This is a genomic window from Krasilnikovia sp. MM14-A1259, from assembly GCF_047159535.1.
Lineage (GTDB): Bacteria > Actinomycetota > Actinomycetes > Mycobacteriales > Micromonosporaceae > Actinoplanes.
Genome location: NZ_BAAGAJ010000002.1, coordinates 4,782,901 through 5,703,651, shown reverse-complemented (window position 1 = coordinate 5,703,651; position 920,751 = coordinate 4,782,901). Strand labels below are relative to the sequence as shown.

The 920,751-nt window shown below is 70.0% G+C and carries 792 protein-coding genes, 6 tRNA genes, 24 pseudogenes, 2 riboswitches and 1 other annotated feature (2 of these 825 cut by a window edge); of the genes and pseudogenes, 332 read left to right on the top strand and 490 right to left on the bottom strand.

The genetic code is table 11. The features are described from left to right. The 5 genes from ACMCNK_RS25815 to ACMCNK_RS25795 form a co-directional block, all read left to right on the top strand. A protein-coding gene (locus ACMCNK_RS25815; RefSeq protein ID WP_412738947.1) for a hypothetical protein crosses the window boundary here: on the top strand, positions 1-1,661 show its 3' portion. 7 nt of this gene lie to the left of the window's left edge; 1,661 of the gene's 1,668 nt are visible here — the last part of the coding sequence; its start codon lies beyond the left edge, outside the window; the stop codon is at positions 1,659-1,661. Positions 1,662-1,693: 32 nt separating this feature from the next. Beyond that, complete coding sequence (locus ACMCNK_RS25810; RefSeq protein ID WP_412738946.1) at positions 1,694-2,422, top strand: cytidylyltransferase domain-containing protein; 729 nt, start codon at positions 1,694-1,696, stop codon at positions 2,420-2,422. Next, positions 2,419-3,576, top strand: a complete 1,158-nt coding sequence (locus ACMCNK_RS25805; protein ID WP_412738945.1) for a PseG/SpsG family protein — start codon at positions 2,419-2,421, stop codon at positions 3,574-3,576. The genes ACMCNK_RS25810 and ACMCNK_RS25805 overlap by 4 nt, the downstream gene beginning before the upstream one ends. Before the next feature lie 165 nt (positions 3,577-3,741). Further along, positions 3,742-4,518, top strand: coding sequence for an alpha/beta fold hydrolase (locus tag ACMCNK_RS25800; RefSeq protein WP_412738944.1), 777 nt, complete (start codon positions 3,742-3,744; stop codon positions 4,516-4,518). Then, complete coding sequence (locus ACMCNK_RS25795) at positions 4,518-5,066, top strand: TetR family transcriptional regulator (RefSeq protein WP_412738943.1); 549 nt, start codon at positions 4,518-4,520, stop codon at positions 5,064-5,066. Before ACMCNK_RS25800 ends, ACMCNK_RS25795 begins: the two co-directional genes overlap by 1 nt. A 9-nt stretch (positions 5,067-5,075) precedes the next feature. Here the strand turns inward: ACMCNK_RS25795 and ACMCNK_RS25790 are convergent, their stop codons facing one another. Beyond that, positions 5,076-5,672, bottom strand: coding sequence for a TetR family transcriptional regulator (locus ACMCNK_RS25790; RefSeq protein WP_412738942.1), 597 nt, complete (start codon positions 5,670-5,672; stop codon positions 5,076-5,078). A 142-nt stretch (positions 5,673-5,814) separates the two neighbouring features. On the opposite strand from ACMCNK_RS25790, the gene ACMCNK_RS25785 reads away from it, so the two are divergent. Next, positions 5,815-6,972 (top strand): lysylphosphatidylglycerol synthase transmembrane domain-containing protein, encoded by a 1,158-nt coding sequence (locus ACMCNK_RS25785; RefSeq protein ID WP_412738941.1) that lies wholly within the window; start codon positions 5,815-5,817, stop codon positions 6,970-6,972. A gap of 258 nt (positions 6,973-7,230) precedes the next feature. Here ACMCNK_RS25785 and ACMCNK_RS25780 read toward each other — a convergent pair whose 3' ends face one another. Next, positions 7,231-8,073, bottom strand: a complete 843-nt coding sequence (locus tag ACMCNK_RS25780; RefSeq protein WP_412738940.1) for an SMP-30/gluconolactonase/LRE family protein — start codon at positions 8,071-8,073, stop codon at positions 7,231-7,233. A gap of 121 nt (positions 8,074-8,194) precedes the next feature. Here ACMCNK_RS25780 and ACMCNK_RS25775 point away from each other — a divergent pair, with 121 nt between their 5' ends. After that, the gene (locus tag ACMCNK_RS25775; protein ID WP_412738939.1) at positions 8,195-9,688 is read left to right on the top strand and encodes an MFS transporter; all 1,494 of its coding nucleotides are present in this window, start codon (positions 8,195-8,197) and stop codon (positions 9,686-9,688) included. A gap of 1 nt (position 9,689) precedes the next feature. Here ACMCNK_RS25775 and ACMCNK_RS25770 read toward each other — a convergent pair whose 3' ends face one another. Next, positions 9,690-10,727: a S66 peptidase family protein gene (locus ACMCNK_RS25770; RefSeq protein WP_412740992.1), complete on the bottom strand. Its 1,038-nt coding sequence runs from the start codon at positions 10,725-10,727 to the stop codon at positions 9,690-9,692. Between the two features lie 155 nt (positions 10,728-10,882). Here ACMCNK_RS25770 and ACMCNK_RS25765 point away from each other — a divergent pair, with 155 nt between their 5' ends. Beyond that, positions 10,883-11,962, top strand: coding sequence for an ABC transporter substrate-binding protein (locus tag ACMCNK_RS25765; protein ID WP_412738938.1), 1,080 nt, complete (start codon positions 10,883-10,885; stop codon positions 11,960-11,962). Positions 11,963-12,137: 175 nt separating this feature from the next. Here the strand turns inward: ACMCNK_RS25765 and ACMCNK_RS25760 are convergent, their stop codons facing one another. Continuing rightward, positions 12,138-14,246 (bottom strand): fibronectin type III domain-containing protein, encoded by a 2,109-nt coding sequence (locus tag ACMCNK_RS25760; protein WP_412738937.1) that lies wholly within the window; start codon positions 14,244-14,246, stop codon positions 12,138-12,140. Between the two features lie 196 nt (positions 14,247-14,442). On the opposite strand from ACMCNK_RS25760, the gene ACMCNK_RS25755 reads away from it, so the two are divergent. The 4 genes from ACMCNK_RS25755 to ACMCNK_RS25740 are packed head-to-tail and all read left to right on the top strand — an operon-like array spanning position 14,443 to position 18,418. Further along, positions 14,443-15,969, top strand: a complete 1,527-nt coding sequence (locus ACMCNK_RS25755; protein WP_412738936.1) for a sugar ABC transporter ATP-binding protein — start codon at positions 14,443-14,445, stop codon at positions 15,967-15,969. Further along, a complete protein-coding gene (locus ACMCNK_RS25750; protein ID WP_412738935.1) occupies positions 15,959-16,927 on the top strand; it encodes an ABC transporter permease in 969 nt (322 codons plus the stop codon). The genes ACMCNK_RS25755 and ACMCNK_RS25750 overlap by 11 nt, the downstream gene beginning before the upstream one ends. Positions 16,928-16,979: 52 nt before the next feature. Continuing rightward, a complete protein-coding gene (locus ACMCNK_RS25745) occupies positions 16,980-17,996 on the top strand; it encodes an ABC transporter permease (RefSeq protein ID WP_412738934.1) in 1,017 nt (338 codons plus the stop codon). 23 nt (positions 17,997-18,019) lie between these two features. Further along, positions 18,020-18,418: a thiol-disulfide oxidoreductase DCC family protein gene (locus tag ACMCNK_RS25740; protein WP_412738933.1), complete on the top strand. Its 399-nt coding sequence runs from the start codon at positions 18,020-18,022 to the stop codon at positions 18,416-18,418. Between the two features lie 22 nt (positions 18,419-18,440). Here the strand turns inward: ACMCNK_RS25740 and ACMCNK_RS25735 are convergent, their stop codons facing one another. The 4 genes from ACMCNK_RS25735 to ACMCNK_RS25720 form a co-directional block, all read right to left on the bottom strand. Next, a complete protein-coding gene (locus ACMCNK_RS25735) occupies positions 18,441-19,160 on the bottom strand; it encodes a zf-HC2 domain-containing protein (protein WP_412738932.1) in 720 nt (239 codons plus the stop codon). Beyond that, positions 19,157-19,681, bottom strand: a complete 525-nt coding sequence (locus ACMCNK_RS25730; protein WP_412738931.1) for a sigma-70 family RNA polymerase sigma factor — start codon at positions 19,679-19,681, stop codon at positions 19,157-19,159. Before ACMCNK_RS25730 ends, ACMCNK_RS25735 begins: the two co-directional genes overlap by 4 nt. A 132-nt stretch (positions 19,682-19,813) precedes the next feature. Further along, positions 19,814-20,854, bottom strand: a complete 1,041-nt coding sequence (locus tag ACMCNK_RS25725; RefSeq protein WP_412738930.1) for a neprosin family prolyl endopeptidase — start codon at positions 20,852-20,854, stop codon at positions 19,814-19,816. 458 nt (positions 20,855-21,312) lie between these two features. Continuing rightward, positions 21,313-22,974, bottom strand: a complete 1,662-nt coding sequence (locus ACMCNK_RS25720) for a DHA2 family efflux MFS transporter permease subunit (protein WP_412738929.1) — start codon at positions 22,972-22,974, stop codon at positions 21,313-21,315. Positions 22,975-23,063: 89 nt separating this feature from the next. Here ACMCNK_RS25720 and ACMCNK_RS25715 point away from each other — a divergent pair, with 89 nt between their 5' ends. Next, positions 23,064-23,792 carry a TetR/AcrR family transcriptional regulator C-terminal domain-containing protein gene (locus tag ACMCNK_RS25715; protein WP_412738928.1) on the top strand — a complete coding sequence of 243 codons (729 nt, stop codon included), beginning with the start codon at positions 23,064-23,066 and terminating at the stop codon, positions 23,790-23,792. A 1-nt stretch (position 23,793) separates the two neighbouring features. Here the strand turns inward: ACMCNK_RS25715 and ACMCNK_RS25710 are convergent, their stop codons facing one another. Together ACMCNK_RS25710 and ACMCNK_RS25705 are read right to left on the bottom strand one after the other, a co-directional pair. Then, positions 23,794-24,357 (bottom strand): fibronectin type III domain-containing protein, encoded by a 564-nt coding sequence (locus ACMCNK_RS25710; protein WP_412738927.1) that lies wholly within the window; start codon positions 24,355-24,357, stop codon positions 23,794-23,796. 175 nt (positions 24,358-24,532) lie between these two features. Then, entirely contained in the window at positions 24,533-25,141 is a 609-nt protein-coding gene (locus tag ACMCNK_RS25705) for a TetR/AcrR family transcriptional regulator (protein ID WP_412738926.1), read from the bottom strand. 169 nt (positions 25,142-25,310) lie between these two features. On the opposite strand from ACMCNK_RS25705, the gene ACMCNK_RS25700 reads away from it, so the two are divergent. Together ACMCNK_RS25700 and ACMCNK_RS25695 are read left to right on the top strand one after the other, a co-directional pair. Then, positions 25,311-26,207 carry an ABC transporter permease gene (locus ACMCNK_RS25700; RefSeq protein WP_412738925.1) on the top strand — a complete coding sequence of 299 codons (897 nt, stop codon included), beginning with the start codon at positions 25,311-25,313 and terminating at the stop codon, positions 26,205-26,207. Next, the gene (locus ACMCNK_RS25695; protein WP_412738924.1) at positions 26,200-26,976 is read left to right on the top strand and encodes an ABC transporter ATP-binding protein; all 777 of its coding nucleotides are present in this window, start codon (positions 26,200-26,202) and stop codon (positions 26,974-26,976) included. The genes ACMCNK_RS25700 and ACMCNK_RS25695 overlap by 8 nt, the downstream gene beginning before the upstream one ends. A 20-nt stretch (positions 26,977-26,996) precedes the next feature. Here the strand turns inward: ACMCNK_RS25695 and ACMCNK_RS25690 are convergent, their stop codons facing one another. Next, complete coding sequence (locus tag ACMCNK_RS25690) at positions 26,997-28,016, bottom strand: coiled-coil domain-containing protein (RefSeq protein WP_412738923.1); 1,020 nt, start codon at positions 28,014-28,016, stop codon at positions 26,997-26,999. A gap of 3 nt (positions 28,017-28,019) precedes the next feature. Next, a riboswitch (cyclic di-AMP (ydaO/yuaA leader) is annotated at positions 28,020-28,156 on the bottom strand. A gap of 293 nt (positions 28,157-28,449) precedes the next feature. Then, positions 28,450-28,587, top strand: a riboswitch (cyclic di-AMP (ydaO/yuaA leader). Between the two features lie 2 nt (positions 28,588-28,589). Between ACMCNK_RS25690 and ACMCNK_RS25685 the strand changes: the two genes are divergently transcribed. Then, a complete protein-coding gene (locus ACMCNK_RS25685) occupies positions 28,590-29,606 on the top strand; it encodes a coiled-coil domain-containing protein (RefSeq protein WP_412738922.1) in 1,017 nt (338 codons plus the stop codon). 55 nt (positions 29,607-29,661) lie between these two features. Here the strand turns inward: ACMCNK_RS25685 and ACMCNK_RS25680 are convergent, their stop codons facing one another. From ACMCNK_RS25680 to ACMCNK_RS25655, 6 genes are all read right to left on the bottom strand, one after another. Beyond that, on the bottom strand, positions 29,662-32,031 hold the full coding sequence (locus ACMCNK_RS25680) for a glycoside hydrolase family 65 protein (protein WP_412738921.1): 2,370 nt from the start codon (positions 32,029-32,031) through the stop codon (positions 29,662-29,664). A 55-nt stretch (positions 32,032-32,086) separates the two neighbouring features. Next, positions 32,087-32,827 (bottom strand): beta-phosphoglucomutase family hydrolase, encoded by a 741-nt coding sequence (locus ACMCNK_RS25675; protein ID WP_412738920.1) that lies wholly within the window; start codon positions 32,825-32,827, stop codon positions 32,087-32,089. Between the two features lie 107 nt (positions 32,828-32,934). After that, a complete protein-coding gene (locus ACMCNK_RS25670; protein WP_412738919.1) occupies positions 32,935-33,435 on the bottom strand; it encodes an ATP-binding protein in 501 nt (166 codons plus the stop codon). Positions 33,436-33,494: 59 nt separating this feature from the next. Next, positions 33,495-34,424, bottom strand: coding sequence for a hypothetical protein (locus tag ACMCNK_RS25665; protein WP_412738918.1), 930 nt, complete (start codon positions 34,422-34,424; stop codon positions 33,495-33,497). Between the two features lie 87 nt (positions 34,425-34,511). Next, positions 34,512-35,819, bottom strand: coding sequence for an ABC transporter ATP-binding protein (locus ACMCNK_RS25660; protein ID WP_412738917.1), 1,308 nt, complete (start codon positions 35,817-35,819; stop codon positions 34,512-34,514). Between the two features lie 214 nt (positions 35,820-36,033). Then, positions 36,034-38,001 carry a DUF5941 domain-containing protein gene (locus ACMCNK_RS25655; protein WP_412738916.1) on the bottom strand — a complete coding sequence of 656 codons (1,968 nt, stop codon included), beginning with the start codon at positions 37,999-38,001 and terminating at the stop codon, positions 36,034-36,036. Between the two features lie 260 nt (positions 38,002-38,261). Here ACMCNK_RS25655 and ACMCNK_RS25650 point away from each other — a divergent pair, with 260 nt between their 5' ends. After that, on the top strand, positions 38,262-38,441 hold the full coding sequence (locus tag ACMCNK_RS25650; RefSeq protein ID WP_412738915.1) for a PspC domain-containing protein: 180 nt from the start codon (positions 38,262-38,264) through the stop codon (positions 38,439-38,441). Positions 38,442-38,445: 4 nt separating this feature from the next. Here the strand turns inward: ACMCNK_RS25650 and ACMCNK_RS25645 are convergent, their stop codons facing one another. The 7 genes from ACMCNK_RS25645 to pdxH form a co-directional block, all read right to left on the bottom strand. Next, positions 38,446-39,276 (bottom strand): DUF4230 domain-containing protein, encoded by an 831-nt coding sequence (locus ACMCNK_RS25645; protein WP_412738914.1) that lies wholly within the window; start codon positions 39,274-39,276, stop codon positions 38,446-38,448. Between the two features lie 61 nt (positions 39,277-39,337). Then, complete coding sequence (locus ACMCNK_RS25640) at positions 39,338-40,507, bottom strand: acyl-CoA dehydrogenase family protein (protein ID WP_412738913.1); 1,170 nt, start codon at positions 40,505-40,507, stop codon at positions 39,338-39,340. 20 nt (positions 40,508-40,527) lie between these two features. Further along, the gene (locus ACMCNK_RS25635) at positions 40,528-40,818 is read right to left on the bottom strand and encodes a type II toxin-antitoxin system VapB family antitoxin (RefSeq protein WP_130510434.1); all 291 of its coding nucleotides are present in this window, start codon (positions 40,816-40,818) and stop codon (positions 40,528-40,530) included. A gap of 33 nt (positions 40,819-40,851) precedes the next feature. Further along, positions 40,852-41,481 carry a nitroreductase family protein gene (locus tag ACMCNK_RS25630; protein WP_412738912.1) on the bottom strand — a complete coding sequence of 210 codons (630 nt, stop codon included), beginning with the start codon at positions 41,479-41,481 and terminating at the stop codon, positions 40,852-40,854. A gap of 2 nt (positions 41,482-41,483) precedes the next feature. Next, on the bottom strand, positions 41,484-42,404 hold the full coding sequence (locus ACMCNK_RS25625; RefSeq protein WP_412738911.1) for an aldose 1-epimerase family protein: 921 nt from the start codon (positions 42,402-42,404) through the stop codon (positions 41,484-41,486). Positions 42,405-42,413: 9 nt separating this feature from the next. Continuing rightward, positions 42,414-43,709 carry an MFS transporter gene (locus ACMCNK_RS25620; RefSeq protein WP_412738910.1) on the bottom strand — a complete coding sequence of 432 codons (1,296 nt, stop codon included), beginning with the start codon at positions 43,707-43,709 and terminating at the stop codon, positions 42,414-42,416. Further along, positions 43,706-44,332: a pyridoxamine 5'-phosphate oxidase gene (pdxH, locus tag ACMCNK_RS25615; RefSeq protein WP_412738909.1), complete on the bottom strand. Its 627-nt coding sequence runs from the start codon at positions 44,330-44,332 to the stop codon at positions 43,706-43,708. The genes ACMCNK_RS25620 and pdxH overlap by 4 nt, the downstream gene beginning before the upstream one ends. A gap of 199 nt (positions 44,333-44,531) precedes the next feature. On the opposite strand from pdxH, the gene ACMCNK_RS25610 reads away from it, so the two are divergent. Continuing rightward, positions 44,532-45,638: a citrate synthase 2 gene (locus ACMCNK_RS25610; RefSeq protein ID WP_412738908.1), complete on the top strand. Its 1,107-nt coding sequence runs from the start codon at positions 44,532-44,534 to the stop codon at positions 45,636-45,638. 69 nt (positions 45,639-45,707) lie between these two features. Then, positions 45,708-46,829: a phosphoserine transaminase gene (serC, locus tag ACMCNK_RS25605; RefSeq protein WP_412738907.1), complete on the top strand. Its 1,122-nt coding sequence runs from the start codon at positions 45,708-45,710 to the stop codon at positions 46,827-46,829. On the opposite strand, the gene ACMCNK_RS25600 is transcribed toward serC, so the two are convergent. Beyond that, on the bottom strand, positions 46,808-50,383 hold the full coding sequence (locus ACMCNK_RS25600) for an ATP-binding cassette domain-containing protein (RefSeq protein ID WP_412738906.1): 3,576 nt from the start codon (positions 50,381-50,383) through the stop codon (positions 46,808-46,810). The two genes, serC and ACMCNK_RS25600, sit on opposite strands and share 22 nt — an antisense overlap. 161 nt (positions 50,384-50,544) lie before the next feature. On the opposite strand from ACMCNK_RS25600, the gene sepH reads away from it, so the two are divergent. Further along, the gene (gene sepH / locus ACMCNK_RS25595; RefSeq protein WP_412738905.1) at positions 50,545-51,642 is read left to right on the top strand and encodes a septation protein SepH; all 1,098 of its coding nucleotides are present in this window, start codon (positions 50,545-50,547) and stop codon (positions 51,640-51,642) included. Between the two features lie 72 nt (positions 51,643-51,714). On the opposite strand, the gene ACMCNK_RS25590 is transcribed toward sepH, so the two are convergent. Then, positions 51,715-53,061 carry an MFS transporter gene (locus ACMCNK_RS25590; RefSeq protein ID WP_412738904.1) on the bottom strand — a complete coding sequence of 449 codons (1,347 nt, stop codon included), beginning with the start codon at positions 53,059-53,061 and terminating at the stop codon, positions 51,715-51,717. 68 nt (positions 53,062-53,129) lie between these two features. Then, positions 53,130-53,576: a MarR family winged helix-turn-helix transcriptional regulator gene (locus tag ACMCNK_RS25585; RefSeq protein WP_412740991.1), complete on the bottom strand. Its 447-nt coding sequence runs from the start codon at positions 53,574-53,576 to the stop codon at positions 53,130-53,132. A gap of 251 nt (positions 53,577-53,827) precedes the next feature. Here ACMCNK_RS25585 and ACMCNK_RS25580 point away from each other — a divergent pair, with 251 nt between their 5' ends. After that, positions 53,828-54,058 (top strand): DUF2530 domain-containing protein, encoded by a 231-nt coding sequence (locus ACMCNK_RS25580; protein ID WP_412740990.1) that lies wholly within the window; start codon positions 53,828-53,830, stop codon positions 54,056-54,058. Here the strand turns inward: ACMCNK_RS25580 and ACMCNK_RS25575 are convergent. Then, positions 54,055-54,876 (bottom strand): DUF3027 domain-containing protein, encoded by an 822-nt coding sequence (locus ACMCNK_RS25575; RefSeq protein WP_412738903.1) that lies wholly within the window; start codon positions 54,874-54,876, stop codon positions 54,055-54,057. The genes ACMCNK_RS25580 and ACMCNK_RS25575 overlap by 4 nt on opposite strands. Positions 54,877-54,979: 103 nt before the next feature. Between ACMCNK_RS25575 and ACMCNK_RS25570 the strand changes: the two are divergent. Further along, positions 54,980-56,506, top strand: a pseudogene (locus ACMCNK_RS25570) (MFS transporter); the annotation flags it as partial. 587 nt (positions 56,507-57,093) lie between these two features. Next, on the top strand, positions 57,094-57,744 hold the full coding sequence (locus ACMCNK_RS25565; protein WP_412738902.1) for a futalosine hydrolase: 651 nt from the start codon (positions 57,094-57,096) through the stop codon (positions 57,742-57,744). Positions 57,745-57,763: 19 nt separating this feature from the next. Here the strand turns inward: ACMCNK_RS25565 and ACMCNK_RS25560 are convergent, their stop codons facing one another. Further along, the gene (locus ACMCNK_RS25560) at positions 57,764-58,684 is read right to left on the bottom strand and encodes a GNAT family N-acetyltransferase (protein ID WP_412738901.1); all 921 of its coding nucleotides are present in this window, start codon (positions 58,682-58,684) and stop codon (positions 57,764-57,766) included. A 917-nt stretch (positions 58,685-59,601) separates the two neighbouring features. Between ACMCNK_RS25560 and ACMCNK_RS25555 the strand changes: the two genes are divergently transcribed. Then, positions 59,602-60,429, top strand: a complete 828-nt coding sequence (locus ACMCNK_RS25555; RefSeq protein ID WP_412738900.1) for a 1,4-dihydroxy-6-naphthoate synthase — start codon at positions 59,602-59,604, stop codon at positions 60,427-60,429. Here the strand turns inward: ACMCNK_RS25555 and ACMCNK_RS25550 are convergent. The 3 genes from ACMCNK_RS25550 to ACMCNK_RS25540 are packed head-to-tail and all read right to left on the bottom strand — an operon-like array spanning position 60,426 to position 61,683. Next, positions 60,426-60,812 (bottom strand): cold-shock protein, encoded by a 387-nt coding sequence (locus ACMCNK_RS25550; RefSeq protein ID WP_412738899.1) that lies wholly within the window; start codon positions 60,810-60,812, stop codon positions 60,426-60,428. The genes ACMCNK_RS25555 and ACMCNK_RS25550 overlap by 4 nt on opposite strands. A gap of 47 nt (positions 60,813-60,859) precedes the next feature. Continuing rightward, positions 60,860-61,486, bottom strand: coding sequence for an HAD family hydrolase (locus ACMCNK_RS25545; RefSeq protein ID WP_412738898.1), 627 nt, complete (start codon positions 61,484-61,486; stop codon positions 60,860-60,862). Next, positions 61,483-61,683: a hypothetical protein gene (locus ACMCNK_RS25540; RefSeq protein WP_412738897.1), complete on the bottom strand. Its 201-nt coding sequence runs from the start codon at positions 61,681-61,683 to the stop codon at positions 61,483-61,485. The genes ACMCNK_RS25545 and ACMCNK_RS25540 overlap by 4 nt, the downstream gene beginning before the upstream one ends. Positions 61,684-61,761: 78 nt before the next feature. On the opposite strand from ACMCNK_RS25540, the gene ACMCNK_RS25535 reads away from it, so the two are divergent. After that, a complete protein-coding gene (locus ACMCNK_RS25535) occupies positions 61,762-64,194 on the top strand; it encodes a helicase-associated domain-containing protein (RefSeq protein ID WP_412738896.1) in 2,433 nt (810 codons plus the stop codon). 174 nt (positions 64,195-64,368) lie between these two features. Next, complete coding sequence (locus ACMCNK_RS25530; protein WP_412738895.1) at positions 64,369-66,030, top strand: DNA repair helicase XPB; 1,662 nt, start codon at positions 64,369-64,371, stop codon at positions 66,028-66,030. Positions 66,031-66,036: 6 nt separating this feature from the next. Here ACMCNK_RS25530 and ligD (ACMCNK_RS25525) read toward each other — a convergent pair whose 3' ends face one another. Next, on the bottom strand, positions 66,037-66,942 hold the full coding sequence (ligD, locus tag ACMCNK_RS25525; protein WP_412738894.1) for a non-homologous end-joining DNA ligase: 906 nt from the start codon (positions 66,940-66,942) through the stop codon (positions 66,037-66,039). Then, a complete protein-coding gene (gene ligD, locus ACMCNK_RS25520; protein ID WP_412738893.1) occupies positions 66,932-67,891 on the bottom strand; it encodes a non-homologous end-joining DNA ligase in 960 nt (319 codons plus the stop codon). The genes ligD (ACMCNK_RS25525) and ligD (ACMCNK_RS25520) overlap by 11 nt, the downstream gene beginning before the upstream one ends. A gap of 149 nt (positions 67,892-68,040) precedes the next feature. Between ligD (ACMCNK_RS25520) and ACMCNK_RS25515 the strand changes: the two genes are divergently transcribed. Genes ACMCNK_RS25515 through ACMCNK_RS25505 form a run of 3 tightly spaced genes read left to right on the top strand, consistent with a single transcriptional unit; the run spans position 68,041 to position 70,850 of the window. After that, a complete protein-coding gene (locus ACMCNK_RS25515; RefSeq protein ID WP_412738892.1) occupies positions 68,041-69,000 on the top strand; it encodes a Ku protein in 960 nt (319 codons plus the stop codon). A gap of 13 nt (positions 69,001-69,013) precedes the next feature. Then, positions 69,014-69,502, top strand: a complete 489-nt coding sequence (locus tag ACMCNK_RS25510; protein WP_412738891.1) for an NUDIX domain-containing protein — start codon at positions 69,014-69,016, stop codon at positions 69,500-69,502. Between the two features lie 40 nt (positions 69,503-69,542). Continuing rightward, positions 69,543-70,850, top strand: a complete 1,308-nt coding sequence (locus ACMCNK_RS25505) for an MFS transporter (protein WP_412738890.1) — start codon at positions 69,543-69,545, stop codon at positions 70,848-70,850. 26 nt (positions 70,851-70,876) lie between these two features. Here ACMCNK_RS25505 and ACMCNK_RS25500 read toward each other — a convergent pair whose 3' ends face one another. Next, a complete protein-coding gene (locus ACMCNK_RS25500; protein WP_412738889.1) occupies positions 70,877-71,344 on the bottom strand; it encodes a DUF2231 domain-containing protein in 468 nt (155 codons plus the stop codon). Between the two features lie 429 nt (positions 71,345-71,773). Between ACMCNK_RS25500 and ACMCNK_RS25495 the strand changes: the two genes are divergently transcribed. The 5 genes from ACMCNK_RS25495 to ACMCNK_RS25475 all read left to right on the top strand — a co-directional run bounded on the left by ACMCNK_RS25495 (position 71,774) and on the right by ACMCNK_RS25475 (position 74,605). Next, on the top strand, positions 71,774-72,217 hold the full coding sequence (locus ACMCNK_RS25495) for a DUF6232 family protein (RefSeq protein ID WP_412738888.1): 444 nt from the start codon (positions 71,774-71,776) through the stop codon (positions 72,215-72,217). Between the two features lie 182 nt (positions 72,218-72,399). Next, the gene (locus tag ACMCNK_RS25490) at positions 72,400-73,320 is read left to right on the top strand and encodes a helix-turn-helix domain-containing protein (protein WP_412738887.1); all 921 of its coding nucleotides are present in this window, start codon (positions 72,400-72,402) and stop codon (positions 73,318-73,320) included. A 61-nt stretch (positions 73,321-73,381) separates the two neighbouring features. Then, positions 73,382-73,579: a DUF397 domain-containing protein gene (locus ACMCNK_RS25485; RefSeq protein WP_412738886.1), complete on the top strand. Its 198-nt coding sequence runs from the start codon at positions 73,382-73,384 to the stop codon at positions 73,577-73,579. 202 nt (positions 73,580-73,781) lie between these two features. Next, positions 73,782-73,979, top strand: a complete 198-nt coding sequence (locus ACMCNK_RS25480; protein ID WP_412738885.1) for a DUF397 domain-containing protein — start codon at positions 73,782-73,784, stop codon at positions 73,977-73,979. After that, entirely contained in the window at positions 73,976-74,605 is a 630-nt protein-coding gene (locus ACMCNK_RS25475; protein WP_412740989.1) for a DUF6226 family protein, read from the top strand. The genes ACMCNK_RS25480 and ACMCNK_RS25475 overlap by 4 nt, the downstream gene beginning before the upstream one ends. Positions 74,606-74,647: 42 nt before the next feature. Here ACMCNK_RS25475 and ACMCNK_RS25470 read toward each other — a convergent pair whose 3' ends face one another. The 16 genes from ACMCNK_RS25470 to ACMCNK_RS25395 form a co-directional block, all read right to left on the bottom strand. Continuing rightward, positions 74,648-75,877 (bottom strand): geranylgeranyl reductase family protein, encoded by a 1,230-nt coding sequence (locus ACMCNK_RS25470; protein ID WP_412738884.1) that lies wholly within the window; start codon positions 75,875-75,877, stop codon positions 74,648-74,650. Between the two features lie 227 nt (positions 75,878-76,104). Continuing rightward, positions 76,105-76,629, bottom strand: coding sequence for a pyridoxamine 5'-phosphate oxidase family protein (locus ACMCNK_RS25465; protein ID WP_412738883.1), 525 nt, complete (start codon positions 76,627-76,629; stop codon positions 76,105-76,107). Positions 76,630-76,660: 31 nt separating this feature from the next. Further along, positions 76,661-76,930 carry a DUF6959 family protein gene (locus tag ACMCNK_RS25460; protein WP_412738882.1) on the bottom strand — a complete coding sequence of 90 codons (270 nt, stop codon included), beginning with the start codon at positions 76,928-76,930 and terminating at the stop codon, positions 76,661-76,663. After that, the gene (locus ACMCNK_RS25455; protein ID WP_412738881.1) at positions 76,920-77,480 is read right to left on the bottom strand and encodes a response regulator; all 561 of its coding nucleotides are present in this window, start codon (positions 77,478-77,480) and stop codon (positions 76,920-76,922) included. Before ACMCNK_RS25455 ends, ACMCNK_RS25460 begins: the two co-directional genes overlap by 11 nt. A gap of 116 nt (positions 77,481-77,596) precedes the next feature. After that, a complete protein-coding gene (locus tag ACMCNK_RS25450; RefSeq protein ID WP_412738880.1) occupies positions 77,597-78,259 on the bottom strand; it encodes a GNAT family N-acetyltransferase in 663 nt (220 codons plus the stop codon). 217 nt (positions 78,260-78,476) lie between these two features. After that, a complete protein-coding gene (locus ACMCNK_RS25445) occupies positions 78,477-78,947 on the bottom strand; it encodes an STAS domain-containing protein (protein WP_412738879.1) in 471 nt (156 codons plus the stop codon). An 85-nt stretch (positions 78,948-79,032) separates the two neighbouring features. Next, the gene (locus tag ACMCNK_RS25440) at positions 79,033-80,010 is read right to left on the bottom strand and encodes a helix-turn-helix transcriptional regulator (RefSeq protein WP_412738878.1); all 978 of its coding nucleotides are present in this window, start codon (positions 80,008-80,010) and stop codon (positions 79,033-79,035) included. A 171-nt stretch (positions 80,011-80,181) separates the two neighbouring features. Next, positions 80,182-81,156 (bottom strand): AraC family transcriptional regulator, encoded by a 975-nt coding sequence (locus tag ACMCNK_RS25435; RefSeq protein ID WP_412738877.1) that lies wholly within the window; start codon positions 81,154-81,156, stop codon positions 80,182-80,184. Positions 81,157-81,290: 134 nt separating this feature from the next. Beyond that, complete coding sequence (locus ACMCNK_RS25430) at positions 81,291-81,542, bottom strand: hypothetical protein (protein WP_412738876.1); 252 nt, start codon at positions 81,540-81,542, stop codon at positions 81,291-81,293. A gap of 37 nt (positions 81,543-81,579) precedes the next feature. Further along, complete coding sequence (locus ACMCNK_RS25425) at positions 81,580-81,921, bottom strand: hypothetical protein (protein ID WP_412738875.1); 342 nt, start codon at positions 81,919-81,921, stop codon at positions 81,580-81,582. Between the two features lie 541 nt (positions 81,922-82,462). Beyond that, on the bottom strand, positions 82,463-82,711 hold the full coding sequence (locus ACMCNK_RS25420; protein ID WP_412738874.1) for a hypothetical protein: 249 nt from the start codon (positions 82,709-82,711) through the stop codon (positions 82,463-82,465). A 104-nt stretch (positions 82,712-82,815) separates the two neighbouring features. Next, positions 82,816-83,178 (bottom strand): hypothetical protein, encoded by a 363-nt coding sequence (locus ACMCNK_RS25415; RefSeq protein WP_412738873.1) that lies wholly within the window; start codon positions 83,176-83,178, stop codon positions 82,816-82,818. 1 nt (position 83,179) lies between these two features. Then, the gene (locus tag ACMCNK_RS25410) at positions 83,180-87,607 is read right to left on the bottom strand and encodes a polymorphic toxin-type HINT domain-containing protein (protein ID WP_412740988.1); all 4,428 of its coding nucleotides are present in this window, start codon (positions 87,605-87,607) and stop codon (positions 83,180-83,182) included. A 616-nt stretch (positions 87,608-88,223) separates the two neighbouring features. Beyond that, positions 88,224-88,586, bottom strand: a complete 363-nt coding sequence (locus tag ACMCNK_RS25405) for a response regulator (RefSeq protein ID WP_412738872.1) — start codon at positions 88,584-88,586, stop codon at positions 88,224-88,226. Between the two features lie 417 nt (positions 88,587-89,003). Beyond that, the gene (locus ACMCNK_RS25400; RefSeq protein WP_412738871.1) at positions 89,004-89,501 is read right to left on the bottom strand and encodes a DinB family protein; all 498 of its coding nucleotides are present in this window, start codon (positions 89,499-89,501) and stop codon (positions 89,004-89,006) included. Positions 89,502-89,579: 78 nt separating this feature from the next. After that, positions 89,580-90,170, bottom strand: a complete 591-nt coding sequence (locus ACMCNK_RS25395) for a hypothetical protein (RefSeq protein WP_412738870.1) — start codon at positions 90,168-90,170, stop codon at positions 89,580-89,582. A 362-nt stretch (positions 90,171-90,532) separates the two neighbouring features. Here ACMCNK_RS25395 and ACMCNK_RS25390 point away from each other — a divergent pair, with 362 nt between their 5' ends. Continuing rightward, positions 90,533-90,862, top strand: coding sequence for a hypothetical protein (locus ACMCNK_RS25390; RefSeq protein ID WP_412738869.1), 330 nt, complete (start codon positions 90,533-90,535; stop codon positions 90,860-90,862). 306 nt (positions 90,863-91,168) lie between these two features. Here ACMCNK_RS25390 and ACMCNK_RS25385 read toward each other — a convergent pair whose 3' ends face one another. From ACMCNK_RS25385 to ACMCNK_RS25360, 6 genes are all read right to left on the bottom strand, one after another. Next, a complete protein-coding gene (locus tag ACMCNK_RS25385; RefSeq protein WP_412738868.1) occupies positions 91,169-92,074 on the bottom strand; it encodes a hypothetical protein in 906 nt (301 codons plus the stop codon). Positions 92,075-92,186: 112 nt separating this feature from the next. Continuing rightward, the gene (locus ACMCNK_RS25380; RefSeq protein WP_412738867.1) at positions 92,187-92,903 is read right to left on the bottom strand and encodes a hypothetical protein; all 717 of its coding nucleotides are present in this window, start codon (positions 92,901-92,903) and stop codon (positions 92,187-92,189) included. 427 nt (positions 92,904-93,330) lie between these two features. Further along, positions 93,331-93,600, bottom strand: a complete 270-nt coding sequence (locus tag ACMCNK_RS25375; RefSeq protein ID WP_412738866.1) for a hypothetical protein — start codon at positions 93,598-93,600, stop codon at positions 93,331-93,333. Then, on the bottom strand, positions 93,597-93,908 hold the full coding sequence (locus tag ACMCNK_RS25370) for an ArsR/SmtB family transcription factor (RefSeq protein WP_412740987.1): 312 nt from the start codon (positions 93,906-93,908) through the stop codon (positions 93,597-93,599). Before ACMCNK_RS25370 ends, ACMCNK_RS25375 begins: the two co-directional genes overlap by 4 nt. A 641-nt stretch (positions 93,909-94,549) precedes the next feature. Beyond that, the gene (locus ACMCNK_RS25365; RefSeq protein WP_412738865.1) at positions 94,550-94,915 is read right to left on the bottom strand and encodes a hypothetical protein; all 366 of its coding nucleotides are present in this window, start codon (positions 94,913-94,915) and stop codon (positions 94,550-94,552) included. A 181-nt stretch (positions 94,916-95,096) separates the two neighbouring features. Next, positions 95,097-96,272, bottom strand: coding sequence for a hypothetical protein (locus tag ACMCNK_RS25360; RefSeq protein ID WP_412738864.1), 1,176 nt, complete (start codon positions 96,270-96,272; stop codon positions 95,097-95,099). A 329-nt stretch (positions 96,273-96,601) separates the two neighbouring features. Here ACMCNK_RS25360 and ACMCNK_RS25355 point away from each other — a divergent pair, with 329 nt between their 5' ends. Both ACMCNK_RS25355 and ACMCNK_RS25350 read left to right on the top strand, forming a co-directional pair. Beyond that, positions 96,602-96,913: a transposase gene (locus tag ACMCNK_RS25355; RefSeq protein ID WP_412737891.1), complete on the top strand. Its 312-nt coding sequence runs from the start codon at positions 96,602-96,604 to the stop codon at positions 96,911-96,913. Then, positions 96,910-97,836: an IS3 family transposase gene (locus ACMCNK_RS25350; RefSeq protein ID WP_412737892.1), complete on the top strand. Its 927-nt coding sequence runs from the start codon at positions 96,910-96,912 to the stop codon at positions 97,834-97,836. Before ACMCNK_RS25355 ends, ACMCNK_RS25350 begins: the two co-directional genes overlap by 4 nt. Positions 97,837-97,926: 90 nt before the next feature. On the opposite strand, the gene ACMCNK_RS25345 is transcribed toward ACMCNK_RS25350, so the two are convergent. Next, complete coding sequence (locus ACMCNK_RS25345; RefSeq protein ID WP_412738863.1) at positions 97,927-98,328, bottom strand: hypothetical protein; 402 nt, start codon at positions 98,326-98,328, stop codon at positions 97,927-97,929. A 335-nt stretch (positions 98,329-98,663) separates the two neighbouring features. On the opposite strand from ACMCNK_RS25345, the gene ACMCNK_RS25340 reads away from it, so the two are divergent. Beyond that, on the top strand, positions 98,664-98,858 hold the full coding sequence (locus tag ACMCNK_RS25340) for a hypothetical protein (protein WP_412738862.1): 195 nt from the start codon (positions 98,664-98,666) through the stop codon (positions 98,856-98,858). Positions 98,859-98,872: 14 nt separating this feature from the next. Here ACMCNK_RS25340 and ACMCNK_RS25335 read toward each other — a convergent pair. Beyond that, positions 98,873-98,949: transfer RNA gene (locus ACMCNK_RS25335), tRNA-Thr, on the bottom strand. A gap of 21 nt (positions 98,950-98,970) precedes the next feature. On the opposite strand from ACMCNK_RS25335, the gene ACMCNK_RS25330 reads away from it, so the two are divergent. After that, a complete protein-coding gene (locus ACMCNK_RS25330; protein ID WP_412740986.1) occupies positions 98,971-100,809 on the top strand; it encodes a metallophosphoesterase in 1,839 nt (612 codons plus the stop codon). An 83-nt stretch (positions 100,810-100,892) separates the two neighbouring features. Here ACMCNK_RS25330 and ACMCNK_RS25325 read toward each other — a convergent pair whose 3' ends face one another. From ACMCNK_RS25325 to tmk, 6 genes are all read right to left on the bottom strand, one after another. Continuing rightward, the gene (locus ACMCNK_RS25325) at positions 100,893-101,729 is read right to left on the bottom strand and encodes a stage 0 sporulation family protein (protein ID WP_412738861.1); all 837 of its coding nucleotides are present in this window, start codon (positions 101,727-101,729) and stop codon (positions 100,893-100,895) included. Between the two features lie 55 nt (positions 101,730-101,784). After that, on the bottom strand, positions 101,785-102,420 hold the full coding sequence (locus ACMCNK_RS25320; RefSeq protein ID WP_412738860.1) for a hypothetical protein: 636 nt from the start codon (positions 102,418-102,420) through the stop codon (positions 101,785-101,787). 2 nt (positions 102,421-102,422) lie between these two features. After that, positions 102,423-102,743, bottom strand: coding sequence for a hypothetical protein (locus ACMCNK_RS25315; protein WP_412738859.1), 321 nt, complete (start codon positions 102,741-102,743; stop codon positions 102,423-102,425). Position 102,744: 1 nt separating this feature from the next. Beyond that, on the bottom strand, positions 102,745-103,071 hold the full coding sequence (locus tag ACMCNK_RS25310; RefSeq protein ID WP_412738858.1) for a YbaB/EbfC family nucleoid-associated protein: 327 nt from the start codon (positions 103,069-103,071) through the stop codon (positions 102,745-102,747). A 109-nt stretch (positions 103,072-103,180) separates the two neighbouring features. Continuing rightward, complete coding sequence (locus tag ACMCNK_RS25305; RefSeq protein ID WP_412738857.1) at positions 103,181-104,413, bottom strand: DNA polymerase III subunit delta'; 1,233 nt, start codon at positions 104,411-104,413, stop codon at positions 103,181-103,183. 63 nt (positions 104,414-104,476) lie between these two features. After that, positions 104,477-106,534, bottom strand: a complete 2,058-nt coding sequence (gene tmk / locus ACMCNK_RS25300; RefSeq protein WP_412740985.1) for a dTMP kinase — start codon at positions 106,532-106,534, stop codon at positions 104,477-104,479. 241 nt (positions 106,535-106,775) lie between these two features. Between tmk and ACMCNK_RS25295 the strand changes: the two genes are divergently transcribed. Continuing rightward, a complete protein-coding gene (locus ACMCNK_RS25295; RefSeq protein ID WP_412738856.1) occupies positions 106,776-107,981 on the top strand; it encodes an amino acid deaminase/aldolase in 1,206 nt (401 codons plus the stop codon). A gap of 10 nt (positions 107,982-107,991) precedes the next feature. On the opposite strand, the gene ACMCNK_RS25290 is transcribed toward ACMCNK_RS25295, so the two are convergent. Further along, on the bottom strand, positions 107,992-108,621 hold the full coding sequence (locus ACMCNK_RS25290; protein ID WP_412738855.1) for a TetR/AcrR family transcriptional regulator: 630 nt from the start codon (positions 108,619-108,621) through the stop codon (positions 107,992-107,994). Positions 108,622-108,770: 149 nt separating this feature from the next. On the opposite strand from ACMCNK_RS25290, the gene ACMCNK_RS25285 reads away from it, so the two are divergent. Then, positions 108,771-110,072: a D-arabinono-1,4-lactone oxidase gene (locus ACMCNK_RS25285; RefSeq protein ID WP_412740984.1), complete on the top strand. Its 1,302-nt coding sequence runs from the start codon at positions 108,771-108,773 to the stop codon at positions 110,070-110,072. A 72-nt stretch (positions 110,073-110,144) separates the two neighbouring features. Here the strand turns inward: ACMCNK_RS25285 and topA are convergent, their stop codons facing one another. From topA to ACMCNK_RS25255, 6 genes and pseudogenes are all read right to left on the bottom strand, one after another. Then, on the bottom strand, positions 110,145-113,009 hold the full coding sequence (gene topA / locus ACMCNK_RS25280) for a type I DNA topoisomerase (RefSeq protein ID WP_412738854.1): 2,865 nt from the start codon (positions 113,007-113,009) through the stop codon (positions 110,145-110,147). Between the two features lie 814 nt (positions 113,010-113,823). After that, a pseudogene (locus tag ACMCNK_RS25275) lies at positions 113,824-114,144 on the bottom strand (hypothetical protein); the annotation flags it as partial. Between the two features lie 2 nt (positions 114,145-114,146). Continuing rightward, positions 114,147-114,677: a hypothetical protein gene (locus ACMCNK_RS25270; protein ID WP_412738853.1), complete on the bottom strand. Its 531-nt coding sequence runs from the start codon at positions 114,675-114,677 to the stop codon at positions 114,147-114,149. Positions 114,678-114,788: 111 nt separating this feature from the next. Next, positions 114,789-117,158 carry a sodium-translocating pyrophosphatase gene (locus tag ACMCNK_RS25265; protein ID WP_412738852.1) on the bottom strand — a complete coding sequence of 790 codons (2,370 nt, stop codon included), beginning with the start codon at positions 117,156-117,158 and terminating at the stop codon, positions 114,789-114,791. A gap of 471 nt (positions 117,159-117,629) precedes the next feature. Then, positions 117,630-118,070 carry an ATP-binding protein gene (locus tag ACMCNK_RS25260; RefSeq protein WP_412738851.1) on the bottom strand — a complete coding sequence of 147 codons (441 nt, stop codon included), beginning with the start codon at positions 118,068-118,070 and terminating at the stop codon, positions 117,630-117,632. After that, the gene (locus tag ACMCNK_RS25255) at positions 118,067-118,438 is read right to left on the bottom strand and encodes an STAS domain-containing protein (protein ID WP_412738850.1); all 372 of its coding nucleotides are present in this window, start codon (positions 118,436-118,438) and stop codon (positions 118,067-118,069) included. The genes ACMCNK_RS25260 and ACMCNK_RS25255 overlap by 4 nt, the downstream gene beginning before the upstream one ends. A gap of 240 nt (positions 118,439-118,678) precedes the next feature. Between ACMCNK_RS25255 and ACMCNK_RS25250 the strand changes: the two genes are divergently transcribed. Beyond that, positions 118,679-121,054 (top strand): DEAD/DEAH box helicase, encoded by a 2,376-nt coding sequence (locus ACMCNK_RS25250; protein WP_412740983.1) that lies wholly within the window; start codon positions 118,679-118,681, stop codon positions 121,052-121,054. 45 nt (positions 121,055-121,099) lie between these two features. Here ACMCNK_RS25250 and ACMCNK_RS25245 read toward each other — a convergent pair. The 7 genes and pseudogenes from ACMCNK_RS25245 to ssd form a co-directional block, all read right to left on the bottom strand. Further along, positions 121,100-121,450: pseudogene (locus tag ACMCNK_RS25245) on the bottom strand (Rv3654c family TadE-like protein); the annotation flags it as partial. Further along, entirely contained in the window at positions 121,447-121,815 is a 369-nt protein-coding gene (locus ACMCNK_RS25240) for a TadE family type IV pilus minor pilin (RefSeq protein ID WP_412738849.1), read from the bottom strand. The pseudogene ACMCNK_RS25245 and the gene ACMCNK_RS25240, both read right to left, overlap by 4 nt. Then, positions 121,812-121,979, bottom strand: coding sequence for a DUF4244 domain-containing protein (locus tag ACMCNK_RS25235; protein WP_412738848.1), 168 nt, complete (start codon positions 121,977-121,979; stop codon positions 121,812-121,814). The genes ACMCNK_RS25240 and ACMCNK_RS25235 overlap by 4 nt, the downstream gene beginning before the upstream one ends. Before the next feature lie 30 nt (positions 121,980-122,009). Beyond that, positions 122,010-122,648 (bottom strand): type II secretion system F family protein, encoded by a 639-nt coding sequence (locus ACMCNK_RS25230; protein WP_412738847.1) that lies wholly within the window; start codon positions 122,646-122,648, stop codon positions 122,010-122,012. Positions 122,649-122,704: 56 nt separating this feature from the next. Further along, positions 122,705-123,439 (bottom strand): hypothetical protein, encoded by a 735-nt coding sequence (locus ACMCNK_RS25225; protein ID WP_412738846.1) that lies wholly within the window; start codon positions 123,437-123,439, stop codon positions 122,705-122,707. A 203-nt stretch (positions 123,440-123,642) separates the two neighbouring features. Then, positions 123,643-124,926 carry a TadA family conjugal transfer-associated ATPase gene (locus tag ACMCNK_RS25220; RefSeq protein WP_412738845.1) on the bottom strand — a complete coding sequence of 428 codons (1,284 nt, stop codon included), beginning with the start codon at positions 124,924-124,926 and terminating at the stop codon, positions 123,643-123,645. Further along, positions 124,923-125,969: a septum site-determining protein Ssd gene (gene ssd, locus ACMCNK_RS25215; RefSeq protein WP_412740982.1), complete on the bottom strand. Its 1,047-nt coding sequence runs from the start codon at positions 125,967-125,969 to the stop codon at positions 124,923-124,925. The genes ACMCNK_RS25220 and ssd overlap by 4 nt, the downstream gene beginning before the upstream one ends. A gap of 495 nt (positions 125,970-126,464) precedes the next feature. Here ssd and ACMCNK_RS25210 point away from each other — a divergent pair, with 495 nt between their 5' ends. Then, entirely contained in the window at positions 126,465-127,085 is a 621-nt protein-coding gene (locus ACMCNK_RS25210) for a LuxR C-terminal-related transcriptional regulator (protein ID WP_412738844.1), read from the top strand. Positions 127,086-127,144: 59 nt separating this feature from the next. On the opposite strand, the gene ACMCNK_RS25205 is transcribed toward ACMCNK_RS25210, so the two are convergent. After that, on the bottom strand, positions 127,145-128,410 hold the full coding sequence (locus ACMCNK_RS25205; protein WP_412738843.1) for a hypothetical protein: 1,266 nt from the start codon (positions 128,408-128,410) through the stop codon (positions 127,145-127,147). Positions 128,411-128,586: 176 nt separating this feature from the next. Here ACMCNK_RS25205 and ACMCNK_RS25200 point away from each other — a divergent pair, with 176 nt between their 5' ends. From ACMCNK_RS25200 to ACMCNK_RS25190, 3 genes are read left to right on the top strand one after another with little or no spacing between them, the layout of a single operon-like run. Continuing rightward, positions 128,587-131,445 (top strand): choice-of-anchor D domain-containing protein, encoded by a 2,859-nt coding sequence (locus ACMCNK_RS25200; protein WP_412738842.1) that lies wholly within the window; start codon positions 128,587-128,589, stop codon positions 131,443-131,445. Positions 131,446-131,470: 25 nt separating this feature from the next. After that, complete coding sequence (locus ACMCNK_RS25195) at positions 131,471-131,677, top strand: hypothetical protein (protein ID WP_412738841.1); 207 nt, start codon at positions 131,471-131,473, stop codon at positions 131,675-131,677. A gap of 55 nt (positions 131,678-131,732) precedes the next feature. Further along, complete coding sequence (locus ACMCNK_RS25190) at positions 131,733-132,215, top strand: hypothetical protein (RefSeq protein ID WP_412738840.1); 483 nt, start codon at positions 131,733-131,735, stop codon at positions 132,213-132,215. Between the two features lie 71 nt (positions 132,216-132,286). Here the strand turns inward: ACMCNK_RS25190 and ACMCNK_RS25185 are convergent, their stop codons facing one another. From ACMCNK_RS25185 to ACMCNK_RS25125, 13 genes are all read right to left on the bottom strand, one after another. Then, positions 132,287-133,246 carry a discoidin domain-containing protein gene (locus ACMCNK_RS25185; RefSeq protein WP_412738839.1) on the bottom strand — a complete coding sequence of 320 codons (960 nt, stop codon included), beginning with the start codon at positions 133,244-133,246 and terminating at the stop codon, positions 132,287-132,289. A gap of 710 nt (positions 133,247-133,956) precedes the next feature. Next, positions 133,957-134,511, bottom strand: coding sequence for a phage tail protein (locus ACMCNK_RS25180; RefSeq protein WP_412738838.1), 555 nt, complete (start codon positions 134,509-134,511; stop codon positions 133,957-133,959). Then, positions 134,508-136,460, bottom strand: coding sequence for a putative baseplate assembly protein (locus ACMCNK_RS25175; RefSeq protein WP_412738837.1), 1,953 nt, complete (start codon positions 136,458-136,460; stop codon positions 134,508-134,510). Before ACMCNK_RS25175 ends, ACMCNK_RS25180 begins: the two co-directional genes overlap by 4 nt. Next, positions 136,460-136,870 carry a GPW/gp25 family protein gene (locus tag ACMCNK_RS25170; protein WP_412738836.1) on the bottom strand — a complete coding sequence of 137 codons (411 nt, stop codon included), beginning with the start codon at positions 136,868-136,870 and terminating at the stop codon, positions 136,460-136,462. The genes ACMCNK_RS25175 and ACMCNK_RS25170 overlap by 1 nt, the downstream gene beginning before the upstream one ends. A gap of 3 nt (positions 136,871-136,873) precedes the next feature. Further along, positions 136,874-138,772 (bottom strand): phage baseplate assembly protein V, encoded by a 1,899-nt coding sequence (locus tag ACMCNK_RS25165; protein WP_412738835.1) that lies wholly within the window; start codon positions 138,770-138,772, stop codon positions 136,874-136,876. Beyond that, on the bottom strand, positions 138,769-139,464 hold the full coding sequence (locus ACMCNK_RS25160) for a LysM peptidoglycan-binding domain-containing protein (RefSeq protein WP_412738834.1): 696 nt from the start codon (positions 139,462-139,464) through the stop codon (positions 138,769-138,771). The genes ACMCNK_RS25165 and ACMCNK_RS25160 overlap by 4 nt, the downstream gene beginning before the upstream one ends. Beyond that, the gene (locus ACMCNK_RS25155; protein ID WP_412738833.1) at positions 139,464-139,925 is read right to left on the bottom strand and encodes a phage tail protein; all 462 of its coding nucleotides are present in this window, start codon (positions 139,923-139,925) and stop codon (positions 139,464-139,466) included. Before ACMCNK_RS25155 ends, ACMCNK_RS25160 begins: the two co-directional genes overlap by 1 nt. Beyond that, positions 139,925-140,377: a phage tail protein gene (locus tag ACMCNK_RS25150; protein WP_412738832.1), complete on the bottom strand. Its 453-nt coding sequence runs from the start codon at positions 140,375-140,377 to the stop codon at positions 139,925-139,927. The genes ACMCNK_RS25155 and ACMCNK_RS25150 overlap by 1 nt, the downstream gene beginning before the upstream one ends. 10 nt (positions 140,378-140,387) lie before the next feature. Next, complete coding sequence (locus ACMCNK_RS25145; protein ID WP_412738831.1) at positions 140,388-142,946, bottom strand: DUF4157 domain-containing protein; 2,559 nt, start codon at positions 142,944-142,946, stop codon at positions 140,388-140,390. A gap of 4 nt (positions 142,947-142,950) precedes the next feature. Next, complete coding sequence (locus ACMCNK_RS25140; RefSeq protein WP_412740981.1) at positions 142,951-143,112, bottom strand: DUF6760 family protein; 162 nt, start codon at positions 143,110-143,112, stop codon at positions 142,951-142,953. Continuing rightward, positions 143,109-143,498, bottom strand: a complete 390-nt coding sequence (locus tag ACMCNK_RS25135) for a hypothetical protein (RefSeq protein ID WP_412738830.1) — start codon at positions 143,496-143,498, stop codon at positions 143,109-143,111. The genes ACMCNK_RS25140 and ACMCNK_RS25135 overlap by 4 nt, the downstream gene beginning before the upstream one ends. Continuing rightward, positions 143,495-143,956 (bottom strand): phage tail protein, encoded by a 462-nt coding sequence (locus tag ACMCNK_RS25130; RefSeq protein WP_412738829.1) that lies wholly within the window; start codon positions 143,954-143,956, stop codon positions 143,495-143,497. The genes ACMCNK_RS25135 and ACMCNK_RS25130 overlap by 4 nt, the downstream gene beginning before the upstream one ends. A gap of 13 nt (positions 143,957-143,969) precedes the next feature. Beyond that, positions 143,970-145,502, bottom strand: coding sequence for a phage tail sheath family protein (locus ACMCNK_RS25125; protein ID WP_412738828.1), 1,533 nt, complete (start codon positions 145,500-145,502; stop codon positions 143,970-143,972). Between the two features lie 90 nt (positions 145,503-145,592). On the opposite strand from ACMCNK_RS25125, the gene ACMCNK_RS25120 reads away from it, so the two are divergent. Next, entirely contained in the window at positions 145,593-146,288 is a 696-nt protein-coding gene (locus ACMCNK_RS25120) for a Pvc16 family protein (protein ID WP_412738827.1), read from the top strand. Between the two features lie 82 nt (positions 146,289-146,370). On the opposite strand, the pseudogene ACMCNK_RS25115 reads toward ACMCNK_RS25120, so the two are convergent. Continuing rightward, positions 146,371-149,370, bottom strand: a pseudogene (locus ACMCNK_RS25115) (BTAD domain-containing putative transcriptional regulator); the annotation flags it as partial. Between the two features lie 303 nt (positions 149,371-149,673). Between ACMCNK_RS25115 and ACMCNK_RS25110 the strand changes: the two are divergent. The 4 genes from ACMCNK_RS25110 to ACMCNK_RS25095 all read left to right on the top strand — a co-directional run bounded on the left by ACMCNK_RS25110 (position 149,674) and on the right by ACMCNK_RS25095 (position 154,196). Then, on the top strand, positions 149,674-151,308 hold the full coding sequence (locus ACMCNK_RS25110) for a methyl-accepting chemotaxis protein (protein ID WP_412738826.1): 1,635 nt from the start codon (positions 149,674-149,676) through the stop codon (positions 151,306-151,308). A 140-nt stretch (positions 151,309-151,448) separates the two neighbouring features. Further along, entirely contained in the window at positions 151,449-151,958 is a 510-nt protein-coding gene (locus tag ACMCNK_RS25105) for a SigE family RNA polymerase sigma factor (protein WP_412738825.1), read from the top strand. Then, on the top strand, positions 151,955-152,512 hold the full coding sequence (locus tag ACMCNK_RS25100) for a hypothetical protein (RefSeq protein WP_412738824.1): 558 nt from the start codon (positions 151,955-151,957) through the stop codon (positions 152,510-152,512). Before ACMCNK_RS25105 ends, ACMCNK_RS25100 begins: the two co-directional genes overlap by 4 nt. A gap of 223 nt (positions 152,513-152,735) precedes the next feature. Continuing rightward, on the top strand, positions 152,736-154,196 hold the full coding sequence (locus ACMCNK_RS25095) for a DEAD/DEAH box helicase (protein ID WP_412738823.1): 1,461 nt from the start codon (positions 152,736-152,738) through the stop codon (positions 154,194-154,196). A 159-nt stretch (positions 154,197-154,355) separates the two neighbouring features. On the opposite strand, the gene ACMCNK_RS25090 is transcribed toward ACMCNK_RS25095, so the two are convergent. Further along, positions 154,356-154,862: a hypothetical protein gene (locus tag ACMCNK_RS25090; protein WP_412738822.1), complete on the bottom strand. Its 507-nt coding sequence runs from the start codon at positions 154,860-154,862 to the stop codon at positions 154,356-154,358. Here ACMCNK_RS25090 and ACMCNK_RS25085 point away from each other — a divergent pair. Then, positions 154,861-155,223 (top strand): hypothetical protein, encoded by a 363-nt coding sequence (locus ACMCNK_RS25085; RefSeq protein ID WP_412738821.1) that lies wholly within the window; start codon positions 154,861-154,863, stop codon positions 155,221-155,223. The two genes, ACMCNK_RS25090 and ACMCNK_RS25085, sit on opposite strands and share 2 nt — an antisense overlap. 107 nt (positions 155,224-155,330) lie before the next feature. Here ACMCNK_RS25085 and ACMCNK_RS25080 read toward each other — a convergent pair whose 3' ends face one another. The 4 genes from ACMCNK_RS25080 to ACMCNK_RS25065 form a co-directional block, all read right to left on the bottom strand. Then, positions 155,331-156,974, bottom strand: a complete 1,644-nt coding sequence (locus ACMCNK_RS25080) for a methyl-accepting chemotaxis protein (RefSeq protein ID WP_412738820.1) — start codon at positions 156,972-156,974, stop codon at positions 155,331-155,333. A 151-nt stretch (positions 156,975-157,125) separates the two neighbouring features. After that, a complete protein-coding gene (locus ACMCNK_RS25075) occupies positions 157,126-157,476 on the bottom strand; it encodes a hypothetical protein (protein ID WP_412738819.1) in 351 nt (116 codons plus the stop codon). 68 nt (positions 157,477-157,544) lie between these two features. Further along, positions 157,545-158,234, bottom strand: a complete 690-nt coding sequence (locus tag ACMCNK_RS25070) for a DUF4190 domain-containing protein (RefSeq protein ID WP_412738818.1) — start codon at positions 158,232-158,234, stop codon at positions 157,545-157,547. Then, positions 158,231-158,461 carry a hypothetical protein gene (locus ACMCNK_RS25065; protein WP_412738817.1) on the bottom strand — a complete coding sequence of 77 codons (231 nt, stop codon included), beginning with the start codon at positions 158,459-158,461 and terminating at the stop codon, positions 158,231-158,233. The genes ACMCNK_RS25070 and ACMCNK_RS25065 overlap by 4 nt, the downstream gene beginning before the upstream one ends. A gap of 673 nt (positions 158,462-159,134) precedes the next feature. On the opposite strand from ACMCNK_RS25065, the gene ACMCNK_RS25060 reads away from it, so the two are divergent. Then, on the top strand, positions 159,135-159,944 hold the full coding sequence (locus tag ACMCNK_RS25060; RefSeq protein ID WP_412738816.1) for an HAD family hydrolase: 810 nt from the start codon (positions 159,135-159,137) through the stop codon (positions 159,942-159,944). Positions 159,945-160,574: 630 nt separating this feature from the next. On the opposite strand, the gene ACMCNK_RS25055 is transcribed toward ACMCNK_RS25060, so the two are convergent. Further along, on the bottom strand, positions 160,575-161,333 hold the full coding sequence (locus ACMCNK_RS25055; protein WP_412738815.1) for an oxidoreductase: 759 nt from the start codon (positions 161,331-161,333) through the stop codon (positions 160,575-160,577). 240 nt (positions 161,334-161,573) lie between these two features. On the opposite strand from ACMCNK_RS25055, the gene acs reads away from it, so the two are divergent. The 4 genes from acs to ACMCNK_RS25035 all read left to right on the top strand — a co-directional run bounded on the left by acs (position 161,574) and on the right by ACMCNK_RS25035 (position 169,903). Further along, positions 161,574-163,559 (top strand): acetate--CoA ligase, encoded by a 1,986-nt coding sequence (acs, locus tag ACMCNK_RS25050; RefSeq protein WP_412738814.1) that lies wholly within the window; start codon positions 161,574-161,576, stop codon positions 163,557-163,559. A 249-nt stretch (positions 163,560-163,808) separates the two neighbouring features. After that, entirely contained in the window at positions 163,809-166,184 is a 2,376-nt protein-coding gene (locus ACMCNK_RS25045) for an immune inhibitor A domain-containing protein (protein ID WP_412738813.1), read from the top strand. Positions 166,185-166,436: 252 nt separating this feature from the next. Next, entirely contained in the window at positions 166,437-168,812 is a 2,376-nt protein-coding gene (locus tag ACMCNK_RS25040) for an immune inhibitor A domain-containing protein (RefSeq protein WP_412738812.1), read from the top strand. A gap of 167 nt (positions 168,813-168,979) precedes the next feature. Further along, positions 168,980-169,903 carry an alpha/beta fold hydrolase gene (locus tag ACMCNK_RS25035; RefSeq protein WP_412738811.1) on the top strand — a complete coding sequence of 308 codons (924 nt, stop codon included), beginning with the start codon at positions 168,980-168,982 and terminating at the stop codon, positions 169,901-169,903. Positions 169,904-170,071: 168 nt separating this feature from the next. Here the strand turns inward: ACMCNK_RS25035 and ACMCNK_RS25030 are convergent, their stop codons facing one another. The 4 genes from ACMCNK_RS25030 to ACMCNK_RS25015 all read right to left on the bottom strand — a co-directional run bounded on the left by ACMCNK_RS25030 (position 170,072) and on the right by ACMCNK_RS25015 (position 174,462). Further along, on the bottom strand, positions 170,072-170,437 hold the full coding sequence (locus ACMCNK_RS25030; RefSeq protein ID WP_412738810.1) for a hypothetical protein: 366 nt from the start codon (positions 170,435-170,437) through the stop codon (positions 170,072-170,074). Further along, a complete protein-coding gene (locus ACMCNK_RS25025) occupies positions 170,434-173,574 on the bottom strand; it encodes an SseB family protein (RefSeq protein WP_412738809.1) in 3,141 nt (1,046 codons plus the stop codon). Before ACMCNK_RS25025 ends, ACMCNK_RS25030 begins: the two co-directional genes overlap by 4 nt. Positions 173,575-173,814: 240 nt before the next feature. Next, complete coding sequence (locus ACMCNK_RS25020; RefSeq protein WP_412738808.1) at positions 173,815-174,108, bottom strand: WXG100 family type VII secretion target; 294 nt, start codon at positions 174,106-174,108, stop codon at positions 173,815-173,817. A gap of 24 nt (positions 174,109-174,132) precedes the next feature. Next, positions 174,133-174,462 (bottom strand): WXG100 family type VII secretion target, encoded by a 330-nt coding sequence (locus tag ACMCNK_RS25015; RefSeq protein WP_412738807.1) that lies wholly within the window; start codon positions 174,460-174,462, stop codon positions 174,133-174,135. Between the two features lie 347 nt (positions 174,463-174,809). Here ACMCNK_RS25015 and ACMCNK_RS25010 point away from each other — a divergent pair, with 347 nt between their 5' ends. From ACMCNK_RS25010 to rarD, 4 genes and pseudogenes are all read left to right on the top strand, one after another. Beyond that, entirely contained in the window at positions 174,810-176,870 is a 2,061-nt protein-coding gene (locus ACMCNK_RS25010; RefSeq protein WP_412738806.1) for a type VII secretion protein EccE, read from the top strand. A gap of 84 nt (positions 176,871-176,954) precedes the next feature. Continuing rightward, positions 176,955-177,335 carry a phage holin family protein gene (locus tag ACMCNK_RS25005; protein WP_412738805.1) on the top strand — a complete coding sequence of 127 codons (381 nt, stop codon included), beginning with the start codon at positions 176,955-176,957 and terminating at the stop codon, positions 177,333-177,335. A 373-nt stretch (positions 177,336-177,708) separates the two neighbouring features. Beyond that, positions 177,709-177,987, top strand: a pseudogene (locus ACMCNK_RS25000) (GNAT family N-acetyltransferase); the annotation flags it as partial. Positions 177,988-178,061: 74 nt separating this feature from the next. Next, a complete protein-coding gene (gene rarD / locus ACMCNK_RS24995; protein WP_412738804.1) occupies positions 178,062-178,997 on the top strand; it encodes an EamA family transporter RarD in 936 nt (311 codons plus the stop codon). A 197-nt stretch (positions 178,998-179,194) separates the two neighbouring features. On the opposite strand, the gene ACMCNK_RS24990 is transcribed toward rarD, so the two are convergent. The 23 genes from ACMCNK_RS24990 to ACMCNK_RS24880 form a co-directional block, all read right to left on the bottom strand. After that, positions 179,195-179,902 carry an anti-sigma factor family protein gene (locus ACMCNK_RS24990; protein WP_412738803.1) on the bottom strand — a complete coding sequence of 236 codons (708 nt, stop codon included), beginning with the start codon at positions 179,900-179,902 and terminating at the stop codon, positions 179,195-179,197. Beyond that, the gene (locus ACMCNK_RS24985) at positions 179,899-180,393 is read right to left on the bottom strand and encodes a sigma-70 family RNA polymerase sigma factor (RefSeq protein ID WP_412740980.1); all 495 of its coding nucleotides are present in this window, start codon (positions 180,391-180,393) and stop codon (positions 179,899-179,901) included. Before ACMCNK_RS24985 ends, ACMCNK_RS24990 begins: the two co-directional genes overlap by 4 nt. Before the next feature lie 103 nt (positions 180,394-180,496). Further along, positions 180,497-181,291, bottom strand: coding sequence for an IclR family transcriptional regulator (locus ACMCNK_RS24980; protein ID WP_412738802.1), 795 nt, complete (start codon positions 181,289-181,291; stop codon positions 180,497-180,499). A 215-nt stretch (positions 181,292-181,506) separates the two neighbouring features. Then, a complete protein-coding gene (locus ACMCNK_RS24975) occupies positions 181,507-182,502 on the bottom strand; it encodes a polyprenyl synthetase family protein (RefSeq protein WP_412740979.1) in 996 nt (331 codons plus the stop codon). A gap of 224 nt (positions 182,503-182,726) precedes the next feature. Continuing rightward, complete coding sequence (gene nuoN, locus ACMCNK_RS24970; RefSeq protein ID WP_412738801.1) at positions 182,727-184,259, bottom strand: NADH-quinone oxidoreductase subunit NuoN; 1,533 nt, start codon at positions 184,257-184,259, stop codon at positions 182,727-182,729. Positions 184,260-184,261: 2 nt separating this feature from the next. Then, a complete protein-coding gene (locus tag ACMCNK_RS24965; protein ID WP_412738800.1) occupies positions 184,262-185,806 on the bottom strand; it encodes an NADH-quinone oxidoreductase subunit M in 1,545 nt (514 codons plus the stop codon). Next, positions 185,803-187,722 carry an NADH-quinone oxidoreductase subunit L gene (gene nuoL, locus ACMCNK_RS24960; RefSeq protein ID WP_412740978.1) on the bottom strand — a complete coding sequence of 640 codons (1,920 nt, stop codon included), beginning with the start codon at positions 187,720-187,722 and terminating at the stop codon, positions 185,803-185,805. Before nuoL ends, ACMCNK_RS24965 begins: the two co-directional genes overlap by 4 nt. A gap of 20 nt (positions 187,723-187,742) precedes the next feature. After that, positions 187,743-188,042, bottom strand: a complete 300-nt coding sequence (gene nuoK / locus ACMCNK_RS24955) for an NADH-quinone oxidoreductase subunit NuoK (RefSeq protein ID WP_412738799.1) — start codon at positions 188,040-188,042, stop codon at positions 187,743-187,745. Beyond that, positions 188,039-188,803 carry an NADH-quinone oxidoreductase subunit J gene (locus tag ACMCNK_RS24950; protein WP_412738798.1) on the bottom strand — a complete coding sequence of 255 codons (765 nt, stop codon included), beginning with the start codon at positions 188,801-188,803 and terminating at the stop codon, positions 188,039-188,041. The genes nuoK and ACMCNK_RS24950 overlap by 4 nt, the downstream gene beginning before the upstream one ends. Further along, positions 188,803-189,477 (bottom strand): NADH-quinone oxidoreductase subunit NuoI, encoded by a 675-nt coding sequence (gene nuoI, locus ACMCNK_RS24945; protein ID WP_412738797.1) that lies wholly within the window; start codon positions 189,475-189,477, stop codon positions 188,803-188,805. The genes ACMCNK_RS24950 and nuoI overlap by 1 nt, the downstream gene beginning before the upstream one ends. A 1-nt stretch (position 189,478) precedes the next feature. Beyond that, positions 189,479-190,861: an NADH-quinone oxidoreductase subunit NuoH gene (gene nuoH, locus ACMCNK_RS24940; protein WP_412740977.1), complete on the bottom strand. Its 1,383-nt coding sequence runs from the start codon at positions 190,859-190,861 to the stop codon at positions 189,479-189,481. Beyond that, positions 190,861-193,398, bottom strand: a complete 2,538-nt coding sequence (locus ACMCNK_RS24935; protein WP_412738796.1) for an NADH-quinone oxidoreductase subunit G — start codon at positions 193,396-193,398, stop codon at positions 190,861-190,863. Before ACMCNK_RS24935 ends, nuoH begins: the two co-directional genes overlap by 1 nt. Further along, a complete protein-coding gene (nuoF, locus tag ACMCNK_RS24930) occupies positions 193,398-194,714 on the bottom strand; it encodes an NADH-quinone oxidoreductase subunit NuoF (RefSeq protein ID WP_412738795.1) in 1,317 nt (438 codons plus the stop codon). Before nuoF ends, ACMCNK_RS24935 begins: the two co-directional genes overlap by 1 nt. After that, a complete protein-coding gene (nuoE, locus tag ACMCNK_RS24925) occupies positions 194,711-195,817 on the bottom strand; it encodes an NADH-quinone oxidoreductase subunit NuoE (protein WP_412738794.1) in 1,107 nt (368 codons plus the stop codon). Before nuoE ends, nuoF begins: the two co-directional genes overlap by 4 nt. After that, a complete protein-coding gene (locus ACMCNK_RS24920; protein WP_412738793.1) occupies positions 195,818-197,158 on the bottom strand; it encodes an NADH-quinone oxidoreductase subunit D in 1,341 nt (446 codons plus the stop codon). Next, positions 197,155-197,847 carry an NADH-quinone oxidoreductase subunit C gene (locus ACMCNK_RS24915; RefSeq protein ID WP_412740976.1) on the bottom strand — a complete coding sequence of 231 codons (693 nt, stop codon included), beginning with the start codon at positions 197,845-197,847 and terminating at the stop codon, positions 197,155-197,157. The genes ACMCNK_RS24920 and ACMCNK_RS24915 overlap by 4 nt, the downstream gene beginning before the upstream one ends. Before the next feature lie 71 nt (positions 197,848-197,918). Next, positions 197,919-198,593 (bottom strand): NuoB/complex I 20 kDa subunit family protein, encoded by a 675-nt coding sequence (locus tag ACMCNK_RS24910; RefSeq protein ID WP_412738792.1) that lies wholly within the window; start codon positions 198,591-198,593, stop codon positions 197,919-197,921. Positions 198,594-198,598: 5 nt separating this feature from the next. Then, positions 198,599-198,964 carry an NADH-quinone oxidoreductase subunit A gene (locus ACMCNK_RS24905; RefSeq protein ID WP_412738791.1) on the bottom strand — a complete coding sequence of 122 codons (366 nt, stop codon included), beginning with the start codon at positions 198,962-198,964 and terminating at the stop codon, positions 198,599-198,601. 128 nt (positions 198,965-199,092) lie between these two features. Continuing rightward, a complete protein-coding gene (locus ACMCNK_RS24900; protein ID WP_412738790.1) occupies positions 199,093-200,391 on the bottom strand; it encodes a geranylgeranyl reductase family protein in 1,299 nt (432 codons plus the stop codon). 100 nt (positions 200,392-200,491) lie between these two features. Next, on the bottom strand, positions 200,492-200,965 hold the full coding sequence (locus tag ACMCNK_RS24895; protein ID WP_412738789.1) for a hypothetical protein: 474 nt from the start codon (positions 200,963-200,965) through the stop codon (positions 200,492-200,494). A 73-nt stretch (positions 200,966-201,038) separates the two neighbouring features. Further along, entirely contained in the window at positions 201,039-201,734 is a 696-nt protein-coding gene (locus ACMCNK_RS24890) for a demethylmenaquinone methyltransferase (RefSeq protein ID WP_412738788.1), read from the bottom strand. Positions 201,735-202,090: 356 nt separating this feature from the next. Beyond that, a complete protein-coding gene (gene mqnC, locus ACMCNK_RS24885) occupies positions 202,091-203,329 on the bottom strand; it encodes a cyclic dehypoxanthinyl futalosine synthase (RefSeq protein ID WP_412738787.1) in 1,239 nt (412 codons plus the stop codon). Between the two features lie 32 nt (positions 203,330-203,361). Further along, complete coding sequence (locus ACMCNK_RS24880; protein ID WP_412738786.1) at positions 203,362-204,126, bottom strand: TetR/AcrR family transcriptional regulator; 765 nt, start codon at positions 204,124-204,126, stop codon at positions 203,362-203,364. Positions 204,127-204,247: 121 nt separating this feature from the next. Here ACMCNK_RS24880 and ACMCNK_RS24875 point away from each other — a divergent pair, with 121 nt between their 5' ends. Together ACMCNK_RS24875 and ACMCNK_RS24870 are read left to right on the top strand one after the other, a co-directional pair. Continuing rightward, positions 204,248-207,295 carry a DEAD/DEAH box helicase gene (locus ACMCNK_RS24875; RefSeq protein WP_412738785.1) on the top strand — a complete coding sequence of 1,016 codons (3,048 nt, stop codon included), beginning with the start codon at positions 204,248-204,250 and terminating at the stop codon, positions 207,293-207,295. Between the two features lies 1 nt (position 207,296). After that, complete coding sequence (locus ACMCNK_RS24870) at positions 207,297-208,154, top strand: SWIM zinc finger family protein (RefSeq protein ID WP_412738784.1); 858 nt, start codon at positions 207,297-207,299, stop codon at positions 208,152-208,154. Positions 208,155-208,344: 190 nt separating this feature from the next. On the opposite strand, the gene ACMCNK_RS24865 is transcribed toward ACMCNK_RS24870, so the two are convergent. Further along, positions 208,345-209,943, bottom strand: coding sequence for a beta-1,3-glucanase family protein (locus ACMCNK_RS24865; protein WP_412738783.1), 1,599 nt, complete (start codon positions 209,941-209,943; stop codon positions 208,345-208,347). A 179-nt stretch (positions 209,944-210,122) separates the two neighbouring features. Here ACMCNK_RS24865 and ACMCNK_RS24860 point away from each other — a divergent pair, with 179 nt between their 5' ends. Continuing rightward, entirely contained in the window at positions 210,123-211,067 is a 945-nt protein-coding gene (locus ACMCNK_RS24860) for an aldo/keto reductase (RefSeq protein WP_412740975.1), read from the top strand. Between the two features lie 6 nt (positions 211,068-211,073). Here ACMCNK_RS24860 and ACMCNK_RS24855 read toward each other — a convergent pair whose 3' ends face one another. From ACMCNK_RS24855 to ACMCNK_RS24845, 3 genes are all read right to left on the bottom strand, one after another. Then, positions 211,074-213,452 (bottom strand): hypothetical protein, encoded by a 2,379-nt coding sequence (locus ACMCNK_RS24855; protein WP_412738782.1) that lies wholly within the window; start codon positions 213,450-213,452, stop codon positions 211,074-211,076. Between the two features lie 49 nt (positions 213,453-213,501). Then, entirely contained in the window at positions 213,502-214,446 is a 945-nt protein-coding gene (locus ACMCNK_RS24850; RefSeq protein WP_412738781.1) for a glycosyltransferase family 2 protein, read from the bottom strand. Between the two features lie 464 nt (positions 214,447-214,910). Further along, positions 214,911-215,756 carry a menaquinone biosynthetic enzyme MqnA/MqnD family protein gene (locus tag ACMCNK_RS24845; protein WP_412738780.1) on the bottom strand — a complete coding sequence of 282 codons (846 nt, stop codon included), beginning with the start codon at positions 215,754-215,756 and terminating at the stop codon, positions 214,911-214,913. A gap of 243 nt (positions 215,757-215,999) precedes the next feature. On the opposite strand from ACMCNK_RS24845, the gene ACMCNK_RS24840 reads away from it, so the two are divergent. Together ACMCNK_RS24840 and ACMCNK_RS24835 are read left to right on the top strand one after the other, a co-directional pair. Further along, positions 216,000-218,012 (top strand): HelD family protein, encoded by a 2,013-nt coding sequence (locus ACMCNK_RS24840; RefSeq protein ID WP_412738779.1) that lies wholly within the window; start codon positions 216,000-216,002, stop codon positions 218,010-218,012. 142 nt (positions 218,013-218,154) lie between these two features. Then, a complete protein-coding gene (locus ACMCNK_RS24835) occupies positions 218,155-218,919 on the top strand; it encodes a VOC family protein (RefSeq protein ID WP_412738778.1) in 765 nt (254 codons plus the stop codon). A gap of 26 nt (positions 218,920-218,945) precedes the next feature. On the opposite strand, the pseudogene ACMCNK_RS24830 reads toward ACMCNK_RS24835, so the two are convergent. The 4 genes and pseudogenes from ACMCNK_RS24830 to mqnE all read right to left on the bottom strand — a co-directional run. Further along, a pseudogene (locus ACMCNK_RS24830) lies at positions 218,946-220,256 on the bottom strand (M14 family metallopeptidase); the annotation flags it as partial. A gap of 138 nt (positions 220,257-220,394) precedes the next feature. After that, positions 220,395-220,778 (bottom strand): DUF4229 domain-containing protein, encoded by a 384-nt coding sequence (locus ACMCNK_RS24825; protein WP_412738777.1) that lies wholly within the window; start codon positions 220,776-220,778, stop codon positions 220,395-220,397. 12 nt (positions 220,779-220,790) lie between these two features. Then, positions 220,791-221,219 (bottom strand): hypothetical protein, encoded by a 429-nt coding sequence (locus ACMCNK_RS24820; RefSeq protein WP_412738776.1) that lies wholly within the window; start codon positions 221,217-221,219, stop codon positions 220,791-220,793. Positions 221,220-221,243: 24 nt separating this feature from the next. Continuing rightward, complete coding sequence (gene mqnE, locus ACMCNK_RS24815; RefSeq protein ID WP_412738775.1) at positions 221,244-222,413, bottom strand: aminofutalosine synthase MqnE; 1,170 nt, start codon at positions 222,411-222,413, stop codon at positions 221,244-221,246. Positions 222,414-222,633: 220 nt separating this feature from the next. Here mqnE and ACMCNK_RS24810 point away from each other — a divergent pair, with 220 nt between their 5' ends. The 4 genes from ACMCNK_RS24810 to ACMCNK_RS24795 all read left to right on the top strand — a co-directional run bounded on the left by ACMCNK_RS24810 (position 222,634) and on the right by ACMCNK_RS24795 (position 228,703). Next, positions 222,634-224,238, top strand: a complete 1,605-nt coding sequence (locus ACMCNK_RS24810; protein WP_412738774.1) for a C40 family peptidase — start codon at positions 222,634-222,636, stop codon at positions 224,236-224,238. A gap of 129 nt (positions 224,239-224,367) precedes the next feature. Further along, complete coding sequence (locus ACMCNK_RS24805) at positions 224,368-225,957, top strand: hypothetical protein (protein WP_412738773.1); 1,590 nt, start codon at positions 224,368-224,370, stop codon at positions 225,955-225,957. Between the two features lie 246 nt (positions 225,958-226,203). Further along, complete coding sequence (locus ACMCNK_RS24800; protein WP_412738772.1) at positions 226,204-227,964, top strand: DEAD/DEAH box helicase; 1,761 nt, start codon at positions 226,204-226,206, stop codon at positions 227,962-227,964. 115 nt (positions 227,965-228,079) lie between these two features. After that, the gene (locus ACMCNK_RS24795) at positions 228,080-228,703 is read left to right on the top strand and encodes a putative glycolipid-binding domain-containing protein (RefSeq protein WP_412738771.1); all 624 of its coding nucleotides are present in this window, start codon (positions 228,080-228,082) and stop codon (positions 228,701-228,703) included. A gap of 7 nt (positions 228,704-228,710) precedes the next feature. Here the strand turns inward: ACMCNK_RS24795 and ACMCNK_RS24790 are convergent, their stop codons facing one another. Together ACMCNK_RS24790 and ACMCNK_RS24785 are read right to left on the bottom strand one after the other, a co-directional pair. Further along, the gene (locus ACMCNK_RS24790) at positions 228,711-229,799 is read right to left on the bottom strand and encodes a PLP-dependent cysteine synthase family protein (protein WP_412738770.1); all 1,089 of its coding nucleotides are present in this window, start codon (positions 229,797-229,799) and stop codon (positions 228,711-228,713) included. Positions 229,800-229,809: 10 nt separating this feature from the next. Continuing rightward, a complete protein-coding gene (locus ACMCNK_RS24785; protein ID WP_412738769.1) occupies positions 229,810-230,259 on the bottom strand; it encodes an Lrp/AsnC family transcriptional regulator in 450 nt (149 codons plus the stop codon). A 282-nt stretch (positions 230,260-230,541) separates the two neighbouring features. Here ACMCNK_RS24785 and ACMCNK_RS24780 point away from each other — a divergent pair, with 282 nt between their 5' ends. Then, positions 230,542-230,817, top strand: coding sequence for a BldC family transcriptional regulator (locus tag ACMCNK_RS24780; protein ID WP_412738768.1), 276 nt, complete (start codon positions 230,542-230,544; stop codon positions 230,815-230,817). Between the two features lie 81 nt (positions 230,818-230,898). Here the strand turns inward: ACMCNK_RS24780 and ACMCNK_RS24775 are convergent, their stop codons facing one another. From ACMCNK_RS24775 to hemL, 9 genes are all read right to left on the bottom strand, one after another. Further along, positions 230,899-231,522 carry a UbiX family flavin prenyltransferase gene (locus tag ACMCNK_RS24775; RefSeq protein ID WP_412738767.1) on the bottom strand — a complete coding sequence of 208 codons (624 nt, stop codon included), beginning with the start codon at positions 231,520-231,522 and terminating at the stop codon, positions 230,899-230,901. A gap of 124 nt (positions 231,523-231,646) precedes the next feature. After that, complete coding sequence (gene mqnP, locus ACMCNK_RS24770; RefSeq protein WP_412738766.1) at positions 231,647-232,606, bottom strand: menaquinone biosynthesis prenyltransferase MqnP; 960 nt, start codon at positions 232,604-232,606, stop codon at positions 231,647-231,649. Next, on the bottom strand, positions 232,603-234,063 hold the full coding sequence (locus ACMCNK_RS24765; RefSeq protein ID WP_412740974.1) for a menaquinone biosynthesis decarboxylase: 1,461 nt from the start codon (positions 234,061-234,063) through the stop codon (positions 232,603-232,605). Before ACMCNK_RS24765 ends, mqnP begins: the two co-directional genes overlap by 4 nt. Before the next feature lie 48 nt (positions 234,064-234,111). Next, positions 234,112-235,146, bottom strand: a complete 1,035-nt coding sequence (gene ccsB, locus ACMCNK_RS24760) for a c-type cytochrome biogenesis protein CcsB (RefSeq protein ID WP_412738765.1) — start codon at positions 235,144-235,146, stop codon at positions 234,112-234,114. Then, positions 235,146-236,786: a cytochrome c biogenesis protein ResB gene (locus tag ACMCNK_RS24755; RefSeq protein ID WP_412738764.1), complete on the bottom strand. Its 1,641-nt coding sequence runs from the start codon at positions 236,784-236,786 to the stop codon at positions 235,146-235,148. The genes ccsB and ACMCNK_RS24755 overlap by 1 nt, the downstream gene beginning before the upstream one ends. Then, the gene (locus tag ACMCNK_RS24750; RefSeq protein ID WP_412738763.1) at positions 236,783-237,658 is read right to left on the bottom strand and encodes a cytochrome c biogenesis CcdA family protein; all 876 of its coding nucleotides are present in this window, start codon (positions 237,656-237,658) and stop codon (positions 236,783-236,785) included. The genes ACMCNK_RS24755 and ACMCNK_RS24750 overlap by 4 nt, the downstream gene beginning before the upstream one ends. Further along, entirely contained in the window at positions 237,658-238,215 is a 558-nt protein-coding gene (locus ACMCNK_RS24745; RefSeq protein WP_412738762.1) for a TlpA family protein disulfide reductase, read from the bottom strand. Before ACMCNK_RS24745 ends, ACMCNK_RS24750 begins: the two co-directional genes overlap by 1 nt. A gap of 1 nt (position 238,216) precedes the next feature. Next, complete coding sequence (locus tag ACMCNK_RS24740; protein WP_412738761.1) at positions 238,217-238,870, bottom strand: histidine phosphatase family protein; 654 nt, start codon at positions 238,868-238,870, stop codon at positions 238,217-238,219. Then, positions 238,867-240,204 (bottom strand): glutamate-1-semialdehyde 2,1-aminomutase, encoded by a 1,338-nt coding sequence (gene hemL, locus ACMCNK_RS24735; protein WP_412738760.1) that lies wholly within the window; start codon positions 240,202-240,204, stop codon positions 238,867-238,869. The genes ACMCNK_RS24740 and hemL overlap by 4 nt, the downstream gene beginning before the upstream one ends. Positions 240,205-240,347: 143 nt before the next feature. On the opposite strand from hemL, the gene ACMCNK_RS24730 reads away from it, so the two are divergent. Then, positions 240,348-240,686: an STAS domain-containing protein gene (locus tag ACMCNK_RS24730; protein WP_412738759.1), complete on the top strand. Its 339-nt coding sequence runs from the start codon at positions 240,348-240,350 to the stop codon at positions 240,684-240,686. 53 nt (positions 240,687-240,739) lie between these two features. Then, positions 240,740-241,582: an inositol monophosphatase family protein gene (locus tag ACMCNK_RS24725; RefSeq protein ID WP_412740973.1), complete on the top strand. Its 843-nt coding sequence runs from the start codon at positions 240,740-240,742 to the stop codon at positions 241,580-241,582. Between the two features lies 1 nt (position 241,583). On the opposite strand, the gene ACMCNK_RS24720 is transcribed toward ACMCNK_RS24725, so the two are convergent. Then, the gene (locus tag ACMCNK_RS24720; protein ID WP_412738758.1) at positions 241,584-242,201 is read right to left on the bottom strand and encodes a phosphoribosyltransferase; all 618 of its coding nucleotides are present in this window, start codon (positions 242,199-242,201) and stop codon (positions 241,584-241,586) included. Between the two features lie 417 nt (positions 242,202-242,618). Here ACMCNK_RS24720 and ACMCNK_RS24715 point away from each other — a divergent pair, with 417 nt between their 5' ends. Both ACMCNK_RS24715 and ACMCNK_RS24710 read left to right on the top strand, forming a co-directional pair. Beyond that, entirely contained in the window at positions 242,619-242,822 is a 204-nt protein-coding gene (locus tag ACMCNK_RS24715; protein WP_412738757.1) for a cold-shock protein, read from the top strand. A gap of 172 nt (positions 242,823-242,994) precedes the next feature. Continuing rightward, positions 242,995-243,273 (top strand): hypothetical protein, encoded by a 279-nt coding sequence (locus ACMCNK_RS24710; protein WP_412738756.1) that lies wholly within the window; start codon positions 242,995-242,997, stop codon positions 243,271-243,273. Positions 243,274-243,299: 26 nt separating this feature from the next. Here the strand turns inward: ACMCNK_RS24710 and ACMCNK_RS24705 are convergent, their stop codons facing one another. Both ACMCNK_RS24705 and ACMCNK_RS24700 read right to left on the bottom strand, forming a co-directional pair. Continuing rightward, positions 243,300-243,848 carry a two-component system response regulator gene (locus tag ACMCNK_RS24705; RefSeq protein WP_412738755.1) on the bottom strand — a complete coding sequence of 183 codons (549 nt, stop codon included), beginning with the start codon at positions 243,846-243,848 and terminating at the stop codon, positions 243,300-243,302. Continuing rightward, positions 243,841-248,238, bottom strand: a complete 4,398-nt coding sequence (locus tag ACMCNK_RS24700; protein WP_412738754.1) for a HAMP domain-containing protein — start codon at positions 248,236-248,238, stop codon at positions 243,841-243,843. Before ACMCNK_RS24700 ends, ACMCNK_RS24705 begins: the two co-directional genes overlap by 8 nt. A 111-nt stretch (positions 248,239-248,349) precedes the next feature. Between ACMCNK_RS24700 and ACMCNK_RS24695 the strand changes: the two genes are divergently transcribed. Then, positions 248,350-250,374 carry a SpoIIE family protein phosphatase gene (locus ACMCNK_RS24695; RefSeq protein ID WP_412738753.1) on the top strand — a complete coding sequence of 675 codons (2,025 nt, stop codon included), beginning with the start codon at positions 248,350-248,352 and terminating at the stop codon, positions 250,372-250,374. Between the two features lie 29 nt (positions 250,375-250,403). After that, entirely contained in the window at positions 250,404-250,970 is a 567-nt protein-coding gene (locus ACMCNK_RS24690) for a dihydrofolate reductase family protein (RefSeq protein WP_412738752.1), read from the top strand. A 7-nt stretch (positions 250,971-250,977) separates the two neighbouring features. Here ACMCNK_RS24690 and ACMCNK_RS24685 read toward each other — a convergent pair whose 3' ends face one another. Both ACMCNK_RS24685 and ACMCNK_RS24680 read right to left on the bottom strand, forming a co-directional pair. Further along, entirely contained in the window at positions 250,978-251,337 is a 360-nt protein-coding gene (locus tag ACMCNK_RS24685) for an STAS/SEC14 domain-containing protein (RefSeq protein WP_412738751.1), read from the bottom strand. A 56-nt stretch (positions 251,338-251,393) separates the two neighbouring features. Next, positions 251,394-252,572 carry an FAD-binding oxidoreductase gene (locus tag ACMCNK_RS24680; RefSeq protein ID WP_412738750.1) on the bottom strand — a complete coding sequence of 393 codons (1,179 nt, stop codon included), beginning with the start codon at positions 252,570-252,572 and terminating at the stop codon, positions 251,394-251,396. Between the two features lie 236 nt (positions 252,573-252,808). Between ACMCNK_RS24680 and ACMCNK_RS24675 the strand changes: the two genes are divergently transcribed. The 4 genes from ACMCNK_RS24675 to ACMCNK_RS24660 all read left to right on the top strand — a co-directional run bounded on the left by ACMCNK_RS24675 (position 252,809) and on the right by ACMCNK_RS24660 (position 256,172). Beyond that, positions 252,809-254,896 carry a S9 family peptidase gene (locus ACMCNK_RS24675; RefSeq protein ID WP_412738749.1) on the top strand — a complete coding sequence of 696 codons (2,088 nt, stop codon included), beginning with the start codon at positions 252,809-252,811 and terminating at the stop codon, positions 254,894-254,896. A 110-nt stretch (positions 254,897-255,006) separates the two neighbouring features. Further along, on the top strand, positions 255,007-255,360 hold the full coding sequence (locus ACMCNK_RS24670; RefSeq protein WP_412738748.1) for an STAS domain-containing protein: 354 nt from the start codon (positions 255,007-255,009) through the stop codon (positions 255,358-255,360). A gap of 86 nt (positions 255,361-255,446) precedes the next feature. Further along, entirely contained in the window at positions 255,447-255,887 is a 441-nt protein-coding gene (gene mscL, locus ACMCNK_RS24665; protein WP_412740972.1) for a large conductance mechanosensitive channel protein MscL, read from the top strand. A 60-nt stretch (positions 255,888-255,947) separates the two neighbouring features. Beyond that, complete coding sequence (locus ACMCNK_RS24660) at positions 255,948-256,172, top strand: hypothetical protein (protein WP_412738747.1); 225 nt, start codon at positions 255,948-255,950, stop codon at positions 256,170-256,172. Positions 256,173-256,182: 10 nt separating this feature from the next. Here ACMCNK_RS24660 and ACMCNK_RS24655 read toward each other — a convergent pair whose 3' ends face one another. Both ACMCNK_RS24655 and ACMCNK_RS24650 read right to left on the bottom strand, forming a co-directional pair. Beyond that, positions 256,183-256,947 (bottom strand): zf-HC2 domain-containing protein, encoded by a 765-nt coding sequence (locus tag ACMCNK_RS24655; RefSeq protein WP_412738746.1) that lies wholly within the window; start codon positions 256,945-256,947, stop codon positions 256,183-256,185. Between the two features lie 50 nt (positions 256,948-256,997). Continuing rightward, complete coding sequence (locus tag ACMCNK_RS24650) at positions 256,998-257,618, bottom strand: CGNR zinc finger domain-containing protein (RefSeq protein ID WP_412738745.1); 621 nt, start codon at positions 257,616-257,618, stop codon at positions 256,998-257,000. Between the two features lie 168 nt (positions 257,619-257,786). Here ACMCNK_RS24650 and ACMCNK_RS24645 point away from each other — a divergent pair, with 168 nt between their 5' ends. Continuing rightward, the gene (locus ACMCNK_RS24645) at positions 257,787-258,587 is read left to right on the top strand and encodes a peptidoglycan-binding protein (protein ID WP_412738744.1); all 801 of its coding nucleotides are present in this window, start codon (positions 257,787-257,789) and stop codon (positions 258,585-258,587) included. Here ACMCNK_RS24645 and ACMCNK_RS24640 read toward each other — a convergent pair. The 3 genes from ACMCNK_RS24640 to ACMCNK_RS24630 form a co-directional block, all read right to left on the bottom strand. Next, entirely contained in the window at positions 258,584-259,819 is a 1,236-nt protein-coding gene (locus ACMCNK_RS24640; RefSeq protein ID WP_412738743.1) for an EAL domain-containing protein, read from the bottom strand. The two genes, ACMCNK_RS24645 and ACMCNK_RS24640, sit on opposite strands and share 4 nt — an antisense overlap. Before the next feature lie 179 nt (positions 259,820-259,998). Continuing rightward, positions 259,999-260,712, bottom strand: a complete 714-nt coding sequence (locus tag ACMCNK_RS24635; RefSeq protein ID WP_412738742.1) for a hypothetical protein — start codon at positions 260,710-260,712, stop codon at positions 259,999-260,001. Positions 260,713-260,878: 166 nt separating this feature from the next. Further along, positions 260,879-261,421, bottom strand: a complete 543-nt coding sequence (locus ACMCNK_RS24630; protein WP_412738741.1) for a DUF4190 domain-containing protein — start codon at positions 261,419-261,421, stop codon at positions 260,879-260,881. Positions 261,422-261,728: 307 nt separating this feature from the next. Between ACMCNK_RS24630 and bluB the strand changes: the two genes are divergently transcribed. Beyond that, positions 261,729-262,418, top strand: a complete 690-nt coding sequence (gene bluB / locus ACMCNK_RS24625; RefSeq protein ID WP_412738740.1) for a 5,6-dimethylbenzimidazole synthase — start codon at positions 261,729-261,731, stop codon at positions 262,416-262,418. Positions 262,419-262,498: 80 nt separating this feature from the next. Here bluB and ACMCNK_RS24620 read toward each other — a convergent pair whose 3' ends face one another. Next, a complete protein-coding gene (locus ACMCNK_RS24620) occupies positions 262,499-262,846 on the bottom strand; it encodes a histone-like nucleoid-structuring protein Lsr2 (RefSeq protein ID WP_412738739.1) in 348 nt (115 codons plus the stop codon). Positions 262,847-263,193: 347 nt separating this feature from the next. On the opposite strand from ACMCNK_RS24620, the gene ACMCNK_RS24615 reads away from it, so the two are divergent. The 3 genes from ACMCNK_RS24615 to ACMCNK_RS24605 all read left to right on the top strand — a co-directional run bounded on the left by ACMCNK_RS24615 (position 263,194) and on the right by ACMCNK_RS24605 (position 267,000). After that, positions 263,194-264,378 (top strand): cytochrome P450 family protein, encoded by a 1,185-nt coding sequence (locus tag ACMCNK_RS24615; protein WP_412738738.1) that lies wholly within the window; start codon positions 263,194-263,196, stop codon positions 264,376-264,378. A 110-nt stretch (positions 264,379-264,488) separates the two neighbouring features. Next, positions 264,489-266,387, top strand: a complete 1,899-nt coding sequence (locus ACMCNK_RS24610; protein ID WP_412738737.1) for a substrate-binding domain-containing protein — start codon at positions 264,489-264,491, stop codon at positions 266,385-266,387. 43 nt (positions 266,388-266,430) lie between these two features. Then, complete coding sequence (locus ACMCNK_RS24605) at positions 266,431-267,000, top strand: hypothetical protein (RefSeq protein ID WP_412738736.1); 570 nt, start codon at positions 266,431-266,433, stop codon at positions 266,998-267,000. 43 nt (positions 267,001-267,043) lie between these two features. Here the strand turns inward: ACMCNK_RS24605 and ACMCNK_RS24600 are convergent, their stop codons facing one another. Beyond that, entirely contained in the window at positions 267,044-268,270 is a 1,227-nt protein-coding gene (locus ACMCNK_RS24600; protein ID WP_412738735.1) for a globin domain-containing protein, read from the bottom strand. A gap of 477 nt (positions 268,271-268,747) precedes the next feature. Then, positions 268,748-269,104, bottom strand: coding sequence for a hypothetical protein (locus ACMCNK_RS24595; protein ID WP_412738734.1), 357 nt, complete (start codon positions 269,102-269,104; stop codon positions 268,748-268,750). Positions 269,105-269,692: 588 nt separating this feature from the next. Between ACMCNK_RS24595 and ACMCNK_RS24590 the strand changes: the two genes are divergently transcribed. Both ACMCNK_RS24590 and ACMCNK_RS24585 read left to right on the top strand, forming a co-directional pair. Further along, positions 269,693-271,678, top strand: a complete 1,986-nt coding sequence (locus ACMCNK_RS24590) for an RICIN domain-containing protein (protein WP_412738733.1) — start codon at positions 269,693-269,695, stop codon at positions 271,676-271,678. Between the two features lie 164 nt (positions 271,679-271,842). After that, positions 271,843-272,511 (top strand): peptidoglycan-binding domain-containing protein, encoded by a 669-nt coding sequence (locus ACMCNK_RS24585; protein WP_412738732.1) that lies wholly within the window; start codon positions 271,843-271,845, stop codon positions 272,509-272,511. A 36-nt stretch (positions 272,512-272,547) separates the two neighbouring features. Here the strand turns inward: ACMCNK_RS24585 and ACMCNK_RS24580 are convergent, their stop codons facing one another. Both ACMCNK_RS24580 and glpK (ACMCNK_RS24575) read right to left on the bottom strand, forming a co-directional pair. Further along, on the bottom strand, positions 272,548-274,260 hold the full coding sequence (locus ACMCNK_RS24580; protein ID WP_412738731.1) for a glycerol-3-phosphate dehydrogenase/oxidase: 1,713 nt from the start codon (positions 274,258-274,260) through the stop codon (positions 272,548-272,550). A gap of 97 nt (positions 274,261-274,357) precedes the next feature. After that, a complete protein-coding gene (gene glpK / locus ACMCNK_RS24575; RefSeq protein ID WP_412738730.1) occupies positions 274,358-275,875 on the bottom strand; it encodes a glycerol kinase GlpK in 1,518 nt (505 codons plus the stop codon). Positions 275,876-276,018: 143 nt separating this feature from the next. On the opposite strand from glpK (ACMCNK_RS24575), the gene ACMCNK_RS24570 reads away from it, so the two are divergent. Together ACMCNK_RS24570 and glpK (ACMCNK_RS24565) are read left to right on the top strand one after the other, a co-directional pair. Next, positions 276,019-276,783: an IclR family transcriptional regulator gene (locus tag ACMCNK_RS24570; RefSeq protein ID WP_412738729.1), complete on the top strand. Its 765-nt coding sequence runs from the start codon at positions 276,019-276,021 to the stop codon at positions 276,781-276,783. A 19-nt stretch (positions 276,784-276,802) separates the two neighbouring features. After that, positions 276,803-278,323: a glycerol kinase GlpK gene (gene glpK, locus ACMCNK_RS24565; RefSeq protein WP_412738728.1), complete on the top strand. Its 1,521-nt coding sequence runs from the start codon at positions 276,803-276,805 to the stop codon at positions 278,321-278,323. Positions 278,324-278,330: 7 nt separating this feature from the next. Here glpK (ACMCNK_RS24565) and ACMCNK_RS24560 read toward each other — a convergent pair whose 3' ends face one another. Continuing rightward, positions 278,331-278,690 carry a helix-turn-helix domain-containing protein gene (locus tag ACMCNK_RS24560; protein ID WP_412738727.1) on the bottom strand — a complete coding sequence of 120 codons (360 nt, stop codon included), beginning with the start codon at positions 278,688-278,690 and terminating at the stop codon, positions 278,331-278,333. 172 nt (positions 278,691-278,862) lie between these two features. On the opposite strand from ACMCNK_RS24560, the gene ACMCNK_RS24555 reads away from it, so the two are divergent. Beyond that, positions 278,863-279,540 carry a hypothetical protein gene (locus ACMCNK_RS24555; protein WP_412738726.1) on the top strand — a complete coding sequence of 226 codons (678 nt, stop codon included), beginning with the start codon at positions 278,863-278,865 and terminating at the stop codon, positions 279,538-279,540. A 123-nt stretch (positions 279,541-279,663) separates the two neighbouring features. Beyond that, on the top strand, positions 279,664-281,550 hold the full coding sequence (locus ACMCNK_RS24550) for a S8 family serine peptidase (RefSeq protein ID WP_412738725.1): 1,887 nt from the start codon (positions 279,664-279,666) through the stop codon (positions 281,548-281,550). 83 nt (positions 281,551-281,633) lie between these two features. Here the strand turns inward: ACMCNK_RS24550 and ACMCNK_RS24545 are convergent, their stop codons facing one another. The 3 genes from ACMCNK_RS24545 to ACMCNK_RS24535 form a co-directional block, all read right to left on the bottom strand. After that, on the bottom strand, positions 281,634-283,871 hold the full coding sequence (locus ACMCNK_RS24545) for an FG-GAP repeat domain-containing protein (RefSeq protein WP_412738724.1): 2,238 nt from the start codon (positions 283,869-283,871) through the stop codon (positions 281,634-281,636). Between the two features lie 359 nt (positions 283,872-284,230). Continuing rightward, positions 284,231-284,353: a hypothetical protein gene (locus ACMCNK_RS24540; protein ID WP_412738723.1), complete on the bottom strand. Its 123-nt coding sequence runs from the start codon at positions 284,351-284,353 to the stop codon at positions 284,231-284,233. A 66-nt stretch (positions 284,354-284,419) separates the two neighbouring features. After that, positions 284,420-285,136 carry a helix-turn-helix transcriptional regulator gene (locus ACMCNK_RS24535; RefSeq protein ID WP_412738722.1) on the bottom strand — a complete coding sequence of 239 codons (717 nt, stop codon included), beginning with the start codon at positions 285,134-285,136 and terminating at the stop codon, positions 284,420-284,422. A 107-nt stretch (positions 285,137-285,243) separates the two neighbouring features. Here ACMCNK_RS24535 and ACMCNK_RS24530 point away from each other — a divergent pair, with 107 nt between their 5' ends. Next, entirely contained in the window at positions 285,244-285,696 is a 453-nt protein-coding gene (locus ACMCNK_RS24530) for a hypothetical protein (RefSeq protein ID WP_412738721.1), read from the top strand. Positions 285,697-285,748: 52 nt separating this feature from the next. Here the strand turns inward: ACMCNK_RS24530 and ACMCNK_RS24525 are convergent, their stop codons facing one another. From ACMCNK_RS24525 to ACMCNK_RS24510, 4 genes are all read right to left on the bottom strand, one after another. After that, positions 285,749-287,023 (bottom strand): RNA polymerase sigma factor, encoded by a 1,275-nt coding sequence (locus ACMCNK_RS24525; protein ID WP_412738720.1) that lies wholly within the window; start codon positions 287,021-287,023, stop codon positions 285,749-285,751. Between the two features lie 14 nt (positions 287,024-287,037). Then, a complete protein-coding gene (locus ACMCNK_RS24520) occupies positions 287,038-287,289 on the bottom strand; it encodes a hypothetical protein (RefSeq protein WP_412738719.1) in 252 nt (83 codons plus the stop codon). A gap of 207 nt (positions 287,290-287,496) precedes the next feature. Continuing rightward, positions 287,497-288,801 carry a hypothetical protein gene (locus ACMCNK_RS24515; RefSeq protein WP_412738718.1) on the bottom strand — a complete coding sequence of 435 codons (1,305 nt, stop codon included), beginning with the start codon at positions 288,799-288,801 and terminating at the stop codon, positions 287,497-287,499. Between the two features lie 120 nt (positions 288,802-288,921). Further along, on the bottom strand, positions 288,922-289,947 hold the full coding sequence (locus ACMCNK_RS24510) for a glycosyltransferase family 2 protein (protein WP_412738717.1): 1,026 nt from the start codon (positions 289,945-289,947) through the stop codon (positions 288,922-288,924). Between ACMCNK_RS24510 and ACMCNK_RS24505 the strand changes: the two genes are divergently transcribed. Further along, on the top strand, positions 289,868-290,482 hold the full coding sequence (locus tag ACMCNK_RS24505; RefSeq protein ID WP_412738716.1) for a GtrA family protein: 615 nt from the start codon (positions 289,868-289,870) through the stop codon (positions 290,480-290,482). The two genes, ACMCNK_RS24510 and ACMCNK_RS24505, sit on opposite strands and share 80 nt — an antisense overlap. On the opposite strand, the gene ACMCNK_RS24500 is transcribed toward ACMCNK_RS24505, so the two are convergent. Then, complete coding sequence (locus ACMCNK_RS24500) at positions 290,421-290,855, bottom strand: YciI family protein (protein ID WP_412738715.1); 435 nt, start codon at positions 290,853-290,855, stop codon at positions 290,421-290,423. The two genes, ACMCNK_RS24505 and ACMCNK_RS24500, sit on opposite strands and share 62 nt — an antisense overlap. A 31-nt stretch (positions 290,856-290,886) precedes the next feature. Continuing rightward, the gene (locus tag ACMCNK_RS24495; RefSeq protein ID WP_412738714.1) at positions 290,887-292,074 is read right to left on the bottom strand and encodes an ROK family protein; all 1,188 of its coding nucleotides are present in this window, start codon (positions 292,072-292,074) and stop codon (positions 290,887-290,889) included. Positions 292,075-292,129: 55 nt separating this feature from the next. On the opposite strand from ACMCNK_RS24495, the gene ACMCNK_RS24490 reads away from it, so the two are divergent. Together ACMCNK_RS24490 and ACMCNK_RS24485 are read left to right on the top strand one after the other, a co-directional pair. Next, entirely contained in the window at positions 292,130-293,203 is a 1,074-nt protein-coding gene (locus tag ACMCNK_RS24490) for a Gfo/Idh/MocA family oxidoreductase (RefSeq protein ID WP_412738713.1), read from the top strand. A 77-nt stretch (positions 293,204-293,280) separates the two neighbouring features. Then, complete coding sequence (locus ACMCNK_RS24485; RefSeq protein WP_412738712.1) at positions 293,281-293,586, top strand: hypothetical protein; 306 nt, start codon at positions 293,281-293,283, stop codon at positions 293,584-293,586. Positions 293,587-293,601: 15 nt separating this feature from the next. Here the strand turns inward: ACMCNK_RS24485 and ACMCNK_RS24480 are convergent, their stop codons facing one another. Then, positions 293,602-294,240 (bottom strand): flagellar brake protein, encoded by a 639-nt coding sequence (locus ACMCNK_RS24480; RefSeq protein ID WP_412738711.1) that lies wholly within the window; start codon positions 294,238-294,240, stop codon positions 293,602-293,604. A 306-nt stretch (positions 294,241-294,546) separates the two neighbouring features. Here ACMCNK_RS24480 and ACMCNK_RS24475 point away from each other — a divergent pair, with 306 nt between their 5' ends. Genes ACMCNK_RS24475 through ACMCNK_RS24465 form a run of 3 tightly spaced genes read left to right on the top strand, consistent with a single transcriptional unit; the run spans position 294,547 to position 297,287 of the window. After that, positions 294,547-295,383: a peptidoglycan-binding protein gene (locus ACMCNK_RS24475; protein WP_412738710.1), complete on the top strand. Its 837-nt coding sequence runs from the start codon at positions 294,547-294,549 to the stop codon at positions 295,381-295,383. 47 nt (positions 295,384-295,430) lie between these two features. Further along, complete coding sequence (locus ACMCNK_RS24470) at positions 295,431-296,318, top strand: peptidase inhibitor family I36 protein (RefSeq protein ID WP_412738709.1); 888 nt, start codon at positions 295,431-295,433, stop codon at positions 296,316-296,318. A gap of 39 nt (positions 296,319-296,357) precedes the next feature. After that, positions 296,358-297,287: a SpoIID/LytB domain-containing protein gene (locus ACMCNK_RS24465; protein WP_412738708.1), complete on the top strand. Its 930-nt coding sequence runs from the start codon at positions 296,358-296,360 to the stop codon at positions 297,285-297,287. A 118-nt stretch (positions 297,288-297,405) separates the two neighbouring features. Here ACMCNK_RS24465 and ACMCNK_RS24460 read toward each other — a convergent pair whose 3' ends face one another. Both ACMCNK_RS24460 and ACMCNK_RS24455 read right to left on the bottom strand, forming a co-directional pair. Next, the gene (locus ACMCNK_RS24460) at positions 297,406-299,037 is read right to left on the bottom strand and encodes an esterase-like activity of phytase family protein (RefSeq protein ID WP_412738707.1); all 1,632 of its coding nucleotides are present in this window, start codon (positions 299,035-299,037) and stop codon (positions 297,406-297,408) included. 123 nt (positions 299,038-299,160) lie between these two features. Further along, complete coding sequence (locus ACMCNK_RS24455; RefSeq protein ID WP_412738706.1) at positions 299,161-299,490, bottom strand: UBP-type zinc finger domain-containing protein; 330 nt, start codon at positions 299,488-299,490, stop codon at positions 299,161-299,163. A gap of 160 nt (positions 299,491-299,650) precedes the next feature. On the opposite strand from ACMCNK_RS24455, the gene ACMCNK_RS24450 reads away from it, so the two are divergent. After that, on the top strand, positions 299,651-300,820 hold the full coding sequence (locus ACMCNK_RS24450; RefSeq protein WP_412738705.1) for a low temperature requirement protein A: 1,170 nt from the start codon (positions 299,651-299,653) through the stop codon (positions 300,818-300,820). A gap of 25 nt (positions 300,821-300,845) precedes the next feature. Here ACMCNK_RS24450 and ACMCNK_RS24445 read toward each other — a convergent pair whose 3' ends face one another. The 4 genes from ACMCNK_RS24445 to ACMCNK_RS24430 all read right to left on the bottom strand — a co-directional run bounded on the left by ACMCNK_RS24445 (position 300,846) and on the right by ACMCNK_RS24430 (position 305,747). Beyond that, entirely contained in the window at positions 300,846-301,280 is a 435-nt protein-coding gene (locus tag ACMCNK_RS24445) for a hypothetical protein (RefSeq protein WP_412738704.1), read from the bottom strand. Positions 301,281-301,341: 61 nt separating this feature from the next. Next, positions 301,342-303,465 carry a 3-hydroxyacyl-CoA dehydrogenase NAD-binding domain-containing protein gene (locus ACMCNK_RS24440; RefSeq protein WP_412738703.1) on the bottom strand — a complete coding sequence of 708 codons (2,124 nt, stop codon included), beginning with the start codon at positions 303,463-303,465 and terminating at the stop codon, positions 301,342-301,344. Positions 303,466-303,478: 13 nt separating this feature from the next. Then, positions 303,479-304,681 carry an acetyl-CoA C-acetyltransferase gene (locus ACMCNK_RS24435; protein WP_412738702.1) on the bottom strand — a complete coding sequence of 401 codons (1,203 nt, stop codon included), beginning with the start codon at positions 304,679-304,681 and terminating at the stop codon, positions 303,479-303,481. 70 nt (positions 304,682-304,751) lie between these two features. Next, entirely contained in the window at positions 304,752-305,747 is a 996-nt protein-coding gene (locus ACMCNK_RS24430) for an AraC family transcriptional regulator (RefSeq protein WP_412738701.1), read from the bottom strand. 79 nt (positions 305,748-305,826) lie between these two features. Here ACMCNK_RS24430 and ACMCNK_RS24425 point away from each other — a divergent pair, with 79 nt between their 5' ends. Together ACMCNK_RS24425 and ACMCNK_RS24420 are read left to right on the top strand one after the other, a co-directional pair. Next, on the top strand, positions 305,827-306,963 hold the full coding sequence (locus ACMCNK_RS24425; protein ID WP_412738700.1) for an acyl-CoA dehydrogenase family protein: 1,137 nt from the start codon (positions 305,827-305,829) through the stop codon (positions 306,961-306,963). Positions 306,964-307,008: 45 nt separating this feature from the next. Beyond that, positions 307,009-307,455, top strand: coding sequence for a group II truncated hemoglobin (locus ACMCNK_RS24420; protein WP_412738699.1), 447 nt, complete (start codon positions 307,009-307,011; stop codon positions 307,453-307,455). A gap of 74 nt (positions 307,456-307,529) precedes the next feature. Here the strand turns inward: ACMCNK_RS24420 and ACMCNK_RS24415 are convergent, their stop codons facing one another. The 3 genes from ACMCNK_RS24415 to ACMCNK_RS24405 form a co-directional block, all read right to left on the bottom strand. After that, the gene (locus tag ACMCNK_RS24415; RefSeq protein WP_412738698.1) at positions 307,530-309,107 is read right to left on the bottom strand and encodes a DHA2 family efflux MFS transporter permease subunit; all 1,578 of its coding nucleotides are present in this window, start codon (positions 309,105-309,107) and stop codon (positions 307,530-307,532) included. 174 nt (positions 309,108-309,281) lie between these two features. Continuing rightward, positions 309,282-309,782 (bottom strand): hypothetical protein, encoded by a 501-nt coding sequence (locus ACMCNK_RS24410; RefSeq protein WP_412738697.1) that lies wholly within the window; start codon positions 309,780-309,782, stop codon positions 309,282-309,284. A gap of 10 nt (positions 309,783-309,792) precedes the next feature. Then, positions 309,793-310,344 carry an NUDIX hydrolase gene (locus tag ACMCNK_RS24405; RefSeq protein ID WP_412738696.1) on the bottom strand — a complete coding sequence of 184 codons (552 nt, stop codon included), beginning with the start codon at positions 310,342-310,344 and terminating at the stop codon, positions 309,793-309,795. Between the two features lie 153 nt (positions 310,345-310,497). Here ACMCNK_RS24405 and ACMCNK_RS24400 point away from each other — a divergent pair, with 153 nt between their 5' ends. Next, entirely contained in the window at positions 310,498-310,983 is a 486-nt protein-coding gene (locus ACMCNK_RS24400) for a nuclear transport factor 2 family protein (RefSeq protein ID WP_412738695.1), read from the top strand. A gap of 57 nt (positions 310,984-311,040) precedes the next feature. On the opposite strand, the gene ACMCNK_RS24395 is transcribed toward ACMCNK_RS24400, so the two are convergent. Next, a complete protein-coding gene (locus ACMCNK_RS24395; protein ID WP_412738694.1) occupies positions 311,041-311,469 on the bottom strand; it encodes a nuclear transport factor 2 family protein in 429 nt (142 codons plus the stop codon). 222 nt (positions 311,470-311,691) lie between these two features. Between ACMCNK_RS24395 and ACMCNK_RS24390 the strand changes: the two genes are divergently transcribed. Continuing rightward, positions 311,692-312,477, top strand: a complete 786-nt coding sequence (locus ACMCNK_RS24390; protein WP_412738693.1) for an SDR family NAD(P)-dependent oxidoreductase — start codon at positions 311,692-311,694, stop codon at positions 312,475-312,477. 56 nt (positions 312,478-312,533) lie between these two features. After that, positions 312,534-313,121 (top strand): acetyl-CoA carboxylase biotin carboxyl carrier protein, encoded by a 588-nt coding sequence (locus ACMCNK_RS24385; RefSeq protein WP_412738692.1) that lies wholly within the window; start codon positions 312,534-312,536, stop codon positions 313,119-313,121. Between the two features lie 82 nt (positions 313,122-313,203). Here the strand turns inward: ACMCNK_RS24385 and ACMCNK_RS24380 are convergent, their stop codons facing one another. Further along, complete coding sequence (locus ACMCNK_RS24380; RefSeq protein ID WP_412738691.1) at positions 313,204-313,989, bottom strand: AfsR/SARP family transcriptional regulator; 786 nt, start codon at positions 313,987-313,989, stop codon at positions 313,204-313,206. 841 nt (positions 313,990-314,830) lie between these two features. On the opposite strand from ACMCNK_RS24380, the gene ACMCNK_RS24375 reads away from it, so the two are divergent. After that, positions 314,831-316,444 (top strand): FAD-binding oxidoreductase, encoded by a 1,614-nt coding sequence (locus ACMCNK_RS24375; RefSeq protein ID WP_412738690.1) that lies wholly within the window; start codon positions 314,831-314,833, stop codon positions 316,442-316,444. Positions 316,445-316,502: 58 nt separating this feature from the next. Here the strand turns inward: ACMCNK_RS24375 and ACMCNK_RS24370 are convergent, their stop codons facing one another. From ACMCNK_RS24370 to ACMCNK_RS24355, 4 genes are all read right to left on the bottom strand, one after another. After that, a complete protein-coding gene (locus ACMCNK_RS24370) occupies positions 316,503-317,846 on the bottom strand; it encodes an acetyl/propionyl/methylcrotonyl-CoA carboxylase subunit alpha (protein WP_412738689.1) in 1,344 nt (447 codons plus the stop codon). Positions 317,847-317,848: 2 nt separating this feature from the next. Then, on the bottom strand, positions 317,849-319,564 hold the full coding sequence (gene accD, locus ACMCNK_RS24365) for an acetyl-CoA carboxylase, carboxyltransferase subunit beta (RefSeq protein WP_412738688.1): 1,716 nt from the start codon (positions 319,562-319,564) through the stop codon (positions 317,849-317,851). A gap of 18 nt (positions 319,565-319,582) precedes the next feature. Then, on the bottom strand, positions 319,583-320,725 hold the full coding sequence (locus ACMCNK_RS24360) for a hydrolase (RefSeq protein ID WP_412738687.1): 1,143 nt from the start codon (positions 320,723-320,725) through the stop codon (positions 319,583-319,585). Positions 320,726-320,949: 224 nt separating this feature from the next. After that, positions 320,950-321,588, bottom strand: coding sequence for a TetR/AcrR family transcriptional regulator (locus ACMCNK_RS24355; protein WP_412738686.1), 639 nt, complete (start codon positions 321,586-321,588; stop codon positions 320,950-320,952). A gap of 266 nt (positions 321,589-321,854) precedes the next feature. On the opposite strand from ACMCNK_RS24355, the gene wrbA reads away from it, so the two are divergent. From wrbA to ACMCNK_RS24330, 5 genes are all read left to right on the top strand, one after another. Then, entirely contained in the window at positions 321,855-322,463 is a 609-nt protein-coding gene (gene wrbA / locus ACMCNK_RS24350; RefSeq protein ID WP_412738685.1) for an NAD(P)H:quinone oxidoreductase, read from the top strand. A gap of 28 nt (positions 322,464-322,491) precedes the next feature. Next, on the top strand, positions 322,492-323,487 hold the full coding sequence (locus tag ACMCNK_RS24345) for a DUF6081 family protein (protein ID WP_412738684.1): 996 nt from the start codon (positions 322,492-322,494) through the stop codon (positions 323,485-323,487). Beyond that, a complete protein-coding gene (locus tag ACMCNK_RS24340) occupies positions 323,487-324,863 on the top strand; it encodes a lipocalin-like domain-containing protein (RefSeq protein WP_412738683.1) in 1,377 nt (458 codons plus the stop codon). The genes ACMCNK_RS24345 and ACMCNK_RS24340 overlap by 1 nt, the downstream gene beginning before the upstream one ends. 62 nt (positions 324,864-324,925) lie before the next feature. Beyond that, complete coding sequence (locus tag ACMCNK_RS24335; protein ID WP_412738682.1) at positions 324,926-325,870, top strand: alpha/beta hydrolase; 945 nt, start codon at positions 324,926-324,928, stop codon at positions 325,868-325,870. Further along, on the top strand, positions 325,867-326,862 hold the full coding sequence (locus tag ACMCNK_RS24330; protein ID WP_412738681.1) for a DUF6081 family protein: 996 nt from the start codon (positions 325,867-325,869) through the stop codon (positions 326,860-326,862). Before ACMCNK_RS24335 ends, ACMCNK_RS24330 begins: the two co-directional genes overlap by 4 nt. A 70-nt stretch (positions 326,863-326,932) precedes the next feature. Here ACMCNK_RS24330 and ACMCNK_RS24325 read toward each other — a convergent pair whose 3' ends face one another. The 10 genes from ACMCNK_RS24325 to ACMCNK_RS24280 all read right to left on the bottom strand — a co-directional run bounded on the left by ACMCNK_RS24325 (position 326,933) and on the right by ACMCNK_RS24280 (position 336,969). Beyond that, entirely contained in the window at positions 326,933-328,831 is a 1,899-nt protein-coding gene (locus ACMCNK_RS24325) for a flavin-containing monooxygenase (RefSeq protein ID WP_412738680.1), read from the bottom strand. Between the two features lie 70 nt (positions 328,832-328,901). Next, positions 328,902-329,456: a flavin reductase family protein gene (locus ACMCNK_RS24320; RefSeq protein WP_412738679.1), complete on the bottom strand. Its 555-nt coding sequence runs from the start codon at positions 329,454-329,456 to the stop codon at positions 328,902-328,904. A gap of 113 nt (positions 329,457-329,569) precedes the next feature. Further along, positions 329,570-330,715, bottom strand: a complete 1,146-nt coding sequence (locus ACMCNK_RS24315; RefSeq protein WP_412738678.1) for a hypothetical protein — start codon at positions 330,713-330,715, stop codon at positions 329,570-329,572. Positions 330,716-330,747: 32 nt separating this feature from the next. After that, a complete protein-coding gene (locus ACMCNK_RS24310) occupies positions 330,748-331,677 on the bottom strand; it encodes an MBL fold metallo-hydrolase (protein ID WP_412738677.1) in 930 nt (309 codons plus the stop codon). Next, on the bottom strand, positions 331,674-332,609 hold the full coding sequence (locus ACMCNK_RS24305; protein WP_412738676.1) for an aromatase/cyclase: 936 nt from the start codon (positions 332,607-332,609) through the stop codon (positions 331,674-331,676). The genes ACMCNK_RS24310 and ACMCNK_RS24305 overlap by 4 nt, the downstream gene beginning before the upstream one ends. Then, positions 332,606-332,857, bottom strand: a complete 252-nt coding sequence (locus ACMCNK_RS24300) for an acyl carrier protein (protein WP_412738675.1) — start codon at positions 332,855-332,857, stop codon at positions 332,606-332,608. Before ACMCNK_RS24300 ends, ACMCNK_RS24305 begins: the two co-directional genes overlap by 4 nt. A 38-nt stretch (positions 332,858-332,895) precedes the next feature. Continuing rightward, complete coding sequence (locus ACMCNK_RS24295; RefSeq protein WP_412738674.1) at positions 332,896-334,113, bottom strand: ketosynthase chain-length factor; 1,218 nt, start codon at positions 334,111-334,113, stop codon at positions 332,896-332,898. Beyond that, positions 334,110-335,375 (bottom strand): beta-ketoacyl-[acyl-carrier-protein] synthase family protein, encoded by a 1,266-nt coding sequence (locus ACMCNK_RS24290; RefSeq protein ID WP_412740971.1) that lies wholly within the window; start codon positions 335,373-335,375, stop codon positions 334,110-334,112. Before ACMCNK_RS24290 ends, ACMCNK_RS24295 begins: the two co-directional genes overlap by 4 nt. Before the next feature lie 190 nt (positions 335,376-335,565). Continuing rightward, positions 335,566-336,213, bottom strand: a complete 648-nt coding sequence (locus ACMCNK_RS24285) for a disulfide bond formation protein DsbA (protein ID WP_412738673.1) — start codon at positions 336,211-336,213, stop codon at positions 335,566-335,568. Between the two features lie 102 nt (positions 336,214-336,315). Further along, entirely contained in the window at positions 336,316-336,969 is a 654-nt protein-coding gene (locus ACMCNK_RS24280; protein ID WP_412738672.1) for an MBL fold metallo-hydrolase, read from the bottom strand. Between the two features lie 208 nt (positions 336,970-337,177). On the opposite strand from ACMCNK_RS24280, the gene ACMCNK_RS24275 reads away from it, so the two are divergent. From ACMCNK_RS24275 to ACMCNK_RS24260, 4 genes are all read left to right on the top strand, one after another. Next, positions 337,178-338,032, top strand: a complete 855-nt coding sequence (locus tag ACMCNK_RS24275; RefSeq protein ID WP_412738671.1) for a hypothetical protein — start codon at positions 337,178-337,180, stop codon at positions 338,030-338,032. A 66-nt stretch (positions 338,033-338,098) separates the two neighbouring features. Further along, positions 338,099-341,251 (top strand): type 2 lanthipeptide synthetase LanM family protein, encoded by a 3,153-nt coding sequence (locus tag ACMCNK_RS24270; RefSeq protein ID WP_412738670.1) that lies wholly within the window; start codon positions 338,099-338,101, stop codon positions 341,249-341,251. Beyond that, on the top strand, positions 341,248-341,469 hold the full coding sequence (locus ACMCNK_RS24265) for a hypothetical protein (protein ID WP_412738669.1): 222 nt from the start codon (positions 341,248-341,250) through the stop codon (positions 341,467-341,469). The genes ACMCNK_RS24270 and ACMCNK_RS24265 overlap by 4 nt, the downstream gene beginning before the upstream one ends. A 99-nt stretch (positions 341,470-341,568) precedes the next feature. Further along, complete coding sequence (locus tag ACMCNK_RS24260) at positions 341,569-344,514, top strand: helix-turn-helix transcriptional regulator (protein ID WP_412738668.1); 2,946 nt, start codon at positions 341,569-341,571, stop codon at positions 344,512-344,514. On the opposite strand, the gene ACMCNK_RS24255 is transcribed toward ACMCNK_RS24260, so the two are convergent. From ACMCNK_RS24255 to ACMCNK_RS24210, 10 genes are all read right to left on the bottom strand, one after another. Next, complete coding sequence (locus tag ACMCNK_RS24255) at positions 344,505-346,256, bottom strand: ATP-binding cassette domain-containing protein (RefSeq protein WP_412738667.1); 1,752 nt, start codon at positions 346,254-346,256, stop codon at positions 344,505-344,507. The two genes, ACMCNK_RS24260 and ACMCNK_RS24255, sit on opposite strands and share 10 nt — an antisense overlap. Next, positions 346,253-348,022 carry an ABC transporter ATP-binding protein gene (locus ACMCNK_RS24250; RefSeq protein ID WP_412738666.1) on the bottom strand — a complete coding sequence of 590 codons (1,770 nt, stop codon included), beginning with the start codon at positions 348,020-348,022 and terminating at the stop codon, positions 346,253-346,255. The genes ACMCNK_RS24255 and ACMCNK_RS24250 overlap by 4 nt, the downstream gene beginning before the upstream one ends. Before the next feature lie 91 nt (positions 348,023-348,113). After that, the gene (locus ACMCNK_RS24245; RefSeq protein ID WP_412738665.1) at positions 348,114-348,224 is read right to left on the bottom strand and encodes an ALQxL family class IV lanthipeptide; all 111 of its coding nucleotides are present in this window, start codon (positions 348,222-348,224) and stop codon (positions 348,114-348,116) included. Positions 348,225-348,305: 81 nt separating this feature from the next. Next, positions 348,306-351,095, bottom strand: a complete 2,790-nt coding sequence (gene lanL, locus ACMCNK_RS24240) for a class IV lanthionine synthetase LanL (RefSeq protein WP_412738664.1) — start codon at positions 351,093-351,095, stop codon at positions 348,306-348,308. A gap of 5 nt (positions 351,096-351,100) precedes the next feature. Next, positions 351,101-352,156, bottom strand: coding sequence for a radical SAM protein (locus ACMCNK_RS24235; protein WP_412738663.1), 1,056 nt, complete (start codon positions 352,154-352,156; stop codon positions 351,101-351,103). Positions 352,157-352,460: 304 nt separating this feature from the next. After that, positions 352,461-353,327, bottom strand: coding sequence for a DUF6745 domain-containing protein (locus ACMCNK_RS24230; protein ID WP_412738662.1), 867 nt, complete (start codon positions 353,325-353,327; stop codon positions 352,461-352,463). Positions 353,328-353,457: 130 nt separating this feature from the next. Next, positions 353,458-356,277: a TIM-barrel domain-containing protein gene (locus ACMCNK_RS24225; protein ID WP_412738661.1), complete on the bottom strand. Its 2,820-nt coding sequence runs from the start codon at positions 356,275-356,277 to the stop codon at positions 353,458-353,460. A 180-nt stretch (positions 356,278-356,457) separates the two neighbouring features. Further along, entirely contained in the window at positions 356,458-357,258 is an 801-nt protein-coding gene (locus ACMCNK_RS24220) for an alpha/beta fold hydrolase (protein WP_412738660.1), read from the bottom strand. Between the two features lie 35 nt (positions 357,259-357,293). Next, positions 357,294-358,172 (bottom strand): MerR family transcriptional regulator, encoded by an 879-nt coding sequence (locus ACMCNK_RS24215; RefSeq protein ID WP_412738659.1) that lies wholly within the window; start codon positions 358,170-358,172, stop codon positions 357,294-357,296. 67 nt (positions 358,173-358,239) lie between these two features. Then, complete coding sequence (locus ACMCNK_RS24210; RefSeq protein WP_412738658.1) at positions 358,240-358,878, bottom strand: class I SAM-dependent methyltransferase; 639 nt, start codon at positions 358,876-358,878, stop codon at positions 358,240-358,242. 336 nt (positions 358,879-359,214) lie between these two features. Here ACMCNK_RS24210 and ACMCNK_RS24205 point away from each other — a divergent pair, with 336 nt between their 5' ends. After that, a complete protein-coding gene (locus ACMCNK_RS24205; protein WP_412738657.1) occupies positions 359,215-360,033 on the top strand; it encodes a hypothetical protein in 819 nt (272 codons plus the stop codon). Between the two features lie 106 nt (positions 360,034-360,139). Here the strand turns inward: ACMCNK_RS24205 and ACMCNK_RS24200 are convergent, their stop codons facing one another. The 6 genes from ACMCNK_RS24200 to ACMCNK_RS24175 all read right to left on the bottom strand — a co-directional run bounded on the left by ACMCNK_RS24200 (position 360,140) and on the right by ACMCNK_RS24175 (position 369,006). After that, positions 360,140-360,346, bottom strand: coding sequence for a hypothetical protein (locus tag ACMCNK_RS24200; RefSeq protein ID WP_412738656.1), 207 nt, complete (start codon positions 360,344-360,346; stop codon positions 360,140-360,142). A 67-nt stretch (positions 360,347-360,413) separates the two neighbouring features. Next, positions 360,414-364,724, bottom strand: a complete 4,311-nt coding sequence (locus ACMCNK_RS24195) for a Hint domain-containing protein (RefSeq protein WP_412738655.1) — start codon at positions 364,722-364,724, stop codon at positions 360,414-360,416. Between the two features lie 336 nt (positions 364,725-365,060). Next, positions 365,061-365,972: a LysR substrate-binding domain-containing protein gene (locus tag ACMCNK_RS24190; RefSeq protein WP_412738654.1), complete on the bottom strand. Its 912-nt coding sequence runs from the start codon at positions 365,970-365,972 to the stop codon at positions 365,061-365,063. A gap of 51 nt (positions 365,973-366,023) precedes the next feature. Further along, on the bottom strand, positions 366,024-367,049 hold the full coding sequence (locus ACMCNK_RS24185; protein WP_412738653.1) for a YeiH family protein: 1,026 nt from the start codon (positions 367,047-367,049) through the stop codon (positions 366,024-366,026). 199 nt (positions 367,050-367,248) lie between these two features. Next, complete coding sequence (locus ACMCNK_RS24180) at positions 367,249-368,601, bottom strand: MFS transporter (RefSeq protein ID WP_412738652.1); 1,353 nt, start codon at positions 368,599-368,601, stop codon at positions 367,249-367,251. A gap of 114 nt (positions 368,602-368,715) precedes the next feature. Further along, positions 368,716-369,006 (bottom strand): DUF1905 domain-containing protein, encoded by a 291-nt coding sequence (locus tag ACMCNK_RS24175; RefSeq protein WP_412738651.1) that lies wholly within the window; start codon positions 369,004-369,006, stop codon positions 368,716-368,718. Between the two features lie 424 nt (positions 369,007-369,430). Here ACMCNK_RS24175 and ACMCNK_RS24170 point away from each other — a divergent pair, with 424 nt between their 5' ends. Then, positions 369,431-370,156: a hypothetical protein gene (locus ACMCNK_RS24170; RefSeq protein WP_412738650.1), complete on the top strand. Its 726-nt coding sequence runs from the start codon at positions 369,431-369,433 to the stop codon at positions 370,154-370,156. Positions 370,157-370,381: 225 nt separating this feature from the next. On the opposite strand, the gene ACMCNK_RS24165 is transcribed toward ACMCNK_RS24170, so the two are convergent. Genes ACMCNK_RS24165 through ACMCNK_RS24130 form a run of 8 tightly spaced genes read right to left on the bottom strand, consistent with a single transcriptional unit; the run spans position 370,382 to position 379,542 of the window. Beyond that, positions 370,382-371,329 (bottom strand): endo alpha-1,4 polygalactosaminidase, encoded by a 948-nt coding sequence (locus tag ACMCNK_RS24165; RefSeq protein WP_412738649.1) that lies wholly within the window; start codon positions 371,327-371,329, stop codon positions 370,382-370,384. Further along, a complete protein-coding gene (locus ACMCNK_RS24160) occupies positions 371,317-371,982 on the bottom strand; it encodes a spherulation-specific family 4 protein (protein ID WP_412738648.1) in 666 nt (221 codons plus the stop codon). The genes ACMCNK_RS24165 and ACMCNK_RS24160 overlap by 13 nt, the downstream gene beginning before the upstream one ends. Then, positions 371,979-372,875, bottom strand: a complete 897-nt coding sequence (locus tag ACMCNK_RS24155; protein WP_412738647.1) for an NAD-dependent epimerase/dehydratase family protein — start codon at positions 372,873-372,875, stop codon at positions 371,979-371,981. The genes ACMCNK_RS24160 and ACMCNK_RS24155 overlap by 4 nt, the downstream gene beginning before the upstream one ends. Next, complete coding sequence (locus tag ACMCNK_RS24150) at positions 372,875-373,606, bottom strand: sugar phosphate nucleotidyltransferase (RefSeq protein WP_412738646.1); 732 nt, start codon at positions 373,604-373,606, stop codon at positions 372,875-372,877. The genes ACMCNK_RS24155 and ACMCNK_RS24150 overlap by 1 nt, the downstream gene beginning before the upstream one ends. 15 nt (positions 373,607-373,621) lie before the next feature. Then, complete coding sequence (locus ACMCNK_RS24145) at positions 373,622-374,614, bottom strand: SDR family NAD(P)-dependent oxidoreductase (protein ID WP_412738645.1); 993 nt, start codon at positions 374,612-374,614, stop codon at positions 373,622-373,624. A 37-nt stretch (positions 374,615-374,651) separates the two neighbouring features. After that, entirely contained in the window at positions 374,652-376,016 is a 1,365-nt protein-coding gene (locus ACMCNK_RS24140; RefSeq protein WP_412738644.1) for a hypothetical protein, read from the bottom strand. Then, positions 376,013-377,509, bottom strand: a complete 1,497-nt coding sequence (gene pelF, locus ACMCNK_RS24135; protein ID WP_412738643.1) for a GT4 family glycosyltransferase PelF — start codon at positions 377,507-377,509, stop codon at positions 376,013-376,015. The genes ACMCNK_RS24140 and pelF overlap by 4 nt, the downstream gene beginning before the upstream one ends. After that, positions 377,506-379,542: a hypothetical protein gene (locus ACMCNK_RS24130; protein WP_412738642.1), complete on the bottom strand. Its 2,037-nt coding sequence runs from the start codon at positions 379,540-379,542 to the stop codon at positions 377,506-377,508. Before ACMCNK_RS24130 ends, pelF begins: the two co-directional genes overlap by 4 nt. 522 nt (positions 379,543-380,064) lie before the next feature. Here ACMCNK_RS24130 and ACMCNK_RS24125 point away from each other — a divergent pair. The 6 genes from ACMCNK_RS24125 to ACMCNK_RS24100 all read left to right on the top strand — a co-directional run bounded on the left by ACMCNK_RS24125 (position 380,065) and on the right by ACMCNK_RS24100 (position 383,202). Then, complete coding sequence (locus ACMCNK_RS24125) at positions 380,065-380,322, top strand: hypothetical protein (protein WP_412738641.1); 258 nt, start codon at positions 380,065-380,067, stop codon at positions 380,320-380,322. 592 nt (positions 380,323-380,914) lie between these two features. Then, positions 380,915-381,325 (top strand): VOC family protein, encoded by a 411-nt coding sequence (locus ACMCNK_RS24120; protein ID WP_412738640.1) that lies wholly within the window; start codon positions 380,915-380,917, stop codon positions 381,323-381,325. Positions 381,326-381,388: 63 nt separating this feature from the next. Next, positions 381,389-381,607, top strand: coding sequence for a ribosomal protein L7/L12 (locus ACMCNK_RS24115; RefSeq protein ID WP_412738639.1), 219 nt, complete (start codon positions 381,389-381,391; stop codon positions 381,605-381,607). A gap of 158 nt (positions 381,608-381,765) precedes the next feature. Continuing rightward, the gene (locus ACMCNK_RS24110) at positions 381,766-381,996 is read left to right on the top strand and encodes a hypothetical protein (protein WP_412738638.1); all 231 of its coding nucleotides are present in this window, start codon (positions 381,766-381,768) and stop codon (positions 381,994-381,996) included. A 109-nt stretch (positions 381,997-382,105) separates the two neighbouring features. Next, the gene (locus ACMCNK_RS24105) at positions 382,106-382,489 is read left to right on the top strand and encodes a DUF6578 domain-containing protein (protein ID WP_412738637.1); all 384 of its coding nucleotides are present in this window, start codon (positions 382,106-382,108) and stop codon (positions 382,487-382,489) included. 287 nt (positions 382,490-382,776) lie between these two features. After that, positions 382,777-383,202 carry an acyl-CoA thioesterase gene (locus ACMCNK_RS24100; RefSeq protein ID WP_412738636.1) on the top strand — a complete coding sequence of 142 codons (426 nt, stop codon included), beginning with the start codon at positions 382,777-382,779 and terminating at the stop codon, positions 383,200-383,202. Between the two features lie 91 nt (positions 383,203-383,293). Here ACMCNK_RS24100 and ACMCNK_RS24095 read toward each other — a convergent pair. Beyond that, positions 383,294-383,545: pseudogene (locus ACMCNK_RS24095) on the bottom strand (transposase family protein); the annotation flags it as partial. Positions 383,546-383,862: 317 nt separating this feature from the next. Here ACMCNK_RS24095 and ACMCNK_RS24090 point away from each other — a divergent pair. Further along, positions 383,863-385,104 carry an IS110 family transposase gene (locus ACMCNK_RS24090; RefSeq protein WP_412740737.1) on the top strand — a complete coding sequence of 414 codons (1,242 nt, stop codon included), beginning with the start codon at positions 383,863-383,865 and terminating at the stop codon, positions 385,102-385,104. Between the two features lie 8 nt (positions 385,105-385,112). On the opposite strand, the pseudogene ACMCNK_RS24085 reads toward ACMCNK_RS24090, so the two are convergent. Next, a pseudogene (locus ACMCNK_RS24085) lies at positions 385,113-385,655 on the bottom strand (transposase family protein); the annotation flags it as partial. A 143-nt stretch (positions 385,656-385,798) separates the two neighbouring features. Between ACMCNK_RS24085 and ACMCNK_RS24080 the strand changes: the two are divergent. Beyond that, a complete protein-coding gene (locus tag ACMCNK_RS24080) occupies positions 385,799-386,170 on the top strand; it encodes a hypothetical protein (RefSeq protein WP_412738635.1) in 372 nt (123 codons plus the stop codon). Between the two features lie 451 nt (positions 386,171-386,621). Here ACMCNK_RS24080 and ACMCNK_RS24075 read toward each other — a convergent pair whose 3' ends face one another. Then, positions 386,622-387,287 (bottom strand): GNAT family N-acetyltransferase, encoded by a 666-nt coding sequence (locus ACMCNK_RS24075; protein WP_412738634.1) that lies wholly within the window; start codon positions 387,285-387,287, stop codon positions 386,622-386,624. 309 nt (positions 387,288-387,596) lie between these two features. On the opposite strand from ACMCNK_RS24075, the gene ACMCNK_RS24070 reads away from it, so the two are divergent. The 6 genes from ACMCNK_RS24070 to ACMCNK_RS24045 all read left to right on the top strand — a co-directional run bounded on the left by ACMCNK_RS24070 (position 387,597) and on the right by ACMCNK_RS24045 (position 391,736). After that, positions 387,597-388,103 carry a hypothetical protein gene (locus tag ACMCNK_RS24070; RefSeq protein WP_412738633.1) on the top strand — a complete coding sequence of 169 codons (507 nt, stop codon included), beginning with the start codon at positions 387,597-387,599 and terminating at the stop codon, positions 388,101-388,103. A gap of 348 nt (positions 388,104-388,451) precedes the next feature. Then, positions 388,452-389,180, top strand: coding sequence for a hyaluronoglucosaminidase (locus ACMCNK_RS24065; protein WP_412738632.1), 729 nt, complete (start codon positions 388,452-388,454; stop codon positions 389,178-389,180). An 86-nt stretch (positions 389,181-389,266) separates the two neighbouring features. Continuing rightward, a complete protein-coding gene (locus tag ACMCNK_RS24060; protein ID WP_412738631.1) occupies positions 389,267-389,431 on the top strand; it encodes a hypothetical protein in 165 nt (54 codons plus the stop codon). A 342-nt stretch (positions 389,432-389,773) separates the two neighbouring features. Continuing rightward, on the top strand, positions 389,774-390,280 hold the full coding sequence (locus ACMCNK_RS24055; protein ID WP_412738630.1) for a GNAT family N-acetyltransferase: 507 nt from the start codon (positions 389,774-389,776) through the stop codon (positions 390,278-390,280). A gap of 105 nt (positions 390,281-390,385) precedes the next feature. Beyond that, positions 390,386-390,979 carry a nucleotidyltransferase family protein gene (locus ACMCNK_RS24050; RefSeq protein ID WP_412738629.1) on the top strand — a complete coding sequence of 198 codons (594 nt, stop codon included), beginning with the start codon at positions 390,386-390,388 and terminating at the stop codon, positions 390,977-390,979. Between the two features lie 631 nt (positions 390,980-391,610). Further along, positions 391,611-391,736 (top strand): hypothetical protein, encoded by a 126-nt coding sequence (locus ACMCNK_RS24045; RefSeq protein ID WP_412738628.1) that lies wholly within the window; start codon positions 391,611-391,613, stop codon positions 391,734-391,736. A 162-nt stretch (positions 391,737-391,898) separates the two neighbouring features. Here the strand turns inward: ACMCNK_RS24045 and ACMCNK_RS24040 are convergent, their stop codons facing one another. Continuing rightward, entirely contained in the window at positions 391,899-392,282 is a 384-nt protein-coding gene (locus ACMCNK_RS24040) for a CPCC family cysteine-rich protein (protein ID WP_412738627.1), read from the bottom strand. Positions 392,283-392,547: 265 nt separating this feature from the next. Here ACMCNK_RS24040 and ACMCNK_RS24035 point away from each other — a divergent pair. Together ACMCNK_RS24035 and ACMCNK_RS24030 are read left to right on the top strand one after the other, a co-directional pair. Beyond that, a pseudogene (locus ACMCNK_RS24035) lies at positions 392,548-393,440 on the top strand (IS5 family transposase). Positions 393,441-393,545: 105 nt separating this feature from the next. Further along, the gene (locus tag ACMCNK_RS24030) at positions 393,546-394,046 is read left to right on the top strand and encodes a hypothetical protein (protein ID WP_412738626.1); all 501 of its coding nucleotides are present in this window, start codon (positions 393,546-393,548) and stop codon (positions 394,044-394,046) included. A 176-nt stretch (positions 394,047-394,222) separates the two neighbouring features. Here ACMCNK_RS24030 and ACMCNK_RS24025 read toward each other — a convergent pair whose 3' ends face one another. Both ACMCNK_RS24025 and ACMCNK_RS24020 read right to left on the bottom strand, forming a co-directional pair. After that, the gene (locus ACMCNK_RS24025; protein WP_412738625.1) at positions 394,223-394,507 is read right to left on the bottom strand and encodes a hypothetical protein; all 285 of its coding nucleotides are present in this window, start codon (positions 394,505-394,507) and stop codon (positions 394,223-394,225) included. 593 nt (positions 394,508-395,100) lie between these two features. Further along, positions 395,101-395,730, bottom strand: a complete 630-nt coding sequence (locus tag ACMCNK_RS24020; RefSeq protein WP_412738624.1) for a hypothetical protein — start codon at positions 395,728-395,730, stop codon at positions 395,101-395,103. 527 nt (positions 395,731-396,257) lie between these two features. On the opposite strand from ACMCNK_RS24020, the gene ACMCNK_RS24015 reads away from it, so the two are divergent. After that, a complete protein-coding gene (locus ACMCNK_RS24015; protein WP_412738623.1) occupies positions 396,258-396,641 on the top strand; it encodes a hypothetical protein in 384 nt (127 codons plus the stop codon). A 16-nt stretch (positions 396,642-396,657) separates the two neighbouring features. Here ACMCNK_RS24015 and ACMCNK_RS24010 read toward each other — a convergent pair whose 3' ends face one another. Continuing rightward, positions 396,658-397,905 carry a cytochrome P450 gene (locus tag ACMCNK_RS24010; protein ID WP_412738622.1) on the bottom strand — a complete coding sequence of 416 codons (1,248 nt, stop codon included), beginning with the start codon at positions 397,903-397,905 and terminating at the stop codon, positions 396,658-396,660. After that, positions 397,902-400,226 (bottom strand): non-ribosomal peptide synthetase, encoded by a 2,325-nt coding sequence (locus ACMCNK_RS24005; protein ID WP_412738621.1) that lies wholly within the window; start codon positions 400,224-400,226, stop codon positions 397,902-397,904. The genes ACMCNK_RS24010 and ACMCNK_RS24005 overlap by 4 nt, the downstream gene beginning before the upstream one ends. On the opposite strand from ACMCNK_RS24005, the gene ACMCNK_RS24000 reads away from it, so the two are divergent. Further along, the gene (locus ACMCNK_RS24000) at positions 400,207-400,911 is read left to right on the top strand and encodes a hypothetical protein (RefSeq protein WP_412738620.1); all 705 of its coding nucleotides are present in this window, start codon (positions 400,207-400,209) and stop codon (positions 400,909-400,911) included. The genes ACMCNK_RS24005 and ACMCNK_RS24000 overlap by 20 nt on opposite strands. A gap of 23 nt (positions 400,912-400,934) precedes the next feature. Here the strand turns inward: ACMCNK_RS24000 and ACMCNK_RS23995 are convergent, their stop codons facing one another. The 8 genes and pseudogenes from ACMCNK_RS23995 to ACMCNK_RS23960 form a co-directional block, all read right to left on the bottom strand. After that, positions 400,935-404,777, bottom strand: a complete 3,843-nt coding sequence (locus ACMCNK_RS23995; RefSeq protein WP_412738619.1) for a non-ribosomal peptide synthetase — start codon at positions 404,775-404,777, stop codon at positions 400,935-400,937. Between the two features lies 1 nt (position 404,778). Then, positions 404,779-409,680 (bottom strand): amino acid adenylation domain-containing protein, encoded by a 4,902-nt coding sequence (locus tag ACMCNK_RS23990; RefSeq protein ID WP_412738618.1) that lies wholly within the window; start codon positions 409,678-409,680, stop codon positions 404,779-404,781. After that, on the bottom strand, positions 409,677-422,399 hold the full coding sequence (locus ACMCNK_RS23985) for an amino acid adenylation domain-containing protein (RefSeq protein WP_412738617.1): 12,723 nt from the start codon (positions 422,397-422,399) through the stop codon (positions 409,677-409,679). Before ACMCNK_RS23985 ends, ACMCNK_RS23990 begins: the two co-directional genes overlap by 4 nt. Before the next feature lie 102 nt (positions 422,400-422,501). Further along, on the bottom strand, positions 422,502-422,708 hold the full coding sequence (locus tag ACMCNK_RS23980) for an MbtH family protein (RefSeq protein ID WP_412738616.1): 207 nt from the start codon (positions 422,706-422,708) through the stop codon (positions 422,502-422,504). 70 nt (positions 422,709-422,778) lie between these two features. Further along, entirely contained in the window at positions 422,779-424,083 is a 1,305-nt protein-coding gene (locus ACMCNK_RS23975) for an MFS transporter (RefSeq protein ID WP_412738615.1), read from the bottom strand. Next, complete coding sequence (locus ACMCNK_RS23970; RefSeq protein WP_412738614.1) at positions 424,076-424,765, bottom strand: DUF6875 domain-containing protein; 690 nt, start codon at positions 424,763-424,765, stop codon at positions 424,076-424,078. The genes ACMCNK_RS23975 and ACMCNK_RS23970 overlap by 8 nt, the downstream gene beginning before the upstream one ends. Beyond that, on the bottom strand, positions 424,762-426,585 hold the full coding sequence (locus ACMCNK_RS23965) for a methyltransferase (RefSeq protein WP_412738613.1): 1,824 nt from the start codon (positions 426,583-426,585) through the stop codon (positions 424,762-424,764). The genes ACMCNK_RS23970 and ACMCNK_RS23965 overlap by 4 nt, the downstream gene beginning before the upstream one ends. Continuing rightward, positions 426,582-427,417 (bottom strand): annotated as a pseudogene (locus tag ACMCNK_RS23960) (IS5 family transposase). Before ACMCNK_RS23960 ends, ACMCNK_RS23965 begins: the two are co-directional and overlap by 4 nt. Positions 427,418-428,562: 1,145 nt before the next feature. On the opposite strand from ACMCNK_RS23960, the gene ACMCNK_RS23955 reads away from it, so the two are divergent. Next, complete coding sequence (locus ACMCNK_RS23955; RefSeq protein WP_412738612.1) at positions 428,563-431,535, top strand: BTAD domain-containing putative transcriptional regulator; 2,973 nt, start codon at positions 428,563-428,565, stop codon at positions 431,533-431,535. Here ACMCNK_RS23955 and ACMCNK_RS23950 read toward each other — a convergent pair. The 8 genes from ACMCNK_RS23950 to ACMCNK_RS23915 form a co-directional block, all read right to left on the bottom strand. After that, the gene (locus tag ACMCNK_RS23950) at positions 431,502-432,449 is read right to left on the bottom strand and encodes a hypothetical protein (RefSeq protein WP_412738611.1); all 948 of its coding nucleotides are present in this window, start codon (positions 432,447-432,449) and stop codon (positions 431,502-431,504) included. The genes ACMCNK_RS23955 and ACMCNK_RS23950 overlap by 34 nt on opposite strands. After that, on the bottom strand, positions 432,439-433,044 hold the full coding sequence (locus tag ACMCNK_RS23945; protein ID WP_412738610.1) for a hypothetical protein: 606 nt from the start codon (positions 433,042-433,044) through the stop codon (positions 432,439-432,441). Before ACMCNK_RS23945 ends, ACMCNK_RS23950 begins: the two co-directional genes overlap by 11 nt. A gap of 233 nt (positions 433,045-433,277) precedes the next feature. Beyond that, entirely contained in the window at positions 433,278-435,149 is a 1,872-nt protein-coding gene (locus tag ACMCNK_RS23940) for a S9 family peptidase (protein ID WP_412738609.1), read from the bottom strand. 405 nt (positions 435,150-435,554) lie between these two features. Continuing rightward, complete coding sequence (locus ACMCNK_RS23935; protein WP_412738608.1) at positions 435,555-436,505, bottom strand: retropepsin-like aspartic protease; 951 nt, start codon at positions 436,503-436,505, stop codon at positions 435,555-435,557. Between the two features lie 368 nt (positions 436,506-436,873). After that, a complete protein-coding gene (locus tag ACMCNK_RS23930; RefSeq protein ID WP_412738607.1) occupies positions 436,874-438,187 on the bottom strand; it encodes a hypothetical protein in 1,314 nt (437 codons plus the stop codon). Next, the gene (locus ACMCNK_RS23925; RefSeq protein WP_412738606.1) at positions 438,184-438,498 is read right to left on the bottom strand and encodes a hypothetical protein; all 315 of its coding nucleotides are present in this window, start codon (positions 438,496-438,498) and stop codon (positions 438,184-438,186) included. Before ACMCNK_RS23925 ends, ACMCNK_RS23930 begins: the two co-directional genes overlap by 4 nt. A gap of 13 nt (positions 438,499-438,511) precedes the next feature. Then, positions 438,512-439,018, bottom strand: a complete 507-nt coding sequence (locus ACMCNK_RS23920; RefSeq protein WP_412738605.1) for a hypothetical protein — start codon at positions 439,016-439,018, stop codon at positions 438,512-438,514. Positions 439,019-439,062: 44 nt separating this feature from the next. Continuing rightward, the gene (locus ACMCNK_RS23915) at positions 439,063-439,308 is read right to left on the bottom strand and encodes a hypothetical protein (RefSeq protein ID WP_412738604.1); all 246 of its coding nucleotides are present in this window, start codon (positions 439,306-439,308) and stop codon (positions 439,063-439,065) included. A 339-nt stretch (positions 439,309-439,647) separates the two neighbouring features. On the opposite strand from ACMCNK_RS23915, the gene ACMCNK_RS23910 reads away from it, so the two are divergent. After that, on the top strand, positions 439,648-439,833 hold the full coding sequence (locus tag ACMCNK_RS23910) for a DNA-binding protein (RefSeq protein WP_412740970.1): 186 nt from the start codon (positions 439,648-439,650) through the stop codon (positions 439,831-439,833). Between the two features lie 426 nt (positions 439,834-440,259). On the opposite strand, the gene ACMCNK_RS23905 is transcribed toward ACMCNK_RS23910, so the two are convergent. Next, on the bottom strand, positions 440,260-440,409 hold the full coding sequence (locus ACMCNK_RS23905; protein WP_412738603.1) for a hypothetical protein: 150 nt from the start codon (positions 440,407-440,409) through the stop codon (positions 440,260-440,262). Positions 440,410-440,939: 530 nt separating this feature from the next. Between ACMCNK_RS23905 and ACMCNK_RS23900 the strand changes: the two genes are divergently transcribed. Next, on the top strand, positions 440,940-441,806 hold the full coding sequence (locus ACMCNK_RS23900) for a helix-turn-helix domain-containing protein (RefSeq protein WP_412738602.1): 867 nt from the start codon (positions 440,940-440,942) through the stop codon (positions 441,804-441,806). A gap of 14 nt (positions 441,807-441,820) precedes the next feature. Then, positions 441,821-442,015: a DUF397 domain-containing protein gene (locus ACMCNK_RS23895; protein ID WP_412738601.1), complete on the top strand. Its 195-nt coding sequence runs from the start codon at positions 441,821-441,823 to the stop codon at positions 442,013-442,015. Positions 442,016-442,066: 51 nt separating this feature from the next. Here ACMCNK_RS23895 and ACMCNK_RS23890 read toward each other — a convergent pair whose 3' ends face one another. From ACMCNK_RS23890 to ACMCNK_RS23870, 5 genes are read right to left on the bottom strand one after another with little or no spacing between them, the layout of a single operon-like run. Continuing rightward, entirely contained in the window at positions 442,067-442,726 is a 660-nt protein-coding gene (locus ACMCNK_RS23890; protein ID WP_412738600.1) for a prepilin peptidase, read from the bottom strand. Between the two features lie 4 nt (positions 442,727-442,730). Then, positions 442,731-443,597, bottom strand: coding sequence for an oxygenase MpaB family protein (locus tag ACMCNK_RS23885; RefSeq protein ID WP_412738599.1), 867 nt, complete (start codon positions 443,595-443,597; stop codon positions 442,731-442,733). A gap of 5 nt (positions 443,598-443,602) precedes the next feature. After that, on the bottom strand, positions 443,603-444,811 hold the full coding sequence (locus ACMCNK_RS23880; RefSeq protein ID WP_412738598.1) for an MAB_1171c family putative transporter: 1,209 nt from the start codon (positions 444,809-444,811) through the stop codon (positions 443,603-443,605). 6 nt (positions 444,812-444,817) lie between these two features. Beyond that, positions 444,818-445,321 carry a hypothetical protein gene (locus ACMCNK_RS23875; RefSeq protein ID WP_412738597.1) on the bottom strand — a complete coding sequence of 168 codons (504 nt, stop codon included), beginning with the start codon at positions 445,319-445,321 and terminating at the stop codon, positions 444,818-444,820. A gap of 49 nt (positions 445,322-445,370) precedes the next feature. Beyond that, entirely contained in the window at positions 445,371-445,817 is a 447-nt protein-coding gene (locus tag ACMCNK_RS23870) for an XRE family transcriptional regulator (protein WP_412738596.1), read from the bottom strand. A 661-nt stretch (positions 445,818-446,478) separates the two neighbouring features. Between ACMCNK_RS23870 and ACMCNK_RS23865 the strand changes: the two genes are divergently transcribed. The 11 genes from ACMCNK_RS23865 (at position 446,479) to ACMCNK_RS23815 (ending at position 454,450) form a co-directional block, all read left to right on the top strand. Beyond that, entirely contained in the window at positions 446,479-446,703 is a 225-nt protein-coding gene (locus ACMCNK_RS23865; protein WP_412738595.1) for a hypothetical protein, read from the top strand. A 32-nt stretch (positions 446,704-446,735) separates the two neighbouring features. Then, positions 446,736-447,284 carry a hypothetical protein gene (locus tag ACMCNK_RS23860; RefSeq protein ID WP_412738594.1) on the top strand — a complete coding sequence of 183 codons (549 nt, stop codon included), beginning with the start codon at positions 446,736-446,738 and terminating at the stop codon, positions 447,282-447,284. Beyond that, positions 447,278-448,204 (top strand): hypothetical protein, encoded by a 927-nt coding sequence (locus ACMCNK_RS23855; protein ID WP_412738593.1) that lies wholly within the window; start codon positions 447,278-447,280, stop codon positions 448,202-448,204. Before ACMCNK_RS23860 ends, ACMCNK_RS23855 begins: the two co-directional genes overlap by 7 nt. A gap of 159 nt (positions 448,205-448,363) precedes the next feature. Then, on the top strand, positions 448,364-448,972 hold the full coding sequence (locus tag ACMCNK_RS23850; protein ID WP_412740969.1) for an SAF domain-containing protein: 609 nt from the start codon (positions 448,364-448,366) through the stop codon (positions 448,970-448,972). Position 448,973: 1 nt separating this feature from the next. Beyond that, positions 448,974-449,783, top strand: coding sequence for a hypothetical protein (locus ACMCNK_RS23845; RefSeq protein WP_412738592.1), 810 nt, complete (start codon positions 448,974-448,976; stop codon positions 449,781-449,783). After that, a complete protein-coding gene (locus ACMCNK_RS23840) occupies positions 449,780-451,201 on the top strand; it encodes a CpaF family protein (RefSeq protein WP_412738591.1) in 1,422 nt (473 codons plus the stop codon). The genes ACMCNK_RS23845 and ACMCNK_RS23840 overlap by 4 nt, the downstream gene beginning before the upstream one ends. Then, the gene (locus tag ACMCNK_RS23835; protein WP_412738590.1) at positions 451,189-452,094 is read left to right on the top strand and encodes a type II secretion system F family protein; all 906 of its coding nucleotides are present in this window, start codon (positions 451,189-451,191) and stop codon (positions 452,092-452,094) included. The genes ACMCNK_RS23840 and ACMCNK_RS23835 overlap by 13 nt, the downstream gene beginning before the upstream one ends. Then, positions 452,091-452,984, top strand: coding sequence for a type II secretion system F family protein (locus tag ACMCNK_RS23830; protein ID WP_412738589.1), 894 nt, complete (start codon positions 452,091-452,093; stop codon positions 452,982-452,984). The genes ACMCNK_RS23835 and ACMCNK_RS23830 overlap by 4 nt, the downstream gene beginning before the upstream one ends. A 287-nt stretch (positions 452,985-453,271) precedes the next feature. Continuing rightward, the gene (locus ACMCNK_RS23825; protein WP_412738588.1) at positions 453,272-453,463 is read left to right on the top strand and encodes a hypothetical protein; all 192 of its coding nucleotides are present in this window, start codon (positions 453,272-453,274) and stop codon (positions 453,461-453,463) included. Between the two features lie 91 nt (positions 453,464-453,554). Continuing rightward, a complete protein-coding gene (locus ACMCNK_RS23820) occupies positions 453,555-453,938 on the top strand; it encodes a TadE family protein (RefSeq protein WP_412740968.1) in 384 nt (127 codons plus the stop codon). Next, the gene (locus ACMCNK_RS23815) at positions 453,935-454,450 is read left to right on the top strand and encodes a TadE/TadG family type IV pilus assembly protein (RefSeq protein WP_412738587.1); all 516 of its coding nucleotides are present in this window, start codon (positions 453,935-453,937) and stop codon (positions 454,448-454,450) included. The genes ACMCNK_RS23820 and ACMCNK_RS23815 overlap by 4 nt, the downstream gene beginning before the upstream one ends. Positions 454,451-454,620: 170 nt before the next feature. Here the strand turns inward: ACMCNK_RS23815 and ACMCNK_RS23810 are convergent, their stop codons facing one another. The 4 genes from ACMCNK_RS23810 to ACMCNK_RS23795 form a co-directional block, all read right to left on the bottom strand. After that, the gene (locus ACMCNK_RS23810) at positions 454,621-455,439 is read right to left on the bottom strand and encodes a methyltransferase domain-containing protein (RefSeq protein ID WP_412738586.1); all 819 of its coding nucleotides are present in this window, start codon (positions 455,437-455,439) and stop codon (positions 454,621-454,623) included. Positions 455,440-455,574: 135 nt separating this feature from the next. After that, on the bottom strand, positions 455,575-456,669 hold the full coding sequence (locus ACMCNK_RS23805; protein WP_412738585.1) for a DUF4037 domain-containing protein: 1,095 nt from the start codon (positions 456,667-456,669) through the stop codon (positions 455,575-455,577). A gap of 57 nt (positions 456,670-456,726) precedes the next feature. Further along, a complete protein-coding gene (locus ACMCNK_RS23800; RefSeq protein ID WP_412738584.1) occupies positions 456,727-457,329 on the bottom strand; it encodes a hypothetical protein in 603 nt (200 codons plus the stop codon). Between the two features lie 18 nt (positions 457,330-457,347). Then, a complete protein-coding gene (locus tag ACMCNK_RS23795; RefSeq protein WP_412738583.1) occupies positions 457,348-457,563 on the bottom strand; it encodes a hypothetical protein in 216 nt (71 codons plus the stop codon). Between the two features lies 1 nt (position 457,564). Between ACMCNK_RS23795 and ACMCNK_RS23790 the strand changes: the two genes are divergently transcribed. From ACMCNK_RS23790 to ACMCNK_RS23770, 5 genes are all read left to right on the top strand, one after another. Continuing rightward, positions 457,565-458,020 carry a pilus assembly protein TadG-related protein gene (locus tag ACMCNK_RS23790; protein WP_412738582.1) on the top strand — a complete coding sequence of 152 codons (456 nt, stop codon included), beginning with the start codon at positions 457,565-457,567 and terminating at the stop codon, positions 458,018-458,020. Positions 458,021-458,053: 33 nt separating this feature from the next. Then, entirely contained in the window at positions 458,054-460,975 is a 2,922-nt protein-coding gene (locus ACMCNK_RS23785; protein ID WP_412738581.1) for a BTAD domain-containing putative transcriptional regulator, read from the top strand. Continuing rightward, entirely contained in the window at positions 460,972-461,934 is a 963-nt protein-coding gene (locus ACMCNK_RS23780; RefSeq protein WP_412738580.1) for a DUF2637 domain-containing protein, read from the top strand. The genes ACMCNK_RS23785 and ACMCNK_RS23780 overlap by 4 nt, the downstream gene beginning before the upstream one ends. 284 nt (positions 461,935-462,218) lie before the next feature. After that, positions 462,219-462,362 (top strand): hypothetical protein, encoded by a 144-nt coding sequence (locus ACMCNK_RS23775; RefSeq protein WP_412738579.1) that lies wholly within the window; start codon positions 462,219-462,221, stop codon positions 462,360-462,362. Between the two features lie 23 nt (positions 462,363-462,385). Beyond that, the gene (locus ACMCNK_RS23770) at positions 462,386-462,835 is read left to right on the top strand and encodes an Ig-like domain-containing protein (protein WP_412738578.1); all 450 of its coding nucleotides are present in this window, start codon (positions 462,386-462,388) and stop codon (positions 462,833-462,835) included. Between the two features lie 541 nt (positions 462,836-463,376). On the opposite strand, the gene ACMCNK_RS23765 is transcribed toward ACMCNK_RS23770, so the two are convergent. The 6 genes and pseudogenes from ACMCNK_RS23765 to ACMCNK_RS23740 all read right to left on the bottom strand — a co-directional run bounded on the left by ACMCNK_RS23765 (position 463,377) and on the right by ACMCNK_RS23740 (position 466,435). Next, positions 463,377-463,589, bottom strand: coding sequence for a hypothetical protein (locus ACMCNK_RS23765; protein WP_412738577.1), 213 nt, complete (start codon positions 463,587-463,589; stop codon positions 463,377-463,379). A 148-nt stretch (positions 463,590-463,737) separates the two neighbouring features. Next, positions 463,738-464,259: a DUF6928 family protein gene (locus tag ACMCNK_RS23760; RefSeq protein ID WP_412740967.1), complete on the bottom strand. Its 522-nt coding sequence runs from the start codon at positions 464,257-464,259 to the stop codon at positions 463,738-463,740. Then, the gene (locus tag ACMCNK_RS23755) at positions 464,156-464,650 is read right to left on the bottom strand and encodes an NUDIX hydrolase (protein WP_412740966.1); all 495 of its coding nucleotides are present in this window, start codon (positions 464,648-464,650) and stop codon (positions 464,156-464,158) included. Before ACMCNK_RS23755 ends, ACMCNK_RS23760 begins: the two co-directional genes overlap by 104 nt. 119 nt (positions 464,651-464,769) lie before the next feature. Further along, positions 464,770-464,980 (bottom strand): annotated as a pseudogene (locus tag ACMCNK_RS23750) (transposase); the annotation flags it as partial. Positions 464,981-465,136: 156 nt separating this feature from the next. After that, on the bottom strand, positions 465,137-465,832 hold the full coding sequence (locus ACMCNK_RS23745; RefSeq protein WP_412740965.1) for a hypothetical protein: 696 nt from the start codon (positions 465,830-465,832) through the stop codon (positions 465,137-465,139). A gap of 205 nt (positions 465,833-466,037) precedes the next feature. Beyond that, positions 466,038-466,435, bottom strand: a pseudogene (locus ACMCNK_RS23740) (hypothetical protein). Positions 466,436-466,612: 177 nt separating this feature from the next. Between ACMCNK_RS23740 and ACMCNK_RS23735 the strand changes: the two are divergent. Further along, a pseudogene (locus ACMCNK_RS23735) lies at positions 466,613-467,505 on the top strand (IS5 family transposase). Here the strand turns inward: ACMCNK_RS23735 and ACMCNK_RS23730 are convergent. The 14 genes from ACMCNK_RS23730 to ACMCNK_RS23665 form a co-directional block, all read right to left on the bottom strand. Continuing rightward, positions 467,502-467,987, bottom strand: a complete 486-nt coding sequence (locus tag ACMCNK_RS23730) for a hypothetical protein (RefSeq protein ID WP_412738576.1) — start codon at positions 467,985-467,987, stop codon at positions 467,502-467,504. The pseudogene ACMCNK_RS23735 and the gene ACMCNK_RS23730 overlap by 4 nt on opposite strands. Beyond that, the gene (locus ACMCNK_RS23725; protein WP_412738575.1) at positions 467,984-468,472 is read right to left on the bottom strand and encodes a hypothetical protein; all 489 of its coding nucleotides are present in this window, start codon (positions 468,470-468,472) and stop codon (positions 467,984-467,986) included. Before ACMCNK_RS23725 ends, ACMCNK_RS23730 begins: the two co-directional genes overlap by 4 nt. A 63-nt stretch (positions 468,473-468,535) precedes the next feature. Continuing rightward, the gene (locus tag ACMCNK_RS23720; RefSeq protein ID WP_412738574.1) at positions 468,536-469,060 is read right to left on the bottom strand and encodes a hypothetical protein; all 525 of its coding nucleotides are present in this window, start codon (positions 469,058-469,060) and stop codon (positions 468,536-468,538) included. Positions 469,061-469,293: 233 nt separating this feature from the next. After that, positions 469,294-470,280: a DUF932 domain-containing protein gene (locus tag ACMCNK_RS23715; RefSeq protein ID WP_412738573.1), complete on the bottom strand. Its 987-nt coding sequence runs from the start codon at positions 470,278-470,280 to the stop codon at positions 469,294-469,296. 951 nt (positions 470,281-471,231) lie between these two features. Then, positions 471,232-472,434 (bottom strand): MarR family transcriptional regulator, encoded by a 1,203-nt coding sequence (locus ACMCNK_RS23710; protein ID WP_412738572.1) that lies wholly within the window; start codon positions 472,432-472,434, stop codon positions 471,232-471,234. Positions 472,435-472,823: 389 nt separating this feature from the next. Beyond that, positions 472,824-473,225 carry a hypothetical protein gene (locus ACMCNK_RS23705; protein WP_412738571.1) on the bottom strand — a complete coding sequence of 134 codons (402 nt, stop codon included), beginning with the start codon at positions 473,223-473,225 and terminating at the stop codon, positions 472,824-472,826. Positions 473,226-473,359: 134 nt separating this feature from the next. After that, positions 473,360-474,385 (bottom strand): C40 family peptidase, encoded by a 1,026-nt coding sequence (locus ACMCNK_RS23700; RefSeq protein WP_412738570.1) that lies wholly within the window; start codon positions 474,383-474,385, stop codon positions 473,360-473,362. After that, positions 474,373-475,176 (bottom strand): replication-relaxation family protein, encoded by an 804-nt coding sequence (locus tag ACMCNK_RS23695; protein ID WP_412738569.1) that lies wholly within the window; start codon positions 475,174-475,176, stop codon positions 474,373-474,375. The genes ACMCNK_RS23700 and ACMCNK_RS23695 overlap by 13 nt, the downstream gene beginning before the upstream one ends. A gap of 59 nt (positions 475,177-475,235) precedes the next feature. Continuing rightward, the gene (locus tag ACMCNK_RS23690; protein WP_412738568.1) at positions 475,236-475,766 is read right to left on the bottom strand and encodes a hypothetical protein; all 531 of its coding nucleotides are present in this window, start codon (positions 475,764-475,766) and stop codon (positions 475,236-475,238) included. A 180-nt stretch (positions 475,767-475,946) separates the two neighbouring features. Then, positions 475,947-477,746, bottom strand: a complete 1,800-nt coding sequence (gene ltrA / locus ACMCNK_RS23685; protein WP_412736073.1) for a group II intron reverse transcriptase/maturase — start codon at positions 477,744-477,746, stop codon at positions 475,947-475,949. Between the two features lie 657 nt (positions 477,747-478,403). Beyond that, positions 478,404-479,402, bottom strand: a complete 999-nt coding sequence (locus ACMCNK_RS23680; RefSeq protein WP_412738567.1) for a type IV secretory system conjugative DNA transfer family protein — start codon at positions 479,400-479,402, stop codon at positions 478,404-478,406. Continuing rightward, positions 479,399-480,793, bottom strand: a complete 1,395-nt coding sequence (locus tag ACMCNK_RS23675; protein ID WP_412738566.1) for a hypothetical protein — start codon at positions 480,791-480,793, stop codon at positions 479,399-479,401. The genes ACMCNK_RS23680 and ACMCNK_RS23675 overlap by 4 nt, the downstream gene beginning before the upstream one ends. Before the next feature lie 23 nt (positions 480,794-480,816). After that, a complete protein-coding gene (locus ACMCNK_RS23670) occupies positions 480,817-482,598 on the bottom strand; it encodes a VirB4 family type IV secretion system protein (protein ID WP_412738565.1) in 1,782 nt (593 codons plus the stop codon). Beyond that, positions 482,595-483,560: a PrgI family protein gene (locus ACMCNK_RS23665; RefSeq protein ID WP_412738564.1), complete on the bottom strand. Its 966-nt coding sequence runs from the start codon at positions 483,558-483,560 to the stop codon at positions 482,595-482,597. Before ACMCNK_RS23665 ends, ACMCNK_RS23670 begins: the two co-directional genes overlap by 4 nt. 48 nt (positions 483,561-483,608) lie before the next feature. Here ACMCNK_RS23665 and ACMCNK_RS23660 point away from each other — a divergent pair, with 48 nt between their 5' ends. After that, a complete protein-coding gene (locus tag ACMCNK_RS23660) occupies positions 483,609-484,301 on the top strand; it encodes a hypothetical protein (RefSeq protein WP_412738563.1) in 693 nt (230 codons plus the stop codon). Positions 484,302-484,314: 13 nt separating this feature from the next. Next, positions 484,315-484,683 carry an ankyrin repeat domain-containing protein gene (locus ACMCNK_RS23655; protein ID WP_412738562.1) on the top strand — a complete coding sequence of 123 codons (369 nt, stop codon included), beginning with the start codon at positions 484,315-484,317 and terminating at the stop codon, positions 484,681-484,683. 143 nt (positions 484,684-484,826) lie between these two features. Here ACMCNK_RS23655 and ACMCNK_RS23650 read toward each other — a convergent pair whose 3' ends face one another. The 3 genes from ACMCNK_RS23650 to ACMCNK_RS23640 all read right to left on the bottom strand — a co-directional run bounded on the left by ACMCNK_RS23650 (position 484,827) and on the right by ACMCNK_RS23640 (position 488,341). After that, positions 484,827-486,518 (bottom strand): hypothetical protein, encoded by a 1,692-nt coding sequence (locus ACMCNK_RS23650; protein ID WP_412740964.1) that lies wholly within the window; start codon positions 486,516-486,518, stop codon positions 484,827-484,829. Positions 486,519-486,793: 275 nt separating this feature from the next. Continuing rightward, positions 486,794-487,222, bottom strand: a complete 429-nt coding sequence (locus tag ACMCNK_RS23645) for a pilin (protein WP_412738561.1) — start codon at positions 487,220-487,222, stop codon at positions 486,794-486,796. Positions 487,223-487,528: 306 nt separating this feature from the next. After that, positions 487,529-488,341 carry a hypothetical protein gene (locus tag ACMCNK_RS23640; RefSeq protein ID WP_412738560.1) on the bottom strand — a complete coding sequence of 271 codons (813 nt, stop codon included), beginning with the start codon at positions 488,339-488,341 and terminating at the stop codon, positions 487,529-487,531. A gap of 716 nt (positions 488,342-489,057) precedes the next feature. Here ACMCNK_RS23640 and ACMCNK_RS23635 point away from each other — a divergent pair. From ACMCNK_RS23635 to ACMCNK_RS23620, 4 genes are read left to right on the top strand one after another with little or no spacing between them, the layout of a single operon-like run. Continuing rightward, positions 489,058-489,687 (top strand): hypothetical protein, encoded by a 630-nt coding sequence (locus tag ACMCNK_RS23635; RefSeq protein WP_412740963.1) that lies wholly within the window; start codon positions 489,058-489,060, stop codon positions 489,685-489,687. After that, positions 489,680-490,879 (top strand): TRM11 family SAM-dependent methyltransferase, encoded by a 1,200-nt coding sequence (locus ACMCNK_RS23630; protein WP_412738559.1) that lies wholly within the window; start codon positions 489,680-489,682, stop codon positions 490,877-490,879. The genes ACMCNK_RS23635 and ACMCNK_RS23630 overlap by 8 nt, the downstream gene beginning before the upstream one ends. Further along, complete coding sequence (locus tag ACMCNK_RS23625; protein WP_412736080.1) at positions 490,876-491,085, top strand: helix-turn-helix transcriptional regulator; 210 nt, start codon at positions 490,876-490,878, stop codon at positions 491,083-491,085. Before ACMCNK_RS23630 ends, ACMCNK_RS23625 begins: the two co-directional genes overlap by 4 nt. Positions 491,086-491,088: 3 nt before the next feature. Next, positions 491,089-492,147, top strand: coding sequence for a tyrosine-type recombinase/integrase (locus tag ACMCNK_RS23620; protein WP_412738558.1), 1,059 nt, complete (start codon positions 491,089-491,091; stop codon positions 492,145-492,147). 180 nt (positions 492,148-492,327) lie between these two features. Here ACMCNK_RS23620 and ACMCNK_RS23615 read toward each other — a convergent pair whose 3' ends face one another. Next, the gene (locus tag ACMCNK_RS23615; RefSeq protein WP_412738557.1) at positions 492,328-493,593 is read right to left on the bottom strand and encodes an IS256 family transposase; all 1,266 of its coding nucleotides are present in this window, start codon (positions 493,591-493,593) and stop codon (positions 492,328-492,330) included. Positions 493,594-493,678: 85 nt separating this feature from the next. Between ACMCNK_RS23615 and ACMCNK_RS23610 the strand changes: the two are divergent. After that, positions 493,679-494,766 (top strand): annotated as a pseudogene (locus ACMCNK_RS23610) (IS3 family transposase); the annotation flags it as partial. Between the two features lie 527 nt (positions 494,767-495,293). On the opposite strand, the gene mads8 reads toward ACMCNK_RS23610, so the two are convergent. The 8 genes from mads8 to ACMCNK_RS23570 all read right to left on the bottom strand — a co-directional run bounded on the left by mads8 (position 495,294) and on the right by ACMCNK_RS23570 (position 513,936). Next, on the bottom strand, positions 495,294-500,726 hold the full coding sequence (gene mads8 / locus ACMCNK_RS23605; RefSeq protein WP_412738556.1) for a methylation-associated defense system ATP-binding protein MAD8: 5,433 nt from the start codon (positions 500,724-500,726) through the stop codon (positions 495,294-495,296). Further along, positions 500,723-502,363, bottom strand: a complete 1,641-nt coding sequence (gene mads7, locus ACMCNK_RS23600; protein ID WP_412738555.1) for a methylation-associated defense system protein MAD7 — start codon at positions 502,361-502,363, stop codon at positions 500,723-500,725. The genes mads8 and mads7 overlap by 4 nt, the downstream gene beginning before the upstream one ends. Next, on the bottom strand, positions 502,354-506,592 hold the full coding sequence (gene mads6, locus ACMCNK_RS23595; RefSeq protein WP_412738554.1) for a methylation-associated defense system protein kinase MAD6: 4,239 nt from the start codon (positions 506,590-506,592) through the stop codon (positions 502,354-502,356). The genes mads7 and mads6 overlap by 10 nt, the downstream gene beginning before the upstream one ends. After that, positions 506,592-508,007: a methylation-associated defense system restriction endonuclease subunit S MAD5 gene (gene mads5, locus ACMCNK_RS23590; RefSeq protein ID WP_412738553.1), complete on the bottom strand. Its 1,416-nt coding sequence runs from the start codon at positions 508,005-508,007 to the stop codon at positions 506,592-506,594. Before mads5 ends, mads6 begins: the two co-directional genes overlap by 1 nt. Continuing rightward, entirely contained in the window at positions 508,004-510,145 is a 2,142-nt protein-coding gene (gene mads2 / locus ACMCNK_RS23585; RefSeq protein WP_412738552.1) for a methylation-associated defense system DNA methyltransferase MAD2, read from the bottom strand. Before mads2 ends, mads5 begins: the two co-directional genes overlap by 4 nt. Before the next feature lie 502 nt (positions 510,146-510,647). Continuing rightward, positions 510,648-510,723: transfer RNA gene (locus tag ACMCNK_RS23580), tRNA-Arg, on the bottom strand. Positions 510,724-511,734: 1,011 nt separating this feature from the next. Then, positions 511,735-512,718, bottom strand: a complete 984-nt coding sequence (locus ACMCNK_RS23575; protein WP_412738551.1) for a hypothetical protein — start codon at positions 512,716-512,718, stop codon at positions 511,735-511,737. A 567-nt stretch (positions 512,719-513,285) separates the two neighbouring features. Continuing rightward, positions 513,286-513,936 carry a hypothetical protein gene (locus ACMCNK_RS23570; RefSeq protein WP_412738550.1) on the bottom strand — a complete coding sequence of 217 codons (651 nt, stop codon included), beginning with the start codon at positions 513,934-513,936 and terminating at the stop codon, positions 513,286-513,288. A 386-nt stretch (positions 513,937-514,322) separates the two neighbouring features. Between ACMCNK_RS23570 and ACMCNK_RS23565 the strand changes: the two genes are divergently transcribed. Together ACMCNK_RS23565 and ACMCNK_RS23560 are read left to right on the top strand one after the other, a co-directional pair. Next, positions 514,323-514,730 (top strand): hypothetical protein, encoded by a 408-nt coding sequence (locus ACMCNK_RS23565; RefSeq protein WP_412738549.1) that lies wholly within the window; start codon positions 514,323-514,325, stop codon positions 514,728-514,730. Between the two features lie 149 nt (positions 514,731-514,879). After that, positions 514,880-515,419, top strand: coding sequence for a hypothetical protein (locus ACMCNK_RS23560; protein ID WP_412738548.1), 540 nt, complete (start codon positions 514,880-514,882; stop codon positions 515,417-515,419). Positions 515,420-515,579: 160 nt separating this feature from the next. Here ACMCNK_RS23560 and ACMCNK_RS23555 read toward each other — a convergent pair whose 3' ends face one another. From ACMCNK_RS23555 to ACMCNK_RS23535, 5 genes and pseudogenes are all read right to left on the bottom strand, one after another. Continuing rightward, complete coding sequence (locus ACMCNK_RS23555) at positions 515,580-515,795, bottom strand: hypothetical protein (protein ID WP_412738547.1); 216 nt, start codon at positions 515,793-515,795, stop codon at positions 515,580-515,582. Positions 515,796-515,954: 159 nt separating this feature from the next. Beyond that, positions 515,955-516,374, bottom strand: coding sequence for a barstar family protein (locus tag ACMCNK_RS23550; protein WP_412738546.1), 420 nt, complete (start codon positions 516,372-516,374; stop codon positions 515,955-515,957). 156 nt (positions 516,375-516,530) lie between these two features. Then, a complete protein-coding gene (locus tag ACMCNK_RS23545; RefSeq protein ID WP_412738545.1) occupies positions 516,531-516,917 on the bottom strand; it encodes a DUF6193 family natural product biosynthesis protein in 387 nt (128 codons plus the stop codon). A 564-nt stretch (positions 516,918-517,481) separates the two neighbouring features. Further along, positions 517,482-518,785: pseudogene (locus ACMCNK_RS23540) on the bottom strand (IS256 family transposase). A 15-nt stretch (positions 518,786-518,800) separates the two neighbouring features. Next, the gene (locus ACMCNK_RS23535) at positions 518,801-519,082 is read right to left on the bottom strand and encodes a hypothetical protein (RefSeq protein WP_412738544.1); all 282 of its coding nucleotides are present in this window, start codon (positions 519,080-519,082) and stop codon (positions 518,801-518,803) included. A gap of 59 nt (positions 519,083-519,141) precedes the next feature. Between ACMCNK_RS23535 and ACMCNK_RS23530 the strand changes: the two genes are divergently transcribed. After that, a complete protein-coding gene (locus ACMCNK_RS23530) occupies positions 519,142-519,801 on the top strand; it encodes a class I SAM-dependent DNA methyltransferase (RefSeq protein WP_412738543.1) in 660 nt (219 codons plus the stop codon). Between the two features lie 556 nt (positions 519,802-520,357). On the opposite strand, the gene ACMCNK_RS23525 is transcribed toward ACMCNK_RS23530, so the two are convergent. Continuing rightward, positions 520,358-520,702: a histone-like nucleoid-structuring protein Lsr2 gene (locus ACMCNK_RS23525; RefSeq protein ID WP_412738542.1), complete on the bottom strand. Its 345-nt coding sequence runs from the start codon at positions 520,700-520,702 to the stop codon at positions 520,358-520,360. A gap of 984 nt (positions 520,703-521,686) precedes the next feature. Between ACMCNK_RS23525 and ACMCNK_RS23520 the strand changes: the two genes are divergently transcribed. Beyond that, positions 521,687-522,028: an Imm51 family immunity protein gene (locus ACMCNK_RS23520; protein WP_412738541.1), complete on the top strand. Its 342-nt coding sequence runs from the start codon at positions 521,687-521,689 to the stop codon at positions 522,026-522,028. 506 nt (positions 522,029-522,534) lie between these two features. Here ACMCNK_RS23520 and ACMCNK_RS23515 read toward each other — a convergent pair. The 3 genes from ACMCNK_RS23515 to ACMCNK_RS23505 form a co-directional block, all read right to left on the bottom strand. Further along, entirely contained in the window at positions 522,535-522,987 is a 453-nt protein-coding gene (locus ACMCNK_RS23515; RefSeq protein ID WP_412738540.1) for a hypothetical protein, read from the bottom strand. Between the two features lie 551 nt (positions 522,988-523,538). Continuing rightward, the gene (locus tag ACMCNK_RS23510) at positions 523,539-530,603 is read right to left on the bottom strand and encodes a polymorphic toxin-type HINT domain-containing protein (protein ID WP_412738539.1); all 7,065 of its coding nucleotides are present in this window, start codon (positions 530,601-530,603) and stop codon (positions 523,539-523,541) included. A 73-nt stretch (positions 530,604-530,676) separates the two neighbouring features. After that, entirely contained in the window at positions 530,677-534,495 is a 3,819-nt protein-coding gene (locus ACMCNK_RS23505) for a LamG-like jellyroll fold domain-containing protein (protein WP_412738538.1), read from the bottom strand. A gap of 821 nt (positions 534,496-535,316) precedes the next feature. Between ACMCNK_RS23505 and ACMCNK_RS23500 the strand changes: the two genes are divergently transcribed. From ACMCNK_RS23500 to ACMCNK_RS23490, 3 genes are all read left to right on the top strand, one after another. Then, positions 535,317-535,877 carry a DUF4265 domain-containing protein gene (locus tag ACMCNK_RS23500; protein ID WP_412738537.1) on the top strand — a complete coding sequence of 187 codons (561 nt, stop codon included), beginning with the start codon at positions 535,317-535,319 and terminating at the stop codon, positions 535,875-535,877. Between the two features lie 574 nt (positions 535,878-536,451). Further along, positions 536,452-536,724: a hypothetical protein gene (locus ACMCNK_RS23495; protein ID WP_412738536.1), complete on the top strand. Its 273-nt coding sequence runs from the start codon at positions 536,452-536,454 to the stop codon at positions 536,722-536,724. A gap of 276 nt (positions 536,725-537,000) precedes the next feature. Continuing rightward, the gene (locus ACMCNK_RS23490) at positions 537,001-537,552 is read left to right on the top strand and encodes a DUF4259 domain-containing protein (protein WP_412738535.1); all 552 of its coding nucleotides are present in this window, start codon (positions 537,001-537,003) and stop codon (positions 537,550-537,552) included. An 84-nt stretch (positions 537,553-537,636) separates the two neighbouring features. Here the strand turns inward: ACMCNK_RS23490 and ACMCNK_RS23485 are convergent, their stop codons facing one another. The 14 genes from ACMCNK_RS23485 to ACMCNK_RS23420 all read right to left on the bottom strand — a co-directional run bounded on the left by ACMCNK_RS23485 (position 537,637) and on the right by ACMCNK_RS23420 (position 550,272). Further along, entirely contained in the window at positions 537,637-538,299 is a 663-nt protein-coding gene (locus tag ACMCNK_RS23485) for a peptidase A24 (protein ID WP_412738534.1), read from the bottom strand. Continuing rightward, a complete protein-coding gene (locus ACMCNK_RS23480; protein ID WP_412738533.1) occupies positions 538,296-539,411 on the bottom strand; it encodes a DUF2637 domain-containing protein in 1,116 nt (371 codons plus the stop codon). Before ACMCNK_RS23480 ends, ACMCNK_RS23485 begins: the two co-directional genes overlap by 4 nt. After that, positions 539,408-542,638 carry a BTAD domain-containing putative transcriptional regulator gene (locus ACMCNK_RS23475; RefSeq protein ID WP_412738532.1) on the bottom strand — a complete coding sequence of 1,077 codons (3,231 nt, stop codon included), beginning with the start codon at positions 542,636-542,638 and terminating at the stop codon, positions 539,408-539,410. The genes ACMCNK_RS23480 and ACMCNK_RS23475 overlap by 4 nt, the downstream gene beginning before the upstream one ends. A 32-nt stretch (positions 542,639-542,670) precedes the next feature. Continuing rightward, a complete protein-coding gene (locus ACMCNK_RS23470) occupies positions 542,671-543,102 on the bottom strand; it encodes a pilus assembly protein TadG-related protein (RefSeq protein ID WP_412740962.1) in 432 nt (143 codons plus the stop codon). A 65-nt stretch (positions 543,103-543,167) separates the two neighbouring features. After that, positions 543,168-543,623, bottom strand: coding sequence for a TadE/TadG family type IV pilus assembly protein (locus ACMCNK_RS23465; RefSeq protein WP_412738531.1), 456 nt, complete (start codon positions 543,621-543,623; stop codon positions 543,168-543,170). Further along, a complete protein-coding gene (locus ACMCNK_RS23460; RefSeq protein ID WP_412738530.1) occupies positions 543,620-544,126 on the bottom strand; it encodes a TadE family protein in 507 nt (168 codons plus the stop codon). Before ACMCNK_RS23460 ends, ACMCNK_RS23465 begins: the two co-directional genes overlap by 4 nt. Positions 544,127-544,132: 6 nt before the next feature. Next, positions 544,133-544,348 (bottom strand): hypothetical protein, encoded by a 216-nt coding sequence (locus tag ACMCNK_RS23455; RefSeq protein WP_412738529.1) that lies wholly within the window; start codon positions 544,346-544,348, stop codon positions 544,133-544,135. Positions 544,349-544,494: 146 nt separating this feature from the next. Further along, positions 544,495-545,367: a type II secretion system F family protein gene (locus ACMCNK_RS23450; RefSeq protein ID WP_412738528.1), complete on the bottom strand. Its 873-nt coding sequence runs from the start codon at positions 545,365-545,367 to the stop codon at positions 544,495-544,497. Next, entirely contained in the window at positions 545,364-546,236 is an 873-nt protein-coding gene (locus tag ACMCNK_RS23445) for a type II secretion system F family protein (RefSeq protein ID WP_412740961.1), read from the bottom strand. Before ACMCNK_RS23445 ends, ACMCNK_RS23450 begins: the two co-directional genes overlap by 4 nt. 2 nt (positions 546,237-546,238) lie before the next feature. Continuing rightward, a complete protein-coding gene (locus tag ACMCNK_RS23440) occupies positions 546,239-547,594 on the bottom strand; it encodes a CpaF family protein (protein WP_412738527.1) in 1,356 nt (451 codons plus the stop codon). Then, entirely contained in the window at positions 547,591-548,322 is a 732-nt protein-coding gene (locus tag ACMCNK_RS23435) for a hypothetical protein (protein ID WP_412740960.1), read from the bottom strand. Before ACMCNK_RS23435 ends, ACMCNK_RS23440 begins: the two co-directional genes overlap by 4 nt. Positions 548,323-548,345: 23 nt before the next feature. Beyond that, entirely contained in the window at positions 548,346-549,050 is a 705-nt protein-coding gene (locus ACMCNK_RS23430; RefSeq protein ID WP_412738526.1) for an SAF domain-containing protein, read from the bottom strand. Continuing rightward, on the bottom strand, positions 549,047-549,910 hold the full coding sequence (locus ACMCNK_RS23425) for a hypothetical protein (protein ID WP_412738525.1): 864 nt from the start codon (positions 549,908-549,910) through the stop codon (positions 549,047-549,049). The genes ACMCNK_RS23430 and ACMCNK_RS23425 overlap by 4 nt, the downstream gene beginning before the upstream one ends. Then, positions 549,904-550,272 carry a hypothetical protein gene (locus ACMCNK_RS23420; protein ID WP_412738524.1) on the bottom strand — a complete coding sequence of 123 codons (369 nt, stop codon included), beginning with the start codon at positions 550,270-550,272 and terminating at the stop codon, positions 549,904-549,906. Before ACMCNK_RS23420 ends, ACMCNK_RS23425 begins: the two co-directional genes overlap by 7 nt. 527 nt (positions 550,273-550,799) lie before the next feature. Between ACMCNK_RS23420 and ACMCNK_RS23415 the strand changes: the two genes are divergently transcribed. The 3 genes from ACMCNK_RS23415 (at position 550,800) to ACMCNK_RS23405 (ending at position 552,849) form a co-directional block, all read left to right on the top strand. Then, entirely contained in the window at positions 550,800-551,186 is a 387-nt protein-coding gene (locus tag ACMCNK_RS23415; RefSeq protein WP_412738523.1) for a hypothetical protein, read from the top strand. A 55-nt stretch (positions 551,187-551,241) separates the two neighbouring features. Then, positions 551,242-551,607: a winged helix-turn-helix transcriptional regulator gene (locus ACMCNK_RS23410; protein WP_412738522.1), complete on the top strand. Its 366-nt coding sequence runs from the start codon at positions 551,242-551,244 to the stop codon at positions 551,605-551,607. Positions 551,608-552,510: 903 nt separating this feature from the next. Next, entirely contained in the window at positions 552,511-552,849 is a 339-nt protein-coding gene (locus ACMCNK_RS23405; RefSeq protein WP_412738521.1) for a hypothetical protein, read from the top strand. A gap of 164 nt (positions 552,850-553,013) precedes the next feature. Here the strand turns inward: ACMCNK_RS23405 and ACMCNK_RS23400 are convergent, their stop codons facing one another. From ACMCNK_RS23400 to ACMCNK_RS23380, 5 genes and pseudogenes are all read right to left on the bottom strand, one after another. Next, entirely contained in the window at positions 553,014-553,400 is a 387-nt protein-coding gene (locus tag ACMCNK_RS23400; protein WP_412738520.1) for a hypothetical protein, read from the bottom strand. 588 nt (positions 553,401-553,988) lie between these two features. Further along, positions 553,989-554,557 (bottom strand): annotated as a pseudogene (locus ACMCNK_RS23395) (tyrosine-type recombinase/integrase); the annotation flags it as partial. A gap of 27 nt (positions 554,558-554,584) precedes the next feature. Further along, positions 554,585-555,019 carry an Imm1 family immunity protein gene (locus ACMCNK_RS23390; protein WP_412738519.1) on the bottom strand — a complete coding sequence of 145 codons (435 nt, stop codon included), beginning with the start codon at positions 555,017-555,019 and terminating at the stop codon, positions 554,585-554,587. Continuing rightward, on the bottom strand, positions 555,016-559,173 hold the full coding sequence (locus ACMCNK_RS23385) for a DddA-like double-stranded DNA deaminase toxin (RefSeq protein WP_412738518.1): 4,158 nt from the start codon (positions 559,171-559,173) through the stop codon (positions 555,016-555,018). The genes ACMCNK_RS23390 and ACMCNK_RS23385 overlap by 4 nt, the downstream gene beginning before the upstream one ends. A gap of 163 nt (positions 559,174-559,336) precedes the next feature. Further along, positions 559,337-560,431, bottom strand: a complete 1,095-nt coding sequence (locus ACMCNK_RS23380) for a hypothetical protein (protein WP_412738517.1) — start codon at positions 560,429-560,431, stop codon at positions 559,337-559,339. 521 nt (positions 560,432-560,952) lie between these two features. Between ACMCNK_RS23380 and ACMCNK_RS23375 the strand changes: the two genes are divergently transcribed. From ACMCNK_RS23375 to ACMCNK_RS23340, 8 genes are all read left to right on the top strand, one after another. Continuing rightward, a complete protein-coding gene (locus tag ACMCNK_RS23375; protein WP_412738516.1) occupies positions 560,953-562,857 on the top strand; it encodes an RICIN domain-containing protein in 1,905 nt (634 codons plus the stop codon). Between the two features lie 286 nt (positions 562,858-563,143). Next, the gene (locus tag ACMCNK_RS23370; protein WP_412738515.1) at positions 563,144-563,677 is read left to right on the top strand and encodes a YcxB family protein; all 534 of its coding nucleotides are present in this window, start codon (positions 563,144-563,146) and stop codon (positions 563,675-563,677) included. A 109-nt stretch (positions 563,678-563,786) separates the two neighbouring features. Next, positions 563,787-564,287, top strand: a complete 501-nt coding sequence (locus tag ACMCNK_RS23365; protein WP_412738514.1) for a hypothetical protein — start codon at positions 563,787-563,789, stop codon at positions 564,285-564,287. A gap of 319 nt (positions 564,288-564,606) precedes the next feature. Continuing rightward, positions 564,607-565,053 carry a hypothetical protein gene (locus ACMCNK_RS23360; RefSeq protein WP_412738513.1) on the top strand — a complete coding sequence of 149 codons (447 nt, stop codon included), beginning with the start codon at positions 564,607-564,609 and terminating at the stop codon, positions 565,051-565,053. 226 nt (positions 565,054-565,279) lie between these two features. Beyond that, complete coding sequence (locus ACMCNK_RS23355) at positions 565,280-566,932, top strand: DUF4041 domain-containing protein (protein ID WP_412738512.1); 1,653 nt, start codon at positions 565,280-565,282, stop codon at positions 566,930-566,932. A 248-nt stretch (positions 566,933-567,180) separates the two neighbouring features. Continuing rightward, positions 567,181-567,995, top strand: a protein-coding gene (locus tag ACMCNK_RS23350) for an IS5 family transposase (RefSeq protein ID WP_412740955.1) whose coding sequence is annotated in 2 segments (ribosomal slippage) — positions 567,181-567,528 and positions 567,531-567,995 — 813 coding nt in all. Because the reading frame shifts where the segments join, the coding sequence is not laid out codon by codon here. 16 nt (positions 567,996-568,011) lie between these two features. Continuing rightward, positions 568,012-568,299: a hypothetical protein gene (locus tag ACMCNK_RS23345; RefSeq protein WP_412738511.1), complete on the top strand. Its 288-nt coding sequence runs from the start codon at positions 568,012-568,014 to the stop codon at positions 568,297-568,299. 129 nt (positions 568,300-568,428) lie between these two features. Further along, positions 568,429-568,944, top strand: a complete 516-nt coding sequence (locus ACMCNK_RS23340; protein WP_412738510.1) for a DUF1990 family protein — start codon at positions 568,429-568,431, stop codon at positions 568,942-568,944. Positions 568,945-569,062: 118 nt separating this feature from the next. Here ACMCNK_RS23340 and ACMCNK_RS23335 read toward each other — a convergent pair whose 3' ends face one another. Together ACMCNK_RS23335 and ACMCNK_RS23330 are read right to left on the bottom strand one after the other, a co-directional pair. After that, the gene (locus ACMCNK_RS23335; RefSeq protein ID WP_412738509.1) at positions 569,063-569,563 is read right to left on the bottom strand and encodes an HIT family protein; all 501 of its coding nucleotides are present in this window, start codon (positions 569,561-569,563) and stop codon (positions 569,063-569,065) included. Positions 569,564-569,877: 314 nt separating this feature from the next. After that, positions 569,878-570,288, bottom strand: coding sequence for an IS5 family transposase (locus tag ACMCNK_RS23330; RefSeq protein ID WP_412738508.1), 411 nt, complete (start codon positions 570,286-570,288; stop codon positions 569,878-569,880). Positions 570,289-570,398: 110 nt separating this feature from the next. Between ACMCNK_RS23330 and ACMCNK_RS23325 the strand changes: the two genes are divergently transcribed. Continuing rightward, positions 570,399-571,787 (top strand): IS701 family transposase, encoded by a 1,389-nt coding sequence (locus ACMCNK_RS23325; protein ID WP_412738447.1) that lies wholly within the window; start codon positions 570,399-570,401, stop codon positions 571,785-571,787. Positions 571,788-572,054: 267 nt separating this feature from the next. Here the strand turns inward: ACMCNK_RS23325 and ACMCNK_RS23320 are convergent, their stop codons facing one another. The 7 genes from ACMCNK_RS23320 to ACMCNK_RS23290 form a co-directional block, all read right to left on the bottom strand. Then, positions 572,055-573,653 (bottom strand): VWA domain-containing protein, encoded by a 1,599-nt coding sequence (locus ACMCNK_RS23320; RefSeq protein ID WP_412738507.1) that lies wholly within the window; start codon positions 573,651-573,653, stop codon positions 572,055-572,057. Next, positions 573,650-574,816 carry an AAA family ATPase gene (locus tag ACMCNK_RS23315; protein ID WP_412738506.1) on the bottom strand — a complete coding sequence of 389 codons (1,167 nt, stop codon included), beginning with the start codon at positions 574,814-574,816 and terminating at the stop codon, positions 573,650-573,652. Before ACMCNK_RS23315 ends, ACMCNK_RS23320 begins: the two co-directional genes overlap by 4 nt. Positions 574,817-575,037: 221 nt before the next feature. Continuing rightward, positions 575,038-575,490 carry a DUF3085 domain-containing protein gene (locus ACMCNK_RS23310; protein WP_412738505.1) on the bottom strand — a complete coding sequence of 151 codons (453 nt, stop codon included), beginning with the start codon at positions 575,488-575,490 and terminating at the stop codon, positions 575,038-575,040. Continuing rightward, on the bottom strand, positions 575,483-576,184 hold the full coding sequence (locus ACMCNK_RS23305) for a diguanylate cyclase domain-containing protein (protein ID WP_412738504.1): 702 nt from the start codon (positions 576,182-576,184) through the stop codon (positions 575,483-575,485). The genes ACMCNK_RS23310 and ACMCNK_RS23305 overlap by 8 nt, the downstream gene beginning before the upstream one ends. Positions 576,185-576,263: 79 nt before the next feature. After that, positions 576,264-577,166, bottom strand: a complete 903-nt coding sequence (locus ACMCNK_RS23300) for a hypothetical protein (RefSeq protein ID WP_412738503.1) — start codon at positions 577,164-577,166, stop codon at positions 576,264-576,266. Between the two features lie 299 nt (positions 577,167-577,465). After that, positions 577,466-578,008: a hypothetical protein gene (locus ACMCNK_RS23295; RefSeq protein ID WP_412738502.1), complete on the bottom strand. Its 543-nt coding sequence runs from the start codon at positions 578,006-578,008 to the stop codon at positions 577,466-577,468. 373 nt (positions 578,009-578,381) lie between these two features. Beyond that, positions 578,382-579,992: a DUF4314 domain-containing protein gene (locus ACMCNK_RS23290; RefSeq protein WP_412738501.1), complete on the bottom strand. Its 1,611-nt coding sequence runs from the start codon at positions 579,990-579,992 to the stop codon at positions 578,382-578,384. A gap of 485 nt (positions 579,993-580,477) precedes the next feature. Here ACMCNK_RS23290 and ACMCNK_RS23285 point away from each other — a divergent pair, with 485 nt between their 5' ends. Further along, positions 580,478-581,023 carry an NUDIX hydrolase gene (locus ACMCNK_RS23285; RefSeq protein WP_412738500.1) on the top strand — a complete coding sequence of 182 codons (546 nt, stop codon included), beginning with the start codon at positions 580,478-580,480 and terminating at the stop codon, positions 581,021-581,023. A 61-nt stretch (positions 581,024-581,084) separates the two neighbouring features. On the opposite strand, the gene ACMCNK_RS23280 is transcribed toward ACMCNK_RS23285, so the two are convergent. The 5 genes from ACMCNK_RS23280 to ACMCNK_RS23260 form a co-directional block, all read right to left on the bottom strand. Beyond that, the gene (locus ACMCNK_RS23280; protein WP_412738499.1) at positions 581,085-581,624 is read right to left on the bottom strand and encodes a GNAT family N-acetyltransferase; all 540 of its coding nucleotides are present in this window, start codon (positions 581,622-581,624) and stop codon (positions 581,085-581,087) included. Between the two features lie 262 nt (positions 581,625-581,886). Then, the gene (locus ACMCNK_RS23275) at positions 581,887-582,390 is read right to left on the bottom strand and encodes a ribonuclease E inhibitor RraB (protein WP_412738498.1); all 504 of its coding nucleotides are present in this window, start codon (positions 582,388-582,390) and stop codon (positions 581,887-581,889) included. A 10-nt stretch (positions 582,391-582,400) separates the two neighbouring features. Further along, positions 582,401-582,730, bottom strand: coding sequence for a helix-turn-helix domain-containing protein (locus ACMCNK_RS23270; protein WP_412738497.1), 330 nt, complete (start codon positions 582,728-582,730; stop codon positions 582,401-582,403). 291 nt (positions 582,731-583,021) lie between these two features. Further along, positions 583,022-583,948, bottom strand: a complete 927-nt coding sequence (locus ACMCNK_RS23265; protein ID WP_412738496.1) for an IS3 family transposase — start codon at positions 583,946-583,948, stop codon at positions 583,022-583,024. Beyond that, a complete protein-coding gene (locus ACMCNK_RS23260) occupies positions 583,945-584,256 on the bottom strand; it encodes a transposase (RefSeq protein WP_412738495.1) in 312 nt (103 codons plus the stop codon). Before ACMCNK_RS23260 ends, ACMCNK_RS23265 begins: the two co-directional genes overlap by 4 nt. A gap of 434 nt (positions 584,257-584,690) precedes the next feature. Here ACMCNK_RS23260 and ACMCNK_RS23255 point away from each other — a divergent pair. Together ACMCNK_RS23255 and ACMCNK_RS23250 are read left to right on the top strand one after the other, a co-directional pair. Then, positions 584,691-585,005, top strand: a pseudogene (locus tag ACMCNK_RS23255) (endonuclease domain-containing protein); the annotation flags it as partial. Positions 585,006-585,035: 30 nt separating this feature from the next. Beyond that, positions 585,036-585,440, top strand: a complete 405-nt coding sequence (locus tag ACMCNK_RS23250; protein WP_412741092.1) for a hypothetical protein — start codon at positions 585,036-585,038, stop codon at positions 585,438-585,440. A gap of 275 nt (positions 585,441-585,715) precedes the next feature. On the opposite strand, the gene ACMCNK_RS23245 is transcribed toward ACMCNK_RS23250, so the two are convergent. From ACMCNK_RS23245 to ACMCNK_RS23220, 6 genes are all read right to left on the bottom strand, one after another. Further along, positions 585,716-586,804, bottom strand: coding sequence for a M23 family metallopeptidase (locus ACMCNK_RS23245; RefSeq protein WP_412738494.1), 1,089 nt, complete (start codon positions 586,802-586,804; stop codon positions 585,716-585,718). Positions 586,805-587,038: 234 nt separating this feature from the next. Then, positions 587,039-589,120 carry a hypothetical protein gene (locus ACMCNK_RS23240; protein ID WP_412738493.1) on the bottom strand — a complete coding sequence of 694 codons (2,082 nt, stop codon included), beginning with the start codon at positions 589,118-589,120 and terminating at the stop codon, positions 587,039-587,041. A 575-nt stretch (positions 589,121-589,695) separates the two neighbouring features. Beyond that, positions 589,696-590,526: a hypothetical protein gene (locus ACMCNK_RS23235; RefSeq protein ID WP_412738492.1), complete on the bottom strand. Its 831-nt coding sequence runs from the start codon at positions 590,524-590,526 to the stop codon at positions 589,696-589,698. Positions 590,527-590,999: 473 nt separating this feature from the next. Next, positions 591,000-591,839, bottom strand: a complete 840-nt coding sequence (locus ACMCNK_RS23230; protein ID WP_412740959.1) for a replication-relaxation family protein — start codon at positions 591,837-591,839, stop codon at positions 591,000-591,002. Between the two features lie 393 nt (positions 591,840-592,232). After that, positions 592,233-594,755: a type IV secretory system conjugative DNA transfer family protein gene (locus ACMCNK_RS23225; RefSeq protein ID WP_412738491.1), complete on the bottom strand. Its 2,523-nt coding sequence runs from the start codon at positions 594,753-594,755 to the stop codon at positions 592,233-592,235. A 159-nt stretch (positions 594,756-594,914) separates the two neighbouring features. Then, complete coding sequence (locus ACMCNK_RS23220; RefSeq protein ID WP_412738490.1) at positions 594,915-595,532, bottom strand: hypothetical protein; 618 nt, start codon at positions 595,530-595,532, stop codon at positions 594,915-594,917. Positions 595,533-595,977: 445 nt separating this feature from the next. Between ACMCNK_RS23220 and ACMCNK_RS23215 the strand changes: the two genes are divergently transcribed. After that, entirely contained in the window at positions 595,978-596,946 is a 969-nt protein-coding gene (locus tag ACMCNK_RS23215) for a hypothetical protein (protein ID WP_412738489.1), read from the top strand. 110 nt (positions 596,947-597,056) lie between these two features. Here ACMCNK_RS23215 and ACMCNK_RS23210 read toward each other — a convergent pair whose 3' ends face one another. From ACMCNK_RS23210 to ACMCNK_RS23185, 6 genes are all read right to left on the bottom strand, one after another. Then, on the bottom strand, positions 597,057-597,401 hold the full coding sequence (locus ACMCNK_RS23210; RefSeq protein ID WP_412738488.1) for a hypothetical protein: 345 nt from the start codon (positions 597,399-597,401) through the stop codon (positions 597,057-597,059). 207 nt (positions 597,402-597,608) lie between these two features. Continuing rightward, entirely contained in the window at positions 597,609-599,318 is a 1,710-nt protein-coding gene (locus ACMCNK_RS23205) for a VirB4 family type IV secretion system protein (protein ID WP_412740958.1), read from the bottom strand. A 116-nt stretch (positions 599,319-599,434) separates the two neighbouring features. Continuing rightward, complete coding sequence (locus ACMCNK_RS23200; protein WP_412740957.1) at positions 599,435-600,358, bottom strand: PrgI family protein; 924 nt, start codon at positions 600,356-600,358, stop codon at positions 599,435-599,437. A gap of 115 nt (positions 600,359-600,473) precedes the next feature. Next, positions 600,474-601,379 (bottom strand): hypothetical protein, encoded by a 906-nt coding sequence (locus tag ACMCNK_RS23195; RefSeq protein WP_412738487.1) that lies wholly within the window; start codon positions 601,377-601,379, stop codon positions 600,474-600,476. Between the two features lie 5 nt (positions 601,380-601,384). Next, complete coding sequence (locus ACMCNK_RS23190; protein WP_412740956.1) at positions 601,385-601,690, bottom strand: pilin; 306 nt, start codon at positions 601,688-601,690, stop codon at positions 601,385-601,387. Positions 601,691-602,361: 671 nt separating this feature from the next. After that, positions 602,362-603,009 (bottom strand): hypothetical protein, encoded by a 648-nt coding sequence (locus ACMCNK_RS23185; RefSeq protein ID WP_412738486.1) that lies wholly within the window; start codon positions 603,007-603,009, stop codon positions 602,362-602,364. 76 nt (positions 603,010-603,085) lie between these two features. Here ACMCNK_RS23185 and ACMCNK_RS23180 point away from each other — a divergent pair, with 76 nt between their 5' ends. Then, positions 603,086-603,355 (top strand): hypothetical protein, encoded by a 270-nt coding sequence (locus tag ACMCNK_RS23180; protein ID WP_412738485.1) that lies wholly within the window; start codon positions 603,086-603,088, stop codon positions 603,353-603,355. Positions 603,356-603,409: 54 nt separating this feature from the next. Further along, positions 603,410-604,003, top strand: a complete 594-nt coding sequence (locus ACMCNK_RS23175; RefSeq protein WP_412738484.1) for a hypothetical protein — start codon at positions 603,410-603,412, stop codon at positions 604,001-604,003. 305 nt (positions 604,004-604,308) lie between these two features. Here the strand turns inward: ACMCNK_RS23175 and ACMCNK_RS23170 are convergent, their stop codons facing one another. Then, positions 604,309-605,205, bottom strand: coding sequence for a hypothetical protein (locus ACMCNK_RS23170; RefSeq protein WP_412738483.1), 897 nt, complete (start codon positions 605,203-605,205; stop codon positions 604,309-604,311). Positions 605,206-606,273: 1,068 nt separating this feature from the next. On the opposite strand from ACMCNK_RS23170, the gene ACMCNK_RS23165 reads away from it, so the two are divergent. From ACMCNK_RS23165 to ACMCNK_RS23085, 17 genes and pseudogenes are all read left to right on the top strand, one after another. Further along, complete coding sequence (locus ACMCNK_RS23165; RefSeq protein WP_412738482.1) at positions 606,274-607,206, top strand: hypothetical protein; 933 nt, start codon at positions 606,274-606,276, stop codon at positions 607,204-607,206. After that, positions 607,199-608,212 (top strand): TRM11 family SAM-dependent methyltransferase, encoded by a 1,014-nt coding sequence (locus tag ACMCNK_RS23160; protein WP_412738481.1) that lies wholly within the window; start codon positions 607,199-607,201, stop codon positions 608,210-608,212. The genes ACMCNK_RS23165 and ACMCNK_RS23160 overlap by 8 nt, the downstream gene beginning before the upstream one ends. After that, positions 608,209-609,114 (top strand): hypothetical protein, encoded by a 906-nt coding sequence (locus ACMCNK_RS23155; RefSeq protein WP_412738480.1) that lies wholly within the window; start codon positions 608,209-608,211, stop codon positions 609,112-609,114. The genes ACMCNK_RS23160 and ACMCNK_RS23155 overlap by 4 nt, the downstream gene beginning before the upstream one ends. Further along, on the top strand, positions 609,111-609,692 hold the full coding sequence (locus ACMCNK_RS23150; protein WP_412738479.1) for a DNA cytosine methyltransferase: 582 nt from the start codon (positions 609,111-609,113) through the stop codon (positions 609,690-609,692). The genes ACMCNK_RS23155 and ACMCNK_RS23150 overlap by 4 nt, the downstream gene beginning before the upstream one ends. 97 nt (positions 609,693-609,789) lie before the next feature. After that, on the top strand, positions 609,790-610,227 hold the full coding sequence (locus ACMCNK_RS23145; protein WP_412738478.1) for a hypothetical protein: 438 nt from the start codon (positions 609,790-609,792) through the stop codon (positions 610,225-610,227). After that, on the top strand, positions 610,224-611,393 hold the full coding sequence (locus ACMCNK_RS23140; RefSeq protein WP_412738477.1) for a DNA-methyltransferase: 1,170 nt from the start codon (positions 610,224-610,226) through the stop codon (positions 611,391-611,393). The genes ACMCNK_RS23145 and ACMCNK_RS23140 overlap by 4 nt, the downstream gene beginning before the upstream one ends. Positions 611,394-611,981: 588 nt before the next feature. After that, positions 611,982-612,338, top strand: coding sequence for a DNA-binding protein (locus ACMCNK_RS23135; protein WP_412738476.1), 357 nt, complete (start codon positions 611,982-611,984; stop codon positions 612,336-612,338). Beyond that, on the top strand, positions 612,335-613,837 hold the full coding sequence (locus ACMCNK_RS23130; protein WP_412738475.1) for a tyrosine-type recombinase/integrase: 1,503 nt from the start codon (positions 612,335-612,337) through the stop codon (positions 613,835-613,837). The genes ACMCNK_RS23135 and ACMCNK_RS23130 overlap by 4 nt, the downstream gene beginning before the upstream one ends. A gap of 666 nt (positions 613,838-614,503) precedes the next feature. Then, positions 614,504-615,604, top strand: a complete 1,101-nt coding sequence (locus ACMCNK_RS23125) for a hypothetical protein (RefSeq protein ID WP_412738474.1) — start codon at positions 614,504-614,506, stop codon at positions 615,602-615,604. After that, positions 615,601-616,512, top strand: a complete 912-nt coding sequence (locus ACMCNK_RS23120; RefSeq protein ID WP_412738473.1) for a phosphotransferase family protein — start codon at positions 615,601-615,603, stop codon at positions 616,510-616,512. Before ACMCNK_RS23125 ends, ACMCNK_RS23120 begins: the two co-directional genes overlap by 4 nt. A gap of 955 nt (positions 616,513-617,467) precedes the next feature. Next, complete coding sequence (locus ACMCNK_RS23115; protein WP_412738472.1) at positions 617,468-619,021, top strand: hypothetical protein; 1,554 nt, start codon at positions 617,468-617,470, stop codon at positions 619,019-619,021. Positions 619,022-619,700: 679 nt separating this feature from the next. Continuing rightward, complete coding sequence (locus ACMCNK_RS23110) at positions 619,701-620,684, top strand: GTP pyrophosphokinase family protein (RefSeq protein WP_412738471.1); 984 nt, start codon at positions 619,701-619,703, stop codon at positions 620,682-620,684. Positions 620,685-620,824: 140 nt separating this feature from the next. After that, a pseudogene (locus ACMCNK_RS23105) lies at positions 620,825-621,055 on the top strand (transposase); the annotation flags it as partial. A gap of 1,390 nt (positions 621,056-622,445) precedes the next feature. Continuing rightward, positions 622,446-623,873 (top strand): APC family permease, encoded by a 1,428-nt coding sequence (locus ACMCNK_RS23100; RefSeq protein WP_412738470.1) that lies wholly within the window; start codon positions 622,446-622,448, stop codon positions 623,871-623,873. A 1-nt stretch (position 623,874) separates the two neighbouring features. Next, positions 623,875-624,891: an acetamidase/formamidase family protein gene (locus ACMCNK_RS23095; RefSeq protein ID WP_412738469.1), complete on the top strand. Its 1,017-nt coding sequence runs from the start codon at positions 623,875-623,877 to the stop codon at positions 624,889-624,891. Positions 624,892-624,896: 5 nt separating this feature from the next. After that, positions 624,897-625,562, top strand: coding sequence for a GOLPH3/VPS74 family protein (locus ACMCNK_RS23090; RefSeq protein ID WP_412738468.1), 666 nt, complete (start codon positions 624,897-624,899; stop codon positions 625,560-625,562). A 1,109-nt stretch (positions 625,563-626,671) separates the two neighbouring features. Beyond that, positions 626,672-627,193: a hypothetical protein gene (locus ACMCNK_RS23085; protein ID WP_412738467.1), complete on the top strand. Its 522-nt coding sequence runs from the start codon at positions 626,672-626,674 to the stop codon at positions 627,191-627,193. Between the two features lie 105 nt (positions 627,194-627,298). Here ACMCNK_RS23085 and ACMCNK_RS23080 read toward each other — a convergent pair whose 3' ends face one another. The 8 genes from ACMCNK_RS23080 to ACMCNK_RS23045 all read right to left on the bottom strand — a co-directional run bounded on the left by ACMCNK_RS23080 (position 627,299) and on the right by ACMCNK_RS23045 (position 637,399). Continuing rightward, positions 627,299-628,306, bottom strand: coding sequence for a CU044_5270 family protein (locus ACMCNK_RS23080; protein WP_412738466.1), 1,008 nt, complete (start codon positions 628,304-628,306; stop codon positions 627,299-627,301). Further along, the gene (locus tag ACMCNK_RS23075; protein ID WP_412738465.1) at positions 628,303-628,842 is read right to left on the bottom strand and encodes an RNA polymerase sigma factor; all 540 of its coding nucleotides are present in this window, start codon (positions 628,840-628,842) and stop codon (positions 628,303-628,305) included. The genes ACMCNK_RS23080 and ACMCNK_RS23075 overlap by 4 nt, the downstream gene beginning before the upstream one ends. Before the next feature lie 171 nt (positions 628,843-629,013). Then, positions 629,014-630,057 (bottom strand): DUF6177 family protein, encoded by a 1,044-nt coding sequence (locus tag ACMCNK_RS23070; protein WP_412738464.1) that lies wholly within the window; start codon positions 630,055-630,057, stop codon positions 629,014-629,016. Then, positions 630,054-630,416: a hypothetical protein gene (locus tag ACMCNK_RS23065; RefSeq protein ID WP_412738463.1), complete on the bottom strand. Its 363-nt coding sequence runs from the start codon at positions 630,414-630,416 to the stop codon at positions 630,054-630,056. Before ACMCNK_RS23065 ends, ACMCNK_RS23070 begins: the two co-directional genes overlap by 4 nt. 52 nt (positions 630,417-630,468) lie before the next feature. Next, the gene (gene eccCa / locus ACMCNK_RS23060) at positions 630,469-634,443 is read right to left on the bottom strand and encodes a type VII secretion protein EccCa (RefSeq protein WP_412738462.1); all 3,975 of its coding nucleotides are present in this window, start codon (positions 634,441-634,443) and stop codon (positions 630,469-630,471) included. Next, on the bottom strand, positions 634,440-635,798 hold the full coding sequence (locus tag ACMCNK_RS23055) for a MinD/ParA family protein (RefSeq protein WP_412738461.1): 1,359 nt from the start codon (positions 635,796-635,798) through the stop codon (positions 634,440-634,442). The genes eccCa and ACMCNK_RS23055 overlap by 4 nt, the downstream gene beginning before the upstream one ends. A 33-nt stretch (positions 635,799-635,831) precedes the next feature. Further along, on the bottom strand, positions 635,832-637,151 hold the full coding sequence (gene eccD, locus ACMCNK_RS23050) for a type VII secretion integral membrane protein EccD (RefSeq protein ID WP_412738460.1): 1,320 nt from the start codon (positions 637,149-637,151) through the stop codon (positions 635,832-635,834). Then, positions 637,148-637,399 carry a hypothetical protein gene (locus tag ACMCNK_RS23045; RefSeq protein ID WP_412738459.1) on the bottom strand — a complete coding sequence of 84 codons (252 nt, stop codon included), beginning with the start codon at positions 637,397-637,399 and terminating at the stop codon, positions 637,148-637,150. The genes eccD and ACMCNK_RS23045 overlap by 4 nt, the downstream gene beginning before the upstream one ends. Positions 637,400-637,722: 323 nt before the next feature. Here ACMCNK_RS23045 and ACMCNK_RS23040 point away from each other — a divergent pair, with 323 nt between their 5' ends. From ACMCNK_RS23040 to ACMCNK_RS23000, 9 genes are all read left to right on the top strand, one after another. Beyond that, complete coding sequence (locus ACMCNK_RS23040) at positions 637,723-638,064, top strand: hypothetical protein (protein ID WP_412738458.1); 342 nt, start codon at positions 637,723-637,725, stop codon at positions 638,062-638,064. Positions 638,065-638,097: 33 nt separating this feature from the next. Then, positions 638,098-638,400, top strand: coding sequence for a pore-forming ESAT-6 family protein (locus ACMCNK_RS23035; RefSeq protein WP_412738457.1), 303 nt, complete (start codon positions 638,098-638,100; stop codon positions 638,398-638,400). Between the two features lie 67 nt (positions 638,401-638,467). Beyond that, positions 638,468-638,806 carry a DUF6507 family protein gene (locus ACMCNK_RS23030; RefSeq protein ID WP_412738456.1) on the top strand — a complete coding sequence of 113 codons (339 nt, stop codon included), beginning with the start codon at positions 638,468-638,470 and terminating at the stop codon, positions 638,804-638,806. A gap of 45 nt (positions 638,807-638,851) precedes the next feature. After that, complete coding sequence (locus tag ACMCNK_RS23025; RefSeq protein WP_412738455.1) at positions 638,852-641,290, top strand: hypothetical protein; 2,439 nt, start codon at positions 638,852-638,854, stop codon at positions 641,288-641,290. Positions 641,291-641,307: 17 nt separating this feature from the next. Continuing rightward, positions 641,308-641,787: a DUF6301 family protein gene (locus ACMCNK_RS23020; RefSeq protein WP_412738454.1), complete on the top strand. Its 480-nt coding sequence runs from the start codon at positions 641,308-641,310 to the stop codon at positions 641,785-641,787. A gap of 6 nt (positions 641,788-641,793) precedes the next feature. Continuing rightward, positions 641,794-642,192 (top strand): TY-Chap domain-containing protein, encoded by a 399-nt coding sequence (locus ACMCNK_RS23015; RefSeq protein ID WP_412738453.1) that lies wholly within the window; start codon positions 641,794-641,796, stop codon positions 642,190-642,192. A gap of 282 nt (positions 642,193-642,474) precedes the next feature. Continuing rightward, the gene (locus tag ACMCNK_RS23010; protein ID WP_412738452.1) at positions 642,475-642,966 is read left to right on the top strand and encodes a DUF6301 family protein; all 492 of its coding nucleotides are present in this window, start codon (positions 642,475-642,477) and stop codon (positions 642,964-642,966) included. Continuing rightward, positions 642,963-643,352, top strand: coding sequence for a TY-Chap domain-containing protein (locus tag ACMCNK_RS23005; protein WP_412738451.1), 390 nt, complete (start codon positions 642,963-642,965; stop codon positions 643,350-643,352). Before ACMCNK_RS23010 ends, ACMCNK_RS23005 begins: the two co-directional genes overlap by 4 nt. A 451-nt stretch (positions 643,353-643,803) precedes the next feature. After that, complete coding sequence (locus ACMCNK_RS23000) at positions 643,804-647,370, top strand: NACHT domain-containing protein (RefSeq protein ID WP_412738450.1); 3,567 nt, start codon at positions 643,804-643,806, stop codon at positions 647,368-647,370. 167 nt (positions 647,371-647,537) lie between these two features. On the opposite strand, the gene ACMCNK_RS22995 is transcribed toward ACMCNK_RS23000, so the two are convergent. After that, positions 647,538-648,716, bottom strand: coding sequence for a PQQ-binding-like beta-propeller repeat protein (locus ACMCNK_RS22995; RefSeq protein ID WP_412738449.1), 1,179 nt, complete (start codon positions 648,714-648,716; stop codon positions 647,538-647,540). A 688-nt stretch (positions 648,717-649,404) separates the two neighbouring features. Between ACMCNK_RS22995 and ACMCNK_RS22990 the strand changes: the two genes are divergently transcribed. The 3 genes from ACMCNK_RS22990 (at position 649,405) to ACMCNK_RS22980 (ending at position 653,079) form a co-directional block, all read left to right on the top strand. Further along, the gene (locus ACMCNK_RS22990) at positions 649,405-650,697 is read left to right on the top strand and encodes a P-loop NTPase fold protein (RefSeq protein ID WP_412738448.1); all 1,293 of its coding nucleotides are present in this window, start codon (positions 649,405-649,407) and stop codon (positions 650,695-650,697) included. Between the two features lie 54 nt (positions 650,698-650,751). Beyond that, positions 650,752-652,140, top strand: coding sequence for an IS701 family transposase (locus tag ACMCNK_RS22985; RefSeq protein WP_412738447.1), 1,389 nt, complete (start codon positions 650,752-650,754; stop codon positions 652,138-652,140). 102 nt (positions 652,141-652,242) lie between these two features. Further along, the gene (locus ACMCNK_RS22980) at positions 652,243-653,079 is read left to right on the top strand and encodes a hypothetical protein (RefSeq protein WP_412738446.1); all 837 of its coding nucleotides are present in this window, start codon (positions 652,243-652,245) and stop codon (positions 653,077-653,079) included. Between the two features lie 113 nt (positions 653,080-653,192). Here ACMCNK_RS22980 and ACMCNK_RS22975 read toward each other — a convergent pair whose 3' ends face one another. The 4 genes from ACMCNK_RS22975 to ACMCNK_RS22960 are packed head-to-tail and all read right to left on the bottom strand — an operon-like array spanning position 653,193 to position 660,280. Further along, positions 653,193-655,817 carry a pPIWI_RE module domain-containing protein gene (locus tag ACMCNK_RS22975; RefSeq protein WP_412738445.1) on the bottom strand — a complete coding sequence of 875 codons (2,625 nt, stop codon included), beginning with the start codon at positions 655,815-655,817 and terminating at the stop codon, positions 653,193-653,195. Positions 655,818-655,821: 4 nt separating this feature from the next. Beyond that, positions 655,822-658,398, bottom strand: coding sequence for a hypothetical protein (locus ACMCNK_RS22970; protein ID WP_412738444.1), 2,577 nt, complete (start codon positions 658,396-658,398; stop codon positions 655,822-655,824). Beyond that, positions 658,344-659,132, bottom strand: coding sequence for a hypothetical protein (locus ACMCNK_RS22965; protein ID WP_412738443.1), 789 nt, complete (start codon positions 659,130-659,132; stop codon positions 658,344-658,346). Before ACMCNK_RS22965 ends, ACMCNK_RS22970 begins: the two co-directional genes overlap by 55 nt. Next, positions 659,129-660,280, bottom strand: coding sequence for a hypothetical protein (locus tag ACMCNK_RS22960; RefSeq protein WP_412738442.1), 1,152 nt, complete (start codon positions 660,278-660,280; stop codon positions 659,129-659,131). Before ACMCNK_RS22960 ends, ACMCNK_RS22965 begins: the two co-directional genes overlap by 4 nt. Positions 660,281-660,844: 564 nt before the next feature. On the opposite strand from ACMCNK_RS22960, the gene ACMCNK_RS22955 reads away from it, so the two are divergent. Then, a complete protein-coding gene (locus tag ACMCNK_RS22955) occupies positions 660,845-661,924 on the top strand; it encodes a helix-turn-helix domain-containing protein (RefSeq protein ID WP_412738441.1) in 1,080 nt (359 codons plus the stop codon). A 287-nt stretch (positions 661,925-662,211) separates the two neighbouring features. On the opposite strand, the gene ACMCNK_RS22950 is transcribed toward ACMCNK_RS22955, so the two are convergent. Further along, entirely contained in the window at positions 662,212-663,681 is a 1,470-nt protein-coding gene (locus tag ACMCNK_RS22950) for a nucleoside triphosphate pyrophosphohydrolase family protein (protein WP_412738440.1), read from the bottom strand. A gap of 125 nt (positions 663,682-663,806) precedes the next feature. Between ACMCNK_RS22950 and ACMCNK_RS22945 the strand changes: the two genes are divergently transcribed. The 4 genes from ACMCNK_RS22945 to ACMCNK_RS22930 are packed head-to-tail and all read left to right on the top strand — an operon-like array spanning position 663,807 to position 666,257. After that, positions 663,807-664,094 carry an acyl carrier protein gene (locus tag ACMCNK_RS22945; RefSeq protein WP_412738439.1) on the top strand — a complete coding sequence of 96 codons (288 nt, stop codon included), beginning with the start codon at positions 663,807-663,809 and terminating at the stop codon, positions 664,092-664,094. Between the two features lie 2 nt (positions 664,095-664,096). Then, entirely contained in the window at positions 664,097-664,519 is a 423-nt protein-coding gene (locus ACMCNK_RS22940; protein ID WP_412738438.1) for a helix-turn-helix domain-containing protein, read from the top strand. Continuing rightward, positions 664,516-665,463: an ImmA/IrrE family metallo-endopeptidase gene (locus tag ACMCNK_RS22935; protein ID WP_412738437.1), complete on the top strand. Its 948-nt coding sequence runs from the start codon at positions 664,516-664,518 to the stop codon at positions 665,461-665,463. Before ACMCNK_RS22940 ends, ACMCNK_RS22935 begins: the two co-directional genes overlap by 4 nt. Further along, the gene (locus tag ACMCNK_RS22930) at positions 665,460-666,257 is read left to right on the top strand and encodes a hypothetical protein (protein WP_412738436.1); all 798 of its coding nucleotides are present in this window, start codon (positions 665,460-665,462) and stop codon (positions 666,255-666,257) included. The genes ACMCNK_RS22935 and ACMCNK_RS22930 overlap by 4 nt, the downstream gene beginning before the upstream one ends. A 21-nt stretch (positions 666,258-666,278) precedes the next feature. On the opposite strand, the gene ACMCNK_RS22925 is transcribed toward ACMCNK_RS22930, so the two are convergent. Beyond that, positions 666,279-666,527, bottom strand: coding sequence for a hypothetical protein (locus tag ACMCNK_RS22925; RefSeq protein WP_412738435.1), 249 nt, complete (start codon positions 666,525-666,527; stop codon positions 666,279-666,281). Between the two features lie 36 nt (positions 666,528-666,563). Next, positions 666,564-667,604: a nucleotide kinase domain-containing protein gene (locus tag ACMCNK_RS22920; protein WP_412738434.1), complete on the bottom strand. Its 1,041-nt coding sequence runs from the start codon at positions 667,602-667,604 to the stop codon at positions 666,564-666,566. 62 nt (positions 667,605-667,666) lie between these two features. Between ACMCNK_RS22920 and ACMCNK_RS22915 the strand changes: the two genes are divergently transcribed. The 3 genes from ACMCNK_RS22915 to ACMCNK_RS22905 all read left to right on the top strand — a co-directional run bounded on the left by ACMCNK_RS22915 (position 667,667) and on the right by ACMCNK_RS22905 (position 669,994). Next, complete coding sequence (locus ACMCNK_RS22915; protein ID WP_412738433.1) at positions 667,667-667,954, top strand: hypothetical protein; 288 nt, start codon at positions 667,667-667,669, stop codon at positions 667,952-667,954. A 662-nt stretch (positions 667,955-668,616) separates the two neighbouring features. Beyond that, complete coding sequence (locus tag ACMCNK_RS22910) at positions 668,617-669,156, top strand: hypothetical protein (protein ID WP_412738432.1); 540 nt, start codon at positions 668,617-668,619, stop codon at positions 669,154-669,156. An 85-nt stretch (positions 669,157-669,241) separates the two neighbouring features. Then, positions 669,242-669,994, top strand: coding sequence for a hypothetical protein (locus tag ACMCNK_RS22905; RefSeq protein WP_412738431.1), 753 nt, complete (start codon positions 669,242-669,244; stop codon positions 669,992-669,994). 235 nt (positions 669,995-670,229) lie between these two features. Here ACMCNK_RS22905 and ACMCNK_RS22900 read toward each other — a convergent pair whose 3' ends face one another. Then, on the bottom strand, positions 670,230-671,411 hold the full coding sequence (locus tag ACMCNK_RS22900; protein WP_412738430.1) for an IS110 family transposase: 1,182 nt from the start codon (positions 671,409-671,411) through the stop codon (positions 670,230-670,232). Positions 671,412-671,844: 433 nt separating this feature from the next. Continuing rightward, positions 671,845-672,659 (bottom strand): IS5 family transposase gene (locus tag ACMCNK_RS22895; protein WP_412740955.1). Its coding sequence is split into 2 segments (ribosomal slippage): positions 671,845-672,309 and positions 672,312-672,659, totalling 813 coding nucleotides; the frame shifts between segments, so codons are not numbered across the junction. A 773-nt stretch (positions 672,660-673,432) separates the two neighbouring features. Between ACMCNK_RS22895 and ACMCNK_RS22890 the strand changes: the two genes are divergently transcribed. Then, entirely contained in the window at positions 673,433-675,379 is a 1,947-nt protein-coding gene (locus ACMCNK_RS22890; protein WP_412738429.1) for a hypothetical protein, read from the top strand. 180 nt (positions 675,380-675,559) lie between these two features. Next, positions 675,560-676,201 carry a carbonic anhydrase gene (locus ACMCNK_RS22885; RefSeq protein ID WP_412738428.1) on the top strand — a complete coding sequence of 214 codons (642 nt, stop codon included), beginning with the start codon at positions 675,560-675,562 and terminating at the stop codon, positions 676,199-676,201. 161 nt (positions 676,202-676,362) lie between these two features. On the opposite strand, the gene ACMCNK_RS22880 is transcribed toward ACMCNK_RS22885, so the two are convergent. After that, positions 676,363-677,967 (bottom strand): methyl-accepting chemotaxis protein, encoded by a 1,605-nt coding sequence (locus tag ACMCNK_RS22880; RefSeq protein WP_412738427.1) that lies wholly within the window; start codon positions 677,965-677,967, stop codon positions 676,363-676,365. A 311-nt stretch (positions 677,968-678,278) separates the two neighbouring features. On the opposite strand from ACMCNK_RS22880, the gene ACMCNK_RS22875 reads away from it, so the two are divergent. The 3 genes from ACMCNK_RS22875 to ACMCNK_RS22865 all read left to right on the top strand — a co-directional run bounded on the left by ACMCNK_RS22875 (position 678,279) and on the right by ACMCNK_RS22865 (position 681,973). Beyond that, positions 678,279-678,809, top strand: coding sequence for a hypothetical protein (locus ACMCNK_RS22875; protein ID WP_412738426.1), 531 nt, complete (start codon positions 678,279-678,281; stop codon positions 678,807-678,809). Between the two features lie 550 nt (positions 678,810-679,359). Next, positions 679,360-679,626: a hypothetical protein gene (locus tag ACMCNK_RS22870; protein WP_412738425.1), complete on the top strand. Its 267-nt coding sequence runs from the start codon at positions 679,360-679,362 to the stop codon at positions 679,624-679,626. Positions 679,627-679,750: 124 nt separating this feature from the next. Continuing rightward, positions 679,751-681,973 (top strand): ATP-binding protein, encoded by a 2,223-nt coding sequence (locus tag ACMCNK_RS22865; protein WP_412738424.1) that lies wholly within the window; start codon positions 679,751-679,753, stop codon positions 681,971-681,973. Positions 681,974-682,229: 256 nt separating this feature from the next. On the opposite strand, the gene ACMCNK_RS22860 is transcribed toward ACMCNK_RS22865, so the two are convergent. After that, entirely contained in the window at positions 682,230-683,129 is a 900-nt protein-coding gene (locus ACMCNK_RS22860) for an IS3 family transposase (RefSeq protein ID WP_412738423.1), read from the bottom strand. A 217-nt stretch (positions 683,130-683,346) separates the two neighbouring features. Here ACMCNK_RS22860 and ACMCNK_RS22855 point away from each other — a divergent pair, with 217 nt between their 5' ends. The 3 genes from ACMCNK_RS22855 to ACMCNK_RS22845 all read left to right on the top strand — a co-directional run bounded on the left by ACMCNK_RS22855 (position 683,347) and on the right by ACMCNK_RS22845 (position 685,349). Further along, a complete protein-coding gene (locus ACMCNK_RS22855) occupies positions 683,347-683,727 on the top strand; it encodes a hypothetical protein (protein ID WP_412738422.1) in 381 nt (126 codons plus the stop codon). A 402-nt stretch (positions 683,728-684,129) separates the two neighbouring features. Then, positions 684,130-684,729, top strand: coding sequence for a matrixin family metalloprotease (locus ACMCNK_RS22850; RefSeq protein ID WP_412738421.1), 600 nt, complete (start codon positions 684,130-684,132; stop codon positions 684,727-684,729). A gap of 17 nt (positions 684,730-684,746) precedes the next feature. Further along, positions 684,747-685,349: a hypothetical protein gene (locus tag ACMCNK_RS22845; protein ID WP_412738420.1), complete on the top strand. Its 603-nt coding sequence runs from the start codon at positions 684,747-684,749 to the stop codon at positions 685,347-685,349. A 97-nt stretch (positions 685,350-685,446) separates the two neighbouring features. Here ACMCNK_RS22845 and ACMCNK_RS22840 read toward each other — a convergent pair whose 3' ends face one another. The 7 genes from ACMCNK_RS22840 to ACMCNK_RS22810 form a co-directional block, all read right to left on the bottom strand. Continuing rightward, positions 685,447-686,067, bottom strand: a complete 621-nt coding sequence (locus ACMCNK_RS22840; protein WP_412738419.1) for a hypothetical protein — start codon at positions 686,065-686,067, stop codon at positions 685,447-685,449. Continuing rightward, positions 686,064-686,555 carry a SigE family RNA polymerase sigma factor gene (locus ACMCNK_RS22835; RefSeq protein WP_412738418.1) on the bottom strand — a complete coding sequence of 164 codons (492 nt, stop codon included), beginning with the start codon at positions 686,553-686,555 and terminating at the stop codon, positions 686,064-686,066. The genes ACMCNK_RS22840 and ACMCNK_RS22835 overlap by 4 nt, the downstream gene beginning before the upstream one ends. A 261-nt stretch (positions 686,556-686,816) precedes the next feature. Continuing rightward, positions 686,817-687,146, bottom strand: coding sequence for an STAS domain-containing protein (locus tag ACMCNK_RS22830; RefSeq protein WP_412738417.1), 330 nt, complete (start codon positions 687,144-687,146; stop codon positions 686,817-686,819). Position 687,147: 1 nt separating this feature from the next. After that, positions 687,148-687,735: a recombinase family protein gene (locus tag ACMCNK_RS22825; RefSeq protein WP_412738416.1), complete on the bottom strand. Its 588-nt coding sequence runs from the start codon at positions 687,733-687,735 to the stop codon at positions 687,148-687,150. A gap of 353 nt (positions 687,736-688,088) precedes the next feature. Then, a complete protein-coding gene (locus ACMCNK_RS22820; protein ID WP_412738415.1) occupies positions 688,089-689,147 on the bottom strand; it encodes a hypothetical protein in 1,059 nt (352 codons plus the stop codon). Positions 689,148-689,730: 583 nt separating this feature from the next. Further along, complete coding sequence (locus ACMCNK_RS22815) at positions 689,731-690,087, bottom strand: STAS domain-containing protein (protein ID WP_412738414.1); 357 nt, start codon at positions 690,085-690,087, stop codon at positions 689,731-689,733. Positions 690,088-690,159: 72 nt separating this feature from the next. Continuing rightward, on the bottom strand, positions 690,160-690,606 hold the full coding sequence (locus tag ACMCNK_RS22810; protein WP_412738413.1) for a hypothetical protein: 447 nt from the start codon (positions 690,604-690,606) through the stop codon (positions 690,160-690,162). A 458-nt stretch (positions 690,607-691,064) separates the two neighbouring features. Between ACMCNK_RS22810 and ACMCNK_RS22805 the strand changes: the two genes are divergently transcribed. Next, positions 691,065-693,683, top strand: a complete 2,619-nt coding sequence (locus tag ACMCNK_RS22805) for a TrlF family AAA-like ATPase (protein ID WP_412738412.1) — start codon at positions 691,065-691,067, stop codon at positions 693,681-693,683. 327 nt (positions 693,684-694,010) lie between these two features. Beyond that, positions 694,011-694,883, top strand: coding sequence for an alkaline phosphatase family protein (locus ACMCNK_RS22800; protein ID WP_412738411.1), 873 nt, complete (start codon positions 694,011-694,013; stop codon positions 694,881-694,883). Positions 694,884-694,984: 101 nt separating this feature from the next. On the opposite strand, the gene ACMCNK_RS22795 is transcribed toward ACMCNK_RS22800, so the two are convergent. Together ACMCNK_RS22795 and ACMCNK_RS22790 are read right to left on the bottom strand one after the other, a co-directional pair. Continuing rightward, positions 694,985-695,230 carry a hypothetical protein gene (locus ACMCNK_RS22795; RefSeq protein WP_412738410.1) on the bottom strand — a complete coding sequence of 82 codons (246 nt, stop codon included), beginning with the start codon at positions 695,228-695,230 and terminating at the stop codon, positions 694,985-694,987. Between the two features lie 213 nt (positions 695,231-695,443). Then, entirely contained in the window at positions 695,444-695,653 is a 210-nt protein-coding gene (locus ACMCNK_RS22790) for a hypothetical protein (RefSeq protein ID WP_412738409.1), read from the bottom strand. 188 nt (positions 695,654-695,841) lie between these two features. Between ACMCNK_RS22790 and ACMCNK_RS22785 the strand changes: the two genes are divergently transcribed. Both ACMCNK_RS22785 and ACMCNK_RS22780 read left to right on the top strand, forming a co-directional pair. Beyond that, the gene (locus ACMCNK_RS22785; RefSeq protein WP_412738408.1) at positions 695,842-696,162 is read left to right on the top strand and encodes an ATP-binding protein; all 321 of its coding nucleotides are present in this window, start codon (positions 695,842-695,844) and stop codon (positions 696,160-696,162) included. Between the two features lie 229 nt (positions 696,163-696,391). Next, a complete protein-coding gene (locus ACMCNK_RS22780) occupies positions 696,392-696,670 on the top strand; it encodes an STAS domain-containing protein (protein WP_412740954.1) in 279 nt (92 codons plus the stop codon). Between the two features lie 75 nt (positions 696,671-696,745). Here ACMCNK_RS22780 and ACMCNK_RS22775 read toward each other — a convergent pair whose 3' ends face one another. After that, entirely contained in the window at positions 696,746-697,504 is a 759-nt protein-coding gene (locus ACMCNK_RS22775; protein WP_412738407.1) for a PilZ domain-containing protein, read from the bottom strand. A gap of 644 nt (positions 697,505-698,148) precedes the next feature. Here ACMCNK_RS22775 and ACMCNK_RS22770 point away from each other — a divergent pair. The 5 genes from ACMCNK_RS22770 (at position 698,149) to ACMCNK_RS22750 (ending at position 703,006) form a co-directional block, all read left to right on the top strand. After that, the gene (locus ACMCNK_RS22770) at positions 698,149-699,198 is read left to right on the top strand and encodes a glycoside hydrolase family 26 protein (protein WP_412738406.1); all 1,050 of its coding nucleotides are present in this window, start codon (positions 698,149-698,151) and stop codon (positions 699,196-699,198) included. A 317-nt stretch (positions 699,199-699,515) separates the two neighbouring features. Then, the gene (locus ACMCNK_RS22765; RefSeq protein WP_412738405.1) at positions 699,516-699,755 is read left to right on the top strand and encodes a hypothetical protein; all 240 of its coding nucleotides are present in this window, start codon (positions 699,516-699,518) and stop codon (positions 699,753-699,755) included. Positions 699,756-700,508: 753 nt separating this feature from the next. After that, positions 700,509-701,312, top strand: a complete 804-nt coding sequence (locus ACMCNK_RS22760; protein ID WP_412738404.1) for a hypothetical protein — start codon at positions 700,509-700,511, stop codon at positions 701,310-701,312. A 455-nt stretch (positions 701,313-701,767) separates the two neighbouring features. Further along, positions 701,768-702,754, top strand: coding sequence for a transglycosylase SLT domain-containing protein (locus tag ACMCNK_RS22755; protein ID WP_412738403.1), 987 nt, complete (start codon positions 701,768-701,770; stop codon positions 702,752-702,754). Between the two features lie 69 nt (positions 702,755-702,823). Continuing rightward, positions 702,824-703,006: a hypothetical protein gene (locus tag ACMCNK_RS22750; protein WP_412738402.1), complete on the top strand. Its 183-nt coding sequence runs from the start codon at positions 702,824-702,826 to the stop codon at positions 703,004-703,006. Between the two features lie 25 nt (positions 703,007-703,031). Here the strand turns inward: ACMCNK_RS22750 and ACMCNK_RS22745 are convergent, their stop codons facing one another. Continuing rightward, a complete protein-coding gene (locus ACMCNK_RS22745) occupies positions 703,032-703,184 on the bottom strand; it encodes a hypothetical protein (protein ID WP_412738401.1) in 153 nt (50 codons plus the stop codon). Positions 703,185-703,227: 43 nt separating this feature from the next. After that, positions 703,228-704,439 (bottom strand): YncE family protein, encoded by a 1,212-nt coding sequence (locus tag ACMCNK_RS22740; RefSeq protein ID WP_412738400.1) that lies wholly within the window; start codon positions 704,437-704,439, stop codon positions 703,228-703,230. Positions 704,440-704,871: 432 nt separating this feature from the next. On the opposite strand from ACMCNK_RS22740, the gene ACMCNK_RS22735 reads away from it, so the two are divergent. Genes ACMCNK_RS22735 through ACMCNK_RS22710 form a run of 6 tightly spaced genes read left to right on the top strand, consistent with a single transcriptional unit; the run spans position 704,872 to position 710,468 of the window. Then, positions 704,872-706,284: an FAD-binding oxidoreductase gene (locus ACMCNK_RS22735; protein WP_412738399.1), complete on the top strand. Its 1,413-nt coding sequence runs from the start codon at positions 704,872-704,874 to the stop codon at positions 706,282-706,284. Further along, positions 706,277-707,074 (top strand): SDR family NAD(P)-dependent oxidoreductase, encoded by a 798-nt coding sequence (locus ACMCNK_RS22730; protein WP_412738398.1) that lies wholly within the window; start codon positions 706,277-706,279, stop codon positions 707,072-707,074. Before ACMCNK_RS22735 ends, ACMCNK_RS22730 begins: the two co-directional genes overlap by 8 nt. Continuing rightward, positions 707,071-707,760, top strand: a complete 690-nt coding sequence (locus ACMCNK_RS22725; protein WP_412738397.1) for an HAD-IB family hydrolase — start codon at positions 707,071-707,073, stop codon at positions 707,758-707,760. The genes ACMCNK_RS22730 and ACMCNK_RS22725 overlap by 4 nt, the downstream gene beginning before the upstream one ends. Continuing rightward, a complete protein-coding gene (locus tag ACMCNK_RS22720; protein WP_412738396.1) occupies positions 707,757-708,914 on the top strand; it encodes a phosphodiester glycosidase family protein in 1,158 nt (385 codons plus the stop codon). Before ACMCNK_RS22725 ends, ACMCNK_RS22720 begins: the two co-directional genes overlap by 4 nt. 1 nt (position 708,915) lies before the next feature. Continuing rightward, positions 708,916-709,782, top strand: coding sequence for a decaprenyl-phosphate phosphoribosyltransferase (locus tag ACMCNK_RS22715; protein WP_412738395.1), 867 nt, complete (start codon positions 708,916-708,918; stop codon positions 709,780-709,782). An 8-nt stretch (positions 709,783-709,790) separates the two neighbouring features. Further along, positions 709,791-710,468 (top strand): response regulator transcription factor, encoded by a 678-nt coding sequence (locus ACMCNK_RS22710; protein ID WP_412738394.1) that lies wholly within the window; start codon positions 709,791-709,793, stop codon positions 710,466-710,468. Here ACMCNK_RS22710 and ACMCNK_RS22705 read toward each other — a convergent pair. Then, positions 710,441-711,823 (bottom strand): ATP-binding protein, encoded by a 1,383-nt coding sequence (locus tag ACMCNK_RS22705; RefSeq protein ID WP_412738393.1) that lies wholly within the window; start codon positions 711,821-711,823, stop codon positions 710,441-710,443. The two genes, ACMCNK_RS22710 and ACMCNK_RS22705, sit on opposite strands and share 28 nt — an antisense overlap. Before the next feature lie 640 nt (positions 711,824-712,463). Here ACMCNK_RS22705 and ACMCNK_RS22700 point away from each other — a divergent pair. Next, positions 712,464-713,711 carry a hypothetical protein gene (locus ACMCNK_RS22700; RefSeq protein ID WP_412738392.1) on the top strand — a complete coding sequence of 416 codons (1,248 nt, stop codon included), beginning with the start codon at positions 712,464-712,466 and terminating at the stop codon, positions 713,709-713,711. A 407-nt stretch (positions 713,712-714,118) separates the two neighbouring features. Here the strand turns inward: ACMCNK_RS22700 and ACMCNK_RS22695 are convergent, their stop codons facing one another. Then, positions 714,119-714,886 (bottom strand): polysaccharide deacetylase family protein, encoded by a 768-nt coding sequence (locus ACMCNK_RS22695; RefSeq protein ID WP_412738391.1) that lies wholly within the window; start codon positions 714,884-714,886, stop codon positions 714,119-714,121. Next, the gene (locus ACMCNK_RS22690) at positions 714,883-716,067 is read right to left on the bottom strand and encodes a glycosyltransferase (RefSeq protein ID WP_412738390.1); all 1,185 of its coding nucleotides are present in this window, start codon (positions 716,065-716,067) and stop codon (positions 714,883-714,885) included. The genes ACMCNK_RS22695 and ACMCNK_RS22690 overlap by 4 nt, the downstream gene beginning before the upstream one ends. 161 nt (positions 716,068-716,228) lie before the next feature. Between ACMCNK_RS22690 and ACMCNK_RS22685 the strand changes: the two genes are divergently transcribed. Both ACMCNK_RS22685 and ACMCNK_RS22680 read left to right on the top strand, forming a co-directional pair. Next, a complete protein-coding gene (locus ACMCNK_RS22685) occupies positions 716,229-717,653 on the top strand; it encodes a sensor histidine kinase (RefSeq protein WP_412738389.1) in 1,425 nt (474 codons plus the stop codon). A 94-nt stretch (positions 717,654-717,747) separates the two neighbouring features. Then, entirely contained in the window at positions 717,748-718,386 is a 639-nt protein-coding gene (locus tag ACMCNK_RS22680; protein WP_412738388.1) for a DedA family protein, read from the top strand. Positions 718,387-718,504: 118 nt separating this feature from the next. Here ACMCNK_RS22680 and ACMCNK_RS22675 read toward each other — a convergent pair whose 3' ends face one another. Then, on the bottom strand, positions 718,505-720,064 hold the full coding sequence (locus tag ACMCNK_RS22675; RefSeq protein ID WP_412738387.1) for a glycosyltransferase family 39 protein: 1,560 nt from the start codon (positions 720,062-720,064) through the stop codon (positions 718,505-718,507). A 479-nt stretch (positions 720,065-720,543) separates the two neighbouring features. On the opposite strand from ACMCNK_RS22675, the gene ACMCNK_RS22670 reads away from it, so the two are divergent. Then, complete coding sequence (locus ACMCNK_RS22670) at positions 720,544-721,512, top strand: alkaline phosphatase family protein (protein ID WP_412738386.1); 969 nt, start codon at positions 720,544-720,546, stop codon at positions 721,510-721,512. Positions 721,513-721,618: 106 nt separating this feature from the next. Then, positions 721,619-722,209 (top strand): GtrA family protein, encoded by a 591-nt coding sequence (locus ACMCNK_RS22665; protein WP_412738385.1) that lies wholly within the window; start codon positions 721,619-721,621, stop codon positions 722,207-722,209. Between the two features lie 449 nt (positions 722,210-722,658). On the opposite strand, the gene ACMCNK_RS22660 is transcribed toward ACMCNK_RS22665, so the two are convergent. The 10 genes and pseudogenes from ACMCNK_RS22660 to ACMCNK_RS22615 form a co-directional block, all read right to left on the bottom strand. Next, on the bottom strand, positions 722,659-723,138 hold the full coding sequence (locus ACMCNK_RS22660; protein ID WP_412738384.1) for a KUP/HAK/KT family potassium transporter: 480 nt from the start codon (positions 723,136-723,138) through the stop codon (positions 722,659-722,661). Next, a pseudogene (locus tag ACMCNK_RS22655) lies at positions 723,125-723,217 on the bottom strand (KUP/HAK/KT family potassium transporter); the annotation flags it as partial. The pseudogene ACMCNK_RS22655 and the gene ACMCNK_RS22660, both read right to left, overlap by 14 nt. A gap of 247 nt (positions 723,218-723,464) precedes the next feature. Beyond that, positions 723,465-724,250, bottom strand: coding sequence for a DUF4118 domain-containing protein (locus ACMCNK_RS22650; protein ID WP_412738383.1), 786 nt, complete (start codon positions 724,248-724,250; stop codon positions 723,465-723,467). Between the two features lie 12 nt (positions 724,251-724,262). Beyond that, positions 724,263-724,943 carry a response regulator gene (locus tag ACMCNK_RS22645; RefSeq protein ID WP_412738382.1) on the bottom strand — a complete coding sequence of 227 codons (681 nt, stop codon included), beginning with the start codon at positions 724,941-724,943 and terminating at the stop codon, positions 724,263-724,265. Further along, positions 724,940-727,534 carry a DUF4118 domain-containing protein gene (locus ACMCNK_RS22640; RefSeq protein WP_412738381.1) on the bottom strand — a complete coding sequence of 865 codons (2,595 nt, stop codon included), beginning with the start codon at positions 727,532-727,534 and terminating at the stop codon, positions 724,940-724,942. The genes ACMCNK_RS22645 and ACMCNK_RS22640 overlap by 4 nt, the downstream gene beginning before the upstream one ends. Positions 727,535-727,570: 36 nt before the next feature. Beyond that, positions 727,571-728,473, bottom strand: a complete 903-nt coding sequence (locus ACMCNK_RS22635) for a potassium-transporting ATPase subunit C (RefSeq protein ID WP_412738380.1) — start codon at positions 728,471-728,473, stop codon at positions 727,571-727,573. After that, positions 728,473-730,641 (bottom strand): potassium-transporting ATPase subunit KdpB, encoded by a 2,169-nt coding sequence (gene kdpB / locus ACMCNK_RS22630; protein WP_412738379.1) that lies wholly within the window; start codon positions 730,639-730,641, stop codon positions 728,473-728,475. The genes ACMCNK_RS22635 and kdpB overlap by 1 nt, the downstream gene beginning before the upstream one ends. Positions 730,642-730,654: 13 nt before the next feature. Continuing rightward, on the bottom strand, positions 730,655-732,313 hold the full coding sequence (gene kdpA / locus ACMCNK_RS22625; RefSeq protein WP_412738378.1) for a potassium-transporting ATPase subunit KdpA: 1,659 nt from the start codon (positions 732,311-732,313) through the stop codon (positions 730,655-730,657). Then, positions 732,314-732,403 (bottom strand): K(+)-transporting ATPase subunit F, encoded by a 90-nt coding sequence (gene kdpF, locus ACMCNK_RS22620; RefSeq protein ID WP_412738377.1) that lies wholly within the window; start codon positions 732,401-732,403, stop codon positions 732,314-732,316. 72 nt (positions 732,404-732,475) lie between these two features. Further along, entirely contained in the window at positions 732,476-732,985 is a 510-nt protein-coding gene (locus tag ACMCNK_RS22615; RefSeq protein WP_412738376.1) for a hypothetical protein, read from the bottom strand. 467 nt (positions 732,986-733,452) lie between these two features. On the opposite strand from ACMCNK_RS22615, the gene ACMCNK_RS22610 reads away from it, so the two are divergent. Continuing rightward, complete coding sequence (locus tag ACMCNK_RS22610) at positions 733,453-734,181, top strand: winged helix-turn-helix domain-containing protein (RefSeq protein ID WP_412738375.1); 729 nt, start codon at positions 733,453-733,455, stop codon at positions 734,179-734,181. Positions 734,182-734,437: 256 nt separating this feature from the next. On the opposite strand, the gene ACMCNK_RS22605 is transcribed toward ACMCNK_RS22610, so the two are convergent. From ACMCNK_RS22605 to ACMCNK_RS22590, 4 genes are all read right to left on the bottom strand, one after another. After that, the gene (locus ACMCNK_RS22605; RefSeq protein ID WP_412738374.1) at positions 734,438-734,716 is read right to left on the bottom strand and encodes a hypothetical protein; all 279 of its coding nucleotides are present in this window, start codon (positions 734,714-734,716) and stop codon (positions 734,438-734,440) included. A 1,442-nt stretch (positions 734,717-736,158) separates the two neighbouring features. Next, positions 736,159-736,803 (bottom strand): suppressor of fused domain protein, encoded by a 645-nt coding sequence (locus tag ACMCNK_RS22600; protein WP_412738373.1) that lies wholly within the window; start codon positions 736,801-736,803, stop codon positions 736,159-736,161. A 137-nt stretch (positions 736,804-736,940) separates the two neighbouring features. Continuing rightward, positions 736,941-737,579, bottom strand: coding sequence for a DUF2625 family protein (locus ACMCNK_RS22595; RefSeq protein ID WP_412738372.1), 639 nt, complete (start codon positions 737,577-737,579; stop codon positions 736,941-736,943). Positions 737,580-737,697: 118 nt separating this feature from the next. Further along, a complete protein-coding gene (locus tag ACMCNK_RS22590; protein WP_412738371.1) occupies positions 737,698-738,222 on the bottom strand; it encodes an HAD domain-containing protein in 525 nt (174 codons plus the stop codon). A 114-nt stretch (positions 738,223-738,336) separates the two neighbouring features. On the opposite strand from ACMCNK_RS22590, the gene ACMCNK_RS22585 reads away from it, so the two are divergent. Together ACMCNK_RS22585 and ACMCNK_RS22580 are read left to right on the top strand one after the other, a co-directional pair. Beyond that, positions 738,337-738,852 (top strand): hypothetical protein, encoded by a 516-nt coding sequence (locus ACMCNK_RS22585; protein ID WP_412738370.1) that lies wholly within the window; start codon positions 738,337-738,339, stop codon positions 738,850-738,852. A gap of 111 nt (positions 738,853-738,963) precedes the next feature. Next, positions 738,964-739,458, top strand: a complete 495-nt coding sequence (locus ACMCNK_RS22580; protein ID WP_412738369.1) for a hypothetical protein — start codon at positions 738,964-738,966, stop codon at positions 739,456-739,458. Positions 739,459-739,592: 134 nt separating this feature from the next. Here the strand turns inward: ACMCNK_RS22580 and ACMCNK_RS22575 are convergent, their stop codons facing one another. From ACMCNK_RS22575 to ACMCNK_RS22555, 5 genes and pseudogenes are all read right to left on the bottom strand, one after another. Further along, the gene (locus ACMCNK_RS22575) at positions 739,593-740,858 is read right to left on the bottom strand and encodes an IS256 family transposase (protein ID WP_412738557.1); all 1,266 of its coding nucleotides are present in this window, start codon (positions 740,856-740,858) and stop codon (positions 739,593-739,595) included. Positions 740,859-740,919: 61 nt separating this feature from the next. Continuing rightward, a pseudogene (locus ACMCNK_RS22570) lies at positions 740,920-741,084 on the bottom strand (hypothetical protein); the annotation flags it as partial. A gap of 25 nt (positions 741,085-741,109) precedes the next feature. Beyond that, positions 741,110-741,325 (bottom strand): annotated as a pseudogene (locus ACMCNK_RS22565) (DUF4240 domain-containing protein); the annotation flags it as partial. Then, positions 741,232-741,621 (bottom strand): hypothetical protein, encoded by a 390-nt coding sequence (locus tag ACMCNK_RS22560; RefSeq protein ID WP_412738368.1) that lies wholly within the window; start codon positions 741,619-741,621, stop codon positions 741,232-741,234. The gene ACMCNK_RS22560 and the pseudogene ACMCNK_RS22565, both read right to left, overlap by 94 nt. After that, positions 741,519-741,887, bottom strand: a complete 369-nt coding sequence (locus tag ACMCNK_RS22555; protein WP_412741091.1) for a hypothetical protein — start codon at positions 741,885-741,887, stop codon at positions 741,519-741,521. The genes ACMCNK_RS22560 and ACMCNK_RS22555 overlap by 103 nt, the downstream gene beginning before the upstream one ends. Before the next feature lie 242 nt (positions 741,888-742,129). Here ACMCNK_RS22555 and ACMCNK_RS22550 point away from each other — a divergent pair, with 242 nt between their 5' ends. After that, positions 742,130-742,474: a histone-like nucleoid-structuring protein Lsr2 gene (locus ACMCNK_RS22550; protein ID WP_412740953.1), complete on the top strand. Its 345-nt coding sequence runs from the start codon at positions 742,130-742,132 to the stop codon at positions 742,472-742,474. Positions 742,475-742,617: 143 nt separating this feature from the next. Further along, positions 742,618-743,079 (top strand): hypothetical protein, encoded by a 462-nt coding sequence (locus ACMCNK_RS22545; protein ID WP_412738367.1) that lies wholly within the window; start codon positions 742,618-742,620, stop codon positions 743,077-743,079. Between the two features lie 395 nt (positions 743,080-743,474). Here the strand turns inward: ACMCNK_RS22545 and ACMCNK_RS22540 are convergent, their stop codons facing one another. After that, positions 743,475-743,837: a hypothetical protein gene (locus ACMCNK_RS22540; protein ID WP_412738366.1), complete on the bottom strand. Its 363-nt coding sequence runs from the start codon at positions 743,835-743,837 to the stop codon at positions 743,475-743,477. A gap of 529 nt (positions 743,838-744,366) precedes the next feature. On the opposite strand from ACMCNK_RS22540, the gene ACMCNK_RS22535 reads away from it, so the two are divergent. Both ACMCNK_RS22535 and ACMCNK_RS22530 read left to right on the top strand, forming a co-directional pair. Next, on the top strand, positions 744,367-744,894 hold the full coding sequence (locus tag ACMCNK_RS22535; protein ID WP_412738365.1) for a hypothetical protein: 528 nt from the start codon (positions 744,367-744,369) through the stop codon (positions 744,892-744,894). Between the two features lie 71 nt (positions 744,895-744,965). Next, positions 744,966-745,175, top strand: coding sequence for a hypothetical protein (locus tag ACMCNK_RS22530; RefSeq protein WP_412738364.1), 210 nt, complete (start codon positions 744,966-744,968; stop codon positions 745,173-745,175). Positions 745,176-746,005: 830 nt separating this feature from the next. Here the strand turns inward: ACMCNK_RS22530 and ACMCNK_RS22525 are convergent. Further along, a tRNA-OTHER gene (locus ACMCNK_RS22525) sits at positions 746,006-746,066 on the bottom strand. 2 nt (positions 746,067-746,068) lie between these two features. Beyond that, complete coding sequence (locus ACMCNK_RS22520; RefSeq protein WP_412738363.1) at positions 746,069-746,629, bottom strand: hypothetical protein; 561 nt, start codon at positions 746,627-746,629, stop codon at positions 746,069-746,071. Between the two features lie 182 nt (positions 746,630-746,811). Here ACMCNK_RS22520 and ACMCNK_RS22515 point away from each other — a divergent pair, with 182 nt between their 5' ends. Beyond that, positions 746,812-747,045: a hypothetical protein gene (locus ACMCNK_RS22515; protein WP_412738362.1), complete on the top strand. Its 234-nt coding sequence runs from the start codon at positions 746,812-746,814 to the stop codon at positions 747,043-747,045. 1,239 nt (positions 747,046-748,284) lie between these two features. Here the strand turns inward: ACMCNK_RS22515 and ACMCNK_RS22510 are convergent. The 6 genes and pseudogenes from ACMCNK_RS22510 to ACMCNK_RS22485 form a co-directional block, all read right to left on the bottom strand. Next, positions 748,285-748,833 carry a suppressor of fused domain protein gene (locus tag ACMCNK_RS22510; RefSeq protein ID WP_412738361.1) on the bottom strand — a complete coding sequence of 183 codons (549 nt, stop codon included), beginning with the start codon at positions 748,831-748,833 and terminating at the stop codon, positions 748,285-748,287. Beyond that, complete coding sequence (locus tag ACMCNK_RS22505; RefSeq protein ID WP_412740952.1) at positions 748,834-749,955, bottom strand: polymorphic toxin-type HINT domain-containing protein; 1,122 nt, start codon at positions 749,953-749,955, stop codon at positions 748,834-748,836. Between the two features lie 186 nt (positions 749,956-750,141). Beyond that, positions 750,142-755,849: pseudogene (locus ACMCNK_RS22500) on the bottom strand (RHS repeat-associated core domain-containing protein); the annotation flags it as partial. Between the two features lie 150 nt (positions 755,850-755,999). Then, positions 756,000-759,476 (bottom strand): LamG-like jellyroll fold domain-containing protein, encoded by a 3,477-nt coding sequence (locus ACMCNK_RS22495; RefSeq protein ID WP_412738360.1) that lies wholly within the window; start codon positions 759,474-759,476, stop codon positions 756,000-756,002. Positions 759,477-760,255: 779 nt separating this feature from the next. Next, positions 760,256-760,558 carry a hypothetical protein gene (locus tag ACMCNK_RS22490; protein ID WP_412738359.1) on the bottom strand — a complete coding sequence of 101 codons (303 nt, stop codon included), beginning with the start codon at positions 760,556-760,558 and terminating at the stop codon, positions 760,256-760,258. A 100-nt stretch (positions 760,559-760,658) separates the two neighbouring features. After that, positions 760,659-762,182, bottom strand: a complete 1,524-nt coding sequence (locus ACMCNK_RS22485) for an FG-GAP-like repeat-containing protein (RefSeq protein WP_412738358.1) — start codon at positions 762,180-762,182, stop codon at positions 760,659-760,661. Between the two features lie 61 nt (positions 762,183-762,243). Here ACMCNK_RS22485 and ACMCNK_RS22480 point away from each other — a divergent pair, with 61 nt between their 5' ends. Both ACMCNK_RS22480 and ACMCNK_RS22475 read left to right on the top strand, forming a co-directional pair. Next, a complete protein-coding gene (locus ACMCNK_RS22480) occupies positions 762,244-764,778 on the top strand; it encodes a BTAD domain-containing putative transcriptional regulator (protein WP_412738357.1) in 2,535 nt (844 codons plus the stop codon). Beyond that, a complete protein-coding gene (locus ACMCNK_RS22475; protein WP_412738356.1) occupies positions 764,775-765,641 on the top strand; it encodes a tetratricopeptide repeat protein in 867 nt (288 codons plus the stop codon). Before ACMCNK_RS22480 ends, ACMCNK_RS22475 begins: the two co-directional genes overlap by 4 nt. A 262-nt stretch (positions 765,642-765,903) precedes the next feature. On the opposite strand, the gene ACMCNK_RS22470 is transcribed toward ACMCNK_RS22475, so the two are convergent. From ACMCNK_RS22470 to ACMCNK_RS22455, 4 genes are all read right to left on the bottom strand, one after another. Further along, on the bottom strand, positions 765,904-767,349 hold the full coding sequence (locus ACMCNK_RS22470; protein ID WP_412738355.1) for a hypothetical protein: 1,446 nt from the start codon (positions 767,347-767,349) through the stop codon (positions 765,904-765,906). Positions 767,350-767,967: 618 nt separating this feature from the next. Next, complete coding sequence (locus tag ACMCNK_RS22465) at positions 767,968-768,432, bottom strand: barstar family protein (RefSeq protein WP_412738354.1); 465 nt, start codon at positions 768,430-768,432, stop codon at positions 767,968-767,970. A 111-nt stretch (positions 768,433-768,543) separates the two neighbouring features. Continuing rightward, positions 768,544-768,930: a DUF6193 family natural product biosynthesis protein gene (locus ACMCNK_RS22460; RefSeq protein WP_412738353.1), complete on the bottom strand. Its 387-nt coding sequence runs from the start codon at positions 768,928-768,930 to the stop codon at positions 768,544-768,546. 90 nt (positions 768,931-769,020) lie between these two features. Then, a complete protein-coding gene (locus ACMCNK_RS22455; protein WP_412738352.1) occupies positions 769,021-769,305 on the bottom strand; it encodes a hypothetical protein in 285 nt (94 codons plus the stop codon). 187 nt (positions 769,306-769,492) lie between these two features. Here ACMCNK_RS22455 and ACMCNK_RS22450 point away from each other — a divergent pair, with 187 nt between their 5' ends. Both ACMCNK_RS22450 and ACMCNK_RS22445 read left to right on the top strand, forming a co-directional pair. Beyond that, positions 769,493-769,717, top strand: coding sequence for a hypothetical protein (locus tag ACMCNK_RS22450; RefSeq protein WP_412738351.1), 225 nt, complete (start codon positions 769,493-769,495; stop codon positions 769,715-769,717). Positions 769,718-769,756: 39 nt separating this feature from the next. Further along, positions 769,757-770,416 (top strand): class I SAM-dependent methyltransferase, encoded by a 660-nt coding sequence (locus tag ACMCNK_RS22445; RefSeq protein ID WP_412738350.1) that lies wholly within the window; start codon positions 769,757-769,759, stop codon positions 770,414-770,416. Between the two features lie 605 nt (positions 770,417-771,021). On the opposite strand, the pseudogene ACMCNK_RS22440 reads toward ACMCNK_RS22445, so the two are convergent. After that, positions 771,022-771,135: pseudogene (locus ACMCNK_RS22440) on the bottom strand (histone-like nucleoid-structuring protein Lsr2); the annotation flags it as partial. A 64-nt stretch (positions 771,136-771,199) separates the two neighbouring features. Here ACMCNK_RS22440 and ACMCNK_RS22435 point away from each other — a divergent pair. After that, positions 771,200-772,368 (top strand): IS3 family transposase gene (locus ACMCNK_RS22435; protein WP_412738349.1). Its coding sequence is split into 2 segments (ribosomal slippage): positions 771,200-771,484 and positions 771,487-772,368, totalling 1,167 coding nucleotides; the frame shifts between segments, so codons are not numbered across the junction. Positions 772,369-772,733: 365 nt separating this feature from the next. On the opposite strand, the gene ACMCNK_RS22430 is transcribed toward ACMCNK_RS22435, so the two are convergent. Continuing rightward, a complete protein-coding gene (locus ACMCNK_RS22430) occupies positions 772,734-773,333 on the bottom strand; it encodes a hypothetical protein (RefSeq protein WP_412738348.1) in 600 nt (199 codons plus the stop codon). Between the two features lie 211 nt (positions 773,334-773,544). Here ACMCNK_RS22430 and ACMCNK_RS22425 point away from each other — a divergent pair, with 211 nt between their 5' ends. Continuing rightward, on the top strand, positions 773,545-774,018 hold the full coding sequence (locus tag ACMCNK_RS22425; protein WP_412738347.1) for a GNAT family N-acetyltransferase: 474 nt from the start codon (positions 773,545-773,547) through the stop codon (positions 774,016-774,018). Positions 774,019-774,835: 817 nt separating this feature from the next. Here the strand turns inward: ACMCNK_RS22425 and ACMCNK_RS22420 are convergent. From ACMCNK_RS22420 to ACMCNK_RS22400, 5 genes are all read right to left on the bottom strand, one after another. Next, complete coding sequence (locus ACMCNK_RS22420) at positions 774,836-775,726, bottom strand: hypothetical protein (RefSeq protein WP_412738346.1); 891 nt, start codon at positions 775,724-775,726, stop codon at positions 774,836-774,838. A gap of 1,239 nt (positions 775,727-776,965) precedes the next feature. Then, the gene (locus ACMCNK_RS22415) at positions 776,966-777,481 is read right to left on the bottom strand and encodes a hypothetical protein (RefSeq protein ID WP_412738345.1); all 516 of its coding nucleotides are present in this window, start codon (positions 777,479-777,481) and stop codon (positions 776,966-776,968) included. Between the two features lie 551 nt (positions 777,482-778,032). Beyond that, on the bottom strand, positions 778,033-778,629 hold the full coding sequence (locus tag ACMCNK_RS22410) for an HdeD family acid-resistance protein (RefSeq protein WP_412738344.1): 597 nt from the start codon (positions 778,627-778,629) through the stop codon (positions 778,033-778,035). A 93-nt stretch (positions 778,630-778,722) separates the two neighbouring features. Beyond that, positions 778,723-779,151 carry a hypothetical protein gene (locus ACMCNK_RS22405; protein WP_412738343.1) on the bottom strand — a complete coding sequence of 143 codons (429 nt, stop codon included), beginning with the start codon at positions 779,149-779,151 and terminating at the stop codon, positions 778,723-778,725. 313 nt (positions 779,152-779,464) lie between these two features. Then, the gene (locus tag ACMCNK_RS22400; RefSeq protein WP_412738342.1) at positions 779,465-779,680 is read right to left on the bottom strand and encodes a hypothetical protein; all 216 of its coding nucleotides are present in this window, start codon (positions 779,678-779,680) and stop codon (positions 779,465-779,467) included. Positions 779,681-779,778: 98 nt separating this feature from the next. Between ACMCNK_RS22400 and ACMCNK_RS22395 the strand changes: the two genes are divergently transcribed. Together ACMCNK_RS22395 and ACMCNK_RS22390 are read left to right on the top strand one after the other, a co-directional pair. Then, on the top strand, positions 779,779-780,774 hold the full coding sequence (locus tag ACMCNK_RS22395; protein ID WP_412738341.1) for a hypothetical protein: 996 nt from the start codon (positions 779,779-779,781) through the stop codon (positions 780,772-780,774). Positions 780,775-780,937: 163 nt separating this feature from the next. After that, positions 780,938-781,030: pseudogene (locus tag ACMCNK_RS22390) on the top strand (three-helix bundle dimerization domain-containing protein); the annotation flags it as partial. Positions 781,031-781,090: 60 nt separating this feature from the next. Here ACMCNK_RS22390 and ACMCNK_RS22385 read toward each other — a convergent pair. After that, the gene (locus ACMCNK_RS22385; RefSeq protein ID WP_412740951.1) at positions 781,091-781,516 is read right to left on the bottom strand and encodes a GGDEF domain-containing protein; all 426 of its coding nucleotides are present in this window, start codon (positions 781,514-781,516) and stop codon (positions 781,091-781,093) included. Between the two features lie 238 nt (positions 781,517-781,754). Here ACMCNK_RS22385 and ACMCNK_RS22380 point away from each other — a divergent pair, with 238 nt between their 5' ends. After that, complete coding sequence (locus tag ACMCNK_RS22380) at positions 781,755-782,159, top strand: ribonuclease domain-containing protein (RefSeq protein WP_412738340.1); 405 nt, start codon at positions 781,755-781,757, stop codon at positions 782,157-782,159. A gap of 381 nt (positions 782,160-782,540) precedes the next feature. On the opposite strand, the gene ACMCNK_RS22375 is transcribed toward ACMCNK_RS22380, so the two are convergent. From ACMCNK_RS22375 to ACMCNK_RS22365, 3 genes are all read right to left on the bottom strand, one after another. Next, positions 782,541-783,251, bottom strand: a complete 711-nt coding sequence (locus ACMCNK_RS22375) for a MerR family transcriptional regulator (protein WP_412738339.1) — start codon at positions 783,249-783,251, stop codon at positions 782,541-782,543. A 209-nt stretch (positions 783,252-783,460) separates the two neighbouring features. Then, on the bottom strand, positions 783,461-783,688 hold the full coding sequence (locus ACMCNK_RS22370) for a hypothetical protein (RefSeq protein ID WP_412740950.1): 228 nt from the start codon (positions 783,686-783,688) through the stop codon (positions 783,461-783,463). After that, entirely contained in the window at positions 783,688-783,870 is a 183-nt protein-coding gene (locus ACMCNK_RS22365) for a hypothetical protein (protein ID WP_412741090.1), read from the bottom strand. The genes ACMCNK_RS22370 and ACMCNK_RS22365 overlap by 1 nt, the downstream gene beginning before the upstream one ends. A 465-nt stretch (positions 783,871-784,335) precedes the next feature. Between ACMCNK_RS22365 and ACMCNK_RS22360 the strand changes: the two genes are divergently transcribed. The 5 genes from ACMCNK_RS22360 (at position 784,336) to ACMCNK_RS22340 (ending at position 791,001) form a co-directional block, all read left to right on the top strand. Continuing rightward, positions 784,336-784,650: a hypothetical protein gene (locus ACMCNK_RS22360; protein ID WP_412738338.1), complete on the top strand. Its 315-nt coding sequence runs from the start codon at positions 784,336-784,338 to the stop codon at positions 784,648-784,650. Beyond that, a complete protein-coding gene (locus ACMCNK_RS22355; protein ID WP_412738337.1) occupies positions 784,647-785,057 on the top strand; it encodes a DMT family transporter in 411 nt (136 codons plus the stop codon). The genes ACMCNK_RS22360 and ACMCNK_RS22355 overlap by 4 nt, the downstream gene beginning before the upstream one ends. Next, complete coding sequence (locus ACMCNK_RS22350; protein WP_412738336.1) at positions 785,054-785,752, top strand: class I SAM-dependent methyltransferase; 699 nt, start codon at positions 785,054-785,056, stop codon at positions 785,750-785,752. The genes ACMCNK_RS22355 and ACMCNK_RS22350 overlap by 4 nt, the downstream gene beginning before the upstream one ends. An 844-nt stretch (positions 785,753-786,596) precedes the next feature. Then, the gene (gene ileS / locus ACMCNK_RS22345; RefSeq protein WP_412738335.1) at positions 786,597-789,695 is read left to right on the top strand and encodes an isoleucine--tRNA ligase; all 3,099 of its coding nucleotides are present in this window, start codon (positions 786,597-786,599) and stop codon (positions 789,693-789,695) included. Positions 789,696-789,705: 10 nt separating this feature from the next. Further along, entirely contained in the window at positions 789,706-791,001 is a 1,296-nt protein-coding gene (locus tag ACMCNK_RS22340; RefSeq protein ID WP_412738334.1) for an ATP-grasp domain-containing protein, read from the top strand. 107 nt (positions 791,002-791,108) lie between these two features. Here ACMCNK_RS22340 and ACMCNK_RS22335 read toward each other — a convergent pair whose 3' ends face one another. The 20 genes from ACMCNK_RS22335 to ACMCNK_RS22240 all read right to left on the bottom strand — a co-directional run bounded on the left by ACMCNK_RS22335 (position 791,109) and on the right by ACMCNK_RS22240 (position 809,630). After that, positions 791,109-791,891, bottom strand: coding sequence for an inositol monophosphatase family protein (locus tag ACMCNK_RS22335; RefSeq protein WP_412738333.1), 783 nt, complete (start codon positions 791,889-791,891; stop codon positions 791,109-791,111). Further along, on the bottom strand, positions 791,888-792,724 hold the full coding sequence (locus tag ACMCNK_RS22330) for a phosphotransferase (protein WP_412738332.1): 837 nt from the start codon (positions 792,722-792,724) through the stop codon (positions 791,888-791,890). The genes ACMCNK_RS22335 and ACMCNK_RS22330 overlap by 4 nt, the downstream gene beginning before the upstream one ends. Further along, positions 792,725-793,540, bottom strand: a complete 816-nt coding sequence (locus ACMCNK_RS22325; protein ID WP_412738331.1) for a sulfotransferase domain-containing protein — start codon at positions 793,538-793,540, stop codon at positions 792,725-792,727. Then, positions 793,537-795,132: a pyridoxal phosphate-dependent aminotransferase gene (locus tag ACMCNK_RS22320; protein ID WP_412738330.1), complete on the bottom strand. Its 1,596-nt coding sequence runs from the start codon at positions 795,130-795,132 to the stop codon at positions 793,537-793,539. Before ACMCNK_RS22320 ends, ACMCNK_RS22325 begins: the two co-directional genes overlap by 4 nt. Continuing rightward, positions 795,129-796,028 carry a TauD/TfdA family dioxygenase gene (locus tag ACMCNK_RS22315; protein WP_412738329.1) on the bottom strand — a complete coding sequence of 300 codons (900 nt, stop codon included), beginning with the start codon at positions 796,026-796,028 and terminating at the stop codon, positions 795,129-795,131. The genes ACMCNK_RS22320 and ACMCNK_RS22315 overlap by 4 nt, the downstream gene beginning before the upstream one ends. Further along, the gene (locus ACMCNK_RS22310) at positions 796,025-796,765 is read right to left on the bottom strand and encodes an NTP transferase domain-containing protein (RefSeq protein ID WP_412738328.1); all 741 of its coding nucleotides are present in this window, start codon (positions 796,763-796,765) and stop codon (positions 796,025-796,027) included. Before ACMCNK_RS22310 ends, ACMCNK_RS22315 begins: the two co-directional genes overlap by 4 nt. A 5-nt stretch (positions 796,766-796,770) precedes the next feature. Continuing rightward, complete coding sequence (locus tag ACMCNK_RS22305; RefSeq protein WP_412738327.1) at positions 796,771-797,373, bottom strand: gamma-glutamyl-gamma-aminobutyrate hydrolase family protein; 603 nt, start codon at positions 797,371-797,373, stop codon at positions 796,771-796,773. Further along, positions 797,370-799,664: a PEP-utilizing enzyme gene (locus ACMCNK_RS22300; protein ID WP_412738326.1), complete on the bottom strand. Its 2,295-nt coding sequence runs from the start codon at positions 799,662-799,664 to the stop codon at positions 797,370-797,372. The genes ACMCNK_RS22305 and ACMCNK_RS22300 overlap by 4 nt, the downstream gene beginning before the upstream one ends. Continuing rightward, positions 799,661-800,425, bottom strand: a complete 765-nt coding sequence (locus ACMCNK_RS22295; protein WP_412738325.1) for a class I SAM-dependent methyltransferase — start codon at positions 800,423-800,425, stop codon at positions 799,661-799,663. Before ACMCNK_RS22295 ends, ACMCNK_RS22300 begins: the two co-directional genes overlap by 4 nt. Beyond that, the gene (locus ACMCNK_RS22290; RefSeq protein ID WP_412738324.1) at positions 800,422-800,937 is read right to left on the bottom strand and encodes an adenylyl-sulfate kinase; all 516 of its coding nucleotides are present in this window, start codon (positions 800,935-800,937) and stop codon (positions 800,422-800,424) included. Before ACMCNK_RS22290 ends, ACMCNK_RS22295 begins: the two co-directional genes overlap by 4 nt. A 26-nt stretch (positions 800,938-800,963) precedes the next feature. Then, entirely contained in the window at positions 800,964-801,770 is an 807-nt protein-coding gene (locus tag ACMCNK_RS22285; protein ID WP_412738323.1) for an ABC transporter permease, read from the bottom strand. After that, entirely contained in the window at positions 801,767-802,534 is a 768-nt protein-coding gene (locus ACMCNK_RS22280; protein WP_412738322.1) for an ABC transporter permease, read from the bottom strand. Before ACMCNK_RS22280 ends, ACMCNK_RS22285 begins: the two co-directional genes overlap by 4 nt. Then, on the bottom strand, positions 802,531-803,484 hold the full coding sequence (locus ACMCNK_RS22275) for an ABC transporter ATP-binding protein (RefSeq protein WP_412738321.1): 954 nt from the start codon (positions 803,482-803,484) through the stop codon (positions 802,531-802,533). The genes ACMCNK_RS22280 and ACMCNK_RS22275 overlap by 4 nt, the downstream gene beginning before the upstream one ends. Further along, positions 803,481-804,512 (bottom strand): hypothetical protein, encoded by a 1,032-nt coding sequence (locus ACMCNK_RS22270; RefSeq protein WP_412738320.1) that lies wholly within the window; start codon positions 804,510-804,512, stop codon positions 803,481-803,483. The genes ACMCNK_RS22275 and ACMCNK_RS22270 overlap by 4 nt, the downstream gene beginning before the upstream one ends. Next, on the bottom strand, positions 804,509-805,309 hold the full coding sequence (locus ACMCNK_RS22265; protein WP_412738319.1) for a GNAT family N-acetyltransferase: 801 nt from the start codon (positions 805,307-805,309) through the stop codon (positions 804,509-804,511). Before ACMCNK_RS22265 ends, ACMCNK_RS22270 begins: the two co-directional genes overlap by 4 nt. Continuing rightward, on the bottom strand, positions 805,294-806,481 hold the full coding sequence (locus ACMCNK_RS22260; protein ID WP_412738318.1) for a M16 family metallopeptidase: 1,188 nt from the start codon (positions 806,479-806,481) through the stop codon (positions 805,294-805,296). Before ACMCNK_RS22260 ends, ACMCNK_RS22265 begins: the two co-directional genes overlap by 16 nt. A 525-nt stretch (positions 806,482-807,006) precedes the next feature. Further along, positions 807,007-807,804 carry an ATP-dependent Clp protease adaptor ClpS gene (locus ACMCNK_RS22255; protein WP_412738317.1) on the bottom strand — a complete coding sequence of 266 codons (798 nt, stop codon included), beginning with the start codon at positions 807,802-807,804 and terminating at the stop codon, positions 807,007-807,009. A 7-nt stretch (positions 807,805-807,811) separates the two neighbouring features. Further along, positions 807,812-808,993 carry a hypothetical protein gene (locus ACMCNK_RS22250; RefSeq protein ID WP_412738316.1) on the bottom strand — a complete coding sequence of 394 codons (1,182 nt, stop codon included), beginning with the start codon at positions 808,991-808,993 and terminating at the stop codon, positions 807,812-807,814. Further along, a complete protein-coding gene (locus ACMCNK_RS22245; RefSeq protein WP_412738315.1) occupies positions 808,990-809,343 on the bottom strand; it encodes an IS3 family transposase in 354 nt (117 codons plus the stop codon). Before ACMCNK_RS22245 ends, ACMCNK_RS22250 begins: the two co-directional genes overlap by 4 nt. Next, positions 809,266-809,379: a sequence feature (AL1L pseudoknot), on the bottom strand. It overlaps the preceding gene by 78 nt. Next, a complete protein-coding gene (locus tag ACMCNK_RS22240; protein WP_412738314.1) occupies positions 809,340-809,630 on the bottom strand; it encodes a transposase in 291 nt (96 codons plus the stop codon). (Overlaps the previous feature by 40 nt.) The genes ACMCNK_RS22245 and ACMCNK_RS22240 overlap by 4 nt, the downstream gene beginning before the upstream one ends. Positions 809,631-809,846: 216 nt before the next feature. Between ACMCNK_RS22240 and ACMCNK_RS22235 the strand changes: the two genes are divergently transcribed. Beyond that, a complete protein-coding gene (locus tag ACMCNK_RS22235) occupies positions 809,847-812,924 on the top strand; it encodes an AfsR/SARP family transcriptional regulator (protein ID WP_412738313.1) in 3,078 nt (1,025 codons plus the stop codon). A 10-nt stretch (positions 812,925-812,934) separates the two neighbouring features. On the opposite strand, the gene ACMCNK_RS22230 is transcribed toward ACMCNK_RS22235, so the two are convergent. Next, entirely contained in the window at positions 812,935-813,156 is a 222-nt protein-coding gene (locus ACMCNK_RS22230) for a hypothetical protein (protein ID WP_412738312.1), read from the bottom strand. Positions 813,157-813,997: 841 nt separating this feature from the next. Next, positions 813,998-814,088: transfer RNA gene (locus tag ACMCNK_RS22225), tRNA-Ser, on the bottom strand. Between the two features lie 152 nt (positions 814,089-814,240). On the opposite strand from ACMCNK_RS22225, the gene ACMCNK_RS22220 reads away from it, so the two are divergent. After that, positions 814,241-815,539: a hypothetical protein gene (locus ACMCNK_RS22220; protein WP_412738311.1), complete on the top strand. Its 1,299-nt coding sequence runs from the start codon at positions 814,241-814,243 to the stop codon at positions 815,537-815,539. Between the two features lie 63 nt (positions 815,540-815,602). Here the strand turns inward: ACMCNK_RS22220 and ACMCNK_RS22215 are convergent, their stop codons facing one another. Further along, positions 815,603-816,358 (bottom strand): CPBP family intramembrane glutamic endopeptidase, encoded by a 756-nt coding sequence (locus ACMCNK_RS22215; RefSeq protein ID WP_412738310.1) that lies wholly within the window; start codon positions 816,356-816,358, stop codon positions 815,603-815,605. Positions 816,359-816,499: 141 nt separating this feature from the next. Between ACMCNK_RS22215 and ACMCNK_RS22210 the strand changes: the two genes are divergently transcribed. Next, a complete protein-coding gene (locus tag ACMCNK_RS22210) occupies positions 816,500-817,615 on the top strand; it encodes a globin domain-containing protein (RefSeq protein ID WP_412738309.1) in 1,116 nt (371 codons plus the stop codon). On the opposite strand, the gene ACMCNK_RS22205 is transcribed toward ACMCNK_RS22210, so the two are convergent. After that, entirely contained in the window at positions 817,612-819,405 is a 1,794-nt protein-coding gene (locus ACMCNK_RS22205) for a peptide deformylase (protein ID WP_412738308.1), read from the bottom strand. The genes ACMCNK_RS22210 and ACMCNK_RS22205 overlap by 4 nt on opposite strands. 393 nt (positions 819,406-819,798) lie before the next feature. Here ACMCNK_RS22205 and ACMCNK_RS22200 point away from each other — a divergent pair, with 393 nt between their 5' ends. After that, positions 819,799-820,515 carry a hypothetical protein gene (locus ACMCNK_RS22200; protein WP_412740949.1) on the top strand — a complete coding sequence of 239 codons (717 nt, stop codon included), beginning with the start codon at positions 819,799-819,801 and terminating at the stop codon, positions 820,513-820,515. Between the two features lie 40 nt (positions 820,516-820,555). Here the strand turns inward: ACMCNK_RS22200 and ACMCNK_RS22195 are convergent, their stop codons facing one another. Beyond that, on the bottom strand, positions 820,556-822,541 hold the full coding sequence (locus ACMCNK_RS22195; RefSeq protein WP_412738307.1) for a hypothetical protein: 1,986 nt from the start codon (positions 822,539-822,541) through the stop codon (positions 820,556-820,558). A 256-nt stretch (positions 822,542-822,797) separates the two neighbouring features. Between ACMCNK_RS22195 and ACMCNK_RS22190 the strand changes: the two genes are divergently transcribed. Further along, the gene (locus tag ACMCNK_RS22190) at positions 822,798-823,508 is read left to right on the top strand and encodes a class I SAM-dependent methyltransferase (protein ID WP_412738306.1); all 711 of its coding nucleotides are present in this window, start codon (positions 822,798-822,800) and stop codon (positions 823,506-823,508) included. Positions 823,509-823,510: 2 nt separating this feature from the next. Here the strand turns inward: ACMCNK_RS22190 and ACMCNK_RS22185 are convergent, their stop codons facing one another. The 5 genes from ACMCNK_RS22185 to ACMCNK_RS22165 form a co-directional block, all read right to left on the bottom strand. Continuing rightward, the gene (locus ACMCNK_RS22185) at positions 823,511-824,041 is read right to left on the bottom strand and encodes a YbhB/YbcL family Raf kinase inhibitor-like protein (protein ID WP_412738305.1); all 531 of its coding nucleotides are present in this window, start codon (positions 824,039-824,041) and stop codon (positions 823,511-823,513) included. 148 nt (positions 824,042-824,189) lie between these two features. Continuing rightward, entirely contained in the window at positions 824,190-824,606 is a 417-nt protein-coding gene (locus ACMCNK_RS22180; protein WP_412738304.1) for a hypothetical protein, read from the bottom strand. A 65-nt stretch (positions 824,607-824,671) separates the two neighbouring features. Then, positions 824,672-825,556: a C40 family peptidase gene (locus tag ACMCNK_RS22175; protein WP_412738303.1), complete on the bottom strand. Its 885-nt coding sequence runs from the start codon at positions 825,554-825,556 to the stop codon at positions 824,672-824,674. A 312-nt stretch (positions 825,557-825,868) separates the two neighbouring features. Continuing rightward, a complete protein-coding gene (locus ACMCNK_RS22170) occupies positions 825,869-826,747 on the bottom strand; it encodes a transketolase family protein (RefSeq protein ID WP_412740948.1) in 879 nt (292 codons plus the stop codon). 14 nt (positions 826,748-826,761) lie between these two features. Continuing rightward, positions 826,762-827,448: a transketolase gene (locus tag ACMCNK_RS22165; RefSeq protein ID WP_412738302.1), complete on the bottom strand. Its 687-nt coding sequence runs from the start codon at positions 827,446-827,448 to the stop codon at positions 826,762-826,764. Positions 827,449-827,497: 49 nt separating this feature from the next. Here ACMCNK_RS22165 and soxR point away from each other — a divergent pair, with 49 nt between their 5' ends. Then, positions 827,498-827,935 (top strand): redox-sensitive transcriptional activator SoxR, encoded by a 438-nt coding sequence (gene soxR, locus ACMCNK_RS22160; protein ID WP_412738301.1) that lies wholly within the window; start codon positions 827,498-827,500, stop codon positions 827,933-827,935. Between the two features lie 3 nt (positions 827,936-827,938). Here the strand turns inward: soxR and ACMCNK_RS22155 are convergent, their stop codons facing one another. After that, a complete protein-coding gene (locus tag ACMCNK_RS22155) occupies positions 827,939-828,913 on the bottom strand; it encodes an NAD(P)H-quinone oxidoreductase (RefSeq protein ID WP_412738300.1) in 975 nt (324 codons plus the stop codon). Between the two features lie 210 nt (positions 828,914-829,123). Beyond that, the gene (locus tag ACMCNK_RS22150) at positions 829,124-830,977 is read right to left on the bottom strand and encodes a ricin-type beta-trefoil lectin domain protein (RefSeq protein WP_412738299.1); all 1,854 of its coding nucleotides are present in this window, start codon (positions 830,975-830,977) and stop codon (positions 829,124-829,126) included. A 253-nt stretch (positions 830,978-831,230) separates the two neighbouring features. On the opposite strand from ACMCNK_RS22150, the gene ACMCNK_RS22145 reads away from it, so the two are divergent. Continuing rightward, a tRNA-Ser gene (locus ACMCNK_RS22145) sits at positions 831,231-831,315 on the top strand. 579 nt (positions 831,316-831,894) lie between these two features. On the opposite strand, the gene ACMCNK_RS22140 is transcribed toward ACMCNK_RS22145, so the two are convergent. Beyond that, positions 831,895-832,365, bottom strand: a complete 471-nt coding sequence (locus ACMCNK_RS22140) for a PLAT/LH2 domain-containing protein (RefSeq protein WP_412738298.1) — start codon at positions 832,363-832,365, stop codon at positions 831,895-831,897. A gap of 154 nt (positions 832,366-832,519) precedes the next feature. On the opposite strand from ACMCNK_RS22140, the gene ACMCNK_RS22135 reads away from it, so the two are divergent. Then, a tRNA-Ser gene (locus ACMCNK_RS22135) sits at positions 832,520-832,612 on the top strand. A 111-nt stretch (positions 832,613-832,723) separates the two neighbouring features. Here the strand turns inward: ACMCNK_RS22135 and ACMCNK_RS22130 are convergent. After that, positions 832,724-833,971: an acyl-CoA thioesterase/BAAT N-terminal domain-containing protein gene (locus tag ACMCNK_RS22130; protein WP_412738297.1), complete on the bottom strand. Its 1,248-nt coding sequence runs from the start codon at positions 833,969-833,971 to the stop codon at positions 832,724-832,726. A gap of 246 nt (positions 833,972-834,217) precedes the next feature. Between ACMCNK_RS22130 and ACMCNK_RS22125 the strand changes: the two genes are divergently transcribed. After that, positions 834,218-834,709, top strand: coding sequence for a hypothetical protein (locus ACMCNK_RS22125; protein WP_412738296.1), 492 nt, complete (start codon positions 834,218-834,220; stop codon positions 834,707-834,709). A gap of 85 nt (positions 834,710-834,794) precedes the next feature. On the opposite strand, the gene ACMCNK_RS22120 is transcribed toward ACMCNK_RS22125, so the two are convergent. Together ACMCNK_RS22120 and ACMCNK_RS22115 are read right to left on the bottom strand one after the other, a co-directional pair. Next, positions 834,795-835,856 carry a hypothetical protein gene (locus tag ACMCNK_RS22120; protein ID WP_412738295.1) on the bottom strand — a complete coding sequence of 354 codons (1,062 nt, stop codon included), beginning with the start codon at positions 835,854-835,856 and terminating at the stop codon, positions 834,795-834,797. A gap of 544 nt (positions 835,857-836,400) precedes the next feature. Continuing rightward, positions 836,401-837,207 carry a hypothetical protein gene (locus tag ACMCNK_RS22115; protein WP_412738294.1) on the bottom strand — a complete coding sequence of 269 codons (807 nt, stop codon included), beginning with the start codon at positions 837,205-837,207 and terminating at the stop codon, positions 836,401-836,403. Between the two features lie 566 nt (positions 837,208-837,773). Between ACMCNK_RS22115 and ACMCNK_RS22110 the strand changes: the two genes are divergently transcribed. Beyond that, complete coding sequence (locus tag ACMCNK_RS22110) at positions 837,774-839,039, top strand: hypothetical protein (protein ID WP_412738293.1); 1,266 nt, start codon at positions 837,774-837,776, stop codon at positions 839,037-839,039. A 340-nt stretch (positions 839,040-839,379) separates the two neighbouring features. On the opposite strand, the gene ACMCNK_RS22105 is transcribed toward ACMCNK_RS22110, so the two are convergent. The 4 genes from ACMCNK_RS22105 to ACMCNK_RS22090 form a co-directional block, all read right to left on the bottom strand. Then, positions 839,380-840,375 (bottom strand): hypothetical protein, encoded by a 996-nt coding sequence (locus ACMCNK_RS22105; protein ID WP_412738292.1) that lies wholly within the window; start codon positions 840,373-840,375, stop codon positions 839,380-839,382. A 290-nt stretch (positions 840,376-840,665) separates the two neighbouring features. After that, positions 840,666-841,439 (bottom strand): maleylpyruvate isomerase family mycothiol-dependent enzyme, encoded by a 774-nt coding sequence (locus ACMCNK_RS22100; protein WP_412738291.1) that lies wholly within the window; start codon positions 841,437-841,439, stop codon positions 840,666-840,668. A gap of 46 nt (positions 841,440-841,485) precedes the next feature. Further along, positions 841,486-841,668: a hypothetical protein gene (locus ACMCNK_RS22095; RefSeq protein WP_412738290.1), complete on the bottom strand. Its 183-nt coding sequence runs from the start codon at positions 841,666-841,668 to the stop codon at positions 841,486-841,488. Continuing rightward, a complete protein-coding gene (locus ACMCNK_RS22090; RefSeq protein ID WP_412740818.1) occupies positions 841,665-842,798 on the bottom strand; it encodes an IS701 family transposase in 1,134 nt (377 codons plus the stop codon). The genes ACMCNK_RS22095 and ACMCNK_RS22090 overlap by 4 nt, the downstream gene beginning before the upstream one ends. Positions 842,799-842,933: 135 nt before the next feature. On the opposite strand from ACMCNK_RS22090, the gene ACMCNK_RS22085 reads away from it, so the two are divergent. Beyond that, positions 842,934-844,322 carry an IS701 family transposase gene (locus ACMCNK_RS22085; RefSeq protein ID WP_412738289.1) on the top strand — a complete coding sequence of 463 codons (1,389 nt, stop codon included), beginning with the start codon at positions 842,934-842,936 and terminating at the stop codon, positions 844,320-844,322. Positions 844,323-844,521: 199 nt separating this feature from the next. Here ACMCNK_RS22085 and ACMCNK_RS22080 read toward each other — a convergent pair whose 3' ends face one another. Further along, a complete protein-coding gene (locus ACMCNK_RS22080) occupies positions 844,522-846,000 on the bottom strand; it encodes an FG-GAP repeat domain-containing protein (protein WP_412738288.1) in 1,479 nt (492 codons plus the stop codon). 124 nt (positions 846,001-846,124) lie between these two features. Continuing rightward, positions 846,125-847,636, bottom strand: coding sequence for an FG-GAP-like repeat-containing protein (locus tag ACMCNK_RS22075; RefSeq protein WP_412738287.1), 1,512 nt, complete (start codon positions 847,634-847,636; stop codon positions 846,125-846,127). A 152-nt stretch (positions 847,637-847,788) separates the two neighbouring features. Here ACMCNK_RS22075 and ACMCNK_RS22070 point away from each other — a divergent pair, with 152 nt between their 5' ends. After that, positions 847,789-851,268: a BTAD domain-containing putative transcriptional regulator gene (locus tag ACMCNK_RS22070; RefSeq protein ID WP_412738286.1), complete on the top strand. Its 3,480-nt coding sequence runs from the start codon at positions 847,789-847,791 to the stop codon at positions 851,266-851,268. A 99-nt stretch (positions 851,269-851,367) separates the two neighbouring features. Here ACMCNK_RS22070 and ACMCNK_RS22065 read toward each other — a convergent pair whose 3' ends face one another. The 5 genes from ACMCNK_RS22065 to ACMCNK_RS22045 all read right to left on the bottom strand — a co-directional run bounded on the left by ACMCNK_RS22065 (position 851,368) and on the right by ACMCNK_RS22045 (position 857,925). After that, positions 851,368-852,117 (bottom strand): hypothetical protein, encoded by a 750-nt coding sequence (locus ACMCNK_RS22065; protein WP_412738285.1) that lies wholly within the window; start codon positions 852,115-852,117, stop codon positions 851,368-851,370. Positions 852,118-852,363: 246 nt separating this feature from the next. Further along, on the bottom strand, positions 852,364-854,115 hold the full coding sequence (locus ACMCNK_RS22060; RefSeq protein ID WP_412738284.1) for a S8 family serine peptidase: 1,752 nt from the start codon (positions 854,113-854,115) through the stop codon (positions 852,364-852,366). A 26-nt stretch (positions 854,116-854,141) separates the two neighbouring features. Then, positions 854,142-855,917, bottom strand: coding sequence for a PIG-L family deacetylase (locus ACMCNK_RS22055; RefSeq protein ID WP_412738283.1), 1,776 nt, complete (start codon positions 855,915-855,917; stop codon positions 854,142-854,144). Between the two features lie 339 nt (positions 855,918-856,256). Continuing rightward, positions 856,257-856,736 (bottom strand): hypothetical protein, encoded by a 480-nt coding sequence (locus tag ACMCNK_RS22050; RefSeq protein ID WP_412738282.1) that lies wholly within the window; start codon positions 856,734-856,736, stop codon positions 856,257-856,259. A 58-nt stretch (positions 856,737-856,794) separates the two neighbouring features. Then, complete coding sequence (locus ACMCNK_RS22045) at positions 856,795-857,925, bottom strand: acetyl-CoA C-acyltransferase (protein ID WP_412738281.1); 1,131 nt, start codon at positions 857,923-857,925, stop codon at positions 856,795-856,797. Positions 857,926-857,961: 36 nt separating this feature from the next. Here ACMCNK_RS22045 and ACMCNK_RS22040 point away from each other — a divergent pair, with 36 nt between their 5' ends. Continuing rightward, on the top strand, positions 857,962-858,417 hold the full coding sequence (locus ACMCNK_RS22040) for a PH domain-containing protein (protein ID WP_412738280.1): 456 nt from the start codon (positions 857,962-857,964) through the stop codon (positions 858,415-858,417). On the opposite strand, the gene ACMCNK_RS22035 is transcribed toward ACMCNK_RS22040, so the two are convergent. After that, entirely contained in the window at positions 858,393-859,304 is a 912-nt protein-coding gene (locus tag ACMCNK_RS22035; RefSeq protein WP_412738279.1) for a rhomboid family intramembrane serine protease, read from the bottom strand. The two genes, ACMCNK_RS22040 and ACMCNK_RS22035, sit on opposite strands and share 25 nt — an antisense overlap. A 27-nt stretch (positions 859,305-859,331) precedes the next feature. Continuing rightward, entirely contained in the window at positions 859,332-859,862 is a 531-nt protein-coding gene (locus ACMCNK_RS22030; RefSeq protein WP_412738278.1) for a peptidylprolyl isomerase, read from the bottom strand. 127 nt (positions 859,863-859,989) lie between these two features. Between ACMCNK_RS22030 and ACMCNK_RS22025 the strand changes: the two genes are divergently transcribed. After that, positions 859,990-860,619: a hypothetical protein gene (locus tag ACMCNK_RS22025; RefSeq protein ID WP_412738277.1), complete on the top strand. Its 630-nt coding sequence runs from the start codon at positions 859,990-859,992 to the stop codon at positions 860,617-860,619. Between the two features lie 6 nt (positions 860,620-860,625). Here the strand turns inward: ACMCNK_RS22025 and eccB are convergent, their stop codons facing one another. The 3 genes from eccB to ACMCNK_RS22010 form a co-directional block, all read right to left on the bottom strand. Then, positions 860,626-862,050: a type VII secretion protein EccB gene (gene eccB / locus ACMCNK_RS22020; protein WP_412738276.1), complete on the bottom strand. Its 1,425-nt coding sequence runs from the start codon at positions 862,048-862,050 to the stop codon at positions 860,626-860,628. A gap of 27 nt (positions 862,051-862,077) precedes the next feature. Beyond that, positions 862,078-863,220: a magnesium/cobalt transporter CorA gene (gene corA, locus ACMCNK_RS22015; protein WP_412738275.1), complete on the bottom strand. Its 1,143-nt coding sequence runs from the start codon at positions 863,218-863,220 to the stop codon at positions 862,078-862,080. A gap of 148 nt (positions 863,221-863,368) precedes the next feature. Further along, a complete protein-coding gene (locus ACMCNK_RS22010) occupies positions 863,369-864,463 on the bottom strand; it encodes a PLP-dependent aminotransferase family protein (RefSeq protein WP_412738274.1) in 1,095 nt (364 codons plus the stop codon). A 38-nt stretch (positions 864,464-864,501) separates the two neighbouring features. On the opposite strand from ACMCNK_RS22010, the gene ACMCNK_RS22005 reads away from it, so the two are divergent. The 4 genes from ACMCNK_RS22005 to ACMCNK_RS21990 are packed head-to-tail and all read left to right on the top strand — an operon-like array spanning position 864,502 to position 867,498. Further along, positions 864,502-864,954 (top strand): NUDIX hydrolase, encoded by a 453-nt coding sequence (locus ACMCNK_RS22005; protein ID WP_412738273.1) that lies wholly within the window; start codon positions 864,502-864,504, stop codon positions 864,952-864,954. A 48-nt stretch (positions 864,955-865,002) separates the two neighbouring features. Next, the gene (locus tag ACMCNK_RS22000) at positions 865,003-865,734 is read left to right on the top strand and encodes a sugar phosphate nucleotidyltransferase (RefSeq protein WP_412738272.1); all 732 of its coding nucleotides are present in this window, start codon (positions 865,003-865,005) and stop codon (positions 865,732-865,734) included. Then, positions 865,722-866,783 (top strand): iron-containing alcohol dehydrogenase family protein, encoded by a 1,062-nt coding sequence (locus ACMCNK_RS21995; protein ID WP_412738271.1) that lies wholly within the window; start codon positions 865,722-865,724, stop codon positions 866,781-866,783. Before ACMCNK_RS22000 ends, ACMCNK_RS21995 begins: the two co-directional genes overlap by 13 nt. After that, positions 866,758-867,498 (top strand): CDP-alcohol phosphatidyltransferase family protein, encoded by a 741-nt coding sequence (locus tag ACMCNK_RS21990; RefSeq protein ID WP_412738270.1) that lies wholly within the window; start codon positions 866,758-866,760, stop codon positions 867,496-867,498. The genes ACMCNK_RS21995 and ACMCNK_RS21990 overlap by 26 nt, the downstream gene beginning before the upstream one ends. Before the next feature lie 17 nt (positions 867,499-867,515). On the opposite strand, the gene ACMCNK_RS21985 is transcribed toward ACMCNK_RS21990, so the two are convergent. Beyond that, on the bottom strand, positions 867,516-868,694 hold the full coding sequence (locus ACMCNK_RS21985) for a glycosyltransferase (RefSeq protein ID WP_412738269.1): 1,179 nt from the start codon (positions 868,692-868,694) through the stop codon (positions 867,516-867,518). A 25-nt stretch (positions 868,695-868,719) separates the two neighbouring features. On the opposite strand from ACMCNK_RS21985, the gene ACMCNK_RS21980 reads away from it, so the two are divergent. From ACMCNK_RS21980 to ACMCNK_RS21940, 9 genes are all read left to right on the top strand, one after another. Next, positions 868,720-869,580 (top strand): Fpg/Nei family DNA glycosylase, encoded by an 861-nt coding sequence (locus ACMCNK_RS21980; protein ID WP_412738268.1) that lies wholly within the window; start codon positions 868,720-868,722, stop codon positions 869,578-869,580. 359 nt (positions 869,581-869,939) lie between these two features. Beyond that, positions 869,940-871,442, top strand: coding sequence for a sugar transferase (locus ACMCNK_RS21975; protein ID WP_412740947.1), 1,503 nt, complete (start codon positions 869,940-869,942; stop codon positions 871,440-871,442). A 43-nt stretch (positions 871,443-871,485) separates the two neighbouring features. Continuing rightward, the gene (locus ACMCNK_RS21970) at positions 871,486-872,691 is read left to right on the top strand and encodes a sensor histidine kinase (RefSeq protein ID WP_412738267.1); all 1,206 of its coding nucleotides are present in this window, start codon (positions 871,486-871,488) and stop codon (positions 872,689-872,691) included. Next, positions 872,688-873,431, top strand: a complete 744-nt coding sequence (locus ACMCNK_RS21965) for a LytR/AlgR family response regulator transcription factor (protein ID WP_412738266.1) — start codon at positions 872,688-872,690, stop codon at positions 873,429-873,431. Before ACMCNK_RS21970 ends, ACMCNK_RS21965 begins: the two co-directional genes overlap by 4 nt. 94 nt (positions 873,432-873,525) lie before the next feature. Then, positions 873,526-873,966, top strand: coding sequence for a MerR family transcriptional regulator (locus tag ACMCNK_RS21960; RefSeq protein ID WP_412738265.1), 441 nt, complete (start codon positions 873,526-873,528; stop codon positions 873,964-873,966). 9 nt (positions 873,967-873,975) lie between these two features. Further along, positions 873,976-874,311 carry a YnfA family protein gene (locus ACMCNK_RS21955; RefSeq protein WP_412738264.1) on the top strand — a complete coding sequence of 112 codons (336 nt, stop codon included), beginning with the start codon at positions 873,976-873,978 and terminating at the stop codon, positions 874,309-874,311. A 177-nt stretch (positions 874,312-874,488) separates the two neighbouring features. Further along, on the top strand, positions 874,489-875,178 hold the full coding sequence (locus tag ACMCNK_RS21950; RefSeq protein ID WP_412738263.1) for a response regulator transcription factor: 690 nt from the start codon (positions 874,489-874,491) through the stop codon (positions 875,176-875,178). A 154-nt stretch (positions 875,179-875,332) separates the two neighbouring features. Continuing rightward, positions 875,333-876,364 carry an ATP-binding protein gene (locus ACMCNK_RS21945; protein WP_412738262.1) on the top strand — a complete coding sequence of 344 codons (1,032 nt, stop codon included), beginning with the start codon at positions 875,333-875,335 and terminating at the stop codon, positions 876,362-876,364. Positions 876,365-876,738: 374 nt separating this feature from the next. Continuing rightward, positions 876,739-878,175, top strand: a complete 1,437-nt coding sequence (locus ACMCNK_RS21940) for a DUF4153 domain-containing protein (protein WP_412738261.1) — start codon at positions 876,739-876,741, stop codon at positions 878,173-878,175. A 484-nt stretch (positions 878,176-878,659) separates the two neighbouring features. Here the strand turns inward: ACMCNK_RS21940 and ACMCNK_RS21935 are convergent, their stop codons facing one another. Beyond that, complete coding sequence (locus tag ACMCNK_RS21935) at positions 878,660-879,001, bottom strand: polymorphic toxin type 30 domain-containing protein (protein ID WP_412738260.1); 342 nt, start codon at positions 878,999-879,001, stop codon at positions 878,660-878,662. 308 nt (positions 879,002-879,309) lie between these two features. Between ACMCNK_RS21935 and ACMCNK_RS21930 the strand changes: the two genes are divergently transcribed. The 3 genes from ACMCNK_RS21930 to ACMCNK_RS21920 all read left to right on the top strand — a co-directional run bounded on the left by ACMCNK_RS21930 (position 879,310) and on the right by ACMCNK_RS21920 (position 882,387). Beyond that, positions 879,310-879,705, top strand: a complete 396-nt coding sequence (locus tag ACMCNK_RS21930; protein WP_412738259.1) for a DUF485 domain-containing protein — start codon at positions 879,310-879,312, stop codon at positions 879,703-879,705. Further along, positions 879,702-881,336: a cation acetate symporter gene (locus ACMCNK_RS21925; protein ID WP_412738258.1), complete on the top strand. Its 1,635-nt coding sequence runs from the start codon at positions 879,702-879,704 to the stop codon at positions 881,334-881,336. The genes ACMCNK_RS21930 and ACMCNK_RS21925 overlap by 4 nt, the downstream gene beginning before the upstream one ends. Before the next feature lie 136 nt (positions 881,337-881,472). Further along, entirely contained in the window at positions 881,473-882,387 is a 915-nt protein-coding gene (locus ACMCNK_RS21920) for a hypothetical protein (protein ID WP_412738257.1), read from the top strand. Between the two features lie 101 nt (positions 882,388-882,488). Here the strand turns inward: ACMCNK_RS21920 and ACMCNK_RS21915 are convergent, their stop codons facing one another. From ACMCNK_RS21915 to ACMCNK_RS21900, 4 genes are all read right to left on the bottom strand, one after another. Next, a complete protein-coding gene (locus tag ACMCNK_RS21915) occupies positions 882,489-883,997 on the bottom strand; it encodes a glycosyltransferase family 2 protein (RefSeq protein ID WP_412738256.1) in 1,509 nt (502 codons plus the stop codon). 121 nt (positions 883,998-884,118) lie between these two features. After that, complete coding sequence (locus ACMCNK_RS21910) at positions 884,119-886,200, bottom strand: hypothetical protein (protein ID WP_412738255.1); 2,082 nt, start codon at positions 886,198-886,200, stop codon at positions 884,119-884,121. Positions 886,201-886,342: 142 nt separating this feature from the next. Beyond that, on the bottom strand, positions 886,343-886,822 hold the full coding sequence (locus ACMCNK_RS21905; protein WP_412738254.1) for a deaminase: 480 nt from the start codon (positions 886,820-886,822) through the stop codon (positions 886,343-886,345). A gap of 1 nt (position 886,823) precedes the next feature. Further along, positions 886,824-887,048, bottom strand: coding sequence for a hypothetical protein (locus tag ACMCNK_RS21900; RefSeq protein ID WP_412738253.1), 225 nt, complete (start codon positions 887,046-887,048; stop codon positions 886,824-886,826). Positions 887,049-887,411: 363 nt separating this feature from the next. On the opposite strand from ACMCNK_RS21900, the gene ACMCNK_RS21895 reads away from it, so the two are divergent. From ACMCNK_RS21895 to ACMCNK_RS21840, 12 genes are all read left to right on the top strand, one after another. After that, on the top strand, positions 887,412-887,984 hold the full coding sequence (locus ACMCNK_RS21895; RefSeq protein ID WP_412738252.1) for a UTRA domain-containing protein: 573 nt from the start codon (positions 887,412-887,414) through the stop codon (positions 887,982-887,984). Further along, positions 887,981-888,754, top strand: a complete 774-nt coding sequence (locus ACMCNK_RS21890) for a GntR family transcriptional regulator (RefSeq protein ID WP_412738251.1) — start codon at positions 887,981-887,983, stop codon at positions 888,752-888,754. The genes ACMCNK_RS21895 and ACMCNK_RS21890 overlap by 4 nt, the downstream gene beginning before the upstream one ends. A 31-nt stretch (positions 888,755-888,785) precedes the next feature. Continuing rightward, positions 888,786-889,313, top strand: a complete 528-nt coding sequence (locus ACMCNK_RS21885) for a flavin reductase family protein (protein WP_412738250.1) — start codon at positions 888,786-888,788, stop codon at positions 889,311-889,313. A gap of 117 nt (positions 889,314-889,430) precedes the next feature. Then, entirely contained in the window at positions 889,431-889,793 is a 363-nt protein-coding gene (locus ACMCNK_RS21880; protein WP_412738249.1) for a DUF485 domain-containing protein, read from the top strand. Then, positions 889,793-891,466: a cation acetate symporter gene (locus ACMCNK_RS21875; RefSeq protein WP_412738248.1), complete on the top strand. Its 1,674-nt coding sequence runs from the start codon at positions 889,793-889,795 to the stop codon at positions 891,464-891,466. Before ACMCNK_RS21880 ends, ACMCNK_RS21875 begins: the two co-directional genes overlap by 1 nt. A gap of 58 nt (positions 891,467-891,524) precedes the next feature. Continuing rightward, positions 891,525-892,490, top strand: a complete 966-nt coding sequence (locus ACMCNK_RS21870) for an NAD-dependent epimerase/dehydratase family protein (protein ID WP_412738247.1) — start codon at positions 891,525-891,527, stop codon at positions 892,488-892,490. A 110-nt stretch (positions 892,491-892,600) separates the two neighbouring features. Beyond that, on the top strand, positions 892,601-893,833 hold the full coding sequence (locus ACMCNK_RS21865; RefSeq protein ID WP_412738246.1) for an LCP family protein: 1,233 nt from the start codon (positions 892,601-892,603) through the stop codon (positions 893,831-893,833). Positions 893,834-894,017: 184 nt separating this feature from the next. Next, on the top strand, positions 894,018-895,190 hold the full coding sequence (locus tag ACMCNK_RS21860; protein WP_412738245.1) for an LCP family protein: 1,173 nt from the start codon (positions 894,018-894,020) through the stop codon (positions 895,188-895,190). Positions 895,191-895,206: 16 nt separating this feature from the next. Next, complete coding sequence (locus ACMCNK_RS21855; protein ID WP_412738244.1) at positions 895,207-895,542, top strand: rhodanese-like domain-containing protein; 336 nt, start codon at positions 895,207-895,209, stop codon at positions 895,540-895,542. Further along, positions 895,539-896,351, top strand: coding sequence for a glycerophosphodiester phosphodiesterase (locus ACMCNK_RS21850; RefSeq protein WP_412738243.1), 813 nt, complete (start codon positions 895,539-895,541; stop codon positions 896,349-896,351). Before ACMCNK_RS21855 ends, ACMCNK_RS21850 begins: the two co-directional genes overlap by 4 nt. A gap of 64 nt (positions 896,352-896,415) precedes the next feature. Further along, a complete protein-coding gene (locus ACMCNK_RS21845; protein WP_412738242.1) occupies positions 896,416-897,627 on the top strand; it encodes a sensor histidine kinase in 1,212 nt (403 codons plus the stop codon). A gap of 90 nt (positions 897,628-897,717) precedes the next feature. Next, positions 897,718-898,593, top strand: a complete 876-nt coding sequence (locus ACMCNK_RS21840; RefSeq protein ID WP_412738241.1) for a DUF5926 family protein — start codon at positions 897,718-897,720, stop codon at positions 898,591-898,593. Here the strand turns inward: ACMCNK_RS21840 and ACMCNK_RS21835 are convergent. Continuing rightward, the gene (locus ACMCNK_RS21835; RefSeq protein ID WP_412738240.1) at positions 898,580-899,800 is read right to left on the bottom strand and encodes an arginine deiminase; all 1,221 of its coding nucleotides are present in this window, start codon (positions 899,798-899,800) and stop codon (positions 898,580-898,582) included. The two genes, ACMCNK_RS21840 and ACMCNK_RS21835, sit on opposite strands and share 14 nt — an antisense overlap. 383 nt (positions 899,801-900,183) lie before the next feature. On the opposite strand from ACMCNK_RS21835, the gene ACMCNK_RS21830 reads away from it, so the two are divergent. From ACMCNK_RS21830 to pheA, 6 genes are all read left to right on the top strand, one after another. Beyond that, positions 900,184-900,834: a hypothetical protein gene (locus ACMCNK_RS21830; protein ID WP_412740946.1), complete on the top strand. Its 651-nt coding sequence runs from the start codon at positions 900,184-900,186 to the stop codon at positions 900,832-900,834. Positions 900,835-900,952: 118 nt separating this feature from the next. Then, the gene (locus tag ACMCNK_RS21825; protein ID WP_412738239.1) at positions 900,953-901,417 is read left to right on the top strand and encodes a hypothetical protein; all 465 of its coding nucleotides are present in this window, start codon (positions 900,953-900,955) and stop codon (positions 901,415-901,417) included. An 87-nt stretch (positions 901,418-901,504) separates the two neighbouring features. After that, a complete protein-coding gene (locus tag ACMCNK_RS21820) occupies positions 901,505-901,894 on the top strand; it encodes an ACT domain-containing protein (protein WP_412738238.1) in 390 nt (129 codons plus the stop codon). Positions 901,895-901,928: 34 nt separating this feature from the next. Continuing rightward, positions 901,929-902,600, top strand: a complete 672-nt coding sequence (locus ACMCNK_RS21815) for a hypothetical protein (protein ID WP_412738237.1) — start codon at positions 901,929-901,931, stop codon at positions 902,598-902,600. 219 nt (positions 902,601-902,819) lie between these two features. Then, entirely contained in the window at positions 902,820-904,712 is a 1,893-nt protein-coding gene (locus tag ACMCNK_RS21810; protein ID WP_412738236.1) for a PAS domain S-box protein, read from the top strand. 24 nt (positions 904,713-904,736) lie between these two features. Further along, positions 904,737-905,693, top strand: a complete 957-nt coding sequence (gene pheA, locus ACMCNK_RS21805; RefSeq protein ID WP_412738235.1) for a prephenate dehydratase — start codon at positions 904,737-904,739, stop codon at positions 905,691-905,693. A gap of 96 nt (positions 905,694-905,789) precedes the next feature. Here pheA and ACMCNK_RS21800 read toward each other — a convergent pair whose 3' ends face one another. From ACMCNK_RS21800 to ACMCNK_RS21790, 3 genes are all read right to left on the bottom strand, one after another. Continuing rightward, complete coding sequence (locus ACMCNK_RS21800) at positions 905,790-906,521, bottom strand: AIM24 family protein (RefSeq protein WP_412738234.1); 732 nt, start codon at positions 906,519-906,521, stop codon at positions 905,790-905,792. A 69-nt stretch (positions 906,522-906,590) separates the two neighbouring features. Continuing rightward, complete coding sequence (locus ACMCNK_RS21795; RefSeq protein ID WP_412738233.1) at positions 906,591-906,953, bottom strand: metallopeptidase family protein; 363 nt, start codon at positions 906,951-906,953, stop codon at positions 906,591-906,593. A gap of 84 nt (positions 906,954-907,037) precedes the next feature. Then, a complete protein-coding gene (locus ACMCNK_RS21790) occupies positions 907,038-907,466 on the bottom strand; it encodes an OsmC family protein (protein ID WP_412738232.1) in 429 nt (142 codons plus the stop codon). 66 nt (positions 907,467-907,532) lie between these two features. Here ACMCNK_RS21790 and ACMCNK_RS21785 point away from each other — a divergent pair, with 66 nt between their 5' ends. The 4 genes from ACMCNK_RS21785 to ACMCNK_RS21770 all read left to right on the top strand — a co-directional run bounded on the left by ACMCNK_RS21785 (position 907,533) and on the right by ACMCNK_RS21770 (position 911,347). Then, positions 907,533-908,288, top strand: coding sequence for a hypothetical protein (locus ACMCNK_RS21785; protein WP_412738231.1), 756 nt, complete (start codon positions 907,533-907,535; stop codon positions 908,286-908,288). Positions 908,289-908,349: 61 nt separating this feature from the next. Further along, positions 908,350-909,609, top strand: a complete 1,260-nt coding sequence (gene serS, locus ACMCNK_RS21780; RefSeq protein WP_412738230.1) for a serine--tRNA ligase — start codon at positions 908,350-908,352, stop codon at positions 909,607-909,609. A 107-nt stretch (positions 909,610-909,716) separates the two neighbouring features. Next, positions 909,717-910,538 carry an HAD family hydrolase gene (locus tag ACMCNK_RS21775; RefSeq protein ID WP_412738229.1) on the top strand — a complete coding sequence of 274 codons (822 nt, stop codon included), beginning with the start codon at positions 909,717-909,719 and terminating at the stop codon, positions 910,536-910,538. Further along, positions 910,538-911,347, top strand: a complete 810-nt coding sequence (locus ACMCNK_RS21770) for an HAD family hydrolase (protein ID WP_412738228.1) — start codon at positions 910,538-910,540, stop codon at positions 911,345-911,347. The genes ACMCNK_RS21775 and ACMCNK_RS21770 overlap by 1 nt, the downstream gene beginning before the upstream one ends. 4 nt (positions 911,348-911,351) lie before the next feature. Here the strand turns inward: ACMCNK_RS21770 and ACMCNK_RS21765 are convergent, their stop codons facing one another. Next, on the bottom strand, positions 911,352-911,927 hold the full coding sequence (locus ACMCNK_RS21765) for a bacterial proteasome activator family protein (RefSeq protein ID WP_412738227.1): 576 nt from the start codon (positions 911,925-911,927) through the stop codon (positions 911,352-911,354). Positions 911,928-912,029: 102 nt separating this feature from the next. Here ACMCNK_RS21765 and ACMCNK_RS21760 point away from each other — a divergent pair, with 102 nt between their 5' ends. Next, entirely contained in the window at positions 912,030-912,239 is a 210-nt protein-coding gene (locus ACMCNK_RS21760) for a type II toxin-antitoxin system HicB family antitoxin (protein ID WP_412738226.1), read from the top strand. On the opposite strand, the gene ddaH is transcribed toward ACMCNK_RS21760, so the two are convergent. Further along, entirely contained in the window at positions 912,240-913,067 is an 828-nt protein-coding gene (ddaH, locus tag ACMCNK_RS21755; RefSeq protein ID WP_412738225.1) for a dimethylargininase, read from the bottom strand. Positions 913,068-913,134: 67 nt separating this feature from the next. Here ddaH and ACMCNK_RS21750 point away from each other — a divergent pair, with 67 nt between their 5' ends. After that, entirely contained in the window at positions 913,135-913,599 is a 465-nt protein-coding gene (locus ACMCNK_RS21750) for an Lrp/AsnC family transcriptional regulator (RefSeq protein WP_412740945.1), read from the top strand. 36 nt (positions 913,600-913,635) lie between these two features. After that, on the top strand, positions 913,636-915,531 hold the full coding sequence (locus tag ACMCNK_RS21745; RefSeq protein ID WP_412738224.1) for a beta-propeller domain-containing protein: 1,896 nt from the start codon (positions 913,636-913,638) through the stop codon (positions 915,529-915,531). A 24-nt stretch (positions 915,532-915,555) separates the two neighbouring features. Here the strand turns inward: ACMCNK_RS21745 and ACMCNK_RS21740 are convergent, their stop codons facing one another. From ACMCNK_RS21740 to ACMCNK_RS21730, 3 genes are all read right to left on the bottom strand, one after another. Further along, positions 915,556-916,632: a T3SS (YopN, CesT) and YbjN peptide-binding chaperone 1 gene (locus ACMCNK_RS21740; RefSeq protein WP_412738223.1), complete on the bottom strand. Its 1,077-nt coding sequence runs from the start codon at positions 916,630-916,632 to the stop codon at positions 915,556-915,558. Between the two features lie 48 nt (positions 916,633-916,680). Next, the gene (locus ACMCNK_RS21735) at positions 916,681-916,953 is read right to left on the bottom strand and encodes a DUF6457 domain-containing protein (protein WP_412738222.1); all 273 of its coding nucleotides are present in this window, start codon (positions 916,951-916,953) and stop codon (positions 916,681-916,683) included. A 79-nt stretch (positions 916,954-917,032) separates the two neighbouring features. Continuing rightward, positions 917,033-917,584: a molybdenum cofactor guanylyltransferase gene (locus ACMCNK_RS21730; protein ID WP_412740944.1), complete on the bottom strand. Its 552-nt coding sequence runs from the start codon at positions 917,582-917,584 to the stop codon at positions 917,033-917,035. Between the two features lie 129 nt (positions 917,585-917,713). Here ACMCNK_RS21730 and fdhD point away from each other — a divergent pair, with 129 nt between their 5' ends. Then, a complete protein-coding gene (fdhD, locus tag ACMCNK_RS21725) occupies positions 917,714-918,541 on the top strand; it encodes a formate dehydrogenase accessory sulfurtransferase FdhD (protein ID WP_412738221.1) in 828 nt (275 codons plus the stop codon). On the opposite strand, the gene ACMCNK_RS21720 is transcribed toward fdhD, so the two are convergent. Continuing rightward, positions 918,531-919,532: a DUF4192 domain-containing protein gene (locus ACMCNK_RS21720; protein ID WP_412738220.1), complete on the bottom strand. Its 1,002-nt coding sequence runs from the start codon at positions 919,530-919,532 to the stop codon at positions 918,531-918,533. The two genes, fdhD and ACMCNK_RS21720, sit on opposite strands and share 11 nt — an antisense overlap. Before the next feature lie 101 nt (positions 919,533-919,633). Next, the gene (locus ACMCNK_RS21715; RefSeq protein ID WP_412738219.1) at positions 919,634-920,146 is read right to left on the bottom strand and encodes a GNAT family N-acetyltransferase; all 513 of its coding nucleotides are present in this window, start codon (positions 920,144-920,146) and stop codon (positions 919,634-919,636) included. A gap of 56 nt (positions 920,147-920,202) precedes the next feature. On the opposite strand from ACMCNK_RS21715, the gene ACMCNK_RS21710 reads away from it, so the two are divergent. Continuing rightward, on the top strand, positions 920,203-920,751 hold the 5' portion of the coding sequence (locus ACMCNK_RS21710) for a fructosamine kinase family protein (RefSeq protein WP_412738218.1). The gene runs 330 nt beyond the window's last position; the window shows 549 of its 879 coding nt (coding positions 1-549); the start codon lies at positions 920,203-920,205; its stop codon lies off the right edge, out of view.

The following is a 920,751-nucleotide window of genomic DNA, read 5'->3' as shown; positions in this document are numbered from 1 at the left end:
ACCTCAGGCTCATCGGCGGGGAGATGCCCGGCTGGTCCGACCGGCGGCCCGGCGAGCGGTCGCCCGCGGGCGGTCCGGTCCTGGCGCACCTGCTGGTCCGGGCGGCCCCGCTGCTCGCCGGGGGCCGCGTGCTGGTCGCAGGCCCGCACGACGACGCAATCGTGGACGTACTGTCCGCGCGCGCCGACGTCACCTGCCTGCTGCGCGCCCAGCCCGACGCGGCCCGGCTGGCCGGGCGCGGCGTCACCGTCCTGTGTGGCACGCTCGCCAAACTCACCGACACGGACCGGTACGACGTCGTGGTGGCCCTCGACGGCCTCGACCGCCTGTGCTCGGTCGAAGGCCCCCAGTACGACTGGGCCGACGCCCTGCAGGCACTGCGCCGCACGCTGCGTCCCGGCGGCACCCTGCTGCTCACGGTGGAGAACGAGCTCGGTGTGCACCGTCTGGTCGACCGCGCCGCCGCCACGTCCGCGCACACCGACGGCGCGTGGCGGCCACTGGGCGAGTTCGACGAGTCCAGGCCGGGCAACCCGACCCGGCTGGCCGCCCGGCTGGCCGCGGACGGTCTCGCGGTGACCTGGGTCGGCGCGGCCTGGCCGCTGCCCGCGGCGCCCACCCTGGTGGCCACCCCGAACGCGCTGCAGGAGGGCCCCACGAGCGCGCTCGCCGCCGCGGCGGCGGGGGCGGTCGGCGTGGCGTACGCCCGGCAGCCGGTGCTCAGCGATCCCCGGCGCCTGGCCGCGGCGGCCGTACGCGGCGGCCTCGGCGCCGAGTTCGCCGCGGCGTGGATCGTCCTCGCCCACCGGGCACCGCGCCCGGCCGTCTCCCTCCCACTGCCGCCCGCCCTGCTGAGCCTCGGCTCTCCGCAGGCCCCACCGGACGGTCCGGCGCCGGGCGTCCCGTCCCGGATCGACCCGCCACCGGGCGGGCCGGTGCTGGAGCTGGGACGCGACCGTGAGGGCGGCTGGGTGCGAAAGGCCGTCACCGGCGCCGCGGGTGCCACGCCGGGGCGTGACCCGTCGGCGTTGGACGGGCCGATGCCCGCGGGCCGCCTGCTGGAAGAACTGCTGCTCGGCGCATGCCTGCGGCACGACCTGCCGACGATCCGGCGGCTACTCACCGGCTGGGCCGCCTGGCTGGCGACGCTCGGCGCCCCCCGGGCACACGCCACGGTCGACAACGTCGTGCTCGACGGCGACACGTACGCGCTGCTCGACACCAGCCTGCGCGACCCGGACCCGCCCGGCGTGCCCGAGGCCGCCACGGACGCGCTGCACCGCCTCGCCCACACGCTGATCTCCGGCGGGTACGTACACCCGTGGCCGGCCGCCACCGACGCGGACACCCTGACCGCGGTGCTGGCCGGCGCCGCGGGCCTGGACGTCCGCCCGCAGACCACACCGATACGCGCCGAGCCCCCCGAGCCGGATTCGCTGCGCGAACACGAGGAACAGCTCCGCGCTCTGCGCGAACAGCTCGCCGACGCGACGACCCGCACCGCCTGGTACGAGCAGGAACTGGCCCTGCGCGACACCGAGCTGCGCCGCGCGCACCTGCAGATCGCCGTGTTCAGCGGCAGCCTCGGGCATCGGCTGGCCCGGCTCGGGCTGACCGCCGCCCGCCGCGCGCGCACCGCGCTACGCCGTACCCAGCATTGACCCGCCATCCCCCTCACCAGACAAGGAACCGCATGCGCACGCTCGGCATCGTCCAGGCCCGGATGGGCTCCTCCCGGCTGCCCGGCAAGGTGTTGCGGCGGCTCGGCGGCCGTACCGTGCTGGAGCGGGTGGTCCGCGCCGCCCAGGCCGCCGCCGTGCTGGACGACCTGGTGGTCGCCACCACGGACGAGGCCCGCGACGACGCGGTCGAGGCCGAGTGCGCCCGGATCGGGGTGGCCTGCCGCCGCGGCCCCACCGACGACGTGCTGACCCGCTTCCTGGGTGTCCTCGACGGGCACCCGGCGGAGACGGTGCTGCGCTTCACCGCCGACTGCCCGCTGCTCGACCCGCGCCTGATCCGGCTGGCGGCCCAGGTGTTCGCCGCGACCCCCGGCCTGGACTACCTGAGCACGTCGATCGCCCGGACCCTGCCGCGCGGCCTGGACGTCGAGGTGGTCCGTGCGGACGTGCTGCGCACCATCGACCCGCTGGCCACCGCCCATCACCGCACCCACGTCACCTCATACGTGTACGGGCATCCGCGCGACTTCGCGGTGCTCGGCCTGACACTGCAACCGGACCTGTCGCACCTGCGCCTGACGTTGGACACCGAGGACGACTGGCGGCTCATCGAGGCGATCGTGGACCATTTCGGTGACGAGCCGGCCGGGGTCCGCACGCTCGCCGACTGGCTCGCCGACCGCCCGGAACTGACCGGCCTCAACGCCCACGTCCGCCAGAAGGAGCTGCAGCAAGCGTGACGATCACCGTCGGGATCCGGTGCGACGCCGGGCCGCGTACCGGGGTGGGGCATCTGGTGCGCTGCGTCGCGCTGGCCGAGGAGCTGGTCGCCCACGGCGTCGCGGTGCATTTCCTCAGCGACCTGGGCGGGCTGGCCTGGGCGCACGCCCAGCTCGAACAGCGCGGCCTGCCGTGGCATCCGGCCCCGTACGACGAGGTCGGCCTGGTCGCCGCGGCCGCCCGGCTGGGCCTGGACGCACTGGTCACGGACTCGTACGAGCTGCCGCCGCGCCACGCCGCCGCCGTGCGGGCGACCGGTCGCACCGTACTGACCATCGTGGACGGTGAGCTGCGCGGGCAACCCGCCGACATCTACGTCGACCAGAACCTGGACGCCGAGCTCGCCGTACCCGACCTGCCGCCGGGCGCGATCCGGCTGGCGGGGCTCGACTACGCGCTGCTGCGCGCGGCGGTGCGCGAACGCCGTCCCGCCGCGGCCCGGGGCGCCTCGGCTGCCCGTACCCCGAAGGTCGTGGCGTTCTTCGGGGGGACGGACGCCTACCGCGCCGCGCCCGTGATCGGGCGTCTGCTGGTCGCGACCGGGGCGGCCTTCGACGCGGTCGTGGTGGCCGCCGACCGCGGCCTGCGCGACGAGCTGCGGGCCGTCGCGCCCGGCGCCGGCCAGCGGCTGCGCGTGATCGGCCCGACCGACGAGCTGCCCGCGCTGCTCGCGGACGCCGACCTGGCGGTCAGCGCGAGCGGCACGTCGACCTGGGAGCTGCTCTGCCTCGGCTTGCCGTCCGCGCTGGTCCGGGTCGTGGACAACCAGATCATCGGGTACGAGCGCACCATCGCGCACGGGCTCGCGGCCGGTCTCGGCCACCTGCCCGCGCTGCGTGTCCCGTCCGCCGAGGCGGATGCGGCCGCGGCGGTGCTGCGTGACCTGCTCACCGACCCGGCGGCCCGGACGGCGCTGGGTGCCCGCGCGTGGGCCGCGGTGGACGGCCGCGGCGCCGAACGGGTCGCCCGCGCCCTACTCGCGGCGATCCGCTCCGGCACCGACGCCCGCCGCACAGCCGTCGCCGCCCTGGAGCGCTCCGTGGTTGCGGCTCAGAACTGGGACTACGAGGGTTGGCAGGCGATGCACGCCGCGAACAAGACTCCGAGCCGCTGAGGCGCTCTTCCACGACAACGCGTCTCGCCAGCTGACGAGTCCCGCGAGTGCGGCGCGCTGGCTGAGCTGGTGGCGCAGCACAACGCCGGGCGCTGACCCACCCGGGACGACTGCTGGTCAGCGAACCCCTTGCTAATGACCGACCGGTCAGTCACTATCGCATCCATGCACTTCAGCGACGAGGGCACCGGCACCCCGGTCGTGCTGCTGTCCGCGAACGGGCACGACAGCCGCGACTTCGCGGCCGTGACACCGGCCTTGAGCCGCCGTCACCGGGTGATCGCGGTGGACTGGCCGGGCTTCGGGCGCTCACCCGCGCCGCAGCCACCGGGCAGCGCCACCGCGACGGCGTTCGCGAGCGGTCTTGCGGAGCTCGTCGAGCGGCTGGACCTGCCCGCGGCGCATCTCATCGGCAACTCGATCGGCGGGTACGCCGCGGCCCGGCTCGCCATCGAGGCACCTCACCGCGTCCGTTCCCTCGTTCTCGTCAATCCCGGCGGATTCCCGGTGCTGGGTCCTGCCGACCGGCTGTTCGTCGGCCTCAAGGGACGCCCGGGCGTCACCCGGCTGATCAACCGCCGCTTCGCGTCCGCATACGTGCACCACCGCACGCCGTTGACCCGGCAGATCATCGACCGCGCGACGTATCGTCGCGGCGACGCGGACCGGGCGGCGGTCGACGCGGCGATCTGGCGCAGTTTCCTGGATCCCGACTTCGACCTCGGTCCTCGCGCGGACCGGATCGCGGCGCCCACGCTGGTCGCCTGGGGCAGACACGACCCGGTTTTCGGCCGCCGGGCTCGCGCGGAGGTGGCCCTTCGCCTGCCGCACGCCCGTACGGTCGTCTTCGATACCGGGCACGTGCCGTTCGCCGAGGATCCGGAGGCGTTCCTCGGCGAGGTGGAGCCGTTCCTCGACGGCGTCGACGGAACGGCCGCCTGATGGCCCGGGTCCGCGACCCCGGCGGTAAGCGGGCGGCGCTGCTGGCGGCCGGGATGCGTCTGGCCGGGGCGGGGCTGCAGGGCATGAGCATCAACGCCATCACCGCCGAGGCGGGCGTCGCCAAGGGCACGTTCTATGTGCACTTCCCCGGCCGGTCCGAGTATCTGCTCGCGCTGCACCAGCAGTTCCACGAACGAAGTCTGGAGTGCATGCGCGACGCGATCACCCATGAGGCGCCGGGGTACGCGGCGCTGCTGGCCGGTGCGCTCGCGTATCTCGACGGCTGCCTGGCGGAACGCGCGCTCAAGGCGCTGCTGCTGGAGGCGCGGATCGAACCGCTCATCCAAGCGGAGATCGCGGCCCGCAACGAGACGAACGCCGCGGTGACCGAACCGCACTTCGTGGCGATGGGATGGCGCGAACCCGGCGTGTGCGCCCGGTTGTTCGTCGCGCTGGTCGCCGAGGCCGCGCTGCTGGAACTGCCCTCCGGGACCCCTGACCCCCGGGTACGGCGCGCCGTGGCCGAGTTTCTCGAGCGTCCGGCCTGACCGCAACGCTCAGCGGGCCTCGTCCGCCGGGGCTGCCGTGGCGAGGGCGGTCCGCACCAGGTCGCGCAGAGCGCTGTCCGGGTGGTCCGTCCAGTGCTGGATCGCGACGCGCAGCGTGGTGAGGTACGTGGCGGCGAGGACCCGGGACCGCAGCGCCGGGTCGGGGCCGCTCAGCCGGGTGGCAAGCTCGGCGGACAGCTCGCGCTCGACCGTGGCGTACGCGGCGATCTGCTGCGCGGCCAGGGCCGGGTGGGCTCGTAGCCGGCGCCGCTGGGCAAGCCAGGCGGCGTCGGCGTCGGCGTATCCCTCCGCGATGAGTTGCTCGGCGACGCGGGTCAGCGCGGTCCACGGCGGTTCCTGGGCGGGCCGTTCGCGGACGAGTTGCACCAGTCGGGCCAGCCGGACGGCGTCGCCGTACGCGATGGCCTCCTCCTTGCCGGAGAAGTAGTTGAAGAACGTCCGGCGGGAGACGTTGGCCGCGTCGGCGATCGTCTCGACCGTCACCTGGTCGAAGCCGTGTTCGGCGGCCAGACGTGTCGCGGCCTCGTGCAGCGCCTGGCGGGTGGCCGCCTTCTTGCGTTCGCGAAGTCCGGGCGCCTGATTCACGGACCTGAGGTTAGTCCGGCGTGAATTAATTCTCAAAAAGCAAACTTGCACTGCGGGCAAGATTTGTTGGATGCTGGTCCCTGCACCCACCCCGGCTCAAAGGAAGACCCGTGACCACCGATCGCCTCCCTATGGCACGCCGGTGACCTGCCGCGTCGACGGACACCGGCCGTACGCGGCCGAGGCCGCCACGCCCGCAGAGCCGCCGCGCAGGCGCGGGCGGTCATGGGTGCTGCGCCTGGCGGTGCTCGCCGTCGCGGTGGCCGCGGTCGGGTTCACCCTGCGCGGACGCCTCCCCGCGCCGACGGAGATCGGCGCGGTGCTCGCCGGCGCCGACCTGCGCTGGATAGCCGCGGCGGCGCTTCTGCAGTTCGCGTCCCAGGTCGCTTTCGCGCTCCAGCAGCGCCGCCTGCTCGCGGGCGTGGGCGTCCGGCTTTCGGTACGCCAGGCGGTGGCGATCACCTACAGCCGGTCCGCGATCAGCATGGTGCTTCCCGCCGGGAGTGCGATGTCCGCCGCGTTCGCGATCCGCCAGTACCGGCGCCACGGCGCCGCGACGGGCACCGCCACCGCCGTGACCGTGCTCTCCGGGGTGGCGTCCGCCGCCGGGCTCGCGCTGCTGGCCGCGACCGCGTTCGCGCCCCGGGCGGCCGACGCGCTGATCCCGCTCACCACCGAGCACCCCGCAGACCTCGTCGCCTTACTCCTGGCAGCCGGTCTGACCGGACTCCTCGCCGTCACCGCACACCGCCACCCGCGCTGGCGCCGCATCGTCAGCACCGCCGCGCGGCGGTGGCGCTGGACGGCCCGCGCCGTCGACCAGGTACGCCGGGCCGCCCGGGACGTACGCGCCATCGGCCTGCGGGACTGGGCCGCCACCATCGCGTACGCCGCGGTGAACTGGCTGCTCGACCTGGCCTGCCTGGTGGCGGCCGTGCACACCGTGCGCGCCGACGTGCCGTGGCAGCACCTGGCAACGGCATACCTGGCCGTGCAGGTCGCCCGGCAGATCCCGCTGACCCCGGGCGGCATCGGCGTGATCGAGGCCAGCCTGCTCACCGCGTTGGTCGCGAGCGGCGTCCCGGAAGCCGGAGCGGCCGGCGCGGTCCTCATCTACCGGCTCATGTCGTTCTGGCTGATCCTCCCGCCGGGACTGACCGCCTACGTCCGGCTCCGCCGCGAACCCGTACCGCCCGCCACCGGGCGCGTCCCCTGCGCGACCGGTAATGGCCGCAGCCTCACCACTGCGCGGCGAGGTCGGCGACCTGCGGGCCGTCGAGCGGGTAGCCGAACGCCCTGAACCAGCCGTGCAGGACTTGATGCCGGATCACGCCGGCGCGAGTGCAGCGCGGCAACGCTCGACGTGCTCCGTCAGCCTGCCGGGGAGTGCGGAGTCCAGCGCAACGACCGCCGCCTTCGTGGGTAAGCAGCTGTTCAAGGCGTTCCGGCCGGGCGAACTGGACAGCGCCGGCACAATCCTCGCCGACGTGCCGCAGCAGTGCGAACGGATTGCCCGCCGAGACCAACTTATCAGTCGAGCGCGTACGCGCTCAGTGGATCACGGCCAGCCTGCTCCCGGTACGTCCACCTGCACGGCCAGCAGCTCGCCGCTGCCCGGTGTCACCATCTCGGCCTCGGTCATGCCCTGCCACCGTGCGGCGGTGATGAACAGCGTCGTCCCGCCGGGACCGCCCAGCGCGCACGCGAACCCACCCCGGTCCAGATCGACGCGCTGCCGCACCGTGCCACCCTCGGCGACCCGTACGCACTGCTGGTTCGGCACGTCGGCGTACCAGACCGCGTTCTGGGCGTCGAGGCAGATGCCGTCGGGCACGCCGTTGCCGACATCGGCCCAGATCCGTCGGCGGGACAGTCCACCGTCCGGCTCGATGTCGAAGGCCACCAGGCAGTGCCGGTAGGAATCCGCGACGATCAGCGTCGCGTTGTCGGCCGTCACCGCCATGCCGTTCGGGAACGCGATGTCCTCGGCCACCTGGCGCACCGACCTGTCCGGCGTGACCAGGACGACGGTGCCGGGCCGGACCGCCTCTCCCGCGGTCGGATCGAATCCGGCGCCGTTGACGTAGACGTTGCCGCGCCCGTCTGCCACGACGTCGTTCCAGCCGGGCCGCCCCAGGTCGACGTACCGGGTCAGGGCCCCGTCGGGCTCCCGGCACAGGAGCAGACCGTCCGCCGAGGAGACGATCACCATCCGTCCGTCGGGCAGCCACGCGGTGCACAACGGCAGCGACGCCACGCGCGCCACCACTTCGCTGGAGCCGTCGAGTCCGGCCGAGATCACCTCGCCCGCGGACCAGTCCGAGAAGTACAGCCGATCTGTGTGCCAGCGGGGCGACTCGACCAGCCCACGGCCGGTGAGCACCTTGCGCGGTTCGTTCATCCGTGTCACCGCCCTCCGCCATCAGCCTCGCACCTGGGCGCCCGAACGGGGGGCGTGACGGGTCGGCGCGACCGGGGTTCACCTGTCCGGCACGGCTGGCCGCGCGGGCTAAGGTCCGGCCATGGCTCTCGTGCGTTACGGCACCGCTACCGGCCGCTGGGTCCTGCTCGCCACGGTGCTCGGCTCCAGCCTCGCGTTCATCGACGCCACCGTGGTCAACATCGCGCTGCCCGCGATCGGCCGCAGCCTCGGGGCCGGGGCGGCCGGCCTGCAATGGACGGTGAACGGATACGGCCTCAGCCTGGCCGCACTGGTTCTGCTCGGCGGGGCACTCGGCGACCGGTACGGCCGGCGCCGGATGTTCCAGCTCGGGGTGGGCTGGTTCGCCGCGTCCTCGCTGCTGTGCGGGCTGGCGCCGACGACCGGGCTGCTGATCGCGGCGCGGGTGCTGCAGGGCATGGGCGGGGCGCTGCTCACCCCGGGCGCGCTCGCAATCCTGGAGGCTTCTTTCGTACGCGAGGACCGGTCCCGGGCGATCGGCGCCTGGTCCGGCCTGGCCGGGATCGGCGGGGCGCTGGGCCCGTTCCTGGGTGGCTGGCTGGTGCAGGTCGCGACGTGGCGGCTGATCTTCCTGATCAACGTTCCGCTGGCCCTGGTGGTCATGGCGGTCGCGGCCCGGCACGTGCCCGAGTCGCGGGACTCCGCGGTCCAGGGTTCCGGGGTCGACGTCGCCGGGGTGCTGACCGGCGCGGCCGGGCTGGGCGGGCTCACGTACGGGTTCACGGCCTGGCCGGTGCACGGCCCGGGCAGCCCGGTGGTGCTCGTCTCGCTGGTCGTCGGCGTCGCCGGGCTGATCTCGTTCGTCGTCGCCGAACGCCGGTCCGCGCACCCGATGCTGCCGCTGGACGTGTTCCGTTCCCGCGCGTTCAGCGCGGCGAACGTCGTGACGTTCCTGGTGTACGCGGGCAACGGCGGCGTGTTCTTCCTCGTGGTGCTGAACCTGCAGGTGGTGGCCGGGTTCCCGCCCCTGACGGCGGGGGTCGCGCTGCTGCCGGTGACCGTACTGATGCTCCTGCTGTCCGCGCGGGCGGGCATGTTGGCGCAGCGCATCGGGCCGCGGATCCCGATGACGTTCGGGCCGTTGGTGTGCGCGGCCGCGTTGGTGTGGCTGGCGCGAATCGGGCCCGGCGCGTCGTACCTGACGGATGTGCTGCCGCCGGTGGTGCTGTTCGGGCTGGGCCTGGCCCTGCTGGTGGCGCCGCTGACCGCGACCGCGCTGGGGGCGCTCGGCGACGCGCGCGCCGGCATCGCGAGTGGTGTCAACAACGCGGTCGCCCGGGCGGCGGGCCTGCTCGCGGTGGCGGTGCTGCCGCTGGCTGCGGGGCTGGGCGGCGGCAGCCTGACCGAAGCGGGCGATCTGGGTCCGACGTACCGGAATGCGATGCTGCTGTGTGCGGGCCTGATGGTTACGGGCAGCGCGGTGGCGGCGGTGTTCGTGCCGCGCCGCCTGCACCCGCCGGAAGAGGCCGAACCGGTGGCCGAAGGCGCGCCGGTCCCGCAGCGATTCTGCGACCCGGCCGGGCCGCCGCGCTGTCCCCACCCGGACCGGGCGTGAGTCACAGGTGGGCGGTGATGCGGCGGGCGGGGCCGTCCACGGTGATCGTGCCGCCGTGGGGCAGGATCCACTGCGGGTCGGTGTGTCCGAAGTCGACACCGAACACCACCATCGCGTCCGGGTGGTACGCGGCCAGCGCGCGCAGGACGGCTGCGCGCTGGTCGTCGCGGTACTTGGCGCGCTCCTGCGGCGGGTGCGGGGCGGAGAACACGGTGGCCTTGGCGGCGCCCACCAGGATCGCGGGGAACTGCTGGAGCAGCCCGCGCTCGCCCGCGTTGCGCAGCATCCGGAACACCTCCTCGGCGGACGGCATCTCTTCGGACGTCTCCAGCAGCAGGACACATCCCGCGTAGTCGTCGACCGGGCGGATCCACCGGTCCGCGGCGAGCTGCCAGTGCAGGATCTCCAGGTTGCCGCCCCAGGTCGGCGCGGTGACCACCCGCTCGGGCCGGTGCCACACCCAGCCGGGGCTCGGCACCGGCGGGGCCGAAGCGGTCAGCGAGGCCGGGTCCCGCCAGCTCAGCTCCTCGTCGCTGAACTCCTCGACAGGATGGATGTCCAGGTCGCCCACGGTGAACAGCGCGGCGCGCAACGATTCGGTGGAGACCGGGTGCAGGCCCGCGCCGCGCGCCAGATGCACCATCATGGAGCCGCCGTGGTACGCGGCGACGCCGTGGTGCCACAGCCAGATCAGCAGGTTCGTGTTGTCGGAGTACCCGAAGAAGGGCTTGGGATCCGCCACGAACGGGGCCGGGTCCAGGTGCGGCAGCACGGTGATCTGGTCGTCGCCGCCGATCGTGGCGAGCACGGCACGAATGGCCGGGTCGGCGTACGCGGCCATGAGGTCGCGGGCCCGGTCCGCGGCGGGGGCACCGAGTTGCCGGGTGGTGGGGAATTCGACCGGGACGAGGCCCAGGTCGTCGCGTAGCCGCCGCATGGCCTGCTCGTGCAGGTCGGGGAACTCGGCGGGCGCGGCGAAGGACGGCGAGACGACCGCGACGCGGTCACCTGGGGACAGCTTCGGCGGGGTACGGAACATGGGACGCATGTGTCCATCCAAACCCACCTTCCCAGGTCACCGGCCGCAACGTGCGTTTGTGATAGGAATCCCGGCCTGACCTTGACAGGAAAAGTTCGATGGTGAGTGAATATGTTTCCCGCAGGAGATCGCTCCCCGTCGATAGGAGACCTGTCATGAGTGCTACGCCCGGCCGGTGGCGGCCAGTGGCCGCGAGCCTCGGCGCGACCCTTCTGCTCGTCAGTGCCTGCGCAAAGTCCGAGGACGGCGACAACACCGCCGCCGGCGACAACGCCACGGCCGGTGCCCAGGTCGTCGCGTCCGCCGCACCAGGTGGCCTGACCTGCACCCTCGATCAGTACGGCGGCACGAAGGTCGACCTCAAGACCGCCAAGGTGGGCTTCTCCCAGTCGGAGAAGGAGGCCAACCCGTTCCGCATCGCGGAGACGAAGTCCATCAAGGACGAGGCCACCAAGCTGGGCATCACGAACCTCACGACAACGAACGCGAACTCCCAGTTCAACAAACAGATCAGCGATGTCGAGCAGATGCTCGACTCCGGCGTGCAGCTGCTGGTCGTCGCGCCGCTGAACTCCGACGGCTGGGACTCGGTGTTCGCGAAGGCGACGGCCAAGAAGGTCCCGATCATCACGATCGACCGCAAGATCAATGCGGCGCCGTGTAAGGACTACCTGGCCTTCATCGGCTCGGACTTCGCCGAGCAGGGCAAGCGCGCCGCCGACGAGATGGCCAAGGCGCTCGGCAACAAGGGCACCGTGGCGATCCTGCTGGGCGCCCCCGGCAACAACGTCACCACGCTGCGAACCAGCGGCTTCAAGGACGAGATCGCGAAGGTCGCACCGGACGTCAAGATCGTGTTCGAGCAGACCGGCCAGTTCTCCCGCGAGGAGGGCCAGAAGGTCACCGAGCAGCTCCTGCAGTCCAACTCGGACATCAACGGCATCTACGCCGAGAACGACGAGATGGCGCTCGGTGCGGTCGTGGCGCTCAAAGGCGCGGGCAAGAACGCGGGCGACGTCAAGGTCGTCTCGATCGACGGTACGCGCGGCGCGGTCCAGGGCATCGTGGACGGCTGGATCAGCGCGGTGATCGAGTCGAATCCGCGGTTCGGGCCGCTCGCCTTCCAGACCGCGACCACGTTCTTCGCCGGCCAGAAGGTCCCCGCGGACATCATCATCCAGGACCGGCAGTACGACGCGAGCACCGCGAAGGCCGATCTGACCAGCGCGTACTGACGTCACGCGCAGCAAACCGGCGTGGCGGCGCCGGGCGGACCCGGGGTGGCCCGGGGGCGCCGCCACGCCGCCGGTTCCGTCCGCCACGTTCCTGCGGGCCGCCCGGACCCCCGTGCCGGGCGGCCCGCTCCGCGACCTGCCGCCTGCCGTGGATCGGCACCGGCTCGACGGTCGCTCACACCGGCGTGGCACGCTCCCTTATCCGCCGCCAGAAGGCCAGCAGCAGCAGACCCCCGCCGGCCACGAGCGCGCCGAACCCGACCAGGATCACGCCCGCGGTCAGCGGCGAGTCTGTGGTCGGCAGGATGTGGTCCGCGAGGACGTTGACGGCCAGCTTCAGATAGTGCGCGTTGCCGTCCGGGTCGACACCCGAGGCCACGAACTGATGGTCCCCGCCCTCGAGACCCGCCGGGACGGTGACCGCCTTGCGGAACGTGCCTGCGGCACTCGTGGTCACCCGGCCGAGGCTGACCGGGTCGGAGTAGAGGGTGATGGTGACCGTCGAGTGTGCCGCGAACCCCTCGCCCAGCAGCACGAACTTCTGCCCGGGCACGGCGGTGGAGATCTCACCGTCCGTCGTGGTCAGCAGCAACGAGGTCGTCGGCGGGCTGCCGGTGACCGGCGGTGCGTTCGGGGTGGCCGCGTTCGACCTGCCGGAGACCGCCGAGGCGAGGCTGCCCGCGTACGCCTGGACGGTGTACGTGTAGGTGGTCCCCGCGACGCCGCCGACGATGCATCTGGTGGCGCCCGTGGTCTCACATGTGGCGGGGCCGGGGGACGCGGTCACCACGTACCGGGTGACCGGCAGCCCGTTGGCGACCGCCGGGCTCCAGCTGACCTCGACGGAGGAAACCCCCGCGGTAGCCGTGACCGACGCCGGTGGCAGCGGCATGCCGGGGGTCACCGCTACGGCGTCCGAGCTGGGGCCGTTGCCCCCGCCGCCCACCGCCCGTAGCCGCAGGTGGTAGGTGGCGCCGTTGGTCAGGTCGCCGACCTCGGCGACCCGTGTGCCGCCGGCGCCCGCGGTGGTCGTCACCTCCGCCCACGTCGCACCGTCGTCGGTGGAGATCTGGTATCCGGTGACCGCCCCGCCGCCGGTGGGCGGGGTGAAGGTCAGCGTCGCGGCACCGTCGCCGGGAGCGGCCCGCAGGTTGGTGGGCGCTCCGGGCGCCTCGGCCCGGACGAGCCGGTTGACCCGGTGGCCGTTCAGTTCGGCGTAGTAGACGGCGCCGTCGTGGAAGGTGACGTAGTTCGGGCCCTTCAGCTGGGTGGCCGTGGCGGGCCCGGGCACCGTGGTGCCCGAGACACCGGTTCCGGCAGCGATCGACAAACTGCCGCCCGGCGTGATGCGGATGATCGACGGCGCACTGAAGAGGGCGACGTACACGTTGTCGGAGCCGTCGACCGTGAGGCCCCACGGGGAGCGCACGGAGCTGCTCAGCGCTGGCCCCGGGGTCGGCACCGAGGCGGTGCCGTTTCCGCCGATGATCGACAGGATCCCGCCCGGCGTGATCTTGTACACGTAGTTCAGGGCGAAGTCCGTCGAGAGCAGGTTGCCCTGGCTGTCCCGCGCCAGGCCGTAGGGCGAGTTCAGTCCGGAGTCGACGGCCGGCCCGGGCGTCACGGTCGTGGTGCCGTTGCCCGCGATCACGCTCAACACCCCGGCCTGGGTCACTTTCACGATCTTGTGGTTGATCCAGTCGCCGAGGTAGACGTTGTCGCTGCCGTCGATGACCAGGCCCGCCGGCCGCAGCGGGGAACTGGTCGCCGGCCCCTCCACGACCGTGCCGGAAGCACCCGTGCCCGCGAACCAGGACAGCGTCCCGCTCGGGGTGATCTTGTTGGTCCGGTAGCCGGTGTCCTCGTTGACGTAGAGGTTGTCGTTGCTGTCCACGGCGAGGCTGGTCGGCTTGTTCAGCGGGCTGGACAGCGCCGGGCCGGGAACGGAGTTGGCGCAAGTGCCCGTGCCGGCGAACACCGAGACGACTCCGGCCGGGGTCACCTTGAGCACCTGACAGTTGGGCGAGCCGTACGTGCTGATGAACATGTTGCCGTGGCTGTCGAACGCGGTGGCCATCGGTGAGTTGAGCGGCGACGCGGAGATCGGGCCGGGTACCGGCGCCCCGGCGGTGCCGGTCCCGCCGACGAACTCCACGTTCCACGCGGGTGGCGCCGCGGACGCGTGCGCCGGTGGACTGTGGACAAGGCTGATGAGCAGGGTCGAGACGACGAACGCGGCCGCACCGGTTCGCGCGAGTGCGGCCAGAGGACGGCCTCGCGGCATGTGTGACACCCCCGTGACGGCCCGGCAGAGACGACCGGGCATATAGGGCTCACCCTAATAAATTCATCGCTTAATTCTTAAAACCGACACACCGGGTCGCTCACCACCGGGCCGATCGCGGCCACATCTGTGCGAACGTGAGACTTCCTCTCCACGGTATTGACGGAATGTGTTGGGTCGTGAGGGAATTTGGTCCATGGCGCTGCTCAAGGTCGTCGATGTCCGTAAGTCGTTCCCCGGCGTCCTGGCCCTCGACGACGTCTCGTTCACGCTACGGCCGGGCGAGGTGCACGCCCTCGTGGGTGAGAACGGAGCGGGCAAGTCCACGCTGATCAAAGTGCTCACCGGGGTGTACCAGCCGGACCGCGGCGAGATCCGCTACCAGGGCGAGCCGGTCCGGTTCGACACCCCGCTGGACGCCCAACGCGCCGGGGTCTCCACGATCTACCAGGAGGTCAACCTCATCCCGCTGATGAGCGTGGCGCAGAACCTGTTCCTCGGCCGCGAGCCGTACCACCCCTGGGGTCTGCTCGACACGGACCGGATGCACCGGGAGGCCGCCGAGATCCTGTCCCGGTACGGCGTCACCGCGAACGTCCGGCGCCAGCTCGGCACGCTGCCGCTCGGGGCACAGCAGATGGTCGCGCTGGCCCGAGCGGTCATGATCGACGCCAAGGTCGTGGTCATGGACGAGCCCACCTCCTCGTTGGAGCCGCGCGAGGTGGAGACGCTGTTCGGGGTCATCCGCGACCTGCACGCCCAGGGCATCGGCATCATCTACGTCAGCCACCGCCTCGACGAGCTGTACCGGATCTGCGACGCGGTCACGATCCTGCGCGACGGGCGCGTCGTGCACACCGGCCGCCTGGCCGAGCTGGACCGCCTTCAGCTCGTCTCGCTCATGCTCGGCCGCGACACCGCCGAGGTCCGGCGCACCGGGTTCACCGGCTTCTCCGGCACGGACACCGCCGATCCGAACGCACCCCCGGTGCTGCGCGTGCGCGGCCTGACCAGCCGGCACAAGCTGCACGACATCAGCTTCGACGTACGGCCCGGCGAGGTGGTCGGGCTGGGCGGGCTGCTCGGCGCCGGACGCAGCGAGACGATCAAGGCGATCGGCGGGGCGTACCCGGTCGACCGTGGCGACGTCGAGGTCGACGGCACCACCCTCGAACGACCGACCACGGTCGCGGCAGTACGGGCCGGCGTCGCGGTGCTGCCGGAGGACCGCAAGGCCGAGGGCATCGTCGCCGACCTTTCCGTACGGGAGAACATCGCGCTCGCGGTCCTGCCCCGGCTCAGCCGCCTCGGTGTGGTCTCCGAGCGGCGCATCGACGCGATCGTCACGTCGTTCATGACCCGCCTGCGGATCAAGGCGTCCAGCCCGGACCAACGCGTCGGTGACCTCTCCGGCGGCAACCAGCAGAAGGTGCTGCTCGCCCGGCTGCTCGCCACCGAGCCCAAGGTGCTGCTGCTCGACGAGCCCACCCGCGGCATCGACGTCGGCGCCAAGGCCGAGGTGCAGGCACTGATCGACGAGCTCGCCGCCGAGGGCCTCGGGGTGGTGCTGGTCTCCTCCGACGCGGAGGAGCTGGTCGAGGGCGCCGACCGGATCGTGGTGCTGCGCGACGGCGCGGTCGTCGGAACGCTGTGCGGCGATCAGGTGACCACCGAGGAACTGCTCGCCACGATCGCCGCAGCGGGAGGCGACGATGAGCACTGACACCGCCGCCCCACGGATGCTGCCCGGCCCGGCACATCTCCGCGCATGGCTTCCCCAATACGGGGTGTACGCCGCGATCGCGGCACTCGTACTGTCCAATGTGCTGTTCACGCCCGCGTTCCTGACCTGGAGCAACCTGCGCATCCAGCTCGTGCAGGTGGCGCCCGTGGTGATCGTCGCGCTCGGCATGGCGCTGGTGATCGGCACCGAGGGCATCGACCTGTCGGTCGGCTCGGTGATGGCCCTCGCCGCCGCGCTGATCCCGCTCTACCTCGGCTACGGCGTGGTCGCCGCGATCGTGGTCTCGCTGCTCGCCGGCGTCGCCGTGGGCCTGATCAACGGCACTCTGGTGGCCCGGGTGGGATTGCAGCCGATCGTGGCGACGCTGGCGCTGTTCGTCGGCGGCCGCGGCCTGGCCGTGGTGATCTCCGGCGGTCAGCTCAAGGACATCCGCAACCCGGACTTCCGCTGGCTCGGCTCCGGCGACGTGTTCGGGGTGCCGGTGCTGGTGTGGGTCGCGGCGCTGCTGGTGTTCGTGGTCGCGTTCACGGTCCGGCGTACCGTGTTCGGTCGCCGCCTGCTCGCGATCGGCGGCAATCGCCCGGCCGCGGAGCTGGCCGGGGTGCCGGTGAAACGGGTCCTCATCACGGTGTACGTGGTCTGCGCCGTGCTGGCCGCGGTCGCCGGAGTGCTGGCGGTGGCGCGGATCCAGTCCAGTGACGCGTCCGCGGTGGGCCTGCTCATCGAGCTCAACGCGATCACCGCGGTGGTGGTCGGCGGGACCCCGCTGACCGGCGGCCGGGTCCGGGTGCTCGGCACGGTGGCCGGGGCGCTGCTCATGCAGCTCGTCCTCGCCACCATGATCAAACACGATCTGCCGTCGTCGACCGCGGAGATGGCACAGGCCGTCATCATCCTCGTCGCCGTGGCCGTGGCCCGTGAGCGGAAGACCCGGTGATCGCCCGAACGTTCCCGGCGACCCGGATCGTGACCCGAGGGAGGCAGACGCGGTGACCCAGGGAATCTTGTCGCACCCCCCGGCGACGCCGGTCGCCGCGGACCTGCGCCGGGCCGAACGCATCGACCGGATCGTCGGCCTCGTGCAGCGCCAGGGCGCGCCGGCGGTCCTCGGGGTCGTCGTGCTCGCCGGGGCGGTCGCGTTCCCGGACTTCCGCAGCTACGACAACGCGGCCACGATCCTGGTCGCCGCGGCCCCGCCCATGCTCATCGCACTCGGCATGACCTTCGTGATCATCACGGGTGGCATCGACCTGTCGGTCGGCTCGGTGTACGTCCTCGGCGGGGTCGTCGCCGCGTACGCGTCGCCGTGGGGGCTGCCGGCCGCGTTCGCCGCGCCGCTGCTGGTGGGCGCCGTGATCGGGGTGGTCAACGGAAGCCTGGTCGCGTACGCGCGGATGGCGCCGTTCATCGTCACGCTGGCCGCGCTGCTGGGTGCGCGCGGTCTGATGCGGGCGATCAGCGACGAGGGCTCGACCACCCACCTGGTACGCAGTGACGCGTTCCGCGCGTTCGGCACCGGGTCGTTCCTCGGACTCGGCTACCCGGTGTGGCTGGCCGCCGCGCTCGTCCTGGCCGGGACGCTGCTGCTGTCGCGTACCCGCTTCGGCCACGCCGTGTACGCGGTGGGCGGCAGCGCCGACGCCGCCGACCTGATGGGCGTCGCGGTACGCCGTACCCGGGTGCTGGTGTATGTCATGTCCGCCGCCCTGGCCGCCCTGGCCGGCGCGATCAACACGGCGAAACTGGGCTCAGGGGTGACCGTGCTGGGCACGGGCATGGAGCTGGACGCGATCGCCGCCGTGGTGATCGGCGGCACGCTGCTCACCGGCGGCGCCGGATCCATCGCCGGAACGGTCGCCGGGGTGCTGCTGCTCGCGGTCGTCCAGAATCTGATCAACCAGGTGGGCTCGCTCAACAGCAACTGGCAGCAGGTGGTCAGTGGCGCCTTCCTGGCCGCGGTGGTGGTCGCCCAGACCTACCTGAACCGGCTGCGCCGGGTGACCTGACCCGCGGGTGCCAGGATGGGGCCATGAGCGCACATCGGCCTGCTTTCATCTTCGACGGCGACTGCTCGTTCTGCACGAGCTGCGCGGAGTTCATCCAGCGGCGCATCCCGACCCGCGCCACCGTGGTGCCGTGGCAGTTCACCGACCTGTCGGCGCTCGGCCTCACTCAGGAGCAGGCCGAGGCGGCCGTGCAGTGGGTCGGTCCGGACGGGACGGTCGCCGCGGGGCCGGACGCCATCGCGCTGCTGCTGCGCGACGCGGGCCGGCTGTGGACCGTGCCCGGCCGCGCCCTGCAGACCGGGCCGGTCCGGTTCGCGGCGTGGCCCGCTTACCGGTGGATCTCCGAGCACCGGCACATGTTGCCGGGCGGAACCGCCGCCTGCTCCCTGCCCCAGGCCCAGCGCGACGCGATGCGCGGCTGAGGCCCGATGGCAGCAGCCCGGCTCAGGACAGCCGGGCCGTCCCCAGCACGTGACCGTCGCGGTCGGCGATCGAGATCGCGCGGACGTCGCGCAACTGGATGGAGCTCGCGCCGGTCACCTTGGCCTCGCCGGTCACGGTCGCACCCCAGGCGGCCGCCTGCTCCAGCTGCCCGCTCGCGTCCCGGACCTGGCAGACGAACGGGCCCTTGCCCTCCAGCCGGCTCACGTCCAGCGAGATCGCGACGCCCCAGGCCTTCGGGCTGACGATCGCCTGCCCGGTCAGTCCGCTGCCGGTGGCCGGCTCGAACCGGGCGGTCACGAGCTGCGGGCTGGGCAGGGCCTCCGGCGGCGTGGTGCGCCGGTCCGCGGTGACCACGCCGAAGCCGATCAGTGCCGCGATCAGGACCACCGCGGCGGCGGCCAGCCAGCGCACGCGGGCCATCCGCCGGTCCCGGGTACGCTCCGCGCGCATCCGCGACAGCAGCTCCTCCACCCGCTCGGCGCTGGGCCGCGCGGACAGCGAGATCAGGGTGCCACCCCGTTCGGCGTCGCGGGCCGCGTCCGGCAGGCGTTGCAGCAGCTCGGGGATGGGCGCGAGCCGTTCCAGCTCGTCCCGGCACTGGTCACAGCCGAGCAGGTGGGCGTCGAGCCGCTCGGTGTCGCCCTCGTCCAGCCCACCCAGCAGGTAGCCGCCGAGCAGCATGCGCAGCTCGTCGTGCTCGTGCGACACGTCCGGGGTCATCGGATCACCCCCATCTCCTCGAACACCGTGCGCAAGGCGCGGACCGCGTAGTAGGCGCGCGACTTCACCGTGCCCTCCGGTACGGACAGCCGGCGCGCCGCGTCCGCGACGCTCTGCCCCTCGTAGTACATGGCCTTGACCACCGCCTGGTGCTCGGCGGAGAGCCGCTCCAGCGCCTCGGCCACCAGCCAGCCCTCGACGAGCTGGTCGACGCTGTCCGCCGACGGCACCGACTCCACCGCGGTGTCGTCGGCGACCAGGCGGGGGCGGCGCTGCTCGGCACGCCACGCGTTGGTGACCACGTTGCGCGCGATGGTCAGCAGGTAGGAGCGGGTCCGGCCGGTGCCGTCCACCTCGAGGTGGTCGATGTGCCGCCAGGCCCGCAGCAGGGTCTCCTGCACGAGGTCCTCGGCTTTGTGGCGGTCGTGCACGTACCGCGAGATGAAGCTGAGCAGGACCGCATAGTGCTCCGTGTAGAGCGCGGTCATCAGCTCCTCGTCGGGACTGACCCGTCGTCTCATTCCGCTGATCCCCTCACTGGCACTACCCGGCCAACACGTTGTACACCGTCGGAGCCGCCCCGGTTCGACCGGTGGCGAAGATGACGATGCCCGGTCCCCCTGACGGGACCGGGCATCATACCGTCGAGACTTTCAGCAGGCCCCGGGGCCGCCGTAGCGGAACGTCCGGGCGCTGAGTTTGCTCACCCCGTACACGCCGCCTTGGACGCGGACGTTGAGGTCGACGTCCGGGCCGTTGAGGAACGACACGCTGCCGACGCGGGTCGCGGCGGCGTTGTCCGCGCCCTGGCCGTTGCCCATCTGGCTGCACGGCCGGGTGACGGGCGAGGCGACCTCACCGAAGTACTGGACCAATCCGGTACGGGTGAACTGCCCGTTCCACAGGCTGTCCGGGAAGTAGCCCAGCCACTCCGTGTCGTACGCAACCCACCACGCCCCGTTGAAGTGCTGGATGCCGAACTTCTTGTTGTTGCCCTCGGGCAGCGTGTCGCCCGGCTTGACGGTCTGGCTGTACTGGACGAAGCCGCACGCGTTGTAGCAGCTCTCCTGGTTGTTGACCCAGTGGTAGACGAACAGGTGCGGGTCGCTGTCGCCGTTGACCGCGCGGTCCACGTTCCAGCCGACCTCGGCGACCTGCAACCCGTCGGCCGTCCGCACGCTGAGTTCGGCGAGGGTGTGGAAGTCCCCGTCCGCCAGCCGGGGCTTGCCGATGGAGAAGTTCGCGTACGTGCCGTCGGTCTCGGCGTACTGCGATCCCATCCCGTAGAGGAAGTTGACGTCGGGACCGCCGCCGGGCACCGGCTCGGCCAGCGCCGGCGGGACCGGCGGGACGGCGGCTGCACGGGCGCGGACCGGCCCCCGGCGGGAGCTGCTGCCCTTCGGGGCGAACTCCGGGCCCGCCACAGTGGCTCCGGACGTGTCGGCGGGGGCGATGTCCGCACCCTCGGCCGCGACCCGCGCGCTGCTGGCGCCGGGTTCGGCCCGGGTGAGTGCGACCGGGCGGCCACCCCACGGCAGCCGCGCGGGCGGGGTGCTCGTGTCGGCCGCACTGCTCACCGTGGACGGTTCCGGGGCCGGGCCGGGACCGGACGGATCCGCAGTCGCAGAGGCCCCCGCGGTGACGGCGTCGGGGTTCTCGGCGGCGCCGGCGTTGAGCGTCCAGACGACGCTCATCGAACCGACGGTGACCACGGCTAAGCCGGCGGCAAGAAGGCCGCGGCGGGAGATCGACACTTGTCCGTCCTCGTTCATCGGGGGGTCGGAGGCGGGTGGGGGCGTGGGGGAACCTCCGGCACCGTTCTCGGCGGCGGAGCCGACGATATAACGTCCTCGATCGCCCACGCCCCCGCTGAGCTGGTTTTCCGTCTTAACGGCTGAGGCTGCGGACCGATCTGGTGATGCCTGAGGCGGGAGTGGCCACGCTGCGTGCCTCCGTCGTCGCTTTCGGTTCACACGGCGGGTGACACGAAAGAGGCAAAGTGGCTCGAGGCTCTTTCGGGTAGCGCGAGAATCCGGGCCCGGAGACCGAATCCGGCGCGTGTGACGACGTCCGGGCAGTGTGGACCAATTGTCCGAAACGAGAAGCCCCCAGGAGCGGTCACGCCGCTGCCTGGGGGCCCGTGGTGCGAGGGTCAGTGGCCCTCGCCCCCCGGCCTCGCCCGGCGGGGCAGCAGGAATCCCATCGCGAACGCCGCGAGGATCAGCCCCAGGACCACCCAGAGCGTACGCACGGTCACGTCCCGGAAGCCGGCCTGCGCCGCCCGCTCCGCGTACCCGGTGAGCCCGGGAACTGCCGGGCCGGCGCCGGTCGCGGCGCGGCACGACGCGGGCTGCACCCCCGGGTCCTCCTCGGCGACCCGGTCGGCGAGGCAGGCGCGGACCCCGGCCACGATCCCCGGCTGCGCCGCAGCCGGCACGGCGGCGGCCGTGAGCTGGGCCCGCAACTCTCCCGCCGACGTGTCGACGTGGTGCGCGACCGCTCCGGGCACCAGTCCGAAGAAGATCGTGCCCAGGACGGCGATGCCGAACGCGCCACCGAGCTGCTGCACGGACGTCAACGCCCCGGCCGCCGAACCGGTCTCCGCCTCGTCGACACCCGCGAGCACGATGTCGAAGAACGGCGCCATCGCCAGACCCATGCCGGCCCCGAGCACCAGCAGCGCCGGAATGAGCTGGTACGGGCTGATGTCCGCGCCCGCCGCCTGCACGGTCAGGGCGACACCGGCCGCACCGGCCGCCATCACCAGCGTGCCGATGAGCAGCAACCGACGGCCGAGCCGCTCGCTGAGCCCGGCGCCCGCCGCGACGAATCCGAACACGGTGCCGAGCGCCTGCGGCAGTGTGGTCAGGCCCGCCTTCAGTGGCGAGTACCCGAGCCCGACCTGGAGGTAGAGCGTGAAGACCAGGCCGATGCCGATGAGCGCGGCGAAGAAGACCAGGCCGAGTGCGAGCCCGCCGGTGAACGCGCGCTTGCGGAACAGGCTCGGCGTGACCAGCGGATCGCGCCCGCCGCGTTCGCGGGCGGCCTCGTACCGGCTGAACGCCACGAACAGGACGATCCCCGCGGCGAGCATGACGAAGACCCATGCGGGCCAGTCCAGCTCGCGGCCCTGCACCAGCGGGTACAGCAGCAGGAACGCGGCGACCGACGCGAGCAGCACCCCGACCATGTCCAGCCGTGGGGTGCGCTCGGCGCGCGACTCGGGCAGGAACCGCATCGCACCGATCACCGCGAACAGCCCGAGCGGCAGGTTGATGAAGAAGATCATGCGCCAGCCCGCGCCGAGGTAGTCGGCGTCGACGAGCCAGCCGGCCAGGATCGGGCCACCGACCGCGGACAGGCCCATGACCGGCCCGAACGCACCGAACGCCTTGGCCTGCTCGGACGGGCTGAACATCTGCTTGATCATGCCCAGGCCCTGCGGCAGCATCAGCGCCCCGAAAAGCCCCTGGACGGTCCGCGCGCCGATCAGCACGCCCGGGCTCCAGGCCATGGCGCACAGCAGCGAGGCCGCGGTGAAGCCGGCGGCACCGATCATGAAAATGCGGCGGCGCCCGAAGATGTCGCCGAGCCGCCCGCCTGTCAGCAGCCCGACCGCCATGGCCAGCGTGTACGCCGCGCCGAGCCACTGGATCAGGCTCAGGGTCCCGCCCAGCTCGGACCGGATGACCGGCCCGGCGATCGTGGTGACCAGCGCGTCAAGCAGGTCCATGACCTCGGCCGCGAGGATGACGAAGAGCGCAACCCAACGCCATCGGTACGGCGTCCCGGTCTGTTCGAGTACCGCTTGCATATGTAACCCCCGATGGAAAGAACAGTGTTCGTGTAGTCGAACACCGTTCTACAGACGAACACCGTTCGCGTCAAGTAATATGTGCCGCGATGACCGAGCCCGACCTGCCTCCGCCGCCGTGGCGTCCGGGGACCGCCCGCCGCCGCCGCGCCGCACGGCCGCCACTGTCCCGCGACCAGATCGTCGAGGTCGGGCTGCGGATCGTCGCCGCCGAGGGCGTCGAGGCGGCGAGCATGCGCCGGGTGGCGGCCGAGTTCGGCACGGGCCCGTCCAGCCTGTACGCCCACGTGGCGAACCGGGACGAACTGCTCGACCTGATGTTCGACCGGGCCTGCGCCGACATCGGGGTCCCCGTGCCGGACCCGGCCTGCTGGCCCGAGCAGATCAGGCAGATGGCGCGGGACGGCTACACGCGGCTGATGGCCTACCGTGACCTCGCCCGCGCCGCACTGGCCACCGTCCCCACCGGACCGAACGCCCTGCGCATCACCGAGGGGATGATGGCGGTCCTGCTGGCCGGCGGCATCCCGCCCCGGATCGCGGGGTGGGCACTCGACCGCATCTTCCTGTACATGGTCGCCGAGGTGTACGAGAGTTCGCTGCGGCAGGCCAGCGTCGAGTCGTCCGGCACGGATCCGGAGCAGTACTTCGCGCACTGGGTCGAGCAGCTCGCCACGTACTACGAAAAGCTGCCCCCGCAACACTTCCCGAACCTGCAGCGGCACGCCCGCGAGATCACCGGCGGCGGTGGCGACGAGCGATTCCTCTTCGGCCTCGACCTGCTCGTCGACGGCCTCGCCCGGTACGTCGCCGCATGACTCACTTCGGGTATACGACCCCCGAGGCCCCGCTGTACGGGTTGCGGGTGCCGTCCGTCAGGCCCCCGGTGTTCTGCGCGTCCAGCCACACCACGTACGGGACGCCGGTCTTCAGCCCGGTGATCGTGTAGCTGACCGCGCACCCGGCACCGGTGGCGGGGACATTGATCCACGTGTAACCGGGCTGGGCGCCCGTGACGAGCGTCTGCGGCACTGCGGTCACCCGGTAGCCGGAGGCCTGTCGCCGCGGCCAGGTCATGGTCAGCGAGCGGATGCCCGGGGTCACCGTCACGGGGATGACCACCTCGCCGTTCGGGGCGGGCGGGCAGGCACTGCCGGACGTCGCCGGGAACGACGGCGGGGGCAGCGAGGTCGCGCGGGAGGGGTACGTCACACCCGGGGTGGGGGTCGCCGAACCGGTGGCCACCACGATCCAGCTGCCGCCGGCGCCCGCCGCCGGAGTGGCCCCGGCGGTGGAGGACGGCGTCGCGGCGGTGAGCCCGATCACCCCGCACCCGCCGAGGGTGAGCGGCACGAGCAATGCCACCAGCAGCTTTCCCCGCATGTGTGTTCCTCCGATCGCACGGCCTGATCACCGCACCGATCGGCCGGTTGGCGGCCGCGCTGAGGGTGGATTCCGCACGGGCGGCCGACCGCGGAAAGTTCTCAGCGGCCCGGCGGCCGGACCGATCTGCCGGGACGTCGGCCACAGAAGAGGACACCGCCATGCATCAACGGGCTCAGCCCGCCGAGCGACCACCCTGCAACGCATGGGTCACCGCGACGGCCAGCTTCTCCAGACAGTCGTCGTCGATCGGGGTCCGGGCCACCGCGACCCGCCAGTAGAGCGGGCCGAGGATCAGGTCCACGGCCACGTCCGGGTCGGCGTCGGCGGGCAGTTCCCCGCGAGCGATCGCCTGGCCGACCAGCTTGTCACCGACCGCGTGCTGATGGGTGTGCAGAGCCCGCTGCAGCGTCTCGGCGATCTGCGGGTTACGGGCGGCCTCGGCCATCAGATCCGGGATGATCTGGGACGCCATCCGGTGCTGGAGGGCCTTGCTCGCGATCATCAACAGCAGTCGGAGGTCACCGGCGAACGTGCCGGTGTCGGGTAGCGGCACGGCACGCTCGGCCACATCCGAAACGATCTCGAGTACCATCTCGAGCTTGTTGCTCCACCTGCGGTAGATCGCGGTCTTGCCCACCCCCGCCCGGCGCGCGACCGCCTCGATGGAGAGCCGGCCGTAACCGACCTCGGCCAACTCCTTCATCACGGCGTTGCGGATCGCCACGGTGATGTCACCGCGGAGGACCGCCGCCCCGGCAGGTGCTCGTTTCCCGGTCGCCACGGAGGCAATATAGCGCAACGACGCTACGGTTGCGTTCCGCCGATTGCTCGGCTACCGTCGGCCTCACGTCGATACGATGCCGTTTCAACGACACTCGCTCGTTACTGTGTTCACGCGCAAAACCCGCGAGGCCCGGCACACCGGGCCGACGAGATCGGAGCGCCACCCCATGGTCCAGACTGCGGTCGCCGGAAACGACACCGGTCTGCCCCTGAAGGAACTGGCCCACCGGCACGGCCTGGGCGCGGCCGGAGCCCTGCCCAGCCTTCCCGGATACGTGCGCCAGCTGTGGGCCTACCGGCACTTCATCGGTGAGTACGCCAACGCCAAGGTGTCGTCGTCGCTGGGCGACACCCGGCTGGGGATGTTCTGGCAGGTGCTGACACCGCTGATCAACGCGGCGGTGTACTACCTGATCTTCGGCGTCATCCTGGGCGGCGCCCGCGGCGGCGGCAACTTCATCGCGTACCTCTGCACCGGGGTGTTCATCTTCAGTTTCACCCAGTCGGTGGTGCAGAACGGCGTCCAGGCGATCACGGGCAATCTCGGCCTGATCCGGGCGCTGCACTTCCCCCGCGCCAGCCTGCCGCTGGCCGTCGTGCTGGTCGAGGCGCGCAACCTGATCGCCTCCATGCTGGTGCTCATCAGCATCGTGCTGATCTCGGGCGAGCCGATCACCCTCCAGTGGCTGCTCATCGTGCCCGCACTCCTGCTGCAGGCGATCTTCAATGCGGGCCTCGCCATGCTGACCGCCCGGCTCGGCTCCAAGGTCACCGACCTCAAGCAGCTGATCCCGTTCATCATGCGGATCTGGATGTACTGCTCCGCGGTGCTGTACTCCGCACAGAAGTTCGAGAAGGCGTTTCACGGCTGGAAGCTGCAGGTGATCGAGGCCAATCCGATGCTGGTCTTCATCGAGCTGATGCGGCACGCGCTGATGGAGAACGTCCAGCTGGCAAGCCCGCCCATGCGCCTGTGGATCCAGTCGATCGTGTGGGCGCTGCTCGTCGGCATCGGCGGGTTCGTCTACTTCTGGCGCGGGGAGAACGGATACGGCCGTGGCTGAGACAACCGAGCGGGTGCCCACCGTCATCGCGGACGACGCACACATCGTCTACCGGATCTACGGCGCCGCCGGCCAGGGCACGAACACCCCCGTGGCCAGCTTCAAGCGGATCATCACCGGCCAGAAGTCCGGCGCCGTCCGCGAGGTCCACGCGGTCAAGGGCGTGAGCTTCGTCGCGTACAAGGGGGAGGCGATCGGGCTCATCGGCAGCAACGGCTCCGGCAAGTCGACCCTGCTGCGGGCGATCGCCGGGCTGCTGCCGGTGGACCGGGGCGAGATCTACGCGGCGGGTCAGCCGTCACTGCTCGGCGTCAACGCGGCGCTGATGAACGACCTGCCCGGCGAGCGCAACGTCGTGCTGGGCTGCCTCGCGATGGGCATGAGCCCGGCCGAGGTGAAGGAGAAGACCGCCGAGATCATCGAGTTCTCCGGCATCAACGAGCGCGGCGACTTCGGCTCCCTGCCGATGAAGACGTACTCCTCCGGCATGGCGGCCCGGCTGCGCTTCTCCATCGCGGCCGCCAAGAAGCACGATGTGCTGCTCATCGACGAGGCGCTGGCCACCGGCGACGCCAAGTTCCGCCGCCGCAGCGAGCAGCGGGTCCGCGACCTGCGCGAGGAGGCCGGCACGGTGTTCCTGGTGAGCCACAGCGAGCAGTCGATCCGCGACACCTGTGAGCGCTCGATCTGGCTGGAGTCCGGCCTCATCCGCGCCGACGGCCCCACCGAGGACGTGCTGAAGGAGTACGAGGACTACATGCGCCGGTAGTCCCCGTACTCCCGCGCCGATCAGCGCACCGACAGGTGCACGTGGTTGGTGTGGTCGCTCGACGGGTCCCCGTTGCCCCGGGTGTACGCCTTCCAGCCGCTGCTGGGCAGCCAGATCCGGCGGAACCAGATGACGTACAGCACGTTGAGCCGGTCGGCGTTGCCGATGAAGAAGTTCGCCAGCCGGTCGCCGTAGTCGCGGCTGGCACCGGAGGCCACCCCGCCGAAGCCGCCCTTGTCGGCGGCGAAGTCGCAGGCCCGGCCCTTCGGGTGCTCCCCGAAGCTCTGGTGCCGGAAGCACGCCACGAAGTGGTTGAAGCCCGCACTCTGCGCCTGCTGCATGGCGAAGAGCAGGCGGGGCGTGATGCAGCCGGTGGTGGTCGGGTCGTCAACCGTGCAGCCGGTGCCCAGGTTGCGGGGAGCCGTGGCGGATTTGGTGCTGTTGCCGCCGGTCGGTCCCTCGACGTCCTGGCCGCCGCCCGCGGCCTTGAGCGCGGCCTCGGCCTGGGCCTTGCGCCGGGCCATGACGTTGAGCTGCTTCTGCTGGTCGCGGATCGCGGCGTCGATCTCCAGCTTCGCCTGGGCCTGACCGTCGCGGGTCTGCTTCAGGTTGTGCATCGCCTCCTCCTGCCGGACCCCGTACGACCGCAGAGCGTCGGCCCGGTCCAGCAGGGTGTGCGAGTCGGACGCCGTGAGCAGCGCGCTCATCGGCCCGAGCCGCCCCGTCCGGTACGTCTGCTGCGCGATCTCGTCCAGCGCGGCCTGCTGCGGGCCGAGCTCGACGTCGAGTTTCTGCAGCGCCGCGGCCAGTTCCTGCTGCCGCTGCTTGGACTTGGCCAGTGCGTCCCTGGCGTCGACGAAGCCACGGGACGCAGCATCGAGCGCGTCGGTGAGGGATTTGGTGCCGCCTTCGTCGTCGCCGGGCGCGGCCAGCGGCCGGGGTGCCGCCGAGGCCGCCGAACCGGTGACGACCGGTACGGACACGACGACCAGCAGGGCCAACAGCGTCGCCCACAGCCGGCGGGCAGGGGTGTGCCGCACGTGCGTTCCTTCCGTCGACCGCCGACCGGGTTAGCTGACGGGTTCGGGACGGAAGTGGCCCCTACCGCGCGGTGGCGCGGATTCACCCCAACGAACGTGGTTCCCCGGCTCGCCCGCGGGCGATTAGGCGGTGGTTTCCGCCGGCGCCTTTCCTGACGCCGTTATGAAACGGAGACCGTGTCGAAGAATACCTACTCGCGCGGGATTCGACAGGGGTCACACGTTCAGTTATCGCGCGCTGACAACGCGTCACGAAGTGAGAGAAGCGCAACGATTCACATTGACCGGCGTTACGGCCACGGAACCGGCGATTCCCCTGGGTGAGTCACGGAAAGTTGTTGCCCGGTAACGCATCTGGCACCGGCTGTCTAGATGATTCGTCAGGTAAGCTGGCCGCCGGTCTTGCCAGGAAGGCACCACCCCCAAAGGTGCCGGCAGGCCACCACCTAATCGCCTTCGGGCGAGCCGGGGAACCACGTTTGTGGGGTGAATCCGCGCCACCCGCGCGGTAGGGATCGCTTCCGTCCCGAACCCGTCAGCTAACCCGGTCGGTGGTCACGTGGAAGGAAGAGAATGACGGCTAGACACCGCCGGTGGCTGACCGTAGCCCTGGCACCGCTCGTCGCGCTGACGATGCTCGCCGCCCCGGCCGCCCCGGCCAGCGCGGAGCCGGGCAGCGGCACCGCCTCGCCGGACGAGGGCACGGACCCCCCGCTGCTCAACGAGGTGATGGAGTCGACCAACCGTCGCTTCGTCGCCGCCAAGGCCGCCGTGGCGAAGTCGACGAAGGCCCAGCTGGCGCTCGCCATCGACGTGAAGAACGCCGAGGCCAAGCGGGACGTTCTGCTCCCCGAGGTCGGCGCGGTCGCCGGGCAGCAGTACCGCACCGGGAACCTGTCGGGCATGAGCTACCTGCTCAACTCGAACAGCTCCGACTCCTTCCTCAAGAAGGCCATCTCGCTCGAAGAGATCAACTCGATCAACGACGAGAAGCTTCACGAGCTGAACAGCGCGATCGACGAGGTCACCTCGACCAAGGAGCGGCTGGACGCCGAGATCAAGTCGCAGCAGCAGAACCTCGCCGCGATGAAGAAGCAGAAGGAGACCGCCGACAAGGCGCTCGCGCTGGTCGGCGGCGAGAGCCTCACCGGCGGGTTCGTCGTGGCCAAGTCACCGGAGGCCGCCCCCGCCCCGCGCAACTCCGACGGCGGATTCTCCCCCGAGGCGTGCACGGTCAACGACCCCACGACCAACGGATGCATCACCCCGCGCACGTTCCACCTCTACAAAGAGGTGAAGAAGGCGGGCTTCGACCGGTTCGTCGGCTGTCACCGCGACGGGGGCCCGTTCGAGCATCCGAAGGGCCGCGCCTGCGACTGGTCGCTGCAGGACAAGGGATTCTCGGTCGCGCACAACGCGGACATGAAGAACTACGGCAACAACCTCATGGCGTTCCTGGTCCGCAACGCGGACCGGCTCGGGATCTACTACGTCATCTGGTTCAAGCAGATCTGGTTCCCGGCCACCGGCTGGCACACCTACCACGGACCGAGCGCACACACCGACCACGTACACGTGTCGTTGCTCTGACCGCACGCGGAAACGGCCCCCGTCCGGTGGACGGGGGCCGTTCGCGTGACCGCACTCAGCCGTTGGCGTTGGCCCGGCGCACCGGCGCCCGGCCCGCGGGCTGCTGCGGCGCGGAGCCGACCGGCGGGGCCGGCGGGATCGGTACGGTCACCGGCTTGACCTGGGTCACCTCGATCTCCTTGCCGTGATGCACCAGCTCCAGCCGGGCGGCGCCGCCGCCGTTGCGCAGCGAGTACGTCACCTCCTCCGGCGTCACGTCCACCCGCAGCCGCTTGCCGTGCCACAGCAGCGAGAAGTCCAGCCGGTTGATCCGGCTCGGCAGCCGCGGCGCGAACGAGAGCTGACCGTTGAAGTCGCGCATCCCGCCCAGGCCGGCGACCAGCGTGATCCACGAGCCCGCCAGGGACGCCACGTGCACCCCGTCGCGGGCGTTGCGGTGCAGGTCGTGCAGGTCCATCAGGGCGGCCTCGCCCAGGTAGTCGTGGGCCAGTTCCAGGTGCCCCACCTCGGCGGCAAGGACCGCTTGGACGCACGCGGACAGTGACGAGTCCCGCACGGTCCGGGCGTCGTAGTACGCGAAGTTGCGGGCCTTCTCCTCCGGGGTGAACGCGTCGCCGCGGATGTACATCGCCATGACCAGGTCCGCCTGCTTGATCACCTGCTTGCGGTACAGGTCGAAGTACGGGTAGTTCATCAGCAGCGGGTACGCCTCCGGCGGGGTGTTCTCGAAGTCCCACTCCTGCAGCCGGGTGAAGCCCTCCGACTGCTGATGCACCCCCAGCTCCCGGTCGTACGGGATGTGCACGGACGCGGCCGCGTCCCGCCACGACGCCGACTCCTCGTCGTCCACCCCCAGCTTGCGAGCCATCTCGGGATGCCGCTTGCACGCCTCCGCCGCGGCGAACATGTTCTGCTGCGCCATCAGGTTGGTGTAGATGTTGTCGTTCACCACCGCGGTGTACTCGTCCGGCCCGGTCACTCCGTCGATGTGGAAGCGGCCGTGCCGGTCGTGGTGGCCCAGCGAGCGCCACAGCCGCGCGGTCTCCACCAGCAGCTCCAGCCCGATCTCCCGCTCGAACTCCTCGTCGCCGGTGGCCTGCACGTACCGGCGCACCGCGTCGGCGATGTCCGCCCCGATGTGGAAGCCCGCCGTGCCCGCCGGCCAGTACGCCGAGCACTCCTGGCCGCGGATCGTGCGCCACGGGAACGCGGCGCCCTGCAGGCCGAGCGTCTGCGCCCGCTCCCGGGCCAGGTCCAGCGTCGAATGCCGCCAGCGCAGTACGTCCGCCGCCGCGGACGGTTGGGTGTAGGTCAGCGCGGGCAGCACAAACGTCTCGGCGTCCCAGAACGTGTGACCGTCGTAGCCGGGGCCGGTCAGCCCCTTGGAACCGATCGGCCGCTGCTCGGCGCGGGCACCGGCCTGCAGCGTGTGGAACAGCCCGAAGCGCACCGCCTGCTGCACCTCCGGGTCGCCCTCGACCTTGACGTCGGAGTGGTCCCAGAACTGGTCCAGGAACTCGCGCTGCGCCTCGACCAGGCCGTCCCAGCCGTCCAGGCGGGCGCTGGCCAGGGCCGCGCCGACCTGATCGCGGACCGCGGGCAGCGACCGGTTGCTGGACCACCCGTACGCGGCGAGCTTGACCACGCGCAGCCGCTGGCCCGGTTCGAGCTTGCAGGCGACCGTGGTGCGCAGCCAGTCCGGGTGCCCCTCGGTGGTGACCGCGTGCCGGCCGGGCGCCTCGACGAGGTGCTCCATGGCCGCGGCCATCCGCAGGTCGCTCGCCTTGGTGCGGTGCACCAGCAGGCCGCCGGTGCGCTGCTCCAGCATCTCCTCGGCGAGCAGCGGGTGGTCCAGCACCGCGGCCACCCGCGGGTCCTTGCTCATCGGGGGCAGCTGCTCGTTGGCGACCAGCTCCGACTGCAGGATCAGCCGGGCCGACGCCTCCAGCGGCTCGACCTCGTACAGGAACGCGACCACGGCGCGCTGGGTGAAGGAGACCAGCCGCACGGTGCGGATCCGGATCGCCTGCCCGGACGGGGACACCCACTCGGCGGTGCGTTCCAGCGTCCCAGCGCGCAGGTCGAGCACGCGCTCGTGGGAGCGCAGTTCGCCGTACCGGACGTCGAGCGGCTCGTCGTCGACGAGCAGCCGCATCAGCTTGGCGTTGGTCACGTTGATCATCGTCTGGCCGGACTCGGGGAAGCCGTACCCGGCCTCGGCGTACGGCAGCGGCCGCAGCTCGTAGAAGGAGTTCAGGTACGTGCCGGGCAGGCCGTGCGGCTCGCCCTCCTCGAGATTTCCGCGTATCCCGATGTGGCCGTTGGACAGCGCGAAGACCGACTCGGACTGGGCCAGCAGGTCCAGGTCCAGTCGGGTCTCCCGGATGTGCCACGGGTCGACGGGATAGGCCCGTTCACGGATCACGGTAATGCCTCTCGTAACAATGCGACGTAGAGAGTCGGTGAATCAGATAACGCGCTCAGCGCGCGAGCAGTTCGGAAAGATCTTGTACGACGATGTCGGCGCCGTGATCGAGCAGCGCCTGCGCCTGGCCCACCCGGTCGACCCCGACGACGATGCCGAAACCGCCCGCGCGTCCGGCCGCCACGCCCGCCTGCGCGTCCTCGAACACCGCGCAGTTCTCCGGCGGGACGCCGACCAGCTTCGCGCCGTACTGGAACGTGTCCGGGGCGGGCTTGCCGGGCAGTTGATGCTCCCGGGCGGTGACGCCGTCCACGCGGGCCTCGATGAGGTGGGTGAGGCCCGCGGCGTCGAGCACGTCCTTGCAGTTGGCGCTGGCCGAGACGACGACCCGGCGCAGACCGGCGTCCGCCGCGGCGTTGAGGTAGTCCACCGAGCCGGGGTAGACCTGCACCGCCCCCTCTTTTATCTTCTGCAGGACCAGCACGTTCTTGCGGTTGCCGACGCCGTTCACGGTCTCGGCGTCGGGGCCGTCGTCCGGGGTGCCCTCCGGCAGGGTGATCCCCCGGGAGGCGAGGAACGTGCGCACGCCGTCGGCCCGCTGACGGCCGTCCACATACCGGTGGTAGTCCTCGCCCTTGTCGAACGGCACGAATTCCTGCCCGTGTGCGGCGGACCAGTCGCGCAGGAAGGCGTCGAACGTCTGCTTCCAGGCGGCGTTGTGCACCAGCGCGGTCTGGGTCAGCACGCCATCAAGGTCGAAAAGGCATACGGTGACATGAGGTGGTAGTCCGAGCACTGGCCCAATGTAGTCGCGCCGCACCCACTTCGCGGCGGAAAGGCCCGCTCACATTTCCCCGGCGATTCCGGGCTGTTAAGCGGCACACCGGTGTGTCGTTGCTCCACTCAGGGCCGGTGAGCTGGACCCAGGTCGATCCGCAGGCCGATCGTGGTCCCGATCGGGCCGGTGGCCATCGTGACCTCGTCGCACAACTGGTGCGCCAGCCAGATGCCCCGGCCGCCGACCTCGAACGCCTCGGGCACCCCCGGACGGCCGAGAAAGCGCTCCGGAATCCCCGGGCCGGAGTCGGTCACCGTGCACCAGGCCGAGCCGGCGGTCAGCCGGACGACGATGCGCCCCTGACCGCCGGCGTGCAGCACCACGTTCGTGATCACCTCGTTGACCGCCAGCACGAACCCGTGCAGCCGGTCGCCCGTGCACCCGGCCACCGTGAGGCGGTCGGACACCTCGTGCCGCAGCGTCGTGATGTCGTCGCGCCCGAACGTACAGTCGAGCAGCGGGCAGGCGGACGTGGGGTGCGCAGCCGCGCCCGCGGCCGGATCCTGCCTGCCGGCAGTCGGGCGCAGCGTCTCCTGGCTCGCGAACGAACCACATCTCTCCTCCACCAGCGAGCAGCCTACGCGCTGCGGCCCCGCCGCGGCAGGCGACAATCCGACCGGGGGCCTCAGAAGAGGTGCGCGATGGTCCGGAAGATCTCCGCGTAGAAGTTGCCGTCGATGTCGCGGTACAGGCTGAACTTCATGCCGGGGCTGCCGAAGAACGGCCGCAGCGTCCAGGCGAGCTGGGTGCCGACGAAACCGAACAGCAGGATCCAGACGTACAGCAGCGCCATGCTCGGCGGCGTCGCCGCTGCCTGGGGGCGCGGTACCGGTCGCGGCAGCGGCTGGGGAACGAGCTGGTAGCCCGCGGGAACCTGGACGGGCGCCGGGACGGTCTGGGTGATGGTGGCGGTGCCCCCGTTGCCGTTGGCGGGCACGGCGGCCGGAGCACCGCCCTGGGTGGGCACGGCCGGGTCGGCGGGCGGCGCGGCGGCCGGGGCGGGCGGCGCGGCGGCCGGGGCGGGCGGCGCGGCGGCCGGGGCTGCAACGGCCGGGGCGAGCAGGCCGTGCGCGTTGAGCACCTTCATGCCGCCGGTCAGGAAGCGCAGCCCGACCAGCGCGGACAGCGCGAGGATCGCCACGTTGAGCAGCTTGAAGAAGCCGTAGTCCGGCGCGGTGATGAGGAAGAACAGGCTGATCGGGGCGAAGGCGAGGGCCAGCATGGCGGTCACGGTCAACGCCACCATCACCAGGGCGAGCGACTGCCGCACCGACAGCCGGGCGCCGAAGACGAGGTTGAACAGGTACAGCGTCGGCAGGCAGATGGCCAACGTGACCAGGAACAGCAGCGGCAGCTTGAGGGCGGACGTCGACGCCATCAGCACACTGTGGAACGACCCCAGCACCGCGCCGTAGCAGGCCAGCGCGATGACCGTGCTGACCAGCATCTGACCGGTCAGGCGGGAGAGCCCGCGGTCCTCCACCACCTGCTGCCAGATGCCCTGGCGGTCCCGCAGGATGCGTTCGATCACCAACAACCCGCTTGCGTTAGCCATGACGACCCCTCACGGAAGTGACGTCGATACGCCATCGCATCGACGTGGGGGTGAGGTTAACCCATGGAGTCAAGAATCGGACAGATTTCAGCGCCAGCCGATGTCGATCCGGTCGCCGCTCTCGTCGAAGAAGTGCAGTGCGTCCATCCGTACGGAGACGGACAGCGGGTGACCCGGCGACACCGCCGGGTAGGGCGCCAGCCGTACGGCCAGCTCGGCGGGACGCCGGTGGTGACGCCCGGGATCGCTCAGCACGCTCGTGCGCTGGCCGGCGGCGGGCTCGGCGACCGCCACCGCGGACCGCTCCCCCCGCCCGGCGAGCCGCTGCAGGGCGCCACCGAAGCGGCGCAACGCCCCGCCCGCCGCGGCCGGCTGCGGCGCCGCCCCGCCCAGATCGTCGACCACGATCGCGGTGGCACCGATGTCCAGGAACGCCAGCGACTCGTGCCCGTGATGCTCCAGGTAGCGGATCCGCCCGTGCAGCACGTCACCCTGGGTCTCCGGCGAGACCGGGGTGAGCGCCTCGGCCCGTACGCCGACGACGATGCGCTCGCCGTGGTAACGGGCGACCGCCCGGGCCCGGATGTCCGTCCAGGGCAGGAAGAGGGCCTGCTCGCCGAAGCTCAGCGCCACGTACCGGTCGAGGTGCACGTACACGGACGCTTCCAGCAGGTTCATCCGCGGGGCACCCAGGAACGCGGCGACGTACAGCGTGGCGGGGCGGCCGTACACCTGGGTGGGGGTGCCGATGTCCTGCAGCACGCCGCGTCGCATGATCGCCACCCGGTCGGCCATGGTCAGCGCCTCGGCCTGGTCGTGCGTCACGTACATGGTGGTGACGCCGAGCTCGCGGGTCAGCCCGGTGATCTCGGCGCGCAGCTCGGCGCGCAGCCCGCTGTCCAGGTTGGACAGCGGCTCGTCCATGAGGAACAGGCCGGGGCGGCGGACGATCGCCCGGCCCATGGCGACACGCTGGCGCTGACCGCCGGACAGCTGGCCCGGTTTGCGCCCGAGCACCTCACCGATGCCGAGCGCGGTGGCCACGTCGCCGATCCGCTCCTGCCGGGGAACGGTCTCGACGCCGGACAGCTTGAGCGGGAAGCCGATGTTGTCCCCGACGGTCATGTGCGGGTACAGCGCGAAGTCCTGGAACACCATCGCGATGCTGCGCTGGCGCGGCGGCAGGTCCAGCACCGGCTCGCCGTTGAGCAGGATGTCTCCCGCGGTGGGGTCCTCCAGCCCGGCGATCATGCGCAGAACGGTGGACTTCCCGCAACCGGACGGGCCCAGCAGCACCAGGAACTCGCCGTCGGCGACCTCCATGCTGACCTTGTCCACGGCCACGGTGCCGCCGGGCCAGACCTTGGTGACGTCCTTGAGCGAGACGGTCGACACCGTCCACCTCCTGAGCTGCGCGACCTGTGATCCGGGCCGCACGGTGGCCCAGGCGATCGGGCCTACTGTGACCATCGGTATCGACGCCAAGCCATCGGGTGAACGTTCCATTTGCACACTGTGACCACCCGGTTACAAAGATCAAAGATCACGCTGCGCGTGGAACTGTCCATTGCGCTACGTCACGGCCGCCCGGGACGCCGGACGCGCTGCGTCACGGACGCGCGGCTCGCCGATCCACGACGGCCTGCACGACCACCGCCCCCGCCACCCACAACGCGAGCAACCCCTCGACGTCCGTCGCGACCCCCACCACGCCCGCCAGCGCCAGCAGCAGCACCCGCCCGTCCCAGCCGAGCACCGCGCCGGTCGCCGCGGCCGCCGGGGCGCCCTTCTCCATCCGCGCGGTCACGTCGTAGTGCCGCAGCGCCAGCGCGAACAACAGCGCGTACGTGACCGGCGTCGGGACGTCGCCGACCAGCGAAACCGCGACCACGGTCAGATACTCGGCGGCGCGCAACGCGGCGGGGACCAGCCAGTCGAGCGGCCCGTCGTGCGGCGCCCGTGCCGACAGACCGGCACCCAGCACCAGCACCGCCGCCACCGCCAGCGCGACCCGGGACACCCCGTCTGGCGGCCCCGCGACGAGCAGCACCGCGATCAGCACGGCCGGGACCACGGCCGCCACCGCCGCGAGCACCAGCGGCGCGGACCACCCCGCGCGGGCCAGCACCGTACGGACCAGCGGGCCGTCGTCGCGATGCCGCGCCCGGTCCGCCCGGTCCAGCACGGCCACCCGCATCGACAGGGCGCGCAACGAGCGCAACCCCAGGGTGTACGCGAACGCCAGCAGCCCCCACCCCAGCACCGCGGCGAGCGCCACCCGCCCGGTCGTCAGCGCGGCGAGCACCGCGATCAACGCCCACCGCTCGCCGATCGGGAACACCACGATCCGCTTGAGCCAGTACGCCACCGAGCCCGTGTCCGCCTGCACCCGGTTGGACGCCCGGCTCAGCGCCGCGCCCACCCCGCCCGCGCCCTCCTGACCGGCCGTACCGGCACCGCGGCGGGCCGCCGCCTCGTCGTGCAGCACGCCGTACCAGGCATCGGTCATGTGGCGGACCGTCTGCAGCACGATCGCCGCGATCGCCAGCGGCCACGCGTACGGCAGCCCGATGCGTTCCGCGCCGGCGGCCAGGCCCGCATACACCGCGTACTCCTTGGCGCGGTCGGCCATCGTGTCCAGCCAGCCGCCGAACGCCCCGAACTGCCGGGTGTAGCGGGCGAGCTGCCCGTCCACGCAGTCCAGCACGAAACCGAGGTACAGCAGCACCGCCCCGGCGATCATCGCGGGCCGCGACGCCTGCCAGAACGCCAGTGCCGCAGCGACCGCGAACAGCACCGACAGTCCGGTGACCGCGGTCGGGCTCAACCCGATCCGGGCACACGCCCGGGTGACGACCGGCGACCAGGTGCTCACCGCGTACGTGGTGAAGAAGTCGTCGCGTTCCTTGACCGCCTCCCGCAACCGGGCCGCGTCCTCGTCCACCGCGGCGACCTCGGCCCGCGCGGCGCTCAGCTCGGCCTCCGTGCCGACCCGGGTGGCGCGCAGCAGCCGCACCCGGGTGGCGATCGGCACCAGCCCGGCCTGCAGCAGCGCGGGCAGCAGCGCGTCGACCGCGTTGCGGACGCCCACGGCCAGAGCGCCGCCCGAGTCGGGGAGGTCGTCGGCGTCGGCGAGCTCGGCGGCCCGGGTCGCGGCGGCCGCGAGCAACGGCAGGTCGGCCCGGGCCACGCAGAGCGCGCCGAGGAAACGCACCGTGCCGTCCCCGGTCTCGGCCGGGACCAGCCGCCCGCGATCCTCCCGCAGGTCGCCGTGCTCGGCGGGGGCCACCAGGGCGGTACTGCGACCCGCCGGTTCGGTCGCGAGCGTCCACAGCAGACTGGGGTGGGCGACCAGGTCGTCCGCGCAGACCAGCAGGTCGTCCTGGCCGTCCTCGCCGTCCGCGGCGAGCTGGGCCAGGTGGCGGAGCTGGGCGGGTACGTCCTCGGCGCTCGCGGGCGACACCATCACGGTGGCGCCTGCCGTGAGCAGCGCTGCGGTCAGGGAATCGGTGACCTGGGCGGCCGAGTCCGGGTCGAGGGCGTTGCCGTTGCTGCCACAGAGCACGGCCAGCGTCACCGCGTGCCTCCTCGTCGCGCCCGCCACCGCGGGCCATCGCACCGTGGGCCTACCTAGCCGAAACCCGGACGAGGTTACCGGAACGGGCGTCGGAATTGACCCTCAGGTTAACAACGAGTGGCGGCGGGTACGGGTCCCCCTTACGGGCGGGGGACATCCGATCTCCCTCTGCGGACTGAGGGAGGACGGGCGCGCCGGCCGTACCGTCGAGCGTGGTCACGGCGCCTGTGCCGGGGCCGCCACCAGAAGGAGTGCATGCCGTGAACCGCCTGAACCGGCCCCGCGACGACCGCTGGATCGCCGGCGTCTGCTCCGGCCTGGGCCGCCGCTTCGGCCTGCCGTCGAGCCTGGTCCGTGTGGGATTCGTGCTGTCCTGCCTGCTGCCCGGCCCGCAGTTCCTGATCTACCTGGTGCTCTGGGTGATCATGCCGAGCGAGTGACCGGTCACGGGTTCGCGTACGTGATCGCGACCGAGGTGTAGCCGAGGCGGGCGAAGAGGCTGGTCAGCATCTTCTCGGTGTTCTCCCGGGCGCGGCGGTCCAGGCCGCTGCCCCGGGCCGCCTCCGTAATCCGCTGCTGCGCCGCCTGGTAGACCCGCTGCTGAGCGCCCGGGTCGGTGCGGAACGCGTCGCCGATCCGGTTGAGCAGGCCGCGTTCCTCGGCCACCACGTAGCTGCGGTCCAGGTCGAGCGCGGCGGGCGACAGCTGCGGGGCGGGCAGGGTGATCCGTACGGAGTTGTCGTCGGTGTTGATGGTGACGGCGTCCCCGGCCAGCGAGCCGAAGTCGACGTACGCCTCCACGGTCCCGGAGCCGACGAACAGGGTGCGCTGATTCAGCAGGAAGTCCGGGACGTTCTCCTTGTTCTCCTGCAGGTCGACGATGACCTGGAACGTGCCGTCGGCGGCCACGTACCGGCTCAGGTCGCGCATCGACTGCAACAGCACCGGCTGGCTGCGGTCGGTCTTCTTGTCGCTGAACGGGTTGTCGAAGCTGGGCAGCACGTGCGCCGCCCGCAGCCCCAGGCACGCCGCGACCAGCACGACGAACACCACGCCGGTGAAGATCAGCAGACGGGCGAACCCGGACCGCCCGACCGGAGGGTCGGGCCAGGCGGCGCCGGGCCCCGGAGGTCCAGCAACGCCCGGCCCGGACTCGGCCCGGTCCGCCCCGGCGCCGGTGCGGCGGTCCTGCTCGGGGCCGGGCGGCTCGGCGCGGCCCCGCTCGTAGGCGGGATACTCCCTGGTCGGGTCGTCGACGTCGCGGCGCTCGGCCATCGCCCTCACCCCCTGGTGTTGCTACCCAAGGTACGGCTGGGACGAAACCCCGCGCCCGCGCTCAACCGGCGAACGCGCTCAGTCCGGTGAGCTGCTGGCCCAGGACGAGCTGGTGAATCTCCGAGGTGCCCTCGTAGGTCAGCACGCTCTCCAGGTTGTTCGCGTGCCGCATGATCGGGTACTCGCCGCTGATCCCGTTCGCGCCCAGGATCGTGCGGCACTGCCGGGCGATCGCGATGGCCTCGCGCACGTTGTTCAGCTTGCCCGCGCTCACCTGCTCCGGGCGCAGCCCGACCGCGTCGTGACGGCGGCCCAGGTGCAGCGCCAGCAGGTACCCCTTCTGCAGCTCCAGGGCCATGTCGGCGAACTTCGCCTGGGTGATCTGGAAACCCGCGATCGGGCGGCCGAACTGCTCGCGGGTCCCCGCGTACGCCAGCGTGGTGTCCAGGCAGTCGCGGGCCGCGCCGAGCGCACCCCAGACGATGCCGAACCGGGCCTCGGTCAGGCAGGACAGCGGCGCCTTGAGCCCGCGCGCCTCGGGCAGCCGGGCCGCCTCGGGCACCCGTACCTCGTCCAGCGTGATCTCGCCGGTGATCGAGGCGCGCAGCGACATCTTGCGGTGCACCTCGCGGGCCGCGAAGCCGGGGGTGTCCGTGGGCACGGCGAACCCGACCACGCCTTCCTCGGCGCGGGCCCAGATCACGGCCACGTCCGAGATCGGCGCGTTGGTGATCCACATCTTGCCGCCGGTGAGGATCCAGTCCGCGCCGTCGCGGCGGGCCCGGGTCGCCATCGACGCCGGGTCGGAGCCGTGGTCCGGCTCGGTCAGCCCGAAGCAGCCGATCAGCTCACCCGCGGCCATCCCCGGCAGCCAGCGCTGCTTCTGCTCCTCGGAGCCGAACTTCCAGATCGCGTACATGGCCAGGGAGCCCTGCACGGAGACCAGCGAGCGGACCCCGGAGTCGGCCGCCTCCATCTCCATGCACGCCAGCCCGTACGCGACCGCGGAGGAGCCGGCGCAGCCGTACCCCTTCAGGTGCATGCCGAGCAGGCCGAGCTTGCCGAACTCCAACGCCAGGTCACGGACGGGGACCTCGCCGCGCTCGTACCAGTCCGCCACGTACGGGCGGACGCGGTCGTCGGCGACGCGGCGCACCAGCGCGCGCACGTCGCGCTCCTCGTCGCTGAGCAGGGAGTCGAGGTCCAGCAGGTCGAGCGCAGATACGGGCATGCCGCTGACGTTAGCCGACCTCAGAGCACGAGGACCCGGGCGTGGATCTGGTTGCGCTGCTGCAGCGCGGCGCGCAGCGCCCGGTGCAGCCCGTCCTCGAGGTACAAGGCACCCTGGTACTCCACCACGTGCGGGAACAGGTCGCCGTAGAACGTCGAGTCCTCGGCGAGCAGCTTGTCGAGCGCGAGCTCACGCTTGGTGGTGATCAGGTCGGCCAGCCGGATCGGGCGCGGCGGGATCTCCGCCCACATCTTCAGCGTGGTGTGGTGGTCGGGGTACGGAGCTCCGTCCCGCACCGCTTTGAAGATCACGACGGCACGCCCCTTCCGTTTCCCGCCCGCGCTTTACCCAGCCCACCGGCCATGATGCACCACATCGTCCACCGGGCGATGCCCCCTGCGCAGTGACGGGGACCTCTTGTCGGGGAGCTGGTGACCGACCGTGAGCGCCCCGATCGGGGTGAATTCGGGCGGGACACCGAACGCCTCCTTGAACGCCTCGACCCGGGCGGCGGGCAGCCCGATGAAGCAGGAGCCGAGACCCTCGTTCACCGCGGTCAGGTGCATCAGCAGCGCCGCGAACCCGGTGTCGATGTGCCAGTACGGCGCGGGCCAGTGCGACTCGTCGCGGTCCGTCCAGCCCTTGTCCGGCTGGGCGTACCGCTCCAGGTAGGCGGACTTGTTCGACATCGGGATGACGATCAGGGTGGCCGCGCGCATCCGGTCCAGCCACGAGCCGTGCCACCCCTCGTCGGCCGGGGCGTCGCCGAGGTCGCCGTCGGTGGTCACCGACCAGTACCGGGCCCGGTCCTCGGCCTTGGTCAGTACCAGGAAACCCCAGCCCTGGGAGAAGCCGGCCGACGGTGCCCGCAGGGCATGCTTGACGATCTTGTCGACCAGTTCGGGCGGCACCGCCCGGTCCGGGTCGTACGTGCGCACCATCCGCCGTTTGCGGACCACCTCGTCGAAATCCATGACTACGGACGCACCCCCCATGATGCGGCCCAGGTGTCCCCCGGGCTCAGCACGATCAGATCCCGGCCGGAGCGGAACGCGTCCGGCGGGCAGGTCATCGGCTCGATCGCCACGGACCGGCGGTACCGCTCGCCGTGCAGCGTGTCGGACGTGAACACCTGCCACCAGGCGAAACGCCGGTCCCCCCACACGGTGACCTGGGCGTCGCCGGACGGTGCCGCTATCGTCACCGACGAGCCGCCGTCCGTGTCGTATTCCAGGTCACCGAACGTCGTGTCCAGCACCAGGTCACCGATCCGGCGCGGCCCGGTGAAGTCGTACTCGGACCCGGCGATCTTCACCGCCCCGATCGGCAGCAGGCGGCCGTCGGCCAGGATCCTGGTCCGCGCGGGCACCCGGAGCAGCAGGTCGTCCACGGCCACGCCGGGCAGCCGCAGGTACGGATGCGCCGAATACCCCCACGGCGCCTCGGAGTCGCTGGTGTTGATGACCTCCTGGTCGCAGCGCAGCCCGCCCGGGCCCACGCTCCACCGGGTGCGCAGCGCCAGCGACCACGGGTACCCGGACTGGGCGGCCAGGTCGCACTCCAACGTCACCGCGTCCGGCGACTGGTCGGCGGCCCGCCACCGCACCCAGTTCACCAGGCCGTGGATGGCGGTGTTGCGGGACGGCTCGGTCAGCGGGAGCTGATGTGTCTCCCCCTGGAACGTGTACCGCCCGTCGCGGATGCGGTTGGGCCACGGCGCCAGCACCTGCCCCGCCGATGCGGGGGACAGCTCGCGCTCGGTGAATCCGTCGACGACCTCCCGATCGCCCACCTCGTACGCCCGCAGGACACCGCCGACCTCCGCGAAGGTCGCCCGGTGCTCACCCGATTCGATCGTCCACTGCAACCCAGATTTCGCCGGAACGACGCTCGTCATGACTGGACACTATCGGGTCTCACCGTCATCGGCAGGTGGCGGTCGGTAGCGCTGCAACGCCGGGAACACGAGCGCCAGCACCACCGCCAGGCCCGCCGCCAGGAAACCGCCGCCCACCCAGGACGCGGTCGGGCCGACCAGATCGGCGGTCGCGCCCGCCCGCAGATCACCCAGCCGGGGGCCACCGGCCACGACGACCGTGAACACCCCCTGCAGCCGCCCGCGCAGCCGGTCCGGCGCGTACGTCTGCAGGATCGACTGCCGGTACACCGCGCTGACCAGGTCCGCCGCCCCGCCGACGGCCAGCAGCAGGACCATCAGCCACAGGCTGCGGGCCAGCCCGGACAGCCCGACCGCCACTCCCCAGCCGACCACGGCGACGATCAGGGCGAGCCCCTGGCGGCGGACCCGGCCGATCCAGCCGGACGTCAGGCCACCCACGACCGAGCCCAGGGCGATCGCGCTGAACAGCCAGCCGACCGCGGCGCCGCCACCGAAGCGGTCCGCGGCCACCTCCGGGAACAACGCCCGCGGCATCGCGAACACCATCGCGACGATGTCCACCGCGAACGACAGCAGCAGCACCGGCTTGGTCACCAGGAACTTCAGGCCGTCGGCGATGCCACGCAGCCCGGCGGTGGGGCGAGGCTCGCCCGCCGCGTGCACCAGCGGCGGGATCGGCGGCAGCCGCCAGGTCGCCCAGAACGAGATCGTGAACAGCAGCGCGTCGACCGCGTACGCGACTGTCACGCCCGTACCCGTGGCGAACGTGCCGAAGATCAGGCCCGCGGTCAGCGGGCCGAGCACCCCGCCCACCGTGGTCGTGGTGTAGGCCAGCGTGTTCGCAGCCGGGACCAGCTCGCCCGGCACGATGCGCGGCACGATCGACTGCCGGGCGGGCGAGCTGACCGCGAAGCCCGCGGACTGCACCGCGGTGAGCGCGAGCAGGAGCCACGCGCTGCCCACGTGCATGACGGCCTGCGCGAGCAGGCCCACCGTGGCCAGCCAGGCCAGCGTCGAGCTGGCCAGCAGCAGGCGGCGCCGGTCCACCACGTCGGCCGCGGCCCCACCCCACAACCCGAAGATCAACAGGGGTACGAGCCCCGCCACGCCCAGCAGCCCCACCCACGCGGACGAACCCGTGTCCGCGAACATCTGCACCGGCACGGCCACCGCGGTGAACTGGTACCCGAAGAACGAGACCCCGTTGCCCAGCCACATCCGCCGGAACGCGAGCACGCCCAGCGGCCGGGTGTCGATCACCCACCCGCGGCGACGACGCTCGGTCTCCGCCTCAGCGGTCACGGCGCGAGCCGTTCGACCAGCCAGCCCGCCTCCGTGCGGCGGTAGCGCAGCCGGTCGTGCAGCCGGTCGCTGCGGCCCTGCCAGAACTCCACGGTCTCCGGGACGACCCGCAGGCCACCCCAGTGCGGCGGGGCGGGCACGGGCGCGTCGTCGCCGAACCGCTGCCCGACCGCGGCCAGCCGTTCCTCCAGGGCGGCCCGGTCCGGCACCACCTGCGACTGCGGGCTGGCCCACGCGCCGAGCTGCGCGCCCCGCGGGCGCAACGCGAAGTACGCCTCGGTCTCCGCCCGGTCGACCGGCGCGGCCGTCCCCGCCACGATGACCTGCCGCTGCATGGGGAACCACGGGAAGACCAGGCTCACGTACGGGTTCTGGGCCGCCTCGGCGCCCTTACGGGACTCGTAGTTGGTGAAGAAGACGAATCCGCGCTCGTCGTACCCCTTGAGCAGCACGGTCCGGGCCGACGGCCGCCCCCCGCGGGAGGCCGTGGCCAGCACCATGGCGTTCGGTTCCGGCAGGCCGGCCGCGTTCGCCTCGGCGAACCAGCGGCCGAACTGGACCGGCCAGTCGGCGGCCAGGTCGTCCTCGAGCAGCGGCCCCCGCTCGGTGTAGTCGCGCCGCATCACGGCAGGCGCAGGTGGTTCCGGAGTCACTCGATCCCCCTCGACGAATTGCCCCAACGAACCTAAGTCGCCACCGCCGCAGAGTCTCCTCGGCGAGGATAGTTGTCGCAGACGGCACATTTCCGTGGCTCGACCGGCCGGGCGGGCCCGGGCAAGATGAAACACTCACGGCTTCACGGGGCCGATACCAGGAGGCGACGTGTCCGACTTCAAACCGGGACTGGAGGGCGTCATCGCCTTCGAGACCGAGATCGCCGAACCCGACAAGGCCGGCGGCGCACTGCGCTACCGGGGCGTCGACATCGAGGATCTCATCGGTCAGGTGTCCTTCGGCAACGTATGGGCGTTGCTGGTGGACGGGCGGTTCGGGCCGGGGCTGCCGCCCGCCGAACCGTTCCCGGTTCCGGTGCACTCCGGCGACATCCGCGTCGACGTGCAGTCCGCGGTCGCCATGCTCGCCCCGTACTGGGGGCTGAACCAGCTGCTCGACATCGACGACGAGCAGACCCGCTCCGACCTGGCCCGGGTGTCGGTCACCGCGCTGTCGTTCGTGGCCCAGGCGGCCCGCGGGCTCGGCCTGCCCGCCGTGCCGCAGAAGGACATCGACAAGGCGACGACCATAGTCGAGCGGTTCATGAAGCGCTGGCGCGGCGAGCCGGACCCGCGGCACGTCAAGGCGGTCGACGCGTACTTCATCTCGGCCGCGGAGCACGGCCTGAACGCGTCCACGTTCACGGCCCGCATCGTGGCCTCCACCGGCGCGGACGCCGCGGCCTGCATCTCCTCCGGCATCGGCGCCCTGTCCGGCCCGCTGCACGGCGGCGCGCCGTCCCGCGTGCTGCACATGATCGAGGCGGTCGAGCGCAGCGGCGACGCCGAGGGATACGTCAAGGGCGTGCTCGACCGCGGCGAGCGGCTGATGGGCTTCGGCCACCGCGTCTACCGCGCCGAGGACCCGCGCGCCCGCGTGCTGCGCCGCACCGCCCGTGAGCTGGGCGCCCCCCGCTACGAGGTCGCCGAGGCCCTGGAACGGGCCGCGCTGGCCGAGCTGCAGGCCCGCAAGCCCGACCGGGTGCTCGCCACCAACGTCGAGTTCTGGTCCGCGGTGGTGCTCGACTTCGCCGAGGTGCCGTCGCACATGTTCACGTCCATGTTCACGTGCGCCCGGGTCGCCGGGTGGAGCGCGCACATCCTGGAGCAGAAGAAGCTGGGCCGGATCGTGCGCCCCAGCGCCCGGTACATGGGCCCCGGCACCCGCAAGCCGCAGGACGTCGAAGGGTGGGACGCGGTCCCGCACAACGCCTGATCAACCGGCGATGGGAGGATGGGCGTCGGCAACGGCGCCCCCGATCAACCGCACCCTGGGAGGACTCGCGTGGCTGACGGCATCCGGATTCCCGACGAGCTCAAGCCGGTGGACGGGCGGTTCGGCTCCGGGCCGAGCAAGGTCCGCCCCGAGGGCGCCGAGGCGTTGGCCGCGGTCTCCCGCACGTTCCTGGGCACCTCGCACCGGCAGCGGACCGTCAAGGACCAGGTGGCCCGGCTGCGGCGCGCCGTGGCCGAGTTCTTCTCCGCCCCCGACGGCTACGAGGTGATCCTGTCCAACGGCGGCACCAGCGCGTTCTGGGAGGTCGCCGCGTTCGGGCTGGTGCGGGAGAAGGCTCAGTTCGCGGAGTTCGGCGAGTTCGGCGCGAAGTTCGCCAAGGCGGTCGCGGATGCCCCGTTCCTCGCCGAGCCGACCGTGCACCGCGCGCCCGGCGGGCAGGCGGCGTACCTGAGCGCCGAGGCGGGCGTCGACGTGTACGCGAGCGTCCACAACGAAACGTCGACCGGGGTGGCCGTGCCGGTGCGCCGGGTCTCCGAGGCCGACCCGGGCGCCCTGCTGCTCACGGACGCCACCTCGGGCGGCGGCAGCCTCGACGTCGACGTGTCCGAAACGGACGTGTACTACCTCGCCCCGCAGAAGGCGCTGGGCTCCGACGGCGGCATCTGGATCGCCCTGATGTCCCCGGCCGCGATCGCGCGAGCGTTCGAGATCAAGGCCACCGGGCGGTACATCCCGCAGTTCCTCGACCTGGTCACCGCGATCGAGCAGTCCCGGCTGGAGCAGACGTACAACACCCCGGCGCTGGCCACGGTGTTCCTCGCCGCCGAGCAGCTCGACTGGATGAACGCGCAGGGCGGCCTGGCCTGGGCGGTCAAGCGCAGCGCCGAGAGTGCCGCCGCCCTGTACGGCTGGGCCGACCGCAGCGACCACGCCACCCCGTTCGTCACCGATCCGGCGCTGCGCTCGAACGCGGTCGCCACGATCGACTTCGCGGACGGGGTGGACGCGGCCGTCCTGGCCAAGGTGCTGCGGGCGAACGACATCGTGGACACCGAGCCGTACCGCAAGCTGGGGCGCAACCAGCTGCGGATCGCGCTGTACCCGACCGTCGACCCGACGGACGTGGAAGCGCTGACCGCGTGCATCGACTACGTCGTACCCCGGCTCTGACCGACCTGGACCTCGCGGTCCGCGAGGTCCAGGTTGTCCGGCCGGTGCAGCACGGCCACGATCGCGGCCTCCGGTAGCCGGGCGCGGACCAGGCCCAGCAGCGTGCGTTCCGCGGCCGGCGTGAGCGCACTGGTCGTCTCGTCGATGAGCAGCACGGCCGGGTCGGCCGCGCACGCAGCGGCCAGCGCCAGCACCTGGCGCCGGGGCCGGTCCAGCGCGGCCACCTGCGCGTCCCGCGGCAGCGGCGGTAACCCCAGCGCGGCACACCAGGCATCCGCGAGTGCGGACGCCGCCGGGGTACACAGCTGCCCGACCGGGATCGGCAGCGGTGGCGGTTCGTTCTCGACCAGGCGGGCAGGATCGCGCCCGGCCAGCGTCACGCTGCCGTCCGCGGGCGGGTCGAACCCGGCCAGGGTCCGCAGCAGCACGCTCTTGCCAGCGCCGGAACCGCCGCGAACCGCGGCCAGCTCGCCACGGCCGACCGTCAGGGAGACCGGCGCGGCGGCGCGGCCCGGCACCGCGGTGACCAGCCGTTGTGCGCGCAGGCCGACGGCCGTCGGCGCCGGGTCCCCCTCAGCCGGGCGGCGTGCGGCCGGGGCATCCCGCCCGTTCTCCGCCGCCGCCGAACCGGGAGCCGGCGCGGCCAGGTCCCGGTCACGCCCGGATTCCCCGGTCGCCGGGGCCGACCCGCGGTCACTCGGGCCGGACCTGGTCAGGCGAGGCAGCGTCCGGGCCCCGAGCAGGTCCGCCACCCGGCCCAGGACCTGCGCGGTGCCGTCGACCTCCTGGTGCGCCTCCACCAGCGCGGCCAGGCGTTCGCCGATCGCGTACGCCGCGTACACCGCGACCGTGATCAGGACGGCGGACCCGGCGGGCGCGACCGCGGCAGCGGCCAGCGTGGCCGCGAACAGCAGCACGCCCGCGGCCTCCGCCGCGCCGACGATCGCCATCCGGGCCCCGTGCGCGGCGTACAGCGCCACGTGCTCGACCGCGAGCAGATCCCGGTACCGGCGGGCGAACGCGGGCCGCAAGCCGGGACTCAGCGTGAACGACGGGCAGCCGATCACCGCGCCGCCGAACGTCCGGATCGGACCGCGCGTGGCGGCCAGCAGCGCCCGCCCCCGGACGCTGTCGCGGCGCAGCCGCGGGTAGACCGCCGCGGCGAGCCCGCCCAGCATCGCCACGCCGACGATGACGACCGGCGCCGACATCGCCATGGCGACCACGGATGCCAGTGTGGCGATCGTGGCCTGGACCCCGCCGACGAGGATGCCCGGCGACCACAGCTCCGCGGTGGTGAAGTCCTCGGAGAGCCGGCCCGCCGCGGTCGCCGAGCCGGACGGCAGGCCACGGTGCAGGATCCGGTCCACGATCCGCCGGTGCAACGATCGCGTCGCGGGCAGCGCCCCGCGCACGACGGCCAGCTCGTACACGCCGGACAGGGTGGCCGCTGCCACGGCCAGGCCCAGCACCGCGACGACACCGCCTCCGGGGTGCCCGAGCGTCCCGGCCGTCGCCAGGTCCACCCCCACGAGCGCGGCCACCAGCGCGACCAGGAACGCGAGGCCGCGACCCGAATACAGGCCCACGAGGTGCCCAGCGGCCGTCCACAGTCCCGGTGCGGCGATGTCCCGCTCGACGCCCACCCCGGCCAGCACCTGCTCCGTCTCCGGCTCCGGCGCTGGCTCCGGAGACGCCGACGGCGACGGCGACCCGGCGGCCGGTGCCGCACCGCCAGGCGCGGCCGCAACGAGCGCAGCCCACCAGCGTGCCGCTTCGGCCGGCGGCAGGACCGTGGCCAAGGCCTCCAGGGTCGCTTCGGCCACGTCGAACACGGCCGGTTCCTCGTCACCGCAGAGCGCCACGTGGGTCGCCCACCGGCCCGGATCCTCACGGGTGCCGACGTAGATCACGGTCGGATCCGTCGATGGTTGCCGCGGCTCACCCCGTGTGCCGCCGGACAGCCGCGCCGCGACGGCTGCCGCCACGGGCGGGTCGGGCGCCGCGAACGTGTCGTCGAGCAGCAGCACGGCCGGTGCGTGATACCAGGCGCGGGCCAGACCGAGCCGGACCGATTCGCCGTCGGAGAGGCGTCGCTGGCCGGTGGCGAGCACGGCCGCGTCGGCGGATTCGCGGGCGGCCAGGGCGTCGCGCAGCGCGGCGCGCGCCGCGGCGTCGGCGTACCGGTCCGGCTGCGGCGGCGTCCACAATGTGAGGTTTGCCGCGACCGTGCCATCCAGTTCCGGCTCACCGCGGGCCACGGTCACCGCGACACCGGCCACGGCGGCGAGCCCGGGCACCGGCCCGGCCGCCCCGGACAGGGCGTCGAACGTACGGCGAGCCCCGGCGCCCAGCAGCACGACCCGGGAACCCGGTGGCAGCACGCGCGGCCCGAGCCGGACCATCCCCGGTGCCGCACCGAGCAGCGCCGCCCCGGCAGTGGGGGCCTCGCGGAACAGCGTTTCGACGTCCCGGGTCAGGGTCGCCGCCCACGCCACCGACCCGTACGTGTCCATGTTGTCCTTGATGGCGGTGACCAGCATCTGCACGACGAGCAGCAATGCGAGGCCACCGCCCGGGCCGCCGCCGAGCCAGCCGTGCGCGAACAGCGCGAGCAGGCACGCCAGCGGGGCCATTCCGCCACCGACCGCGCCGAGCACTCCGCCCGCCCGCGACGCCGTCCGCAACGCCCGCAGTTGCCCGTCGCGGGCCCGGTCCGTGGCAGCCACCACGGGTGCGTGCCACCGCTGCCGCCCGATCGCCTGCCAGTGCCGGGTGATCGCGTCGATCAGGGCGATCCGCTGATGCCCGTGCTCCAGATAGTGGTGCATCCGGCCGGCGTGCCCGGCCACCAGCCGCCGCCACAGCGCGACGAGCGCCGCGGTGGCCAGCGTCACCACCACGCCCGCCGCCCCGAAGACCACGACCAGGTAGCCGGCCAGGACCGCGATGAGGACCGTGTTCACCCCGAACTGACCGACGAAGGCCAGCTGGGCGAGCTGCATGGGCGCGGTGATGAGGTACGTACTCGCCGACCTCCCGTGGGCCGTCAGCCAGGCCGGACGTACGGTCTGCAGCCGTGTGAAGACGGCGAGCTTGACCAGATGGGTCATCTGGTAGACGAGCGCCCGGGCGAGCCACGTCGACAGCCAGCGGGCGGCGGCCGCGGCCAGCACCGCACCGATCGCCCCGGCCGCCAGCGGCACACCGATCCCGCCCTGGCGCAGGCTGTCCCCGGCCGCGGCCACGAGCGCGGGCACGACCGGGCCGAGCCCGACCACCACCACCCCGACCAGGGCGTACGCGGCCAGCCAGCCGCGATGTGCGTGCAGCAAGGCCCGGCGCGCACCCCGTACGGTCAGGTCACAGGTGAACGCGGCCACGCGATCCTCGGAGGGGAACCCGAGCGCAGCGGCGTCACCGCTGTCGAGTTCGGCCGCCGCGCCGCGCACCCGGCGGCGAGCGGTCGCGTACGCTGCCAGCCGTACCATCACGGCCGACATGGTGCCGCAGATCGCGGCGCGCTGCTGTCCCCCGCAAGTGCCGAAGATCATCTACGCAGGTCAACGAGTTCCCGGCGTGGCTTACCCCCATCGGGTGACCGGGCGGCGTACGGTGTTGGCGAAACGCGCCCGGGTGTCTGAGTCTCGGGAGCACAGACGCTGAGCCGATCAGCACCTGGTCGGCGCCACCAGCGACGGGACGGAGGCAACGCATGCGGCCGGTACGCTTCGTCGCCCTTTCCGAGGACGGTCAGGCCCTGGTGCTCGCCGACGAGGTCGGCCGGCTCCTGGCGCTCCCGCTCGACGACCGGATCGCGGGCGCGCTGCACGCCGAGGGCCACCACCACACGCCGGTCCCGGTGGGTTCGGCGGTTGCGGTGGTCACCCCCGACCCGACGCCGTCACTGTCGCCGCGAGACATCCAATCCCGCATCCGTTCCGGTGAGTCCGCGGAGGACGTCGCCCGGATCGCCGGCGTCCCGGTCGACCGCGTGCTGCGGTATGCGGGCCCGGTCCTGCAGGAGCGCGCCATGCTGGCCCAGCACGCGCGGCGCACGAGGCTGAAGACCTCCGACTCCGGCGCCCCGCTGGCCGAGGTCGTGGACAGCCGGCTTGCCCAGCACGGCATCGACACGGAGAAGATTTCCTGGGATGCGTACCGGCGCGAGGACGGCACCTGGCGCATCGAGGCCACCTGGCCGTCCGGCAAAGCGACCGCGCAGGCCGTGTGGGACCTGGACAAGAGCCGCCAGCTGGTGTCCCCGCACGACGACATGGCGCAGTACCTGTGCGCCGAGCGGCCCACCCAGATCCTCGGCCAGGACCCGGCGCCCGACCGTGGCGGCCATGGCCTGCCCGGCCAGGCACGCGCCATCGAGCCCGCGCGCGGTGGCCACGGCCTGCCCGGCCCGGCGACCGACACACCGCGGCCCGGTCGTGAGCCGATCCGCTCGGGCCGCGACCCGATCCGCGCGGGCCGTGACGCGCTGCTCGCCTCACTGGACCGCCCCCTCGGTACGGGCCCGGGCCGCGGCCTGGATCCGGCGGCGCACGCCGAGCCGCGGCGCCCCGTGTCGGGTGGTGCCGCGGCGCTGCTCGGCGGTGGCGCGGGTTCGGCGTTCGATGACGACGCCGACCTGCCCAAGGAGGTCCCGGCGGTGCCGTCGCTGGCGGTGCTGCGCCCCCGCCGAGCCTCGGGCCAGGGCAGCGCGGCGAGCGGCGACGCCGAGGAGACCAAGCCGCGCAAGCGCCTGCCGAGCTGGGACGACGTCCTGTTCGGCGGCGGCCCGGCAGCCCGCGAAACCTCCTGACCAGACAGCTACCTGCGACCCGCGGCGTCCCCGGCCAGGGTCACACCGCTTGCCCGGCCGGGGAGCGGCAGCTCAGGCAGCGCGTCGCAGTTCGGTGCGCGACCCCGGGCCCGGGTCCGGCTCGGCCATCCCGGTCGGCGCGTCCGGCTCGGACACCTCAAGGTCCTCACGCTGCCGGGCCGACGGACGCAGCGGGAGCCGCTCCCCCGTGGAGCGAAGCTGCCACACCGTCGCGATCGCGGCCGCGACGAAGCACACCAGCCCGGCGGCCCAGATGCTCGCAGGCACGCCGAAGTGCTGACCCCACCACCCGGCCAGCGACGCCCCGATCGGCGTGGTGCCGAGGAACACCAGCACGTACAGGGCCATGACCCGGCCGCGGTAGGACGCGTCCACCCCCATCTGGACCCGGTGGTTGGCGGCCTGGGCCAGGTACATGGAGCAGAACCCGGTCGGGACGAGCAGCAACATCGCGATCGCGAACGTGGGCGCGAACCCGAGCGCGAACTCCAGCAGCCCGAACGCGAGCGCGGCACCCAGGACGACGTACATGCTGGGTCGGGCCCGCCGGGCACTGCCCGCGAGGGCCCCGCCGAGCGCGCCTACCGCGAGGCATGTGCTGAGCAGCCCGAACGACGACGGCCCGGCGTGGAAGTTGATCCGGGACAGCGCGGCGAGCGTCACCGGGAAGTTGAAGCCGATCATGCCGACCACGGACATCAGCGCGATGGGCAGCACCAGGTCGGGCCGGTTGCGTACGTATCGCAGCCCGTCGAACAGGCCGGCCTGCCCGGCGCCCCGCTTGCGCGCTTCGCGGTAGAGCTCGGCCGGGCGCATGCGGCGGTAGCTGAACACCGGCGCGATGGACAACGCGGTGGCGATGAGGAAGACCGGGCCGGTGTGCAGCGTGGCCAGGGCCACCCCGGCCAGCGCCGGTCCGGCGATGCGCGCGCTGTTGAACGTGGCCGCGGACAGGGCCAGCGCGTTGGGCAGCAGGGGCAGCTCGACCAGCTCGGAGACGAACGCCTGACGCACCGGGGTCTCGATGGCGTTCGCGACGCCGAGCAGCCCCGCGAACAGGAACACCTGCCACAGCGCCGCCGCCCCGCCGGCCACCAGCACCGCGAACACCATCGCGGTGACTGCGAACGCGGCGTTCGCGACGATCAGCAGCTTGCGCTTGTCGTACCGGTCGGCCAGGGTGCCACCCCACAGCGTCAGCAACAGTACGGGCAGGAACTGCAGCGCCGCGACGGCACCGAGGGCGCCGGGCGAGTTCCCGGACAGGTCCAGCACGAGCCAGTCCTGCGCGGTGAACATCATCCACACCCCGATCAGCTTGATCAGCTGCCCGGTGGCGAAGAACCGGTAGTTGCGAACCTGCAGGGACCGGAATGTCGTGCTCAGCACTGCCCGCACTCGGGTGCGCCTCCTGTCGGGTCGTACGCGTCATCGTCGTGTGACGGGACGACCGGAGGCGGTGAACGTCAGCCGCGGGCGACCTGCTGCAGGATCCGCGCGGCGCGGTCCAGGGTGTCGCGTTCATCCGGGGTGAGCTCGGCCAGCTGGGTGGCGAGCCACTCGTTGCGGGCCCGCTCGAACTGCGCGTACACCGCTTTGCCCTGCTCGGTCGCAGCCAGGATGACCTGGCGGCGATCCGTCGGGTGCGGCGTACGGGCAACGAGGCCCTGATCCTCCAGCTTTCCGACGATCTTGGTCATCGTCGGGGGCTGGACCCGCTCGATGTCGGCGAGCTCCCGCGGCGTCAGCGAACCGGCCAGCTGGAGGCTGGTCAGCGCAGAGAGCTGACTGAACGTGAGGTCACCGACCGGGCGGGCCTGGCGGACGCGGCGGTTGAGCCGGGTGATCGCCTCGCGCAGCAGTTTGGCCAACTGCTCTGGTGTCTCCCGCTCCACCGTCACCGACCGCTCCATCACGTTGGTTAGCCTAACTAATGAGCTTGGCTAACGACATCCGAATTACATATGACCGCTGTCACGGGGCACGGTAACGCAGCCGCCGTCACGCGGACCTCACGGGAGGTACCGGACAACAGGGCCACGATCGACCACCCGCATCGACGGGGACGGCCCGTACCGAGCGTCGCCCGTCGATGAAATATCGGCTGTGTTAGAAAAGGTGAGTGACCAGCGACAAGCCGCGGATCGAACCGCTCGACCCGCCGATGGTGCCCTTCGCCCTCGCCGGGATGGCGGCGTTCGCGGTGGCCGGGCTCGTCCTGCTGCTCAACCGCGACTGGTTGCAGGCCCACGGCCACACCGACTGGCTGTGGATCTGCCTCGCCGGGTTCCTGCTGGGCATCCCGGGGCTGCTCACCATGCTGCGGCACGACGCGAACCGGCGCCGCCGGCGCGCGTTGAGCCACCCCGAGTTCCGCGTGACCGATCCGGGCTAGGAATGCCCGTACGGCTCGGCGGGTTCGCCCGCCTCGACCGAACCCGGGCCCCGGCTCACCGCGACCGGCTCGACCTCGCTGTCGTCGTACACCGTCGGCAGTTCGTCGACCGGCTGCTCGGACGTACCCAGCAGCGCCTCGGAATGGGCGCCGCAGCCGTGGTCGGCGCTGACCGCCTTGCCGTCGTCCGGCGCGTACAGATTGCCGCAGACCCCGAACATCTGCCGCAGCGAGCCGGCCAGCGGCAGGTAGAAACCGCAGGTGCCGCACCGGGCCGTACGCGGAGCGGCCGCCGAGATCGCCGCCTCCGGGCCGGCCTCGCCGTCATACCACCGCTGGGCGGCCTCCACCCGGCCCTCCCGGGACATCACCCGGGCCCGGCCCAGGCCCGCCTCCCACGAGACGTCCTCGACCGCGGGGTCGTCGCTGAGCACGTACCCGGGGGCGAGGCGCTCGTCGTCCGGAGCGGTCGGCATGAGGTCGCCGACACCGAGGTCGCCGGGCTGCACCCGCTCGTGCCACGGCACCCAGCCGGGGGCGAGCAACGCATCCGGGCCGGGCAGCAGAACGGTCTCACAGATCGTGACGTGCCGGCTGCGCGGCACCCGGGTGACCGTGACGGCCCACCGCCAGCCCCGGTACCCGGCCAGGTGACTTTCAAAGAAATGCGTGACGAGTCGATCCCCCTCGGGCACCGCCTCCAGATGCTCGCCGACGTCGCTGGGATCCACGTCGGTGATGGCCCCGCGGGCCACCCCGACGGCATCGGCGCAGACCTGGTCGAGGCGGGCGGCACGGGCGGCGGTGCTCCTGGTCACCCGATCATTGTTCCCTACCGGTGGTGGGTGTCGGCAGCGACTCCCCCAGATCACGGACCATTGGCACGGGACACCGTTCGCCGCCATCAGTCAGGATGAGGCAATGCCACTGCTACCCACGATCGGACGCGTCTTCGGGACCGGCATCAAGGCCGGGCGCCTGGTGGTCCGCGGCTCCGTACGCAGTGGCCGGTGGGCGACCCGCCGGGTCGGCGACGCCCGGGCGCGGGGGGCCGCCCACGAGATCGGCATGGTCCGTCTTTTCGACCTGCACGCACTGTCCTGCGCCGGGGACACCCTGATCGCAATCGGGCTGGCCGGCACGATCTTCTTCAACGTGCCGCTGGGCGAGGCGCGCAGCAAGGTAGCCCTGTACCTGCTCGTCACGATGGTGCCGTTCGCCCTGCTGGCGCCCGTGATCGGACCGTTGCTCGACCACTTCCGCCACGGCCGCCGGTACGCCCTGGCCGTCACGATGCTCGGCCGCGCGTTCCTCGCCTGGCTGATCTCCGACCACCTGCACGGCCTGGGGCTGTATCCCGCGGCGTTCGCGGTGCTCGCCCTCTCCCGCGCGTACGGGGTGGCCCGCTCCGCAGCGGTGCCCCGCCTGCTGCCCGAGGGGATCGGCCTGTCCCAGGTCGGCGCCCGCGCCAGCGTGTACGGCACGTTCGCCGGGGCGGTGGTGGCCCCGCTCGGGCTCGCCGCGTTCTGGTTCGGTCCGCAGTGGCCGCTGCGGGTCTCGTCGATCCTCTTCCTGGTCGGCATGGTCGTCGCGCTGCGCCTGCCCCCGCGCGCCGACTCCGACCCGCCCGAGGAGGTCCCCCGCCCGATCCGTACCGCGCTGCGGCTGCGCCGCGGACCCGACCGCCCGCTGTCGGGCCGGCTGGTGATCGCCACGCTGGTCGGCAGCGCCACCCTGCGCTGGCTGTACGGCTTCCTGCTGTTGTACTTCGCGTTCGCGGTGAAGGCGGGCCAGCTCGACACCACCCTGTTCGGCCGGGACGTGGGCAGCCAGGGCGCGGTTGCCGTGATCGGCGGTGCGCTGGCGGTCGGGACGTTCCTGTCCACCGCGCTCGGCACCCGGCTGCACATTCGCCGCCCCACCGCGCTGCAGTCCAGCGGCCTGACCATCACCGCCGGTGTCGCGGTCCTCGCCACGATCTTCTACGGACTCGTGATGGTGGCGCTGCTCGCGCTGATCACCAGCATCTTCAGCGGCATCTCGAAGCTTGCGGTCGACGCCAGCATCCAGGAACGCGTCCCCGAACGGCTGCGTGCCAGCGCGTTCGCCCACTCCGAGACCGTTCTGATGATCGCGTGGGTGCTCGGCGGTGCGGTCGGCATCATCCCGATGGACGGCCGGGTCGGCATGATCGTTGCCGCCGCGTTCGCCGTGGTGGCGGCGATCCGCGCGGCCGTCGTCGCGGGCCGGCTGCACGGCGATCACCTGCACGGCCGCCCCGAGTCCCCGGCCACCGACGCGACCTCCGACGCTCCGGTGTCCGCGGGCAGCGTCCCCAGCGCTGCAGGCGGGGATCCCGCGACCTCGGAGGCCCCGACAACGGCCAACGCCGCCGCCATCAGCTCCCCCCCTGGCAGCGCTGCCTCAGCCAGCTCCGTCCCAGCCAGCTCCACCCCAGCCAGCATTGCCCCTGCCGGCGCTGGCCCGGCCGGGTCCGCCTCTGTCGGGTCCGCACCAGGTGGCAGGCCTGCGCCGGACCCGGCCCGGACCGGCCCCGCGCGCTCGGGCTCGACTCCGTCCGGCGTCTCCGCTCGCGGGGCGGCAACGTCCGGGTTCCCGTTGTCGCCGCTCGACGGCGCGACAGCCGCGCGGCCGCTGCTGGACGCTCCCGCTCCCGGCGCTGCTGGCGTCGCCCCTGCGCGGCCCCGCCCGGCGTCGCCCGACATGGCAGGTCCCGGAGCTGCTGTGCCGGGTGGCCGCGTCGCCGGCTCTGCCGACGCATCACCCAAGCCGGGCCGTCGCCGCGGTTTTCTGCGCCGCCGCGCAAAGGGCTCCGAACCCGATCCGGCCGCCGTCGCGCCCGGACCGCGCCCCACCGACCTGACGGCGACCGCGGACCCGGGCGCCGCCCCTTCCGAGTCCCCCGAAGGACAGTCCACCGAGGCCGGACTCGCCCCGCCCGGCTATCACATCTACCGTCCGTCGTCGGCCGCGCGCCGCGACGGCGGCGACGACGCCGCGGGCCGGGCCGACCGGTGACCGCGCCGGTCCTGCTCGTCGTCACGGCAGTGTCGGCGGAGGCCGAGGCTGTACGCGCCGGCGCCGACCCCACCGGGATCCGCGTCGAACCGGTCGGGGTAGGACCCGCTGCCGCGGCGGCGGGGACGGCCCGGCTGCTCGCCCTCGCCGAAGCGGCCGGAACGCCGTACCGGGCGGTGCTCAGCGCCGGGATCGGCGGCGGCTTTCCCGGCCGCGCCCCGGTCGGGGCGACCGTGCTGGGCAGGCGCGCGATCGCGGCCGACCTCGGCGCCGAGTCCGCCGATGGTTTCCTGCCGATCGAGCAGCTCGGTTTCGGCACGAGCACGGTGGAAGCGGACGAAGCTCTGTTCAAGACACTCCTCGCGGCGCTGCCCGGGGCGGTCCACGGCGACATCCTCACGCTCGCCACAGTCACCGGAACGGCAGCGACTGCCGCGGCGCTGACCGCTCGATTTCCCGATGCCGTCGCCGAGGCCATGGAGGGATACGGCGTCGCGTGTGCGGCGGCCGGCACTGGAACGCCGTTTGCCGAACTGCGGACCGTCTCGAATCCGGTCGGTCCGCGCGACCGCGGCGCGTGGCGCCTGCGGGAGGCTCTGACCGCCTTGACGACCTCCGCGCACGCACTGTCCAGGGTGACCGCCTGAAACACCGGTCCGACGCCTCTCACGGCACCACGCTGCCCCGCGCATACCAGATCGGCTTCTCGATTCTGTACGTCGCCAGGAAGCCGCAACTCTGGAGGAATCGGCGTGCCGCAAATCCCGCCGCCAAGGTCAGGACCAATGTGGTGGCGTCAGCCTGGACCGCAGCGCAGAGCCGCGCGCCGATCCCCAAGCGCCGCCAAGCAGGCGACACGAACACCCACTTGAGGACGACCGCTTCCGATGCTGCGGGGCCGATGTCCGTCGGCAGCACGCTGTCCACCTCCGGTGCGAGCGGGCGCACCCACGCCGCCCCGACCGGACCCCCGTCCGACTCCGCCAGCCAGCACGTGCCAGAGTCGTGCACGACAGGTCGGACCCCGACCCGGGCGCCCATCTCCGCACGACGGCGCCGCATGTCACGGGTGGTTCGGTTGCGATCGAAGGTCACCGCCGGTACCTCATGCAGCGGCCAGCACTCGGACACGACGGAATCCACCCACCATGCACCCCACCAGTCGCCGGGCCTGCGCACCTCGCGGAGGTCGAGATGTGCCGGATAACGGCGGCCGGCCTTGTCACGCTCGATCTCCAACAGCTCCGGCAACGTCGACCTCGGCGGTGGCAGCCCGGCGCCGAAGTGCCAGCCCGCCGCCGAGGTCAACTTCTCGACCACCCGGAACGACGGGTTTGTGGTGGCCCCGGACTCGATCCGCGCAACGGTCGCCTGCGGCACTCCGGCCTGGACCGCCAGCTCGCGCTGGCTGAGGTCGGCACGCCTGCGCAGGCCACGCAGAAGCGCGCCCAGGTCGAGGCCCGATTGCTCATTCACGGATCTCACTCTGACCACCCGCGGACCCGCATTCAATGCCTGTGGATGACCCTGTGGATAACCCGTGGAAAAGCCATCGTGCGCGGCCCGCCGGACGTAGCGGCTGAGCACGGCGTGCCAGTGTGACCGTCCCACCGCGCGCCCAGAGCTGAGGAGCCTTCTCACGCGCCCAGAGCTGAGGAGCTTCTCAGGAGCCCTATCGCTCTGATCCATCGAGCTCATCAGCAGCTCACCAGCGAGCCTATCCGGACCATCCAGCCTGCCCGCCCGGCTGTCCGGCTGGCCGGTCGGCTGGCTGGCCGGCAGGCCGGTCCGATGTGAACCGGGCCGACGCACCGATCCATCCACGTCATCAGACCTACAGGGCGCGGCGAATTGCCGCACGCCCGGCGCGGCGGACCCTCCTCCACGTGGGCCCCACGGCGCCGACTGACCGACCGATCCATCCACGTCATCAGACCGAAAGGGCACGCCGAATTGCCGCACGCCCGGCGCGGCGGACCCTCCTCCACCTGGACCGCACGACGCCGACTGACCGACCGATCCATCCACATCATCAGACCGAAAGGGGCGCAGCGGGTAGCCGCACCCCGACGCCGCGGACCCTCCGCCTACGGCAGCCGCACCAGCGCCGACCGATCCATCCACGTCATCAGATCTAAAGGGCCCGCGGTGGATGGCCGCACCCCGGGCGAGGCGCCCCCGCCACGGTGCCCGACCGGGCGTCCGCCGGGTGGGGGTTCGACCAGCTGACCGACGCCGGGTCCGTCCGCCGGAGCGTGGTCCGCTGCGCCGAGACAGGCGTCGGCCTAGCTCGTCAGCGGCCTCAGCGGCATGGACGGGACGGCGTAGCAGGATGCGGGCCGGCGACGTCGCGCCTCGGCCCGCCGACGCGTCGAAGGGCGGGGAACGGGGGGCGGGGGTCTTCCAGGCCCGCGTCCGGGCCGGACCGGCACGGCGCGGATCTGTGGCGGGGCGAACAGCCGTGGGTGGGGGCTCGAAGACCCCGGGCGGGATACGGTCGGAGCGTGGCGCTCTCCCTGGCGGCTTCGCCCTGCCCCAACGACACGTTCGTCTTTCACGCGCTGGTGCATGGCCTCGTTTCGGGTGCGCCAGAGGTCGACATGACGTTCGCGGACGTCGACGTGACCAACCGGGCCGCCGAGCGGGGCGAGTTCGACCTGGTCAAGGTCAGCTACGCCGCGCTGCCCTGGCTGATGGACAAGTACCATCTGCTGCCCTGCGGCGGAGCGCTCGGTCGAGGTTGCGGGCCGCTCGTGCTCACCCGCGGGGAGGATCGCTGGGCCGATGGGGATCTGCGGGGTGCGACCGTCGCGGTGCCCGGCGACCGGACCACCGCGTACCTGCTGTTCCGGCTGTGGACCGGGTGGCGTGCGCCGGCCCGGATCGCCGTCGTGCCGTTCCACGAGATCATGCCGGGGGTGGCCACCGGGCAGTTCGACGCCGGCCTGGTGATCCACGAGGCCCGCTTCACCTACCCCCAGTACGGCCTGCACTCGCTGGTCGACCTCGGCGAGTGGTGGGAGAAGGACACCGGCCTGCCCATTCCCCTGGGCGCGATCCTGGCCCGTAAGGGCACCGTCGACCCGCGCGAAGCCACCGACTGGATCCGTACCTCCGTCAGCATGGCGTGGGCGAACCCGGACGCCAGCCGGGACTTCGTGCTGGAGCACGCCCAGGAGATGGATCTGGACGTGGTGCGCCAGCACATCGAGCTGTACGTCAACGAGTACACGCTGGACCTGGGCGCGGACGGCCTGGCCGCCGCCGACGCTCTGCTGGAGCGGGCGGCGGCGGTGGGCGTCATCCCCCTGATCGAGCCGCTGGCGGTCTAGACCTCCAGCTCGCGGGCGACCGCATGCACCAGCTGGGCGACCTTCTGTGCCGTCTTCTTGTCCGGGAAGCGGCCCCTGCGCAGGTCGGGCTGCACCTTCGCCTCCAGCACCTTGATCATGTCCTCGACGAGGCCATGCAGCTCCTCGGCCGGACGGCGGCGCAGCTCGGCCACGGACGGCGGAGCGTCCAGGACCTTCACGCCGAGCGCCTGAGCGCCCTTGCGGCTGTCGACAACGCCGAACTCGACGCGCTGACCGGCTCGCAGCTCGGCCACCCCGGCCGGCAGCGAGCCCTTGGGCAGGAACACGTCGCCACCCTCATCGCTGGTGACGAACCCGAACCCCTTCGCCGCGTCGTACCACTTCACTCGACCCGTGGGCACCGCTGACCTCAACTTCACTCAATGGACACATGCGCTCACCGCAAAGGCTATCCAGCCGCGCGGCCGGACCCAACCGCAATCTCCCGTACGAGCGCGGGGAACTCCGTGAGGTCGGGCATCACGTACGTGGCGCCTGCGGCGCTCAGCTCGTCGGCGCTGCACGGCCCCGTGGCCACGCCGATCCCCGGCACCTCGGCGGTCGTGGCGGCGACCATGTCGGCGACGTGATCCCCGACGTACCAGCGGACGCCGTGTTCGGTCAGCGCCGCCGCCTTGCCCTCCGCGAACAGGTCACCGGCAACCACGTCGGCGTGGATGCCGAGGTGGTCGAGGTGCAGCTCGGCGAGCCGGCCGAGCTTGGAGGTGACCACCACGACCCGCAGGCCGAGCTCACGGACCGCGGCCAGCGCCTCGACCGCGCCGGGCATGGGCCCGGTCGGGGTGATCGCGTGATCCTCGTACAGCGCGCGGTACGTGGTGACGGCCTGCTCGACCTGCTCCGCCGGGAACCACTGGCTCAGCTCGTGCCGCAGTGGCGGGCCGAGCCGGGTCACCGCCAGGTCGGCGTCGATGTGCACCCCGGTGGCCGCCGTCAGCGCCCGGTAGGCCGCCCTGATCCCCGGCCGCGAGTCGATCAGGGTCATGTCCAGGTCGAAGCCGACCGCGGGACTCACGAGGAGGTCGAGGGCGCGTAGGTCAGCCGCTCCACCGGCAAGGGGAAGGTCTGGTCGTCACCGAACGGGGACGGTGCCGCGGGGCGGTCCGATACCAGCTCGGACACCGTCAGGTAGCCGTCCTTCGGCGTCTGGGCCCGGCTGCCCGATGCCCTGTCGCCGGTCGCCGGTGTGCCCGCTACCTTCGCCTGTGCCACGTTCGTCCCTCCGCATCGCTTCCGGGCCCACGCCCTGGGCCCGTCACCATCGTCCCATGGCGGCTAGCGTGGAACGCGATGGCCACCAACTTCGCCGACCAGCTGCGGTCGCTGTCGGACACCGCGCTCGGGGCGCTGATCCACCTCCGCCCCGATCTCGTCGTGCCCCTGCCCGCCGACGTGTCGGCGCTGGCCGTCCGCGCACAGTCCCGTGGTTCCGTGGCCCGGTGCCTGGACTCGCTCGACGAGTTCACCCTGCACATCCTCGACGCGGCCCGGCTCAGCCGTGACCCGGAGACGATCCTGACCTCGGTCGCGGCGATCACCGAGCTGGCCGCCGCGGCCCCCTCCGCCGACGTACGGGCGGCCGTCGACCGGCTACGGGCCCGCTTCCTGCTGCACGGGCCGGAGGACGAGCTGCAGGTCACCGCCGCCGTGGACGAGGTGACGTCGCCGTACCCGGCGGGGCTGGGGCGCCCGGCGGACTACCTCGACCCGTTGGCCGCCGCACTGTGCGCCGACCGGGCGAAGCTGCGCCGTACCGTGCTGGCCGCACCCCCGGCCTCGCGCGCCGTACTCGATCGGCTGGCCGCGGGGCCGCCGGTTGGTGCGCTCAATGCGGCCGCAATGGCCGAGCCGGTGCGCTGGCTGGTCGAGCACCACGTGCTCGTGCCGGTGTCCGATGCGGGCCGGGCGCCCCGCCCGGACGGCGAGCTGGTGGAGCTGCCCCGGGAGGTCGGGTTGCTGCTGCGCCGCGACACCGGCCCGCTGGGGCCGCTGCGGCCGTTCGCGCCGACACCGCCGTCGCCGGTGCGCGAGGTCAAGTCGGTGGACTCGGCCGGTGCGGGGCAGGTGATGGAGGCGGTGCGGATCACCGAGGCGATGCTCGAGGCGCTCGCGACCGAACCGGCCGCGGTCCTCAAGACTGGAGGGCTCGGCGTACGGGATCTCAAACGCCTGGCCCGCGCCACCGGCCAGGACGAGCCCACGGTGGCGTTGCTGCTGGAGGTGGCGTACGCGGCGGGCCTGGTCGGCGAGGCGGACGCTTCCGGGGCGGGGCGTGGGGCGGTGTCGAGCCGGGCCGCGGGCGGGGTCGACGAGACGTTCCTGCCGACCAGCACGTACGACCTGTGGCGGGCCACCGGGATCGCGCAGCGCTGGGACACCCTGGCCCGTTCGTGGCTGGTGATGACCCGCCAGCCGAGCCTGGTCGGGCAGCGCGACGAGCGGGACCGCCCGATTGCCGCGCTCGCCCCGGACGCGGAGCGCGCCGGGGCACCCCACGCCCGCCGGGAGGCGCTGAACGTCCTCGCCGGCCTGCCCGCGGGGACCGCCCCGAGCGTGGACGGGGTGCTGGGCCTGCTGGCGTGGCAGGCGCCGCGGCGCGCCCGTGGGCGGGAGCCCGCGCACCGCGACGCGATGTCGAGCGCCGCGGCTCTCGGCGTCACCGCGCTCGGTGCGATCACCTCGTACGGCCGGCTGCTGCTGGCCGACCCGGCCGAGGCGGACCCGGATCCGCTGGGGGTGGATCCGGAGCACCCGCCGACCGGGCCGGAGTTGGCCCGGGTGCTGGACGCGTTGCTGCCCGTACCGGTGGATCACGTCCTGGTGCAGGCGGACCTGTCGGTCGTGGTGCCGGGCCCGCCGGAGCCGGAGCTGGCCGCCGAGCTGGATGTCGTGGCGGAGCACGAGTCCGCGGGCGGGGCCAGCGTGCACCGGGTGACGGCGGCCAGCGTGCGGCGCGCCCTGGACGTCGGGTACGGCGCCACCGACCTGCATGCGCTGTTCCGCAGGCGGTCGCGTACGCCGGTGCCGCAGGCGCTGACGTATCTGATCGACGACGCGGCGCGTACCCATGGCGGGCTGCGCACCGGGTCGGCGGGGGCGTACCTGCGCAGTGACGACGAGGTGCTGGTGGCGGAGGCGCTGGCGGACAAGCGGCTGGCCCCGCTGGCGCTGCGCCGGATCGCGCCGACCGTGATGGTCACGCCGTTCCCGGTGGCGCGTCTGCTGGGGGCGCTGCGGGAGGCGGGTTATGCGCCGGTGGCGGAGGATGCGGGTGGCGCCGCGGTGCTGACCCGGCCGAAGGTGCGCCGGTCGGCTCCGCGTACCCCGCTGGCGGCGAAGGTGGCGGACCAGGCCGCGCCCCTGCAGTTGGCCGGGCCGCGGCTGGCCGGGGTGGTCGAGCAGATCCGGCGCGGCGACATCGCGACCCGGGCGGCGCGGCGCGCTCCGGTGACGGTCCGCGCCGCGCACGGCCAGGGGGTGCCCGGGCTGACCGCGGTGCAGGCGCACGGCCAGGCGATGGCGGTGCTGCAGCAGGCGGTGCGGGACAAGGCCCTGGTGTGGGTGGGGTACGTGGACTCGCACGGCGCGACCCTGTCGCGGCTGGTCCGGCCGGTGTCGCTGAGCGCGGGCTACCTGCGTGCGGAGGACGAGCGGACGGAGACGCTGCACACGTTCGCCCTGCACCGGATCACGGCTGCCGTGGCCGAGTCTGAGCAGGGGTAGGCACGGCGGACCGCATGCCCCCGTTGGCCTCGCGCACGCGGTCGTCCGCCGTTGCCACCGGGCAGTGATCCGCCCGGGTCTGAAGCTTTGCATGCGAGGTCAAGCGGGGCTTCGCGGGCTGCCGGGCCGTGTCAGACTGGAGGGTCGATTCCGGTTCGTGGAAGGGCGCGTGTGGTGAGCGGCGGACCCCTGATCGTGCAGTCCGACAAGACCCTGCTGCTGGAGGTGGATCATGCCGACGCGCAGGCGTGCCGGATGGCGATCGCGCCGTTCGCGGAGCTGGAGCGCTCGCCGGAGCACGTGCACACGTACCGGCTGACGCCGCTGGGCCTGTGGAATGCGCGGGCGGCCGGGCACGACGCGGAGAGCGTGGTCGACGCGCTGATCAAGTTCTCGCGTTACCCGGTGCCGCACGCGCTGCTGGTGGACGTGGCCGAGACGATGGACCGGTACGGCCGCCTGCAGTTGCTCAACGACCCCGTGCACGGGCTGGTCCTGCGCGGGCTGGACAAGATCGTGCTGATCGAGGTGGCCAAGAGCAAGAAGCTCGCGGGCATGCTCGGCGCCCGCCTCGACGACGAGACCATCGCGGTGCACGGCTCGGAACGGGGCCGGCTCAAGCAGGCGCTGCTCAAGCTGGGCTGGCCCGCCGAGGACCTGGCCGGGTACGTGGACGGCGAGGCCCACCCGATCGAGCTGGCCGAAGACGGCTGGCACCTGCGCTCGTACCAGCGGGAGGCGGTGGACGGGTTCTGGGCGGGCGGCTCCGGGGTGGTGGTGCTGCCGTGCGGGGCGGGCAAGACGCTGGTCGGGGCGGCCGCCATGGCGGTCGCGAAGGCGACCACGCTGATCCTGGTCACCAACACCGTGGCGGGGCGGCAGTGGAAGCGGGAGCTGATCGCCCGTACGTCGCTGACCGAGGAGGAGATCGGCGAGTACTCGGGTGAGCGCAAGGAGATCCGCCCGGTCACGATCGCCACGTACCAGGTGCTGACGGCGCGGCGCGGTGGCGCGTTCACCCATCTGGACCTGTTCGGGGCGCGCGACTGGGGTCTGGTGATCTACGACGAGGTGCACCTGCTGCCCGCGCCGATCTTCCGGTTCACCGCGGACCTGCAGGCCCGGCGCCGGCTGGGCCTGACCGCGACGCTCGTGCGCGAGGACGGCCGGGAAGGCGACGTGTTCTCCCTGATCGGCCCGAAGCGCTACGACGCGCCGTGGAAGGACATCGAGGCGCAGGGCTGGATCGCCCCGGCGGAGTGCGTCGAGGTCCGGGTGACGCTGACGGACGCGGAGCGGATGGCGTACGCGGTGACCGAGGCCGAGGAACGCTACCGGGTCGCGTCGACCGCGCGGACGAAGCTGCCCGTGGTCCGTGCCCTGCTGGCCCGGCACGCGCACGAGCAGACGCTGGTGATCGGCGGCTACCTGGACCAGTTGCACGACCTCGCCGAGTATCTGGAGGCTCCGATCGTGCAGGGCGCGACCACCAACAAGGAGCGGGAGCGGCTGTTCGACGAGTTCCGTTCCGGCGCGCTGCGCACCCTGGTCGTGTCGAAGGTCGGCAACTTCTCCATCGACCTGCCGGAGGCGGCGGTGGCGATCCAGGTGTCCGGCACGTTCGGCTCCCGGCAGGAGGAGGCGCAGCGGCTGGGCCGGGTGCTGCGCCCGAAGGCGGACGGCCGCCAGGCGCATTTCTACACCGTGGTGTCGCGGGACACGATCGACACCGAGTACGCGGCGCACCGGCAGCGTTTCCTGGCCGAGCAGGGGTACGCGTACACGATCGTCGACGCGGACGACGTGCTCGGCCCGCCGCTGCCCACGGTGGACTGACGCCGCTCAGGGCACCGCGGGCCCGGGGTTCAGCAGGTCGGCGAGCAGGTCGCCGTCCCGTTCCACGCGGTCGAGCACCTCGCTCGCGGTGTACGGCCGGGCCGGCGCGTCGCCGACCGCGACCGCTTCCACCTCCGCCCAGGTCAGCGGCGTCGACACGGTCGGGGTGGGCTGGGCGCGCAGCGAGTATGGCGCCACGGTGGTCTTCGCCGCGGCGTTCTGGCTCCAGTCGATGAAGACCTTGCCGGGCCGGATCGCCTTGGTCATCCGCGCGGTGATCGAGCCCGGCACCTGCGCGGACAGTTCCTCGGCGACCCGCTTGGCGTACCCGCTGACGTGCTCCGCGGACTGGGTGCCCGCGATCGGGCAGCACAATTGCATGCCCTTCTTCCCGGAGGTCTTCGGGTACGCGGCGACGCCGTCGGCGGCCAGCCGGTCCCGCACGAGCACCGCCACCGCACAGCATTCGTGCAGCCCGGCAGGCTCGCCCGGGTCCAGGTCGATGACCATCAGGTCGGGATCGGCGCCGATGCGCCACTGCGGGGTGTGCAGTTCCAGGGAGGCGATGTTGGCCACCCACACGAGCGTGGCCAGGTCGTCGACCACCACGAAGTCGATCGTTTCGCGGCTTTTCGTGGAACCGGGCACGGGCAGCCGTTCCAGCCGTACCCAGTTCGGGGTGCCGCCGGGCGCGTTCTTCTCGAAGAAGTGGGCGGCCTCGACGCCGTTGGGGTACCGGATGCGGGTCAGGGCCCGGTCCCGCAGGTGCGGCAGCAGCGCCGGGGCGACCCGCGTGTAGTAGTCGACGACTTCGCCCTTGGTGAACCCGGCCGCCGGGTACAGAATCTTGTCGAGGTTGGACAGTTCCAGGTCACGCCCGTCGATGTGGACGACGAAGCGTTCACGAGGCACGGTCGTCCTCCTCCTCTTCCGCACACACCTCGGGGGTTTTGTCCGGGCGCAGCCGCAGGAACCGGGGGAAGCGCAGCCGCCCGTCCGGGGTGCGGTTGCCGTACCGGATCTCGACCACCAGTTCGGGGCGTACCCAGTGTGCGCCGCGGGAGTCCTCCCGGGGGACCGCGCCGGGGGCGAACGGTGACTCCGTGGCGGCCAGGGGCCGCAGCACCGCGAGCAGTTCCTGTTCGGCCGCCGCGCCGATGCCGCCGCCGACCCGGCCCCGGAACTGCAGCGCTCCGTCGGGGCCGGGTACGCCGACGAGCAGGCCGCCGAGGCGCCGGGCGCCGGAACGCCACCCGCCGATCACGTAGTCGCCGGTCCGGTCGAACTTGACCTTGATCCAGTCGGCGGAGCGGGCGCCCGGCACGTACGGCGCGTCCACCCGTTTGGCGACCACGCCTTCCAGGGAGTGCTCGCGGGCGGCGGCCGCGGTGGCGGCGCCGTCGGGGAAGGCGGGCGGCACCGTCCAGTGCGGCCCTTCCAGTTCCAGGGCTTCCAGCCGGGCGCGGCGTTGCGCGTACGGCTGGTCCATCAGCGTCTCGTCGCCGCACCGAAGCAGATCGAAGATCATGTACGTGGCGGGCAGGCTCGCCGCGAGCCGGGCCGCGCGCCCGGTGTCGCGCACGTGCATCCGCTCGGCGAGCGCGGTGAACGAGGGCCGCCCGGTCGCGTCGAGCACCACCATTTCGCCGTCCAGCAGCGTCCCCGCGGGCAGGTCCAGCGGCGCCACCTCGGGGTACGCCACGGTGACCAGCGTGCCGGAGCGGGCCCACAGCCGGGGCCGCTCGCCGGCGAACGACGCCAGCACGCGCACGCCGTCCCACTTGAACTCGTAGCTCCAGCCCGCCCCCGTCGGCAGGGTGCCCGCGGTGGCGAGCATCGGGGACAGCGGTGCACCGGCCATCCGATCACCTTAGGCAGGTGCGAACACCTTACGCAGGCGTGTCGGTGATGCGATCCTGATCGGGTACGAACGCGATTCCGGCAGCTCAGCCCGGGTATGAATCAGCCCGGGTTTGAACAGGGGCGGCTGCCACGGCGGAAGGGCGGGGCATGCGGGCGATCTGGAAGGGCGCGGTGTCGTTCGGCCTCGTGTCGATCTCGGTCAAGCTCTTCTCGGCCACCGAGGAGAAGGACATCCGCTTCCACCAGGTCCACCGCACGGACGGCGGCCGGATCAAGTACAAGCGGGTCTGCTCCGTGGACGGCGAGGAGGTCAGCTACGACGACATCGCCAAGGGGTACGACATCGGCGGCGGCGAGATGGTCATCCTCACCGACGAGGACTTCTCGGATCTGCCGCTGACCACCTCGCACGCGATCGACGTGCTGGCGTTCGTCCCCGCCGACCAGATCGACCCGATCATGTACGCGAAGGCGTACTACCTGGAGCCCGAGGGCCAGGCCGCCAAGCCGTACGTGTTGCTGCGCGACGCCCTGACCGACGCCGACCGGGTCGCGATCGTGAAGGTGGCGCTGCGCCAGCGTGAGCAGCTCGCCACGTTGCGGGTCCGCGACGACGTGCTGGTGCTGAACACGATGCTCTGGCCCGACGAGGTACGCACTCCCGACTTCGGCTTCCTGGACGAGCACGTCGAGACCCGTCCTGCCGAGCTGGCCATGGCCAGTTCCCTGATCGACTCGATGGCGGCCAGTTTCAAGCCGGACGAGTTCACGGATAACTATCGCGCCGCACTGCAGGAGGTCATCGACGCCAAGGTGGAGGGCCGCGAGGTCGTCACGCCGGAGGAGGCGGAGGAGGCACCGGCGGCCGCGGTGGATCTGATGGCCGCGCTGAAGGCGTCCGTGGAGCGGGCCAAGGCGGCACGCGGTGAGAAGCCGGAGGCCAGGGCCCGGGCGATCGAGGCCACCCCGCTGAAGGCCGCGGCGAAGAAGACGGCGACCACCAAGAAGGCCGCCCCGGCGAAGAAGACCGCCGCCGCCAAGAAGACCACCACCACTGCTGCGAAGAAGGCCACCCCGGCCAAGAAGGCGGCCAAGAAGTCCGCGTGACTAGGCTGACGCCGTGGGATTGACGTGGGCTGAGTCTTACCTGGGCCGGGTGCGCGCGAGCGTGGGCGACGCCGACACTCTGCTGTTCGTGGGGGCGCGCGGGGTGATCCTCGACGACGCGAACCGGCTGCTGCTGATCCAGCGTTCCGACAATCAGCGGTGGGCGATCCCGGCGGGCGCGATGGAGCTGGGCGAGAGCATGCAGGATTGCGCGGTGCGCGAGGTGTGGGAGGAGACCGGGCTGCGCGCGACGGCGCTCACCCCGTTCGCGTTCTACAGCGGGTACACGTTCACCAACGGCTACGGCCACACGTACCAGCAGATTCTCATGTCGTTCCGGATCCACGCCTGGGAGGGCGAGCTGCAGACGGTGACGGACGAGTCCGTGGATGCCGGATTCTTCCCGCTGGACGCGTTGCCGGGGCCACGGTCGTTCATCATCGACGAGACGCTCGCCGATCTGGCCGCGTTCGAGCGCACCGGCACCATGGTGCTCAAGTAACGCGAATATCGCTCGGCCGCCACGCCGGGTGCGTGGCAGGATGCCGGGCGTGACCGACCGACCCCGGCGGCGGCTGGGGCTGGACCTCACGCCGCTGCGCACCTCCCGCGACTACCGCCTGGTGTTCGCCGGCGGCGCGGTGTCCGGCTTCGGCTCGTTCATCACGTACGTCACGATCCCGTTCCAGGTCGCGGCCATCACCCGTGATCCCCTCGCGGTGGGCCTGCTCGGCGTCTGCGAGCTGGTGCCGTTGCTCGTGATGGCGTTCGTGGGCGGGGCACTGGCCGACTTCCTGGACCGGCGCCTGCTGGTCCGCGGCGGCGAGCTCGCACTGGCCGCGCTGTGCGGCGTACTGCTGGTCAACGCCCTGTCCGACCGCCCGCACCTGTGGCTGCTGTACCTGGTCGCCGCGGCGACCGCCGCCATCGACGGCGTGCAGCGCCCGGCGCTGGAGGCGATGGTCCCGCGGCTGGTGACTCCGGAGGAGATCCCCGCGACCAGCGCGCTGCAGTCGCTGGGCATGCAGATCGCCCAGCTCGGAGGCCCGGCGCTGGCCGGAGTGCTGCTGGCCACGATCGACCTGGCCTGGGTGTACGCGTTCGACCTGGCGACGTTCGCGGTCTCGGTGACCTGCCTTTCGCTGGTCCGCGCGGTCCCGCCCCCGCCGGACGCGGACCGCCCGTCGATCCGCTCCGTGGTCACCGGCCTGCGGTACGCGGCGAGCCGCCCCGAGCTGCTCGGCACGTACCTGGTCGACATCAACGCGATGTTCTTCGGCATGCCGCAGGCGCTCTACCCGTTCCTCGCGCTGCAGCTCGGCGGCCCCAAGGTGCTCGGCCTGCTCTACGCCGCTCCCGCGGTCGGCTCGTTGCTGGCCACGGTCGGCTCCGGCTGGACCGGCCGGGTGCACCGGCACGGCCTCATGGTGATCGTCGCGGCGGCACTGTGGGGGGTCGGCATCATCGGGGTGGGCCTGTCGCACACGCTGTGGCTGACGCTGTTCTGCCTGGCGTTCGCGGGCGCCGCCGACATGGTCTCGGGGATCTTCCGCAGCATCATCTGGAGCCAGACCATCCCGGACCATCTGCGCGGGCGGCTCGCCGGGATCGAGATGCTGTCGTACACCACCGGCCCGATGCTCGGGCAGTTGCGTTCCGGGCTGATGGCCCGGACCCGGCTCGGGGTGGGCGGCTCCATCTGGGTGGGCGGGGTGCTGTGCGTGGCCGGCACCGCGGTGCTCGCGGCGGCGCTGCCGAAGTTCGTCCGCTACGACGGCGCGAACGGCATCGCCCGAAAGAAGGCCGAGGACGAGGCGTGGACGGCGGCCGCCGCGGCCCGCGCCGCCTGATCGCAGCCCGGCCGGCTCCGGCGCGGTCAGAAGATCCGGATCCCGGCCTGCGCGTGGGCGATCGGGGCCGGGGGACTGTGCCGCTTGACGAGCGTCCCGCCGTACCAGATCGCGACGCCTCCCGCGCCGAGCGCAAGCAACTCGACGACCAGCAGGCCGCCGCCGGCGACCCGGTCCGGGGTGCGCATCCGCAGGATGAGGATGACCGCGAACAGGATCAGGACCCCCATGCTGGTCAGGATCTGCAGCATGCCGGCCCGCTTGGCGGGCGTGCCGTGCGGCACGTACGCCATGTCGATGGCGCCGGCTACGGTGGCGAGGGCGCCGGCCGCGAGGCCCGCGACAATGTTCCAGTACGCCAGCGCGCCGAGGAAGTGCGGAGCGCCCAGGACATCCGCGACGTCGAAGATGACGGCCAGCGTGAACAGTCCGAGGGGGAACATCACCAGCACCGGGTGCACGGCCTCGCCCGCGATCCGCAGTCGACTTTCCATGTCCTGTTCAGCCTCCCCGGCTGCGGTGTCCTGGACTGTCCGGCTGTGGGAGCCAGCGGGGCACAGGTGTGACCGTGCATCGTCTCGCGGTGCCTCGACATCCGGTCTACCCGACGCGACTGCCGATGAAACGAGTCTTTGGTCTCTGGCGTGGCGGGCGGCGGTTCGCCCCTCCAGTCGGCTTGTACGCAGTCTGCAACCTGGCAACTTGAGGTGTAGCGATCAGGTGGGTGGCGTGCTCTACTGGAGAGTGCAGGCAACAGGGCGGAGTCGGAGGGAGACATCGCAACGGCACCCGGCGGCAACCGGGTGCCGTTGCCGCCTCTGCGGCCGTGTCATGCGGTAACGAGCGAGGCGAGGAATCCTCTCAGCGCCAATGGTGGCTCGGCCCCCCTCCCCTCGCAAGAAGCGCAGGAGAGGAGTTTCGCGATGAGCACGCGCACCTACTACCGCGGGCCCGACGCCGTGGTGACAGATGAGCATTTCGTGTGGCGCACCGCCTCGCCCCGGGTCTTCGAGATCCGCGAGCTGCAGCAGGTCCGGATGGTGCGCAGCCGGCCCACTCCTCGTGCGTTCGCGGTGCCGGTCGCGGGCGGCGCCGTCCTGCTCGCGGCCGCCGGCTGGACCGCGCTGGCATCCTCGTTTCCGTACGCGCTGGGTTTGCTCACCGTCGTCGTGCCTGGAGCACTGCTGGTGACCTTCACCCGTACGCGTCCACGGACCTGGCAGTTGGAGGCGACCTACCGCGGCCGCGACATCGTCCTCTACGCACAGTCCGACCTGCGAGTGTTCAACCAGGTCAGTCGGGGTTTGCGGCGCGCGATGGAGGCCGCGCGACCGCCCACCACGGGGTACGGCCTGGCCGTCACCTGAATGCCCGGAAGCCACCCCATCGAGTGAGCCCGTTACTTTTTGATGAACTTGTGCGCGCTCAGATTCGTTCTGATATGACAGTAAGTAAGATGACGCGCGACCTCGCTGGGTGCATGTTGGCACTCAGCGAGGTGGCATGATTGCCGCAGATCTCTTCGACTCTCTCCGACGATGAAGGACTCATGGCTGAGGGTGATTCACCCACTGTGGCGCGGCGACGCGTACGCCTGGCACTCCGCGAGGCCCGCGAGGCGGCGGAGCTGACCCAGCAACAGGTCGCCGACGAGATGGAGTGGTCACTCAGCAAAGTCATCCGCATCGAGGGCGGCGAAGTCAGCATCGCACCCAACGACCTGCGCCCGTTACTGACGTACCTCGGTATCAGGGACCGCGCGCGGATCAACGAGTTGCTGCAGGCCGCCAAGATCGCCCGGACCCGGCAGCGCCGGTCGTGGTGGCAGGGCCCGGAGTACCGCGAACACCTCACGGACTCGTTGCGGCGGCTCATCGAGTTCGAGGCCGAGGCGGCCGCGATCCGGTACTACTGCCTCTATCACATGCCGGGCCCCCTGCAGACGCCCAGCTACGCCGAGGCCCTGATGCACAAGTGGGACGAGGAGATGTCCCAGGAACAGATCCGCCACCGGGTCGAGGCACGCCGGCTTCGCCGCGAGACGCTGAACGGGCGGCTCGACCAGATGCGGATCTACATACTCATCGACGAGTCCGTTCTCTGGCGGCCGATCGGCGGCAACGCGGTCATGGCCGAGCAGCTCGAACAGCTCGTCGAACTCACCGACAGCGGCCACGTTCATCTGCGGATGATCCCGTTCACCGTGGACACACCCATGACCAACAATGCCAGTTTCGAGCTGCTGTTCCTGGGCGAGGACCTGCCCGAGAACGCAGTCATGTACCGGGAGAACGGCCTGTCCGACGAGATCGTGGAGGATCGCGCCACGACCACGCGGCACCGCAACCGGTACGACAAGGTATGGACCGCGGCCACGGACGAGGTGGCCACCGTCGCCTTCGTCCGCGACCGGATCACAGCCCTGCGCGCGGCTGCAAACAGTCGCCCAGGCGATACCGATACCCAGTAATCACCGACCCCCGGGCCGGTGACAGCGCTGGCCCGCGGGCACGCCTTGGAAGGACGCGCTCATGACGGACGGCATCGAACCCCAGTGGCGGAAGAGCTCCCGCTGCGGAAGTGGCACCTGCGTCGAGGTGGCGAAGGTGGACGACACGTACCTCGTCCGGGACTCGAAGAATCCCGGCGCCGCCGCTCTCTCGTTCACGGAACAGGAGTGGGCCGCCTTCGTCGAAGGCGTCACCGCCGGCGAGTTCCGCTTCGAATGACCTTCTGATCGCGGTGCGTGCGGTCCGCGGCGCGGGTCGCACGCACTGACACCGGAACGACCACCACCCACACCGTCGGCCACCGCGTGGCGTACCGCCATCGCGGGTTCACTCATGTCCGGTCCCGCCGCTGATCTCCGCTTTTCACCTATCTTGGTCTTTCGGGTCTTGATTTTCGGAGAACCAGCACGGAGGAACGGGCATGGCCGAACAGACAGACCACATCACCTGGCATCGCGCCCGGTGCGGCAGCAACGCCTGCGTCGAGGTCGCCCAGGTGGGCGAGCGGTACCTGATCCGTGACTCGAAGGAACCCACCGCCGCTCCACTGTCGTTCAGCGCCGAGGAGTGGACCGCGTTCGTGCGCGGAATCAAGGAAGGCGAGTTCCCGTTCGCCTGAGCCGCGGCCCGCCGCCGCGGCATACTGCCCAGATGGGGGACGTCCCGCCGGCCGCGACGTATCGCCGCGTCACCGATCCTCTCCGGATCACTGATCCGGAGCGCTTCGGCCTGCTGCACGACGCGGCCGAGACGCTGCTGGACGACCTGACCGAACGGTTCACCGTCGAGCGCCGAGAAACCCGGGAGCCGGGCGAGGGGCGCACGGAGGGACCGCTGGTGCGTACCGTCCGGCTGATCCCGCGTACGCCGGCGGCCGGGCCGCTCGCGGTCGGCTTCACCGACTTCCCCGGTCTCGCGGTACGCCTCGGGCGCTGGCACGAGCTGGCGCTGCCGCTGTGCGGGTGCGACAGCTGCGACGAGGACCCGAAACAGCTCGTCGACGACCTGCACCGGGAGGTGTACGCGCACGTCGAGGGCGGTCTGTGGGAAGGCGTCCGGCGCCGCCTCAACGGTTCGTGGTGGGAGACCCGGCTGGTCGGTCCGGACTTCAGTCAGGGCCGCAGCGGGCTGCTCTCCCCGCGCGACGCCCGTGCCGCCCGGCGCGAGGGCTTCGCCGCCGCGATCCGGTGGGCGCCGTGGCCCCGGCGGCCCGCCGACCCGACCGAGCCACCACCCATGTACTGATTCGTCGCCCGCCGGCCCCGCCGGGAGGCCTGCCGCGTCCGCTCAGCCGGCCGAGGCGTTGCCGCGTCCGCTCACGCCGGCCGGGTCAGCGCGGCAGATACGCGGGGACGGCCAGGTCGGCAATGGCGCGGGGCCGGCCAGCGCGCGAACCGCGACACTGATGAAACGCCTGCGGACGACGTGGGCCATGGACAGCTCACCGCGGCAGAACGACCTGAACGCCCGCCATCCCAGCGGGGTGGCCATCGCCGCGTGCACCAGGCCCGGATGCTGCTCGAACACGCGCAGCAGCCGCCGCCCGGCGACCATCTCCGGCACCAGTTCACGAGCCACCTGCCGCTCGTACCCGGCCAGCGCGTCGACGGAGGCACCGGCCGCCGCGGCCGCCTGGCCCGCCCACGTGCCGGAGCGCAGTGCGTAGCTGATGCCCTCGCGGGTCCATGGCTCCAGCAGGCCCGCGGCATCGCCCACGACCAGCACCCGGTCACGGCGCAACGGCGCGTCGTCGCTGCGGCAGCGGGTCAGGTGGCCGGAGTCGCGCCGCACGGGCCGGTCCGCCAGGCCCAGCCGCTCCAGGAACCTCGCCAGATACTGCTTCGTCTCGCCGCCACGGCCCTTCGCCATGATCACGCCGACGGTCAGCTCGTCGTCCTTCGGAAAGACCCAGCCGTACGAGCCGGGCACCGGACCCCAGTCCAGCAGCACCCGGCCCCGCCACGCGGCACGCTGCGCCGGATCGGCCGCGACCTCCACTTCGAGCCCCAGATCCTGCTGGTCGAACGTGACACCCACGTGGCGCGACGTGATGCCGGCCGAGCCGTCGGCGCCGATCACCACCCCGGCGGTGACCGTCGAGCCGTCCGCGAGCCCGACCGTGGCCGAGCGCGGGCCCTGGGTGAGGCTGCGCACCTGGCAGTTCTGCCGGACCACCGCGCCCGCGGCGACCGCGGCGTCGTGCCAGGCGAGGTCGAAGTCGTCGCGGCGCACCATCGTGAGCAACGGGGCGTCCCCGCCGCGGCGGGTGAACGCGCGCCGCCCGTCGAACGCGAACGTGATCGCGGCGACCGTGTCACGCGCGGGGACGTCGATGCGCGTCGCGGCGATGCCCAGCGACGTGCCGATGAGGCCACCACCGCAGGTCTTGTAGCGGGGATGCGCGGCGCGCTCCAGGACCAGAGTCCTCGCCCCGGCTGATGCTGCGGCGCAGGCGGCCGCGAGGCCCCCGGGCCCTGCTCCGACAACGGCGACATCCCACTCCGGCGCCTCGACCACGAGCGGAGTCTAGCGTCGTCGGGTGCAGGGGCGGGACCGCCGTGCGGCCCCACCCCCGCGCGCAGAACTGCGGCCCCCCTTGCGCGCAGAACTGCGGCCCTCAACCCCGCCCCGGCGGGCGGCGGCCGCACCGATCATTCCCCTGCGCCACGCCGCGCTCACCCTGGGCGACACTGATCTTTGCAGTGAAATACGTCCATAATTTGAACGACCGTCGCTTCCTCCGATCAACCCGGGACGCCGCGCGCGGCGAGCAGCTCCGCACGCTTCCAGGCATACCCGACCATCCAGTGTGGGCGCAGCCGATACATCCGGATGTCGTCGCCCCACGAGAGTGGCGAGCTGCCGTAATGCGCCGTCCAATGATCGATCGTCTCGCCCCAGAGCGGGTCCTCCGGAGTCATGGTCTCGGCCCGGCCATGGCTGAACACGGCCATCTGCTCCCCGTCGATGTGCGCCACGCTGACCGCGGGCCGCGCCGACACGTGACGCGCCTTGGCCGCCGTCCCGCTCGTACTGAACGTCCAGGTCGCGTGCAGGAAGTGGCCGTCCAGCGCGCTGATGCGCGGCTCACCCCCGGCGGTCACCGTGGCCACGCTGAGCACTTTCATCCCGCTGAGCAGCGCGGCCAGATCACGGGCCGACAGCGTGCGGTCGGCGTCGATGATGCCCCGCAGATGCGCGGTGGATGTGGCATGTGAAGCGTCGAGCAGCCGCTGCAACTCGGTCAGCTCGTCGGCGGTCTCCATCATGGGGTCACGCTAGGCCGCCGGTACGACGAATTCAGTACGGCCGCCGAATCCCGCGCTCGGCCAGCGTCCGCTCGTACGTCTCCAGCACCGCGCCGACCTCCTCGACCACATGATCGAGCTCGCCCAGGGCGTCCTCGTCGCCCGGTTCGGCACGCAGCGCCCGCGCCGCCGCGGCCAACTGCAGATGCAGCGCAGCGAAGCTGTCCCCCGGCAGATGGATGCCGGGAAACGCGCGGCCGGGCAGATGCACGACCGCATGATTGCCCGTACGCGCGAGCACCTCCGGCTTGTCAGAGCTCATTCCGCGAGTCTGCCAGCGGATCCGCTGCCACGTCCCCGGTCCGGCCGTCAGCCTCGCCGGGACCGTCGGACGCCAACCGCGCGGCGCGCTGCGGCCACGGCCCGCCGGCGGCAGCGCCGCGTGGCGCGGTGGCCGCCTCAGGGCCGGCCGGTTCCGGGTGACACGGGGTCGTGGCGTGGGAGTGTGGCCCGTACGCGACAAGATCGCGCACCGCGGCGGTCAGCTCCGCGTTCGGCACCGGCTTGAGCAGGACGGCGCAGACACCGGCGCTGCGCAGGACGGAGTCCTCGGCACGCAAGCGGCCACTGAGAATCGCGACCGGCACGTCCCCGATCTCAGGCCGGGCGCGGATCGCGGCGCACAGTTGCGCGCCGTCGAGCCCGGGCATGTCGAGATCGGTGAGCACCACATCCGGCGACACACTCACCGCGAGACGGAACGCGGCGTCGCCGTTGTCGGCGGCGTAGACCGTGAAGTCGGCCCGCTGAAAGAGCCGCTGCAGCCCGTCGCGAAGGTCCGGGTCGTCCTCGGCGAGCAGCAATACGGTCATCGGAACACTCCCGACGCGTTTCCTCTTCAATTGTGCCGACACTACGCCAACCACCCGCGCCCGGTGCGGAATTGCCGCAGCTCACCACCATCGGATTCGGGCCGCGCCGCCGAATGTCACCGCGGCGTGTTCGGCCGCGGTGGCGCGGGCCCGGCGTCCGGCGCGAAATCGACGCGCATCACCGCGCGGCGCGGCGTCGGCGTGGCCACCTCGGTGAAACCCGCGGCCGCGAAGATGCTGCGGCTGCCCACGTACAGCTCGCCCCAGGCGTACGTCCGGCCGGGGCGGGTGATGATCGGATATCCCTCCAGTGCGCGGGCGCCACGCTCCCGCGCATGATCCACCGCGGCGGCCGCCAGCGCCCGGCTGACCCCGCGACGGCGGAATCCCGTACGGGTGACGAAGCAGGTGACGGCCCAGACGCCCGGATCGGCGCGGTCGTCGGCGCGCCCGCTCCACGGCACCCGGCTGCGAAGCAGGCGGACGTACTCGGTGCGGGGTTCGACCGCGCACCACCCGGCCGGCTCGCCGTCGAGAAACGCCACCAGCCCACTCGTCGTACCCGCCGCGGCGTCGTCGCAGTGCGTCTGCTCCCGCAGGCGGCGGGTGCGCTCCTCGACCGGTACCGAGCGCCATTGCGCGTCCCGGATCTTGAACCACTGGCACTGACAGCGCGACGGCTCTCCACGCTCGCCGAAGATCACCGCCAGATCGTCGTGGCTCGCCTCGTTCGCCGGGACGACAGTGATCACACCCGCGGCTGTGTCCGCACCCGCCACCGCACCCTCCGATCCAGCCCCCGGCACCGGTCCGAGGCCGATTCCAGGCTGCCACCGGTCCCGTCCCGCGCGCCGCCGCCGCGCCGTCCGAGCGGGTCGGACCGCACTTCCCCGCGCCGAAGCCGTCATGGGCGAGTTCGCCGCCGACCACCTGTGGCGGGCGGCGTTGATCAGGCCGACCTGGCCTCCCGTCGGAGATCGGCCGCAACCCGTGCGACTACGCCGGCTCGCCGTCGTCGTGCGGCGGCTCGTCCGGCGCGGTCGCGCTCTCGACGATCTCTCGGGATCGGGCCACGATGTCGTGGACCGTCGCGATCAAGCCGCCACCGGCACCGGCCGGGCCCGCCGGACGCGGCGACGATTTCGGTACGGCGTCGAGCAGTTGCGGCCCCGTGATCGCGAGGACGCGTCGCGGTACGCCGGAAGCGTTGACGACCCGGACACGTCCGCCGTACCGGGCGACGGCCGCGTGGTAGCGGATGATGACACCGGCGATCGCGGCGTCGAGGAACGTGACCTCACCGAGGTCGATGTCCACATGCGGCGCCGTGCCCGGCGGGACCGCGTGCAACGCTGCGGCGACCCGGTCACGGACGTTGCGGTCGAGCTCCCCGGCGACGACACAGCGCCGTACGCCGTCGGAGGAGTCCACCCATCGGCAGGTGGGTTCGTCGTTGGTGGCGGCCATATGCGTCCACGGTCACCCAGAGTGGCAGGCCGTGGTAGTACACCGAACGTACGAGGCCGGGCGTGTTGTCTCCCCAGCGAACGCGTCAGTCGTTGCGCAGCGTCGTCTGCGGGGTGACGCCGTACGTCTTGCGGTAGACGGCGGTGAACCGGCTGTGGTTGGCAAACCCCCATCGGGTCGCGATCGCGCCCACCGTGGTCGCCGCAGGGTCCGCGGCGACCAGGTCCCGGTGCGCATGGTCGATGCGGGCGCGACGCACATACGCCATCGGGGGCATGCCGAGGTGGCGGCGGAACGCCAGCTGCACGGCGCGGATGCTGACGTGCGCGGCGGCGGCGATGTCGGCGATGCTGATGTCGTCGGTGGCGTGCCCTTCGATGTACGCAACGGCCCGGCGCACCGTGGCGGTGGAGGCGTCGCACCGGTCCGCGACCGTGGGCTCGGTCAACGCCGTGTTGGGGAAGGCCGTGAGTGTCGCGGCGGCCAGTTGCCGGGCCGCGCTGCCGACGATGAGCGGGGAAGCGGCCGCCTCGGAGTTGTTCAGCAGCTCGGCGACGTAGCAGCGGGTGGACCACCAATGCGCGGCGAGCTCCGCGGACAGCGGGTCCAGGCCGACGAACCGGACCGGTTCGGGCCGGCGCCCGGGCGCGGTCGCCGCCACCCGGGCGATCAGGGCGAGATCGATGACGCAGGCGTCGATGCGGCCCGGCATGACCCGGGCCGTGTACGGCTGGTCGGGCAGCGCGGCGAGGAAGAGGTCGCCGCTGTCGTAGCGGGAGATGTCCGCGCCACGGCGGGCGTGCACCCCGGCGGTCGTCGACCGGTCGACCACGATCGTCTGCAGTGGCTCGACCCGGACGTCCAGGACCGCGGACTGTTCGAACGTGTCGAGCGCGAACGATCCGCCGTTCACGCGTTGATAACGCAGCCGGGCAGGGTGCCGGCTGCGTACCCGCATGCTGCTGTACGAGTCACTGAGCAGTTGCTCGATGGCGTCGGCATCGGTCAGCTCGACCGGCGCAGCGCGCGGCGTGTCCAGGTTCACACGCACCCGCTCAGTCATGCACAGCGCACTCGACGGGCCTGCGCCCGGGCATCGGCCCCATGGCGCACCCCTTCCCTCTCGACGACCGTGCAACCTCGTGTCCCTTTGAGTCTGCCCCGATACGGTGCGCAGCGAAACCGCATGTCCGACACTGTGCCGCGCTGCCACGGTGACGGCCAGGCCGGTCACTCAGCGGTGGAGTGTTTCCGACGGCGCGCACCCGTACACCTCCCGGTAGTACGCCGCGAACCGGCCCAGATGGGCAAAGCCCCAGCGGTGCGCCACCGACCTGACCCCCGTACGGGTGGGGTCGGCCGCACGGAGCTCGTCGTGGGCGTGCGCGAGGCGGACGCTGCGCAGATAGCTCATGGGTGACGTACCGATCTGCTCGTGGAAGCCGTGCTGCAGGGCCCGCGCGCTGACCCGCGCGACCCGGGCCAGGGTGGTGAGCGTGAACGGCCGCGCCGGGTCGGCGTGGATGACCTCCACGGCCCGGCGCACCGGCCCCGGCCGGCACTGCTCGGCCGGCTCGTGCAGCGCGTCGCGGTCGGGATGCTCCGCGACCAGCAGCAGGCCCCGCAGAACCGCGTCGACCAGCGGCTGCATCACCACCGGATGTGCGGCCGAGCCGTGCCCGTCACCGGGCTCGGCCACCAGCATCCGCACCAGCCGCGACCAGCTCGCGCCCGGCCCGGCGGCGAGATCCATCGCCGGAGCGAACCGGATCGGCCCGGCCACCTCACGGCCCAGCAGCGCACTCAACGTGGACTCCAACTCCGGGCGCCCGATCGTCACCGTGAAGTTCGTGCTGGCGGACTCCGAATCGACGACGATGTCCCCGAGCGGCTGGAAGATCGCCGCGGTCACGTCGCTGACCTCGACCTCGGCGCCCCGATGCCGCGACCGCAGCCGCCCGCCGTGCGCGAAGCCCACGGTGTAGACCGTGGACACCTCCGGGACCGCGACCCGGAGGGCGGCGCTGTGAAAGGCCCGGGACACCACCAGGGGACCACACTCGACCTGCTCATACCGGCACCAGTACGGCTGGTCGTTGCTCAGCACGGACATCGACAACGGAAACACGGCCTGTGCCAGCATCTCCCGGGCCTGGTCTATGTCCCGCGCCTCGAATGAGGCAAAGGCCGCCGTTGATGCTGAATGCATCCGTCGATTATCGAGCTTGGAACCCGGCAGGACCATGCGCGGCCGTGGCGGCCCCGGGGCGCCGCAGGTCGGGCCCCTGCGGTATCGGACGCAGCGAGGAACATCACTCGAACGGATGATCTTTCCCGCCGTGGCTACATCAACGTCGTCAGCAAGGCATCCGGCCCGACGGTCTCCAGACCGAATTCGATTTCCTCCCGTACGCCCTCGACCGTCTCGTCGTGGCCGAGCACCTCAGGGACATCGTTGCTGAGCTCCAACTGCTCCAGCATGTCGTACGCCTCACTCAGCGTCGACGCACCCATCGCGTGCGCCCAGCGCAGAGTGTTCCGGGCGCCGGCCGACGGGGAGAACTCCTCATCCCACGGATTGCTCACCGGCCACATTTAACCAGGACGTACGCGCGTACCGGCCGCCCAGTGGTCATCGGAGTCCGCGCAGGTCGCCGGACTGCGATGCCTGGTTGCCACGGCGGGCCGCCGATCCGCAGCGGTCCCTGCGTAACACGGTGACCGCGGCGCGGCGCGCGTCGGCGAACGCCTCCTGGCAGGCGACCGGATCCCGGTGGACCGCCGGGCATTGCGCGGCGACCGTACCGTCCGGTGCCGACAGCAGCCACCGCCAGTGGCCGTCGTCGCTGCCGACGATACGGGGGGACGGACCCTCACCGAGCAAAGCCAACTCGTCCATGACCATGGTGTGTTCGGTTCGGGGTTCCCCGCTGCGGGCGATGAGATCGGCGGCGCATTCGGTCCGGTTGACCATTCGCCAACTCCACCCCTCCGCCGTCTGATCCACGCAGAATCTGATCATCTCCGCCTCCCCCGGATCGGCCACGTCACTCAACGAGTCCACTGCGCCCGAACGGCGAGAACCGTCGGGTGATGGGCGAACAGAGCTGCACCGACCGACCAATGACGCGCTGCTGGCGCCCGTAACGTCGCAACCTGTCGCCGTGCATGTTCGTGGCAATGGTGCGAGTCAGTGCGAATCGCGCCGTTTCCCGATCGTCCCCTCAGACTCCCTCGGGCATTTGTCCTTGCTCCAGATCTACCCGGTTCTCCGGCGAACAAACGGCACGAGCCGCTTTCGCGGCGCCGTCCGGGTTCGGCCGTGGACGGCCGCCGGAGTCGCGGACGGGCCTGCGACCTGCGGGTCCACGGGCGGACGGTCGTTGCTGTCGAACGCCCCCGGTCCGGCGGCACCGCTCCGTGTGAAGCCGTCTTGCCCCGACCTGCATCTCAACCTATCGCGTCGGCACTGACGGACGAGATCGCGCTGCTCCCGTCGCGCAGCTTCGCCTTCGTCAGCCACTCGGGCGCGTCACACTGAACTGCGCTTTCAAGGTTGGACCCAAGTGTTCCACGATCTCGTGACCGGGCTGGTCGGGGAAAGGCAGGTAGTAGAGGAACGCCGACACCAGCAGGGTCCTGACCTCAGGTTCCGCGGACGCGAACTCCTGTTCCAGGAACTGCAGGGCAGCACGCCAGTCGGGCAGCCCGGAATCTTCGAGCACATCCTCGAATCCCGGCAGGGCCGAGACGAATCCCTCCACGAATTCGTCACCCCGGTCCATCAGCGCCCCGGTCCGATATATACATCTCTCCACCCGAGGTTGAGGGATACGCTCTCCGCCCGATAAGGGCGGAGAGCGTATCGCTACGCCGCTCGGTCCACCGCGGCGAGCAACTCGCGGGCCAGCCCGCGAGTCTCTTCGGTGAAGAAGCCGAGCCGGGTGTGGAACGCCTCCTCGGAACCGAACATCTCCGGCACCTGCCAGAGCGCGAGATAGATCATCCGCAGCTCTCCCGGAGTGAGGTCAAGTTCGGCACCGGTGCGCGTGATCGGATTCAGTCGTTCGACCATCGCATCGAGGTCGGACTTCTGACATCCGAACTGGACGATCATCCGCTCCGGAGATATCTCCAACTCGGTGAGAACCAGGAGAGATCCGCGGATTAGATTTGTCTGCGCAACGGTGAGGCCGACGACATAGGCGCCGCCTTTCACCGCGAGACGCACTCTACGGAACAATTGGCACGTACCTCGGGTTTCCGTTCTTGGTCTTGGCTTCGTCGAACTGTTTTTTAGTGTACTTGTACCCATGGATCCGGTCCACGCGCTCCACGATCAGCACCCCTCTTTTCTCGTCGAGGACGACAGTGGAGCCCGTGATGACATCCTTGTGCGTGCCCTTGCCGACCCAGCCGGACAAATACTTGGCCAACGCCATCGGATCGTGGCCGATACCCGGGATCTCGTGGTCGGCGGCGTTGTGGGTGCCATCGTGCATCCGCTCCACCATGTGGTCGACGCCTTCCGCGATCTTCGTTCCGTTGGATCCGTACGCCTTCTCGATGGCCTCGTAGGTGTCCAGGTTCAGCAGGCCGTCATCGCCCAGCTCGTTGCAGTTGTGCACGAGCACTGGCGTGCCGCCTGCGAAGACGTAGTACGTGTGGAGCTTGGCAACCGTGAGGTTGAACATCGTCCGCTTGCCATCGAACAAACGCACCTTGGTGACGCGGGGCCCGCTGCCCCACGTCGTACTCAGTGCCGTTCGCGGTCGAAGTTTGCCCGCGTCGGTCCACACACGGTCCGTGGCGTTCCAGAAAGGGTGCTCCTGGGTGGTGTGGATCGTCTTTCGCTGGCCGGCCCGGGTTTGGACGGTCACATCGGCCATCGCCGTGTCGCGGTTCCGGTGCAGCACCGTGACGCGCTCGCCCTTGGTGAATCCGGTGGTGGGGTCAGTGGCCAGCACCCGGTCTCCGACGCGAACGTCGACGATCGGCTTCCTGGAGCCGTCGGCCATCAATACCCGCGTTTGCGGCGCGAAGCTGTTCCGACTGGCACAGTCCTTGAGCAGGTCCTCGAGACCCTTGACGAGGGGCGAATCCTTGAGGTTGCGAAGAGTGTCCTCCACCGCGCCGATGCCCTTGAGTTTGATGGCCCGCGACATCGCGGCGACTTCGTCGGGGCTGAAGGTGACCTTCAGTTTGGTGCCGATCGTTTCCGCCAGGTTGGCGATCCGGGCGGCGTTCACGGCGCCGAGTTCCTTGATGGCGTTGACCATCTTCTCGGCGCCGTTCTTGAAGAGAACGGAGGCGAGATCCTTGATGGACATCTTTGCGGCGTCCTTCAGGAGCTCCTTCATGCCCTGACGGATGCCGTCCTTGACGATCTTGCCGTAGAGACTGGTGCCATCGGTCAGGACGAAAGCCCCGATGTCGAAGATGGTCTCGCCCAGAGCGTGCTTCCAGTTCTCCTTCCAGTCGCTCCAGTGGACGAGCTCCCACGGGTGGGTAACCAGCTTCTTCGCACCGTCGATGAGCAGGTTGCAAGCATCACCCGTCTTGGGCAGCGGGCTGACCTCGGGAATCGAGTACTCGTCGGTCGCGGCGTCGGCGCCGATGAAGCTGCCGATCGTGCAGTGCCCGGTGTAGATCAGGCCGGTGATGGTGCCGGTGGCGCTGTCGATGATGCCCTTCGTGACGTCGGAGCCACCGATGTGGTCGTTGATCCACTTACCCTTGTCGTCGAACCACTTGATGAAGCCGACCTCGGCCGCCTGCTGCTCGGCGTTGTAGGCCTTCCACGCGATGTCCTGCAGATCGTGGGCCGCCCTGCCCAGACCCTTGGCAATGGCCCAGATACCGTCGGAGAACTCGTTGATCGCACTGCTGATCTTCGTCACCTTGTCGGACAGCAGCTTGGCATTGTCGGCGAACTTCTGCGCCTGCGACGCAAAACCTGACGCCTTGACCGCCGCCTGCTGAGCCGACATGGCATCGCTACCCGCTTGTGCCGCGAAGTTGGCAGCGCCATTGGCCCAGGCACCGGCCTCGTGCGCGGCCCCCTGCGCCGTGTTGGCCGCATAGACGGCCCCCTTGGCATCTCCGGCCGCATCCCGCGCCGCTTCGACGGCGACCTTGCTGGCCTTCACCGCGCGAGCGGCGGCCTCCGCAGCCTTCTGCGCCGCCTGGTACGCCGGCTTCACCTGCGCCTGCGCCTTGTCCGCCATCTCCGCCGCATGCACCGCCGCGGCGGCCGCGTCGTCGGCGTGCTTTTGCGCCGAGGCCGCTTGCGCGTCACCGATCGACAGAGCATCGTTCGCGATGTCGATCGCCATTGCGGCATCACTGTCCGTGTCGGCGTATGCGTTGGCGACGTCGATCGCCGCCGCGGCGGGATCCGCGATTCCGTCAGCGGACGCCCGGGCATCCAGCGCGGCCCGGCCCGACACGCGGGACTGGAACGCGGCGATCGCCGACTGCCGCACCGCATCGTCGGCCGACTTCGCCGTCAGATCGGCATCGGACTGCGCCGCGGACGCCCGGCTGATCGCGGTGCGGGCCGCCTGCGCCGCCGCGCGGGCGTCGGCGGTGGCCTTGTTCGCGTCCTTGATCGCCTTTGTCGCGGCCGCGTTCGCGTCCGCCGCGTCCTGCCGCGCAAGGCCCGCCTGATTCGCCGCCGCCTGCGCATCGGCCTTCGCCGCGGCCGCAGCCGCTGCAGCCCGACGGGCTTCGGCACCGGTGGCGTTGGCTTCGTCCGACGCCGCCGACGCTTCCTTCTGCGACTGGTCGGACGCGGTCTTCGCCGCGTTCGCGTCGGACCTCGTCTGCTTCGCCTCCGCCGCGAGCTGCTGCATCTCGGCGGTACCCGGGCAGCCGCTGCTCGTCTGCGGGTTGCTGCACCGCATCTGCGCCGCGAGGTGACGCGACTCGGCAGCCTGCGCCTGGAACTCCTTCGCCTTCGTGTTCTCGTTGTCCTTCTGGGCCTTGCCGAACAGGATCCGCGCACGGTCCGTCGTCTTGGTGAACTTCGGGCCGAGAGCGAGAACCCGCTCCTGCGCCTCCTTCACCTTCTGGGCCTTCTCGGCCACGATGCCCTGCTGCTCGTTCGCCCGAGCGTCGGCCTTGTACGCCCTTGTCATATGGACGATCGCGGCGCCGGCCGCGTCCCGGGCGATGCCGCGCTGCCGTTTGGCGTCCGCGTAGTACCCGGCCGCCTTGTCCGCGTGGTCCTGCGCGCTGTCGGCGTCCGCCTCCGCCCGCAGCCGCTGGGTGTGAGCGTCCTTCGCCGCCGCCTGCGCCGCCGCCGCGAGCTTCTCCGCCCGATCGGCCAGCTTCTCCGCTGCCGCCTGCTCCCGCTCGGCGGCCTGCCGGTACTTGACCGCGTTGTTCGCGTCCACGGTCGCGTTGCGGTCGGCGTCCAGCGCCTTGCCCGCGGCCTCGGTCGCCTCCGCAGCGTGGCACGCCGTCTCGGCCGCCTGCTTCGCCGCCGCACCCGCGTCGGCCTGCGCCTGCATCACGTCGGCCCAGTCCAGGCCGTGCGTCAGTCCGGTGTCCAGCAACGTCTTCGCGCTGACCGACGCGGCACCGGCGTACCCGGCGACCTGACCGGCGTGCTCGCCGGCCCGCCCCGCGTCCTGACACGTCGTCGTACGCAGGTTCGTCAGGTCGGCGGTGTGGGTCTTGCCGCCCTGCTTGCGCACCGGCACGTCCGCCGCGTAGATCGCGTCGGCCTGCTTGGCCTGCTTGTTCGCCAGCGCCATCGAGTTCGCGGTCGCGGTCAACTCCTTCGTTGCCGCGACACTGTTCTCGATGATCTTCTTCCGCGCCTGGGCGGCCTGGGTCGCCCGCTGGGCCAGGTCGGTCAGGTCGTCGACCGCCTTCGTCCGCGAGGCGAGCGCGTCGTTGATCTGCTGCTGCGTATCCGCGTCGTGCGCGCTCGCAACCTTGTACCCGTTGTCGTAGAAGTCGGCGATGACGGCCGGGTCTTCGCTGTCGAGGGCGTCCTGGCCGAGCTCCTGCACCTCGTAGCCACCGTGCGCGACGAGCTGCTCCACGCGGGCCTGGATCGTCTTGGCCTTCTCGGCCGCGCTCAGGGTGTCCTGCTTGTCCGCGAGCTCCGCGGCGTCGTGACCGGTCGCCACGAACTGCGCCAGCTTCGCGTCGTCCTTGCTGTCCAACGCGGCCTTGGCGCCCTGGCGAACCCGCGGGCCACCCGTCTCGGCCCACTCCTGGACCGTCGCCCGGTTCGACTCCGCGTCCAGCTTCTTCCGGTTCTCGGCCGCCTTGCGGTACGCCGGCACCCCGTTGTCGAGGAAGTCCTTGATCTGCACCGGATCGTTCGTCGCGAGAGCGGCCTTCGCGGCCTCCCGGACAGCCGGGTCCTCGTCGTAGTCGGCGAGGTCCTGCGCCAACATCCGATCAAGGCCGGCGTCGTCGACCGGATTGTCCGCCGGGTTCTTCTCCTCCGGAGCCCCCGCGAGCAGACGCTGCAACGCCTGCTCCACGGTCAACGGACCCTGAGCCACCGCCGCGACCGGCGTCACCCGCGGCGCGGCCACCGCGCTCTGCGGCACCGACACCGCCACGACGAGACCCGCAGCGACGCTCGCGACCAACCGCGAACGCCACCGTTGCACCCGAGACAAACCCACGAAACACATCCCCGAAGAAGGAAGCCCGACCATCACGGCCAGGCACAAACGGGCAGGAACACGCACGCCGGGAGCCTCACCCTCAGGTGAGGACCGCGCAGAGCAGACAGACGACATCACGGAGCGGCAGGCACCGACACCGCTCGTCCACGAACCGCAGAGCACAGGCGCCGACGGACGACCCGGCTCACGACGGAACGGCAATCAGCAGACGGGCACCGCGGGGCCGCGCCAACCAAGCCGGGGACCACCAACGACCCGGCCATCACCGTACGCAGAACCCATCACGAACCCCCGTAACCAGAACACCGCCGAGCGTCCCGACCCCGCCGCGGGGATCGAGGGACATATTCATAGCAGGAACTGGCTCGATCCGTACGCTCGATCGACCGTCGCCCGGACCGCATCGTCCGTAGCGCCCGCAAATCGACCGATTCACGCAACCAAGATCACATCATCAGCCCCACGCCTCGCACAGGCATGCCCGCAGCAGTTCGATCAGCGTGTCGCAGCCCGCAGAGCCGAGCCGCATGCAGGACCGCGGCGTGATGCCCCGCCGATGTCGTTCAAACCAGAGGCAGGGGCCTGCAACGCCCAGGTCGGTGACCTGGTGTGTTCGCGAGGATTACGCCGCAGCGGCGGACAGCTGCCCCACGGCCCGGAACAGATCGGCACCGGTGAACGGCTTGGGCAGACAGCCCACGCCTCCGTCGGGGATGCGGGCCAGGTTCACCGAGTCCCAGAACGCGGTCAGGAACAGTGCAGGCAGGGCCGGAACGCGCTGACGCAGCCGGTGCAGCAGGGTGATTCCGTCGGTGCCGGGCAGGGTGACGCGCAGCACCGCAGCTTCGGGCATCCCGTGCCGGTCCACCGCGGCGAGCGCCGCGGCGGCGCCGTCGGCGACGAGCACGGCATGTCCATGGGTACGCAGACACGCAGCGATCAGGTCACAGGTGTCGAGGTCGTCGTCAACCACCAAGATTTGCATCTGTGCACCTCCAGCCGTTGCTCGCCGTACCCATCGTCGGGCGCGGCCCGGTGGTGAGCATCGTTACCCCAGCGGTCCAATCACAGGGCCAACGTCCCGAACCGGACATCAGCACTTCGACCGCATCACGCAGCGCATCCCGGCCCGCGTGCCGGCACCGAAGTCGGGCGACCTGGGTGCCGGTGCGGACCTGGCGGATTGTCGCCGGTGAACAACGGCGTCAGCGTCGATGGCAGACCCACCTTGCCGAGGCGTGGGCGGGGCTGGCACATGGCCCCGGCCGGGGGCCTCGTTCCGCACCAGGCTGATCGCGCGTGCGCCGCTCGACGCCAACGAGCGCACGACGCGGTGCTGGATTGGCCTGAGCGTCATCGGCTCGCCCCGGCGCCGGCCATTCGCCGTCCGGACGCGCGTGCGCTAGTCGTTGACGAGCTGCTCTCGCAGGATGTCCGCGTGCCCACAGTGCTGGGCGAGTTCGCGCAGCATGTGGAGATACACCCAGCGCAGGGGGCACGGGCCCCGCCGGTGCCCGTGCAGGATGTCGTCGAGGCCCAGGGATGATGTCGCGCGCCGTGACGCGTCGCATGCTTCGCGGTGTGCACGCTGGACGGTGGCGATCGTGTCGTCGTCATCGAGGACGAACGACTCGTCCGATGTTGCGGGGATGCCGATCTCAGCGCGCGACCGGCCCGTGACGGCTTCGTCGAACCAGATCTTCTCGACGAACGTCGCGTGCTTCACGAGGCCCAGCAGCGTAGTCCGGGAGGCCACCAATTCTCGGCGTACCTGTTCCTCGGTCAACCCGTCCAGGCAGCCGTTGAGCGCGGCACGGTGCTCGTCGAGGAACGCCTCGAACTGGGCATGCGCCGGCAGTGCGACGACCTGGTCGTCGAACGTGGGCGGGAAGGAAGGCATGGACGAAGCATTCCAGACCGTCGCCCGGGTGCGGACTGAGAATCAGCAGATCTCCGCCTCGGATAGTCGGCAGGCTTCTCACGAAACCAGGTCAACGGACTCGACATGTCCGTTGGTGGCGAAGTCCTTGGTGAAAGCCAACCGCACCGTGGCCCGCACTTCCGGGTGCCCGCTCACCGACACGGTCGGCGGGTAGGTGTAGCCGACGCCGACGTCATCCAGACGGAACCCGGTCACCTTTCCGTCCTTGACGATGGCGTAAACCTTGGCTGTCCGGCGCGGCCAGGTTTCATTCTTGGAATCGTTGAACCGATAGTAGTTCGCCACTTCGTCAAGCCTCTCGTTCGTCACGTCATGTTGCGCGAGGACCTCGAGCAAGGCCGCCTTGTTCGTTTCCTGCTCGGCGCCGGACGGATCGTGAGAGGGATCGGGATGAACACCGCTGAACGCTTGCCGGAACGTGTCCGGCTCGACGCCGAGCATGGAGGCATACAACGGGACCGGCCGACCGTAGTCATGGGAACGCAGTTCGAAACCGCCGGACAAGGTAACCAATGCACCGGAGGAGGAATCGTTGTGCGGCGCTCGCAGATTCCAGCCGACAGCACCGATCAGGAGAAGGGCGGCCGACCCCATGACGAGGACGATACGGGACTTCGGTGTTCTCATGGGACGGGACGCTAGGGACGGACCCTGTGCCCGGCCTGTGCGATCACCAGCATCATCCTGTGCTCGTCGGCGACCCGGAAGAATCGGATCGGGGCGATGGATCTGGGCAACGAGGAGGCGCCGTCGCTTGCTCGATTGGCCGCCGACCAGGTGGCTGGAGCGAGAATTCGCGTACCGAATAGCTGATCAGCATCCCGCGGTCAGCAACGACACTCTCCGTCGCGCGTCCCTCAAGGACGGTCCAGCGCGACCTGAGCTGGTCGGTACATCGCGATCGGGTCAGCGGCGTTGATCAACTGTGGCTACACTTCGTGACGCTCATCAACTCCGAAGAGCGAGTTTCCGGTTAGGGGAAAATCACATTGCGTAAGCGCATCTCTGTAGCGCTCGCCACCGCGGCTGTCCTGGGCTCGGCGATCGGAGCGACTGCGTTCGCCGCTCCGTCGTTCGCCTACTCGTCCGGCTGCAAGACCCGGGCTGAGTCATCGAACGGCGGCAGCGCGTACTGCACCAGGATGACGGCGGGTTCGTCCCAGGCGGTGCAGGTCACGTGCCGGCGGGCAGCCAATGGCAGGACGTACGGGGTGACCGGCAAGTACGTCAAGAACAAGCAGCGCAGCTACGCCTACTGTGCGTCCGGTGACATCCGGATTGGCATCCGAAGCAACATCGACGACATCATCCTCGTTTAGGGATCGTCAACCGTCAGCGAGAGGCTCTGCTCCTCTCCTCCTCGCTGTCGAGGCTCGCGACCGGCCAGGCGGCGTCTGCCGGGGACGGCGGACGCCGCCAGCCCGATCGCCACAAGCCGCTGCCAACCGGGATTCCACCAGTGGTGGAACGGCACCGACCAGCGCCACGCTCAGCAATGCGGTGCCAGTACGCGAGCACGCCCTCGAGAGTGCGCCGACATCGAGTGTGTACCCGGCGTGACGCTCCTCGCTTCGCGGCCAGAAGGTCGCGGCCGGCGCGGTCGGATCAGAACTCCGGGAGCGTGCCTAACCCCGACGTGACGACTGGGCCTCCGACCCAGCATGCGAACGACCCGTCTCGGTGGAGCCTGGTGCCGCCCGATCCGGGGCCGGGTCCGGCTCGGCGAATCGGGCCAGGATCAGTGAGCCGGTCACGGCGAGTGCAAAACCGAGAAGAGCCGCCATGGTCCAACCCGGGCGGGTGTGGTCGTGCCAGAGCGTGATCCCTGCGACGGCCGGGAGTGCTGTCTCGCCGACGATGACCAGCGCGGACACGGTCGTCACAGCGCCCCGCTGCAGCGCCGCGGCGAACGACAGGAATGCGCAGGCCCCGGCCACCGCGGCCGCGTACGCCGCCGGGTCCCGCACCATCGCGGCCGGGGCGACATCGGGGATTGCGCGAACGCACAGGGCCGTGAGACCAAAGCCCAGGCCGGCCACCACGCCTTGGATGATCGGACCGCCCGGCGGTCGGAGACGGGCCGCGACGAACGCGCCGGCACCGAGCGCGAAGGCGGCCGCGAGCAGGACGATCCGGATGGTGATACCCGCACCGTCGACGCCCTCTCCCCCGCTGGACGCGCCGAGCAGGGCGAGGCCAGCCGTCACCGCGAGCACCGCCGCCCAGTGCCGGGCACCGAGGCGGATGCCGAGGATCGGTACGCAGGCGAGCGCCGTGACCGCGAGGCTGCCCGCCTGGGCCGCCTGCACCACAAACAGCGGCAGGTAGCGCAGTGCGACGAGCTGCGCGGCGAACCCGCAGAGGTCGAGCAGCGTCCCGGCGACGAACGGCCATTGGCGCACCACCCCGGCCAGCGATCGGACGCCGGCATGCTCGGCGTCGGGAGCGCGGCGGGCACCCCGCGCTTGAAGGGCGGTGCCCACCCCATAACAGATCGCAGAGAGCATCGCCGCACCGAAGGCACCAGTCACCGCGCAACCGTACTGGTCGACCGGCGCGGGCGTTCCGGCCGCACGGGTGCCGCTCGAGCACAGTTGCTCGAGCGGCACCCGGAGGCGCGACGCATCCCGGCTCGGGTCGACATCACCCGGCGGACAGTACGCTGACCCGTCCGCCATCGGTATGTGCTTTGATCTTGTGCGGCGAGGTGGGGTCGTTCTTCACGGACACCTGGCGCCCGCCTCCGTCAGTCGTGGCATCCACGGCGTACGTGCCCGGCGGCAGGGTGACGGAGGCGTCGCCCCCGCCCGACTGCACGTCCACCTTGTCGGGCACGGCCGAGAACGACGCTGTAGCGTCGCCGCCATCCACGATGGCGGTCACAGACTTCGCCGTGGAATTCGAGACCTCCACGGACCCGCCCTCGGACTTCGCATAGGTGGCGCCAGACATCCCTCGGACGGTTATTGCGCCACCACCGAGCTCGAGGGCGAGGGCGGTCGCCGCAGGTACCTGAACCTTGTATTGAACGCCGCACTTCTTGGCGCCAGAACCACACCCGGCGTTCTTGAGTAGCAATTCGCTACCCTTGACCGAGTGTTCGGTGTGCGGTTTGTCGTCACTGTACTCAAAATTTTCGGTGACTTTGATTTCGTCCGCGGTTCCGCCGACGACATCGATGGCCCCGCCGTAGTCCTCGACGCGCAGCGATGCAATCTTCTCGGTGATCGCGTACGAATCGGTGGCCGTCTTGTGCTGCACCGTGCAGCCGCCCGTCAACATGGCGGAGGCAACGGCCGCGCACAGCACGCTCGCCTTCACTGCACTGGAGATCTGGGTGGATTGCAGTTTGGTCGCCATGGCTGATGAAGTTCCTCTACTGTCCTGAATGCATCTTCGGAGCACTGGGTCGAATCGTCTTGAAGTGTCGGCCAGCTCACGGACGCCTGCAGACGCCGCTCCGAGCCGTCGCCGAACGCCGCGACGTGACTGAAGCATCCGGCCGCCTCGGCGACCAAGAAGCGGTTGGCGACGATAATGGGCGGGATCGGAAGCACTCGCCGTGGTTGGCGAAAGGCCAAGCGCACGTCCTCGGCGCGATCATGGGACTTTCCCCAGGCGAACGTCCACCGACTACCGACGTGGCCGCCACTCCAGACGTCACACAGAAGCCTGGGCGCGAGAATGCGCCCATCGAATTGCGTCCCGAATGATGAGCCGCGTCTTTTTTGGACGGTCGACTAGCTCGCAAACCGGTCCATGGACCGCTCAACCTCGAGCGAACGCCCTACTCAACCTCTTTGAGCAACCGCTCCACTGAGGTCACGCGGACCGAGATGTCGGCGAGTTGCCGAGCGACTTCCTCGAGCTTCTGCCGCGTAAGTTCATGCGAGTACACAGCCTGCTCGGTCAGCCGTTGGTACTCCTGCTCCCGCCCCGACTTGGCTTTAGCCTGGGCCGTGGCACCGGAGGTTCGTATAGCCACGATCAGGACCGGCACGAGCAGGACCATCAGCCCGAGAGTCCAGACGGTGGCGTCCGTGTCCCAAATAGTCAAAGCTGCTCCTTCTGATTACCTTCGCGCTCTGGCCCGCTGTCATTGGACAGCGTTTCGACAGCGGTCGCGATGCTCTGCGGCGTGAGATGGAAGTCGAAAAGCGTGGTCTCGTAGAACTTCATCGCCTTGCCGTCGTCGGAGACCCGGAGCGTGGCGGAGACCAGCCCGGCCGTCTCCAGCTTGCGAAGATGGACCTGCAGCAGCGGCCTACTGATGCCGAGCTCCCTCGCAAGATTGCTTACATAGTTCCGCTGCCGGGCGACGGCGGCGATAACCCGCAGACGGTGCGGATTCGACAGGGCCGCCATGACCTGCACCAGATCATCTCCGGCTAGCTCGGTCACTGCAACGTTCCCTTGCTCATGCAAAGAAACCTTAGCAGGTGCCAAACATCGACGCGACACGTCGTCCGATGTGGGAACGCGTGCGTCGAACTCGAAACCCTGCGATACCAGTTGAGGTGGGCCATCGACGGGAACGGTTCCGATGGGCCGACGAGGCACGCCAGGCAACGACTTGGCAGCGGCACCATAGCGAGGTCGGCTCCACGTGGACGCCCGCCTGCCACGGGAACAACGAAACCCCAGGTCGGTGACCTGGGGTTTCACGCTGAGCCGCCGGTCGGAATCGAACCGACGACCTACGCACACGAGATCAAATTGCCAAGGTCGACTGTCCTCGGCGAACCGCGGTTGACCAGCGAGAACGCCTCGCGGCCTCTGACATCGTTGCGGGGGCATTCGTCGGCGTCTTGCGGACCATGCGCGGACCGGGCCGCCAGCGAGACTGTCGGCTTGGGAATTGCCGATCATGGGGCGGTACGGAGCCGGGAGGCCTAATCACGGGGCCTTGGGTGGCCTCGGCTGCCTTCCCCGGCCTGGTGATGTCCGTCAAAGCGGGGCAGGCCCAGTCAGGGTTTCCGTCACCGTGGCTCGTGGCGCCGTCCCGGCTACTCTTCAGGCCAAACGTGTGGCTCGACTCGCCACGGCTGGCCCGGGTTCTCGCGGTATGTGAGTTGGCCGATCGGAAGGCTCGCCAGCTGCGCAACGGACGAGTTGCGCTCGACCACGTGCATGATGCATGCCACCTCGACGGCGCCGGGTCGGTTCGGATCGTTCACGCCGTCCCCGACGATCCAGGAGTTTTCGTCGGTGTGGATGACCTCACGCGCTGGCTCCAGCCCGTCCAGCACCGTTCGCTGGACGACCGCACCGAGGTTGTAGGGGAACCGGCCGTTGCTGAACGGGAAGGGCAGAGATTCGAACACCTCATGCTGATCTGAGACGTCCTGGTCCTCAACGTTGTGATCATCCATGGCGACACCGTAGACGTGTGGGCAGCGACTCCCGAAGCCTCAGTTTGGAAGATCGTCCCGGGCGCCCCGCATTGCCTGTGACGCCTGGTCGGCACTGGCGCGCAACGGCCCATTCGTGCCCGCCCGCGGCCCCTGAGGGGCCGGGCTACCGGCACGGGGATGGCACGGCGGCCACGGCAACTCACGAATCGAGGCGATGTTGCCTGGTCGGGAAGAGCGCCGTGACCAGCGCGACCAAACCGGCCAGAAGCAGGGTGGCGCCCAGGGCGGGGAAGGCGCGGGCCCAGTCGGTGTCGCCTTCCCAGGGATTGAGTGTCCACGACGGCGGGCCCGGGACGGCCGTGATGTCGGACTTCTCCTCTGGCGCTGGAGCGACGAGAATCCCCGGGCCGACGCCGAAGAACCCGCGAGAGGGCACCGCCTTGACGTCTTCCGGAGTAGGTCCCGGCGGAAGGAACGCCGGAGACAGCCGAATCGGCATCCGCAACTCTGCCGCCTCCGCGGGGTGGTACGTCTGCCAGACCGCAAAGTCGAACTCGGGCTCCATCACATGGTTGTCCTCCATGTAGTTCAGCCCGGCCATCGTCAACGTCATGATGGCGAAGATCCCCGCGCAGGCCTGCCGCCGCACGCCGCCTGCCAGCAGCACGGCGTTGGCTGCCAGTCCTAGCGCGGCGACGACGATGGCAGCGGGAACGAGCGTCAGGAGCCGGGGAGCTAGATCCGGCGGCCGGGTCCAAGGGTCCAACTTCACAGGGTGCACCGCGGGGTCGGCGACGTGGGCGGCGATGAGGAGCACGAAAACGACAGCCAGCAGGGCAGCGGGGACATGCCGCCAGCGCAGCAGGCTTCCCGCGCGGCCGAGGACCGCTGCGGCCAGCGCTGCGGCGCCGGTCGTGAGCAATGCCGGTTCCGTCATGTCGGCCCAGTCGTAGCCGAGTCCGGTGGCGAACTCGGCTGGCCAGCCGTAGCCGCCTGTCCGGCGGTCCACCAGGAACGCGGTCAGGGTCAGCAGGGCCAGGCCTGCCAGGGCTGCATGGCGCGTCCACCGGCGGGGGCCGGGGGAGGCCAAGCCGAGCGGACCCAGCTGGACCAAGTCAGCCACGCCCATGGCAAGCAGGGCCGCCATGGCGAAGCTGCCACAGTACGGGGCCAGCCGGTAGTCGAGGAACAGGGCGGTGACCTGCAGCCCGGCGGCCGCGAAGAAGCCCAGCCGTAGCCACCTCGTCGCCTGCACTCGGCGATAATGCCGCGTCGCACGCCTGCGCAATGATCCCGCCGGCAGGCCGCGGGGCGGCGGTGAGCCGTCGGCCGAAGTCGAGATCGTCAGACCATCGCCCCAGATCAGCCAGATCATGATGCGGCACGGCCCACAACCGGCACACGGCTCCCACGACCGCCGCGAGCTGAGTTTCAGACAGCTTGCCAGCGAGCGGATCCCCAGGTACTCGCGACATCGTGATGGCTGGGGGACGGTCATCGAGCCTCGCTTCGACCGGCCGTGGCGCCAGGTCGCCAACATGCTCGTGGACGGCCTGCAACACCGCCCACTCGCGTTGATGCTCACCACGGTCCCACGAGGTATACCTCTTCGTGACAAGCGGCCCGTGGAAGGTCAGATTGAGTTCCCCCCGCTTTCATGGAGCTTCTTGATCATGGTCTGATGGCCATGGGGAGGAAGCATCTGTGGCGGCACCGAAGAAATATCCCGACGAGCTGCGAGCGCGTGCGGTGCGCTTGTACCGCGAGTCGGACCCGAAACCGGTCATCAAGCGCCTGGCCGAGCAGCTCGGTGTGCATCCGGAAGCGTTGCGGAACTGGATCCGGCAGGCCGAGGCTGACGCGGGTGAACGGCATGACCGGCCGAGCACGGAGATGGCCGAGGAGAACCGGCGGCTGCGGCAGGAAGTCGCCGAGCTGCGCCGGGTCAACGAGATCCTGCGCGCGGCCAGCAGCTATTTCGCCTCGGAGCTCGACCCGACCCGGCGACGGTCATGAGGTTCATCGACGAACACCGTGACCGGTACGCGGTCGCGCTCCTGCTACGGGTCCTGAACATCGGCGAGTCGACCTACTACCAGTGGATCCGCCAGGCCGAACGGCCCTGCGACCGGGACCTGGTCGACCTCGGCCTGCTCAGCAACATCCACGAGATCTGGGAAGTGTCCGGCCACACCTACGGCGCGGACCGAGTGCACCGGCAGCTACGCCGCGACGGGATCCGGGTCGGCCGCAAACGTGTCGAGCGGTTGATGGCCGCCCAGGGCTGGCAGGGTGCGTTCCTGCGGCGCGGCTGGCGGGGCGGCTCGACCCGGCAGGACCCGGCGGCGACGCCGGCGCCGGATTTGGTGAACCGGGACTTCACCGCGACCGGCCCGAACCGGTTGTGGGTGGCCGACGCGACCCGGATCCCGTGCGGTGAGGGCGTGTTCTGGCTGGCCGCGGTCCGGGACGTGTTCTCCCGCCGGATCGTGGGGTGGAAGACCTCCGACCGTTGCGACACCGACCTGATCCTGGCCGCACTGGAGTACGGGATCTGGTCGCGTGATGTCCGCGATGGTGAGTTGATCCACCACAGCGACAGGGGTTCGAACTACACGTCGTTCCGGTTCGCGCAGCGCTTGCAAGACAACGGGATCCTGCCCTCGATGGGCTCGGTCGGTGACAGCTTCGATAACGCGCTGATGGAGAACTTCTGGTCCACCCTGAAGGTCGAACTGGTCTACCGCACGAGCTGGCGGACCCGCGACGAGGCCGAGAACGCGCTGTTCACCTACATCGATACCTGGTACAACACCCGCCGCATCCAGCGAGAACTCGGCTACCTCAGCCCTGACGAGTACGAGACGACCTGGCACACCCAGCAGGCCGACCACCGCGAGCCCGATATCATCACCCCTGCCCCAGCCGGCGGCAGGTAACCACCGCTCCATCAAAGCGGGGGAAGCTCAGATGATGGGTCTGTACCACGGGCGGCAGCATAACCATCCGGCTTCTAGACCTGTTGCGCATCATCTGGCGGCCGACTGTCGCACATCAGTTGTCGGATCACAGGAGCGACAGGACTTGTCCTCCGTCGGGTTCAGCGTCGTCGACCGGGTCGGTGAACGGATAGCGGTTTCATGCATGGCGTACCGCTGCCCGGTCTGGTCGCGGGCGTAGTAGCTGATCTCGACCACGTCGGGGCGTTCCTCCGGCGCGCGGATCGCTGGGTAACCGCGTATCCAGGATCCGTAGTCCTGGCCCTGCCGGTAAGCCCCGGGGAGCACTATGGCCTGGAGCTTCTCGGCAACCGACCGTGCTGGCCACATGTGGTTGACCCGGTCGATCGCTTGGGCTATCTCATGGGCGTAGGCCTGTGGGTCGAACCGGAAAGTACCCAGCCCGAGCTCCGGTCCCTCCTTGACCACCATGCCCATGTCGATCAGACGCCAGCAGTCCCAAACCACTTCGAAACCGGCTTAATGAACACGGACGGTAAGCTGGTCCTCGGTCGTATCGGATACGCCTACCGCGACCTCTCGCGCTTCCGGCGAGGCAGCGAGCCCTTTCGGTCCCAGCAACCACGAGGGCATGAATCCGGCAACCGGCCGCCTGGAAAAGCCGTCGGGCGGATACGCCGCTGCAACGACGTCAAGGCCGTTGACGAGGATCCGCATACGATGCGACGTGAACCGGGCGGGGAACAGCAGCGGTTCCAGCCACCGATCATCGAGCACCGTGGCGGCCGGGGGCGAACGTCAAGGCGGTGCAGCGGATGCTGGGGCACGCGTCGGCGTCGATGACGCTCGACGTGTACGCGGGTCTTTTCGGTGACGACCTGGACGCGGTGGCGATCCGGCTGGACGAGGCGGTCGCGGCGCGCGATGCGGACCATTTGCGGACCGGGACGGAGAACGCCACGGTCGCGGACCTCTGGAAACGGAAAGGCCCAGGCCGGTGACCTGGGCTTTCGCGTGGAGCCGCCTGTCGGAATCGAACCGACGACCTACGCATTACGAGTGCGTCGCTCTAGCCGACTGAGCTAAGGCGGCAACGGCCTCCCAGTGTAGGGCATCGTCGGCCGATACCGCGCACCGGTATCGGGGGACACCCCGGGAAGCGGACAGGCGACGTCATACCCCCCGAGTAGGGTCCAATCCGTGACGGAGCATCGAGGTGTGCACGCCGCCCCTGCCGAGCCGGTCGGTCCCCGCCGCCCCACGAGCCTGGACCCGCGGCAGCTCGGGTTCAAGCCGCAGCGTCCCGTGGGCTGGCTGGCGCCGCTCCTGCTGCTCAGCACCGGCCTGCGCACACTGCTGGCGATCCTCTTCGGGGCATATCTGGACAAGCGCGAGCTGCAGAACGCGCTCGACGCGGAGGTCTTCACCCAGCCCGGGACGGACGGCGAGTTGTGGTTCGACTACGTGGCCGACCTGGGCGACGGGTTCCACGCCACGTACTCGGTGGCGTACCTGCTCGCCCAGCCCAGCCTCGAGGTCGAGGGTCGGGTGCTGCCGCGCGGGCGGGTGCTGCTCATGGGCGGCGACCAGGTCTATCCGGTGGCCGACGGCGACAGCTACGAGAATCGCACCAAGGGGCCGTACCGGGCGGCGCTGCCGGAGCCACCGGTGGGCGGGCCGCAGCCCGCGCTGTTCGCGCTGCCGGGGAACCATGACTGGTATGACGGCCTGACCGCGTTCCTGCGGCTGTTCGCGCGGCGCAAGGACGGACACATCGGCGGGTGGCGTACGCTGCAGCGCCGCTCGTACTTTGCGGTGCAGCTGCCGGCGGGCTGGTGGCTGTTCGCGATCGACGAGCAGTTCGGGGCGTACCTTGACGATCCGCAGCTGGTCTACTTCGAGAATGCGGCGCGCGGTGTCCAGCCAGGAGACCGGATCATGCTCATGACGCCGTCGCCGACGTGGGTGAAGGCGGCGCAGAACCCGGATGCGTACGACGCGGTGGACTACTTCATCCGCACCATCCTGGCACCGACCGGGGCGGAGGTCCGGCTGCTGGTCTCCGGCGACCTGCACCACTACGCCCGGTACACGGGGTCGGATCGGGAGTTGTTCACGTGCGGCGGCGGCGGGGCCTACCTGCTGGGCACCCAGCACCTTCCGGCACGGCTTACCGTGCCGCCGGAGGAGACACTGACCCGCAGTGCCAGCCCCAGCCTGGATTACGACCTTGTCACCCGGTACCCGACGCCCGCCCAGTCGTGGCGCCTGGGCTGGGGCGTCTTCCACCGGATCCCCCGGCGTAATCCCGGGTTCGCGACGATGCTGGGCATCATCCACACGCTGACGATGCTGGCGATGGCGGGTGCGGTGAGCCGGGGCGGCGACATCCAGCGGCTGTTCAGCATCCCGCTGGTGTTCATGCTGGTGGTCATCATGCTGGGGGCGGTGCTGTTCGCGCAGCCGCCCGGCGCCAGCGCGGAGCGGCGTCCGAAACACTGGCTCCTGGGGGTGCTGCACGGTTTCGCGCAGATCGGGCTGGCCTGGGCCGGCACATCCGTGTGGCTGCAGCTCGACGTCCGCGACTGGCCGTGGCCGTGGCCGCTGGTGGTCGCGGCGATCGGGTATGCACCGATCATCGGTTTAGCGGCGACCCAGGTGGTGGCGGCGTACCTGCTGCTGGCGGCCGTGTTCGACGTGAACGTCAACGAGTTGTTCGCCGGGCAGGGCATCGAGGATGCCAAGAGCTTCCTGCGCCTGCACATCGCCGCGGACGGCACGCTGACGGTGCATCCCATCGGGGTGGATCGGATCAGCCGGGACTGGATCCCCGAACCCGACGGCGGGCCGGACACGCCGTGGCTCCGACCCGCGCAGCCGCTCCGTACTCATCTGATCGAGCCGCCGATCGTCATCCCCGGCCCTAGTCCGTCCACCGAGCCGGTGCCGTGATCCTGCCGGGACCGTTCGTCGCGGGAGCTGCGCCGGGTTGGCCTCGCTGATCGCGGCGGGGTGAAACCGACCGCGGGGATCCGTCAGCCGTACTGCTCGTCGTGGGCCTGGCGGGGGCCGCAGACGGAGGCACGGCTGCAGGAGCAACGCGTGCCGTCTGTGTCGAGGCGCACCACGACGGCGTCCCTGGGCACGCTGTGACCGACGACCCGGCCGTCGCCCTCGGGGGTGCTGACCCGGGATCCGATGCTCGGCGCTGACGCCTGGAACTTCTGATACAGCGGGTGCTCGTACTTGAGGCAGCACATCAGCCGCCCGCACGCCCCGGAGATCCGCAGCGGGTTGAGCGGCAGATCCTGGTCCTTGGCCATCCGGATGGTCACCGGCTCGAAGTCGGTGAGGAACGTGGCACAGCACAGGTCCCGCCCGCACGAGCCGATGCCGCCCTGGACCCGGGCGGAGTCGCGGGCGGAGAGCTGGCGGAGCTCGACGCGGCAGTGCAGGGTGGCGCCGAGGTCCCGGACCAGGGCGCGGAAGTCGACCCGGTGCGGGGCGGTGAAGTAGATCGTGGTGCGGGGGCCGCCGGTGCCGTTCTGGTCCAGGACGTGGTCGACCGCGACGACCTTCATCGGCAGGGCGTGCGCCTTGATCAGCTTCTTGGCGGCGACCTTCGCCTCGGCCTTGCGTTTGCGCAGCAGCTCGTCGCGGCGCAGGTCACGGTCGTCGGCCAGCCCGGCGAGCCGGGGGAAGCCGCTCGTCTCCTCATCGACCCACTGGGCGGCCCAGACGCACTCGGCCACCTCGGGGCCGTCGTCGGTCGGCACGAGCACGCGGTCACCCACGACCGGCCGGAACTCGCCCGGGTCGAGGTAGTAGAGCCGGCCGTACCGGTTGAAGCTGACCGCGCACAGCATGCCCATGGCCACCACCCTACGACGGCCCGTTGAACGCACCAAATGCCCGGGTTTGGCGCCGTCACCACGCCCGCACACTCGGTAGAGGCGACTGAGCCTCGGCCAGGTCCGCCGACCCGTGCAGCAGATCATCCACCTCCTCGTAGCGCTGGCTGATCGTCCGCAGCACCCAATGCCCGATCTCGGCGGCGGCCAGCACCTCGGCGCACGCGGTCGGATCGACGGGACCATCCGTGGCCAGGGTCAGAGCCTCCCCGGAGCCGAGCGCCTCGGCCAGCGTCGCGGCGAGGTGGCCACGGGTCTGCTCCATCCACTCGAACAGGGCGTCCGCCAGGTCTGCGGTGGCCGCGAGGCGCGCGTCGATGCTGTCGGGGCCACCGCTGAGATGGATGGCCGCGCGACGGCGCGCGACGTCGTACGCGCCGGCGGCGTCACCCGACCAGGCGCCGGGCGGGGGCAGGGACTCAGCCACGTCCGCACATGCCAGCGCATCGGCGCGTAGTTCGGGGGCGGCGTCGGCCAGCTCGCCGGGCCGCAGCGCTGCCACGGCGCGCACCGCGTCGCCGGGCAAGAGACGCACCCGGCGCAGCTCCGGCCAGACCGGGTGACCGGGTGGCGCCCCGGCGCTCGAAAGCACCTCGTCGACACGGCGCAGCAGCGGGGCACTCGCGTCCAGAAGCTGGCCGAGCCGGTCCATCATCAGCCCCTTTCGGCGGACCACAGTGGGCCGCCGCGTTCCACCCGGCGGCGGACGGCGTCGTCGACCTCGGCGTAGCCCTGCTCGGTCGCGCGCAGGTGGTGCGCCATGTCGGTGAGCGCGGCGGCCGCCTCGGCGGCCTCGCGGGAACGGGCGGCGAGCACCGCGGACCAGTGGGCGTACAGCGCGCGGCCGAGGCGGCCCGGCAGTCCCGCCTCCTCCGCAGCAAACGCGCCCGTGGCGACGGCGAGGCCCGGAACATTGCGGTCCACTGTGGCCAGTCGATCGGCGGCATCGTCCAGGCGGTCGGCAATCGACTCCATGTCAGCACTCCCCCAGCGCCCGGAACCCGCCGAACACCTCGTCGTGCAGCTTGCCCCGCGCCCAGCGGGCGGCCTCGGCCGCGTTGGCGACCACGGCCTGCACCTGACGGGCGAGATCCGCGGCACTGCGGTGCTGGAGGCTGCCACTGAAGCGCACGTCGGTGATGTCGCCGGCCGCGGTGACCAGGACCTCGACGGTGTCGTCCGGCGAACGGACGGAGACGACGTGCGCCGCCACGGCCTTGTCGAACTCGGCGCGCAGGACGTCGATGCGGCGGTATCGATCGATTGCCTCGTCGATCCACGCCTCGTCGATCTCGCGCGCCATCCACCGCTCCTCACCGGGCGTGCCGCGGGCGTTGCTGCCGGCACCGAACCGTACCGAATGGAATGACCTCGCCGCGACCCTTGAACCGTCCCTTGTGGATATCGGTGGATCAGCCCTGCCAGAGGCGCACCATCATGGCCTCGACCGCGATCCTCGGCTTCACGTTCTGCTCGATGGCGTCGCGGCAGGCCAGGACCGCCTCCAGGCGGCGCAGCGTGCTTTCCGGCGACCATCGGCCGGCCGCCGCCGTGGACACCGCGGCGGTATCCGTGTGCACCGCGGCGACCGGCGCGCCCAGCCGGGTGATGAGCACGTCGCGGTAGAAACCGGCGAGGTCGACCAACGCCCGGTCCAGCGCGTCACGCTGCGCGCGGGTCGCCCGCGACTTCTGCCGGCGCTCCAGGTCCTTGAGCTGACCGGCCGCGCCGCGCATCGCCCCGGCCGCGCCCCGGCCCGTGCCCCCGGCCCCCAGGGCCTGCTCGAGGGCGGCCCGCTCCGTCGCGTCCGCCGAGGCGACGGTGGCGGCCGCCTCCGCCTCGGCCGCCTCGATCAGCGCGGACGCAGCATCGAAACACGCCCCCACGCCGGTGAGCCGGCGCGGCACCGCCAGCACCGCATCGCGCCGGTCGCGTGCCTCCGGGTCGTTCGCGAGGCGGCGGGCCCGGCCGACATGACCTTGCGCGGCCGCGGCGGCCCAGGCCGCCATGTCGGGGGCGATGCCGTCGCGGCGCGCGAGGACCGTGGCGACCGCAGCGGCGGCCGGCTGGCGCAGCGGCACGACCCGGCAACGCGACCGGATGGTCACGGAGATGTCGTCCGGATGGGTCGACGGCGTGCAGAGCAGGAACACGGTGCGCGGTGGCGGCTCCTCGATGGCCTTGAGCAGCGCGTTTCCCGCGGCCTCGGTGAGCCGGTCCGCGTCCTCGACCACGACGGCCTGCCAGCGGCCGCCGGACGGGGCGGTGCTGGCCCGCAGCACCAGGGCGCGCATCTCGCCCACCCCGATGGACAACCCTTCGGGTACGACGAAGCGCACGTCGGCGTGGGTGCCGCCGAGCACGGTGTGGCACCCGTGGCACGCGCCGCAGCCGACGCCGTCCCGCTCGCACTGCAGGGCCGCCGCGAACGCCCGGGCGGCGACGGACCGCCCCGAGCCGGGTGGCCCCGTGAAGATCCAGGCGTGGGTCATCGCACCGCTGCCGGTCGCGGACCCGGCCACGATCCGCGCCGCCGACGCGGCGGCGCGGCGCAGCGTGTCGGCCGCTTCGTCCTGACCCACGAGGTCGGCAAAGACGTCGGACGTGTCCGCCCGGTCGACGGGGTCGCTCACGGTGGCATGCACCCGTCGATGGTAGGGCGCGGCACCGACAGATTCACCGACGGCGCCGGTCGGAGGGCGGGCGGGTCACGGAAGGCCGGCGGGCGGCGCGTCCGGCGGGACTGCCGCCAGGTCCTCCGCGGGCCGATCGATGCTCGGCGGCTCGGCCGGAGGGACGGGCGCGGGGCCTTCCTCGACGATCATCGTCGCCACCCGGGTCTGTACCGCGTCCGCGATCTCGCCGGGCGCCCGGGCCGCGTCCAGCACCAGGTACCGCTTCGGGTCGGCGGCGGCCAGGTCGAGGAACGCGTACCGCACCCGGTCGTGGAAGGCGCGCGACTCGCTCTCCAGCCGGTCCACGCCGAGTCCGCGGGTGTCGACCCGGCCCAGGCCGATGCTCGGGTCGACGTCGAGCAGGACGACCAGGTCGGGCTTGAGGCCGCCGGTCGCCCAGGACGACAGCCACGAGATCTCCTGCACCGGCAGGGTACGGCCGGCCCCCTGGTACGCCAGGGAGGAGTCCACGTACCGGTCGCTGATCACGACCGCGCCACGGGCCAGTGCGGGCCGGACCACGGTGGCGACGTGGTGGGCGCGGTCCGCCGCGTAGAGCAGAGCCTCGGCGCGGGGGGAGGGGGCGTCCGCGGAGTTCAGGACGAGGCCGCGGATCCGGGCGCCGATGTCGGTGGCGCCCGGTTCGCGGGTCACCACCACCTCGCGGCCGGTCTCCCGCAACGTCTCGGCGAGCCGTTCGACCTGGGTGGACTTGCCGGCGCCCTCGCCGCCCTCGAAGACCACGAAGACCCCGTGCCGCGGGAACGTCTCGGCCGCCGGCAGCGGCCGCCCCCGCAGCGAACCCCACAGGTCGGCGAACACGGGCACGCCGCGCTTGTCGTCCATCTGCCGGAACGCGCTGATCCCGACCACGACCCCGACCAGCCCGGCCGCGATCAGCAGCACCCGGGTGAACGAGACGTCGACCGCGAAGCTGCCGATCGAGATCCGGCGGGAACTGCCGATCCCGACCAGGAAACCGGACAGGGTGATCGCCAGCAGCAGCACCATCCGGGTGCCGATCTGCACCACGGAGAAGACCCGGCCGCGGACCTCGTCGCCGACCTCGCCATACAGCAGGGTGGTGCCGGCCAGGAACGCCATGCCGGCGCCCGCGCCGACCAGCAGCGCCCCGAGCAGCGCCATGGACAGGTGGAACGCGAAGCCGAGGAACGTCACCGACGCGCTTGCCAGCACGATGTTCATGCCGAACCAGCGGCGCCGTGACAGGTCCCGCACGATCATTGGGCCCAGCCCGATGCCGACCGCGAGGCCGATGAAGATCGTGCCGAACAGCAGCGAGAACGCGGCCTCACCTGCGCCCAGCGACGTCGCGAACGTCCGCGCCGTGCCGATGACGATGCCGCCGGCCGCGAACGCCCCGAAGATGCCCAGCACCAGACCGCGGACCAGCGGGGTGCCGCCGATGTACTTCCAGCCCTCCGCGAACTGCCGGAGCATCGTCTGCTGGGCGTCCTGCTGGCGCTCCGGGCTCTTGCCGCCGATCTCCCGGATGCCGAAGAACACCACCAGCGCGGTGGCCAGACGCGAGAACGCGTTGAAGTACAGCGCGAGCACCACGGGCTGCGCCCAGTTCGGCAGCGTGACCCCGGAGTGCTGGGCGATCGCGGTCATGGCGGACAGGCCGAGGGCGGCCAGGACCGGAGTGATTCCGTACGTCGTGACAAGGGTGAGCTGGTTCGACACCTCGATCCGCGACTTCGGGATGAGGTTGGGAACCGCGGCCTCCTTGGCCGGGATCCAGATCAGGGTGATCGTCTCGCCGATGAACGTGGCGATGGCGGCCCAGGTGACCGTGACCGCGCCGGACGCCCCGAGCACCGGGACGAGCGGGATCGACAGGTACACCACGAAACGGATGAGGTCCGTGATGACCATGGTGTAGCGGCGGTCGAACCGGTCCGCCATGACCCCGGCGATCGGCCCGAGCAGCAGCGCGGGCAGAAGCCGCACCGCGATCGTGCCCCCGAACGCCGCGCCCTGCGCCGCGCTGCCGCTGACCTGCGACGACGCGAACAAGGCGGTGGCCAGCAGGCCGAGCCAGTCGCCGAACGAGGCCGCCCCGAGCACCAGCCACAGCCGGCGGAACGGTCGGATGCGCAGCACGGAACGCAGCGCGGCGAAACCGGAGAGGTCGACCGGTCCGGTGTCCGCGTGCTCCGAGCTCGCTTCGGTGTCGATGGCCCTACCTCCCGTGACTGCTGCTCGGAGCACTGTAACCGGAGCACGCGGCGGGCTGGGGGCACGCACGTTCAGGTGGCGCAGAAATGAAGTCTTTTCACTTCAGCCTCGCAGGCATTAGCGTGCTGACGTGATCGGTGAACGCACCGCCCTCAGAGAGCGGCTGGAGCGCGCCACGGCCCACCTCGAAACCCCCTTGGCCGTGGTGGACCTGGCCGCATTCGACGCCAACGCCGCGGCGCTGACCGATCGAGCCAGGGGCAAACCCCTCCGGGTGGCCAGCAAATCCGTGCGCTGCCGGGCACTGCTCGACCGGGTGCTCGCCCGGCCCGGCTGGCGCGGAATCATGGCGTACACGCTGCCGGAGGCGATCTGGCTGGTCCGGGCCGGAGTCAGCGACGACGTGCTCGTCGCGTACCCGTCGGTGGACCGGGCCGCTCTGGGCGAGCTGACCACGGACCCCAAGCTGGCCGCGGCCATCTCCCTGATGGTCGACAGCCCCGCCCACCTCGACCTGGTCGACCAGGTCACCAGCCCCGGGCAGCGGCCCACCGTCCGGCTCTGCCTCGACCTGGACGCGTCCTGGCGTCCCGCCGGGCCGCTGCACGTCGGGGTACGCCGCTCGCCGGTGCACTCCGCGGCGCAGGCGGGCGTGCTGGCGCGCCGGCTCGTCGCCCGGCCCGGCTTCGCCCTGGTCGGGCTGATGTCCTACGAGGCACACATCGCGGGGCTCGGCGACGCCCCGCCCGGGCAGACGCTGCGCGGCGGGGCGATCCGGCTCATGCAGCGCCGCTCGTACCCGGAACTGCTGCGGCGCCGCGCGGCCGCGGTCGCCGCGGTCCGCGAGCACGCCGACCTGGAATTCGTCAACGGCGGCGGCACCGGGAGCGTCGCCGCCACCGCCGCCGACCCCTCGGTCACCGAGATCACCGCCGGATCCGGCCTGTACGGGCCGACACTGTTCGACGCGTACACGGCGTGGCGTCCGCAGCCCGCGGCCCTGTTCGCGTTGTCCGTGGTGCGGCGGCCCGCGCCGCGCATCGCCACCGTGCTCGGCGGCGGCTGGATCGCCTCGGGGCCGCCCGGGACTGCCCGCCAGCCGACGCCGTGGCTGCCGGAGGGTCTGCGGTTCCGCGGCGACGAGGGCGCCGGCGAGGTGCAGACGCCGCTGGTCGGCGCCGCCGCGGACCGGCTACGCCCCGGCGACCGGGTGTGGTTCCGGCATGCCAAGGCCGGCGAGCTGTGCGAGCACGTCAACGAGCTGCAACTCGTCGACGGCGACACCGCCACGCCGGCCCCGACATACCGCGGAGAAGGCCATGCCTTCCTGGGTTAGCTCACGGAGTTCACGCGTCGACGTGGCGGTGCAGGTACTCGCGGATCAGCGCCTTGGCCTCCGTGAGCACGGCCTCGTCGCCGGTCGGGTCGCGCCGGAACGCGAGATTGATCAGCGCGTCCGCCGCCTCCACCGCGATCTGCAACGCGAACCGCAGCCGCACCCGGTCCATCAGCTGGAACTGGTCGACCAGCAGTTCGGCCAGCCGCTCCGCGATGACCGCGTTGTTGTCCCGCTCGGCGTCGAGCAGGTGCACATCCACCACGTCGCCGAAGTGCAGCGTCCGGAAACCCGGCACGCTGCGGTGCATCGCGATGTACGCGTCGATGCCCGCGTCGACCCCGTCCCACCAGTGCGCGAACGTCTCGTTGCCGAACCGGGTCGACAGGTCCTGCAGGTAGGCGTCCATGTTGCGCATCGCGAGCGCCTGCACGATGGCTCGCTTGTCGGGGAAGAACTGGTAGACCGAGCCGATGGCGACCTCGGCTCGCTCGGCGAGCAGTGTGGTGGTCAGGCCCTCGTACCCGACCTCGTCCACCAGCTCGGCGCAGGCGTCCAGCATGCGCTGGACCCGGGCAACGCTTCTGCCCTGCACCGGAACCCGGCGCAGCGGCCCGATGGTGACGGTTGGTGTCGACACGCGTCGCCACTCCCTCTCAGCAGTATTAATCGGAACGTTACTCGGATCAACGAGCGAGGAGCATCGACGGGACGCCAGGTCTCGCAGGCGTTCCCGGTTTTGTGCGACTGTCCGCTCGTCGGGAGGGAGATGCCGGAATGACCAGTGACATCGCGCCCCCTGTCGGATCCGTCCGATGGCGTAACTGGGGCGGGAATCAGCAGGCAGTCGCCGTCGACGTCCGTGTTCCTGGCAGCGTCGATGAAGTAGCCGCGCTCGTCAAGGAGGCGGTCGCCACAGGCCGTCGGGTCAAGGCGGTCGGCAGCGGGCACTCGTTCACCGACATCGCGGTCGCCGACGACCAGCGGCTGCACCTGCACCGCCTCGCCGCCCCGCTCTCCGTGGACGGGCATCTCGTCACGGTCCAAGCCGGAATGCCCCTGTACGCCCTGAACACGCTGCTCGCCGACCGCGGCCTGGCCGTGCCGAACCTGGGCGACATCGACGCCCAGACCGTCGCCGGCGCCATCTCCACCGGCACCCACGGCACCGGACTCGGCCACTCCACCCTCGCATCCGTGGTCGAATCGGTCACACTCGTCACCGGCTCCGGCACGGTCGAGCGCATCGACGCGTCATCGCCACTCTTCCCCGCCGCGCGGCTGGGCCTCGGCGCGCTCGGCGTCATGGTCGAGGTGACATTGCGCTGTGTCGACGCGTTCACGCTGTGCGCCGACGAACGGCCCATGGCGCTGCGGGACGTCCTCGCCGGGCTCGACGAGCACCTCGCCACGAACGAGCACGTCGAGTTCTACTGGTACCCGTACACGGACCGGGCGCAGCTCAAACGCAACAACCCGGTCGCCGGTTCGGACCGTCCGCTGTCGAGGTTCCGCGGCTGGCTGGACGACGAGTTCCTGTCCAACACCGTGTTCGGCGCGGTGTGCCGGCTCGGCCGCGCGGTCCCGGCCACCGTCGCGCCGATCAGCGCGGTCGCTGCACGAGCACTCACGGCCCGCACCTACACGGCCCGATCCGACCAGGTCTTCTGTACGCCGCGGCGCGTGCATTTCACCGAGATGGAGTACGAGATCCCGCGTGCCGCCCTGCCCGAGGTGCTGGGTGCCCTGCCCGGGATCATCGAGCGGCTGCCGTTCAAGGTGCAGTTCCCCGTCGAGGTGCGGTTCACCGGGGCGGACGACGTGTGGCTGTCCCACGGGTACGGCCGGGAGTCGGCGTACGTGGCGGTCCACCAGTTCACCGGGAGCCCGTACGAGCCGTACTTCCGGGCGGTCGAGGCGGTGTGCGCGCCGCTGGGCGGGCGGCCGCACTGGGGCAAACTGCACTACCGGGACGCGGAGTCGCTGCGGCCCGCGTACCCGCATTTCGGCGACTTCCTCGCTGCGCGCGACCAGCTCGACCCGAGCCGGGTCTTCACCAACCCCTATCTGGATCGCGTCCTCGGCCCCTGACGGGGGTTGTCCACAGGCTGTCCACCGGCCCACAACCACAGCCCCCATTCTCGGCTGTGGTTGCGGGGCGGGTCAGTCGAGTGCCGCTGCCTTGGTGGAGCGGGACGGACTTGTTGCCGGGGATGCGTTGGTGGGCTTCTTCGCGGCGGTTGCCTTGGCGGGCGCGGCCTTCTTGGCGGGAGCCTTCTTCGCCGCCGCCTTCTTGGGAGCCGCCTTCTTCGCGGCGGTCTTCTTGGCCGCTGCCTTCTTGGCCGGGGTCGCCTCGCCGTCCGCGGCCTTCTTGGCCGGGGCCTTCTTCGCGGCGGCCTTCTTACGGGGGGCGGGGCCCTTCGCGCGCTTCTCCGCCAGCATCTCGGAGGCCTGCTCGACCGTCAGCTCCTCGGGCGTCTGGCCACGGCGCAGGGACGCGTTGTACTCCCCGTCGGTCACGTACGGACCGAACCGGCCCTCCTTGATGACCATCGGCTTCTCGGTGGCCGGGTCCGGGCCCAGCTCACGCAGCGGCGGCTTGGCCACGCCGCGCTGGCGGGTCTTCGGGGCGGCCAGCAATGCCAGCGCCTCGTCCAGCGTGACCGTGAACAGCTTCGCTTCGCTCTCCAGGGACCGGAAGTCGTCACCACGCTTGATGTACGGGCCGTACCGGCCGTTCGCGGCGACGATCTCCGCGCCGACCTCGTCGACACCGACCGTGCGGGGCAGCTCCAGCAGGCGCAACGCGTCAGTGAGCGTCAGCGTCTCGGGCGACTGCGTCCGCAGCAGGGACGACTTGCGCTCCCCGGCCTGCACGTACGGGCCGAAGCGGCCGGACTTGAGCTGCACCGACTCGCCCGTGGCCGGGTCCTCGCCGAGGCTGCGCTCGCCGCCGCCACCCAGGTACAGCTCGTTGACCTTCTCCGGGGTCAGTTCGTCCGGCGCGACGCCCTCCGGGATGGACACCCGGTCCTCCGGGGACTCCTCGGTGGCGCCGGGAGCCTGACGCTGCAGGTACGGGCCGTACCGACCGACGCGCACGACCACGTCGCGGCCGGACTCGTCGGTGAACAGCGGGATGGAGTTGACCGAGCGGGCGTCGATCTCGCTCAGGTTCTCCGTCACCATCTTCTTCAGGCCGCCGGCCTTGGCGATCGAGTCGTCGCCGGAGTTGTCGCTGCCGAAGTAGAAGGAGGTGAGGAAGTCCAGCGCCGCGAAGTCCCCGCCCGCGATCTCGTCGAGCTGGTTCTCCATGGCGGCGGTGAAGTTGTAGTCGACCAGCCGCGGGTAGTGCCCTTCGAGCAGGCCGATCACGGCGAACGCGAGGAACTCCGGGATCAGCGCCTGGCCGCGCTTGGTGACGTACCCCCGGTCCTGGATCGTCCGCATGATCGACTCGTACGTCGACGGGCGGCCGATGCCCAGCTCCTCCAGCGCCTTGACCAGCGACGCCTCGGTGTACCGGGCGGGCGGGGAGGTGTGGTGGCCGACCGCGTTCAGTTCCTCGGCGGTCAGCGGCTGGTCCTTGACCAGGTTCGGCAGGCGGCGCTCGGCGTCCTCGGCCTCGGCGTTCTCGTCGTCGGAGGACTCCACGTACGCCCGCAGGAAACCCGGGTCGGTGATCGTCTTGCCGGTGGCGGCGAAGTCGACCTCCTCACCCGCGGTGGAGATCGCGCGGATCCGCACGGAGACGGAGTTGCCGACCGCGTCGGTCATCTGCGACGCGATCGTGCGGCGCCAGATCAGCTCGTACAGCTTGAACTCGTCCGCGGACAGCTCGTTGGCCACCTCGCCCGGCGTGCGGAAGTTGTCGCCCGCGGGACGGATCGCCTCGTGCGCCTCCTGCGCGTTCTTCACCTTGCCGGTGTAGCGACGCGGCTGCGGCGGGACGTTGGCCTCGCCGTACAGCTCGGCGATCTGGCGGCGGGCGGCGGTCAGCGCGGTCTCGGAGAGGTTCACCGAGTCCGTACGCATATAGGTGATGTAGCCGTTCTCGTACAGTCGCTGCGCGGTGCGCATGGTCACCGAGGCGGAGAAGCGCAGCTTGCGGGCCGCCTCCTGCTGCAGCGTCGACGTGATGAACGGCGCGTACGGCCGGCGCCGGTACGGCTTCTCCTCGACCCGGGTGACCGTGAACGGGCGGTCCTCCAGCCGGGCGGCGAGGCCGCGGGCACCGTCGCCGTCGAGGTGCACCACCCCGGCGCCGGGCTTGACCTGCCCGGTCGTGGGTTCGAAGTCCTTGCCCGTGGCGATCCGGTCGCCGTCCAGGGCGATCAGGGTGGCGGAGAACGCGCGCGGCCCGTCGGCCTGCCCCTGCACGGCCAGCAGCGCGTTGATGTCCCAGTACTCCGCGGAGCGGAACGCCATCCGCTGGCGCTCCCGCTCGACCACGATGCGCGTCGCCACGGACTGCACACGACCTGCGGACAGCCGGGGCATCACCTTCTTCCACAGCACCGGGCTGACCTCGTACCCGTAGAGCCGGTCGAGGATGCGCCGCGCCTCCTGCGCGTCGACCAGGTCGCGGTCGATGTCGCGCGGGTTGGCGACCGCGGCCTGGATCGCGGGCTTGGTGATCTCGTGGAAGACCATCCGGCGGACCGGGACCTTGGGCTTGATCGTCTCGACCAGGTGCCAGGCGATCGCCTCGCCCTCGCGGTCCTCATCCGTGGCGAGGAAGATCTCGTCTACTTCCTTGGCGAGTTTCTGCAGCTTGGCGATCTGCTGCTTGCGGTCCGCGGAGACGACGTAGAGCGCATGGAAGCCGTTGTCGACGTCGACGCCGAGGCGCGCCCACGACTCGCCCTTGTACTTGGCCGGGACATCGGCCGCGTTGCGGGGCAGGTCACGGACGTGACCGAAGGAGGCCTCGACGAAATAGTCGGGCCCCAGGTAACCGGCGATCGTCTTGGCCTTCGACGGGGACTCGACGATGACCAGACGGGTCGTCCTGGTGTCACTCGGCACGGCACTCCCACACTTCTTACTCGTTCGACGGGTCGTCATTTCGGGTGGCGATCCGCGGACGTTCAACGTAACGCGCCGGACGAGCGGGCATTCCCCGGGCAGCCCGGAGCCGGATGGTAACGGTCCGGCCACCGCACGCGTCCGACGGCGACACCGTACACCGCGAACGGGGCGTCTTGTCGCACACAATCCGAGAAGATCACGAAGTCGCCCCGCCCGGCCACAGAGCGACCGGCGCCGCCGCGGGCCGGTCTCCGACCAGCTCAGCGAGCCGCGACAGCCGCTTCCGGCCGGTGATCACGATACTGAGTCCATCATCCGACAGCACCGGAGCGAGCCCGGCCCTGGACAGCGCGGCCTCGACCGTATCTCGGATCGGGCCGGCTCCACCCAGTCCGAGGACGAAGCCGTCGCGGCCGGGCGCACCGGCGGCGGCCACCCACAGCCGCAGCCGGGCACCGCCGAGGAACAGGCCACCGGAGGGCGGCGGCCAGGCGCGGGCAAGATCGTTCAATCTGCTCGAGTACGCCGTCCGCACCTCGAAACCCACCACACCGCCCGGTCTGGCGGGGGCGTCCGTCCCCGTCCCCGGAGCCTCGCCCGCGCCCGTCCCCGCAGCCTCATCCGCACCCGGCCCCAGAACCTCATTCGCAGCCCGCCCGCGAGCGGCGCGGGACTCTGCAGGGTCATCTCCACCCGCGGCGTCGTCCGCGCCGGGCCCTCGTGCACCGGCCGCATCCGGGCCGGAGTCGCCGTCCGCGGCCGGTCCGGGATCGGCGTGCGGCCCGTCGGGGCGTCCCTCGATGAGCGGGACGGGTGACCAGGACACCACCAGGCCGCGCGCGACCAGCTCGGCGGCCAGGACGTGGACCCGCCAGGCGGCGTCGACCTGGACCGACACCCGCGCCGTGCCGCCCATCCGGTCGAGCCGGCCGGGGCCGGCCAGCAGCCCGGCCAGGTCTGCGGGCGACGGGTCGGCCGCCTCCACCCCAAAGACCGACAGCTGGCGCCCGGCGTCGCGGGAGGCGTCGTCGGCGCGGCGCACCCGGACCGTGGAGGCCGGCCCGCGAGCGGCAGCCGGAACCGGCGCGGGCAGGACCTCGCGCGGGATCAGCGGCCACCCCGGCTCCGTCATGGTCAGCGGCACTCCGGCACGTCGTCGAACGCCTCGCTCAGCTCCTTGGAGTCGAGTCTGCTGGTGTCCAGCTCGCTGCGGCGATATTCCGTGTTGAGCGTGTCGACCACCGCGCCGACCTGCGTGTAGAACGTCTTCGCGGGGCTCGTGGCCAGGCCCTCGATGCCAGAACGGGCCCGGCCGTACGCGTCGCGCATCGCGCTCAGCGAAGCGGTGAAGCTGTCCGCGACCTGTCTGCCGTGGTCGACGTCGGGGATGCCCGCCCGGGCCACCCCGGCGCGCGCCTGCTCGCTGGCCGCCTCGGCACCGGCGAACAGGCGCACCAGGTTCTCCTTCGCCTGCGCCGGGGTGGTCGCGGCGGTCATCTGCTGCTGCGTGCGGGTGGCCAGCGTGCCGATCTCCGTACGCCAGGGGGCGAGCACGGTGCACACCGACTCGGCCCAGTCGCGCGGGCCGGGGGCACTGGAGCAGGCGGCGAGGAGGATGGCGAGGGCAAGCAGCAGGGGCAGGGATCCCCGTCGAGCCGGACGCATGGGATGCAGCGTACGGGCAACGGCCGACAGCAGCGACGCTCGATCGCCTGCACGGGTGGGACACGGTACGGGGGCACCCGTCGGATGCCCCCGTACCTGTGGTTTTCCGGATCAGGCGTTGACCTTCGCCGGGGTGTCGGCCTCGGCGCCGTCGCCGGCCGCCGGGCTGTCCCCCATCGAGATCGGCTTGCGCTTGCTGAAGACCACCGCGGATACGATGACCAGCGCCGCGGCGACCGCGAGGATGATCCGGACCGGGGTGTTCTTGTCCGTGCCGACGCTGAGCGTCACCACGGCGGGCGCGATCAGCAGCGACACCAGGTTCATCACCTTGAGCAGCGGGTTGATGGCCGGGCCTGCGGTGTCCTTGAACGGGTCACCGACCGTGTCGCCGATCACCGTGGCGGCGTGGGAGTCGGAGCCCTTGCCGCCGTACGCGCCGTCCTCGACCAGCTTCTTCGCGTTGTCCCACGAACCGCCGGAGTTGGCCAGGAACACCGCCATGAGGGTGCCCGCGCCGATCGCCCCGGCCAGGTACGACGCGAGCGCGCCCGCGCCGAGCCCGAATCCGACCGCGATCGGCGCCATGATGGCCAGCAGGCCGGGGGTCATCAGTTCGCGCTGCGCGTCCCGGGTGCAGATGTCGACCACGCGGCCGTACTCGGGGCGCTGGGTGCGGTCCATGATGCCGGGGAACTCGCGGAACTGACGGCGCACCTCCATCACGACCGCGCCCGCGGACCGGGACACCGCGTTGATGGCCAGACCGGAGAAGAGGAACACCACCGCGGCGCCCACCAGCAGGCCGACCAGGTTGCGCGGGTTGCTGATGTTCAGCAGGCCGAGGATCTCAGCGCCCACTCGGTCCGCCTTGATCCCGGCGTCGGCCAGCGACGACGCGAGGGTGTTCGTGTACGAGCCGAACAGCGCGGTCGCCGCGAGCACGGCCGTGGCGATGGCGATGCCCTTGGTGATCGCCTTGGTGGTGTTGCCGACCGCGTCGAGCTCCGTGAGGATGCGCGCGCCCTGCTCGTCGACGTCGCCGGACATCTCCGCGATGCCCTGCGCGTTGTCGGAGATCGGGCCGAACGTGTCCATCGCGACGATGACGCCGACCGTGGTGAGCAGGCCCGTGCCCGCGAGCGCCACCGCGAACAGCGACAGGGTGATCGACGAGCCGCCGAGCAGGTACGCGCCGAACACCCCGGCACCGATCAGCAGCGCCGAGTACACGGCCGATTCCAGGCCGACGCTGATGCCGGCCAGCACGACCGTGGCCGCGCCGGTCTGCGAGGACTTGCCGATGTCCTGCACGGGACGGCGGTTCGTCTCGGTGAAGTAGCCGGTCAGGGCCTGGATCGCGGCGGCCAGCACGATGCCGATGACCACGGCGCCGATCGCCACGTACCGCGGGTTGCGGCCGCTCTCGGCGACACCCGCCGCGATCCCGCCGAAGTCGCCGAAGCTCGCCGGCAGGTACGCGAAGCTGACCACCGCGACCAGGATCGCGGACAGCAGCGCGGAGATGTAGAACGCCCGGTTGATGGCGGTCAGACCGTTGCGGTCCGAGGCGCGCAGGCGGGTGATGAAGACACCGACGATCGCGATGACCACACCGATCGTGGAGACGATCAGCGGGAAGATCAGACCGTCCTGACCGAACGCGGCCTGGCCGAGGATCAGTGCCGCGACCAGGGTGACCGCGTACGATTCGAACAGGTCGGCTGCCATGCCGGCGCAGTCACCGACATTGTCGCCCACGTTGTCCGCGATGGTGGCCGCGTTGCGCGGATCGTCCTCGGGGATGCCCTGCTCCACCTTGCCGACCAGGTCGGCGCCGACGTCGGCGGCCTTGGTGAAGATGCCGCCGCCGACCCGCATGAACATGGCGAGCAGGGCGGCGCCGAAACCGAAGCCCTCCAGGACGGTCGGCGCGTCCTCGCGGTAGATCAGCACGACCAGTGCCGCGCCGAACAGGCCCAGGCCGACCGTGAGGAAGCCGACCACGCCGCCCGTGCGGAACGCGATGCCCATGGCCTTCTCCCGGCCACCGGACTCACCGGCCGCCGCGGCCACCCGCAGGTTCGCGCGGGTCGCCAGCGCCATGCCGGCGCCGCCGATGAACGAGCTGAAGATCGCGCCGACGATGAAGAACAGCGACCGGCCGATCCTTACCGCGACCTCGCTTCCGGTGTTGTGCACCGGCAGCAGGAACAACAGCACGACCGCGAGAACGACGAAGATCGCGAGCGTCTTGAACTGGCGGAACAGGTACGCCGAAGCGCCTTCCTGCACCGCGCCCGCGATCTCCTGCATGTTGGTGGTACCGCGGCCGGCGGCGAGCACCGACCTGACGAACGCCGCGGCGAAACCCAACGCCACCAACGCGAAGGCCACCGCGACGATGACGTAGGTGAGGTTGTCACCGCTGAGGGATACCGCGCCGCTCTCCGCGGCGAGGGATGGGGAGGTTCCGGACATCAATGTCCTCCTGTTACACCGAGCGCGCCCGGCGGCGGACGAAACCGCCAGGCGCATCCCCGCGCGGGGGAGACGACAACTGGGCCCCGCGGACGCGGGACCAGGAGCAGGTGCTGATAACTCGCGTACTTTATAGGCCAGTGGTGGTGGCGGTCACACCCAGACCCGGCCGTGTCGTGGTGATGTTTACCGCTGTGTTAGCGAAGCCGGACATGGGTAGGCTGTCGGGTCCGCACTTTTCAGCGGTTTCTTGTGCGTGTCCTTTTTAGGCGATATGTACGGCCAATCGGCGGACGACTCGCCGCACCAGGCAAGATCCGCCCGCTCGTGGTATTCCGTGTTGAGCCCGGCAAACACCGGCAATCGCGCAGCGGTGGCGAGTTTCGCGGCGCCCGGGGATTACGTGCCGCTCGCGGGTTACGTGCCCCTCGGGGGTTTTCGCGGCGCTCGCGGGTTTCGCGGCGCTCGCGGTCAGCGGCGCTGGAGTGGCCAGACCATGCGGACCTCCGTGCCCGCGCCCTCCTCGACAGGACGCACCTGGAGATCGTCGACGAAGCCGGCGAGCAGCGCGAAACCCACGCCGGTCGTCAGTGCCTCGTCGGTCAGCGACTCGTCGGCGAGCTCGTCGGGCGGCAGCTTGGCCAGGCCCACGCTGGCCTCGATCGGGGCGCGGTCGATCACGCTCACGGCATACGAGTCCGAATCGGACATCTCCACCATCACGAGGTCGGGCAGGCCGTACTGGCGGTGCAGGGCGACCGCCCGGGTACACGCCTCACCGATCGCGAGCCGGACCTCGTCCAGCAGCTCCTCGGCCACCCCCGCCCGCCGAGCCACCGCCACACCGACCAGCCGGGCCGTCCGGACGTGCACCGGCGCGGGTGAGAAGGACAGCCGTACTGTCGCCATCACGCCGTCGGACCGCTGCCGCGAGGCTCGCCCGGCGCCGTCGAGGTGGCCGCCTCGACCGACGGAAAGATCGGGAACACCTGGTCGAGCGCGGTGATCCGGAAGATCTTCAGCAACGGCTCCTTGGCGCAGACCAGGCCGAACGTGCCACTGGCCGCGCGCAGCCGCTTGAGCGCGCCCACCAGGACGCCGAGACCGGTGGAGTCGAGAAAGTCGACCCGGCCCAGATCCACGACGACGTTGCGGGCCCCGCCATCGACCAGCTCGACCAGCCGTTCCCGCAACCGGGGAGCCGTGTAGACGTCGACCTCTCCGCCCACCTCGAGCACCGTGTGCTCGGCGATGGTCCGGGTCGCCAGCGACAGCTCCATCGGTCCTCCTCCCGCCGGGGCCTGCCCCACCCAGCCGATCTCCCCCAGCGAATCTAACCACCGCCGACCATAGGGCCACGCATGGCACCCACCGGCGTACCCGTTTGAGGTTCGGGGCACACCGGTGACAGAGTGCATTACGTGACCACCGCCCGCGCCGTCCCCACCGGGCCGGCAGCGCCCGTCGCCAGATCCGGGTCACCGGCGGCAGCGCCTGTCGCCGTACCCGGGTCACCGGCGCTGCGGCCTGCAGAGCTGCTGCATCGGCTCCGGCAGCGCACCTCCGGGGCGCATCCCGACGGCGGCGCCACATCACCGGTCACCCACGTCGAGCGGGTTCCCGCCCGGGCGGGCCGTCCCGCGCCATGGCCGTCCTGGACCCCGGCCACGCTGCGCGACGCCTTGGCCGAACGCGGAATCACCGCGCCGTGGGAGCACCAGGCGGCGGCCGCCGAGCTGGCCCACGCGGGTACGCACGTCGTCCTGGCCACCGGCACGGCGTCCGGCAAGAGCCTGGCGTACCAGCTGCCCGCACTGACCGCGCTGCTCGACGATCAGCGCGCGACCGTGCTGTACCTGTCGCCCACCAAGGCCCTGGCGGCGGATCAGCTGCGCGCGATCACCCGGCTCGGCCTCGACGGGGTCCGCCCCGCCACCTACGACGGCGACACCCCGCGTGAGGAGCGGGAGTGGATCCGTCAGCACTCGCGGTTCGTGCTGACGAACCCGGACATGCTGCACCACGCATTGCTTCCGGGCCACGCGCGGTGGGGGGTCTTCCTCCGCAGGCTCACGTACGTGGTGATCGACGAGTGCCACACCTACCGGGGGGTGTTCGGCTCGCACGTGGCGCACGTACTGCGCCGGCTGCGGCGGGCCGCGGCCCAGTACGGCAGCCGGCCGACCTTCGTGCTCGCCTCCGCCACGTCCGGGGATCCGGCGGACACCGCGTCGCGGCTCACCGGGCTGCCCGTGGAGGCCGTCACCGAGGACGCCTCCCCGCGCGGGGCGGTGACGTTCGCGTTGTGGGAACCGCCGCTGCTGCCGCCGGACCCGGGCGCGGTGAGCGTGCCCTGGGGCGGCGAGGACGTCGACGTGGAGTTGCCGCCGGTCCGGCGTTCGGCCCTGCGGGAGGCCGCCGACCTGCTCACTGACGCGGTGGTGGCGGGCACCCGCACACTGGCGTTCGTCCGGTCCCGGCGCGGCGCAGAGGTGGTCGCGGCCATGGCGCGGCGGGCACTCGACGAGGCCGAGCCCGGACTGGGCGCCCGGGTGGCCGCCTACCGTGGGGGCTATCTGCGCGAGGACCGGCGTGCCATCGAACGCGCGCTGCTCTCCGGCGAGCTGCTGGCGCTCGCCTCCACGAACGCGCTGGAGCTCGGCGTCGACCTGGTGGGCCTCGACGCCGTGCTGATCTGCGGTTACCCGGGCACCCGGGCGTCGCTGTGGCAGCAGGCGGGCCGGGCGGGCCGTAGCGGAGGGGAGGCGCTGGCCGTCCTGGTGGCCCGCGACGATCCGCTGGACACGTACCTCGTGCATCATCCGGAGGCGCTTTTCGGACGCCCGGTCGAGGCAACCGTCCTGGACCCCACGAACCCGTACGTGCTGGGACCGCAACTGTGCTGCGCCGCGTCCGAGGCCGCACTGACCCCGGATGACCTGGAGCTGTTCGGCGGTCGCCCGGCGCAGGAAGCGGTCGCGGCGCTGACCGATGCGGGAACCCTCCGGCGCCGCCCGTCCGGCTGGTACTGGACCCATCGCGGACGCCCGGACGTGGATCTGCGCGGCACCGGAGGCGCCCCGATCGCGGTGGTCGAGTCGGCGACTGGACGCCTGCTCGGCATGGTCGACCCGGCATCGGCGCATCTGCAGCTGCACACCGGCGCGGTCCACCTGCACCAGGGCGTGTCGTACGTGGTGGACGAGCTGGACCTGGACGACGCGGTGGCGTTGGTCCACGCTGCCGAACCGGACTTCTCCACCCATGCCCGCGACGTCACGACGCTGTCGGTGGCGGAGGTCCGCGCGTACGTGGACGCAGGCCCGGTCGGGTTGTTCCTCGGCGACGTGGACGTGACCAGCCAGGTCGTGTCGTACCAGCGGCGCCGCATCGGCACCGGTGAAGTCATCGACACCAGACCGCTGGATCTGCCCGTCCGCGAGCTGCGCACCGTGGCCGTGTGGTTCACCATCTCCCCGCAGGAACTCGCCGCGGCGGGGGTGGCGACGGCCGACGTGCCGGGTGCACTGCACGCCGCCGAACACGCCGCGATCGGCCTGCTGCCGCTGATGGCGACGTGCGACCGCTGGGACATCGGTGGCCTGTCGACCGCGAACCACGCCGACACCGAGGCACCCACCGTCTTCGTCTACGACGGACATCCCGGCGGGGCGGGCTTCGCGGAGCGGGCGTACGGAACGGCCGCCGCATGGCTGCGCGCCACGCGCGCGGCGATCGCGTCGTGCGGGTGCGAGAGCGGGTGCCCGTCCTGCGTGCAGTCGCCGAAGTGCGGCAACGGCAACAATCCGCTCGCCAAGGACGCTGCGGTGGCCCTCCTGGACGCGGTCCTGGGCGCCCTGCCGGATCCGGCCGACCCCGGCATCCTGCCGAACTGACACTCCCGCGGGTTTGAGCGCCGCCTGATCTACCGGCCCGGCGCGGGCCGCCGCCGAGGCGTGCCGCGTCAGCCCGGGCAGCGGTGTCACGGTCACCTCGGCCCGCACGACGATCTCCAGGCCCTCGACCAGGCACGAGCGGAGCCTGGCCCCATTGGCGGTCACGAAGCGCGCCGCTTCGGCGCAGGCCGCCGCCGTGCCCTCGGCCGCCCGCGCCGCCCCGGCGAGCGCGCCCAGATCGGCAGCCGTGCGCGCCTCGTGCCGACCGACCCGAGCCGCCCCGACCGCGGCACCGGCAAGCCCAGCCGCGACCAGGGTGAGCCCGATCGCCAGGATCAGCAGCGACGCCGCTCCGCCGTCCCGCGGTGGGCGACGGCTCGAAACTGTTGGTGTCACGGGATTTCCCCGGTGTCGTCGGGCTCGCGTGCGGCGACCGCGGACGCGCGCACCATGAGGACCGGCAGGTTGTTCCCGAGAACGCGAACGTGAGCGGCCACCATGACGGCGACCGTGTCACCGTCGACGCGTACGTCCACGGTGGACCCCGTGGGCGCGACCCGGGCGGCCGCCACCGCCCCGGACTCACCACGGGCCGCGGCGATGGCACCCTCGCGGGCCGCGTCCACGCATTGGGACTGCATCGTCACCGCCCCGACGGCGGTGAGCCCGGCGAACAGGAGCAGCATGAGCGCCGGCAGCCCGGCCGCGAGCTCGGCGGTGAAGGAGCCCCGGTCACGGCCGGGCCACCGGCGCGTCGTCACTTCAGGGCCCGGTCGATGACCGCGGTCAGCGCCGCCTGGACGTTGCCGCTCGTCAGCACCTTGAGCAGGATGCCGGCGAACGCGACCGCGGCCAACGTGCCGACCGCGTACTCGGCGGTGTTCATCCCGTCGTCACCCCGGAACCGGGCGATCAGTCTGCGCATTCTTGTCCCCTCCACTCCTTTGCTTGTTTGTCAGAGCACGTCGCCGAGGACGGCGACCACCACCGGCACCAGACCGGCGAGCACGAAGGCCGGCAAGAAACACAGCCCCAATGGCAGGACGATGAGCACGCCCGCCCGCCGGGCCGACGCCTCCGCGGCGGTGGCACGGTCGGCGCGCAGATCGTCGGCGAGCCGCACGAGCGCACCGGCGAGTGCACCGCCGCTGGAGCTGGTGCGGATCGCGGCACTGATCAGGCGCTGGGCACCGGCCACGTCGGACAGATGGGCCCACGCCTCGGGCGGGTCGGCGCCGAGTCGCAAGGATCGGGCCGTGCATGCCAGCCGCTCTCCCAATGGGCCACCGAGGGCGGCCGCCACGGCCTCGGCCGCCCTGTCTGCCGGAGCGCCGGCCCGCAGCGCCGCCGCGAGCAGGTCCGCGCACAGCGGCAGGTCGGACACGGCTCGCGACCGTGCGGCACGCACCGCCGCGGGCTGGCGGCGGCGGAGGAACTGGTCCACCACTACCCCGAGGACCACGCCGAGGGGCAGGCCCCACCGTGACCCGACGAGACCGGCAGCGCCGAGGCCGGAAGCCACCGCGAGCAGCAGCCGCGGGTCTCGCGGGCGCCGCCTCGTCGCGCGGCCCGACTCATCAGACGTCAGACCCATCGCGCCGCCCGGCTCATCATGCGTCCGGCCCATCCCGCGACTCGGCTCATCACGCGTCATGCCCATTGCCCCGCAGAGTCATCGCGATGGCCTGTTGCCAAGCGGTCGGCCCAGAGCAGGCCGGCGCACTGCAGCGCGGCTGCCGCCAGCGCGCACGCCCCACCGAGCGGGGTGTGCAGCAGCACCTGTACGGGATCGGCGCCGATCGCATAGCCGAGGGCGATGCCGCCCAGCGGCAGCACCGCCAGCAGTACGGCCGTGGCCTGGGCGCCAGCGGCTTGCGCGGCTGCGGAGGCGCGGGCCCGGTCCCCGGCTCGGGCGTCGGCCTCGATGCGTTCGACCAGATCGGCGGCGGGCGCTCCGGTGCGCTCGGCCAGACGCCACACCGCGCCGGTCAGCTCCGCCAGGCGCCGCTGCCCGGGATCACCACCGGGCCAACAGCCCGCACGGGCCGCGTCTCTGCCTGTTGCCCAATCCCGACCGGCGACCCGCACCAGCCGCCGGACTTGATCGGAGGGGGCCGTCGCGGCCAGGGCATCGTCGGCAGCGAATGGGCCGGCGAACGGTACGCCTCCCGCGGCCACAGCGGGTGGCAGTCCGGCTCGGAGGTCGGCCGCAAGCGCACACAGGTCGTCCAACGCGCGGGCACGTCCGGCCGCGGACCGCCGCCTGGCCGTGCTGCGGGTCAGCGCCCGGCATGCCAGCCCCGCGTACACGGCCGCCGCGCATCCGGCGACCACGCCCGCGAGGGTCCAGCCCACGACCGCGGCGATCCCCGCGGCGACCGTCACGGCGTGCCGGGGACGATCCGCGAGCTTCGCCAGCCGCGGCCGAAGGGCACGCCCAAGATCCGCAACGGCGGATCCGAGCGGGACCGGAGGGGACGCCGAACCCCCCGCTACTCGCAGGCGGGTTCTGGCCGGGCGCACCGTGGGCCACGCCGCGGCCAGCGCACCGGCGACGAGACAGGCGGTCAGGAGGGACCCTGCGACCCTCATGCCAGGCCCCGCCCAGCCATCGGCGGGGCGGTCTGCGGGCGCCGCGGGCGTGCCTGCACTGCGTTGGCCAGCACCGCCGGTACGCCGCAACCACGCTCGGCGAGCAGCCGGACCAGTACGGCCGCGCCCGGTCCGGCGCCGTGGCCCCGCCGCCACGCCGGAACCACGGTCGCCAGACGGTCCTCGCCCGCGGGCAGCAGCACGCTGACGGACTCCAGTACGCGCCCGGCGGGCGTACGCCGGACGTGCAGGACAGCCTGGATTGCGGCCAGCACCTGGGCGTGCAGCGCGGCCCGGGGCAGGCCACCCAGCATGCCGAGGGCCTCCAGGCGCGCGGGCACGTCGGCAGGGGTGTTGGCGTGCAGCGTGCCCGCCCCGCCGTCGTGGCCGGTGTTCAGTGCAGCGAGCAGGTCCACGACTTCGGCGCCGCGGCACTCGCCGACGACGAGCCGGTCGGGGCGCATGCGCAGCGCCTGGCGCACCAGCTCGGTCAGGTCCACGGCGCCGACACCCTCGACGTTGGACGTGCGGGCCTGCAGCCCGACGACGTGCGGGTGCACCGGGCGCAGCTCGGCGGCGTCCTCGACCAACACGATCCGCTCGGTCGGCGGGACCAGGCCCAGCAAGGTGCCGAGCATTGTCGTCTTGCCGCTACCGGTGCCGCCGACCACCAGGTACGCCAGCCGGGCCGCCACCAGCGCCGCGAGCACCGGGGCAACCGCGGCCGGCACCGTGCCCTGCTCGACCAGTTCGGCGAGGCCGTACGGGCGGTGCCGGAACGTGCGCAGCGAAAGGTACGGCCCGCCCGTCGCGACCGGCGGGAGCACGGCGTGCAGCCGGGTCCCGTCGGGCAGCCGGGCGTCGGCGTACGGCCGGCCGTCGTCGAGCCGTCGGCCGCACGCGGCAGCGAGCCGCTGGGCGAGACGGCGCACGTCGTCCTCGTCGCCGACGTCGACCGCCACCCGTTGCAGGCCGCGGCCGCGGTCGACCCACACCTGGCGGGCGTTCACGAGCACGTCGGTGACCTGGCTGTCGCCGAGCAGCGGAGCGAGCGGGCCGGCACCGACGAGGTGGTCGTGCACCTGGTCGGCGAGGCGGAGCACGGTGGTGTCGCCGAGCACCGCGGCGGCCGGTTCGCCCCGGATCGCGGTGACGACCGCAGCGGGGGTGGCTTCGACACCGGCGGTGGCGAAGTGGCGGCGGACCCGTTCGGTGATGGCGGTGGGTGGGTGCGGGCCGCCGGTGCCGGTCACCGGCCCAGTCGCGTGGCGCGCCGTCATGCGGCTGCCCCGGTGTGGGCCCCGGCCATGAGCTCGTCGAGCAGGCGGCGGCACAGGTCGGCGAGGGGGCCGCGGCCGTCGGCGGCGGGGGCCTCGCCGCGTTCGAGGGCCTGGCAGAGGTGTGGCTCGGGGCGCAGCGCACCGGCCAGGGGCAGGCCCAGCGCGCCGGCGATCTCACGGGCCTTGAGCCGCCCGGGTGCGGGGCCGCGGACCACCACGGCGAGCTGATCGCAGTGCACGGCGACGTCGGCGGCGACGCGGGCCGCGGCGGCGGTGGCCCGCAACTCGGCGGGGACCACGATGAGCGCCCGGTCGGCGGCCTGCAACGCGAGGGTGGCCGCGTCGTCCAGGCGGCGCGGGAGGTCGGTGATGATCGTGTCGCGGCCGCGGCGGGCGGCGTCGAGGGTGGCGGCCATGGCCTCGCCGGGCACGGCGGGTGGCTCGTCGCGGGCGAACGAGAGCAGCACGAGGTCGCCGCGGTGGGGCAGGGCGCGCAGCAGCGCGGGCGGGTCGACCCGGCCGTCGGCGCCGGCAAGGGCGGGCCAGCGCAGGCCGTCGACCTGCTCCCAGCCCAGGACCAGATCGAGTCCGCCGCCGAGCGGATCGGCGTCGACCAGCAGCGTCCGCAGACCGCGGCCGACCGCGGTGACCGCGAGGCCACCGGCGAGGATGCTGGCGCCTGCGCCGCCGCGACCGCCGATGACGGCCAGGACGCGGCCGGCGTCGGGGTGGTGGCGTTCGGCGAAGCGGTCGACGAGCCACGGCTCGGCCGCGGGCAGCGCCGCCACGTGCTCGGCGCCGAGCATCTCGGCGACCTCCCAGGCGGTTTCGGCGACCTGGGTACGGCCGACGATGACCACTCGTGGGCGGCGGGGCAGCCGGGCTCGCAGGCATGGTGTGGCCTGGTCGGCGCCGATGAACACGAGCGGCGCGGCGCAGTAGCGGGGCCGGGCGGCGGCCGGGTCGGGTGCCACGTCGACCTCGGTGCCGCCGGCCGCGGCCAGGCGGAGCAGATCGTCGAGCAGGTCCGGATCGCCCGTGATCACGAGCGGCAGGCGGGGTCCGGAGCGGACGGAGGTTGGGGCGCGCATCACGGCCTCCAGCGGCGGCGGGTTGGTTGCCACACGGTCCCGGGGCCGGGCGGTGCCGTTCAAGGCGTGGACCGCGGTCCTGTGGACAACCGGCGGCGCTGTGGACGACCCGTACGAAGGGAATCGATCTGGTATGGCGGCGACCGGTTTGCCGAGGTCGCGCCCACCCGTGAGGCCAGTCAGCGCATCGGCCGAACGGATGATTTCTCGTTCACGGCAGCGCTCGTCGTCGATGTGACAGAGGGTGCGGTCAGGCAGCCATAGACGCATTCAAATGTGCAGGTCAGGACGCTTCACGATGCGAAGGAAGGGGTCTCGGTCACATCACGGAAAGCCATTGTGCAACCACGGAGAAGTGGCCGTTGAGTCCCTGTTGATTGGGTGGTGAGCAGGCCGCGGCACTCTTTGCGCGCCTTGCCGTGGGGGCGGGCATGGAAGGAACTAGCCATGGAACGCATCACGACCTACATCCACGCTGACGACCCGATATCACGGGCGGGGGTCGCCAGTCAGTTGCGACCGCGGCCCGAGGTCCGAGTGCTGGATTCGGGGGACGTCGAGGATGCGACGGTGTCGCTGGTTGTCGCGGACCGGGTCGGCGAGGCGGCGCTGCGCGCCATCCGCACCCTGCGGCAGCGCGGGACCAGCGTGGTCCTCGTGGTGGTCGAACTGGACGATGCGGCGCTGGTCGCGGCGATCGAGGCCGGGGTGGCCGCGCTGGTCCGACGTGCCGAGGCGACCCCGGAGCGGCTGGTGGCGGTCATCCGCTCCGCCGCCGCCGGGGAGGCGGCCGTCCCCCCGGATCTGCTGAGCCGGCTGCTCAACCAGGTCGGGCAGCTCCAGCGACAGGTGCTGGCGCCGCGCGGGCTGTCGTTCGCGGTGCTCGCGGACCGCGAGGTGGAGGTGCTGCGCCTGGTCGCGGACGGCCTCGACACGGCGGAGATCGCGCACCGGCTGTCGTACTCGCAGCGCACGATCAAGACAGTGCTGCACGACGTCACCACCCGCCTGCAGTTGCGCAACCGTTCGCACGCCGTCGCCTACGCCCTGCGTGAGGGCCTGATCTGAACCTGAGGTGAACGAACGCGTCGCCCGGGGGTGTGCCAACCCCGGGCGACGCGCTGTGCTCAGGACGTCTTGCCGGACACGGTCACCGCGGCGGTGCAGGGCCGCTTCTCCGGCGCCGGGTTGAGGCACTGGATCGCCACGATGACCTTCTGCCCCTTCGCGAACCGGATCGGCGTCACGAACGGCAGGCTGAGGTCGCGGAAGTTGTCCAGACCGGCCGAGTAGACCACCTCGGTGCCCCGGCGGATCTCCAGGAACCCGGTGTCCGAGGCCCCGTTCTGCAGCTGCAGGTCGGTGACGTCGAGCGGCTTGTTGGCCGGCTGATCCGGGAACTTGAAGAGCTGGTACTTGTCACCCGGCTTCGCGCTGGTCTGGATGCGGAACGCCGTGGACACCAGCAGCGGGTTACCCGGCGAGCCGGGCTCGGGCTTCTTCGCCGGCTTGGCGGGGGCCGACGTCGACGGCGACGGCGACGCGGACACGTCCGATGCGGCGCCGGACGAGGAGCCGCCGCCGTTGTCCGTACCCGACTCCGCGGCGGCCTTCGACGCCGCGGCATCCACCGCCTCGGTGGCCGCCGAGTGGACCGCGGGCTTGACCAGCGTGAACCAGAGGCCGGCGAGCACCACGGCCAGCGCGAGCGCGGCGATCGCGGTCGCAGCCGCCCAGCGCGGCACGATCGGGTCCTGCTCGAACGTACCGTCGACCGTGCTGGCCGGTCCGCGCTCGGGCTGCACCACGACCTGGAACGGTTTGGTCTGCTGCTTGCCGGTCCAGAACTTGCGGCGCGGCACCGCGGTGAGCTTGGCCTGCGTGACCACGCCGGGTGACGCGACCACGGCCGGCCGCGGTACGTCGAAGGTCAGCGCGTCGTCCGGGTCCACCGCACCGATCTGCGTGCCGACCGCGACGTTGCCCAGGTTGGACACGTCGATCTTGTGCTTGCCCTTGCGGCTGCCCCGGGAGATCTGCGGTACGAGCTTGACGCGCAGCTCCGTGAACGGCGCGATCTCGAGAACCCCTTCGGCCGTCGCCGACCCCTTCGGGTCCTCCAGCGACGTGGCCCGTACGCCGTACCGCAGCTTGCCCGCGCCCGGCTGGGAGGCACGCGGCGGCCGCAGGTGCACCCGTATCTCGCCGACGTCACCCGGGTACAGGTTGAGAACGGCCGGCTCGACCACCGACCAGGCCGCCGCCGGTCCGACCACGTCCATGGTGATCTGGTCGATGACGGTGCCGGTGTTGCGCACGGTTACGGCGCACACGGCCTCCTCGCCCGGGACCACCTCGAGCGACTCGGCGCTCAATGCCACTGACACTCCCATGGCGCAGAAGTGTGCGGCGGCAAGCGTGGGAGCGGGACGCTCGCGGGGGTACCCGGCCGGGCGCACCCGGCAGCCCCAAAGGGCAACCGGCGCTGCCCCGCAGGTCGCCCCGCAGCACTGCAGCGTCTCATGTGTACTTCCGTAGCGTCGGCTCACCCAGACTGCGAGGAGACGCCGTGCCCAGGCAGCGTGCTCAGGTTCACCGGATGATGCTGGCCGGCGGGCTGGCCGCCGCGCTCGCCACCGCGGCGGTGGTGGCGGGCCTGACGTTCGCGAACGACTCGGCCGCTGCCGAGACCGGTTCGGGCACGCAGCGGATCTCGGTCGGCAACAAGGGCGAGCAGTCCCGTCACGACAGCAACGAGCCCGCCATCTCCGCGGACGGCCGGTACGTGGCGTTCACGACGGACGAGCCGTTCGACCCGGTGGACAAGCTCAGCACGTCCCAGGACTCGTCGCACGATCTGCCGGAGCCGGGCCCCGACGCCGACGTCTACGTCCGCGACACCCAGCTCGGCACGACCACGCTGATCTCCCACGGCCTGCGCCAGGACTCCGACACGGGGCCGCCGACGGTCGTGCCCGCCCGGGGCAACAGCACCCAGCCGTCCATCTCGGACGACGGACGGTTCGTGGCGTTCCGTACGGACGCGAACAACATCGTCGGGAACATCGACGGTCACGCGATCGTGGTCTGTGACCGCGACCCGGACGGCGACGGTGAACTGGACAACACCTGCCGGTTCACGGACGTGAGCCGCGGCGAGACGGACCCGAGCAACCCGCACCTGTCCGGCGACGGCCGGCGCATCTCGTACGACGTCCCGCCACAGCCGTACTACCCGCCGTCGGGCGACACGGGCCCGTCGACGCCGCCCAGTTCACCGGCCCCCGAGCCGGATCCGTCGACATCCGCGCCGACGCTGCCACCGATCTCGCTCAAGCGCCTGCCACCGATCTCGCTGAAGGCACACGCCACACCGCTGACGAAGGCGGAGACGCCGGCACCGGCCGCCGGGGAACCCGACCGGGTGCACGGCTACGTGGAGGTCGTGGAGCTGCGCCACGGCACCGACGGAAAACTGGTCGAGCCCGCCTCCGACGACCGCTCGTTCCTGGCGGCCCCGGACCGCATCACGGTCGACGACCGCACGTACCGGCTGTACGCGCAGAACGACTCGGCCATGAGCGCGAAGGGCACGCACGTCGCGTTCGTGGCCCGGTACCTGATCGGCGAGGAGTCCTTCGCCACCACGGTCCAGGATTTCGACGTCAACACCGGAAAGCTGACCCGCCTCGACGTGGACGCCGACGGCAAGCCGCTCGCCGCGCGCGGGCGCGAGTTCAGTTCCCCGGCCCTGTCCGGCGACGGCCGCCGCTACGCGTTCGCCCAGAACGACGGCGGCAAGTTCTCGGTGCAGCTCTACGACCGCGACCCGGACGGCGACGGCACGTTCGGCCAGCCGTCGGTGGAGGTCGCGTCGCGCAAGCCGGACGGCAGCGCGGGCCAGGGCGCCCAGCCGGCGTTCTCCGCGGACGGCCGCTACCTCGCCTTCACGACGCCGACGCCGGGCATGCACACGGGCACGGACGCCGGAGGCCGCGACGGCTCCTGCCTGGGCACCGGCGCCGACCTGTCGTTCTGCGACATCGTGGTCCGCGACGTGGTCGTCGACGCCGCCCGCGCGAAGGCCGGGCTGCCCCGCCTGCCCGCCGAGCTGGCCTCGCCGTCCGTCGGGTGTGCCACCAAGACCCAACCCTGCGAGGGTACGGGCGACAGCGGCCTGCTGATCCCCAACCGCGACGGGTCGATGGAGTGGGGCAACAACGAGCAGCAGTGGCCGGTGATCAGCGGGGACGGCTCCCCGGTGCTCAGCGCCAACGGATCCGTGGTGGCGTACGGATCTGCCGCGGCCGACCTCATCGACGGCGGCGCCGACACCAACAAGCACCTGGACGTGTTCCGCCGCAAGTTCGCGCCCGCGCTGGCCGCCGACCCGCAGGACTTCGGGCAGGTGCCGCTGGGTGCGCAGGCAATGCGCGACGTGCCGCTCACCCACGTGGGTGCGGGACCGCTGCAGGTCCGTACGGTCACGGTGGAGGGCGCCGGATTCGATGTTTTCCCGGGCGAGACGTGCACGACCGTGGTGCTGCACGCGTCCGAGCAGTGCATCGTCTCGGTCCGCTTCCGGCCGGATGCGAGCGGCCCGCGCACCGGAGTGCTGCGGGTCACGTTCGACGGCAGCGACACGCCGCTGACGGTGTCGCTGACCGGGGCCGGGCTGGCGCCGTCGGAGCCGCCGTCCGAGCCACCGTCGGTGCCGCCGTCCGTGCCGCCGTCCGTGCCGCCGTCGGTGCCGCCGTCCGTGCCCCCGGCGCCGCCGGGAGTGTTCGCGGCCGACCCGGCCACCCTGGACTTCGGGGGCCGTCCGGTGCTGCAGACCAGCCCGGTCAAGTCGGTGACCGTCCGCAACACCGGCACCGGCCCGCTGAAGCTGGGCGCGGTCGCGCTGGACGCCACGCTGTTCCCGGGCGACTACCGGATTCTCGGGGACACGTGCCTGAACCTCACGCTCGCGCCCGGCGCCACCTGCCGGGTGGACGTGCAGCACAAGCCCACCGCGGTCGGGGATCGCCCGGCGGTCCTCACGATCGCGTACGCCGGCCCCGCCGCCACGCTGACGTTCCCGGTCAGCCTGCACGGTTCCGGGGTGGCACCCACGCTCACGTCCCGGCCCACGGTCACCCCGGCGGGCCGGGTCATCCAGATCCACGGCGCCGGGTTCCCGCCGAACAGCACCTCCAAGATCCATCTCACCGGCATGCCCGGCACCACCATCGCGAAGGCGCGCGGCGACGGAACATTCGACGTGCCGTTCGTGGTGCTGCCCAACACGTGGACCGGCAAACACCCGCTGACCGCAGACGTGCTCCCCGAAACCGCACCGGGACTCACCGCCCCGCTGAAGGCTGAACTCGAGTTCGTCATCGTGCCCGGCAGCCCCGTACCCCCGGACTTCGACATCCGGAAATGAAAAGGCCACCAGGGAAAGGACGGCAATGACGCAGCACATCAGCGCAGACGGGGTGCCGCTGCGGGGTGACGGAACGCCGTTCCCCAGCGACCCCAGCCAGTGGACGCCCGAGGAGCGTGAATACCTCGAGACGTACTACTTCCACGCAGAGCCGCGGACCGGTATCGAGGAGCACGTCGCGATGGTGGACGTGCCGGACATGCACGGCGGAGACGGGACGGCGATCGCATGACCGAGCGCACCGAGCGAAGCGAGGGCCACGAGGGCACGCGAGGGGGGCGGACAGCATGACCGACGTAGCCAACATCGCCAGCGCCGCCTGGCATGTCATCGAATCCGGCAAGCCGTCGGCGAGCCTGGCCAGCAACACCTGCAACGCCGTTCCGGCCGGGGTCTCCGACCCGATCAGCTCACTCACGGGCGCTCAGGGGCCGAACCGGCTCACCTGGCGTCTGCAGATGGAGAACGCGTTCGGTGTCGATGTCGTCGACATCGCGTTCGACCTGCGCTGGGAGTACGGCGCGCGCTACCACGGCGGCGGCGCGTTCATCCCCAACTGCTACCTGTACGTGCCACATTGCAGCGTGCTGTGGGGCTTCGACGTGAACGTCCAGATCCACGTGCACAACCCCAGCAACGCGGGCAGCGAGACGGCACCCATCGCCCGGCTGCCGCTGACCGTCAGCGGCTCGGTGAGCAGCCTCGTGAAAACTGAGAGCCTCCAGTGGGACTTTCAGCTCCAGGGGGACGGCCGCTACCACACGAGCTGAACCCGAATCCACGCCGGAAACGGCCCCCGACCCTTCCGGGTCGGGGGCCGTTTCTGTACGACCGGGACTCGTCACTCCTTGGTGAACAGCTCCACCTCGCTGATGGTGACCTGCTTGCTCTCGGCGTTCGCGTACGTGTCCTGCACGTAGATCTCCACCGAGCTGACCTTGCCGCCGCTGTCCAGGTCGAAGTGCTGCGGATCCGTGTTGTCGATCATCGTGAGGTCCTGCCCGCGCCCGCTGGGGTACACCAGGTGCAGGGTGCGGGGCCGCTGACTGCCGCGCACGTCACCGGCGATGCCGCCGCGGATCAGCGCCTCGCGCAGTTCCACCGGCTCCTGGAACGTCAGGGTCAGCCGCCGGGCCCCGGAGACCGGTGTGGACCAGTACGTGTTCCAGTGCCCGTCGACCGCGGCGTCCGCCGGGTGCTTCTTGTTCACCGGCGTCGAGGACGCCTTCACCGCCCGTACCGGGACGTTCGCTCCGAAGATCATCTTCTCGGCCTTCTGCCGCAGCGTCACCACCTCTGCGTTGGTGCGGGTCCGCAGGTCGGGCACGAACGCGTACACCAGCCCGCCGAGCAGCAGTACGACCGCGACGATCCGGCGCAGGATCGGGAAGACGGACCGCTTGTGCTGGCGGCGTTCGCCGGTCTTGGCGATCCCGGTGTCGTCCTCCGCGGCCCGGGCCTGGCGCGGCTTGCGTTTGGGCAGGATGCGCTTCCACCACGGGGCGCGGACGACCTGGGCGTCGTCCAGTTCGTTGCCGCACCGGCTGCAGAACCGGCGGGTCGGCAGGTTTCCTTCGCCGCAATCGCCGCAGACGAGGTCGCCCGGTTGCAGTTCGCGGCTGGGTGCGCTGCGCGGCACGGTCCGGCGGGCGCGGCCACGCTCCTGTGGGGCGACGACGCCGGGGTCGGTTCCGGGTTGGCGGATCGGCAGCGCGCTGATGCCGGATCCCCCGATCGGGTCCATTCCGCCGAACGGCATGTCGCCGCCGCCGCTGGACATCGGCGCCACCAGGGCGTCCACACCGGGCGGAGGTGGCAGTTTCCCGCCCGGAGGCGGAGGCAACGCACCCCGGCCGCCCGGCAGTGGGGCCCCGCCCGGCGGAGGCGGCAACGTGGCCCCGCTGGGCGGGGGCGGGAGCGCGGCCCCTCCGGGCGGAGGAGGGGGTGGAGGGGGAGGCGGCACGAGCGGTGTGCCACCGCCCGGAGGCGGAGGCGGAGGCGGGGGCGGCGGGGGCACGACCGGTTTGGCGCCACCCGGCGGAGGAGGCGGCGGGGGCGGGGGCACCACCGGCCGACCGCCACCCGGCGGGGGCGGCGGAGGTGGCACCACGGGCCGTCCGCCCGGAGGGGGAGGCGGCGGAGGCACCAAGGGCTTGCCGCCCGGGGGCGGAGGCGGCGGCACCGGCTTGCCGCCCGGCGGCGGAGGCACGGGCGGCTTGGCACCGCCGAGCCCCCCGCCGAACGAGCCGCCCGGCGCGCCAGGCCCCCCGGGCATCCCCGGACGGGACGGGCGCTCGATCGGGTCGCGGTGCCCGACGTCGGCGTAGAGCAGCGACTGCACCCGCGACAGCAGGCCGACCTTGCGGGCCGGTTCCGGCTCGGGTTCCGGTTCCGGCTTGGCGGCCGGTTTCGGCTGCTCCACCCGTTCACCGGTCCACTCCAGGAACGCGCCGCAGGAGCCGCAGAACGAGTCGGATCCCGCGTTGCGGTATCCGCAGGTCTTGCAGACGATCATCGGGTGGTCACCTCCACGGCGTGCTGAACATGTGCGGGCTTGGCGGCCACGACCGCGGCCTCGACCGCCGCGTGCAGGGCGTCCGGCGACCAGCCCAGGTCGGCGGGTACGCGGACATGCACCCGGACCCAGGGGTTCGGGTCGCCGGGGGCGGGCGTGCCGGGGCTGTCCGACCAGGTGACCCCGCCGCTGTCGGTGATCTCGACGTCCCCGCCGGTCAGCAGTTCCAGGGCGGTACGCAGCCCGGCGACCGTGCCGCGCAGCCGGTGCAGTTCGGCGGCCCGGGCGACCGTGGCCCGGTGCAACGGCAGCGGCGCGTTGTCGTTCACGGTCACCCCGACCCAGCCGGCCAGCCAGGACAGGAAGTCCTCGGGGGCGAGCAGCGGGTCCACGTACGATTCGAGGTTGTCCAGGGTGGCGATCACCGGGGCCAGCACGTCGTCGAGCCCGGTGGTGAACCGGACGATGAACGGGTCCTCCTCCTGGTACACCGCCGGCAGCAGCGTGTGCAGCGGGTACGGCGTGCCCAGCCCCGGCACGGTCCCCCTCATCGCGACGTCACCCGGATCTGGTGCTCGTACGAGAAGACCAGGCTGTTCGCCGGGAGTTCCACCTTGCCCGCGGGCTGGCCGCGTTCCCCGGTGACCGGGTTGGCGCTGAACAGCCGCACGTCGTCGACCAGTTCGACGCCGTCGACACGCTGCAACGCCCCGAACACCTCGCCCGCGTGGACGGCCCGCCCGAACGGCCACCCGGTCCCGTCCGGGCCGCCGGTGAGCGGGTTGAGGAACCGGTACAGCGCCTCGGCCGCCGCGGCCTGCACCTTCTCGGCGCGGGCCCGGGGTTTCGCGACGAGTTGCGCGACGACCGTGATGCCCCGGTACATCGGCGGTTCCACGACGACCCGGGTGCCGAGCAGGCGTACCGTGTCGAGCCGTTCGGCGACGCGGCGCAGCGTGTCGTCGGAGGGCACCAGGTCACCCAGCCGCAGCCGCCCGTTGTCGTCGGCCGCGGTCGGCACGACCAGCACCTTCACCGAGCCGGGTTCGACGCCTTCGGCTCCCGCGGGCAGGCAGCGCACCCGGGCCACCTCGGGTGCGGCCTCGCAGCTGATGGTCTCGAAGTCCTCCACGGTGACGGCCCGGCTGCGCGAGCGCAGCAGCACCGGCCCGCGCGCCTTGGCCTGCTCGATGCTTTCGCCGTCGGCGCCGTGCTGGGCGCGGCGCAGGTTCTCCACCCCGGCGACGAACGGGATGGACGACTTGAGTGTGCGGATGGCGCCGGGGCCGACGTTGCCGCGGGCGCCGCCGCCGACGCAGTAGCGCCGCATCCGGACCGTCGCCCCGGCGGCCGGAATCGCGCCGTACTGACGGATGCCGCCGTCCTCGGTGCGCAGCGCCGGACCGAACGCGACCGCTCCGGTCGCGCCGTCGAGCTGGAAATGCCGGTCGTCCGAGCCGCTGTCTGCGAACGTGTCGACCCGGGTCCAGGTCTGCCAGCCGTCGTCGGAGCTGACCTCCAGCTCCGCGTCCGACCCTGCCCGCAGCACCGGGGTACGGGACACGGTGAAGCGCTGCCCGGCCACGCCTTCGGCCGTACCCAGGCTCTCGTGCTGGATGAGGTCGGCGTGCAGCGCGGTCATGGTGCCGCCGATGGTCGCGGCGGTGAGGCCGTCCACCACCGGGCTCATCGTGTACGCGGGCTGGTTCGGCTCGCAGGCCGTGACGCGGGCCCGTAGCCAGCCGCCGCGCAGCCCGCCGACCACGGCCGGCGGGTGGTCCTCGGGCAGGTGCAGGGTGATCGCGCCGGAGCGGTTGAGCCCGCCGGTGTCGTCCGCGCCGACGTGGCACGGCACCCAGTCCCGCCCGTCGTACGCCTCCCACACCAGCGGGGGCTGCAGCGGGTCGACGCCGACGCCGTCGAGGTGTCCGCGGAAGTCGAGGCGGATCGCGCAGCGTGGCGCCGCGTCGGACAGGCCGAGGTACACCGCGTCGCCGGGCACCGGCCGCTCGGCGAACACCCCGAACGGGCGGCCCTCGGCCAGGGCCTCCGTACAGTCGGTGAACGCGTCCGCGCCCGCACCGAGCGTGAGCACCGTGCGGAGGGTGACCGGGACGATCGGCAGGTCGGCGACCGTGGCGAACGTGATGGACTCGCTGGTCTCGGTACGCGGCGTGCCGGCCTGGGTGCCCGCGGCGATGGTGAGCGGGGCGGCGGCCGGGGCGGACAGCCAGAACGTCACCGGCGCCTCGGCGGGCACCGGCGGCACGAGCTGCAATCCGATGAGGTCGAGGAACTTCAGGTACAGCCGGTCGGGCACCCGGTTGAGCCGGAACAGCAGCTGATCGGTCATGAACGCGAACGTCTCGATCAGCGTGACGCCCGGATCGGACACGTTGTGGTCCGTCCACTCCGGACAGCGCTGCATGACCATGCGCTTGGCGTCGTTGACCAGGTCCTGGAACCGCCGGTCGTCGAGGTCTGGGGTGGGTAGGGCCATCAGTAGTCGCTCTCGGGGTCGTCGGGGATCGTGTAGAACGGGAAGACCAGGTTGCGGTGGTCGTTGGTGTCCTTCGGCCGGTACGTGATCTCGATGTACAGCACGGACGGGTCCTCGTCGGCGGGCTTGACCTCCACGTTCACGACGTCCACCCGCGGCTCCCAGCGCAGGAGGGCGCGGCGTACCTCGGCGGTCAGCTCGGCGATGGTGTCGAGCGTCGCGGCGCGGAACACGAAGTCGCGCAGGCGGCAGCCGAAGTCCGGCCGCATCGGCCGCTCCCCCGGGTACGTGGACAGGATCAGCCGCATCGCCTGCACCAGCTCGGTGTCGCCGCGCACCAGCGCGATGCCGCCGGTGGCCGCGACCCCGGTGGGGAACGCCCACCCGGTCCCGATGAAGTCCGTGCTCATGGATCAACTCCCCAACTTGATCTGCTGGGAACTGATCTCGACCTGGGCGCCCGAGATCTTGACCGACTGCTGCGCCTTGAGTTCGAGCGTGCCGCCGCCGTCGATGGTGATGGAGCCGCCGGCACCGGCCTTGATCGAGATGGTGCCCTGCGGGCCGCATGTGATCTCGACGGCGCCGGTCGGCGTGGTCGGCTCGCAGGTGATCTTCAACGAACCGGCCTTCTGGTCGACCGCGAGGCCGATCTTCCGGTCCTTGGTCTCCAGCGCGAACTCCGACGCCAGCGGCGGCCCGGCCCCCGGCGCCGGGGGCAGCTCGTCGTGGAACACGAGCCGGTTGCCCGCGCCGCTGACGAACCCGCGACGTACCACCTGCGCGGCCATCCCGCTGGCCTTGACCGCGTCGCCGCCCAGGTCGTAGTCGGTGTGCGCGTTGTGCAGTCCACCCAGGACGTACGGGCGGCGCGGGTCGCCGAACTCGAAGCCGATCAGCACCTCGTCGCCCACCTCGGGCATGAACAGCGCCCCGGACTTCTTGCCCGCCCCGAACTGCGCCACGCGGGCCCAGTCCGACTCGTACGACGGGGACAGCCACGGCAGCGCCACCTTGACCCGGCCGCGGGTGTCCGGGTCGTTGTTGTTCGTGACGATGCCGCACACCAGGCCGGGGATGCGGGTCGGCTCGCCCTGGGTGGCGCCCAGCGACGCCAGGCCCAGCAGGGAACGTTCCTGCCGCCCGCTGACGAAGAACCGGGTCCGGTAACCGCCCTCGGCCTCGTCGAACACGTGCCGGGCGTTGCTGATCGTCCACGTGCCCGCGAACGCGGCCGGCACCCCGGCGACCTCCACCTGCGCCCCGGCCTGCAGGTCGGGGCTGCCCAGCGCGTACCCCTCCGCCTCGGCGAACGAGCTGCCCACGTGCTCGGCGAGGCCGTTGGCCAGTTCCTCCGCGGCCCGGTCCGCCCCCGAACCGGTGGCCACGGGACGGTCCACCACCGCGTACGCGGACGCGCTGGGCGCCACCCCGAGGTCGGGCAGGCCGGGGATCGCGGGCAGCGACACCCCGAGCGGATTCGCCAGCCCGAACGCGCCCGCCAGCTCGTCGGGCTTCTTCGACAGCTTCGCCGTACCGGAACGGACCGTCGTGGTCTTGGTCACCGCCTTGGCCTGTACGGGATCCCAGAAGCGCACCTCGACGTCGGTGGTCAGGTTCGCGCCGGTGACCCGGGGCAGGAACGTCAGCAGGTTGTCCTTGAACGTGAGCTTCGGCTTGCCGAGCCCGGCCAGATCGGCGATCGCGCCGAGCAGGCCACCGGCGGACGGCATGCCGGGCGGCTTGCGGAAGAAGAACTCCCCGTCCACCACGCCGGTCTCGTAGCCGACCTCGCGGGCCCGCTGCTTGATGAAGTCCCAGTCGGTCTGCGCCACCTGGGCCAGGTGGTCGTGGGTGGTGGCGGTGGAGTCGATCGTGCCGATCCGCACCCGGGCGTCCTGCGCGACCTTGCGCACCGCATCGGAGTCGGAGCTGTTCACGAACGTCCGGGTACGCCGGGCCCGCTGCAGCCGGTGCGCCTGCTCGTAGCCCCGGACGACGGTGTAGACGTTCAGCTCGGCGCAGACCGCCTCGATGGAGGTGACCTCGCCGGCGATGAGCTTCTTCGCCTGGGTGCTGTCGGACGCGCCGCCGTGCACCTCGACCGCGGTGCCGATGGACAGCCCCGCCACGTCGATCAGGTCGCCGGCCTCGTCGAAGAACGTCAGCTCGAACATGTCCGGAAGGTGCAGGTGGGTGTCCACGACCGCCCGGACCAGGTACCGCTCCGCCGCGGGCGACAGGGGCAGCTTCGCCATGCCGACCTTCACTCCGGCCCGGACCACCCCGCTCCGGTCGCCGAGCGGGTTCACCGCATCTCCTCGGGATTCGGCAGGTACACCCGGTCGCCGGGGCGGACGCGCAGCGGGTCGTCGATGCCGTTCGCCTCGGCGAGCTGACGCCAGCGGCCGGGGGCCCCGTACTGGTCGGTGGCGATGCGGGCCAGCGAGTCGCCCGCGGTGACCGTGTGCGCCTTGCGGCCTGGCAGACCGGCCGAGGTCGGGTTCGTCGCGAGCAGGCTGAGCAGGCTGGGTTGCTGCTGCATCCGGATCGTCACCTCGGCGCGGGTCGGCTGCCCGCTCGGGTGGAACCGGGTGTAGGTGACGTTGACCGCGGTGATGTTGGCCTCGACGAAGAACGCGGTCGGCGGCCCCCACTGGAAGATCACCTTGGGCGGGCGGGCCACCAGGTTGATGCCGGTGGCCGCGGAGAGCGCCGCCATGCCCAGCGCACCGGCCATGCCGCCGCCCGGGCTCATCCACTCCATGAGCTGGTCGCAGCGGATCTTCGTGTCCAGCCCGTAGAACGTCACCTTGTTCAGCGTGAGCACCGGCGGGGTGGACTTCTTGAAGATGCTCGGCGACGAACCGCCGGGGGTGCCGCTGTTGGAGCTGCTGCTGCCGTACGAGCCCATCGTGGACTGTCGTGACACCGAGATCTGATCCGGGTTGAGGTCGAACTTGACCACGCCCGGCGGCACCTGGCAGACGATCACCGCTTGCATCAGAGGAACCCCTCGTGCACCAGTTCGAGCGACTCGACCGCGACCTGGCTGCCGGTCGCGTCCAGATCCGGGCCGGACCACTTGGACGGGTACACGTTGCGCAGCGTCCAGCTCGCCACGACCGAGCCGCCGGCGTCGAACAGCTCGATCTCGGCCGTACGCGGCCCGTAGTCACGCGGGGAGTTCACCTTGTACCAGCCGCTGACCACGCCGGTCAGCCAGCGCTGCACGATCGCCGACTCCTGCGGCGACATGGCCCGGCGCAACGTGATCGCCCGGTACTCGACCCGGTCCGGCAGGATCACGGTGTACTCGTAGTTGCCGCCCTCGTTGACGCGCTGGTTCTTGAACTCCACCGACAGACCGGCGCAGGTGGCCCAGCTGCCCAGGTTGATGCCGTCGACGCTGACCCGGAAGCGCATCGACATACCCAGGCGGGCGGTGTCGGACAGGCGTTGCATCAGTACTTCGTCTCGTCGTCGAGGAAGCCGCTGTGGTTCAGCTCCAGCGTCTCGGTGACGACCCGGCTGGCGCCCGCCTCCAGGCCGGTGATGGACCAGCGCTGGGGCATGATGTGCTTGAGTTCCCACTTCATCACCGGCGCGCCCGCCGAGTCGTGGATCGTGACCGACGCGGTCTGCGGCGCCCACTTGAACGACGTGGAGTCGAGCCACTTGCGGACGGTCTCACTCTCCTTGGAGACCGCCCGGGTCAGCTTCACCACCGAGTAGTGGGTGTTCGCCGGGAAGTACCATCGCGCGTTGCCGCCGTCGCCGGTCCGGTACTCGGCGATGTCCCACTTGACGTCCAGGCCGTCCACCTGGGCCCAGCTGCCGAGATCCCACTGGCCGTTGTCGATCTTCACCGTGAACCGGTTGGCCACGCCGAGCATGGTGGAGTCGCTGATCGCCATGCCGTTCCCCCTATCGGAAGTCGTTGAGCAGGCCCGCCCGCTCGCGGTCGAGCAGCAGTTCCAGGCGGAGCCTGCTGCGGATGCGGTCGTAGAGCCGGACGCTCAGCTCGTCCAGGTCCAGGTCGTCGGTGTCGACGTGGTGCCGTTCGCCGTGCCCGTCCGTTCCGGCGGCGCTCCCCGGGTGGCTCGCCGTCGCGTGACCGGCCCCCTCGTGACCGGCCCCGTCGTGACCCGGCCCGCCGTGCGCGGCCGCGGCGTGGCCGGACGGCCCGGCGGCGGCATGTGCGGCCGACCCGGACGCGGCGCCGTGCCCGCCGGAACCGGCGCCGCCCGGCGCCGCTGCCGGCCCGTGCCCGCCCGACCCGGCGTCCGCCTCGTCGGCCTCCCGGTCACCGAACGCCTGGCTGAACTCCTGGCCGCTCATGCCGAACCAACTGCCGGCCATGTCGGCGAAGTCGTTGCCAAGGGCCTCCTCGAACTGCCCCCAGCTCCGGATCGCCTCCGGTTGGCGCCGGCCGCGACCGGCGTTCCCGCCCGACGCGCTGCCGCCGGACGGGCCGCCGCCGGACGGGCCGCCGCCGCCCCCGGCGTCGACCTGGGCCCAGATGCGGGCCTCCTCGTCCGGCGGCAGGGCAAGCAGCTCGGACTGGCCGGCAGCGAGGCGCTGCTCGTTGAGCCGTTCGAGCGCGGGCCGGGCCAGCCGGTTGAACCGCTCCTCGCGGGTGCCGCCCTGGCCACCGCCGTTGCCACCCCCGCCCCCGCCGGACTGCGACGAGCCGCCGGGCTCCTCCAGGCTCCACGAGGACAGCACCATGGCGCCGAGGTCGTTGGCGAGCCCCTCCCGGAACGATGACCACGAGGGCGCCGCCTGCGTGGTCGAGCTTGACGACCCCGAGGACGACGAAGATCCGGACGTCTGGGACGTGGACGACGGCGCAGGAGTCGGCGAGGGGGACGGCGTGGCGGGTGCGGCCGGGCGGGACGCCTGCGCCGGGGCCGCCGACCGCGGATGATCGAGCGACGACACCCGTCGCTGCACCCGGCCGGTCACCCGGAGCGGGGCGCCACCTGGCGCCGGGGCCAGCACGTTGATCGGCTGCGCCGCCGCGCCGCGCGGGTCGGCCGACGCGGCAGTATTCGCCGGCCGGGGCGCTCCGGTCCATGTCCGTGCCGGGCCTGCGGACGCGGAAGCGCCTTGAGGACCGACGCTGCGCGCCGGTCCAGCGCCGGGCGCCGGTGGCGCGAAGTCCCGAGGGGACACCGGGGTACCGACGACCCGGGCGGGTTGCGGGCCCGGGACGGCGGGATCGGCGGCAACGGGCGGCACCGCGGGGCGTGGGTGGCGCAACACCGGTACGGGACGCCCGGCCCGTACCGCGTCCTCGACCGCAAGCGCCTCGGCTTCCAGTTCCGCCCCGCCCGGCGTGCCCTCGTCGGGCAGTGCCGGCCCGAGGCGCCGCTGCTGCGCCACGTGCACCAGTTCATGGGCGACGAGCGCCCGCGCCTCCGTGGCCGAGTCCGGCCCGGCCGTTGCGGGCAGATGCACGCTGTCGTCCACGGTGAACGCGGCAGCACCGGCCTCGGCGGCACGCCGGTCCACGTCGGGTCCGCGGTGCACCTGCACCCCGTCCAGCTCCACCCCGGTCGCTTCGGCGACGTACCGGGTCAGGTCGGCGGGGGGCGCGGCGCTGGTTGCGGAGGCGGGGCGCGGCTCCACGACCGTCGGCGGTGTCGCCGGTTCCGGGCCGGTGGTCGCGGACGGGTGGCGCATCTCGGGCCCGGCCGCGGACGGCAACGCCGGCAGCGCCGGGGTCCCGACCGGCGCTGCCGAGACTTCGGGGACGCCGGTCAGTGGCGCCGGTTCGGCGGCCGGGATCGACGGGTGGATGGCCGGCCGCCCGGTGGGGGCAGGCGGCGCGGCCGGCTCGGGATCCGCATCAGCGGCCTCGGAATCCAGGGGGGCGCCCAGCCCGACGCGGCCTCGCGGGCGTACCGGCCGCCGGGTGGCGGGCACGGAACGCGGAACCGCGGCCGGGCGCGGCGGTGGAGGGGCGGCCCGCGGCGCCGGTGCGGCGGGGACGATCCCGCCGAGCAGCGGGTCGATGACCGCCCCGGACGACAGGGCACGCAGCCAGGCGGGCGCCCGGTGCGGCTGGGCGGGTTCACGCGCCTCACCCACGTACGCGGGGGTGGCGGCGGTGAGCGGGGCGGGCTCGGCGGCGCGGGCGACCGCGCGGACCGGGCGGGGGGCGGGCGGGACCGGCTCGGGCCGGGTCACGTCCAGGGCGGGCAGCACCTCCGCCAGCCCGCTGACCCGCCCGGCGGGACGGGCCTGCGGCGGCAGCGGTGCCGGGCGGCGCAGCAGCGAAGCGGTCCCGCTCACCGGCGGCGTGCCCATGGTCAGGTGCGGCGCCGTGACCACCGGGGCGAGCGGCGGCAGGGTCTGCCACGCCCGCCGGGCCGTGGTGGCCCCGGCCGGTCGCTCGCGCCCGGCACCCGCGGGCTGCTCGACCGACTGGTCCACAGTGGCCGGTGCGATTTCCCTGCGACGACGGAACGGCCACCGCATGGTCTCACCAGCCCTTCTCGTCCCGCTGTGCGTGAATCTTGCCGATCTCCCCCACGACCCGGGCCCGTACGCCGTGCTCCAGGTCGAGGATCTGGTCGAACGACCAGTGCAGGTAGTAGGCGACGTACGCGACCTCCTCCCAGAGGTGGTCGGTCGCGTACGTCAGGATCCCCCCGGTGCATCACCGGCCAGGTCGACGGCGAAGTCGTGCCCGCAGTTCGGGCAGGTGACCGCGGCCTCGGTACGCCCCTCGGAGTTGATCCGCCGGTACAGGTCCTGCAGGAACGCGAGGTCCGAGGCGAACAGGTTCTCCACCACGAACGTGTCCACCGACGGCAGCGTGCCCAGCGACGTGACCGTCCGCTCCAGCAGCAGGATCGACAGGTACGCGCTGTTCTGCCGTACCCGTGGATCGGTCTGCGGCATGATCTCGTCGCGTCCGGTGGCCAGGCGCATGACGCCCTCGCGGTGCACCCGGCCTTCCTCGTCGACGTAGCCGCGGGGCAGCACGAACGGGTACTCCGTGCGCAACGCCTCGGTGGTGCCGGTCATCCGGACACCCGCTGGATGTGCTCACAGACGATGGTGACGGTCTCCATCAGCACCTCGCTGGCGCCCGCCTTCAGCGCGCTGACCTCCAGCTTGGACGGCCACGCGTTCTCCAGGTGGTAGCGGGCCACCGGCGCACCGTCGTAGTTGTACATGATCAGCGAGCAGCTCTTGCGGGCCGCGACGATGTTGCCCTGCAGCACCGCCTCGTGCCACGCCCACAGCTCCATCGACTGGTTCTTGCCGCGGGACAGCTTCAGGGTCGGGGGCATCTTCTTGCCGGGCAGCTTCTTGAAGATGACCTCCTTGTCGGTGGACTCCAGGAAGTCCACCGGCTGCACCTCCGTGGTGATGCCCTGCAGCTCGGAGAACGAGGCGATCTCGTAGCCGTCGATGGTGATGGAGAAGCGCGCCGCGGTGAGCGCGTCGTTGGGCTGCGATGAACCGAGTCCAGCCGGCATCTCTGCTCCCTACCTACTCTTCGAGCCCGGCGCCGTCGGCGTACTGGGACAGACGGAAGATGACGAATTCGGCCGGCTTGACCGGCGCCACGCCGATCTCGACCGTGAGCATGCCGGCGTCGCGGTTCTCCGGCGGGTTGTTCTCGGCATCGCACTTGACGAAGAACGCCTGCGCGGGAGTCGCCCCGAACAGCGCGCCGTCGCGCCACACCCGGCGCAGGAACATGGTGATGGTGCGCTTCACCGAGTCCCACAGCTTCGGGTCGTTGGGCTCGAAGACCACCCAGTTGGTGCCGTTCAGGATCGACTTCTCGATGTAGTTGAACAGCCGCCGCACGTTCAGGTAGCGCCACTCCGGGTCGCTGGACAGCGTGCGCGCACCCCAGACCCGGATGCCCTGCCCGGGGAACGACCGGATGCAGTTCACCCCGTCCGGGTTGAGCTGGTCGTGCTCGCCCTTGGTGAGGTTCAGCTCCAGCGCGATCGCGCCGCGCACGACCTCGTTGGCGGGCGCTTTGTGTACGCCGCGGGTCGCGTCGTTGCGCGCCCAGATGCCCGCCATGTGCCCGCTGGGCGGCATGAACGCCGGTGCCCCGCTCAGCGGGTCCATCACCTTGATCCACGGCCAGTACAGGGCGGCGTACTTGGAGTCGTAGTTGGCCTCGGCCCGCCACGCCTTGACCTGCTGGGCGTTCAGGCCGGGCGGGGTGTCCAGGATCGCCACCCGGTCGCGCATCAGCTCACAGTGGGTGATCATCGCGTCCTGCACGGCCCGGACGCCCTCGTCGTCGAGCAGACCCCGGTCGCGCGCGGCCATCAGGTCCGGCACGGACAGCATGGTGATCTCGTCGATCGCCTCCAGGCCCGCGAAGCCGGTACGGTCGGCCGAGTTGCCGACGTACACGTTGGGCTCGACGCGGGCGACGGGCTCCACGGCGTTGCCCGCGAGCGGCACCTCGACGCCCTGCCGGGGCAGCGTGGCCACCCGGGAGCCGCGGGTCTCCTCGACCTCGATCAGCTTCGACTGCTGCTTGACCGCGGTCATCACGTTGGACGGCCCCCGCCGTACGGTGAGCCCCTCCATGGCCTCGACGACCGCGCCGCCGCGCTTGACCAGCAGCGTGAACGTCTCGTCGGCCGGGTCCTGGCCGCCCACCACCTCGACGGTCAGCGGCGCGCCGCCGGCGGCCGCGGGCAGCGCCCGGACCGCGAACGCGATGCGGTTGTCCTCGCCCGCCGCGGGCAGTTCCCCGCGCAGCACCGGCGGCTCGGCCACGCTCTCCGAGCCGACGCGCACGACGTACGCGCTGCCGCCGCCGTTGGCGAAGTAGCCGTACACGGAATGCGCCAGGTACGAGCCGGGGACGAAGCCACCGAAGTTCTGGGTGTACTGGGTCCAGTTGGTGACCAGCGTCGGCTGGTTCAACGGGCCCTTCTCGGCGAACCCGACGAAGGCGGCGACCGCGGTGCCGGCGGCCTCGATGGGCCGGGAGCCGGAGGACACCTCCTCCATGTAGACGCCAGGCGACAGGTAGCTGCTGGCCATCGGACCTCCCTGTGGCGGAACGGACGCCAGTCAGGGTGGCCTGCGGGCCGCCGTACCGGCAGCGGCTGGCGGGCGACGACGGGTGCACCGGTGGCCGCCCCTTCGGGCAGCCGCGGGTGCACCGGTGGTCGCCCGGGCACGCTGGCCACCGCGGACGCCCAGCGTCGAGCATCGATGCATGGCTGGCGGGAGGTCCGGGTGATCGCCGACGTGAACCAAGCCCTGCGCAGGCTGCTCACGCCGCTGCTACCGGACGCCTGCGAGGTCCGGTTCGGTGCCCCCGCCCCGCCCGGCGGGGGGATCGGATCGGCACTCGTGTGGTTCCTGGCCGGGGTCCGCGAGGACGAGAAGGCCGCCGACACCGAGTGGGAGGACATCCGGGACACCGACGGCCGGGTCGTGGCCCGCCGCCCCCCGGTACGCCGATTCGACCTGCACTACCTGGTGACCGCGGAAACCGCCGACCCGGACGTCGAGGCGGCCCTGCTGGACGCGGTCCTTATCGCGGTCGACCCCGGACGGCGGCTGCCCCCGGAGCTCCTGCACGAGTCGCTGGCCGGTCGTCCCGTCATGCTGCGCTTCGGCGACCCGTACGCCGGCCCGGCCGCGCACACGACACTCACCGTGATCGCCAGCGTCCCGCTCGTGCTGCCCCCGGTCACCGACGTGGCCTCTCCCGCCGACAACATCCGCCTCGGCGTCGCACAGCCGGGCCGCCCCGCGGCCCCGGCATCGCCGCGCCGCGAGGGCCGGTGGCGGGGCGCCACGATCGACGAGGACGAGTGACTCAGCCGTCGCGGGGCGGGCGGCGGCGCGGCGGGACCATGGCCGCGGCGTTGCCGGTGCGCAACTGCTGCGGGGTCGGCTCGGGCACGCCGAGGCGGGCCAGCATGTCCGCGTATCGGCGCCGCGCCTCCAGCGCCTTCGCCGGGGTGGCGCTGCGGGCGTACGCGCGCAGCAGCACCTGCCACGCCTCGTCGTCGTGCGGGTCCAGCGCGATGCACTGCTCGGCGGCCCGGATCGCCTCCGCGACGTTGCCCTGGGTCAGCTCGGCGGTGGCCAGCTCCCTTGCCACCCGCGTGGCGAGCTGCCGGAACTGGTCGCGCGCTTCGACCGCCCACTCGGCGGGGCCTTCCTCGGGCAGCAGCTCACCGCCGTACGCGGCGAGCGCCGCACGCATCGCGTCCACCTCGGACGCGAAGCTGCCGGAGCGCCGCTGCTGCTGCCACCGCTGCACCGCCTCGGTGAACGCCGCGGTGTCGGCGTAGCTGCCGGCCGGCAGCACGATGCCGTACGCGTCGCCGGAACGCACCAGCATCTGCGCCTTGCCACGCCCGCTGTCGGGTTCGAGGAGCCCGCGCAGCGCCGAGATGGTCACCTGCAGATTCCGGGTGGCGGCGGCCGGGGCCAGGTCGGACCACAACGCCTCGATGAGCACCTCACGGTGCACGAACCGGCCCGCGTGCATGGCGAGCAGCCGCAGCGCGCTACGGGCCCGCGGGCGTACCAGCGCCAGGTCCACCGGGCGGCCGCTGACCGCCATGGAGAAGCCGCCGAAGCAGCTGATCTGCACCGCCGGCGCCTGGGTGGCGGTGGCACCCGCCGCGTACGCCGCGACCCAGAACGTGAACGTGTCCCGCGGCAGCTCGGCCTCGGCGGCGCGGTCCGCGGCGGCGCGCAGCAGCGCCTCGCGGCGCAGCGGGTCGGCCACCGCGACCGCGAGCATGCCCGCCACCGCGGCGCCGGACACGCGGGCGGCCTCGGCCCGGTCGATCGCGGCCTGCGCGTCGCGGGCCGCGCCGGGGGCGCCGCGCCGGGCCCGGGCCATCGCCCCGAACGCGTCCGCCCACGCCGCAATCGACTCGGCGCCCATGTCGGTGGCCTCGGCGGAGAGCGCGGCGAGCCGTTCCTCGTCGAGGCGCCCGTCGCGCACCTCGCAGATCACGCCGATCGAGGTGACCAGCAGGTGCCCCCACCGGTCACCGGCCCGGCGGCACGCGGCCGCGACCGCGTAGGCGTCCACCGCCGTGTACGAGGTACGTCCGAGCGCCCGGGCGCCCAGGGCGAGCCGCGCGACCCAGCCCAGGCCCAGCATCTCGGCCTCGTCCGCGATCCGTTCCAGGGCGGCCGGCGACGCCTTGCTGCGGGCGACCGCGATGCAGGTACGGACGAGCCGCAGCCCGAGCAGCGCCACCGCCGAGTCGCGGGCGTCGATGCCGACCGTACGGGTCTCCCGGGTGATCTCCTCGGGCACCCCGCCCCCGTAGACCGCGCCGACCAGCCGGATCAGTTCCGCCTCGGCCGGGGCGAGTTCGGTCACCCGGCGGGTGTTCTGCACCGCGTTCGGGCCGACGGCCACGCGCAGCCAGCCGGTCCAGTGCAGACCCTGGCGGGGCAGGGTCTCGGCGAGCAGCGACTCGACTTCCGCGAGCTGGCCCCGGGCGGCCCGCAGCCCGGTGTCGCCGCCCGCCGCGGCGTCGGCCGCGAACATCGCCTCGGCCACCCGGAACCGCTCCAGGGCCTCCGGTAGCTGGGCGTTGTTGAGGTGGTGCTCCGCTTCGGCGTACGCCAGCCACGGTTCGTCGGCGCGCTGCGCGGCCGGGACCAGTTCGAGCAGGTCGGCGGCGGGCGGGCGGATCACGGTCGCGCCGTGCTCGGTGAGCAGCAGGTGCAGGGCGGGCCAGTCGCCCGCGCGGGCCAGCGAGCGGGCCGCCTCGGCGGGCGCGTCCTCGTCCAGCAGCACCTCGGCGCTGCGCCGGTGCCATTCGCGCAGGCCGACCGGCCCGAGCTGTTCGGCCAGCAGTTGCGCCAGGTGCGCACGGAACGGCGGCTCGTACCGGTAGCTGTCGCCGTGCGCCGTCATGGGCAGCGCGTACGTGCCGATCAGGCTCTCCACCATCGCGGCGTCGACCGGGGCGCCGGTCAGCCGGGCGCAGCGGTCCGGGGTCAGCACGTCCAGTACGCACGTGCGCACGAGCAGGTCGAGCAGGTCGGCGGGCACGCCGGCCAGCACGGACTCGTCGAAGAACTGGCGGAACGCGGGCCAGCGCTCCAGCGGCGCGGCGGCCGCCCGGGAGCGGTCGGCCATCGGGCGCCCGCGGATGGCGCGGTGGAACATGGCGAGCCCCGCCGGCCACCCGCCGGTACGCCGGGCCAGCAGCGCGGTCTCCTCGGGGGGCAGCGGCTCGCCGTACACCTCGTCGAGCAGGCGTTCCACCTCCCAGCGGCGGAACCGCAGGTCGTCGAGGCCGATCAGGCCGCCGTCGCCGGCGAGCTGGTGGCGCAGCAGGGGTGTGCCCGGGGGGCGGCGGGCGGCAAGCACGATCTGCACGTCGCGGGGCCGGCGCGCCAGCACCTGGGCGACGAGCTGCTCGCCCGGCGTACCGATCAGGTGGTGGATGTCGTCGAGCGTGAGCAGCAGCCCGCCGGGCTCCAGCGCGGCGTCCGCCATGGCCTCGACCACCGCGGTGGCCTCGTCGCGGGCCTCGGCGACCAGCCGCCGGGCGTCGCTCCACGTACGTGCGGCCTCGGCGGGTGGCAGCTCCGGCGCCCCGGGCATCCCCGCCCCGGTGCCGGGCCGGGTACGGCGGGCCGCGAGCACCGCCTCGACGAGCCGTGCCGCGGTGTCGCCGTGGGCCACCTCCATCGCGTCCGCCTGGTACGCCGCGGCGGGCCCGGGGTGCCGACGCGCGTACTGCGCGAGCAGGGTGGTCTTGCCGAAGCCGGCGGGCGCGAGTACCAGCACTGGCCCGGCGGCGGTGGCCGCGTCCAGCTGGTCGAACAGACGCACCCGCGCGAGACCCAGATGTCCCCGTGCTCGGTGATCCACCTGCCGCCGATCCCTTCCGGTCGAGCTCACCCCACCCATCGACGACCGGCGTCGTGACGGGGCCTTATCATGCCGGACGCCTGCCACATCCATGAAGTCCGATGGTCCGAGAAGAATCGCACGGGAAACGGCGCGAGATCTCATTCCGGCGGGCGCGCGACAGCATCGACACCAGATCGTCGCAGAATGCATTCTGCAGCACAATGCGTAGTCGTGTCGTGCCCGACCGTCTCCGTCGCGGAAGGACTCAACCCGGCCGGGGTGGCGCCGATAGGGCGGGCTCGCACGACTGGCCCGGCCAGGCGGCGACCACGCGGATGGACTGCCAGAAGGGCGACAGCTATGCGGCACCGGCTCGACGAATCCTCGCGCCCCACCCAGCAGCAGCGCCGAGTCGGCAAACTGTCTGACCTTCCCCTTGCGGCGAAGTTCTTCATCGCGCTGACGCTGCTCGCGGCCACGGCCATCGGCGTCGCCTGGAGCGGACTGGTCGCGCAGCAGCGGGCCAACGCCGCCGCCCGCGACACGTACCGGCACGCGCTGGTGCCCTCGACCGCGCTGGAATCGCTGCGGGCCTCGGCGCTGCGCAGCTTCCTCGGCCTCACCACGCTGCCGACGGCCAAGGACGCGCAGGCCGTCGCCGCGAAGATCCAGCAGATCCGCGCCGAGGACGCGATCCAGGACAAGGCACTCGCCACGTACCTGGAGCTGGGCATGCTCAGCAACGACCCGCGCACCCAGCAGGTCAAGGACAAGATCACGTCGTTCCGCGCCGAGCGGGACGCGACGCTGCTGCCGGCCGCCGAGGCGGGACAGCCCAAGGTGTACCTGGCCCGGTTCAACGAACTGTGGCCGGGCCTGGCCCAGACCGGCCAGGTCATCACCACCCTGATCAACGACGAGACCGCGCTGGCCGCCCGGCAGGCCGAGGCCGCACAAGCCTCCTACCGGACGAACCGGCTGTTCGTCATCGGCATCCTCGTGGCCGGTCTCGCGCTCGCCTTCGGCGCGGCGTGGGCGGTGATCCGCCAAAGTGTCCGGTCCATCAAGCGCATGGCGGCCATCCTGAACCAGGTCAGCGCGGGCGACCTGACCCAGCAGGTGCACGTCACCTCCGGTGACGAGATCGGCCGGATGGGTCACGCGCTCAACCACGCGACCGACAGCATGCGTTCGACGATCCGCGAGCTGGACTCCTCGGCTGCCGACCTGGCGACCTCCGCCCGGCAGCTCAGCGAGGTGTCCTCGACCATCGCGACCGGTGTGGACCAGGTCGGCAGCGAGGCCGACGCGGTCGCCCGCGCCGCGGGCAGCGTCTCCGACAACGTGTCCGCCCTGGCCACCGCGAGCGAGCAGATGGGCGCCTCGATCCGGGAGATCTCGCTCAACGCCGGCCAGGCCGCGGGCGTGGCCACCCAGGCGGTCACGGTCGCCGAGTCGACCACCGCCGTGGTCGCCCAGCTCGGCGAGTCGTCCGCGAAGATCAGCGACGTGGTCAAGGCCATCACCGCGATCGCCGAGCAGACCAACCTGCTCGCCCTGAACGCCACCATCGAAGCCGCCCGCGCCGGCGAGTCCGGCAAGGGCTTCGCCGTGGTGGCCACCGAGGTCAAGGAGCTGGCCCAGGAAACCGCCCGTTCCACCGAGGACATCGCCGGCCGGGTCGAGGCGATCCAGCGCGACACGAACAAGGCGGTCGAGGCGATCGCCAGCATCACGGCCATCATCGGCCAGATCAGCGACTACCAGACCACGATCGCCTCGGCGGTGGAGGAACAGACCGCCACCAGCCAGGAGATCAACCGCAGCGTCAGCGACGCGGCCGGCGCCTCCGCGGGCATCGCCAGCAACGTGTCGGCGGTCGCCAGCGCCAGCCAGGTGGCCAGCAGCGGTGTCATCCAGACCCACGCCGCGGCCGAACAGGTCGCCCAGATGTCCGACGACCTCAAGACCCTGGTCTCCCGCTTCCGGATCTGAGCGAACCGGCGCCGTTCGCCGCAGCCTTGCTCCCGCCGGTCAGCATCGGAACCCGGCCGGCGGGATGCGATCGCAGAAACATGGATAGATCCGCTCGCCCCGAGCGTCTGTATCTGCGGTCAAGGAACTGGGGCGGGTGAGTGGACGAGAACGAGAGATCGCAGCTGACCGAGTTCGTGGAAAGCCGTACCCCGGCGCTGATGCGGGTCGCGTACCTGCTCACCGGGGACCGGCACGCCGCGGAGGACCTCTTCCAGTCGGCGCTGGCCAGGACCATCGCGAGATGGCCCAGCCTGCGCAACGCCGACCCGGAGGGCTACATCCGTACGGTCATGCACCGCGAACAGGTCAGCTGGTGGCGCCGGCTGCGCCGATATCGGGAAATCCTGCTCAACCCCATCAATGAGGTTGCCGATCCGGATTCGAGTACCGACACGGACATCCGGCTCGCCATGCGCACCGCGTTGCGGCGGCTCCCGCCCACGCAGCGCACCGTGGTCGTCCTGCGCTACTACGAGGACCTCACGGAGACCCAGGTCGCCGAGTTGCTCGGGTGCTCCGTCGGCACCGTACGGAGCCGGACGCACCGGGCAATCGCCCGGCTGCGGAAACTGCTGCCGGACAGCGATCGCCTGGAGGTGCTGCGATGAGCACCGCGTTCGAGGACCTCATCCGCTCCGCTCTGTCCCAACTAGCCGAGGAGGCACCAACAGTGACAGGCCAGCTCGCCCGAGCGGAGCACCGGATGCGCGTACGCCGCCGCATCGCCCTGGCAGTGGGAGCGGCAAGCGCGGTCGGCGCCGTCGTCATCGGCGCACCCATCGCGTTCGCCGCCAGCGGTGGCGCGGGCAAGGGCTCGCACGCCCCCGCGGCCCCGACGGTGTCGCACACCGCGGTGCCGACCCCGTCCTCCGAAGGCCCGGCCCCGAGCCCGTCCACCCCGACGGCCCCGTCGACCGGCGTCCCCACGCCCTACCCGTCCACCCCGACAGACCCGAACACCCCGACCGGCCCGTCCGCCCCGACGGCATCGGCGCCGCCGACCGCAGCGCCGTCCAGCTACCCGGCACCGTGGCCGTCCAGCCCGACGGCCCCGCCGCAAAGCGGCCGCCCGGTGCCGCGCCCGTCGTCCCCGGGCACCCCGCCGGTCACCGCCGCCACCCCGTACCCGAGCACCCCGGCGACCCCCACCGCCGTCCGGTGAGCGGCGCCCCCGGCCCATCCGTGCGGCGGGTGGGCCGGGGCCGGACCGGATGGCACCCGCCCTGCGACCCAGCAGCACCGGAGGCGGAGTGCGCGGCTCAGGTACACTTCGCCGTGCGGCTCGCAGTGCTCTGCCTCGGGCCGCCTTTCGATGTCGACCATCATGCGCTGCGACCCGACTGGTCTGTGTCGCGCAGGACGGCCCTTCCACGTTCGGAGACTTCATGGCGGCCCGCCGCCCGCACAACACACCTACCTCATCAGATGTCACGTTCGCCCAGCTCGGGCTGCCCGCCGCCCTCACCGAGGCGCTCGCCGCGGCCGGGGTGACCACACCATTCCCCATCCAGGCGGCGACCCTGCCCGACAGCCTGGCCGGACGTGACGTACTCGGTCGGGGCCGCACCGGCTCCGGCAAGACCTACGCCTTCGTGCTGCCGGTCCTGGCCCGGCTGGCGGCCAGCAGGTCGCCGCGCCGGCCGGGCCGCCCGCGGGCGCTGATCCTCGCGCCGACCCGTGAGCTGGCCACCCAGATCGCGGCGTCCATGGCCCCGCTGGCCGAGGCGCTGTCGCTGCGCACCCTGACCGTCTTCGGCGGGGTCGGCGCCAACCCGCAGATCGCCGGGCTCCGCCGAGGCGTGGACGTCCTCGTGGCCTGCCCGGGGCGGCTCGCCGACCACGTTCAGGCCGGGCACGCGAACCTCGACGCCGTCGAGATCACCGTGCTCGACGAGGCGGACCACATGGCCGACCTGGGCTTCCTGCCCGTCGTCCGGCGGCTGCTGGAGAAGACCCCCCGTACGGGCCAGCGGCTGCTGTTCTCGGCCACCCTGGATGCGGGCGTCGACGTCCTGGTCCGGCAGTTCCTCTCGAAGCCGGTCACCCACAGCGTCGACTCGGCGCTGTCCCCGGTCGCCGCGATGGCCCATCACGTGCTGCACGTGCGCGACGACGAGCGGTTCAACGTACTCGTCGACCTCGCCGCCGCGCCCGGACGCACGGTCGTCTTCACCCGCACCAAGCGGGGTGCGAAGACGTTGACGCGGCGCCTCGTCGCCGCCGGGGTGCCGGCCGTGGAGCTGCACGGCAACCTCGCCCAGAACGCCCGCAACCGCAACCTGACCGCCTTCTCCGACGGCTCGGCGAACACGCTGGTCGCCACGGACATCGCGGCCCGCGGCATCCACGTCGACGATGTCGGTCTGGTCATCCACGCGGACCCGCCGGTCGAGCACAAGGCGTACCTGCACCGGTCCGGGCGTACCGCGCGCGCCGGGGCCGAGGGCACGGTGGTGACGCTGATGACCGACAGCCAGGTTCCCGAGGTACGCGACCTGATCCGCAAGGCGGGCATCGTGGCGGCGACCACCCGGGTCCGCCCCGGCAGCCCGCAGCTCGCCGAGCTGGCCCCCGGTGAGCGTTCGTTCGTCGCACCGCCGCCCCCGGCCCAGCCCGCCGCCCCGGCGGAGCCTGCACGGCGCGGCCGCCCGGCCCGCAACGCCGCCCGGCGTCCCGCGCAGACCCGTACGGCGACGAGGTCCGGCGCGCCGGCACCGGCGCAGCGGTCGGGATCGGAACGCGGCGAGGCGACCACCACCCAGGCGGCCCCGCCCGCCGCACACCGCACCGGCGCCTCGGCGTTCTCGGCGCGGACCCGGGTCGGAGGCCGTCGCAGCGGTCGCTGAGCGCCCCCGGACCGCAGGCCGTCGCAGCGTCGCTGAGCGCCCCCGAGCCGGGCCGTCGCAGCGGTCGCTGAGCGCCCCCGGCGGGCCGCTCGCCAGTCGCGCGGCGTCGCGGCCCGGGGTCGCTCTCAGCCCCACCGGCGGCGCCTGGCGCGGCAGAACCTAAGCCGGGGTGATGAAACGCTTGCCGGGCCCCGGCGAGAAGTACCGGTTGGTGGCCGGCACCACGAGGAGGATCACGACAGCGATCGCGATCGCGCAGCAGACCGCCTGCGCTGCGAGGAGCACCCACGGCATGGCCGACATCAGGTTCCAGTCGTACCCCGGCCGGCCTTCCGAGGCGGGCACGGACTCCATCCAGGCGCTCAGGAACGTAACGACCATGCCGCCGTGGGTCATCGCGCAGAAGCTCAGCACGCCGGCGAGCGTCACCCGGGCCGAGTTGCTGCCGCGCCCGGCCCGCACCGCGCTGAGCACGATGCCGACGGCGGGCAGCGACCAGCTCAGCACGACGAACACCAGCATCCCGGCGAGCAGGCCGTTCACCCACGGGGCCCAGCCATCCCTGCTGTTGCCCGTCTCGGGCCGCGCGGCCCAGAGATAGACCATCGCGGCCGCGGCCAGCAACCCCGACAGCCCGAGCCCGCCCCAGGTCAGGATCATCGCCATGCGCAGGCTGGCCGGCTTGGGCGGACGCGGCACAGGGATCAGTACGGGCGGCACAAACGGCCGCCCGGCCCACGCGGGGCCGAACCCGGGCGCAACCACCGGGTACGCCGTCCGGTACGGCCCACCCGACGGCCCTGGTACCGGATACGGCCCGGCCGACGAGGCAGGCACCGGATACGGCCCGGCCGACGAGGCAGGCACCGGATACGGCCCGGCCGGCTGGGCAGGCACCGGGTATGACCCGGCCGACTGGGCGGGAACCGCCGACCGGACGTGCGGGCGGCCACTGCTAGCCGACGGGCTCCCCGAATGCGTCATGATCAAGATCGTACGGTCCGGCTCCGCGTCTCCGGCTGAGTAGACGTACTCGGTTCCGCGAGACCGGCGTGCGGTCACATGTACGCGGAATGCGCCGTCGACCTGGCATCACCGGTGTCGGTGATACCAGGTCGGGGTCGCAGGAACCGCTCAGACCGTGAAGTTGGCGATGAGTGTCTTGAGGTGATCCGATTTACGCGACACCGCTTCGGCGGCGGTGTGCGCGTCGCCGGCGCCCGCATTCGCGACCTGGCTGGCATTGGCCACCGCGGCGATGTTGCCGGCGATGTCCTGCGAGGCGACCGCGGCGGCGTTGACCGTACGGTTGATCTCGCTGGCGGTGGCGGTCTGCTCCTCCACGGCCGTGGCGATGCTGGTCTGGTGGGAGCTGATGCCACCGACGATGGAGGTGATCTCGCCGATCGCGTCGACCGCCTTGGTGATGTCGTTCTGGATCGCGGCGATCCGGCTGGCGATGTCGCTGGTGGCCCGGGTCGTCTCCTGGGCCAGGTCCTTGACCTCGCCGGCCACGACGGCGAAGCCCTTGCCGGCGTCCCCGGCCCGGGCGGCCTCGATGGTCGCGTTGAGTGCCAGCAGGTTCGTCTGCTCGGCGATGCTGTTGATGGTCTGGATGACCTCGCTGATGCGGCCCGAGGAGTCGCCCAGTTCGGTCACGATCCGGTTGGTCGAATCGGCCACCTCGGTGGCCCGATCGGCGACCCCGACGGCGTGACTGGCGTTGCGGGAGATCTCGGTGATGGACGAGCCCATCTGTTCGCTGGAGGCGGCCAGTTCGGTGACGTTGGCCGACACGTTGTCCGCGGCGTTCGCCACCACCTCGGCCTGAGAGCTGATGTGGTTCACGCTGGTGGCGATCTGACCTGAGACATCGAACAGTTCCCGCGACGCGTCGGTCAGCTCGGATGCCGAGTCGTCGATCGCCCGGATCAGCTCGCCCATGTTGGCGGTGGCCCGGTTGAGGGCCTCACCCATCCGACCGAGTTCGTCCTGCGCACGTACCTCGACCCGCCCGGTGAGATCGCCGTCGCCGACCCGGGTCAGCGCATCGGCGACCGCGCCCAGCGACCGCTTGATCCGCCGGGTCACCGACCAGGCGACCCAGAGCGCCACGACCAGGCCCCCGGCGAGCACCACGATCAGGAACATCCGGTTGGCCTGATAAGACGCCGTGCTCGCTGCGGACTGTTTGGCCGCGGCTGCGGTCTCGGCTTTGATCAGGCCCTCGAGCGCGACGTTGGCCGTCTGGATCCTCGGGTTGACCTCGGTGTTCCACACGCGGAAGTACTCGTCGGTCTGGTGCGTCCGGGCGAGCGCGGCCATCTTGTCCTGGCGTACCTGACGGTAGAAGGTGACCAGGTCGGCGACGACGGTCAGCCGCGGGTCGTGGGCGAACGTGCTCGTGGCCCGATAGCTGGCGAGCGCCTCGTCCTGCACGGCGTCCTCCGCGGCGGCGACGCCCAGCATCTTGTCCGAGACGGCCGGGTCGGGCGTCAGCGCGCCGAAGCTCATGAAGATCGTCGTGCGCTGGATGGATGACTTCAACCTGGCGATCGCGGTCGCCGGGACCAGCGCGTGCTGGTAGGTCGCATCCGTTGCGCTGTTGGCCCTGGCCTGTGCGACGAGACCACCGCCACCGACCACGACCGCGATGAGGGCCATCATTCCGACCGCGGCGAGGATCCTTGTGCTGACCGAGATCCGGCCGAACAGTCCGGACGAGATCCGGGGTACCGCGCGTCGCCGCTTCGGGGCGACGATGACGTCCTGTTCCATGGGGGGCCTTCCAACATCCGTTGCGGTGAGCGCGACGACAGCAGCGCAGAGTTGTTCCGCGCCGCTGATACACATCGGCTTGCCGACACCGCGGGATGATGAATCGAAGTCCTTCGCCCTGTCGTTTCGGGACCAAAGTCCCCAGGGTCCCCTACTGGCTCTGCCCGGTCAGCGGTGGCACCTGGCCCGCCTGCGTCATCGCCTCGTACTGAGCCACTGCCTCCGGTGTCACGGGCACCGCGCGCACGGCCGTCCCATGCGCCGAGGTCACGATCCCGGCCGGGAGAAACGTGTGCAGGTACTGCAGGCCGATCACGCCGTTCGCGCCGCGCTCCGCGGCCTGCTGAAGCAGCCCGCGCAAGGCTTCCTGATCGGCCGTGACCTGATACCGCACCATCCCGCTATACGTGATGAGTCCGGTGTGCGATCCGATGCCGGAAACGGGACCCAACCCGACCCGTAGCTCATAGCCGGGCAGCGATTCCGTGGTGGCGAGCAGCATTGGCCAGAGGTTACCGGCCGTTCGCCATGGGACCGACCGCGAAGACATCGAGGCCGCACATGCGTGGCTCAGTCAATGACAATGGTTCCGCCGGACGCCGGGTCGCCGTCGCAGGCGAACCCGTACATCCCCGGCTCGGTGAAGGTGATCCGGTAGGTGTTGCCCTGCCGGATCGGGTTCGCGCCCGTGCCCTGCGGCAATTCGTCGTTGGTGGCGACCAGGCGGCATTTCTTTACGCGCTCATTCACCCACGTGACCGTGGAGCCCGCGCCCAGGGTCGCGCTGCCGGGTGTGAATTCGGGCCAGCCGTGGTCGTCGGAGATGCGGATCTGCTGGTCGCGGACGGCGGCGTGACCGTCGGGCAGTCCACCGGAGACGGGGCCACGACTTTGGACCACGATGGCGACGACTGCGACCGCGGTGGCGGTCACAAAGAAGATCGACCAGCTGATGACGAGTGCCGCCGTGGCGAGACCCCAGCCGCCTTCACCGGTACGACGGATGCGTCGCCGGGCCGCATGCCCGACCGGGATGGCCGCCGGCCAGAACATGAGTGCAAGCAGGAAGGCGGCCACGGCCAGCGAGCAGAACCGCTTGGCATGCTCGTAGTAGTCAGGCGCGTTGTAGGCGCGCTCGATGTAGTTGATGTCGTTGCCGGCCTGGTAGACATCGGCGCCCGCGCGGACTTCGCCGTAGTAGTGCACACCGGACGGCGGCGACGTGGGGACGCGGGCCCGGCCGCGGGCAGGACGACTCATTCCGGCCGCCCGCGGTGGACGGTGAGGTCGCCGCCGGCCTGGGCGACGTCCCGGCAATGGCTGACGTTCCCGAACGACACTCCGCCCGGCCGCTCGGCCGGGCCTCGGCTGACGACCTCGCCCGGTTCGGTTTTCGTACGTTGCCGACGGGTGAACACTCGCCGGGTTATCTCGGACACTCCCGCGGTAACGGCGGCGGTGGCCAGAGCGATCAGGTCGAAAGCCATGAGGGCGCTCCTTTCGGGCAGCTTGGGTCGAACCGTCGGGCACCAGACAGTCCGGCAACCGGCAAAAATACGGCCGTTACCGTTTAGGTGACGGTTCAGTCTGATTAGCGACTATTTAGGCTGTGATGCTCGGTCACGTCGACCGTCGTTCCCCGACAGCAGATGACCGGGAACGCCGCTCGGCTCGCGCACCTGCCCGGATCTCGACGATCAGCGCACGGAAGATCCTGGGCCTCGGTACGGACGCGTTCGCGGCCCATGCTGACGATGAGCCGACTTCCGGCCTCGGGTCGCCAAGAGGGGAGGGGGGCGATGACCCGCCCGTTCCCCACGTCGGGGTCGTCCCCGGTTAGGCGACGACCCCCGTCGGGGGCGACGGGGGTCGTCAAAGATTCGGCTCCGGGGGGGTCGAGCCGAATCCGCTCAGTGATCGCGGGGGGCGCAATCACCGAGGGTCTGGGGTCGCGAGGAACGGTCACACGGGAAACGTGAATCCCAGTCGCACCACAAGCATGCCTCAGTCGCGGGCCGCAGTCGAGTACCGAATGTGACTCAGTGCGACGTTACTGGCGCGTTGCCCGTACCACCAGGGCCCATGGTCGGCTGAGTCGAAACGGTTACCGGCGAGTCGGGCGGGTGGACGTACGGCCTGATGCGGCTACACTTTCGGCCCGTGGGCCGCAGCGCCGCGTTTTTCGACCTCGACAAGACCGTCATCGCCAAGTCCAGTGCACTGGCGTTCGGACGGCCGTTCTATCGCGATGGGTTGATCACCCGGCGTGACGTCGTCAAGTCGGCGTACGCCCAGTTCATGTACCGCCTGGGCGGCGCCGACGAGCAGACCATGGCGCGGGTCCGGGACTACTTGGCCGCCCTGTGCAAGGGCTGGTCCGTGGAGCAGGTCCGCCAGATCGTGGCCGAGGCCATGGACGAGCTGATCAACCCGTACGTGTACGCCGAGGCGGCCACGCTGATCGGCGAGCACCAGGCAGCGGGCCGGGACGTGGTGCTGGTTTCGGCTTCCGGCGACGAGATGGTTCGCCCGATCGGCGAGCTGCTCGGGGTGACCGACGTGATCGCGACCCGGATGACCATCGTGGACGGCCGGTACAGCGGCGAGGTCGCGTTCTACGCGGCCGGGCCGAGCAAGGTGCAGGGTATCCGGGAGATGGCCGCCACCCGCGGCTACGACCTGAGCGAGTGCTTCGCGTACTCGGATTCGCACAGCGATCTGCCGCTGCTGGAGGCGGTCGGGCATCCGACCGCGGTGAACCCGGATCGGGCGCTGCGCCGCGTCGCCATGGAGCGGGCCTGGCCGATCCTGGAGTTCCGCCATCCGATTCCGCTGGGCCGGCGTCTGCGGGAGCGTCCCGCGGTCCCCGTGGCGGCCGCGGCGCTCGGGGTGGGCGTCGGCGTGGCGATCGGCCTGGCCCTGTACGGCCGCCACCGCCGTATCCGGGCCGCCGCCGCAGCGGCGGCCTGACCGCCGCATGTGCGGGACTGGACCGCGACGTGCACCGGCTCTGGCACGGCGGGGACCGCGGGTTGGCAGCGGTTGTCGCCGCATTCGCTGCGGCACGCGCGGCCGTCGTCGGCGCGGTCCGCGGCCTGCGCGTCCACCTCGGCCGGCAGCGTGATCCCGACGGCGACCCGCGCAGTGCACGGCTTCAGCTGCAACCCGGGCGGAACCGTTCAGGTGCTGGCGGATCAGGGCAAACCAGCCCCGATGACCTACCTGGATCAGACCGGTAGGGACGCTGGACAAGGCACCGGCCCGGGCCGCCTGCGGGCGACGATGACCGACGTCTGACTGATTCCATGCAGGCAATTTGCAGGCGGAACCCATGGCGATCTAGCGAGCGGCGGCGTAGAAAGAAGAAGCGGGATTGAGACCGGATCCCGTGCACCGCCACCGGGAACCCACGCGCGATCAGCCACGGCAGGCACGTTGCGGCGGCACCTCAGCGGACCGCCGACAACGACCCAGGTGCACGCTTGATAACCCGGCAGCCGGTGCAGCGGCGGCGCCTCATTCGAGGCGCCGTCCTTGCGTATCCGGCCAAATTCTCACGGTCCGTGTCCGACCGAGCCGCTCGGCGCGACGGCCCGCGCGCTACCGGGGCGCCGGGGCGGCCAGCACCGCGTCGGCGATCGTGACCATCTCGTCCGCGCCCGTTCCGACCGCCGCCGCGTAGTGCCGCAGCCAGGATCGGACGCCGTCCGGCGTACCGGTGGCGTAGGCGCCGGAGGCGCCCACGTACTCCGGCTCGCGCCCGAGGTGCCCGACCTCGACGGCGATCAGGCCGCGGGCGTCGAGACCGCGCCCGATCAGGGTCAGCCGGGCGGCGGCCCGGGCCACCACACCGGCCGGTCCGGCGAACGGGCGCAGCGTGAGCAGTTCGGCGTGCACCACCGCGGCGAGCAGTAGCGGCGAGGTCCGGTCGTTGCCCGCGACCAGCCCGGCCAGGGAGTCCAGCCGCTGGGCAAGCCCGGGGGTCTCGACGAGCCGGCCCAGCGCAGCGTCCGGAACGGCACCGCGCGCCGCCAGGACGTGCAGCTTGGCGAGTACCTGGCGGGGAGCGCGCGGCCACAGGTCCACGAGGCCGCTGAGCGCCTCGGCCACCCGCAGCGCGCCCTGCACGACCGGGTCGGTGACCGTGCCGGCGCGCACGGCCTCCACGTCGTACCGGCTGCCCTCCAGGGCCGCGCTGGCGACGGCCGCGCGCAGGCTGATCTCGGCGGCGACCTGGCCGCCGTTGCGGCGCAGGGCGCGATGGCGCAGGGACTGGTCGACGCGTTCGCGGCCGGCGGCGAGCGCGGGCGCGACATCGGCGAGTTCGAGCAGCGGGGCGAGTGGATCGGTGACTGGCACGGGTAAACCGTAGCCGTCGAAACACCGCCGTCGAAAACACACTCGAAACGGGGGGTGCGCGAAGGGGCTTGCAAGTGACAAGATTCGCGCAGTACCGCGCACGCGGTGCCCGGTTGGCGCGCGCACGCTACCGCTTCGCGCGCCACGGCCCGCAACCATCGCCGGGCACCGGCGCCGCAACTAGTGTTTTGCCCAAAGAGACCCTAGGCCACCCCCCGCACGGCAGAGGAGCCGCCCGCAATGAGCGAGACGTTGGAGAATCTGTACTCCGAGACGCGGCAGTTCCCGCCGCCCGCACCGCTCGCCGCCGCCGCCAACGTGACCGCTGACGCGTACGAGCAGGCCGCGGCGGACCGGCTCGACTTCTGGGCCCGGCAGGCGCAGCGCCTCACCTGGGCCGAGCCCTGGACCCAGGTCCTCGACTGGTCCAATCCCCCGTTCGCGAAGTGGTTCACCGGCGGCAAGCTCAACGTCGCGTACAACTGTGTGGACCGGCATGTCGAGGCCGGCCTGGGCGACAAGGTGGCCATCCATTGGGAGGGCGAGCCCGGCGACACCCGCACGATCACGTACGCCGACCTGCTCGCCAGCGTCAGCCAGGCGGCGAACACGCTCACCGAGCTGGGTGTCGCGGCCGGCGACCGGGTGGCGATCTACCTGCCGATGATCCCCGAGGCCGCGGTCGCGATGCTCGCCTGTGCCCGGATCGGGGCCATGCACAGCGTCGTCTTCGGCGGGTTCTCCGTGGACGCGCTGTCCACCCGGATCACGGACGCCGACGCAAAGGTGGTCATCACCGCGGACGGCGGCTACCGCCGCGGCAAGGCGTCCGCCCTCAAGCCGACCGTGGACGAGGCCGTGGCCCGCTGTCCCGGCGTCGAGCACGTGCTGGTGGTCCGCCGCACCGGCCAGGACGTGACGTGGGGCGAGAAGGACCTGTGGTGGCACGAGACCGTCGAGCGGGCCAGTACGCAGCACAAGCCGGAGGCGTTCGACGCCGAGCAGCCGCTGTACATCCTGTACACGTCGGGCACCACGGGTAAGCCGAAGGGCATCCTGCACACCACGGGCGGCTACCTGACCCAGGTGTCGTACACGTTCCATGCCGTGTTCGACCACAAGCCCGACACAGACGTCTTCTGGTGCACCGCGGACGTGGGCTGGGTGACCGGACACTCGTACATCGTCTACGGCCCGCTCTCCAACGGCGCCACCCAGATCATGTACGAGGGCACCCCGGACACCCCGCACAAGGGACGGTTCTGGGAGATCGTCGACAAGCACAAGGCCACCATCCTGTACACCGCGCCGACGCTGATCCGCACGATGATGAAGTGGGGCGACGACATCCCCGCCAAGTACGACCTGTCGTCGCTGCGCCTGCTTGGCAGCGTCGGCGAGCCGATCAACCCCGAGGCGTGGATGTGGTACCGGGCGAACGTGGGCCGGGACCGCTGCCCGATCGTGGACACCTGGTGGCAGACCGAGACCGGCGGCATCATGATCTCGCCGCTGCCCGGTGTGACCGCCACGAAGCCCGGTTCGGCGATGACCCCGGTGCCCGGCATCTCCGCCGACGTGGTGGACGACACGGCTGCCTCCGTACCCAATGGCGGGGGTGGCTTCCTGGTGCTGCGCGATCCGTGGCCGTCGATGCTGCGCACGATCTGGGGTGATGACCAGCGCTTCATCGACACGTACTGGTCCCGGTTCGGGGCGGGCGCGGGGCACGGCGACGAGTGGATCTACTTCGCGGGCGACGGGGCCAAGCGCGACGAGGACGGCGCGCTGTGGCTGCTCGGCCGCGTCGATGACGTCATGCTCGTGTCCGGTCACAACATCTCGACCACGGAGGTGGAGTCCGCGCTGGTGTCGCACCCGTCGGTGGCCGAGGCCGCGGTGGTCGGCGCGACCGATCCGACCACGGGTCAGGCGATCGTCGCGTTCACCATCCCGCGCGGCAACGTCGACGCCGAGGGCGAGGCCGGCGAGCGGTTGATCCAGGATCTGCGCAACCACGTCGCCAAGACGCTGGGCCCGATCGCGAAGCCGCGGCAGATCATGCTGGTGCCCGAGCTGCCCAAGACCCGGTCCGGCAAGATCATGCGGCGGCTGCTGCGGGACGTGGCGGAGCACCGGTCGCTCGGTGACGTCACGACGCTGCAGGACTCCGCGGTGATGGAGCTGATCTCGTCGGGGATGCAGTCGGGCAAGTCCGAGGACTGATCACCGAACGAACGGGCGGCACCCGAGTCTCGGGGCCGCCCGTTCGTCCTTTTTGTTGATCGACAGGCGTGATGGCCGAGATTTCTTTGGTGCCATCGTGTTAACAACGGATAACTTTTCGTTGCTCAAGGCCTCGCAAGATCTTCCATTCAGTGATTCATTTGCATACGTTCTCCGTCAACCCCGGATCCGGGGCCGATCAGCCGGGACTGCTCAGCCGGTTCCGGCGACCGTCAACGGAGGTACGTAGTGCGCAAGGTGGTCGTTGGACTGCTGGGCGCCGCGATGGTCACCAGCGTCGGGGCCATGCTCCCCGCGGTGGCCATGGCAGCCCCGCCCGCGGATCCGAGCAAGGTCGGTGCCGGACATCGGGTGGCCATGGAGGACCTGCCCAACCCGCTCGAAGAGAAGCGGCGCGAACTGCGCGAGGAGGCGGTCAACGGCATCCTGAAGGGAACCGTCAAGACCGAACTGCGCGGGCGCAGCCTGGTGGCCAAGGTCGGCCGGACCAACGGCGCCACCGGCGGGCGGCGGGTCGCCGCGGCGGGCGCGGACCAGTACGTCGAGCTCGGCCGCCAGCGCACCGACAAGATCTTCGTGATCCTGGCCGAGTTCGGCAACGAGCGGCACCCCGACTACCCCGACGTCGACTCCGACCCGAAGACCCCGGGGCCGGCGACGTTCAACGGCCCGCTGCACAACCGGATCGCGCAGCCCGACCGGCGCGTCGACAACTCCACGATCTGGCAAGCCGACTACAACCGTGACCACTACCAGCAGATGTACTTCGGGCAGGGCGCGGGCGTCGAGTCGCTCAAGACGTACTACGAGGCGCAGTCGTCCGGGCGCTACAGCGTCGACGGCGAGGTGTCCGACTGGGTCAAGGTCAAGTACAACGAGGCGCGGTACGGCCGCAACTGCGAGGACCCGAACACCTGCGACACGCAGAACGCGTGGGCGCTGGTCCGCGACGCCGCCAACCAGTGGTACGCCGACCAGAAGGCGGCCGGGCGTACCGACGCGCAGATCAAGGCGAAACTGGCGAGCTACGACCAGTACGACCGGTACGACTACGACCACGACGGCAACTTCGACGAGCCCGACGGCTACATCGACCACTTCCAGATCGTGCACGCCGGCGGCGACGAGTCCGACGGCGACCAGCAGCAGGGCGAGGACGCCATCTGGGCCCACCGCTGGTACGCGTGGCAGAGCGAGAACGTCGCCGGCCCGGCGGGCAATCTGCTCGGCGGCACCCAGATCGGCTCGTCCGGCATCTGGATCGGCGACTACACCATGCAGCCGGAGAACGGCGGCCTGAGCGTGTTCGCCCACGAGTACGGCCACGACCTGGGCCTGCCCGACGACTACGACACCAGCCCGAACCACACCGAGGACAACAACGAGTACTGGACGCTGATGGCGCAGAGCCGCCTCGGCGCGGCGGGCGAGGCCACCGGCACCCGGCCGGGCGACCTCGGCGCGTGGAACAAGCTGCAGCTCGGCTGGCTCGACCACGAGACCGTCACGGCCGGCACGAGCAAGACCGTCGAGCTGGGCCCGCAGGAGTACAACACCGCCAAGCCGCAGGCCGCGGTCGTGGTCCTGCCGAACAAGGTGATCACCCGCAACCACGGCAACCCGTACGCGGGCCAGAAGCAGTTCTTCTCCGGCAACGCCAACAAGCTCGACACGTCGCTGACCCGTACGGTCGACCTCACCGGGGCCCGGACCGCGGAGCTGCGCCTCAAGGGCCGCTACCACATCGAGAAGGGGTACGACTTCCTGTACGTGGAGGCGTCCACGGACGCCGGGAAGTCGTGGACCGCACTCGACGGCACCGTGGGTGGCGCCCCGTTCGCGAAGGACGGCACGACGACCACCCCCGCCATCACGGGTGCCAGCGACAACTGGACCGACATCGTGGTGCCGCTGACCGGGTACGCGGGCAAGAAGCCACTGGTCCGCCTGCACTACAAGACGGACGCCGCGTCGTCCGAGGGTGGCTTCCTCGGTGACAACCTGTCCGTGGCGGTGAACGGCACCGCGGGCACCCCGGACGGCGCCGAGACCGCCCCGACGTGGACGCCCGCCGGATTCAAGGTCGTCGGCGCCACGAGCACGGAGAGCTTCGACAACTTCTACATCGCCGGCTACCGCAGCTACGTGTCGTACGACAAGTACCTGAAGACCGGGCCGTACAACTACGGCTGGCCCAGCAAGCCGCAGTACGCCGAGCACTTCGCGTACCAGCCGGGTCTGCTGATCTCGTACAACGACGCGTCGCAGGAGGACAACAACGTCAACGAGCACCCCGGCCTGGGCCGCAACCTGATCATCGACGCGCACCCGGCCGTGATGTACAACGTGGCGGGCGATCCGTACCCGTCCCGGATCCAGAACTACGATGCCCCATTCGGGCTGGCCGCGGTGGACTCGTTCACGCTGCACGTCGGCGGCCGGTCGTCGGCCGTCCGGGGCCGGACCGCGCAGCCGCTGTTCGACGACACGAAGTCGTACTTCGACGCCTACACCCCGCAGACCGGCGTCAAGCTGCCCGCGGTGGGCGTGAAGATCCAGGTGCTGTCGCAGAGCGGCACCACCATGAAGATCAAGATTTCCTGAGTACGCACCCGCGATAGCGGACGAGAGGGCGGCCCGTTCCGGGCCGCCCTCTTTGCTTTGTAGCAAAACATCCCGATGGCGTTTTCTTGCGCGATGTGCCTGCCAAAAGTGCAAGATCCATCGTTGCTGATCGATATCAAGATCTTCCCTCGATCGATGTATTTGCATACGTTCTGCGTCAGCCCCGCTACCCGGGGTGGACACCGCCGACGGTGCCAACCCACACGTCGGCTCATGTCGACGGAGGTACGTATGCGCAAGGTGGTCGTTGGACTGCTCGGCGCCGTGATGGTCACCAGCGTCGGGGGCATGCTCCCCGCCGCGGCCGTGGCGGCACCGCCCGCGGACCCCGGGCCCGCCCACGCCGGAGCCCGAGCCCTCGCGGACGACCGGCCCAACCCGTTGGAACAGAAGCGCCGCGAGCTGCGCCAACAGGCCGTGAACGGAATCCTGAAGGGAACCGTCAAGACGGAACAGCGCGGCGGCAGCCTGGTCGCCAAGGTGGGCCGGACCCAGGGCGCCGGCCTGAGCACCCAGCGCCCCGGCCGTTCCGGGGCCAGCCAGTACGTCGAACTCAGCCGCCAGCGGACCGACCAGATCTTCGTGATCCTCGCCGAGTTCGGCAACGAGCGGCACCCGGACTACCCCGACGTCGACAGCGACCCCAGCGTCCCCGGCCCGACCACGTTCGACGGTCCGCTGCACAACCACATCACCGAGCCCGACCGCACCCGCGACAACACCACGGTCTGGCAGCCGGACTACGACCGTGACCACTACCAGCAGATGTACTTCGGCCAGGGCGCGGGCGTCGAATCACTCAAGACCTACTACGAGGCGCAGTCCTCCGGGCGCTACAGCGTCCAGGGTGAGGTCTCCAACTGGGTCAAGGTCAAGTACAACGAGGCCCGGTACGGCCGCAACTGCGCCGACCCCAGCCGTTGCGACACCCACAACGCCTGGGCGCTGGTCCGCGACGCCGCCAACCAGTGGTACGCCGACCAGAAGGCCGCAGGCCACTCCGACGCCGAGATCAAGGCCAAGCTGCAGAGCTTCGACCAGTACGACCGGTACGACCACGACGGCGACGGGAACTTCAACGAGCCCGACGGCTACATCGACCACTTCCAGATCGTCCACGCGGGCGGCGACGAGTCCGACGGCGACCCGCAGCAGGGTGAGGACGCGATCTGGGCGCACCGCTGGTATGCGTACTCCAGCTCCGGGATTGCCGGCCCGGCCGGCAACCTGGCCGGTGGCACCCAGATCGGCGATACCGGCATCTGGATCGGCGACTACACCATGCAGCCGGAGAACGGCGGCCTGAGCGTGTTCGCCCACGAGTACGGCCACGACCTGGGCCTGCCCGACGACTACGACACCAGCGGCGGCTCGAACCACAACAACGAGCTCTGGACCCTGATGGCACAGAGCCGGCTCAACGCGGCGGGCGAACCGCTGGGCACCCGCCCGGGCGACCTGGGCGCGTGGAACAAGATGCAGCTCGGCTGGCTCGACTACGAGACCGTCAAGGCCGGCAAGAGCAAGACCATCGAGCTCGGCCCGCAGGAATACAACACCGCCGACGCGCAGGCCGCGGTCGTCGTCCTGCCGGACAAGACGGTCACCCGGAACCTCGGCGCGCCGTACGCCGGCGACAACCAGTACTTCTCCGGCAATGATGACAACCTGGACACGTCGCTCAGCCGTACGGTCGACCTCAGCACCGCCACGTCCGCGTCGCTGAACCTCAAGGCCCGGTACAACATCGAGAAGGACTACGACTACCTCTACGCCGAGGCCTCCACGGACGCCGGCAAGACGTGGACCGTGCTGGACGGCACGATCGGCGCAGTCCCCTTCCCCAAGGACGGCAACGGCCTGCCCGCGCTCACCGGCACCGCCGCGGCCTGGACCGACATGGTCGTACCGTTGACCGCGTACGCCGGGCAGAAGCCGCTGGTACGCCTGCACTACAAGACCGACGGGGGCGTGTCGTCGGGCGGGTTCTTCGCCGACGACATCGCCGTGACGGTCAACGGCACCGCCGGGACACCGGACGGCGCCGAAGGCGTCCCCGCCTGGAACGAGACCGGATTCAGCGTGGTCGGCTCCACCGCCGAGGACACGTTCGACAACTTCTACATCGCCGGCTACCGCAACTACGTCTCGTACGACAAGTACCTGCGGACCGGCCCGTACAACTTCGGCTGGATCTCCACCAAGCCGGACTGGGTGGAGCACTTCGCGTACCAGCCGGGCCTACTGATCTCGTACAACGACACGTCTGTCAAGGACAACAACGTCAACAAGCACCCCGGCCAGGGCCGCAACCTGATCATCGACGCGCACCCCACGGCCATGTACAACCTGGACGGCAACCCGTGGCGGTCACGCGTCCAGATGTACGACGCCCCGTTCGGGCTGACCAAGGCGGACTCGTTCACGCTGCACCTCGACGGCAAGCCCTCGTACATCCGGGGTCAGGCCGGTCAGCCGCTGTTCGACGACACCCAGTCGTACTTCGACCCGGACATCCCGTGGGCGGGCGTCAAGCTGCCCGCCGTCGGCGTGAAGATCCAGGTCCTGTCCCAGCGCGGCCCCACGATGACCATCAAGATCTCCTGAGTACGCGCAACCGCCGGCGCCCGGGGACCGTGGTCCCCGGGCGCCGTCCCGAGCTGGTGGCGATGCTTCTGGACGGGCTCCGTGCCGCAGCCGTCCGCCTTGCCCGGTCTGGGCGGTTTCTGACCGCGGCACCGCCGTGCGCGCACGCAACGCCTAGGCTGTCCGGCATGAGCGCCCAGGTGGACGAGTCGTGCGTCCTGGTGGAGGGTCCGTGGACCCACCGCTTCGTCGGCGCCAACGGCAGCCGGTTCCACGTCGTCGAGGCGGGCACCGGGCCGCTGGTGCTGTTCCTGCACGGGTTCCCCGAATTCTGGTGGGCGTGGCACGACATCATGACCGCGGTCGCCGACGCGGGCTTCCGCGCCGTCGCCATCGACCTGCGCGGCTACGGCGCCAGCGACAAGCCACCCCGCGGGTACGACGGGTACACGATGGCCGCCGACGTCACCGGCCTGATCCGGGCGCTCGGCGAGCGCTCCGCGATGATCGTCGGGGCGGGTGCGGGCGGCATGATCGGGTGGACCGCGGCCGCCTTCCACCCCAAGATGGTCAGCCGCCTCGTCGTGCTGGGCGCCGCCCACCCGCTGCGGCTGCGCGCAGCCCTGTTCGCCGACCCGCGCGGCCAGTTCGCCGCCACCTCTCCCATGCTGCGCTTCCAGGTGCCCCGCTACGAGCACGTGCTCACCCGCGACGACGCCGCCCTGATCGGCGAGCTGATGCAGCGCTGGAGCGGCCCAGCCTGGGCGCAGACAGACGAGTACGCGGCGTACGAGGCGCGGTGCCGGGAGGCGATGCAGATCCCGCAGGCGGCGTTCTGCGCGCTGGAGGCGTACCGGTGGGTGTTCCGGTCGGCGATTCGGCTTCAGGGCTACCGGTTCGTGAAACTCATGCAGCGCCCGCTCATCACACCGACCCTGCAACTGCACGGGGCACTGGACACCGCAACGCTGCCCCGCACCGCGCAGGGCTCGGGCCGCTACGTCATCGCCCCGTACGAGTGGCGCCTCGTCGAGAACGCCGGCCACTTCCTGCACCGGGAGGCGACCGAGGCGGTGACCGGCGAAATTCTCCGCTGGGTCAAGGCGAGCTGATCCCGGACCGGTCCGCAGCCGCCGGCCCCACGCTCAAGGGGCCCGGCCGGCCCGCAGCGGCAGGCCCGACGCTCAAAGGGCTCGGCGTTGGCCGACTCAGGTCCGGTGCTCGAAGAGTTCGGCCTGGCCGACTCAGGCCCCACGCTCGAAGAGTTCGGCCTGGCCGACTCAGGCCCGGTGCTCGAAAATTTCGGTGACCTCGTTGGCCGGGGCCCAGCCCTGGTAGACGCCGAAGTCGAACTCGTCCAGCCCGAGCGCGTGCGCCACCGGCGCGCGGCCGCCCGTGTACTCCAGGCGCAGCCAGGAGTCCGCCTCGGCGAGCACGATGAACGGCTCACCGCGCCACGTGCACGTCGTGCGCACATACGAGAGGTCGTCGCACTCGTCCGGCCCCAGCACACGCAGGTGACGGCCCGGCCGCACCTCGTCGAAACCCGCGCCGGGTTCCGCCGAATAGATGCGCACGTTGTCGCCGTCGGGCGCGGCCTCGTACTCGCGGCCCTGCCAGGTCGCCACATACCCGTCGCGGATCACCGCTGCTCACCGACCTGACGCCAGACCGGCCCGTCGCAGTCGAGCACCGCGACCAGCGCCTGCGTACCGTCCGCGTCGATCCGCCACAGCTGTGCGCCGTGCGGCAGCCGGACGCTGTCCACCTTGAACTCCGCGATCACGTCACGCCCCTCACCGGGTGCGAAGCCGTTGCCGCGGAACGGCGCACGCTCGATCACCCAGCCGTCCATGGCACGGAGGGCCTGCTCGTTCTGCCCGCCGTACGGAATGCGGTACAGGCTCGGCCGGTACGCGGGCCAGCGCAGCACGTACGCCTCCTTGGCGTCCGCCTGATGCGGCGACCCGTCGTGGATCAGCCCCAGTGCCGCGAAGAGTTCGGCCGGAGTGCGCAGGTGCGCCACTTCGCCCGCCCGGTGCACGAAACCGGCCACCCGGTCGTATCCCCGCTCCAGGAAGTAGTCGACCTGGTGCGGCGACACGGTCTTCTGCATGACCGTGGCGTGCTGGGCCGGATCGCTGGCGCGCTGCGGCAGGGGCTCCGGCACCTCCTCCGGCGCAAGCGGCTCGTCGGCCGGGTCGAAGCCCAGCCCCGACTCGACCGCCCAGTTGGCGAGCGCGATGACCTGCGGTCCCGGGTACGTGGCACCGACGGGGCTGCCGGGGTTGACCGCGAACGACCAGGCCGAGTCCGGCCAGTTGCGGATGAGTTCGACGAACCGCACCGAGACCGTACGCGTCGGCTCGGCGTAGTAGTCGGCCAACCGGTCACGGCTGGTGAACACGACCAGGTACGGCTCGCCGCTCAGGTCCTCGGTACGGAACGCGAACCCCGACTCCCCCGGCGCGCTGCCTGGCCGGGAGGTGCCCGCGACCGGTACGAGGACCGTGGCGAGCAGCAGAGTGGACAGGAACGCGTCGGTGCTGCGGCTGCCCGCGGCGATGTAGAGATCCTGTTCGACCGGGTTGGCCGGGATGAAGTCGTCGTCACCGACCGAAGTGTCGTGGTCCTCGACCGCGGGTTCCTGAGACGGCTGGTCGTAAGACGGTAGATCCTGAGACGGCCGGTCGTAAGGCGTCTGGTCCTCAGACGGCCGGTCGTAAGGCGTCTGGTCCTCAGACGGCCGGTCGTAAGACGTCCGGGTGGGGCTGTTCGGCGGCCTGCTGGTGGGTTCCTCGGTCTGGCTTCCGGGCGCGCTGTCCTCAGACGGCCGGTCCAGAGCTAGCCGGCCTGCAGCGGCCTCGCGCCCGGATTGCTGATCATCCGCCGCCCGGTCCGGTGCGGGCTGGTCCTCGGCGTCCCGGTGATCCGCCGCGAGCCGGTTCGCAGGTTCTCCGCCAGCCGCCGCCCGGCCCGCATCCAGGGCGTCTGGAGCGGGCGAGAGTGCCTCGCCGATCGAAACCCGGGACTTCTCCCGATCATCACCGGGCGCGGAGGAGAGATCCGAGCCGGATGCCGGAACATCACCGGCCGGCCGGCTGGCCACGGTCTGCGCGATCCCGCCGCCCGGATGGTCGCCGGACGTCCGCCCGGTCACCGTCGCGGTCCCGCCCGACGGACTTCCGGAAGCGGAGTACCCAGCGGTCGCGGTGCTGCTCGGGTCTCCCAGGCGCGCACCGCCGACCGGCTCCGAACCGCCGCCTGCCGACGGGCCGGCAGACGCGATCTGCTCCGCGGCCGGGCTCCCGGTCTGCTCCGCCGCCGGACGCGCGATCTGTTCCGCTGCTGGGCTCGCGGTCGTCGTCGCTGTGGGCATCAGGGCCGGCGCGCCGGTGTACGGCGACGGATCCCCGGCCGCACCGGGGACACCCCGGGTGTCGCCGGGCTGGCCCGTGCCGGCGACCGCCCCAGGAATGACGGGCGGCACGATCCCGGGTCGCGCTCCGGTCAGAGCACCGGCCTGGCCTGCACCGGGCGGCCGTGATCCGGAGACCTCCGGCCGTGGAACGGCCTGACCGGGCTGGACCGGCGAGGCGGGCCTCGCACCGCCCGGCTCGGCCGGGGTCAACGGCTGGCGGCGCGGCAGCGGGTCTGCCGACCCTGGCGGAACCACGCCGGCAGAGGCCGGTCCAGGCAGAACAGGTCCCGCCGGGATAAGCCCAGCCGAGGCCGGACCGGGCGAAGCAGGCCCAGCCGAAGCTGGTCCAGCCGATGCCGGACCTGCCGAAGCCGGCCCAGGCGGAACCGGGCCGGGCGGAACCGAGCCGGGCGGAACCGAGCCGGCCGAGACCGGGCCGGAGCCATGACCGGCGGAGATCGCCGGCTGAGATGCGCCGGTCGTCAGGTCACCGGCGGGCTGGCCGGTGGAGAGATGCGTGGGCACGGGCGGCGTCTGGGCCATCGGCGTGCGGGTGGGCAGCGGTGCGTGCGGGTCTTGCAGCGGAGGCAGCTCAGGGCGGGTGTACTGGGCCTCGGACGGCACGGAAGGAAGGCTGTATGCAGCGGGCGTGCTCGACGACGGGTCGACACCCGTGGCCGCCTGACCGCCCGGGACCCGGGACGGCAGGCCGCTCGGCAGGACCGTGCCCGGCACTCGGATGGGCATGCCGCCGGCGCCGGGGATCTCCGGATCCGCCGGGAACCCCGCGCCAGGTGCCGACTCGGTCTCCGCGCGATACGGCGCGACCCCACCGCCAGGCCCGCCGAAGCCGCCAGGCTCGCTCGAGCCGAGCGGACCACCCTGGCCGGGTGTGTTGACCGCTGCAGCAGCCGCGGGCATGTCGAGCTGCTGCTGGCCCGGACGGGTCGCCTCGCGCACCGGGCCGCGCGTCGGAAGCCGCAGGTCACCACGGGCGAGCTGAGCGACGAACCAGGCGGGTAGGTACCCCTCGATCGGGAGGCCCGGGTTGACCGCAAGCCACCACTCGAGGTTCGGCCAGGTGTTGGCCAGCTCCAGGTATGGCACACGGCGGGCCGAGCCGGTGTAGTCGGCCAGACACGCCTGCATGGCAGACGTGGACGTGAAGGCCAGGACATGGGTGCGCCCACCGGTGCTCCACGTCCCCCAGCCCAGCGGTGCGAGACCGGCCAGCGCGTCGGCCGAGACCGGGAGCAGGAGGTCGACACCGGCGAGAATGCGGAAGTAGGACTCCTGGTCATCGGTGCGCAGCGCATCGCGCATCGCCATCTCGGCGTCCGTCGCCGGTTGCCACTCGGACACGTCCACCTCTCCCTTCGCGGCGAACGCGGGCCATCTCAACGCGTACAACCTACAAGGTCAGGGCGCGATCACAATGGGCGGCCGTACGGAGACAACCAACTCGGGTGTAACCCGGCACGAACGTTGTTCCTGGCACGAAAGTGAATCGCCGATTCACGTCGCACACGGGAGCGCCGTGACGACGCTACGTGAGCAAGCCGCCAAGCGCCAGGCCCGCCCGCCCGGCACCGGCCGGGCCGCCTATTGGAAGCGATGCTGCGCCCTGCGCTCCGTGTCCTGATAGTCGGCGGCCGACTCGTCGACCGCTACCTTGATCTCCCGCAGGATGTTCTGCAGGTCCCGCGACGCCCGCTGCCATCGGTGCTGCCGATCCGCGTACGCGGACTGGGCCGCGCCGCTCCAGGTGGCGACCAGTGGCCGAGCGTCGCTTTCAAGCTGCGTCAGCTGCGACTGAAGCTCGTTGAGCGCCTTCTGGATGTCGGCGCTCGCCTGCTGCAGGGCGCCGAAGTTGACCAGGAGCAAGCCGTTGTCCATCGAAACCTGTCCTCCCGTGCGATCTCAGAGGGGCAGCGTGTAGCTGCCGCCGGACTTGGCCACGCGGGCGGCGGCCTGGCTGTCGGACGCGTCGTAGCTGACTCCGGAGGTACGGATCGCCTCCGCCGTCTCCAGCAGGGCCCTGTTGAGGTTGCTGAGGTCTCGTGCGTACTGGCCCCTGACCTCCTCGAACTTCTGGGCACCCAGGCCCTTCCAGGCGCCACCAAGAACGGACAACTCGGACATCAAGACGTGCAACATGGACTGCAATCCGCTGTTGACGGTCTCGAACTTCGCGGCGGTCGTCGCCATCACCGCGGACTCTGCCTGCGTCTGGGACACCCCGGACGTCACCCCGCTCCCTCGCCTCGGTTGCCGCGGCACCGCTCCAGAGTGGACAGGTCGTTTCGAGGCGACCGTCGGTGCCCGAATCGGAGCTCTCAGGCTAGCCCGTTCCCGCCCTTGCGTGGGGACGAACGCGAGCAGCCGCCGCATGTCTGAGGCCATGACCGTAACGGGTTTACGGGTCCGTCGACAGTGGAGCCGGGCCGCGTTGTGGACAACCCGCGTCTCCCGCGACCCGCTGTCCACAGCCCCCTGCGCACATGCCCGAGGAGCCCTACGATTGGCCGCGCGGGAACTGCAGGGGCCGGTGACCTCCTGCACGGCATCAGCCCACATGTCGGCGAGGGGAGGCGGCGGTGACCACGCTGGCGGACAGGCACCTTCCGTCCGAGACCGGGGTGCCCGATCCTTCGCTCCAACGCCAGTCCCGGCCAGGCCGCGGCCTTCTCTTCGGGGTCCGGCCCGGTCAGCTCGTCGGCACCCAGCTCGCCGCGGTCGCTGCACTGATCGGCGCGGCGCACGGCCCGTTCGCCTTGGCGGCCGGCGTGGCGCTTGCGCTGTTTCTCCTGGCCGCGAGCTGGCTGCGCATGCGCGGCCGATGGGCGTTCGAGTGGCTGGCCGTCGCGCTGCGGTTCGCCGGGCGCTGCCACGCCGTACCAGTCGACGCCGCGCCGACCGCCCTACTGGAGTTCGTGGCGCCCGGGACCCACGTCGAGCACATGGACCTGGTCGGCGATCCGGCGGCACTGCTCGTCGATGCCCACGGGTTGACGGCGGTGCTGGAGCTCGGCGACCCGGGCGGCCTGCTCGCGGAGGACTTCCCGTTGCTGCCGGCGCCGGGCAGCCTGCTGCCGCCCTCGGGCGCGGAGCATCCGCCCTGCCGCATCCAGCTCGTGCTCACCGGCGTTCCGGCGCCGACGATGCGGGCGGGCAGCGGCACCGCGGCGAATTCGTATCGTCAGCTCACCGAAGGGCGCCTGCTCGGGCACAGCCGTGCGCTGCTCGCCGTCCGGGTGCTGCACGCCGACGGCTGGTCCCCCACCGACCTGCGGCAGGCGTTGTCCGGGCTGGTGCGCAAGCTGCCGAAACGGCTCAGCCCGGTGCCGGTCCGCCCACTCGGCGCGGCGGCCGCCATCCGCACTGTCGCCGAGCTGGCCCACGACGACGGCGCCGGGTCCGCCCAGGAGAGCTGGTCAGGTCTGCAGATCGGCGGGCTGAGCCAGGCCACGTTCCGGGTGCACACGTGGCCCGAGGCGAGTCACGACACCGCGCCACGGCTCGTGGCGCGGCTGCTCGCCCTGCCCACGACAGCCACGACTGTGGCGTTGGGTGCCGGGCCCCGCGGCCCCCTCGACGGTGCGGCCACGATCGATCTGACCATCCGCCTGGCCGCCGCGGATCAGGCGTCTCTGGGCGTCGCGGCCCAGGCGCTGCGTGCCGCGCTCACCGCGGAGGGGGCGGATGCCGGCCGGCTCGACGGCGAGCACCTCGACGGCCTGGCCGCAACCCTGCCACTCGGCGGTGCCAGCAACGGCCCGAGCGCGACACTGCCGCTCAGCGGCGCCGTAAACGGCCGGGGTGCAACCCTGCCACTCGGGGGCGCCAGAAACAGCCCGCGCGCGACACTGCCGCTCGGCGGCGCCGCAAACGGCCGGGGTGCAACCCTGCCACTCGGCACCGCCGGAACCGGCCAGGCCGCAAACCTGTCGGTCGGCAGCGCCGGAACCGGCAGCGGCGACGCCGTCGTGACCAGCCGGCCCACGGGAGTCGGGCATCCGGCCACGCTCGCGGACGGCCTGGAGCTCACGGTCGCCGTCGCAGGCCTGATGCTGGGCACGAACCGGTACGGCGACCCGGTGGTGGCCCGATTGTTCCGGCCCGAGCAGACCCGGGTCCTCCTGGTCGGGGGCGTGCGCTGCGCACAACTCGTGGTGCTGCGGGCCATGGCGTTGGGCGCGCGGGTGATCGTGCAGACCGCCCGGCCGCAGTCCTGGGAGCCGTTCGTCCGGGGTGCCGCGGTGCCCGGCGAGTCGATCGCGCTCATTCCGCCCGGTCGCGCCGCCGAGGTCCCGCCCGGATCGGCACTACATCCCCTGCTCGTGGTCGTCGATGTCGGCCCGGTCGGGGCAGACTCCCGCCCGGGCGCCGGGTTCCAGGCCACCCTGGTCGTCCGCGACGAGGTCGGCCCGGCCGACGTGGACGTGGCGACCCGCGCCGACCTGCTCGTCCTGCAACCGCTGCGGCCGGATGAGGCGGCCGTCCTCGGGCCCGCGCTCGGGTTGGGTGAGACCGCGCCACTGCTGACGCGCATCCGCGCCGACATGGTGGGCATCATCAACCGGCGGGCGGTGCGCTGGGTGGCAGTCGCACAGACGCCGATCGAGGCTCAGCTGATCGGCCCTCCCGACCGGGGCTGATCCGCGGGCTTCCGGCAACGATCTGCGCAAGATCGCGGGGGTGTCATAGCTGGCAGTGGCGCGCCCATGGCACCATCCGGTCCCATGGGCATCATCATCCGGTTGGTGATCACCGCGGTTTCGCTGTGGATAGCCACCATCTTCATCGACGGCATCCGGTTGACCACGGATTCCCTGCCATCGAAGATCGTCACGTTGCTCGCGGTCGCCGCGATCTTCGGCCTCATCAACGCGATCCTGCGGCCGATCATCAAGCTGCTCGGCTGCGGCCTCTACGTGCTGACCCTCGGCCTGATCGCGTTCGTCGTCAACGGGGCACTGTTCCTGTTGACGAGCTGGATCGCGGGCCAGCTCAACCTGCCGTTCCACGTCGACACCTTCTGGCCCGCCGCCGTCCTCGGCGCGGTGGTGGTCGGTGTCGTGAGCTGGCTGCTCAACATGCTGGTCCCCGACGGCGACGACTGACGCGTCACCCGTGCTGACCCGGTGCCGCGACGGCTACCTGCTCACCGACGATCCCGATCGCCTCGACCTCCCGCTGGTCCACCGATGGCTGTCCACGGATGCCTACTGGGCCATGGGCCGGACGTACGAGCAGATGACCACGGCGGTCGCCGGCTCCTGGGCGCTCGGCATCTACGCGGGCGAGCCCGGATCACGGACCGCCCGAGACGCGAGCACGCCCGGATCACGGACCGCCCGAGACGCGAGCACGCCCGGATCACGGACCGCCCGAGACGCGAGCACGCCCGGATCACGGACCGCCCGAGACGCGAGCACGCCCGGATCACGGACCGCCGGGGACGCCAGCGGATCAGCGGTTCCTCTGGCAGATGAAGGCCCGGGCGGGCAGGTTGCCTTCGCACGGGTGGTGACCGACGGCGCGGTGTTCGCGTACCTCTGTGACGTTTACGTCGATCCGGCGCATCGGGGCGTCGGCCTCGGCCGCTGGATGGTGGGCGCCGTGCGCGACGACCTCCTCGAGCGCGGCATCCGGCGGTTCCTGCTAGCCACCAGGGACGCACACGGCGTGTACGCCCCGCTCGGCTTCACCCCGGTCGATGCCGCCCGCTGGATGGAGTGCGATCTGCGACACACCGACGTCCTGCCGCGATGACCGTCTCGCGCGGCCGCCCGTGAGCTGCAGCATATGCAAGGACCGCTCCCCTTAGCGCAGCTTACTGTTGGCGAATGACCGATGAGCGCCGTGGATACGCGTACGGGCTGACCGCGTACGTCATCTGGGGTTTCTTCCCGATCTACTTCAAACTCCTGCGGCCCTCGGCCCCGCTGGAGATCCTGGCGCACCGGGTGATCTGGTCCGTGCTCTTCGTCGGCCTGGTGCTCGTCGGCATGCGCAACTGGCGCTTCCTCGACCGCCTCGTCCGCGACCGGCGGCGTCTCGCCGGGGTGGCCCTGGCGGCGGTGTTCATCGGCCTGAACTGGGCGACCTACATCTACGGCGTCAACTCGTCGCGGGTGGTCGAGACGGCCCTCGGCTACTTCATCACGCCGCTGGTGGTCGTCCTGCTGGGCGTGACCGTGCAGCGGGAACGGCTGCGCGGGTGGCAGTGGGCGGCGGTCGGGGTCGGCGCGCTCGCGGTGGCGGTGCTGACGGTCGACTACGGCCGGCTGCCGTACATCGCGCTGGCGCTGGCGGCGACGTTCGGCTCGTACAGTCTGATCAAGAAGCGGTTGTCGCTGCCGCCCGCGGAGGGCCTGTTCGTCGAGTCCGCGGTCCTGGCGCTGCCCGCTCTGGCCTACCTGGGCTGGCTGAGCTCGACAGGCCACGCCACGTTCGGCCACGTCTCGGCGGCGCACACCGCGCTCACGGTCCTGTCCGGCGTGGCCACGGCCGTGCCGCTGCTGCTGTTCGCGGCGTCGGCGAACCGGGTCCCGCTGGTCGGCATGGGCATGATGCAGTACGTGGCGCCCATCCTGCAGCTCGCGTGCGGGGTCCTGATCTACCACGAGCCGATGCCGGCCGCGCGGCTGGCGGGCTTCGGGCTGGTCTGGGTCGCGCTGGTCATTTTCACGGTTGACGGCATCCGCCGGGCCCGCGCATCGAGCCGCCTGGCGGCCTCACACCCGGAAGCAGCCGCCGCAGCAGCAACCTCCCCGGCCTGACGACTGGGCAAACCGACGAACCAAGAACGGCCGACGAACCAAGCACGGCCGACGAACCAAGAACGGCCGACGAACCAAGCACGGCCGACGGACCAGGCAAGACGACGGGTCGAGCAGGGTGGCGGCCGAGCCGGTAGCCGCCACCACCGAACCGGCCGCCGCCCTACCGCCTCGCTGACGGACCCGCGTGGGGCCTGTCAGGGGACGTCGTAGGCGAGCAGCGCCCTGCCATCACCGCGCACCAGCTCCAGGCGCGACAAGGCGCCTTCGGCGAAGTGCGTCACGGCCGGGATGATGAACTCCTTGCCGGGCGAGGCGGTCCAGGAGCCGATCTGTTCCTGCTGGTCGTCGGGCCCGTACGCCAAGAGCCGGATCGTGTACGGCTTCAGGTCGGGGCTCTTGCGGCTGTAGAAGCAGACCAGGTTGACCTTCGTGCCCCCGGCCGTCCCGGACAGGTTCACCTGTGCCGACACCGGCAGCTCGGCCGCCAGCGGTGTCATGGCCACGAGGGGTCCGGGCGGTTTCCCGTCGTTGCGGCCGGTCCCGTCCATCCAGAACACCAGCCCCGCGCCGACGACAAGCGCCAGGCATGCGGCGGCCGCGAACGTGCCGAGCACCCGCGCACGCAACCGCTTACGCTCCCGGCGTCGGGTCGTCTGGGCTGCCTGGACCAGTTCGGGAGTGCGGTTGCGCGCCGGGCGGGCCGGCGGCAGGTCCGGCTGCAGCAGCCGCTCCAGGTCCGCCGGGTCGAGCCGGCCCAGCAGCCCGGGCAGCACCGCGATGTCCGCGACGGCTTCCCGGCAGAACGAGCAGGTGGCCAGGTGCCGCTCGTACGCGGCCCGCTCGGCCGGGGAGAGGGCACCCAGGACGTACGCGCCGTCGTCGTGCTCGTGGTCGCACCTCATCCCGTCACCCCCATCTCGTCCAGCGCCATCCGTAGCGAGCGCAGCGCGTAGTGCGTGCGCGACTTCACCGTGCCCGGCGGGACTCCCAGCCGGGCGGCCGTCTCCGCGATCGACCGGCCCCCGTAGAAGCACTCCACCAGGACTTCCCGGTGTTGCGCTGACAGCCTCGCCATCGCTTCTGCGACCGTCCATGCCTCAACCGCCCGGTCGGCCTCGTCGGCACTGGGCGGTGGCTCCGGAATCATGTCGGTGATCACCTCGCCCACCCGCACCGACCGGCGCCGCCAGGCGTCAATCGCCAGGTTGCGCGCGGTGGTGAACAGCCATGACCGCACCGCACCCCGCTCCGGGTCCAGCGCCTCGGGATAGCGCCAGGCCCGCAGCAGCGTTTCCTGTACCAGGTCTTCCGCCCGTTGCCGGTCACCGCCGGACAGTCGGACGGCATGCGCGAACAGCGCATCCCCGTGTTCGTCCTGCAGAACGCGGAGCAGCTCGGCATCCTGATCCATCACGCCTGCCGCCCTCCCCTCGCGTCCCAACCTTTCTTACGGCCGAGGGGGTGGTGCCGGTTCAACAGAGTCTTAGGCCCGCACGTCAGGCCGTCGCCGCGTCCCCTGCCGAGAGGGCGTCGGCGACGCTACGGGCGGCGGTCGCCAGCTTGGCGCGGATCACCCGCGCGGACGTCAGCATCTCCGCCGCGGGCAGCGCGCAGGCCAGGACGAGCCGGCGTTCCATGTCGCGGTCCGCGATCACGACCACCGCGCCGCATGCCACGCCCTGCCGGAACTGGCCCATCTCCAGCTGCATGCCGCGCCGCTCCCCCGCGGCGAGGTCCGCCTCCAGCGCCTCGGGGGTGGTGAGCGTCGCCGGGGTGAACGGTCGCATGCCGTAGTCGCGCAGGTACCGGGCGCGCTGGTCGGGGGTGAGCGTGGCCAGCAGCGCCTTGCCCAGAGCGGTGGCGTGCCCGGCGTCGTCGAACCCGGGGGCCACATCGTCGAGGAACGGCGAGCGGGGCCCGTCGGCGGACGCGGTGATCGCGATCCGGCCGCCCACGAACCGGCCGAGGTAGTGGCTGTATCCGGTGTCGACCGCCGCGCGTCGCAACGCCTCACCGACCGCGGGCGGCCCGCGGAACGCGGAGACCAGCTCCCGGTACCGGTCGGCGATCTCCAGGCCCACGATGTACGTGCCGTCCTCACGACGGATCACATAGCCCTCGTACGCCAGAGTGCGCACAAGGTGGTACGTGGTCGCGACGGTGAGCTCGCACCGCCGCGCGATCTGCTTCACGGTGAGTCCGCGCGGGGCCCGACCGACCGATTCCAGTACGCGCAACGCGCGTGACACGCTCCGGATGAGGTCCGAGGGCTCCGCCAGGGGGTCGCGCACAGCCACCTCCGACGCCGGGGACTTACACCATATGAAGAATCGTGCGCGGACGGAATGCCTGAGAGCCGTGCAGAAATGCCGATCTGCACCCGGGTGCCGTCCATCGGCGTTCATCTATCGATGGTTGCCCTGTTCAGGGCGCAGCGCGGCACCCGTCCGGTGCCGCGAAGATTTCCCGGCGCCCGTCACCAATGTGGACGGAGCCGCAGGGAACGTCAGCTCGTACGGTCCGCGATGAAGTCGCACAGCGACTCCATCGCCCGTCGCGCCGGCCCGGCCGGCAGCGGGGTGAGCTGGGCGCGCGCCTCCTCGGCGCACGTCCGGACGGTCTCGCGGGCCCGCTTCAGCGCCACCGACTCGCGCAGCAGGCCGAGCGCCTCGGCGTGCAGGGCGTCGTCCGTGATCGGGCCGGCGGCGAGCAGCTCGCGCAGGCGCACGGCCGAGGCGTCCGTGTCGTCGCTCTCCAGCGCGTACAGCACCGGGAGCGTCGGGACGCCCTCACGCAGATCCGTGCCAGGGGTCTTGCCGGACTGCACCGACTCGGACGAGATGTCGAGCAGGTCGTCGGAGAGCTGGAACGCGATCCCGATCGTCTCGCCGTACCCGGCCAGGGCGTTCACGTGCTCCGGGGTGGCCGCGGAGAACAGCCCGCCGAAGCGGGCCGAGGTGGCGATCAGCGAGGCCGTCTTCTCCGCAATGACGTGCAGGTGGTGGGCGATCGGGTCGGTGCCGCGCGGGCCCACGGTCTCGGCGATCTGGCCGTGCACCAGCCGCGCGAACGTCTGCGCCTGCAGGTGCACCGCCTCGGGCCCCAGGGAGGCCGCAATGTCGGCGGCCCGGGCGAACAGATAGTCGCCGACCAGGATGGCCACGGAGTTGCCCCAGCGGGCGTTCGCGCTCGGTGCGCCCCGCCGCACGTCGGCCTCGTCCATCACGTCGTCGTGGTACAGCGTCGCCAGGTGAGTGAGCTCCACCACCAGCGCCGCCGGCACCAGGTCGGGGGACGAGAAATCCCCGAACTGCGCCCCCAGCGCCACGATCAGCGGCCGGAAACGCTTGCCCCCGGCATCCATGAGGTGCCGCGCAGCCTCGGCCACCAGCGGGTCGGCGCTGGCCACGTTCTGCCGCAGCGCGTCCTCCACAGCGCTCAGCATCGCGGACACCGACGCGTCGATCGCGGGGTCGATGTCGAGGCCGAGCGAGTTCAGCACACTCTCACCGGTGCTCACCACGCTTTCACGATGCCATATGCCTCGGCGGCATCCGGCCCAGGGGTACAACACACAAGATCATTTCAGCGTACGCCGAAAGAATTGTCCTTTTCGCCCGGCTGGATTTGCGGACCGCCGCACGTGGAGTGTCCGCGCAAGGACCCCATCGGGTGGAAATGCCACACCGCCCGTGGCGCCCGACGAGGCACCACGGGCGGTGGAGGTCAGCGGACGAAGTCGGCCGCCTTGTCGCTCAGGTCGAGCAGGGGCGCCGGGATCACACCGAGCGCCAGCGTCGCGATCACCCCAATGGTCAGCGCCGCCGAGGTCAGGAACCCCGGGATCGACACCGCCGGGGTGCTGTCGCCCGGCTCGGACAGCCACATCATGACGACGACCCGCAAGTACGGGAACGCGATCAGCATGCTGGTGATCACGCCGAAGATGACCAGCCACGTCTGGCCACCCTGGACCGCCGCTCCGAACACGGCGAACTTGCTCGTGAAACCGCTGGTCAGCGGGATACCGGCGAAGGCCAGCAGGATGAACGTGAAGACCCCGGCGAACACCGGCGACCGCCGGCCCAGCCCGGCCCACCGGGACAAATGAGTAGCCTCGCCGTCGGCGTCGCGGACCAGCGTGACGATGGCGAACGCGGCCAGCACCGAGAACCCGTACGCGACCAGGTAGAACATCGTGCTGGACACGCCGGCCTGGTTGAGCGCGAGTACCCCGACGAGCAGATAGCCGGCATTGGCGATCGACGAGTACGCGAGCAGCCGCTTGATGTCCGTCTGGGTGACCGCGAGGATCGCACCCACCAGCATGGTCAGCACCGCGATCGTGCCCAGGACCGGCTGGAAGTCCCAGCGGACCCCCTCGAACCCGGCGTACAGCACGCGCAGCAGGCCACCGAACGCGGCGACCTTGGTGCACGCGGCCATGAGCGCGGTGATCGGCGTCGGCGCACCCTGGTACACGTCCGGAGTCCACACGTGGAACGGCGCCAGCGCGGCCTTGAACAGCAGGCCGATCGCGAGCAGCGCGAGCCCGGCGTACAGCAGCACCTGGCTGCGGGACGGGTTCGCGACCGCGTCGTGGATCTGCTCGAACCGCACCCCGCCCGCGTACCCGTAGATCAGCGCCACACCGAACAGGAAGAACGCGGAGGCGTACGAGCCGAGCAGGAAGTACTTCATGGCCGCTTCCTGGCTCAGCAGGCGGCGGCGCCGCGCCAGCGCACACAGCAGGTACAGCGGCAGCGAGAAGACCTCCAGCGCGACGAACATCGTCAGCAGGTCGTTCGCCGACACGAACATCAGCATGCCGCCGAGCGCGAACAGCGTCAGCGGATACACCTCCGTGCCACCCGGTGCCCCGCTGGCCTGTTGCAGGTCCTTCTGCGAGCCCACCGTGATCGCGGCCTGCGCGACGAACGGGCCGCCGGGCTCGACCGTACGCTCGCCGATGAGCAGCAGCGACACCGCGCCGAGCACGATGATCGCGCCCTGCAGGAACAGGGTCGGGCCGTCCACCGCGACCGCCTTGCCGATCGTGACGAGGCGGGTGCCCCGCTCGACCACCACCATGACGAACGCGGCCACGCACGCGAGCAGCGCCAGCGAGAGCTGCACCCCGTGCCGGGCGCGCCGGGGCAGCACCCCCTCCAGCAGAACCCCCACGCACGCCACCCCGAACAGGATCAGCATCGGCGCGAGCGCCGCATAACTGATCGGGGGCAGTTGCAGTTTCTCCATGGCTACGGCCCCACCTTTCCGTTCGCGACCGCCGTGGGAGCCGGATCGGTCGTACCGACGTCCTGCATGGTCGCCTGGATCGCCGGGTTGATCACATCAGTGACCGGCTTCGGGTAGAAGCCGAGCAGAAGCAGGAGCAGCACCAGCGGCGCGACGACCAGCTTCTCCCGCAGCGTGATGTCACGCTGCATCGCGGGAACTTCGGTCAGCGCCGGGTTCAGGTCACCCTGCGTGGTGCGCTGGATCATCCACAGCACGTACGCGGCGGCCAGGATGATGCCGGCCGTCGCGATCACTGCGTACGCCTTGTGGACCGTGAACGTGCCGATCAGCACCAGGAACTCGCTGACGAACGGCGCGGTGCCGGGCAGCGCCAGCGAGGCCAGACCGGCGAAGAACATGATCCCGGCGAGCACCGGCAGCAGCTTGCCCGCCCCGCCGAAGTCGCTGACCAGCGCCGACCCGCGCCGGGCGATGAACATCCCGGCGACCAGGAACAGCAGGCCGGTGGCGAGGCCGTGGTTCACCATGTACAGCACCGAGCCGGTGCCGCCCTGCGTGGTGAACGCGAAGATGCCGATTCCGATGAAGCCGAAGTGCGCGATCGAGGTGTACGACACGAGCCGCTTCAGGTCGTTCTGGCCGACCGCGAGCAGCGCCGCATAGATGATGCCGATGACCGCCAGCACCAGCGCCGCCGGCGCGAACCAGCGCGACGCCTCCGGGAACAGCGGCAGGCAGTACCGCAGGATCCCGAACGTGCCGACCTTGTCCATCACGCCGACCAGCAGGGCCGCCGCGCCGACCGGGGCGGCGCCACCGGCGTCCGGCAGCCAGGTGTGGAACGGGAAGAACGGCGCCTTGATCGCGAACGCGACGAAGAACCCGAGGAAGAGCCACCTGGCGGTGTTGGTGTCCAGCCCCGACGCCGCGTCCATCAGCTTCACGAAGTCGAACGTGTGCCCGCCAAGCACCCACAGCCCGATCACCGCGGCCAGCATGAACAGGCCGCCGACCAGCGAGTACAGGAAGAACTTCACCGCGGCGTACTGGCGGCGGGCGCCGCCGAACGAGCCGATGATGAAATACATCGGGATCAGCATGACCTCGAAGAACACGTAGAACAGGAAGACGTCCGCGGCGGCGAACACGCCGATCATGGTGAACTCGAACGCCAGCAGCAGCGCGAAGTACACCGACGCGGAGCGTTCCGTCTCGTCGACGTCGTGCCACGACGCCAGGATGACGATCGGCACGAGCACCGCGATCAGCATGAGCATGACCAGCGCGATGCCGTCCGCGGCGAACGTGAACCGGGCGTCCCAGGTCGGGATCCACGGGTGCGACTCGTGGAACTGGAACCGGGCGCCGCCGACCTGGAAGTCCACGTACATGACGATGCTGAGCGCGAGCACCGCGAGCGACCAGCCCAGCGCCACGGTCTTGGCCAGCTTGGCGTTGCTGCGCGGGATGCACGCCACCACCACCGCGCCCACCAGCGGGGCCAGCGTCAGGACGCCCAGGTACGGGAATCCGGAGTCCGTCACGAGAACCACCCCAGCTGGATGACGAGGAATGCACCGACGACCACGACGGCCCCGGTGAGCATGGACAGGGCGTACGAACGCACGAAGCCGGTCTGCAGCCGGCGCAACCGGCCGGAGCCCCCGCCGACGCTCGCCGCGATGCCGTTGACCACCCCGTCGACGCCCTTGTTGTCGAAGAAGACCAGGGCCCGGGTGAGGAAGATGCCCGGCTTCTCGAAGACCGCCTCGTTGAAGGCGTCCGTGTACAGGTTCCGCCGGGCCGCGGTGACCACCACGCCCGCGGGCTGCTCCTGCTCGGCGGTGCCGTTGCGGAACAGCAGGTACGCGATGCCCGCGCCCACCACGGTCAGGCCCAGCGACAATGCGGTGATCAACCCGTGCGGGATGACCGGCTCCGCCGCGTGCGGCTCCGGGCCGAACACCGGCTCCAGCCAGTCCGGGATGGACGTGGCCAGCAGCCCGCCCGCGCCGATCGAGCCGAGCGCCAGCAGCATCAGCGGCACGGTCATGATGTACGGCGACTCGTGCGGTTCCTTGATGTCGTCCGTCCACCGCTTGTTGCTGTGGAACGTGAGGATGAACAGCCGGGTCATGTAGAACGCGGTGAGCCCCGCGCCGATCAGCGCGGCCATCCCGTACAGCCAGGCGGTCCAGCCCTCGCGCTCGAACGCCGCCGCGATGATCGGCTCCTTGGAGAAGAACCCGGAGAACGGGAACATGCCGATGATCGCCAGCCAGCCCATCATGAACGTGAGCCACGTCCAGCGCATGTACTTGTACAGGTCGCCGAAGCGTCTGATGTCCACCTGGTCGTGCATGCCGTGCATGACCGACCCGGCGCCGAGGAACATGTTGGCCTTGAAGAAGCCGTGCGCCAGCAGGTGGACGATCGCCAGCGCGTACGCGCCGCCGCCCAGGCCGACGCCGAGGAACATGTAGCCGATCTGGCTGACCGTGGACCAGGCGAGGACCCGCTTGATGTCGTCCTTGGCCGCGCCGATGATGCAGCCGATCAGCAGCGTCAGCGCGCCGACGCTGACCACGACGGTCTGCAGGGCGAGGTCCGCGCTGAAGATCGCGTTGGAGCGGGCGATCAGGTAGACCCCGGCGGTGACCATGGTCGCGGCGTGGATCAGGGCGGACACCGGGGTCGGGCCCTCCATCGCGTCCGGGAGCCACGCCTGCAGCGGGAACTGGCCGGACTTGCCGCACGCGCCGAGCAGCAGGAGCAGACCCATGATCAGGACCGTGGTGGAGCTGAGCTTGCTGACCCCGTTGAACACGTCCGCGTACTGGGTGGAGCCCAGCGTCGCGAACATCATGAAGATGCCGATGGCCAGGCCGGCGTCGCCGACCCGGTTCATCAGGAACGCCTTCTTGCCCGCGGTCGCCGCGGACGGCCGGGTGTACCAGAACGAGATCAGCAGGTACGACGCCAGACCGACGCCCTCCCAGCCGAAGTAGAGCATCACGTAGTTGTTGCCGAGGACCAGCATCAGCATCGCCGCGACGAACAGGTTGAAGTAGCCGAAGAACTTCCGGCGTCCCTCGTCGTGCGCCATGTACCCGACCGCATACAGGTGGATCAGGGCGCCGACGCCGGTGATCAGCAGCACGAATACCCCGGCCAGGGGGTCGAACAGCAACCCGAAGTCGACCTTCAGCCCGCCGATCGGCCCGCCCACCACGATGAACTGCCACAGGCTCTGCTCGGCGGACTTGTTGGTCAGGAAGGCGAGCTGGATGAAGAAGATCAGGCCGAGCACGAAGCTCGCCGCGACCGCCAGCACCCCGAGCCAGTGCCCCCACTTGTCGGCCTTGCGGCCCAGCAGCAGCAGGATGGCCGCGCTGGCCAGCGGAATGGCTACCAGCAGCCAGAGCAGGTGCAGCGGGCCCACCGGATGGGCGTACTCCACTGGTTCCACGTGCAGGCCCTTCAGTACTTGAGGAGGTTGGCGTCGTCGACGCTCGCCGACCGCCGGGTCCGGAAGATCGACATGATGATGGCCAGGCCGACCACCACCTCGGCCGCCGCGACGACCATGACGAAGAACGCCATGATCTGCCCGTCGAGGGTGCCGTTGATCCGGCTGAACGAGATCAGCGCGAGATTCGCGGCGTTCAGCATCAGCTCGATGCACATGAACAGAACGATCGCGTTGCGGCGGATCAGCACCCCGGTGGCACCGATGGTGAACAGGATCGCCGCGAGCACGAGGTAGTAGTCGGGAGTCACTCTTCTGTTCCCTTCGGGGCTGCCTCGTGCGCAGTCAGCTCACGCACGGGCAGGATCGGCGAGATGCTGCGCTCCGACAGGTTGCCGTCGGGCAGGCGGGCCGGCGCGGCGACCGACATCGTGTTCGCGTACACGCCGGGGCCAGGCTTCGGCCCCGGGTGGTTGCCCGGCCGGAAGCGGTCCTTCATGCGGGTCACCTGGTCGCGGATCTCGTCCTTGGCCCGCTCGACGTGAGCCAGGACCATCGCGCCGACCGCCGCGGTGATGAGCAGCGCGGAGGTGATCTCGAACGCGAAGACGTAGTTGGTGAACAGCAGCCGGGCGATGCCCTGCACGTTGCCACCCGCGTTGGCCGCGTCCAGGCCCACGACCGGCGTGTCGCCGAGCGAGCGGGCGAGGCCGGTGGCCACCAGGATCGCGAAGCCGATGCCGAGCAGGACCGCCGCGACCCTCTGGCCGCGCAGCGTCTCGATCAGTGAGTCGGAGGCGTCCCGGCCCACCAGCATCAGCACGAACAGGAACAGCATCATGATCGCGCCGGTGTAGACGATGATCTGCACCATGCCGAGGAAGGGCGCGGAGTTGACCACGTACAGGAAGCCCAGACACAGCATCGTGACGACCAGCCACAGTGCGGAGTGGACCGCATTGCGGGCCAGCACCATGCCCAGGGCGCCGATCACGGACAGACTGCCCATGATCCAGAAGCCCCAGGCCTCGGCGGTGGAGACGTGATCGGCCGCAGCCGCGAGCGTACTCATCAGGCCCCGCCCTTCTTACCCAGGCCGGAGCTGGCCGCCTCGGCCTTCGCGCCGTCGCGGCGGGCCGGGCCCGCCGTCTCGGGCCGGGTCGCCGGATCGACCGCGGTGGCCGCGTCCTGCGAACCGGTCTCCGACCACGGCGCGCGTTCCGCACCCGCCGACGTGCCCGGGTTGGTCAGTGCACCGACGTAGTAGTCCACGTCCGTCTCGCCGAGCCGCATCGGGTGCGGCGGCTGCTCCATCCCCGGCAGCAGCGGCGCGAGCAACTGCTCCTTCGTGAAGATCAGATCCTGCCGGGAGTCGCGGGCCAGCTCGTACTCGTTGCTCATGGTCAGCGAACGGGTCGGGCACGCCTCGATGCACAGGCCGCAGAAGATGCACCGGGTGTAGTTGATCTGGTAGATCGCCGCGTACCGCTCACCGGGTGAGAAGCGCTGCTCCTCGGTGTTGTCGCCGCCCTGGACATAGATCGCGTCCGCCGGGCAGGCCCACGCACACAGCTCGCAGCCGATGCACTTCTCCAGGCCGTCCGGATGGCGGTTGAGGATGTGCCGGCCGTGGTAGCGCGGTGCCGGGGTAGGCGGCGAGAACGGATAGTCGGTCGTGATGACCTTGCGGAACATGTGCGCGAAGGTCACCCCGAAGCCCTTGAAAGAGCCCGTGAACGTCCCCACGTCACACCTCCTCGTCTGGCGTGTCGTCGGGCGTCTCGGTGGTGCCGCCACCGACGGTTGCGGGTTCGCGTTCGGCCACCGCGCGGCGGGCGCGCGGGCTGGGCGGCACCTGCAGGTCCATCGGAGGTACGGGGAAGCTGCCCGGCGGGCGCTCGGCGAGCTGTTCTTCCAGGGACTGCACCGGGCGCTTGCGACCGGACGGCCAGAACACCGCCAGCAGCAGCACTCCGAGGACCATCCCGGCGATGACCACCCACTTGTTACGCGGCGTGGCCTCGGTGTTGAGCACCCGGACCGCGGCCAGGAACAGGATCCACATCAGGTTGACCGGGATGAGGACCTTCCAGCCGAACCGCATGAACTGGTCGTAGCGCAGCCGGGGCAGGGTGGCCCGCAGCCAGATGAAACCGAACAGCAGGATCAGCACCTTGGCCACCCACCAGATCAGCGCGAAGTAGCCCGAGTTGGCACCGGACCAGAACGCGGTGATCGGCCACGGGGCACGCCAGCCGCCCAGGAACAACGTCGTGCACAGCGCCGAAACGGTGATCATGTTGATGTACTCGGCGAGGAAGAACAGCGCGAACTTGAACGACGAGTACTCCGTGTGGAAGCCGCCGACCAGCTCGGACTCGGCCTCGGGCAGGTCGAACGGCGCCCGGTTGGTCTCACCGACCGCGGAGATCGCGTAGATGATGAAGCTCGGCAGCAGCAGCACCGCGTACCAGCTCGGGGGCGTCGGGTGCCAGCCGAGGATGTCGACCGAGGACGGGGCGTTGCCCGCCTGCGCCTTGACGATCTGCGAGGTGGACAGCGTGCCCGCGGTCATGAACACCGCCACGATGGACAACCCCATCGCGACCTCGTACGAGATCATCTGGGCGCTGGAGCGCAGGCCGCCCAGCAGCGGGTACGTCGAGCCCGACGCCCACCCGGCCAGCACCACGCCGTACACGCTCATCGAGGAGCAGGCCAGCAGCACCAGTACGGACACCGGCACGTCCGTGAGCTGCAGCGCGGTCCGGTGCCCGAACATCGTCACGACGCCGCCGAACGGGATCACCGAGAACGCGGTGAACGCGGTCGTCGCCGAGATCACCGGGGCGATGAAGTACACCACCTTGTCCGCGGTGATCGGGATGATCTCCTCTTTGAACGGCAGCTTGACGCCGTCCGACATGCTCTGCAGCCAGCCCTTGGGACCGACCTGGTTGGGACCCGGCCGGACCGCCATGCGGGCCACGACCTTGCGTTCGTAGTTGATCGTGAAGAGCGTCAGCAGCAGGAGGACGACGAAGACCCCGAGCAGCTTGATGAGCACGATCCACCAGACGTCGTTCTCGAACGTCTGCAGCGTCGGATCCTGCGCCCCGGCGAGGATCATCACGGCGTTACCCCCTTCTTGCTGACCTCGGGGGAGGCGAGCAGGTTGCTCTCGGCGGCCGACGCGTGCGGGGCCTGGGCGAGCAGCGGGCCCGCCACCCCGGCGGTCAGCCGGACCACCGCGCCCGAGGTCGCCGCCAGGCTGCGTCGGACCGCGGTTCCCGGTGAGTTCGTGGGCAACCACACCACGCCGTCCGGCATGTCCGTGATCGCCGCCTGCAGCGTGATCGCACCGTGGTCCGTCCCGACCGTCACCGGGTCGCCGTCCGCGACGCCGAGCGTTTCGGCCGTACCCTTGCCGATCCGGGCGACCGGCGGGCGGGCGGTCCCGGCCAGGACGGCGTCGCCGTCGAGCAGCCGGCCGGCGTCGATGAGCTGGTGCCAGGTGGCCAGCACGGCCTCGCCCGTGCCGGGCTCCCGCGATGCCGCAGGGTCCACGGCCGGGGCGGCCGGCTGCGCCGACGTGTTGGCGCGCATGCCGCCCAGTTCACGGCGGATCGCGTTGACGTCGCCGGTGCCGAGCGTGACCTCCAGCAGCGCGGCGATCGCCTCCAGCACCCGCCCGTCGGTCATCGCGGTCGTCTTCAGCACGGTCCCGAAGGTGCGCAGGCGCCCCTCCCAGTCCATGTAGGTGCCGGGCTTCTCGACCGGCGGTGCGACCGGCAGCACCACATCGGCGTGGCTGGTCACCGCGCTGTGCCGCAACTCCAGGCTGACCAGGAACGGCACCGCGTGCAGGGCCCGCTCGGCCTGCCGCGGGTCGGCCAGGTCGGCCGGGTCCACGCCCGCGACCAGCAGGGCACCGAGCTTGCCGGCCGCCGCGGCGGCCACGATGGCGTCGGTGTCACGGCCCACCGCGGCGGGCAGCGTCGCGACCGGTACGTCCCAGGCGGCGGCCAGGTCGGCACGCCCCCCGGCGTCGGTGACCGGACGTCCGCCGGGCAGCAGATTGGGCAGGCAGCCCGTGTCGACCGCGCCTCGGTCGCCCGCGCGCCGCGGCACCCAGGCCAGCCGCGCCCCGGTACGGGCGGCGAGCGCCGCAGCCGCGGACAGGCCGCCCGGGACGTCGGCCAGCCGCTCGCCCACGAACAGCAGCGCGCCCGGGGCGCTCAGCGCTGTAGCGATCGCCGGGTCGGTGGCCAGCAGCCGCGCCTCGGCTCCGGGGACCGCCTCGACAAGGGTCGCGCCGATCTTCTCGAAGCCGCGGGTGAGGAACGGCGCCACCGCGACCACACCGAGCCTGGACTTGCGGTACGTCTTGCGCAGTCGCAGGAAGAGGATCGGGCACTCCTCCTCCGGCTCCAGCCCGACGATCACCACGGACGGGGCCTTCTCCACGTCGGCGTAGCTGACGTCGCTGACCCCGGCCACGCAGGCGGCCAGGAAGTCGGCCTCCTCGCCGTTCGCCCCGATCGGCCGGGCACGGAAGTCGATGTCGTTGGTACGCAGCGCCACCCGGGCGAACTTCGCGTACGCGTACGCGTCCTCGACGGTCAGCCGGCCGCCGGTGAGCACGCCGACACCGCGCTCGCGGGCGGCCTTCAGGCCCTCGGCCGCGGCGAGCAGTGCCTCGCTCCACGACGCCTCGCGCAGCTCACCGGTCTCGGCGTCGCGCACGAGCGGACTGGTGATCCGATCGGCCGCGGTGTCGTACCGGAAACCCCACCGGCCCTTGTCGCAGTTCCACTCCTCGTTCACCGCCGGGTCGTCGCCGGCCAGGCGGCGCAGCACCTTGCCGCGGCGGTGGTCGGCGCGCATCGCGCAGCCCGCCGAGCAGTGCTCGCACACCGTCGGCGTGGAGACCAGGTCGAACGGCCGGGCCCGGAACCGGTACTGCTGCCCGGTCAGCGCGCCCACCGGGCAGATCTGCACGGTGTTGCCGGAGAAGTACGAGTTGAACGGCACGTCGCCGGAGTCCTCGCCCGCCTCGCCGCTGCCGTCCCCGCCGCCGAAGAAGTCGTCGCGGTACACGTTGATCTGCTCACCGGAGGAGCGGTCCATCAGGTCGATGAACTTGTCGCCCGCGATCTCCTCGGAGAACCGGGTGCACCGCTGGCACAGCACGCAGCGTTCCCGGTCCAGCAGCACCTGGCTGGAGATGTGCACCGGCTTCTCGTAGGTGCGCTTGGACTCGTTGAACCGCGAGTCCGTGCGGCCCGTGGACAGCGCCTGGTTCTGCAGCGGGCACTCGCCGCCCTTGTCGCAGGTCGGGCAGTCCAGCGGGTGGTTGATGAGCAGCAGCTCCATCACCCCGGCCTGCGCCTTCTTCGCGACCGGCGAGGTGAGATGGGTCTTGACCACCATGCCCTCGGCGACGGTCTGGGTGCAGGAGGCGACCGGCTTGCGCTGGCCCTCCACCTCCACCAGGCACTGCCGGCACGCCCCGGCGGGGGCGAGCAGCGGGTGGTCGCAGAACCGGGGGATCTCGATGCCCATCTGCTCGGCGACCCGGATGACGAGCTCACCCTTCGGGGCCGTCACCTCGACCCCGTCGATGGTCAGCGTGACGGTGTCGGTCGGCTTGGCAACGTCCGTCATCAGTGCGCTCCTACCAGGGTCTTCTCGGACAGCCGCGGAGCCGTCCGGCCCTCGATGTAGTCGAGGTAGTCCTGCCTGAAGTACTGCAGTGAGGAGGTCACCGGGCTGGTCGCGCCGTCGCCGAGACCGCAGAACGCGCGGCCCAGCACGTTGTCGCAGGTGTCCAGCAGCGTGTCCAGGTCCTCGTGGGTGCCCTGACCGGCCAGGATCCGGCGGTACACCCGGACCATCCAGTAGTTGCCCTCGCGGCACGGGGTGCACTTGCCGCACGACTCGTGGTGGTAGAACTCCAGCCACCGGTACGTCGCGTACACCGGGCAGTCCTGATCGGAGAAGATCTGCGTGGCCGTGGTGCCGAGGATGGACCCGGCCGCCGCGACCCCCTCGAAGTCCAGCGGGACGTCCATGTGGTCCGCGGTCAGCAGCGGGGTGGACGATCCGCCCGGGGTCCAGAACTTGAGCTGGTGGCCGGGCTTCATGCCGCCGGCCAGCTCGATCAGTTCGCGCAGCGTGATGCCCAGGCCGCACTCGTACTGGCCCGGGTTGGCGATCCGGCCCGACAGCGAGTAGATCATCGGGCCGGACGACTTCTCCGTGCCCATGCTCTTCCACCACTCCGCGCCGCCCAGCACGATGTACGGGACGCTGGAGATGGTGCCCACGTTGTTGACCACGGTGGGGCTGGCGTACAGGCCGGCGACCGCGGGGAACGGGGGCCGCAGCCGGGGCTGACCGCGGAAGCCCTCGAGCGAGTCGAGCAGCGCGGTCTCCTCGCCGCAGATGTACGCCCCGGCGCCCGAGTGCACCACGAGATCCAGGTCGAACCCGGTGCCCAGGATGTTCTTGCCGAGGTAGCCCTTCACGTATGCCTCGCGGACCGCGTTGCGCAGCCGCCGGGCCGCGTGCACCGCCTCGCCGCGGATGTAGATGTACGCCCGGTTGGCCCGGATGGCGTACGAGGCGATGATGCAGCCCTCGACCAGCGCGTGCGGGTCGTACGTCATCAGCGGCAGGTCCTTGCACGTGCCCGGCTCGCCCTCGTCCGCGTTCACCACGAGGTAGTGCGGCTTGCCGTCGCCCTGCGGGATGAAGCCCCACTTGAGACCGGTGGGGAAGCCCGCGCCGCCGCGACCGCGCAGCCCGGAGTCCTTGATGAGCTGGATCAGGTCGTCGGGGTGCACCGCGAGCGCCTTGCGCATGGCCGCGTAGCCGTCCAGGCGCTCGTAGACGTCGATCTTCCAGGCGTCGGGCGACAGCCAGCGCTTGGTGAGGACCGGGGTGAGCTTCTCCAGGACTTCGCGTCGAGGCTCGGTCACTGCTCTGCCTCCTCAGCGCTGGTACCGGTGCGCTTGTCGGCCGCGCGCAGATTGCTCTGCTGCGGTTCGGGGTTGTCCCCGGCGGGTTTGGCATCGCCGGCCGGCGCGTTGGCGTCGGCACCTGCCGCCTCAGCCGCCTGCGCGTCAGGGGCGGCGGCCTTGGTTCTGGTTCTCGAGGTGGACGCTCGGCGCGTTGCCGGTTTGTCGCCGGTCTCCACCTTGTCGGCGGGCGCAGCCTTGTCGGTGGCCGGCGCAGCCTTGTCGGTGGCCGGCGCAGCCTTGTCGGCGGCCGGGGCAGCCTTGTCGGCGGCCGCGGCCTTGGCCGGTGCGGGGGCCTTGGCAGCCGGGGCCGGCTTGCCCGCTTCGGCCGGCTTACCCGGGGCGGGTTTGGTCGTGGCGATCGGCGTGTCCGGGTTGAAGTTGCGGACCGCGATGCCGTTCTTCTGGGCCAGCGTGACGCCGCGCAGCGTGGGCGCCCCGGCGGGGCCGTCGGCGACCGCACCGTCACGCGGGTCGGCGAACCCGGCGAGCTGGACGGCCATCTCCTTGAGCGTGCACAGCCGAGCACCGCGGGTCGGTGCCGGGCGCTCACCGCCGCGCAGGCCGTCGACGAGGTCGATCGCACCCTGCGGCGTGACGTTGTCGTAGAAGTCGTAGTTGACCGTCATCACCGGGGCGTAGTCGCAGGCCGCGAGGCACTCCGCATGCTCCAGCGTGACCCGGCCGTCCTCGGTGGTCTCGTCGTGGCCGACCCCGAGGTGCTCGACCAGTTCGTCGTACACCTCCTGGCCGCCCATCACGTTGCACAACGTGTTGGTGCAGACGCTGACCAGGAACTCGCCGGTCGGGCGGCGCTTGTACATCGTGTAGAAGGTCGCCACCGCGCCGACCTGGGCCTTGTTGATGCCCAGCACCTCGGCGCAGAACGTCACCCCGGCGGGGCTGACGTAACCCTCCTCCGACTGCACCAGGTGCAGCAGCGGCAGCAGCGCGGACCGTTCCCGGCCCGCCGGGTAGCGGGCCATGATCTCGCGCGCCTTTACCAGGAGTTTCTCCGCGAGTGGCGCGGCGGCCGGGGAGAACTCCACCGTGCTATCAGACATTTAGCGGTCACACCCACCCATCACCGGGTCGAGGGAGGCGCCGCCGGCGATCACGTCGGCCAGCAGGGCGCCCTCGGCCATCGCGGGGATGGCCTGGAGGTTCACGAAACTCGGGTCGCGGTAGTGCACCCGGTACGGGCGGGTACCGCCGTCGGACACCGCGTGCACGCCGAGCTCGCCGCGCGGATGCTCGATGCCGACGTACACCTGCCCCGGCGGGACGCGGAAGCCCTCGGTCACCAGCTTGAAGTGGTGGATCAGCGACTCCATCGACTGACCCATGATCTTGGCGACGTGTTCGAGCGAGTTGCCGAGGCCGTCGACGCCGAGCGCGAGCTGCGCGGGCCAGGCGATCTTGCGGTCCTCGACCATGATCCGGCCCGGCTTCAGCCTGTCCAGGGTCTGCTCGATGATCTTCAGCGACTCCCGGATCTCCGCCATCCGCACGAGGTAGCGACCCCACACGTCACCCGTGGTTGCGGTCGGCACGTCGAACTCGTAGTTCTCGTACCCGCAGTACGGGGTCGTCTTGCGCAGGTCCCAGGCGAGGCCCGCCGAGCGCAGCACCGGCCCCGTGATGCCCAGGGCGAGACAGCCGGTCACATCGAGCACCGCGACACCCTGCGTACGCTCGTGCCAGATGAGCTGGCCGGAGAGCAGCTTCTCGTACTCCTTGAGCTTCTTCGGCAGGTACTTCAGGAAGTCGCGGATCTTCTTGATGGCCGCTTCCGGCACGTCCTGCGAGAGGCCGCCGGGCCGGATGTACGCGTTGTTCATCCGCAGGCCGGAAGCCTCCTCGAAGATGTCGAGGATGTATTCGCGCTCCCGGAAGCCGTACAGCATCATCGAGATCGCGCCGAGCTCCATGCCGGTGGTGGCGATCCACACCAGGTGCGAGGCGATGCGCTGCAGCTCCATGAACATCACGCGGATCGTGGTGGCCCGCTCGGGGATCTCGTCCGTGATGCCGAGCAGCTTCTCGACCGCGAGACAGTAGCCCGCCTCGTTGAACATGTTGGACAGGTAGTCCGCGCGGGTCACGAACGTGACCCCCTGGGTCCAGTTGCGGTACTCCAGGTTCTTCTCGATGCCGGTGTGCAGGTACCCGATGACCGGGCGGCACTCCGTGACCGTCTCGCCCTCAAGCTCCAGCACCAGCCGCAGCACCCCGTGGGTGGACGGATGCTGCGGGCCCATGTTGACGACGATCTTCTCGTTGCTGAGTGGGTCGATGCCTTCGGTGACCGTGTCCCAGTCGCCGCCGGTGACCGTGAAGACGCGACCTTCGGTGGTCTCCCGCTCGGTCGCGTAGGCCTGCTCACCCGTCGTATGAGTGGTCATTGGTAGACCCTCCGCTGGTCTGGAGGAGGAATTTCGGCACCCTTGTACTCGACGGGCACGCCGCCGAGCGGGTAGTCCTTGCGCTGCGGGTGGCCCTCCCAGTCGTCCGGCATGAGGATCCGGGTGAGGTTGGGGTGACCGGCGAAGACGACGCCGAACATGTCGTACGTCTCCCGCTCCTGCCAGTCGGCCGTCGGATACACCCCGGTGACGGACGGGACCGCCACCCCCTCGGCCACGGCCACCTCCAGGCGCACCCGGCGCCGGTACGTCATCGAGGTCAGGTGGTAGGCGATGTGGAACCGGCGGTCGTCGCTGCCCAGGTAGTCCACGCCGCTGACCGACGAGCACAGCTCGAAGCGCAGCGCCTCGTCGTCGCGCATCACCTGGCAGACCTCGGCGATGCGGTCCGCCGTGATGTGCAGCGTGAGTTCGCCCCGGTCGACGATGACCTTCTCGATCGCGTCGGAGAAGCCCGGGTACGCCTCCTCCAGCGCGTCGTGCACCTCGTCGAAGTACCCGCCGAACGGCCGCGGGGTGTCCGCGAGACTCGGCGTACGCCGGACCAGGCCGCCGAAGCCGGAGGTGTCACCGGAGCCGCGGACACCGAACATGCCGCGCTTGACCGCCCGCGGGAAGTCGGCGGGCGCGCCGCTGGCCGAGCCGACCGGCGGGGCGGCCACCGGCACCCCGGCGCCGGGCTGCTCGGAGGGCCGGTTCGGCTCGGCCGCCGGTCCCTGGCCCTTGGTGCTGTCGGACGTCACTTGCGGCCCTCCCCTCGCATGTGCGGTTGCAGCTTCATCCAGTTCTCGATGCGCAGCTGCTCCTCGCGGCCTTCCTTGACCGCCTGGATCCACTCCTCGCGCCGCTTCTTGTCCACCCGGTACGACGAGGGCATCGCCCCCGGGGCGACGACGGGCAGCTTGCCCGCGGCGCGGCGGGCCTCCAGCATCTTGCGGCCGTTGGGGCCGAGCGGGGCGGCCATGACCTTCTCGCGCATCTTGAGGATCGCGTCGATCAGCATCTCCGGACGCGGCGGGCAGCCCGGCAGATAGATGTCGACCGGCACGATGTGGTCGACGCCCTGCACGATCGCGTAGTTGTTGAACATGCCGCCGGACGAAGCGCACACGCCCATCGAGATCACCGAACGGGGTTCCGGCATCTGGTCGTAGATCTGGCGGACCACCGGGGCCATCTTCTGGCTCACCCGGCCCGCGACGATCATGAGGTCGGCCTGGCGGGGCGAGGCGCGGAACACCTCCATGCCCCAGCGGCCCAGGTCGTAGTGCGGGCCGCCGGAGGCCATCATCTCGATCGCGCAGCAGGCCAGGCCGAAGGTGGCGCCCCAGAACGACGACTTGCGGGCCCAGTTGGAGAGCTTCTCCACCGAGGTGAGCAGGATGCCGCTCGGCAGCTTCTCTTCAATTCCCATGGTTATCAGTCCCAGTTCAGGCCGCCACGCCGCCACACGTAGGTGTAGGCGATGAAGACGGTGACGATGAACAGGACCATCTCGACGAACCCGAACAGGCCCAGCATCTCGAAGGAGACTGCCCACGGGTAAAGGAAGATGGTCTCGATGTCGAAGACGATGAAGAGCATCGCGGTCAGATAGAACTTGACCGGGAAGCGGCCGCCGCCGATCGGCTGGGGCGCCGGCTCGATGCCGCATTCGTACGCGTCCAGCTTGGCGCGGTTGTATCTCTTCGGGCCCACGATGGGCGCGACCGAGACCGAGAACAGGGCGAAGAGAGCGCCGAGGATCAGCAGCCCGACGATCGGTACGTAGGGGTTGAGCGTCATACCGTCTCCTGCTCGACTGTTAGCCGCTTCACACTATTAATCCCGTTCTGCCCGTCTGCGACCGGGGTCACCTATACCGAACCGGCCGGGCATGCCCTCCCGGCCCTCGCTGCGCTCGGTGCAGTCGGTCATACCGCCGGTGCAACTTTCGTGAGGCCGTTGATGATGCGGTCCATGGTGTCGCCGCCGCGCGGATCGGTGAGGTTCGCGAGCAACTTGAGGACGAATCGCATCAGTGTGGGGTGCGGCATCCCGTGCTTCGTGGCGATCCGCATGATCTGCGGGTTGCCGATCAGCTTCACGAACGCCCCGCCGAGCCGGTAATACCCACCGAAGCGGAGTTTGAGCTCCGCCGGGTACGCCTGCAACGCCCGCTCCCGGTCGGCACCGGCCGAACGCGCCAGCGCCTGCACCGCCACCTCCGCGGCCAGCTCACCCGATTCCATCGCGTACGCGATGCCCTCGCCGTTCATGGGATTCACCATGCCGCCCGAGTCGCCGACCAGCATGACGCCACGCGTGTAATGCGGCACCCGGTTGAATCCCATGGGCAGCGCGGCGCCGAGAACCGGCCCCTCGGCGTTGTCCTCGTCGCGCATGCCCCAGTCCGGCGGAGTGGTGCCGAGCCAGTCGGTCAGCATGGCCCGGTAGTTGGTCTTGCCGAACGCACTCGACGAGTTCAGGATGCCGAGGCCGGCGTTGACCCGGCCGTCCCCGAGCCCGAAGATCCACCCGTAGCCGGGCAGCAGCACGTCGGAGTTCTGGGCGCTGCGAAGCTCCAGCCAGGACTCCAGATAGTCATCATCCGCCCGAACGGGTGACCGGTAGTAGCGCCGCACCGCCACGCCGAGTGGACGGTCGTCCCGCTTGGCCAGTCCCATCGCGAGCGGCAGCTTGCCGGACACGCCGTCCGCCGCGATGATCAGCGGCGCCCGATACTGGACGGGCTCCTTCGCGGGGCCGATCTTCGCGGTGACACCGATCGCGCGCCCGTCGTCGTCGAGCACCGGCCCGGTGACGTTCACACCGGTCCGCAGCAGCGCTCCGGCCTCGGCGGCGCGCCTGGCCAGCATGTCGTCGAAGTCCAGCCGCGTGCGGACCAGCCCGTAGCTGGGGAAACTGGCCAGCTCCGGCCAGTCCAGCTCCAGGCGTACGCCGCCACCGATCACCCGCAGGCCCTTGTTCTGCAGCCAGCCGGCCTTCTCGGAGGTGTCGATGCCCATCCGGATCAGCTGGCGGGTAGCGCGTGGAGTGAGGCCGTCGCCGCAGACCTTCTCGCGGGGAAATTCCGTCTTCTCCAACAGCAGGACGCGCAGGCCGTGCCGCGCCATGTGGTACGCCGCCGCGGACCCGCCGGGCCCGGCGCCGACCACGATCACGTCCGCCTCGTCGGCGATGGCGCCTGCCGCGGCCACGTGCTCGTTCACGGCTCACCCTCCGTTCTCGTGCGGGCTAGTGAAACAGTTCACAAGCCAGCCCAGGTCGGAGTCTAGGACTGCCATCGAAGCGGATGGGGGTTAGGGGTACCTAACCGCTCTTCGGCGGTGAGATCGCCGGGCCGCCGCCCTCCCCGCTGTCCCTCACGGTGCTCGTCTCTCTGTCCATCTTGCTGTCCGTGTCGCCGGCCGCGTCGCTGTCCGTCTCGGACCTCATCGGAGCGTCCGCCTCGCCCCGCGGCCGTCCGATGGGCGCGCCGGAAGCTTCGCCGCTCACTCCGCGGTCGCCGTCCGGGAGCGCGTGCCGGCCCGGGCCGTCGGGCGCTCGGTCCGCGGCGCCACGCGCGGCTTCGTCCAGGTGTTCCCGAAACGTACCGCCCATCGCGCGGTCGAGCGCGACAATCAGCTGATCCACCAGATCCTGGGCCAGCTCGGGATCGGTCGCGGCGACCGTGCGGATGCGGCTGGCCAGCTCCTGTGCCCGGCGCTCGCCCTCGTCCTGCTCGTCAATGGCGATGTCGATCTCGGTATCGATCCCGAAGGAGTCGACCGGCTGACTGGACATGGTCATACCATCGAGCTAATCACCCAAACCGCCCATAAGTGGCAGGATCGTCAAAATCCCGCCCAGGGGGTCGTCAGATCCGGGTCGCGCGGTGCAGGGCGACGATCCCCCCGGTCAGGTTGCGCCAGCCGACCCGCGTCCACAGCCCGGCCTCCGCGATGCGCCCGGCCAGCCCCTGCTGGTCCGGCCAGGCGCGGATCGATTCGGCCAGATACACGTACGCGTCCGGGTTGCTCGACACGGCCCGGGCCACCTTGGGCAGGCTGCGCATCAGATACGACAGGTACGCGGTGCGGAACGCCGGATTGGTCGGGTGGCTGAATTCGCACACCACCAGGCGCCCACCCGGACGGGTGACCCGGGCCAGCTCCCGAAGCGCCCCGACCGTGTCCACCACATTGCGCAGCGCGAAGGAGATCGTCACCGCATCAAACACACCGTCCGGGAACGGCAGCGCCAGCGCGTCCCCCGCCACCAGCGGCACCTGCGGGCGGCTGCGGTGCCCGGCCGCGAGCATGCCCACCGACAGGTCCGCGCCCACCGCGTACGCCCCGGAGCGCGCCATCTCCTCGGTGGACACTCCGGTGCCGGCGCCGACGTCCAGCACCCGTTCCCCCGGCCGCAGGCCCAGCGCCGCCCGGGTCGCCCGGCGCCACCCGCGGTCCTGGCCGAACGACAGGATCGTGTTGGTCAGGTCGTACCGCTCCGCGACGCCGTCGAACATTTCGGCGACCTCGTGCGGCTGCTTATCCAGATCTGCGCGCGTCACGCTTGCCCACTCTGCCACCCGCCGAACACAGCACGGGCGGGATGGTGACCCATCCCGCCCGTGCCTGGTGCGTTATATATACGACCGCCATCGGTCGGGTCCGACCCCGCCGCCGGCGGTCAGAGGCCGTGGCGACGTTCAGTGTTGCGGTGTTACGCAGGCACCGTAACTAGGGGGTACGCAAGGGAACAGTCGGACGACGCCCTTGTTACCGAGGAGCAATCCGGTCCCGTGCGGACCGCCGACCAGCACCTGCCCGAACGGCCGACCCGTGCCGCCGGAAGGGGGAAATCGACGGGGACCCATGGGGGACAGGCGTCCGCGCGAGCCTGCTCCGCGTCGCGGCGGCCGCGCGGTCAGCTCGCGTCGACCAGAGGCAGGTTGCGCCGCGCCCCGCCACCGGGCAGTGCGATCGAGGAGAAGTGGGAGACCACCCGCTCATCGGTGGGGTCCTCGGCGGGGGTGCGGTGCACCGCGAGGTGCCGGTAGAGCGTGTCACGCTGGGCCGGAACGCGGTCCGCCGTCCGGATCATCGAGATCAGTTCGTGCAGGTTGGACCGGTGCCGGGCGCCCGCCGAGGAGATGACGTTCTCCTCCAGCATGATCGAACCCAGGTCGTCGACGCCCATGTGCAGCGCGAGCTGGCCGACGTCCTTGCCCGTGGTCAGCCATGACGCCTGCAGGTGCGCCACGTTGTCGAAGAACAGCCGGGACACCGCGATGAACCGCAGGTACTCCAGGGTGGTGGCCTGCGTGCGGCCCTTGAGGTGGTTGTTCTCCGGCTGGTACGTCCACGGGATGAAGGCCCGGAACCCGCCGACCTCGTGGGACGCCTCGACCGGCGCGTCGACGTACCCGTTGGCCACGGCGTGGTCCTGCACCTCCCGGATCATCCGGATGTGCTCGATGCGCTCGGCGTTGGTCTCACCCGTGCCCATCATCATGGTGGCCGTGGAGCTCAGGCCGTTGCGGTGGGCGACCGTCATGACCTCCAGCCAGCGCGCACCGGACTCCTTGAGCGGGGCGATCGCCTTGCGGGGACGGTCCGGCAGCATCTCGGCGCCGGCACCCGCGATCGAGTCCAGGCCCGCGGCCTTGATCCGGACCACTGCCTCCTCGATGGAGACGCCGGAGACCTTGGCCATGTGCAGGATCTCGCTGGGGCCGATGGAGTGGATCGCGAGCTGCGGATACGCCCGCTTCACCGAGGAGAACAACTCCTCGTAGTACTCGACCCCGTAGTCGGGGTGGTGCCCGCCCTGCAGCATCACCTGGGTGGCGCCGAGCTCGACCGCCTCGCCGCAGCGCCGCAGGATCTCCTCCATCGGGTGCGACCAGCCCTCAGCGTGTTTCGGCGCCCGGTAGAAGGCACAGAACTTGCAGGCCGTGACGCACACGTTGGTGTAGTTGATGTTGCGATCGATCAGGTAGGTGACGATGCCGTCGGGGAAACGCCGACGGCGGACCGCGTCGGCCGCCTCGCCCAGCGCGTGCAGGGGCGCCTCGGTGTAGAGCAGCAGCGCCTCCTCGGGGGTGATCCGCCCGCCGTCCGCGCCACGCTGCAGGATGCTGTTGATCTCCGGGTTCGCCGTCACGCCTCGAAGCGTACGTGCCCCGGGGAACAGCGTCAGCGGCACCGGTCACCGCCCCGGTTCGTGACCAGGGCGCCGAGGCCGTCGAGCACCCGCGCCAGGCCGAACGCGTACGCATGCTCCGGGTGGTAGGCGCCGTCGTGAGCGGCCCCGGCGGCCGCGCCGACCCGGGTGGCCGTGGGATACGCATGCGGGTCGAAGACCTCGGCCAGGACGGGACCGCTCTCCGCCCACCACTGCTGGTCGGTGCGGGAGGTGCGCTCGGCGGCCGCGCGGGCGTCCGCCGCGGCGCGCGCCGAGCCCTGCACGAAGCCGAGCAGGTAGGTGAGGGCGGCGTCGGTCTCCACGTCGTCCAGCCCGGTGTCGGCGAACGCGCACAGCTCGTGCTCGTACTTCGCCATCAGGCCCGGACCCAGTGGCGGGCGGCTGGCGGGCAGCCCGGCCGCCCAGGGGTGCTGATCGTAGAGTGCCCGATTCTCCTCGGCGACCGCGGCGAGCCGCTCGCGCCAGGGCCGGCCGGTCGTGTCGGGCCGCTCCATGCGCAGGTAGAGCCGGTCGAGCATGAGATCGAGCAGGGCCGCCTTGTCCGGCACGTACGTGTACAGCGTCATCGGCACGACGCCCAACTCCTGCGCCACCCGGCGCATGGACACCGCATCCAGCCCCTCCGCGTCGGCGACCGCGACCGCGGCGTCCACCACCCGGGTGACGCTGAGCCCTTGACGCCGGCCGCGACGCCCGGCGGGCGGATCGCGGTCACCGAACCAGAGCAGATCGATCGTCACGCGCGGATCGGCCATCGGGTGGCGCTCCTTTCTTGTACGCCGTATTCTATACGCCGTACGGAGTTGGTGTCACGCCCCGGCTCCGCGTCCCACCGGGTCGTTAGTCTCGGTGGGTCTCATCGAGAGCGGAGGCGGTGTGCTGCTCGTTCACGGCGCATGGGTGACCGGTGCCTCCGGCGGGCTCGCCGTGTGGGGCGAGGACCCGGCGCCCGCCGCCGCGCCGCGCACCCGCGCCCGGGTGAATCCCTTCGCGGTGCCCGCGGAGGTCCTGCGCACCACACTCCTGGGCGGCGACCCGCCGGGCTCCACCGGCGACGGCGACCTGCGGGACGCCCTGGCCAAGGCCGCCGACACCGAGCTGACCCTGCACCTCCCCGGCACGGCCCGCGCCCCCCAGCCGTCACCGGAGACCGGTGCCGAGCGGTCCCGGCGCGGTCTGCGGCTCGGCCCCTGGCCGACACCCGCGGTGCTGTTGCCGGCGGATGCCGCGCTCGCCGGCCTGGCGGCCCTGACCGGCCCCGACCCGGACGGGCCCTGGGCGCCCGCCAGCTCGCTGCGATATCTGAGCCTCCTCGCGGGCCACGCCTGCGACCTGGTGCGCCGCGGCCGGATGCTGCCCCAGCTGGTCACCGAGGACGGTGTCCCGGCGGCGCGGTGGCGGCCGGTGCAGACCGGAGCGGACGCGGCGATGTTCCGCGACTTCGGGGCCGCGATGCCGCCGGTCTGCCGGGCGGCGCAGCCAGACACCGGGACGGGCGCGACGCTGACCGCCGCGCTCGACGCGCTGGTCGATGCCGCCGCCCGCGCCCTGCTGCCGGAGCGCCTGTTGCTGGGCCACCGCCCGGGTGCCCGGGCGCCGCTGACCGACCGGTGGGCGGTCGCGCTCACCGCGGCCGACCCCGCATTGCCCGGCGCGAGCGGCACCGAAACGACCGCTCTGAGCCGGGCGCTGACCGCGTGGCTGCGCGCGGCACACGACGCCAACGGCCCGATCCGGATCAGCTTCCGGCTGGTCGAGCCGCTGCCGGGCGAGGACGGCTGGCGGCTGGAGTTCGCACTGCAGTCCGCCGAGGACCCGAGCCTCTACCTGCCCGCGCAGGAGCTGTGGGACGGCGTCCGGCCGCCGGGTCTGCCGCCCCGCCCGGACGAGACCCTGCTCACCGGCCTGGGGCGAGCAGTCCGGCTCTTCCCCGCGCTGCACGAGGCCCTGCTCACGCCGCGGCCCGACGCGATGGCGCTGGACACCGCGGGCGCCCACGACTTCCTGCGACAGGCCGCGCCGCTGCTGCAGGCGGCGGGGTTCGGCGTGCAGCTTCCGGCGTGGGCGGGGCGCAAGGCGATCGGGCTGAAGCTCACCACCCGCAGCCGCAGCCGGGGCCCCGCCCACAAGGCGGCGGCCGACTCCGGGTTCGGCCTCGACCAGCTCGTCGACTTCCGGCTCGATCTGGTCGTGGGCGACGCGACGGTCGACACCGCGGAGCTGGCCGAGCTCGCCCGCCTCAAGGTGCCGCTCGTGCGGGTCCGCGGGCAGTGGGTCGAGCTGGACGAGCGCCAGTTGCGAGCGGCGCTGAAGGCGGTGTCCGGGCGCCGCGCGGGCGAGCTCACCGCCGGGGAGGTGCTTCAGCAGGTCGTCGACGGCGGCGACGAGGAACTGCCGCTGGTGGAGGTGGACGCCGACGGCGTCCTGGGCGACCTGCTGTCCGGCCGGGCCGCGGAGCGGCTTTCGCCCGTGCCGACGCCGCCCGGCTTCCAGGGGCAGCTCCGGCCGTACCAGGAGCGGGGGTTGTCGTGGCTGCATTTCCTGGCCCGGCTGGGGTTGGGCGGCATCCTCGCGGACGACATGGGCCTGGGCAAGACCGCGCAGACCCTCTCGCTGCTGCTCGCGGAACGCCACGCCGGGGCTGCCGTCGCGCCGACGCTGCTGGTGTGCCCGATGTCGCTGGTCAGCAACTGGCAGAAGGAGGCGGCCCGGTTCGCACCCAGCCTGCGGGTGTATGTCCACCACGGCGCCACCCGGGCCCGCGGCGACGACCTCGCCGTGGAGGTCGCCGAGGCAGACCTCGCCATCACGACGTACGGGACGGCGCTGCGCGACCTGACCGCGCTGCGGGACGTGACGTGGGGCCGGGTGGTCTGCGACGAGGCGCAGGCCATCAAGAACAGCGGAACCCGGCAGGCCCAGGCGATCCGGGCGATTCCGGCCCGTACCCGCCTCGCGCTGACCGGCACCCCGGTGGAGAATCACCTCGCCGAGCTGTGGTCCATCATGGAGTTCTGCAATCCCGGGCTGCTGGGGTCGGCGAAGCGGTTCCGGCGTCGCTTCCAGGAGCCGATCGAGGTCCGCCAGGATGCCGACGCCACCGCGGCCCTGAAGCGAGCGACCGGCCCGTTCGTGCTCCGCCGCCTCAAGACCGACAAGTCGATCATCTCCGACCTGCCGGAGAAGAACGAGATGAAGGTCTGGTGTGCCCTGACGCCCGAGCAGGCGACCCTGTATCAGGCGGTGGTCGAGGACATGATGGCGGTCATCGCCGACTCGGAGGGGATCCAGCGGCGCGGCAACGTCCTGGCCGCGATGACGAAACTCAAGCAGGTCTGCAACCACCCCGCACACATGCTCAAGGACGGTTCCCGGCTTCCCGGCCGGTCCGGGAAGCTTGCCCGCCTGGAGGAACTGGCCGGGGAGATTCTCGACGACGGCGACAAGGCATTGATCTTCACGCAGTTCGCCGAGTTCGGGGCGCTGCTGCAGCCGTACCTGGCAGCGCATCTGGACCGGCCGGTGCTGTGGCTGCACGGCGGGTTACCGAAAGCCCGCCGCGACGAGCTGGTCGAGCGGTTCCAGAGCGACCCGGAGCCGATGCTGTTCCTGCTGTCGCTCAAGGCGGCCGGCACCGGCCTCAACCTCACCGCGGCCAACCACGTCATCCACGTCGACCGCTGGTGGAACCCGGCGGTGGAGGACCAGGCGACCGACCGCGCGTTCCGGATCGGGCAGTCGCGCAACGTGCAGGTGCGCAAGTTCATCTGCACCGGCACGCTGGAGGAGAAGATCGACGCAATGATCGAGCGGAAGAAGACCCTCGCCTCCGCGGTCGTCGGCACCGGCGAGGACTGGATCACGGACCTCAGCACGGATCAGCTGCGCGAGCTGTTCGCGCTGGATCCGGTGGCGGTGGGCTGACATGCCCGTCGACGACAAGGGCCGATTCTTCGAAGCCGCCAAGCCCATACAGGTCGACGGCGGCATCGCGGTGCGCGCCAAACGCGGCGCGATCGGCGAGCGGTGGTGGTCGCGGCGCTTCGTCACGATCCTGGAGGCGATCTGTCAGGAGGGCCGGCTTGCCCGCGGCCGCTCGTACGCGCGCAAGGGCCAGGTCATGGACTTCACGCTCTCCCACGGGCGAGTGAATGCCCGGGTCCAAGGGTCGCGCCCGGAGCCGTACGAGGTGACGATCTCGATCCCGGCGTACGGCGACGCGGAATGGAGCCGCATCGAAGCCGAGCTGGCATCCCGGGCGCTGTACCGTGCCGCACTGCTCGCCGGCGAGATGCCGCACGAGATCGTCGACGTCTTCGCCGAACTGGACCTGCCGCTGTTCCCGCCCGCCCTGGATCTGCGCTGCTCGTGCCCCGACTGGGCAGTCCCGTGCAAGCACGCCTCCGCGGTGCTGTACGTGCTCGCCGAGGCGTTCGACGACGACCCGTTCCTGGTGCTGGCGTGGCGCGGCCGCGACCGGGATGCCCTGCTCGACGCGCTGCGCGGCATGCCCGAGACTCAGGCGCCGCCCGATCCGCTGACGATCGAGGACGAGCCACTGGAGTCGCGACTGGCCGACTTCTACTCCCCCGGCATCTCGCTGAGCCGGCTGCGCGAGCGCCCCGCCCGGGTGCACGCGCCGCCCGAGTTGTTGCTGCGCGCGCTGGACCCACCACCGCTGCGCGTGCGTCACATCCCACTGATAGACCTGCTCCGCCCGGCCTACCGCGGTCTGGCGTCGACCTCACCCCCGGGCGAGGACCCCACGGGCGAAAAGCCTTGATCGCCATACGAGGACCGGACCACGCGAAACGCTGAGCACCACGCGAGGACCAGTCCCACGAGCGTCGAGCGTCGCGGGGGACCAATACACGCGAACCGCGAGCACCACGCGAGGGCCGAAGCACGCGAAACGCGAGCATCGCGGGCGCCGTCCGGGGACGGGCCCGCGATGGTGTGCACGGTGACGTGGTTCAGCTCTGGTGCCAGCGCTGGTTGGACGATCCGGCGCAGTCCCAGATCTGCACGTTGGCCCCGTCGTTGCCGTTCCAGTCCTTGATGTCGAGGCACCTGTTGGCCTGCGGGTTGACCAGGTCACCGGCGGCCGTGAGCACGAACTGCTGGGCCGCGTTGCTGCTGCAGTTGGCAATCTGGATCAGGGTGCCGTTCGCCGTGCCGCCGCCCGAGACGTCCAGGCACTTGCCGTTCTGGCTCTCCAGCCGACCGCCGTTGAGCGACCACTTCTGGGCGTTGGTGTTGTTGCACGTGTACATCTGCACCTGCACGCCGTCGGAGAAGTTGGAGCCGGGCACGTCGATGCACTTGCCGTTCCAGTCGCTCACGAGACTCGTCCCGGACGGGGCCGGTGCGCCGCCGCCCGCCCCGAACGGCGTCAACGTGATCCCCGCCGAGCGCGGATCGCCGTCGTTCACGAGGGATTCGAAGTTGCCCACGTCGTCGAACGGGAACGCGTACGCCTTCCCGTCGGCCATGTTCGCGTGAATGATGCGCGCGTACTGATTGGTCGGGTTGTTCTTGTAGAAGTCGGACGCGTTCGTGCTGGGCTGGGTGTCGATCGTGCCGAGGGTGCCGCGGTTCAGCGCCGCGCACAGGGTGCGCGAGATGGGCCCGACGACCAGGTCGTTGGGGGCGGGCAGGTCACCGGCGCAGCCCCACACGCTGGCGCTGCTGGGCCGGTTGAACGACGCCACCTGCTGGCCTGCCGTGTTGGTGAAGTTCATGACGGTGCCCGAGGTGCGGCCGAAGTACTTCGTGTTCGGCTGGTCAGCGAACGGCACGACGGTCAACGTCTTGCCCGTGTACGCGTTCCACGCCGAGGCGATGTAGGAGTCCAGGTAGGTCGCGCTGAGCAGGCCCGCCCCCGCTGCCTTGCCGGGGGCGAGGACCCGCAGCACCGTGCCGTCGGAGCGGGTGTAGACGGAGTTGCCCCAGCCGGACTGCGCCTTGATCGAGGCGATCACGTTGTTGCGTCCGTTGTCGACCAGTGCGCCGGTACGCCGCGTGACGCTGCTGCTGCCGGTCACGGACACCGCGTGGGGTATCGCGAACATGTCGACCTGTGAGCTGTTCAGCCACAGCCCGGCGTCGTTGTACGTGAACTCGCTCCAGTCGAAAAGGATGTTCTGGTTGGGGTCGCCTGCCGCCCACGGTGCCGGTTGCACGAGGCCGTCCGGGGTGAGGAAGAACTTCAGCTTCTCACCCAGGGAGAAGTAGACGCGGCCGGAGAAGCCCCGGGGGAACTGGATCGTCGTGGCACCCCCGTTGCCGGGGCCGGCGATCGCCACGTCCGGGGCGGGTGACGGCGGGATCTGCCCGGCGGGCCACGGCGTGAACGCTCCGGCACGGTTCACGTACCCGAGTTTGCTGGTGCTCAGGTTGATGCCGAGGACGTACAGAAAGACCGCGTCGCCGCGGCCGGTGTTGTTCGTGACCGTGACCGGCAGCAGTGCCGGGCCGACGGCCTCGGCCGGGGACGGCGTGATCGCCGCGACGGCGGGCACGGTCACCGCGAACGCGGCAAGGGCGTGCAGGAGCCTTCTTCGGGTGTGCACGGGGGACTCCTCGGGGGGTGGGGATGGGGGAACGCTGCGCTGGGGGAGAGCGCTCTCATAGCATCTGAATTATTAACATCGTGTGTCAATAGAGAACTGCTGATGTATTTTTGAGTCGCCTCCCACGGAGATCCACATCGGCGACGGCATAGGCTCAGGCCATGAGCGACACGAACGACATGACCTACCGCAGGCTCGGCGGTTCCGGCCTCGTGGTGTCCGTGGTCGGCGTCGGCTGCAACAACTTCGGCCGCAAACTGGACGTCGACGGCACGCGGGAGGTCGTCGACGCGGCGATCGACGCCGGGATCACGCTGTTCGACACTGCCGACATCTACGGCACCCCGCACGGCAGCTCCGAGGAATGCCTCGGCGCCGCGCTCAAGGGCCGTCGCGACGAGGTCGTCATCGCCACGAAGTTCGGCATGGACATGGAGGGCCTCAACGGTGCGGACCGGGGCGTACGCGGCTCCCGGTCGTACATCGTGCGGGCCGTGGAGTCGTCCCTGCGCCGGCTCGGGACCGACTACATCGACCTCTACCAGCTCCACACGCCGGACGAGGGCACCCCGATCGAGGAGACGCTGTCCGCATTGGACGACCTGGTCAAGTCGGGCAAGGTGCGCTACATCGGCAACTCGAACTTCCACGGCTGGCAGATCGCGGACGCGGACTGGACCGCACGCACGTCCGGGCTGAGCCGGTTCATCAGCGCGCAGAACCAGTACAGCCTGCTGCACCGCGACTCGGAGGTCGAGATCGCGCACGCGTGCGAGAAGTACGGACTGGGCCTGCTCCCGTTCTTCCCGCTCGACAGCGGCCTGCTCAGCGGCAAGTACCGGCGCGGCGAACCGGCGCCCGTGGGCACCCGGCTCTCCCTGCCGCGTTACCGGAGCTGGATCGAAGGGGCGCCGTGGGACCTCATCGAGTCGCTGGAGGCGTTCGGGCGCGAGCGCGGGCACAGCCTGCTCGACGTCGCGATCGCGGGCCTGGCGTCCCGCCCCGCGGTGACCAGCGTGATCGCCGGAGCAACGACGGCGGAACAGGTCCGCGCCAACGCGTCCGCGGGCGCGTGGCGGCTCACCCCCGTGGACGTCGCGGCCCTCGACAAGCTGCTGACCTGACCCGGCTCAGGACGCGGGGGTGACCTCGTAGATCGTGATGTCGCCGGCGTGGAACCGCGGCGTCGCGTACCGGCCCAGGTCGGGGCTCGCGGTCACGTGGCGGTTCTTGATGATCTCGATGGGCGACTGCGTCTTGCGGACCGCGACCAGCCACCGTACGTGGTGCGCCCGGGTGAAGTCGGCCACGTTCGCCGCGGTCGGCTGGTAGAACATCGCGTCGTTGGCGGCCAGCAGCGGCTGGTCCCAGAACACGCTGCGGGCCAGCGTGCCGTCCCACAGGCCACCGGTCTCGAACGCCTGCTCGGTGTAGCTCCAGCCCTCGACGACGACCTGCCGCTCCGAGTACGCCGCAAGCCAGAAGTCCCGGCTGTCGCAGCCACCGACGTTGCTCCGGCAATGACTGTTGGTCGCCACCACGTCCAGCGGATCGGAGTGGTCACGCAGCCAGCGTCCCGCCTTGATCGCGCCGCGCGGCATGGCGTACCGGGCGTCGGTGACGAGCATCTTGCGCTGCGGCTCGCCCGAGGTCAGCCCGTCCCACAGCGGCGTTGCCCCCACGAGCCCGGTGGTCACCGCGGTCGCCAGCACCATGATGACCGCGGTGCCGAGGGCGTACCTTCGGCCCAGGCGCATCCGCCAGGCCACGACTGTCGCCGCCGCGACAGCGACCGCGACCAGGCCGGCGAGCAGCACGTACGGCTGCATCGCGTGCCACAACGACCACCCGCCGTACTGCGCTGCGGGTGCGTCGCGCCCGACCGTCTGCTGCACGACGATCAACGCGGCCGCGGTCACCACCGAACCGGCAGCCGTCAGCACGACGAATCGGCGGGGCACGGCACGGGCGGCCGGGATCAGCGCGGCCAGCCCGACCGCCGACAGGATCGCCAGGTACGGACTGGCCGAACGGGCGAAGTAGGTCTGACTCAGCCCAGGGTGCGCGACGATCCACAGACCGCCGGCACCGGACGCGGCGAAGCCGAGCATCACGTGGACGACCGGGTTCATCCGCCACTCCCGCCGCAGCAGGCCGGCCATGCCGACCCAGCTGAACGCCATCGCGACGATCGCCGCCGCGGTGAGCACGAGGATCGGCGTCCACTGGTCGACCGGGTTCTGCCGGCCCATGACCGCCTGGCCCAGCCGGGTCCATTTGACCGTCTGCAGCGGGTAGATCTGCGCGCCCTGTGAGCCCGAGCCGTACAGCACGAACTGGGCGAACGCGAACCAGAACAGGGTGATCCCCAGCGCTACCAGTTCGGCGCCGACCGAGCGCCGCACGATCAGGCGCAGCGCCACCGCGAGCAGCAGCCCGCACAGGACCATCGGGATGAACGTCGCCTTGGCCCCGGCGACCGCGCCGAGCAGGAACGCGAGGAGGATCCACGGGGCCGGGTGGCGGCGCTGCGGGCCTTCGGAGCGCAGAATGCCGGCGAGCACGTGGACCACGACGACGAAGAACAGCGCCGCGAACGTCTGGGTGGGACTCACCCAGAGGTTGTCCGTGATGGTGCCGGTGAACATCGGGTCGTCGCTCCACGCGTACGGCGAGATCGCGACGCCGGCCAGCATCAGCAGCAGGGCCAGCGCGCCGGGCCACCAACGCCGGGTGATCCGGTGCACCAGCGCGATGACGGCCAGCACGAACGCCCCGACCATCGGCAGCGGCAACAGGCGCAGGATGAGGGTCTGCGGTTCGATGCCGGTCAGCCAGCTCGCCGCCGCGCCGTGCGCGTAGACGTACCAGTGGTATTGCAGGCCGGTGCCGGTCAGCCACGGGGTGTTCAGCGGCACGTGGTGCTTGAACTCGCCGACCAGCGCGAACTGGAACGGGAAGTCCATGTTCATGGTGGACGAGAACGGCTCGACCAGCGAGTTCCACCGGAAGCTGGACATCGCGATGCTGCCGAGCACGAAGAGGTACGCGAGCGCCGCCGCCCAGGACACGCCGAGCGGGAGCGACCGGCCGCTGCCCCGCCAGTACGGTCGCAGCCGCGGCACGGCCAGGAACAGCGCGAAGGTGACGATCGGCCAGGCCAGCACCGCGGGCGGCGCGCCGAGCTGGCGCACCAGCATGTAGACCGGCAACTCGACCGCGAAGCCGATGGTCGTGCCGAAGGCCGCGTCCATCGGGAGGTACCCGGCCCGGCCGCGCACCGCGCGCCAGATCAGCGTGCCGGGCAGTGTGTTCGCCAACAAGGTGTACGCGGCGAACCGGGCCGTGTAGCCGTAACCGACCCCGTAGTACTTCAGCACGGGCACGGTCACGGCCAGGGCGAGCAGGAACGGCAGCCAGCCAAGGCGGCGCACGGCGGCGGGAGCGTCCCCGGTCGGCTCGGGCCCGGCCGGGGCCTCGAGTCGTTCGGCGACGCTGGTCGGCGTCATCAGCGGCCCGCCGGTTCGACGGACTGCGCGCCGTGGATGCTGTTCCTCATCAGCGACCCGCGAGCTCGACCGACTCCACGCCGTGCGAGGACTGGGAGTCGTCGGTGTCGAAGGCGACCAGGAACTGCGGGCGGTTCTGGGCGGCAGCGTAGAGGCGCCCGACGTACTCGCCGAGCAGGCCCAGGCAGATCAGCTGGATGCCGCCGAGCAGCAGCACCGCGACGTACAGCGACGTCCAGCCCGGCACGACCGCGCCGAACCCCCAGGCGATCAGGCCGCCGACGATCAGCAGGACGCAGAGTACGAAGCTCAGCAGCCCCAGCCAGGTGGCGATCTTCAGCGGCGCAGCGGAGAAGCTGGTCACGCTGTCCACCGTCAGCTTGATCATCTTGCTGAGCGGGTACTTGGTCTCGCCCGCCACCCGCTCGGCCCGCACGTACGGCACCTCGGCGCTGACGAAGCCGAGCGACGGCACGACCAGCCGGTAGACCGGACGCTGCTCGGGCAGCGCGTTGAGCACGTCGACGACCGCGCGGCTCATCAGCCGGAAGTCTCCGGCGTTGTCGCTGACCCACGGCCCGACCAGGCGACGCATCATCCAGTAGTAGGCGCCCGCGGTGTTGCGCTTGAAGGAGGTGTCGGTGCTGCGGTCGCTGCGAACGCCGTACACGACGTCGACCTTCTGCTCCCGCGCGACGGTCAGCATCTCGCCGATGACCTCGGGCGGGTCCTGCAGGTCGGCGTCGATGCTCACGACGTACTCGCCGCGGGCGCTGCGCAGGCCGGCGGCCAGCGCGGTCTGGTGACCGACGTTGCGGCGCAGCGCGACCACGCGCAGCTCCGACCAGTCGCGGCGCAGCTCGATCAGGCGGGCCACGGTCGCGTCCCGGCTGCCGTCGTCGACCGCGACGACCTCGTACGTCACACCGAGCCCGTCGAGCACCGGACGCAGCCGAGCCACGAAGTGGTCGACCGCCTCGCGTTCGTTGAACATCGGAGTGACGACCGACAGCGTTACCGATGCAAGGCTTTGCGGTAGCGGCATGGCAGTTCTCGTCCTCCGGCGACTGCACGACGGCGCCGTCCGCGTTCTCGTGAACCGGATTCGTCTACCGTCGGCCGTGCAGGCTATCCGGTTATGGCGATCTTGGCATCTCGGGCGAGTGGCCATTCTCGACCGATTTCCGGCAGCCGACCAGGGCTTATCACGGTCGGCTGAAACCACGTATACGCAACGTGTCCGGGAATCCGGAGGAAGCGCGCAAAAACCGCGGTAACCCCCGATGAGAAAATTCTCGCGGCGATTCCGGCAGACCCACCGATGGTGGCCCGCATCGTCGCCGATCGTGTTATCACCGGCACGTACCGTAACGACACACCCTTCCCCGACGAGTGCGCCCACGCTGCCGCTGACCGCGCTGCCGCCGGACGCCAACTACGCCGCGACCAGCGCCCCGCTCAAAGCTGCACGAACTCCGGCCCGTCGGTCGGCAACGCCGGGACCTCTCCGCGCCGGGCCGCCCGCGCCGCGAACTCCCGCACCCCGTCGACCTGCCGCACGCCGAGCGAGAAGTCCAGCGCCCGGAAGTACGCGGCCAGCGTCGCGGCGTCGAACGGCTCCCACCGGGCGGCCGCCCGGGCGACCTCGTCCAGTTCACCCAGGCACAGGTCACGCGAGCGCTGGAACGCCTCGTGCACGTCCTTGACCACGCCGGGGTGGGCGGCCGCGAAGTCCCGGCGCACCGCCCAGACCGCGAACACCATCGGCAGCCCGGTCCACTCGTGCCACGCCTGGCCCAGGTCGGTGACGTGCAGACCGCGCGCCGGCGCCTCGTACATCGCGCGCAGCGCCGGGTCGCCGATGAGCACCCCGGCGTCCGCCTCCAGCAGCATCTGCGACAGGTCGGGCGGGCACCGGAAGTAGTCCGGCTCGGCGCCGTACCGCTCCGCCAGCAGCATCTGCGCGAGCAGCACCCCGGTACGGGAGGTGGAACCGAGCGCGACCCTCCGGCCGCCCAGCTCCGCCAGCGGCCGGGTGGAGATGAGGTTCACCGAGAGCACCGGGCCGTCGCTGCCCACCGCGAGGTCCGGCAGCAGCAGCAGGTCATCGGCGTGGCGCAGGTACTCGACCAGGGAGATCGGCCCGATGTCCAGATCACCGGCGACCAGGGCCGCGTTGAGCCGGTCCGGGTTGTCCTTGCGCAGGTCCACGTCGAGCAGGGCACCCGAGCGCATCAGGCCCCAGTAGAGCGGGAGGCAGTTGAGGAACTGGATGTGCCCGACGCGAGGCCGCTGAACGCTCATGACGGCGACGCTATCCCCGGCCCGGACCGGCCTGCTCGCGGGTACGGCGATTCGGTCGAAGAACACGCCCGCCAGGCCCGGCGGGCCCATAATTCGGTGGAGCCGGGTAAGGGGCACGCGTACCCTGGTGGGCCGCTTGACGGCCGTGGTGAGCAAGCACCGCAGCGGACGTCCCCGCGCCGAAGGCCGGCAATCCGGCCATTCGGACACGCGAGCGATCCGGACCGGCCCTGAGGACGACCCGTGACCGCACCTGATCTCGACACCGAACTCGCCGCCGAGCGGCATCACCTCACCGAGTCCCGCGCGGCCCTGGGCCGCATGCGCGAACGCGCTCAGGCCCTGTTCGCCACGGGCGAGAACGTGGCCGGTGACGCCTACACCGCCGAAATGCTCGGCCGCACCCTGTCCAAGCGGGTCGCCGAACTGGCCGACAACCCGGACACCCCGCTGTTCTTCGGGCGCCTGGACCTCGACTCCGGCAACCACCACGTCGGACGGCGGCACGTCACGGACGACTCCGGCGAGCCGATGGTGCTGGACTGGCGGGCGCCGCTGTCCCGGGCCTTCTACCGGGCCAGCGTCCGCGACCCGCAGGGCGTCTCGACCCGGCGCCGGTTCGGCTTCGTCAAGGGCCAGCTGACCAGCTTCGAGGACGAACACCTCGACCGTGGCGAGGAACTGGGCACGAACAGCCGCATCCTGACCGCGGAGATCGAGCGCCCGCGCGTCGGCCCGATGCGCGACATCGTCGCCACCATCCAGCCCGAACAGGACGAACTGGTCCGGGCCGAGCTGGCGGACTCCATCTGCGTGCAGGGCGCGCCGGGCACCGGTAAGACCGCGGTGGGCCTGCACCGCGCCGCGTACCTGCTGTATCTGCACCGGGAACGGCTGCGCCGGTCCGGGGTGCTGATCGTGGGGCCGAACTCGGCGTTCCTGTCGTACATCTCCGCGGTGCTGCCCGCGCTCGGCGAGGTCGAGGTGGCCCAGTCGACGGTCGACGACCTCATTGCCCGGGCGCCGGTACGTGGCACGGACACCGACGCCGCCGCGCTGCTCAAGCACGACGCCCGGATGGCCGACGTGCTGCGCCGGGCGCTGTGGGGACGGATCGGCAAACCGGCCGAGCCGATCATGGTGTCGGACGGCTCGTACCGGTGGCGCATCGACCCCGAGCCGCTGCGCCGCGTGGTCGACGAGGCGCGGCGGGAGGGACTGCCCTATCTGGTCGGGCGCGAACGGGTACAGGCCCGCGTGGTCGGGCTGCTGCAACGGCAGTCCGAGTACCGCACCGGGAACTCGCCCAGCGAAGCCTGGCTGCGCCGGATGGCCAAGGTGGCACCGGTCCGGGAGTTCCTCGACCACGCCTGGCCCGAGGTCACCCCGGAAGGGCTGGTGGTCGCGCTGCTCACGGACGCCGAACTGCTCGCCCGCAGCGCCGACGGCATCCTCACCGCGGAGGAACAACAGGCACTGCTGTGGGCCAAGCCCCCGCGCACGGTCAAGTCCGCCCGGTTCAGCCCGGCCGACACCGTGCTCGTCGACGAGGCCGCCGGGCTGATGGAACGGCAGCAGAGCTTCGGGCACGTCGTGGTCGACGAGGCGCAGGACCTGTCCCCCATGCAGGCGCGGGCGATCGCCCGGCGCAGCGAGCACGGCTCGATCACGCTGCTCGGCGACCTGGCCCAGGGCACCGCGCCGTGGGCCGCCGCGGACTGGCGGGACACGCTGGCCCACCTGGGCAAGCCGGACGCCGCCGTGGTGCCGCTGACGGTCGGGTTCCGCGTACCCGCGGTCGTGGTCGCCCTGGCCAACCGGCTGCTGCCGGCGCTCGGCGTGGACGTACCCGAAGCGGTGTCGCTGCGCCGCGACGGCGACCTCGCGATCGTCGCGGTGGCCCAGCCCGGCGATCTGGACGCCGCGGTCCTGGTCGAGGTCACCGCGGCACTGGACCACGAGGGTTCGGTCGCGGTCATCGCGGCCGACGCCGCGGTCGGCCGCCTGCGCACCCACCTCACGGCCGCCGGTCTCGACGCCGCGACCCCCGACGACGTCGAGACCGGGGCGCGGGTCACGGTCGTGCCCGCCTCGGTCGTCAAGGGCCTCGAGTACGACCACGTCATCGTGGTCGAGCCGGCCGACATCGTGTCCGCCGAGCCGCGCGGCCTGCACCGGTTGTACGTGGTGCTCACCCGGGCCGTGTCCCGGCTGTCCGTGGTGCATGCGCAGCCGCTGCCGGAGGCGCTGGCCTGATTCGCGCCCGTTCCGGGACCGCGGAGTCGTCGGTGGACCTATCGACGCAGGCGGATCATCGGTTCAGGCGGAACTTCGACACTTAAGCCCGTCGAAAGGCGGCCCGGTGCGACGATGCCCGCATGCGTCAGGAGACACGGTCATGACCGCGCCGACCCACAGCGTGCCGACCTGGGTGGACCTCGGTACCGCCGACCTGGACGACGCGGTGCGCTTCTACACCTCGTTGTTCGGGTGGACCGCGCACGTGTCGCCCGATCCGGAGTCCGGCGGTTACACGATCTTCAACCTGAACGGGCTGCCCGCGGCGGGCGCCGGACCGTTGTTCGGTGAAGGCCAGCCCACGGCCTGGAGCACGTACATCGGCACGGCGGACTCGGACGCGGTCGCCGTTCGGGTTCAGGAGGCCGGCGGGCAGGTGCTGGTCGCGCCGTTCGACGTGCTCGACCAGGGCCGGATGGCGGCGTTCCTGGACCAGGCCGGGGCGCCGTTCAGCGTGTGGGAGCCGGCGATGATGCGGGGCGCCGAGGTGTTCGACCGGCCCGGCGCCCTGACCTGGAACGAGCTGACCACGCGGGACGTCGAGGGCTCGAAACGGTTCTACGGGGCGGTGTTCGGCTGGTCGGCACGCGACAGTGCGCCGGACAGCCCGCCGTACGTGGTGTGGGAGCGCGACGGCCGCACGATCGCGGGCATGCAGCCGATGTTCGGCGAATCGTGGCCCGCCGACCTGCCGCCGCACTGGATGGTGTATTTCGCGGTCGCCGACTGTGACGACTCGGCGGCCCGGGCGGCGGCACTGGGCGGTCGGGTGGTGCATCCGCCGACGAGCTTCCCGATGGGCCGGTACGCCGTACTCGACGACCCGCAGGGCGGCACGTTCGCGATCCTGGCCGCCCGTCGCTGACCGGCGGCCGGATCGCGCGGCGCTCAGCAGTACTGGGACTGCTTGCCGATCACCTTGTACGGGCAGTCCGCCACCTCGGCCAGCATCAGCGCCGCCTCCCGGTTGCGCGCGGTCTCCCGGGCGATGACGCTGCCGGGCGGGTAGAAGCCGCCCTGCGCCGAGCTGGTCGGGTACATCTCGAACGTGTACGCGAAGATCTTGTGCGCGCCCCACAGCCAGTCGAGCGAGTCACCATCCGTGATGTACAGATCGCTCGCCTGTTCCGGGGTGTAGTTGTTCGTCGCGGCCATCTGCCGCCCCAAGGTGGCGAACGTGTTGTTGTCGTCCGCGGTCATCCCGGTCCCGGTGTCGGCGGTCGTGTAGCCCAACGGCCACAGCACCAGCTCGGAGTAGGTGTGGAAGTCCAGCGCGGCCTTGATCTGCTGCTTGCCGCCGACGACCCGGCTGTTGACGAAGTCGCGGATCACCCGGGTCTCCGGCGCCGAGAACGCGGACGGGCCCCGGTACGTCTCCGAGGACGGGTTGCCCGACGAACCTCCGCAGCAGCCCCAGTGGTCGCCGTAGTTGCGGTTCAGGTCGGTGCCGATGTAGCGGGAGCCACTGTTGGGCTGCCGGTTCTTGCGCCACGACCGGTACGAGCCGGTGGCGATGTCGTACTCGGCGCCGTCCGGGTTGACCGACGGCACGATCCACAGCTCCCGGGTGTCCACGATGTTCTTGATCCGGGTGTCGCTCGCGTAGTTGTCCGCGAACAGGTGCATCAGGTAGACGGCCATCTCCACGGTGAGGTGCTCCCGCGCGTGGTGGTTCGCGTCGTACAGCACCTCGGGCTCGTTCTCGTCCGTGGCGACGTTGTCGGAGATCTTCACCGCGACGATCTGCCGGCCCTCGTACGACGTGCCGAGCACGTACTTCTTGGCGATCGACGGGTACCGGGCGACGATCGCGTCGACCTCGGCGACCATCTCGCTGTAGTTGTGGTACGCCGCGTCGCCGGGCGGGAAGTCCAGCCTGTTCGGGCCGGCGTCGGGACGGCCGTCGGCCACCGGCTTGACCGTGAACCCGAGCCCGCGCAGGGCCTGCACCTCCCCGCGGGTGGCGGTGACGGTGACGACGGCGTGCTCCACGTCGTCGATGGCGGCGCCCGTGCGCGCGATCGTGTTGCGTTGCGCGAGCGTACGGGCGTCGTACACCTCGTACTGGGCGGACTGGTCAGATGCGCCGGCGCCCGGTTCCGCGGTGACGGGGTGGGCGGCGGCGGACTGGGCCGGGGCGGCGGACGCGGTCAATGCGAGCCCGATCGCGGCGGCGGCGAGGGTGGCGACACGTCGTCTCATGAACGACCTCCGTTGGTCGGGAGGGGGACCCGTCCCGTCACTGCACCACCGGTGATCGATGATTGGCAATGAATCTGCCCGACTGCCTGTCATGCCAAAGTCCCCCTACTCCGGCGTGATGGATAGCGCAGTCCCTGGTCAGGGCTCCCCTGCGCCTGATGCGTTGCCGTTGCCGTTGCGCGAGTCGGCAGGCGTGTCGTCCGCGGCGCGGTCACCGTCGGGCGACTCGGCGTCGCCTTTGGGTGACGCGGCGGCGCGGTCGCCCGCGGCGGCGGCGGCCTCGTCGCCAGCCAGCGCGGCCCGCAGCCGGGTCTTCTCCGCTCGGCGCCGGTCCGCGGCGCCCGCAAGCTGCTCGGCCATCTCGTTGCGCCACCGCGCCAGCAGGAAGTACGCGAAACCAGCCGACGCGACCAGCGCGATCATCGCCTTGACCAGCAGGTTCAGCGGAACCGGCAGGAGCAGGACGAACACCACCACGAACAGGCCGAGGCGCCCCAGCGTGTATTTGACCGACGGACTCATGACGCTTCCCTCTCAGCCCGCCCGGTGGCTGAGCCACCGAAGGCCGTAGAACCAGACCAGGCAATACACGACCGTACCGGCGGCGGCGCCGACGGCCCCGCTGACCAGGGCGGGGAACGCGCCGGCGGCGAGACCGGCCATGGTCAGGCCGACCGCCAGCCCGAAGCCGGCGCCGAGGCCGGCGACCACGACCCGGTTCGGCCCGTACCCGGCCGCGCGGAACTCCTCGACGAACAGCCACCCGGGCAGGACCAGGGCCAGCCAGCCGCTGGCGTCACCGAACACGGACAGCCGCAGCAACGCCATGATCCCCTCGAAGATCAGCAGGATCACCACGCCGCAGAGCAGCCCCGCGAACGCCACCCCGAGCAGGTCACCCGCGGTGGCCAGGCGCCCGTCGGGGGCGCGGCGCGGACGGCGCTCGCTCGTTGTCTCGGCCATGACCTCCCGAGGGTACGCCGCGGCTTATGCCCAGACCTGCTGGGGTTCGCTGCGCCGCTCGGCCATCGGCACCGGCTTCGGGTACTCGCGGACCACCTGGTAGCGGGTGTTGCGCTCGACCGGCTGGAAACCGGCGTCCCAGATGAGGTTGAGCAGATCTTCCCGGTGCATCGTGTGCGGCGTGCCGTACGAGTCGGCATCGTGGGTGATCTTGTACTCCACGACCGAGCCGTCCAGGTCGTCGACGCCGAAGTTCAGCGAGAGCTGGGCGACCGACAGCCCGTGCATGACCCAGAAGCACTTCACGTGCGGCACGTTGTCGAGCATCAGCCGGGACACCGCGAACGTCTTCAGCGACTCGGCGGGCGCCGCCATCGTCGTGCGCTCCTGCAGCCGGTTACGGATCTTGCCGTCCGCGGAGTCCACGAAGTCGTGCTGGTAGCGCAGCGGGATGAAGACCGCGAAGCCACCCGTCTCGTCCTGCAGCTCGCGCAGGCGCAGCACGTGGTCGACCCGGTGCCGCGGCTCCTCGATGTGCCCGTACAGCATCGTGGCGGGGGTCTTCATGCCCTTGGAGTGCGCGAGCCGGTGGATGCGCGACCAGTCCTCCCAGTGACACTCGTGGTCCACGATGTGCTGGCGGACCTCCCAGTCGAAGATCTCCGCGCCGCCGCCGGTGAGCGACTCCAGACCCGCGTCCATCAGCTCATCGAGGATCTCCGACGCGGTCAGGCCGCTGATCTTCTCGAACCACTGCACCTCGGTCGCGGTGAAGCACTTGAGGTTGACGTTCGGCAGCGCCGCCTTCAGCTCGCGCAGCACCTTGGGGTAGTAGCGCCACGGCAGCGTCGGGTGCAGGCCGTTGACGATGTGCAACTCGGTGAGCTGCTCGTCCTCCATCTCCTTGGCCTTGCGCACGGCCTCGTCGATGCGCATCGTGTACGCATCCTTCTCACCCGGTTTGCGCTGAAAAGAGCAGTACGCGCAACTGGCGGAGCAGACGTTGGTCAGGTTGAGGTGCCGGTTGACGTTGAACATCACCCGGTCGCCGTTGAGCTCCGTACGCCGGTGGTGCGCCAGGCGGCCGAGCCAGGCCAGATCGTCGCTGGCGTACAGCGCCTCGCCGTCCGCACGCGTCAGCCGCTCGCCCGCGTAGACCTTGGCCTCCAGCTCACGCTTCAGTCCGGCATCCATTGGGGCCCCTCTCCCGTTCGCTCGCCGTCGAGCCTACGTCCCACCCCTGACAGCCCGCGCCGGGAGATCCACCACCGCGGTACTGTTCGGCAACCGTCCCGGAAGAAACCGCAGCCTTTCGGCCCAGACCGATCGACAGAGATGCGCGGCGCGGTGTATCACCTTTTAAGGGGGAACGACGAGCGGCGGTGTGTCGAGCACCGACGCGGACGGGGAGCACATGGCAACGGACACACGGACCGCTTCGGGCGAACCGCAGCGCGTGCGTCACCGTCTGCGCCATCTCGCGTACGCAGCGGCGGCGCTGGCCGCAATCGCCGCGCTGTTCCACCCGCTGCCCGCCACCGCGGCCCCCACCACCCCGACGGGCCCTGGCGCCGCGCCCGGCGTTCCCGCCGCGCTGCCCGGGGTGCCCGACGCGGGCTCACGCCCGATCCCGCTCGGCACGCTGGCCCTTCCCGGCCAGGTCAGGCCCGCGACGGCCACCACCGCGCCGACGCCCGGCGTCCCGGTCAACCCGCTCCTTGCCAAGATCGAAAAGCAGCGCGGCGAGATCGCCGCCCTCGGCGATCAGCTGATCAAGCTCGGCGAGGATCGCGACCTCGCGCGCCGGCAGGCCGCGCTCGCCGATCAGAAGGTCACCCGTACCCAGGCCGCGCTGGTCGTCGCGCAGCAGGACGCCGCCGCAGCGGCCGAGAACGCCATGCGCGACGCCGCCGCGCTGCCGCCGGGCGCGCTCGGCTCCGGGCTGCAGGATCTGGACTCCCTGGCCCGGATCCAGCGCGGCAACTCCCCGGGCGAGCAGGTGGCGGCCAGCCAGCTCGTGATCGCGCAGGAGGCCCAGCAGATCGCGCTCGACGAGCGGGAGCTCGCCACGACCCACGCCACCGAGATCACCACTCGCTACGACCGGCTCAACGCCGACATCGCGAAGAAGCAGGCCGCGCTGCAGCGGCTCGAACAGCAGAACGCGGATGCACTGAACCAGGCCGAGGCGGCCGAGAACGCCGTCGACGCCCGCCTCGGCGCGGGCTACCTGGCGGGTGCCGACCAGGGTCGCGGCGCCGACCCCCGGGCCATCGCGGCGGTGCGGTTCGCCCTGGCCCAGCGCGGCGATCCGTACGAGTGGTCCGCCGAGGGCCCCGACAAGTGGGACTGCTCGGGCATCGTCTACGGCGCCTACCGCAGCGACGCGGCGGGGCGGTTCCCGATCGCCCGGGTGGCCCGCGACCAGTACTGGCAGACCCGCAACAAGGTCGTCGACCGGTATTCGCTGCTCCCCGGCGACCTGCTGTTCTTCAGCTACACCTCCAGCTGGACCGACATCCATCACGTCGCCATGTACGCGGGCGACGGCATGATGGTGGAGGCCCCGCGTACCGGCCTGACGGTGCGGCTCGTGCCGGTCCGGTGGACCCGGCTGTTCCAGGCCACCCGCGTGTACGGCTCGGTGGACGGCCCGACCAACGGCCCCGACCTCTCCTCGCCCCCGCCGAAGCCGACCAAGACACCGTCGCCCACCCCGACCACCACCAAGCCGGAGACGACCAAGCCGGAGACGAAGCCCCCGACCATGCAGCCGAGCACCACCCCGCCCAGCACGACGCCGCCTTCCACCACGCCACCCACGACCACACCGCCGACCACGCCGGAGACCCCGCCCACGTCGGGCACCGCGTCGGCGGACGGCACCACCGGCTCGGCCACCGGCAACAGCGCGTCGATCGGCTCGTCGTCGATCGGCTCGGCGTCCAGCTCACGGACGGGTACCGCGTCGAATTCGGCCTCGGGTTCCGCGGCGACGAGCGCGTCGGCCGGCGAGTAGCCCGCAACGGCCGTCACCTGGCGAGTCGACGCCGGGTGTGCTGACGAGCGCGGATATGGCACGGTAAGGGTCAGCGCCCGGCGGCAACGATTCGGCGACGGCGCGCACCGCGGCGGTCGGGAGGGGCCCATGGACGAGCAGCACGCGGCACCGGACAGCCCCGGCGGCCAGCCGGGCGCTGCGCGGACGCCCGCGGACGCTCCCGGCGCGGACGGGTACGAGCTGCCTCCGCCCCCCGCCCCCGGCGCCCTGTGGGCCGATCGTCCGCCCGCCGCCCGCGCGACGGCGACGGCCCCCGCCAGCAGCCCTGCAGCCCAGGCCTCGGCGACTTCCTCCGTCAGCAGCCCCGCCGCCCGAGCGACGGCGACGGCCCCCGTCAGCAGCCCCGCAGGCCGGGCGTCAGCGACCTCCCCGGTCAGCGGCACGGCAGTCCGGGCCTCGACGGCCGCCCCGGTCAGCGGCTCCACGGTCCGGCCCGTCTCGGCCGTGCCCAGCGCCAACGCGGCGCGCGCCACCGTGCCCGGCGCAGTGCGCCCCGGTCCCGAGGACGTCGGCCAGGGCACCCGCCGGACCGCCCAGGCCACGGTCTACGGGACTCGGGCCGCCGGGTCCGAGCCTGCTCCACCCGACCCGGAGCCGCCGCAGCCCGACATCGAACCGGCGCAGCCCGCCGAGCCCGAGCGGCCCGGCCTGCCCGAGCCTTCGACACCCGAGCCCCCGCCGCACCCCGCCGAGCCGGGTCGGCCCGGCGGGCCGATCGAGCCCGGAAAACCGCAGGAGCCGTCCAGGCCCGTGGAGCCGCCGGCACCGATCGAGCCGCCGCCCAGTCCATTCCCGGCCCCGCAGCCGCCGCGGCCGTTCCCCACCCCCGAGCCCCGTCCCGGCCCAGCGCCGACGCCACCGGGCCCGCCGCCCGCCCCGGACCCGGCGCCGCCGACGCCCGTTCCGCCCGGACCGGGTCCGTCCCCGGTGCCGCCCGGACCGGGTCCGTCGCCCGTGCCGCCCGGGCCTGACCCGTGGCCCGGACCGCCGAGCCCGGGTCCCGCCCCCGTGCCGCCCGGCCCCGGACCGAGCCCGGTCCCGGGCCCGCCACCGACACCGTTCCCGGCGCCGCCCATGATCCCGGCGTCCGCCGGGCTCCCGGCATACACGCTGCCGTCATACCCGCCGTCCCACCCGACGCCGCCGTCCCACCGGACAGCCCCGTCCCACCCGACGCCGCCGTCGCATCTGACGCCGCCGTCCCACCGGACAGCCCCGTCCCACCCGGCGGCGCCGTTCAACGGTGGTGCGCCCGGCTACGGCGGGGGCGGCGCCTCGTTCGGGGTCGGCGCTGCGGACAGGACCCGGGCGCCGTTCGGGGCGGCGGCGACATCGACCGGCGCCTCTCCGACGCCGGCGGCCGAGCGGCACCCGGAGCCCGCCGGCGTGCCCCAGCAACGCATGCAGGGCACGGTGTACGGCGCCCCCGGCGCCGCCTCCCCGATCGACCTGACGATGCCGGTGTCGATGAACGCGGTGGACAACTCCGGCTCGCTGACCGGCCACATCCTGGCCCAGGGCTGGGAGGAGTCACCCGACAACGGCCGCAGCAGCAACGTCAAGGTCGTCATCTCGATGCTCGTCGTGCTGGGGCTGCTGGTCGGCACGAGCCTGCTGTTCCTGTTCACCGTGGGCAACGACTTCGCCGGGATGATCCGCGGAGTCTTCGCGGGCTAGGCCACTCGCGGTTTGCCACCCACCGCGGAACCCCCTAGGCTGGCGCGGTTGGGCCCGGGGTGAGTCTGCCCACTACCGGAGCGGAATGCGCGCTGCGCCGTGCGCGCTGACCCGTACACTGATGGCAGTAATTGACCTGGCGTGCCCTGACGGGGCGCGCCACGGGCGTTCTTGCGGGCATTTCAGCGGCCGGGATCCGGACGCGGCGGGCCAGTCGCGAGCATGCGCCCCCGTAGAGAGGTTCTCTTGAGCACTTTCGCTGATCCCAGCACGTTCCCGTCCGTCCTCGAAACCCCCGCGGAGATCTCCGAAGAGCCCGCCGCCCCCGCGCCGGCCGCCACCACGTTCGCCGACCTCGGCCTGCCCGCCGAGATCGTGCGCGTGCTGACCCGCGAGGGCATCGCGGTCCCGTTCGAGATCCAGGCCGCGACCATTCCCGACGCCCTCGCCGGGCGTGACGTGCTCGGCCGCGGCCAGACCGGCTCCGGCAAGACTTTGGCGTTCGGCCTGCCCGTGCTGGCCCGCGTCGCCGCGGGTGGCCGGGCCCGCCCGCACCGCCCCAAGGCCCTGATCCTGGTGCCGACCCGCGAGCTGGCCATGCAGGTGGCCGACTCGCTGCTGCCGGTCGGCCGGTCCGTCGGCGTCTTCCTCAAGACCGCGGTCGGCGGGGTGCCCTACGACCGGCAGATGGACGCGCTGCGCCGCGGCGTCGAGGTGATCGTGGCCACGCCGGGCCGCCTCAAGGACCTGATCGAGCGGGGCGCCTGCCAGCTCGACGACGTCGAGATCACCGTGCTGGACGAGGCCGACCAGATGGCCGACATGGGCTTCCTGCCCGAGGTCACGGAGCTGCTCGCCAAGACTCCGGAGGGGGCGCAGCGGCTGCTGTTCTCGGCCACCCTGGACGGTGACGTGGACACGCTGGTCCAGCGCTTCATGACGGATCCGGTCACCCATTCGACCGCCCCGGCGGAGGCCAGCGTCTCCACGATGGACCATCACCTGCTGCTGATCCCGCCGCGTGACAAGTTCTCGATCACGGCCTCGATCGCCAGCCGGGCGGGCAAGACGATCGTCTTCGCCCGTACGCAGATGGGTGTGGACCGGCTGGTCGAGCAGCTCGCCGCGGTCGGTGTCCGCGCGGGCGCGCTGCACGGCGGCAAGACCCAGCGGGTTCGCACGCGGACGCTGGCCGAGTTCAAGGAAGGCCGCACCAACGTCCTGGTGGCCACGGACGTGGCCGCCCGCGGCATCCACGTCGACGGCATCTCGCTCGTGGTGCACGTGGACCCGCCGAAGGACCCGAAGGACTACCTGCACCGGGCCGGGCGTACGGCGCGTGCGGGCGAGTCCGGCGCGGTCGTGACGCTGGTGCTGCCGAAGCAGCGCCGCACCACCCAGGCGATGATGACCAAGGCGGGCGTGGAGCCGGCCGAGGCCCGGGTCCGCCTCGGCGACGAGAAGCTGGCCGAGATCACCGGGGCCCGCGAGCCCAGCGGTGTCCCGGTGGTGGACGAGCCGGAGCCGCGCCGCGAGCGCGGGGACCGGCCCCGTCGCTTCGGCGACCGGGACCGCGGCGAACGCCCCCGTTTCGGCGGCCGGGAGCGCAGCTACGGCGACCGCCCGCGCGGCGACCGGGAGGCGTCGGGCGAGCGTCCGCAGGGCGACCGCCCGTTCCGGGACCGCGACGGCGGCTTTCGCGACCGTGATCGTGGGTTCCGTGAGCGTGACCGTGGTTTCGGTGCCGGCCGCCCGGCCGACCGCACGTTCGGCGGCCGCCCGACCGGCGAGCGGGGTCACGACGACCGCCGCCCGCACGGCGAGCGCCCGTACGGCGACCGGGATCGTGCGCACCTGGACCGCCCGCGGTCCGAGCGCGGCCACGGCGCCGCGCGCACCGGGGAGCGTACCGGCGGGTTCCGCCGCGACGGTCAGCGCAACGACCGGCGCGAGGGCGGGCAGGGCGGCGACCGCCGCTTCGGCCCGAGCCGTACGGCCCGGCACTGATCGAATTTCCTTATCGCGAAGAAGGGCCGGGCGGCATCCGCCCGGCCCTTCCCCGTGGGTGGCACGGGCGCTTGATCGGCGGGCGCGGCGGGCGGCGGGCGGGTAGCTTCCTCGCATGCCGACTCTTCCTGCCTCCCTGTTCTGGGAGCGGAGTGACACGTCCGGCGTCGAGCACGCGCTCGTCGACACCCACCTCGGCCTGTACGCCCGCGGCATCGCCGCCGCGGTCGAGCCGGTGGCCTACACGTGCCGTTATGAGCTGCAGACCGACCCGGGCTGGACGAGCGCCTGGATCGACGTGAGCACCGAGGGCGCCGGCTGGGCCCGTACGCTCAAGCTGGAGCTCGCCGCGGGCCGCTGGCGGGTGACCACCGCCGAGCAGGGTGACCTGGACGCGGCCCTGACGGCCGCCGGCCACGCCGGCGCCGGGCTGCCCGGCACCGAGGACCCGGACCTGCTGTACGGCGCGTTCGACGTCGATCTGGCGGGCTCGATTCTGACCAACACGCTGCCGATCCGGCGTCTGGGCCTGCTCAAGGCCGAGCCGGGGGTGGCGCACCGGCTGAGCGTGGCGTGGGTGCTGGTGCCCAGCCTCGAAGTGGTGCAGGCGGATCAGATCTACACGCCCCTGGGCGGCGGCACGATCCGGTTCGCCACGGAGACCTTCAGCGCGGACCTGACCGTGGACGACGACGGCTTCGTGACCCTCTATCCCGGCTTGGCCCGGCTCGTCCGCTAGATGCGCGTCACGCGGGCCAGGTGCCGTCGCTCAGGAAGCGGTCGACGACCGCGCCGGGCCCGGTCAGGTCGATGCCCTGCGCCCGGACCCAGTCGTCGGAGTAGTACGTGTCCGCGTACCGCTCGCCGCCGTCGCAGATGAGCGTGACCACCGACCCGGCGCACCCGGCGGCGCGCATCTCGGAGATCAGCCCGAACGCCCCCCACAGGTTCGTGCCGGTGGAGCCTCCGACCCGGCGGCCGAGAACCGCGGACCCGGCGCGCATGGCGGCCAGCGACGCGGCGTCCGGCACCGGGATCATGCGGTCGACGACGGCCGGCTGGAACGACGGCTCTACCCGGGGACGGCCGATGCCCTCGATGCGGGAGCCGCGGCCGGTGGCGATCGTCCAGTCGCCGGACAGGTACGCGGGCCAGAACGCCGAACCCTCCGGGTCCACCACGCACAGCTTGGTGGGGTATCGCCGGTAGCGGGCGTACCGGCCGATGGTGGCGCTGGTGCCGCCGGTTCCCGCGCCCACCACGACCCAGGTCGGCACGGGGTGCCGTTCGAGCTGCAACTGGGCGTAGATCGACTCGGCGATGTTGTTGTTGCCGCGCCAGTCGGTGGCCCGTTCGGCGTGCGTGAACTGGTCCATGAAATGGCCGCCCAGGTCTTCGGCGAGGCGGCGGGCCTCGGCGACCACGGCGGTCGGGTCGGTGACGAGGTGACACTTGCCGCCCTGGAACTCGATCAGCGAGATCTTCTCGTGCGACGTGGAGGCGGGCATGACCGCGATGAACGGCAGGCCGAGCATCCGGGCGAAGTACGCCTCGCTGACCGCGGTGGAGCCCGAGGACGCCTCGACGATCGTGGTGCGCGGCCCGATCCAGCCGTTGCACAGGGCGTACAGGAACAGGGAGCGGGCGAGGCGGTGCTTCAGCGAGCCGGTGGGGTGCGACGACTCGTCCTTGAGGTAGAGGTCGATCCCCCACGCCGTCGGCAGCGGGAACGGCAGGAGGTGGGTGTCGGCCGAGCGGTTGGCGTCGGCCTCGACGAGCGCGATGGCGTCGCGGGCCCATTGACGTGCGGCGTCGTCGCACCGATCCATCTGCATACCGCTGACGCTAGCCCAGGCTCGGCTGCGGGCGGTTCTCCCACTTGGTGGACAGCGCGATCGCCGTCCGGGTGGAGGCGACCCCGGGCGTCCGGTTGATGCGTACGATCAGCCGCTCGAGCTCGGCGATCGATCCGACCCGCACGATGAGCTGGTACGACTCGACGCCGGCCATGAAGTAGCAGGACTCCACCTCCGGCATGTCGCGCACGGCGGCGAGCACGTCGTCGGTGTCGGCGCCGGAGTCCTCGATGATGCCGATCAGCGCGGTGACCCCGAGCCCGAGAGCATCATTGTCCACTTCGGCCCGGTACGCTCGGATCGTCCCGGCCGCTTCCAGCTTGCCGACCCGCTCGTGCACGGCGGGTGCGGAGAGCCCGACCTTGCGGGCCAGCTCCGCATACGAGGAGCGGGCGTTGTCCCGCAGCAGGCCGATGAGGCGCAGGTCGATGGCGTCCATGGGGTCAGACCATAAACCGGCCGCCGCCGAAGCCGTCGGCGGCACCACCGTACGGCGCTTGTCACCCGCCCGACCCGTCCGGCTCTTCACCTCACGCCCGGTAGTTGCCCGGGACCGCAGAACCGAGCCAGGATAATGATCACTGTCGCAATCGGGGCTTTTTCCGCATTTCACGGACTTGCTGATGGGGCGATGCTCTAATGGCCTTACGTCCTGATCGAGCTCGCCGACACTCACCGTGACCAACCGGCCGCTCCAGACAACGACGCCGAGGAGGGGGTTGTGGACACTGGAGATCGTCTGCTGACACCGGGCGAGGTGGCCGCTCTGTTCCGCGTCGACCCCAAGACGGTCACGCGTTGGGCCGCGGCCGGACGTATCGGCAGCATCCGTACTCCTGGTGGACACCGCCGGTTCCGCGAGTCCGAGGTCCGCGCGCTGCTGGAGGGCGACGGCGTGATCGAGGAGATGCGCGAGGACGACGCCGCCAACAAGCCCCGCAACAACGGCCCCACCAGCCCCGGCGGGGCTTACGGCCCACCGAACGGCCTGCGGTAGCGCCGTCCCGCTCGGGCGATCACCCGCCGAGCGGTGCGGCCACACCGGCCGGCCCGTAGCAGAAGCCCGTCGGGGCCCCCGCTAACGGCCGCCGAGCTCGCCGCTCCACCGCCGGAACAGCGTGTGCGGCACCCCGGCCGCGTCCAGCGCCTTCCCGGCCACGAAGTCGATCAGCTGTTCCGCGCTCGCCCGCGCACCGGAGGCGTAGAAGCCGGGGCTGGCCGGCAGCACCACCGCACCCGCGTCGTGCAGGGCGATCAGATGCTCCAGATGGCTGCGGGTCACCGGGGTCTCGCGCGGCACGACCACGGTCGTACGGCGCTCCTTGAGGCTCACCTCCGCCGCCCGCTGCAGCAGGTCCTTGGAAAGCCCGATCGCGATCCCGGCGCACGCGGCCGTGCTCGCCGGCACGACGATCATTCCGCGCGCCGGGTACGAGCCGCTGCTGGGCCCGGCCGCCAGGTCGATCGCGGGCCAGTAGACCAGATCCGCATCGGCGAGATCCCGGCCGAGCCAGGCGGCGACGTCGTCCTTCCAGTGCGCGTCGCGCACCGTCGCCCCGGTCTCGTCCAGCAGCGTGAGCCGGGCCGCCCGGGAAATGACCAGGTCGACCGCCTCACCGGCATCCAGCAGGGCGCAGAGCACCGACCGGGCATACGGGGTGCCCGAGGCTCCGGAGACGCCCACGATCCATGGAATCCGCACGCCCCCAGCATGCCCGCAGCCGGAGGCGATCACGCCGCCCGGGCGGCAGGCGTCACACCGCGCCCGCCATGATTTCCGGGCGAGTCAGCCCGCCGTCACGTGCGGCGGCCGCACCCGAGACCGATCAGCCGGCCGTGAACGTGATCAGCCGGTCGGAGAACACCAGGTCGAGCAGCGCGAACAGGAACAGCGCGATGCCGACGAACCCGTTCGCGGTGAAGAACGCCCGGTTGACCTTCGACAGGTCGTCCGGGGTGACCACGACGTGCTGGTAGACGAACGCCACCGCGGTCAGGGCCAGACCGATCCACCACAGCTTGCCCAGCCCGGCCAGGTGGCCGAACCAGACGAACAGCGCGAACGTGACGATGTGGGTGAGCGTCGACAGGTGCAGCGCGGCGCGCACACCGAACCGGGCCGGGACCGAGTGCACCCCGATCCGCCGGTCGATCTCCGCGTCCTGGCAGGCGTAGATAAGGTCGAAGCCGCCGATCCACAGGCCCACCGCGGCACCCAGCACCCAGGCCGGCGCCGACCCGGCGAACGTGCCGGTCACCGCCACCCACGCACCGACCGGGGCCACGGCCTGCGCGAGCGCCAGCACGTAGTGCGGGAAGTTCGTGAAGCGCTTCGCGTACGGGTAGACGATCAGCGGGAGCACGGCCAGCGGCGACAGCACCAGGCACAGCGGGTTGAGCAGCGCCGCGGAGGCGAACAGCACGGCCAGGGAGACCGCCGCGCCGGTCCAGGCCGTGCGCAGGCTCACCGCCCCGGTGACCAGTTCGCGGTTCTGCGTACGCGGATTGAGGGCGTCGATCTTGCGGTCGAGGATGCGATTCGCCGCCATCGCGAACGTACGCCCGGACACCATCGCCACCGTGATCAGCATCAGGTCGACCCAGTGCACGCCGCTGCTGATCACCCCGTGCAACCGCAGCTCGGTCAGCTCGGCCGGAAACGCCATCGCCACCAGCGCGGACAGGTACGCGAACGGCAGCGCGAAGACGGAATGCTCGAAGGCCACCAGGCGCAGGAAGGACCTGACCCGGCCCGGCTTCTCCGGGGTCGGCGCGACCGCCGTCATATGCCGTACTCCTTCCACCGCTTGTCGACCAGCGCGACCACCTCGGGCGACATGGTCATCTCCTCCGGCCAGCCGCGCGTGTAGCCCTCGGTCGGCAGCTTACGGGTGGCGTCGATGCCCGCCTTGCCACCCCAGAACTGCTGGTACGAGGCGTGGTCGAGGTGGTCGACCGGCCCCTGGGTGAGCACCAGGTCGCGGTCGTAGTCGACGTTGCCGAACGCGCGGAACGCCACCTCGTGGTAGTCGTGCACGTCGCAGTCGTCGTCCACCACCACGATCAGCTTCGTCAGCGACATCAGGTGCGCGCCCCAGATCGCGTTCATCACCTTCTGCGCGTGCTTCGGGTAGCGCTTACGGATCGACACGATGACGCAGTTGTGGAAGACGCCCGCGGCGGGCATGTCGTAGTCGACGATGTCCGGGATCATCATCCGCAGCAGCGGCAGGAAGATCCGCTCCGTGGCCTTGCCCAGGCCGTGGTCCTCCTGCGGCGGCTTGGACGTGACGATGGAGTGGTAGATCGGGTCCCGCCGCATCGTCATCGCCTCGATGTGCAGCACCGGGAACGGCTCCACCGGGGTGTAGAAACCGGTGTGGTCGCCGAACGGCCCCTCCGGCAGCCGCTCCCCCGGCTCCAGGTAGCCCTCCAGCACGATCTGCGCCTGTGCGGGGACCTGCAGCGGAACGGTCAGGCAGTCGACCATCTCGACCCGCTCGCCGCGCAGGAACCCCGCGAACAGGTACTCGTCGATGTCACCCGGCAGCGGGGCGCTGGCCGCGTAGCTGACCACCGGGTCGCAGCCGATCGCGATCGCGACCGGCAACCGCTGCCCGAGCCGCTCGGCGACCGCGTGGTGCGCGGTCGAGTCCTTGTGGATCTGCCAGTGCATGCCCAGCGTGTGGTGCGAGTGCTGCTGCAGCCGGTACAGCCCCAGGTTGCGCTTGCCGGTCTCGGGATGCTTGGTGTGGGTCAGCCCGAAGTTGTGGAAGATGCCGCCGTCGCCCGGCCACACCTGCAGCCCGGGCAGCCGGTTCAGATCCACCTGGTCGCCTTTGAGCACGACCTCCTGGCAGGGTGCGGACTTCACCTTCTTCGGCGGGACGGACTTGAGCTGCAGCACCTTGCCCAGGCCCTCGCGGATGCCGGACCAGCCGACCGGAAGCTCCGGCTTGACCAGCGCGCCGATCCGGTCGCCGACCTCGTCCAGCGACTCGACCCCGAGCGCCATCGCGGTGCGCCGCTCCGTGGCGAACAGGTTGATCGCGACCGGCATCTCGCCCCGGGTGGGCTGCTCGAACAGCAGCGCCGGACCGTCGGCGCGCACCGTCCGGGTCACCACCTCGCTGATCTCCAGCGTCGGGTCGACCGGCACCGCGACCCGGCGCAGCTCACCCGCGCCCTCCAGGGCGGCGAGGAAACTCTGCAGATCGGGATACGGGAAGCCGCGCGCAACCATGGTCACCAGTCTTGCGTACGGGTGCGACAGTCCACGCCGGGGGCGGACCTACATGCCCGCGTTGGCGTACGAGTGCAGGCCCGAGAAGAACAGGTTGACGCCGAACAGGTTCATCAGCATGGTCGCGAAGCCCAGCAGCGCGATCCAGGTGGCCGTGGTCCGCTTGACGCTCGGGGTGGCCCGGGCGTGCAGGTAGCAGGCGTACACGACCCAGGAGATGAACGCCCAGACCTCCTTGGGGTCCCACCCCCAGTACCGGCCCCAGGACGCCTCGGCCCACAGCGGACCGGCGATGAGCGCGCCGAACGTGAACAGCGGGAACGCGAACGCGTGCAACCGGAACGTCAGCCGCTCCAGCGTGGCCGCCGCGGGCACCCGCTTGCCCAGCGAGTACGGGAACGACCGCTTGCCCGCATCGTGGCCGGTCTTGATGAGGAACATCGCGGCCGGCACTGCCCCGAACAGCAGGATGCCCGAGGCCAGGATGATGCTCGACACGTGGATGACGAACCAGTACGAGTTCAGCGCCGGCACGAGCGGCCCCACCGGTGTGTACGCGACCATCCCGGCCGCGCCGAGCAGCACCACCAGGGTCAGCGTGACGAAGAGTCCGAGGTGGCGGATGCCCGACCTGCGGCTGAGCACGGCCAGCCACGCCGCCGCCCCGACGAACGTGACCGACAGGATGAACTCGTACATGTTGCCCCAGGGCATGCGGTGCGCCGCGACGCCGCGGGTGACCAGCGTGCCCAGGTGAGCCGCGAGCGCGAATGCCGTGATGGCCACCGCGATCCGGCCGAACAGCGCCCCGCGGTCGCGCGGGCGCGCCGCCCCGACGGGCGGGACCGGCTCGCCGGCCGAGGCGAGGTCGCCGGGCGCGGCGTCGGCGGACGGCTCACCATCAGCGGGCGGCGTGTACGCGACGACCGGCGCGCCCGCCCCGACGAGCTGCCGGGCGGGCCGGGTGGCCGCGCGGCCGATGTGGCTGCGGTTGCCGAACGAGTACTCGGCGGCGTGGCACACCATCGCCGCCAGGTACGCCAGCACCGCGACCACCATGAGCTGGTTCGACAACTCGGCCATCACGCCGTCCCTCCGCTCTGGACCGGGCGGGCGACCGCCCGGGTCACGACCGCCCGGCTCAGCTCCTCGAACTCGGCGCCGAAGCCGGGATAGTCGGTGCGTGGCAGGCCACCGGCCTCCACCACGCTACCGCCGCCCGGGCCCTCGCCACCGGGCAGGGGCGAGACCCGGAACCAGACCCGGCGCCGGTGCCCGGCCAGCGACAGCATCAGCCCGGCCAGGCCCAGTACCGCCCCGGCCAGCACGAGCGACTGGGTCGGGTCGTAGCGCACCGACAACGTGATGTACTGCCGGGTGCCCAGAAACTCCAGTTTCGTCCCGTCGTCCAGCGTCCACGACGCGCCCGGCTTGAGCCGCTGCGGGCGCTCGCCGCCGACCCGCTTGAGCTCGCCCGTGGTGATCTGCGCGCGGTTGAGCGCGTACACCGAGCCGGGGATGCCGGCGTCCACCCCGAGATTCCCCCGGTACGCGGTGAGGAACAGCACCGGGTCCCGCTCGGCCGGGAACACCGAGGAGGCCGTGCCCTTCGGGTCGACCGTCGGCAGGTACACGCCTTCGAACCCGACCTGCAGGGTCTCGTCGCGCTTGCCGGTACGCGGGTCGACGTTCGCGTCCGGGAACGTGGCGACGCCCTCGCTGGTCAGCATGCCGTCGCGGGCCAGGAACGGGAACACGTTGGTCTGCTGCTGGCCGAACCGGTCCGTGTAGCGCAGGACGGGCGCGTACCCGTGGCCGATCAGGTGCACGTTCGCGTGGTGCAGCCGCAGCGGGTCGTTGACCGCGAAGGACCGGGTCGACGTGTGGCCGTCCTCGTCCACCGCGACCGTGGCCCGGAACGACTTCGGCTGGCCGGTCGGCTGGTAGCTGGCGGCGAAGCCGGTGAGGTGCAGGCAGAAGTCCGGCAGGTCGGCCGCATCGACCCGGGGCCCGAGCGCGGAGTCGTCGAACTGGGTCACCGAGTTGCAGAACCCGGTGTCCGCGCCCTGGACGAGCAGGCGGCTGCCGTGCCAGCCGTACCACGAGCCGAAACCGACGCCGACCAGCACCGCGAGCAGGGCGAGGTGGAACAGCAGGTTGCCGGTCTCCTTGAGGTAACCCTTCTCGGCGGAGACCGTCACCACGCCGTCGGGGAGCTCGCGGACCACCGTACGGAAGCGGCGGCGGCGCAGGGCCGACGCGACCTCGGCGGCCACCGCGGCCGGATCGCCCGCCTGCTCGGCGGGGGCGGCGTGTTGCGGCAGCCGGTCCAGGCGGCGCGGCGCATCCGGCGGCCGGGTACGCAGCGCGCGCACGTGCTCCAGCAGGCGGGGCACCACGCAGCCGACGAGCGAGGTGAACAGCAGCAGGTAGATGGCGGCGAACCAGGGCGCCGCGTACACGTCGAAGCCGCCCAGGCGGTCCAGCACCGGGGCGAGCTGGGGATGCGCGGCGAAGTAGGAGGCGACCTGAGTCCGGTCGACCGGGCGCTGCGGCAGCACCGAGCCGGGCACCGCGGCCACCGCCAGCAGGAACAGCAGCACCAGCGCCGTACGCATGCTGGTGAGCTGGCGCCACGAGTTGCGCAGCAGGCCCCACACCGGATTGGCCCGGCGCGGCGGCGGCGCGGCCGACGGCACCGCCCGCTCCTCGACCGCGGTCACAGCAGGGTCCCCGCGTCGAAGTCGAACGTGGTCTGCAGCCAGATGAGGAAGTCGTTCCAGCCGCCGGTGACGAGCACCAGCCCGACCACGATGAGCAGGGCACCGCCGATGCGGGTGACCCAACGGCTGTTGCGGCGCACCGCCGCGAACACCCCGAGCAGCCGCCGGAAGAACAGCCCGAACAGCACGAACGGCAGACCCAGCCCGAGGCTGTACGCGAGCGCGAGCACCACGGCCCGGTCGGTCTGCCCGCTGCGCGTCGCCAGGCCGAGCACCGCCCCCAGCGTGGGACCGGTGCACGGCATCCAGGACAGACCGAACAGCGCGCCGAGCACCGGGGCACCGAGCAGCCCGGCCGCCGGCACCCGGTGGATGCGGACCTCCCGTTGCAGGCCCGGGATCACGCCGAGGAACGCCAGGCCGAGCACGATGACGAGCCCGCCGAGCACGATGTCGAGGGCCTGCTTGTGCGCCAGCAGCGTCAGGCCGATGTTGGCGACCAGCGTGGCGAGCAGCGTGAAGACCGTGGCGAAGCCGAGCACGAACAGCACCGTCCCGGCGAGCACCCGGCCCCGGCCGCTCAGCCTCGCGGCCCGGGGTGGGGCCGCGACCGCGACGCCGCCGACCGCCAGGCCGCCGCCTTCGGCCGCCGCGCCGTCGATATCGGCGTCGTGACCAGCGGCGGGCTTCGGAACGACGCCCAGGGCGGCGTCCAGATCGGCACCGGCCAGCCCGGTCACGTACGACAGGTAGCCCGGCATCAGCGGGAGCACGCACGGAGACAGGAAGCTGACCAGGCCCGCGAGGGCGGCCGCACCGATCGCCAGCAGCAGGGGCCCGCTGGCGGCCGCGTCGGCGAACGCGCCGCCCATCAGCCCGTCCCCTCCGCGGCGACCCGCTCGACCAGCGGCTGCAACTCGCCGACCGTGGTGGCCCGGCGCAGGGCGACCGCGATCCGGCCCTGCTTGTCCAGGATCAGCGTCGACGGGGTGCTGACCTGCGTCACGTCGAACTTCAGGGCGACCTTGCCGTCGGGATCGTAGATGCTGGGGAAGCTCACCCGCCCGCGCTCGAACGCCAGGGCCGCGTCCCGGCCGTCGCGCGAGTTCACCCCGACGAACGTGACCCCCTTGGCCTTCGTGGCGCCGTACGTCTGCTCCAGGTCGTCGGCCTCGGCCCGGCACGGGCTGCACCACGATCCCCAGAAGTTGACGACCACGACCTTGCCCCGGTCCTGCGAGACGTCGTACGTGCCGCCGCCGAGCAGCTCACCGGTGACCTCGCGGGCCGCGGGGCGCTGCGCCGGGGTGCACTCGATGACGCCCTGCGGGCTGGTCGTGCACTTCTTCTCCCAGCTCTGCTCGCCGCAGCCGGTCAGCGCCGCGGCGGCGAGAGCGGCGACGGCCAGGACAGGGGCGAAGCGGCGCACGTCAGGCGCCCTTGGCGTTCCGGGCGCCGGGAGACATCGCGACCAGGTGGGCGGCGGGCTCGCGGTAGTCGATGCCGACCACCTTGCTCCCCTCGAACCGGAACGAGGTGACGCTGGCCAGCCCGCACTGGCGGCGGCGCGGGTCGTGCCAGAGGCGCTTGCCCTCCACGTACCGGCGCAGCGTCCAGATCGGGAGCTGGTGGGAGACGCAGACCGCCTCATGGCCCTCGGCCGCGACCCGGGCAGCCTGCAACGCTGCGAACATGCGCTGCGCGATCACCAGGTACGCCTCGCCCCAGGACGGGGTGATCGGGTCGCGCAGCACCCACCAGTTTCGCGGGTTGCGCAGCGCTCCGTCGCCCACGGAGACCTGCTTGCCCTCGAAGAAATTGCTGCTTTCGATGAGCCGGATGTCGGCGGCGATCTCCAGGCCGTACTGGGCGGCGATCGGCTCGGCGGTCTCCTGGGCGCGCTCCAGCGGGCTCGCCACGACGTGCGTGATGTCGCGGTCGGCCAGCGCCTCGGCATCGGCCTTGGCCATCTGGCGGCCCAGCTCGGAGAGGTGGAAGTCGGGCAGTCGCCCGTACAGAATCTTGGTGGGGTTGTGCACCTCGCCGTGCCGCACGACGTGCACGGTCGTCCGGGTCTCGCTCATCGGGTGCCTCCCGCCTGGGCGGCCGCCCGGGCGGCGGGCGGCAGTGCCGCGGCGATCTGCTCCAGCGCCTCGTCGTCGAGCGCGGTGGAGACGAACCACGACTCGAACGCGCTCGGCGGCAGGTAGACGCCGCGGGCCAGCAGCGCGTGGAAGAACGCCTTGAACGCGGCCGCGTCCTGAGTCTTGGCGGTCTCGTAGTCGGCGACCTCGGCATCGGTGAAGAAGACCGAGAACATGTTGCCCGCGGACGACAGGCGGTGCGGGACACCGGCGGCGGCGAGCGCGTCGGTGACGAGGCGGCCGACGGTGCCGGCGAGCTCGTCGAGGCGCCGGTAGGTGGCGTCGTCGGCGAGCCGCAGCGAGGCCAGCCCGGCCGCGCAGGCGAGTGGATTACCCGACAGCGTGCCGGCCTGGTAGACCGGCCCGGCCGGGGCGAGGCGGGACATGATCTCGGCCCGGCCGCCGAACGCCGCCGCCGGCAGGCCGCCGCCCATCACCTTCCCGTACGTGAACAGGTCGGCGTCGACCGGATCGAGGGCGGCCCAGCCGCCCGCGGCGACCCGGAAGCCGGTCATCACCTCGTCGACGATGAGCAGCGCGCCGTACGCGTGGGCCAGCTCGGCGAGCCGCTGGTTGAATCCCTTGCGCGGCGCGACGACGCCCATGTTGCCCGGCGCCGCCTCGGTGATCACCGCGGCGATCGCGTCGCCGTCCGCGGCGAACGCCGCCTCGACCGCGGCCTCGTCGTTGTACGGCAGCACGATGGTCTCGCCTGCGGCGGCGCCGGTGACCCCGGGCGAATCGGGCAGCCCGAGCGTCGCCACCCCGGAACCGGCCGCGGCGAGCAGGGCGTCCACGTGGCCGTGGTAGCACCCCGCGAACTTGATGATCTTGCTCTTGCCGGTGAACCCCCGAGCCAGCCGGATCGCGGTCATGGTGGCCTCGGTGCCGGAGTTGACCAGCCGCACCTGCTCCACCGGGGTGCGCCGGACGATCTCCTCGGCCAGCGCCACCTCACCGGCCGTCGGGGTGCCGAAGCTGGTGCCGTGGGCCGCCGCGGCCTGCACCGCGGCCACGATCTCCGGGTGCGCGTGGCCGTGGATCAGCGGGCCCCACGAGCAGACCAGGTCCACATACCGACGGCCGTCGGCGTCGAACAGCCACGGGCCGTGGCCGCGCTCCATGAACCGGGGCGTGCCGCCGACCGCCCGGAAGGCGCGCACGGGAGAATTCACCCCGCCCGGCACGATGGCGCGGGCGCGGTCGAACAGGGCCTGGGAGGCCGGGGCGTCGTCCGGGTACGGACGCGCGTCGGCGCGGGATGAGGTGGTCACAGCGCACCCATTCTGTCAGCGCCCCCCGACATCCGTCCGCCCAGCCCCGGAGCGAGGTGGAGCACATCACCCGAGGGCCGGGCCGGTCCGGACCCCGTCGCGCCGACGGCCCCTTGATGAACGGAGACGATAGGCTGGCCCGCGTGGAGCGGCCGGAGCTTTCCATCGCGGTCCAGCGCACCCCCGAGGAGGTCGTCTTCCACCTCGCGGGGGAGATCGACGTGCTCACGGTGACCCGCCTGTCGACCATGGTGACCGAGGAGCTGGCGGAGCCGCCCGGCCGGATCGTGCTCGACCTGGCCGGGGTGACGTTCTGCGACTCGCAGGGGCTGGGCACCCTGGTCGTGCTCAGCCGCAAGGCGCAGCACGCCCGTACGGTGCTGGCGCTCGCCAACGTGGGTGACTTCCTGCTCCGCGTACTCGACATCACCGGCCTCCGCAGCGCCCTCATGATCAGCAGCGCCCAGCAGCCCATGCCCTGATACTGCGGCATCCACCGGTCCCGGTAGTTCGCCCGTATGCTGCCGAGGTGCCAATGCCACGGGCAGCCCCGGAGACGACCGGGGCCCACGACCTGCACGCGCTGGCGATCGAAGCCGCCCGTGCGGGCGCGGCGGCCATCCGAGCAGTTTGCAAGGACGCGCTCCCCGGGCTCGACGGGCAAGCCTCAGCGGACCCAAACCGGCTCGCCGTCACCGTGAAGGACGGTGTGGAGGACTTCGTCACGGCGGCCGATCTCGCCGCCGAGGAGGCGATCGTCGCCACCATCCGGGCGACTCGGCCGGACGATCGCATCGTCGCCGAAGAATCCGGCGTGGAGAACGGCTCCAGCGACGTCTGTTGGTACATCGACCCGATCGACGGCACGGCCAATTTCATCGCCGGCAAGCCGGACTACGCCGTGAGCATCGCCGCACACCGCGGCGGCGAGCCGGAAGCCGCGGTCGTCTACCGGCCGGCCGACCAGACCTGGTTGGCGACCGCTCCCCACGACCGGCTGCAGGGCAACCTGGCGTACGGCCTGAACGCTCCCGCTTCCCTGGCCGCGGCAGAGGTCTCGTTGAGCCGGCCGCACGAGCCGGCCCGCCGCCACGAGGCGATGGCGTTACGGGACGCGCTGCTCCCCCTGGTCGCCCTGGAGCGCCGGGTCGGCTCCGCGGCCTGCGCCCTGCTCGAGGTCACCACGGGACGGCTCGACGCGTACGTTTCGGTGGACCTGCCGCCCTGGGACACCGCGGCCGGGCATCGGCTCGTCGAGACGGCCGGCGGATGTGTACGGGTGGTGCGAGTGCCGTCGGGTCATCCGGTGTCCATCGCGGCAGCCCCGGCTCTCGCCGATCTGCTGGCGGCCCTCGTGTCCGGGACACCTGGCTCGTAGCTCATTTTCGCGCGGCGTACGCCCGGCGTTCACTTTCCAGATCGTGATTCCAGCCGTCGATCATCCACGGCATTCCGATCAGCAGCCGCGCCGTTTCGTCGGGCTCTTTCCTGCCCGCTTCCCGGCCGACGTGGTCGGGCCGGAACACCGCGTGTGTCCGGGAGTACACCGCCGCGGTCCGCACCTCGGTGGACGGTGCACGCACGGCGATCCACTCGATCGCCTCGCGCATCGCCTCGCCGGTGTCATTCGTACAGGTGACCAGAATGATCTTCCGGAAGTCTGCGATATTCGGCGGGCCGCTGGTGATCCTGGTTTTCCGGGTCTGGGCCGGGCGGTCGACATCGATCGCCATGACGAGCGGCGCCTGAATCGCCAGGCCTTTCAGCAGGCCGACCAGCATGCCTCCGACGATGGCGCCGCTGCGGCTGATCGCCACGACCGCCTCCGGTCGAAACGCCCGATCCGATTCGATCTTCTTCGCCAACGCCTGGACGTCGCGCAGGACGACCTCGAAAGGAATGAGCCGGTGACGCCTGGGGCGGCGAGCAACGGCCGCGATTCCCGCGGCGGCGACCCATCTCGACAGGATCCCCGCAGCTAGACCGGTAATTTCCACGTTGGTGACCTTCCGACGTCGTACCCCGACGCAAACGACCCCCGTGCCCCGGGAATTGTATGGGACCGCGGCCAGCGACCCGATCGGCTGCACGGCCTCGCCATGATCGCGCCGGCGCCGCCTCCACGGTGGAAGTGGCGGGAAGGTTCTTGCAACGTATGTAGCTCATTGTGAACCCGGGTCAGCGTGGTGCAGGCGGGGTGACCTGCTTCACTCGCTACCGTGGGGCGGCGGCGGACTGTGTGCTAGCCTGGCCAGGTTGCTGTTTTGATTTCCGTAGACGTTTCCGGCGCCTGACTGGGTATCTGAACCCATGCGGGCGCTTTTCGTTTTTCGTGTCGTTTCGACGCGGGTGATCAACTCGGCGGCGTTAGAGTCCGCGCAGTGCGGTCTTTAACAGCCTGCGAAGGAGCAGACATGACTACAGGCACCGTGAAGTGGTTCAACGCCGACAAGGGTTTCGGCTTTATCACGCCCGACGACGGCGGCGCCGACGTCTTCGCCCACTTCTCCCAGATCGCGACGAGCGGCTTCCGCAGCCTCGACGAGAACCAGAAGGTGGAGTTCGACATCACCCAGGGCCAGAAGGGCCCGCAGGCGGAGAACATCCGCCCGCTCTGATCCACGCTCTGCGAACGGCGGCCCGACTTGTTCAGCGGGCCGCCGTTCGGCATCTCGCACCACCACCACGGCATCGTGAAGATCATCTGATCGAATCGATGCCCCGCCCTCCTGATGCCGGACAGACAGCCGGAACCGTGGGAACACGGCGCGACACCCAAAGGACATGACTATGACGACCTACTCGGGCCCAGCGAGGCTGATCCTGGTCGACGGCGCGTGCGTATCCGGCATGGCCTCGCTGAGTACGAACCAGCGCGGAGGAGTCAACGGCTGGGGCGGCACGTTCCGTCCGGACGAGGTCACGACGGACCTACGTGACGCCGCCGAAGAGCTTCAACTGGAACTGCCCTACGATCGGGTGGGGACGGTCGCCGTCACCGGCATGCGCAAGCTACTCGCCACGCAGGTGCTGATGTCGCTAGCAGGCCGCGGACCCGTGCCCTTCTGACGGCGCGCCGCACACCACCACCACGGTCACTGGCCCCAGCGGGCCTTCTCCAGCAGGTCGAGCGCGTCCGCTGCGGCGTCCGCGCCCCCCGAGCGCAGCACCCGCGCCGCCTCGTCCACCAGCTCGGTGAGCCGGGCCCACTGAGCGTCCCGTTCCCGCGTCGCCTCGGCCTGCGCCTTCAGCATCTGATTCTTGGTCCACAGCTCGACGAAGATGGAAACCTTGGCGCGCAGCACCCACGGGTCGAACGGCTTGGTCAGATAGTCCACCGCGCCGACCGCATAGCCACGCAGGGCGAGTTGCGCGTCACGGTCCGCGGCGGTCAGGAACAGGATCGGTACGTGCCGGGTACGCTCGCGCCGCTTGATGTGGCCGGCGGTCTCGAAGCCGTCCATGTTGGGCATCTGGGCGTCCAGCAGGATGACCGCGAAGTCGTCCACGAGCAGCTGCTTGAGGGCCGCCTCCCCGCTCTCCACCGCCACCGCCTGCACCGGCAGGCCCTGCAGGATGGCCTCCAGGGCCATCAGGTTGTCGCGACGGTCGTCGACCAGCAGTGCTTTGGCGCGCTCAGCCACGCTCACTCTCCGTCTCGGCGGCGGTAACCCACCGCGCCATCAGTTCGATGAGCTCGTCCAGGTCCACGGGCTTGGTGATGTAGTCCGTGGCGCCCGCGGCGAGGGCCGACTCCCGGTCGCCCGGCATCGCCTTCGCCGTCAGGAAGATTACCGGCAGGTCCGCGAAGCGCTGATTGCGCCGGATGCCGCGGGTGGTCTCGTACCCGTCCTGGTCCGGCATCATCGCGTCCATCAGCACGATGTCGACCTCCGGATGCTCGGCGAGCTGCCGTACGCCGTCCATCCCGTTGTCGGAGTAGAGCACGTGCAGACCGTGCAGCTCCAGCGCGCTGGTCAGCGCGAACACGTTGCGCACGTCGTCGTCGACGATCAGCACGGTGGCACCGTCCAGCTGGCGGCTGGCCGGCGAGACCGGGTGCGGGTCCGTGTCGGAGGTCAGGACGGGCATCTCCAGCAGCGGGATGTCCAGCGTCGGGGGCATCTGCCGGACCACCGCGGGCGCGGCGGTCAGGGCGGGCAGCGCGGGGCTGGGCAGGCTCGCCGACACGATGGCGTCCGGGATGTAGAGCGTGAACGTGGAGCCCTCCCCGGGCATCGAGGAGACCACGATGGTGCCGCCGAGCAGGGCGGCGAACTCCCGGCTGATGGACAGGCCCAGGCCGGTGCCGCCGTACTTGCGGGTGGTGGTGCCGTCGGCCTGCTGGAACGGTTCGAAGATCAGCGCCAGCTTCTCGTCGGAGATGCCGATGCCGGTGTCGTTGACCGCGAACGCCACCACCTGACGCGCCGCCATCAGCGACGACATGTCGAAGTCGGTGCCCTCCGGGGCCGGCGCGATGGTCAGGGTCACCGCCCCGGAGTCGGTGAACTTCACCGCATTCGACAGCAGGTTGCGCAGGATCTGCTGCAAGCGCTGCGGGTCGGTGACCAGCGACGGCGGCAGTTCCGGCGACACGTCGACGAAGAAGTCCAGGCCCTTCTCGTCCGCCTGCGGGCGGAACGCCTGGTCCACGTAGCTGCTGATGTACTCGAAGTCGACGACGTCCGGCTCGACGTTCATCCGGCCCGCCTCGATCTTCGACAGGTCCAGGATGTCGTCGATCAGCGACAGCAGGTCCGAGCCCGCACTGTGGATCGTCCGGGCGAACTCGATCTGCTTCTCGGACAGGTTCTGCTCCGTGTTGTCCGCCAGCAGCCGGGCCAGCAGCAGCAGCGAGTTGAGCGGCGTACGCAGCTCGTGGCTCATGTTCGCCAGGAACTCCGACTTGTACGCCGACGCCCGCGACAGCTGCTGCGCCTTCTCCTCCAGACCCCGGCGGGCCAGCTCGATCTCCCGGTTCTTCGTCTCGATGTTGCCCTTCTGCTCGCTGAGCAGCTGCGCCTTGTCCTCCAGCTCCGCATTCGTACGCTGCAACTCCGCGGACTGTTCCTGCAGCTCGCGGGCCAGCCGCTGGGATTGCGCGAGCAGTTCCTCGGTGCGCCGGTTCGCCTGGATCGTGTTGAGCGCGATGCCGATCGTGGCGACCAGCCGTTCCAGGAACGTCAGGTGCAGCCCGGAGAACGCGGCCACCGACGCGAACTCGATGACCCCGAGCATCTCCCCCTCGAACAGCACCGGCAGCACCACGAGGTCGTTGGGCGGCATCGCCAGCAGCCCGGAACGCATCGTCAGCGCGCTGTCGTGGGTGGCGCGCACCCGGACCGCGCGCCGGGACACCGCGGCCTGACCGACCAGCCCCTCGCCCGGACCGAACGTCACCTCGTGATCCCGGGCCACATATCCGTACGCGGCGGCCAGCCGCAGCCGCATCACCGCCTCCTCCTCGTCGACGAGGAAGAACGCGCCGAGCTGCGCGTCCACCAGCGGGGTCACCTCGGTCATGATCATGCGGCAGACCTCGCCCGGGTCCCGCTGGCCCTGCAGCAGACCGCCGATGCGGGCCAGGTTGGAGTCCAGCCAGCCCTGCTCCGCGTTCGCCTTGGTGGTCTCGCGCAGCGTCACGATCATCTGGTTGATGTTGTCCTTGAGCTCCGCGACCTCGCCCTGCGCCTCGACCGCGATGCTCTGGGTCAGGTCGCCGCGGGTCACGGACGTGGACACCTCGGCGATCGCGCGCAGCTGGGTGGTCAGTGTCGAGGCGAGCTGGTTGACGTTGTCCGTGAGGTCCCGCCACGTACCCGAAACGCCCTTGACCTGGGCCTGACCGCCCAGCTGGCCCTCGATGCCGACCTCGCGGGCCACCCGGGTCACTTCGCCGGCGAACGACGAGAGCTGGTCCACCATCGTGTTGACCGTGGACTTGAGCTCCAGGATCTCGCCGCGGGCGTCGACCGTGATCTTCTGCGACAGATCACCCTTGGCCACCGCGGTGGTCACGGACGCGATGTTGCGGACCTGCGCGGTCAGGTTCGACGCCATGTAGTTGACGTTGTCCGTGAGGTCCCGCCACGTCCCGGCGACGCCGGACACCTGTGCCTGGCCGCCCAGCTTGCCCTCGGAGCCCACCTCGCGGGCCACCCGGGTCACCTCGTCGGCGAAGCTCGACAGCTGGTCGACCATCGTGTTGACGGTCGACTTCAGCTCCAGGATCTCGCCCTGCGCGTCGACCGTGATCTTCTGCGACAGGTCACCCTTGGCCACCGCGGTGGTCACGGACGCGATGTTGCGGACCTGCGCGGTCAGGTTCGACGCCATCGAGTTCACGTTGTCCGTCAGGTCCCGCCACGTACCCGCGACGCCACGGACCTGGGCCTGGCCGCCCAGCTTGCCCTCGGTGCCCACCTCGCGGGCCACCCGGGTCACCTCGTCCGCGAACGACGACAGCTGGTCCACCATCGTGTTGACGGTCGACTTCAGGGCCAGGATCTCGCCGCGGGCATCCACTGTGATCTTCTGCGACAGGTCGCCCTTCGCGACCGCGGTGGAGACCTGGGCGATGTTGCGGACCTGGTCGGTGAGGTTCGACGCCATCGAGTTCACGTTGTCCGTCAGGTCCCGCCACGTACCCGCGACGCCACGGACCTGGGCCTGACCGCCCAGCTTGCCCTCGGTGCCCACCTCGCGGGCCACCCGGGTCACCTCGTCCGCGAACGACGACAGCTGGTCCACCATCGTGTTGACCGTGTTCTTCAGCTCCGCGATCTCGCCACGGGCATCCACAGTGATCTTCTGCGACAGGTCGCCGCGGGCCACCGCGGTGGAGACCTGGGAGATGTTGCGGACCTGGTCGGTCAGGTTCGCGGCGAGCTGGTTGACGTTCTCGGTGAGGTCGCGCCAGGTGCCGGAGACGCCACGGACCTGGGCCTGGCCGCCCAGCCGGCCCTCGGTGCCCACCTCGCGGGCCACCCGGGTCACCTCGTCCGCGAACGACGACAGCTGGTCCACCATCGTGTTCACGGTGTCCTTCAGCTCCAGGATCTCGCCCTGGGCCGCCACGGTGATCTTCTGCGACAGGTCGCCCTTCGCCACCGCGGTGGAGACCTGGGCGATGTTGCGGACCTGGGCGGTCAGGTTCGACGCCATCGAGTTCACCGAGTCGGTGAGGTCCTTCCACGTGCCGGCCACGTTCGGCACCTCGGCCTGGCCGCCGAGCTTGCCCTCCGTACCCACCTCGCGGGCCACCCGGGTCACCTGCTCCGCGAACAGTCGCAGCGTGTCCGTGAGCGCGTTCATGGTGTCGGACAGCTCCGCCACCTCGCCGCGGGCCGACACCGTGATCCGCTGCGACAGGTCACCACGGGCCATCGCGGTCGCCACCTGCGAGATCGAACGCACCTGATGGGTGAGGTTCGACGCCATCGTGTTGACCGAGTCGGTGAGGTCCTTCCAGGTGCCCGCCACGCCCCGGACGTCGGCCTGGCCGCCCAGCTCACCCTCCGTGCCCACCTCGCGGGCCACCCGGGTCACCTCGTCCGCGAACGACGACAGCTGGTCCACCATCGTGTTCACCGTGCGGCCGATGCGCAGGAACTCACCCCGCAGGGGTCGCCCGTCCATCTCGAGTGCCATGTGCTGCGAGAGGTCGCCGTCGGCCACGGCGACGATGACCCGGGAGATCTCGGTGGTGGGGCGAGCCAGGTCGTCGATCAGCGAGTTCACCGAACGCACCGTGTCCGCCCACGCTCCGTCGAGCCCCTCCTCGTCGAGACGTTCGGTCAGGCGGCCGTCGCGGCCCACGATGCGGCCGATGCGGCGTACGTCCATGTTCTGCCGCTCCTGCAGCGACACGACCTCGTTGAACGCGTCCGCGACCTCGCCGGCCGTGCCGGAGCGCCGCGGCAACCTCACCTTCAGGTCGCCGCGCCGTACGCGGCGCAACGCCTCGGCCAGTTCGCCGAGCAGGGCGGTCTCGTCGGGCGTGCCGACGCTGATCTGTTTGGCCACTGTCATGCTGTCCTCACTGACGGTGTCCGGGGTGGGCTCCCTATCTTCTCTCGCTTGGCCCGGCCATTGCGAGGGACGCCTTTGTGCACACGCCGGTGGGCAAGAGAGGATGCATGGGTGTCAGTGGAGGCCGACCGCGTCGCGACGGGGGTGCAGGGTTCGTTCACCCGTCGTGTCCGGCTCCCCAACGACCGGCGCACGCCCGCCGCCGCGCGGGCGCTGGTCCGTTCGGTGCTGGCGGAAGCGGGCCTCGACGCCCTGCTCAACGAGGCTCTGCTGCTGACCACGGAGCTGTCCACCAACGCGGTCGTGCACGCCAACACCGACCTCGACGTCGAAGTGGCCGCCGACCGTGACGGTCTCACGGTCATCGTCACGGATTTCGCGCCCGGCCCGGTCGAGCAGCTCGCGGTCGGGCCGCGCAACGAACGCAGCGACATCGGCGAGGTCGCCGAACGTGGTCGCGGACTGTTGCTGGTCGACCACTTCGCCACCCGGTGGGGGACGGTGCACCAGCCCAGTGGCAAGGGCGTCTGGTTCCGGCTGGAACGCCCGGATGCCGCGCCGGCCGCAGAACCCCCGGCACCCGACGAGGCCACCCCGGGCGCGGGCGCACTCACCACACTGCTGCAGAGCGACCCGGAACGGCACACCGACGAGGGGCTCGCCGATTTCGGCGCGGACCTGCTCGCCCGGCTGGCCCGGCTCACCGGCGCCTCCGGTGCGGTGCTGCGACTCGACCGCGGTGACGGCCGGGGCCGCCAGCTCATCGCCCGGTACGGCCGGGCACCGCGCGACGACGCGGCCACGATCCGGATGCCGCTGAGCATTCCCCGCCCGTACGTGGGTGAGCTGGAGCTGGACGCCTCGCCGGTCGGCTTCGCCGAGCCGCTGGCCCGCATCGTCGCGGAGCGTTTCGCGCTGCACCTGGAGAACGATCGGCTGCGCCGCGCCGACCTGCGCCGCCAGACCTGGCTGACGTTCCTGGCCGAGGCGAGTGAACTGCTCGCCCAGTCGCTCGACGTCAACCTGACGATGGCGCTGATCCCGCAGCTCGTGGTGCCCCGGCTCGGGCTGTGGTGCGCGGTGCACACCACGGACGCGTGGGGCCGGCTGCAGCTCGCCGCCGCCACCCACGCCGACGAGTCGGCGCTGCCCGCGCTGCACGCCACGCTCGCCGAAGAGGGGCCCGACGGGGTGCTGGCCCGGCTGGAGGAGGCTTCCAAGCTGGGCACTCAGGTCATGTTCGGCACCCCGACGGAGGGTTTCGTGGTGCCGCTGGTGGCGCGCGGGCAGCGGCTCGGCACGCTCGCGGTCGGGCGGCACCCCAAACACCGGCACGACGCCGACGAGGTCGCGGTGCTGGAGGACGTGGCGCGCCGGGCGGCGCTGGCCATCGACAACGCCCGGATCCACGACGAGCGGCGTACGGTCGCGCGCACCCTGCAGGCCTCGCTGCTGCCGCCGGTGCTGCCGGACGTGGCCGGGGTGGGCTTCGCCGCCGAGTACGTGCCGGCGGGCTCCGAGGTCGGCGGCGACTTCTACGACGTGGTGCCCACCGGCGCGGACAGCTGGGTGGTGGTGGTCGGCGACGTCTCCGGCAAGGGGGTGCAGGCCGCCACGGTGACCGGGCTGGTCCGCGACGTCATCCGGATCCTGGTCGACGACGGCAAGCCGATGGCCGACATCCTCGCCCGGGTCAACCGCACGCTGGTGCAGCGCGGCGGCGGCCGGTACTGCACGCTCGCGCTGGCCTCGGTCGACCGGGAGCACGACGCGACGCTGCGGGTGAGCCTGCACCTGGCCGGGCACGACCGCGCGGTGCTGGTGCGCGCGGACGGGCGGACCGCGTTCGTCGGGGCGGGCGGCACGGCGCTGGGGCTGCTGGAGACCATCGCCACCCCGGCCGCGTCGGTACGGCTGCGGGCGGGCGACTCGCTCATCTTCTACACCGACGGGGTGACGGAACGCCGCCGCGGGCGGGAACTGTTCGGCACCGCGCGGCTGCGCGAGGCGGCACGGCCACTCGCGGGGTATCCGGCGAAGGTCATGGCGGCGCGGCTGCGCTCCACCACGATCAACTTCTCCGTGGAGGAGCCGCGCGACGACATCGCCATCCTGGTGCTGCGCAACGACGCCTGAACGTCGTACCCGGGTGGCAGCATCGGGGCGTGGCCAGGACGCAGTACTACACGGCGACCAGCATCGACGGTTTCATCGCGGACGCGGGCAACTCGCTGGACTGGTTGTTCGAGGTGCCTGAGGACGAAGAGGCGGACAACCCGTTCGCGAGTTTCTTCGCCGGGGTCGGCGCGTTCGCGATGGGCGCGACGACGTACGAGTGGGTGCTCGCGCACGAGAAACTGCTCGACGAGCCGCAGAAGTGGGCCGGCTACTACGGCGCCGTGCCCGCATGGGTGTTCACCCACCGCGACCTGCCGCCGATCCCGGGGGCGGATCTCACGTTCGTGCGCGGCGACGTGCGCCCGGTGCACGCGGCGATGACCGCGGCGGCCGGGGGCCGCAACATCTGGGTGGTCGGTGGTGGCGAGCTGGCCGCGACGTTCGCGGACGCCGGCCTGCTCGACGAGATCATCCTGGGGGTGGCCCCGGTGACGTTGGGCGCGGGTGCGCCGGTGCTGCCGCGCCGCCTCACGGCACACCGTCTCACCCTCAGCGAGATGCGGCAGCGCGGGCAGTTCGCCTATCTCACGTACGCGGTCGGCCCGCCCGGCTGAGCCCCGTTCAGCCGGCCGCCCATGTGGTGGCCTGGTTGCGCTCAGCCAGCGGGAAACGCCGCACGTCGCCCGGCGACATCCAGCCGAACAACGACACCAGGTGGATCATCCAGTCGATGTCGGTGACCAGCGCGATGCGTTTCCACTTGGTCAGGTGCTCCATGCCGACCTTCAGGTCCTGCCAGGCGGCGCCGCCGGACATCCCGCCGAACTGCTCGAAGACCAGCACGAGGCGGACTTCACCGCCCGCGGCGAGTACGCCCGCGATGGCGGGGGCGAGCACGTCGCGGTAATCCGAGGCGTGCAGCTCACCGACGGCCCGGAAGCCGATGACACCGTCGGGCAGGTCCTCCAGCGCTTCCAGCATGCCGATCCCCGATCGTCGCGTCGCGTGCCCTCAGCCTGACATGCCGGACACCTCTGTCAGAACAGGTCGCGGCGGTCGGCCACGTCGACGGCCCGGGCGGTCGACGGGGGCGCGGAGATCACCACAGCACGCCCACCACGGGCCAGCAGCACGCCGCGGACCGCGTCGAGGATCGCCTCCACCCGCTCGGGGCCGGTGGTGCCCGGCAGCACCGCGTGCACCATGCCGAGACCGGCCGAGCCGCGGATCGGCACCACCGCGCCCGCCGCGTCCCGCAGGGCGTACACGGCGGCGTGCAGGTCGGCGATCGGCACGGCGATGCGCAGCGCCACGTCGTCGCGGCCGAACGGGTACCGGCCCCACCACTGCGGCGCCATCCCCGTGACGGTGACCCCGTCCCCGAAGGCCTTGGCGAGCCGGGCGGCGCGCTCCTGGACGCCGGGTGCGGCCCCCTCCAGCAGGACCGCGAGCGAGCCGGGCGGCTGCACCGTCGTCTGCGGGACCGCACGGGGCAGGTCGACCTCGATGGCGCTCGGCTCGACCCGCTGGGCGAGCGTCGCCGCCACGAGGTGGTGCACCTGCAGCGGGGTGGACACCGCCACCGACACCCAGCGGCGGGCCGCGGGCATCGGCTCCAGGCGAAGCGTCGCGGACACGATGACGCCGTCGACCTCCATGCCACCGGGACGGCCCCGGCGGGCACCCGGGGCGAACGCGCGGGGGACGCCTGCGGGGTCGACGTAGCTGACGTGCTGGACCTGGTCGGCCGCGGAGCCGTACCGGTGGCGCAGGGGGCCGGACTCGTTGACCGCGAGCATGCCGCCGACGGTCGCGCGGGACGACGGCGGGTCGGCCGCGAGGCGCTGGCCGTGCAGCGCGAGCGCGGCCTGCACCGCCCGCACCGGTGTGCCCGCGCCGACCTCGGCGGTGCCCTCGTCGGGGTGGTGATGCCACACCCCGGCCAGGCGGCCGGTGTCGAGCAGCAGGTCGACACCGGGCGGCGGGGTGCCCCAGTCGAGCTTGGTGCCCGCGCCGCGCGGCATGACGGCCAGGCCGCGGGTCGTGGCCAGGCGCAGCGCGTCGGCGACCGCGGTGGCGGTGGCGGGGCCCACGACGAAGCTCGCCCGGCGGGCCGCCACGGTGTCGGCCGGGCCGGCGGGGCGGGCGAACCCCGGGCCACAGATGTCGATCAAGGCCCGCAGCACGGGGTGCCGGGGCGGCAGGACGGAGCTCATGCGACGCCTGATGAGGCGACGGTGAAGGACATCGGAACTCCCGGGGCGTGAATTTCGGAGACCTGATGCGGAGGTGGCACGACTGCAGAAATCGATGGCCGAAGATCTATGGGGCGAAGATCGTCCATTCTGGCCATCGTACACATGTTCGAATGAACGCGGGGAGGTGGAGGGCGGCCACCGGCACCACAACGGACAGCGACCGGACCGCCACGACCGCCCGGTAACCTGAGCCGGTGACCACCGAACTGCCCGACACTCCGCCCGCCGTCCGCCGGACACCCAGCGTGCGCACCCGGCACGGCGACACCGTCACGGACGAGTACGCCTGGCTGGCCGACCGCGACGACCCCGCGACGATCGCCCACCTGAAGGCGGAGAACGCCTGGACGGACCACGCCACCGCCCACCTCGTCCCGCTCCAGAACACGATCTTCGAGGAGATCAAGCGGCGCACCCAGGAAACCGACCTGTCGGTGCCCAGCCGCAAGGCGGGTTTCTGGTACTACAGCCGGACCGTCGAGGGCAGCCAGTACGCGATCCACTGCCGGGTGGCGGTCCGCCCGGGCGAGACCACCCCGCCGGTCACGGACGACGGTGCTCCGCTCACCGGCGAGCAGGTGCTGCTGGACGGCAACGCCCTGGCCGAGGGCAAGGACTTCTTCGCGCTGGGCACGTTCGACGTCAGCCCGGACGGCCGGTTCCTGGCGTACTCGGTGGACTTCGCGGGTGACGAGCGGTTCACGCTCAAGGTCAAGAATCTGGAGACCGGCGAGGTGCTGCCGGACGAGGTGCCGGACACCTCGTACGGCACGGCGTGGTCGGCGGACGCGTCCACGCTGTTCTACCTGACCGTGGACGACGCATGGCGGCCGTACCGGGTGTGGCGGCACACCGTCGGCGAGCCCGCCGCCCAGGACGTGGTCGTGTACGAGGAGGCGGACGAGCGATTCTGGGTCGGCGTGCACCTGAGCCGCAGCGAGAAGTTCGTCGTCATCGACGTGCACAGCAAGGTGACCAGCGAGGTCCGGGTCGTCGACGCCCGCTTCCCGACCGCCGAGCCCGCGGTGATCGCGGAACGCCGGCAGGGCGTGGAGTACTCCGTGGAGCATCACGGGCACCGGTTCCTGATCCTGCACAACGACGGCGCGGAGGACTTCGCGCTGGCGTACACGTCGGTGGACAACCCGGGTGACTGGGTGGAGCTGATCGGGCACGAGCCGGGTACCCGGCTGGAGGCGGTGGACGCGTTCAGCCGGCACATCGTGGTCTCGCTGCGCAAGGACGGGCTGACCGGGCTGCGCATCATCGCCGACGGCAGCACGGACAGCTACGACATGGAGTTCCCGGAGCCGCTGTACAGCGTCGGCCTGGCCGGGAACCCGGAGTACGACGCGAAGTCCGTGCGGATCTCGTACACGTCGCTGATCACCCCGGAGTCGGTCTACGACGTGGATCTGGTGACCCAGGCGATGACGCTGCGCAAGCGCCGGCCGGTGCTGGGCGGCTACGACCCGGACGAGTACGCCCAGTACCGCGAGTGGGCGGTGGCCGACGACGGCACCCGGATACCGATCTCGATCGTGGCCCGCAAGGGGGTCCCGCGCAACGGCACCGCCCCGCTGATGCTGTACGGCTACGGCTCGTACGAGACCAGCATCGACGCGTACTTCTCCATCGCCCGGCTCTCGCTGCTGGATCGCGGCGCGGTGTTCGCGATCGCGCACGTGCGCGGCGGCGGCGAGATGGGCCGCCGCTGGTACGAGGACGGCAAGCTGCTGGCCAAGATGAACACGTTCACGGACTTCGTGGCGTGCGCGCAGGCGCTGGTGCGCAATTCGTGGACGGCGGTGGACCGGCTGGTGGCGCGCGGCGCGTCGGCGGGCGGTCTGCTCATGGGTGCGGTGGCCAATCTGGCGCCGCAGGCGTTCGCGGGGATCGTGGCGCAGGTGCCGTTCGTGGACCCGCTGAACACCATTTTGGACCCGTCGCTGCCGCTGACGGTCACGGAGTGGGAGGAGTGGGGCAACCCGCTGGAGTCCGCGGACGTGTACGCGTACATGAAGTCGTACAGCCCGTACGAGAACGTGGCGGCGGTCCGCTACCCGGCGATCCTCGCGGTAAGCAGCCTCAACGACACCCGGGTGCTGTACCACGAGCCGGCGAAGTGGATCGCCCGGCTGCGGGCCGTCGCGCCGGAGGGGTCGTACCTGCTCAAGACGGAGATGGGTGCCGGACACGGCGGCCCGAGCGGCCGGTACGACGCGTGGAAGGAGGAGGCGTTCGTGACCGCGTGGTCCCTGGGCGTCATGGGCCTGGCGTAGGCGGCTCGAACCACCGCGGGGCCGACGGTGCGCAGGTCGCCGACGGGGCAGCCTCGTCCGCACGGCACCCGCCGTGGAGTAGCGTCTCCCCCAAAATACGGAGGTCCCTGATGTCCCTGACGGTACGCACGGAACAACGCGGCGACGTGGTCGTCCTGTCAGTCGGCGGCGAGCTCGACATGGCCACCGCGCCGCAGTTGCAGGATCAGATCAGCGACCTCTTGGAGCGAGGCCGGACCCGCCTGGTCTTCGATCTGGCCGAGGTGTCGTTCTGCGACTCGACCGGATTGTCCGTCTTCGTCCGTGCCAAGAACAGCACGGACGACGCGGGCGGGGCGGTGCGGCTGGCCGCGCCGCAGCGCGGTGTGCTGCGCATCCTGGAGGTCAGCGGGCTGGTCGAGGTGCTGGGCACGTACCCGACCGTGGATGAGGCGATCGCCGCCGACGAGCCCGCGCTCGACTGACGCGCACGGCCGGGTTTGCCGGCCGCCGGTCGAGGGCATCTGCGATCGTCCCCTCCGATCGCACTCAGGAGTCTCCCGTGCCGTCGATGCTCAAGGGTTTCAAGGACTTCGTCATGCGCGGCAACGTCGTCGATCTCGCGGTCGGCATCGTGATCGGCGCCGCGTTCACCGCGGTCGTCACCGCGTTCACCACCGGCTTCCTCAAGCCGCTGATCCAGCTCACCACGGGCGGCAGCGGCGTCGCGGCCAACGGCTGGAAGGTCCGCGACGGCGTGGTCTTCGACTGGGTGACCTTCGTCAACGCCTGCATCACGTTCGCGCTGACCGCCGCCGCGCTCTACTTCCTGGTCGTCTACCCGCTCAACCGGCTGGCCGAGCGGCGCAAGCGCGGCGAGGAGCCGCCGCCACAGGCGCCGAGCGAGGAGGTCCGGCTGCTCACCGAGATCCGCGACGCGCTCGTACAGGGGCGGTCGTACCAGCGTCCGGCCGATGGGGTGGTCCGGCCGGATCATCCTCCGCTGCGCTGACGGCAGAGAATCACCCCGTCCCCATTCCCTTCGAACGCATGTTCGATAGGGTGTGGCCCCATGGAACAGCGGAAGCACTGGTGGAACGGCAAGTGGGGGCGCATCGCGCGCAAGGACGTCTATCTGCGTACGAGCGGCGACCAGTGGTATGTCGAACAGCGCGCCGGCGGGGCGGACGGCGTCTCGCACTTCTTCGAGTACGACAGCGAGGAAGCCGCGCTGGACACCGTCCGTGCCCTGCTGGTCGGCCCGGACGACTGGCGTGAGCTGTCCGTCCGCCCGTGAGCGCCGGTGGTCAGGCCGCTGGGCGCTTCGCCCTGGCGGTGAGCGGGCCGGGCGGCCGCGGCACGAGTCGCAGTCCCGGCCGGGCGGGCGGCGCCGCCACCTCGTTGTCGGCGTCGAAGCGGGCCCGCCAGCCCGAGTCCCCGCCCACCCGGGCACCGGGCGGGCCCACCGGCGCGGGCATCCGCGACAGTCCTACCACCAGCAGGTATCCGAGGATGACGAAGCCGTGGCTGACCAGCCGGGCGCCGTCGACCCGTGCCCCGCTCAGGTCGTTGACCGACAGCAGCAGGAGCATCCCGATGAACGCGGTGAGCATCGGGACCAGCCCGGTCGGGCGGGAGCGGCGCAGCGCGATGAACAGGTATCCGGCGCCCACGGCGGCGTTCCAGGCGGCCGACTCGTGCCACAGGTGCCCCGGCGTCGCGTCCACGCCGGCGTGGACGTGGCCGGCGCCGATGCCGCCGCCGATCTGGGCGAGGCCGAGGATGAGTTGCACCGCCCCGACCGCGGCGAGCAGGACGTACAGGACGGCGGCACGGGGCAGCCGGGAGGCGCGCGGGGGCGGCGGCACGGCCGCGAGGATGGCCGCGCTCAGATCGGGCACCCCCACCGCCGCGCCCGTACGGGTGAGCCGGTTGACCGCGGCCGCGTCGTCCAGCCAGCGCCGGCAGCCGGCGCAGCCGGCCAGGTGTTCGTCGACCCGCGCGCGGTCGGCCGGATCGTCCTCGCCGTCCAGCTGCGCGGAGAGCATCTCGCGCCACCGTTCACACGCCATGCCCTGATAGTCGCTGCCCGGGCCGCGGTGGTTCCCGGCGGGGTCCCGGGTTAGCCGTGGGAGCGGGGAAGCTGGCTGCCGCTCTCGCCGAGCAGCCGCTTGCGCTCCCGGAAGGCGCGCAGATTTGCGGTGTTTCCGCAGGTGCTGACGTCGTGCCAGACGCCGCTGTTGTTGCGTGAGGTGTCGAAGAAGGCGGCCCGGCAGTCGACGTTGTGACAGAGCTTGAGCCGGGGCCACAGCCCGGCCTGCTGGGCGAGCAGCGCCTCCGCCCACAGCGCGGAGGCGAGCCACCGGGTGCCCCGCCCGGCAGGGACCATGCGCACCCAGCCGTCCGCGTCGGGGACCAGGGAGACCGGCACGTCCGCGGGCGGCAGCGCGCCGTCGGCCTGGACGGCGTGATGCCCGGCCAGCACCACCCCCTCGAACGTGCTGCGCAGCCGGCGCAGCGAACGCAGGTCCGTCGACGAGAGCAGCAGCACCGGGGCGGGCAGGCTGGCAACACGCGACCAGGTGGCGACGGCCTCGGTGAGCCAGCGCTGGGCATCGTCCGCCGAGGCCAGCAGGTCCGGGCCGCAGGACATGGTGGCCCGGGTGTTCAGCAGGTCCTGCAACAGGGCGAGCCCGGCGGGCGCCTCACGCACGCCGTGCCGGGCGCTGGCCTTCCATGACATAACCGAAGCCTACTTGATTCTTTTCCATGCCTCCGCGGCCCTCGATGCTGATCGGCATGAATGCCGGGAACGGCGCGATCCGGCCCGGATCGTGAAGTCGCGCTTTACGTCAGACCGTTGGCCTTCGATCAAGTCCACGGCCTGGCACCCGCCGGGTAGCCTCGGATCATGGTGCGGAGGATTCTCGCGTCCGTGGCTGCCGCCACGGCAACACTTGCGCTGGCCACGGCGTGCGACACCGGCGCCGGGTCCGGTACGGCGGCAGGGCCGGCCCCCGTACCGTCGTCGTCCGCGACCGTGCCCACGACGTCGGCCGCGCCGTCCGTGCCGGCCACCCCCACCGCATCGGAGTCGGCGCCCGCGCCTGAGATCACCACCAAGCTCCGCCGAGGCGACAAGGGCGCCGAGGTGGTGGCGCTGCAGAAGCGCCTCACCGAGCTCGGCTACTGGAACGGCAAGGCGGACGGCACGTTCGGTGGCACCACCCAGCAGGCGGTCTTCGCGCTGCAGAAGGCCGCGGGCATGGGCCGCGACGGGGTCGTCGGCCCGAAGACCCGCAAGGCCCTGGAGCGGGGGGTGCGCCCGACCGCACGCAGCACTATCGGCCACGTCGTGGAGATCGACAAGAAGCGGCAGCTGCTGATGGTCGTCCAGGACGGCCGGGTCACCGGGATCCTGAACACCTCGACCGGGTCGAACCAGAACTACGAGTACAAGGACCACACCTACCTGGCGCACACGCCGAGCGGGAAGTTCCAGGTCTACCGGCAGATCGACGGGTGGCGGCACGGGCCGCTGGGCCCGCTGTGGCGGCCGAAGTACTTCAACGGCGGCATCGCGGTGCACGGGGCGTACAGCATCCCGCCGTACCCGGCGTCGCACGGGTGCGCGCGGGTCAGCATCCCGGCGATGGACTGGCTGTGGTCCAGCAACCAGTTGCCGCCCAGGACGAAGGTGTGGGTGTACTAAGCCGCCGGCGCCTGCCGCTCGGCGACGCGGTAGTAGTCCCACAGCTCGCTGACCGTGGTGGCCCGCCCGAAGTGCCAGCCCTGACCCAGGTCGACGCCGAGCCCTTCGAGTGCGGCGGCGTCCGCCTCGGTCTCCACGCCCTCGGCGACCAGCCGGGCCCCGGTGGCCCCGGCCAGTTCCACCAGCGCGTGTGCGACCACGCTGAGCACGGTGTCCCCGGCGATGCCGGCCACGATGCTGCGGTCGAGTTTGATGATGTCCGGCGCAGTGATCACGATGTGCCGCAGCGAGGAGAACCCCGCCCCGACGTCGTCGATGGCCAGCCGCATGCCCCGGCCCCGCAGCGGGGCGAGGACCGCCTTGAGCGCGTCGTAGTCCTCGACCGGGTCGTGCTCGGAGAGCTCCAGGACCACCCGGTCCAGCGGCAGCCGGCTCAGGAAGTCGGTGCAGTCCGGGCTGAACAGCGTGGACGGGGACACGTTCATCGAGACGTATCCGGAGACGTGGGGCAGGTGGTCGGCCGCACGCCGCAGCGCCAGCAGTTCCAGCCGGTGCCCCTCGCCGATCGCGTTCGCCTGCGCGAAGCACGCGTCCGGTGGCAGTCCCCACTCCTGCGGGAAGCGGCTCAGCGCCTCTGCGCCGACCCGCCGCCGGGTCGCGAGATCGACGAGCGGCTGCAGAAGTACGGTCGGGCCGCCGGCCGCGATCACGGGCCTGAGCCGGCCCTCGATCTCCGAGAGGCGTTCCTGGTTCCGGATCTGCGGCTCGATGATCACCGAGGCGGCCTGGGCCAGCACCTCCATCAATGCGATGTCGCGCGTGCTGAGCCGGCTGTCCGGCGTGAGTCCCGCGGCGCAGAACGTGCCGTACACGGAGCCGTCGCTGAGCACGACGGGCACGGACACGAAGCTGCGGATGTGCAGCAGGCGGGCCCCCGGCATCTCCATGGCATCCGGGAAGTCCTGCATGTCCGGGATCACCGGCGGCAGCCTGCCGTCCATGACGGCCTGGCAGAACGTATCCTCCACCGGGTGGGTCATGCTCTGCGGACCGTCCATCGGCAGGGCGGAGTCGATGACCTCGATGTGCTGGTGGGTGTCGTCCATGCGGCTCAGGAACGCGACGCTCAGCCCGAGTGCCTGCCGTGCCGTGCGCAGCAGTTCCCCCACCTGCTGGTTCTCCGCGAGCCGCTCATGCAGCACCACGTCGCCGGGTCCCGGATGCGTCAGCATCGGCACCACGAAGCCGGCAGCGCCGGGACACGGACTTGGGACCTGAGCATGCGGGATACCTCCGGAGGTGGTCGCGCTCTGTATCGGCCGCCACAGCGCAGAGTTGAGCTGTTGGTCACTACGATGCATTCTGCGACCTCGGCCGGACGGTCACCGGGGGTGTGACCACCGGGCCGGGATCAGCCGCCGAGCACGTCCACCCGGGCGTCGAACGGCTGCCGCCCCGACGGCGCCGGCGCCGGCGCGGCCTCGATCCGGCGCCGCACGCCGCGCAGCATGCCGGTCGCCATGACGAAGTCGGCCGGTACGAGCGCCGCGTGGTAACCCACGGTCAGCCACCACGGCGCGGTACGCCCACGCATGCGCAGGTGCAGCCGGGTCCGCCCGCCCGGCAACGCGGTCAGCCGGAACGCCCAGGTCCAGTCGATCATGGCGCCGTGCCGCCGCCACCCCGGCGGCACGTGGGTCGTGGAGTGCAGCACCAGCGCGTGGGGGCGTACCACCTCGGCGACGACGTACCAGGCTGTGCCGGGCGCGCCGTCCGGGATCACGTCCCCGGGGGCCAGATCCCGCACGAGCAGCGGGTCGAGCCGATCGAGGCTGGGCCAGTTGGCCGGGAACACCAGCCGGTCCACCCAGCGCGGCGTGTAGTACCCGCCCAGCCGCCAGCCCAGCTGCGCCAGCCACGGCCACACCTGCAGCGGCGTCGCGCCGACCGTGACGGCGTGGTCGGTCACCATCGTGGGACGAAGCACCACGTCGTCGCCGGGCAGCCGGGCCGCCCGCTCGGCTGCCGTGGATCCGGCCCGCCGACCAGCCCGGTAGAGGGCGCCGTATCCCAGCGCCGCCGTGACGGCCAGCAAGCCTCGCGTCCGCGCCCGCACGACAACCACCCCCAAAACGGTACGGGTCAACCGTGTCGCCGCAGGTCATTCCCGTCCAGAGGCCAACGGCCCCCGCGCGGACGCCGCACCGATTCCGGGCAAGCAAATGGCGGCACCGGCGCATGCCGGTGCCGCCATGACCCGCCGCCGGGGCGACGGGATCAGTTCCGCTTCGTCAGCTGCCGATGGTGCACAGCGAGTCGATGGTCGCGGCGTCCTTGCTGACCTTGTCCATGATGCCGGGCGGGATCTCGCCGGTCTTGGTGGCGTTCTCCAGCTGGGAGTAGTCGTCGGCCATGGCCTTGACCGCGTCGCGCACGTTGTCGTGCTTGGCCTTCGCGGCGGCGGCGTTGAGCTCGTCGATGGTGCCCTTCAGCGAGCTGGCGTCGGCGCTGCCGGCGCCCTTGATGATCGCGTCCTTGGCCGCGGCGCAGCCCGGGTCGGCCACGGTCGAGCTCAGGAACACGACAGCGACCGTCGTGACGCTGACGATGATCAGCGTCGAGACGATCAGGCCCGTGATTGCCAGCCCGCGGCCCTTGGCGCGGCCCGCGCCGGTCTTGAACACGGCGATCAGGCTCAGCAGGAAGCCGAGCGGCGGCGTCAGGAAGGCCAGGATGAGCCCGGCGATGGCCAGACCGCTCGTGCCGGCCTGCGGCGCCGGTGCGGCCTGGAAGTTCTGCTGCTGAGGCTGGGGTACCTGCTCGTCGAGCGACACTATGTCAATCCAATCTGGGATTTCGAGATCAGCGCCACGCGAACGTACTTGTTGCATCGCCGCACCGCTGCCCCGTTTTGCAATCGTTATCCGGGGGAGCTCTGCGACGCCGAGCAGGCCGTTCCAGACGCGTCGGCGCGGGGCAATCTTGTCCGAATTACGTTGCCCGGTAAGGAAAACCCGATTTAGAAGGAATGCGGATCCTCGCACCGCACCGCAGGGCCCCGGCCGGCCGGCGGGGAGTATGCACAGTAGACCTTGGATGCCCCGAGCCGCGCTCAGGGCTGCGACCGACTCAGGAGTGCCCGTGACCGCCCCGTTGTACGACGTCATCCACCAGCGCCGCGACGTGCGGGCCGAGTTCACCGGGGCGGCGATCCCCGTCGGGGTGCTCGACCGCATCCTGGCCGCCGCCCATGCCGCGCCCAGCGTCGGCCTGTCGCAGCCGTGGGACTTCATCCTGGTCCGCGACCGTTCGCTGCGCGACGCCTTCCACCACCACGTGCAGCAGGAACGGGACGTCTTCGCGGCGGGCCTGACCGGGGAGCAGGCCGACCGCTTCGCCCGTATCAAGATCGATGGAGTGCGGGAATCGACGTTGTCGATCGTGGTCACGTACGACCCGGAGCGCGGCAGCCCGGCCGTGCTGGGCCGGCACGCAATCGCCGACGCCGGTCTGTACTCGGTGTGCCTGGCGATTCAGAACCTGTGGCTCGCCGCGACCGCCGAGCAACTGGGCGTGGGCTGGGTGTCGTTCTACCGCGAACCGTTCGTCCAGAAACTGCTCGACATCCCGGACCGTATCCGGCCGGTGGCCTGGCTCTGTCTTGGCCCGGTCACCCATCTGGAGCGCGTCCCCGACCTCGAACGGCACGGGTGGCGGACCCGCCGCCCATGGCAGGACGCCGTACACCACGACCGCTGGGAACACTGTCACGAATTTCCGGCGGACGCCGGCATCAATGACGGGGCCAATACCGTAAATGCGGCCCACTGATCACCGTCACATACAGCAATGGCGGGGCCCGGCCGATCATGGCCGAGGTCCCGCCATTCGCTCTGCTGGCATGGCCAGTCTCACCGGCGGCTGTTGAACGCCTCCACCACCGAGGTCGGGATACGACCGCGGTCCGACACGTCATGGCCGTTCTTGGCGGCCCACTCCCGGATCGCCTGGTTCTGCTCGCGGCTGGAACGGCTCACCGAAACCGCGGCGCGACGGCCGCGACCACGGCTGTCGACCTGGCCACGGCCGACCCGGGTGCCCGCCGCGATATACGGCTCAAGTGCCTTACGCAGCTTCCCCGTGTTCCGGTCCGACAAATCGATGGTGTAGTTCACGCCGTCGAGCGCGAACTCCACCGTACGGTCCGCCTCGCCGCCGTCAAGGTCATCGGTCAAAACGGTAACAATCTGCTTAGCCATGCTCTTATCACTCCACCGACAGGCGTTACATGCTGAGGAAGGAAACCCTTTTGCAGCACCTTAGCGGTAACCGTCCTGCAGTGGTCCGGCAGACCCCCGATGATTGTCCGATTCCTATTTCCTGTTGATTGGCGCCACGGGTCCGGATCTTGCACGAAATCCCCGCTGGTTCCGGCGCGCAGGCACGCCGCGGCAGGCCCCGTCGCGGCCCGAACGGATTCGACCGGGGACCCGGGTAGCGGGACAGGCACCCGGTGTGATTCCATATGCGGGAGGCCGGGCATCTTCCCCCGTGGATGCCCGGCCTTTCATGTCATCGCACCGGTCACGAGAGGGCGTGTGTCGGGATGAGCGCGGCGACGCTCCCGATCTCCGAGGACTTCTTCGGTAATCCGTACCCGGTGTATGAGCAGCTCAGACAGCACGCGCCAGTCTCCCGCGTGGAGCTTCCGGACGGCGCCCCGGCATGGCTCGTGACGCGGTATGCGGATGTCCGCGCAGCCCTCGCCGACCCTCGCCTGTCGCTGGACAAGCGCAGCGGCAACGGCACCTGGAAAGGGTTCTCGCTGCCGCCCGCGCTGGACGCCAACCTGGGCAACATGGATCCGCCCGACCACACACGGATCCGTCGGCTGGTGTCCCAGGCGTTCACTCCACGCCGCGTGGAGAGTCTGCGACCCCGCATCCAGCAGACCGCGGACGCGCTGCTCGACGAGGTCGCGGCGCAAGGCCACGCCGACCTCGTGCGGGACTACGCCGGCCCGCTGCCCGTGGTGGTCATCTGCGACCTGCTCGGCGCGCCCGCGGCGGATCGGCAGGAGTTCCGGTCCTGGACCGACACGATGTTCACGCCGCCCGCTGACGACCGCGCCGCCGCGGGGCGTGCGGTCGGCGCGATCCACGCGTACCTGCAGCGACTGATCGCGGACAAGCGCGACCACCCGTGTGACGACCTGCTGTCCGCGCTGATCGCCGCGCGCGACGACGGCGACCGGCTGACCGAGGACGAGCTGACCTCGCTCGCGTTCCTGCTGCTGCTCGGTGGCTATGAGAACACCGTGCACGCCATCGGCACCGGCGTGCTGACCCTGCTGCGTCACCCCGAGCTGCTGGCGACGGTCCGTGCCGACCCGGCGCAGCTCGCGCCCACGATCGAGGAACTGCTGCGGTTCGAGCCGCCGTCCCCCGTGGTGATGCGCCGGTTCCCGGTGGAAGACATGACGATCGGCGGAGTGCCCGTGCCGCGCGGCGAGACCGTGCTGCTGGTCGTGGGCGCGGCCAACCGGGATCCGGCCGAGTTCCCCGCTCCCGACGAGGTGGACCCGCGGCGCTCCGGCAGCCACCTGACGTTCGGGCACGGCATCCACTACTGCCTCGCCGCGTCACTGGCCCGGGCGGAGCTGGAGATCGCCATCGGCACCGTGGTGCGCCGGTTCCCGGCGCTGCGGCTCGCCGTGCCCGCCGACGAGCTGCGCTGGCGGCCGTCGTTCCGTACTCGAGGGCTGGTCACGCTCCCGATCCTGCTCGCCTGAGGACACCCGCCCCGCAGTGCCCCGGCTTTGCCGCGGCTCACATGGACGCTGTGGTCCGGTTCCGCCGTGGATGGGGTCTGCTAGGTTCCGGCTGCGCCGCGGTTGCCGTCGTGGATGCGGGACACCACGACCTGTCGGGACCGTTCGCGCCCGGATTCTGGACGAAGGCGGGGATCAGCAGGATGGCGACCGTGATCGCGGCCTGGCCCGATGACGACAGCAGACTGTTCGTCGTCGCGCTGTGGTTCTCCGTGGGCGGCACCGTTCCGATCCTGCTCCTGCTGGCGTTGCTGGCGTTCCGGTCCGTCCGGCGGCGGCGGGCCACGCGCGGCCGCGTCACCACCGTCCACGACGATCCGCCCCGCGTGCGCAGGCCGGTACCGCGCAGTGTCCTTCTGCGACGGCGGATCTTCGTGGGCGCCGTCGCCGTCCTGCTCGTGGCGACCGCGGGCGGCCTGGCGACGTGGCTACGCGACGACACCGCGCCGGCCCCGGCCAGGGCCGCCGTACCGGTGGCGCTGCCCTGCCCGGACGCCCGCCTCCGGGTGGCCGCCGCTCCCGAGATAGCCCCCGTGGTCCAGGCCGCCGCGCGATCCCTCAACCCGGGCGGCGCGGACTGCGGCCCCATCACCGTGTCCGCGGAAACACCCGCGGCAACCCAGTCCGCAGCGCACAAGCCGGATGTGTGGATCCCGTCGAGCAGTGCCTGGCTGCGCATCGCCGCCGCGGACGGCCTCACCTACACCGCCGACGGTGCGCCGCTCGCCCATTCCCCGATCGTTCTGGCCGCGACCGCCGCGACCGCCCGGCGATTCACCGTACGGGGACACGCGACCTGGGCGGCCCTGACCGACGGGGTCTCCCGGCACCGCATCGCGCGAGTCTCCATGCCGGACCCGTTGCGCGACACCACCGGCCTCCTCTCCGTGTACGCGGTGCACCAGGCGATGTCCCGGACCACGAAGGACCCGGGCATCGCTCAGCTCCGCGCGCTCACCCTGCGCAGCCGGCTCGCCGACGCCGCCGCCGACCCGGCCGCACTGCTGCGCCTGGCGGCCACCGGCGACGTCCCCGACATCGGGGTGGTACCGGCGACGGAACAGCAGCTCGCCGCGTACCAGCGGGGCGCCCACGGGGCACCGCTCACCGGTACGGTTCCGGCCGATGGGCTGGTCGAGGCGGACTACCCGTACGCGATCTCGGCGGCCACCACCCACCGCGACCTGGCCGGGCAGCTCAAGGCCGCGATCCGGCCCGCCGCAGTCGCCGCGGCCGGGTTTCGCGTCGCCGCGACCCCGAACGCGCTGCCGCTGCCGGAACAGGCCGACCGGCTGCTGGGCCCGGCCCTGCAGTGGGCGCAGTACACGGCGCTGCAATCCCAGGTGCTCGTGATGCTCGACGCCTCCGGATCGATGAACCAGAAGATCACCGACAAGGCCGGCAAGTCCACGACCAAGGCCGCGCTGCTGCGCGATACCGGCGCCAGCGCCAGCCAGTTGTTCAGTGACGACACCACGATCGGGCTGTGGCTGTTCGGCACCCCGGCGGTGACCAGCCCGGCGCATCAGGAGATCGTCCCGATCGGACCCGTCACCGCGAAGGTCGACGGTAAGTCGAGACGCGACATGCTCGGCGCGGGCATCTCCGGTTACCGTCCCGCCCCCAACGCCGGCACCCCGCTGTATCAGGCCGTCCTGGACGGTCAGGCGGCGATGCGGGCACAGGCCCGGCCCGGCGCGGTCAGTGTGGTCGTCGTGCTCACCGACGGCAAGGACCAGCAATCACGGTACGCGATGACCCAGCCCGACTTCCTGGCGCGACTGACCGCTGCCAGCGATCCGGGCCGGCCCGTACCGATCATCGCGGTGGGCTACGGCGCGGACGCCGACATGGCCGCCCTGACCGCGATGGCCAAGGCCACCGGCGGTACGGCCGTGGCCGCCACCGACCCGGCCGACGTGGCCGCGGCCATGGCCCAGGCGTTCCTCGCCGCGCACGCCCCGAGCTGAACGGCTCGCGTCCGCCCGCCGGCGCGTGTGGGACAGTGACCCGGTGCTGGTGTTTCTGGTGACCGGGGCGACCGGCGCCGGCAAGTCGACGCTCGTCCACACACTCCGCGACCGGGGTCACCGGGCGATCAGCCTCGACGCCGACCCACGGTTGTGCGCGTGGACCGACGCCGCCGGGCACCGTGTCGAAAGTCCCGCCGAGCCGGACGCGGCCTGGCTCTCCGCGCATCGATGGTCCTGGGATCCGTCCCGGCTGGACGAGATCATCGCCGCCGGTACCGGCCGGCTGATGTGGTTGTGCGGGTACGCGGCCAACGCCGCCGAGCTGGCCGGCCGCTTCGACGCCGTGTTCATCCTCGACATCGGCGTGGAGACCATGCGGCACCGGCTGCGCCACCGGGCCGGCGGCAACGACTTCGGCCGTACCGAGGCGACGCTCGGCGCCGCCGAAATCTACTTTCGCGAGTTCACCGCCGCGTGGCGCGACCGCGACGCGGTGACCGTCGACGCGGCCGGCAACCCTCAGGAAGTCACCGACCGCGTCCTGGCCGCCGCGGCCCGCATCGCCCCGGACGTCGTGACCGGCAGCGGCGGAGAGCCTCTGCCTCGGTGAGCCGCCCCGCCTGAAACCCGCAGGATGACAGGACCGCGGGCTCTCAGCAGGTGAGCATCTCCGGGCCGAACACCTCGTAGGCGATCCGGTCACCCGGCACGCCGCGGCGCAACAGTCCGGCACGAACCTGATTCATGAACGGCAGCGGACCGCAGAGGTGCACGTCGGCGCCCTCGGGCACCGGGATGCGGTCGGGATCGACCCGCCCCGAGTTGACCCGGGCCCGGATGCCCGCCGCGACCCCCGGCACCGCCCGGTCGGCTGCGCCCTGCTCGAACCACAGATCCATGCGCAGCCGGGGCAGGGCGGCGCTGAGGGCGGGCAGGTGGCGGCGCAGAGGGTGGGTCGACCCGGTGCGGTCTGCGTGGACGAGAACCACGTCCCGGCCGGGGTCGCGGCGGGCAAGATCATGCAGGGCGGACATCGCCGGGGTGACCCCGATACCCGCACTGATCAGCAGCAGCGGCCCGTCGCCGCCCACACTGCTGACGTCCCCGAACGGCGGGCTCAGTTGCAGCCGGTCGCCCACCGCGACGCGCTCGTGCAGGAACGTGGAGACCACACCGTCCGGAGCGCCGTCGATGCCGAGGACCCGCTTCACGGTGATCTGCCACGTCGGGAGCCCGGGCGCGCCGGACAGGCTGTACTGACGGATCTGGCGCCCCGCGCCGTCACCGAGCTCCACCGCGACCGAGACGTACTGTCCCGGCACGAACGGGCCCGCCTCCGCGCCGTCGACCGGCGCGAACGTCAACGACACCACGTCGTCGGTCTCGGCGGCCCGGTCGACGACCTGCCACGTCCGCCAGACTTCGGCCGGATCGGCCACGCCCGCGGCGTGGTAAAGCCGCGCCTCCCGGGCGACGAGCTCGCACGCGAACAGCCAGTACACCTCGTCCCACGCTTGAGCCACCTCCGGAGTGACAGCGTCACCGAGCACCTCGCCGACCGCGGCCATCAGGTGCCGGCCGACGATCGGGTACTGCGCGGGCGCGATGCCCAGCGAGGCGTGCTTGTGCGCGATCCGCTCGGCGATCGGGCCCCACGGGACCGGGTCGTCGCCGAGCAGATGTCCCGCGTACCCGACGACGGCCGCGGCCAGCGCCTGACGCTGCCGTCCGGTCGCCTGATTGCCCCGGTTGAACAGGTCGAGCAGGTCCGGGTGGGCCGCGAACATCCGCGAGTAGAAGGCGCCGGTGATCTGCTCGCCGTGTGCGCGCACGGCGGGCAGAGTGGCGCGGACGACGGCGGCGGACGTGGACGTGAGCACAACACTCCTTGCGGTCGAGGGCGGCCGTTCCGGGCATCCGGGGTCCTCGATGGGAACGGCCTGACACCGACCGTAGGATCGCGAAACCTCGTGATCGAGGGACCAAAGTCCTGAGTCGACACCGACCGGCCTGTGATCCGGAACGCTGTGCCGCGTGACGCCGTTGCGGGATGCCGGGCATACAAGCGGGCGGTCGGCGCAGTCCACAGACATACGCCGCCGCCCGACTCACGAGACCCCGCCAGGAATGCTAAACCTCAGGCGCCGCACACCATTGCCGCTCGATGGAGATTCGACCGCGGTCCGCCATGAGGTTCTCGAAGAACTGGCGTCCTTCTTCGAGTCTCCAGCCGGTGCGCATTTCGTAATCTACCTCCGAGAAGAAGAACAGAGTTTCGAGGACACTTCTTGAGAAACTCGACGTCCTCCACGGACAGCGTGCTCTCCAGCGGCATTTCCCGTGCCATCTGCAGGAAGTCATGCACTTGGCGAGGCCCCAACGCATCTTTTGGCCGGGTCGTTGGTGGCGAGCACGGCCTTGGCCGCGGCGCGCACCTCGGGGTCCTCGTCGTAGTCGGCCAGATCCTGCGCCAGCATCCGGTCCAGGCCGGCGTCGTCCGCGGGCGGGGCGGCCGACGTGCTGTCCTGCGGCTGTGCCGCGAGCTCAGCCAGCAGCTCGGTGACGGTCTGCGGGCGGGCGGCCTGCGGTGGGGCCGGCGCCGTATGCACGGGCGCGGCGACCGCCGCTTGCGGAGCCAGGATCAGCGCCGCCGCGAACGCGGTCGCGGCGGTCAGGAAACGACGCCGCACCGGCGTCAGACGAGCCACAGACACAGTGCTTGGTCCCCCGTTGTTCCGAATCCGTCACTTGCCCCGCGCTGTGCGGTCACCCACGCGACGCCGTGTCGCTCGACCACCGTCTGGATGACGACGGACCACGGCCGGTGGACAGTATTAACACCAACCCGCCAGCAGGCTCGCCCGCCTGATACCGCAAAGTGCTGCTTTCGCCTGGTTCGACATTCAAGAATTTATAGGTACGGGTACGAAAGATCACACGTCGCGCTTCCGCAGGCCGACAGGCACAGGTTGTCCACAGTCCACGGTGATGTGCCGTCAACCACATTCGATGGGTGAATCCACGCGCCCAAGCACCCGGAAGCGCCTGGCAATTCGGCCGATACCGCATCACCCGACGACGAATGTCGTGGTCACCGTACCGGCAAACCGCGGCCCACCGGCTGCGCCGATGATCTAGATTCCCACTCGCTTCATCGCAGCCGATCCATAGCGGCAGACGCCGATGAAGCTCCGTTATCCGACGACCGGCGCGACACGCGTCGGCTGCCGGACACCGAGCCCCTCAACCCGCGTCGGCAGCGGTCGTTGCGGCTCGGGCCGGCCGCACGATGAGGATGCTTGGTGTCACAACGCAAACGCAACAACCTGATAACCGCGCGTACCGGCACGCTGCTGATCGCCGGGCTCACCGCCACGGCGATGGCGATCGTCCCGGCCACGGCCGGGCTGGCTGCACGTTCGACAGTCCGCGCTGCGGGTACGGCACTGAGCGTGGTGGCCGTTTCGACGAACAAGGCCACTGACGAGGACAAGGTCAAGGCCGCCGGCGTGCTGGGGATCAACCCCGGCATGGACATGCTCGTCCTCAACGACCAGCAGTTCGTCCTCGAACTCTGGCGCCGTGCCAAGGAGGACACGTACGTCAAGGCTGAGGCGTTGCGCGCGTACGACACCAACGACGCCGACGCGGCGTACAAGTACATCACCGCGGGGATCTTCGCCGCGGCCGACGACGATGCGCGCGTCGAGATCGCTGCTGAGCAGGCCAAGGCGCTGCGCCGTTCGGTCGCGGTCACAGTCAACCTGGACCCGAAGGTCGCCGCCGCGCTGGTCGAGAGGAACGACCGCGACTTCATCATCGGCGTCTTCCAGCACGCCACCGCCGGCACCCACCTGTACGCCGCCGCCAAGGACGCGTTCCGCGACGGCAGCACCCAGCAGGACTGGACCCAGTTCCTGACCACCGGTGCGAAGGCAGCCGTGGCGCAGGACCTGGCGGACGAGATCGCCAAGGCCGACGCCGAGCAGGCCGCGAAACTGCGCGCCGAGCAGCTCTCCACCGCCAAGCGGTCCCTGCTGCAGCTCCTGCTTCTGCCGGTCACCGACGAACTGGTCAACGCCCCCAACCGGCAGTTCGTGCTGCACATCCTCCACGAGGCCAAGGGCGGCGAGGTGCAGCTTGCCGCGCAGGCAGCGGTCAACGCCCCCGACGCCGAGCTGGACAAGGCTCTGACCGACTTCATCTTCACCGGCGGCGCGGCCGCCAACACCCGCGACGAGAACGCCGCCGCCGCGAAGGAACTCGCCGACCTGCGTGCCCGTGTCACCGCGATCCGCGACGTCGCACGCCGCGACGGTCAGCAGGCGAACCTGCTCAACGCTGCGGACAAGGCCCTCAGCGACGGCAGCGCCGTTGTCCTGCGAGCCTTCCTGCTCAAGGGCCAGGACGAGGCGCGCGCCCTCGACAAGAACTTCAGCGAGCACAGCGTCAACATCATGATCGCGGAGAGCAGCAAGATGTGCCTCGCGATGGCGGGCAGTTCCACCGCCCCCGGCGCTCACGCGGTCCAGTGGGCGTGCAGTGGCGCCGCCGACCAGGACTGGCGGATCAACGCCCGCAGCGGCGGCCGGTACGAGATCAAGAACGACCACAGTGACATGTGCCTGGCCATCGCGGGCGGCAGCAAGGACAACGGCGCCCACCTCGTGCAGTGGCACTGCAACAATGGCAACGAGGACCAGTACTGGCAGCTCAGCAAGGACGCGAACGGCTACACCGAGCTGCACAACATGCTCAGCGACAAGTGCCTGGCCATCGAGGGCAACAGCACCAGCAACGGGGCGCACATCCTGCAGTGGCCCTGCAAGGACGGCAATCTCGACCAGAACTGGCAGATCAAGCCCCGTACGGTCGGCCAGCAGGTCCGCAACGAGTTCAGCGGCCTGTGCCTGAGCAACGGCGGCACCAAGGACCGCGGCGCGCACGCGATCCAGACCGCCTGCAACGGCGCCAACGACGCCGAATGGCACCTCATCAAGGGCGCCAACGGCCACACCCAGATCCGCAATGACCGCAGCTCCATGTGCCTCGCCATCGACGGCGGTTCGATGAACAACGGCGCCCACGCGCTGCAGTGGGACTGCAGCGGCGCCGCCGACCACGACTGGGACCTCACCACCGACGGCAACGGCGTCACGCACATCCGCAACGCCAAGAGCGGCCAGTGCCTGGCCATCGCCGGTGGCACCAAGGCCGACGGCGCGCACCTGCTGCAGTGGCCCTGCAGCAGCAACGCGGACCAGAACTGGCGGCTGACCGAGAACTGACACCCGGCACGACGCCCCGGACCCGGAAGGTCCGGGGCGTCGTGCGTCTTTCGCCGTGAGCACCCCGCGGGGAGGACGGTCGTGCCCTCGGGGCGGCCCTTTCGGGCGGGAGGGGTCGTGCCCGCCGGTTGCACCCTGGGCACACCACTATCACGGAGGTGCGCATGTCGGGCCAGGTCTACCTGAGGCAGGGCAACTCGGGGCAACACGTGCAGCAGGTGCAGCACCGACTTCAGGAGCTGGGCTTCAACCCCGGCGGCACGGACGGCCTGTACGGCGCCAAGACGGTCGAGGCCGTGCAGGCGTTCCAGGCGACGTACCAGATCCACATCAGCGGGCACGTCGACGAGGCAACGTGGGGGATGCTGTTCTCCTCCCACGAGGGCCACAACATCGCCGCGGACGACCCGTCCGACGTACCGACCGCGGACCGGTTCGTGGAGCTGTGCCTGCACCAGGTCAACGACCGGTACGTACTCGGCACGCAGGCGGACCACAACAACCCGGACGAGGACGAGTTCGACTGCGCGGAACTGATCTCCTGGGCCTGCGCCCGGCTCGGCGTCGAGTTCCCCAGCTACTCGGTGTCGCAGATCGACGCGTCGCACCACGCCGGGCTGGGCCTGTCCGTGTCGGACGCGGCGCACGTCCGCGGGGCGCTGCTGTTCCGCCGCGCCGGCCACAACGGGTCGCAGTACAACCACGTCGCGATCTCGCTGGGCACCGGTGAGGAGACCATCGAGGCAATGGACCGCAGGCACGGGGTCGCGGTCGGCCACATCGGCCACCGGTTCACCGACGGCGGCTACATCCCCGGCATCCGCTACCACTGAGCGACCGGGCCGGGAATCTCCCGGCCCGGTCCGGGATCAACGGGTGACGAGAAGGTCGGGAGCACCGAGCCGGGCGAGTTCCGCGGTGGCGTCGTCGGGCTGCTCCTGCGCGGCGCGCTCGGCCTCGACCCGCTGCAGGTAGTGGGTGACCTCCCGCTCGTGCTGCTCGGGGGTCCAGCCCAGCACCTCGGCCATGATCGCGGCGGCCGCCCGCGCCGCGGTCGTGCCGCGGTCGAAGGTCTCGATGGAGATCCGGGTACGCCGGGTCAGCACGTCCTCCAGGTGCCGGGCGTCCTCGTGCAGTGCCGCGTACGCGACCTCCGCGCGCAGGTACGCGTCGGCGCCCTCCAGCGGCTGTCCCAGGCTCGGGTCCTGGCGTACCAGGGCGAGCACCTCGTCGGCGAGCGTGCCGTAGCGGCGCAGCAGGTGCTCCACGCGGGACACGTGCAGTCCGACCTCGGCGGCCAGCGCGTTGCGCTGGTTGCGCATCGCCACGTGCCCGTCCGCGCCGACCAGCGGAACCTGGTCGGTGCAGCAGCGCGGCACGACCCGGTTCAGGCCGCGCACGGCGGCGTCGACCGCGTCGGCCGCCATCACCCGGTACGTGGTGAACTTGCCGCCCGCCACGACGACCAGCCCGGGCACCGGGGTGGCGACGGTGTGTTCGCGGGACAGTTTGGCGGTCAGTTCCGACTCGCCGGACAGCAGCGGGCGCAGCCCGGCGTACACGCCCTGCACGTCGTCCCGGGTCAGCGGCGTGACCAGCACCTTGTTGACCTCGCTGAGGAGGTAGTCGACGTCGCGGCTGGACGCGGCCGGGTGGTCCTTGTCGAGGTCCCAGTCGGTGTCCGTGGTGCCGATGATCCAGTGCTGGTCCCACGGGATGACGAACAGCACGCTGGTCGCGGTGCGCAGGATCAACCCGGTCGTGGACTGGACGCGGTCGCGCGGCACGACGAGGTGGATGCCCTTGGAGGCCCGTACGTTGAACGGCTTGCGCTCGCCGACGAGGTCCTGCACGTCGTCGGTCCACACCCCGGTGGCGTTGATGACCTGCTTGGCGCGGATCTCGACGATCCGGTCGCTTTCCAGGTCGTGCGCCTGCACGCCGGTGATCCGCGCGCCGTCGCGCAGGAAGCCGACGACCCGGACGCGGGACGCGGCGTGTGCGCCGTACGCGGCCGCGGTGCGCACGAGGAACATCGTGAAGCGGGCGTCGTCCATCTGCGCGTCGTAGTACTGGATGCCGCCGACCAGCGACTCGGGGCGCAGCGACGGACATTCGCGCAGCGCGGCGCGGCGGCTCAAGTGCCGGTGCCGGGGCAGGCCGCGGGCGTGGCCGCTGGAGACGCCCATGGTGTCGTAGAGCAGCACGCCGGCGCCCGCGTACAGGCGTTCCCAGCCGCGGTGTTCGAGGGGGTAGAGGAACGACACCGGGCGGACCAGGTGGGGGGCGAGCTTCTGCACCAGCAGGCCGCGTTCCCGCAACGCTTCCCGGACCAGGCCGAAGTCGAGCATCTCCAGGTAACGCAGTCCACCGTGGATGAGCTTGCTGGAGCGGCTGGACGTGCCGCTGGCCCAGTCGCGGGCCTCCAGCACCCCGACGGAGAGCCCGCGGGTGGCGGCGTCCAGGGCCGCGCCGGCCCCGACGACCCCGCCGCCGACGACGAGCACGTCGAGTTCGTCACCGCTGGTCATCGCGGTCATCGCCGCGGCGCGGCGCTCCGGTGACAAGGTTCCGGTACGCATATCGGGTGTTGTCCTTTCGTGGTCTTCGGACTCGTGGTCTTCGGACGCGACGGTCCGCGCGAAGGCTCGTTCCTGGTGGGTGGCCGGGCGGGCCCGGTCAGTCGACGTCGACCCAGTCGAGCGTGCGGCGCACGGCCTTCTGCCAGCCCGCGTAGCCCTTCTCCCGTTGCTCGTCGGTCCACTCGGGCTGCCAGCACCTGTCCTCGTTCCAGTTCTGGGCGAGTTCGCCGGTGTCGCGCCAGAAACCGACCGCGAGGCCCGCGGCGTACGCGGCCCCGAGTGCGGTGGTTTCCGCAACGACCGGCTTGGAGACGGTGACGCCGAGGATGTCGGCCTGAAGTTGCATGCACAGTTCGTTGGCGGTGATGCCGCCGTCGACGCGCAGCACGTCGAGGGTCACTCCGGAGTCGCGGGCCATCGCGTCGATGACGTCGCGGGTCTGGTAGCAGATCGATTCGAGGGTCGCGCGGGCCAGGTGGGCGTTGGTGTTGTAGCGGGACAGCCCGACGATGGCGCCGCGCGCATCCGAACGCCAGTACGGCGCGAACAGCCCGGAGAACGCGGGCACGAAATACACCCCGCCGCTGTCGGCGACCTGGCGGGCCAGCGCCTCGCTCTCCGAGGCACCGCTGATGATGCCGAGCTGGTCGCGCAGCCACTGCACGGCGGAGCCGGTGACCGCGATGGAGCCTTCCAGCGCGTACACGGGCCGGTCGTCGCCGAACTGGTAGCAGACCGTGGTGAGCAGGCCGCTGCGGGAGCGGACGACCTCGTTGCCGGTGTTGAGCAGCATGAAGTTGCCCGTACCGTAGGTGTTCTTCACCTGGCCGACCCCGAAGCAGACCTGCCCGACCGTGGCGGCCTGCTGGTCGCCGAGGTCGCCGGTGAGCGCGACCTCGCCGCCGAACGGCCCGGCGGCGAGCGTGTGGCCGTAGCCCTTCGGGTCGGAGGAGGGGCGGATCTCGGGCAGCATGGCCCGGGGGATGTCGAAGAACGACAGCAGCTCGTCGTCCCAGTCGAGGGTTTCCAGGTCCATGAGCATGGTCCGGCTGGCGTTGGTGACGTCCGTGACGTGCACGCCGCCGTCGGTGCCGCCCGTGAGGTTCCACAGCAGCCAGGCGTCGGTGTTGCCGAAGACGGCGTCGCCGTCTTCGGCGGCGGCGCGGACCCCGTCGACGTTGTCGAGGATCCACTGGATCTTCCCGGCGGAGAAGTAGGTGGCCGGGGGCAGGCCCGCCTTGCGCCGGATCACCTCTCCGCGGCCGTCGCGGTCGAGCGCGGCGGCGATGCGGTCGGTACGGGTGTCCTGCCACACGATCGCGTTGTAATACGGCATTCCGGTGCGGCGGTTCCAGACCACGGTGGTCTCGCGCTGGTTGGTGACGCCGAGCGCCGCGAGGTCGGTGGCCTGCAGGCCCCGGGCGTGCATCGCGGTACGGATGACCGAGCAGGTGCGTTCCCAGATCTCCAGCGGGTTGTGCTCGACCCAGCCGGCGCGGGGCAGGATCTGCTCGTGTTCGAGCTGGTGACGGCCCACCTCACGACCACCGTGGTCGAAGATCATGAAGCGGGTGCTCGTCGTGCCCTGATCCACGGCACCGACGAAGTCAGCCATGCGGGTTTCTCCTCGCGTCCGATCCGGTGCGCCACCGGTGTTCCGGATTCCGACGCTAGGAACGGCGAAAACGACGGTCAATGAAGGCGGTTCGACAATGTCGAACGTTGTCCCGTGATCACGAACTCGGTTAGCATCGCGAGATGCCCGGAAATGTCCAGTCCATCGAGCGTGCGGCCGCGATCCTGCGCCTGCTCGCGGGCGGGCAGGGAAGCCTCGGTGTGGTCGAGATCGCACGCTCGCTCGGCCTGCCCAAAGGCACCGCCCACGGCATCCTGCGCACGCTGCAGCACGTCCGCTTCGTCGAGCAGGACAAGACCTCCGGCAAGTACCACCTCGGCGCGGCCCTGCTGCACCTGGGCACCAGCTACCTGGACGCCAACGAGCTGCGCTCGCGCGCCATCAACTGGGCCGACCCGCTCGCGGCCCGCAGCGGCGAGGCGGTCCGCGTCGGCGCGCTGCTCGACGGCGAGGTGCTGGTCGTGCACCACGTGTTCCGCCCGGACGACACCCTGCAGACCCTCGACATGGGTACGCTGCTGCCCCCGCACGCGTGCGCGCTCGGCAAGGTGCTGCTCGCGTTCGACGCCGCCGCCGAGGCCCAGCTACCGGCGAGCCTGGAGCCGTACACCCACCGGACCATCGTCGACCGCCGGGCATTCACCCGCGCGCTCGCCGAGCTGCGCGAGACCGGCTGGGGCGTCGACGTCGAGGAGATGACGGTCGGGCAGGCCGGGGTCGCCGCCCCGATCCGCGGCCACGGCGGCCTGGTCGTCGGTGCGATCGGAATCACAGGGACGGTCGAGCGCATCTGCGATACCAAGGGACGGCCGAATCCCAAACTGGTGACGTACGTGTGTGACGCCGCGCGCGCGGTCTCCCGGGACCTGGGCGGAGCACGATGGTGAGCACCGGACAGGAGCGACTGTGAGCGAGCGCTACGTGCTCTCGATCGACCAGGGCACCACGTCCACCCGGTGCATCGTCTTCGACCAGCGCGGCCACCTGGTCTCGGTGGTTCAGCGCGAGCACCGCCAGTTCTTCCCCAAGCCCGGCTGGGTCGAGCACGACGCCATGGAGATCTGGCAGCACGTGCAGCGCCTCGTCCCCGGCGCGCTGCGCCAGGCCGGGATCGCCGCGGAGCAGGTCGCGGCGATGGGCATCACGAACCAGCGCGAGACCATCGTGCTGTGGGACCGCCACACCGGCGTCCCGATCGGCCGGGCGATCGTGTGGCAGGACACCCGTACCGCCGCGCTGGTCGAGGAGCTGGGCCGCGCGCCGGGCGCCGATCGCGTACGGCAGCGCTGCGGTCTGCCGTTCGCCACGTACTTCTCCGGCCCGCGCGTGCACTGGCTGCTGGAACACACCCCCGGCCTGCGCGATCGCGCGGAGCGCGGCGAGGTGCTGCTCGGCACCATGGAGAGCTGGCTGATCTGGAACCTCACCGGCGGCACGGACGGCGGCCTCCACGTCACGGACGTCACCAACGCCAGCCGCACGATGCTGATGGACATCCGGTCCCAGCAGTGGGACACCGACGCGCTGTCGTTCTTCGGCGTGCCCGCCTCGATGCTGCCGGAGATCCGCTCGTCGGTACAGGTGTTCGGGCTGGCGCGGGCGGTGCTGCCGGGCGTACCGATCGCGGCCGCGCTCGGCGACCAGCAGGCCGCGCTGTTCGGGCAGACCTGCTTCGCGCCCGGCGACGCGAAATGCACGTACGGAACCGGCGGCTTCCTGCTGCTCAACACCGGCACCCACCTGGTCGAGTCCACACACGGTCTACTGAGTACGGTCGCATACCGGATCGGCGACCAGCCCGCGGTGTACGCGCTGGAGGGCCCGATCGCGGTGACCGGGTCGCTGGTGCAGTGGGTCCGCGACGGCCTCGGACTGATCGGCAGCGCGCCGGAGATCGAGACGCTGGCGCGGACCGTGGACGACAACGGCGGCTGCTACATCGTGCCCGCGTTCTCCGGGCTCTTCGCGCCGCACTGGCGCAGCGAGGCACGGGGGGTCATCGTGGGGCTGACCTCGTACATCACGAAGGGGCATCTGGCCCGGGCGGTGCTGGAGGCCACCGGCTGGCAGACCCGCGAGGTGGTCGACGCGATGAACGCCGACTCGGGCCTCGCCCTGCACAGCCTCAAGGTGGACGGCGGCATGACGTCGGACAACCTGCTGATGCAGTTCATCGCGGACGTGCTGGACGTGCCGGTCGACCGGCCCATGGTGGCCGAGACGGTGTCATTGGGCGCGGCGTACGCGGCCGGGCTCGCGGTCGGGTACTGGCCGGATCTCGACGCGCTGGCCGATCACTGGCACCGGGCCGCCCAGTGGCTGCCGCGGATGGATCCGGCGCGCCGGGCCGAGGAGTACGACAACTGGCAGCGGGCGGTCGAGCGGACGTTCGACTGGCAGAAGCCGCGCCCGTCCCCCGCTCGGTGACGTGCTTTCAGTTCGACCGGCCGGTACTGAGCATGGACTGCACGAGGGCGAGGACGTGGCGCCGGTCGTCCGCGTCGAGCTGAGTCAGCGCCGCGACGAGCAGTTTGAGTTCGGGGTCGATCGCGGACTCCTGCCAGGCGGCGAGGCCGGCCGCGGACGCCGCGGCCTCGCGTACGACACTGACCGGGATGGTCAGGCCCTCGGCCAGCCCTTCCAGAGTCGTGCTGTGCGGCGGGCGGCGCAGTTGCTCGGCCGTGGCGAGGTGGTGGACCGTCGAGCGGGGAATCCCGCCGCGACGCGCCACGTCGGCGTACGACCAGCCCCGCTCCGTCATCCGGTCACGGATGAGCTGTTGTAGAGGGTTCATCGGCACCCGCTGTCGTGATCATCTCGGCAGGGTTTCACATTTTACCCAGGCAAATATCAAATGTATCGAAAGCTGTCTAAGTCTTGTTTCATCCATGTCACCGCGCGTAGCGTCCGATGTCGATAGACGTAATGTCCAGGAAGATCGGACGTTGGGAGGAACGATGTCAGCAATGACGTACGCACCGACCATTCCTACGCCCAACCCGGGCCAGATGCCCGGCGGCTGGGGCGACAACGGCAGCGCGTACGGCCTGCAGCAGGGACCGATGGGACGCTTCGGCCCGGAGCAGACGCAACACACCACCCAGCAACACGCCACGCAACAGCTGCTCGCGCACCGCATCGCCCAGCAGCTGATCCGCCACCAGGTCATGCAGGTGCTGGTCCAGCAACCCGGCCTCACCCACCACCTGGAGCAGACCACCCTCATCCAGCAGCAGGCGCAGTCGCACCCGCTCGTGCAGGTGCTCGCTCAGCAGCCGCAGGTGCAGCAGGTGGCCCAGCAGGCGATTCAGCAGCTTGCGTACTCGGGGGTGCTCCAGCTCGCCCAGCAGATCGCCCAGCAGCTGGTGCAGCAGCAGCTGATCCAGCAGCAGACGATGCACCAGCAGCAGTTCGGCCAGCCGCAGTTCGGCCAGCCGCAGTACGGCCTCGGCCAGCAGGGCATGGGCCCGCAGTACGGCATCGGCCAGCAGCAGGGCTTCGGCCAGCAAGGCTATGGTCCGCAGGGCTTCGGCCAGCAGGGCCTCGGGCAGCAGGGCTTCGGCCAGCAGGGCCCCGGACAGCAGGGGTTCGGCCCACAGCAGCAGTTCCCGTACGCCTTCTCCGGTGGCCAGTTCGGCCGGTAAAGGCCCGCGCGGCCAAGGACACCACGGTGGGGCTGGGCCGCCGCCCCGCGGTCCAGCCCCCGCCGACGGCGCCGTCCGGACGGCCCGGGCCGGCGTGACGAGAATGCGGAAAGGAGCAACGCCATGGCCGAACACGGCCAGGCTCCCGGCACCGGCCAGCCGAAAGGGCGACCCGACAGGGCCGCGGACCGGCGGGCCGAAGCCGGCGCAGCGACGCCACCCGGCAGCCGACCCGGCGCCGCCGGCGACCCGCCGTCGCGGCGAGCGGAGCCGGGCAGGCCGCGCGACCACGCCACCGGCGGCCACGACACCGCCGCGGGCGACGCGAACGAGCACCCCGGATCCCTGCGGTCCCGCCCCGAGCGGTACCTGGTCGCCCCGACCGGATGGGCCACGCTGACCGCTCCCGGACGCCCCGGGGCCACCGACCCGGCCGCGGACGGACAACACCTCATCGAAGCGCTGCAACGCAATCCCGACCTGCGGGTGCTGCGCGTCATCCGCAGCACCGAGCCGCAACCCACCGGCGTGCCGGTATACCGGCCGTTCCCGGCGGTCGCGGTGGTCGAAGCCACGCCGGAACAGGCCTCGGTGCTGGCGGCGCGGCCCGAATTCCACGTCGACATCGACCACCCCCTCACCCAGGACGAGCAGCTTCCGCCCGAGGCAAACACACCGGGCACGGGCACGCTGGACGACGCGGTGCCCATCCGGTTCCAGGTCCATGACGATCGCGGCGAACCGGTACCCGACGCGGTGGTCCTCGTGCACGGCGGCCGGTACCCGGTGGTGGCGCGGACCGGCGCCGACGGCACCGCGGAACTCACGATCCCCGCGGGCACGCTCGACGCCGTACGCGGGGTGTACGTGCGCCCCCGCGCGGACCTCTGGAGCACGGTGATCGAACGGCCGCAGCTGTCCGGCACCGAACCCAACACCGTGGTGTGCCGGCGGCTCGACACCACCCCCGGCGAGCGGCACGGCGACGCCTGGGCACGCCGGGCGATGGGCTTCGACCGGCTGCCGCCGACGTACCGGGGGCACGGCGTACGGATCGCGGTCATCGGTCCCGGCGTGGACGCCGGGCGCCTCGACGCCGCAGAAGGCATCATGGGCGGCATCGACGTCGTCGGTCAGGACGACAAGTCCTGGGACCAGGACATGGTCGGGCGCGCCACGCACCACGTGGCGCTGATTCTCGGTCATGACGGGGATCAGCTGGTCGGTCTCGCCCCCGAGTCGGAGGTGCACGTGTGCCGGGTGCTGCCCGGCGGGCGGCTCAGCGACCTGATCGAGGCACTCGACTACTGCATCGCCCAGGAGGTCGACGTCATCGACCTCGGCGCGTACGCGGGCGGAGCGGCCGGGCTGGTGGCGTACAAGCTGGAGGAGGCCCGGCAGGCCGGAATCCTCTGCGTGGCCGCGGCCGGCGACACGGGCGGCCCGGTGATGTTCCCCGGCACCGTGCCCGCGACGCTCACCGTGGGCGCGGTCGGGCAGCTCGGCACCTCACCCCCGGAAAGTCTGCACGTGTCCCAGTTGTGCGGGGTGCCGACGCCCGAGGGCTTCTTCGCCGCCCGGTTCAGCTGCGCCGGGCCCGAGGTGGATCTCTGCGCCCCCGGCGTCGGGATCGTCTCGGCGGTGGCGCCCGACGGGCGCGCGGCCCTCGACGGTACGGGAATCGCCGCAACCCATGTGGCGGCGCTGGCCGCGCTGATCCTGGCCCACCACCCGGACTTCCGGTACGGCTACGGGATGCGCGGGCCGGCACGGGTGCACCGGCTGGCGCAACTGATCCGGGGAAGCTGCCGCCCGTTGCTGGGCGCCGACCCGTACCGGTGTGGAGCCGGGATGCCGGATGCCGTCGTCGCGGTCGGGCTCGTTCCGCAGTGGGCGGGCAGCCCCGAGGCCGCGTTCCCGCCCGCCCCGGCCGGGTACGGATACCCGTCGGCCCAGACGGCGGCGGCGGTACGGGCGGCCGGGCTCCTTGTTCCGGAGACCGACGAGTGACCTGAGGCAACCGGCCTGTGACGGGGCCAGGCCGGCTCCCGAGCGGGAGCCGGCCTGGCCTGGGTACGGGTGATGCGATGCGATCAGAGGATCCGCGGGTACCGCGACTCGATCCAGCCGCCGCCGACGATGCGCTTCGTGGGGAAGAGCTTGTTGTCGCCGCTCAGGTCACCGGTGGACGCCCAGGCGCGCAGAGCACCGTCGGTGTCCTGACCGACGATGTCGGTCTTGCCGTCGCCGTTGAAGTCGCCGGTGATGATGCGGGGGATGCTCTTCTCGGTCCACCCGCCGCCGACGACGCGCGACTGGACGAACAGCTTGTTGTCCGCGGACAGGTCGCCGGTCGACGCCCACACGTCGATCTGGCCGTTCTCGGACTGCCGCATGATGTCGGTCTTGCCGTCGCCGTTGAAGTCACCGGTGATGAGCTTCGGAACGTTCCGGCCGGTCCAGCCGCCGCCGACGACGCGCGCCCGGACGAACAGCTTGCCGTCGGCCGACAGGTCGCCGGTGGACGCCCATGCGATGAGCTGCCCGTCGCCGTTCTGCCGGATGATGTCGGTCTTGCCGTCACCGTTGAAGTCGCCCGTGACGATCTGCTCGGCGGCGTCGTCCGTCCACCCGGTCCCGACGATGTGCGACTTGCCGGCGAACAGCTTGTTGTCGGCGCTCATGTCACCGGTGGAGGCCCAGGCCAGCAGCTTGTCGTCCCGGGTGTGCCGCATGATGTCGGTCTTGCCGTCGCCGTTGAAGTCACCGGTGATGACGCCCTTGATGGTCCAGTCGTCCTTGGCGAAATGGTCCACCGTCGGCATGACCCAGCCGCCGCCGACGAGGTGCGAAGGGCCCCGGAACAGCTTGTTGTCGGCGCTCATGTCACCGGACGACGGCCAGGCGAGCAACTCGCCCTTGGCGGTCAGCCGGATGATGTCGGCCTTGAAGTCGCCGTTGAAGTCGCCCTTGATGATGAGCGGGGCGTTGTCCCGGGTCCAGCCACCGCCGACGATGTGCGAAGTGCCGACGAACAGCTTGTTGTCGGCGCTCAGGTCGCCGGACGACGCCCAGCCCTTGAGCTCGCCCGCGGTGTCCTGGTGGACGAGGTCGGTGCGGATGTCGCCGGTGAAGTCGACCGCCGACACGACCGTGCTGCCACCGACGGTGTCGAGGCGCTTGGGGAAGTCCGTCACCGAGCCGGCCGCGTTGCCGCGGTGCTGCTTGACGAACACCTTGTCCTTGGCCCGGGCCTCGTCCTGGCCCTTGAGCAGGAATGTCTGGAGAGCCACCAGGCCGCCGTCGGCGAGGGCCTGGTCGGCGGCCGCCAGCAGGTTCGGCTGCTTGACGTCAGTACGGACGGAGTCGCGGATGGCGGTGACGCGGTCCCTGTAGCCGGCGAGTTCCTTGGCGGCGGCGGCCTGCTCGTCGCGCGTGTTCGCCGCGGCGCCGCCGGTCAGGATGAAGTCGTCCAGCGCCTTGGCCAGCTCGGCGTCGGGGGCGTTGAGCACGGCCTGGGAGGCGAGCTGCACCTCGGTGCCCTTGGCCTGGTTGTGCACGGCGAGCACGAACTGCCGGCTCGGGGCGTTGATCAGTTCCTCGCTGACCGGCAGCAGCAGCAACTGCAGCAGGGACCGCTTGGCGTTGGCCATCTGCTCGGCGCGCAGCTTCGCGGCGTACTCGGCGTCGGCCTTGGCGATCTGGTCGGCCAGGTCGGCGTCGACCGCGGCCGCGGCGCCCTTGGTCAGGAACGCGGTCCAGTCCTGCTGGGTGGTGCCGTCGGCGGTCGCGGCCCGGGCCGCCTCGTACAGGCGGGTGCCTGCCGTGGCGCGGTGGAAGATGACGTCGATGAAGTCGAAGTCATCCTTCTCGATCAGCGCGGTGTCCTTGGGGTCGAGGCCCACCTTGACAGCGACGGAGCGACGCAGCGCCCTGCCTTGCGCGGCGATGATCTCGGTCTGCTCGTCGTCGTGCTGAGCGGTGAAGAGGCCGCCGGTGATGAACTCGTACGCCGCGTCGGGAGCGTCATCGTCGTACGCCCGCAGCGCGGCCGCCTTGACCGCGCTGCCGTCCTTGGCCTTGCGCCAGAGCTCGAAGACGAACTGCTGGTCGTTGTAGCCGAGCAGCGCCGCGTCCGGGTCGATTCCTAGGACCGCCGCGGCCTTGACCTTCTCCTCCGCCGTGGCGCGGTTGGTCTGGTCGGCGACCACCGCCAACGCCCGCCCGCCGGTCACCGCCGCCACGGCCGCCGTGGCCGGCGCCAGTGACACGGTCGATGCCGTCAGTCCCGCCAGCAGGATCGCGCCCAGTCGGGCGGGCCTGCGATGCACAGCTCCCACTACGAAGCCCCCAAAGGTTCGTGATTCAGAAGCGGGGACATCACCGCGGCAGGTGACGTGCAGCACCAACCCGGACACGCCGAAAGGTGTCCTGGTCAGCCGACAATTCACTCGCCATTCAGGACGGCCATGGACCGTCCCGCGAAGCCCCCGTGTAACGACTCCGGGGAATGTAGGCCATGACATGCATCGCTGTCACCTTGATCCATGTCATATGCGCGGCCCGGCCGGCGCTTCCGAGGGCGCCGCCGGGCATCCATCGTGCGGGAGGTCATACCGGGGGGTCCACGGTCAGCATCCGGGGCGACCGGCGGACCTTCCACCAGCTGCTGCCGAACATGCTGCTGGTGTCAGTGATCGACTTCACCGTATGGCTCGCGATTCCGGCGACGGAACAGCTCCGGGATCCGCAGCACCATTTCGGCGGCCAGCAGCGCGAGCCGCAGCCCGAAGACCATCAGCCCGCCGGACACCATCAGGATGCCCAGGGGGGCGTACTCGGCGAGGCATCGTTTCGGCGTGGTGCAGACCGAAGTCCGCTATGGAGCACTCTGCCCGGCGGGCGTGATGCTGACGCAGCAGCGGTCCGGGCCCGGGTTCAGGCGGGCGCACAGGCCGGTGGCGCCGACCTCGTCGAGCAGCCCGTCGATCAGATGGAGGTTCATGCCGCACACCAGCTCGGTGTGCAGCTGCGCGAGACGGTGGAACGGGCAGTTCGCCAGCATGATCCCCGCGTCGGTGGCGCGCGGCTCGTAGCCGTAGGAACCCAGGACGGTGGTCACGATCTCGGCCGCCGAGGCCGTCTCCGGAACGGCTGCCTGCGCGTCGCCCGGACGGCTCCCGCCCAGGCGCCGGCCGGTGGCGCGGGCCGCGGCGTGGACCGCCTCGTCGATCGGCAGGCCGTCCCGGCCGGCGATGGTGAACGCCTCGGCCAGCACCTCCCCGGCCAGGTCGTAGTGCCGCTCGGGGAGGGTGACCGCAATGTCCCGGGTAGCGCGCCGGTAGAGCTTGGCGGGCCGCCCCGCGCCGGGGCCGCTGCGGCCGGGCGGGCGGCGGTACTCGACGTCGAGCAGACCGTCGGCCACCAGGCGGTCGAGGTTGAACTTGGCCACGTGGTGGGCGACGCCGACGCCGGCCGCCGCCTGCTCCCGGCCGACCGGCTCACCTTGCGCCACGACATATCGGTAGAGGTCCCGGCGCACGGGCTCACCCAGCGCCGCGACGGCGTCCACGTCGGCCACGAACCTGTCGGTCATCACCACACCCTTCCCCCGTGCCGCCACCAGTCTAACGGACGACCATGTTGACGAAAGAAGACCCAAGCTTCTAACGTACGGAATTGAGTCCGTTAGAAGGAGCTGTCATGACCACCACCGCCACACCCACCACCGGCCCGGCCGCCACGACGTTCCCCGAGCGCACCTGGTCCGGCCCCGTCACTCAGGCGTTCTGGCTGCTGCGCATCGGGTTCACGGTCGCGCCGATCGCGTTCGGCCTGGACAAGTTCGCCGGCCTGCTGACGAACTGGGAGAGCTACCTCGCCCCCGGCATCGACCGCCTGGTGCCCGGCACCGCGCACCAGGCGATGCTCGCCGTGGGCGTGGTCGAGATCATCGCCGGGATCGTCGTCGCGCTTCTGCCACGCTTCGGCGGATACCTCGTCGCCGCGTGGCTCGGCGGCATCATCGTCAACCTGCTGATGCTCGGGAACTTCTACGACGTGGCGCTGCGTGACGTCGGCCTGCTCATCGGCGCACTCGCGCTCGCCCGGCTCGCCACCGCCGCCGCACCGCGCGACCCCGAAACCCGGAGCTGACACCGGAACCGCCGGGGCCGGTGCGGTTCGGCCGGCCCTGGCGCGCCGGAGATCAGGAAAGGTCCGTGCGCACCGGCGGATCGCAGGCGGCGGCACGGTCCAGCAGCAGGGTCCGCTCCCGCTGGTTGCGGGTCAGCGACGCGGCCCGTTCGAACTCCGCCCGCGCCTCGGCGTACCGGCCGAGCTTGGCCAGGAAGTCGCCGCGGACGCTGGGCAGCAGGTGGTAGTTCTGCATGGCCGGGAACGCCACGAGCTGGTCCAGCAGCGCCAGCCCGGACTCCGGCCCGTACGCCATGGTCAGCGCCACCGCGCGGTTCAGCTCGACCACCGGGGACGGCATCGCCTCGGCCAGTTGCTCGTAGAGCGAGGCGATGCGCTCCCAGTCGGTGTCGGAGAAGCGGCGGGCCCGGGCGTGGCAGGCGGCGACGGCGGCCTGGAGCATGTACGGGCCGGGTTTGCCGTCGACCAGGGTTTCGGCCCGTTCCAGCGCGGCCAGGCCGCGGCGGATCAGCAGCTGGTCCCAGCGGGCCCGGTTCTGGTCGGCGAGCAGGATCGGCTCGCCGCCCGGGCCGGTACGGGCGGCCGCCCGGGAGGCCTGGATCTCCATCAGCGCCACCAGGCCGTGCACTTCGGGCTCGCGCGGGGTCAACCGGGCCAGGATCCGGCCCAGCCGCAACGCGTCCTCGCACAGCGCCGGGCGCATCCAGTCGTCCCCGGCGGTGGCCGCATACCCCTCGTTGAAGATCAGGTAGACGACCTCCAGCACCGAGGAGAGCCTGGCCGCCAGCTCGTCGCCCTGCGGCACCTCGAACGGCACCTGCGCCTTCGCCAGCGTCTTCTTGGCCCGTACGATGCGTTGCGCCACGGTCGGTTCCGTCACCAGGAAGGCCCGGGCGATCTCGTCGGTGGTCAGGCCGCCGAGCAGCCGCAGGGTCAGCGCGGCGCGGGCCTCCGTGGACAGCACGGGGTGGCAGGCCACGAACACGAGCCGCAGCAGGTCGTCGCCGATGCCGTCGTCCTCGGCGACCATCGCGCCGATGTCCGGGGTGGATTCCTCGAGCCCCCGGCCGATCTCCTCGACCTTGCGCCGGAAGGTCTCGTTGCGCCGGATCTGGTCGATGGCACGGCGTTTGGCGGTCGTCATCAGCCACGCGCCCGGATTGCGCGGCACGCCCTCCTCCGGCCACTGTTCCAGCGCCGCGACCAGCGCGTCCTGCGCCAGTTCCTCGGCCACGCCGACGTCGCGGACGAGCCTGGTCAGCCCGGCGATGAGCCGGGGCGCCTCGATCCGCCAGACAGCTTCGATCGCGCGGTGGGTGTCAGACACCGGTAAATAGTGGCTCAGGTGGAGGTGACGAGGGGGGCGGGTGCGGCGGCCACCTCCTCCTCGTAGCACCAGTCGCCCAGGTCCTCGATCACCTCACCTTCCCGGGAGCCGACCGCGCCCGTACGGCGGTACAGGTCCCCGAGCTCGTCGGGCGTCATGGCGAACACGCTTGCCTTGAAGCTGAGGAAGTCGTGGACGTGCCCCTTGAGAACCAGGCGCATCGGCAGGTACATGAACCAGCGCCGATCCCGCAGCGCAGTCGGCACCCACTGGCCGAGTACGTGAAGAGTCTTGAGCGCCAGCCCTTGCGAGATTTCATGGGCCTTTCCGGTTTCATCAAGGATCAACGATGTGGGTCAGCGTGAGGCGCGCTAGCCCCGCAGGCGGCGCTCTCATACCGGCACACGTGGCTAACGGACGCATTCCGTCGAAGTTGCGGCTACTGCGCACAAGGCCGTAAGAACAGTGGTGAATCACCTCACCGGCGCGGCGAGGGAGATCGCTTCGCCCGGATAGCCCGCATGGCGGGCAGCTCCATGTGGTCGGGTCAGTAGGAGGTGTAGCAGCCCGGCTGCAGCGAGGATCAGGAACGGGGTCATGGGCAGGTAATAGCGCATCGACGTGGGCTGGCTGTTCAGGGTGGCAATGAAGATGCTCGGGCCAAGCGCCCCGAGCAACAATCCTGTGTGGACGGACAACGGGCGGACGAGACAGGCGATCAGCCCGACACACCAGAGCAGCAGCATGCCGCGGTCCGAGACGAAGGTGTCGCGGGTGTCCGCGACGATGAGATGCCAGGCGATGCGCGGGAAATGGCGGAACGCCGTGCGCACGTCGGGCTCACCGTTGATATGGACGAACCACTCGATGATGTCGTACGGCGCCCACCATCTGACGAACATGGTGACCGCGATGCCCACCGGACCGATGACCGCGAGGGGCAGGTTCCACGGATTTCGCCGTACCTGACGTTGGCCGAGGGCCGTCCACAGCCAGGCGGCGCAGATCGGCACGACGACCACCGGCGTGACCTGCCGGCAGAAGGTGATCGCCACGACCAGGATCGCGGCGACCACTGCCTCCTTCGCCCCGAAACGGCGGCCGCCCAACGGAAGCAGGAGCATCAGGCCCACCACCAGGGCCAGCGTGGGGGACTCCGTGAACAGGCCGGTGCCGAACTCCAGGAACGGGATGGTCGTCATGAAGAAGGCCGTGACGGCCAGCGCGACGTGTGCCGTGAACAGTCGGGTCAGCAGGCGCATGAGTCCCCAGACCACGAACAGGGCCGACAGCAGCGGCACAACCCACATGCCGCTGCCGCCCATCAGCAGCACGAACGGTACGGACAGCGCCGGGTACACCACCCGGGGGTAGATCAACGGTGCGTAGACGGGGTTGTCGAAGCCGCGATGCAGACGCTGGATGTTCGGATCGTGGAAGTATTCACCGGTGAGCCTGATCGCGTCCTCGAGGCCGTGTCCGGAGTACCGGAACGTCATGGCGGTGTAGTACAGGGCATCGCCCGTCCACGGCTTGCCGACGTACCGCCAATACGTGTACAGGACGAGGAAGAGCCCAGCAAGCAGCAGCCAGTAGCGGGCGGGCACGGGCCCGGCCAGGCGGGCGAGGTAGGTGCGGACAACGGTCCTCCGGCGGGGCGTTCCAGGGAGTTCGGACGATCCGCCGGGGGCGGTCACGCGGGCGGTGTCGCCGGTTGCCGCCGGTGGCGAATCCCGGAGGCCGGTCTGGCTAAGCGTGCTGCCTTCGTCTTTCGTCATCGAGTCTCCGAGGTATGCCGGTGTGGGTTGCCGAAGCCGTTTGTGGACAGGGGGAATCAGGTGTCGTCGGTCAACTGGCCGGAGTCGCCCGCCGCCGGGGCCGGTTGACAGTGGGCTGTCTCATCCGCTCGTCCCTGTCCGAGCCGCCGGGACCGCGGCCGACGACTCGGCCATTGCGGAGGAGGTCGGTGCGGCCACCGCCGGGGCCGCAGGCCGGTCGGGGCTTTCCTGTATGTCCAACGTCAGCGCAGCGACCAGGAAATGCAGGCCGGTCAGAGTGGGCAGGGCGGCCAGGAGCACGCTGCCGGCACTGGCGACCGGTGCGCCGATGGTATGCGCGAAGACCCAGGCTGCTGCCACGCCGCCGATGGCCAGCAACCCGATCCCCGTCATCAACAACAACGCAATGGGGGAAAAGGATTGGACCACGTACTTGAGCAGGATTCGTCGGCAGAGGCCCCGGGTGAGCTGACTGATCAGCGACGGGATCACCCGTCGCATGCGCATCGTTGATTCCTCCTCGCCGTAGACGGCCGGAATGGGCACGTCACAGGCGGGAATGCGAAGGATGTTCAGGTTGATGAGAAGGTCATTCTCGAACGAGTAGTCGCGGGCTATGCCATCCAGGTTCAGTCTCTCGAGAGCGGTTCGATGTATCGCCGTGTATCCGTTCTGTGGATCGAAGAGGTGCCAGTATCCCGACGCCAGCTTGGTCATGAAGGACAGGACCACGTTGCCAATTATTCGATGCATTGGCATGCCCTTGTAGGAGTCTCGGCTGTAGAACCGATTGGCTTTCGTGAAGAGAGCCTGACCGTCTGCGATAGGGGTGAGCAGCGCCGGCAGGTGGGCGGGGTCCATCTGGTTGTCGCCGGCCATCACCACGGAGACGTCGCAGCCCAATTGCAAAGCCTGTCGATGTCCCCCACCGATGGCGCCACCGACGCCAAGGTTTACCTCGTGTCGGATCAAGATAAGCCGAGGATCGTTCACGGTGCCGACCTCGTCGGCGGTCGCGTCGGTGCTGCAGTCGTCCACCACGACGATATTGTCGACGAATTCAGGGATGCTGCGGATCGTTCGAGCGATGAGCTTCTCCTCGTTGTACGCGGGCACGACCACAGCGATCCTGAGTTTGCGGAACACGGAGGCTATCCTTTCGCAATCACCCAGCGGCAGAGAGAAGGTACCAATCATCAACCAACGACTGCGGGCAGCAGCGCGCAGCGTTTCGGCCCATAGCACGACCAGGTTCTTGCTGGTCGGTGGATTGAGTTACCTCATCGACGTCTGCTCGTTGATGGTGCTGCACGTTGGATTCGGTGTTCCGCTGACCATCGCCACCACCATCGCGTTCTGCGCAGTCCTGGTGGTGAACTTCGGACTCAATCGTGCGTTCGCCTTTCGCGACACGGGCATCGGCGGCGTTTCCTTGGCGCGGTACCTCGTCCTGGTCGCAGGCAACTACGTGGCCACGCTCGCGGTGGTCAGCGGGCTGACCGCGATCACGGTCCCGCTGTTCGTGGCGAAGACCCTCAGCACCATGGTCAACGCGATCACGAACTACGGATGCATGCGATGGTGGGTCTTCCGCGTCCCGCGTGAGCCGTACGCGCGGGTCAGTTCGTCTCGGCGACCGTCGCGTGCCGCTTCTCCACGGCCTCCCGCTGCTCGGCGGTGAAGTTCTCGCCGAAGTCCTCGGCCTGGAAGACCTGCCGGATCTCGATGTTGGTCCGCGTTCCCGCGCCCGGTCGCTGGATCGGGCACCGCTTGAACCACTCGACGCACTCCTCCAGCGACTTCGCCTCGATCAGGTAGTAGCCGCCGACGAGCTCCTTGGTCTCGGTGAACGGCCCGTCCACCACCGTCTTCGTGTCGCCGTCGAAGTAGATCCGGGCGCCCTTGGCGCTGGGCTGCAGCCCGTCGGCGGCCAGCAGCACGCCCGCGTCGACGAGTTCCTGAATGAACGTGCCCATCGTGTCGAAGTCCTCGGTGGCGGGCAGCACACCGGCTTCGCTCTCCGCGGTGGCCTTGGTGATCACCATGAACCGCATCGCTGTCTCCTCAACTCAGGGTGCCTGTCACCTACGCGTCGAACGAGGCCCGGCCCGCTCGACACCCTGCCAGAGTTTTTCCGTCGCCAACGTCGAACAACGGTGTGAGCATCAGTGCGGCCGCGCCCGTGGCGACGGCGTCGGCACCCGCGGCGGACAGCGTGACGCCGACCGTCTGCCGGTCGGGCTCGGGCAGGTGCGACGCGACGGCGGCGGCCACCTCGCGCGGGTACAGCTCGGCGGCGGCGAGGCTGACCGGGCCGCCCAGCACGATGTGTTCCAGGTCGAGCAGCCGGACCAGGTTGGCCGCCGCGATCCCGATCAGCCGCGCCGCGCCGGCGAGGTCCCCGGCGTCGACCGCCGCGCGGCACAGCGCCTCCAGGCAGCCGCGGTTGCCGCACGGGCAGGGCGGCCCGTCGAGCTGGACGATCTGGTGCCCGAACTCGCCCGCGAGGGTCCGTCGGCCACGGTGGACGCGGCCGTTCAGCACGAGACCGGCGCCGAGGCCGCGACCGTGATAGACGTACGCGAAACTGCCCGGCAGTGCGACACCGGAGAGGGTTTCGCCGAGCGCGGCGGCGTTCGTGTCCTTGTCGACGACCGTCGGCGTGCCGAGCAGTTCGGCGGCCGCGGCGCGCAGCGGGAAGCCGTCCCAGGCGGGGAGCCCCGTCACCCGGTGCAGGACGCCGGTGCCGTGATCGAGCGGGCCCGGGCAGGCGATGCCGACCCCGAGCAGCCACCCGGCGGCCTGGTCGGCATCGGCGGGATCGGCGGGATCGGCACCGGCGGCGCCCGCTTCGGCGAGCGCGGCGCGGACCAGGCCGGCCATGGAGTCGAGGGTGCGTTGCGGCCCGGCGGTCATGCCGTGCGCCACGTGCCGGCGGGCCACCGTGCGGCCGGTCAGGTCGGCGACGACGACCGTGGTGTCGGCGCGGTCCAGGTGCACCCCCACGGCGTGGCGGGCGGCCGGGTCCAGGCGCAGCAGCGTACGCGGCTTGCCGCCGGTGGCTCCGGCGCGACCGGTCTCGGTGACGAGCCCGTCGGCCCGCAGCCGGTTGACGATCTTGGTAATGGCCTGGGCGGTGAGCCCGGTCCGCCCGGCGAGCTCGACGCGGCTGATGCCGTCGGCGCTGCGCACCAGATCGAGCACGAGGGCGGCGTTGTGGTCGCGGACGGCCGGCAGGTTGGCGCCCGCGGCGCCCCGGACTGCGCTGGGCATGCCGACATTCTTCCGTACGCTTGCCGTAAGTCAACAGTGTTGATTAACTGGCCGCATGAGCACAGCACCCCTGCGCGCCGGCCTGATCGGCTACGGCCTGGCCGGCGCGACGTTCCACGCCCCGTTGATCAGCACCACCCCGGGCCTGTGCCTGAGCACGGTGGTCACCGCCAACCCCGACCGCCGGCGCCAGGTGGCCCACGACCACCCCGACGCGGAGGTCGTGGACACCGCCGACGCGCTGATGTCCCGCGCCGACGACCTGGACCTGCTCGTCGTGGCCACCCCCAACCGCAGCCACGTGGCCCTGGCCCGGGCCGGACTGCAGGCCGGGATCCCGGTCGTCGTCGACAAGCCGCTCGCCGCCACGGCGGCGGAGGGCCAGGCGCTGATCGACCTCGCCGCGGCCCGCCGCGTACCGCTGACGGTGTTTCAGAACCGGCGCTGGGACAGCGACTACCGCACCGCCCGCCGCCTGGCCGCCGACGGCGCCCTCGGCGACATCCTGCGCCTGGAGTCCCGGTACGAGCGGTGGCGCCCCACCCCCCGCACCGGCTGGCGCGAGCGCGACGACCCGCAGGAGGCCGGCGGCCTGCTGTACGACCTGGGCAGCCATCTGATCGACCAGGCGCTGCACCTGCTGGGCCCGGTCACCGAGGTGTACGCCGAGATGGACCGCCGCCGCCCCGGGGCACGCGTGGACGACGACGCGTTCGTGGCCCTGCACCACGCCGGCGGCGCCCGCTCACACCTGTGGATGAGCGCGGTCGCGGCCGAGCCGGGCCCGCGCCTGCGCCTGCTCGGCAACCGGGCCGCGTACACCGTCTTCGGACTGGACGGCCAGGAGGACGCGCTGCGCGCGGGTCGGCTGCCGGGCGGTCCGGACTGGGGCCGGGAGCCGGCCGAGCGGTGGGGACGGCTGACCACCGACGGCACGAGCGAGGCGGTGCCGAGCGATCCGGGAGCCTATCCGGACTTCTACGCCGGGGTCGTCGCGATGCTCCGCGACGGCGCGCCGCCGCCGGTGGACCCACGAGACTCGGTGGCCGGGCTCACCGTCCTGGAGGCCGCCCGCCGTTCCGCCGCCGAACGCCGCGTCGTCCCCCTGCCGGACGATCCGGCGCGCTGACCGCACGCAACCCATCAACTTTCGCTTCCCTCGGCCGATTACGAGAAGGTCGAAACACCGCCACCGGGAGGGAAGCCATGCCAGCACGCTGGTCGGGTCGTCCGGTACCGGACAATGCCGCGGCTCAATGGGTTGCGCGCCTGCCCCGAGTGGGTCTGGGCAGCGTCGTCGGCCGGGAGATGATCGTGCAGTCGCCCTCGCACGTCCGCAGCGGCGACCTGATCATCTCCGGCGGCGAGCGCTACCGGGTCGACCGGGCCGACCCGGCGGTCAACGACGTCGTCCAGGTCCACCTCGCCTACACCGAGGGGCGCAGCAGCCTGTACCTGCATGCGTCGTCACCGGTACGGGTCGTCCGGGCCAAGCGGCGCAAGAAGCGCTGACCGGCGGGCGGCTGCTCAGTCTGCTCCGCGCCGCCGCTGCTCCAGCAGCTGGCTGAACACGAACTTCCGGATGTTGTCGGCCTCGTTCATCTTCAGGTCGGTGAACGACAGTCCGAGTTCGGTCGGTCGTTCCTCGTCGCCGCGCAGGACCCGCACCACCGTGGCCGGCAGGACCATCGGCTTGCCGGCGTCGAACTCCGCCACCACCGAATCGCCGACCTTGACTCCGGCGTCCGAGCGTACGTTGCAGCGCAGCCCGCCCTCGCTGATGTCGATGGCGGTGACGTCGAGTTGCTTGCCCGAGTGCTTCACCACGACCGGCAGCGTGACGCTGGCCCGGACGAACGCGCGCCGCTGGCAGCGCGCCGCGGGCGCGGTCAAGTGGACCACCCAGCTCGGTGCGGGCTTGCGGACCGTCTCCCGTACCTCGAGCGGCGCCTGCCGCAGATTGCCGGCCGTGCCCCAGACCACCAGCCCGCCTTCGCCGACGTTCGGCAGCACGATGCGCCCGGTGCGGTCGACGGGTTCCGTGAGCACCAGGGAATCCGCGGTGACGACGCTGACGACCGCGGCGAGTGGCTCGGTGCGCGAGTCCAGCATCACGTCGACCAGATCGTTGATGTCGGGGAGGTCAGCCGGGTCAGCGCTAGCCACCTGCTCCTCCCTGTCACTGGATCACCAACGGCCGCACGGGCACCTCATCTACAGGGGAAGGATAGACGCCCACCCGGCATCTCATGACAAAACCGGCGATTGCCCCCTGAGGCCTGGCTGAGTACGGCGGACGCCGACCGGCCGTCCCGACCGTCGGCCAACGAGCCGCCACATCTGACAACGGCGGCATCCACGCAGGTCAGTGCGCATCTGACAGATCTGACACCAGGACTGCGGTACCGAACAGCGGATCCCCTCTTGCAGGGTGATCCCCGTTCCACCGCCCTCCTCACCGAAGGATCGACCATGCGCCGTTCCCGGCTCACCGTCGGCATCGCCGCGCTCTGCGTGGCCGTCGGCATCCCGGCTCCAGTGCGGGCCGCACCGGCTCCCGCCCCCCTGCCCACCGTCAACATGGAAGCCACTGTCCTGGCCGCGCAGATCGACCCGCGACGGCCCGACGAGACGCTGACCCCGGGCGCGAAGGCGTCCGTTCTGGCGGTCGAGCAGGCGCTGCAGGCCCGTCACCTCCTGGACGCCCGCTGGGTCGACGGCTACTTCGGCACCACGACCGTCACGGCGTACGCGGCCTTCCAGCGCTCGCTCGGCTACACCGGCCTGGACGCCAACGGCCTGCCCGGGGTGTCGTCGCTGACCAAGCTGGGGCAGGGCCGGTTCACGGTCACCCACGAGATCAGTGCGGGAGCGAAGGTCCAGCGCGACGGCAAGACCGTCGACGCCCGGACCCAGGCGATGCTCACCGAGGCCGAACGCCTGCTCGGCTCCCACCTCAAGCTCGACCAGGGCTCGTACAACCCTGGCGGCGACCCCACCTCGGCCGGCACCCACGACGGCGGCGGCGTCGTCGACGTCAACGTCACCGGGATGAACGCCACCTCCCGTACCGATGTCGCCCGCACGCTGCGCCAGGTCGGTTTCGCCGCGTGGGTCCGGGACCCGAGCCAGGGCGACTGGCCGTGGCACATCCACGCCGCGGCGATCAGCGACACCGACCTGTCCAGCCAGGCCCAGCACCAGACCGGCGACTACTACCTCGGTCGCAACGGCCTGGCGAACTCCAAGCCGGACGACGGGCCCAAGGTCCCGATCCACACCTGGGAGGAGTACCAGCGCAGCCACTGACGCCCGCCCCACCCGCCCCCCACTCATCACTTCCAAGAAGAGGAACCATGATTCAGCTCCGTAAGGCCCTCGGTGTCGCCGGTGCCGCGCTGGCCATCGCCACGTCGGTCCTGGCCGGCGGCGCGCCCGCCCAGGCCGCAGCCCGTGACGGCGGCTGCGACAGCGGCGAGTTCTGCTACTACTACAACAGCGACCAGGCCGGCTCGGTCTCCGACTTCACCACCTCCGTGGACGACCTCGGCGCGACGCAGCCGAGCTGCTACGACTTCAAGAGCGAGGGCGCCGGCAAGGGCGTCTGCGTGAAGAACAATGCGGCCTCGGTGTGGAACCGCAGCGACAAGACCGTCCGGGTCTACTTCAACAGCAACTTCGACGGCGCGTACCAGGACTTCGCAGCCGGCGCGAAGGGCAACCTGAACGCCGCGCTGAAGAACAACAACGCCTCGCACCAGTTCTCGCCGTCCGCACGCACGAACCTGTCGTACGCCCTGTACCAGACCAGTGGCGGCTCGATCACCTGCGGGTTCGACGGCTACCACGACACCCCCGGCCGGCACGAGGGCATCGACATCGCCCGCAGCGTCGGCTCGGACGTGCACGCCCTGGTCTCCGGAACGGTCACCTACGTCGCGCAGGGCAGCACCGGCAGCAACGGGCTGTCCACTATTGCCATCTACAACGCCGCCTCGGACAAGACGGTGATCTACCTGCACACCGCGCCGAGGCCCGGCGTGAGCGTGGGCGACTCCATCAGCCGGGGCCAGATCATCGCCGACGAGTCGTGGCACGGCGTGAAGAACGCCTCCATCGCGCACACCCACGTCGAGATGCGGCCCGGACGCCAGACCCTCGCAGCCAAGAGCGTCGGTGACCCCCACCTGGACAACCCGGACCCGAGCTCGTTCTGGAACTCCCAGGGCTACAACGAGAAGTAGATCAATTCCCCCTCTGAATGACGATTGCGAATAACCATGGTGAAAAGACTTCCAGGTCTGCTGGCCGTTCTGGTGGCGGCGTTCGTCGGCGTCGCGGTGGCGCCGGGTGCGGCGCACGCCGCCGACCGGGACGGCAGCTGCGACAGCGGCGACTTCTGCTACTTCTTCAACAGCAACCAGGGCGGTTCGGTCTCCGACTTCACCGACTCCGTGGACGACTACGGCGCGACCCAGCCGTCGTGCTACGAGTTCAAGGGTGCGGGCGAGGGCAAAGGCGTCTGCGTGAAGAACAACGCCGCGTCGGTGTGGAACCGCACCAGCAAGACGGTCCGCGTCTACTTCAACAGCAGCTTCAACGGGGCGCACCAGGACTTCGATCCCGGCGAGAAGGCCAACCTCAACGCCACGCTGAAGAACAACAACGCCTCGCACGACCTGCTCGGGTCGTCCACGAACCCGACCGGCTGCAAGACCGACGGCACCGACACCAAGCTGCCCAGCACGATCCTGGTGTACCGGGTCAGCCTCGGGAAGGTGGAGCGGGTGGACTTCAAGACGTACGTGAAGAACGTCCTGCCGAACGAGTGGATCGGCAGCTGGCCGAACGCGTCGCTGGACGCCGGAGCCGTCGCGGTGAAGAACTTCGCCTGGTACTGGGCGCTGCACTCGACCCGCAAGACCTCGGGCGGGGCGTGCTACGACGTGGCTGACACCACCGCCTCGCAGGTGTACAAGCCGGGATCGGCGCAGTCCGCGACGTCCGCGGCCGTCGACCGTACCTGGTCGAGCCGGGTCACCCGCGGCGGCGACATCCTGGAGACGCACTACTGCTCGACCACGACCGCGTGCGGCAGCTCCTGGGTGAACGGGGACTGGATGTCCCAGAACGGGTCGGCTGACCAGGCCCGCCAGGGCAAGGACTACCGCGAGATCCTGCACTACTGGTACCGCAGCGTCGCGGTCTCCTGACCGGGGCACGCCAAGGGCCGCCCGCCGAGAACCTCGGCGGGCGGCCCATCGGCGTAACCGGACCGACCGAGATGAGACGCGGCATGTCCGCGGATGGTTCCGGCCGCGGTGCGGTCCGTCAGCGGACGGTGATGCTGACGGTCGCCGTGCTGGTGACCGCGGGCAACCGGGTCATGTCGACCGCGAGGAATTCGCCGTCGTCCTGCCGCCCGGTGACCGGGGAGACCTTGGCGTGCAGCGTGAACGGAGTCGTGGTGGACTGGGTGAGCCCGTCGATGCCGAAGTCGCTGTCGTTGCTCAGCACCAGGTACCGGCCGCCGCCGAACTGCGCCACGCCCTCCAGCTTGTCGTGGGAGAAGAACCTCGCCGCCGGGTCGAGCGTGGTGAGCAGGCCGGTCACATCCAGGAACGGCGTCTTGGCCACCGGGGTCACGCCGGCCGCCGCAAGCGTCGCGGTGGCGGTCGCGGTGTCCTGCTTGCCGACGGTCGCCTCGATGCTCGCGCCGCCGATCAGATAGCCGCCCTTGGCCGCGTCGTAGCCGGGCACGGACGGGCCGACGTCCGTCGCGCCGGTCACGTCGATCTTCCACAGCTTCTTGTACGCCGCGGGCGGGAACTTGCCGTCCCGTTCGTCCACCAGGAACGTGGTCGGCGACAGCGCGGTGATCTCGCTGACCGCGGAGCTGGTGTCCTTCGGGTTGTCCAGCAGGTACACGTACTCGTGGGTGGCGTGGGTGCGCAGGCTGACCGTGACGATCCGTACGGCGGTGACGTTGCCGGGCTTCTGGGTCAGGTCCGGCTGCTGCAGCGCCGACTGCATCACGCCGACGAGCGTCTGCCCGTCCGGCGTGACCGTGAGACCTTCCATGCCCTTGTTCGGCACCCGGCGGGCGAGTTCGGCGGGCAGGCTGCCGTCGAACGGCGAGAGCCGCCCGATCTGCCGCCCGCACGCGTCGAAGTGCGTGATGAACGGCCCGTACTCGTCGGACACCCAGAACGTGCCGTCGCGCAGCGCGACGATTCCCTCGGGGTCGTAGCCAGTGGGGTCCGCCGGGATCGGGTGCCCGTTGAGGTCGGTGATCGTCTCCCCGGTGCCGGCCTGGCTGTTGAGGTGCCCGGTGTACGGGGTGCCGTCGGGCAGCGTCAGCGTGATGGTCTTCACCAGCACCGCGCGGCCGTCGCGGGCGAGCCGGAACCGCCCGATCTGCGGGTGGAAGTCCGGCAGCGGCTCGACCTTCGAGGAGTTCGGGCCGTCCACGTTGGGTCCGCGGTCGGTCAGGCCGTAGAACTCGGTGAGCGAGCCGGGCACCGGGGTCAGCGAGGAGCCGTAGCCGCCGCCGGTGACGGTGACGCCGTCGATCGTGGCGAGCGGCGGGACCTGCGTCGTGAACAGCCGGACCGCGTCGCTGACCGTGTACGTGAACGTGTCGGTGCCGTGGAAACCGGCGGCGGGCACGTACCGGAACGAGCCGTCCGGGTTGAGGGTGAGCGCGCCGTGGACCGGGTCGGAATGCCCGACCAGGGTGAGCGGGTGGCCGCGGTCGTTGCGGAGCACGCCGTGGGAGGCGTCGACCGTGGTCGCGCCGGACAGGCGGTAGGTGTCGCCCTGGGCGTGCAGGGCGGGTCCGGGCCATGCGGCGGCCGCGTCGGGGGTGGCGAGGGTAAGCGCGAGCAGACCGGCGCCGGCGAGGGCGAGTCCGCGACGCGAGGAAAGCCACGCGGCGGCGCGGCGGAATGTGCGGGTGTTCATGGTTGAAGTCTCGGATCAGAGGGTGACGACAATGTGAACGGAGATCGTCCGCCTCCGCCGTCCCGGGTAATGATCATCTTCGTGAGACCGGCTCATCTCACACCGGCGGCGGCGCTACGGGCGTCACGGCTGTCCCGCGCGCTCCGGCGGGAGCAGGAACAGCTCATCCGGGTAACACCAGCCCCAGTCCTCGCCCGGCTCCATGGACCGGATCAGCGCGTGCTCGGTATGCCGCCAGTGTGCGGTCGCGTGCCGGCGCGGCGAGTTGTCGCAGCAGCCGACATGGCCGCAGTTGAGGCATTCGCGCAAGTGCACCCACGTCGTGCCTTCGCGAAGGCAGTCCTCGCAGCCGTCGTTGGTGCTGGGCGTGACCTCCCGCAGTCCGTCCAGGTGGGTGCAGGGCTTGTCGGTCGGGTTGCCCTCAGCGTCCCCGACCACGATCCAACTGGTCATCTCGGCGGGTCCTTCCCTGAATCAGCCGGCCGTGAGCTCGGATGGGTACAGGAACCAGTGTCCACCTCGTCCCTGCAGAAGGGGGCGAGTCAGACCGTCGCCACCGGACGAGTTCGCCGGCGGGTCTCCACGCCGCACTCCCGATGCCACAATGATCGGCATGGCCGAGCCTGACTCCCCTCGCGCCGAGCCCCGCCGGCCGGTTTCCAGCTTCGAACTCTTCTTCGACCTCGTCTTCGTCTTCTCCCTCACCCGGGTCACCGACCTGATCCTGCACGACCCGCACGCCGGCGGCGTGCTGCGCGGCATGCTCGTGCTGGCCCTGCTGTGGTGGGCGTGGGGGGCGTACGCGTGGCTCACCAACGCGGTCGGCACCGACAGCGCCGCCGCCCGCGTCGTGGTGCTGGCCGCGATGGGCGCCATGCTCGTCGTCGCGGTCGCGGTGCCGCTCGCCTCTGCGGAGAACGCGCTGCCGTTCGCACTCGCCTACCTCGTCGTACGCGTGCTGCACCTGGTGTTGTACGCGGTCGCCGGCGGCGCCAACCGGGCCGCGATCCTGCGGCTGGCCCCCGGAAACCTGGCCGCCTCGATGCTGCTCATCATCGGCGTGTACGTGCCGTCCTCGATCCAGCTCGTGCTGTGGGCGCTGGCCGTGGTGATCGACTACGGCACCCCGATCGTCACCGGGGTCGGCGGCTTCACCGTCCACGCCGGACACTTCTTCGAGCGGCACAGCCTGTTCATGATCATCGCGTTGGGCGAGTCGGTCGTGGCCGTCGGCGCCGGGGTGCTGGGCGCCGGCGCGACCGTCACACCGCTGCTGGCCGCCGCCATCATGCTGGCCGTGGCCGCGATCGGTGGGCTGTGGTGGGCGTACTTCGACTGGGAGGCCGCACTCAGCGAGCGGCAACTGGCCCACTCGATCGGTGCAAAGCGCGCCCACCTGGCCCGCGACATGTTCAGCTACCTGCATCTGCCGCTGGTCGCGGGCGTGGTGTTCATCGCGGTCGGCCTGGAGAGCGTGATGATCCATCCCCTGCAGCACATGCACGGTGTGTACGCGTTCGGCCTCGGCGGAGGCGCCGCGCTGTTCCTGTCCGGGCTGAGCGCGATCAGTGTCCGGCGCGGTCACCGTCCCCGCCGCGATCACCTCGTGACGGCCCTGGCCTGCCTGTGCCTGATCCCGCTGTCCTCGCACGTGCCCGCGGTGGCGGCCTTGGCACTGCTGGTCGCGATCCTGCTGGTGATCGCGGTCATCGACCACCACCACGGCCGCACCGGCTACCAACCGGCCGCGCGTACCCCGGAGGCCGCCCCGGCCGACGCCTGACCGACCGGATCCCGGCCTGCCCGGGTCAGCCCGCCTTGACCTGCATGTTGGTGGTGATGAACTGGGCCGTGCCCGGCTTGACCGCCACCGGGTCCGGCACCGGCCCGGCCGGGGTCGGCTGCTGGGCCGGCGTCTGCACGTTGAACCGCACCGTGAACGTCGCGCCCTTGATCAGGATCTTCTTGCCGTTGTCGGTCTGGATGGTCTTGTTGGTCGGCAGCAGCGTGATCTCCAGCGTCCCGGTGCCGGGGGTGACGAACGGCGGCGCCGTGTACGGCATCGGCGCCTTCAGCACCGCGGGCAGCTCGTCGCCCTCCAGGCAGACCGGCATCCCGCCGACCATGACGTTCTGGCTGCTGCCGATGAGCGGGACCGGCGCCTGGAGCTGCGGGACGATCGTCGGCGGCGGGATCGTCACCTGGATCTTGTCGCCGCTCACGATGATGTAGTCGGCCGGCATCGGCGCCTCCCTCGGTTGCGTTTCGACGGTACCGGTTACCGGCTACCGCCGATACGCCCGCTCAGAACTGCGCGCCGCGCGCCGCCATCTCCCGCAGCAGCACCGGCGGGCGGAACCGTTCACCGTACGCGTCCGCGAGCTGCTCGGCGCGTGCCACGAACTCCGGGAGCCCGCAGGAGTTGATGAACTGCAGGGTGCCGCCGGTCCACGGGGCGAAGCCGATGCCCAGGATCGACCCGAGGTTGGCGTCGGCCACCGACGTCAGCACCCCCTCGCCGAAGATCCGGGCCGTCTCGATCGCCTGGACGTACAACAACCGGTCGCGGACGTCGTGCTCCGGCACGCCCGGGTCGTCCTTGGCCCACCGCTCGGCCAGGCCCGGCCACAGCCGCTTGCGGCCGTCCTGCGGGTAGTCGTAGAAGCCGGCGCCCGCCGCTTTGCCGGCCCGGCCGTACTCCGAGATCATCGTCTCCAGCACCGCGTACGCCGGGTGTTCGGGCAGCGCGCCCAGGTCGGCGCGGGCCTGCTCACGAATCTTCATCGGCAGCGTCAGGGTGACCTCGTCGCAGACCGCCAGCGGTCCGACGGCCATGCCGGCCTTGCGGGCCACGTTCTCGATCAGCGCGGGGTGCACCCCCTCGGCGAGCAGCGCGACGCCCTCGGTGAGGTACGTGCCGAACGTCCGGGACGTGTAGAAGCCCCGGCTGTCGTTGACGACGATCGGGGTCTTACCGATCTGCCGCACGAAGTCGAACGCGCGGGCCAGTGTCTGCGCCGACGTCTGCGCACCGCGGATGATCTCGACCAGTGGCATCCGGTCCACCGGCGAGAAGAAATGCAGGCCGATGAATCGGCCCGGGTCGGGTACGGCCTCGGCGAGCCCGGTGATGGGCAGCGTGGACGTGTTCGAGGAGATCACCGCGTCCGGGCGGGCGGCGGCCTCGGCGGCGGCGAGCACCGCGTTCTTGAGCTCCCGGTCCTCGAAGACCGCCTCGATGACCAGATCGCAGCCGGTCAGGGCGCTGTCGGAGGCGGTCGCGGTGACCCGGCCCAGGATCTCGTCGCGGCGCGTCTGCGTCATCCGGCCCGCGGCGACCCGGCCGTTCAGCAGCGCGGCGATCTTCGCCTTGCCCGCCTCGGCCGCCTCCGGGCTGACGTCCTTGAGTACGACGTCGATCCCGGCGACCGCGGAGGCGTACCCGATGCCGGCGCCCATCATGCCCGCACCCAGGACGCCCACGCGCACGGTGGCCTGGCGCGGGATCCCGGCCGGGCGGGAGCCCCCGGCCTCGATGGCGTTCCGCTGGAACCAGAACGCCGTGATCATGTTCTTGGCGACCTGGCCGCGGGCCAGCTCGACCAGGTAGCGGCTCTCCACCGCGAGCGCGGTGTCGAAGTCCAGCACCGCGCCCTCGACCGCGGCGGCCAGGATCTTCTCCGGCGCCGGATAGCAACCATGGGTCTTCTTGCGCAGCACGGCCGGGGCCGCGGACAGCAGCGCGTAGCTGTCCGGGTCCAGCGGCTTCAGGTCCGGCACGCGATGACCGGGCACGTCCCACGGCTGGACGGCTGCCGGGTTCGCCAGCACCCACGCCCGCGCCCTGGCGAGCAGGTCGGCGCGGTCCGCGGCCAGCTCGTGGATCCAGCCCGCTGCGAGGGCCTTGCCGGGGCGTAGCTGCGTACCCTCGGTGAGCAGCGGCAACGCCGCCTGCACGCCGAGCAGCCGGACCGTACGGGTGACCCCGCCGGCGCCGGGCAGCAGGCCCAGCGTGGCCTCGGGCAGGCCGAGGCGGATCGAGTCGTCGTCGAGGCAGATGCGGTGATGGCAAGCCAGCGCGATCTCGAACCCGCCGCCCAGCGCGCTGCCGTTGATGGCGGCGACGACCGGACGGCCGAGGCGTTCCAGGCGGCGCAACTGGTCCTTGACCACGGCCAGCTCGGCGGCGAACTCACCGGCGTTGTCGTCCGTGACCGCGACCAGCTCGGTCAGGTCCCCGCCGGCGAAGAAGGACTTCTTGCCGGAGGTGATCACGACGCCGGTGACCGTGTCGCGTTCGGTCTCCAGCCGGGTCACGGTCGCCGCCATGGCGGCGCGGTAGTCGGCGTTCATCACGTTCGCCGGGCCGGGCAGGTCGATGGTGAGGGTGACGATGCCGTCGCCGTCGCGCTCGTAGCGGATGCTCATGACCCGTGCTCCCTCAGATCCGCTCGATGATGGTGGCGATGCCGATGCCGCCGCCGACACACAGCGTGGCCAGCCCGCGGTGCAGGTCCCGGCGTTCCAGCTCGTCGAGCAGGGTGCCCACGATCATGCAGCCGGTCGCGCCGAGCGGATGGCCCAGGGCGATGGCGCCGCCGTTGACGTTGACCTTGTCGTCGGGCAGGCCGAGGTCGCGCTGGAACTTCAGGACCACGGCGGCGAACGCCTCGTTGATCTCGAACAGGTCGATGTCGCCGACCGTGAGCCCGGCCCGGTCCAGCGCCTTGCGGGTGGCCGGTGCCGGGCCGGTGAGCATGATGGTCGGTTCCGTACCGACGACCGCGGTGGCCACGATCCGGGCCCGCGGGACGAGGCCGAACGCCCGGCTCGCCCGTTCGTTGCCGATCAGCATCGCGGACGCGCCGTCGACGATCTGCGACGAGTTGCCCGGGGTGTGCACGTGGTCGATGCGTTCCACCTGCGGGTAGCGGTCGATCGCGACCGCGTCGAAGCCGAGCCCGCCGAGCGTGGCGAAGCTGGGCTTCAGCCCGGCCAGCGTCGGCAGCGTGGTGCCCGGCCGGATCGTCTCGTCCTCGGCCAGCAGCAGCGTGCCGTTCTGGTCGGCGACCGGCACGATCGAACGGGCGAAATAGCCCTTCTCACGGGCCTCGGTCGCCCGCGCGTGCGAGCGCACCGCGAACGCGTCCACGTCGCCGCGGCTGAACCCCTCCATCGTGGCGATCAGGTCGGCGCTCACGCCCTGCGGCACGAAACGGGTCGCGAGGTTGGTCTCCGGGTCGGTGATCCACGCGCCGCCGTCCGAACCCATCGGCACCCGCGACATGGACTCCACGCCACCGGCCACCACCAGGTCCTCGAAGCCGGAGGCAACCTTGGCCGCCGCCACGTTCACCGCCTCCAGGCCGGAGGCGCAGAACCGGTTGAGCTGCACCCCGGCCGGGCGGACGTCCCAGCCCGCGACCAGCACGGCCGTACGGGCGATGTCGGCGCCCTGCTCACCCACCGGGGAGACGACCCCGAGGACCACGTCGTCCACGGCAGCCGTGTCCAGCGCATTGCGCTCGGCGAGCGCGCGCAGCAGCCCGGCGGCGAGCGTCACCGGCTTGACGCTGTGCAGCGCGCCCCGCTTGCCCTTGCCGCGCGGCGTGCGCACCGCATCGAAGATCAGTGCGTCGGTCATGGGGGCACGGTACGGTCGCGGGCGCCCCCGATCCCATGACCGGGACGCTCACGCTGATTGACCGCGCGGGTCAGCCCGGCTGATAGGACCGGGGCGTGGAACCCGTCCACCGTTTGAACGCCCGGTGGAACGCACTCGGCTCGGAGAAGCCGAGTTGCGTCGACAGCCGCTCGATGGAGATCCGTCCGCCCGCCAGCGCGGCCACCGCCACGTCCCGGCGCAGCTGGTCGCGTACCTGCTGGAACGAGGTGCCCTCGGCAGCGAGCTGGCGGCGCAGTGTCGGCGGGCTGACCGACAGCCGGGCCGCGACATCGTCCAGGCTGGGCAGCCGGTCCGGTAGTGCCCGGCTCAGCAGGCGCCGCACCCGGGCCGCGGTCGTGCTGCCGTAGTCGATGCGGGCGAGCACGTCGGCCGGTGCGCGTCGCAGGAACGTCCGCAGACCGGCCTCGTCCTGCAGCACCGGCTGGTCCAGCAACGCTGCGTCGAACACCGCCGCGGTGTGCCGCGCGCCGAAGACCGCAGGCGCCCCGAACAGCAGGTCGTACTCCAGCACGTGCGGCGGGGCCGGGTACGCGAACTCGACGCGGCGCAGGCTGATCCGGCGCCGGATCAGCCAGCCGGCGAAGCGGTGCCACACCACCAGCGCCGCCTCCGTCAGGAAGTGGTCCGCGTCGTCGAATCCGGCGTCGTCGAAGCTGATCGACGCCTCGTCGCCGGACTCGGCCAGGTGCATCCGCGGCCCGTGCGGGAAGAGACGGTAGAAGTCGGTGCTGCGGCGCAACGCCGACCGCAGGTCCGGGCAGGGCACCACCGCGTGGCACATCATCGCGAACGTGCCGACCTTGCTCGGCGCCCGCGCCAGGCCGAGCAGTTCGTCGTCGAGTTCGTCCCACAGCAGTTTGGTGAGCGTGGCGAACTGGTCCGTGGAGACCCGGGCACGTTCGAGCTCCAGCAGGCCGGGCGGGATCCCGGCCTGCTCCAGCATCGCGGCGACGTCCACGCCGCGGCGGCGGGCGCCGCGCAGCGCCACGCGGACGTGGTGGATCGCCACCGACCGGGTCAGCATGCCCCCGGCCCGGTCCGGTCAGGATCTGTGAGCGGTGCGGTCATCACCCCGGATCGTACGGCGGGCCTACGGTCGGCTCGTGATTCGCGGTGACTATTACGACGCCGAGCACGAGGCGTACCGACAGGCGTGGCGGGGCTTCGCCGAGCGTGCGGTGCAGCCCCGGCAGGCGGACTGGGAAAGCGCGGGGATCGTCGACCGGGACATCTGGCGGCTGGCGGGCAAGCAGAACCTGCTGTGCCCGTGGGCGGATCCGGAGTTCGGCGGCCTCGGCCGCACCGACCTGCGCTACGAGCAGATCGCGATCGAGGAACTGGCCCGGGTGGCCGAGTCCGGTTTCGCGGTGCCGCTGCATTCCGGCATCGTCGCGCCGTACCTGGCGGCGTTCGGGTCGGCGGCGCAGAAGCAGCGCTACCTCACCGGGGCAGTCGACGGCGAGCGGGTGCTCGCGCTGGCGATCACCGAGCCCGGCACCGGGTCCGACGTGGCCGGTATCCGTACGCGGGCGGTCGCCGACGGCGAGGACTGGGTGCTCAACGGAGCGAAGACGTTCATCTCCAACGGGATCAACGCCGACACCGTGGTCGTCGCCGCACGCACCGGGGAAGGGCACCAGCTCGGACTGTTCCTCGTGCACAGCGGCGCGCCCGGGTTCGCGCGCGGCCGCAAGCTCGACAAGCTGGGTCTGCGTACGCAGGACACGGCCGAGTTGTTCTTCGACGACGTACGGGTGCCACGCGCGGACGTGCTCGGGGATCCCGAGCAGGGCTTCGGCATGCTGATGGGTCAGTTCGCCCTGGAGCGGCTGATCGTCGCGATGTGTGCGGTGGCGGGCGCGGAGGCGGCGCTGCAGGAGACCGTGCGGTACACCCGGGAGCGCAGCGCGTTCGGCCGCAGTGTCAGCCGGTTCCAGGACACCCGGTTCCGGCTGGCCGCGATGCGCGCCGAGATCACGGGCGTGCAGGCGTTCGTGGACCGGTGCGTGCTGGCGTACAACGACGACCGGCTCACCGCCGACGAGGCCGCCCAGGCCAAGCTCGTGGCCACGGAGGTGCAGGGGCGGGTGGTCGACGACTGCCTGCAGATGTTCGGCGGGTACGGCTTCATGTGGGAGTACCCGATCTGCCGCATGTTCGCCGACGCCCGGGTCCAGCGGATCTACGGCGGCACCTCGGAGATCATGAAGGAGATCATCGGCCGGTCGATGGACCTGTGACCGCGTCGGGCACTTCTTGTCGGCCGCGCCTGACATCCTGAGGCCATGCAGAGCGTGTACGAAGCGGCCGGCGGCCGGGCGGGGATGCTCCGTCTCGCCGAGGCATGGCATTCCCGTGTCCTGGCCGACGAGGTCGTCAGCCATGCGTTCCAGCACGGCTTTCAGCCGGACCACACCGAGCGCCTCGCCGCGTACTGGGCCGAGGCCCTCGGCGGCCCCCACAGCTACTCCGACGCCTACGGCGACGAGAGCTCCGTCGTACGGATCCACAGCGGCAACGGCCCGCACGACGACATGGACCGGCGCGCCATCGCCTGCTTCGACCAGGCCCTGGTGGACGCCGGCTTCACGGCCGAGCCGCTGCGGCAGGTGCTGCACGAGTACTTCGCGTGGGCGACCACGACGTCGATGACCCGATACGACGCATCCGCCGACGACGTCCCCTCGGACCTGACCATCCCGCGATGGTCGTGGGATGGTCTGCAACCCTGAGCGTGTGCGCCCGGGTGCGGGGGACGCCGCCGACGGATGGCCGCGGCGTTGCCTTTGTGCTGCTCAGCCGCGCATCAGTGGATCATCACCGGCGCCTCGACGGTGCCCTCACCGGCCGCGTCCGCGTCGCCCTCCGGCTTCGCCAGCCGCTTGCGCGGCAGGAACGAGATCGGGATGAACGTCGCGAGCACCAGCGCGAACCCGACCCAGAACGTGGTGGCGAACGACTTGGCCACGTACTCCAGGCCTTGCTGGATCAGCGCCGGGGGCACCGGCAGCGTCACGTGATGGCTGAGGATCGCCACCTCTGCCTCGGTGAACGGCTGGCCGGTCCGCTTGTTGAGCGTCCCCGGGATGGGCGTGGACTTGTTGAGCTGGCTGGTCAGGATCACCGACATGGTCGCCGAACCGATCGAGCCGCCGATCTGCTGGAGGATGTTCACCAGCGTGGAACCGCGCGCCACGTCGTGGCTCTTCAGCGTACGCAGGGCCGACGTCATGATCGGCATCATCGTGCCGCCCATGCCCAGACCCATCACGAACAGCGAGCCGCACAGCAGCACGTACGAGGTGTCCGTGCCGACCTGGGTGAACGTGAAGAACCCGGCCGCGATGAGCGCCATCGCGAACGGCACCGTGCGGCCGACCGGGATCTTGTCGGCCAGCATGCCGGCGATCGGCATGGTGAGCATCGCGCCGATGCCCTGCGGTGCCATGAGAAGCCCGGCGTGCAGCGTCGACTCGCCGCGGACCTGCAGGAAGTAGCTCGGGAACAGCAGCCCGGCGCCCATGAACGCGATGATGAACACGAACAGCGAGAGCGCCGAGACCGTCAGGTTGCGGTTGCGGAACAGCCGCAGGTCGAGCAGCGGGTGCTTCGGCTTGAACGAGTACAGAACGAACCCGATCACCAGGAGAGCGCCGGCCAGCATCGGCAGCCACACCTTGGTTTCCGCGAACGTGCCGGCCTCGGGCAGCGACGAGACGCCGTACAGGAACAGGGCCAGACCCGGGGACAGCATCAACATGCCGACGAAGTCGAACGACTCCGACGGGTGCGGATTGTCCTTCGGCAGGGCGAACTGTGCGTACACCAGGGCGATCGCGCCGATCGGGACGTTGATCAGGAAGACCCACTCCCAGCTCTTGGCCTCGATCAGCCAGCCGCCGAGGATGGGGCCGCAGATCGGGCCGAGCAGCATCGGGATACCGAGTACGGCCATCAGCCGCCCGATCCGCTCCGGCCCAGCCGCGCGCGTCATGATGGTCATGCCGATCGGCATGAGCATGCCGCCGCCGAGTCCCTGCAACACCCGGTATCCGACGAGTTGTTCGATCGAGGTGGCCGTGGCGCACAGCGCCGAGCCCAATGTGAACAGCAGCAGAGCGAGCATGTACAGCCGCTTGGTACCGAACCGGTCGGCGGCCCAGCCACTGAGCGGAATCACCGTGGCCAGCGCCAGGGTGTAGCCCGTCATCGTCCAGGCGACCTCGGCGTACGTGGCGTTGAACTCGACCTGGAACGTGGGCAGCGCGACGCTGACGACCGTGATGTCGAGGATCGACATGATCGCGCCGAGCACCACGACACCGGCGATCTTGAGGACCGCGGCGTCAAGTTTGTTGGGAGGTGCGGCGACTTGTGCAGTCAAGGGAGGCTCCCCGCTAGGTAGGGCCGACGTCGAGGATGGTGCACGTCCGGCTTGTGGTGGCCCCGACACAGAGCAGGGAACATGGTCCCACCAGGGACGGCCACAGGCACCAGGATTCCACCAACCGAGGCGCACCTCACGGCCGGGGTTACGGTGCCCGCATCACGGCCGTGATCAGGCGCAACGCGCTCCCGCACCGGTCGTGTCGGCAGCCGTCACCTCGTAGGAACCGGCGAACGGGAAGGACACGTCCAGGTACACCGTGCCGAACGGCAGCTCCTTGCGGGCGCACAGGCTCGCGGCGTCCGGGCCCGGTGTCGCCTTTCGGGCCAGAATCCGCCATTTGTCGCCTTCCAGCGCCTGACGGTAGAACGCGGTGACTGCCGCGTGGTCGACGTCGCCGGCGACACGGTCGGAGAGCCGATCGACGGTCGGGCCGGTCGCGGCGTGGAACTGCCGGCTCGCATACGCGACGATACGGTCCTGGTCACACCCGAACGCGGGCGAATCCGGGCGAACGCTGTCAGGCTGGCGGTTCAGCACCTCCAGCGTCGACAACACGGCACTGCGCTGCTCGCACGCCGCGATCCGCCCCTGCGTCCAGTGGCCCGCCGCGACCCAGCCGCCGACCGCGAGCACGAGTCCGGCACCGGCTGCCGACATCCGCTTCCACATGGTCGGCATGCTAGCTGAGCTGCCCAAACCCACGATTGATCCGAACGGCGTCGGTAAGCGGGACGGGCCCGTCCTGAGCACCGCCGAGGACATCACCCAGCAACCGGCCCAGCCCCGGAGGCAGGAAGGTCTCGCCGCGGACCTCGCGTTCGAGAATCTCCCGATGGGTGAACCAGTGATATCCCTCGATCGTCGACGCCTCGAGCGGCTCGTGGCCGCTGAAGTCGACCGGCGATCGCGCCGGAACCCGCGCTACGAAGAATCGAGACTTCACCAGCCACAACTCGCCCGCCGGGCTCGCCACCAGCTTCTCCTGGGTCCACACGCATCGCCCGATCGAAACGCCCCGGATGCCCGTCTCCTCGACGACCTCACGAAGCGCCGCCTGCTCGTACGTCTCACCCGGCTCCACCCCACCGCCCACCAGCAGCCAGAAGTCGGGCGTGATCGGATTGGGCCCACGGGCCGCAGACGGGTCATGGATCTTGAGCATCAGTACCCGGTCGTCCTCATCCAGCAACACGACACGGGCACTCGGTCTGATCGTGACGTCATCCGGCATACGCAGACCCTACGCATCACTCGGCGCTGCCCACCCGGGCCCCGAAAGCGGGCACGTAGTTCGAGCGGTGTTCGAGTGTGGTCGGGCAGCATGAACCCGACCCGTGCCCGCGAAGCCGACGGGCGCGTACCGCTGCGAGAATGCCGAGGAGCGATGAGCGTGCCGCTCGACGAGAAGGAAATCGACGACCTGCGCCGCCGATTGGGCGAGCTGAGTGACCGGAGCGCGGTCACCGACCTGGTTGCCCGGCTGGGCGTGTGGCTCGACGGCCACGGCCTGGACGATCCGGGCACGGTGTTCACCGCCGACGTCACCGCGGTCACCCCCGGTGGTGTGCAGCAGGGGATCGACGCGGTGGCCGCCGGCGCCCGCGGCCAGCACTCCGGGTACGCGCGCCTGCAGCACTTCACGTCCAACGTCCTCGTGGACCTCGACGGCGACGAAGCCTCGGTGCGCGCCAACCTGGTCGCGGTGTTCATCAGCGGCGGTGACCGGCCCGCCACCCGGGTCCTGGTGGGCCACTACCGGTTCGGCACGAGGCGGACCCCGCAGGGCTGGCGCATCGCGCGCCTGGAGGTGCTCCCGTCCTGGGGAGCGCCGGTGGACAGCGCGGCGCTGATCCCCTCGCCCGCCGCGTAACGAACACACCACACGGCCCGGCCTGGGATCAGGCCGGGCCGATGATGGGCGCGCGACTCAGAACGGCTGGTCGTGGTCGACGCGGCGGGACTTGAGGAGCAGGTTGCCGTCCTCACCGCGGACGATCACGTCGTTGACCACGCAACTGGGGGCGATCGTCGGCGCGCCGGCCGTACGCGTGGTCACGACCAGCGCGTAGCAGGTGGAACGCATCGAGCCGTCGTCCTGCGGCTCCAGATCGATCATGTTGAACCAGTGCCGGCGTTGCACGGGATCGTTCTCGAACTTCTTGTGGAACTCGCGCAGGTCCGCGACGATGCCGGCGCGGGTGCGTGCCGGTTCCCGGCCGGGGGTGTGCCCGAACTCGGCGTCGTCGGTGAAGGTCTCCGCGTACGCCTCGAGTTTGCGCTCGTCGAGCTGGCGCATCTGCCGGGCGTAGAACTGCTGGACCTCCACGTAGAGATCGGTGAACGAGCGGGTCGGCATGCGGGGTCCTCCGGTGTTGGTCGGGCCGACGGCGTACAGCCTCACCATGGCGCTGCGACCTCGAATCCCGCTCGAACGGGCGCAGCACTTCCTCCAAGACAGCCTCGACGAGCGTTCAAGCCCCGCGGCCGACCCTGAGCGGGTTCGATTCAGGACCGCGTTCGACCAAGACCGCGTTCGATTCAGGACCGCGTTCGGCCCAGGACGGGAGATGAGGGGACCATGACGGATCAGGCTCAGCGGGTGGCCATCGTGACCGGAGCGACCAGCGGCATGGGTCTGGAGATCGCCCGGTCGCTCGCCGAGAACGGCGCGCGGGTCTATCTCTGCTCGCGAAACGAGTCGGCCGTCGCCGAGACGGTGAAACAGTTGCAGAGCCTGGGACATGATGTGGACGGTCGCACCTGCGACGTCCGCTCGGCGGATGACGTCACCCAGTTCGTGCGCGCCGCGGCCGACCGGTACGGCCCCATCGACATCCTGGTGAACAATGCCGGCCGCCCCGGCGGTGGCGCCACCGCGGAGATCGACGACGAGCTCTGGCTCGACGTGATCAACACGAATCTGAACAGCGTCTTTCTGATGACCAAGCGGGTCCTCACGGTCGGCGGGATGCTCGCCAAGGGCTGGGGCCGGGTGGTCAACATCGCGTCGACCGGCGGCAAGCAGGGGGTCGTGCACGCGGCGCCGTACTCGGCGTCCAAGCACGGGGTCGTCGGCTTCAGCAAGGCGCTCGGGCTCGAACTGGCCAAGACCGGCATCACGGTGAACGCGGTGTGCCCGGGTTTCGTGGAGACGCCGATGGCCGAGCGGGTTCGTGAGCACTATGCCGCGATCTGGGGCGTCGACGAGGCGGAGACCCACGCCCGGATCACCGCCCGCGTGCCGATCGGGCGTTACGTCGAGGTCCAGGAGGTCGCCGCGATGGTGAACTACCTGGTCAGTGACGGCGCCGCGGCGGTCACCGCGCAGGCGATGAACGTCTGCGGCGGCCTCGGCAACTACTGAGTCTCCGCACACCGTCACCCCGGGCCGGGCCCGGGAAGTTCACGAGAGGCAGGGCCATGTCGCAGGACACTGTGGAACCGACGTCCACCACGACCGTCGGCGACGACGCGGCTTCGGGGCCGGTCCGGGCGCCGGCCGCGGACATCGAGGCGTCGCTGGAGCTGGTACGCAGCAGCGCCCTGCAACTGCTGTCGGGTTTCACCCGCGCGCCGAGTGTGCTGCGGATCCGTGCGGGCGGGGTGACCGTGGAGGCGGAGTGGCCGACCGGCACCCCGGTGCACATGCCCGTCACGGCCGCACCGGACGGTACGACCGTGGAACCCGCTGCGATGCCCGGGGCCGGAGCGGCCTTCGCCCCCGTTCCGGCCCCGCCCGCGTTGACGCCGATCGCCGCGGACGAGGTCGCGGTGTGCGCGCCGGCGGTCGGCGTGCTGTTCCACTCCCCGGCGCCGGGGGCGCCGCCGTTCGTCCAGGTCGGCGACCGGGTGGAGGCGGAACAGCAGGTCGCGATCGTCGAGGTGATGAAACTGATGATCCCGGTGAAGGCGGCCCGGGGCGGCACGGTGACCGCCGTGCTCAAGGCCGACGGCGACCCGGTCGAGTACGACGAACCGCTGTTCCTGATCCGACCGGCTGGTTCCTAGCGCCCTCGCCGGCCGCCGCCGTTCCCCCGTTGCCGGCGACGGCCGCCCGGGCGCCGCGGTGGCCCGGCCAGGTCAGGCCGGGTCAGGCCGCGGCGTGGGCACGACCGCTCACCCCGGCCGCGAATCGGTGCGACCGTGTGTCGTCCCCATGCAGCACCGCACGCTGCAGCCGCTGCATCTCCCTGGTCGGCTCGACTCCGAGCTCCCGGTCGAGGACCTGCCGCAACTGCTGGTAGGCCTCCAGGGCCTCGGCCCGCCGGCCCGAGTCGTACAGCACCTCGATGAGGTGAGCGTGGAACAGTTCGTTCAGCGGATGGGCCTTGACCAGCGCGCGGAGTTCCGGCACAAGTTCGAGGTGGCGGCCGAGGCTGCGCTCGGCGGCGATACGCAGCCCGACCGCCTGGATCCGCAGCTCTTCCAGGTGGGCCACGTGCGTGCCCAGCACGTCACCGACGACCAGCCCCGCGAAGGCCGGCCCGCGCCACAACCCCAGGCCCTCGCTGAGGACCGACACGCCCTGCTCGGCATCTCCCTTCTCCAGCAGATCGCGGCCACGGCGGACGGCTTTTTCGAAGAGGTTCACATCAATGTCGTCCGGTGCCACCTGGACGCCGTACCCCGGCGACCGGGTGAGCACTATGCCTCGCTGGTCACCGGGCAATTCCCGGGACAGCATGCGACGGGCGTGATAAATGTACGTCTGCAATGTGGTCACCGCGCTCCGCGGTGGCCGTTCACCCCAGAGTTCAGAGATCAACGTATCCACGCTGACGGTTTCCGGGCAACGCACCAGAAGCAGTGCGAGCACCTGGCTTGTCTTGGATGCATTGACGGCGAACGAAGCACCGTCGTCTGTCAGGAATTCCATCGGTCCTAGGATCTTGAACCGCACTTCGCACTCCCCCGTGGTCTGTCTTCACGTCGTGACACCACCCCCGGCGGGGGTGACCTGATCGGCACAACCAGTTGATGACGATGTCCACCGTGCTGTCCTGCGCGGGCTGTGGTCTGCCCCAGCCTCCCGGCCAATACCTGCCCGGGTGTCCCATATTGAACGCCCATAATGCGGGCTATTCGGACTAATTCGCCCCTTGAGGCTACCGGAGGGTCTTCCGCTTTCGGCTACGTGAGGTGAGTTTACACGGCCGGTGCGTTGCCGCAACGGGACGACGGGGAGCTCCCGCACCACTCGTGAAACTCTTGGTTAAGCCGACGATTCAAGACTGTTCCGCGCCCTGAACAACTCGGGCGATTCACCCATACCACTGCCCCCTGTGATTGAGGGCACAACGTCAGGAATCCGATCCGACGATAGATCTCAGGGCCCGAACATTCGGCTACGCGGAACCGCTCCCACCTGCCCCCGGCGCCCAGGTCACCGGTGCGCCGAAAATCCCCGATACCGCCGGTTCAATCCATTTTGGACTGCGGACCTACTCCGCCATTCGGCCGATCTTGTCCAACCACCACGGTGATAGTCGACATTGACAGCACTGACTATTATTTGCGAGCACGGGGGCGAATTTCATGCGGTCCACGGAGTGTGACGAGACCATTCCACAACGCATTCTTCAGGGCCGTACTCACTTCTTCATTTCCACGACCGGCGACGGCGATTGGCCCCCGATGCACGCATACGTGCCGGTGCGGGCCCGGACAGACCGGCCCGCTCCGCCCGACCCGGCGACAAAGTCCTGGAAGGACCTGGCATGACGATCAGCAGAAGAGGCGTTCTGACCGGCGCTGCGGCCGCGGGGGCCGTGGCCGCCGGGGCGGGCCTCACCGTCCGGCCCGCGCTGGCCACCGGGAACAGCACGACGGCGCCGGCCCGTACGGTGCTGCCGGGCGACGCCCGGTACCCGGACCTGGTGGTGGGCAACAACCAGCGCTTCGTGGCCGCGCCCGACGCGGTGTGCCTGCCCACCAGTACCCAGCAGGTGCTGGATGCGGTGCAGAAGGCGGTCAGCGCCGGCAAGCGGATCTCGGTGCGCAGCGGCGGGCACTGCTACGCCGACTTCGTGTACCACCAGGCCAGCAAGGTGATCCTCGACCTGTCCGCGATGGTCGGCATCGCGTACGACCAGAACCGCAACGCGTTCGCGGTCCAGCCCGGCGCGATCCTCGGTGAGGTGTACGAGGTCCTCAAGAAGGGCTGGAACGTCACGCTCCCGGGCGGGGTGTGCCCCACGGTCGGCATCGGCGGGCACGCCACGGGCGGCGGGTACGGCCTGCTGTCGCGCCGGTACGGCGTGGTCGCCGACCACATCGAGGCGGTCGAGATGGTGGTGGTGGACAAGCCGGGCACCGCCCGGGTCGTGGTCGCCTCCCGCAACGCGTCCGATCCGAACAACGATCTGTGGTGGGCTACCGCGGGCGGCGGCGGGGGCAACTTCGGGATCGTGACCAAGTACTGGTTCCGGTCGCCCGGTGCCAGCGGGACCGCGCCCGAGCAGCAGCTGCCCCAGCCGCCCGGCGAGGTGCTGGTCAGCTCCGTGCCGGTCGGGTGGCCCGCGCTCGACCAGAACGCGTTCAGCACGCTGGTGCGCAACTTCGGTACGTTCTTCGAGCAGAACTGCGCCGCGAACTCGCCGTACACCGCTCTGTCCGGGGTTGCGTTCCTCACCCACCGCTCGGCCGGCGGGTTCGGTCTGGTCACCCAGATCGACGCGGGTGTCCCGGACGCGGCCCGGCTGCTCGACGACTACGTCGCCGCGGTGCTGCGGGGCACCGGGATCGTGGCGCCGTTCCCGCCGCGGCGGCTGCGCTGGCTCGCCGCGACCCGGCTCATCGGCACCAGCAACCCGGCGACCATGCTGGACCCGACCATGCGCAGCACGGTCAAGTCGGCGTACATGCGGCGCGGCTTCAACGAGACGCAGATCGCGGCGTTGTGGCGCAACCTCACCCGCACCGACTACGCCAACCCCAATGCCACGGTGCAGCTCACCGGCGTGGCCGGCGGCAAGGTCAACACCGTGGCCGAGGACGCGATCGCGTACCCGCACCGCAGCGCAGCGTTCCTGGCGTTGTTCGAGAACTTCTGGATGAACCCCGCCGAGGATCAGACGCACATCGGCTGGCTGCGTTCGGTCTACGGGGAGACGTTCGCGGCCACCGGCGGATACCCGGTGCCCAACGATCAGACCGACGGGTGCTACATCAACTCGCCCGACATGGACATCCGCGACCCGAACGTCAACAAGTCCGGGGTGCCCTGGTCGAAGCTGTACTACAAGAACAACTACCCGCGCCTGCAGCGGGTCAAGGCTCACTGGGATCCGTCCAACGTGTTCCGCCACTCCCAGTCGATCGAACTGCCGTGACACGAGGCCGGGCCGGCATCCCCCCGCGGGGTACCGGCCCGGCCGTACGGCGTCGCGCTCAGCCGAGCATCTCGTCGACCAGTGACGTGGTGTGCGCCACGGAGCGGAACCTGGAGTCGTCGAGCACCCCGGACAGGAACTCACTCGTGGTGCTCACCCGCGGGCCACGTACCCGGAACTCGGCCAGGGCCCGGCGCATCCGGGCGATCGCCGCGTCCCGCTCCGGCGCCCAGACCACCAGCTTGGCCAGCAGGGAGTCGTAGTTGGGCGGGATCCGGTAGCCGGGAAAGACGTGCGTGTCGACCCGCACGAACGGTCCACCGGCCGGAACGAACTCCTCGACCGGGCCCGGCGTCGGGGCGAACCCGGCCGCCGGGTCCTCGGCGTTGATCCGGCACTCGATGGCCACCCCGCGCGGGCGTACGTCCGGCTGGGTGATCGTCAGCTCGGCGCCCGCGGCGATCAGGATCTGCTCGCGGACCAGGTCGATGCCGGTGACCATCTCGGTCACCGGGTGCTCCACCTGGATCCGGCAGTTGACCTCCATGAAGTAGTACGAGCCGTCCGGGTCCACCAGGAACTCGAACGTGCCCGCCCCGACGTACCCGGCCGCGAGTGCACCCTCCACCGCGGAGCGGCCCATCCGCTCGGCCAGCCCGTCCGGCAGGTGCGGCGCCGGGGTCTCCTCGATCAGCTTCTGGTGCCGGCGCTGCACGGTGCAGTCGCGTTCGCCCAGATGTACCGCGTTGCCGTGCCCGTCGCAGAGCACCTGAACCTCGACGTGACGGGCCTTCGCCAGGTACTTCTCCACGTACACCCGGCCGTCGCCGAACAGCATCTGCGCGGTCGCCTGGGTACGGCGGAAGTCGTCCGCGAACACGGCGGGGTCGTGCACCACCTGCATGCCACGTCCGCCGCCACCGGCCGCGGCCTTGATGATCACCGGGAAGCCGATCGTGGTGGCCAGCTCGCGGGCCGCCTCAGCGTCCAGCGGGTCGACGCTGCCGGGCAGCAGCGGCAGCCCGGCCCGGGTCATCAGCGCCCGGGCCGACGTCTTGTCGCCGAGCGCGGCCATCACCGGCGCGCTCGGCCCGATCAGCGTGATCCCGGCCGCCTCACAGGCGTCGGCGAAGTCCGGGGACTCGGACAGAAACCCGTACCCGGGGTGGATCGCGTCCGCCCCGGTCTGCTCGGCGGCCTGCAGCACCGCGGCCGCGTTCAGGTAGCTCTGTGCCGGTGGCGGCGGGCCGATCTGGACCGCCTCGTCGGCCAGGCGCACCACCGCCGAGTCCCGGTCCGCGGTGGAGTGCACGGCCACCGTGGGGATGCCGAGTTCCCGGCAGGTACGTGCCACCCGGACGGCGATCTCGCCCCGGTTCGCGATCAGAATCTTGCGGAACATGGTCAGTACGCCTCTTCGCTCATCGTCAGCAGCTCCGCCTCGACCGTCACCGACGAGCCGAACTGCCGGAACCGGGCGCGGCGGTCGGCGCCCAGCTGGGCCCGGCTCAGGCCGGACAGCTCGTGCAGGCTGTGCCGCAGCGCGGCGCCGAGTGAGTCGGCGGCGCGCAACGGGTCGGCCCCGGTGCCGCCCTCGGGTTCCGGGATCACCCCGTCGACCACCCCCAGCCGCAGCAGGTCGCGGGAGTTGAGGCCCAGCGCCCGGGCGGCGTCGGGAGCGGCGGCCGGGTCCTTCCAGACGATCGCCGCGCAGCCCTCCGGGCTGATCACGGAGTAGACGCTGCGGGAGAACATCAGCACCCGGTTGGCGACCGCGAGCGCCAGCGCGCCGCCGCTGCCGCCCTCGCCGATCACCACGGTCACCACCGGTACGGACAGGAACGCCATCAGCCGCAGGTTCTCCGCGATCGCCACGGCCTGACCCTGCTCCTCGGCGTCCGCCCCGGGGTACGCCCCCGGAGTGTCCACGAGCGTCACCACGGGCAGGCCGAGCTTGTCGGCCAGCCGCATCAGCCGGGCCGCCTTGCGGTAGCCCGCGGGCCGGGGCATGCCGAAGTTGTTGCGGGTCAGTTCCGCCGGGTCGTGGCCCTTCTGTTGCCCGATCACCATTGCCGGCCCCGAGTCCAGCCAGGCGATGCCGCCGACGATGGCCGGGCACTGGCCGGACACCCGGTCGCCGTGCAGCTCCTGGAAGTCGTCGAAGACCAGTGCGAGGTAGTCGCGGGTGGTGGGCCGGCTCAGGTCGCGGGCCTGCCGGACGTGACGCCACGGGTCCGGCTCGGGCAGCAGCCGGGAGTCGCGGACCACCGGATCCGGAACGTCCGGGGCGGGTGGCGCGGCGGGGCCGGGCACCGTACGCGCGCCCGCCCGCAGCAGCCTGCCCAGCTCCTGCCGCAGGCGCGACCGCTCCACGATCATGTCGATGAAGCCGCGGTCGAGCAGGAACTCCGCGGTCTGGAACTCCGGTGGGAGCTGCTGGCGGATGGTCTGCTCGATCACCCGGCGCCCCGCGAATCCGAGCCGGGCGCCCGGCTCGGCCACGATGACGTCGGTCAGCGTGGCGAACGACGCGGCCACCCCGCCGAACGTCGGGTCGGCGACCAGCGTGATCGTCAGGATGCCCGCGCGGTCCAGCTCGCCCAGGGCGGCGCTGGTCTTGGCCATCTGCATCAGCGACAACGCGCCCTCCTGCATGCGCGCCCCGCCGGAGGCGGTGACGATCAGCAGCGGGGTGCGCTCGGCGAGCGCGGTCTCGGCGGCCAGGGTGATCAGCTCGCCGACCGCGGAGCCGAGACTGCCGCCGAGGAACCGGAAGTCCATCGCCGCCAGCACGACCGGGCTGCCGCCGATCCGGGCCCGGGCGCACACCACGGCCTCGTTCAGCCCGGTGCGTTCGCGGGCCTGGGCGAGCCGCTTCGCGTACGGGACGGTGTCGACGAACCGCAGGGGGTCGTTGCTGGCCACCTCCAGCGGCAGCGGATCGTACCGGCCGTCGTCGGCCAGGTGGGCGATCCGCTCGGCGGCGGTGAGCGGCAGGTGGAGCCGGCACTCGGGGCAGACCCGGGCGTTGCGGTGCAGGCGTTTGCCGAACACCGGGGTGGCGCAGCCGGTGCACAGTACCCAGTCCGCGTCGATGTCACGGGCGATCATGTCGGTCATCGTTTCCTCCTGACCTGCTCAGATCTTGAAGACCTGGTCCGCGTACGCGGTGGCGGCCGGTTCGAATTGCAGCGCGATGTGGCTGGCCGCGCTGTTGGCGTCGCGCCAGGCGCGCTGCAGCGGGCTGCCGGTGGCGTGGCCCGACGTCCCCGCGGCCCGGAACAGCCGGTTGACCGCCTCGACCAGGCCCTGCATGGCCAGCGTGCAGTCGCGCAGGTTCCGGCTGACTTCGAGGCCGGTGATGCCCGCGCCCTGGTCGGCGGCCTCGGCGGCCCGCCGGATCAGCAGCTCGGCGGCGTCGATCTCCCCGGCCACGCGGGCCAGCACCAGGTCGTACGGGCCGCGGTCGAGGGCGGGCGCGCCGGGCCGGGCGGCGGCGCCGCGGATCTTCTCCCCGACGTACGCCGTCCAGGTGCGCTGGGCGCCGCGGGCGGCGCCCAGCACCGGGGTGACGAACGACAGCCCGTTGACCGCGGGCAGCGGTACCACGTGGCAGGCCGCCTCGGAGGCGACCGCGGTGCCGGTGAACAGGTGCTGACGGTCGAACGAGCGGTGCTCGGGCACCACGGTCTCCGGCAGGGTCACGGTGTTGCTGCCGGTGCCGGCCATGCCCACGTTGAACCAGGTGTCGCGGATCTCGTACGCCGCCCGCGGCACCGCGAAGACCCGGGCCTGCGGTGGGCCGCCGCCGGGAACTCTCGCGCACAGCAGCGCCCAGTCGGAGAAGTCCGCCCCGCTGATGTACGGCCACGTCCCGGAGACCCGCCAGCCGCCGGGCACGGGCTCGGCCACACCGGTGGGACTCAGCGATCCCACCACGAACACTCCCGGGCCGTCGGCCCACACCTCGGTCTGGCCGGCGGCGGGCAGCAGCCCGGCCATCCGGGCGAGGTGGGCGACCAGGGAGGCGCACCAGGCGGTCGCGGTGCACGCCTCGCCGACCCGGGCCACGGCGGAACCCAGCTCGGCGAACGTGCCCTGGCGTCCCCCGTACGTGAAGGGCACGAAGTGCTCCGCGAAGCGGGCCGCGCGCAGCGCGTCCACGACCTCGCCGGGCAGGCGGCGCTCGGCCTCGGCGCGGTCGGCGCATCTCGCCGCGACCGCGGCGAGATCGTCGGCCGCCGGTCCGGGCAGCGCGGTGGGGGTGGGCACGTCGAGCATCCGTTGCCTCCTGGTCGGTCTGGACCGCGGTGGGCAGGCGGATGCGGCGAAACTCCCCCGCGCTCAGCGCGGGGCCGACCGGTCCGGCATGGGATCCCGGGTCTGCGCCAGCCTCGGGAGTCAGGTTCGCGGACGCCGGTCGAAGACGACTCGACCCTGGCTGGAGCGCGGCTCGACGCGGCGGCGCGGGCCCGGACCGCCCGGGTCAGAGGTCGCGGGCCGGGTCAGAGGTTGAGGTGCAGAAGGTCGTCGAGGCCGCTCTTGATGACGTCGGTGGCCAGGCCGCGGTCCTCGATCTGGTAGCTGAGCTGGGTGGCCGACACGGGTGCGAGCAGCGCGGCGGCCACGAAATGCTGGTCCACCCCCGGGCAGGCCTGAGCCACGAGCGTGGCCAGGTGGGTGTGGTAGATCGTGTACGGCCCGCTGCGGAACCGCGCCCGCGCCGAGCTGGTCTCGGCGGCCAGCAGCATCTCCAGCTGGGAGGCAATGCGGTCGACCAGGGCGTGCAGGAACGCGCGGATCCGTTCCGGTGCGGGCGCGCCCGGCCCCAGCGGCGCGGGGCCGCACATGAACGCCGTCTGGAACTGCAACTCCTCCTCGTCGAGCAGGGCGAAGATCAGTCCCGCCCGGTCGCCGAAGCGCCGGTACGCGGTGCCCGTGCCGACCCCGGCCGCCTTGGCCACCTCGTCCAGGGTCAGCGCCTTGACCCCGTCAGTGGCGATGATGCGGGCCGCGGCGCCGAGCATCCGGCGGCGGTTGCGGGCGGCGTCGGCGCGTTCGAGCACGGGCTGCCCGGCTATCGGCAGGCCCGCGGTCGGCAGACCCGGATCCCGGGCCGGGACGGCGTGCGGACGGTCGGCCACCCGCTGATCCCCTCTCGTTCTCCGCGGGCCACGGCAACGGCCCAGCGTGCGCCCCATTGTGCCGTGACCTCGGCAGTCTGGCATTCGGCGTCCGCCATGCGGTCCGGTGGGTGAAGGCGCGTTGCAAACGGAAACTCCTCCGGTTAGTGTAGGGCCCTGAGCGGAGAAGCCTCCGTTTATCGTCTGGCGCCCGCCGGTCCGGCCCGCCGCTGCCACCCCCGCGAGAGGTCCGGGCAGCCGCCGCTCCTGAAAGGACACCCGCCCCCATGACTGCCAAGGTCGCCGTCATCTACTACTCCTCGACCGGCAACGTGCACGCGCTCGCCCAGGCCGTCGCCGAGGGAGCCGCCAAGGCCGGCGCCGAGGTGCGTCTGCGCCGGGTGCCCGAGCTGGCCCCCGCCCAGGCCATCGACAGCAACCCGGCCTGGCGCGCCCACCTCGACGCCACCGCCGACGTCGAGATCGCCACCCACGAGGACCTGCAGTGGGCCGACGCGTACGCGTTCGGCACCCCCACCCGGTACGGCAACGTGGCCGCACAGCTCAAGCAGTTCCTGGACGGCACGGGCCAGCTCTGGTTCAGCGGCCAGCTGTCCAACAAGGCCGCCACCGCGTTCACCAGTGCCAGCAACATCCAGGGCGGCAACGAGTCCACTGTGCTCGCGCTCTACAACACGATGCACCACTGGGGTTGCCTCACCGTGCCGCCCGGGTACACCGACCCGGTGGTCTTCGCCGCGCACGGCAACCCGTACGGCACAGGGATGGTCGGCTCCGCCGACGGACCCGGCGAGCAGGTCCTGGCCGCCGCCAACTACCAGGGGCACCGCCTCGCCACGATCAGTGCCCAACTGCTGCGCGGCGCCGCCGCCTGAGCGGGCCGACCCTCGAAGGGACTGCGCCATGACCGATGTCACCCACGACGAGCAGGTGTGGGACGACTTCCGCGACGGTTTCCGTACGGCCGGGCCGGACGCCCGCTGGTTCCACACCACGGCCGGGCCGCACGTGGCCGACGACGGCATCGTCGACCCCACCGCCGACGGCCTGCGCGTGGTCTCCGGCGGGCGCCACCCGCGCACGGGCGAACCGGCGTTCACTCGGACGGTCGCCCCGGAGCCGCCCGACGGCGCCGGGCTGCCCGGCGTGCTCGACCACGTCAAATGGCTGGTCTACGCGCAGCACCAGTCGTCGGCCGGGGTGCCCGGCTTCGACGCCGTTCCCGGCCGCGTGCTGTCCTGCTCGGCACTGCTGTCCGGGCGCACGTACGGCACCGCGGGGCACCCGTTCGGCGCCGCGGTGCGCGACCCCGACGACGACCTGCGCCTGGCCACCGCGGCGATCAACGCGTTCGACCCGGAGACCTACCTGGTCTTCGACTTCTTCCTGACCAACAAACGGGTGTACGCGTTCTACGAGCGGCTGCCGTTCGCCCGGGCCGCGCTCGGCGACTACGCGGCGTTCTCGTACGGGGTGCCGGTCGCCGACCGCGCCCCGGACGACGAGCACCGGGTGGAGATCGCGTACGACCGGGCCGCCGGCACCGTGCGGTGGCTGCTCGACGGCCGGGAGGTGTTGCGGGTCGACCGGATCGGCCACCACCTGCCGGGACGCGAGCACCTCGTGCTCGACCACGGCGGCACCGAGACCGTCGTCGGGCCGCGCCAGCTCAACTTCGGCATGGGCCTGCTCAGCCTGCTCGACGGCGCCGCACCCGGGCACAGTGCGCAGGGCCTGGTCAAGCTGTCGGGCCAGCCCGGCTTCTACCACGATCCGGTGGCCGGACCCCCGCACCCGCAGGCGTTCGTCGACGAGCGCAGCGCCGAGTCGAGCCGTCTGTTCGGGCAGGGCGCCGAGCTGCGGGTCCGCCGCTTCGCCATCATCGGCACGGCGACCTGATGGGTGGCACCGCAAGCCCGGTCGGCATCTGGGAGCTGGTTTCCTATGTGGACCTGGACGACAATGGCGGGACCAGCGAAGGACCGCTCGGCACCGAACCCCGCGGCCTGCTGCTCTACACCGCGGACGGGCACATGTCGGTGAGCATGATGCGCACCTCGGCAGCGCCCGTCCCGGCCGGCCCCGACCAGCAGGTCGAGACGTTCATGGGCTACGCCGGGACCTGGCAGGCCACCGGTGCGGAGATCCGGCACCGGGTGCAGGTCAGCGCGCACCCCCGGATGGCCGGCACGGAACTGCTGCGCCACGCCGTCTTCGACGGCGACCACCGATTGACCCTGTACGGCACCTCGGTCGTCAACGGCCGCCCACGCCGTCGCGCCCTCGTATGGCAGCGCGTGGACGCGGCCACCCCATCGCTTCACAACCCGGAAAGGCGTGTCATGAAGGCACTCGTCGCACCCTCGTACGGCCCGGTCGACCAGCTCACCGTGACCGAAGTGGACCGCCCCGAGCCCGGCCCCGGCCAGATCCTGATCAAACTGAAGGCCGCGGCGCTCAACCCACTCGACGTCAAGCTCGCCACGGGCGTGATGCGCGAGATCATGCCGGTGCAGCACCCGTTCGTGCTGGGCCTGGACGCCGCCGGGACGGTGGCGGCGGTCGGTGCGGGCGTGACCCGGTTCGCGCCCGGCGACGACGTCGTCGCGTTCACGTACCCGCTCGGCGGCGCGATCGCCGAGTACGCCCTCGCCCTGGACGGGCCCGAGGTGGTGGCGCTGCCCGCGGGGCTGGACCCGGCCGTCGCGGCCGCGCTGCCGGTGGCCGCGATGACCGCGGCAGGCATCGTCGACCAGGCCAAGATCGGTACGGGCAGCACGGTGCTGGTGGTCGGCGCGACCGGCGGGGTCGGGTCGTTCGTGGTCCAGTTGGCCGCGCAGGCCGGGGCGACCGTGCTGGCCACCGCACCGCCGTCCGACGCCGGCTACGTGCGCGGGCTCGGCGCGGCCCACACCATCGACTACACCAGCGCGGACACCATCGAGGAGGCGCAGCGCCTTGCCCCGGCCGGCGTCGACGTGGCGGTCGACCTGATCAACGCCGGTCCCGGGCTGGCCGGCACCGCCGCCGCGGTCAAGCCGGGCGGCCTGATCATCTCCCCGGCCGGTGGCCCGCCGGCGTTCGAGCGCGACGTGCGTGCCGTCTACGCGCACATCGAGGCCGCTCCGGGCCTGCTGCAGAAACTCGTCGACGCGACAGTCGGCGGCGAGCTGCGGGTCGACGTGAGCGACCGGTTCCCGTTCACGGACGCGCCACGGGCGGTCGCCGAGTTCGTCGGCAAGCACACCCGCGGCAAGGTCGTCATCACGTTCTGACCGGCCGAGCGCCCGGGCCGTGGCCGACGGCCCGGCCCGGGCCTGCCCCAGGAGGTTGCTTCGTGTACGCCTTCGCACCGGACCTGGCGAGCCGCCTCGACGTCCTGCGCCGCGTCGACTACGCCGACCTGACCACCGCGCGGCAGTCGCTGCGGGCGCTGGTGGCGCACCACGAGCCGTACCGGCCGGATGCCACCGTGGCGGTGACGCAGCACGCCGTGCCCGGGCCGCCCGGCGCCCCCGACGTCCCGGTACGCGTCTACCACCCGGCCGCGCCGCGGCCGCTGCCCGCGCTCATCTACCTGCACTGGGGCGGGTTCGCGGTCGGCGACCTGGACACGGTGCACCAGACCTGCCTGCGCCTGGCCGATCGGACCGGTTCCGTACTGGTCAACGTGGACTACCGGCTGGCGCCGGAACACCCGTACCCGGCAGCCCTGGACGACTGCTGGGCGGTGCTGGAATGGCTCGCCAAGGAGGGGGCCGACCTCGGTGTCGACACCGGCCGCATCGGGGTGGCCGGGGAAAGCGCGGGCGGCGGCCTGGCCGCCGCGCTCGCCCTGGCCGTGCGCGACCGGAGCGGCCCGGCGCTGCACCTGCAGTGCCTGCTCTTCCCGGCGCTCGACGACCGGCTCACGACCGTGTCGGCCCGGGCGTTCACCGACACCCCGATGTGGGATCGCGCGAACGCGCAGATCACCTGGCGCTACTACCTGGGCGGCACGGCGGGTGTGGTCGACGCGTACGCCGCGCCCGCCCGCGCCGACCGGCTGAGCGGCCTGCCGCCCGCCTTCGTGGTGGCCTGCGAGTACGACCCGCTGCGCGACGAGGCGCTGACCTACGCGCACCGGTTGGTCCAGGCCGGCGTGCGCACCGACATCGGCTACTACCCCGGCACCTTCCACGCCAGCATCGCGCTGGGTGACGCGGAGTCCTCGCGCAGGATCCTCGCCGACCAGGAGCGGTGGCTGCGCGACCGCCTGCATGCTGAGGAGCAGACTTCGTGACGACCGACCTTGCCCACGGCACCGTGTGGGACGACTTCACCGACGGATTCCGCACCGAGGGCCCGCACGCCCGCTGGTTCCACTACCGGCTCGGCGATTTCGTGGGCGACGACGGGTCCGTGTCCACCTCCGCCGACGGCCTGCGGGTGGTGGCCCCCGGCCGGCACCCGCGGACCGGGGAACCCGCGTTCACCCGCACCCTGTCGCAGGAGACCGGGCCGCGCGACGTGCCCGGGCCGCTCGATCACGTGAAGTGGCTGGTCTACCCGCAGCATCTCGCCAGCAGCGGGGTGCCCGGCTTCGACGCGGAGCCGGGCACGGTGCTGTCGTTCGAGACCGTGCTGTCCGGGCGCACGTACGGCACGGCCGGGCACCCGTTCGGCGCGGCGGTCGCGGACCCCGAAGACGACCTGCGACTCGCCTCGGCGGCGATGCCGGTGCTCGACCCGGAATCCGCGATGGTGTTCGACTTCTTCCTCACCAACAAGCGGGTGTACGTGTTCTACGAGCGGCTGCCCCACGCCCGCCACGAGCTGGGTGACTACGCCGCATTCCTGTACACGATCCCGGTGGCCGGGCGCACGCCGGACGACGAGCACCGCCTGGAGATCTCGTACGATCGCGCCGCAGGCACGGTGCGCTGGCTGCTCGACGGCGAGGAGGTCTTCGCGGTCGACCGCCTCGGCCACCACCTGAGCTCTCGGCGGCACCTGATGCTCGACCACGGCGGTGAGCCGGTCCGCACCGAGCCCCGGCAGCTCGCCGGCGGCCTGGGCCTGTTCACCATCCTCGACGGTGCACTGCCCGGTCACGCACCGGGCGGCCTGGTCCGGCTCACCGCAGCCGACGGGCACTACCGCGACCCGGTCGGCGGCGGCCCGCAGACGTTCACCGACGAGCACAGCGCGCCGCGCAGCCGCCTGTTCGGTCAAGGCGCCGAGCTGCGCGCCCGCGGCTACCTGATCTCGCGCAGGCGTTCCGGCGCCTCCTGAACCCGGTCCCACCCCCCCGTGACCGGGGCGGTGCCCACCGGGACGCGGCGGCGTCCCGGTGGGCGCCGACTCACGTCAGGTCGTAATTCTCGGGGTCGAACCGGCGGGTCCGCTGCCAGTACTCCTGCGCCGGGAACGGCCAGTTCTGCGCGGTGCGCCCGAACCTGTTGATGAACCAGCTGCGCACGGTCGAGACTCCCCAGGCGCGCTGGGCGTTGGCCGCATCCACCCACGCGTTGTACGCGGTCCACACGTCCTCGCGCACCTCCACCGCCCGGTGCCCGCCGGCCACCAGCCGGCGCACCGCGTCGAGCAGGTACGTCACCCCGCACTCGGAGAAGTAGATGATGCTGCCGCCCTGGCCGGACAGGTTCGTGTTCGGCCCGTACAGGCAGAACAGGTTCGGGAAGCCCGGCACGGTCAGACCCAGGTACGCGCGGGCGTCGCCGTTCCACGACTCGTGCAGGTCGAGCCCGTCGCGGCCGGTCACGGTCATCGGGGTGAGGAACTCCGACGCGCGGAACCCCGTCCCGTAGATGATCACGTCGGTGGGGTGGTGGGCGCCGTCGGCCGTACGGATGCCGTCCGCGGTGAGGTGGTCGACCGCGGCGGTGACGAGCCGTACGTTGTCCCGTTTGAGCGTGGCGATCCAGTTGCCGTTGTCGCGCAGCACCCGTTTGGCGCCGACCGGATACTGCGGGAGCACGCTGGGCAGCAGGTCCGGCCGGTCCGCGAGCTGACCCTCCAGGTGGGCGGTGAGGGTTGCCCGCAACTGGTCGTTGAGCGCCGACACCGCCCGCTCGGTGGGCGGGTAGTCCGGGTCCACCACCCAGCCCTCCAGTACGCCGCGCAGCCCCGGCGCGAACAGCCAGAACCGCTGCCAGGCCGCGTAGTACGGCAGGTGCTCGTAGAGCCACCGGGCGCCGGCGGGCACCGGCTCGTGGTAGTGCGGGGTGGGCCGCAGCCACGGCGGGGTGCGCTGCAGGATCGTCAGCTCGGCCGCCTGCCGGGCCACCTCGGGGATGAACTGGAACGCGCTGGCTCCTGTGCCGATCACCGCGACCCGCTTGCCGGCCAGATCGATGCTGTGGTCCCAGCGGGCCGAGTGGAACGCCGGACCGGCGAAGTCGGCGCGCCCCGGGAGGTCCGGCACGTGCGGCCGGTTCAGCTGACCGACCGCACTGACCAGTACGGTGCAGTCGTCGGCGCGTGTCCCGTCCGGTCCGTCCACGGTGAGCAGCCACCGGCCGGTGTCCGCGTCCCAGCGGGCGGCGCGGACTTCGGTGTCGAACCGGATCCGCTCGATCAGCCCGTGCTGTTTGGCGAAGTCGCGCAGGTACGACAGCAGCTCGTCATGGGTGCAGAAGTGATCGGGCCAGTCGGTGCGGGTCGCGAACGAGTAGCTGTACAGGTGGCTGGGCACGTCGACCCGGCAGCCCGGGTAGTGGTTCTCGAACCAGGTGCCGCCGACGTCGGCGTTCTTCTCGTACACCACCACCGGCACGCCGGCCTGGGTGAGCCGGTGCGCGGCGAGCAGGCCGCTGATGCCCGCGCCGATGACCCCGACCCGTACGTCCGCGCCCGGGCGCACCGCGTCCACGGTCCAGCCGGGCGCCTTCGGGTCCTGTCCTGGCAGGATCACCTCCTGCTCCAGCAGCGGGAGCAGGTCGGTGGTGTCGGCGCCCATCGCCCAGCTCGTGATCCGGTGCAGCGTGGCGCGGTCCAGCGGCGGCACCGGTGCGCCCGCGCGCAGCCGGGCCATTGCCCGGAAGGCCAGCTCGCGGGCGTGCTCCTGGTGCTGCTCCGACAGCCCGCCCTGCGGCAGCAGCAGCCACCCGTTGGGCCGCAACTCGTCGCGCAGGATCGACAGGTCGCCGGTGAGCTGCGCGACCGTCATCAGCAGTGCGGGCGCTTCCGCGTCGCGCAGGTACGCGCGCAGTTCGGCATCGGATACCGGGGGCAACGTCATGGTCGTGGCGCCTTTCGGGGTCGGCCGTGCGCCACGTCGCGGATGACGCCGCGCTCGGCGGGCGGGGTGGTCAGCCGACGGCCGGGACGCCGCCGACCGGGCCCGGCGGGTGGCGGTCCAGGTGGTGGAAGCCGCGGTCGAAATACACCGCGGGGTCGGTGCGCCCGGCGACCCGTACGGCCTCGACCTCGCCGAGCAGGATCACGTGATCGCCGGCGGGTTGCCGGCTGTGCACCCGGCACTCCAGCACCGACAGCGCGTCGTGCAGCACGGTCGCCCCGCCGGCGGTGGTCTCGAAGCCACCGGCGCCGAACTTGTCCGGGCTGCGGCCCGCGAACCGCCACGCCACCTCGGTGTGGTGCGAGCCCAGGATGCTGACCGCGAAGCGGGGACTGCGGTCGAACACGGGAAACGACTTGGCCGTACGGGCCAGGCAGACCAGCAGCAACGGCGGGTGCAAAGACACGGAGCACAGCGAGTTGGCGGTGAAGCCGTACGGGGTGCCGTTCTCGTCCTGGGTGGTCACGATCGCCACGCCCGTCGGGAAACGGGCCATCGCGTCGCGGTAGGCGGCCAGGTCGAGCGTGGTGTCGGCGGCGCCGACCATGGAGTCCGCGGAGAGCATGGCTATTTCCTCCTGGGAGGTTGTCTGGCGATGCGGCGCCCACCGGCCCGGCCCGTCATGGGGTCCGCCCACGGCTCCGGCGGGCCCGCATCGGGTCCGCCGGAGCCGCGGGGTCAGGACGCGGACCGCTCGACGAAGCCGGTCAGCGACACCGTGAAGTCCTGCCGGTTGGGGCGGTAGGCGATGCAGTACTGGGTGGGATACCAGCCGCCGGTCGCCCACGCGGCCGGTGCCTTGAGCGGGGTGCAGGAGCCGGCGGCGCGCCCGGCGGCCACGTCGTCCAACCACGCCTTCTTGATCATCGGTTCGTAGAACGTGATGTCGCCGTCGTACGCGCCGTACATGAACGTGTGGGTGAACGGCTGGCCGTTGAACTCGGGCGCGCTCGGGTCGCCGAGGTGATTGCCCATGCCGGGCACCACGGCGTCGATGTCGACGTACCCCGCGGGCAGGTACTTGGCGGGCACGGGCACCCGGGCGCGGGCGTAGTCGTCGCAGTCGACCAGGTTCATGCCGCCGCACGGGCCCGTACCGATGGCCATCGTCTCGGCCATGTCCTGCAGGTAGAAATGCAGGTCGAAGTGGGGCACCCCGTAGATCGGGTCGGGGGCGTGGCCGTGCGGGTCCCAGTTGAGCATCGCCCACCGGAACGGCCCGCCGACCTTCTCGCGGAACGCCCGCGGCAGTTCGAGCATGAACTCGTGCTCGTGGATGCACTCCGTGTTGCGGTCGATGGTGCCGTTGCCGTCCACGTCGTAGCAGTGCTTGCCGTCGCTCAGCTCGGTGGGCAGTCCGGTGAGCATGCTGCGATCGAAGACGAACGCCATGCTGACCGGGCGCGATCCGCTGCGTTGCGTGGCGATGCGTACGGTGCCGGACCCGACCGGCACCGCGGGGCCGTAGTCGGCGCACGGCCCCGGGTACGAGCGGGTGTCGTGGTACAGCCGCTGCGCGGCGGCGGACGGCAGACGCACGTCGTGCTCGATCTCCGGGCTGCCCAGGACGAGGCACACGTCGACCAGCTTGCCGCCGTGGCTCTCACGCTTCGGGGTGACCGGCTTTACCGCGGCCGGAGCTGCCGCGGTCGAGCCCGCGAGGTGGGTTTCATGGCCCGCGGCGGACCGCCGGTCGTGACCGGCGGTCGGGGGCTCACCGGCGGCGGCCCGCTGCAACGGAAGCGCGGCCAGGGTGACCAGGGCGGCCGCGGCGACGGTACCGGCGAAGACCCGGCGCCATGGACGGGCACGTGATGACGTCATCGATTCTCCTCAGGGTCCACGGGAACGGGGGGTCAGGCGAAGCAGGCGGGCTGCCGGCCACCGTTGAACGCGACCATCTCGTCGAACACCGGCAGGACGTCGAGCGGGCATCCGGGCGCGCCACCGGCGGCCTCCGCGTACGCCCGGTGCAGGTTGCCGACCAGGCGTTCCGGGTCGATCAGATGGGCGAAATCGGACCGGTCGGCGGCCCGGGCGACCTCCAGCGGGCTCATGCCCTGCGCGGTGCCGTCGGCGGCGAGCCGCTGGATCCAGCGCAGATAGGCGACGTTCTCGTCGATCGCTTCCGGACCGGCGAGCGGACCGTGCCCGCACACGATCGTGCGTGGGCGCAGGTGCCGCAGGCCGTCCAGCGCTTCCAGCGCGCCGCCGACCGAACCCATCAGGTTGAACGGCGTGGCGCCGGACAGCACCACGTCGCCCGCGAACAGCACCCGCTCCTGCGGCAGCCAGACGACTACGTCGTTGGTGGTGTGTGCCGGGCCGACGTGGATCAGTTCGGCGACCCGGTCACCGACGTGCACCGTGATCCGGTCCCGGAACGTCAGCGTCGGCAGCGTGACCCGGACATCCCCCCACTCCACGTCCGGCCACAGCCCGGTCAGGGCCAGCCCGGTTCCGGCCATCTCCGTACGGGCGCGCTCGTGGGCGACCACCGTGGCGGTGTCGAAGACATGGTTGCCGAAGTTGTGGTCGCCGTGATGGTGGGTGTTCACCACGATGCGCCGGGGCCCGCCGAGGCCCGCGACCGCGTCGTGCAGGCGCCGGGCCCGGACCTCGGTGGCCAGCGTGTCGACCACCATCAGGGTGTCCGCCCCGGCGACCACGCCCGCGTTGCTGACGCACCAGCCGCCGGGTAACTGCAGGTACGCGAACACCCCGTCGGCCACCTCGACCAGCCGCTGCTCCCCGGCCGGGCGGGCCGCGCCGACGGGCAGGCTCACCGGGACGCCGCCTGACCGGCCGCGTACGTGCCCGCATGCGCCAGGGTGGCCCGGCTGTTGCGGCCCAGCGCGTCCCGCAGGTACGCCCGCGCGTCGGTGACCGTCTTGCCCGCGCCCAGCACCCTGGGCACCGCCTGCGGATCGATCGCCACGGTGTGCCGGGCCACCACGAGCGAGCCGCCGGGGCGGTCGGTGAACGTCCACGATCCGCTGTGGCCGGTCAGCAGTGCGGGCGGCACCAACTGCTTGTAGACGATCTCGCCCGGCCGGCACACCCGTACCGAACGGGTGACGTGGGCGCTGCCGTCGGCCGTGACGGTCTCCATCTCCATGTCCTGGATGCCGTCCTGCTCCTCACGCAGCACCACGCGGCGGACGTGCGGCAGCGTATCCGGCCAACGGTCGCTGCGGCGCACGAACTCGTACGCGTCGTGCGCCGATCCGGCCAACTCCACCTCGTCGGCGAACGAGAAGACCAGGTCGTCGACCGGGTGCCCGGACTCGGCCAGCCGGGTCAGCGCCCCGAGCTCCCGCTCGCTGTTGGCGTCGAGCGCCTGCTCCATCCACCGCACCTGGTCCGCGCCGCCGGACACGTCGAACTCGTGTACCAGCTCGATGCCGGTGCCGCCGTCCGCCCGCTGGTGGAACAGCCACTCACCGCTCATCGAGGTGACCGGCGGGCGGCTGTGCTCCTGCCGGAACGTGATCCGCCGGGCATCCGGGTCGAGGGTGCGGCGCGACGTCCAGGACCGCACCTCGCCGCCGACCTGCGCCCACAACCGGAACCGCTCGTCGCGGTCGCCGCGCTCCAGGTGGTGCACGTGGACGCTGGGCTCGAACACGACCGGCCACCGGCTCACGTCGGCGACCAGGCCGTACACCGTGTCGGGGGGCGCCGCGACGACCCGCGAGTGCACGACGCGCTGCGTCATGACGCGTTCACGAGGGCGCCCTTGACGGCCTCCAGCACGGCCCGCGGGGTGTGCAGCTCGACGAGGTGCTCGTCCGGGATGCGTACGCCGTACTCCTGCTCGATGCGCGCGGCCGTCTCCATCAGCGCCAGGGAGTCGTACCCGAGCTCCTCGAACTCGCGGTCGATGATGTCGCCGCTGAGGTCGTCGCTCTCGCCCGCGCAGGAGATCAGGATGCGGCGCAGGTCTTCCATCGTGATCGTGTTCATCGTCGTTCTCCTCGTCTGTTGTGGATGGATCCGGGTGGTCACACCGCGCGGACCACGACGGCCGCGTTGAAGCCCCACAGGCCGCGGGCCAGAATCAGCGCGGTCGACACGGGTGCGGGCCGGGCCGGGCCGCGGACCAGGTCGATCGCGTAGTCGTCGGGCACCTCGGCGGTCCCGGCGGTGCCCGGGATGACGCCGTCGCGGATCGCGAGCAGCGCGGTCACCACGTCGGCCGGGCCGCCGCCGGAGTAGAGCCGGCCGTACAGCGACTTGGGCGCGGTGACCGGCACCCCGTGCGGGCCGAACACCCCCGTGATCGCCTCGGCCTCGGCGCGGTCCGGTCCGGCCACGCCCAGCGCGTCGGCGAACACCACGTCCACCTCGGCCGGGCTCACCCCGGCGTCCGCCAGGGCCAGCTCGGCCGCGCGGCGCAGGCCCGGCGGACGCTCGGAGCCCGGCGGCGGGTCGAATGTGGACGCGTACCCGGCGATCTCGCCGTGCACCGCCTGAACCCCGCGGGACCGGGCCGCCGCGGCGTCCTCCAGGACCAGCACGGCACCGCCCTCGCCGGGCACGTAACCGGCGGCCGCCGCGTCGAACGGCAGGTACGCCCGCGCCGGGTCCGTGGCGCGGCTGACCCGGCCCCCGGCGATCTGGGAGATCCAGCCCCACGGGTCCAGCGCCGAGTCGACACCGCCGGTGAGCACGAGCGGGGTGCCACGCCGTACGGTCCGGCGGGCGTGCCCGATCGCGTCCAGGCCACCGGCCTGCTCGGCGACCAGCGCGCTGCTCGGGCCGCGCATCCCGTTCCGGATCGAGATCTGCCCGGTGTTGACCGCGTAGAACCAGGCGAACGACTCGTAGACGCTGACCGCCTGGGAGCCGACCGACCAGAGTTTCTGGAACTCGCGGTGGGTGAACTCGAAACCGCCCGCGGCGTTCGAGGTCACCACGCCCATGTCGTAGTCCGTGAGCGTGCTCGGGTCCACCTTGGCGTGGGCCAGCGCCCAGTCCGCGGTGACCAGCGCCAGCCGGGTCGACACGTCCGTCTGCGGCAGCAGCCGGCTAGGCAGGTGGTCGGCCGCCTCGAACCCGGTGATCTGCCCGGCCAGGGTGGCCGGGAACCGGGTGGTGTCGAAGCGGGTGAGCGGCGCGATGCCGCTGCGCCCGGCCAGCAGGCCGTCCCAGAACGGCTCCAGCCCCAGACCGGTGGGGGCGGTCACGCTCATGCCGGTCACGTACACCGGGGTGGTCATCGGACGCCCTCCGTCCGTCGCAGGATCATCGCGCTCTGGAACCCGCCGAAGCCGCTGCCCACGGTGAGCACGCTGTCCACGGTCTGCTCGCGGGCGGTCAACGGCACGTAGTCCAGGTCGCACTCCGGGTCGGAGGTGTGCAGGTTGGCGGTCGGCGGGACCGCGCCGTGCTCGATCGCCAGCAGCGAGGCGGCGATCTCCACGGAACCGATCGCGCCCAGCGAGTGGCCGACCATCGACTTGATCGAGCTGACCGGCACGTCGTACGCGTGCGATCCGAGGCTGCGCTTGAACGCCGCGGTCTCGTGCCGGTCGTTCTGCTTGGTGCCCGAGCCGTGCGCGTTGACGTAGTCGACGCCGGTCGGGTCGAGTTTCGCCTCGTCCAGGGCGACCCGGATGGCCTCGGCCATCTCCCGGCCGTCCGGCTTGAGCCCGGTCATGTGGTACGCGTTGCACCGGGTGGCGTAGCCGGCCAGCTCGGCGTAGATGTGCGCGCCCCGGCGACGGGCACTCTCGTACTCCTCCAGCACGAACATGGCCGCGCCCTCGGCCAGCACGAACCCGTTGCGCGACGCGTCGAACGGCCGGGAGGCGTGCGCCGGATCGTCGTTGCGCGAGGTGGTCGCCTTGATCGCGTCGAAGCAGGCCACCACGATCGGGGTGATCGGCGCGTCCGAGGCCCCGGCCACCATCACGTCCGCGCTGCCCTCGCGGATGAGCTGCCAGGCGTGCCCGACCGAGTCGAGGCCGGACGTGCACCCGTTGGACACCATGGTCACCGGCCCCTCGGCGGCCACGGTCCACGCCACTTCGGCCGGCATCGCGCTGGGCACCAGGTAGTCGAACATGTGCGGCGACACGACCTCCGGGTCGACGACCCACTTGCGGCCGCTGTCGGAGAGCACCAGATATTCGTTCTCCAGGCTGGTGGCGGCCGCGACCGCGCTGCCCAGGCTGACCCCGATGCGGTGCGGGTCGAGCGCCGCGACGTCCAGCCCGCTGTCGGACACCGCCTCCCGGGCGCACACCACCGCGAACTGCGCGGCCCGGTCCATCCGGCGGATCTCCCGCGGGGTCAGGCCCTCCAGCGCCGGATCGAAGTCGGCCTCCGCGGCCACCTGCGACCGGTACGGCGACGGGTCGAAGAAGGAGATGCGCCGGGTGGCGGTCCGGCCGGAGCTGAGCAGGTCCCAGAACTCCTTGGCACCGTTGCCACCGGGGGCGCGTACGCCGATCCCGGTGATGACGACGCGCCGCGTCACCGGACACCGCCCGGGCGTGCGCAGGTCGTTGAGCTGAGCATCAGCACGGTCCTCACTGCTCATCGAAGGCAACCGCCCCGCGGGGTTTCGCGCGGCCTGCCCAGCGTGCGGCCAACGCCTAGAAGGCGGCTGGAACATCGATCGGCGGTCGGCTCGAGCGTCGCTGGAACATCGCTGGGCCGCAGCGGTGTCAGCCGAACGACGGCCGCGCGTCGCGGGACCGTTTGAGCTCGTAGAACCCGCGGGTTCCGGCCACCAGCAGCACCCCGTCCCAGAGGCGGCCCGCGGCCTCGCCGGTGGGTGCCGCGCCGATCACCGGGCCGAAGAACGCCACGGTGGCACCGTCCGGACCCGGTGCGCGGATGATCGGGGTGCCGACGTCCGCGCCGACCAGGTCCAGTCCGGCCTCGTGGCTGGCGGTCAGGTCGGCGTCGTACTCGTCGCTGCGGGCCGCGTCCGCCAGGGCGGGATCGAGCCCGGCGTCGGCCAGCGCGGCCCGGTACAGTTCGTCGCCCAGCGGCTCGCCGCCGGGGTGGATGCGGGTGCCCAGCGCGGTGTACAGGTCACGCAGCACCGGCGCACCGGCGGCGCGAGCCGCGGCCACGCAGATCCGCACCGGGCCCCAGGCCTGCCGGCGCAGTTCGAAGTACGCGGCCGGGCGGTCGGCGTACTCCTGGGGGACGTCGTCGTTGCCCTCGTTGAGGATCGCGAGGCTCATCACGTGGAACCGGGTGTCGATGTCCCGGACCCGCTCCACCTCCAGCAGCCAGCGTGAGGTCACCCAGGCCCAGGGGCAGAGCGGGTCGAACCACAGGTCCACGGTGCAGCGTTCGGTCATGGCGGGTCTCCTCCCGGTACGCCGCGCCGGTGACGCGGCCTGCCGGAAGGATCGCCGGACCCACTCGAAAATCGTTCCAACGCCGGGTCGCCCGGCGGGGACCTACCAGCCGCGGGCGAGCCATTCGGGCAGCGACGGCCGTTCGGCGCCGAGCGTGGTGTCCTTGCCGTGCCCCGGGTACACCCAGGTGTCGTCCGGAAGCTCCGCGAAGATCCGCTCCTGCACGTCCGCGATCAGCGACGCGAACCGGGCCGGGTCCTTCTCGGTGTTGCCCACCCCGCCCGGGAAGAGGCTGTCGCCGGTGAACACGTGCGGGTGACCGTCCGGGTCGCGGTACAGCAGCGCGATGTGGCCCGGCGTGTGACCGCGCAGGTGCCGTACGGTCAGGCGCACCGCACCGACCCGCACCTCGGCCAGGTCGTCGAGCGGCTCGTCGGTGGGCACCGGGATGCCCTCGACGTCGTCGCGCCCGGCGAGGGTCCGGGCCCCGGTGGCCGCCACGACATCGGCCAGGGCACCCCAGTGGTCCCAGTGCCGGTGGGTCGTGACGATCTGGGCGAGCGGCCCGTCGAGCAGGTCGAGCAGCCGCTCCGGTTCGGCGGCCGCGTCGATCAGCAACTGCTCGCCGGTGGCGGTGCACCGCAGCAGGTACGCGTTGTTCTCCACGGGGCCGACCGCCAGTTTGGTGATGGTGAGACCGCTGGTCGTGCGGACGTCCGGCGCCCCGCCGACGGTCACGTCACCGGTGTAACTCATGAGTCCTCCGTTGCATGCTGTCGACCATCACTGACGAAGCCAATCTGGCATACCGCCCGGAGTGGAACACCAGCGGCTCCGTGCCGGGGCATGCATCTACAATGTTCGCTATCGAACGATCTGACTGTTGTGTACCTCCTGCCCGCTGGGCCTCGACGGAAGAGCTGGAGCCTTGGAGCTGTGCTTCACACCCCCGCACGACTTCGTCATGGGGATCAGGGGCGGTCCCATCCTGCCGCCGAACATCGTGACGGGTGCGGAGTTCGACGCCGGCCTGGCCGACCAGCCGTCGCGGTACGTACTGGTCTATCGGCCGCTCACTCCGTCCGGTCAGAAAGTCGCGCTGGTCGCCGCGCTGTACGGGCTGCTCGACGTGGTCACGGTCATCGCGCCGGACAACGGGCGGTTGACCGCGTCCCCGGGCGGGGAACTGTCCTGGTCGCCGAATCTGACCGCGGAACAGCGCAAAGCCGTCGAGGTCGGTGGGTCCGTGCGGTCGCCCGTGCTGGTCGACGTCCCGTCGATGCGGGTGCTGACGAACGACCCGTACCGGATGCCGTACGCGTTCCGCGAGCTGGCCGCACCACGGGCCGACGGCGGTGAGCGGCTGCTGTCGACCCACCGCGTCGGCGCGGCGGAACGGCAGTGGGACTCCCGGATCTTCCACGAGCTGCACGCGGGGGTGTATCGGGCGGGGTTCCTCGACTCGCAGGACGAGTACCGGCTGGCCGTCGACGGGGTGCACCGGTTCCTGTCCGATCTCGACGAGCGGCTGGCCGGCAGCCGGTTCCTGCACGGCGACGCCCTCGTCCCCTCGGACCTGTGGCTGTTCAGCCTGCTGGTGCGCTTCGACCAGGTGTACGGGCCCGGGTTCCGCCTGCACCGGTACCGGCTCCGCGACTACGGCAACGTCTGGCGGTACCTGCGTGAGCTGTACCGGATCCCGGCGTGTTCGTTCACCACGGACTTCGACGCGATCTCGGCCGGCTACTTCGTCGGGATCTCCGCGCTGAACCGCGGCATCGTCCCCATCGGTCCCGACGACCTGTTCCTGCGCGACTGAGGGCGAGAAAAGATGGGGGCCCAGCACCCATCCGGGCGGTGGCTCCCGTCCGGCAGGCTGGCGGCCATGACGGACGCTCCGCCGACGAGCCGGTCCCGCAGCGACGACGCCGCGGCGGACGCCTCGCTCGACGCGACGGTGACGCCGCAGGGTGACCGCGGCTGGTGGGCCGCCGCCCTGACACTGGCCGAACGGGCGCCCGGTCATTCCCGCCGGCCGCCGACAGAATCCGCGACGCGGCGGCTGCGGGACTGGCGCGCGGCACACGGCCTCGGCGACAGCGGCCAGTTCACCCCGCGGCTGGACGATCTCGGCCTCGGCGAGGAGGACCTGCAGAGCCTGCTGGCCGAGCCGCCCGCCGACGTCGCGGCCCGGATCAGCGCGCCGGACTGGGCAGCGTTCGCGGGCGACGTGCTCGCCGCCGCGGCCGGTTCCCGCCCGACCGCCCCGGGCGTGGCGGAACCACGTGGCGCCACCTGGGCGGGGGACTTCGCCCGGATCCTCGCCCCGTTCCTCGACGTGTCCGACGGACGGCTCGCGCGTACCGCGCCGGACGACGGGGTCGATCTCCCGGCGATCCGCGCCGAGTTCCGCCGTGGTCTGGCCTCCGACCTGGTCCGCCTGAGCGCGCGCGCCCTCGTCCTCGACCTCAGCGCGGCGCGGGAGGCCGGCGGCCTGACCGGGCCCACGCCGCAGGACCGGTTCGCCGATTTCGTCCGCCGCCGGCAGACCCCGGCCGCGTTCGCCGCGTTCCTGCGGCGCTACCCGGTCCTTGCCCGGATCATCGCCCAGCGCTGCCAGAACGCGATCGCGGCGACCGCCGAGTTGCTGCGCAGGTTCGCCACGGACCGGCCCGCGATCGTGGCGACGTTCTTCGCCGGCCGTGACCCGGGGCCGCTGACCGCGCTGGAGCTCGGCGCCGGGGACAGCCATCAGCACGGCCGTACGGTCGGCCTGCTGCGATTCGCCTCCGGCGCCCGCCTGGTGTACAAGCCGCGGCCGCTCGGCGCGCACCGGCACTTCAACGAGCTGGTCCGCTGGCTGAACGTCCGGGTGGCGGCGCAGTTGTCCCTGCGTACGCTCACCGTGCTGGAGCGCGACGGGTACGGCTGGGTCGAGTTCGTGGCGGCGCAGCCCTGCACCGACCGGGACGGTGTCGCGCGGTTCTACCGGCGGCAGGGATTCCTGCTGGCGCTGCTGTATGCGCTGGACGGCGCGGACGTGCACTACGAGAACCTGATCGCCTGCGCGGATCAGCCGGTACTGGTCGATGTGGAGACCCTGTTCCACCCGCACTTGCCGGTGGCCGCCGACGCCGATCCGGCCGCGGCGGCCCTGGCCCGCTCGGTCCACCGCAGCGCGCTGTTGCCGCTGCTGCTGCTCGGCGACGATTCCGCGCTCGACGTGTCCGGGCTCGGCGGCGGCACGGCCGAGGCGATACCGGTGCCGGTCGCCGGCTGGCACGCCGTGGGCACCGACGAGATGCGCCTGGTCCGGCACACGGTGCACGGCGTCGACGCCGACAACCGGCCCCGGCTCGCCAGCGCCGCCGCCGACCCCGCGGGTCACGCCGAGGTGCTGCTGGACGGCTTCCGCACCGGCTACGACATGATCGCCCGCCACCGGGACGAGCTGCTCGGCCCCGGCGGTGCGGTGCAGCGATTCGCCGCGGACGAGATGCGCCTGGTCGCCCGCCCGACCCGGATTTATCAGACCCTGCTCGACGAGTCGACCCATCCCGGCGTCCTGCGCGACGGCCTGGACCGCGACCGGCTGTTCGACGTGCTGTGGGCCGGCTCGGCCGGTGACCGGGTCCGGCTGCGGCTGGTCCCGTACGAGAACGCGCAGCTATGGCAGGGCGACGTGCCGTTCTTCACGCTCCGCCCGGGCGGCCGGGATCTGTACAGCGGGACGGACCGGATCGCCGACGCCCTGGACAGCACCCCGTTGGATCAGGTCGGCGCCAAACTGCGCGGAATGGGCGACGTCGACCGGCAGGATCAGGAGTGGGTGATCCGGGCGGCGCTGGCCACCAGGCTGGCGTACCGGGCGCACGACACCGGGGAGCCGGACCCGCGGCCGTACCAGGCCAGTGCCCCGGACGCCGACCGGCTGCTGGGCGCCGCCCGCGGCATCGCCGACCAGATCGTCGCGCGCGGATTCGACGACGGCGACCGGATCAACTGGCTGGGGCTGGAACCGCTGGACGAGCGGTACTGGGCTGTCATGCCGCTCGGCGCGGGGCTCGCCACCGGGTACACCGGCGTCGCGTTGTTCCTCGCCCAGCTCGCCGCCCTCACCGGGGACGCACGTTACGCGGCGGCGGCCCGGCGAGCCCTGCAGCCACTGCCCGCCCTGATCACGCACTTCACGGCCGATCCGGCCGCCGCGCAGATCGTCGGGTGCGGCGGGTTCGCCGGGTTCGGGGGCATCGCGTACGCGCTCGCGCAGGTGGCCGGCTTCCTCGACGACCGCGCGGCGGCGGAGCTGATCGCCCCGATCGTGCACCTGGCCGATACGACGCTCGACTCCTCCGACGACGACAGTGTGCACGGCGGCGTGGCCGGGTGTCTCGTGTCGATGCTGGCGGTGCACGCCATGAGCGGCCTCGCCGACGCCCGGACGATCGCCGACCGGGCCGCGCGGCGGCTGCTGGAGACGGCCGCGGCACGGACGACCGGCCCGGGTTTCGCGTTCGGTGCCGCCGGGACCGGCTGGGCGCTGCTGCGCTACGCCGCGGCGGCGGACGATGCCCGGGCCGGGCGCCGCGGGCGCGATCAGCTCGTGAGTGCGGCGGTCACGGCCCACGGGCACTCCTGGTGCGAAGGGCGCCCGGGCGTCGTCCTCGCGCTGCTGGACACCCTCGAAGGTGCGACGGACGGCATCCGCGCACTCGTCGACCGGACCGTCGACTCCGTGACCCGCAGCGGACCGCTGCCGAACCACAGCCTGTGCCACGGCGAACTCGGTCGCCTCGAACTGGTCGGGGCCGCCGACCGCCCGGCCCAGCTTCCTCGCGCGGGCATGGCATTGTCGGCTCTGGACACGTCCGGTCCGCAGTGCGGCACGCCGGGTCGCGTAACCGACCCCGGCCTGCTGCACGGCCTGGCCGGCATCGGCCACGGGCTGCTGCGTGTCGCCCGCCCCGACCGCATTCCCGCGGCACTGCTGCTCCAACCCGCCACACCGACCCATCCGTCCCAAAGGAGGAATTCATGATTGACGATGAATGCGCCAATTCGGACCTGTCGGCCGAGGAACGCGTTCCGGCCGAGTCGGCGATCGGGCAGATCGATCTGGGCAGGGTTCCGGCCCTCGGCCTGCGGGCCCGCGTGCTGGCCGGGCTGACCACGGTCGCCGCGGCCGCGATCGTCATTGCGATGGAGCCCGGTACCGGCAGCGTCACCCACACCGGACCGGTTCCCCCGCTGTTCTGAAGCAACCGGACAAGGCATCGGCGTTCCCGCCGGTGCCTTGTCCACAGGTTGCCGGGGCCGGGCCGCACCGTTGGCGCGCCAGCGCTAACGTCTGTCGCCATGCAGGTGACCTGTCCCTCGGTCGTGGGACGAGACGCGGAGTTGCGGCAGCTGACCACACATGTCGCCAACACCCGCGCCTCCCGGGGCACGAGCGTGTTCGTCCGCGGAGAAGCCGGCATCGGCAAGTCCCGGCTCATCGGCGAGTGCGTGGCCCACGCGTTCGTCACCGGCGTTCCGGTGCTGCGCGGGCGGGCGAGCCCGGCCGGCGCCCTGATGCCGTTCCGGCCGATCGCCGAGGCGCTGTTCTCCCTGTTCCGTACGGACGGGCCGCCCGACGATCCGGCGCTCGCCCCGTATCTGCCCACGTTGAGCCGGCTGGTGCCCGAGTGGCGCACCGGCGAACCCGGCCAGCCGGACTCACTGGTCGTCCTGGCCGAGTCGGTGCTGCGGCTGCTCGCCGTCACCGGACGGGACCGGGGCTGCCTTGTCGTGCTGGAGGACCTGCACGACGCGGATGCCGAAACGCTCGCGGTCGTCGAGTACCTGGTGGACAACCTCGCCACCCAGCCGGTGCTGCTGGTCGCCAGCCTGCGGCCCGACCCCGGACCGGCCGGCGACCTGGCCTGGCGTACCGGGCAGCGGCGCAGCGCGGACGTCATCGAGCTGACGCCGCTGTCACCCCCGCAGATCCGCGCATTCGCCGCGGCCTGCCTGCGCGTCGACCCGGACGGCCTGCCACTGCCGCTGGTGGACCGGCTGCAGCGCGGCGGCGAGGGCAATCCGCTGGTCACCGAGGAGCTGCTGCGGGCCGCGCTGTCCGCCGGCGTGCTGGCCTGCGACGCCGACGGCTGCCGCCTCGTTGGCGAGCTGGGCGTCGCGGTCCCCACCAGCCTTGTACGCGCGGTGACCCAGCGGGCCGACCGGCTCGGTCCTCAGGTGCGCGCCACACTCAACACCGCCGCCGTCCTCGGGCGCCGGTTCAACGCGTCGCTGGTGCAGGCCATCATCGGACTGGACGAGCGGACCGTGGTCGGCCATCTCGCCATGGCCGCCGACGCGCAGCTCGTCGGGCCGGACGGCGCCAACCCCGACTGGTACAGCTTCCGGCACGCCGTCACCGCCGAGGCGTTGCGGGCGTCGCTGCTGCCGACCGAGGCGGCCGCGATCGCCCGTACCGCGGCCGACGTCCTGATCGAACTGCACCCCGAGCTGCCCGGCGAGTGGTGCCAACTGGCCGGTCTGCTGCGCGCCACGGCCGGCGACGGCCCCCGCGCGGCCGGGCACTTCGCCGAGGCGGGCCGCCGCGCCCTCGCCGCGGGGGCCACCGCCTCCGCCATCGCCCTGCTCGACCAAGCCCTCGCGGCGCTGCCGGCCACGGGACGGGTCGCCGAGCGGGCCGAGGTGCTCGAATCGCTCGTCTACGCCCTGACCGAGGCCGGCGAGCTGGACCGAGCGTTCGGGCTGGCCGACTCGCTGACGTCGGCGCCCAGCAGTGCGCCGCGGAAGGATCGGCGTGTCGTGGTGCACACCCGGCTGGCCTGGGGCGCGATGACGGCCGGCCGGTGGAGCGACGCCACCGCGCAGGTGGCGGCGGCCCGCACGATGCTCGGTCCCACCGCCGGACCGGAGGACACCGTCGAGCTGGACGTGGTCGAGGCGCACCTGCTGGTCGAGGGAGAGTGCGCCGAGGCGGCCCGGGGCACCGAGCGCACCGAACGGGCCGAGGCGATCGCGCGCCGGGCCGTGGAGGTCGCCGAGCGGTGCGCGTCCCCGGTGGCCGCGTGCCAGGGCTGGCAGCTTCTCGCCATCCTGTCCCGCAGCCGCGGCTTCGACCACGCCGAGGCGTGCCTGCACCGGATGCTCGACGTGGCCCGGGAGTACTCGTTGCCCATCTGGCGGCTGCACGCCATGCTGCGGCTCGGCGTCAACGAGGCCATGCGTACGGGCGAGATCGGCGGCCTGGAGCAGGCGCTCGCGGCGGCGCACGCGACCGGGGCGATCACGTTGGCGTACACCGCCGAGAGCAGCATCGCGCTGGAATCGGTGCTGCGCGCCCAGTACGCGGTGGCCGACGAGATCAGCAGCCGGTGCGCCGAGGCGACCGCCCGGCTGCGCCACCTCGAAGACCACCAGTTCAACCTGCTGACCCGGGCGATGATCGCAGCGCACCAGGGCGACCGGTCCCTGATGGACGATCGGCTGGCCGACTTCCGGGCCATCGGCGGTGAGCAGTCCCTGCTCGCCCCGCTCACGCACGGGTTGTGCCGCGCCATCTGCGCCCTGCTGGAGGAGGACCGGCCGCGCGCGCTGGCGGAGCTCGACGAGGTCCGGCGCTGGGAGCAGGCGAATCCCAACGTCCGGTATCTCGCCGGCACCTACGGCCTGACCCTGCTCCTGGACGTCCTGCAGGGCCGCGCCGGCCGCCCCGAGTACGAGCGGGTCGCCGCCGGCGCCGGCGGCAGCCTGCGCTGGAACCGGCAGTTCCTGCATCTGGCGGACGCGGTACTGCTCGGCCGGGCCGGGCGTACGCAGGACGCCCTCATGGCCGTCGGGACCGCACACGCCGCGTCGGCACGCTACCCTCGCGCCCACCACCTGGGGCTGCGGCTGGTGGCCGAGGCGGCGCTCGACGACGGGTGGGGCACACCGGTCCCGTGGCTGCGCAGCGCCGAAGAGTACTTCCACCTGTCGGAGCTGCCGGCGGTGTCCGGCGCGTGCCGGGCGCTGCTACGCCGTGGTGGGGCGAGTGCCCCGCAACGGCGCAGCGGGCGCAGCGAGATCCCGCCCGCGTTGCTCGTCAAAGGACTGACCGTCCGCGAGTACGAGGTGCTGCTCCTGCTGCACGACCGGCAGGCCAACAAGGAGATCGCGCAACGGTTGTTCATCTCCCCCCGCACCGTGGAGAAACACGTGGCGAGCCTGCTCACGAAGACCGGCTGCCCCGACCGTGCCGCACTCCGGGCGTACGCCGCCGAGCAGGGCCTGCGGCAGACTCACGGCTGAGCGTCGGCGTACGGAGTCCCGTCCGCGGGTGCACGGCCCGCGTTCCACCAGCCGACGAGCTCGGCGTACTCCGACGACGTGTGCAGCAGGTCGTCGTGCGTGCCCAGCCGGGCGTGCGCGCCGCTGAGCAGCAGGACCTGACGGGCCCGGCGCGCCGAGGTGATCCGGTGGGCGATCACCACCAGCGTTCCGGCACGTTCGGCGAACGCCGCCTCCACGCGGGCCTCGGCCGCCGGATCGAGGTTCGCGGTCGCTTCGTCCAGGATCAGCACCCGGGCCGGGGACAGATACATCCGGGCGAGCGCCACGAGTTGCTTCTCGCCGTGCGACAGGTCCGCCCCGCCGGCACCCACCCGGGCGTCGAGGCCGCCGAGCCGGTCGGTCACCGTCCGCAGGCCCACCGCGTCCACCGCCCGTTCCAGATCGGCCGGGCCGGCGTGGGGTGCCAGGTACGTGAGGTTGTCGCGCAACGTGCCGGCGAAGACGTACGCCTCCTGCGGGATGAGGCCGATCAGCCGGTGCCGGTCGTCGTCGCGGATGTCCCGAAGGTCGACGCCGCCCAGCCGGACCGTGCCGCGACCGGGTTCGAGCAGCCCGGCGAGCAGGTTCGCCAGCGTCGACTTGCCCGCGCCGCTCGGCCCGACGACGGCGAGGTGGGCGCCCTCGTCCAGCGTCAAGGCGAGGTCGTCGACGACCGGGCGTTCGGCTGCCCCGTACGTGAAGGTGAGTCCCCGGACGGCCAGGTCGTGTCCCGGCGCGGCCGGGCCGCCGCGAGCCTCGGCGGGTTCGGCGAACGTCTCCCCGAGCCGGCGCAGGCTCACCGCGAGCTCCAGCCCCCAGTTGCCCGCCACGCCGACGATCTGCCGCAGCGCCGGTTCGAGGTGGACGCTGAGATACGCCGCGGCCCCCACCACCTCGCCGACCGTCAGGTAGCCCGACGACAGCAGCCACGGGGCGGTCGCCAGCAGCAGCACCAGGGGCACCTGGCCGCCGACGAAGACCACCAGGCCGCGGCGGCTGGTCGCCCGGGACAGGGCGCGGGAGCGGGCCAGGCTGCCGTCGATGGCCGCGTCCACCTCGGTGATCGCCCGGCCACCGGCCGCGCAGGCCAGCGCGTCCCGCATGCCGCCGAACGCCGATCCGGCCCGCCGGGCCAGGTCCTCGCGGGCCAGCAGTGCCGCCCGATGCCGCTCAGCCAGCCCGGGCAGCAGCAACGCGAACAGCGCCGCCGCGGCCAGCACCAGCAGCGTCGTGGCCACGGCGACCATCGGCGCCAGCACGGCGAGGCCGATCAGCGCCGCGACCGACCCGAAAACCATCTGACGTACGGTGCGCAGCAGTCCGAAGAGGATGTTGCGTACCGTCTGGACCTGCGCGGTGAGCCGGTCCACCACCGCGGTGTCCGCCCGCGCCGGTGACCGGGTGGCGGCGTGGACCGCGCCCCCGACCACCGCGGTGAGCAGAGCGTCGCGAACCGGTTCCACGACGGCCGCCAGCCAGGGGAACAACCTGCTGGTGGCGACCGCCCCGGCGGCGGCGACCGGCAGCAGCAGGGTCAGCAGCAGCAGTCCGGCGGCGGCCTGATGGGCGACGAACCGGTCGGTGGCTGCGGACAGCAGCACCCCCGACAGCAGCGACGGCAGCGCCTCCACCGCGGACCACGCCGCGATCCGGCCCAGCGCGCGGCGCCGGGCCCGCAACTCGCGGTACACCAGGCGGTGCGCCGGTCCCGGCCGCCTCATCGGTCCGCCTCCCCGGCGAACACCGCACGGTACGCGGGCTCGCGGTCCCAGAGCCGGGCGTGCGGCGCCAGGGCCCGGACCCGCCCCCGGTCGAGCCAGGCCACCAGGTCGGCCCGGGCCGCGATGCCCGCGCGGTGCGTCACCACCAGCCGGGTCCGCCCGGCCAGCCCGGTGGTGATCGCCGCCGCCAACAGGGCTTCGGTCGCGGTGTCCAGGCTGGAGGTGGCGTCGTCCAGGATCAGTACGCGCCCGCCGTGCGCCACCGCCCGGGCCAGCCCGAGCCGCTGCAACTCCCCGCCTGAGAACGGCGCCCCGGCAACCTCGGCGTCCAGGCCGTGCGGCAGCCGCCGGACGACGTCCGACGCCTGGGCGAGGTCGAGCGCGTCCCACAGTTCCCGGTCGGACATCTCGGGGCGGCCGTACCGCAGGGCGTCCCGGATCGTCGTGCCCACCAGCACGGGCCGGTCGAACGCGTACCCGACCTCCCGGCGCAACGCGTCCGGATCCTGCTCGGTGATCGGCCGCCCGTCGATCAGCACCTGGCCGGCGTCGACCGCGACCAGCCGGCCGGCCGTCAACGCCAGCGTGGTCTTCCCGGCCCCGGATCGGCCGACCACGGCCACCACCGCGCCCGCCGGGATGTCCAGGTCGACGCCGTCCAGCACGGTACGGTCGCCGATGCCCGCGCGTACCCCGCGGAACGACAGGGCGGCGCCCGGCCGTAGCGGCTGGTTTCGGTCCGCTGCCACAGGGGTTGCCGGTGGCGGCTGCTCGCTCATGATTTCGGCGACCCGGTCCGCGTTGGCGCGCGCGTCGCTGATCCGGATCAGCGCGTCGACCTGGTCGAGGAACGCCAGCGCGGGCGTCAGATACATGGTGGCGGCGAGCAGGTCGCCCGGTGTGAGCCGTCCCGTGGTGACCCCGAGACCGGCGACGGCCAGCACCAGCGCGCGTACCCCGGTCAGGATCAGATCCACCTGCCATGACACGGAACGCTGCACGTTCCAGGTAGCCTGCCCGGCCGCCGAGAGCTCGGGCAGCGGGCCGAGAACCCGCTCGGTCTCCCGGTCGGCGGTGCCCGAGGACCTGATGGTCCGGGCGCCCGCGAGCGCGTCGGTGAGCCGTGCGGCGACGATCGCGAGCTGCCGCAGATAGGTGGCGTAGCTGCCGGTCGCCCTGCCCATGAGCAGGCGCAGCAACAGGGTGGCCGGAACGGCTCCGGCCAGGAACACCGCGCCGAGCCGCCAGTCGATCAGCCACAGCGCGGCCATGCCGCCCAGCGACGACGCGACCGCGATCGCGGCGGACACGGCCGCGGGTACGCCGGTGCCCGCGGTGTCGGCGTTGCCGGTCAGGCGTGCGACCAGGTCCCCGGCGTCGTGCCGGCGCAGGACCGGGATCCCGAGCGCGAACAGGTGCCGGACCAGCCGTCGCCGCAGGACCGCGGTCACCCGGGTCGCGGCGGCCACCCGGGCCACCCCGCCGTACACCTCGGCGAGGGTCCGCAGGACGAGGAGCGCGGCCAGTGCGACCACCGGGGGGCCGTAGGCCGTACCGGCGATGACCCGGTCGAGTGCGATGGCCGACAGCGCGGGCACGATCAGCGTCACGGCCTCGGTGAGCACCGCGAGCACCGCGGTGACCGTGGTGGCCGCCGGGGCGAGCCCGTACAGTCCGGACCGCCGGTCGCGCCCCGCCGGTCCCGGCGGCGCCGGCGTCGGCTGCGCGACCGGCAACGCGGAGCGCCGGGTGCTGGCAGCGACCATGCCGGGTCCTCCTGGGGACGATGGGTGGTGTTGCGCCGGGGCCCGGTCCGCCACCGCGAAGGCGAGTGGCGGACCGGGCCCGGGCGATCGATCAGATCGTGCTGATGTCACACGAGATCCGGCACGTGACCGTGCACGGCCACAGCGCCACCTCGGGCTCGTTCTCCTCCAGGCGCTGCAGGGCGTCGATGTCGAGTTCCATGAAAAACACCTCCTTGATTCATTCGCGGTTACGGGGCCACACGCGCGGATCGCTCCGCGGTGCGGGTCGGTGGGGCGGCCGTCACGCGGCCGCCGGGATCTGCTGCGGCGCCTGCCGCCGGCCGTGACCGGTGAACGCGGCGGGCAGCCACATCCGGCGGGTTCCGCCGCGCAGCCGCAGCAGCATGGCCAGTACGCCGCTGAGGCCGGTGTTGTAGTCCGGCACCACATCGGTGGCGGTCTCGTCCGGTGCGAGCATCCGGCCGTCGCGTACCGCGTGGCGGAGCTGGACGGCACCGGCGAGCTCCCGCGCCCATTCGCGGTACCGGCGTTCCCCGGAGGCGTCCGCGAGGTCCAGCAGGAACTCGGCGTCCCCGGCGAGCCCGTGGCACTGCGACGGCCCGGCGTGCCAGCGGGAACGGCGTACCGCGACCGCGGCCTGCGCGGCCAGCTCGCCGTAACTGGCCGTGCCGGTCTCCCGCCACATCTGCGTGAGGAACGTGCCGATGCCGGACGAGCCGCTGCACCAGTGCGTCTTGCGGACCCCGGTGTCGGCCCCGCTCGTCCAGTACGCGCCGCCGCGGTCGAGCTGGACGGCCGCCTCCAACGTGGCGGCCCCCGTGTCCGCCAGCGTGAGATACCGGGACGTGCCGGTGGCCCGTCCGGCGGCCAGCAGGAACGCGGCGACACCGGCGATGCCGTGGGCGAAGCCGTAGTGGGCCAGACCGGCCAGCTCGGACGGGAAGTCCGCGGGAATCGGCCAGTCCACCAGCGCGCCGCGTCGGCGGGCCGCGTCGGCCACGGCGTCGGCGGCACCGCGGGCCCGGTCGAGGAAGTCGATGCGCCCGGTGTGCTCCCAGAACCGGAGCTGGGTCAGCCCGGCCCCGGCGGTGCCGTGGCAGACGTCCGGGTTCGGCCAGCGCAACGGAAGCTGCAGGGCCAGGTCGACGGCCAGGTCGACGAGGGTGTCGTCGCCCAGCAACCGCCCTGCGTCGAGCAGCGCCCAGGCCGTACCGGCCCGTCCGAAGTAGAGCCCGGGCAGGATCCGCGGCTCGCGATCCACCCGCCGGGCGATCCACGCCGCGGCCGTGGCCACCGCGTCGGTCAGCCGGGAATCCGGCTGTTGTTGCGCGGCCCGGGTCAGCACGGCAAGGATGCCCGCGGCGCCGTGCTGCACGTTGAACGGGTCCGTGGTGGTCCCCGAGGCCCCGCACGGCCAGAGCCGGTCGTCGGCGTCCGGGCGCATCGTGGCCAGCAGGTGGTCGATCCCGTCGGCGATCATCCGGTCGGCGAGATCGTCCGGCAGCCGGCCGTCGGGCAGCAGGTCGGTCGCGGTCTGCTCCGGCGCGTGCCGCCCGTCTGACGGCTCCGGCTGCTGCGGCGCGCACGGCTCGGCGAACGGCTCGGGCCGATCGGCCCGACGCAGCTGATCGCGGACCTCGTCCAGGCCCGGGCGGCGAGCCGGGTCCACGTCGAGCAAGGCGACGACGACGCCGGCCACCTGGCGCGCGGGCTCGTTGCCGACCGCAAAGTGCGCCATCCAGCGCGCGATCCGCTGCTGTGCCGGGCGGGCGGGCACCCCGTCGTCGGGGAGTATCGGGTCGACGCCGCTGACCAGGTGGAAAAGCGTGGCGCCGAGGCTGTACAGGTCCGCCGCGGGCTGCGGGGCGGGCCCGACGTCCGGCGCGCTGACCAGCTCGGGTGCCGCGTACCCGGGGGTGTACGCCCGGGCCACCTGGTCGCCGGGCCGCGCCAGCGTCTCCAGGTCGATCAGGCGCAGGTCCCCGTCGTCGGTGACCATCACGTTGTTGGGACCGAAGTCCTGCACCACCAGGCCCTCGGCGTGCACCGCGGCGAGCAGGTCGACGAGGCCGGACGCCAGGCGCGCGGCCTGCTCACCCGGCGGTCCCCACCCCGCGTCGTCGCCGACGACGACGTTGCGCGACGCCCACTGCCGCAGCGTGCAGCCGGAAACGGCCTCCTGCACCAGGAACAGGTCACCCTGCTGTTCGAACAGCGCCACCGGGCGCGGGGTGAGACCGGAACCGGCGAACCGGTCCAGCATCGCGGCCTCGTGGCGGCGGATGTCGCGGGCGTCGCGGCCGGTCAGGTCGGTCCCGGTGTGCGGGCGGGCCTGCTTGACGATCACCTCGGCACCGGTCTGCTGGTCGGTGGCCCGGTACACGCTGCCGGTGAACGCGTGCCGGATCACCTCACGGACTACGTACCGGCCGTCGAGCAGGACCGCCTTCGGCGCCGCCTTGGCCGGGCTCGCCGGTGCGGCGGACGGCCGGGCGGCGAACGGGTCGCGGGGCGCCCAGGCCGGCGGGCTGAACCACGCCTTGCGCCGGTCGCTGACCAACCGGCCGTCCGGGGCGACGAGCATCGCCTCGTAGACGCCGTCGTTGCCGAGCATCGGTACGCCGGTGTGCGCGCCGAAGCGGTAGTGCACGCGGCTGCCCGGGCGTACCGGGCGGTCGGACAGGATCGACGGCCCGGGCAGCAGCGCGGTCGCCCGGTCCAGTTCGTCCGCGAGCGCCCGCAGCTCGTGGTTGCCGCATTCCGGGTACGCGGTGATGAACTTCCCGCCGCCCCCGCGCGCCACCTGCCGCGAACCCAGTTCACGGACCCGGCGCAGCGTGGCGGCGAACTTGAACGCACACCGGTGCCGGGCCAGGATCTCGGCGCATGCGGACAGCACCAGCGGAGCCGACAACACGGTCGCCGACACGTGCAGCTTCCAGCCCTGCACCCGGGCGCGCTCGGCGCCGGGGTGCACGTAGCACCACATGTCGCCCGGCTCCACGCGCCAGTCGTCGCCGTGCCGGCCGAGCACCGACCGTACGCAATCCTGCAGGATCTTCTCGTCCATGACCGTCACCGTCCCGTTCCGGATGCGTGGGCGACCGTCAGCGCGGGCCTGCGCTCGATGCGGGCCCGCACCTCGGCGGAGCCGAAATGCAGGTCGATGCTCCGGGTGGCCTCGGCCCACTGGGCGAACGTGCGGGCGGGCCGCAGCGTCTCGGTGATGAAGGGGTCGCTCCACCTGGCGACCGCGCGCTGCCACACCTGCAGGGGTGGGTCGCTGCGCAGGTCACCGACGGTGCCCTCGTAGATGGGCAGGCCGCGCACGGCACCGTCCGGCTCCACCTGCATCACGGGGAAGACGACTCCCTGCGCGATCAGGTCGGGGTGCATCTGCAGGAACCGGTTGTCGGTGCACGACACCTGCACCGAGGCCGGTACGAGCGTCTGCAGTCGAAGCCGCTCGGCCGGGTCGGCGAACACGTCGGCCTGCTCGTCGGAGAGCAGTTCATGTGCGACGAAGCCGGGTCGGCTGGCCAGCCCCGCCGGTACGGCCGGGGCGAACGACAGCGCACCGAGCGACGGGAAACGCCCCGCGAGCCGGCACATGTCCTCGATCTCGTGCAGGTTGCTGCGTACGACGACACAGTCGATCCCGAACGGCAGCGCCCGGGCGTCCCCCGCGCGGGCCTGGCCGGCCGCGTCGTCGAGCAGCGTGAGCGCCCGGACAGCCGCGTCGAACGACCCGGCCCGCCCCCGGATCCGGTCGTGCACGCCGGCGGTGGCGCCGTCGAGGCTCACGATGACCTGGGCGAGCACCTCGCCGGCCCGCTCGACCATCGGCGCGGTCAGATTCCATCCGCCGGTGTAGAGGACGACGGGAATGCCCGCGCCGGAGATCCGGGCGGCGACGTCGAAGATGTCGCGTACCACCAGCGGTTCGCCGCCGGCCAGGGCCACGCCCTCGGGCTGCAGCTCGACGATCGCGTCGGCCACCCGCAGCATGCCGTCGCGGTCGAGCTGCCGTCCCGGGCGCCGCCCGGACTCCGAGTAGCAGTGCACGCAGCGCAGCGGGCATGCGTACGTGACGTCCCAGATGACGTTGGACGGCCGTTCGGGCGCGTTCATCGCGTCCCCCGCACGGACGCCGGCGCCTGATCGGTCCGTCGGACAGCCCCGGCCGTGCGCACCGGGTCACACCGTCTGCTGGACATCTCGCGCCTCCCTCATGCTGAGCGGTCTCCGGTGGCGGCCCTGCCGGGCACCGCACCGCCTGCCGATGGGAAGAGCCTGCCGTCGTGCCGCCGGCCGGACATGGGTATGAGCCACCCAGATTTGCCGCGATCGATGGCCGTACCCGGCGGCCTGGGTGGTGGTGACCGCCCGGCGGCCACCACCCATTGGTGGTGGCCGCCGGTGCGGGGTTCGCGGGTCAGGTGATCCGCGGGTGCCAGCCGTCGCGGTAGCGCACACCGCGCTGCTGGAGGCGGACCTCGTCGTGCCGGGCCCCGGGAACGGGTGCGGTGCTGACCGTCTCCGGCCGTTCCACCACCACGCACACGTCCTCGCCCGGCCACCACCAGCCGCAGGAACGCACCAGCGTCGCCCAGTCCGCGAGGTGGTCGCGTTCGTCCGGCCCGTACCGGGCCAGCCCGAGGCGGTGCAGCACGTCGTAGTAGGCGACCCAGGACGCGTCCTGCTGGCCGTACCAGCACACCGGCACCGGGCCGGCGTCGGCCAGCGCGGACCGTACGGGCAGCGCGAACCCGTGCACGAGGGTCCGGTGCAGTGCGCCGCGGACCGCCCGGTGCAGCGTGACGCCCAACGGCACCCCGAGGCGGAGCGCGTCCAGCGGCGGCAGGTCCGGCCAGGGCTCCCTGGTCTTGCCCCGCCGTACCGCGGACAACTCCGGATCGGTGTGGGACACCCCCGCGCTCAGTGCGCCGCGCAGCTGGGCGGACGTCATGGCCAAGTCACTGGCCAGCGGTGGTGTTCCCGGCGGGCGCGGTTCGCGGATCCAATCGTGGAGCGCGTCGAGCGTGGGCAGGCCGGCGATGAGGGGCAACGCCTCCGCGGGTGAGTCGACCCACGCGAAGCGCGGCTGCGGACGAAGCAGCCGCGCGTAGATTGCGGTCAGGCTGCGTTCCGCGGCCGACCGGTCGGCGGGCTGGGTGGACAGGCCGTGGTCAAGCCACTCCTGCCGGATCCCGGTGGCCTTACGCCACAGATCCGCGGAACTCGGGTCGTGCCCGGGGAACGTAGGAACCGCGGCGTCCTTGCGCCGCGTCGGCGCGGTCATCGCGCGAGGGCGTGGTCGCCCTTTCGGTCGAAAATCATCCGGCGATGATGCCCGCAGCATCCGGGAGGCGCAACCCCGTTTCCGCCCACGGCCACGGTCGCCGGCCCCTGCGCGTCGCCGGTGCGAGTGGTCACCAGCCTCCTGCGCGCTGGAACACCGGCATCGTGTCCAGCGTGGTGGTGACCTGCCGGGTCGTGCCGCCCTGGTACGTCTCGCCGGTGAAGTAGTCGATCCAGGTGCTGCCCGGCGGGAACCACACCGTGGTGGTGGCGCTCGCACCCGGCTCGGTGGCGGGCGCCACGAGGAGGTCCGGGCCGTACAGGTACTGCGCTCCGGCGCTCGCGTACGCCTCCTGCTGGTCCGGGTAGGCGACGTACATCGGCCGCGTGATCGGCAGCCCCGTCCGGCTGGCCTCGGCGGCGGCGCGGTACGTGTACGGCACCAACTGCTCGCGCAGCCGCAGGAACTTCACGGCGGAGGCTTTCGCGGCCGGACCGTACTGCCAGGGCAGGCGGTCGCTGTGGTTGGAGTGCAGCCGGTCGACGGGCTGGAACGTGCCCAGCTGGACCCAGCGCGCGTACAGGTCGTCGGGCAGTTTCGTGCTGCCCGGCTCGGTGCCGGGCTCCTGCAGCCCGAACGTGTGACCGCCGATGTCGTGGCTCACGGCCGCCAGGCCGGTCGCGGCGGACTCGCCGGGCGTGTAGCCGACCTCGTACCGCAGCGTCTCCCAGTCGGAGATCGTGTCGCCGGTGAAGTGCAGGGTGGTGCGTTTGTCGGCCCACGGCCCGGTCGGCACGGTGGTCGGGCTGCTGTAGCCACCCGCCTGCAGGGAACCGTACGCGCGGGAGAACGCGAAGCCGTTCTCGGCGGCGTACTGCAGGTTGATCCAGGCGTCGGGGGTCACGCCGGGCAGCGAGGAGCGGCTCGCGTCGCAGCACCAGTCGAGCCACCAGAAGTCGACGCCACCCGGCGGTGCCATGGAGCGGTGCAGGTCGAGGTACGCGGCGAGCTGGTCCGCGTCGCCCCAGTCGAACACGTAGCAGTCGGGGCCGCTGTTGCAGCCGGCCCGCAGGAGCTTGCCCTTCGCCGTGGCCTGGGCGGCGGCGAACCGAGGGTCGGCGCCGCGGATGCTGGGGTGGATGTTCAGGCTGGTGTGCAGACCTTCGGCGTGCGCCCAGTCGAGGAAACCCTTCGGGTCGGGGAACCTGGCCGGGTCGATGTCCCAGCCGTTCCACTTGTCGCCGTTCTTGAAGTCGGTGTCGACGACGAGGACGTCGAGCGGCACGCCCTCGGCACGGAACCGGGGCACGATGGTCTGCTGGAAGTCGGCCGCGCTGTGGTCGTAGTACTCCGAATACCACACCCCGTACGCCCAGCGGGGCAGCAGCGCGGTGGGGCCGGTGAGCGTGCCGAGTTCGCGCAGCGCCCGGGCGTAGTCCTGCCCGTACGCGAAGACGTACCCGTCCTGGTAGCCGCCGGTGTGTCCGGCCCGCGGCGTGACGGTCCGCGTGGCCGGGTCGAACAGGGCCGACGCGGTGTCGTCGAGCAGTGACCAGCCGTCCGCGTAGAGAATGCCGGGCGCGGTCGCGGCGGAACCGTCGACACCGTCGAGCGATCGGCGGTACCCGCCCAGCGGCGCGTGCGGGGCGAGCAGCGGGGCGTCGGGGCGGGTGACGGCCACCGTGTCGATGTCGACGTTGCAGCTGTCGTCGGTGGGGCAGCCCAGCCGTACCGTGTTGGTGCCGGCGGCCAGCGCGACCGGCACCGCCACCGTGCGCCAGTAGTCCCAGCCGCTGGTCGGTGCCAGCGTGGCGGTCACGGGCGCGGTCCCGCCGACCTGGACCGTCACGTCGCGGGCCCGGATGGGCTGCTGTCCGGCGCGGCCGTTCGCGTAGCGCAGCTGCAGCCGGTAGCTGCCGGCCGCGGGGACACCGGTCACCGTGAGCGCGTCCGACGCCCCGGCCCGTTCCAGCCCGGCGAGGAAGCCGGCGCCGGAGTAGCCGTTGTGGTCGGCGGCCGACTTCGCGCCGCCGGCCAGCGCGCCCGCGTCGGCCTCGCAGAGCGACCCGAATGCGCACGGTACGGATTCCGGCGGGACAGGTTGCGGGTACGCCGCGCCGGGCCGCAGGACAGCGACGCTGTCGACGTTGACGTGACCGGAATCGGCCGGGTCCCGCCGTAGCGTGATCTCGTGCCGGCCGGCGGCGAGCGTGACCGGCGTCCCGGTGACGGCCCAGGTGTCCCAGGATCCGGTGCTGGGCAGGGCGAGTTGCGATCCGGCGGCCCCGTCGACGGCCACGGTGAGGCTACGTGCGGTGTTCTGCCCGTCGGCGCCGATGAAGTTCGCGTACCGGGCGGCGTACTGATAGGTGCCGGTCTCCGGAACGGTCACCGCGATGGACGTCGCGGCACCGGGCGCCTCGAACCCCGCGGCGAAGCCCTGACCGGTGTAGCCGCCGTGATCGCGGGCGACGGCGACACCCAGCAGCCGGCCGGACTCCGCCTCGCACAACGTGCCGAGGGCACAGGCGGGCGCGGCGTGGTCCGCCCACGGCGCGGCCTGAACGGGCTGCGTGCCGGCCGTGAGCCGGACGGTCAGGTTGTCCGCCCCGAACGGCCCGGAGCCGACCTCGTACCGCAGCGTGACGGCACCGGTGTCGATGGTCAGCCAGCCGTCGTCGACGCGGCTCCGGACAGGTGACCTCCTGGCACCTTGACGGTTCACCACGTTGAAGGTCGCAGCGTCCACAAAGTGCGAGTCACCGGCGTACTCCGTGCGAATCAGTGTCGGGGAAAGCACCTCGAACCGCGCCTGCCCGGAGATCACCACGCCGTCCCTGTCGGCGGAGGCATTCGCCTGCGCCCGCACAGCCGGATCGCTGAGCATGGCCGCCACCGCGAGGGCCGCCACCCCGGAGATGACGTGTCGGAACAGGACGCGAACGCGCATCGAGTGCCTCCAGTGTGCTGGGTGGTCCCTCGCCGGCCGGCCGCCTGATTCTACTGATGCATATCGATGTCCCGAATTCTTCATTCACGCCATGAAACAAGGCCCAAAACGTGACGAGCCCCGGGACTGCCAGACTCTGGCGGTCCCCGGGGCTCGTCGCATTTCGTGATGCGGGCAGGGTCAGACTTTGGCGAAGAACGCCCCCAGCGCATCGGCCACCGCACCGGGGTCGAGGTCGACGGCCTCATGTCCTTGACCCTTGAGCCCGGCAATCGCGGATTCCGGCAGCTTCTCGTGCAGCAGATGCGTGATCTCCGGCGCCCAGGCCGGGCTGTCCTCGCCGAGGAGCAGCAGGACCGGCTGGGTCACCGTGGCCGCGAGCGCGGCCAGGTCGAGCGTGGTGAGGGAGTCGGCCTCGCGAGGCATTGTGTTCGCCATGATCGGGAACGGGTCGTACGCCATGGGGGTGTCCCGCATCGCCATGACCTGGTCCCGGGGCAGCCCGATGATCTCGATGAGGAAGCTCCCGATCGCCTTGCCGAGTTCTCCCGCGGCAACGAATGCGTGCAGGCGCTCCACCCACTCCACGGGCACCGTCTGCGGACCGGGCGGCTCGTACAGTGCGACGCGACGGACGGGCGCGCCCTGCGCCGCGGCGCCGAGCGAACACGCCGCGCCGTAGCTGTGGCCGAAAACGTCGATCGGCCCGTCCGCGCGGCGGCTCAGATGATCGGCGACGGCGCAGACGTCGTCGTACTCGGCCTCGATGCGGTAGGAAGCGGCGTCGCCGCTGCTGCCGCGGCCACGCCGGTCCATCGCGGTCACCGTATGTCGGGCGGTCAGGTACGGCCACAACGGCGCCCAGCGTTCGAGGCGGCACATTCCACCGTGCACCAGCAGCAGCGGAGGGCCGGAACCCTCGGTGAGCAGGCCGATCTTGGTGCCGTCGGAACTGTTGATGTACTCACGCTTGCCTTGCATCAGGCTCTCCTTCGTGTCGTTGTCGGTCTGGCAGGTCATGGAGCGTCAGGCGTTTCGGCGCCGCGGTGGCCCGCGACGGGCAGGGCGACGTCGCAGATCTCCTCGTCCGGGGCCGCGTCCGGGAAGTAGCCGAGGTAGACCTCGCGCGGCGGACCGATCCATTCGTCGCCGTTCTCGGCCACCCGGTCGAAGACCGCGTCATAGGCGGTCAGGATCTGGGGGAATTCCGCCTGCGCCCTGGTCAACCGCAGGTACCACTCGTCGTGTGCCGGTTCGACCCGGGTGGTGAGGCCTGCCCGCAGCGCCGCCGCCGGGTCCACCGGCAGACCGAACTCCACCGGTCCGTCGCTGTCCTCGCTGATCTCGCCGTGGTACAGGAACACGACGTTCCCGGCGGGGACCCCATGACGGCTTGCGGCCGCCATCAACCGGTGCACGCTCTCCTCGGCCACCGCGGCGAACTCGCCGATGGTGGAGTGGCGCTTCTCCGTGATGAAGTTCTGTTCGGCGACGTGGCGCAGCCGGGGTACGGCGAACCCCGAAGCGTGCCGATCGCCGGACAACTGGGCTTGGATGTACCGGGCCAGTTCCCGCTGCGACGCCGCCCGCCGCTCGACCTCGTCCCAGTACGAGGCAACCAGGTCAGCCGCCCGATCCCCGGAAACCGCGAGCACTTCCGCGACCCGGGCCAGCGGCATGTCCAGCCGACGCAGCAGCAGCACCAGCCGGGCCATCATGAGCTGGGTCTCCCGGTACCGCCGGTAACCGGTGTCGTCGTCCACCTCGGCCGGCACCAGGATCCCCTGGCTGTCGTACAGCCGAAGGGCACGTGGCGACAGCCGGGACCGCCGCGCGAACTCCCCGATCGACAACAACCGGTCGGCCTGCCCGGACGTGCCCCTTGCGATCTCCATGCGACTACCGTGCGCCTTGACGCAAGGTCAAAGTCAAGGGGCCGCGGTCAACTTGCGGCGGGCAGAATCAGCCCGGTCGATGGGCGTAAGCCTGCAACCAGGTGATGTCGCGGTGTGCGGCGCCGTGTCGGTCACGCTCGTTCTGCCGGATGACCTCGACGACGTCGAGCCCCGCTTCGGCGACCAGGCTGCGGACCCGTTCGACGCTCTGGTACCGGAAGAAGCGGGCACCGTCGCTGCTGAACCTCTCGACGGCGAACTCCTCGCCGTCGCCCTCCTTGAAACTGACGTACAGGGCGCCGCCCGGCCGTAGGACCCGGCCGAACTCCGTGAGCGCCTGCGCCACGTGCTCGTCGACCAGATGCAGCAGCGTCGCCTGGCACCACACGCCGGCGAACGTGGCGTCCGGAAAGTCCAATTCGCACACGTCCATGACCCCGAAGCGCAGTTCCGGATGCAACTGCCGGGCTCGGGCGATGAACGCCGGGGTGAGATCGACGCCGACGACGTCGACGCCGCGCGCGGCCAGCGATGCGGAGTCCCGGCCGAACGCGCAGCCCGCGTCGAGGACAGGACCCGCCCGGTCGGGCAGCAGCGCGACGAATCGATCCAGCTCCTGCCCCGAGTCCATGGCACGGGTCGCCCGCTCGTACCGCTCGGGGTCCTGCTCGTAGGCGGCCAGGGTACGAGCGACATAGCCATGCACGTGGACAGCGTAATCCCGGCGTCGGCCAGCCCACGCGCGTGCAACGCCCTCGTGCGGGCCACCGCGGCGCCGACCATGTGGATCACTTTGAGTGATGGGGCGGACGGTTGCGCTGCGTGACGTTTCGTCGATGTGCTGATGATCACCGGGCAAGAAGTGGACCTTGTCGCTCTTCGTCCAGTCCGTAAGCCACACCGGCCGTGACCGTCCCTTGCATCACGCCTGCCCCTCTGCAACATTTGCTCGGCTCGCGATGATCAACTACACGGAGGAACGATGGGTATCGGCCGTCTCGGCACGTTCGCGTTAACCACAGGTGTCGCTTTAGCTGGTGGCATGGGTCTCAGTGCACCGGCATCCGCGGCGGCTGGCGCGGATGTGGCGGTGCCGGCATTCCTGGTCGGGACGCTCGACAAGCCGCACGCGGTGGCCGCCAAGGACCTCCGCGCCGACTGCTCAGGCGTCGAAGCACCCAAGGCCGGGTTCAAGACCTGGAAGTTCGACACCGCTGTGGACGGAAAGTTCAAGGTCTTCACGGCCGTGTTCGTGGGCGCCAAGAAGAAGCTCGCCGTGGGCCGCTGGGCCGCCCTCGATCCCCAGCACCCCCAGAAGTACACCGCCCTCGGCAATCTGGGTGACCTTGCCAAGAAGCCCGAGTTCAAGGACATCGCCAAGCATCTGGCGAACGGTGACACCCAGCTGGCGGACCTGGCCAAGCATCGGGGCCTCAAGGCGCTTCCCAAGCTGGGGCTGCACGGCGCCATGACAGCCGACTTCGGATCGGACCGCGAGGCAGCCGCGCTGACCCTCCCGGCCGGCTGGAAGCTCCGCGCGGCGTCCACCGTGATCGAGCCCGAGGGCGCCGCACCCGAGGACGTCGCCGAGAACACGGCGACCACGCTGGAGGTCACCGGCGTGTGCCGGTCCCAGCGCCATCACCGCGCCAAGCACCACAACAAGAAGCACCACAACAAGAAGAAGCACCACGCCAAGAAGCACCCCGCGAAGCGCCATCACGCGAAGAACCACCACAAGAAGCACCATGCGAAGAACCACCACACCAACCAGCACCCCGCCAAGCACCACCCCGGGAAGAACCACCACGGCAAGCGGCACCACGCGAAGAACCACCACGCGAAGAAGCACCACGCGTAACAAACGGCAGAGGCACCCAAGTCCTGCAGCAGCGGCAGCGCGCCTACCACATACGGAAAGCGGCCCGGCTCGTCATGAGCCGGGCCGCTTCATCGTCGTGGCGTGCTCAGCCCACCACCCAGACCGCCTGCCCGATCCGGTCCACGTCTCCGGCCAGGCGCATCTTGCAGAACGTGCTCGGCGACACCAGCTCGACGGAAAGCTTCGGGTGCTCGCCGAGCCGGAGCTCCTCAACGGTGAGCGGACCCGAGACGACCTCGTGCTTCTCGTCCGTGAGATGCACGGTCGCGCCGACCCTCAGCACGCCCGTCATACACCGCACGAACATCTCGGCGCCCTCAGGCCCGCTCCCGTCGATCTCGTTGATCCGCAGAACAACCTCATTTGACTCCATGCCCGGCCGCCCTCCGTAGAAACTCCGCGATCTGCGCGTCGGTCAGCTTGGGGACCTCGTTCAGGTAGAAGTCCAGGTCGGCCTGCTTGATGCGGGTCGGCAGCTCGATGCCCATGTCCTTGAGTATCTGCCGGGCCGTGGACACGGTGATCGTCAGGGACGCCCGCGAACCGAACTCCTCCGCGCCGACCTCGACGAAGACCTCCGCCTCGGCCGACTTGAGCCCGTAACCCGCGTACTTTTCGAGACCTTCCAGGGCCTCGGGCAACGCGATCTGGACCACCGCCTCCGCCCCGGCCATGAACGTCTGGAAGTGCAGGGCGAAGATCGTCGCGACCCCTGGGTCGGTGGAGGTGGGCAGCATGCCGGAGGCCTGTGCCTGCTGGCCGCCGGGCCAATCCGGGTCGGTGCCGCGGAAGAGCGGGACGTCGCACTCGTCGTTGTGCACCAGCACGGGCCGGTCACCGGCCAGTACGTAGAACGTGTGCACGCCGGCGACGGTCAGGTTGTACATCTCCTGGTGTCCGGCGAACGTGTGGACATGGCGGACCCTGACGACGGACACGCTCCACGGCGTACGCAGGCGATCGCCCGCCCGCAGGTCGCTCGCACCCGCCCACTGACCCCGGGTCACGTCCCAGAACGGGTGTCCGGGCGTGGAGCGGATCGACCGGTGCCCGTTCAGTGAGACGTCGGTGAGTCTGTCGTCGGTGTTGCGGTGCAGGGCGGTGACCCGCCGTGCCGAGGTGACCCCGGTGGTCGGGTCGGTGGCGAGCACCCGGTCGCCCACCCGTACCCGCTGGATCGGCTCGCTCGTCCCGTCGGCGAGCAGCACCCGCGTACCGGCCGCGAAGCTGTTGCCGGTCAGGCAGCCCGCGACGAGGTCCTTGAGCTTCTGGAGCGCCGGGCTCTCGCCGAGGTCCTTCAGCGTCTGCTCGACCGTCTCGATGCCGCGTACGGTGATGGCCTTGACCATCGCGCCGACTTCCTCGGCGCTGAACGTGAGCTTGCCCGGCGCTGCCGCCATGGTCTCGATGATCTTCGCGGTGTCGATCGCACCCAGCGAGGCCAGCGCCCGTTGGATGCCCGCGCTGCCCCAGATCGCGGAGCCCGCGGCCAGGTCCCGGGCCACGCCCTTCGCGGTGCCGGCCGCGACGCCGTCGGCCGCCCCGTCGGCGGCGCCGGCCTCCTCGCCGACGCCCGGGAGTGCGAGGGTGGCGATGTCGACGAGCGTCATGCCCATCGCCTTCTGCCAGTTTTCCTTCCAGACGTCGGTGTGGATCAGCAGACCCGGGTCGTTGTAGATCGCCTTCATGCCTTCGGCGACCGCCTTGCACGCCTCCGAGGTGTCACCGTCCGTGGAGCAGTTGAACAGCGTGTACATCCCGGAGGCGAGGTTGATCACCTCGTCGATCGCGCCGCTGAGGATCGGCAGGTCCTGGAGCCACTTGTCGGTGTGGTCCTTGAGGTACTGGTCCCAGCCCTTCTGCTTGGCCTTGGCCTCGGCGTCGTCGATCTGCTTGACGACGCCCTGCAGGGTGTCGGCGAGGTGGGTCAGCTGGCCGACGTTGTCGGTGACGGACTTCGACAGGTTGTCGACGTACGTCGACAACGCGTTGACCTTCTTGAGGATGGAGGCCGCACTGTCGTCGGCGTTCTTGGCCTTCAGCGCATAACCCTGCGCGTTGTTGGAGGCCTGCCGGGCGACCGCCGCGTCGTGCCCGGCCTCGATCGCCATCGCCTGCGCGCGCTTCGAGTAGTAGGTGGCGACCCTGTCGGCGGCGTACGCCTGCTGGGCGAACACCACCGTGGCGTTCGCGTCCTTGGCCGCGGCGTTCGACGCGTCGATCGCGACCTTGCTGGCCTTGACCGCACGGTTCGCCGCCTCGGCCGCCTTCTGCGCCGCGACGTACGCCGGCTTGACCTGCTCGCCGGCCTTGAGCGCCTCCGCCGCGGCATGGTCGGCGGCAGCCTGCGCGTCGTCCGCGTGCTTCTGTGCGCTCGCGCTGCGGTCGTCGCCGATCAGCAGCGCGTTCGAGGCGATGTCGAGGGCCATCGCCGCGTCGCTGTCGGTGTCGGCGTACGCCGAGGCGACGTCGATCGCGCTGGCGGCCGGGTTCGCAATCCCGGCGGCAGCCACCCGGGCATCCAGCGCCGCGCGGTCGGCGACCCGGGACTGGAACGAGGCGATACCGGACTGGAACACCGCGGCCTGCGCGAACACCATTGTCAGTTCGGCGTCCGCGCGACCGGCGGCGGCGTGCGCGATCGCGGCCCGGGCGTCGTTCACCGCGGTACGCGCGTCCGCGTTGGCCTTCTGCGCGTCGTTGATCGCCTTGTTGGCCGCGTTGGCCGCGTCGACAGCGTCCTGGTGGGCGATCTGGGCCTCATGCGCGGCGGCGGCCGCGTCGGCGCGTGCCGCCGCTGCGGCCTGGGCCGCCGCCGTTGCCGCGGATTTGGCCGATCCGGCCGCCCCGGCCGCGGAGACCGCCTCGCGGTGGGCCTGGTCGGACGCGGCCTTCACCTTGCCGGCGTCCGCCTTGGCGATGTCCGCGTCCGCCTTGAGCCGGGTCTCGTCGGTGGTGCCGGCTGCGGCGATCGCGGCGGCCTCCGCGTTCGCGGCCCGGATGGCCGCCTCGTCGGAGTCCTTGGCCGCCTTCTGCGCCTTGCCGATCAGGCCCTGCGCCTGGGTCGCCAGCCCCTCGTAGTTCTTGCCGATGTCGATCGCATTTCGGGTGGTGTCCTGGGCGTGCTGACCGGCTTCGACCGACTTGTTCTGCTGGGTGACGGCCCGGCGGGCGGCGGCGAGCGCGGCCTGCTGCTGGGCGATCGCGACGCCCATCTGGGAACGGGCGATGTCGCGCTGCGCGGCCGCCTTCTGGTAATCGCTGCGCGCGTTGACCGCGCGCTGCTGGGCGTCGTTCGCGTCCTTCTCGGCGCGCAGCCGCTGGGCGTGGGCGTCCGCGGCGGCGGCCTGGGCCGCGGCGGCCATGGCCTCGGCATGATCGGCGAGCTTCTCCGCGATGGCCTGCTCGCGCTCGGCGGCCTGGCGGTACTTGACCGCGTTGTTCGCATCGACCGTGGCGTTGTGGTCGGCGTCGAGGGTCTTGGCCGCGGCCTCGGTCGCCTCGGCGGCGCGGCATGCGGTCTCGGCCGCCTGCTTGGTGGCGACGGCGGCGTCGGACTGGGCGCCGAGCACCTTGGACCACTCGATGCCGTGGCTGAGCCCGGTCGCTACCAGTGTGTCGGCGGCGGTGCCGGCCACTCCGGCCTGCGCGGTGACCTGGTCTGCGTTGCGGGCCGCGGCCGAGTACTCGGTGCACGCCTCGAGCCGCAGTGCGCTGATCTGCGCGGTGTGCGTGGCACCACCGGACTTGCGGACCGGCAGGTCCGCCGTGTAGATCGCGTCGGCCTGCTTGGAGTCCTTGTTGATCAGGCCGAGAGAGTTCGACGCGATGGTCAGGGACTGCGTGCCACTCACGCTCGCGGCGATGATTTTCGTACGGGCATCCGCGGCTTGCGTGGCCTTGGTCGCCGTCGCCGTCAGGTCGTCGAGCGCCTTCGTCCGGGCGGCCAACGCGGCGTCGATCTGCTGCTGCGCCTGCGTGTCCCGGGTGCTGGCAGCCTGGTAGCCGGTGTTGTAGAACTCGGCGATGACGGCCGGGTCCTCGCTGTCCAGTGCGGCCTGCCCGGCGGACTTCACCTCGTAGCCGCCGTGGGCGACGATGTCGACGACCCGGGACTGGATCAGCTTGGCCTGTGCGGCGGCGTTGACGACATCCTGGTCGTCGGCGGCCTTCGCGGCGGCGTACCCGACCGCGACGAAGTCGGCTATCTTGGCGTCGTTGTTGGTCGCCAGCGCGGCCGTGGCCTTCTGTTTGACGACCGAGCCACCGCTCTGCGCCCACTGCTGCACCTTGGCGCGGTTGTCGGCGGCGGCCTGCTTCGCCCTGTCGGCGGCGGCCTGGCGGTAGACCGGGAGCCCGTTGTCCAGGAAGTCGCGGATCTGCGCCGGATCGTTGGTGTCCAGGGCCGCTTTCGCGGCCGCGCGGACGTTCGGATCCTCGTCGTAGTCGGCCAGATCCTGGGCCAACATGCGATCGAGCCCGGCATCATCGATCGGCGTGTCCGTCGGGGACGGGGTGTCCGCGCTCAGCGGCCGTTGCAGCGCTTGCCGCACGCTCCACGTCCGCGGCTCGACCACCCGCGGCGCGGCCACCGCGGTGTTCGGCGCGGCCACCAAAACCGCCAGCACGGCAGCCACACCCGCGAACCAGCGCAGACGCCCGGGGTTCATCGAAGACTTCACGGCACCCATTCCCGAGATCGAGCAAATGAGAGGGTCAGCATGCTGCGGCGCCGAAGCAAGACCTTCCCCCGGTGCGAACCACGTCGACGGCGACGAATGATCGCCGACGCATAGTCATAGCAGCAGGCGCGGCTGGATGACACACCACTGTCGCCAGTCACCGCGTCGATTGACCGATATGAAAGCAGACGACCACGTTTGCAGAGCCTAAGATCACATTCAACGATCGCGATCGAGCCCGGCTACGCCGACTGCAGCGCGGCCGAGAACGCCATCGGGGCTGGTGCAAAGCTGAGCGCTTCGCGGCGCCGGCTGCGCGCACGGTCACCGCGCGGCGGCGATCTCCAACAGTTCTGCCGCCATCGCTGTCGGGGTGCGGCCGATCCAGAGGGCGTGCAACGGACGGGACAACGCAAGACCTTCGACCCGGAGCTCGACCAGATCGCCCGCGGCAACGGCCGATGCGGCGGCACGGGCGCTGATGACGCCGATGCCACCCTGGGCGCGGACCGTGGCGAGGATCGTCGTGGTCGACCCGAGGCTGATGGCATGCGGCAACGCCGGCGCGAAGCCGAGGGCCTGCTCCAGCGCGTTCAGAAACGTGTCACGCGTGCCGGAGCCCGCTTCCCGCAACAGCAACGTCTGGTCGGCGAGGTCGGCCGGCCGCAGCTCGCGCCACGCCTGCGCGGCCAGCGGATAGCCGGCGGCGACGACCAGCGCGAGCCGGTCGTCGCCGACGATGCGGGCGCTCAGGTCGGCGGGGATGTCGGGCGACTCCACGAAACCGAGGTCCACCGTGCCCGAACGCACGGCCTCGACGACGCCCTGGCTGTTCGCGACATCGGCGGCGATGTCCAGGTCGGGATGCGTACGGCGCAGGTTCAGCAGCCAGCCCGGCAACAGGTACTCGGCCACCGTGAGGCTCGCCGAGATGCGCAGCCGCGCCTGCCGGTCGGCGCGCAGCGTCAGCACGCCGTCGGCGAGGGTGTGGGCGGCGTCGACGACGCCCTGCGACCAGGCAACGACCGCCTCGCCGGCGGGGGTGAGGAGGCTCCCGCGCCGGGACCGCACCAACAGGGACACGCCGAGCCGGCGCTCCAGCTTCGCCAGCCGGGCACTGGCGCTGGGCTGGGTGATTCCATGCGCCTGCGCCGCACGCCCGACGCTGCCCGTCTCGGCGACGGAGAGCAGCAGGTCGAGCGCCGGCAGGTCACTTATCCACGGCGGCAGCGGCATCGAGCGCAGTCTGTCACGAGTACGGCGAAACCGGCGGTTCCCGCACTCACCTCACCGGGCAAGCAGGTGTTGCAGGCCCAGACTGGTCACGCTGACCGCGGCCCACAGGATCAGGCCGAGCAGCAACGGCCGGCCGCCGGCACGGCGTAGGGCCGCCACGTCGGTGGACAGACCCACCGCGGCGAGCGCGATCGCGATGAACAGCAGCGCCATCTGTCCCAGCTCGGCCCGGACGGCGCCGGGAATCAGACCGCCGGTGTTCAGCGCGGCCACCGCGAGGAACGCGACCAGGAACCAGGGCACGAGAGACGCAGCGAGGCGGGTCCTCGAGGTCTCCGCCAGGCCCTCACGACGCCGGGTCACGGCGGTCAGGGCAAGCACGATCGGAATGATCATCAGCGTACGGGCGAGCTTGACGACGACGGCGTATCGGACAGCGTCGCCCCCATAGGCACCCGCGGCGGCCACGACCGAACTGGTGTCGTTGACCGCCGTACCCGCGAACAGCCCGAACGCGTGCGCGCTCAGCCCGAGCGCGTGCCCGAGAGGCGGGAACACCAGCACCGCGACCACGTTGAAGAGGAAGATCGTCGAGATCGCGTAGGCCACATCGTTGCTCTTTGCCCGCAGCGCGGGCGTCGTGGCCGCAATCGCCGAGGCGCCGCAGATGCCGGTGCCGACACCGATCAGTGTGCGCAGGTCGCCGGATACGCCGAGCCAACGGCCGGCCAGCCAGGCGAGCAGCAGGCACACCCCCAGCGTCCCCAGCATGACCGGCAGGGAACCCGCGCCGACCGACAGCACCTCACCGAGCGACAGCTGCGCGCCCAGCAGCACCACGGAAAGTTGCAGGACCGTACCTTTGGCCCACGCCACACCGGGCTGCAGCAGGTCGGATCGGCGCCGCACCAGCGGACTCAGCAGCACACCGGCGGCAACGGCAACGACCGGCGCGCCGAGCACCGGAACCTGCCGTCCGATGACGGTGGCGGCCAGCCCGAGCACGGCGGCCATGCCCAGCCCGGCAACCTGGACCGGCACGCGGCGGCGACTCGGGGCCTCAGCAAGAACGATCACCTTTACAGGCTTCGCCGCGGCGGACCTACCCGGTAGCGGCCATTCCCGGACCACAGTCATAGACGGCGCCTATGACTTCACCCCGGCAGTCCGTCAGCCGCGACTCGAAACCTGACCTTCCGTTTGTCGTTCGCGACGGCGGTCTGTCAGCGGCCGTCATGGTTTGGAATTGACCTGCACAAACGCCGCTACGGCGTGGTCAACGGATCGGGTCGGGCACCGGCCCGTCGGCGGTGACAAGCGCGGGCTGGCCGGCCGGGATGCCGTCTTCGGGCTCAGGGCTGGAGGCTCGGGCATCGGCCAGCACCTCGGGCGGCACATGCGTCTCGAGGAAACGTCGCGCCATCCGGGTCGACCGGTGCACGCCGAAGGTGGCCACCACGATGATGCCGGCAATCACCAGCCAGCCGGCGGCTCCCCAGTTCATCGCGAGGAACGTGTACACCGCCGGCGCCCACACCTTGCCCAGAGTGCCGCTCAGGCTGGCCGCCCCCTGGTAGGCGCCCCGCTGACGCGGGTCCATCAGTTCGGCCTCGAACGTCCAGTTGGCGGCCGAGAGGTACAACTCGGCCCCGGTCACGGTGACGTGCCCCAACCAGACCAGGGCGATCGTGACCCAGCCGACGGTGTCGTGGGTCGCCAGCGTGATCAGGCAGGAGATCACGAAGAAGGTCGACGACACCCGGACCGCTCTCAGCGCGGTGGAAATGCTGTTGACTCCGCGTGCGGTCACCATCGGCAGGAAGATGCACATCACCGTGTTGGTGCCGAACAGGAACGCCAGCAGCACCCGGGGGGCGTCGGTCTCCTCGACCAGCCACAGCGGGATCACCACGTTGAGCAGCACCTGATTGGTCCAGAACACCCCGTCGAAGAAGTTCGTGAGCAGCCACCCGGGGTTGCGCAGCGGTCCCGGCCCAGGGACCTTCGCCTTGCGGTCCTCGGGCGTGCGGTTGTCGTGCGCGGCCCGCGGCAGCCTGCTGACGGCGGTGGCGTTGACCAGGAAGACCACGGCGGTGAACCAGGGCAGTGCATGGAGGACGACGTTGGAGTGGAACGCCAATGCGACTCCGCCGGCGAGAGAACCGAGTGTGAAACCGAGGTTGAGCGCGGAGTACATGTACGCCCGGGACCTCACCCGCTCATCGGGCGGCAGGGCGTCGATGGTGTACGCGCCGTACGCGGTGCCGCCGAGGGCGCCGATGACCTCCATGCCGACGGCCATGGCGACGTAGCCGTGGAAGTTGGTGATGAAGGGCCACACCGCGAACATCGCGGCCTGCCCGGCCGCGCTGACGGCCCACATCTTCTTCGGCCCGAAGCGGTCCACCAGCTTGCCCATCGGCAGCGCGGCGAGGAACGCGGCGATCCCCGCGCAGGTCAGACCGAGACCCACCTGGGCGGCGGACAGCCCGACGATCTGGGTGAAGAACACCGCCGAACCGGTCATGAAGGCGCCTTCGCCCAGAGCGAAGAGCAGCGACTGGGCGGAGAGCCGCCCCGCCAGAGGCGACGGGGGACGCACATGACGAAGGACGGCGTCGAGAATCACCTGGGGATTCTCAGGGTCTGGGAGACAGATGTCGCGCGATTTTCCGGTAGCGCAGGCAACGATGTGGTCGTTTCGCCCGGACCGTTGCCGTATCCGTCAGGATGGGCGGGTCGGCTATCGCGCGTCGACGGTCAGGACGATGGTGACGGGGTCCCCGGCCTCGACACCTTCGGCATGGCGAACCTTGTCCTTGATCGGCACGATGTAGCCGCCGTCCTTGGGGAACAGCGAGGTCGTCCAGGTGGTGCTGCCGATCCTCGCACTCACCGGGATCATCCCCCAGCCGTAGCTGACCTCCCCGGCGACGCCCGCCAGATCGTCGCAGTGCGGCTCGGGCACGGTGACGAAGTGGAACGGGGACGGGCCGCGCCAGAACCACACGTCACCGGTGAACTCCAGGTCCATGTCTGGAATCTACCGCTCCGCGCAGGGTCGGCCTTGTCACAAGCCCCCCGGATCGATCCGCCTGACCAGGCCCCGCTGGAACGAAGTTCCGGCGGCGCCTCACGGATGGCTGGGAACCGTGTGCCACCTGTCGGCGTCGAATCGTCAGTTGAGCACCAGCCAGGTGAGGCGTATCTGTCTGGTTGCGGGCGAAACTGCTCGATGGGATCGTTTGGCTTCAATCTGTAACGGCTGCGGCCACGGCAGGTGTTGGAGGGTGGACATGTTGGGGAAGCTGGGCGGGGGTCCCGGCTGGCGTTCGGTGCTGGCCGTGGTAGCGGTGTTCATACTCGGGAGCTGCGCTGCGCCGGGGTCCAGGGATTCCGGCGCACCTACCCGGCCGGGGTCCAGTGCTGACCCGACGGACCCGGTTGGGCTCATTGGTATGTGGACACTGGCCGACCCGGGCTCGGACGCGGGAAGAGCGATCGGCCTGACCCCGACGGAACTCACGATCTACCAGGACTGCGGCGAGTTGATGGCCCCCTGGCGCGCCGATCGACAGGGCTTGTTCATCGCCCACATCACCAGCAGTAGCGGCGGGTGCGACCCGCAAACCCGCGTCGCCTGGCTGGACAAGGCCGCCGGGTTCCAGCTGGACGGCCGTAACGTGGTGCTGCTGGACGTCGGCGGCGCAACCGTTGCCCGGCTGGTGGCCAGCGGCCAGCCGCCGCGTCCCGACCGGGAGTCGTTCGAGGTCACCGACGCGTTTCGCCGCTCACTCGACCCGCCGGCCGCGCTCCCCGCGCGTGTGATCCCGGCCGATCGACGGGGACTGCTCGGCCGTTGGGTACCGGTCCGCGGAGGGTCGAAGGCGCCGAAACAGCCGTACCTGGAGTTGGGCGCCGACGGCCGGTGGTCAGCCCTGGACGGGTGCAACGGATCGCAGGGCGGATGGGCCGCCGGATCGGCGGGCACCCTGCTGGCCTCATCCGGCATGAGCACCCTGATCGGCTGCGACAACGTGCCCGTCGGCGATTGGGTGTCGTCGGCGCGGCGGGCCGGGTTCGACGGGACGACGCTCGTGCTTCTCGACCAGAACGCCAAGGAGCTCGGACGCCTGCGCCGTGAAAGCGGCGCGGACGTCACCAGCGCACCGGCGGGGACCTAGGACACATCCGGGCGAGCAGTGAAACAGCCGCACACGTCGCCTCGGAACCGGTGAAGTTCACCTGGTCGACCTACGAACAAGGGCCACCTGATCCTCCCCGAGAAGATTCGTCCCTCCGCACAGAGTGATCAGGTGGCCGTTCCCTGCCAGTCAACCAGTGAGCGACCGAACCCAGCTCAGACGACAGACGCGAAGCTGAGTGGAGCTATTGGTCGCTCTCCGTTATCAAGCCCCGCTCGCTCGCCCGGGTGCGGTGCCGGCGGCGTACACCGTCGGACATGGGATGGCGAAGGCGTCCAGGTTGGTGTTCTTGCGCAGGGAGCTCAGGTGCAGGCGGCGTGACTTGTCGCAGTAGGCGGACGGCGGCAGGGTGTACTCGGCGTGCAGGACCGCCTTGCCGGCCTTGATGAACGGCGTCAGGAGATAGCATTCGTGGTACACGTTGCATGACTCGTTGACCGCGAAGTCGAAGTCGCCGACCAGCTGGGACACTTGCTCGACGTCGTTTTTCAGGGCCACCGACAGGCCGCGTTCGTGGGCGAGCTGCGCGATGAACCGGTTGAAGCGGAGCTGGTGGGCAGCAGTCAGCGGGAAACCGGTGTCGTTCGCGAAGCCGTCCATGAGGTCCGGTTCGATGCCGTCGAAGCCTTTCGCCTTGCACATGTCGAATCGCTTTGCCAGAACCGGTTTGAGCTTAGACGGGTCGCGGATGTCGAGCCACCGCTCGCCGGGCCACCCGTTGGTCTTGCCGAGCAGTTTCGTCGGCCAGTCGCGGTAGTCCGGGCGGAACTTCGCGGCCGAGCCGACCTCGACGTAGCAGACTGCCTTGCGGCCGAGGCTGTGCAGCTTGGCGACCATCTTGGCGTCGTTTTCGAAGCCGTCGATGTCGTAGATCTTGGCCGGGAAGCTCAGGTCGATCGGGCCCGAGAGCTGCCACTGCCAGGTGGTGTCGGGCGCGGGCACCCAGCGTTCCGCCGAAGACTGTGCGGCCGACGTCCCGGTCGCCGAGCGCCAGGCCGCGGACCTGAACGAGGCCGAGTCCGAGGACGTGAGCAAGGCCGACGACGCGGCCGAGGTGTGGGCGGCCCGGTTCTCCGGCGCGCCGGGCGAGCAGGCGGTGAGCAGCAGCATCGTGGTCAGCGCGGCGACGCGCTGGACGGTCATCGGCACCATGCCGCGACCTCCTTTGTGAGATAGGTGGGCAGGCCGTCCCACGGGTTCGGCCCGGCCCGGTCGGTTACGTAGACGCCACCCGCTCCGGCCGCGGCGGCCCGTTCCAGGGCCGCCTCCAGCAGCGCCGCCGGGGTGTCGTACACCAGGTGCCAGAGGCGGTCGGGTGGCAGCTCGCGGGTCCACGGCGGCACCGCGAGACGTTCGTGGTCGGTGTACGGCCCTTCGAAGGTCACCAGGGCGTCGGCGAGCGCCGCGTATCCGGGGTGCGGGTGGGCACCGTGGTTGAACACCACCGGGCCCGGCGCCCGGCGGCGGATGCCCGCCAGCCGGGTCGTGTACCAGGGCAGCAGGTCCGGATGGGTGCAGATGCGGTCGAGGAACAGGCCGACGGTCGGATACCAGTCCTGCCACCGGTCGACGTCGGCGTCCACCGCGGCCGGGTCGCGCCGGCCGTAGCCGGTGTCGACGTAGCCGAGCAGCGGCCGGCCGGTCGCCACCGCGGCCGCGGTCAGCTCCCGCTCGGGCTCCGGCCCCGGGCCGTCGGCCGAGTTCAGCACGATCGCGCGCACCGCGCGGCCGTGCCCGGCCAGCAAACGCCAGTCGGCGCCGGCCACCGCCGGATGGAAGTAGGCCGGTATCACCAGGGCATTCACCGCGCCGGGGTGAGGTGCGCCAGGCCCATGTCACGGAGGGATTCCGAGAGCTGGTACGCCGGCCGGAACCCCAGCGCCGACGCGGTCGCGGTGATGTCCGCCAGCTGCCAGGTGACCGTGCCGGACCGCGCCGATCCGGCACCATCCTCGGCCGGGATCGGCACCCCGGCCATCCCGGCCGCCATGGCCGCCAGATCGCGCAGGGCGGTGGCGCGGCCGCTGCCCACGTTCAGCACGCCGGGCAGCGGGCCGGTCGCGGTGGCCGCCGCGGCGACCGCCGCCGCCACGTCCCGTACGTCGACGAAGTCGCGGTGCCCGTGCAGCGGGCCGAGCCGGGCCGGCTCGCCGGTCGCCGCCGAGGCGCGGACCACCGACACCAGGCGGCCGGGCAGCAGCGTCCCGGGGGTGCCCGGCCCGATCGGGTTGAAGATCCGCAGCACGGTGGCGGGCCAGCCGTCGCGGCGGGCGGCGAGCACCAGTTCGGTCCCGGCCAGCTTGCTCATGCCATACGCGGAGACCGGCTGCGGCGGGTGGTCCTCCGGTACCGCGCCACCTTCGGGCACCACGCCGTACTCGGCGGCCGAGCCGAGGTGGACCAGCCGGCAATCGACGTCCGCGGACCGTAGGGCGGCGAGCAGGCGGGCCACCGCGACCACGTTGCCGGCGGCCAGGCCGGCCGGTTCACTGTCGGTGGTCCCGGCGCAGTTGACCACGACGTGCGGGGCGGCCTCGCGCAGCCGGGCGGTCAGCTCGGCGTGGCTGGTCCGGGCCAGGTCGAGCCGCAGCGGCTCGGACCGTCCGGCCCGGATCACGGTCACCGCCGGGTCGGCGGCCAGGTGCGCGTGCACCCGGCCGCCGATGAACCCGGAGGCTCCGGTCAGTAGGCAGCGCATCAGACCGCCCCGGTCGACAGCTGCCGCAGCAGGATCGGGCCGAGCGCCCCGAAATCCGCGTTGGCCCGGTCGTAGTCGTCCGGCCGGCCGATGTCGAGCCAGTTGCCACCGAACGCGTACTCGGCGGGGCCACTGCCGCTGGCCAGCATGTCCAGCACCAGTTCGTCGAAACCCAGGGGCAGGCCCGGGGTGTACGGGCGCAGCGCGCTCGCCGACATGGCGTACACCCCCATGCTCACCCGGTAGTCGATGGTGGGTTTCTCGGTGAAGTCGACGATCCGGCCGCTCTCGGTGGTCAGGACCCCGAAGTCGATCTTCACTTGGCGGCCGTAGGTCGCCATGGTCAGCGCGGTCCCGCCGGCGCGGTGCCGGTTGAGCAGATCGGCGTAGTCCAGGTCGGTCAGGATGTCGCCGTTCAACACGACGAAATGCTCGGGTAGCTGGTCCCGCAGGTGCAGCAGCGGCCCGGCGGTGCCCAGCGGCGACTCCTCGGTGGCGAAGTCGACCTGCTGCATGCCCCACTGGCTGCCGTCGCCGACGTACGCCCGGATCAGGTGCCCAAGGTGGCCGATCGCCAGGGTCACCGAGCTGAAGCCGCCTGCCGAGAGCTGGCGCATGACGATTTCCAAGATGGAGTACTGGTCGCCGATCGGCACCAGAGGCTTGGGCAGCACCGTCGTGTACGGACGCAACCGCACACCCTTACCACCGGCCAGAATCACAGCATGCATGTTTGGGGTTCCTCCTCAACGCGCGTAGGTGCCGGGTCGGTACTTGGCGAGGTTCGCCGGATCCAGAAACCAGTCGATGGTCAGCTTCAGCCCGGAGCTCAGGTCGTGGCCGGGAGCCCAGCCGGTGGCCGTACGCAGCTTGCTGCTGTCGCAGACCAGCCGCATCACCTCGGACTTGGCCGGGCGCAGCCGCTCGTCCTCCTGCCGTACCGGCACCGGGCGGCCCATCAGGGCGCAGATTGTCTCGGCCAGTACTCCCACGGAGATCTCCTCGCCGGTCCCGGCGTTGAACGACTCGCCGACCACCCGCCCGGCGGGCGCAGTGCCGACGGTGGCGAACGCCTCGGCGGTGTCGTGCACGAACAGGAAGTCGCGGGTCGGGTCGAGCGCACCCAGCCGGATCTCTGCGGCGCCGGCGGCGATCTGGCTGATCACGGTCGGGATCACCGCCCGGGCGGACTGCCGCGGCCCGAACGTGTTGAACGGCCGCAGGATCACCGTGGGGACACCGAAGCTGGCGTGGTAGCTGTCCACCAGCTTGTCGGCGCCGGCCTTGCTGGCCGCGTACGGCGACTGCGCCTGCACCGGATGGTCCTCGGTGATCGGCACGGTCCGCGCGGTGCCGTAGGTCTCGCTGGTGGACGTGTGTACCAGCCGGTCGCAGCCCTGCTCGCGTACGGCCTCCAGCACGTTCAGCGTGCCGATCACGTTGGTGTTCACGTACGACCGCGGCGCCCGGTACGAGTGCGGGATCGCGATCAGCGCGGCGAGGTGGTAGACCGTGCCCGCACCGGTGATCAGCTCGCGTACGGTGTCGCCGTCGGTGACATCGCCCGAGACGACCTCCACGTTGGCCATCACGTCCGGGCCGAGCGCGTCCAGCCAGCCCCAGGTGCCGAGCGAGTTGTACTGGGCCATGGCACGCACCCGGTAACCCCGCGCGACAAGGTTCTCGACCAAGTGCGAGCCGATGAAGCCGTCGGCACCGGTTACTGCGACCGTGGTCACGATGTTCCTCCTTCGGGATGCACAACGAAGCGGGTATTCAGATGTGGAGCTGGGCCCGGCGTAACGTCACGAGGGCGTAACCGAACAGGTCGCCCAGCAGGCCGCTCGCGGTGATCGCCTGGATGCTTTCCGGTGTTGCGAGCGGCACCAGTGCCAGGTTCGCGGCGAGCGCGGCCAGGCAGGGCAGCACCGCCGGGCCCCGCAGGTCGAAGGACATCAACAGCAGCGCCAGGAACAGCGCCGGACCGATCAGCACCGCCGCGACGACCGGCCCGGCGGCGGCCAGTTCGCCGGTGAGCAGCCGCGCCAGGCCGATCGCGGCCAGCACGAGCGCGACCAGCACGGCCAGGTATCCCGTGGTGACGCGGACCAGGGCGAGCGCCGCCCGCCAGCCGAACGCGCGCAGGGTGCGGGTCTCCGCCATCGCGCGGTGGGTGGCCGCGCGATAGCGGAACAGCAGCCACTCGGCGCCGCCCATGCTGACCGACAGCGGCAGCGTCAGGGCCAGAGCCGCCCCCACGCCGATCCGCGGGTCCGGGCCGGGGTCCAAGGCCCGGACCGCCGGTATGAAGATCAGCAGCGCGCCGGCCAGGGCACCGAACGCCACGTTCGGCAGCGCCGCGGCCAGCTCGGCCCGGCTGGGCAGGTGCGGGCGGACTCCCCACAGCGCCCAGCAGGCCACGGCGGCCGAGGCGGCCACGCTGAACGCGACGGCCGCCGCGAGCTGGCCGGAGCGACCGGCGGCCGGCCCGGCGACCAGGACGCCGACCCCGGCGGCGACGCCGGGGACGAGCGCGGCCAGCAGCCACCATTCCCGGCCCAGCACCAAGGCCACCGTGGCGGCCAGGACGTATGCCAGCTGACCGGCGGCGATCAGCGTGGCGGCCGGCGGGACACCGAGGGCGAAGCCCAGCGCGACCACCACCGCCGCCGCGGGCAGCGCGACCAGCAGGCCGGCGCCGCCCAGCACGGCCGCGGCCGCACCCCGGCCGGCCCGGCCCAACCGGACATAGCCCAGATAGGCCAGCCCCTGCCCAGCCGCCCAGGACAACAGCACCGAGACGACCAGCACGACGGCCGCCCGCGGCCCGGCGATCCGATCGGCTACGGCCAGATAGGCCAGCGCCGGAAGGCCGAAGACGACACCGCGCAGCACGTGAGTCACCGGGGTGGCCCGCCACGGGCCGGTGACCGGCCGGTCCGGCTGCGGCTCCGGCGGGACCTGCCGGAACAGCCGGCCGGCCAGATCGAACACGTCCCGGGCGCCGTGCCGCTCCCGGGCGGTCACGTCGTTGATCCCGCCGGCCTCCAGCACCGCGGCCACCTCGTACAGGTCGACGGCCGAGGCGCAGACCGGCGATATCCAGGCAGCCAGGTCGACGGGCGGGCTCTCGACGGTCACCGGGCACCGCCCGCCTCGGGATCAGCCAGTTCGAGATCGGCCGGGTCGAGGTCGCCGGCCGCCTCCCGGTCCGCCCGGAAGGCCAGGTCGTGATAGATCGCGTCGTAGCTGTCCACCGCCTTGTCCACGGTGAAGTTGGCCAGCGCCCGTTCCCGCGCCCGGCGGCCCATGTCCTGCCGCCGCGCATCGTCGCGCAACAGGTCCAGGCAGGCGGCGGCCAATGCCTCGGGTTCGCGCGGCGGCACCACGAGACCGGTGTCGCCCACCGCTTCGCCGACCCCGCCGACGTCGGTGGAGACGGTCGCCCGGCCCGAGGTCATCGCCTCGATCAGGGTGTACGGGAAACCCTCGGAGATGCTGGACAGCGCGACCACGTGCCCGGCTGCGTAGGCGTCGCGGATCTCCGCGACCCGGCCTTCGAAAGTGACCGCATCGGCCAGGCCGAGTTCGGCGGCCAGCGCCTGGCAGCTGTCCCGGTATCCCTCGCCGCCTTTCGGGGTGCCGCCGAAGATACGCAGCCGTGCGTCCGGCAGTTCCTTGTGGACCAGGGCGAAGCCGTGGATCAGGGTGACCAGATCCTTGATCGGGTCGATCCGGCCGGCCCAGGTGACAGTGGGCGTGTCCGGCTCCGCGCCGGCCGCCGGGAAGTCGCCCGGTTCCACCCCGTTGTAGACGGTCTCGATCCGCTTCGGGTCAGCGCCGAACGTCGTCTCCCAGCGCTTGTTGTACTTGTTGCCGGGGGCGATCAGGTCAGCGCTTCGGTACGCCGTGGTGCACAGCAGCCGAAAGAACGCGGCGAGCGTCGCCTTGAACGACCAGTGGTACTCGGCGGCGCGCAGGCCGAGGTACCGCTCCCGGAGGTAGACGCCGTGCTCGGTGAGCACCATCGGGGTCCCGTACCGCCACTTGGCGGCGAGACCGGGCATGGTGGCCAGCCCGTTGGTCACCGCGTGGGTCACGTCCACCTGCGGCGCAGGGCGCAGCAGCGGGCGCAGCGAGCGTTCGATGGCGTCCACCGCGGTCAGCGCGTCCAGCACGGTCGGCACGGCGATCGCAGCCAGCGCGGGGCTGGCCGACCACTCGTCGATCAGCCAGCCGGCCGCCGCCTCGCCGTACGGGGCCAGGCTGGCTTGGCCCGGATCGGCGGTGGCGCACTCGGCGAGGCTGCGCAGCGCCGCCTCGAACGCCCCGGCGTCCGCGTTCGCCGCGGGCCGCAGCAGGGCCTGGATCAGAGCCCGGTACGCCGCGGCGAGCGGGTCGCCGGGGCGGGGCCGGCGCGGCCGCGGCCGCCGGGTGACCGGCGGCCACAGCGCGATGCCGTGGACGGTGAGGTTCGGCGGCAGCTCCCAGACGGTCGGCTCGGTGCCGGTGGTCTCGATCGCGTACACCTCGAACTCGTGGTGCCCCAGACCGCGCACCAACTGGTCGCACCAGACACTCACCCCGCCGAACGACTGGGGATAGGTGCCCTCGGTCAGCATGGCTATCTTCACGCAAGCGCCAGGGTGACGGTGCCGTCGGTGGCGGTGGTCCAGGCCGAGCGCAGCCCGGCGTACGCCTCACCGAAGGTGGCCTTGCCCAGCTTGGTGCCGGTGGTGGCGGTGATCGGCACCGCGACCGAGGCCGGCGCGTCGATGTGCACCGTCTTGTCCTGGAGGTAGCCGCTCGCCGTGCCGTCGGCGACAGCGGTGCGCCAGGCGTTCTGCCGGCGCAATTCGAGACCGGCCGCGCTCATCCGCAGGGTCACGAACGGCGCGTTGTCGGCCACCAGCGAGCGGTACCGGCTGAGGATGCTGTCCATCAGGGTCAGCAGGAGCCGGTCCTCGGTGAGGTTGCTCTGGTGCGCATAGTACGGGCGCGGGTCGTTGTTCAGCATCCGAGTCAGCGACAGCCGGGTCTCCAGCGGCACGATGTAGTCCTGGAACCCGGTGCTGGTGTCCAGTGCCGAGATGCAGGTGCTGGTGGCCGGGTTGTCCGTGCAGATGCCGCTGCCGCCGTCGGCCCGGGAGGTGTAGATCCAGTTGTACTCGTCGGCCATCTCGCTACGTTTGGCCGTGTTGTAGTACAGGGTCATCGGGTAGCGCGGCACGGTCAGCGCCGGGCCGACCTGGATCTGGTCCGGCATCCGCGAGTTGTCCGCGGCGAGCCACTTGACGCCCTGGCTGGTCAGTGCCGGCTCCAGGTTCGGGTTGGTCTGCGGCTGCTGGGGCAGGATGTAGAGCCCAGAGTGCTCACCGGTGACCAGCTCGGTGGGGTCGATCGGCAGCTTGCGCGAGCCGTTGGTGGCCCATTTGACGTTCTGGCTGATCTCCGAGGTGATGGTGGCCTGGGTGACCCAGTCGGTGTCGCCGCTGGGGGTGGTCTTGCACTTCCACGGCACGACCGTGGTGTCCTGCACGCAGCCCAGGAACTCGTGGCTCCAGGTGTGGTTGGTCCACCGGAAGTTCCCCTTGAACAGCAGCAACGCGACGGTCAGCAGATCCACGCGCAAGGGGGAGGCGGAGGCGGCCTCGCCGCTGCCGTCGCCGTTGAACACCAGGTCGAAGGTGAAGTTGTGGCTGCTCTGCCAGGCTGCGACGGTCGCGACGTCGGCGGCGGTCATCCGGATGTTGGTGGTGGCCGGGCAGCTCGGGTCCGGGTTGAACTCGTCCGGGGTGCAGTTGCCGATGATGTTCCACCGGGCGTCCGGCAGGAATACGTCGTCCACCTGCACGGACAGGAAGTTCCGGCTGAGCCCCAGGTGCACCCCGCCGGTCATCCAGGTGACGATGCCCGGGGCGAGCAGCCGGAACTGCTGCTGGTTGCTGTTGTAGGAGAAGCTCAGCGACAGTTGCCGCCGGTTGTCCGCCCGGTACTCGGACATCAGGGTGGTGCCGGCGCTGCCGTCCGGCGCGGTGGCGGTCAACAGCGGCGTGGCGACCGCACCGGTGGTGGCGTCGACCGGCGACGGCACCGCGAGATAACCGTACGACTCGACAACGGTCGATGAGACATCCTCGAACGGCACCGACCCCTTCAGGTAGTTGAAGACGCTCGCGCCAGCCGCGGTCAGGGTCGCGGTCACGCCGTCCATCGGCCCGGCGTAGGTGGGCGTCTGCAACCCCACCCCGGCGCCGGGGTAGACGTACGCGTTCACCTGCGGGATGTCGAACTTCTGCTCGTACGCGGTGAGCGCGGCCCGTTCGGCGGCGTTGCCCAGGGCGTCCGGGCCGGGCATCACCACCGCCTGGTAGTGCGCCCGGTCGATCACCATGCCGCTGCTGGTGACTGTGTCCGCCAGGAACGCGGCATCGATCTGGGGCCGGCCGGTGTCGCCGAGGTTAACCTCCCGGTAGGGCACACCCTCCGACTTGAGCTCGGCAACGATCGCCGAGGTCGCGGGGCCGCCGTCGGTGACGACGAGCACCTTCAACTCGACCCGGCTACCGGTCGGTGCTGCCGCGAAGGCCGACGTGAACGTCAGTCCGACCGTCGCGGCGGTCGCGACCGCCATAGTCAATGCGGAACGCCAACAGCGCACCATCATTCCCTCTCCACTCAAGGTCTTTCGCGCACAGAGTTATGCCCTCGAACGGCCGATCGAAGGTCGAAGAGATTCGCGCAATTCCTGGGCCGCCCGTGCGGCCTTTCCGGAGCCGGAAGACCAGGCCGCCGGATCAGTCACGCGGGTCCGGCCGCGGCCTGCGGCCAGCGGCAATGACGTCGGGGGTGGACATGGTGGCGAACCCGGCGAGCTGCCGCCGGACGAAGCGCCGTAACGGGGACCGGGTGGCCGACCCGGACGCCGGGATTACTTGCATCCACCGCGGTTGGAGGAGTTCTGGGATTTCACCGAGGGCGGGCGTGGTGCCCGCAGTGTTCGTCTTCGTTCGAGGCGTTCGATGAGCACGCCGGCGAGCAGATCGATTGGCGGGTGACGGTGCGGGTGGTGGTGCACCGCCGTCGCCGGCACCGGTGGCGTTGCGGGTGCGCGGAGTCGAGGACGGTGAGCGTGCCGGGACCGCCGTAGGCGATCGGGAAGGGCCGGTTCAGCGAGGGGTTCATCGCGATGGTGTTGGTGGAGCGGTCCGTGGCCGGGCGCATCCGGAACTCGCTGATTGCCGGGCCGGCACGGCGAGGGACTGGCATCAGCGCGGCGACGCTGGCCGGGACCCGCGCGCTGGCCAGGGCCTGCGCGCTGGCCGGAACGCCACTTGCGCCGCTGGAAGAACAGACCGCCCGGTCCCCCGATTCGTGGCATCTGCACGCCGACGAAACCTCCTGGCACGTGCTCACCCCTGATGAGCCTGTTCGGTTTATCAGATGATGTCCGTCTTGATCAACTATGCGGCGTCGCCCAGGATACGGTCTGTTAAGAAGATTTCGGACCCGCTTCCAGTCGCGCACGCCGGCGCCTTCGACCAGCCGTGGCGGGCAGTGCGCGAGTGGGCCGACTTGCCGGGTGGCCGTCGTATTCGGCTCCCGCAGTGCGACTTGACCTGGCTCACCCGCGAGGGGGTTTCCCCGCACGGACGGGCCGTGGCGGGTTGATTACCGCCGTGATCCGGGGCGAGGTTCCGGCCGGTGATGGCCACGGTCGTCAGGTGGCCCCGCCTGCGGCGATACGCTTGGGATCCTGTCCCCTGAAGAGTGATGTGGTCTTCCGGCTCGGCTTCGCCCGCCGCCCGCGTGTGCGTCGACGAGCGGAGAGCACGGCGGTCAGATCCCGACGGTACGCGGCGAGAGTGTCAGAAGGCGGCCTCCCCAAGTCCGCTCCCAACAAGAGCCGTTCGCCCGAACGTCCAGAGCCCTACATCTGGACGGCGGCCGGACGACTGTCGACTTCCCTGACGAACTCGGTCCGCCGAGGCACTCGATAGGCTCGCGGCTGTCCGAGCAAACAAGTACCGGGGGCAGTGTTGAGCTCAGTCATCAACCACATCACCATCGATTGTGTCGGTGACCCGTACGATCTGGCGCGGTTCTGGAGCCTTGTCACCGGAAATCCGATCGGTGACGACGATCAGCCAGGCGATCCGGAGGCCGTCGTGATCCCGCCGACCGGCACGGGCCCCGTCATGCTCTTCGTCCAGGTGCCGGACGTCAAGACGGTGAAGAACCGGCTGCACGTCGACGTCAAACCCACCGACCGCACCCGCGATGAGGAGGTCGCCCGTCTGCTCGACGCTGGCGCGCACCTCGTGTCCGACCAGCGCAAGACCGATGGCACTGGCTGGGCCGTGCTCGCCGACCCCGAGGGCAACGAGTTCTGCGTTGAGCGCTCTGATGCCGAACGCGGCAGCGACGGACCCGATGCCACCGAGATCTGACCACGGGCGGGTGCACTCAAATACTGCAGACCGGACGCTACGGCGAGTTGCTGCGGCGTCCGGTTGCGCAGGCTGGCGGCTGTCGATCGCAAGCTGGACCTGATCATGGCCCATCCGGGTATCCGTGAACCCGAGCCCGATGTTCCCGGGCCGGTTCTGCAGGAACTTCTCGCGGTCCGCAAGATCCAGGCAATCAAGGAGTACCGCGAGGCGACCGGTGCTGGCCTGAAGGAGGCCAAGGACGCTGTCGAACTCCTCGCCACGCAACGCGGCATGGAATGACCGCTCGCCGCGGCTCAGACGCGGCCCGCGGGCGGGGGCGCGGCGCGCACTTCTGCCGCCGAGCGTGTGCATCGGCCCACTCAGAGCGGTTACGCGGGGTTACGCCGAAGGCCAGACGGCAGGCCCACGCACCTGATGTTGATGCCATACTTCGCGCCGTGGACGATCTCTCCTCGCCGGTCATTCTGGCGGGCATCGCGGTCTTGATGAGTGGCTCGGTCGCCGGCTTGAACGCTTATCAAGCGATCACGGGGCGAAGGCTGAGCAAGGCTCCCAGCAAACGGGACGACGCGACGATGAGGCGGCAATCAGCGATCGCGGCGCTTCTCCTGGGAACACTTGCCGTGTTGGGAATCGCGTTTATCGCCGCGGTCCAGATCAACTCATGACAAGCCGCAGGAGCCACTACGGTCCGGTCGTCGACATCGCCGGTCCGGCCTACTCCTGGCCGGGCTCAGCAGCCCCCTCCGGCTGGTCGAACGTGAGAACCACATAGCTGTGGTTGTGCAGCTCTGCGTGTGGATGGCCAGCTGGCAGATGGAGTGCTGCGGTACGCCTTTCCGGAAGGGCGCCGAGGTGGCGTGGCGGCTGCGGAATCCCAACTCCACCGAGCTGGCGTGGCTCGACACCGTACTTCACAACGGCGTTGCCGCGTCCATTGACGCCGTTGAGGACCATCACGGCGATTCGAGCGCTCCACTGACTGCGGGCGCCGTGGCCTCGATCGCCACGTTGCATTGTCGCTTCGCGCCCGAGCCAGTTGCCGGATCCGGGCTCGTGACGTCCCAAGTCATGGCTGGGAAGTGGAACGACGACCTGGCCGATCGACGCTTCGCCGGCTTCCTCGTACGCATCCTTACCCCGAACCCGGTTCGTCTTTAGGGCTCATCACTGGAGTCGGGTGGTCGAGCGGTGGGGTCCCGGCGGCTGGATGAGCCGACCCCGTTCCCGGATGGTTGAGCTGTGGCCGAGGCTCCGATCCTGATTGAGTGGCGACGGTCGTTGAGGACATGGTCTGCACGTGGGCCACGGATGAGTTCTGGCAGGTGGTACGCCCGTTGATTCCCGTTCCAGCAGCGTGGCCGCAGGGCGACGGGAAACGCGGGGCGCCGCCTTAGCGATCGTTCAGTTATGCTGATGTGGCCCTTGATCGGATTTAGGAGTGCGCGATGACAGAGTCGTTGCTGACCTACCGCGGCGCGGTGTACCCGTGGCACTGCGACCACATGGGGCACATGAACGTCATGTGGTACGTCGGCAAGTTCGACGAGGCGACCTGGAACCTGTTCACCACCCTCGGCATCACCCCGGACTACCTGAGGTCGTCCTCGCGCGGCATGGTCGCGGTGGAGCAACACCTCACCTACCAGCGCGAGGTCTTCGCCGGCGACACGGTCACCGTGCACTCCGCACTGCTGGAGGTCCGCGAGAAAGTGATGCGGTTCCGGCACGAGATGCGCAACCCCTCCGGTGAGACCGCGGCGGTCACCACACTCACGGGCGTACACCTGGACACCGTCCAGCGCGCCTCCTGCCCGATGCCCGTCGAAATCCTGGATACGGCCCGTAGCTTGCTCTCGGCCCAGACGGACTGAATTCGTATTCCGTTGTGCTCCAGCCCATTCGTTCCATGCCTTCCCGCGCACCGGCCCTGAGATTTGCCCCGCCGCGATCATTGAGCCTTTTTCATCCTGCGTAGCGGCCGGACTCGATGCAGTGCAGGACGAGGATGGCCTGCACGATCGCGGAGGCGCGGCGTGGGCAGCAGCGCAGCTTGGCCAGGATCTTCCAGGTCTTGAGCGTCGCGATCGCGGGTTCCCCGCGGGCGCGGATCTTCGCGTGGGCGCGGTTCACGACCTTCTGCCGTCGTGACAGCTTGGGTCGGTAGCGGCGCCGTTTGAACGGGGTGCGCACGCTGCCGCGAGCGCCTTGGTAGCCCTAATGGGATCAGAGCGGGTCGGGTTTGTCGCGACTCCTTTGGTAGCCCTGGCGCTCGACGCCTCTTGATAAGGCGGGAGCTGTGGCCAGGGCCCGGCCCGCTCGGCAAGATCGGGTCCGCTTGGATTCGTTCGTGGTTCGAGCCCGCCAGCACGGAACATCCCTCGGTGATCCGGGGCCAGGAGCCCTCGACGTAAGACGGGGAGCCGTGCCGGTCGCTGGGATCAAGGACGGCTCATCGGATGTCAGGCCATCGAGCCTTTCCATTAGGGCGCCGCGCGATCCCGATCCGGGCCAGGACCAGCCCGAACCCCGGCATGGAGGACATATTGAAGATCACGTGCGGCATCGACTGGGCAGAGAAGCACCACGACATCGCCCTCATCAACGACGACGGCGCCTTGGTAGCGAAGGCGCGTATCACCGAGTCCGTCGAAGGGTTCCAGACGCTTCTGACGATGCTGACCGAAGCCGGCGACAGCAGCGACTGCCCGATCCCAGTAGCGATCGAAACCCCACGAGGGCTACTGGTCGCCGCGCTGCGCGCCACCGGCCGCCCGGTCTACCCGATCAACCCCATGGCCGTCGCCCGCTACCGGGAACGCTACTCGGCATCGGGCAAGAAATCCGACCACGCCGACGCGGTCGTGCTGGCGAACATCCTGCGAACCGACCGGCACGTGCACCGGCCACTGCCCGCCGACACCGAACTCGCCCGCTCCATCACGGTCCTCGCCCGCGCCTGCCAGGACGCCACGTGGCGGCGCACCCGAGCCGGCAACGAACTACGGTCGCTGCTGCGCGAGTACTACCCGATGATGCTGGAGGCGGCCGCCAACCGCAGCGGCAACCTGGCCACCCCGCTGACCCGAGCCCTGCTCGAACTCGCCCCGACCCCCGCCGCAGCACGCACACTGTCCAAAGCCCGCATCGCCGCCGCGCTGCGCCGAGCCGGCCGCTCCCGCAACATCGACCAAGTCGCCGGCGAGCTCCACACGATCCTGCGCCGGCCCCATCTGCGTCAGGACCCGCTCGTCGAGCACGCGATGGGCGTGCAGGCACTGCGGCTGCTGGCCACACTCACCACGGAATGCGCGAGCATCGAGCACCTATCCGCGGCTGTCGAGACGGCGTTCCAGCAGCACCCGGACTATGAGGTCATCACCAGCTTCCCCGGCATCGCAGCCCAGGCCGGTGCACGGCTGTTGGGCGAGATCGGCGACGACCGCACCCGCTTCACCGATGCACGATCGTTAAAGGCTTTCGCCGGAGCAGCACCGGTGACCCGCGCTTCCGGCCGCAGCCTGATCGTCTCGCAACGCCGGATCAAGAACGATCGACTCGCCGCGGTTGGCTTCACCTGGGGATTGTCAGCGCTCAACCAGTCACCCGGCGCGCGAGCCCACTACGACCGGCGCCGAACCACCGGCGACGGTCACGCCGCCGCCTTCCGCCACCTGTTCAACCGCTTCCTCGGCTGCCTCCACCACTGCCTGACGACACGCCAGCACTACCAAGAAACGACTGCCTTCCCGATCGCGGCGCCCGTCGCTGCTTGACAGTTACGCCCATCGGATGTCTTGTCCGCGAAGGTCATCACGTCTGCCCTGGTCAGCGCGTCGATGATGCCGTGGGTTCGGGCTGCGGTCAGATCGTGGGTCGAGCCCGGCAGTGCCGGCGAAGCCCAGATGAGCCGGCTGGCCGCATCGGCGATGACCTGCACGTTCACGCCGTGGCGCTTGTGCTTTCCGGAGTAGTACGGCTTCTGATCGGCGACCCGGTCGATCGGGACGAGCGTGCCGTCCAGGATTGCGTACGCCAGCATGCGAATCTTCTCCATCGCCGTGGCCAGGTCCTCAGCGGCGGCTGCGATCAGGGCGATTACTTCCTGGACGTACCGCCAGGCGGTAGCGACACCGACCTCGAATCCGGCGGCCAGCCGGGTGTAGGTGTCGCCGTTGCGTAGCTGAGCCAGGGCGAGCAGTGCCTGCCGGCCTGGGTTGAGGCGCCGCCAGCGTGATCGTTGCTGGTTGCGGTGCGCTCGGATGCGGTCGGCGAGGTGGTTCAGGGTCCGGCTGGACAACGAGATCGTGGACGGGTAAGACAGCACAGGCGAGGCTCCCGGTCGGGGCATCGGATCTTGGTCGACTGCTGTCTTATCTGGAGCCTCGCCATCATCGATCTCTGGGGTCCACGTACCGCTGCTGACCTGCGGGGTCAGGTTGGAAAAGGCTCAATGAACTGGACGCCCGGGTGGTTGGTGCTCTGGAGGGCTTCGAGGATCCGGACGCGCCGCTGGCAAATACTGGTCGGCTGTTCTGCGCGGTTCGCATCCTTGGCACCGATCCGGTGGTCGTGTCGGCCGTAGCGCAGGTGAGGACGGCTTACGTGTGGGCGCTGTGCAGCACGGCCCACGGGAATGGGGAGCCTGATTCCGGCTCTTCGATGCCGCTCGCCGTGCGTCTGGCGGGTCCCGTCAAGGTCGTTGGACCGGGTGACGGGAGCTTGTGGGAGCCAGACGTCCGGCGAATCTTCCCGCCACACGTGCAGAAACTGATTTTCGACAACGCTTATGGCAACGAGCTGGAACCAGCGCTTCAGCAACGTGTGCGTCAGGCTGCCTGATCCCGGACGCATTCGGCAGTCTGCCGGGAAATCGGAAGGTCGGCGGTTCGACCCCGCCCCTGGCCACCAGCGCGGGCGACAACGAGATCGAAAAATTCCAGGGGACATCGGACTGACTCCGACAGGAGTGCCTGAGTCAAGGTCGCAGGCATGCTCGGTGCGGCCCGCCGCGCCGGCCGCGGCCCCCGGCGGGCCGAGCCCGAGCGGGCAGGGTGCGCCACGTTTGCGGGCACCTTGACCTTTGAACAGGTCAATTCGGCAGCACAAACGGAATGCTCGTTGTCCTCGGTCGACTGATGTGGGACACGCGTCCGCCAGGAGGTCTGCGACCGTTGAGCGCGGATCTCCCATGCGGGCAACCCGATCCCGGTCTAAGCGAAGCTCCGGACGTTCGCAAGGCGGTTTTGGCGATCAGACGGACCGGCGTTCGTTGATCGCCGCTCTGTTCGTCTCATGCCGGTGGAAGGCCCAACATTTCGCACGCCTCCGGTGTGACGCCTGCGAAGGTGCAGTCGTCCTGAGAGCCGCGCCAGTCGGAACGCCGTAGTGTCAGGTTGACCTGCTCCACGCGTCTGCCCTCAGCTGCTCTGGTCGCAGTGCCGTTGGGCTGATAGCCCAACGCGCGTGAGACGCCCAGCGAAGCATGGTTCGTGGCCCACGCCGCGGTGTCCGCGCGTTCGGCGTGGAACGCGTCGAAGGCCAGGTGCAGGATCGCCTCCCGCATGGCCTTGCCGTACCCGGTGCCCTGGTATCGCCGGCCCAACCAGGATCCGGTGGAGACCGTCCGGGTTACCGAAAAGTGCTGCGCGCCGATCTCCTGAATCCCGACGATCTCGCCACCAGCATTCGCAGCGAACATCAGGTTCCATCGCTCGGGCCGCCAGTCCGCGAACGCCGCCCAGTAGTAACGCAGGAATCGGCGCTGGGCCTCGGGCGGCGGAACGTCCTCCCACCCACCAACCGGCGTACGAGGTAGGTACTGGTTCTGTGGGTCGTAGATCCCCTCCGCAGCCAATCCCGCAAGCACCGCAAGGGCGTCCAGGTCTGGGACGAACAACTCCATGGCACGTGTACGGACCCGTATCCCGAGCACCGGCCACATCTCGACGAGCAGCATGCGGTCATCATCGCTGCGGGATCCAGTCCATGACGGCCGGTTGAAGCAGAGTCATGGTGGAAAACCGGCCCTTGACCAGCTGCGCGCCCGCCCGCAGGGACTCGAACCCCTAACCTGATCTACCGATCGTCACGATCGGTAGCTTGTAACTGATCGTCATAACCTGGCGTTGAGCTGCACAAACGCCAGTATCAAGCGATCAAGACTTGGGGCGGCTGGTCAACGCTTGGCAGCGGTTTTCGACGGGTAGACGGGCTCGGGGCCAAAGCCCGTTTAGCGGCACGATGGTGATCAAATATGCTGCCGGGCGTGGCATACACGGAGGATTTGACCTTTCAGGCGCAGGGCGATCTGAAGCTGAGCTTGGCCCTGTTCCGGCTCACGCTGCTGCGCGTCTGGGGAGTAATCTCGCTGGTCGTGTTCGCGGTGGCGGCGCTCTTGGTGTGGGCCGATTTGGTCCCGACGATGGGCGTCGTCTTCTTCGGGGTCGTTTGGGTGCCCTTGGTCCTGTACTCCGCGTGGACGAACGCGCGGCACGCCGTTCAGCAGAACAGCCACAAGCTGGGCCGGCCGATCGCCTACCGGATCGACAGCACTGGCATCCACGCGACGACCGTCTTCGACGCAACCGAGGTCATGCCCTGGTCGACCATCACCGGGGTGACCAGGACACGCGGCCAGATCATCCTCTGGCGGGGCTGGCGCAGCTCGTTCGGCATTCCGTCGGGCGGCTTCTCCTCGGTGGAACAGGACCGGTTACTAAAGGTCCTCCGTTCCCGCGGACAGACGCTCGTGGCCACAGAGCCCCCGGACTGACCCAACGGTGTCCGCGCGATCGCAGCCCTACGCATCGCCGGAACCACCGGCATCGCCACCGCCAACCGCCACCACGCCGCGACAGCCGCCGACCACTCGCCATACTCCGCCCCACCTGACGACGTTGGCGGGACCCGGGATCGGGCGCCCAACCAGGATGCCAGCGAGCCTGTTGGTCAGGCCCAAGAGAGCCGCCGCCCTGCTGGGCGGCGCGGCCGGCCCGCGCAGCGGACCTCTTGAGTCCTTCGTACATTTGTAGACCCGATGATTCCTCCCAACCAGTACGGCCGAGTGAGTCCGGCTGTAGAGTGCACCAGCACCGATTGACGGGGATGACGGAGAGCACTGATGGCGCTGGCACGCAGGCTGTTCCTGGGAGGCTTCACCGCAGGGGCGGTGACGGTCGCGCTGGGTGAGTCCGACCCGGCCTCTGCGGACACGACCACCACGAGATTTTCCGGAGAAGTGGTCGCGGAACGCTTCAGCACGAACTCGACGATCGAGGCTGGATTCTTCAAGACCACGTCGAGCGAGCAGCACGCGGTGACCATCTATCAGGCCGCCGTCTCCGGCAGCGGCGCGGCATTGAACGTCGCGTCGAACAACCCCGGCAACTCGGCCATGTATCTGTCGGGCCGGGAGACCGAACGCGGGACGCTCAAGATCGCACACCAGGGCTACAGCGACGGCTCGGACCATGGCGCCGCCGCCCTCTCGATCGACCTGCAGACGGCGGGAACGGCCGCGCAGGGCATCTTCATGACCGCTACCAATGGAGCGACGACCGGCAACCTGATCTCTCTTCGGAACAACGCCCGTGAAGACTTCGTCGTCAAGGGCACCGGACGTATCGGAATTGGAATCGGCATCGGTGACACACCGCGCGGGCAGCTACACATCGTCCAACAGCCGGGTTCCCCTGTGGGCTTGTTGGTGGAAGGCGTGGTCAGGATCGGGAAACCCGCCGCCACGTCTACTTCTGTTGAGCCGTTCAGCGGGGGCGACCTGTACGCGGTGAACGGGGCGCTGATGTGGCGCAGCTCCACCGGCAGGGTCACCCAGATCGCCTCGGCTTGAACGGTCGTGAGAGCGAGTGGACCGGAAGTGAGGCGCGAGTGCAACTAACAGCAGACGAGCTGGTGGCCGAGTTCCACGATGCGGTGATGGAGCTGTACTTCGCGCGCAAGCGAATCGTGGCCTTGGAGACGGAGAACGCAGCTTTGCGGTCGCAACTGGCCGCCATCGAGCGCGAGAGCGCCCTCGAGGCCGCCGAATCGCCGACGCCGCCGCAGACGGGTCTCAGCGATCAGCAACCTACGTCCAGCTAACTGTGGTTCCAGCCTGTCGGACGGTCGAGTTGGTGGAGCACGGGTCAACCGCCGCTACAAGGTCATCCGGCGGGATGTGTACTTGCTGCGTATGGAGACGGGCTGACAGGCCGCAGGCGAGTCTCGGCGTAGGCCGCCTCCAGCAGTTCAGCACGCACACGCCCATCGTCCCGAACTGCCTGCCAGCCTGCTTCGACCAATGCTTCCGGCGCCAGCTCCTCTTTCATCTGCGTCATGGTGCCTTGCGCGGCGGTGGCCGTCACCTGGTGGGAAGCCCCACCATCTGGCCGCGTTCCAGAAGGGCGCGTCGCGCCTACTCGGGACGATGGGTAGCCTGCCGGGATGGCAAGGGTTGTCACCTACCTGGAGATGAACAACGCCGAGGACCTGCGACCTGGAAAAGTAGTGCCGGAACTCCTCCTACGGCGCGTCGACGGGTCCCTGCCTCTCATGCGTACCGCCACTGCTCAGGTCGGAGCCGCCTACGGGTGGCGGAGCGCGTCGCGCACGGACGACGAGTGGCAAGAGCTGACGCGGTGTCGTCCGCTGCGCCAGTACTGGCTCATCATCCTGAAAGACGAGACCGTCGGGGTCGCCAACTTGGAACCCCAGCCCGGCGGAGATGTGGAGATCACCACATTTGGGCTGTTGCCCGGATACATCGGGAAAGGTCTGGGTGGCCATGCGCTGACGCTGACCATCCAGCAGGCCTGGGACTGCGAGGCCGTGCAGAGTCCAGCTGTACGCAGGGTTTGGTTGCACACATGCTCGTTCGACCATCCGAATGCCCCACGCAACTATCAACGACGCGGCTTGACTGTCTATCGCACCGAGGTCGAGGCCGAGTAACGGGTTCTCAGCTTGCCGTTAACCTCCGGCCGCTACTGCCCCGCTCGCGAGGTGGCTCAGGGGCGGGCAGGTCGGGTCGATGGGGCGCATGGTTGGCTACGAGCCATGATCGGTCGCCTCTCCGTGGACGAGCAACTCCTGGCGTTGAAGTCGGCGCTGTCTCGCAACGACGTGCTGTTGGAGGTGATGAGCCGCGCTGCGTCGTTGAAGGTGCCGGGCTGGTATGTGACGGCGGGCTGTCTCTTCCAGACCGTGTGGAATGTCGTCACGGATAGGCCTCCTACCAGCGGGATCAAGGATTACGACGTCTTCTATTTCGAAAGCAGTGACCTGTCCTGGGACGCCGAGGACGAGGTGATCAAGACCGCGCAGCGCACCTTCGCGGGGTTGCCCGCCGACGTCGAAGTCCGCAACGAGGCCCGCGTGCATCTGTGGTACGAGCAGAAGTTCGGCGTCCCTTGCCCTGCATATGAGTCCGCTGAGTCAGCGATCAACTCGTTCGCCGCCACGACGTGTTGCCTCGGGGTGCGCCTCGAAACGAACGGGCGATGGCGCATCTATGCGCCACACGGCCTATCCGACGTCTTCAACATGGTCCTACGGCCGAACCCTGTGCTGGCCCCGCGCGAGGTCTACGAGACCAAGGCGGAACGCTGGCTTCAGCAGTGGCCTGAGCTCACCGTGCTGCCCTGGCCGTGATCCAGCCACGGCCGTCGGTTCCTGTCGATCGATTGTGCTTGCGCGGTCGCATCCGGCGCCTCCAGATGATCGTTGTGGTCGCCGCGCACTCGCCGCCGGTGACCCGGACTTCCTGATCCGGTATGTCGGTCGTACCTGTGGGCGGTGTTCCGACAGAACGGCCGTTGCCGGTGACCGCGGTGCGTAGGCAGTGGGGGTGGACGCAGATCCGGATCGGGCTGCGTGACGAGGTTGCCGTGGCTTCCCGCCCGTTCGGCGACATCGGCGTGGACTGTGCCCGGTTCATGTTCGCCGACGCTCACGCGCTCGGATCGTGGGTGGACAACGTTCCCCTCGATGGCCTCGCCGACCTCGTGTTCTGGGGAAGAGACGCGGCGGACATCGCCGCCGAGTTCGGCGCGCAGCGCACCCGCCCACCCGGCGAGGACTGCTACGGCTGGCTGAACATGCCCGCACGCACGCCTACACGCGAGCCACCGCGCTGGACGCCCGTAGGAAGGCCGACCCACCGCGCAGATTCGCGCTCGACTTCCGGCCCCATTCACACCACTGGCAGGTCATGGCCGATGTACAGGCATCCGAGAACGAGGCTGCCACCATCGAGATCGGGGGCGCCAGACTCATGATGGTAATGACGTCCATCGGCGACGGGGTCTTCCCAGCCCACGTGGACGTCAACGCCGCCGGCCTTCCCGTTGCCGTACGCATCACCGTCACCAGCAACGACGAGCCTGCGGATGGGCTGGTCGGTGGATGATCGTTTCGGGCGCTGCCCATCGCACCACTGAACGTCAAGAACGACGTTGTAGCAACACGCTGGCATATCGACACCGGCGCTGATCCGTCTCAGAGGACGACCGGGGATCCGGTTTGTTGACGGACCTACCGACCCGCCTTGACGAGCAAGCCGTCTGAGCCTTCAACCGCCGCGACGCCAGAAACCGGTGTCGCGATACCGCCACCAATACAGGACCGTGCGGTCATCAGGCCACGCCGCTTCCTGCTCGCCTCGGCCTTCGAAGTGGTCTAGCTCCAGGTCGATGGGGCGCCAGCTCGGATCCAGCGGCTCGTCATCGCGAGGCGGCCGAACCTTGGCCACGAAACGCTCCTCACACGCACCGAGCGTCTTGACGTTCGCCTGGGCCTCAATCAGGGACGGCCGGTTCGCGCCGCCGGCCCAGTCGGGCCAGCGCAGTTGCACCTGATCATCCTCCCAGAAACACACCGGGCAGATGTCGTACGAGCCTGGCGGTTCGCCCATGGTCAGATGCCCGCAGCAGACGCATGGAAAGGTCAGATTCACTGCGGCCATCCTGCACCATGCCAACGCGACGCCACCGCCGATTGCATGGATTTGACAACGAGAAGCGCAGGCGGCGGTGGCAGAGCAGCCGCTCCACAATAGCTTCAGAGCGAATCTGCCCCAGAATTCCCATCATTACACCGTACCGGTGCGGAGAAACCCATGATCGACATAGCAAACCCGCTGGACAAACCTGAGGACTCCCGCTAGGTTCTGTCCCGCGGATCATGCGTGGCGATCATGGATGAGGATCGTTGGACCAGGTGTGGCGCGTGGTGATCTGAGCAGCGAGGAATGGGCTGTGCTGGAGCCGTTGCTGCCGGCGCAGCCCGTCCGGGGCGGGCAGTGGCGAAGTCATCGGCAGGTCATCAACGCGATCTGCTGGGTCAAGCGCACCGGATCACCGTGGCGGGACCTGCCCGAACGGTACGGGCCGTGGAAAACCGCCCATCAACGGTTCGCGCGGTGGGCGGCCGACGGCACCCGGGCCCGGTTGAAGGCGCAGGTCATCGCGCTGGCCGAACTCGACGACGACGTCGACTGGAACGCTCAGGTCGACGCGACGATCGTGCGGACCCATCAACATGCTGCCGGAGCCGCTAAAAGGGGCTGACGGTCGCCGAAACCCAGGCACGCGAAGGTATCGGCCGGTCCCGCGGCGGGCTGACCACGAAGATCCACACCCTGGCCGACGGCCGCGGTCGGTCCTTGGCCACGCTCATCACCCCAGGCCAGTGCGCGGACACCCGGCAGCTGATCCCGCTGCTGGACCGGGTCCGGGTGGCCCGGCCCGCCGGCATCGGCCGGCCACGAACCCGCCCGGACTCGGTCACCGGCGACAAGGCCTACTCCTCGCGCGCGAACCGGCAGGCCCTGCGAGACAAGCGGATCCGCACGACGATCCCGGAGCCCAACGACCAGATCGCCCACCGGAAACGCCGTGGTAGCCGTGGCGGACGCCCGCCCGCGTTCGACCCGGCCGCCTACCGCTGCCGCAACCAGGTCGAGCGCGGCTTCAACCGGCGCAAACACTGGCGTGGACTGGCCACCCGATTCGACAAGCTCGGCGCCCACTACCAGGCCACCCTCGACCTCGTCGAAATGCTCGACTGGCTACCCGCCGTCCCCGACGGACATGATCCGCGGGACAGAACCTAACCCCCGTTACCGAACGTAGCGTTCCCGAGTCTGTCGCCGGTCCGCTACCGGCAGGGCGAAAAGTTGATCTTTTGCCTCGCGGATGGGGTCTGCGATCATCGCTGGGTGGAGTTACTGCTCGACCCGCCGTATGGCATTGGTCCGCTGCGGCTGGGAATGGCCGCGGACGAGGTGCGGGCTGCGCTCGAAACCATCGGCCCGCCGCAGCCGATGGTCAATGGCGAGATCGCCCTGCATCTCGCCAGCGGTCTGGGGTTCAGTGTGGGTTTCGAGGCGACGCTCGACCGGGTCGACGCGATCGAAGTATGGCGTCCCCACGAGCGTGACGTGGTGCGGTACCGCGACGTTGACGTGTTCGGGCTGCCTGCGCTGGAGGTTGTGGGGCAGCTCCGCCGTCACGTGCAGGTCCTACCGAACGATGAGGACGACGGGTTCACCGCCCGCGGGTTGTACCTCGCGCTGTGGCGGCCCTTCGCGGCGGATGACGACCCGGACCAGACGCAAGGCCACTTCTTCCAGTCGGTACTCATCGCCAGGCCCGGCTACGACGACACTCCGGCCGAGGCTGCAGCACGGCTCGCGGCCGGACACGAACCTGGCCACTGACTCGCCGCTCGCCTCCCTTCGGTTCCGCCACCCGGCCCCAGGACCGTAGCCGGCCCTGTCCTTCGCACCGGGCATCCGAGTTTGGTCGCGGGCTCAGCAGCTAGGGTTGTCCGCGGAGCAGGTGGATGCGCTGTTGGCGGCGGCGCAGGCGGATCAGCACGAAGTAGATGCGAGACCTACTCGGGATCGCCCAATCGGCTCGAGTCCTGCGGGTGAGCGCGAGCCCAAGAACGTTTGGCTCTGACCATGGAGCGAACCCGTTCGTCCGGATCTCTCCGGAGCACCTCCAAGATCGATAATGGGACCGTCTTGTTCTGCGCGACCCAGAACCGCATCTGCGGGAAGCGGTCGATGACCTCCCGCCAGATCGCCTCCGCAGCCGGCTCGTTCGCGGCACGGCGATACTCGGCGGGATCCTCACTGGTCCGCAGCCGCACAAACTCGTCAGCCGACTCGATCACGACCACATCGTCACACGAGAGCCGACCGACAAAGTAGGCCGCAGCGTCCGCTCTTCGGCAAGGGGGCGTGCCTGACCTTCATGGGCGGCTACACGCAGCGTGACGTCGCGCGGGCTGCCGCCCGCGTCGCGGCAGGTCCGGAAACGGCTGGCCATGCGCCGTCCGGGCGCGTCAGGATGCGTGGGGATCGCCCTCCAACGGCCACGTGCGCGGCTAAGGTGCGGCAGCATGCGGCGCGCCGCAGGAAGATGCCCGCCCCGGTCGCGCCATCCGGCGACCGGCGTTCAGCACCCATCACTATGCGTGACCGATTCGCCGACTCGACGGCGAACGCAGCCATCGTATTCAACGGTGGCGCCCGAACTCGCCAAATATCGAGGGCGGTGAGATCTCGCTGGTCGCCATACTCGGCTCCGGCGCAGATCGTGTGATGGACGTTATGCGATGAGCGCTGTCTGACACCGTCGGAGCAGTTCCTTCCGTGCCTGGCCGGCGTCGATGTCGAAGAGGCGTTGTCCGCTCTGAAGTGGCCAGCAGGACCGCTGTTCGCGGTGGTAAAGGCGTGTGCCCGGAGCTCCGCCGAGACAGTTCAGTCAGTCGGTTGTCTCTGCCTCACGCAGCGCGCCGTTGAGCAGGTAAGCCGTCCAGTTGTGTGACTTGTCGTGCCAGGTCGGTTCGGCGGACTCGGCGGCCGCGAGCCATGCGCAAGCGCGATCCAGGCCGCCTCCGGTGGTGAGCACAGCGCGTGCCTCGGCGCGGGTACCGCTCGGAACGGCGTAAACAGCGAGCACGCAACGTGAACGATCTGGAGTTCCACGGGACAGGTAGTACGTGTTGCCGATGTCTCGGTATCGGGTGGCCCTCAGCAGGACCGGGTCGGTCGCGGTGCCACTGTGCATGGTGAAGTCCAGCGAGAGTAGGTGGACACCGGCGGCACGCAGTGATGTTTCAACGATCGTTCGTCCGACCGGGTACGACCAGCTGGCCTGCAGTTTGTCGCGGTCGTAGCAGTCCCACGGGCCGACGGTCACCCCGATGACTGTACCGGCGGGCAGCAGACCGTCAGCACATGTGAGCTCATCCGATGATCCGGCAGGCGCCTTCCGACCAGGCAGATCCATCCGGTCACCTGCCGCACCGACGGCGGGAGGTGACGTGTCCGAGTCGGGTTTGCTGCGGTACTTCTCGATAAACTTGCGGACGATGGGGTAGCTGCCAGTCAAGCCCTGAGCGGTGCGGTAGAGGGTGCTGGCGTTGAGGCAGCCCTCGCCGATGCGGCGGCCTCTGCCGCTACCCGTTCGGGACCGCTGACGGACCCACCTACCGGCCCGTGGACGGCCTGCGCTTCCGCACCTCTGCCGCTCCGGACAGTGAGCCGGCGCCGGCGGTTCGCGCGTCCCACTGTGGAGGAGCTCGTGGATTTTGGTTGCGATGAGCGGGCGGCGCGTTGTCCTGACCCGCCGCCTTGTAGAACGGTGAGGCCGGAAATCCGGCGCGGTACACGGCAAGGCCCTTCGCCCGCGAGCCGATTCCATCGAAGGCGTCACCATGCCGTTCCCTCGGCCTGCCTCTGATCTTCGTCCGCGGAGCCCACGGGCGCGCCTGCGCCGAAGCGACCACGGTGTCCGGCGGGGCCGGGAAAATTGCACAGCCGAACAGATGCATCGACGTTGCGCGATACCACCGCCCTTGCTACGGTTCTGGTAACCATCCAGGTGGATGGTGTCAGGATGGCGGAGGGATGGTTGTCGTGGAGAGCGAGAAGATGACGATCAATATCGGAATGGTCGACCTCGGTAAGGTTGACGTGCTGGTGGAGGAGGGTTTCTACAGCAATCGCAGCGACTTCATCCGCACCGCGATCCGGCGTCAGCTGACGACCCATGACGACGACACCGCCGGCAGCATCGCCCGCACGTCGATGACGATCGGCGCGATCCGCCTCGGGCGCAAGGACCTGCAAGAGCGTGTTGCGAGCGGCGAGAAGCTCGTCCTCTCGGTGGTCGGTCTCCTCGCGATCGACTCCGACGTCCCTGCCGAGCTCGCTCGCGACTCGATCGAGTCGGTGAAGGTCCGCGGCGCGTTCCGGGCCTCCACCGAGGTCAAGGCGACCCTGGCAGATCGTATGCAGTGACGTTGCGTGCGGTGCCTCACCGTTCGCCTCGGCGGCGGGCGGTGATCGGTTGATGTTTGATCCCGGCGACGAAGGTCGAACGGAGACGTTCGACCTTCCCGCATGCCGCGAAGTCCGTGAACTGCGTGAACAGCTCTTCGAACAGCACCCGCAGCGTCACACGGGCCACAGTGTGGCCGACGCAGTAGTGGGGACCGACGCCGAAGGCGAGGTGCTTGTTCGGTACGCGGCGCAGGTCGAACACCTCAGGTTCGGTGAAGACCTCCTCGTCCCGGTTCGCCGAGCCGACCCAGACGACCACTGCCTCGCCGGCCGCGATCGATACGCCGTTGAGGACGGTGTTCCGGGTCGCGTAGCGCAGGAGATGATTGACCGGCGACGCCCATCGCAGCGCCTCCTCGACTCCGCTCTTCGTCAGGCCCGGATCGGTAGCCAACGCATCCAGGCCGGGCGTCCCGATCAGCTCTGCCAGCGCGAAGTTCGGCGAGTGCGGGGTGGTGACGTTCGCGCCGAGCAGGACGCTGTAGCAGTTCGACACGGCCTCGGCGCGCGTCATCCGGCGGCCCTCGAACTCGGTTCGCAGCAGGACGCTGATCAGGTCGTTTCCGAGACGGTTCTCCCGTTCGCGAACCACGTCCTGGAAGTAGCCGAACAACTCTCGGTGTGCGGCGTCCAGGTTGTACTTAGCACCGCGCGGGTGCTCGTACTCCGGGTCGTCCGGCGCGATGCAGATCATCGTCAGCCTGGTCAGCTCCGGCCAGTCTCGTTCGGGAAGATCCATCAGGACGCCCGTGATCGCCATCGGCATCGCCAGCATGGCCGTGCCGAAGTCGAAGACACCGCCATCGCCGAGCGGCTCGATCAGCGTGCGGATCTGGCTGCGGAATGCCTCCCGTTGCCGCTCCACCGCGGCCATGCTCAGGGCTCGTTGGAGAGGTTCGCGCATTGCTGTGTGGCGCGGCGGGTCGGTGGCCGCGATCTGGTTGCCCCCTGCCGGATCATCGGTACCGAGCATGCTGACGATGGTTCCTCGCTCCGATGTGAAACGTGAGCTGTCGCGCAGCACCTCTTCGGCGTCGCGGTGCTTGGTGACGGACCAGAAGCCCAGGTCGTCGCCGACCGGGTGCCAGGAGACCGGACGGTGGACTCGCATCGCCTGCCAGATCGGGTGTGGGTCGCCCTCGCTGTACAGGCGCGGGTCGACCAGGTCGATGCGGCCGTGGTTGATCGGACACCGCGAGGCAACCGTCTGCGTGTCCGTCATCGCGAGGCCCGGCCCGCCGCAGTGACGTCCGCGGTCGGCGCAGCGAGCTTGGCCAGGTTCGCCGCGAGCTCGCTGACGGTCGGCTCCCGGTACAGAGCCCGAGCCGACAGGTCGACGGCGAACCGCTTCTGGACGCTCTCGATGAGGCTAGCCGCCAGCATCGAGTGTCCGCCGAGATCGAAGAAGTCGTCGGTTGCGCCGACAGGTTCGATCATGAGCAGGTCACCCCATATCTCCGCGACCGCGACCTCGAGGTCGGTGGTCGGGGCCACGAAGTCGTTCCAGACATTGCGCGGCGCCCGCGATGACGCTGGCAACGCGGCCCGGTCCACCTTGCCGTTACGGTTCAGTGCCAGGCCGGGTCGGATGAGCACGGCCCACGGCACCATGTAGGCCGGCAGCGACTGAGCGAGGCGCTCGCGAAGGCGGGCGCCTGCCTCCGCCGCGTCCTCGTCCGGCGCGGCGTGCAGAGCGGCGTAGGCAAGCAGGCGCTTGGCGCCCGCGGCGTCAGTTTGAACGACGACGGCCGCCTCCCGGACTTCCGGGTACGCGCGCAGACTCGCCTCGACTGCGCCGGGCTCGACCCGGAAACCCTGGATCTTCACCTGCGCATCGGCACGCCCAAGGAACTCGAGTGTGCCGTCCGGTCGCCACCGGGCCAGATCGCCGGTGCGGTACATCCGCTCTCCGGCTCGGGGCGAGAAGGGGTCGGCGACGAACCGGGCGGCGGTCGCCGCGGATCGACCAAGGTAGCCATGCGCCAGACCGAGACCCGCTGTGTAGAGCTCACCGCGGACCCCGGGCGGGACCGGGCGCAGCAGGTCGTCGAGTATGTACACCCGGGTGCCGTCGATCGGGCGGCCGATTGGCACATCGTCCGGAACCTCCTGCTCCCGATTCGTCCAGCAGGCCGTGAACGTGGTGTTCTCGGTCGGTCCATAGCCGTTGACGAACGTCACGTGCGGGTGGGCGGCCTGTACGGCCCGGATCCGCTGCGCGGACACCACATCGCCACCGGCGATCAGCAGTCGCAGACCTGCGAACGCAGGAAGGTGAGACGCTGCCAGCGCGTGGAACAGGCCGGCGGTGAGCCAGAGGACCGTGATGCCTTCATCGCGGATGAAGGCGGCAAGCTCCGTGAGATCAACGGGACCCGGTGGCGCCACCACAAGGCACCCGCCATTGGTCAGCGGTCCCCAGATCTCGAGCGTGGACGCGTCGAAGGCGACGGGAGCGAACTGGCAGAAGATGTCGTCCGGGCCGAAGGAGGACCAGTGCGACGCGCACACCAGCCGCACGACCGCTCGGTGGGGCACCGCGACGGCCTTCGGCTCGCCGCTCGAGCCTGAGGTGAAGCTGACGTACGCGAGGTCGCCCGGGCCGGCCGCATGGGCCGGCACGGTGGCTGGAGCCGGGTCGCTGCCAAACGCGTACGCGCTGATGGTGCGCACCCCGGGCAGGGTGATGTGCGCGTGGGCGGCATCGGCGACGAGCACCGGCGTGGCGATCTCGGCGGCCAGATCTGCGATCCGGGGCAGGGGATCTTCCGGGCTGAAGGCCGCGTATGCGCCGCCGGCCTTCAGGATGGCCAGGAGCGTGACGATCAGCTCTACCGACCGGTCCATCAGCACCGCAACTGTGGTGCCGGGGCCGACGCCCGCGTCACGCAGACGTGCGGCAAGCCCGGCCGCGCAGCGGTCGAGCGTCTCGTACGACATCCGGAGGTTACCGGCTCGGACTGCGATCGCCTCGGGCGTCCGAGCGGCCCGGCGGGTGACTAGTTCGTGGACGCAGATCCCGCTCTCGATCGGTTCCTCGCCCGTGCCGAACATAAGAACCTCGACGCGTGAAGACGCAGTGGACAGGTCCAGTCGGGACAGGGAGATCGACGCGTCGGCCGCGGCACTGGCCAGCGCCGCATCGATCTGCGCCAGGTGGCCGGCGCTGAGCGGACGGTCGTCCGGCCCGGCCACGGCGAGGTCGCCGTCCCCGGTGGCCGTGACGAGAATGTCCGCGGCGCAGGAGACGTCCGCGGGAGCGAATTCGCCTCCCATCGCCGCATCGACCTGACTCATCAAGTCGGCAATGGTGGCCTCCACTGCCGTGTCGACCCGGATGATCAGGGCGTCGCCGAACCGAATCCTGGCATACCGGATGGTGATGGTTGGCCGACCGGTGCGGCGGGCGGACACGGCGGCGATGGCGGCAAGGTGAGTGAGGTGTGCGGTGTACAAGATGATCACTTTCCGATCTGGCTTGCTACGATGCGCATCGATAAACGCGGATGCTGGTGGGGGACGAATGGACGAGCGGTTGGCCATTCCCCGGCGGTTCAATGGCCCACCGGAGTCCGCCAACGGCGGTTATGCGTGCGGGCTGCTCGCCGGGCGCGCCTCCGCGATCCTCGGCAGCGACGGCATCACGGTCACCCTTCACGTTCCTCCGCCGCTCGACCGGGACCTCCAGCTCGAGCGCGCCGGCGGGCGCGTACTTGCCTGGGACGACGATCGGCTGATCGCCGTCGCGACGCCGGCCCGGCCGGTGATCGAGGAGGCGGGGTTCGTTGCGGCGGCCGAAGCACGCGCGGCCGAGAGCGGCTACCGGGGTCTTGCCGGTCATCCGTTCCCCACATGCTTCGTGTGCGGGACGGACCGGACCGACGGACTCGGACTGCGCCCTGGGCAGATCGACAATGACGTCCGGACGGCCTGCGTCTGGCGGCCGCGGCGCGAGGACGTCTGCCCGGAGGCGGTGTGGGCCGCGCTCGACTGCCCGGGCGGGTGGACCGCCGATCTGGTCTCGGCACCGATGGTCCTGCACCGCATGACTGCGGTCGTGACACGGCTGCCCGATGCCGGGACGGAGTGCATCGTGGTCGGCCGGCCCGACGAGCGGGGACCGCGGACGCTGCGGACAACGACCGCTCTCTACGACGGTGGCGGCGCCGTCCTCGGCCGCGCCGTGGCCACCTGGGCGACGTACGACGGCGTCCGTGAGGCCGGCTGACAGCGTGGCGTCGGTGCCTGCGCTCACGATCGGCCTGCCTGGGCCTCGGCGGCCAGCGCCGCTGCGATGACCGGTCCGACGTTAGCCAGCGATTCCGGGCGGGTCATCAGGCCGTGCACACAGGCCACCTGATGATTCCGGACCTCGCCGGTGACCCACGGACGCCAGCTCGCGGCGGCCGAATCGTCGTCCGCCCGGCCCTCGGCGGCGGTGAAGAACAGCAGGTCACCGTTGAAGCGTCCGGGGATGTACTGGAGACCCAGTTCGCTGTTGCGGACGAAGATGTCGAGGATCCGCGCGCGGCGCTCCGGCGTCAGGTCCGCGAATGGATCTTCGGCGCCCAGGCTCTCCAGGAGGGCGGACTCCGCTTCGGCCCTGGTCAGACCGGCATGCACGGGTGGCACGGCGATGGAGTCGAGCAGCGCCAGCAGCGTGACATCGTGGCCGGTGGCCTGGAGCCGGGTCGCCACGGCATGGGCGACTACGCCGCCGTACGACCAGCCGAGCAGCCGGTATGGGCCGTCCGGCTGGACGGTGCGAATGATGGCCAGGTAGTCGTCGACTGCTGCCGTGAAGGACGCCGGTGGCTCTTCCGCGCCGTACAAGCCACGCGCTTGGATGCCCAGGACCGGGATCTGCGGGTCGAGGTGGCCGAGCAGGCCGGAGTAGACCCAGCTGATGCCGGCGGCGGGATGGATGCAGAACAGCGGCGGCTCGACGCCGGTCCCGCGTAGCGGGAGGAGGACGCCGAGTCCGTCGTCCGGCGTACCTGTGCCGGACAGTCGGCGTGCCACGGCGGACGGGGTAGGCGCGTCGAACAGGGTCCGGACCCCGAGGTCCGTGCCAAACGCTGCCCGGATCCGGCTCATGAGCCGGGCCGCGAGCAGGGAGTGGCCGCCCAACTCGAAGAAGTTGTCGTCGGCGCCGACCCGCTCGACGCCTAAAGTCTCGGCGAAGAACCCGCAGATGGCCTCCTCCCGCATTGACGACGGTTCCCGGACGGCCGCAGCGCCGGTCGGCTCCGGCGGTGGCGGCAATGCGCCCAAGTCGACCTTGCCGTTCGGTGACAGCGGGATCTCTGCCAGCGCGACGATGGCGGACGGGACCATGTGCGTCGGCAGGCAGTCGGCGAGCGACTCCCGGGCGGCCGCGACATCGAACTCAGTCGGGGCATCGCGGGAGGGCACGACGTAGAGGACCAGGCGCTGGTCGCCTGGCCGGTCCTCACGCACGACCGCCACGGCCTGCTGGACGGTGTTCTGGGCGACGAGGACGGCCTCGATCTCCCCAGGCTCCACTCGGAAGCCTCGGACCTTGATCTGGCGGTCCCCCCGGCCGACGAACGCCAGTCGGCCGTCCGCGCGCCAGCGGACGAGGTCACCGGTGCGGTACATCCGCTCCCCCGGCTTGCCGAACGGGCACGGCACGAAGCGCGTCGCGGTCAGGCTGGCGCCGTGCCGGTAGCCGCGAGCGAGTCCGTCTCCGGCGGCGTACAGCTCACCGGCGACACCCGGTGGTACCGGATTCAGGCCGTGGTCAAGGACGAAAACCCGTACCCCGCCGATCGGCGACCCGATCGGCGTTGTGCCCGCGTCAGGCAGCACTATCCCCTGGGTAGTGGTGACCGTGTTCTCGGTCGGCCCGTAGATGTTGATCATGCGCCGCTCGACCGACCAGATGCGCACCAGCTCCGGCGAACAGGCGTCGCCCGCGACCATCAACGTCTGCAGGGCGGGAAGTGGGCGCGGCGGAAGCCCGGCGAGCACTGCCGGGGTCAGAGCCGCATGGGTGATCGCGTGCACGTCGAGGAAGTCGGCGAGTTCCTCCCCCGTCAACGGCGCGGAAGACGGGATGATCAGGTGCGCTCCGGTCAGTAGCGACAGGCACACCTCACCCACGTAGCCGTCGAAGCTCGGTGAGCAGAAGCTGAGCACCCGCGCACCGGGCCCGGCGGCGTGCGCCCTGGTCAGTCCGGTGAGGCCGCGGTGCGTCACGGACACCGCCTTGGGCCGTCCCGTCGAACCGGACGTGTAAACGAGATATGCGGCGTTGTCGATCAGCAGCGGGCGGACCGGGTCGGTTTCGCGTACTGTCTCGACGGGACCCGCCGCCGGGCTGAGCTCGATGCTCTCCTCGTCGAGGACCAGTTTCGGGGCGGCGTCGTGCAGCATCGCGGTGATCCGGTCGGGCGGGTAGTCCGCGTCGACGGGCAGGTGGACGGCGCCGGCCTTGGCGACGCCGAGCAGGGCGACGACCGAGGCGAGACCGCGCCGGGTGCGCACCGCAACGACGTCTTCGGCACCGATCCCGGCACGGATCAGGCGGTGGGCCAGCCGGTCGGTCAGACTGGCGAGCTCGCGGTAGGTGACGGTCCGATCGCCGTGGCTGACCGCGACCGCGTCCGGATGCGTGGCAACAGCTTCGGCGAAAAGATCCGCCAGCGTACGGGGGGATGCACCCGCCTGCCCGGCGCCCCAGGCGTGCAGTATCCGGTCGCTGTCCGGCCCGTCGAGCAGACCGGGTCGCCCGATCGGCGTGTCGGGACCGGCCGCCATCGCCTCGGCGAGCCGGACCAGGCCGCCGGCCAGCGCGCCCGCCGTGGCCCGGTCGAACAGCTCGCGACGGTAGGTCATCTCGCCGCCGATCCCGTTCGGGGCGCCGTCTGGGGTGTAGGTCTCCACCAGACGCAGCGTCAGATCGAAACGGGCCGAGATGGACGGCGGCTCCATGGGCACGGCGCGTACGCCGGGCAGGTCGAGCTCCGGCGGCGCGACGTTCTGGACGATCAGCATCACTTGGGTCAGCGGGTGGCGCTCCGCGACGCGGACCGGGTTGATCAGTTCGACGACCTTGTCGAAGGGCAGGTCAGCGTTCTCGTACGCGTCCAGGCAGGTGGCCCGGACCCGGTGCAGCAAGGTTCGAAAGGAGGGGTCGCCGGCCGCGTCGATCCGCACGACCAGGGTGTTCACGAAGAAGCCCACCAGGGCTTCCAGCGCCTCTTCGGTCCGCCCTGCGGTGGGGCAGCCGATCGGCAGGTCGGTGCCGGATCCCACCCGGACCAGCGCAGCGCAGAACAGTGTCAGGGCTGTCATGTAGGTGGTAGTGCCGGACTCGCGGGCCAGCGCGACGAGAGCGGCGTGCGTGGCCGCCGGGATCGCCACGTCGACCTGTTCCGCGTCGTACTCCCCCAGCGCCGTCCGCCGGCCGCGGGTCGGCAGGGCGAGCTCCGCGGGCAGGTCGGCGAGTTGCCGCCGCCAGTAGGCGGCCTGGGTGGCGGCGAGGCTGCCGGGCTGGTCCAGCTCATCGAGCATCTCGTGTTCCCAGGCCGCGTAGTCGGCGTACTGGAGCTCGAGCTTGTCGCCGAACGGCGCCGCCCCGGCGAGCCGAGACCGGTACGCGACCGTGAGGTCCCGGAAGAACGGCGTGAACGAGGCGCCGTCGGTGGCGATGTGGTGCATGACGATGACCAGGACTTGGTCGCCAGCGCCGGGGCGCAGCAACCACCATCGGACCGGCACTTCGGTGGCCAGGTCGAACGCCACCCGAGTGCAGGCGAGCACCGCCTCCGTCAACGCGGTCTCGCCGGGTTCGACGTCGACGAGCTCGAGCGGGATCGGCGCGGAACCGGCCGGCAGGATCCGCTGCATGCCCGTCCCGTGCTGGTTCGGGTAGAGGGTCCGCAGAGCTTCGTGCCGGTCCACGACATCACCGAGGGCGCGCCGGAACGCCTCGACGTTCAGCCGACCCTCGAGACGGATCACGAAGGGAATGTTGTAGCTGGCGCTCGGGCCCTCCATCTGATGGAGGAACCAGAGGCGCGCCTGCGCCGACGAGAGCGGGGCGAGGTAGCCGCCTTGGTCAACCATGTCAGGCCTTCCCGGTACGGACAGTCCGGCGCAGCATCGGACGTCGGGCCGGGGCGCCGGCCGCGGCATCGAGGCGCGCGGCGAGCCCCGCCACCGTGGGCTGCTGGAACAGGGCAGCGACACCGAGATCGACTCCGAAGGTCGCGCGGACCCTGCTCATCAGGCGCACGGCGAGCAGCGAGTGGCCGCCGACGGCGAAGAAGTCGTCGTCGGCGCTCACCGCCTTCCCGCCGAGGACCTCGCCGAAGATCGCGGCCAGCTGGCGTTCCCGATCCGTGGCGGGCTCGCGCCCGGCTCCTTCGGGCAGGTCCGGGGGCGGTAACTGCGCGATGTCGAGCTTGCCGTTGACGGTGAGCGGGAAGGAGCCGAGCCCCACAACGGCGGAAGGAACCAGGTAGTCCGGCAGCTCGGCCCGCAGCGCGTCCCGCAGGCCGGCCGTGGCGGCAACGGTCTCTTCGCCGGACACCAGATAGACCACCAGCCGCCGATCGCCGGGAACGTCCTCGCGGACCAGGGCGACCACCTGCCCAGCGGCAACGCCCGCGACTCGGGCCACCGCCTCGGCGACCTCGCCCAGCTCGATTCGGAAACCACGGATCTTGACCTGGTCGTCGCTGCGTCCGACGAACTCCAGCCCGCCGTCGCGCCGCCACCGGGCCACGTCTCCGGTCCGGTACATCCGGCCGCCCGGCTCGCCAGAGGTGTCGGCCACGAAACGGTGCGCGGTCAGACCGGGCCGGCCCAGGTAGCCGCGCGCGAGACCCGGCCCGGATACGTAGATCTCGCCGGGCACGCCGATCGGCACAGGCTGCAGGGCGTCGTCGAGCAGCTGGATGCGCAGGTCGCCGAGCCGGTGGCCGATCAGGCTGCCGCCGTCCGGGCCTGGATGGTTGCGGCCCATCGCCAGGTAGCTGACGTGGACCGTTGTTTCGGTGATCCCGTACATGTTGACCACCAGCGGGGTGCCCTCGGGGTGCCGCTCGTACCATGCGGCGACCCGTCGCGGGTCCATCGCCTCGCCGCCGAGGACGATCCGCCGAAGGGCCAGCGCGGTTCCCGGCCCGCGGTCGCGGTCCGCCTGGATCAGCTGGTAAAACGCCGAGGGAGTCTGGTTGAGGATCGTGACGCGTTCCCTGGCCAGCAGGTCCAGGAAATCGCCCGGCGTCCGGCTCACCGCGAACGGCACGACGACGAGCGTCCCGCCGTGCAGCAGCGCGCCCCACAGCTCCCACACCGAGAAGTCGAAGGCATACGAATGGAACAGCGTCCACACGTCGTGCGCGTCGAAGTCGAACTGCTCGCGCGTCTGCTCGAACAAACGGACGACGTTGTGGTGGGTGACCACCACACCCTTGGGCTGGCCGGTGGAGCCCGAGGTGTAGATGACGTACGCGGCGTGGTCCGGACTGATCTGCGGATCGCGGAATGGCGCTGCGGAATTGTCCGGCCCGGTCAAGGGAAGCTGGGCGACGCCCAGGTCCGCGCACAGTTCCGCGACGGCGGCCGGTAGGGCGTCGCCGGCGGTGAGGACGCATGTCGGCCGGGCGTCCGAGATCAGATGCTTGAGCCGGGCTGCGGGGTAGTCGGGATCCATCGGCAGGTAGGCGCCACCGGCCATCAGGACGCCGAGGACTGCGGTGACCAGTTCGGCGGATCGGGGCACCGCGAGAGCGACCAGGTCGTCCGGCCCGATGCCTGCCGAGTGCAGGCGTCCCGCCAGCCGAGCCGCGTCGGCACGCAGCTCGGCGTACGTGGTGCGGGCGCCCTCGAAGACGACGGCTACCGCGTCCGGAGTGGCCGCCGCCTGCTTTTCGAACAGCGAGACGAGGGTGTCACCGTGTGGTTCGGCCGCCGGGTGTCCAGCGCCGATGCCCCAGGCCTGGATCTGTTGCTGCTCCTCGGCCCCGGCCAGGAGGAACCGGCTCAGCCGCCGACGCGGGGCCTCGACCGCCTGAGCCAGCAGGCGGGCCAACCGGTCGAGGAGATCCACGGCCGTGGACCTGTCGAACAGTTCGGTGGCGTATTCCAGGGTGCCGATGAGGCCGGCCGCCGTGCCGTCCGCACCGTGCCGTTCGGCGAGACTGAGCTGCAGGTCCCATTTGGCGGTCGTCGGCGCGACGGACTCCAGGGTGACCGCGAGCCCGGGCATCGGGGGCAATACCGGCTCCGGGCCCTCGAAGGTGAGCATGACCTGGCACAGCGGGTGGCGTCCGGCGGACCGCTCCGGGTTCAGCAGCTCGACCACCTGGTCGAACGGGAGGTCTGCATGCTCGTACGCCGCAAGGTCGGTGTCGCGGACCCGGCCGAGCAGGTCGCTGAACGTGGGATCGTCCGAGGTGTCGACGCGCAGCACCAGCGTGTTGACGAAGAAGCCGACCAGGTCACGCAGCTCCGGGTCGTCCCGACCCGCGGTCACCACGCCGATCGCGGTGTCGGTGCCGGATCCGAGACGGGTCAGAAGGGCCGCGAGGGCGGCGTGCAGGACCATCAGGACCGTCATGTGGTGCCTGCGCGCGAGGTCGCGGACGCCGGCGTGCAGTTCGGCCGGAAGGTCGATGGGGATCGTCGCGCTGGTCCGGGGTCCGTCGTCGCGATGCGGGCGGTCGACCGGAAGCGGAAGCTGCGCGGGTAGTCCCGCCAGCTGCCGCTGCCAGTACGCGCGGCTGTCCTGCAGTGCCGCGTCCTGACTGTCGAGCGTCTCGCGGCGCCAGAGGCTGTAGTCCGCGTACTGGACGTCGAGCGGGTTCCAGCCGGGCGTGGTGCCCGTGACACGGGCGGTGTAGGCGGCCGTCAGGTCGGTGAACAAAGGCGCCAAGGAACCGCCGTCGGCGGCGATGTGGTGCAGCACGATCAGGAGGGCGTACCGGTCCGGGCCGGTGCGGGCCAGCCAGACGCGGACTGGGATCTCGGTGGCGAGGTCGAAGGGGCGGGCGGCGAACCGGCGCGCGGCTTCAGCCGACTCGTCCTCGGCGACGTCCGTTTCGGTCATCGGTACGTCGATGTCCGTGGTGTCCAGAACGACCTGATGCGGCTCGCCGGCGCTGACCGCGAACACCGTACGCAAGGCCTCGTGCCGGGTGATCACGTCGGCGACGGCGGCCCGCAGGGCGGCCGGATCGAGTGGCCCGGCGATCCGCAGCAGCAGCGGTATGTGGTACGCCGTGCCCCCGCCGCTCTGCTGGACGAACCAGAGCCTCCGCTGCGCGTCCGACAGCGGCACCGCCGCCGGTCGCGGGCGCGCCGACAGGGCGGGTACCGACCGCTGGGGCGCCGATGCGGCCTGCAGAGCTCGGACCTCGCCGGTGAACCCGGCCACCGTCGGCGCGCGAAACAGGTTCCGGATGCCGACCTCGACGTGGAGCACGGACTGCACTCGGCGGACCAGCTGCGCGGCCAGCAGGGAGTGGCCGCCGAGCTGGAAGAAGTCGGACTCCGCACCGACCTCGGGCACCTGGAGGACTTCGGCGAACAGCGACGCGACGACCTCCTGTAACGGAGTAGCCGCGCTCGGGTGGCCGGACGACGCGCCGGCCGGCCGGGTGGTACCCCGCGGCGGGTGCGTCGGTCGGTCACGACCGCCGGTGAGTGTCACGGCCGGGCTGCCTGCCATAAGCCGCTCGACGGCGACGCCCGGGTCATGGGCGAGCGTCTCCAGGAGGCTGACCAGCCGGTCGGCGACGGCGGCCGCCTCGTCCGCAGTGATGGTGTCGCTCCGGTAGTCGAGCCGGAAGGCCAGCCCGTCGTCCGGCAGCGCGATCAGCGCCAAGGGGTAGTGCATCGCGTCCACACCGTCGACCGCGATGATCCGTACGGAGGCGGATGCCGCGGCGGGCGAGACGCTCGGAGCGGGATAGTTTTCGACCACCACCACGCTGTCGAACAGCTCGCCGAGACCGGCGATCTGCTGGATCTCGGCGAGACCGAGATGCTGGTGCGGGAGCAGTTCGCTCTGCTCGCCCTGCAGCCGGCGCAGGAGCGCGCCAACGCTCTCGGTGGGGCGCAGGGACACCCGCACAGGCAGGGTGTTGATGAACAACCCGACCATGTCTTCGGCGCCGGGCAGATCGGCCGGACGCCCGGAGACCGTCGTGCCGAATAGCACGTCCGACTGGCTGGCAAGAGAGCCGAGCAGCATCGCCCAGGTGCCCTGGAGCAGGGTGTTCAGGGTGACGCCTTCGGCGCGAACGACGCCGCGCAGGGACTCGGCGAGCTCCGGGCTCAGCTTGAGAAAAAGCCGCTCCGGGTCGGCTGAGGACGCTTCCCCAGCGACATCGTACGCAACCAGGGTGGGCGCGGTCAGCCCGGCGAGGGCGGTGGCCCAGGCTGAACGCGCCGCCGGGCGGTCCTGGTTAGCCAGCCACGTCAGGTGGTCGCGGAAGGGGGGCGCCGGCGGCAACGTGATGCCGCCGTCCTCGTAACAGGTCATCAATTCCGCGACCAGGATGCCCGTCGACCAGCCGTCCAGGAGGATGTGATGGGCGTTCACGATCAGCCGGAAGTCGTCGCTGCCCAGCCGAACGAGCGTGGCACGCAGCAGTGGCGGCTGCGCCGGATCGAAGCGGTACGCGCGCTCCGCGGCGAGTACCTCGGCGAGCGTCGCAGCGCCGGGGAGAGTCAGGTCGATCTCGGACCACGGCAGCTCCACGACGTGGGGAATGATCTGAACTGGGGCGCCCGACGCGCGGTACCGGAAGCCGGCCCGCAGCGTGGCGTGCCGACGCAGGAGTGTGAGCATGGCCGCCCGCATCCGGGCCGCATCGACCGGCCCGGCCAGAGAAACCACCATTTGGAACGTGTAGACGTCCGTCGTCTCTTGCTGCCGGGCGAGTTGTGTGTGGAAGAGCATCCCCTCCTGCAACGGCGACAACGGCAGGATGTCGGCCAAACCCGTGGTGGTGCTCACCGAGTGCTCCATTCTGCTTGGAGAAGATCGATCTCGTCCTGATCCAGGCCGGCCATCGCGACGTCCGACGGTGTGAGGCCGCCGGCTGTGGCCACCGCACCCAGCGCGGCGAGCGTGGCGAGCGCGTGCCGGTACAGCCCGGCGAGCCGGGCCGCCGCGGTTTCCGTGAGGACGCTGCCCGGCCAGGCAAGCTGGACAGTGAGGCGGGGACCGGCTGCGGTCACCTCAGCCCATGCGGACACCTCGAGGGTGTGCGCTACCGGGTCACCGGGCTCCTGTCCGGCGGACAGCACCGCGCTGTCGGCGGCGGGCGCCCAGTCGCCGCCGGCTTCCGGCGCGGCGTAGCGGCCGAGGTAGTTGAACGCGATCTCCGGTCGTGCCCCGGCGGCCAGGCGCGGCCCGGTTTCGGAGTTGAGGTACCTCAGCTGTCCGAAGCTCAGGCCGTCGCCGGGCTGCGTGCGCAGTTGCTCCTTGACGAGCTTCAGTGCCCGGTCGGCGGCACCCGGGTCGTGCAGCACCTGCTGGGGTGAACCGACTGCGAGGTCCAGGCGGACCGGGTACATGCTGGTGAACCAGCCGACCGTCCGGGACAGGTCCGCACCGGCAAGGTCCGACCGGCCGTGCCGTTCGAGATCGACCAGCAGCGGCTGGTGCGGCGCGCCGCGCTCGCCGCGCCACTGGGTCACCGCAATGACCAACGCCGTGAGCAGGACGTCGTCGGCGCCGCAGCGATAGCGGCCCGGCACGGTGGTGAGCAGCGCGTTCGTCTCGTCCGAGGGGACGACGAACTCGGTCTCCCGTACGGTCGCGATGGTGTCGCGGCCCGAATCGACGTGCCGGTCCGCCAGCATCGCCGGGGTGCTCTCGACGATGCTGGCCCAGTGGTCCAGCTCCGCGGCGCGGGCCGGCAGGGCGGCGTCGCGGGCGAGTATCCCGGCCCAGCGCCGCAGCGACGTGCGCACCGGTTCCAGCGGTTCGTCGGCGGCGGCCGCGGCGAGGTCGTGCTGGATGATCCGCCAGGACACCGCATCGACGGCCAGATGGTGGACGACCAGCAGCAGCCGTCCCGGCCGGTCGCCCGCCGCGCGCAGATGGACCGCCTGCAGGATCGTCCCGGCAGCTGGATCGAGCCGGCTGGCCGCCGCCGCGCGCTCGGCCTCCAGCATCGCCGTGAACTCGGCCGGCGACGGATCACCGACGTCGACCGTGTGGATGATCTCGGCAGCGCGGATGTTTCCGGTTGGAAGGATCTCGGCCCGCGCCGCGTCTACCCGCATCCGCAGGGCGTCGTGGTGGTCGAGTACCCGCTGGAGCACCTGCGCGAGGCGGGTGGATGCCAGGCCGGCCGGCGCGCGCAGGACGGTGGACTGGTGGAAGACACCGCCCGCCCGGTCGACGAACCACCGCATGATGGGGGTCAGGGGGAAGGTTCCGACACCGTCGTCCAGTTCGACCGCCGACTGGTTGTCGGCGTCGGGCACGTTGGCCGCGAGTGCGGCCACCGTACGGTGCCGGAAGAGGTCTCGGGGCGTGATCATCAGTCCCGCCTTCCGGGCACGGCCGGCCAGCTGGATCGACACGATGCTGTCCCCACCGAGGTCGAAGAAGTCGTCGTCGGCGCCGACCCGGTCGACACCGAGCAGCTCCGCGAACAACGCCGCCACCGTCTGCTCGCGGGCGCCGCGCAGGGGACGGACCTCCGGCCCGGTCTCGACGGTAACCGCGGGCAGGGCCCGGCGATTCACCTTGCCGTTGGTGGCGAGCGGGAAGTCGTCCATTACCAGTACGGCGGCCGGAACCATGTAGTCCGGCAATGCCTCGGCGGCGAACCGGCGGACCTGCGCGGCGTCGACCACCGAGCCGGGTTCTGCGACAACGTAAGCGACCAGGCGCTTGTCTCCCGGCCTTTCCTCCCGCACCGTGGCTATGGCAGCCGAGACGCCGGGACAGGTGGCCAGCGTGGACTCGATCTCGGCGAGCTCGATCCGGAAGCCGCGCAGCTTGACCTGGTGATCGGTACGCCCGGCGAACTCCAGCACCCCGCCCGGCCGCCACCGCACCACGTCCCCGGTCCGGTACATCCGCGAGCCGGGGCTCCCGAACGGATCCGGCACGAACCTCTCCGCCGTCAGGCCCGGGCGCCCGAAGTAACCGCGCGCCACTCCGGAGCCGGCGACGTAAAGCTCGCCGAAGGCGCCCGGGGGCACCAGCCGCAGGCGGCCGTCGAGCACATAGAGGTTCGTGTTGTCGGCCGCCGCGCCGATCGGGATGCGTTCCGTCACGTCAACGGCCCGGCGCACACGGTGGCGGGTGGCGTAGGTGGTGATCTCTGTCGGGCCGTAGAGGTTCACGACGGTGGTGCCGGGACTGGCCGTTAGCACCCGTCGGAATGCCTCCGGCTGCGCGACGTCGCCGCCGGTCCAGATCTCGAGGACGTCGCGGAACGCCTCCGGGCATTCCTCGGCCATCAGCCGGAACAGCCCGGTGGTGAGCCACATGCCGGTGATGCGATGCTCGGCCAGCAGCCCCGCAAGGGTCGGCGCGTCGAACAGATCGGTCGGCGTCACCACGATCTCGCCGCCGGTCAGCAGAGGCACCCACACCTCGAGGTTCGAGGCGTCGAAGGCGAGCAGCGAGTGCAGGAGAGTGCGCCGGTAGGCCTCGGGGCGGATGGCCGAGTCGGCAACCATCGCGGCGACCGCCGCGTGTGTCACGCCGACGCCCTTGGGCCGCCCGGTCGATCCCGAGGTGAACATGACGTAGGCGAGCTGGTGGTCGCGGACGGTGACGTCGGGCTTGCCGGCAGCAGCCCGATCGGACGGGCGGATGGGCACCGTCGGGATCAGGTCGTCGAGCCCGGCACGTCCGGGATCGTCGGTGATCAGGAGCTTGGCGCCGCTGTCGGCGAGCACGGTGCGGTTCCGGGTGAGCGGGGCGCGGGAGTCGAGAGGCACGTATACGCCGCCGGCCTTCAGCACGGCGAGGATGGACACGATCGTGTCGATGGAGTGCTGCTGGAGCAGCGCGACCCGGTCCTCGGCGGCGACCCCGGCCGCGAGCAGGCGTAGGGCCAGCTCGTCGGAGCGCGCGTCGAGGCCTGCGTAGCTGAGCACGTCGGGGCCGGAGCGCACCGCGACGGCCTCCGGGGTCCGCCGCGCCTGCCGCCGGAACAGCTCGTGCAGGGCACCCGGTTCGACCGGGACCGTGGCACCGTTGCAGCGGTCGAGAAGCATCTCCCGTTCCCCGGCGAGCAGCAGGGTCACCTCGTCGATGCGCGCGGAGGGATCGGCGCACATCGTGCTCAGCAGCCCGGCGAACCGGGCGGCCAGCGACTCGGCGGTGCCGCGGTCGAACAGGGCGGTCGCGTACTCGACGGCGATCGTCAGCCCTGCGGGCTCGGCTTCGTCGGCGAATCTTTCGGTCAGTTCGAAGGTCAGGTCGAACTTGGCGACGCCGAGCGGCACCGTCCGGACCCGGGCGCGGATCCCGGCGGGTGCCGGGTACGTGAGCTCGCGGCTGGTGGTCAGCGACACCTGGAACAGCGGATTGTGCGCCACCGCACCGCTGGCCCCGGCTGCCTCGACGACCCGGTCGAACGGCAGTCCGGCATGGCCGAACGCGTCGAGGTCGGTGGCGCGTACCCGGCGCAGCAGTTCGTCGAACGTCGGAGCCTCGGACAGGTCGGTGCGCAGCACCAGGGTGTTGACGAAAAAGCCGACCACGTCGTCGAGGCTGGGGTGGTCGCGGCCCCCTGAGGCGGTGCCGATCGCCAGGTCATCCCCGGCGCCGAGCCGGCCGAGCAGCGCCGCTAGTGCCGCGTGGACGGCCATGAATACGGTCACCCCGTGTCGGCGGGTCAGCGCCAGCAGATCCCGGTGCAAATCGGCGTCGGCCGCGATCTGGACGACGTCGCCCTGGCGTGTGGTCTGAGCCGGCCGGCGCCGGTCGAGCGGGAGGTCGGTGAGCTCCGGCAATCCGGCGAGGCGCTGCTTCCAGTACTCGGTATCGGCCGCGGCGGTGTTCGCATCGTCTTGCTCCCAGCGCCACAACTCGTGATCGATGCAGCCGACGGTGAGTTCCGGCAGTTTCGGCTCGTCATGGGCGACCCGGGCTCGGTGTAGCTCGGCCAGGTCGCGCAGCAGTACCTCCATGGAGATGCCGTCGCAGATGATGTGGTGCAGGACCAGGAGCAGGACGTGCCGCTCGGGCGCCACGGCGAACAGCCGTATGCGGACCGGCGGCCGCTGCGTCAGCGGGAACGGCTGCTCCGCGGCGCGGATCACCGCGTCGTCGAGGTCGTCCGGCGCCACGGTGGTCACGGCGATGTCGGGTTCGGCGGCCGCCGGATCTACCACGGCACGGAACGGCTGTCCCTCGTGGACGGGGAACGACGTGCGCAACGCCTCGTGCCGCTCGACCAGGTCGGCGCAGGCTGCCAGGAGGGTGTTGACGTCGATCGGGCCGTCGAGATCCACGGCGATCGGCACGTTGTACGTGGCGGCCTTCCCCTCGACCTGGTCGAGCAGCCACAGCCGCAGCTGCGCCGGCGCCAGCGGCGGGTACGCCGGATGCGGGCGGGCGGTGAGCGATGATCCGGCCATGACCTGCGGGTGCGTGGCCCGGCTCAGCAGGCCGCCCAGTTGCGCCACCGTCGGCGCCTGGAACAGGTCCTTGATCGTCAGCGGAACACCGAAGACCTCGCGGACCCGGTAGAGCAGGCGGGTCGCGAGCAGCGAGTGGCCGCCGGAGCCGAAGAAGTCGTCGTCCATGCCGATGTCCGGCACGCCGAGCGTCTCAGCGAACAGGCGGGACAGCAGCTCGTCGCGGGGGCCGCGGGGGGAACGGCTGGGCGCGAGCCCGGTCGGGGCGGGAAGCGCACGGCGGTCGACCTTGCCGTTCGGGGTGAGCGGAAGCGCGGCGAGGGTAAGGATTACGGACGGCACCAGATGGCGGGGCAGCGTCTGCGCGACCCGGTCTCGGACCGCCTCACCGGAGACGGCGCCGACGGCGTAGGCCACGATGCGGCGATCACCGGGCTGGTCCTCGCGCACCATGGCCGCCGCGGCGCTGACGCCGGGGCAGGCGGCGACCGCGGCCTCGATCTCGCCCAGCTCGACTCGGAATCCGCGCAGCTTCACCTGGTCGTCGGTGCGCCCGGCGAACTCGAGGGTCCCGTCCGGCCGCCACCGTACGAGATCGCCGGACCGGTACATCCGCGAACCCGCCGGCCCGATCGGGTCGGCCAGGAACCGGTCCGCGGTCAGGCCTGGCCGTCTGAGATAGCCGCGCGCCAGTCCTGCGCCTGCGATGTACAGCTCGCCGTACACGCCGGGCGGCACCAGCCGCAAGGCGCCGTCCAGCACGTACACGCTGGTGCCGTGGATGGGTCCGCCGATGGGCGGCGTCTCTGTTCGGTTCAGCGGGGCACTCATGGTCGCGCACACCGTCGACTCGCTCGGGCCGTACGCGTTGATCATCCGACGGCCGGGGGCCCAGCGGCCGACGAGGTCCGGCGGGCACGCCTCACCGGCGACGACCAGCGTTCCGCCCGACAGGAACGAATCCTGCGGCTGCACCGCGGCGAGGACCGACGGCGGCATCGTGAGGTGGGTGACACCGGCCCGCGCCACCAGATCGGCCAGCTGCGCGCCGGGCAGCAGACGCTCGGCCGGTGCCAGGACCAGGGCGCCGCCGCTGAGCAGGGCCATGCAGAACTCCCAGGCGGCGGCGTCGAAACTGAGCGAGGCGAACTGCAGGACCCGGCTGTCGCGGCCCAGAAGGAGCGCGTCGATCTGGGCCGCCGACATGTCCGCGAGCCCGGCGTGCGTGACGATCACGCCCTTGGGCTGGCCCGTCGAGCCGGACGTGTAGACGAGGTAGGCGGGGTGTTGCGGCAGCAGGGCGCCGGTCCGCTGTTCGTCCGTGAGCCGGGCGTGCGGTGTGGCGGACTGTTCCACCGTCCACGGCAGGGCGTCGATGATCAGGACCGGAGTGGTGGCAGCGCCGGCCAGCGTTCGGCTGATCTCGGCGGTGGTCAGCACCAGCGCCGGTGCGGCGTCGGCGAGCATGTAGCGGATGCGGTCGGCCGGGTAGTCTGGATCGACCGCGAGGTAGGCGGCGCCTGCCTTGAGCACCGCGACCACGGCAACCACGAGGTCCGCGGACCGCGGCAAGGCCAACGCCACAATGCTTTCCGGACCGATCCCACGGGCGATCAGGCGGTGAGCCCACCTGTTGGCAGCGGCGTCCAGTTCACCGTACGTGAGCACTTGGTCTTCGAAGACCACGGCCGTCGCCTCCGGATCGCGGTCGACGATGCGCTCGAAGAGATCCGGGAACGGGGTCGCCGCACCGGACGCCGGGCCTCGCCCCCAGTCGCCGGTGAGGGCCTGCCGTTCCCCGTCGCCGAGAATGTCGATCTCGCCGATTCGCTGGTTGGGCTCGGCGCACACCTCGGCGAGGAGGGTGGCGAGGCGGTCGAGCATCGACTGGGCGGTGGCGGGGTCGAACAGGTCCGCCGCGTACTCGGCCTCGATGTCGTATCCCCCGTCGGCGGGGAGCTCGCGCACGCTGAGGCTGAGATCGAAGGCGGAGGCGCCGGTAGGGATCTCGGTGACCGTGGTGGTCAGCCCGGGCAGCTCCACGCCGGGAAGAGGGCTCTGGAAGGCCAGCATGACCTGGACCACGGCGCTGCGAGCCGCGGACCGCTCCGGGTTGAGCAGCTCGACGAGGTGTCCGAACGGCAGTGCGGCGTGGGCGAATGCGGCCAGGTCGACCTCGCGGATCCGGGCGACGAGTTCGCGGAAGGTCGGATCCCCGCCGGTGTCGGCGCGCAGCACGAGCGTGTTGACGAAGAAGCCCACCAGTGCGTCGAGGTTGTCGTGGTCACGCCCGGATACCGCCGTGCCGATCGGCAGGTCCGTGCCGGCACCCAGCCGGGTCAGCAGGGCAGACAGGGCGGCGTGGAAGATCATGAACGGTGTGCTCGAGGCTTCCGCCGCAAGTGTGATCACTGCCCGCCGCACGGCCGCGCCGACGGTGGCCCGCACGATGCCGCCGTGTCGGCTCGGCTGCGCAGGTCGCGGCCGGTCGGCAGGAAGGACGATTTCGCCGGGCATTCCGGCAAGCTGCCGGGACCAGTACGTGGTCAGCCGCGCGAGGTCAGCACCAGCCGGGTCGAGCATCTGTCGTTGCCAGAGTGTGTAGTCGGCGTACTGCAGCGGCAGTGGTGGCAGGTTCGGCTCGTGTCCGGCGGATCGGTTCCGGTACGCGGTCGCCAGGTCTGAGATCAACGGTTCGGTCGACGCGCCGTCGCTGGCGATGTGATGGAGGACGATCAGTAGCAGATGGTCGTGTGTCCCCGAGCGGAACAACCGGGCACGAATCGGCAGATCGGTGTCCAGCCGGAACGGCTCGATGGCGGCGCTGGTCACCTCCTCCGGCAGGTCCGCCGGGACAATCGGGGTCTCGCCGAGGGGGCCGAGCCACTCGATGGCCGCCGCCGGACTCAGGACTCGCTGGACCGGAGCGCCCTCCACATCGGCGATCACTGTCCGCAGCGCCTCGTGCCGGGCGATGACGTCGGCCAGGGCGTCGCGCAGTGCGGCCACGTCCAGCGGGCCGGTCATCCGCAAAGCCAGCGGCCGGTTGTAGGCCGGGCTCACGCCGTCCATCCGGTCGAGGAACCACAGCCGCGCCTGCGCGAAGGAGGCGGGCAGCGGCTCCGGCCGCTGCGGCGCCGGGCACGGCGCGGCGCCGGGTACGGAGTCCGCCCCGAGAGCGTCGAGGTGCGCGGCCAGGTCGGCCAGCACCGGCGTCTCGAAGACCGACCGCAGGCCGGGATCGCGGCCGGATTCCGCGCGGATCCGGCTGACCAGCCGCGTCGCCAGTAGGGAGTGGCCGCCCAGGGCGAAGAAGTCGTCGTCGGCGCCGATCGATTCCGGGCTCACCTCGAGCAGGTCGGCGAAGATTCCGGCGAGGCGGTGCTCGGTCGGCGTACCCGGAGCTCTCCCTGTCGTTTCGGCGAGGACCGGTCGGGGCAGGGCGGCCCGGTCGAGCTTTCCGGTGGCGCCGAGCGGCAGGGAGTCGAGCACGACGACGATGGCCGGAACCATGTAGTCGGGTAGCGCCTCGGCGGCGCGGCGGCGCAGCAGTTCCGGGTCGGTGCCCGGCGCGGCCGCCACGTAGCCGACCAGCCGCGCTCCGCCCCCGAGATCATCGCGCAGCACGACGACTGCCTGGTCGACCGCAGGGTCCGCGGCCAGCGTCGCCTCGATCTCGCCGAGCTCGATCCGCATGCCGCGTAGTTTGATCTGGTCGTCGACGCGGCCGTGGAAGCGCAGGGCGCCATCGCTGCGCCAACTGGCCAGGTCGCCGGTCCGGTAGAGCCGCTGGCCCGGCGCGCCGTACGGGTCGGCGACGAACCGGGCGGCAGTCAGCCCGGGCCGGGCCAGATATCCGCGGGCCAGGCCGGTGCCGGCCAGGTAGAGCTCACCCACCACACCGGGTGGAACGGGACGGAGCTGCGGATCGAGCACGTGGGTGCGGGTGTTCCAGATCGGACGACCGATCGGCACCGGGTCCCCGCCCGCGGGTGGGTCGCAGCGCCAGGCAGTGACATCGATCGACGCTTCGGTCGGCCCGTACAGATTGTGCAGCCGCGCCTCTGCACCGCCGAGCACGTCGGCGAAGGAACGGGCCAGTTCGCCCGTGAGCGCCTCGCCGCTGGCGATGACCGTACGCAGGCTGACGCAGTTTCGCGCGGTGGGCTCGGCCAGAAACGCGGTGAGCATCGCGGGTACGAAGTGGACGGTCGTGACCTGCTCGCGCTGGATCAGCCCGGTGAGGTAAGTGGGATCACGGTGACCGCCCGGTTCAGCGACGACCAGGGTGGCGCCGGTGATCAGCGGCCAGAAGAACTCCCAGACGGACACGTCGAAACCGGCGGAGGTCTTCTGCAGAACCCGGTCGTCGGGGGTGAGGCGGTACTCGTTCTGCATCCACTGCAGCCGGTTGACGATGCCGCGGTGGGTGACCTGCACACCCTTGGGTCGACCGGTGGATCCTGAGGTGTAGATGACGTAGGCGGGGTGGTCCGGACCGGCTGATCGAGCGGGTCCGGACCACCCCGGCGTCCCATCCGCAATATGGTCGACGCAGAGTACGGGCGCGCCGGTCGCGGGCAGGGTGTCCGCCAGCGCCGCGTGGGTGACGACGCAGACCGGCGCCGCGTCGGACAGCATGAAGCTGATCCGATCGCGGGGGTAGTCGGGATCGATCGGAAGGTACGCCGCGCCGGCGCCGACGACCGCGTGGATCGCGACCACCAGCTCCGTGGATCGGGGCAGGATCACCGCCACCGTCCGCTCGGGCGCCGCGCCCAGGCTGCGTAGCGTTGCGGCGAGCCTGTCGACGCGGTCGGCCAGGTGCCGGTAGGTGAGGCGTTCCTCGCGGTAGGCCAGGGCGAGAGCGTCCGGCGTGCGGGCCACCTGGGCGGCGAAGATGCCGGACAGCGTGCCGGTCGACTCGTCTCGATCCGTGGCGTTCCATGCGGCGATCTGCTCCGGCTCACCGGGCAGCAGGATGTCGATCGCGCCGATCCGGCGCTCCGGCGAGGCGACGGCCGATCCGAGGAAGGTGATCAGCCGGGCCACCAGTGCGCGTACGGTCGCCGCGTCGAAGAGGTCGCTGGCGTAGTCCATCCGTCCGGACAGACCGGCCGGATCGCCCGACCCGTCGACGCGTTCGGTCAGCGACAGGGTCAGGTCGAACTGGGCGTCGCCCGGCGCCAGGGTTTCGGGGCACACCCTCAAGCCGGGCAGCTCAGCGCCGGCCACTTCCTCCTGGAAGGCCAGCAGCACCTGGAAGAGCGGATGGTGCGCGCCGGAGCGGTCCGGGTTGACCAGCTCGACGGTACGGCCGAAGGGCAGCTGGGCGTGGTCGAAGTCGTCGAGGTCGGCGCCGCGCACCCGGCGCAGCAGTTCCCCGAACGACGGGTTGCCCGAGGTGTCGGTGCGCAGCACCAGGGTGTTGACGAAGTACCCGACCAGCCGGAGCAGCCGCTCGTCGGTGCGGCCGGCCACCACGGTGCCGAGGGGGATGTCCGTGCCGGCGCCGAGTCGGGTCAGGATCGCGGCGAGGGCCGCCTGAACGACCATGAACACCGTCGCCTCGTGTGCGGTCGCGAGATCCGCGATCGCGCCGTGCAGTGCGGCGGGCAGCTCGACCGGTTCCGAGCCGGCGCGTCCGCTCGGGTGTGCTGGACGCGGACGGTCCCGTGGCAGGTCGATGGCCTCCGGCAACACCGCGAGCCGGGCCGCCCAGTAGGCCGACTGATCGCGTTCACGGTCGGTGCCCACGCCGATGAGCTCGTGCTGCCAGAGCGCGTAGTCCTGGTACTGCAGCGGCAGCGGATCCGGGTCGTCGCCGCGGTAGGCGGCCACGAAGTCTTCGACGATGAGGTTGAGCGACCATCCGTCGGCTGCGGTGTGGTGCATGACGAGCAGCAGGACGTGATCCTGTGGGCCGCACCGGAAAAGGACCGCGTGGATGGGCAGCCCGATCGCCAGATGAAAGGGCCGGCGGATGGCTGCGGCGATCGCCGTGTCCAGTCCGGCGCTTCGGCCCTCCAGGTCGACGACCTCCACCTCGAACCCGGTCTCGTGGGCGGGGCGAACGTCCTGGCTGGGCAGCCCGTCCACGCTCCGCAGCAGGGTGCGCAACGGCGCATGCCGTTCGATCAGGGTGTGGACGGCCGCAGAAAGAGCCACGATGTCGAGGTCACCGGCGAACCGTACGGCGAGTGGAAGGTGGTACGCCGACGAGCCGGGGGCGAGCTGGCTCAGGAACCACAGGCCCTCCTGGACCGGGGCGGTCGGCACGAGACCCGACCGATCGCCGACGCGACCAAGCTCCGGCTCCGCGACGGCCGGCGCCGCGTCGGCGTTGCTCAGGAGACGTTCGAGACCGGCCACGCTGGGGGCCTCGAAGAGAGCGCGCATGCGCAGATCGACGCCGAACTCGGCGCGGATCCGGCCGAGTAGTCGGACCGCGAGCAGAGAGTGTCCGCCGAGCGCGAAGAAACTCTCGTCGAGGCCGATCCCGGGCAGGCCGAGCAGATCCTGGAACAGCGCGTGCAGCCGGTGCTGGACCGGAGTCTGCGGCGGTCCGCCGGCGCGGGTGGCCCGCCGGGGCTCGGGCAGCGCGTGGTGATCGACCTTGCCGTTCGCGTTCAGTGGCAGCGTGTCCAGCACCAGCACGGCCGACGGGATCATGTAGTCGGGCAGGCGGTCCGCGAGGTGGCCGAGCAGCCGGCCGGTCAGGGCGCCGTCCGCTGGAGGCGAGGAGAGGACAACGTACGCGGCCAGCATCGGCCCGGCGGCGGTAGGGCGGGCGGTGACGACGGCCCGGGCCACCTCGGGATGCGTCTCTAGCTGCGCCTGCACCTCGCCGAGCTCGACCCGGTGACCGCGGATCTTGATCTGGTCGTCCACCCGGCCCAGGCAGTCCAGCGCACCGTCGGGACGCCACCTCGCGAGGTCACCGGTGCGGTACAGCCTTTCGCCGGGCGCGCCGAACGGATCGGTGACGAATCGGGCGGCGGTCAGCCCGGGCTGCGCGAGGTAGCCCCGGGCCAGCCCGGTCCCGCCGATGTAGAGCTCCCCCTCCTGACCGACAGCGACCGGCCGGAGATAGGCATCCAACACGTGCACGGTGGTGTTCAGGATCGGGTACCCGATGTGCGGAAGCTCGGCGGATCCGTCGACAGTCGCAGCGGTGGACCACACCGTGGTCTCGGTCGGCCCGAAAAGATTCGTGACCTCGGTGGCGGACCCGACGAGGCGGTTCGCCAGCGCGGCCGGCAACGCTTCGCCGCCGACCAGGACGCGGAGGCCTTGCAGGCTTTCGGGCTGCGCGGCCGCCAGTCCCTGCCACAGTGACGGGGTCGCCTGCATGATGGTGATTCCATGCTGGGCGATGAGCTCGGCCAGCGTGGCCGGATCGGCGACTGCGTCATGCGGCGCGATGACGACGCAGGCGCCACAACCGAGCGGGAGGAAGATCTCGAGGCCGGCAATGTCGAAGGCCACGGTGGTCACCGCAAGAAGCCGGTCTGCGGCGGTCAGCCGAAATCGTTCGCCCATCGCGTCGAGGAAGTTGACGAAGGCTCGCTGCGGGACGACGACCCCCTTGGGTCGGCCCGTCGAGCCCGACGTGTAGATGGCGTAGGCCGGATGTTCGCCGAGCAGGGGTGCGGCCCGGTCAGCGTCGGTCACGTCGACGGCATCGCCGGACGCGCCGGGTGGCGTCTCGTCGAGCAGGATCTTGTGCCCGGTGAACTCCTTGTCAAGCGCGGACTCGAGCGAGGCTGTGCTGATGACGACGGTGGGCCGAACCTGGGCGGCCATGTAGGCGATCCGGGCAGGCGGGCTCGCGGGGTCGAACGGGAGGTAGGCTCCGCCGGCTTTCAGGACCGCGAGCAGCGCGACAGCCAGCCGGGTGTCGCGGGGCAGCATCAGAGCGACGTACCTCTCGGGTCCGACGCCCCGGGTAATCAGGGCCCGGGCGAGCCGGTTGGCACGGGCGTTGAGCTCTCCGTAGCGGAGTTCGCCGTCGGTCCCGATGACGGCGACCGCCTCCGGGAAGCGAGCTGCGGCCTCTTCGAACGCCGCGATCACCGAACGGCCCGAAGCCGTGCCTGCGGATTGTGAAGCTGTCACGCTGCCGTCCACCACATCGTCTCTCGTTGGCACTGATCGGTATCTCGTTTCCGGGGGTGACCCGCGGCCCCGAGCCCGCGGGTCACCGGCACTGCCGTGGTCTCAGCCGCCCATGGCGGCGATGAGGCTGGCCGGGCGCATATCGGTCCAGTGCTGGTCGACGTATTCCACGGCGGCCGCACGGATGCCGCGGAAGGCGATCCGCCATCCGGTCGGCACGTCGGCGAACACCGGCCAGAGCGAGTGCTGGCCCTCATCGTTGACCAGCACCAGGTATTCGGCTTCCTCGTCCTCGAAGGGGTTCGTCATCGTTTCTCTCCTCGGTGCTCGGTGCGCCGGCGGCGGCACACAGGGAAGTGATCTTTGAAGTGAGGTCCAGTCACGGTGCCGCCTCGCCCGGCCATCGGGCCGTCCGCAGCGTCCGGCTGAAGAGGGCGGCGGCGACGGTCACGGCGAGCGCCGCCGCGAGAGCGAGCAGGGCGGTGCTGGCGGGGAGCGTGGACAGCAGCACGCCGCTGAGTCCGACACCGATCGGTGCCCCGAGGGTGAACAGCGTCATCACCCCGGCCACGACCCGACCACGGACCTCCGGTTGGACCTGACGGAAGATCAGGACGTCGACGAGCACGCGCAGCGATGGCACGCCGAGCATCGCGCAGAACATCATGGCGGCGGCCCAGACCGGACCCCACGGCAGTGCCAGCAGAGCAAACACAGCGGCTTCGACGGCGCCGAGCAGGATGAGGATGAGCCCGGGGCGTAGCCGGTGCAGGGGTTTGATGAGGGCTGCTCCGGCGACACCGCCGAGGGCCAGCGCGGAGGTGACGACGCCGATCAGCCACGGTGGCGTGTCCCGCTGCCGGAGTACCACCACGACGATCAGGACGAGGGGCGCACCCGCGGTGTTGATGGCGGCGACCAGCAGGACGGCACCGCGCAGGGTGACGTCGCTCCACACGGCGACGAGTCCTGACGCCATCCGTGCGAAGTAGCCCACGGTCGGCGGCTTCTCCGCCGATGTGGCCTCCTGAGGTGCCGGCCGGGCCGGGATCCGGATGAACATCGCGGTCAGGGTGGAGATCAGGAACGAGCCGGCGACGGTCAGGAATGGCAGCACCCGGGACAGGCTGAACAGCAGCGATCCCAGCGGCGGCCCGGCCAGCATCGCCGCCGAGGTGCGGACCTCGTCGCGGGCCAGCGCCGAGGTCAGGTGCTCGCCGGGGACAACGGCCCGCAGGATGATCATGCGGGCGCCGCTGCTCACCGGCAGCACCGCGCCGAGAACGGCCGCGGCGATCATCAGATACCAGAGGTCAACATGGTCGAAAGCGATCGCCGCCGCAATGCCACCCATGACGCCCAGCCGCAGCACCTCCGCGATGATGAGGATGCGGCGCGGATCGTGCCGGTCGAGTAGGTCACCGGCCGGCAGCCCGGTCAGGAGCGCCGCGATGAGCTGCACCGAGCCGAACACACCAGCCCACGCGGGCGATCCGGTGATCGCCAGGATGGTCAACGGATAGGCGATATCCGCGGCTTCCAAGCCCAGCAGGCTGACCGCCGATCCACCCCAGAGCAGCTGAAAGTTGCGGTTGCTGCGCAGTCCTCGGCTTTGCGGCAGCGTCGCGGGTGGGTCGACTACGGGGACCGTCGGAGCCGCACGGCTCGGCTCGGGGTTACTCATGGTTGCTTTTCCTCCTGGCGATGGCCGATTCCGGCGGCGGGTCTGAGGCGACGACGCCGAACCGTCGTGCGGCGCGGTCGAACCGCTGACGGAAGTGGGGGTCTATCCCGGTCGAGGTGGCGTAGCGCGCGCCGTATCGCCGGCTGTAGGCGTGGAACATGCGCCGATCGGAGTCGAGGAAGAGGATGTCGTGAAAGGCCATGTTGCGCAGAGCCAGCATCGGAACGGGGGCCTGCGCCACCGGGAAGGCCGAATTTCGTGCGGCGGTCTCGAGGCAGTCGGGGTGGAACTGCGCCAGCATGAGCGACCGATCGGCGAGAAGCGGCTTGACCCGCGAGTGAAGCTCGTCGAGCAAGTGCCAGCGCTCGGCGGGCAGCCGGGGCAGAACCATGACGAGTGCGTGCAGAACCTCGTTGGAATGCGCCCATTGCTGGTCACGGAAGACTCCCTGCATCTCCTCAACGACCGCATCGAGAGCTTCCGCGGACGTGTCGGCACCGATCGGCCGGCTCTGCACGATGAGCGTGCCGCCCCGGATCGCCGGCTCGACGAATGGACAGACGGGCCCGTTGCGACCGATCAGGTCGTGCGGGCCAGTCAAGAATGTGGTGCACCATTCCACAGCGCGGGCGACCATCTCGTCGTCCCTGGCCGGGACTGTCGTCGACACCTCGGCCGTCACCGGATCTGCGCTTCGATCGCGACCGTGCCGTCGGACACCGCGGTCATGCCGACCTCCGCCAGGTCCGCGCGTTCCAGGAGCGCGCGGAACTGATCGGCCGTACGTTCCCGGCCACCCACGACGGCCATCATGTAAAGGTCCATGAGCGCTGCGGCCTGGTCGGAGGCCGCGCCTGCCCCTGCCGCCAGCAGCGTTTCGACGATGACGATGCGACCGTCGGGACCAAGGCTCTCCCGGCATCGGCGGAGGATTCGCAGGGCCGCCTCGTCGTCCCAATCGTGCAGGATGTGCCGCAGCACGTGAATGTCGGCGGAGGGTGGGATCTCCTCGAAGAAATCACCGACAACGACCGAGCACCGCCGAGCAAGACCGGCGGCCGCAACCCGACCCACGGCCTTGGTGGCGGCGGATTCCTGATCGAGCAGCAGCCCCCGGGCGTCGGGGAAGGCGGTCAGGACCGCCGTCAACAGCGTTCCGTCGCCGCCCCCGATGTCGAGGATAAGTTGGTCTCCGACCGGCTTGACCACGTCGACGATCGCGTCGATCTCCAGATCCATCCCTCGAGCCTGCGAGGCGAAGAAGGTCGACTGCAGTTGTGGCTGACCGGCCATGTAGCTGAAGAAGTCGGTGCCGAAGACGGTCTCGAAGGCGCTGCCGCCACCTTGGACCGTGACGTCCAGCGCATTCCAGCTGTCGCCGATCTCGGCGCCGACGATCAAGGCCGTCGGCAGCGCGGATCCGGGCGCAGACGAGAGCAGCGTGCGGCCCAGCGGGGCCAGCGCGTAGCTGCCGTCCGCCTGCGACTCGAATACCTCGTAGGGAACCAGGTCCGCCAGGAGCCTGGCGATCAGGTCGGGCTGTGCGCCGGTGACTTCGGCGAGCCACGTCGCAGTTTTGGGGCCGGCCTCCATCAGGTCGGCGATGCCCAGCTTGGCCACCACGCAAAGGGCGCGGGACAGCAGATGGCCGTAGATCAGCGACCGCATCCGCGCCGAGTCGGCCAGCCGCGCCCGATCAGGGGTGGGCAGAACGTTCGGTGGGTTGCTTTGTGCCGCGTCGGCCATGGCCGCGGACATTCGGCCGGTGATCAGGTCGACCAGTGCCTGGGGCGCCCGGAGGAACTCCCAGTGGTCGCCCTTGAGTTGCTCGTGCGTGATGTCCGGGCCGCAGGCCCGCCAGTCACTCGGCCACACCTCGGCCGGTGGGACTACGTCATCGTCGGACCAGCTGACCACCAGGACAGGGGCGGGCAGGCTGGTGCCACCGCTCCAGCGGTAACTCCGCAGCACCCGCAGGTCCTCCATCAGTGTTTCGGCCGCCAAATCCCGAAGCTCTCTGGGCAGAGCCGCGCCAGTTCGGGCGGCGGTGATGGCATCGATCTCAGCGTGCAGATCCACCGTGTCCAGGTCAGCGAAGTTGAGGCGGCCGTACAGTCCGAGTTGCGGGGCGCCCCAGGATGAGGCGACCAGGAATGCCGGTGCCGGGGCGCCCAACGCAGCGAGATTGCGTGCGGTCTCGACCGCGTACGGGAAGGCCCCGCAGTGCCCGACGAAGGCATACTGCCGGTCCAGGTACGGCAACAGTTCCGCCGCGAGCTGGGCGGCGAAGTCGGCAAGTTCGGTCACCGGATCCTCGACGATCCGCGCTTCGCGGCCGGGAGGCTGGATCGGACAAAGCACGCCGTCGCCTAATTTTTCCGGCCACTGATGGTAGCTGGATGCCGCACCGGTTCCGATGTAGTGAAAGGCGAAGATCAGATAGTCTCCGGGACCCGGTGCCCCTCTTAGCAGCCAGGGGCTAGGAAGCGTCTCTCGGATCATGGTTTGGTCCAGAGCAGGATCCCGGCAAGGGTGAGCGCGGCCTGGTAATGCACGGCGAGTTTGTCGGTGCGCATGGCCAGGCCACGCCATTGTTTGAGCCGGTTGATGCAGCGTTCCGCGACGTTGCGCTGCCGGTAGCCCTGCTTGTCGAACGCGGGTGGGCGGCCACCACGGCTGCCGCGCCGCAGGCGGTGGGCCTTCTGATCGCACGGCTGCGGGATCGTGGCCCGAATCCCGCGCCGGCGCAGCCATGCGCGGATCGCCCGAGACGAGTACGCCTTATCCGCGAGTACCCGCTCCGGGCGTCGCCGAGGCCGGCCAGGTCCGCGGCGGGGCACCGCAATCGCGTCCATGACCGCGGTGAACTGGGGTGCGTCACCGACCTGCCCGGCGGTGACGAGCAGGCTCATCGGCCGGCAACGCGACTCCGCCGCGAGGTGAACCTTGGTGCTCAGGCCGCCACGGGACCGGCCGAGGCAATGGTCGGCCGGCTCGTACCGTCGTGGTCTTTTCCCGGTCGCAGCCCGGCAGCGTGCTGATGCGCCCGCACCACGGTCGAGTCCACCGCCACCGCCAGCCAGTCGAGCTCACCGGCCGCGTCGGCGTCGGCCTGCACCGCGGTCAACACCTTCTGCCAGGTGCCATCGAGGGTCCAGCGGCGAAACCTGGAGTATGCGCCCTTCCACGAACCCAGCTCATCGGGCAGATCACGCCAGGGCGAGCCGGTGCGGTACTTCCACGCGATCGCCTCGATCACCTCACGGTGATCGGACCACCGGCCGCCGCGCTGCGGCGACCGGTCCGGCAGATACGGCTCCACCCGAGCCCACATGTCATCAGAGATCCATCGACGAACCGGCACGTACGGTCAACGAACGATCCTGATCCGAGAGACGCACCCTAATGGCGTCGGCGGAGCCAGAGTTGTGGCGTGCTCCAATCATCGGCGCATCTCCCTAAACGGTTTCACGGCGCCGATGTCGCTGTTGGACCCGGGGCGCGATTAAGTGGATGGCAAGGAAATTCGGCGCGCCGTTGCGGGCCGAACTGGCTCTGACAAATTCGACGGTAGTTGGGGCGGCTACCGGATCACTACCTCGCCGATATCGCTCGGGATACGCGCGATCGCCTTGGCACGGGCGGGTAGAGCAACGGGGGCAGCCGGTTCAAGCGGTGCCCGTGCCGCGCTCGAGGACGCGTCACAACAGGAGGCTTCTGCCAGGACGGTGACGTCACTGGTTCGATCAGGTGGCTCGTCACCGGATGCGCGCACGACGACGGCACAGGTCACGCCGGCTGCCGCGAGCCAGAGCACGTGGTGAACCAGAATCGGCCGGTTGCCGACGCGCAGCTTTCTGTCGCGGACTTCTCCCTTCGTGCAAGCTGGCCGAGGGTGTGCCAGCTGGATGCGGGAAGAGTCCGTTCCCGCCGGACCTCCGGCGCGGGAACTCCCACCCGAGCGATGCGGGGCAACGACCCGCCATGGCTCCGACCGACTTGCCTCGCTCCGGTAGGCGCTTGGCTGCCCCGGCCGCTGAATCCGTCCGTCCGCAGCTGCGGGCCAGACGTGACAGCTGCATGTCGCACCAATTCCGGGGCGAGAATGCCGAGACGAAGTAATGCGCTTCGGTCATCGACGGGTCCCTCCTGGTCGGGCGCTGCGTCTCTCATCGGCGTCACATCGGTGGCCTTCGGTCTCGTTTCGGGCTTTCCTGAATGGAAGTTAATGACCGCCGCTACCCGGCGACTACCGTGCCGATATCGCCCAGTCCAGGTGGCCGGGCCGGGGCCGCCCGCGGATGGCTTCGGCCCCGTCTATGACCAGGCAAGAGGCCCACGGCTAGCATGGAGCCGGGTCGATGGTCTGTCGCGGGGGTAGTCATGTTCACGGGAATGCCGGCTATTCAGGCCTTGGGCCCGTTACGGCTCGAGGGGCGCTCCGGCCCGGTCCGGGTCGCCGGACGTCGCAAACTCACCATGCTCGCACTCCTGATCCTGGCGCCGAGCCGTCGCGTCACCGGTGAACAGCTCACCGAGGCGTTGTGGGAGCGACCGCCGGCCTCGGCCCGTCAGCAGATCCACAACACCGTCCGTCTTCTCCGGCAGGACTTGGCAGACATTCCGGACGTAGACCTGGTGTTCGACGGCATCGGCTATGCGATCGACGCACCAACAAAGGCCGTCGATTTGTGGCATTTCAACGCCACAGTGGAGGAGGCGGCCCGGCTGGCCGGCGAGGACCGGGACGCCGAGGCTGTCCAGGCGTACATCGAGGCAGTTGCGCTCTGGCGAGGCGATCCATTCGAGGGGATGAGCTCGGCCTCCATGATGCCAGGATTGGTGGATTTGCACCTTCGCCGGGTACGGGCCTGGGAGGAGCTCGCCAAGCTACGGCTGCGGTTGGGCACTGTCGACTCGGATCTGTGCAACCAACTCAGTGTCCTGGTTTCACAGAACCCCCTGCGCGAATCCACTTATCTGCTGCTGATGGAAGCGCTCGTGGCCAACGGACGCCAGGCGGACGCCTTGATGGCTTACGAGGAATGCCGCAGACACCTCGCAGACGAGCTGGGTGTCGACCCCGGTGACGACCTGCAGAGTCTGCACAGAGCAATCCTTCAAGGCCGGCCCGGTCCGGACGAAGGACCTTCCCTGTCGCCACAACCCGCAGTGACGTCGTCACCCGATTCGCTGCCGTCCTCGACCGGTGATTTCACCGGCCGGGAGGCACAGCTCGAGGACCTCAAACGGACTTGTACTGAATCGTCGCCCATGGCTGTGGCCATCTCGGCCTTGAGCGGAATGGGAGGGATCGGCAAAACGACGCTGGCGGTCCGCTTGGCTCATGATCTGAGTGCCGACTATCCGGATGGCCGATACTTCATCAACCTCAACGGCTTCACACCGGGCCTCGAGCCGATGACCCCCCAGCGGGCGCTGTTCAATCTGCTGTCCCAGGCCGGCGTAGCCATCGAATCGATTCCCCGCGATACCGATGTGGCCTCTGCTGTTTGGCGAGCCCAGCTCGCGGGCAAGCGCAGCCTGGTCCTCCTGGACAACGTCGCTTCCGCTGACCAGGTTCGTCCCCTGCTCCCCGGCTCGGCCGGAAACCTGGTGGTCATGACGAGCCGCTTGAGGCTCTCCACCATCGACGGCGCGCACACTCTCACCCTGGACGTCCTAGCCAGCGACGAGGCCGCGGCCCTCTTTGTGAAGATCGCTGGGCCGGAGCGCTGCCCAGACCCGAACGAGGTCCAGAACGTCGTGGACCTCTGCGGGCGTCTGCCGCTAGCAATCCGCATCGCGGCGGTGCGCTTCAAGGACCGGCGTGGCTGGACGCTCACCGAGCTGGGCCGCCGGTTGAGCGATCATCACTCCCGGAACCGTCTGCTCATTTCGGGCGACCGAAGCGTCTCCGCGGCGCTCGAGGTGTCGTATCCCCACCTGACGGAAACCCAGCAGCGGCTGTTCCGTCTCCTCAGCGTGCACTGTGCGGCCGAATTCGACCCTGCGTCGTGCGCCGCGCTCGTGGATGACGAGGTGAGTTCCGTCGAGGACGATCTCGCCGGACTCTTCGACGCGAGCGCCCTCACCCAGAACGAGGCGGGTCGCTACGAACTCCACGACCTGATGCGTGACGCGGCTCGCCGGTTCTCGGAGCGGTACGACACTGAGGACCAGCGCCGGGCGGCGGCGACCCGGCTGGTGGACCACTATCTCCGGCTTGCGGTGACGATGCTGGGCTCGATCGCCAAGGGGGAGTTCGCCTACCCCGGGATAGGTCTCGAGACGAGGCCGGCGGACGCTCCAGGCGGAGCCGACCTTGCCGGCGCCATCGAGGCGTATCCGGCTTTCACGGCAACGATCGCCGCCGCCGAGAAGTTGCAGCTGCACGACCGCCTGTGGCGCCTGGTCTGCGCCATCCAGCCCCTGCTCTCTGCTCGGAACTATGGCGGCGAAGCCGCGAACCTGTTCCGGCTCGCGATTCGATCGGCCCAGATCTGTGGCGACGAGATCGGCGAAGCCATTGCCAGTTCGGGTCTAGCCGTGGCCAGCCGCGAGCGGACCGATACGCGGGAGGCCATCCAGGCGTTCGGCCACGCCATCAGCCTGTCCGAACGGCTTGAGCGCAGCGACTGGCTCGCCTTCCAGCTCTCTGACTTGGGCATCATGCACCTCAACACCGGCGATCTCGACCTTGCCGCCGACGTCTTCAAGCGCGCGGTCGTCCATGCCGAGCGTGCACAGGACAAAGAATCCGGGCGCGGGACCCTGGTCAACCTGGCGGTCGTCGCCCGGCAGTTCGGAGAGCTCGAGCAATCCCTGGTACACCTGCGCCTGGCCGAACACATGACGGGCGGCGGCGAGCACGTTGAGTTGGTCATCGCCTTGCATCTCGGGTACACGCTGGCCTTGATGGGCAGCACCGTGGAGGCGCTGAACTACTTCGAGCAGAGCCGTCATCTCGCCGAAAGGCTGGACGTTCCGGTCTTTCAGGCGGCCGCGCTGTGCGGCGAATCGGGCACGGCCCGGCAGCGAGGCGACTATGTGCGCGCGATCCGAGCGGGACGCGCAGCGCTAGCGCTCACCAGGACCTACTCGTCAGTGGAGGTCGAATCCGAATCCCTCCTGGTCCTCGGAGAGGCGTTCCTCGCGGCAGCGGATCTCGATCGCGCCGTCACTCTGCTCAACGAGGCGAGTGAGGTCGCCAAGTCGGGAGGGTTCATCAACTTCGTTGGTCGCGCCCGCCTCGGTCTCGCACACGCCGCACTTCGCCGGGGCGCCGGCTACCAAGCGGCCCAAATCCTGAACGACATAGCGGTCGGCAGCGTTTCCGACGCCCTGATCCGCGACAGCATCGCGCGGCACCTGGCCAGTACGGACACGTGCTTCTACTGCACCTCTTCCGCCGACGATCAAGTGGTCATCCTCGGCAAACTGCCGGGGTGATCCAGGACAGCATCGGCGTCGGGATCCGGCAGCTCTCGAGCATGTGTCGGCGGGCGGCATCCACCACGGGCCACCAGGAGGCCTCCGACCATGATCGCCCCGAACGCGGGAAGACCCATGAGCAGGCCGATCGACGCGTGCAGCCCCAACCCCACCAGCAAGGCGACCGACCGCAGCGTCCGATTACCACACACCCCGGCCGCGATGATGAGTTCACCAACAACGACGGCGACCTCCAGGACGACCATGACGACGCGGTTCTCGATTACCGGCAGCATCGGCGTCAGAACGATCGGGGGCAGCCCGAAGGTGGGATCCAGGAACACCGACTGAAGCCACCCTCCTGTCCCCCAGCCGGGTGTGACAGTCTTGGATACGGCCGCAACCAGATAGACGATGGAGAGCTGAGCCCGGATCGTCAGAACCGCTGCCGCCGCGGAGCCGGCGGATGGGCTCCTCCGATCCCCGGAGTGCGGCCCCGCGATCCACGCCCAGGACCGGCCATCGGAGACACAGACCGGAATCACCAACGCCGTGATGATCGTGGCCACACGTTCGCCTCCGGTGTTGACCGTGAAAGCCATGGCCATGCTCAGGCTCACCAGAAAGTGGGGAATACAGGTCCATCGCGGCTTGAACCCCATCATGACCGCGGCCAGCACGATCAGCGACAGCGCTCGGGCGACGATCGTCCCGCCGGTGATGCGAGAATCGGAACACCAGATGGCCGACCAAGGAGATGCGCAGGGGCCGGCCGCCCGCTCCGCCGCGGTGAACGCCACGTCGTCGGTGATGAACAACAGGCTGCATATCTGGGCGGCCGCGATGACTGAACGACCGGCCTGAAGGTACCGATCGTTCGGCACCAGGCCCTCCACCCATGCGCGCAGGCGGGCCAGTGGTTCAGCTTTCACAGGTCACTTCGACCCGTGCGGCTTCCACGGCACCGGCGGGCACGAACGGGAGCTCCACCTCGGGCCGGAATTCACGGTCGGCCGACGGAGTCCGCAGCAGAATCATGTCGCCGCAGAGAGTTCGGCGGGTAGCGCTGTTTCGCACTGCGAACTTTTGCTGGGTGGAGGCGGTGCGAACACATTCCTGTCCCGGCGATCGGCACAAGCTCCACGCCTGCGCCGGAACCGCGGCGGCGAGGTAGCTCCGTTCGATGAGCTGCGACATCCACTTTTTTCGGAGCCCTCCCGCGTCGTCAGCGCTCTCGGCCCGAGCGACAAGGTCCACCGGAGCCGCACCGCCGGCGAACCGGTAGGGGTAAATGATCGGCGCGTCCCGATACCGGGAGAAGAACGACCACTCCTGGGGCCAGGCCGCCTGGACTCCGACCGCCCGTTCACGAAGTCGGCCGTGTGTCGAGCTGACGATCACCTGGCTGATCACCGACAGCGCCAGCGCGCCGCCCAGGATCCCGATCCACATCTGGAACGCGCCCCACGCCGACGACTCGGTACGGCTGCTCCCGGGAACGGCCGACCCTTCGCGTCCCATGCTCATTGAGCGAAAGTCGGTTTGTTGATGAGGCTCGGTCGGGGGGTCTCGTCAGCGAACGAATTCTCCGCGAAAACTCCGACGCCGATTGCGACGGCAATGGCGATGCAAAGGCCGACGATTAGCCTCTTCATTCTGGTTCCGCTTCCTCTCGGTGGTTCCGGACCCGCGCTTCGATCGGTCGAGTTCTTACAGTGTCCCGGCTCCCGCTACCACGCCTCTACCATGCGCGGTGGTGGTCAGGACTCCGCGGTCAGATGCCGGAGAAGGAACTCGGCTGCCAGGGTGAGGGCCTGTTCCTGGTTCTCGCGCCGGGTGAAGACGTGACCCTCGTCGGGGAACAGGTGATAGTCGACCTGGCCTCCGTTGGCACGGACGTGCTCGACGATCTGGTCACTCTCGGCCTGGGGAACCCGCGGGTCGTTGGCTCCCTGGATGACCAGCAGGGGCGCGGAGATGCGGTCGGCGTACGTCAAGGGTGAGCGCTGACGCAGGAGGTCGGCGTCGCGCTCCGGGTCGCCGATCAGGCGAGCGGTCACATGGTGCCAGCTCGCGGGCGTCGACCGCACCAGGGTGTGTAGGTTGGCCGGTCCGCAGATGTCGACGCCGGCCCGCCAGCCGATCTCGGGGAGTCGGCTCAGGCATGACAGCACGGCGAATCCGCCGTAGGACTGGCCGAAGACACCGATGCGGTCCGGGGCGACCCAGTCCAGGGTGCGCAGGTAGGCCGCCGCACTGGCGAAGTCGTCGAGGTCGGCACCGCCCCAGTCGCGGTTCAGGGCGTCCTCGTGCTGGCGGCCGTAGCCGACCGAACCTCGGAAGTTGGGGGCGAGGACACCCACTCCGTGGGCGGCGAGATACTGATAGAGCCCGTCCCAGCGGTATTCCGGGACTTCCGTGGAATTGGGCCCGCCGTGGATGGAGATGACCATGGCTGCTGGCCTGTCGACTGCGGGACGGTAGAGCAGGGCGGCAACCCCGGCTGCTGTGCCCGGTGACGGGTAGGTGACGACGCTGGGTTCGACGAAAGACGCCGGATCCGCCGCGGCCGGTGCCACCTGAGTGATCCAGTCGATGGCCCCCGACCTCAGATCGATCCGAGCGATGTTCGTCGGGCGGGTGCCGGTGTGCACCATCGCCAGCGCATGCGAGCCGGTGGGCGAGAGGCTGAGGTGGGTCAGAGAACACAGTGGGAGGTGCGGAACGTCCCAGGTCTCGCCGGTGGCCAGTGCACGGACCCGGATGACGTCCGCGGAATCGCGGAGGATGACCCATGCCGCTGTCGAGCCGTCCGGGGCCAGCGCCACCTGCTGGACATCCCAATCCGGCGTGTCCCACCAGGTCAGTTCGCCGCTGTCTGGGGCGATGAGGGCCAGCCCGGCGAACTCGCGGCCCACGTTGGTCGCCGCGAGGAAGCCGGACCCGTCCGGCAGCCACGGGCCGACGTCGTAGCTCGCGGTTTCCGCAGGATCGGTGAGCAGTTTCACTTCGCCCGTGGCCACGTCGATCACGTGCACTGCCTGGTCGCTGCGGGTCGATCGCCATTCGAGTACGGTGAGATACCTGCTGTCGGGCGACCAGTGACCGGCGTAGGGAAGACCGTCGCCGACGAGCACTCGCCGGATGGAGCCGTCCTGGGTGTCGAGGATCAGGATGTCTTGTTCGCTGGCTACACGGTCGTTGCCGGCCAGGGCGAACCACCGCCCGTCGGGGGAGAAACCCGGACCGTCGCCGGCCTCGAAGGTGGCGTCCGGGCTGGCGGTGAGCAGTTCCGGCTCCCGATCTCCGGCCACGGAGACTCGGTAGAGCTGCGTGTTTTCATCGCCTTCACGGTCGGCGAAGAAGTAGACCCAGTCGGCCCGGGGGTCGAAGGTCACGTCGTGGGCGGCGAGATCGGCGAACTTCGTGACACGGCACTCGGTGCCGTCGGTCAACGACCGGATCACCACATTGAATTGTCCGGACTGGTCGTCAATGTAGGCCAGCCGGCTTCCGTCCTGCGCCACCGCCAGCGTCGACGCCAACCGTTCGGTCGGCCGGTACATCGCGAAGTTCGACAACATAGCTCCTAAGCATCTCCGCGCCATTGGTTGCTGATCGGGCGTTAGCACTGCGCCGGGCGCACGACGATCAGACTAACGTCGATGGCTACCCCGGCGGATGCAAGGCTGTCCTGCGCAGGAAGCTCTGCCCTCGTATGTCAGAGTTGACTCCGCACGATGAGTCCCATCGCCGAGTAGACCAGCAGCCCCGGCCGGTCTCCCGTGTCGCTCGCAAGTCGATTGTCAGGTCTTCGTCGGTCTGCTCTGGGGGACAAGGCACGCAAACAACCGGGGGGGGACATGAACCGGGCCAACTCGGATATTTGCCGCACGCTGGGCGACGCCCCGTTGAGCCACCCCGAGTGAGCAGACCAGTGCGTGAACTTAAGGAGTTTCAAGCAGGAGCCGCGTTGACAGTTGTGAAGCGAGCCTTGCCTGTGGCCTTCCCGACTGACGCTTCTGTGGCGGAGAACGTCAGAGACGAGGATGCAGGATCAATCGCGAGTTGGACAGGTCAATGGTGACGCGGTATCGGTGCAGGTAGTCGGTGCCGACGAGGCCGTCGTGGATGATGTCTTGGAACTGGACGCGGGCCGCTGCCTGGGCAGTCTGTGGTGCGGCTTCGAGGTACACGTCGCCGTGGACGGTGGCCCAGTGGCGGGTCCATGGGTGGCCGGTTTCGTCTGTGCCGGTCTTGGTGGTGACGGTGGGGTCGTCAGGCTGGATCCCGCAGTCGGGCATGAGGCGGGTGTCGAGGATGAGGTTCGCTGATCCAGTGTCGATCTCCACGTGGATCTGGCGGCCGCTGGGCAGCACCATGGTTGCGAATGGGTCGACCGACGCCGCATCTCGGCGCAGGTCGAGGGGGATCGGGTAACCGTCGCCGGGGAAGCTGTCGGCGGGTTGCACGGTCAGCGTGGATGCGTCCGGGTCGATGGTGATGGTGTGGTGGAAGAAGTCGAGGCCCAGGATGCCAGCGAATCCATCTGGGCCGTCGACCTCCCCGAGGTCGGCGATACAGGCGAGGTGCCCATCGACGGTGTAACCGCCGATGGCGGCCAGGGGGAGCCGCACGAGCGGCGAGGAGATGGCTTGGCCGGACATCCGTCGTGCGGTGTATGTGTCACCGGTCGCCTGCACACCGACTTCGGCGGCCACCGCGGAGGAGACGACGGTGACACCGATGCCAGTGTCGACCAGAAAGCGGTACGGATTGCCGCCGAGGCGGATGGGGACCCGGATGAGGTGCTGGACGCGATCGAACTCGACCGATGTAATCACGTGAGGATTGTGCAGATCGGCCGAGATTGAGTCCACCCCTGCCTGCAAGTCAACCCTCCACAGGCCGAGGGAGTCCGACTCGAACGGTACACAGTGCGTGAATGGGGCGCAATTCAGAGGTCGGAGACGATCGTTTGCACCCACACCGGATCCAGCTCGTTGCCGGCCCTGGTGGGTCGATCAGAGCCATGCTGGTCAAGATGCTCGAACAAGACTGATCTAGTTCCAACGCGGTTCAGTTAGTCAAACGACTCGGTTGCACCTCTGGCCATCCGATGAATCGGGGTCGTTGAGCCGGTCGGCGGTGATGGTCGGGACGGTCCCGCGGTGGGGACTCCAGGCACGGATCTGATGGCAGAGGCGTTCGGCCGGCTGAACGCCGTTGGGACCATGGCCGGTGGCGCCAGTTCCCGACGTTTCCGTCGCATGGTCACTGCGGCACAACGTGCCCACGCGACTCGTGATCAGCTCGGGCCCGTCGGGCCCGCGCTGAGGGGTCCCGCGGTGGGGTGTCAGGTTGTGGGTCGGGTGGGGTTGGGTTTCCAGCCGTTGCCTTGGGTCCAGGCGTTGCTGCCGACGGCGGGGGCGGGGAAGGGCACGGTGTCGTGGCCGCGGCCGCCGAGGTCGGGTCGTTCGTGGCGTTCCTGTTCGTCGATCTTGATGAGGGTGGCGAGGAGTTCGACATGGCGGCGCTCGGCGTCGGCGAGGTACCCGACGAACGCGCTGACCGTATCGAGAAACGCCTTCTCCGGATTGCTGCAGGAGGAGAACAGGCCGTGGACGTTCTCGCGGTACGCCTGCATAGCCTCGATGAGGGTGCCGATGCGTTCGAAGCCAGCTACGGCGTAAGCGTTGCGGAGCCCTTCAAGCAAGGAGGCGGCCTTCTTGCCTTCCTCGGCGAGCCAGTCGGCCTGGGCCTGGATCTGCCCGAGGTAGGTACTGGCGTTCTCCGCGTACTGGGTGAACGCGGACGCGGCGGTGCCTTCCCAGTACAGGGCCAGGCCGTGGGTGTCGGCGTCCATGTTGGTGCGTAGCTCGCCGTAGGTGTTTCCGACGGAGTGGATGAGGTCGGCGCGGTTCCGGATCACTTTCGGGCTGGACCGCCACGCGTGGATGATCAGGTCGCTCAGGGGCAGACGTTCACTGGTACCGAGGTCGGTCAGGATTGCCTCCAGTTGCAGCAGTTCGCTGCGGTACTGCTGGACGAACTCGTCGAGCTGGTCGTGTTCGCCGTTGTCGTAGTAGGTGGTGCGGCCCCCGCTGAAGCCGAGATCGTTGCCGTCGCTGCTGCCGATGACGAGGGGTTCCTCGACGACGCGGGTGCTGGGCAGCACCTCGTGGCGGGTGGCGGTGAGCCGATCGTTGCCGGGCGGAATGACCAGCGCGGACCGGTCATCGGGGTCAGGGCGGTGATGCTGCGCGGTGGACACCACGCCGGCGCCGCCGAGGCGGGTGCCCACCGTGCTCGTGTACCCGTCCGCGACGGCCAGATACGGCTGCAGATCCCGGTTGACCACATCGAAGCTGGTCGCGACGGACAGGTCGGTGTGCTCGTAGTCCGTGGCGATCTGCAGCAGCCCGTCGGCCATGCGGTCCATCTCGTCCTTGGCGGTGAGGGACTCGTCGACGCGGCTGTCCAGCGCGATGCTCCAATCGCGGCGTAGCTGGTCCGAGACGGGCAGGGTGCCCCACACGCCGGACGGGATGGCGCCGATGTCGTCGAGGTAGCGGCGAATCGCGCTGTAGGTGACGGCGTCCTCATAGCGTTCCACGCCGTAGCTGACCAGCGCGCGGGACTCGGCGCGCAGGGTGCTGGTGTCGGTCATTTCTGCCCCGTGAATCTTGTCGTCTCGGTGGTGTCGTCGATGGGTGGCATCAGCTCGGCGCCCAAGGGTGTGCCGAAGTAGTTGATGCGGAGTTGCCGGTATTGGCGCCGGTGGTCGGCCACGGCAGCGATCAGGCCGGTGCGGATTTCCGCGGCGACCTCCTGGGCGGTGCACGTGCGCAGCATGCCGGGCCGGATCTGGACGTCGATGTCGCCGTCGGGGGCGCGAACGACTTTGATCCAGCCGTCGCGGGAGGTGCCGGTGGCGCGGATGGCGGCCACGGCGTCGAAGTAGCGGTCGAGGTTGCTCACACCCGGGTCCGTTCTACTCGGCGGGCAGGGTCAGGCACTGGTGCGCGACCGTGCGGGCGAGGTTCTGGCTGAACGTGACCGCGTCCTCGACGGTGCCGGGCCGGGTCGGTACTTCCACCACGATGCGGGTCCAGCGGGGGTGTTTCGCCGCGATCACGGCGGCACGGACGTTGTCGCCGATCTGCTCCGTGCACGCCCGCGACGTCACATAGTCGGCCTCGCCCGCGGGAGGCGCTGCAGCGCCGTTGCAGGGCGCGGCCTGGACCTCGCTGCGTAGCTGCTCGGGCCGGGTGTCGCCGGTGAGCAGGACAGTCGTGGTGCCGGAAAACCGCTGATCTGTCGAGGTGAACGCCAGCGTGCACCGGGTGGACGACTGGGTCAGATGTGTCGTGTCGGGCTCGCTGATCCCCCAGGTCCCCCCAGCCGCTGAGGGCAGCGCCTTGGCCAAGCTGTCACAGCTAGGCACATCTGGATGCTCGTCAAACGGCTTCCACCACAGCAGCACAACGACCAGCAGCACGACAGCCGCCGCGGCCCCACCGATCAGGACCCGCGGCCTGGGAATTACCAAGGCCGCCGCCGGTCCGAGGAATCCTTCTGACCGGCGCCATCGGCTGAGGCCAGCTTCTGCAATGTAGCCAACGCCACCCGGGCCGCTGCGCGGACCTGGCGTGCCAGGCTCTGCTCGGTGTGCCGATTCAACGCCTGAACGCCGACCTCTACCCGGCCGTCAGTACTCGCCATGATCTGTACCGACTTGTCCGGCGACGACACCACCGCGTCGGGCCGCCCCCCGTTGCCTTGCTGCACGCACCACACCTCTCAAGAGACGCGAGACATGCTAGCGAGTACAGCCGCCGCAGGCTGCCCCGTTGATCACAGCCCACCGTCGACAAGCCCGATGACGTTCAACCCCTCCCCCGCTTCGTATCGCCGGAACTTCCGCTTCGTCGCCCTTCGCAGCAGCGACCACGACACACCCGTCCGTCAAAGCGGATCGACCTACTTGCTTGGCATTCGGAGTGCCGAGCCACTGAATCTTCGGTTGTTGCGGTAACGGGCTTGAAGGGCCGCTCTCTCAGCGGACCCAGATGGCGACGTCCTAGTCCGGTGACTATAGTCGTGCGAGTGACGAACAATTTGCGCTTTATGGGTGCCCACGAGATCCGGATCCGACTCGGCGGGATCAGCAGACAGCGGGCATACCAGATCACCAGTCGCGCCGACTTTCCGGGGCCGGTCGCCGGCCTTGAGCAAGGTAAGGTGTGGCTGGTCGAGGACGTCGAGACGTGGATCAGTGTTCACCGGCCCCAGCAGGCCAAAAGTCCGCAGTAGCTTCCCACCTCGACGCCAGCCCTGACCGCCCCAATGCTGCCCACGGCGTGCACAGGCATGGCCCGTGCCTCGGTACGCCGCCATCCCGTACAGAAGATGAACTGACCGCCAGACCACTGAGGCAACTTCCCTGCCGCACCCGCCTGGAACGACGGCGCAGTCGTCGACCCGGACACGGTCGCCATGCTGAAGAACGCGATCACCGAAATCCTGGACCACTGGAACATCCGAGCCGGATTCCCTACTGGCTGACGATCTCAAGGACTCCCAGACAAGCGCTCCGTTGCCAAATCACTCCACACAGCTTGCCGTTGGCCTTCGACACGAGGTGAGCGTCGGGTTGGTCAACCCGCTGCGTTACCGCGCGTCCGTCAAAGCGAGCCGCGAGCCCGCCGCGCGAGGTTGCGTTACGTGGGTGGCGACGTTTCACTCGGCTGCACCTCTGGCCCATCCGATGAAGCGTTCATAAAGGCCGATCGGCTTGGGCCGCCCTCTTGTCGCGCTGTCGTCAATGGCGTCATACATCTGCATCGACAGGTACACGAGCAGGCTCACGCGGTCGTCGGCATACTCCACGAAGAGGTCATCTTGCGCGGGCCGGCACGGCCACGGCTGTTGGCAGAGTCCACAGTCCCAGGCTGGCCGGTGGGGTTGATGCCCGCCCTCTGGCCTTCGGATGGCGGTCACGAGTGCTTGCCGTCAGCTGGACCGCTCTGCGGCTGGCTCGACTTGTCCCACGGACATCGGGCCGGGTAGGCCGCGATCTGTTGCGATGTCCAGGCACCGAAGTTGCCTCCCGTCGCCGCATATCGTCTGCGGACGTCTTGCAGGAGCGCGTCCGGGCAGGGCCAGGGCAACCCGCAGGTGCAGCTGCGCGCTCGAATGAACCGCCAGCGTCGGCGTCGCTGATGCACGGATACCCCTAAGCAGGTCGGCGGGTACGGCGGCGTGCCCAGCGGCGTGATGAACCACTGCCCGGGCCGCCACACCAGGATGCACCTACGGGACAGGCGTATGCAAGGCTTGCAAATCACTGATGGGCATTCGCCTGACCGTGTGGATGCGTGATCACGAGGCCGGGCACACTGAGAGAACGGAGCGAGAGGATGGACGTGGCAGGACGCAAGGCACCGACCATTCGGCTACGCCGGCTCGCCGGCGAGCTGAGGCGGCTGCGCGTGGCTGCGGGACTCAAGCAGGAAGAGGTCGCCGAACGCACGGGTCTTGACGCATCGTCGATCTACCGCATCGAGCGGGCGCTCAACCGCCCGCAGCGGCGCACCGTGATGACGCTCCTCAACCTCTACGGCGTCAACGATCCAGACCGGCAGGCCACGTTGCTGAGCTGGCTCAAAGACTCCGGACAGCAGGGTTGGTTCCAGATCTACGAGCCGTACCTGCCCGAGCAGTACCAGACCTATATCGGCTTCGAGTACGAGGCAGAGAGCCTGCTCAACTTCGAGAACCAGTTCGTTCCGGGCCTGCTGCAAACTGAAGATTACGCCCGCGCCGTGATCCGCAATGTCGTCCCGAACATCGCGGCAGAGGACGTCGAACGCCGCGTTGAGGTGCGGCTGCAACGGCAGATTGTCTTTCAGCGACCGACCCCGATGCAGTTGTGGGCGATAGTTGACGAGGCTGCCGTTCGACGCGAAGTGGGCGGACGAGCGGTCATGCAGGCACAGCTCAAGCACCTTGTTCACGCCGCGTCGTCACCGCACATCAAGCTTCAAGTGGTGCCATTCGAGGCAGGCGCCCACCCGGGCATGCCAGGGTCCTGCATCATCATGAATTTCGCCGACCCGTTCGACGCCCCGCTGGTCTATCTCGACAGCCTCGCCGGCGATCTCTTCCTGGACACCACAAGCGACGTCGAACGCTTCTCCGAGATCTTCCAGCAGATCGCCACCCGGGCGATGAGCCCCACCCAAAGCAAGAAGTTGATTCAAGACGCGGTAAAGACCGCAGAGTGAGAGGAGTGCCGGTCATGGACCTCGCCGGCGCGAAGTGGTTCAAGAGCAGCCGCTCCAGCGGCAACGGGGCTTGCGTCGAAGTCGCCATCGTCGGCGACGGCGTCGCAGTCCGTGACACCAAAGACCGCGACAGCGGCACGCTCGCGTTCACGCACCAGGAGTGGCACGCCTTCGTCGATGGGGTGAAGCGCGGCGAGTTCGACCTCTGAGCGACCCATGAACCTAATCCGGCATGCGGCAGGTCTGCCCGCTCGGCACCGTTAGCTCGCCAGGGCGCCGAGCAACCATCCAGCCAGGAGCGCTGGCCCCAGCGAGAGTGTCTCTTGGGTCGCCCCGGAAGTCCTCGCGACCAGAGCAACGCCTCCCTGGATCAGGAAGCCTGTGACGATTGCGGTCATGACGGCGCCCATGCTCAGCCAACCAAGGTTCAATGCGATCACGCCGCTGAAGACGACGTCTCCCAGACCGAGTTGACCTGGCAGGGCCAGGGCGATCATCAGCAGAACGCTCGCGGTGATGAGACCGGCGGCAAGCGCCTGCAGAAGCGGAGCGGGGCTTGCGCCGAGCGCGACGGCAATGGTGAAGCAGACGACGCTGGCACCGGCCAGAATGCCGGTGATGGCGTGTGGAAGCCGGTGGCGGCGCAGGTCGATAATTGCGAGACCGACTCCGAGCACGGCGAAGATCCAGAATGCCGGCAGGACGGGCGAAGCTGTGAGGCTCCACGTGACGATTCCGGAGGTGGCGCCGGTCAGAAGCGAGATGCTCGCGCTGGTCGAGCGGCGCGCGGGCGCGCCGTGCCACCATCCTCGCGGTATCCGGAGGCCGCCGTGTGCTGGCGCTGAGTACGCGATCGCGGCGACCGGGATGCCGGCGAGAGCGCCTGCGAGGGCGAAGCCGCCTGCGGCGATGACGTTCATGGCCTCACGAAACCGTGGTACCGCTGCCAGGCCCGAGGGTGGAGAGGTCGTAGCCGTGTGGATAGGTCTTTCCGACGATTCCTTCCGCCAGCCAGCCGCGGCTGCGGGGTGGTGCGCCGTGCCGGAGCCATGTGGCTCGCCCGCCCAGTGCGGTGGCTAGGAGCAGCCTGGCCCATCCGGGTGGTGCGGCGATTCCGGTGGCCTCGCGTAGCGGCGGGTCTAAAAGGGCGCGGATGATGCCGCTGGTCAGGGGTGCCAGGGGTCGGGGCAGGGGACCGAGGAGGCCCTGGGTGGCGGCCATGAGCTGTGCGGCGGCCGGGGTGTACGCGAAGTGCTGTGCCTCGTAGCTGTCGTAGAAGGACTGGTAGGCGTCCCACGTCGGCGGGATGTCGGTGATGTTCATGCGCCGGCCAAGCGTGGTGTAGAAGGTCAGCATGGCGGTCCGTTCGTGGCAGCACAATGGCCGCCAGCCGTGCTGGTCGATCCATCGGGCAGGCTCGAACAGGAAAGTGCCCAGCACGTACCGGTAGTCGTCGTTGCTGATGGTGAACCGGCGGTGGATCTGGTTGAGCCGTCGGGTGGCGGTGCGCCCATCGGGGTGGTCAAGACCCTGCTTGACCAGGGTGTACATGAGGATGCCGGTGTCGTCGGCGCGCCGGTCGGTGCGGTCAATGATCTCACCAGTGCTCGCGAGGGTCTCGGCGATCGAGGGCACGGCGAAGGTGCGCCAGAACGCGAGCAGTAGCCCCATCCGGGAGTCGAAAGGAAAGTCGTACAGCGCGGTGGCCTGATAGATGGCCTGGTAGTCGGCGACCGGGTCACGGCGGCGAATGTCGGCGATGCGGTCGTAGCGTCCGCGACGGTGCAGCATGATCGTCATCCTTTGTCTGCGGCAGGCACGTTGGCCTCGGCCCGTGGGGCGGGAATCCGGTCGAGGGCGGCGGCGAGTTGTACCAGCCAGGCGATGTCGTCGCCGTGGTCGGGGGCCGTCGCCGCAGGCCCGGTGCCCAATGGCACCGGCCGGGCGAGTTCTTTGGTGCGGACACGGTCAGCGGCGGTGCGAATCCGCAGCGCCTCGCGCACGACGTCAACGGGCATGTGCTGTGCGGCGGCGAGCTCCTCAGCGTCGGGCACCGTGTCCGGCATGTGGGGTGCCAGGGCCAGCCGTCCGTCGCGGATCTCGACCAGGCGCCGGTACAGGCGAAAGTCGAGGTCGCCGAGCGTGCCCCAGCCGGGAGTGGGTTGTTCGAGCGCGATGCCGGGGATCGCGCGGTACATCACATCCCACAGTGGGCGCAGCTGGCGGTACTGGCGCCGCTTGCGCAGCCAGGCGGTGCCTGCGGTCAGCTTCGGCCCCCACGACGGCATGGTGAGCCCGACGGCGAGGGGCGGGGAGGCCAGGCACGCGAACAGCACCCCGAGCTTGCTCAGGTCGGGCAGGTACACCCCGGACCAGGCGAGCACGACGAAGACGGACTTGCAGAGGGCGTAGCCGAGGGCGACGCAGGACCCCACTGAGACGATCCGCAGCCCACGCCGCAGCCAGGGATGACTACCGGTAGTGGCGACGTGGCGGGCGAACTGATGTCCCCGGACCGCGGTGGCGACCAGGCCGGTGGTGTACATGCTTACGTAGACCAGCAGGAACGCGCCCCCGGCGGCGGTGGGGCCGAAGGTTTCGTCGAAGTTGAGCGGGTGTTCGGTGGCCGTGTCGATGTGGAAGAACAGGACGATCATGGCGCCCAGGGCGGTGCCGTACCACGCGAGCAGGGCGGTGCCGGCGCGGCGGGCCTCGCGCGGGGGTTTGTGCCAGAGCAGCAGCATGATCGACACCACGATGCCGTAGCCCGCGATGCATCCGTACACGACCAGCGTGGCCAGGTCCGGTATGCCAGAGGCCCGTCCGATGTGCGGGTAGATGACCGGCGCGGCGACCGTGAACCCGGTGGCGGGCAGGACGATGGAGACAGCGAGCACCCACAGCGCCGCGTTGCTCGGCTCGCGGAACAACGCGAACACCTTGTAGCCCGCGGCAGTCCACGCCGCGATGGCGCAGAACAGGAAGACAGCGGAGGTCGCGTCCATCGGGCGTTAACCGTGTTCCAGGGATCGGCCGAGTTGCTCGACGACCGGGTCGGCGGCGTGGTCGGGGGCGGGGGCGGCCCACGGGTGGGCGCGCTGGCCGAGCAGGGAGGCAAGGATTTCGGCCTCCTGTTCCTCGATGGTGCTGTAGGTGGTGCGGCCCAGCATCGCGCGGATCACGGCGGGGTCCAGGTGGCGGAACAGCTGGACGTCGGCGTCGGGGTCGAGGGCCTGTAGCTGGTGGCCGAGCAGCAGGTGGGCCAGCTCGTGCAGGACGATGTGGTCGCGCTGCGGCCCGGTGGCCGACTCGGTGACCACGAGGTAGTCCGCCGAGCCGGCGGCCACGCACAGCCCGGACGGTGCACCGGCCGGCAGGGCGAAGGGCAGCAGGACGATCGGGCGACCCCGCCGGGTGCCGAGGTCGGCGAGCAGGGCCTCGATGTCGAACGGGTCGGGCACGTCGATGCTGCGAGCCAATTGCTCGCAGCGTCGTCGTACCTGCCGCAGGGACACGCGTGCCTCACCTTCATGATCGCGAGCCGGTCCATGATTGGACCTGCATTCAAGCCTGTCTGGTGTCGTCTTCGCGACGTTGTTCCAAATCGGCGATCACGCGGAGAAGCTCGGTGATGGCGCCGATCTGCTCCTGGGCTTGGGGGACGACGGACTGACGCAGGGCCACCGTGCGGGCCCGGACCTGCTGCAGCGCGGCCGCCAACATCAGCTCCTTGTCCACCTCCGTGGCCATCGACTCGGAGGTGAAGTACTCGACCGGGACACCGAAGAACCGGGCCAGGCCCTTCATATGGCTCAGCGTCGGATCGGTGCTGCGGCCCGAGCGCAAGTGGCCGATGTAGGCGTGGGAGATGGGGTCACCGGCGGCGGTGACCGCGTCGGCGACCTCCCGCAGGGAGTACAGGGTCCCGTCGGGTTTGCGCACCTTGTCGAACAGGGCGTTCAGCCGGTCTGCAATCGACGAGCCGGGTTGCGGTGGAGAACTCTCGTCCATGAGGGCTCCATAGGGGACTGGGCGGGGGGACTGTCGAAGCAAATATACAGCTTCGACTCTCAATGTCTATGCGGGTTGACACCATCACCGACCGTGTGCCTATGATCGACGCACTTCGAGATCGTGGGCACTGTCCGGATTGGTCTCACGTGCTGGTTCGCGCCATGCACGACCGGGGCTAGTGGTGCCCTTCCGTCCACAGTGATGCCCTGCCCTGGATCCGACAGGCGTGGGTCGACGGCTCGGACGGCGGGGGCTGGCAGCCACCCCGCGGTCCGGCGGCCGCGCGAACGGGAACCTAGCCCACCCGGCCGCGACCGGCACGACGTGGTGCCCTCGTGACGTCGTGACGGGCACTCACCAAGTAGCCGGCCCTGAACCCATTCCACACTGGCCGACCGTCGCAGCGCGCCACGGCACGGCACGACGCCTCATACCGTCCGGCCCCACGGGCGCACACCACGGCCCGTGAGGTGCAGCATCCGTGCTAGGAGGTGAGTAGGGAGCTGAGCGTTGGCAAGTCCTTAAGGACTATGGCACTGGAGTTGCCAGTCATGGTCGGCGCCCACTAATTCGGAGCCCCAAGACACGTCGAACGCAGAACCCCGCCCAGCAATCGCCGAGTGAACGTCGAGCAGCGGAACGCCATCGGGGAGGGCACATGCGCAAGAGGATTCACGACATCATCGAGACGCTACGCCTTCGGATCGCACGGGTGCGCAGGCACCGCGACTCACGCGATGCCATCACTTGGCGCGGCAGCGGACACCGGCGTTCGCGGGATGTCGCCGCTCAGATACTGCGGGACGAGGACCGCCGGTTGCAGGGAATCCCCAATCCGCACCCTGCCGACATCACGCCCGAATTCCTACGATCCCTGTACTGAGGGGCTGTCCACGAGTTGGGGAGGTAATCCCGATGTTCGCCCGTCCGGTTCTGGTTGGTCTCGTCGCGGTCTCGGTCCTGCTGAGCGCGGGGTGTGGCTCGGGCAAGTCCAAAAACACGCCGACCAACCCGCCACCGGCACCGTCGTCTGCTGCGCCGAACCGGGGACCGAGCACGGCCGCTGAGCAGGACGCGTTGACTGCGTACCGCGGCATGTGGAGCGCGTTTGTGGAGGCGGCAAAGACGTCTGACCCGGAAGCGCCGGATGTCCGCAAGTACGCCTCGGAGCAGGCATTGAAGCTGATCTCCAGCTCGCTGTACTCGGACCGAAGCAACAGGCAGGTCACTCAGGGCGAGTTGCACATCGACCCGAAGGTGACCGCGTTGAAGCCCGTCGGCACGCCTACCGAAGCGACGATCGTCGACTGCGTCAACGACGAGAACTGGCTGAAGTACCAGGCATCCGGCGGACTTGTGAACGACGTTCCGGGCGGCAAGCACCACACGACCGCCACAGTGAAGCGCACCCATGATGGCTGGAAGGTTTCTTCATTCATCTTGAGGGAGAAGGGGACATGCTGAGGAACGCTCGGGGGATCGTCCTGGCCATGATCCTTACCGTGACGGCGCTGCTTTGTGCGCCGGTCGCAGCGTCAGCGGATTCGGGTACCGGCATTGTGCAGTGCAGGGCCGGCGACTCCCGGCCTGAGTGCAGTGTCGGTGTTGCCGGTCCTGGAGAACCCGGCGGCGGCAACAACGGCAAGGGCGGTCCGGAGGGCCGAGGCGGTGCCGGCAGGTGCCGCGATCCCCAGGGCAGGGAGATTTCGTGCCAGCGGGATGGAGGTTGGGCTGGTGCGGACGGCTGCTACTACGAGCCTGCTGACCTGTCACCAGTCATGATCGAGAACCTCGGCGGTCAGCCCGCTGGGGAGGGCGGCTGGTACCAGAAGGTCTGTTACGGCCCGGACGGTCAGGCGACAACGGGCTTCGGTGGGCCGGTGTGGATCGCGGGCGCGCCTCATGCGGTGTCGCCGGAGATCCTGGCGCGGCAGGCGCGAGCCAAACTGCGGTTGCCCGAGGTGACGATTCGGATGAACCCGCCGGGTGACCAGCTCGTGAACCTGCCGGTCTGGCTCGCACTCGACAAGGCGTCGTGGAAGACGCAGTCGGCCACGGCCTCAGTGCCCGGGGTGAGCGTGACCGCGACCGCACGGCCCGTGTCGGTGGTCTGGTCGATGGGCGACGGCTCCACCCGCACCTGTGACGGGCCGGGCACGGCGTGGAGGCCCGGTACCGATCCGAAGGCGGCGTCTCCGGACTGCGGCTACGTCTACCGGCGCTCGTCGGCGGGCGCTGCGGGCGGCTCCTACACGGTCGCCGTGACGGTGACGTGGGAGGTGACCTGGGCCGGGGCGGGCCAGACCGGCACGGTGCCGGGCCTGACGACGGCCGGTCAGGTGCAGACCCGTGTACAGGAGTCCCAGGCGGTCATCAGCCGCTAGCACCAAGGCAAATCCGTAAGTAGAAGCGCCAAGTCGGGGAGGACGTTGGTCATGGCGCTAGGTTCCGTGCGCCCAAAATCAGGGCTGGAAGATCACCCCACGGTTCCCGCATCACGTGCGGGTCGGGGACCGTGGCGGGCGGCCCGCCGCCGCCGCAAGCTGCCGTTCGTCGCGCTGGGCGGCCTGCTGGTCATCGTTTGTGTGCTGGGCTACGCCTGGGGCGCCCTGCGCCTCGGTGACCGCGTGCAAGTCCTCGCGGTAGCCCGGCCCGTCACCGCAGGGCAGGTGCTCACGGCCGTCGACCTTCGGCAGGTCTCGGCAGCGCAGGACCCGGGGGTGCAGCTGATCCCCGCCGGGCAGGCGCAGCAAGTGATCGGCCGGACCGCCGTCGTACCGCTACTGCCCGGGACGCTGCTAACGCCGTCGCTGGTGGGTGACGCGGCGTTCCCGCCCGCCGGGAAGGTCACCGCGTCCCTCGCTCTCAGGCCGGGCCAGTACCCGCAGGGCCTCGCCACCGGCGCCCGGGTCGCGGTGTACGTCTCTGCTGCCGGGACGGGCGAGGACGGGCAGATCGCCCCGGCGAACGCCTCCAGGCCGGGATTAGCGCCGGTGCGGATGCAGGCGGTGGTGCTCGGAGTGGACCTCGCCGGTGACGGTCAGGGCGCCACCGTGATCACGCTGCTGCTCGACGCCTCCGACGGTGCGCGCCTCGCCGCCGCGCCGGCGGGCCGAGTCGTGCTGATGCAAACCGCGCCCGGAGGGGACTGACGTGCCCCTGATCGCCGTGGCCTACGTGAAAGGCCGTCCCGGTGCGACGACCACCGCGCTCGGGCTGGCCGCCCTCGCCCCCGCACACGCGCGACCGGTGGTGGTGGAGGCGGACCCGTCCGGTGGAGACCTGATTCGCCGCCTCGGCCTGGCAGCGACGCCGAGCGTGGTGGACCTGGCCGCCGCCGCCCGGGGCACTACCCCGGCCGAGGACGCGCTCGCCGCCGGGACACAGGAGGCTGTCATCGGCCAGGTGGGGGTACCGGTGGTGGTGGCCCCGGCGGGCGGGGCGCAGACCCGCGCCGCGCTGCCAGAGCTGACCGGCGCGGGACGGGCGGTACTGACCACCCGCGAGCGCCTCCTCGTCGCTGACTGCGGGCGGTTGGCCCCCGGGCCTGCGGCGTGGCCGCTGCTGCGTCTGGCCGACGTGGTCCTGGTGATGGCCCGCGCCCGCACCGATGACCTTGCCCATCTCCGCGAAGCGCTGGCCGACCTCGTGGACGTAGGCGCGGGCCGTCTGGTGGTGCTGCTCGCCGCCGGCGGCCTGTACCCGGCCGCCGAGGTCGCCGACGTGCTCACCCGGCACGTCGTGAAGGAACTCGCCCGCGACCCGAATGCTATCGACGTGCTCGGTCCGCTACCGACCGACCGCAAGGCCGCCGCGGTGCTCGGCGGGGACCTGCTTGCCGCGCGCAGGTGGCGGCGGCTGCCGCTGATGCGCGCCTACACGGGTCTACTCGACACCCTCGCGCCGCACCTGCCCATCACCGCATCGACCCCGACGGACTTTCGTGAGGAGACGCCCCGATGAGTAACCCCTTCGCGCCCCGGCCGCTGAGCCGCCACCGCGACGGGTTCCCGCCCGAGCCGACCGCCGTCGCCACGGAGATCCCGGCGGTACGGCGTATCCGCCGGGACGTAGCCGAGCGGTTGACCCGGGCCACCCGGGCGCACGAGAGCGCTTCGGGCCGGGTGATGACGGCCGCTGAGCAGCAGGCGGCCACCCGTGATCTGATCACCGCCGCGCTGGACGCGTACGCGGCCGAGGAGATGAACGCCGGGCGTCCGCCGCTGCGCCCGGACGCGGAGTCGCGGGTAGGCCGGGCGGTCGCCGACATGCTCCTGGGTGCTGGTGGCTTGCAGCCGCTGCTCAACGACGAGCGGGTGGAGGACGTCCACGCCAACGGCTGCGATCAGGTCTTCGTGCGCTACACCGACGGCACCCGCCGCCAGGTCGCCCCGATCGCCGACTCGGATGCCGAGATGGTCGAGCTGATCCGCCGTCTCGCTGCCGACGCCGGCCGCGCCGAGACCGGGGGTGAGGGCGCGGAGGAGCGCCGCTGGGACCGGGCTGCGCCGATCCTGAGGTTGCAGCTTCCCGACGGTTCCCGCCTGCACGCGATCATGTCTGTCACCCGGCGGCCGGCGCTGAGCATCCGCCGGCACGGCTACATCAAGGTCACCCTCGCGGACCTTGAGCAGATCGGCACCCTCAACCCGCTGCTGCGGGAGCTGTTCGCCGCCGCCGTACGCGCGAGGTTGAACACCCTCGTCGCGGGACGCACCGGAGCGGGCAAGACGACCCTCCTTCGGGCCCTCGGGTCGGTCATCGACCCGGACGAGCGGATCGTGACCATCGAGGACACCTACGAGCTGGCCTTGGATGCGGACAAGGCGCTGCACCCTGACGTGGTGGCGTTGCAGTCGCGGGAAGCCAACGTCGAGGGCGAAGGTGCCATCGACATGTCGGAGCTGTTCCGCTCCGGGCTGCGGATGTCGCCGGACCGGGTGATCGTCGGTGAGATCCGGGGCCACGAGGTCATCCCGATGCTCAACGCGATGAGCCAGGGCAACGACGGCTCGCTGGGCACCGTCCACGCGTCCTCGAGCGCCGGGGTGTTCAAGAAGCTCGCCCTGTACGCGGCGCAGTCCCCAGAACGCCTCGAACCAGCGACCACGAACCTCCTCGTCGCCGAGGCGGTGCACCTGGTCGTTCACCTCGGCTTCGGCGACAACGGCCGCCGCGTGGTGACCTCCGTCAGGGAGGTCGTCGACGCCGACGGACTGTCCGTGGCGTCGAACGAGATCCTGCGGCCCGGCCGCGACGGGCGTGCCGTTCCGGGGGCACCACTGTCCACCGCTCTGCTGTCGCTGCTCAGCGGGGCAGGGTTCGACCCCCGCCTGGTGGAAGAGGCCCGGACCGCCCCGGGTGGGGGGTGGACGTCGTGACGTTGACGGTGCCCCTGGCCGCGCTGCTGGGGCTGGGAACCGCGTTCGGTGCCGTGCTGGTGGCCGTCGGGCTGTCCGGCCAGGACAACGGGCCCGCGGGCCTCGAGGCCACCTCGTGGCTGTCGAGGTCCACCTCAGCCCGTGGGCCGGTCGACCGGCCCCGGGTCGTCCAGTGCCTGGCCGCCGGGCTGGTGGTGGCCGTGCTGACCCGGTGGCCCGTCGCGGCGGCGCTAGCCGCCGTGGGGGCGTGGGTGCTGCCGGACATTATCGGCCCGGACCGGGACCACGCACGCCGTGTCGCCAAGATCGAAGCGATTGCCACGTGGACCGAGGCGCTGCGCGACAACCTGTCCGGCGCAGCCGGGTTGGAACAGGCCATCACCGCCAGCGCCATCGAGTCCCCGGAGCCGATCCGCGACGAGGTGACCCGCCTCGCCACCCGGTTGCAGCGCAGTTGGCGGCTGCCGGCGGCGTTGCGGGCGTTCGCCGCCGAGCTGGCCGACCCCACCGCCGACCTCGTGGTGGCCGGGCTGCTCATGGCCGCCCGGGGCAGCGCCGGGCAGCTCGGCGAGGTGCTCGGTGAGCTGGCCGCCTCGGCCCGCGCCAAGGTCGCCAGCCGGCAACGGATCGCCGCCGGACGCAAGCGCAACCGGACCTCGGCCCGGGTGATCGTCGGGGCGACCCTCGCCATGGCCGGCGTGCTGACGCTGCTCAACCGGGGCTACCTCGCCCCGTTCGACTCCGCGTTCGGCCAGCTTGTCCTGATGGCGGCCGGGGGCTGCTTCGCCCTGGCCTTCTTCTGGCTTGGCCGGCTGATGCGCGACTGCGACGCCGCCCGAATCTTGGCCGGCGTCGCCTCGACCACGGACGCGGAGGCGGTGGTGCGGTCGTGACCGGGATGGTGTTGCTCGCCGGGCTCGGTACTGGGCTCGGACTGTGGCTGGTCGTGGTCGGTTGGTTCCCGCCGCCGCCGCGCCTGGACAAGGCCCTCGACGCCCCGCACGGACTGACCCGGGCCGTGGAGGTGGAGGCGGCGCCGCAGGGGTGGACCGGACGGTGGGGCCGCCCGGCGGTGCGGTTCCTGCGTCGCGCCGGGCTGCCCCTGGCGAGTACCCGCCGGGACCTGGCGGCGCTGGACAAGCTGGTCGACGTGCACCTCGCCGAGCAGGCCACCGCCGGCGTGATCGGGCTGCTGCTGCCTCCGGTCGCCGCGGCCCTGGCCGCCTTCGCCGGCCTCGACACCGGCGCGACCACGCCAGCGGCGGCCTCGCTGATCCTCGGCGCGGCCGGGTTCCTCGCCCCCGAGCTGTCGGTGCGCGCCGACGCGGCGAAGTACCGGGCAGCGTTCCGCGACACCCTGTCGTCCTTCCTGGACCTGGTCGTGATCAGCCTGGCCTCCGGGTCGGGTGTGGATCAGGCCCTCGACGACGCGGCGAAGGTGGGCTCCGGCCCTGCCTACACCGAACTGCGCTACGCGCTCACCGAGGCGCGGCTGGCCCGGGTCGCCCCGTGGGAAGTCCTCGGCGCGCTCGGCAAGCGGGTCACCGTCGCCGAGTTGCAGCAGCTCGCCGCGACCGTCGGCCTGGCCGGCACCGAAGGCGCCCGGGTCCGTTCCTCGCTGCGCTCCCGCGCGGTGGCGCTGCGCGAGCGGCAGCTCCACGACGCCGAGGGCGATGCCAACGCCGCTACCGAACGCATGGCCCTGCCGATCGTGGCCCTGTTCGCCGGGTTCTTGATCTTCCTGGGCTACCCGGCCATCGCTGCGGTGATGGGCGGCCTCTAGGTGCACCTGGCCCCGACCGAGAGAGCCGGCGACCAGGCCCGCGACGCCCGCACGGGTGCCGCTACCCACAGCCCTACTGGAGAGGAGTGATCAATGACCGTCAACCACACCGTGCCACCGAGCACACGACCTGGACGCCGACGTAACGGGCCGTCGTACTGACCGAGCCCCACCTCACGGCGGCCCCGGCTGCCACCAGCGGTGAGAGCCTCCCCGCTCGCTGCTGGGCAGTCCCCACTTGCCGCACTCCTGCCGTACCAACACCAGTTCCGAGGAGGGACACCGCAATGCCTGCTCTGTGGAGCTACCTCGCCGCCCAGATGCGGTACCGCTGGGCCGTCGTGCGCACCACGAAGGACGCCGGCTACACCACCGAGGCGGTCGTGGCGACCGCCGTGCTCGTCACCCTGGCCATCCTCGCCATCGGGATCATCTACACGAAGGTCTCTGGCAAGGCCAACAGCATCGACCTCGGCTGAGAGGCCGACGTCGGTGACTGCCTTCCGAATCCGCCGTGCCGAGCGCCTGGCCCTCGGTAGGGCCGGGTGGCTACGCGCCCGCTGGCGGCGCGTGGCCGCCCGCCCCGACGCGGGCGCGGCGACAGCCGAGCTGGTCATCGCCATGCCGCTGCTGCTGTTCCTCGTCATGGCCGTGATCCAGGCCGGGGTGTGGATGCACGCCACCCACGTTGCCCAGGCCGCCGCCACAAGGGCCGCCACCACCGCCGCCGCATTCCAGTCGAGTGCCGGCGCCGGCCAAGGCGCCGGCAGCAACACCCTCGCCGCGATCGGCAGCGGCGTGCTCAAGCAGCCGTCGGTGTCTGTCAGCCGCACCGCCACCGAAGTCCGGGTGGAGATCCACGGAAAGGCGACCACCGTGGTCCCCGGCATGGGCTGGGGCGTCACAGCCGTGGTCGTGCGCCCCGTCGAACGCTGGACAGGAGGCAACCAATGATTACCTCCGCCCGGCTACGCGCGGCGTTCACCGCCCGGTGGCGACTGCTGACCGAGACCCCCGACGCTGGGGCCAGCACCGCCGAGATGGCCCTGGTGACGCCGCTGCTCGTGGCGGTGCTGCTGTTCGTCGTCATGTGCGGCCGGCTCGTGTCCACGCAGATCGACCTCGACGCCGCCGCCAGCAGCGGCGCCCGCACCGCCTCCATCAGCCGAGGCGGTAACGCCACCGCGCGGGCCGAGCGCACCGCGCGGGACACCCTCGCCGCCCGGGGCGTGACGTGCCGCAACGCGACGGTCTCGGTCAGCGGCAACCGGCAGCCGGGCGGCGCCGTGACCGTGCGGGTGGCATGCCGGGTTCCCCTGTCGGACTTGATCCTGCTGGGAGTGCCGGGGAGTCGGGTGGTCGAAGCGAGCGCGACCTCTCCGGTCGACCAGTGGCGAGGTAGAGCTCTCGGGTTCGCGAATTCTGAAGCATCCACGGCCACGAACCCGAGTACGGGTGGGCTGTGATGAGCGTACTGGCCCGCTTCGGTTCCGGAACTGGCGGTCGCGGCTGTTTGTCGGCGGACCGAGCCGGTTCGTCTGGGCTATGTGCGGGGGCGGTTGAGTCGGGTCTGCAGGACGGCTGCCAGGTCGAGCTGGTCGTTGTTGCGACACGCGTAGCAGTCCATGATCGAAAGCTAGCAATGGCTGTCTCTTCCGATGCCGGGCTGTGCGGGTCGATCCTCGGGGAGGCGGCCGGTGGCGGTGAAGAAGGTGACCGCGGCCAGGAACGGGCCGGTAGTCAGCTCGGCGAGCCACGCGCGGGCAGTGTCTTCGTCGAGGTGGCCGGCTTGCCAGGCGCGTTCGGCGACGGTCGGCATCCGCAGGATGGTCTCGGCGCTGCGGTAGTCGCGAAACACTGCGACGGTGGCGTCGACGGACTCGACGGTGAACCCAGCGTTGTGCAGCAGGCGGCCGAGGCTGCGGCCGATGGCCGCGTTGCGGACCACGTTGGTGGTGACGAAGCGGGTGTAGGCGCGGCTGGTTGCGGTGTCGGGGGCGTCGATGGTCAGGGTGTCCCAGTCCGGCTCGGCCAGCGCAACGCGGCCACCAGGGCGAAGAACGCGCTGCAGCTCGGCTACCGCCGTTGCCGGGTCGGCCAGATGCTGCAGGACGCGGTCGGCGTGGGCCCGGTCGACACTGGCGGCCTTGAGTGGCAGGGCGTGGGCGTCACCGGCCTGGATCTCGACGTAGGGGTAGGCGCGGGTTCGCTGCTGGGCGGTGTCGCGCATTGCGGGGTCCTGGTCGACGCCGATGACTTTGCCGGTGGGGCCGGTTGCGGCGGCCATGGCGGGCAGGTCGGTTCCGGGGCCGCAGCCAACATCGAGCAAGACGTGCCCAGGCCCGATCTGCAACTCGTGCAGTACGCGCTGCTTGTACTCGCGTCCGATATCGCTGGCGGCGGCCTCGTCGAGGTAGGTGATCTGGCGTTCGGCGTGAGTCGTGGATCCGGTCATGGGAGCAGCCAACCAGAGCCGGCGGTGATCGTGGTGGTGCCTTTGTGGAGGTCTGGTGAAGGCCAGCTGTGCAGGCTGCGGCTGTCTCCTGGTCGAGGCGCGCGGTTTGCGGACCTGGTTGCGCCGGATGCGCGGCTACTGGGCAAGCGGGTAGAGCGCGTCGGTGAGCGCGCGGCTGCGGGTGTGGTGGCCGAGGACGTCGGTGTTGTCGACGAACTGGTCGATGGCGCCGGTCAGCGGCAGCGCGCGCAGCGCGGGGTCGGTGATGCTGCCGATCAGCGCCTGGGTGAAGCGTTCGGCATGCAGGACACGGAAGGGCCGGTCGTGGAAGGACCGGACCTGCGGGTCGACCGGCGGCGTCAGGCCGAGGTCGTTGTGCAGGGCGGCGACGGTCTCGTAGGCGGTCACGAGGTGCCGCTCACGGTCGTGCCAGTTGTCGACGCCCAACGCGGCGGTCAGTGCGGCGCCGAGCCGGTCGGTGTCGGGCAGCCGGGCGAAGGCGGTGCCGAGCCACTTGCTGTAGGGCGGGTAGGTCCGGTCGATCAGCAGCCGCAGCCGCATCAGGTCGCGGACCAGCCGGGCGGCCACGACCGCCGAGCCCAGCTCGTCACCGACCTCGCCGCAGCGGCCGACGAACGGTTCCTCCTGGCTGATGCGCTGCCATTGGCAGGCCAGCACGTAGCGCCACACGTCGTCGGGATACCAGTCCAGCGCCCGCCGCGCCGTGTGCAGGACGCCGAGGCCGTCGTGGTGCACGGCGCCGTAGGTGACCTCGGCCAGGGACTGGGTGGGGGTGGCCAGCCAGTCTCGGGGCGTGATGCCGGTCAGCGGGTTGAAGCCGAGGTGGCCGGTGAGCCAGATGCCGAGTTCGGCGATCACGACGCCGTGTTGGACGCATCCGGTCGTGTGCCGCAAGTGTCGGGTGCCGTGCTCGGTGGGGACCAGGCTGGTCGGATAGCCGGCGATCGTGGCGGGCAGCCATTTGCTGAGCAGGTCGTCGATCCTGGCTCCGTGGCGGGCGACGTCGTCGGCGGTGAGGAACAGGTGCAGCCGCGGACCCCAGTCGTGGTCGGTGGACCGCTGCGTGTCGAAGCCGAGGACCTCGGACCCGGCGCCGATCAACGCCGCGCTGTAGGTGAGGTTGGGAAGGTAACGAGACAGCATGGGCTGGACCGCGTCGTCGTAAAGCCGGCGGGACAGCTCGATGCCAGAGATGAAGTCCACGGACACGCTCGGCATCCTCGCAGTGCGAAACGGTTGTCGGCGACGGGTTTCCGGGGCTGTCGGTCAGGCATGGTCGTCATTGGTGAGGTCCGGGTGGCTCAGGACGCCGGTGTATCGGGTGCCGGCTTCGATGCTCAGGCCGAACAGGTCGGCCAGCCTGCGGACGTCACCACCGGTGGCGTGGGCCTCGTCGAGGATGCGGTCTTCGCGGATCGCGGCGATCGACAGCTCGGGGCCGATGGTCAGCCAGATCCAGCGTCTGCTGCACTCCTCGGTCCGGCGGCCGGTGGGTTTGGTGAGGAACAAATGCGGGTTGCCGGTGTCGGGCCAGCGCTGTTGCCGCATGTCGAGGTAGGCGCGCAGGCGTTCGCGGACGGGCTCGGCGAGGATGATCACCCGGCCCTCGACGTGCAGCCGGCTGTCACGGACGTCGGTCAGCTGCAGGCGTTGGAGTTGCCCTGCCCGCAGGCCGTGGAACGCGATGAGGGCGACCAGCGCGGCGCGGGCCGGATCATCGGACATCAACGCGGCGCGCAGCAGCTCGACGTTGACCGGCAGCGGCCGCGTGGGCGCGTGGTAGCCGACCTTGACGTGGGCCGTGGGGTCGGTGAACAGCACCTTGCGGCCCTTGAGCAGCCGGCAGACGGACTTGAGGCCCTGCCCCACGGTCGAACGCGCGTTCCCCTACGGCGGCGGGGCATCGTGGACCTGCTCACGGGTGATCTCCCGCAGAGACGTGTGACCGGCGGCGCCCCAGACACGCATCGGCAACGCCCACTGCAGATGCAGCCTGATGGTGATCTCGGAACGGGGCCGGCGCCGCGGCGGGGCGGGGCTGCCGTGCTTCATCACCTCGTACCAGACAGTCAATTCGGTGCGCATCGTGTCTGACAGTTTCATGATGCGAACCGTGCACGCGGTGGCCGGATGGCTGCGCCGCCGCACCGGCCGCCTCGACGCCGGGCAGGTGACTCCGTTCGCGGTGCTGTTCACCGTCGCCCTCATGGCCGTAGCCGGCCTCGTGCTCGATGCCGGCCTGGCGCTGTCGGCCAAGGTGCGGGCCCTCGACGTGGCCCAGAGCGCGGCCCGCGCCGGGGCGCAAGAGATCGACCTGGCCGTATACCGCACGCAGGGCCGCGCCCAACTCGACCCCCGCCGCGCGGCGTCGGCGGCCCGGTCGTGGCTGGCCTCGGCCGGCATGGACGGCACCGCCTCAGCGACCACCACCACGGTCACGGTCACGGTGCGCCGCTCCAGCCGTACGCAGCTCCTGCAACTGGTCGGCGTGCGCAGCCTGCATGTGTCCGCCTCAGCGTCCGCGACCGCTGTGCATGGCGTGACCGGCCCCAATACCTGAACCCTGCCCGTCCCTCGGCAAGGAGTACCCCGTATGTTCCGCGTCGCCGCTGCCCTCGGCCGCCTGCTGCGCGCCCTGGCCGCGCTCGCCGTGCTGGTCGGCTTCCTCGCGGGCGTGCCGTGGCTGCTGACCGCCTCGGCCGGCTGGCCCCTGGACTGGATCGGCTGGCCGTCTCTCGCCCAGGTCCCGGGCCTCTCCGACCTCTACACGGCGGTCACGAGTCCGTGGTCGGATCAGATGATCGTGGACCTGCTGGCCTCGGTCGGCTGGGTGCTGTGGCTGATCTTCCTGCGCGATGTGCTCGTGGAGGTCATCGAGGCGTCCGCCGGTGCTGCCCGGCACGGCAGCCTACGCGCCCCGGTGGCGCGGCGCGGTCCGATCCGGTGGGTGGCGGCCGTGCTGGTCGGCGCAATCGTCGGGGCGGTGCTGTTCGACGCCGCCCGCGCCGCCCTGACCGGCACCGGGGTCCCGAGCGCCGCCGCAGCGGTGGCCGACGCCGCCGCGCGTCGCCCCGCCGTCGCGGTCGCCCCGGCACAGCGCACCGTCGCGCCGGCCGTCCTCGACCAGACCTGGCTCCAGTCCCGCCGCACCAGTGAGACAGCCACCTCAGCGCCCGCGAAGACCGCCCCACTCTCGCAGGCGCCCACCCATCATCGGCGCGGCATCCCGGCGTGGGCGCGAGACGCTCCCGGCGGCGTGCACCACGTCGCACGCGGAGACAACCTCTGGGACATCGCCGATCACCAGCTCGGCGACCCCCACCGGTGGCGAGAGATCTACACCCTCAACCGGGGCCACGTGCAGGCCAACGGCTACGCGCTGACCGACCCCGACGAGATCCACGTCGGGTGGGTCCTCGCCATGCCCGCCCGCGACGCCACCCCCGCGCCCGCCGCCCCGGCGGCAAAGCCCCACACCGTCACACCCCCGCCCGGCACACCCGGCGCCGGCCCGGCACCGCACGCCTCGGCAACCCCGCCGCCCGCCTCGGGCGACGCCGCGCCCGCACCCGCGCCGCAGACTCCGACCCCGACGCGAACCGAGCCGAGCATGCCGCCCGCCAGCACCACACCGCCGGCCAGTCCCTCGGCGCCGACAGCCAGCACCCCTTCGGCCATCTCCACCTCCACCGGGTCGGCCAACGCCACCGACAGCGCCACGAGTCAGCCGACGAACCGTCAGCGCGAGGAGACCGGGGTCAACCTGCCATCACGGGGCTGGGTCAGCCTCGGCCTGGCAGCCCTGATCGCGTCCGTGGCGTCACTGCTACGCCTGCAGCGACGCCGCCGCGCCCGGCTGACCTTCCCCATCCCGACCCGCTTCACCGCGCAGCCCGCACCGGTGCCCGAGGCCCTCGCCCCAGCCGACACGGCGGGTGCCCGCCACCTCGCCGCCGAAGACGTTGAACCGCACCGGCCTCCGACCCCGGCGATACTCGCCCCGATCGGCGTCGACGCGGACGGGGCCGAGGTGAGCCTGTTCGACCTGCCCGCCCCCGGCCTCGCCCTGACCGGCGCTGGCGCCGAGGCCGCCGCCCGCGCGGTCCTGGCGTCCGCGCTTGCCACCGGCGCGACGGAGATCCTGGAGCAGCGGCCGGTGGTGGTCACCACCGTCGAGGTCCTCGCCCGGCTGCTGCCCGACGGCGCCCCGCTGGTGGGCCTCGACCCCGACGGCACCACCTACGACGGGGAACGACTGATCATCCTGGACGAGGTCGCAGCCGCGGTCACCCACGCCGAGGAAGAGATGGTCCTGCGCAGGAGGTTGCTGGACACCTTCGACGTCGACAGCATCGCCGCGCTCAACGCGCGCACCGACCACGCCGAGGCGCAACAGCCGTACGTCCAACTCATCGAGGCCGCGCCCCGGCACGCCGCCCGCCTGCTCGCCGTGGGCGCCCACAAGGCGGCGCTGCACCTGCACCCGGTGATCCTCGGCCCGCTGGACGGAGTGCCGACGGTGGAGGTCAGGGCCGACGGGACCGTCACCGGCGAGAGCGCCGAGGCGCACCGGTTGTCCACGTTGACCGGTGACGACCTCGCTGCCGTAATGAGCATGCTGACCGACGCCGCTGCCCGCCCTGAGCTGGGTCATGACATCGACGACCCCACTCCGGAGATCGCATCCGCCGCAGAGGCGCCTGCGGAGCCGGCCGAGCCCGTGCCGGCGCAGCCCGCGCAGGCGCCGGGCATCGTGCGGCTGACCGTGCTCGGCCCGGTAACGGTCGCCACCGAGGCCGGACCGGTGACGACCGGGATGCGCAGCGGCTCCTTCGCCGTGCTCTGCCTGCTCGCGGTGCACCCGGCCGGGCGCACCCTCGACCAGCTCGGCGCCGACCTGCACCCCGACACCAACCCGAGCACGGCGGCCAACCGCGTCCGTACCGACATCGGGACGATCCGCCGCGTACTACGCACCGCCACCAGCCACGCGGAGGCGATGTTCGTGGTGCATGACCCGGCCACCGGCCGTTACCGCCTCGATCCCGACCTGGTGACGGTGGACCTGTGGCAGATGCTCACCGCAATCGAGCACGCCAACCGTGCCGAGGACGACGAGGCAGCGTTGACTGCGCTACGCGACGCCGCCGAGCTGTACGCCGGGGACTTCGCCGACGGCGGCGACCAGACCTGGATCACCGACCACGCCACCACCTACCGGCACCAGATCCTCGCCGTGTACGCCCGCATCGCCGAGATCGTGGAGCCTGACCATCCGGACCAGGCCGTCGCCGTCCTGGACCGTGCCCTGGAGTTCGACTCGGTCAACGAGGAGCTGTACCAACGCATTATGCGTATCCACGGCCGCGCCGGACGCCCGGACGTGGTGCGGCGCACGCTGCGCCGGCTCGAGCAACGCCTGGCCGAGCTGGGTGACGCCGAGCCGTCGCAGGCCACCCGCCGCGTCGCCGAACGCCAACTCCGCCCGACCACCACTGCAGGAGGCCGCCCGTGAGTCACAAGCAACTGCGGCGGCTGGTCTGGGCGGTCCGCATGACCCTCGCCCTCGGTGTGGCCGCTTCCATCACCGCCAACATCCTGCACGCCAAACCGCATCCGATCGCGCAGGCCATCGCGGCGTGGCCGGCGGTGGCTTTCCTCATCACAGTCGAGCTGGTCACCCGCATCCCGCTCGAACGGCGTGGGCTCGGCTACGTGCGCGCGGGCGTCTCCTACGGCATTGCTGCCATCGCCGCCTGGGTCTCCTACTGGCACATGGTCGACGTCGTGGCCCGCTACGGCGAGACCGGCAGCGTCCCCTACCTGCTGCCCTTGAGCGTGGACGGGCTCATCGTCGTGGCCTCGGTGTCCCTGGTGGAACTCGCTGGCCGTCGCGAGGCCCGCCAGGAACCAGCCGCTCCCGCCACGGCGGCCGAGCCCACCCCTGCGGTCACCACGAGCGGCCGCGCCGCCACCACCGCAACCACCGACCCGACCCCCGCGCCGGTGGCGCCGACGCTGCTGGTGCCACCCGCGCCGCTACCGGCCCACACGGGAACCGGGGCGGACGCCGGTCAGCCGGCGCCCTTTGCTGGCCCCGATCCGGCCACGGACGCCCGCGATGGCGCCGCCAGCGCCGAGGCGCCGCTCAACGGTGACCGCGACCCCCACGCCGAGGTGCCCCTGGAGCGGGAACCGCCGGACCATGACGAGGACGATCCGAACGACGACCCGGAGGACGAGACCAACGACGGCGCGAGCCTCGACCCGGACCTTATGCCGCTACTGCCCGCCGCCCGGCAGGCCCGCGACGAATTGCTGCGCGAAGGCCACACGGTCAGCCGCGACGCCCTCGCCCGCCGGCTGCGCCGCAACGGCACCGCCATCCGCAACGACCGCGTTTCCGAGCTGCTCCGAGAGCTGCGCCGCGAGGCACAACAGGTCAACGGCTCGCGCCCCACGGTGCCGGCCTAACCCGGCCGCACCCGCCCCCGGGCCAAGGATGACGCTCCTTTCTCGGTCAGGGGTGTGAGGCGCCGTCCCGTTCCGGGTGTCCCGGCCCGTGGCGGTGACCCGGTCGTCGGATGGTGTGTACCGAAGCATCGGTCGGTCTGGGGTGCTCTCGGGCGTGACGACGACGGGCTTGTTGAGCTTGCTGCCGATGGTTCGCAGGAAGCTGCACAGGACGTCGAGCTGGTTCTGGCCTTGCAGCTCACGGGGATCGAAGTCGACTTCGGCCACACCGTGTAGATCGCGGGATGATCGCGGTCACGCTCACGGACACCGTCGGCAACAGTTCGTCGGTGTTCACCGTCCTGCAGGTCGACAACGACCCGCCCACCGGCAACGCCTCACCCCCGCGCCAGGAGCACGGGTCCGCGGCACGTTCACCAGCACCCTGACCGACGTCAGCGTCCTCAGCGACGTGGTCACCGCGCAACTACGGGTCAACGGCGCACTCGTGGGCACCGACACGACCGCACCGTACACACTGCCGGTCAGGACCGGCTCCTATTCCGGGAACCTCACGCTGAGCTGGACGCTCACCGACCGGTGGGGCCTGTCCCGCACGCTGCCGCCGCGTACGGTGATCGCGGACAACACCGGCCCGTCGCTGTCCATCACCAAGGCCCCCGCGAACAACGCGAAGGTCAAAGGCACGGTCACCGTGTACGTCAAGGCATCGGACGCCAGCGGCATCGCCCGGGTCGAACTGTTGGTCAACGGCAAGGTCGTCGCCCGGGACACCGCCTCCGCATACGCCCTGCGCGTCAACACCACCGAACAGCGCAAGACGATGAAGGTGCAGGTCCGGGCGTACGACAAGCTCGGCAACGTGAAATCCAGCACGACCCGCACCTGGTACCGCAAGTAACGCCGGACCCCATGTGCTGATCGTCAAGAGGACCGGCAGCGGGGCAGTCGCGTCGGTGACCTGCGGACGCTGCTGCCGATCGCGTACTGCCGCTGTTCGCGTTGATAGGCGACCGCGGATCGTCCACCGCGGATAGCCCATCGGTGGGCGGCGCGGCCCGTTAACCGCCCAGTCCCACCTCATCCGTCCGAGCCGGCGCTCGCCGCGATCACCGGCGCAGGGGGGCGAGCTCCCGGTGTCCGGGGGTTTGGAACCTTGAGCAGGGCGGTGACCGGTGCAGAGCTAGGTATGCCATATCTGCAGAGGTCGCGGGACGCGGGCGCTCGGGACGCTGCGACGGTGGCCGACCCGACGACCCACGTCCGCTCCCCACGGTGGGTAGTCGGTGAACGTGCCTGGCGCTCGGGTCACGGACGACGGCCACCGTAATGCACCTACACGTCGTTAGCCGACGATTGATCGTGAGAGTCTTGCCCGGTGTGGGAGAGGGTGACAGTGCAACGCCCCGGGCGCCCGCGAGCGGGACCCGGTCAAGGCTTCGCTATCTCGACTGATTCCGGAGGTGCAGCGGCGTGGTGATCCGTGACCGCAGGTCGGCGTGATCCTCCTCGCTGGTCGCCGGGCCCGCCGCCCACGACGCCACCGCCAACGCGTCGGGGATAGCGAGGCCCAGCTCGTCGCGGAGCACGCGGGCGACCAGGGTGGCATGACCCGGCTCGGTGCGCTCACGGACAGTTAGGGCGACGGCCACCACGTCGCCGCCCTTGGCGAACGGTCGACCGGAGCGCCGATCTCAGTTCTTCCAGATCCACCATCACGGCCTTCCGGTTCCCCACATCGGACGACGTCACCGCCTTCTTCACCGACCCCAGCCACCCACCAGAGATCAACCAGCGCGCGTGTTAATCCTCGGCATGCCCTTGGCGTTCGACCAGGATCATCCGGCCAGCCGCCTCCCGCAGCGCGTCACGGCTCGCTTCGGCGTCGGCGAAGACGAAAGTGGCCACGCGCAGCTCCTCCGGATCCACTCCGTCGAACTCGAACCTGCCTTCCTGTACGAATCCGACGTACGTCCGAAGTGCCTCGTTCACCCGCTCGACGGGGCTCGCGGCGGCATCTTCGAACGACAACGGTTCGCCGATGTTCTCGAGGACGCCGTCGCCGGCTGAGGCGCTGAATGACCGGATCAGCTTGCCGCGGTCCCAGACGGCGAACGCGTACCAGTCGATGGTGCTCTGCATGAGAACGGCACATGCCTGCTTATCCGGTGCCAAGCGCGCCACGAGGGTTGTGAGCGCGCTGGGTTGCGCGGCGGTGAGGTCATAACCGGTGAGGACGGCGACGTCGCCGTATACGCCGGCGCAGACCGTGCCGATCGGCGGCCAGACCGCGTCGTCGAGATTCGTCTCCCCTTCCCGGACAATCTGCCGACCCGGGAATGCTGCCTCGACCAGCGCTCGGGCGCGCCCGGCGCCGGGCGATCAACATCTGGATCGCAGAGGCACATCGACCTGCGTCCTGGCCGGTGAACCAGGCCACCTCCGCGATCTCGCCGATCGCTACCGGCGGTGCATCACTCGGGCCGGTGAAGCAGACGAGCCGGACGTCGGTATCGGGTCGGCCGTAAGCAGCCGTGACGATCTCAGTGAGCAGCGTCAGCTCGTCCGGCCGCAGATCGATACCGACTTCCTCGGCGACCTCACGGACCGTGGCTTCCTCCAGCGTTTCGCCAGGCTCCGGCACGCCACCGGGGAGGAAGTACGCATCTTGGCCGTGCGGCCGGACGACAAGTAGCCGTCGATGACGAAGACACACCCACGTCGCCGCGGTCACTACTGAGACTGACACGCACCGACCCTACCGGCCTGACCCGCAATGATGATCAATCATGCTTCTCGGGCCAGAGCACGAAACTCGGCCGCGCTGTCCGACACGGAGGTCGGGAACTGCTGCAACTGCTGCTGATCCACGCCAAGGCGGCGTTCAGCCTTCGGCTCCATCGACTTAACGCCGGCCATCCGACATCAACCCGCGCAGATGTCGCACCCCGGTCGCCCGCTGATCCGCACGCGGCAACCCCGCGAACACCCCAGCCGCGAAGTCCTCCAGTTGCGCCCGTACTCGAGTCAGGCTTCGCTCATCCACGCACCACAACCCACTACGACCGCGACGACCTCTACACGCGACACACTGCACAGACCTACCAAAGCACTACTAGAACTGAGGGAGCACCGCGTGGGGCCGCCGGGCGCGTAGCGGCGGCCCCACAGCGCGCTGCGCCGACGTTTCACGCCCTTGCCGTCACGGTGTTGACTTTGTGCGCGTGGACCGGTGTTCGGCGTCGTCCGCCTCGGCGGACAGGGTCGCTGCGACGCCGATGATCCGCTGCGCGGTGCGCTCGGGGATATCGAGCCGTTCGGCGAGGGTCTTCCCGAGCCCCCGCTCACTGCGGCCGGCCGCGCGAGCCTGACGGATCAGGTCGAGCGCCGCGTCCAGGCGCGGGTCGTCGGCGTACGGGTGCGGCTTGCGTGGGCCGCTGGTGGCTCCCACCGGGCGGCCGGTGGACTGTCGTCCGGTGCGCCCGTCCGCGTGCGCCCACACGGTGCGCCGGTACCAGTACCGGCGGATACGCCCGTCCGGCAGGATCTCCTGGTCATCCGGGTGGTCGAGCAACTCGTCGGGCAGGTTGCGGAATGACGCATACCCGAGGATCGCGGCGGCGCCCCCGGAGGTCACCCGGTCGTTCGGTCTGCCGCTGCGGTCGACCTCGGTCAGCGCGGCCTTCTTCGCCGCCAGATGCGCGCCGTGGAACGCCTTGATGTCGTCCAGCCAGAACCACATCCTGCCCTCGTGGGGGAAGCCTTCGGGGAAGCCGAACCGGCCACGGTGCCGGTGCCAGTGGTCGACCGTCTTGCGGGAGGCGCCGGTATGGCCCGCGACCCCGGCTCGGTCGACGGCGAGGCGTCCGTCGATGCTGCGCTGCGCCATGGACGTGATCCTCTCAGCCTCCGCGATGCCCCGTCGCCCGCCGCCGGCCACCCGGAACGGTGTCACAGCGTGCAGGGGCTGGGCGCTCGTAGGATGTGCGGCACGCCCTGTCCGGGTGAAGGCGGCTGTTGTGGTCCGCTGGTCGGCCCGGAGCGGGTGAGGTGGCCGGCGGGGGTTGCACACGCCTCGGCGTGCCCGCCGGCCACCGGCCCACCTATTCCCGGGGGCGCAGCACCCGCCACGCCACCTCGGCCATTCGATCGATCCGCATCGCCGCGAGCTTGGCCTTCTCGGGCGGCTTGAGCGCGTCGTACACGGTCAGAATGGCGGTGGCCGTGGTCGCGTCCACGAGCACCCCGTCGATCTTGCGCATGTGGCCGCACGCGACTTCTCGCAGCACCGCGATCACCTGAGGGTCACCGGCGGTCGCGTCGTCCACAGCGCCTCGATCCACGCCAGCTCCGGGCAGTTCGGACAGGTGACCAGGTGCCGGTCCTCGGTGACCCGAGACGCGGAGCCGTCGTCGGCACCGCACACCGGGCCGCCGTGGTGGACCGACTTGGCGTGGGTGAGCCTTGGAGCGCGCCGGCCGCGTGGTGCCGGGGCAGTCACGGTGCGCCGTTCGAGCGGACGGGTCGCACACCTCGGCCGCTGTGGAGGGTGACCGCGTGCCTGCACCGCCGGCGGTACATAACCTCGGCCGCTGGAGTGTGGTTCTGGGTGCTCACGGCTAGGTTCTGTCCCGCGGATCATGCGTGGCGATCATGGATGAGGATCGTTGGACCAGGTGTGGCGCGTGGTGATCTGAGCAGCGAGGAATGGGCTGTGCTGGAGCCGTTGCTGCCGGCGCAGCCCGTCCGGGGCGGGCAGTGGCGAAGTCATCGGCAGGTCATCAACGCGATCTGCTGGGTCAAGCGCACCGGATCACCGTGGCGGGACCTGCCCGAACGGTACGGGCCGTGGAAAACCGCCCATCAACGGTTCGCGCGGTGGGCGGCCGACGGCACCCGGGCCCGGTTGAAGGCGCAGGTCATCGCGCTGGCCGAACTCGACGACGACGTCGACTGGAACGCTCAGGTCGACGCGACGATCGTGCGGACCCATCAACATGCTGCCGGAGCCGCTAAAAGGGGCTGACGGTCGCCGAAACCCAGGCACGCGAAGGTATCGGCCGGTCCCGCGGCGGGCTGACCACGAAGATCCACACCCTGGCCGACGGCCGCGGTCGGTCCTTGGCCACGCTCATCACCCCAGGCCAGTGCGCGGACACCCGGCAGCTGATCCCGCTGCTGGACCGGGTCCGGGTGGCCCGGCCCGCCGGCATCGGCCGGCCACGAACCCGCCCGGACTCGGTCACCGGCGACAAGGCCTACTCCTCGCGCGCGAACCGGCAGGCCCTGCGAGACAAGCGGATCCGCACGACGATCCCGGAGCCCAACGACCAGATCGCCCACCGGAAACGCCGTGGTAGCCGTGGCGGACGCCCGCCCGCGTTCGACCCGGCCGCCTACCGCTGCCGCAACCAGGTCGAGCGCGGCTTCAACCGGCGCAAACACTGGCGTGGACTGGCCACCCGATTCGACAAGCTCGGCGCCCACTACCAGGCCACCCTCGACCTCGTCGAAATGCTCGACTGGCTACCCGCCGTCCCCGACGGACATGATCCGCGGGACAGAACCTAGTCCTCGATCATGTCGAAGGGTCGTGTGTGGGCGAGGTGCTCGACGATGGCGGCGATGAGCTGCTTCACGCGGTCGAGTTCGGCGGCGAACAGGTGCCGCATGGTGCGGTAGCCGGCCGGGGCGGGCGTGGAGTCGAGGTGGTCCGGACCAGCCGCGCCGGTAGGCTCGGCGGGCGGTGCCGCGGCGTCGTCGGCCTCGGCGATCGCCTCCTGCCAGTGGTTTGCCGCTGTCTGGAGGCAGTGGAGCAGGAACTCGACCCCGTCGGCGGGCAGTGCGAGCGGCACCGTGTCGCGGGGGGTGAGTAGGAGCGCGTACTGCTGGTCGACGGCGTACCGGTCCGCGTCGCGGGCGTACACCGTGAAGCTGGTAGCGGTGTCGATGACGCGGAACACGAAGGCGTATTCGGCGATGTCGTCGGCGTAGTAGGTCGCGGCGCAGGTGGCCGGAATGGCCTCGACCGGGAACCCGTTCGGCGCGCTCATGCCCTGTGCTCGATCGGTTCGCTGGTGGAGTTGGTGTCGGGTCCGGCCGGTGGGGAGGTGCTGAGGATGCCCGACAGGGTGCCGCCGGCGCGCTGGTCGGCGATGGCGGCGCAGGCGATGAGGGCGGCTCCGGCGGCGAGGGCCTGCGCCGGGTTGTAGCGGACCCGCACGCAGCGGGCGGCGTTGTCCGCGATGGCGCGTACCTCGATGTGGTTGTGGCGCCATGCGGCCACGAGGAGCCGTTCATCGGGCACCGCCCGTACCGGCCGTTCCAGGGTGTGGCGCAGCTCGATCCGCAACGCATCCCGCGCGGCCTCGACGGCCTCCTCCGCCTTGCGTACGGCGGTAACGCAGGCGACCTTCCCGGCGAGGTCGTGGGGTGCGATGGCGCCGAGGTGGATGGCGTCTTGCCGTTGCCGGTCGAGGCGTACGGCGGCGTCGGCGTACGCGGTGGCGAGGTTGATCAGGCGTTCGACGGTGGTCACAGGTGCTCCCATTCACGGGGTGGGCGGCCGGGCGGCGCGGGGGCCGCACCGCCTGGCGCGGGTTCATCGCGGGGCCGGCGCGCGGCCGGTGGCCGGGGTGTCGACGGTGGTTGCCGGTGGTGTAGCGGTGAGCATCGGCGGCAGGACGCGGTCGACCTTGGCGCCGGTGCGGTCGAGGCCGATGGCGGCGTACGCGGTCAGGTGCACCCCGACCGTGACCGCTTCCGGACCGGTCAGCGCGACGATCACGGGGTGGTTGCGCTGGTCACGGGCGCGGATCTCGACGTGACCGTTGGACAGCACCCGCACGGGCCGGAACTGCTCCACCTGCGCGGCGCGCGGGGCCACGGCCTGGATGGCGTCGGTGAGGGCGTCGAAGCGGGTGCGGAAGCTGAGGTCCCAATGCTGCGCGCGGTCGGTGAGGTTGTCGTACTCGGCCCGGTTGGGGGCGTGGTGGGCGAGGGTGCGGGTGGTCTGCGCCTTGGCGTACACCTCGCACAGGTCACTGATCGCGGAGAGAAGGTCGTCAGCGGTCACGGCCGGGGTCGGCTCGGCGGGCATGGTCAGGTCCTCCATCGTGGAGTGCATTCGAGAAGATCGAGGTGCGGGCGCGGCGGTGGCGGCGCCCGACAGGCCGGGGATATTCGGGACTGTCGGTGCGGCGGGAAACAGCGCTGGTGGGCGTCGTGGGCCGGGCGGCGTGGGCGGGCGGGGCCGCGCCGGAGGGCTCGGCGCCTCGGCGGCGTGGGTGGTGACGCCCGCCGGTGTCGGGGCCGGTTTCCGCACGATGCGGTGCCGGCCCCGAGACCAGCGCCACCCCATCAGACAGCGAGCAACTCGAACGCGCGGGCCTTGAGCTCCACACCCTTGCCGGTGACAGCGCGGCGGGCACGCACCTCGGGCGTGCTCGCCTTGTCGAGGTGATCCACGAACTCGACGATGGCCTGATAACCGGCCCACCGGGTGCCCTTGATCGCCTTCTGCGTGGGGGCGTCTCGCACCAGGTACCGCAGGGCCGAGGCGCGCTGCTTGGCGTTGTTCCTCGCCGCGTCGGACGCGTCGTCCTCGACCGGCCAGAGCTGCGCGACGACCTTCTCGAACTCGCCCATCGTCAGCGACTCGTTGATCATCTTCTCGGCCTCGGTCTGCCAGTCGCCGAAGTGCTTCCACATCAGCCCGAGAGCCTCCCGAGCGTCGCTGATCTTCGCGCCGATGTTCGAGGTGTGCCGGAACGTGTACGAGCCTTCCGACCTTGCGTACGCCATACGCTGCGTGTTCGCGCACACTATTCGCACGGGAGTGGCGTCGACCCGCAACGAGGCGGTGCCGTCGTGGGCAGTCGTCGCGGCCAGGTACAGGTCCAACCGGTCGACCCCGGCAATCTCCATCGCGGTCGGCAGCTTCATCGTCACGAAGACGCGCTTGCCGCCCCGCATCGAGCCGGCGGTCTCGAGGTGCGCGCCGGACTCGTCCACCAACAGGTTCAGCATCTCGGCGACCTGCTCGTTCTGCACCACGTTGTACTCGTCGCCGACGATGCCGAGGTACTCCGTGGCGCCCGTGACCGGGTTGGTCCGCACGGTCATGAACTTGTCGGGGCAGTCGACCTTCGTGACGCCCTCGTCGGTGATCTCCATGCCCTCCAGCCGGATCTTGCGAACCTCCCAGCCGCCGAGCCACGCCTTGCTCATGACGTCCTCGGCGGTCATGCAGCCGTCGGTGATCTGGCCGAGCCGGTGCCAGGCGGACAGCTTCGCCGAGGCGAAGGCGGTCTGTCCGTTGGCGAGAGTCTCCAGTTCGTGTGCCACGGGATTATTCCTTTCGGGTTGTGGTTTGCGGTCGGACGGCGCGGTCGGGGTTGCATTCACGACCGCAACGACATAGCTAATGTTTCCTACCTAGATGCCTGGATCAAGTCGATGCAGACCGGACTATCGAGGTTTCTGTGGCGAATCTGGCCCCCGGGTACGGTGACGGTTCACCAGGGCCGAATCGCCAGCTCAGGACCGGAACGGCGCTCGCAGCGCCTTCGACGTCCCTCGCCGAGAGGCCGCAACACCCTGGTTAATGGCTGCTACCCATGGGTGCGGATCAAGACGGTCCACATGCACTCCGGACAGCCCCGCGGGTCGGTATAGCGGCGTAGCGGCGCCACGCGGGGTGGGCCGTTGGCCACGAGCGAGCCCATCGGTTCGCCGCACAGCGACTACCGCCGTTCGGCCGCGAACCGGCGGAGATGATCGTGTTGATCGCCGCGCAGTCCACGTGCACCGGCACAGCCGGGCTGGCGTGCACCTTGACCAGCGGAATCGGCAAACCGCGCGGGGCATCCCGTAGCCGGGCCACCCGGGGCGGAAGGTCGGGCACGTCGCGCCGACCCCGGGGCCGGACACCGGCCGACCTCGCACCGGGTGTCCACGGTGGCCAGGCATGGCGCCGTGGCCCCAAGGTGCGGGCGACGAGGCGGGCACCGTGGCCGTGAGCGCGGGCGCCGGGCGGCAGGGCGGTGGCCGGCCGGACCGACGACCGGGCACGGCAGTTCGCCATCCGGGTGTGACCAGCGCGGCCGGGCGCCGACGGCGGCGACCCATCGGCGGGGCGGGCACCGGCGGGCGGGCTCGCCGCATTCCGGGCACGCCAGGTGGCGGGGTACCCGTCCGTTATTGATCTTCATTCGGGAACCCCGTTCGGTCGGGTGGCGCGGGGTCGGCACACGGCGAGGCCGGGGCGCTGCCCGCGCCCCAGCCCCGTGCGGGTGGTCACGCTGCCCGCACCTCGTCGTCGGCCGAGGCGTCCGCCGCGTTGTCGGTCTGGGCATCGGGCGCGTCGTCGCTGATCACAGGGCGGGTCATCAGCGTGGCAACCTCCTCGGACGGGGCCGGTGCGGTGTCGGCCAGGGAGTACTTGACGGGCGCCTCGCTGGTCAGTACCACCACCCCGGCGGCGGACAGGCGACCCAATGCGTTCAGGCACGCACCGGAGCTACGGCCGCCCAACTCACGGCCCACGGTGCCCGGGGTGACCTCGTGACCGGGGCCGAGGTCGCGCATGAAGGCTTCCACCTGGTTACGCAGGCCGTTCTTGCCGAGCGTCGGCGTCCCGTCGGCGTTGACCTCACCCGTGGTGCGACCGGCGCGGCGGGTGGTCACGGTGGCGCCGGTCCGCACGCGGTGACGGTGCCCGCAAGTGCACACGCACTCGCGGTACGGGGCCGCGTTGGCAATGTCCACGGTGCTCAGGTCGGCCTCACCGCGAACCCACAGCTCGGGCGCGTCGTCGCTGCCGCCCGGCCTGCGCGCCGCCGCCCCGGCAACCTCCATCGCGGTCAGCGCCCGCGCCACCACCGGACCGCGAAGCCCGGACTGCTCGGCCACGTCGGCGGCGGTCACACCGTCGGGGTGGTCACCGAGGATGCCCGCCACCATCACAATCTTGAAGTGGTCGGCGCTGCCCGACGGCGCCCCCGACACCGGCGCACCGGACACCGGCACAGCGGACACGGGCGCCTCCGCAAGCGCCGACCCGGCGGCGTCGCTGGCGTTGCCGGGCTCGTCGGTGCCCGCCGCCTCGCTGGGGTCGCCGGGCTCGTCCGTGCCCGCCGCGTCGCTGCGGTCGCCGGGCTCGTCGGTACCGGTGGCGTCGGACGTTACCGCGGCGTCATCGGTGGGGGCGGCGTCGGTCGTGGGGGCGTCGTGGGTGGTGATGGTGTCGGCGGGCATGTCGGTCTCCTCGTCGGCAACGGTGGTGGCGGTGGGGCACCAGATGTCGGCGACCTTGCGGGTGCCGTTGGTGGCGCCGGGCGTGCGGGTGGCGGTGCCGTCGATTTCCATGGCGACCAGCACCTTTGCGGCGGTGGAGGCGCCGACGCGGGCGGCGGCGGCGAGGTCGCGGGTGGTGATGCCGTCGCGGTGGGCGATCAGGGTGCGCGCGATGGCCGTAGCGGTGGGGGTGGCGGCAGACATGACAATGACCTCCAAAGAAAGGGGTTCGCGGATTCCGCGAGGGGCGCCGGTGCGCCTTTGTCTTTGCGGTTTCGCCGGGGCGTTTGTTGTTGCCCACGTCCATGGACGCTCGACGCGCGGCGATTGTCAATCCCGGTTTCATGACTCTGCCCGGGAATCCTGACACCGTTTCATCGGGGCCTCGGGTTCGGGCGCCATTCCGGCGTGGTGCGCCATTTGACGGCCCTGGCTTCGCCGTGGCGCGGCTTTCACGCGGCGCGGGTGCGTCCTATAGGGATGGCGGTGCATGGCCGTCCGGAGCCCCTCAGCGGGTCGGGATTTTTCGGGTGGAAACGGCGCCGCGCCCGGCCGATCGGCCGGGCGCGGGTGCGGGTGGCGGGCGGTGGCGGTCAGCCCGCAGCGTTGATCATCGCGTGGAGGCGGTCGCGGATGCCGCCCCACCGGTCGCGCCGTAGCGGCTCGGTGGGGGCACCAGGGAGTTGGATGTGGTGTGTGGCCCCGATGCGGTCAGCGGCGAACGCGACCCGCTCACCGGGCAGAACGACGGCGTATCCGGCCACGTCGGCGCCGAACATGCCGGGGTGGCGGGCGAACAGCCGGGCCATGCCGGTCAGGATCGCGGCGGCGGTGTCGGCGGTCAGCTCGCCGCCGGGGACCGTTTCCGCGCGTCCGGCAACCGTGTTGCCGGCGCCGGTCAGCGTGACCAACGTCGGGGCGGTGCTGTCGGCCGCTACCAACTTCACGGCGTCGCGCACGGACTTGAACCGAGCGCTTGCGGGGGTGGTCGGCATTATGGTTTCCCTTTCGTTCGCCGTATTGCTCACATGTCCATGGACGCTCGATCCGGTGGTGAAGTCAAGCCGATGGATTGCGGGGCATCTCTCTTTACCGCATGGCCTTTTCCGTGTCCGTGATAGGCCCTCGATTATGGGACAACGATTCTGCGAATAGTGCGGACCTGCGACGCCCATCCGGATAGTGCGCTGATCTTCACGACGTCACCCGTTTGGGGTGCGTGGATCAGCAGGCCCGACCCCAACGCCATGCCCACGTGCCCGGGGTCGGCGCGGGTGCCGTCGCTGCCCGGGATCAGGATCATGTCACCCGGGCGCACGTCGGCCAGGCTGCCGACCAGCGTCCCCGCGTGGACCTGATCGTGGGTGGTGCGCGGTAGCCGGATGCCGGCCGCCCGGTACGCCTGTTGCATCAGCGATGAACAGTCGCACTGACGCGCCGGAACCCCGGAATGCGCAGCGGTGCAATCGCCGCCGAACGTGTACGGCGTGCCCAACTGGCCCAACGCCCACCGGATCGCCGCCACCACCGGGGGCGGGGTACCGGCCGGCAGGGTGAATCCCGGCGGCAGTGCCGGAAGGTCCCCGCCCGGCCCACCGTCGACGCCACCGTCACAGGTGATCCCACCCGTGTACGCGGCCACGATCGCCGCAGCGCGGGTCTCGTGTTTGGCGTAGGCGTCCGGGTACGCCGACCGTTGCACCGCTTGCGCGGCGGCCGTGAGCGGCATGGTCTGCCACCCCGGCACCCGGACGAGGCGCCGGTAGAACTGTTCGGCGGCGTAGTCGGGTTGCATGATCTGTTCCACGGTGCCCCACCCCTGTGACGGGCGTTGCTGGAACAGCCCCGCCGAATCGTGATCGGCGGCAACCGGCGAGTTGATCAGGTTCGATTCTTGTAGCGCGGTGGCGATGGCGACCACCCACCCGCGGGCCGGGACGCCCTTGCGCTGGCCGACGGCCACGATCACCGCCGCGTTACGGGTCTGTTCGGGGGTGAGCCCTGCCGGCGTGGCGCCCGGGTTGGCTAGGGTCGCCGCACACGTCACGCCGGCCCCGGCCCCGGCTATGGACCCGATGATGCCCGCGGCGGCTGCGGCCACCAGCACCACCAGGGCGACGGCCGCCACCGCCACGCCGGTCACTACCCGTCCCACGGCGCACCGTCCCCGGTCGCCGGTACGTCGGCCAGCGTGACCCGTCCCGGTTGCCCCACGACCCGCCACACCGGCCCGGCCGGCCCGTCGGGCGCGGAGGCGGCGGCCGTCGCGACGGTCGCCCCGGCTGGGACACCGGCGCGGGTGAGGTGGGCGTGCACGTTGGTCTCCCGGGCCGTCGTGGGTAGCCAGAACAGCACCGGGTACGCCCGGCGTGGCGGCAACGCGGCGTAGCCGGTCAGCTTGCCCGCGACCCGCGCCAGTGTTTCGGTTCCTAGGTCGGTTTCCAGCCAGAACGGCACCGCCCGCCCGCCGGCCACCCACACGCCGTGCCCGTCGGGCCGGACGAGGTTGCCGGTCGCTTCCCGGCACTGCGTTTCGTTCCACCACCGGGCCAGGTCGGTCCCGTCGTGGGTGCGGGCGTGTCCGGTCAGCGCGACGAAGAACCCGTTGGTGGCTAGCAGATGTGACAGCGTCGGGGATGTGGCGAGTCGGGCCGTGGTGTCGCGTACGGCCGCGGGGCGGGGCAGCGGGTCACCGCGTCCGGCCGCCAGGATGGCCGCGCCGATCGGGCCGAGGCACCACCGCCACGATTGCGACCCGGGGCGTTGGTAGTGGCGGAACCGGTCGAGGATGTCGCGGTCGAGGAGCAGGTTGAGCCGGTTGCGGGCACGGCCGAGGGTGCCGAACGCGAGGGTGGCGAGCTGCTCGGTGGTCAGGGTTTGATGTTGGTCGAGCAGGTCGAGCAGGAGGCGGTCTCGGGGGGTGAGTCGGCCGAGTTCGCGGGCCACGACGGACGCCGTGAGGCGGGCACCGGTAGGGGCAGTGCTAGTAGGAGTGATATCTCTTATCAGTCGGTTCCGGTCCACCAGTCCTCCGCATCGTGCGTGACGTGCGCGTATGACGGGTTCCAGGGGGCGTGTTCACCCGCGTCCTCGTGGCCGTTGGCCCGCTCGTTGGCTGGCTCGTTGGAGTCCTCTAGTGAGCGATCGGGTTGAACAGCGAAGGTGTTGCGACCCACCAGCTCAGCCGGATTGCCCACCACTGGCGGCTCGTCGCAGGCCGCCGGTCTGGCGGTTGCTGCCGTACCGATCAGCTCCCGGCGTGTCTTCGCCGGCAGGCCGGTGTGCTCCCTGGCGGCCTTCCGCAGTTCGGCGGACCGGCCCTTGATCGGCTTCGGAGGCGGCTCGGTGTCCGCAGTCACCGGCGGCACCACCCGGCCGTTCGCCACCGGCCGCAGCACGACCTCGTAGCCGCCGAGGCGGATCAGGTCCCCGTCATCGAGGTACGGGCGCAGGTGACGGGCCTGGTCGACCGCGTCGCGCGGGGCCAACGCGAAATAGACCTTGTTGCGGGCGTTGGCGTCGATCGCCTCGGCCATGTCCCCGGAGAGCTGACCGAGGTACTGGTGGGCCAGGACGAACGAGGTGTGCAGGCCGCGGGCCTCGGCGAGGGCGTCATCGATGCCGATCGGCAGTCGGGTAGCCCCTGGCCCTCTCGGGTCAGGGGCCCCCTCAGAACCGGACGTGCGGGTCTCCCCGCATCCGGCTCAAGCAGGCCGCTATGGGCGCGCATGTCGGATCTCCTTGGGTCCTCGGGAGTTCGCCACCGCGTGGTGCTGTTGGTGGCATTCCCAGTGGATGAGCATGAGGTTGGACTTGTTGTCCGAGCCGCCGCGTGACCGGTAGAGCACGTGGTGCCTGTTGATCGTTCGGGCTTTGGCCCAGAACCATGCCGCCCATTCGCGGACGGATTCAGGTTCGAAGCCTGGTCCGGCGATCAGGTCCAGTCCGCATAGCGGGCACAGTCCTTTCTGCTTGGCAGCCAGCCACAAGTTGCGCTTGTCGGCTTCTGGATGCTTTCGCTTGCGGGTGCGTGCCGCCCAGTAGTCCTCCAGCAGGGGGTCGTCTTTGGACGCGCGGCCCGTGACGAGGGTGTGCCGTTGGATGTGGGTCCATGCGAATCGGTACAGGTACCGTCCGGTGGTGCGGTCGGCGAAGACCCAGTGGTCCTGCCGTTCGGGGTTGTAGCGCCCGAAGTACTGCTCGCGTATCCACGCGACCGACTTCTGGTGGTGCCTGCGCTTGGCCCACCTGTACATGCGGTAGTGCATGTAGTGGTCGAGGGACGTGAAGGTCTCCGTGGAGGCCACGCCCCTGTAGTAGGTGGACCACCCCTTGATCAAGGGATTGAGGCGCCTGATGACGTCCTCGGTCGGGGCGGTGCGCATCGCGTTCACCAGTTCCCGGACCTTGCCCTTGACCTGCTTTACCGCCGCGGCGCTCGGCTTGATCAGCAGCTTGTCGTCGTAGCGTCTGACGTTGAACCCGAGGAAGTCGAAACCCTCGTCGAGGTGGACGATCTTCGTCTTGTCCTCGTTGAAGGCCAACCCCTTGGGCGCCAGCCAGTCGGCGAGCCGCTGCTTCACCTGCTGTGCCTGTTCCTTCGTGGTGCACAGCACCACGAAGTCGTCGGCGTACCGGACGAACGCCGGCGGGCAATGCAACCATCGTTGCCGTGCCGTGCCGTCCTCCCGGTCGCCTGCGGCGGTCCCCATGCCGTGCAGGACGATGTTCAGCAACAGTGGGCTGATCACTCCGCCTTGAGGTGCGCCCTCGTCGGTCGGGGCGAACCGCCCGCCGTGCATCACACCGGCCTTGAGCCAGCGGCGGATCTCCCGGGCAGCCGGGAACGCGCCGATGGCTTCCATCAAGCGATCGTGGTTGATTTTGTCGAAGGCGCTGGTCAGGTCCGCGTCGAGGGCCCACCGTCGGCGGGCCTTCTTCCCCGCCGCGAAGTTGAAGATCGCGGCGATCGCGTCGTGACATCCGCGTCCGGGGCGGAAGCCGTAGCTTCGGCCCTCGAACCGCGCCTCCCACTGCGGTTCCAGGGCGTTCTTCACCCTGGCCTGCTGCGCCCGGTCCCGGATGACCGGGATACCGAGCGGACGCATCTTCCCGTTCGCTTTCGGGATGTGCACACGACGCACCGGCTTGGCCGTGGGCCAGGGCTGCTCGGCGAGTGTCCTCGCCAGCCGTCCCCGGGCCGCCGGGTCAAGCGCGAGTTCCCCGTCTACCCCGGGGGTGCGCCGTCCCAGGCTCCGCTGCGTCACTCGTCGCACGCTGACCAGCGTGTTGGAGTGTGAGCGCAGCATGAGCTTTTGGAGATTACGGACCTTCTTCAGGTCCCCGTCCTGCGTCGCCTTGAAGATTCGCTGCCGCAGCCGCCGTACGTTGCGCTCGGCGTCGACCCAGTCGATGCTGTGCCAGTACCGGGCGTCGTCCAACGCTTGGTTCCCCGCAGGTGGAGCCGGAACGTCCTGCACCGCTGCGGTCGTGCTGCTTGCGGTTGTGTCGGTCACTTCGCCTCCTTCGGTATCTAACTCCGGCGTTGGTGAAGGCTTGTGTGGTGTGAATCGTCAAAGGCCTACCAGACCCGCGTGGGCTCCCTTTCGGGCCCGGAAACAGGTTCCGGTATCCGCCGGGTTATCCGCGGAGGCTGAGGCGCCTTGTTCCGCGGTTTCCCCTGGGCTTTCGCCCCAGCGGCGTTCGCTTCTCGGGTCTTCCTACTCCCGCAGCGGGATTCAGCTTCCGTTGCCGTCGGCTTACCAGAACGCATCCGTCCTGGACCGCTACGGGGTTGACCTGTTCCGCTTGCGCCAGTTGCGACCTGGGAGGACGCCCCCTTTACCCCGGGACCGGTGGTGGTCACGCAGTAGGAGAACACCGGCTCCTGCTGCCACCTTGAGTCTTTCAACTCCGGGCCCTTCCGCCGATTTCGAGCCATTGACGCGGTCAACTTTCACGAGGCCTCATCGGGGGTTCACTTGCGTTCGTCCTTCAGGTCTTCTCCTTGCCCTGTGGCTGGTGATGGCCCACCTGCCCTTGGGGCTTCACGTCAGGCGGCTTAGCACGAGTCCGTTACCAGTCCCGCACCCGCCTTAGGAGACCCGCCCGTTTGACCACTGAGCGGGGAATTACCGCCTCCTCTTGGGTAATTCACTGGCTACAAGCGACTTTCAGGCCGCACGGTGCAGGAAGTTGTGGCACTCGTCGAGCACCACCATGGCGTCCGGGCGCTGGTCCTCGGGGATGCGGGCGCGGGCGGTGGTGGCCTGCCACAGCCCGGCCAGCAGCAGAGAGCCGATCAGGCGGGTGCCGTCCTCGCCGAGGATGCCCTTGGGCAGCCGGCACAGCAGGATTCCGCCGTCGAGGATGCCGGCAAAGCTAAAGGTGGTGGCTGGCACTCCGAACAGGGAGTTCGCCATCGGGTGCGCGAGCACCAGCCGCAGCCGGGACAGCAGCGGGGCGACCAGGCCGGCGCGCTGCCCGGCCGGCAGGGAGTCGAAGCCCTCCCAGAATTCGGCCAGGGTGTTTCCCTCCCAGGCGTTCAGGCCCCGGACGACGGCCTTGACCCGCTCGGCCCGCCACTTCGTGTCGGACAGCAGCCGCGGTAGCTGGGCGAGGGTGGAGCCTTCCAGGTGGGCCAGGGTGAGAAGGGCGTGGTAGCAGATGTCCGCGCTGCGGTGGCCCCACCAGCGCGCCCACACCTTCGACATGACGGCGGTGACGTTCGCGGCCACGTCGTGCGGGGTGCCGCCGTGCACGGCCGGATCCAAGAGGTTGATGGCCGGTGGGGCGTGCCGCTCGTCCGGGTCGATGAGCACGAGCCGGTCGCCGGCCTCCTTGGGCATCCGGTCGAGCAGGTCGCGGATCAGGTCACCCTTGGCCGGGTCGAACGCTGCCACGCCCCTGCCAGCCTCGATGTCGCCGAGGATCATGTTCTGCAACAGGGTGGTCTTGCCGGTGCCGGTCGGGCCGAGCACGTGCACGTGGTAGCGGCAGTCGGTCAGGGAGATCCCGACCCGCATGCGGGGGCCGGCGTTCGTGACTCCGATGACCTTGCCGCCGATGCCCTGGCGCTCGTCGCGCGGCACGAGGTTCAGCCTCGGCCGCCCCTGCCAGCGGCCCCCCGGGCGGGAGATAACCCGCGCAGCGCCGTGGTTGGTGTCGTTCATGGGGCGCTCCAAACGGTGGGCTGGTCGCGATCGACGTCGCGTGTGGCCGGCTTCGCCGCACTCCCCTTGGGTTGGTCTGCCATCTCCCGGCTGGAGGCCCGGAAGGTGTCGCGGTTGGCGGCGCGGCGCCGGGACGCGGCACCGGGCAGGCCGTAGGCGGCCGGCTCGGCGGGCAGCCCGGCCAGCGCAGCGGCTTCCTCGACGGAGGCGAGGCTCATGCGGGTCTCGGGAGCCCAGCGCATCGCCGCAGTGGCCGCGCCTCGCCGCAGGCGCCGGCGGGTGAAGTGGGCCGAGAGCAGCCCGTATCCGCGGATGATGTCGGCGGCGGCAGCGAGCGCGGCCGGCTTGGTCGGGCCGACGGCGGCCACGTGCACCGCGACGAGCAGATGCGGGGCGACGGCGTACTTGGCGCGCGCCTGCCGAGCCAGATCCAACAGGTACGGGTCAGCCGGCCTGGTCCGCTTCTTGCCGCTGCTCGGACCGGGCGTGATCAGGTCAAGGACGCCGATGATCAGCGCCCGGAGTCCGTCGGCGAGGAGCCCGGCCGCCCGGCACGCCCCTGGTGCCCGGCGTACCCGGTCCGGGTGGATCATCGCCCGGCGCAGGACGCGTAGCCGGTGAGCTGGTGCTCGGCTGATGTGCACCTGCAAGATGCCGCCGCCGGCGCGTCCGGCCGAGGCGAGTCCGTCGTAGACGGCGCGCAGCCTGTCCTGCTCCGGGGCGGTGGGGTCCAGGCCGCCGCGCCGCCCGGCGGGGGTGGCGTCCTCGACCAGCGGCAACCAGTCCGGCTGCGTCGGCACGAGCGCGACAGTGGTGACCGTGCCCGTCCTCGGGAGGGCAGGCGGGGCGGTCCGATCGGCGCGGACGCCGGGCCAGGCACGTTGCAGCAGCCGTAGGACGGCGGTCAGGTCCACCCCGGGCGGCAGCCACAGGCCGGCCCGCATGCCGTCCGGGTCGGCGGCGACCTCCCACACGATGCGGGCCGGGCGCAGCGTCCACCGGCCCGGCACCGGCAACGCAGTGACGAGCAGCCGCCACAGGCCGACGGTCGCGGCCGGGGTGGCGGTGACCGGCGGGGTGATCTGCAACCATCGCGCCTGCGCCGCGTGGGCCTGCCACACCCGGCGCCGCCACGCCCGCCACACCACCTCTAGGACGGTGAGGATGATCAGTCCGGCGAGCAGCAGCGGCCACCGCTGCCGGAGCAAGTGCCACACCGCGCCGGGGGCGTCCGGCGCCCAGGAGCCGCACAGCACCTTGCCGACCACGGAGTCGGGGATGCCGTCATGGCCGGGCACACACCCGGTCGGGGACGGGGGCGGCGGGGACGACGGCGGGGACGACGCGATGAGCAACGGGAACGGCCCGGTGAACAGAGTGACGAAGGGCATGAGGGGACTCCCAGCTGAGGGGGTTACCGGCGCGCAGGACCCGCAGCGGCCGGCAGATCAGTTACCACGAGGTCGTGCTCGGCGTCGGACGCGAGGCTGTGAAAGGCCACCCGGGACGACCCCGAGGCCAACAGCGCCTCGCCGCGTGCGCAGGACGACAGGAAACCGCGCTCGCCGTCGGTGAGCCCGAACGCCTCGGTGATGGCGTCGATGGCCTGCGGCGCCTGCCGCAGCAGCACCTGCGTGGCGGCGTTGGACACGACGGCCCGGCCGACTTCGGTGTTGAGCACGTCGGCGGCGTCCTGGGTGATCACGGACAGGCCGGTGTGGTACTTGCGGGCGCTCTTGGACAACCGGAACAGGAACTGCGCGCCGAGGCCGGCGCGCAGCATCAGCCACGCCTCATCCACCAACACCAGCCGGCGGACCTCTGGTCGGGAGGCACCCGTCGGATTGCGGTTGGCGGTCCGGACGGTGCGCCAGATGGCGTCGAGGATCAGCAGCGTCCCGACGGCTTGCAGCTCTTCGGGCAGGTCTTTGATCGCGTAGACGACGAGGTGCCCGGCTGGGTTGATTCTGGTCGGGCCGTCGAACAGGCCCTTGAAGCTGCCGGCCACGTACGGGTGCAGCCGCCCGGCCAGCCTCTGTCCCGCATCGCCGGTGTCCTTGAGGGCTTCGGCCAGGTCGGCCAGCAGAGGCGCCGGCCGCCGCCAGGTACGCGCGTCGGTCGTGATGCCCTTGGCCCGGTACGCGGCGAAGACGGCGACGTCGAGGGCGGCGGCCTCCTGCGGCGAGATCCCGTCGCCGCCGCTCAGGACCGACACGAACGTCTGCATGAACAAGGCCCGGCGGACCAAGGCGTCGTCGCCGTCGGCGCTCGCCAGGTCGAGCGGGTTGATCCGTACGCCGGGCGCACCGGGGCGGATGATGGTGCCGCCGACCGCCTCGGCCAGGCGCAGGTACTCGTCTTCCGGGTCGATGACAAATGCCTCGACCCCGAGGTACAGGTTGCGCAGCAGGTCGAGCTTGGCGAGGTAGGACTTGCCCTCACCGGAGCGGGCCAGGATGACGGAGTTGTAGTTGGACTGCGCCCACCGGTCCCAGACCACGACCCCGGGTGAGTGCAGATTGAGCCCGTAGAGAACCCCCATGCCGGTGTCCCCGGCCGTGGTCGGCAGGTCCGGGCTGGTGAACGGGAAGCTGGCGGCGAGGGCGTCGGTGTCGAAGACCCGTTTCATCCCGAGCGCGTCGAACGCCAGGGGCAGGCCGGTGATCCAGCCCTGAAGCTGCCGCCAGGTCGCCGGGGCCACGTCCAGCAGCAGCGACGACGCCAACGCGCGGACCTCGGTCACCCGGTCAGCGAGTTCCTCTTCCGTGTCGGCGTGCACCGTCAGGTACAACCCCAGCCGGAACAACCTCGCCTCGCCCCGGGCGACCCGGGCGGCCAGCTCAGCGGCGTCCGCGGCGGCGGCGTCCAGCTCGGGATCGTCGAGTCGGCCCTTGGCGGCATCCTGGCGACGGTTGGCCTCGAACCGGCCACGCTGCTTGCGCAACCGCTGCGACGCCACCACCGGCGGGACGGGTTCGATGTGCAGCGACACGTCCACCCGGCCCGGGTAGGCAAGGAGGGGCTCGAGCCAGCCAGGGCCGACCTCGGCCGGGTAGCCGACCACGGCGAGGGTGGCGGTGTAGCCGTCCCCGACGCGGACGGACCGCCCCCCGACCTCGACCGCATCCGGGCCGCCGAGGACGACCGTCCCCGCCTCGGGGACGGTCCGGGGACGACGGCGAGTCAACCGGTTCACAGCTCCTCATCTCCATCAAGATCAGCGGTGGCCGTGGCGATGGTGGGGACGGGCCGTCCCGGCGGCGGGGACGACACGGCGGACGGGTTGAGAGCGCCAGCCAAGGTGGCCGCGGCGTCGACCGGGTCGAGCACCGACGCGGCGACCTCGCAGCCCGACAGCGCCCGCACCGTCTCGGCGGCCTGATGACTCGCATGGCCGGGGCTACGGGTGCTGCGCACGGCAACGGTGACGTGCCGGTGCAGCAGCTCACGGCGGGCGGCGACCTCCTCCAGAAAGCTCGCGTGCGACATCGCGGCGTGTTCGAGGGCCGGATGCGGCAGGCTCGGCGCGTGGGCGAGGATGCGGTCGCCGACGTGGGCCAGGTCGACCCGCTGCGCCCGAACGAGGATCTGCGCCGGACCATCCAACGAGTGCAGCCACCGGGCGAACCCCGCCACCAGGCCGTTCTGCTCGGCGGGTGTGCGCAGCCCGAACGCCACCGTGGACGCCGCCACCAGCCCCGTCGTGCCGTCCGATCCCAGGTCCACCAGACCCTCGGCGGTGAAGCCCCTGGCCGGTAACCGCAGCGGTGCAGGCAGCGGGAGCCGGTCGCCCGGCCCCTGCGTGGTGGACACCCACGCGGGAGCCGCGCCGATCGGGTCGTCGACCGGAACAAGCCGGTGCGCTGCCCGGCGGTGCCGCAGACCCGCCAACAGCCACCCGTCGAGGCCGATGCCGTCGCGCCGACCGACGGCGACGAAGAACGCCATGCCGACGATCGGCACGCAGCACACGGCGAAGACCAGCGGCGGCACCACCGTGACCAGCGCCGTCCAGGCCGCGTACAGCACCAGCCCGGTGACGGTGAGGATGACGAGCTGCCGCCCGGTCAGCCCGAACGCGATGCGGTCCGGGCGTTCCACGTCGGCGGGGATACGAGCTCTATAGGGCTCGTCGTAGGAGTTCGGGTTCGGACTCATTGGTGGTTACGCACCCTTTCCCACCCATTGTTCGGTCAGGAGTTGCCGGTGTTGTTCACCGCCCGGATGAAGGCCGTGCTCGTGTTCGTATGCGAGATCGACGGCGGCAAGCGGCGTACGTCGTTGCCGCAGTCGTGGACCGACCGCGGTCCCGCGCCGCTCCCGGGCCGGTTCGCCGCCGACGGACTCACCGCCGCGCGGGAGTTGATCGACGCCCTAGAGGCCGACTGCACGCCAATATCGGAGATGCTGCCGGAGGAACACAGCGACGAGGTCCGTATCGGAGTGCGCTGGCACACCGGCGCCACCGACGAGATCACCGCCGGGCGACCCGGACCCAACCGCACTCCGGCCGCCGCGCTGGAACTGATCCGCCGTCACGGCGCCACCCACGACAGCGAACAGCTCGCCGTCATGCTCAACGCCGCAGGGTTGCGCACCGGCCGCGGGCACCGCTGGAGCAAGGCCGGCGTCGCCCGCGTCCGCGCGTACCACACCGTCCGCGCACCCCGCACGGTCGCAATCCGAAACGGCGAAATCAGCGTCAAACAAGCCGCCGCAGAACTGGGCATAACCGCCGACGCCATCTACAACTGGCTCGCCCACGGCCAAGTCCCCGCCCGCCGCGCCCCGGGCGGACGCTGGTGCATCCCCTGGGACCCCGATACTCAGGAGATCTACCGTGAGAAGGTCGCCAACTCGTTCCGCCTCAATCCGATCCACCCGCCAGCCGAAACGTAGGAGTCTGGTCAGCATGTCCTGGTCACCAGCCCACCACGCGGTCGAACACGAAGACCTGCCCCGACTGCGCGATCTCCTCGACGCCGGCGCCGGCGCCGACGGCGACGGCGACGGCGACGGCGACGGCTGGACCCTGCTTCGCCACGCCATTGATGTCGAGCACGACGGCCACGTCCAGACCGGCGAACCGCTGCACGCCGACGTCACCGCCTTCTTGCTGGCCCGAGGCGCCGACCCGCTGCGCCGCTACAACGGCATGCCGGTGGTGGAAGAGGCCGCCATTTGTGGACACTGGCTGGCCGTCGAGATCATGAATGCCTGGATCAATCGCAGACCCGACGCTAACGGGCATGACTATCGAATCCGGCCCGCCGCAGACTGACGTCGACCCGTTGAGCCACTGATCTCGCAAGGCCAGCAACGCTGACACCAGTTCACACAAACCCAAGCAGCACACGAAGAAGGGGCAGTATGCAGCGTCCGTCGGCACACGGGCGCGCATCGGCACCTCGTCGTCACGGCGACTCACGGGTTACCTCCTTTCGGTTGCCGCCGCGCGGGCGGCGGGGACGGACGCGGGGATGGTGGGGACGACGCCGGTCGGAACACCGGGGTCGTGCTGCCGGCCGGTCGCGGTGGGGACGGCGGCGGTGGGGACGGCGGCGGCGGGGACGGTCGAGTCGCCGGGACCGGTCGAGGCGTCGGGGACGGGCTCGGCGCTGGGCGCGGCGAGGCTGCCGGCGGGTTCGCTGCGCTGGTCCGGCGTGGTGCCGCGGTGGGCCGGCGGGCGGCCGTGGGCCGTGCCGCCGGGGTGGTCGGCGCCGAGGAGAACACCGGTGTGAATGGGGCGGATGGCCGGCGCGGCGCGCTCTGCGCGGCGGGCGGGTTGGAGAACGTTGCCGCAGGTCGCGGGCCTGCTGGAGGCGGGCTCGCCGACGCGGGTGAGGCGTTGCTGAAGGCGGCTGGCGCGGGACGGTTCGCCGGTCGGCTCTGGCCCGGTGACGCCGCAGCGGGCTGGGAGAATCGAGCGGCGGGCGCTGGCCCGGCCGGGGCCGGTGCCGGGGTGGCCGGCGGCGCCGAATGGCTGAACGCGGGTGCCCCAGTGCGCCCGGCGCGCGCCGACAGTGGAGCTGGCTTGGCCGGGGCGTAACTGAACGCCACCGCGGCCCGGGACGGCTGGGACAGCGCCGGGCGCGGCGCCATCGGCTGACCCCCTGCGCCTCGAACGAGCCGAGCAGCGCTTGTCGTCCGGGTCCCGCCGCCCGCTGGGCGGCCTGTCACGCCCGCGACCACGGCGCGCTTGCCCTTACTGAGCCCGCTGACCGCACCCAACGTCTTGACCGTCATGTACGCCTGGACGAGCTGCCGGAACAGGCCCCGGCCTTCGCCGGGCAGGCCGAGCGGTGCCAGCACGAACTGCTTGAGCAGGCCAGGCAGCTTGATCAGCAGCCACAGCATCGTGACGCAGACCAGGACGCCGACCAGGCCGTCCTTGGTGGCGGGTACCCCGAGCAGCGTGAGCCCGGCCGGGGTGAGGAACACCTTCACCGCCGTCAGCACGATCAGTGCCTGCGCGACCTGCAGGCCGAGGCATGCGGCGAACGCGCGCCACCAGGTGTAGGCCAGGCCCTCGGTCTGCGGCGTCGCGTGGCAGGCCAACGCCAGCGGCGCAAGGCCGATGAGGACGACCATAATGGCCACTCGCAGCAGGAACGTGACGACCACGACCAGCGCGAGGACCACCATGGCGATGACCAGCACCGCGAACAGGATGTTCGGCGAGGTGGCGCTCAAGGGTTGCGCGATCATGTCGACGATGGCCTGCGCGGCGGCGGGGCCGTCGACGCCTTGACCGGCGACCGCGGTGGTCAGGGCGTTGGTGAACTCGATGGCCTTGCCACACAGGATCAGGCTGACGTTGGAGATCACCGCGCCCAGGACGAGCCGGGACGCGATCTGCTGGAACCCGTACTGCGTTTGCAGGCTCTCGCGAGACACGACGACGAAGCCACCGGCCACGATGAACAGCACGTAGATGCCGTTCGCGGCCACCAGCGTCGTCGTCCAGACGGCATTGACCTGCGGGTTGCCGGTCAGGTCCGGGGTGGACAGCACTGTCGAGCCGAGGGTCTCCATGACCGGCTTGAGGCCGGTCTTGGCCATCCAGACGAGGAACCCGGTAATGGCCTTGCGGATCTGCCCGGGGATGTCGAACATCCCGGGCTCGTCGTCCCCGCTGCCCGTCGGCGGTGTCCAGCCGGGCGGCGGCGCGGGGGACGAGGCGGGGGTGTGCGGGGACGACGGGACGGGCGTGGACGGGCCGCCGGGCGGAGGCGTCGGGATCGGGGACGGCACGCGCGGGGCCGGAATGGGGGTCGGCACCGGGTCGGCCGCCGCCGGCCCCGCGAACACGGGGCCGGCGGCCAGCCCGACTCCGAACACGACGGCCACGAGCAGCCGAAGCGGGCGGCGGATCGGAATGGAGTGGGTCATCACTTCACCCACTGACCGACGATGGTGACGAACAGCGGCGCCAGCATCGCCAGGGCGTAGCCGATCGCGGCGCTCTTGAGCGCCAGCTTGGCCTTCTCGACCTCGCCCGGGTCGCCGTTGGCCGCGAGGTACCGCAGGCCGCCGACGGTCAGGAACAGGGTGGCGACCGCGACGAGGATGCCGACCAGCCACGTGCGGATGTTGTTGACCACCGCGTCGATCGACTCGGCGGCGAAGGCGGCGTCCGGGGTTCCGGCCACCAGCAGCAGCGCCGACACGGTGACGGCCAAGGCCGCGATCACCGGGGACGGCCACCGGCACGGGTGGGGACGGCGGGGACGAGGGTGGGGACGGCGGGCGGGCCGTCCCCGGCCCGGGACGACGCGGCGGGCCGCCGCCGCGTCGTCCGGGGACGGGATGGGGTTCATGGGGTGGGACCTCCGATGGGCAGGCCGCATCCGCCCCGGGCATGGCAGGGGCCCAGAAAGGTGCGGCGATGGGTCCGACGAGGGGCCGTGGTGACCGGGGGCCGACCGGCGTGGCCGCTCCTCCTCGTTCGGGAGTCGTGGGCCAGAGCCGTCTATCGGGTGTCAGCGCCGTCAGCGGGATCGGTCGGAGTGGGTCACCTGCGGGAAGATCCCGCACTAACGGAATACAAATCGTGGCCGCGATTTTGCAGATCAGCCGGGAAGATCTTCAAAAATGCAGGTCAGGCGCGTTGCACATCGGACCGGTCAGGAGCAGGCGGCCTCCAGGGCCGTCGTGGTGGTCGCCTCGGCCACCACGTTGGCGAAGTCGTCGTCCAGGTCCCCGGACCGGATCGCCGCGACCAGGCGCTGCACGGCCGCGCCCCGTTGGCGGTAGACCTGCCAGTACGAGCGGCCGACCCGCTCGGCGTACTCGCCGACGCTGGTCGCTTCCAGGTAGGTCGCGCCGATCACGTCCGCCTCGGCGGCCGTGATGACATCGGCCCGCACGGCGCGAGCCAGTACGAAGTCCGGGTGGTTGAGACCGGTGGTCTGCACCCGCGACTCGGGCACGAAGGCGACCTGCCCGGACGCCGGTTCACGCTTGTCCAGTTCGCTGCGGGCCTTGGAGAACGCGGTGTTCAGCAGCCGCGTGACCACGCCCGGCTTGGCGATGTCCACGCTGGTCAGGGCCTGCATGAACTGCGCGATCAGCGCGGCGTCCACGTCGCCTGCGGACAGCTTCCACAGGTGGTGAGCCCGGCGGCGCAGCCCCGGCAGGGCCACCCCGACCGCGCCGACGATCCACCGCTCGGCGCCGGTGCGGGCGCCTGCGACCAGCAGCCGCCACGCGGCGTCGGCCGCCTCCGGGCTGCACGAAGGGTGCATCAGGATCGACGACAGCTCGACCAGCGCGATCGGCCGGCGCGGCAGGCCGTGCCCGAGGGCGCGGCCGTCGACGGAAAGGGGCTGCGGTCCCTGCCCGGCCAGGCGGAACCGGTAATCGATCGCGTCCAACAGCGACTCACTCCGCGACGGGGTGACAGCGGCGAGCGTGTCGTTCGGGATGCGTGCAGACATGGAGGAACTCCCTGGTGGTGTGGTGGGAGCCGTCCGGCCTTTCGAGGGCCGGTCGGCGGGTCTGCCACCACGCCACCAGGGGCCTTGAACAGATCATGAACACTGTTGATCTTGTTCAAGGCTCCGGCTCGCCGCGCCGTACACGTGTCGCTGACCATCATCGATGCGTCCGGTCGCCACTCCGGGGCCGCCGGCCCGGTGCGCGGAGATCGTCAGAGCCGGGTGTTCAACCCCTCCGCCGGGGGTGTTCGTCCAATGCCGCTGACGCACCGGGGGCGCCTTGAACACGACGTGGCCGCCAACCCCGCACGCGGGGTTGGCGGCCTCTTGCTGCCACTTCCGGTAACCGTCAGATGATCTTGTTCAACCCCTCCGAATGTTGAAGCTGATCTTGTTCAGGGAGTTGTGGACCTTGCTCAAGGGGCGCCTGCGTTGGGGTCGATCTTGTTCAAGCCTCGACATGATCTTGTTCAAGGTCCTGCGATGGGCGCCGCATCTCCGGTGGTTCACCCAGCGCGCAGGCGACGCCTGGCGGCGCGCGGTGAAACCGCCGTGACCTGCGTGTTCAACCCAAGGATGATCTTGTTCAAGCGCGCCGCTCGGCTGGCTCCCGACCGCACCCGGCGGGCCGTTGAGGCGGGCCGGGTGCAAAATCGGCGCCCCGATTTGTATTCCGTTAGTGTCAGCGTTCGCCGGCGGGCGTGGCCCACACGCTCATGCCGAACAGCCCCACCGACCCCCGCCCTGCGGCACCCGTCGGACTGTTCCTCACCCCGCCCCACGACCACCGACCCCTCGACCGGACCGGGCAGCCGCTACCGAACTGGTACGGCCTGCACCCGGACCACGTCGCCCGACTGATCGCCCGGTACAGCCGCGACGGCGACACCGTGCTCGACCTCGACACCCACCCGACCGTCGCCGCAGCCGCCCGACACCTGGACCGCCACCCGCGCCTGGTCGTCCCCGAGCAGTGCAGCGTCGGGCTGATACTGGCGAGCCTGCCTCGGCTAGGTGTCGACCCCCGTGACGTGCACGGCCTGCGTCAGACCTTCGACGGCTGGCAGACCTGGCTTCGTCCCGGCGGCTTCCTCATCACGCTGCTCACCGCTTCGCCCAGCGGCGACGCTGCCAGGCACCGCTCGACGGTGATCGCCGCCGCCCGCGCGGCCGGGCTGCTCTACCACCAGCACATCCCCGCGGTCCTCGTCCCACTGCCCGAGGCGGACCCGCGCACTGAACCGGATCTTGCGCCCCGGCCGCCGCTGCTCGCCGGCCGGCACGTTCGCGCGCACCGGGACCTTCTTGCCTTCGCCACCACCGCCCTGGAGATCACCCATGTCTGAACGCCGTCCCACCACGCCGGCCCTGTTCAGCTCGCCCTCCCGGCTGATCGAGCAGGGCTACCCCGGCTCGGTCTGGGTGACCGGTCAGCAGCCCTCCCGGGAACTGCGCCGGGGCCGGTACACCTCCGAGTCGATCACCCACCCCGGGAAGATGCTGCCGACCATCGCCCGGTACGCCATCCACACCTACACCGACCCCGGCGACGTGATACTCGACCCAATGGCCGGCATCGGCACCACCGTGGTCGAGGCCATGCACCTCGGCCGCCACGGCCTGGGCGTCGAGTACGAAGACCGGTGGGCGGCCCTGGCCGCCGCGAACATCGTCCTCGCCGAACGGCACGGCGCCACCGGCGTCGGGGAGGTCTACACCGGAGACTCCCGCCGCCTGCCCTCGCTGCTGCCGCCCCAGATCCGCGGCCGAGTCGCGCTCGTAGTCACCTCGCCCCCGTACGGGCCGTCCACCCACGGACACGCCCGAACCCCCGGCCCTCGACGCGGCAAGGTCCTAAAGATCAACCACCGGTACGGCGGCAGCGACAACCTCGCCTACCGCAGCCACGATGAACTGGCCGAAGGATTCACCGAGATCCTCGCTGGCTGCCGAGCCGTCCTACGCCCCGGCGGACACGTCGCCGTCACCGCCCGCCCGTACCGGCGCCACGGCGAACTCATCGACATCCCCGGCATGGTCGTCGCCGCCGGACAGGCCGCCGGACTGGAACTGGTCGAGGAATGCGTGGCGCTGATGGCCGGCGTCCGCGACGGCGTACTCGTCCCCCGGGCCTCCTTCTTCCAGATCAAGAACGTCCGCGACGCCATCGCCAACGGCGACCCGCAGTGGATACCGCAGCACGAAGACGTAATCGTCCTTCGGCACGTACTGCCGCAGACCACCTGCCACAACTCCGCGTCGAGCACGGCGGACCCCGCCGGGCCGCACACCGATCGGCTTGATCCCTTCACCGCGTCCCGCATGGATCGACGGGCACACCCGGCGCCCGCCCCGAACGTCAACACCAGCGGCGGCAGCGCCACCCATCCCCGGCCCACCCCGGGCCGGGATGTCGAAAGGACCGCCGATCCGTGCCCGCCCTACGCACACCCGACGCCGGGCAACGCCCGGCCCAACGCCACACCCACCGCTTCCGACCCGCAGGCCGGTTCGTCCGAAACGGCAGGCCGGCGATGAGCGCCGCGCCCGCCGCCGAGTGGCGGCCCGACCCGCTCCTGACCATCGATGACGTCGCGGCCTGGCTTGGCAAGCCGAAGAACACCCTCTACGCCTGGCACAGCCGCGGCAAAGGGCCGCGCGCCATTCGGGTCGGCAATACCCTGCGCTATCGGCGCAGTGAAGTCGACCGCTGGCTCGACGCCCACACCGACCCGGAGCGCTGAACCATGGCCCGCCCTCCCCTGCCCGTCGGAACGTGGGGCACCATCCGCACCGAGAAGCTCGGCCCCGGCCGGTACTGCGCCCGCGCCCGGTTCCGCGACTACGACGGCAAGACCCGCGACGTCGAGGCCACCGGCACCACCGGCCCGGCCGCCGTCCGTGCCCTGAAGGAGAAGCTGCGTGACCGCGTTGCACCCAACGACGACGAGATCACCAGGGAAACCCACCTCAGCACGCTCGCCGACCTGTGGATCGACGAGATCATCGCAGAGGAGCGCGTCACGCGGCAGACGATTGACAGGTACGAGAGCGTGGTGCGTACCGCTGTCGTACCCGCTGTGGGCCGCCTGCGGATCAGAGAGGCCAGCGTCGGCCGCCTCGATAGGTTCCTCCGCGAGGTCGCCAAGGATTACCCCGCCGCCGCCAAGGTCGCCAAGGTCGTCCTCGGGCAGATGTTCGCCCTGGCGGTACGCCGGGGCGCGCTGACGACCAACCCGGTCCGTGACACCGGTCGGCTACGCACCCCGCGCCGCAAGGTCCGCGCCCTCACCATCGAACAACTGGAGTCCGTACGCACAGCGATACGCACATGGCAGCAACCCACGCCGGGCAAATCCGGACCCCGACCCACCGGCGACCTGGCCGACATCGTTGACCTCATGCTCGCCACCGGCGCCCGCATCGGTGAAATCCTCGCGCTGCGATGGGCCGATGTGGACCTCGCCGCAGACCACCCCACCGTGACCATCCGCGGCACGATCGTCTTCGTCAAAGGCAAAGGGTTCTTCCGACAGGAGTGGACCAAGAGCGACGCCGGCTTCCGCACGATCGTCCTGCCCCGATTCGCCGTCGCCATGCTGATGGACCGCACGCTCACCGCCGCCGACAACCCCCACGACGCGATCTTCGCCTCACGACGTGGCACCTGGTTCTCCCCCCACAACGTGCGCCGACAGTGGCGCCAAGCCCGCGCCGACACCGACCTGGAATGGGTCACCCCACACACCTTCCGCAAGACCGTCGCCACGCTCATCAACAAGGAAGCGGGTCTGCTGCACCGATAGGTGACACCTGAGATGGCTTGCCCAGGCGGTGAGCTGGGAGGATGTCCCTGTGCCGAAGCCTTACCCCCAAGAGTTCCGCGACGACGTGGTGCGGGTTGCCCGTGAGCGTGACCCCGGCGTGACGGTCGAGCAGATCGCGGGACTGTCAAGAAAACGGTGTAACTCGATCTTTGTTGAGCGTCAGTTGCGGCCTGCGGTGAGTCGGCCTTCGAAGGCCAGGTCGAAGGCGTTGAGGGCGGGTTTCCAGCGGGTGATCCAGCGGCGTCGGCCGGTGCCGGTCGGGTCCAGGGCCATCACGGCGAGGTAGACGCATTTCAGAGCGGCTTGCTCGTTCGGGAAGTGCCCGCGGGCTCGCACGGCCCGGCGGATCCGGGCGTTGACCGACTCGATCGCGTTGGTTGAGCAGACGACCTTTCGGATCTCGGTGTCGAACGCTAGGAACGGTACGAACTCCGCCCAGGCGTTCTCCCACAGCCTGACGATCGCCGGGTATCTGTCGCCCCAGGTCTCGGCGAACTCGAGGAACCGCTGCTCGGCGGCGGCCTCGGTCGCCGCGGTGTAGACCGGCTTGAGGGCCTTCGCGATCGCGTCCCAGTGCTGGCGGGACGCGTACTTGAACGAGTTCCGCAGCAGATGGACCACGCAGGTCTGCACCACTGTCCGGGGCCATACGGTGTTGATGGCGTCGGGTAGGCCGGTGAGGCCGTCGCAGACGGCCATCAGCACGTCGTCGGCACCGCGGTTCTTCAGTTCGGTGCACACGGTCAACCAGAACTTGGCGCCCTCACCACCGTCACCGGCCCACAACCCGAGGATGTCGCGGGTGCCTTCGGTGGTGACCGCGAGGGCGACGTAGATGGGCCGGTTGGCGACTTTCCCGTCGCGGATCTTCACGTTGATCGCGTCCAGGAACACCACCGGATACACCTTGTCGAGGGGCCGGTTCTGCCACTCGGCCATGCCGTCTATGACCTTGTCGGTGATCGTGGAGATCGTCTGGCGAGATACGTCGGCGCCATACACCTCTGCCAGGTGAGCGCTGATCTCCCCGGTCGTCAAACCCTTCGCTGACAGGGACAGGACCATGTCCTCGACGCCGGTCAGCCGGCGTTGCCGCTTGCGGACGATCTGCGGTTCGAACGAGCCGTCGCGGTCGCGCGGCACGGTGATCTCGACCGGCCCGACGTCGGTCAGCACCCTCTTGGCCCGAGAACCGTTGCGGGAGTTCCCGCCGTCTTTGCCGGCCGGGTCGTGTTTGTCATAGCCGAGGTGGTCGGTGATCTCGCCGTCCAGCGCGGCCTCGATCACTCGCTTGGTCAGCTGTTGCAGCAGACCGCCCTCGCCGGTCAGCTGCAGGCCCGCGGCGCGGGCCTGCTCAACCAACCGGCCGACCAACTCGGCGTCCACGGCTTCCGGCGAGACCGCCGGGTCCTTCTTCATCGCCACCGCGGCAGTATCCACGGCGGCTTCGATCGTCACGGTCATCAGGCGTCTCCTTGATCAGGAGTTACACCGTTTTTCTTACAGTCCCCAGATCGCGAAGGACTTCGGGATCCATCCGATGACGTTGTTCAAGTGGCTGCGTCAGGCCGGCGTCGACGCCGGTGCGAAGCCTGGTGTGACCCGTAGCGAGTCGGTGGAGCTGCGGGAACTGCGACGCCGGAACAAGTTGCTGGAGCAGGAGAACGAGGTCCTGCGCCGGGCCGCGGCGTACTTGTCGCAGGCGAATCTGCCGGGAAAAGGGTCTACCCGCTCGTGAGCGAGCTGGCCGCGGACGGTGTCCCCGTCGCGGTGACGTGCCGGGTACTGAACATCGCTCGTCAGCCCTATTACCGGTGGCTGGCCCGGCCGGTCACGACCTCGGAGGTCACGCAGGCGTACCGAGCCAATGCGCTCGCGGACGCTCACCGTGACGATCCGGAGTTCGGGTACCGGTTCCTGGCCGACGAGGCCCGCCAGGCTGGGCAGTCGATGGCGGACCGGACCGCGTGGCGGATTTGCTCCGGTAACGGCTGGTGGAGCGCGTTCGGCAAACGCAAACGCTGTGGCAAGGGCGGGAAGGCCGGCCCGCCGGTACACGACGACCTTGTGCGCCGGGACTTCACTGCGCAGCGCCCGAACCGGCTATGGCTTGCCGACATCACCGAGCACCGCACCGGGGAGGGCAAGCTCTACCTGTGCGCGATCAAGGACGTCTGGTCGAACCGGATCGTCGGCTACAGCATCGACACCAGGATGAAGTCCCGCCTCGCCGTGGCCGCACTCAACAACGCGGCCGCCAGACGCGGCGATCTGGCCGGCTGCGTACTGCATACGGACCGCGGGTCGCAATTTCGATCAAGGAAATTCGTCCGGGCCCTCGAAGCCCACCGCATGGTCGGCTCGATGGGCAGAGTCGGCGCGGCCGGGGACAACGCGGCCATGGAATCGTTCTTCGGCCTGCTGCAGAACAACGTCCTGGACCGACACCCGTGGAGGTCCCGCGAACAGCTACGGATCGCGATCGTGACCTGGATCGAACGGACCTACCACCGCCGCCGACGCCAGCGATCGCTGTCCCGGTTGACCCCTATCGAGTTCGAGACCATCATGACCCCACCGGCCAGTCAGGCCGCGTGACTACACCTGTCACCAATCGGTGCAGCAGACCCAGCCGACACCGACCGCGCCGCCGCGCAACTCGGGCACGCAAGCAAGGAGATCACCAAGAAGCACTACATCGAGACACCTGCACTCGCTCCCGACAGCTCCGACATCCTCGAACGGCTCGGCGCTGGCCGCACGGCGGCTGACCCCGACCACCTCGATCATGGACCAGACCACGCGGCATAGACACGCCGACGCAGTGGACCGCCAGGGGCGTCGAACCGGATCGCCCCGTGCGCGCCGGTGCCCCTCAGGGCGATCCGCGTCCACAGAGAAGGCGAAAGCCCTGATCAGCCTTCCCGCTGGTCAGGGCCGCCTGGGCCTGACCCGGTCAGGCCCGGCCCGCCAGCGTTGCCGGTGCCTTGGCCCAACGTCTGCGTTGGCCGTGGCTTCAAACTTGCGCGCCCGAAGAGCCTCGAGCCGCCAAGCTAGGGATCCCTAGTTCGGTCGCTATTCTCCCTTGGGCGCAGACGATCTGTCGGATCCTAGCCCCTCACAATTCACCCATGCGCTGTCTTCGTGGTGCCGCCATGCCGAGTCAATCGCGGGCGGAGGGCGACGCGCACCGCGCCGTGGGTCATCGAGCGCTCCGTCGCCTTACCCGCCCACAGGTACGCCTCGCCGGGTTGGAGATTGGCAAGCTGTTCCGGTCGGAGTCCCACGAGCGCGGCGTTGGCTTTCTGGATGTGCTTCAGCCACGCGGGCGAAGTCGCCTTGTGCATGATGACGATGTCGGAGAGCTCGATGAGTGACACAGGCACTGATGGCGGATCCTGGCTGGCTACGAGGATGCTCATTCCCTTGTGGCGCATCTCCCGGACGGACTCGACGAGAACGTCGACCAAGTCGGGGCTGTCAATGTACTTGTGGGCCTCGTCGAACACGACCAGCTTGTTGAAGTGACCGCCGTCATCCGTAGCTTGGGCGAAGAGTTGCATGAGCACGACGAAGAGGCCCAGACTCTCGTCCTTCTCGATGAGCTCGTCACGCAGGTCAACGATGATGAGGCGTCCGGGGCGCACATAGTCCGAAATGCGCACGGAGTCATCTATGTAGAGCGAGGCCAGGTCAAGCCGCTGCTGGGCAAGATCCTTCATAGTGTCGGCCATGGCCGACGCGGCGACGGCGTTTCGGATCGTGTCGAGGCGGAGGTTGGCGCGGTTTGCCCGGAAGATTTGGGTGAGCTGGCGGAGGTACATCGACTGGTTCCCGATGGCACCGAGCAAGAACTTCCAGTGGCTGATGTGCAGTTCGTCAGACCCAAAGAGCAGCGGCTGGACTTCGATGCCCGGGAACTCGCGGCGGCGCGTGTCCAGCTGATCGCTGGGGGCGAGTAGCAGGACATCCTCTAGTGCAGCCGGTTCGGCACCATAGCGTTCCCGCAGCCGGGTGATCTGCTGGTCGTGATCATTGGCAGCGATCATCGATGTAAATTCGGGGGCGTAATCCTGGGTGCTGCTGTAGTGGAAGACGATGGTAGCCAGGGGGCGGGGCAGCTGGTTGATTCCCTCAGCAGCGAGAGTGGCACCTTCGATGATGGAGCCGAGAGTGTAGCTCTTCCCGCCTCCCTGGACCCCGAACAGGCTGAGCGTGTGTGTCTCGTTGAGGTCGAGTGCGGTCTTGCGGCCACCGGCGACCTCGCCCAACAGCGCCCACTGGGGTGTATCGCCGGTGACACCGACGAGGATGTCAGGACTGGGAACCTCTCGATCAGCCTTAGCTGGCACGGATGCGACGTCAGCGCCGGACGGCCCCACTTCGCCTGGATCGGACCGAAGCTCGGGCACGGGCTCGGGAAGGACGCTCGGCTCGACCTCATCAACATCGGAGGCAGGCGGCTCCACTGCGGAAGTGCCAACTTGTGCCGACAATTCCGTAGCCTGCGCAGCGAGCGACTCCGGAACCGGCGGCTCGGGTCGCTCCTCTACGAGCGGCTTCAGGGTCGGTGCCCGGAAAGCGGCATCGGCACGACGAGTGCGGGTCAGCGCGGGGACAGTGATGGAGTGAGGCTCAGTGGCGTCGCCTGGCCGGTCGAGGTCAGTCGGCACGGCACTGAGCAGCTCGTCGATCTCATCGCGCCCAATATGGTGAAACTCGACCCCGCCGATTTGCTGCGGATCGCTACCGTTGCCCGATAGGTCGAAGACGAGCCCCGCGCGCTCGAACCGCAGGCTGAATCCATCATCAAGCGTTTCCAGTAGCCGCCTCGCATGGCTCCCGACCGAGGGACTGACCATCCGGTAGCGCTCGGCCCTCTCCAGATAGAAGCGCAGGAGGGCGGCAAGTTCCAGATTTTTCACCGCCCTGTCCACGCGATCGGGATCGGTGAAGCGGGGATCGAACTGCTCCTTGAGCACCCTCTCCGATGTGGCGATCTGCTCACTGATCTCCGTCTGCAACCGGTCGTACGCGGCGACATCGGGGATGGTCGAGTACGCCTTGACTTCGACCAGCCGGCAGGTGATCGTCCGGCTGAGAGCATCGAAGCTGAACAGACCCAAGTCTGTGCGTCGCAACGATCGCTCTGCGGCGGCAGAACGGCGACGCGTTTCTGCGTACAGCTCGTGGTGGGCGTCGAGCGGCAGGACGATCTGGTCGCCGAGTACGCGCTGTCCCTCCAGGTAGATGCGCGCTAGCGCAAGCCCGAGCACTTCGGAACGTTGGTTCCGAGCCGTAGAAGCTAGCTTGAACGCCAGGCTCCCCGACAACAAGCGAACCTGCTCGAAGAACGTCTGCAAGTGCCGGTCGTCAACCTGGATGCCGTGGTCACCGACCACCGGAGCGAGCAGGCGCCGCAGCTCGTCGACGCTACGCGAACTAACCATGACCTGGCGACCGAGCCCGGTTCGGCTGGAGACATAGTCGATGACGTAGTCGCTTGACCCGCGATCATCGGCTCGGTCGAAGTACTCCAGGCCGAGGGTCCGGTCGATGACAATGACCCAGTCGCTGTTGTCGTGCGCCTGATGCAGCAGCGAGCGTTGCACGGCATCGAGCGTGAGGGTTGTCGTGGGCACGCGGTCGAACGCCTTAGTCGCAACGGCCGCGGCCGCGAGCGCTAGGTCACGGGGAAGTCGGACTAGGCTCTCCCGGAAATCTCCGGTCTCTGGAACAGCCGACGCGAACAGCGGCGTCTTGCGCCAGGTAACGCTGCCCCGCTCGTCATCAACCTCAAACAAGGTGGTCGCCTGCTGTACGAATCCGTGCGCCGGCGCCTGCCGGACATGCTGCAGCCGGGCCGTGTCGTGCTCTTCCCCGGCAAAGGCATCGATGAGGACGGTTAGGTGCGCCTCGAACTCCTCCGGGCTTTCTTCGAACTCCACCAGTGAACGCACTGAGTAGGCCAACTTTGGCGCGCCGCGTGCCTGGCGTGCCGCAAACGCTTCGGCTTCGGCGCTATTGAACCGGCCGTCCGACCGGGTGAGTTCCGCCAGAGCGCCACCGATTCCGGGCATCTCGGTCTGATCGGTACACAAACGGAGGTCATAGTTGAGGTGCTTGGTGTCGGATCGCCGCTGTAGCTCGAGCAGGACTTCGACGATGAGGCCGGCGTCGCCCGGGTTGACAATGTTGAGCACGAGCGTTTGGACGTAGGGGTGCTGACGCACATAGCGCTCGATCCGGTCGGCCAGGACCAGGCTCGTCGGGCCGGCATCGGACCCCCGCGCAACGGCCGGTACACCGAGCGCGCGGGCGACCTTGTCGACGAGCCCGTGAGAGTCATCGGCGCCGCTAGGAAGGTAGGCCGCCCAGAATGGGGTCAGGTTGGCGACCGCGGCCAGCAGGCGACCGTCTTGGCGCGGCACTGCAAACGGGAAACCGAGCGAGTCCAGGCGCCCGAAAAACGACGCCTGGGCGTTCGCCGCGGCATCCTGCGGCTGACCGTCCAGGTCGGCCCGCCATTGAGCACCGAGGGCGGCCCACTCCGAGAGCCACAGCAGACGCAGCGGATGCGTCGGGCCCAGCAGAAGCAGCCGGTGCAGCGCCCCCAGGCCGTCGATGTAGGTGATCGCCACCCCATCGAGTTGCTGTAGCCCCGCCAGCGCGCGGAGCGCCATCGCCCTCTGTGCGGAACCGGCCCGCTGGACGTAGGTCGACTGGGCGTTCAGCGCCCTTTGGAAGGCGACGGCGTAGTCAATGATTTGGGTACGCATTCTGATGACGTCGGTCGTCTCGATGACTTTGCCTGGGTGGTGGTCGTTGACGACGCCGAGCACGTCGGCGAAGAGCTGGTCGCGGGCCGAGAGCAACGCCCCGAACGCGTGCTCGGCCTCCGGCCCGAGTCCGGACGCCCAGTCGGTTTCGTCGCGTCTCGGCTCGACAGGGGTGCCGTCCTGTCTGACGGACAATTGCCACAGCCCGACTTCGGCCGGTGCAAGCAGTGTCTTGCGTTCGATGTCGGTCAATTGATTGGAGAGGCGGACCTCGATGTTGCCGCCGCCTGAGATATGTACGCTGGCAGAGACGTAGAGGCCACCTTTGGCTGGTGCGGACCAGGCGGTCTGCCCGGGCTCCAGGGCACGTTCCGGCCTCCCCTCGACACAACGGGCGAAAGCGATGCGCTCCACGGCGTGCAGCACGCTCTCGTATCGGCTCGCCTTGTCTTCTGGCGGCTCTTCGTCCTCGTCGGCGCGGACCACGAAGAACGCCTCACTGCGGCCGGTTCCCGGCTTCACTACGACCGGACGGTCGGCGTCGGCTACTGGGGTGACCGTCAGAAGATGCCAGCCTTCGTCGAGGTCCGCCTTGTGCAGATTTCGAACGGTCGCCTTGTAGTCGCTCTTCGGTTTCACCCCGGCAGCGACCGAAACCGCGCGACCGGTAGGGCCGCCGTCCTCGGACTCGATCTCGACTCTGAGTTTGAGCAGTCCGTCGGATGGGGTCAGCGGAGTGTCGACTTTAAACTGAGCTGCCAGCGTCTTCGTGCCGTTGGCGCCGGCGACCACATAGGCCTGGCCGGCGAGGGACTTAAGCACGGGGTACTTGTCCAGGTGGTCGGCGTTGTCGCCGACCCTGGGCAGATCGAGGGTGTGCACGTCGATGCCGATGGCGACCTCGCGATTGCGGGGTGCCGGCCATTTGTCGAAGGTGAGCTCGCGGTTCTCCCGATCGGTGATGACACGGCGGGTCCAAGCGTTGCGGTCCTCCAGGCCGATCCGCCCGGCGAACGCGGCAAGTTTCGCGACGAAAGCAGAGTCGGGCAGCCCGAGGCCTAGCACACGTTGACGCTCGTCGAGTTCGGTGCGGCTGAGTTCATCGACCTGGATCCGGTTGTGGCCGATACGACTTGCCACATCGGTGTCTGGCGTGAATAGACCGAGGTCGGGCACCAGCCCGAACTGGTAGACAGCGGCACCGGCGGCGTCAGGCTCGTAGCCATTGGCCGCGATGGTCAACAGGTAGTGCACCCAGGCACGGTCGTTGTCGCGGCCGTCATTCTTCTGCGCGAGGGTCTCCTGGAGCCAGTTGATGCCATCGCGCAGGGCGGCAGGCACCTTTGCCAGGAGCTCCCTTCGCAGCATCTGGTAGGCGTTGCCGAGGGCAACTTCCTCGAACGTCGCTACCCCGAACGAATCCTCGGCGCTCGCTCGCAGGCCCGGTGGGACGAAGACCAGCAGGGGGCCGGCGGTCTCCGTGACTGGTCGGTTTCGTAGCTCGACCAGCTTAGTGCTACTCACCAGTGATCCGGTGGTGTCCTCGCGGGCCTGCGCGTCGGCGGCCAGCAGGCACACTACGGTGCCTGGCAGAGTCGCGGACCGGAGTCGTTGGACCAGCCGTAGCGACAGGTCGGTCTCGAGCTCCGTGACTCGCATGCAGTGGCCCGCCTCCCGGGTGCTAAGCAAACTCAGCAGGCGGGGAATCAAGACGTCTTCCAGCGCATCGCGCACGTCGGCAGGCGCGGGCTCGGCGAGTCCGACCGTGGTTGCGGTCATCGCTTGCTCCTTTCCGTCTCGGGGCTGTCGACACGGATGGCGAAGCGCGGCGTGATGGTCTGGGTTAGGTACGCATCGGACAGGTCTCGGTAGTAGCCGATCTCCCGGAGCCGGTGGACGAACGCCGTGGAGTTTTCCCGCAACGCCATCTGGTCAGGTACGTCGGCACCGGCGAACCCGTCCTCGTTCGGCAGCTGATCGATGTGCAGCCCGTACCGGGCTCGGAGCAGCTCCAACACCTCGTCGACGCGCATGGGCGAGGTGCGCATCCGCCCGGTGTCGTCCTGCCGTACGAGTGCAACCTGCAGAAGCACCTCAAGCAGCCGCGAGTCGAGCACCAGCCGGCGTACGCCGGCCTTTCCGCGAGGCTGGGTGACCATCTGACCGGGGCGATTCTTCATCAGGAGTGAGTCGAGGCAGTCGACTAGATATTTCCGTTGGAACGCTCCGCGGTAATGCATGACGAGTTCTAGATATGTCTCGAGGCGACTCAGGCCGAGATCCACGATCGTCTGCAGCTCAGGTGCGAGCGGGTTCTCCTCGTCATCGAGGATGCGGCGCACCCGCATGTCGAAGAACATCTCGCGATCTCTCTTGTGCTTGTCCGCCAACAGCGCGATCGCGTCGACCGCCGGCAACTCGTTCCGTCCGCCCGCCTTGAGTAGCTTTCCGTGTTTGGTCAGGTCCGCGGCGAAGTCACCGAGCTTCTGAACGGCGAACGTGCCCCGGACGAACTGGGGCAGCCGGCCGTACCAGATCTCGGCACTTTTGGTTGCGTACGGGGCAGGGGCGCCATTATCGACCCCGAGCACGTCAACGAAGAGATTGGCTGCATAGGGGCAGTGCTCCCCGGGCCGGTGCCCGCGAGCGCAGGACGGATCCACGGCGCCGGTGCGCACGGCGGCGGGAACAAGCTTGATCATCCGTAGGTGATAGAGCGCGAGATGGAAGGAGAGCAGGATCTTGAGGTGCTCGACGAGCACGGTGCGCGGCATGAAGTCGCGGTGCAGCAACAGGCGGAGCACGTCGTCGGCCATCAGCTCAGCGGGCTGCTTGCACAGCGGCACCAGGGGCTTGCGGGTGGAGCCGTCGGGCCGGTCCTGGGCCTTCTTCTCGGTCATCGACACCATGCTCAACAGCGCCTGTGACTCGACGTCGATGTCGGGCCCGGGGATCACCCGCCCGTCGGCCTCGATGTCGGAGAAGAAGAAGTCCTTGAGCTTCTGGACCGCCAGTGGCTTGACCGCGAGTAGCTCGTAAAGCTGCTCGTCTGCGCCATAGGGGCGGGAGCGACGGCTATTGCGCAGTCGATAAGCGAAGCCGTGCAACGGCCGAGGCCCGGCGACCGCCTCGGTAACCCGGCCCCGGTTGACGAGATCGAGCAGGTGCGTGCCGACCCAGCGCCGGCTGATGTCTTCGTTGTGGGCGAATCCGTCGAACGGTCCGTCCGAAGCCAGCAGCAGCGAGAGATAGTCCTCGACTGTAAGGTCGACCGCCCGGCTCATCCGGCTCGGCACCCCGTCATGCCACAGTCGGGCAAGGAAGGCGGTGAGGACTCGGTCCATGGCGAGGGTCTTGTAGTCGATTCGGCTGATCGAGTCGCACCGGAAGGCTCTGTCCTTGCTGTCTAGCGCCATTCCGCCTCCTCGGTATCCGGTATGTCAGCGGTCTGCGTGGCCAGGTGCAGCACTCCGTCCCCGGTGCGGCTCACGGTGTGCATCAGCGCACCGTCGACGGTGAGTAGGACCTCCTGGTACGGCGCGGCCGCGAGCTGGTTCTTGAAGACGGTCACGGCCAGCCCATATCCCTGGTCGTCCTCGACGCTGGCCTGGTAGCCGCGTCGGAATCGCTCGATCAGTTCGAACAGGTCCAGCCCGATCCGCAGCTCGGCGGGCGCCGCTCCTGCCCGGACCGGATCGGTGTAGGTCAGCTTCAACGCATTTGGTCTGGTCTCCAGATATGGGTGCGTGTGGGAGCCGACGCGCCCCGCGGTGAACCCGCTCTTGGGAAAGCGGCGCAAGCTGCGGACTGTGCCGCCTACAACGTCACGGACGCGGATCACCAGCCCACCGTCCGCGATCTCAGGCGAGATCACTCCCTCGCTGCGGTTCAGCGCCCGCAGAACATCTTCGACCTGAGGTCGAGCACGGTCGAGGTAGTCCAGGAAGCTTCGGGCTGAGGAATACGGCAGCATTTTCGCCGCTGCGCCGCTATCGCGCATCTCGAAGTACGTCAAACGGCGCGCCGTGGCCACATAGTGGGTCGTTGCCTGCGTGTTGGTTGGGTTCTCGATGATCTCGTCGTGGACCGTCTTGAGCAAGGCGCGAACGGGATTGCTCCGGTCTCCGGGCGTGATCAGATGGTGCTCCAGCAATCCTTCGGCCGCCAACCGCCGGTCCAACACCGGCTGTGGCACCGCGGCGACGTCGACCTCGCGCAGGTGTACGAGCAGGCGGTCTCGCTCGACCTCGGGTGCGCCACCGCGGTAGGAGTTGAAGTACTGAGATTCCAGGATCGCAGCACGGGCCGTCCCCTTGTAGAGACGGTGGATCTCGGTACAGTCACGTCCTGAGGTGATGGTGTAGGCGAGTGCGGAGCGCAGGTCTCGCAAGGTGATGTGCAGCCGTCCGCGCAACTGGGCGATCTCGTAGATGCGGCGCAGCCGGTCACGCACCTGAGCGCCGATCACCGGGCTGGCGATGGTGGTGGCATTCCTCCGGGCATAGCAGGAGTCAATGAGAACGCAGCCCTTGCAAGCCTCCCAGAAGCGCGGGGAGCTCATCTCGATCAGCATCTGTTCCAGGATGGAGTCATTGTTGCGGCCCCCGTCGCCAGTGCTCGCGGGCTGCACGGTAACGTCACGGAGGTTGAGATTTACTACGGCGACCCCGCCCGCGTTCTGCTCTCCGCGCAGCCCCTCTTCGACCGCTGCGGTCAGCGCAGCAAAGCGTCGGCCGCGGTGGGACAGGAAGTCGATCAGGCGGCCCTCGTTTACGGCGATCAGCCGCGTTTCCCCAGCTAAGGTGCCGATCTGGTCGGTGCCTTCAAAGGGCGCGAAGAAGTCGGTGAGCACCTCGTCACTGGCAATGTCTTCTTCGTCCTGACTGCCGTCGTAGTTGGTGCGGAAGCGTCTGCCGTCAAGTTCGAACTCGGCGCCGTTAGGTCGCTCGCCGATGAAGTCCGCACCCTTAGCCCGGGCGTCGGCCGTCAGCCGCTCCAAGAAGGCGGTCTTGCCGTCACCGGCGTTACCGGTGACGATCACGAGCGAATGCGCTCCGTTCAACACTGCCGGGGCGAGTGCCATGTCGAGAGCTGTCGGTACGTAGACGCGGTAGTCCTGTGCATCCATCCCGCGGGTGCCGCGATTGCTGCGGCGGCTCTGGCTGTAGAGAGTCTGCAGGTGGGCAACGAACGGGTTGTCCGACGTTGCAGGCTTGAGCTCATCCCGGGCGGTCACCGGCGGCACCTCGCTGGTGTGATCCACCCGAATCTGGGGGATCGTCGCCAACGGCGTCGGCGGTTTGGCGGCCACCCGCAGCGCTGTAAGGAACTCCTCAGCGCTCGTGAACCGCTTCCCCCGCTCGGGAGCAATCGCCTTCAATATGATCTCGACAAGCTTCGCCGGCACTTCCTCCGGCATCGTGAACCGGGTGCGCGGATCCTCTGCCGGCACCGCCGGGGGTGGAGTGCTCGCGTCCCACGGGTACGCCCCGGTCAGCGCCTCGTATAGGGTCACGCCAAGCGCAAACAGATCCCGGTCGACAAATCCCGCCCCGGTTGCGGGCACCTGGTCGATGTCGGGTGGGGTGTACTTGGGCGTGTTGGAGGTATGCGCTTGAGTGGACTCAGGGGTCTTTGCGATGCCGAAGTCGAGGATCCGGACACCGTCCTCGGTCCACAGTAGGTTGCCCGGCTTGATATCGCAGTGCCATACCTCCAGCGAGTGGATATGCGCCAACCCAGACGCCACATCGAGACCAATCCTGAGCACATCCGCAACAGTCAGGGGGCCGCTGCGGATCACCTCGCCAAGATCCTTACCTTCGACGTATTCGAAGACCAGGTAGGGATGGGAGTAGGGCGGCGGCAGCTGATCGACGTCGACCATCTTGACCACGTTGGGGTGAGTGGAGCCGCGGAGGCGGTCCATCACCATGCCCTCACGCCGGGCTTGCTCCTGCGGGTTTGCCGGGTCGCTCAAAATGAGCTTGACCACTCGGTCGACGTTCCGCATTGAGTCATATACCCGGTAGGCAACTCCAGAAGCCCCCGGCTTGCCTAGCAGAGACTTCACCAGGTACTTCGTGCCCAGCAGGTAGTCGCGTTCAAGATGCCGCCAGAAGCCTGGGTTGCGCCGCGGGTCCGCGCCGGTGTCGGCAGCGTTCGACGGCGGATTCTGCGAGTTCCCTCCTCCACCGCCACCGATGCGGCGCTGCGGACGACGAACTTCCCCGATTGCCAGCATCAGGCGGCGCAGAGCCTCCCTCGCATCGGGCCGATCGCCCGGATCCCTGGCGCAGAGCAAGGCCAGCCAGTGTCGCAGCTGCGGCGGCACGTCGGCCTGCACTAAAGCACGTTCGGGCAGCACGCCGCGCGCCTGAACCTGGGTGGTCATCGAATTGAACGGCCGGTGCCCGGTGAACAGCTCGAATCCGATCACACCGACGGCGTAGATGTCTGACTTCGCGCTCATCTTCGTCGGGCTATCGATCGTCTCGGGAGAGAGATACGCGACGTCGGCGTTGGCGTGCGCGTCAAGGGCGACCGTATAGGCCCGTGGCTGGGCTGTCTTGGCGTAGTCGAAGCCAGTGATCATCGCTCGGCCGTCGTTCGTGAGCAAGATCGTAGCCGGGCTTAAAGCCCTGTGCACGAGCCGTCGACTCTGAACGAGCGCCAGCCCGTCGAGCACCTGCCGCAGGATGAGTAGCTTCCGGTCGAGAGTCAGGGGCTCGGTGGCGCCCGGCCCCAGATATACCCGAAGTGCTGAGCCCTGCACATCGTCGTAGACCGTTACGTAGCCTCGATCCTCGGCGTCCGGAAAGAAGTCTCGCACACCGACGATGGCCGGATGAGCGGGCAGCTTGCCCAGCGCCTCGTAAGCAACGCCGATCTGCTTCTGCTGCTTGTCCCGCTCCTTCGCCTGGGCGTAAAGATCGGCCTGGCGCACCACCAAACGGACTGTGCCGGAGCCGTAGACAGTGTTGGCGTTCTTGGCACGGTACTCAGCGACGACATCGACGCCAGGGGCGTGCTGAGTCTCGCTGAGAGTCTCCAGCACTTGCCAGTTGCCGAAGAGCAGCGGCCCCGAGGGCACGCTAGCCACACCCTGGATCGCTTCCACGATCTTGTCGTGGTGGCGGCTGATGTCAGCGTCAACGGCGTAGGCGCCGGTCGGCACCCGGGAGACGTCCGAGAGCAGCGCCATCAGGTGCTGTAGGTTGACCGTCGACTCCGCATCACGCTGCGGGGAGTTGTGGTCTACCAGCCGCGCGTCCTTCACCGGAAGCACAACCACGGCGTCCACGAACACTCGGGTCAGGGCGGTGTAGTGCTTCTCCAGAAGGGCCTTGACCCGCTTGGCGTTCTCCCGCAACTTCGGCAGCGGACTGTGGAACGGGACGCGCCCAACAGGCATCCACCTACTGCCGTGGACATCGATACGGCCGAAGGTGCCCTTCACGTCAATGACGTAGACCATATGGCCCGTCACCACGGCAAGGTCGATCTCGAACAGGTTACTCCACGCGTCGGACACCTCGAAGTTATGCAGGACCGTCCAGTCATCAGGGCCGTGATCGCGCAGATAAGCGATGACTCGCCGCTCGGCATCGTTCGCCGGCTCACCGATCCGAACGATCCGCGCCATCAGGCCTCGGCCCCCTCAACCGCTTGTGTCAGCAAGGTCAGAGCTTCATCGTCTAGCGAATCCGCGCGGTCTCGGTCGCGAAACGCCCGACGAACTGTCTCCGCTATGCGTTCGCGATCATTGGGCTGGGCAATCGGAATCGGGACTTGCCGACGCAATCCCTCGTGGATGTCCTGTTGCTTGCCACCTGTGCTGAGTGACCGGAAGATGCGAAAAGCTACCTCCGATCTTAGTAGGGCAAAGAGATAAGCGCCAGGCACATCCTCGTCACCGCTTTCAATCCGGAGAAAATCCTCCGAGTAGGCGTTCTCCAGCCACGCTCCAGTCACCATGATCGGACGGCAGTAGACCTCGCGTTCACCAAGTGTGCCTCGTGCTGCCATTACGATGGTTTCATCATTCGCGAAGACCTCGGCTGGCAAGGCTCCCCGACTCATGAGTCGACCTTCCGGGCGCGACCAGAACGCTTGACGCTGGCCGATAAGGGGAACGCCATGGGCCTCATCGGCATCGATCCGCTTGAACCGAACGCCGCGGCTGAGCACGCCCTTCTCACAGATCTGCCCAAGGGTGCGGTGTTCGACTGAACTTAGCTTACGAATCAGAAGCTGAGCCCGCGGGGAAAAATTCAGCGCGCGCAGAGTCAGTGTTGAGACACCGCTGACGACGAAGCCGAGATCCGGCTTCTGATCATGCCAGCGGTAGTCAATGAGGTCGGGCAGCCCAACGCTGTTGAAGAAGTCCCGGGTGGCGGCGTTCAGGCCGGCCTGGAAGGCGGCACGGAGATGGGCGGCTCCCTCGACGAGTTCGTGGATGCGCTGCTCAAGCTGGGCGTCGAATCGGGGCACCGGGAGGTCAAAGAGATGGGGCGGCTCGATATGTTGGATGATCGCTCCGTACGCCGAGGAGACGATCATCGGGATTCCGAAGCGGCTGCGCAGGAAGGTGTAGAGGTAGCCTGACGGGATCTTGTCTGGATCCGCCTGCACCTTCATCACGTGCTGCGACGACCAGAATCCTGCCATGTCGGGCCGAACATACGCCATACGCCCGATGGTGCCTGAACACGAGATCAATGACATTCCAGGCTCGACCTCAAGGTACGGAAGCGCCGTGGCGATGTCCCTACCCAAGCGAGGCAGGTAGCTGAAGTCGGCCTCCAGCATGTCGGTGCTGCCGAGGAATGGGACGCTGTGCTCCGGGTCGTTCAAGTAGAGCCGGCTAAACTTCGGTCCATTGAAGATCCCCCCACTATAGCCAGCAGTGACACTGTCAAGACGTACCGTATTCGGGATTGCCTCGAGCCGCTTGCGGGCCTCTAGAGCCCCGGAGAGGTAGGGGGCCGGGTCCAGACGGTAACCCTGCTGGAAAAACCAGTCGACCTTGACCGGGTTGTCAAGGCTGATGACCTTCACTCTCCCGCCGCCTTGTCAGCGCGCGGATCAAAGCCAGGGATGGGGTGGTGCTCGCGAAACTCCCGGTACTTCTCCACGATCAGCGGCAGGTCGTTGTCGACGACCGGGCGACTGCGCTTCACCACCCGGGTCCGGGGGACGCCGGAGAGGGTGATGTACTCGGTCTCCTCGAACGTCTCCATGATGACGTCGCCGTTAGGGGTGCGCTTGTAAAGCTCGTTGCCGCGACGGTCGACGCCGACTTTCTCCGCGACTGCCATGAAGACCGGGTAGGAGATCACGTCGCCGAGTTCTTCGGCCGTCTTCTCTTCGTCGGTCTTGCGTTTGAGGAAGAGCAGCGTGGTGAGGATGTTGACGTTGGCGTCAACGATAAACGTTTCCACTGGCAGCTCGATACTGGCCAACACCCAGCACTCCCGCAGGATGAAGCGACGGATGCCCTCGTCGGCTGGGCCCGGGTTGGAGAGGATGCCGTTGGGCAGAACGATGCCCAGCCGGCCGCCGGGCTTTATCCACTCAATGGCGCGCTGAACAAAAAGCTGCTCGGGGGCCAGCGCGCCCGGGAGGTTCGCGCTCTCGCGCAGCTCGCCGGTCACCTTGTCACGCGACCATGACTTTGCCACACCTTCGCGGAAGTCGCCAAGTACCGACTCGTCACTGACCGGGATATCTGCGCCAAACGGTGGGTTGGTCAGCAGCACGTCGACGACGCCCGGGGCATTGCCCTTGGCCAGCGGGATCCTTTCGCTCGCCGAGGCGACACCGGAAAGATGGCCCTTCGGGAAGGCCAGGGAGTCCATGTGGAAGACATTTCCGGGGGTATCGGCAAGAGTCATGATATTCATCGATGTTGCTCTGACCAGGAAAGGGTCGAAGTCGGCGCCGAATAGGTGCTGGTCGGCGTACTTTCGCAATCGATCGCGATAGCGTTCGCTTTGCTCCGGAGAGTCAGGCAGCCCGCGCGTGCCATCCTCCTCCTGCATCTTGTGATGCAGGTGGGTCAGGGTGGCATGGAGGAACCCGCCAGTGCCGCAAGTGGGGTCGAGGACGGTCTCGTCTTCTCGTGGATCGAGGACTTCGATCATCAGCCTCACCGCGCCGCGCGGAGTGAAGTATTGCCCGCGGTCGCCACGCAGGTTAGTGCCGACAAGCTCCTGGTAGGCCAGTCCCTTGGCGTCGATATCGGTGCGACCCAGGTCATACGGAGCTAACTCGCTAACGATGAAAGCCAGCGCCCGCTCCGATAGCGTGATCTGGTCGCGATCGGTGAACAGGCCCGGGCCGGCGTACTGCTTCTTGACATCCTCGAAGAGATCGAGGATCCGAGCCCGGATCGCGGCACGCCCCGCCGCCTCGTACGGCTCTGTCATCGTCGTGTAGAAACGCCGCGTACTGCCGTTGCGCGCTTCACGCTCGTCATACATCTTCGCAAAGAGCAGGTAGAGGAACTGCCAGAACGCAGCGTCCTTCGGCATGCCCTCGTTACCGTGGATATAGTTGTGACAACGCCGGAAGGTGACCTTGAGCATCTCCGGCTCGGCGCGGCGCAACTGCTGCGCGGAGGCAACCTGACCGGAACCTACGGTGCCATCGGCTAGCGGCCAGTCGGCCCGCTGGTGGTAGGTGGCGCCGAAGCGGCCCGACTCCTTCTCAATGAAGAAGAAGTCAACATTGTCAGTCCACATGCCGTAACGCCGCTCCGGGAAGTCCTCGGCGCCCAGCAGCGCTTCCAATTCGGCCTGCTCGGTCTTCATCTGGTCAAGGTCCCGCAGCTTGACGACGTTCTTGCCGCGCTTGGGCTCCTGCTTGCACACGACCACGCGGCGCAGGTTGGCCTCAATGTGTTCGGCGCCCGAGGCGAACACGGCGATGTCGGCCCTCTTGTTTCTGGTCTTACCATCCAGGCCGACCTTGATCGGGAAGTCGCGCGCCATGTCCTCCGGGGCCACCTGGTATTCGTGAAAGAGCACCCGCAGGATTCGCTGCCGAACCCGCTCCTTGCCGTTGTCCTTCACTGGCTCGTTGGTGAGGAAGTCAACGAGGTAGCCGTCGTCGAGGTGAAGCCCCATCGAGCCAGCGTCGGTCTCGGTCGGCGCCTTCTGCTCGGGGGTAGCAAGAAGGGTTTCGAAGTCGGTCAAGTCCACCATCTCATCAACTCAGCACCAAGGACAGAGGACCCGCACGCACGCCGCACCGAGCGGTGTACGGGCTGTGCGTCATAATCTATCGCCCTGGTCCGACAAGTTGGCGACGACGATGCTCCGACATGCCGCGCCGTCAAGCGCGATCGGATCAGGGTTTCACGGCAGCATCCTGAGCGATGGTCTGGGACCCATCTGGCGGTTGACCAGGCGTTCAGCCTGGCACCGGCGCCTTCGGTTTCCCGAGCTCCGGCTCGTCGAAGGTGAAGGCGAAGGTGTGCTGCTCACGCTCGCTGATGACAGTCGTGAGGTACCGCCTTGGTCGGCTGGCGGGGCCGGACATCCTGGCGGATGTCCCCGATGCGGTCAACTGCGACCGTGCGCAGACGCGGAACCTGATCGCCCATCGGCGTTGTCGGGGGGTTTTCGGGGGCCGGTTCATATCCCCATAGACAAACGTGAGGCCCTGAGTAGCGCTGCTGCTGCTCAGGGCCTCAACTGGCGCGCCCGAAGGGACTCGAACCCCTAACCTTCTGATCCGTAGTCAGATGCTCTATCCATTGAGCTACGGGCGCTCACCCAACTACTCCCCGTGATCGCGCGTGCTGATGCGTCCAACGGGTCGCGGTTGCGTATCCGCTGATCCGGCGTTTCGTCACTCCCGGACCTGCGGGTAACGACTCTAGCATGTCGCCGAGTAGGGCCTGCATGCCGGTGCGTGTCGCACAGTGCTGCACCGTGCTCCGACGTCCGATCACCATCGGAGCACCACGGGGGCCTGCGGCGAGATGCGATCGGCTTGGGCTCATCGGCGTCGCATCCCAGCTCTGCCGCGCGCTGAGCATCTCGCCCAGAGCCTCGTGCAGCTCGCGCAACGCGGCGATGTCGTTGCGATCCCAATCGCGTACTGCACCCGGCGGGCCGGGATCGATCGGCACGCCAACCGCCTGCACCGACGCGACGGCGCTGAGGTACCGACGGGCCGCGGCAACATGTCGCGTGCGGGCAAGCGGCTCTTCCCGCTCCGGGCTCACGCTCCCCACTCGATCATCGTACTGACGTTCTAATACTGCCTGCCATGCCCACTTGCCCCCTTGGCCGCTCGGGAGACGGCTCGATACGCCCCGCAATCTTCGCGCCCGCCTCGATGTCCGGCACCATGGCGTTGCGCAGCGCTGCAGCGCCGGCCAACGCAGCCAAGCGAATCGGCACCCGAACGCCTGTACGAGGACGGCGGCAGGACCAGCTCGGCTATCAACGGCCGGTGACCCCACACCGCGAGACGTGCACAAACGGGTGCTTCGAACGATCGGCCACGCCCTTTGCTCTAATCCGCGATCCGATGTCCTGCTTCGATCAGACTCGCCATCACGTTCTGTGATCCGAACCAGAGATCCCATCTCGACCAAGCTGACGTAGGCCCGCCTGAGCCGGTCTGAAGCGCTCGCGCCGGAAAGAACATCGCCCGCCGAGGAAGCTGCCGGTGACGATGCGCAGCACGCGCGCCTCGCATCTGAAGGAGAAACCGTCGACGCATAAGTCGGAGTCGGGTCGAATGGCACTGCTGTTGGTTCCCGTGGGATGCCCTACGGCCTGCCGGTTCTTGTCATCTCTGCATGCCAGTCCGCCACGTGCGCCGCTGCCAGAGCGTTCCAACGTGCAGTGCCGCCACGCAGCGGCCACGCTCGCGTGACGCCATAGGCGGTTTCGATCGTCTTCAGGTTTTCGGCAAGCCGTCGGTTGACGGCGGCAAGAGCATCCGTGGCTCCCGATGCTCCTGCGGTGACTTGGCGTTCGAGCGCCTCGGTCGTTCTGGCGTATCGGCTCAAGGCGGCGTCCGTGTCACGAGCGGCCTGCTGTGGGCTCACTGAGGAGAGGGTGAGCATCGGCGGTTCCACGTTCTCGGACAGGGCTGCAACGAGCCGGTCATGGCCGTCCAACAGGACGTAGCAGTCTAGGCCACTTATCCACCACAGCAGGACAGGCGCGAGGATTCCCTCCCTCGCTTGCTTGCGGTACGCCTTGACTCGTCCCGTGTCCGGGTCGGCGAGCGGGTGCAGCGGCAGAATCTGCCAAGCGCCGTTATCCACGAACCAATCGATGTAGCCCTGACCGCCGGGCAGCAGAAGCTGTTCCCAACGCTCGGCCAGGGTGGACGCCCGAATCGCGGGTCGCAGATGGGTGGCATCGCCGCTGACCACCCAGCGGCCGGTATGCAGTGGTCCCTTCGTCGACCTGGTCAGCGCAGCGGCGAAGTGGTGCGCCCACCGCGCCTGCCGAACTCCGCTTGAACCTTCGGTTCCAAGGGACGCCGCATAAGCAGCGCGAATCGGCGGAATGGGCGAACAGAACTGGCCGGTCACCGCGTACTCAACGCCGGAGAGATCAGCATCGATCTGGGCCATCAACGCGACCGTGTCGTTCTGGCGCAGCGCGAGCAAGCCACGCCCGGCGACTTCCACCTTCAGCGCTGGACTGCCGGGGTGTTCCACGTCGAGGACGAGCGCTTCCCAAGACCCCGCGCTGGCAGGGAGGTTCGACGTCCGAGCCACGACGTTCTGTTCAGCCACACCTGTATAGTCCGGCAACGCCCAGAGGGACGCTCACCATTTGCGTCGCAGCCAGGAGCGGTCGGGACGGCGGAGCTCAGCTTCCACCTACGTCGCCGGAGCATGATCGCGTGCGCGCTCATCGCCAGTTCATGGTATCGACCGGCGCAGGAAGCCAACCACCGAGCGTGACGGCGCCTCGTCTGGCAGCGTGCACGGACGGCGGCATAGCGAGTGAGACAACTGCCTGGTCTGTAACTGCGGCGCGCCGTGATTTGGACCTCCTGTACCTTGCTCAACGATGAGCAGGCGACGGTACGTGGCGCGGGGCGTTCCCGGTGGCTACCGCATCTGGGACAACAAGGCATGCCGGTGGTGGGGCGAACTCTACGAACTTTGCCCGGACGAGTTGCTGGAGGAACTGAACGGGGCCGGCGACTACGCGCGGATCACCGCCTTGCTTCGCCGATACCGAGCGCCGAAGAGAAAGCAGCGCCTTGTTCGCGGCAGAAGAGTGCACCCAGAAAGGCCAGTTGAGGCGCCGTCGGTCTTCGGTCGTGGGCGGCTTGAGCGGCCGGCTGGGGGCAGTTATTCGTATCCCTGACAAAGACCTACGGGAATGCGCTGGGTGATTCGCATCGTGTTCGGGTCGAACGCGATGGCGATCGAGCCCTCTTCGGTGGCGATGCGCACGTAACCGGCTTCGACCGACTGGATTGCTTGGTAGTTCGCCGATGCCTCGGAGAACAGGCATCCTGCGTATGCCTCGGTACCGCGTAGGCCGTCTCGGCGGTAGACGACGACGTCCCAGCCTGGCTCGCCGAGTACGGCCTGCCAGGAGAACACCTCGACTTGGTAGCGGCCGTCCGCTGATGACACGAGATCGATCCGGTTACCGTGGCGGCCTGACGACCCGATCCCCAACCCGAAGAGGGATGCTGTCAGACCGACGCAGCCGGCGAGTAGAACGGCAAGCCCGGTACCCCCAAACGCCCAGGCAACGGCCGAGCGGCTCCGAAGGTCGGACGGAACCAGCATCGTCACAGCCATGGCGAGCAGGACCCACAACGCGGGTCCGAAGACCAAGGTGGGAAGCGGATGGTCATGCAGAACCACGAGGTCGGCCATGTTCCCGTACGCCAACACGAGAATGGCCGTCGCCAGGAACGCGACGCCAGCCCGTACCGGCGCCCAGGTCCGCGGCGGAGACGGCGCCACGTTCAGCTCGATCTCGCGCATCGGTTTTCGATCAAGCTCACTCGACGACATGGAGGAGACCGGCGAGAGGCACCCGTATAGCGGGTAGTCTGGGCAGCTCAAGCACCAGCGGAGCTTAAGGTCGACGACCTCTTCGGAACGTCAGCCGATCCGCCCCAGGGCCTCACCGCTGCGGGTGCACCACGGGTCCGGTCGGCCGAATTGACTGTGTCGCGCCGCCGTGCGCCGACCCAGCGGGGCGGACGCCCCCGAACCCGCACACGGACCCGCGCGCACGGACGGCGGCAGCTGATGCGGATACGACCTGGGTCGGGCCATTCCCTTGACACGCCCGGTGATCTTGGAATGATCCGTAGCTGCGGTGACCATTCCATCGCCACGGGAACTCCTTTCAGCGGGACGGACAAATGGACGATGTGTGGGCCATCTCCTCAAGCGGCGCGTCCGGGATGGTGGTGCTGATATTGCGTGCCGGTCCGCGGCCGCTGGTAGCCGCCGTCTCTGAAGCCGAGTTGGTGAGCGTAAGGACCTTGTTGCCGGAGGTGGCCGAGGCTGTTCAGTGCGGCGAGTTCAGCCGCGTCCGGCTGGGATCGGCATTTCGGAACTCGATCGGCCGGGATCCGTTCCGCCAGGTGACGGTTGCACCGCCGCAGCGAGGGCTGTTCGCGTGGTGGCTCGATTGCGCATACGCCGTCGTCGGTCTCAGCTTCGCGGCTGGCAACGGCAACACCTGGCTGCGATTCGCGGGCTATGCGTTCGCGGTTGTTGCCCTCGGCGATCTCGTCGGGTACGGCTGGCGCTGGCTGCGCCGCTGAGTAGGTGCGTTGGGGCGAGTGAGGATGTCTCGGCGAATCGCGCAGGAAAGGTCGTCGTGCGAAATCAGTACCTGTCGGCCGTAGCGGCCGCCTCGGGATGGTGGTGTACTGCCACGCATGATCAAGATGGCTGCGGTGCGTCATCCCTGATGAGGGCCGACAGCACAATCCCGAAGGCACCCGACGCCGCGCGGCACGCCACCGTGTTTCATGCACGCGGGGCCCTGATGCTGTTCACACCGCCGCTGCTCGCGATGACCATGTACGTGATGCTCTGGCCACCCCTAGCCGTATTGTCCGGCCTCAGCGTGCGGTGGGCCGATCTCGCACAAACCGCTGGCAGCTGCGGGCTCGGCGTGCTCATTGTGAATGCCGCAGTCGGACGGCAAAGGGGCCGATATTGGTCCTGGTTCCGTATTTCTGACGCCGGCATCGAAATCGGTGCGCGCCGAGCCGGTGTCTTCATCGACTGGGAGGACATCCTCTCCGCCCAGGTGCGCCGACCGGGGCTGCTGGCGGTTCTGGAGATCGTGCCGCGCAACCTTTACGCACTCCGTGTTGAGCTGCCCAGCCGCGACCTGCCTCGGATCCGCTATTCCGGGGGTCAACCCGTGCTGACCGTGGACGCCGGCTATTTCCGCCCCGGTCTCGACGAACTACGTGCTGCGTTGAGACGCCACGCCCGATAGTCAAGGCGACATTCAGCGGTCGCACCTACGCGGCACACTGTCATCGACATCTCCGTGAGGGCCGCAATCAGAAAGGTTCGCACTCCCATGCTCGAGGTACTCCTCGCCGAGCGGCAGCTCACCGGTGCAGTACCGGTACAACCAAGTGGCCGCCCGTCGATCAGCGTACTTTCTCGCTGGTCGGTATGCCTCGCTCGTCGAGTTCGAGAACATTGGCGCAGATCGCGAAACAGATCTCCATCTGCGATGGGGAATCCTTCAGCATATCCCAATAGTCGATACGAGCCAGCATGGGATGGCCGACCGAGCCGCGCGCCACCCATCCGGCGAAGCGTCGAATCGCCCCCGATGTGCCGTGGCCCAAACGGGTGATCACGCTCAAGAAGATACCCAGGCGGCGCGGCGGCAAGCATCCCCCATCGGCATATGCGTGCACCGGCGGAACGATTGGCCGTAACCGACGGCAGTCGCCGAATCGTCTGCGCTCCAGGCTGCCTGATCGAGCCAGCCAAACTTTGGTGGTATCCGACGCTGATCATCGCAAATCCAGGTGGACGCCGTCCTCGGATTCGGGACCACCTGGGCCGTGGTAACGGATGATCTCGACGATCTGGTCGAACAGTGTGGGCCCCTCACCCCGCCGGGCCTGGACGATCCTGGCCTCGACCTGAGGCCGGTTCGTCGGATGGCAGGTGAGCAGCACGTCTTCCAGCCATCCGATTGTCGCCTCGTAGCCAAGCGTGGTTCTGGACGACTCGGAGTCAAGCCACTTCAGTACCCAGCCGTTCTCGGGTGTCCCGAAGCCTCCGCGGAGGATGTCGTTGAAGGCGTCCAGGTTCCCCCGCCACGTGTGGTGACAGAGCAGCCGGGAAAACTCGCGGGCGAATCCTGCAAGGTCCGAGAAGCTGGCACCATCGATGACCAGCACTGGAAGGTCCTCGGGCGGGTTAGCCATGACGTCAGTATGAAGCTCACCGGACATCCTCTTCAGCCGCGATATGATCGCTACGCAGCGCGACGAGCTGCTGATACGGCCGGTCCGGCCGATCGCGCCAATGTGAGTGGCCGCTGCTCAGACCCAGGACACGGTCGGCATCGTGTATCGCGCTGGTCAGTCAGCCCGCTTCCGAGATCCTTCTTCCTCGTAGGCAGCGAGTTGGTCGCGGGTACCGACGAACGCGGCGACGGTGCCAGATGGAAGGCGTCTGACCACCATCGCGACGGCCTCTTGTGCAGTAGTCGCCGGACCGATGGTCTCGCTTCGGCTGGGCCCGGAAACCCGGTAGGCCCCCGCAGCCGGCTCGATATAGGGGATATCCCACGTCCAGGGCCACTCAGTGCAACGGCTGAAATGTAGTTCACCCATCCCCGTCCACGGATACAGCCGCCGCAGGCAGGGTTCGGCGTAGGCCGCCTCCAGCAGCTCAACACGCACCCGCTCGTCGTCCCGAACAGCCTGCCAGCCCGCTTCGACCAACGCTTTCGCTCGCTCATCCATCGGCGACATGATGCACCTCCCGGCTATCCATCAACGCGGGGAGCAAACACTCAACCCCCGCAGCCCGGACGCCGCCGAACGGCCGAGCTCTCACTCGCCGCCCGCGTCCCAGACTCGCTCGAACTCGGCTTCCGTGATTCCGAAGGCCCGCCAGTCCTCGTCCGAGTCGTAAAGGCTTGCTTGGCCGAGACCTCCGTAGCGATCCTCGCCGTGTCCGGGGCCATAGCGGAGAACACGGCCTACGTCGTAGACCTCAACCTGCCGGACGGGCCAGCCGTCCTCGCCAACCTCGAAATACCAAACTGAGCGACCCCAACCGTCGAACTCATCGCCTCAGGTCTCGTCCCAATGACGCCGATAGAAGCGGTTCGGCATGACCGAAGAGTATCGGAGCGCCGTTCCCTCTTCAGCCTCGAGCCGGCGCGTTGCCATGGTGTTCGGTGGTCAACCTCGGCCACTCCGGCGCCGGCCCACGAGTCGAGGGCGACGAGTACCACTTCCTGGTCGACACGGGTTTCGGGATCGGGAGTGTCAAGAAACGGTGTAACTCGATCTTGTTGAGGGTCAGTTACGGCCCGCGGTGAGGCGGCCTTCGAAGGCCAGGTCGAAGGCGTTGAGGGCGGGTTTCCAGCGGGTGATCCAGCGGCGTCGGCCGGCGCCGGTCGGGTCCAGAGCCATCACGGCGAGGTAGACGCATTTGAGGGCGGCTTGCTCGTTCGGGAAGTGGCCGCGGGTCGCACGGCCCGGCGGATCCTGGCGTTGACCGACTCGATTGCGTTGGTTGAGCAGACGACCTTGCGGATCTCGGCGTCGAAGGCTAGGAACGGCACGAACTCCGCCCAGGCGTTCTCCCACAACCTGACGATCGCCGGGTATCTGTCGCCCCAGGTCTCGGCGAACTCGAGGAACCGTTGCTCAGCGGCGGCTTCGGTCGCCGCGGTGTAGACCGGCTTGAGGGCCTTCGCGATCGCGTCCCAGTGCTGGCGGGACGCGTACTTGAACGAGTTCCGCAGCAGATGGACCACGCAGGTCTGCATCACCGTCCTGGGCCACACCGTGTTGATGGCGTCGGGCAGGCCGGTGAGGCCGTCGCCGACGGCCATCAGCACATCCTCGGCACCGCGGTTCTTCAGCTCGGTGCACACCGTCAACCAGAACTTGGCGCCCTCACCACCGTCACCGGCCCACAACCCGAGGATGTCGCGGGTGCCCTCGGTGGTGACCGCGAGAGCCACGTAGATGGGCCGGTTGGCGACTTTCCCGTCGCGGATCTTCACGTTGATCGCGTCCAGGAACACCACCGGATACACCTTGTCGAGGGGCCGGTTCTGCCACTCGGCCATGCCGTCCATGACCTTGTCGGTGATCGTCGAGATGGTCTGCCGTGAGACGTCGGCGCCATACACCTCGGCCAGATGAGCGCTGATCTCCCCGGTCGTCAAACCCTTCGCTGACAGCGACAGGACCATGTCCTCGACCCCGGTCAGCCGCCGTTGCCGCTTGCGGACGATCTGCGGTTCGAACGAGCCGTCGCGGTCCCGCGGCACGGTGATCTCGACCGGCCCGACGTCAGTCAGCACCCTCTTGGCCCGGGAACCGTTGCGGGAGTTCCCGCCGTCTTTACCCGCCGGATCGTGTTTGTCATAGCCGAGGTGGTCGGTGATCTCACCGTCCAACGCGGCCTCGATCACCCGCTTGGTCAGCTGTTGCAGCAAACCGCCCTCGCCGGTCAACTGCAGGCCCGCGGCGCGGGCCTGCTCGACCAGCCGGCCGACCAACTCGGCATCCACGGCTTCCGGCGAGACCGCCGGGTCCTTCTTCCTCGCCACCGCGGCAGTATCCATGGCGGCTTCGATCGTCACGGTCATCAGGTGTCTTCTTGATCAGGAGTTACACCGTTTTTCCCAGTCCCTCGGGATCACCGTCGTGTCGTCGGCGGTGACAGCGCAGGCCGATACATGCCGATCGGCGAATCGGTGACCGTCCGACGAATGTCCGGACAACAGGTACGCGGACCGCTGGTCCGTCTGCCGACCGTGGTCCTCGGCGACCACGCGGTTGAGGGCCACCTCCCGTCCGTGACCGATCTCGGCGAGGGCTTCGCGCACACCGTTTTGGACGGCGAGCCTTCTCCAGCGAGTACGAACGATTCCTTCGGTGTTCACTCCGGCAGCCTGCGGTAGATTCGCCGCGCGACGGGCGGCGACGGGAAGGTTAGCGGGGCATGGACGCCAGTACCGAGGAACTACGGGATGCGCACGACGTACTTGCGGAGTGGTACGCGAAGAACCTGGTCGGGGCGCTCGAACGCATGCCGGTGGAACCGGCGATGCTCGACCTGTTCGCCGAGCTGGCCTTGGTCGTGGGTACAGAGGTCGCGGACGTGGGTTGCGGCGCCGGACGGCTTCTTCCCTACCTCGCGGGCCGGGGTCTGTCGCCGCGCGGGGTGGACCTATCGCCTGGCATGGTCGAGGTGGCGCGGCGCGAGCACCCGGGTTTCGCCTACGAGGTTGCTGATCTGCGTGAGCTGCCGTTCGAGGACGCGCCGCTGGCCGGGGTCGTGTGCTGGTTCTCGTTGATCTACCTTGCACCGGGCGCCAGAGCACGTGCGTTCGCCGAGCTCGCCCGAGTCGTCAGGCCGGGCGGATACCTCGTGGCGGCCTTCAAACACGGCGATGGCACCCTGCGCCGCAACGGTCCCGGCAGCCGGGTCGGCAGTCTCGGCCTTGACTTCGATCGGTACTGGCTCTCGGCAGCAGAGATGGAGGACCGCTTCGCCGCCAACGGGTTCGCCCCTGTATTCCAGGGCAGTACCCCTCCCGAAGGCGCGGAGCCCCCTTACGGGTACATGCTGGTCCGCAAGACCCGCTCCGGGAACGCATAGCGTAGTGCACCGCGTGGGCGCCCTTGGTCATCAGCCGGGTGGTCTTCGCGGCCCGAATCCAGACCCGCTCGAGACTCGTCCAACCACGGCGGCAGAAACGACTCGGCGCAGCAGGAGACCGCCGTCGACCGCCGCATTCATCTGCGGCCGGTGATGCGCAAGGCTCACCGCAGTCAGTGACCAGGTGGGAGGGGATGCCAGATACGGCCCGATGATTCGCAGGGATGTCCGGAACCCCCACGACGGTTCCTTATCGGTGGCTGAACCGGATTCAGGAACTCCGGCTGATTCCGGGCATCGTTGGGGTGAGGATGATTGGCTTGGGGCAGACTGGGCGACAAGCCGGGCCACCAGCACCGCTATCAGCATCTGGTGACACCGCATCTGCCGGTAATCGTTTCGTTCGCGTCCCACAGTGGCGTCCGCGACGACGATGAGATCCTCGCGAGCCACGGTCTTCGTCCACGATGAACCTCTGCAACGGTTGCGCACCGATGTTGACCCAGTCGAGTGCGCGGTCGATGACTGTGACGCTCCGCCCCGGCGGGTAGCGGGGCTACCGCTTGGCGTGGAACGCTTCGACGACAGTGCTGGGGATGCGACCTCGTTCGGACACCTCGTAGCCGTTCTTGGCGGCCCAGTCCCGGATGACCTGATTCTGATCCCGGTTTGTCCGGGCTGGCGTTGCGGCTCTGCGGGAGCCGATGCGGCCATGCGTTTCGGTCCGGCCGACCCGGGCGGCGACCGCCAGATACGGGTCGAGCACCTTACGGAGTTTGCCAGCGTTCTTCTCGGACAGATCGATGGTGTAATTCACGCCATCGAGCCCGAACTCGATGGTGCGGTCGGCGTCTGCGCCGTCGAGGTCGTCGGTGAGCAGCGTGATGATTTGCTTGGCCATGATCACTCCCGAAGGTCGCAAAGACCGCGCGGGAATTACGCGGCCGATGACCGAGCATAGTCGCCGTGTCCGCCCCACTCTTCGCCGCATTACACGAAACCAGACGACCATCCCATGCGAGAGAATTCGGAGCTGCATCCGATAGCATCCGGCAGCCTCGGCGCAAGCCCGCCTACCGCGGCCACTCATGGACAAGGTCCTCTACGAGTTCGCCCGGCAGACGGCAGAGAACTGGTCGACCGAGTCGTCGAAGACGGCCTGGGGCCTGCCGCCGAGGCCAACCGGCATACGGCCGTGAGCACCGCAATCCCGATCGGCTTGCGAAAGTACATAGCCTCCACAGCAGCATCGGACGGCACCGCCGACACGATGTCGGCGTCGCCGCCAATGTTGAGACCTGTCTCCCCGAGGTCGAATCCCCCGGCACGCGCACACGCCGCGGGATCCGGACACAGTGCCAGCGGTGGAACCGCATCCGCGTCGGCAAGCGTGAACCACGCTGTCCCGTGCGCGGTCCGGCCGACGATCTGCACCTTGCCCGCGGAGAGCTTGAACTGGTCCGTGTGGCAGCCCGCATCGCGCTTACACGCCTAGAACACCAGCGACCGAGAGCAGCGGCCTCGCCTCCTGGCGCATGATCGGGTATCCCGCGAGTGAAGCCATCTGCGGCAGCCCGTTCCAACACACCGTTGCTCGCCGACAGATGCATCGGAAACACATGTAGTGACCAACTCACGCGCCGTCGGAGTGGCCAAGCCCGAGCCGACCATCAAACCTCACCACCACCGGCCTGCCCGGCGGCGACCCTGCCGTCTACGTCTGCGCCCAGTCGGCGCGGAGGCAACACCGATCCGCACTGGCAGGGCCCGCGCTCGACGCGGTCGGCGAACTGCTCGCCCTGCTCCGCCGTCGATGCGACAAACGGGCCCGGTACTGCGGGGCAGTGGCCACCCGTCAGGCGCTTGATGCCACTACGATGCCCGCGTGGCTGATGATCTTTCCCTTCCTCCGTTTCGCATCTATGCACGTGAAGACAGCCAGCATGAGTTGGTGCTCATCGACAGCGACATGGAGGATGTCGAGGACGTCTTCGATGATCTCGGCGCCGAAAGCAACGGACACGGGTGGGAGAGCCTCGCCTGGTGGCTGACCCACACGAAGATGCCCGACCTCTCGGACACGATCTGGTTCAGTTCCGAGGGCGGCACCTTCGTGGCAGGGAGTTCCAACCTCGGGGCGCTGCGCCGGCTGGCCGAGCGTCTACACGCCACATTCCACGATCGCTCATTGCTCTCGCGGCTCATCACCGAAGCCGAACTTGACTAACCACCAGCTGATCTCGGAACGAGGCACTCGGGGTGGCGCTCAAACTTAGGAACATTGATCAATCACCCGGACGGGCACGACGCGAACGTGGGCCCCGCCGACGGAACACGACGCGCCGCTGCTCGTCGAAAGCATCCGGGAGGACGAGAATGGCTGGCGCGAGCTGTCCAGAAAGCTTTTCGTTGCGAACCAGGCGTATCGGCCACGCGCATTAGCGGCCTACCCGGCAATTGCGACGCCACGATCGCAGCAGCCATGAGCGAACGCAAGACGACAATGACGATAATCGCGGCTGTTTCCGACTACTGCCATGAGGACGTTTGATCACCTGAGTTCGATTATCTGGTGCGGCATCTTGGAGATCGTGCGGAGGTTCATAGCGGTGCCATTGTCAAACAGTCCTAAATCCTAGGTTCCCACGTGTCCTACCAATGATCTACGACTTAAGCCATCAATTTGTTAAACTGGGCCGAAGACAGCTAACCGCGCAAACTTCCGCTTCGGACCTAGATGATCAGGCGCGTCGCTTCGACAACCGCGCTTGGGCGTCCGGCATATAAATCTTCAAGGCGGCTTTCGACGTGTTCTGCTGCCCAAGCTGCCTCACGCTCGTATCCGACACAATCAGCGGGCGCGACCTTCGTTGCGTTGCCTGACGAATCGACCAGGTAGCACTCTTTCGGATTCACACGGCTTTGGCGGAAGTATGCTGGCGTTGAGGGTATCTGATCGGGCGTAACATGGGCGACCAGCTTGCCCCAGCGGCCACGCGAATAGGCATTTCGCACAACACCAATGATGAATGCGGGCGAGTTCCGCATTGCCTCCCCTATGCTTTGCTGGCCTTCCGTCCGATAAAACGCAATGTCCGGGAAAACAGAAAGCATGAGCGCGTACGCCTGTCTTCCCCCTGCAAGCGGAACCTTCAACACTCCACCAGGAGTGAACCCGATAGTCATACATCACCTCCCACCAAAGAATTCGCTCCAACCCGCAAACGATCCTAAGAAGATAATTCGCCCACCCGCCACCCATCCGGTTAGCCGTTAGGAGAATTATCTCGTCGAGTTCGCACGAACCCTTCCACCGCTACATGCAGCGCAGCCCCCAGTGCTGTGATCGCTTCTCTTCTGCGGTTGAGTAGTACAGCATTTGGGGCGTCGAGTTGGTTAATAGAATCCAGCTCCTTCCACGCCTCGTATACGGTCCGTGTATGCTCCATTGGAACCTCTCGGAGCAGCGCAGATCTCCTCGCGTCCCAGCCGGCGGACTCAAGGTGATCAACAAACCAAAGGTCATAGAGCGCCTCCTCTGTTATAAAGCGCCCAATTGCAGCACGGATCCCGAAGTCGAGAAACTCGCACGAGAGAAGCCGAATTGCCAGATTCACCTCAGGATACGGGGTGGGAATTTGTAAGTCAGGAGGCGCCTCCCATTCATCCGGTAGATCATCAAGCCACTCCCATCCCTGAGGCATGGGCATCGCTCACCTCTTTCCCGATTGCCACAGTCATCCAAGCTGTTGGATGAACCATTTCTGCGCCGCGCCCGGGGTCGTCGGCACCCCTTCCACGCCGCCCGCGCGCAGCACATTCGCACAATAGGTCACGCAGCTTTGAGTTCTCAGGCTGTACGCCGGATATGTTCCCTGCGCCGTCTTGTCCATCATGACTTCTGCGTACGCCATGGCACCGTCCGCGTTGGGCAGGCGCATGCGCACGTTGAGTGTCGTCGTAGGGTTTAGCGTAGCGGCATCGAACGTTTCGACGCCCGCCCGCGGACTTTGCGGGCTTCCGAACTGGTGTGTGGAAAGCACTTCCCCTGAATCGCTCCTAACTGTAATTAGTGCATGCTTTGCCTCAGGATTGCTGAAGTCCAGGTGGACGGTAGCCTCACCACCACAATTGTGGACGAGCACAGGCGCGGCGCCGGCGAGCACATAGTAGGTGTGGGTGAACTCTACGGTGAGGTCGCGCATCACCCGGTGACGTTCGAAGTTCCGCGCGTGGAGGACGACAACCACAGTGCCGTGGTCGCTGTGCAGCAGCTCTCCGGGCTTTAGATCGGCGGCGTCTACCCATTGTTTGCGCGTGTCACTCCAGAAGGGGTGGTGCTGTGTGGTGTGGAGTGTCTGGACGTCGCCGTTCGACGTGGCTAGCGTGACATCCGTTAGGTCGATGTCGGGGTTCGTGTGTAGTTCGGTGACTTTGCGTTTGTTGGTGTGCCCTGTTGCGGGGTCGGTGGAGAGAACTTCGTCGCCGCGTTTCACGTCGCCGATCGGTTTGGCTGAGTGGTCACCCATCAGCACCAATGTGGTTGGCGCGAAGCTGTGGCAGGCTCTGGCGGCTCGTCCTATTGGCATTTTGAGGAGGCGGCCGGCTCCGTCGGTGGCGGCGACGACGATCACTGCGGAGGTGATGTGTCCACCGCATTCGGCGAGGTCCGCACCTTCTCCGCAGCCCATGTCCTCGGCGGCACGGTGGCAGAAGCCGCCCGGATCTCCGAGCACAATGCCGACCCCGCTGCAGAGCGAGGCGTCCCGGAGGAAGCTGAGCTGTTGTTTGCCGGTCTCGATGACGCGTTTGCAGGCATCGAAGTTGAACCGCATGGTGCACTTGTTGCTGTCGTTGGCGAGGTTCCATGTGCCGACCACGGTGTCTTTGAGGTCGCGGCCGACCGTTCTGGCGAACCGGGTGGCCGCGGAGGGCTTCTTCCCACTGTCGCTTGGCGTGAACAGGCTGTGGTAGTTGCCGCCGTGGTGCAACACGGTTTGCAGCTGGCCTCCGCTTTCGACGTCCTGTCTCGCGATGAGGCCGCTGGGGTCAGACAGAGTGATGGGGTTGTTGTTGGCGTAGGCGTAGCCGTTCCACTGTTGAGGGTCGGCAAAGTTCATGAGGGGGTCGACAGAGATGAACCTGCCGAGACCCGGATCGTATTGCCGTACGCCGAGGTTGACGAGGTTGGTGGGGTCGTTGTCGCCGCCGACGAAGCCTTTGTTGTTGGCCCAGGCCGGGTTAGTGCCGCGTGGGGCGCCGTATGGGGTTTGGCGGCGGATGTCGACCGCTTGGGTTTGGGCGTTGATCGCGACCTGTTGGGTGCCCTGGTGGTCGCTGTACAGCCAGGTCAGGTCGGCGATGGAGGCGGAGTTCTTGCGGGAGGCAATCGTGGTGCCGGCGAAGGTGTAGTAGCGGGTGCCGGTGGTTACGGTGCCTTCGCGGCGGATCTCCTGGCCGGGTAGGTAGAGGGTGGTGCCGGTGGCGTCGCGGCGGATGAGCCGGTTGCCGTCGGCGTCGTAGATGTTGGTTTCAGCCGTGTTGCCGCCAGCGGTAACGGTGGCGAGCTGGCCCTCGGTGTCCCAGGTCAGGTTTTGGCTGCCGGTGTTGCTGTCGCAGTCGTTGCCGGCTTGGTCGGCGGCCGGTCGGCAGGTGGTGTTCCCGGCGGCGTCGTAGCGGTACTGGGCGGCTACCGCCGTCTGGTCCGGGGCGGTGGTGGTCATCGCGGTGATCGCGTGGGGACGCGCGACGCCGGGCCCGCCGCTAGGCACCGTGTAGCTACGGTGGGTGTCCCCGCCGTTGGTGTGGCTGGTTTCGGTGAGGCGGGAGCCGGTGGTGTTGAAGGTCCAGTCCTGCCAGTACGGGGCCGGCCCGCCCAGGTTCGCCACCGTCGGATCAGTCGCGCAGGGGATATCAGTCTTCGGGGTCCACGCGCTGTTCAGCCGGTCGAGACCGTCGTAGCGGAAGCATTGGGTGTCGCTGTCGCCGGTCTGGGGCTTCTCCTGGATGGAGAGGATGTTCCCGGCGGGGTCGTAGGTGTAGTTGCGGTCCGAGACAGTCCCGCTGACGGTTTCCCGTTCGATCGTGGTGCGGGTGACCCGACGAGTTCCTTCCTCGCGGAAGACCAGGTCCCGGGCGAACGTGCGAGCCGAACCAGCCACCTTGTAGGCGGAACCGGATCGTTCACCGTAAGCGGTGTAGGACGCGACGGCCATCGTGCCCACCGACCCGCTCAGGCTGGTTTCCAGGCCGGTGGGCATGCCGGTGACGGCGTCGTAGTCGGTAGTGACCCACTCCTGATCGAGCCCACCGCTTACCGGATAGCCGATCGAGGCGGGTGCACCATTTTGGGCGTAGCCGTAGCCGTAGGCGTACGTGCGACCGAGGCCCGTGCCGGCATCGGGGATGACGTAGTTGACGCCTCTGGGCTGGTAGCCCTCGTTGAAGTCCGCTACCTGCCACTTGTAGATGTTGCTGGATCCGGCGGGTTCGTAGCGGAACGTCTGGGTCAGGTGACCTTTGACCCCGCCCGGAATGTCGCCGTAGACGGTGTCGTACTTCCACGCCGCACGTATCGGGCCGGTCTGTGAGTCGTCGCGGAGTTCTTTCTTGCGGCCGAGTTGGTCGTAGCCGTGCCACAGCGTCTTACCGCGGGCGTCGGTGGTGGTGACCAGATCGTCGGCGTCGTTGTAGGTGGTGCTGGTGGTGCCCTTGTCCGGGTCGCTGGTCTGCGACAGCCGGCCTTTCGCATCGTACGTGTTGGTCCACTCGTTGCCAGCCGGGTCGGTCGTCTTCACGGCCTGGCCCTTGCGGTTGAACTGGTACGTCGTTTCCTGGAACGGTCCGTCGACGCCGGCGGGTGTGGTGTGCTGGCGCAGCGCTACGACACGGCCTTCGATGTCGGTGGCCGTCGTGGTGGGGGTGCCGCCAGCGGGTGGTGTGACCTTGGTGAGGTCACCTTCGTACGCGGTGACGGTCCGCCACTGCTCGACCAGGTTGGTGACCCCATCACCGGACAAGAAGATCGCGTTGGTGGGCCGCGATGCCCGGTCGTACAGGGTCCGGGTGATGGCGGGAACCGACCATTCGGGCTCGGACCACAGTTTGCCTTCCGGCTGGCCCGGTTCCGCATGTGCGCTGTAGGTGGTGGCGGCTCGGCCGGCGGCGTCGTAGATCGTGTCGGTCACGACCCGGTCGCCGCTGCCACCGAGCGAGATCGACTGGGTCTGCCGTGGGCGTAGTAGCGCATCTGCGATCTGGTACGTGGAGATGTAGTTGGCAGCCGGATTCAGCGTCCGCGAGATGAGGTACGGGTACGAGTCTCGCTGCGGGGCATAGTTGTAGACGTATTGTGACGAGGGTTTGGTGGGGTGGGCGGCTTTGGTCCAGCCGAGCTGCCACGCCTTCGATACGCGCCCGAGCGCGTCGTACTCGACATCGGCGGTGACCCTGCCGTTGGGATCCACCGTGGTCGTGGGTGAACCCCAGTACGGGTCAGAAGCCGCACTGCTGGTCCAGCCCAAAGCGTTCTCGGTTACGACCTTGGTCAGCGGGCCACCGACAGCCGGCGTATAGGCGGTCTTGGTGACATTGCGCCGGATATCAGTGGCCGTCTGCACCCGGCCGGCGGTGTCGTAGGTGGCCTCCGCAACGGTCTGCCACTGCGTCCCGCCGCCCTGGGTCCAGTCCTTGAGCTGCTGCGACAACGTCACCGCCCCAAACACCGGCGGCTTGGGGGCGGTGTCGGCAGCGCCGTCGTAGAACACCCGTGTATCGGAGATCACGTCGTCGACGCTGGCCGGATTGGTGCCGCAGGGCAGCGCGGTGGTCGTGGTTTGCTGGACCGTGCCGGTGAGGTTCTTGTCCAGGTTGCGGTTGTACGCGTAGGTCACGCATTTCTCGTCGCCTGACTTGGCGATGTCGCCGTCATCCTGGGTCCAGTTGACCGTGCCGTACGTGTTGTCGAACCCGGAACGGACTGCTGCGGTGCGCCAGCCCCGGCTGCCGTCGACCCCGAGCGCGGTAGCGGCGTAGCTGGCCTGAGTATCGGTGAAGCGGGCCTCGACCACATCACCGTTGATCGTGCGGCTGGCCGTCGGGGTAGAACGCCACGGCACGTTGACCGTCTTGGATACGGGCTTGGACTCGACGCCGTTGTAGACGACCTGTTCACGGACCTGGCCGGCGAACTGGTCCTCGTCATACACGGTCTCCGACCCGAGCGACGCGCCCACGGTCACGGAGCGGGTTCCACCGGACGGCGCTGCACGGTCGCCGTGCATGCCGCGCAGGAACGTCGTGACCGTCAGGGTGCGGGTGTCCGACTCGTCACCCACCCGGGTCTTGACCTGGGAATAGCCCCGCCACTGTTCCCAGGTCTTGCGGTCCGGCCTGGTCAGGCCGTCATCATCGTCGTAATGCCAGGCCGGATCGCCCACATACTCATACCGCGTATGCTTCGATGGGGACGGCTGACCACCGGAGATCTGCAGATCGTCCTCAGCGACATGCTCCACCACATACTTGTGCCACCATTCGGTGAGCAGCCGCTCTCCGTTGGGGTCGTTCGGATCGGGAACCCGCACCGGGTAGCAGCGGCGGGTGTTGGCCTCCGGGGCCAGCTTGTCCACCATCGCCGCGGTGCACTCGGGTGCGGAGTAGTCCACCTTGATCCGGGCACCGGTCTCGGTGACGATGCTGGAAATCCGCAGCCAATTGTTCGACGTCCCGTTCTCCGTCAGCACCCGGTTCGGCAGCGACACCGCCTCGAACGTCACCGGCGGCAAGTTGACCGTGTCCCCGACCAGACCCGCGTGATCAATACGGTCAAGCCACAACCCGGTGTGAGTGGAGTCCGCGGTCGCCGAGAACGTGTGCGACAGGGTCCACGATTCGACGTCCTGCCAGGCGGGTGTGGCCTTGGTGGTGTCCCACACCCGCGTGGTGATCTTCTTCAGGCGTTTCGTGGTCCAGAACGTAGGCTGATACAGGCGCGGGCAGGACGTCGCCGACGCGTCACAGTTCTGATCCCACGGCGTGTCCTTCCAGTTCGCCTTCACCGGATCCGACTCGCTACCACAGTCGGAGAAGCAACGCATGTCCGTCTCGAACAGCACCTGCGCGTACGGGTTGGTGCTGCGCTCGTTCACGCCATGGACCGCGGTGGTGCGGTCGTAGGTGCCGTAGTCGATGCGCTTGAGATAGCTCGCGCGGTCGTAGCTGACGGTGTCGGAGTCGGTGGCGTTGCGGGCGTACTTGTTGGTCTCCTTGCCGTACCAGTACGACATCGTGTTGCCGTGCACGTCGACGACGTAGTCGAGGTTCCACCGCCACGCCTGACGGCAATCCGAACCCGCGAACGTGCTCGCGTGGCACGGCTCGCCCGGATGGTTGCCGAACACCGGCACGGTCAGGGTCGAGTTCGTCTCGTCCGTCTCGCCAGGAAGATCGTCGCGGCCGAAGAAGAACTGGGTGCCGTCGGTAGCGGTGACCTTCCAGTACTCCCCCACATCCCCGAAGCCAGAATCGCCTCCGTCTCCGTTGCTGGCGCCGGTCAGCTTCTCGATCCTCGAGCCGTCCTCGTCCCGGGAGTGCCAGCCCTTGCCGTTCTGGAAGACCAGCTCACCGCCGTGGCCGCCCAGCACCATGGTCGCGTTGTCCGACCGCCAGCACAGGTCACCGCTCTGCCGGGTGCTGTTCGCCCCGTTCTTCGAATCCTCCGCACACGGGACATAACGGCGCTCGATGTAGCCGGGCGTGTAATCGAAACCCTCCCCGATCCACGACGGCTGATTGTTGGTCACCTCGGATCGACCGTCCACGGATGCGGACGAATAGCTGAGGGCAATGTTCGGGGTGGGGCCGGTTGCGGGCGGGACCCGCATCGGATAGCTCCACGTAAAGTCCCCCGCGTTACCTCCCGACGACCAAGCCGCGGACGACGCCAGAGGCGTGGCGCTGACATCGCCGTCCTTGCCCGAGGGCGCGGCGGCCAGTGCAACGAACGACCCGGTCGCCGCCGTGCGCGCGGTCGGCTGTGCCGCCGTAGCAGCGGCGGCCGGTGCCGCGGCTCGTCCCGTGGCCGGCGCTGCGGTAGGTGCCGCGGCGGGTGTGCCGGGGTCGACGCGGACCGTCGCCGACGCGGTTCCTGTCGCAGGGTCCAGGGTGGTGGGCAGCGGGACTGACCGGCAGGACGGTGCATTCGGGGTGGTCAGCGCGCACCGCGGCACCTGCCACAGCCGCAGCCGTGACGCCCAGGATCCGCCCGCCGCCGTGCGGATGGCGTTGTAGTCCACCGACAGCTTCGCCGGGCCGCTCGCGCTGCCCGGCGGGGCGGTCACCGTCATGACCAGGCCATCGCGCCATGCGCGAGGGACCGTGTTGTGGTCGAGCACCTGCACGTCCACGGCGGAGAGCCGCCCGCTGTCCGGGCCGGTTGTCCGGTCGACCCACACGGGCAGGTCACCGGCCTTCACACCCCGAGAAGCAGCAGCCGACCGGCTGGCCATCGCTTGCGCGGCCGCTCCCGGAAGGGTGACCCGCGCAGCCGTGGGTTTCGGCCACACCGGTGCCGGTGCAGCCGCGTCGCGGACGCGCCGCTGCGACCACGCCCGACCCGACACCGGACCACCGTCGTGGTCCAGCTTCTCCACCGGCGGCGCCACCGGTCGCGGTGCGGCAGGCGCTGCGACCGGCGCTGGACCGAACTGCACCAGCGAGGCAACCAGCGTCACCACCAGCGACGCAACCAGCGGTCGGCCTATCGGGCGCAGGCGGCGTGTGGTAACAGGCCGGGCATGCATCGCGGTTCCTCCCCAGGAACAACAACCACAAACAGGGACTGAAGGCAGGTTTCGTAGGCCGGGATGCCCGGAGTCAGCCGGTCTTCCTCGCGCGCCAGATGACCTGGCCACTCGGGTCGAGCAGCAGCAGGTCACCGTTGTCGTAGAGGACCAACCGGTTCGCGGCAGTCCGTTCCGTGTTGGTGGCCCAGATCGCGACACCGTCGCTGCGATAAATCACGAGATTGCCGTCGGGTTGCATGATCACGTGAGCGCCAGGGTTACCCCAAGTGTTGCTGGACCACACCGCGGCCCCGTCGCGGTAGAGCACGAAGTTGCCGTCGTTCTGCATCCACAACTGGTAGGCACCGTTGTCCGACTGCAAGACCTGGTCTTCATTCAGCTGCTGGCCGGCGCCGAGCACGTTCGCACCCGAGAGGTCCGCGGCCTGCCGGTCATACCACGCGGACACCGCCCCGTCGGTCATCGCACCCTGGAACACCGTGACGTCGTCGATGGCGCCGGACCACTGGTCCATCCGCTCGCTGTGCCACATCGTCTGGCCCACCAGCAGCGGCCCCGACGCCGTCATAGGGGTGAACGGCAGATTCGACGTGTTCTCCAGCGTCCCGTTGACATAGAGGCGCAGTTGATGGCGTCCGGCGTCGTAGACCCCTGTCAGGTGTGTCCATCTCCCCGCTTGTGCGGCGCTCTTGGAGTCCACTCCCCACATCTGTGTGTTGGGGTCGTCCTGCGCGGAGGTGATGAACTGCCACTTTCCGTTACCGGGGAAGTACTTCAGCCAGAAGGCACTCTCGTGGGCACCGGTCTGCGCGATCACGGTCCGGCCTCCGCCGTCCAGCGTGTCGAGCATCGCCCAGACCGAGATAGTGAACGACTGGTCCGTGCGCATCACCGGCTTGTCCTGCCAGGTCGTGAACTCGTTACCGTCGTCGTCCGGTGGAGTCAGACCGGTTTCGGTAGCGCTGCGGCCGTATTCGTGGGTCGATTCGGTGAACGAGCCGTCATTGGCGGGGAAGTACTTGTCGTCGAGCCACAGCCCCGGGTTGTTGGTCGAGCGGCCGGCGCCCACGTCAGCGCCGCGGGTCAACGCCAACGTGCGATTGAAGGCGGTCCAGTCCGGCGCCTTACAGGTGTCCCGGAGGTCAGCGGTCCTGCAACGGACAGCGCTGGCGAAGTTCCAATCGCCGACGGGGATCGGGGACAGGAACCCGGGCTCGTCGAAGCCGCCCGAGGTCGGGTCGGAGGCGAGCTGGCCGGTGAAGTCCTGGGGAACCAGGACCCGGTCGAAAGCCTCCACATCGAAGAGCTGCCCCTTCCACCAGTTCGCGGCGCTGCCGGATGCGTAGCCGCGCCCCACCGCGAACGTGCCCGACGCCTGCCAACCCCCGGTGGGACGATCGGTTTGCGCCACCCGGGTGCCATCGACATACAGCGACAGCTTCTGCTCCGTCGCGTCGTACACCCCGGCAACATGCGTCCACCGGTCCGCATCCGCCGAGGTGATCGGCGTGCCTGCCGTGGCCGTCCGCGTTGTGCTCGACTGCGCCGCCGTGTCGTGCATCGCGAACGACCACGACGACGTCGAGCTGCCGCCGGCATGACGGACCCCGATCTCGAACCCGGCCGCGTCACTGCCATCCTGGGTGGCGAACGTCACGTCCGTCGTTGGGACGTCGCTGAGCCGCACCCAGGCGGCGACACTGAACGAACCTGCGGTGTTCACGACCGCTGCGGTGGTGGCCTGCGCGGAGTTGCCATTGAACGAGGCGGTATTCCCCGCCAGCAGGTGCACATCGGGTGCCCATGTCATGTTCGACGGGATGAGGGGCGAATCGACCGGCGTCGCCGCCTCATCGATCAACGCTGCTGACTCGGAGATCCCCGGGTAGGTCTCCATGCCCCACCGGGCAATCGGGCCTGCGGGCCGCGCGACGTAGAACTCGATCGAGCCATTGCCCTCATTCAACGTGGCGTCGATCGCCTTCAGCAACAGAACATTGGTCCCGAAGCGCGGGGCGGTAATGTCCACCTCCGCGTACTTCGGATTCGAACCCTGGGCAGCCACCTGCTTGGTCGCGGCGTCCCACCCGTACTGGAACGTCGTCACGTCCGAGTCTGTCGACTCGATCCGGACCCGGCCCGGACGCCCCGGCCCCGCCGGGACACTCACCATCCGGGCCGTCACCGCCGGGACGGAGGTGTCCACCTTGAACTGGCACCAGGGCGACCATGAGCCGGTCAACGAGTACGGTGCCTTGTCGGTGCCCCGGGCACGGAACGCGTAGGTCCTGTCCTTGCTCACGGACACCGTGGCCGTCGTCGCCAACGCGCCTGGCGTCACATTCGTCTTGGCCGGCGGCGCTTGCTGACGCCCGGGCCAGGAGTCCGTCACCGCACCCAAACCGGCGGCCGGGACCTCGATCCACTCGAACGCGCCGGTCAACGAATCATCCCTGTCGGCATCCGGGAACGCCGCCGAGAAGTTCGGCGTCAGCGTGCCCACCGTCAACACCCCGGAGCCCGGGCACGGCACGGTCGCCACCTTCAACGAGGTCGGCGCCCCGGGCCGGGAGTCGTAGTCGACGAACAGCTTCGCGTCTTTCGGGTAGAACTTCTTCCACCGGTTCTGCGTCGACTCCCCCGAGCCGTCGCTCGCCCGCGCCGTGAACCCGACCGTCACCGCCGCCGAACCGGCATCCGCAGCTGATCGCATGAAGTTGCGGACAGCGTCGCTCTGGAACTGCATCTTGGTGTCAGCCTGAGCGGGACCGCACCCGCCTGCCTCGTTCGCGTGCCCCGACGCGTCGTCGAGGAACTGCTGCAGGCCCATCTTCGACCAGTTGGCTTTCATGGTGGCGTCAATGGCTGGGGTGGCATACATCGAGGTGACCGTCTTGTCGCAGGACCACGAGTGGTCCAGGTTCATCTCCACCCGGGCCGACTGGATGAACTTGCCCCTCAACGACACATTGTTCGCCGTTGTCGAGAACTGGAAGAACGACCTGTACAGAGCGCCAGTGTCCGGGTTCAAGCCCACCCGGGCCGAGGAGTAGTCGGTGTTCGACGAGCCGTTGTTCGTGGCATACGCCCACTTGTTCTCCGACACCGACCACGCCGGATCCACAAACATCGGGAACGCCGCATCCTTCGCCCCCAGTAGCGCAGAATCTGGGCGCAACACGAGATCCTTGCCGGACAACGCCACGTCGACCGGCGCGACGCGGGCTGCGTCACCCGCCCCCGACGGCGTCGAACCAGACACCGGGTCCAACGCTGACGTGGCTGACGCCCGCAACCGCTTCGCCTCCGGCGTTGCCGACGCCGTAGTGGTTCGCGAGTCCCACATGGCTGCCGGTTCCGTCGAGGCGACCACCGAGCTTCCTGCCATCGCGACCAGCCCACCCGAGACCGGGCGGATCTGCGTGTCCCCGCCCAACGTGAACCGGACCTCACGCACCCCTTGCTGCGCTGCAGCCGCCGCCGTCTTGATCACCAGAGCGTGCGTGAACCCCGTCGCGGTCGCCCTCACCACCAGATCCACATCCGGCATCACCTCCGGATACGTCGCCGAGTCACCCGACACTGTCGGCGGACGCAACGTGCCCGGCCACGACATCGTCACCGTCCGGCCATCTCGCTTCAGAGTCACCAGCGGACCCGAGCCCCCGTTGGAGAACGCCATATCGGCCACAGAGGCCGCAGGCCGCCAGAGGCCATCGCCACCACGCTCCAAGGCCAGCTTGACGTCGGCCCACCGGCCCGCCTTACGGGCCCGCTGCGGAACCACCCCCGCCTCGAACCGCATCCGCCCATCCGGCTGAGCCACCACCTGCGCATACTCGGTACGCGAACCGTCCACCACCACCGGCTCATCACACGACGCCGCCATCCTGAACGCCTCAGCTTCAGAACCGGCCACCCCGGGGCACGCGGCAGCAGCCGCGGCAGCCGGGTGACTCGGGGCTGGGCCGACAATCCCTGCCGCCACCACCGCGGCCGCCACACACCCAGCCAGCCACCGCCGACGCCCCTCGCCCACACCCGCCCCCGATCCATGAACATCAGTGCGAGCACGATAAGGCAGCCCCCCGACAGCCCGGCGGGCAACCGACCGGCCCAAAAACGACCCCCAGAAGGCCAAACAGGGCTTACCCTCATCATTGATCGAATGAGGTAGATCTCATCGTTATAAATGTGTTGCGTATGCGAGACGACGACCGCACGGGCGAAGCCCTGACGGACGCGCGCCGAGTGATGTGTCGGTGTGCCCAGGATGCGCCAGCCGTCGCGTTGCTCGTTCCTGCCAGGCGCAGGCACACACCGCACGGTCGTTGGTCAGGCAGTCTGGAGCCCCGGCGCGCTGACGGTCGTGGCCCCGCCGCCGCCATGGACTGCCGGCCCAAGCCTGGCCGTTCCCCTGGACAGTTCGCTCACGATGTCGCGCAAGGGAGCGTCTGCCCCCGTGAAGGACCGGGAGAGGCGGGTGAGCGGATCCCGAACAAGCGGCTCCGCCGCACCGATGCTTTGGTCTCCCGACGGCTCAACCTGGTCTGATCGGTAGGCATGTGCCATGGCCGCACCTCATGCGGCGAGACCACCCGCGCACGAGCATCGTTGGCAACCGGCATGGCCGAACCCGACTCTCCCGACACGACCGTCAGCTCTTGGTGGGTTACTCGCTGGGGAGTGCATAGCTGAGCACGGCTTATCTTGCTGACGCTTGCCCGGTTCGGGCTCCGCTCGTGGCGGTGGATCATGGTTGGCGTGACAGCTTCGGATCTGCATGAACGGCCTGCGGGTGACCTGATCAAGGTTTGGTTCAAGTTCGTGCCGCGTGAGGACTGGTTACCGTATGACTCTGAGGGCCTGTGGGCGACCCAGTTGAGCGAGGACACGGCCCGGGTGGAGAACGTGGCGTTCCTGCAGGACGGCATCGCGCAAGGTGACGTGGTCCGGTTCCAAGCAGATCACGATGGTGTGCGCTGGGCCACCGGCCGGGTGCAGGCGTCCGGGCACTGCGTCGTCCGGGTCCTGCCGATGCCGTCCGGTCCGTTGGGTGCGTGCGCAGCGGCTATCCACGCTGCGTTCGCACGTTTCGGCTTGGGCAGTGAGGTATTCAGCGCCGAGTTGCCGTTCGTGGCGTTCGACGTGCCTCCCGACGCCGATTTCGGTGAGATCAAGCGGACGCTTGCGGACGGCGAGTCGCAGGGATGGTGGCACTTCGAAGTGGGATGCGGGACTGACCGCTGGCGGGACTCAACGGGGTCCTGAACGCCTCCGGGTGCAACAGCACTGCCCGGCCCGAGGCGACGTGCCAGCGGACCACGATCTTGGTGCCGTCGTGGTTGCGCCGGTTCCTTGGGGCGGCTGCGTGTCCGTCAGCCACGGCCGAAGTCCGCGCGCGAAACCGACCAGCGTGACGGTCGCGGCCGTGCCGCCCCCGGCAGGCCGGGCCAGGCATCAGAGATAGCCCATGTCACGGCGGGGACGTCGAACTACTCGCGAACAGCCCCACGGGTTAAAGATGCGCGCGTACGCAGAGAACCAGGTGGACGGGGTCTCCAAGGTCACGTTGGATCAGACACCAGGTGGCAAGTACTTCGACGACAAGCTTCTCTTCGAGAAGGGCTCACCGATCAACACAGACCAGGGCGTACCAGGTCTGGAAGAGGATTTCGGAACGCTACGCCGAGAACGCGAGCGGAGAAGCAACCGCATGGACTCACGACTCGTGGTCGGGGAGCATCTGGAAAACTGCCGGGAAAGAACACGTTGGAAAACATCCCCCACGTAACGAAGATCAACGAGATCGATCCATTCCCCTAGGCGTAAGGAGACTGACTGCATGACCGTACGCAAACTGCAGTCACAGGCGGCTCAGCACGTCGAGTCTGGGGCCATCCTGGGCGGCGACGGCCTGGAAGCGATGACTCTTGAGCGAGACGGCCGCGTCATGACGATTTCGGTGGACCGGGGCGACCACAGGATGTTGTTCCGGCTACCGGCCGCCCTGTGTTGGGATGACGGTGAACCACTGCCCGATGATCTCGCCAACAACATCCAAGAGATCATCACGGAAATCTCTCGATTCTGGGGGCAAGACCCGAATTTCGCTTGATTCCCCGATAACCCGCGGCCGAGGCCCCCTCGGACCGCTCGAGCGGCTTGACCGAGCGTCGCACAGGGCCGCCCGCGGCACGCAATGCATCAGCGAGTGTCGGGCGCCCGCTCGGATACCCGAGCACCGCCCGGCGTTGAAACGAAAGGCGCAGCCCAGTTGCGGCGAATCACCGAGGGCTCGGGCGAAAGGCCCAGGCTCGGATGGAGCTGACGGGATCTCCGCGCCGTGGTCCAGCCGTGGCGAGGTCCCGATGCCCCATGATGGGGACCGACGATGAGAATGGGTACGCGTCAACGGCATACGCCGGAGCAGATCATCCCGAACGTGCGCGAGGGCGACAAGCGGATCGGGTCGGGGCAGCGGCACGGCCGAGGTCGACAGGCAGTTGGAGATGATATGGGAACCTGGGATGCTGGCCCGTTCGACAACGACAACGCCGCGGATTGGTGCGGCGAACTCCACGACGCTGCGGTGGAACAACGCGTCGCGCTCATCCGCAGGGCATTGACCATTGTGGCCGACTGTGGTGCCGATGATTACCTGGATGGAGACATGGCGGACGAGGCCGTCGCGGCCGCGGCTGTTGTTGCCTCACGTCTGCCTGGCGGTCCGCCGATCACCTCCGGCTATGCGCCGGCGTTCCTGCGTGACGGTGGCAATATCGCATTGCCGGGTGACCTTCCAGCGCTCGCGGTGCGGGCGCTGGACCGGGTCGACGGCGAGAACTCCGAGCTGCGTGGACTCTGGGGAGCGGGCTACTCGCAGGTGCTTGAGGAGCGAAGGCCAATCCGTTCTGCACTGGAGCGTGGGGCTGCTGCCCCGTAACGGAAGCGCCGCCATCTGGCCGCTGCGCAGCGACTCTGACGGCGTAGCGCGTTCCTACTTTGTCGGCTACGGCCAGATGGCAGCCTACCGTGCGACCAGGCCGGCGATGATCGTTGCCGCAATGAGGAACGGTCCGAAGGGTAGCTGCTCTTGGACGCCTGTGAGGCGCGCTCGGGTCAAGGCGGCGATGGCGAAGGGTAGAGCCAGTAGGTAGGGCAGGACTGCGCCGAGGATGATCGCTTCCCATCCCAGGGTGCCGAGCGGGAGCCCGGTCAGGGCCGCGAGTCGTACGTCGCCCATGCCCATCCGGCTGGCGCCGGCCGCGACCAGCGCGGTGTAGCCGGCGCCCAGGATGGTGGCGGCCAGCACCGGCGTGAGCAACTGAGATGGTTGCCCGGCAAGGGCCGCCGCGAGGCACAGCAGCACCGCAATGGCGACCGCCGCGCCGCCGATCAGGCAGGTAGGCAAACGCTGAGTGACGACGTCGATCCACGCCAGCGACATGCCCACGATGGTGAACACCATCCAGGCCGCCAACAGAAGCATCTCGCGGGGTCCGTGGGGTGGATGCCGCCACGACAGTGCTGCAGCCACCAGCGCAGTGCAGGCGCCGGCCAACAATCCGCCGATCCACTGGGCCCGGGGATTTCGTGCCCGGCCGGCGATCCAAGCGCCGGCGATGTGGGGCACGAACACCGCGGCCAGCACCCCGGACACTGCACCGGTGATCACGAGGTCGGGTGTCATGTGTCGGTGGGAAGTCTTCGTCGCTCGCCGTTGACGCGGCGCCGGTCGCCGGGTGCGGCGGGTGGCATGTAGCGGCGGACCTGCCGGGTGGATCTGCCGACGCGGGCGGCGATGTCATCGGGGTGCATGGTCGGGTCGCGCCGGAGCCAGTAGGCGACGGCGGCGGCAGTCTCGGTGGGGACGACGTCGCGGTCAGCGTCTTCGTGTGGTGGCGGATCCGCTGGTCCGCCGGGCACGTCGGTCACGATGTCAGAATCGCCGCCAGCGGTGGTTCTGCCCTCTGTAGGGGGATTCTCAGCGGGTGGGGTGAGGGCGGCCTCGGGCGTGGCGGTGTCGCCGCCCCTGGTGTACTGGCCGGCCGGGCTCGGCGGTTCGGTCCGTGCTGCCTCGCCCGCGGTGTCGGCGGGCGACAGGTCGCTGTGGGAGGCGGCGTTCCGGCCGATTCTCGGCTCCGGGGCGGCCGGTCCTGGATCGTCGGAGACCGCCGCAGCTGCCGTCGATTCCATCGGGGGCCTTGCCGTGGGCGGTGCTGCCGGTGCGTCTGCCGTTTGCGGGGGTGTGATGGGTCCAAGTTCGTGTGCCGCGAGCGGGGGCGCGGGTGGATTATGGTCGGCGGTCTCGATGCGGCCGGAGATCTCGACGAGGCAGATGCTGGCCACGACGATGAGTCCGTCGACGGACAGCGGCAGCAGGTACGGCGAGGCGCCGGTTTCGCCGTATCGGGCGGCGACCGCGGTCATGTGCCAGTAGGAGACCCAGGCGGCGATGCCGGCGATGACGGTGGTCGCGAGTAGCCGGACGGCTGCCAGGGACCGGCGGTAGACGGGGACGCGGGAGATCAGTTCGACGGTGAGCAGCAGAGCGAGGGGCGGCCAGGCGGCGATGGCCTGGCTGATCGGGTTGGGCAGGGCGTGCAGCATGTTCGCCGCGACGGACGCGGCGACCCCGACGACGAGCGCGGCGCGTACGGCCCAGCGCAGCCGCTTCCACCGCTTCGTCTCGTCAAGGGTCGTCCGGCCTTGTGCGGCCTGGGCGGGAGCGGCGACAGCCGGCGGGTGTGGGACGTCGGCGTAGCGGGCCGGGCGGGTGCCGTTGAGCGTCGTGGCGGTCATGGGGCGCCTCCGGGTCCTGGCTGCAGCGGCACTCGGCGGTGGCGGGTTTGCAGGTCGGCGACGAGTGTGTCGGCCAGGGCGAGGGTGTCGTCGCCGGGTTCGACGTCGAGTTCGGCGGCGGCGGTGGTGACGGCGCGGCGCAGCGCGCGGATGTCGTCGAGGTGGCCGAGGCGGGCGTGTGCGCGCATCGCGGCCTGGTAGAGGTTTTCGGTGTAGGGGTGCAGTGCGATCGCGGGGGTGAGGATGGCGAGTTGTTCTTCGGGCTGGTCGGTGAGGGCTTCGACCAGGGCGGTGGTGGCGTCGAGGGCCTGCCGGCGGGCGGCCTCGCGGTAGGGCTCGATCCACAGGTAGTCGTAGCCTTCGGCGAGCGCGCCGCGGTAGGCGGTGACGGCGCGGCGCAGCGCGGCGATCCGCTCGACCGGATCGGCGGTGGTGGCTTCGGTGATCGCGGCGCGCATCTGCCACAGGTCAACGCCGACGGTGGCGGGGTTGAGCAGGTAGCGCAGCCGTGGATGGGTGACGTACTCGCCGGGGCCGCCGTTGTGGCGCAGGACTCCGCGGAGGTCGGAGACGTAGGTGTGCAGCCGGTGCCCGGCCTTGCTCTGGGGGGCGTCGGGCAGCAGATCTTCGAGGATGGCGTCGACGGTGGCGCTGCCGCCGTTGGCGGCCAGGTAGACGAGCAGTTCCAGGGATTTGGGGCGAGGTGCCCGTCGGGGGTCTGCGTCGACGATCGCGGCGCCGCCGAGGACGGTCACGTCGGCCCTGCCCGGCAATACGACGGTCGTCTCTGCGCCGCCGGCGATGTCGGCGGCAGGGTCAGCCGACGGGCAGTCGGTGGCCGGTGCGGCGGCCTCGCGGCCTTCTGTTGCTACCGGCGCGGGCGTCGCCGGCTCGGTTTCGTCGTCGGCGGGGCCTGCGCCCTGCGTCTGCTCGAGCGTCGCAGCCTCGGTGAGTTCGGCGGGGTGGTGATTGCAGGAAGGCGCACTCGCCGGGGTGGCCTCGCGGGTCGCTTCGGTGGCGGCGGAGGCCGCGTTGTCCGTGGCGGGGCCGGAGGCTGACGTCGAGGGGTGGGGATCGGTGGGGGCGGGTGGCTGGCGTCGTCCGGTGTGGGATTCGGCGAGGGTGGTGATGAGGTCGGCGGCCTCGGTGGGGTCGATGACGGTGAGGCGTCCAACGTCGGCGGGGTGGGTGCCGTGTCGGGTGGCGTCGCCGTCGGCGGGGCGGGTGGTGCCGTCAGTGGCGACGTCGATGGTGTCGCCGTCGGGCCAGTCGCCGAGGATGACGCCGTGGATGTCGAGGCGTTGTCCTTGGGTGAGTACGGCCGCGACGCGGGTGCGTTCGTGACGGCCGGTGGTGTCGGCGATCAGCAGAATCGGCGGCAGTGGTTCTTCGTAGGGGTCGGCGGTGCGCAGGGCGGCGACGTCGTCGACTTCGTGTTGGTAGACCAGTCGGGTGCGGTGCAAGGTTTGGGTTTCGAGCAGGTCGAGGGCTTCGTCGAGGCCGGCGGTGACGGTCAACCGTGGGGTGTTCGGCAGGGTGACGGCGGCGGCGCCGAGCAGGGTGGCGGCGGTGGCGGAGGCCATGACGACCCAGGTACGGGCGTCGGGGTCGTCGAGGCCGCCGCCGGCGAGGCCGGCGACGAAGAATCCGCGGGCTGCTGCGGCGGCGCCCGGCCCGACCAGGCCGACTCCGGCCGGCGGCCATACCGCGGCGAGGGGGTGGGCCAGGGCCGGCACCACGGGGACCGGAGTCGGCACGCCGTTCTGCGCGTCGTCGACGTCTCCGACGTCGCTGGTGTCGGCTTGGTACGTGTGCTGTTCGCCGATGTGGGGTGCCGGGTCGGCGTTCGTTGCGCCGTGGCCGGGACCGTCGGCTGGGTCATCGTCGTCCGGGTCCGGGAACAGCGCGTCGATGTCGGTCGGGCTGGGGGATGGTGTGCGCAGGCCGCGGCGGATCTGGGTGACGACGGGTGGCAGGGGGGCGAGGTCGAGGTCGTCGGCGTGTGGGGGTGTCCCGAGTGGTCGGGGGGTGTATCGGCGACGTCGGTGCAGCCAGACGAGGGCTGCGGCGGCGGCGATCGCGAGGCCGAGCCCGAGGTCGATCCAGCCGCCCGAGAGCAGCGATACCCCGCGAGGGCTGCTTCGGTCGGCCGTGGGCGCGTCGGTGGGACTGACGCTCGGCTCTGTTGCAGCGGTGGGGGTGGAGGTCCGCGGATTGGCGGTTGCGTTGGGTGGCATGGCCGGGGCGGTTGCGTCGCCTGGCGCCGGGTCGGTGGCCCCGGACCGGGTCGTGGGGATGGATCCGGTTTCAGCGGTGGGCGTCGCGGCGGTGCTCGGCGATGGGCTCGGCGCGGGGGTGGGTTGCGGCGGATCGGGCTTCGGATGCGCTTGTTTCGGCGGGGTGGTTTTGACGTCTGCGCCGTGGGGTGCGGTGGCGTCGTCGGGCAACTGCAGGGTCCAGCCTGGGTAGATGAGGTTCGGGTTCCTGAGCGTGCCGCCGACGTCGGCGAAGTGGGTGCCGCGGTTCAGCGCGTAGATCTCGGGCCACCGGTTGGCGTCGCCGAGGCATTGGCCGGCGATCTCGGAGAGGGTGTCGCCGCGTTGGACGGTGTAGGTGTACGCGCGGCCGGCGGCCACGAGCGTCAACCGGCCGAGTGGGGTGCCGGCCCGCGTCGCGTGGGGTTCGCGGGCTTCGGTGTGCTGGCGGTGAGCCGGCCGTTGTTCGGCGGCCGACGCGACGGCCGCCGGTTCGGCCGAGACGGACTGCGCGACGGTCGGGGCCTGGGCGCGGTGTTGCACGGCTCGGTGCTCGGTCGCCGTGGCGGGGGCGGCCTGGGCCGGCGGGGCCAGGCCGGGGGCGGCCTGCGCGGCGGTGGCGAGCATGCCGCCGGTGATGAGCGCGACGAGCAGGGCGGCCAGCCCTCGCGCGGGGGCGAGGGCGCGTGGTTGCGGCAGTCGTAGTCCGGTGAGGGCTGCGGCGAGTTCGGCGAGTGTGGACCACGTGAACGAGGCCCAGGCGAGCCAGAGCATCGCGGTGAGCAGGGCGCCGAGGGTGCGGTCGGTCATCGGCGAGGTGAGCAGGGTGCCGATGTCGGCCCAGGTGGGCAGGTGGGCGGGCCAGGGCCGGTCGAGGTAGTGCAGCAGGGCCCAGGGCGGCGCGGCGAGCAGCAGCGCCAGCACCGTCGCGCCGGTGAGCCGGCGCAGGGTGGAGGTGAGCGACGCGAGCACGGTGGGCCTCTTCCGACGGGGCTGGTCTCTGGTCAGGTGGCGGTGGTGACTCCGGTGGCCGCGGTGGCGGCGGCGGTGGCGTCGATGGGGATCGTGGTGACGCCGATCAGGTACAGCAGTTGGGTCTGCCGAACACCGGTGACCGTGACCGTGACGGCGGCGGTGGTGGCGGTGGCGGTTCCGGTGGTGCCGGATCGGGCGAGGAAGCGTTGAGCCGCGGCGGCTGCGGCGTCGGGGTCGAGTTGGACGACACCTGTGTTGCGGTAGGTGGCGAGGTCGATCTCGCGGGCTCCGGCGCGGGCGGCGGCCTGGGCCCGGTCGTAGAGGCGGACCTGGTCGGCCATGGCCATGCCGGCGTCGAAGACGAGTCCGGCGAGCAGGATCACCATGAGCGTGCCGACGACCGTCCAGGGGGTGATCATGCCGCGGTCGTCAGCGCGGAACCTGCCGCGCAGGCGCCGCAGCCGGGCGGTCCCCGGCAGCGCGGGCGCGGGCGACACTGCCGCAACGGGCACTGTGGTCGGCGGTCTCATGGCGGTGTTGTCCCCCGATAGGTGTCGAGCGGCTGGGTGGCTTCACCGGTCACCGTCATGGCGCCGGGCATGCTCACGCCGAAGAGATCCCGCAGGGCGACGGTGCAATCGATGGCGACGGTGACCTGGCCGCCGGGGGCCATCGACCCGGCGTTGACGCGGACGGCGCGGGGACGGCAGGTCAGGGTGCGACCGGTCAGTGTCGCGGCGGCGGCGTCCTCGGCGCCCGCTGCGGCGGCGCCCGGGGTGTAGGTCAGTGATGCCTGTCGGGCCGCCGCGGCGGCGGCCGAGTTGACGTCCATCTGGGCCGACACGATCCGGGCGACGGCGATCACGGCGACCACCGTCAGCACCATGATCGGCACATAGCCGAGCGCGAGCTCGACGAAGACGGAGCCGCGGTCGCCGGACAGCCGCCCTGGCATCGTCCGGCGCCACCGCGGGCCGCTCATCGGAGGGCTCCGAACGGGGCGACGGCGAGGGTCTGCGGCCGGAACCGCTCGGTGGGGGCGCTGACGGTGGTCTGAATGGGGATGCGGACGCCGAACAGTGCGGGGGCATGGCCGCGGATGGTGACGGTCGCGGTGTCGGCGCTGCGGGTCACGGTCACGGTCGGGTCGTCGATGAAGGCGCCGGCGAGTTGCTGCAGGATCGTGGTGGCGTCGCCTCGCCCGGCGGTGGCGGTGCCGTCGAGCACTCGGGTGGTCTGCAGGGCATGGTTGGCGGCGTGCTGCGCTCCGAGTTGTCCCAGCGCCCACATGCCGACCTGTACGCCGAGGGCGAAGACCAGCAGGAGCAGCGGCCACGCGACGACCATCTCGGCGGTGACGGATCCTCGGTCGCCGGACATGCGGGCGCGTACGCGCGCCCAGCCACGAGGTGCCCGCACACCGGTCGTGTCCGGCGGGCGGACACGACCGGCGCTCGGGGTCTCGAGCTGTCGGGAGGACGGCATGAGAACTCACAGGCCGCCGAAGGTGAGCGCGTTGAACCAGGCCGACAGTTTGCCGGTGAGGATCGGGTAGACGATCAGGACGGCGGCGATGACCGCGGAGATCCAGAGGACCTTCTCCGTGGTCTCACTGCCGCGCTCGTCGGATTCGCGCAGCTTGTGCAGCCGGCCGGCCAGTGTCGTCTGCAGCAGGATCAGCGTGGTCATCAGACGGTGGCGGTTCATCATCGGGTTCCTTCCGTGAATGCCGGGTGGCGGTCCGGCAGGTGAGCGTTTCGGGCAGCGTGGTACTCCCCCGCGCAGTCGAGAGCTGCGCCGGTCGTCGATGTCGGGTCCGGAGATGAAAGGCCGTACGGGTCGTTCGGCCTCTGTCAGAAGCGGCTGATGGCGGCGATGGCGGGATAGAGCAGGAAGGTCATGTAGGCGAGGGCGAGCAGCATCACGGGCAGGGCCATGCGTTCGGTGGCGGAGTTCGCCTGGGTTTCCTGCGCGGTGCCCTGGTGGGCGCGCAGGGTCGCGGCGCGGGCGGTCAGCGAGGTGCGGATGCGGGCGCCTTCGGCGCCGGCGAGGCTCATAGTCGCGGCGAGTTCTTGCAGCTCGACGACGCCGGTGTCCTCGCCGAGCTGGCCGAGGGTGCGCCACGGGGGAACCCGCAGTAGGCGGGAGGTGGCCACGGCGTGGTGGAGGCGGGCGGCGGCCCAGCCGTTGGTGTCGGTGCAGGCGTCGTCGAGCGCCTGTTCGAGTCCGGCGCCGCCGGCCAGGGAGATGACGACCAGGTCGAGGACGGCGGACAGGGCGTGCCGCAACTCGGCGCGGCGGCGTGTCGCCTCGGCGTGCACGGTGGATTCGGCGAGCCACCAGCCGCCCGCCGCGCCGGCCAGGGACACCCACACCGGTGTGGTGGGGCCGAAGGTGCTGCTGGCGTCGGTCAGGACGGCGACGGCGAGCGGGGGCAGGATGAGTCCGGCGATCACAGCGAGCATCTGGTCGGCCAGGTGTACGGCTACCGGGCGTTCGAGTACGGCCAGGTCGGCGCGGGTGCGCGTTCCGGGCAGGTCGAATGCCCGCAACGGCGCCGACAGCGCGCGGGTGCGTGTCGTGGTCGGTGGGTCGAGAGGGGTGGGTGGGCGATGCAATCCGGCCAGGGTTTCGGCCAGGGTCGGCCGTGCCGGGATCAGGCCGGCGACGATCAGGAGCAGGCCGAGTCCCGCGACGCCGCCGACGATCAGCACAGAGGGGTTCATGCGAGCCTCTCCGTCGCGGCGACGACGGTCTCGCCCGGGTTTGCATTGGCGAGGATGCGTGGTGGCTGCTGGATGCGGGAGGTGCGGGCCATCCACACGAAACCCGCGGTGAAGATCCCGCCCACCAGGAGCAGGACGATCTGCCCGGTGACGGTGCCGTAAGGGGCGAGGAAGCCGCGGTTGAGCACCAGCAGACCGACGATCATGGCGACGGTGGTGCCGGTGATCATGCGGGCGGTGGTGCGGGTCGCGGCCCGTTTCGTGGTGACGCGCATCCGGATGGACGCCTGCTCGCGGGCGGTACTGGCGAGGCTGCTCAGGCAGTCGGTCAGCTGACCGCCGTGGTAGCCGGCGGCCTGCAGGAGCGCGCGGACCACGAGGTCGCCGGTGGGATCGGCCAGGTCGCGGGCGAATACCCGCAGGGCGTCCGGCAGCCGGATTCCCGCTCGCGGCGCCGCGGCCAACGTTTGGACATGAGCGCGGATCGGCAGCGGGGTGACCGGGGCGGTGGCGGCGATGGCCTGCTCGAGCCCGGCCGCCGAGGACAGGGTGTCGCGCAGCAGTTCGGCCCAGGTCGCGATCGCCTCGATGCGGGCCAGGTCCAGCCGCGACTCACGGTCGGGACCCAGGATCCGCGGCAACGCCCACACCGCGGCGGCGGTGAGGATCGCCGCGACCGGCCAGCGGGTGGCCAGGGCCGCGCCGGTACCGGCCCCGGCGGCGAGCAGCGCCCGAGTGCGATCCGCCGCGGTGAACCCGCGTCGGCGCCGGGCCGGGGCCGGCCCATCGGGTCGGCGGCGCAGCCCGTCGAGGATCAGGGTGAGTCCGGCAGCGCAGATCAGCCCGAGCAGGATCGGCGTCAGCTGCATGCTCACCACCGGTCCTGGTGCAGCAGGTTCGGGTCGAAGCCGGCCGCGACGAGGTCGTCGAGGGTGTCGGTGCGCATCGGTGAGCCGGGTATCGCGCGCCGGTCCGGGCCCGGCCGGTAGATCTCGTTGGAGGGGACCTGCTCACCGGCGGTCTCCAGAACCTGCAGCACGGAGGAGACGACGCGGGTGCCGTCGGTGGCAACGTCGAGGAACACGACGAAGTCCACGGCCTGGCCGATGAGCATGTTCGCGGCGTCGAACGTGAGCCTCTCCGGGGCGGCCATCACATACATGCCCAGGCGCAGCAATGCCTGCTTCGAGTTGCTCGCGTGGATCGTGCACATCGACCCGTCATTGCCCTGCGACATGGCGAACAGCATCTGCAGGGCTTCCGCGCCGCGGGCTTCGCCGACGATGACGCGGTCGGGACGCATCCGCAGCCCCCACTTGACCATGGTGGCCATGTCGATGCCGCCCACACCTTCCAAGTTCGGTTCGCGCTGCTGCAACGCGGTCGCGTTCGGGTGCGCGTCGAGGTCCTCGTCAAGGCCGAGTTCGAAGGCGTCTTCGACGGTGACAATCCGCTCCAGGGGATCGATCTCGTAGGCGGCGGCCCGCAGCAGGGTGGTCTTACCGATTCCCGTCCCGCCGCAGAAGACGATGTTCTTGCGGGATCGGACCATGGCGGCGATCAGCGCCCGCAGTGCCGGGGTGAGCTCGCCGCGCTCGAGCAGGTCGTCGAGCGTGACCCGGTGCAGGGTGTTGCGGCGGATCGAAAGGCTGGGCCGCTTCGCGACCGCCATCACCGCGAACAGCCGCTGGCCGCCGGGAAGCCGCAGCGACAACGATGGGCTACCGCGGTCGAAGCGGCGTTCCTCCTGACCGCTGCGGGCGGCGGCGATCTGGATCAGATCGATCAGGTCGTCGTCGCTGGCGGCGACCGGTGCAGCCCGCAGGCGCTGGTTGTCGATGGTGCGTACCCACACGTTGTCGCAGCCGTTGACGAAGATGTCCTCCACGTGGGGGTCCTCGACCAGGCGCTGCAGGGCGCCCAGGCCGGTGAACGAGTCCCGCAGGGCGCGGGCCACCGCCGCCTCGACGTGCGGCGACAGCGGCGCTCGTCCCTGGCTGATGTCGGCGCGGGCGTTGGTGTCGATCTCCTGGGCGATGAACAGGGCGATCGCCTGGTCGCGTTCGGTGTCGCTCATCGTTCCTGCGGCGGCGAGTCTGTCGCTGATGGCGGCACGCAGCCGGGCGACGACGTCCAACGGTGCCGGCACGCGCTCGCCACCTCGGCCGGCACCCTGGCTGGCACCGTGGCCGTGCACGGCGTCGACGACGTTCGGGGTGACGGTCATGACACCGTCCTCAGCTCAGTCGGTTGCGGTGCCGCAGCGAGCTGCCCGGCGAGAGCCTTGAGGGCCTGACCGAGGCGGGTCCGCACCCATGCCCGGCCGGTCATCCGGCCCTTCAGGGTGCCCGCGCCCCACCGGTCGTGTGGCAACTGCGCCCAGACCGGGGCGCCCAATTGGTCGGCGATCTCCGGCAGCGAGTAGCGGCTCTTGCCGGTCACCGCGAGGCCGATCACACCAGGACGTGCCGCGCGCTGCAGGTCGGGCAGCCGGGTGAACAGGTGATTGAGGTGCTCGTCGCTCGGGTGGGTGACGAGCACGACCGCGTCCGCGGCCGGGAGAAGCCGGAGGGCGGGACTGTCGACGTAGAGGCGTCCGAGGTCGAGGACCACGACGGGGGCCAGGTGGCGCACCGCCGCCTGCGGATGTGCGGCCAGCACGGCGACGGCGCTGGCCGCTTCGCGGGCGTCGCCGGGTCCGGCGATCACGTTGAACCCCAGCGGCAGCTGCTGAACGAACAGGGCGGCGCCGATGACCGGGGCGCCGTGGCGGGCCGCGGCGGCCAGGCGGTTCAGACCGGGGCCCTGCGACAGCCCGAACCGGGCGGCGAGCACCCCGCCGCAGGGATCTGCCTCGACCGCCAGCGCGGGATGCTGCGGCCACAGCGCGGCCAGGCCGAGGGCCGTGCAGGACGCCCCGGGGGCCCCGGACACGGACCCGACCCCGATCACGATCGGCTCGTTCTGCATGTCTGCGTTCACCGCGGGGCTCCGATCTGGACGAGCGACGCGTCATCGGGGGTCGAGGCGATCGTCTCGGCGCTGTCGGCGGCGAGCAACAGGGTCACGAGCCGGGTGCCGACCTGGTCGGCTCCTGTCGACACGGACACGACGGTGGCTACCGCCCGCAGGGTGCCGTCAGTATTCTTCGCGCCGCCGTTGCCGGAGGCGGAGTTCTGGCCGGCGTTGCTCGGCACCACGAGCACGACGACGGTGGCGCCGGCGGCTAGATCGGCGGGCGCCCGGCCGGGCTTGACCGCCAGCGCTATGACGCCCTGCCCGCTCGGCGGCCACGCAGCGGGCCCGACCTGCGCAGCGGTCAGCAGCACACCCTGCGGGATCGGAACGGCAGCGGTACGGCCCACGACCTCGCTGCGGCTGCTCGCCGCGATCAGCGCCAGACCGGACGTGTTCGCGACGCGGACCACGGTGAGGTCGCTGTCGGTGATGGTCTTGCCCGCGGCGATCGGGCGGGCCGTGGACAGGAACGCCTCGTCGGCGTGCTGGCGCAGGTCCACCTGCCAGAAGACGACCACCGTCGCGATCACGATCAGCACTCCGGCGGCGATCCTCCTGCCTGAGCGCCGGCCAGCGCGGCGCGTGACCGAGGGCGCGGAAGACGGCGCCGGACTCGCCTCGCGGGCCGCTGCCGGGGGACGGGAACGGTCGGTCGTGACGCTCATGCGGCTGCACCCCCGTTGATCGCCTGCGATTCGGCCACTCGGACGGCCAGGGTGGAGGTGGTGGTCAGCGGCGGCAGGGTGCCGTCGGTCCCACCGCCGGCCCAGGACACGATCCAGGTCACCGTCGCGCGCACCGTGAACGCCGCGCCGGAGGCGCCGGCAGACGACCGGCGGAACACGTGACCGCAGTCCGGTGAGGCAGCGCGCGGATCGGCGCCGGCCCGCCAGGGCGTGCCCGGACCCTTGCAGGTCACCGTGGCGCCGTCGCCCATCTCCCAGCGCACCTGTGCCGGCCGGGCGGTCGCCGTGACCGAGACGCCGGGCACGGAGGCGGTCGCGGACCGGGCTCCCCAGGTCGACCGGTCGACCCACAGCCAGATCGGTACCTGGACGAGCAGGTCGTGTCCCGGATCCGGATTCGCCCGGATCCGTGGCGACGGCAGCGCGAGGTCCGCGGACGCCTGGCGGGCGAGGACGGCCGGGTCGACAGGTGCGGACGGATTCGCGATCCACTGCGGTGCCGTGCCCAGCGCGCTGGTGTCGCTACCGCAGACCTGCATGTACCAGCCGCCGCTGTGGGAATCGCCGCCCGCCGGCGGCGGCTGATCCACCTTGACCCAGCGACACGCGTCGTCCCCGCCCCCGCCGGAGCCGCCATCAGAGTCGCCGCTGCTATGGCCGCCGTGGCCACCGGGCCGGGCCGGGGTGCCCACGGTGACCGTGCATCCCGGCGACTGCGGATGAGCGTTGCAGTCGACCGGGTCCCACGGGTCGTCGGCGAACGCACGTGTACCGGGCAGCAGAATGACGACCAGGACAGCCGCACTGGTGAGGAGTCTGGTGATCGGACGGCTCAGCATGTGCCCTTCTCCCGTACCGCGAAGCTCGTGACCCTCCAGACCCCGCCTTGCGACTTCACCGTCGCGCTCGTCGAACGGCGCCCGCCCGGGATGTCGTCGGCCTTCTCACCGGAGGCCTTGTAGACCAGGAAGTTGGTGCTGTCGAGGCAGTCGGCGATGATGACCGTCGTCGGAGCCGCGGCCGGGGTCGCCTCGACGGCTGACGGGGTGGAGCCGTACTCCCCCTTGAACACCTGCCCCTTGGCCTGGTAGCCGGCGAGACCGTCACGCAGCAGCTTCAGCGCGGGGTCGGTCGCGTAGACGGCGAGGTCGGGTTCGTCGGGGTTCGCGGTGAGGCCGGCCTTGGCATACGCCTTCCACATCCCCCGGTACGCCTCAACCGCCTTCGCCTCGGCTGTCGCTTTGTCATCGGGCGGCGCTGAGACACTCGGTGGCACCGACACGCTCGGCGGACCCGTCGGCGTCTGCACCGGCTTCGGCCCAGTGCACCCGCCGACGCCCAGGACGGCCGTCAGCGCCAGGGCCGCCCGGCGGCGAACCGCCGGGCGGCGTGCCGGCGGGACGAATGACGGGGGACGCGACCCCGCCGGCGAACGGACGATCACTTGTTGATCACAGGGTCGGGCGTTGTGCGCGCTCGACGAGTGGGGTACCACACCACACCCCCGCGTGATGTTGAGGACACGGAAAGCAATTACTACACCCGTACCCCCCACTCCTCGCAACGTCCACCAGCACGTCACAATCACCGTGGAAGGGTCCTGACAGGAGGAGTAGAAACGGCCATCAGGTCAGAAACCCGGCGCACGCAAATGCATTTGGTCCACTTTTGCACCGATATCGGGAGCGTCTACAATCACCGGAATCACACGGAAAGAAGAACCTCGATATGTCCGAAGCCGACGGCCTGCGGCCCGATCCGCACCGCGCAGCAGCGCAACTCTGCGAGCGCCCCGGCGCTATTAGCGCCCTGCTGGCGCTGTACGCGGCCGGCGGCTCGGCGGACCTCGGACATCTCATGTGCGCGCACCCCGACACTCCGATCGACGGGGCGCTGCGATGGCTCACCGCGCAGCGCCTGGTTCACCGCAACGGCGGCACCGGCAGCATCGACGACGTCGACCACTGCGCCACCTTCACCCTCACCACGCTTGGGGAGGCACTCGCGTCGTCCGTGACCGCGTTCGCGACATTCATGGAGCACACATCCCGGGATCCGAAATCGAGCGATGGTCGCTCCCGGTGGTCGGTGCGCCCATGCCGACATGCCCGTTGATCATCCACTCCTAAAGGCATTAAGAAATCACGAAGATCGTTCTATACTCGCTACCTTGCCCGACTTGATCTACAAGTCACCGGGGAGGCAGGGGTTGGACTTCGGCAGGCTTTACGACGCGCTTCACTTCTTCTCGCACCGCAGCACGCTGGAGATCCTCGCGGTGCTCGAAAACAGGCCGTGGAGGTACTCCGCCCTGATCAGGGAGGTCCAGCGCGAGGTACCGAGCAGCAACACGGTCAACGACGCGCTGCATCGCCTTGTCGAGGCCGGTCTCGTCAGGCACGAAGGCGTGTACTACTCACTCACTGAGCGCGGCAAACTGGCACTGCCCTTGACGAAGCAATACGTCGAGCGGCTCGACTGGTGGGTACGTGACCAACAGGGCGACAACCACGAGTCTGGCCATCGTCCCTTGTAGGGGGTTCGGCCCTCCGCAGTCCGACGTGACGAACACGCCTCGGGGCCATCTCTTGAGACAACGAGAGATCAGCGTTCTTGCTTTGCGGGATCGGGGGCACGTGTGTCTCGGATTCGACGGTCGGATCCCGTTCAGCAGTGGCCGAGCGCATCCGCCATCGGGGTACGTGCGCGCTCGGCCGCGGCGCAAGGTCGGGACCGCCCGGCGCGTGCTGGCCCCTATCGACAGCGCAGAGTCTTGCGAGTCAGGCAATCGCACAAGCAGGTATGTAGTTCAGCTGGCGGTACGGGGCGGGTCGACGTCGTCGAAGCCGAAAGGGGTGGTCCTGACGGCTTGAGGTGGCCCCACACGACCTTTACTGGTCCCACCACGGGTCGAACCCACTCCATGACCCAGGGACACACAGTCAAGGTCGGCACGCCAGAGCACCGGTCCGCCGAGCCACGTTCAGGCCGATGAGTGGATGCTTACTCAGAAGCCAGTCGATGACGCGCAGCAGTCGGCCCCAGGTGTTGGGCCGCCGCCGCTCGACGCGTCTGCGGCAACGGCGGGCGACCCGGGAAGGGCGTAGATCAAGCGCGGACCGTGAGCGTCGACGTACTCACGCACGAGGTCTCGTTTCTCTATCACCTCGCCACGCCGACACAAGGTCCTGGCCAACGCCGTCGACGTCCAAACTTCGCGGCATTGCAAGCGACGGCCTGGCGGCCGCCCTTGACCTCGGAGCCTCTGCGACCCTCGGGCAGGTGGTCAGAGGGCAGGCCGGTGGCCTGCCCTCATCAGGTCGCGCGCCGCCGCACCCGTCGCTGACTCGTCGCACGTCGAGCAGGCAGCGGAAGCGCGTAGCAGCCAGCCGGAGCCTTGCGCCACGATCCGCTTCGCATCAATGCATATGATCATGATGTGACGAATCCTGCGGGCATATATGCCATGTGCTTTGGGCCGATGGTCGCTCTTCTCCTGGCCGCAGTGCCGTTCCCTTTGCGGCTGGGGGCGAACCCAAGCAAGCGGCGTGTTGTCTGGTTTCGGGCTGGATTGGTATGGTTGGGAACCTTCATTGCGAGCTTGGTTTTATTTACAGTTTGGTGGATAGATCCGGACCGATGGTGGGGAAGTTTCTACTGGGGCAGCCTGATTCTGCCATTGTGGATATTCGGCCTTGGTGCCGTGGTTGCCACCGTGCGCCTCGTTCGCCGTATTAAGGCCATGGCGGGAAGTCCCACCACCGAGGCGGCACGATGAATGCCCAGAGGTCTTGACAGCAACGCTGACAGCAACCGCGCCGGACGATCTCGACCGCAGTGAGGTACCCCCGGACGACCGACCGAGGTCACAGCCACGGACGGACTATGCCGGACAGGCCGCCCAGAACTTACAAGCGAGGGATCTCTCGTCGGGCTCAGCTGCTAGACGCGACGGATGATGACATCAAGGCCGTCGTCGGGATGGTAAATCCACGATGCCGAGTATCCGCTCCAGGAATCCTCTTGGCGTCCGTCGAGCGCGCGTGTTTCGCTCATGTGCGTAGTGACCGCATCGGGTGCACTGAGTGCCTGCAAGATGCATGCGATGGTGGCGGTGTCGGCACCGGACATGTCCTCCGTCCCAGCACCGTTGATTGTCAACGTCTTGCCGTTATCTCCGAGCTCCGTACCGGTATGGCTGGCGTCACATTGAAGTTGCGCGGTAGCCAGTTGGTCGTCCTGAACGGCCTTCGTGGCTACGGAGACGGCACGTCCAAAGACTGATGTCAGCGCGACGCCGGTTGCGATTCCGCCGCCGAAGAGCAGCACCGCTGCGGCAATACCGCCTATGACCCAGGGCCAGCGGACCTGCCGTTTCCGAGCGATGGGCTCAGGCTGCCATGGCCCGACGTGCCGGGGTTCTGTTCCGGCTCCTGCCTCCGTGCCCAAAATGATGGACTCGATCTCAGCTGGAGTCGCGTGAAATCGGGCAGCGATCGACTCCACTGGCTCATGCGCGGAATATGCTGCGATGATGTCGTCACTGCGTGTATTGGGCTGCACAAGGCCACGGTAGTCAGCGAGGCACTGTGCGGCTCGGCATCCGAACAGATCGTGTCCCCCGCCCGGTGGGTTGATGTCAACTCCCCAATCAGCAGCCTCAAGATCCCCACCTGGCTCAGGGACTGCCCAGCCTGGACCGATCGAACTTTGGCGACGATCACTGACTGGATCGTGTCGTGGGTGACTAACTGGGTGACAATCGAGGAGAACACCGCTGGACGACTATGGACTCTGGCGGACTGTTTACCCAGGTCAGCCCCGGTTCCGTTACTGGTCGTCCATCCAAGATCATAGCTTGACACGGAAGAGGTCACTGGTTCGATCCCAGTATCGCCCACCACGCACTTCTGCAGGTCAGAGCGGGTTTCGTTCCTTCGGGACGGAGCCCGTTTCTCGTTCTCCGGGGCTCTTGGGAGAAACCTGGGAGAAGATCTTGCCAGGGTCATGTCGGCTCCTCCCCCAGCAGCCGGTCCAGCACCGGCATCGGTGATCGCGGTCAGCTCCCGCCGGGCCGCCAGCGCCTCGGTCCACGCCTGAGTCAGCCCGTCGAGCAGCCGGGCGGTCATGCCCGAGGTGACGTGCGCGTAGCGGGCCTGCACCGAGCCGTCCTCGTGCCCCATCTGGGCGTCCATCAAGGTGGCCGGCGTGCCCAGCTCCACCATGAGCGTCTTGTACGAGTGCCGCAGCCCATGTGGGGTCAGCCCGTTGGCGATCGGCAGCCAGCACGCGTCCGCCTGGGCCAGCGCGCCGCGGCCCCGGATCGGCACGCCCGGCCACGGCTCCCCCACGATCGGCACTGGGCGGACCGGGTGTGGCGCCTTGCGCGGGTAACGGCCGGTGACCGCCGGCTGGAACAGCCAGGTGGCGAAGCCGTTGCGCCGCCAGTGCGGGGCGAGCGTCCTGGCCGGTGCGCCCTTGACGTACAGCACGCAGAACACCGTGAACACGGCTCACCAATACTCTGGCACTTGCCAATCCACGCAAGTTGGCCGCTTTCCTCCGGACAACACGAACTCCTTTACCGCCCTCCGTAAGAGGTCAATCGAAATATCGGAACGTTCGGGAAATTCCGTAAGGTGGCCCATAATGAAGTAATTTACCTCCGTACGACCCCCTTCCGGTCCTAGGGTTGTCCAATTGCCTTCATCCATGAATGCCAGCGCTCCGACACCGAGGGCACGATCGGCCCCAACTAGAAGCTCATGATCAAAATCTCCAGAGGGCAAGAGGGTACGATCCAAGGAATGGAGCTGTGCGAGGTTTTGATCGTCCGGTCCTTCCAGCAAGGAATCGATCAATGCATCCACATCGCCCGGTCCGCTAAGCCGAAGCGGAACCTCGACATGGTCCAGTCGATAACGCGCCTCGGCTCCCAGATTCGTCAAGGCTTCCCCTTATACAATTGAGATCGCCATTCATTGTTTGCATTACGCCAGTGAACCCGCAGAGTCTGATCAGCGTCCAGTAGATCACCTAGCACGTCATCGCAACCAAGCCTCACCATGCAAGGACCGCTCGGGTTATTGATTACCAGATCCGCATCCTTGACCCCATCCTTCCGCATCAGGGCTGTAAATTTCTGCTCTACGTCGCTTGCACGGGCGGACTTCGCGGATCCCTGCAGCCTTCCCCGTTCTCGGAGCCGCTCATTGACCATTTCAATCAAGTCTGCGTCTTCCTTCTTGCGGCCACTTTCTAGGGAGTATTCGTTGCCATTCCTATCGACCGCCCTCCCAGAGGTGGGCCCCTTCGGTTGGTAGGGCGACAGCTTCGAGGCCGCCGCATCCCGGTCGAAGCGTTCTGCCTTGGCCTCGTCAATCTTCCCACGGAGGGTTTTGGCTTCTTGCAGGGCCCGGTCGATACCGTCGCGGATCATCAGGGCGCCGCCGCCGGCGATCAGCGCTCCACCGATCATTGCGCCGCAGGCGAGTGCCCCGATCAGGATGACCGGTCCTTCAGCGGTTACGGCGAGTGCGGTGGCGCAGGCAGCAGAGCTTGTTTCGGCTGCGATTCCTGCGGCTGCTACGCCACCTGCGGCGACGAGGGAACCGCCAGCGATCTCCGCCCCCGCGAGGGCGTACGCATTAATTTCCTCCTCGTGCTCGTAGTAGAAGTCGATCCAAAGTTCGGGATCTTGTTCCAGCTCGTTGATGAGCTCGTCGAGCACCTTCTTAAGGTCTTCGCCGCCAGGTGTGTTGTCAGCGGCGTCACGCCACTTCTTCAGGCCATCGATGGCCTTCTTGGCTTCGCCTTCAGCTCGCCTTCTCTTGTCCTGGAAGGCGTTCTCATACTCTTCGTCCTCGACAATGGCGAGCGCCTCTTGGGCTTCATCCGCGGCGTGTTTGGCGTGTTCTTCGGCTTCCTTGGCTTGTTGTTCGGCGTGGGTCGCGGCGGCGTCGGCGTTGGCCGCGTGCTCTCTGGCTCGGTTGGCGGCGGCTTGGGCGGCGTTGGCGTCGGCGGCGGCTTGGTCGGCGGCGGCTTTGGCGGCGGCGGCTTGGCGGGTGGCGTCTTGTGCTGCGTCGGTGGCTGCCTTCGCGGCGGCGGTGGCCTTGTCTGCTGCGGTGCGAGCAGTCTTCGCTTCGGTCGCGGCGATGGCGGCGGCGCGTCCGGCGACAGCGGCGTCGGCTGCTGCTTGGGTGGCTGCGGCGCGGGCGGCTTTCGCGTCGGCTTGGGCGGCCGTGTCGGTGGCCGATGCTTGGGTGGCGGCGGTGCGGGCGGCGGCGCCGTCGTTGGCGGCGTCGGCGGCGGAGCGTTGGGCTTGGGCGGCGGATTGGGCTGCGTCGGCGGCGCTGTTGGCGGCGTTGGCGGCGGCGGTGTACGCGGCGAGGACTTCGCCGCTGGCGGCTTGGGCGGCCTGGGCTGCCCGTCCGGCCTGTCGGGATGCGTCGGCGGCCGCGTTGATGGCAAGGGTGACTTGTTCCTGGCTGAGGTCTTGGGCTCGTTGGGTGACCTGGGTGGCGAACGCGGCGTCGATGTCGGTAGAGGTGAACGGGCTCGCCTGGCCGATGGCGGTGTTTGCGGGGTCGGCGATGCCGGCCGCGGCGTTCACGGTCGCGATCGCGGCGCGGGTCGCGACGCCGGCCTGCAGCGCGGCGGTGGACGCTTCCGCAGCGGCGGCCGATGCTTCGTCCAGGCTGTGCTGGGCGGACAGCATGGCCTGGCCGGATTGGGTCAGTGCGTCCTGGGTGAGCTGCGCCGCGGCCTGGGCGGCTTCGGCGGCGCGGGTCTGCTCGGCGGTGGCCTGGGCAGCGTCGGCGTCGGCGTCCAGCGCGGCGGCGTGGGTGGCGGCGGCGTCGGCCTGCGCGGCGTCGGCGGCCTGGTCGGCCTGTGCGGCGTCGGTGGCGGCGTTGGTCGCGGCGGAGTTCGCTTTGCCGGCGGCGGCTTCGGCGTCGCTGGCAGCAGCGCGGGCCTTCGCGGCAGCGGCGCGGGCCTGGCCGGCCGCAGCGCGAGCGCGGGCTGCGGCCCCGCTGGCCTGGATCGCGGCGGCGCGGGCACCGGACGCAGCCTGGCCGGCGGCGTCCGCGTCTTGTTGGGCTCGCTGGGCGGCAGTACTGGCGGCGTTTGCCTTCTCCCGTGCTGCCTTCGCCGCGGTCTCGGCTTTGACTTTCTGTTCGCCGGTAGAGAGGCTGGCCGCGATCGCCGCAGTGATGTGGACCCGCGCAGCAGCCGTGTCGGATTCGCTGGCGGCGATGCGTGCCGCATCTGCTTTCGAGGTCGCGGTGATGTCGTAGTTGCCGGCGAGCCGGTTCGCGTCGGCCGCGAGACGGTCCTGTTCCTGGGCCGTGCGGTCCGCGGCTGCGGCGGTGTTTTCCTCGCGTTGTGCGGCGGCTCGGTTCTGCGCTGCGGTGCGGGCCAGGCCCTCGGCTTCGGCGCGTTTCTGTGCGGCGATCTGGTGTTGCTGCACGGCGGTCTTGCGTTGGTTCTCCGCGGCCGTGGCCTGTTGCTGGGCTAGGCCACGCTTCTGCGCCGCGATTCCGCGCTGGCGTTCGGCGATGGTGCGTTGTGCGGCGGCGGAGTCGCGTTCCCGTTCCGCGGTGGCCCGGTACTGCTTGACCTTGGCCGCATGCTCCTCGGCTTGCTTGAGCGCGGATTCGACGTCAGCGCGGGCGCGTTTGCCGCGGGCGGCGGCGTCGGCCGCGGCGGCGGCCTGGGCTTTGGCCGCGGCAGCAATCGATGCGGCGGCTTTCGCGTTGTCCTCGGCGGCTTGTCGCCACTGCGCCGCGTTCGCGGCGTGCGCGGCGGCCTTGTCGGCTGCTCCGGTGGCGGCGTCGTCAGCGACGATCGCGTCGACGGCGTGCTGCGCCGACAGGGCGGCCTGCGCGGCAGCGTCTGCCGAGGCGGACATCGCCTGGACCACGGTGACCCATTGCTTGCCGTACTCCAGGCCGGTGTCGACCAGCACCTGCGCCTGGACTGTCGCTTGCACCGAAGCGGTGTGCGCCTGCCGGGCATAGTCGGCGGCGTAGCCGGCTTGGCGGGCCACTTCTGGTTGCAGGAGTTCGAAGCCGCCCTTGGCGCCCGAGGCGGTGTTCTTCTCCAGGAGTTGCTGCGCGGCGCGTGACGCGTTACCCGCCGCGGTCATCGCGTTTGCCGCGCGCTGCAACGCCTTAACACCGTCACCGTGCGCGATCATGATCTGGCGGCGGGCCTCGGCGGCCCGCTGCGACCGCTGCGCGAGGTCGGTCAGCTCGTCGAGTGCCTTCTGCTGCGCCTCACGGGCCTGCGCCAGCGCCTCGTACGCGTCGGCGTCTTTCTGCGCCGCGGCCTGGTAGCCGGTGGCGAAGAACTCTTCGATCGCGGCGTCGCCGGCGTCCAGCGCAGCCTTCGCCGCCTTGGCCACTTCCGCGCCGGGGTAGGCGGCCAGCATTTCCGCCCGCTGGCGCAGCACCCGGCGACGGTCCGCGGCTGCGGCGTCCACGGCCGCGTCCCGGCCTGCGGCGATGTCCCGGCCGTAAGCGAGGAAGTTCTCCCGGTCATACGGGGTGCCCTTCAACGCCCGGTCGACGGCCGCGTTGAAGTTCGGCCCACCCGTGCCGGCCAGCGCCTTGATCGTTGCGACGTTCGCGGCGTCGGCGGCGGCGCGGCGTTTCTTCGCTTTCTTGCGGGCCTCGTCGGCGCCACCGTTGAGGAACGCCATGATCGCCTCGTTGGTGCCCGCGTTCAGGGCCTGCTGCGCGGCGGCGCGGACTTCTTCATCCGGGTCGAGGTTGGCGTTGTCCGCGACCAGGTCCCGCAGCCGGTTGCCGAACACCACCCCGTCATCCGGGTCCTGCCCGCCCACCGCCCGGAGCCCCGCCAGCGCACCAGCCAGTCCCGGCATACTCGCAAAGCCCGGCGCGCCGGCGAGAACCGGCCGGCCCGCCGCGACCGACGTGAACGCCGCTACGGGGACGGCCCGGGCAGGCGATGCCTGAGCCGGCACCGCCAGCCCGGCACTGACCACAGGCGCGATGACCAACGCGGCCACCAGCCGGGCCAGCCGCGGCAAGCCAGAGCGGCGACGTGCGGGAACGACTGGTCGCGGATGGAAGCTGTTCACGACACCTGATCTTTCAAACGCAGGCCTGCGCAGGCCGGATGATCACGGACCGAGCACGATGGATGTGCTGAGGTGATGAGGTGCGGGATCGCGGGCACACCATGGCGACGAAACCCGCAGGGACGGGTGTGGAGGTAGGGACAAGCAGCGGCAGACCGGCGGGTCAGGGCTGCGTGTTCTTCTGCTCGCCCGCTATGGCCTGCTCGGAGACGGCTGCCCAGTAGGCGGCCTGGGCGGCGGCGTTGTCCCGTTCGATGCCCCATTGCTGGGTCATCGTCTTGGCCTTGGCGGCGATGGCCTGCCAGTTCGGGTTGCCCGCCGCATCGGCGGCGGCCTGCGCGATTTGCTGCCAGTTCGCTGCCTGCACCGTGGCGGCTTGCCCAGCGTTCTCCCATGCGGTGCGGGCTGGGCCGGCCTGTTCGGCCACTTTGTGCCAGGCGGCCGCGGCCGCGGCCCGCCCCGGGGCCGGGTCCTGGCCGGCAGCCTGCGCGGCCTGCACGGCCTGGTCCGCGGCCTGGGCGTCGGCCAGCAGCCGCCGCGTCGCGGCCCGCGACACCATGTCGGCGTTTGCGTACTGCACCTGGTGGGTTTGCAGGTCCACACTGGCGGCCGCGAGCCAGTCGTAGGCGAAGAACTCCACCACGTCGGCGTCCGTGGCCCCGGCCCGCAGCGCCAATCCGGCGGCGGCACGGACCTGCGCGCCCGGATCCGAGTCCCGCCGCCGGGCCACCGCGTCGCGGTCGGCCTGCGCCAGTGCCGCAGCCTGCATCCCGGCGGCTTCCCGCGCCGCGCGGTCCTGCTGCATCGCCTCGTCGTACCCGGTGCGGGCGAAAGCCTCCAGCGCTTCCGGGCCGCCGTCCAGCGCACGTTGCGCGGCCGCGTGGACCTCCGGGGCGAACTGGACGGTATGCGTGGCCAGCACCCGGCGGGCGAAATCCTCGTCACGGGCGGCCAGCTGCTCCGAACGGCTCACCGCATAGGCCAGCCCCGTGTTCAGGAAACGGGCCACGGTCGCGTCCACCTTGTTGCTGGTCAGCGCCGACCACGCCGCGGTACGCACCAACGAGCGCGGGTCATTGTGCGCCAGATACCGCACATACGCGCGATCCGCCGCAGCCTGATCAAACCCCGCCACCGCCAGGTCAGCCGCCGCCCGCGGCGGAGCCGATCCCGCCGCCCACGCCGGTCCCGTAGTCGCGGCCGGCACACCAGACGTGACCGCCAGCACCGCCGCCAGTACGACGCAGCGCGCCCGCATACGTGTATCCATCCCCGAACTTCCCCCGTTTCACCAGCAGGCCGGCACCGACCAGCCACTGCCGACCGGTCAACCTGCCGCACACGCTGCCCGCGCGACCTCCAGGGCCAGCCCGGACAAGACGGCACCGTGGCTCAAGATCCGGGAAGTGACGCTAGAAGCGGCGGAAGGAAAGTGGCCGGTCAACTGATCATCACCGATCGACGACCCATCTAACACGAAGCACACTCGCCTCCACGCACCGCCCGCTGAATCGACGTTTCTCAAGGCACCGCGGCGGGTGGCATCCCAGCCCGCAGGGCCGACATCGACCAACATCCAGCCGGGTTCCGAGAGTGGCTGAGGTCACGCACCTGACATTGACTCCCATGTAATGACACGGCTACCGTCGCCCCGGCCGGGCCTGACCGCACGGCCCCGGACGCCGTCAGCCCGCTCATCGACCGCACGGTCCACGCGAGAACCCGATGCCGGCTGGCCACGCTGTGACGGCGCGTCCGTACACCGACGACGGGGAATTGATGCACACCGCCACCACACGTCTGACCGCCCGGGCTCTGCTCACCGCGGCATCCACCACTGCTGCCGTGATGCTGCTCACCGGCGCGGCAATCGCCGCGCCGGCCGTGCCCGCAACTGGACTGCGGCAGGCCACACAGGCCGCCCACGCCGCCGCGTCGGCCGACGACGAGCTGCCCACCAGCGAGGAAGACAAGGTCAAAGCGGCGCGGGAGATCGGCGTCGAAGCGCGCAGCGACTGGCTCAACCAGACCGACCGGAACTTCGTCTTCAAGATCTGGCAGAACTCTGCCGCCTACCCCGTGATCCGCGACGCCGCCGAGCTGGCCCTGGCCGCCGACGACGACACCATTGAGGCTGCCTGCCGCGCGTTCATCCTCAAAGGGATCTTCGACGCGAAGAAGGCCGACGACGCCAAGAAGATCAGCGACGAGACGGCTGCCCGGCAGGCCCGCGACCTCAAACGCGCCGCCTACGCCGCCGCCGGGATCACCGTCGACGCCGATGGGCGCATGCTGGTGCTGTCCGAACGCGACACCGTCATCGAAATCTTCAAGAAAGCTGCCGGTGCCCGGGTCAAAGCCTCCGCCGAAGCCGCCATCAAAGGCGACAGCGGCCTGCAGCACACCTTCCTGACCACCGGCGTCAAGACCGCCGCCGAGCAGGACGTGCAGGACGCGATCAAAGCCGCCGCCGACGCCGACGCCGCGGAGAAGGCCCGTATCGCCCGCGAAGGCGCCATGCGCGCCGCGGCCGCCGTCCTCGGTGTGGTCGCCGACCCGGGCAAACTCGCCATGAGCGACGACAACTTCATCCGATGGATCTGGGAAACCGTCGACGCCCAGAACCGGCCCGAAGTCCGTGCCGCAGCCGAACGCGCCCTGCGTAACAGCGACCCCGCCGCCTGGCGGGCGTTCATCGACACCGGCATCCACACCGCCAACAAGGCCGACCTCGACCGGGAACTCGCCAAGAAGGAAGCCGCCGACCGCCGCGTCGCCGAGGAGATCAAGAACAAGGCGGCCGCCGATGGCGCCGACAACCTGCTCACCGCCACGATCCAGGCCCTCGCCGCCGGCGGCAGTGACCTCGACGACTTCGTCCGCGTCGGCCAGTACCAGATCCCCGACGACGATGCGAACCGGCCCAGCGCCGGAACCTGGGAATGGCGCAACGTCAACTCCAACAAGTGCCTGAGCATCCGCGACGGCGACATGCGCGACGGCACCGAACTCATCCAGTGGGACTGCTCCCCTGTCGAGGAACAGCAGTGGATCGCGATGCGTGTCTACAACACCGGCGGCGAGTACCGCCTCATCAGCGCCCGTGATCGCACCAAGTGCGTCAGCCTCGCCAACGGCTCAGGCGGCAATGGCACCGCGTTCGTGATCCGCACCTGCGACGGCAAACCCGACCAGAACTTCTACTACGGCAAGACCGGCGACAACTACATCTGGATCAACGAACGCATCCAGCGCGCCGTCACCGTCAAGGAAGCCAGCTGGGACAACGGCATGCCCGCCATCGCCTGGGACGTCAACGAAGGCACCAACCAGCAGTGGTACCCCACCAACACCCGGCTTACCGCCGGGCAGCGGCTGGAAGAAGCCCGGATGCTGCACTCCCACACCGGCGACGTCCTCATCGTGCAAACCGACGGCAACCTCGTCATCTACAAAGACGGCCACGCCGTATGGGCCACCAACACCAACAACGGCGTCAAACTCATCAACCACCGCGACGGCAACCTCGTCTTCTACCGCGCCGACAACACCCCCGTATGGTCATCAAACACCGCCGGCAACGGCCCCAGCACCCTCCAGCTGCAAGACGACGGCAACCTCGTCCTCTACCGCAACAGCGACGGCAAAGCCACCTGGGACACCCACACCTGGCGCGCCCCCTAACCAACCCGCACGGAAGCTGACCGAAGCCTCCAGCCCGCAGAGGGGTTGACGCGGGGCCAGCCATCCCGGCTGCGCCCCGCGCTCCCACGCGTGTCCACAGGAGCCACTCCCGGTCCCGACCTCGCAAAGCTCGCTGTCCAGCGCTCCGGCCAGATGCTGCGGCCGACGTGTTCGACGCCGATGGCCAGGGCGGCAGCACCGCCTTCCCGGAATCCAGTGCCCCGGCCACTTCATGAGCCCGTCAGGCGAAAGTGCCGAGAGTGCACCGATCAGACTCGGAGAACACATGCATCCAGCACCCCCCGCCCTGGATTTGACCTGGCAACCCCAGGAATCCGACCTCAGGACGGCAACCAGCAAGGCTCTGGCGACCACGACAATGAAGGTCATCTGGATCACCCCGGTCAGCATCATGGGCCTATGCATGTCCGGGCAGTTGCTTCTGGCCCTGGCGTTCGGCAAATTCGACATGAGTACCGGCAATATCTCACTGCTGGCTATGATGCTGGGCATTGTGGTGGCACCCAAGGCGTTCCCCGCGCTCATCGTGGGACTTGCCTGGCGAGCCAACCCGGCCGCGCGAGCCGCCGTACACGCCCGGATCGATCCGTCAACGGGAATCCACATCACCCAAGGCCCCAGCTCCGTCGTTCACACCTGGCCAGCAGTGCGACGCGTACGAGAAACCGACAAACTCTTCCTCGTCGAACTCGGCACCATCAAAGGATTCAGCGTCGTCCTACCGAAACGCAGCCTCCTCACCCCCGAACAGATGACATACCTACGGCACCTATTCCAACCCTTCACGGCCCACAAGTGACCTTGGGCCAAGACGCCGGTGGGCGGCCGTGTGCGACCCTGCGGAGTCCAACGGACGCCGGCAGTTTGCTGGTTCGCGCAGCCGACCGCGCAAGACGGAGCCGGGCACCATGACCAGTGCTTCAATCAGCCGCATGAGTGATCACCACACCTGGTTGCAGCAGCTCCCGGTCGACGACCGCCAGCGCGCGGAGCAGATAGTGACCGCACTGCACGAGTTGGGATGTGACGACCCGCAGGGATGGTGCGAATCCGAGATCAGCGAGAACATCCCGCAGCTCGCCCGATACCGATTTCTGCACGACCTATGGCCTCGGATGATCGACGTCTGGCGTGACGGCATTAGCAAAATCCCCGCAGCACGACGTGCTATCGACTCCGGCGCCCGCCTGGACGATGTCGCCCAGGTGGCCCGGGCAGTGGCCTACGAGACGATCTTTGCCATGCTCGCCCATATCGCCGACACGGAGTCAGGCGAGCGTCTGCCGAGGTGGGCACTGGAAGAAGTCGACGCTGCCGGACAGCCCACTGGGCGCTACCTCGGGACACTGCAGGAAGACCTACTCTCGCTTGACCCATCCGGCCACGGCAGCCAAGACCTCTGGACATGAAACCCGCGCCCCCGCGAGGTCGCCGTTGAACCTGACCAAGGTCAGCATCAGCTGCGACTAGACACAGGACTAGATAATCCGTGCGGCAGCAGATCCATCCGGGTGCCCGCCGGGCGCTGCACGGTAGTCAGGTCGGGTATGCCGCGGTGCTGGTGTTCGAGTGGGTACTTGACCTCGGCGAACGTTGCGTTGGTGACGGAGAGTGGGCGGCCGCTGGCGGGGTTGCATTCTGAATCAATGCTTGGAACAGTTCCTCTGGCGCTCTCGGGCGCCGACTGCCGACCGAACGGGAACCGCCGGCCGCAAAGGGCTCTGACGCATGACCACAACGCCTGCAGGCGGACGCCGGATCGCCGCCGCAGCGCTCACTGGGCTACTGATCCTGGTCGACGGCGCGCTGACCGCGATCGGTCTGCTGGTCCGAAGCGGGCAGCAGCGTGGCAACCTGAGCCGCACCGAAGCGGCGACATTCGTTCTCGTCGGCGCCTCTGCCGGGGTCGGCATGGTGATACTGCTCCTCGCGATGGTCGCGTTGGCGCGCGGCACACGTGGCCACAGCCTCGCCAAGGCGGCCTCCGCCTCCGCCTGGCTCCGGACCGCAGGGGTGATCATTGCGTTGATCGCGATCGCGATCTCCCGCGGGATCGCCGCTATCGCCGGGCTGTTCGAATCCTTCGGCGCAGCCGTGGCGCTATTCGACGCGCTGATCGCCGTGTTCGCCACGAACGTGGCAGAACGCCGTACCCGTTTCGACCAAGCTCAATAACGAACTCGCAGCACGAAGGTCACGGCAAGTCCCCAGGGACAGCACTTTCGGCGGCATCGCGGAACCCCGTGCGTGGAACTGGCGCGACTGTCCTACATCGCGATGCTCCGAGCCGCCCTTTCGTTCTACACACAACGAGGATTCCGTCCTCGGACCAGCGTCATATCCTGGCGCCCATGTCCAGCAGCAAGTCGCGGCCGGCCTGCACTACGAAGCGGAGCTCTGCGTGAGCCCCTTCGTGTTCGTTGTGCCTCCAACCTGGCCGCAGCCACCGGACGGCTGGACGCCCCCGCCGTGGTGGAAACCTGACCCTGCTTGGCCGCCGCCCCCGCAGGGCTGGCAGTTCTGGCAGCCGCGCCAAGGTGCTGCTGCCTCGCCGGGCCGGCCACTCCCGGCGAGGACCACGAACGGAGGGCTGTTCGGCGGCGGCCGCCGCAAAGTACTCGCGGTCGAGATCGCATCACTGCAATCGGCCGTGTCCGAGCTCCGCCGGGACAATGATCGACTCACTGGCGAGAAGAACGCACTGCAAACTGAAACGGAGCGGCTCAGCGCAGCAATGGCCGACAAGGACCTGGTCGCGCGCGACAACCATGCGCTACGAGGTGAAATCGAGCGGCTCAGCGCGGCCGTTGACGCAACCAACGCCGAGTTACGCCGACTCCTGGGCATGGACCCCGCCGCAGTGCGCGACGAGGCGTTCCGCCTACTACGCGAACGCGAAACCGCACGTTTACAACAGCGTGCGGCACTCATCGAGCTGACTGAGCTCCAGCAACAACTTGTTCCCGTCCAAGAGGCCGCCATGCTGCAGGAAGCCGGCCTATACGAGTACGTCCATCCGCTCGATGACGCCATCGCCTACAAGAGCCGACTCGACCACCTCAAAGAGAAAATCAAGTCGATGGCACGCGGCAACACCGCCGTGCAGGCGACGACCAGCTGGCTGGTCAACGGCTCCGAACGCGATGGCATGGCCATGGTGCGCGACTTCTCGAAGCTGATGCTGCGCGCCTACAACGCCGAGGCTGACAACTGCATCCGAACCGTACGTCCACACCGGCTGCACGCAGTCATGGACCGGCTCACCAAGGTCCGCGACACGATCGCGCGCCTCGGCAAGACCATGGACATCGAGATCGCCTCCGACTACCACCAGGCCCGCATCAAGGAGATCCGCCTCACCGCGGACTACCTCGGCAAGGTCGAGGAAGAAAAGGAACGAGTTCGCGCCCAACGAGAACGCCAGCGCGAGGAAGACCGAGCTCAACGCGAGTTCGAGCGGGAGAAGGCCCGGCTCATCAAGGAACGCGCCCACTACCAGGCAGTACTCGCACGGATGCACACACAAGGCGACACCACCAGCGCGGCGCAGCTTGAGGACAAACTCGTAGAGATCGCCGGCGCCATCCACGGCGTCGAACAACGTGAGGCCAACATCCGCGCCGGCTATGTCTATGTCATCAGCAACATCGGCGCCTTCGGACCAGACATGGTCAAGATCGGAATGACCCGCCGTCTGGAGCCAACGGACCGCATCCGCGAACTCGGCGACGCAAGCGTGCCGTTCCGCTTCGACACCCACGCGTTGATCTTCAGCGAGGACGCCGTCGGGCTGGAATCTCGCCTACATCAGGCCCTCGCCGGCCGCAAAGTGAACCTGGTCAACCAACAACGTGAGTTCTTCTACGCCGCCCCGGCGGAGGTGCGAGACGTCCTAGCCAACATTGCGGGCCAGCACCTGCTTGAGTACCACGAGGTCCCGGAGGCGCTGGAATGGCATGCCAGCCGCCGCGACCGCTGCGACCTGTCGTTGGACGGTCGATCAAGCGGATTGCCCGCGCTTACCTGTGCGGGGTCAGCGAGCACGCGCGTGTAGGATCCGGCTAGTCGTCTGACATCCCCAGGGCGGGCGATCGGGATGATCTCGACCGAGCCCAAACCTCATTGCCGTAAGCGGACAGAGTCCCGTCATCCGGGAAGCTGCCTGCCCGGCGAGGACCGGCTGGAATGCCGCAGGTTGTACGGGGCAGCCGAGATGGCACCGATCCGCTAAGGGCTCGTCCCAGATGGCGGGGCTCTGGCCTGGGCTGCGAAGCTGATTGAGTGACGACGGTCGTTGAGGACATGGTCTGCACGTGGGCGCCGGACGACTTCTGGCAGGCAGCACGCCCGTTGATCCCAGTACCAGCAGCGCGACCGCAGGGCGGCGGGAAACGACGCGCCGATGACCGAGCGGTGCTGGCCGCGATCGTGTACCTGGTCCAGGCCGGCTGCTCCTGGGCCAAGCTACCCGCGGTGATGTTCGGAGTCAGCCGCTCCACCGTGCACCGGCGCTTCACCGAGTGGACCCACGACGGGCTATGGGTACGACTGCACCAGCAGTTCCTGCACCGACTCGGGATGATCAGTGAGATCGACTGGTCGCGGGCGATCGTGGACTCGATCAGCCTCCGCGCGCAAAAGGGGGCGACGAGACCGGCCCAAACCCGGTCGACCGCGGCAAACCAGGCTCGAAGATCCACGTCCTGTGCGACCGGACCGGCCTGCCCCTGACCGTCCTGATCTCCGCCGCGAACGTGCCGGACGCGCAACTGCTGCTCCCGCTGCTGGACTCGATCATCCCGATCCGCGGCCACCGGGGCCGACCCCGGCACGTGCCAGAGAAGCTGCACGCCGACAAAGCATATGACGTGCGGGCGCTACGCGCTGAGGTCCGCCGCCGCGGCATCGGGGTACGGATCGCCCGCAAAGGCGTGGAGTCCTCCCAACGGCTGGGCCGGCACCGCTGGATCGTGGAATCGTGCCTGTCCTGGCTGCAACACAACCGACGCCTCGTGCGCCGCTACGACCGCAAAGCCGAACACTTCCAAGCCTTCGCTGACCTGGGCTGTCTCCTGCTCGCCTACCGCCGACTGACCAGACACAGCCATCTGGGATGAGCCCTAAGGTGCCCGCGTGTCAATTGCCGAGGAGGACCTGCGCACGGTCCGTAATAAGCCCGAATACAAGGCTGGAGTTTGGGCCTTTCGGGTAATGCTGGTTGCCCTAGTGGTGAACGTTGCCCTCTGGGCTACCGACATGCGATTGCTCAGGCTCCTCCTGATGCTCACCTACCTGACGGCCGTGTTCTACGGCCTATTGCAGTTCGACCGCGCGGGTATGCGTGTCTCCGGCTGGTCGAAAGGCGTCTGGCGCCGCCGCAAGGTGGTTTACCGGGACGTAATCATGATCGGCCGCCGGTAACCCCGACATACTGCAACAATCAGGGTCCCAGCCTGCCTATGTTGGGAGGCGTGTTCCGGGCGGTTGCGGGCTGATGCGCCGGAGAATCTGATGGTGGGTTTCCTGCAGGACCAAGATCGGTTGAGCGCGTTGGCGTCCGCCGAGCTAACCTACCGGGAGCTGGGTGCTACCCGAGGCGAGCTGCCGGCCGGGTATGAGCACCTGCACCGGGACGTTTCCCTGAGCACCGGCCCAAAGGCGTTCGCCCGGGCGGCCGACGCCGTCATCGGCTGGCGGATGCATCGACGCGCCGGACTGGCGGTCACGGCTTCCGGGCCTGCCACCACGCCGGGAATCGTCGTGGTGTTGCGGGCCGGTTGGGGCCCGCTCGGTGTCGCGGCCCCGTGCCGCGTCGTGTACTGCATTAACCAACCGGACCGGCGGGGATTCGCGTACGGGACCCTTCCGGGGCATCCCGAGCGAGGCGAAGAAGCCTTCGTCGTGCAGTTGCTGCCGGACGGCAGCGTCCACCTTGTCATCCGGGCCTTCTCTCGCCACGCCTCGGTGGTGGCACGCGCCGGTGGGCCCCTGACCCGCCGCGTGCAGACGTTCGTCACCGACCGCTATGTCAACGCACTGCGGCGGCTCGCCCGGCCCGAGAAATGACGGCCCGTTCAGTTCTCCTGGCGCCCGCCTCAGTGCCCCGCATTGTGATCATGTCAAACGTCTGGTGGGACGCGAGTTCGGATGTCAAGTTCGGACTCAAGTTAGATACGTCTCGCCGTCAGATCTGGACATGGCTGCGGATCTCGCGGGCCAGCGCTGCTTGGGCGTCGTCGTCGGCAGCGAGGATGCCGTTTTCGCCCATGACGGCGTGGAACTGTTGCTGGTGGTATGGCACGCCTGGTGGCAGGGGTGCCAGGTGCCAGTGCAGGTGTGCGTTGCCTCGCTGGCTGCCCAGGCTCATCGAGTACATGCGCTCGGTGGGCACGGTCGCTGCGATGGCTCGCGCGACGGCGTGCGCGACGCTCTGGAATCGGAGGAATTCCGGCGGTTCCATGTCCTGCACCCAGCTTTCCAGGTGCCGTTTGGGCGCGACGAGGCAGTAGCCGAGCAGCGTCGGATAGCGGTTGAGGAAGGCGGTGGTGTCGTCGTCCTCGTAGACCAGGTGGTGGCGGTAGTCCGGAAGGCCGTCCAGGAATCCGCAGACGAAGCAGGGTCCCTCGCTGACCCGGCGTGTGTATTGCTCAAGGTCGTGCGTGGTTTTCGCTGGTAGGCCGTCCATAAACAGCAGACTAGATCGACTCGGCAATCCCGGCTCGGCGTGGCGATGCTGAGCGACTCGGGCCGCGAGCGAGATCGACTATCCCCCCAGGTTCGACCCGGTCTCAAGCTCAAGCTCGGCCTCAAGCTCGGATGTCTAGGAAGCGTCTCTCGGATCATGGTTTGGTCCAGAGCAGGATTCCGGCAAGGGTGAGCGCGGCCTGGTAATGCACGGCGAGTTTGCGGTGAACTGGGTGCGTTCACCGACCTGCCCGGCGGTGACGAGCAGGCTCATCGGCCGGCAACGCGACTCCGCCGCGAGGTGAACCTTGGTGCTCAGGCCGCCACGGGACCGGCCGAGGCAATGGTCGGCCGGCTCGTACCGTCGTGGTCTTTTCCCGGTCGCAGCCCGGCAGCGTGCTGATGCGCCCGCACCACGGTCGAGTCCACCGCCACCGCCAGCCAGTCGAGCTCACCGGCCGCGTCGGCGTCGGCCTGCACCGCGGTCAACACCTTCTGCCAGGTGCCATCGAGGGTCCAGCGGCGAAACCTGGAGTATGCGCCCTTCCACGAACCCAGCTCATCGGGCAGATCACGCCAGGGCGAGCCGGTGCGGTACTTCCACGCGATCGCCTCGATCACCTCACGGTGATCGGACCACCGGCCGCCGCGCTGCGGCGACCGGTCCGGCAGATACGGCTCCACCCGAGCCCACATGTCATCAGAGATCCATCGACGAACCGGCACGTACGGTCAACGAACGATCCTGATCCGAGAGACGCACCCTAGTAGGACTTTGTTAGGTCGTTGCGGTGTGTCGCTTGTAGCTGCTCGGAGATGGTGTTTGGCTGCGCTGCGTGGACGAGCGTGGGTTGGCGCGGGTGCGGGAGCAGCTTCAGGAGTTCGCCGCTGGGGTGTTCGCGGGGTTGCCGCGGGTGGATCAGCGGGAGACGGGGGTGCGGTATCTGCGGGGGTTGATGTTGGATGGGCAGCGTAAGTCGATGCAGCCGATGGCTGCCCGCCTTGGGGTGGATCATCAGCAGTTGCAGCAGTTCCTGACCTCCTCGACGTGGGACGTGACCGGTGTGCGACGTCGGGTCGCGACGATGGCGGCCGAGATGATCGCGCCGCGGGTGTGGGTGGTCGACGACACCGGATTCGCCAAGGACGGCCCGGCGTCGGCGTGTGTTGCCCGGCAGTACTCCGGGAGCCTCGGCAAGGTCGGTAACTGCCAGATCGCGGTCAGCGTGCACGCCGGGACCGACGCGGCGTCGGCGGTGCTGAACTGGCGGTTGTTCGTCCCAGAGTCCTGGGACGAGACGTGCGTGCCCGACCAGCACGGGAAAGTCGCCAACGGTCATGCCCGCCGGTTGCGCCGTCAGCCGCTCACCTTGGACGAGGCCGGGAAGAAGAAGCCTCACGTGCGTAAAGAGGTGCCGCGCGAGGAACAGATCGCGCAGATCGTGCGGCGCAGGGCGGCGGCGAAGATCCCTGACGGTGAACGCTACCGGCCGAAATGGCTGATGGCCCTAGAAATGATCGACGAACTAGCCGACTGGGGCCTGCGGCCGCCGCTGGTGACCACCGATGCCGGTTACGGCCAGGTCGCCGAGTTCCGGCAAGGCCTGAGCGAGCGTGGCATCGGCTGGATCGTGGCGACTACCTCGAGCACCACCGCCCAGCCCGGTGACGCCAAACCCGTCGAGGTTGCCTACGCCGGAGTCGGAAAATATCCCACCCCGCGGTATCCGCATCCGGCCCGCAGCATCAAGGACCTCGCCGTCGAACACGGCGCTGAGCACGCCACCCTCGTGCACTGGCGCGAACGGCTGCCAACAGCCGACAGCATCGGCGACCAGAGCGCCGGCACCCTGTCCGGGCACTTCTTCGCCCTACGGATCCGCCCCGCCGGCAGAACCGTCCGAGAAGGCCTGCCCCAGCACGGTGACGGCGTCCTGCCCGACTGCTGGCTCCTCGTGCAATGGCCGCCCGGCGAGGACGAACCCACCGACTACTGGCTGTCCGACCTACCCGCCGACACCGCCCTTACCGACCTGGTCCACCTCGCGAAAAGCCGCTGGCGCATCGAACACGACTACCGCGAACTCAAAACCGGCCTCGGACTCGACCACTTCGAAGGCCGCTCCTGGATCGGCTGGCACCGCCACGTCACCCTCGCCACCACCGCCCAACTGTTCCTCACCCAGCTGCGGCAGACCGACCCAAAAGCAGCAGGGCAGCCCTGAGCCTCTACACCGTCCTGCGGCACCTGCAATACCAACTCGGCACCTGGCTCGGGTTCTGCCCACACTGCCACCAACCCGTACCAACCTAACAAAGTCCTACTAGGCGCTGTAGCGGGTGAGATCCTTCGCGTGACCGCTGCCCAGGAGTGTCGGGTACCGGGGGCTGGGCCCACAGCGATGCCGTCGCCGGGGTCCAGTCCCATTGGGTCCACGCGTCCGGGCGGTGGCCGGGTGACGGGCCGGAGCCTGGTGAGGGCTCCGGCAAGGTCAGGCGCTGGCCAATGCGGTGACGGCGGCGGTGCAGATTTCGTCGACGGCCTGCACCGGATCGGCGACGTGGATGGTGGTGGTGTCGGCGAAGGTGTGCCCGGTGATGCCTTCGGGGCGTAGCCAGAGGACGGCGCAGCCGGCCTGGTGCAGGGTGGTGATCAGCTTCTGCGCGGCGGCCCTGTCTGGCAGGTCGCCGTCGGACACGACAGCGACCATTCTGACGGTGTGGCGTTTACGCAGGTCGAGGAGCTGATCGGCGAGGTTGACCGCCTCGTTGAACGCGGTGGTGCCGCCGCTGGCCTGCATGTCGAGGACCTGCGCGGGACGTTGTCTTGGCGCCACGAGAAGGGTCGCCGTGTTCCCGAACGCGATGGTGGTGGTGACGGCTTCGTTGCGGCGGGCACCGTGGGCGAGGATCCACCCGGCCGTGGACAGCGGTTTCTGGAACTCGCGCATGGACCACGACACATCGACGAGGACGGCAAGGTGCAGGACCGGCGTGCGCGGGGGCACCGTCGTGCGCCGCTGCCAGCGTTGGGCGGTGGGGATCATCCCGGCCGCGGTCTGTGCGTCGGCGGTGATGGCCTGCCGGGTACGCAGTCGGCCGGGCGGTACCGGCGCCGGTATGTCGGCGGTCTCGCGGTGCTGGGTGCGGGCCTGCCGGAGCCTGGTGGCAAGCCGGCGAGCGGCTTCTACCTCCGCTTCGGTGGGGTCGCGGCGCGTCCAGGTCGCGGGGGCGGCGTGGCGGGCGGTGATCTGGGTGTGGACGAGGTCCGCGGGAGTCATCCCGAGGGCTGCGGCCAGGTATTCGATGAGCGCGGCGGCGAGGAGACCGGCGAACTCACCGAGGTCGGGCTGTGGCACGTGCGGACGGCGGGCCGGGTCGATGTCCAGGGCGTAGCACCACCGCCAGGCGATCTGGATCATGGTGTTGGCGTCGTGGTCGTCGCAGTCGAGTGCCTGGAGCCAGAGCTCACGCAGCCGGCGTAGGCGTTTGCGGCCGGCGACGGCGGTCACCGCGGCGCGGATGACGCGGACGTCTTTGCTGGTGAGGATGCGGGCGTCCACGCGGGCCAGCAGCAGCGCGGCGAGTCGCCCGGCGTGCCAGAGATCGTCCGCCCGGGCGGTCTGCGAGAGGAGCAGGGTGGTGACGGTGTGGCGTATCCATTGCCTGTCGCAGCGTCGTCGGCCGCGTTGCCGGTATTCGGCGCGTGCTTCCTCGAGTTGGCCGGCGACGTCGGCGACGACCGGTGGGGTGGCCTCGGGAGTTATCCACAGGCTGTGGGCGGCGTGGGCGGCTTCGTGGACGAGTAGGCCGTAGCCGGTTGCCACGGTCTTCTTGTGGCGGGCCTTGGACGGGTCGGTGATGTCGGGGTTGCCGCCGAGGTAGGCGGCGTCGACCTCGATGCGCAGGTAGTCGGGGTAGAAGCAGGCGGGTGCGCCGCCACCGGCTCCGGGGGCGACGACCACGCGAAGGCCGTCGCGGTCGGTGAGGACTTTGATCTGGCGGGTCCATGCGGTGTTCCAGGCCGTCCAGGCCGGGTCGCCCGTGGTGAGGTCGGGGTGGCCGTGCTGCAGGTGAGGGGGTTGTGTCATGGCAGGTCCTTCCTGGGTGGGTCAGCGTTGGGGGTCGACGCGCAGGGGGCGATGTCGGTGCCGAAGTGCGCGGCGAGGGCGGCGATGACCTGGGTCCGGTCGTCTTCGGGGGCACGGCCGGCGAGGTTTGCGACGGCGGCGTTGTGGCCGAGGGCTTTGCGGACGCGGGTGAATCCGAGGAGTTCGCGCAGTTGTGGCGCCCAGGTGAGTTTTCCGGCGTCGAGGTCGGCGTTGAGCCGGATGGCGGCCTGCACGGCGGCGGTGGGGACGCCGGGGTGGCGGGCGAGGTTGAAGTCGGTGGTGACCTCGATGTGCACGTCGAACCGGGAGGCGAGGGCTTCGGTGAGGATCGCGCCGTGTACACCGGGGTTGTGGCCGGCGAGGATGTAGAAGCCGTCAGCGGCCTCGACGCGTTCGTTGCGGTAGCCGGTCAGGGTGATGACCCGGCGGCCGTCCATCGCGGGGTAGAGCACGGCGAGGACCTTCGGTGGGATGAGGGTGGCGTCGTCGATCAGCAGGGCCCGGCCGTCACGCATCGCGGTGACGAGCGGGCCGTAGACGTATTCGTAGCCGCCGTCGGGCAGCGGTATGAAGTTGCCGACGAAGTCCTCGACGATGGTGTCGCCGGTCCCGGCCACCGTGAGAAGGTCTGGGAAGGCTGCCTCGGCCACGGCGGTCTTGCCGGTGCCGGGTGGCCCGTAGAGCAGGATCGGGATGCGTTTGTCGCGCAGCCGTTGCAGGACGTCGATGTCGGTGGAGCCGGCCAGTTTCCGGGGGAAGTAGGGGTCGCCGTTCGGGCGGGTCACTGGTTGGCGTCGTCCGTGGCGTGCCGTGGAGCTGCCGGCGGGCCGGGGCGTGGGCGGGGGCAGTGCCCCGGCGGCGTCGATGCCGGCCTGGGTGACGGTGAATCGGTGCGGATTGCTCTGGTGGGTGGCGTACCCGGCGGCGGTCATCCGTTTCAGCGCCTCGAACACCGCCCCGGAGGAGGGGACGTCGAGAGCTTTGGTGATCTCGCCGGGCGACAGCGGCTGGCCGGGGTGGTCGGCGAGGTACAAGGCCACCCGGGGGTAGAGGTGCCCAGTTCGGCGGCCGGCTGCGCTCGGCTGTCCGGTTGCGTCCCTGGTCGTGGGGTTGCCGGCCGGCGGGTGAGGGTTTGGGTGCATGGCGCGCTCCGTTCCTTGGGACTGGGGTGGGAGCCCGCGCACCCGTCTCCGGGTGCGCGGGCAGGTTGATTCCGCGCTGCGGAGACGGCGATCCGGCTTGGTCCCGGGCAGCGTTCGCGCGGGGCCGGCCGTCACGCCGGGTGGTGCCTCGACACGGGCCCGCCGTCCGCGAGGACGGCAGGCCGTGCGAGGTGTGGTTGTCCTTCTTCTCGGGGTTGCTGTCAGGCGTCGTCGGGTCGGGTGCGGGACACGGTGACGGTGACGGTGTTCTCGGTGGCTTTCAGGACGAGATACCGGAATCCCTGCGTGGCCCCACGCCGGAGCAGACCCAGCAGCGAGCTGCTGCGGGGACCGAGTGGTTCGTGCAGGTGCAGGTGTTCGGCGAAGTCGTCGCCGCCGAAATGGGTGTCGGCGGGGCTCGGATGCTCGTCGTCGGGTCCCCAGCCGTGGGCGTAGGCGACGAGGTTCGGGGTGCCGTCGTCGCCGCGGATCTTCGGTTGTCCGGTGGACATCAGGTAGGTGCCCTGGTCGCTGACCCAGACGAGCCCTCCAGGGCAGGTGGTGCCTTCCTGGTGTTCGCTGAACGAGGGGGCGTGCTGCGGCGCGGCGTTCGCGTGTTCGGCCAGTCGCAGCGCCAGGGCGAGGTCGAAGTACAGGTCGGTGGTGTCAGCCACGAGAGGGGTACTCCTCGTCGGTGCGAAGGGACGTTGCCGGGTAGCCGTCGCCGGTGTCGCGGCGCAGGTCGCGGTGGCGGGGTCCATGTCCGATGGCGGGCTGTTCTGTGGAGGGGGGCATGCCGTAGACCGTCGCGCGGCCGTACCGCTTCGCGTGGTACATGGCGATGTCGGCGGCACGTAGCAGCTCACGTCCGGAGATGCCCAGGGTCGCGGTCGCGAAGCCCACGCTCGCGGACACGCGGATCTCGCGCCCGCCGACGCGCACCGCCGTACGCGCGATGATCCTGGAGGCGGCGTGGGCGACGGCTGCGGTCTGGTCGTGACCACCGTCGATCAGCAGCACGAACTCGTCGCCGGACAGCCGTGCTGCCAGCGCGGCGGGGGCCGTGATGCCGGCGAGACGGCGGCCCACTTCGGCGAGTACATCGTTGCCGTTCTCATGGCCGTAGGTGTCGTTGATGGACTTGAACCGGTCGAGGTCGACCATCACCAGCCCGGTCGCACGGCCCTTCCGGAGGGCCGTGCGCAGGTAGGCGGTGACGGCGCGACGGTTGGGCAGGCCGGTGGTCACGTCGTGGTCGGCGAGGTAGCGAGTCTGGATCAGTTTCTTGTGCTGCCACGCGATCACCACCACGGCGACGATCAGGGTGGCGGTCAGAGTGACGATGGCGAGGTCTTGCCAGGTCTGCAACACTCGAAGAGCTCCTTGTGCATGAAGGAGCACCGGGTCGGTCGTCGCGCCGTGCAAAGCTTCGACGGCCGACCTGGGCTTACCTCTGGGAGTCGGTGACCGCCGGCTTCGCCTGGAACTGATAACTCGCGGGGGCCTCGGTGACGCGGAGTGCGTGGCCGTCGTTGGCGAGCTTGTCGAGGGCGTTCACGACGGCGCCGGGACCGGCCTTGCTGAACATTCCGTCTCGGTCCGCACCGTCGATGATCTTGCACATCTCGCCGACCCGGAACGCGCGGTCGGGATTGTCTGTCAGCGCCGCGAGGATCGCGGCGCGCAGTGCCCCTTTGGGCCTGCGAGGCTTGACCGGCTTGTGGTAGGCACGAGTGGTCCTCGTGGCCGGGGCATCTGGGTCCGGTACGTCCGGCGTGCCGATGCGTGATCCGACCGACTCCGGATCGGCATTCGGCTTCGGCTCGAGTTCGCCCGGTTCTGTGGACGCGGGCCCAGGGTGGTTGTCGGCCGCGAGTGCGCCCGTTGGTAGTCGGGTGGCGTCCGGTGTCGGGAGTGTCTCGGGACTCTGGTGGCTGAGGGCTGGATGGGTGCCGGTGAGATCCGGGTGCGAGTCGGCGTGATCGCTCGTGACCTCGGCGCGATTGTCGTCGGTGGGGCGGCTGTTTGCCGGCATCGCGTCGTCGTCGGTGGGGGGTTCTCCGCCGGTCGGGTCGTGCGGGTCTGAGGCGGCGCTGGTCGCGTCGCCGTTCGCGGGGCCGAGAGTGGAGGGGATGTCGGTGACGATGTGCCAAAGGGTGCTGCCGTCGCTGCCCTCGGACTTGACGGCCTGGCTCGCGGCGAGCAGGCGGCGCAGGACGGGGCTGACGGTGGAGTAGCCGACGCCGGCGGCCTCCTGGATCTGCTTCGCGGTGGCCGGGCGGTCGAGCGTCCACATGGCGGCGACGATGCGCTGGGCCGCGGTCGCGGCGGGTGGGGTGGTTTCGGTCATGACTGGCGGTGCTCCTTCCAGGAGGGCGTGGAGTTGATCCACGCTTCGTTGCGGGATTTGTTCAAGTCGCCCGTCCAAATTCCGTCCGCCCGGGCGCGGACGTGGTGTGGGTGATCTCGGGCGACAGATGGCGGGGCCCGCGAGTGCTGGCAGGTCACGTCTGTGACGTCCCGCGGGAGGACGTGTGGACGCCGGCTTTACGGTGCCGAGCCCGTCACCTACCGCTGGCGATGGCGGGAACGGCGCGCCATGCACGGCCTCACCGGCGTGTTCGCTCGGCAACCACGCGGGTGGTCGCCTCACGCGCGGCTGGCGAGGCGGACCGCGATTTTCAGGGCGGTCTGCAGCGGTGGGATGGTCGCGGGGGTATCGCGTGGTCCGTCGGCGTCGTCGACGGTGACGACCGGGTGGGTCTCGGCGTGGTATCGGGTGAGCTGGTAGACGCGGCCATCGATGTCGACGGCGTCCAGACGTCGGCATCCGTGGGGTTCGTTGGCGGCGATGACGATGTCGTCGTCGAGGGCTGCGCAGGCGAGCATCCGGAAGCCGGGTGCGTTACCGGTGGTGACGTTGACCGATGCGATAAGCGCCGGAATCGGGCCCTGGGTTTCGGTGTGTCCGTGGGTCAGGGCCTCGATCCGGCCGACGATCGTCGTGTCGAGTCCCTCGGCGCCGTTGCTGTGCCGCGGTCGGACCACGTGGCAGCGGATGAGGTGTTCGGTGTCGGTGTTGGCCACTTCGTACAGGAACAGCACAATCGGAAGTCGTACGGTCAGGTCCGGAGTCTGGATCGCGGTGATCAACGCGTCGGTGAGGGCGTGGCTGGTCGGGAAGGTCAACAACGTCGGGCTCCCATCGAAGAGGAATGCGCTACACGCGCAAAGAAGGGCTCCCAAGGCCCGCGGGGGTGCCCGGGAACCCGGTGGGACTGGGGCGGTGCGGGGGTTGACCGGCGCTGATGTAGCCGATCGCTGGCCCCGACTGGATGTGCGCCGCTCCAGCCGGGTGTCCCACGAAGCGCCCGGTCGTACCGGGTGACCGCGCGGGCGGATCGGCAGGTCGTCGACGGTGGCGCTGCGGCCAAAGGTCGTTGGCCGTCGCGGCGGGCAGGTTGAGCGTGGTCCCGGTGGGCAGGCACAGGCTGCGCAGCAGCATGTCTGAGCCCATCCAGACACCGCTCTCACAGCAACTGAGGTCGTAGGGGGCTGGGTCCGGTTAGGGCGTAGGCAGGCTGAACCATGAGGTGCCGGTCCAGATCTGCCACTGCTGACCGGGACCGCAGGTGAGCGAGCGGCCGAGTTCCAGCAGCGCGGTCAAGCCGGCCGGGGCGGGGGTGACCGGCCGCAGCGCGCGGGTGTGGCCGGCGTCGTCGACGAGTCGAAGCTGGGTGCCGCCGTCGGATTCGGCCTGGGCGACGGCGTGGCTGAGGAAGTGTTCGTCGGCCAATGCCTGCAGCAGCCGGGGCATGTCGACGGATCTGCCGTGGAAGCGGCAGTGGGCGAGGTAGGCGCGCAGACCGTCATGGGTGGCGGTCAGGTCGGCCGGGTCCAGCGTGGGTGCGCCGGTACCGTCGTCGGTCACGGTGGCGAGGGGGCAGCCGTCCAGGGCCAGGGTCGCGGTGAAAGCAAGCCCGGTGGAGACCGGCTGGTACCGCACGTCGGTCAACTGCAGGCGGGTGTGCGGCACGCGCAGGCCCGGCGTGTGGCGCAGCAGCTCGAACTCCTGCTCGTGGCCTGGGTCGGGCAGATCACCGATGATCCGGTCACAGTCGTATGGGTCGACGGCCTGCCAGCACCAGTTCCAGCCCATCACCACGTACCGGCCGTCACGGTCGGGCCTTATGTGGTCGATCGCCTCCGGGTCGTCGTACTGGGCGCGCTGGTCCGCGACGATGACGTCGCCGTCGAAGCACAGCTCGGTCAGCTCCGCGTTGACCCGCCGGTCCAGGTCGGGCACCGGCACGCCTTGCCGTTGCAGCGACTCGCGCAGTTCGCGGCGCTGTTCCTGCTGGTCGGCGACAATCGCCTCGGCCACCGCGCGGGTGCAGGAGAACACCGCCCAGCCGTTCCACCGGTCGATCAGGGCGCCGACGAACCCGACCGCAATCCGGTCGGCGCCGCCGGCGTCGACGGTCCAGGCCCAGTCGCCGGCGAACACCCCGACGCCGCCAACCCGCACCCGGCCGGGGTGCAGGTGGGACACGTCGGCCCCGGTCGGGCTAGCTGCCAGATGACACAGCGCAGTGACCCGCTCGAGCACGGCGGCCTCGAACGCTTCCTGGAACGAGTCGATTGCCTCGGCCCGCTGGCCGTCGGGGAGGTTTCGCCAGTGCGGCATCTGACCCTGCGCGGCTTCGGCGTAGCGGCCTTCGACGTTGTCCCGGTCGTCGTGGCCGTAGGCCTGCGGGGTGAACGTCGGCAGCCCGTCGAGCACGGCGGGGTCGCCGTCGTCGATCCCCGCCCGGATCCGCCGGGCGATGGCTCGCACGTCGCCGGTGGCCCGGCCGCCGATGGTGTCCTGTGCCCACCAGTCAGCGGCGCCACGACCGGCCTCGGCGCCTGCGGTGCGTAGCCGTGCGAGGGTGGCCGTCCATCCATCGGTGTCGCCCGGCGCCCACGTGTCGGGATCTGCTGGGTCGAGCAGCTCGATGCGGTCACCGGTATCCAGGCACATCGACAGCGACGAGCCGCTGTCCCAGTCGATGTCGATGGTGTTCAGGTACTGGTCGTGGCGACGCACGGTGCCGATGTCACCGGGCCGCAGGTCGGTGTGCGGGTCGCTGGTGTGGACCAGGGCGACACGCTGTCCCAGCTGGTAGATGGTCATGACTGTTCTCCGATCGTTGATCGTGGTCGTTCGGGTTCCGTCGCGTACGGACGACACCCACGGGTTCTGGGTGTGCTGCCCCTTGGCCTGCGGACGCTGAATGTGCGGGCGTGACGTCGCGCAGGACCGAGCCCAGGACGGTCAAGGCCCGGCGAATACGGCCGGTGGTGCGAGCTCCGCAGTGGTGCGGCAGTGGGAAGGTTCGCCGCCAGGCCAGTTGGGATGCCGGGGTGTGGTTGCGACGGCGGCGTTCCGGCCGTCGGCCCGGGATCGGCAAGGTATGGCGCATCCCGCTCGCGTGGTCGGGAGAGGCGACAACGGTGGCAGCGGCCCGCGGCAGGTGTAGGTTCTCGCCGCGGATGTCGGAGCCCCAGGCCGGTGAGCTGCCCAGTGTCACGGCTTCTCACCGGAATGTCGGCCTGGATTTCTCACCGACCTGGCGGTTTCCTCGTTGAGCGCGGCTGGATGGTGCGTAGGGTCTGCGCATGTCGGATGACGTCAAGGTCAGGCCGAGTGCCCGTGTCGTACTCCTGGATGAGGACGACCGAGTGCTGATGTTCAAGATCCATGACCCTGCTGCGGCGCGGGGGCCCAATCCGATCACTGCTGATTTCTGGCTGCTGGTGGGCGGTGGGGTGGAGCCTGGCGAGACCTATGAGCAGGCGGCTCGTCGGGAGGTCTTCGAGGAGACCGGCATTCGGGACGTCTCGATCGGCCGATGCGTGTGGACGCAGGAAAAGCTTGTGGCCGGCACTGCCGGCGAGCCGTGGTTGGTGACCGCCCGGTTCTTCGTCGCACGGGTGCCGGCCCGCTCGGTGGTCGACTTCGGCAGCCATGAGCCGCTGGAGGCGTCAACGATTGAGGGATATCACTGGTTCTCGCATCAGGAGATCCTCGAGCGTGAGGGTCGGGAGACGTTCCTGCCTCCCGGGCTGGGCAGGCTGCTGGGTGACGTCCTCAACGGCGTTCGTGAGGGGCCTGTCTCGCTCACCGATGCCGCTGAGGTTGAGGGGGCTTCGTCGGACGCATAGTGGATCTAGGTTGTTCGGGGTTGGTGGCAATGTGCTCGCCGTCGGTGCGCCTTATGAGCTTCTAGAGCAGTGAGTCGAGGCTGCTGTCGAGGGTGATCCAGTAGCGCCTTACCAGGTTGTGCCCGTTGTGGCGGATGCCTTCGAGGACGCCCCCGTTGCGTTCGATGGTGCGGGCTGAGGCGATGTTGTCGGCGAGGCAGGGGATGAGAACGCGGTCCAGTCCCAGAGCTGCGCGGGCCTCACGCAGCATTTGGCCCAGGGCCCAGCTCGCGAGGCCGCGGCGGCGAGCGGACGGGCGGATGCCGTAGCCGATGTGGCCGAACCGGTCGTCGACGTAGTGCCGCAGGGCGATCCCGCCGAGTACCTGACCGTCCTCGACGATCCACCGGGGTGAGCCGTGCATCTCGGGTGGGCAGGGCGTCCCGGCCGGATGAGTCAGCCGGGTCCGCTGGTGCACCCAGGCGGCGAAGCCGTCGGGCGAGACCACGTCGTCGTCGGCGCCCAGGCCGAAGCCGTCCTCGTGGAGGCCGGGGCCCCAGTCGTCGCGACAGTCCAGGAAGGCGGCGTGCAGGCGGCTCGTCGGCAGGATCAGTTCGGGCATGCGGCGACCGTAGCCGAGTCGAACTGAGCGACGAGCCGCTTCGACCCAACATCAATCACGGTCAGAGGCTGATTCTGACCCGACATCTTCCTCCTCATGTGGGGAGGTACGATCCCGCGTCTTTGGGCGCTTCATGGCCGCGTCAGGCGGCGCGAACGCGAATCATTGCGGCGTTCAGGATGTCGGCAGACACGGACCCGACAGCAGTCAGTGTGGTCTGCATCACACGGCCCGGCGGCGTCGCCGCGGCAGGGCTGGCTTGTTAGCCGCCGAAGCCGGCGTACTCGCCGCCGTGTTGGCGGGCGAGCGCGGTGAGCTGGGTGACGCGGGCGTGGTGGTCGGGGTTGGGTGGTAGTTCGGGGAAGACGGCTGCGATGTGCCGACGGTTAGTGGGTGCCTGGTCTTCGTCGGTTCGGTGGAGGGTGACTTCGCCGCCCAGGTCGGTCAGCGCTGCCGTGCAGGCTTCGGCGCTTGCATCGGGGATGTCGAGGTAGTGGGTGGTGCGGCGGGGCGCTGGCTCGGGGTAGGCGCGGTGGTCGTCTGACATTGCCCAGTGCAGTCGTTGGCAGAGGTCTGCCAGGAGGGCGTTCATGTCTCCGGTGGTGGCGTCGTCGGGCAGCGGTCCGTGCTCGATGAGCCGCTCGAGCAGGTGGCTGGTCAGGCCCGGTGGCAGCTCGTCGGCGAGCAGGTGGCCGTGCAGGGTGGCGACTACGCCGAAGATCGTTTCGAGGTCGGTCTGTGGCAGTGCTCGGGTTTGCGGCTCCACCGAGATCACGTTACTGGCCCTCCTGCCGGGGCCTGCGCCGTTTGTAGGGGCGACGGGTTTGGTGGGCGTCGGGTGGTGCGTAGTGGTCGAGGAGTTCGCGGACGTCGGGTCGGTGGAGGTGGTTGAGGAGCTGTTGCCCGCGTCGGGTGAGGGTGATGGCCTGGTAGTGGTGGCCGCGGATGAGCAGTGGGGTGCCGAGGTCGGCTTCGAGGCGCTGGATTTGCAGGGTGAGATTCTGGGGGTGGTGGCCGAGCGCTGCGGCGGCGGTGTTGATGCTGTGGTTCGCGCCAGCTCCAGGCGGCTCTCGTACGCGACAAGACCACCCGTCGTCGCCGACCAATACCAACCCGAATAGAACGTGCGACCCTTGTACCAGCGAAACTCCCGCACCGGCCGAGCCGCCACCAGCTCCGCCACCGGCACTCGGCCAAGAGCAGCAGCGACCAGGTCCCTCCCCGCAGGCCGATACCTCACCTCAACCGCAGAAAGGCGATCTCCCACCTCAATCGGCATAACCCGCAGCATCGACCAACAGGAATATCAACTCCCGCCGCCGCGCCGCACACATCTCAACGAACTGTCGCAGAGTGACAACTCAGGTTGAGCTTCCCCCGCTTTGATGGAGCGGTGGTTACCTGCCGCCGGCTGGGGCAGGGGTGACGATATCGGGCTCGCGGTGGTCGGCCTGCTGGGTGTGCCAGGTCGTCTCGTACTCGTCAGGGCTGAGGTAGCCGAGTTCTCGTTGGATGCGGCGGGTGTTGTACCAGGTGTCGATGTAGGTGAACAGCGCGTTCTCGGCCTCGTCGCGGGTCCGCCAGCTCGTGCGGTAGACCAGTTCGACCTTCAGGATGGACCAGAAGTTCTCCATCAGCGCGTTATCGAAGCTGTCGCCTACCGAGCCCATCGAGGGCAGGATCCCGTTGTCCTGCAAGCGCTGCGCGAAGCGGAACGACGTGTAGTTCGACCCTCTGTCGCTGTGATGTATCAACTCACCATCGCGGACATCACGCGACCAGATCCCGTACTCCAGGGCGGCCAGGATGAGGTCGGTGTCGCAGCGGTCGGAGGTCTTCCACCCGACGATCCGGCGGGAGAACACGTCGCGGACCGCGGCCAGCCAGAACACTCCCTCACCGCACGGGATCCGGGTCGCGTCGGCCACCCACAACCGGTTCGGGCCGGTCGCGGTGAAGTCCCGGTTCACCAGATCCGGCGCCGGCGTCGCCGCCGGGTCCTGCCGGGTTGAGCCGCCGCGCCAGCCGCGCCGCAAGTACGCGCCCTGCCAGCCCTGGGCGGCCATCAACCGCTCGACACGTTTACGGCCGACCCGGATCCCGTCGCGGCGTAGCTGCTGGTGCACTCGATCCGCGCCGTAGGTGTGGCCGGACGCTTCCCAGATCTCGTGGATGTTGCTGAGCAGGCCGAGGTCGACCAGGTCCCGGTCGCAGGGCCGTTCGGCCTGGCGGATCCACTGGTAGTAGGTCGACTCGCCGATGTTCAGGACCCGTAGCAGGAGCGCGACCGCGTACCGGTCACGGTGTTCGTCGATGAACCTCATGACCGTCGCCGGGTCGGGTCGAGCTCCGAGGCGAAATAGCTGGAGGCCGCTCGCAGGATCTCGTTGACCCGACGCAGCTCGGCGACCTCTTGCCGCAGCCGCCGGTTCTCCTCGGCCATCTCCGTTGCGGGCCGGTCGGTGCGTTCACCCGCGTCCGCCTCGGCCTGCCGGATCCAGTTCCGCAACGCCTCAGGGTGCACGCCCAGCTGCTCGGCCAGGCGCTTGATGACCGGTTTCGGATCCGACTCGCGGTACAAGCGCACCGCACGCGCTCGAAGCTCATCGGGGTACTTCTTCGGTGCCGCCACAGATACTTCCTCCCCATGGCCATCAGACCATGATCAAGAAGCTCCATGAAAGCGGGGGGAACTCAGGTGGCAGTTCGATGAGAAAGTGCAAGGTCTAATGAGAACCTACAGCAGGTGTAGGTTCTCGCCGCCGATGGCGGTGTTGATGGGCATTGACCTGCAACGCCAAGTAGGTTCTCACGGTCACGGCGGCGATTCCTTCTCATCAACCTGGCGGGTTCCTCATGGCATCCCCTCGGGTACCTCGTTCGAGGGAATCGTTTGCTGGCCCTGAGCGGCCACCACAGCCGACAACCGCCCCACGGAACCTTCGCGGGAACATGCTCCACCAGCGCCGATGAGGACCAGGTCGACGAGAACATGCGGTATCGGTCGCGCCCGGCAGCAACACTGGACACGACCGATCTGTCGGACGGCGCTCCTAGCCTGCCGCCATGAAGAATGAGCCAGCACCACGGCAGTCCCGACGGCGAGTCCGTCCGACGCCCGACACAGGGCCGTCTTGGCGCGATCGACAGCATCCCGCGTGCTGGGATTGGCCGGGCCAAATGGGGGTTCCACGGATTGCGGGCGAGCCGCTCGACACGGCACTCGCTCGCCAGTCACGCTTCTTGGAGCAATGGCAGGCCGGCAGATGCGCAATCTGCGGGTTACCTCCTCTGCGATCCTCCCTTGGCCGACTGGTCGAAGACCACGACCACGAGTCCGGTTACGTGCGGGGCCTACTGTGCTCGCGATGCAACCTCGCCGAGGGGTCATCGCGACGGCCGATCTTTGAGATGTACCGGTGGTACCACCCGACTCTCATCCTCGGCCTGCGCATGAAGTGGGACGCGATCTTCTCTGAGGAGGGCGCGCTGGGCCACGACATCCGGAGAGCCTGGTCCCAAGTCGTGATCGATTCCGAATTCAGCCGGGAAGCAGGCGACTTCGACGGGTACGGCTTGGGCACGCTCGGAGAGTCTCGCATCGCACCGCCAGAGGGAGCCCGGAACTGGATCTACCTGCTGGAACAACTCGCCGATCGCCTCAACCACGGCGAGGTCGGCCGCATGAACCTGCACCTCGGCGCGCTGTGGATCGCGCTGCGAGATGCAATGACGGCCGTCGAGGAGCAACTCGACGGCACGCCTCCTGCGTGGGTGCCCCGTCGGGCGATCGATCCGCGCAGCTACTTCCGATAACCCACCTGCGCGGCAGACTCCAAGGCGGTCTCTCTGTCTGCCTCGTCAGCGCGAGCGGCCAGGATGTCATGAATCTGCTGGTGCCGTGTCGGTTGATCCAGTGGAGCGGAACCATCGACGCGCCGCGTCGAGCCTGCCAGCCGCCTAAGTACCCGCCAACTTCAGTGCGACCGGACACCCCGCATGCGCGTCATTCTCACGATGTTGGCGAAACCGCCAACCCAGCCGCCAAGATCCCGAGAATCCGCCATTGGCGATGAGAACCTACAGCAGGCCTATTGATCTAGGGGGGCGCCGACCGATGCCATGAAGGTCACCGGGTCGACCGCGGTCGCTGACGTGTGATCGCCGAGGTGGACCTCGTAGTGAACGTGTGGTCCGGTGGAGTGGCCGCTGCTGCCGGAGATGCCGATGACGTCGCCGGCGTTGACGTGCTGTCCGACGTGGACGTAGGGCTGGATCATCTGGTGGCAGTACCGGGTGACGATCCCGCCGGCATGGTCGATGTCGACGTACCAGCCACAGCCTCTGGTGAGGTTCGGGTCGCCGTCACGATCGCAGCCCCAGTCACCGCTGGTACGCACGTCGATCGCGTTGCACCGCACCCGGCTGACCGTCCCGGCCGAGGCGGCGTGAATCGGCGTGCCCTTGGGCACGATCAGGTCGACGCCGTCGTGGGTGGGACGGTCCGCGGTGCGGAATCCGGAGCCGACCTTGCCGTGCACCGGTGGGGTCCAGCCCTGGGCGCTGACCGTCGCGGCGCAGGCGGCCAGCCCGGCGTTGACACCGGTGAGGGCGGCGACGATCCGGGTGGCGTCGTCCTCCCACTTCGCGTACGCGTCCGGATAGGCGCTGATCTGCACCTTCTGCGCGACTTCGGTCAGCGGCATCGCCTGCCAGCCGTCGATCGTCTGCAGCTTCTGGTAGAACTTGCTCGCCGCGTATCGCGGGTCGTGCAACTGCGCTGGCGTGCCCCAGCCCTGTGACGGCCGCTGCTGGAACAGGCCGATCGAGTCGCGGTCGCCGCCCAGCGTGTTGATCAGCGACGATTCCTGCATCGCAGTGGCCACGGCGATGACCCAGCCACGCGGCGGGATCTGAAGCCGCATGCCGACACTGATGATGACGGCGGCGTTGCCGATCTGCTCGGCGTTCCATTCGCCGATGGGGCCGATGCCGCCGGGGTTGGGGATATGTGCGCTGGCGGCGGCCGACGGTCCGCTCGGGGCGGCGCTGGCCGTGGTGTGACAGGCGGCGATGGCGGCGCCATCGCCGCCGAACATCAGGGTCGATGCCAGCCCCGAGCAGAGCAGGATGGTGCCGGCGACCGCGGCGGCGATCCAGGACAGCAGTCGGGTGGTCATGGCGGTCACTCCCTGGATGGCTCAGGTGGAATCGGGTGGGCACGGCGAAGGCCGCGCGGTGCCGGTGGTCGGCGTGCGCGCGGCCTTCGTCTGTCGTGCGAATGGGGTCTTGGCCGCGCCGTCAGCGGTGCGTGCCGGCTGGTTCGGCGTCGATGTCGTATGCCCGGACGCTGACCGCTCCGCCGGTGCTGGCGGCGTTGTGGCCTGGTCAGGGCGGCGGTGGCGCTGTCGCTGTCACGCCGGCTGGGCGTCGAGGCCGAGCCGGTGTCGTTCCAGAGCCAGGAGGGTGCGTGCTGGCGCCTGCCAACAGTCGTCACCTGTCGGGGCGGGTGTCTGGCCGGTGAGGAGGGCACGCAGTGCGGGGACCTGCGCGGCGTAGGCGCCGCCGAGCGCGTCCAGGTCGGCGCACGCGCGGAGCGTCACCTCGCGCATCTGCTTCGCCCACGGGCCGGGCTGGCCCCACTGCTCCCGGCGGCGGGCGTACATGGAGCCCTCGCAGAGGTTGTAGGCCAGCCACACCACGGGGGAATGCACCCCGACCGCGTCGGCGAGCAGGCTCGTCTTGTCGTAGTCCCAGGCCCGGCCACGGCCCATCTGCGCCCGGAACCCCGCGGGTTTCGGGTTGGTCAGGGTGCGCCAGAAGTCGGCGTGCACGGCGGTAGAGGCCACCATGTCCTTCGCGTCGGCGAAACCTCCCGCGGTCAGCGCGTGGGGTAACCGCTCGATCAGCAGGTGGGCCAGTTCCCGCCGGGTCACGGGCACGGCGGGGTCGTCGGCCCCGGACCGGTGTACCCGGGAGGCCGGGGGCTCGTTGTTGGGCGTTTCGACAGCATCGGGGAGTTTCGCGCCGTCGGCCAGGTATCCCAGCAGCAGCGCCGCGAAGTCCCCGAGGACTTCCTCGAATCCGCGGCACCGATCGCCGTAGTCCCAACGCGGTGCCCAGCGGCCGCCGCCGAGATGCGCGACCCGGTGCGCGGCCTCGTGCAGCAGTATCTCGAGCAGCCGGGAGCGGTCGGCCAACGCGTCGACGTGGACGGCCACCGCGCCGGAGCGGGGGTTGTAGAACCCGTCCGCGCAGGGGCTGGACTCGCTCTCGGCGTACACCCGGACCTGATCCAGGGCGAAGGATCCGATGCCGCGGCGGACCAGCTGCGTGGCGGTTGCCAAGGCCGTGTGCTGCTCCTGCGTGAGCTTGCGTTCGGGTACCCAGGTGGTCTTGTCGCGGGTCTTTTCGTAGTGTCGGCGCTGGCGGGTGTGGGCGATCTCGACGCCTAGCAGGTCCATGAGCGCCCTTTGGTGGTGGGCGGCCAAACCGCGGGCTGTGACCTCGGCGAACCCATTGTCCTTCAAGTCGAGGGCTGCTTCCTCGTTGCCGGGGCTGGTGTAGAACGTCTGGGCGGGCAGGTGCGCGCGTCCCCAGGTACGCCACGCGGCCCGGGCGCGGGGAAGGATGACGCCGCTGAAGAACTGTTCCGCCTCGCGCAGTTTCTCTCCGGCCAGCACGTGGGCGGCGAAGCGGTCGACGACCGGCGGGGCGTCGCTGGCGGCGAGGATGGCCCGGACCGCGTCCCGCAGGGCGCCGGCCTCGATGACGGTGCGGTCGCGGTTCTGCAGCGCCTTGTCGTCCAACGGCAGGTCGTAGGAGGCCAGGAATCCGGGGACCGTGGTGACCAGCACGCCGCCGATCCAGACCCGTCCGGGATCCCCGGTCAGCACACACGTTCCGGGCATCGCGGGTGGGGCGTACCCGGGTTCGCTCAGCGCACGGAACCGGCCGATCGCCTCGTCGGCGAGTTCCTTCGGGCATTCGACCGTGATGACGGTGCCGCGGGTGCGGTCGGTTCGGTACAGGTTGTAGACCAGGACCTCGGCGCCCTGCTCGGACCGCGACGGGATCAGGCCGCCGAGCAGCCGGCGCCGTTCGACCGTCGGAACGAAGCCGTAGCCGACCGTTTCGCAGCGCACCGCGCCGACGCCGGGGCTGCGGGCCAGGATCAGGCAGGCGAGTTTCTTGCCCTCGCCGAACTGACCGATCTGCGCGTTGGTCTTGGTCGAGTAGCCGAGGATGAGACCTTCCTCGGGGATACCCGGACCGTCGTCGGCGATCCTCAGGACTCCGTCGGCCCACGCGACGTTGGCGTCGTGGTCCTCGTCGAGGGCGTTCGCGATGAGTTCGCACAGCCCACGAACGGGCGTCCAGCTCTTCACGTAGTCAGGCGAGATGGGATAGGCGAGGGTGTCGACGATGGCCGGGGCAGATGCGTTGCTCAGAGGCGTCGGGGCCTGCTGGCCGTCGGTGCGGTCGTCTGTGGTCACGGAGAAACTCCTCAATGGGGGGTGGTGTTGGGGCCGGCGCGCGAGAGGGATCGCCGCGGCGGCGGGGCCGGTCGGGCCCCGTACGGCTTGGTGCGCCCCCGGCCGGAGGTCGTGAGGGCAGCGGGCGCTGCCAGGACCTGCGGTGAAGGGCGCAGGCAAGGGCCGCACGGAGGCCGGGGATGGCGGAAGAGGGAAAGGCGGCCGTTGTCGACGGCCGGACGTGCAGGTGCCTGCCCCTGCCGAGGGCGGCCGGCGGTGGTCTCAACGCAGGGCGGCGTGACAGCGCGGTTGGTCTGTTTGCACCGCGTCCGCGCTTACGTCCGGAAGTGACCGTGCCGGACATCGGGGGCTCTCGGTGGCGGACATGCGGCGGGGCGGGGATTGGTCGGCAGCGATGGCAATGGTCGCCACCTGGGAACCCTGCACTCGGCCGGATTCAGCACGGCTCGCAGGCATGCGTGCTTTCGCGGCTGGGGCGCGGGTCGCCGCCATGCGACAACCGCTCCCGGGCGGGCCGCTTGCCGTCTCGAATGGTTTCGAGGTGGGCGAGCGTCCCGGCCGGGTGTGTGGGCCGGTTAGAGGCTGACGGCGATGAGCCGCTGCTCTGCGGGCATCACGTCGAGCACGCGTAGTGCCTGCTCGACGTAGGTGGTACGGTCCGTGAGGGCGTCGCTTCGGGGTGCGAGGCGGACACCGTTGTCGCAGAGCAGCGCGTCTGCGCAGACCGCTGTGGCGGCGCTGTGGTGCTGGTAGGCCATCTGCCCGGCCTGGAACATCTCGATGTCGAACAGGTCGAGGTGTCCGGCGCCGGGGTTGACGACGTTGTGCATGCGCATCGCGTTCACGCGCGGTTGGGTGTGGAAGTCGTTCTTGGCGTCGTCCCAGCTGTACTTCGCCGGGTCGGCGAGGTGCTTGGCCAGGTACGTCGTCCACGGGTAGGCGGGGCGTGTGCCCCGTACGGCGTGGGTCCACACCTGGTGGCGGATACCGGCGCCGATGCCGGCGGACTGGCGCAGGCCGGCGAGGTCGAGCAGTCGGGCGGGTCCACCCGCGCAGGCGGCCGGGCGGCCTTTGCGCAAGCCGACGAGCTGCCCGCGCTGCCACAGCTTCAGAGTCGGTGCGGCCCAGAAGCGTGGTTCCAGAGCACCGCGGACACCGAAGTGCTGGTCCAGGGCGTGTGCGGTGAGCGACTCGTGCGGCACGGCGTCGGGCAGCAGCACGATCATCGTGCGGATCGTCGGAGTGGGCGTGACGGCCGGCGGCGGCTGGGTCCGGGAACTCCCGGAGGTAGGCGCGGCAGGCGTCACAGCCGCAGTGGTGCGGCGGGTCGCCTTCGGCGCGGGTGTGGCTGCCGGTGCCGGGGTGCTGCCGTTGCTGCTCGGCGCCGTGGTGGCGGTCTTGGCCATGGCGGGTTCCTCCACCGGTGCGGGCGTGTGCGGACACGCGGAAAGGGACCGGTCCACCGGGTGCGTGGATCAGTCAGGGATAGGGGTGTGGACGGCGATCCGCAGGGTTCGCGGGGTCGCGCGGTGGTGCGGTCGATCCGCCGGGTTCGCGAGATCGTGGTGGTGGGTGCGACCGGAGAGGGCCGCCGCGCGGTACGCGTACCGACCGGCCTACAGGAGACGGGTGGGTGAGGGCACCGTGGTGGTGCGGCGGGAGTCCCTTCGGTGGGACCGAACCGGGGGTGGAGAAAATAGAGGTGGGTGTGGTGCCGTTGACGGTACCGCTGCGGTCTCACAGCGCCGGCCTTCCGCAGTCGGGCGGAAACTGGCTCTGACCTGGGCTGTGAGACTTTCGCACCGGGACTGCGGTCGGGCTGTGAGCGGCTGTGAGACTTTCGGAATCGTGCTGCACCGCGTTTCCGGCGGCGGCGGGGTCAGTCTTCGGGGCCGCTGTAGCGGTGCGGGTTGGTGGCCGCGTTGACCGGGCCGTGGGCGCTGGGCAGTTCGTGCAGCCAGCGGCGCAGGCCGCTGGCGTCGCCGGCGACGGTCCATGCCGGGCCGGCGGGGTGCTCACTGTGGATGCCGGTCGCAACGGGAAGCCCGGCAGGCACGCCGGCGAGGGCGTCGAGCAGGTTGCGTTCGCGACGCCGCGACGGCACGCGCAGCAGGACCGGGTAGCGAGGGCCGACCACGGCCAGCCGAGCGTAGTTGCGCAGCTTGCCCAGGACGGTGGCGATCTTCTCGGTGCCGCGGTCGTGCTCGAGCCAGAATCCGGTCGTGCGGTCGCCGACCTGCCAGATGCCGTGCCCGTCGGGGCGGATCCCGGACAGCGCGTAGGCGGCGGTGGCGTGCTGTTCGGACCACCAGCGCAGCAGCCGGGCGTTCGGGTCGGCGCGGGTGTAGGCGTGCAGGTCGATGAACAGCTGGTTGGTGCCGAGCAGGTGCGCGAGTTTGCGGCTGCCCACGATCCGCTCGGTGCGATCGGTCGCCGTGCGCGGTGCCGGGGCGTCGGGCCGGTCGGGGTCGTTGTAGGTGCTCGGGTGTACGAGCGCGCCGAGCGGGCCGAGGGCGTAGAGGTGTTGCCGGGTGCCGGTGGTGACGTCGACGAACCGGTTGACCGCCTCCATCTCGTGGAGGGCGGCCAGCCGCAGCGTCGCCGCCCGCTTCGACGGGAACAGCGCGGCGGCGATCTGGTCGGTGGACAGCAGGTAGTGCTCCGCCAGCCAGTCGAGCAGTTGCCGGTCGCGGAGCGTGAGCCGGGCGAGCAGCCTCAGCCTGGCCCGCTTGGACGAGCTACGAGCGTGGGAGGGCCGAGCTCGGGAACCTGCGGAGGGCTCAGGGGCCAGGAACGCAGGACGAGGACTCGGAGGTTCGAGGGGACCGGGATACCGGTCGGAGGAGCGGAAGTCGGATGACACGCGGGTCTCCTGGGGAGATAGACAGGAAGGGTGACCCTCCTGTGGGGAGGGTGTCGGGAACTGTTCGCGTCGACGGTCGTCGGACCTCACGGCCGCTGTGCTGCCTTGACAGACACCACAGCAATGGCGGTGCGTGAGCGAACGGTGATCGGTGGTGAACGGCGGGTGAAGCTCCGCGGGAAGGTGCAAGACCGGCCCGGAGCAGGGCGTTGACAGACCTTGGTCTAGCGATGCCGGCGGCCGCCGGGCTCAACCGCGGCGCGGATCGGTGTCGGAGCGTTTGTCCTTGCCGCCGCCGCTGTTGGTGTCGCCGCGGCGGGAGTACTGCTCGACAAGGTGGTCCATGGCCGTGGTGTCCTGCGGCGGCACCGCCTGCGCGGCGACCTGCCGGATCGCGGTCGCCTCCCCGACGAGAGGCTTGGACGGGCGGGTCTTCATGGTGAACGCGGGAAGCTGCCGGCCGTCGACGACCAGCCGGGTGACGGCGGTGTAGGCGTCCAGGTGGGTCAGGTCGTGCTCGTCGAGCTCGGGCAGGGTGTGCCGGGCGAGGACTTTCGCGTCCTCCGGCGCGCACGTGAAATAGATCTTGTTGCGGGCGTTCGCGGACGCGGCGGCGAGCAGGTCCCGGGGGAACTGGGCCAGGTCCTGATGCGACAGCGTCATCGACAGCCGGTACTTGCGGGCCTCGGCGAGCATCGACTCGAGGCTGCTGGCCAGGGTGAGGAAGTTCTGCGCCTCGTCGATGATCAACGACGCGTCGCGCCGCTGGTCCGGGGCGAGTTTCGCGCGGGCGGTCGTGGCCTGCCACACCTGCGCCAGAATGAGCGAGCCGAGCAACTTGCTGGTGTCCTCACCCAGGGTGCCTTTCGGGATCCGGACCAGCAGGACCCCGCCGTCGAGGATTCTGCCCATGTCGAAGCTGGCCTTCGGGTAACGCATCGTGCGCTTGACGAAGTCGCGCAGCAGGAAGGACCGCAGCCGGGCGAGGACGGGGCCGATCACCTGCGAACGCAGGGCCGGGTTGAGCTCGTCGTACCACTGCCAGAACCCGGACAGCCCGGCCGGGTCGTCCAGGCCCCCGGTCATCGCCGACCGGAACTGCGCCGAGTTGAGCAGCGGAGGGATGTGCTGCAGGGTGACGTTCGCGTGCCGCAGCAGGGTGAGGCACGCGACCCGCATGACGTCGTCCATCCGCGGCCCCCAGGCTTTGGCGAAGATGTTGCCGAAGATCGACACGAGGTTGTCGACGACCAGGTCCGGGTCATCGCCCTCGAGGGGGTTGATCGTGGGCGGGTTGGGCTGGTCGGGGTCGAAAATGACGACCTTGTGCGCCAGGCCGGCGGGGATGCGGTCGAGGATGTCCAGAACCATGTCGCCGTGCGGGTCGATCACGATGGTGCCGCGGCCGGCTTTGATGTCGTCCACGGCCATGTTGACCAGCAGCGTCGTCTTGCCCGACCCGGTCGAGCCGATGACGTGCAGGTGGTAGCGGGCGTCGGCGACACCCAACGCGATGCCGTGTCCGCCGACCTCCGCGTCGCCGAGCACCTTCGTGCCCCGGCCTCCGGCGGCGATCGCGACCGGGGCCGGCATCGCGCGGGCGCGGGCCCGGTCCAGGCCGGGCACGGCCAGGTCCTGCGGCAGCGCGGCCAGGGCGGCGAGTTCCGGCGCGGAGGTCAGGAACCCCGGGCCGAGGCGCCGGCCGGCGAGGACCGCGACCGGGGAGCTCATCCGGGTGCGGTGGGCGAGGCCGTTGCGGCCGGTGTAGACGGCGAACGCCGAGCCGATCGTGTCGGCGATGCCGCGCAGCCGGCCGTCGGACAGGTGGCCGGCGCGGGTGGGGGTGCGGGCGACGGCGTAGCGGACGCCGGTCTGCCACAGCGGGTGCGCGGTCTTGTCCAGGATGGCCCGCACGTCGCGTTCGATACCGGGATCGCGGCGTGCGGCCGGCACCGCGGAGCTGGTGCGCCGCGAGGAGCCGGTCTGGAATGCCTCGATCAGCCAGAGCAGCGGGGCCGCCGCGTTGATCGTCGGGGTGGCGGTCTTGCCCGCGCGGATGCGCCCGGCGGCACGGCGGGCCCGGGCGACCCGGCGGGGCCCGGCGGGGCGGGCGAGGATCTGCACGCAGGCGTGCTCGTCGGCCTTGAGCTGCGAGCCGGCGGACATCAGGGCGCGCAGCGGGTCGCTGTCATGCTCGGTGGCGAACGGCAGCCATTCCGCCGCCGTCGGGGTCAGGTGCCCGCCTACGGCCATCGTGGCGGTGGACGGAATGGGTGGGGCCGGGTTGTCGGTGGTGCAGGCGGCGCCGGGCCACGCGGCGCGGATCGCGGCCTCTACGGCGCCGCGGGGGACGCTGCCGGGCACCCACACGCTGATCAGCAGCCGGCGCCCGGTCCAGGTGTACTGCCAGACCACGTGCGGGCTGCCGTAGATCAACCGGCGTTTGCGGGATGGTGTGAGCGTGCCGGACAGGTTCGCCCACAGGGCAGCCGAGCTGTGCGGGTCCACCTCCGGCGGCGGCGCGATCGTGATCACCCTGGCATCGGTCACGTGGTAGCGGTGCCGCCACCCATCCAGGAGGTTGCGGGCGGCGACATAGACGAGCAGGACTGCGGCGGCCACCGCGAGAAGCCACGGCCGGTGCGCCGCCCACACGGCGGTGTCGATGACCAGGCGGGCGGGTCGGCTGGGGGGAGAAACGAAGTCGGCGCCCGGCCCCGGGTGGGGGCTGGGCGCCGACGGCGCGTGAAGCAGCAACGGTGGTGGTCTCATGACGGCGTCCTCATCAGAGGGTCGAGTCGGGCGGCGGGCACGTACTGACGGCGTCGAGCATTGAGGTGTCGTGAGTTTGGGCGCGTGTCGGCGTGCCGGTTCCTGATCAAGGCGGGGACGCTGTCCTGTCTGTTTCCCCGAACCACAGGAACACCGGGCTCACGGCTCGGCGGTAGCTCGTCGCCCAGGCGTTGCTTGCCGCCTCCTGCCAGTGGCGAGGACTCGAAGGCAGCCCGCAACTCCGGCTGTCAACAGCGCCAATCCGCTGCCGATGGCAGCCACCCGGTCCGGCCAGGGCAAAATCGCGGGGGTGGTGAACCGACCGAGGTAGAACGGCTCGAGCACGGCCCCGACCGGGACAACAAGACGGGCCGCCATCCCCCACCGATCCAGCCGGCAAGCGATGGCGCCCACCAGACCGAGCGGTCCGCCCAGGACCATCGCAGCCAGAAACCAGTGCGAATTGTCGGCCCAGACGTCCGGACCGAACATTCCAAGGGCGAGCCCCACGCCGTAGTGCAGGACGAGAGCGGTGAGCGGGGCGACGATTCCGGCGGCAACGGCCGGGGCAGGGCGGCGGACGAGCCACCCGGACAACACTGCCAGCCCTGCCCAGACCGTCCCGGCATTGACCAGCTGGCTGAGGACTAAACGGCCGGCCAGCAGCGTGTTCGCCTTGCCTTCCATCTGGCTGCTGGTCGTCACGTTTGAGGCAAGCGACACCAGAGCCAGCACGCTGGCGGCGACAATGACCAGGCTCCATCCCCGTCGATTCATAGCCAGAGGTTACGGACTTGCCGCTCCCCACCTGCCGACAGGTAGCAGGAGCGCAACGTCCCGAGCGCTACCGCCTTTCCCGCCGGCGGGCGGCGTAGCTGGCCCAGGTGGCTCCGGCCAGGGTGGCGTGGTCTGCGGCGCATTCGGCGGTGTAGCCGAGGGCTTGTGCCGCGATGTCGGCGCTCTCTGCGCGGCTCAAATGCTCTTGCCACGCGAGTCTTCGCCGCATCGCCGTGACACAAGGTAACTGAACTATCGCGGCTGGTAGCTATCCGCGGTCCTTGGTGTCCGTCTCGGGACGGCCGGTCACTGCCGACAAACCGGATGGAGCCCTCATCCGTGGTAACGGTCGGTAACGGAAGCTGCTGGGTCGAGCCGTGAAAGGACCGGATTCGATACCTTTTGTCGCGCTGATCAATGCCCCTCGCTTCTACTCGGAGTATCGATGTTGCGTCCGTCCTGTTCCTCGTTCCTGGCAGCCGCCGCGACGCTGGCCGCTGGCCTGCTCGCGATGCCGGGCCCCGCGTACGCCGCGGACATCACGACCGCGCTGGACGCGACCGCGATGGCGGCGGCGCTCAAGACGGTGGCGGACACGTCAAAGGCCGCGTCACATGACGGCTGGAAGCTCACCGACACCTTCTCCGAGGGCCCGATGTCGGCCTCGTCCTCACTGGTGGTCGACGTCACGCACCAGATCGAATCCGTGTCCGGCACCGGCTTCGCCTTGTATGTCGTCGGTGGAAGAGGCGTGTACCAGTCCCTCGACGGGTCGGCTGAGCGGGCAGCGGTGAAGATGATGCACCGCCCGCAGGTTCGCTACAAGTTCACTTCGGAGCCGTCGATCACCCTTGACAACACTGCCCTCAGTATTGAGGGGAACTCCGGCGCGGCGCTCGCCGACAGCAGGCACGCGGGCACCAAGACCGTGCACGACGACGGCTCCTCCGACTACGCCTATGCCGCCGACGGCGGCATGAAGGTCACCGTGCGTGTCAGCGCGGCGGGAGTACTTACCGGCAGCCGTACCACCGGCGCAGGCTTCACCGACATCTCGACGTACACCTACGGGGCGCAGCACGTGACGCTGCCGGCGGTGTCGGTGACGATCACCTCGAAGGCACTGGCCAAGGGCGTGGCGTACGTGCACATGAAGGCCACCGTCGGCGAGGTTGCCTCTCGGGGTGCGGCCGACACCCGCCAACGCGCCCACGGACACCGGATCAACGTGGCTGCCCTACGCCGGACCGTCCGCGAGGACGTGGCCGACTTCAACCACGGAATCGGCGCCAAGATGATCAAGGTGACCGTCGTGGATCGCGGCGTGCGGCTCCGCGCGACGAACCCGTGGACCCACAAGTCTGTCTCGTTCACTGTCAAGGCATACGGCAAGAAGATCGCCGTCAAGGGCTGACACCGTTGCCCCGAGTCGACCGACGGTCCCCAGGGCAGTGGCCCAAGCGACGGTGCTGGCGCCACCACCTCGTGGTTGAGGAAGATCGCTACCGCTAACCGCTGTACGGATCAACCCCGGGGATGGCCGTAGAGCTTTTCGCGGGCCTGGCGACCTTGCTGCCACAGCCGCTCGAACTTCTCTGCTGGGATCGGCTCGATCGATGGCTCGTCCTCGGCGGTCGCTGTTGGGAAGGGTGCGTCGGGGATGATGCCGTATTTATGTTCATAGGCGATGACGGCGCCTGGGTCGCCTGAGTCTCGTGCGTGGAGAACCTCGGCGAGTGACGCGGCGGCCGCGAACGTCTCGTCTTGAGCGCGTACTTCGATGTGGCGGGTCGACCATCGCTCGTCGTCAAGTTCGTCGTAGCCCCAGATGTTCTCGTCCGGGTAGTACCACTCGACATAGGTCGGCATGCTGCCAGTATCGATCATGGGGTAGCGGCTCAAACTCACCGACATTGATCAGGCCAAGCCCTGCCGGGCTGGCGCTGAAAGTCGGCTGTAAACGGCACCCGTTCCCGCCTGCGGAATCAAATACTTGAAGACAGGCGCGGGGGTCTGCGGTCCGAGCGGCGCCCGGCCTATCGGGTGCGGCGAGTTCCGCGCGACGATCGGCGATGGCTAGGGGTCGTCGTCTTGCTCGTCGAGCGCCGCGAGGTCCGCCGGGCTGGTGGTGCACAGTGCGTGTTCTTCCGGCGCGGCGACGGCCTCGAAACTGGTCCGCTGAGTTCCGGAGATCAACAGCCCCTGGCCGGTGCGGGCGGTGAGCAGCGCCCGCCGCTCGCCGGCGGTCAGGCCGAACGCGGCGCCGACGGCGTCGATGGCCTGGGGTGCTTGTTTGAGCAGGACCTGGGTGGCGGCGTTGGCGACGACGGCCTGGCCGAGGTCGGTGTCCAGCACGTCCGCGACGTCCTGGGTGACTACCGTCAGCCCGGCGTTGCGTTTGCGGGCGGCCTTCGACATGCGGAACAGGAACCTCGCGCCTTCGCCGTCGCGCAGCAGCAGCCACGCCTCGTCGACCACCACGAGCCTGCGGACGCCGTGGCCCTTCGCGCCGGGAGCGTCGACGCTGCGCCAGATTGAGTCCAGGGCGAGCAGGGTGCCGACGGTGCGGATCTCGTCGGGCAGGTGCCGCAGGGACCAGACGACCAGGTGCCCGTCGGGCCGGGTGGTCGTCGGCCCGTTGAACAGCTCGGAGAACGACCCGTCCACCCACGGCGCCAGGCGCGCGGCGAGCTGCTGGGCCGCCGCGTCCTGCGCGTAATCGCGCAGGCAGGCGGTGAGGTCGCGGAGCAGCGGCGCGCTGCGGTGGTGGGTGGCGGGGTCGGCGGTGATACCGGCGCGGCGGTAGACGGCGAGGATGGCCCGGTCCAGGGCCGCCCGTTCCTGCGGTGGCGGCTGGTGTCCCAGCAGCACGGAGATGAGCGTGTGCAGGAACAGGCCGCGGCGGGTGAGGACGTCGGGGCGGGTGTCACCGATGGGCAGGTCGAGGGGGTTGATCTTCACCCCGGCGTGTCCGAGGCGCACGATGCTGCCGCCGACCGCGTCGGCCAGGCGCAGGTACTCGTCCTCCGGGTCTATCACCGACACCTGCACGCCCTGGTGCAGATTGCGCAGGATCTCCAGCTTCAGGAAGTACGACTTCCCGGCGCCGGAGCGCGCGAGGACGACGGAGTTGTGGTTCTCCTGGCTCCAGCGGTCCCACCAGACGATCCCGTTGGAGTCGGGGTTGATGCCGTACAGGGTGCCGCCGACGGTCTGCGGGTCGCCGGGCAGCGGCGCGGGCAGATCCGGGCTCGCCAGCGGGAACGCTGCCGCGAGGGCCTGGGTGTCCATGGTGCGCAGCATCTGCAGCGAGTCGGTGGCCATGGGCAGGGTGGTGGTCCACCCGGCGAGATGCCGCCATGTGGCGGGCTGGACCTCGATCAGGGTGGACGCGGCGGCGGCCTTCACCTGCGCGCACGCGTCGAGCAGCTCGGGTTCGGTGCGGGCGTGCACGGTCAGGTACAGCCCGACCCGGAACAGTTTCGACACGCCGCGGGCCAGCCGCTGGGCCAGGTCGGCGGCGTCGTCGGCGGCTGCCTCCACGTACGGGTCGACGAGTTTGCCCTTGCTCGCGTCGGCGCGCCGCGACGATTCGAAGCGGGCCCGCTGGTTGCGCAGTCGGGAGGCGGCGACCGGTGCGGGCAGCGGGTCGATGTGCATGGCCAGGTCGAGACGGCCGGGCCAGGACAGCAGCGGTTCGAGCCAGGCCGGTCCGACTTCGGCGGGGTAGCCGGTGACGACCAGTGTGCAGGCGTAGCCGTCGCCGACGCGCAGCATCCGCGGCATCACCTCCACCGAGCCGGGCGCCACCGCGGCGGCGACTCCGGCACCGGCGGTGAGCCGCGTCGCCGCCACCGGTGTCTCGCGCGGGTGCGCGTGGGGGCTTGTCTTGCGGGTCAGGTTCATGACGGCCGGTCCTTCGCGTGACGGTGTGGGCGGGCGGCGGAGGCGGTGATGACGGTGTCGGGGGCGGCCAGCCCGCCGGGGCGCGGCGGCCGGTACGGGTCGGCGGCCGCGGCGATCGCCGCGGTCACGGCCGGACCGTCCAGGGCGCGGGTGGTGACGCCGAGGCCGGACAGGGCGCGCACGGTGTCGTCGGCACGCCGGCGGGCGGCGTGCTCACCGCGCTCGGCCGCCGGGGTGCGGGTGACGACGAGGACCTGCCGGCGTAGCGGGTCGCGGCGTTCGGCGAGGTCGTCGAGGAACCGGGCGTGATCCGCGCACGCCGCGGCCAGGGCCGGGTGCGGCAGGGCGGGCGCGGCGGCGGCCAGGGACCTGGCGTGCGAGCGCAGGTCGACCGGTTGGGCGGACACCACGATCTGCGTGGGCGTGGACAGGCTGTTGAGCCACCGGCCATAGGTGTCGATCAGGGCGGCCTGCTCGGCGGGGGTGCGCAGGTGCAGGTTGATGCTGGTCGCGGCGACCATTGCCGCCCGCACGGCGCCGAGGCTGATCTGTCCGTCGGCGGCGATGGCGTCGGCGGGCAGCGTCAACGGGGCCGGCAGCACCGTCGGCTTCGGCGCCTGCACCCAGGCCGGGGTGCGCGAGGTCGTGTCGGTGGTCGACAATGCCCGTGGGGCGCGGCAGTGACGGATCGCGGCCAGCAGCCACAGGTCCAGGGGCAGTCCGTCGCGGCGCCCGACGGCCAGGCCGAAGACCAGGCCGCCGAACACCACGGCCGCGCCGAGCAGCAGCAGGGTCGGCACGAGCGTGTGCAGGCCGCGCCAGGCGGCGTAGAAGACGACGGCCGCCACCGCGAGCAGGGCGAGCTGACGGAACGTCAGCCCGTAGAGGACCTTGTCGGGGGCGTCCACGTCGGCGGCCATCTTCACCCGGACGTCCGGGCCGTCAGGGTGGGCAGAACTCATCGCATTGCCTTCCAGATAGAGGAGGTTGGTCTTGGCGTAAGAGCGCCGGGCCGGGGTCGCAACGCAAGGGGCGTCAGCGGGCGAGGCGGCCGATCCCGGGGATCACGCGGCTGATCTGCTGCACCACGACGATGCGTACGGCCGCGCCGACGACGTTGGTGTGGCGGGCGCCGGGTGCCGTGACGAGCTTCCGCATCCAGCCGGGGACCTTGACCGCGGTCCACAGCAGCACCATCACGACGAACAGGTTGATCACGCCGCCGGGTTCCACGGGCAGGCCCAACAGCGGCAGCATGTGGGCGGTGTCGAGCAGCATCCACTGCCCGGCTGCCAGGAACATGCCCTGCGCGACGGGCACCGCCAGCATGCCCGCGTAGGCGCGCCACCACAGGCGGGCCAGTGGGTCGGTCTGCGGCAGGGCGTGCATCGCCAGGGCGATCGGCGCGATCGTGGTGAGGACCAGGGCGATGGCGAACCGGACGATCATGCTGATCGCCGTCGCGGCGAGCAGCATGACGATGATCGCGGCGCAGACGATGAACAGCAGCCCGCCGAGGTGGTCGCGGGAAGCGCCCATCTGCGTCTTGATGCCGGCCAGGCCGCCGTCGGCGCCGGTGCGGGGATCGGTCAACGCCGCGGTCAGCGCGTTGGCCAACTCGATGAGTTCGCCGGCGATCAACTGGGAGAAGTGCGCGGCGACGAACCCGACCACACATCGTGGGAGCAGGTCCTTGACGCCGTAGCGGGCGCGTTCGTCGCCGCCCGCTGTCATGGTGAGCGCGCCGGCGGCGACGAACACCAGCACGAAGACGGTGTCGACGATCAGGATGGAGCGTCCGGTCAGGGCCTGCACCTGGGGCAGGACCGTGACGTCCGGGGTGTGCAGCAGCGCTCCGGTGATCGCGGCGATGAGGGTGTTGAAGACGTCCAGGATCGCGTCGGCGAACCAGTCGAGGATCCCGTCGAGCATGAAACCCATGACGCTCAGCCGCCGACGATGCCCTTGACGACCTGCAGCAGCACCGGTGCGAGGACCGCGAGGCCGTAGCCCATCAGGGCGTTCTTCAACGCGGCTTTGGCCTTGTCGACCTGCGCCGGGTCACCCCCGGCGGTCGCCCAGTACACCCCGGCCAGAACCAGGAAGAGGGTGGCGATCGCGGCGAGGATCCCCATCACCCACGTCTGCAGATTCTCGATGACGGTGGGCAGGGAGTTCGCCGCCAGGTAGACGGTGTCGCCGGCATCGGCGAACGCGGCGCTCGGCGCCGACAGAATCAGCAGGACGGTCACGACGTGCGCGGCGACCCGGACGGCCCTGCGGGGCAGCCCGAGGAGTGCGGGCCGGAGTCCCGGCGACAGGCAGGAGGTGGCCAGGCGGGCGGCCCGTCGGCCGAAGCCAGCGACGGCGCGGACGTGGGCACGCGGGCGAGCCCGCAGGCCAGTGGTGGTGGTGGTGCGATAGCGGGACATGGGGTGGTCACCTCCGGCCCGGCCCGAGAGCGGGCGGGGCTGTGCGAGCGGTCGGATGAGGACCGCCGCCGGGCGCGGAGGCAGCAGGACGCGTCGACCAGCCACAACAGGCCCCGGGAGGAGCTCGTCCTCCCTCGGCGGGTGTGGCGGTGATCGATGAGTGTCAGCGCATCAAGCAGGCGCGGCACCCGAGGCGTTGCGGCTCGCGAAACGGCCCGATACCTGTCGGACCCGGCGGCGGAGCGGAGACCCGATCCGGCCGCTGCCCGGCGTACGCCGTCGTCGGCTCGGAAGTGGTTCCGCACCCTCACACCGACATTTGTGTGCTCTGCCGAACGCCTGCCCGGCTCACCGAAGGCTCACAACCCCTGCCTGGTTTCGCAGGTGAGTACGAGCGCCAGACGTCGCTCACAACGAGCGCCGCAACTGCCGGGGCCAACTTCGTATCGCCGAGTTTGAGCGCCACCTGGTGGCGTGGGGGTTGAGCGTGGTCAGTCGAACCAGGCGACGAGCCGTACGCCTTCTTCTCCGTAGCGTTCCGCCAGGGTCCGCATGACGGCGAAGACGTGCTCCCATCCGGTGCCGGGTCCGAGCACGTCGTTACGGGTCACCTTCTTGTACGTGAACGTGGTGGTGCCGTGCTGCCAGCTGCCGTAGGCGACGCTGACCGGGGACTCGCCGGCCAGGGACGGACCGTACTCAGCGACGACGTCGGCGGGCCACTCGTCCTCGATGCGGTAGCAGTGGTAGAGGCCAGACCCGTTCTGGTTGACTTCGAGCACGCCCCGCGCCAGGGGTGTGACGGTCATGTCGAGGTCGCGCAGCTCGGGCCAGGAGACCCAGGTGCTGCCGCCGACAGCCTGATCGATCTCTGCGTCGTGCTCGTAATCCTTGCCGACGGTCTCCGACACGTCGGCCGGTAGCCCACGGCCTTCAGCGACCGGCTCCCAGCCGTTCCAGTTGCGGATGCCGAACAGGCAGCCCAGCGGCGAGTAGTCGCCGCCGGGATACAGCGGATAGAGATCCATGCAGTGCATCCACCGTGCCTCCTGCTTGGAGGCGGCACTGATCGAACCGTCGAGTGCGGTGGCGCCGATCAGGTCACGGACCTCGATCGCACCGTAGATGTCGGTTCCCACGTCACGAAATCATACGGCTTTGTCGATCTGGTGTTGACTGCTGACCTTGGGTTTGTTACCGAGTTGCCTCCACCGGATGGCCTGCGCCCGCTGCGACTTCTACACCCCGAAAACCTCCGCCTCGGCCCAGCTGCTGGAGGCCAAGACCGGCCTGCAGCGGATACTGGCCGCCGTCCCGCTCACCGACGACGAACGCGCCGCGGTCGACAACGACCACGCCGCCGTCGACCGCCTCCTGCAACGCCTCGCTGACGTCGCCACCCCAGCCGGTCCCACCCCGAACCAACTACGCGCCGAACCCGGCAGGCAACTGCCCCTGACCGTCCTCTCGCCGACCGGTCCCTGACTCCGGACGGTCGACACCTCGATCAACGAGGAATCGCACCGCATAATGGTCAGCGTGGACGCGGACCTGGAATGGCAGGCCAACAGCACCCTGAGCATCGGGCCGTGGCCAGTACGCATCAGCGACGACGCCACCCACGCTCAGCTCCATGATCTCGACACACTCGAAGACCTCCGCGAGATCCACGGCTGGGACCCGTTTTTCACACTGCGCTTCCCGGACGGCACAACACACGACGTCGCCGTCGCACGCCCAGACGACGACGGAACCTTCCTCCTCATCGACATCGACGCCGCAGCAGCGCTCGAAGCCGCCGCCACTCACGAAGGCACCAACGACCTGCTACCCGAACCCGAGCAGATTGCCGACACCACCGCATGGCTGCATCAGCACGGCTTCACCACCCGCGAACACAGCCGCGGCGGAAGACTCAGCGGCAGCCGCCTGTTCAAACGCGGCGACGGCTGGCGGGCCCGATACAGCTGCGTCCTCGGAACCTGGTCGTTGGAACTGTCACCGCCTGGACAGCACAGATTCACGAGCTTCCATCACCTGTGGCCAGACCAAGCCACCCCCTGGCACGAAGTCCTACCCAACCTCATCGGCGACCCACCCCAAACATCGACAAACTCTGATTCCAAAGAATAATGCGGTTGACCTGGCCTTCGACCAGCCCGGAGCTATGCGGCAGCGTCAGGCCGGCGGTGACGGCCTCAAGGTCCTTGGTCAGGCCGGCGGCAAAGCCCGTGATCGTCGGCACCGGTATGGGTGGCCGGCGGCTCCCTTGACCCAGGTGAACGCGCCGTGCGCCGAGTTCCACATCCGGCTCCGCCGCACCGCCGATCCGCCTCAGCGGGACCCGCGCACAGATCCCGTTAGAGTGCGCGCACGTCGGCGCCCTCGCGGGTGGACGACTCCACCAGCGAGGGCGCCGAAAGTGCTGTGCGCGTCGTTCAGGCCGCGGAGGGCAGCAGCGTCAGCTGTGCGGGGTGGCTGCGTGAGGTGGCCGATCCGCTGGCGGAGGGGACGGCGCGGCTGGCGCGCAGGGCGGCGCGCCGGTCGGCCTGCTCGGCGAGCAGCTGAGCGGCGTCCGCGGAGACTGCGCCGGTCAGCAGGCCCCGCCCGAGGGCGTCGGCGAGGCGGGTGTCGATGCGGCCCAACCGCATGCGCAGCGCGTCGGTGGTGACGCCGAGGCCGGCGGCGATCGGTTCGATGGCCTTCTGCCCGAGCCGTACGTCGATGTAGGGCTGCTCGTCGGTCTCGTCGACCAGGCCGAGCTGGACCGCGCGACGCACCAGCAGGTCGGGATGACCCCACGGCACCATCGGGGTGCGCGGGCCGGTCACGTGCTCGACGTCGTCGACCGGAATGTACTGCCGCGACTGGCGCGCATGGTCGCGCCCGGCCCGAAACGCCGCCATGCACAGGGCGGCGTGCGGGGCCGGCCGAGCCAGGTCTACCCGCTCGCGCAGGGCGCAGAGGAAGCCGGTGAGGACCTCGGCGTCCATGTCGTCGCGGTCACCGCGATACCCGATCGCGAGCTGGACGGCGTATCGGCGCAGGGCGGGCATCGCCATCCCGACGGCGGCGATCACCCATTCCGGCCCATCGATTCGGGCCCGGCGCACCAGCTCGCGCCAGACCGCATCCCGCGCGGCGAAGGCATGCCGGTGCTTGGCCAGCCAGTGGTCCAGGTCGGTCAGCGTCATGACACCGGCCGGCAGGCCGGCGTCCGGGTCCAGTTGGTCGAGGTCGAGGGTCATCGGGTCGGGCTCGCAGGTCAGTGCCGCGAACGCGGTCGCGGCGGCGGACAGCGGGGAGGTCGGCCAGTCGGTAGCGGGCACACTCATGTCACAAGCTCCAGGCGTCGAGGGTGGGGTGACATCGCCGGCCCGTGCATGGCGGCGACGTCGAGGCACCGAGTAGGACACGAGCGGCTCACCGATGTGTCACACCACAGGCCACCGGCCCGATATGACATGTCCGCGGCGTCACCGGGCTGTCGGCCCGGCTCAGGTCAACAATCGCCCATGACATCGACAGGTGTCGTTGGCACGAGGCCATGACACCCCGGATGAGCTGCCCTGTGACATTGCGGGACGGACGGCGAGAGCCGTCCGGAGAGCGTCACGACGAGGACCGCGGACTCCGTCAACGAGGCGATGTCCCCGGCGAGGGACCGCGCTCGCCACGACTCACAACGGTCTCACCACGGCTCACCACGACAGCTCGCGGACACCGACCCGCCGCTCACACCCGGGACAGCCCGGAACGTGACACGCTCGCCGCCCGCGTACGCAGGCATGTCCAACCTCGACGGCGACGGCGTCCGACCATTCGGAACAATGACATCGGCCGGCGTGTCCTGTCCGCCCCGGCCGGTAGTCACACGGCAGACGGCGAGGACCGCCGTCGCACTGACAGACCACCGACGCCCGTGGCGTCGCGGCGTCCCCGGCACGATGATCCAGGTGACACGGCAGTCGAGCCGCGCCAGAGCACGGCGTCGGCCGCAGCCCGAGACGCGGTGGGCGGGCCAAACCGCACAGACCCCAGGCGTGTGAGTCGTGGTCGAGACCTGGGCGCGCCGCGGTATTAGCCAGCGATCCGCCGAGACTCCGATTTCGGGTGGTGACACGGAAACCCTGTAGAACGTCGTGGGACACGGACGAACGTGGCTTGGACGGACTGTGTGCACATCGTCTGGCGTGCGTCTGCGCCGTGCGCCCACGGTTCCGGGCTCGCACATGGAGGCCGAGAATCGGCCTATATCGGGACTGTGTGCCGAATTCGCCGTCACTGTGAGCCGCCAGCGGCGGCTGTGAGCGGCTGTGAGCGGGGGAAGCGTTCGGCAGAGCACACATACAGCGGTGTGAGGGTGTCAGCGCATCAGCGGTGCGGCGTGGAGCCGACATCACATGAGCGAACACTCACCGCAGCCCAACCGCACCCCCGACCGGCCCGTCGGACCGGACTCCTCCGGTGCCGACCCGACCCTGATCGACGCCGTACCCGGCGACACGCCGGTGCCGATCACGGTGTGGCGCACCGCCCGCACGCAGCAGGACATGCTGCGTCCCGTCAGCGCCCGGCTGGCCTACCGGCTCGTCTCGGCCTACAGCCGAGCCGGCGAGGCGGTCGTCGACCTCACCGACGGACACGCCCTGACCGCCGCGTGCCAGGCCGGTCGGCGCAGGCATCACCCCGGCTGGTTCACTGACGCCTCCAGCCTGATCATTGGCCCGAGCACCCTGCGCGGCGACATCAGCACCCAGACCGGCAACGCCGGCGACCCGCCGGTCCACGAGGACGGCCGGGTCGAGCCGCCGGAGCTGCCCGCATGGTTCGGTGACGACCTCACCGACCCGCTGGCGTCGGCCGACGACCCGACAGCCGGCCCGATCGAACCCCTCGCCGACGGCGCGTCTGTGCAGGCGAGGACGAGCCTGGTCGTGGCGATGTGGCCCCTGCACGACGGGGACGCCGCCAACCGGGTCCGGCTGGCCTGGCTGCTGACCGCCTGCACCCGGCTGCTGCGCCCGGGCGGCTGCCTCGTCCTCGTGGTCGCTGCACCCGAGCAGACCGCGACCGCGCCGCAGGACTTCAGTCGCATCTCCACCGCCGCCGCGAGCGTCGGGCTCGGCTATCTGCAGCACATCGTCGCCGTGGACGCCGACGCGGGCGCTGAGGCGTTCGTCTACTACGTCACCGACGAGGAGTTGCTCGGCCTCGCCGCCGAGGTCGGTGGGGCGCAGTGGACGGTCGCGCATCTGCGCGTGCATGCCGACCTGCTGGTGTTCAGCCACCAGCTCACCGGCAGCCGCCGCAAGGGCGGTGAACACCGTGGCTGAACACACCTCGACCAGCGCGGCCGCCCCGGACCATCCCCGTCCCGGCCGGCACCGTGCCGGCGACGCGCGGCATCGCGCCAGCGGCGACGCCGCGCACGAGTCTCGGCATCAGTACGCCGAGCCCTATGACGGCCGGCATCGCGCGGACCCGCAGGTCCTGTCCGTGTGGGCGACCGCGCAGGCGACCGGTCCGGTGCAGCGCCGCGGACGGTACGTGGCCGGGTCGGTCAAACACCCCGCGAGGATGCTCCCGGCGATCGCGGCGCACGCCGTCTCCGCCTACACCCGGCCCGGGGACCTGGTCCTCGACCCGATGTGCGGGATCGGCACCACGCTGGTCGAGGCTGCGCACCTCGGCCGCGACGCGATCGGTATCGAGTACGAACCGCGCTGGTCCGACATCGCCGACGCGAACATCGCCCATGCGCACACCCAGGGCGCACCCGGCAACGCCGCGGTGATCCGCGGGGACGCCACCCGGCTGCTGTCGCTCGTCCCGTCCGCCCTGGCCGGGCAGGTCGCACTGGTCGTGACGTCACCGCCGTACGGGCCGACCGTGCACGGCCTCGTGCGTCCCGGCGACGGCGGTGTGGCCAAGTCAGACAACACCTACGGCACCGACAAGGGCAACCTCGCGTACCGCGACCTGACCGGCCTCGCCGACGGTTTCGCGGAGATCCTGCGAGGCTGCGCCGTGCTGCTGCGCCCCGGCGGCCACGTCGTGGTCACCGCCCGGCCCTGGCGCAGGAACGGTCAGCTCGTCGACCTGCCCTCGGCAGTCATCGGGGCTGGCCTACGCGCCGGGCTGATCCCCACGGAACGCTGCGTGGCACTGCTCAGCGCGGTCCGGGATGGCCGGCTGGTCGCCCGGCCCTCGTTCTTCCAGATCACCGCCGTGCGTAAAGCACGCGCCGCCGGGACGCCGCTGCACCTGATCGCGCACGAGGACGTCCTGATCTTCACCAAACCCGCAGTCGAATCCACCGGCGAGGAGGGCAGCGAATGAGCCAGCCCCGTCTTCGTGTCCTCAGTCTCGGCGCCGGGCTGCAGAGTTCGGCCATCGTCCTGCTCGCGGCGCGCGGCGAGATCGCCCCGTTCGATGTCGCGGTCTTCGCCGACACCGGATGGGAACCCCGCTCGGTGTACCGGCAACTCGACCGGCTGACCGCGATCGCCGCGGCAGCCGGGATGCAGGTCGTACGGGTGTCGACCGGCAACATCCGCGCCGACGCCCTCGATCCTGCCCACCGGTTCGCGTCCATGCCGCTGTTCACCCTCGGCCCCAACGGCGAACGCGGCATGGCCCGACGTCAATGCACCAGCGAATACAAGATCCGGCCGATCAAAGCCGAAGTCCGGCGCCGACTCGGCTACCCGCACCCCGCCAGGGTCCCAGCCGGCGTATGGGCGAAGATCGCCATCGGCATCTCCGTCGACGAGATCCACCGCGCCCGCGACGCCGACGTCGCCTACATGCGCAACACCTTCCCGCTACTGGATCTCGGCTGGCGCCGCGGCGACTGCCTGCGCTATCTCAACGAACACGGCCTGACCGGATTCGGAAAATCGTCCTGCATCGGATGTCCCTTCCACGACGACGCGTACTGGGCCGACCTCAAGACCACCAGCCCCGCCGAGTGGGCGGACGCCGTCGATTTCGATCGGCGGATCCGGCACGGGTCGGCCCGCGCCAACGCCGACGGGCACCCACTGCGTGGCCGGTACTACCTGCACGCGCAGCGGGTGCCCCTCGACCAGGTGGTCCTGCGCCCCCGCACCCGACGCACGCCCGAGGACCTGCCGGGGTGCGGGCCGTTCACCTGCCCACACCCCACCGAGCCGGTCGACCCCGACCCGCCGCAGCCGGCCGACGTCGGCACCGCGACGGCCGGGCGGGAGGTGGCGTGAACAGTGCAAGACAGCCCCATCTCGACACCGGCCGATCCGGCGCAGAAGTGCGCATCGGGTCCCTGTGCACCGGGTTCGGCGGGCTCGACCTTGCCGTCGAGCTGGTGCTCGGCGGCCGACTCGCCTGGTACGCCGAGACCGACCCACACGCCAACACCGTCCTGGCACACCACTGGCCAGACGCCACCAACCTCGGCGACATCCGCACCGTCGACTGGAGCACCGTCACACCCGTCGACATCCTCACCGCCGGCTTCCCCTGCCAGGACATCAGCAACGCCGGCAAGCGGGCCGGCATCACCGGTGTCCACAGCAGCGTGTGGACAGCCGTCGCCGACGCCGCTCGCGCGCTTCAACCGGCGTACGTGTTCGTGGAGAACGTGGCCGCGCTCCTACGGCGCGGACTCGACCAAGTCCACGCCGATCTGGCCGCGCTCGGGTACGACACGAGCTGGCTATGCCTACGCGCATCCGACATCGGCGCCGCCCACCGACGCGACCGGCTGTTCCTGCTCGCCGTCCGGGCCGACCTTCTCCGAGACGGCGACCCGGACCCTGCCGACGCCGTGCGCGCGTGACGGCAAAGGCCCGGGGCACCAGCGCAGCAGTCTGCCCACGCTCCTCGAGCGGGGCGGCATTGCCCTGCTGCCCACCCCACGCGCCACCGACGGCGCCATGGGCTGCCCGGGACAGCGCGGCTCGCACGGCGCCCTGACCCTGCCCTCGGCGGCAGTCCAGGTACGCGCGCTGCTACCAGCGCCGGGGCTGCGCGGGCACGAGCCTGGGCGTCCCGGCGGCGACCTCACCGATACTGCTGACCTCGGCACGGTCGATCAGCAGCGGTGGGGCGGTTACGCCGAGGCGGTCGCCCGGTGGGAGGTGCTTTTCGGCCGACCGGTCCCGGAACCGACCCAGCCCGGCAACCACGGCAAGCCGGTGCTGGCGCCCCCGTTCGTCGAGTGGCTCATGGGCCTGCCGGCAGGGTGGGTCACCGATCTGGGGCTGCCGCGCACCGCAGCGTTGCGGGTGCTCGGCAACGGGGTCGTCCACCAGCAGGCCGCGGCCGCGCTGCGGCTGCTGCTGTGCCCACACCGGTGGGCGGTGCGCCGATGACCGGCCGCCCCGAAATGCCCGCGCTGGACGACTACCGCTACCGGCGGCACGGACCGGTCCACCTGTATCTGGGCGACGCCGCCCGAGTCCTCGCGGCGATGCCGGACGACAGCGTCGACTGCCTGGTCACCTCACCACCGTTCTGGGGTCTGCGGGACTACGGCACCGGCCGCTGGGACCGCGGTGACCCGGCCTGCCCGCACCCGCTGGGCCGAACCCGCCGTACCGACGGGGTCGCCTGCCCGGCCTGCCAGGCCCGGTGGGTCGACCCGCAGTACGGCCTTGAGACCAGCCTGAACGACTACCTCGACCACCTGGTCGCGGTGTTCGACCAGGCTCGCAGGGTGCTCGCCCCGACCGGCACCTGCTGGGTGAATCTCGGCGACAGCTACAGCGCCGGCACCCGGACCGCCTACGACACCACCGGCGGGATCACCGGCAACCGCCATCTGGCGGCCGGCCGCAGGCCCGCCCCGCTGCCGGGCAAGAACCTGCTCGGAGTGCCCTGGCGGGCCGCGTTCGCCCTCCAGGCCTCGGGCTGGATCCTGCGTAACGCGGTGGTGTGGGCGAAGCCGAACCCGTTGCCGGAGTCGGTGCGTGACCGGCTGTCGGCGACCTACGAACTGCTGTTCCTGTTCACCAAGTCACCCAAGTACTACTTCACCCTCGACCCCATCCGCATCCCCCTTGTCCGGCCGGACGCCGCCGACGGCACCCGCGTCTTCGGCGGCAGCCACAAGGGACGCACCGGCGGGGTCGACGCCACCGCACGGCGCCGGGGCACCAGCACATACGGTGCCGCCGTCAAGCACACCAGTGAGTTCACGGCCGGTGCCGGATCGGGCAACCTACGCGCGGTCGGGCACGCCCACACCGCCACCCACCCGGCTGGGCGCAACCCCGGCGACGTGTGGCGCATCGCCACCCGCCCCTACCGGGGCGCGCACGTCGCCCCGTTCCCGATCGACCTGCCGCTGCGGGCGATCGCCGCCGGCTGCCCCGAAGGTGGCCTCGTCCTGGATCCGTTCTGCGGTGCCGGCACCACCGGGCTCGCGGCCCTCCAGCTCGGGCGCCGGTTCGCCGGTATCGACGTCAGCTCGGTGTTCCTCGACGAGACGCTGACCAGGCTCACCCCGCACCTGCCAAACCCGGGACGAGCGGGGTGATCCTGCGGACGGTGCCGGTGACCTTCGCGCAGGCCAGCCAGTTCGTGTCCGCCGCCACCGTCCGCACCAGAGGGTCAGGTTCTCCATCGGTGTCTCCGACGGAGACGTTCTGGTCGTGATGGCCGTCGTGGGTCGGCCGGTCGCCCGGATGCCGGCCGACCCACGCTCGACGACGGCCTCACGCTCGAAGTCACCCGGATGACCACTGACGAGCAGTGGACCGACATGCTCGCCGAGGCCCTGACCCGGCCAAACCGGACCTTCCGACCGCCCCAACCTGATCTTCCTGGCAGGCCGTCGCCCTGAGGGCGGTGGCCTGCCGCCGCATCCGCCCCGCTTTCGGCGCCGGGTCTTGAAGTCCGGTCACGGCACATTCGTCCGTTCGCGTGCGACGGCGCTCAGCTCGCCGTCGGCGCCGGTCGACCCGGCGCGGACACCATGAACGCTCGCCGTGGCCAGTCGATCAACGTGCCCCCTTTCGCCGACGGCGCACCCCCGGGTCCTGGATCGAATACCCGGACGGCTCGACGGACGCCGTTCACGCTGCCGGCCTCGATTCCCCATCACGAAGCAAGGAGCAACTCACGCATGTCCATCGACCCGAGTACGACCCCGAACACCGACAACCCCACCGCTGACGGGGTATGGACCGAGGAACGCATCCGCGCGCTCGGCGCCGTCACCGACCTACCCACCGCCGCCCAGATCTTCGGCATCGGCCGGGCCCTGGCCTACAACCTCGCCAGGGATGGGACCTTCCCGGTGCCGGTCATCCGCGCCGGCACCCTCTACCGGATTCCCGTCGCACCGATCCTCGCGACCCTGCATCTGACCAGCGGCGCCGACTTGACCCCGGCCGCCGAGCAGAGCGTGGATCACCACCGGGACCGATCAGAAGGACCGCAACCCCGGTACCAGCCCACCCCGACTTCAGGAGAACCGTGAACAGGCAACTACTCGGCGCCTCCCGCAAGAGTGACAACAGCGGTGAAGGCGCCGTCTTCAAACGCTGCAGCTGCAAGGACCCCGATACCGCACGACGCCTCAACGCCGGCTGCCCGAAGCTGTACCGCGCCGGCGGCGGTTGGCATCCGCACCACGGGTCCTGGGGCTACCAACTCGAACTCCCCCACCACCCCGGCCGACCGCGTCGCCAGCTACGGCGGACCAGCGGCTTCGCCCTGCGCGAGGCCGCCACCGCGGAACTCGACCACGCCCGCAGCCTGCTCGACCTCGCTGGAACAAGCCCGCAGCGACGCGAGATCGCCGACATGCTCGCCGCGTGCAAACGCGGCACCCCACTGCCCGACCGCGACACCGTCGCCAAACGCGTCAAGGCCGGCGTCGCCGTACACACCGACAAGACCACCGGCGCGTGCCTCGCCATGTGGCTCAAGGGACGGCGCGGCCTGGCCGAGCACACCATGCGCGGCTACTCCGACCACATCCGCCTCTACCTGACCCCGCACCTCGGTGACGTGCCGATCCAGGACCTCAACCACCACCACATCAACGCTATGTACGACGCTCTCGACGAACGCAACGCCGACATCATCGCCGCGAAGTCCAGCCCCGACCCGCGCGTGCAGGCATCGGTGCGCGGAGTCCGGCCGCTGGGCGCCTCCAGCCTGCAACGGCTACACGCCACCCTGCGCAAATTCCTCAACGACATGATCCACACCTACCACCTGCGGGACTCCAACCCCGCCATCGGAATCGAGCTACGCCCACAGAAGAAACGCAAACCCAAGGTATGGACGAGCGCCGCCGTGGCCCGGTGGAACAAGACCGGAGAGCGCCCCGGACCCGTCATGGTGTGGACCCCCGCACAAGCGGGCGAGTTCCTGGACTTCGCCGAACGTCACGACACCGCCCTCTACCCGCTGTTCCTGCTGATCATGTACCGCGGCCTGCGCCGCGGTGAAGCCTGCGGCCTGCGCGAGCACGACGTCGACTTCGACGACCACATCATCACGGTCGTCCAGCAGATCACCGCCGTCGGCTACCAACCCGTCACCCGATTCGTGAAGAGTGACGCCGGGGAACGCATCATCCCCGCGGGCCCGAAGACGGAGGCCGTCCTGCTGGACTACCGCCGGCGACGCGACGGCTGGCGACAGGCCAGCGGCGACGACTGGCCTGACACCGGCCTGTTCTTCGTACGCCCCGACGGGCAGGCATGGCACCCGCAAGCGGTCAGCGACCGATTCGAACACCTCGTCGTCAAGAGCGGCCTGCCCCCCGTGCGCCTGCACGACCTGCGGCACGGTGCCGCCACGTATCTCCGCGCAGGCGGGGCCGATCTCAAGGAGGTCCAGGAACTCCTCGGGCATGCCCGAGTCGGCACCACCTCCGACATCTACACCAGCGTGCTGCTGGAGTTCCAACGCGAGCACGCCGACACCGCCGCCGACCTCATCCCCCGACGACCACCCGCCGCCTGATGGGATCGACGGCACCGCAGCAGCGCAGACGGGCCTCTCCCAAGCCGGGAGGGGCCCCGCTTTCGTCATCAGCGTCCGTCGACCGTGGTGCGACCGATGGCAGCGTGGGACGCGGCCCGCACCGGCCCTGTCGATCTGGTGCCGACCCGTTCACCACGCGGGGCAGGGACGGTAGCATGTCAGAACGGGGTATCTCGGGAGCTATCCAGCCTCCCGGCGGCATCCCGGACGGAGGTACGCACAGTTGTGGGCGACGTCGGTGCCAGGGCTATTCACGCGAACGCGCGCCTGGTTACTGCGCGAAGCCGGCTGCAGTCTCCCTCCGGGTCCGGCCTGGCTCTGTCCCGCCTGGAACTGGCGCAGGCTGTCACCGCGTACCTGTGGGCCACCCACCAGGACGATGATTCCATCGATGCCGCCTACATTGGGCAACTCGAACAGGGCCGGATTCGGTGGCCACGCGCTCGCCGCCGCGAGGCATTGAGGGCGGTTCTCGGTGTTTCCACGGACGCCGACTTGGGATTCTTTCACGGTCCGCGGGGCCCAGTCGCCCGCGGCGAGGATCCGCGGACGCGGGTGGCCCAGCGCCTCAGCCGGATGCAGGTTGCGACCGGTAGAGAACCAGTAGAGCTAGGACGCCCACCAGAAGACCCGAGTGCGCTGACGGTGCCGTGGCACCTACCCCCGGAACTGCGTGACGATCCCGGCCAGGACGTTGCCAGCGGTTTCTTCGACGACAGTCAGCCGCCTGGCGCGGTCAGTGTTCACGTTCGTCGGCGGACGCTGCTGTGGGGGTTGGCCACGGTCACCGCTGCTGCGGGTCTGCTTACCCCTCAGTCGGGGGCCCGCCGCCGGATCGGCAGTTCCGATGTGGCGCGACTCAACGCGTTGACCACGCTGTATCGCACCACGGACCATCAGTTCGGCGGTGGCGCGCTGGTCGACGACGTCGGCGTGTTCGCCGAGTCAGTGTCGGCGCTACTCGACCACAGGGTCGACGAAAGGCTGCGACCGAAACTGGTGACGGCGATCGCGAACGCCCGTGACCTGGCTGCATGGACCGCGTTCGACGCGTGTCGGCACAGCGATGCCCAGCGGCACTTCGCGGCGGCGGAACGGTACGCGATCGAGTCCGGTGACCGGCAACTGGTCGCGCACATCCGATATGGCCAGGCCAAGCAGATGCAGCACCTACGTCACAACCGGGAGGCGCTGGAGATCCTGCACCTGGCGCGCCACCGGCTCAACCCGACCCCGGCGATAACCGCCATCCTGTCGGGCGCGCAAGCGGCTTCATTGGCCGCGCTCGGCGACGCCGACGGCGCGGAACGCGCGCTGGGCATCTCCAGCGAGGCGTTCACCCGGGTGGCCCCGGGAAGCGAGCCGGAGTGGCTCGGCTTCTTCGACGAAGGGGAACTACTCGCGCAGTACGGCCGGGTCTACCGCGACCGTGCCCGCGCCGATCGGCGGCACGGCGAGGCAGCGGTGTCCTGGGTCAGCGCGGCGATCGAGGCATTCGGGCCGCAGAGCGTCCGCAGCACGGTCCTGAACCAGGTGGGCCTCGCCAGCGCGTACTTCCTCGCGGGTGCTCCTGAGCTGGCGCTGCAGGCCGGGAACCGGGCCCGGCAACACGCCACCGCGGTAGTGTCGCCACGGGTCCAGGAACGACTCGCCAACCTGCGCCGCGACGCCCACCCGTACCGTGACGTGCCTGAGGTCGCCGACTTCCTTCACACCCTGCCCACCGTGGCCGCCAGCAGCCGATGAGCGGCGTTGACGGACGGTTCACCGAACAGGCCATGCGGCAGAGCCTCGCCCGGATCGCCGCGAAGACTGGCATCGACGCCGCCGGTGCAGACCTGATGCGGCTGACGAACAACGCGGTGTTTGTGCTGCCGGCCGCAGGACTGGTCGTGCGGATAACCCGAACACACCGACTGCACGCTCGCGTACACAAGGTTGCCGCGCTCGGCGCATGGTTCAAGACCGTCAACGCGCCGACGATCCGGCTCGCCGGCGGGATCGCCCAGCCAGTCGTCGACGGGCCGCTGCTCGCCACGGTGTGGGAGTATGCCGACGGGCCCGGACGGCGCCCGGACGCTACCGACCTTGGCGCCGTCCTGCAGGAGTTCCATAGCCTTGAACAGCCGCCCCACCTGCTGCCGAAGTGGGATCCGATCGGTGACGCCCGGACCCGGATGGCTGACGCCGAAGGCCTCGACGCCCGCGATCGGGACTACCTGCTCGAATGGTGCGCCCGGCTGGAACCGCAGCTCCGGGACTTCGCCGCTCGCGGCAACCGGCGACTGGTCCATGGCGACGCGCACGAAGGGAACCTCGTACGCGACCGATCGGGACGGATCCTGCTGTGCGATTTCGACGCGACCTGTGTCGGGCCGTGGCAGGTCGACCTGGTGCCCGCACCTGCGAATGAAGCCCGGTTCGGGCGCACCGGCGGACACGCACCACTCGCCGCAGCGTACGGATACGACATCACTCAGGACCCGCAATGGCCGCTGCTACGGGAGGCCCGCGAACTGAAGATGATCGCTGCGGCGGTGCCGCTGTTGGCCAGCGCACCCGGTGTCGCCGACGAGTTCCGACTGCGCCTGGACTCCGTCCGTTTCGGTGACGAGACGGTACGGTGGACAGCGTTCGGTGACCTGCCTCGCTGACACGACCACCTCGTGCCTTGAGCACCCGCTGGAACCCGATTCTTTGAAGCGTTGGTGATCGAATTCGGGGCGATTCCATGAAAGCGGGAGAACTCAGGGTTAGGAGCTCCGGCTGGCGTCGCCGTGCTCATGCCGGAAGTAGTCGATGCCGACCTGGACGATTCTATTAGCGGCGGCCGGATCGGTGAGCTGGATGGTGCGATCCCGCGATCCTGCCCGGCACGGCTGCCAGTCCGATCTCCAGTCCTGGCCGGCGAGGCCAGGATCGAGGAACTGCGACCTGAGCGCGTGGAGCTGGCCCACGTGGTTCCGTGGCTACTTGCACGACTGATCTACGGACGCGCCTGGCCGGGCTCGGTCGAAATGACCGGCGGGAGGGTCTGTTTGCGGCGCCACGCCGCGGTTGTTGCGGCTCTCGTCGGGCACTCTGGCCGAACCTGATGAATCACCAGCCTCAACTCGGTGCAGAATCATCATTGGAAACTGCAGTGTCATGACGGCCTCGGTGCGCTACGCCCTGGAGCCATATCTTCGTGCAGACCGGGGCAGTTTGTTACGACACCCTGCACGCTACTGGTGTGGGACAATACGGCATATCCGAGGATGAAACGTGGCACGCGCGGCCATCCTGGAGCAGGAGGCGACGCAGGCCGGGCAGCGCCTCGAGGCGGCCCAGTCCCGACCTCTACAGTCCTCGACGAACCGGCTCGTGCAGAAATCAAGATCCCGCAAGCACTCTACAGGGGAGATTTCCATGCACAATGACTCTCCGCACAAGTTAATTCGAGACCCCGTGCATGACTATGTCAAAGTCCCACGTGCTCTCCTGCCGCTGGTCAGATCGCCCGAGGTACAGCGGCTCCGACATATATCGCAGACGGCAATGGCAACATCAGTCTACCCTTCCCTAACGGGAACCCGATACGAACACGCTTTGGGTACAATGCACCTCGCCATGGCGGCATGGGACTTGGCATGGGAGCGAGCAAGTCCGGAGATTCGAAGCAAGTTTATTGGCGAGCTTCAAGACGAGCTGCGAGCCCGCGAGGATAAGTTGGATGCTTCATCCAAAGAACTGGCCCACCAAGACTGCAGCGCCGCCACGTTAACGCGTGTCGTGGGGTATGCCGTCGGCGCAGTTGGGCTGACTCACGACATAGGGCATGCCCCATTCTCCCATGCTCTAGAGCCGTTCTATGAGGATAATATTGCAGCTATTGCGGATCCAGCCACACTGACGTCATGGCAGAAGTACCAAGAGGACGTTGGAATAGGGGAACCACAGTTCCACGAATTCGCTGGTAAGACAATTCTCGATAGGCTGCTAGCCCGGCAAAATTCCAACGAACTTCCGCGATACCTAATAGCCCGGATTTTCGCCGCCCGAGGCAAGGCGCCATTTGACTGGGCGGCGTGCCTACACGGCCTTTTAGACAGTGAGTTCGACGTGGATCGGCTGGACTACCTGCAACGAGACGCGGGGCGGGCTGGCACCGAGTTTTCTGCAATCGACTCAGGTCGCTTGCTCAACCTGCTCGAACTACATTGGACGGACGAATGGGGCTGGGTATTCGGCCTTGATCTACGTGCGCGATCGGCGATGGAAACCTTCCTGTTCCAGCGAGTTCAAGCGTATGTCTGGATGTACCTTCATTCGGGGGTTGTGGCAAGTAATGCTTTCCTGGTTCGAGCCGTCGAGGCGCTATGGAGACTGAGCAACGACGAATCGTTGCCTGCAAGCCTGCGGGCCGAGTTCGGCGGTGGTAGACCGCAGTTCCTCGATTATGTCACGTCGGCAAACGCGGGTGCCCCTAGCCATTTCATAGATGATCACAGCATCTATTCTTGGATCAAGAGCGGCCAAATTGCGGCCCGCCGAAATGTCGACTCCCACGACGGCACCGGTGACGTCAGGGAGTTTCAAATTGCTCAGGTGTTGTGTGAAGAATCGCTTTACCATGAACCGCGTTATGTTCCACTGTGGAGAACCTTCGACGAGCAAGCAAGGCTGTGCAGCACGTTCGCGGATCGTGGGATCTCTTTGGCGACGTTCGCAGAGCGTTGGGGCGATAGACCGTCCTCCCACGCGTTGCGTGGATCGGCCAGTCGTGACACGTTGTGCGGCGCCGCACTTGACTTTAACAAGATCGTGCAGGCTCACAATGGAGGAATTCGGCTGCTAGAGGAAATATTGAACAAGCAGGCTCCAGTCGTTGGCCCGCTCGGCCAAGGCAAATGGGTTCTCAGTTTCGCCAAGCTTCAGCCTGTCTCGCCAAAGCAGAAATCCATTCATTTGTTCAACGGACCGACGCCTGTGAGGATGACAGATGTCAGCCCGGTCGTGCGTGGATTGACCGATTTGTGTAATCAGCGAATAAAGCTACATGTCTACTTCTTGTTAAACTCTGAGACGCGGTTTCACAAAGAAGGAGTTCGCAAGCAGGCGGGCTATCATCTTCATGAACCCTTCCAGAAAGCATTCAAGAATTGGCTGGAGATTATCGCATGAGTGGTCCGGAAGCGTTAGTGGTTGCTACACCAATTCCGCCACGTCCATACAACCTCGACATAATGGATGCAATCGTCATTTTTCTGGCGGAGGCCGATGAGAGTGATCTGTGGAGAGTCGAGCAGATCATTGAGGGAACCGAGAAGTGCCTTCACGAAGCTCAGATGTCGAAATACTCGCAGTCTGCGATAGAGTCAACGCTCGACTGCCTGGTCGACGGATGGGGTTTGTTGGAGTGGTGTGATCCAATTCATCTACAGCTCACCGAAGACGGGCGTCAGGCACGGCATTCTTATCTTCAGTCAAGGCAAAAATCCGTGCCGCTAACCCCACACTCGCAAAAGTCCTCAACGCTCAGCTACAGGGCGACGAGGACTTCCACAGACGCCGAAGGACGTCCAATCTTTCCGAATGATGATTCGCCCGGCTTCTAGGTGACAGGCCAATCAAATCGACCTATTTCCTCAGGGTACGAGTTGAGGGTGTGTCGTTTAACCTCCGTAGCCGCTATTTGATCCCGTCGCCGCACGCCACAGTCAAGGCGTGTGGATACCGACACCACCATGGCACTCCGGAACGAACATTAGTTTCCAAGTGAAACCCGACATCGAACAGTCCGTACAGCCAAATTTGGTCAGAACCTCTCCTGTGACGTGCCTAGCGAGTTACTTTCGGTGTCATGGAGGATCCTGCTGACGAGAACATCGATGATTGGTCGTCCGCGTCCCTTGCTGATCTCGCGGCCGAGTATGGCAGGATTGAGGCGACCCTGCAGAAGCTTGCAAGGGAGGTGGAATTCAGCCTGGATGCGGCCCTCAAGAAGTCCGGGATCAAGATTCATGCGGTTTCCTCGCGAGTTAAGGATCTGGATTCCGTTCTCGAAAAGGTAGATCGGAAGAAGTATCGAGCCCCATTGACGGAAATGCAAGACCTCGTAGGGGCCAGGATCGTATGCCTCTTCATGCCTGACTTGCTCAACATCAGGAAGATGTTGCACGACACCTTCGACGTGCTCCAGGAAGAGGACAAAATTAACACCGAGGACGTGGCCTCATTCGGTTACATGTCCGTGCACTATGTGTGCCGACTCGGCGATTGGCACTCGGGTCCGCATTACGAAGGGATCTTGCAGCAGGTATTTGAAATTCAAGCCCGCACAATTGCGATGGACGCTTGGGCGAATATTTCACACCATCTTGCATACAAAGGCGAGGCAAGTATTCCGCAAGCCCTGCGAAAGGATTTCCACGCATTGAGTGGGTTGTTCTACGTTGCTGACCAGCATTTCGAGATGTTTGTCAAAGCCGCAAAGGAGGTCGAAATTGATGCACGGAGAGAAATTGCCGAGTCGGACACAAACTTCCATGGAGTGTTGCTGAACGCAGAAACTCTGCTGGCCTACGTGCGGGCACGGCACCCTGGCCGACGGAAGTCCGACAAAGCCGAAGCGTCAAGTTTTGCCGAGGAACTACTTCGGGCTGGGTACTCGACGATTGAGCAACTTCATGACGTGGTGCTCAAAGGACAGGAACAGGCGGCACTCGAAGACTCGCGGCGCGAGCAGCCTTATTCCGACCTTGGCATGATCCGAGTCGCCGTTACGGCCGCTGATGAAAACTACAGGTCGCTCCTCTACAGCAAGTTCGGAATTGATGACGTGTGAGCACGACAGCGCCAACTCGCCGCACTTCACTAAGAGGGCATCTGATCCCGAAGCGGGTGTTCACATCCGAGGCGTCTCCGTCGGTCTGCCGTCGGCGTTGAGCAGGCATGGGGATGGAATGACGTCCATATCGTAGCGACCTGTCGGATGGGCGATGGGCACTGATCGATCCGGTGCTGGTGAAATGGCGTGCCGAACGTCGAGGCTTGGGAATCGGGCGAACGACGCACTTCCTCCGCGAGATCGTCAACGCGATCTTGTACGTGGCTCGGACGGGAATTCCGTAGGAGTACCTGCCGCACCACTTCCCGCCGGCCAAGACGGTCTGTGACTACTACGCCAAGTGGGAGAGGCGCCCAGACCGCGCTCGCCCGTATGCGCGCCGATAGCCGTGAATTCTCGTCCGTACCTGTATTTACGCAGTTCGCGGGCATTTCTCGACGTTGACAAGACCGTCATCTCCAAGTCCATCCCGCTCAAGAGCGCCCCCGAAGCCAGCCCGCGCGGGGCGCGCACGAGGCGCGTCGGGAAGTGCCCCGGCCTCATCCACTGTCCGTGGTCTGGTCGCAATTCCGATCTTGGATTCGAACTGTCCACATCACCATCCCACCGGTTGAAGGCGCAGTTCAGGACCGGTCCCGCGGCTAACTCACCTGGTTATTCACCGGGTTAGTCGGGGTTCCCCGTTTGCGGACCGATCGGTGATCGTAGGCACACAACCCGCGACGTACCGGTGTCGCGGTGACCTGCCGACGGATCGGGACAGCCGTCCCGTGAGTGCGGCCGGTCCGCCGTCGAGGAGGAATTGATGACGTCGCCGCATGCCGACGCGGTCCTGTCCGGGCTGCGGTCCTCGCCGCTGTGTGCCCTCGTGCTCGAGGTAGATCGCCGCCATCGCGCTGACGTCGGCGGACGCTGCACTTCCTGCGGCGTCTGCCCATGCCCTACGGGGTTACGCCGAGCGGGTCATGGCAGCGGCTGATATCCATCCTGCCGAAGCCGCAGAACAAGCATCGTGTGGCGCTCGGCCGGAACAGCTGAACGTGACGCGGGCGTTCCCCCCGTCACGTCAGTATGCCCGAGGTCCCATCCGGACCCGTGGCCGTAAGCCGCAGGATCAGGCGGACCGCACCGGGCCCGCCGCGCGTATCCGCAATCGACGACCGCGTACGGCGCCGGCCGTCCCGGCAGCTCGCGCTATGCGCCCCCGAGCCGCGCCCGCCGTCACTGCCGACCCGAAAGGCGTGGCGGCGGGCTGCGCACCAACTCGCCCAGCACTGCGGCGAGGCAGCACAGGCCGTCCCGCTGGTCCCTTGGTTCGAAACCTCGTGGGCGATTCTCGGTGACAGAGGCAGTGGAAGGATGACAGTCCGATATCCGGTGGCCACGGCCACTGGAACCAGTCGGCGAGCGCCGGATACCCAGTCCCGGCAGACACCACCCGTGTACAGGCGACGGCGCGTCCGGAGGGCCAGCATCGTGCTGCCTCGCCATGTGTCCACCCCCATCCGCGAGGCCGTGAGGACCGGGGCCGTACCGCGTGGGGGTAATGGCTCCGGAGCAGGACGATGGCCGCTGCTGGCCGACGACATGTTCCGCGTCGCGCAACGCGATCACAGCGGTGTCCCGGTGCTGCACCCCGGCGTGGCTGGGCTCGAGCTGGCCGCCACGCTGCTCGGCGAAGCTGCAGGCCTTGGCTGAGGCACCCTCGGCTTTTCCCCTTTTGCACCGCTCGGATCGGCACACCATCGGAGGAATCCCGTGCGACCCGCGACCCAGCCCTCATTTGCACCTCTAACCGCAGGCAATCCAGATCCGCTCACCCAGTTCGGCTACCAGCCGACTCTGCCGCGCACCCTGCGGACCCGTGACCTGGCGTTCTACGGGCTGATCTTCATGGTGCCCATTGCGCCGTTCGGCATCTTCGGCAGCGTGTTCAGCGTGTCCGGCGGAATGGTCGCGCTGGCCTATGCGGTGGGCCTGGTGGCGATGCTGTTCACGGCCTCCTCGTACGCGCAGATGGTGAAGGCGTTTCCGATGGCCGGCTCGGTGTATTCCTACGCGGGCCGTGCGATCGCCGCGGCGGTCGGGTTCCTGGCCGGGTGGACCATCCTGCTCGACTACTTCCTTGTGCCGGGCCTGCTCGCGCTGGTCGCGGCGGTGGCCATGAACGCTGTTACACCGGCGGTGCCGGTGTGGGCGTGGATCGCCGTGTTCGTGTTGGGCACCACCGCCGTCAACCTGCGTGGGATGAGGTTGACCGCTGCGATGGTCCGGATCTTCCTGATCGGTGAACTGGTGGTGCTGGCCGTGTTCCTGATGGTCGGCGTGGCCGCGATCGTCGCGGGCAAGGGCAACGGCCTGCCGGCGAAGGCGGCGTGGTTCGACAGCGCCGCGTTGTCCTGGACGGTCGTGGCCGCCGCGGTGTCGGTGGCGATGTTGTCCTTCCTGGGCTTTGATGCGATCTCGTTGTTGGCGGAGGACAACAAGGGCGCTCCGAACCAGATCGGCCGGGCCATGTTCGCTGCGCTGGTCCTGGCTGGTGCCCTGTTCATCGTCCAGACCTGGGTGGCCGCCCTGCTGGTCCCCCGTCCGGGTGCGCTGGTGGCCGACGGCGACCCGGCGGGGACGGCGTTCTACGACGCGGCCCGCGTAGCAGCGCCCTGGCTGGGCGCGCTGACCGCCGTGGCGACCGCGCTGGCCTGGGGTGTGGCCAACACGCTGGTCGCGCAGGTCGCCACGACCCGGCTGCTGTTCGCGATGGGCCGGGACCGGCAGCTACCTGCGTTCCTGGCCAAGGTGTCGCTTCGCAGAGCGGTGCCGGTCAATGCCTACCTCGTCGTCGCCGCCTTATCGCTCGGCCTGGGCCTGTACATGGCCTCCCGGGACGACGGCATCGGCCTGCTCGCCTCGATGGTGAACTTCGGTGCCCTGGTCGCGTTCATCACCCTGCACGTCTCGGTGATCTGGCACTACCTTGTCCGGGGCCGTGACCGCGGCCGCGAACGAAGCCTGTGGTCCCACCTGTTCGTTCCCCTCGTCGGCATCGGCCTGCTCGTGCTGGTAGCGATCAACGCGAACGTCATGGCGCAGCGGGTCGCGTTGATCTGGATGGGCGTCGGCGTGGTGATCCTGGGCGGCCTGTACGCGACGGGCCGCAGGCCCCGCCTGGCCGGGCAGGGCCGCTGACATGGCCGACGTCGTGGAGTACGCGCCGCAGGCCCACCAGCTGGCCTACACCTTCGGCGGCCGTCAGCCGGTGCTGCGGGTGGAGCCGGGCACGGTCATGCGGATCCACACCGAGGACTGCTTCGGCGGCGCCGTCCGTACCATGGACGACCTGCCCAGCCAGGTGTGCCGGTTCCCCGAGCTCAACCCGGTGTCCGGGCCGTTCTACGTGGCAGGGGCGGAACCCGGCGACACCCTGGCCCTGCATCTGGTGTCGCTGACCCCGGCCCGCGACTGGGGCGTCAGCTCCACGTTCCCGCACTTCGGCGCGCTGACCAGCACGGCCCAGACCGCGACGTTGCAGCCCCCGCTGGAGGAACGGGTGTGGCGCTACGACATCGACACCGCGGCGGGCACCGTCCGGTACACGGCCCGCCGCTCGGACTACACCGTGGACCTGCCCCTGGCCCCGATGCTCGGCACCGTCGGAGTGGCCCCAGCCGCCGGCGAGACCCGGATGACCATCGTCCCCGACCTGCACGGCGGGAACATGGACACCCCCGAGCTGCGGGCGGGCACCACCCTGTACCTGCCGGTGAACGTGCCTGGGGCGCTGTTCGCGGTCGGTGACGGCCACGCCCGCCAAGGCGACGGCGAGGCGTGCGGCGTCGCGGTGGAGACAGCGATGACCGTGGTGCTGATTCCCGAGGTCATCAAGGGCGTGGCTACCCCCGCGCCGCGGCTGGAGTCCGACACGGCGCTGATGTCTGTCGGCTCCGCACGCCCGCTGGAGGACGCCTACCGGATGAGTCACACCGGCCTGGTGCGGTGGACGGCCGAACTGACGGGCCTGGAGACCCTGGACGCCTACCAGCTTGTCTCCCAAGCCAGCCGGTCCCCGGTCGGCAACGTCTGCGACCCGAACTACACGATCCTCGCAGTGATCGACAAGGCTCACCTGCAGGGTGCTGCCGCGTATGGCGGCGCCCACGACCGGCTGCGGACGCTCGCCGCCCACCACGATCCGGGCAGGGGGTGAGCAGGGTGCAACGGCTACCGCTACGCGCTGAGTTGTATCTGCTGGCCCACGACGAAGACCGCACCGATCTTCGGCCTTGGACCAACCTGCCAGCGCTCGGTATCGCGCTGGTCGGCGCCTGCCTGATCGACCTGGTCATCACCGGCTGGATCGACGTGACCGACGACCATGTGAGCCCGCGCACCGCAAGCAACCAGTGGACCGGCGACTACGCCAGTGACCTGGTCTTGCACACCGTGCGGGTTCCGCCGCCAGGGCCGACCCTGGCGGAGGTGCTGTACCGGCACAGCCCTGACATGTACCAGGAGACCACGAACCTGCTCGTGCACAGCGGGATACTACGCCGTACCCGTCGCCGTCTGCGCGGCCCCCGCTTCCAGCTGGTCGATCCCATGGTCGTTCCCCGTACGCGCGGCGCGCCACGGCAAGCCGTTGAGTATCCCGAGCGCAGTGACCTGCACACCGACGCGCTATGCGCGCTGATCCGCAGCACCGGCCTGGAGTCGATCCTGTACCTCAACCTGCCGGCCAGCGAGCTGCGGGCGCGGCTGGATGCCATCACCGACGGCATCCGTACCCGTTTCAGTGACCCACGCCTGCACCCTATCCCCGACATCACCGCCGCCGTGGACACCGCCATCGGTGCCCTGTCCGTGGCGGTCTACCGGTGACCCCTAAACCTACCGGTGACCCCTAAACCGCTGGCCGCGCCACCGTCCCCCGCCGGCGGTGCGGACGGCCCCGGATGATGCACTGCCGGCGGGGTCATGACCTCGCCGGCGAGGCATCCCGCCGATCGGAAGGAAGGCCAGTGTCACCTCCACCCGCGACATCCCTACCACCGATGCGGATCGGATACGGCTGCTGGGGATTCCTCGCCAACGGCGTCCTCGACACCCCCGACGGCGGCCGCACCATCGGGCACTCCTCGCAGGTTCGGTGTCGTGCCCCTGCTGCTTCGGACTCGTTCGCGGGCGGTACCGGGCAACGCTCACCGAAGATGGAAACGGCGGGACGGACGGCCGACGTGCCTGGGCCACGGGAAATGAAGAAGGTGAGGGGTGCCGCTGGCGGGTTTCAGCCCGTCGGCATCGATGGCCGACTCGTCGGGCTCCGCACGATCAGGCGGCGGAACGGAATTTGGGTGGCTGTTTGGGCGAGCTGGCGTCCATCGTCGACGGATGGCGCCCAGTGCACTCCACGCAAGCACCGCCGTTGCTCACATCGTCGGTCCGAGAGCCCCACCACAGATCGTTTGGGCTGATCGTGGCTTTCTATGCACGCTGGAACCGATGGGTGCGGGCTCAGACGGTCTTGTGCTCTGTGGGGATGGCGCCGTCGCCCGAGGCGGCCCACTGCAACGTTGTGACCGCTGCCCCCGCAGACGTGTCCGGGGACCACAGGTCCATTTCGACTGTGGCGGCCACAGAGGGCAAGTGCAATAGATCACAATCAATCAATGCGGCTGGCTGCGCTGTGACTCGGACCGCCTGGCTAAGGCAGGGTGACCTGCGGTAAGGCTGACGCCGTGCCGTGGACACGCCCGGCGGCGTGAGCGGTATTTCGGGCAGCGTGGTGTCACAGGCCGCTGCTACAAAGGGCGTCGTCGTGGACACGGAAAGCGGCTGCGGTGGTGGTGCACCGCAGCCGCTGTGTCCCCGACGCCCCTTGGATGATGGAGGTTTGTATGAGGACAAGGCTGAGGGTACTCGCGGCGGTCGGCGCAGTGGTGATGCCTTTGGTGTCAACCGTCCTGCCTGGTCAAGCGGCCAATGCGCAGGTGTCGACCGCGTCCGCTGAGGGCCGCTACTGCGTGAGTGTGCTGGGCAAGGCGCCCGCGGCTGGGCAGGACTCACCGGAGCTGTACCGGTACTGCCAGGACACTCCGTTCGACACCGAGGCGTACGTGAAGGGCGCGACTGCCCAGTCGCAGCTGCGACGTTCGTTCGCGGCGCGGGGTGCCTCCGCGAAGGAGGCCGCCGTGCAGGCCCGCAGTGTGAACCTGCACATTCTTCGGGCCTGGTCGGACGCCGACTTCAACGGCAACTTCTGGGACTACTACGCCCAGGACGCTGATGGCCACTGCGACAGCGCCGGGTACTCCTGGCGGCCCGACGACTGGTGGTCGACGCACCTCAGCTCCCTGCAGCGGGGTTGGAACTCGTACTGCAACAGGGTCACGCTGTTCGATCGGGCTGGTAGCCACTCGGACACGTGGGACATGGACCTGTCCTACGTGATGGCCAGGTACAACGACAATGTGGCTCGGCTGCAGATCTTCAACGGAAACGGACACCCGTAGCGCCGCCGGCGCCGGCCGCTAGCGGGTCGGCGTCAGAGGGGTCGAGGAAATGGGTGGGGCTCGGCGGCTCGAGAGATGCCGCAGAGCTCCATCCATGTGTTTGGGTCAGGGCAGCGACGTGGTCGTTTCGGTATGTCCGGTGGCCACCCACACGGTGTAGGAGATTGTCGCGGGAGGATGTACGGGAAGCTCGCTGTTCTCCAGCACGACCGTCTCGGCGTCGAGCAAGGCGCCCGTGTCCGGGTCGAACACCAGGACCATGCGCTCTCGAGGACCACGCTGGTCCTCGACACCGATGGCGACCCCGTGACGCCCGGCGCGGTCGGTGGTGTCGCCGAGCAGGTTCACGCCGGGCTGCCCCGCGAGGGTGTCGAGCAGCCGGGCGTGCAGGGCGGCCGGTACGACCTGCCGACCCCAGAGTTCCATCATCGTGCGGGTCCACCCGGCTGCGGTGTCGTCGTGCCCGTACTTTGTTCGCACCGCTGTGGTGGTGGCGTCGGCCGGAAGGAAAGCGCCGTCGAATTCGCCGGGCCGCAGGGTCTTGTCCGGGGGCATGTTGTCGCCCGGGATGAGCTGCCGGAGCCGACCCGAGCCGTCCGGAGCCAGCCACAGCTGACGGTCCACCTCGGCGGTCCCGGAGTCCAGGATCCGGTTGTTCCCGTCGGCCGACACGTGCAGGTACCAGCCCTTGGTGTGCAGGTATGTATACCTGCCGTGACCTGCCGCGGGCGGTCGGGTCGATGCGCGGCGCGCCAGGTCGGTCAGCACACTCGCGCTGCTCTGCTGCCCGGCGACCGGCACGAACTGCAACATCGCTGGCGTGGCGGCGTAGGAAGGGCTCGTAACCAGTGACGGCACTGCGGCGGCCGCGCCCAGCACCGCCGTCAAGGCGCCGGCCAGCACGAGCCGTCGCCGCACGCTGGCCGGGCGGCGCCGGCCCGATGCCGCCTCGGCGTGCCCGGCCGGGGTGGCGCCAGGGCTGACGTCGCTGTCCGCGTGCGACAGGATCCGGCGCAGGATGGCGTCGCGCTGGTCCTGCGGCCAAGCCTGCTGCACGGTGCTGACCGGCCGCAAGGCCGCCAGCGTGGTGAAGCGACTCCGGGACGCGGTCATGGCGTGCTCCTCACTGAATCGGCGAGAGAATTGGATGTCACGGAGCTGGTTGCGCCCTCGGCGACACCGCGGTGGGGGGCATCACGATCGCCGTGGCGGAGCCGCCGCCGCGCGCGGAACAACCGGACATGGAATGTCGCGGTGGCACAGCCGACCACGCGGGCAGCCTCGGCCGGTGTCAGGCCGTCCCAGGCCACCAGCAGCAGCGCCTCCCGTTCGGCGTCAGTCAGCGCCGCCAGGGCGGCCAGCACATCCGCGCGGTGCAGGACCGCCGCGTCCGCAGCCGGGGCCGGCTCGGCGAGCCGTTCCGCGCGCTGCAGCCGATCCTGCAGGGCCGCTTCCCGCCGCCCCGAGCGCTGCAGGTTCGCAATGGTGTTGCGCGCGACCACCAGCAGCCACGGCAACGGGCTGGGCGGTACCTCGGCGAAGCGCCGCCAAGCCACCAGGAAAGTCTCGGCCACAACGTCCTCGGCCTCGGCCCGGTCGACCTGCCGCAGCGCGTACGCCATCACCCGTGGGGCGTACTGCTGCCACATGTAAGTGAAGTCCCGCGTCCGATCAGGCGGCGTCGACGCGGTTTGATCCCGGCTCACATCAAGTAGTGTCCGGTCAGGCCTCGTTCTTACCTCCGTCGCATCGATATGTGACGGCTGCCACACTCTCGTGGCGCAGGCCGTGGGAGCCCCCATGGGGTCGACGGGCACCTGTCACGCGTTGCCGGGCGCGCTTTCGGGCTGTCCCCATTGTCGGATGGTGCCGGGTTGGAGCCAGGGGGTGTTGAGGCGGGCGATGACGTGGTGCAAGCGTTGCCAGGCGGGCGCGGGTTCTTCACCGACGTGGTGCAGGGTGTACCAGTTGCCGGCGCGGTCGCGGTCGCCGAGTGTGGCGGTAGTGGCGGCGCCGGCATCGAGCAGGTCCTGAGGGTGGCGGCCGGTGAGGGCGTCGAGGCCGGCGAAGAGGCCGAGCGGGGTGGCCAGGCCGGTCCAGCGGGGTGCGTGGCTGGTGTCGGGCAGGCCGGGTGCCTGGGTGGCGAGCAGCTGCCGGATCTGGTGTCCGCCGGCGAGTTCCGCCACGGTGGGGGTGACGTCGTCCGCGTGCCCGGGTCGGGGTCCGACGAAGGTGGCCTCGATCGTTTCGTCGAGGTACTCGCCTGGGCGGCTGACGGTGAGGGTGGCGAGGGCTCGGCCGGCGGGTTGGCCGATGACGGTGAGCCAGGTGCGTCGGGGTGCGCGGTCGCGGCAGAAGTCGGTGAGGGTGTCGCGGTTCCAGGGTTCGGTGGCGGGTTCGGCGGTTCCCCAGCCGACCGGCGGTTGCCCGGTCTGGGTGTGGAAGAGGCGTTCGAGGGCGGCGCCCAGGGTGAGCTGCGAGGTGGGGCGGTGCCGGATGGTAACGGCGATAGTGAGATGCCAGGCCGGCAACGGTGACTCGTCGAGGAACCCGTCACTGATCACGGCCTCGTCGGTGGGTGCGAACTCCTCGCCGGTCCAGTGCAGGATCCGTCCGGTGTGGCCGTCGTAGAAGGTGTCGTCGTGTCGGACGACCCAGCGGGTACCGGGGCCGTTGAGGGCGGTGTGCAGTGGCGTCGTGAGCCGGCTGGTGGCGGGGGTGACCAGGTGCAGGCCTTTGTCGTTGTCGGCGCAGATGCGGATGACGTCGGTCAGCCAGGTGGACAGGCCGACGACGGGGCGGTCCTGCATGACGACGGCGACGCGGCGGGTCAGGACGTCGACGGCGGGGTGCGCGGTGCTCATGGCGCCTCCGGGGGCCAGACATGGCCGTTGAGGCGGCGGGCGATCTCGTGGGCGTAGCGGTGGGCGAGGGCGACGGCGGCGGGTTGGTCGCTGGGTGCGCGGGCTTCGAGCCACCAGACGGGTCCGGTGACGCGGGCGCCGAGTTCGGGGCCGAGCAGCCGGCTGATCTCGTCGGGGACGCGGACGTGGACCGGGGTTTCGAGTGAGACCAGGGGGCGGCCGGTGTCGTCGCAGAGCTGGATGACGGCGCCGTTGGCGGTTTCCGCGACCCGGAGTTGTTCGCCCGCGGCCACCATGCCCGCGACGATGTCGCGCGGGTCGGGGATTTCGGGGACGAGGGCGATGACGTCGTAGGTCACGGCTGGGTCTCCTTCGCCATGCCGCGCCGGCCCCGCCGCTGCGTGCAGTCGGTCACGGCTGGCTGTCCTTTCGGCGTGCGGTCTGGATGAGCGCCGGAGGTTGCCCTCGGCGGATGAGCTGGCCGCGGCCGGGTGGCAGTGGACGGGCGTAGGCGTCGCCGAGGAGTTTGCCTTCGCCGCGGTCGCCGGTCATGACCAGGCCGGCGGCGCCGGTTTCGCGGACGGCTTGGACGAAGGGGTCGAACAGGCCGCGGGAAGCGCCGGCGACGCGGCGCGCGAGGACGATGTGGAGGTTGAGGTCGTCGGCGGCCGGCACGTACGGCAGCAGCGGGGCGAGCGGATGGCTGCCGGCGCTGGTGAGCACGTCGTAGTCGTCGACGAGCAGGACGATGTGCGGCCACGGCTGCGCGGCGGTGCCGTTCTGCCGTTCGGCGAGTTGTCCGGCGACGGCGGCGGCGAGCCGTTCGGCGAGCGGGGCGTTGGGTGCGTAGCCGCCGAGGTGATCGTCGCCGATGACGCCGTGCAGGCCGCGGCGGGGGTCGATGACGGCGAAGACCAGGTCGTCGTCGCTGTGCCGGGCGGTGAGCCCGTCGGCGATTAGCGCGAGCAGGTTCGTTTTGCCGCACTCGCCGTCGCCTAGGACGAGCAGGTTGCTGTCGCGTCCGAGCAGGTCGAGCGTGACGGGGCCGGCGCTGGTCTCGCCGATGCCGATGGGCACGCCGGATGAGTGGGGGGTGGGTGCGCCCAGGTCAGCTGTGGTGAGCAGGCCGGGCAGGACGCGTACCGGGGCGGGGACCGGTCCGTTCCACGCCGCGGCGGCGGCGCGTCCGGCTTGGGTGATGGCGTCGCCGAGGTCGGTGCCATCGGGGTGGGCGTCGATGCGGGGCAGGGCGACCTGCGCGTACAGCTTGTCGGTGGTCAGCGCCCGGCCGGGCTGGTCGGCGCAGATGATCTCGGCGAGGCGGCGGTCGATGGCCGAGTCGGTGGGGTCGCCGAGGCGCAGTTCGATGCGGGTGCCGATGGTGGACTGCAGGGCGATGCGGACGTCGTGCCAGCGCAGCATGGACGCGACGACGTGGATGCCGTACCCGCCGCCGCGGTGCAGCAGCGCGGTCACCAGCGGTTCGAGATTCTCGAACTCGGTGGCGAGCTGGCCGTAGCCGTCGATGAGCAGCACCACGTCGGCCGCGTCGAGCTCGGGCAGGCCGCCCTGGTCGTGCAGGGTGCGCATCTTCTCGAGGCTGTCGATGCCCCGGTCGCGGAACACCCGTTCGCGCTGGTCGAGCAGGCCGCGGACGTGTTCGAGGGTGCGGCGTACGCGCTCGCTGTCGGTGCGGCCCGCCACGCCCCCGACGTGCGGGAGGACGGTGAGCGGCTGCAGGGCGGCGCCCGTGAGGTCGACGCCGTACACGGCGACCTCGGCCGGGGTGTGGGTCAGCGCGAGGGCGACGGCGAGGGTGCGCAGCAGGGTGGTGCGCCCGGACTGCGGGCCGCCGATGACGGCGGCGTGGCCGCCGGCGGTGGTGAGGTCGAGGTCCCAGCGGCCCTGCCACTGCCGGGCGGGGTCGTCGAGCACGCCCAGCGGCACCCGCAGGACGCCGGTGCGGGGATGCCGCAGGTGCAGGCCACGGTCGGTGGCGGTGATGCCGCCGCCGATCTGGTCGAGGGTGACGGCGCTCGGCAGCGGTGGCAGCCAGATCTGCGGGACCGGGTCGGTCGCGGCAGCCAGCTGGGCCGCCGCCCGGTCGAGCACGGTGGGTGCCGCGCTGCGCACGGGCAGCACCGGCGCGAGACCTTCACCGTTGCCGCCACTGGCGGTGTTGTACAGGGGGTACGCCGCGGGGCGCGGGGTGTCGTCTACGGGGGCGGTGTCCTCGGGCGCACGGTAGGGGCCGGACACGTAGGCGGCCTTGAACCGCTGGTAGACGGTGGTGTCGACCTTGAGGTAGCCGAACCCGGGCAGCGGCGGCAGGTGGTAGGCGTCCGGGGTGTCGAGCACGGTGCGGGACTCGCCCTCGGAGAAGGTCCGCAGCCCTAGCCGGTACGACAGGTAGGTTTCCAGGCCGCGCAGCTTGCCGGCCTCGATGCGCTGGCTGGACAGCAGCAGGTGCACGCCGATGCTGCGCCCGATCCGGCCGATGGACAGGAACAGCTCGATGAAGTCCGGTTTGGCGGACAGCAGTTCCCCGAACTCGTCGATGATCACCAGCAGGTAGGGCAGCGGCGGCAGGTCGGGGCGGCGTGCCCGGGCGGCGGCGTAGTCGGCGATGTTCGCGACGTTCCCGGCGTCCTTGAGGACCTGCTGGCGGCGTTGCACCTCCCCGGCGAGGCTGGTGTGCACGCGCTCCACCAGCGACGCGTCGCCTTCGAGGTTGGTGATGACCCCGGCGACGTGCGGCGCGTCGGCTAACGGCGCGAAGGTGGCGCCGCCCTTGTAGTCGACCAGCACCATCGACAGCACGTCCGGTGGGTGCGTGGTCAGCAAAGCGAGGACCAGCGAGCGCAGCAGTTCGCTCTTGCCGGAGCCGGTGGCGCCGACGCACAGGCCGTGCGGGCCCATGCCGAGCTGCGCCGGTTCCTTGAGGTCGAGCAGGACGGGCTCGCCGGTGGTGTCGACGCCGATCGGCACCCGCAGCAGGTCCCGTTCGTTGCGGGGTTTCCACAGCCACGACAGGGGCAGGTCCGCGATGTCATCGACGCCGAGCAGGGTGGCGAAGTCGGCGCCGGTCGCGCCGCCGGCGCCGTCCTGCGCGGACTCGCGGGACAGCCGCAGCGGCGCCAGAACCCGGGCCAGGCCCTCCGCGTCGGCAACAGCCAGCTGGTCGAGGTCGCCGCCGAGGGTGGTGACGACCTCGCCGCGCAGATCCTCCACAGTGAGCCGGCCGTCGTTGACGGTGATCCGGATCGCGACGTCGCCGGGTTCGTGGAGCCGGTCGGCGACCAGGTGCAGCACGGTCACCCCGAGTTGCGCCACGGTCAGGGCCTGGTCGGGCACAGCTACCTCGGCGGCGACGTCGCCGTGGGTGTCGTGCACCAGCACCAGCCGGGGCAGCAGCCCGGTCGCGGCGGTTGCCTGGGGGCCGGCGCTGCGCACCATTTCGGCCGCGTATCCGGCGTTCTCCTGCAGCTGAGCGCCTACCAGCTGGGCGAGGCCGTTCGGGTCGGAGCCGACCCGCCGCGCGGCGACCGGGCCGTCGCGGTGCTCGGGGTCGAGCAGGTGCGGCAGCCACTTCAGCCACTGCCAGCCGGCGGCACGGCTTGGGGCGCACGCCAATCCCAGCCGCAGATCGTCGGGGGCGTGCAGGCAGGCCGCCTGGATCAGCAATGCCCGGGCCACCGCGAGGGTGTCGTCGTAGCCGCCGACGATGCTGACGTTGCCGACCCGGTCCAGCGGCACGACCAGCGGCATTCCGGGTGCGGTGGCGAACCGGCGCAGCACCGCCCGGGCTTCGGCCAGCATGAACGGGTCCGTCGGGTTCATCGAGGTGCCCTGGTCGTCGATCGCCAGGTTCCCCGCGGGCAGGGTGCCCGAGCCCATCCGGACCGCAAGGAAGTCCCGGTCGGTGCGGCGCCGTTCCCACCGGCGGGCCGGGTCCCGGACGATCTCGAGCAGCGCTGCCGGCGGCGGATGCAGCAGCCGCGCCGCCGCGGTCGCGTCGCGCTCGGCCTCGCGCAGCTCGTCGCGCAGCTCCTCGAGGTAGTCGAGGTAGCGTTCGCGCTGCTGACGGCGGGTACGGGCGGCCTTACCGCGCTGGCTGAGCAGCATCGCGAACACCCCGGCCCCGGTGACCAGCAGCAGCACCGCCCCGATGCCGATCATCTTGGTGCCCCGGAACAGCACCATCATCGTCAGCGACGACAGCACCCCGGCCAGCGGCAGCAGCGCCTGCGCCATGTTCCCGCCGGAGTGTCCGGAGGGTAGCGTCGGCGGAGCCTCCACCCGCCGCGGTTCGCCGTCGGGAACCGGCCGCACGGTCCTCGCCGGACGGTGCACCACCTGCGTACTCGTGCGTACCTCGATGCTCATGCGCGCACGGCCCGGTCCATGACGGCCGCGGCGATCCGCACGCTCTCCTGCCGCACCCCGACGCTCAGGCGCGCGACGTCGATCGCGGCGCCCAACGCGAGCTGCCGGTCGTGGGGCAGCACCAGCACCGCCGGCCCATACCGGGACAGCCGGGCGACCGCGTCGTCCAGATCGACGCCGAGCGGCCCGGCCACCGTGGTGGTCAACACGACCACGCACCGGGCCAGCAACTGCGGACCACCATCGATGAGTAGGCGCTGCAGTCCGGTGTCGACACCGTGCACACCGTCCAGCGTGGCGGTGCCGGCCACCACCACGGTGTGCGCGTCCGCGATCACCGTATGGTTCCCGGCGCCCCCCAATCCTGGGCCACAGTCAGTGAGCTGGACCGCAAAGAACCTGCTCAGGAACCGCTGCCGGTCCCGGAGCAGCTTGGCGGCGGCCAGTTCGTCCAGGCGCTGCAGCGAACTGGCGTAGGCGTCGCGCCACAGCCATACCCCGGTCTGGGTGCGTTGCAGGGCGCTGGCCACCCGGTCGAACTCGCTGACCTCGCCGATTCCCCGATCTCCGCCGGTGCGCACGGCGGCGCCCAGGGGGCCCAGCCGCAGCGGCAGCGATCCGGGCTCGGGGTCGGCGTCGACCGCCAGCACCGGATCCGGGCGCAGACCGGCCAGGGTAGTGGCGAGCAGCGCCGACACGGTCGACTTGCCCGCCCCGCCACGCACGCTGACCACCGCAATCCGGCGTCCGGTCGTGATCGGCTGGTTCGCGTGCTGCGCCGCGGCGGCCACGTCGGCGACCTCCCGGCTCGCCTGCCAACCGACCACGGCGCGGGCAGCGTCGCGGGCTCGCCGCCACGCCGGGTCACCGTGCACGCGGGCGTGCCGAGGTTGATAGGCGCCGCCGCTCGCGTCGGCGGGTTCCGCGCCGTCACCGGTCACTGGCGTGGGAACCGCCGGGGACGCCGACGGCGCCGGTGAGGCCGCGCCGAGAGCCGTCCACTGATCCCGGTCGTACATGACCGGCGAGGGCGGTTGTTGCGGCTCCGGTGGATAACCCGCGAGATTCTGAGGTTGCAGGTGAGCGGTACCGCCCACCGCGGCACTGCTGTCCGCAACCGGGCTCTGCCCGCTCGGATAGGGATCCCACCCGGATGTCTGCTGCGCGGGGGCGGCGGGCGACACCGCGACCGGCGCGATCCGCACCGCAGGATCCACGCCGTGTGCCAGACAGCCAGCCGCCGAGGTGGGCGCCGCCGGTACGTCGTGAGACGGGCCGTCGTCCGCTTGACCCCACCGCACGCGGGGCTCCGGGTCCAGGGCGCGGCGCAACTCGGCCTGCCAGTCGCTGCTCATCGCTGCCATCCCGCCCAGGTCCTCGCCGGCATGTCAGAAAATCCCCAGCAAACGGGCGTAAACGCCGAAGACACCCAGCACCATCGGCAGCAGTGCGATCACCGCCGCGGATTCGAGGATGTCGCCGATGCGACGCAGCCGTGCCCGCACATGTTCCGGCGGGTCCACCACGAGCACCGTCACCGGCACCGCCAGCGACACGACCACCGCAGCCAAACCTACGGCGGCCGGCATCGAGGCGCTCCACCGCCACCACAGCGTCCCGACGACCACCGACGCACCGGCCAGCAGGGCGATCACTTCGGCGGCAAGGGGATAGGTACGGCAGCGCACCACCAGCACGACAGCCAGCAGCAGCGCCGTCATCGTCGCCCAGCCGGACGACTCCGAGGCCAGCAACCAGCCCGCCGCGGCGGCCGAGGCGGCGCACCCAGCCACCACGATGGTCAGCGACCCGTGGGCGGCGGCGAGCGCGTCGTGGACGTCCCGGCGGTTGACCGGGCGGTCCTGGACGCGTCGGTCGTCGAGCATCGCCAGCCCGGACCAGGACAGCGCCCACCGCGGCAGCAACCCCACCACAGCCACCACGACAACCGCGACCACCGCGCCCGTCCGGGCGCCGGTCAGCCCCGCTGCGGCCAGGCCAGCCCACAAACCCACCAGTCCGAGCAGCGCCAGGCCACCCAGCATCGCAGCGCGCCCCCGGACCGCGTTCACCCCGAAGAGGAGGACCGCCACGGCCACGGCACCGGCGGCGGCGAGCAGCCGCCACCCAGTAGGCCAGCCCAACGAGTCGCCCCAGGTCCACACCGCCACCGGCAAGAACGTCCCGGCGGCTGCGACGAGCGCCGCGCCGAGCGGGCGCCGCGATCGGGCGAACGCCGCACCAATGACCCCGGCCAGCACACCCGCGGCAGCCATACCGGCCGCCGCCCGCTCCGTCGGCAGCCGCTCGTGCATCTGCAGGCCGGCAGCCGCCGCGGCGGCGACCACACCGGCGGTGGCGGTCCAGCGCCGGGTCACACCGGTCCAGCGGGTGGCGCGCCGGTCGAGGTCTTCGGCCGTCTCTTCGGTGACGTCGTGCACGACCGGGGCCGGTGGGAGATCCTCTGCCGCGGCCAGCCGCAGCACCGTACCGTCGGTGACACCGTGGCCCTGCAGGGTGTCGTCACCGGCCAGCACGCGGCCATCCAGGGTGACCAGATGCCGCAGCCGCGCCGGATGAGTCACCGGCTCACCCGCCACCGCCAGCGCGTCCGGCAACAGCTGCCCGACCGGCTCCGCCGACGGCAGCACCATGTCCACCCGCCGGGATGCCCCCACCACGGTCACCCGCGTGTAGCCGGCCGTCACCGGGACCCGCCGGTAGGTGGCAGCGGCGATACGCCGTTTGCCGGCTGGCTGAGCTGGTGCTGCAGGAACGACCAGCCCACGCAGCCGGCACACAGCACCGCCGCCACGGCGGCACCTACCGCCAGCCGGGCGACCAGTTCCACGGCGGCGCGCCGCGTCCGCAGCGAACCCCAGGACAGGGCCTCCCGCAGCCTGCGCCGGCGCACCGCGACCGACTCCAACAGCTGCGCGTCGAAATCCCGCGCCACGAGCACCCCTCCCCGGACGTCTTGCCGACCAGAGGCTACCGAGAACCCCACCCTTCGCGGCGACCCGAAAGGGGCCGCCCGCCGCTCACCCGCCGTGACCAGCGCCACCCTGCCCCGAGGTTCCCGTCATCATCCCGCCACTACCGGCGACACCACGTGTCAATGGAAGAGCCACGATCTGTAGATCAACCGAATGATATCGATATCGACTATGCCCGTGTCTGTCCTAATAGGTGGAAATGCCGGGTCGAGGAGTGTCGGAGGTGCTGGATATGCTGGCGGCTGCTTCAGTGACACCCGGCGATCACGGGGAGGGGATGTCCGTGGGTCAGAAGTTCGACATGGGAGCGGAAACGCTCGGCCAGCTACGGGTCAAGACCGGCGGCTCGAGCGACCAGCTCGGCGCCACGATCAAGCAGTTGCTGCAGGCGGCCGCGCCGCTCGAGGGCAACTTCAACGGTGCCGGCAAGGCGGCGTTCGACCGGTTCAAGTCCCGCGCCGACGAGATCACCGCGAGCCTCAACCAGGCCCTGAGCTCGATCCTGGGCGGCATCGGCGGCATGGACTCGTCGTTCCGGCAGGGCGAGCAGGACATGGCGTCCAACGCGTCCAGCACCGAGGGCTCCGCGAACTTCGAGTCGGCCCGCTTCGGCGCCGGCCGCTGACCTACCGACCTGCGAGACGAGCGGAGAACCACTGTGGCAGGCGATCGGCGCAGCTACGACATCGCGACCTCGACCGAGGCGCAGGGCAACCTGCAGGGCATCGTCGCCCGGCTCGAAACGTTGATCAACGACCGGGACGCGGCTGTGAAGGCCGCGATGGCCGACTTCCAGGCCGACGGCGTGTCCGACCAGTACCACGACAAAGAGGTGCAGTGGAACCGCGCCGCCGCGGAGGTTCGCACGATCATCTCCCTGGTCCGGACCACCCTGCAGCGCAACGACGAGACCGCGCACAGCACCCTCGCCCGCGCTAAGTCCGCCGTGGACGGCATCTGACACCGCCAGATTTGTGTGACGGCGCGGGCCACCGGCCCGCGCCGTGGTCCACGCTCGGGAGGTGACCATGACCAAATGGAATCTGGACCCCGCCGGCATCCGCGGGGTGGTCGAACGCACCGGCCACCAGGCCGAACGGCTCGAGGGTGCCGCGAAGACCTACGGCGAGGCGCTGCAGGGCGCCGCGGAGTCGTCGGGCAGCAACCTCGTCGCCTCGGCGCTGGCGGGTTTCGCCGAGCATCACAAGCCCACGCTGGAGGGCATGGCGCAACGCGCCGGCCGGGTCCTGAACGGCGCGGTGAACGCGACCAAGGCGTACATGCACGGTGACCTGCAGATGGCCGCCAACGCCCAGCACGCCGCGGTCAGCCCGCCGGCCGACGGCGATCAGCACCACGGCCACTGACCGGCCACAGTCGACGACCAGATTTCGGGGGAGGACGTTCGTCTCGTGGTGATCAAACCGGAAGCGATTCCCCAGTTCACCGGCAACGTCGCCGCGATCGAGCAGCACGCCGGCGCCCTGACCGGCGTCGGTGGCCAGTTCCGCGACATCGGCGCCGACGTGCACAGCACCTGGCAGGGCCTGTCCGCCTTCTACGAGGCGCCCGAGGCGGACCAGTTGTTCGCCGCCACCGCCCCGATCAAGACCACCGGTGACTCGTTCGGCGGACAGGTTGAGAAGGTCGGCTCGGCGCTGAGCCAGTACGCCGCGGCGGTCCGCCCGATCGCTGACCGGCTCGCCTCCCTCAAGACCGACGCGACCGGCTTCGCGAACTCCGTCGCCGGCGACGACGACTGGCGCGAAGACGAGGACAAGGTCAACCACAACAACGACCTCATCCGTCAGGTCGACGCCCAGGTCGCTGCACTCATGGCCGCCGAACGCGCCGCGGCGAACCAGATCAACGCCCTCTACGGCGGCACCCAGTGGACCGTCGACGACGGCAGTGGCAAGCCCAACGCGTACGGGTTCAACGCCGCTGACGTGCCCGGCGACGCCGACCGGCCCTGGGGCAGTTCCGAGGAAGTCGACGAACCCTGGTACGTCGACACCTGGAACGCCGTCTGGTCCGGCACCAAGGGCGTCGTCGTCGACGGCCTCTGGGGCACCGTCACCGGCCTCTGGGGCATGATCAACGTCTTCGACTGGGACACCTTCAAGTCCTCCTGGACCGGCATCTGGACTCTCACCGGCGGCGTCTTCTTCGACCCCGGCAAGACCGGCAACGCCTGGAAGGAACTCGGTAAGAGTTTCATCGCCTGGGACGAATGGGAGAAAGACCCCGCCCGCGCCACCGGCCTGGTCCTGTTCAACGTGCTCACGCTGCCGTTCGCCTGGAGCAAGGTCGGCAAGGCCGGCTTCGCTGGCAAGGCCGCATCGGCCGTGAGCAAAGTCGGCGACGTCACCAAGATCAGCAAGATCGCTGAGCTCGCGGACGCCGGGAAGCTCGCCGGGCTGCTCAAACTCGGCAAAATTGAACTGCCCACCGTCGCTGACCTCGCGAAACAGGTCGACGGAGTATTCAAGGACGCCTTCAAACGCGACCCCGACCTTGACGCCGCCCTCCGCCACGCCGACGACCTCACCACGCACGCCGACACCGCTGCGCTCCGCGGCGACGACATCGTCAGTCACGCCCATGAACCGGCCCATGTCCGGCAACCCGAACTCGTCGGTGCGGGCGGCCATCACGGCAACGACTTCAGCCACGCAGGCCGGGCGGGCAACGACATCGGTGGGGGCGGGCACGGGCTCGACGGCGGTGGTCACCACGGTGACGGCCCCAGTAGTCACCACACGTCCGACACCGGATCCACGGGCGGCTCCGGGCACGCCGCCGACAATCAGTCCAGCGGTGGAGGTCACCACGGCCACAACGCCGAACCTCCGGCGCGATACCGAGAGAGTGACCTGACCCCGAGCGGCATTCGCGACAAGCAGTACGGGCTGGAACTGTATCGCGACGCCGACGGCAACCTGCACTTCCCGGGAGACAGGGAAGGCACCATTAGGGACGCGAACGGCGACCTCCACGAGAACGGGCACTACGCGTCCAACGACAACCCGCTTCTGAACGGCCGCGGCTTCGACACGCACGGTGCGCCCGATCTCGCGTCACGCCGCACGTACACACCAGATGGTGACAGTCCCGCGGACACCGCGGTCCGTGACGCAGTCGCGGACCGCAACCAGATCGTCGCAGCGCGGGAACAGTTGTGGGACAAGCACCTTGGCCCGATTGCGGACAAGCTCAAGCAGCACAGCATCTCCATTGACCGGACCCTGAGCGAGGCCCGTGTCATCAAACTGAACAACGAGGCCGCAGCCCACCTCAGCCGGGGGGAACTTCTCCGTCTGGAGAAGTACGGAAACGAGTTCGCCGAACTCGGCACCAAGCTCAACCGGGCCAGCGAACACCTCGGCGAGGCCGGTGGCAACCTCGCCGTGGCCCGGGAGTTTCCCGAATACCGCACGATCAGCGCGGGTGACGGGGCGCGAGGCACATCCAACAACCTCGACCGGACGCTGTTCTCGGCCGATCACAACAGCTTCATCGCGATCGAGGAGAAGGGGGTGGGCAGTCCGCTGGGCGGGCGGCGCGTCGAGAATCCTGCCGACCTTTCCGCGCCGAAGATCAAGTCTCAGCAGATGTCGCCGGAATACCTGCGCCACATGCTGCAGAATGACAACAAGCTCGGTCCCGTACTGCGCGCGAACCCACAATTGCGGTCCGCCATACAAGACGTGATCAATGGAACGACGCCCGGTAGACTACGCTACATCCACGTACACACGTCAGCGACCGGACAAGTGAAGGTCACCGACTACATCATCGATAGTGGTCGACTCGGCCGCGATTCCATTCGGGTCGTCGGTTCCGAGTAAGAGTGGGGAGTGGCTCAGTGTCAGTGCGTGTGATTGCCCAAGACGCCCTACGCGCAACCCTCTCCGCTCTCGACACCGTGGAGTGGAACTGGACGGCCGACGAGGCACCGTCCCTCGCGCAACGCCTCGGCTGGAAGTTGGTGGAGGTCATCGACGACGACGGCATCGTCGTCACTCCGGAGTGGGGCCTGACCCGCGACGAAGTCAACATCCCCTACAGCAACGGCAAAGTGGACCGCATCATCATGCGGATAACCGATGTTGCGCCCGATCCCGACGCCGAAACCGCGAAGGTATTGCAGGACACCTTCGTTGACGCAGTCGCCGTAGGTAAGGAGGTACTTGGCCCGCCCGACAAGAACGTTCCCGGGCCAGAACCGGAAGTACGGTGGCGTCGAACCCAGTCAACGATCGCCATCTCGAACACGCGCCTCGCCATCAACATCGCCTGGGCCAGGAACGAGTTCCAAGACATGCTGGACGAGCTGGAAGACTGAACCACGGTGGAACCCAAGTCATGGAATCAGCTCCAGCAGGAGTTGGCAGCAGAGATCATCCGCATGAAGGAGGGTGACACAGTCATCCTCCTCAGCGGAGAACGCTTCGTGCAGATGCGCCAGGGAGCAGACACGCTGAAGGCAGAAGCAGTCTCCAACCGCTGGCTACCGACGCACCTCCAGCTCACCCCTGAAGACGAACGCGAGATGGTTGCCCTCGGGTGGCAACCACCCGAACCCGATCTCGGCTTCCACAACTGGCGATCAAGCACGGAGTGGCCGCTGCGGACCCAGGATGCCGAGCAACTTTCAGAACGGTTGATCGCAACCCTTCGTGACGTACTTGATGTGAGCGATCCCAACCTCCTCGATCGGCGCACATTCAACGCCAACGAAGAAGTGTGACCCGACTCCCGTTACGACAGTGGTTCCGCGTTTCGACAGCTACAAGACAAGGCTGGCGGCCCGCAAAACCCGCCGTTTCGAATGACCCGGCGGCACGACGTGCCGCAATGGCCGCTGCATAGCCAGGACGTTACGAGGATCGCCAAGTTCATGGTGTCTACTTTGCGAGAGGGGTACCAGCCACGGAGGCGAGTGGCAACGCAGAGTGCTCCTTCAACGCCTGAACCACGCCGATTTGGCCGGAACCGTGAGATTTCCGCTTTCACGGAGGACAAGCGACGCATGACCGCCTGGCGAATGATCGAGGTCGACGCGCTCCGGTCTCTGGCGAGCGGGATCAAGGGCGCCCGCTGGTCATGGCGCCCCGAAGACGTGCCCGCGCTGTGCCGACGCATGAGGTGGGACCTGCTGGAGGTCGCCGATGGCAAGGGCGCCGCTATCGAGGCTGGCTGGGACCTCGGCGGGGAAGAGATCGAGATGGCCTTCCGCGCCGGCCAGGTCGACGACATCACCATGCAGATCACCCAGATCGTGCGGAAAACCGGACCAGAGCGGGACCGGTTCATCGCCGACGCGTTTGCCGACGCCGTCGCGCTGGTCACCTCCGTGCTGGGCGAACCGACGGGCCGGCAACTCTCGGAGCCTCCAACCGTGCGCTGGCGATTGGCCGACTCCACCGTCCTGATCCGAAACCTCGAAGTCGATGTGACCCTGACCTGGGCGAGCAACAGGTTCCAGAATGAGTGGGACCAGGTGACGGAGGCTCTGGCATGAACGCGTCCTCATGGGAACAGCTAACCGATCAGCTCGCGACGCGCCTGCCAAGACTCACGGAGGACGACGTCATCATCCTTAAGGCTAGCGGCAACCGCTACATCCAGCTCATCCAACGCAAGGACGGCCTGACGCTGGAAGCAGTGTCCAACCGCGCCCTCCCACCAGAGGCTCAGCTCAACACCGGACAGGCGCAAGAGCTTCAGGACAAGGGGTGGCGGCCACCGAACCCGCCGCTACGAATGAACTGGTGGCAGGACGTGAACCAGTGGCCGCTACACAGCCGCGACGCCACGAGGATCGCAGACCTCATGGTGTCAACCCTGCGAGACGTCTACGAGATCGCGGCAGCCGATGACGTCACCGAGCGCTCTTTCAGCGCCTAAATAGAGCCGTGTAGCCTGGCGCCGCAGCCAAACGGTCTTGGCTTTAGTGACCAGCGAAGTCTGACCGATCTCGATGTTCGCGAGTTTGGGAACCGGTCGCGGCCCGGACGGGATGCGCCTTTGGCCGGCCAGTACGCCGCTCACACCCGGTGACGTAACCTGAGGTGGGATACACCTTCTCTGCGGCCAGATTCAGTGCGACAGAACCGAGGCCAGCGATCCGTCGGGAACATACACGTGGCAAGCGTGTGGTCCAGCGTGACCACCAACCGGAGGCTCACAAGTCCGCTCCGTCCCGCCGCGAAATAATGTGACCGGCGGGGTCGCCCGTAGGCCCGCGCAGATCGAGAAGGATGACGGTCCAGCTGGCAGCCGAGATTCAGCGCGTGAGCAGTTGGTGAGTACGGCACAAATGCTGTCTCGCTGGGCGGGTGCCCTGAAGGAGGCAATGGTGGTGCAGGGTCCGCGTGGTGGCGTCGCTAACGAGGCGGGCAGCGCGCACCGGCGTGGCGTTGCGGCGGTCCTGGCGGCGCACGGTCTGGCCGGGCGTAGCGTGACCGGCGAGGCCGCGGCGCGTTTCGTGCCGGTCCGGGTGGCGTTCGAGACCGAGCAGGCTACCGACGATCTCACCTGCCGTTCGGCGGACGGTGCGACCATGTTCATCTCGGCGAAGCGGACCTGCGGCAATGACCAGTCCAACCTGGGCAGCACGGTTGCACAGTGGGTGGCGCAGGCGGCCACGCTCACGCCCGGCGACCTACTGGTGCTCGCCACCGCCGAACTCAGAGGCGACCTCAGAGGTTTGCCCGGGGCGCTGGCCCGCCGTCGGCGGGCGCCCGGCACTCCTCCGTCGGCGGCCGAACGAGACGCATTGACCGCGCTCACCGGCCGGATCGCGGAGATCACCGCCGACCCTACGATCACCCAGCGGATTCTTGACGCAGCGTTCGTGCTGATCGCCGACGCCGTTGAGGCAGGTGATCACGGCTTCGAGCTGTCGGCCGCGCTGTTGGAAGGCACCGTGGTCGAGGTCGGTGCCGGTAGCGCCGCGGTCCGCGCATTGTCCGAGGCGTTTCACACTCAAGCAGGCAAGGCGTACGCGAGCGGTCTGGACGACTGGCTCGAGACCCTCCGCGACGCGAAGCTGCGGGTAATCGCCGACGGGCGGGGGGCCGCTGGTGCCGCGGCCCAGGCTCGGCAAACCGCGCTGCAGGACTATCGGCGTCGACTGGCCGAGCAGGCCGGCGTGGTCGATCTGGCGCTACTGGCCGAGGACCTCCCGCCGCTGATCGTCGCCGGTCTCGCCGACGGGCTACGGGTCACCGTGCATGACCATCTCGCCCGTCCCCAGGTAATGCAGCCCCTGCTGGTAGTTGCCCGGCGCTGGCCGCGGCTACTGCTCACCGGCCTACCGGGAATGGGTAAGAGCACCGCCCTGCGGCAGCTGGCAGCCTGCTGGGCTGCCGACCCGCGAGCGCTGCTGCCGATCATGGTCCGATTGCCCGTGCTCGCCGACCGGTACCGCCAGGTAGGCGAGGTTACCGCCGGCATGCTGTGCGAGGTGGCCTCCCTGGGGGCGCCTGCTGGCGGACGCGAGGATCTGGCGGCGGCGCTGCAGCAGCAGGCCGAGGCCGGGCACGTGGTGCTGCTGCTCGACGCGCTCGACGAGTGCGGCGCTCACAAGGCGGCGCTCGCCGACGGACTGGACAAGATGCTGGCTGGCATGCCTCCCGAGGTGGGGGTGATCCTGACGACCCGCGGCAGCGCTGTCACCGCCGCTGCCCGACTGCATCTACCTGCCGCGGAACTGGAACCCCCGAAAGATTTGGACGACATCCTCGACCGCATGCTGCAGCACATCGCCCACCATCGCATCACCGATCCGCAGCTACGCGATCGGTGGACGGCAACCCGTCGTTCTTGGATACGCGCCACCCGGCGCGACCATCGCGACATCAGCGACGTGCCACTGCTGGCAACCCTGCTCACCCTGGTAGTCGCCCAATCCCGGCACGCGCCGCTGACCCACAGCCCGGCGCACGTCCTGCACACCGCCGTCGAACACAGCATTCTCCGCTGGGAACGCCAGCGCCCGAACCCACTAGGAGAACGCAGCGGCGAACCGTCACCACGGCAACTCCTCGACGGCTTCGCCGCTCTCGGCAACCGGCTCATCGCAGAGCCGGTCACGACCCACATCGACGCCGCGGACGCCGTCGCCGCCATGCTCGCCGCCCGATGGAACGTCACGGCACCCGGCCCCGCCGCCGAGCTGACCGAGCACATCATGCGCTTCTGGGACCACCACGTCGGTGTATTCGTCGAACTCGACGACGGCACCGTTGTGCCCCGCAGCCAGCTCTTCGCCGAACTGGGCGCTGCCATCGCCGCGACCTGGTTGTCACCGGAGCAGCTGACGGCCCTACTGAGCTCGGCGTTCGGCAACCCCGACCGGCTTCCGATACTGCTGATGATCGGCCAGGTGGACACCCGAGTCGTGCCCATCCTGCTCACCGACGCTGGTATGGCCCGCCCCAGCGTCCGCGCCCTAACCGCCGCCAAAATCCTGCGAATCGGCCACCCGCCCGGCAACGCCCACCAACCAGTACTGCTCGACCTGCTCGCGACCGCACTGGAGGAAGAGACCCGCCTTAGCAGCGGGCGCAATCTACCCAAAGGTGTCCCCGGCCTGCGGACGGTCACCCCGCAGCTCTGGCCCTGCCTACTGGAACTGGCTCGTATGCCCCTGCCCGCCGGGCCGCAGCGTACGCGCCGTGACTCCCTACTGGATCAATACTGCGTCCTGGAGGAGGAACAGGTGGTGGCATTTGCGCACGCCGCGCTTGCCGACGCCACCATCGACGACAGCCCGCTGAATCACTCGCAGGTTTGGGCGGTGCGGGCGGCGCTGGCTTTTCGCCTGCCCGACGAGCCCGACCCGCTCACCGGCGAACCCCGGCGTGGCGTCACGCGATCAGGACGCCCCGAGCTCGCCACGATGGCACTGCCCCATCTGGACGTCCTCGGCGGTGACATGGCCCAGCACCTCTACGACACGGCCCGGCTCGGCCGAAGCCGCAGCCTCATCGAGGTTGAGGAAACCCTCACCGCCCGCGGGCACCGCTTCACTCGTCCCGGCCTACGATGGGGCGCCTACCTGCCGTCTACCAGCTTCGACTTGGCTGACCTCGACGTGCGCATGCTGACCGCGATCGCCCGTCTGTCCGACGACCCGGCCGAACTCAGCCGCACTCAGCGCTGGCGGCTCCCCGACCTCGGCGCCTTCAGTATGCTCATCGATGCCGGCGAGGTAACCATCGGGCAATACGAAAGCGCCATGACCACAGGCAGCGACCAGACCCGCATCGCCTGGCTACGGGCCGCGGCCACCGCCGCCGGGCTCGAGCATGCCAAGCTGGCCGCGCAGGCCATCGCCGCCCTCGCCGACATCGAACACGGTGACGATGTGCGAGATCTGACCCACGTGGCGCTGCCCGGCCCGGCACCACTGGCCGACCCGAGCCGCCTCGGCCCGCAGGACCGGCAGGCCCTGATCACGGCCCTATCCGGCGACTCGGACTGGATCGCGGAGTCCGCATGCCACCTGCTGGCCGGCCCGCCCAACGACGGGTTGCGGGATAACCTGCTCGAGATGATCCCTACGCTGCCAGCCACCCGGCGCGCCCAAACCAGCGCCCTAGCCTGCCACCTCAGCACGACCCCCGCCGCGACGATCCGGCTCCTGTTCACCAGCACAGACCCCACCGTCCGCTCCGGCGCCGCACACCACCTACGCACCTTCGCCAGCCCGGCCGAGGAACTCGCCGACCTGCGCACCACAGCCCGTACCGACCCCAACCTGAGCGTCCGGCAGGCCGCTGGCGTCACCGACGAGGCCGCCGCCACGGACCCTCCGCCACCCAGTCGATGGCTCTGCACCGACTGCGCCACCACCAAGGAGATCACCACCGAACACTGCCAGCACTGCCGCACAGCCAACCGCCCAGGATTGCATTGATCAGCGCGACCGGATAGGCGTTCCTGCCGCTTCTTGCGACGAGGCTCGGAAACTACAAACAGCTGGACTTGTCGATCATCTGAGCGCTTTCTGGCTCTGACTGCCTAGCGAGCGCACTCATTTCGGCCAGATCCGCGAGGAGCTTCCTCGACGGCGACAGCGCTCGGTCAGGGGGCGAAGACATCGATCCGACTCCCGCTGATTGCGTACAAATGTCCTCCACCAACGGCAGCCACGTTTGTCACTCTGCTGAGGGCAGCGTTTGGCTTGATCTTTGCGCCCGAGGAGGCGTTCCGAATCGCCACTGGCTTACCGGCCACGGCTGCGTAAACCATCCCACCGGCGCGGACGGGTTGGCCTACGCGCCCCCCAAGCTTGACCGACCACGCTTGCTTGCCACCCGCTAGGTCATATGCCTCAAGGTTCGAGCCGATGCCCATGTAGATGCGCCGACCATCCGTGGCGATCCGGTTGCTGACTCTGTCCATGGACCAGAGCGTCGATCGGTCGGAGACGCGAACCACCTTCAGCGTCCAATCGCCGTAGTCGCCCACGATGACCCGATCACCGTTCGGCGTGACAGCCAGGGGGAGCCAGGTTGTCGGCGAATAGCCGCGAACCGCACCGGTAAGCACGTCCCTCATAACAGGAACGCCGAAGTCCCGAACTATGACCTGATGGTTAACCGGAATCATGGAGACGAGCGTCCGGCCCTCGTCATCGGACGCGTCTGACCAGGCCAACTTGCCGTCGCTCAGCCGGTACGCGGAGACGAGTGGATCGGTCGCGGATTGGAAGCCGCAAACGATGACCATGCCATCGGTGACGATCACGTCGCTGGCATCGGTCGCGTCTACGGCGTGCCAAAGGTGGTTGCCCGTGGCCAGATCGAACGCTTCGATGAAGCCGTCGTGATCCGAGCCTTCGACTACGCAGTCATTTGAGGGTGTCGTAACGATGACGGTGCTGCCCGAGACGATCAGGTTGGAGGCGAGGTGGTCGGCGATGAAGTCGTCGGCCTTCCACACCTCGTGACCGGTCATGGAGTCGCGCGCGATCAAGCCAGTGTTGTCCTCGGTAAGCGTTGGGCCCCCGGCCACGATGGGGCCGAGCTGCCCGGGGATGCCGGGACAATCTGACGGTGTCGGTGTGGCCTGCCAGCGCAGCTTCAGTGTCTTGATCGTGGTGGTGTTGACGATGGTCTCGTTCGGGTTGTAGTACGAATGTCCGGCGTCATAGCCCGGTTGTGGCCAATCAGAGCTCAGTCCCGCCTCGGCTGGTTCGGCAGCACCGGAAAATACGACGGTCATCGCGACAGCCGAGGCGAATATCCTGAACGATTTCATATGGCGCTCCTAAGTGAATCTTGACACTTAGGGTATTAGCGGTCTGAGGCCCAGCTTTGCAACTGAAGGAGTGATGTCGCCTCGGGTCTGCGCCTTCTCGACGTACCGTGGGCCAGTGTCGTCGCGCAGGTCAGCGTGCACTGGCTTCGCCGTTTCTCATGGGTTCTCAGCTGGCCTGCGCTGACAGGATTTGGTTTCAGGGGCCGTCCGAGAATAGACCGATCCACCGCCGCCACCCCGTACACCGCGACAGGCTGCGATCCTCACCCGCCCGCGAGCCGCGGGCTGACACGAGTTCTGACTCACGACGGGAGGGGGACTCGCCGGCCCGGGCGTCATACCCGCTCAAGCGCCCGAGCCGGCGCCGCTGCTTTCGGTCGCTGACGTTCTGGACTTGTTGCGTGATCCGGGCTGTCACGGGACAGCGTGGTTCACACGCTTGCCTCCGCGGATACGGCTCCACCGCTGGCACCGTGTCCGGACCCCACTGCGTGTGCCCAAGCTGGGGATTCGACGTCGGCGAGTTCGGTATCCACATTGTCGGCGGCAACGCCGACATCGAGTCGGCTATGCCGTCCGATGCTGCTGTGGAGGCTATGTGCTTCCCAGACTGACGGGGGACCTTGTAACCGAAGCCGCCCTCAGTCGTTGGGCTTGCCGCCCATCGATGAACTTGGGAGGCACGCTAATGGCGCAATTCTGGTCCGATGAACCCATCGAGAGTAACGATGAAGATCTTCTTGATCGGGATCGGTTCGCTGTCCGGGTCGCCCAGCTCATCGACGAAGTGGGCTCGGCAGGACGCAGTACCGTGTTCGGTCTGGTCGGCCCCTGGGGTGGCGGGAAAACCTCACTGATCAACCTGGCGGTGAATCGGCTGCTGAAGCCCTGGGTGCCCGTGCGATTCACGCCGTGGGCGGCATCCAGCGTTACCGACCTGCTGATGGAGTTCTTCTCCACCATCGCCTCGGCACTTCCGCCGGGTGGCAAGGCGGACAAGGCGCGCGCGGCGCTCATGGCGGCCGCTCAGGTCGCGGTGCCAGCAGCGTTAAAGCTGCTCCCGGGCATCGGTGGAACTGCGGCGGATGTCGCCGCAGCAGCTGCGAGCCGGTTCGGTCAGGACAAGCCGTGGTCCGAACGCTTCGAGGAGGTGGCCCAGCAGCTCCAGCAGCTCGGCACAAAGGTCCTGGTGGTGGCCGACGACATCGACCGGTTGGACGCCGATGAACTGGCGGCCCTACTTAAGGCTGTGCGGCTTCTCGGCCGGTTCCCCGGCGTTCACTACCTGCTCGCATACGACCAGGCGACAGTGATCGATGTCTTGAGCAGCTCCGCAACCGTCGGATCGAGCAACCATCGAGCGCTGGAGTACCTCGAGAAGATCGTGCAGTATCCGCTGTCGATACCGCCGGCCCATCGATCTCAGCTCGACCGGATGCTGCGCACCAGCCTGACCGAGACTCTGCGCGAGTCGGGCCACGATCTCGACGGCGACGCCGTCGGTCGCTTCTCCCTGGCATACCAGGACCTCATGGCCCGGACGTTGACCACAGTCCGATCGGTACAGCGCTACCTTGCTCAAGCCAGGGCATACCTGCCGCTGATCGGTGAAGGCGAGGTCGACGTCGTTGACCTGCTCGTACTGATTCACCTGCGTGTGCATTTTCCCCGACTGTACGATCAGTTGCCATCGTGGCGTGGGAATCTGACGGGCTCGCTGGATCTGGCCGCGCTGGTTGCGGCGTCGCCCGAGGAGCCGAATTGGCCCGCACGCATCGTCGCCGCGGGCGTATCGGCCGACCTTGTCCAGCCAGTGCAGACCGTGCTTCGTGATCTCTTCCCGGCCATGGGCGGGGTCCAGGTGGCCCAACCGGGACGTGTCCGGGGCTGCCGGGTAGGCAACCCTGACTACTTCGATCGGTACTTCGCCATCGGCATCCCGCAGGACGACATCCCAGACGCCCTAGTAGGACTTTGTTAGGTCGTTGCGGTGTGTCGCTTGTAGCCGCGCGGTGATGATGCTTGGCTGCGCTGCGTGGACGAGCGTGGGCTGGCGCGTGTTCGAGAGCAGCTTCAGGAGTTCGCCGCTGGGGTGTTCGCGGGGTTGCCGCGGGTGGATCAGCGGGAGACGGGGGTGCGGTATCTGCGGGGGTTGATGTTGGATGGGCAGCGTAAGTCGATGCAGCCGATGGCTGCCCGCCTTGGGGTGGATCATCAGCAGTTGCAGCAGTTCCTGACCTCCTCGACGTGGGACGTGACCGGTGTGCGACGTCGGGTCGCGACGATGGCGGCCGAGATGATCGCGCCGCGGGTGTGGGTGGTCGACGACACCGGATTCGCCAAGGACGGCCCGGCGTCGGCGTGTGTTGCCCGGCAGTACTCCGGGAGCCTCGGCAAGGTCGGTAACTGCCAGATCGCGGTCAGCGTGCACGCCGGGACCGACGCGGCGTCGGCGGTGCTGAACTGGCGGTTGTTCGTCCCAGAGTCCTGGGACGAGACGTGCGTGCCCGACCAGCACGGGAAAGTCGCCAACGGTCATGCCCGCCGGTTGCGCCGTCAGCCGCTCACCTTGGACGAGGCCGGGAAGAAGAAGCCTCACGTGCGTAAAGAGGTGCCGCGCGAGGAACAGATCGCGCAGATCGTGCGGCGCAGGGCGGCGGCGAAGATCCCTGACGGTGAACGCTACCGGCCGAAATGGCTGATGGCCCTAGAAATGATCGACGAACTAGCCGACTGGGGCCTGCGGCCGCCGCTGGTGACCACCGATGCCGGTTACGGCCAGGTCGCCGAGTTCCGGCAAGGCCTGAGCGAGCGTGGCATCGGCTGGATCGTGGCGACTACCTCGAGCACCACCGCCCAGCCCGGTGACGCCAAACCCGTCGAGGTTGCCTACGCCGGAGTCGGAAAATATCCCACCCCGCGGTATCCGCATCCGGCCCGCAGCATCAAGGACCTCGCCGTCGAACACGGCGCTGAGCACGCCACCCTCGTGCACTGGCGCGAACGGCTGCCAACAGCCGACAGCATCGGCGACCAGAGCGCCGGCACCCTGTCCGGGCACTTCTTCGCCCTACGGATCCGCCCCGCCGGCAGAACCGTCCGAGAAGGCCTGCCCCAGCACGGTGACGGCGTCCTGCCCGACTGCTGGCTCCTCGTGCAATGGCCGCCCGGCGAGGACGAACCCACCGACTACTGGCTGTCCGACCTACCCGCCGACACCGCCCTTACCGACCTGGTCCACCTCGCGAAAAGCCGCTGGCGCATCGAACACGACTACCGCGAACTCAAAACCGGCCTCGGACTCGACCACTTCGAAGGCCGCTCCTGGATCGGCTGGCACCGCCACGTCACCCTCGCCACCACCGCCCAACTGTTCCTCACCCAGCTGCGGCAGACCGACCCAAAAGCAGCAGGGCAGCCCTGAGCCTCTACACCGTCCTGCGGCACCTGCAATACCAACTCGGCACCTGGCTCGGGTTCTGCCCACACTGCCACCAACCCGTACCAACCTAACAAAGTCCTACTAGTGCGGCAGGCGATGCTTGAGGTCGCCGCGGACGAGCGCGCCCCGAGCCGGGACGAGTTCGTGTCGATCGTCACCGGAGATGACGAGGACCTGGCCCTGCGGGCCCTGCAGAAGGCCGCGCCGCTCTCGCTGCCGATGCGACCTTCGGAAATGCCATACCTGGCCAAGTTCGTAGCCGACCTGGTGCCGCGCCTCCCCGATGCGCCCCTTCTTACCGGCAACGTGCGCAGTACCGCCACCGCATGGATCGCCGCGCTTCTGCAACAGGCCACCGTCGATAACCCCGCCCAATTGGTGACGTCCCTGGTCGACGCTGCCGGGATCAATGCGATCGCCGAGGCGACCCGGTTCATGATTCGGGACCGGCAAGTCGGGCCCGTACCCGCGCTGCAGGTGCTGCTCCCACACGTCGCCGAGCACGCCCGCACCGCGCTGCTCGCGAACTTCTCTGCCCGTGACGACGCCGAGCTCTCCGACCTTGTCATGACGATGGTCGACGTACTCGAGGAGGCCCGAATGCTCGATACGCTCCGTACTGACACCCGCGCTGGGCTCGACCGAGGCGCCTGGACCCCTGAGGACCTCGCCGCCCGCTTCGTGACGGTGCATCAGATGGTCGGTGGGTCCGCGGGATGGAAGATCGACGAGTTTCAACCGGACCGCTTCATCAAGGCCGTTCATCTCAAACCGCCAGTAGCCGCGGCTACCGGAGAGACAGAATCCAAGCCCCGGCCCGGCCGGGAGAACGACACCGCCAGCTTCGACCGGTTCGACGTTACCTGGCCAAACCGGCGACTGGTCGCCCGCCGCGCCTTGGAGCGCCTGGGCTGGATTTGATGCGCGACTGCCGCATTAGCAAGCCGATCGGGATCGCAGTGCTTACAGCCGTATGCCGGTTAGCCTCGGCAGTAGGCCCGCAGGTCGTCTTCGACGACTCGGCGGAGCTCTCGTCATAGGTATTCGGCTGCGAGTTTGCACAGATGTATGGGCGCGGGGTAGAGGGTGGCCTGTTCGGTGTGCAGGTAACTGCGTCGTAGCACCTGGGTGAGATCAGCGAACGTGTCCGGCGTGTCGGTGGCTTGCAGGAAGACCGGAAGGATCTCCAACGGCGTTTCATTGGATGCCCGGAAGCGGTAATTGGCGAGAACGTCGGGGTCGATTTTGGTTGCGCTGAGGGGCGTCTGCATCTGCTCGGCACGGGGGTTGATCGAGTAGTAGACGTGGTCGTCGAAGGTGTAGAGGCCGTCACCACGTGGACTGTGTGTGTCGTAGTCGGGCGGGAATCCGAGGGCTACCTCTTGGGTTGTGCTCCGGTCGCGGACGCGGACGATCCTCAGGCCGGGGCATTCCTGGGGTGTGAAGAACGGTGGGGCCGGCTGGTCGTCGTCGAAGGTGTGTCCGGGGAGCACGAGCCTGTCGATGGCGATGTTCTTGTCCTGGATCCAGTTCCATCCCCACTTGCGGAATCCGTAGGCTCGGACGAGGACGACGCGGTCGCGCTCGTCGATAACCGAGGTTTCCTCGATGCCCAGGACGTTGGAAAGAAACCGCGACAGGATCGCCTGCTGGTTCTTCCCTGCAGGGATGCGTCCTTTCCCGGTAGCCAGGGCTCGAGGCAGGTCGCTGTAGGGCATGGGTGGCAAAGGAGAGGCGCTGCTCGTGGCGAGGTGGGCGGTGGGCTCACCTTCGGGGGGCATGCGTACCACGAGAGGCACGCATGCACCGCCTTCGAGGTGGTGCAGCCATACTCCAACGAGTTCCATGCCGGCCAGCGCTTCGTGCAACGGTGGGCGACCAAGGCGGCCAAGTTGGCGCAGGGCGTCGAGGACGGACGCAGAGGCGCGGTGGATGGTGCCTTTGGTGAATGCTGTGCCAGGGTACGGCGTAGGGGCCTTCTTCGGGTCGGCCGAGGGTTTGGTCGGTGGTTTGAACCTGATGGCGGGTTTCATGCACTGCAGCCGACGTCCGCTGCGGGCGAACGCCTTCTTCAGGGCAGGCTTAGGGTCGATAGTTCGGGTGCGGGCGAAGTGATCGGGGCCGTGAAGTTCGAATATCGCTGCGATGCGCTGGCTCGCGGCGCCGATCTGGTTCTCCACCAAGTTGGCATGAGCGCCCCGAAGGGTGGCCACTGGCCGGTCCGTGTCGGAGCGCTCGATGCCCGACCCAAGGACACCGACCTCGCGCAGGTAGACGGTGAGGTTGAGGTCGCCGGTGAAATGAATGGTGGCGGGGTCAGCGGGGTCGTTGTGAGCTTCAAGGCCGTGATGTAGTTGCAGCGCGGCGAGTACGGCTTGGCGGGTGTCGTCGGACTGCGTCCACAGTTCCAGGGCATACGTTTCGGCGGTGTCGTGTGTGGGCGTGATGCGCCGGGCGGGTCGCGTGCCGACGCGTCGAGCCTCGGGCAGCGGCAGAATTCCTAGCGGCTGCAGAATCTTCGCGAGCTGTTCGCGGACGTGCATGTGATCGGCGGGCACGAAGCCGGTTTTGGCGCCGTGCCGCAGCGACCGGGCCTTGCGTTTGCCGTCCCCTTCGGGCTTGAACTGCTCCAGAACGTCGAGGTCCTCCGCGTCGCTCTTGGTGCCTTCGGAGTAGAGGATGTAGGCGTGAATTCTGCCTTCCTCGTGGGCTGCCCGGGGGTCGGCGAACACCTTGTCCGGGGAAGGAAATGCCAAGTGGGTGAGTCGTCCCAGTGTGCTGGCCAGCCCAGGGGTCCACTGCCAGGTCTTCTGGCCGCCCTTGATGTACCGGTGCTGTGCTTTGGCTGCCAGCAGCGTGTGCGCCCCGCGCTCATCGAGAAATCCGTCGGGGGCGTGCAGCAGGACGGTGGCGCTGGCCGGACCATTGCCGCGTTGGGGGATGTAGGCCACGGGCTGCAGGGGGAAGCGGCTACCGGTCAGGTCCGCGTGGATGCTGGACAGCCCACGGTGGGGAATCGTCTCGACGTGAAAATCGATCTTGGCTGTGGCCAAGCCGCCGCCGGTCTGGGGAACTTCAGAGAAGGGCAGAAGGACAAGGCTGCGGTGGTTGTTCGAGCTGGGAGGGCCGAGCAGCGATTCGCGCGGTTTGCCGACCAGATGCAGGCCGTGCTCGCGCACGTACTGAGCCAGCAGCGTGGGCAGCAGGTCGAACATGTACTCCGACGGGGCGGCCGTGCCATTGGGACGCTGAGTGTGATCGAAGGCGTTGATGGGAGTGTCGTCGAACCGCAGTTCGCTCGGGTCTAAGACGTCCCACCAATCAATGGTGCTCCCAGGGGCGACAGCGGTGCTGGCCCAGGCACCGACGGCCACGGTGAGGACGGCGGGGTCGACGTCGGCATAGGCGACGATGAACCGGCCGTCGGTGAGGTTCGAGTTGACATGGATTACGGCGGGGTCGATGCCGAGCAGAAGGTCGACGAGGCTACGGGTAGGCAGCGAGTATCCGGCCTTGATTTCCGGCCTGGCGTGGTATTCCCGGGTTAGTAGATCCAGCCACGCTTTAGGAAACCCGGCTACCTTGCAGTGGACGTCCCATCGCGCGTCGGGTGCGAGGGTGAACGCGGTCAACTGCATCCGGTCACTGATCTTGGCCACGTGCCTACTTCCTCCGCGATCCGAGTGGCTGACTGGTCTGTACGAGGTGGCCGATCAGTTCCCACACGGCCACGTTGACGGCATGTCGATGGTGTTCTTCGGCGTCGGCGCTCACCTTTGGCGGACTCAGCAGCCCGGTCAGGAACACGTCGGTGGCTACGACGAGGCTAGTGCGCTTGGTGTCGGGCGCATCGTCGTCGGTTGAGAGCCGTTCGGCGAACGCGGCGTCGCACAACCACACGGTGGTGTGTTGGTTACCGCGGATCGTGCGTCCGATCGTCTGACTCATGGGAACGAGGTTGTTGGCCACGAACGCCGGCCGGTACGCCTCGTCGAGGGTCCGGAAGACAACCGGATGCCCGATCAGGTCGTACCACAGGTCACGTGCGGCGTAGCGCATCTGGCGGGTGTAGCTGCCGACGTCCCCGGGCGGGGCCGCGAAGGGATGTTGCAGGTGCCGCATCGCCATCTGATTGATCATGGATAGCGGGAACCCGAGGTCGAACGGTGGCGGGTGGGACCTCGTGAGGTAGACGACGGCTCCCAGTGCGGCGGTGTCGCTGGCGTTGAGGATGTTGTAGCCGCGTTGGATGGACATCTCGGCGGCAACGAGGATGTCGTCACCGCCGCGTCCGAAGCCGGCGATCAACCGGCGTTGGATTCCACCGTCCTGGGGGCCGGCGGCATCGGGGACGACGTACCGAGCCGACAGTGTGGTCTTGTTGTTGATGTGTTCCGCGACCAGCCGTGCGTCGCGGCCCGAGAGGGTGACCAGCAGGATCTGCCGCCGGTCGTCCGGCAGGGTTGCTCGGAGGTCGTCGATACGGCTGCGGTGGCGGCCGGGGGTGACGTCGCACAGGTAGGAGACCATCTGACGCAGCGCATCGGCCCTGGCTGGCCCGGCACGGCCCGACACGAAGATCGGGTCGTTGGCGAGAGTCCGCCCAGGCCGGACCAGCATGCTCGAGGTCCGCAGCGCCTTCCGGTCACGTTCCTGCTGGCGGAGCACGAGACTGGGGGTCTGCGGGATGTGGTAGAACGACGACCCGGGAATCCAGCTCGTCGCTGAAGTAATGATCACGTGTGGGCCGGCGACTCCCTCGCACGCCAGTAGGTCGTGCGCGTGGTGCAGCAGCCATCGGCCGACGCCGTGCACCCAGACGATCTGCAGTGAGGCGCCGCCGTTGCGGCTGGCCGCCCACCGCAACGCGAGCAGGTTGCCGATGGGTGCTTCGGGCACCAGCGGCCGGTAGTCGCGCGGTGGTTGGGCGAGCATGAACATCTCGTCGTCGGGCAGGCGTAGCGGCTCGCGCACCGACGGGTAGAGCCCAACCATTCGGAAGAAGGTCGTGGTGATGCGGCCGGCCCAGATCGCCGCCTCGATGATCAGGTGCAGCAGGTCGCGGTCGAGGTCGATGCGCTGCTTGCTGGTGTGCTGGGGCGAGAAGTTCGTGTCGATCCAGGAATCGATCGTTTCCCGGACAAGCTCGTCGTCGCGGGGCAGCCTGGTCATGTGCTCGATGGCGGCTTCGAGGTCGTGGCCGTGGCGGAGCAAGGGCTGTTCGGCGAGGGCCTGCAGTTGCTGTTCGTAGAAGGCCTCGGCGGCGTCCTCCGCCGCCTTGTCGCCGTCGGTGTGCGGCGCCAGTCCGTACAGTGTGCGGGCCACCTGTCGAAACAAGGAGTGGGCGGTGAACGTCGTGTCGCCCAGCAGCGTCCGCAGGGCCTGACCGGAGTCGGCCAGCGCGAGTTGGTTGAGGCTGAACACGGCCTGCTGGTGGATGAGCAGCAGCCGGTGCCATTCCTGGACGCCGCGGTGGACCACCGCGGCCATCTCGCCATTGGCCAGTCCCTGGTTGGTGCAATCCACCATTCGGTGGGTCCAACCGCTGTCGCTGGAGACCAGTTGCTCGGTCTGGACGAACTTCTGGTCGAAGACCTGCTGGACCGCGTCGGCCTCGTCGATGATCATGAGGTCGATGTGGTGCTGGACCGCTTCGAGCCACCGCATCGACTCCGATGCCGGCTCCGCCCGACTGGCCACAAGGCACTGCGCGGTGGTGACCCACACCTGCGCTGCGGTGATCTCGCGCAGGGCTTTCTGCGCTGGGCACACCGTCAACAAGGGGCAGTCGTGGATGCGGGTCTGCGTGGCGTCGACCGTCCGCAGCCGGCTCCGGCAGGGAAACTCCTCGGGGCGTAGCGGAGTCCAGGTGGCCTGGTTGGTGACGCGTAGCGGTTCCAGCAGGCATGAGGCGTTGGCGTACTCGGCTGCCGGGTCCGGCGGGTACTGACCGGAGGGGAACAGTTCGCCGGCCTGGTCGATGTGCGTCGTCCAGTATCGACCGATGTGTTCGGACCGCGCGCTGCGGCCGATCAGCGGTACAGCGTTGATGCCAAGGTTTCTGAGGGCGGAGACCTTCTGATAAACGTCGCCGACCGACAAGACCACCAGGCAGACCCGGTCGCCGTGGTTGCGGACCCGGTTGACGGTTAGGAGTTCGGCCAGGGTGGTCTTGCCGGAGTTCATTAGCCCCACCCAGTGCTCCAGGCCATTGACGGTGAACTGCTCAGGTTGGTCCACCATCTGACCGGAGACAGGGTCGACAATGCTAGGTCGCATCTCGGCGACCCACTTGGTGTAGTGCCCCTGGCGCAGATCCGGCCGTTTTCTAGGTGCCCGTCGATGGCGTGGGCGGCCGCGACGATGTCCTTTTGGACGTCGATCGTCCACGGCTGGCGGCTTCGTCCGTCGACGGTTGGCAGCGAATCCAGCGGAGGTGCTGGCGGGAGGTGGTCGGGCATCTGCACGATTTCCCGGCGGCCGTCGACGTAGAAGGAGTATCGGCCGCCTGCTGGCGCTGGCGGGTGTTCGCGGGTCGGACGGTAGGCCAGCGGGTCGACCATAGCCGCGGCGTAGAACCGATCGCGTTCCGCGACGACCGACGTTGCCTTCGGCTCGAAAACTGTACGGTCGTTAACGCGCCGGTTCGGGTCGTCGACACGCTCGAACGCACGAAGGGCCGGCGGTAGCCCGGCGTATTTGTTGAGGGTGCTGCGCCAGTAGGCGCGGCGGGCAGTGTCGCCCATGCGGTGGCGCACCCGCCGGATGGTGGCCGCGACGTTGTCGGCCACCGCGACGTAGCCGGACAGGATGGCCGGCAACGCCCCGATTGGTTCCGCCGGGAAATGGATTGCCATGAAGGCAAGGCCGAGTTCTGCCTGGCAGAACTCCGCACTGGTCAGGCCTGCGTCGGGAAATTCTGCTGCCTCCAGCCGACTCTGAAGGTCCTCGTGCCAACTGGTGGTGTCCCTCACGCGGCCAGCTCCTTGGCACGAACCTTGACCATTTCGATCAGGATGTCCTCCCTGACGACGGTGACGCCGGCACCGCCGCGCCGGCCATCCAGTTCACTGGTCAGTTCTTTGAGGTACTGGCCTTGGCCGGCCCGGTGCTCCGGTATCGCCAAGAACCTCTTGTCGCATGGGAATCCCGCAGGCCATTCGAACCGTCGGCCCAGCAGCCGCGCACTAAGCTGGTCTTTTGCGTCGACCGCCCAGATCTCGCCGACGCTGACCTCACCACGGACGTCGCGGCGCAGGAACTCGATGGCGATGTCGACCGTGTCCAACCGGGGATAGGCCACGACCTCGACGCGTCCGTCGAGGCCGGGGTCCTCGCGGAGCTTGTCCATGATCCTGGCTTCGACGAGGCCCGGGTCGTGGATGAAGCGGCGCGTTGCCCGGTGATGCTCGTAGGCCCGGCGGACGGTCTTGACCGACTTGGGCTCCGGGATGCCGCCTGGGCAGCCCGGCGTACCGCAGGCATCGCCGCCAGCCACCGGGTTCCCGCACCCCGGACAGGTCACATACCGGTATGCCCCGCTCGCGGGCGTAGTGGTGTAGGCATTCTCGATCAGACGGCGGACGTAGGTCTGCCCGCTGTTGTCGGCTGCCGGCAGTTGCTGCTCCAGGCGCAGCAGGTCGGTGTCACTAAGCACCGGCCGGTCGATCAGCAACCGGCGCAGCGCCGCGTATACGGCCTCCACCTGCTGGTCGTCGGCCCCCCCGTTGGCCGCGGCGGCGGCCTTGATCGCCTTGAAGACCTGGTTCTCCACCCATTCGGCTTCGACATCGCCGCTCGAGGCGAGGCGGGCGGCCTGCTCCGCGAACATCGAGAGCTCGTCGCCGATGAGGAGCTCGTATTGCCGGTCGCTGTCCGACAGCGACAGATCTACGTCCCAGGTGATCAGTGGACGCGAGCACCACGCCATGAGCTCCAGGTCGCTAGCCGGTCCGTCGACGCCTTGGTCGAGGCACCGCCAGTACAGGCGGCTGAAACCTACGCGCCACGACGCCGGCAGCAGTCCGAGGTCAGCCGTCCCCGATCGTGGGTGGGTACGCCGCCGGATGATCTGCGCCAAGCCGCCGCAGAGCATGGTGACGGTGAGGTAGTCGTCGGCCAACGCCGGCGACGAAAATTTGGCCGTAGATGCGTCCGCAGACATGTCAATGGGGCTCATCGAATCCTGCACTGTTGGACCGAGTTGGGACAGGACTTCGCACCAGCCGCCCTCTACAGGACTTCTGGTTTTTCGCCCTCAGTTGAGGGACAATATCGCGAAGAGTTGCCGCCCACAACGAGGCCCCCCTATGGAGAAGTTCGGCTGCCGTGACCAGGCGACAGCCGGGCTGGCCGGACTCCCGCGCAGGAGACCGCGTGCCTGCGGCAGCGTTCGACCGGGGCGGAGCTGCAGTCGCCAGGCCCGCCGAAGCACCGGCCTTTGCGGGTAGACAGCCCGGATCGGAACGGAACCGAGCCACTCCGGTGGTGCACGCAAGGGCCGGTGGATCCTTCCACCCCGGCGGTCGCGGCCAGGCGTGAAACGACACAGCGGAAAGAACCCTCGAGGTGCGCAGCCAACACGCCGGTACCGTTAAGCAGGCATGCCGCCATGGCCGCAACCTGGGCTGCAGGGTCATCGCCAGCCGAACAACGCCACACGGGGTAACTGATCAACAATGAGCCGATGCTGACACCGTCCCGCCTGAAGCTTGCCCGCAACCGCCGGGGCCTGACGCGTGAACAGTTGTCCAAGCTGGCCGGCATCACCACCCGCAGCCTTCTCGCCTACGAAAATGGGACACAACGCCCCACTCCCGACAACCTCGACCGTCTCGCCAGCGCACTCGACATGCCGACCGCCTTCCTGCTAGGCGGCGACGTCGACGAGATCCCCCTCGAAGCGATCAGCTTCCGCGCACTGAGCAAAATCCCCGCCGGGAAGCGGGACATGGCGCGCAGCGCCGGGCGCATCGCCCTGATGCTCGCTCATTGGATCGACCAGCGACGGGCAATTCCAATGCCTGACGTTCCTGATCTAGCCGACGCCGACCCCGAGACGGCTGCGGAAACCCTGCGCAACAGATGGGAACTGCAGAGGGACGGCGTTGACAACATGATCCGCCTGCTGGAATGCCGTGGCGTACGCGTGTTCTGCGTAGCTCTGGATTGCCACGAAGTCGATGCCTACTCCTTCTACTGGAACGCGACTCCGTTCATCTTCCTGAACACCACCAAGACCGCGGAACGTACCCGCTTCGACGCCGCCCACGAACTCGGTCACCTTGTGCTCCATGCCAGCGCTCGGCCTGCGCGTCGACCCCAGACCGAACGCGAAGCCGACCGTTTCGCCAGCGCGCTCCTCATGCCCCGCGCCAGCATCCTGGCCTCCGGACTCCGGAACGCCAGTGCGGAGCACATCATCGCCTCCCGGGCTCGATGGCGTGTCTCAGCGATGGCCCTGGCACATCGACTTCATGAACTATCACTCCTCACCGACTGGGGATATCGCGCGGTGTGCGTAGAGCTCGCACGCCTCGGCTACCGCAGCGGCGAACCAGAGGGCATTGCGGCAGAACATTCCCAAGTCATAATGGAGGCACTCAAAGCGACACAACCGGATACCTCGCTCGTCGATCAAGCCGCCTCGGATCTGCACCTAACGGTCGGAGAGCTCCGAAAATATATTGATGGACTCCTCCCCACAGATTCAGCCTCACATCGACGAACACCGCCAAGGCGTCCGACTCTTTCGCTGCTGCCTTGAGGCCAAGATGGTGTCTCAAACAACTCTCCTTTCGGACTTTGGGGGCTGTGTCGGACGCCATGCCATCAGCGGCAAGCAGCAATGCTGCGGTACAAGAACGGGTCCGGAGATGCCGCACCGTGCTGACGGATCTCGTCTCATGGCGGCGCTCGTGTGAGCAATCGGTGAGCAAGGGGACGGGGTCTCCGCATACCGCTCTCTTTCGCCGGGCCCGGGCAGCCAATTCCATGCGCCACGTCACGCGCAGAGCTCGTTCGCAAGCATGCGCGAAACCGCGGATGATGTTGTCAATCCGTCCAGGAGCGAACGAACATCTCGTAGAGGTCGGAGTGGGTTTCACGCAGTACGGCGAGGGCCTGCAAGGCGTGGTCGGCGAGCTCGGTGGCGAGGCGGGCACGCGTCGTCGCCGGCGCCGTCGATCCGGTGACGGGGAAACACGCCTCCAGCTCGGCAAAGGTGTGGTCGATGTCCGCGGCGAGCGACGCGGAGGTAGTGCGGTCGAGAGCGCTGAGGTCGAGGGCGGTGAGTAGGCGCTCCAGGCCGTCGGGTCCGTCGCTCCATCCGCCTGCCTCCTCAGGGCGTCCCGGAAGATCTGGCACCGCCGCAGGATCTTGGTCGGCAAGGAAGGTTAGATATTTGAGGGCATAGATGAACAGGTCGATCACCGTATCGACCGTGTTCTCGTCTGCGGTTTCCGTGCCGTTGGCGGCGACGAGGCTAAGGCGGTCGACCTTGCGCGCGATGTTGGCCAGGATCGAGATCTGCTCGCCGCGGCGCTTCCATGAGTCGCCGTAGGCAGCGTTCTTGCTGCGGTGAAGGGCGGCCGCTGCGGCGCGGAAGTCGCTTACGGCCGCGGCCGACGCTGGTGCGGGAGCCTCGCCACATCCCTCAGCGTCGAGGACGACCAGAGTCTGGGCGTCGAGGTCGAGTCGCACGGTGCCGCCACCGCGGCGCCGCAGCTCGCGCCAAGCGGCAAAGCCGGTCAAGATCGCTTTTTCCCAGTCAGCGGCTCGGTGTGCAGCCACCTCGAGGTGGGCCACCATGCCCGTGATCGTGTTCAGCACGTCGTTGTCGACGTGGTTCTTGCCCTCGAGGTAGTTGTGGCGGCTGGCGTAGCCGAATACCAGGGCGGAGATGCCCTCCTCGATGACGACGGCGCGACCGCCGTCCTCGGCTTCGTCGGTCTCGGGGTTGCTGCGCCGTTTGCGCTTAAGGAGTGCCCGCATGACGGGCGACCAGCCGAGGACGGCAGCGTAGGAGAGGTGGAAGGCGTCGTGGAAGCAGTAGCCGTCGGCGATGTGCGAGGCGTCGGTGATCGGGTCGCCGACCTGTTCGCCGGCGCATGAGAGTACGGATACGTCCCGGCCATCCTTGGGGGTCAGGGTGAAGGTGAAGTCGGCCTGCCGGGGAAGCTGTTCGGCCGGTTCGAGGTCAGCGTCGAACGGGATGGCGGCTGCGGGGGTGGGGCGCCAGCGGTCGGTGATTTTGCTCAGGTTCGCGGTGGCGATGTCGTCGAGATCGAGATCGAGTCGGCGTGCCACGGTCGACAGGTACCAGAGGACGTCCCCGAGCTTCTCGCGCATGCGGGCGCGGAACTGGGGGTCAGCAGGTCCATCGCGTAGCCGCTTCTTGTACGCGTTCAGGACGGCTCCGGCCTCGCCGGCCAAGCCGAGCAGCGGCACCACGAGGGAATCACCTTCCCCGCGTACGGGTTGAATCGTCTTGGCTGCCGCGTTTTGGTACGCCGCCATCTCCATGCGGTCCTCCTGAGTTGATGTTGACTTTCCCATCATGATCGCGGTTTCCGATTGCTGATCCTACGCCATCCACGGTAGACTCCAGTGGAGCGACGGATTTCCCAACCATGGAGCGAGGCGAGTTGATGGAGCGCGTGACCGGTCCCACCGTGGAGCAGATCGTGGACGTGGTGGTGCGGCTGCTCGCGCTGGAACGCGGTCAGGAGGAGGCCGAGGTGCGCGCCGAGCTCGAGGAAGGCGGCTGGGAGCTGCCGATCGACTCGTTGCGGATTGTGGAGATCCTGACGCGGCTGGAGGAGGAGCTCGGTGTAGAGATCCCGGCCGACGTGGACTCCGCCCGGGCAATGCGCTCAGTGCGGGCATTCGCGGAAATCGTGCGGGACGCCGTCGTCACCGGCGACAGGAGTGCATGATCATGACAACCGAACCCGATACCGAACGGCCCGGCGGTGACTCGGCCGTGCTCAGCGAGCGGCTCAGGCGAATCCGCGAGTATCTCAACTTCACCCAGCAGTGGGTCTCCGACCAGACCGGGATCTCCCGGGTCGCGATCAGCGAGATCGAGCGCGGCGCTCGAAAGGTCGACAGCATCGAGCTGAAGAAGCTGGCCCGGCTCTACCGATACCCGGTCGGCTACTTCCTCGACGAGGACGTCGACGCTATCCCGGCGGCGCATGCCGTTGCTGGATTGCCGCGACGGCTGACTAACCTGCGGCAGGAGGATCTGACCCAGGTCATGAAGTTCGCCCAGTTTCTCGAGATGTCGCACCAGGCCGACGGCGAGGCCGACGATGAGGTGGACCGTCCCGTTCCGCAGCGCCGACGGTCCTCTTCGTGAACTGGCTGATCGCGCACCGGGTCGCGAGCATCGCGGCGGCGAATCTGCGCCAGCGGCTAGGGCTGCCTGAGGACGGCTATGTCGACCTGTTCGCCGCCCTGCGGCGCAGCGGGCTCATGGTCGCGGGCGACGAGATGCCGAGCCTCTTCGGCGCGTACTTTCCGGCTGGCCCGGGCCGAAACGCTGGCATCCTGCTGAACTCGACCATGAGCGAGGCCACGATCCGGCACACGGGCGCACACGAGCTGGGCCACGCCGAGTTGGGCCACGAGCGCTGCCTGGCCGATGGCCCAGACCTGTTCAGCGGCCTACCGCGCAACAAGTGGCCGGACGAGGAGAAGCAAGCCGAGGCGTTCGCGGCCTGGTTTCTCATGCCGATCCGCGCGGTCAAGACCATCCTGACCAGGCTCGGGCTCGACATCCCGCGCGAGGCCGCCGACGTCTACCAGTTGTCCCTGCACCTCGGCACCTCCTACCGCGGCGCCGTACGGCATTTGGAGCACCTGCGTATGGCGGCGCCGAGCGTAGCGGCGGGGTGGCGAAGGGTGCAGCCGGCGCGGCTGAGGGCGCGGCTGTGCGGGTGTCCCGACCAGCCGCCGGCCCGCGTTTGGGACCTGACCAGCCTCACCGACGGGAGTGAACTTCACGTCGAGCAGGGTGACCGGCTGATTGTCCGTACCCCACGCCTAGGCGGCCGCCCTCTGTTCACGGGGCCGGCTGCTGTGACGGCGCTCGCCAAGCCACTCGCCGTGGAGCCCGACCAGGGCATCGAGTTCGACATCGCTGGCGATATCGACACGCCCTCACTGTTGACCGTGACCTCCGCCGAGCGGCAAACCTTGTGGTCCGGCACCCTCATGCCGACCCCTGAAGACCGTCGCGGGCTGATCGCCGCGGCGCACAAGCCGTTGATGGTCGGACCGACGAACGGAGCACGGCGATGAGCATCACGGTCGAGGCCGACAACGTCTCGGCCGCCTGGCTGGCGGCCGCGCGAAAGCTCGACCGCGAGCCGAAGCGCAAGGGCATCCACACCGTCGTCCGCATCAGCAATCCTGTGGGCGAGATCCCGGCTGTCCGTGCTGCCATGGACCAGCTGCTAGCCGACCAGAACCTGCAAAACGTCGACACGGTCGCCAACACGATCTTCCCGGCGTCATTCGCCCGGTCAAGTCGCGACCACGCCGAACTGGTCGAGCGCTACATGAGGATCTATCCGCTGCTGACCAAGCGCTACAACAAGAACAGCAAGGGCACCTATTTCGGGCGGATGATCAATTATCCTTCGGCCCCGAAACCCGGCAAACCTGCGTCCGGAGGTCCACGGGACCAGATCAGCGACGTGATCCGGCGGATCACCGTCGAGCTCAACGGCGGGATCCCGAAGCAGGCGCGCTACGAAGTCGGCCTGGGTCTGCCCGACGACGCTGTCAACGTGCATGTCTTTGTTCCGGGCACGGACACCAGCGCGATGGCGTTTCCGTGCCTGAGCCACTGCTCGTTCCAGCTCGACGGTGAGGGGCGGGTCCATCTGCTTGCCCACTACCGCTACCAGTACCTGGTTGAGCGTGGCTACGGCAACTATCTCGGGCTCGGTGGCCTACTCACCTATGTCGCCAAGAACACTGGGCTGGAGGCGGGGCAGCTCACCGTGGTGGCCGGTCTGGCCCAGCTCGAGCCGCCAATCATTCCGGTCTCCACCATGTTGGACAAGTTCACCGATATCGGCGTGGTCTGATCGCAGTGGGGGCTACCCCAGTCATGCCCGGGTGGCTGCCAAGGCGCGCGTCACGGCGGGGTCGTGCAGGGCCGCGAGGCATTGGTCGGCGAAACTCGAGAACCCGGTGAGGAGGTCGGCCAAATCCGGGTCGTCGCCGACGTCGATGTAGCTGCTCTCGACGTGCAGGTCACGGTGGATGCGGGCGCCGAGGTTGTCCAGCGCGGTGGCCAGCACGGTCACTGCCTCGGCGTACGAGAGGTCGCTGTCGCTCTGTTGGCTGATCGGCATCTGGCGCTCCTCGGGGCGGTGGGGACGAGATGGTGATCATGCCGCACGTGCTGCTGCGGCGGCGAGACGGTCATTGATCCCCCATTTCGGGGGGAACCAAGCGGTCAGCGGTCGGTCATCCTGCCGGTAGTTCTGCTTGATCTGGGTCCGACCACTGACACCGGCGATGTCCGGATGCGCCAGCCGCGCGTACTTGTCGACTTCGCAGAACAGGTTCTGGCAGTCGATCAGCTGTAGGCGACGCCCGCCTAATGTGGCAAACGACAGTCCGAGTCGCGCGAAATGCTGTTCCTGCGTGTCAGTGACGTAGCGGATGACTTCCGCCTCGATCCCGTCGGCCGCCCTGCCGAAGCACTTGCGGATCCCGTCGCGGGCACCTGGGCCGGGCACGACGAACTGCATCTCGTCGAAGTCCATTTCGGCCGCGTAGTTAAGGTCGATGGCGAACTGGTAACCGAGAAAGTTCCCGAACGCGGGGAAAGATCGTAGGACCTCGAACACCTCACGCAGGCTGCCAGCTTCCGCGATGCGGGCTGGCGCCGCGGACGCCATCATCAGCTCGATCAGCCGTAGGTGGTTGCGGTGTTTACGTAGCTCGCCCAGCCGCGGTGGCGGAATCACGTACGCCGCGGAGTAGATCCGTTCGCCGGCTGCAAGCGCGTCACTGAGGATCCGGTCTATGGCGGCGAAGTCATATTCACGCCAGGTCACCGCACCGAACGCCTGGGACAGATGTTGCCACGTCGAGTAGCGGTTGAACAGCTTGAACAACACCGTCCGGTAGAAGACCTCCGTCCAGTCCTGGTCGCCGGAGTAGATGACCTCCCGGATCAGTTGCTGGCTGACCCGGTCCGCGGCGCGGTAGCAGTTGGTGAATCTGTGGTGGCTCAGGATCGGATCGTGGGTCCAAGGGGCAGCCTTGCCGCATAGCCGCGCCATATAGATCTCTTGCCGGGCCTGCGCGAACCGCCAGTAGGTGTCGAAAACCGGGCTCGGCGACAGGTGACGGCCGGCGACCGTGACCGTCCACTGGCCCGCTCGCGTCTGCGTTCCGAGATCGACAACTCCAGCCGTCATATATCTAATATATACTAGATATATGACTCGTTCCAGAGAGGCGGGACCGGCGCGTGGAGTTGATGAAAGACTCATCACGCCGTAACACCTCGTTGCAGTGGCCAGCCGAGGTAGACGCTCACCTCGACTACCTCGTGCGGCTGGCCGCGAGCCAGGGCGTGGTGATCAGTCGCGCCCAAATGCTCGCCGCGCTGGTGTCGGACGCCAGCGTCAACGCGGCCACTGTCGCCGCGAGCGCGCTGCGGTACCTGGGCAGCTGCCGCGAAGGTGACCTAGCTCGCCGGGAAGCGGGCGCCGCCCAGCTGCCCACCGTCCGGTACCGAGGGCGCCGGCGCTCCCAGCCCAGCTGACGCACGGCACCCCACTCGGCCGTGACTGCACCGCCAGCGGCGTCGGCGTCGGTGGCCGCGAAGCCGAAAACGACCTGCGGGAAATCTCAAGACTCCACCGGTGGTTCTCAGCTCGTCAGCTGTCTTTGCGACTCCTGCCTCTTGGTCAAGGTCGGGACCAACTGATCAGCGAGGTGGACGCGCTTCCTGCGGTAACGGCCGCGGTCATCCAGCGGCGGCGGCAGCCACGATCCCGGCGAGTACGGTTGCGGTGACCAGGAACGGCCCAGTCAAGCGTCCATCCACCCCGGCTCGCCGGACATGCAGTCCCGAGCTGGTGGTGACGCTCCCGGCCGCCACCCGTTGGGTGGCAAACTCAGGGCGGGCGTTCTCGGCAAGCGCGACCGTGGGCTGTATGTGCAGCGGCCACCGTGGACGCCGGACTGGCGCCGCTTGGACGGAACTTGCCGCAGATCGCATCGGTGTGCGCGCCGTGTTTGGCGTTGTCGGCCCGGAGCCCGGCTCGGACGGACCATCACCCACAAACGGGGCCGGATGCCCACGGGGGAAGGCATCCGGCGTCATCACTATATGCCCTGATGATCCGGGAGCAACTGGGGCTTGATTCATGCGTGTGTCGCAGATAGTTGCGCTGATCGCAAATTGTCGTGCAGACTGTAGGCATGGGACGAGACATCTTCGAAGACATCGCCGCGATCCTGCACCCGATGGCCACCCGGCTGGGGGTGCGTCCCCGCCCGGACGAGGAGGAGGAGTTCACCGCGGACCGGCGTGAGACCCTGGAGCAGCAGGATCGCGTCACGCGGGAGTTGTTCGAGGGTTGGGAGCAGAACGGCACCGATCCGCTGCTCGCCGCGTTACGGCGGCAGCGGTCCCTCCGTGAGGACGCAGAAGAAAAGATCCGTCTGCTACTCGCGTACGGCCGGGAGTTCCCGCAGCCCGGCCGGAACCGCACCTACACACTCGATGCCCTCGCGAAGGCTGCCGGCATGTCCATCTCCGGGGTCCGCACGGCGTACGACCTCCCCCACGTGGTGGACGTAGCGCGGTTCACCGGAGCGCGGCTGCGGCCGGGCTACAAGCTACCCGAGGACTTCTCTCCGATGACGGAGGAGGAATCCGCCTTCTTCGACAAGTTGCTCACCGAGCAGGAGGGCAAGCAATGGCGCGGCCCGGACGACGCCGTGAGCGAGCCGTCATGACGCGGGGGTTCCCCTCGAGAAGATTCGCTCCAGGGCCGGCGGGCGGCTGGGCGTCCGATCTGGTCGGAACCGAGGGAGCGGACTCGTGGATGAGCTGACCGTCCTGCTGACCTCCGTCACGGACTTCACCAGCGCGCACGCCATGACGGTGGTGCCCGCGATCCCGGAGAATTCGCTCGGCCCCCAGGTACGCCTGGACGACGATCGGCTCGACTTACGGGGCTTCCTCGAGCTGGCGCAGCACCTCGGCGCCCGAGCCGTGTACCTGCAGGCAGAAGAATTCCTGCCCGAGCCCGGGACCGTCCCCGACCCGCCCCTGGACCGGCTCGGCGAGCTGTACCACCTGGAACTAGCCTTCGTCGGCGACGGCGTGCTGCACCACTGGGAGCACACCGCAGCCTGGTTCACGGCGTGGAGGGAACAGGCCGACAACGGGCAGCCCGAGATCAAGGCGGTCATCGACTCCCTGCTGGGCATGTCGGAGTTCCGCGCCGCGGCCGTCCGCGCTCGGCGCCGAATCGCCGAATTGCACGTGCCCGACAACGTCGATCACCTCGTGCGCTGGGCGATCGTGTCCCGGGCCTGCGAGCGGGCTGAGGAACTCACCCAGCATTGGTACGCCCACATCGAAGAGCAGTACGACGAACTCGCCGCGCAACTGCTCGACGACCCGGAGTACCGCAGCGCCGGCTCCGCCGCCGGCCGCAAGACCGCCACCGTGGGGTTCCTCACCAGGTGGGCGGAGGGCTGGTGTCCCCTCCCCGCGATCCGCGACGAGCTGTACGCACGAACCCGAGATCTCGCCAAGACCATCGCGAAACCGTCCGACCAGCCCTGACCAACTCCACCACCGTCGCTGCCCAAAGCACATCACCCAGGCAGTGACGAGAAATGCAAATCTGTCGGTGGCCTCTGGCACGCTGTCCCTGGCAGTGACGTATCGCGATCATGTGATCACGGAAGGGTCGCAAACATGGGAGTTTCCTTCTGCCCAGCCGGTGATCTTCGGGCGTGTTTGTGCAGCCCAGGGCCTGTCTCTCCACTGGGTTGGTCTGGGTGGGGTGAGTCCTGTGTCAGGCGGCCGTCACCCGGGTGGTCGTGAGGGTCGGTGTATAGGTCTGGTGGTCGCGGGTGAGGGCCCAGAGGACGTCGACGCGGCGGCGGGCGAGGGCGATGAGGGCTTGGTAGTGGTGTTTGCCTTCGGCACGTTTCCGGTCGTAGTAGGTCCGGGAGGCGGGGCAGGTCCGTAGCGAGGTGTAGGCGGACATCCAGAAGACGTTGCGTAGGACCCGGTGGTAGCGGCGCGGGCTGCGGTGGTTGCCGCAGACCGCGCCGGAGTCGCGGGTGACGGGGGCGAGGCCGGCGTGGGCGGCGAGTTGCGCCGGGCTGTCGTATTCGGTCATGCCGTTGGTGTGCACGAGCAGTTCCGCGGTGAGGACGGGTCCCATGCCGGGCAGGCTGATGATGTACGCGGTCAGCGGATGCTCGTCGATCAGCTGGCTGATCTGCGCGTCGATGTCGGCGGTGCGTTGGGCCAGGGCGAGGATGTCGGCGGTGAGGTGCCGGACGACCAGGGCGGCGGCGCGTTCGCCGGGCATCCGGACGGATTGGCGGCAGGCGGCGGTGTGCAGCGTGGCGGCGAGGGCGGCGGCGTTCGGGATGCCGGCCCGGCGCAGCAGGGCGGTGATGGTGGCGGTGCCGGCCTGCCGGATCGCGGCGGGGGTCTGCCACTGAGCGAGGGCGAGGACGGGGCCACGGCGTTTGAGATCGACGGCGTGTTGCAGGGCGGGGCTGATCGAGGTGAGGGTCTGCTGCAGGCGGCAGATCGCGGCGACCCGCTGCCCGATCAGGTCGGCCCGGTGGGCGGTGAGGACCCTGAGGTCTGCCAGGAGCCGGCCGGATGGTTCGAGCTGGGGGATGTCGGCGCGCAGCCGGACGGTCTGGGCGATGATCACGGCGTCGCGGGCGTCGCTCTTGTGTTCGCCGGCGAACGCGGCGGCCATGTGGTGGGCGACGGTGCCGGACACGTACCGGACGGTGAGGTGCCGCTGCCACAGCAGGGCGAGGAGCAGAGCGGACAGGGGTGTGGTGAGGTCCACCGCCCAGCACACGGGCCGGCCGAGTTCGGTGACGTCGGCGATGACCTCGAGCAGGGCTGATTCGGCGTTGGCGACCCGCTGGGAGTACTGACTCGGCCGGTGGTGTCGATGGCCGCGATGTGGTGATGGGTGTTGCCGATGTCCACGCCGATCCACAGTTTCGGCACCTGCCGCATCCTCTCCGTCGAGTCCGACCCCTGGGGGTGGTGGTGTCAGCGGGGGTCCGGCGGCCGGCACCTTTGGATGACGGCGATGGAGCGCGGGTTTCCCGTAGCGGTCCGCAGGACTGAGCGCTGACACACCTGGCGGGGACGGGGCGGCACCTCCCGGTGGCAGCCACAGGTTGACCATCACCACAGAGCCATGTCCGTCCACGCCCGGCCGGGGCCATGCAACGCCGACATCGACCATCGATGAACAACGCGGCACCCGGCCTACAATTAACAACGATCGATCTCGATGCCGGGTGACGACAGCCTCACACCGAAACCACCCCTCCGGGGGAAGATCGCTTGCGGGATAACGACGAGGGACCCGTCGCATTGTGCCGGTGCCGGTGCGGCACCCGCACCGCGCTGTCCGTAAGGGCTCATCCCAGATGGCTGTGTCTGGTCAGTCGGCGGTAGGCGAGCAGGAGACAGCCCAGGTCAGCGAAGGCTTGGAAGTGTTCGGCTTTGCGGTCGTAGCGGCGCACGAGGCGTCGGTTGTGTTGCAGCCAGGACAGGCACGATTCCACGATCCAGCGGTGCCGGCCCAGCCGTTGGGAGGACTCCACGCCTTTGCGGGCGATCCGTACCCCGATGCCGCGGCGGCGGACCTCAGCGCGTAGCGCCCGCACGTCATATGCTTTGTCGGCGTGCAGCTTCTCCGGAACGTGCCGGGGCCGACCCCGGTGGCCGCGGATCGGGATGATCGAGTCCAGCAACGGGAGCAGCAGTTGCGCGTCCGGCACGTTCGCGGCGGAGATCAGGACGGTCAGGGGCAGGCCGGTCCGGTCGCACAGGACGTGGATCTTCGAGCCTGGTTTGCCGCGGTCGACCGGGTTTGGGCCGGTCTCGTCGCCCCCTTTTGCGCGCGGAGGCTGATCGAGTCCACGATCGCCCGCGACCAGTCGATCTCACTGATCATCCCGAGTCGGTGCAGGAACTGCTGGTGCAGTCGTACCCATAGCCCGTCGTGGGTCCACTCGGTGAAGCGCCGGTGCACGGTGGAGCGGCTGACTCCGAACATCACCGCGGGTAGCTTGGCCCAGGAGCAGCCGGCCTGGACCAGGTACACGATCGCGGCCAGCACCGCTCGGTCATCGGCGCGTCGTTTCCCGCCGCCCTGCGGTCGCGCTGCTGGTACTGGGATCAACGGGCGTGCTGCCTGCCAGAAGTCGTCCGGCGCCCACGTGCAGACCATGTCCTCAACGACCGTCGTCACTCAATCAGCTTCGCAGCCCAGGCCAGAGCCCCGCCATCTGGGACGAGCCCTAAGGCGGGGGCGGGCCGCGTCTCCAATGACGGCCACGAGCTACGACGATCACCACACAGCGATACACCGCCCACGCTGGGCCCGGCCCGCGACATGTCACGGCTGCGGGGGCAAGACCGCCAGACCCACGTTAGTCAACGATCGTTCTCGATGAGAGTGACGGCGTCACAGGGGCCAGGAAAGGAATGCCGCGGCATAGATTCCGAGGCAGAGGAACTCGCCCCCATTTTCGGTCGGCGCTGTCCTGCGTGCTCGCCACAGCGACTGCCAACGAGTGGCTACAACGAGCAACGAGCTGCCGACACAATGACGGAGCGGGCCTGCGCTCCCTGTGACGCTCCGACGTCTTCGGCTGATCCGCTACTCGGCGGGCTTCGGGCGTCCTGGTTATTTCCGGGCAAATGGTGCTGGATGATGGGTTAGGGAAGGGTCCTGTCCCGTCGGTGGGCAGGTCGTCGGTCCAGTCCGCTTGATTAGTCGGTGGTCATCAAACAGGCAGTGGGGTACGCGTGACGGACCGCAGGGAGGCGCGCAGCGTGCCGGGCAGTCGGGTGCTGGCCGCGATATGTGCCGTGCTCTTAATGTTCGCCACGACGGGATCCTCCTGCCGCAGGTCAGAGCCTGCTGCCGAGCAGGTCCGGATCGCTGGGCTGGACGCGATTGCGCCGCCACCCGCGGGTAGTTCGTGGGCGCCGCGACCGGTGACTGCCGGTGGGCTGGTCGCGCTCGCGCAGGCCGGCGCCCGCGGGTTCGCGTTGCACACCGCGGGCGGTGATCGGGGGTTCCTGCCTGGGGTGAACCTGGGCAGCACCAACCCCGGTTTCCAGCCGGGCGAGCTGGCCATCACGGTCGCGGACTACCGGGCCTGGTTCTCGGCGATGGGGCAGCTGGGGGTGCGGGTGGTGCGTAACTACACCATCCACCCGCCCGCGTTCTACACCGAACTTGCCGCGTACAACACCGCCCACCGCGACCGGCCGCTGTATCTGATCCAGGGCGTGTACCTGCCCGACGAGTCCTACATCGAGAAGGAGAACCTGTACGACCCGGCCGTCACCCAGGCGTTCACCACCGAACTGCGCGACGCCTCGGCCGCGGTCTCCGGGAACTTCACCCGGGCGCCCACGCCCGGACACGCCAGCGGCACCTGGAACACCGACGTCAGCCGGTGGCTCGCCGGGTGGATCATCGGCGTGGAATGGGACCCCAACGCGACCTCAGCCAGCGACCGGAAGAACAGCCGCGCGCCGGCCCACCACGGCCGCTACTTCACCAACACACCGCAGGCCAGCGCGACCGAACGGTGGCTGGCGGCCCGGATGGACGAGCTGGCCACCGACGAGGCCGGCCACGGGCGTACCGAACCGATCGCGTTCGCGAACTGGCCCACCGCGGACCCGCTGCATCACCCGGCGGAACCGCTGGAACAGGAAGACCTGGTCGGGGTGGACGCCAACCATGTCCAGCCGACCGCCGCGTGGCCCGGTGGCACGTTCGCCAGCTACCACGCGTACCCGTACTACCCGGACTTTCAGCGCTACGAGTTCCCGGGGCGGCCGGACCCGTACGCGGCGTACCTGGCCGCCTTGCGCAAGCATCATGCCGGGATGCCGGTGGTGATCAGCGAGTTCGGGGTGCCGTCCTCCATCGGTACCGCGCACGCGGGCCCGCTCGGCCGGGGGCAGGGCGATCACAGCGAGCAGGAGGCGATGCGGATCGACGCGGACGTGCTGCGCGTGATCCGGAAACAGGGTATGGCCGGCGGGTTCGTGTTCGCCTGGGCGGACGAATGGTTCAAGAAGACCTGGAACACGGTCAACCATCAACTGCCCGCGGACCGCCGCCAGCTCTGGCACGACCCGATGACCAACGAGCAGTACTTCGGGATCCTGGCCACCGACCCGACCGGCCCGCCGGAGCAGCCGGAGCAGACCCTGCTGGACAGCCCGACCGGCGTGCCGGCCCGCAAGGTCACCGCACGCCGGGACGAGAGCTTCCTGTGGCTGCGGATCACCCTCGCCGACCTAGCCCCGACCCGGCTCACCATCGGTCTGGACGTCCTGCCTCAGCTCACGGGTGACCCGCCGCCCGGCGGCCTGGACCGGCGCCCGGACACCGCGCTGACACTCGACCTGAGCGCCCGCACCGGGCAGGCGTGGATCCGCTCGCAACTCGACCCGCTGCAGACGGACTGGCCGGTGCCGGACAACGAACGCCCGGAGGCCCCGCCAGGCTGGCACGCCTACCAGCTCATCACCAACCGGCCGCTGTACGTCCCCACCCTGGACCGCGTCCTGCCGGCCGAGTTGTTCGACGCCGGCCGGCTGCGCTACGGCGGCCTGAACCCTGCCGAGCCCGGCGCGGACAGCCGCGCCCTGTGGGTCCGCGACGGCGCCGACCTGACTGTCCGGGTGCCGTGGGCCCTGGCCGGGTTTTCCGACCCGTCGTCGCTGCAGGTCCTGACCCCTCACGGACGGGACCCGGTGAGCACCACCAGCCCCGGCGTTACGCCCATCCTGTCGGTCGACCACATCGACCAGACCGCCGGATGGTTCCGGTGGCAGCAGTGGCAGCGGGTGTACCACACCGAACGCCTCAAGCCCGGCGCCGATCAGCTCCAACGCGCCTTCATCGCCACCGGCGGATAGCGCAGAAGCCCGGCCGAGATCGTCGACGCGCCGAGAGCTTTCGGGGTCCGGGATGCCGTACCCCCTGGTTACGGTGACCACCCTGCGGGCGACACGAACTCCTGGTCGAGGCGTTGTGGGCGCGGGGAGTTACGTCCGTGCGCCTCCTCGAGCCTGCGGGCTGACGACTAGGCTGCGGCCATGGCGGAGATCAAGTCCCCGACACCCCCGGAAGCCTTCGAGCTGCTGCTCGCCGGCAACCAGCGCTTCGTCGCGGGCACCCCAGGGCACCCGAACCAGGACGCGGCACGCCGCGCCGAGATCGCACCGGGGCAGCGGCCGTTCGCCGTCCTGTTCGGGTGCTCCGACTCCCGGCTGGCAGCGGAGATCATCTTCGATCGTGGCCTGGGTGACCTGTTCGTGGTGCGCACCGCGGGCCACGTGATGGGCGCCGAGGTGATCGGCAGCATCGAGTACGGGGTGGCCGTGCTGGACTGCCCGCTGGTGGTGGTCCTCGGTCACGACTCGTGCGGCGCGGTGGGCGCCGCGTGCGCCGCACTGGAGGACGGGATGGCGCCGGCCGGGTACGTGCGGGACGTCATCGAGCGGGTGACGCCCAGCGTCCTCGCGGCGCGGGCCGCCGGCCGCGTGACAGCGGAGGAGATCCTGGCTGAACACATCAGGCACACGGTCGAGCTGCTGTTGGACCGCTCCCGGGTGCTTGCCGAGCGGGTCGCCGCCGGCCGGGCCGCCGTCGTGGGTCTGTGCTACCGCCTGGCTGACGGGAGTGCCGAGATGGTCGCCGCCCATGGCCTCGATGTCCCCGCAGACTCCGCTTTGTGACCGAAGTACTGAGATCGTTGCCGCTCATCCCGCCGTTGCCTCCGCGCCTGCGGACCCTCGTCCCGCGACAGCCTCGAGGCCGGCAGTTGGAGTACGTGCGTCCACCGCGCGGCGGGCACGTGTCTGCCTCGTCTTGGTGTACGGCGCCGAGCCGAGGCGTGTCAGGTGCGGAACTGGGTGACCTCGCCGCGTAGCCGGCCTGCCACCTGGGTGAGTTCTTCGGCGGTCTGCTGCGCCTGCTGGGAACCGGCCGAGGTGGTTTGGGCGGTGCTGGCCACCCCGACGATGTTCTCGGTGATCTGCGCCGATCCGTACGCGGCTTCGCCGATCCCGCGGCTCATCTCCTGGGTGGTGGCGGTCTGTTCTTCCACCGCCCCGGCGATGGTGATCGAGTATTCGTTGATCTTGTTGATGATGTCGTCCACCCGGGTGATCGCCGCGTCCGCGGCGGAGGTGTCCTGTTGGATGGTGTCCACCAGGCGGGCGATGTCGTCGGTGGCCCTGGCGGTTGCCTGGGCGAGGTCCTTGACCTCGCCGGCCACCACCGCGAAGCCCTTGCCGGACTCGCCGGCGCGGGCGGCTTCGATGGTGGCGTTGAGCGCCAGCAGGTTGGTCTGTTCCGCGATCTCGGTGATGAGTTTGACGACGGTGCCGATCTCGGCGCTGCTCGTGCTCAGCTGAGAGATCGCCTGGGACGCCTCGCGGGCGCCGTCGACTCCCGCGGTGGCGACGCGGGCCGCTTCCGCGGCGCTGCCGGAGATCTCCGCGATCGCGGCGGTCATCTCCTCGGTGCCCGCGGCGACCGTCTGCACGTTGCGGGACACCTCCTCGGAGGCGGAGGCGACCTGATCGGACTGTGTGGAGGTTGCGGTGGCCGCCCCGCCCAGATGATTGGACACCTGGGCGAGCTGTTCGGCGGCGTTGGCCACGGTAGCGCTATCGGTGTTGATCACCGCGAACGAGGTCCGCAGCCGGTCCAGGGTGGTGTCGACCGCATGGCCCAGCGCGGCCAGTTCATCGCGGCCGGTCAGCCTGACCCGGACGGTGAGGTCCTTGTCCGCGACCTGTCGCATCGCGGCGACCATGCGGCCCAGCGGCCGAACGATGGTGCGTGTGACGAGGAACGCCAGGGTACCGGCCAGCAGCAGGCAGACCACGCCCGTGCCGGCCATCAGGATGCGAGTGTCGTCGCTGGTCGTGTCGAAGTCCGCGCGGGCCTGATCGGACCGCTTGGTGGTCTGGTCCACCAGAGCGTCGGCTCCTTGCACGATTTTGCCCATCCATTCCAGTGACTCGCCCGAGGCGAGACTGTTGGAGGCGGCGATCGACGTGGCCGTTCCGGCCCGGTACCCGGCGATGATCTTCTGGTCGGTCTGCAGGAACGCGTCGAACGACTTCTGCAGGTCTGCGACCGTCGCGCGTTCCTGCGCGGTGAGCGGATCGGCGCCCAGCGCGGACAGGTCGGTGCGGAATGCCGCGGTGGAGGCCAGGAACTCCTTGCGCTGCCCCGTGGTGTCGTCGGCCGCGTGCGGTACCCCGCGCACGAAGTCGAACGCGTACCCGGTCTGCCAGCCGGCGAAGTCTGCGGTGCGGAACTTCGCGGTCTGGGCGTGCGAGCGGACGCCGGCGGCCTCGGTCACGCTGGTGGTGGCCGCGTCCATCCGCGCCTGACCCCGCAGCCCGATCCCGATACTGACCGCCAGCAGCAGCCCCACCAGCCCGAAGGCCGCTCCCAGCCGGGCACCCACCCGCAGGTTTCTGATCATGTTCACAGCAATCCCCCGATGCCCGGCCTCGTCTTGCTGTGAATCGGCTGCCGCCGCCTGGCCCTGAACCGAGACCCTCACGACGTACGGCAGATCACGACCCGGGCAGGCCAGCGCGCGTAGCCGGCTGTTCTACGACGGCACGGTTTTCGTACCTCTCGGCATGCACCCTGGGCAGGTCCCCCACGGGGCAGATGTGACCGACGTTGCGGTCGGTTACGTCGTGGAGATCAGGTGACGGTGCTGCGGGGGTAGGGCCGCGCGACGGTGGGCGATGACGCCTACGGGGCAGCCCGCCAAGGGATGATTTCATGCGCGTACACGTGTTAGCGGCATCTGTTCTGGTCACGGCTTGTGGGGCGACGTTCGGTCTGGCCGGGCCGGCCGTCGCGGGCAGTAAGGACGACGGTCTGACGCTGCTGGTTCCCAGCCTCGCGTCGATGCTGCCCGTCCAGCAGGGCTGGATCAGCACGATCTGGCAGGCCGACCAGGATGTCTGCGACATGCGGGCGACCCTGACCGGGTCCGGCGCGAAGGTCACCTACCCGGAGAGCACGGCCGCCTTCTCGTCGTTCTCCACTGCTTCCGCGTTGGCGGCCGGGAAACATCGACTACACGGCGTTCCGCGTCACGGCTCCGAGCACGGCGACCGTGCCGGTCACGATGACCCTGAACGTGGATTACCGGCTGCTGCCCCCGGGCAGATCAAGAAGGACGACGACCTGAAGACCAAGAAGGTCAACTGTTCGGGGCCCAAGGGCAGCCAGACGCTGAACGCGACCCTGCCGGTGACATCGCGCACCGCAGCCGCGATCACGGTGAAACCCCACCGGTGCTGGTGAAGAAGGACACCCCGACCTGGACGAAGATCGTGCTGCGGGGCAACAAGCCCGGCCTGGACAACGTCAAGGTCACCCTCACCCCGCCACCCGGACTCGACGTCGTCTACCCCGGTGACGCCTCCGCTGCGGGCCTCAACAACGGCCCGACCCTGGCGGTCGCCGAGGACGACTTCATCTCGGTCCGCCTGACCGCGACCGGCCTCGACCCCGAGCAAGACCTACCGGGTTCCGCTGACCGCGACCTACACCGGGGGCGGCTTCACCGGCTCGGTCCTCATCGGCGCTGCCTGAAACCGCCCCACGACCTGCGACCTGAAGGAGACCTTCATGCGAGCCCGCACCACCCGCGTCCTGTCTCTCGCCGCGGCCGGCGCCGCTGCGGCAATCGCCCTCTGCTCGGGCTGTCCGGGTGCGGCGCCGAACATGAGGCGACCGCGGAGGCGCAGCAGACCGTAGGCGCTGCCCAGGCCGCCCCGGCCGGTGCTGCGCGGACGCCGCAGGGCACGTTGTCACGGCGACTGCGGCGCACCTGTGCAAGGTGCAGTCGACCGTGTACGACAACCCGAAGGCGATGGCGGAGGCCTACCAGGCCACTCCCGCCTACCCCGGGTTGACCAAGGCCCAGGTTGCCGCGTTCCAGCAGAAGCTGACCAGTGACACCGCGTTCGCGAAGCAGCTGAGCGCCAACCTGGCGCAGACCTGCAAGCCGGGCAGCAGACCCGGCCGGTTCCATTCCCCACCCGGTCGGTCGGCCGGGCGGCATCCCTCGCCGCCCGGCCGATCACTCTTTCGTCAGCCGGCTGCTGCCCTCCGGTGACGTCGCCCGGCTGAAGGTATGAGCTACACCCGGCCGGCAACCGTGCCGTACCGGGATCCGCGCTCCTGCTCTCCGAACGTGTGGATGTCGGGCCCGCCTGTGGCCTGGCGAAACGGGGGGTCACGTGGAGCGCACCGGCGCACGCGGCACGGGCACCACAGCAGCACCGGCGGACACCGCGGACACGGCGTCGAGCCGTCCCGAGGGCGGCCTACCACCCATGCGGGTGGCGCTGGCGCGTACCGCGGGGTTTGCGCTCGTGTACGCGGTGGCGCTGCTGGCCGGGCGGATGACGGTGATCGACGGCAGCAGCCTGGCGATGTTGTGGCCCGCCGCGGGGTTCGCCGTGGTGTGGTTCTGCGTCCAGCGCCACGCCCGTACCCGGTGGGTGGACGGGTGCGCCCTGACCTTGATCGCGCTGGCGGGCAACGCGGCCACCGGTGTCGCACTTCCCGCCAGTGCGGTGCTGGCGGTGGCCAACCTGGTGCAGGCCGTGGTGTTCGTGTGGCTGCTGGGACGCTGGCGGCCCACCCTGTGGGGCGCCGACGGCGGCGCCCGGCTGTCCGCGCCGCGGGACCTGGCCTACCTGCTCGCTGTCACGGCCGTCGCCGCGACCGTGAGCGCGGTGTTCGGCCTGACCGGTCTGTGGCTGGCCGGCGCGCCGATGTCGTGGCTGGTGGTGGCGGAGTGGATGGCCCGGCAGGTCGCCAGCGTGTTCGTGCTGGGCACCACCGGGCTGTGGTTCGGGCCCGCCGTCAGCGGATTCCGGGCCCGATACCGGTCGCTGGCCGGCTGGTGGCAGGCCGCGGACAAGGCGTTGCGGGCGATGCCGGCGTGGCGGGTCACCGAGTACCTGGCCGTGGCGCTGTGCTCCACCGTCGCGTATCTGTTCGGGTTCGTCTTCGACCACGGTCTGCCGCTGGCGTTCCCGCTGATCGCGCTGACCGTGTGGGCCGCCGTCCGACTGCGCACCAGCTTCCTGGTCCTGCACCACCTGATCTTCGGCGCGGCGGCGATGCTGTTCACCCTGTACGGCCAGGGACCGATGGCGGCCCTCGCGGACCCGCACGCCCGGGCCATGACCGCGCAGGTGTACGTGGTGCTGATCGCCGCCATCGGGCTGGCCCTCGCACTGGGCCGCGACGAACGCACCGCCCTGGTGGCCGAACTGACCCGGCACGACGCGCTGATGAGCGCAGTGATCGACACGATGGCCGACGGCCTGTCCCTGGTCGACGCCGACGGCCAGGTCGTGCTGCGCAATCCCGCCGGGGTGCGGCTGCTCGGGCAGGCCGGGGCCATGCGCGACGTGCAGAGCTGGACACATCACCTCGACGGCAGCCCAATCACCGCGCAGGAGTTGCCGCCGGCGCGGGCTCTGGCAGGAGAGCAGGTCGAACCGGTCGACCTGCTGTTCACCGACCCGGACGGCCGTGACGGGCGGATCGTGCAGGTCTCCGCGACCCCGCTGCTCGGCTGCGACGGCACCCGCAACGCGGTCGTGCTCTACCACGACGTCACCGCCGAACGCCGCCACCGCGACCAGCTCGCCACCTTCGCCGGGGTGGTCGCGCACGACCTGCAGAGCCCGTTGACCACCGTGGAGGGCTGGTCCGAGGCGGCCCATGACGCCCTGGACGCCGAGCAACCCGCGATCGACCTTGCCCGCGACGGCATGGCCCGGGTCACCCGTGCGGCCGTACGCATGCGCGGACTGATCAACGATCTGCTGGCCTACACGGCCGCCCGTGACGCCGACCTCACCCTCACCCAGGTCGACCTGACCGGCATGGTCGGCGACATCGCCGCCGGACGCGCCGACACCGCGGCCGCCGCCGGCCTCCCGGTGCCGCAGGTCGCCCTCGGCCGGCTGCACCCCGTGCACGCCGACGCGGGCGCGGTCCGGCAACTGCTGGAGAACCTGATCGGCAACGCCATCAAATACACGTCGCCCGGGGTCACCCCGCACGTCCGGATCACCAGCTCCCAGTCGGGCGGCTTCGTGCAGGTCACCGTCGCGGACAACGGCATCGGCATCCCCGCCGGGCAGCACGAGGCCATCTTCGGCAACTTCCACCGCGCCCACCCCGGCGCCGGCTACGCGGGAACCGGGCTCGGCCTGGCCATCTGCCAGGGCATCGTGATCCGCCACGGCGGCACCATCCACGCCGACGACAACCCCGGCGGCGGTTCCCGCTTCACCTTCACCCTGCCCACTGCCGACCCGCTCGCCGCCCCCGCCGGTACGGGTGCCCGGCCGCTCACCCCGCCCGCCCCGGCCGGCGCCGTCCGCCGCCTCACCGACCCGGCCCCAGGCCGGGAGACGCCCGTCCCCACCATGGCCTGACCACCGCCGACCGCCGCGAAATCCGAGGAATCGGGCTGGGGCTGCGGCGCAGGTGGTCCTCCGGCCGCCGCGTCCAGCCACCGTACGTCTGCACCCCCAGCGCGAGACGCCCCACAGTGCCCCCGGCCAGCACGCTGGTTTCAGGCGTTCGGGGTTGACACTGGATCTAACGGCACCTCTCTTTGTCAAGGCGTCGGGGCCAGAGAGGTCTCCGTGTCGTGGACCATGAGCTTCCCCCCGGGGTGTGGACACCGGGTTATGCCGCGACTTGGAGCAGCGTAGCCGGGTCGGGGGTTTGTTCGTAGTCGGCGGGGCTGCGGTAACCGAGGGCGGAGTGCCGGCGGCGATGGTTGTAGAACGCGATCCAGCGGAACACGTCGCGGCGGGCATCGGCCTCGCAGGCCCAGCGGCGCCTGTCGACGTCGAGTTCGCGTTTGAGCGACGCGAAGAACGCCTCGGCCAGGGCGTTGTCGAACGACGACCCGATCCGGCCCCTCGACCGGCGTACCCCGTAGCGGCGGCAGGCGTCCGCGAAGGCGGTGCTGCCGTATTGGCTGCCGCGGTCGGAGTGGAACACCACGCCGTGGACCCGGTGCCCGCGAGCCGCGACCGCCGCGTGCACAGCGTCGATGACCAGCTCGGCGCGCATGTGAGAGTTGATGGACCAGCCGAGCAGCCGCCGGGAGTAGATGTCGATGACGGTGGCCAGGTAGATGAATCGATCCCCGACCCGCAGATAGGTAATGTCGCCGCACCACCGCTGATCCGGTGCAGGGGCGGTGAAGTCGCGACCGAGCAGGTCTGGCACCGGCGCCGCGGCCAGGTCCGGGATCGTGGTCCGTTTACGCCGGCGCAGGTGCCGGCCGACCACCGCACGCTGACGCATGATGCGCTCGACCCGTTTGCGGTTGACCCGCAGACCTTGCTCGCGCAGTTCGACAGTGACCCTCGGTGAGCCGTAGGCGCCGCCCGAGGCGGTGTGCACCGTGGTGATCGCGGCGGCCAGCGCGTCTTCGGCGGCGGTCCGCGCGGCCCGGCCGGGTGCGGCGGCGGCCCACCGGTAGAACCCGGAGCGCGACACCGCCAGGACCCGGCACAACCGCTTCACGCCGTGCTCCCCACGGTGGGTGGAGATGAACCGGAAGCGGCTGGTCACCGATCCATCTCCTTCGCGAAAAACGCGGCGGCCTTGCGCAGGATCTCCTTCTCCTGCCGCAACTCGGCCACCTCACGGCGCAGCCGGGCGATCTCAGCGTCCTTGTCCGCCACCGACAACCTGGCACCCGCCGAACCCTGCGAGATCAGCGCCCATTTCGCCGAGATCTACGGCGCGTCGGTGAGCCGGGAGACGGTCTTCCCGGATCACCGACCGGGTGATCGAGGAGATCTGTAGCCCAGACCAGAGTCACCGCCGCAACCGACGCACCCTCCCGCGGTTTGCCCCGGTCTCCGGCTCCGTGCTGCGCGAACTGCTCATCCGGGCCACGGCCCCGCCGGCCCCGGCGCGGCGGTGGACGCTGCACCACCGCCAGGTCGCCGCGCGCACCGCCAGCGCCGCGGCGATCCGGCACGAGCGGCTGCACGCCGAGTACGACTCCCGCGACGCCGCAGCCGCCACTGGTGAGGGCTGGGCGGCCGGCGCAGCCGCAGCCCGCGCCGCCGTGCGCCGCGGCGGCCTGGGCGCCGCGGCGCACGGCGGCGCGGGCTGGCCCGAGGTCGCCCAGCCCGGCGCAGGCCTGCCCGCGCGCTACTAGGCGGCCTGGTCAACGGACCTGTGGGTTGGTTGAGCACCTTGGACGTTGCTGAATAACGACTGGTAGCTGGCTAAGGGAGGGACCTCGGGGGCTTGACGTGCCCCCGACCCGCTCTTGACTGGGGCTTCGTTCGGCCAGAGGGCCGCTGTCCGTAAGGCTCGACCTGAGGCAGTGAAACAGGAAGTATGTCAGCTTTCGTGCTATTCAGTATGTTTTTAGGAATTTATGGCTGATTTGTAGGGATGACTATCGGGCCATAGGTTTCATTTCCGCAGGAACTTGGTTGCGGATTGGTTGCCAGGACCCCCCCTCCGTGGTCACCCGTCCCCGTTCTCGAATGTCTCGAATTTGGCGGCATCGAAGCACGCAGCCCCTGCATGACAGTCGCAATGGAGGTTGAGGATGTCATCGTGGTGGAAATCCATCACACGCCGTTCTTCGGTAATGCTGCTCAGCGGTGCGGTTATCGCTTCGGCTAGCGCCGGGCTAGTTGCCACGTCTGAGGCGCCGGCGCTGGCGTATACCAGGATCGGCTGTAAGTTCCAGGGCACTAATCCCGCGCTGCACTACAAGAAGAACGCCGCGACCGCCTCGCACTGGACCGCCACGGTCGAGGGAGCGAAGCGCTGGAATGCCGTGAATGCTCCCGGTAGCTTTGCCTCGACGACTGGCAGCACTTACAACATCTTCGTCACCGAGCAGAGTTTCCTGGACCACAGCATCTTCGCTCAGACGACGGGAACCTGCACCAGCGGCGGAACCTGGCAGAACAACAGCACACGGTTCACCTGGAACACCGAGGGCACGGTGGGGCTGAACGCCACCCAGCAGCGCATGATCGCTACCCACGAACTGGGTCATTCACTGGGCCTGAACCACATGAACACCAGTTCCTGCTCGGGCACCAAGTCAGTCATGGCGCAGGGCTCCATCAAATGGTCGTGTGGTTGGGGAACCGAACCCTGGCCGGACGACATCAACGGCGTCAACGCCATCTACTGACAAGGGATTAGTGAGACATGCGTAGCCGTATCGTGGCGCTCGCCGTAGCCGGTCTCGCGACCGCCGCAACCGCCGGAGCTGTTTACAGCACTGCCACCCACGCCGACACACACACGAATGCTTCAGTTGCTCAGGTCGCGCAAGCGCCGAAAAACGCGACTCAGTCGAAGATCGTGATCCACACCGACCACGCCGAAATGGACTCCGCGGCCGACCTCTCGGATTACTCCGACTACGTGGTCAGTGGATCTTTCGCCGGCATTGCCAAGAAGGGCCTCGCCAGCGACTACGGCTTGGTCGGCAAGGGTGACCCGAACGACCCGACCGTCAACCTGTGGAACTTCCACGTTGACCGGGTCATCAAGGGCAGCGGCCCCTCCGACGTCCTGGTTCTGCGCTACGACGACGAGCAGGTCGAGTCCGATGAAGCCCCGGTGTCGAAGGGCATGGACACCGTCTTGTTCCTCACCGACGAACGCAACGGTGCCCGCGCCGTCGTCGGTGGTGACCAAGGCATGCTCCTGCGCGAGGACAACGGTGACCTGACCCGCGTCGACCCGGGGCAGGGCGAGCTCACCGACGCCTCATCGGTAGCGGAGCTGACCGAAACCGTCGAATAGTCGGCAGACCTGCGGCGTCCGGCCTTCCCGCGTGCTCAACACGCGTTGGAAGGCCGGACGCCGCAGCCTTTGCCCCCAAAGGTGGGGGTGTCGGCGGTCAGCCGCCGTTGCTGGCGGCGCGCCAGGCGTCGCCGGTCGCCTGGTCGTAGTAGCGGGTGTAACCACATGTGCGCGCCACCAGCCCCGGGCTCGTGTCGCCGCTGACCAGCAGCCTGGACCCGGTCCCGTACGACGGTCCAGCCTCCGACGCGTGCTGACCCGGGCGCAGCGGCGCCATCATCGTCACCGTCACCCGGTCGCCGCTTCCGCCGTGAAACCACTCGTGTACCGCGAAGGTGACCGCGGTGTACCCGCCCGGCGCTACCGTCGCCGGACTGGCGATGGAGCTGACCGTGCCGTCGAACGCGAAACCGCGGGCGGTGATGTCCCGCGCCGAGCCGTAGGCGGCACAGTCCGCCGCCCCGGTGTCCGCCAACGCGCCGTGGCGTGCGGCGACGGGGCCTGACCGTGGCGCGTCCGGGCCCGCCGACATCGAGGCGAGCGCCAGACTCACGCCCGAACCCAGCACCACCGCCGCCGCGGCGGTCAGGATCCCGAGGCGGCGTCGGCGCTGTACCCGCCGCGCCACCTCCCCAGCCGTCGCCGGGCTCAGCGTGGGAGCGTCTGCCGCATCCTGGCCGAAGACAGTGCGGAGCTGCTGTTCGAGGTGCTCGCTCATCGGATCTCTCCTGCTGTGTGGGTCTGCTCGTCGGTACGCAGGGCCGCCAGAGCCCGCGCGGCGGTAGATCGGACCGTGCTTGCGCTGATGCCCATCGCCTCGGCGATTCCCGCGTCGTCCAGATCGAGGTAGTAACGCAGCACCAGTACGGTGCGCGCCCGAGGTGGCAGGCCTGCGAGCAGGCGGTGCATCCGGTCGCGGGCCGCCACGTCATCGGCGGGGTCCGCCACGACCGGCCCGCCAGTGATCTGCGCGACCGGACGCTCGGTTGCGGAGCGCCGCCGGTGCCACCCCAGGTGGGCATTGACCAGGACCCGGCGTACGTATGCATCCGGATCCCGGGCCGCCTGCACCCGCGCCCAATGCCGGTAGACGTTCGCCAACGCCATCTGCGTCACATCCTCGGCCAGGTGCGTATCCGAGGTCAGCACGTACGCCAACCGCAGCAGCGACTGGCCACGCTGCGCCACGTAATCCTCGAATGTCACGGCACCCCCGAGATCGGTTCCACCAGGAAAGATGCACCCAGCCCGCCGATCCGCTGCAACGCCCTACGCAAGGCTGACTGCTCGCAGGTAACCGACCGGCGCCGCCGACCAGACGTTCCGCGCCCGCCTAGTGCTGCAGCTCCGCATACCCCTTATATCGGATTTTCCAGGTCGCCCTTCAGGGGTCGTTGGCACGACCTCCGTGATGACCGAGCTGGGGTGCCGGTAGCTTCCAGCGAAAAACAACGCTAAGCGGTTGATCTAGGAGTGAGGCGGCGGCCCGTCGAGCACGTCGAGCAGTCCGGTGACGTCCAGGACGCGCTCCACGATGCCGTGGACGCCGGTGACGCGTAGCGCGCAGTCCTGTTCCGTGGTGGTGTGCTTCGCGGCGATGAGGGCGGCTATGCCGGTCGAGTCGAGGAACGTCACTGCGGTCAGGTCGATGATCAGGTGGGCGGGGGCGTGGGTGGTCAGGGCTTTGTCCACGGCGTCGGTGACCTGTTCGGCGCTGGCCATGTCAATCTCACCGGTGGCGATCAGGCGTACGGTGCGGTCGCTGTCGGGTTGGGTGCTGATGGCGAGGTCGGTCATGTCACGCCGCCGTGGTGGCTTGGGCGCGTTCGAGGACGCGGTACACCGTCTGCCGGGACACCTCGAACAGCTCCGCCAGCTCGACGATGGTGTGCTCGCCGGCGGCATGCAGTTTGAGCAGGTGGGTCTGCCGGGCGGTGGACAGTTTCGGCTGCCGGCCCTTGAGTTTGCCCTTGGCCCGGGCGATGGCCATGCCCTCGCGGGTGCGCATCCGCAGCAGGTCGACCTCGAACTCGGCGAACGTGGCCAGGATGTTGAAGAACATCTTGCCCATGGGGTCGGTCGGGTCGTAGATCATCGTGCCGAGCTGGAGCCGGATGTCGCGGCCGACGAGGGTGTCGCCGATCTGCCGCGCGTCGGGCACGGACCGGGCGAGCCGGTCGAGTTTCGGCACGACGAGGGTGTCGCCAGGGCGCACGGCGGCGAGGGCCTGGTCGAGGCCGGGCCGGGCCCGGGTGGTGCCGGAGTAGGCCCGGTCGAGGTAGATCCGGTCGGCCGGCACGCCGAGGTCGAGCAGGATGCGCCGGTTGGCTTCCAGGTCCTGTTTGTCGGTGGAGCACCGGGCGTACCCGATCCGGACGGCGGTCACGGTTGGTGAGCGTACCGGATAGCCCCCGCTCATCGGACAAATCTCCGGACACCCTATGTGGGACAGGTTGGGGCGCTGGTCGCCGGCGTGCGGCGGCGCCGGCCGCGGGCGTCCGTTGAGGGATCGTCTAACGGACAAGATCATCGCTACCGCTAACGCTGCGCCGGTCTCGCTCTCCCCCGAGCTCGGCTCAACTGTGAGGTGGAGCGTTCCATCGGGCGAGCTCGTCATCGACGTGCCGCTGATCCATGCGGGGCCCTGCGCCTGTCAGCGGCTCGGTCGCGTTTGTCGGCGGGCATTCCACGGCGTCGGCCCAGCGGAATCGTGCCCGCTCATCCGGGGGCTCGGCTTCCTCACCCGCCTCGGCGTGTCCGCAATAGCGCGTGCAGGATGACGCGCAGGGGCTTTCGCCGCGGGAAGGTTCCCCGGGCAGCGATGGACGCGTTCTGCGCGGCGAGCGCCTCGGTGTGCTCGCCGCGGGCGGCGTGCAGCTCGGCTTTCTCGTGATACACCTGGGCCAGAAGTTCGTGCAGGCCACGCTCGGTGCACAGCGTGTGGGCGGCGTCCAGGCTTGCCAGGGCCCGGCCGGTCGCGCCGAGAAGACGCTGGGCCCTGGCCAGGGTCAGCAGGTACTCGGCCAGCTCGTCGGCGTCATTCGGCCCCGCGCCCTTGTAACGGGCGATGCAGACCAGCATGGTCTGCTCCGCCTCGGCGTAGTCGCCGTGGGCGATCTGGATCGCCGCGATCGTGTCCAGCGCGTCCGGGTCAAGGTGGTAGGCGCGGGCGACGGCGTGGTCCTGCATCCGCCCGGCGACCTCCCTGGCCCGCGGGAGGTCACCGGCCCGGTACTCGGAGTAGGCCCAGTTGTTCAGCGTCACGGTGAGCTGTTCCCACTGGTGAAGCTCGCGGGCCAGGTCCTCGGCCTGGCGATACCGCGGCCGCGCCGCGTCCATACCGCGGTACTCGGCCAGCGCATCGGCGAGCTTGAGACGGTGCCAGACCTGCATGTGCGCGGTGGCCGTCTCATCGAGCAACTCGACCGCGTCCAGCGCGTGCCTCAGTGACTTGGCCCCGTGGCCGCACAGCCGCTCGATACTGGCCTGCACCAGGTGGGTACGGGCCCGCATCCGGCGGTCGCCGGACCTGCGAGCCCATGCCTGGACGCCCTTGACGTGCCGGGCGGCTTCCCGGAAATCGCCGGTGCGCCGGAGCATGTCGATCCAGCACAGCCGGGCCCGCATCAGCAGGGCCTGGTCGCCCAGAGCCTCCGCCCGTCGTTCGAGGTCCACCGCGGCCGCGTAGCCCGCGGCGGCGTCCACGGCGACCCGGTCCTCCAGCCTCAGCAGGGCAGCCGACAGCTCCTCGGCGCCTACCGCGCTGCCGTCCGCCCCCTGTATCCGAAGCCGGTTCACCCCAATCTCATCGGCCGTACGCCCGTGATCATTGCCGCCTGGTGACGCACCCCACGGGGGGCACGGCATCCGGCTGGGCCAGAACGACAAGGACGGCACCGGGGCAATCGGCTGAACACGCTCCCTACAGCTCGGGAGCCCCAACGTTCCAGGCGTTACACCGCAGACCGCGCAAATCGACGCGGTGATCCATGCAGCCTGCTAGCGCACATCTGGTCCGTGACGAGGACTCACGGACCGGTCATCCTGGTGGTGCTCTGTGACAGCGGGGTGATCACTCAGGCGCGGCGCGCACCATCTTCGACAGGCCCAGGTGGGCGCCGCTCCACCGCCCTGGGTGCCGTCCGGGGTGGCGGTCCCGACCACCCTGAGCGGCGGGCCCGGGCTCTGACGGTTGTCAGGACCGGGTCCGCCGCCGATCACAGACACATCCCAACTAGCCAAGCCGGAGAACCAGCGAAAGCTCAACCGTCTGCTCGGCAAGCTGCAGGCCCGCCGCTGGCCGAACTGACCGGCCATCGTGCCCGTCCATTAGGCGGCCCTCAAAGGAACACCCTCACGATGGTCTCCGGGGAACGGTGATCTACACGGACGCCGGGGGCGAGAGGTGGAACAGGTCGGCCAGGCTGCAGAGGGTCAGGACCCGGCGGGCCATGTCGCCGGCTGGGCCGATCTCCAGGCGGGTGCCGAGTTGTTCGGCGGTGTGGTGGCAGGCGAGCAGGGCGCGGATGCCGGCGGCGTCGAGGAAGGTCACGCCGGCCATGTCGAGCACGAGGTGGTGGCACGGATGGTGGTGCAGCAGGTCGGTCACGGCTTGTTGCAGCTGGGCGTGGGTCGCGAGGTCGATCTCACCGGTGATGGTCACGATGGTGGGGTCGTTACCGGCCGGCATCTGCACGAGTAGTTGCGGGCCGCTGCCGGAGGTGTTGAGGCTGGACACGTCGCGCCTTCTTCCGGACGGTTGATCATGGCGGTGGTCGTGGACCGTCGCAGGCCGTGACTCGCGCCGGTTCTAGTCTTCGGGATCGGTCGGGGCGGGGTGCGGGGTTCGGCGGCGCCGTTCCCGGAGCCGTTGGGTGACATCGCGGACCTGGTCGGTGTTGTCGGCGACGGTGGTGATCCGGGCGGCCAGGGTGGCGTGCTGTGGCTGCAGGTATGGGTGGGTGTCGGCGAGCAGCGGGAGCAGGGCGGCAGGGTCGGCGCTGCCGAGAGCGTGGTGCAGCCGGTCGAGGCTGTCCTGGGCGCGCGGGCCGAGGTCGGTCAGGGCGGTGATCTGGCCGGCGAGTTGCCGCAGCTCAGCGCTGTTGGTGCGGGCCCAGTCGATGACCGCGCGGGTACCCGCGCGGCGGTCGCGTTCGGCGGTCACGCGCTGGTCGCCGGTGGCGCCTGCGTCGTCGTGGTCGCTGCGGCGGATCCGCAGGTAGCGGCGTTCTGCGGCCTGCCGGCTGGCCACGCCCATCGCGGGCGCCAGGTCAGCCCAGCTAGCCCCGGCGGCGCGGGCGGATCACCGGCACCGAACACCAGACGCAGACCTGAGATCCCTGCAGCAAGATCGCCCTAATGGCCTTCTGGGAACTGTACGGCCCTGCGCAAGGCCCGCGGAGAGTCGTTCCCACGCCTCGGCCGGAGCCTGTCCGGAGAGGGAGTCGACCCGTGCGGCACCGACGCCGAGGCCGACTTGTTGGCTGCAGGGAACCGCCACCACGTAGCCGATCCAGCTGGTCGCAGAAGGCCCGGAATATCGAGTCCTGGCCGTAGGCTTCGTCCGCAGTGATCCACCCGGAACGCTCGCGTACCTTCTAAGCCCCTGATCGGGTGAAGTCGGCAGTCCTAAAAGCAGCGTATGAGTGATTTCGTCGCAGTTACTGCGTAAACGGAGTCGTCATCGCTATGCGGGTGGATCTATCGTCACTCGTCGTGGGTTACTCCCGATGGGTGCTGGCAGATCTTCAGGTCCACACGCCGGCCGACTTCCACCAGAAGTACGGCGACGTCGGTGGCCCGTCGCCAAACGCAGCCTTCGCGGAGACGTTGATCAAGACGCACGCCGACGCGGGGGTATCGGTCATCGTGGTCACCGACCACAACACCCTGGCCTGGTATCCCGAGCTGGCCGCGGCCGGCCGCCGGCATGGCGTGGTGGTGTTTCCCGGGATCGAGTTCAACGCCAACAAGTGCCACCTGATGGCGATCTGGGACTGCACCGATGACGGGTATCGGCGGGGCCAGCAGTTCCTCTCCCACTTGTTCCCGCCCAACAGCCCGCCAGCCCTGACCGAGCGGCGCGAGCCGAACCCGACCACGGTCGGCTCTCCCCTGGATCTCGTCAAGATCGCCGCGCAAACTTACGGGGCGCTGGTGCTCGCTCCGCACTCCACCGCCAAGGACATCGGCCTGTTCGCGCGTAACGTCTGCAACACCAGCGCCCAAATTGCGCAGAGCGGCTACGTCGCGGGCTTCGACGTGTGGGGAAACGAGGGCGCCGACGTCCTGCGCAACCCGCGCTCCCAGTTCGGGGAGCACCGCCCCGCGTGGTTCATATCCGGTGACGTCCGCGACCTCGAGACGGTCGGCCAGCGCGCGGTCTACCTGAAGCTGGGCACACCCCCGACCCTGGAGAGCCTGCGGCAGGCGTTCTTGATGCCCGACCAGCGGATCCGGTTCCCGGAACACCACCGCACCAAGTTCGGTCGGGTTCCCGGTCTCCAGTTCCTCGACGGCACCGACCCCACCTGGCCGCGCCTGAACCGCGTCTGCGTCACGGGCGGTTTCCACGACGGCCTCACGATCGACCTCGGGCCTGGACTGAATGCCATCATCGGCGGCAAGGGAGCGGGAAAGTCCACCACGATCGAGATCGTCAGGCACGCCTGCGCCGCACCCGAACCGAAGACGGACGACAACCGGAACAACCGCGTCGCGAACTTCTCGGCCAACGCGACGGCCACCCTCGGGGTGGTCACCGCCGACCAGCAGCGCTACGAGATCACCCGCTCAGGCGACGACACTCCGCCGCAGCTGCTCCGCAACGGCCTCGACACCGGCATCGACGTCTCGCGGCGATTCAGCGTCAGCGTCTACGGCCAACGCGAGCTCGCATTGCTCGCCGATGATCAAAAGGGCCTACGCCAGTTCCTCGCGATCTCGGCAGACCCCAACCTCGCTGCCGCTCACGCCGAGCAGGAGCGCTGCCTGCGCGAGTTGGAGGCGACCAACACCGACCTCGGCAAGCTCGATGCGGCCCTGGCCCGCTCGGCCGACAGCGAGGAGAAGCTTAAGGACGTCCGCGACCAGCTGGAGGTCGCCGGTCAGCACGGGGCCGAGCAGCACGTCGCCGCCTCCCGCGAACTGACCGCGGTCCAGGCGGAGGTCTCCGCGGCGAAGACCTGGCTGGAGGGGGTGGGACCGCTCGCGGAGCAGCTCCGGTCCGCCACCGGACGACCCGCCGTCCGGGAGCACGACGCGGTCCCGCCGGCGCTGATCAGCGCTGCCGTCGAGGCCGAGTCCACGATACGAGCCGCCGTGGACACGATCCTCGATGCTGTCCGCCTGGGACTGGGCCGCATCGAACCGGCCGTCGAGGAACACCAGGCGCTGGTCCAAGCCCGCCGGCACCAGATCAATGTGGCCCTGGCCGACGCCGGCCTCACCAATCCGGACGAGCTCGCCCGCCTCCAACGCACCGCCGCCGACCTGGAACGAGCCGTCGCCAAGGTCCCGGCACAACGGCAGCGACTCGACGAGCTCCACGCCGTGCACTCCGACCAGATCGAAGAACTGCGAGTCGCCCGACGTGCCATCTCGCAACTGCTGCAGACCGCCGCAGCAAACCTGACCGCCACGGTCGGGGGCCGCGTCCGCGTGATCGTACAGCCGCAAGCCGACCGAACCGACCTGCAGAACCTCCTGACCCAACTGCTGGCCGGGAAGAACGTCCGGGGAGACCAGGTCGCCAAGCTGGCAAACTCGTCTCCTGCGGTGCTCGTGGCCGCCCTCAAGTCGACGGCGGAACAACTCGTCAAGCTCGGCGTCAGCGAGAACACCGCCGCCAAGCTGCACGCCCTGACCGCCGGCAAAGTACGGCAGATCGAACAGTGCGACACCCCCGACCATATCGTCGTCGAGATCAACCTCAGCGACACCGAGCAGCCTCGCTGGCTCGACGTCCGCAAGGTCAGCCCCGGTCAGAAAGCCACCGCCATGCTGTCGCTCGCGCTGGTCACCGGCAGCAACCCGCTGATCATCGACCAGCCCGAAGACGACCTGGACAACCGCTACATCTACGACCAGGTCGTCCGCCAGCTGGCCGACGTCTCCAACCGGCGGCAGGTCATCGTCGCCACGCACAACCCGAACATCCCCATCCTGGGCGACGCCGAAATGATCCTCGCCCTGGACGCCACCATCGACAAAAGCCGCGTGGTGGCCTGCGGCGCCATCGACGAACCGCAGGTCGCCGACGCCGCCCGGCAGATCCTCGAAGGAGGCGACAAGGCGTTCCGGGACCGCGCCCGGCGATACCGAGCCGCCAATTGATCCACGAGCAGGCCCCGTTCCAGCCCTCACAGAGCCTCCGCTACATCGGCCCCGCAGACCCAGAGGACCCGCGCGACCTCGTCCGCTCGTAACCTCGCCGTCGGGGGGATGTCGTCGCGCAGTCGGACGGTCTGGCGATGATCACGGCGTCGCGGGCGTCAGTCTTGTGTTCGCCGGCGAACGCGGCGGCTGTGCTGCGCTGGTCAAGCCACGAAGGACCCGAGGGCGGCGGTCACGTTGGGACGCAGCAAGCGCGTCCCGCCCTCGACATGCTCCTACTTCAGGTAGGAGATAAGGCGTACGTTCTGCACGCCTTATGGAGGATTTGTGAGCCGTATTCGGAAATGTGTGGCAGCGGGGGTGGCGCTCGCGCTGGTTGCTCTTGGCGTCTCGCTGCCGTCGGCGGCTTCCGCCGCCCCCGCCGCGGCGGGGGCGGCATCGCCGCCGCGGTTCGATCATGTGGTGGTCGTGGTGCTGGAGAACAAGCGGTACGACCACGTGATCGGCCATCCCAATGCCCCGTGGGTGACCTCGCTGGCACACCGGTGGGCGAACATGACCCGGTTCTATGCCGAGACCCACCCGAGTCAGCCGAACTATCTGGCGCTGTTCTCCGGTTCGACGCAGGGGGTCAAGGACAACAGCTGCCCGCATGACCTGGGCAGCAGGCCGAACCTGGCCCGGCAACTGCTGGACGCCGGGTACAGCTTCGCCGGCTATTCGGAGGGCCTGCCCCGCACGGGCTGGCGCGGCTGCGCCTCCGGCCGCTATGTGCGTCGGCATGTGCCGTGGGTCAACTTCAGCAACGTCCCGTCCAGCGTCCACAAGCCGTTCACCGCGTTCCCGAGCGACTACCACAAGCTGCCAACGGTCTCCGTCGTCATCCCGGACCTGTGCCACGACATGCACGACTGCCCCAAGGACGTAGGAGACCGGTGGCTGAAGAAGCAGTTCGCCGGCTACATCTCCTGGGCCGCCACGCACAACAGCCTGTTCATCGTCACCTTTGATGAGGACAACCGGACTGATCACAACCACATCCCCACGGTCATCGCGGGCGCCCGGGTCACGCCCGGCCAGTACTCGGGCCGCCTCGACCACTACCACCTGCTGCGAACGTTGCAGGCGATGTACGGGCTGGCGCCCACCGGCACCTCCGCCGCGCGGGCCCCGATGCGGAGTGTGTTCAGCGTCCAGTGACCAGCCACGCCTCCGGGATCCGCACCGCCCCTGCGCCATTTCGTCGGCACCGAGGCGGGCGGGGTTCGGAGCTGGCGACGGCGCAGCTCACCCAGACCGCTTCACCGGCGGTCGACTTCAAGGGGCAGCAGGTGGCTGGCCTCAGCCAGCGCAGCTTCCAGTTGATCCAATGTGGCGTGTGCCCCGGCGATTGCCAGGCATGGCACCCCCTGGGACGCCGCGTGGGTGAGCTGCGCCCGGAACACCGTGAGCTGCTCGCGCGCCACGATCAGCAGGGCGGCAATCTCCGGGTCATACCGATCCGGCTGCACCACCACACGGTAGGACTCGGCTGGTCGGGGGCGCATGCTGTCCGTTGTAGCCGGGGTTGTGGTGACTCTGGGGCGGTGGTGCCGCTGGTCAGGCCGCTGCGGCGGCCGGGGGCGGCCCGGTGCTGCTCGGCGCGAACAGGCCGACGGTCATCAGGGCTCATAGGGTCGCCGCAGCGGCCTGACCCTCAGCCACCGCAGCGGCAGCCACTCCCACGCACGCAACCCTCGGTTAGCCTCTGTTGCGGTGCGTCACGACCGGCACCAGGCATGGACGGTCGACCGCGACGCCCGCCCATGCAGGGCGCCCGCGCAGCGCGGTGAACCGGCGGGGTCATCGCGGAAGCTCACCCCGGCGACGTCCAGCAACAGCGCGACGTTGACCAGCGCGGCCAATCCCGTCCACACCCAGGTCTTCAGCGAATAGGAGTCGACGTGCACCGCAGATCGGTCGGCAGGCACTGCTACGAGTTGAGCAGAAGCCAGAAGCAGCATTCCCGTGCTGTCAACACCTGTTGCCTCGAACCTACGGACCGAACGAGGCGATCTTTCTCCAGCCCTCGGGCGGGGATACCGTGCCGTCATGAGCACGCTGAACCCCGCCCCCGCCCCCCGCCCCCGACGGGGCGGGGGCGGGGTCGGCCACGACCGTGGTATCCGACTTCACCGCTGCCGCGCTGGCTGGCCTGCGGCACGCGGTGCGCGCCGGGGCCGCCCGGGCCGGGCTGCGCGGCGACCGACTGGAAGACTTCATCGTCGCCGTGCAGGAACTGGCGACCAACGCCGTCCAGCACGGCGGCGGCTTCGGCCGGCTGAGGCTGCGCCAGCACGACACCACGCTGTTGTGCGAGGTCAGCGACCATGGCCGCGGATTCACCGACGGCATCCCGTCCGCCGCAGCCCACCCCCGCCCGGTGTACCCGGCGGCCGCGGGCTCTGGATGGCCCGTCAGTTCAGCGACACCCTCCTGATCACCGAACGGCCCGACGGCGTGACCGTCACGATCACCGTCGGCCTGACCGCTCCCGACATCGCGGCCCCCGCGGCACCGGCCGCGCAAAACGGCAGCCAGCCCCTACCACCGTCAGCATCGGCCGACACCCCGGACCGCCGCCACCGGCCGGCCACGACGGCAGGAGCACCCCCGCATGAACCCGACCTGGCAGCACAGCGTGGCACCGCGATGCCGCCACCAGCACCATCGCCCTCAGCGGAGAACTCGACATCGCCGCCACCGCCACCCTGACCAGGCTGTTCCACGACCAGCTCACCGGGCCCGGCACCATCGCGGTACGCGTCGACCTCACCGCGGTGACCTTCATCGACTCCACGGTGATCAGCACCCTGATCACCGCCCGCAACACCGCCGCCGCCGGCGGCCGCGAGTTCACCATCACCCACGCCCACGGCCACGGCCACGTCCAACGCGTCCTCGCCGTGGCCGGAGTCCTCACAGCCCTGACCACCGACCCCACCTGACGTGCGTGCCGCTCTAACCGGGCCATTGCCAGGCCCGCATCCGCCGCGATCTTGGACCAGCTGGGTGGGGTCGAGTCAGTCGAGCCAGGCGAGTCGGCACACCCCACCGGCGACCGAGACCGCCCTCGCCCGCACCAGCGCGTCGTTGATCTTCAGGACCACGTGTTCCTTGCGGGCCGGGAACTGCCAGGCGCCGGACACCACGCAGGCCACCCGGGTCGGCTCGGCGGTGACCGGCTGCGCGCCGGCGCTCGACCACATGACCGCGTCGGTGCTGGTGCCGTCCCAGGTGCGGGCGGGGCGAGTGAGGACCAGGGCCCGGGCCAGCTCCGACTCCTGCGCGCCGATGTCGGTGTAGGCGAAGTGGGCCTGCCCGTCCTGCACGCTGATACACCGGGCGATGGCCAGCAGCGGCTGATAAGAGCCGTCGATCCGCACCGCCACCTCGACACCCTCCGGCGGCGCGTGGTCGAGCACCGCGGCGAACCCACCGACCGACACGTCCAGGGTGCGACCGACGCTCTCCACCGAGGTGTCGGGCCACCACACCGTCACCGGAAGGTCCAGCTCCCGCCGCGGGTACTGGCGCCGGTCGGTCTCATCCCGCGCCGGGCGGCCCAGTTGGACCCGTCCGCCACCGACTTTCCGCACCGCCGCCCACCACCGGCTCACCGGCGGCGTGTGGATCAGCTGCACCACACCGAACGGACCCACCCCAAGGTCATCTTTGATTTCAAGGTCCAGGGTGCCGGACGCCGGATCCACCGCGACCAGAAGGGCGGAAACGCCGTTGACGGTGACCGTCGCACCGACGCGCTCCACCCAGCTGTCCACCCGATCAGCGTAGGGCGGGGCAGGACCGCTCGCGGCGGAGCAACGCCACGATGACCATGTCAGCCAAACCCTCTAGACCGGCTTTCTTGATCCCTCAACGCACGGTCGTGAGCAATGCCCTGGCCAGGAGGGTCTACACGGTGTTGTGTGCCCAGTCGCCGGAGAGTGCCTCCCGCACCGCGGCGGCGGTCATCGGTTCGTCCGCCGCCCGCAGCACCTCCATGACCTGTGCTTGCAGACTGGCCGGTGTCCTGCGGGGCCTACGATCTGCCACCCCTGCACCTGCACCGCCAGGCTGACCGCTGCCCCGCAGTAGGCCGCGCCGCCCGTGTCCGGCGCGGCACCTGGCAGGCCCGTCCCCATCCAGACGATCTACCGCACGGCGGCAGCTAACGGCCACGGGCGTACATCCGTGCACCTACCGGATGTAGGAGCACTGCCGGGCAGGGTCGAGGACAGTCGCCGGCCACGAGATCGGCCGCCGACGTCCACATCGAAGGCTTCCCGCCACCGGCAACCCGCAGGCACCCCAAGGGGACCGGGAGGCACACCCCACGACCCCGAATCTCCTTCATGTGACCGGCTGACATGGGCCGGACCAACTCGGGGGAGACATCGTTTTGGGCCGCAAGGTGAACAAGGTCGTGACCATCCTCGGCGCGATGCTGGCCGGCACCACCGCCGTCATCGGCACCGCGGGCACCGCACAGGCCGCCCCCGCCGCCACGCCGAAGCCGAAGCCGGCCAAGCAGTGCACCACCGACAACAAGCTCGTGCCGTCCTGCGGCGTGCTGTGGGGCGCCGCCGCCGGCGGATTCAGCTCACTGCCCCGCGACCAGGAACTGAAGACCTGGGAGAAGCTGTCGGGCCGGACCTCTACGATCTACCACACCTACCACAAGGGCGACGAGGTGTTCCCCACCCCCGCCGAGATCGCGATGACCCGCGACCCGAACAACCCGCGGGTGCTGCTGCTCAACTGGCGCGTCGAGTACGGCTCCACCTGGGCCAATGTCGCCGCCGGCAAGCTCGACGGCCGGATCGACAGGTTCGCCGCCCACATCAAGGCGACCTACCCGAACCAGAAGTTCTTCCTTGTCCTCAACCACGAACCCGAGGACGACGTCATCCCGACGGCTGGTTCCGGGATGACCGCCAAGGACTTCGCCGCGTCCTACCGCCACGTCATCCAGCGTCTGCACGCCCAGGGCATCACCAACGCCATCAACGTCGTCGCCTACATGGGCAACGAGAAGTGGATGGCGCAGTCCTGGTGGAAGGACCTGTACCCCGGCGACGACGTCGTGGACTGGATCGGCCTGGACTCCTATGTCTCCGCCGAGAAGGGTTACTACCACTACGGCAAGTTCAACGATCTGCTCGACCGCAAGGCCACGGGCGGCAAGGGCCTGGGGTGGTACCAGTGGGCCACGACCAAGCACCCCGGCAAGCCCATCATGGTGGCGGAGTGGGGCGCCTACCACCGGGTCGGCAAGGTCACTGACAAGTCCGCTCAGTTCAACAGCGTGCTGCCGGAGTTGGCCAAGCGGCCCGCGGTCAAGGCCATCGTCTACTTCGACACCAAGAAGGACGCCTTCGGCGACCGCGACATCAGCATCAACAGCTCCCCGGCCAGCCTGGCTGCGTTCCGGAAGCTGGCGGCCAACCCACTGTTCAACGTGAAGATCGCCTGACCCAGAATCACCACCTGTCTCGCGAGCCGCCCGGCACCACGCCGGGCGGCTCGCGGCTTCTTTGACCCGGGTGATACGCGGCTCGGGGGACTGCCGCCCGGCCGCCCGTTTCGCCCTGCGGCAGCCGGGCGCCGGTCGTACGCTGGCGATGTGAGTACGGGTGGGCGGCTGGTTGCCGCTGGTGCCGTCGTTGTCGGCGGTACCCCGTTCGGCGGATCCGGTGGATGATCGGATCGTGGCGGATGCCTCTGCGTGGATCCTCTCGGCCGCTTCCGCAGCCGACGCCTGAGCACACGCATAGGTGGTGGCCATCAGCGATGGTCGGCGCGATGCCCCATATGCTGATCGCGGCAAGCATCGTTCGTGCGGAGAAGACACGGTCAGCCGACCTCAACGCGGCACAGTATTCCACCTATCTTGAGGTCTTCATCATTCTATTTGCGCTGTTTGTCGGCAATTCCTTCGCGTTTTCGCCAGACACGCGCGCCTGGGGTATGGGAATCCTGGTCGGTACTGCCGTGGGCATGTTCGCCGTCGGCCTGGCCCTCGGTGTGTAGCCACGACCTGGTGTCGCAGACGGGATGGTCGGCCCACGCCGGCGCCGCCCATGAGCAAATGCACCGGTAGCACCGCTGTCACCGTCTGACACCGCCGTGGCTGCCGCGGCGGTGAATCCTCTGCTGATTCCGGCTCGTCCCGCACTCGGCTAGCGAGCGGTGGGCCGACGAGGACGCCCGCTGCCGTCGTGGGTGACCGGCGCCTGGCCGCCCGGGCGGCGCTCGCCACCGTGGGCTCCGGGCGGGCGGACGCGCTCGGCAATCAACGGCAGCGCGGCGGCGCACCGGTGCAGGCCCTCCTTACGGCCCCGGCGCCGTACCGCCGACGACTGGTCGGGCCCGGTCCTGCCCGGCGCAGGCCGCCTGACGGCAGTCCCCGCGACGACGATCAAGTTCGTCGAACTGGCCCGGGCGCGGCCTCTAGCTCACGCGGCTCCGGTCCCGATCATCGTGAACGCGTCCCACGGAACGCCCGGCGGCGGGTCGTGGCAACGGCCTTCTCCGCGGCGAGGGCCGGGGGTCCACAAAGGGCATTGCGCCTGGCGCTTTTGAACAGTGACTCCGCCGAAGTGAACCCGCTAGCACCTACGGCCCGTAGTAGCGGGGCAGGAAGCCGTGCCGTCAACCGGCACGGCAACCCGGCCGCAACCAACAGTGACCGCACACTCACAGCAAGGCCTACACCGTGTAGGCGCACTGCCTGTTGGCTTTTGTCCTCGACCGGGAAGCCCTCTCAGAACGGAGTCCGCGCTCGTGCCCCAGCCAGGCGTATCGTTCAACCAGGTTCAGTCCAACGAGTCCACCGAGCAGCTGCGCGACTTCATCGCGAAGGTGCCGGCGGTCACCCTGGGCTTCTGGGTGATCAAGGTCCTCGCCACCACGCTCGGCGAGACCGGCGGCGACTCGCTGTCCATGTCGATGGGCCTGGGCTACCTGACCAGCACGGTCATCTTCGCCGTCGTCTTCGTCGCGGCGGTGGTCCTGCAGATCCGGGCGACCCGGTTCAACCAGTGGACCTACTGGTTCACGATCGTCGCGACGACGACACTGGGCACCACGATCGCTGACTACGTCGACCGGGACCTCGGCATCGGCTACCCCGGCGGCACCGCCCTGCTGATCGTCTGCCTGCTCGCCTCCTTCGCCCTGTGGTACAAGGCGACCGGCACGATCGCGGTGACCAGCGTCCAGACACCACGCACCGAGGCGTTCTACTGGCTGACCATCCTGTTCTCCCAAACGCTGGGCACGGCACTGGGTGACTGGACCGCCGACACGATCGGCCTCGAGTACACCGGCGGCGCGCTGCTGTTCACCGTCCTGCTCGCCGGCATCGCCGCCGCGTACCGGTGGACACGCCTGTCGCACACCCTGCTGTTCTGGGCGGCCTTCGTGCTGACCCGGCCGCTCGGCGCCGTCGTCGGTGACTTCCTCGACAAACCCCTCGCCAAAGGCGGCCTCAACCTGGACCGCTACGCCGCCTCCGGCGTCCTGCTCGCGGCCATCATCGCGATCCTCGCCATCCGACGCCAGCACCCCGCCGCCCGGCCCCACTGAGCCACCAGCACCCCGCCTTCCCCGACAACCGCCCCACCGGACGAACCACCACGGGCCGAGGTTGGAAAACTCACCTGCCCCCAGGGTAGGAACACAGCGGCGCTTCCAGCCTTCGACCTGCACCTTTGCGACCCCCGGCCGCGCATCTGCGTCCCCGCCACGCACCCTGGTAGTGCCTGCATGGTCCGGCGCTACCAGCTGCGCGGCGCAGGGAAACACCCCACCCGGCCGGGCAGCAAACGGCTGGAGTTGCCGGCAAGCCCGGACTCGCAGGGTCGCAACCTGCGCGGGCTTGGTCTGGCGAGGTTGACCTGCGAATCAGTGGCTCCCGTCCGCGAATGACAGCGACTTGCGTTTGCCGGGCTAAGCCCGAGCGGGCGCCAGCCGAAGCCTCAGGTATGGGCTCGCCGCCCGTCGCAGGGGAACGCCAGGGCGAAGCCGAAGGAGTGGACAGCATGACGATGGGTGTAGACGGGGTCCTTGCCCGTATCCAGCAGCTACGCAGCGAGCTGGGCATCGCGTCGGCGCCCTCGACCGGCCCGGCTGCGGTCACGGGTGACGGCTCGTTCGCGCAGGCGCTGGCTGGTGCGAGCGGCGCCGGAGCTGCGCCCGCGCGCTCGGCCTCCGGCGGCGTCACCGGCCCGGACGTGGTGGCCGCGGCGAAGAAGTACCTGGGCGTCCCGTACGTCTTCGGCGGCACCGATCCGAGCCGGGGGCTCGACTGCTCGGGTTTGGTCCAGCGGGCCTATGCCGACCTTGGCGTCCATCTGCCGCGGCTGGCCGACCAGCAGGCCACCGTCGGGCAGCCGGTGGCGAGCCTGGCCGACGCCCAGCCCGGCGACATCCTCGCGTTCGGCTCGCCGGTCCACCACGTCGGCATCTATCTCGGCAACAACAAGATGATCGCGGCACCCAAGCCGGGTGATCACGTCAAGATCGAAAAGGTGTACGAGACGCCGACCCACATCCGGCGGATCGTCAACGGCCTTGCCGACGCCGCCGCCCATGCCATCGGTACCCCGCGGCCGGCCGCGTTGCAGTCGTCGGCCGCGCTGGCCGGCGTTCCGTATGCCAACCTGTTCGTCCAGGCCGGTAGCAAGTACGGCGTATCGCCCAAACTGCTCGCCGCGGTCGCCAAGGTCGAGTCCGGATACAACCCGCGGGCCGTCAGCGGGGCCGGGGCGCAGGGGCTGATGCAGCTCATGCCGGGCACCGCACGGGGGCTCGGGGTCACCGATGCCTTCGATCCGGCGCAGGCCATCGACGGCGGTGCTCGGCTGCTGGCCCGCAACCTTCGCGAGTTCCACTCGCTGCCGCTGGCCATCGCCGCGTACAACGCCGGCGGCGGGGCGGTGCACCGCTACGGCGGGATCCCGCCGTTCGCAGAGACCCAGGCATACGTGCCGAAGGTTCAGCGGGCCCTCGCTGAGCTCGGCGGCTGATTCAAGCCGGACGGCACGCGGCCACGAGGCCGCCGGTGGACCGACCATGGGGGGACCGCGCGCAGACCCATGAGCGTTGACGATGTCCCGAGCGATCGAGAGACCGAGCCGGCTGCCACCGTCCGCGTGGGACCGGCTGCCGTCGGGCCGGACCAAACGGTCGAAGATCAGTTCGCGATCGGCGGTCCGGTCGTTGCCGATGACGATCTCCGCGGCTCCGTCGCGGCGACCGACGATGATCTTGATTGTTGACCTCGCGTGCCGGTCGAGTTGTCGGTCAGATTGCGGATGAGCGAAGTAGCGAATCCGAGTAGCCCTCGGCGCGGACGGGGTTGAATGTCGCCCGCACGTTCAACTGCGGATGCAGCTGAGCCATGCGCTCGCGTTCGGTGTAGACCAGGTCGTCGAGGTCGACGTCTTGTCGCCGCATCCGGAGCTGGTCGTTGTCCGCTCGGAGTTGCCCGGCAGCAAGGTCAGCGGAGGATGCCGGTGTGGCCCAGCGAGTAGCGACCCGGTTGGGGCCAGACGCAGAGGCCGTGCGGTTCGGTGCCCACCGGGATGCGGGCGATTAGGTGGCCGGTGGTGGTGTCGATGGCGTACACCTCGTGGTCGTGGCGGCCGGAGAGCCACAGGACGTGGCCGTCGGCGGAGACGCCGCCCATGTCGGGGCTGGCGTGGCCGGGTAGCCGCCAGGTTGTCACCACCTGTCGGCTGTGGAAATCGAGGACGGAGACGCTGCCCGCGCCGCGGTTGGCGATGTAGAGGTAGTGGGAGTCGCGGCTTGGGTAGAGGCCGTGGGCGCCGTCGCCGGTGGGTATGAAGGTGCGGACCGCGAGCCGGTCGCCGTCGATCACCCAGAGGCCGCTGGTCTGCATGTCGGCGACGTACCAGGTCTGTCCGTCCGGAGAGACTTTGATGTCCTGGGGCATGGCGTGCCCGGGCAGGTGCAGTCGCCCGGCGATGCGCTGGGCGGCGGTGTCGACCTTGATGAGTTCGCCGGAGAACTCGCATGTGGCGATGAAGTACCGGCCGTCGGCGGAGAAGTCGGCGTGGTTGACCCCGGCGCAGCCGACGGGTAGCACGTGTGTCGGTGCCATGGTCTGTGGTTCGCTGAACACGATCGCCCGGCGCCTCTCGGCCATCACCATCGCGTACCGGCCGTCGGGCGTGAAGTAGAGGTTGTACGGGTCGCCGACCGGGACCGGTTTGCCGAATGCGCCGGTGACCGGGTCGATCCGGATCATTGTGTTCCCGGTCGTGTCGTTGACCCACAGTGTGCGCAGATCCCAGGCGGGCACCACGTGCTGTGGGCCGTGTCCGGCCGGCACGGTGCGGATCACTCGGTAGGTGCGGGGGTCGATCACGGAGACGGTGTCGCTGCCGTAGTTCGGGACGTAGACCAGTGGCCGGGCGTGTGCCGCGGCGGGGGCGAAGTGTCCGGGGCGGTCGGCGGCGTAGACGTCGGCCGGATCGACTGGCGGCGGCATCCCGGGCAGCAGGTTGCGGACGGCCGCCACCGACGGTACCGGCGCGGCAGTGGCTGCGGGTTGTGCTGCGGCTGGCTGTGAAGTCGCGGGCCGGGTGTCGCGGGGGTCGGCCGGGGCGGGGGCCGACGTGCAGGCGGTCAGGACGGTCAGCGCGGCGGCGACCGCGGCCTGCGATCCGGTACGGCGGGCCGCGGTCATGCGAGCAACTCCGAGACGGTGACCGGGCGCAGGCCGCGGGCGCGCAGGCCGGCCATCGCCGCCACGGTTCCGCGATGGCCACAGTGCAGGCTCACGACCGAACCGGGTTGGACGGCGGAGGGTGACCGAGACGATCGCGGACGGGCCCGGGTCGGTGTAGTCGCGGGGGTCGACGTCGTACGACAGGCAGGTGGGGTAGCCGGCTTGCCGGGCGGCGGCCCGTGAGGTCGGCACGCCTGGAGACGGCGGGGAGCCAACAGAGGAACAGCCGGCGACCGCGCCGAGGGACAGCGCGGTGGCCGTGCGCAGAGCATCGCGACGTTCCATATGTAGAGACGCTAGACAACCCGGCATGAGAGAGCACTGAAAGGCACGAAAGGGGTAGAACTCTGCGAAACGTAGGCTTCAGGTTCCGTTAAGGTGACCGGTCGCATGGTGAGTTCCGTGGTGACCCGAGAACGACAGACGCTGATCGGTGGCTGGGGCCGCGCGACGCGGAGCCAGGCCACGATGGTCAGGCCGGACGCGGACGACGACTGGGCCGCGATCTTCCGGACGGCCGGCCCGCGAGGGGTGATTCCGCGCGGGGGCGGTCGCTCGTACGGCGACGCGGCCCAGAACGCCGGCGGGCTGGTCGTCTCGACCGCGGCCGATGCGACCATCGGCGCCCTCGACCCGGCCGCGGCCACGATCGAGGTCGGCGCTGGCGTCACCATCGGCGACCTGGCGCGGCATCTCGCGCCGGGCGGGTGGACGCTGCCGGTGGTGCCGGGATCGGCTGGGGTCACCGTCGGCGGGGCGATCGCGGCTGACGTACACGGCAAGAACCATGTGCGGCACGGCACGTTCGGCAACCAGGTTGCCACGATGACGGTGCTCACCCCGGCACGCGGGACGATCGAGATGAGCCCCATGGTCAACGCCGACGAGTTCTGGGCCACCGTCGGCGGGCTCGGCCTGACCGGGATCATCCGCCGGGCCACGCTGCGGCTGATCCCGCTCACCTCCTGGTGGGTCTCCAGCGTCGATGAGGAGCAACCGGGCCTGCACCGGGTCCTGGACCGGCTGCACGCGGCGTCGGCGAGCAGCGAGCACGCCGTGGCCTGGGTGGATCGGTACGGGGCTGGCGTGATTACCCGGGCGAGGACGGCCCGCCTCGGTGCGCTCACCCCCACCCGGGCAGCCCGGACCCGCGCCACCCCGACATTGCCCGGTAGAGGCATCGCCTGGCCGCCGCTGACCGCTGCGGCCAACGCGGCGCGCCGCAGTGCCGTGGCGCTGCGCCCGCGGCATCTGCGGCCGCTTTCCGACCTGCACTTCCCCCTGGACAGCCTGCCGGGATGGCCGCGGCTACACGGCCGGCGGGGGCTGATCCAGCACCAGTTCACCGTCCCGTTCGGCGCTGAGCACGTGCTCGCCGAGGCGCTCCGGGCCACCCGCGAGGCCGGGCATTCACCGTCGCTGGCAGTGCTGAAGGTCTTCGGCGCGGCGAGCGCGGCGCCGCTGTCGTTCCCCGGACCCGGCTGGAGCCTCGCGATGGACTTCGCCGCCGAGCCCGCCCTCGGCCCGGTGCTCGACCGGCTCGACGAGCGGATCGCCACCGCGGGTGGCCGGGTCTACCTGGTCAAGGACAGCCGCGCCCACCCCGACCTGGTCGCCGCCATGTACCCGGGCCTGGCCCGGTGGCGAGCCGTGCGCTCCATGCTCGACCCGGACCAGCTACTGGTCTCCGACCTGGCACGGCGGCTGCGCCTGACCGATCAGCGCCTGGCCGACCTGAGCGCGGCCGACCTGAGCGGTGCGGACCCGAGCGGGGCCGACCGGATCGGGGCGAGCCATGCGTGACGGGTTCGGCCGCCCGCAGACCGTGCTGCTGCTCGGCGGAACCTCCGAGATCGGCCAGGCCATCGCCGACCGGCTTCTACCTGAGACCGGCACGCTGATCCTCGCCGGCCGTGACCAGGCGGCGCTCGCCCGGGCGGCCGAGCGGCTGACCCGGACCCGGCGGGAGGTGACGACCCTGCACTACGACGCGCTGGCCCCGGCCGCCGCGACCGTCGACCTGCTCGCGGTCGCCGCCGCCCGGCACGGCGACCTCGACGTTGTGGTGCTCGCCGTCGGGGTGCTTGCCGACGAGGCCGCGCTGGCCGATACGAGCGCGGTCGAACAGGCCATGCACACCAATCTGCTCGGGCCGATGCTCGCGGTGCACGCCACCGCCACCCGGCTGCGCGCCCAGGGCCACGGCACCCTGGTGGTCCTGTCCTCGGTCGCCGCCATGCGCACCCGCGACGGGCTGCTCAGCTACGGCGTCGCCAAAACGGCCCTGGACGTCTACGCCCGCCGCATCGGCGACTCGCTGCGCGGCAGCGGCGCCCGCGTCCTGGTCGTACGGCCCGGCCACGTGCGTACCCGGATGACCGCCGGCCTGCCCGAGCCGCCGTTCGCCACGGACGTCCGCAACGTCGCCGCGCGGGTCGGCCGGGCCCTGACCGGCCGGGCCGCCGTCACCTACGCCCCCGCCGTGCTCGGGCCTGTGATGACAGCGCTGCGCCTGCTACCGGCCGTGGTCTACCGCCGCCTCGACGCGGCCCGCCGCGGAGACACGGCGCTGGGCAAAGGAGCCGCTTCGTGAGTGTGCTGCCGCTGGCCGTCCTCGCGCCGCCGCAGGTCCTGCCGTCAACCAGCGCCGGTGCACCGGGTCCACGCCGTGGGCGTCTCCTGGCCGTCTGGGATCTGGACGGCACGCTGACCCGCGCCGGTACGCTGCTGCCGTTCCTGCGCCGGGTCGCCGGCACCACCGCGGTCGTCCGTGCGCTCGCGGTCGCGGCGACCCGCGACCTGCCCTGGCACGGGCGGGGGAGCGCCGCCAAGGCGCTCGTACTGCAACAACTCCTCGGCGGACGTGAGCTCGCCGCCGTCGATCGGGTCGCCCGTGACTATGCCCGCCAGATGCGGGAGGCGTTACGCGCGGACTCCATGCGGCTGTGGTTCTGGCACCGCGACAGCGGCCACCGGCTCGTCATCGCCTCTGCTTCCCCAGCAATCTATGTTCGGCACCTGGGAAGGCTGCTCGGCGCCGACGAGGTGCTCTGCACCGACATGACCGTGGTCAACGGGCGGCTGACCGGCGCGCTCAAGGGCGCCAACTGTCGCGGAGCGGAGAAGGCACGCCGGGTCCTGGAGCATCTCGGGGAGCAGCCGGCGAGCCAGGTCTGGGCGTACGCGAACGGCGCCGTCGACCGCCCGCTGCTGGAGATCGCCGACGTCGCCGTCCGGGTCACCCGCTACCGCCACATCACAGTCCGGGACGACCGATGAGCATCTCAGCTCGCACGAGGCCGTCGCCGTCCGCCAGCCGGACGCGTCGGGTCCGCACCCCCCAGCAGCGCCGGTTGCGCCGTCTCGTCCTGCTCGCCGTCGCCCTGATCCTGCTTGCGCCGGCCATTTCCTACGGGCGGGCCCTCGCCGCCCCCGGCAGCGCCACCTGGCAGATGCGCACCGTCGACTGGATCCGCCGGCAGCACGGCAGCGGCCTCGTCAATGCCATCGAGAACTGGTGGTACACCCGGCACAAGCCGACCGTCGGGGCGCCCGACGTGGCTAGTCTGCCGGTGATCAGACCCGACCCGGCGAGGACCGTCGGCCCCGCCGCCCTGCCGCGGCTGTCCGGCGTCGCCCCGCTGGCGGGCGAGTCGACCTGGTCGCCCGGCCGCGCCACCGCCGCGGGCCTCCCGCTGATCTACACCGGGTTCCTGCGGCCCGATCCGAGCCACCTGAGCATCGTGGCCGGGGTCGCCTGGATTCGCGCCGCCGGCACCGCCATCCATTTGGTCGCGGGAACCGCACAGCCGGGCGGGCCAGCCTGGCCGGGCACCGCCTCGGTACCGGCCGGGGACGTCGGCAAGCTGGTCGCTACCTTCAACTCCGGCTGGAAGATGCAGGACATCACCGGCGGGTTCTACCTCGGCGGGCAGACCGCCCGGCCACTGGCCGCCGGTCAGGCCTCGCTGGTGATCCGGAAGAACGGCACCGCCACCGTCGGCGACTGGGGGCGGGACGTCACGATGAACGCGAGCGTCATCGCCGTACGGCAAAATCTGGCCCTCGTTGTCGATCACGGGAAGCCGGTCGTGGGGCTGAGCACCAACGCCGACGGGCGCTGGGGTTCGGCGCACAACCAGTACCAGTACACCTGGCGATCCGGGGTGGGGATCGACGCGCACGGAAACCTGCTCTATGTGGCCGGCGACAAGATGAACCTGGCCACGCTGGCGGCGGCGATGCTCGACGCCGGGATGGTGCGCGGCATGCAACTGGACATCCACTCCGGAATGGCCAGCTTCGCCTCGTGGCAACCGCCGAGCGGGGGCGACTCGCCGGCCCCGACCAAGCTGCTGCCCCGGATGCCGCGCTCTGCGTACCGCTACCTGAACCCCGACCAGCGCGACTTCTTCTACGTAACGGCGACGTGAGATGGTCCTGCCGACCCTCGCCCCGCCGGTCTCGTCGCCACTGCTGGTGACAGCCCGACCGCGGCAGTGGATCAAGAACGCGCTGGTGTTCGCGGCGCCGATGTCCGCCGGTGCGTTCGTCGCGCCGGCCGGCTTCGTGGCGCTGTTCGCATTCGTCCTTGCGTCGGCCGGCACCTACTTCGTCAACGACGCCGCCGACGCTGAGGCCGACCGTCGGCACCCGATCAAGTCCCGCCGCCCCGTTGCCGCCGGAGCCGTGTCGGTGCGTACCGCGTTGCTGGCCGGGATCGGGTTGATGGCGGCGGCGCTGGTGGTCGCGCCGCTGGCCGGGACGGCGCTACTCGGTTGCGTGGCGGTCTATCTCGCGCTCACCGTCGCATACAGTCGGTGGCTCAAGCGGATCGCGGTCGTCGACATCCTGGCGGTCGCGGGCGGGTTTCTGCTGCGCACGATCGGGGGCGCGTTCGCGGCGCGGGTGCCGATGTCGAGCTGGTTTCTGCTCACCGCGCTGCTCGGCTCGCTGTTCCTGGTGACCGGCAAGCGGCTGAGCGAACTGCGGCGTGACGGCAGCGGGCGGGCGGTGCTCGCCGCGTACTCGCTGCCCTGGCTCCAGCAGACGCTCACCATGACCCTGACCGGGACGATCATCGCCTACGCCTGCTGGGCCTTTCAATTTTCCGGGGATGCCTCCCTGCCCCTGCTCGGCCTGTCGCTCGTGCCGCTGCTGGCCGGGCTAATGCGCTACAGCCTGCTGGTCGCCCGCGGCGACGGCGAAGCACCCGAGAACCTGCTCGCCTCGGACCGATTCCTGCTGGTCAGCGGTTTCACCTGGGCAGCCATGGCCACGGCGGCGATCTACTTCGGATAGGAAACAACGTGCGTGTCTTCCTGGTGGAGGACGAGGCGGCGCTGGCCACGATGGTGCGCGACGCGCTGGTGGGCGAGGGTTTCGCGGTCGATGTCGCGGCAACTGGCACCGACGGGCTGTGGGCCGCGACCGAGCACCCGTACGACGTGATCGTGCTCGACATCATGCTGCCGGGGCTGAGCGGTTACGAGGTCTGCCGGCAGTTGCGTGGCCGGGCCGTGTGGACGCCGATTGTCATGCTGACCGCCAAGGACGGCGAGTACGACCTGGCGGACGGCCTGGATCTGGGCGCCGACGACTACCTCACGAAGCCGTTCTCGCTGGTGGTGTTGCTAGCGAGGCTGCGGGCAGTGGTCCGCCGGGGCCGGCCGGAGCGCCCGGCCGTGCTCACCGCCGGTGACCTGAGCGTCGATCCGGCGACCCGGCGGGTTAGCCGCGGCGGCCAGGAGATCTCGGTGACCAGCCGGGAGTTCGCGCTGCTGGAGTTTCTGATCAGGCACCGCGGCGAGGTGATGTCCCGCAGCGCGATCATGGCCAGCGTTTGGGACTGGGCCTTCGACGGCGACACCAACATCGTCGATGTGTACATCCGGTACCTGCGGAAGAAGATCGACCAGCCGTTCGGCCGGTCGGCGATCGAGACCGTCCGCGGCGCCGGCTACCGGCTGGCGGCCAACGGCGGATGATCCGCCTCCGGCAGTGGCAGCCTGACGTGGAAGATGGCGCCGGCGCCGGTGCCGTCGTCGATTCGGACGCTGCCGCCGTGGTTGTCCACGATCTCCCGGGTGATCGGCAGACCGAGCCCGGATCCGCCATCGTGCCGGGCCCGGCTATCGTCGAGCCGCACGAACCGGTCGAAGACCCGCTGCCGGTCGCCTGGGTCGATGCCCCGGCCGTCGTCGGCCACAACCAGGTGCGCGCAGTCGTCCTGCCAGACCGAGACGGTGACCGTCGACCGCGCGTGCCGGGCCGCGTTGTCCAGCAGGTTGCGCACGGCCCGCCGCAGCCGGCCGGCGTCTCCGAGCACGCGTACCGGCGCCACCCGGAGCCGAAGATCTACCGTTGGGAACCGGGCGGCGAACTGCTTCCGCTCCTCGAGCACCAGGTCGTCCAGATCGACCTCGTCCGACCGCGGGGCCAGCCCGTGCTCGTCCGAGTGGGCCAGCAGCAACAGGTCGGCGACCAGCGTGCCGAGCCGTTCCGCCTCGCCCTGCAACACGGCGATCTGCGCCTGCCCGGTCTCGGTGGTCGCGCGCGCCGCCAGGTAGTCGAGGCCGACCTGTACGGTGGCCAGCGGGCTGCGTAACTCGTGCCCGGCGTCGGCGACGAACCGGCGTTGCGCGATGGCCGCGGCCTCGAGCCGGTCCAGCATGGCGTTCATGGTGCGGGCCAGCGCCGCCACCTCGTCCCGGCTGCGCGGCAGCGGCACCCTGGCGTGCAGGTCATGCGCGGTGATCGAGGCGACCTGCTGACGGATCGCCTCGACCGGCCGCAACGACCGCCCCACGAACACGAAGGTCGCCAGCCCGACGATCAGCGCCAGCGCCGGCATGCCGGCCGCGAGCGTACGGGTGAGCGCCTTGGTGTTGTCCTGCACCGGCTGCAGCGACTGCGCGACCACGACCGTGCGCGGCCCGGCCGGAGTCTGCACGCCGACCTGCCAGACCCGGTACGGGGAGTCGTCGCTCGCCGGCCAGGGACGCGTGGAACTCGCGCTGTGGCCGATGGCGACGGCCCGGGTCGCGAGCGGTGGCTTGGACCGCACCGGATAAGAGGAGGCGACCACCTGCCCTGAGCCGTCGAGCACCTGCGCCAGTGTCGTGCTCCCGGTCATCGCCCCGATCGCGTCCGACGCCTCGTCGTCGCGCAGCCCGGCGACAACCTCGGCGGCCCGCTGGCGAGCGGTGCTGTCGACGTTGTGGCTCAGGATCGACGCGGTCGCCCGGACGAAGATGAACGCGGCGAACAGTCCCGCCACCCCCACCACGAGCGCCGTGGCGATCGCGGTACGCAACCGAACGCCACCCAGCAATCTGCTCATACCCAGGAATGTAGGCACCGAACCTTACGGTGAGCTGAAACCCATTCAGCGGGCTCTGATCCCACTCATTGCCGGGTGCGGCACCGTGGCTACGGCGACACCGCGGCCAGCGCTGCGATCGCCGCCTCGGCGGCCGTCTCCACGCATTTTGCTGACCCCGGCACGCGGTAACTCCTGCGACCGACCGCCTCGGCCCGGCGAACAAATCCGCTCAACATCCCCTGCAACCGAATTGCATCGGAGTCGAAACGTGAAACGGCGTGCTATTTGTCTCGTCATTAACGAGGCCGTCCAGCCCGGAGATGTGTTCGCCCAGCTCACCGAGCAGATCCGACCCTGCTCCTATACCAGACCCGGATCCGCCGCGGGAAAGGGACTCGGCTGCGGTTCAATGGCTGTCTTCAGCTTCCTTTAAGGCCGTTTGCTGGAGGGTTGGCCCTCATGACGTCTGCCTTCGAGCCTGACACGCCTCAGAAGCTGCTCGACTCTCAGGCCTGTAGTCCGGCGCAACCATCGTCGGAGCGCTGACGACTTCATTTCCGTCGCACTTGCACCGTGCGATGGCCACGCCATTCCGAGGTTCCGTGAAGGAGAAACGATGTCGGTGACTTATGCCACCGCTGATCGCTCGCGTGTCTGGTTGACCAAAGTTCCGGCGATCACCGCGACATTCTGGGTGATCAAGGTTTTGTCCACGACCATCGGCGAGACGTTCGCCGACTTCCTGGCGGTAAATGTCGGCCTGGGACCGCTGGTCACCGACGCCGTCATGGCCATCGTGCTCGCCGTCGCGCTGGTCATCCAGTTCCGTACCCGGAAATACACGCCCTGGGTCTACTGGCTGTGCGTCGTGCTGGTGAGCATCGTCGGCACCCAGATCACCGACTTCTTCACCGACACCCTCGGCGTCAGCCTCTACCTGAGCACGGGGGTCTTCGCCGTCGTGCTCGCCGTCGTGTTCCTCGTCTGGTACCGCCAGGAGCGCACGCTCGCGATCACGTCGATCAACACCCCGCGCCGGGAAGCGTTCTACTGGGGTGCCATCCTCACCACGTTCGCGCTCGGCACCGCCGCGGGCGACCTGGCCACCGAGGCGCTGAGCCTGGGTTTCCGGAACGGGGTGCTGATCTTCGGCGGGCTCATCCTGGCCACCTTCATCGCGTACAGACTCGGGGTGAGCCAGGTTTTGACCTTCTGGATCGCCTACGTGCTCACCCGCCCGCTCGGCGCCTCGATCGGTGACCTGCTCACCCAGGACAAGCAGTTCGGTGGTCTGGCCCTGGGCGCCAGCGCGACCAGCATCCTGTTCTTTGCCGTGATTATCGTGCTGGTCACCCGCGAGCAGCTGCTGGTCAACCGGCACGGGATCGCCGAGAAGGGGAGGGGGCCGCACGGTGGGCACCGGGCGGACTACCTGTGGGCCGCCGCTGGCCTGGTCGTGGTCGCCGCCCTGGGGCTGGGACTCAGCAGCACGCACGCCGCCGCCACCGACGACACCAGCAGCAGCACCTTGGTCGCCGCCGACCAAGGGCAGCCGGCCGCCGGGCAGCCCGGCAGCAAGACCGGCGGGGCGGTGCCCGCGCGGAAGGCGCATCCGACCACGAAGCTCGGCGACCTCACGTCCTTCGCCCGGATCGTGACCGACGTCAAGGGCAAGGTCGCCAAGAATGACCTGGCCGGCGGCAAGAACCGGATCAAGGACCTCGAGGTGGCATGGGACGACGCGGAGGCCGGCCTCAAGCCGCGCGATTCCGGCAAGTGGCACCAGCTCGACGACCAGATCGATACCGCCCTCACCGCGCTGCGGGCCGGCAACCCCAGCCAGTCCGACTGCACGGCGGCGCTCACCACACTGCTCACGACGCTGAACCAGTTCGACGGCGTCTGACCTGACCCGGCTCGTGACGTCGTCGTGTGGTGGTGCGCTGGCCGCCTCACCGCACGACGGCGCTGGTCTGTTCCGAATGTTCGGCGTCACCTCCGGCTGTCCCGGGGTCCATGGCTGATCTCTCGCGCCGTTTCGGCGCCTTGGGTGTGGTCGTTGCCTGGGGCATTGGCGGAGGCGGTGGTGCGGAGGTTGAGGGGTTTTCGCCGGGGCCGGGGCGGCCCGGAACAGCCGGAGAGGATAGATCCTGCGGCGATGGCGGCCCATAGGGCGTCGCGACCGGTCCACCTTGCGCACGCTAGGCATTCTGACCTGAATAGCCACCTGGGGTGCCGCAGGTCCGGCTACACCCACACCTGGCTGAGCAGCACGTCGCCGGCTCTGCAGGTGCCTAGCCCTGCGGCCCGCGTTCAGTGCGCCCGGGCGTGCCCGATCTTCGCCGCAGCGGTCGAAGCGATGCCGTGGTCACGTAGTGGCCCGACGTCCAGTCCGCGGGCGCGGCAGGCGGCCAGGATGCCCGGCAGGGCGCCCACCGTGGCTTCCCAGCATCGGGGGACGGCGGCGTGGTCGCTGTCGTGCAGCAGGATCGTGCCACCGCTGACCGGGCGCCACAGCACGCTGCGGGCGACCGAGCCCGGCGTGGCCCGCCGGGTCCAGTCCCGCCCCCAGTGGGTCCATAAGACCGGTGTCAATCCGAGCCGGCGGGCCTCATATAGCGCGGCGGTGGTGGCCACCCCGTACGGTGGCCGCCACCAGCGCGGAACGGTACCGGTGAACTCCGCGATCACCTGTACCGCCATGGTGAGGTCGGTGCGGGTCGCGGCCGGTCCACGGCGCAGCAGGAGCCGGTGGTCGTGACCGTGCACGGCGATCTCGTGGCCGGCGGCGGCGATGGCTTGTGCCACCCGGGGGTGGTCGCTGACCATCCGGGCCAGGAGGAAGAAGGTTGCCTGGACGCCGGCGTTGTCGAGAATCCGCAGGACCTGCGGTGTGGCTTCCGGGTGCGGGCCGTCGTCGAAGGTCAGCGCCACGTGGCCCAGGCGTCCACGTCCGGAGAGTCCAGGCCACAGCGTGCGGCGGACCGGCCCGACCGCCGAGATCGCAGGCGCGGCCTGCGCGGCCAGCAGCGCCGACGCCGCGATCCCGGCCGCCGTCGCAGCGCGCCGGAGCCGGCTCATGCGCACACCGCCGCGCCCCGGCGGACAAGCGGGTGACCGGCGGCGAGACCGGCGACAACGGTCGCGGCGCCGGGTGCCGCGCACAGCTGCCGGTATGCCTGGTGCTGGCGCGTACGCAGGTCGCCGTGGACCGCAGCCGCCAGCGCCGCCGTCAGATCTCTGGGATTGCGGGGCCACAGCGACAGGCCGAGTTCCTCGAGTACGGCCGCGTTGGCGACGCCGTGACCTGGTAGGCATCGGTAGCTGACCACTGGTACCCCGCTGGCCATGGCTTCCAGACTGGACAGCGCGCCCGCGTTGTGCACCACGACGTCGGCGACGCGCAGCAGCGACGGCATGTCGTCGACCCAGCCCAGCGCCAGCGTTGCCGCCGACGCTGCGAGCCGGCGGCGCAGCGCGTCGTTACGCCCGCAGACCACCACGGGAAGCATGGTCCCGGTGGCGGCGATGTCGCGTGCGGTCGCGTCGATGTCACCGACGCCCCACGAGCCCGCGACCACGACGGCCAGCGGCGAGTGCGCCGGAAGGCCGAGCCGCTGCCGTGCCGCTGCCCCTTCGTCCGGGTGGCGGCCCGACCGGAAGGCCGGATTGACGATCGGGCCGACCGTCGCTGCTGTACCGCCCAGGGCCATGACGGCAGCGGCGGCATGGCGGCTGGCAGCCAGGTGCACATCGACTCCCCCGGCCACACACAAGGGATGCACCGAGGGATCGGTCATCACCGCAGCCACGGGCGCGGCCAGCTGGCCGGTGCGCCGCAGCCGCCCGAGTACCTGGCTGGCCAGCGGGTAGGTGGACACCACGGCGGCCGTGGCCGGCTGAATGGCGGCGCGCATCCGGCTGGCTGCTGCAACGTACGACCAGGCCGCCGCGCCCTGGGCGCATCGCCGCCCGGCGACGGCGTGCAGCAGCCATCCCCATGTCGCCGGAGCGTAACGAAGCTGCGACGCGTAGCCGTCGCGCAGTCGTGCCCCCCACCGCGGCGGCAGCAGCTCGAGGAAGTCGCACCGGTCGACCGCGAAGCCGAGCGCGTCCATCTGCCGGCCAATCACGTCAGCCGCCCCGTCGTGGCCAGCCCCGATGCTTGCCGACACGATCATGATCCGCGGCCGGTCATGCCCGGACCGGTCGCCGGGCCCGGCCACGTGTGTGTAGCTCCCGGGCACCGTGTCAGCTGTCATGGCCGCAAGGCTGACGGTCCCAGGCTGAGAAAATCCTGAACCCGGCCGCCCGAAGCGAAGTGATTACTCACCGCAGGCTTGCACCCCGCCCGAGCAGGCACTTTCAGCCCGCGCTCAGCTCGCCGGACCTAGGGTGTCGCCGACGACGGGAGGAAATTCGGATGGGCCTGCGGCAGCTGGTCAGGGTACGACCGCGCTTCGGGGTACGGATGCGCTCGGCGCTGGCCGCCGCGGCAGTGGTGGCGGTCGCCTCCGCACTGTCCGGTGCGGCGCTACTGGTGATTACCCGGCAGATCCTGCTCGACAACGTCAGCACGGCCGCCCAGGACCGCGCCGTCCAGGTCACGACCGCCGTGCGCGACACCGACCCGGGCACGCTGACCGCCGTACTGCGCCCAGGTCCCCGCGAGCGCACGATCGTACAGGTGCTGGACCAGTCCGGGCGGGTCATCACCGCGTCGGAGGTGATCGCCGGGGCTCCGCCGATGTCGCCGCTGCGCCCGGCCGCCGGCCGGCGCAGCGCCGAGACCCGCAGGCTGGCCGAGGCGCACGACGACCCGTTCCACATCGTGGCGCAGGGCGTCAGCACCGCGGCTGGGAGGCGGACTGTGCTGGTGGGGGAGTCGCTGGACACCGTGGACGACGGCACCGAAGCGGTCGTCGCGGCGCTGCTGGCGGGTTTTCCGGTGCTCGCGGTGGTGGTGGGCGCCGCGACGTTCTTCTTCGTGGGGCGCACTCTGCAGCCGGTGGAGGCGATGCGTCGGCAGGCCGCCACGATCACGTCGCGGAACCTGCACATGCGGCTGCCGGTACCGGCGGTCGACGACGAGGTCGCCGCGCTCGCCCAGACCATGAACACCATGCTCGACCGCATCGAGACCGCCTCCGCGGCCCAGCGCCGGTTCGTCGCGGACGCCAGCCACGAGCTGCGCAGCCCCCTGGCTACCATCCGGGCCAACGTCGACCTGCTCGAGACGGCAGGCCCGGCCGAGCAGACGGCACGCCCGGTGCATCGCATCCACGCCGAGAGCGCCCGCATGGCCCGCCTCATCGAGGACCTGCTGCTGCTCGCGCGCGCGGACGACCACGGACTGCGGCTGCGCCACGAGGACGTCGACCTCGACGACCTGGTGTACGCCGAACGCGAGCGCATCGCCCTGCAGCACCCGGACCTGCGGGTGGACGGCGACGTCAGCCCGGTACGGGTCCGCGGCGACGCCGACGCGCTGCAGCGGGCGCTGCGTAACCTCGTCGACAACGCCATGCGGCATGCCCGCGAGCAGGTCACCATCGGCCTGGGCGCCGGCGGCGCCGAGGCAGAGATGGTGGTCGCGAACGACGGCGAACCGATCGCCGCGGCGGACAGTGTCCGGATCTTCGACCGGTTCGTTCGGCTGGACGACAGCCGTTCCCGTACGGCCGGCGGCGCTGGCCTCGGCCTTCCCATCGCCCACGAGATCGTCGCAGCCCACGGCGGCACCCTGACCGCCGACGACCGCACCGAGGGCGCGGCCATGCGGGTGAGGCTGCCATTCGAATCGGATTCATCGAATTCTCAGGAAGCTGCGGCTACGGTCCACCCGTAGTCGGCAGTGCCGCCTACCTGCGTTGACGCATGCCGCCGGCTGGGCACCGCCGGCGGTACAGAGGCGGCGATGGCGATCGATCGGAAGGCGGCAGATGCCCAGCGACCCCACGTATGCGCTCGGTCCGGCCGCCCTCGACCCGCAACACCTCATCACCACATTCGGCGTGCTGGGGATCCTCGTCGCGGTATTCGCCGAATCCGGGCTGCTGATCGGATTCTTCCTTCCCGGTGACTCCCTGCTGTTCACCACCGGGCTACTCATCGCCGCCGACACGTACCTGCACCTGCCGCTCTGGCTCGCCTGCCTGCTGATCTCGCTGGCGGCGATTGTCGGCGACCAGGTCGGCTACCTGATCGGGCGACGATTCGGGAGCGCATTGTTCCGCCGGCCGAAGTCCCGGCTGTTCACGCCGCAGCACCTGGACAGATCACGGGAGTTCTTCCGGCACCACGGGGCCCGCTCGATCGTGCTCGCCCGGTTCGTGCCGATCGTTCGCACCTTCACCCCGATCGTGGCCGGCGCGAGCGACATGCCATATCGATCGTTCCTGCGCTACAACGTGGTCGGCGGTGTCGTGTGGGCGTGTGGCGTCACTGTGCTGGGCGCACTCCTGGGCCGGGTGGCGTTCGTCCGTTCGCATATCGAGCTGATCCTGGCCGGGATCGTCGCGGTGTCGCTGGCGCCGATCGCCGTCGAGGCGCTACGGGCTCGGAGGCGTGCCGCGGGCTAGCGGAAGGGACGACGCTTGCGAAGGGTTACGGCTGGTCAGCCGCGACGCGCGCTGGCCGCAGACCTAGAATCATCATGCAGCCGGTTCCGGTGTCTGCCCGAATCCGCGCGGGGTTAGCTCACCGGCGAGGCTGCCGCAGGAAAAGTGCCAGCGTGGCGTGGTGCAGCGTCCAAACCTTCAGCGTCTGGTATTGGCTGTGGAGCACCGCGCGCAGGTCGGGCCGTGCCGCGGCTGGGTCGTGAACGTTCCCGTAGCTGAACAGCCAGATCCGACTCGCCTGGCCGAGGTGCTCGCCGGGATCCGGGTACTCATCGGCGCGCAATGTGCCGGTGTCGGCGGCGGGGCGCTGCATCAGCAGGTCACGTGGCTGGCCCGGGTCGTGGCGCAGGTAGTACTCCAGACCGGTGCGCATGGTCCGCGAATGAGCCGTGTAGATGATCCCGTCACCCGGTTGCTGGTATTGGCCGACGAGCTGCGCGGCGGTGCGGTAGTCGCTGCCGTTCTTGGCGGTCGGGCGACGCACGGCCCGCTGGTCTGGGACGACCGCGAGGCCGAGCACCGCGAGCGCGGTCGCGATCTGCAGGGTTAGGGTGCGCCGGCTGCGCCACCCGGCGGCGGCGTTGCCCGGGCCGAACGGCTGCACCAGCCCGGCCGCCGCCAGCAGGGCCAGCGGTGCGAGCACGATCAGCATGTACCGCACGACCCAGTACGGCACTACCAGCACGGACAAGGCCGCGAGGACGGCGACCGGGGCGAGCGCCAGGATGGTCAGCTCCGTGACGTGCCGGTTGCTCTGCCAGATGGCAAGAATGGCCAGCCCGATCAGCAGCCATCCGGCGGGTACCGACCCGGTCAGCGTGCCGGGGAACTTCCACAGGCCGCCGCGCGTGAGCGGCTCAATCCAGGACAGCTGTCTGTCTCGCTGGTGCATCCCGGCCCAGAGCAGCGGTGTCAGCGCGGCCAGCGCGCACCCGGCCGCGATGCTCCAGGCCACCATGACCCGCCGGGTGCGGTGCTGCGCCACCACGACGAGGTGGGCGGCGAGCGTGGTGAGGGCGATGACGTGGCTGAGCCCGAGCAGCACGACGGCGGCCCCGTACGCGATCCAGCGGCCGGGCCGCGGCCGGGTCACGGCACGGTGCAGCAGCAGGAGCGCGAGCAGCGCGAAGAAGCAGGCGAACGCGTACGGGCGGGCCTCGTCGGCGTACCGGGAGGTGTTCGGCATCAGGCACAGCAGCAGACCGGCCACCGCGCCGGTGAGCGGCCCGAACAACCGGCGGCCCAGCTCACCAGTCAGCGCGACCGTGACACCCATCGCCAGGATCGACGGCAGGCGCAAGGCCACCTCGCCGGCGCCCACCACGGCGGTCCAGTAGTGGATCAGCAGGTAGTAGGCGCCGAAGACGGCGTCGACGTGGTGGATCAGATGCCACAGCTGTGCCGGGGTCCGCGCGGCGGCGTCCGCCGTCGCGATCTCGTCCCAGCTCAGCACCGGATGCCCCGCTCGGACCAGCGCGATGGCGACCATAAGCAGGCCCGGCCCCGCCGAGGGACCGAGCAGCGTCAGCCAGTGCCGCCAGCCCCGGGACGTCCGCAGGCCCATCCTGTCCGGCAGCGTCCGTATGCGCCACTGCACGGCACTCTTCCGGCCGCCCTTCACTCCCAGATGTCCGACCATCGCCCTCGTTTCCCCCGGATCTGACACTCGCCGGGGGGTAATGCATCAGATCGCGCCTGAGAAAACGATGAGAAGACCCGTGCCCCATGCCGGCGACGACAGGGGTCCGCGCGCCGCGAATCGGTCACCGCCGGACTCCTGCAGGCGACGCCCGTGGTTTGCTGGTCAGAACCGCGAAAATGATCATGAACCGAGTTCCTGTCCATGACACACGTTCGGGTATTCATGTCAGGCCGCCAACTGCGTTCCTCAATCTGGCGAACGTCATCGGGCTGGATAACCTGCGCTGCGGCGCCACAAATGAGTGAACAGGCCGCAGGGGTTCAGCGTTCTCTCAGCGCAGTCTCGGCAGGGTCCTTCCAGTGACCAATAGGCGCAACAGCACGATGGCACCGAACCTGCCCGCAACTCTCCTCGAGCGTGGGCCGGCTTCCCGCGTGCGATTCGACGGGAGTCCGCCTGGCGGCGGAATCAGGCGGATGAAGATTGCGGATCGTTGCCAGGCGTCGCAGCGCACGCGGCATGGACGGGCCGCCCTCGCCCTGGCCGCGGGCTTGGCGCTGGCGCTCGCCGGGTGCGCCGCCGCACGGGTGGCACCTACCGAGGCCGTCGTGCCGGCGGCAGCACCGGGCCCAGCCACGAAGGTGCTGATGATCATGGAGGAGAACCATGAATACGGCGACATCATCGGTGACCCGGAGGCCCGCTACCTGAACCAGCTCGCCGGCCAGTACGGCTCCGCGCGCCACGTCGACGCCGGCTATCCCCGGGCATGCCCCTCGCTGGCCGCGTACATCCTGCTCACCAGCGGATCCACCCAGGGCATCTGCGACGACAAGGCACCCAAACACCACCCGCTCACCGCCGACAACCTCTTCCACCAGGTCTCGACCAGCGGCCGCGAATGGCGTGACTACGCCGAGTCCGCCCCCGGAAACTGCGTCCTGGCCAACGCCAGCCAGGGCCGCTACCTCGTCCGGCACGTCCCGGCCACCTACTACGTGCAGGAGCGCGCCGACTGCGCCCGCTGGGCGGTGCCCCTGGGCAAGCCCGCGTCGGGTGCCCTGCACGCCGATGTCACCGCGGGCACGCTGCCCGCGTTCGGGCTGGTCAGCCCAGACGCCTGCCACGACATGCACGGCGCCGCGCCCTGCCCGGCGTCGCGCACCGCGAACGGCGACCGCTGGCTTCGGGACTGGATCCCGCAGATCCTTGCCGGGCCGGACTACCAGGCCGGGCACCTCGTCGTGATCATCACCTGGGACGAGGGCAGCGGCACCGACAACCACATCCCCACCCTGGTGATCGCTCCCGGAACAAGCCACGTGACCGCAGATCAGCTCTACACCCACTGCTCCACCCTGCGGACCGTCGAGGACCTCCTGTCGCTGCCAGCACTGGGGTGCGCCCGGACCACCCGTTCCATGACCTCCGCCTTCCGGCTGTGATCCGCGTGGCTGGTCACGGGTCCGGCTGCGGCGGCACCGTCACAGTGTCCGCCGAAGGAAGCGCAAGCCGATGTGGACGGCGGACTCGTCGGCTGGCAGGAAGAGTGTGAAGGCAGTCAGCCGGCCCGCACTCGTGTGGCTCACCCGGATAGGGAGCAAGCACCACGAAGCGGCGAAGTTCTTCATGGTCGGTGGGGTGTGCTTCCTGGTGACAACCTGCATCAACTATTCGCTCAAGCTGTCCGTGTTGCACAAGAAGCCGCTTACGGCTTTGGCGATTGCGACCATCTTCAGCACGATCCTGTCGTATCTGCTGAACCGTCAGTGGTCATTTCGCACTCGCGGAGGACGCAAGCGGCATCACGAGGCGGCCCTGTTCTTCTCCCTCAGTGCCGTAGGGATTGCACTGAACCTAATTCCGCTCGGCGTGTCGCGATACCTACTCCTTCTCCGTGTTCCTGACGTCAGCCGGAGTGTGCAGGAGGTAGCTGACTTCGTCAGCGGCATCGTCCTCGGAACGTTGATCGCTATGTGTTTCCGGCTCTGGGCATTCCGGCGGTTTGTGTTTCCGCATCCGCACGATCAGCCCCACCGTCTCAAGAGGCCGTCCAAGCCAGGGCCGCACAGCAGGATAGTGCAACACGAGCCAAGCTCTACTGGCCAGCGGCCAGGAGCACCGAAGGCGCCCCGCGGATGATGTCGGCCGGGGTTAGAAGGCGGCCCTCGTCAACGTGAGGTTGGGGGCTTCTGGCGCTAATCATCCGGGTTGCCGTTGGCTTGCCGGGTGCTCACCTCGTCGCGGGGGGATAGACAAGCTCCACGGTGTACGGGACGACGGCGGGCGCAATGTGTAGGCAGTAGTTGAAGGCGCCGCTGCCCTCGCGATCTGCGCCGTCGCTGCCGCCCACCTCAAAGACCGAACCGACACTCAGGCACCACCACCGAACAGGCCAGACCAGCGCCCACCGGCCGAGCCCGGCATGATCCCGACGACCGTCCCCGAGGTCAGCCGACTGCTCGCAGGCACCCTTGCAGAACCCAAACCGCCTGGCCATGACACGCATTGGCGAAACTGGAGACGCCGCTACCAGACCCGATCACGCCGGTTCCACCAACGCACACGACTCAACCGCGACTACGCCCTGGTCAACCAGCAAATGGCGGCTGCCGTACTAGGCAAGGCCATCGGGGAGAGCTCCAATTCGCCGCGATGACCACGTGTTCATGAAGTACCCGGTTATGTTCGACGTTGGCGCGCAGCGCCAACGGCGCGGTCTGCTTGCCGCGATTGAGGAAGATCGCGGTGCCGGGGACGCGGGTGGGTCGGTCGTCGTGCAACCGTGCGACGAACTCGGGTAGCGGGCCCTCCGCCTGCTCGCGTTCGCGGGTGACCACCGCCCGCCCACGCTGCCAGGTGGTCATGACAGTAAACGCGGTGAGGCCAATGAGCAGCGGCAGCCAGGCGCCGTGCACGAGTTTGGTCAGGTTCGCGGCCAGAAACAGCAGATCGACGGTCAACAAAAGACCGCCTCCGATGGCGACCATCCACAGCGGCGTACGCCAGTGGACCCGGGCAAGGTAGAAGAACAGGATCGTGGTGATGGTGATCGTGGTGACCACCGCCATCGGCCGGGTTGAAGACGGTCTGGAGGGTGTAGATCGGGCTGGTGCCGATGTCGCCGAAGACGACGCCGAGGGCGCCGACCACGATGGCGGCCCGGACAGTCTCCCGGCTGCCGCTGCCGTGGGTCGCCGACGACGCTTCGGGTTGGTCCTGCACCAGTACCTCTCCAATGTGAACTGCATCCTCATGCGCCCGGACGGTCGCTCGCCGTCGGTCCTTGCCGTTGCTGGCGCTGCACGCATCGGTGCCCATGATCGACGACGGGTTCGACGGTACCTGCAGCGCGGGATCCGTGACGTCGAACGGCGGATCGCACGGCGGGGCCGGCTCACCCCAAGGCCGCGCCCACCTGGTCGGCCAGCGTCACCGCGACGCGACGCTCGCTCAACGGCGGGCAGGTTCCGGGTGCCGCGCGGAGCAGGTACCGGCCATACAATCGGCCAGCGTTCTCGACCAGGACCTCGATGTCGGTGACGGCGGGTAAGCCCTGGTGGTCGACGTCCCACACACCGCCGTGCCACAGAATCTCGCCGTCACGGCGGAGCCGAGCCGGGTGTCCGAGACCCGCGACGCCGGGCTGGTACCGGGCGGCTTGCAGGTGCAGGACGTCGACCAGTTGGTCGGACACCGTCTTGATCAGGCTGTGTGGCGACCCACCGGTCGCGCCGGACTCAGCGGCCGCGTAAATGCCGGCGAGGTACCCGGCTTCGCGGCTGGCGGTCGCGGCGTGCTGGCGACCCCGTACCGCGAGTTCGGTCACCGCCGCCCCGACCGCCACGAGGAGCAGGAACGTCTGGATGTCCGTCCGGTCCGCGATGGCGAACTGCTGATACGGCTCGGTGAAGTAGAAGTCGAACCAGACCCCGGCGGACAACGCCGCCAGATACCCGGCCACCCGGTTGCCGAACGCGGCGATGGCCACTACGACTACCACGAGCAGCAGCGCGACGTTGGTGTTCTCGACGCGGTCGCGCAGCGGCACGAGCATCGTCGCGGTGACGACGGGGACGGCGAGGGCCAGAACGACGGCGAGCCGGTCCCGCCGGAGCCAGGTGGCCACTGCCCGACCGTTGCCATGGGCGGCGCCGCGATCCGGCGCATTGTTGCGGTCCATCTCAACCCTCCTTCAGGGCTGGAAGCGGTAGCCCAGGCCCGGTTCCGTGAGCAGGTGGCGCGGGTGGGCGGGGTCGGGTTCCAGCTTGCGGCGCAGGTGTTTCACGTACTGGCGTAGGTACTGGGTTTCGGTCTGGTAGGCGGGTCCCCAGACCTGTTGCAGGAGCTGGCGCTGGCTGACGAGCTTGCCGGGGTTGCGGGCGAGGACTTCCAGTAGCCGCCATTCCACGGGGGTGAGGTGCACCGGCTCGGCGCCGTCGTCGGCGTGGACCTGCCGGTCGGCGAGGTCGACGGTGTGACGCCCGACGCGGACCGGCGGTGGGGGTTCGGAGCTGCCGGTGCGGCGGGTGACCGCGCGGATGCGGGCGAGCAATTCCTCGACGCCGAACGGTTTGGTGACGTAGTCGTCGGCGCCGGCGTCCAGCGCGGCGACTTTCGCCGCGCTTTCCATCCGGCCGGACAGGATGACGATGGGGATCGGGGTCCACGCGCGCAGTTTGCGGATGACGTCGACGCCGTCGATGTCGGGTAGGCCCAGGTCGAGGACCACGAGGTCGGGGTGGTCGCTGGCGGTGGCGTGCAGCGCTGCGGCGCCGTCGGCGGCGGTGACGACCTCGTAGTGGCGGGCCTGCAGGTTGATCCGCATAGCGCGCAGGATCTGTGGTTCGTCGTCGACGACGAGGATCCGGGTCATGTCGTGCCCTGCCAGTGGTCGATGCGGTCAAGGATGGCGGGGTCGGCGGCCTGTTCGGCGGGTTCGGCGGCGGGCAGGCTGATTGTCATGGTCAGACCTCCGCCGGGGGTTGCTTCGGGCTCGAGGGTGCCGCCCATGGCTTCGATCACGCCGCGGGACAGGGCGAGGCCGAGTCCGACGCCGGTGGTGTTGTCGCGGTCGCCGAGGCGCTGGAACGGCAGGAAGATCCGGTCCCAGTCGCCTGCGGGTACGCCGGGGCCGTGGTCGACGACGCGGACCTCGACGCGGCCGCCGTGTTCGCTGGCGGTGACCAGTGGTGGCCGGTCGGGTGGGCTGTATTGCAGGGCGTTGCCGAGGAGGTTGACCAGGGCGCGTTCGAGCAGAGCGGGATCGGCGTGGATCTCGGGCAGCTCGTCCGGGACCTGGATGCGTACGGCGCGGCCGGACTCGGCGAGGTCGTCGATGGCGCGGGGGATGGCATCGGCGAGGCTGATCAGCTGCGGGTTCATGCCGAGGGCGCCGGCTTGAATGCGGCTCATGTCGAGCAGGTTCTCGACCAGCCGGGTGAGCCGGTTGACGGATTCCTGCGCGGTGTCGAGCAGCTCGTATCGGTCGGTGGCGCTGAACTCGACGTCAGGGGCGCACAGGGAGTCGATGGCCGCTTTGGCAGAGGCGAGTGGGGTGCGCAGGTCGTGGCTGACCGCGGACAGCAGGGCGGTGCGGACCTTGTCGACCTCGGTGAGCGGCTCGACGGCGGCGGCGCGCTCTTCCAGGCGTTCCTGGCGCAGCGCCACGGCGGCCTGGGCGGCGAACGCCTCGACGACGCGCCGGTCCTGCGCGGCGAGCGGGTGTCCGCGCAGCACGAGTGACACCTGGTCGTCGACGGCGACGTCGGCGTGGCCCTGGGCGGGGGTCAGGCAGGGTTGGTCGCCGACCGCGGCGGCGACGCGCCAGGCGGACTGTTCGTGTTGCAGGTTCGGGCCCGGCGGGATGTTGTCGCGGCGTTCGAGCAGGGTGACTCCGGTGAGCTGGAACGTCTCGCGGAGCTGGTCGAGTAGGGCGGGCAGCGGGCGGCTGCCGCGCAGGACGCTGCCGGCCACGGTGGACAGGGTTTCGGCTTCGGCGCGGGCGCGGGCGGCCTCCCGGGTGCGCCGGGCGGCGAGATCCACCACGGCGCTGACCGCGGCCGCGACGGCCAGGAACATCACCAGCGCGAGCAGGTTCTCCCGCTCGGCGACGGTGAACCGGTGGACCGGCGGGACGAAGTACCAGTTGAGCAGCAGGAACGCGGCGACCGCGGCGAGTAGCGCCGGGTAGAGGCCGCCGACCAGAGCAACCGCGACGACGGCGCCGAGGTAGAGCAGGATGTCGCTAGGCAGCGACAGGTTCCCATCCAAGGCGATGAGTGCCGCGGTCAGCAGCGGCAGCCCCAGCGCGGCCACCACAAACCCGGCGAGGCGCCGCCGGGCGGTCAGCCCGCCGGTGACGGCCACCGGGCGTCGGCCCTTGCGGGCCTCCTCGTGGGTGACCAGGTGAACGTCGATCGACCCGGACTCGGCGGTGGTGGTGACCCCGACGCCGCGTGAGAAGATCTGCGCGACACGGCCCCGGCGGCTCGCGCCGAGGACCAACTGGGTGGCGTTGACACCGCGGGCGAAGTCCAGCAGCGCGGTCGGGACGTCCCCACCCACGACCTGGTGGTATTCCCCGCTCAGGCTCTCCAGCAGGGTCCGCTGCCGCGCCAGGTGCGCCGGGTCGCCGCCGGCGAGGCCGTCGTTGCGGGCGACGTGTACGCCGAGCAGGTCGGCCCCCTTCGTCCGGGCGGCGATCCGGGCCGCCCGCCGGATCAGGGTCTCGCCCTCGGCGCCACCCGTGAGCGCCACCACGACGCGTTCCCGGGTCTCCCAGGTGCCGGTGATGTGGTGTTCGGCGCGGTAGCGGTCGAGTTGTTCGTCGACCTTGTCGGCGACCCACAGCAGCGCCAGCTCGCGCAGGGCGGTGAGGTTGCCGACGCGGAAGTAGTTGCCCAGTGCGGCGTCGATCTTCTCGGGGGCGTACACGTTGCCGTGGGCCATGCGGCGGCGCAGCGCCTCGGGGGTCATGTCGACCAGTTCGATCTGGTCGGCCTGGCGGACGACGGCGTCGGGTACGGTTTCGCGTTGCGGTATCCCGGTGATCTGCTGGACGACGTCGTTGAGCGACTCCAGATGCTGGATGTTGACCGTGGTGATGACGGTGATGCCCGCGTCGAGCAGCGCCTGGATGTCCTGCCAGCGTTTGGCGTTGCGGCTGCCGGGGACGTTGGTGTGGGCCATCTCGTCGACCAGCGCCACCTCGGGGCGGCGGGCGAGGACGGCGTCGAGGTCCATCTCGGTGAACGCCGCACCCCGGTAGTTGATCGTCCGACGACCGATGACGTCGAGTCCCTCGACGAGCGCCTCGGTGTGCGTGCGGCCGTGGCATTCGACGTAGCCGACGACCACGTCGGTGCCGCGGGCTGCCCGGCGGTGGCCCTCGTCGAGCATCTTGTAGGTCTTGCCGACGCCTGGGGCGGCCCCGAGGTAGACGCGCAGCTGTCCGCGTGCCGTCATGTTCCGTTCCTCTCTAAGGGGGCCGCCCGGCGGGGGTCATTGGTGGAGCGGGTACTTCTGGTCGAGGGCGAGATTCAACTGGACCGCGTTGACCGAGGGTTCACCCATGAACCCGAGAGCACGCCCGGTGGTGTGCTCGTCGATCAGCTTGCGGATGGTGGCGACGTCGGCGCCGCGCGCCTTCGCGATGCGAGTGGCCTGCAGGTTGGCGTAGGCGGGGCTGATGTCCGGGTCGAGGCCCGAGCCGCTGGCGGTGACCGCGTCGGCGGGCACGGCAGGACGGGCGGGGGCATCGCCGCGGATCGGGGTGACGACGGCCTTCGCGTAGTCCTCACCGTAGACCGCGCACTGCACCGCCACCCCCTGGTAGGTGCTCAGGAACGGTGCGGCGGGGCATGCCTGGTTGAGGCTGACTACGCGGGTGACCGGGCCGGTCAGTCCGTCGCGGTGGAACACGCCGAGCACGGCGCCCACGCCGTCGGTCGTGCAGTACGGCCGGCGCCCGTCGACGCCGTCCAGGTCACCGGCGGCCTTGCTGCGGGCGCAGACCCGGGTGAGCAGGCTCTGCTTGGCGTTCTCATCCTGTTTCCCGGCGGCGGTCAGCGCCGGATCGGGCACAGTGTCGACGACGCTCTCCGGGCCGAGGTTGGACGCGGCGGTGGCGGTCGGGTCGTAGCCGTCACCGGCCGCCGAGGGGCGGGTCTGGAAGTACTGCACCAGCGGCTTGCCGTCCGGGCCGGTGAAACTCTGCCCGATGAGCGCCGACGCGACCGTGGTGCCGCCGCGGTGCACCGGTGATCCGGTGGCGTGGTGCTTCAACCCGGGGATCTGCGCGATACCGAGGACTGCCAATGGGTAGATCAGTCCGGTGAGGACGGTGAGCACGAGCAGCGCCCGCAGCGCCGCGAGGTGCTGGGCGAGCCAGGCTGGAAGTCGCATCACGAGACCCCCGGAACGAACTGGACGAGCAGGTCAATGAGCTTGATTCCCGCGAACGGGACGATGATCCCACCCAGGCCGTAGACCAGCAGGTTGCGGCGCAGCATCGCGGCGGCGCTGGACGGGGTGTAGCGGACCCCGCGCAGCGCGAGGGGGATCAGCGCGACGATGACCAGCGCGTTGAAGATGACCGCCGACAGGATCGCCGAGGTGGGGCTGTGCAGCCGCATCACGTTGAGCGTGTCCAACGATGGGTAGACCGCGGCGAACATGGCCGGGATGATCGCGAAGTACTTCGCGATGTCGTTGGCGATCGAGAACGTGGTCAGCGCACCCCGAGTGATCAGGAGCTGCTTGCCGATCTCGACGATCTCGATGAGCTTGGTCGGATCGGAGTCCAGATCGACCATGTTCCCGGCCTCCTTGGCCGCCGACGTGCCCGTGTTCATCGCGACGCCCACGTCGGCCTGGGCCAGCGCCGGCGCGTCGTTGGTGCCGTCGCCGGTCATCGCGACCAGCCGACCGCCGCCCTGTTCCCGCTTGATCAGGGCGAGTTTGTCCTCCGGGGTGGCTTCGGCGAGGAAGTCGTCGACGCCTGCCTCGTCCGCGATCGCCTTCGCGGTCAACGCGTTGTCGCCGGTGATCATGACGGTGCGGATGCCCATCCGGCGCATCTCGTCGAACCGGGCCCGCATCCCGGCCTTGACCACGTCCTTGAGGTGGATCACCCCGAGCGCCCGGGCAGGCTCACCGTCCACATGCTCGGCCACCACCAGCGGGGTGCCGCCACTGGCGCTGATCGCGTCGACGATGCCTCCCACCTCGTCCGTGGGGTGCCCGTCGTGGTCGCGTACCCACTTCATCACGGCCGCGGCCGCGCCCTTGCGGATCCGCCGGCCCGCCTGAATGCCGTCGGCGGCCACGTCGACGCCGCTCATCCGAGTCTGCGCGGTGAACGGCACAAACGTCGCGTGACGCATCAGACCCGGTTCCCGTTCCCGCAGGCCGTGCTCGACCTTGGCCAGGACCACCACGGACCGTCCCTCGGGGGTCTCGTCGGCCAGGCTGGACAGCTGCGCCGCGCCCGCCAGCACGAGGGAGGTCACCCCGTCGACCGGGACGAACTCGGCCGCCTGCCGGTTGCCGAGCGTGATCGTGCCGGTCTTGTCCAGCAGCAGCGTGTTGACGTCCCCGGCAGCCTCCACCGCACGCCCGGACATCGCCAGCACATTGCGCTGCACGAGCCGGTCCATGCCGGCGATCCCGATCGCGGACAGCAGCGCCCCGATGGTGGTGGGAATCAGACACACCAGCAGCGAGACCAGCACGATCCCGGTCACCCCGTCGGCCGTCAGCGCGGCGTTGTCGGCGGCCGCCGGGTTGACCGACTTGGAGTAGATCGCCAGCGGCTGCAGCGTCGCGACGGCCAGCAGGAAGATGATCGTCAGCGCCGCGAGCAGGATGTTCAACGCGATCTCGTTCGGAGTCTTCTGCCGGCTGGCGCCCTCCACCAGGGCGATCATGCGGTCGATGAAGCTCTCCCCCGGCCGCTGGGTGATCCGTACGACGATCCGGTCCGAGAGGACCTTGGTCCCCCCTGTGACCGCCGACCGGTCACCACCGGACTCCCGGATCACCGGCGCCGACTCGCCGGTGATCGCGGACTCGTCGACGCTGGCGATGCCCTCGATGACGTCCCCGTCACCCGGGATGATCTGCCCCGCCTCGACCACGACCACATCGCCCTGCTGCAGCTGCGGCGCCGGGACCGACTCCTCGGTCAGGGCATCGGGCCAGCCGGTCAACCGGCGGGCCAGGGTGTCACGCTTGGCCTGCCGCAGCGCATCGGCCTGCGCCTTGCCGCGGCCCTCCGCGACCGCCTCCGCCAGGTTCGCGAAGACCACGGTCAGCCACAGCCAGATCGTGATCACCCACGCGAACACGCTCGGATGCCCGATCGCCAGCAGAGTGGTGAACACCGAGCCGATCTCCACGATGAACATGACCGGGTTACGCCACAACGTACGCGGGTCAAGCTTGCGCGCCGCATCGGGCAGCGCCTTCCACAGCATCGCGGGGTCGAGCAGCCCACCGGAGACCCGGCGCGGACCGCCCGGTGGCGCCGGAGGCTGAGCCGCGGACGACGGTTCCACAGTGATGACAGACATGTACGCGGTCCTCCTACAGGCCCTCGGCCAACGGGCCGAGCGCGAGGGCGGGCAGGAAGGTCAACGCCACCAGGATGACCGTGACGCCGACCAGCATCCCCACGAACAAAGGCTGATAGGTACGCAGCGTGCCGGTGGACTCCGGGACCGGCTGCTGCGCGGCCAGGGACCCGGCCAGAGCGAGCACGAACACGATCGGCAGGAACCGGCCGAGCAGCATGCACAACCCCAGAGCGATGTTGTATCCGGTGCCGGAGACCGTCAGCCCGGCGAACGCCGAGCCGTTGTTGTTCGCCGCTGACGCGAACGCATACACCACCTCGGACAAGCCATGCGCCCCGGAGTTCAGCAGGCCGGCCCTGCCCCAGCTCGTCGCCACCGCGATCCCGGTCCCGACCAGAACCAGCACCGGCATCGTCAGGAAGTACAAGGACGCGAACTTGACCTCCCGGGCGCCGATCTTCTTGCCCAGGTACTCCGGGGTACGACCCACCATCAGCCCCGCGATGAACACCATGAACACGGCCAGGATCAGCATCCCGTACAGACCCGAACCGGTGCCGCCCGGAGCCACCTCGCCCAGCAGCATGTTCAGCATCGCCACACCACCGCCCAGCGCGGTGTAGGAGTCGTGGAACGAGTCCACCGCCCCCGTCGAGGTCAGCGTCGTCGCCGACGCGAACGTCGCCGAGTTCAGCACCCCGAAGCGGGTCTCGGTGCCCTCGGTGGCCGCACCGACCGCCATCGGCACCGTGCCGTGATGCAGCCCCTGCAGCACGTTGATGGTCACGATGCTGCCGACGGCCAGCACGGCCATGGCGGCCAGGATCGCGTAGCCCTGCCGGTTGCTGCCGACCATCCGCCCGAACGTGCGCGGCAGGCTGAACGGGATCACCAACAGCAGGAAGACCTCCAGCCAGTTCGTCCACGTCGTGGGGTTCTCGAACGGATGGGCGCTGTTGGCGTTGTAGAACCCACCCCCGTTGGTGCCCAACTCCTTGATCGCCTCCTGCGAGGCGACCGGCCCACCGGTCACATGCTGGACCGCACCGGCCAGAGTGTGCACGTCCGTCCCCGCCGACAGGTTCTGGATCGCGCCACCGGCGACCAACACGATCGCCGCGACGGCCGCGAGCGGCAGCAGCACCCGGACCGTGATCCGGACCAGATCGACCCAGAAGTTCCCCAGCTGATCCGTGCGACTCCGGGCGAAACCGCGCACCAGAGCGACCGCCACCGCGATGCCCACCGCCGCCGACGCGAAGTTCTGCACCGCCAGCCCGGCCATCTGCACCAAGTGACCCATGGTCGACTCACCGGAATACCACTGCCAGTTGGTGTTGGTCACGAAGCTGACCGCGGTGTTCCACGCCCCGTCCGGGTCCACCGGCGGGAAACCCAGCGACAGCCACAGGTGGTTCTGCAGCCGCTGGAACGCATATAGGAACAGGATGGACACCGCGGAGAACGCGAGCACGCTGCGCGCGTACACCCCCCAGGACTGCTCACCGTCGGGGTTCACCCCGACCATCCGGTACATCACCCGCTCGGCCCGCAGATGCCGGGTCGCGGTCACCGTCCGGTACAGGTATTCGCCCAGCGGCCGGTAGGCCACCGCCAGCGCGAGGATCAGCGAGGCGACGAACAGGGCGCCCGCCGTTGTCGTACTCATCTAGAACCGCTCCGGAAACAGCAGGGCCACCACGAGAAACGCCGTCAGCGCCACCGCGAGGACCAGACCGACCAGATTCTCGGCGTTCACAGCTTCTCCACCGCCCGCACCGTCAGTGCCAGCAGCGCGAACAGGCCCACCGTCAACAGCACGTACCACACGTCAGACATGACGTGTTCCCTCCTCGTTCCATATGACCTTTTCCCCGCGTACGGGCCGGTGGCCGCCGGACCCTGCCGGGCCCCAGAACATCGCTGACACCTCGTGCGACCAGCGCCGCCAGGCGAACAGCCGACGTACGACCCGGAAGCCGCCGCCGGCGATGAGGCCTGCCGCCGCAGCGACGGCGAGCGCTGCGGACCGGCGGACGTCCGCGGCGCCGTGCCACGACAGCTCACCAAGGTGGTTGAGCACGAATCCGTCGAACACCAGGCAGGCGAGCACGGCGACCGCGGCCACGGCGAGGGGATCCACCGTCAGCGCCGAGAAGACCGACACGGAACTCGCCATCAGCCCGAGCCGGACGGTCCCGGCCGGGGCCGGCACGAACGTGGCGACCAACGCGGTACCGGCCACGACGGCCGCACCCACGCCCACGGCGATGCCCGTGGGCCTGCCTTCGCCGATCGACGCCCAGGATCGAACGCGCGGTGTCCCTGGTTCGCCTGTCATAGCCTCTTCCCGACCCGCTCTCCACGGCCCGGTGCCGTGGCTTCCGCCAGTCAAAGCCGCAGGACAGGCGGCAGCTAGATCCCTTCACACGCTTTTCACGGCGGGCGGCAGGATGTTCACGCGTTTTTGACGCCAACGGCCCGCACGCACCGGCTGTGTGGTCTCCGGCATGACGGCGCTGGACTCGGGCCTGCGTGTGTCGGCCCCGCCTGTACGGCGTACCGCCGGCAGACGGGGCCGTGGCGGACCGTCGGTGGACCCGATACGGCCCACCGCGGCACAGGCCCGCGTCCCGTGGCCGGTGTGGCCGTGAAAAGCCCGTGAAAAATGGGTCTGCTGTGTCGACGCCCCGCGAGGGCGACGGCATCAATTGATGCATAGGACCGTGGTGCACCAAGTCCGGGGCGCCGGCCCGCTGCCGCGGTTCGACCCGTAGGCGCAGTTCACCGTCACCGACCATGTCCTGGATGCCGGCCGCTGCGGCATCAGGTCCGGCGAGCCGCCGGGCAGGCTCGTCCGGACCAGGTACGGACGCGACCAGGCAGCCGGGCGCGATCACCTGTGTCGTCGGGCTTGCAACGCCCACCCAGGTTCACGGCTCCCGCTGGAGGATCACCATGTCTGTCACTGCCCACAACCGTTCGATGACGCCACTGGCACCGGAGCCCGGCGGGGCAGACGACTGGCAGGATCAGGAGGCAGCCGAGGAACCCGTGATCGTCGTCACGGTGCGGTTGAGCCGGAGCGGAGCTGCCACGGCCAACGCCGCGATCCTGCATGAGTTGGTCGGCTACCTCGCCACGATGGTCGAACCGGCTCAGGACCATTGCACCGGCACGGAAACCGCAGAAGCGTTGGATCCCGTCGAGCCGGACCTCATCTGCATCGATCTTCAAGCGCGCAGGATCACCCGTGGCGGCGCGAAAGTCGACCTGCGCCAACGCGACTTCGACCTGCTGGCTTACCTTGCCCAGCATCCACGCCAGGTGTTCACCCGACGGCACCTACTGACCGTGTTACAGCCGGACACCTCGGCGGACGGACGGACGGTCGACGTCCACATCTCGCGGATACGTCAGAAACTCCACCCGGGCCGACCGGTCATCACAACGGTTCACGGCATCGGCTACCGGCTCGCCACCGGTGCGCCGGTGACCGTCCTGCCCACGAAACCCCGATCCGTCGGCAAGTGTTGACGTCCTCGCCGCCGGGAAATCAGATCAGCATCTCAGCGGCAGGCGGCGTGGAGCCTGACATCGGTGCCGCAATGACGCCTTCTACGACCGGGTGTCGCCCGCAGCGCCCGCGCCGCTGGTCGACAATCGCACCGCGATCTGCCGGCTGTCGAAGCTGACCATCCACATCATTGGCCGGCACCGGCTGTTCACCGGCCAGGCCACCTGACCGCGAGGGCGAAGGGTTTGAACCCGCTCGCAGGATCACACGCTGACGCTACCGGTTTACGTCGCCCTGTTCCTCAGCCAGCTCCGCCAGCACGTCGGCTGCGTCGCGACTGCCGGCGGCGGCCAAGCGCCGCAGCTCATCCATGTCACCGTGCTCGCCCGCTAGCTCGACGAGCTGGTCCACCGCGTCGGTGCTGCCAGCCGCGGCAAGGCGGCGCAGCTCATCCACGTCGCCGCGCTCGCCCGCTAGCTCGACGAGCTGGTCGACGGCGTCCCGGTCACCGTCCGCGGCTCGGGCGCGCAGGTCGTCCAGATCGCGATCAGTCATGTCGGGTTTCCTCCGTCAGGATTCCGTTGCCTCCCACGCTGCCAGCTCTGGGCCGCCGGCGCCGGGCGAACGGCAGAGCCCGGCCGGCAGAGCAGGGGACGGTGCTCTGCGCATGGGCTGTCGTTCGCTGACTGACGGGGCAACTTTGCGTAATCCCGGCTATCAGAAGGACGTACCGGCCTCGACGCGGGTCCACAAGCGCGTATCAGCGCGTCCACCATCGGTGACACCGAACGACATTCCCCGAACCGCAGCATCCTCGAGCAGCACAGGTCGTTCCGAAACGATCGATCACCAACGGATCACCACGGTCCCGAAGAGTGGGAAAGGCCGCCACTATGCGGAAACGTTTTAGGCCGCGATCCCGAGTTTTCCCAGGTCACGGCCCATCTACACTGAGCGCCGAATCAATATCGGCGGACATCCACTTCTCATCCGTAGTCAGATGCTCTATCCATTGAGCTACGGGCGCTCACACAACTACTTTCCGTGATCGCACGTGCTGATGCGTCCAGCGGGTCGCGGTTGCGTATCCGCAGGTCCAGGCGTTTCGTCACTCCCGGGCCTGCGGGTAACGACTCTAGCATGTCGCCGAGTGGGGCCTGCGTACCGGTGCGTGTCGCACAGTGCTGCACCGTGCTCCGACGTCCGATCACCATCGGAGCACCACGGGGCCAGCGGGGACACGAGATCGGGATGGGCTCATCGTCGCCGCCGGCGCGTCGCATCCCAGCGCCGCCGCGCGCTGAGCATCTCACCCAGAGCCTCGTGCAGCTCCCGCAACGCGGCGATGTCACCGCGGTCCCAGTCCCGCACTGCACCCGGGCGGTCCGGGATCGATCGGCACGCCAACCGCCTGCACCGACGAGACGGCACTGAGGTACCGACGGGCCGCGGCAACATATCGTGTGCGGGCAAGCGGCTCCTCCCGCTCCGGGCTCACCCGCCCCACTCGATCATCGTACAGGCGTTCTAAGACTACCTGCCACGCACACCCGTCTCCTCCATCCAGGACGCGACACCATGCGCGCCGCGATCTTCGCGGCCACCTCCACGTCCACCACCATGGCTACGCGCAGCGCTGCGGCGCCCGGCCAACGCAGCCGATCGCATCGACATCCGAACGCCCGTACGAGAATGGCGGCAGTACCAGCCCGGCTACCACCGCTCTGTGAGCCGACACCGCGAGACGTACCCAAACGGGCGCTTCGAACCATCGGCCACTCCAGCGGCACGGCGCCGAGCAGTGCGACACCTGCCAAACCCAGCCTTTCGTGCCCGCTCATCGGCTACTTGTGCGCCGACCGAGGGCCACTGGTCGTGACGGTGCGTAGCGAGCAGATCGCGGCTAGATTCGCGCACGTGATCTTGGCTCAGTTCACGGCAATTGTACCGGCCTGTCCCCGGGCGCTTGCCCGCGAGCGATCGTTCGGCCCGCCTGTTCAGCGTGACGGGTCGGTGATCAGCAGGCGGGAGCGGGTGGCGAGTTCGGCGAGCACGGTGGCGGTTCGTGTGGCCTTCATTCTGGCCAGTTCTTCGGTGGTGATACCCACGACCGTCAGAAACTGGACGGTGCCGAATGGGGAATCAATCGCGGGCAGCTCGGGGTCTCGGGTGACGGCGAGAGCGCGCAGCCGCGTGTCGTCACGACCGGTGATCGGGCCTCCGGGTTCCATGCGGTGCCCTGACGCGAACGGCTTGCCGTGGCTCCACGTGTAGTCGCACAGACGTTCAAGCAGCCGGATCGTCCATGCGGGCGGCTGCTCGGCGTCCCGCGGAACGCGCATGGTCAGCTCGTAGCCCCAGCCGCTGACCTGCTGGTCATCGGAGTCTTTGAGGAACAGATCGGTCATCCCGTACGTCACCAGCAGCCAGTGGCCGTCAGCCCGGAAGGCGCTGAGGCCGAAGAGCCCCTGACCGGGCAGGTTGCCGAACCCGACATGAAAGGGGTCGCGGTCCGCCACCACGGAATGCACCGCGGTGTCGATCGCGTCCCATCCGGGTGCTTCGTCCTCGTCGTTGACCACGGTCCGGCATCCTAACGATTCGCAGGAGGCGAGCATGACGGCCGGCGGCCAGTCGAGCATCCGACCGCCTGCTCACGACAACGCGCCAGCGTGGAGGCCATCGGCCAGCCCTGCGCCCTGTCCGCGGCTAATCCGGTCATCCGATCTTGCAATGCGAATGGGGCTGCGGCATCCGCGCTGCCCTCGCTGAGTCGTCCCTACGTGCCGGTTTCGGCCACGCCGACCAGGGACATTGCTTCGGACATGGGGATGAAACGGCGCGAGACCGAGTCTTGATCCTTACCTTCCCGTGTCCACAGCGGGGGCCACACGTTAATGGCCTGGTCGAGGCGACACGCTGCGACTTCGTCGGCCCACCCCGGCCATCGCAGTTCCTCGTAGAAGCCCGCCATCGCACCACCGATCATGGCTCCGAGCCAGTCGCCGTAGCCGCACTCGGTGTCTTCCCACCGGAGAGTGTCGGGCGCCAGATACCGGATCGTCGGCTTGCCGCTCGTACCCGACGTCCAGGCGAACTGTCCTCCCAGGACGTCCTGCGCCACGATCAGTCCGCCGGCGATGCGTTCATTGATCTCTCCAAGGCTGGCAAGACCATGTTGTTCACTGCCCGACCCGAGGACACGCAGCCATCCGTGATCCAGCACCAGACCGCCGCTGTGGTGGATCACACTACCCAGCCAGGACCGAGTCGTCACCTGTGCCCGCAGCAACTCCTGATCGGCGCGCTGCGGGTCAGCGTCAAGCACGACAACCGGATAAGGCGCCACGACAATGGCGACCTCGATCTCGGGCCACGCCGGATCATCGGTGTCAAGCAGCTCGGTCAGCGAACGCACACCGAGACCCTACCGAGCAGCCCACCACACGTTCCTCGGCTACGACTGGGTGTCCAGTCACACCAACCCGCCATCGCGTCAAGTAGCGAACGGATCGCGGCCATGAGAGTGAACCAGCTCATGCCGGTTGGAACTCCGCGAGCCATCGACGAATCGTCGAAAAGTCTGCATCGGTAAGGCCGACTAACGGATCAGCGCGATGCACCAAAGCCCTCCCCGGATGGTTATCCATCACCCACCGCCGGTCAGCGTCAGTCGTCTCGTCGTCGATCCAGACGAATGGGCGGCCGGCTGCCCACTGGGTGAGGAACATCGTCTTCCAATGCAGCCCAGGCAGCGGCTGATCGTCGGTGTCGGGGAAGTCGACGACGGGTAACTCCGGGAGCCCGAGCCTGGGCGAGATGACTTCGTTCGCCTCTCCCATCCACGTCGTCGCCCACACGAGTTGGCAACCCAGTTCCAACAGCCTGCGTCCATCCGCCGGGTCGAGCCGGTCCACGAGGGGATTGCCCGACGCGTCGCTCGACGAGCCAACGCCATCACGCGGGGGAAGTCTGCGTCGGACCGGTCGGGCGCGGAAGGGGATCAGCGGCCCATCCACGTCGAGGAAGACCAGCGGGCGGTCAGCAAAGCCAGCCATCATCGCTGCGAACCTATCGCACGTAACCCGCCCCGGGAGGCGTCCCGCGCGATCTCGGCGGTATGTGAGTGCGTTGGGCCATCGCGAAAGATATGTCGATCTTGGGAGATTCCCGCCGTGACCGATAGGCGTGAGACTGTTCGCCGGTTTGAGCCCTACGCTGACCACCTGGCCTTCGTGGTCTCCGACGCGGAAGCCACAGATGGAGTGTTTGACGGCGATACCTGGGACAAGGCCGACGACTCGTGGCGCATCGCTGTGGAACGCCATTGCATCGTGGTGGGGACGGCTCGCCACGACTACGTGCCGGCGACGCTCACGTTGCGAGACACGCCACCTTCAGCCGAGCCTCTCGACTCCCTCGACCATGTCGTCGAGGCCGATGTCTCGCTTCCGTCCGGCAGGGTGGCCCTGACCGGCGCTACCGAGCTTCCGAACGAGGTGGAGCCCGTTCTGCTGGCGCCAGGCCACTATCGGGTTCGCGTCGCATACGCGCAGACGGCTCGTCGGCCGGTGAACTACAACGCCGATGGGCCCGGGGACCATCTGGAGTACCAACTCACGATGTGGCCGACAAGCACCGAGGTTGGCGTACAGGTCATGAAGCAGGGCGCGTCACTCTGGGCGTATTGATCCAGTACCTGCACAGCGGCATACAGTCCGGCTGCACAGCGCCGAGCGCGAGCTTCAGGCATCGATGAGATACTCCCCGCGCTACCCCGCGGCAGACGAGAGAGGTTGTGCATGTCCAGGGATACGCCGACGGTTCGAGTCCGTGGCCTCGTCGTACCCGAATTGCTACTGCACTTGTTGCAACATGGCGCGTGGCGCCACCCCGGCGAGGAGGCTCTCGCTCGAACGATGCCTTGGTTCGAGGACGAGCTGGATTTTCTCGCCACTGTGCATGACATGGAGCGGGAGTCTCGCGCGCTCGACCATCTGGTCGAAGAAGAGACCACAGCTCAGACCTTCAGTTTCGTCCGAGGTTCCTCGACAGCCCCCGTCTCGCTGCCCCGGCTGGACGTGGACAAGGCATTCTTTGTCGCCGTAGCCAAGCACGCAGGCGACGACACCGCGGTCGCACTTGACTATCGAACAAACGCTTTGGATCCGCGAGTCGTAGCGAGTGATATCTGGACCGAGCCAAGCCGTGTCAACTGGCGGGTCGTCGCCCCGACATTTTCTTCGCTGGTAAGCGAACTAGGAATTTTGCTCGGCGATGGTCCGGGCATCGCTTAAGTAAACGCACTCAACTCGGCACGACATCGCGGATGTCCCCGCCGATGTCCGCCCGCTGGTCGCCGACCTCGCAGGCCACGTATTCCAACGACGGGACTGTCAAGAAAACGGTGTAACTCGATCTTTGTTGAGCGTCAGTTGCGGCCTGCGGTGAGTCGGCCTTCGAAGGCCAGGTCGAAGGCGTTGAGGGCGGGTTTCCAGCGGGTGATCCAGCGGCGTCGGCCGGTGCCGGTCGGGTCCAGGGCCATCACGGCGAGGTAGACGCATTTCAGAGCGGCTTGCTCGTTCGGGAAGTGCCCGCGGGCTCGCACGGCCCGGCGGATCCGGGCGTTGACCGACTCGATCGCGTTGGTTGAGCAGACGACCTTTCGGATCTCGGTGTCGAACGCTAGGAACGGTACGAACTCCGCCCAGGCGTTCTCCCACAGCCTGACGATCGCCGGGTATCTGTCGCCCCAGGTCTCGGCGAACTCGAGGAACCGCTGCTCGGCGGCGGCCTCGGTCGCCGCGGTGTAGACCGGCTTGAGGGCCTTCGCGATCGCGTCCCAGTGCTGGCGGGACGCGTACTTGAACGAGTTCCGCAGCAGATGGACCACGCAGGTCTGCACCACTGTCCGGGGCCATACGGTGTTGATGGCGTCGGGTAGGCCGGTGAGGCCGTCGCAGACGGCCATCAGCACGTCGTCGGCACCGCGGTTCTTCAGTTCGGTGCACACGGTCAACCAGAACTTGGCGCCCTCACCACCGTCACCGGCCCACAACCCGAGGATGTCGCGGGTGCCTTCGGTGGTGACCGCGAGGGCGACGTAGATGGGCCGGTTGGCGACTTTCCCGTCGCGGATCTTCACGTTGATCGCGTCCAGGAACACCACCGGATACACCTTGTCGAGGGGCCGGTTCTGCCACTCGGCCATGCCGTCTATGACCTTGTCGGTGATCGTGGAGATCGTCTGGCGAGATACGTCGGCGCCATACACCTCTGCCAGGTGAGCGCTGATCTCCCCGGTCGTCAAACCCTTCGCTGACAGGGACAGGACCATGTCCTCGACGCCGGTCAGCCGGCGTTGCCGCTTGCGGACGATCTGCGGTTCGAACGAGCCGTCGCGGTCGCGCGGCACGGTGATCTCGACCGGCCCGACGTCGGTCAGCACCCTCTTGGCCCGAGAACCGTTGCGGGAGTTCCCGCCGTCTTTGCCGGCCGGGTCGTGTTTGTCATAGCCGAGGTGGTCGGTGATCTCGCCGTCCAGCGCGGCCTCGATCACTCGCTTGGTCAGCTGTTGCAGCAGACCGCCCTCGCCGGTCAGCTGCAGGCCCGCGGCGCGGGCCTGCTCAACCAACCGGCCGACCAACTCGGCGTCCACGGCTTCCGGCGAGACCGCCGGGTCCTTCTTCATCGCCACCGCGGCAGTATCCACGGCGGCTTCGATCGTCACGGTCATCAGGCGTCTCCTTGATCAGGAGTTACACCGTTTTTCTTACAGTCCCCCAACGACTCCCACGTGGGGTAGTCGTCGTCCTGCCAGGCCGTGGGAGAGACGCCAGCCGCTGTACGGCCGGCACCGTGGCGAGACTGTCGGGGTCGGCGATCGCTCGCTCGTACGCTGTGCAACCGAGCCCGACGAGCCAACATCTGGAAGTAGTGGAATCCGTCGGTGCTGCAGCCGCCTGCCATGAGGATGTCCGCGGCTCGCCACAGGCGGTACGTGTTGGCCGGTTCCCGGGTTGCGGACAGGTGCTGGACGAAGTCGAGCAGGTGGGAGCGGGAGATCCGGCTCAGCCGGTGAGCCAGAAAGGCCTCACGGTCGCCCGGCTTGGGTCCGGCTCGGTGGGAGAGCTCGATGAAGGTCCAGAAGTCGTCCGCGTCCACAGCGGCAGCGTAGACATCCGCTCATCGGCATCGTCACTATGTGCCGGATGCCATGTAGGCGGCGCGGACGTAGTTCGGGGTGCCGGTCGAGGTTCTTGCGGGTCCGGTCGTAACGCATCGTTGTACGTGGGTCGGCGTGACGGGCGGCAATCTGGACATCGCGGGTGCTGACCCCCGGCATCGAGCATGGTGGTCACGAAGGTGTGCCGCAGCATGTGCGGGTGCATCCGCGGCATCCGCACGTTAGCGGCGTCGGCAAGGCGCCTGAGTCGATGGGTAGCAGCGTGCCGGTCCATCCGGGCGCCGAGTGTGTTCCGCAGGATCGGCCCGACGCGGCGGCCGTTGACGGCACGGTCGACCGCTTGGCCACTGCGGGCGGTAGCGGGACGAGGACGACTTTGCCGCCCTTGCCGCACACGCGCAGGACGCGGTGGCCGTGTTCCTCGCCCAGATCGGCGATGCTGGCCCCGCAGGCTTCGAAGATCCGCAACCCGAGCAGGCCGAGCATCGCGACCAGGGCGAAGTCGTTCGGGTTGGTGAGATTGAGGCCGACCTTGTTCAAGGCTGGCCGTGGTAGGCACACTTCTCGGCCCGACCGTGCGGCTAAATTAGGTGACGCGGCCGGATGGGACGGCGGGTAGCGAGCGGATCGCAGACTCGGATGCACTTCTGGGGATCGGATGCGGGCTGGTGTCGTGGTTTGGTCAATGCGCCGAACGGTGGGACAAACTCGGCGGCTAGGATTTGCCCGTGGCCGCGGATTCACCGCGCGGCATTTCCCACTTTACGGGGAGTGAAGAGACTATGGCCAAGCAAATCATCACGCTGCTCACCGACGACCTCACCGGCGGGGACGCCGACCGCACCGTCGAGTTCGGGCTCGACGGCGTCAATTACACCATCGATCTGTCCGAGAAGAACGCGGGCAAGCTCCGTAAGGCACTCGACCCCTACCTGACGGTCGCCTCCCGAGTCGGCCGCACCGCCACGCACGGACGTATCACTTCCCGCGCTGCGGCAGCACCGAGCCGGGCGAACCGGGATCAAAACCAGGCCATCCGCGAGTGGGCCACCAGGAGCGGCTACGAGGTATCGGATCGAGGACGCATCCCGTCCTCGATCGTCGAGGCTTTCCACGCCAAGCGCTGACCCATCGGCCCCTCCGGAAAACGAGCCGTGCCGCCCCAGGCCGGGCACGGCATCTGGGTTCGTCGTCGAGAGTCGCCAGTTGCCGAGAGCGAGCCTGCGATTGTCGGCGCAAATGAGAGCGACGGAAGCGAGGCAATCCGTTCATGTTGATCCTCGCGACCAGGGACGCCCTGGTGTCGATGCTTGCCGATGCCGGCGTGAACCCGGACGCGATGACCCCGGCCGCCGTGCGAACGACCGTCGAGGTCTTCCGCGGGTTCGCCGCGCTCCCGGTCGAGGGGGTACTGCCGCCCGAGGAAGACGGTGACGGAGTCCTCGCCCAGTTCGGAACCTACGACTTCCGTGGCAGGCCTGAGTTCTCCGCTGATCTCACGCGGCAGTTCGCCGGGGCTGGTGGTGTGGACGCGCCGGTGTGGCAACTGAGCTGCACGCTCTATTGGGCTGCCCATGCGGCGACCGAAGGACTTGGCTGCGGCCACCTATGGTCATTCGGCAAGACGCTCGACGAGTTCTTCGCCGAGGCCGGTGCTCTTCCCGGCTGGGCATGGGCGTTGGACAGCCCGGAGGCGCCCCAGGACCTCGTGATCACATTCGCAGAGCTCTGAGTCGCTGCGCTTGTCGGCTACAGGCGTGCGCGGCCCATTGCGGTTCGGCCGTGACATCGCGTAGCGAGCTCCGCCGAGTGCGGGGGGCCGGTCGTTGCGTCTCAGCTCGCCGCGTGCGCGCATGATGAGTGCATGGACCCGGATTCCTTGGTCTTTGAGGTGGGTGACCAGATCACCGGCTGGGGCCGCTTGCTTGCCGACGGCGAGGGTCAATGGCTCGACCTTGCCCGCTTCATGTCCCTAGAGCTGTTTGATCCGCCTCGCCCGCGGCCTCGGTCCCGCAATTCAATTCGGCTCATTGATGCGGACCTCGAGGCTGTCCCGGCAGAGTTCGGACTTAACCACATCGTGCCTGGCTGCGTGACAGTGACCGGAATTTGGCTCGGCGACGCTATTCAGGTGCAGTCGCAGTCGCTGACCTTGCCTTCACCCGTGGCCGCGTCGGAATGCATGAACCCCGTGCCGGATTGGACCAACCCGCCGTGTCCGGCACCGCCCGGTGGTTGGCCACGCGGTGAGGTGGATGAAACCTCGATTTCGACTTGGACGGTCTGGACAACATCGCGGTCAGCATCGTTATCTTCCGGCCCAGTCGCGACCAGGCCGTCCTCGTCGTCGCGGCCACCGATGTCGACGCCGCAACGGCCGTCTTGCGGGCGCAACTCCCCAACCGCTTCTGTGTTCTGCCGTCGCGGTGGACCCGGGAGGAACTGGACACGGTGCAGGCTCACCTCGATGCTCATGACGATGACTGGCACCTCGACACCTGGGGCCCGGCAGTGGACTCCGACGGCCAGCCCCTATATCGAGGTTAGGCTTGTCAAAGTGACGGCCGAGATAGCCTCTTGGACAGCCAGTCTCCCCGAAGGTCTCCTGTGCCTGATGCCTGCGCTAACGCCGGCCGGTCCGCTCCAGTCGATCAACTAAGCCCGTGTTTGTCTTGCCGGGGTTGTCACGGATCATATGACCCAAATCCGTAACGTCAAGTGGAGCCTGACATTCGACCCGAGACCCGAGACTGCGCCGAGTGATGGTGGCCCGTCTCGGCGGAGGACGGAAGCTTTGACGAGGCTTTCGATGTTCATGGCGCACACGAGGCCTCTGTGGCTGGCGGTATGCCCGCTGGCCATTCGGCAGCGGATTCCGGCTTATCGGCTGACTGCCGATCCATTTCGGTATTCGTATCATGCCGCACGACGAGCGTCGAACCGTTCGAGGTAGCCGGTCTTCTTCCGTTCGTTGGTCGTTGACATGCGGGAACGTCGATTAGCCGGAGGGTGAAATCCTGTGGTGGGTGACTGTCCGGGTGATCTGAAGCAGCCGCCGTCTGAACGATCTGCCCGGGCGCTCGGAGCGAGGCTGCGCCGCGCCGCGCCGCGCATCATCACCATCGTTGTGCTAGCCGTTGCGGGCAGCGCTGCCGAAGGCATGACAACAGGCGCGGTCGCTTCCACGTTGCATTGGGTCAGCTTCCCGCTGGTGATGCTCGCTGCCTCCGGCTCCAAGCAGTGGTGGCGCTACGTAATGGACGGCAGGCCGGCTTCGTGGCGGGTAGAGCAAGGGGGCACTACCGCATTGTTCGTCACCGACCCGGGCCGGGACCTCGTGCAGGTTGCTGGGCTCTTGAGGAAGCACGGCGGCCTGAACTTTGGCGAAGCCCTCAATCGGGCGCAGAATCCCTCTCGGCCAGTGTGGGATGACCTGGCGAGCGAAAGCGCCGAACGGATCAGCCTTCTGCTCACCAACGCGGGGGCGACCGTGGATGTGAGGCCGAGGTCCAGACCTTCATGGGCCCGCGACGTTACCGGCCAATGAGCCGCGAGGACTCCCGACCCGACCCTCTCTGGGACCGGTTCGCCGTCATGAGCCGTCGGGACCTTTTGTGGATGTGGCTCGTCTACTCAGTTCTGCTCAGCCCCGTGCTGGTGGCCCTCTACACCGCAGGGCAGTGGCTGCGGCCCGGCGTCGGGACCAACTGGAGCGCCGGGCTGATTCAAGGCGTGCTGGGACCGCCAGTGTGCCTCGCAGTGCTGCGCCTGTTGGGGCACTGGAATCGCCGCAGGCGGAGGACCGACGAGGATGATGGTGCGTCCTGACCCGTGACGAAATGGGCCTGCGGCCGGCATCGGCCGGTGCGGGGGCCGCACCAATGCTCGAACGAGCCGCTCGTGGATCCAAAGTTACGGGCTTCAGCCCTGACCTTCTGCGTCGGACTGGCCATCGCCGGACGACGGTTCTGGCGGCAGCCTGCCAGGCCGCCCATCACCGTGCAGCTGCGGCATGTACGGGCCATAACGCTTCCAGACGGCGGTCACCACCGCCCAGTACGGCAGCGCCACGATCCCGATGAGCCCCCTCTTGGGTACCCACCCATCGCTCCATCCCCGGAGGCGCGCAAACCATACGACGGCGGCGGTGAGCGCTAGGTAGGCAGCGGCGGTCGTCGTGCGCCACAGAATCCGGCGACCGCGCTCCTCCGGCGGGTAGGTCCAAGCGTGTCTGGCTCGTCGACGCGTGCGACCGGACATCCTGACCTCCCACCTCCGTACCGGCGTAGCGGCAAATGAGGCGCGCCCTGGCCGCAGTACCTTCGTTGAGGCGCTGCCGTCGACATCATCGGCGCGGTGCAGATCAGTTTGAGCACCCCGTCGGGGCCGTGCCGATCGCCAGCGGGGGCTGAGGCCCGTCGAGGGCGGGGCGATCGGCCGCGCCAGCGAGCTGCTTGCCCCCGGATACCCGTGGTCGCCTTGGCGTTCCGATCGAGCTTGAGGACCAGGCCGTGGCCATCCCCAGTGGATGGCAGCAGTGCGGCGCCAGCCGTGCGATCTGCGTGCGACTAAGGGCAGTGATCATGGGTGATCGGCGGTGAGCAACGGTCACCCGGGGGGTGCGACCACCGCCACAACGACGAAGCCCGGTTGGGCGCTGGTGGCCAGGGGCGGGGTCGAACCGCCGACCTTCCGATTTTCAGACAGACTGCCGAGCACGTTCAGCAGCAGGGGGCCTGGCGCAACCGGTGCTGCAGCGCGGGCTCCAGCTCGACGCCATAGGTGTTGTCGAAAATCAGTTGCTGCACATGTGGCGGGAAGATGCGCCGGACATCCGGCTCCCACAAGCTCCCGTCACCCGGTCCAACAACCTTGACCGGATCCGTCAGACGCACGGCGAGCGGCATCGAAGAACCGGAATCAGGCTCCCCATTCCCGTGCGCCGTGCTGCACAGCGCCCACACGTACGCCGTCCTCACCTGCGCTGCGGCCGACACGACCGCCGGATCGGTGCCAAGGATGCGAACCGCACAGAACAGCCGACCAGTGGCCGCCAGCGGCGCGTCCGGATCCTCGAAGCCCTCCAGGGCACGAACCACCCGGGCGTCCAGTTCACCACGTACGTCGGCGACGAGCTCGTCGTCGCCGGGACGCCATGGCCTGAGCCATGCCACGCAAGCGACGGCCGCCAACATCAGCACCGTGGCACCAGCGATCCACGCCCTACTGATCTTGCCGGCGGGCACCAGATCGGTCGTGGTGGCGGGCCGTCGTCTGATCACCGCGCGAGCCTAGAACCGGCGGGCCATCCACGGGCCAGGGGCCAAGTCCTCGTACGGTCACGAACGGGCACCAGTGGGCGCCACCCTGGACCCATGAGCTGCCCTTTTGGCCATACCAGGCTCCGCCGGACGATCTTCCAAACCGGTTGTCCGTTCCGCGTCGACGAGCCAAACTCCACCGCATGATCCGCGTCGTCCCTGCCGAACAACTACGGGTCGGAGACATCGTGCATCTGCACACCGACACGAGCATCGTGCGCGTCCAGCTAACGACGATCACTCGTCGGACCAAAGGCTTCAAGTGCACCGGGTACCGGGCCGATGATCGTGACCGGGTCAGCCCATGGTCATTTGGCGTGCTGTTTGAGCAACCCGTGGAGATCGACGAACCGACCACCTCTGAGCCGTCACACTGAACGTCACAGACCTCGTGCCCAACGCGCCGTATGACTATTGGAACCCGTACGCCGACACCTGCGGTCAGTGCGTATCGGATCGCCCGGGTGAGCCACCGGGCAACTGGGGTACCCGTGGCTCTGGACGGTCCCGTCAGCGTCCGTCCACTGCTGCGCGGCAACGTAATACTCGCGCGTGCCGTTGTCTCGGCCGCCAACCTCGACCACATTCCTGCGGGTCTCCTCGTTCGACCAGATCACCGTGCCCGAAAGCAGCTCCGGCCTTGCGGTGTGCTCGTCGCGCGCCAACCACACCAGGACGAAAGCTGCCCCGATCCCCACCCCGACGAGCACCGGCCGCAGCCGACGAGGGATGCGCTCCACAAGCACGCGCATGGACCTTAACGGCGACATGAGCGCACGGTAACCGAACCGCACGAACAATCGGCCGCAGCCGCGACGCTCACCCGGCCGCCTCCTACGCCGCCCTGAGCCACTTGCGCGTGGTGTGCTTCCGTCTCCCTCGACGACTCCAGAGATTGGGACACCAGACCCCCGGTCAGGTGTCCTTGACAAGAAGGTCCTTCGCTCCAGCAGACGCTGTGCACGTCAAAGGTGCGAGGGGACCCAGTCGAAAATAGACTACAGCCGACTGGGGTGAGGACGGCCTGGTAGCCGAGTTGCTGGAGTTGGTGGACGAGGCGGCTGGCCTGCTTCGCAGGGTCGACGCGATTACGGAAGTGGTCGGGGCCGAGGTCTTGGTAGTCGATGTCGTTGCTGAGCATGTGCCAGATGGCGATGAGGATGCTGTGTGGACCCTCGCCCCGGCGCATTCCAAGATCTGCGCATTCGACGATCGGGTGTCCGAGGATGCCGACGACCTGCCAGACGTCACGATGCCACTCAGCATCACAAACACCACGGTTCAAGCTCGCCCTGGTCGTCGTGACAACTCGGCGGCCTGGTCGCCCTGGGGCTGCCCGCGTTGGGCGTGCCGCTGCCGTCGGTCGCGGGATCCTGCCCGGCGTCGGGGTGACGAAATCGGAAGATCAGGGAACCCATTCTCATCGAACGGCACTCCGGTCCTCGGATGGACGTCTCCTGCGAGCGCGCCATTGCGCACTTTCGGGACACCACCATCAGCGCATTGGCAGGGCTCTCGGGTGACCAGAGACGTCGCCACCGCAATTGTCGCCGGGCTTCAGCGCCTCGATCCGCTTGTCGTGACGCAAGTCCAGCAAGAACCCTGCTCTCAGCGCCCTATCCGATTGGACGCCGGCCAAGGCTTAAGAGATCCGGGTCCACATCTTCCAGCAGCGTTTCGAAATATTCCGACCCGCGCTGCGCGATTATTTTGACCTCACTAGCATAGATAGGGATAAGCCACCTCAGTCGGATCCGGCAGCCGTCATCTGTGTCAAAAGCTGCAAACCCATCATCGAAATACGTCGGCTGGCAAACGTACAATGCCTCCATCTTGGTTCCCTCAGTTAAGGGCCCAGCAGGTCCAATTACGTCACCGTAAAGAAGGGGCTCCCTACCCTCGGCGAGCTGACGCACAATAAGTTCCACGACCTGGCGTAGCCCGACCGTGAACTCACCCGACCATGCCGACATCACCAATTCCTCGTGGAGGCGATGATTGGGCAGCTCACTTAAACCGGCAGTTACCAGCGTAGTAGCCCCATCGCAGGGTTGATTCTTAAAATAGCCGAATTCAACCACGCGGCCGTGAGCTTCGAGTCCTATTCGGTCCATCTGGGCCTGAGTTCCTAAATGCGCCTGCAAATGGTCCCGTAGTGCACTCATCTAACGCCCTTCTAGGCTGTGATTCTGGTTGCATATTGGGCACGTGGCGCGAACGTCCTCCTGATAGATATCAATTACGTCTGCACGAGAAATATCGGACGGCATTTGCCTCTTCCGCTCCGCCCATGTCCCATTGTAGTGGTCAAGATCGAAGTCACGACGCATGCGCCCACCATACTCGATTTTTCCGCGCCCAATCTCTGTACCACAGCCGGGACAGGCTGGGCCACCATCGGCAGCACGGGGAGCAGCCTCCAAGGCATCCCTCTCCGTACCCTTTCGGAAAGACGGTCTCCGCGCAGCTGCGGCGGGGATGTCGCAAGACTCACTAACGTTGTGGACCAGTACCGGAGTGTTACCTGCGAGCACATAGTACGTGTGGACGTCGGCGATGGTGAGGTTGTGCATTGCGCGCCGGCCGGGGAAGTGGCGGACTGCGCGAACGGTAGCCCGGGTGCGCCGGGTCGCGGTGTGCAGCGTTTCGCCTGGGCGTAGGTCGCCGGCGTTGACCCACGTGTGCCGCTTCGGACTCCAGAAGGGATGGTGCTCGGTGGTGTGGAGGACGGTGGAGCGCCCGTGACGGGTTTTGATGGTCAGGTCGACCAGCTCGGTGTCGATGTTGATGTGAAGCTGGGTGACTTTCCGAGCGCTGGTCTTGTGGCTTTGGGGATCGGTGGCGCGTACGTGGTCGCCGGTACGGATCTCGGAGATCCGTTTGGTTGTTCCGTTGGCCATCAGGACGCGTGTGTCGGGGGAGAAGCTGTTCGCGCCAATGCAGGCGAGCTTCGCTCCGTTGGCGATGTCGTCCAGGTCGTCGAAGGCTCGCATGGAGATGCGGTTGCTCGCGAGGAGTCGGCCAGCTAGGCCGTTGCCTGCGTTGTCGTCGTTCTCGACGGCACTACCGAGGTTGGATCTGTATGCGAGGCAGCCACCAGTGCAGCCGGTTGCCCTGAGGCTGATTGCCATGTTGGTGTCATGGACGGCCTTTGCATACACGTTGGTGCATTGGGTATGCATTTGTTGGCACGCCATGTCCATGGCTCTGACGAGCAGGGTGTCGGCACCTAGTCGGTTCCCGCCTGGACTGCCGGCCCAGTATTTGTATGCCCGGTTGACTTGCAACCAGTATGCGTATTTATCCGGTGCTTGATCGTCGGTAACCGTTACGCCAGCAAATTTGGCGCTACCCTTGCCGATCTCGGTATAGCTGACGGGATTGTGTTGAATGGGGCGCGGCTCCGGGGTGGGCCTGCCACCGCATTTGCCACCGTTGCCGGTGGTGCAGCCGGGACGGTCTCCGTCGATGCGCAGACCGGTTGGGTCGCTGTGGCTGACCGGGCTGTTGTTGGCGTAGGCGTAGCCGTTCCATTGCTCGGGGTCCGCAAGGTCCATGAGGGGGTCGACTGAGATGAACCTGCCGAGGCTTTGGTCGTACTGCCGTGCGCCGATGTTGACGAGGTTGGTGGGGTCGTTGTCGCCGCCGACGAAGCCCTTGTTATTGACCCAGGCCGGGTTGGTGCCGCGGGGCGCGCCGTAGGGGGTCTGCCGGCGGATGTCGACCTTTTGGGTGTCGGCGTTGACGGCGATCTGTTGGGTGCCTTGGTGGTCGCTGTAGAGCCAGGTGAGGTCACTCAGTCTGGAGGAGTTCTTGCGGGAGGCGACGGTTGTGCCGGCGAGGCTGTAGTAGCGGGTGCCGGTGGTGGCGCCGCTTTCCCGGCGGATTTCCTCTCCGGGTAGGTAGAGGGTGGTGCCGGTGGCGTCTCGGCGGATGAGCCGGTTGCCGGCGGCGTCGTAAACGTTGGTCTCGGCATCCCCGCTGGTGGTGATTGTGGCCAGTTCACCTTCGGTGTCCCAGGCCAGCGTTTGGCTGCCGGTGTTGGTGTCGCAGCTGTTGCCGGTGTGGTCGTCGGCCGGGCGGCAGGTGGTGTTGCCGGCCGCGTCGTAGCGGTACTGCGAGGTGACCGCGCTCTGGTCCGGACCGGTCGTGGTCATCGCGGTAACCGCGTGGGGACGCGCGACGCCTCGGCCGCCGTCCGGGACGGTGTAGCTGCGGTTGGTGTCTCCGCCGGTGGTGTGGCTGGTTTCGGTGAGGCGGGAGCCGGTGCTGTTGAACGTCCAGTCCTGCCAGTACGGAGCCGGGCCGCCCAGGTTCGCGACCGTCGGGCTGGTCGCGCAGGGCGCGTCGGTCTTCGGGGTCCAGGCGCTGGTCAACCGGTCGAGGGTGTCGTAGCGGAAGCATTGCGTGTCGCTGTCACCGGTCTGGGGTTTCTCCTGGATGGAGAGGATGTTCCCGGCGGGGTCGTAGTCGTAGTTGCGGTCCGAAATGGTCCCGTTGGCAGTTTCCCGCAGGATGGTGGTGCGGGTGATCCGGCGGGTGGTCGGGTCGCGGTAGACGAGGTCTTGGGTGTAGTGGCCGTCGGCCATCATCTTGTAGGTGGAGCTGGACCGTTCGCCGTAGGCGGTGTAGACGGCGACCGCCATGGTGTCGTCCAACTTCTCCAGGTTAGTGCCCAGGCGGGTGGGCATGCCGGTCACGGCGTCGTAGCCGGTGGTGACTTCTTCGGTGTCCAGGCCGTTGGCCGCCGGATATGTGATCGAGGTGGGTGCCCCGTTGGGATCCGCAAAGCCGTAGGCGTAAACGTAGGTACCGCCCACGCCGGTTTCGGTGTCCGGGATGACGTAGTTGACGCCGGTAGGCTGGTAGCGCTCGTTGAACTTGCGGACCTGCCATTTGTAGATGTTGGCGGATCCGGCAGGTTCGTAGCGCAGCGTCTGGGTCAGCTGGCCCTTGAAGTTGGCTTGGCTGCTGCCGTAGAGCGCGTCATACTTCCACGCCACCCGCAGCGCACCTGTCTGCGAATCGTCGCGGAGTTCCTTTTGGCGGCCGAGCTGGTCATAACCGTGCCACAGCGTCTTGCCACGGGCGTCGGTCGTCGTGACCAGATCGTCAGCGTCGTTGTAAGTGCTTGAAACAGAGCCCTTGTCCGGGTCGGTACTTTGCGAAAGCCGGCCCTTCGCATCGTAGGTGCTGGTCCACTCATTTCCCGCCACGTCGACGGACCTGACGAACTGGCCCTTGCGGTTGAACTGATACGTCGTCTCTTGGAATGATCCGTCCACGCCGGCCGGGGTGGTGTGCTGGCGCAGCCCCACCACCCGACCCTCGATGTCGGTCACCGTACTGGTAGGCGTGCCGCCGGCCGGCGGAGTGACCTTGGTGAGGTCACCCTCGTACGCGGTGACCGTCCGCCATTTCTCGACCAGGTTGGTAACCCCGTCACCGGCCAGGAAGATCGTGTTAGTGGGACGTGATGCCCGGTCGTACAGGGTCCGGGTGATGGCGGGAACCGACCATTCGGGCTCGGCCCACAGTTTGCCTTCCGGCTGTCCGGGCTCGGCATGTGCTCTGTAGGTGGTGGCGGCCCGGCCGACTGCGTCGTAGATCGTGTCGGTCACGACCCGGTCACCGCTGCCGTCGAGCGTGATCGATTGGGTCTGCCTCGGCCGCAGAAGGGCATCCGCGATCTGATAGGTGGCGATGTAGTTGCCGCCCGCGTTCAGAGTCCGGGCGCGATGACATACGGGTATGCGTCACGTTGTGCGGCGTAACTGTAGGTGTACTGCGCCGACGGCCTGGTGGGGTTGGCGGCTTTGGGCCAGCCGAGCTGCCACACCTTCGATACCCGGCCCAGCGCGTCGTACTCGACATCACCGGTGATCTTGCCGTTCTGGTCCACCGTGGTGGTCGGTGACCCCCAGTATGGGTTCGTCGCCGCGTTGCTCGTCCAGCGCAGGGCGTTCTCGGTGGTCACCTTGGTCAGCGGTCCGCCGACAGCCGGGGTGTAGGTGGTCTTGGTGACATTGCGTCGGATGTCGGTGGCCGTCTGCACCCGGCCGGCGGTGTCGTAGGTGGCTTCCGCGACGGTCTGCCACTGCGTCCCGCCGTCCGCGGTCCAGTCCTTGAGCTGCTGCGACAACGTTACCGCCCCGAACACCGGCGGCTTCGGGTCGGCGTCGGTGGCACCGTCGTAGAACACCCGGGCATCGGAGATCACATCGTCGGCGCTCTTGGCGCTGCTACCGCACGGCAGGGCGGTGGATGTGGTCTGCTGAACGGTGCCGGTGAGGTTCTTGTCCAGGTTCCGGTTGTACGTATAGGTTACGCATTTCTCGTCGCCGGATTTGGCGACGTCGCCGTCGTCTTGGGTCCAGTTGACCGTGCCGTAGCTGTTGTCGAAACCCGAATGGACGCCCGAAGTGCGCCAGCCCCGGCTGCCGTCAACCCCGAGCGCCGTAGCGGCATATGTGGCCTGCGTGTTGATGAAGCGAGCCTCGACCAGGTCACCGTTGATCGTGCGGCTGGCGGTCGGCGGGGAACGCCACGGCACGTTGACCGTCTTGGACACGGGCTTGGATTCGACGCCGTTGTAGACGACTTGTTCACGGACCTGGCCGGCGAACTGGTCCTCGTCGTAAACGGTCTCCGACCCGAGGGAGGCGGGCACGGTCACGGTGCGGGTGCCCCCGGACGGCGCCGTCCGGTCGCCGTGCATGCCGCGCAGGAACGTCGTGACGGTCAGGGTGCGGGTGTCCGGCTCGTCACCAACCCGGGTCTTGACCTGGGAGTAGCCGCGCCATTGTCCCCAGGTTTTGCGGTCTGGCCGGGTCAGGCTGTCATTGTCGTCGTAATGCCAGGCTGGGTCGCCGACGTACTCGTAGCGGGTGTGCTTCGATGGGGCGGGCTGGCCGCCGGAGATCTGCAGATCGTCCTCGGCGACATGCTCGACCACATACTTGTTCCACCACTCGGTGAGCAGCCGCTCCCCGTTCGGATCGTTCGGATCGAGCACCCGCACCGGATAGCAGCGCCGGGTGTCGGCCTCCGGGGCCAGCTTGTCCACGATCGCGGCCGTGCACTCGGGTGCGGAGTAGTCCACCTTGATCCGGGCGCCGGTCTCGGTGACGATACTGGAGATCCGCAGCCAATTGTTGGACGTGCCGTTCTCCGTCAGCACCCGATTCGGCAGCGACACCGCTTCGAACGTCACCGGCGGCAGATTGACGGTGTCCCCGACCAGGCCTGCGTGGTCGATGCGGTCGAGCCACAGGCCGGTGTGGGTGGAGTCGGCGGTCGCGGAGAACGTGTGCGACAGGGTCCACGACTCGACGTCCTGCCATGCGGGTGTGGCCTTGGTGGTGTCCCACACCCGCGTGGTGATCTTCTTCAGGCGTTTCGTGGTCCAGAACGTGGGCTGATACTGGCGCGGACACGAGGTCGCCGACGCGTCACAGCTCTGGTCCCACGGGGTGTCCTTCCAGTTCGCCTTCACCGGATCCGCTTCGGTGCCGCAGTCGGTGAAGCAACGCATGTCCGTCTCGAACAACACCTGCGCGTACGGGTTGGTGCTGCGCTCGCTCACCCCATGGACCGCACTGGTGCGGTCGTAGGTGCCGTAGTCGATGCGCTTCAGGTAGCTCGCGCGGTCGTAGCTGACGGTGTCGGAGTCGGTGGCGTTGCGGGCGTACTTGTTGGTCTCCTTGCCGTACCAGTACGACATCGTGTTGCCGTGCACGTCGACGACGTAGTCGAGGTTCCACCGCCACGCCTGTCGACAAGCGGAACCGGTGAACGTGTTTGCGTGGCAGGGCTCGCCCGGGTGGTTGCCGAACACCGGCACGGTCAGCGTCGAGTTCGTCTGCTCCGACTCGCCGGGCAGATCGTCGCGGCCGAAGAAGAACTGCGTGCCATCGGTCGCGGTGACCTTCCAATACTCCCCCACATCCCCGTAGCCGGAGTCGCCTCCGTCTCCGTTGCCGGCACCGGTCAGCTTCTCGATCTTCGAGCCGTCCTCGTCCCGGGAGTGCCAGCCCTTACCGTTCTGGAAGACCAGCTCGCCGCCGTGGCCGCCCAGCACCATGGTCGCGTTGTCCGACCGCCAGCACAGGTCACCGCTCTGCCGGGTGCTGTTCGCCCCGTTCTTCGAATCCTCCGCACACGGGACGTAACGGCGCTCGATGTAACCGGGCGCATAGTCGAACCCCTCACCGATCCAGGACGGCTGATTGTTCGTCACCTCCGAACGGCCATCCACCGACGCCGACGAATACCCCAAACTGATGCTTGGGGTCGGGCCGGTCGCGGGCGGCACCCGCATCGGATAGCTCCAGGTGAAGTCGCCCGCGTTACCCCCGGACGACCAGGTTGCCGATGAGGCCAGAGGTGTGGCGCTGGCATCGCCGTCCTTGCCTGAGGGTGCGGCGGCCAGTGCAACGAACGACCCGGTCGCCGCCGTGCGCGCGGCCGGCTGCGCCGCAGCAGCAGCCGCCGGTGCCGCGGGTCGTCCTGTGGCCGGCGCTGCCGCAGGTGCCGCGGCGGGTGTGCCAGGGTCGACGCGGACCGTTGCCGAGGCCACTCCCGTCGCAGGGTCCAGGGTGGTGGGCAACGGTACCGACCGGCAGGATGGCGCATTCGGGGTGGTCAGCGCACAGCGCGGCACCTGCCACAGCCGCAGCCGTGACGCCCAGGACCCGCCCGCCGCGGTGCGGATGGCGTTGTAGTCCACCGACAGCTTCGCCGGGCCGGTCGCGCTGCCCGACGGGGCGGTCACCGTCATGACCAGGCCATCGCGCCAGGCGCGAGGGACCGTGTTGTGGTCGAGCACCTGCACGTCAACAGCCGAGAGTCGCCCGCTGTCCGGGCCGGTTGCCCGGTCCACCCACACGGGCAGGTCACCGGCCTTCACCCCCCGTGGTACGGCAGTCGCGCGCAGAGCCGTCGCTGGTGCAGTCGTTGCCGAAAGTGAGACTCTTGCGGTCGCCGGTTTGGGCCACACCGGCGCGGGCATCGCCGCGTCCCGGATCCGGTGCTGCGACCAGGCCCGACCGGACACCGGACCGCCGTCGTGGTCCAGCTTCTCCACCGGTGGCCGCACGGGTTGCGGCCCCGCCACAGCCTCGCCCGGCGAGGGAACGAATTGCACCAGCGAGGCGACCAGGGCCACCACCAGTGACGCAATCAACGGCCGACGCCCCTTCCCCGCCAACCGACGTGTCAGGTGCACGCGTTGCGCAGCGACGGACCGGGCAAACATCGCGGTTCCTCCCCAGGAACGACCAACTACAACAAGCATTAGGACAGGATTCGTAGCCCCGGGCGCCCGAGGGGGTCAGCCGGTTCTCTTCGCGCGCCAGATGACCTGGCCGCTCGGGTCGAGTAGCAGAAGGTCACCGTTGTCGTAGAGGACCAGCCGGCTCGCGGCGGTCCGTTCCGTGTTGGTGGCCCAGATCGCGACACCGTCGCTGCGATAAATCACGAGGTTGCCGTCGGGTTGCATGATCACGTGCGCGCCGGGGTTCCCCCACGTGTTGCTGGACCACACCGCGGACCCCTCGTGGTAGAGCACGAAGTTGCCGTCATTCTGCATCCACAACTGGTACTCGCCGTTGTCCGACTGCAAGACCTGGTCCTGATTCAGCTGCTGACCGGCACCGAGCACGTTCGCACCCGACAGACTGGCGGCCTCCCTGTCGTACCAGGCCGATACCGCCCCATCGGTCATCGCACCCTGCAACACCGTGACATCGTCGACGGCGCCGGACCACTGATCCATCCGCTCGCCATGCCACAGCGTCTGCCCCACCAACAACGGTCCCGATGACGCCATCGGGGTGAACGGCAGGTTCGACGTGTTCTCCAACGTTCCGTTGACGTAGAGGCGCAGTTGCCGCTGGCTGGCGTCGAAGACCCCGGTCAGGTGTGTCCACTTCCCCGCACGGGCAGGACTTTTGGAATCGACCCCCCACATCTGGGTGTTGGGGTCGTCCTGGGCGGAAGTGATGAACTGCCACTTGCCGTTGTCCGGGAAGTACTTCAGCCAGAAGGCACTCTCGTGCGCGCCGGTCTGCGCGATCACGGTCCGGCCTCCGCCGTCCAACGTGTCCAGCATCGCCCAGACCGACACAGTGAACGACTGGTCCGTGCGTACGACCGGGCGTTCCTGCCAGGTCGTGAACTGGTTGCCGTCGTCGTCCGGCTGGGTCAGGCCGGTCTTGATCGCACTGCGCCCGTACTCGTGGGTCGTTTCCGTGGAGGTGCCGTCGTTGGCGGGAAAGTACTTATTGTCGAGCCACAATCCGCCGCTGCTGGTCGTGCGGCCGGCGCCGACATCCGAGCCCCGCGTCAGGGCCAGCCACCGGTTCCATTTGGTCGAGTCCGGTGCCTCGCACGTGTCTCTCAGGTCAGCGATCTCGCAGCCGACGGCCGCCTCGAAGTCCCACTTGCCGACACGGACCGGGGAAAGGATGCCGGGTTCGTCGAAGCCGCTCGACCCAACTTCGGAGGCACGCTGACCGGTGAAGTCCTGCGGCACCAGCACCCGGTCGAAGACCTGAACGTCGGTGAGGTCACCCTTCCACCAACTCGTGGCGCCGCCGGAGGCATAGCCGCGCCCGACCGCGAAGCTTCCCGACGCTGACCAACCCCCGGCAGGCCGATCCGCTGCCGCGACCAGTGTCCCGTCCACGTACAGCGCGAGCTTGTTCTCCGCCGCGTTGTAGACACCGGTCACCTGCGTCCACCGGCCCACATCAGCCGGCGTGGTCGCCGTCGCCGCCCGCATCGGGCTCGACTGCGCCGACGTGTCGTGCATCGCGAACGACCAGTACGGTGTGGAACCGCCGGTGCGGCGAATCCCCAGCTCGAACCCGGCCGCGTCGCCGCCGTCCTGGGTAGCAAAGGTCAAATCTGCTGCCGGGACCTCGCCGAGCCGTACCCAGGCGGCAACACTGAACGATCTGGTCGTGTCCACCACCGCCGCAGCGGTGGCCTGCGAAGAGGCGCCGTTGAAGGACGCCGCCTGCCCACCCAGCAAATACGCGTTCTCGCCGTCCCAGCCGAGGTTCGACGCCGCGAGGTCGGACTTGACCGGCACCGAAACGCCATCCTCCAACGCCGCCTCTTCAGAGATGCCCGGGTACGTCTCCAGACGCCAGTGCGCGACCGGCGGCGCAGGCCGCGACACGGTGAACTCGACCGAGCCATAACCCTCGTTGAGCGTGGCGTCGATCGCCTTCAGCAACAGAACATTGGTCCCGAACCGTGGGGCGGTAATGTCCACCTCGGCATACTTCGGATTCGCACCCTGCGCCGACACCGGCTTGGTCGCCTCACCCCACCCGTACTGGAACGTCGTCACGTCCGAGTCTGTCGACTCGATCCGGACCCGGCCCGGCAACCCCGTCCCCGCCGGGACACTCACCATCCGGGCCGTCACCGCCGGAACCGACGTATCCACCTTGAACTGGCACCAGGGCGACCACGCCCCCGCCAACGAGTACGGCGCCTTGTCGGTGCCCCGGGCACGGAACGCGTACGTCTTGTCCTTGCTCACCGACACCGTGGCCGTCGTCGCCAACGCGCCCGGCGTCAAGTTCGTCTTCGCGGGCGGCGCTGACTGCCGCCCAGGCCAGGAATCCGTCACCGCACCGATACCCGCGGCCGGGACCTCGATCCATTCGAACGCACCGGTCAGCGAATCATCCCTGTCGGCATCGGGGAACGCTGCCGAGAAGTTCGGCGTCAGCGTTCCTACCGTCAATACCCCGGAGCCCGGGCACGGCACCGTGGCCACCTTCAACGAGGTCGGCGCCCCGGGCCGGGAGTCGTAGTCGACGAACAGCTTCGCGTCTTTCGGGTAGAACTTCTTCCACCGGTTCTGCGTCGACTCCCCCGAGCCGTCGCTCGCCCGCGCCGTGAATCCGACTGTTACGGCCGCCGAGCCGGTATCCGCGGCGGTTCGCATGAAGTTGCGGACCGCGTCGCTCTGGAACTGCATCTTGGTGTCAGCCTGGGCAGGTCCGCAGCCGCCTGCCTCGTTCGCGTGCCCTGACGCGTCGTCGAGGAACTGCTGCAGGCCCATCTTCGACCAGTTGGCCTTCATGGTCGCGTCAATGGCCGGGGTGGCATACATCGACGTGACGGTCTTGTCGCAGGACCACGAGTGGTCCAAGTTCATCTCCACCCGGGCCGACTGGATGAACTTGCCTCTCAGCGACACGTTGTTGGCGGTCGTCGAGAATTGGAAGAACGACCGGTACAAGGCCCCGGTGTCCGGGTTCAGGCCCACCCGGGCTGAGGAGTAGTCGGTGTTCGACGAGCCGTTGTTCGTGGCATACGCCCACTTGTTCTCTGACACCGACCACGCCGGATCCACGAACATCGGGAACGCCGCATCCTTGGCACTGAGCAGTGCAGAGTCGGGTCGGAGCACGAGGTCCTTGCCGGACAACGAAACGCCGACCGGCGCGACCCTGGCCGCGTCACCGGCCCCCGACGGCGTCGAACCCGCCGCCGAGTCCACCGCGGTCGCTGCTGACGCTGACGCCCGCAGTCGCTTCGCCTCCGGCGTAGCCGCCGCCGTCGTGGTTCGCGAGTCCCACATGGCTGCCGGTTCCGTCGCGGCGACCACCGCGCTCCCCGCCATCGCGACCAGCCCACCCGACACCGGACGGATCTGCGCGTCCCCACCCAAGGTGAACCGGACCTCACGCAGACCTTGCTGCGCCGCAGCCGCCTCAGACTTGATCACCAGAGCGTGCGCGAACCCGGTCCGCGTCGCCCGCACCACCAGGTCGACATCTGGCATCACCTCCGGGTACGTCGCTGAATCACCCGACACCGTCGGGGGCCGCAACGTGCCAGGCCACGACATCGTCACCGTCCTACCGCCGCGAGTCAGGCTCGCCATAGGACCTGGGCCCCCGTTGGAGAACGCCACATCGGCCACGGACACCGAAGGCCGCCACAGGCCATCGCTACCGCGCTCCAAAGCCAGCTTGACGTCGGCCCACCGGCCTGCCTGACGAGCCCGTTGCGGAACTACTCCCGCCTCGAACCGCATCCGCCCATCCGGCTGAGCCACCACCTGCGCATACTCGGTACGCGAACCGTCGACCACGACCGGCTCATCACATGTCGCCGCCATCCGGGACGCCTCAGCTTCAGAACCAGCCACCCCCGGGCACGCGGCAGCAGCCGCGGCAGCCGGGTGACTCGAGGCCGGGCCAACGATGCCTCCCGCGACCACCGCAGCCGCCACACACCCAGCCAGCCACCGCCGACGCCCCTCGCCCACAACGCCCCCGATCCATGAACATCAGTGCGAGCACGATAAGGCAGCCCTCCGACAACTCGGCGCCCGACCGACCGGCTCAAAAGGACCACTAGGAGCCCAAACAGGGCTTACCCCCATTCCGGATCGAGTGAAGTGGATCTTATCGTTATGAATGTGTTAGGTGCGGGAGGCAACGACCTCACGGATAAGGCCGAATCAGTCGCGTACTGACCGATGTTTCGGCGAGCCCACGGTGCGCCCGCTGTCGAGTTGCTCTGCTTGGCGCCGGGCTTACCGGCGTGACCGGTGACCTACCTTGTGACCAGGCTGGCGATGATCGTTGCCGCTACGAGGAAGGGTCCGAACGGTAGCGGCTTTGGGACGCCCGTGAGGCGCACTCGGGTCACGGCGACGAAGGCGAAGGGTACAGCCAGCAGGCAGGGCAAGACTGCACCGAGGATGACCGCTTCCCATCCCAGGGTGCCCAGTAGTAGCCCGGCCAGGGCCGCGAGTCGTACGTCGCCCATGCCCATCCGGCTGGCGCCGACCGCGACCAGCGCGGTGTAGCCGCCGCCCAGGATGGTGGCGGCCAGCACCGGGGTAAGCAACAGCAAGAACGGCCGCCGTCCTCGGCCGAGGCTGGTGAACGGCCGCGCCCGCGCGGTATAGACACGGGTGCGGCCGCAGCACTGGAACCGGATCGGAAGATGCCGGTCAGAAGATGGCGGTGAAGCTGCCCCAGCCGCTGGAGCCGATGGTGTCGCCGGTGCCGGACTTGAAGCCGCCGCTGCCGTTGCCGGCGTAGAAGCGGATGGTGCCGCCGTCGCGGGCCAGGATGTCGGGGTTGCCGTCGCCGTTGAAGTCGCCCGGGGAGAAGATGGTGCTGAAGCCTCCCCAGCCGGCGCCGCCGATCTGGTCGCCGGAGCCGGACTTGAAACCGCCGTCGCCGTTGCCCTCGTAGAGCCTGAGGACGCCGCCGTCGCGGGCGATGACGTCGTTGTAGCCGTCGCCGTTGAAGTCTCCCGGCGAGAAGACGGCGGAGAAGCCGGCCCAGCCGCCGCTGCCGATCACCTGGCCGCCGCCGGGGAGGAATCCGCCGTGACCGTTGCCTTCCCACAGGCGCAGGGCGCCGCCGTCACGAGCGATCACGTCCGGGACACTGTCGCCGTTGAAGTCTCCCGGCGAGAAGACGGCGGAGAAGCCGGCCCAGCCGCCGCTGCCGATCACCTGGCCGCCGCCGGGGAGGAATCCGCCGTTGCCGTTGCCGGCGTAGAAGCGGATGGTGCCGCCGTCGCGGGCCAGGATGTCGGGGTTGCCGTCGCCGTTGAAGTCGCCCGGGGAGAAGATGGTGCTGAAGCCTCCCCAGCCGGCGCCGCCGATCTGGCCACCGGAGCCGGACTTGAAACCGCCGGAGCCGTTACCTTCGTAAAGCCTGAGGTAGCCATCGTCACGAGCCACGACATCCGCGACGCCATCACCACTGAAATCGCGCGCCGTCTCGTCGGCGATGTTGTCGTAGCGGACAGGCGTGTAGTTGGCGGCCTGACTCTCAGACCATTCATCTTCGACGGTGTCCCGGGAGCCGGTCTGTTCGTAGACGTACGGCCGGGTGTGCGCCGCGTCGGCCCACCGAACGAACAGCGCCACGTGGTCCAGATTCTTGTCGCCCACGTGCCGCAGCAACGCGTCGCCGGGTTGGAGGTTGGCGCGCGGGATCTGGTACGCGCGGTCCAGCAGGTTCCCGGTCCAGTGGCCGCTGCCCTTGCCGCCCAGTCCCCAAGCCATCGAGACGAATCCCGAACAGTCCGTCCGGTAGTCGCCGTACTGGTTCTGGTAACAACGATCCTGGCTGTACGGCACGCCGCCGACCGCGAACCAGCTGCGGGCACGGGTGAGCACCTGGTCGCGGGTGAGGTGCTTGTCGGCGCCGTTGTCGGCGCATTCGAGAGGCGTCGTCGGAACGTCGGCGGCCATGCGTGCCAGGCTCGGCGTCAACCCGGGATACGAGGGCAACGGCGCGTCGCCGAAGCTTCCCGCGCCTGGATCGGCGGACGCGGCCGCCGGGCCGGTCATCGCACCGAGAATCAGGGCGATCGGTGTCAGGACGGACAGCCATGTCCGCCGCCTACGAATAGAACGAGAGTGATGCACCGGTGTCCCTCCCCGATGGACGCGACGCTCTGTCGGCGCCGCCTGGTGCAGAGTCTGACTGCGCCCGCTATTGATCCACTGATGCATGGAAACCAGTAGTTAGGGTGTGTGAATTGGACTGTCGCGCGATCCTGCACGGGGGACGGAATTGAAAGAACAGCGCAGGTCAGATGCGGGCCTTCTGCTGAGCAGGGCTCGCCGCGCCGCGGGCCTGACCCAGCAGCAACTCGCCGACGCGGCGGCCGTCAGCCTCGGCGCGCTACGGGATCTTGAACAGGGGCGCAGTAGGCCGCGGGCACGTCTGCTCGACCGGCTCGCCGACGCACTGCGACTCGACCAGGAGCTACGGTCGGCGATCCGTCGAGGTGCGCAGCGGCCGGCTCCCGATCCGGTAGCCGCCGACGGCCCGCTCCGGATACTGCTGCTCGGGCCGCTACGCCTGGTGCGGGGGTCCCAGTCGGTCGGCCTCGGCACGGGCCGCCACCGGATCGTCCTGGCCAGGCTGGCGCTGACGCCCGGCCGGACCGTCCCGGTGGAGGAACTCCTCGGGCTCCTGTGGAAAGACGACAAGCCCGCCACAGCGACGAACGTCCTGCAGTCGCACATCAGCCGGCTGCGGCGGCTGCTCGGCGCGTCGCAGCAAGCCGGTGACGAGAGTCCGGTGCGGCTGATGCCGGGCGGTTACGCCCTGCACGCCGGCGAGGAGCGGCTCGATCTGATGGCGTTCCGGGAAGCGCTGGCCCAGTCCAGGTCGCCCGGAGTCGATCCGCGGCGCGGATACGACGTGCTGACCGAAGCTTTGGCGCTGTGGCGCAGCGAGAACCCGGCGGACGACGTGCCCGAGTTGGAGGGTCATCCGCTTGTGGTCGAGCTAGTGCAGCAGCGGGCCGAGGAGGCGCTACGGCTGGCCCATTTCGCCGAGGCCCTGCGGCGCCAGGGGGAGGTCGTGCCGCTGCTGCGCACACTCTGCCGCAGGCATCCTTGGCACGAGTCGCTGCACGCCCGGCTCATGACGGCACTCGCCGCCACCGGCCAGCAGGCGGCGGCGCTCGAGGTGTACGACAGCATCCGTCGCCGCCTCACCGACGAACTCGGCGTCGACCCGTGTGCCGAGCTGTTGCAGACTCATCGGTCGGTGCTGCACGGCGACGGTGACCCGCGGCGGCCTGTCGCGCTGGCGCGGGGCCGGCAGATCACGCCGTGGCAGGCGCCCGCACCGCCGCAGGATTTCGTCGGCAGGGCCGGTGAACGTGCCCGGCTGGGTCGACTGCTGCGCCGTCCGGCCGCCGGCGCAGCGGTCTGCTGTGTCATCTCCGGCATGGCGGACGTGGGCAAGACCGCGCTGGCGCTGCGGATCGCGTTCGACCTGCGCGCCGACTACCCGGACGGTCAGATCTACATCGATCTGCGGGGTGCGAATGATCAGCCGGTTGATGTCGCGTACGCCCTGGCCCGCTTACTGCGCGCCCTCGGCGTGAACAACCAGAGCATCCCGGCCGATCCAGACGAGGCGGCCGGGCTCTATCGCAGCGTCCTGAGTGAGCGGCGGGTGCTGGTGATCTTGGACAATGCCCACGATACCGCACAAGTGCGCCCGTTGCTGGCGGCGCCGGGTGGGAGCGCGGTTCTGGCGACGAGCCGTGACCTGTGCGTGGAACTCGAGGATGCCGAGCTGCTTACGCTGCCGCCGCTCGATATCGATGAAGCGGTCGACATGCTCACGGCGCGGGCCAGGTCGGAGCAGACTGCGGACCACTGGGACGACGTACGGGCGCTCGCCGAGGCGTGCGGCCGGCTGCCGCTGGCACTGCGGATCGTAGGCGGGCGGCTGGCGGCGCGGCTCGACCGGTCCGTGGCCGACCTGCTGGGCCGCCTGGCCGGCGAGCGTTCCGCGATCGAGGAGCTCAGGATCGGCGGGGTCGCGGTCACCGCCAGCTTCGAGCTCAGCTATCGCGCTCTGGGTCCCACCTCCGCGCGGGCGTTCCGGTTAGCCGCGCTCATTCCCGGTGCGGAGTTCTCGCCGACCGCGCTGGCCTCGCTGCTACCGATGGACGAGCGGGAGGTGACGGCAGCGCTGGGGAACCTGGTCAGCACCAACCTGCTGCAGCAGCTGACGCCGGACCGCTACCGCTATCACGATCTTCTTCGCGCGTACGCGACGCACCACGCTGAGAAAGCACACGGCGCCGCCGAGCGATCCGCGGCGCTGGGCCGTCTGTTCGCGTGGTATCTGGCGCGGACAGCGGCCGCGATGCGGCTCGTCTACCCGTCGATGGTCCGGCTACCCTTCGAGGCGACCTCACCGGGCACGCCTTCCCGGATGACGACGCCGCGTGGGGCTGGCTCGACGAGGAGATCGACAACCTGGTCGCGGTTGTTGAGGCCGGAGCGACGGGCGCACACCGGACTGTCTCCTGGCAGCTGGCCGACCAACTGCGTGGCTACTTCTTCCAGCGCCGGGACACGGTGGCCTGGTTGCGCAGCGGTCAGATCGGCCTGGCGGCCGCGGTGGCCGCCGGCGATCAGCAGGCACAGGCCGCCATGCGGCAGACCCTCGGCCAGGCATACTGTTCGATCGGCGAGCACGACCGTGCGGCCGCCGAGTATCACTTGGCGCTGGAGGCAGCCGAACGCAGCGGCTGGACCGTTGGCGCAACCTATCTCTTGCACAACCTCGGGGTGATCGAATCGGATCTGGGCCACGTCGACGAGGCACTGCGGCTGTACGGGCGGGTGCTGGCGGTCAGCGACGGGCCCGAGTTCGCCCACATCCGGGCGGTGACTCTCAACGATCTCGGCACGACCTGCACCAAGGCCGGCGACCTACCGGGCGCCGTGCGATACCTCACCGAGGCGCTCGCCCTCAACGAGGGCAGCGACCGCCACCCGTCGGCGGCGGCGAATCGGGCGAACCTCGGAGCAGCGTTGCGTCAGCTCGAGCAGTTCGAGCCCGCTCGTGAACACCTGGAGTCTGCGCTGCGGTATTACCGGGGAATCGCCTCGCCGATCGGCGAGATGGCCCTGCTCGAAGAGCTTAGCCGCCTGCATTGCCGGCGCGGGCAGTGCGATGCCGCGGTACGCGACGGGGCCGAGGCGCTACGAATCGCCCGAAAGATCAACGACTCGATGTCGGAGGCGGGCTGCCTGAACGCTCTCGGCTCCGCGCTGCTCGGACGGCGCGAGCTGACGAACGCACGCAACCGCTTCGAGGAGGCGGTGCGGATCAGCAAGGAGTTCGGATACCTGCACTCCGAGGTGCAGGGGCGCGTCGGGCTCGCCGAGACGGCCTTGGCGTCCGGCGACCCGCACGCTGCGCAGGCGGTGGCGGCCGCGGCGCTGCGCATGGCCGACGGCCAGTCGTATCGGCTCCTGGCGGCCGACGCGCTGCTGGTGCGGGCCCAGGCTGCACTGCGGACCGGAGATCCGGGCGCGGCGGAGCAGTTCTGCCGGGAGGCCCGCGTGCGTTACGAGGCCGCGGGGGTCACCGGCAGGGCGCGCGACTGCGACGTGCTGATCAGCCGGGCAACGGCCAGGGGTAGTCGGTAATACCGTCGTGCCCGGCACCGCTCTGAGGTGCTCGGCAACACAGCGAAACGGCACCGGATCGCGGCGCCTGACGGGGCAGGACAACAAGGCATGCCGCTGGTGGGGCGAACTCTACGAACCTTGCCCGGACGAGTTGCTGGAGGAACTGAACGGTGCCCGGCGACTATGCGCGGATCACCGCCTTGCTTCGCCGATACCGAGCGCCGAAGAGATAGCAACGCCTTGTTCGCGGCATATGAGTACGGGGCAGGCGAGCAGTCGATCAACTGGTCGCGAGGACCTTGAGGATGAGATTTCCAGCTGTAGCAGGGAGGCTCGGATTTCTCGCGAGTTCCCATAGGACCTCAGGATCCGAATGGGATACGAGTTTGATGAGCATGTCCGGCGGCGTCGCCGGACTGCCCGCGATGCCGGCTGCCGCATGGGAATGTCTGAGGCAAGCTGCCAAGGCGGCAGGTGGCGCCGACTCGTGTACCGCGACGTCGATGATTGCTTCGGCTGAACTGGTCGGATCCGTTGCGATGGTGAGCAGTACGTCGGGCGGGCAAGATGGGTGACCGGCCACCTGCGAGAAGGTGAGTGAACCGTAACGCACTACGAGTGCACGGACCTGTTCGGCGGACACGGCGTAGTAGCGGCTAGCTCGGCATGCGACCTCGAGGTCCGCGTCCTCGATCAGGGCCGCGCGGACGTCTGCCGGCAGCCTGTGGCTCGCAGCAGCGACGAGCCTGATCCGCGGGTCGGCGTGTCGGGCCAACACGAGCAACCCGTCAAGGTCCGGGTGATTATCAGTGGGCGGTGAGCCGCCCTCGCGGCTGTATCGCACAAGCAGGTCCAGCGGGGTGCGTGGATTCGCTAGGACGCAGTGTCGCCACCGGCCGGCCTCGAGGTCGTAGAGTTCGCGGAGTAGATCGGGAGGTGCCGCCCAGTTCATCGCGACGCGAGCCGTCACGCTGTTTTCGTGAAGCTCCAGAAGGTGCCTGTAAGTCTCGTCGCGTAAGTCTGATCGGCTCGCGAGTGCCAGTGCCAATGCGGGATCGGGTCTGACTGCCAACGGTTCGATCGCGGCTACGGGAGTGGCGGGATTGCCTGCAGCCACTAGCTTTACCTCCCTCGTGGCCGCCGCGTTGTCGGGCCGGTGCGGGCACGGGATCGTCCGAGGCTCGCCGCCATTGCATATCAGGCCCGCCAAAAGGACGCCCGGGGCATGCACGTTCGATGCCAGGGTGGCCCGGACACAGGCCTCGGCACGCGCCGATAGCCGCAGCGCCAGCTTCTCGGGAAGTTCCCAGAGGCGAGCCGCGCAGGCAGCCACCGAGCAGTTTTCATCGTCGGCCACGAGATACGCGATGTCTGGCCGCTCCGACGCATGCTCACTTAGCGCCAGGCGTACTGCGGTGTCCGGCCAACTGGCAAGCCTGGGCAGCAAGTCGTCGGGGGCGTCGGCCCGGTCGATGGCGGCAAGAAGCGCCCATGCGTCATCGTTGGGAATGCGCTCCACCGCGAGGCTGCCTGACTCGATCAGCGCCACCAGGATGCCGTGCTGGCCACTACCGGCAAGCCGGTCGATCTGCGCGGGGGTAAGGTGCTGTTCCCGCGCCACTTCCCGCGACAAAGCTGGGTCGTTCATTGCCAAGAGAGCATCGATGTGTTCTGGAAGCAGTGCGCGGTTTCCGGCCAAGGCGAGCAGGATCGGCGGGGCGGACACGGCTCTCCCGGAAGCTCGGGGCTGGACTACACGATTTCATCGCGCACACGCAGCGGCGTACACCTTCATGAAGGTACAGCGAGAGGTCCAACGATGGTTTCACCAGGTCGACCCAAACGCCCTCTCATCGACATGTCCGTGAGGGCCGCAATCAGAAAGGTTCGCACTCCCATGCTCGAGGTACTCCTCGCCGGGCGGCAGCTCACCGGTGCAGTACCGGTACAACCAAGTGGCCGCCCGTCGATCAGCGTACTTTCTCGCTGGTCGGTATGCCTCGCTCGTCGAGTTCGAGAACATTGGCGAAGATCGCGAAACAGATCTCCATCTGCGATGGGGAATCCTTCAGCATACCCCATAGTCGATACGAGCCAGCATGGGATGGCCGACCGAGCCGCGCGCCACCCATCCGGCGAAGCGTCGAATCGCCCCCGATGTGCCGTGGCCCAAACGGGTGATCACGCTCAAGAAGATACCCAGGCGGCGCGGCGGCACGCATCCCCCATCGGCATATGCGTGCACCGGCGGAACGATTGGCTGTAACCGACGGCAGTCGCCGAATCGTCTGCGCTCCAGGCTGCCTGATCGAGCCAGCCAAACTTTGGTGGTATCCGACGCTGATCATCGCAAATCCAGGTGGACGCCGTCCTCGGATTCGGGACCACCTGGGCCGTGGTAACGGATGATCTCGACGATCTGGTCGAACAGTGTGGGCCCCTCCCCCCGCCGGGCCTGGACGATCCTGGCCTCGACCTGAGGCCGGTTCGTCGGATGGCAGGTGAGCAGCACGTCTTCCAGCCATCCGATTGTCGCCTCGTAGCCAAGCGTGGTTCTGGACGACTCGGAGTCAAGCCACTTCAGTACCCAGCCGTTCTCGGGTGTCCCGAAGCCTCCGCGGAGGATGTCGTTGAAGGCGTCCAGGTTCCCCCGCCACGTGTGGTGACAGAGCAGCCGGGAAAACTCGCGGGCGAATCCTGCAAGGTCCGAGAAGCTGGCACCATCGATGACCAGCACTGGAAGGTCCTCGGGCGGGTTAGCCATGACGTCAGTATGAAGCTCACCGGACATCCTCTTCAGCCGCGACATGATCGCTACGCAGCGCGACGAGCTGCTGATACGGCCGGTCCGGCCGATCGCGCCAATGTGAGTGGCCGCTGCTCAGACCCAGGACACGGTCGGCATCGTGTATCGCGCTGGTCAGTCAGCCCGCTTCCGAGATCCTTCTTCCTCGTAGGCAGCGAGTTGGTCACGGGTACCGACGAACGCGGCGACGGTGCCAGATGGAAGGCGTCTGACCACCATCGCGACGGCCTCTTGTGCAGTAGTCGCCGGACCGATGGTCTCGCTTCGGCTGGGCCCGGAAACCCGGTAGGCCCCCGCAGCCGGCTCGATATAGAAGATATCCCACGTCCAGGGCCACTCAGTGCAACGGCTGACATGTAGTTCACCCATCCCCGTCCACGGATACAGCCGCCGCAGGCGGTGTTTGGCGTAGGCCGCCTCCAGCAGCTCAACACGCACCCGCTCGTCGTCCCGAACAGCCTGCCAGCCCGCTTCGACCAACGCTTTCGCTTGCTCATCCATCGGCGACATGATGCACCTCCCGGCTATCCATCAACGCGGGGAGCAAACACTCAACCCCCGCAGCCCGGACGCCGCCGAACGGCCGAGCTCTCACTCGCCGCCCGCGTCCCAGACTCGCTCGAACTCGGCTTCCGTGATTCCGAAGGCCCGCCAGTCCTCGTCCGAGTCGTAAAGGCTTGCTTGGCCGAGACCTCCGTAGCGATCCTCGCCGTGTCCGGGGCCATAGCGGAGAACACGGCCTACGTCGTAGACCTCAACCTGACGGACGGGCCAGCCGTCCTCGCCAACCTCGAAATACCAGACTGAGCGACCCCAGCCGTCGAACTCATCGCCTCGGGTCTCGTCCCAACGACGCCGATAGAAGCGGTTCGGCATGACCGAAGAGTATCGGGGCGCCGTTCCCTCTTCAGCCGCGAGCCGGCGCGTTGCCATGATGTTCGGTGATCAACCTCGGCCACATCGGCGCCGGCCCACGAGTCGGTGGCGACGAGTACCACTTCCTGGTCGACACGGGTTTCGGGATCACCGTCGTGTCGTCGGCGGTGACAGCGCAGGCCGACACATGCCGATCAGCGAGTCGGTGACCGTCCGACGAATGCCCGGACAGCAGGTGCGCGTATCGCTGGTCCGTCTGCCGACCGTGGTCCTCGGCGACCACGCGGTTGAGGGCCACCTCGCGTCCGTGACCGATCTCGGCGAGGGCTTCGCGCGCACCGTTTTGGACGGCGAGCCTTCTCCAGCGAGTACGAACGGTTCCTTCGGTGTTCACTCCGGCAGCCAGCGGTAGATTCGCCGCGCGACGGCCGGTGACGGGGAGGTAGCGGGCATGGACGCCAGTACCGAGGAACTACGGGATGCGCACGACGTACTTGCGGAGTGGTACGCGAAGAACCTGGTCGGGGTGCTCGAACGCATGCCGGTGGAACGGGCGATGCTTGACCTGTTCGCCGAGCTGACCTTGGTCGTGGGTACAGAGGTCGCGGACGTGGGTTGCGGCGCCGGACGGCTTCTTCCGTACCTCGCGGGCCGGGGTCTGTTGCCGCGCGGGGTGGACCTATCGCCTGGCATGGTCGAGGTGGCGCGGCGCGAGCACCCGGGTTTCGCCTACGAGGTTGCTGATCTGCGTGAGCTGCCGTTCGAGGACGCGTCGCTGGCCGGGGTCGTGTGCTGGTTTTCGTTGATCTACCTTGCACCGGGCGCCAGAGCACGTGCGTTCGCCGAGCTCGCCCGAGTCGTCAAGCCGGGCGGATACCTGGTGGCGGCCTTCAAACACGGCGATGGCACCCTGCACCGCAACGGTCCCGGCAGCCGGGTCGGCAGTCTCGGCCTCGACTTCGATCGGTACTGGCTCTCGGCAGCAGAGATGGAGGAACGCTTCGCCGCCACCGGGTTCGCCCCGGTATTCCAAGGCAGTACCCCTCCCGAAGGCGCGGAGCCCCATTACGGGTACATGCTGGTCCGCAAGACCCGCTCCGGGAACGCGTAGCGTAGTGCACCACGTGGCCGCCCTTGGTCATCGGCCGGGTGGTCTTCGCGGTCCGAATCCAGACCCGCTCAAACTCGTCCAACCACGGCGGCGGAAGCGACTCGGCGCAGCAGAAGACCACCGTCGACCGCGGCATTCATCTGCGGCCGATGATGCGCGCGGCTCACCGCAGGGCGTTCCGTTCGGCCGGTTCGCGGCGGTGCGGGTCTGGGGGGCGCTGCGTCACTGACCAGATGGGGAGCGGATGCCGGACACGGCCCGATGATTCGCAGGGATGTCCGGAACCCCCACGACGGTTCCTCATCGGTGGATGAACCGGATTCAGGAGCTCCGGCTGATTCCGGTCATCGTTGGGTGAGGATGATTGGCTTGGAGCACATTGGGCGGCCAGCCGGGCCACCAGCACCGCTATCAGCATCTGGTGACACCAGATCTGCTGGTAATCGGTTCGATCGCGTCCCCCAGCGGCGTCCGCGACGACCATGAGATCCTCGCGATCCACGGTCTTCGTCCACGACGAACCTCTGCGACGGTTGCGCGTCGATGTTGACCCAGTCGAGCGCGCGGTCGACGACTGTGACGGTCCGCCCGGACGGGTAGCGGGGCTACCGCTTGGCGTGGAACGCTTCGACGACGGCGCTGGGGATGCGACCTCGCTCGGACACCTCATAGCCGTTCTTTGCGGCCCAGTCCCGGATGGCCTGATTCTGATCTCGGGTCTGCTGCACCGATAGGTGACACCTGAGATGGCTTGCCCAGGCGGTGAGCTGGGAGGATGTCCCTGTGCCGAAGCCTTACCCCCAAGAGTTCCGCGACGACGTGGTGCGGGTTGCCCGTGAGCGTGACCCCGGCGTGACGGTCGAGCAGATCGCGAAGGACTTCGGGATCCATCCGATGACGTTGTTCAAGTGGCTGCGTCAGGCCGGCGTCGACGCCGGTGCGAAGCCTGGTGTGACCCGTAGCGAGTCGGTGGAGCTGCGGGAACTGCGACGCCGGAACAAGTTGCTGGAGCAGGAGAACGAGGTCCTGCGCCGGGCCGCGGCGTACTTGTCGCAGGCGAATCTGCCGGGAAAAGGGTCTACCCGCTCGTGAGCGAGCTGGCCGCGGACGGTGTCCCCGTCGCGGTGACGTGCCGGGTACTGAACATCGCTCGTCAGCCCTATTACCGGTGGCTGGCCCGGCCGGTCACGACCTCGGAGGTCACGCAGGCGTACCGAGCCAATGCGCTCGCGGACGCTCACCGTGACGATCCGGAGTTCGGGTACCGGTTCCTGGCCGACGAGGCCCGCCAGGCTGGGCAGTCGATGGCGGACCGGACCGCGTGGCGGATTTGCTCCGGTAACGGCTGGTGGAGCGCGTTCGGCAAACGCAAACGCTGTGGCAAGGGCGGGAAGGCCGGCCCGCCGGTACACGACGACCTTGTGCGCCGGGACTTCACTGCGCAGCGCCCGAACCGGCTATGGCTTGCCGACATCACCGAGCACCGCACCGGGGAGGGCAAGCTCTACCTGTGCGCGATCAAGGACGTCTGGTCGAACCGGATCGTCGGCTACAGCATCGACACCAGGATGAAGTCCCGCCTCGCCGTGGCCGCACTCAACAACGCGGCCGCCAGACGCGGCGATCTGGCCGGCTGCGTACTGCATACGGACCGCGGGTCGCAATTTCGATCAAGGAAATTCGTCCGGGCCCTCGAAGCCCACCGCATGGTCGGCTCGATGGGCAGAGTCGGCGCGGCCGGGGACAACGCGGCCATGGAATCGTTCTTCGGCCTGCTGCAGAACAACGTCCTGGACCGACACCCGTGGAGGTCCCGCGAACAGCTACGGATCGCGATCGTGACCTGGATCGAACGGACCTACCACCGCCGCCGACGCCAGCGATCGCTGTCCCGGTTGACCCCTATCGAGTTCGAGACCATCATGACCCCACCGGCCAGTCAGGCCGCGTGACTACACCTGTCACCAATCGGTGCAGCAGACCCCTCGGTTTGTGCCGGCCTGGACCAGGTACACGATCGCGGCTAGCACCGCCCGATCGTCGGCGCGCCGTTTCCCGCCGCCCTGCGGCCGCGCCGCTGGTACCGGAATCTCTCGCCGTGCCACCTGCCAGAAGTCATCCGGAGTCCACGTGCAGACCATGTCCTCAACGACCGTCGTCACTCAATCAGGATCCAGTCCAGGCCAGAACCCAACCATCCGGGATGAGCCCTTGGCCATTAGTCACTCCCGAAGTGCCCCAAACCCAAACGCGAGTTGCACGCACAGTGACGACCTCACCGGCCAGCAAGCACGATCGGCGGCAGATAAGTTCGCCTCTATGCCGTCGCGTTGGAGATCTGACGGAGGACCCAAAGAGACTGGTTGGCCTTGTACCAGTTGGGCCAGTCAACGTTGGGCCAGCCGGATGCCTCACGGAGTCGCTCGAGCCGTTTTCGAAGGACGCTCAACTGTTCAGGCGGTACGCGATTGCCATCCCCGGGTGCCTCCAGGACAGACCATGCGAGGCGGATGACATCGGCATCTGCATAGATGATCCGATCCGGCTTCCTCAGCAGGTAGCCCAGGGTGAAGGTCGCAGCCCGGCGCGAATCGCCGTACCAGCAGGTCGGCAGACTCGGGTTGGTGTCCGACGATCGCGGAGTGCGCCACCCGATCCGTTTGGCTTCTTTCCGGCGGGTGGCATACGCGTCGACTTCTGCTAGCCACAGTTCCCGGCTCACCGTCAGCATTTCCAGCGCTCGGAGCAACGCGGCCTCGTCACGACGAAAGGGCCCGGCAACCTGGTTCAGATAGCTGAACGTCGCTAGATAGCCCAGCGGTCGATAGAGCTGGACGCAGCCCGCCAAGGCGTTGATCCGTCGTCCGTAGGACAATGAACCAACTGTCACCTTGCGGGCGTAGGTTCCAAAACTCACACGGCAAGGGTATGCGCCGCGACCATCGATTTTCAGCGCCGACGAGCGGCGTCGGATCCCGCCGTGCCTCGGCTCAGCGGTGGGTACGTCGTGCCGTTGCAGGTGAACGCCTGCCGTCGAGGCACGGAGCGCCGCGCCCGATCGGGGGCAAGAGAGTGAGCTGGCCAACGGATCTGCACGAGTTGCTGGTCCCGTCGGCGAGACTGGTGCGGTGATTGTGACGGTCCTGCCGATGACGCCTTCCCACCCCGGCTTCGGGCAAGTAGCCGCCCTGTTCGAGGAATACCGCGACCAGTACGGTCAGCCCCCGTCGCCCGCAGCCACTCAGGCATGGTTGCTCGAGCAAATGGTCCTACAGCGGATGTCCGTTGCTGCGGCCGCAGACGATAGGAACCATGTCTGCGGGTTCATCACGACCACGATCGTGCCGGGGTCCTTGATGCTGGGCACCGTCTGGTCGGTCCGAGACCTGTACGTCGCGCCCCGTTACCGCCACGCCGGCATCGCCCGCCAACTTCTTGAGTACACCATCAACCATGCCCGCGCCGCTGGGGCGCTACGTGTGTCGTTACAAACCGAAACGGATAACGCCCCCGCACTGGCCCTCTACACGACAGCCGGATTTCGTCCGGTCGACGGCCTAACGCTGCTGAACCTCACCCTGTCGCCGAACGAGATGACATGACCTCCGTTCGCGAAGGACCACGCACGATCAGCGGCATGAGCGGTCGTTGATTTCTCGGGTCGCGGGCCGGGCGGGCATGCCGAGCTCGCCACGCGCGCTCGCTCAGGTCGCATACTGCGCAGGTGCTGACGACGGCCCGGCTGTGGCCGAGGCGAAGAAGGCGGCTGACTCGGCGAAGGTCCAGGCAGACAAGGTGACCGCGGCGCTGGCGCAGGCCGCGGACAGTGGTGCGCCCACCGCGCCTGCCGAACTCCGCTTGGATCTTCGGTTCCAAGGGACGCCGCATAAGCAGCGCGAATCGGCGGAATAGGCGAACAGAACTGGCCGGTCACCGCGTACTCAACACCGAAGAGATCAACATCGATCCGGGCCATCAACGCGACCGTGTCGTTCTGGCGCAGCGCGAGCAAGCCATGCCCGGCGACTTCCACCCTCAACGCCGGACTGTAGGGGTGTTCCACGTCGAGGACGAGCGCTTCCCGAGGCCCCGCGCTGGCAGGGAGGTTCGACGTCCGAGCCACGACGTTCTGTTCAGCCACACCTGTATAGTCCGGCAACGCCCAGAGGGACGCTCACCATTTGCGTCGCAGCCAGGAGCGGTCGGGACGGCGGAGCTCAGCTTCCACCTACGTCGCCGGAGCACGATCGCGTGGGCGCTCATCGCCAGTTCATGGTATCGACCGGCGCAGGAAGCCAACCACGGCGCGCGACGGGCGCTTGTCTGGCAGCGCGCGCGGACGGCACCATGCCGCCCCGAGCCACCGGGTCCACCCGGCGGCCGGCGTGTCGTCTCGGCTGGCCGCCGGTGGATCAGGGATTACCAGGTTGGATTTGTCGGTGCCGTGGGGGCGGTCGGCATCAGGTACGCGGTGGAGAACGGCTCGGTGCGGGCACGCATGTCGGCGTACGCGGTGAGCAGCAGCGGCGGGAACAGCGTTCCAGAGATGACCGAGAAGAGGCAGGTCACCACCGCTTGCGCGATGATCGAGGCGGCGGTCACGTGGCCTTGCACGGCGAACCCGCCGGTGCCGCCGGAGATCGCTGCGACGATGGACGTGACAATCGACGACACAACGCTGACACCGATTCCGAGGCCGGCGATTGTCGCGATGCGGGAAATCGACGTGCCGAGGTCGGCGTTGAACAGCTGGAAGCAGCGGCCGACGCCGCTGCCGCGTTCCACCATGACGACGGCTGTCAGAATCGACACCACCGCGGCGACGTAGAAGCCCGGCAGGATGCAGCAGATGAACCCGAGCGTTACTGCCATGCCGCCGAGGATTCCCCAGCCGAGCAGCGCCGGAACACGACGCAGGCTGGCCATCAGCGCGGCGCCGATCGACACCGGCTGCCCGGTCACCCTCTGGATCATGAGCTGGTAGGTCGCCCCGCTCACCACCAGGCCAACCAGCCCGGCGACGAGCAACGCCGGGATCAGCACCAGGAGCGGCATGAAGAGGCTGCCCGGGTCGATGTTGGCGGTTACGCCGCGCTGAGCGGAGGCGGCGGCTTCATTGAGCTGGTCCATGGAGGCGGCAGCGTCATTGAGCCGGTCCATGAAGGAAAGTTGGACCGCGATCAGCACGACCAGCACCGGGATCACCCAGACCAGCTGAACCAGCGCCATCGGCCGCCAGACGGCCTTCAACAGAGCGAAGCCACGGCCCCACCAGCCGGCGAAGTTGGCGCTGATCAGCGGGTCGGTCATCCCGGCCTGGAACCCGGGTGGAGGCGTGCCGGGCGGCATCGGGTAACCCGGCGGAACGCCGTACCCAGGCGGCGGCGCGGAATGACCGGGAGGTCCCCCGGCGCTGGGCTGCGTCGGGAAGCTGGGCTGCGTGGGAATTCCCTGGGGCGCGCCGCTGGATCCGTAGGGCGGGGATGCGGGGATGCCGCCCGGCGCGGGCGCGGCGCGCTCGGCTGGCTCGTCAGGCTCGCCCGTACCCCAGGAATTGTCGGTCAACGTCGCTCTCCTTGCGCAAGATCAGAAACGACACCATAGCGGCCGGGATGCCCCACCCGCTGTCCTCATCCCGGATGGCGTCCGAGCGCCGGTACGGCGGTCGCGCCTGGGTGGGATTCGGCCGGGAAGCGGCTGACAGAACTGACAGAACTGAGCTTCCCCCAGGATGTGGACACCGGGCTATGCAGCCTGGTCAGCCGTTTCGACGTCGGCGTGTTCTCCTGCGACGTGGGAGTGGCCAAGCCCGAGCGACCATCAAACCTCACCGCCACCGGCCTGCCCGGCATCGACCCTGCCGTCTACGTCTGCGTCCGGCGGCGCGGAGGGACGGCGAACTTGCCGGAGCGACAGCAGTCGGCCTGCCAACGCTGCGCATCACCGAACTCAACAACACAGATCCATACTGGCAGGGCCTACGCTCGACGCGGTCGGTGACCTCGATCACGGTGATCTTCATGACGTCGGGGTTGGCCTCCAGCGCCGACCGTTCCGCCGTATTCCAGATGCTGTCCGGGCGGGGCGAGTGCGACCACGCAGTGTCGCCCTGCGCCTGCTGCGCGTAGCGCTCGGACAGCCGGGACCACACCTTGAAGGCGTGGTCCCGGCTCACCGGTGAGCCTTCCTCGAACAACAGTTTGTCGTCGAAGTACCTACCGCCAGGGGTCTGTTCCAGCGGCGTGGTGCTCTGGCAGGCGTTCGTAGTCGCGGTGCCAGTAGGTAGGGCAGGATCGCGCCGAGGATGACCGCAGTCCATCCTAGGGTGCCAAGTAGAAGCCCGGTCAGGGCCGCGAGGCGTACGTCGCCCATGACCTTCCGGCTCGCGCGGACCGGTGGTGATCAGGACGGTGGTGGCCAGGAGGACTGCGGCGACCCACAGGTACCCGCCCGAACTGACCACCCAAGCACCGAAGGCCCGGGCCCTCATCCGTGAGGACAAGGATCATACCCGGGCTTTCGGCCTACGGTCGGACAATCAGGACGTGATCACCGGTAGATCATGTCGGACGTGCTCGACGTGCTGCAGGCGCCCAGCTTCGGCCGATCCGCGAACGTGAGGCACTTGTGCACACCCCATGACTGGAAGGCGCCGAACGATTTGAGCACGTACGACGTCCTGACCGGATCGACGCCGTACGTGGTGGGGAAGACCTCCCACACGTTCTTGGAGCCTTGGGGGTCGCAGGAGCTGTAGAGGTAGTTGTACTTGGCGTCGCCGTCCACGCCGAGGCAGGTGCCGCCCTGCCGCGTGAGCACCCACAACGCGTGGTTGTTGTGATTGCCGAGGACAGTGACCGACCAGTTGCCGTTGGCGGCGGGCGTCGTGTTGCAACGCTTGAGGTAGATGTCCTCAAGCGGGTCGCCGTAGGCGTAGACGCAGCTGTTGTACTGGACCCACTTCAGGTCCCGGTAGCTCACGGCATGGGCTGGCGACGCGGCCAGCAGGCCGCCACCCAGCGCGGCCAGGACCGCGGTCATGGCCCGTACGAACTTGCGCAGCATGGGTTGACTTACCTCCCCGTTGATCAAGGTGGGGGAGCGTACAACATTGGGCCACATCGACGCCGCGGCCCCGCCTGTCACTGCTTGATCAAGGGTTCAGGGGGTACCGGCGTCGCCTGCCGCGGTGCCGCCGAACGGAGCGGGGGACGGCGCCCTGTTCATGGGCCGCCGCTCGGGGTGCCGCGGGGCAACTCCGCGCGATCCCGGCTATCCCGGGACGAGGTGCCAGCCTCGACGCGGTCGCCCAGTACTCGCTCAGCGCCTGCATCGTGGCCAGTTGCACGCCCTGCGAGCGGTCGCCGACCATCTCTCTGCTCGGCCAGCGCGTCGCGCCAGGCGGGGACGCAGATCATCGAGCGCATCCTTCGGGATCTGTACGGTGAACGGTCGGACGGCGTTCCCGGCCTGCTGATCGAGCGTGGTCATGTCAGGCAATTCCTCTCTGTCGGAACCCGGTCGGCGCCTGCCAGGGACGGCACGCGCCGGGCTTTCGCACCGAGGCCCGCCTCGGCGTGGACACCGCACGTCCGCGATGCCCACACCGGTGTCGGTCAGGCGACGAGCCGTTCCGCTCGCCCGCCGGCTTGGCGGACGGCGAAGGCAGCGAAGATCTCGCGCACTCCGTGGAAGATGGCCCATACCCCAACCAGTGCCACCAGCGTCACCAGCGACCGCTGCCAGGAACGCACCGCCCACACCCCGAGCGTGAGTTCGGCGATGCCGAGCAGCAGCCCGGTCCACCACCATGGCCCTTTCGGGCCGGCCAGCGCGTCCACCAGGTGGATCACACCGAACATGATCAGGTACCAGGCGACCAGGACCGACACGACGTACAGGGTTTCGCCGGGCCACACGAAGGTGAGGATTCCCGCGGCCACGCCCAGCACGCCGGCCACGATGAACAGCCAGCGCCAACCCTGGACGCGAGTGGCCACGATCAGCTGACTGACGCCGCCGAACACGAAAGCCACGCCCACGAACACGGCCACCGCGGCGATGCTGCCCACCCGGTAGGACAGCACGAACATGCCGAACCACGTCCACAGCACTCCGAGGATCAGAAACCACCACCAGACGCCCGAGTACTCCCGTACCTCGGGCCGGCCGGAGTTCCGCGCCTGGTCGGCGGCCCGCACCTCACTCGTCATCGGACACCTCCCTAACAGCTGTCGTCGCATGCAGCAGGTCCCGGCCGTCGCGCCGCCCTCGCGGCCGATGTGGCATGGGCAACCGGCGGCGGACTAGGAGCGGGATGCCGCCAACTCGTCGGCGTACGCGCGGGCGCCGATCGCGTCCAAGATCGCCAGCTCCGCGTTGTCGACCGCCCACGCTGCGAAGTCGAGAGCGTCCGCGGCGTCGGCCTCCAACCAGTCCGCATCGGTCGTGGCGGCCTTGACATCGAGTTGCCGGCCCCGCTCGTCGAGCTTGGCTCTGGTTTCGGCCATCTTGGCCGCTGCATCGACCTTGACCTGTGCCCACCAGGTGCGCACCTCGGCTTCGGTCTGGTCGGCCTGTTGCTGGGCCTTCTTGCTGGCTCGGTCGAGGTCTGCATGGGCCTGATCGATGCGCTTACTGAGCTGCTCACGGGATTCGGCAGCGGCCGCCTGCACCGATGCCGTGGTCGCCGAAACGCGCTGCTGGAGCGCGTCGAGCCGTTCCGAGAAATCCATCATTCCTCCTTCGATGACGCCGGCTTGCCAGCCGGAACCGTTCGCCTGAGGACCGATTTCGCTTCATGTGACGGCGGAATTGGAACCTCAGGTCCCCTTGTGTCCGGCCGGGCGCATCGGCCTGGTCGTGGACCGCCGCCGCCGGACGCTGTTCCGGGCGCATCCGCCCCGGTCGCATTCAGCGCCAGCCTGGCAGCGCCGGCCTGCGGTCCAATAGAGACTTTCGGCCCGACGCGGTGTGGGCCTTTTCGCGCCAACGGGGATGATTCTGGTCGATCACGGCCTGCGGTCCGGTCCACTGGCATCCCACGGCTCAGCGGGAGACAAGCCGCTGACCGCTGTCGATGTCGTACGTCGCCCCCGTCACGGCGGTGTTGACCATGAGGTGTACCGCGAGCGCCACGACGTCGGACGGAACGACCACGCGCCCGATCGGGCGCGTCGCACGCAGTTCGGCGCGGCGCTCGTCGAGATGCTCGCCGAGCAGTGACGCCGACAGCGGAGTGTCACCGAAGGCGAAGGCCCGCATTCGGACCATGTTCCACAGAGGAACCGTCGCTGAACAGCGGATGAACTCTTACGATGCGACCACCGCGGCATTCGCGTTACGGAGTTAACTTTCTTGTCATGCGACTCGGCGTGCTGGATGTCGGCTCGAACACCGTGCATTTGCTGATCGTCGACGCACACCGGGGCGGTCACCCCAACCCCATGCATTCGGAGAAGACGGAGCTGCGGCTCGCCGAGCACCTTGAGGCCGGGCAGCTGACGAGAGCGGGAGCCAGCGGACTGGTGCGTGCCGTGGCGCGGGCGAAGGCGGCCGCGACGATCGCGGGCTGCGAGGAGCTGCTGGCCTTCGCGACCTCGGCGCTACGCGACGCGGAGAACTCCGTTGCCGTTCTGGCACAGGTACGCGCGGAGACCGGCGTCAACCTGGAGGTGTTGTCCGGTGAGGACGAGGCCCGCTACACCTTCCTGGCGGTCCGCCGCTGGTACGGCTGGTCGGCCGGACGGCTACTGGTGCTGGACATCGGCGGCGGATCATTGGAACTGGCCGCGGGCCGCGACGAGGACCCCGAAGTGGCGCTGTCGCTGCCGCTGGGTGCCGGCCGACTCACCCGGCAGCGGCTGACCGGCGATCCACCCGCGAGGCGCGACATCGATGCCCTCGCCGAGGACCTCGACGTGATCCTCAGGCCGGTTGCCCGACAGATACGGCAAGCGGGACCATTCGAGCTCGCCGTCGGCACATCCAAAACGTTCCGCTCGCTGGCGCGCCTCGCCGGGGCCGCCCCGTCCGGTGCCCGTCTGCCAGCCCGCCAGACCCTCACCGATGTCGGACTCCGTCTGCTGTTCGGTTTCATCAGCCGGATGGCATCGGCCGACCTGGCAAGCCTGGACGGAGTCAGTCGCAGCCGCGCCCACCAGCTCGTGGCCGGCGCGCTGGTGGCGGGCGCGGCGATGCGAACGCTGGAGGTCAGCGAGCTGGAGATATGCCCGTGGGCGCTACGCGAAGGCGTAATCCTGCACCGACTGGACACCCTCGGCATATCCACCCCCTCCCGCCGGCCATGGCCGCTCACCGACCAGCAACCACGACGGGTCATCAACCTCACACAGTGACCGTGCTGAATCCGCGCGTCAGTTGTATGCAGGGCGTGCCCAAACGCGCGGTAGTTGAGCAGCGGGCAGCCGCGGCAGAGGGCCAAGCGATGCATCAGGCGGTCACCGCGCTCTAAATTCGCCTTCCAGACCTGAATAACACCACAGCGGCCGGTGGGTCGCCGAGACTCGCCAACGCTTCGACACTGCCCGTGTCCGCGACTTCGTCCCCCTGCTCGTCGAACGTGAAGCCGAAGTTCGCGCCGGAGTCAACTGAGGCAATAACGGAGCGGATCTCATCCGAACGGGTGCTGCCAAGGCTGACCGTGGCGGCCCTTCAGCTGGGTTCCACGAGCAGGTCCATGGTGTTCACCGGTGGCGCGGCGCGGTCGCACGCCACGCGGTGGCGTCCGCCTTCCTTAGGCTGGTGTAGGGAGGCGTCGGCCCGGTTGAGCGCCTCGGCGAGACCGATCTGTCCGGCGTCGAATACGCAGACGCCGAGACTGATGGTGACTGCCACCGGACCCACGTCGGTCGCGACCGGGGTTGTGGCCACGGCCTGCCGCAGTCGTTCGGCCGGTGATGGAACAGGCTCGGACACGAGGATTGCGAACTCTTCGCCGCCGTAGCGTCCGGGCCGGTCCGTGGTCCGCAGGGTCCGCCGCAACCGCGCAGCGACGGCTGCGATGACCTGGTCACCGACGTGGTGACCGTACCCGTCGGTCCAGGTGTCGTCCTCGGGAGATCCGTTGCATCTGTCGATCGGGTGCTGAGCGACGAGAAGGCCCCGGTGCGTGGCGACCGCTCAGCCGGCGTCGAGAACCTCGGCCGAGGACAGGCAAGACCGGCGGATTCGCGGTGTGAGCCCGCGAGCACCCGTTCGTGTCACGCCAACGCCCGATCGGCCTTGGCGAGCGTTTTCCCCGGATTTGGCCTGATGCAACCCGCGGCTGACACTCTCGGTCCTCGATGCCACCCGGACACTGCATTGGAGCAAACCCATGACCATCGCGCTCCATGAGTGGCTGCGCCGCGTCTCGCTCGGCGCCGCGCTTGCCGTCACCTCGATCGTGACGTACGCGCCAGCCGCCCACGCCGCAGTCAACGACACCTGCAACATCGCCGGCTGCGCCGGCGCGCAGACCGCCTACCAGGGCTGGTCCGGCCTGGGCTGGCCGACCCGGCGCGGCTGGTACGACTGGCCAGCCGGCCAATGCAGCTTCGCCGGCGGTGAGTATGACAACGACGACGCACAACTGCCCGGCAACGACACGTTCTGGGAGTACGACGTCTATCCGCGCGCCTGTGGCGCACACCGCGACGCTTACCGCATCGTCGTCGACGCCAGCACCGGGCAAACCTGGTACTCCCCGGACCACTACAGCGACTTCTACGAGATCGTCTGAATCCTGGCCGCCACTGCATAGCGCATCCCTGCAGACTTCTCGATCCGCGGCGGGCCGCCCCTACGGCATTACCGGCGGGATGGCCGATCGGACTGTGCCACGAACCGGCTCTACGGATCGCCCCTCGTCGGGCGCGAGCGCGGCGTGCGCCGGCTCGGCACCTCGTCCAAGTCCCTCTGCGCTTCCTGGACCGATCCGCACGCCAGGCTACACATGGCCATTGACCGCGGTCCCCGTCAGCAAGGATCAAAGGGCCCACACGTCGTGTGCCAGAACCTTGAAATGGCCCCAGTCGTTGATCGACAACTGTTCGTGGTCTTTCACGGAGCGTGGCTGCCGCGCTGGGTGGTTTCGCCTTGGCCGTCGGGCGTGGCCCGGCAGTCATCCCTGACTGAGGTCGATGAAGTTCCCATCCCGATCACGGACACAGGACGTGCGGGGCTTCCAGGAAAAGTCCGTGGGCGGACCGACCTCAACGGCACCCGCACTGACCGCGCGGTGGTGAACGGCATCGACATCCTCTACGAGCAGTCCGAACCGGGTGCCGCAAGTCTCCGACGCCGGTCCATCGCGCTCCTCAAGCGTGATCAGGAAAAACCGGTCACTGCGGTACGTGCCGAACTGAAGCGACGAGATCGCCTCGTTGAACACGACGTCAAACGCAGCCGTGTAGAAGGCGGCCGCCTCCTGCACGTCGCCGACCTTGATTCGGATTTGCACTGGTCGAGCCGCTTGCAATGCGGGCATCGGGCTTCCCTTCTCGATGAATTCGTCGACGGCGAGAATCCGCTGTGACAGCTCGCGCACCTGAGCGACCAGCCGCTCACGGTGGCCATCAAGCGTTGACCGGACCTGTCCGGCGGCTTGCCCCACCACCGCCCGGACCTCATCAATCGGCACTCCGACGGCGCGCAGGCCGCAGATCAGGCGAGCGTCGTCGAGCTGACCTCGGCGGTAGCGCCGATAACCGGTGCCGGCATCGACCCGGGCAGGCTTGAGCAGCCCGATCTCGTCGTAGTGACGAAGCGCAGGGATGGTCAGGCCGGTCGCCGCGGCGAACGCACCGATGTTGAGCAGATCATCACCGTTCACCCGTCCAGCTTCGAGCCTCAGGCCGCATGAGAGTCAAGCTCCGCGACGAACGAGATCAGCAAACACCCAGTCGGTCGCGGTGCAGTCCTTGACAGCTTGACCACGTGGGACTTCTCCACACGCGACCGAGCCACCCGACAGCCACTCCGACCACGGTCCGTCAACCCTTCAACCCGAACCAGCCGGGACCAGATCAGACCGTCACAACCTCAACCGAACGAGACCCGATGGGGCCCGTTCAAGCCGTCCGGATGGGGCCACCGAAGACCGTCAGAATCGATTTGCCGGCCTGCAGCACCGCGAATCGGCGGTCGAGGGCGGTCGAGGCGACCCGCGACGGGTGGGACTGCGTCGAGCAGGTCGACGGCCTTGCTGATGTCAGGCACATTCGCGCCGGTGGTGAGCACCTTCATCGGTGTGCCGTTGCCGTCGACGATCAGGTGGTGCTTGGTTCCTGGTTTGCCGCGGTTGACCGGCGAGGGACCTGTGCCGGCACCCCCTTTTTCGCGTCGATGTGGCTGCCATCGATCGCCGCGCGGGACCAGTCGATGCGGGCCGCAGCGTTCAGGTCGGCCAGCAGCATGCGGTGGAGCTGCATGCGGTGGAGCTGGTCGAACACCCCAGCGTCGGTCCACCGTCTGAGCCGTCGCCAGCAGGTCATCCCGGAGCCGAACCCGAGCTCCTGCGGGAGGTTTCCCACCCGATGCCGGCCTAGGGCACGAACTGGATGCCCTGCAGGCACTGACGGTCCGGGACCGGCCGTGGCCTGGGTGCTCTGCCCGGCCAGGGTGGCAACTCAGGCTCGATCCGGTCCCACAGCTCGTCCTCGATGACCTATGGCTTACCACGCCCTCGATCTCGACACGGTGACGCCGATCAACATCGATTCAGCAGATCGCGTTAGGGACTCTAAATACGTGTAAAGGATGTGCAAATTGCACAATGACAGTGCTGAGTGCAACCACGTGACAAGTTTCCGATTGTGAGAGACCTCTACCCGCAGTATTTTTGAACTAAATACATGTGAAGGATGTGCAAATTGCACAATGACGGTGGTGAGGATAACCACGTGTTCGCCTTGGACATGGAGCAGTCCACCGGCCTCATGCGTCGCGCGCACGAGGCGTACGCCGTCGCTGTCCGTCATCGCCAACCCGCGATGATCCACGCGAACGGTCTCGGGCTCCTGCTGCACAGCTACGACATGATGCGCCGCCGGCCGGCCGCTGAGCCGACATCACGGTCCTCGCCGGCGGCCACCCTGAGCACAGTCCCGCAACGAGCCGACAGGCCACCCGAGCGCCGCATCGACCACCAGCTGCTGCGAGCACTGCATGCTGTCGCAACGCGACATGCCGGGCGCAAGGTCTGCCAGAAGATCCAGCAGAAGCAGCCATGACGGCGTGGCTACTGCTCAGCGCGGCGATCGTGTCCGAGGTGATCGCAACAGCGACGCTCACCGCCTCCAACGGGCTGAGCAGCCGAATCCTGACCCTCGTTACGGCTGCCCTCTACGTCGTCAGCTACGTCTGCTTCGCCCGGGCCCTCAAGGCCGGCATTGAAGTGGGCGTCGCCTACGCCATCTGGTCGGGAGTCGGTACGGCAGCGCTGGCCATCATCGGCGCAGCGCTGTTCGGCGAGGCGCTGAACGCCCGCAAGATAGCCGCGATCGTCCTCATCATCGGCGGTGTCACGCTGCTGCACCTCACCGGCCGGCCGGAAGCGCCGGCCCGGGCGGCCAGCAGTCACGGCAGTGAGTCTTCGCTGACCCCCGCGTCCGAGATCGACAGAAGGGCATCACCGTGACCACGGCCCAGCATCAACCCAGCCCCCAGGGCATCCAGACCAGAGCTGCTCAGTCGCGTGGCACGACTTGGTTTCTCCTGGCTGCGCTGCGCAGGCCCCGCGAGATCGGCGCGATCGCCCCGACCGGCCGGGCCCTGGCGGCACAGGCCGCCGGCCTGATCGACACCGCCCGCGCGCCACGCACCGTCGTCGAACTCGGCCCCGGCAGCGGCACCATCACCCGCGCCATACAGTCCTGGTTGCCTCCCGGCAGCACGTTCTGCACGGTCGAACGCAACTCCGCGATGGCGGCCTACCTGACCCAGGCGTGGCCCGCGCTGAACGTCATCCACGGTGACGCCGCCGACCTACCCCGCTTGCTCCACAACGTCGGCATCGGACCCGTCGACCTGATCATCAGCGCTCTGCCCTGGTCACTGATACCACCGCCAGCCCAGGAGCAGATCCTCAGCGGGGTTGCCCGCGTCCTGCACCCGCACGGCACCTTCGCCACGATCATCACCGTCCCGGTCCGGCCGCTGCCGGCCGCAAGGCAGTTCCGCCGACGTCTTACCGCCACGTTCGGCGACGTGAAGCCTAGCCCGATCGTCTGGCGCAACGTGCCACCCGCACATCTCTGGATCTGCCGCGAGCCACTCAGCTCCGACTCGGCCAACGCGGAGGCGCCAAGGCCAGCAGCAGAACCGGCACCGTGAGGGAATCCAGGCGTGCAGGCACGCCTCAGCGCAGCCGGCGTTCCCGAAGGCACCACGGGCAAGACCGGCGGACTCACCCCAGCCGTCCTGCAGCCGATGCCTGGCTTATTCGGCCCGGGCCCGCAGGTCCTGGGTGAGCGCCCGGTAGGTCTCGGTGGCCACGGCCGCGTCGCCGGCGCCGGCGCCGCTTGTCCCGCTGCCGGGCAGACGGTGCGCTCGGCCTGCAGGCGCTCGGCTTCGGTAGTGTCGCCGCGCATCCTCGTCCTTCGCGGCGAACGACCATGACGCAAGGCCGTCCCAGGTGTTCCGCACCGGGTTGATGGAGACATCACCGGGTCGCCGAGCGCGCGACTCCGAGCGTCCGCAGGCCGATGCGCAGCCCATCCGAGCGGCGCGGCAGTGCCCGGTAGGTCAGCCACCGGGTACTGCCGTTCCGGTGGACGGTGACCACCGCGGTGTCGGGCTACGCGGTAGTGGCCCGGATCAGCGCGGCCGGCAGAGTCCGCGGATCGCCGGCGGAGAACCGGAAACCGGGGGCGCGGGAATACGCGGGTGGCGGTGCGACGAGCTTCATGTCCTACCTCCTGGGAATTGCTCGGATCGCACATTAGGTCGCGGTGCCGGATATCGACAATTCCGCCGGGATCCGGGCCACTGCAGGTCGACGTCAAATTCTGCTGGTCACCGTCGCGAAATTTGATGCGGCGACGTTGAATGATCGGCGAGGCAATCGCCTCCATGATTCCCGGTGCAGTTTCGGTAAATGGCGCAGCCCATGCCTAGACTGGCTCGACCGCGCCCGTGGGCGCGGTCTGTTCGCGTACCGACTGTCGATCGGAGTGTCATGACCGGGCCCCTCCACCTGCCCTCGCTGGAGTCCACAGTGATGGATTTCTGGCAGGCGGCCGACGTTCCGGCCGCGTTCGCCCGGCGTAACCCCGACGGTCAGCCGTGGACCACCTACGAGGGCCCGCCGACCGTGAACGGGGCCCCGGCCCTGCACCACATCTGGACCAGTACCTACAAGGACGTCTACGGGCGGTTCCAGGCGCTGCGCGGTCGGAAGGTGAGACGCAAGGGCGGCTGGGACTGCCAGGGCCTGCCGGTCGAGATCGCGGTGGAACGCCGGCTCGGTTTGAAGAACAAGCGCGACATCGAGCGGTACGGCGTCGGCGCGTTCGTCAGCCAATGCCGGGAGCTCGTGGACCAGAACATTTCCGTGTTCGCCGAGACGCTGGCCCGCATCGGTTACTGGGTGGATTACGAAAACGCCTACCGCACCATGGACGACTCGTTTCTCGAATCGGTGTGGTGGCAATTGCGGCAGCTCTGGGACCAGGGGCTGCTGACCGAGGGCCACCGGGTCGTGCCGTACTGCGTGCGGTGCGCGACCGCCCTGTCGTCGCATGAGCTCGGCCAGCCCAGGGTGTACCGGGAGGTGACCCACCCGTCCGCCTATGTCGGTCTGCCCCTGGCCGACGCGGACGACGAATTACTGGTGTGGACCACCACCCCGTGGACGCTGCCGGCGAACGTCGCCGTCGCGGTCGATCCGGCCGCCCGGTACGGCCGGTACCGCCTCGACGGGCGCACCCTTGTGGTCGCGGTGGACCGGGCCGCCGACGCGGTGCCCGGCGCCGAGCAACTCGCCGTGTTCCCCGGCCAGGAGCTGGTGGGCCGCGCCTACCGGCGGCCGTACCCGGAGGTGGAGCTGCCCGGCGGCGCGGACGGAATCGTGGTGGCCTGGGCCGAGGTGGCCACGGACGTGGGCACCGGGCTGGTCCACATCGCCCCGGCCTTCGGCGAGGAGGACGCGGCGCTGGGTGCCCGGGAGGGTCTGCCCACGCTGAACCCGCTCGACGGCAACGGCGAGTACACGGCCGGGCGTTTCCAGGGCCGAGCGGTCCGCGACGCTTCCCCCGAGGTCGTCGCCGACCTGCGGGACCGCGGCCTGTTGCTGCGGGTCGTGGCGCACCAGCACCAGTATCCGCACTGCTGGCGCTGCGGCTCCGAGCTGATCTACTGGGCCAAACCGAACTGGTTCATCCGCACCTCCACCCGCAAGGCGGAGCTGCTGGCCGGCAACGACACGGTCACGTGGCACCCCGGCCACCTCAAGGAGGGCCGGTTCGGCAACTGGCTGCGCGACAACGTCGACTGGGCGGTGTCGCGCGACCGGTTCTGGGGGACGCCGCTGCCGATCTGGCGGTGTTCCGCCGGGCATGCCACCTGCATCGGTTCCCGTGCGGAACTGACCCGGCTGACCGGCCGCGACCAGTCCCGCCTTGCCCTGCACCGCCCGGACATCGACGAGGTCAGCTTCGCGTGCCCGGACTGCGGCGAGCCCGCCACCCGGGTGCCGTCGGTGTGCGACGTGTGGCTGGACTCGGGCTGCGTTCCGGCGGCCCAGTGGGGGTACCCGCATGCCGGGACGGACCGCTTCCCCGCCGACTTCCCGGCGGACTTCGTCTGCGAGGCGATCGACCAGACCCGGGGGTGGTTCTACTCGATGCTCGCGGTCAACTCGACCGTGTTCGGCGCCGCGCCGTTCCGTACGGTGGTGTGCCTGGGCCATCTGGTCGACGACGACGGCAGGAAGATGTCGAAGTCCATCGGCAACGTCATCGACCCGGCCGAGTTGTTGCCCGAGTACGGCGCCGACGGCCTGCGGTGGTACCTGCTGTCGGCGGGGGCGCCCTGGGGACCTCGCCGGATCTCCTTCGAGGCGATCGACCAGCGGATCCGCCGGGACCTGCACACCCTCTGGAACGTCGTCTCTTTCCACGGGCGCTACGCACAGCTGCACGGCTTCGTGCCGACCCCCGGATACGCCCGCTCGGTCCACGTCCTGGACCGCTGGCTGATCTCCCGTTTGCACCGCCTGGTCCGCGCGGTCACCGCCGACCTGGAGGGCTACGCCGCGCACCTCGCGGTCAAGCGGATCGCCGACTTCGTCGACGAACTGTCCAACTGGTACGTGCGGCGCGGCCGGCGCCGGTTCTGGGACGGCGACCAGGATGCCCTGGAGACGCTGGGCGCGGTCCTGGAGCGCCTCGCCGTGGTGCTGGCGCCGTTCTGCCCGTTCCTCGCCGAGGCCATGTATCGCGAGGTCCGGGGCCCGCAGTCCGGCTCCGTCCACCTCGCGGACTGGCCGCTGCTCGCCGACGCCGAGCCGGGTATCGCCGCCGACGGCGCCGACGCTGCGCTGGAGGCGCAGATGGCGGAGGCGCGCCAGGCCGGTTCCCTGGCCCGGGCCGCCCGGCGAGACCTCGGCATACCCGGCCGGCAGCCGCTGCGTACCGCGGTCGTGGTGGGCGTCGGCGACTGGTCGGACGAGATCCGCCGGGTCATCCTCGACGAGCTCAACGTGCAGCAGTTGCGGACCGGCGCGGACGCGCAGCTTCCGGTCAGCCACCGGCTGAAGCCGGTCTGGCGGCTGCTCGGGCCGCGGCACCGCGGCCTGGCCGACACGGTCGCCCGGATCGTCGGCAGCCTGGACGATGCGGCGACGGTCGACGCGCTGCGCTCCGGAACAGCGGTGACCGTCGACGTGGACGGCCACCCGGTGACCATCGCTCCCGACGAGGTGACCGTGGAGGAGGTGCTGCACGGCGGCTGGAAGATCGTCAGCGGTGACGGGGTCACCGTGGCGCTGGAGACGACGATCGACGACGAGCTGGCACTCCAGGGCCGGCAGCGCGCCGTCGTACGGTTCGTCCAGGTGGCCCGCCGCGAGGCGGGCCTGGAGGTTTCGGACCGGATCCGGCTCTGGCTCGACGAAGCGCTGCTGCCCGCCGCCGCGGACATCGCCGCCGAGGTACTGGCCCAGTCCGTCGAGGACCTGGCCGGCGTGCCCCGAAGGTCCGATGTGGTCAGCGGCGACGGATTCGCGTTCGTCCCGGTGACACCCGTCCGGCCGGTGACCGCCGGCTCCGACCGCTGAAAGGAACGCGATGACCGACCCGAACGGCCACCGCCCGCACCTGCTCGTCATGGTCGGCATCGGCGGGCCCGGCCCCAGGTTGCTCGCACCCAGCCTCGCCCGGGTCGCCCGGATCTCCTGGCTGTTCGACCCGCACGACCTGCCCAAACCCGACCGGGACGTGCCGATCATGGCGGAAGCGGGCCGGGCGATCGCCGTCGCCTCGGGCGAGGGGCTGGTGTGCGCCGCGCAGGAGCTGCACGCCGAGGACCCCGTCCAGGGCCTGCTCACCTTCTCGGAGAGCTCCCTGCGGGCCGGGGCCACCGTGGCCGAGCGGCTCGGGCTGCCGTTCAACTCGGTGGCGGCCACGCACCGGCTCACCGACAAGTACCTGCAGCGGCAGGCGCTCGCCGCGGCGGGCGTGCCGGTCCCCCGGTTCCACCCGGTACGCACCGCCGCGGACCTGGCGCCGGCCGCAGCCGCGGTCGGCTTCCCGGCGGTGCTCAAGCCGGTCCGCGGCGGTGGCAGCGCACTCACCACCCGGGTCGAGTCGGCCGCACAGCTGCGTACGGCGTGGTCGACGGCCGCCGCGCTGCTCGGCGAACTGGACCGGGCGGACCGCACGCACCGGCTGCTGGCCGACATCGCGCAGCCGCACATGCTGCTGGAGGAGCTGCTGGTCGGCCGGCGGTGGCACGACGACCCCCGGTACGGCGACTACGTCAGCGTCGAGTCGATGGTGTGCGACGGTGCCGTGCGGCACCTCGCGGTCGGGGACAAGCTGCCACTGGCCCCGGGATTCCGGGAGAACGGTCAGGTGCATCCGTCCGTGCTCCCGCCCGACCGGCAGGCGGAGGCCACCGCGATGGCGTCGGCCGCACTGGCGGCGCTGGGAGTGACGGCCGGGATCACCCACACAGAGCTGAAGCTGACCGCGCACGGGCCACGGGTCATCGAGGTGAACGGCCGGGCGGCGGGCGGCCTGTGGGTGACCCTGCTGCGGGCCGCCGGATACGACGTGATCGAGGAGGCCGCGCGGGCGGCACTGCGGCTCGGCGCACCGCGGGAGCCCCGGTTCACCGGATACGCGGCGATGCTCACGCCCTGCCTAGATCCGGACCTCGCCGAGCGAGGGGTACGGGTAGAACTCGACCCGGAGTTCGAGCGGCGGCCCGGGGTGCACAGCGTGCACGGGCTGCACTCCGGCCCGTTCGACCTCGCCCTCGGCGGCGGCCACGCACTGCTCGCGTACGTCAGCGGGCCCGGCCCGGAGGAGATCCACGACCATTGGCGCGCGCTTCAGGCCGCGATGCGGCTCTCGGCGTGACGTCCGCGCACTGACCGGCCGGCGCCCTCCGACCCGGAGGACGCCGGCCGGTTCGGGCCGGGCAGCGCATGCCGGCCGTACATGGAGCAGGACGCGTGGGTTCGGTGTCAGCCGCGGGGCGCCGGGCCGGCCCGGTCGGCCCAGGCCGTCGCCTCGGCGAGGAGCACAGCGCTGCTGGCGATCGCCAGGTGCCGGCGGGCGAACACCCCGCCGCCGAAGCGGCCCGCTGCCGTGCGCCGGGCGCGGATGTGCGCACCGGCCTCCGCGGCGATCAGCAGCCCGGCGGCGTGGTCCCAGCTTTCCGTCCCGCTGCGGGACAGGTCGAGCGAGACGTGGAAGTCCCCGGCGGCGACCGCGCACAGGTCCAGGGAGCTGGCGCCGAGGTTGCGGCGGGTGACCCCCGGGACCGGCACCGACGGGTAGCCGGAGTACAGGACGTGGGCCCGCGCGAGCGAGCCGACCCGGGTGACCGCGATCCGCCGGCGCCCGTCCGGGGTCAGCGCCCACGCTCCTCCACCGCGGATGCCCAGCGTCGTCGCGCCGGTCGCGAGGTTGCGGACCACGGCCGCCGCGGGTCGCCCGTCGCGCAGCAGGCACGCGCTGAACGCGTACCAGGGCACGCCGAGCCGGAAGTTGCGCGAACCGTCGAGCGGATCCAGGATCACCGCGTGCCGGGACGGCGTACCCGGCGGCGTGCTCCGGCCGCTCTCCTCGCTGTAGACGGTCAGGCCGCACCCGGCCAGCAGCGGCACGACGGCGTCGTCGACCGCGTGGTCGGCGCGTACGTCGTCGCGGGAGCGCCGCACGTCCGGTGCGTCGACCGCGGCGTGCGCGACCTCGGCGGCCCGCACCAGCACGGACACCAGCTCGTCCAGTCCGGGCGAGGTCATCGGCGCCGCCGGGTCGCCTGCGCGGTCAGGACGTGCAGCCGGCGCAGGAGCCGGGTGGCGGGCCGTCCGGCGCGCCAGGCGCAGGCGACGTCGCTGACCGCCCGGACCAGCCGGTACGCCTCCACGTCGCGGTGGGCGGCCGGGTCGTCCGCGCCGTACCCGGCGAGCAGTGCCGCGGTCCGCCGGGGACGGTCGAGGGTGAGCACGGCCAGATCCCACAGCGGGTCGGCGGGGCACGCGTCGGCGAGATCGATGAAGCGCACCACCTGGCCGCGGTGGAAGACGTGCTCGCGTTTGAGGTCGCCGTGCACCGTGGCCGCCCGGCGCGCCGTGACGGCGGCCAGCCGGGCGGTGATGAGGTCGGCGTGCCCGCGGTGCAGATCACCGCGGTCGACCAGGCGGGACAGGTGCCCGGCGACGACCGCCGGCGCCGACCATGGACGCACGGCCGGCCCGCAGGGCGTTCCGGCCAGCCCGGCGTGTAGCCGGCGCAGCCGGGCGCCGACCCGGTGCCAGCTGCCGGGGCCGCCGCCGGAGCGCGACAGATCCTCGGCCCGGCCCGCCCGGACATCCTCCAGTCGCAGGTAGCTGGTGCCGTCCGGGCAGCGCCCGTGCCCCAGGACGGCCGGTACGAGCGCACCGGCCGGGCCGCCCGCCAGATGTTCCAGTAGCCGACGTTCCCGCAGGCTGCGCGCGGGTTCGGAGTCGAACTTGATGATCGAGGGACGGCCGGCCCGGTCGACGACGCGGACCACCGCCCGGCCGGGCCGATCCTGCACGAGACGGTGGGCGGGGTCGCCGGTGACTGCACGGACCGCGTCGAGGGTGGACATTCAGACCACGTACCCGAACCGGGCCGCGGTCTGCCGCACGGCCGGCGTCTCGAAGCCGGCGGCGAGGTGCGGGGTGCACCACTCGCGCCACTCCCCGACGAGGCCGCGGCGCATGACCCGGGCCGTACCCGCGGCGCGGTCGTCCTCGTGGCGGCGCATCGCGTCGAACGAGCTCGCGGCGACGGCGGCCCGCAGGGTCGCGCCGTCGGGCAGGACACCCACCGCGGCGAGCAGGTTCCGCATGGTCTCCAGGGGATCGTGCTTGAGGTCCTCGAACCGCAGCGGATGCACCGGCCCGGCCCGGTCCGCCCATCCGCTGGTGAACGCGGCCCAGTCCGCGGCCGGGGCCAGCCCGCTGCCGCCCGGACGGCGCAGGAACTCGTCGAACGTGCCGCGCTCACCGCTCTCGGAGAAGCCCTGCCGCCAGCGGAAGTACGAGTGGACCGCGTCGCGCGGGTCGCGGACCAGCAGCACCACGGCGCGCACCGGGACCCCGGTGAACTCCGCCGGGTACCGATGGGTCTTGAGGAAGACGGGGCCGCCCATGCGGCGCGCACCGCCGCGGTCCAGTCGATCGGTCGCGGCCAGCCGGCTGCGGTAGCCCACCCGTTGGGGCGCGGCCGCCGTCGTCCGCCCGTCCCCGGAAACCACCTCGGTGTACGGGTCGAGGTACGGCAGTCCCGCCGCCAGCAGGATGTTGCCGACCAGCGCGGCACCCGAGCCGGGGTACCCGGCCACCACCACCGCCGGATCGGCGAGGCGGGCGAGGTTCCCGGCGTGCAGCGCGACCGGGTCGAGGTCCCCGCCGCCGGTCACGACCAGCTCCGTCGGCCGACCCAGCGCCCGAGCCGGGCCATCGCCTCGTCGAGGACCTGCTCCGGCACGCACGGGCTGAGCCGGACCAGCCCGGGCCCACCGGCCATGCACAGCAGTCCCGGGTAGACGGAGACCCCCGCCTCCTCGACCACCCGGCGGTACGTCAGGTAGCTGGGCTCGTCGCCGAGCCGCGCGAGCAGGTTGATCGAGTAGTCCGGGGCCAGTACCGGCACACCCATGTCACCCAATGCGTCCACGGCCCGTTCCCGGCAGCGCAGCACCCGCCGGGCCATCAGGTCGGCCGTACGTGCGTAGTCCGCGAAGCCCGCGGCGAGGGTGCCGCGGTTGAGCCGGTAGTCGCCGGAGAGCCGGCCGAGCAGGTCGTCGACGTCGAGGCCGCCGCCGAACCGCGCGGCCTCGAACAGCCCCAGCATCTCCAGCAGCAGGTAGAACAGCGACGGTGGGCCGCCGTACGTGGTCGAGGCGTGCACGTAGAACTCGTCGATGAACTCGGGCGCGGCGACCAGCCAACCGGCCTTGAGCCCGGGCGCACCCCACCGCTTGGAGATGCTGCGGATCGAGATGACGTTGGCGGCCATCCGGGCCGGGGTGAGCGCCACCGCCGGCCCGAAGGTGTCGTGACACTCGTCGAGCACGATGACGCAGTCGGCCGGGGCCGCCGCGATCAGCTCCGCGAGCTGGGACTCCGGCACTCGCAAACCGGACGGGTTGGTGACGGTCTGCAGCAGGATCAGCCGGGCCCCGCCACGGGCCTGCTCGATGAGGGGCGTGATGTCCGTGTGCCGTTCGGCGATCGGGGTGTCGACGCAGCGTACGGCCATTCGCCGGGCCACGGCGGCGACCAGTGGCGGGTAGTTGGGGATGCCGCACAGGGCCGGCCGGTCGTCGCTGCGTCCGGCGCCGGTGAGCAGGTCCACGATCGAGGCGAGGGCCGCCGTACCGCCCAGGGTGACCGCGACCCGGTCCGCGCCGATGGACAGCTGCCCACCCGAGCGGGCGGTCTCCAGCAGTGCCAGCGCCTCCCGGGCCGAGGTCCGGCCGAGGGAGTCGGAGTAGCCGTACCAGTTGTTGTTCAGCGCGTAGCGGATGCAGTTCTTCAGCGACTCCGGCAGCCCGAACAGTGTCTCGTCGTACGAGCCGCTGGACAGCACGATCGGGGAGCGCTGGTCCCAGTGCCCGTACAGGTCGTCGCGGAAGTAGAAGTCGAAGACGGACTTCACGAGCTGCGGCATGGCCGGTTGCGCCAACAGCCGCGCGTGCGGCAGCCGGCGGCGCAGGGTTGCTGCCGCCCACTCCCGCCGGTGCCGGCCGAACCGGCCGATCGGTGGTGCGGACGACTCGACGTCGCCGACGAACAGGCGCAGCAGCTCGGCCGGGTCCGCGGGGTCGACGGCGTGGTCGAAGACGCCGTGCAGTTCGCTGAGGCCGGACATGACCAGGGCTTCGGGTACGGGCGGTGCGGTGCGCAGCGCGGTACGGCGTACCGGAGCGGTCTCCGGCCGCCGAACGGCCAGCGTGTCGAACAGGCCATCGCCCGAGGTGGGACGATCCTGCCAGGGCCGCGTTCTCATGGGACGGACCTCGTCTCTACCTCGCGCGTAGCCTGGCCGTCCTCGTGGCACGCGACGACGGGCCGGTCCGGCGGCGCGATCCGCAGCCGCTGCAGGTGGCGGCCGGTGTCCACGGTCCCGCTGCGGGTCCGGCCGTGGAAGACCCTGCGGTTGTCCACCAGGGCCAGCAGGCCCGGTTCCCAGGGGATCGCGTAGGTGGCCTCGGGCCGGTACATCGCCGCGCACAGCTCGGTCAGCGCGGGCGCGACCCGGTCGGCCGGGACGGACCGGTCGACGTCGAGCTCCAGCGGCTGCTCGCCCGGATCCCGGAAGGAGAACACCGCCCGGCCCCGGGCCCGGCGCAGCAGCGGATGCCGGGCGCCGCGGTACCGGACCTTCGACAGCAGGCCGAGCACCGCCGGGCCCAGCCGGGCGGCGACCTCGTCGTAGGAGATGACCACGGTCTGCCCGTCGACCGGCCGGCTCGCGGCCTGCCGGCACTGCAGCAGCACGTACCGGGGGCGGCTGCGCGGCGGACGGGCGCTGCTCTCGGTATGCAGCAGCAGCACCCCGGCCGCGAACGGTTGCAGGTCCACGTCCGGGGTTGGCGCGACGTCGGTGACCAGGTTCAGGATGTGCCCCGCCGTGACGCGGGACTGCACGGCGGGCGCGGTCTCGGCGACGAGCCGGCCCAGGGCACCGCCCACAGCCAGAAACCCCGCGGCGTCGAGCGGGGCGTCGAGCCGCACCGCGGCCACGCCGTGCCGGGCAGCGTCGCGGGCGAGCAGCCGGGGGGCCAGGTCCGCGGTCGCGGCGCGCGGCCGCGTCGGGAACGGGTAGGCCCGTTCGGGGTGCAGGACCCGGCGGCGCAGCTCCGCCAGGGTGGGGTCGTCCAGGGTCACGACCATGGTCGTCATGTGTCATCTCTCTCTCGCTCGGCCGCGTCCAGCGCGGCCACCACCTCCTGGCCGAGCCGCAGGTCGGACGGGTGGTCGAACTCGAACCAGGGTTCGCCGGCCGCGACCGCGGCCACCTCGGTCCGGCCGGCCCGCACGATCCTGGCCAGCAGGTCGGTCAGGTGTTCGGGCGGCGGTCCGTCGTCCCGTGCCCGGCACGCCTCCCGCCAGCCGGCCGGGGTGAACCGCAGCAGGCCCATGTACTGCCCCTGCACCTGGTCCGGGCTGGTGGGACGGCCGCCGATGTCGGTGAGCCGCCCGTCGGCGTCGACCGCGAACGATTCCGCGTCGTCGAGCGGATCGGCGAAGCGTCGCCGCCACAGCGGCAGCCAGTTCGGGTCGTACGCGACCGCCAGGTCGGCGCCGCAGGCGGCGAGCCGGCGTGCCGTCGCCGCGGAGTACACGATGTCGCCGTAGCTGACCAGGGTCGTGCCGGACCGCAGCCAGGCATCGGCCTGGGCCAGGGTGTCCACCATGGTGGTCCGCGCCCAGTGCGGGTTGTGCCAGCGGGCGAGGCCGGTTCCGGCGAATGCGTCCGCCTGCCACCCGGTGACCACGCCGACGTCCCGGGCCCCGGCCGCGCGCAACGCGGCGACCTGCCGGTCCAGCAGGGACCGCCCGGCCACCCGCAGCAGGCACTTGGGCCGGTCGCGGGTGGCGTCGCCGAGCCGGGAGCCGCGGCCCGCAGCGAGTACCACGGCCCTCACCGTGCACCCCCGAGAACGCTCCGGATCATCGCCAGGTCGGCTTCGTCGGGCGGGTCCTCGCGTTCGGGATGCCACATGATGCCGTGCACCCGGGTACCGGTCAGCCGTACCGCCTCCACGACGTCACCCCGGCGGGCGGTGACCGTGCACGGGTCCGGCACCGCCCGGGCGGCCCACCGGTGGTAGCAGGTCACCATCCGGCTCCGGCCGTCGACGGCGACCTCGTGCCGGGCGGCCACGTGCCCGTCGACCGGGTGCAGCACGCCGCCGAAACGGTCGACGACGACCTGCATTCCCCGGCAGACGCCGAGCACCGGCCGTCCGGTCCGCAGCGCCCAGTCGAGCAGCGCCCGCTCGGCGGCGTCCCGCTCGGGTGCCGGGCCGCCGTACCGGGCCAGGTCCTCGCCGCCGGAGAGCAGCAGCCCGGCGACCGAGGCGGCCTCGGCCACCGCGACGGCCAGGGTCTCGTCGGGTGGTAGCGGCACGGCCGCCAGCCCGCACCGGGCCAGCAGCCTCGGCCAGCGCACGTCGAGGGCGCTGCGGCGCTCCCCGAACTCGTCGGGTGGCAGCAGGCGCTGGGTGATGCCGACCGGGATCACGACAGCACCCGGACGAGCCGGTTGGCGCAGTCGACGTCCAGCCGGGCGGCCCGCCGGTACTGCGCGAAGCGCTGCTCGCCCACCCCGGTCACCGCGGGCACGCCCAGCTCCTGGGCGCGGATCGCCATGTGGGAGTTGGTGCCGCCGTACGCGGTGACCAGGCCCCGGATGCCGCGGGCGAACAACCAGTCGTAGCCCGGGTCGGCGCTGGACACCAGGGCGATCGCCCCGGCCGGGGGGTCGCCGCGTTCGATGTCGGCGACCGGTGCCTGCACCCGCAGCTGGGTGACGAAGTTGGGCACCAGGTCGGGCAGCTCGAAGCCCCAGGCGTCGTCCGGCGTACGCAGCAGCGGCGGCAGCAGCACCGAGCGGGTGCCGGCGTGCTCGGCCCGGCCCGCCGCGGCGGCCGCGGCCAGCGTCGCCGCGTCGGCGGCATGGTCGCCGCGCAGCGCGGTGAGCACGGACACGTCCACGTGGGACATGTCCTCCACGTCCAGGCCGTGCCGCTCGCCGATCCGGCCGGCGGTCACCAGGACGTCGCTGAGTACCCGGGTGAACTCGAACTTCGCGCGTTCCCGCTCCCGGATCGCGTCGCGGATGAACGCGAGCATCTCGTCCGGGCCGCAGCGGAAGCCGGCGTCGCCCAGCAGGACGGCGATGTCGCGGCGCTGCGCCGCGGTGGGACGGAACCCGTCCGGCTCCGCCGGTCCGGCGGCCAGTGCCGCCCAGTCGAAGTAGCGGTCGGGCTGCTCGTCGTAGCGCCGTGACAGGATGTCGTAGGTGCCGGGGCGCAGGTGGCCGTAGCGGTCGAGGAAGGCCGCCCGGTTCAGGGTGCGAAAATCCTTGACGATGTCGCCCGCCACCGTGCCCAGCCCGTTCAGCAGGGCCGCCCGGTCGGCCTCGGACAGCACGCCGGCGGCGGTCAGGCCGGACAGCAGCTGCATCCCCACGAAACCGGCGCGGGCCAGCCCGGCGAAGGGCAGGGCGCCGTACTCGACGCAGTTGCGCAGGGCGTCGCCGACGTCCGCAGTGCGGGTGGTCGGCAGCCGCCGCAGCCGCCGCATGTCGTGCCGCCAGACGCCGTCGGGGCGGACCAGCCGGTTGGTCAGGTCGACGAGGCCACGGTGGATGCGGGACCGCTCGCTCGCGGTGAAGCCCTGCCCGGCCAGGTCGCGCACCCGGCTGCGCAGATCGAAGGTGTTGCACGAGAGCACGATGTCGAACTCGGTCTTGTCATGCAGGTGCGGCCGGTCGGCCAGGACGTCGAGGTAGTGGTCCACGAGCCGGGCGGCCAGCCCGTCCGAGAGCACGGCCGGGACGAACGAGGTGAAGCTGGCCCGCACGTCGATGTACGGCATGCCCGCGAAGTCCACCATGAGCGGGGTGCCGCCGAGGTCCCGGTAGCCGTACCGCGCGCGGGCCCGGGCCCAGGTGCGGTCGGTGATCAATGCCCGGTACAGCGACCGGGCGAGGGCCCGGGGGCGCAGGCCGATGATCTCGGCGGGGTTCCAGTCCGGCATCACCCCGTAGAGCTGGCGGCTGCCGAGGACACCGGGGGTCCGCTCGCGTTCGCGCCAGCGCTCGGCAACGGTCGACAGCAGCCGGCGATGCACGGGCACCGGCACCTCGCTGCGCTGCACGACCAGCGGGCGGGCCTGGAACAGCACCGCCTCACCGGCGGCGGTGACCGCGAACTCCACTTCGACCCGGTCGTGCCCGGTCAGTTCCACGACCTCGGTGATCAGGTCGAGGATCCCGTCGAGGTGGGCCAGCGGCGGGCGCGGGTGCCGGCCGGTCACCCCGTACCAGGTGCGGACGCCCTCGCCCCGCCCGCCGGTGACCGTGTCGGTCGCCGCGCCGTCGACCCAGCTGAGCACCCGGTACGGTGCCCCGCTGCTCGGATCGCACGAGCAGGCCACGCCGCTGGCCAGCGGTTCGGCCAGTTGCGGCTGCACCATGACCTGATCGTCGGCGCACGGCCCGTCGTACGAGTCGATGACCGCTTCGACGGCGGCCCGCAACCGTTCGGCGCCCCGCACACCGAGCGCCGAATGGAACCGGCCGGCCTGGGACGCCTGCAGCGTGTCCTCGGCGAGCGCACTGCTGCGTACCACCAGCGGCCCATCGGCCCATGCGCGGGCGAGGATCCGGTCGACGGTCGCGGCCGGGTCGGCACGCCACTGCCCGACCGTGAAGCGCACCGACGGCAGCACCCGCGCGGTCCGCAGCAGCGGCCCCAGGGCGGCGAGGGTCTCCGCCTTGGTGCCGAAGCGGACGAGGGTGGTGGTCACGGCCGCTTCCCCTGTACCGGCGCGGCCCAGCCCCGCGTCGTGTAGGGGATCTCCACGTGCGTACCGCTGGCGTCGCGGACCAGTTCGGTGATCGCGTCGACCACCGCGGGGAAGCCGGGGCCTGCCTGCCGGGCCAGTGTGGCGTGGGAACGCCACGCCGCACACCACGTCTCGGTCGCCACCCGGTGCAGCACCGTCCGGGTGATCGCGTGCACCGGGCCGAACAGACCGCTGTCGGCGATCACGGCGCTCTGGTCGGCCCGGCGGGCCCCGTACGTGTAGCCGGGCACCCGCCGCCGGATCAGGTCCTCGATCCGCTGCTGCAGCGGGTCGGTGAGGTCGCGGTGATTCCACAGGCAGGCGAACCAGCCACCGTCGGCGAGGATCCGCGCCGTCTCCGGCAGGGTGCAGGCCGGGTCGGCGACGTTGAACGAGGAACCGAACGTCACCAGGCGGTACCGCCCGGCTGCCCGGCCGGTCGCCTCAGCGGTGCCGTCGAACCAGCGCACCGACGGCGACTGCGCGGTGCGGCGTCCGCCCAGGGCGCGCATGGCGGCGTTCGGTTCGACCGCGTCCACCACCAGGCCGCGGGCCGACAGTGGCAGTGTCAGGTGGCCGGAGCCGGCGCCGATGTCGCAGGCCGGGGCACCCGAGGCGGCCCCGGCCAGTTCCAGCACCTCGTCCACGGCGGCCGGGGCGTAGTCGGGCCGGTCGGCGTAGGTCTGCGCGAGGGCGGTGTAGTCCCAGGTCAACGTAGTCATGTCAGATCCTTGTCGATCAGTGCGTGCAGAACGGCGGCGGCGGCCTGCTCCGCCGAGGTCGCGCCCGAGTTGTCGATCACGAGGTCGGGCGAGGTCGGGAACTGTGCCGGTACGTCCACTCCGGCCAGGTCGGCGTGGCCGGCGCCGTACAGCCCCTTGGGATCGCGGCGGCGCAGTTCCGCCTCGGGTACGCGCAGCCACACCTCGACGTAGTGCGGGAGGTTCGCGCGGTTCCACCGCTGGATGTCGTGGAACAGCGAGATGGTGGCGCAGACGACCAGGTGGCCCTGCCGGGCGAACTCCCGGGCCAGCCGCCCGTACCCGGCGCCGAGCTGCCGCCGTTCGGCAGCGGTGTGGCCGAGCGTGGTGGGCAGGGCCGCACGGATCCGGTCGCCGTCGAGCAGGACCGGCCGGGTGCCGCGGGCCAGCACCATCTCGACCAGGTGTCCGGCGACGGTGGTCTTGCCGGCGCCGGACAGGCCGGTCAGCCACACGACGGCGCCGTGTCTCATGGGTGTCTCCTGTGGTGGGGTCGGGGTCAGCTCAGGTACAGCAGGCCGTGCCGCCGCCCGCGGCGTTCCTGGACCCGGAAGGCCAGGTAGGCGGCGGCGAACCAGCCACCGGAGACCGCGACGGCCAGGGCGGCCGGGGCGAGTACGTCGGCCGGTCCGGCGCCGGCGGCCACCCGCCGCACGGCGGCGAGCGTGTGGGTCAGCGGTATCGGCCACGCCACGGCACGGACCCAGCCGGGCCAGAACGCCGACGGCACCTGGACGCCGCAGAACGCCATCATCAGCAGGTAGGCGGCGTTGGAGACGATGTTGCGCAGCTCCGGCAGGTTGATCGTCAGACCGGCCAGGAACAACCCGCAGCAGTACGTACCCAGCGCGGTCAGCAGCACGAGCGCGACGATCGCCGGCACCTGCCCGGCCTGCCAGCGCACGCCGAACAGCGGCCCGAGCGCGAACAGGGCCACCAGCGAGGTTCCGGCGCCGCTGACCGGCCATTGCAGGCTGCGGCCGACGAAGACCCAGAACAGTCGCGCGGGCGCGCTCGACAGCAGGGGCAGGGTGCCCAGGGACCGTTCCCAGCTGGATGAGGCGACCACCATCATGGCCTCCATGACGCAGGTCATCACCGCGTTACCGAGTACCAGGTAGGTGAGCTGGTCCGGGCGGTCGAGCAGCCGGCCGACCAGCGTGAAGAAGCTGACCTGCGCGAGCACCCGGCCGAGCCATCCGAACAGCCAGGTCCGCCAGGTGTAGACGGCGGCGAGGTCGGCGGCGGCGATGGCGGCGCTGCGGGCCACGACGGTGGCCGGGCGGACGTGCGTGGCGGTCGTCATGCCTGCCCCAGGGTGCCGGTGCGGCGTACCTGTCGCAGCACCCGGTGCAGCAGATACGCGCCGACGCCGAAGCCGGCGGCGCCCAGCCCGGCGATCGCGAGCAGCCGCGCGCCGGGATGCCCGACCGGCCGCGCGAGCAGGCTGTCGCGCAGCAGATCCGCAGCCCAGGACAGGAACACCGCGCGCGATGCCGGGTGCAGCCATTGCGGCAGCAGCGACACCGGGACCAGGACCCCGCCCAGCAGGTAGAACGGGTAGGTCAGGGTGTTCTGGATGGTCCGTGCCGTCGGCATGAGCACGAACAGCGGAGACAGCACGCTCGCCGTGCCGGCCGTGGCCAGGCCGGCGACCCCGACCGTCAGGGCGAACAGCAGCGGATGGCCCGGTGCCACCCAGCGGCCGAAGCCGATCCCGGCCACCAGCCACGCTTCGGCGAAGGCGGCAGCGCCGACCACGGTGACCACCGAGAGCCGCCCGATGACCAGCACCGCCAGCGACACCGGCGCCGCGACCAGCCCTTCGAGGGTGCCCAGGATCCGCTCCTCGGTGATCATCTGGCCGGCCAGCGTGAGGGCGGCGCTCCACAGTGTCATCAGGGTCGGTGCGACCACCGCGTACGGCGCCAGGTCGCCCCGGCCCGCGTGCTCGGTCATCGCCAGCAGGATGAGCGTGAACAGCGGCGCGGTGACGCAGAGCTGCGCGGTGTCCGGGGACCGGCGGAGTTGGCGCAGCTGGAACCGGAAGCCGGTCGTGAGCATCCTCATCGCCGTACCGCCATGCCGCGGTCGCCGATGAGGTGCAGGTAGACCTCTTCCAGGCCGGGCCGGTCGGTGCGCAGGCGGGTCACCCCGGCGCCGACCAGCTCCCCGAGGACCGCCCCGACGGCCGGTCCCTGTTCGACCGAGATCCGGCAGGTGCCGTCGTCGAGGCGGTCGGTGGCGACCACCCCCGGCAGGTCGGGCAGCCGCGTCCACAGCGCCGCCGGCACCCCGGCCGCGTCGATCCGGTCGTAGCGGCTGACCAGCGACCCGACCGCGGCCGGGGTGTCGGTCACCAGCAGCCGACCCTGGTCGATCAGGCTGACCCGGTCGCAGAGCGCGGCGGCCTCGGCCATGTCGTGCGTGGTGAGCAGCACGGTCCGCCCGTCGGCGCGCAGTTCACCGACCAGTGCCCGGAAGTCGTGCGCGGCGACCGGGTCCATGCCCGCGGTGGGTTCGTCGAGCACCAGCACGGGCGCCTCGGCGAGCAGGCCCCGGGCCAGGTGCAGCCGCTGCTTCATCCCCCGGGAGAACGTGTCCACCCGCTCGCCGGCGCGCTCGGCCAGTCCGCACCGGTGCAGCAGGGCGTCCACGCGGCGCTGCCCGGCCCGGCCACGCAGCCCGTACAACGCCGCCCAGAACGTGAGGTTCTGGCGGGCGGTGAGGCGGCCGTACAGTCCCTTGTCGCCGCCGAAGACGATGCCGACGCTGTGCTTGACCGCGGACGCGTCGGCGACGACGTCGCGGCCGCATACCCGGGCCGTGCCGGAGGTGGGCAGCAGCACGGTCGACAGGATCCGGCACAGGGTGGTCTTGCCGGCCCCGTTCGGGCCCAGCAGGCCGTGCACCTCGCCGGGAGCGACGACGAGGTCGAGGCGGTCGAGGGCGGTCGCGGTGCCGGTGCGGCCGACCCGATACGTACGGGTGAGCCCGCGGGTCTCCACCGCGGGGGTCACGACCGGCTCCGGTCGTCGCGGTCCAGTTCGGCCAGGGCGGCGTCGTACCGGGCGCGCGAGACGACCTCCCGGTCGGTGAGCAGGTAGTCGGCGACCGGCGTGAGCAGCAGCCGTCCCCCGCCGAAGGAGCGCACGCGGGCGGAGTCCCAGCCCGGCCGGACCGGCACGCGGCGTAGGAACAGACCGTGCTCGGGCCGGCCGGCGCCGATCGTGGCGGGGGGCCGGTCCCGGCGGCACTGCTCGGCCGTCACCTCCGGTTCCAGCGCCGCACGCACCGCGGCCAGGGCACCGAGCGGGGTGTAGCGGGCCGCGAAGTCGAGCAGGTCCGCGGCTTCCGGCGCCAGCCGGTACGCGGCCACCGCTGCGACCGTGTCCGCCGGGTCGAACTCCGCCGTGGACAACGCGCGGACGTCTAGCACGTCGCGGTGCCGGAACGGCCGCTGCAGCCCTTCCTCCGCCAGTGCGATCAGGCATTCGACGTGGTCGGGTGCGTGGAGCACCGGACGCACCGGGACGCAGCCGAAGTCTCCGGTCAGCGCCGCGGTGCAGATCTCCACCTTGAACCACGGGTCGACCAGCGGATCCTCCGCGGGCCAGAACATCACGACCATGGTGTGGCGCGGCTCGACGCCGAACACGGTGACGTCGATGTTCTCCACCGGGTGCTGCTCGGCGATCCGGGTCACCGCCCGCCAGAGCGCGGCCTCGTCCGGGGCGACCAGGTCGAGGTCGCCCTGCGGGCGCAGCAGGTCGGCGGGGTAGCGGGCGGCGAGCTGGAGGCCCTTGATCGCCCGGACCCCGGTGGCGGCGGCCAGGTCCGCCGCCAGGTCGGCGTAGCGGCGAGACCGCTCCTGCGCACGCTGCAGCTCGGCGCGGGCGGGTTCACCCATCCGGGCGCCGTCGCGCGCCAGCGCGGACAGCACGAGGTACGGCAGTTGGTAGTGGGTGCCCCGGGCCCGGTGCAGCAGCTCCGCCGGGCCGCTGTCGGGGTCGACGTCGAGCAGCCGGTACAGCAGGTCGGTCGTCACGGCGTACGCCTCCAGAAGGTGTGGTCGTGGGCCCAGCCGGTAGCCAGCAGGACGCTCAGGATCCGTCCGCCCTTGTCCGGGTCCACCTCGGACAGGGGGTGTGCCACCTGGCCGATGCACAGCTCACCGGCGGGCAGCGCCGCGACGGTCGCCGCGATCAGCGCGGTGATCGCGGTACGGCGCAACTCGGCCGGCGCCACGAACACGTCGGTCAGTTCGGTGTACCGGCGGCCCGTGACGTCGTCGTGCCGGTCGGGGCAGAGCGTCAGGTGGCCGATCGTCCGCCCTTCGTGGACTGCAAGGTACGACCGGCGGCCCGGCTGAGCGAGCATCGTGTCGGCCAGCGCCCGCAGGTCGGCCGGGTCGCCGGTGCGACGCCGTTCGGCCGCGCTCTCGGTCATGGCCTCGACCAGCCAGTCACGGACCAGCGTGTCGTGCTCAGGCCCGGCCGCGTGGACGCGGACCGCGGCGGGCGGCGGGCCGGCCGGTCCGACGAACCGCAGGTAGCTCAGGTGCCGCTCCCACGGGGCGCCGGGCGCGGTCGCGGAGTCGGTGCGCAGGAGCAGGACGTCGACCGCGGGCTGCGCCGCGCCGGCCTGCGCGGCGAGCCAGTCCAGCGCGGGGTCGGCGGCCAGCAGCGCCGGGTCGAGGTACTCGATCAGGTACTGCCGCTCGCCGCCGATGACGTCGGTGCAGACGCCGGCGACATACGGCAGGCCGGCGCGGTGGTGCAGCAGCCCGGCGTCCGCCGCGTCGTCCAGGTAGCCTGCGGGCGGCGCGGTCACGGCTGCGGCCATACGGCGACCACCAGATCGTCGAGGATCCGGGCGGCGGCGCGGCGTACGTCCTCGGCGGTGACCGCCCGCAGCGCCGCGAGTTCCGCGGACGGGGTCCAGACGTGGGTGCCGGCCCCGCTGCGCTGGGCCATCATTCGCACGTGCTCCAGCGGATCTTCCCGTCCGACGATCAACGCCATCCGGGCCTGCCGGTAGGCCGCCGCCATGTCGTCCGGTTCCACACCGGCGGCGACGCGGCGCAGCGTGTCGCGGACGGTCGCCAGGATCGCGTCGCCGTTGCCCGGCTCGACGCCTACCAGCACCCGCCACGCCCCACCGTCGCGGTATGCGCGGTTCCACGCCTGGAAGGAGTAGGCCAGCCCGCGCTCGTTGCGCAGCGCGCGGTACAGCATCGAGGCGGGACTGCCGCCGAGCAGCTGCGCCAGGATCTCGTACGCATGGCGGTCCGGGTCGCCCAGATCGGTGGAGCGGGCCCCGATCGCGGCCCAGGCGTACCGGTCGGGCCACTCCACGTCGCCCGGCACGCCCGCGAGCGGAGCCGGCGCACCGCCGCGATCGGCGGCCGCACCGCCGGTGGCCGGTGCCGCTGGGGCGTGCGCCAGTGGCGCGGGCACCCGTGGGCCGGTCACGAACATGGTCATGGGAGCGGGCCGGAACACCCGCTCGTGGCCGCGTGCCACGTCGTCGGGCTCCAGGGCCTCGACCTCGGCGCGGCTGCCGCCGACCGGGCGGCCCAGCGGATGCCCGGGGAACAGGCGGGCCAGGAACAGATCCTGGACGACATCGCACGGGTCGGCCTCCGCGGCGGCCAGCTCGCTGAGTACGACACCGCGTTCACCTCGGACGAGGTCCGGGTCGAAGGCGGGCTGCAGCACCGCTTCCAGCAGCCGGTCAGCGACGGCGTCGGCGTCATCGGCGTGCACGCGGGCGTAGAACAGCATCAGTTCCAGGCCGGTCTCGGCGTTGGCGTGGCCGCCGAGACGCTCGACGTACTCGGTGACCGACGCGCCAGCCCGGACCGGCGCGGCCATCAGCGCGTGCTCCAGCAGGTGCGCGAGGCCGCCCTGTCCCGGAGGGTCGTGCCGGGCGCCGTACGCCACCGCCAGGCAGATGCTGGTCGTGGTCAGCCGCTCGTCGACGACCGCGACCACCGGTGGGGCCGTCTGCGTCATGGTCGTTCCTTTCCGTGCCGTGGCCCGGGGCCGGGCGCCGGTGCGGCGCCCGGCCCGGGACCGATCAGGTGGCTGTCATCACTTGGCCGACACCTTCTCGAGGCGCGGGCGCATGGCTACGGCGTGCTTACGCATGGAAATCACCTCCAGCCCATTCAGAAAATTGTTCCGACCACATTTCCGTACCGGTCGCTGAGGGAATTAGATATCGCCTTCCGGTGCGCGGTCAAGGCGATCAGGTATCCGCCCCAGGAATTGCGTAGAGATCCGCCGGACGGTCCCCGACTTCCCCTTCTCACAAGGATGTATCCGCAGTTCGCCGCGCTCTGGCTCCGCCCCGGGTTTGTCGTAGAAGAGAATGGAAAATGGTCGACACAATGACTGTCGACCATTGCCCGGGGGCGCAAAGACGAGAAGCCGGCCGCGGCAGCGCGGCCGGCTTCCGGCCGGTTTCGATAACGGTGTGGCCGGCCCAGGCCGGTTTCGGTTACGGGGTGGCGGGATGGGTGGCCCAGGTGTGGGGAATCAGGTGACTGGGTCGGCCGCCGCAGTCAACCCGCGGTGGGCCAACGCCGACGCGAGTTCCGTCGCAGCTGTGCGGGATCCGGCGTGGACGATCGCCGAGCCGGTCTGATCGACGCGCAGCACCGCCTGCACCGCACGCACCGGCGACAGGTCCGGATGCACCTCGTACAGCGTCGCGGCGGCGTAGTCGAGGGAGTGCGCGTCGTCGGAGCACAGCCTGGTGACCCACTGCCCGGGCGCGGCCGGGGCCTGCCACAGCCCACCCCAGCCCACCCGTTCCAGGACACTCCAGACCGATCGCGCGAGTCGCCCCAGATCGACGGCGGCCAGCCGGCCGGTGATCCCGGGTACCGGCGTCACACCGGCCGCGGCCGACCCTGAACCGGTGTCACCGGACCAGTGCGGTGGCGTGCCGTGCGTGGCACTGAGCCAGCCCAACTGGCGCGCGGCTTCCTCCGGGTCCGCCGCGGCGTGCACGCAGTTCGCCAGCGCGGCGACGGCGAACCGGTTCCGCACGGAACGCCGGATCTGCCGGCCCGCGCCGAGGGCGTTGCTTCCCGAGAGCACGACGAATCGGACCGGGCCGCTGGTGAGGTAACACAGCAGCAGCGCCCGAGTGAGGGGGTATCGCACCTCGTCGAATGAGGGGAACAGCGTCCGCGCCTGCTCCTCGGTCAGCGCGGTGTCGACGGCGTACCGGCGGGCCACAGAGGCCGTGGCGATCTGCTCGTCGATGGCGGCCAGCACGTCCGGCCGCCGCATCGCATCCGGTTTCGCCATCACCAGGGTGTACGGCATCCGACGGTCACCCCCGCCCGCCGACGCCCACCGGCGCGCCGCCGAGCAGCCGCTGCACGGCCCCGGCAAGCTCGTCGGCATCGCGCACCGGGTCGTCAAGACACCGGCCGCCGCGACGGATCAGCGTGAAGTCGTCCGCGCCCACCCGCAGCGTCACGGGGGCACCCAGGTAGTCCGCGAAGCGTTGCCGCGCGACTGCCGGACGGTTGAGCCGGTCGTCCAGCGCGGACCGGATCCCCCGGCCGACGAGCGTCGCATGCAGCCGTTCCGCGGCGGCCACCGCGTCCGCGCCGACCGGGACGACGACCGCGTCGAACGGGCGCAGCGACGCCGGGAGCGAGAACCCGAGCGAGTCGCGGTGCCGGTCGAACACGGCGTACAGCACCCGGTTGGTGCACAGCGCGTAGGTCGCCATCCGCGCCCCGGTGAGGGCGTTCCCGGCGGTCCGGTAGCTGACCGGCGGCGGCGTCGCGGCAGCGTAGTGGTAGCCCACCGCAAGGCTCAGCGCCTTCGCGATTCCGGTGAGCGATCCCTCGTCCGCCACGTTGGTGCTGCCCTCGGCGCAGGGATAGAAGATTTCCACGTGCAGCGGATCCGTGCTCCATTGCTGCCGGAGGGGGAGCCCGAGGCCGGCCAACGTGTCGACGGTGAGCGCCACGAGCTCGTCCAGGCTGCCACGCACGCCGGCGTCGTCCGGTTCGAGCGCGAGGCCACCCAGGACGCGGAACTGCCGCAACCGCAGGATCGAGCGGGTGTTCTTCATCTGCCGGAAGATGTCGGTCAGGTAGCCCACCCGGATCGGCAGGTCACGATGGGACAGCGGGGCCGACCCGAGGGCGCCGGTGAGCAGCATCTCGGGGCTGGTCAGCAGGTGGTACCCGCGCAGCGTGTCCGACAGGAACAGGATCTTGCTCAGGAACTGCTCGCCTACCGGTTCACCGGCGGTGAGCTCGGAGTCCTTCATGACCGATGGGATGCGTACCTGGGAGAAGCCGGCCTGTTCGAGGGCGGTGGCGAGCCGGCCCTCGATCCTCGCGAGCACCTCCGTGCCGATAGGGGTGTAGGTGGGGATTCCTGGATAGCCGGTGTGGGCCAGCAGGCCCCGGCTGAGCAGCGCGGAGGTGCGTTGGTGCCGGAAACCCGACGGCGCGTCGAGGCCGGCCTTGTACAACTGCCTGGAGAATCTCAACGTACGTGCTCCTGATCGATGGTGATCGGCTCGGGCCCGCCGCCGTCACGAGGGGTGCTCCCGCTCGTGCCGGTCAGCCCGGCCCGGCGCATCAGCCGCTCCACCGTGCATCGGGCGACGTCGTGTCCCTGCTCCAGCAACCGGCTCCACACCCGCCGGGCGCCGAACCGGCCGGCGCTGTCCCGGTGGATGCGCAGGATCTCGGCGAGCAGCTCGGCGTCGCGCTGGGACCGCGCGGACGGCGGGCGGGACCTGGCCGCGTAGTAGGTCGACGGAGGGATCCGCAACGTGCGGCAGATCCGCTCGACTCCGTACGTGTCCCGATGGGACTCGATGAACCTGACCGTCACCGGAATTGCGGGTCGAGCTCCCGCGCGAAGAAATCCGACGCCGCGCGCAGGATCTCGTTCTCCCGCTGCAGCGCGTGCAGCCGCCGGGTCAGCGCGGTGACCCGGTCCTCGTCGGGTACCGCCGCCCCCGCCTGCGCCACCCATCTGCGCAGGGTGTCCTGGCTGATACCCAGCCGCTGCGCCACCGCGGGTATGGTCGCGCCACGCCGGCCGCGGTGCCGCACGTCCAGCACCATCCCTACGGCGCGGCTGCGGATGGTGTGCTGGTGGCCCTGCTCGCTCAACATCATGTACTCCTGGTGGGCCGCGAGCCGTCTCGGCCGGCCCGCTCGGGTTTGCTCGCGACGAATCTAGGAACGACCGGTCAACCGTCGATCACCGTGCCGTCGACGACGGCTCGACGGCCTGCCAGGAGGCGCGTGACTGCGTGGCCTAACCTGTTGGGTCGTTCAGGGATAGGGGGCGCGGGTTTGAGCGGGCTGCGGTTTTCGGTACTCGGGCCGATGCGGGGGCATCGTGGCCCCGGCGCTCTGCAGGTCGGCAGCCCGCAACAGCAGGCGATGATGGCCGTGCTGCTACTCCGCCCCGGCGGTACGGCCTCCGCCGCCGATCTGGTCGACGCGCTGTGGGGCGAGGAACCGCCGACTGCCGCCATGACCACGCTGCGCACGTACGCCTGGCGCTGGCGCAAGATCTTGGAGACGGAGCGGTCGGCTCCATCCGTACTCGTCTCGCTCGGCGACGGCTACCACGTGGTCCTGCCCGACGGCGCGGTCGACGCGTCGAATGCAGTTGCGCTGGCCGCGAAGGCGGAGCAGGCCCGCACGGACGGCGACCCGGCTGCCGCCCGCGACCTGCTGAACGAGGCGCTGCACCTGTGGTACGGCGAGCCACTGGCCGGCCTGCCCGGGCCGTTCGCCCAGCGGCAGCGCCAGCGGCTCGCCGAGCTGCGGCTGACCCTGCTGGAGGAGCGGATCGGCCTCGATCTCGACCTCGGGCGGGCCGCCCGCTGCGTACCCGAACTGACCACCCTGACCGCCGAACGACCCCTGCGGGAACGGCCGTACGGGCTGCTCATGAGGGCGCTGTACGGGTCCGGGCGGCAGGCCGACGCGTTCGCGGTGTTCCGTGCCGTCCGGGAGCTCCTGATCGAAGAACTGGGCGTGGAGCCGGGACCGGAGTTGACCGAACTGCACCGGTCCATGCTGGACGGCGACCCCGGCCAGGCCATGGGGCCGGATGCGCCCCCGGCCGGTCCCGCGCCATCGGCCGGCCCACCGGCCGGCATGCCACAGGCCGATCCCGCCCGGCAGACCGCGTCACCGCATGCCCATCCCATCCAGGCCGGTCCGTCGGCACCGCCTGCCGGTCCCGACGTGCGCCCACCTGCCGCCACACCACCCCCGGCAGCGTCTATCGGCGAAAGCCAGGCACGGGCGTCGTCCCTGCCACGTCCCGCGCAACTTCCCCCGGAGCCGGCCGACTTCACCGGGCGCACACCGCTCGCCACGACCCTGTCCGCGGCATTGACCTCAGCCGCACGCCGTACCCTGGCCGTGGCCACCGTGGCCGGTATGGGCGGAATGGGCAAGACGACGCTCGCGCTGCACGTCGCCCACCGGGTCCAGGAGGCGTTCCCGGACGGCCAGCTCTACGCCGACCTACGCGGCGGCGACCCGGTGCCGGCCGACCCGGATCTGGTCCTTACCGGCTTCCTCACCGCGCTCGGGATCGGGCCGGAGGCCCAACCGGACGGCCTGGAGGCGCGCTCGGCCCTGTTCCGTTCGCTGGTGGACCAGCGCCGTCTGCTGGTCCTGCTCGACGACGCCCGAGACGTCGCCCAGGTACGCCCGCTGCTCCCTGGCACCGCCGGCTGCGCGGTCCTGGTGACCAGCCGCAGCAGGCTCTCCGGACTACCCGCGGCCGTCCAGGCCGACCTGGAGGTCTTCCATCCGGCCGAAGCGGTCGCGCTGCTCAGCCGGGTGATCGGCGCCGAGCGGGTGGCCGCCGAACGCGATGCTGCCCGCGCCCTCGTTGAAGCGTGCGGCTTCCTGCCGCTGGCCGTACGGATCGTAGCCGCCCGGCTGGCGGCCCGTCCGACCTGGAGCATCGCCACGCTCCGGCAGCGACTTGCGGACGAGCGGCGCCGAATCGACGAACTGCGCATCGGGGACCTCGCGGTGCAGTCAGCTTTCGAGCTGAGCTACCGGCCGCTCACCGCCGAGCAGGCCCGCGCGTTCGTCCTGCTGTCCACCGTGGACATGCCGGAGATCACGCTGGCGTCGGCGGCCGCCCTGCTGGATCGCGACGAGTACCACACCGAGGAATTGCTGGAGGCGCTCGTCGACGTGGCGCTGGTGGAGTCCGCGGCGGCGGGCCGGTACCGCTATCACGATCTGCTGCGGGCGTTCGCGCGACGCACCTGTGAGCTCGAACGCCCGGATGAGATCGCTCTGGCGCTCGAGCGGCTGCTGGATTTCCTGCTGTCCACGGCATGTGCGGCGTTCCAGCACGCGGTGCCCGGGGATCCGATCGGCCAGGCCCTCGGGCCGGTCCGCGCCGTGGGTCTGGAGATTCCTGACCTGGCCGCGGCACGTGCCTGGGCGGGTACCGAGACGGAGAACGTCGTCGCCCTCGTCGGCCAGGTCGCGCGGGCGGCCGGGCCGTCCGCGACGACGAGCGTACGAACCGCGATCGATCTGCTTATCGCCCTGAGCCCGTTCGAGCCGGATCCGCGCTACGGCCACGCCATCGGCACCGCCCGTGCCCTCGTCGAGACGGCCGAACGGGTCGGGGACGTCCGCGCCGCGGGACGGGCCCGATTCCTGTGCGGGCACATCGCGCTGGCGGCAACCCGCCTCGGCGAGGCGGAGGCCGAGGCGAGCCGGGCTGTGGCGGCGTGCCGGCGGGTCGAGGATCCGGTGATCCTGCGCCAGGCGCTCAACGACCTCGGCCTGATCACCCAGCTGGTTGGCCGGTACGACGAGGCTGCGGACTACTTCGACGAGGCCATCGTCCTGGCCCGGCGGCTCGGTCACCGCTCGGGTGAGGTCGCCACAACGGTGAACGCGGCGCTCGCCCGGGTCCGGAGCGGGCGGGCGGCCGAGGCGGTACCGATCTGCCGTGAGGTGCTCGCCGGGTCGGCGGAGCTGGACGACGATGCGGCCACCACCTATGCCCGCTACACGCTCGGCCTTGCCCTGTACACGCTGCAGCGGTACGAGGAGGCGGCCGACTGCTTCACCGAGTGCCTGGCGCTGTGCACGGCAGCCGGTTTGCGCAGCCGGGAGTCGCACGCCCGGTACCGGCTCGCCGACACGCTGCGGATGCTGGGACAGCCGGAGCGCGCGGTCGCCGAAGCGGACCGGGCGCTGCGGCTGTGCGAGGAGACGGGCAATCAGCGCGATCAGGGCAACGCCCTGATGGTGCTCGGCCAGTCCCTGCACCACCTCGGCCGCACCGGTGCGGCGCGCGAGCATCTGCAGCGGGCACAGGAGCTGTTCTCTCGGCTCGGTCTGCCGGAAGCAGCCGAGGCCGCAGAGCTGCTCGACGCAGTCCCCGCGGCCCCGGCCGGCGTTTGACCCCTGGCGATCAGAGATCCAGGTCGGGGCTGATGCACTGCGGCCCCCCGCAGGCTGAGGTGCTGTTCCACTTCTTTGCGAGGGAGTGGGGCTGTACAACCGACGTCTTCACCTCGGCGCCATTCGCCGAGCCGCCGCCGAGGGTCGCTGTGGTGAACCCGAACACCGCAGCCGCCAGGACCGCCGCCATCGCGATGGCGCGTCGCACGTGGGACCGGGTGTTGCCGTTCACGTAAGTCATTCCCGTTTTCCTATCGCTCGTCGTTGATCAGGAGCAACCCTCCCATGCCCCGATCAACGGCGGATCAACGGTCGGCGGAAGAGGTGCGCGGCACGGTCAACGTCGAACACAGTGAAGGCACACGCGGGGTTGGCCATAACGACCGCGTCGTGAGCCAGCCGCCGATCTGGTCTCGCAGCGTCGACCGAACCGGGTGGGCAGGCCCGGCAGCGGGTTCCGGCCGCAACCGACCGCGCCGAAGCGGTGGTGGTGTCGGCACCGATGAGCACCTGCGCACCGTGTTCGCGTTCCACGAGCGTGGCGATGCACTCCGGCGTACGCCAGGCGGTTGCGTGATTGGCGCGTGAGGGCCTTCGAAGCGCAGGCACGCTAGGGCCGCCGGATTGTGGTGCCAAAGAGGATGCGCCTGACGGTGTCGAAGGGCGCTCGGCGTGCTCACGCGCCCCGAAAGGTGCCAGTCGTAGCAGCATCCTCGCGCAGCACAGGTCGTTCCGAAACAGCCGACCACCCTCGGAGCACCACGGTCCTGATGGGCGGGAAAATCCGCCAGTATGCTGAAACGAATTAGGCCGCGATCCTGTGTTTACCCAGGTCACGGCCTAGCTGTACTGAACGCCGAATCAATATCGGCGTACGCCGGGCACCACAGGAACAGCAGGCAAAGGCCTCCGGGCGGGTAGTGGCACGGGTACGACCGCGTCGTGCGGACAGGACCACTTGCGGGCCGGTTGAGCGGGCAAACGCCGGTTGAGCGAGCCAACACAAGGCGGCGCGAGAGGCGAGGAGGGAGTCGAGCTGAGCCGCCACGCGGCGGTGGCTCGGTGATGAAGGGCGGAGACTCCGGGATTCGAACCCGGGAGGGGCTTTAAGACCCCAACCGCATTAGCAGTGCGGCGCCATAGACCAGACTAGGCGAAGTCTCCCTTGGCAGCCCACGGGCCACCGACCGTCGAGGATACCGGACCGCCTCGGCACCGGGCAAAGAGGCTGCCATCTAGCCACGCCGATCACGAATCGACCGACCGCCGGATTTTCACCGGGAGAAATGGCTGCGGCGCGGCTAGGCTGCCACGGCATGGAGGAGAACCAGCCCACGCCGCGCCGGAACTCGTCGCGCGCGCGTAGCCCCCGGGCCGCGTTCAGCACCCCGGACGAGAACGCGCCGCCGACCACGCCCGGCGAGCGCGCCGCCAAGCCTGCCCCTCGGGTGACCTTCCAGCCGCCGTCCGCCAGCCCGGACGATCACGGCCCGGCCGCGAACCGGGCCCGGAACGATCAGAGCACGGCCGCGAACCAGACGCGAGACGATCAGGGCCCGAACACGAGCCCGGCCCGGGGCGACCAAGGTTCGTCCGGACGCCCGGTGCAGGGTGACACGGGCTCGAGCGTGAACTCGGCCCAGGACGACCAGGGCTCGGCCTCCACGCGGGCGCAGGCGGCACAGGATGATCGAGGCGCCCGCCCCGCCAAGAAGGCCGCCGCAGGTGCCCGGGCTCCCCGGAAGACCGCTGCAACGGGCGCGCGACCGGCCAAGAAGGCCGCCGCATCGAGGAAGGCCGCACCACGCAGGTCCACCGACACTCCAGCGACAGCCACGCCCGCAGCAGGCGCCTCCACAACCCCTTCGACGGCCGCAGAGGCAGCGCCCCCGACCGCCACGGAGGCAGCGCCGCCGACCGCCACGGAGGCAGTACCCCCGACCACCGCGGAGGCATCACCCCCGGCCAACGGGCGTACCGAGGCTTGGGCAAAGATCCTCGCCGATCCGGGTCATGCGCCTGAGCTGCTGGCCGTCGCCGCGGTGCAGGCGATCGGCCCGCGCGCCCGGGACTGGGCGCAGCGGACGCGGGCCGCGTACCCGGCGGCAGGACCGGATGCGCTTGCCCGCCTGGCGGCCGCCCAGTTCACCCGGTTGGGCAGCGTGACCAGCGTGTTCGGGGCGGTGGCGGGCTCGCGTACACCGGCTGCGCTGCTCGCCGCCAACGCGCTGACGCATGCCGAGCTGGCATTGCATGTTGCTGCCGCGTACGGCCTGGACCCGACGGACCCGGCACGCGCCGCGGATCTGCTCGTGCTGACCGAGGTTCACGCGGACCGGGAGGCGGCCGAGCGGGCGTTGGCCGCCGCGCGGCGGCCTGCCCAGGTACGTACGGCCGGGAGGGTCGGCGAGGACCATTCGCCGGCGCTGTGGCGGGCCGGACGGATGGCCGGGCTGCAGGCGGGCGCGTGGGCCCTGCTCCGAGCGGCGAACCGGTACTTGCCGGGGACGAGCCTGCTGGCGGCCACGTTGACCGGCCGGTCGTCGGCGCTGAACATGGCGTCGCGGGCCACACTGTTCTACCGCGCGACGTTCACCGCGAACAGCGCGAGGTAGTCGCGGCCGGGCAGGCAGGGCCGCTGTGCGCCACGATCACCGCCACGGCCCGCGCAGGCTTGCCTACAGCCAGGTGAGCCAGGACTTCGGGAGGGCCGAGTAGCCGACGAACGCGGCGATGTCGAGGACGCTGTGCGCCACGATCAACGGCATCACGCGCTTGGCACGTAGGAAGAACAGTGCAAAGACGACGCCCATCACCGCGTTGCCGACGAAGGCGCCGAACCCCTGGTACAGGTGGTAGGAGCCGCGCAGCACCGCGGAAGCCCCGATGACCAGCGGGAGCTGCCAGCCGAGCTGGCGCAGCCGGGTGACGAGATAGCCGACGACGATGACCTCTTCGAGCACCGCGTTCTTGATGGCGGCGAGGATGAGCACGGGCGTCGCCCACCAGACGGGTTGCAGGGCGGCGGGCACGATCTGGGCATTGATGCCGAGCTGCGCCGCGGCGTACACGAGCAGCAGGCCTGGGATGCCGATGGCCGCGGCCAGGCCGAAGCCCCAGCCGAGGTCGAAGCCGGGGCGGTTGAGGGTCAGCCCGAGCGTCTCGGTCGGGCGGTGCAGGAGATAGAGGACCAGCAGGACGGGTACGAGCGCGAAGAAGATTTCGAGCAGCTGGTAGGTCAGGTCCAGGTACGGCCGTGGCGACTGCGATGCGTTCAGCGTGGCGGCCTGCTGGGAGAGCGGCTTTCCCGCGGTGAGCTTCGCGATGATGGACACCACGGAGTAGACCGCGGACTGGCCCAGCGACAGCAGCAGGACGATGGCCACTTCCTGGCCCAGCCGGGTTCGGGTGGCCGGCCGTGATTCGGAGGTCACCTGATCACTCTAGGGCGCGCGTGACCGGGGCATCCGCTAAGCACAAACAGACCAAAATGGTGCAGGCGACTCGCCGACGTCTGTGCCATGTCGCACTTCGGGTGCGTCGGGTACCCGACTCTGGTATTCCACCCTGAAGGCATGGGAGACCTCGCACGCTTGCTCAAGGAGAGCTGGAGCCTGGTCGAGGAACACCGGGACAAGGTCGCCGGATATTTCTACGCCCGTATCTTCCTGGCGCACCCCAACGTGCGCGACCTGTTCCCGGTGCAGATGGACGTGCAGCGTGCACGCCTTCTCGGCGCGATCGTCACGGCCGTGCAGACGCTCGAGGATCCCGAGCGGTTCGACCAGTACCTGAAGGCGCTGGGCCGCGATCACCGGAAGTTCCACGTGGAACCGGGTCATTACGAGGTGGTGGGCGGAGCCTTGATCGAAGCGTTGCGGCAGTTCGCGGGCGACCAGTGGGCGATCGAGTACGAGCAGGCGTGGGCGGATGCGTACGCGGTCATCGCGGCGAAGATGCTGGCGGGGGCGCAGGCCGATACCAATCCCCCGTACTGGCATGCGGAGGTGATCGCGCATGAGCGCCGGTCCACCGACATCGCGGTGTTCACGGTGTTGCCGTTGCAGCCGCTGGAGTTCCGTGCGGGGCAGTACCTGAGCCTGGAATGCTCGCGCTACCAGCCTCGGTTGTGGCGTACGTTCTCCCCCGCGAACGCACCGCGGCGGGACAACACGCTGGAGTTCCACGCGCGGGCCGTGGGCGCGGGGTGGGTGTCCAGCGCCCTGGTGCGCCGCCTGCAGGTGGGTGACATGGTGCGACTGGCCGCGCCCATGGGGTCGATGACCCTGGACCGGCGCTCCACCCGGGACGCGGTGTTCGTGGCCGGCGGCACCGGCCTGGCTCCGGTCAAGTCGCTGCTGGAGGAGCTGACCCGGTACAACCGGACCCGCTGGGTGCATGTGTTCTTCGGCGCCCGCAACCGCGACGACCTGTACGACCTGGCCGAACTGAACCGGCTGGCCGCCCGCTACCCCTGGCTGTCCGTGGTGACCGCGTGCAGTGACGACCCGACGTTCGCGGGCGAGCAGGGCAACATCTGCGACGTGGTGGCCCGGTACGGCCCGTGGAACGAGCACGACTTCTTCGTCTCCGGCTCCGGCCCGATGGTCAAGTCCACTCTCAAGACCCTGGCCGAGCTGCAGGTGCCCCCGATGCGCATCAAGTACGACAGCTTCTCGGACATGACCTAATACGCCCACGGCCGCCCGGTCTGGTGGTACTCCTCCACCGGCACCAGGTTGTCGTCGGTCGGCATCCGGTCCACGTACAGGCGGCCCTCCAGGTGGTCGATCTCGTGGCTGACCAGCCGCGCCATCGCCTGCTCGAACGACGTGATCACGCGGGTGCCGTCGAAGCGGGCGTGTTCCACCTCGACCCGCAGGGGGCGGCGGACCAGGCCGCGGTAGTCGAAGAAGGACAGGCAGCCCTCGTACCGTTCGTCGGTGTCCGGGGCGGCGCCGACCAGCCGCGGGTTGAGCAGCACGACCAGGTCGTTGCCGTGCTCCGGCGGCCGGATCACGGCGGCCGCGACCGGGATGCCGATCTGCGGGGCGGCCAGCCCGACCCCCTTGCGGAAGTCGTGCGCGCGTTCCAGCCGGTCCAGCGTGCCCAGCAGGGCGGTGACGGCGTCGCGGGCGGCGGCCTCCTCGCGCGGTAGCTGGAAGTGCCGGGCCCGCTGCCGTAACAGGTCGGAGCCGCGTTGCACGATGCCGATGTCGCGCATCCGCTGGCTGGCCCGTTCCTCGTCGCGCCGCTGCGCCGCCCGCTCCCCTGGTCGCTGCACCGCGCGCTCTCCCGGCCGTGGCGGCGCGGAATGCTCCCCCGGTCGCGGCGGCGCGGAATGCTCCCCCGGTCGCGGCGGCGCGGAATGCTCCCCGGGGCGCGGCGGCGCCGCGCCGTCGTGGTGCGACGGGTGTCGCGGCTCGCCGCCACGATGCTGGGGCGCACCGGGGTCCAGGGCCGGGAGACGATCGGCGCCGCTTCGCTGTGGGGGTATCGGTTCGCCGCCGGCCCGCTGGGCGATGATCAGCTCCTCACCGGCCGGGGCACCCGGACCCCGGAACCGCCACTCCAGGCGGTACCGCGCGTTGAGCAGGGGCGCATCGGTCGACCACTCGAAGATCGCCCGCTCACCCTCGTTGTGGCGCTCCAACGGCGTACGCACGGGCACCTCCGCGGCCAGCGACGTCTCCACACCCCACACCTGCGGGTCGAACTCGACGGGAAAATCCAGCCGTACGGTGAGGCTGCGGGTGGGTAGCCGGACCGCTCGCTGGAACCACTGCCCCCATTTCTCCTCGCCGACCGTGTACGCGTACTCGATCGTGGTGCGCTCGCCGGGGTAGAGCGGGAACCGGCCGTGCTCGTTGGCGAACAGCAGCCAGACCTCCTTGGCCGCGTCCCGGTCGAGCTTGACGTACCAGTCCATGGGCTCGACCGCGGCGCCTTCGCCCGCGTACGCGGTCAGGTTCATCTCCTCGACCGTGAGCGGGTGCGCGCGGTGGTGCTGGTTGGAGCGGGCCGGGTCGTGCGGATACCGGTCGACGGCGATCTTCACGAGGTAGCGCGTGACCGGTTCGCCGCCGGGGTTGTAGAGGTCGCGGCGGACCCGGCACCGGTACGCGCCGCCGGTGTACCGGAGCTCGGCGATCTCCCGCTCGACGATCAGCCCGGTGCCGGGTGGCAGCCACTGCACCGGGACCGGCGGGTCGCGGTGCAGCGAGCTGCCGCGGGCGTGGCGCAGTTCGTCGTACTCCCGGAAGCGCTGCCAGATCGCGCCGCCGGCGGCGAGGACGGCCTCGGCTCGCCGCGCGAAGTCCTCGGTGGGCTTGTGCCGGCGGCTCTCGACATGGCTGACGTACGAGGGATCGAAGCCCATCCGCGCGGCGAGCTGCTTCTTGGTCATGCCTCGCTCGTTGCGCCATTGGGCCAGCGCCGCGACGAACTTGTCCGCGGCTCGCTCGATTGGTGAGGTGGTCAACACGGTGTCCCCTTCGCCACGAGAGCTTCAGTGTCACCGTCGCTCTTGTCCGTAAGGGGCTAGTAGCACGTTGCCGACAGATGCCTTGACGGCCCTTACGGCGCGCGTGAATGCGTGACCAGCGGGTACAGAGTCTGTTGACCAGGGCCTTCGACAGACCTGGTTAGGTTAGCCTTAACAAGGTATGGTGGTCGTCGCCGCGGAGACTCGTCCCCGGCGATCGCGACGGCGTGGTGAGGTGACAACGGTGGTGCGGCCGACGAAGCGTTCCGGGTGGCACGCCCACCCTCGGATCGGCGTCGCCAGGTGACCACCGCTATCGACCGGGCGTCCCTGACCGGCGCCCCCTTCGCCGAGCAGCCCCTGGCCCCCGTGACCGCGACCCTGCGAGCCATGTTCGGCACCAGCACCGAGGTGCCCGGCCTCGCGCCCGATCTCCTGGTCACGGACCCGACGGGCTGGGAGCCGACCACCCTGCTGACCGGCGACCGGCTCGACATGCTGCTCGACGGTGCCCACGAACGCTGGCAGGCCGAGCCGCATGCGGCGGCGGCGCTGGCGTGGAAGGTGTACACGTACTGGCTCGCGCTGCCGGCCGTGCTGGGCTGGGCGTCGGCCCGCCGGGTTCCGCTGTTGCGCGCTCCTGACGTACTCATGCATTTCGACGACCCGCGGCCGCTGGTCACGCTGGGCATGCGCGCCGACGTCGAGGTGGCGGTGCTGCCGTCGGACCCGCTGGCGCTCGCCGGGCTGCCGCAGGTCCGGGTGGTCGCCGACGAGGCCGCGCTGCTCGCGGTGCTGCGGCGCTCCCTGCTCGACGAGCATCTGACCCCGCTGCTGGACGCGATCCACCGCCGGGTCCGCGTCGGCAAGCGGACGCTGATGGGGTCGGTCGCCTCCGGGATCGCCTACGCGGTGCTGCGCTCCGCGGACGTGCTGCCCGGTTCGTCGGTCGACACGATCGACGTGCTGCTCACGACGCTGGGCGTCGCCGACCTGATCGAGCTGGTGCCCGGCCCTACGGGCCAGCTGGAGGTCCAGCGCAAGACGTGCTGCCTGGCCTTCACCCTCCCGGACGCGAAGGTCTGCCAGGGCTGCTGCATCAAGTGACCCGCACCGGGCGCGGCCTCGCGCACGCGGGCGGCGCGGGTCAGCGGGCCGAGGTGGCGGTCAGCGCGGCGTTCGGGTCGTCGACCAGATTGCGTACGTTCCACACCCAGGCGCCGCCGGTCCACGTCGGCTGGAAGCCGAGAAGCTCCGTCATCACGCCCAGCATCTCGGTGTCGCGCGCCTGAGGGGTCAGGACGACGGCGCCGGCCTTCCAGAAACGCAGGTCCGCCAGCGTCATCTCGCGGCGGGCGTCGGTGATCTCCGGGGTCGGGTTGCCCTGCTTGATCGACGCCATCAGCCCGCTGGTCGGCCGCCACGGCGGCGAGAACAGCGCGGTGCGGTCCGTCGGGTCGAGCGGATTCTGGTTGGGCAGCAGTGCGTACGCGCCGGCGATCCGCATGTCCTGATGGGTGTACGCGCTCCAGCGCAGCGGGTCGGGGTAGCTGGAGTCGGGCAGCGGCAACGCGACCACGGTGTGGTTGTCGTCGACGTACTGCCGCCAGGCACCGGAGGTGACGAAGTCGGGCACCGGGGCCATGGGCGTGGTCGCCAGTGGCGTCGGCACCAGCGGGACCAGCGCCATCACCACCGCGGTGATCATGGCGACGCGGACCGGGCCGCGGAGGGTCGGCTGGGTCCGGATCAGGTCGGCGCCGCGCTGCACGCCCAGCGCCAGCACGATGCCGATCACCGGGGCGATGGCCATCGCCCAGCGGGTCGGGACCGCCGAGTCCAGCACCGGGACGCTGTGCAGCACCGACCAGATGCCGGGCACGCCGGTGTTGATGCCACGCAGGTAGATCCGCGGCCCGAGCGACATCGCGGCGAACAGCAGCGCGATGCCGCCGAGCGTGACCACGGCGACCGTACGGCGCATCCAGAAGATCAGCCCGAAGAACAGGATCACCAGACCCCAGCCGAAGAAGGCGTTCTCCTCGGAGGCGTTCTGCGCGAGCCCGATGGCGGGCTGGCCCTGCCCGGCGATCGAGCGCTGCGAGTACGCGGTGAAGGAGGCCAGGTCGGCCCCGAAGTTGCGGACGAACGGTGCCAGCCCGTGGTAGCTCTGCGGCCCGAAGAACTGGACGCACAGCGGGTAGGCGAGCACGGCCACGCTGAGCACGCCGGCGATGCCGATTCCGCGCAGGAACGTGTGAATCTCGCCGGGGTGGTTGCGCCGCCGGGACACCGCCATGACCGCGCAGAACAGGCCGAGGCCCACCGCGGTCATGAACAGGACTTCGAGGTTGATGAACGCCTGCCACACCAGCAGGCCCGCGAGGATGATCCCGCCGCGTACGGCCCGGCCCGGGGTGCGCAGCGCCAGCGTGCGCCAGATGATCAGCGGGACGAGGAACTGCGAGACGATGTTCGGGTGTCCGCCCGCGTGCGAGACCATGCTCGGCGCGAACGTGCAGAACAGCGCGCCGACCCAGGCGGCCAGCCGGGAGCTGACGAACTGGCGGGAGAGCACCAGATACCACGACGAGCCGGTGCATGCCAACGCGAGCGTGAGAAATACGTTGAACGCCACATGCGGGCCGAACATCAGAGTGATCGGCGTCATCGGCAGAGAAACGGCCAGCACTGACGTGTTGGCCATCATGTTCACCCCATCGGGGTAATTCATGCGGTCGGAGAAGAACGGATAGACGCCATCCGTGAGCACTCGCGCACCGTGCGCCAGCATCCACTCAAAGAAAGCCTGATCTTGCGGATCGTCACGCAAGTCATGATCAAGATTGAGCCACAACGGCGCCGTCAGGAAGAGAGCGATGGCGACGAAACTCATAATCGCGAGTACGTCTCGCCATTGCAGAGTGCGCCACCGGGCCGTCGGGCCGCTTCGCTCGGGTGCCGGGTCGGATACGACTCGACCAGCGGGTTTGACGGAGACGGGCGTCGCCGCGACCTCGCTTTCCAGGGCGATGAGCTCCGCGTCCAGGTCCTCTGCGTCAACCTCACGGTTCGGCAGGGCCGCGTGCCCGCCAGCCGACTGGCCTGTCGAGTCAATACCCGTAATCGTCATAGCGTCGGCGAGCCTAACCGAGGTTGGTAACGTTGCAGTGACGAGTGACCGATGCGTGATCGAGACGATATGTAGGGGTGTTTTCGGGCACGGAGCGGACACGAAGCACCACTGGTAAGCATCCCGGGGTACCCTCCAGGCAATGTCTCAATCAGGCAAACAATGACCGGTCACCCCCTGCTCAACTTTCGGTCACGCGCGGCGGATGGTTAACTCTTCCGGTCCCGCTGTCCAGCACGACGAGGGAACCCGACTTATGGCAGACATCACTGGAGACCAGCGGATCCAGTCCGAGGTGCTCGAGGGCTTGGCGACGGCCGTGAACCACCGTCGCTGGTTCGTCGAGCTGGCGCTTCCGTTCCTGGGGGACAACCCCATCGAGATCGGCAGTGGCCTCGGGGACTACGCGCTCGAGTGGTCGGCTCACCTGCCGCGCTTCACCGCCACCGAGGCGGACCCGGACCGGCTGGTGCAGCTCAAGGAGCGCCTGGCCGACCACCCCAGCATCGACGTGCGCCAGATGCTGCTGCCCAGCACCGACGGCGGCGACTACAGCGCCGCGGTGTCGTACAACGTGCTGGAGCACATCGAGGACCACGTCGGCGCGCTGCGCAGCATGGCCGGCCTCGTCCGGCCCGGCGGCCGGATCATCATCATCGTTCCGGCCTTCATGTTCGCCATGAGCCAGGTCGACATCGCGACCGGCCACGTACGCCGCTACACCAAGAAGACGATGCGTGCCGCCATGACCGAGGCGGGCCTGACCATCGAGAAGATGCACTACGCGAACGCGCTCGGCCTGATCGGCTACTACGGCGCCACGAGCATCTTCAAGCTGGCCCCCAAGGAGGGCCCGATGGTGAAGGTGTACGACTCGCTCGTTTTGCCCGTCACCAAGGCGGCGGAACGCCTCGTCAAGCCGCCGTTCGGCCAGTCGGTCTTCGCGGTCGCGCGCACCCCGCTCTGACCTCAGCCACCGGCCTGGAACGTCGGGCGGATCGTCGCCCGGGCCAGGGTGTGGAACGCCAGGTTGAACCCGACCACCGCGGGGGTGGCATCGGCACCCACGTCCAGCCGGTCGACGTCGATGGCGTGCACCGCGAAGACGTACCGGTGGATCTTGTCGCCCGGCGGCGGGGCCGCGCCTCCGTACCCGGTGTCGCCGTAGTCGTTACGGACGCAGAACGCGCCGTCGGGCAGCGGGTCGGCCCCGCGCTCCAGTGCGGTCACCGAGGCCGGCAGGTTGACCAGAACCCAATGCCAGAAGCCGCTGCCCGTGGGGGCGTCGGGGTCGAAGCAGGTCACCACGAAGCCGCGGGTCTCCGGCGGGAAGCCGGACCAGGCGAGCTGCGGGGAGAGGTTCTTGCCACCCACACCCGGGTGCGCATGCAATTCGTCGAGGGGCCGGCCGTCGGCCATGTCCGAGCTGGTGACCGTGAACGCGGGCACGGGCGGGAGCAGATCGTACGGATCCGGGGCTGCGGGGCGGTCGAGACTCATGGCGGTGTCCTTCCTCCAAGCGTCCGCGGGGAAACCACGATGGGGATTCCCGCGTTCGGCCGAGAGTAACCAGAAGACATTTCTGACCGGTTGCCGATCTCCCGTCACCGCCGCGAAGTTCATCCAGGAAACGCACAGCTGGTGCGCTTCACAGTCCGGCTCTCGGGGCAATATTCATGTCGGACATCCGACCGGGTGTGTGCGGCTGAGATCCCCGCGCTCGGTGGGACAGGTCGTCGAGGACGGCCAGCAAGTCGGCACCCGCCCTGATGGGGACGGGTGCCGACTGCTGTCGGGGGGAAGTCCCGCGGGTTGGTCCGGCGGCAGGCCCGAACCGCGGCCGGCACGGCGCAAGTCCCTCGATGGTGACCGGCACCGTACGGGCGGCCGCCCACGCCGCCCGGTCCAGCCGCAGTCGCCGGCTCACCACCGGCACGCCCCGCACCAGGTGCCGCTCGATACCGTCGTCGGCGTAGCGCCGAGCCGGATTGTCCGCGAACGCGTCGGACGTCGCGTACTCGGCGCCCAGGCCCTCGAACGCCAGGTGCAGCACAGCCGTGATCATGTCGCTGATCGCGCCTCGGGAAAGGGCTGCGGCGCACCGAAGATGCGCCGCAGCCGATGATCCACTCAGAACCGTTCGATGTGGAGTCCCGCGTAGAGCCGCCGGTAGACGACCCCGGTGCGAGGATTGCCCGCATCGATCATCATGCCGCCGCCCATGTACACCCCGACGTGGCCGCGTCCGACGACGAGGTCGCCGGGGCGCGCGTCAGCCCGGGACACGATCCGCGCGAGCGCCGCCTGGGCACCCGAGGAGTGCGGCAGGCGCAGGCCGATCCGCGCGTACGCGCGCTTGGTGAAGCCGGAGCAGTCGAACAGGAACGGCCCCTCCGCACCCATCCGGTACGGCTTGCCCAGCTGGGCGCGAGCGAAGGCCAGCACCGGACCCATGCCGCGCAACGGCCGCATGCCGGCGCGGTACCGGACGGTGCGGCTCGGGCCTTCCCCGGTGCGGTACGCGGCTTCCGTGAACCCGTGGGTGGGGCGGGCAGCCGCCCGGTGAGCCTTGGTCCGCCGTGCGTCCGCCGCGCGGCGGAGCACCATGATCCGGGCGCTCACCCGGACCACAGCCCGGTCGGCCGCGCCACGCACGACGCTGATCACCGGCCGTACGGTCATGGCACGCACCGCCGATCGCGACACCCGGTCGGCATGCCGGGCGAGCACGGTGATCGGATCCAGGGCCGGATTGCGGAGGACCGCGGCGGGCGAAACGTGCGGCGGCAGTACGGCCTCCGCCGGCCGCTCGGCGGGATCCATGGCCGGGGTGATCGCGGCCAACGCGAGCGCGCCCGCGGTCAGCACCCGGCGGGTGTACGGATGCGGCACGGCCTGCCGCCGGTGCCGGCCTGGCGCGCTCGGGAGGATCCCGGTGGTCAGCAGCACCTGGCGGGTGTAACGCTGCGGAATTGTCTGCCTGCGATGCCGGCCCGGAGCACCGGTGGGCGGCATGCGGCGATCGTAGGGACGGGACAGCGTCTGCCTCCGGTGACGGCCCGGGGCACTCACGCGAATCCCGGCGGGCGCGGCCGATGGCAGCGGCCGCGCGGCTGTCGCGCCGTCGAGCGGCGACAACGGGAACCCGGACAGATTTAACATTTCGCCGACCAGACGAACACACATCGCGGTTTCTGAGGGGCGAAATCCCCTGAATTAATCTGTCCGGGCGGTACCCAAATTGTGTAACAGGCACGTAAAACCGCAGGTGAGAACGCATTTTGGTCGGGTGCGGACAGTGCCCTGTCCCCACCCCGCATCGAGTCCTCAGCCGAGGAACGTGGTGATCGACGCGCGCAGCCCGGCCGGGTCCAAACCGTACGAGCGGTCCTGGTCGGCGACGCTCCCGTAGTGCCGGGTCTCCACACGACTCACGCCCAGATGCAGCTCGCGGTGCGGCAGATCCGCCAGCGCCGCCCCGGCCAGACGGCTCGACGTGCCGGCCAGGTACGGCTCCACCACCACGACCTCCGTTCCGGCCAGTGCGCGCAGCCCGGCGGCGTCCAATGGCCGGGGGTTCGATGTGTACGCCACCGTCACGTTCAGGTCCGCCACCGCGGCGAGCACCGGGTCCAGCATCGGCCCGACCGCGAGCACCAGCGGCGCACCGGCCGTTCCGCGGCGAACCACCTGCAACCGCGTCGATTCCGGGAACGCCTGACGGTTCTCCTGAGTGGACAACCGGATGTAGACGCGATCATCCGTACGGGCCGCCGCCCGCAACAACGACGGCACCTCGTCGCGGTGCCCGGGCACCTGCACGGTCCAGCCGTCCAGGGTGTCCAGCAACGCGACGTCGCCCGGCGAATGGTGGGTGTAGCCGACGTCCGACGCGTCGTACGAGGCGCCGATGCTGACCAGCACCGCCCCCACATCCTGGTGGCCCAGGTCGAGCTTGATCTGTTCGTACGTGCGGTCCACCAGGAACGGTGCGTACGAATGCACGTACGGGCGCAGCCCGGTGAGCGCGAGGCCGCCGGCGACCCCGGTCATGAGCTGTTCCCGGATGCCGACGTTGAGCACCCGATCGGGGTGCCGTCGCTGGGCCGGAGCGAACGCGTCGGCGGAGATGACCGCGAGTACCAACGCCGTACGCGGATCCTCGGCCAGCAGTTCCGTCGTGGTGGCGACGAACGCCTCCCGCATCGCCTCGGTCATGGTCAGCGTCCTTTCGGGGCGACGGTGGCGACCACGACGTGTGGCCGGGCGCCGTCGTGGGAGGTCAGTGCACGTTCGATCGCGTCGTGGTCGTACCCGTCCACCACCGCTGACGACCAGCCGACGAACTGGCCCGCGATTCCGCCGGGCCACCCGTGCGTGGCGGACTGGTTGTCGATGACGATCGCCGTGAGCCCGCTCAGGCGCGCTGCGTACGCGTACGCGATGGCTTCGTGGTTGGACCCTTCGTCGAGCTCCGCGTCGCCCAGCAGCACGTACGTGCGGGAGTCGAGGAAGCCCTGGGCGCGCAGGCCGAGCGCGGTACCGACGGCCAGGCCGAGGCCGTGCCCGAGCGAGCCGGAGCCGATCTCCACGCCCGGGATCAGGGTCCGGTCCGGGTGCAGGCCCAGGCGGCTGTTGCGGCCACCCAGGTCGTCGAGCCAGCTCACCGGGATGATGCCGGTGGCCGCCAGCACCGCGTAGTACGCCGCCGGCCCGTGGCCCTTGGAGAGCAGGAACCGGTCCCGGTCGGGCTCGTCGAGCGTGGCGGGGGTGACCCGCAGCACCCGGTCGTACAGCACCCAGAGGACGTCGAGCGTGGAGTACGCGCTGGGCGCGTGCCTCTCGTCGCCGGCGAGGCGGGTGACGAGCTCTCGTGCGGGATTCGCCCGCTGCGCGATGACGGCCATGTGAGTAGCCTGTAAGTTGAAGCTCACTTCAACTCAAGGGAGGCGACGGGTGGATTTGCTCACCATCGGTGAGATGGCGGCCCGCAGCGGCCTGGCCCCGTCCGCGCTGCGCTACTACGAACGCGAGGGGTTGATCCGTTCCACCCGGACCGGCGGCAATCAGCGTCGCTACCTGCGGGCGGAGCTGCGCCGCGTGTCGTTCATCCGGATCGCCCAACAGGTCGGCGTCTCGTTGGACGAGATCCGGGCAGCGCTGGCGTCGCTGCCGCAGAACCGCACCCCCACCAAGGCCGACTGGGCGCGGCTGTCCGCCCGCTGGCGCCGGCGCCTCGACGAGCGGATCGCGCTCATGGAACGGCTGCGCGACCAGCTCTCCGGGTGCATCGGTTGCGGCTGCCTGTCCTTGCAGCGTTGCAAGCTGGTCAATCCCGGTGACCTGCTGGCCGATCAGGGCCCCGGCCCGCGGAAACTGCTGTCCGCGGACTGAATCTCAGGGCAGGAGCAGGACCTTGCCCAGGTGATCGCTGGTCTCCATCAACCGATGCGCCTCGGCGGCCGCCTCCATCGGCAGCGTACGGTCGATGATCGGGCGGATCGCCCCCGCGTCGACCAGCGGCCACACCTGCTCGCGCACCCCCCGGACGATGCGCGCCTTGTCCGGGACCGGGCGGGCCCGCAGCGTCGTGGCCGCGATCGTGCCGCGTTTCGCCATCAGCGCGCCCAGATCCAGCTCGCCGGTGCGGCCGCCCTGCATCCCAATGACCGTGATCCGCCCACCGGGCGCGAGCACGTCGACGTTGCGGCCCAGGTACGCGGCGCCGATGATGTCCAGCACGACGTCCGCGCCGCGGCCGTCTGTGGCGTCGCGCACCGCCGCGACGAAGTCGGTAACCGTGTAGTCGATCGTGAGGTCCGCGCCGAGCGCCCGCAGCCGGTCGTGCTTGGCCGCCCGGGCCGTGACCATGACCCGGGCGCCGAGCGCCTTGCCGAACTGGATCGCGAACGTGCCGATCCCGCCGCCACCGCCGTGCACAAGCAGCGTCTCGCCCTTGGCCAGCCGCGCGACGTCGACGACGTTCGACCACACCGTGCACGCCACCTCGGGCAATGACGCGGACTCCTGCACCGACAGGCCCTGCGGCACCGGCAGAAGTTGACCCTCCGGCACGGCCACGCGCTGGGCGTACCCACCGCCGGCCAGCAGCGCACAGACCCGCTCGCCCACGCGATGCTCTTCCACACCGGGGCCCGTCGCGGTGATCACACCGGAGCACTCCAGCCCCGGGTACGGAGAGGCACCCCGCGGAGGCGGGTAGTGGCCCTGCCGCTGCAGGAGGTCGGCCCGGTTGACCGCTGCCGCGGTCACGTCCACGACTACCTCGCCGGGTCCCGGCTCAGGGTCGGGGACCTCGGTCCACACGAGTGCTTCCGGGCCGCCCGGGGTTTCGATCACGATGGCGTGCATGGGGTCTACTCTGCCCGATTCCCTGCCGGCGCGGTGACGAGTGTGTGATCAGCCCCGGGCGGCCCTCGGCTTTCCGCCGGACGTTCCGGCCGCGGTTCGTCAGGCCGCGGTCCGCCAGGCCCGCGGTTGGTCCGGTGGCCGCGGCTGTTTCGGCCCGCGGCCGTTTCGGCCCGCGGTTGATGCCCGCGGTTGGTCCGGCCGCGGCTCGGCTCAGGCCGGGACCTGCCATTGCTGGTTGGCGGCGCCGGTGCAGGACCAGATCTGCAGCCGGGTCCCGTTCGCGGAACTGACGTCTGTGGCGTCCAGGCAGGCGCCCGAGCCGGTGTTGACCAGGGCACCGCCCGCGGGGGTCCACTTCTGTGCGTTGGTGCCGTTACAGTCGTACAACTGGATCTTGGTGCCGTTCGCGGTGCCGCCGCCGGCCACGTCCAGGCACTTGCCCAGCGCCTGGATCGAGTCGTCGCCCGCCACGGTCCAGCTCTGCGCGGCGCTGCCGTTGCAGTCGTACAACTGCACCGCCGTACCGTTTGCCGGGTTCGCCCCCGCCACGTCGACGCACTTGCCGCCGAAACCGGTGATCTGACCGGTCCGGCCCGCGCCACCCCCGGACTGCGCGCCGGTCCAGGCGAATGTCGCCGAGGTACGGGCCGGCAGGCCGTACGTGAAGCTCTGGTCGCCCCAGTTCACCCGGACGGTCTGCGGGCCGCCGCTCGCGTTGTACGCGATGAGCGCCTTGGAGCCGTCCGGGTTCCGGAACGCGACGTTGGGCACGGCGGCGTTCGCGGTGGAGTCGATCCGGACCGCGCCCGGCCGGACGAACTTGGTCAGGTGCCCCATCGTGTAGTACTCGACCGTGTAGTCGACCTGTCCGCGGCGTCCGTCGTTGCGATGCACCGTGACCAGGCCGGTGCAGGTGCCGCAGCCGCCGTTGTGCGGGCCCATGGCCTCGTCCACGGCCAGGCTCCACTTCGTCCAGCTGCGGCCCCAGTTGCGGAAGTAGTCGACCAGGTCACCCATGTCCTCGGCGTGCTGGTCGCTCACCCACGTCCCGCCGGAATGCTCGCTGTTGTACTGGTTCACATCGCGGAAGAGGCCGTGCACTGTGGACTCTGTTGCCGGGTCGCCGCCGTAGTCGTGCCAAGCGATACCGCCGAAATTCGGGTGGTTGCGGATCGCCGCGTCGTTGATCAGTGGCGCCACCCACGCGTCGTACGTGTCGAAGTTCCAGTCGCCGATGAGCAGCTTGGTCTTCAAGCCGGCGTTCTGCAGGGCCGGCAGCAGGTTCGTCTTCGCGAAGTAGTCGAGGCCGGTCGCGTTCCACTGCATCGACGGGTAGCCGGGGCAGCAGCCGGGCTCGTTCTGCTCCGTCACGTACCGGATCGGTATGTTCTGGTCCTGGTAGCCCTGGATGTACTTGACGAAGTACTGGGCGTAGATGCCGTAGTACTGGGCTTGCAGCCAGCCCTGGCTGTAGGCGTTGTTGTCCTTCATCCACGGCGGGGCGGACCACGGCGACGCCATCACGAACATCGCCGGGTTGAGCGCATACGCCTGCTTGGTCAACGCCATGACGTCGGCGTCACGGTCGAGCGAGAAGTCGCTGAGGTCGCAGCACGTGGTGTCGTACGAATAGCTGTTCTGGGCCAGGTCCGACGCGCCGATGACGTTGCGCAGGGCGCTGACGCCGATGCCCGCCTTCGGGTCGAACAGTTTGGTCATGACGTCGTTCTGCGTGGCCGGGGACAGGGCGCCGCTGCCGCGGATGTCGAAGGCGGTGGTGTCGGTGATGGAGGCGCCCGCGCCCTCGAACTGCTGGTAGGCCGTGTTCTCGTTGACCGTGATCGCCTGGCTGGCGGCGCCACCTCCGGTCCCGAAGGCGATCGAGGGCTGCGGCTGCAGCCCGCGAGTGACGATACGGCCGGCGCTGTCGCTCGTGGTGGTGAGGTAGATGTCGACGTGCTCAGCGGCCGCGCGTGCGGGTGTTGCGGGGACCGTGGTCGACGTTGCCGTCAGGGTCGTGGCGACGGCGGCCGCGAGGAACAGCCGCCTTCCGGGGATGGACATGATGGGGACTCCCTTGACCGGAGGTGGGGGCCTTACCGGATAGGTGCGAAGCGAGAATTAACATCGTCGTCAATGTCATGTCAACCGTGGGCCACCGCCATCGGTTCTCGTTTTTGCAGGTCAGACCGAATTTCAAGGGCTTAAAATAAGTTTCGTCGGATGGGTTGAATGCGCAAGATCGGCGGCTCGCGCGGTGGTGCCCGGGGCTGCGCGAGCCGCGGCGGACGTCTGGCAGACTGGTGGGCGCCGTTCGGGAGGGCTCGCCTAGTGGCCGATGGCGCCGGTCTTGAAAACCGGTATGGGGAAACTCATCGTGGGTTCGAATCCCACGCCCTCCGCATCAAAGACCAGCAAAAACCGCCGCTGACCTCGGCAACGAAGGTCGGCGGCGGTCGTCGTAAATCATCGGCCGGTCTCACTCGATACCGCTGAATCTCGCTCGTCACGACAAATACGCGACCACGGAATCTCAGCGTTCTCGCTGCTCATCGTCCATGTCCAGCGCATCCGTATGCCGCGACGGGCTGCTTCGTCCCGGCCCTCGATGCACTTCGCGTAGACCCGCAAGAGCACCTGCACGCTGTGCCCGGCCCACTCGGCAACCTAAGTCGCCGGCGGGACATCTGGCTCTCGCTCAGCTACCGGGTGACCGCAAGGCAGGGCGACTCGGAGAGGGCAAGGTCCTGCGATGGGAGTTCGCCTCCGAGGCCGACGCGCGTGCCATGGTCGACAACTTCAGCGGGCACCCGGTCCGGGTGAGTGGCGCGAGATGGATCCGGCGCGGAGCCTCGCCGCGCCAGGCGCGGGGCCGAGTGAAGGCTGAGGCTGGGGCCGGGACAGGAAACTCCGGGCCGAGGGCCCATGACGAAGCCCCCGCCGACGTGCGGGCACGCGTCGGCGGGGGCCTCCGGACCGGGCTAGTTCTGCTTGTACAGCACCCGGGACGTCTGGTGGTCGTCTTCGTCGACGGCGAGCCAGTGGTGGGTATTGGCGAATGAGGTCATCGCCTGGGCGGGCTCACGCTTGACCTCGACGTGGTCAAGGTACCAACCGGGCTTGTTCCCACGGTTGTCGTGGCTGATCTCGGCCTGCCAGATGTCGCCGAGGTCCCGGTGGGACACGAAGCTGAACCGGTCGACCGCGCCGCGCTCGAACGGGTCACCACCGTTGTCGAGAGCGATGTCCATCTGGTTGCCCTTGGTGCCGTACAGGTCGATGTAGACGTTCGCGTCAGTCCCGGCGTTGTTGACGCTGCCCGTGTACACGACGATCCGGTAGGTGTACAGGGTGTCGTCGGCCCGGGCGGGGCTGGCAGCACCGAGCAGCAGTCCGCTCAGGAGCGCGGCCGCCCCGCCGACTGAGCCGATCTTGCGCCATGCGATCGCCATAGGTAACTCCATTCCATCGGCTGCGGCGCCTGACGGGCGCCGAGTCGTCGAACAGCACGCCCGACGTCGGGTGTGCTGCACCGCGTCCAGGCACGCTCGCTCGGGCGGTCGCTGAGAATCTTGGAGAGGTCTGCTTAAAGTCCGCTTAGAGTCTGCGTTTCAGCAGGTCAGAGACTCGCGACACCCGGTCTTGAAAACCGGTACGGGGAAACTCCTCGTGGGTTCGAATCCCACACCCTCCGCACCACCTGATCACAGCGATTCCCACTCTGTCTCAGTCAAACCTGTTGCGGCTCGCTGTGGGGGCGATGCTGTCGGACAAGGCGCTTGGTGCACGCCGCAGGGCCGTATCCGGTGATCAGGGTTTAGGTTGCGCGGCGAGGAAGGCGAGCAATTTAGGCCAGGCGTCGAGGCGGCCGAGAGCGTCGGCCTGTTGTGTCCCGCCGTCCCGACCGTCCGGGGAGACGATCCGGTTCGCGATGGGACTTCCGACGAGATGGCCGGCGTCTGGCTCATGCAGGACGGCATGCGGGTGCGCACCAAGCCGCGCCGCGATGGCATCTGTGTAGCGACAACTGGGCCAAAGGCCATCGTTGCCGCCGCAGAGCAGGAAGACCGAGCCGCGAATCCGCTCCACGGGGATGATCGCGGCGGGGTTGCCGGCGGGCTGGGGGTCGCCGAGTTCGGCGTCCCCCACGCCGGGTATCGGCCGACCGTGCAGTGTCCACGCGGGCGGGTGGCCCGGCTCCGTTGCACCGGGTAGGCCGGGATTGACCACCGAGCTGGGTGACCCGGCGAACACACCGCTGACCAGTTCAGGAAAATTCACGGCGAGCAGCAGTGCGGCCTCCGAGCCGCGGGACACGCCGTACACGGTGACGTGATGCGGATCGACACCTGGTTGGCGGGCCAGCCAGCGCAGGGCGGTGGCGAAGTACTCCAGCGGGATACTGGTCAGATGATCCGGCAGACCGGGGCCATCGAAGTAGCCGATGCCCAGGGCCGGAAAGCCCTTCGAGGCCAACGCTTCAGCGGTCCGGATACCACTGTCGGTTCCGCCCTCCGAGCCGCCGAAAGCGAGGACCGCGGGCCGAGGCGTGGTGGCCGTCGCGTCAGCGGGCAGGAACAGGGCACCGTCGAAGCCCTCCTGCGCCACGCTCGTTGCCCGCTCACTGACGCCGGGCGCGCGGAGTTGCCGGACGACCGCTCCGGTCGCCACTCGGCGCCCGCCAACGGAGGCCGCAAGATCGACGGCCATTTGGTTGCTCGATGGGCGGGCATAGCTGACGTCCGGTCCGGTCATCGACCACAGCAGCCCTGTGTCGTGCACTCCCGTGTAGTCACCGGCCACCGGGCCTTGACGGGCGAGGTCGACCTCGCCAGCCGCGTCCGGTTCGAAGGTGGCGCTGGATTTCCAGGTGTGGCCGGCGGTGTCCGTGGCGGAGGCGCTGATCGTGACACGCTCGCCTGACGGGACCCCAGTGATGGTCACCCCCAGTGGTGCGTCGAACAGGACGGTCGGCGTCGCGATGCGAAAGCGAACCTTACTAGCGCCGTCACCGGCACAACCTCCCAACGCCAGGAGGAAGACCACGGTTCCTGCCACCCATCCGCGCACGATAGCTTGCCTCCCGATTGGTTGACCGCGCTACAAGCTAGGACAGACCGACCGATTCCACGAAACGTCCCCCTTCCAAGACGGCTGTGGTACACAGCCGCCACGGCTGAGGGCGTTTGAGCCTGCCGGTTAGGGTGGCCGGACCCGTACCCGCCGCAGGAGAGAGAATTCGTGTCCGCCCCGGTTCCCCAGGAAGCGCGCCCTACTTTTGCGCCGCGCAGTCGACGTTGGCTCGTGATTCGCCACCTGCTCACCGCCATGATCACGGTCCTGGTCGTGATGGCCGCCTGGGGTGTCCTTTCCGCGCCGTTCGTCGGGGTCTTCATCATCGACGGCGGCTTCTCTGCCACGGAGTATGCCGGCGCCGCCCTGCAGGTGGCTGGTTACGTGTGCGTGGCAGCCCTGGCGATCACGCCCGTCGCCGTGGGTCTGGAACGGCTCGTCCTTCATGGCAGCAGGGTGTGGACAGTGTTGGCGGCCCTCCTGCCGTTCGCCTTGTTCGCGGCGATGGTGGCGGGTGTTGTCGCGATGTTCAAGCTCACCGATTCGCGGGGCGCCTACCTCGCCATCGCCCTCGCGGTCTTTCTCATGTTCGTCCTCGTCATCTACTGGCCGATGTTATGGCTGCTCAATCTCGCCAGCTATGTTCTGCGCCGAGTCCGGTGGTCTGCTCGGGCCCACTCGCTCCATGTTGACGCAGTTTCCGTGGGTCGGCCGGGATTTTGACGAAGCGGGCGGGGGCGGGTAGTCCGCGACGGTCATGACGTCGAGGAGGTGGCGTACTGCCCGCCGAATGCCGGGTGTCGAGCCGTTACGGCTGGTGCAGCAGGACAAACTTCGAGTCGACGGGTCGACCGCTCTGCCAGCAGCGCACTCCGACGGTGGTGGAGTTTCCCGGCTGCCCGGTCGAATGTGCCACGGTGCAGTACGCAGAGCCGCCGTATCCGGAGACCTGGGTCTGGCCCCGGTCTTCATCGAAGCCGGCGATTTCCACCGCATAGCCGCCCGGTCCATTGCGCCGGATCATGCTGTCGTGCTTGGTGGAGTTGTACTGGTAGCTCAGCATTGGCGTGTACCGCTGGGCGTGCTCGTCGTTGGCCCAGAGCTGAGCACCGGGCATCTGCAGGTCCGGTCGAGATGCCAGCTCGACGGTGTACGTCAAGGTGAATCCTGCGTCCACCCGGACGCCGGTCGCGTCGAAGCAGTGCACCTTGGCCAGCAGAAACCGGTTGCCGGTCTTCGGGTTCGTCCACGAGTTCCACATGTTCGGGTTGCAGACTCGCGGCACCGAACCCAGTGCGGTCACCTTGACGACACCGGGCACTCCCCTGTTCACCGATTCCTGGATGTCCTGGATGAAGACTTCGTACTCCCCGGTCCCCTCGCGTTCCACCGTGATGGGGGAGCCGAAGGAGTTGAAGGAGTAGTTGGCGTCAGGCATCACCGGTGACCTGGACCCGGCGTCGTAGCGCAGGTACGCGAGCGCGCCGGTCCCCGCCCGGGCGTTCAGGAAGCGTACGGCGAATCCGGTGTCGCGTGAGGTCCCCTGCTCATCCGCGCAGACCACCTGGACGTCGAGGTCGATGCCGTTGTCGGCCATGCCCCACCCGTCGGTGCCACAGATGCGGGCAGCGTCGCTGACGGCGGTGACCTCCACGGTTCCGCCGTTGACCCCCAGCTTTTCCATGCGCACGGTGTAGCGGCCGGCATCGCGCCGGGTCACCCTGTTGGGCGCATCGAGGGAGTTGCAGCTCCGTGCGGGGGAAGGTCGGGCCTTGGTGGCGGCCGAGCTGTCGACCACGACGTAGCCGCCCGCCAGCAGCGCGGTCTCGCCGACCATCGACATGCCGCAGCTGGGATGTCCGGGGGCCATGCCAGCTTGGATCTGAGCGTTCACCCATGAGGGGAAGGGGGTCAGGGTGATTGCAGCGATGAGGAGACTGGCCGCGGCAATGCGCTCCTCCCGGCTCCAACCCGCCCATCGACGCTTGATCCGCGCGCGCAAGGAAGGCCGGCCGCCTGCCTCCGGCGAGGCGGGCGGGGTCGCGCCCGGCGTCGTGTTCTGAGGACTTCGCGCGGGCGGCGGCGCGGACCCACGGCGGGCGGCCGGGCGCTTGTTGTGGTGTCCGTCGCCCCGATGGTTGACGTTGGTGTCGACGGCGTTGCCCGCTGAGGCTGCCGGGGTGGCGGGGTGGTGGGACTTTGGGGTCTTGGGGGCCTTACGGCGTCGTGGCGAGGGCAACGCACGTCCCTTCGACGACGAGGGGCGCCGCCGTCAGCGCCGTCGGCGGCGCCCCAGTAGGTACGGCTGGGTCAGTGAGCAGCGGAAACGTGAGATAGGACAGAGGTCAGCGAGGCCCGGAAGCGGGCGTTGTCCTGCACTCGTCGTGGGGCACTCGCCGCCGGGTCTGCGTCGCCTAGCAACCGGTGTCCCAGTTCGTGCCGACCGGCCCGCCCGGCATCGCGGCGGTGCCGGAGTTCTGCATGCCGTCGGCCGGCGTACCCGGCATCATCCGGGCTCCGGAGTTCTGCATGCCGTCGCCGGGCCCGCCCGGCATCGTGGCAGTACCGGTGTCCTTCATGCCGTTGCTGGGCCCGCCCGGCATCGCGGCGGTGCCGGAGTTCTGCATGCCGCGAGCCGGACCGCCCGGCATCGTGCCGCAGGAGGTGTCTCCTCGCTTCATCATCTGGCTGCTGAGGTTCTGCTCGGTGGTGCTGTCGTCGCCCTTCATCATCTGGCTGCCGGTGTTCCGGTCGGTGGTGCCGTCCTCGCGCTTCATCATCTGGGCGCCGGTGTTCTGCCCGGAAGTACCGAGATGGTCGGTCGAATCGCCGTGGTCCACGTCTCCGCCGCCATTGGTGTCGCCCGGTCGGTTCCGCTCGATGTTCCCGTCCGACCCGTTGTTCGCCGCACCGTGGTCGTCGGTACCGGGCCACGTGGTGTCGTTCCGATGCGGCATGGTGCCCTTGCCGTCGTCCGGCATCGTGCCCTGGTGCCGGGTCTTCGGCATGGTGCCCTGGCCACCGGCGCCACCCGGCGCCTTGGTCTTTCCGTGCTGGGGTGAAACGCTCTGTCCAGCGCCGCCGGACTCCGTACTTCCGGGTGGTGGGGGTGTCGTGGACTGCGTGGGCTGGCCGCATGCGGCCAGCAGGACACACGCGAAGACGCCGACGATGAACGTTGCCCACCGGCGCTGTTGTGTCGCCGATGCTGATCCGGTCATGGATGGCTCCTATACCCCGTTGACGATGATCCTCATAGGACGGGGACTGCGATCTCTGTTCGTGACTGCAAGTGGTTGAAGGGTAGCTCTGCGTGTCGAGCCCTTCGGTACCTCGATCGAGCGACATGGGTACGTTCTGCGCCGCCGGCTCCGCTGAGCGGGGAGAGGTTCACCCCGCCCATGCCGCGCGACGCTCCGCCTCGCCTGGCCCAGGACGAGCCGAGCCAAGCGTCCCGGTGGGGGCGAGCAGCCCGAACGGGGTCTCCCCCGTGAGTAGGAATCTGTTGTGTCGTGGCACCGGAGTCTCCTTCCACTACGGCGGGTGTCCGCCGTAGGACGGGTTCCAGCTCCTGCCGTGCGGGCGGGGGCCGAGCCGCCAACGTGGCGGCCTATATTCCGGTCTAGCTGTGTAAACGTTGACCAGGCAGGGACTGAACGTCACTGAACAGGGTGTGGACACCTCCCCGGCACCGGTTCCTCCATCCGGGTGTGCCGGGCCACGCTGGGTGACCGACGGCGAGTACCTTGACGCGCGACTGTCCTTCCCAGACAAGGAGCGCGACGGCATGCCCCAGCAACGCTTCGCCGAGGAGTTGCGCCAGCTCCGCGTGGATGCCGGCAGACCCTCCTACCGGCAGATGGCCCGCCGGGCCGCGCGCGCGGGCAACCCCTACTCGGCCACGGCGTTGTGGACCGCGACCAAGGGCGCGGCCCTGCCCACCCTGGAGCTGACCCTGGCCTACGTACAGGCGTGCGGCGCCGATCCCGGACCCTGGCGGGAGCGCCATGCCGCTGTCCGTACGGCCATGCAGTCGCCCACCCCGACCGCCGCCGCTCCCGCCACCACCAGGATCCCTGTGCCCGCCGACCCGGGCCGAGCACTCTCCGCGGATCCGGCCGGGCCACCAGAGCCTGGAGCCGCCGAACCCGGAGCCGCCGGGCCGGGAGCCGCCGAGCCAGGAGCCTCCGGGCACGGAGCCGCCGAACCCGGAGCTGCCGCGCCGGCAGCACCGTCGCAGGCGCGCCGAAGGCTGGGCGTCCTCGCCGGGGCGGCCGTCCTGGTCGGTCTGACCGTCACCGTCACTACCACGGTGATCAACATCTGGGGCGGCGGTGCGGGCTTCACCGCCGCACCGGTCGTCCAGCCGTTCGCGGGCGGCCCCATCGGCCCGTCCGGCCCTGCAGCCGGCGCCGATCCCAGCACTCCGCCGAGCGTCGGCGCGACCACGCTCGTCCGGCCGGACCTGCACCAGCTCGCCCCGACCGGAACCACGCCTGCCGGAATCAGTACAGGCGGAACCGATACGGGCGGGACCGCTTCAGGCGGGACCAGTACGGACGGCACCCGTACGGACGGCACCACCACGCCCACCAGCAGGCCGACCTCGCAGCGGCCCGCACCAACCGGCACCGGAACCGGTCAGCCCGGCACCGTGGCCGGGCCGCCGGCCACCACCGCTCGCGGCAACGGCGAGCCCGGCGTCCACGAGCAACGCATCGTGACCCTCAGCACCCAGCCCGGCCAGGAGTCCGTGACCATCGACGACTGGCGCCAGATGCACGACAACAGCGGCGACCTGCACCTGGACGCCGGCTCGCTGAACACCACCAGCGGCGCTGCGATCGCGGTCGTGCCCACCGCCGACTGGGCCACCTGCACCGCCGTACGGTCCTGGCAGACGCGCATCGCCTACTCGTCGCTGAGCGTCGCCACCCAGCTGTGCGGCTACAGCACCGAGGGCCGCTACGCCCGGCTGCAGGTCCGCTCGGCCCCCACCAGCGGCGACCAGCGCCTGGTCTTCTACGGCTACGTCTGGGAACTCACCGGCTGAGCCCCGGCCGCAACGCCGGGACACCCCGCCGCGTCTCGCGGGCCCGGATCGCGTCGGGTTCGGCCCGTGCCCGTCACCGCCGTCGCCGACCGGCCCATGTGCGTACGCGCCCCGACACAGCTGCGGGCCGGCGACGCGGTCCCGTCGGCCCGCGAGATCCACCGGCAGTGGGGGGGTGGCCGTCGCGACCGCCATAGACGTCGCCCGCTGCCTCAGCAGCGGGCGACGCTGAGCCTCCTCGGTGCCCAGACGGCGGATCCATCCAGCTCGACGACGTACTCGCCGACCCGCACGGCTCCGAACGGTTCAAAGAGCGATCATCCCGGACGCCGGTGCTCGATCAGACCGGCAGCACCGACAGCTCGTCGATCTGGATCCACCCGTCCTGGCCCATCCCCCAGAACCCGCAGAACACCGTGACCGAGGTGCGGTCACCGGGATTGAACGGCTGCACGATCTGCTGGTACTGCCCCGCCGGGCTGGGCCCGAAATGCTGCTCGGCCGGGGGCCACATCCCGGAGAGCCGTACCCCGAAGAAGGCGGTGTTCACGTCCGCACCCGCCCCGTGGCCCGAGGTACGCACCCAGCCCCGCAGCACGTAGTTGCGGTTCGGGTCCACCGGGATCGTCTGCAGCACCGCATTCCAGTTCCGGCTCGACGTACGGATCCAGGCGTTGTTGGTCCCGGAGCGGGCCAGCCCCAACCCCACATCCACACCCTTGGCGTCGGGGCCTTCGGTCGTCCACGGCACCCCGATCGCGCGCGACCCCTGCCATTCGAACCCGCCGTCGAGTACCCCGTCGAGGCGCAGGTCACGGGACCCGGACGGGTAGGTGAACCGGTACGGGGTGGCCTGGCTCGCCTGCGGCAGTGTCGTGGTCCGCACGACCCCGAACAGGTCCACCGTGCGGTACTGGACCGTCGCCGCGTCCAGGTTCCAGTTGTCCGGGCTCTCGAACGCGTTGCGCGGGAAGAGGTTGGGTGTCAGCCGGACGGTGGTGATCTCGTTCGCCGGGATGTTGAGGTGGAACAGCTTCCGCAGGTTGATGCCGACCTGATGGGTGCTGTTGTTCGACCAGCTTGCGCTCTGATTCACGTTGCCGACCGCGAGGCGTCCATGGAACCTCGTGTCGATCATGACGGCAAGGTCGTCGCCGCCACCTCGTAGATCATCCCCACCGGTGCGCAGCGTTAGCAGCAGACACGGCTCACCCTGCACGAGCGTGCAGTCGTTGAAATCGGCGCCTGCGGCCGTCGCGGGCGCCGCCCCGCCGACGACGGACAGCGCAGTGCACAAGGCTGCTGCCGCCACCATGAACCTTCTGAAATGGAACACCAGAACTCCCTCCATCACGGCAGCACCCCGCCGCGATCGACCTCCACAGGCCCCGCCGACCGGCGGGCCCCGGGCCGCCACCACGACGACCCGCAACCCGTTCTAGCTGTTCAGACGTTGACCACACGCAGCCCGAACGTCACGGAACACTCGGTGCCCGTTCACGGGACACAACGGAACAGTCGGGTGCGCGGGAAGACGTCGTGACCGTGCTGCGCGACCCGGACTTCACTGTGGCCGGCTATGTGGAGGACGTCGACAAGCCTGACTACGAATGAGGCACCCGGCGGTCAGAATCTGCTGTTCGCCAGCCAATGCGCGAAGAGTTCCTGGTCGCCGACGATCTCCACGTCAGCCGTTCCCACGGGCAGGCGCCGGTTGAGCAGGAGCATCAGCTGCAGGGCGGGCCCGCGTACCGTGACCTGGGCCTGGTCGTAGCCGTGCCGCCAGGTGACACCGGCCGGGGCGCGGACGACCGACCATTCGCAGTTCGGGCCGAGATCCGTGTCCGTGGCGAGGAACTGCAGCGATTCACCGGTACCCGCCAGGCCGGCGAATGCGCTCGACACACCGATGTCCGGCCTGGACAGCGTCGCGGCGGTCTCCAGTATGTCGGACACGCCGTCAGCCGCAAGATCCGCGGCCAGGTCACCCTCGATGCCCAACGCCAGTTCGGCGTCGAAGCGATGCACCAGCTCGTCGTGGAGCATGCGGCGGACCCAGAAGCCCGCGGTCCGGTCCTTCTGCCACGTCCAGACCACCTGTTCCGGTCCCGCGGCTCGCACCGCGTCAGCGAGCATCCGCGCTCCTGCCGTCAGCCACTCGCTGCGCTCATCCGGGTCGGCAGGCACGACTGCCTCCTGCATCGGGATCGGCTCCAGCAGGCGCCGCCGGATGAGCTCGGCGGCCCAACGGTGCCCGCGGCCGACGTGCCCGACCAGTTGTTCCAACGTCCAGCCAGGGCACGTGGGGATCGGGCATTGGCTGTCCGCGTCATGCGACAGCCCTGCCAGCCTGACCGTTTCTGACTCGAGCTCCAGGAAGTACCGTTCAACATCAAGCACGAATCGCACATCCTCGGTCCGATGGGGCTGCTCGCCGTCCAGGATCCTAGTACTGCAACGGCAGTTGGTTGAGTGGGTAGCCGCGGCGTTTGTAGTGGCTGATGCGGGCTTGGTGTTGGCGTTTGCGGCGCCAGTGGGACCACTGCCAGATGTGGTGTTCGGGCTGGTGGAAGCGGACGATCAGTGCGGCGATGAGGCGTCTGATCTCGGGTACGGTGTAGCCGATCATCGCGTCGTGGCCGGTGGTGGTTCCCCTTTTGACGATAGGGTTCTGGCGACGACGAGCCAGGCATGTGCGGCCATGGACAGGGTGATGTGGGCGTACCAGGCTCGCCAGTCGCGGACCTGGTACTCGTCCAGGCCGGCCTCGTTCTTGGCCTGTTGAAAGCATTCCTCGACCGCCCAACGGGTCCCGGCGATGCGGGCCAGGTCCATCAGCCGGGTCTTACTTGGCCCGTAGCAGACGTAGTAGGCCAGCTCGCCCGTGCTGATGTTGCGCCGGGCGAGCAGCCAATGCCCTCTGCCCGGACGCCAGAACACCCGGATCGGGATCCGCGCCCACCAGTACTCGCGTGGCCCGTGAGCGCCCGGTCCGCAAGACACCCGAGACCACGCCCGGCCCGGCAACGCGGCGATCAGCTTGTCGACGCGGGCAGAGCCCATACCGGTCGTGATCACGTCGTCGTTGCGGCGGGTCGCGACGACATGCGCCTGGTCGTGCTCTTCCATGAAGACCCGCAACGATTTCGACTGCCCGTAAGCCTCGTCCATCGTCACCCAGCCGGCCGGAAGACCGGCGGTGAACGCCCGGGCCAGCATGCTGCGGGCCATCTCGACCTTCGTGGCGAAGCCCACCTCATCCGGGACACCGGCCGCCCGGCAACGGTCGCGGTCATCGGTCCACGCCGTGGGTAGATACAACTGCCGGTCGATCAGCGCGTGACCTTTCGCTGATCGGTAGGCCATAAACACCCCGACCTGGCAGTTCTCGATCCGGCCGGCAGTTCCCGAGTACTGCCGGGCCACGCCCGCCGACTTCACGCCCTTCTTCAAGAAGCCCGTGTCGTCGATGATCAGCACACCGTCCGGGGCGCCAAGGTGCTCGATCACGTAGTCCCGCAGATCGTCACGCACCGCGTCGATGTCCCAGTCGGCCCACCGCAGCAACCGCTGCATCCCGTCCGGCGAGACGTCACCGGCCTGCTCGGCCAGAGTCCAACCGTTCGTGCGGGACAACCCGGCCACCAGCCCGGCCAGATACTGCCGCGCCCGCCGTCGCGGCTCTGAGCGCGTGAACCGCCCACCGATCCGAGCATGCAACCGGTCCAGCTCGCCAGACCATCGATCAACATCAACCACCGTCACGACCAGCTCAACGAGCCGATCATCAATGCGTTCCGCCCGCTGAGTGCCGTTGCAGTACTAGTAGGACTTTGTTAGGTCGTTTCGGTGTGTCGCTTGTAGCCGGTCGGTGATGATGCTTGGCTGCGCTGCGTGGACGAGCGTGGGCTGGCGCGGGTGCGGGAGCAGCTTCAGGAGTTCGCCGCTGGGGTGTTCGCGGGGTTGACGCGGGTGGATCAGCGGGAGACGGGTGTGCGATATCTGCGCGGGTTGATGCTGGATGGGCAGCGTAAGTCGATGCAGCCGATGGCTGCCCGTCTCGGGGTGGATCATCAGCAGTTGCAGCAGTTCCTGACCTCCTCGACGTGGGACGTGGTCGGTGTGCGACGGCGGGTCGCGACGGCGGCGGTCGGCCTGATCACGCCGCGGGTGTGGGTGGTCGACGACACCGGCTTCGCCAAGGATGGCCCTGCGTCAGCGTGTGTGGCCCGGCAGTACTCCGGAACCCTCGGCAAGGTCGGCAACTGCCAGATCGCGGTCAGCGTGCACGCGGCGACCGACGTGGGATCGGCGGTGCTGGACTGGCGGTTGTTCGTCCCGGAGTCCTGGGACGAGACCTGCGTACCCGACCAGCACGGGAAAGTCGCGAACGGTCACGCCCGCCGGCTGCGCCGTCAGCCGAACACCCTGGACCGGGCCGGAAAGAAGAAGCCGCACCTGCGCAAGGAGGTGCCACGCGAGGAACGGATCGCACAGATCCTGCGTCGCAGGGCGGCGGCGAAGATCCCTGACGGTGAACGCTACCGGCCGAAATGGCTGATGGCCCTGGAGATGATCGACGAACTGGCCGACTGGGGCCTGCGGCCGCCGCTGGTGACCGCCGATGCCGGCTACGGTCAGGTCGCCGAGTTCCGGCAGGGCCTGAGCGACCGTGGCATCGGCTGGATCGTGGCGACGACCTCGAGCACCACCGCCCAGCCCGGTCACGCCGAACCGGCCGAGGTTGCCTACGCCGGAGTCGGCAAGTATCCCACCCCGCGATATCCGCATCCGGCCCGCAGTATCAGAGACCTCGCCCTGGACCACGGCGCTGAGCACGCCACGCTCGTGCACTGGCGCGAACGGCTACCCCCACCCGACAGTACTGGCGACCAGAGCACCGGCACCCTGTCCGGGCACTTCTTCGCCCTGCGGATCCGCCTTGCTGGCAGAGCCGTCCGCGAAGGCCTGCCCCCACACGGTGGCGGCGTCCTGCCCGACTGCTGGCTGCTCGTGCAGTGGCCGCCCGGCCTCGACGAACCTACCGACTACTGGCTGTCCGACCTGCCCACCGACACCGCCCTAGCCGACCTGGTCCACCTCGCGAAAAGCCGCTGGCGCATCGAACACGACTACCGCGAACTCAAAACCGGCCTCGGCCTCGACCACTTCGAAGGCCGTTCCTGGATCGGCTGGCACCGCCACGTCACCCTCGCCACCGCCGCCCAACTGTTCCTCACGCAGCTGCGGCTGACCGACCCAAAAGCAACCCGGCAGCCCTGAGCCTCTACGCCGTCCTACGGCACCTGCAATACCAACTCGGCACCTGGCTCGGGTTCTGCCCACACTGCCACCAACCAGTCCCGACCTAACAAAGTCCTACTAGTTGCTCTCCGTCGGATATCAGGGTTCGTCGCGGCAGCCGGCCCGGCCACCTTGAGGGCGGCCGGGCCGGAGCGGACGTGGAAGATTGCCGTTGCCGTTATGCGAAGTAGAGGCGTCCGAGGTTGCCCTCGACCTGCTTGCCGTGGAACAGACCCCAGCCCGAACTGACCGAACGGCCACCGTCGAAACCACCACCGGTGTTCAACCGGACGGAAACGTCCGTGCCGTTGTGCACGATCATGTCCGCGCGGCCGTCACCGTTGTAGTCGGCGAAGTACAGCCGGCCCAGGTTGCCGTCCACCTGCTTGCCGTGGAACAGACCCCAACCCGAACTGACCGAACGGCCACCGTCGAAACCGCTGCCCGTGTTCAGTCGTACCGATAGGTCGGTGCCGTTGTGCACGATCAAGTCGGCGCGGCCGTCACCGTTGTCGTCGGCGAAATACAGGCGTCCCAGGTTGCCTGACACGTCCTTGCCGTGGAACAGACCCCAGCCCGAGCTGACCGAACGGCCACCGTCGAAACCGCTGCCCGTGTTCAGCCGCACGGCCAGATCCGTACCGTTGTGCACAAACATGTCCGCGCGGCCGTCACCGTTGAAATCGGCGAAATACAGGCGACCCAGGTTGCCGTCCACCTGCTTACCGTGGAACAGACCCCAACCCGAACTCACCGAACGGCCACCGTCGAAACCACCACCGGTGTTCAGCCGCACGGAAAGGTCCGTGCCGTTGTGCACGATCATGTCCGTACGGTGATCGCCGTTGAAGTCGGCGAAGTACAGCCGACCCAGGTTGCCGTCCACCTGCTTACCGTGGAACAAGCCCCAACCCGAACTCACCGAACGGCCACCGTCGAAACCACCACCGGTGTTCAGCCGCACCGACACATCCGTACCGTTGTGCACCACCAGGTCCGCACGGGCGTCGCCGTCGAAGCTGTCGTAATGGCGGTCCGTGGCGTAGTCCCAGACGGCATCCACGATTTTGGTGGCGTCACTGACCTCGACGGGATAGCGCTCGGGATAGGCGGACACCTGCACCGTCTGGCAGACCTCGCCGACCGGCGCGTTCATCCATGAGTTGTTCGGATACTTGTCGATCATCTTGTTGAGGAACGCGTTCGTCGCCCAGATCGGATCGGTGCGCTGGGCCGCGGTGCCCCAGGGCGCGCGCTGCTGGAACAGCCCGAGGCTGTCGTGGTCGGTCGCCTCGTCGTAGTTCTGCAGAGTGGATTCCACGATGGCGGTGGTGACGGCGATGACCGCCGCCCGGGTGGGCAGGTCACGGTTACGGACCGCCTTGATGATCATTCGTGCGCAGGAAACTCGGTAGGCGGTCATGTGACCGTCGAGTTTGTCGGTGAGTGTGGCGTTCAGCTGGGTCGCCAGGCTGCTGTCGGTGCTCGTCGTTCCGTCCGGATCGCACGGGACGGTCGAGATTGCCGCGGTCACACTGGCAGCGGCCGGCAGGGTCGGATCGACCGCCGCGTTGGCGGTGGACGACAACGTCAGGATGAGCGAGCCGCCCGCCAACATCACGGTCAGCAATCGGCACACGGATCTTCCCGGAATCATTCAAGGGCTCCCTGAGAGCGTTGATGAAACGCGGCCGCCGAAAGGGCGCGCCGCGGCGAATCAAGGAGGATTGCGGCTGCCGGGCAGTGGGGGTTGCCCGGCAGCCGCGAGGGCGCGCGCTGTTTTACGCGAAGTACAGGCGGCCCAGGTTCCCGTCGACCTGCTTACCGTGGAACAGACCCCAACCCGAACTCACCGAACGGCCGCCGTCGAAACCGTTGCCGGTGTTGAGCCGGACCGATACGTCGGTGCCGTTGTGCACGACCATGTCCGCGCGGTGGTCGCCGTTGAAGTCCGCGAAGTACAGCCGGCCCAGGTTCCCGTCCACCTGCTTACCGTGGAGCAGACCCCAACCCGAACTCACCGACTGGCCCCCGTCAAAACCGTTGCCCGTGTTCAGCCGCACGGCCAGATCCGTACCGTTGTGCACAAACATGTCCGCGCGGCCGTCGCCGTTGAAGTCCGCGAAGTACAAGCGGCCCAGGTTCCCGTCGACCTGCTTACCGTGGAACAGACCCCAACCCGAACTCACCGAACGGCCACCGTCGAAACCGTTGCCCGTGTTCAGCCGCACGGCCAGATCCGTACCGTTGTGCACAAACATGTCCGCGCGGCCGTCACCGTTGAAGTCCGCGAAGTACAAGCGGCCGAGGTTGCCGGAGACGTCCTTGCCGTGGAACAGTCCCCAGCCCGAGCTGACCGAACGGCCACTGTCGAAACCGTTGCCTGTGTTCAGCCGTACGGAAATGTCCGTGCCGTTGTGCACGATCATGTCCGTACGGTGGTCACCGTTGAAATCGGCGAAGTACAGCCGACCCAGGTTGCCGTCCACCTGCTTACCGTGGAACAAGCCCCAACCCGAACTCACCGAACGGCCACCGTCGAAACCACCACCGGTGTTCAGCCGCACCGACACATCCGTACCGTTGTGCACCACCAGGTCCGCACGGGCGTCGCCGTTGAAGCTGTCGTAGTTGCCGTCGAGGATGTTGTCGTAGCGGATCGGGGTGTAGAGGCTCGCGTAGCCGCTGTCCCAGGTGTCCTGGACGGTGTCGCGGCTGCCGGTCTGTTCGATGACGACCGGCTCGGTGTGCGCGGAGTCGGACCATTTGAGGAACAGCGCCACGTGGTTCTCGTGCGGGTCGCCGGTGTGCCGCAGCAGCGCGTCGCCCGGCTCCAGCGACGAGCGCGCGATCTGATGCGACCGCTCGTTCAGATTGCCGGTCCAGAACGCGCTGCCGGAGCCGCCCAATCCCCAGGCCATCGAGACGAATCCCGAGCAGTCGGTCCGGTAGTCGCCGTAGCTGTTGCGGTAGCAGCGGTCCTGGCTGTACGGGATTCCGACGCTCAGCCAGCTCCGGGCCCGGGTGAGCACCTCGTCGCGGGTCAGCTCCTGATCGGAGCCGTTGTCGTCGCACGGCGTCGGCGTGGTGGGGACAGCGGCGAGAGCGGCGCTGCTGGCACGGGCGGGCAGCCCGGGGTACGACGGCAGCGGCGGGTCACCGGGCGAGGCCGGCTGCGGCACGGCCGGTGGCGCGGCCGACGCCGGCGATACCGCCAGTGGCCCGGCGATCAGTGCCAGGGGCACCGCCAGCCCCATGGCCAGCCTGTGTAGGAATTGAGCGTGCAATGTCACGAACCCTCCCCGTTCCGGCGCGGGCTGTGGGGTGCCCGCTGCCAGGAGAGTTTGCGATCTGCCTCTCCACGCTCGCTGTAGGGCAGAAACCCGTAGTCGCCCCGTACTAGGCTGCATCCACCTTGATCACGGTTCGGGGGGTAGCGAGCACGATGGGTGGCACGGACAGCCTCGGCCGATCGATCCGCCAGTGGCGCCAGGAGCGCGGCCTCAGCCAGCGGGAACTGGCCGACCGGGCCGGGGTCAGTCTCGGCGCGGTCCGTGATCTGGAACAGGAGCGCAGCAACCATCCGCGGGCACAGTCCGCCGAGGCGCTCGCCGACGCTCTGGGGCTGACCGGTGGGGACCGCAAACTCCTGCGCCGGCTGGCGGCCCGCCCGCGACCCGAACCGGCCGCGCCGTCCGGCCCGGTCCACGTCTCGGTTCTGGGCCCGCTCGCCGCGAGTTCTCCGTCCGGCCCGGTCGACATCGGATTCGGGCGCCACCGCGTGGTGCTGGCCCGGCTGGCGCTGACGCCCAATCACCCGGTCAGCCGCGAGGAACTGATCGAAGTGCTGTGGCCGGACGGCGCTCCGCCCTCCGCGCCGAACGTGGTGCAGACCCATGTGAGCCGGCTGCGCCGGATCCTCGCACCGTCGCCGGGCAACGACGCCGAGGCGGTGCTGTCGTGGACGCCGGGCGGATACCGGCTGCGAATGGACGAGAGCCGGCTCGACGTGGTCGCGTACCGCAGCCGGCTGGCGGAGTGGCGCCGCTGGTCGCCGTCCGATCCGCAGCGGGGATTCGATCTGCTCAGTGCCGCCCTGGATCTGTGGCGCGGGCACCGGGCCGCCGAGGACATCGTCGAGTTGCACCAGCATCACCTCGTCACGGCGTTCACCGACGAGCTGATCGACGCGACCATCCAGCTGGCGTACCTCGGTCTGGCGGTACAGCGTCTGCCTGAGGTGCTGCCGCGGCTGCGCCGCCTGACCTCCCAGCACCTCTGGCACGAGCCACTGCACGCGCGGCTCGTGGTCACTCTCGCTGCGCTGGGCCAGCAGGCGGCGGCGTTGGAGGCGTACGAGGAGGTCAAGCACCGCCTGGCCGAGGAGCTGGCGATCAGCCCGGGCGCCGAGCTGGTCGCTGCCCGGCAGGCCGTGCTGGCGGGGCGCTGGGAGTCCCGGCCAGCGGCCCGCGCCGAGCGTCCCCTCATCCCGTGGCAGGTACCCGCGCCGCCCCCGGACTTCACCGGTCGCGGCGAGCAACTGCACGCGCTGGAGCGGCTGTTCCGCACGGCGCTGCGGGACGGCCGTGCCGCCCGGCAGATCGTGTGCGTGATCTCCGGCATGCCCGGGGTCGGCAAGACCAGTCTGGCGCTGCGTGCCGCCGAGGCGCTGCGGGACGACTTCCCGGACGGGCAGCTCTACATCGACCTGCGGGGCGCCGACCACAAGCCGGTCGGCGTCCTGACCCTGCTGGCCCGGCTCCTACGTGGACTCGGCACGCCCGGCCAGGCCGTACCGATGGACGTCGACGAGGCGTCCGCGCTGTACCGTTCGCTGCTGGCCGGGCGCCGGATGCTGGTCGTGCTGGACAATGCGCGCAATGCCGAGCAACTGCGGCCGCTGCTGCCCGGCGGGGGCGGCAGCGCCGTACTGATCACCAGCCGGCACGACTGCACGGACCTGCCCGGCGCCACCCACATCGACCTGCCGGTCCTGTCCCGGCAGGAGGCCGCCGACATGCTGGACGGCGGGCGCCGACCAGGCTGGACGGCCGTGGACCGGCAGGCGGCGACCGCGCTGGCGGAGGCGTGCGGCCGGCTGCCGGTCGCGTTGCGGGTGCTGGCGGGCCGGCTCGCCGCCCGGCCGCGGCGCAACCCGGCGGAGCTTCTGCAGTCGATGATCGATGCGCGGTCCCAGGCGGGCGACGCGGCGGTGCGGGCCACGTTCGACATCAGCTACCGGGAGTTGCCGCCGGAGGCGGCGCGGCTGTTCCGGTTCGCGGCGCAGCTGCCCGGCACCACCTTCTCGCGGGAGGCAGCGGCGGCGTTGTGCGCGGCGGACGCCGACGACACGGGACTGCTGCTCGACCGGTTGGTCGAGGAGAACCTGCTGCAGGCGGTGACCGGCGACCGGTACCGGTATCACGACCTGTTGCGCCGCTACGCACTCGATCTGGGTGCGCCGAACGCGGACGGCCCGGCCGCGCTGCGCCGGCTCGCCGACTGGTACCTCACCCGCACCGCCGCGGCGATGCGGCTCGTGTATCCCGCGATGGTGCGGCTGCCCACCGAGGTCGATGCGGCCGCGATGTGCTTCGCGGACGTCAACGACGCGACGACCTGGCTGGACAACGAGATCGGCAACCTCGTCGAGCTGATCGAGACGGTGGCCGCGGGCGCCCACCCGGCTCGCGCCTGGCAGCTCGCCGACCAGCTTCGGGGCTATTTTTTCGTACGCCGGGAGACGGTCTCGTGGCTGGCCACGGGCGAATCCGGGCTGGCGGCCGCCGAGACAGCCGGCGATCGGATGGCGCAGGCCGCCATGCACCAGACCATCGGCCAGGCGCATTGGGCGGCGGGCCGCCATTGGGCCGCGCTGGAGGCGTACGGGCAGGGCACGGCCGCCGCGCGGGACAGCGGCTGGCTGATCGGGGAGGCGTACCTGCTGCACAACCTCGGGCTCGTGCACGCCGAGCTCGGCATGGTCGACGAGGCCCGCGAGCTGTACGAGCACGTCCTGCGCCTCGGTACGGGCCCGGAGTTCGCGCACATCCGGGCGGTCACGTTCAACGATCTCGGCGTGATGTGCACCGAGCAGGGCCTGCTGCGCGACGCGGTCCGGTATTTCCGGGCCGCGATGGACATCAACAGCGAGGTGGCGCGGCTGCCGTCGGCGATGGCGAACTGTTCCAACCTCGGCATGGTGCTGCGTCAGCTGGAGGAGTTCGATTCCGCGCACGAGTACCTGACCCGGGCGCTGACCTACTACCGGGACACGGGCGCCACCAGCGGGCAGATGTCCACTCTCGACGAGTTGAGCCAGCTCTATCAGCAGCGGGCCGAATGGAGTGCCGGGGTCGACGCCGCCGGTCAGGCGTTGCGGATCGCCGAGCAGCTCGCGAACCCGAAGGCCACCACGGGGGTGTTGAACACGCTGGGTTTCGCGCTGCTCGGTGCGCGTGCGGTGTCGGAGGCGCAGGCACGGTTCCGCGAGGCCCTGGAGTTGAGCCGCGAATGCGGGTACCAGTACAGCGAGGCGCAGGCCGGCATCGGCGCGGCGGCCGGGCTGCTCGCCGTGGGCGCGGTCGACCAGGCGCGGGCGGCCGCGGCCGAGGCGCTGGAGATCGCACACCGGAAGGACTATCGCATTCTGGCGGGCGACGCGTTGGCCACCCTGGCCCGAGCGGCCCTGGCCGCCGGTGACCCGTCGGCCGCGGCCGGCCACTGCGCTGCGGCGCTGCCGTACTACCGGTCTGCCGGCAGCCCGGGCCGGCTGCGTGAGCTGGACGTGCTGGCCGAAGAGGCTGCCGCCGCGATCGCGACGCCGCCTCCGGCGACGCGGCCGTGGCCGTCGCACCAGATTTCCGGCCCGGCCCGGTCACGTCATCACGTGTCGTCGGATCAGCTCGTCACCGGCCGCGACTGACGGATCAGCTTCGACGGCCCGCGTCTGATGCCGGGCAAGCGAAAAGCCCCGCCCGTTTGCCGGTCAGCAAGCGGGCGGGGCTTTCGTCGAGCGGGCCGGTTACGCGGGGACGGCGTTGAGCAGGATCTTGCCGTCCTGGCGGGCGCAGCTGCCCCAGTCGTTCGAGGTGGTCACCTTCAGCACGTAGGCGCGCTTGGCGTCGAGGCCGGTGTAGATCTTCGCGACCTTCGCGGTGGTCCAGCCGGTCTGCGTGGTCGTCGTGGTGTTGATGACCTTGCCGTCGGCCAGGCGGACGAGCTGGAGCTGGGTGGTGATCGCGATGGTCGGCGCCTTCAGGTTGTCGGCGCGGGCGCCGCCGCCGGCCGCGACGAGGTAGCCGCGCCACTGCGGCACGGACATCTCGAACGTCGCCCGGGTGCGGTCCGCCGCCCGGTACGCCCGCGCCTTGGTCACGATCGTCGGGGCGAGCGTCTTCTCGGTCACGGCGACCTGGGCGCCCTGGCCCAGCGAGTCCTCGGAGCGCACCGTGATCTTGTACGTGGAGCACTTGTTCGGCGTCGAGACCGCGACGTGGAACCGACCGTCCGCGGTCAGCGCCTGCGTCGAAGGAACCACGTACGAGGCGACCTTGGTGGCACCGTCGTTGACCGTCACGCGGTAGCGGGTCGCGTGGGTGGTGGGCTTCCAGTACACGTCGGTCAGCGTGGCGCTCGTCGCCGAGCGGACCTGCTGCACACCCATCGGGACGCCCGGAACCGCAGCGGAGGCGGCCGAGGCCGAGTGCGGTGCGGCGAGGAGAGCGCCGGCCAGGGCCACGCCGGTGGTGGCGATCAGGCGCGACAGCTTCATGTTTGTGTTCCCTTCACGTCCCCGTTTTTCTGACACGGGCAACGATGCCGGGCGCGAATCAACAGAAGCTCAAGCGTCACTCTGCGTTGCCCCCACTTCCGCGCCTGAGCGCGGCCGCGGGACACTCCGAACCCGCGTCATCACGGTACGGAGTCAGAGTCTGACGGTCGGATCCCGACCAGTCGCGGAGAGTGACAGCGAATAGGGATCCGGCCGGGCGCGTGCGCCCGGCCGGAAAAGAACAGTTCAGCGCTTCCAGGTACGCGTGGCGTCATACCGGATGTTGCCCACCCGGTCCGGCGCCCGCAGCTGAACCTTGATCGTCTTGCCGTACTTCGCGGTGTCGACCACGAACTGGTAGCCCGCGGACCAGTCCCACTGGGTCAGCTTGCCGTTGATCCACAGCTCCACCCGCGAGACCCCGCTGCCGGCGTCGCTCGCGCTCGCCTTGACCGTGACCTTGCCCTTGACCTTCGCGTTGTTGGCGGGGCCGGAGGTCCACTTCAGCGTCGGCGCCAGATTGTCCGCGACCACGTTGCGGTAGAGCATGCCGACGTTGCCGGCCCGGTCGAAGATCTTCCACTGCAGCTTGACCGTGCCGTTGCGGGTGCCGCTGTTGAAGTTCACCGCGAACGGCGCGCTGTAGTCGCTGCCGATGTACTTGCCGTCCGCGTACAGCCAGGCGTGGTCGGCGCCGGAGCCGCCCGCGTTGTCGGACACGTTGGTCGCGGTGACCGTCACGGTACCCCGGAACTTGGCCATGTAACCCGGGGTCGCGCCGCCCACGGTCGGCGGGGTCTTGTCGCCCGGGGCGGCAAGCGCCTTCTCCGCGCGGACCTCGCCGTACTTGACCCAGTCGCCGGACAGCGGCTGCGCGGTGGTGGTCAGCGCGTTCTCCATCGTCCACACGGTGGCCGCCGGGTCGTGCGACTTCACCAGGGCCGCGACGCCGGACACCAGGGGGGTCGAGGCCGACGTACCGCAGAACTTGCTGTAGTCGCCGGTCGTCAGCTGCGCGGTGGTGCAGAACGGGGCGGCGACGTCGACCCAGTTCGCCCCGAAGTTCGAGCCGACGTCCGCGCCGAGCTCGTCGTCGTGGGCCGTGAACCGGTTGCCGGCCGCGTCGGTGCCGCCGACCGCGATCACGCCGTCGTTGCCCGCCGGGTAGTTGATCTCCGCCCGGGCGTCGTTGCCGGCCGCGGCGATCACGACGGCGCCCTTGCTGCGGGCGTAGTCCGTCGCCATCTGCAGCAGCTCGCTGGGGCCGCCCGGACCGCCGAGCGACAGGTTGATCACCTTGGCGCCGTGGTCGGCGGCGTACACGATGCCGTCGGCGACCCGGTCGTCGAGGCCCTCGCCCCACTGGTCCAGCACCTTGACCGGCATGATCCGGCACTGCCAGCACACACCGGCGATCCCGGAGGCGTTGTTGCCGCGCGCCGCGATGACCGAGGCGACCGCCGTACCGTGACCGTTGTCGTCGGCCGGGTCGGCGTCGTCGTTCACGAAGTCCCAGCCCGGCTCGGTCGCGCCGGCGATGTCACCGACCGGGGCGACCCCGGTGTCCACGACCGCGACGAGCGTGCCCGCGGCGCCGGTCGTGGTGTCCCAGGCGGCCGGCACATGGATCTGGGGCAGCTCGGTCTGCTCCGCGAAGCGCGGGTCGTCCGGCGTCACGTCGAGCTTCTTCACCTTGCGGTTGACCTCGACGAACGCGACGTTCGAATCCGCCTTGAGCTTCGCCTTGACCTGGGAGAGGTCCTTGGTCTTCACGGTCAGCGTGCGGGCCTTGAGCTTCGTGGCCAGCCGCTGGGTGCCCTTGAACCGCAGCCCGGCCGCGGCGAGACGGTGCGTGACGTTCTGCAGACCACCGCCGGACCGGAACCCGACGACCAGCTTCACGCTGGTCTCGTCGGCACTCGCCTCGTGAGCCGTCACGCCGATGCCCAGCGCCAGCGCCGGGACCAGCAGCGCCGCAGCGATCCGATTCTTTCGCATGGTCGCCCTTTCCTGCGTACGACGGCTCAGCGAGCCGGTTCGACCTGGAACTCGGCCAGGCCGACGTTGCGCGTGGTGGAGCTGACCGCCGTGACGGTCAGTACGAGACTGCTGATGGTGCGGCGCGAGAACGTGACCGTGCGCCCGGCGCCGTTGTTGGGCAGGGCCGGAACGGTGACCTTGCTGCCGTCGTCGAACTCGAGCGTGGCCCCGGTGATCTGGTCGTTGCCGTTCGGCCGGTCGTACAGCACGACGTGGTCGACGGTCTGCGGCTTGAGCCAGGTCAGCCGCACCCAGCTACCGGCCCGGCCGCCGATGGTCGCCCACTCCTTCCCGGTGCCGACCGTGCCGGTGGAGAACCCGTCGACGACCTTCCAGGCGTACTGCCCGGTCGCGGTGTTCTGCGAGGACGCCTCGACATTGGCCTGCGGCCCCACGGTGGTCGCGTACGCCTGCAGCTCCGCCAGGCCGACGTTGCGGGTCGACGGGGTGACCGAGGTGACCGTGAAGCGCATGCTCGTGACGCGCTTCGGCGCGAACGTCACCGCCTTCGCCTGACCGTCGCCGGGCAGGGCGCCCACGGCCACGGCCGAGCCGTCGCTGAACGTCAGCTTTCCGCCGGCGATGTTGTCCGCCGCGTTCGGCCGGTCGTGCAGCACGACCTTGTCGATCGTCTGCGGGCTGGCCCAGCGCAGCTCGATCCAGCTCCCGGTCTTGCCACTGGCCGTGACCCACTCGCGGCTGGAGTCGATCGGGGAACCGGCCGCCACGTCGTCGATCGCCTTGCCGACGGTCTGCCCCGACTTCGTGTTCTGCGAGGAGGCGGCGAGCGTCGCGATGCGGGCGACGTTGAGCACGCCGCCCTGCTCGCTGCCGGTGGTGTACTGCCGGAACGACCGGATGTCGTAGCCGCTGGCGAGGCATGCGGCCAGGGTCTGGCACACCCGCGAGTCATGCTGGGCGTACTTGAGGAAGATGTCCAGCTTGTGGTCGCGGTCGGCGTACCGCAGGTTGGCCGGCTTGTTCGCCACCGCGTACGACATGTAGCCCGAGATGCGGTGCGGGGTGCGGTACAGCTTGTGCGCGGCCTGCGCTGCGTACGCGGCGGTGTGATGGTCGCTGTGGTCGCCGTCGCCGTACTTGCCGACGAAGTCCATGGTGCGCAGCACGTCCGGCTGGAACGTGGTCATCGCCGCGAGCAGCGTGTTGACCAGACTCGCCTTGCTGTACGAGTCCGCCCCGTCCACGGTGTGGATGGCCGGAATGACGCCGGTCCACAGCTTCTTGAGGCTCTCGTTGCCGGTGGCCGCGAAACCGTCGCCGCCGCCACCGTCGGGCATCCGCAGGAAGATCAGGCTCACTTCGGGCTTGGCGTCCAGCGAGCGCACGGTCAGCTCGTGGCCGGCCAGGGTGACGGTGCGCTCGGTCCAGTCGTCGGCGACGCGCGCCATGAACGCGTACGCGGCGAGCGGGCCCTTCTCGCGCTCACTCCAGTAGCCCTCGCCCGCGCCGGCGTCGCCCGCGGTCAGGAAGATCGTGGTCACACACCGCCCGGCGTCGATGTCGCGCTGCAGATCGGGCGTCATGAAGAGGATGTCGTCGTCCTGATGGGCCGCGACGTCGAGGGTCCGGCCGCGGGTGCACTGCGGGGTCTCCGCGGCGTCGGCGAAGCTGGGTGCTGCCGCCAGTGCGGCGCCAACGATCAGGGTCAGCGCTGCCGCGGCCAGCCGTGCCGGCCTGCGGCCGAGCCGAACCGATCGGTCAGCCCGGTGCCGGGCGCGCCCGCTCGCCTTTCCCAGCAACGTGATTCCCCCATGATCCTCGAGTACCGCGGGCACTCTACACGGGAGAGGCAATCGTTCCGATCGACAGTGATGAAAGCGATACGCACGCAGGCGAAGTGTCGGGAGTTCCGGAATTCCGTTCAGGCGCGCGAAACGACGGAATGCGAGCGCCCGGCAGACCGAGCGTGATCGCGGCATCCCCATCCGTCCCGGATGACCGCACAGATCCCATCAGGACCATTACCCGCCGCATTCGGGTCGTGACGCCAGATCCCGGGTCAGGTCATGCCGGAAGGCGAACACACCTCACCATGCGTAGGCGCGAACGTACCTACCGTGCCGGATCCCGGGTGCGGACTACGCCGCGCCCACCATGGCATCCGCCGGGTCCGGACGCCGGCTGCCGGGCTGCGCCGCGCGTTCCCGGAACACGTGCCGCAGCAGCGACTCCACCTGCCACACCTGGTCGGGCTCGGACGCCCGGACGCGGAACCGTTCCCGGACCCCGTCGACCGCGGTGGCCGCCAGGTCGACCGCGTGCCGCCGCAGGTCGGTGTGCCAGGTGACGTTGCTGAGGTGGCGCAGGTTCGCATTGAGGTGCAGCCGCAGCCGACGCAGCACCCAGGTCTCCTGCGTGACGACAAGACGACGGTACGTGAGCACCAGCAGGAAGTCGCCCGACATGGCGTGGTCCGGGCGCAGGCAGCGGGACACCAGCACGGTGGCGTCGTCGGACTCGACACAACGGCGCAAGATCGGCATGTGCCGGCTCACGGTGGGAATGGTGACGCCGGCTTCCGCCGCGGCCGGGAGGAACGTTCGGGAGAACACGTCCATGTGGCGTCTAACGGCGTCCCCGGGGCGAAGCTGCGGCTGCCTCCCGATGAATGTCGAATTACAGCATCTCGACGATCGTGGCGTTGGCCATTCCGCCGCCCTCGCACATCGTCTGCAGGCCGTACCGGATCTCGGACTGTCGCATGTGGTGCAGCATGGTCGTCATGATCCGGGCCCCGGATGCGCCCAGGGGGTGCCCGAGCGCGATCGCCCCTCCGCACGGGTTGAGCCGGGACGCATCCGCGCCGGTCTCCGCCAGCCACGCCAGCGGCACCGGGGCGAACGCCTCGTTCACCTCGTACACCCCGATGTCGGCCAGGGCGAGGCCCGCCCGCTCCAGAGCCTTCGCGGTGGCCGGGATCGGCGCGGTCAGCATGATCACCGGGTCGGCGGCGGCCACGACCGCGGTGTGGATCCGGGCCAGCGGACGCAGGCCGTGTGCGGCCGCCCAGCGCGACGTCGTCACCGCGAGGGCCGCCGCGCCGTCGGAGATCTGCGAAGCCGACCCGGCGGTGACCACCCCGTCGGCCCGGAACGGGGTCTTCAGCGCGGCCAGCTTCTCCAGCGTCGTGTCCCGGCGGATGCCCTCGTCGCGCACCACTGCGCCGACCGACGCGATCTCCGCGTCGAACTGCCCCGCGTCCTGTGCCTTCGCCGCGGCGGCATGGCTGGCCAGCGCGTACTCGTCGAGCTGAGTACGGGAGAAGCCCCACCGCTGCGCCATCATCTCGGCCCCGACGCCCTGATCGAAGCGGTCCACGCCGTACCGCTCGCGGACCGCCGGGCCGTACGGGTCGCGGTCGAGCCCGCTGGAACCCATCGGCACCCGGCTCATCGACTCCACCCCGCCGGCCACGACCAGGTCGGCCTGGCCGCTGAGCACGGTCGCCGCCGCGAAATGGACCGCCTGCTGACTGGAGCCGCACTGGCGGTCCAGGGTCGTGCCCGGGACGGACTCGGGCCACCCGGCGGCCAGGACCGCATTGCGGGCGACGTTCCACGACTGCTCGCCGACCTGGGACACGCAGCCCCACACCACGTCGTCGACGTCGGCCGCGTCGATGCCACTGCGGTCGGCGAGAGCCCGCAGCACATGAGCGGACAGATCGACCGGGTGCTGGCCCGACAGTCCGCCGTTCCGCCTGCCGACCGGGGTCCGCACCGCCCCGACGATCACCGCATCGCGCATACCGCCGACGGTACGCCCGGCTGGCATAGTGGGACCATGCCCCGTCGCTGGCAGGTGCGGCCCGCCTTCCCGATCGTCAAGCTGCTCGGCGCGGTCGCCCTGCTCGTGCTGGTCCTCGCGTTCGGCCGCCACGACCCGGTGCAGTGGGTGCTCGCGAGCGCCGCCGCGGCCGGGCTGGCCGGCTGGGCGCTGTCCGACCTGATCGCCCCGGTCCGGCTCGCCGCCGACCCGGACGGGATCACCGTGGTCACCGGGTTCGCCCGCCGGCGCCGGCTGGACTGGCCGGCGATCGAGCGCATCCGGGTGGATCGCCGCCAGCGCCTCGGCCTACGCAGCGAGCTGCTGGAGGTGGACGCGGGGGACACGCTGTATCTGTTCAGCGCGCAGCAGCTCGGTTCGCCGCCGGACGAGGTGGCGGAAATCCTGGCCGGATTGCGCAGGGGCACCACGGCGCCCGGTGCGGGCGGTCAGAGCAGTTCGGCGGTGCGGTAGAGGACCAGCACGAGCAGCGCCAGCAGGACCAGCACGCACCCGACGACCTGGATCAGCGTGCGCCGGTTGCGGGGCGCGTACGCAAGGATCGCCGCCACGACCGCGCCGGTGGCGAGGCCGCCGAGGTGGCCCGCGACGGAGACCTCCGCGACCGCGAACGTGAAGACCACGTTGATGACGATGACCGGCAGGATCGGCGCGACGCTCAGATTCAGCCGTTTGAGGATGACGAACACGGCCGACATGAGGCCGAACACCGCGGTGGACGCGCCCGCGGTCATCTGCGAGGGCGGCGAGAACGCGTACGCCGCCACGTTGCCGCCCAGCCCGGCGAGCAGGTACAGCGCGGCGAACCGGCCCGGGCCGAGGAGCCGCTCGATATCCCGGCCGAGGATCCACAGCGCGTACATGTTCATCAGCAGGTGCAGCACGCCGTAATGCAGGAACATCGCCGTGACCAGGCGATACCACTCCCCGGCTGCGATGCCGTGCACCGCGACCTCACCGGGCGGGCCGTACGTGGCGTAGCCGAGCACCGACCCCCACTCGGTGAGCGGGGTGCTGCCGCCGAGCAGGCCCCCCCAGCCGCCACCGGCCACGGCGTGGGACCCGCCGGTCGCGACCGAAAGGATCATCACCGCGACGTTGATGCCGATCAGGCTCCGGGTGACGACACCGGAACCACGGGTGACGCTGCCGCCGAACGCGGTCCGCGCCGGGCGCTGGCTGCGGCGGCCCTCCGTCACGCAGTCCGGGCACTGGTGACCGACCGACGCCTCGTTCATGCAGGCCGGGCAGATCGGCCGCTCACATCGCGTGCACCGGACGTAGGTCTCCCGCGACGGGTGGCGGTAGCAGACCGGGACCGTCGTGGGCACGTCACTCATGCCCACAACGGTACCCGGACGGGGTAATCAGCCCTCGACGCGCTCGATCTGCACGCGCTCGATCACCACGTCCTCGCGGGGCCGGTCGCCCGGGCCCGTGGGGGTGGTCGCGATCGAGTCGACCACCTTGGCGGACTGGTCGTCGGCCACCTGGCCGAAGATCGTGTGCCGCCGGTTGAGGTGCGGGGTCGGCGAGACCGTGATGAAGAACTGCGAGCCGTTGGTGCCCGGCCCGGCGTTCGCCATCGCGAGCAGGTACGGCCGGTCGAAGTGCAGCTCGGGGTGGAACTCGTCCGCGAACTGGTAGCCCGGACCGCCCCGGCCGGTCCCGGTCGGGTCGCCCATCTGGATCATGAAGTTGGCGATGACCCGGTGCGAGATCGTGCCGTCGTAGTACGGGCCGCTGCCCTTCTGGCCGCTCCGCGGGTCGGTGTATTCCTTGGTCCCCTCCGCGAGCTCCACGAAGTTGCGCACGGTCGCCGGCGCATGATCCGGGAACAGCTGCAGCCGAATCGGGCCGTGGTTGGTGTGCAGAGTGGCGTAAAGCATCTGGGACACGGGTACTCCTGTCTGTAGGACAGTTCGTTTCGTAATTCGGATCCTGCCCCATGTGTCAGATCCGGATACGCGGGGGTACCTGGGAAGGCAACATGGCCTAGAGATAACCCTCAGGAGGTGGGCACTGGTGTTCGCAACGATGCGCCGCAAGCGCCGCAACGCGACGATGAAGCACGAACTCGGCCTCGGAGTCGAGCACTTCAAGCGCGCGGCCTCGCTTGCCGCGCAGGAGACCAGCGCAACCATGAGTCCGAAGCTCTCCGCCGCCCGCGACCGCATGCAGCCGGCCGCCGCCAGGGCCCTCGACACCGCCACGAACAGCTGGGAGAGCGCGGTGGCGACCCTGACACCGCTGGTCGCGGCCGCGAACGAGAGCATGCGGCAGGCCGGCAAGGAGGGCTCGAAGAACGCCCGCAAGAGCATGCGCAGGCGGAAGACACGCCATGCGCACCGGTCGATGAGCAGGGGGTCGAAGCTGGCCGGGTTGGCCCTGGCGGGCGCCGCCGTGGGGATGGGCGCCGCGTACCTCACCCGGCGGCGCAAAGCCGCCCAATGGGATGAATACGACCCGAACCGTACGATCGGTGCCACCGTCGAATCGATCGGCGGCGCGGACGACGCGGCGTTCGAGCCGGCCGACCCGATGGCGAGCACGTCGGGCAACACCCCGGCGACCCCCACGGACCCGGTCGACCAGAACGGCTCCGGCCCCCGCGGCCCGGAGGTGGCCCGTACGGCCGGCAAGAACAAGTCCTGACCCGCACTACCCGCCCTGGACGTCACCCGGCGCGACCCGTCGCGCCCGGGTGACGTCCAGCGCCGGGCCCGCCGGCAGCAGCACCACGAGCTGAGCCGGTACGGCCCGCGTCGGCACCCCGCCGTAGCCGAGCCGGCCGAGCACGTCCTGGGTCGCCACCGAATACCGCCGCCCGGTGTCGGTCACGACGCTCACGGTCGCTGCGCTCTCGGGTGCCGTGGGCGAGGCGAGCGACAGCACCACCGCCCCGCGGCCGCGGGCCACGTGCACCAGATCGGCCTGGACCCCACCCGGAACGGCCGAGTCACCGGAGACCGGGGCGCCCTCCGGCACGGTCGGGTCGATCCGGATGCCGGCGCCGTCCGCGCCCACCGGCAGCGTCAGGCATGCCCGCCGCGGCGGGTCGGCGAGCGCGGGCATCGTGGACGGCAGGCCGTTCGGGTCACCCGCGTCGCTGATGCGGGTCTGCGACGGCGGCAGATTGTTGAACTCCGGCCCGCCCAGCGTCACCGGGTCCGGGCCCGGCACCGTCTGCAGCAGCAGGCCCTGCACCTCGGTGATCGCGGCGGCGCCGTCCGCCAGCGCCACCTTCCACTGGCGGCCGTCGGTGAGCAGCCGGCCGATCGTGGCGTCGCGCACCACGGACCGCCCGCCGCGGCCGGCGATCTCCGGCGGCTGCACGTCGGGGCCGAGCGGGACCGAGTTGATCCACGCCGTGGCCACCGGCCACGGCTGCCGGTCACTCCACTTGAACGCACTGAGGATCGGGGCGTGCCGGTCGTCCGGGATCAGGAAGCGCCGGTTCCCGGCCACCAGGAACGTCCGCCGCGCCGGGTCGCGGACCAGCAGCGCCAGCGGGGGAAGGCCCGCTCCGGGTGCCGTGACGACCGTGCCGTCGGTCAGCCGGTCGCCAACCAGCAGCGTGCTGCGCGGGGCGGCGGCCGGGGTCGCGGGGTCCGGCGCCTGCGTGCAGATCGACCACGGCCGGTCGATCAGATCGCCCCGGGCCGGCAGCGAGTCCGGGGCGCCCGGGATGCCCAGCGGGTCACCCAACGGCACCGTGGCCAGCCGTTCCCGGGTCGTGGTCACCAGCGCGGGGGTCGCGGAGTTCGCGATGAGAAGCCCGGAGCTGTAGTTCAGCACCGGATGCAGCCGGCGGTCGGAGCCGAGGTAGACGTACCGGGCGCCGGAGCCCTTCTCCAGGTAGACGACGGACCCGTCGCGCGGGTTGTCGTTGCTGTGTCCGGTGAGGACGCCGTACACCGCGACCGCGCTGACGGCCAGCGCGGCGACGACCAGGCTCACCAGGGCGGTAGTGCCGGCCCGGCGCAGCGGCGAACGGTACGGGTCAGGGTCGTGCGTGACCAGCGCGGCGACGACCCGCTGCCGCGAGAACTGGTACGAGTGCAGTTGGTCCTGACGCGACGGCACCCGGCCACTCTATGAGTGACCGCCTCGTCACAGCCAGCCGTTGCGGCGGAACGCCCGGTACAGCAGCACGGAGACCAGCAGCATCAGCGCGAACACCGCGGGGTAGCCGTACACCCAATTCGTTTCGGGCATGTGTTTGAAGTTCATGCCGTACACGCCCGCGACCGCGGTCCACACGGTCGCGATACCGGCCCACGCGGCGATCTTGCGCATGTCGTCGTTCTGGTCGACCGTCACCTGCGCGAGCCGGGCCTGCAGGATCGAGTTCAGCAGGTCGTCATAGGACGTCACCTGCTCGACCGTACGGTTCAGATGGTCCTGCACGTCCCGGAAGTAGCGGCGGATCTCCTTGGGCACCACCCGGCTCTGCGGCGCGGTGATCGTCGCGAGTGGCCGCTGCAGCGGGACCACGGCCCGGCGGAACTCCACCAGCTCCCGCTTCATTTGGTAGATCTGCTGCACCGGGCTGCCAGTGCCGCGGGCGAACACCCGCTCCTCCAGGATGTCCAGGTCTGCCTCGACCTGGTCGGCGACCGCCAGATAGTGGTCGACCACCCGGTCGGTGACCGCGTACGCCACCGCCCACGGACCGTGCTGCATCAGCCCGGCACGCTCGGTCTCCAACCCGGCCCGGACCGGGGCCAGCTCGGCGGCGTCGCCGTGGCGCACCGTGATCACGAACTGATCCCCCACGAAGATCATCATCTGGCCGGTCTCGACGATCTGCGAGGTCTCGGTGAGCTCGCTGTGCGGCACGTACCGTGCCGTGCGGAGCACCAGGATGTGCACGTCGCCGAACTGCTCCAGCTTCGGCCGCTGCTCCGCCTGGACCGCGTCCTCGACCGCCAGCTCGTGCAGGCCGTACGTGCGGGCGATCGCGGACATCTCCTCGTCCGACGGCTCGTGCAGGCCGAGCCACACGAACGCGTCGTCGCGGGAACGCGCCGCACGCAGCGCCGCGCGGGGGGAGAACTCGCCGGGCTCGCGCTTGCCGTCGACGTACACGCCGCAGTCGACGACCGCGGTGCCGGTCACGCACGGCTCGGTGCTGTGCTCCGGCTCCTCCGGCGTGCCGAGCAGCCGGTTCATCATTCGCACCCGGGCGGTCCAGGCTCGTGGCAACCGGTTCGCGCCCACCGGCCGCGCCCGGCGCACGTCGTCCTCGCTCATGAACCCTCCCCCTCCGCGCGTGACGGCCCGCCTGAGGCTACGCCAGCCGGATGACAGCACCGGGCCGCACCGGTGGCGCCGGGCGAGCCGCCCACCGATCACGCGGTGAAGCGGCTGCCCGGCGCCCTGGGGACAGCGAAGGTTGGCGTCAGCCCCGAACCTCGGCGATCGCCGCGGCGATCCGGCGTACGCCCTCGTCGATCTGGTCGACCGTGACCGCCGAGTACGCCAGGCGCATGGAGTGGTTGCCGCCGTCGAGCAGGAAGTCGCTGCCCTTGACGATGGCCACCCCCTTCGTCGTGGCGACTCCGAACAGCTTGTCCACGTCGATGTCGGAGGGCAGGTCCACCCAGAGGAAGTACCCGCCGTCCGGCTCGGTGAACGTGGCACCGGGGATGTGCTTGCGCAGCGACTCGGCCAGTACCCGGGCCCGCTCGCCCAACGCGGCGCTCACGGTCGCGACGGAACGCTGGATGTCACCGGACACGCAGAACTGATGCACGATCGCCTCGGACACCATGCCGGGCGAGATGTAGAGGTTCGTCGCCTTCTTCGCGATGGCGCCGATCACGTCCGCGGGCCCGACCAGGTACCCCACGCGCACGCCCGGGCACACCGTCTTGGTGAAGCTGGACGCGTGCACGACCACCCCGCGGGTGTCCATCGACAGCATCGACGGCAGCGCCTCGCCGCGGAACCGGATGTCCACGTACGGGTCGTCCTCGAAGATCGTGAAGCCGTACTCGGCGGCCAGGTCCAGCAGCGCGCGGCGCTTCTCCAGCGACAACGTCACGCCAGCCGGGTTCTGGTAGTTCGGGATGATATGCGCCAGCTTGGGGCGTACGCCCGACTCCAGCAGGCGGCGCAGCTCATCGACGTCGATCCCGTCCGGTCCGATCGTCACCTGGTGCACCTTGGCGCCCAGGTTCTGCAGGTTCAGCAGCGTACGGTCGTAGGTCGGCTTCTCCACCACCACCGCGTCGCCGGACGTCACCAGGTGGTTGAAGAGGAACGCATCCGCCTGCAGCGAACCGTTCGTGACGATCACCTGCTCGGGGGCCACCCCGTGCTTCTCCGCGATCCACTTGCGCAGCGGCACGTACCCGACGGACGTGCCGTACGCGGTCACCCCGGCCGGATCGGCCTCGAACGCGCGGGCGGCCGCGGCCTTGAGCCCATCGACGTCGATGATGTCCAGAGAAGGGGCGCCACGGGCAAAGGAGATCAGCTGCTCAGCGGTCATACCGCTCAGCTTACGAGGCCGCTCTATACAATTTTTCCGTGCCCGAACCCCCACCCCTTCGTGTTGCGGGAGCTCTCGTCGTCGGCGACGACGGCCGGTTTTTCTTTCAGAAACGCTCCCCCCAACGAAAGCTTTTCCCGAACACCTGGGACATCGTCGGCGGCCACGTCGAACCGGGCGAAACCCTGGAAGCCGCGCTGCGCCGGGAGGTCACCGAGGAGACCGGCTGGCGCGTCGAGGCCATCCTCGCCGTCGTCGGGGAGTACGCGTACACCGGCGACGACGGGCTGGCCCGGATCGAGACCGATTTCCTCGTCCGCGTCGAGGGCGACCTGGCGCGACCACGCCTCGAGATCGGCAAGCACACCGAATTCCGCTGGCTCGGGCCCGATGAGCTCGCCCCGCTCGACGAGAATCGTCTGGTCGACGACGGAATGGTCAGGCGTATCGCGGAGGACGGATTCGCGGTGCTGGCTACGCTGGGTAGCTGACGCGCGGCTATCCTCGTCGTTCGACACTCCTGCTGTGGAAGGAACCCCATGATCGGTCTGGTACTCGCCGCCGGCGCCGGGCGCAGGCTGCGCCCGTACACCGACACGCTGCCGAAGGCGCTCGTCCCGGTGGACGGGGAGACCACGATCATGGACATCTCGCTGCGCAACCTCGCCGCCGCGGGGCTGACCGACGTCACGGTCGTGGTCGGCTACTGCGCCGGCGCGGTCGAGGAGCGCAAGGACGCCTTCGAGCGCAAGTACGGCGTGAAGCTCACGCTCGTGCACAACGACAAGGCCGAGGAGTGGAACAACGCGTACTCGCTGTGGCTGGCGCGCGACCACTTCGCCCAGGGCGCGCTGCTGGTCAACGGCGACACCGTGCATCCCGTCAGCGTCGAGCAGACCCTCCTCGCCAATCGGGGACCGGGAATCCTGCTTGCCGTGGACAGCGTCAAGAAGCTGGCCGACGAGGAGATGAAGACCGTCCTCAATCCGGACGGCCAGCTCGTGAAGATCACGAAACTGATGGACCCGGCCGATGCGTTCGGCGAATACATCGGCGCCACGATCATCGAGGCGGAGGCCGCCGCGGGCCTGGCCGACGCGCTGAAGACGACCTGGGAACGCAACCCCGACCTGTACTACGAGGACGGCTACCAGGAGTACGCGAACCGCGGTGGCGAGGTGCGCGCGGCCACCATCGGCGAGGTCGCGTGGGTCGAGGTCGACAATCACGACGACCTGGCCCGGGCGCGGGAGATCGCATGCCGCTACTAGCCCGCAGCGTGCAGGCCCCCCTGCACATCCACGTACGCCGCGGCGCCGTCGCCGACCTCGGCCAGCTGCTGGCCGACGGACGGATCTCGGCGGGCGGCGACGTGGCGGTGGTGGTCGGCCCCGGGCAGGGCGAACGCATCGCGGACCTGATCCGCCCGTCGCTGGGTTCGGCGGACGTCTACACCACCACCGGCGGCACGCTGGACGCCGCACTGGAGCTGGCCACCAAGCTGCGCTCCCGGCAGTACGACGCGGTCGTCGGCATCGGCGGGGGCAAGACCGTCGACACCGCCAAGTACGCCGCCAGCCGCTGGGGCCTGCCGATGGTCTCGGTGGCCACCAGCCTCGCGAACGACGGCATCGCCTCCCCCGTGGCCAGCCTGATCCACGACGGCATCAAGAACTCGTACGGCGTGCACATCCCGTTCGGTGTCATCGTCGACCTGGACTTCGTCGAGAACGGCCCGGAGCTGGTCAACCGCGCCGGAATCGGTGACGTGATCAGCAACATCAGCGCGCTCGCCGACTGGGAGCTGGCCCGCGAAGTACGCGGCGAACCGGTCGACGGCCTGGCCGCCTCGCTGGCCCGGATGGGCGCCGAGGCGGTGCTGGCGATGCCGGGCGACATGGACGACGACGCGTTCGTCACCGTCCTCGCCGAGGCGCTGATCTCCAGCGGCCTGGCCATGGCCGTGTGCGGCAGCAGCCGGCCGTCCAGCGGCGGCTGCCACGAGATCATGCACGCGATCGACTCGCTGTTCCCCGGCACGGCGACGCACGGTGAGCTGGCCGGGCTCGGTGCGCTGTTCTGCACGTTCCTGCGCGGCGACGAGCGGCGCTTCGCCCAAATGGCGCAGTGCCTGGCCCGGCACCGGCTGCCCCGTACGCCGGCCGACGTCGGCCTGAACGCCGACCAGTTCGTGCAGGCGGTGGAGTTCGCCCCGCGCACCCGCCCCGACCGATACACCATCCTGGAGCACCTCGCGATGTCCGCGGGCGAGATCCGCCGGAGGCTGGCCGACTATGACGACGCCGTCGCGCGGAACTGAGCCCGCGCCGACGCCCGCGGCGCCCACCGCGGCGGACTACTACGCGGTCAACCGGGGCGGCGGGCTGTTCAGCGAGGCGATCAGCCAGCGGATCGGCGCCCGCATCGCGGTGGCCGCGCACAGACGGCGGCTCGCCCCGACCGTCATCACGGCGGGGAACCTGGGGCTGAGCTGCCTGGTGTCGTTCGTCGTGGTGGCCGCGGCGCACCGGGTCGCCACCGGCGCGGTGTGGGCGTGGCCGATCGGCCTGCTCGCCCTGGTCGGCTGGCAGGTCGCGTACGCATTGGACTGCGCGGACGGGCAGCTCGCCAGGGTGACCGGGCAGACCAGCGCGGCCGGCGCCCGGGTCGACGTGCTGTGCGATGTCGCCGCGCAGATCGCCCTGGTCGCGGCGCTCGCGGCGACCGCCTCGGCGCAGGTCCCGGAGACCCCGGCGTGGCTGCTCGCCGCGTTCGCCGGCACCTGGATGGTCAATCTCGTCACCTCGGTCATGCAGAGCGGCCCCCAGGCGACGAGCATGGTGACCAGCACATCCCTGCCGGTCCGGGCGGTCAAACTGGTCCGCGACTACGGCGCGGTGATCGCCCTGGCCGGCGTCGTGCTGACCGTGGCACCGCAGTGGACGGTGTGGCTGGTCGCCGCGTTCACCCTGGTCAACGGCGCGTTCCTGGCCGCCAGCATCGCGTTCGCCGGCCGGGCCGCTCTGCGCGGCTGACCCACCGGCGGAAGCGTCTACTCCGGGTTTCCGGCAAGCTCCCGGTACAGCTCCACCAGCCGTGCGGTGAGGACGTCCGGATGGAACGCCCGGACGAACCGCTCTCGCGCCTGCGGCGCGAACGCCGCAGACTCGGCGCGCGCGAGCGGCAGCGCCTCCGCGAGCGCCGCGGCGTCCGGCGCGACCGCCCATCCACCGGCCGGCCCCGGCTGCTCCACCCCCAGCAGGTACGGGATCCCGCCCACCGCGGTGCCCAGCACCGGCCGCCCCGCCGCCATCGCCTCCAGGATCACGGTCGGCAGCACGTCGTTCCAGGTCGGCACCGCCACCACCACCGCGGCGGCGCGCCGGGCGGCGGCCATCCCCACGGCGTCCAGCACCCCCAGATACGTGACGTCGCCGCGCTCCGCGGCGGCCTCCTCGGCCAAGGGCCGCAGCTCCCCGTCCCCCGCGATCCGCAGCTCGCCGAGCGCCCCGTCCGGGTGCCGCCGCCAGGCGTCCAGCAGCAGCGCCAGACCCTTCTCCGGGGACAGCCGGGCGGCGTACAGGAAGCCGTCGCCGGGCGGGGCGGGCTCGCCCGGGTCGGGCAGGCCGTTCGGTTTCACCACGATCCGGTCCGCCGGGATGCCGTAGTCGCGCAGGTGCGCCGCGATCCGGTCGGTCAGCGCGATGTACCGGTCCACGGACCGCCACGTCGGCCGGTGCACCGCCAGCGCCGTGGCCAGGATCGCGCTCTGCGCGGCCGACCCGCGGTAGCACCGGTGCCGCACCGCGGGCCAGCCGATCAGCTTGTCCCGGCAGTCGGTGCAGTTGTGCCCGTCCCGGAAGTACAGCCCCGACGCGCACACCTGCCGGTAGTTGTGGACCGTCTGCACGACCGGCACCCCGTGCGCGTGCGCGGTCCGCACCACCCACGGCGACAGCAACGGGTACGGGTTGTGCAGGTGCAGCACGTCCGGGCGGTGCGTGGTGAGCAGCGTGGCCAGGTCCCGCTGGGCGGCCCGCCCGTAGATCGGCGACACCGGCAGCAGCGCCTTCTGCGCGACCGGCAGCGCGGCGATCGAGTCGGAGCTGCGCTGGAACGGCAGCACCTCCACCCCGGCCGCGGTGAGCTGGGAGATCTCCGTGTCGACGATGACGTTCTCGCCGGAGGGGATCGCTTCTCGGTACCGGTTGTGCGCGACCACGACCTTCACGGGGGTAGACGCTACATTCGGAGACGTGCCGGAACTTCCCGAGGTGGAGGCGCTTGCCGCGTATCTGCGTGAGCGCGCGGTCGGCCACGCCGTGCAGCGCTTCGAGGTGTCCTCGTTCAGTGCCCTGAAGACGTACGACCCCGCGCCGAGCGCGGTCGCCGGGCTGGCCGTGACCGGGGCCGGGCGGCACGGCAAATTCCTCGACGTGCATCTGGGCGACGAGATTCACCTGGTCGTGCACCTGGCCCGGGCGGGCTGGCTGCATTACCGGGACGCGTTCAAGTCGGCGGCTCCGCTCAAGCCGGGCAGCGGTCCGATCGCGCTGCGGGTCCGGCTCGACGACGGCTCCGGCTTCGACCTGACCGAGGCGGGCACCCAGAAGTCCCTCGCCGCGTACCTGGTACGCGACCCGAACGAGGTACCCGGCGTGTCGCGGCTCGGCCCGGACGCGCTCGCGGTCGGCCGCGACGAGTTCGCGCAGCGGCTGCGCAGCCGCAACGGCCAGGTCAAGGGCGTGCTCACGGACCAGGAGGTGCTGGCCGGGATCGGCAACGCGTACTCCGACGAGATCCTGCACGTGGCGAAACTGTCGCCGTTCGCGCTGACCGGAAAGCTCACCGACGCACAGCTCACCACGCTGTACGAGGCGATGCGCGCGGTGGAGACCGACGCCGTCACCCGATCGGTGGGCCAGCGCGCCGCCGAGCTCAAGGGCGAGAAGCGGGCCGGGCTGCGCGTACACGCCCGGACCGGGCTGCCGTGCCCGGAGTGCGGCGACACCGTACGCGAGGTGTCCTTTGCCGACAAGAGCCTGCAGTACTGCCCCACGTGCCAGACCGGCGGCAAGCCGCTCGCCGATCGGCGCCTTTCCAAGCTGATCCGATAGCACGCCCGTGCTCACGCAGCGTGGCGATCGCCCGAAGTTGGCCTCCGCGAGAGAAAGCGGGCACAACGTCCACTTCTCCGGGCCCGATCCATCGGTATAGTGGCCCGGTCCCACGCGTTGTCCGCGACGCCGGCGGGGCCGGCACCCTGTCGGCACCGGATGGCTCGTGGCGGTGCGTAATGTTCCCCGGGGTCGCCGGTCTCGTCACCGGCCCGCCGGGAGGGCCTCCGCGGCATCTCCCGGTCCCCGAAACGTCGGCGGGCGGTACGAGTTTGCGGGAGGACGTAGGCGAGGTGACTGCGAGCCTCCATCGCCCGGCGCCCGAGCGCGACCCGGCGCCCAAGAGCAGCCGGAGCGGCATGCCGTACGACAGCTTCGAGTGGCAGCAGGACCCTCACCCGACCAACGGCGTGCCCCGGTCGGCGTGGACCCGCTCGCACCGGCGTCTGTCGCGCTGGCACCGGCCGTACACGTTGGTCCTGGTCCTGCTCGATCTGATCTCGGCCGTGCTGGCGAGCGCGCTCGTGGACGCGTTCATCGAGAAGGCGAACTCCGGCTTCCAGACCCGGCCGGAGGTCTTCAACCTGGTGGCCTACGTGTGGTTGCCGCTGGGCTGGCTGATCATCCTGTGGGCCAACGGCAGCTACGACCGGCGCTACCTGGGCCTGGGCAGCGAGGAGTTCAAACGCGTCGTCCGGGCGTTCGTGACGGTCGTGGCCGGCATGTCGCTGCTCGCGTTCGCCACCAAGACCCAGCTGTCGCGTGGCACGGTCGCCGCGGTCAGCGTCAGTGCGCTGTTGTTCATCCTCATCTGCCGGTATTCCGCCCGGCAGGTCCTGCACGTCTCCCGGCGGCGCACCGGCCACGGCGCGCACCGGATGATCCTGGTCGGCACGCTGCCCGAGGCGCTGGAGGTCTACACCGCGGTCACCCGCAGCCCCGCGGCCGGGCTCATCCCGGTCGCCATCCATCTCACGGACGGGTACGCGGCCGCCCGCGGCATAGAAACCCCGGTCCCCGTGTACGCGGGACGTGACGTGCTGTCGCTGGTCCGGGAGGTCGGCGCGGACACGATCGCGGTGTGCGGCTCGGCCAGCGCGGAGCCCGGCGAACTGCGCCGCCTCGCCTGGCAGCTCGAGGGCACCGGCGTCGACCTGGTCGTCGCACCGCAGCTCACCGACATCGCCGGCCCCCGGGTGCACATCCGCCCGATCGAGGGCCTGCCGCTGCTGCACGTCGAGGAGCCGACGCTGTCCGGCCCCGGCTGGCTCGCGAAGAACCTGCTCGACCGGGTCGCCGCGGCGATCGGCCTGCTGCTGCTCAGCCCGGTCCTGCTGGCCGTCGCGGTCGGTATCCGGCTGTCCGACCCCGGCCCGGTGTTCTTCCGGCAGCCCCGGGTCGGGCACGAGGGCCGCACGTTCCGGGTGTGGAAGTTCCGGACCATGTACGTCGACGCCGAGGAGCGCAAAGCCAGCCTCAAGGAACTGGAACTCAACGACTCCGACGGCATGCTGTTCAAGATCAAGGAGGACCCGCGGGTCTTCTCCTTCGGGCAACGGCTGCGGGCGAGTTCCCTAGACGAGCTGCCCCAGCTCATCAACGTGCTCAAGGGCGAGATGTCGCTGGTCGGGCCGCGCCCGCTGCCCGCCGACGACGGCGACTACCTGGGCGACGTCCGGCGCCGGCTGCTGGTGCGGCCGGGCATCACCGGGCTGTGGCAGGTGTCCGGCCGCTCCGACCTGTCCTGGGACGAGGCGGTCCGGCTGGACCTGTACTACGTCGACAACTGGTCGCTGACGTACGACTTGGCGATCATGTGGCGCACGATCTGGGTGGTGCTGCGCCGCAAGGGCGCTTACTGACACTGTCTGGTGTTTTCCGCCGCGGGCGGACAGGATCTGCTGCGTGGGCGCGCGTACCGGCACCGTCGTGGCGGTACTGGCCGTGCTCCTTGCGCTGGCCGCGGCGGTGCTGGCCGTGGTCCGGCTGCGGGCACGACGCGGCGTAGCGACACCACAGCAGAGAGCCACGTACGACGTGCTGCACACCGCGGCCCTCGCGGCGGAGCCGCTGCGCGCCGGACTCACCGCGGCCGCGGCGGGAAAGGCGGCCCGCCACCTGCGCACACTCGTGGGGGCGGTCGGCCTGGCCGTTGCGGACACCGAACGGTGTCTCGCGTTCGACGGGCGCGGCGGGCACCATCGCGACCAGCTCACCGCGGCCGCCCACCGGGCCGTACGGGCGAACCGGTCCATTGTGTTGTCCAGCACCGACCTGCCCTGCGACCGGGTGGACTGCATCGTGCGCGGCGCCGTCGTCGCCCCGCTGGCCGGGCCGGACGGCCGGGCCACCGACGCGCTGGCGGCGGTCGCCGACGCCCAGCCCGCACCCGGGTTCGTGCAGGCCACCCTGGAGGTGGCGCGCTGGGCCGGGTCGCAGCTCGCGCTGGCCGAGCTGGAGTCGTCGCGGGAACGGCTGGCCCGCGCCGAAGTACGGGCGTTGCGGGCGCAGATCAGCCCGCACTTCATCTACAACGCGCTGACCGCGATCGCGTCGTTCGTGCGTACCGACCCGGAGCGGGCACGGGAGCTGATCCTGGAGTTCGCGGAGTTCACCCGGTACTCGTTCCGGGCGCACGGCGAGTTCACCACGCTGGCGGAGGAGCTGCGCTCGATCGACCGCTACCTGACCATCGAACGGGCCCGCTTCGGCGACCGCCTCCAGGTCCGGCTGCAGATCGCGCCGGAGGTGCTGCCGGTCGGGCTGCCGTTCCTGTGTCTGCAGCCGCTGGTGGAGAACGCGGTCCGGCACGGTCTGTCCCGCAAGCCCGGCGTCGGCATGCTGAGCATCGAAGCCCGCGACGCCGGGGCGGAATGCCACATCACGGTCGAGGACGACGGGGTCGGGATGAATCCGGAGGTGCTGACCGCCGGGGCCACCCCCGAGCCGGTCGGCGACGACGCGGGCCAGCACGTCGGGCTCTCGAACGTCGACGAGCGGCTGCGCTCGGTGTTCGGCGATCGTTTCGGGCTGGTGGTCGAGACCGCGCCGGGCGCGGGGACGAAGGTGAGCATGCGGGTGCCGAAGTTCCATCCACAGGTCCGCGCATGAGCCTCGTCGTGCTGGCGGTCGACGACGAGCCCCCCGCGCTGGACGAGCTGGCGTACCTGCTGAACGCGGACGCCCGGGTGGCGTACGTGCACCGGGCGGGCGACGCGACCGAGGCGCTGCGCGTGCTGCGCGACATCGAGGTGGACGCGGTCTTCCTGGACATCCGGATGCCCGGACTCGACGGCATGGAGCTGGCGCGGGTCCTGCACCGGTTCGCGCGGCCCCCCGCGATCGTGTTCGTGACCGCGTACGACGACGGCGCGGTGGACGCGTTCGATCTGGGCGTCACGGACTACGTACGCAAACCGGTGCGCGCGGAACGGCTGGCCGAGTCGCTGCGCCGGGTGGCCGGGGCGCGGACCGTGCCCGCCGCGCCCGTCGCGTCTCGGGTGGACGAGCCGAGCATCCCGATCGAGCTGGCGGGCACGACCCGGATGCTGCCGCGTTCCGCGGTGCGCTGGGTGGAGGCGCAGGGCGACTACGCGCGGCTGCACACCTCGGACGCCTCCCACCTGGTCCGGGTGTCGCTGGCGACGCTCGCGGAGCGGTGGGCGCAGGCGGGTTTCGTACGGATCCACCGCTCGTACCTGGTGCAGTTGAGGCTGATCACGGAGCTGCGCCTGACCCAGTCCGGGTACGTGGTGTCGGTGGACGCAGTGCAGTTGCCGGTCAGCCGCCGACACACCCGGGAGCTGAAGGACCGCCTGATCCGGGCCGCGAAACACGACTGGACCCGCTGATTCCACAACGTTGTCCACAGGCCCGGACGAGTTTTCCCCAGAGTTATCCACAGGGCTTGCAACCTGTACCTGGGTATCGGTTTATCGTCGGAAGATGACGCCCGGGGATGAGCCGTTGCGCAGCGGTCAGGTCGCCGCCGCGGCCGGGGTGAACCTGCAGACCCTGCGCTACTACGAGCGTCGTGGCCTGCTCGCCGAGCCGCAGCGCAGCCTCGGCGGCCACCGGCTGTACCCCGCCGACTCCGTCACCGTGATCAAGGTGATCAAGGCGGCGCAACGGCTCGGCTTCACACTCGACGAGATCGCCGACCTGCTCGACGCCGGCCGCCACCGCCACGGCCGCCGCCGTGACGCCCGGCTGCACGAACGGGCCCGGGCCAAACTCACCGAGGTCGAAGAAAAGATCGCCGACCTGCACGTCATCGCGGAGACGCTGCGCGCCGCCGTGGACGCTGGCTGTGACGACCTCGTCACCTGCGCCGGCGAGCCGTGCTGCCCCATCCCGTTCGCCACCATCGGCCACCCCGGTCGGTAGCGTGCGGGCATGACGGTCGCCCGTTCGCTGCTGCTGTTCGTGCTGGCCGCGCTGGCCGAGATCGGCGGCGCGTGGCTGGTGTGGCAGGGCTGGCGCGAACACCGCGGCCTGTGGTGGATCGCCGCGGGCATCGCCGCCCTCGGCGTGTACGGCTTCATGGCCACGTTCCAGCCCGACCCCCACTTCGGGCGCATCCTCGCGGCCTACGGCGGGGTGTTCGTCGCCGGGTCACTCGCGTGGGGGATGGTCGTCGACGGATTCCGCCCGGACCGGTGGGACGTGACCGGCGCGGCGATCTGCGTGCTCGGCGTCCTGGTCATCATGTACGCGCCGCGCGGCGGCTGATCTCCACCATTCGTTCACAACGCCAACCCCCTGCCTGCACGGATGATCAATAGGCTCCTCACCCGAGGCCGGTGAGTCACGGGGGCGCACCGGCCTTGCGCCACCCGCACACGATGCGGGGCGGCGAATGCGCTGGGTGCCGGCCGAGCGGTGCTGCAGCACGAACGGAGGAGTGACGTGGAGACAACGGTGCAGCGGCGAATTCTCGTGGTCGAGGACGAGCGGACCATCGCCGACTCGGTCGCGGCCCGGCTGCGCGCCGAAGGGTACGCGGTGGAGGTGGCCGGAGACGGCCCCGCGGCTGTGGAGGCGGCCCGGCGTACCCCGCCCGACGCGATCGTCCTCGACGTCATGCTGCCCGGCTTCGACGGCCTGGAGGTGTGCCGCCGGGTCCAGGCCGAACGGCCCGTGCCCGTACTCATGCTGACCGCCCGCGACGACGAGACCGACCTGCTGGTCGGACTCGCGGTCGGCGCGGACGACTACCTGACCAAGCCGTTCTCGATGCGGGAACTGGCCGCCCGCGTACACGCCCTGCTGCGCCGCGCCCAGCGCAACGCCGAACGTGCGGATGCCGCGAAGCTGCGGCTCGGCGACCTGGAGATCAACCTGGCGGAGCGGCGGGTCCAGCGTGGCGGGGTGGAAGCGCACCTGACCCCGACCGAATTCGACCTGCTCGTGCACCTGGCGCAGCGGCCGCGCGCGGTGCTCCCCCGGGAACGGCTGCTCGCCGACGTGTGGGGCTGGGCCGACGCGTCCGGCACCCGCACGGTCGACAGCCACATCAAAGCCCTGCGCCGCAAACTCGGCGCCGACCTGATCCGGACCGTACACGGCGTCGGGTACGCCCTGGAGGTGTCCCGATGAACTCGTGGCCCCCGTCGGGGTCGCCCGACGAAGCTGCAGCGCCCGTTCGACGTGGCCGCGACGTGGTCGTCTCCGGCGGCGACGCTGCCAATAAGCCCGTGGCGCCCGCTCTCAGCGAACACGACAAGCCCGTGGCGCCCGTCGAGGCGGCCCGATGAGGTTGTGGCGCCCGCTTGATCCGGTCCGGTCGATCAAGGCGAAGCTGTCCCTGGCGCTCGGCTTCGCGGGCGGGGTCGGGCTGCTGGTGTTCTGGTGGAGCATCGACTTCATGCGCGTGGAGCTGTCCTGGCTCGCCATCGCGGTCGCATTGGCGCTGGTCACGCTGCAGGTGATGGCGCACGGGGCGACCGTGCCGCTGCGCGAGATGACCGTGGCGGCGCGGGCCATGGCCCGCGGCGACTACACCCGCCGGGTGCGTACCCGCTCCCGCGACGAGGTGGGTGAGCTGGCCACCGCGTTCAACCAGATGGCCGCGGACCTGGCGGCCGCGGACCAGCACCGGCGCGAGCTGATCGCGAACGTCTCGCACGAGCTGCGTACGCCGATCACCGCGCTGCAGGGCCTGCTGGAGAACATCGTGGACGGGGTGGCGCAGGCCGAACCGGAGACGATGCAGACCGCGCTGTCCCAGACCCAGCGGCTGGGCCGCCTGGTCGCCGAACTGCTGGACCTGTCCCGGCTGGACGCCGGCGTGATCCCCCTGGCCCACGACCCGATCGACGTCGCGGATCTGCTCGCCGAGGCCGTACGTGAAGCAACGGTCAACGCAGCCGGAGCCGGGCGCGACGTCCGGTTCGCGGTATCCGCCCCCGATGTGTCGATCCGCGGCGACCGCGCGCGGCTGCACCAGGTCTTCGCGAACCTGCTCGACAACGCCGCCCGGCACAGCCCGCCCGGCGGCACCGTGACCGCCGCCGCCTCATTGCGAGACGGGCGCCTGGTGGTCGCCGTGACCGACGAGGGCGAGGGCATCCCGCCCGCCGAACGGGAACGAGTCTTCGAACGTTTCACCCGCGGCGAACGCGCCGCCGGTGGCGGCACCGGCCTCGGCCTGGCGATCGCCCGGTGGGTGGTCCACCTGCACCAGGGCACGATCGCGGTCGTCGACCCCGCCGGGAATCACCCGGCCGGGCGGGCGCGGCCCGGGTGCCATATCCACGTGACGCTGCCTCTGCAGCCCGCCTGACCCAGGAGGTCAATATGCCTGAAACACCTGGCTCTGCCGTGCCCTCATCTCCGTCCGGGCCCGCAGACTCCGGCCCGGCGAGCACATCCGACTCAGCCACCTCGCGGCCGACAGCGGCCCCCAGCCCGGCAGCCGCCCCCAGCCCGGCGACCGCCCCCGGCCCGACAGCCGGTCGTAGACCCACAGCTCCACCCCGCCCGGCCGCGGCCGGTCCGGGCACCGCCGCGCCTCGCCAGACCGGCGCGAACTGGGGGCCTCCGACCATGGCGCCACTGCACGGGCCGTGGATCCCTGCGTCCCCGTGGGGCCGCACCTGGGCCGGACCGGCGCGTCCCGCCTCCCCCGCGGGGCTGCTGGCGATAACCGGAGCCGCGGTGGTCGCTGCGCTCAGCCTCCCGCTCGACCGGCCTGGACTGGGCTGGCTGATCACCGCACTGGCCGGGATCGCTGCGCTGGTCGTCGCGCGGATGGTGCGGCACCCGCTGTCACCCGGGACACCCTCGCCACAGGTGTCGTGGCGGGCGCCCGCACTCCCCCGGGCCCGGTTCGCCTGGTCCGCAGCGACCGTGTTGCTACTCGCGGCCGGGACGCTGCGCGCCGCCGGCTGGCTGTTCGTACTGTGCGTCCTGACCGCCGCGGTGACCGGGGCACTTGCCGTGGCCGGCGGCCGGTCGCTACGCGGAATGGTCGTGGCGAACGTGCTGGCACCGGTCGCGGTCCTGCGGTCCTTGCCATGGGTGGTGAAGGGCCTGGCCCGGATCCGGCGCGGCGGTGCAGGCGCATCCGGCACCCGGGTCGCGGCGACGATCGCGGTGTCAGTCGCACTGCTGGTGGTGTTCGGCGCGCTGTTCGCCTCGGCGGACGCGGCGTTCGCCAGCGTGCTGGACTCGATCGTCCCCGACCTGCGCGCAGACATCGTCGTGCGCTGGTGCTTCATCTTCGCGGTGACAGCGGGTGCGCTGTCCGGCGCTGCGTTCCTGCGCGCCGCTCCCCCCGATCTGTCCGGATGGGAGCGACCCGCCCGGCGCACGGTACGCCGCCTGGAATGGGCCGTCCCGCTGGGGCTGCTGGTCACGCTGTTCGCGGTCTTCGTGGCAGTGCAGCTTACGGTCCTGTTCGGTGGCGCGGACCACGTGCTGAAAACCGAAGGCCTCACGTACGCCGAGTACGCCCGCAGCGGCTTCTGGCAACTGCTCGTGGTGACCGGGCTGACGCTGGCGGTGCTGGCCGCCGCGGCACGGTGGGCACCGCGGGAATGCCGTACCGACCGGATGCTGATCCGTTCCGTGCTGGGAGCGCTGGCCGGACTGACCCTGGTGATCGTGGCATCGTCGCTGCACCGCATGAACCTGTACTCCGACACGTACGGCCTGACCCGCTTGCGGCTCCTCGTTGCGCTCTGCGAGCTGTGGCTCGGTGTGGTGTTCGTGCTGGTGCTGGCCGCGGGCGTGAAGCTGCGGGCCGCCTGGCTGCCTCGGGTGGCGGTCGGTGTGGGGGTGTTCGCGCTGCTGGGGCTCGTCGCGGCGAACCCGGACGGGCTTATCGCAGACCGCAATGTCGACCGGTTCGTCCACACACACCGGATCGACACGTGGTACCTCTCGACGCTGTCCCCGGACGCAGTTCCGTCGCTCGACCGTCTCCCCCAGCCAGAACGAGAATGCGCACTCGGCCCGATCAGCCTCCACTTGTCCGTGGACCCAGACGACTGGCGCGGCGCCAACTACGGCCGCGCCTACGCCCGCGACCTGCTGGCAACTCGTCCGGCAATGCGAGACCGCGTATGCCCCCAGCCGTACGCATTGGACTGACTACGAGGTCAGACTCATCAAACGCCCACGGTCGCACCCGTCGGCACACGAAGATGCCAGCGACGCCACATGCCGCCGACGCTCCGCTTGCCGCTTTAGAGGCAGGTTTGAAGCGGCCGCCAAGAATCTCATGTCATTCTCCCTACACTCGCGGATCGTCCCCTTACCGACTCCGAGTCCGAGTCCGAGCTCATTCAGATAAGACAACTGCTCTTCGTTCAGGTCGTCGCTAATCAGTCGGCCGAGCGAACTCACCAACCCACCCCGCAATGGGTGAGTGTCCGAGATCTCGCGAATCGCATGCAACTGCGCCTCCCGCACCCGAGAATTCGTCTCGACAGACGCCATATTGGCAAGCACGAGTACGACCGATCCAGCTTCTTCGCGGTCGAATACGGTCGCCAAGTCGCTCGCATTCTCCGCGCCAGCTTCCCGGTCCCCAACATTAGCTGCCACGATACTCCTGAGCAGCTCGATCAGATCCTCAGCACCGACAGCCATCACAACCCCGGGAACTGATTGGGCGAAGGCATGTGCGTCGCATTGGCTGCGCCAGGATTGTAGTTGGGGATATTTGGATCATGAGATTGAGCATGGAAAAAAAATTCCCGTCTTCATCTTGATACTGGCGGCCAATCTGCACCGTATATGTTTCGCCTGTCGCGGAGTTGGATCCGGCCGGGGCCATACCGTCGGGACCATGAATCCGAAGACGCACGGTCTTGCCAGCATCATTAGTCCACTTGAACTCCCGGCCATACTGCGACCCGCCATTCGCGTGCGGCGTAAGTTCCCGCACGCTGGCGTTATCGGGAACGATGCTCATCGGATCCTTACCTCTGAGATCATCTCCGCCGCAGTTGTGGACGAGGACCGGTGTGTTGCGGCGAGCACATAGTACGTGTGGATGTCGGCGCTGGTGAGGTTGTGCATCGTGCGCCGGCCCGAGAAATGGCGGACTGCGCCAGGGGAGATGCTGTTCTTGCCCAATACAGGCGAGCTTCGCTCCGTTGGCGATGTCGTCCAGGTCATCGAAGGCTCGCATCGAGAAGCGATTGCTCGCGAGGAGTCGGCCGGCGAGGCCGGGGACCGCCTGCCCTTGACAACGTGCGAGCGGCGGCCAAACTGCCGGGCATGGCCACCGACGATCCACAGTCCGCGATGCAGCGGCGCGTCCGGGTCGTGCTGGGCGAGGTCGCGGCCCGGCGCGTGCCCGAGGATCAGACTCGGGCCGATCTCGCCGAGCAGACGCCGGTGGGGGAGGCCCTGGTCAAAGGGCTGGTACGGGCACAGCTCGCCCTAGCCCTGCGCCTGTCGCTGGTCGTGGTGGCCGGGTTGGGGACGCTCCCGCTGCTGTTCGCGGTGGCCCCCGCAGTCGGCGCCGCGAAGGTCTTCGGCATCGGCCTGCCGTGGCTGCTGCTCGGTTTCGGATCGTTCCCGTTCCTGGTGGCCGTGGGCTGGGCGTACGTACGCTTCGCCGAACGCAACGAGCAGGACTTCACCGCTGTGATCCGCAGGCCCGAGTCGTGAACCCGTACGTTGTCCCTGGCCTCGTCCTTGTCGTCCTGGTCACGATCGGCATCGGCGCGTACGGCCTGAGGGTCGCCCGTACCACCTCGGACTTCCTGGTGGCGTCGCGTTCGGTCAGTCCGAGCTGGAACGCGGCCGCGATCGGCGGCGAGTACCTGTCCGCAGCCTCGTTCCTGGGCGTCGCCGGGCTGATTCTGCGCTACGGCGTGGACGTGCTCTGGTATCCGGTCGGGTTCGCCGCGGGATATCTGGCGTTGCTGCTGTTCGTGGCCGCACCGCTGCGTCGCTCCGGCGCGTTCACGTTGCCGGACTTCTGCGAGGTGCGGCTGCGTTCGCCGGTGTTGCGCCGGCTGGCCACGGTCTTCGTCATCTTCATCGGCTGCCTGTATCTGGTGCCGCAGTTGCAGGGTGCCGGGTTGACGTTCACGACAGTCACCGGTGGGTCGTACACCTGGGGCGCGATCGTTGTCGGGCTGGTGGTGACGGCCAATGTGGCGCTCGGCGGCATGCGGGCGATCACGTTCGTGCAGGCGTTCCAGTACTGGTTGAAGCTCACGGCTCTGGCCGTACCGGTGATATTTCTGGTGTTGCAGTGGCAGTCGGATGGTCGGCCCGCGGTGACGCCGCCGGACGGTCCGGTGTTCGCGGTGCAGACGACTGTCGAGATTCGCCACGACGCGGTGTTGGCTGTGGATGGTGCTGTTCGGACTGTCCACAGAGGTGAGCATTTGACTTTCGGGGCCGGACAGCCGGTTCCGGAAGTGAGCACGGTGGACGGACGTCGTGGCGACGACTGGCTGTTGCCGGCCCGCGAGGGTGGCCTGTTCGTCACGTATTCGCTGATCCTGGCGACATTTCTGGGAACGATGGGCTTGCCGCACGTATTGGTTCGGTTCTATACGAATCCGGACGGCGCTTCGGCCCGGCGTACGACGTTGGTGGTGCTGGGCCTGGTCGGCGTGTTCTACCTGCTCCCGACGCTGTACGGCGTGCTGGGCCGGATCTACACCCCGCATCTGCTGATGACCGGGCGTACGGACGCGGTGGTGCTGCTGCTGCCGGAGGCCGCGCTGGGTTCGGGGCCGCTCGGTCAACTCCTGGGTGCGCTGGTCACCGCGGGGGCGCTGGCGGCGTTCCTGTCCACCTCATCCGGGCTGCTCACCAGCGTCGCCGGGGTGGTGTTCACGGATGTGCTGCACGCGGACCGGGCCGGCTCGGTCCGCGACTTCCGGCTGGCCACCGTTCTTGCGGCGGCACTGCCGCTGACCCTGTCGGTGTACGTGGCAGATCTCGACGTGTCCCGGGTCGTGGGTCTGGCATTCGCGGTGGCCGCGTCCAGCTTCTGCCCGCTTCTGGTGCTGGGCATCTGGTGGCGGGGGCTGACCGATGTCGGCGCGGCGACCGGGATCCTGGCGGGGGGCGGTGCCGCGATGGGTGCCGTCCTGGTGACCGTGCTCGGACCGCCGCTGCACGGGTGGCCCGCGCAGGTCGTCGGCCAGCCGGCGGCGTGGACCGTGCCGCTGGCGTTCGTCGTGATGGTCGCCGGTTCGCTGCTGACCGCCCGGCGGGTGCCCCGCGATGTGGGCGCGACGATGCTGCGCCTGCACGCTCCGGAGTCATTAAGACTGTAGGAACGCTCGCTAATCCGGACTTTAAGTAACCTTAAGTGATCCGGCTGAACTTCGCGGCCCCGCGCTCCCGTATCTCCCGGTACTGCAACGGGCAGTGCTCATGACGCGAAGGAGCGGGTGCATGTATCGACGCGGGATGACGGGGCGAGCACGGAAGCTGATGATCGGGGCGGCCGCGGCAGCGCTGGTCGGTGGCGCGTTCGCCATCAGTACTGGCGTCAGCAACGCCGGGGAGAACTGCGGCGGTCTGGACCAAGCCCTGCAGAACAATCTGAACTTCATCGCCGGCCAGAAGGCGAACCCCGACGCCCAGTCGGCCGCCCGTATCGCCAACCGCCAGGCGGTCGTCGACCTCATTCAACAGCGCCGCGCCGCGGCGGGTTGCACGGCCAACGTGGCCGCGAACAACGGCGCCGGCCAGGGCAACAACGGCAACGCCGGTAACGGCAATGCGGGCAAGGGCAACGGTTCCGGGGAGAACTGCGCCGGGCTGGACAAGGCTCTGCAGAACAACCTGAACTTCATCGCCGGCCAGAAGGCGAACCCCGACGCCCAGTCGGCCGCCCGTATCGCCAACCGCCAGGCGGTCGTCGACCTCATCAACCAGCGCCGCGCCGCCGCGGGCTGCACCGGGAACGCGGGTGCAGGCAACGGCAACGCCGGTAACGGCAACGCGGGCAAGGGAAACAACGGCCAGGGCAACCAGGGCAACGGCAACAACGGCCAAGGCAACCAGGGCAACGGCAACAACGGCCAAGGCAACCAGGGCAACGGCAACAACGGGAACGGCAACGGCACGGGTGCGGGCGAGGTCGTCTGCAAGGGCTCGACCGTGACGACGACCGGCACCGGCGGCGCCACGGCGCTGAGCGGGAACTTCCCGATCGGCACGACGCTGAAGGTCACCAACCTGGACAACAACAAGAGCATCACCGTCAAGGTGGCGGAGCCCGCGGGCAGCTGCATCCTGCTGAACAAGGGCGCCTTCGACCAGATCCACGAAGAAGGCAAGCTCCTGATCCGGCGCGCCGTGATCGAACGGGTGGGATGAACGGGGGCTCACCCGTTGCGGCCCGGGCCAGCCTGAAGGCTGGTCCGGGCCGCCCTCCGGTCTCCAAGGTCAGCTCGTCAGCACGCCGATGATCAGCGCCGTCAGCTCGTCAGCGCGCCGATGATCAGCGACGGGATCCACATCAGCGCGTACGGCACGAGCACCAGCAGCAGCATCGGTTCGGCCCCGCCGCGGCCGGCGGCGAGACTGGCGCCCACCACGGCCACCAGGGTGGCGACGTTGAGGGCGCGGATGCGCAGCGCGGGCGCCACCCGTACGTTCTGTTTCTGGCGGTTGGTCTTGGGTGTGACGAACCAGGACTGGGCCACGTTGCGGAAGCCCTTGATGTTCGCGATCGCGTACGTGTGCACCACCGACAACGCGATCCAGCACGCGGCCGGGATGTAGAGCAGGTTCACCCATTCACGTTTCTTGATCGCGTGCACGACCAGCGGTGGGATGCCGCTGGACAGGGCGATCAGTGCGGTGATCGCGAGCGGGAGGGCGACCGGGCGCAGCACCTCGTCGGGTGCCGGGCCGGTCCAGCCGAGGGCGGAGCCCACGACCGCGACGACCGCGGTGAGCACACTCCACAGCAGCGCGAGCTCCACACCGAGCGCGACCGTGTAGTACGCGTTCTGACGCATCAGGCTGAGCTTGGTGCCCAGGCTCAGCCGCGAGCGCAGGACCGGGCGGAAGTATTCCTTGAACGTACGCGCCGACCCGGTCGCCCAGCGCTGCTGCTGGCGGCGGAACGCCTTGTAGTTCGGCGGCACCTCGCCGGTGTTCTTGACGTCCTCCAGGAAGACTCCGCGGTATCCGGCCAGGTAGAAGCGGTTGGACAGGTCGATGTCCTCGGTGAGGTGGCCCGCCCGGAACCCGCCGACCGCGGAGAGCGCTCTCAGCTTGAACAAAGCACAACACCCGGTGAACAGGATCATGTGGTTGAGCCGCTGCCGGCCCGGCAGGTCGACCAGGTAGCAGGCCTCCTCGCTGATCGCGAGGCAGCGCTGGAAGTGGTCGCCGTGGCCGTAGTGGTAGAGCCGGGTGGTCTGCACGTACGCGATGTCCGGGTCGGCCTCGATCGCGCTCAGGCAGCGTTCGATCGCGTCGGTCTGCGGGCGCCAGTCGGCGTCCAGCAGGTACATGTAGTCGAAGTCGCGCTGCTGGAGATAGCCCTCCAGGGCCTTGAGGTTGCCCGCCTTGAAGCCGGTGTTCTCGGCCCGGTGGAACAGCACGAACCCGTCGGACTCCCAGAGTTCGACGTCGTTTCCGTCGTAGCGCACCGGAATCGGGCCCGCGCATCCGCGCGCGATGGCCAGCCCCCGGAGCAACGCGATGGTTTCGGGATCGGTGGAGTCGTCACCCACGATGATGGTCTTGTTCGGGAACGTCAGGCGTTCACACGCGGTGACCGTGTCCGCGATGACGGCCCGCTCATTGAAGGACACGATCACGACGGCCACGCGCGCGTCCGGCCGCGGCGTGGTGGTCGGAAGCGGCTTCCTGAACAGCGCGGCAATCGTGTACGCGTACGTGTGGACCGCGAAGAATCCGAAGTAGACGATCAGCAGAAGCGGTACTGACAGTAAGAGGGTGGAGATCACCATGGCGAATCACGCTACGCGAGCATCTTTCACAGCAGCGGAACGGTGGGATGTCCGTTGTGTAATGCGCCGGTGAGTCCTGGCGCAACCGTGCCGGGCTCAGCGACCGACTGTCACGTCCACGCTACTCGCCGGTGGCCGTGAACGCGCGCTGGAGCTCGTCCGCGCCCGGCTTGAGGCGTTCGGTGTAATACACCCGCTGCCATGGTTGCCACGTGAAGACACTGCCGGCCTGTACGGTCTGCCCGGCGGACACGATGACCATCACACCAGGACTCGTGGCGCTGGCAGATTCGCCGGCCTTGGGCGTCAGGACCTGCAGCGATGACGGATCGGAGAAGCCGGCCAGCGCCCACGGGATGCGTACGGTGAGATCCGCCCCGTTGCGCACCCACAGGGAGCGGCTGTCCGCGCCGGGGGCGGCCGGATCCAGGGTGCCGTATCGCAGTTTGCCGACGTCGAACAACTCCACCGGCATCTGTTTGTTCAGGGTGGGAATGTAGAGCGGCCGGTTCACGACGAGCTGGTACGCATGCCAGCCGGGCACGGCCTTGGGTCGTGCGCTGTCCGGCACGTTCCAGTCCAGTTGCAGCGGGTCGAGTTCGGTGCGGATCCACGCCTGCCCGGTGTTCTTGGCCAGATCGAACGTCAGTGCCGCGTCGGGGCGCCGGTCCGTGGAACCGGGCGGCGGGTCACCGGTGATCTGGGGCAACGTGTCCAGGCCGATGGTGAGCCGCTCCGGCGCCGGGTCGGCCGGCGTGATCCGCAGATACAGGAAGCTCTCGTCGTAGCGGGCGACGACACGGCGTGCGGGCGTGCCGTTCGCGCTGTCCACGAGCGTCTGTTCGGGCTGGTCCGGAGGGCCGTTCGGGTCGGTGGCGAGGATGCCGAAGTACTGCTCGTTGGTCAGCGGGTCGTGCCAGAGTTGGCGCCGGTCCGCGGGTACCTGGTGATTCACGGTATTCCAGGTGAGCTTGAACCATTCGTCCGTCCAGGCGAACACGAACGCGCCGCCAAGTCCCTGATCCCGGATCAGCTTCAGCATCTCGGCGTCGATCCGCATGGCCTCCAGCTCACTGTGGTCGCCCTGGCCGCGACCCAGCGGGCCGAGATGCGCGGTGCCGATGGACGACGGCACCCCGAACTCGGTGACCAGCACCGGCATGCCGGTGTGGTGACGGCGCAAGGCATTCAGGTACGCCGCATACGGGTCCTTCTCGCCGCGGTACTCATACCGTTGAAAGTCCGGATAGTACGGGTACGCGTGGTAGCTGGCGAATGTGCCGCCGGGCCACGCAGCGGTCGGCCGGACGTGGTTGGCGTCGACCCCGACCAGGTCCTCCTTCTCCAGCGGCTCGTACGCGTGCCGCAGCGGGTCGGTGGTCGGCCAGTTGGCGAACGCGATCGGCTCCGTGCGTCCGCGCTTCGCCTCGGCGGTGGCCAGTTCGTCCATCCGGGCCGCCAGCCACCGTTCCGTGGGGCTGGCCTGCGGCGTACTCGTGAAGTAGTCGCCGTGATGGGCGGGGGCCGCGCCGTTCTTGCGGTCGCTGGCCGCGGTGGCTTCGGGATCCCATTCCACACCGACGATCCACCCGGCGAGCCAACGGCTGACGTCGGTGGTCCACGTGCCGCTGGCCCGTCCGGGCGTGGGCGGGCGGGTGAGGTTCCCGGAAACCGCCGCCGAGGCGTCGCGCAACTCCGCGGTGAACGCTTCCGTGACCGCCGTGTCGTACAGGTTCTGCTTCTGCACGTACGACTCGTCGGGCAGATACACGCCCTGCATCAGGTAGAGCGGCCGGTCCGGGTGGGCGTCGTTGTACGCGGCGAGCTGGGTGTAGAACGCCGGCGGGTGGATGGTGTAGTTGCGCACCACCCGGACCCCCATCAGTCCCATCGCGGCGAACCACGCGCGGTAGTGCGCCTCGGTGATGCCCAGTTCTCCGGGCTGGTGGCCGGGAGTGGTGCTGCCGAGGTTCACGCCGGGCAGGAACCGCCGGTCGCCGCCGGAGGTGTGCAACGCGAACCCGTTCGCACCGGCCTGCGCGAGCACGGCCAGCCCGGCAACCGTCGCCGGCTTGGGCGCCCACGAGCTGCCCGCCGGCAGGGGCGGCAGCGCGTCCAGCCCCGCGATGACCTGTTCTTTCGGGGAGGCGGGCCCGGCCTGCTGGTGGCAGGAGGAGCCCGCGGTGGCGACGACGAGCAGCACAGCGCATACCCTGGCCAGGGCTCGGCGGCCCGGACCGTTCCGGGCGTACGCGCGGTCTGCCACGGGTACTCCCCATCACCAGCTCAGCGACTCACCCCATCATCCATCACCATTCCATTCAGAACGGGTCAAAGCGGGGTGATCAGCCGGTGAAATCGACCTGCCTGACGTCCATGACGTGCGAGTTGATCTCGCGGACCTGGCGACCCAGGTCGTGGATCTCCACCACCTCGACACCGTGGCCGCGCAGCACCTCCACGCCGTCGCAGTCGGCGAACAGAACCGGCTCACGCAGCGCGATGACGACACGGCGGATTCCGGCGGCAAGGATCAGGCTGGTGCACGTGCCCGGCCGCGACCGCCGCGCCGTACACGGCTCCAGCGTGCTGTAAATGGTGGCCTGCGACAGATCCCGTGCGGCAGCGCCGCGCAGTTTGGCGAGGGCGCCCTCCTCGGCGTGATCACGCGGATCGATCTCGCCGGTGTGGCCGGTTGCCAGCACCAGTCCACCGCGATCCACGACGATCGCACCCACCGCATAGTTCGTCCGCGTCGGCGGCGCGAGTCGCGACAGCTCGACGGCAGCGGTCAGCCACTGACGGTCGTCGTCTCCGTTCGACATGTCACGACCCCGCGACTGCGCGGAGGATGGCGTGACCCACGACCTGCAGAGCGGTGAGCAGAGGCCGGCGGAAGACCAGCAGCGTCGCGATCACGGCCATCGCGACCACCACCGATGCGACGAACACGGCCACATTGGTCGCCGCGTACCGGCGTTTCGAGAGGCGACGCTCCGGCTCGGCGTCAGCCTCGGGCGGTGGGTTGTCACCGTCCTCGAAGAAGATCACCCGCGTACGGTACTGCCGTCCGCCCGCGGCCCGCTGTGAATCGCCTCCCACCTCGCGACGCGTTCCGGAGGACGAGGATTGCGACGAGCCGTACTCCTCATCGGCTCACCGGGCGGAGGCCGGCCTGACGGACGAACACGTTTCGCCGCTCGACGGCCCTGCCGCGATCGTTGAGGACGGGGGGATGCGCCGCGATGTCCGCCAACCCATAGGCCGAGTCGCGACGCACCACCCGGTTCTCCCCGCCGCCGCAGAGACGAACCTCGGTACGTCGGTGCGGAACTGAGGTAATACGTTACACAAATTGTGTAATGATGGATCGACTGCCACCCGAACGAGCGCACGTTCGCTGGATCAGGCAGCATGACCCCGAGGCGGGAGGCGATGGCGATGACGGACCAGCGCGGCGGCACGACGTCCGATCCGTACGTGAGCCCAGGCAACGGCAATGCCTGGTCGGCGGACGCGGCCGCGCTCGGCAAGGTCGGCGGACAACGCCTTCTCGACGTCGCGGTGACCGCGGACGTTCCCGAGGCCGTACGCGCGGCCCTCGGCCTAGACGCAGCCGACGAGGTTGTTCGCCGACGGCGCCTGATGCTGCTGGACGACCGTCCGGTGGAGATTGCCACCTCGTTCTATCCCGCCTCGATCGCCGCCGACACCGACCTCGCCCGGCCCGGCAAGATCCGTGGCGGCGCAGTGGCGGCGCTCGCTGCGCTCGGGCATGCGCCCGCCGAAGTCTTCGAGCAGATCACGGCACGACACCCGGAGGTCGACGAGGCGGAGATCCTCGGAACCGACGTGCACGAACCGATCCTCGTGCTGACCCGGACCAACGTGGATGCCCTGGGGATGCCCGTGGAGCACGCGGTCAACTGCATGGTCGCGCGGCTGAACGGACCCCTGTCCTATCGAATGCGACGATCGACTTCGTGACCTCTCCGGTAAGTGACGACGGGGTTCGATCGCGCCAGCGTCAACTGGCCGGCGATTTGCGTGCCCTCATCCTGTCCGGCGACATCGCGCCGGGTGCACGACTGCCGAGCACTGCCGAGCTCACCCGCCGGTACGGCGTGAACAACATGAGCGTGACCCGCGCACTGGCCGTCCTCAAGGCTGAAGGCCTGGTCGAGGGCCAACGCGGCCGGGCCGTACTGGCCACGGATCGCCGCCCCTTGGTCGTCCGTGCCAGTCACTATCCGCAGCCCGCGTCGCCGGGTGAGCCGTACCCGTGGATCTCGGAGAACGCTGCGGGCGGCAGATCGGGCTCGTCGACGCTGATCGAGGTGGGGGAGCGACCCGCGCCGGCCCAGGTGGCTGCAGCTTTCGGCATTGCGCCGGAAGATCCGGTCGTACTCCGGCATCAGCTTCTGCTCCTGGACGATCGGCCGGCCGAGTTGGTGTGGTCGCACTATCCGGTGGACATCGCCCGAGGGACGGACCTCGCGGATCACCGCCGAATCAAGGGCGGTTCGCCGGCGACTCTGGCATCGCTGGGCCATCCACTGCGGAACGCGGTTGACCAGGTGTCGGCACGTTTTGCCACCGTTGCCGAGTTCGTCGCCTTGCGCCTGCCCGAGGACGTCCCGGTCCTGCGGCAGTTCCGGGTGGCATTCGATCACGCCGGGCGCGCGGTCGAGGCAACCATCATGATCAAATCTGCTCAGCAGTATGAGGTGCAGTACGACCTGCCGGAACCGGCCTGATCCGGTCGGCGCGAGCGGCCACAATGGTGCGGTGCAGCCGATCGAGCCCGGGGCGGAGATCCATTCCACGGATCCGTTCGCCACTCCCCAGCAGGAGCGTTCGCCGCTGCGCCGGTTGCGTGGCCGTCTTGCCGCCCCGGTCACCCTGTGGACCGCGCCGGGACCGGCCGGCCTGACCGTGTCCTCGCTGGTCGTGGCGGACGGCGAGCCGGGCCGGATCGTGGGCCTGGTGGACGAGGAGAGCGACTTCTGGGACGCCCTGTCGGCGGCGGGCCGGTTCGCGGTCACCGCGCTGGAGGCGGATGACCAGCAGCTGGCCGACCGGTTCGCGGGCCTCATGCCGGCGCCCGGCGGGCTGTTCACGCAGGGTTCCTGGGAGCAGACCGATTACGGTCCGGTTCCGGCCGGGGCGCGGACGTGGGCGGCGTGCCGTCTGGAGGGCGCGCGGCCGTGCGGCTGGGCGCTGCTGGTCGAGGCGACCGTCGAGACGGTACGGCTGGATGCCGTTCCGGACCCGCTCGTCCACTTTCGTGGCCGGTACCGTCGCCTGGCGGACTGACCGGTCGGCGCACAGAGGGGTTCATTCGGCGCAGGTCCCGGCCGACGTCCCCCACCTGACTCTTTCTCCTTCGTACGGTGCGCGAAAGACCCGCCCCCACGAAGGTGGTGAGCCACGTTGACCACGGAATTGACACCTGACGAACCGACGACTGCCAGCCCGGAGCCGCTGGACCGGTACGTCGCCGTTCAGCAGTCCGCGGAGTTCGGGGAGCTGCGGCACCGGCTGCGCCGCTTCATCTTCCCGACCACGATCGCGTTCTTCGCCTGGTACGCGCTGTACGTGCTGCTGTCGGCGTACGCCCGGGATTTCATGAGCATCAAGATCATCGGCAACATCAACGTCGCGCTGGTGTTCGGGCTGCTCCAGTTCGTCTCCACGTTCCTGATCGCCTGGTACTACGCCCGGTACGCGGCCCGGAAGCTGGACCCGATGGCCGACAGCATCCGCGCCGACATGGAGAGCGGGGAGGTGGCGTGATGGCGACGCACCTTCTTGCCGCGGAGGCGACGTCGTCGACCTCCCGTACGCTGACGATCACGCTTTTCCTGGTCTTCGTAGCGATCACCCTGGGCATCACGGTGTGGGCGAGCCGGCAGACCAGGACCGCGACGGACTTCTACGCGGGTGGCCGGTCGTTCTCCGGTTTCCAGAACGGCATGGCGATCGGCGGGGACTACATGTCGGCCGCGTCGTTCCTGGGCATCGCGGGCCTGATCGCGCTGTACGGCTACGACGGCTTCCTCTACTCGATCGGCTTCCTGGTCGCCTGGCTGGTGGCGCTGCTGCTGGTCGCGGAGTTCCTGCGCAACTCGGGCCGGTACACGATGGCCGACGTGCTGGCGTTCCGGATGCGGCAGCGGCCGGTGCGCACCGCGGCGTCGGTCTCCACGATCGCGGTGTCGATCTTCTACCTGATCGCCCAGATGGTCGGCGCGGGCGCGCTGGTCAGTCTGCTGCTGGGGATCAAGGCGGACACGACGTTCCTGGGCATGGACGCGGACACCGCCAAGGTCGCCACGATCATCCTGGTCGGCGCGCTGATGATCATTTACGTGGTGGTCGGCGGCATGAAGGGCACCACGTACGTACAGATCGTCAAGGCGGTCATGCTGATGTCCGGCGCGCTGGTGATGACGCTGCTGGTGCTGGCGCACTACAGGTTCAACCTGTCCACCCTGCTGGGCGACGCCGCGAAGGCGTCCGGCAAGGGCGACGCGTTCCTCGAACCGGGCCTGCGGTACGGCGTCGAGAAGGCCACCGCGCTGGACACGTTCTACAGCAAGATGGACCTGTTCTCGCTCGGCATCGCGCTGGTGCTGGGCACGGCCGGGCTGCCGCACATCCTGACCCGGTTTTATACCGTTCCGACCAGCCGTACCGCGCGCAAGAGCGTGCTGTGGGCCATCGGCATCATCGGCACCTTTTATCTGTTCACGCTGGCGCTCGGGTTCGGGGCGGCGGCCCTGGTGGGTGGCAAGGAAATCGTCGCCCAGGACAAGGCCGGTAACACCGCGGCCCCGCAGCTCGCCCAAGCGCTCGGCATCGACTACTTCGGCGGCCAGACCGGCGGGGCAGTCCTGCTGGCGATCATCGCGGCGGTCGCTTTCGCCACGATCCTCGCGGTGGTCGCGGGCCTGACCCTGGCGTCGTCGTCGAGCGTGGCGCACGACTTCTACGCGAACGTGGTGCGTAGGGGGACCGCGTCCGAGCGCGACGAGGTCCGGGTGGCCCGGATCGCGGCGCTGGTCATCGGCGCGGTGGCCATCGGGTTGTCGATCTACGCCCAGTCCCTGAACGTGGCGTTCCTGGTGGCGCTGGCGTTCGCGGTGGCCGCATCGGCCAACCTGCCCGCGATCCTGTACAGCCTGTTCTGGTCCCGGTTCAACACCTCCGGTGCCCTGTGGGCGATCTACGGCGGCCTGACCTCGGCGATCGTGCTGGTGTTCTTCTCGCCGGTGGTGTCCGGCTCGCCGACCGCGATGTTCCCGGAGCACGACTGGCACTGGTTCCCGCTGAACAACCCGGGCATCATCTCCATCCCCTTCGGGTTCTTCTGCGGCTGGCTCGGCACGGTGATCTCCGCGGAGCGGGACGCCGTCAAGTACGCCGAACTGGAGGTCCGGTCCCTGACCGGTCACGGCGCGCACTGACCGACGGGCCGGGGCCGGTGCGCGGTCCGCACCGGCCCCGGTCGCTATCGTGTCCGGCATGGCAGTCACGCAGAGGTACGGCCCCGGGCATCGGATTCTGGTCAGCGGCGGCGGCGGGTTCGTCCCCTCGCACGTGGTGGACGCGCTCCTGGCGCGCGGCTGCACCGTGGTCGCGATCGACAACTTCGTGACCGGTTCCCGCGACAACGTGGCCCACCTCGCCGCCGAGCCCCGCTTCACGCTCATCGAGGCGGACCTGACCGACGGCCTGCCGCGGCACCCGGCGCTGGCGGACCGGTTCGACGCGATCCTGCACATGGCGTCACCGGCCAGCCCCACCGACTTCGCGAAGCTGCCGATGGAGATCCTCAAGGTCGGTTCGATCGGCACCATGGCCCTGCTGGACCGCGCGGTCGCCGACGCGGCCCGCTTCCTGATGGCCTCCACCTCGGAGGCGTACGGCGACCCTCTCGTGCACCCGCAGCCCGAGTCGTACTGGGGCAACGTCAACCCGATCGGCGTGCGCGCGGTCTACGACGAGTCGAAGCGGTTCTCCGAGGCCGCCACGATGGCGTACCACCGGTACCACGGCCTGGACACGGCCATCGTGCGGATCTTCAACACGTACGGGCCGCGGATGCGCCCGGACGACGGCCGCGCCATCCCGACGTTCATCAGCCAGGCGCTGCGCGGCGTGGCGCTGACCGTGCACGGCAGCGGCACCCAGACTCGTTCGATCACGTACGTGGACGACCTGGTCCGCGGCATTCTGCTGCTGCTCGACTCGACCCAGACCGGCCCGATCAACTGTGGCACCGAGCACGAGCTGACCATGCTCGACCTGGCCCGGCTCATCGTCGAGCTGTCCGGCAGCAGCTCGCCGATCGAGCTGGTCCCGCGTACCGCGGATGACCCGGAGAAGCGCCGGCCGGACCTCACGCTGGCCCGCACGCTGCTCGGATACGAGCCGCAGGTGGGGCCCGAGGAGGGGCTGCGCCGCACGATCGACTTCTTCAGAGACTGAGCATTTCCGGCGCGTAGTGAACTTCTCACTGAGCGTAATTGTCTCCTCCCTTCGTGCCGACCCAGTGTTGATGCCCTAAATGCCTGGTTGCGGATACGTAACCTGAAACCATGCCAGCGACCACGTCCTCCTACGGCTCCGGCCGCGCCTCCGTTCCGGGTTCCAGCCGCCCCGGCGGCAGCCGTACGTCGGGGCGCGCCGGGGTGCCCGGCGCGTACCGCGAGCGCGTGTCCCATCCCGGCGGACGGGACGACTGGGCCAGCGGCCCCGCGGGGCCCGGCGGCCCGCCGCCGCGCGGACCGGGCCGGGGGGACGGGCCGGGGCGGCCGTACCGGCGGGGGCCGAAGCCGCGTTGGGGCCGGATCGCCCTGGTCGCCGGCATCGGCGTCATCGTCATCGGCCTGATCGCGACCGTCACGCTGTACGGCTACGCGAACGGCCTGGACAAGGACCTGAAGCGGACGAACGCGTTCGACCAGCTCACCAACGGGCGCCCGGCCAAACTGGTCAAGGGGGCGCTGAACATCCTGCTGGTCGGCAGCGACTCCCGCGACCCGGACGCGGCCAAGGACACCACCAACGCGTGGCGCGCGGACACCCTGATCCTCATGCACATCCCGGAGGACCACGGCTCGGCGCAGCTCGTGTCGATCCCCCGCGACCTGTACGTCCCGATCCCCTCCGCCAACGACGCGCCCTGCAGCAGCGGAGCCCGCAACAAGATCAACGCCTCGTTCGCGTTCGGAGGTCTGCCGCGCGCGGTCCGCACGGTCGAGTGCTTCACCGACGTACACATCGACCACGTGCTGGCGATCGACTTCGGCGGCTTCAAGGAGGTCACGGACGCGCTCGGCGGGGTCGACCTCAAGGTCGAGCAGACCATCACATCGATCCACAAGCCGCACCGGGTGTTCACCAAGGGCACCATGCACATGAACGGCGCGGAGGCGCTGGACTGGATCCGGCAGCGCAAGCAGTTCGCCCGCGGCGACTTCGCCCGCATGCAGCACCAGCAGGACTTCCTGAAGGCGCTGATGGACAAGGCCGCCAGCACCGGCACGCTGACCAGCCCCGGCCGGCTCAACGACTTCCTCAAGGCGGTCACCGCGGCGGTCACGGTCGACCAGGACTTCTCGCTCACCGACATGGCGGTGCAGTTCCGCAACGTCCGCAGCGACAAGCTCACGTTCATCACCAGCCCCAATCTGGGCGGGCAGAACGTCGACGGACAGAGCGTCGTGGTCAGCGACCGGGAGAAGGCATTGGCTTTGTACAAGGCCATTTCTGCCGACAAGATGACCGACTGGATGTCTGCGAACCTGCCGAACAAGGCGAACAAGTAGGCACCTGACCGCGTCCCACAGGGGACGCACAGGCTGGGCATTCGGCGCGGGCCGGTGGATACTCACCGCCCGCGCTGATCATGAACGGGATGTTTCCAACAGTTGAAACGCGGGAGGACTCCCGCGACATCGAAGTTGAACGTACAGTGGTCCGGCCCCTGTCCCCGATCTTCTGGAGCCCTGCATGACGGTCGCGCCTCCTCGACGCCCTTTGTCGCAGGAACAGGCCGCCGCACTGCAGAAGGAGCTCGCTGCACTCCGGCGCCCCGCCAAGCGCCGCGACCCGCTGTGGGCACGCCTGACCGTCGTGCTCGGCGCCCTGCTGATGCTGGGCAGCGGAGCGGGCATCGTGGGCAGCAAATGGGTGATCAGCAGCGCCACCTCCGCGATCACCCGCCAGGACCTGATCGGCAATACGAAGAAGGTCTCCGCCAAGGGCACCGACCCGCTCAAGGGCCCCATCGACCTGCTGCTCATGGGTGTCGACGCGCGCAAGCGCTGGGCGGTCGACGACCTGCGCTCCGACACGATCATCGTGCTGCACATCCCGGCAACGCACGACCAGGCATACCTGGTGTCGCTGCCGCGCGATACCCAGGTGCAGGTGCCCGCGTTCGCCAAGAACGGCTACCCGGGCGGGGTCTCCAAGCTCAACGAGGCGTTCTTCCACGGCGCCCAGAACGGCGGCGGCTGGGCCGGCGGCGCGCAGCTGCTGGCGCAGACCATCAAGGCCAACACCGGGATGAGCTTCGACGGCGCCGCGATCATCGACTTCGGCGGTTTCCGCAGCGTCATCGAGGCGCTCGGCGGCGTACGCATGTGTGTCGACCAGCGGGTCAAGTCGCACCACATGGTGTGGGTCGACGGCAAGCCGTTGTTCCTCGCGGACGCCCGCAAGACCGGCAAGCCCATGAAGCCGATCTGGCACGAGGTCGGCTGCAAGGACATGGAGGGCTGGGAGGCGCTCGACTACTCCCGCCAGCGGTACGGGCTGAAGAACGGCGACTACGACCGGCAGCGCCACCAGCAGCAGCTCATCAAGGCGATGGCGAAGAAGGCCAGCAGCAGCGGGGTGCTGACCAACCCGCTCAAGGTCAGCGAGCTGATCAAGGCGGCGGGCAAGGCGTTCGTGCTCGACACCGGCGGGGTGCCGGTGGAGGACTTCATCTTCGGGCTCAAGGGCATCGCCGCCAACGACCTCGTGCTGCTGCGCACGAACAAGGGCACGTTCGCGGGCAACAACGAGGGCCGGGAGACCATCACCCCCGAAAGCATGGAGATGTTCAAGGCCGTCCAGCAGGACAAGCTCGGCGACTTCGTCATCAACCACCCGGATGTCATCGCGAACGAGAAATAGCCCTAGGCTGAGAAACGTGTTCGGACCCCAGGTACCCAGCGTGACCGCCGCCGACGTCGAGCCCGGCGCCTACCTGCTCGACGTGCGCGAGCCCGACGAATGGACTGCCGGGCACGCCCCGGGCGCCCACCACGTACCGATGATGGAGATCCCGGCGCGGATGGCCGACATCCCCACGGACGGCGACGTGGTCGTGGTGTGCCGGTCCGGCGGCCGTTCCGGCCAGGTGGTGTCGTACCTGTCCGGCAACGGGTGGGACAACGTCCGCAACCTCGACGGCGGCATGCAGTCCTGGGCGGCGGTCGGCCGCGACATGGTCAGCGAGAACGGTCAGCCGGCCCGCGTCCTGTGAGCGCCCGACGTCCCCTGGTGTTCGCGCACCGCGGTTCCTCCGAGGCGCTGCCCGAGCACACGCTCGCCGCGTACCTGCGGGCACTCGACGAGGGGGCGGACGGCCTGGAGTGCGACGTCCGGCTGACCCGCGACGGGCACCTGGTGTGCGTGCACGACCGCCGGCTGGGCCGCACCAGCAACGGCCGCGGCCTGGTCAGCGGCAAGACCCTCGCTGAGCTGGACGCGCTCGACTTCGGCTCGTGGCACCCCTCGGCCGGTGACGACCCCCTGGACGACCCGCCGGACCCCGACCGCACCCGCCTGCTGACACTGGACCGGCTGCTCAGCGCGGTGCGCGACAGCGGCCGCCGGGTCCGCCTGCTGGTGGAGACCAAGCACCCGTCCCGGTACGGCGCCGACGTGGAACGCCGCCTCGTCGAGCTGCTGCGCCGCCACGACCTCGCCGACCCGCGCCCGGGCGACCCCGTTCAGGTGACCGTCATGTCGTTCGCCGCGCTCGCGTTGCGGCGGATCCGGACGCTCGCCCCGGGGCTGCCGACCGTGTACCTGCTGGAGATCCTGCCGCCGGGGGTGAGCCGGGGCCGGCTGCCGTTCGGCGCGCGGATCGCCGGGCCGGGCGTGAGTCTGCTGCGCACCCGGCCCCAGCTCGTACCGGCGCTGCGGGCGGCCGGGCACGCCACGTACGTGTGGACCGTGAACACCGCGGACGAGCTCGACCTGGCGATCGCCCAGGGGGTCGACGGGGTGATCAGCGACCGGCCACGGTACGTGCTGGACCGCCTCGGCGCGGACGGCCCGTCCGAGTGACAATGGTGCCAAGATCCACCAGCCGCCCTGCCGAAATTTCCGGAACCGAGGCACACTCGCAGACATGCCCCACCCACCCGACTACGTCGCGCTGACCCGGGGACAACTGGCCGTCCTCGATCGGATCAACGCCGGCGCGGCGGGCGTCGCCGTACTCGACGAGGTCGTGCGGCTGGCCCGCCAGGTGCTCGGCGGTGCGGGTGCGGGCTTCGCCGAGTACGGCCCGGGCCACGGCCGGATCATCGCCGCGTGCGGCACCTGCGCCTGCGCGCTGGGCCGCCGGGTGCACCGCGCGGACGCCGAGCTGGAGCGGCACCGCAGCATGCTCATCACGCTGACCGCGCTCAGCGACGAGTTCGCCCGGCCGCCCGGCGACGACGCGGAGAACTGCCGCGTCCTTGCGGCCCGCGCGGACGCCGCGGGCGCGATCGTCGGCGCCCTGTACGTGTATTTCTCCGCGGACGCCGAACCGCCCGGCCCGGAGCAGCAGGCCGTGCTGGAGCTGCTGGCCACGCTGGCCGGGCGGCTGTACACCCACCCCAACGGCCTGCCCGCGTACGGCGACGACACCGATCCCGCCGAGCTGGCCCGCCGCCAGGAGGACCGCGACCTGTTCGTCGCCGTCACCAGCCACGAGCTGCGCACCCCCGTCACCGTGATCAAGGGGTACGCGGACACCATGACGAACCACTGGGACTCCCTCGACGAGTGCGGGCGCCAGGAAGCGGCTCGCGTCATCGGGGTCCGGGCCGGTGAGCTCTCCCGCCTGGTGGACCGGCTGCTCGCCGCGACCAGCGAGGACACCGACGTCAGCGGTTCCCCGCCCGGCCCGTTCGACCTGGTCGAGGCGTTGCGTCAGGCCGCTGCGGAACTGCCCGCCGATCTGCGCCGCCGGATCGTCCTCGACGACCTGCCCGCCGAGCTGCCCAAGGCGTACGGCGACCGCGCCACCCTGGCCACGATCCTGACCGAACTGGCCACGAACGCGGACAAGTACTCGCCCGCCAACACGCCCGTCGAGGTACGGGCCGAGGCTGACGAGCAGACCGTGACGTTCCGGGTCTGCGACCGCGGCGTCGGGATCGCGCCCGAGCACGTCGAGCGTGCCTTCGAGCGGTACTGGCAGGGCGATTCCGGCGATCGGCGCCGACCTCCCGGTGCCGGCCTGGGTCTCTATCTGGTGCGCCGGATCGTGGAACGGCAGCGCGGCTGGGTCGCCCTGCGCCCGCGCGAAGGCGGCGGCACGCTCGCCGAGGTCCGCCTGCCCCGCAGCTGAGTGCGTCGGGGCCGCCGCGCGGTGCGGCGCGGCCGACACGGGTGGGCCGATTCACCGCCGGGCCCGGCGCACCGCCTACGCTGATGCGCCATGAGCAAGCGTCGAAAGGGCCCGCAGACCGAGCCCAAGCGCCAGAAGGTGCGCGACATCTTCGTCGCGCGGCCGTTCGAGGGCCTCGCGGACGAGCCGGAGTGGATCGCGCTGCGCGAGCTGGTCCCGGCCGCCTCGGCGCCGCTGCGCCTCAAGCCCGAGGTCGCCGCGGAGTACGGCGACCGCCCGGTCACCCTGTCCACGGTGCTGCCGATGGCGTGGCCCGCGATGATCCGCCGCGACGGCGAGGTGTTCGTGGGGTTGCAGCGGCACGTCCAGTCCGGTGACGTCTCCCGCGACCTCGCGGTCGCGATCCTGTGCGCGCTGCGTACCGAGCCGGGGGAGAACGTGGCCGTGCCCGCCCTGCCCGGGTCCGGACCGCGGCTGCAGGACATCCTCGACGACGGCCCGCTGGACGTGACGCTGCACCTGGGCTTCGAGTACTGGCTGGATGCCGAGCAGGCCGACGACCCGAACGTGGTGGCGTCGCTGGAGCGCGCGAACGCGTCGATCTACCCCACGGAACGGCTGGCCGCCGCGCCCGCCGCGTACTGGTGCCGGGTGCCGGACAAGGCACACGTGCGCTGGGTCATGCCCGACGAGGAGGACGCCGCGCTGGACGCGCTGGCCCGCCTGTCGGCCGCGGGCGAGCTGGCCCTGGGGGAGGCGACCCGGTTCGCGGGCATGTTCCGGGCGCACGGTCTGCTCGTGCCGGTATGGGACGTGCCGCGCGAGCCCGAGGCGGCCGACTGGGAGGCCCCGCTGGCCGACTTCGCGAAGCGCTACCGGGACATCCTGGCGGACACCACGCCGCTGGACGCGGCGGCCCGGCGGGCCAAGCAGGGCCTCGTCGGCCGCCAGCTCACGCTCCGGTAGTCCCTGGGGTCGGGATCCGGGCGATCGGGCAGCTCATGCACCTCGGCCCGCCACGCCCGGAGCCCAGCTCCGAACCGCTGATCGCGATGACCTCGATGCCCGCGCGCTCCAGCTGGGCGTTCGTCTCGACGTTGCGCTCGTACGCGACGCACAACCGGGGCGCGAGTGCCAGGGTGTTGTTCCCGTCGTCCCACTGCTCGCGTTCGGCGGTGACCGGGTCGAGGCCGGTGTCGATGACGCGCAGCCGGTCGATGCCCATGGCTTTCGCCGCCGCGGCCAGGAACGGCTCCGGCCCGGTCGCTTCGGGCTCGCCTTCCGGCCCGGCCGTGACCCGGTACGCCTGCAGCGTGTCCGCCACGTTCGGGTACATCACCACCGCGTCGACGTCCACCATCGTGCACACCGTGTCCAGGTGCATGGTCGCCCGCTCCTGGGCGATCGGCACCGCGAGGATGGTGTGCGCGAGCCCGGCGGCGAAGACCCGGTGGGCGAGCCGCTCCGCCCCGGCCGGCGTGGTCCGCTCGCCGACCCCGACGGCCAGTACGCCCGGGGCGAGCAGCAGGACGTCGCCGCCTTCCACGTGCTCCAGCTCGGGGGTGTAGAGCAGCTCGGTGCCCGCGAACCGCGGATGGTGCCGGTAGATCGCCCCGGTCAGGGTGGTCTCCCGGCGGCGGGCCGGCATGGCGAGGCTGGTGACCGCGACCCGGTCGCGTACCCAGACCGATGAGTCGCGGGTGAACAGCAGGTTGGGCAGCGGGTCGATAACGAAGTCGTGGGAGTCCATGAGCTGGTAGACCAGCCCGCCGGGCCGGCCCGGCCCGGGCTTGACCTCCTCGTGGGCGAGGCCCGCCATGAGCACCCGGGCCAGCTCGGGCGGGCCCAGGTCGGCGAGGTGGGCGGCGACCCGGTGGCGGAGGATGTCACCCAGCCGAGGGGTGTCCAGCACGTCGGCGGTCAGCGCGGCCCGCGCCTCGGGCACCGCGAGCGTCTCGGCCAGCAGCTCGCCCAGGTACAACACCTCGATCCCGCGTGCGCGCAGGGCCTCCGCGAACGCGTCGTGCTCCTCCTGGGCACGCCCCACCCACGGGATCGCATCGAAGAGCAGTGAGTCGTTGTTCCGCGGGGTCAGGCGGGCCAGTTCCGGCCCCGGCCGGTGCAGCAGCACGGTACGCAGCGGGCTGACCTCACTGTCCACGTGGCCGGTCACAGGCCCGAGCCTAGGCCACCTCGAACGGCAGACCGGTACGCGCCGCGGTGAGCGGGTTACGGTGTGCGTCGAAATCGTGGGACAGGGCTGCGCTCCCAACGTAGGCAAGGCTAACTTGGTGGCGACGTACCGAGTCCAGGGGGGAGAACGAGGCGCAACATGCAGCATGAGCAAGAAGAGGCCGGGCATGAATGCGGCATTCATCCCCACTCACTCCGCTTTCAGTCCCGTTGGATGTCTTGCTTCTGTGTGGGGTTGAACACCTACCGTAGTGACAAGAGAGCCCGATGGACCTTTTGCCGGAGGTCGCAGTGACTGTCTTCTCCGCCCGCCCCGCCGCCCTGCCCGTCCCCAGCAAAGCCCTGGCCCCGGTTCGGGGGCCGATGCACGACGCGCCACCCACGGCGCTCGAGGTACCCCGGGTCAGCCCGTTCGACTGGGCGCGCCGCCGCCGCGCCGAGCGGGACGCCCGCCGCTTGGAGGCCGCGGGTGCCCGCGCACTCACCCGCCTCGACCGGCTCGGCCCCGCGTGGCACATCGTCGACTGGCCGCGCACCGACACCGTGGGCCTGTACGAGCCCGACCCCGCCGACGATCGCGCGGGCTTCCTCGCGATCGGCCCCGGCGGCGTGTACGCGGTCACCGTCGCCGACCACGGCCGCGCCCGGGTGCTCATCGCCGGCGACGTCGTACAGATCAACGGCAAACGCCCGGCGTACGTGACCGGGGCGCGCCGCGACGCGAAGCGGGCCGCCCGCGCGATGTCCGCCGCGGTCGGGCTGTCCGTGCCCGTGAGTCCGGTGCTGGCGTTCGTCGGCTCCGGGGTGATCAGCGTGCACGGCCTGCCGAAGGACTGCCTGGTCGCCACGCACAAGGAGCTCGACCGGCTGCTCATCGCGGGCGGCGCGCGCATCTCCCCGGCGACCGCGGGCAAGCTGTCGGCCATCGCCAGGCGCCCCGGCACCTGGGCGAACGCCCCGTACCGTCCGGCCGGCGACTACCGCTGGCAGGCACCCCGGACGAACGGCCGCTGACAATCGTTCGGCGGGCCCGGTAACGTTTCCTCCCAGTGCACGTGTGCCATCGCCCGACGCCGAGCCGGCCGACCGGCACGTCAGCGCAGGGCAGGCACGGACGGACAGGGAGGCGCGGGTGGCGCACGTCGAACTCTCACTCTCGGGCGCGTTCGTGCCGCAGGCACGGACCCCGGCCGAGGCCGAGTTCGTCGGCGGCATCGACCGGTGGGCGTCCACCGTGACGGCCGCGGCCGAGCCGTGCCTGGTCATCGACGTGACGTCCCGGATCCTTGCGATCTCGCCGTCGTGCAGTGAGCTGCTCGGTCTCGGCGCCGCCGCCGACGCGGTGGGTCAACCGCTGCTGGGTGGTGCGCTGCGTCTGATCGACTTCACCGCGGGCGCGGGCGAGCTGTCCGAGCCCGAGGTGGAGAAGATCCCGCCGCTGCTCGCCATCCGCAGCGAGCGCCTGGCCCGCGGCCTCATGCGGATGCGGCCCACCAGCGACTCCGCACACCTGACCGTCGACGCGATCGCCACGCCGCTGTGGCAGGGCGGCCACGTCGTCGCGTCGCTGACGTTCCTCTCCGCGGTCCGGTACTGACCGGAGTGGGGACCGGATGTCCCGTTGTGGCGATCAACGCACCCGCTGGGCATTGGGGGATGCCGACGGGGAACGTACTCTTCCCTCATGTTGGATCTGGAGCTGCTGCCGGAGGAGTACGCGGTCTGTCGGCTCCCCGCCGGTTCCGCCCTGCCCACCGCATTGAGCAGCGGACCGGACGACAAGGGCGTCATCTCGGTGACCTGGTCGCCCGACGAGCTGTCCGTCATCTGCCCGGCCGACCGGGTGCCCGCCGACGCGGTCGCGGAGACGCCGTGGCGCTGCCTGCGCGTGGTCGGCCCGCTCGACCTGGCCCTCACTGGCGTACTGGCCTCGCTGATCGGCCCGCTCGCCGACGCCCGGGTCAACATCGTCACGTTCTCGACGTACGACACGGACTACCTGCTGGTCCCGACCGTCCGGCTGCGCGAAGCCATGGACACGCTCACCGCGGCCGGGCACCGCATCGCCGGCTGATCCATCGACCGTCATGAGGCCCTACGATGGGGCCGTGGCACGCCCTCGCGTACCCCGAATCGTCCCCCGGCTGGCGCTCAGCGTGATCGTGGCCGCTCTGGCCGGCTGCTCCGGGGCACCCCCGCAACCGTTGCCCACCGCGCCGCCCGGGGCGCCCGGTGGGGCCAGCGCGCCGCCGTCGGCACCGGCGTACCCGTCGGCAGGTCCGCCCGGTGCGGGTGTGCCCGGCGGACTCCCGAGTGCGGGTGTGCCCGGCGGAGTGCCAGGTCCAGGTATGCCCGGTGGACTGCCCGGGTCGGGCCTGCCGCCCGGCGGCCAGCCGAACGGCGTCCCACCGGTATATCCGGCGCCCCCGACCCACCCGGCGGCGACGCCACCGCCTGCCACCACCACGCCGCCACCGGCAGCGGCACGGCCGTGCACGAACGGGCCGGCCGGGCCGCAGGTGCTGGCACTGATCCAGGGCAAGCCGGGCATCCCGGACGCCCCGCTCAAGGTCGCGGAAGGGCCGTTCTGCGCCTCGTCCTGGCAGTTCACCACGGTGCGGCTGGCCAGTGAGGACGCACAGCAGGACGAGCCGCTGTCCGTGGTCAGCCAAGGCGATCCGAGTGCGTTGAAGCTCGTCGAGGCAGGGGCGGACGTGTGCAGCGACCGGATCCAGGCCGAGGCGCCGCCCGGCATCCGCGTCCGCGCCTGCGGATTCTGACGTCCACCCCGAGGCCCGCGCGGTCGCGCCTCGAGGGCCCGAACGGTCGCGCCTCAAGAGCCTGCGTGGTCGCGCTTCTGGGCCCGGCATGGTCGCGCTTCGATAGCGCCCGGTAAGTCCGGAATGAGCGTAACGTTGGTCGCGGGCGACCAGGTCCTGCCCGCGCCGCCGTGGCCGCCATCCCGGCACACAGGATGCGCCTGGCGAAGGGACATCGCGATGAGCAGGGGAACCCGGGCCCCCTCCGACGGCGGCCCCGGCTCCCGGCGCAGCCAGCTCGCGGTCATGCCGGCGCTCGTGACGACCGGCCTGGCCGTGATGAGTCTGACCACCCAGCCGCACATGCTGACGTTCGGCGTGATCGCCCTCGGGCCCTGTCTTGCCGCCGTGTCGGGCACCCCGGTCGTGGTCGCCTGCATCGGCGCCTACGCGACGACCCTGGTCATCGCGGTCTCCACGTACCAGGGCCTGTGGGCCACACCAGACCAGATCCTTCGGCTGGGGGTCACGATCGCGGCCACGATCATCTGCTGCATCATCGCCCACCATCGCCGCCAGCTCGAACAACGCGCCGCCGACGCCGTGCGGGACCAGATGATGCTCGCGGCGGTCCTGGAGGCGTCCACCGACGCGGTCTACACCGCGACCCCCGACGGGACGATCACCACCTGGAACCACGGGGCGGAGGAGATCTACGGCTACCTCAGCGCCGACGCGGTCGGGCACAGCATCGAAATGCTCGCCCCGCTGGAGGAGGCTGCAGCATTGGTCACGCTGTTCGGCGAGGTGGCGAAGGGCGAGCGCAGCGAACAGATCGAGGTCACCCGGGTACGCAGCGACGGCGCCGTGTTCGACGTGTCCGTCATGATCGCCCCGGTGCGTGACGGCGGGAAAGTCACCGCGGTGGCCTCGATCGAGCACGACATCACCGCCCGCAAACGCGCGGGGGCCAAGGAGCGGGCCGCGCTCGAACGTACCCAGACGGCGCAGCGCCTGGAAAGCCTCGGCCAGCTCGCGGGCGGCATCGCACACGACTTCAACAACCTGCTCGCCATCATCGTCAACTACAGCCAGTTCGCCGCGGAGCAGATCTCCCCCGACAACGAGGCACGCGACGACATCGCGCGGGTCCGCCGGGCCGCCGAACGCGCCAGCCGTCTCACCCAACAGCTGCTGGTCTTCGCCCGCAGTGAACGGACCGAGCCCGCCATCATCGACCTCAACGACGTCGTCCGCGAGGCCACCGATCTGTTCTCCCGCACCATGGGCGGCCACATCCAGCTCGTCACCCGGGCGGCCGACACCCCGACCACGATCATCGCGGACCGCAGCAGCATCGACCAGGTCATACTCAATCTCGTCATCAACTCCCGCGACGCCATGCCCGACGGCGGTGTGCTGGTGATGGAGGTCGACCACGTCGAGATCGGCCCGGACGAGGTCGGGTACCAGCCGCCGCCGCTGCCCGGCCGATACATCCGGCTGACCGTCAACGACACCGGCACCGGCATGCCCCCCGAGGTGGCCAACCGGGTTTTCGAGCCGTTCTTCACCACCAAGGCGAAGCACGAGGGCACCGGGCTCGGGCTGGCCACCGTGTACGGCATCGTCACCGACGCCGGGGGCAGCATTCGGATCGTCTCCGAGCTCCAGGTGGGCACGACGTTCTCGCTGCTGTTCCCGGCCGCCGAGGTGTCCGACCATCCGGCCGACACGGACGCGTCCGGACCCGCGAGCTCGGGCAACGGCGAACGCGTGCTCGTGGTCGACGACGACGAGACCGTCCGCGAACTCATGGTGCGCATCCTCGACCGCAACGGGTACAAGCCCGTGTCGGCCGCCGATCCGGAGTCCGCGCTGATCCTGGCCGAGGAGCCGTTCGACCTGCTCCTCACGGACGTGCTGATGCCGCAGATGTCGGGGCCGGAGCTGGCGGAGCGCTTCAAGCTGCGACAGCCGGACGTCCCGGTGCTGTTCGTGTCCGGCTACACCGACGGGCACGCCGGGGTGAAGCGCGCGGCCGGCGGGCTGCTGCTGCACAAGCCGTTCACCACCGAGAGCCTGCTGGGCAGTGTGCGGGACGCGCTCGCCGGCGTACCGAGCCACCACTGAAACGCCCTTCACTAAGCTGGGCGCATGCCGGGAACCCCGCCGACCCGATTCGTCTACCTCGGTCCCGAGGGCACCTTCACCGAGCAGGCGCTGCGTACGATTCCCGCCGCGGAGCGCGGCACCCGGACCCCGGCGCGCAGCGTCCCGGAGGCGCTCGACGCGGTGCGGGCCGGGGAGGCCGACGCCGCGCTCGTGCCGCTGGAAAACTCGGTGGGCGGGGCCGTGCCGGTCACGCTCGACGAACTGGCCACCGGCAGCCCGCTGGTGATCACCCGGGAGATCGTTCTGCCGGTGGAGTTCCAGCTCGCGGCGGCGCGGCTGATCCCGCTGCACGAGATCCGTACGGTCGCGGCGCACCCGCAGGCGTCCGCCCAATGCCGCGCGTTCCTGCGTACCCATCTGCCCGACGCCGGCGTCGTCGACGTGCTGTCCAACGCGGCCGCCGCGGTCAGCGCCGCGGCGGGTGAGTGTGACGCCGCGATCTGCGCCCCGATCGGCGCGCCCCGGCACCGGCTGACCGTGCTCGCTGACAAGATCGCCGACCGGCCGGACGCGGTCACCCGGTTCGCTCTGGTGTCCCGGCCCGCCCCGCCCGGCGCCCCCACCGGCGACGACATCACCTCACTGGCGGTCTCGATCGCCCACGACCGGGTCGGCGCGCTGCTGTCCGTACTCACCGAGCTGGCCGTCCGTGGCATCAACCTGAGCCGCATCGAGTCCCGCCCGACCGGCGAGCAGCTCGGCATCTACGTGTTCTTCCTCGACTGCACCGGGCACGTCGCCGAGGCGCGGCTGGGCGAGGCCCTGCAGGGCCTGCGCAGGATCTGCGCCGACGTACGTTTCCTCGGCAGCTACCCGCGGCATCGATGGTCGTCCGCCGCACCGGAGCCGCCACCGGTCACCCAGGCCGGGCTGTCCAATCACGACTTCGCCGACAGCGCGGCCTGGTTGGCCCGCCTCCGCTCCGGGGAACCAGCCTGAGGCTGCGCGGTCGTCAAGTTCCGCCCGGCGCGCCGGGCACGAAACACCCCGCCCGCGGCGTTCCGGAGAACACCACGAGCGGGGTGGATGGAATCGTCAGCCGAGCAGGCCGCCCAGCAGGCCGCCCTGCTGCTGCTGGCCCTGAGCGGCGCCGGCGAGGCCACCGGCGGGCTCCTCGGACGGCTGGACCACGACGAAGCCCTGGCCCGCGAAGCTCATCGTGAACCGCTCGCCGGTGCTACGGCCCAGCAGCGTGCCGAGGCCGAGCTGCTCCGCGCGGTGGTAGCCGGTCTGCAGGTTCGCCGACCAGCAGATCGCGGCCTGCGGGTCCACGTACGTGGGCTGGTCCACGCTCAGCACGACCGGGGTGCCCTTGGTGGTGACGGCGATCCGGCCGTGCCCGGAGAAGACGCAGTTGAACAGGCCCGCGTTGGACATCATGCCGGCGCCCTGCACCATCTTGATGTCGTACTGCAGGGACGAGTCGAACGCGAGCACGTTGGCGCCGTTGATCGACAGGTGGTCGCCGGGCTCCAGGTCGATGAGGTGGATGTCGGCGGCGCGCTCGGCCAGGAACACGTCACCGCGCCCGCTCACCCGCATCAGCGGTACGCCCTCGCCGGTCAGCTTCTGCTTGAGGAACTTGCCGAGGCCGCCCGAGCCGAGCGCCTCGAACTGGACCTGCCCCTGGTACGCGACCATCGACCCGGTACGGGCCATGAACTCGCCGTTCAGCTCCGCCTTGAGCAGTTTCGAGTTCTGCAGGCGCAGACCGGGCTGGGCCGACTCCTTCTCGAGGTTGTCCGCCGAGAACAGGTCACTGCGCATTTGGGGGGCCCTCCTGATGTTGGTGTGCGACCCAGCGTAGAAGCAGGTCACAACACCGTCACCGGCCGTTCAGCCCCAACCCAGCTCATGCAGGCGGTGGTCGTCGATGCCGAAATGGTGCGCGATTTCGTGCACGACCGTGATCGCCACCTCGTCGATGACGTCCGTTTCCGAGTCGCAGACGTTCAGGGTCGGGCGGCGGTAGATCGTGATCCGATCCGGCAGGACGCCGGCGTAATCCCAGCCGCGCTCGGTGAGCGCGTGTCCCTCGTACAGGCCGAGCAGGTCCTCGGCGCCGTCCGGGGGTGCGTCCTCGACCAGGATCACCACGTTGTCCATGAGGTTGAGCAGCTCGACCGGGACCTCGTCGAGCGCCTGACCGACCAGCTCCTCGAAGCGTTCACGGCTCATCTCGACGGGCACAGCGCCCATTGTGCGTCATCCGGGCACACACGGACACGATCGGCGCGGCCGGTGCGGTCGGGTGTCCGACAGCCGCACCGGCCGGTCGCCGGATCAGGACAGCGTGGCGTTGAGGCTGATCTCGGCGCCGGGGGAGAGCAGGCGCGAGATCGGGCAGTTCTCCTTGGCCCCGAGGGCGATCTTCTGGAACGTGCCGTCGTCGATACCCGGCACGTCGCCGACCGTCTCCAGGTCGATCCGGGTGACCGTCATGCCGGCGTCCGTCTTGTCCAGGTGGACCTTGGCGGTCGTCTCGACCGAGGTGGGCGTGAAACCCGCGTCGGCAAGGCCTTTGGAGAACGCCATGGAGAAGCATCCGGCGTGCGCGGCGCCGATCAGCTCCTCGGGGTTCGTCCCCGCGCCCTCCTCGAACCGCGACGCGAAGGAGTAGTTGCCGGACAGGCCACCCTTGCCGGTCTTGATCGTTCCGGTGCCTTCGGTGAGGTTGCCGGACCAGCGGGCTGATGCAGTGCGAATAGGCATGTACCAGACGCTAGTCCATTCCGGTGTGCTGGCCGCCGAGGCCGGGGCCGGGCCATGATGGATCTCATGTCGTCGGAGCCGCAGCCGGGGGTCGTCGAGTTCGGCCCGGACGGCACCGCCGTGCCGGGGCGCCGTCGCCGGCACCTCACGGACTGGGCCGCCGGTCTGGTCGCCGACCGTCGACTCGTGCCGTTGGCCGCCGCGCTCGGCGGCGTCGCCCTGTTCGCGTCGCTGATGTCCGAGTGGCAGGTCACCGCGGTGGACGCCACGGTCTTCGGGGACGGCCAGGTGGGCGCCAAGCCGGTGCCCGCGACGGTGGCGGACCTGGGCGCGTGGGGCGGCGGCTACCTCGCCGGGCTGTTCCCGCTCGGCGCCGCCGTCGCTCTCGTGCTGTTCGGGCCGCGTCCCGGCCGCCGGTACGCCCGTCTGGCCGGGCTCAGCGCCGCCGGCATTCTGCTGGCTCTGCTCGCCGGTGTGGCGGCTCACCTGCGCCACGCGAGCGGGGTCCTCGGGCCGGTCTTCACGGTCCAGCTCGGCGACGACCAGATGCATCTCACGTACGGGCGGGGAATCTGGTGCGCGCTGTTCGGGGTCGCGGCGGTCGCGCTCGCCCTGTACCTCGCGGGCCGGCACCTCGACCCGGCCGGGCAGCCGGAACCGGGCCCCGCCGAAGCCGAACCGGCCGCCCCCGCGGTGTGGTCGTGGCGGCGGCCCCGCGCCGGCGAGGAGGTCGACGGCCCACCGGACGCGCCGATCGGCCTGACGGTGACGGCCGCCCAGCCGCTCCCGCCCGGTGCGGCGGAACGCGACGAGCCGACCTGATCGGGACAGCGGGCGATATAGGGCTGAACGCGTGCCGGGGCCGCCGGTAGGCTCACCTATCGTGATTGACCTGCGTCTGCTCCGCGAGGACCCTGAGCCGTTCCGAGCCAGCCAGCGCCTGCGCGGCGAGCCCGCCACCGCGGTGGACGACCTGCTGCGCGCCGACGAGGAGCGCCGGGCCGCCACCCAACGTTTCGAGGCGGTCCGGGCGGAGCAGAACTCCCTGGGCAAGCAGGTGGCGAAGGCCGCCGGCGACGAGCGGGCCGCGCTGCTCGCCCGTACGAAGGAACTGGCCGCGGAGGTGAAGACGGCCGAGGCCGCCGCGACCGACGCCAACCAGGCGCTGCGCCGGGCGCAGATGGCCGTGCCCAACCTGGTGGAGGACGGCGTGCCGCCCGGCGGCGAGGACGACTTCGTGGTGCTGCGCGAGGTCGGGCAGATCCCGGACCTCCCCGAGCCCAAGGACCACCTGGAGCTCGGCGAGGGACTGCGGGCGATCGACACCGAGCGCGGGGCGAAGGTGTCGGGTTCGCGGTTCTACTACCTGACCGGGGTGGGTGCGCTGCTGCAGCTCGCGCTGCTGCAGATGGCCATCCAGCAGGCGGTCGAGCACGGCTTCACACCGTCGATCACCCCGGTGCTGGTCAAGCCCGAATCGATGGAGGGTACGGGCTTCCTCGGCGCCCACGCGAGCGAGATCTACCGGCTGGAGGCCGACGACCTGTACCTCGTGGGCACCTCGGAGGTGGCGCTCGCGGCGTACCACTCGAACGAGATCCTGGATCTGGACGGCCCGCAGCGGTATGCGGGCTGGTCGTCGTGTTTCCGGCGGGAGGCCGGGTCGCACGGCCGGGACGTGCGCGGCATCCTGCGGGTGCACCAGTTCGACAAGGTCGAGATGTTCTCGTTCTGCCGCCCAGAGGACGCGCAGGCGGAGCATCTGAAGCTGCTGGCGATGGAGGAGGAGATGCTCGCCAAGGTCGAGATCCCGTACCGGGTGATCGACGTGGCGGCGGGTGACCTCGGCACCAGCGCGGCCCGCAAGTACGACTGCGAGGCGTGGGTGCCGTCGCAGCAGCGCTACCGGGAGGTCACCTCGACCTCGAACTGCACGACGTTCCAGGCGCGGCGGCTCAACATCCGCTACCGCGACTCCGACGGCAAGCCGCAGACCGTGGCCACGCTCAACGGCACGCTGGCCACCACCCGCTGGCTCATCCCGATCCTGGAGAACCACCAGCGGCCGGACGGCTCCGTGCAGGTGCCCAAGGCGCTGCAGCCGTTCCTGGGCGGGCGCGACGTGCTGGAGCCCGTCCGGTAACTGGATCGAAATCTTGCGGCCACCAAACGTGATGGTCGCAGGTGGCAGGCTGGGTGTAGCCTTCACCTTCCGCCCTCCGCGGGGGTTTTGGACCCTCGGAGGTAGAGATGGTCAAGCCCGGCTTGCCGAAGCTCATCGCGACCGATCTCGACGGCACGCTGGTGCGCAGCGACGACACCGTGTCCGCGTACACCCATGAGGTCCTCGACCGGGTCCGCGCGGCCGGCATCCGGGTCGTCGGCGCCACCGGGCGCGGTCCCCGGCTCACCGGCCTCACCCGCGGAGACATCCGCGCCGCGGAATACCTCGTACTCGCCCAGGGCGGCTGGGTGGTCGACCACAGCGACCCCGACGTGCCGGTGACGCTGCACACCCGCCGGTTGTCCGGGCGCGCCCTGGCCGCGGTGCTCGCCGACCTCGAGGCCGAGGTCGGGCCGCTGTCGGTGCTGGTCGAGGCGCTCGACTACGACGACGCCCCGCTGTGGGGCGACCGGGACCCGACGTGGCGGTACCCGGTGGTGATCGAGGAACGACCCCGCGAGGTATGCGTGGCCGTGGACGTGATCAAGGCGTTCGCGCGGTGCGCCGACCGCGACGTCGACGACCTGCTCGCCGCCGCCCAGCGGATCGTGCCGCCGGAGGTGGCGTCGATCACGCAGGCCGGGATGAATTTCATCGAGATCTGCCCGCCCGGCGTGGACAAGGCGTCCGGTCTGGCCGTGGTCGCGCATTCGGTCGGCGTCGATCCCGCGGACGTGCTCGTGTTCGGGGACATGCCCAACGACCTGCCCATGTTCGCGTGGGCCGGCTGGGGGCGGGTCGCGGTCGCCAACGCCCACCCGTCGATCCTCGCCGCTGCGGACGAGGTGACCCTCACCAACGACGCCGACGGGGTCGCGGTGTTCCTGGACCGGCTACTGTCGAGGTGATGTCCGCCCCGGTACGCCTCGTCGCCTCCGACATCGACGGCACCCTGATCCGCTCGGACGGCTCGCTCAGCCCGCGTACCGCCGAGGTGCTCGACCGGCTGATCCACCAAGGCGTACCCACCGTGCTGGTCACCGGGCGGCCGCTGCGCTGGCTGCGCCAGCTCTACGACCAAATGGCCGAACCGCTGCCCGCGGTCTGCGCGAACGGCGCGATCGTCTACGACCCCGACACCGACCATGTGCTGCGGTCCGCGCCCCTGGACGTCGAGCTGCTGCTGGAGGTCACGAAGAAGCTGCGGGAAGCGATCCCGGACGTCGCCCTCGCGGTCGAGGTCGAGGACGGCCGCAAGTTCTGGTACGAGCAGCGGTGGCCGATGACCTGGGAGGCCGAGCACCACAACGTCCGAGTCCTGGCCACGCCGGAGGAGCTGACCACGCTGCCCGCGGTGAAGCTGCTGGCGCGCTCCGCGACCCACCCGCCGGACAACTTCTACATGCTGGTCGGGCACACGCTCGGCGGGCTGGCCGAGGCCACCCACTCCTCGTCGTCCGCGCTGGTGGAGATCTCCGCGGCCGGGGTGACCAAGGCGGCCGGGCTGGCCTGGCTGTGCGAACAGGAGGGGTTCACGGCCGCCGACGTCGTCGCGTTCGGGGACATGCCCAACGACGTACCGATGCTGAGCTGGGCGGGCCGGTCCGTGGCGATGGGCAACGCCCACCCCGCCGTTCGTGAGGTCGCCGACGAGGTGACGCTCACGAACGACGAGGACGGGGTGGCGGCGTACTTGGAGCGGCTCTTTTCCCTCTGAACCCTCAGAGGTACTGGCCGGTGCTGTGGCCGGTGCCTTCGCCTTCGGCGCCGGGGGCGCCGGGCATGCCGGGGAGGACGCCGTTCGGGCCCATCGGCAGGGCGGGGCGGCCGGAACGCATCTGCTCCAACTGGAGACGGGCCGCCATCTGCTGGGCCACCAGGGCCGCCTGGATGCCGTGGAACAGCCCTTCCAGCCAGCCGACCAGCTGGGCCTGGGCGATGCGCAGCTCGCTCTCGCTGGGCGGGGTGTCGCCGTTGAACGGCAGGGACAGCCGCTCCAGCTCCTCCTGCAGCTCCGGCGCGAGCCCGTCCTCCAGCTCCTTGATCGAACGCTGGTGGATCTCGCGCAGCCGGCCGCGGCTCGCCTCGTCGAGCGGGGCGGCGCGGACCTCCTCCAGAAGCTGCTTGATCATGCTGCCGATGCGCATGACCTTGGCGGGCTGCTCGATCAGGTTGCCGGGGTCCTCCGGGCTGACGCCGCCGTTCGCGTCGACCGTGCCCATCGGGCGGCCGTCCGGACCCACGACGATGACGGAGCCGTCGTCACTCTTCTCAGGGGTGGGGGTGTCGTCGGTCATGCGATCCATCTTCCCGCACGCCCGCGACCTATTCGCCGCGGGCGTCACGCCTCCGCCACCACCCGGACCCGTACGATGAGACCCGCAGGGCTGAGGGGGTCGATGGTACGGACATTCACCGCCGCGGTGCACCAAGAGGACGACTGGTACGTCGCCCGTTGCCTGGAACTCGAGGTAGCCAGTCAAGGGGAGACGCTGGACGCGGCCCTCGCCAACCTGCGCGAAGCCGTCGAGGTGTTCCTCGACGAGGCGGCGGCGCCGACCATCGAGGCAACCCCGCTGGTCACCTCGTTCCAGCTGGACGGGCGTTGATCAGGCGCGGAGTTCGGCCACGGCGCACTTGACGCTGCCGCCGCCGCGCTTGAGCTCCGACAGATCGACCGTCACCGGGTGGTAGCCAGCTGCCTGCACCTTGTCGGCCATGCCGGTCGCCTCGGTGTTGAGCACCACGTTGCGGCCGTCGCTGACCAGGTTGAGCCCGAACGCCTCCGCGTCGACCCGGTCGGCGATCACCGCGTCCGGGAAGAGCTGGCTCAGGACCCGCTGGGAGGCGGGGGAGAACGCGTCCGGGAAGTACGTGACGTTGCGGTCGTCGAGCGCGGCCAGCGCCGTGTCGAGGTGGTAGTACGCGGGGTCGACCAGCTTCAGCGACACCACGGGGCGGCCCAGGACCTCCTGCGCCTCGGCGTGCGCGGCCGGGTCGGTGCGGAAGCCGTACCCGGCGAGGATCATGCCGCCGTACGCCCCGGGCAGGTACGCGAAGTCGCCCTCGCCCTCGTTGACGAACGCCGGGTCGGCGAACCGCCACGCGCCCTGGGCGTAGAAGAGCTGGTGGAAGGCGGCCTCGGCGGCGCGCTGCGGGTGCTTGAAGCGGGCGCCGTACACGGTGCCGTCGACGGAGAACGCGCCGTTGGCCGCGAACACCATGTCGGGCAGGCCGGGCTGGGCGTCGAGCACGTGCACCTGGTGGCCGAGTTCGGCGAGGGTGTCGTGCAGGAGCCGCCACTGCTTGAGAGCCAGCACCGGGTCGACCGGAGCGGTGGTGTCCATCCAGGGGTTGATGGCGTACTCCACCGTGAAGTGCTCCGGCGGGCACATCAGATATGTCCGGGTACGCGGCATCCGCTCCGTGTGACTCATGAGGTAAAGGGTAGGTAGGCTGGGAGCAACGAAACAGGTCGAAGCCTTGCTCGTCGGAGACGAATCGTTGCAGATGGACGCCGTAGACCAGCGAATCATTGCGTTGCTCGTGAATGACGCACGCGCGTCCTACGCCGAGATCGGGGCAAAGGTGTCCCTGTCGGCGCCGGCCGTCAAGCGGCGCGTCGACCGCCTTCGATCCAGCGGTGTGATCAAAGGGTTCACCACGGTCATCGAGCCGGCCGCCGTGGGCTGGACCACCGAGGCGTTCGTCGAACTGTTCTGCACCGGCCGGACGACTCCCGCGCAGATCACGGTCGCCACCCGGCGGCACCCCGAGGTGGTCGGGGCGTACACGGTGTCGGGGCAGGCGGACGCGCTCGTGCATCTGCGCGCCGCCGACATCGGCCACCTGGAGCAGGCGCTCGAACGGCTGCGGGCGGAGCCGTTCGTCACCTCGACCCGCAGCATGGTCGTGCTGTCCCGGCTCGTGGAAACCCCCACCCCGGTGCCGGCGCCGGCACCGAGCTGAGCGGAACCGGGCGGGGGCGCCCCACGTCCCACCGACATGCCTGCCCCACGCTGGACCCGACTCCTGCTCTGCGGCGCCCTCGCCGCCACGGCGCCTCTCACCGGCTGCACCGCACAGCCCACGCCGCCCCGGCCCACCGGCACCGCCGCGGCCGGGAGCCTGCGGCTCGTCGCGTTCGACTCCTGTGACCAGCTCCTGAACGACCTGCGTACGCACGCCAAGAAGGCGGTGGGGCCGTGGGGATTCCCCGGCTCTGGCGGCGGCCGTCCCGAGGTGCTGGACATGGGCGGCGCCCGTACCGCGATGAAGGACGCCGCGCCCGTGCCCGCCGCGGCCGCGCCGCACTCGACCACCAACAACCACGAACAGGACGCCGACGAGCCGGACATCGTCAAAACGGACGGCCGGCGCATCGTCACCGTCTCCAACGGCACGCTGCGGGTGGTCGACGCGGCCAGCCGTACCGTCACCGGGCGCCTGGACCTGGGCGTCAACGGCGAGACCGAGTTGCTGCTCGCCGGGGACTCCGCCCTTGTCCTGGCCCGCGCCGCCTACCTGGCCGGGGAGATCGACCATTTCGCGCCGCCCATGCAGACCCGGGCGCAGCTCGTGCTGGTCGACCTGCGCGGCACCCCACGGGTGGTCAGCCGCTACACCGGCGACGGCGCCCTGGTCGACGCCCGCCAGACCGGCACGGTCGCCCGGGTGGTGCTGCGTTCCACGCCGGCGATCGCGCTGCCGCAGCGGCCCGACGCGGCGGAGGACGACCGGATCGCCGCCAACCGCAAAGCCGTCGGACAGGCCCCGCTCGGCGCGTGGCTACCGGACTGGTCCGTCACGACGGGCGCCGACACCACGTCCGGCCAGGTCGGCTGCGACCGGGTCAGCCGGCCCGCTGACTTCTCCGGTACGTCGCTGGTCACGGTCCTGACGTTCGACCTGACCGCACCCGCCCTCACCGACGGCGACCCGGTCACGGTCGCGGCCGACGCCGACACCGTGTACGGCACCGGCACCAGCCTGTACCTGGCCGGTGATCAACGCTGGCGGCTCGACATCTGGCCCGGCCGCGCCCCGAAACCCACTTCCGTCCCGCAGCACACCGACATCTACCGGCTGGAGCTCACCGGCGCCGAAAGGCCCCGGTACGCGTCCGCCGGCTCCGTCCCGGGTCAGCTCGTCAACCAGTACGCGCTGTCGGAATGGGACGGGCACCTGCGCGTCGCGACGACCGACGACAACGTGGCCACCTCCGCGGTGCGGGTACTGGAACAGCGCGGCGGCACGCTCACGCAGGTCGGCGTCGTGGACGGGCTCGGCCACGGCGAACGGATCTACTCCGTCCGGTTCATCGGACCGCGCGGCTACCTGGTCACGTTCCGGCAGACCGACCCGCTGTACGCGGTCGACCTCGCCGACCCCGCGCACCCCGCGGTGACCGGCGAACTGAAGATCACCGGTTACTCGGCGCACCTGCAGCCGGTCGGCGACGGCCGGATCGTCGGCGTCGGTCAGGAGGCGGACACCGCGGGACGGGTGTCGGGCACCCAGGTCTCGCTGTTCGACACGTCGAACCCGGCCCAGCCGCGCCGTCTTGCCCAGCGCCACATCGCGGGCGGGCAGTCCGAGGCGGAGTGGGACCCGCACGCCCTGCTGTGGTGGCCGGCCACGCAACTGCTCGTGGTGCCGGTCACGACGTACGACCCGCGGGCGCGCACCCAGCCGGACGCGTCCGCGCTGGCGCTGCGGGTCACCGACACCGGGCTGACCGAGGTCGGGGCGATCACCCAGCCGCGGGTCGCGGACGGCACCGCGCCCACCGTACGGCGCACCCTGGTGGTGGGCGACGTGCTGTGGACCATGTCCGACAGCGGGCTGCAGGCGTCGAATCTGTCCACGATGGACCGCCTGGCGTGGCTCCCCAATGGATGATCCGCGGCGGTGACCCGGCGAGGGTTACAGGTACATGCCGGTGCGATGGTCACCATCGGAGCGCCCGGCAGGCTTGTCGCCCTCGCCGAAGAACCGCTTGCCGCCGAACTCGCCGTGCAGGCGGTCGTCCAGCTCGTCCGCGAGCCCGGTCATCACCTGCACGGCGAGCATCAGATGGGTGGCCTGGAAGTTGCGGCCGAACACCGGGATGGACGCCCACACGGTGTCCTGCGCGCAGTACAGCCGCCCGATCGGCATGCGGTTGGTCAGCTCGGACAGCTTGACGTACAGCTGCTCGGTCGGCTCGACCTCGGTGAGGATCGGGGAGAACACGTCCACCAGCGGCGGGTTGTCGCGAACCCGGACGAACACCATCGCGGACCCGGCCCGGATGCCGATGTCGCCGTCGTTGTCGACCTGCAACTGATCGACGGTGGTCTTCGACATCGTGGCGACGACCGTACGCACCCGCTCCTCCAGCGGGACCACGTCGTCTTCCGCGCCGGCCAGCGCCTCGGTCAGCAGGCCGTCCTCGTCGAGGTCGGACAGGTCCACGGTCTGCCCGACGCTCGGCTCGTGACGGGCGGTGCCCAGCGGCGGGCTGTCGAGCGGTTCGTCCTGCTCGTCGTGCACGAGGTAGACCAGGAACGCGGGGTGCGGGGCGCCGTACACGTCGCGCATCGTGCGGGTCACGACCGTGGCGAGACGGTTCGCGGCGGACAGGTCGGTGCACAGGCCGAACGAGTCGCCGGAACCGGGCAGCACCCCGGGCGGGGACCAGCCGAGCGCGACGAGGTCCGCGACCGCGGACCGGTCCATCCGCAGGCCCTCGGGCAGCGCGGCGTTGCCGACCGCGAGCGCCTCCACCACGCCGCCGTCGAGCAGCCGCAGGCTCACCGAGTAGATGGCTGCCCCGGTGCCGGAGGCCGTGGGGTCCAGCGTGAGGTCGACATGCGCGCCGGGCGACAGGGTGGGCAGCAGGCCGGCGAGCGCACCGGCGAACTCGCGCCACGCCTCGGTCACCTTGGCTCGCAGGTCAGCCGTCGTCGGCTCGTCGAGCAGGACGCCCTCGGGCTGCTCGTGCGCGTCATTCACGGTCATGATCGCCACCTCCGTCCCCGTCACCCTATCGAGCGGCGGGTCCGAGGATCAGGGGGTCGGTGGGTCGGCGACGACGGGCTGCGCGCCGTCGCGGTGCGGCCAGGCAAGTGCCAGGGCCCGGATCCGCGCGGCCACATCGGCCGGATCGGCGCCGCGCCCCACGGCCAGGCCCATCAGGTACGCGGTGACCGGCGCCCCCGGCCGCAGCACCTGGTGGGCGACGTCGCGGGCGACATCGAGCACCGCCGCGGTGTCGACCTCGCCGGGTGCCGTGCCGATCTCGGCGCCGGCGGCGGTCACCCAGGCGTCCAGCTCGTTCATCGTTCTCGCTCTCCGGCCCCGGGCGCCGGGGCGGCAGTGGTGGGGATCGGGGCGGGGTGCCCCGGTGTCTGCGATCGTCTCATCGCGCCCACTGCTCGGCCGCGCGCAGGTCGTCGTCGGTGTCGCAGTCGAACCACGGGGGCGGCCCGGGACGGCGCCACGACACGTCCATGACACTCAGCTCGTCGAGCAGCTCGCGCATGGGGGCGCCGTGCAGGTTGCCGCGCTTGGCGGCCAACCGGTCGAGTGCGTCACGCAACGCGGCCGTACGCCAGACGCCGCACAGCGACTGGCGGCGGCCCTCGGCGTCGCGGTACAGCGCGCCATGCATCGGTGCCGACTCGACGGTCAGCCGCAGCACGTCCACCGCCTCGCCGGTGAGCAGCGGGAGATCCGCGGCGAGCAGGGCGGTGAGCGACACATCCACCGGGACGAGGGCCAGACCCGCGGCCGTGGCCGCGACCGGGCCGCCACCGGGCGGGTTCTCGCGGGTGGAGTCGACATGGACGGGCAGGTCGGAAGGCACGGGGCCGACCACCACGCGCGGGTCCGCGTCGTGCACCGCGGCGAGCACCCGGGTCAGCATGGACTGCCCGGCGACCGTCAATGCCGGCTTGTCCGCACCGTTCATCCGACGCGCCGCACCACCGGCCAGAACCACCGCAGCAAATCCCCCCACGTACGTACCGTATCCCGGCGCGGACATGAGCGTGACCGCACCGGGAAGCCGGTGACATCGACGCGGCATAGGGTCGGGGGCATGGCGCGCACGATGAACCGGCGACCGGTGCTCCGGATCGATCTGGACGCGGCGGGCGAGGCCCGGCACCGGCCGGACGATCTGGCTGCTGAGGAGCCGTTGGAGATCCGGGTCGGGCGTACGCCGCTCGCGGTCACCATGCGCACCCCGGGCCAGGACATCGATCTCGCTCTGGGATTCCTGTTCGCCGAGGGCGTGATCCGGGGTGCCGGTGACGTGGTCACCGCGCAACTGTGCTCCGGGACCGAGACGCCGAACACGTACAACGTGATCGAGGTGGCGCTGGGGGCGGACGTGCCGCCGCCGGTGACGGACCCGAGCCGGAACTTCACCACCACCAGCGCGTGCGGGGTGTGCGGGAAAGCCAGCATCGAGGCGGTGCGGACCCGGTCGCGTTTCGCGGTCGCCGACGACCCGTTCACGGTCCCCGCCGGGGTGCTCGCCGAACTGCCCGGCCGGCTGCGCACCGCGCAGCGCACCTTCGACCGTACCGGCGGGCTGCACGCGGCCGGATTGTTCGCCGCAGACGGCACACTCGTGGTGCTGCGCGAGGACGTGGGACGGCACAACGCCGTGGACAAAGTCGTGGGGTGGGCGCTGCGCGAAAGCCGGCTGCCGCTGCGTGGGCACGTGCTGCTGGTGTCCGGCCGGACCAGTTTCGAGCTGACCCAGAAGGCGTGGATGGCGGGGGTGCCCGTACTGGCCGCGGTCTCGGCGCCGAGCACCCTGGCCGCGGAGCTGGCTGAGGAGGCCGGGATGACACTCGTGGGTTTCCTGCGCGGCCGGTCGATGAATGTGTACGCCGGGGCACACCGCATCACGCGGTGACCCGCGGCCAGCCGGTGACGGCGGCCGGGTCGACGGCGTAGCCGAGGACGTCCTCCAGCAGGCGGGCCATCGGATGGTGCGGGTCGTGCCCGAGCGCCCGGTCGACCGCGACGCGGGCCAGCGCACCCATCCCGGCCCGCCACGCCGCGAAGCTCAGCAGACATGCGGGCGCGAGCAGGAAGGCGGGGTCGACCCGGCGCAGCACGTCCGTCCACATCGTCACCCGCCACCCCTCGACGCCGATCCGCTCCCAGGCGTAGTCACGCACCGGCAGATACATCAGCAGCACCCCGAGCCACGCGGCGTCGTCATCGCTCAGCCGCCGCCCGACCCGGTAGCACCGCTCCGCCGCCCGCACCGCGGTACGGCCGGCGTGCCGGACCAGCCGGGCGAAACCCGCCTCGTGCAGCTCGCGGGCCATCAGGTCGCTCAGCCGTCCCTGAGCGCGGGCGGTCGCGGCGGTCATCGCCGCGCGCTCGGCGCCGGTCGCGGAGGCGACCTGCGCGACGAGGGCGGCCCGGTCCGGCAGCGCCACCTGGCCCGCAAATGTCGCGGCGGCCGCGACCGGACTGTGCGCGGGTGGGCACGGGCGGCCCTCCGGCGGGCAGCAGGCCGGCTCGGTGCACCGGTACGACCAGAACCGGCCGTCCGTGACGCGCAGCTCGTCGTGGACCACGAGCCCCTGGCGGCGCAGCGCCCCGGCGGTGCGCGCCACCGCCGGGGTGACCCGGATGGCGGCGCCGTACCCGATGACCGTGGCGCCGTCGACGCCTTGCCGGGCGATCACCGCGGCGACGTGCTCGGCCTCGGCGCGCACCTCATCCTCCGGGCGGTCGGGCTCGGGCAGGTCGTGGCGGGCGGCGAACGTCACCCGTGGCCCGCACACGGCGACCACGGCGAGGCTGTCGGAGGGGTGGAAGCCGATCAGGAACGGCACGGCCGCGATGAGCTCGGCCGGGGAGCTGACCTTGAGGGTGCACTCGGCTGTCATGCGGGGCAGCGTGGCGCGGACGCGACCCCGCGGGTACGCCGTTCTTTTGGCCTGTGGACGACACGCCGGTTATCCACCGGCACGCAGAGTAATGGTGCAGGTCAGGACCGGAACGACAGCTCGTGCAACTCGACGCTGTCGGGCTGCCACGCCTGGGTGTCCCGGCCCAGGTCCATCGTCAGCTCGATCGCGGAGACGACGTTGTACCCGGCCGCGTGCAGGCTGCGAATGGCCTCGACGTTGCGCGACTCGGGGGAGATGGTCAGCGACTTCATGTTGCGGCGGCGCGCCTCGTCGGCCACGTGGCGCAGCAGCTTGCGGCCCACCCCTTTGTGCCGGTGGGTGGAGGTGACCACGATCGGCTCGACCTCACCGGCCCGGCCGCGGATCACCAGCCCGACCAGGCCGATGACGCCGTCGTCGGCGTGGTCGGCGACCCAGACCCCGCCCAGGTCGAGCCGGGTCAGGTACTCCTCGAACTCCGCTCCGCCGTCGTCGCCCGTGCCGTTCGCCGTGCCGTACATGCGCGTGTGCTGGCGGGTCAGCTCGGACCACAGGCGGCGCGCGGCGCTGTGATCGGTCGGCCGGTACGAACGCACTGCGACAGGGTCCATGCCGACATTTTGGCTCCGAATCGGGCAGCTCGTAACCCGAAGTGGAAGATGAGGGGGTGGATCTGGCGTACCTGCGCGCGCACCCCCAGCATCTCCCGACATTTCTCACCCATCAGCGCATCCGGGAAACGCCGGTGGGCGGCGGCGACGTGTGTCACGCGTCCCGGCTGACCCTGGACGACGGCACGTCACTGTTCGCGAAGTCCTGGCCTGACGGGGCCCCGCCGGAGGGCTTCTTCGCCGCCGAGGCGCACGGGCTGCGCTGGCTCGCCGACGCCGGGGCCGTGCCGGTGCCGGAGGTGCTGGCGGCGCTGCCGGACCTGCTCGCGCTGGAATGGGTGGAACCGGGGGCGGCCAGCGCGGCGGCGGCCGAGCGCCTGGGCCGGGAGCTGGCCGCGCTGCACCGGGCCGGGGCGAGCCGGTTCGGGGCGGCGTGGGCGGGGTTCATCGGCCCGCTGCCACAGGACAATTCGGGTGACCCGGGGCCGTGGTCGCAATGGTTCGGCGAGCACCGGCTGCGCCCGTACCTGAAGATCTCGGCCGATCGCGGTGCGCTGCCGGCGGCGGACGTCGCGGCCGTGGAGAAGATCATTGCCGATCTGCCG

What these genes read in the sequence shown, in the direction of transcription:
- ACMCNK_RS24485 (WP_412738712.1), top strand. Translation starts at nt 293,281, where the DNA reads ATGCCAGCACGCTGGTCGGGTCGTCCGGTACCGGACAATGCCGCGGCT.
- ACMCNK_RS22050 (WP_412738282.1), bottom strand. Translation starts at nt 856,736, where the DNA reads ATGGACGTGTTCTCCCGAACGTTCCTCCCGGCCGCGGCGGAAGCCGGC.
- ACMCNK_RS22180 (WP_412738304.1), bottom strand. Translation starts at nt 824,606, where the DNA reads ATGATCACGGCTGTGCTGCACCTGGCGTTCGAGGGCCTGGGCGCCGAG.
- ACMCNK_RS23200 (WP_412740957.1), bottom strand. Translation starts at nt 600,358, where the DNA reads ATGGCCGCCGACGTGGACGCCCCCGACAAGGTCCTCTACGGGCTGACG.
- ACMCNK_RS23205 (WP_412740958.1), bottom strand. Translation starts at nt 599,318, where the DNA reads ATGCCGCGGATGCTGCGCGTCGGCGACGGCTACGCCTGCACACTGGTC.
- ACMCNK_RS21995 (WP_412738271.1), top strand. Translation starts at nt 865,722, where the DNA reads ATGCCGCTACTAGCCCGCAGCGTGCAGGCCCCCCTGCACATCCACGTA.
- ACMCNK_RS23550 (WP_412738546.1), bottom strand. Translation starts at nt 516,374, where the DNA reads ATGGCTAACCCGCCCGAGGACCTTCCAGTGCTGGTCATCGATGGTGCC.
- ACMCNK_RS24225 (WP_412738661.1), bottom strand. Translation starts at nt 356,277, where the DNA reads ATGCGCGTTCGCGTCCTGTTCCGACACGTCATCTCCGGGGTGGCGGCC.
- ACMCNK_RS24710 (WP_412738756.1), top strand. Translation starts at nt 242,995, where the DNA reads ATGACGACCTACTCGGGCCCAGCGAGGCTGATCCTGGTCGACGGCGCG.
- ACMCNK_RS22335 (WP_412738333.1), bottom strand. Translation starts at nt 791,891, where the DNA reads ATGACCTCGCCCGGACTGGACGAGCTGGTGTCCGTGCTGGTGCGGGCC.
- ACMCNK_RS24235 (WP_412738663.1), bottom strand. Translation starts at nt 352,156, where the DNA reads ATGAACGCGCCCGAACGGCCGTCCAACGTCATCTGGGACGTCACGTAC.
- ACMCNK_RS24950 (WP_412738798.1), bottom strand. Translation starts at nt 188,803, where the DNA reads ATGAGTACGCTCGCGGCTGCGGCCGATCACGTCTCCACCGCCGAGGCC.
- ACMCNK_RS22635 (WP_412738380.1), bottom strand. Translation starts at nt 728,473, where the DNA reads ATGCGACTTCCAGCCTGGCTCGCCCAGCACCTCGCGGCGCTGCGGGCG.
- ACMCNK_RS24195 (WP_412738655.1), bottom strand. Translation starts at nt 364,724, where the DNA reads ATGAACCCCGGGCGTCTGCGCTGGTTCGCGGGTGTGGCTGCCGTGCTG.
- ACMCNK_RS22420 (WP_412738346.1), bottom strand. Translation starts at nt 775,726, where the DNA reads ATGACCGACCCGCTGATCAGCGCCAACTTCGCCGGCTGGTGGGGCCGT.
- ACMCNK_RS24495 (WP_412738714.1), bottom strand. Translation starts at nt 292,074, where the DNA reads ATGCCCAGCGCAGTCCGGGGCGCCGCGGGCGCCAACCTGCCGGCCGTC.
- ACMCNK_RS22735 (WP_412738399.1), top strand. Translation starts at nt 704,872, where the DNA reads ATGGTGAGTTCCGTGGTGACCCGAGAACGACAGACGCTGATCGGTGGC.
- ACMCNK_RS25645 (WP_412738914.1), bottom strand. Translation starts at nt 39,276, where the DNA reads ATGGCCGAGCGCCGCGACGTCGACGACCCGACCAGGGAGTATCCCGCC.
- ACMCNK_RS22060 (WP_412738284.1), bottom strand. Translation starts at nt 854,115, where the DNA reads ATGCGAAAGAATCGGATCGCTGCGGCGCTGCTGGTCCCGGCGCTGGCG.
- ACMCNK_RS22195 (WP_412738307.1), bottom strand. Translation starts at nt 822,541, where the DNA reads ATGACGATTACGGGTATTGACTCGACAGGCCAGTCGGCTGGCGGGCAC.
- ACMCNK_RS23225 (WP_412738491.1), bottom strand. Translation starts at nt 594,755, where the DNA reads ATGAGACCACCACCGTTGCTGCTTCACGCGCCGTCGGCGCCCAGCCCC.
- ACMCNK_RS22840 (WP_412738419.1), bottom strand. Translation starts at nt 686,067, where the DNA reads ATGAGCGAGCACCTCGAACAGCAGCTCCGCACTGTCTTCGGCCAGGAT.
- ACMCNK_RS23140 (WP_412738477.1), top strand. Translation starts at nt 610,224, where the DNA reads ATGACCGGCCGCCCCGAAATGCCCGCGCTGGACGACTACCGCTACCGG.
- pheA (WP_412738235.1), top strand. Translation starts at nt 904,737, where the DNA reads ATGCCGGGAACCCCGCCGACCCGATTCGTCTACCTCGGTCCCGAGGGC.
- ccsB (WP_412738765.1), bottom strand. Translation starts at nt 235,146, where the DNA reads ATGGCCGAGTTGTCGAACCAGCTCATGGTGGTCGCGGTGCTGGCGTAC.
- ACMCNK_RS24200 (WP_412738656.1), bottom strand. Translation starts at nt 360,346, where the DNA reads ATGACGGGCGTGCTGAGGGTCGGCGCGACCGTGCATCTCACGGACGAG.
- ACMCNK_RS25460 (WP_412738882.1), bottom strand. Translation starts at nt 76,930, where the DNA reads ATGAGCTCTGACAAGCCGGAGGTGCTCGCGCGTACGGGCAATCATGCG.
- ACMCNK_RS23570 (WP_412738550.1), bottom strand. Translation starts at nt 513,936, where the DNA reads ATGCGCGAGATCGAGCTGAACGTGGCGCCGTCTCCGCCGCGGACCTGG.
- ACMCNK_RS22950 (WP_412738440.1), bottom strand. Translation starts at nt 663,681, where the DNA reads ATGGAGATGGCGGCGTACCAAAACGCGGCAGCCAAGACGATTCAACCC.
- ACMCNK_RS24855 (WP_412738782.1), bottom strand. Translation starts at nt 213,452, where the DNA reads ATGACGCCGACCAGCGTCGCCGAACGACTCGAGGCCCCGGCCGGGCCC.
- acs (WP_412738814.1), top strand. Translation starts at nt 161,574, where the DNA reads ATGAGCGAGACGTTGGAGAATCTGTACTCCGAGACGCGGCAGTTCCCG.
- ACMCNK_RS23375 (WP_412738516.1), top strand. Translation starts at nt 560,953, where the DNA reads ATGCACACCGCCACCACACGTCTGACCGCCCGGGCTCTGCTCACCGCG.
- ddaH (WP_412738225.1), bottom strand. Translation starts at nt 913,067, where the DNA reads ATGAGTCACACGGAGCGGATGCCGCGTACCCGGACATATCTGATGTGC.
- ACMCNK_RS22360 (WP_412738338.1), top strand. Translation starts at nt 784,336, where the DNA reads ATGGAGCAGTCCACCGGCCTCATGCGTCGCGCGCACGAGGCGTACGCC.
- ACMCNK_RS24300 (WP_412738675.1), bottom strand. Translation starts at nt 332,857, where the DNA reads ATGAACACGATCACGATGGAAGACCTGCGCCGCATCCTGATCTCCTGC.
- mqnP (WP_412738766.1), bottom strand. Translation starts at nt 232,606, where the DNA reads ATGACGGCGGTCGCGCCGACCCCGGAGAAGCCGGGCCGGGTCAGGTCC.
- ACMCNK_RS25720 (WP_412738929.1), bottom strand. Translation starts at nt 22,974, where the DNA reads ATGCAAGCGGTACTCGAACAGACCGGGACGCCGTACCGATGGCGTTGG.
- ACMCNK_RS21860 (WP_412738245.1), top strand. Translation starts at nt 894,018, where the DNA reads ATGACGGTCGCGCCTCCTCGACGCCCTTTGTCGCAGGAACAGGCCGCC.
- ACMCNK_RS25425 (WP_412738875.1), bottom strand. Translation starts at nt 81,921, where the DNA reads ATGGTCAACCGGACCGAATGCGCCGCCGATCTCATCGCCCGCAGCGGG.
- ACMCNK_RS23975 (WP_412738615.1), bottom strand. Translation starts at nt 424,083, where the DNA reads ATGAGTAACCCCGAGCCGAGCCGTGCGGCTCCGACGGTCCCCGTAGTC.
- ACMCNK_RS25775 (WP_412738939.1), top strand. Translation starts at nt 8,195, where the DNA reads ATGGCTCTCGTGCGTTACGGCACCGCTACCGGCCGCTGGGTCCTGCTC.
- ACMCNK_RS24255 (WP_412738667.1), bottom strand. Translation starts at nt 346,256, where the DNA reads ATGAGGCGGCCGGGACCGGCGCACCGCCTGGTGTACCGCGAGTTGCGG.
- ACMCNK_RS24515 (WP_412738718.1), bottom strand. Translation starts at nt 288,801, where the DNA reads ATGACGAAAGACGAAGGCAGCACGCTTAGCCAGACCGGCCTCCGGGAT.
- ACMCNK_RS24380 (WP_412738691.1), bottom strand. Translation starts at nt 313,989, where the DNA reads ATGGAATTCCTGACAGACGACGGTGCTTCGTTCGCCGTCAATGCATCC.
- ACMCNK_RS22410 (WP_412738344.1), bottom strand. Translation starts at nt 778,629, where the DNA reads ATGACGAGTGAGGTGCGGGCCGCCGACCAGGCGCGGAACTCCGGCCGG.
- ACMCNK_RS23620 (WP_412738558.1), top strand. Translation starts at nt 491,089, where the DNA reads ATGGCCCGCCCTCCCCTGCCCGTCGGAACGTGGGGCACCATCCGCACC.
- ACMCNK_RS23710 (WP_412738572.1), bottom strand. Translation starts at nt 472,434, where the DNA reads ATGTCTGCCGCCACCCCCACCGCTACGGCCATCGCGCGCACCCTGATC.
- ACMCNK_RS24010 (WP_412738622.1), bottom strand. Translation starts at nt 397,905, where the DNA reads ATGACGGACACGCAGACGGTTGCCTCGCGGTGTCCGATCAACCACGGC.
- ACMCNK_RS22295 (WP_412738325.1), bottom strand. Translation starts at nt 800,425, where the DNA reads ATGACTACGTTGACCTGGGACTACACCGCCCTCGCGCAGACCTACGCC.
- ACMCNK_RS24150 (WP_412738646.1), bottom strand. Translation starts at nt 373,606, where the DNA reads ATGCATGCTGTGATTCTGGCCGGTGGTAAGGGTGTGCGGTTGCGTCCG.
- ACMCNK_RS24345 (WP_412738684.1), top strand. Translation starts at nt 322,492, where the DNA reads ATGACCGATGTCACCCACGACGAGCAGGTGTGGGACGACTTCCGCGAC.
- ACMCNK_RS24055 (WP_412738630.1), top strand. Translation starts at nt 389,774, where the DNA reads ATGGCAAGGGTTGTCACCTACCTGGAGATGAACAACGCCGAGGACCTG.
- ACMCNK_RS24490 (WP_412738713.1), top strand. Translation starts at nt 292,130, where the DNA reads ATGAGCACAGCACCCCTGCGCGCCGGCCTGATCGGCTACGGCCTGGCC.
- ACMCNK_RS23420 (WP_412738524.1), bottom strand. Translation starts at nt 550,272, where the DNA reads ATGTGGAAGGCGTATGCCAAGGCCGGCCTCACCGCGAACCCCGACGAA.
- ACMCNK_RS22200 (WP_412740949.1), top strand. Translation starts at nt 819,799, where the DNA reads ATGTTCGGCACCAGCACCGAGGTGCCCGGCCTCGCGCCCGATCTCCTG.
- ACMCNK_RS22000 (WP_412738272.1), top strand. Translation starts at nt 865,003, where the DNA reads ATGATCGGTCTGGTACTCGCCGCCGGCGCCGGGCGCAGGCTGCGCCCG.
- ACMCNK_RS25350 (WP_412737892.1), top strand. Translation starts at nt 96,910, where the DNA reads ATGAGGTTCATCGACGAACACCGTGACCGGTACGCGGTCGCGCTCCTG.
- rarD (WP_412738804.1), top strand. Translation starts at nt 178,062, where the DNA reads ATGACCGATGAGCGCCGTGGATACGCGTACGGGCTGACCGCGTACGTC.
- ACMCNK_RS21930 (WP_412738259.1), top strand. Translation starts at nt 879,310, where the DNA reads ATGGCCACCGACGATCCACAGTCCGCGATGCAGCGGCGCGTCCGGGTC.
- ACMCNK_RS23070 (WP_412738464.1), bottom strand. Translation starts at nt 630,057, where the DNA reads ATGAGCACCGCGCACCCCGCCGTCGACGTCCTGACCCGCCGCGTCGCC.
- ACMCNK_RS22175 (WP_412738303.1), bottom strand. Translation starts at nt 825,556, where the DNA reads ATGCCGCCCACCGGTGCTCCGGGCCGGCATCGCAGGCAGACAATTCCG.
- ACMCNK_RS22945 (WP_412738439.1), top strand. Translation starts at nt 663,807, where the DNA reads ATGGAGCGCGTGACCGGTCCCACCGTGGAGCAGATCGTGGACGTGGTG.
- ACMCNK_RS23790 (WP_412738582.1), top strand. Translation starts at nt 457,565, where the DNA reads ATGCGAACCGTGCACGCGGTGGCCGGATGGCTGCGCCGCCGCACCGGC.
- ACMCNK_RS25630 (WP_412738912.1), bottom strand. Translation starts at nt 41,481, where the DNA reads ATGGATTTCGACGAGGTGGTCCGCAAACGGCGGATGGTGCGCACGTAC.
- ACMCNK_RS24385 (WP_412738692.1), top strand. Translation starts at nt 312,534, where the DNA reads ATGTCGCAGGACACTGTGGAACCGACGTCCACCACGACCGTCGGCGAC.
- ACMCNK_RS22330 (WP_412738332.1), bottom strand. Translation starts at nt 792,724, where the DNA reads ATGTCCACCCTCGACGCGGTCCGTGCAGTCACCGGCGACCCCGCCCAC.
- ACMCNK_RS21775 (WP_412738229.1), top strand. Translation starts at nt 909,717, where the DNA reads ATGGTCAAGCCCGGCTTGCCGAAGCTCATCGCGACCGATCTCGACGGC.
- ACMCNK_RS22380 (WP_412738340.1), top strand. Translation starts at nt 781,755, where the DNA reads ATGACCATCGCGCTCCATGAGTGGCTGCGCCGCGTCTCGCTCGGCGCC.
- ACMCNK_RS25070 (WP_412738818.1), bottom strand. Translation starts at nt 158,234, where the DNA reads ATGAGTCGTCCTGCCCGCGGCCGGGCCCGCGTCCCCACGTCGCCGCCG.
- ACMCNK_RS23290 (WP_412738501.1), bottom strand. Translation starts at nt 579,992, where the DNA reads ATGACCATCTACCAGCTGGGACAGCGTGTCGCCCTGGTCCACACCAGC.
- ACMCNK_RS24215 (WP_412738659.1), bottom strand. Translation starts at nt 358,172, where the DNA reads ATGGAGATCGCAAGGGGCACGTCCGGGCAGGCCGACCGGTTGTTGTCG.
- ACMCNK_RS22560 (WP_412738368.1), bottom strand. Translation starts at nt 741,621, where the DNA reads ATGGACCGGCACGCTGCTACCCATCGACTCAGGCGCCTTGCCGACGCC.
- ACMCNK_RS25095 (WP_412738823.1), top strand. Translation starts at nt 152,736, where the DNA reads ATGGCGGCCCGCCGCCCGCACAACACACCTACCTCATCAGATGTCACG.
- ACMCNK_RS23460 (WP_412738530.1), bottom strand. Translation starts at nt 544,126, where the DNA reads ATGCCGTCCTCCCGACAGCTCGAGACCCCGAGCGCCGGTCGTGTCCGC.
- ACMCNK_RS22170 (WP_412740948.1), bottom strand. Translation starts at nt 826,747, where the DNA reads ATGCGGGAGGCGTTCGTCGCCACCACGACGGAACTGCTGGCCGAGGAT.
- ACMCNK_RS23565 (WP_412738549.1), top strand. Translation starts at nt 514,323, where the DNA reads ATGGACGATGTGTGGGCCATCTCCTCAAGCGGCGCGTCCGGGATGGTG.
- kdpA (WP_412738378.1), bottom strand. Translation starts at nt 732,313, where the DNA reads ATGAGTACGACAACGGCGGGCGCCCTGTTCGTCGCCTCGCTGATCCTC.
- ACMCNK_RS24680 (WP_412738750.1), bottom strand. Translation starts at nt 252,572, where the DNA reads ATGAGCTCCGTCCTGCCGCCCCGGCACCCCGTGCTGCGGGCCTTGATC.
- ACMCNK_RS23095 (WP_412738469.1), top strand. Translation starts at nt 623,875, where the DNA reads ATGGCCGACGTCGTGGAGTACGCGCCGCAGGCCCACCAGCTGGCCTAC.
- ACMCNK_RS24315 (WP_412738678.1), bottom strand. Translation starts at nt 330,715, where the DNA reads ATGACGTCATCACGTGCCCGTCCATGGCGCCGGGTCTTCGCCGGTACC.
- ACMCNK_RS24400 (WP_412738695.1), top strand. Translation starts at nt 310,498, where the DNA reads ATGAGCGTGCCGCTCGACGAGAAGGAAATCGACGACCTGCGCCGCCGA.
- ACMCNK_RS21720 (WP_412738220.1), bottom strand. Translation starts at nt 919,532, where the DNA reads ATGACAGCCGAGTGCACCCTCAAGGTCAGCTCCCCGGCCGAGCTCATC.
- mads7 (WP_412738555.1), bottom strand. Translation starts at nt 502,363, where the DNA reads ATGGCGCTAGACAGCAAGGACAGAGCCTTCCGGTGCGACTCGATCAGC.
- ACMCNK_RS25485 (WP_412738886.1), top strand. Translation starts at nt 73,382, where the DNA reads ATGACGGACGGCATCGAACCCCAGTGGCGGAAGAGCTCCCGCTGCGGA.
- ACMCNK_RS21735 (WP_412738222.1), bottom strand. Translation starts at nt 916,953, where the DNA reads ATGAACGAGCTGGACGCCTGGGTGACCGCCGCCGGCGCCGAGATCGGC.
- ACMCNK_RS23890 (WP_412738600.1), bottom strand. Translation starts at nt 442,726, where the DNA reads ATGAACGTCATCGCCGCAGGCGGCTTCGCCCTCGCAGGCGCTCTCGCC.
- ACMCNK_RS22140 (WP_412738298.1), bottom strand. Translation starts at nt 832,365, where the DNA reads ATGGCGATCGCATGGCGCAAGATCGGCTCAGTCGGCGGGGCGGCCGCG.
- ACMCNK_RS24260 (WP_412738668.1), top strand. Translation starts at nt 341,569, where the DNA reads ATGCAGGTGACCTGTCCCTCGGTCGTGGGACGAGACGCGGAGTTGCGG.
- ACMCNK_RS23365 (WP_412738514.1), top strand. Translation starts at nt 563,787, where the DNA reads ATGACCAGTGCTTCAATCAGCCGCATGAGTGATCACCACACCTGGTTG.
- ACMCNK_RS24870 (WP_412738784.1), top strand. Translation starts at nt 207,297, where the DNA reads ATGCCCGTCGACGACAAGGGCCGATTCTTCGAAGCCGCCAAGCCCATA.
- ACMCNK_RS23870 (WP_412738596.1), bottom strand. Translation starts at nt 445,817, where the DNA reads ATGGACGAGAGTTCTCCACCGCAACCCGGCTCGTCGATTGCAGACCGG.
- ACMCNK_RS25170 (WP_412738836.1), bottom strand. Translation starts at nt 136,870, where the DNA reads ATGAGCACGGACTTCATCGGGACCGGGTGGGCGTTCCCCACCGGGGTC.
- ACMCNK_RS24805 (WP_412738773.1), top strand. Translation starts at nt 224,368, where the DNA reads ATGGACGAGCAGCACGCGGCACCGGACAGCCCCGGCGGCCAGCCGGGC.
- lanL (WP_412738664.1), bottom strand. Translation starts at nt 351,095, where the DNA reads ATGGACGAGAAGATCCTGCAGGATTGCGTACGGTCGGTGCTCGGCCGG.
- ACMCNK_RS24910 (WP_412738792.1), bottom strand. Translation starts at nt 198,593, where the DNA reads ATGGGAATTGAAGAGAAGCTGCCGAGCGGCATCCTGCTCACCTCGGTG.
- ACMCNK_RS25770 (WP_412740992.1), bottom strand. Translation starts at nt 10,727, where the DNA reads ATGTTCCGTACCCCGCCGAAGCTGTCCCCAGGTGACCGCGTCGCGGTC.
- ACMCNK_RS23215 (WP_412738489.1), top strand. Translation starts at nt 595,978, where the DNA reads ATGTTGCGTCCGTCCTGTTCCTCGTTCCTGGCAGCCGCCGCGACGCTG.
- ACMCNK_RS25665 (WP_412738918.1), bottom strand. Translation starts at nt 34,424, where the DNA reads ATGGCTAACGCAAGCGGGTTGTTGGTGATCGAACGCATCCTGCGGGAC.
- ACMCNK_RS21905 (WP_412738254.1), bottom strand. Translation starts at nt 886,822, where the DNA reads ATGTCGAACGGAGACGACGACCGTCAGTGGCTGACCGCTGCCGTCGAG.
- ACMCNK_RS24660 (WP_412738747.1), top strand. Translation starts at nt 255,948, where the DNA reads ATGGAACAGCGGAAGCACTGGTGGAACGGCAAGTGGGGGCGCATCGCG.
- ACMCNK_RS25085 (WP_412738821.1), top strand. Translation starts at nt 154,861, where the DNA reads ATGCGCAGGCTGGCCGGCTTGGGCGGACGCGGCACAGGGATCAGTACG.
- ACMCNK_RS22955 (WP_412738441.1), top strand. Translation starts at nt 660,845, where the DNA reads ATGCTGACACCGTCCCGCCTGAAGCTTGCCCGCAACCGCCGGGGCCTG.
- ACMCNK_RS22580 (WP_412738369.1), top strand. Translation starts at nt 738,964, where the DNA reads ATGTCCAGGGATACGCCGACGGTTCGAGTCCGTGGCCTCGTCGTACCC.
- ACMCNK_RS23885 (WP_412738599.1), bottom strand. Translation starts at nt 443,597, where the DNA reads ATGCTGCACCGTCGCGGACGCTACGACCGCATCGCCGACATTCGCCGC.
- ACMCNK_RS23135 (WP_412738476.1), top strand. Translation starts at nt 611,982, where the DNA reads ATGTCCATCGACCCGAGTACGACCCCGAACACCGACAACCCCACCGCT.
- ACMCNK_RS22455 (WP_412738352.1), bottom strand. Translation starts at nt 769,305, where the DNA reads ATGCCGAACCGCTTCTATCGGCGTCGTTGGGACGAGACCCGAGGCGAT.
- ACMCNK_RS25585 (WP_412740991.1), bottom strand. Translation starts at nt 53,576, where the DNA reads ATGGAGCGGTCGGTGACGGTGGAGCGGGAGACACCAGAGCAGTTGGCC.
- ACMCNK_RS25515 (WP_412738892.1), top strand. Translation starts at nt 68,041, where the DNA reads ATGCGGGCGATCTGGAAGGGCGCGGTGTCGTTCGGCCTCGTGTCGATC.
- ACMCNK_RS24090 (WP_412740737.1), top strand. Translation starts at nt 383,863, where the DNA reads ATGGAGGACATATTGAAGATCACGTGCGGCATCGACTGGGCAGAGAAG.
- ACMCNK_RS24305 (WP_412738676.1), bottom strand. Translation starts at nt 332,609, where the DNA reads ATGACGCAGCGCGTCGTGCACTCGCGGGTCGTCGCGGCGCCCCCCGAC.
- ACMCNK_RS22660 (WP_412738384.1), bottom strand. Translation starts at nt 723,138, where the DNA reads ATGGCGGTGGTCACCACGATCACCATCACCACGATCCTGTTCTTCTAC.
- ACMCNK_RS22810 (WP_412738413.1), bottom strand. Translation starts at nt 690,606, where the DNA reads ATGGGCGTGGCCAGCCGGCAGGCCGCAGAACGCCGCTACCTGCGGATC.
- ACMCNK_RS25075 (WP_412738819.1), bottom strand. Translation starts at nt 157,476, where the DNA reads ATGCTGCTCGCCACCACGGAATCGCTGCCCGGCTATGAGCTACGGGTC.
- ACMCNK_RS25455 (WP_412738881.1), bottom strand. Translation starts at nt 77,480, where the DNA reads ATGACCGTATTGCTGCTCGCCGAGGACGACCCGGACCTTCGCGACGGG.
- ACMCNK_RS22155 (WP_412738300.1), bottom strand. Translation starts at nt 828,913, where the DNA reads ATGCACGCCATCGTGATCGAAACCCCGGGCGGCCCGGAAGCACTCGTG.
- ACMCNK_RS23415 (WP_412738523.1), top strand. Translation starts at nt 550,800, where the DNA reads ATGTCCGAAGCCGACGGCCTGCGGCCCGATCCGCACCGCGCAGCAGCG.
- ACMCNK_RS24585 (WP_412738732.1), top strand. Translation starts at nt 271,843, where the DNA reads ATGTCGGGCCAGGTCTACCTGAGGCAGGGCAACTCGGGGCAACACGTG.
- ACMCNK_RS23955 (WP_412738612.1), top strand. Translation starts at nt 428,563, where the DNA reads ATGCTCGCACTCCTGATCCTGGCGCCGAGCCGTCGCGTCACCGGTGAA.
- ACMCNK_RS25465 (WP_412738883.1), bottom strand. Translation starts at nt 76,629, where the DNA reads ATGATGGAGACCGCCGACGAGCTGACCGAGTTGCAGCGGCTGCTCGAC.
- ACMCNK_RS23170 (WP_412738483.1), bottom strand. Translation starts at nt 605,205, where the DNA reads ATGAGTGTGCCCGCTACCGACTGGCCGACCTCCCCGCTGTCCGCCGCC.
- ACMCNK_RS25740 (WP_412738933.1), top strand. Translation starts at nt 18,020, where the DNA reads ATGAGCGCACATCGGCCTGCTTTCATCTTCGACGGCGACTGCTCGTTC.
- ACMCNK_RS23810 (WP_412738586.1), bottom strand. Translation starts at nt 455,439, where the DNA reads ATGACCGGATCCACGACTCACGCCGAACGCCAGATCACCTACCTCGAC.
- ACMCNK_RS23180 (WP_412738485.1), top strand. Translation starts at nt 603,086, where the DNA reads ATGGCCTGCGCCCGCTGCGACTTCTACACCCCGAAAACCTCCGCCTCG.
- ACMCNK_RS21975 (WP_412740947.1), top strand. Translation starts at nt 869,940, where the DNA reads ATGCCGTACGACAGCTTCGAGTGGCAGCAGGACCCTCACCCGACCAAC.
- ACMCNK_RS23530 (WP_412738543.1), top strand. Translation starts at nt 519,142, where the DNA reads ATGGACGCCAGTACCGAGGAACTACGGGATGCGCACGACGTACTTGCG.
- ACMCNK_RS25125 (WP_412738828.1), bottom strand. Translation starts at nt 145,502, where the DNA reads ATGGCCAGCAGCTACCTGTCGCCTGGCGTCTACATGGAGGAGGTGTCC.
- ACMCNK_RS24270 (WP_412738670.1), top strand. Translation starts at nt 338,099, where the DNA reads ATGACGGACGCTCCGCCGACGAGCCGGTCCCGCAGCGACGACGCCGCG.
- ACMCNK_RS23210 (WP_412738488.1), bottom strand. Translation starts at nt 597,401, where the DNA reads ATGCCGACCTATGTCGAGTGGTACTACCCGGACGAGAACATCTGGGGC.
- ACMCNK_RS25205 (WP_412738843.1), bottom strand. Translation starts at nt 128,410, where the DNA reads ATGGGAGTGTCAGTGGCATTGAGCGCCGAGTCGCTCGAGGTGGTCCCG.
- ACMCNK_RS23510 (WP_412738539.1), bottom strand. Translation starts at nt 530,603, where the DNA reads ATGCATGCCCGGCCTGTTACCACACGCCGCCTGCGCCCGATAGGCCGA.
- ACMCNK_RS24205 (WP_412738657.1), top strand. Translation starts at nt 359,215, where the DNA reads ATGGGTCTCAGTGCACCGGCATCCGCGGCGGCTGGCGCGGATGTGGCG.
- ACMCNK_RS22740 (WP_412738400.1), bottom strand. Translation starts at nt 704,439, where the DNA reads ATGACCGCGGCCCGCCGTACCGGATCGCAGGCCGCGGTCGCCGCCGCG.
- ACMCNK_RS25175 (WP_412738837.1), bottom strand. Translation starts at nt 136,460, where the DNA reads ATGGCCCTACCCACCCCAGACCTCGACGACCGGCGGTTCCAGGACCTG.
- ACMCNK_RS22285 (WP_412738323.1), bottom strand. Translation starts at nt 801,770, where the DNA reads ATGACGACCGCCACGCACGTCCGCCCGGCCACCGTCGTGGCCCGCAGC.
- ACMCNK_RS22515 (WP_412738362.1), top strand. Translation starts at nt 746,812, where the DNA reads ATGATCCGCGTCGTCCCTGCCGAACAACTACGGGTCGGAGACATCGTG.
- ACMCNK_RS25310 (WP_412738858.1), bottom strand. Translation starts at nt 103,071, where the DNA reads ATGGCGCGCGAGATCGACGAGGCGTGGATCGACGAGGCAATCGATCGA.
- ACMCNK_RS22685 (WP_412738389.1), top strand. Translation starts at nt 716,229, where the DNA reads ATGGGCCTGCGGCAGCTGGTCAGGGTACGACCGCGCTTCGGGGTACGG.
- ACMCNK_RS22885 (WP_412738428.1), top strand. Translation starts at nt 675,560, where the DNA reads ATGGCGGAGATCAAGTCCCCGACACCCCCGGAAGCCTTCGAGCTGCTG.
- ACMCNK_RS24155 (WP_412738647.1), bottom strand. Translation starts at nt 372,875, where the DNA reads ATGCGCTGCCTACTGACCGGAGCCTCCGGGTTCATCGGCGGCCGGGTG.
- ACMCNK_RS25760 (WP_412738937.1), bottom strand. Translation starts at nt 14,246, where the DNA reads ATGCCGCGAGGCCGTCCTCTGGCCGCACTCGCGCGAACCGGTGCGGCC.
- ACMCNK_RS25110 (WP_412738826.1), top strand. Translation starts at nt 149,674, where the DNA reads ATGCGGCACCGGCTCGACGAATCCTCGCGCCCCACCCAGCAGCAGCGC.
- ACMCNK_RS25445 (WP_412738879.1), bottom strand. Translation starts at nt 78,947, where the DNA reads ATGGCCGCCACCAACGACGAACCCACCTGCCGATGGGTGGACTCCTCC.
- ACMCNK_RS23625 (WP_412736080.1), top strand. Translation starts at nt 490,876, where the DNA reads ATGAGCGCCGCGCCCGCCGCCGAGTGGCGGCCCGACCCGCTCCTGACC.
- ACMCNK_RS23280 (WP_412738499.1), bottom strand. Translation starts at nt 581,624, where the DNA reads ATGCCCGAACTGATCCTGCCGACGAGCCGCCTGCACGCCGCCTTCCTG.
- ACMCNK_RS23545 (WP_412738545.1), bottom strand. Translation starts at nt 516,917, where the DNA reads ATGGATGAGCGAGCGAAAGCGTTGGTCGAAGCGGGCTGGCAGGCTGTT.
- ACMCNK_RS24835 (WP_412738778.1), top strand. Translation starts at nt 218,155, where the DNA reads ATGACCGCGCCGACCCACAGCGTGCCGACCTGGGTGGACCTCGGTACC.
- ACMCNK_RS24535 (WP_412738722.1), bottom strand. Translation starts at nt 285,136, where the DNA reads ATGACCGACAGGTTCGTGGCCGACGTGGACGCCGTCGCGGCGCTGGGT.
- ACMCNK_RS24000 (WP_412738620.1), top strand. Translation starts at nt 400,207, where the DNA reads ATGGACGAGCGGTTGGCCATTCCCCGGCGGTTCAATGGCCCACCGGAG.
- ACMCNK_RS23490 (WP_412738535.1), top strand. Translation starts at nt 537,001, where the DNA reads ATGAGAATGGGTACGCGTCAACGGCATACGCCGGAGCAGATCATCCCG.
- ACMCNK_RS23675 (WP_412738566.1), bottom strand. Translation starts at nt 480,793, where the DNA reads ATGCCCTTCGTCACTCTGTTCACCGGGCCGTTCCCGTTGCTCATCGCG.
- ACMCNK_RS25780 (WP_412738940.1), bottom strand. Translation starts at nt 8,073, where the DNA reads ATGAACGAACCGCGCAAGGTGCTCACCGGCCGTGGGCTGGTCGAGTCG.
- ACMCNK_RS23690 (WP_412738568.1), bottom strand. Translation starts at nt 475,766, where the DNA reads ATGGCCGAGGCGATCGACGCCAACGCCCGCAACAAGGTCTATTTCGCG.
- ACMCNK_RS25265 (WP_412738852.1), bottom strand. Translation starts at nt 117,158, where the DNA reads ATGTCCGGAACCTCCCCATCCCTCGCCGCGGAGAGCGGCGCGGTATCC.
- ACMCNK_RS22650 (WP_412738383.1), bottom strand. Translation starts at nt 724,250, where the DNA reads ATGGACCGCAACAATGCGCCGGATCGCGGCGCCGCCCATGGCAACGGT.
- ACMCNK_RS22115 (WP_412738294.1), bottom strand. Translation starts at nt 837,207, where the DNA reads ATGACCGGATCAGCATCGGCGACACAACAGCGCCGGTGGGCAACGTTC.
- ACMCNK_RS25080 (WP_412738820.1), bottom strand. Translation starts at nt 156,974, where the DNA reads ATGGAACAGGACGTCATCGTCGCCCCGAAGCGGCGACGCGCGGTACCC.
- accD (WP_412738688.1), bottom strand. Translation starts at nt 319,564, where the DNA reads ATGACCGACATGATCGCCCGTGACATCGACGCGGACTGGGTACTGTGC.
- ACMCNK_RS23630 (WP_412738559.1), top strand. Translation starts at nt 489,680, where the DNA reads ATGTCTGAACGCCGTCCCACCACGCCGGCCCTGTTCAGCTCGCCCTCC.
- ACMCNK_RS25130 (WP_412738829.1), bottom strand. Translation starts at nt 143,956, where the DNA reads ATGCCGGCTGGACTCGGTTCATCGCAGCCCAACGACGCGCTCACCGCG.
- ACMCNK_RS21840 (WP_412738241.1), top strand. Translation starts at nt 897,718, where the DNA reads ATGAGCAAGCGTCGAAAGGGCCCGCAGACCGAGCCCAAGCGCCAGAAG.
- ACMCNK_RS23285 (WP_412738500.1), top strand. Translation starts at nt 580,478, where the DNA reads ATGTCGGATGACGTCAAGGTCAGGCCGAGTGCCCGTGTCGTACTCCTG.
- ACMCNK_RS25625 (WP_412738911.1), bottom strand. Translation starts at nt 42,404, where the DNA reads ATGACGAGCGTCGTTCCGGCGAAATCTGGGTTGCAGTGGACGATCGAA.
- ACMCNK_RS25735 (WP_412738932.1), bottom strand. Translation starts at nt 19,160, where the DNA reads ATGACCCCGGACGTGTCGCACGAGCACGACGAGCTGCGCATGCTGCTC.
- ACMCNK_RS24045 (WP_412738628.1), top strand. Translation starts at nt 391,611, where the DNA reads ATGACGTCCATCGGCGACGGGGTCTTCCCAGCCCACGTGGACGTCAAC.
- ACMCNK_RS24655 (WP_412738746.1), bottom strand. Translation starts at nt 256,947, where the DNA reads ATGGCGTGTGAACGGTGGCGCGAGATGCTCTCCGCGCAGCTGGACGGC.
- ACMCNK_RS21955 (WP_412738264.1), top strand. Translation starts at nt 873,976, where the DNA reads ATGACGGTCGCCCGTTCGCTGCTGCTGTTCGTGCTGGCCGCGCTGGCC.
- ACMCNK_RS21935 (WP_412738260.1), bottom strand. Translation starts at nt 879,001, where the DNA reads ATGAGCATCGTTCCCGATAACGCCAGCGTGCGGGAACTTACGCCGCAC.
- ACMCNK_RS25505 (WP_412738890.1), top strand. Translation starts at nt 69,543, where the DNA reads ATGCCGGGCGTGACCGACCGACCCCGGCGGCGGCTGGGGCTGGACCTC.
- ACMCNK_RS24560 (WP_412738727.1), bottom strand. Translation starts at nt 278,690, where the DNA reads ATGAACCCTCTACAACAGCTCATCCGTGACCGGATGACGGAGCGGGGC.
- ACMCNK_RS21865 (WP_412738246.1), top strand. Translation starts at nt 892,601, where the DNA reads ATGCCAGCGACCACGTCCTCCTACGGCTCCGGCCGCGCCTCCGTTCCG.
- ACMCNK_RS21845 (WP_412738242.1), top strand. Translation starts at nt 896,416, where the DNA reads ATGCCCCACCCACCCGACTACGTCGCGCTGACCCGGGGACAACTGGCC.
- ACMCNK_RS23430 (WP_412738526.1), bottom strand. Translation starts at nt 549,050, where the DNA reads ATGAGCGTCACGACCGACCGTTCCCGTCCCCCGGCAGCGGCCCGCGAG.
- ACMCNK_RS23010 (WP_412738452.1), top strand. Translation starts at nt 642,475, where the DNA reads ATGACCGCCTGGCGAATGATCGAGGTCGACGCGCTCCGGTCTCTGGCG.
- ACMCNK_RS22920 (WP_412738434.1), bottom strand. Translation starts at nt 667,604, where the DNA reads ATGACGGCTGGAGTTGTCGATCTCGGAACGCAGACGCGAGCGGGCCAG.
- ACMCNK_RS23635 (WP_412740963.1), top strand. Translation starts at nt 489,058, where the DNA reads ATGCCGAACAGCCCCACCGACCCCCGCCCTGCGGCACCCGTCGGACTG.
- ACMCNK_RS24430 (WP_412738701.1), bottom strand. Translation starts at nt 305,747, where the DNA reads ATGCTGACCCGGTCGGTGGCGATCCACCACGTCCGCGTGGCGCTGCGC.
- ACMCNK_RS24850 (WP_412738781.1), bottom strand. Translation starts at nt 214,446, where the DNA reads ATGTTCAACGAACGCGAGGCGGTCGACCACTTCGTGGCTCGGCTGCGT.
- ACMCNK_RS24275 (WP_412738671.1), top strand. Translation starts at nt 337,178, where the DNA reads ATGGGGATCAGGGGCGGTCCCATCCTGCCGCCGAACATCGTGACGGGT.
- ACMCNK_RS22265 (WP_412738319.1), bottom strand. Translation starts at nt 805,309, where the DNA reads ATGGCCGCAGCCGTGACCGCGCCGCCCGCAGGCTACCTGGACGACGCG.
- ACMCNK_RS23680 (WP_412738567.1), bottom strand. Translation starts at nt 479,402, where the DNA reads ATGAACGACACCAACCACGGCGCTGCGCGGGTTATCTCCCGCCCGGGG.
- ACMCNK_RS23165 (WP_412738482.1), top strand. Translation starts at nt 606,274, where the DNA reads ATGAGCGAACACTCACCGCAGCCCAACCGCACCCCCGACCGGCCCGTC.
- ACMCNK_RS22035 (WP_412738279.1), bottom strand. Translation starts at nt 859,304, where the DNA reads ATGAGTGACGTGCCCACGACGGTCCCGGTCTGCTACCGCCACCCGTCG.
- ACMCNK_RS23055 (WP_412738461.1), bottom strand. Translation starts at nt 635,798, where the DNA reads ATGAGCAGCGACTGGCAGGCCGAGTTGCGCCGCGCCCTGGACCCGGAG.
- ACMCNK_RS21960 (WP_412738265.1), top strand. Translation starts at nt 873,526, where the DNA reads ATGACGCCCGGGGATGAGCCGTTGCGCAGCGGTCAGGTCGCCGCCGCG.
- ACMCNK_RS25160 (WP_412738834.1), bottom strand. Translation starts at nt 139,464, where the DNA reads ATGCAAGCGGTGATCGTCTGCCAGGTGCCGCCGGGCGTGGTCAAGTTC.
- ACMCNK_RS22915 (WP_412738433.1), top strand. Translation starts at nt 667,667, where the DNA reads ATGAAAGACTCATCACGCCGTAACACCTCGTTGCAGTGGCCAGCCGAG.
- pdxH (WP_412738909.1), bottom strand. Translation starts at nt 44,332, where the DNA reads ATGCGGCGCGACTACACCGAGCGGGGGCCGCTGCTCGAGGACGACCTG.
- ACMCNK_RS22675 (WP_412738387.1), bottom strand. Translation starts at nt 720,064, where the DNA reads ATGGTCGGACATCTGGGAGTGAAGGGCGGCCGGAAGAGTGCCGTGCAG.
- ACMCNK_RS21715 (WP_412738219.1), bottom strand. Translation starts at nt 920,146, where the DNA reads ATGGACCCTGTCGCAGTGCGTTCGTACCGGCCGACCGATCACAGCGCC.
- ACMCNK_RS24860 (WP_412740975.1), top strand. Translation starts at nt 210,123, where the DNA reads ATGACCTACCGCAGGCTCGGCGGTTCCGGCCTCGTGGTGTCCGTGGTC.
- ACMCNK_RS24050 (WP_412738629.1), top strand. Translation starts at nt 390,386, where the DNA reads ATGATCGGTCGCCTCTCCGTGGACGAGCAACTCCTGGCGTTGAAGTCG.
- ACMCNK_RS24450 (WP_412738705.1), top strand. Translation starts at nt 299,651, where the DNA reads ATGGCCGAGCCTGACTCCCCTCGCGCCGAGCCCCGCCGGCCGGTTTCC.
- ACMCNK_RS23455 (WP_412738529.1), bottom strand. Translation starts at nt 544,348, where the DNA reads ATGAACCGCCACCGTCTGATGACCACGCTGATCCTGCTGCAGACGACA.
- ACMCNK_RS22340 (WP_412738334.1), top strand. Translation starts at nt 789,706, where the DNA reads ATGACCGACCCGAACGGCCACCGCCCGCACCTGCTCGTCATGGTCGGC.
- ACMCNK_RS24645 (WP_412738744.1), top strand. Translation starts at nt 257,787, where the DNA reads ATGGTGCGGAGGATTCTCGCGTCCGTGGCTGCCGCCACGGCAACACTT.
- ACMCNK_RS22315 (WP_412738329.1), bottom strand. Translation starts at nt 796,028, where the DNA reads ATGACGACCATGGTCGTGACCCTGGACGACCCCACCCTGGCGGAGCTG.
- ACMCNK_RS24845 (WP_412738780.1), bottom strand. Translation starts at nt 215,756, where the DNA reads ATGAGCGTTCAGCGGCCTCGCGTCGGGCACATCCAGTTCCTCAACTGC.
- ACMCNK_RS25535 (WP_412738896.1), top strand. Translation starts at nt 61,762, where the DNA reads ATGGCCACCAACTTCGCCGACCAGCTGCGGTCGCTGTCGGACACCGCG.
- ACMCNK_RS24075 (WP_412738634.1), bottom strand. Translation starts at nt 387,287, where the DNA reads ATGCTGCTCGTCGAGATGTGGCCGGTGCTCGGGATACGGGTCCGTACA.
- ACMCNK_RS25440 (WP_412738878.1), bottom strand. Translation starts at nt 80,010, where the DNA reads ATGACTGAGCGGGTGCGTGTGAACCTGGACACGCCGCGCGCTGCGCCG.
- ACMCNK_RS23855 (WP_412738593.1), top strand. Translation starts at nt 447,278, where the DNA reads ATGCTGAGGAACGCTCGGGGGATCGTCCTGGCCATGATCCTTACCGTG.
- ACMCNK_RS25795 (WP_412738943.1), top strand. Translation starts at nt 4,518, where the DNA reads ATGGCCCGGGTCCGCGACCCCGGCGGTAAGCGGGCGGCGCTGCTGGCG.
- ACMCNK_RS25400 (WP_412738871.1), bottom strand. Translation starts at nt 89,501, where the DNA reads ATGCCTTCCTTCCCGCCCACGTTCGACGACCAGGTCGTCGCACTGCCG.
- ACMCNK_RS23145 (WP_412738478.1), top strand. Translation starts at nt 609,790, where the DNA reads ATGGGCTGCCCGGGACAGCGCGGCTCGCACGGCGCCCTGACCCTGCCC.
- ACMCNK_RS23360 (WP_412738513.1), top strand. Translation starts at nt 564,607, where the DNA reads ATGACCACAACGCCTGCAGGCGGACGCCGGATCGCCGCCGCAGCGCTC.
- ACMCNK_RS25710 (WP_412738927.1), bottom strand. Translation starts at nt 24,357, where the DNA reads ATGCGGGGAAAGCTGCTGGTGGCATTGCTCGTGCCGCTCACCCTCGGC.
- ACMCNK_RS25235 (WP_412738848.1), bottom strand. Translation starts at nt 121,979, where the DNA reads ATGCGCAGACTGATCGCCCGGTTCCGGGGTGACGACGGGATGAACACC.
- ACMCNK_RS24360 (WP_412738687.1), bottom strand. Translation starts at nt 320,725, where the DNA reads ATGCTCGACGTGCCCACCCCCACCGCGCTGCCCGGACCGGCGGCCGAC.
- ACMCNK_RS23730 (WP_412738576.1), bottom strand. Translation starts at nt 467,987, where the DNA reads ATGAGCGCGCCGAACGGGTTCCCGGTCGAGGCCATTCCGGCCACCTGC.
- ACMCNK_RS22640 (WP_412738381.1), bottom strand. Translation starts at nt 727,534, where the DNA reads ATGACGGCACGCGGACAGCTGCGCGTCTACCTCGGGGCCGCCCCAGGC.
- ACMCNK_RS21745 (WP_412738224.1), top strand. Translation starts at nt 913,636, where the DNA reads ATGCCTGCCCCACGCTGGACCCGACTCCTGCTCTGCGGCGCCCTCGCC.
- ACMCNK_RS25700 (WP_412738925.1), top strand. Translation starts at nt 25,311, where the DNA reads ATGGTCCAGACTGCGGTCGCCGGAAACGACACCGGTCTGCCCCTGAAG.
- ACMCNK_RS23910 (WP_412740970.1), top strand. Translation starts at nt 439,648, where the DNA reads ATGGGTGCCCACGAGATCCGGATCCGACTCGGCGGGATCAGCAGACAG.
- ACMCNK_RS24620 (WP_412738739.1), bottom strand. Translation starts at nt 262,846, where the DNA reads ATGGCTAAGCAGATTGTTACCGTTTTGACCGATGACCTTGACGGCGGC.
- ACMCNK_RS25725 (WP_412738930.1), bottom strand. Translation starts at nt 20,854, where the DNA reads ATGAGCGTCGTCTGGACGCTCAACGCCGGCGCCGCCGAGAACCCCGAC.
- ACMCNK_RS24460 (WP_412738707.1), bottom strand. Translation starts at nt 299,037, where the DNA reads ATGAACACCCGCACATTCCGCCGCGCCGCCGCGTGGCTTTCCTCGCGT.
- ACMCNK_RS24285 (WP_412738673.1), bottom strand. Translation starts at nt 336,213, where the DNA reads ATGACCGAACGCTGCACCGTGGACCTGTGGTTCGACCCGCTCTGCCCC.
- ACMCNK_RS22705 (WP_412738393.1), bottom strand. Translation starts at nt 711,823, where the DNA reads ATGAGCAGATTGCTGGGTGGCGTTCGGTTGCGTACCGCGATCGCCACG.
- ACMCNK_RS25395 (WP_412738870.1), bottom strand. Translation starts at nt 90,170, where the DNA reads ATGAGAACACCGAAGTCCCGTATCGTCCTCGTCATGGGGTCGGCCGCC.
- ACMCNK_RS24880 (WP_412738786.1), bottom strand. Translation starts at nt 204,126, where the DNA reads ATGGCCGATCCGCGCGTGACGATCGATCTGCTCTGGTTCGGTGACCGC.
- ACMCNK_RS23560 (WP_412738548.1), top strand. Translation starts at nt 514,880, where the DNA reads ATGAGGGCCGACAGCACAATCCCGAAGGCACCCGACGCCGCGCGGCAC.
- ACMCNK_RS24170 (WP_412738650.1), top strand. Translation starts at nt 369,431, where the DNA reads ATGTGGACACTGGCCGACCCGGGCTCGGACGCGGGAAGAGCGATCGGC.
- ACMCNK_RS23495 (WP_412738536.1), top strand. Translation starts at nt 536,452, where the DNA reads ATGACCGTACGCAAACTGCAGTCACAGGCGGCTCAGCACGTCGAGTCT.
- ileS (WP_412738335.1), top strand. Translation starts at nt 786,597, where the DNA reads ATGACCGGGCCCCTCCACCTGCCCTCGCTGGAGTCCACAGTGATGGAT.
- ACMCNK_RS23860 (WP_412738594.1), top strand. Translation starts at nt 446,736, where the DNA reads ATGTTCGCCCGTCCGGTTCTGGTTGGTCTCGTCGCGGTCTCGGTCCTG.
- ACMCNK_RS25490 (WP_412738887.1), top strand. Translation starts at nt 72,400, where the DNA reads ATGGCTGAGGGTGATTCACCCACTGTGGCGCGGCGACGCGTACGCCTG.
- ACMCNK_RS23115 (WP_412738472.1), top strand. Translation starts at nt 617,468, where the DNA reads ATGGCGGCATGGGACTTGGCATGGGAGCGAGCAAGTCCGGAGATTCGA.
- ACMCNK_RS23480 (WP_412738533.1), bottom strand. Translation starts at nt 539,411, where the DNA reads ATGACCGCCACGACGCTCAACGGCACCCGCCCGGCCCGCTACGCCGAC.
- ACMCNK_RS24640 (WP_412738743.1), bottom strand. Translation starts at nt 259,819, where the DNA reads ATGCTGACGCATCCGGGACCCGGCGACGTGGTGCTGCATGAGCGGCTC.
- ACMCNK_RS25715 (WP_412738928.1), top strand. Translation starts at nt 23,064, where the DNA reads ATGACCGAGCCCGACCTGCCTCCGCCGCCGTGGCGTCCGGGGACCGCC.
- ACMCNK_RS23880 (WP_412738598.1), bottom strand. Translation starts at nt 444,811, where the DNA reads ATGGACGCGACCTCCGCTGTCTTCCTGTTCTGCGCCATCGCGGCGTGG.
- ACMCNK_RS22220 (WP_412738311.1), top strand. Translation starts at nt 814,241, where the DNA reads ATGGAGGAGAACCAGCCCACGCCGCGCCGGAACTCGTCGCGCGCGCGT.
- sepH (WP_412738905.1), top strand. Translation starts at nt 50,545, where the DNA reads ATGCGGCCGGTACGCTTCGTCGCCCTTTCCGAGGACGGTCAGGCCCTG.
- ACMCNK_RS22150 (WP_412738299.1), bottom strand. Translation starts at nt 830,977, where the DNA reads ATGTCCATCCCCGGAAGGCGGCTGTTCCTCGCGGCCGCCGTCGCCACG.
- ACMCNK_RS23335 (WP_412738509.1), bottom strand. Translation starts at nt 569,563, where the DNA reads ATGGACGGCCTACCAGCGAAAACCACGCACGACCTTGAGCAATACACA.
- nuoE (WP_412738794.1), bottom strand. Translation starts at nt 195,817, where the DNA reads ATGTCTGATAGCACGGTGGAGTTCTCCCCGGCCGCCGCGCCACTCGCG.
- ACMCNK_RS22320 (WP_412738330.1), bottom strand. Translation starts at nt 795,132, where the DNA reads ATGAGAACGCGGCCCTGGCAGGATCGTCCCACCTCGGGCGATGGCCTG.
- ACMCNK_RS22755 (WP_412738403.1), top strand. Translation starts at nt 701,768, where the DNA reads ATGACGATGGGTGTAGACGGGGTCCTTGCCCGTATCCAGCAGCTACGC.
- ACMCNK_RS24790 (WP_412738770.1), bottom strand. Translation starts at nt 229,799, where the DNA reads ATGCAGATGGATCGGTGCGACGACGCCGCACGTCAATGGGCCCGCGAC.
- ACMCNK_RS23965 (WP_412738613.1), bottom strand. Translation starts at nt 426,585, where the DNA reads ATGATCCGAGAGACGCTTCCTAGCCCCTGGCTGCTAAGAGGGGCACCG.
- ACMCNK_RS23525 (WP_412738542.1), bottom strand. Translation starts at nt 520,702, where the DNA reads ATGGCCAAGCAAATCATCACGCTGCTCACCGACGACCTCGACGGCGCA.
- ACMCNK_RS23265 (WP_412738496.1), bottom strand. Translation starts at nt 583,948, where the DNA reads ATGAGGTTCATCGACGAACACCGTGACCGGTACGCGGTCGCGCTCCTG.
- ACMCNK_RS25495 (WP_412738888.1), top strand. Translation starts at nt 71,774, where the DNA reads ATGAGCACGCGCACCTACTACCGCGGGCCCGACGCCGTGGTGACAGAT.
- ACMCNK_RS22450 (WP_412738351.1), top strand. Translation starts at nt 769,493, where the DNA reads ATGCCGATCAGCGAGTCGGTGACCGTCCGACGAATGCCCGGACAGCAG.
- ACMCNK_RS22495 (WP_412738360.1), bottom strand. Translation starts at nt 759,476, where the DNA reads ATGCCAGATGTCGACCTGGTGGTGCGGGCGACGCGGACCGGGTTCGCG.
- ACMCNK_RS25220 (WP_412738845.1), bottom strand. Translation starts at nt 124,926, where the DNA reads ATGACGGCGCGCCACGCGACTGGGCCGGTGACCGGCACCGGCGGCCCG.
- fdhD (WP_412738221.1), top strand. Translation starts at nt 917,714, where the DNA reads ATGGCGCGCACGATGAACCGGCGACCGGTGCTCCGGATCGATCTGGAC.
- ACMCNK_RS23505 (WP_412738538.1), bottom strand. Translation starts at nt 534,495, where the DNA reads ATGGCGGCGTCGTGTGATGAGCCGGTGGTGGTGGACGGTTCGCGTACC.
- ACMCNK_RS23980 (WP_412738616.1), bottom strand. Translation starts at nt 422,708, where the DNA reads ATGACGAACCCCTTCGAGGACGAGGAAGCCGAATACCTGGTGCTGGTC.
- ACMCNK_RS24475 (WP_412738710.1), top strand. Translation starts at nt 294,547, where the DNA reads ATGCGCCGTTCCCGGCTCACCGTCGGCATCGCCGCGCTCTGCGTGGCC.
- ACMCNK_RS25100 (WP_412738824.1), top strand. Translation starts at nt 151,955, where the DNA reads ATGAGCACCGCGTTCGAGGACCTCATCCGCTCCGCTCTGTCCCAACTA.
- ACMCNK_RS23775 (WP_412738579.1), top strand. Translation starts at nt 462,219, where the DNA reads ATGATCGCGGTCACGCTCACGGACACCGTCGGCAACAGTTCGTCGGTG.
- ACMCNK_RS25360 (WP_412738864.1), bottom strand. Translation starts at nt 96,272, where the DNA reads ATGATCTGGCTGATCTGGGGCGATGGTCTGACGATCTCGACTTCGGCC.
- ACMCNK_RS22065 (WP_412738285.1), bottom strand. Translation starts at nt 852,117, where the DNA reads ATGAAGCTGTCGCGCCTGATCGCCACCACCGGCGTGGCCCTGGCCGGC.
- corA (WP_412738275.1), bottom strand. Translation starts at nt 863,220, where the DNA reads ATGAGCGAGGACGACGTGCGCCGGGCGCGGCCGGTGGGCGCGAACCGG.
- ACMCNK_RS21810 (WP_412738236.1), top strand. Translation starts at nt 902,820, where the DNA reads ATGAGCAGGGGAACCCGGGCCCCCTCCGACGGCGGCCCCGGCTCCCGG.
- ACMCNK_RS24555 (WP_412738726.1), top strand. Translation starts at nt 278,863, where the DNA reads ATGACGTACGCACCGACCATTCCTACGCCCAACCCGGGCCAGATGCCC.
- ACMCNK_RS22925 (WP_412738435.1), bottom strand. Translation starts at nt 666,527, where the DNA reads ATGCCGATCAGCCAACAGAGCGACAGCGACCTCTCGTACGCCGAGGCA.
- ACMCNK_RS24125 (WP_412738641.1), top strand. Translation starts at nt 380,065, where the DNA reads ATGGTGTTGGTGGAGCGGTCCGTGGCCGGGCGCATCCGGAACTCGCTG.
- ACMCNK_RS24230 (WP_412738662.1), bottom strand. Translation starts at nt 353,327, where the DNA reads ATGACCGCGCCGACGCGGCGCAAGGACGCCGCGGTTCCTACGTTCCCC.
- eccCa (WP_412738462.1), bottom strand. Translation starts at nt 634,443, where the DNA reads ATGAGCATCGAGGTACGCACGAGTACGCAGGTGGTGCACCGTCCGGCG.
- ACMCNK_RS23785 (WP_412738581.1), top strand. Translation starts at nt 458,054, where the DNA reads ATGTTCCGCGTCGCCGCTGCCCTCGGCCGCCTGCTGCGCGCCCTGGCC.
- kdpB (WP_412738379.1), bottom strand. Translation starts at nt 730,641, where the DNA reads ATGTCTGTCATCACTGTGGAACCGTCGTCCGCGGCTCAGCCTCCGGCG.
- ACMCNK_RS23315 (WP_412738506.1), bottom strand. Translation starts at nt 574,816, where the DNA reads ATGCACCCAAACCCTCACCCGCCGGCCGGCAACCCCACGACCAGGGAC.
- ACMCNK_RS22940 (WP_412738438.1), top strand. Translation starts at nt 664,097, where the DNA reads ATGACAACCGAACCCGATACCGAACGGCCCGGCGGTGACTCGGCCGTG.
- ACMCNK_RS24005 (WP_412738621.1), bottom strand. Translation starts at nt 400,226, where the DNA reads ATGGCCAACCGCTCGTCCATTCGTCCCCCACCAGCATCCGCGTTTATC.
- ACMCNK_RS23645 (WP_412738561.1), bottom strand. Translation starts at nt 487,222, where the DNA reads ATGAACCCCATCCCGTCCCCGGACGACGCGGCGGCGGCCCGCCGCGTC.
- ACMCNK_RS22930 (WP_412738436.1), top strand. Translation starts at nt 665,460, where the DNA reads ATGAGCATCACGGTCGAGGCCGACAACGTCTCGGCCGCCTGGCTGGCG.
- ACMCNK_RS24990 (WP_412738803.1), bottom strand. Translation starts at nt 179,902, where the DNA reads ATGAGGTGCGACCACGAGCACGACGACGGCGCGTACGTCCTGGGTGCC.
- ACMCNK_RS23795 (WP_412738583.1), bottom strand. Translation starts at nt 457,563, where the DNA reads ATGAAACTGTCAGACACGATGCGCACCGAATTGACTGTCTGGTACGAG.
- ACMCNK_RS21990 (WP_412738270.1), top strand. Translation starts at nt 866,758, where the DNA reads ATGACGACGCCGTCGCGCGGAACTGAGCCCGCGCCGACGCCCGCGGCG.
- ACMCNK_RS21790 (WP_412738232.1), bottom strand. Translation starts at nt 907,466, where the DNA reads ATGCCTATTCGCACTGCATCAGCCCGCTGGTCCGGCAACCTCACCGAA.
- ACMCNK_RS24530 (WP_412738721.1), top strand. Translation starts at nt 285,244, where the DNA reads ATGACCACCACCGCCACACCCACCACCGGCCCGGCCGCCACGACGTTC.
- ACMCNK_RS24325 (WP_412738680.1), bottom strand. Translation starts at nt 328,831, where the DNA reads ATGACGTTGCCCCCGGTATCCGATGCCGAACTGCGCGCGTACCTGCGC.
- ACMCNK_RS25765 (WP_412738938.1), top strand. Translation starts at nt 10,883, where the DNA reads ATGAGTGCTACGCCCGGCCGGTGGCGGCCAGTGGCCGCGAGCCTCGGC.
- ACMCNK_RS21785 (WP_412738231.1), top strand. Translation starts at nt 907,533, where the DNA reads ATGTCGTCGGAGCCGCAGCCGGGGGTCGTCGAGTTCGGCCCGGACGGC.
- ACMCNK_RS22990 (WP_412738448.1), top strand. Translation starts at nt 649,405, where the DNA reads ATGGCGCAATTCTGGTCCGATGAACCCATCGAGAGTAACGATGAAGAT.
- ACMCNK_RS24500 (WP_412738715.1), bottom strand. Translation starts at nt 290,855, where the DNA reads ATGCGGTTCATGGTGATCACCAAGGCCACCGCGGAGAGCGAAGCCGGT.
- ACMCNK_RS24905 (WP_412738791.1), bottom strand. Translation starts at nt 198,964, where the DNA reads ATGACGCTCAACCCCTACGTACCGATCGTCGGGCTGCTGATCCTCGGC.
- ACMCNK_RS21820 (WP_412738238.1), top strand. Translation starts at nt 901,505, where the DNA reads ATGTTGGATCTGGAGCTGCTGCCGGAGGAGTACGCGGTCTGTCGGCTC.
- ACMCNK_RS22680 (WP_412738388.1), top strand. Translation starts at nt 717,748, where the DNA reads ATGCCCAGCGACCCCACGTATGCGCTCGGTCCGGCCGCCCTCGACCCG.
- ACMCNK_RS24340 (WP_412738683.1), top strand. Translation starts at nt 323,487, where the DNA reads ATGGGTGGCACCGCAAGCCCGGTCGGCATCTGGGAGCTGGTTTCCTAT.
- ACMCNK_RS22405 (WP_412738343.1), bottom strand. Translation starts at nt 779,151, where the DNA reads ATGGATTTCTCGGAACGGCTCGACGCGCTCCAGCAGCGCGTTTCGGCG.
- ACMCNK_RS23665 (WP_412738564.1), bottom strand. Translation starts at nt 483,560, where the DNA reads ATGAGTCCGAACCCGAACTCCTACGACGAGCCCTATAGAGCTCGTATC.
- ACMCNK_RS23865 (WP_412738595.1), top strand. Translation starts at nt 446,479, where the DNA reads ATGCGCAAGAGGATTCACGACATCATCGAGACGCTACGCCTTCGGATC.
- ACMCNK_RS24650 (WP_412738745.1), bottom strand. Translation starts at nt 257,618, where the DNA reads ATGTCATGGAAGGCCAGCGCCCGGCACGGCGTGCGTGAGGCGCCCGCC.
- nuoH (WP_412740977.1), bottom strand. Translation starts at nt 190,861, where the DNA reads ATGATCCTCGCCGGGGCGCAGGATCCGACGCTGCAGACGTTCGAGAAC.
- ACMCNK_RS22875 (WP_412738426.1), top strand. Translation starts at nt 678,279, where the DNA reads ATGCGCGTACACGTGTTAGCGGCATCTGTTCTGGTCACGGCTTGTGGG.
- ACMCNK_RS22850 (WP_412738421.1), top strand. Translation starts at nt 684,130, where the DNA reads ATGTCATCGTGGTGGAAATCCATCACACGCCGTTCTTCGGTAATGCTG.
- ACMCNK_RS25020 (WP_412738808.1), bottom strand. Translation starts at nt 174,108, where the DNA reads ATGGACAACGGCTTGCTCCTGGTCAACTTCGGCGCCCTGCAGCAGGCG.
- ACMCNK_RS24725 (WP_412740973.1), top strand. Translation starts at nt 240,740, where the DNA reads ATGCCACGGGCAGCCCCGGAGACGACCGGGGCCCACGACCTGCACGCG.
- ACMCNK_RS22510 (WP_412738361.1), bottom strand. Translation starts at nt 748,833, where the DNA reads ATGAGTGCACTACGGGACCATTTGCAGGCGCATTTAGGAACTCAGGCC.
- ACMCNK_RS24795 (WP_412738771.1), top strand. Translation starts at nt 228,080, where the DNA reads ATGCCGACTCTTCCTGCCTCCCTGTTCTGGGAGCGGAGTGACACGTCC.
- ACMCNK_RS23155 (WP_412738480.1), top strand. Translation starts at nt 608,209, where the DNA reads ATGAGCCAGCCCCGTCTTCGTGTCCTCAGTCTCGGCGCCGGGCTGCAG.
- ACMCNK_RS25435 (WP_412738877.1), bottom strand. Translation starts at nt 81,156, where the DNA reads ATGCATTCAGCATCAACGGCGGCCTTTGCCTCATTCGAGGCGCGGGAC.
- ACMCNK_RS24190 (WP_412738654.1), bottom strand. Translation starts at nt 365,972, where the DNA reads ATGCCGCTGCCGCCGTGGATAAGTGACCTGCCGGCGCTCGACCTGCTG.
- ACMCNK_RS23900 (WP_412738602.1), top strand. Translation starts at nt 440,940, where the DNA reads ATGGACGTGGCAGGACGCAAGGCACCGACCATTCGGCTACGCCGGCTC.
- ACMCNK_RS25380 (WP_412738867.1), bottom strand. Translation starts at nt 92,903, where the DNA reads ATGGCGACCAAACTGCAATCCACCCAGATCTCCAGTGCAGTGAAGGCG.
- ACMCNK_RS23485 (WP_412738534.1), bottom strand. Translation starts at nt 538,299, where the DNA reads ATGACACCCGACCTCGTGATCACCGGTGCAGTGTCCGGGGTGCTGGCC.
- ACMCNK_RS23720 (WP_412738574.1), bottom strand. Translation starts at nt 469,060, where the DNA reads ATGCACTCCACGATGGAGGACCTGACCATGCCCGCCGAGCCGACCCCG.
- ACMCNK_RS22765 (WP_412738405.1), top strand. Translation starts at nt 699,516, where the DNA reads ATGGTCGGCGCGATGCCCCATATGCTGATCGCGGCAAGCATCGTTCGT.
- ACMCNK_RS25405 (WP_412738872.1), bottom strand. Translation starts at nt 88,586, where the DNA reads ATGCAAATCTTGGTGGTTGACGACGACCTCGACACCTGTGACCTGATC.
- ACMCNK_RS22095 (WP_412738290.1), bottom strand. Translation starts at nt 841,668, where the DNA reads ATGATCGGCTACACCGTACCCGAGATCAGACGCCTCATCGCCGCACTG.
- ACMCNK_RS24750 (WP_412738763.1), bottom strand. Translation starts at nt 237,658, where the DNA reads ATGGGCGGCGCGTTCGCCGACGCGGCCGCCAGCGGGCCCCTGCTGCTG.
- ACMCNK_RS25600 (WP_412738906.1), bottom strand. Translation starts at nt 50,383, where the DNA reads ATGATCTTCGGCACTTGCGGGGGACAGCAGCGCGCCGCGATCTGCGGC.
- ACMCNK_RS22210 (WP_412738309.1), top strand. Translation starts at nt 816,500, where the DNA reads ATGGGAGACCTCGCACGCTTGCTCAAGGAGAGCTGGAGCCTGGTCGAG.
- ACMCNK_RS24445 (WP_412738704.1), bottom strand. Translation starts at nt 301,280, where the DNA reads ATGCCGGCCGACTACATCATCGTGAGCGGCGACAAGATCCAGGTGACG.
- ACMCNK_RS21765 (WP_412738227.1), bottom strand. Translation starts at nt 911,927, where the DNA reads ATGACCGACGACACCCCCACCCCTGAGAAGAGTGACGACGGCTCCGTC.
- ACMCNK_RS23080 (WP_412738466.1), bottom strand. Translation starts at nt 628,306, where the DNA reads ATGACCGCGTCCCGGAGTCGCTTCACCACGCTGGCGGCCTTGCGGCCG.
- ACMCNK_RS25755 (WP_412738936.1), top strand. Translation starts at nt 14,443, where the DNA reads ATGGCGCTGCTCAAGGTCGTCGATGTCCGTAAGTCGTTCCCCGGCGTC.
- ACMCNK_RS24935 (WP_412738796.1), bottom strand. Translation starts at nt 193,398, where the DNA reads ATGACGGACGTTGCCAAGCCGACCGACACCGTCACGCTGACCATCGAC.
- ACMCNK_RS22190 (WP_412738306.1), top strand. Translation starts at nt 822,798, where the DNA reads ATGGCAGACATCACTGGAGACCAGCGGATCCAGTCCGAGGTGCTCGAG.
- ACMCNK_RS21895 (WP_412738252.1), top strand. Translation starts at nt 887,412, where the DNA reads ATGACCCCGAGGCGGGAGGCGATGGCGATGACGGACCAGCGCGGCGGC.
- ACMCNK_RS22460 (WP_412738353.1), bottom strand. Translation starts at nt 768,930, where the DNA reads ATGGATGAGCAAGCGAAAGCGTTGGTCGAAGCGGGCTGGCAGGCTGTT.
- ACMCNK_RS21945 (WP_412738262.1), top strand. Translation starts at nt 875,333, where the DNA reads ATGAGGTTGTGGCGCCCGCTTGATCCGGTCCGGTCGATCAAGGCGAAG.
- ACMCNK_RS25345 (WP_412738863.1), bottom strand. Translation starts at nt 98,328, where the DNA reads ATGGTGGTCAAGGAGGGACCGGAGCTCGGGCTGGGTACTTTCCGGTTC.
- ACMCNK_RS23120 (WP_412738473.1), top strand. Translation starts at nt 615,601, where the DNA reads ATGAGCGGCGTTGACGGACGGTTCACCGAACAGGCCATGCGGCAGAGC.
- ACMCNK_RS24670 (WP_412738748.1), top strand. Translation starts at nt 255,007, where the DNA reads ATGTCCCTGACGGTACGCACGGAACAACGCGGCGACGTGGTCGTCCTG.
- ACMCNK_RS23245 (WP_412738494.1), bottom strand. Translation starts at nt 586,804, where the DNA reads ATGACCACCCGACTGCTGTCCTGGATCGCCGCCGCGGTCGCCGGCACC.
- ACMCNK_RS25150 (WP_412738832.1), bottom strand. Translation starts at nt 140,377, where the DNA reads ATGGCGATCAGCGACTCCACCATGCTCGGCGTGGCCAACCGGTTCACG.
- ACMCNK_RS25325 (WP_412738861.1), bottom strand. Translation starts at nt 101,729, where the DNA reads ATGGGCATGCTGTGCGCGGTCAGCTTCAACCGGTACGGCCGGCTCTAC.
- ACMCNK_RS25430 (WP_412738876.1), bottom strand. Translation starts at nt 81,542, where the DNA reads ATGTGGCCGGTGAGCAATCCGTGGGATGAGGAGTTCTCCCCGTCGGCC.
- ACMCNK_RS24615 (WP_412738738.1), top strand. Translation starts at nt 263,194, where the DNA reads ATGAGCGCGGCGACGCTCCCGATCTCCGAGGACTTCTTCGGTAATCCG.
- ACMCNK_RS23995 (WP_412738619.1), bottom strand. Translation starts at nt 404,777, where the DNA reads ATGGTTGACCAAGGCGGCTACCTCGCCCCGCTCTCGTCGGCGCAGGCG.
- ACMCNK_RS23450 (WP_412738528.1), bottom strand. Translation starts at nt 545,367, where the DNA reads ATGAACCCCTCTGTGCTGATCGTCGGCGGCGTCGCGGGACTCGGCCTG.
- ACMCNK_RS25145 (WP_412738831.1), bottom strand. Translation starts at nt 142,946, where the DNA reads ATGCGGTGGCCGTTCCGTCGTCGCAGGGAAATCGCACCGGCCACTGTG.
- ACMCNK_RS22260 (WP_412738318.1), bottom strand. Translation starts at nt 806,481, where the DNA reads ATGACGCAGACGGCCCCACCGGTGGTCGCGGTCGTCGACGAGCGGCTG.
- ACMCNK_RS22550 (WP_412740953.1), top strand. Translation starts at nt 742,130, where the DNA reads ATGGCCAAGCAAATCATCACGCTGCTCACCGACGACCTCACCGGCGGG.
- ACMCNK_RS23895 (WP_412738601.1), top strand. Translation starts at nt 441,821, where the DNA reads ATGGACCTCGCCGGCGCGAAGTGGTTCAAGAGCAGCCGCTCCAGCGGC.
- ACMCNK_RS22045 (WP_412738281.1), bottom strand. Translation starts at nt 857,925, where the DNA reads ATGCGCGATGCGGTGATCGTCGGGGCGGTGCGGACCCCGGTCGGCAGG.
- ACMCNK_RS23650 (WP_412740964.1), bottom strand. Translation starts at nt 486,518, where the DNA reads ATGTTCGACATCCCCGGGCAGATCCGCAAGGCCATTACCGGGTTCCTC.
- ACMCNK_RS24165 (WP_412738649.1), bottom strand. Translation starts at nt 371,329, where the DNA reads ATGGTGCCGATGACCGTCCAGCGCGTCGCCGCGCTGACCACGATGCTG.
- ACMCNK_RS25730 (WP_412738931.1), bottom strand. Translation starts at nt 19,681, where the DNA reads ATGAGACGACGGGTCAGTCCCGACGAGGAGCTGATGACCGCGCTCTAC.
- ACMCNK_RS22730 (WP_412738398.1), top strand. Translation starts at nt 706,277, where the DNA reads ATGCGTGACGGGTTCGGCCGCCCGCAGACCGTGCTGCTGCTCGGCGGA.
- ACMCNK_RS22395 (WP_412738341.1), top strand. Translation starts at nt 779,779, where the DNA reads ATGCGACTCGGCGTGCTGGATGTCGGCTCGAACACCGTGCATTTGCTG.
- ACMCNK_RS22715 (WP_412738395.1), top strand. Translation starts at nt 708,916, where the DNA reads ATGGTCCTGCCGACCCTCGCCCCGCCGGTCTCGTCGCCACTGCTGGTG.
- glpK (WP_412738730.1), bottom strand. Translation starts at nt 275,875, where the DNA reads ATGGCTGACTTCGTCGGTGCCGTGGATCAGGGCACGACGAGCACCCGC.
- ACMCNK_RS22590 (WP_412738371.1), bottom strand. Translation starts at nt 738,222, where the DNA reads ATGATGGCTGGCTTTGCTGACCGCCCGCTGGTCTTCCTCGACGTGGAT.
- ACMCNK_RS21770 (WP_412738228.1), top strand. Translation starts at nt 910,538, where the DNA reads ATGTCCGCCCCGGTACGCCTCGTCGCCTCCGACATCGACGGCACCCTG.
- ACMCNK_RS24550 (WP_412738725.1), top strand. Translation starts at nt 279,664, where the DNA reads ATGGCCGAACACGGCCAGGCTCCCGGCACCGGCCAGCCGAAAGGGCGA.
- ACMCNK_RS24570 (WP_412738729.1), top strand. Translation starts at nt 276,019, where the DNA reads ATGCCCGGAAATGTCCAGTCCATCGAGCGTGCGGCCGCGATCCTGCGC.
- ACMCNK_RS24810 (WP_412738774.1), top strand. Translation starts at nt 222,634, where the DNA reads ATGGCAACGGACACACGGACCGCTTCGGGCGAACCGCAGCGCGTGCGT.
- ACMCNK_RS24700 (WP_412738754.1), bottom strand. Translation starts at nt 248,238, where the DNA reads ATGACAGTGGCCAAACAGATCAGCGTCGGCACGCCCGACGAGACCGCC.
- ACMCNK_RS23300 (WP_412738503.1), bottom strand. Translation starts at nt 577,166, where the DNA reads ATGACCGAAACCACCCCACCCGCCGCGACCGCGGCCCAGCGCATCGTC.
- ACMCNK_RS24250 (WP_412738666.1), bottom strand. Translation starts at nt 348,022, where the DNA reads ATGGTCGCTGCCAGCACCCGGCGCTCCGCGTTGCCGGTCGCGCAGCCG.
- ACMCNK_RS22415 (WP_412738345.1), bottom strand. Translation starts at nt 777,481, where the DNA reads ATGCTGCGCAAGTTCGTACGGGCCATGACCGCGGTCCTGGCCGCGCTG.
- ACMCNK_RS22040 (WP_412738280.1), top strand. Translation starts at nt 857,962, where the DNA reads ATGCCCCGTCGCTGGCAGGTGCGGCCCGCCTTCCCGATCGTCAAGCTG.
- ACMCNK_RS22070 (WP_412738286.1), top strand. Translation starts at nt 847,789, where the DNA reads ATGGGTGGCACGGACAGCCTCGGCCGATCGATCCGCCAGTGGCGCCAG.
- ACMCNK_RS21795 (WP_412738233.1), bottom strand. Translation starts at nt 906,953, where the DNA reads ATGGGCGCTGTGCCCGTCGAGATGAGCCGTGAACGCTTCGAGGAGCTG.
- ACMCNK_RS25365 (WP_412738865.1), bottom strand. Translation starts at nt 94,915, where the DNA reads ATGGATGATCACAACGTTGAGGACCAGGACGTCTCAGATCAGCATGAG.
- ACMCNK_RS23930 (WP_412738607.1), bottom strand. Translation starts at nt 438,187, where the DNA reads ATGACCGACACCAGCACCCTGCGCGCCGAGTCCCGCGCGCTGGTCAGC.
- ACMCNK_RS25195 (WP_412738841.1), top strand. Translation starts at nt 131,471, where the DNA reads ATGACGCAGCACATCAGCGCAGACGGGGTGCCGCTGCGGGGTGACGGA.
- ACMCNK_RS22290 (WP_412738324.1), bottom strand. Translation starts at nt 800,937, where the DNA reads ATGAGACACGGCGCCGTCGTGTGGCTGACCGGCCTGTCCGGCGCCGGC.
- ACMCNK_RS22110 (WP_412738293.1), top strand. Translation starts at nt 837,774, where the DNA reads ATGCCCCAGCAACGCTTCGCCGAGGAGTTGCGCCAGCTCCGCGTGGAT.
- wrbA (WP_412738685.1), top strand. Translation starts at nt 321,855, where the DNA reads ATGACTGCCAAGGTCGCCGTCATCTACTACTCCTCGACCGGCAACGTG.
- ACMCNK_RS24265 (WP_412738669.1), top strand. Translation starts at nt 341,248, where the DNA reads ATGATTGACGATGAATGCGCCAATTCGGACCTGTCGGCCGAGGAACGC.
- ACMCNK_RS22545 (WP_412738367.1), top strand. Translation starts at nt 742,618, where the DNA reads ATGTTGATCCTCGCGACCAGGGACGCCCTGGTGTCGATGCTTGCCGAT.
- ACMCNK_RS24685 (WP_412738751.1), bottom strand. Translation starts at nt 251,337, where the DNA reads ATGCTGGAAGCGCTGGAGGACCTGCCCGACGGTGTCATCGGCTTCCGG.
- ACMCNK_RS24895 (WP_412738789.1), bottom strand. Translation starts at nt 200,965, where the DNA reads ATGTCCAGTCAGCCGGTCGACTCCTTCGGGATCGATACCGAGATCGAC.
- ACMCNK_RS23825 (WP_412738588.1), top strand. Translation starts at nt 453,272, where the DNA reads ATGCCTGCTCTGTGGAGCTACCTCGCCGCCCAGATGCGGTACCGCTGG.
- ACMCNK_RS24470 (WP_412738709.1), top strand. Translation starts at nt 295,431, where the DNA reads ATGATTCAGCTCCGTAAGGCCCTCGGTGTCGCCGGTGCCGCGCTGGCC.
- ACMCNK_RS23815 (WP_412738587.1), top strand. Translation starts at nt 453,935, where the DNA reads ATGATTACCTCCGCCCGGCTACGCGCGGCGTTCACCGCCCGGTGGCGA.
- ACMCNK_RS22080 (WP_412738288.1), bottom strand. Translation starts at nt 846,000, where the DNA reads ATGATTCCGGGAAGATCCGTGTGCCGATTGCTGACCGTGATGTTGGCG.
- ACMCNK_RS22255 (WP_412738317.1), bottom strand. Translation starts at nt 807,804, where the DNA reads ATGCCGTACACCCTGGTGATGGCGAAACCGGATGCGATGCGGCGGCCG.
- ACMCNK_RS21915 (WP_412738256.1), bottom strand. Translation starts at nt 883,997, where the DNA reads ATGGTGATCTCCACCCTCTTACTGTCAGTACCGCTTCTGCTGATCGTC.
- ACMCNK_RS23515 (WP_412738540.1), bottom strand. Translation starts at nt 522,987, where the DNA reads ATGACTATCGGGTTCACTCCTGGTGGAGTGTTGAAGGTTCCGCTTGCA.
- ACMCNK_RS22880 (WP_412738427.1), bottom strand. Translation starts at nt 677,967, where the DNA reads ATGATCAGAAACCTGCGGGTGGGTGCCCGGCTGGGAGCGGCCTTCGGG.
- ACMCNK_RS23005 (WP_412738451.1), top strand. Translation starts at nt 642,963, where the DNA reads ATGAACGCGTCCTCATGGGAACAGCTAACCGATCAGCTCGCGACGCGC.
- ACMCNK_RS22610 (WP_412738375.1), top strand. Translation starts at nt 733,453, where the DNA reads ATGCCGGCCGCTGCGGCATCAGGTCCGGCGAGCCGCCGGGCAGGCTCG.
- ACMCNK_RS23705 (WP_412738571.1), bottom strand. Translation starts at nt 473,225, where the DNA reads ATGCCGACCACCCCCGCAAGCGCTCGGTTCAAGTCCGTGCGCGACGCC.
- ACMCNK_RS22120 (WP_412738295.1), bottom strand. Translation starts at nt 835,856, where the DNA reads ATGGCCCCCGGACATCCCAGCTGCGGCATGTCGATGGTCGGCGAGACC.
- ACMCNK_RS24390 (WP_412738693.1), top strand. Translation starts at nt 311,692, where the DNA reads ATGACGGATCAGGCTCAGCGGGTGGCCATCGTGACCGGAGCGACCAGC.
- ACMCNK_RS23195 (WP_412738487.1), bottom strand. Translation starts at nt 601,379, where the DNA reads ATGGGTTTCATGCTCGACGGGATCCTCGACTGGTTCGCCGACGCGATC.
- nuoN (WP_412738801.1), bottom strand. Translation starts at nt 184,259, where the DNA reads ATGGAGAAACTGCAACTGCCCCCGATCAGTTATGCGGCGCTCGCGCCG.
- ACMCNK_RS25270 (WP_412738853.1), bottom strand. Translation starts at nt 114,677, where the DNA reads ATGCGTCCGGCTCGACGGGGATCCCTGCCCCTGCTGCTTGCCCTCGCC.
- ACMCNK_RS22165 (WP_412738302.1), bottom strand. Translation starts at nt 827,448, where the DNA reads ATGGCCGTCATCGCGCAGCGGGCGAATCCCGCACGAGAGCTCGTCACC.
- ACMCNK_RS23235 (WP_412738492.1), bottom strand. Translation starts at nt 590,526, where the DNA reads ATGGCCAAGACCGCCACCACGGCGCCGAGCAGCAACGGCAGCACCCCG.
- ACMCNK_RS24765 (WP_412740974.1), bottom strand. Translation starts at nt 234,063, where the DNA reads ATGGTTGCGCGCGGCTTCCCGTATCCCGATCTGCAGAGTTTCCTCGCC.
- ACMCNK_RS21965 (WP_412738266.1), top strand. Translation starts at nt 872,688, where the DNA reads ATGAGCCTCGTCGTGCTGGCGGTCGACGACGAGCCCCCCGCGCTGGAC.
- ACMCNK_RS25035 (WP_412738811.1), top strand. Translation starts at nt 168,980, where the DNA reads ATGAGCGCCCAGGTGGACGAGTCGTGCGTCCTGGTGGAGGGTCCGTGG.
- ACMCNK_RS22745 (WP_412738401.1), bottom strand. Translation starts at nt 703,184, where the DNA reads ATGCGGCGACAAGACGTCGACCTCGACGACCTGGTCTACACCGAACGC.
- ACMCNK_RS23110 (WP_412738471.1), top strand. Translation starts at nt 619,701, where the DNA reads ATGGAGGATCCTGCTGACGAGAACATCGATGATTGGTCGTCCGCGTCC.
- ACMCNK_RS25255 (WP_412738850.1), bottom strand. Translation starts at nt 118,438, where the DNA reads ATGGAGCTGTCGCTGGCGACCCGGACCATCGCCGAGCACACGGTGCTC.
- ACMCNK_RS22185 (WP_412738305.1), bottom strand. Translation starts at nt 824,041, where the DNA reads ATGAGTCTCGACCGCCCCGCAGCCCCGGATCCGTACGATCTGCTCCCG.
- ACMCNK_RS25750 (WP_412738935.1), top strand. Translation starts at nt 15,959, where the DNA reads ATGAGCACTGACACCGCCGCCCCACGGATGCTGCCCGGCCCGGCACAT.
- ACMCNK_RS22720 (WP_412738396.1), top strand. Translation starts at nt 707,757, where the DNA reads ATGAGCATCTCAGCTCGCACGAGGCCGTCGCCGTCCGCCAGCCGGACG.
- ACMCNK_RS24295 (WP_412738674.1), bottom strand. Translation starts at nt 334,113, where the DNA reads ATGACCACCCCGGTGTACGTGACCGGCATGAGCGTGACCGCCCCCACC.
- ACMCNK_RS21920 (WP_412738257.1), top strand. Translation starts at nt 881,473, where the DNA reads ATGACGGGGCGAGCACGGAAGCTGATGATCGGGGCGGCCGCGGCAGCG.
- ACMCNK_RS24220 (WP_412738660.1), bottom strand. Translation starts at nt 357,258, where the DNA reads ATGCAAGGCAAGCGTGAGTACATCAACAGTTCCGACGGCACCAAGATC.
- mqnE (WP_412738775.1), bottom strand. Translation starts at nt 222,413, where the DNA reads ATGGATGCCGGACTGAAGCGTGAGCTGGAGGCCAAGGTCTACGCGGGC.
- ACMCNK_RS23220 (WP_412738490.1), bottom strand. Translation starts at nt 595,532, where the DNA reads ATGAATCGACGGGGATGGAGCCTGGTCATTGTCGCCGCCAGCGTGCTG.
- ACMCNK_RS21740 (WP_412738223.1), bottom strand. Translation starts at nt 916,632, where the DNA reads ATGACCGTGAATGACGCGCACGAGCAGCCCGAGGGCGTCCTGCTCGAC.
- ACMCNK_RS24785 (WP_412738769.1), bottom strand. Translation starts at nt 230,259, where the DNA reads ATGGACGCCATCGACCTGCGCCTCATCGGCCTGCTGCGGGACAACGCC.
- ACMCNK_RS22995 (WP_412738449.1), bottom strand. Translation starts at nt 648,716, where the DNA reads ATGAAATCGTTCAGGATATTCGCCTCGGCTGTCGCGATGACCGTCGTA.
- ACMCNK_RS24405 (WP_412738696.1), bottom strand. Translation starts at nt 310,344, where the DNA reads ATGCCGGATGACGTCACGATCAGACCGAGTGCCCGTGTCGTGTTGCTG.
- ACMCNK_RS24100 (WP_412738636.1), top strand. Translation starts at nt 382,777, where the DNA reads ATGACAGAGTCGTTGCTGACCTACCGCGGCGCGGTGTACCCGTGGCAC.
- ACMCNK_RS25005 (WP_412738805.1), top strand. Translation starts at nt 176,955, where the DNA reads ATGGGCATCATCATCCGGTTGGTGATCACCGCGGTTTCGCTGTGGATA.
- ACMCNK_RS23640 (WP_412738560.1), bottom strand. Translation starts at nt 488,341, where the DNA reads ATGTCTGCACGCATCCCGAACGACACGCTCGCCGCTGTCACCCCGTCG.
- ACMCNK_RS21830 (WP_412740946.1), top strand. Translation starts at nt 900,184, where the DNA reads ATGCACGACGCGCCACCCACGGCGCTCGAGGTACCCCGGGTCAGCCCG.
- ACMCNK_RS24065 (WP_412738632.1), top strand. Translation starts at nt 388,452, where the DNA reads ATGGCGCTGGCACGCAGGCTGTTCCTGGGAGGCTTCACCGCAGGGGCG.
- ACMCNK_RS21760 (WP_412738226.1), top strand. Translation starts at nt 912,030, where the DNA reads ATGGTACGGACATTCACCGCCGCGGTGCACCAAGAGGACGACTGGTAC.
- ACMCNK_RS24410 (WP_412738697.1), bottom strand. Translation starts at nt 309,782, where the DNA reads ATGTGGAAGCGGATGTCGGCAGCCGGTGCCGGACTCGTGCTCGCGGTC.
- ACMCNK_RS25370 (WP_412740987.1), bottom strand. Translation starts at nt 93,908, where the DNA reads ATGGCGGCCCTGTCGAATCCGCACCGTCTGCGGGTTATCGCCGCCGTC.
- ACMCNK_RS24715 (WP_412738757.1), top strand. Translation starts at nt 242,619, where the DNA reads ATGACTACAGGCACCGTGAAGTGGTTCAACGCCGACAAGGGTTTCGGC.
- ACMCNK_RS22400 (WP_412738342.1), bottom strand. Translation starts at nt 779,680, where the DNA reads ATGCGGGCCTTCGCCTTCGGTGACACTCCGCTGTCGGCGTCACTGCTC.
- mads6 (WP_412738554.1), bottom strand. Translation starts at nt 506,592, where the DNA reads ATGGCGCGGATCGTTCGGATCGGTGAGCCGGCGAACGATGCCGAGCGG.
- ACMCNK_RS25065 (WP_412738817.1), bottom strand. Translation starts at nt 158,461, where the DNA reads ATGGCTTTCGACCTGATCGCTCTGGCCACCGCCGCCGTTACCGCGGGA.
- ACMCNK_RS25090 (WP_412738822.1), bottom strand. Translation starts at nt 154,862, where the DNA reads ATGGCGATGATCCTGACCTGGGGCGGGCTCGGGCTGTCGGGGTTGCTG.
- ACMCNK_RS23840 (WP_412738591.1), top strand. Translation starts at nt 449,780, where the DNA reads ATGAGTAACCCCTTCGCGCCCCGGCCGCTGAGCCGCCACCGCGACGGG.
- ACMCNK_RS24245 (WP_412738665.1), bottom strand. Translation starts at nt 348,224, where the DNA reads ATGGAACTCGACATCGACGCCCTGCAGCGCCTGGAGGAGAACGAGCCC.
- ACMCNK_RS22845 (WP_412738420.1), top strand. Translation starts at nt 684,747, where the DNA reads ATGCGTAGCCGTATCGTGGCGCTCGCCGTAGCCGGTCTCGCGACCGCC.
- ACMCNK_RS23425 (WP_412738525.1), bottom strand. Translation starts at nt 549,910, where the DNA reads ATGCTGAGCCGTCCGATCACCAGACTCCTCACCAGTGCGGCTGTCCTG.
- ACMCNK_RS23320 (WP_412738507.1), bottom strand. Translation starts at nt 573,653, where the DNA reads ATGACACAACCCCCTCACCTGCAGCACGGCCACCCCGACCTCACCACG.
- ACMCNK_RS21875 (WP_412738248.1), top strand. Translation starts at nt 889,793, where the DNA reads ATGGCGACGCACCTTCTTGCCGCGGAGGCGACGTCGTCGACCTCCCGT.
- ACMCNK_RS25190 (WP_412738840.1), top strand. Translation starts at nt 131,733, where the DNA reads ATGACCGACGTAGCCAACATCGCCAGCGCCGCCTGGCATGTCATCGAA.
- ACMCNK_RS25410 (WP_412740988.1), bottom strand. Translation starts at nt 87,607, where the DNA reads ATGTGTTTCGTGGGTTTGTCTCGGGTGCAACGGTGGCGTTCGCGGTTG.
- ACMCNK_RS23380 (WP_412738517.1), bottom strand. Translation starts at nt 560,431, where the DNA reads ATGCGGGCGCGCTGCGTCGTACTGGCGGCGGTGCTGGCGGTCACGTCT.
- ACMCNK_RS22795 (WP_412738410.1), bottom strand. Translation starts at nt 695,230, where the DNA reads ATGCGCCCCCGACCAGCCGAGTCCTACCGTGTGGTGGTGCAGCCGGAT.
- ACMCNK_RS23465 (WP_412738531.1), bottom strand. Translation starts at nt 543,623, where the DNA reads ATGAGCGGCCCGCGGTGGCGCCGGACGATGCCAGGGCGGCTGTCCGGC.
- ACMCNK_RS21870 (WP_412738247.1), top strand. Translation starts at nt 891,525, where the DNA reads ATGGCAGTCACGCAGAGGTACGGCCCCGGGCATCGGATTCTGGTCAGC.
- ACMCNK_RS24420 (WP_412738699.1), top strand. Translation starts at nt 307,009, where the DNA reads ATGCAGAGCGTGTACGAAGCGGCCGGCGGCCGGGCGGGGATGCTCCGT.
- ACMCNK_RS24130 (WP_412738642.1), bottom strand. Translation starts at nt 379,542, where the DNA reads ATGATGGTGCGCTGTTGGCGTTCCGCATTGACTATGGCGGTCGCGACC.
- ACMCNK_RS25135 (WP_412738830.1), bottom strand. Translation starts at nt 143,498, where the DNA reads ATGACCGGCACCACCGAGGCGTTGCGCACGGAGTACCCGTTCGTGCTG.
- ACMCNK_RS22355 (WP_412738337.1), top strand. Translation starts at nt 784,647, where the DNA reads ATGACGGCGTGGCTACTGCTCAGCGCGGCGATCGTGTCCGAGGTGATC.
- ACMCNK_RS22600 (WP_412738373.1), bottom strand. Translation starts at nt 736,803, where the DNA reads ATGCTCGACTGGCCGCCGGCCGTCATGCTCGCCTCCTGCGAATCGTTA.
- ACMCNK_RS24395 (WP_412738694.1), bottom strand. Translation starts at nt 311,469, where the DNA reads ATGCCGACCCGCTCGTTCACCGATCTCTACGTGGAGGTCCAGCAGTTC.
- ACMCNK_RS25180 (WP_412738838.1), bottom strand. Translation starts at nt 134,511, where the DNA reads ATGAGGGGGACCGTGCCGGGGCTGGGCACGCCGTACCCGCTGCACACG.
- ACMCNK_RS22280 (WP_412738322.1), bottom strand. Translation starts at nt 802,534, where the DNA reads ATGAGGATGCTCACGACCGGCTTCCGGTTCCAGCTGCGCCAACTCCGC.
- mads8 (WP_412738556.1), bottom strand. Translation starts at nt 500,726, where the DNA reads ATGACCGCAACCACGGTCGGACTCGCCGAGCCCGCGCCTGCCGACGTG.
- ACMCNK_RS21730 (WP_412740944.1), bottom strand. Translation starts at nt 917,584, where the DNA reads ATGAACGGTGCGGACAAGCCGGCATTGACGGTCGCCGGGCAGTCCATG.
- ACMCNK_RS23655 (WP_412738562.1), top strand. Translation starts at nt 484,315, where the DNA reads ATGTCCTGGTCACCAGCCCACCACGCGGTCGAACACGAAGACCTGCCC.
- ACMCNK_RS24505 (WP_412738716.1), top strand. Translation starts at nt 289,868, where the DNA reads ATGCTGCGGATCGTTCGAGCGATGAGCTTCTCCTCGTTGTACGCGGGC.
- ACMCNK_RS24175 (WP_412738651.1), bottom strand. Translation starts at nt 369,006, where the DNA reads ATGGACCTGGAGTTCACCGGTGACGTGTGGTTCTGGCGCGGCCCGTCC.
- ACMCNK_RS25155 (WP_412738833.1), bottom strand. Translation starts at nt 139,925, where the DNA reads ATGCAACGCCTGTCCGACACCGCCCGCCTGGGTATGTCGATGCGCTTC.
- ACMCNK_RS24920 (WP_412738793.1), bottom strand. Translation starts at nt 197,158, where the DNA reads ATGACCACTCATACGACGGGTGAGCAGGCCTACGCGACCGAGCGGGAG.
- ACMCNK_RS23440 (WP_412738527.1), bottom strand. Translation starts at nt 547,594, where the DNA reads ATGACCGTCACCCCGAACGTCGTCGACGCCGTGCACGGCCACGGTGCC.
- ACMCNK_RS22445 (WP_412738350.1), top strand. Translation starts at nt 769,757, where the DNA reads ATGGACGCCAGTACCGAGGAACTACGGGATGCGCACGACGTACTTGCG.
- ACMCNK_RS24820 (WP_412738776.1), bottom strand. Translation starts at nt 221,219, where the DNA reads ATGGCCGAGACAACGAGCGAGCGCCGTCCGCGCCGCGCCCCCGACGGG.
- ACMCNK_RS24435 (WP_412738702.1), bottom strand. Translation starts at nt 304,681, where the DNA reads ATGACCGACGCACTGATCTTCGATGCGGTGCGCACGCCGCGCGGCAAG.
- ACMCNK_RS24060 (WP_412738631.1), top strand. Translation starts at nt 389,267, where the DNA reads ATGGAGCTGTACTTCGCGCGCAAGCGAATCGTGGCCTTGGAGACGGAG.
- ACMCNK_RS22690 (WP_412738390.1), bottom strand. Translation starts at nt 716,067, where the DNA reads ATGACAGCTGACACGGTGCCCGGGAGCTACACACACGTGGCCGGGCCC.
- ACMCNK_RS25500 (WP_412738889.1), bottom strand. Translation starts at nt 71,344, where the DNA reads ATGGAAAGTCGACTGCGGATCGCGGGCGAGGCCGTGCACCCGGTGCTG.
- ACMCNK_RS24740 (WP_412738761.1), bottom strand. Translation starts at nt 238,870, where the DNA reads ATGAGCGAGACCCGGACGACCGTGCACGTCGTGCGGCACGGCGAGGTG.
- ACMCNK_RS22670 (WP_412738386.1), top strand. Translation starts at nt 720,544, where the DNA reads ATGAAGATTGCGGATCGTTGCCAGGCGTCGCAGCGCACGCGGCATGGA.
- ACMCNK_RS25230 (WP_412738847.1), bottom strand. Translation starts at nt 122,648, where the DNA reads ATGGGTCTGACGTCTGATGAGTCGGGCCGCGCGACGAGGCGGCGCCCG.
- ACMCNK_RS22010 (WP_412738274.1), bottom strand. Translation starts at nt 864,463, where the DNA reads ATGACCGCTGAGCAGCTGATCTCCTTTGCCCGTGGCGCCCCTTCTCTG.
- ACMCNK_RS22530 (WP_412738364.1), top strand. Translation starts at nt 744,966, where the DNA reads ATGTGGCTCGTCTACTCAGTTCTGCTCAGCCCCGTGCTGGTGGCCCTC.
- mscL (WP_412740972.1), top strand. Translation starts at nt 255,447, where the DNA reads ATGCTCAAGGGTTTCAAGGACTTCGTCATGCGCGGCAACGTCGTCGAT.
- ACMCNK_RS25640 (WP_412738913.1), bottom strand. Translation starts at nt 40,507, where the DNA reads ATGCCCGTATCTGCGCTCGACCTGCTGGACCTCGACTCCCTGCTCAGC.
- ACMCNK_RS23945 (WP_412738610.1), bottom strand. Translation starts at nt 433,044, where the DNA reads ATGAGCATGGGACGCGAAGGGTCGGCCGTTCCCGGGAGCAGCCGTACC.
- ACMCNK_RS22240 (WP_412738314.1), bottom strand. Translation starts at nt 809,630, where the DNA reads ATGTTGAGCGAGCAGGGCCACCAGCACACCATCCGCAGCCGCGCCGTA.
- ACMCNK_RS23030 (WP_412738456.1), top strand. Translation starts at nt 638,468, where the DNA reads ATGACCAAATGGAATCTGGACCCCGCCGGCATCCGCGGGGTGGTCGAA.
- ACMCNK_RS22750 (WP_412738402.1), top strand. Translation starts at nt 702,824, where the DNA reads ATGAGCGTTGACGATGTCCCGAGCGATCGAGAGACCGAGCCGGCTGCC.
- ACMCNK_RS21800 (WP_412738234.1), bottom strand. Translation starts at nt 906,521, where the DNA reads ATGCGCAGTGACCTGTTCTCGGCGGACAACCTCGAGAAGGAGTCGGCC.
- ACMCNK_RS25480 (WP_412738885.1), top strand. Translation starts at nt 73,782, where the DNA reads ATGGCCGAACAGACAGACCACATCACCTGGCATCGCGCCCGGTGCGGC.
- ACMCNK_RS25315 (WP_412738859.1), bottom strand. Translation starts at nt 102,743, where the DNA reads ATGGAGTCGATTGCCGACCGCCTGGACGATGCCGCCGATCGACTGGCC.
- ACMCNK_RS25580 (WP_412740990.1), top strand. Translation starts at nt 53,828, where the DNA reads ATGGTGCCCTTCGCCCTCGCCGGGATGGCGGCGTTCGCGGTGGCCGGG.
- ACMCNK_RS24375 (WP_412738690.1), top strand. Translation starts at nt 314,831, where the DNA reads ATGACGATCAGCAGAAGAGGCGTTCTGACCGGCGCTGCGGCCGCGGGG.
- ACMCNK_RS24320 (WP_412738679.1), bottom strand. Translation starts at nt 329,456, where the DNA reads ATGCTCTCCGCGGACTCCATGGTCGGCGCCGCCGACACCACGCTCGAC.
- ACMCNK_RS23445 (WP_412740961.1), bottom strand. Translation starts at nt 546,236, where the DNA reads ATGCAGCTGACGCCGATCCTGCTCGGGCTGATCTGCGCTGCCGGACTC.
- ACMCNK_RS22235 (WP_412738313.1), top strand. Translation starts at nt 809,847, where the DNA reads ATGCGGGGGCATCGTGGCCCCGGCGCTCTGCAGGTCGGCAGCCCGCAA.
- ACMCNK_RS22910 (WP_412738432.1), top strand. Translation starts at nt 668,617, where the DNA reads ATGGGACGAGACATCTTCGAAGACATCGCCGCGATCCTGCACCCGATG.
- ACMCNK_RS22485 (WP_412738358.1), bottom strand. Translation starts at nt 762,182, where the DNA reads ATGCATCAGTGGATCAATAGCGGGCGCAGTCAGACTCTGCACCAGGCG.
- ACMCNK_RS25210 (WP_412738844.1), top strand. Translation starts at nt 126,465, where the DNA reads ATGGAACGCATCACGACCTACATCCACGCTGACGACCCGATATCACGG.
- ACMCNK_RS22830 (WP_412738417.1), bottom strand. Translation starts at nt 687,146, where the DNA reads ATGACCGACCTCGCCATCAGCACCCAACCCGACAGCGACCGCACCGTA.
- ACMCNK_RS23370 (WP_412738515.1), top strand. Translation starts at nt 563,144, where the DNA reads ATGCATCCAGCACCCCCCGCCCTGGATTTGACCTGGCAACCCCAGGAA.
- ACMCNK_RS24280 (WP_412738672.1), bottom strand. Translation starts at nt 336,969, where the DNA reads ATGAGTTACACCGGTGACGTGACCGTCGGCGGGGCGCCGGACGTCCGC.
- ACMCNK_RS23250 (WP_412741092.1), top strand. Translation starts at nt 585,036, where the DNA reads ATGTACCGGTGGTACCACCCGACTCTCATCCTCGGCCTGCGCATGAAG.
- ACMCNK_RS24825 (WP_412738777.1), bottom strand. Translation starts at nt 220,778, where the DNA reads ATGAGTCCGTCGGTCAAATACACGCTGGGGCGCCTCGGCCTGTTCGTG.
- ACMCNK_RS25320 (WP_412738860.1), bottom strand. Translation starts at nt 102,420, where the DNA reads ATGGACCGGCTCGGCCAGCTTCTGGACGCGAGTGCCCCGCTGCTGCGC.
- ACMCNK_RS23075 (WP_412738465.1), bottom strand. Translation starts at nt 628,842, where the DNA reads ATGTGGCAGCAGTACGCCCCACGGGTGATGGCGTACGCGCTGCGGCAG.
- ACMCNK_RS24440 (WP_412738703.1), bottom strand. Translation starts at nt 303,465, where the DNA reads ATGAGCATCCGCTACGAGCGCGACGGCGACGGCATCGTCACCCTCACC.
- ACMCNK_RS24580 (WP_412738731.1), bottom strand. Translation starts at nt 274,260, where the DNA reads ATGCGTACCGGAACCTTGTCACCGGAGCGCCGCGCCGCGGCGATGACC.
- ACMCNK_RS22465 (WP_412738354.1), bottom strand. Translation starts at nt 768,432, where the DNA reads ATGTCGCGGCTGAAGAGGATGTCCGGTGAGCTTCATACTGACGTCATG.
- ACMCNK_RS25685 (WP_412738922.1), top strand. Translation starts at nt 28,590, where the DNA reads ATGACGGCTAGACACCGCCGGTGGCTGACCGTAGCCCTGGCACCGCTC.
- ACMCNK_RS25810 (WP_412738946.1), top strand. Translation starts at nt 1,694, where the DNA reads ATGCGCACGCTCGGCATCGTCCAGGCCCGGATGGGCTCCTCCCGGCTG.
- ACMCNK_RS24455 (WP_412738706.1), bottom strand. Translation starts at nt 299,490, where the DNA reads ATGACCAGTTGGATCGTGGTCGGGGACGCTGAGGGCAACCCGACCGAC.
- ACMCNK_RS22645 (WP_412738382.1), bottom strand. Translation starts at nt 724,943, where the DNA reads ATGACCCGGATCCTCGTCGTCGACGACGAACCACAGATCCTGCGCGCT.
- ACMCNK_RS22695 (WP_412738391.1), bottom strand. Translation starts at nt 714,886, where the DNA reads ATGAGCCGGCTCCGGCGCGCTGCGACGGCGGCCGGGATCGCGGCGTCG.
- ACMCNK_RS25040 (WP_412738812.1), top strand. Translation starts at nt 166,437, where the DNA reads ATGCGCAAGGTGGTCGTTGGACTGCTCGGCGCCGTGATGGTCACCAGC.
- ACMCNK_RS22605 (WP_412738374.1), bottom strand. Translation starts at nt 734,716, where the DNA reads ATGACTGATCGCGATCTGGACGACCTGCGCGCCCGAGCCGCGGACGGT.
- ligD (WP_412738893.1), bottom strand. Translation starts at nt 67,891, where the DNA reads ATGGCCGGTGCACCGCTGTCCCCGATGCTCGCCACCGCGGGCACCCTG.
- ACMCNK_RS22615 (WP_412738376.1), bottom strand. Translation starts at nt 732,985, where the DNA reads ATGACAGGCGAACCAGGGACACCGCGCGTTCGATCCTGGGCGTCGATC.
- ACMCNK_RS25800 (WP_412738944.1), top strand. Translation starts at nt 3,742, where the DNA reads ATGCACTTCAGCGACGAGGGCACCGGCACCCCGGTCGTGCTGCTGTCC.
- ACMCNK_RS24370 (WP_412738689.1), bottom strand. Translation starts at nt 317,846, where the DNA reads ATGTTCCGCAAGATTCTGATCGCGAACCGGGGCGAGATCGCCGTCCGG.